Annotated in this window: 740 protein-coding genes, 15 tRNA genes, 6 rRNA genes, 1 other RNA gene and 35 pseudogenes (2 of these 797 running past the window's edge); 475 read left to right on the plus strand and 322 right to left on the minus strand. The window is 71.8% G+C overall.

Features of this window, described 5'->3' with window-relative positions; genetic code table 11:
- Positions 1–868: the 5' portion of an MDR family MFS transporter gene (locus E6W39_RS23985; RefSeq protein ID WP_228718330.1), read on the minus strand. Its footprint begins 419 nt before the window's first position; only the first 868 of its 1,287 coding nucleotides appear in the window; its start codon is at positions 866–868; its stop codon lies beyond the left edge, outside the window.
- Between the two features lie 175 nt (positions 869–1,043).
- On the opposite strand from E6W39_RS23985, the gene E6W39_RS23990 reads away from it, so the two are divergent.
- Entirely contained in the window at positions 1,044–1,802 is a 759-nt protein-coding gene (locus E6W39_RS23990) for a phosphoglyceromutase (RefSeq protein ID WP_141635281.1), read from the plus strand.
- A 141-nt stretch (positions 1,803–1,943) separates the two neighbouring features.
- Here the strand turns inward: E6W39_RS23990 and E6W39_RS39630 are convergent, their stop codons facing one another.
- Positions 1,944–2,108 carry a hypothetical protein gene (locus E6W39_RS39630; RefSeq protein WP_181799418.1) on the minus strand — a complete coding sequence of 55 codons (165 nt, stop codon included), beginning with the start codon at positions 2,106–2,108 and terminating at the stop codon, positions 1,944–1,946.
- A gap of 133 nt (positions 2,109–2,241) precedes the next feature.
- Positions 2,242–2,937, minus strand: a complete 696-nt coding sequence (gene phoU / locus E6W39_RS23995) for a phosphate signaling complex protein PhoU (RefSeq protein ID WP_141635282.1) — start codon at positions 2,935–2,937, stop codon at positions 2,242–2,244.
- A gap of 273 nt (positions 2,938–3,210) precedes the next feature.
- Between phoU and E6W39_RS24000 the strand changes: the two are divergent.
- Together E6W39_RS24000 and E6W39_RS24005 are read left to right on the plus strand one after the other, a co-directional pair.
- Positions 3,211–4,470: pseudogene (locus tag E6W39_RS24000) on the plus strand (sensor histidine kinase); the annotation flags it as partial.
- A gap of 13 nt (positions 4,471–4,483) precedes the next feature.
- Positions 4,484–5,179: a response regulator transcription factor gene (locus E6W39_RS24005; RefSeq protein ID WP_101381084.1), complete on the plus strand. Its 696-nt coding sequence runs from the start codon at positions 4,484–4,486 to the stop codon at positions 5,177–5,179.
- 94 nt (positions 5,180–5,273) lie between these two features.
- On the opposite strand, the gene E6W39_RS24010 is transcribed toward E6W39_RS24005, so the two are convergent.
- A complete protein-coding gene (locus tag E6W39_RS24010) occupies positions 5,274–5,978 on the minus strand; it encodes a DUF461 domain-containing protein (protein ID WP_141635283.1) in 705 nt (234 codons plus the stop codon).
- Positions 5,979–6,379: 401 nt separating this feature from the next.
- Here E6W39_RS24010 and E6W39_RS24015 point away from each other — a divergent pair, with 401 nt between their 5' ends.
- The 6 genes from E6W39_RS24015 (at position 6,380) to E6W39_RS24040 (ending at position 13,147) form a co-directional block, all read left to right on the plus strand.
- Positions 6,380–6,862, plus strand: a complete 483-nt coding sequence (locus E6W39_RS24015) for a CarD family transcriptional regulator (RefSeq protein ID WP_030244332.1) — start codon at positions 6,380–6,382, stop codon at positions 6,860–6,862.
- Between the two features lie 256 nt (positions 6,863–7,118).
- Positions 7,119–7,871, plus strand: a complete 753-nt coding sequence (ispD, locus tag E6W39_RS24020) for a 2-C-methyl-D-erythritol 4-phosphate cytidylyltransferase (RefSeq protein WP_228718720.1) — start codon at positions 7,119–7,121, stop codon at positions 7,869–7,871.
- Entirely contained in the window at positions 7,861–8,367 is a 507-nt protein-coding gene (ispF, locus tag E6W39_RS24025; protein ID WP_141635284.1) for a 2-C-methyl-D-erythritol 2,4-cyclodiphosphate synthase, read from the plus strand. The genes ispD and ispF overlap by 11 nt, the downstream gene beginning before the upstream one ends.
- Positions 8,368–8,490: 123 nt before the next feature.
- Entirely contained in the window at positions 8,491–9,885 is a 1,395-nt protein-coding gene (gene cysS / locus E6W39_RS24030; protein ID WP_141635285.1) for a cysteine--tRNA ligase, read from the plus strand.
- Positions 9,886–10,055: 170 nt separating this feature from the next.
- Complete coding sequence (rlmB, locus tag E6W39_RS24035; protein ID WP_141635286.1) at positions 10,056–11,048, plus strand: 23S rRNA (guanosine(2251)-2'-O)-methyltransferase RlmB; 993 nt, start codon at positions 10,056–10,058, stop codon at positions 11,046–11,048.
- A gap of 386 nt (positions 11,049–11,434) precedes the next feature.
- Entirely contained in the window at positions 11,435–13,147 is a 1,713-nt protein-coding gene (locus tag E6W39_RS24040; protein ID WP_228718331.1) for a DoxX family protein, read from the plus strand.
- 73 nt (positions 13,148–13,220) lie between these two features.
- Here the strand turns inward: E6W39_RS24040 and E6W39_RS24045 are convergent, their stop codons facing one another.
- The 3 genes from E6W39_RS24045 to E6W39_RS24055 all read right to left on the minus strand — a co-directional run bounded on the left by E6W39_RS24045 (position 13,221) and on the right by E6W39_RS24055 (position 15,741).
- On the minus strand, positions 13,221–13,967 hold the full coding sequence (locus E6W39_RS24045) for a nucleotidyltransferase family protein (protein ID WP_141635288.1): 747 nt from the start codon (positions 13,965–13,967) through the stop codon (positions 13,221–13,223).
- Positions 13,968–14,067: 100 nt separating this feature from the next.
- On the minus strand, positions 14,068–14,520 hold the full coding sequence (locus tag E6W39_RS24050) for a hypothetical protein (RefSeq protein WP_141635289.1): 453 nt from the start codon (positions 14,518–14,520) through the stop codon (positions 14,068–14,070).
- A 129-nt stretch (positions 14,521–14,649) separates the two neighbouring features.
- Positions 14,650–15,741, minus strand: coding sequence for an ABC transporter ATP-binding protein (locus E6W39_RS24055; RefSeq protein ID WP_101381093.1), 1,092 nt, complete (start codon positions 15,739–15,741; stop codon positions 14,650–14,652).
- 257 nt (positions 15,742–15,998) lie between these two features.
- On the opposite strand from E6W39_RS24055, the gene E6W39_RS24060 reads away from it, so the two are divergent.
- Both E6W39_RS24060 and E6W39_RS24065 read left to right on the plus strand, forming a co-directional pair.
- Positions 15,999–16,072: transfer RNA gene (locus tag E6W39_RS24060), tRNA-Thr, on the plus strand.
- A 486-nt stretch (positions 16,073–16,558) separates the two neighbouring features.
- Complete coding sequence (locus E6W39_RS24065; RefSeq protein ID WP_141635290.1) at positions 16,559–16,795, plus strand: helix-turn-helix transcriptional regulator; 237 nt, start codon at positions 16,559–16,561, stop codon at positions 16,793–16,795.
- Between the two features lie 36 nt (positions 16,796–16,831).
- On the opposite strand, the gene E6W39_RS24070 is transcribed toward E6W39_RS24065, so the two are convergent.
- The 3 genes from E6W39_RS24070 to E6W39_RS24080 all read right to left on the minus strand — a co-directional run bounded on the left by E6W39_RS24070 (position 16,832) and on the right by E6W39_RS24080 (position 19,213).
- Positions 16,832–17,107 (minus strand): hypothetical protein, encoded by a 276-nt coding sequence (locus tag E6W39_RS24070; protein WP_141635291.1) that lies wholly within the window; start codon positions 17,105–17,107, stop codon positions 16,832–16,834.
- A 117-nt stretch (positions 17,108–17,224) separates the two neighbouring features.
- Positions 17,225–17,704, minus strand: coding sequence for a hypothetical protein (locus tag E6W39_RS24075; protein ID WP_141635292.1), 480 nt, complete (start codon positions 17,702–17,704; stop codon positions 17,225–17,227).
- A gap of 306 nt (positions 17,705–18,010) precedes the next feature.
- Positions 18,011–19,213: a helix-turn-helix domain-containing protein gene (locus E6W39_RS24080; RefSeq protein WP_141635293.1), complete on the minus strand. Its 1,203-nt coding sequence runs from the start codon at positions 19,211–19,213 to the stop codon at positions 18,011–18,013.
- 122 nt (positions 19,214–19,335) lie between these two features.
- Here E6W39_RS24080 and E6W39_RS24085 point away from each other — a divergent pair, with 122 nt between their 5' ends.
- From E6W39_RS24085 to E6W39_RS24125, 9 genes are all read left to right on the plus strand, one after another.
- Positions 19,336–20,019 (plus strand): HAD family hydrolase, encoded by a 684-nt coding sequence (locus tag E6W39_RS24085; RefSeq protein WP_228718332.1) that lies wholly within the window; start codon positions 19,336–19,338, stop codon positions 20,017–20,019.
- A 154-nt stretch (positions 20,020–20,173) separates the two neighbouring features.
- A complete protein-coding gene (locus E6W39_RS24090) occupies positions 20,174–20,467 on the plus strand; it encodes a hypothetical protein (RefSeq protein WP_141635294.1) in 294 nt (97 codons plus the stop codon).
- Between the two features lie 38 nt (positions 20,468–20,505).
- The gene (locus E6W39_RS24095) at positions 20,506–20,817 is read left to right on the plus strand and encodes a hypothetical protein (RefSeq protein ID WP_141635295.1); all 312 of its coding nucleotides are present in this window, start codon (positions 20,506–20,508) and stop codon (positions 20,815–20,817) included.
- A 138-nt stretch (positions 20,818–20,955) separates the two neighbouring features.
- Positions 20,956–22,293, plus strand: a complete 1,338-nt coding sequence (locus E6W39_RS24100) for a helix-turn-helix domain-containing protein (protein ID WP_181799419.1) — start codon at positions 20,956–20,958, stop codon at positions 22,291–22,293.
- Positions 22,293–22,913, plus strand: coding sequence for an HAD-IA family hydrolase (locus E6W39_RS24105; protein WP_141635297.1), 621 nt, complete (start codon positions 22,293–22,295; stop codon positions 22,911–22,913). Before E6W39_RS24100 ends, E6W39_RS24105 begins: the two co-directional genes overlap by 1 nt.
- A 155-nt stretch (positions 22,914–23,068) precedes the next feature.
- Complete coding sequence (locus E6W39_RS24110; RefSeq protein WP_141635298.1) at positions 23,069–23,662, plus strand: methyltransferase domain-containing protein; 594 nt, start codon at positions 23,069–23,071, stop codon at positions 23,660–23,662.
- Entirely contained in the window at positions 23,659–24,849 is a 1,191-nt protein-coding gene (locus tag E6W39_RS24115) for a 4Fe-4S cluster-binding domain-containing protein (protein ID WP_141635299.1), read from the plus strand. The genes E6W39_RS24110 and E6W39_RS24115 overlap by 4 nt, the downstream gene beginning before the upstream one ends.
- A 21-nt stretch (positions 24,850–24,870) precedes the next feature.
- On the plus strand, positions 24,871–25,140 hold the full coding sequence (locus E6W39_RS24120) for an acyl carrier protein (RefSeq protein ID WP_141635300.1): 270 nt from the start codon (positions 24,871–24,873) through the stop codon (positions 25,138–25,140).
- Positions 25,137–26,342: an enoyl-[acyl-carrier-protein] reductase FabV gene (locus E6W39_RS24125; RefSeq protein ID WP_141635301.1), complete on the plus strand. Its 1,206-nt coding sequence runs from the start codon at positions 25,137–25,139 to the stop codon at positions 26,340–26,342. The genes E6W39_RS24120 and E6W39_RS24125 overlap by 4 nt, the downstream gene beginning before the upstream one ends.
- Positions 26,343–26,477: 135 nt before the next feature.
- On the opposite strand, the gene E6W39_RS24130 is transcribed toward E6W39_RS24125, so the two are convergent.
- From E6W39_RS24130 to E6W39_RS24350, 49 genes are all read right to left on the minus strand, one after another.
- Positions 26,478–26,843, minus strand: a complete 366-nt coding sequence (locus E6W39_RS24130) for a hypothetical protein (protein WP_141635302.1) — start codon at positions 26,841–26,843, stop codon at positions 26,478–26,480.
- A gap of 13 nt (positions 26,844–26,856) precedes the next feature.
- Positions 26,857–27,717, minus strand: coding sequence for a GH25 family lysozyme (locus E6W39_RS24135; RefSeq protein ID WP_141635303.1), 861 nt, complete (start codon positions 27,715–27,717; stop codon positions 26,857–26,859).
- Positions 27,717–28,055, minus strand: coding sequence for a hypothetical protein (locus E6W39_RS24140; protein ID WP_141635304.1), 339 nt, complete (start codon positions 28,053–28,055; stop codon positions 27,717–27,719). Before E6W39_RS24140 ends, E6W39_RS24135 begins: the two co-directional genes overlap by 1 nt.
- Positions 28,052–28,522: a hypothetical protein gene (locus E6W39_RS24145; RefSeq protein ID WP_141635305.1), complete on the minus strand. Its 471-nt coding sequence runs from the start codon at positions 28,520–28,522 to the stop codon at positions 28,052–28,054. Before E6W39_RS24145 ends, E6W39_RS24140 begins: the two co-directional genes overlap by 4 nt.
- Positions 28,523–28,576: 54 nt before the next feature.
- The gene (locus tag E6W39_RS24150; protein WP_141635306.1) at positions 28,577–28,834 is read right to left on the minus strand and encodes a hypothetical protein; all 258 of its coding nucleotides are present in this window, start codon (positions 28,832–28,834) and stop codon (positions 28,577–28,579) included.
- Between the two features lie 17 nt (positions 28,835–28,851).
- Positions 28,852–29,343 (minus strand): hypothetical protein, encoded by a 492-nt coding sequence (locus E6W39_RS24155; RefSeq protein ID WP_141635307.1) that lies wholly within the window; start codon positions 29,341–29,343, stop codon positions 28,852–28,854.
- Between the two features lie 127 nt (positions 29,344–29,470).
- The gene (locus tag E6W39_RS24160) at positions 29,471–32,665 is read right to left on the minus strand and encodes a hypothetical protein (protein ID WP_181799420.1); all 3,195 of its coding nucleotides are present in this window, start codon (positions 32,663–32,665) and stop codon (positions 29,471–29,473) included.
- Positions 32,666–32,697: 32 nt separating this feature from the next.
- Positions 32,698–32,898 carry a hypothetical protein gene (locus E6W39_RS24165; protein WP_141635309.1) on the minus strand — a complete coding sequence of 67 codons (201 nt, stop codon included), beginning with the start codon at positions 32,896–32,898 and terminating at the stop codon, positions 32,698–32,700.
- 9 nt (positions 32,899–32,907) lie between these two features.
- Positions 32,908–36,153 carry a phage tail tape measure protein gene (locus tag E6W39_RS24170; RefSeq protein ID WP_141635310.1) on the minus strand — a complete coding sequence of 1,082 codons (3,246 nt, stop codon included), beginning with the start codon at positions 36,151–36,153 and terminating at the stop codon, positions 32,908–32,910.
- Positions 36,154–36,175: 22 nt separating this feature from the next.
- On the minus strand, positions 36,176–36,646 hold the full coding sequence (locus E6W39_RS24175) for a hypothetical protein (protein ID WP_141635311.1): 471 nt from the start codon (positions 36,644–36,646) through the stop codon (positions 36,176–36,178).
- Positions 36,647–36,650: 4 nt separating this feature from the next.
- Positions 36,651–36,863 (minus strand): hypothetical protein, encoded by a 213-nt coding sequence (locus E6W39_RS24180; protein ID WP_141635312.1) that lies wholly within the window; start codon positions 36,861–36,863, stop codon positions 36,651–36,653.
- A 26-nt stretch (positions 36,864–36,889) separates the two neighbouring features.
- A complete protein-coding gene (locus E6W39_RS24185) occupies positions 36,890–37,234 on the minus strand; it encodes a hypothetical protein (RefSeq protein WP_141635313.1) in 345 nt (114 codons plus the stop codon).
- A 109-nt stretch (positions 37,235–37,343) separates the two neighbouring features.
- The gene (locus tag E6W39_RS24190) at positions 37,344–38,519 is read right to left on the minus strand and encodes a hypothetical protein (protein WP_141635314.1); all 1,176 of its coding nucleotides are present in this window, start codon (positions 38,517–38,519) and stop codon (positions 37,344–37,346) included.
- A gap of 3 nt (positions 38,520–38,522) precedes the next feature.
- Positions 38,523–38,744, minus strand: coding sequence for a hypothetical protein (locus E6W39_RS24195; protein ID WP_141635315.1), 222 nt, complete (start codon positions 38,742–38,744; stop codon positions 38,523–38,525).
- 62 nt (positions 38,745–38,806) lie between these two features.
- The gene (locus E6W39_RS24200) at positions 38,807–39,304 is read right to left on the minus strand and encodes a hypothetical protein (RefSeq protein WP_141635316.1); all 498 of its coding nucleotides are present in this window, start codon (positions 39,302–39,304) and stop codon (positions 38,807–38,809) included.
- The gene (locus E6W39_RS24205) at positions 39,301–39,990 is read right to left on the minus strand and encodes an NUMOD3 domain-containing DNA-binding protein (RefSeq protein ID WP_141635317.1); all 690 of its coding nucleotides are present in this window, start codon (positions 39,988–39,990) and stop codon (positions 39,301–39,303) included. The genes E6W39_RS24200 and E6W39_RS24205 overlap by 4 nt, the downstream gene beginning before the upstream one ends.
- Complete coding sequence (locus E6W39_RS24210) at positions 39,990–40,658, minus strand: hypothetical protein (RefSeq protein WP_141635318.1); 669 nt, start codon at positions 40,656–40,658, stop codon at positions 39,990–39,992. The genes E6W39_RS24205 and E6W39_RS24210 overlap by 1 nt, the downstream gene beginning before the upstream one ends.
- Positions 40,659–40,661: 3 nt before the next feature.
- Positions 40,662–40,874 (minus strand): hypothetical protein, encoded by a 213-nt coding sequence (locus E6W39_RS24215; RefSeq protein WP_141635319.1) that lies wholly within the window; start codon positions 40,872–40,874, stop codon positions 40,662–40,664.
- A gap of 67 nt (positions 40,875–40,941) precedes the next feature.
- Positions 40,942–42,321 (minus strand): phage major capsid family protein, encoded by a 1,380-nt coding sequence (locus E6W39_RS24220; RefSeq protein WP_181799421.1) that lies wholly within the window; start codon positions 42,319–42,321, stop codon positions 40,942–40,944.
- A 137-nt stretch (positions 42,322–42,458) separates the two neighbouring features.
- On the minus strand, positions 42,459–43,901 hold the full coding sequence (locus E6W39_RS24225; RefSeq protein WP_141635321.1) for a hypothetical protein: 1,443 nt from the start codon (positions 43,899–43,901) through the stop codon (positions 42,459–42,461).
- 90 nt (positions 43,902–43,991) lie between these two features.
- Positions 43,992–44,798, minus strand: coding sequence for a structural protein (locus tag E6W39_RS24230; RefSeq protein WP_141635322.1), 807 nt, complete (start codon positions 44,796–44,798; stop codon positions 43,992–43,994).
- A gap of 117 nt (positions 44,799–44,915) precedes the next feature.
- A complete protein-coding gene (locus E6W39_RS24235) occupies positions 44,916–46,517 on the minus strand; it encodes a phage portal protein (RefSeq protein ID WP_141635323.1) in 1,602 nt (533 codons plus the stop codon).
- Entirely contained in the window at positions 46,496–48,055 is a 1,560-nt protein-coding gene (locus E6W39_RS24240) for a terminase family protein (protein WP_181799422.1), read from the minus strand. Before E6W39_RS24240 ends, E6W39_RS24235 begins: the two co-directional genes overlap by 22 nt.
- The gene (locus E6W39_RS24245; RefSeq protein WP_141635325.1) at positions 48,018–48,470 is read right to left on the minus strand and encodes a sigma factor-like helix-turn-helix DNA-binding protein; all 453 of its coding nucleotides are present in this window, start codon (positions 48,468–48,470) and stop codon (positions 48,018–48,020) included. Before E6W39_RS24245 ends, E6W39_RS24240 begins: the two co-directional genes overlap by 38 nt.
- Before the next feature lie 16 nt (positions 48,471–48,486).
- A complete protein-coding gene (locus tag E6W39_RS24250) occupies positions 48,487–48,699 on the minus strand; it encodes a hypothetical protein (RefSeq protein WP_141635326.1) in 213 nt (70 codons plus the stop codon).
- Positions 48,699–49,007: a hypothetical protein gene (locus E6W39_RS24255; RefSeq protein ID WP_141635327.1), complete on the minus strand. Its 309-nt coding sequence runs from the start codon at positions 49,005–49,007 to the stop codon at positions 48,699–48,701. The genes E6W39_RS24250 and E6W39_RS24255 overlap by 1 nt, the downstream gene beginning before the upstream one ends.
- A 169-nt stretch (positions 49,008–49,176) precedes the next feature.
- Positions 49,177–49,252 (minus strand) — tRNA-Met (locus E6W39_RS24260).
- Positions 49,253–49,348: 96 nt separating this feature from the next.
- Positions 49,349–49,419 (minus strand) — tRNA-Gln (locus E6W39_RS24265).
- Positions 49,420–49,523: 104 nt separating this feature from the next.
- On the minus strand, positions 49,524–49,727 hold the full coding sequence (locus E6W39_RS24270) for a hypothetical protein (protein ID WP_141635328.1): 204 nt from the start codon (positions 49,725–49,727) through the stop codon (positions 49,524–49,526).
- Positions 49,724–50,053 carry a hypothetical protein gene (locus E6W39_RS24275; RefSeq protein ID WP_141635329.1) on the minus strand — a complete coding sequence of 110 codons (330 nt, stop codon included), beginning with the start codon at positions 50,051–50,053 and terminating at the stop codon, positions 49,724–49,726. Before E6W39_RS24275 ends, E6W39_RS24270 begins: the two co-directional genes overlap by 4 nt.
- 40 nt (positions 50,054–50,093) lie before the next feature.
- The gene (locus E6W39_RS39635; RefSeq protein WP_181799423.1) at positions 50,094–50,243 is read right to left on the minus strand and encodes a hypothetical protein; all 150 of its coding nucleotides are present in this window, start codon (positions 50,241–50,243) and stop codon (positions 50,094–50,096) included.
- Positions 50,244–50,399: 156 nt separating this feature from the next.
- Positions 50,400–50,795: a hypothetical protein gene (locus E6W39_RS24280; protein ID WP_141635330.1), complete on the minus strand. Its 396-nt coding sequence runs from the start codon at positions 50,793–50,795 to the stop codon at positions 50,400–50,402.
- Between the two features lie 178 nt (positions 50,796–50,973).
- Entirely contained in the window at positions 50,974–51,522 is a 549-nt protein-coding gene (locus tag E6W39_RS24285) for a hypothetical protein (protein ID WP_141635331.1), read from the minus strand.
- The gene (locus tag E6W39_RS24290) at positions 51,519–51,839 is read right to left on the minus strand and encodes a hypothetical protein (RefSeq protein ID WP_141635332.1); all 321 of its coding nucleotides are present in this window, start codon (positions 51,837–51,839) and stop codon (positions 51,519–51,521) included. Before E6W39_RS24290 ends, E6W39_RS24285 begins: the two co-directional genes overlap by 4 nt.
- A 2-nt stretch (positions 51,840–51,841) precedes the next feature.
- Positions 51,842–52,009 (minus strand): hypothetical protein, encoded by a 168-nt coding sequence (locus tag E6W39_RS39640; protein WP_181799424.1) that lies wholly within the window; start codon positions 52,007–52,009, stop codon positions 51,842–51,844.
- A gap of 6 nt (positions 52,010–52,015) precedes the next feature.
- Positions 52,016–52,837 carry a hypothetical protein gene (locus E6W39_RS24295; RefSeq protein WP_228718333.1) on the minus strand — a complete coding sequence of 274 codons (822 nt, stop codon included), beginning with the start codon at positions 52,835–52,837 and terminating at the stop codon, positions 52,016–52,018.
- 164 nt (positions 52,838–53,001) lie between these two features.
- Positions 53,002–53,313: a hypothetical protein gene (locus E6W39_RS24300; protein WP_141635333.1), complete on the minus strand. Its 312-nt coding sequence runs from the start codon at positions 53,311–53,313 to the stop codon at positions 53,002–53,004.
- Positions 53,314–53,481: 168 nt separating this feature from the next.
- Complete coding sequence (locus E6W39_RS24305) at positions 53,482–53,760, minus strand: hypothetical protein (protein WP_181799425.1); 279 nt, start codon at positions 53,758–53,760, stop codon at positions 53,482–53,484.
- Between the two features lie 10 nt (positions 53,761–53,770).
- Positions 53,771–54,073: a hypothetical protein gene (locus E6W39_RS24310; RefSeq protein ID WP_141635335.1), complete on the minus strand. Its 303-nt coding sequence runs from the start codon at positions 54,071–54,073 to the stop codon at positions 53,771–53,773.
- An 8-nt stretch (positions 54,074–54,081) separates the two neighbouring features.
- Positions 54,082–54,621, minus strand: a complete 540-nt coding sequence (locus E6W39_RS24315) for a hypothetical protein (protein WP_181799426.1) — start codon at positions 54,619–54,621, stop codon at positions 54,082–54,084.
- Positions 54,621–54,794, minus strand: a complete 174-nt coding sequence (locus E6W39_RS39645) for a hypothetical protein (protein ID WP_181799427.1) — start codon at positions 54,792–54,794, stop codon at positions 54,621–54,623. Before E6W39_RS39645 ends, E6W39_RS24315 begins: the two co-directional genes overlap by 1 nt.
- An 18-nt stretch (positions 54,795–54,812) precedes the next feature.
- On the minus strand, positions 54,813–55,520 hold the full coding sequence (locus tag E6W39_RS24320) for a hypothetical protein (RefSeq protein WP_141635336.1): 708 nt from the start codon (positions 55,518–55,520) through the stop codon (positions 54,813–54,815).
- An 84-nt stretch (positions 55,521–55,604) separates the two neighbouring features.
- Positions 55,605–55,838: a hypothetical protein gene (locus E6W39_RS24325; protein WP_141635337.1), complete on the minus strand. Its 234-nt coding sequence runs from the start codon at positions 55,836–55,838 to the stop codon at positions 55,605–55,607.
- Positions 55,839–55,926: 88 nt separating this feature from the next.
- Positions 55,927–56,289 carry a hypothetical protein gene (locus tag E6W39_RS24330; protein WP_141635338.1) on the minus strand — a complete coding sequence of 121 codons (363 nt, stop codon included), beginning with the start codon at positions 56,287–56,289 and terminating at the stop codon, positions 55,927–55,929.
- A 45-nt stretch (positions 56,290–56,334) separates the two neighbouring features.
- Positions 56,335–56,508, minus strand: coding sequence for a hypothetical protein (locus E6W39_RS39650; protein ID WP_181799428.1), 174 nt, complete (start codon positions 56,506–56,508; stop codon positions 56,335–56,337).
- 11 nt (positions 56,509–56,519) lie between these two features.
- Positions 56,520–56,663: a hypothetical protein gene (locus tag E6W39_RS39655; protein WP_181799429.1), complete on the minus strand. Its 144-nt coding sequence runs from the start codon at positions 56,661–56,663 to the stop codon at positions 56,520–56,522.
- Positions 56,664–56,728: 65 nt separating this feature from the next.
- The gene (locus E6W39_RS24340) at positions 56,729–57,319 is read right to left on the minus strand and encodes a hypothetical protein (RefSeq protein ID WP_141635339.1); all 591 of its coding nucleotides are present in this window, start codon (positions 57,317–57,319) and stop codon (positions 56,729–56,731) included.
- A gap of 86 nt (positions 57,320–57,405) precedes the next feature.
- The gene (locus tag E6W39_RS24345; RefSeq protein ID WP_141635340.1) at positions 57,406–57,642 is read right to left on the minus strand and encodes a hypothetical protein; all 237 of its coding nucleotides are present in this window, start codon (positions 57,640–57,642) and stop codon (positions 57,406–57,408) included.
- Between the two features lie 26 nt (positions 57,643–57,668).
- Positions 57,669–57,998 carry a DUF6011 domain-containing protein gene (locus E6W39_RS24350; RefSeq protein WP_141635341.1) on the minus strand — a complete coding sequence of 110 codons (330 nt, stop codon included), beginning with the start codon at positions 57,996–57,998 and terminating at the stop codon, positions 57,669–57,671.
- A gap of 142 nt (positions 57,999–58,140) precedes the next feature.
- Here E6W39_RS24350 and E6W39_RS24355 point away from each other — a divergent pair, with 142 nt between their 5' ends.
- Positions 58,141–58,638, plus strand: a complete 498-nt coding sequence (locus tag E6W39_RS24355) for a helix-turn-helix transcriptional regulator (RefSeq protein ID WP_141635342.1) — start codon at positions 58,141–58,143, stop codon at positions 58,636–58,638.
- Between the two features lie 60 nt (positions 58,639–58,698).
- Here E6W39_RS24355 and E6W39_RS39660 read toward each other — a convergent pair whose 3' ends face one another.
- The 19 genes from E6W39_RS39660 to E6W39_RS24450 all read right to left on the minus strand — a co-directional run bounded on the left by E6W39_RS39660 (position 58,699) and on the right by E6W39_RS24450 (position 69,777).
- Complete coding sequence (locus E6W39_RS39660) at positions 58,699–58,947, minus strand: hypothetical protein (RefSeq protein ID WP_181799430.1); 249 nt, start codon at positions 58,945–58,947, stop codon at positions 58,699–58,701.
- A complete protein-coding gene (locus E6W39_RS44255; RefSeq protein ID WP_141635343.1) occupies positions 58,944–59,297 on the minus strand; it encodes a response regulator transcription factor in 354 nt (117 codons plus the stop codon). The genes E6W39_RS39660 and E6W39_RS44255 overlap by 4 nt, the downstream gene beginning before the upstream one ends.
- Positions 59,298–59,367: 70 nt before the next feature.
- Positions 59,368–59,907 (minus strand): RNA polymerase sigma factor, encoded by a 540-nt coding sequence (locus tag E6W39_RS24370; protein WP_141635344.1) that lies wholly within the window; start codon positions 59,905–59,907, stop codon positions 59,368–59,370.
- Positions 59,908–59,951: 44 nt separating this feature from the next.
- Positions 59,952–60,206, minus strand: a complete 255-nt coding sequence (locus E6W39_RS24375) for a hypothetical protein (protein ID WP_141635345.1) — start codon at positions 60,204–60,206, stop codon at positions 59,952–59,954.
- 54 nt (positions 60,207–60,260) lie between these two features.
- Positions 60,261–61,412, minus strand: coding sequence for a hypothetical protein (locus E6W39_RS39665; protein ID WP_181799431.1), 1,152 nt, complete (start codon positions 61,410–61,412; stop codon positions 60,261–60,263).
- Between the two features lie 3 nt (positions 61,413–61,415).
- Positions 61,416–62,066: a hypothetical protein gene (locus tag E6W39_RS24385; RefSeq protein ID WP_141635346.1), complete on the minus strand. Its 651-nt coding sequence runs from the start codon at positions 62,064–62,066 to the stop codon at positions 61,416–61,418.
- Between the two features lie 3 nt (positions 62,067–62,069).
- Positions 62,070–62,366, minus strand: a complete 297-nt coding sequence (locus tag E6W39_RS24390; protein ID WP_141635347.1) for a hypothetical protein — start codon at positions 62,364–62,366, stop codon at positions 62,070–62,072.
- An 88-nt stretch (positions 62,367–62,454) separates the two neighbouring features.
- A complete protein-coding gene (locus tag E6W39_RS24395; RefSeq protein WP_141635348.1) occupies positions 62,455–63,438 on the minus strand; it encodes a hypothetical protein in 984 nt (327 codons plus the stop codon).
- A gap of 82 nt (positions 63,439–63,520) precedes the next feature.
- A complete protein-coding gene (locus tag E6W39_RS24400) occupies positions 63,521–63,958 on the minus strand; it encodes a hypothetical protein (protein WP_141635349.1) in 438 nt (145 codons plus the stop codon).
- Positions 63,959–64,014: 56 nt separating this feature from the next.
- Entirely contained in the window at positions 64,015–64,227 is a 213-nt protein-coding gene (locus E6W39_RS24405) for a hypothetical protein (protein ID WP_141635350.1), read from the minus strand.
- Positions 64,224–64,742 (minus strand): terminase gpP N-terminus-related DNA-binding protein, encoded by a 519-nt coding sequence (locus E6W39_RS24410; protein WP_141635351.1) that lies wholly within the window; start codon positions 64,740–64,742, stop codon positions 64,224–64,226. Before E6W39_RS24410 ends, E6W39_RS24405 begins: the two co-directional genes overlap by 4 nt.
- Positions 64,739–65,458 carry an exonuclease domain-containing protein gene (locus tag E6W39_RS24415; protein ID WP_141635352.1) on the minus strand — a complete coding sequence of 240 codons (720 nt, stop codon included), beginning with the start codon at positions 65,456–65,458 and terminating at the stop codon, positions 64,739–64,741. The genes E6W39_RS24410 and E6W39_RS24415 overlap by 4 nt, the downstream gene beginning before the upstream one ends.
- Positions 65,455–66,312, minus strand: a complete 858-nt coding sequence (locus E6W39_RS24420; RefSeq protein WP_228718335.1) for a hypothetical protein — start codon at positions 66,310–66,312, stop codon at positions 65,455–65,457. The genes E6W39_RS24415 and E6W39_RS24420 overlap by 4 nt, the downstream gene beginning before the upstream one ends.
- Positions 66,309–67,196, minus strand: a complete 888-nt coding sequence (locus E6W39_RS24425) for a PD-(D/E)XK nuclease-like domain-containing protein (RefSeq protein WP_228718336.1) — start codon at positions 67,194–67,196, stop codon at positions 66,309–66,311. Before E6W39_RS24425 ends, E6W39_RS24420 begins: the two co-directional genes overlap by 4 nt.
- A gap of 325 nt (positions 67,197–67,521) precedes the next feature.
- Positions 67,522–67,884, minus strand: a complete 363-nt coding sequence (locus tag E6W39_RS24430) for a hypothetical protein (RefSeq protein ID WP_141635353.1) — start codon at positions 67,882–67,884, stop codon at positions 67,522–67,524.
- A gap of 163 nt (positions 67,885–68,047) precedes the next feature.
- Positions 68,048–68,668 carry a hypothetical protein gene (locus E6W39_RS24435; RefSeq protein WP_141635354.1) on the minus strand — a complete coding sequence of 207 codons (621 nt, stop codon included), beginning with the start codon at positions 68,666–68,668 and terminating at the stop codon, positions 68,048–68,050.
- A complete protein-coding gene (locus E6W39_RS24440; RefSeq protein WP_141635355.1) occupies positions 68,665–69,099 on the minus strand; it encodes a hypothetical protein in 435 nt (144 codons plus the stop codon). The genes E6W39_RS24435 and E6W39_RS24440 overlap by 4 nt, the downstream gene beginning before the upstream one ends.
- Positions 69,096–69,353, minus strand: coding sequence for a hypothetical protein (locus E6W39_RS24445; RefSeq protein ID WP_141635356.1), 258 nt, complete (start codon positions 69,351–69,353; stop codon positions 69,096–69,098). Before E6W39_RS24445 ends, E6W39_RS24440 begins: the two co-directional genes overlap by 4 nt.
- Positions 69,354–69,534: 181 nt before the next feature.
- Positions 69,535–69,777 (minus strand): terminase small subunit, encoded by a 243-nt coding sequence (locus E6W39_RS24450; RefSeq protein ID WP_141635357.1) that lies wholly within the window; start codon positions 69,775–69,777, stop codon positions 69,535–69,537.
- A 506-nt stretch (positions 69,778–70,283) separates the two neighbouring features.
- Here E6W39_RS24450 and E6W39_RS24460 point away from each other — a divergent pair.
- Complete coding sequence (locus E6W39_RS24460) at positions 70,284–70,643, plus strand: helix-turn-helix transcriptional regulator (protein ID WP_220140258.1); 360 nt, start codon at positions 70,284–70,286, stop codon at positions 70,641–70,643.
- 639 nt (positions 70,644–71,282) lie between these two features.
- The gene (locus tag E6W39_RS24465; protein ID WP_228718337.1) at positions 71,283–72,278 is read left to right on the plus strand and encodes a tyrosine-type recombinase/integrase; all 996 of its coding nucleotides are present in this window, start codon (positions 71,283–71,285) and stop codon (positions 72,276–72,278) included.
- Between the two features lie 1,399 nt (positions 72,279–73,677).
- On the opposite strand, the gene E6W39_RS24475 is transcribed toward E6W39_RS24465, so the two are convergent.
- The 5 genes and pseudogenes from E6W39_RS24475 to E6W39_RS24490 form a co-directional block, all read right to left on the minus strand.
- Complete coding sequence (locus tag E6W39_RS24475) at positions 73,678–74,475, minus strand: phosphotransferase family protein (protein WP_228718338.1); 798 nt, start codon at positions 74,473–74,475, stop codon at positions 73,678–73,680.
- A 19-nt stretch (positions 74,476–74,494) separates the two neighbouring features.
- Entirely contained in the window at positions 74,495–75,391 is an 897-nt protein-coding gene (locus E6W39_RS24480; RefSeq protein WP_141635361.1) for an aldo/keto reductase, read from the minus strand.
- Positions 75,388–76,574 (minus strand): annotated as a pseudogene (locus E6W39_RS24485) (cupin domain-containing protein). The gene E6W39_RS24480 and the pseudogene E6W39_RS24485 overlap by 4 nt, the downstream one beginning before the upstream one ends.
- A 13-nt stretch (positions 76,575–76,587) precedes the next feature.
- Positions 76,588–76,731: a hypothetical protein gene (locus E6W39_RS39670; protein ID WP_181799433.1), complete on the minus strand. Its 144-nt coding sequence runs from the start codon at positions 76,729–76,731 to the stop codon at positions 76,588–76,590.
- A gap of 178 nt (positions 76,732–76,909) precedes the next feature.
- Positions 76,910–77,404, minus strand: a complete 495-nt coding sequence (locus E6W39_RS24490) for an ATP-binding protein (protein WP_181799434.1) — start codon at positions 77,402–77,404, stop codon at positions 76,910–76,912.
- Between the two features lie 203 nt (positions 77,405–77,607).
- Here E6W39_RS24490 and E6W39_RS44260 point away from each other — a divergent pair.
- From E6W39_RS44260 to E6W39_RS39675, 5 genes and pseudogenes are all read left to right on the plus strand, one after another.
- Positions 77,608–77,790: pseudogene (locus E6W39_RS44260) on the plus strand (helix-turn-helix transcriptional regulator); the annotation flags it as partial.
- An 87-nt stretch (positions 77,791–77,877) separates the two neighbouring features.
- Positions 77,878–78,918, plus strand: coding sequence for an XRE family transcriptional regulator (locus E6W39_RS24495; protein ID WP_228718339.1), 1,041 nt, complete (start codon positions 77,878–77,880; stop codon positions 78,916–78,918).
- Positions 78,915–79,778 carry a class I SAM-dependent methyltransferase gene (locus tag E6W39_RS24500; RefSeq protein ID WP_141635364.1) on the plus strand — a complete coding sequence of 288 codons (864 nt, stop codon included), beginning with the start codon at positions 78,915–78,917 and terminating at the stop codon, positions 79,776–79,778. Before E6W39_RS24495 ends, E6W39_RS24500 begins: the two co-directional genes overlap by 4 nt.
- Positions 79,779–79,867: 89 nt before the next feature.
- The gene (locus E6W39_RS24505; protein WP_141635365.1) at positions 79,868–80,377 is read left to right on the plus strand and encodes a hypothetical protein; all 510 of its coding nucleotides are present in this window, start codon (positions 79,868–79,870) and stop codon (positions 80,375–80,377) included.
- Between the two features lie 87 nt (positions 80,378–80,464).
- Positions 80,465–80,551 (plus strand) — tRNA-Thr (locus tag E6W39_RS39675).
- 274 nt (positions 80,552–80,825) lie between these two features.
- Here E6W39_RS39675 and E6W39_RS24510 read toward each other — a convergent pair.
- Positions 80,826–81,482: a TetR/AcrR family transcriptional regulator gene (locus E6W39_RS24510; protein WP_141635366.1), complete on the minus strand. Its 657-nt coding sequence runs from the start codon at positions 81,480–81,482 to the stop codon at positions 80,826–80,828.
- 165 nt (positions 81,483–81,647) lie between these two features.
- Between E6W39_RS24510 and E6W39_RS24515 the strand changes: the two genes are divergently transcribed.
- Positions 81,648–83,210 carry an MFS transporter gene (locus E6W39_RS24515; protein WP_181799435.1) on the plus strand — a complete coding sequence of 521 codons (1,563 nt, stop codon included), beginning with the start codon at positions 81,648–81,650 and terminating at the stop codon, positions 83,208–83,210.
- A 15-nt stretch (positions 83,211–83,225) separates the two neighbouring features.
- Here the strand turns inward: E6W39_RS24515 and E6W39_RS24520 are convergent, their stop codons facing one another.
- Positions 83,226–83,966 (minus strand): aquaporin, encoded by a 741-nt coding sequence (locus E6W39_RS24520; protein ID WP_141635367.1) that lies wholly within the window; start codon positions 83,964–83,966, stop codon positions 83,226–83,228.
- Between the two features lie 250 nt (positions 83,967–84,216).
- Entirely contained in the window at positions 84,217–84,987 is a 771-nt protein-coding gene (locus E6W39_RS39680; RefSeq protein ID WP_181799436.1) for a hypothetical protein, read from the minus strand.
- A 150-nt stretch (positions 84,988–85,137) separates the two neighbouring features.
- On the opposite strand from E6W39_RS39680, the pseudogene E6W39_RS24535 reads away from it, so the two are divergent.
- The 3 genes and pseudogenes from E6W39_RS24535 to E6W39_RS24545 all read left to right on the plus strand — a co-directional run bounded on the left by E6W39_RS24535 (position 85,138) and on the right by E6W39_RS24545 (position 89,382).
- Positions 85,138–87,155: pseudogene (locus tag E6W39_RS24535) on the plus strand (N-6 DNA methylase).
- 83 nt (positions 87,156–87,238) lie between these two features.
- Positions 87,239–87,823: a hypothetical protein gene (locus tag E6W39_RS24540; RefSeq protein WP_141635370.1), complete on the plus strand. Its 585-nt coding sequence runs from the start codon at positions 87,239–87,241 to the stop codon at positions 87,821–87,823.
- Entirely contained in the window at positions 87,820–89,382 is a 1,563-nt protein-coding gene (locus E6W39_RS24545) for a serine/threonine-protein kinase (RefSeq protein ID WP_141635371.1), read from the plus strand. The genes E6W39_RS24540 and E6W39_RS24545 overlap by 4 nt, the downstream gene beginning before the upstream one ends.
- 88 nt (positions 89,383–89,470) lie before the next feature.
- Here E6W39_RS24545 and E6W39_RS24550 read toward each other — a convergent pair whose 3' ends face one another.
- Entirely contained in the window at positions 89,471–90,004 is a 534-nt protein-coding gene (locus E6W39_RS24550; RefSeq protein ID WP_141635372.1) for a nuclear transport factor 2 family protein, read from the minus strand.
- Between the two features lie 275 nt (positions 90,005–90,279).
- Between E6W39_RS24550 and E6W39_RS24555 the strand changes: the two genes are divergently transcribed.
- Positions 90,280–90,876: a TIGR03086 family metal-binding protein gene (locus tag E6W39_RS24555; RefSeq protein ID WP_141635373.1), complete on the plus strand. Its 597-nt coding sequence runs from the start codon at positions 90,280–90,282 to the stop codon at positions 90,874–90,876.
- Positions 90,877–90,936: 60 nt separating this feature from the next.
- On the opposite strand, the pseudogene E6W39_RS44265 reads toward E6W39_RS24555, so the two are convergent.
- Positions 90,937–92,105, minus strand: a pseudogene (locus tag E6W39_RS44265) (low temperature requirement protein A).
- Positions 92,106–92,166: 61 nt separating this feature from the next.
- Entirely contained in the window at positions 92,167–93,000 is an 834-nt protein-coding gene (locus E6W39_RS24565) for a helix-turn-helix transcriptional regulator (protein ID WP_228718340.1), read from the minus strand.
- 208 nt (positions 93,001–93,208) lie between these two features.
- On the opposite strand from E6W39_RS24565, the gene E6W39_RS24570 reads away from it, so the two are divergent.
- Positions 93,209–94,987, plus strand: coding sequence for a glycoside hydrolase family 35 protein (locus E6W39_RS24570; protein ID WP_141635375.1), 1,779 nt, complete (start codon positions 93,209–93,211; stop codon positions 94,985–94,987).
- A gap of 7 nt (positions 94,988–94,994) precedes the next feature.
- On the opposite strand, the gene E6W39_RS24575 is transcribed toward E6W39_RS24570, so the two are convergent.
- On the minus strand, positions 94,995–95,774 hold the full coding sequence (locus E6W39_RS24575; protein ID WP_141635376.1) for an SDR family oxidoreductase: 780 nt from the start codon (positions 95,772–95,774) through the stop codon (positions 94,995–94,997).
- 180 nt (positions 95,775–95,954) lie between these two features.
- Between E6W39_RS24575 and E6W39_RS24580 the strand changes: the two genes are divergently transcribed.
- The 5 genes from E6W39_RS24580 to E6W39_RS24600 all read left to right on the plus strand — a co-directional run bounded on the left by E6W39_RS24580 (position 95,955) and on the right by E6W39_RS24600 (position 101,269).
- Entirely contained in the window at positions 95,955–96,812 is an 858-nt protein-coding gene (locus E6W39_RS24580) for a helix-turn-helix transcriptional regulator (RefSeq protein ID WP_141635377.1), read from the plus strand.
- Positions 96,809–97,372: a methylated-DNA--[protein]-cysteine S-methyltransferase gene (locus E6W39_RS24585; protein ID WP_141635378.1), complete on the plus strand. Its 564-nt coding sequence runs from the start codon at positions 96,809–96,811 to the stop codon at positions 97,370–97,372. The genes E6W39_RS24580 and E6W39_RS24585 overlap by 4 nt, the downstream gene beginning before the upstream one ends.
- 196 nt (positions 97,373–97,568) lie before the next feature.
- Positions 97,569–98,996 carry a family 2B encapsulin nanocompartment shell protein gene (locus E6W39_RS24590; protein ID WP_141635379.1) on the plus strand — a complete coding sequence of 476 codons (1,428 nt, stop codon included), beginning with the start codon at positions 97,569–97,571 and terminating at the stop codon, positions 98,994–98,996.
- 97 nt (positions 98,997–99,093) lie between these two features.
- Positions 99,094–100,230 carry a family 2 encapsulin nanocompartment cargo protein polyprenyl transferase gene (locus E6W39_RS24595; protein WP_141635380.1) on the plus strand — a complete coding sequence of 379 codons (1,137 nt, stop codon included), beginning with the start codon at positions 99,094–99,096 and terminating at the stop codon, positions 100,228–100,230.
- Positions 100,231–100,507: 277 nt separating this feature from the next.
- Positions 100,508–101,269, plus strand: a complete 762-nt coding sequence (locus E6W39_RS24600) for a bestrophin-like domain (RefSeq protein WP_141635381.1) — start codon at positions 100,508–100,510, stop codon at positions 101,267–101,269.
- 53 nt (positions 101,270–101,322) lie between these two features.
- On the opposite strand, the gene E6W39_RS24605 is transcribed toward E6W39_RS24600, so the two are convergent.
- Both E6W39_RS24605 and E6W39_RS24610 read right to left on the minus strand, forming a co-directional pair.
- Positions 101,323–102,363 carry a Rossmann-fold NAD(P)-binding domain-containing protein gene (locus E6W39_RS24605; protein ID WP_141635382.1) on the minus strand — a complete coding sequence of 347 codons (1,041 nt, stop codon included), beginning with the start codon at positions 102,361–102,363 and terminating at the stop codon, positions 101,323–101,325.
- Between the two features lie 192 nt (positions 102,364–102,555).
- The gene (locus E6W39_RS24610) at positions 102,556–104,286 is read right to left on the minus strand and encodes a BACON domain-containing protein (protein ID WP_141635383.1); all 1,731 of its coding nucleotides are present in this window, start codon (positions 104,284–104,286) and stop codon (positions 102,556–102,558) included.
- Between the two features lie 166 nt (positions 104,287–104,452).
- Between E6W39_RS24610 and radA the strand changes: the two genes are divergently transcribed.
- Complete coding sequence (gene radA / locus E6W39_RS24615; RefSeq protein WP_141635384.1) at positions 104,453–105,958, plus strand: DNA repair protein RadA; 1,506 nt, start codon at positions 104,453–104,455, stop codon at positions 105,956–105,958.
- Positions 105,959–106,125: 167 nt separating this feature from the next.
- Positions 106,126–107,184 (plus strand): DNA integrity scanning diadenylate cyclase DisA, encoded by a 1,059-nt coding sequence (gene disA / locus E6W39_RS24620; protein ID WP_181799715.1) that lies wholly within the window; start codon positions 106,126–106,128, stop codon positions 107,182–107,184.
- 157 nt (positions 107,185–107,341) lie between these two features.
- Here disA and E6W39_RS24625 read toward each other — a convergent pair whose 3' ends face one another.
- Positions 107,342–108,124: a hypothetical protein gene (locus E6W39_RS24625; RefSeq protein ID WP_141635386.1), complete on the minus strand. Its 783-nt coding sequence runs from the start codon at positions 108,122–108,124 to the stop codon at positions 107,342–107,344.
- 200 nt (positions 108,125–108,324) lie between these two features.
- On the opposite strand from E6W39_RS24625, the gene E6W39_RS24630 reads away from it, so the two are divergent.
- Complete coding sequence (locus E6W39_RS24630; protein ID WP_141635387.1) at positions 108,325–109,248, plus strand: HhH-GPD family protein; 924 nt, start codon at positions 108,325–108,327, stop codon at positions 109,246–109,248.
- 84 nt (positions 109,249–109,332) lie between these two features.
- On the opposite strand, the gene E6W39_RS24635 is transcribed toward E6W39_RS24630, so the two are convergent.
- A complete protein-coding gene (locus E6W39_RS24635; RefSeq protein WP_141635388.1) occupies positions 109,333–110,805 on the minus strand; it encodes an MDR family MFS transporter in 1,473 nt (490 codons plus the stop codon).
- A 273-nt stretch (positions 110,806–111,078) separates the two neighbouring features.
- Between E6W39_RS24635 and E6W39_RS24640 the strand changes: the two genes are divergently transcribed.
- Entirely contained in the window at positions 111,079–111,696 is a 618-nt protein-coding gene (locus E6W39_RS24640) for a TetR/AcrR family transcriptional regulator (RefSeq protein ID WP_101381219.1), read from the plus strand.
- Positions 111,697–111,702: 6 nt separating this feature from the next.
- Here the strand turns inward: E6W39_RS24640 and E6W39_RS24645 are convergent, their stop codons facing one another.
- Positions 111,703–112,503, minus strand: coding sequence for a M23 family metallopeptidase (locus E6W39_RS24645; RefSeq protein ID WP_228718341.1), 801 nt, complete (start codon positions 112,501–112,503; stop codon positions 111,703–111,705).
- Positions 112,504–113,117: 614 nt separating this feature from the next.
- Between E6W39_RS24645 and E6W39_RS24650 the strand changes: the two genes are divergently transcribed.
- The 3 genes from E6W39_RS24650 to E6W39_RS24660 all read left to right on the plus strand — a co-directional run bounded on the left by E6W39_RS24650 (position 113,118) and on the right by E6W39_RS24660 (position 118,467).
- Positions 113,118–114,368: a threonine aldolase family protein gene (locus E6W39_RS24650; RefSeq protein ID WP_141635389.1), complete on the plus strand. Its 1,251-nt coding sequence runs from the start codon at positions 113,118–113,120 to the stop codon at positions 114,366–114,368.
- A gap of 107 nt (positions 114,369–114,475) precedes the next feature.
- Positions 114,476–114,802 (plus strand): trypco2 family protein, encoded by a 327-nt coding sequence (locus tag E6W39_RS24655; protein WP_141635390.1) that lies wholly within the window; start codon positions 114,476–114,478, stop codon positions 114,800–114,802.
- Between the two features lie 5 nt (positions 114,803–114,807).
- Positions 114,808–118,467 (plus strand): tetratricopeptide repeat protein, encoded by a 3,660-nt coding sequence (locus E6W39_RS24660; RefSeq protein WP_181799439.1) that lies wholly within the window; start codon positions 114,808–114,810, stop codon positions 118,465–118,467.
- On the opposite strand, the gene E6W39_RS24665 is transcribed toward E6W39_RS24660, so the two are convergent.
- Positions 118,443–118,847 (minus strand): winged helix-turn-helix transcriptional regulator, encoded by a 405-nt coding sequence (locus E6W39_RS24665; RefSeq protein ID WP_141635392.1) that lies wholly within the window; start codon positions 118,845–118,847, stop codon positions 118,443–118,445. The genes E6W39_RS24660 and E6W39_RS24665 overlap by 25 nt on opposite strands.
- Positions 118,848–118,958: 111 nt before the next feature.
- Between E6W39_RS24665 and E6W39_RS24670 the strand changes: the two genes are divergently transcribed.
- The gene (locus E6W39_RS24670) at positions 118,959–119,903 is read left to right on the plus strand and encodes an NADP-dependent oxidoreductase (RefSeq protein ID WP_141635393.1); all 945 of its coding nucleotides are present in this window, start codon (positions 118,959–118,961) and stop codon (positions 119,901–119,903) included.
- Between the two features lie 121 nt (positions 119,904–120,024).
- Positions 120,025–121,398, plus strand: a complete 1,374-nt coding sequence (locus E6W39_RS24675) for a uracil-xanthine permease family protein (RefSeq protein ID WP_141635394.1) — start codon at positions 120,025–120,027, stop codon at positions 121,396–121,398.
- A gap of 81 nt (positions 121,399–121,479) precedes the next feature.
- Here E6W39_RS24675 and E6W39_RS24680 read toward each other — a convergent pair whose 3' ends face one another.
- The 3 genes from E6W39_RS24680 to E6W39_RS24690 form a co-directional block, all read right to left on the minus strand.
- Complete coding sequence (locus tag E6W39_RS24680) at positions 121,480–122,340, minus strand: NmrA family NAD(P)-binding protein (protein WP_181799440.1); 861 nt, start codon at positions 122,338–122,340, stop codon at positions 121,480–121,482.
- A 213-nt stretch (positions 122,341–122,553) separates the two neighbouring features.
- Positions 122,554–123,759, minus strand: a complete 1,206-nt coding sequence (locus E6W39_RS24685; protein ID WP_141635396.1) for a L,D-transpeptidase — start codon at positions 123,757–123,759, stop codon at positions 122,554–122,556.
- 174 nt (positions 123,760–123,933) lie between these two features.
- Positions 123,934–124,716: a DUF6348 family protein gene (locus E6W39_RS24690; RefSeq protein WP_141635397.1), complete on the minus strand. Its 783-nt coding sequence runs from the start codon at positions 124,714–124,716 to the stop codon at positions 123,934–123,936.
- 236 nt (positions 124,717–124,952) lie between these two features.
- Here E6W39_RS24690 and E6W39_RS24695 point away from each other — a divergent pair, with 236 nt between their 5' ends.
- Positions 124,953–125,939, plus strand: coding sequence for a sigma-70 family RNA polymerase sigma factor (locus E6W39_RS24695; protein ID WP_407658452.1), 987 nt, complete (start codon positions 124,953–124,955; stop codon positions 125,937–125,939).
- On the opposite strand, the gene E6W39_RS24700 is transcribed toward E6W39_RS24695, so the two are convergent.
- On the minus strand, positions 125,898–126,269 hold the full coding sequence (locus E6W39_RS24700; protein WP_141635398.1) for an STAS domain-containing protein: 372 nt from the start codon (positions 126,267–126,269) through the stop codon (positions 125,898–125,900). The genes E6W39_RS24695 and E6W39_RS24700 overlap by 42 nt on opposite strands.
- Positions 126,270–126,421: 152 nt before the next feature.
- Here E6W39_RS24700 and E6W39_RS24705 point away from each other — a divergent pair, with 152 nt between their 5' ends.
- Both E6W39_RS24705 and E6W39_RS24710 read left to right on the plus strand, forming a co-directional pair.
- Entirely contained in the window at positions 126,422–127,114 is a 693-nt protein-coding gene (locus E6W39_RS24705; RefSeq protein ID WP_141635399.1) for a DUF998 domain-containing protein, read from the plus strand.
- 51 nt (positions 127,115–127,165) lie between these two features.
- A complete protein-coding gene (locus E6W39_RS24710) occupies positions 127,166–127,375 on the plus strand; it encodes a DUF4287 domain-containing protein (protein WP_141635400.1) in 210 nt (69 codons plus the stop codon).
- Positions 127,376–127,491: 116 nt separating this feature from the next.
- On the opposite strand, the gene E6W39_RS24715 is transcribed toward E6W39_RS24710, so the two are convergent.
- Both E6W39_RS24715 and E6W39_RS24720 read right to left on the minus strand, forming a co-directional pair.
- Positions 127,492–128,637: an RNA polymerase sigma factor gene (locus E6W39_RS24715; RefSeq protein ID WP_141637931.1), complete on the minus strand. Its 1,146-nt coding sequence runs from the start codon at positions 128,635–128,637 to the stop codon at positions 127,492–127,494.
- An 8-nt stretch (positions 128,638–128,645) separates the two neighbouring features.
- On the minus strand, positions 128,646–129,053 hold the full coding sequence (locus E6W39_RS24720) for a YciI family protein (RefSeq protein WP_141635401.1): 408 nt from the start codon (positions 129,051–129,053) through the stop codon (positions 128,646–128,648).
- Positions 129,054–129,281: 228 nt separating this feature from the next.
- Between E6W39_RS24720 and E6W39_RS24725 the strand changes: the two genes are divergently transcribed.
- Together E6W39_RS24725 and E6W39_RS24730 are read left to right on the plus strand one after the other, a co-directional pair.
- Positions 129,282–129,851 (plus strand): GNAT family N-acetyltransferase, encoded by a 570-nt coding sequence (locus E6W39_RS24725; protein ID WP_181799441.1) that lies wholly within the window; start codon positions 129,282–129,284, stop codon positions 129,849–129,851.
- An 84-nt stretch (positions 129,852–129,935) separates the two neighbouring features.
- Positions 129,936–130,406: a hypothetical protein gene (locus E6W39_RS24730; RefSeq protein ID WP_228718342.1), complete on the plus strand. Its 471-nt coding sequence runs from the start codon at positions 129,936–129,938 to the stop codon at positions 130,404–130,406.
- Positions 130,407–130,589: 183 nt separating this feature from the next.
- Here E6W39_RS24730 and E6W39_RS24735 read toward each other — a convergent pair whose 3' ends face one another.
- Entirely contained in the window at positions 130,590–131,051 is a 462-nt protein-coding gene (locus E6W39_RS24735) for a hypothetical protein (protein WP_141635403.1), read from the minus strand.
- A 937-nt stretch (positions 131,052–131,988) separates the two neighbouring features.
- On the opposite strand from E6W39_RS24735, the gene E6W39_RS24740 reads away from it, so the two are divergent.
- A complete protein-coding gene (locus E6W39_RS24740; protein ID WP_141635404.1) occupies positions 131,989–133,149 on the plus strand; it encodes a hypothetical protein in 1,161 nt (386 codons plus the stop codon).
- A gap of 47 nt (positions 133,150–133,196) precedes the next feature.
- Here the strand turns inward: E6W39_RS24740 and E6W39_RS24745 are convergent, their stop codons facing one another.
- The 3 genes from E6W39_RS24745 to E6W39_RS41975 all read right to left on the minus strand — a co-directional run bounded on the left by E6W39_RS24745 (position 133,197) and on the right by E6W39_RS41975 (position 134,517).
- Positions 133,197–133,679, minus strand: a complete 483-nt coding sequence (locus E6W39_RS24745; protein WP_181799442.1) for a GNAT family N-acetyltransferase — start codon at positions 133,677–133,679, stop codon at positions 133,197–133,199.
- Positions 133,676–133,951 (minus strand): hypothetical protein, encoded by a 276-nt coding sequence (locus tag E6W39_RS41970; RefSeq protein WP_228718343.1) that lies wholly within the window; start codon positions 133,949–133,951, stop codon positions 133,676–133,678. The genes E6W39_RS24745 and E6W39_RS41970 overlap by 4 nt, the downstream gene beginning before the upstream one ends.
- Positions 133,952–134,067: 116 nt before the next feature.
- Positions 134,068–134,517 (minus strand): hypothetical protein, encoded by a 450-nt coding sequence (locus E6W39_RS41975; protein ID WP_228718344.1) that lies wholly within the window; start codon positions 134,515–134,517, stop codon positions 134,068–134,070.
- A 29-nt stretch (positions 134,518–134,546) separates the two neighbouring features.
- On the opposite strand from E6W39_RS41975, the gene E6W39_RS24755 reads away from it, so the two are divergent.
- Together E6W39_RS24755 and E6W39_RS43105 are read left to right on the plus strand one after the other, a co-directional pair.
- A complete protein-coding gene (locus E6W39_RS24755; protein WP_220140259.1) occupies positions 134,547–134,963 on the plus strand; it encodes a zinc-binding dehydrogenase in 417 nt (138 codons plus the stop codon).
- Positions 134,964–135,206: 243 nt separating this feature from the next.
- Positions 135,207–135,332, plus strand: coding sequence for a hypothetical protein (locus E6W39_RS43105; protein WP_267286705.1), 126 nt, complete (start codon positions 135,207–135,209; stop codon positions 135,330–135,332).
- Between the two features lie 106 nt (positions 135,333–135,438).
- On the opposite strand, the pseudogene E6W39_RS43655 reads toward E6W39_RS43105, so the two are convergent.
- Both E6W39_RS43655 and E6W39_RS24765 read right to left on the minus strand, forming a co-directional pair.
- Positions 135,439–135,534 (minus strand): annotated as a pseudogene (locus E6W39_RS43655) (DUF397 domain-containing protein); the annotation flags it as partial.
- Positions 135,524–136,414: a helix-turn-helix domain-containing protein gene (locus E6W39_RS24765; protein ID WP_141635407.1), complete on the minus strand. Its 891-nt coding sequence runs from the start codon at positions 136,412–136,414 to the stop codon at positions 135,524–135,526. The gene E6W39_RS24765 and the pseudogene E6W39_RS43655, both read right to left, overlap by 11 nt.
- Positions 136,415–136,532: 118 nt before the next feature.
- Between E6W39_RS24765 and E6W39_RS24770 the strand changes: the two genes are divergently transcribed.
- Entirely contained in the window at positions 136,533–136,910 is a 378-nt protein-coding gene (locus tag E6W39_RS24770; protein WP_228718345.1) for an ATP-binding protein, read from the plus strand.
- Between the two features lie 61 nt (positions 136,911–136,971).
- Here the strand turns inward: E6W39_RS24770 and E6W39_RS24775 are convergent.
- The 16 genes and pseudogenes from E6W39_RS24775 to E6W39_RS24840 all read right to left on the minus strand — a co-directional run bounded on the left by E6W39_RS24775 (position 136,972) and on the right by E6W39_RS24840 (position 153,795).
- Positions 136,972–139,493 (minus strand): annotated as a pseudogene (locus tag E6W39_RS24775) (ATP-dependent Clp protease ATP-binding subunit).
- A 618-nt stretch (positions 139,494–140,111) separates the two neighbouring features.
- Complete coding sequence (locus tag E6W39_RS24780) at positions 140,112–140,468, minus strand: histone-like nucleoid-structuring protein Lsr2 (protein WP_141635409.1); 357 nt, start codon at positions 140,466–140,468, stop codon at positions 140,112–140,114.
- Between the two features lie 127 nt (positions 140,469–140,595).
- Positions 140,596–141,123 carry an amino-acid N-acetyltransferase gene (locus E6W39_RS24785; RefSeq protein ID WP_141635410.1) on the minus strand — a complete coding sequence of 176 codons (528 nt, stop codon included), beginning with the start codon at positions 141,121–141,123 and terminating at the stop codon, positions 140,596–140,598.
- A 9-nt stretch (positions 141,124–141,132) separates the two neighbouring features.
- The gene (locus E6W39_RS24790) at positions 141,133–141,513 is read right to left on the minus strand and encodes a BlaI/MecI/CopY family transcriptional regulator (RefSeq protein ID WP_141635411.1); all 381 of its coding nucleotides are present in this window, start codon (positions 141,511–141,513) and stop codon (positions 141,133–141,135) included.
- Between the two features lie 103 nt (positions 141,514–141,616).
- Positions 141,617–141,778, minus strand: a complete 162-nt coding sequence (locus E6W39_RS39695; protein ID WP_181799443.1) for a hypothetical protein — start codon at positions 141,776–141,778, stop codon at positions 141,617–141,619.
- Positions 141,779–141,782: 4 nt separating this feature from the next.
- Positions 141,783–143,348: a bifunctional lysylphosphatidylglycerol synthetase/lysine--tRNA ligase LysX gene (gene lysX, locus E6W39_RS24795; RefSeq protein ID WP_141635412.1), complete on the minus strand. Its 1,566-nt coding sequence runs from the start codon at positions 143,346–143,348 to the stop codon at positions 141,783–141,785.
- Positions 143,349–143,446: 98 nt separating this feature from the next.
- Positions 143,447–145,114, minus strand: coding sequence for a hypothetical protein (locus E6W39_RS24800; RefSeq protein ID WP_141635413.1), 1,668 nt, complete (start codon positions 145,112–145,114; stop codon positions 143,447–143,449).
- 70 nt (positions 145,115–145,184) lie between these two features.
- Complete coding sequence (locus E6W39_RS41980; RefSeq protein WP_228718346.1) at positions 145,185–145,913, minus strand: hypothetical protein; 729 nt, start codon at positions 145,911–145,913, stop codon at positions 145,185–145,187.
- Positions 145,914–145,988: 75 nt separating this feature from the next.
- A complete protein-coding gene (locus E6W39_RS24810; protein WP_101381250.1) occupies positions 145,989–146,768 on the minus strand; it encodes a type III pantothenate kinase in 780 nt (259 codons plus the stop codon).
- A 50-nt stretch (positions 146,769–146,818) separates the two neighbouring features.
- The gene (gene nadC, locus E6W39_RS41985) at positions 146,819–147,784 is read right to left on the minus strand and encodes a carboxylating nicotinate-nucleotide diphosphorylase (protein WP_323809162.1); all 966 of its coding nucleotides are present in this window, start codon (positions 147,782–147,784) and stop codon (positions 146,819–146,821) included.
- Positions 147,785–147,847: 63 nt separating this feature from the next.
- Positions 147,848–149,473, minus strand: a pseudogene (locus E6W39_RS41990) (L-aspartate oxidase); the annotation flags it as partial.
- A 10-nt stretch (positions 149,474–149,483) separates the two neighbouring features.
- Entirely contained in the window at positions 149,484–149,903 is a 420-nt protein-coding gene (gene panD / locus E6W39_RS24820; protein ID WP_141635415.1) for an aspartate 1-decarboxylase, read from the minus strand.
- 68 nt (positions 149,904–149,971) lie between these two features.
- Positions 149,972–150,859, minus strand: coding sequence for a pantoate--beta-alanine ligase (panC, locus tag E6W39_RS24825; protein WP_141635416.1), 888 nt, complete (start codon positions 150,857–150,859; stop codon positions 149,972–149,974).
- Complete coding sequence (locus E6W39_RS24830) at positions 150,859–151,773, minus strand: Rossmann-like and DUF2520 domain-containing protein (protein WP_141637933.1); 915 nt, start codon at positions 151,771–151,773, stop codon at positions 150,859–150,861. Before E6W39_RS24830 ends, panC begins: the two co-directional genes overlap by 1 nt.
- A gap of 100 nt (positions 151,774–151,873) precedes the next feature.
- A complete protein-coding gene (locus E6W39_RS24835; RefSeq protein ID WP_141635417.1) occupies positions 151,874–152,569 on the minus strand; it encodes a response regulator in 696 nt (231 codons plus the stop codon).
- A 20-nt stretch (positions 152,570–152,589) separates the two neighbouring features.
- A complete protein-coding gene (locus tag E6W39_RS24840) occupies positions 152,590–153,795 on the minus strand; it encodes a sensor histidine kinase (protein WP_141635418.1) in 1,206 nt (401 codons plus the stop codon).
- A gap of 95 nt (positions 153,796–153,890) precedes the next feature.
- Here E6W39_RS24840 and E6W39_RS24845 point away from each other — a divergent pair, with 95 nt between their 5' ends.
- Together E6W39_RS24845 and E6W39_RS24850 are read left to right on the plus strand one after the other, a co-directional pair.
- Positions 153,891–154,883, plus strand: coding sequence for an SAM-dependent methyltransferase (locus E6W39_RS24845; protein WP_141635419.1), 993 nt, complete (start codon positions 153,891–153,893; stop codon positions 154,881–154,883).
- On the plus strand, positions 154,880–156,037 hold the full coding sequence (locus tag E6W39_RS24850; RefSeq protein WP_141635420.1) for an NADH-quinone oxidoreductase subunit D: 1,158 nt from the start codon (positions 154,880–154,882) through the stop codon (positions 156,035–156,037). The genes E6W39_RS24845 and E6W39_RS24850 overlap by 4 nt, the downstream gene beginning before the upstream one ends.
- Before the next feature lie 35 nt (positions 156,038–156,072).
- On the opposite strand, the gene E6W39_RS24855 is transcribed toward E6W39_RS24850, so the two are convergent.
- Both E6W39_RS24855 and E6W39_RS24860 read right to left on the minus strand, forming a co-directional pair.
- Positions 156,073–156,951: a hypothetical protein gene (locus tag E6W39_RS24855; protein ID WP_141635421.1), complete on the minus strand. Its 879-nt coding sequence runs from the start codon at positions 156,949–156,951 to the stop codon at positions 156,073–156,075.
- Positions 156,952–157,015: 64 nt separating this feature from the next.
- Entirely contained in the window at positions 157,016–157,771 is a 756-nt protein-coding gene (locus E6W39_RS24860; protein ID WP_141635422.1) for an alpha/beta fold hydrolase, read from the minus strand.
- 118 nt (positions 157,772–157,889) lie between these two features.
- Here E6W39_RS24860 and E6W39_RS24865 point away from each other — a divergent pair, with 118 nt between their 5' ends.
- The 5 genes from E6W39_RS24865 to E6W39_RS24885 all read left to right on the plus strand — a co-directional run bounded on the left by E6W39_RS24865 (position 157,890) and on the right by E6W39_RS24885 (position 163,036).
- Entirely contained in the window at positions 157,890–158,831 is a 942-nt protein-coding gene (locus tag E6W39_RS24865) for a Ppx/GppA phosphatase family protein (RefSeq protein ID WP_141635423.1), read from the plus strand.
- 23 nt (positions 158,832–158,854) lie between these two features.
- Entirely contained in the window at positions 158,855–159,778 is a 924-nt protein-coding gene (locus tag E6W39_RS24870; RefSeq protein ID WP_141635424.1) for a sugar phosphate isomerase/epimerase family protein, read from the plus strand.
- Positions 159,779–159,810: 32 nt separating this feature from the next.
- Positions 159,811–160,575, plus strand: coding sequence for a class I SAM-dependent methyltransferase (locus E6W39_RS24875; RefSeq protein WP_141635425.1), 765 nt, complete (start codon positions 159,811–159,813; stop codon positions 160,573–160,575).
- A 94-nt stretch (positions 160,576–160,669) separates the two neighbouring features.
- Positions 160,670–162,514, plus strand: coding sequence for a dihydroxy-acid dehydratase (gene ilvD, locus E6W39_RS24880; protein ID WP_141635426.1), 1,845 nt, complete (start codon positions 160,670–160,672; stop codon positions 162,512–162,514).
- A gap of 36 nt (positions 162,515–162,550) precedes the next feature.
- Entirely contained in the window at positions 162,551–163,036 is a 486-nt protein-coding gene (locus E6W39_RS24885; RefSeq protein ID WP_228718347.1) for a hypothetical protein, read from the plus strand.
- A 4-nt stretch (positions 163,037–163,040) separates the two neighbouring features.
- Here E6W39_RS24885 and E6W39_RS24890 read toward each other — a convergent pair whose 3' ends face one another.
- The 3 genes from E6W39_RS24890 to E6W39_RS24900 all read right to left on the minus strand — a co-directional run bounded on the left by E6W39_RS24890 (position 163,041) and on the right by E6W39_RS24900 (position 165,406).
- Positions 163,041–164,309 (minus strand): SCO2583/SCO2584 N-terminal domain-containing protein, encoded by a 1,269-nt coding sequence (locus E6W39_RS24890; RefSeq protein ID WP_141635428.1) that lies wholly within the window; start codon positions 164,307–164,309, stop codon positions 163,041–163,043.
- Positions 164,310–164,413: 104 nt separating this feature from the next.
- On the minus strand, positions 164,414–164,860 hold the full coding sequence (locus E6W39_RS24895; RefSeq protein WP_141635429.1) for a hypothetical protein: 447 nt from the start codon (positions 164,858–164,860) through the stop codon (positions 164,414–164,416).
- A gap of 75 nt (positions 164,861–164,935) precedes the next feature.
- Positions 164,936–165,406, minus strand: a complete 471-nt coding sequence (locus E6W39_RS24900; protein WP_141635430.1) for an HAD family hydrolase — start codon at positions 165,404–165,406, stop codon at positions 164,936–164,938.
- 443 nt (positions 165,407–165,849) lie between these two features.
- On the opposite strand from E6W39_RS24900, the gene E6W39_RS24905 reads away from it, so the two are divergent.
- From E6W39_RS24905 to E6W39_RS24925, 5 genes and pseudogenes are all read left to right on the plus strand, one after another.
- On the plus strand, positions 165,850–167,178 hold the full coding sequence (locus E6W39_RS24905; protein WP_141635431.1) for a sugar phosphate nucleotidyltransferase: 1,329 nt from the start codon (positions 165,850–165,852) through the stop codon (positions 167,176–167,178).
- Positions 167,179–167,216: 38 nt separating this feature from the next.
- Complete coding sequence (locus E6W39_RS24910; RefSeq protein ID WP_141635432.1) at positions 167,217–167,915, plus strand: NAD(P)H-binding protein; 699 nt, start codon at positions 167,217–167,219, stop codon at positions 167,913–167,915.
- 157 nt (positions 167,916–168,072) lie between these two features.
- Positions 168,073–170,220 (plus strand): glycogen debranching protein GlgX, encoded by a 2,148-nt coding sequence (glgX, locus tag E6W39_RS24915; RefSeq protein ID WP_141635433.1) that lies wholly within the window; start codon positions 168,073–168,075, stop codon positions 170,218–170,220.
- Positions 170,217–172,379: an AGE family epimerase/isomerase gene (locus E6W39_RS24920; RefSeq protein WP_141635434.1), complete on the plus strand. Its 2,163-nt coding sequence runs from the start codon at positions 170,217–170,219 to the stop codon at positions 172,377–172,379. The genes glgX and E6W39_RS24920 overlap by 4 nt, the downstream gene beginning before the upstream one ends.
- 109 nt (positions 172,380–172,488) lie before the next feature.
- Positions 172,489–173,664: pseudogene (locus tag E6W39_RS24925) on the plus strand (IS701 family transposase); the annotation flags it as partial.
- 328 nt (positions 173,665–173,992) lie between these two features.
- Here the strand turns inward: E6W39_RS24925 and E6W39_RS24930 are convergent.
- The 6 genes from E6W39_RS24930 to E6W39_RS24955 form a co-directional block, all read right to left on the minus strand.
- A complete protein-coding gene (locus E6W39_RS24930; RefSeq protein WP_141635435.1) occupies positions 173,993–174,991 on the minus strand; it encodes a TMEM175 family protein in 999 nt (332 codons plus the stop codon).
- Between the two features lie 95 nt (positions 174,992–175,086).
- Positions 175,087–175,773: an EthD domain-containing protein gene (locus E6W39_RS24935; RefSeq protein WP_141635436.1), complete on the minus strand. Its 687-nt coding sequence runs from the start codon at positions 175,771–175,773 to the stop codon at positions 175,087–175,089.
- 32 nt (positions 175,774–175,805) lie between these two features.
- Entirely contained in the window at positions 175,806–176,114 is a 309-nt protein-coding gene (locus E6W39_RS24940) for a muconolactone Delta-isomerase (protein ID WP_101381275.1), read from the minus strand.
- 26 nt (positions 176,115–176,140) lie between these two features.
- Positions 176,141–177,622 (minus strand): ankyrin repeat domain-containing protein, encoded by a 1,482-nt coding sequence (locus E6W39_RS24945; protein WP_141635437.1) that lies wholly within the window; start codon positions 177,620–177,622, stop codon positions 176,141–176,143.
- Between the two features lie 47 nt (positions 177,623–177,669).
- Positions 177,670–178,101, minus strand: a complete 432-nt coding sequence (locus E6W39_RS24950) for a VOC family protein (RefSeq protein WP_141635438.1) — start codon at positions 178,099–178,101, stop codon at positions 177,670–177,672.
- Positions 178,098–178,787 carry an NAD(P)H-binding protein gene (locus tag E6W39_RS24955; protein WP_141635439.1) on the minus strand — a complete coding sequence of 230 codons (690 nt, stop codon included), beginning with the start codon at positions 178,785–178,787 and terminating at the stop codon, positions 178,098–178,100. Before E6W39_RS24955 ends, E6W39_RS24950 begins: the two co-directional genes overlap by 4 nt.
- A gap of 342 nt (positions 178,788–179,129) precedes the next feature.
- Here E6W39_RS24955 and E6W39_RS24960 point away from each other — a divergent pair, with 342 nt between their 5' ends.
- From E6W39_RS24960 to glgB, 8 genes are all read left to right on the plus strand, one after another.
- Positions 179,130–180,620, plus strand: coding sequence for an MFS transporter (locus E6W39_RS24960; RefSeq protein ID WP_141635440.1), 1,491 nt, complete (start codon positions 179,130–179,132; stop codon positions 180,618–180,620).
- A 72-nt stretch (positions 180,621–180,692) separates the two neighbouring features.
- A complete protein-coding gene (locus tag E6W39_RS24965; RefSeq protein ID WP_141635441.1) occupies positions 180,693–181,160 on the plus strand; it encodes a nuclear transport factor 2 family protein in 468 nt (155 codons plus the stop codon).
- 159 nt (positions 181,161–181,319) lie between these two features.
- A complete protein-coding gene (locus tag E6W39_RS24970) occupies positions 181,320–182,159 on the plus strand; it encodes a type 1 glutamine amidotransferase domain-containing protein (protein ID WP_141635442.1) in 840 nt (279 codons plus the stop codon).
- Positions 182,160–182,292: 133 nt separating this feature from the next.
- Positions 182,293–183,969: a thiamine pyrophosphate-binding protein gene (locus E6W39_RS24975; protein ID WP_141635443.1), complete on the plus strand. Its 1,677-nt coding sequence runs from the start codon at positions 182,293–182,295 to the stop codon at positions 183,967–183,969.
- A 47-nt stretch (positions 183,970–184,016) separates the two neighbouring features.
- Complete coding sequence (locus tag E6W39_RS24980) at positions 184,017–184,613, plus strand: DJ-1/PfpI family protein (protein WP_141635444.1); 597 nt, start codon at positions 184,017–184,019, stop codon at positions 184,611–184,613.
- Positions 184,610–186,586, plus strand: coding sequence for an alpha-1,4-glucan--maltose-1-phosphate maltosyltransferase (locus E6W39_RS24985; RefSeq protein ID WP_141635445.1), 1,977 nt, complete (start codon positions 184,610–184,612; stop codon positions 186,584–186,586). The genes E6W39_RS24980 and E6W39_RS24985 overlap by 4 nt, the downstream gene beginning before the upstream one ends.
- A 1-nt stretch (position 186,587) precedes the next feature.
- Entirely contained in the window at positions 186,588–188,096 is a 1,509-nt protein-coding gene (locus tag E6W39_RS24990) for a maltokinase N-terminal cap-like domain-containing protein (protein WP_141635446.1), read from the plus strand.
- A gap of 37 nt (positions 188,097–188,133) precedes the next feature.
- Positions 188,134–190,389: a 1,4-alpha-glucan branching protein GlgB gene (glgB, locus tag E6W39_RS24995; RefSeq protein WP_181799756.1), complete on the plus strand. Its 2,256-nt coding sequence runs from the start codon at positions 188,134–188,136 to the stop codon at positions 190,387–190,389.
- A 127-nt stretch (positions 190,390–190,516) separates the two neighbouring features.
- Here the strand turns inward: glgB and E6W39_RS25000 are convergent, their stop codons facing one another.
- The gene (locus tag E6W39_RS25000) at positions 190,517–191,863 is read right to left on the minus strand and encodes a helix-turn-helix domain-containing protein (RefSeq protein WP_141635448.1); all 1,347 of its coding nucleotides are present in this window, start codon (positions 191,861–191,863) and stop codon (positions 190,517–190,519) included.
- 281 nt (positions 191,864–192,144) lie between these two features.
- Between E6W39_RS25000 and E6W39_RS39700 the strand changes: the two genes are divergently transcribed.
- From E6W39_RS39700 to E6W39_RS25040, 9 genes and pseudogenes are all read left to right on the plus strand, one after another.
- The gene (locus tag E6W39_RS39700; RefSeq protein WP_181799444.1) at positions 192,145–192,321 is read left to right on the plus strand and encodes a hypothetical protein; all 177 of its coding nucleotides are present in this window, start codon (positions 192,145–192,147) and stop codon (positions 192,319–192,321) included.
- Between the two features lie 39 nt (positions 192,322–192,360).
- The gene (glgA, locus tag E6W39_RS25005; RefSeq protein ID WP_141635449.1) at positions 192,361–193,545 is read left to right on the plus strand and encodes a glycogen synthase; all 1,185 of its coding nucleotides are present in this window, start codon (positions 192,361–192,363) and stop codon (positions 193,543–193,545) included.
- 164 nt (positions 193,546–193,709) lie between these two features.
- Entirely contained in the window at positions 193,710–194,537 is an 828-nt protein-coding gene (gene proC / locus E6W39_RS25010; RefSeq protein ID WP_141635450.1) for a pyrroline-5-carboxylate reductase, read from the plus strand.
- Positions 194,538–194,666: 129 nt separating this feature from the next.
- Positions 194,667–195,860 carry an MFS transporter gene (locus tag E6W39_RS25015; RefSeq protein WP_407658455.1) on the plus strand — a complete coding sequence of 398 codons (1,194 nt, stop codon included), beginning with the start codon at positions 194,667–194,669 and terminating at the stop codon, positions 195,858–195,860.
- A pseudogene (locus E6W39_RS25020) lies at positions 195,841–197,038 on the plus strand (acetoin utilization protein AcuC). Before E6W39_RS25015 ends, E6W39_RS25020 begins: the two are co-directional and overlap by 20 nt.
- Positions 197,039–197,250: 212 nt before the next feature.
- The gene (locus E6W39_RS25025; protein WP_101381292.1) at positions 197,251–197,460 is read left to right on the plus strand and encodes a helix-turn-helix domain-containing protein; all 210 of its coding nucleotides are present in this window, start codon (positions 197,251–197,253) and stop codon (positions 197,458–197,460) included.
- Between the two features lie 122 nt (positions 197,461–197,582).
- Positions 197,583–197,681 carry a 30S ribosomal protein bS22 gene (locus E6W39_RS25030; protein ID WP_003948845.1) on the plus strand — a complete coding sequence of 33 codons (99 nt, stop codon included), beginning with the start codon at positions 197,583–197,585 and terminating at the stop codon, positions 197,679–197,681.
- A 133-nt stretch (positions 197,682–197,814) separates the two neighbouring features.
- On the plus strand, positions 197,815–198,909 hold the full coding sequence (locus tag E6W39_RS25035) for an NAD-dependent epimerase/dehydratase family protein (RefSeq protein ID WP_141635451.1): 1,095 nt from the start codon (positions 197,815–197,817) through the stop codon (positions 198,907–198,909).
- A 7-nt stretch (positions 198,910–198,916) separates the two neighbouring features.
- Entirely contained in the window at positions 198,917–199,945 is a 1,029-nt protein-coding gene (locus E6W39_RS25040) for a lysophospholipid acyltransferase family protein (RefSeq protein ID WP_141635452.1), read from the plus strand.
- A 139-nt stretch (positions 199,946–200,084) separates the two neighbouring features.
- Here E6W39_RS25040 and E6W39_RS25045 read toward each other — a convergent pair whose 3' ends face one another.
- From E6W39_RS25045 to E6W39_RS25055, 3 genes are all read right to left on the minus strand, one after another.
- Positions 200,085–201,320: a DUF5667 domain-containing protein gene (locus E6W39_RS25045; RefSeq protein ID WP_141635453.1), complete on the minus strand. Its 1,236-nt coding sequence runs from the start codon at positions 201,318–201,320 to the stop codon at positions 200,085–200,087.
- A gap of 239 nt (positions 201,321–201,559) precedes the next feature.
- Positions 201,560–202,321, minus strand: coding sequence for an ECF subfamily RNA polymerase sigma factor, BldN family (locus tag E6W39_RS25050; protein ID WP_407658629.1), 762 nt, complete (start codon positions 202,319–202,321; stop codon positions 201,560–201,562).
- A gap of 541 nt (positions 202,322–202,862) precedes the next feature.
- Positions 202,863–203,828: an HAD family hydrolase gene (locus E6W39_RS25055; protein WP_141635454.1), complete on the minus strand. Its 966-nt coding sequence runs from the start codon at positions 203,826–203,828 to the stop codon at positions 202,863–202,865.
- Between the two features lie 62 nt (positions 203,829–203,890).
- On the opposite strand from E6W39_RS25055, the gene E6W39_RS25060 reads away from it, so the two are divergent.
- From E6W39_RS25060 to hemB, 6 genes are all read left to right on the plus strand, one after another.
- Positions 203,891–204,172 carry a glutaredoxin family protein gene (locus E6W39_RS25060; protein ID WP_228718350.1) on the plus strand — a complete coding sequence of 94 codons (282 nt, stop codon included), beginning with the start codon at positions 203,891–203,893 and terminating at the stop codon, positions 204,170–204,172.
- Between the two features lie 325 nt (positions 204,173–204,497).
- Positions 204,498–205,307, plus strand: coding sequence for a redox-sensing transcriptional repressor Rex (locus tag E6W39_RS25065; protein ID WP_141635455.1), 810 nt, complete (start codon positions 204,498–204,500; stop codon positions 205,305–205,307).
- Complete coding sequence (locus E6W39_RS25070) at positions 205,304–206,650, plus strand: glutamyl-tRNA reductase (protein ID WP_141635456.1); 1,347 nt, start codon at positions 205,304–205,306, stop codon at positions 206,648–206,650. The genes E6W39_RS25065 and E6W39_RS25070 overlap by 4 nt, the downstream gene beginning before the upstream one ends.
- Before the next feature lie 41 nt (positions 206,651–206,691).
- Entirely contained in the window at positions 206,692–207,699 is a 1,008-nt protein-coding gene (gene hemC / locus E6W39_RS25075; RefSeq protein WP_228718351.1) for a hydroxymethylbilane synthase, read from the plus strand.
- Positions 207,699–209,345 (plus strand): bifunctional uroporphyrinogen-III C-methyltransferase/uroporphyrinogen-III synthase, encoded by a 1,647-nt coding sequence (locus E6W39_RS25080; RefSeq protein ID WP_141635457.1) that lies wholly within the window; start codon positions 207,699–207,701, stop codon positions 209,343–209,345. Before hemC ends, E6W39_RS25080 begins: the two co-directional genes overlap by 1 nt.
- A 30-nt stretch (positions 209,346–209,375) precedes the next feature.
- A complete protein-coding gene (hemB, locus tag E6W39_RS25085) occupies positions 209,376–210,347 on the plus strand; it encodes a porphobilinogen synthase (protein WP_141635458.1) in 972 nt (323 codons plus the stop codon).
- 58 nt (positions 210,348–210,405) lie between these two features.
- Here the strand turns inward: hemB and E6W39_RS25090 are convergent, their stop codons facing one another.
- The 3 genes from E6W39_RS25090 to E6W39_RS25100 form a co-directional block, all read right to left on the minus strand.
- Positions 210,406–210,681 (minus strand): hypothetical protein, encoded by a 276-nt coding sequence (locus E6W39_RS25090; RefSeq protein ID WP_141635459.1) that lies wholly within the window; start codon positions 210,679–210,681, stop codon positions 210,406–210,408.
- Between the two features lie 163 nt (positions 210,682–210,844).
- The gene (locus E6W39_RS25095; protein ID WP_141635460.1) at positions 210,845–211,183 is read right to left on the minus strand and encodes a rodlet layer protein; all 339 of its coding nucleotides are present in this window, start codon (positions 211,181–211,183) and stop codon (positions 210,845–210,847) included.
- 100 nt (positions 211,184–211,283) lie between these two features.
- A complete protein-coding gene (locus E6W39_RS25100) occupies positions 211,284–211,622 on the minus strand; it encodes a rodlet layer protein (protein ID WP_141635461.1) in 339 nt (112 codons plus the stop codon).
- A gap of 397 nt (positions 211,623–212,019) precedes the next feature.
- Here E6W39_RS25100 and E6W39_RS25105 point away from each other — a divergent pair, with 397 nt between their 5' ends.
- A complete protein-coding gene (locus E6W39_RS25105; protein ID WP_141635462.1) occupies positions 212,020–212,709 on the plus strand; it encodes a hypothetical protein in 690 nt (229 codons plus the stop codon).
- 79 nt (positions 212,710–212,788) lie between these two features.
- Here E6W39_RS25105 and E6W39_RS25110 read toward each other — a convergent pair whose 3' ends face one another.
- The 3 genes from E6W39_RS25110 to E6W39_RS25120 form a co-directional block, all read right to left on the minus strand.
- A complete protein-coding gene (locus E6W39_RS25110; protein ID WP_141635463.1) occupies positions 212,789–213,166 on the minus strand; it encodes a hypothetical protein in 378 nt (125 codons plus the stop codon).
- An 89-nt stretch (positions 213,167–213,255) separates the two neighbouring features.
- A complete protein-coding gene (locus E6W39_RS25115) occupies positions 213,256–213,549 on the minus strand; it encodes a chaplin (protein WP_141635464.1) in 294 nt (97 codons plus the stop codon).
- 45 nt (positions 213,550–213,594) lie between these two features.
- A complete protein-coding gene (locus tag E6W39_RS25120) occupies positions 213,595–213,846 on the minus strand; it encodes a chaplin (RefSeq protein WP_141635465.1) in 252 nt (83 codons plus the stop codon).
- A gap of 276 nt (positions 213,847–214,122) precedes the next feature.
- On the opposite strand from E6W39_RS25120, the gene E6W39_RS25125 reads away from it, so the two are divergent.
- The 3 genes from E6W39_RS25125 (at position 214,123) to E6W39_RS25135 (ending at position 216,751) form a co-directional block, all read left to right on the plus strand.
- Positions 214,123–214,380 (plus strand): chaplin, encoded by a 258-nt coding sequence (locus tag E6W39_RS25125; protein ID WP_141635466.1) that lies wholly within the window; start codon positions 214,123–214,125, stop codon positions 214,378–214,380.
- Between the two features lie 191 nt (positions 214,381–214,571).
- Positions 214,572–216,221 (plus strand): RICIN domain-containing protein, encoded by a 1,650-nt coding sequence (locus E6W39_RS25130; RefSeq protein WP_228718352.1) that lies wholly within the window; start codon positions 214,572–214,574, stop codon positions 216,219–216,221.
- A 41-nt stretch (positions 216,222–216,262) separates the two neighbouring features.
- Positions 216,263–216,751 carry a GNAT family N-acetyltransferase gene (locus E6W39_RS25135; RefSeq protein WP_141635467.1) on the plus strand — a complete coding sequence of 163 codons (489 nt, stop codon included), beginning with the start codon at positions 216,263–216,265 and terminating at the stop codon, positions 216,749–216,751.
- A 67-nt stretch (positions 216,752–216,818) separates the two neighbouring features.
- Here the strand turns inward: E6W39_RS25135 and E6W39_RS25140 are convergent, their stop codons facing one another.
- On the minus strand, positions 216,819–217,511 hold the full coding sequence (locus E6W39_RS25140; protein ID WP_181799445.1) for a response regulator transcription factor: 693 nt from the start codon (positions 217,509–217,511) through the stop codon (positions 216,819–216,821).
- A gap of 181 nt (positions 217,512–217,692) precedes the next feature.
- Here E6W39_RS25140 and E6W39_RS25145 point away from each other — a divergent pair, with 181 nt between their 5' ends.
- The 11 genes from E6W39_RS25145 (at position 217,693) to E6W39_RS25195 (ending at position 226,567) form a co-directional block, all read left to right on the plus strand.
- Entirely contained in the window at positions 217,693–217,821 is a 129-nt protein-coding gene (locus E6W39_RS25145) for a lasso RiPP family leader peptide-containing protein (RefSeq protein ID WP_141635469.1), read from the plus strand.
- Between the two features lie 197 nt (positions 217,822–218,018).
- Positions 218,019–218,147 carry a lasso RiPP family leader peptide-containing protein gene (locus E6W39_RS25150; RefSeq protein ID WP_141635470.1) on the plus strand — a complete coding sequence of 43 codons (129 nt, stop codon included), beginning with the start codon at positions 218,019–218,021 and terminating at the stop codon, positions 218,145–218,147.
- Positions 218,148–218,215: 68 nt separating this feature from the next.
- Entirely contained in the window at positions 218,216–220,051 is a 1,836-nt protein-coding gene (locus E6W39_RS25155; protein ID WP_141635471.1) for a lasso peptide isopeptide bond-forming cyclase, read from the plus strand.
- Positions 220,048–220,311 (plus strand): lasso peptide biosynthesis PqqD family chaperone, encoded by a 264-nt coding sequence (locus E6W39_RS25160; protein WP_141635472.1) that lies wholly within the window; start codon positions 220,048–220,050, stop codon positions 220,309–220,311. Before E6W39_RS25155 ends, E6W39_RS25160 begins: the two co-directional genes overlap by 4 nt.
- Positions 220,312–220,411: 100 nt before the next feature.
- Positions 220,412–220,840, plus strand: a complete 429-nt coding sequence (locus E6W39_RS25165) for a lasso peptide biosynthesis B2 protein (RefSeq protein ID WP_141635473.1) — start codon at positions 220,412–220,414, stop codon at positions 220,838–220,840.
- Positions 220,837–221,802: an ATP-binding cassette domain-containing protein gene (locus E6W39_RS25170; RefSeq protein WP_141635474.1), complete on the plus strand. Its 966-nt coding sequence runs from the start codon at positions 220,837–220,839 to the stop codon at positions 221,800–221,802. Before E6W39_RS25165 ends, E6W39_RS25170 begins: the two co-directional genes overlap by 4 nt.
- Positions 221,799–222,656, plus strand: coding sequence for an ABC transporter permease (locus E6W39_RS25175; RefSeq protein WP_228718353.1), 858 nt, complete (start codon positions 221,799–221,801; stop codon positions 222,654–222,656). The genes E6W39_RS25170 and E6W39_RS25175 overlap by 4 nt, the downstream gene beginning before the upstream one ends.
- Positions 222,657–222,707: 51 nt before the next feature.
- Entirely contained in the window at positions 222,708–224,033 is a 1,326-nt protein-coding gene (mslH, locus tag E6W39_RS25180) for a lasso peptide C-terminal Trp epimerase (RefSeq protein ID WP_141635475.1), read from the plus strand.
- A gap of 122 nt (positions 224,034–224,155) precedes the next feature.
- Complete coding sequence (locus tag E6W39_RS25185; RefSeq protein ID WP_141635476.1) at positions 224,156–224,461, plus strand: type VII secretion target; 306 nt, start codon at positions 224,156–224,158, stop codon at positions 224,459–224,461.
- The gene (locus tag E6W39_RS25190; protein WP_141635477.1) at positions 224,458–226,371 is read left to right on the plus strand and encodes an alpha/beta hydrolase; all 1,914 of its coding nucleotides are present in this window, start codon (positions 224,458–224,460) and stop codon (positions 226,369–226,371) included. Before E6W39_RS25185 ends, E6W39_RS25190 begins: the two co-directional genes overlap by 4 nt.
- A 4-nt stretch (positions 226,372–226,375) precedes the next feature.
- On the plus strand, positions 226,376–226,567 hold the full coding sequence (locus tag E6W39_RS25195) for a hypothetical protein (protein WP_141635478.1): 192 nt from the start codon (positions 226,376–226,378) through the stop codon (positions 226,565–226,567).
- Positions 226,568–226,674: 107 nt separating this feature from the next.
- On the opposite strand, the gene E6W39_RS25200 is transcribed toward E6W39_RS25195, so the two are convergent.
- Complete coding sequence (locus E6W39_RS25200) at positions 226,675–227,157, minus strand: hypothetical protein (RefSeq protein ID WP_101385127.1); 483 nt, start codon at positions 227,155–227,157, stop codon at positions 226,675–226,677.
- A gap of 402 nt (positions 227,158–227,559) precedes the next feature.
- Between E6W39_RS25200 and hemL the strand changes: the two genes are divergently transcribed.
- From hemL to E6W39_RS25235, 7 genes are all read left to right on the plus strand, one after another.
- Positions 227,560–228,882, plus strand: a complete 1,323-nt coding sequence (gene hemL / locus E6W39_RS25205) for a glutamate-1-semialdehyde 2,1-aminomutase (protein ID WP_141635479.1) — start codon at positions 227,560–227,562, stop codon at positions 228,880–228,882.
- A gap of 11 nt (positions 228,883–228,893) precedes the next feature.
- The gene (locus tag E6W39_RS25210) at positions 228,894–229,571 is read left to right on the plus strand and encodes a histidine phosphatase family protein (RefSeq protein WP_101381313.1); all 678 of its coding nucleotides are present in this window, start codon (positions 228,894–228,896) and stop codon (positions 229,569–229,571) included.
- Between the two features lie 110 nt (positions 229,572–229,681).
- A complete protein-coding gene (locus tag E6W39_RS25215; protein ID WP_141635480.1) occupies positions 229,682–230,278 on the plus strand; it encodes a TlpA family protein disulfide reductase in 597 nt (198 codons plus the stop codon).
- Positions 230,275–231,048, plus strand: coding sequence for a cytochrome c biogenesis CcdA family protein (locus E6W39_RS25220; RefSeq protein WP_141635481.1), 774 nt, complete (start codon positions 230,275–230,277; stop codon positions 231,046–231,048). Before E6W39_RS25215 ends, E6W39_RS25220 begins: the two co-directional genes overlap by 4 nt.
- A complete protein-coding gene (gene resB, locus E6W39_RS25225) occupies positions 231,041–232,747 on the plus strand; it encodes a cytochrome c biogenesis protein ResB (RefSeq protein WP_228718354.1) in 1,707 nt (568 codons plus the stop codon). The genes E6W39_RS25220 and resB overlap by 8 nt, the downstream gene beginning before the upstream one ends.
- A gap of 3 nt (positions 232,748–232,750) precedes the next feature.
- Complete coding sequence (ccsB, locus tag E6W39_RS25230) at positions 232,751–233,902, plus strand: c-type cytochrome biogenesis protein CcsB (RefSeq protein ID WP_228718355.1); 1,152 nt, start codon at positions 232,751–232,753, stop codon at positions 233,900–233,902.
- A gap of 163 nt (positions 233,903–234,065) precedes the next feature.
- The gene (locus E6W39_RS25235) at positions 234,066–234,470 is read left to right on the plus strand and encodes a hypothetical protein (protein WP_141635482.1); all 405 of its coding nucleotides are present in this window, start codon (positions 234,066–234,068) and stop codon (positions 234,468–234,470) included.
- Positions 234,471–234,587: 117 nt separating this feature from the next.
- Here the strand turns inward: E6W39_RS25235 and E6W39_RS25240 are convergent, their stop codons facing one another.
- Both E6W39_RS25240 and E6W39_RS25245 read right to left on the minus strand, forming a co-directional pair.
- Positions 234,588–234,791: an acyl-CoA carboxylase subunit epsilon gene (locus tag E6W39_RS25240; RefSeq protein ID WP_141635483.1), complete on the minus strand. Its 204-nt coding sequence runs from the start codon at positions 234,789–234,791 to the stop codon at positions 234,588–234,590.
- Positions 234,792–234,862: 71 nt separating this feature from the next.
- A complete protein-coding gene (locus E6W39_RS25245) occupies positions 234,863–236,449 on the minus strand; it encodes an acyl-CoA carboxylase subunit beta (protein ID WP_141635484.1) in 1,587 nt (528 codons plus the stop codon).
- Positions 236,450–236,932: 483 nt separating this feature from the next.
- Here E6W39_RS25245 and E6W39_RS25250 point away from each other — a divergent pair, with 483 nt between their 5' ends.
- The 3 genes from E6W39_RS25250 (at position 236,933) to E6W39_RS25260 (ending at position 239,753) form a co-directional block, all read left to right on the plus strand.
- Positions 236,933–238,390, plus strand: a complete 1,458-nt coding sequence (locus E6W39_RS25250; protein ID WP_141635485.1) for a menaquinone biosynthesis decarboxylase — start codon at positions 236,933–236,935, stop codon at positions 238,388–238,390.
- Complete coding sequence (gene mqnP / locus E6W39_RS25255) at positions 238,387–239,295, plus strand: menaquinone biosynthesis prenyltransferase MqnP (protein ID WP_141635486.1); 909 nt, start codon at positions 238,387–238,389, stop codon at positions 239,293–239,295. The genes E6W39_RS25250 and mqnP overlap by 4 nt, the downstream gene beginning before the upstream one ends.
- Positions 239,296–239,363: 68 nt before the next feature.
- The gene (locus E6W39_RS25260) at positions 239,364–239,753 is read left to right on the plus strand and encodes a VOC family protein (protein ID WP_141635487.1); all 390 of its coding nucleotides are present in this window, start codon (positions 239,364–239,366) and stop codon (positions 239,751–239,753) included.
- A gap of 91 nt (positions 239,754–239,844) precedes the next feature.
- On the opposite strand, the pseudogene E6W39_RS44270 reads toward E6W39_RS25260, so the two are convergent.
- A pseudogene (locus E6W39_RS44270) lies at positions 239,845–240,450 on the minus strand (MOSC domain-containing protein); the annotation flags it as partial.
- Positions 240,451–240,516: 66 nt separating this feature from the next.
- Entirely contained in the window at positions 240,517–241,272 is a 756-nt protein-coding gene (locus E6W39_RS25270) for a cyclase family protein (protein ID WP_228718356.1), read from the minus strand.
- A gap of 61 nt (positions 241,273–241,333) precedes the next feature.
- Here E6W39_RS25270 and E6W39_RS25275 point away from each other — a divergent pair, with 61 nt between their 5' ends.
- The 7 genes from E6W39_RS25275 to E6W39_RS25300 all read left to right on the plus strand — a co-directional run bounded on the left by E6W39_RS25275 (position 241,334) and on the right by E6W39_RS25300 (position 246,833).
- Positions 241,334–241,978, plus strand: coding sequence for a UbiX family flavin prenyltransferase (locus E6W39_RS25275; protein WP_141637943.1), 645 nt, complete (start codon positions 241,334–241,336; stop codon positions 241,976–241,978).
- Between the two features lie 63 nt (positions 241,979–242,041).
- Positions 242,042–242,500, plus strand: a complete 459-nt coding sequence (locus E6W39_RS25280; RefSeq protein WP_101381324.1) for an Lrp/AsnC family transcriptional regulator — start codon at positions 242,042–242,044, stop codon at positions 242,498–242,500.
- A gap of 49 nt (positions 242,501–242,549) precedes the next feature.
- Entirely contained in the window at positions 242,550–243,092 is a 543-nt protein-coding gene (locus E6W39_RS43110) for a threonine ammonia-lyase (RefSeq protein WP_267286706.1), read from the plus strand.
- Positions 243,068–243,511, plus strand: a complete 444-nt coding sequence (locus tag E6W39_RS43115; RefSeq protein WP_267286707.1) for a pyridoxal-phosphate dependent enzyme — start codon at positions 243,068–243,070, stop codon at positions 243,509–243,511. The genes E6W39_RS43110 and E6W39_RS43115 overlap by 25 nt, the downstream gene beginning before the upstream one ends.
- A gap of 54 nt (positions 243,512–243,565) precedes the next feature.
- Positions 243,566–244,729: an aminofutalosine synthase MqnE gene (mqnE, locus tag E6W39_RS25290; protein WP_141635488.1), complete on the plus strand. Its 1,164-nt coding sequence runs from the start codon at positions 243,566–243,568 to the stop codon at positions 244,727–244,729.
- 94 nt (positions 244,730–244,823) lie between these two features.
- Positions 244,824–245,771, plus strand: coding sequence for a hypothetical protein (locus E6W39_RS25295; RefSeq protein ID WP_141635489.1), 948 nt, complete (start codon positions 244,824–244,826; stop codon positions 245,769–245,771).
- A gap of 117 nt (positions 245,772–245,888) precedes the next feature.
- Positions 245,889–246,833, plus strand: coding sequence for a beta-ketoacyl-ACP synthase III (locus E6W39_RS25300; RefSeq protein ID WP_141635490.1), 945 nt, complete (start codon positions 245,889–245,891; stop codon positions 246,831–246,833).
- A gap of 204 nt (positions 246,834–247,037) precedes the next feature.
- Here E6W39_RS25300 and E6W39_RS25305 read toward each other — a convergent pair whose 3' ends face one another.
- Complete coding sequence (locus tag E6W39_RS25305; RefSeq protein ID WP_101381329.1) at positions 247,038–247,685, minus strand: TetR family transcriptional regulator; 648 nt, start codon at positions 247,683–247,685, stop codon at positions 247,038–247,040.
- A gap of 405 nt (positions 247,686–248,090) precedes the next feature.
- Here E6W39_RS25305 and E6W39_RS25310 point away from each other — a divergent pair, with 405 nt between their 5' ends.
- The gene (locus E6W39_RS25310; protein ID WP_141635491.1) at positions 248,091–250,550 is read left to right on the plus strand and encodes a serine/threonine-protein kinase; all 2,460 of its coding nucleotides are present in this window, start codon (positions 248,091–248,093) and stop codon (positions 250,548–250,550) included.
- Positions 250,551–250,764: 214 nt separating this feature from the next.
- On the plus strand, positions 250,765–251,811 hold the full coding sequence (locus tag E6W39_RS25315; protein ID WP_141637944.1) for a S1C family serine protease: 1,047 nt from the start codon (positions 250,765–250,767) through the stop codon (positions 251,809–251,811).
- Positions 251,812–251,877: 66 nt separating this feature from the next.
- Here the strand turns inward: E6W39_RS25315 and E6W39_RS25320 are convergent, their stop codons facing one another.
- Entirely contained in the window at positions 251,878–253,053 is a 1,176-nt protein-coding gene (locus E6W39_RS25320; RefSeq protein ID WP_141635492.1) for a sensor histidine kinase, read from the minus strand.
- Positions 253,054–253,302: 249 nt separating this feature from the next.
- On the opposite strand from E6W39_RS25320, the gene E6W39_RS25325 reads away from it, so the two are divergent.
- The 13 genes and pseudogenes from E6W39_RS25325 (at position 253,303) to E6W39_RS25385 (ending at position 264,913) form a co-directional block, all read left to right on the plus strand.
- Positions 253,303–253,719, plus strand: a complete 417-nt coding sequence (locus tag E6W39_RS25325) for an NADH-quinone oxidoreductase subunit A (protein WP_141635493.1) — start codon at positions 253,303–253,305, stop codon at positions 253,717–253,719.
- Positions 253,710–254,351 carry an NADH-quinone oxidoreductase subunit B gene (locus E6W39_RS25330; RefSeq protein ID WP_141635494.1) on the plus strand — a complete coding sequence of 214 codons (642 nt, stop codon included), beginning with the start codon at positions 253,710–253,712 and terminating at the stop codon, positions 254,349–254,351. Before E6W39_RS25325 ends, E6W39_RS25330 begins: the two co-directional genes overlap by 10 nt.
- On the plus strand, positions 254,348–255,352 hold the full coding sequence (locus tag E6W39_RS25335; protein WP_141635495.1) for an NADH-quinone oxidoreductase subunit C: 1,005 nt from the start codon (positions 254,348–254,350) through the stop codon (positions 255,350–255,352). The genes E6W39_RS25330 and E6W39_RS25335 overlap by 4 nt, the downstream gene beginning before the upstream one ends.
- A 47-nt stretch (positions 255,353–255,399) precedes the next feature.
- Positions 255,400–256,308 carry a complex I subunit 1/NuoH family protein gene (locus tag E6W39_RS25340; protein WP_267286771.1) on the plus strand — a complete coding sequence of 303 codons (909 nt, stop codon included), beginning with the start codon at positions 255,400–255,402 and terminating at the stop codon, positions 256,306–256,308.
- Positions 256,309–256,361: 53 nt separating this feature from the next.
- A complete protein-coding gene (locus E6W39_RS25345) occupies positions 256,362–256,844 on the plus strand; it encodes a 4Fe-4S binding protein (protein WP_101385133.1) in 483 nt (160 codons plus the stop codon).
- Positions 256,841–257,503, plus strand: a complete 663-nt coding sequence (locus E6W39_RS25350) for an NADH-quinone oxidoreductase subunit J family protein (RefSeq protein WP_141635496.1) — start codon at positions 256,841–256,843, stop codon at positions 257,501–257,503. The genes E6W39_RS25345 and E6W39_RS25350 overlap by 4 nt, the downstream gene beginning before the upstream one ends.
- Positions 257,504–257,509: 6 nt before the next feature.
- On the plus strand, positions 257,510–257,881 hold the full coding sequence (nuoK, locus tag E6W39_RS25355) for an NADH-quinone oxidoreductase subunit NuoK (RefSeq protein WP_141635497.1): 372 nt from the start codon (positions 257,510–257,512) through the stop codon (positions 257,879–257,881).
- Positions 257,878–259,839, plus strand: a complete 1,962-nt coding sequence (locus tag E6W39_RS25360; protein ID WP_141635498.1) for an NADH-quinone oxidoreductase subunit 5 family protein — start codon at positions 257,878–257,880, stop codon at positions 259,837–259,839. Before nuoK ends, E6W39_RS25360 begins: the two co-directional genes overlap by 4 nt.
- 46 nt (positions 259,840–259,885) lie before the next feature.
- Positions 259,886–261,445 (plus strand): complex I subunit 4 family protein, encoded by a 1,560-nt coding sequence (locus E6W39_RS25365; protein ID WP_141635499.1) that lies wholly within the window; start codon positions 259,886–259,888, stop codon positions 261,443–261,445.
- Positions 261,446–261,448: 3 nt separating this feature from the next.
- Positions 261,449–262,978 carry an NADH-quinone oxidoreductase subunit N gene (locus E6W39_RS25370; protein ID WP_228718357.1) on the plus strand — a complete coding sequence of 510 codons (1,530 nt, stop codon included), beginning with the start codon at positions 261,449–261,451 and terminating at the stop codon, positions 262,976–262,978.
- 141 nt (positions 262,979–263,119) lie between these two features.
- Positions 263,120–263,976 (plus strand): annotated as a pseudogene (gene htpX, locus E6W39_RS25375) (zinc metalloprotease HtpX).
- A 15-nt stretch (positions 263,977–263,991) separates the two neighbouring features.
- Positions 263,992–264,288 (plus strand): YciI family protein, encoded by a 297-nt coding sequence (locus E6W39_RS25380; RefSeq protein ID WP_141635500.1) that lies wholly within the window; start codon positions 263,992–263,994, stop codon positions 264,286–264,288.
- A gap of 178 nt (positions 264,289–264,466) precedes the next feature.
- Positions 264,467–264,913, plus strand: coding sequence for a CehA/McbA family metallohydrolase domain-containing protein (locus tag E6W39_RS25385; RefSeq protein ID WP_141635501.1), 447 nt, complete (start codon positions 264,467–264,469; stop codon positions 264,911–264,913).
- A 23-nt stretch (positions 264,914–264,936) separates the two neighbouring features.
- Here E6W39_RS25385 and E6W39_RS25390 read toward each other — a convergent pair whose 3' ends face one another.
- Both E6W39_RS25390 and E6W39_RS25395 read right to left on the minus strand, forming a co-directional pair.
- Positions 264,937–265,953: an MASE1 domain-containing protein gene (locus E6W39_RS25390; protein ID WP_181799446.1), complete on the minus strand. Its 1,017-nt coding sequence runs from the start codon at positions 265,951–265,953 to the stop codon at positions 264,937–264,939.
- A 54-nt stretch (positions 265,954–266,007) separates the two neighbouring features.
- The gene (locus tag E6W39_RS25395) at positions 266,008–266,823 is read right to left on the minus strand and encodes a PP2C family protein-serine/threonine phosphatase (RefSeq protein WP_101381343.1); all 816 of its coding nucleotides are present in this window, start codon (positions 266,821–266,823) and stop codon (positions 266,008–266,010) included.
- Positions 266,824–266,954: 131 nt separating this feature from the next.
- Between E6W39_RS25395 and E6W39_RS25400 the strand changes: the two genes are divergently transcribed.
- On the plus strand, positions 266,955–267,359 hold the full coding sequence (locus E6W39_RS25400) for a YccF domain-containing protein (RefSeq protein ID WP_141635502.1): 405 nt from the start codon (positions 266,955–266,957) through the stop codon (positions 267,357–267,359).
- Between the two features lie 40 nt (positions 267,360–267,399).
- On the opposite strand, the gene E6W39_RS25405 is transcribed toward E6W39_RS25400, so the two are convergent.
- Positions 267,400–268,563, minus strand: a complete 1,164-nt coding sequence (locus E6W39_RS25405) for a citrate synthase/methylcitrate synthase (RefSeq protein WP_141635503.1) — start codon at positions 268,561–268,563, stop codon at positions 267,400–267,402.
- Positions 268,564–268,736: 173 nt separating this feature from the next.
- Between E6W39_RS25405 and E6W39_RS25410 the strand changes: the two genes are divergently transcribed.
- A complete protein-coding gene (locus tag E6W39_RS25410) occupies positions 268,737–269,966 on the plus strand; it encodes a citrate synthase (RefSeq protein ID WP_141635504.1) in 1,230 nt (409 codons plus the stop codon).
- Between the two features lie 94 nt (positions 269,967–270,060).
- Here the strand turns inward: E6W39_RS25410 and mug are convergent, their stop codons facing one another.
- The 4 genes from mug to E6W39_RS25430 form a co-directional block, all read right to left on the minus strand.
- Positions 270,061–270,618 (minus strand): G/U mismatch-specific DNA glycosylase, encoded by a 558-nt coding sequence (gene mug, locus E6W39_RS25415; RefSeq protein WP_141635505.1) that lies wholly within the window; start codon positions 270,616–270,618, stop codon positions 270,061–270,063.
- Positions 270,615–271,649: a phosphatase PAP2 family protein gene (locus E6W39_RS25420; protein ID WP_141635506.1), complete on the minus strand. Its 1,035-nt coding sequence runs from the start codon at positions 271,647–271,649 to the stop codon at positions 270,615–270,617. The genes mug and E6W39_RS25420 overlap by 4 nt, the downstream gene beginning before the upstream one ends.
- Positions 271,650–271,921: 272 nt before the next feature.
- A complete protein-coding gene (locus E6W39_RS25425) occupies positions 271,922–272,602 on the minus strand; it encodes an alpha/beta fold hydrolase (RefSeq protein ID WP_141635507.1) in 681 nt (226 codons plus the stop codon).
- An 83-nt stretch (positions 272,603–272,685) separates the two neighbouring features.
- Complete coding sequence (locus E6W39_RS25430) at positions 272,686–273,144, minus strand: MarR family winged helix-turn-helix transcriptional regulator (RefSeq protein ID WP_141635508.1); 459 nt, start codon at positions 273,142–273,144, stop codon at positions 272,686–272,688.
- Between the two features lie 98 nt (positions 273,145–273,242).
- Here E6W39_RS25430 and E6W39_RS25435 point away from each other — a divergent pair, with 98 nt between their 5' ends.
- On the plus strand, positions 273,243–274,502 hold the full coding sequence (locus E6W39_RS25435; protein ID WP_141635509.1) for an alpha/beta hydrolase: 1,260 nt from the start codon (positions 273,243–273,245) through the stop codon (positions 274,500–274,502).
- Between the two features lie 120 nt (positions 274,503–274,622).
- Here the strand turns inward: E6W39_RS25435 and E6W39_RS25440 are convergent, their stop codons facing one another.
- Positions 274,623–275,111, minus strand: a complete 489-nt coding sequence (locus E6W39_RS25440; protein WP_141635510.1) for a YajQ family cyclic di-GMP-binding protein — start codon at positions 275,109–275,111, stop codon at positions 274,623–274,625.
- Positions 275,112–275,301: 190 nt separating this feature from the next.
- Between E6W39_RS25440 and E6W39_RS25445 the strand changes: the two genes are divergently transcribed.
- The 3 genes from E6W39_RS25445 (at position 275,302) to E6W39_RS25455 (ending at position 276,510) form a co-directional block, all read left to right on the plus strand.
- Positions 275,302–275,382 (plus strand) — tRNA-Tyr (locus E6W39_RS25445).
- 189 nt (positions 275,383–275,571) lie between these two features.
- Positions 275,572–276,066, plus strand: coding sequence for a universal stress protein (locus E6W39_RS25450; protein WP_141637948.1), 495 nt, complete (start codon positions 275,572–275,574; stop codon positions 276,064–276,066).
- Positions 276,067–276,069: 3 nt separating this feature from the next.
- Complete coding sequence (locus E6W39_RS25455; protein ID WP_141635511.1) at positions 276,070–276,510, plus strand: hypothetical protein; 441 nt, start codon at positions 276,070–276,072, stop codon at positions 276,508–276,510.
- On the opposite strand, the gene E6W39_RS25460 is transcribed toward E6W39_RS25455, so the two are convergent.
- A complete protein-coding gene (locus E6W39_RS25460; protein ID WP_141635512.1) occupies positions 276,500–276,961 on the minus strand; it encodes a hypothetical protein in 462 nt (153 codons plus the stop codon). The two genes, E6W39_RS25455 and E6W39_RS25460, sit on opposite strands and share 11 nt — an antisense overlap.
- A 212-nt stretch (positions 276,962–277,173) precedes the next feature.
- Between E6W39_RS25460 and E6W39_RS25465 the strand changes: the two genes are divergently transcribed.
- The 9 genes and pseudogenes from E6W39_RS25465 (at position 277,174) to E6W39_RS25505 (ending at position 291,474) form a co-directional block, all read left to right on the plus strand.
- A complete protein-coding gene (locus tag E6W39_RS25465; protein WP_141635513.1) occupies positions 277,174–279,036 on the plus strand; it encodes an APC family permease in 1,863 nt (620 codons plus the stop codon).
- A gap of 286 nt (positions 279,037–279,322) precedes the next feature.
- A complete protein-coding gene (locus tag E6W39_RS25470) occupies positions 279,323–281,374 on the plus strand; it encodes an APC family permease (protein WP_141635514.1) in 2,052 nt (683 codons plus the stop codon).
- 548 nt (positions 281,375–281,922) lie between these two features.
- Entirely contained in the window at positions 281,923–282,012 is a 90-nt protein-coding gene (gene kdpF, locus E6W39_RS25475) for a K(+)-transporting ATPase subunit F (RefSeq protein WP_141635515.1), read from the plus strand.
- Between the two features lies 1 nt (position 282,013).
- The gene (kdpA, locus tag E6W39_RS25480; RefSeq protein WP_141635516.1) at positions 282,014–283,675 is read left to right on the plus strand and encodes a potassium-transporting ATPase subunit KdpA; all 1,662 of its coding nucleotides are present in this window, start codon (positions 282,014–282,016) and stop codon (positions 283,673–283,675) included.
- A pseudogene (gene kdpB, locus E6W39_RS25485) lies at positions 283,675–285,784 on the plus strand (potassium-transporting ATPase subunit KdpB). The gene kdpA and the pseudogene kdpB overlap by 1 nt, the downstream one beginning before the upstream one ends.
- A 23-nt stretch (positions 285,785–285,807) precedes the next feature.
- Positions 285,808–286,443, plus strand: coding sequence for a K(+)-transporting ATPase subunit C (gene kdpC, locus E6W39_RS25490; protein WP_141635517.1), 636 nt, complete (start codon positions 285,808–285,810; stop codon positions 286,441–286,443).
- A gap of 85 nt (positions 286,444–286,528) precedes the next feature.
- Positions 286,529–289,105 carry a sensor histidine kinase gene (locus E6W39_RS25495; protein ID WP_141635518.1) on the plus strand — a complete coding sequence of 859 codons (2,577 nt, stop codon included), beginning with the start codon at positions 286,529–286,531 and terminating at the stop codon, positions 289,103–289,105.
- Complete coding sequence (locus E6W39_RS25500; RefSeq protein WP_141635519.1) at positions 289,102–289,788, plus strand: response regulator; 687 nt, start codon at positions 289,102–289,104, stop codon at positions 289,786–289,788. The genes E6W39_RS25495 and E6W39_RS25500 overlap by 4 nt, the downstream gene beginning before the upstream one ends.
- A gap of 240 nt (positions 289,789–290,028) precedes the next feature.
- Entirely contained in the window at positions 290,029–291,474 is a 1,446-nt protein-coding gene (locus E6W39_RS25505; protein ID WP_141635520.1) for a hypothetical protein, read from the plus strand.
- 3 nt (positions 291,475–291,477) lie between these two features.
- Here the strand turns inward: E6W39_RS25505 and E6W39_RS25510 are convergent, their stop codons facing one another.
- Positions 291,478–292,803 carry an amidohydrolase family protein gene (locus tag E6W39_RS25510; RefSeq protein WP_141635521.1) on the minus strand — a complete coding sequence of 442 codons (1,326 nt, stop codon included), beginning with the start codon at positions 292,801–292,803 and terminating at the stop codon, positions 291,478–291,480.
- A gap of 269 nt (positions 292,804–293,072) precedes the next feature.
- Between E6W39_RS25510 and E6W39_RS25515 the strand changes: the two genes are divergently transcribed.
- The 7 genes and pseudogenes from E6W39_RS25515 (at position 293,073) to E6W39_RS25545 (ending at position 296,878) form a co-directional block, all read left to right on the plus strand.
- Positions 293,073–293,145: transfer RNA gene (locus tag E6W39_RS25515), tRNA-Thr, on the plus strand.
- A 40-nt stretch (positions 293,146–293,185) separates the two neighbouring features.
- Positions 293,186–293,258 (plus strand) — tRNA-Met (locus E6W39_RS25520).
- Between the two features lie 82 nt (positions 293,259–293,340).
- On the plus strand, positions 293,341–293,505 hold the full coding sequence (gene rpmG, locus E6W39_RS25525) for a 50S ribosomal protein L33 (RefSeq protein WP_006604855.1): 165 nt from the start codon (positions 293,341–293,343) through the stop codon (positions 293,503–293,505).
- 136 nt (positions 293,506–293,641) lie between these two features.
- Positions 293,642–294,109, plus strand: a complete 468-nt coding sequence (locus tag E6W39_RS25530; RefSeq protein WP_141635522.1) for a MaoC family dehydratase N-terminal domain-containing protein — start codon at positions 293,642–293,644, stop codon at positions 294,107–294,109.
- A 5-nt stretch (positions 294,110–294,114) separates the two neighbouring features.
- Positions 294,115–294,536, plus strand: a pseudogene (locus E6W39_RS25535) (MaoC family dehydratase).
- A 375-nt stretch (positions 294,537–294,911) separates the two neighbouring features.
- A complete protein-coding gene (locus E6W39_RS25540; RefSeq protein WP_141635523.1) occupies positions 294,912–295,808 on the plus strand; it encodes a thioesterase domain-containing protein in 897 nt (298 codons plus the stop codon).
- Between the two features lie 27 nt (positions 295,809–295,835).
- A pseudogene (locus E6W39_RS25545) lies at positions 295,836–296,878 on the plus strand (UDP-N-acetylmuramate dehydrogenase).
- Position 296,879: 1 nt separating this feature from the next.
- On the opposite strand, the gene E6W39_RS25550 reads toward E6W39_RS25545, so the two are convergent.
- The 3 genes from E6W39_RS25550 to E6W39_RS25560 form a co-directional block, all read right to left on the minus strand.
- Positions 296,880–297,083, minus strand: a complete 204-nt coding sequence (locus E6W39_RS25550) for a hypothetical protein (protein WP_141635524.1) — start codon at positions 297,081–297,083, stop codon at positions 296,880–296,882.
- 14 nt (positions 297,084–297,097) lie between these two features.
- Positions 297,098–298,123 (minus strand): adenosine deaminase, encoded by a 1,026-nt coding sequence (locus E6W39_RS25555; protein ID WP_141635525.1) that lies wholly within the window; start codon positions 298,121–298,123, stop codon positions 297,098–297,100.
- Between the two features lie 97 nt (positions 298,124–298,220).
- Positions 298,221–299,459, minus strand: a complete 1,239-nt coding sequence (locus tag E6W39_RS25560; protein WP_141635526.1) for a pyridoxal phosphate-dependent aminotransferase — start codon at positions 299,457–299,459, stop codon at positions 298,221–298,223.
- Positions 299,460–299,677: 218 nt separating this feature from the next.
- Between E6W39_RS25560 and E6W39_RS25565 the strand changes: the two genes are divergently transcribed.
- The 16 genes from E6W39_RS25565 (at position 299,678) to E6W39_RS25645 (ending at position 318,973) form a co-directional block, all read left to right on the plus strand.
- Positions 299,678–299,750 (plus strand) — tRNA-Trp (locus tag E6W39_RS25565).
- A gap of 111 nt (positions 299,751–299,861) precedes the next feature.
- Positions 299,862–300,233: a preprotein translocase subunit SecE gene (gene secE, locus E6W39_RS25570; protein WP_141635527.1), complete on the plus strand. Its 372-nt coding sequence runs from the start codon at positions 299,862–299,864 to the stop codon at positions 300,231–300,233.
- A 180-nt stretch (positions 300,234–300,413) separates the two neighbouring features.
- Positions 300,414–301,280: a transcription termination/antitermination protein NusG gene (gene nusG, locus E6W39_RS25575; protein ID WP_181799447.1), complete on the plus strand. Its 867-nt coding sequence runs from the start codon at positions 300,414–300,416 to the stop codon at positions 301,278–301,280.
- A gap of 194 nt (positions 301,281–301,474) precedes the next feature.
- Positions 301,475–301,909, plus strand: coding sequence for a 50S ribosomal protein L11 (rplK, locus tag E6W39_RS25580; RefSeq protein ID WP_141635528.1), 435 nt, complete (start codon positions 301,475–301,477; stop codon positions 301,907–301,909).
- A gap of 75 nt (positions 301,910–301,984) precedes the next feature.
- The gene (rplA, locus tag E6W39_RS25585) at positions 301,985–302,707 is read left to right on the plus strand and encodes a 50S ribosomal protein L1 (protein WP_141635529.1); all 723 of its coding nucleotides are present in this window, start codon (positions 301,985–301,987) and stop codon (positions 302,705–302,707) included.
- Positions 302,708–302,855: 148 nt separating this feature from the next.
- Positions 302,856–303,716 (plus strand): hypothetical protein, encoded by an 861-nt coding sequence (locus E6W39_RS25590; protein WP_141635530.1) that lies wholly within the window; start codon positions 302,856–302,858, stop codon positions 303,714–303,716.
- 353 nt (positions 303,717–304,069) lie between these two features.
- Entirely contained in the window at positions 304,070–304,630 is a 561-nt protein-coding gene (rplJ, locus tag E6W39_RS25595; RefSeq protein ID WP_101381371.1) for a 50S ribosomal protein L10, read from the plus strand.
- A 94-nt stretch (positions 304,631–304,724) separates the two neighbouring features.
- The gene (gene rplL / locus E6W39_RS25600; protein ID WP_141635531.1) at positions 304,725–305,111 is read left to right on the plus strand and encodes a 50S ribosomal protein L7/L12; all 387 of its coding nucleotides are present in this window, start codon (positions 304,725–304,727) and stop codon (positions 305,109–305,111) included.
- Between the two features lie 617 nt (positions 305,112–305,728).
- Positions 305,729–309,208 (plus strand): DNA-directed RNA polymerase subunit beta, encoded by a 3,480-nt coding sequence (gene rpoB, locus E6W39_RS25610; RefSeq protein ID WP_141635532.1) that lies wholly within the window; start codon positions 305,729–305,731, stop codon positions 309,206–309,208.
- A 102-nt stretch (positions 309,209–309,310) separates the two neighbouring features.
- The gene (locus tag E6W39_RS25615; RefSeq protein WP_141635533.1) at positions 309,311–313,216 is read left to right on the plus strand and encodes a DNA-directed RNA polymerase subunit beta'; all 3,906 of its coding nucleotides are present in this window, start codon (positions 309,311–309,313) and stop codon (positions 313,214–313,216) included.
- Between the two features lie 185 nt (positions 313,217–313,401).
- Positions 313,402–314,088 carry a DUF4097 family beta strand repeat-containing protein gene (locus E6W39_RS25620; protein ID WP_141635534.1) on the plus strand — a complete coding sequence of 229 codons (687 nt, stop codon included), beginning with the start codon at positions 313,402–313,404 and terminating at the stop codon, positions 314,086–314,088.
- Between the two features lie 67 nt (positions 314,089–314,155).
- Positions 314,156–315,331 carry an ATP-binding protein gene (locus E6W39_RS25625; protein WP_141635535.1) on the plus strand — a complete coding sequence of 392 codons (1,176 nt, stop codon included), beginning with the start codon at positions 314,156–314,158 and terminating at the stop codon, positions 315,329–315,331.
- 19 nt (positions 315,332–315,350) lie between these two features.
- Complete coding sequence (locus E6W39_RS25630; protein ID WP_220140380.1) at positions 315,351–316,004, plus strand: response regulator; 654 nt, start codon at positions 315,351–315,353, stop codon at positions 316,002–316,004.
- 43 nt (positions 316,005–316,047) lie between these two features.
- Complete coding sequence (locus tag E6W39_RS25635; RefSeq protein WP_141635536.1) at positions 316,048–316,773, plus strand: SIR2 family NAD-dependent protein deacylase; 726 nt, start codon at positions 316,048–316,050, stop codon at positions 316,771–316,773.
- Positions 316,770–317,978, plus strand: coding sequence for a cytochrome P450 (locus E6W39_RS25640; RefSeq protein WP_141635537.1), 1,209 nt, complete (start codon positions 316,770–316,772; stop codon positions 317,976–317,978). The genes E6W39_RS25635 and E6W39_RS25640 overlap by 4 nt, the downstream gene beginning before the upstream one ends.
- Positions 317,975–318,973 carry an ADP-ribosylglycohydrolase family protein gene (locus E6W39_RS25645; protein WP_141635538.1) on the plus strand — a complete coding sequence of 333 codons (999 nt, stop codon included), beginning with the start codon at positions 317,975–317,977 and terminating at the stop codon, positions 318,971–318,973. Before E6W39_RS25640 ends, E6W39_RS25645 begins: the two co-directional genes overlap by 4 nt.
- Before the next feature lie 12 nt (positions 318,974–318,985).
- Here the strand turns inward: E6W39_RS25645 and E6W39_RS25650 are convergent, their stop codons facing one another.
- The gene (locus E6W39_RS25650; RefSeq protein WP_141635539.1) at positions 318,986–320,299 is read right to left on the minus strand and encodes a DUF2786 domain-containing protein; all 1,314 of its coding nucleotides are present in this window, start codon (positions 320,297–320,299) and stop codon (positions 318,986–318,988) included.
- Positions 320,300–320,405: 106 nt separating this feature from the next.
- Between E6W39_RS25650 and E6W39_RS25655 the strand changes: the two genes are divergently transcribed.
- The 41 genes and pseudogenes from E6W39_RS25655 to glmM all read left to right on the plus strand — a co-directional run bounded on the left by E6W39_RS25655 (position 320,406) and on the right by glmM (position 348,746).
- On the plus strand, positions 320,406–321,008 hold the full coding sequence (locus E6W39_RS25655) for a DUF1707 and DUF4190 domain-containing protein (protein ID WP_323809088.1): 603 nt from the start codon (positions 320,406–320,408) through the stop codon (positions 321,006–321,008).
- A 378-nt stretch (positions 321,009–321,386) separates the two neighbouring features.
- Positions 321,387–321,758: a 30S ribosomal protein S12 gene (gene rpsL / locus E6W39_RS25660; RefSeq protein WP_014144289.1), complete on the plus strand. Its 372-nt coding sequence runs from the start codon at positions 321,387–321,389 to the stop codon at positions 321,756–321,758.
- A gap of 2 nt (positions 321,759–321,760) precedes the next feature.
- Entirely contained in the window at positions 321,761–322,231 is a 471-nt protein-coding gene (rpsG, locus tag E6W39_RS25665; RefSeq protein ID WP_141635540.1) for a 30S ribosomal protein S7, read from the plus strand.
- Between the two features lie 39 nt (positions 322,232–322,270).
- The gene (fusA, locus tag E6W39_RS25670) at positions 322,271–324,376 is read left to right on the plus strand and encodes an elongation factor G (protein WP_141635541.1); all 2,106 of its coding nucleotides are present in this window, start codon (positions 322,271–322,273) and stop codon (positions 324,374–324,376) included.
- 219 nt (positions 324,377–324,595) lie between these two features.
- On the plus strand, positions 324,596–325,789 hold the full coding sequence (tuf, locus tag E6W39_RS25675; RefSeq protein ID WP_101381380.1) for an elongation factor Tu: 1,194 nt from the start codon (positions 324,596–324,598) through the stop codon (positions 325,787–325,789).
- Between the two features lie 550 nt (positions 325,790–326,339).
- A complete protein-coding gene (rpsJ, locus tag E6W39_RS25680) occupies positions 326,340–326,648 on the plus strand; it encodes a 30S ribosomal protein S10 (protein WP_012785157.1) in 309 nt (102 codons plus the stop codon).
- Between the two features lie 14 nt (positions 326,649–326,662).
- On the plus strand, positions 326,663–327,310 hold the full coding sequence (gene rplC / locus E6W39_RS25685; protein ID WP_141635542.1) for a 50S ribosomal protein L3: 648 nt from the start codon (positions 326,663–326,665) through the stop codon (positions 327,308–327,310).
- Positions 327,311–327,314: 4 nt separating this feature from the next.
- Complete coding sequence (gene rplD, locus E6W39_RS25690; RefSeq protein WP_141635543.1) at positions 327,315–327,992, plus strand: 50S ribosomal protein L4; 678 nt, start codon at positions 327,315–327,317, stop codon at positions 327,990–327,992.
- On the plus strand, positions 327,992–328,309 hold the full coding sequence (rplW, locus tag E6W39_RS25695; RefSeq protein WP_101381383.1) for a 50S ribosomal protein L23: 318 nt from the start codon (positions 327,992–327,994) through the stop codon (positions 328,307–328,309). The genes rplD and rplW overlap by 1 nt, the downstream gene beginning before the upstream one ends.
- 35 nt (positions 328,310–328,344) lie before the next feature.
- Positions 328,345–329,180, plus strand: a pseudogene (rplB, locus tag E6W39_RS25700) (50S ribosomal protein L2).
- Between the two features lie 11 nt (positions 329,181–329,191).
- Positions 329,192–329,473, plus strand: a complete 282-nt coding sequence (rpsS, locus tag E6W39_RS25705; protein WP_030280772.1) for a 30S ribosomal protein S19 — start codon at positions 329,192–329,194, stop codon at positions 329,471–329,473.
- A gap of 59 nt (positions 329,474–329,532) precedes the next feature.
- Positions 329,533–329,880 (plus strand): 50S ribosomal protein L22, encoded by a 348-nt coding sequence (gene rplV / locus E6W39_RS25710; RefSeq protein ID WP_101381385.1) that lies wholly within the window; start codon positions 329,533–329,535, stop codon positions 329,878–329,880.
- Positions 329,880–330,707 carry a 30S ribosomal protein S3 gene (gene rpsC / locus E6W39_RS25715; RefSeq protein WP_141635544.1) on the plus strand — a complete coding sequence of 276 codons (828 nt, stop codon included), beginning with the start codon at positions 329,880–329,882 and terminating at the stop codon, positions 330,705–330,707. The genes rplV and rpsC overlap by 1 nt, the downstream gene beginning before the upstream one ends.
- 5 nt (positions 330,708–330,712) lie before the next feature.
- Positions 330,713–331,132 (plus strand): 50S ribosomal protein L16, encoded by a 420-nt coding sequence (gene rplP / locus E6W39_RS25720; protein ID WP_141635545.1) that lies wholly within the window; start codon positions 330,713–330,715, stop codon positions 331,130–331,132.
- On the plus strand, positions 331,132–331,356 hold the full coding sequence (rpmC, locus tag E6W39_RS25725; RefSeq protein WP_101381388.1) for a 50S ribosomal protein L29: 225 nt from the start codon (positions 331,132–331,134) through the stop codon (positions 331,354–331,356). Before rplP ends, rpmC begins: the two co-directional genes overlap by 1 nt.
- Complete coding sequence (rpsQ, locus tag E6W39_RS25730; protein ID WP_030280777.1) at positions 331,356–331,628, plus strand: 30S ribosomal protein S17; 273 nt, start codon at positions 331,356–331,358, stop codon at positions 331,626–331,628. Before rpmC ends, rpsQ begins: the two co-directional genes overlap by 1 nt.
- A gap of 99 nt (positions 331,629–331,727) precedes the next feature.
- Complete coding sequence (gene rplN / locus E6W39_RS25735) at positions 331,728–332,099, plus strand: 50S ribosomal protein L14 (protein WP_030232481.1); 372 nt, start codon at positions 331,728–331,730, stop codon at positions 332,097–332,099.
- A 15-nt stretch (positions 332,100–332,114) separates the two neighbouring features.
- Positions 332,115–332,426, plus strand: a complete 312-nt coding sequence (gene rplX, locus E6W39_RS25740) for a 50S ribosomal protein L24 (RefSeq protein ID WP_101385140.1) — start codon at positions 332,115–332,117, stop codon at positions 332,424–332,426.
- Positions 332,426–332,995 (plus strand): 50S ribosomal protein L5, encoded by a 570-nt coding sequence (gene rplE / locus E6W39_RS25745; protein ID WP_141635546.1) that lies wholly within the window; start codon positions 332,426–332,428, stop codon positions 332,993–332,995. Before rplX ends, rplE begins: the two co-directional genes overlap by 1 nt.
- A 3-nt stretch (positions 332,996–332,998) precedes the next feature.
- Positions 332,999–333,184: a type Z 30S ribosomal protein S14 gene (locus E6W39_RS25750; protein ID WP_030393303.1), complete on the plus strand. Its 186-nt coding sequence runs from the start codon at positions 332,999–333,001 to the stop codon at positions 333,182–333,184.
- Between the two features lie 269 nt (positions 333,185–333,453).
- Positions 333,454–333,861 carry a 30S ribosomal protein S8 gene (rpsH, locus tag E6W39_RS25755; RefSeq protein WP_101381390.1) on the plus strand — a complete coding sequence of 136 codons (408 nt, stop codon included), beginning with the start codon at positions 333,454–333,456 and terminating at the stop codon, positions 333,859–333,861.
- A gap of 22 nt (positions 333,862–333,883) precedes the next feature.
- Positions 333,884–334,423, plus strand: a complete 540-nt coding sequence (gene rplF, locus E6W39_RS25760) for a 50S ribosomal protein L6 (RefSeq protein WP_141635547.1) — start codon at positions 333,884–333,886, stop codon at positions 334,421–334,423.
- Between the two features lie 3 nt (positions 334,424–334,426).
- Complete coding sequence (rplR, locus tag E6W39_RS25765; RefSeq protein WP_101381392.1) at positions 334,427–334,810, plus strand: 50S ribosomal protein L18; 384 nt, start codon at positions 334,427–334,429, stop codon at positions 334,808–334,810.
- Between the two features lie 48 nt (positions 334,811–334,858).
- Positions 334,859–335,503: a 30S ribosomal protein S5 gene (gene rpsE, locus E6W39_RS25770; protein ID WP_101381393.1), complete on the plus strand. Its 645-nt coding sequence runs from the start codon at positions 334,859–334,861 to the stop codon at positions 335,501–335,503.
- Positions 335,503–335,685 carry a 50S ribosomal protein L30 gene (gene rpmD, locus E6W39_RS25775; protein WP_030300409.1) on the plus strand — a complete coding sequence of 61 codons (183 nt, stop codon included), beginning with the start codon at positions 335,503–335,505 and terminating at the stop codon, positions 335,683–335,685. The genes rpsE and rpmD overlap by 1 nt, the downstream gene beginning before the upstream one ends.
- Positions 335,686–335,687: 2 nt before the next feature.
- Positions 335,688–336,140, plus strand: coding sequence for a 50S ribosomal protein L15 (rplO, locus tag E6W39_RS25780; protein ID WP_407658461.1), 453 nt, complete (start codon positions 335,688–335,690; stop codon positions 336,138–336,140).
- 327 nt (positions 336,141–336,467) lie between these two features.
- Positions 336,468–337,775, plus strand: coding sequence for a preprotein translocase subunit SecY (secY, locus tag E6W39_RS25785; RefSeq protein WP_101381395.1), 1,308 nt, complete (start codon positions 336,468–336,470; stop codon positions 337,773–337,775).
- Positions 337,775–338,434, plus strand: coding sequence for an adenylate kinase (locus E6W39_RS25790; protein WP_141635549.1), 660 nt, complete (start codon positions 337,775–337,777; stop codon positions 338,432–338,434). The genes secY and E6W39_RS25790 overlap by 1 nt, the downstream gene beginning before the upstream one ends.
- Positions 338,435–338,589: 155 nt before the next feature.
- Complete coding sequence (gene map / locus E6W39_RS25795; RefSeq protein WP_141635550.1) at positions 338,590–339,429, plus strand: type I methionyl aminopeptidase; 840 nt, start codon at positions 338,590–338,592, stop codon at positions 339,427–339,429.
- A gap of 52 nt (positions 339,430–339,481) precedes the next feature.
- A complete protein-coding gene (gene mscL, locus E6W39_RS25800; protein WP_141635551.1) occupies positions 339,482–339,904 on the plus strand; it encodes a large conductance mechanosensitive channel protein MscL in 423 nt (140 codons plus the stop codon).
- Between the two features lie 158 nt (positions 339,905–340,062).
- On the plus strand, positions 340,063–340,284 hold the full coding sequence (gene infA / locus E6W39_RS25805; protein WP_003956442.1) for a translation initiation factor IF-1: 222 nt from the start codon (positions 340,063–340,065) through the stop codon (positions 340,282–340,284).
- A 59-nt stretch (positions 340,285–340,343) separates the two neighbouring features.
- Positions 340,344–340,457: a 50S ribosomal protein L36 gene (gene rpmJ, locus E6W39_RS25810; protein WP_003956441.1), complete on the plus strand. Its 114-nt coding sequence runs from the start codon at positions 340,344–340,346 to the stop codon at positions 340,455–340,457.
- Positions 340,458–340,635: 178 nt separating this feature from the next.
- Positions 340,636–341,016 carry a 30S ribosomal protein S13 gene (rpsM, locus tag E6W39_RS25815; protein WP_101381399.1) on the plus strand — a complete coding sequence of 127 codons (381 nt, stop codon included), beginning with the start codon at positions 340,636–340,638 and terminating at the stop codon, positions 341,014–341,016.
- Between the two features lie 72 nt (positions 341,017–341,088).
- The gene (gene rpsK, locus E6W39_RS25820; protein ID WP_014136257.1) at positions 341,089–341,496 is read left to right on the plus strand and encodes a 30S ribosomal protein S11; all 408 of its coding nucleotides are present in this window, start codon (positions 341,089–341,091) and stop codon (positions 341,494–341,496) included.
- 166 nt (positions 341,497–341,662) lie between these two features.
- Positions 341,663–342,685 carry a DNA-directed RNA polymerase subunit alpha gene (locus tag E6W39_RS25825; protein ID WP_101381400.1) on the plus strand — a complete coding sequence of 341 codons (1,023 nt, stop codon included), beginning with the start codon at positions 341,663–341,665 and terminating at the stop codon, positions 342,683–342,685.
- A 126-nt stretch (positions 342,686–342,811) separates the two neighbouring features.
- Positions 342,812–343,297 carry a 50S ribosomal protein L17 gene (gene rplQ, locus E6W39_RS25830; protein WP_141635552.1) on the plus strand — a complete coding sequence of 162 codons (486 nt, stop codon included), beginning with the start codon at positions 342,812–342,814 and terminating at the stop codon, positions 343,295–343,297.
- An 88-nt stretch (positions 343,298–343,385) separates the two neighbouring features.
- Complete coding sequence (truA, locus tag E6W39_RS25835) at positions 343,386–344,288, plus strand: tRNA pseudouridine(38-40) synthase TruA (RefSeq protein ID WP_101381402.1); 903 nt, start codon at positions 343,386–343,388, stop codon at positions 344,286–344,288.
- A 43-nt stretch (positions 344,289–344,331) separates the two neighbouring features.
- A complete protein-coding gene (locus E6W39_RS25840; protein WP_141635553.1) occupies positions 344,332–345,990 on the plus strand; it encodes an ABC-F family ATP-binding cassette domain-containing protein in 1,659 nt (552 codons plus the stop codon).
- Positions 345,991–346,200: 210 nt separating this feature from the next.
- Positions 346,201–346,644: a 50S ribosomal protein L13 gene (gene rplM / locus E6W39_RS25845; RefSeq protein WP_101381404.1), complete on the plus strand. Its 444-nt coding sequence runs from the start codon at positions 346,201–346,203 to the stop codon at positions 346,642–346,644.
- Positions 346,645–346,686: 42 nt separating this feature from the next.
- A complete protein-coding gene (gene rpsI, locus E6W39_RS25850) occupies positions 346,687–347,199 on the plus strand; it encodes a 30S ribosomal protein S9 (RefSeq protein WP_141635554.1) in 513 nt (170 codons plus the stop codon).
- A gap of 179 nt (positions 347,200–347,378) precedes the next feature.
- On the plus strand, positions 347,379–348,746 hold the full coding sequence (gene glmM, locus E6W39_RS25855; protein ID WP_141635555.1) for a phosphoglucosamine mutase: 1,368 nt from the start codon (positions 347,379–347,381) through the stop codon (positions 348,744–348,746).
- 42 nt (positions 348,747–348,788) lie between these two features.
- Here glmM and coaA read toward each other — a convergent pair whose 3' ends face one another.
- Positions 348,789–349,787, minus strand: a complete 999-nt coding sequence (gene coaA, locus E6W39_RS25860) for a type I pantothenate kinase (protein WP_141635556.1) — start codon at positions 349,785–349,787, stop codon at positions 348,789–348,791.
- Positions 349,788–349,908: 121 nt separating this feature from the next.
- On the opposite strand from coaA, the gene glmS reads away from it, so the two are divergent.
- From glmS to tsaE, 6 genes and pseudogenes are all read left to right on the plus strand, one after another.
- Complete coding sequence (gene glmS / locus E6W39_RS25865; protein ID WP_141635557.1) at positions 349,909–351,765, plus strand: glutamine--fructose-6-phosphate transaminase (isomerizing); 1,857 nt, start codon at positions 349,909–349,911, stop codon at positions 351,763–351,765.
- 24 nt (positions 351,766–351,789) lie between these two features.
- The gene (locus E6W39_RS25870; RefSeq protein ID WP_141635558.1) at positions 351,790–352,158 is read left to right on the plus strand and encodes a holo-ACP synthase; all 369 of its coding nucleotides are present in this window, start codon (positions 351,790–351,792) and stop codon (positions 352,156–352,158) included.
- Positions 352,159–352,167: 9 nt separating this feature from the next.
- A complete protein-coding gene (locus tag E6W39_RS25875; RefSeq protein WP_141635559.1) occupies positions 352,168–353,682 on the plus strand; it encodes an NAD(P)H-hydrate dehydratase in 1,515 nt (504 codons plus the stop codon).
- A gap of 5 nt (positions 353,683–353,687) precedes the next feature.
- Positions 353,688–354,872, plus strand: a complete 1,185-nt coding sequence (gene alr / locus E6W39_RS25880) for an alanine racemase (RefSeq protein ID WP_141635560.1) — start codon at positions 353,688–353,690, stop codon at positions 354,870–354,872.
- Positions 354,873–354,879: 7 nt separating this feature from the next.
- Positions 354,880–356,036 (plus strand): annotated as a pseudogene (locus E6W39_RS25885) (alpha/beta fold hydrolase); the annotation flags it as partial.
- 103 nt (positions 356,037–356,139) lie between these two features.
- On the plus strand, positions 356,140–356,643 hold the full coding sequence (gene tsaE / locus E6W39_RS25890; protein ID WP_141635562.1) for a tRNA (adenosine(37)-N6)-threonylcarbamoyltransferase complex ATPase subunit type 1 TsaE: 504 nt from the start codon (positions 356,140–356,142) through the stop codon (positions 356,641–356,643).
- A gap of 232 nt (positions 356,644–356,875) precedes the next feature.
- Here tsaE and E6W39_RS39705 read toward each other — a convergent pair whose 3' ends face one another.
- Positions 356,876–357,451 (minus strand): hypothetical protein, encoded by a 576-nt coding sequence (locus E6W39_RS39705; RefSeq protein WP_181799448.1) that lies wholly within the window; start codon positions 357,449–357,451, stop codon positions 356,876–356,878.
- A gap of 146 nt (positions 357,452–357,597) precedes the next feature.
- On the opposite strand from E6W39_RS39705, the gene tsaB reads away from it, so the two are divergent.
- From tsaB to E6W39_RS25925, 5 genes are all read left to right on the plus strand, one after another.
- Positions 357,598–358,251, plus strand: a complete 654-nt coding sequence (tsaB, locus tag E6W39_RS25905; protein ID WP_141635564.1) for a tRNA (adenosine(37)-N6)-threonylcarbamoyltransferase complex dimerization subunit type 1 TsaB — start codon at positions 357,598–357,600, stop codon at positions 358,249–358,251.
- Positions 358,252–358,478: 227 nt separating this feature from the next.
- Positions 358,479–358,973 carry a ribosomal protein S18-alanine N-acetyltransferase gene (gene rimI, locus E6W39_RS25910; protein ID WP_228718359.1) on the plus strand — a complete coding sequence of 165 codons (495 nt, stop codon included), beginning with the start codon at positions 358,479–358,481 and terminating at the stop codon, positions 358,971–358,973.
- On the plus strand, positions 358,966–360,060 hold the full coding sequence (tsaD, locus tag E6W39_RS25915; protein WP_141635565.1) for a tRNA (adenosine(37)-N6)-threonylcarbamoyltransferase complex transferase subunit TsaD: 1,095 nt from the start codon (positions 358,966–358,968) through the stop codon (positions 360,058–360,060). Before rimI ends, tsaD begins: the two co-directional genes overlap by 8 nt.
- Before the next feature lie 8 nt (positions 360,061–360,068).
- The gene (locus E6W39_RS25920) at positions 360,069–360,335 is read left to right on the plus strand and encodes a hypothetical protein (RefSeq protein WP_141635566.1); all 267 of its coding nucleotides are present in this window, start codon (positions 360,069–360,071) and stop codon (positions 360,333–360,335) included.
- A gap of 25 nt (positions 360,336–360,360) precedes the next feature.
- A complete protein-coding gene (locus E6W39_RS25925; protein ID WP_141635567.1) occupies positions 360,361–361,275 on the plus strand; it encodes a polysaccharide deacetylase family protein in 915 nt (304 codons plus the stop codon).
- Here E6W39_RS25925 and E6W39_RS25930 read toward each other — a convergent pair.
- A pseudogene (locus E6W39_RS25930) lies at positions 361,272–362,448 on the minus strand (class I SAM-dependent methyltransferase). The gene E6W39_RS25925 and the pseudogene E6W39_RS25930 overlap by 4 nt on opposite strands.
- Before the next feature lie 230 nt (positions 362,449–362,678).
- On the opposite strand from E6W39_RS25930, the gene groES reads away from it, so the two are divergent.
- The 3 genes from groES to E6W39_RS25945 all read left to right on the plus strand — a co-directional run bounded on the left by groES (position 362,679) and on the right by E6W39_RS25945 (position 365,862).
- A complete protein-coding gene (gene groES, locus E6W39_RS25935; RefSeq protein WP_101381417.1) occupies positions 362,679–362,984 on the plus strand; it encodes a co-chaperone GroES in 306 nt (101 codons plus the stop codon).
- 143 nt (positions 362,985–363,127) lie between these two features.
- Positions 363,128–364,756 carry a chaperonin GroEL gene (gene groL / locus E6W39_RS25940; RefSeq protein ID WP_141635568.1) on the plus strand — a complete coding sequence of 543 codons (1,629 nt, stop codon included), beginning with the start codon at positions 363,128–363,130 and terminating at the stop codon, positions 364,754–364,756.
- A gap of 110 nt (positions 364,757–364,866) precedes the next feature.
- Positions 364,867–365,862, plus strand: coding sequence for a LysR family transcriptional regulator (locus E6W39_RS25945; RefSeq protein ID WP_101381419.1), 996 nt, complete (start codon positions 364,867–364,869; stop codon positions 365,860–365,862).
- A 59-nt stretch (positions 365,863–365,921) separates the two neighbouring features.
- Here E6W39_RS25945 and E6W39_RS25950 read toward each other — a convergent pair whose 3' ends face one another.
- Entirely contained in the window at positions 365,922–366,236 is a 315-nt protein-coding gene (locus tag E6W39_RS25950) for a WhiB family transcriptional regulator (RefSeq protein WP_101381420.1), read from the minus strand.
- A 422-nt stretch (positions 366,237–366,658) separates the two neighbouring features.
- Between E6W39_RS25950 and E6W39_RS25955 the strand changes: the two genes are divergently transcribed.
- From E6W39_RS25955 to E6W39_RS25995, 9 genes and pseudogenes are all read left to right on the plus strand, one after another.
- Positions 366,659–367,270, plus strand: coding sequence for a response regulator transcription factor (locus tag E6W39_RS25955; RefSeq protein ID WP_014136228.1), 612 nt, complete (start codon positions 366,659–366,661; stop codon positions 367,268–367,270).
- Between the two features lie 246 nt (positions 367,271–367,516).
- Positions 367,517–368,186 (plus strand): annotated as a pseudogene (shbA, locus tag E6W39_RS25960) (RNA polymerase sigma factor ShbA).
- Positions 368,187–368,417: 231 nt separating this feature from the next.
- Positions 368,418–369,920, plus strand: coding sequence for an IMP dehydrogenase (gene guaB / locus E6W39_RS25965; protein WP_141635569.1), 1,503 nt, complete (start codon positions 368,418–368,420; stop codon positions 369,918–369,920).
- A gap of 106 nt (positions 369,921–370,026) precedes the next feature.
- Positions 370,027–371,142, plus strand: coding sequence for a GuaB3 family IMP dehydrogenase-related protein (locus E6W39_RS25970; RefSeq protein WP_101381423.1), 1,116 nt, complete (start codon positions 370,027–370,029; stop codon positions 371,140–371,142).
- 192 nt (positions 371,143–371,334) lie between these two features.
- A complete protein-coding gene (locus tag E6W39_RS25975; RefSeq protein WP_141635570.1) occupies positions 371,335–373,368 on the plus strand; it encodes a serine/threonine-protein kinase in 2,034 nt (677 codons plus the stop codon).
- 21 nt (positions 373,369–373,389) lie between these two features.
- Positions 373,390–374,538: a protein kinase domain-containing protein gene (locus E6W39_RS25980; protein ID WP_141635571.1), complete on the plus strand. Its 1,149-nt coding sequence runs from the start codon at positions 373,390–373,392 to the stop codon at positions 374,536–374,538.
- 224 nt (positions 374,539–374,762) lie between these two features.
- On the plus strand, positions 374,763–376,538 hold the full coding sequence (locus E6W39_RS25985) for a serine/threonine-protein kinase (RefSeq protein ID WP_181799449.1): 1,776 nt from the start codon (positions 374,763–374,765) through the stop codon (positions 376,536–376,538).
- 62 nt (positions 376,539–376,600) lie between these two features.
- Positions 376,601–378,220 carry a succinic semialdehyde dehydrogenase gene (locus E6W39_RS25990; protein WP_141635573.1) on the plus strand — a complete coding sequence of 540 codons (1,620 nt, stop codon included), beginning with the start codon at positions 376,601–376,603 and terminating at the stop codon, positions 378,218–378,220.
- Positions 378,217–380,076 carry a GMC oxidoreductase gene (locus tag E6W39_RS25995; protein WP_141635574.1) on the plus strand — a complete coding sequence of 620 codons (1,860 nt, stop codon included), beginning with the start codon at positions 378,217–378,219 and terminating at the stop codon, positions 380,074–380,076. Before E6W39_RS25990 ends, E6W39_RS25995 begins: the two co-directional genes overlap by 4 nt.
- Before the next feature lie 221 nt (positions 380,077–380,297).
- Here E6W39_RS25995 and E6W39_RS26000 read toward each other — a convergent pair whose 3' ends face one another.
- A complete protein-coding gene (locus tag E6W39_RS26000) occupies positions 380,298–380,609 on the minus strand; it encodes a hypothetical protein (protein WP_220140261.1) in 312 nt (103 codons plus the stop codon).
- 13 nt (positions 380,610–380,622) lie between these two features.
- Here E6W39_RS26000 and E6W39_RS39710 point away from each other — a divergent pair, with 13 nt between their 5' ends.
- The 7 genes from E6W39_RS39710 (at position 380,623) to E6W39_RS39720 (ending at position 387,761) form a co-directional block, all read left to right on the plus strand.
- Complete coding sequence (locus E6W39_RS39710) at positions 380,623–380,835, plus strand: hypothetical protein (protein ID WP_220140262.1); 213 nt, start codon at positions 380,623–380,625, stop codon at positions 380,833–380,835.
- On the plus strand, positions 380,816–381,469 hold the full coding sequence (locus E6W39_RS26005; protein WP_181799452.1) for a class F sortase: 654 nt from the start codon (positions 380,816–380,818) through the stop codon (positions 381,467–381,469). Before E6W39_RS39710 ends, E6W39_RS26005 begins: the two co-directional genes overlap by 20 nt.
- A 53-nt stretch (positions 381,470–381,522) precedes the next feature.
- Positions 381,523–382,428, plus strand: a complete 906-nt coding sequence (locus E6W39_RS39715) for a hypothetical protein (protein ID WP_181799453.1) — start codon at positions 381,523–381,525, stop codon at positions 382,426–382,428.
- 4 nt (positions 382,429–382,432) lie between these two features.
- On the plus strand, positions 382,433–383,191 hold the full coding sequence (gene cseB, locus E6W39_RS26020; protein ID WP_141635579.1) for a two-component system response regulator CseB: 759 nt from the start codon (positions 382,433–382,435) through the stop codon (positions 383,189–383,191).
- Complete coding sequence (locus E6W39_RS26025) at positions 383,188–384,390, plus strand: sensor histidine kinase (RefSeq protein ID WP_228718360.1); 1,203 nt, start codon at positions 383,188–383,190, stop codon at positions 384,388–384,390. Before cseB ends, E6W39_RS26025 begins: the two co-directional genes overlap by 4 nt.
- Before the next feature lie 538 nt (positions 384,391–384,928).
- Entirely contained in the window at positions 384,929–386,515 is a 1,587-nt protein-coding gene (gene guaA / locus E6W39_RS26030) for a glutamine-hydrolyzing GMP synthase (RefSeq protein WP_141635580.1), read from the plus strand.
- 202 nt (positions 386,516–386,717) lie between these two features.
- Positions 386,718–387,761 (plus strand): Rieske 2Fe-2S domain-containing protein, encoded by a 1,044-nt coding sequence (locus tag E6W39_RS39720; protein WP_181799454.1) that lies wholly within the window; start codon positions 386,718–386,720, stop codon positions 387,759–387,761.
- A gap of 64 nt (positions 387,762–387,825) precedes the next feature.
- Here the strand turns inward: E6W39_RS39720 and E6W39_RS26040 are convergent, their stop codons facing one another.
- The 3 genes from E6W39_RS26040 to E6W39_RS26050 all read right to left on the minus strand — a co-directional run bounded on the left by E6W39_RS26040 (position 387,826) and on the right by E6W39_RS26050 (position 390,349).
- Positions 387,826–388,029 carry a hypothetical protein gene (locus E6W39_RS26040; RefSeq protein WP_141635581.1) on the minus strand — a complete coding sequence of 68 codons (204 nt, stop codon included), beginning with the start codon at positions 388,027–388,029 and terminating at the stop codon, positions 387,826–387,828.
- Positions 388,029–389,534 (minus strand): PspC domain-containing protein, encoded by a 1,506-nt coding sequence (locus E6W39_RS26045; protein ID WP_141635582.1) that lies wholly within the window; start codon positions 389,532–389,534, stop codon positions 388,029–388,031. Before E6W39_RS26045 ends, E6W39_RS26040 begins: the two co-directional genes overlap by 1 nt.
- Before the next feature lie 80 nt (positions 389,535–389,614).
- Entirely contained in the window at positions 389,615–390,349 is a 735-nt protein-coding gene (locus tag E6W39_RS26050; protein WP_181799455.1) for an SGNH/GDSL hydrolase family protein, read from the minus strand.
- 178 nt (positions 390,350–390,527) lie between these two features.
- Here E6W39_RS26050 and E6W39_RS26055 point away from each other — a divergent pair, with 178 nt between their 5' ends.
- Together E6W39_RS26055 and E6W39_RS26060 are read left to right on the plus strand one after the other, a co-directional pair.
- Complete coding sequence (locus tag E6W39_RS26055; RefSeq protein ID WP_141635584.1) at positions 390,528–391,994, plus strand: ATP-binding protein; 1,467 nt, start codon at positions 390,528–390,530, stop codon at positions 391,992–391,994.
- A complete protein-coding gene (locus tag E6W39_RS26060; RefSeq protein WP_101381440.1) occupies positions 391,987–392,673 on the plus strand; it encodes a LuxR C-terminal-related transcriptional regulator in 687 nt (228 codons plus the stop codon). The genes E6W39_RS26055 and E6W39_RS26060 overlap by 8 nt, the downstream gene beginning before the upstream one ends.
- 78 nt (positions 392,674–392,751) lie before the next feature.
- Here the strand turns inward: E6W39_RS26060 and E6W39_RS26065 are convergent, their stop codons facing one another.
- Positions 392,752–394,095 carry an acyltransferase family protein gene (locus E6W39_RS26065; RefSeq protein WP_141635585.1) on the minus strand — a complete coding sequence of 448 codons (1,344 nt, stop codon included), beginning with the start codon at positions 394,093–394,095 and terminating at the stop codon, positions 392,752–392,754.
- 201 nt (positions 394,096–394,296) lie between these two features.
- Here E6W39_RS26065 and E6W39_RS26075 point away from each other — a divergent pair, with 201 nt between their 5' ends.
- The 4 genes from E6W39_RS26075 to E6W39_RS26090 all read left to right on the plus strand — a co-directional run bounded on the left by E6W39_RS26075 (position 394,297) and on the right by E6W39_RS26090 (position 400,488).
- Positions 394,297–395,601, plus strand: a complete 1,305-nt coding sequence (locus E6W39_RS26075) for a glycosyltransferase family 87 protein (protein ID WP_141635586.1) — start codon at positions 394,297–394,299, stop codon at positions 395,599–395,601.
- A gap of 104 nt (positions 395,602–395,705) precedes the next feature.
- The gene (locus E6W39_RS26080) at positions 395,706–397,232 is read left to right on the plus strand and encodes a glycosyltransferase family 39 protein (RefSeq protein ID WP_141635587.1); all 1,527 of its coding nucleotides are present in this window, start codon (positions 395,706–395,708) and stop codon (positions 397,230–397,232) included.
- Positions 397,233–397,325: 93 nt separating this feature from the next.
- The gene (gene pcrA, locus E6W39_RS26085) at positions 397,326–399,923 is read left to right on the plus strand and encodes a DNA helicase PcrA (protein WP_228718361.1); all 2,598 of its coding nucleotides are present in this window, start codon (positions 397,326–397,328) and stop codon (positions 399,921–399,923) included.
- A 157-nt stretch (positions 399,924–400,080) separates the two neighbouring features.
- Positions 400,081–400,488, plus strand: a complete 408-nt coding sequence (locus E6W39_RS26090) for a cobalamin B12-binding domain-containing protein (protein ID WP_101381444.1) — start codon at positions 400,081–400,083, stop codon at positions 400,486–400,488.
- Positions 400,489–400,506: 18 nt separating this feature from the next.
- Here E6W39_RS26090 and E6W39_RS26095 read toward each other — a convergent pair whose 3' ends face one another.
- A complete protein-coding gene (locus tag E6W39_RS26095; RefSeq protein ID WP_456152142.1) occupies positions 400,507–402,021 on the minus strand; it encodes a DUF5691 domain-containing protein in 1,515 nt (504 codons plus the stop codon).
- A 118-nt stretch (positions 402,022–402,139) separates the two neighbouring features.
- Positions 402,140–403,339 (minus strand): SWIM zinc finger family protein, encoded by a 1,200-nt coding sequence (locus E6W39_RS26100; RefSeq protein ID WP_323809089.1) that lies wholly within the window; start codon positions 403,337–403,339, stop codon positions 402,140–402,142.
- Between the two features lie 494 nt (positions 403,340–403,833).
- Between E6W39_RS26100 and E6W39_RS26105 the strand changes: the two genes are divergently transcribed.
- From E6W39_RS26105 to E6W39_RS26130, 6 genes and pseudogenes are all read left to right on the plus strand, one after another.
- Positions 403,834–404,934 (plus strand): ATP-binding protein, encoded by a 1,101-nt coding sequence (locus E6W39_RS26105; RefSeq protein WP_141635588.1) that lies wholly within the window; start codon positions 403,834–403,836, stop codon positions 404,932–404,934.
- A gap of 199 nt (positions 404,935–405,133) precedes the next feature.
- A pseudogene (locus E6W39_RS26110) lies at positions 405,134–407,441 on the plus strand (DUF5682 family protein); the annotation flags it as partial.
- A gap of 531 nt (positions 407,442–407,972) precedes the next feature.
- Entirely contained in the window at positions 407,973–408,815 is an 843-nt protein-coding gene (locus E6W39_RS26115) for a VWA domain-containing protein (RefSeq protein WP_220140381.1), read from the plus strand.
- A gap of 229 nt (positions 408,816–409,044) precedes the next feature.
- Entirely contained in the window at positions 409,045–410,220 is a 1,176-nt protein-coding gene (sucC, locus tag E6W39_RS26120; protein WP_141635589.1) for an ADP-forming succinate--CoA ligase subunit beta, read from the plus strand.
- Positions 410,221–410,237: 17 nt separating this feature from the next.
- Complete coding sequence (gene sucD / locus E6W39_RS26125) at positions 410,238–411,131, plus strand: succinate--CoA ligase subunit alpha (protein ID WP_101381451.1); 894 nt, start codon at positions 410,238–410,240, stop codon at positions 411,129–411,131.
- Positions 411,132–411,290: 159 nt separating this feature from the next.
- Positions 411,291–412,670 (plus strand): cell division protein PerM, encoded by a 1,380-nt coding sequence (locus tag E6W39_RS26130; protein ID WP_141635590.1) that lies wholly within the window; start codon positions 411,291–411,293, stop codon positions 412,668–412,670.
- 28 nt (positions 412,671–412,698) lie between these two features.
- Here the strand turns inward: E6W39_RS26130 and E6W39_RS26135 are convergent, their stop codons facing one another.
- Complete coding sequence (locus tag E6W39_RS26135) at positions 412,699–413,412, minus strand: hypothetical protein (RefSeq protein ID WP_141635591.1); 714 nt, start codon at positions 413,410–413,412, stop codon at positions 412,699–412,701.
- A 413-nt stretch (positions 413,413–413,825) separates the two neighbouring features.
- Between E6W39_RS26135 and purN the strand changes: the two genes are divergently transcribed.
- On the plus strand, positions 413,826–414,527 hold the full coding sequence (gene purN, locus E6W39_RS26140) for a phosphoribosylglycinamide formyltransferase (RefSeq protein WP_141635592.1): 702 nt from the start codon (positions 413,826–413,828) through the stop codon (positions 414,525–414,527).
- Positions 414,524–416,131 carry a bifunctional phosphoribosylaminoimidazolecarboxamide formyltransferase/IMP cyclohydrolase gene (purH, locus tag E6W39_RS26145; protein ID WP_141635593.1) on the plus strand — a complete coding sequence of 536 codons (1,608 nt, stop codon included), beginning with the start codon at positions 414,524–414,526 and terminating at the stop codon, positions 416,129–416,131. The genes purN and purH overlap by 4 nt, the downstream gene beginning before the upstream one ends.
- Positions 416,132–416,203: 72 nt before the next feature.
- On the opposite strand, the gene E6W39_RS26150 is transcribed toward purH, so the two are convergent.
- The 3 genes from E6W39_RS26150 to E6W39_RS26160 form a co-directional block, all read right to left on the minus strand.
- On the minus strand, positions 416,204–416,638 hold the full coding sequence (locus E6W39_RS26150; protein WP_141635594.1) for an RDD family protein: 435 nt from the start codon (positions 416,636–416,638) through the stop codon (positions 416,204–416,206).
- Positions 416,639–416,720: 82 nt separating this feature from the next.
- Positions 416,721–417,323, minus strand: coding sequence for an RDD family protein (locus E6W39_RS26155; protein WP_141637957.1), 603 nt, complete (start codon positions 417,321–417,323; stop codon positions 416,721–416,723).
- A 131-nt stretch (positions 417,324–417,454) separates the two neighbouring features.
- Entirely contained in the window at positions 417,455–417,865 is a 411-nt protein-coding gene (locus E6W39_RS26160; protein WP_220140263.1) for a DUF2752 domain-containing protein, read from the minus strand.
- Between the two features lie 266 nt (positions 417,866–418,131).
- On the opposite strand from E6W39_RS26160, the gene E6W39_RS26165 reads away from it, so the two are divergent.
- From E6W39_RS26165 to E6W39_RS26190, 6 genes are all read left to right on the plus strand, one after another.
- Positions 418,132–418,545, plus strand: coding sequence for a DUF3017 domain-containing protein (locus tag E6W39_RS26165; protein ID WP_141635595.1), 414 nt, complete (start codon positions 418,132–418,134; stop codon positions 418,543–418,545).
- Between the two features lie 192 nt (positions 418,546–418,737).
- On the plus strand, positions 418,738–419,730 hold the full coding sequence (locus E6W39_RS26170) for a malate dehydrogenase (RefSeq protein WP_141635596.1): 993 nt from the start codon (positions 418,738–418,740) through the stop codon (positions 419,728–419,730).
- 87 nt (positions 419,731–419,817) lie between these two features.
- Positions 419,818–421,143: a hemolysin family protein gene (locus E6W39_RS26175; RefSeq protein WP_141635597.1), complete on the plus strand. Its 1,326-nt coding sequence runs from the start codon at positions 419,818–419,820 to the stop codon at positions 421,141–421,143.
- A 30-nt stretch (positions 421,144–421,173) separates the two neighbouring features.
- On the plus strand, positions 421,174–422,214 hold the full coding sequence (gene trpS, locus E6W39_RS26180) for a tryptophan--tRNA ligase (protein ID WP_141635598.1): 1,041 nt from the start codon (positions 421,174–421,176) through the stop codon (positions 422,212–422,214).
- A gap of 17 nt (positions 422,215–422,231) precedes the next feature.
- On the plus strand, positions 422,232–422,807 hold the full coding sequence (locus tag E6W39_RS26185; protein ID WP_141635599.1) for a 2'-5' RNA ligase family protein: 576 nt from the start codon (positions 422,232–422,234) through the stop codon (positions 422,805–422,807).
- Between the two features lie 281 nt (positions 422,808–423,088).
- Positions 423,089–424,987 carry a stealth family protein gene (locus tag E6W39_RS26190; protein ID WP_220140264.1) on the plus strand — a complete coding sequence of 633 codons (1,899 nt, stop codon included), beginning with the start codon at positions 423,089–423,091 and terminating at the stop codon, positions 424,985–424,987.
- A 69-nt stretch (positions 424,988–425,056) separates the two neighbouring features.
- Here E6W39_RS26190 and E6W39_RS26195 read toward each other — a convergent pair whose 3' ends face one another.
- Positions 425,057–428,620 carry a bifunctional glycosyltransferase/CDP-glycerol:glycerophosphate glycerophosphotransferase gene (locus tag E6W39_RS26195; RefSeq protein ID WP_141635601.1) on the minus strand — a complete coding sequence of 1,188 codons (3,564 nt, stop codon included), beginning with the start codon at positions 428,618–428,620 and terminating at the stop codon, positions 425,057–425,059.
- Between the two features lie 159 nt (positions 428,621–428,779).
- On the opposite strand from E6W39_RS26195, the gene E6W39_RS26200 reads away from it, so the two are divergent.
- Positions 428,780–429,718: a YihY/virulence factor BrkB family protein gene (locus E6W39_RS26200; protein WP_141635602.1), complete on the plus strand. Its 939-nt coding sequence runs from the start codon at positions 428,780–428,782 to the stop codon at positions 429,716–429,718.
- On the opposite strand, the gene E6W39_RS26205 is transcribed toward E6W39_RS26200, so the two are convergent.
- Together E6W39_RS26205 and E6W39_RS26210 are read right to left on the minus strand one after the other, a co-directional pair.
- Positions 429,715–429,867, minus strand: coding sequence for a hypothetical protein (locus E6W39_RS26205; protein WP_181799457.1), 153 nt, complete (start codon positions 429,865–429,867; stop codon positions 429,715–429,717). The genes E6W39_RS26200 and E6W39_RS26205 overlap by 4 nt on opposite strands.
- Positions 429,864–430,937: a D-alanyl-D-alanine carboxypeptidase family protein gene (locus tag E6W39_RS26210; protein WP_141635604.1), complete on the minus strand. Its 1,074-nt coding sequence runs from the start codon at positions 430,935–430,937 to the stop codon at positions 429,864–429,866. Before E6W39_RS26210 ends, E6W39_RS26205 begins: the two co-directional genes overlap by 4 nt.
- 163 nt (positions 430,938–431,100) lie before the next feature.
- Between E6W39_RS26210 and E6W39_RS26215 the strand changes: the two genes are divergently transcribed.
- The gene (locus E6W39_RS26215) at positions 431,101–431,349 is read left to right on the plus strand and encodes an SCO4848 family membrane protein (protein ID WP_141635605.1); all 249 of its coding nucleotides are present in this window, start codon (positions 431,101–431,103) and stop codon (positions 431,347–431,349) included.
- An 86-nt stretch (positions 431,350–431,435) separates the two neighbouring features.
- On the opposite strand, the gene E6W39_RS26220 is transcribed toward E6W39_RS26215, so the two are convergent.
- The 7 genes from E6W39_RS26220 to E6W39_RS26250 all read right to left on the minus strand — a co-directional run bounded on the left by E6W39_RS26220 (position 431,436) and on the right by E6W39_RS26250 (position 438,200).
- Positions 431,436–432,197, minus strand: coding sequence for a succinate dehydrogenase iron-sulfur subunit (locus tag E6W39_RS26220; RefSeq protein ID WP_407658630.1), 762 nt, complete (start codon positions 432,195–432,197; stop codon positions 431,436–431,438).
- Positions 432,198–432,211: 14 nt separating this feature from the next.
- Complete coding sequence (gene sdhA / locus E6W39_RS26225) at positions 432,212–433,954, minus strand: succinate dehydrogenase flavoprotein subunit (RefSeq protein ID WP_141635606.1); 1,743 nt, start codon at positions 433,952–433,954, stop codon at positions 432,212–432,214.
- A gap of 31 nt (positions 433,955–433,985) precedes the next feature.
- Positions 433,986–434,477, minus strand: a complete 492-nt coding sequence (locus tag E6W39_RS26230; RefSeq protein WP_141635607.1) for a succinate dehydrogenase hydrophobic membrane anchor subunit — start codon at positions 434,475–434,477, stop codon at positions 433,986–433,988.
- A gap of 6 nt (positions 434,478–434,483) precedes the next feature.
- Entirely contained in the window at positions 434,484–434,864 is a 381-nt protein-coding gene (gene sdhC, locus E6W39_RS26235) for a succinate dehydrogenase, cytochrome b556 subunit (RefSeq protein WP_101381469.1), read from the minus strand.
- Positions 434,865–435,087: 223 nt separating this feature from the next.
- The gene (locus tag E6W39_RS26240) at positions 435,088–435,621 is read right to left on the minus strand and encodes a 2-oxo-4-hydroxy-4-carboxy-5-ureidoimidazoline decarboxylase (protein WP_407658631.1); all 534 of its coding nucleotides are present in this window, start codon (positions 435,619–435,621) and stop codon (positions 435,088–435,090) included.
- Between the two features lie 321 nt (positions 435,622–435,942).
- Positions 435,943–437,439 carry an alpha/beta hydrolase gene (locus E6W39_RS26245; RefSeq protein ID WP_141635608.1) on the minus strand — a complete coding sequence of 499 codons (1,497 nt, stop codon included), beginning with the start codon at positions 437,437–437,439 and terminating at the stop codon, positions 435,943–435,945.
- On the minus strand, positions 437,439–438,200 hold the full coding sequence (locus tag E6W39_RS26250) for an SDR family NAD(P)-dependent oxidoreductase (RefSeq protein ID WP_141635609.1): 762 nt from the start codon (positions 438,198–438,200) through the stop codon (positions 437,439–437,441). The genes E6W39_RS26245 and E6W39_RS26250 overlap by 1 nt, the downstream gene beginning before the upstream one ends.
- A 154-nt stretch (positions 438,201–438,354) precedes the next feature.
- Between E6W39_RS26250 and E6W39_RS26255 the strand changes: the two genes are divergently transcribed.
- Positions 438,355–439,929, plus strand: a complete 1,575-nt coding sequence (locus E6W39_RS26255; RefSeq protein WP_141635610.1) for an acyl-CoA mutase large subunit family protein — start codon at positions 438,355–438,357, stop codon at positions 439,927–439,929.
- Positions 439,930–440,005: 76 nt separating this feature from the next.
- Here the strand turns inward: E6W39_RS26255 and E6W39_RS26260 are convergent, their stop codons facing one another.
- Complete coding sequence (locus E6W39_RS26260; protein ID WP_141635611.1) at positions 440,006–442,090, minus strand: S53 family peptidase; 2,085 nt, start codon at positions 442,088–442,090, stop codon at positions 440,006–440,008.
- 501 nt (positions 442,091–442,591) lie between these two features.
- Here E6W39_RS26260 and E6W39_RS26265 point away from each other — a divergent pair.
- The 7 genes from E6W39_RS26265 to E6W39_RS26295 all read left to right on the plus strand — a co-directional run bounded on the left by E6W39_RS26265 (position 442,592) and on the right by E6W39_RS26295 (position 451,328).
- Complete coding sequence (locus E6W39_RS26265) at positions 442,592–443,788, plus strand: amidohydrolase (RefSeq protein ID WP_141635612.1); 1,197 nt, start codon at positions 442,592–442,594, stop codon at positions 443,786–443,788.
- 174 nt (positions 443,789–443,962) lie between these two features.
- Positions 443,963–445,027 (plus strand): BMP family lipoprotein, encoded by a 1,065-nt coding sequence (locus tag E6W39_RS26270; RefSeq protein WP_141635613.1) that lies wholly within the window; start codon positions 443,963–443,965, stop codon positions 445,025–445,027.
- Between the two features lie 346 nt (positions 445,028–445,373).
- Entirely contained in the window at positions 445,374–447,023 is a 1,650-nt protein-coding gene (locus E6W39_RS26275) for an ABC transporter ATP-binding protein (protein ID WP_407658632.1), read from the plus strand.
- Positions 447,024–447,028: 5 nt separating this feature from the next.
- Positions 447,029–448,216, plus strand: coding sequence for an ABC transporter permease (locus E6W39_RS26280; RefSeq protein WP_141635614.1), 1,188 nt, complete (start codon positions 447,029–447,031; stop codon positions 448,214–448,216).
- Positions 448,213–449,484, plus strand: coding sequence for an ABC transporter permease (locus E6W39_RS41995; RefSeq protein WP_141635615.1), 1,272 nt, complete (start codon positions 448,213–448,215; stop codon positions 449,482–449,484). Before E6W39_RS26280 ends, E6W39_RS41995 begins: the two co-directional genes overlap by 4 nt.
- Positions 449,481–449,885, plus strand: a complete 405-nt coding sequence (locus E6W39_RS26290; protein WP_141635616.1) for a cytidine deaminase — start codon at positions 449,481–449,483, stop codon at positions 449,883–449,885. Before E6W39_RS41995 ends, E6W39_RS26290 begins: the two co-directional genes overlap by 4 nt.
- A gap of 165 nt (positions 449,886–450,050) precedes the next feature.
- Complete coding sequence (locus tag E6W39_RS26295; protein ID WP_141635617.1) at positions 450,051–451,328, plus strand: thymidine phosphorylase; 1,278 nt, start codon at positions 450,051–450,053, stop codon at positions 451,326–451,328.
- Positions 451,329–451,399: 71 nt separating this feature from the next.
- Here E6W39_RS26295 and E6W39_RS26300 read toward each other — a convergent pair whose 3' ends face one another.
- Together E6W39_RS26300 and E6W39_RS26305 are read right to left on the minus strand one after the other, a co-directional pair.
- Entirely contained in the window at positions 451,400–451,966 is a 567-nt protein-coding gene (locus tag E6W39_RS26300; protein ID WP_141635618.1) for a Uma2 family endonuclease, read from the minus strand.
- Entirely contained in the window at positions 451,963–453,390 is a 1,428-nt protein-coding gene (locus tag E6W39_RS26305) for an MFS transporter (RefSeq protein WP_228718366.1), read from the minus strand. The genes E6W39_RS26300 and E6W39_RS26305 overlap by 4 nt, the downstream gene beginning before the upstream one ends.
- Positions 453,391–453,457: 67 nt before the next feature.
- On the opposite strand from E6W39_RS26305, the gene E6W39_RS26310 reads away from it, so the two are divergent.
- The 3 genes and pseudogenes from E6W39_RS26310 (at position 453,458) to E6W39_RS26320 (ending at position 456,525) form a co-directional block, all read left to right on the plus strand.
- Positions 453,458–454,447, plus strand: coding sequence for a LysR family transcriptional regulator (locus E6W39_RS26310; protein WP_228718367.1), 990 nt, complete (start codon positions 453,458–453,460; stop codon positions 454,445–454,447).
- 283 nt (positions 454,448–454,730) lie between these two features.
- Positions 454,731–455,878, plus strand: a pseudogene (locus E6W39_RS26315) (adenosine deaminase).
- A 275-nt stretch (positions 455,879–456,153) separates the two neighbouring features.
- Positions 456,154–456,525, plus strand: coding sequence for a hypothetical protein (locus E6W39_RS26320; RefSeq protein WP_141635621.1), 372 nt, complete (start codon positions 456,154–456,156; stop codon positions 456,523–456,525).
- Between the two features lie 176 nt (positions 456,526–456,701).
- On the opposite strand, the pseudogene E6W39_RS26325 reads toward E6W39_RS26320, so the two are convergent.
- The 5 genes and pseudogenes from E6W39_RS26325 to E6W39_RS26345 all read right to left on the minus strand — a co-directional run bounded on the left by E6W39_RS26325 (position 456,702) and on the right by E6W39_RS26345 (position 460,462).
- Positions 456,702–456,883, minus strand: a pseudogene (locus E6W39_RS26325) (PspC domain-containing protein).
- Positions 456,884–456,944: 61 nt separating this feature from the next.
- A complete protein-coding gene (locus E6W39_RS26330; RefSeq protein ID WP_141635622.1) occupies positions 456,945–457,598 on the minus strand; it encodes a VanZ family protein in 654 nt (217 codons plus the stop codon).
- Positions 457,599–457,741: 143 nt separating this feature from the next.
- Positions 457,742–458,068, minus strand: coding sequence for a hypothetical protein (locus E6W39_RS26335; RefSeq protein WP_141635623.1), 327 nt, complete (start codon positions 458,066–458,068; stop codon positions 457,742–457,744).
- Positions 458,065–459,750 carry a sensor histidine kinase gene (locus E6W39_RS26340; protein WP_141635624.1) on the minus strand — a complete coding sequence of 562 codons (1,686 nt, stop codon included), beginning with the start codon at positions 459,748–459,750 and terminating at the stop codon, positions 458,065–458,067. The genes E6W39_RS26335 and E6W39_RS26340 overlap by 4 nt, the downstream gene beginning before the upstream one ends.
- A 34-nt stretch (positions 459,751–459,784) precedes the next feature.
- The gene (locus E6W39_RS26345) at positions 459,785–460,462 is read right to left on the minus strand and encodes a response regulator transcription factor (protein WP_101381488.1); all 678 of its coding nucleotides are present in this window, start codon (positions 460,460–460,462) and stop codon (positions 459,785–459,787) included.
- A gap of 276 nt (positions 460,463–460,738) precedes the next feature.
- Between E6W39_RS26345 and E6W39_RS26350 the strand changes: the two genes are divergently transcribed.
- Entirely contained in the window at positions 460,739–461,455 is a 717-nt protein-coding gene (locus tag E6W39_RS26350; protein WP_407658633.1) for a SigE family RNA polymerase sigma factor, read from the plus strand.
- A gap of 534 nt (positions 461,456–461,989) precedes the next feature.
- Here E6W39_RS26350 and E6W39_RS26355 read toward each other — a convergent pair.
- Positions 461,990–462,964 (minus strand): AraC family transcriptional regulator, encoded by a 975-nt coding sequence (locus tag E6W39_RS26355; protein ID WP_141635625.1) that lies wholly within the window; start codon positions 462,962–462,964, stop codon positions 461,990–461,992.
- 127 nt (positions 462,965–463,091) lie between these two features.
- Here E6W39_RS26355 and E6W39_RS26360 point away from each other — a divergent pair, with 127 nt between their 5' ends.
- The gene (locus E6W39_RS26360) at positions 463,092–463,814 is read left to right on the plus strand and encodes a zinc-dependent alcohol dehydrogenase family protein (RefSeq protein WP_323809090.1); all 723 of its coding nucleotides are present in this window, start codon (positions 463,092–463,094) and stop codon (positions 463,812–463,814) included.
- Positions 463,781–464,077 carry a zinc-binding dehydrogenase gene (locus E6W39_RS43665; RefSeq protein WP_323809091.1) on the plus strand — a complete coding sequence of 99 codons (297 nt, stop codon included), beginning with the start codon at positions 463,781–463,783 and terminating at the stop codon, positions 464,075–464,077. Before E6W39_RS26360 ends, E6W39_RS43665 begins: the two co-directional genes overlap by 34 nt.
- A 7-nt stretch (positions 464,078–464,084) precedes the next feature.
- Here E6W39_RS43665 and E6W39_RS26365 read toward each other — a convergent pair whose 3' ends face one another.
- From E6W39_RS26365 to E6W39_RS26385, 5 genes are all read right to left on the minus strand, one after another.
- On the minus strand, positions 464,085–464,720 hold the full coding sequence (locus tag E6W39_RS26365; protein WP_141637963.1) for an ATP-binding protein: 636 nt from the start codon (positions 464,718–464,720) through the stop codon (positions 464,085–464,087).
- Positions 464,721–464,922: 202 nt separating this feature from the next.
- Positions 464,923–465,825 carry an aldehyde dehydrogenase family protein gene (locus E6W39_RS26370; protein WP_141635626.1) on the minus strand — a complete coding sequence of 301 codons (903 nt, stop codon included), beginning with the start codon at positions 465,823–465,825 and terminating at the stop codon, positions 464,923–464,925.
- Positions 465,818–467,293 (minus strand): aldehyde dehydrogenase family protein, encoded by a 1,476-nt coding sequence (locus E6W39_RS26375; RefSeq protein WP_141635627.1) that lies wholly within the window; start codon positions 467,291–467,293, stop codon positions 465,818–465,820. Before E6W39_RS26375 ends, E6W39_RS26370 begins: the two co-directional genes overlap by 8 nt.
- Before the next feature lie 5 nt (positions 467,294–467,298).
- Complete coding sequence (gene deoC, locus E6W39_RS26380; protein ID WP_181799458.1) at positions 467,299–468,285, minus strand: deoxyribose-phosphate aldolase; 987 nt, start codon at positions 468,283–468,285, stop codon at positions 467,299–467,301.
- Positions 468,286–468,523: 238 nt separating this feature from the next.
- Positions 468,524–469,336 (minus strand): G1 family glutamic endopeptidase, encoded by an 813-nt coding sequence (locus tag E6W39_RS26385; RefSeq protein ID WP_141635629.1) that lies wholly within the window; start codon positions 469,334–469,336, stop codon positions 468,524–468,526.
- 149 nt (positions 469,337–469,485) lie between these two features.
- On the opposite strand from E6W39_RS26385, the gene E6W39_RS26390 reads away from it, so the two are divergent.
- On the plus strand, positions 469,486–470,388 hold the full coding sequence (locus tag E6W39_RS26390) for an aminoglycoside phosphotransferase family protein (RefSeq protein WP_141635630.1): 903 nt from the start codon (positions 469,486–469,488) through the stop codon (positions 470,386–470,388).
- A gap of 36 nt (positions 470,389–470,424) precedes the next feature.
- Positions 470,425–471,384, plus strand: coding sequence for an SDR family oxidoreductase (locus E6W39_RS26395; RefSeq protein WP_181799459.1), 960 nt, complete (start codon positions 470,425–470,427; stop codon positions 471,382–471,384).
- On the opposite strand, the gene E6W39_RS26400 is transcribed toward E6W39_RS26395, so the two are convergent.
- On the minus strand, positions 471,375–472,385 hold the full coding sequence (locus E6W39_RS26400; protein ID WP_141635632.1) for a helix-turn-helix transcriptional regulator: 1,011 nt from the start codon (positions 472,383–472,385) through the stop codon (positions 471,375–471,377). The genes E6W39_RS26395 and E6W39_RS26400 overlap by 10 nt on opposite strands.
- A gap of 33 nt (positions 472,386–472,418) precedes the next feature.
- A complete protein-coding gene (locus E6W39_RS26405; protein WP_141635633.1) occupies positions 472,419–472,778 on the minus strand; it encodes a hypothetical protein in 360 nt (119 codons plus the stop codon).
- 184 nt (positions 472,779–472,962) lie between these two features.
- On the opposite strand from E6W39_RS26405, the gene E6W39_RS26410 reads away from it, so the two are divergent.
- A complete protein-coding gene (locus E6W39_RS26410) occupies positions 472,963–473,271 on the plus strand; it encodes a hypothetical protein (RefSeq protein ID WP_101381501.1) in 309 nt (102 codons plus the stop codon).
- A 62-nt stretch (positions 473,272–473,333) separates the two neighbouring features.
- Positions 473,334–474,029 (plus strand): PH domain-containing protein, encoded by a 696-nt coding sequence (locus tag E6W39_RS26415; protein WP_141635634.1) that lies wholly within the window; start codon positions 473,334–473,336, stop codon positions 474,027–474,029.
- Positions 474,030–474,102: 73 nt separating this feature from the next.
- Here the strand turns inward: E6W39_RS26415 and E6W39_RS26420 are convergent, their stop codons facing one another.
- From E6W39_RS26420 to E6W39_RS26430, 3 genes are all read right to left on the minus strand, one after another.
- Complete coding sequence (locus E6W39_RS26420; protein WP_141635635.1) at positions 474,103–475,773, minus strand: phospho-sugar mutase; 1,671 nt, start codon at positions 475,771–475,773, stop codon at positions 474,103–474,105.
- A gap of 145 nt (positions 475,774–475,918) precedes the next feature.
- Positions 475,919–476,755 carry a purine-nucleoside phosphorylase gene (locus tag E6W39_RS26425; RefSeq protein ID WP_141635636.1) on the minus strand — a complete coding sequence of 279 codons (837 nt, stop codon included), beginning with the start codon at positions 476,753–476,755 and terminating at the stop codon, positions 475,919–475,921.
- A 139-nt stretch (positions 476,756–476,894) separates the two neighbouring features.
- Entirely contained in the window at positions 476,895–477,332 is a 438-nt protein-coding gene (locus E6W39_RS26430; RefSeq protein WP_141635637.1) for a gamma-glutamylcyclotransferase, read from the minus strand.
- Positions 477,333–477,492: 160 nt separating this feature from the next.
- On the opposite strand from E6W39_RS26430, the gene E6W39_RS26435 reads away from it, so the two are divergent.
- Positions 477,493–478,941, plus strand: coding sequence for an NAD(P)H-quinone dehydrogenase (locus E6W39_RS26435; protein ID WP_141635638.1), 1,449 nt, complete (start codon positions 477,493–477,495; stop codon positions 478,939–478,941).
- A 197-nt stretch (positions 478,942–479,138) separates the two neighbouring features.
- Entirely contained in the window at positions 479,139–480,092 is a 954-nt protein-coding gene (locus E6W39_RS26440; protein WP_407658634.1) for a DeoR/GlpR family DNA-binding transcription regulator, read from the plus strand.
- A 156-nt stretch (positions 480,093–480,248) separates the two neighbouring features.
- Here the strand turns inward: E6W39_RS26440 and E6W39_RS26445 are convergent, their stop codons facing one another.
- The 6 genes and pseudogenes from E6W39_RS26445 to E6W39_RS26460 form a co-directional block, all read right to left on the minus strand.
- Positions 480,249–482,021: an acetyl/propionyl/methylcrotonyl-CoA carboxylase subunit alpha gene (locus tag E6W39_RS26445; protein ID WP_141635639.1), complete on the minus strand. Its 1,773-nt coding sequence runs from the start codon at positions 482,019–482,021 to the stop codon at positions 480,249–480,251.
- Positions 482,022–482,228: 207 nt separating this feature from the next.
- The gene (locus E6W39_RS26450; RefSeq protein WP_141635640.1) at positions 482,229–482,966 is read right to left on the minus strand and encodes a hypothetical protein; all 738 of its coding nucleotides are present in this window, start codon (positions 482,964–482,966) and stop codon (positions 482,229–482,231) included.
- Between the two features lie 47 nt (positions 482,967–483,013).
- Positions 483,014–483,616 carry a nucleoside triphosphate pyrophosphatase gene (locus E6W39_RS26455; protein ID WP_141635641.1) on the minus strand — a complete coding sequence of 201 codons (603 nt, stop codon included), beginning with the start codon at positions 483,614–483,616 and terminating at the stop codon, positions 483,014–483,016.
- A gap of 52 nt (positions 483,617–483,668) precedes the next feature.
- Complete coding sequence (gene mmpB, locus E6W39_RS43120) at positions 483,669–483,797, minus strand: morphogenic membrane protein MmpB (RefSeq protein WP_267286708.1); 129 nt, start codon at positions 483,795–483,797, stop codon at positions 483,669–483,671.
- 69 nt (positions 483,798–483,866) lie between these two features.
- Positions 483,867–484,088 carry an acyl-CoA carboxylase subunit epsilon gene (locus E6W39_RS42000; RefSeq protein WP_228718725.1) on the minus strand — a complete coding sequence of 74 codons (222 nt, stop codon included), beginning with the start codon at positions 484,086–484,088 and terminating at the stop codon, positions 483,867–483,869.
- A gap of 33 nt (positions 484,089–484,121) precedes the next feature.
- A pseudogene (locus E6W39_RS26460) lies at positions 484,122–485,714 on the minus strand (acyl-CoA carboxylase subunit beta); the annotation flags it as partial.
- 189 nt (positions 485,715–485,903) lie between these two features.
- On the opposite strand from E6W39_RS26460, the gene E6W39_RS26465 reads away from it, so the two are divergent.
- The 4 genes and pseudogenes from E6W39_RS26465 (at position 485,904) to hutH (ending at position 491,792) form a co-directional block, all read left to right on the plus strand.
- Positions 485,904–486,791, plus strand: coding sequence for a biotin--[acetyl-CoA-carboxylase] ligase (locus E6W39_RS26465; protein WP_141635643.1), 888 nt, complete (start codon positions 485,904–485,906; stop codon positions 486,789–486,791).
- Between the two features lie 220 nt (positions 486,792–487,011).
- On the plus strand, positions 487,012–488,109 hold the full coding sequence (locus E6W39_RS26470; protein WP_407658636.1) for an adenylate/guanylate cyclase domain-containing protein: 1,098 nt from the start codon (positions 487,012–487,014) through the stop codon (positions 488,107–488,109).
- 80 nt (positions 488,110–488,189) lie between these two features.
- A pseudogene (locus E6W39_RS42005) lies at positions 488,190–489,497 on the plus strand (diguanylate cyclase domain-containing protein); the annotation flags it as partial.
- Positions 489,498–490,217: 720 nt separating this feature from the next.
- Positions 490,218–491,792 carry a histidine ammonia-lyase gene (gene hutH / locus E6W39_RS26480; RefSeq protein ID WP_141635645.1) on the plus strand — a complete coding sequence of 525 codons (1,575 nt, stop codon included), beginning with the start codon at positions 490,218–490,220 and terminating at the stop codon, positions 491,790–491,792.
- Positions 491,793–491,823: 31 nt separating this feature from the next.
- On the opposite strand, the gene E6W39_RS26485 is transcribed toward hutH, so the two are convergent.
- The gene (locus tag E6W39_RS26485; protein ID WP_181799460.1) at positions 491,824–492,231 is read right to left on the minus strand and encodes a hypothetical protein; all 408 of its coding nucleotides are present in this window, start codon (positions 492,229–492,231) and stop codon (positions 491,824–491,826) included.
- A 187-nt stretch (positions 492,232–492,418) separates the two neighbouring features.
- On the opposite strand from E6W39_RS26485, the gene E6W39_RS26490 reads away from it, so the two are divergent.
- The 6 genes from E6W39_RS26490 (at position 492,419) to hutI (ending at position 499,195) form a co-directional block, all read left to right on the plus strand.
- Positions 492,419–493,273: a MurR/RpiR family transcriptional regulator gene (locus tag E6W39_RS26490; RefSeq protein ID WP_141635646.1), complete on the plus strand. Its 855-nt coding sequence runs from the start codon at positions 492,419–492,421 to the stop codon at positions 493,271–493,273.
- Between the two features lie 40 nt (positions 493,274–493,313).
- The gene (locus E6W39_RS26495) at positions 493,314–493,655 is read left to right on the plus strand and encodes a hypothetical protein (RefSeq protein WP_141635647.1); all 342 of its coding nucleotides are present in this window, start codon (positions 493,314–493,316) and stop codon (positions 493,653–493,655) included.
- 152 nt (positions 493,656–493,807) lie between these two features.
- A complete protein-coding gene (gene hutU / locus E6W39_RS26500; protein WP_141637965.1) occupies positions 493,808–495,478 on the plus strand; it encodes a urocanate hydratase in 1,671 nt (556 codons plus the stop codon).
- Between the two features lie 20 nt (positions 495,479–495,498).
- Positions 495,499–496,683, plus strand: coding sequence for an allantoate amidohydrolase (locus tag E6W39_RS26505; RefSeq protein WP_141637966.1), 1,185 nt, complete (start codon positions 495,499–495,501; stop codon positions 496,681–496,683).
- Entirely contained in the window at positions 496,674–498,032 is a 1,359-nt protein-coding gene (locus E6W39_RS26510) for a formimidoylglutamate deiminase (RefSeq protein WP_141635648.1), read from the plus strand. Before E6W39_RS26505 ends, E6W39_RS26510 begins: the two co-directional genes overlap by 10 nt.
- A complete protein-coding gene (gene hutI, locus E6W39_RS26515; RefSeq protein WP_141635649.1) occupies positions 498,029–499,195 on the plus strand; it encodes an imidazolonepropionase in 1,167 nt (388 codons plus the stop codon). Before E6W39_RS26510 ends, hutI begins: the two co-directional genes overlap by 4 nt.
- A gap of 138 nt (positions 499,196–499,333) precedes the next feature.
- Here the strand turns inward: hutI and E6W39_RS26520 are convergent, their stop codons facing one another.
- Both E6W39_RS26520 and E6W39_RS26525 read right to left on the minus strand, forming a co-directional pair.
- Positions 499,334–499,897, minus strand: coding sequence for a Uma2 family endonuclease (locus tag E6W39_RS26520; protein WP_141635650.1), 564 nt, complete (start codon positions 499,895–499,897; stop codon positions 499,334–499,336).
- A 79-nt stretch (positions 499,898–499,976) separates the two neighbouring features.
- Positions 499,977–501,488, minus strand: a complete 1,512-nt coding sequence (locus tag E6W39_RS26525; protein WP_141635651.1) for a peptide MFS transporter — start codon at positions 501,486–501,488, stop codon at positions 499,977–499,979.
- Between the two features lie 508 nt (positions 501,489–501,996).
- On the opposite strand from E6W39_RS26525, the gene E6W39_RS26530 reads away from it, so the two are divergent.
- Together E6W39_RS26530 and E6W39_RS26535 are read left to right on the plus strand one after the other, a co-directional pair.
- Positions 501,997–502,671, plus strand: a complete 675-nt coding sequence (locus E6W39_RS26530) for a response regulator transcription factor (protein ID WP_141635652.1) — start codon at positions 501,997–501,999, stop codon at positions 502,669–502,671.
- Positions 502,672–502,773: 102 nt separating this feature from the next.
- Complete coding sequence (locus E6W39_RS26535; protein ID WP_141635653.1) at positions 502,774–504,030, plus strand: ATP-binding protein; 1,257 nt, start codon at positions 502,774–502,776, stop codon at positions 504,028–504,030.
- 1 nt (position 504,031) lies between these two features.
- Here E6W39_RS26535 and E6W39_RS26540 read toward each other — a convergent pair whose 3' ends face one another.
- Entirely contained in the window at positions 504,032–504,559 is a 528-nt protein-coding gene (locus E6W39_RS26540) for a GtrA family protein (RefSeq protein WP_141635654.1), read from the minus strand.
- Between the two features lie 150 nt (positions 504,560–504,709).
- Between E6W39_RS26540 and E6W39_RS26545 the strand changes: the two genes are divergently transcribed.
- Genes E6W39_RS26545 through E6W39_RS26555 form a run of 3 tightly spaced genes read left to right on the plus strand, consistent with a single transcriptional unit; the run spans position 504,710 to position 507,624 of the window.
- Positions 504,710–505,867 carry a 5-(carboxyamino)imidazole ribonucleotide synthase gene (locus tag E6W39_RS26545; RefSeq protein ID WP_267286710.1) on the plus strand — a complete coding sequence of 386 codons (1,158 nt, stop codon included), beginning with the start codon at positions 504,710–504,712 and terminating at the stop codon, positions 505,865–505,867.
- Positions 505,864–506,397 (plus strand): 5-(carboxyamino)imidazole ribonucleotide mutase, encoded by a 534-nt coding sequence (gene purE, locus E6W39_RS26550; RefSeq protein WP_101381527.1) that lies wholly within the window; start codon positions 505,864–505,866, stop codon positions 506,395–506,397. Before E6W39_RS26545 ends, purE begins: the two co-directional genes overlap by 4 nt.
- 12 nt (positions 506,398–506,409) lie before the next feature.
- Complete coding sequence (locus tag E6W39_RS26555; protein WP_141635656.1) at positions 506,410–507,624, plus strand: dipeptidase; 1,215 nt, start codon at positions 506,410–506,412, stop codon at positions 507,622–507,624.
- Positions 507,625–507,712: 88 nt separating this feature from the next.
- Here E6W39_RS26555 and E6W39_RS26560 read toward each other — a convergent pair whose 3' ends face one another.
- Positions 507,713–508,126 (minus strand): CoA-binding protein, encoded by a 414-nt coding sequence (locus E6W39_RS26560; RefSeq protein ID WP_141635657.1) that lies wholly within the window; start codon positions 508,124–508,126, stop codon positions 507,713–507,715.
- A 207-nt stretch (positions 508,127–508,333) separates the two neighbouring features.
- Between E6W39_RS26560 and E6W39_RS26565 the strand changes: the two genes are divergently transcribed.
- From E6W39_RS26565 to E6W39_RS26580, 4 genes are read left to right on the plus strand one after another with little or no spacing between them, the layout of a single operon-like run.
- Entirely contained in the window at positions 508,334–509,242 is a 909-nt protein-coding gene (locus tag E6W39_RS26565) for an ABC transporter ATP-binding protein (protein WP_141635658.1), read from the plus strand.
- Positions 509,243–509,299: 57 nt separating this feature from the next.
- Positions 509,300–510,049 carry an ABC transporter permease gene (locus E6W39_RS26570; protein ID WP_141635659.1) on the plus strand — a complete coding sequence of 250 codons (750 nt, stop codon included), beginning with the start codon at positions 509,300–509,302 and terminating at the stop codon, positions 510,047–510,049.
- A 44-nt stretch (positions 510,050–510,093) separates the two neighbouring features.
- A complete protein-coding gene (locus E6W39_RS26575; RefSeq protein WP_228718371.1) occupies positions 510,094–511,368 on the plus strand; it encodes a sensor histidine kinase in 1,275 nt (424 codons plus the stop codon).
- Positions 511,365–512,000: a response regulator gene (locus E6W39_RS26580; RefSeq protein ID WP_141635660.1), complete on the plus strand. Its 636-nt coding sequence runs from the start codon at positions 511,365–511,367 to the stop codon at positions 511,998–512,000. Before E6W39_RS26575 ends, E6W39_RS26580 begins: the two co-directional genes overlap by 4 nt.
- A gap of 7 nt (positions 512,001–512,007) precedes the next feature.
- Here the strand turns inward: E6W39_RS26580 and E6W39_RS26585 are convergent, their stop codons facing one another.
- Positions 512,008–513,354 (minus strand): UDP-glucose dehydrogenase family protein, encoded by a 1,347-nt coding sequence (locus E6W39_RS26585; RefSeq protein ID WP_141635661.1) that lies wholly within the window; start codon positions 513,352–513,354, stop codon positions 512,008–512,010.
- Between the two features lie 179 nt (positions 513,355–513,533).
- On the opposite strand from E6W39_RS26585, the gene E6W39_RS26590 reads away from it, so the two are divergent.
- Positions 513,534–514,697, plus strand: coding sequence for an acyl-CoA dehydrogenase family protein (locus E6W39_RS26590; protein ID WP_101381534.1), 1,164 nt, complete (start codon positions 513,534–513,536; stop codon positions 514,695–514,697).
- A gap of 287 nt (positions 514,698–514,984) precedes the next feature.
- Positions 514,985–515,617 (plus strand): hypothetical protein, encoded by a 633-nt coding sequence (locus E6W39_RS26595; RefSeq protein WP_141635662.1) that lies wholly within the window; start codon positions 514,985–514,987, stop codon positions 515,615–515,617.
- A gap of 69 nt (positions 515,618–515,686) precedes the next feature.
- Here E6W39_RS26595 and E6W39_RS26600 read toward each other — a convergent pair whose 3' ends face one another.
- From E6W39_RS26600 to E6W39_RS26610, 3 genes are all read right to left on the minus strand, one after another.
- On the minus strand, positions 515,687–516,361 hold the full coding sequence (locus E6W39_RS26600; protein ID WP_141635663.1) for a TetR/AcrR family transcriptional regulator: 675 nt from the start codon (positions 516,359–516,361) through the stop codon (positions 515,687–515,689).
- Between the two features lie 99 nt (positions 516,362–516,460).
- The gene (locus tag E6W39_RS26605; protein WP_141635664.1) at positions 516,461–516,937 is read right to left on the minus strand and encodes a serine O-acetyltransferase; all 477 of its coding nucleotides are present in this window, start codon (positions 516,935–516,937) and stop codon (positions 516,461–516,463) included.
- Positions 516,938–517,033: 96 nt separating this feature from the next.
- Positions 517,034–518,269 (minus strand): LCP family protein, encoded by a 1,236-nt coding sequence (locus tag E6W39_RS26610; protein ID WP_141635665.1) that lies wholly within the window; start codon positions 518,267–518,269, stop codon positions 517,034–517,036.
- A 354-nt stretch (positions 518,270–518,623) separates the two neighbouring features.
- On the opposite strand from E6W39_RS26610, the gene E6W39_RS26615 reads away from it, so the two are divergent.
- From E6W39_RS26615 to E6W39_RS26625, 3 genes are all read left to right on the plus strand, one after another.
- A complete protein-coding gene (locus tag E6W39_RS26615; protein WP_101381539.1) occupies positions 518,624–519,412 on the plus strand; it encodes an ABC transporter ATP-binding protein in 789 nt (262 codons plus the stop codon).
- Between the two features lie 63 nt (positions 519,413–519,475).
- Positions 519,476–522,007 (plus strand): ABC transporter permease, encoded by a 2,532-nt coding sequence (locus tag E6W39_RS26620; protein ID WP_141637968.1) that lies wholly within the window; start codon positions 519,476–519,478, stop codon positions 522,005–522,007.
- 157 nt (positions 522,008–522,164) lie between these two features.
- Positions 522,165–523,190: a glycosyltransferase family 2 protein gene (locus tag E6W39_RS26625; protein ID WP_141637969.1), complete on the plus strand. Its 1,026-nt coding sequence runs from the start codon at positions 522,165–522,167 to the stop codon at positions 523,188–523,190.
- An 18-nt stretch (positions 523,191–523,208) separates the two neighbouring features.
- On the opposite strand, the gene E6W39_RS26630 is transcribed toward E6W39_RS26625, so the two are convergent.
- Entirely contained in the window at positions 523,209–524,498 is a 1,290-nt protein-coding gene (locus E6W39_RS26630) for an LCP family protein (RefSeq protein ID WP_141635666.1), read from the minus strand.
- A 110-nt stretch (positions 524,499–524,608) separates the two neighbouring features.
- On the minus strand, positions 524,609–525,385 hold the full coding sequence (locus E6W39_RS26635) for a TIGR03089 family protein (protein ID WP_141635667.1): 777 nt from the start codon (positions 525,383–525,385) through the stop codon (positions 524,609–524,611).
- Positions 525,386–525,531: 146 nt separating this feature from the next.
- Here E6W39_RS26635 and E6W39_RS43125 point away from each other — a divergent pair, with 146 nt between their 5' ends.
- From E6W39_RS43125 to E6W39_RS26655, 4 genes are read left to right on the plus strand one after another with little or no spacing between them, the layout of a single operon-like run.
- The gene (locus E6W39_RS43125; protein ID WP_141635668.1) at positions 525,532–526,749 is read left to right on the plus strand and encodes a peptidoglycan recognition protein family protein; all 1,218 of its coding nucleotides are present in this window, start codon (positions 525,532–525,534) and stop codon (positions 526,747–526,749) included.
- A 46-nt stretch (positions 526,750–526,795) separates the two neighbouring features.
- Positions 526,796–527,710 (plus strand): DNA-3-methyladenine glycosylase family protein, encoded by a 915-nt coding sequence (locus E6W39_RS26645; RefSeq protein ID WP_141635669.1) that lies wholly within the window; start codon positions 526,796–526,798, stop codon positions 527,708–527,710.
- Positions 527,711–527,752: 42 nt separating this feature from the next.
- Positions 527,753–528,025 (plus strand): type II toxin-antitoxin system Phd/YefM family antitoxin, encoded by a 273-nt coding sequence (locus E6W39_RS26650; protein WP_141635670.1) that lies wholly within the window; start codon positions 527,753–527,755, stop codon positions 528,023–528,025.
- Positions 528,022–528,291 carry a type II toxin-antitoxin system RelE family toxin gene (locus E6W39_RS26655; protein ID WP_141635671.1) on the plus strand — a complete coding sequence of 90 codons (270 nt, stop codon included), beginning with the start codon at positions 528,022–528,024 and terminating at the stop codon, positions 528,289–528,291. The genes E6W39_RS26650 and E6W39_RS26655 overlap by 4 nt, the downstream gene beginning before the upstream one ends.
- A gap of 8 nt (positions 528,292–528,299) precedes the next feature.
- Here the strand turns inward: E6W39_RS26655 and E6W39_RS26660 are convergent, their stop codons facing one another.
- Genes E6W39_RS26660 through E6W39_RS26670 form a run of 3 tightly spaced genes read right to left on the minus strand, consistent with a single transcriptional unit; the run spans position 528,300 to position 531,198 of the window.
- Entirely contained in the window at positions 528,300–529,604 is a 1,305-nt protein-coding gene (locus E6W39_RS26660; protein WP_141635672.1) for a coenzyme F420-0:L-glutamate ligase, read from the minus strand.
- On the minus strand, positions 529,601–530,560 hold the full coding sequence (gene cofD, locus E6W39_RS26665; RefSeq protein WP_141635673.1) for a 2-phospho-L-lactate transferase: 960 nt from the start codon (positions 530,558–530,560) through the stop codon (positions 529,601–529,603). Before cofD ends, E6W39_RS26660 begins: the two co-directional genes overlap by 4 nt.
- Before the next feature lie 38 nt (positions 530,561–530,598).
- Positions 530,599–531,198, minus strand: a complete 600-nt coding sequence (locus tag E6W39_RS26670; RefSeq protein ID WP_141635674.1) for a cysteine dioxygenase — start codon at positions 531,196–531,198, stop codon at positions 530,599–530,601.
- A gap of 757 nt (positions 531,199–531,955) precedes the next feature.
- Between E6W39_RS26670 and E6W39_RS26680 the strand changes: the two genes are divergently transcribed.
- The 3 genes from E6W39_RS26680 to E6W39_RS26690 all read left to right on the plus strand — a co-directional run bounded on the left by E6W39_RS26680 (position 531,956) and on the right by E6W39_RS26690 (position 538,038).
- The gene (locus E6W39_RS26680) at positions 531,956–532,225 is read left to right on the plus strand and encodes a WhiB family transcriptional regulator (RefSeq protein WP_101381549.1); all 270 of its coding nucleotides are present in this window, start codon (positions 531,956–531,958) and stop codon (positions 532,223–532,225) included.
- A gap of 249 nt (positions 532,226–532,474) precedes the next feature.
- On the plus strand, positions 532,475–536,383 hold the full coding sequence (locus tag E6W39_RS26685; protein WP_141635675.1) for a glycosyltransferase family 2 protein: 3,909 nt from the start codon (positions 532,475–532,477) through the stop codon (positions 536,381–536,383).
- Entirely contained in the window at positions 536,380–538,038 is a 1,659-nt protein-coding gene (locus E6W39_RS26690) for a DUF5719 family protein (RefSeq protein ID WP_141635676.1), read from the plus strand. The genes E6W39_RS26685 and E6W39_RS26690 overlap by 4 nt, the downstream gene beginning before the upstream one ends.
- 36 nt (positions 538,039–538,074) lie before the next feature.
- On the opposite strand, the gene E6W39_RS26695 is transcribed toward E6W39_RS26690, so the two are convergent.
- The gene (locus E6W39_RS26695) at positions 538,075–538,542 is read right to left on the minus strand and encodes a metallopeptidase family protein (RefSeq protein WP_141635677.1); all 468 of its coding nucleotides are present in this window, start codon (positions 538,540–538,542) and stop codon (positions 538,075–538,077) included.
- A gap of 139 nt (positions 538,543–538,681) precedes the next feature.
- Here E6W39_RS26695 and E6W39_RS26700 point away from each other — a divergent pair, with 139 nt between their 5' ends.
- The 6 genes from E6W39_RS26700 (at position 538,682) to ahcY (ending at position 545,142) form a co-directional block, all read left to right on the plus strand.
- The gene (locus E6W39_RS26700; protein ID WP_228718372.1) at positions 538,682–539,053 is read left to right on the plus strand and encodes a DUF3499 domain-containing protein; all 372 of its coding nucleotides are present in this window, start codon (positions 538,682–538,684) and stop codon (positions 539,051–539,053) included.
- 181 nt (positions 539,054–539,234) lie between these two features.
- Positions 539,235–540,620 carry a phosphomannomutase/phosphoglucomutase gene (locus tag E6W39_RS26705; protein ID WP_141635679.1) on the plus strand — a complete coding sequence of 462 codons (1,386 nt, stop codon included), beginning with the start codon at positions 539,235–539,237 and terminating at the stop codon, positions 540,618–540,620.
- Between the two features lie 94 nt (positions 540,621–540,714).
- Positions 540,715–540,897 carry a Trm112 family protein gene (locus E6W39_RS26710; RefSeq protein ID WP_101381555.1) on the plus strand — a complete coding sequence of 61 codons (183 nt, stop codon included), beginning with the start codon at positions 540,715–540,717 and terminating at the stop codon, positions 540,895–540,897.
- A gap of 40 nt (positions 540,898–540,937) precedes the next feature.
- Positions 540,938–542,152, plus strand: coding sequence for an SIS domain-containing protein (locus tag E6W39_RS26715; protein ID WP_141635680.1), 1,215 nt, complete (start codon positions 540,938–540,940; stop codon positions 542,150–542,152).
- Positions 542,153–542,251: 99 nt separating this feature from the next.
- Entirely contained in the window at positions 542,252–543,457 is a 1,206-nt protein-coding gene (manA, locus tag E6W39_RS26720; protein WP_141635681.1) for a mannose-6-phosphate isomerase, class I, read from the plus strand.
- A 239-nt stretch (positions 543,458–543,696) separates the two neighbouring features.
- Entirely contained in the window at positions 543,697–545,142 is a 1,446-nt protein-coding gene (ahcY, locus tag E6W39_RS26725; RefSeq protein WP_141635682.1) for an adenosylhomocysteinase, read from the plus strand.
- 73 nt (positions 545,143–545,215) lie between these two features.
- On the opposite strand, the gene E6W39_RS26730 is transcribed toward ahcY, so the two are convergent.
- Both E6W39_RS26730 and E6W39_RS26735 read right to left on the minus strand, forming a co-directional pair.
- Positions 545,216–546,352, minus strand: coding sequence for a hypothetical protein (locus E6W39_RS26730; protein WP_141635683.1), 1,137 nt, complete (start codon positions 546,350–546,352; stop codon positions 545,216–545,218).
- Positions 546,352–546,867, minus strand: a complete 516-nt coding sequence (locus tag E6W39_RS26735) for a SigE family RNA polymerase sigma factor (RefSeq protein WP_141635684.1) — start codon at positions 546,865–546,867, stop codon at positions 546,352–546,354. The genes E6W39_RS26730 and E6W39_RS26735 overlap by 1 nt, the downstream gene beginning before the upstream one ends.
- Before the next feature lie 94 nt (positions 546,868–546,961).
- Between E6W39_RS26735 and E6W39_RS26740 the strand changes: the two genes are divergently transcribed.
- On the plus strand, positions 546,962–547,591 hold the full coding sequence (locus E6W39_RS26740; protein ID WP_141635685.1) for a hypothetical protein: 630 nt from the start codon (positions 546,962–546,964) through the stop codon (positions 547,589–547,591).
- A 3-nt stretch (positions 547,592–547,594) separates the two neighbouring features.
- Here E6W39_RS26740 and E6W39_RS26745 read toward each other — a convergent pair whose 3' ends face one another.
- Positions 547,595–548,626 (minus strand): RDD family protein, encoded by a 1,032-nt coding sequence (locus tag E6W39_RS26745; protein WP_141635686.1) that lies wholly within the window; start codon positions 548,624–548,626, stop codon positions 547,595–547,597.
- Between the two features lie 184 nt (positions 548,627–548,810).
- Here E6W39_RS26745 and E6W39_RS26750 point away from each other — a divergent pair, with 184 nt between their 5' ends.
- The 4 genes from E6W39_RS26750 to rrf (E6W39_RS26765) all read left to right on the plus strand — a co-directional run bounded on the left by E6W39_RS26750 (position 548,811) and on the right by rrf (E6W39_RS26765) (position 555,428).
- Positions 548,811–549,815, plus strand: coding sequence for a stage II sporulation protein M (locus E6W39_RS26750; RefSeq protein WP_141635687.1), 1,005 nt, complete (start codon positions 548,811–548,813; stop codon positions 549,813–549,815).
- Positions 549,816–550,309: 494 nt separating this feature from the next.
- A 16S ribosomal RNA gene (locus E6W39_RS26755) occupies positions 550,310–551,831 on the plus strand.
- A gap of 280 nt (positions 551,832–552,111) precedes the next feature.
- Positions 552,112–555,231: ribosomal RNA gene (locus tag E6W39_RS26760) — 23S ribosomal RNA — on the plus strand.
- 80 nt (positions 555,232–555,311) lie between these two features.
- Positions 555,312–555,428: ribosomal RNA gene (gene rrf, locus E6W39_RS26765) — 5S ribosomal RNA — on the plus strand.
- Together the 16S, 23S and 5S rRNA genes form the textbook arrangement of a ribosomal RNA operon.
- Positions 555,429–555,793: 365 nt before the next feature.
- Here rrf (E6W39_RS26765) and E6W39_RS26770 read toward each other — a convergent pair.
- The 5 genes from E6W39_RS26770 to E6W39_RS39725 are packed head-to-tail and all read right to left on the minus strand — an operon-like array spanning position 555,794 to position 561,143.
- Positions 555,794–557,104: a DUF58 domain-containing protein gene (locus tag E6W39_RS26770; protein ID WP_141635688.1), complete on the minus strand. Its 1,311-nt coding sequence runs from the start codon at positions 557,102–557,104 to the stop codon at positions 555,794–555,796.
- Between the two features lie 27 nt (positions 557,105–557,131).
- Positions 557,132–558,109: an AAA family ATPase gene (locus E6W39_RS26775; RefSeq protein ID WP_141635689.1), complete on the minus strand. Its 978-nt coding sequence runs from the start codon at positions 558,107–558,109 to the stop codon at positions 557,132–557,134.
- Complete coding sequence (locus E6W39_RS26780) at positions 558,106–559,302, minus strand: DUF4350 domain-containing protein (RefSeq protein WP_141635690.1); 1,197 nt, start codon at positions 559,300–559,302, stop codon at positions 558,106–558,108. Before E6W39_RS26780 ends, E6W39_RS26775 begins: the two co-directional genes overlap by 4 nt.
- Positions 559,299–559,916, minus strand: a complete 618-nt coding sequence (locus tag E6W39_RS26785) for a DUF4129 domain-containing protein (protein ID WP_228718373.1) — start codon at positions 559,914–559,916, stop codon at positions 559,299–559,301. The genes E6W39_RS26780 and E6W39_RS26785 overlap by 4 nt, the downstream gene beginning before the upstream one ends.
- 54 nt (positions 559,917–559,970) lie before the next feature.
- A complete protein-coding gene (locus tag E6W39_RS39725) occupies positions 559,971–561,143 on the minus strand; it encodes a DUF7544 domain-containing protein (protein ID WP_181799757.1) in 1,173 nt (390 codons plus the stop codon).
- 384 nt (positions 561,144–561,527) lie between these two features.
- Between E6W39_RS39725 and mtrA the strand changes: the two genes are divergently transcribed.
- From mtrA to E6W39_RS26805, 3 genes are all read left to right on the plus strand, one after another.
- A complete protein-coding gene (mtrA, locus tag E6W39_RS26795) occupies positions 561,528–562,205 on the plus strand; it encodes an MtrAB system response regulator MtrA (protein WP_141635692.1) in 678 nt (225 codons plus the stop codon).
- 73 nt (positions 562,206–562,278) lie between these two features.
- A complete protein-coding gene (gene mtrB / locus E6W39_RS26800) occupies positions 562,279–564,318 on the plus strand; it encodes an MtrAB system histidine kinase MtrB (protein ID WP_407658471.1) in 2,040 nt (679 codons plus the stop codon).
- Positions 564,305–566,206: an LpqB family beta-propeller domain-containing protein gene (locus E6W39_RS26805; protein WP_141635693.1), complete on the plus strand. Its 1,902-nt coding sequence runs from the start codon at positions 564,305–564,307 to the stop codon at positions 566,204–566,206. The genes mtrB and E6W39_RS26805 overlap by 14 nt, the downstream gene beginning before the upstream one ends.
- Here the strand turns inward: E6W39_RS26805 and E6W39_RS26810 are convergent.
- Complete coding sequence (locus tag E6W39_RS26810) at positions 566,194–566,787, minus strand: ComF family protein (RefSeq protein ID WP_181799718.1); 594 nt, start codon at positions 566,785–566,787, stop codon at positions 566,194–566,196. The genes E6W39_RS26805 and E6W39_RS26810 overlap by 13 nt on opposite strands.
- Before the next feature lie 546 nt (positions 566,788–567,333).
- Between E6W39_RS26810 and hpf the strand changes: the two genes are divergently transcribed.
- Both hpf and E6W39_RS26820 read left to right on the plus strand, forming a co-directional pair.
- Positions 567,334–568,023, plus strand: coding sequence for a ribosome hibernation-promoting factor, HPF/YfiA family (gene hpf, locus E6W39_RS26815; RefSeq protein WP_141635695.1), 690 nt, complete (start codon positions 567,334–567,336; stop codon positions 568,021–568,023).
- Between the two features lie 168 nt (positions 568,024–568,191).
- The gene (locus E6W39_RS26820) at positions 568,192–568,920 is read left to right on the plus strand and encodes a response regulator (protein ID WP_141635696.1); all 729 of its coding nucleotides are present in this window, start codon (positions 568,192–568,194) and stop codon (positions 568,918–568,920) included.
- 34 nt (positions 568,921–568,954) lie between these two features.
- On the opposite strand, the pseudogene E6W39_RS26825 reads toward E6W39_RS26820, so the two are convergent.
- The 3 genes and pseudogenes from E6W39_RS26825 to E6W39_RS26835 all read right to left on the minus strand — a co-directional run bounded on the left by E6W39_RS26825 (position 568,955) and on the right by E6W39_RS26835 (position 571,356).
- Positions 568,955–570,144: pseudogene (locus E6W39_RS26825) on the minus strand (winged helix-turn-helix domain-containing protein).
- A gap of 61 nt (positions 570,145–570,205) precedes the next feature.
- Positions 570,206–570,793, minus strand: coding sequence for a GNAT family N-acetyltransferase (locus tag E6W39_RS26830; RefSeq protein ID WP_141635697.1), 588 nt, complete (start codon positions 570,791–570,793; stop codon positions 570,206–570,208).
- Positions 570,790–571,356, minus strand: a complete 567-nt coding sequence (locus E6W39_RS26835) for a GNAT family N-acetyltransferase (RefSeq protein ID WP_141635698.1) — start codon at positions 571,354–571,356, stop codon at positions 570,790–570,792. The genes E6W39_RS26830 and E6W39_RS26835 overlap by 4 nt, the downstream gene beginning before the upstream one ends.
- A gap of 223 nt (positions 571,357–571,579) precedes the next feature.
- Here E6W39_RS26835 and secA point away from each other — a divergent pair, with 223 nt between their 5' ends.
- Complete coding sequence (gene secA / locus E6W39_RS26840) at positions 571,580–574,330, plus strand: preprotein translocase subunit SecA (protein ID WP_141635699.1); 2,751 nt, start codon at positions 571,580–571,582, stop codon at positions 574,328–574,330.
- Between the two features lie 75 nt (positions 574,331–574,405).
- Here the strand turns inward: secA and E6W39_RS26845 are convergent, their stop codons facing one another.
- Positions 574,406–574,879 carry an Rv3235 family protein gene (locus tag E6W39_RS26845; RefSeq protein ID WP_141635700.1) on the minus strand — a complete coding sequence of 158 codons (474 nt, stop codon included), beginning with the start codon at positions 574,877–574,879 and terminating at the stop codon, positions 574,406–574,408.
- Between the two features lie 283 nt (positions 574,880–575,162).
- Between E6W39_RS26845 and E6W39_RS26850 the strand changes: the two genes are divergently transcribed.
- From E6W39_RS26850 to E6W39_RS26870, 5 genes are all read left to right on the plus strand, one after another.
- On the plus strand, positions 575,163–575,672 hold the full coding sequence (locus E6W39_RS26850) for a DUF6912 family protein (protein WP_141637971.1): 510 nt from the start codon (positions 575,163–575,165) through the stop codon (positions 575,670–575,672).
- A 67-nt stretch (positions 575,673–575,739) separates the two neighbouring features.
- On the plus strand, positions 575,740–576,396 hold the full coding sequence (locus E6W39_RS26855) for an HAD family hydrolase (protein WP_141635701.1): 657 nt from the start codon (positions 575,740–575,742) through the stop codon (positions 576,394–576,396).
- 364 nt (positions 576,397–576,760) lie between these two features.
- Positions 576,761–581,707, plus strand: coding sequence for an NAD-glutamate dehydrogenase (locus E6W39_RS26860; RefSeq protein WP_141635702.1), 4,947 nt, complete (start codon positions 576,761–576,763; stop codon positions 581,705–581,707).
- A 65-nt stretch (positions 581,708–581,772) separates the two neighbouring features.
- Positions 581,773–582,426 (plus strand): RNA polymerase sigma factor, encoded by a 654-nt coding sequence (locus tag E6W39_RS26865; RefSeq protein ID WP_141635703.1) that lies wholly within the window; start codon positions 581,773–581,775, stop codon positions 582,424–582,426.
- On the plus strand, positions 582,423–583,424 hold the full coding sequence (locus E6W39_RS26870) for a CU044_5270 family protein (RefSeq protein WP_141635704.1): 1,002 nt from the start codon (positions 582,423–582,425) through the stop codon (positions 583,422–583,424). Before E6W39_RS26865 ends, E6W39_RS26870 begins: the two co-directional genes overlap by 4 nt.
- Before the next feature lie 3 nt (positions 583,425–583,427).
- Here the strand turns inward: E6W39_RS26870 and E6W39_RS43670 are convergent, their stop codons facing one another.
- From E6W39_RS43670 to E6W39_RS43680, 3 genes and pseudogenes are all read right to left on the minus strand, one after another.
- Positions 583,428–583,688 carry a hypothetical protein gene (locus E6W39_RS43670; protein ID WP_228718375.1) on the minus strand — a complete coding sequence of 87 codons (261 nt, stop codon included), beginning with the start codon at positions 583,686–583,688 and terminating at the stop codon, positions 583,428–583,430.
- 86 nt (positions 583,689–583,774) lie between these two features.
- Positions 583,775–584,776 carry an FtsK/SpoIIIE domain-containing protein gene (locus E6W39_RS43675; RefSeq protein WP_228718376.1) on the minus strand — a complete coding sequence of 334 codons (1,002 nt, stop codon included), beginning with the start codon at positions 584,774–584,776 and terminating at the stop codon, positions 583,775–583,777.
- Positions 584,777–585,644: 868 nt separating this feature from the next.
- A pseudogene (locus E6W39_RS43680) lies at positions 585,645–586,172 on the minus strand (FHA domain-containing protein); the annotation flags it as partial.
- A gap of 294 nt (positions 586,173–586,466) precedes the next feature.
- Here E6W39_RS43680 and E6W39_RS26880 point away from each other — a divergent pair.
- The 4 genes from E6W39_RS26880 (at position 586,467) to prfB (ending at position 590,888) form a co-directional block, all read left to right on the plus strand.
- On the plus strand, positions 586,467–588,083 hold the full coding sequence (locus E6W39_RS26880) for a serine/threonine-protein kinase (protein WP_407658472.1): 1,617 nt from the start codon (positions 586,467–586,469) through the stop codon (positions 588,081–588,083).
- Positions 588,083–588,226: a hypothetical protein gene (locus E6W39_RS44275; RefSeq protein ID WP_407658473.1), complete on the plus strand. Its 144-nt coding sequence runs from the start codon at positions 588,083–588,085 to the stop codon at positions 588,224–588,226. Before E6W39_RS26880 ends, E6W39_RS44275 begins: the two co-directional genes overlap by 1 nt.
- A 187-nt stretch (positions 588,227–588,413) precedes the next feature.
- The gene (locus E6W39_RS26885; RefSeq protein ID WP_141635705.1) at positions 588,414–589,730 is read left to right on the plus strand and encodes a serine/threonine-protein kinase; all 1,317 of its coding nucleotides are present in this window, start codon (positions 588,414–588,416) and stop codon (positions 589,728–589,730) included.
- Positions 589,731–589,778: 48 nt separating this feature from the next.
- Positions 589,779–590,888, plus strand: a complete 1,110-nt coding sequence (gene prfB, locus E6W39_RS26890) for a peptide chain release factor 2 (RefSeq protein ID WP_101381585.1) — start codon at positions 589,779–589,781, stop codon at positions 590,886–590,888.
- Positions 590,889–591,040: 152 nt separating this feature from the next.
- Here prfB and E6W39_RS26895 read toward each other — a convergent pair whose 3' ends face one another.
- The gene (locus E6W39_RS26895; RefSeq protein ID WP_101381586.1) at positions 591,041–591,238 is read right to left on the minus strand and encodes a hypothetical protein; all 198 of its coding nucleotides are present in this window, start codon (positions 591,236–591,238) and stop codon (positions 591,041–591,043) included.
- Between the two features lie 373 nt (positions 591,239–591,611).
- Here E6W39_RS26895 and ftsE point away from each other — a divergent pair, with 373 nt between their 5' ends.
- The 9 genes from ftsE to E6W39_RS26940 all read left to right on the plus strand — a co-directional run bounded on the left by ftsE (position 591,612) and on the right by E6W39_RS26940 (position 602,026).
- Positions 591,612–592,301, plus strand: coding sequence for a cell division ATP-binding protein FtsE (gene ftsE, locus E6W39_RS26900; RefSeq protein ID WP_101381587.1), 690 nt, complete (start codon positions 591,612–591,614; stop codon positions 592,299–592,301).
- 75 nt (positions 592,302–592,376) lie between these two features.
- On the plus strand, positions 592,377–593,291 hold the full coding sequence (ftsX, locus tag E6W39_RS26905) for a permease-like cell division protein FtsX (RefSeq protein WP_141635706.1): 915 nt from the start codon (positions 592,377–592,379) through the stop codon (positions 593,289–593,291).
- A 77-nt stretch (positions 593,292–593,368) separates the two neighbouring features.
- Positions 593,369–594,487: a S41 family peptidase gene (locus tag E6W39_RS26910; protein WP_141635707.1), complete on the plus strand. Its 1,119-nt coding sequence runs from the start codon at positions 593,369–593,371 to the stop codon at positions 594,485–594,487.
- A gap of 44 nt (positions 594,488–594,531) precedes the next feature.
- Positions 594,532–595,008 carry an SsrA-binding protein SmpB gene (smpB, locus tag E6W39_RS26915; RefSeq protein WP_101381589.1) on the plus strand — a complete coding sequence of 159 codons (477 nt, stop codon included), beginning with the start codon at positions 594,532–594,534 and terminating at the stop codon, positions 595,006–595,008.
- A gap of 98 nt (positions 595,009–595,106) precedes the next feature.
- Positions 595,107–596,435 (plus strand): alpha/beta hydrolase, encoded by a 1,329-nt coding sequence (locus tag E6W39_RS26920; protein WP_141635708.1) that lies wholly within the window; start codon positions 595,107–595,109, stop codon positions 596,433–596,435.
- Positions 596,436–596,536: 101 nt separating this feature from the next.
- Positions 596,537–596,908, plus strand: a transfer-messenger RNA (tmRNA) gene (gene ssrA, locus E6W39_RS26925).
- A 131-nt stretch (positions 596,909–597,039) separates the two neighbouring features.
- The gene (locus tag E6W39_RS26930) at positions 597,040–599,364 is read left to right on the plus strand and encodes a HelD family protein (RefSeq protein WP_141635709.1); all 2,325 of its coding nucleotides are present in this window, start codon (positions 597,040–597,042) and stop codon (positions 599,362–599,364) included.
- A gap of 402 nt (positions 599,365–599,766) precedes the next feature.
- A complete protein-coding gene (locus tag E6W39_RS26935) occupies positions 599,767–601,242 on the plus strand; it encodes an NAD-dependent malic enzyme (protein WP_141635710.1) in 1,476 nt (491 codons plus the stop codon).
- A gap of 502 nt (positions 601,243–601,744) precedes the next feature.
- A complete protein-coding gene (locus E6W39_RS26940) occupies positions 601,745–602,026 on the plus strand; it encodes an HU family DNA-binding protein (RefSeq protein ID WP_035848732.1) in 282 nt (93 codons plus the stop codon).
- A gap of 170 nt (positions 602,027–602,196) precedes the next feature.
- Here E6W39_RS26940 and murA read toward each other — a convergent pair whose 3' ends face one another.
- Positions 602,197–603,540 carry a UDP-N-acetylglucosamine 1-carboxyvinyltransferase gene (gene murA / locus E6W39_RS26945; protein ID WP_141635711.1) on the minus strand — a complete coding sequence of 448 codons (1,344 nt, stop codon included), beginning with the start codon at positions 603,538–603,540 and terminating at the stop codon, positions 602,197–602,199.
- A 227-nt stretch (positions 603,541–603,767) separates the two neighbouring features.
- Here murA and E6W39_RS26950 point away from each other — a divergent pair, with 227 nt between their 5' ends.
- On the plus strand, positions 603,768–604,337 hold the full coding sequence (locus E6W39_RS26950; RefSeq protein WP_141635712.1) for a YqgE/AlgH family protein: 570 nt from the start codon (positions 603,768–603,770) through the stop codon (positions 604,335–604,337).
- A 7-nt stretch (positions 604,338–604,344) separates the two neighbouring features.
- On the opposite strand, the gene E6W39_RS26955 is transcribed toward E6W39_RS26950, so the two are convergent.
- The 5 genes and pseudogenes from E6W39_RS26955 to E6W39_RS26975 form a co-directional block, all read right to left on the minus strand.
- On the minus strand, positions 604,345–605,139 hold the full coding sequence (locus E6W39_RS26955; protein ID WP_141635713.1) for an alpha/beta hydrolase family protein: 795 nt from the start codon (positions 605,137–605,139) through the stop codon (positions 604,345–604,347).
- Positions 605,140–605,167: 28 nt separating this feature from the next.
- On the minus strand, positions 605,168–605,935 hold the full coding sequence (locus tag E6W39_RS26960; RefSeq protein WP_141635714.1) for a tryptophan 2,3-dioxygenase family protein: 768 nt from the start codon (positions 605,933–605,935) through the stop codon (positions 605,168–605,170).
- Positions 605,932–606,870, minus strand: a complete 939-nt coding sequence (locus E6W39_RS26965; RefSeq protein ID WP_141635715.1) for a diiron oxygenase — start codon at positions 606,868–606,870, stop codon at positions 605,932–605,934. The genes E6W39_RS26960 and E6W39_RS26965 overlap by 4 nt, the downstream gene beginning before the upstream one ends.
- Before the next feature lie 187 nt (positions 606,871–607,057).
- Positions 607,058–607,897: pseudogene (locus E6W39_RS44280) on the minus strand (aminotransferase class I/II-fold pyridoxal phosphate-dependent enzyme); the annotation flags it as partial.
- 246 nt (positions 607,898–608,143) lie between these two features.
- On the minus strand, positions 608,144–608,935 hold the full coding sequence (locus tag E6W39_RS26975) for an SDR family NAD(P)-dependent oxidoreductase (protein ID WP_141635716.1): 792 nt from the start codon (positions 608,933–608,935) through the stop codon (positions 608,144–608,146).
- Positions 608,936–609,099: 164 nt separating this feature from the next.
- Here E6W39_RS26975 and E6W39_RS26980 point away from each other — a divergent pair, with 164 nt between their 5' ends.
- From E6W39_RS26980 to E6W39_RS42045, 5 genes and pseudogenes are all read left to right on the plus strand, one after another.
- On the plus strand, positions 609,100–609,384 hold the full coding sequence (locus tag E6W39_RS26980; protein WP_141635717.1) for a DUF3039 domain-containing protein: 285 nt from the start codon (positions 609,100–609,102) through the stop codon (positions 609,382–609,384).
- Between the two features lie 63 nt (positions 609,385–609,447).
- Positions 609,448–611,082: pseudogene (locus tag E6W39_RS26985) on the plus strand (beta-N-acetylhexosaminidase).
- A gap of 243 nt (positions 611,083–611,325) precedes the next feature.
- Positions 611,326–612,206 (plus strand): annotated as a pseudogene (locus E6W39_RS26990) (FAD binding domain-containing protein).
- A 38-nt stretch (positions 612,207–612,244) separates the two neighbouring features.
- Positions 612,245–612,709 (plus strand): annotated as a pseudogene (locus tag E6W39_RS42040) ((2Fe-2S)-binding protein); the annotation flags it as partial.
- Between the two features lie 756 nt (positions 612,710–613,465).
- On the plus strand, positions 613,466–615,745 hold the full coding sequence (locus E6W39_RS42045) for a xanthine dehydrogenase family protein molybdopterin-binding subunit (RefSeq protein WP_228718729.1): 2,280 nt from the start codon (positions 613,466–613,468) through the stop codon (positions 615,743–615,745).
- A 78-nt stretch (positions 615,746–615,823) separates the two neighbouring features.
- Here E6W39_RS42045 and E6W39_RS27000 read toward each other — a convergent pair.
- A tRNA-Cys gene (locus tag E6W39_RS27000) sits at positions 615,824–615,895 on the minus strand.
- Between the two features lie 127 nt (positions 615,896–616,022).
- Between E6W39_RS27000 and E6W39_RS27005 the strand changes: the two genes are divergently transcribed.
- Positions 616,023–617,444, plus strand: coding sequence for an MFS transporter (locus E6W39_RS27005; RefSeq protein ID WP_228718378.1), 1,422 nt, complete (start codon positions 616,023–616,025; stop codon positions 617,442–617,444).
- Positions 617,445–617,459: 15 nt separating this feature from the next.
- Here the strand turns inward: E6W39_RS27005 and E6W39_RS27010 are convergent, their stop codons facing one another.
- Positions 617,460–618,023, minus strand: a complete 564-nt coding sequence (locus tag E6W39_RS27010; protein WP_141635720.1) for a hypothetical protein — start codon at positions 618,021–618,023, stop codon at positions 617,460–617,462.
- Positions 618,024–618,174: 151 nt separating this feature from the next.
- Positions 618,175–619,434, minus strand: a complete 1,260-nt coding sequence (locus tag E6W39_RS27015) for a polysaccharide deacetylase family protein (protein ID WP_141635721.1) — start codon at positions 619,432–619,434, stop codon at positions 618,175–618,177.
- A gap of 252 nt (positions 619,435–619,686) precedes the next feature.
- Between E6W39_RS27015 and E6W39_RS27020 the strand changes: the two genes are divergently transcribed.
- Both E6W39_RS27020 and E6W39_RS27025 read left to right on the plus strand, forming a co-directional pair.
- Positions 619,687–622,293: a phosphatidylglycerol lysyltransferase domain-containing protein gene (locus E6W39_RS27020; protein WP_141635722.1), complete on the plus strand. Its 2,607-nt coding sequence runs from the start codon at positions 619,687–619,689 to the stop codon at positions 622,291–622,293.
- A complete protein-coding gene (locus E6W39_RS27025) occupies positions 622,293–622,952 on the plus strand; it encodes a class F sortase (RefSeq protein ID WP_141635723.1) in 660 nt (219 codons plus the stop codon). The genes E6W39_RS27020 and E6W39_RS27025 overlap by 1 nt, the downstream gene beginning before the upstream one ends.
- A gap of 35 nt (positions 622,953–622,987) precedes the next feature.
- Here the strand turns inward: E6W39_RS27025 and E6W39_RS27030 are convergent, their stop codons facing one another.
- Positions 622,988–623,422 (minus strand): SsgA family sporulation/cell division regulator, encoded by a 435-nt coding sequence (locus tag E6W39_RS27030; RefSeq protein ID WP_141635724.1) that lies wholly within the window; start codon positions 623,420–623,422, stop codon positions 622,988–622,990.
- 142 nt (positions 623,423–623,564) lie between these two features.
- On the opposite strand from E6W39_RS27030, the gene E6W39_RS27035 reads away from it, so the two are divergent.
- The 5 genes from E6W39_RS27035 (at position 623,565) to E6W39_RS27055 (ending at position 628,049) form a co-directional block, all read left to right on the plus strand.
- The gene (locus E6W39_RS27035; RefSeq protein WP_141637972.1) at positions 623,565–623,762 is read left to right on the plus strand and encodes an Arc family DNA-binding protein; all 198 of its coding nucleotides are present in this window, start codon (positions 623,565–623,567) and stop codon (positions 623,760–623,762) included.
- Positions 623,759–624,142: a type II toxin-antitoxin system death-on-curing family toxin gene (locus E6W39_RS27040; protein ID WP_141635725.1), complete on the plus strand. Its 384-nt coding sequence runs from the start codon at positions 623,759–623,761 to the stop codon at positions 624,140–624,142. Before E6W39_RS27035 ends, E6W39_RS27040 begins: the two co-directional genes overlap by 4 nt.
- 170 nt (positions 624,143–624,312) lie before the next feature.
- A complete protein-coding gene (locus E6W39_RS27045) occupies positions 624,313–626,130 on the plus strand; it encodes a DEAD/DEAH box helicase (RefSeq protein WP_141637973.1) in 1,818 nt (605 codons plus the stop codon).
- A gap of 451 nt (positions 626,131–626,581) precedes the next feature.
- Positions 626,582–627,232 carry an IclR family transcriptional regulator gene (locus E6W39_RS27050; RefSeq protein WP_101385169.1) on the plus strand — a complete coding sequence of 217 codons (651 nt, stop codon included), beginning with the start codon at positions 626,582–626,584 and terminating at the stop codon, positions 627,230–627,232.
- 25 nt (positions 627,233–627,257) lie between these two features.
- Entirely contained in the window at positions 627,258–628,049 is a 792-nt protein-coding gene (locus tag E6W39_RS27055) for a S16 family serine protease (protein WP_228718379.1), read from the plus strand.
- A gap of 14 nt (positions 628,050–628,063) precedes the next feature.
- On the opposite strand, the gene E6W39_RS27060 is transcribed toward E6W39_RS27055, so the two are convergent.
- Positions 628,064–628,582, minus strand: coding sequence for an Lrp/AsnC family transcriptional regulator (locus tag E6W39_RS27060; protein WP_141635726.1), 519 nt, complete (start codon positions 628,580–628,582; stop codon positions 628,064–628,066).
- 218 nt (positions 628,583–628,800) lie between these two features.
- Between E6W39_RS27060 and hppD the strand changes: the two genes are divergently transcribed.
- Complete coding sequence (hppD, locus tag E6W39_RS27065; protein WP_141635727.1) at positions 628,801–629,934, plus strand: 4-hydroxyphenylpyruvate dioxygenase; 1,134 nt, start codon at positions 628,801–628,803, stop codon at positions 629,932–629,934.
- 71 nt (positions 629,935–630,005) lie between these two features.
- Here the strand turns inward: hppD and E6W39_RS27070 are convergent, their stop codons facing one another.
- A complete protein-coding gene (locus E6W39_RS27070) occupies positions 630,006–630,527 on the minus strand; it encodes a hypothetical protein (RefSeq protein WP_141635728.1) in 522 nt (173 codons plus the stop codon).
- Positions 630,528–630,633: 106 nt separating this feature from the next.
- On the opposite strand from E6W39_RS27070, the gene E6W39_RS27075 reads away from it, so the two are divergent.
- From E6W39_RS27075 to E6W39_RS27085, 3 genes are all read left to right on the plus strand, one after another.
- Positions 630,634–631,347 carry a response regulator transcription factor gene (locus E6W39_RS27075; RefSeq protein ID WP_181799462.1) on the plus strand — a complete coding sequence of 238 codons (714 nt, stop codon included), beginning with the start codon at positions 630,634–630,636 and terminating at the stop codon, positions 631,345–631,347.
- 47 nt (positions 631,348–631,394) lie between these two features.
- Positions 631,395–632,792: a sensor histidine kinase gene (locus tag E6W39_RS27080; protein WP_141637975.1), complete on the plus strand. Its 1,398-nt coding sequence runs from the start codon at positions 631,395–631,397 to the stop codon at positions 632,790–632,792.
- 107 nt (positions 632,793–632,899) lie between these two features.
- Positions 632,900–634,327, plus strand: coding sequence for a glycosyltransferase 87 family protein (locus tag E6W39_RS27085; RefSeq protein WP_228718380.1), 1,428 nt, complete (start codon positions 632,900–632,902; stop codon positions 634,325–634,327).
- 23 nt (positions 634,328–634,350) lie between these two features.
- Here E6W39_RS27085 and E6W39_RS27090 read toward each other — a convergent pair whose 3' ends face one another.
- Positions 634,351–634,767 carry an SsgA family sporulation/cell division regulator gene (locus E6W39_RS27090; protein WP_141635730.1) on the minus strand — a complete coding sequence of 139 codons (417 nt, stop codon included), beginning with the start codon at positions 634,765–634,767 and terminating at the stop codon, positions 634,351–634,353.
- Between the two features lie 209 nt (positions 634,768–634,976).
- On the opposite strand from E6W39_RS27090, the gene E6W39_RS27095 reads away from it, so the two are divergent.
- The 3 genes from E6W39_RS27095 to E6W39_RS27105 all read left to right on the plus strand — a co-directional run bounded on the left by E6W39_RS27095 (position 634,977) and on the right by E6W39_RS27105 (position 637,796).
- Entirely contained in the window at positions 634,977–636,260 is a 1,284-nt protein-coding gene (locus E6W39_RS27095; RefSeq protein WP_141635731.1) for an RDD family protein, read from the plus strand.
- A gap of 82 nt (positions 636,261–636,342) precedes the next feature.
- Complete coding sequence (locus tag E6W39_RS27100) at positions 636,343–636,990, plus strand: RDD family protein (RefSeq protein ID WP_141635732.1); 648 nt, start codon at positions 636,343–636,345, stop codon at positions 636,988–636,990.
- Between the two features lie 113 nt (positions 636,991–637,103).
- Entirely contained in the window at positions 637,104–637,796 is a 693-nt protein-coding gene (locus E6W39_RS27105) for an endonuclease V (protein WP_141637977.1), read from the plus strand.
- A gap of 124 nt (positions 637,797–637,920) precedes the next feature.
- Here the strand turns inward: E6W39_RS27105 and E6W39_RS27110 are convergent, their stop codons facing one another.
- Positions 637,921–638,643, minus strand: coding sequence for a WXG100 family type VII secretion target (locus tag E6W39_RS27110; RefSeq protein ID WP_181799463.1), 723 nt, complete (start codon positions 638,641–638,643; stop codon positions 637,921–637,923).
- A 209-nt stretch (positions 638,644–638,852) separates the two neighbouring features.
- Here E6W39_RS27110 and E6W39_RS27115 point away from each other — a divergent pair, with 209 nt between their 5' ends.
- The 6 genes from E6W39_RS27115 (at position 638,853) to E6W39_RS27140 (ending at position 643,567) form a co-directional block, all read left to right on the plus strand.
- Entirely contained in the window at positions 638,853–639,482 is a 630-nt protein-coding gene (locus E6W39_RS27115) for a hypothetical protein (protein ID WP_141635734.1), read from the plus strand.
- A gap of 64 nt (positions 639,483–639,546) precedes the next feature.
- Positions 639,547–641,064, plus strand: a complete 1,518-nt coding sequence (locus tag E6W39_RS27120) for a WXG100 family type VII secretion target (RefSeq protein WP_141635735.1) — start codon at positions 639,547–639,549, stop codon at positions 641,062–641,064.
- A 31-nt stretch (positions 641,065–641,095) separates the two neighbouring features.
- Positions 641,096–642,262: a type VII secretion-associated serine protease mycosin gene (mycP, locus tag E6W39_RS27125; RefSeq protein ID WP_181799464.1), complete on the plus strand. Its 1,167-nt coding sequence runs from the start codon at positions 641,096–641,098 to the stop codon at positions 642,260–642,262.
- Positions 642,259–642,732: an HIT family protein gene (locus E6W39_RS27130; protein ID WP_141635737.1), complete on the plus strand. Its 474-nt coding sequence runs from the start codon at positions 642,259–642,261 to the stop codon at positions 642,730–642,732. The genes mycP (E6W39_RS27125) and E6W39_RS27130 overlap by 4 nt, the downstream gene beginning before the upstream one ends.
- Before the next feature lie 33 nt (positions 642,733–642,765).
- Positions 642,766–643,149, plus strand: a complete 384-nt coding sequence (locus tag E6W39_RS27135) for a VOC family protein (protein ID WP_141635738.1) — start codon at positions 642,766–642,768, stop codon at positions 643,147–643,149.
- Positions 643,150–643,168: 19 nt separating this feature from the next.
- On the plus strand, positions 643,169–643,567 hold the full coding sequence (locus tag E6W39_RS27140) for a winged helix-turn-helix transcriptional regulator (RefSeq protein ID WP_141635739.1): 399 nt from the start codon (positions 643,169–643,171) through the stop codon (positions 643,565–643,567).
- A 112-nt stretch (positions 643,568–643,679) separates the two neighbouring features.
- On the opposite strand, the gene E6W39_RS27145 is transcribed toward E6W39_RS27140, so the two are convergent.
- The gene (locus E6W39_RS27145; RefSeq protein ID WP_101381622.1) at positions 643,680–643,982 is read right to left on the minus strand and encodes a hypothetical protein; all 303 of its coding nucleotides are present in this window, start codon (positions 643,980–643,982) and stop codon (positions 643,680–643,682) included.
- Between the two features lie 247 nt (positions 643,983–644,229).
- On the opposite strand from E6W39_RS27145, the gene E6W39_RS27150 reads away from it, so the two are divergent.
- Complete coding sequence (locus E6W39_RS27150; RefSeq protein ID WP_141635740.1) at positions 644,230–645,270, plus strand: hypothetical protein; 1,041 nt, start codon at positions 644,230–644,232, stop codon at positions 645,268–645,270.
- A gap of 144 nt (positions 645,271–645,414) precedes the next feature.
- Here E6W39_RS27150 and E6W39_RS27155 read toward each other — a convergent pair whose 3' ends face one another.
- Positions 645,415–646,002: an isochorismatase family protein gene (locus E6W39_RS27155; RefSeq protein ID WP_141635741.1), complete on the minus strand. Its 588-nt coding sequence runs from the start codon at positions 646,000–646,002 to the stop codon at positions 645,415–645,417.
- 235 nt (positions 646,003–646,237) lie between these two features.
- Positions 646,238–647,593: a nicotinate phosphoribosyltransferase gene (locus E6W39_RS27160; protein ID WP_141635742.1), complete on the minus strand. Its 1,356-nt coding sequence runs from the start codon at positions 647,591–647,593 to the stop codon at positions 646,238–646,240.
- A gap of 188 nt (positions 647,594–647,781) precedes the next feature.
- Here E6W39_RS27160 and clpS point away from each other — a divergent pair, with 188 nt between their 5' ends.
- The 6 genes from clpS (at position 647,782) to E6W39_RS27185 (ending at position 650,897) form a co-directional block, all read left to right on the plus strand.
- The gene (gene clpS, locus E6W39_RS27165) at positions 647,782–648,075 is read left to right on the plus strand and encodes an ATP-dependent Clp protease adapter ClpS (RefSeq protein WP_035848862.1); all 294 of its coding nucleotides are present in this window, start codon (positions 647,782–647,784) and stop codon (positions 648,073–648,075) included.
- A gap of 105 nt (positions 648,076–648,180) precedes the next feature.
- Positions 648,181–648,759, plus strand: coding sequence for a DUF2017 domain-containing protein (locus E6W39_RS27170; RefSeq protein ID WP_141635743.1), 579 nt, complete (start codon positions 648,181–648,183; stop codon positions 648,757–648,759).
- 88 nt (positions 648,760–648,847) lie between these two features.
- Complete coding sequence (locus tag E6W39_RS27175) at positions 648,848–649,270, plus strand: Mov34/MPN/PAD-1 family protein (protein ID WP_141635744.1); 423 nt, start codon at positions 648,848–648,850, stop codon at positions 649,268–649,270.
- Between the two features lie 139 nt (positions 649,271–649,409).
- A complete protein-coding gene (locus tag E6W39_RS43685; RefSeq protein WP_323809093.1) occupies positions 649,410–649,529 on the plus strand; it encodes a putative leader peptide in 120 nt (39 codons plus the stop codon).
- Positions 649,530–649,638: 109 nt separating this feature from the next.
- Entirely contained in the window at positions 649,639–649,917 is a 279-nt protein-coding gene (locus tag E6W39_RS27180) for a MoaD/ThiS family protein (RefSeq protein ID WP_141635745.1), read from the plus strand.
- 11 nt (positions 649,918–649,928) lie between these two features.
- Positions 649,929–650,897 (plus strand): PLP-dependent cysteine synthase family protein, encoded by a 969-nt coding sequence (locus E6W39_RS27185; protein WP_141635746.1) that lies wholly within the window; start codon positions 649,929–649,931, stop codon positions 650,895–650,897.
- Between the two features lie 31 nt (positions 650,898–650,928).
- Here E6W39_RS27185 and E6W39_RS27190 read toward each other — a convergent pair whose 3' ends face one another.
- Positions 650,929–651,408 (minus strand): type II toxin-antitoxin system PemK/MazF family toxin, encoded by a 480-nt coding sequence (locus E6W39_RS27190; protein WP_141635747.1) that lies wholly within the window; start codon positions 651,406–651,408, stop codon positions 650,929–650,931.
- A gap of 156 nt (positions 651,409–651,564) precedes the next feature.
- On the opposite strand from E6W39_RS27190, the gene E6W39_RS27195 reads away from it, so the two are divergent.
- Together E6W39_RS27195 and E6W39_RS27200 are read left to right on the plus strand one after the other, a co-directional pair.
- The gene (locus E6W39_RS27195; RefSeq protein ID WP_407658475.1) at positions 651,565–651,747 is read left to right on the plus strand and encodes a MerR family transcriptional regulator; all 183 of its coding nucleotides are present in this window, start codon (positions 651,565–651,567) and stop codon (positions 651,745–651,747) included.
- Between the two features lie 214 nt (positions 651,748–651,961).
- A complete protein-coding gene (locus tag E6W39_RS27200) occupies positions 651,962–652,708 on the plus strand; it encodes an MBL fold metallo-hydrolase (protein ID WP_141635749.1) in 747 nt (248 codons plus the stop codon).
- A gap of 60 nt (positions 652,709–652,768) precedes the next feature.
- On the opposite strand, the gene E6W39_RS27205 is transcribed toward E6W39_RS27200, so the two are convergent.
- Complete coding sequence (locus E6W39_RS27205) at positions 652,769–654,043, minus strand: PTS transporter subunit EIIC (protein WP_141635750.1); 1,275 nt, start codon at positions 654,041–654,043, stop codon at positions 652,769–652,771.
- A 224-nt stretch (positions 654,044–654,267) separates the two neighbouring features.
- The gene (locus E6W39_RS27210; protein WP_141635751.1) at positions 654,268–655,512 is read right to left on the minus strand and encodes a PTS transporter subunit EIIC; all 1,245 of its coding nucleotides are present in this window, start codon (positions 655,510–655,512) and stop codon (positions 654,268–654,270) included.
- Positions 655,513–655,873: 361 nt separating this feature from the next.
- On the opposite strand from E6W39_RS27210, the gene E6W39_RS27215 reads away from it, so the two are divergent.
- The 3 genes from E6W39_RS27215 (at position 655,874) to rdgB (ending at position 657,639) form a co-directional block, all read left to right on the plus strand.
- Positions 655,874–656,107 (plus strand): glucose PTS transporter subunit EIIB, encoded by a 234-nt coding sequence (locus E6W39_RS27215; protein ID WP_101381635.1) that lies wholly within the window; start codon positions 655,874–655,876, stop codon positions 656,105–656,107.
- A 108-nt stretch (positions 656,108–656,215) separates the two neighbouring features.
- Complete coding sequence (rph, locus tag E6W39_RS27220; protein WP_101381636.1) at positions 656,216–656,941, plus strand: ribonuclease PH; 726 nt, start codon at positions 656,216–656,218, stop codon at positions 656,939–656,941.
- Positions 656,942–657,027: 86 nt separating this feature from the next.
- Positions 657,028–657,639 (plus strand): RdgB/HAM1 family non-canonical purine NTP pyrophosphatase, encoded by a 612-nt coding sequence (gene rdgB, locus E6W39_RS27225; protein WP_141635752.1) that lies wholly within the window; start codon positions 657,028–657,030, stop codon positions 657,637–657,639.
- 66 nt (positions 657,640–657,705) lie between these two features.
- Here the strand turns inward: rdgB and E6W39_RS27230 are convergent.
- Positions 657,706–657,789, minus strand: a tRNA-Leu gene (locus E6W39_RS27230).
- 13 nt (positions 657,790–657,802) lie between these two features.
- A complete protein-coding gene (locus tag E6W39_RS44285) occupies positions 657,803–658,234 on the minus strand; it encodes an HNH endonuclease signature motif containing protein (RefSeq protein ID WP_407658477.1) in 432 nt (143 codons plus the stop codon).
- Positions 658,235–658,679: 445 nt separating this feature from the next.
- On the opposite strand from E6W39_RS44285, the gene E6W39_RS27240 reads away from it, so the two are divergent.
- The 3 genes from E6W39_RS27240 to E6W39_RS27250 are packed head-to-tail and all read left to right on the plus strand — an operon-like array spanning position 658,680 to position 662,315.
- A complete protein-coding gene (locus E6W39_RS27240; RefSeq protein WP_141635753.1) occupies positions 658,680–659,726 on the plus strand; it encodes a substrate-binding domain-containing protein in 1,047 nt (348 codons plus the stop codon).
- Positions 659,727–659,736: 10 nt separating this feature from the next.
- Complete coding sequence (locus E6W39_RS27245; protein ID WP_228718381.1) at positions 659,737–661,302, plus strand: sugar ABC transporter ATP-binding protein; 1,566 nt, start codon at positions 659,737–659,739, stop codon at positions 661,300–661,302.
- Positions 661,299–662,315: an ABC transporter permease gene (locus E6W39_RS27250; RefSeq protein WP_141635754.1), complete on the plus strand. Its 1,017-nt coding sequence runs from the start codon at positions 661,299–661,301 to the stop codon at positions 662,313–662,315. Before E6W39_RS27245 ends, E6W39_RS27250 begins: the two co-directional genes overlap by 4 nt.
- A 64-nt stretch (positions 662,316–662,379) precedes the next feature.
- Here the strand turns inward: E6W39_RS27250 and bcp are convergent, their stop codons facing one another.
- Entirely contained in the window at positions 662,380–662,853 is a 474-nt protein-coding gene (gene bcp, locus E6W39_RS27255; protein ID WP_141635755.1) for a thioredoxin-dependent thiol peroxidase, read from the minus strand.
- 163 nt (positions 662,854–663,016) lie between these two features.
- Here bcp and E6W39_RS27260 point away from each other — a divergent pair, with 163 nt between their 5' ends.
- The 7 genes from E6W39_RS27260 (at position 663,017) to E6W39_RS27290 (ending at position 669,168) form a co-directional block, all read left to right on the plus strand.
- Positions 663,017–663,361 (plus strand): DUF3618 domain-containing protein, encoded by a 345-nt coding sequence (locus E6W39_RS27260; RefSeq protein ID WP_228718382.1) that lies wholly within the window; start codon positions 663,017–663,019, stop codon positions 663,359–663,361.
- A 153-nt stretch (positions 663,362–663,514) separates the two neighbouring features.
- A complete protein-coding gene (locus E6W39_RS27265; RefSeq protein ID WP_101385175.1) occupies positions 663,515–663,817 on the plus strand; it encodes a GroES family chaperonin in 303 nt (100 codons plus the stop codon).
- Between the two features lie 225 nt (positions 663,818–664,042).
- Entirely contained in the window at positions 664,043–664,849 is an 807-nt protein-coding gene (locus E6W39_RS27270; RefSeq protein WP_141637980.1) for an ABC transporter permease, read from the plus strand.
- A complete protein-coding gene (locus E6W39_RS27275; RefSeq protein ID WP_228718383.1) occupies positions 664,842–665,714 on the plus strand; it encodes an ABC transporter permease in 873 nt (290 codons plus the stop codon). The genes E6W39_RS27270 and E6W39_RS27275 overlap by 8 nt, the downstream gene beginning before the upstream one ends.
- 12 nt (positions 665,715–665,726) lie before the next feature.
- Complete coding sequence (locus tag E6W39_RS27280; protein WP_141635756.1) at positions 665,727–666,686, plus strand: ABC transporter ATP-binding protein; 960 nt, start codon at positions 665,727–665,729, stop codon at positions 666,684–666,686.
- Between the two features lie 128 nt (positions 666,687–666,814).
- Complete coding sequence (locus tag E6W39_RS27285; RefSeq protein ID WP_141637982.1) at positions 666,815–668,086, plus strand: DUF445 domain-containing protein; 1,272 nt, start codon at positions 666,815–666,817, stop codon at positions 668,084–668,086.
- A gap of 50 nt (positions 668,087–668,136) precedes the next feature.
- Positions 668,137–669,168: an adenosine deaminase gene (locus E6W39_RS27290; protein ID WP_141635757.1), complete on the plus strand. Its 1,032-nt coding sequence runs from the start codon at positions 668,137–668,139 to the stop codon at positions 669,166–669,168.
- A gap of 39 nt (positions 669,169–669,207) precedes the next feature.
- Here the strand turns inward: E6W39_RS27290 and E6W39_RS27295 are convergent, their stop codons facing one another.
- Positions 669,208–670,281: a Gfo/Idh/MocA family oxidoreductase gene (locus E6W39_RS27295; RefSeq protein WP_141635758.1), complete on the minus strand. Its 1,074-nt coding sequence runs from the start codon at positions 670,279–670,281 to the stop codon at positions 669,208–669,210.
- 179 nt (positions 670,282–670,460) lie between these two features.
- Here E6W39_RS27295 and E6W39_RS27300 point away from each other — a divergent pair, with 179 nt between their 5' ends.
- The 4 genes and pseudogenes from E6W39_RS27300 to E6W39_RS27315 all read left to right on the plus strand — a co-directional run.
- Positions 670,461–671,240, plus strand: coding sequence for an HAD-IIA family hydrolase (locus tag E6W39_RS27300; RefSeq protein WP_101381647.1), 780 nt, complete (start codon positions 670,461–670,463; stop codon positions 671,238–671,240).
- A gap of 85 nt (positions 671,241–671,325) precedes the next feature.
- Positions 671,326–672,522 (plus strand): low temperature requirement protein A, encoded by a 1,197-nt coding sequence (locus E6W39_RS27305; protein ID WP_141635759.1) that lies wholly within the window; start codon positions 671,326–671,328, stop codon positions 672,520–672,522.
- 65 nt (positions 672,523–672,587) lie between these two features.
- Complete coding sequence (locus E6W39_RS27310) at positions 672,588–673,307, plus strand: uracil-DNA glycosylase (RefSeq protein ID WP_407658478.1); 720 nt, start codon at positions 672,588–672,590, stop codon at positions 673,305–673,307.
- Between the two features lie 136 nt (positions 673,308–673,443).
- Positions 673,444–674,250: pseudogene (locus E6W39_RS27315) on the plus strand (alpha/beta fold hydrolase); the annotation flags it as partial.
- 140 nt (positions 674,251–674,390) lie between these two features.
- Here the strand turns inward: E6W39_RS27315 and E6W39_RS27320 are convergent.
- The 3 genes from E6W39_RS27320 to E6W39_RS27330 all read right to left on the minus strand — a co-directional run bounded on the left by E6W39_RS27320 (position 674,391) and on the right by E6W39_RS27330 (position 678,077).
- Positions 674,391–675,662, minus strand: a complete 1,272-nt coding sequence (locus E6W39_RS27320) for a polysaccharide deacetylase family protein (RefSeq protein WP_141635760.1) — start codon at positions 675,660–675,662, stop codon at positions 674,391–674,393.
- Positions 675,663–675,881: 219 nt separating this feature from the next.
- Positions 675,882–676,499 carry a DedA family protein gene (locus tag E6W39_RS27325; RefSeq protein WP_141635761.1) on the minus strand — a complete coding sequence of 206 codons (618 nt, stop codon included), beginning with the start codon at positions 676,497–676,499 and terminating at the stop codon, positions 675,882–675,884.
- 297 nt (positions 676,500–676,796) lie between these two features.
- Positions 676,797–678,077, minus strand: a complete 1,281-nt coding sequence (locus E6W39_RS27330) for a multidrug effflux MFS transporter (protein WP_141635762.1) — start codon at positions 678,075–678,077, stop codon at positions 676,797–676,799.
- Between the two features lie 96 nt (positions 678,078–678,173).
- Between E6W39_RS27330 and E6W39_RS27335 the strand changes: the two genes are divergently transcribed.
- The gene (locus tag E6W39_RS27335; RefSeq protein ID WP_141635763.1) at positions 678,174–679,244 is read left to right on the plus strand and encodes an LLM class flavin-dependent oxidoreductase; all 1,071 of its coding nucleotides are present in this window, start codon (positions 678,174–678,176) and stop codon (positions 679,242–679,244) included.
- Positions 679,245–679,247: 3 nt separating this feature from the next.
- Here E6W39_RS27335 and E6W39_RS27340 read toward each other — a convergent pair whose 3' ends face one another.
- The 3 genes from E6W39_RS27340 to E6W39_RS27350 all read right to left on the minus strand — a co-directional run bounded on the left by E6W39_RS27340 (position 679,248) and on the right by E6W39_RS27350 (position 682,688).
- Entirely contained in the window at positions 679,248–681,209 is a 1,962-nt protein-coding gene (locus E6W39_RS27340; RefSeq protein WP_228718384.1) for a putative bifunctional diguanylate cyclase/phosphodiesterase, read from the minus strand.
- Between the two features lie 210 nt (positions 681,210–681,419).
- Positions 681,420–681,845 carry an OsmC family protein gene (locus E6W39_RS27345; RefSeq protein ID WP_101381654.1) on the minus strand — a complete coding sequence of 142 codons (426 nt, stop codon included), beginning with the start codon at positions 681,843–681,845 and terminating at the stop codon, positions 681,420–681,422.
- Between the two features lie 75 nt (positions 681,846–681,920).
- The gene (locus E6W39_RS27350) at positions 681,921–682,688 is read right to left on the minus strand and encodes a VOC family protein (protein WP_141635764.1); all 768 of its coding nucleotides are present in this window, start codon (positions 682,686–682,688) and stop codon (positions 681,921–681,923) included.
- Between the two features lie 214 nt (positions 682,689–682,902).
- Here E6W39_RS27350 and E6W39_RS27355 point away from each other — a divergent pair, with 214 nt between their 5' ends.
- The gene (locus tag E6W39_RS27355; protein ID WP_101381656.1) at positions 682,903–683,244 is read left to right on the plus strand and encodes a chorismate mutase; all 342 of its coding nucleotides are present in this window, start codon (positions 682,903–682,905) and stop codon (positions 683,242–683,244) included.
- A 91-nt stretch (positions 683,245–683,335) separates the two neighbouring features.
- Here E6W39_RS27355 and E6W39_RS27360 read toward each other — a convergent pair whose 3' ends face one another.
- The 3 genes from E6W39_RS27360 to E6W39_RS27365 all read right to left on the minus strand — a co-directional run bounded on the left by E6W39_RS27360 (position 683,336) and on the right by E6W39_RS27365 (position 684,897).
- Entirely contained in the window at positions 683,336–683,536 is a 201-nt protein-coding gene (locus E6W39_RS27360; protein ID WP_141635765.1) for an acyl-CoA carboxylase subunit epsilon, read from the minus strand.
- Between the two features lie 104 nt (positions 683,537–683,640).
- Entirely contained in the window at positions 683,641–683,817 is a 177-nt protein-coding gene (locus E6W39_RS39730; RefSeq protein WP_181799465.1) for a hypothetical protein, read from the minus strand.
- 102 nt (positions 683,818–683,919) lie between these two features.
- Positions 683,920–684,897, minus strand: coding sequence for an EamA family transporter (locus tag E6W39_RS27365; RefSeq protein WP_141635766.1), 978 nt, complete (start codon positions 684,895–684,897; stop codon positions 683,920–683,922).
- 95 nt (positions 684,898–684,992) lie between these two features.
- Here E6W39_RS27365 and E6W39_RS27370 point away from each other — a divergent pair, with 95 nt between their 5' ends.
- On the plus strand, positions 684,993–685,313 hold the full coding sequence (locus E6W39_RS27370) for a hypothetical protein (RefSeq protein WP_141635767.1): 321 nt from the start codon (positions 684,993–684,995) through the stop codon (positions 685,311–685,313).
- On the opposite strand, the gene E6W39_RS27375 is transcribed toward E6W39_RS27370, so the two are convergent.
- From E6W39_RS27375 to E6W39_RS27390, 4 genes are all read right to left on the minus strand, one after another.
- Positions 685,276–685,812, minus strand: a complete 537-nt coding sequence (locus E6W39_RS27375; protein WP_181799466.1) for a transglycosylase domain-containing protein — start codon at positions 685,810–685,812, stop codon at positions 685,276–685,278. The genes E6W39_RS27370 and E6W39_RS27375 overlap by 38 nt on opposite strands.
- A gap of 174 nt (positions 685,813–685,986) precedes the next feature.
- Positions 685,987–687,144 (minus strand): sensor histidine kinase, encoded by a 1,158-nt coding sequence (locus E6W39_RS27380; protein WP_228718385.1) that lies wholly within the window; start codon positions 687,142–687,144, stop codon positions 685,987–685,989.
- A gap of 83 nt (positions 687,145–687,227) precedes the next feature.
- Positions 687,228–687,301 (minus strand) — tRNA-Lys (locus E6W39_RS27385).
- A 27-nt stretch (positions 687,302–687,328) separates the two neighbouring features.
- Positions 687,329–687,796 carry a MarR family winged helix-turn-helix transcriptional regulator gene (locus tag E6W39_RS27390; RefSeq protein WP_141635769.1) on the minus strand — a complete coding sequence of 156 codons (468 nt, stop codon included), beginning with the start codon at positions 687,794–687,796 and terminating at the stop codon, positions 687,329–687,331.
- A gap of 64 nt (positions 687,797–687,860) precedes the next feature.
- Between E6W39_RS27390 and E6W39_RS27395 the strand changes: the two genes are divergently transcribed.
- Positions 687,861–688,268, plus strand: a complete 408-nt coding sequence (locus tag E6W39_RS27395) for a VOC family protein (RefSeq protein ID WP_141635770.1) — start codon at positions 687,861–687,863, stop codon at positions 688,266–688,268.
- Here E6W39_RS27395 and E6W39_RS27400 read toward each other — a convergent pair.
- From E6W39_RS27400 to E6W39_RS27420, 5 genes are all read right to left on the minus strand, one after another.
- Positions 688,262–688,837 carry a DJ-1/PfpI family protein gene (locus tag E6W39_RS27400; RefSeq protein ID WP_141635771.1) on the minus strand — a complete coding sequence of 192 codons (576 nt, stop codon included), beginning with the start codon at positions 688,835–688,837 and terminating at the stop codon, positions 688,262–688,264. The two genes, E6W39_RS27395 and E6W39_RS27400, sit on opposite strands and share 7 nt — an antisense overlap.
- Positions 688,838–688,995: 158 nt before the next feature.
- Positions 688,996–689,069, minus strand: a tRNA-Lys gene (locus E6W39_RS27405).
- A gap of 98 nt (positions 689,070–689,167) precedes the next feature.
- Positions 689,168–691,219, minus strand: coding sequence for an ABC transporter ATP-binding protein (locus tag E6W39_RS27410; RefSeq protein WP_141635772.1), 2,052 nt, complete (start codon positions 691,217–691,219; stop codon positions 689,168–689,170).
- The gene (locus tag E6W39_RS27415) at positions 691,216–692,193 is read right to left on the minus strand and encodes an ABC transporter permease (RefSeq protein ID WP_141635773.1); all 978 of its coding nucleotides are present in this window, start codon (positions 692,191–692,193) and stop codon (positions 691,216–691,218) included. The genes E6W39_RS27410 and E6W39_RS27415 overlap by 4 nt, the downstream gene beginning before the upstream one ends.
- Positions 692,193–693,176, minus strand: coding sequence for an ABC transporter permease (locus tag E6W39_RS27420; protein WP_141635774.1), 984 nt, complete (start codon positions 693,174–693,176; stop codon positions 692,193–692,195). Before E6W39_RS27420 ends, E6W39_RS27415 begins: the two co-directional genes overlap by 1 nt.
- 385 nt (positions 693,177–693,561) lie before the next feature.
- Here E6W39_RS27420 and E6W39_RS27425 point away from each other — a divergent pair, with 385 nt between their 5' ends.
- The 4 genes from E6W39_RS27425 to E6W39_RS27440 all read left to right on the plus strand — a co-directional run bounded on the left by E6W39_RS27425 (position 693,562) and on the right by E6W39_RS27440 (position 699,831).
- The gene (locus tag E6W39_RS27425; protein WP_141635775.1) at positions 693,562–695,274 is read left to right on the plus strand and encodes an ABC transporter family substrate-binding protein; all 1,713 of its coding nucleotides are present in this window, start codon (positions 693,562–693,564) and stop codon (positions 695,272–695,274) included.
- 341 nt (positions 695,275–695,615) lie between these two features.
- Positions 695,616–696,857 carry an RNA-guided endonuclease InsQ/TnpB family protein gene (locus E6W39_RS27430; RefSeq protein ID WP_141635776.1) on the plus strand — a complete coding sequence of 414 codons (1,242 nt, stop codon included), beginning with the start codon at positions 695,616–695,618 and terminating at the stop codon, positions 696,855–696,857.
- A 131-nt stretch (positions 696,858–696,988) separates the two neighbouring features.
- On the plus strand, positions 696,989–697,630 hold the full coding sequence (locus E6W39_RS27435; RefSeq protein WP_101381667.1) for a pentapeptide repeat-containing protein: 642 nt from the start codon (positions 696,989–696,991) through the stop codon (positions 697,628–697,630).
- 149 nt (positions 697,631–697,779) lie between these two features.
- Entirely contained in the window at positions 697,780–699,831 is a 2,052-nt protein-coding gene (locus tag E6W39_RS27440) for a phosphocholine-specific phospholipase C (RefSeq protein WP_141635777.1), read from the plus strand.
- 65 nt (positions 699,832–699,896) lie between these two features.
- On the opposite strand, the gene E6W39_RS27445 is transcribed toward E6W39_RS27440, so the two are convergent.
- The gene (locus tag E6W39_RS27445; RefSeq protein WP_141635778.1) at positions 699,897–700,319 is read right to left on the minus strand and encodes a MarR family winged helix-turn-helix transcriptional regulator; all 423 of its coding nucleotides are present in this window, start codon (positions 700,317–700,319) and stop codon (positions 699,897–699,899) included.
- Positions 700,320–700,442: 123 nt separating this feature from the next.
- On the opposite strand from E6W39_RS27445, the gene E6W39_RS27450 reads away from it, so the two are divergent.
- Complete coding sequence (locus E6W39_RS27450) at positions 700,443–701,261, plus strand: SDR family NAD(P)-dependent oxidoreductase (protein ID WP_141635779.1); 819 nt, start codon at positions 700,443–700,445, stop codon at positions 701,259–701,261.
- Between the two features lie 89 nt (positions 701,262–701,350).
- The gene (locus tag E6W39_RS27455; protein ID WP_141635780.1) at positions 701,351–701,617 is read left to right on the plus strand and encodes a hypothetical protein; all 267 of its coding nucleotides are present in this window, start codon (positions 701,351–701,353) and stop codon (positions 701,615–701,617) included.
- 42 nt (positions 701,618–701,659) lie between these two features.
- Here E6W39_RS27455 and E6W39_RS27460 read toward each other — a convergent pair.
- A pseudogene (locus E6W39_RS27460) lies at positions 701,660–704,844 on the minus strand (S41 family peptidase).
- 140 nt (positions 704,845–704,984) lie between these two features.
- A tRNA-Lys gene (locus E6W39_RS27465) sits at positions 704,985–705,058 on the minus strand.
- Between the two features lie 151 nt (positions 705,059–705,209).
- Between E6W39_RS27465 and E6W39_RS27470 the strand changes: the two genes are divergently transcribed.
- Positions 705,210–706,790 (plus strand): Na+/H+ antiporter, encoded by a 1,581-nt coding sequence (locus E6W39_RS27470; protein WP_141635781.1) that lies wholly within the window; start codon positions 705,210–705,212, stop codon positions 706,788–706,790.
- A gap of 142 nt (positions 706,791–706,932) precedes the next feature.
- The gene (gene pgi, locus E6W39_RS27475; RefSeq protein ID WP_141635782.1) at positions 706,933–708,594 is read left to right on the plus strand and encodes a glucose-6-phosphate isomerase; all 1,662 of its coding nucleotides are present in this window, start codon (positions 706,933–706,935) and stop codon (positions 708,592–708,594) included.
- Positions 708,595–708,702: 108 nt separating this feature from the next.
- On the opposite strand, the gene E6W39_RS27480 is transcribed toward pgi, so the two are convergent.
- From E6W39_RS27480 to E6W39_RS27505, 6 genes are all read right to left on the minus strand, one after another.
- Positions 708,703–708,776: transfer RNA gene (locus E6W39_RS27480), tRNA-Lys, on the minus strand.
- A gap of 96 nt (positions 708,777–708,872) precedes the next feature.
- Entirely contained in the window at positions 708,873–709,529 is a 657-nt protein-coding gene (locus E6W39_RS27485; protein ID WP_141635783.1) for a bifunctional DNA primase/polymerase, read from the minus strand.
- A gap of 180 nt (positions 709,530–709,709) precedes the next feature.
- Positions 709,710–710,054 carry a hypothetical protein gene (locus E6W39_RS27490; protein ID WP_141635784.1) on the minus strand — a complete coding sequence of 115 codons (345 nt, stop codon included), beginning with the start codon at positions 710,052–710,054 and terminating at the stop codon, positions 709,710–709,712.
- Between the two features lie 134 nt (positions 710,055–710,188).
- Positions 710,189–711,634, minus strand: coding sequence for an AAA family ATPase (locus tag E6W39_RS27495; protein ID WP_141635785.1), 1,446 nt, complete (start codon positions 711,632–711,634; stop codon positions 710,189–710,191).
- Positions 711,631–713,280 (minus strand): hypothetical protein, encoded by a 1,650-nt coding sequence (locus E6W39_RS27500; RefSeq protein WP_141635786.1) that lies wholly within the window; start codon positions 713,278–713,280, stop codon positions 711,631–711,633. The genes E6W39_RS27495 and E6W39_RS27500 overlap by 4 nt, the downstream gene beginning before the upstream one ends.
- Complete coding sequence (locus E6W39_RS27505; protein WP_141635787.1) at positions 713,277–714,455, minus strand: hypothetical protein; 1,179 nt, start codon at positions 714,453–714,455, stop codon at positions 713,277–713,279. The genes E6W39_RS27500 and E6W39_RS27505 overlap by 4 nt, the downstream gene beginning before the upstream one ends.
- Before the next feature lie 216 nt (positions 714,456–714,671).
- On the opposite strand from E6W39_RS27505, the gene E6W39_RS27510 reads away from it, so the two are divergent.
- Complete coding sequence (locus E6W39_RS27510; RefSeq protein ID WP_141635788.1) at positions 714,672–715,322, plus strand: histidine phosphatase family protein; 651 nt, start codon at positions 714,672–714,674, stop codon at positions 715,320–715,322.
- A gap of 7 nt (positions 715,323–715,329) precedes the next feature.
- Here the strand turns inward: E6W39_RS27510 and E6W39_RS27515 are convergent, their stop codons facing one another.
- Positions 715,330–716,790: a tetratricopeptide repeat protein gene (locus tag E6W39_RS27515; protein ID WP_141635789.1), complete on the minus strand. Its 1,461-nt coding sequence runs from the start codon at positions 716,788–716,790 to the stop codon at positions 715,330–715,332.
- A gap of 461 nt (positions 716,791–717,251) precedes the next feature.
- On the opposite strand from E6W39_RS27515, the gene E6W39_RS27520 reads away from it, so the two are divergent.
- Together E6W39_RS27520 and E6W39_RS27525 are read left to right on the plus strand one after the other, a co-directional pair.
- Entirely contained in the window at positions 717,252–717,752 is a 501-nt protein-coding gene (locus E6W39_RS27520; protein ID WP_228718386.1) for a hypothetical protein, read from the plus strand.
- A gap of 70 nt (positions 717,753–717,822) precedes the next feature.
- Positions 717,823–718,683, plus strand: coding sequence for a spermidine synthase (locus E6W39_RS27525; RefSeq protein WP_141635790.1), 861 nt, complete (start codon positions 717,823–717,825; stop codon positions 718,681–718,683).
- A 2-nt stretch (positions 718,684–718,685) separates the two neighbouring features.
- Here the strand turns inward: E6W39_RS27525 and E6W39_RS27530 are convergent, their stop codons facing one another.
- The 5 genes and pseudogenes from E6W39_RS27530 to E6W39_RS27550 all read right to left on the minus strand — a co-directional run.
- Complete coding sequence (locus tag E6W39_RS27530; RefSeq protein ID WP_141635791.1) at positions 718,686–719,621, minus strand: hypothetical protein; 936 nt, start codon at positions 719,619–719,621, stop codon at positions 718,686–718,688.
- A 340-nt stretch (positions 719,622–719,961) separates the two neighbouring features.
- A complete protein-coding gene (locus E6W39_RS27535) occupies positions 719,962–720,411 on the minus strand; it encodes a DUF4442 domain-containing protein (RefSeq protein WP_181799467.1) in 450 nt (149 codons plus the stop codon).
- Between the two features lie 154 nt (positions 720,412–720,565).
- A tRNA-His gene (locus E6W39_RS27540) sits at positions 720,566–720,641 on the minus strand.
- Between the two features lie 193 nt (positions 720,642–720,834).
- Entirely contained in the window at positions 720,835–721,437 is a 603-nt protein-coding gene (orn, locus tag E6W39_RS27545; protein WP_141635793.1) for an oligoribonuclease, read from the minus strand.
- 823 nt (positions 721,438–722,260) lie between these two features.
- Positions 722,261–723,313 (minus strand): annotated as a pseudogene (locus E6W39_RS27550) (helix-turn-helix domain-containing protein); the annotation flags it as partial.
- A 292-nt stretch (positions 723,314–723,605) separates the two neighbouring features.
- Here E6W39_RS27550 and E6W39_RS27555 point away from each other — a divergent pair.
- Complete coding sequence (locus tag E6W39_RS27555; protein ID WP_181799758.1) at positions 723,606–723,911, plus strand: hypothetical protein; 306 nt, start codon at positions 723,606–723,608, stop codon at positions 723,909–723,911.
- A gap of 1,144 nt (positions 723,912–725,055) precedes the next feature.
- On the opposite strand, the gene E6W39_RS27560 is transcribed toward E6W39_RS27555, so the two are convergent.
- Positions 725,056–725,814, minus strand: a complete 759-nt coding sequence (locus tag E6W39_RS27560; protein WP_228718387.1) for an HAD family hydrolase — start codon at positions 725,812–725,814, stop codon at positions 725,056–725,058.
- Between the two features lie 729 nt (positions 725,815–726,543).
- Between E6W39_RS27560 and E6W39_RS27565 the strand changes: the two are divergent.
- A pseudogene (locus E6W39_RS27565) lies at positions 726,544–726,987 on the plus strand (universal stress protein); the annotation flags it as partial.
- A 704-nt stretch (positions 726,988–727,691) separates the two neighbouring features.
- On the opposite strand, the gene E6W39_RS27570 reads toward E6W39_RS27565, so the two are convergent.
- The 4 genes from E6W39_RS27570 to E6W39_RS27585 form a co-directional block, all read right to left on the minus strand.
- Positions 727,692–728,882 carry an acyl-CoA dehydrogenase family protein gene (locus E6W39_RS27570; RefSeq protein ID WP_141635796.1) on the minus strand — a complete coding sequence of 397 codons (1,191 nt, stop codon included), beginning with the start codon at positions 728,880–728,882 and terminating at the stop codon, positions 727,692–727,694.
- A gap of 137 nt (positions 728,883–729,019) precedes the next feature.
- Positions 729,020–730,072, minus strand: coding sequence for a hydroxymethylglutaryl-CoA lyase (locus tag E6W39_RS27575; RefSeq protein ID WP_141635797.1), 1,053 nt, complete (start codon positions 730,070–730,072; stop codon positions 729,020–729,022).
- Complete coding sequence (locus tag E6W39_RS43690) at positions 730,069–732,483, minus strand: acetyl/propionyl/methylcrotonyl-CoA carboxylase subunit alpha (protein WP_141635798.1); 2,415 nt, start codon at positions 732,481–732,483, stop codon at positions 730,069–730,071. Before E6W39_RS43690 ends, E6W39_RS27575 begins: the two co-directional genes overlap by 4 nt.
- 435 nt (positions 732,484–732,918) lie before the next feature.
- Positions 732,919–734,607, minus strand: a complete 1,689-nt coding sequence (locus E6W39_RS27585) for a carboxyl transferase domain-containing protein (protein WP_228718731.1) — start codon at positions 734,605–734,607, stop codon at positions 732,919–732,921.
- A 200-nt stretch (positions 734,608–734,807) separates the two neighbouring features.
- Here E6W39_RS27585 and E6W39_RS27590 point away from each other — a divergent pair, with 200 nt between their 5' ends.
- The 3 genes from E6W39_RS27590 to E6W39_RS27600 all read left to right on the plus strand — a co-directional run bounded on the left by E6W39_RS27590 (position 734,808) and on the right by E6W39_RS27600 (position 741,210).
- On the plus strand, positions 734,808–735,539 hold the full coding sequence (locus E6W39_RS27590; protein ID WP_141635799.1) for a TetR/AcrR family transcriptional regulator: 732 nt from the start codon (positions 734,808–734,810) through the stop codon (positions 735,537–735,539).
- A 322-nt stretch (positions 735,540–735,861) separates the two neighbouring features.
- Positions 735,862–739,755, plus strand: coding sequence for an ABC transporter ATP-binding protein (locus tag E6W39_RS27595; protein ID WP_141635800.1), 3,894 nt, complete (start codon positions 735,862–735,864; stop codon positions 739,753–739,755).
- Between the two features lie 186 nt (positions 739,756–739,941).
- Entirely contained in the window at positions 739,942–741,210 is a 1,269-nt protein-coding gene (locus tag E6W39_RS27600) for an MFS transporter (RefSeq protein WP_141635801.1), read from the plus strand.
- A 22-nt stretch (positions 741,211–741,232) separates the two neighbouring features.
- Here E6W39_RS27600 and E6W39_RS27605 read toward each other — a convergent pair whose 3' ends face one another.
- Positions 741,233–742,141 (minus strand): ATP-grasp domain-containing protein, encoded by a 909-nt coding sequence (locus tag E6W39_RS27605; protein WP_141635802.1) that lies wholly within the window; start codon positions 742,139–742,141, stop codon positions 741,233–741,235.
- Between the two features lie 185 nt (positions 742,142–742,326).
- On the opposite strand from E6W39_RS27605, the gene E6W39_RS27610 reads away from it, so the two are divergent.
- Positions 742,327–742,830: an NUDIX hydrolase gene (locus tag E6W39_RS27610; protein ID WP_141635803.1), complete on the plus strand. Its 504-nt coding sequence runs from the start codon at positions 742,327–742,329 to the stop codon at positions 742,828–742,830.
- An 18-nt stretch (positions 742,831–742,848) separates the two neighbouring features.
- On the opposite strand, the gene E6W39_RS27615 is transcribed toward E6W39_RS27610, so the two are convergent.
- Positions 742,849–743,520 (minus strand): hypothetical protein, encoded by a 672-nt coding sequence (locus E6W39_RS27615; protein ID WP_141635804.1) that lies wholly within the window; start codon positions 743,518–743,520, stop codon positions 742,849–742,851.
- Positions 743,521–744,073: 553 nt separating this feature from the next.
- Here E6W39_RS27615 and E6W39_RS27620 point away from each other — a divergent pair.
- The 11 genes from E6W39_RS27620 to E6W39_RS27675 all read left to right on the plus strand — a co-directional run bounded on the left by E6W39_RS27620 (position 744,074) and on the right by E6W39_RS27675 (position 759,936).
- A complete protein-coding gene (locus E6W39_RS27620) occupies positions 744,074–745,021 on the plus strand; it encodes a S66 peptidase family protein (protein WP_141635805.1) in 948 nt (315 codons plus the stop codon).
- A 55-nt stretch (positions 745,022–745,076) separates the two neighbouring features.
- A complete protein-coding gene (locus tag E6W39_RS27625; protein WP_141635806.1) occupies positions 745,077–745,769 on the plus strand; it encodes a nucleoside/nucleotide kinase family protein in 693 nt (230 codons plus the stop codon).
- A 617-nt stretch (positions 745,770–746,386) separates the two neighbouring features.
- Positions 746,387–747,908 (plus strand): 16S ribosomal RNA (locus E6W39_RS27635).
- Between the two features lie 276 nt (positions 747,909–748,184).
- A 23S ribosomal RNA gene (locus E6W39_RS27640) occupies positions 748,185–751,302 on the plus strand.
- Between the two features lie 83 nt (positions 751,303–751,385).
- Positions 751,386–751,501 (plus strand): 5S ribosomal RNA (gene rrf / locus E6W39_RS27645).
- 147 nt (positions 751,502–751,648) lie between these two features.
- Positions 751,649–753,400 carry a DUF2637 domain-containing protein gene (locus E6W39_RS40530; RefSeq protein ID WP_141635807.1) on the plus strand — a complete coding sequence of 584 codons (1,752 nt, stop codon included), beginning with the start codon at positions 751,649–751,651 and terminating at the stop codon, positions 753,398–753,400.
- A gap of 102 nt (positions 753,401–753,502) precedes the next feature.
- Positions 753,503–754,801: a DUF6986 family protein gene (locus E6W39_RS27655; protein ID WP_141635808.1), complete on the plus strand. Its 1,299-nt coding sequence runs from the start codon at positions 753,503–753,505 to the stop codon at positions 754,799–754,801.
- Positions 754,802–754,888: 87 nt separating this feature from the next.
- Positions 754,889–755,548 carry a YigZ family protein gene (locus E6W39_RS27660; RefSeq protein ID WP_141635809.1) on the plus strand — a complete coding sequence of 220 codons (660 nt, stop codon included), beginning with the start codon at positions 754,889–754,891 and terminating at the stop codon, positions 755,546–755,548.
- Between the two features lie 181 nt (positions 755,549–755,729).
- Positions 755,730–756,089: a cupin domain-containing protein gene (locus tag E6W39_RS27665; RefSeq protein ID WP_141635810.1), complete on the plus strand. Its 360-nt coding sequence runs from the start codon at positions 755,730–755,732 to the stop codon at positions 756,087–756,089.
- 169 nt (positions 756,090–756,258) lie between these two features.
- Positions 756,259–758,145 carry a hypothetical protein gene (locus E6W39_RS27670; protein WP_141635811.1) on the plus strand — a complete coding sequence of 629 codons (1,887 nt, stop codon included), beginning with the start codon at positions 756,259–756,261 and terminating at the stop codon, positions 758,143–758,145.
- A 174-nt stretch (positions 758,146–758,319) separates the two neighbouring features.
- Complete coding sequence (locus E6W39_RS27675) at positions 758,320–759,936, plus strand: restriction endonuclease (protein WP_141635812.1); 1,617 nt, start codon at positions 758,320–758,322, stop codon at positions 759,934–759,936.
- A 69-nt stretch (positions 759,937–760,005) separates the two neighbouring features.
- Here the strand turns inward: E6W39_RS27675 and E6W39_RS40535 are convergent, their stop codons facing one another.
- From E6W39_RS40535 to gabT, 3 genes are all read right to left on the minus strand, one after another.
- Positions 760,006–760,671, minus strand: coding sequence for a MarR family winged helix-turn-helix transcriptional regulator (locus tag E6W39_RS40535; protein ID WP_220140266.1), 666 nt, complete (start codon positions 760,669–760,671; stop codon positions 760,006–760,008).
- A gap of 158 nt (positions 760,672–760,829) precedes the next feature.
- A complete protein-coding gene (locus tag E6W39_RS27685) occupies positions 760,830–761,684 on the minus strand; it encodes a phosphatase PAP2 family protein (RefSeq protein WP_141635813.1) in 855 nt (284 codons plus the stop codon).
- A 220-nt stretch (positions 761,685–761,904) separates the two neighbouring features.
- A complete protein-coding gene (gene gabT / locus E6W39_RS27690) occupies positions 761,905–763,245 on the minus strand; it encodes a 4-aminobutyrate--2-oxoglutarate transaminase (RefSeq protein WP_141635814.1) in 1,341 nt (446 codons plus the stop codon).
- 358 nt (positions 763,246–763,603) lie between these two features.
- Here gabT and E6W39_RS27695 point away from each other — a divergent pair, with 358 nt between their 5' ends.
- The 11 genes from E6W39_RS27695 to E6W39_RS27745 all read left to right on the plus strand — a co-directional run bounded on the left by E6W39_RS27695 (position 763,604) and on the right by E6W39_RS27745 (position 776,240).
- Positions 763,604–764,317, plus strand: a complete 714-nt coding sequence (locus tag E6W39_RS27695; protein ID WP_141635815.1) for a hypothetical protein — start codon at positions 763,604–763,606, stop codon at positions 764,315–764,317.
- Entirely contained in the window at positions 764,242–765,591 is a 1,350-nt protein-coding gene (locus tag E6W39_RS43145; RefSeq protein ID WP_141635816.1) for an ATP-binding protein, read from the plus strand. The genes E6W39_RS27695 and E6W39_RS43145 overlap by 76 nt, the downstream gene beginning before the upstream one ends.
- A 150-nt stretch (positions 765,592–765,741) precedes the next feature.
- Complete coding sequence (locus E6W39_RS27705) at positions 765,742–767,358, plus strand: PucR family transcriptional regulator (RefSeq protein WP_141635817.1); 1,617 nt, start codon at positions 765,742–765,744, stop codon at positions 767,356–767,358.
- Between the two features lie 104 nt (positions 767,359–767,462).
- On the plus strand, positions 767,463–768,905 hold the full coding sequence (locus tag E6W39_RS27710; protein WP_141635818.1) for an aldehyde dehydrogenase family protein: 1,443 nt from the start codon (positions 767,463–767,465) through the stop codon (positions 768,903–768,905).
- Between the two features lie 317 nt (positions 768,906–769,222).
- Complete coding sequence (locus E6W39_RS27715) at positions 769,223–770,194, plus strand: hypothetical protein (protein ID WP_141635819.1); 972 nt, start codon at positions 769,223–769,225, stop codon at positions 770,192–770,194.
- 69 nt (positions 770,195–770,263) lie between these two features.
- Positions 770,264–770,719 (plus strand): hypothetical protein, encoded by a 456-nt coding sequence (locus E6W39_RS27720; protein ID WP_141635820.1) that lies wholly within the window; start codon positions 770,264–770,266, stop codon positions 770,717–770,719.
- 92 nt (positions 770,720–770,811) lie between these two features.
- Complete coding sequence (dxr, locus tag E6W39_RS27725; RefSeq protein ID WP_141635821.1) at positions 770,812–772,041, plus strand: 1-deoxy-D-xylulose-5-phosphate reductoisomerase; 1,230 nt, start codon at positions 770,812–770,814, stop codon at positions 772,039–772,041.
- A 73-nt stretch (positions 772,042–772,114) separates the two neighbouring features.
- Positions 772,115–773,419: a M50 family metallopeptidase gene (locus tag E6W39_RS27730; protein WP_141635822.1), complete on the plus strand. Its 1,305-nt coding sequence runs from the start codon at positions 772,115–772,117 to the stop codon at positions 773,417–773,419.
- Positions 773,420–773,540: 121 nt separating this feature from the next.
- A complete protein-coding gene (gene ispG / locus E6W39_RS27735) occupies positions 773,541–774,701 on the plus strand; it encodes a flavodoxin-dependent (E)-4-hydroxy-3-methylbut-2-enyl-diphosphate synthase (protein ID WP_141635823.1) in 1,161 nt (386 codons plus the stop codon).
- 67 nt (positions 774,702–774,768) lie between these two features.
- Complete coding sequence (locus E6W39_RS27740; RefSeq protein ID WP_407658638.1) at positions 774,769–775,611, plus strand: GNAT family N-acetyltransferase; 843 nt, start codon at positions 774,769–774,771, stop codon at positions 775,609–775,611.
- Between the two features lie 59 nt (positions 775,612–775,670).
- Positions 775,671–776,240 carry a GNAT family N-acetyltransferase gene (locus E6W39_RS27745; RefSeq protein WP_101380364.1) on the plus strand — a complete coding sequence of 190 codons (570 nt, stop codon included), beginning with the start codon at positions 775,671–775,673 and terminating at the stop codon, positions 776,238–776,240.
- Here the strand turns inward: E6W39_RS27745 and E6W39_RS27750 are convergent.
- Positions 776,213–777,136 carry an aminoglycoside phosphotransferase family protein gene (locus E6W39_RS27750; RefSeq protein WP_141635824.1) on the minus strand — a complete coding sequence of 308 codons (924 nt, stop codon included), beginning with the start codon at positions 777,134–777,136 and terminating at the stop codon, positions 776,213–776,215. The two genes, E6W39_RS27745 and E6W39_RS27750, sit on opposite strands and share 28 nt — an antisense overlap.
- Positions 777,137–777,219: 83 nt before the next feature.
- Positions 777,220–778,302, minus strand: coding sequence for a ferritin-like domain-containing protein (locus tag E6W39_RS42060; RefSeq protein WP_141635825.1), 1,083 nt, complete (start codon positions 778,300–778,302; stop codon positions 777,220–777,222).
- Between the two features lie 256 nt (positions 778,303–778,558).
- On the opposite strand from E6W39_RS42060, the gene rimP reads away from it, so the two are divergent.
- The 10 genes from rimP (at position 778,559) to E6W39_RS27805 (ending at position 790,925) form a co-directional block, all read left to right on the plus strand.
- A complete protein-coding gene (gene rimP, locus E6W39_RS27760; RefSeq protein ID WP_141635826.1) occupies positions 778,559–779,107 on the plus strand; it encodes a ribosome maturation factor RimP in 549 nt (182 codons plus the stop codon).
- A 2-nt stretch (positions 779,108–779,109) separates the two neighbouring features.
- The gene (nusA, locus tag E6W39_RS27765; protein WP_141635827.1) at positions 779,110–780,123 is read left to right on the plus strand and encodes a transcription termination factor NusA; all 1,014 of its coding nucleotides are present in this window, start codon (positions 779,110–779,112) and stop codon (positions 780,121–780,123) included.
- Positions 780,124–780,203: 80 nt separating this feature from the next.
- Positions 780,204–780,497 carry a YlxR family protein gene (locus E6W39_RS27770; RefSeq protein ID WP_101380360.1) on the plus strand — a complete coding sequence of 98 codons (294 nt, stop codon included), beginning with the start codon at positions 780,204–780,206 and terminating at the stop codon, positions 780,495–780,497.
- Between the two features lie 190 nt (positions 780,498–780,687).
- Complete coding sequence (gene infB / locus E6W39_RS27775) at positions 780,688–783,795, plus strand: translation initiation factor IF-2 (protein ID WP_141635828.1); 3,108 nt, start codon at positions 780,688–780,690, stop codon at positions 783,793–783,795.
- Between the two features lie 263 nt (positions 783,796–784,058).
- Complete coding sequence (locus tag E6W39_RS27780) at positions 784,059–784,355, plus strand: DUF503 domain-containing protein (RefSeq protein ID WP_141635829.1); 297 nt, start codon at positions 784,059–784,061, stop codon at positions 784,353–784,355.
- Positions 784,356–784,517: 162 nt separating this feature from the next.
- On the plus strand, positions 784,518–784,964 hold the full coding sequence (gene rbfA, locus E6W39_RS27785) for a 30S ribosome-binding factor RbfA (RefSeq protein WP_141635830.1): 447 nt from the start codon (positions 784,518–784,520) through the stop codon (positions 784,962–784,964).
- A gap of 2 nt (positions 784,965–784,966) precedes the next feature.
- A complete protein-coding gene (locus E6W39_RS27790) occupies positions 784,967–786,058 on the plus strand; it encodes a DHH family phosphoesterase (RefSeq protein ID WP_141635831.1) in 1,092 nt (363 codons plus the stop codon).
- 20 nt (positions 786,059–786,078) lie between these two features.
- Positions 786,079–786,984, plus strand: a complete 906-nt coding sequence (gene truB, locus E6W39_RS27795) for a tRNA pseudouridine(55) synthase TruB (protein ID WP_141635832.1) — start codon at positions 786,079–786,081, stop codon at positions 786,982–786,984.
- A gap of 144 nt (positions 786,985–787,128) precedes the next feature.
- Positions 787,129–789,921 (plus strand): serine protease, encoded by a 2,793-nt coding sequence (locus E6W39_RS39740; protein ID WP_181799468.1) that lies wholly within the window; start codon positions 787,129–787,131, stop codon positions 789,919–789,921.
- Between the two features lie 65 nt (positions 789,922–789,986).
- Complete coding sequence (locus E6W39_RS27805; RefSeq protein WP_141635833.1) at positions 789,987–790,925, plus strand: bifunctional riboflavin kinase/FAD synthetase; 939 nt, start codon at positions 789,987–789,989, stop codon at positions 790,923–790,925.
- 70 nt (positions 790,926–790,995) lie between these two features.
- Here the strand turns inward: E6W39_RS27805 and E6W39_RS27810 are convergent, their stop codons facing one another.
- Positions 790,996–793,161, minus strand: a complete 2,166-nt coding sequence (locus E6W39_RS27810) for a MinD/ParA family ATP-binding protein (protein ID WP_141635834.1) — start codon at positions 793,159–793,161, stop codon at positions 790,996–790,998.
- Positions 793,162–793,399: 238 nt separating this feature from the next.
- Positions 793,400–794,964 (minus strand): annotated as a pseudogene (gene eccE / locus E6W39_RS42065) (type VII secretion protein EccE).
- A gap of 761 nt (positions 794,965–795,725) precedes the next feature.
- On the opposite strand from eccE, the gene eccB reads away from it, so the two are divergent.
- From eccB to mycP (E6W39_RS27840), 4 genes are all read left to right on the plus strand, one after another.
- Positions 795,726–797,327, plus strand: coding sequence for a type VII secretion protein EccB (gene eccB / locus E6W39_RS27825; protein ID WP_141635835.1), 1,602 nt, complete (start codon positions 795,726–795,728; stop codon positions 797,325–797,327).
- A gap of 180 nt (positions 797,328–797,507) precedes the next feature.
- A complete protein-coding gene (locus E6W39_RS27830) occupies positions 797,508–797,813 on the plus strand; it encodes a WXG100 family type VII secretion target (RefSeq protein WP_141635836.1) in 306 nt (101 codons plus the stop codon).
- 88 nt (positions 797,814–797,901) lie between these two features.
- Positions 797,902–798,198 carry a WXG100 family type VII secretion target gene (locus tag E6W39_RS27835; protein ID WP_141635837.1) on the plus strand — a complete coding sequence of 99 codons (297 nt, stop codon included), beginning with the start codon at positions 797,902–797,904 and terminating at the stop codon, positions 798,196–798,198.
- Positions 798,199–798,321: 123 nt separating this feature from the next.
- Entirely contained in the window at positions 798,322–799,578 is a 1,257-nt protein-coding gene (gene mycP, locus E6W39_RS27840) for a type VII secretion-associated serine protease mycosin (RefSeq protein ID WP_141635838.1), read from the plus strand.
- Between the two features lie 78 nt (positions 799,579–799,656).
- Here mycP (E6W39_RS27840) and E6W39_RS27845 read toward each other — a convergent pair whose 3' ends face one another.
- Entirely contained in the window at positions 799,657–801,063 is a 1,407-nt protein-coding gene (locus tag E6W39_RS27845; RefSeq protein ID WP_141635839.1) for an APC family permease, read from the minus strand.
- Between the two features lie 515 nt (positions 801,064–801,578).
- Positions 801,579–805,523 carry a type VII secretion protein EccCa gene (gene eccCa / locus E6W39_RS27850; protein ID WP_141635840.1) on the minus strand — a complete coding sequence of 1,315 codons (3,945 nt, stop codon included), beginning with the start codon at positions 805,521–805,523 and terminating at the stop codon, positions 801,579–801,581.
- Positions 805,524–805,735: 212 nt separating this feature from the next.
- Here eccCa and eccD point away from each other — a divergent pair, with 212 nt between their 5' ends.
- The 9 genes from eccD to E6W39_RS27895 all read left to right on the plus strand — a co-directional run.
- Positions 805,736–807,193: a type VII secretion integral membrane protein EccD gene (gene eccD / locus E6W39_RS27855; RefSeq protein ID WP_141635841.1), complete on the plus strand. Its 1,458-nt coding sequence runs from the start codon at positions 805,736–805,738 to the stop codon at positions 807,191–807,193.
- Positions 807,194–807,285: 92 nt separating this feature from the next.
- The gene (rpsO, locus tag E6W39_RS27860) at positions 807,286–807,576 is read left to right on the plus strand and encodes a 30S ribosomal protein S15 (protein WP_033253971.1); all 291 of its coding nucleotides are present in this window, start codon (positions 807,286–807,288) and stop codon (positions 807,574–807,576) included.
- Positions 807,577–807,982: 406 nt separating this feature from the next.
- Complete coding sequence (locus E6W39_RS27865) at positions 807,983–810,196, plus strand: polyribonucleotide nucleotidyltransferase (protein WP_101380341.1); 2,214 nt, start codon at positions 807,983–807,985, stop codon at positions 810,194–810,196.
- A gap of 86 nt (positions 810,197–810,282) precedes the next feature.
- Positions 810,283–811,632: a M16 family metallopeptidase gene (locus tag E6W39_RS27870; protein WP_141635842.1), complete on the plus strand. Its 1,350-nt coding sequence runs from the start codon at positions 810,283–810,285 to the stop codon at positions 811,630–811,632.
- Positions 811,633–811,689: 57 nt separating this feature from the next.
- Positions 811,690–812,436 (plus strand): 4-hydroxy-tetrahydrodipicolinate reductase, encoded by a 747-nt coding sequence (gene dapB, locus E6W39_RS27875; protein ID WP_141635843.1) that lies wholly within the window; start codon positions 811,690–811,692, stop codon positions 812,434–812,436.
- The gene (locus E6W39_RS27880; protein ID WP_141635844.1) at positions 812,436–812,876 is read left to right on the plus strand and encodes a tetratricopeptide repeat protein; all 441 of its coding nucleotides are present in this window, start codon (positions 812,436–812,438) and stop codon (positions 812,874–812,876) included. The genes dapB and E6W39_RS27880 overlap by 1 nt, the downstream gene beginning before the upstream one ends.
- The gene (gene thyX / locus E6W39_RS27885) at positions 812,873–813,601 is read left to right on the plus strand and encodes an FAD-dependent thymidylate synthase (protein ID WP_101380337.1); all 729 of its coding nucleotides are present in this window, start codon (positions 812,873–812,875) and stop codon (positions 813,599–813,601) included. The genes E6W39_RS27880 and thyX overlap by 4 nt, the downstream gene beginning before the upstream one ends.
- A 238-nt stretch (positions 813,602–813,839) precedes the next feature.
- Entirely contained in the window at positions 813,840–814,739 is a 900-nt protein-coding gene (dapA, locus tag E6W39_RS27890) for a 4-hydroxy-tetrahydrodipicolinate synthase (RefSeq protein ID WP_141635845.1), read from the plus strand.
- A 207-nt stretch (positions 814,740–814,946) separates the two neighbouring features.
- A protein-coding gene (locus E6W39_RS27895; RefSeq protein WP_141635846.1) for a ribonuclease J crosses the window boundary here: on the plus strand, positions 814,947–816,499 show its 5' portion. Its footprint extends 133 nt past the window's final position; only the first 1,553 of its 1,686 coding nucleotides appear in the window; it begins with the start codon at positions 814,947–814,949; its stop codon lies off the right edge, out of view.

An 816,499-nucleotide genomic window follows, 5' to 3' on the forward strand; every position in this document is an offset into this window, starting at 1 on the left:
CGCGGATCAGCCGGGTGACCGGGATCTGCAGCACCACGATCAGCAGGCCGTTGAGTCCGGCGACCAGGCCGTACTGGGTGGTGCTCAGGCCCTCCCGGCCCATCACCACCGCCAGCGTGCTGTTGCCCTGGTTCATGATCACCGCGAACAGGAAGGTCATCGACACCAGCGCGATGAACCGCCGGTCGCGGAAGACCGTGCCCAGGCCGACCTGCGGTACCCCGGCCTGCGAATTCCGGCCGGGCTCCGGCGCGGTCGGCCGGGATTCGCGGACCTTGGCGAACACCACCAGGGCGCAGAGCGCCGTGGTGGCGGCGTCGGCCAGGAAGAGCGGCTGGAAGCCGTTGAGGGCGATCAGTCCGGCCACCGAGGCGGAGACCCCGAAGCCGATGTTGATCGCCCAGTAGTTGAGGGAGAAGGCCCGCACCCGGTCCGCGGCCGGGACCACGTCGGCGATGATCGCGGAGACGGCCGGGCGGCCGGCGTTGGCGCACACGCCGGTCAGCAGCGCGACGGCGGCGATCAGCAGCTGGCCGTTCGTGTAGGCGAGGGCGGCCGTGCAGCCGGCGGTGAGCAGCTGGGCCCCGAGCACGGTGGGCCGCCGGCCGAGCCGGTCCGCCAGCACCCCGCCGGCCAGCGACCCGACCGCCGAGCCGAGCCCGTATAGCGCGACCACCAGGCCGGCGTAGGAGGCCGAGTAGCCGCGTTCTCTCGTCAAATAGAGCGCCATGAACGTGGTCACGAACGCGCCCAGCTTGTTGACCAGCGTGGACAGCCAGAGCCACCAGAACTCGGCCGGCAGGCCCCCGACCGACTCGGTCAGGGCGCTGCGCAGCCGGGTCGGCAGGGGTGGTGCGGCGGTGGTCACGTAAAGGCTCCCGGGGTGGCGGGTGCCCCGGTGGGCGAGTGGGGCGCCGCAGTCGGGGCACGGAGCTGATGTAAGTGGCTCATGCTGATGTAAGTGGCTCATACGTCAAGCAGACATTACATAGCAGTGCCTTGGCCAGGCCAGTGATTTATTTCGACGGACTAAGCTGTCGGCCATGGCTGACACGACCTACCGACTGATCCTGCTGCGCCACGGCGAGAGCGAGTGGAACCAGAAGAACCTCTTCACCGGCTGGGTCGACGTCGACCTCAACGAGAAGGGTGAGAAGGAGGCGGCGCGCGGCGGTGAGCTGCTGTCCGCCGAGGGCCTGCTCCCCGACGTGGTGCACACCTCGCTGCTGCGCCGCGCGATCCGCACCTCGCAGATCGCGCTGGACAAGGCCGACCGGCACTGGATCCCGGTCAGCCGCAGCTGGCGCCTGAACGAGCGCCACTACGGTGCGCTGCAGGGCAAGGACAAGGCGGCGACCCTGGCCGAGTTCGGCGAGGAGCAGTTCCAGCTGTGGCGCCGCTCCTACGACACCCCGCCGCCGGCGCTGCCCGACGACTCCGAGTTCTCCCAGGCCGGGGACCCGCGCTACGCCGAGATCCCCAGTGAGCTGCGGCCGCGCACCGAGTGCCTGAAGGACGTCGTCGACCGGATGCTGCCCTACTGGTACGACGCGATCGTGCCGGACCTGGCCGCGGGCAAGACGGTGCTGGTCACCGCGCACGGCAACAGCCTGCGCGCGCTGGTGAAGCACCTGGACGGCATCTCCGACGAGGCCATCGCCGGGCTGAACATCCCCACCGGCATCCCGCTGGTCTACGAGCTGGACGCGGACTTCAAGCCGGTCACCGCCGGCGGCCGCTACCTGGACGCCGAGGCGGCCGCCGCCGCGATCGAGGCGGTCAAGAACCAGGGCAAGAAGTAACCCACTTGCCGGTACGGCCCTGACCTGCGCGAACGGCGCAGATCAGGGGCCGTCGCCGTTCCCGGGCCGTCCACGGCCCGTCATGCGACGGCCCCTGGGCCGCGCTGTTCCGCGCGACCCAGGGGCCCTTGTGGCTCAGGTTCAGTGATCGCCGCAGCAGCCGCCGTGGGCACCGCCGCACTGGCACGGTGCACCGGACTGGCAGCCGCAGCCGCAGCCCGGGCTGCAGCCGCAGCCGGCGCCGAGCAGGATCTCCGGCCGCTCCGGCTCGGCGGAGGTGGCCGGTCGGGCGTGGTTGGTGGTCATGGTGAGGGGCCCTCCTCGATCGAACGGACGGCCTGGTCGAGGTCGCCTGACATCGAGTGAAGACCCGCCCCTGATGGAGCGTCAACGGGCGCACCGGAGTGGGGAGTCGGTCCGGCGTGCGCCCCCACCCGGACTACTGCCCGGCCGGGGCGTCGACGTCCGTCGGGTAGTCGTCCGGCACGTACTCGCCCGCGTGCTCGCCGGTGACCAGGAAGACCACCCGCTTGGCCACCGAGACCGCGTGGTCGGCGAACCGCTCGTAGTAGCGGCCGATCAGGGTCACGTCCACACCGGTCTCGATGCCGTGCTGCCAGCGGTCGTCGATCAGGTGGGCGAAGAGCTCGCGGTGCAGCTCGTCCATCGCGTCGTCGTCGCGCTCCAGCTGCAGCGCCGCCTCGACGTCCTTGGTCGCGATGACCTGGCCGGCCTTGGCGACCAGCCGCTGGGCGAGCTGACCCATCTCCAGCACGATCGGGTGCAGATCGCCGGGAACGGCGTGGGCCGGGTAGCGCAGCCGGGCGACCTTGGCGACGTGCCGGGCCAGGTCGCCGCAGCGCTCCAGGTCGGCGCTCATCCGCAGGCTGGTGACCACTATCCGCAGGTCGGTGGCGACCGGCTGCTGGCGGGCCAGCAGGTCGATGGCCCGGTTCTCCAGCTCGTGGTGGAGGCTGTTGACCTTCTCGTCGGCCGCGATCACGCTCTCGGCGAGGGCCAGGTCGGCGTCGAGTAGCGCGGTGGTGGCCCGGCCCATCGCCGAACCGACCAGTCGGGCCATCTCGACCAGGCCGTCACCGATCGAGTCGAGTTCCTCGTGGTACGTGTCGCGCATGCGCTTCTCTTCTCCTCACTAGCTGTGTCGGTGGCGGTGCCGACCGGGCCGCCGCACCCCTGCGGGCGGGCGGGCCCCTGCTGGTGGCGCGCATAGTACGCGCGCCACGGACCCACACGGGCTGCGTTCCACCAGACTGAGCCGTCCGGACGACGCGGCACGGCCGGGGCAGTGAATCGGCGGCTACCTGAAGGTGAATTCTCGGCAACGCATGGCCGATGCCTTGATTCGGAGCTTCCAAAGCGCTGGTCGGATGCGCTTACGCTGGTCCGCATGGACGTGAATGTGGCCGCCGCCGCTGCCTGCGCCATCGCCGGGCTCGGTGTCGGTCTCACCGCCTCCATCGCCTTCCGCTGGAGCGAGCGCGAGCAGAACCGCGGGCGAGGCCCAGGCAAGCGAACCGGCGGGACGGCGGCAGTGAGCTCGCCGCTTCAGGAACCGGCGCTCCCACCGGGCGTGGACACCGTGCTGTCGGTGCTGCGCTCGTGCGCGATCGTGCTCGGAGACGGCGACGAGGTGGTCAAGGCCAGCTCGGCCGCGTACTCCATGGGCCTGGTCCGCGGTGGCGCGGTGGCCGTCGAGCCGATGCTCGCGCTGGCCCGGTCCACCCGGCGGGACGGCGAGATCCGCCAGGCCGAGCTGGACGTGCCGCGCCCGGGCGTGCAGCGCTCCGGCGAGCCGCTCTCGGTCTCGGTCCGGGTCGCCCCGCTGGGCTCCCGGCTGGTCCTGGTGCTGGTCGAGGACCTCACCGACCGCCGCCGGATCGAGGCGGTCCGCCGCGACTTCGTGGCCAACGTCAGCCATGAGCTCAAGACGCCGGTGGGCGCGCTGTCGCTGCTCTCGGAGGCGGTCGCGGACGCTGCCGACGATCCGGAGGCGGTGCAGCGCTTCGCCGGCCGGATGCAGATCGAGGCGACCCGGCTGGCCAGCCTGGTGCAGGAGATCATCGACCTCTCCCGGGTGCAGGACGACCGGCTGATGATGGAGCCGGAGCCGGTGCCGGTGGACGAGCTGATCGCCGAGGCGATCGACCGCTGCCGCCAGCAGGCCGCGGCCAAGCAGATCCACATCGCGGCCGGCGGCATCGCCGGCCTCTACATCCACGGCGACCGCGGCCAGCTCGCCGCCGCGCTCGGTAACCTGGTCGAGAACGCCGTCAACTACAGCCCGCCGCGCACCCGGGTGGCGATCGCCACCCGGCGGATCGCCAGCGCCGCCGCGATCGGCGAGGCGGACGGCGAGCTGATCGAGATCTCGGTGACCGATCAGGGCATCGGCATCTCGGAGAAGGACCGCGAGCGGATCTTCGAACGCTTCTACCGGGTGGACCCGGCCCGGTCCCGGGCCACCGGCGGAACCGGCCTGGGACTGTCCATCGTCAAGCACGTGGCTGCCTCGCACGGCGGCACCGTCTCGGTCTGGAGCGTCGAGGGCCAGGGCTCGACCTTCACCATCCGGCTGCCCGCCGGTCAGAACCCGGCGCCGTCTTCCGCGGCGCCCCACGAACCCGCAACACCAACCCCCTTCCTGCCCCGGAGGCCCGATCGTGACCCGAGTACTGGTGGTCGAGGACGAGGAGTCGTTCAGCGACGCCCTGTCGTACATGCTCCGCAAGGAGGGATTCGAGGTGGCCGTGGCCGCCACCGGCCCCGACGCGCTGGAGCAGTTCGAACGGAACGGCGCCGACCTGGTGCTGCTCGACCTGATGCTGCCCGGGCTGCCCGGCACCGAGGTCTGCCGCCAGCTGCGGGTGCGCTCCAACGTGCCCGTGATCATGGTGACCGCCAAGGACAGCGAGATCGACAAGGTGGTCGGCCTGGAGATAGGTGCCGACGACTACGTCACCAAGCCGTACTCGACGCGTGAGCTGGTCGCCCGGATCCGCGCGGTGCTGCGCCGCCGCGGCGAGGACGGCGGGGTCGGCAGCGACGGCGGCGGCCCGGGCGCCCTGGAGGCCGGCCCGGTGCGGATGGACGTCGACCGGCACGTGGTGACCGTCGACGGGGCGAAGGTCGACCTGCCGCTCAAGGAGTTCGACCTGCTGGAGATGCTGCTGCGCAACGCCGGCCGGGTGCTGACCCGGATGCAGCTGATCGACCGGGTCTGGGGCGCGGACTACGTCGGCGACACCAAGACCCTGGACGTGCACGTGAAGCGGCTGCGCGCCAAGATCGAGCCCGACCCGGGGGCGCCGCGCTACCTGGTGACGGTCCGTGGCCTCGGCTACAAGTTCGAGCCGTAAGCCGGATCGGCTGAGCAAGGGTCAAGGGCCGCCCCCGAAAGGGGTGCGGCCCTTGGCGTGCGCGGGGGCGGATGCGCCCCTGCGCACGTCTGACTCAGTGCGCCGAGGCGCTCGCGCTGGCGGAGGCGGTGCCGCTCGGGGTGCCCGAGGCCGAGCCGGTGGCGCTCGCCGGGGCGGACGGGCTGCCGCTCGCCGAGGCCGAGGCGCTGGTGGAGGCGCTGGCAGAGGCGCTGGCGGAGGCCGAGGCGCTCCCCGAAGCCGACGCGCTCCCCGAGGCCGACGGCGTGCTCGGGCCGAACTCCGCGTAGGGGCCGACGGCCGGGGCGACCAGCGCGGTGGTGTCGACCTTGCCGGCCGACGAGAAGGCGAAGGTGGTGGGCGAGAAGCCGCCGATCGTCAGGGTGGCGTTGGCCAGGCGGGCGGAAGGTTCGTTGACGCCGCCGATGGCCACCGCGCCCAGCGGCGGGATCACGATGCCGGGCAGCGCGCGGCCGTTGGCGTCCTGGAAGGTCGCGGTGGTGCCGCCGACCGTCACGGACTGCAGGGTCTCCGGGGCGGAGCCGGTGTTGCTGATGTTGACCGTGAGGTTCGCCGGGCCGGCCTCGCCGCTGGTCTGCGTCGGGTTGACCACCACCACGATGCCGTTCAGCTTGAGGTCGGTGCCGATCGAGGCGGCCGGGAGGTTCGGCCTGACCTGCAGGGTTGCCGAACTGGTGCCTGCGGCGCAGGCGGTGAGGGATACGGCGGCGAAGGCGAGGACGATGGCGGCACTGCCACCGCGTCGAAGGCTGCGGCTCACGGCGGCGGTATCTCCTTGATCGCGTGTCGGTATGTCAGCGCCCAGCGTACCGACCACACTTATCCGGCCCTCACGGGGTGGTCCCGTGTCGCGGGCGGGAGTGCCCGACCGGCGGCGGTAGCAGAGGTTCCGGAACGGTCGCAAGATCAGATCACGATCGTGAAACGGTGAATATCCGGTGACGACTTCAAGATCGAATGCTGGGTTTCCGAGCTGTTGCGTGAGGTTTGACTTGCGCCGGGAAGGGCCTCCGACCTGCGAGAAGCCGCCCGGAGGTGGTGGCCGCAGCATGCCGCAGGGGTCCTTGTCAAGCCCCGAGACCGGCCCTGACCTGCGAAAACGCCCTTCGAGTGGACGGAAAAGCGTGTTATTCTGGAAAGCCACGGAAGGGGTCCTGTCACATGACGTTCAAGGTTGGCGACACGGTGGTCTACCCCCATCACGGGGCTGCACTGATCGAGGCCATCGAAATTCGCCAGATCAAAGGTGTGGACAAGACCTACCTGGTGCTGAAGGTTCAGCAGGGAGACCTCACGCTGCGCGTCCCCGCGGAGAACGCGGAGTTCGTCGGCGTGCGCGACGTGGTCGGCCAGGAGGGTCTGGACCGGGTCTTCGAGGTGCTGCGCGCGCCGTACACCGAAGAGCCCACCAACTGGTCTCGCCGCTACAAGGCGAACCTCGAGAAGCTCGCATCCGGTGATGTCATCAAGGTCGCCGAGGTGGTCCGCGACCTGTGGCGCCGCGAGCGCGAGCGCGGCCTGTCGGCCGGCGAGAAGCGGATGCTCGCCAAGGCGCGGCAGATCCTCGTCAGCGAGCTGGCGCTGGCGGAGAACACCAACGAGGACAAGGCGGAGACGCTGCTCGACGAGGTGCTCGCCTCGTAGCGCGCAGCACGCCCGCGTTGCCGTGCATCAGCACAGCGCCCGGCGCTACCCCATCACTGCGGATCAGCTGGTCCGGATGTGATGCTGTGGCAACCCGGGCGCTGCGGCATGCCCGGGGGCGGATCGATTCGGGCCCCGAGATGTCGGTGCCCGAGACGTGGCCCGGTACCCGAGAGGCGGCGCCGGGTGGAAGGGGTCCGGTGCACCGTCTGACGGGTACGCCAGGGCCATACCCACTTCGGCGAAGGAGTGAAACCTGAACACCACAGGAGTAGTGGCAGCTGCCGTGGTCCCCGCCGCCGGGCGGGGCGAGCGGCTCGGGCCTGGAGCGCCCAAGGCGCTGCGCGAACTGGGCGGTGCGCCGCTGCTGGTGCACGCCGTGCGGGCGCTGGCGCGCAGCCGGTCGGTCGGCCTGGTCGTGGTGGCCGCGCCGCCGAACGGAGTCGCCGAGGTGGTCGGCCTGCTGGACAGCCACGGGCTGGACGGCAAGGACGTCCGGGTGGTGGCCGGCGGGGCGACCCGCCAGGAGTCGGTGCGCCTGGGCCTGGCGGCGATCCCCGAGCAGACCGAGATCGTGCTGGTGCACGACGCGGCCCGGCCGCTGGTGCCGGTCGAGGTGGTGGACGCCGTGATCGGCGCGGTGCGCGGTGGCGCCGGGGCGGTGGTGCCGGCGGTGCCGCTGGCCGACACGGTCAAGCGGGTGGAGCCCGCCGAGGCCGGCCGGCCCGAGCCGGTGCTCGACACGCCGGACCGCGCCACCCTGCGGGCGGTGCAGACGCCGCAGGGCTTCCGCCGCGAGCTGCTGGCCGAGGTGCACGCCAAGGCGCTGTCCGAGGCGGCGGCCGGCGGCGGTCCTGCGGTGACCGACGACGCCGGGCTGGTCGAGTGGTACGGCGGTCAGGTGGTCGTGGTGCCCGGCCACGAGGAGGCGTTCAAGGTGACCCGGCCGCTGGACCTGGTGCTGGCCGAGGCGGTACTCGCCCGACGGAGGGCTTCCGATGGTTTCTGATAGTTCGTCAACTCCCTTCGTGATCCCGCGAGTCGGGATCGGCACCGATGTGCACGCGTTCGCCGACGGGGTGCCGCTGCATGTCGCCGGGCTGCACTGGGAGGACGCCCCGCAGGGGCTGGCCGGTCACTCGGACGGCGACGTGGCGGCGCACGCCGCCTGCAACGCCATCTTCTCGGCGGCCGGACTGGGCGACCTGGGAACGCACTTCGGCACCGACCGCCCCGAGTGGGCCGGCGCCGCGGGCACCACGCTGCTCACCGAGGCGGCCCGGATCGTGCGCGAGGCCGGCTTCGAGATCGGCAACATCGCGGTCCAGGTGATCGGGGTCCGACCGCGGATCGGCAGCCGGCGGGCGGAGGCCGAGAAGGTGCTGTCGGCCGCCGCCGGAGCGCCGGTGGCGCTCTCCGCCGCCACCACCGACGGGCTCGGCATGACCGGGCGCGGCGAGGGGCTGGTCGGACTGGCCACCGCGCTGGTCTACCCGAGGGGTTGACGTCACCGGCCGACCGGAGCGGGGGCTCCGGTCGGCCACGGTGCGTCATCCCGGTTCACACGGCCGTCACGTCCGCGCGCAAAGGTGGCGGGGCACTACCCGGTTCCCACTACCCTGGACGCTGTGAGCCTTCGCCTGTACGACACCAGCACCCGCCAGGTACGCGACTTCGTCCCGCTTGTACCGGGCTGTGTCTCGATCTACCTGTGCGGCGCGACCGTACAGAGCGCCCCGCACATCGGGCACATCCGCTCCGGCCTGAACTTCGACATGATGCGTCGTTGGTTCGCCTACCGCGGTTTCGACGTGACGTTCGTGCGCAACGTCACCGACATCGACGACAAGGTCATCAAGAAGGAGCAGGAGCTCGGCCTGCCCTGGTGGCAGATCGCCTACGCCAACGAGCGTGCCTTCAACGAGGGTTACACCGCCCTCGGCTGCCTGCCGCCGACCGTCGAGCCGCGCGCCACCGGGCACATCCCCGAGATGATCGACATGATGCAGACGCTGATCGCCAACGGCCACGCCTACGCGGCCGACGGCAACGTCTACTTCGACGTCAAGTCGTTCCCCGACTACCTGCAGCTCTCCAACCAGAGGCTGGAGAACCTGCTGCAGCCCGAGGGCGAGGGCGAGACCGGCAAGCGCGACCCGCGCGACTTCGCCATGTGGAAGGCGGCGAAGGCGGGCGAGCCGAGCTGGAACACCCCCTGGGGCCCCGGCCGTCCGGGCTGGCACCTGGAGTGCTCCGCGATGGCGCACAAGTACCTGGGCAAGGCCTTCGACGTCCACGGCGGCGGGCTCGACCTGATCTTCCCGCACCACGAGAACGAGATCGCCCAGTCCAAGGCGTTCGGCGACGACTTCGCCGGCTTCTGGGTGCACAACGCCTGGGTCACCATGTCCGGCGAGAAGATGAGCAAGTCGCTGGGCAACTCGGTGCTGGTCTCCGAGATGGTGAAGCACTGGCGGCCCATCGTGCTCCGCTACTACCTGGGCAGCCCGCACTACCGCTCCATGATCGAGTACAGCGAGGAGGCGCTTCGCGAGGCCGAGGCCGCCTTCAGCCGGATCGAGGGCTTCATCCAGCGCGTCGTGGAGCGCTGCGGCCCGGTGGAGCCGGCCGCCGAGGTCCCGCCGGCCTTCGCCGAGGCGATGGACGACGACCTGGGCGTGCCGCAGGCGCTGGCCGTGGTGCACACCGCGGTCCGGCAGGGCAACAGCGCGCTCGCCGCGGACGACAAGGAGAACGCGGTCGCCCGCGTCGCCGAGGTCCGTGCGATGCTCGGTGTACTGGGCCTCGACCCGTTGGACCCGATGTGGGTCGGCACCGAGCAGGGCGAAGACCTGCACGGCGTGGTCGACTCGCTGGTCCGCCTGGTGCTGGAGCAGCGCCAGGCAGCCCGGGCCCGCAAGGACTACGCCGCCGCGGACGCCATCCGCGACCAGCTGGGGCTGGCCGGCCTGGCGATCGAGGACACCCCGTCCGGCCCCCGCTGGACGCTCAGCAACCAGTAGCCCGTGCTCGTCACCCACCTACGGAATTCCGTAGGTGGGTGACGCGGGCAGCAACCAGTAGCCCCGTGCTCGCGAGCCGGGCACCGGGCGTCGCTGGGCCGTACTCTCCAGGAGTACGGCCCTTCGGCATGACGCAGACAGATTTTCGGCGAAAGACAGGAAGCCACACCATGGCCGGCAACAGCCAGCGCAGGAACCGCCGCAACCCCGGATCGAAGAAGGGCGCGAGTGTCGGTACCGGCGGCCACAGCCGGAAGGCACTCCAGGGCAAGGGCCCGACCCCGCCCGGCGAGGAGCGCAAGGGACACCCCAAGCAGCGCGCCGCCAACGCGGCGCTCAAGCGCGAGCGGGACGCCAAGGCCCGCGCCGGGATGCGCCGGGCCGGCGGTGGCGGCCGGGGCGGTCGCGGTGGCGCGGGCAGCGCCGAGCTGGTGGTCGGCCGCAACTCGGTGGCCGAGGCGCTGCAGGGCGGGGTGCCCGCCACGGCGCTCTACGTGATGCAGTTCATCGACACCGACGACCGGGTGCGCGAGGCGTTCCAGGCCGCCAACGACCGCGGCATCCCGCTGATGGAGGCCCCCCGCCCGCAGCTGGACCAGATGACCGGCGGCCTGAACCACCAGGGCCTGGTGCTGCAGGTGCCGCCGTACGAGTACGCGCACCCCGAGGACCTGCTGGAGATCGCCGCCGACGCCGGCCAGGACGCGCTGATCATGGCGCTGGACGGGGTGACCGACTCGCGCAACCTGGGCGCCGTGGTCCGCTCGGCCGCCGCCTTCGGTGCGCACGGCGTGGTGATCCCGGAGCGCCGGGCGGCCGGCATGACCGCCGGTGCCTGGAAGACCTCCTCCGGCGCCGCGGCCCGGCTCTCGGTGGCCCGGGCCACCAACCTGACCCGGGCGCTGGAGGCCTACCAGAAGGCCGGCCTGATGGTGGTCGGCCTGGCCGCCGACGGCGAGGCCGAGATCGGCGACCTGGACGCGCTGACCGGCCCGGTGGTGATCGTGGCGGGCAGCGAGGGCCGCGGGCTCTCCCGGCTGGTCTCGGAGACCTGCGACCTGCTGGTGCGGATCCCGATGCCGGGCCAGACCGAGTCGCTGAACGCCGGTGTGGCCGCCGGCATCGTGCTCTACGAGGCCGCCCGGCTGCGCGCCAAGGGCTGACGTCCTGCGCCGCGGGGGCGGAGGTGCTGCGCGGCCAGGGCTGAGGTGCTACGCGGCCGGGGCTGACGTGGTGGGCGGCCGGGGCTGAGGCTCTGGGCCGCCGGGCTGACGCTCTGGGGGCCACGGGCTGAGGTTCTGGGCGCCCGGGGCTGAGGTTCGCCTCCCGGGTTCGATTGAGCCCGGATTCCGCCCGCTTCTGACGGATGCGGTCACCCTCGTGCACGGGGGAGACCGCATCCGTCAGCGATGTTTGCGGTTGCACTCTCAGGAGTGTCCTAACCGGGCATCACCCGGTTAGAGCTGGTGTGGACACCAGAACACGTCGTCGCCCGAGGCTGGGCCAAGCGGCCGGGATAGCGGAAGAGCCCGCCCTGAGCACGGTCCGGGTGCCTAGCGATCCGTCCCGGCTCAGCAGCACCCAGGTCAGTTTCCGGATCCGGCTGGCCGGCCCGGTCGCGTCCCTGATCGACGCACCACCGGCCCCGGCCGCGCCGTATGCCGACTCGTTCGGGCGGCCGTACGCCTCGATGAGCTACGGCGGCCGGCCCGGCCTGGTCCGGGCCGGCGTGGCGGACAGCGCACCGGCCGCCGGCCGCACCGCGGGCCGCCGCAAGGGCCGGGTCACCGCGGTGACCTGGAGCGGGCAGGCCGCCCCCGGCGACCTGGCGGCCACCCAGCTGCTGGACGCGGTGCGGCTGCACTCGATGGCCTCGCTGGGCGGGGCCGTCCGGGGCGGCGCCGCGCTGGGCGGCGGTGGCGGTGGCACGCCGATGGGTTCGGTCGGCCTTGCCGATCCGGTCGGCTCGGTCGGTCTGGTCGACGCCGAGACCACCCAGCGGCTGGACACCGTGCCCGGCTGGGACAGCGCGCCGGTCGGCGGCGGCTACCGGCCCGGCCCGGCCCGCGGCGGCGTGCCGCGCCAGTCGTCCGGTGACGGCGGCTCGACCCCGGCCCGGCTGCCCCGGCCCGGCTGGCAGCCCAGCGGTGAGCTGCCCGAGCACTCGGCGACCGCCGGGGAGCCCAGCCGGCACGCCTGGTACCCCGGCCGCCGGGTCGACCTCGGCCTGGTACTGCTGCCGATGCGGGTGCTGCTCGGCTCGCTGTCGCTCTACGCCGGGCTCAGCAAGCTCTGCGACCCGGTGTACTTCGACGGCGGCAACCGCGGCTCGATGATGCGCTGGCTCGCCTCGCTGCACCCCTGGAAGACGGCCCAGCCGCTGCTGGAATTCGCCATGGCGCACCCCGTCGGCGCGGGCCTCGGGGTGGCGTTCACCGAGGTCGTGGTCGGGGTGCTCACCCTGCTGGGGTTGTGGCAGCGGCTGGCGGCCGGGGCGTCGATGCTGCTCTCCGCGGCGCTGCTGTTCACGGTCAGCTGGCAGGCCGTCCCCGCGTACGACACGCCCGACCTGATCCTGCTGGCGGCGTGGAGCCCGCTGCTGATCGCCGGCGCGCCGTACGCCTCGCTGGACGGGCGGCTGGCGCTGGAGGCCTGGCGGCGGTACGGGCCGCAGGCGCCCGGAGCGCTGCGCCGCCGGGTGCTGCGGCGGGGCACCGTCGTGGCCACCGTGGTGATCGGGGTGAGCCTGCTGTTCGGCTCGCTGGTCGGTGCCGCGGTGCGCGGCAACGGGCAGCCCCGGCCGGGCCAGGTGCCGTCGAGCGACTACGGGACGCCGGTCTGGCCCGCCGTCACCAGCGCACCCACGACGGACCGCCCGCACACCCCGGGCGCGTCGGCGGGTGGCCCCGCCAAGCCGTCCGGAGCCGCCTCGCCGTCCCCGTCCGGCTCGGCCACCCCGTCGCCCTCGACCTCGGCCTCGCCGGGCGGTTCCCGGCGGCCGCATCCGTCCGGCAGCGCCCGTGCCACCGAGGGCTCGGGCAACACCGCGACCCAGGGCGCCAGTTCGGCCGGCTCGGCGGGCAGCGCCGGCAGCGCCCCGGTCACCACTCCGGGCAGCACCGGCACCGCCGGTGGCACCCGGACGGCGAAGCCGAGCCCGAGCGGTGGCGGCGGGCTGATCGGCGGGGTGCTGGGCAGCGGGCTGCTGCCCTCCACCCTGGGGATGCCGCAGGGCAGTTCGGGGGTCCGGCCGGTGGTCTGAAGCCGGCGCCGGCCAGCGGGTGGCCCCTCCTGTTCGCAGGAGGGGCCACCTTTTCGGCATCTGTGACGCTCTGTCAATGACCCGACGCGGCAAGCTCCTTGGCGGCCTCGGTGAGGTCCTTGGCGGTGTCGATGGCGCGCCAGTAGACGCCCTGCGGGAGTTGGTAGCCGGCCAGTCGCCGGGCCCGGGCCAACTGCGGGAAGGTGGTGCGCTCGTGGTCGCCCGCGTCCGGCAGCAACTCGGCGAAACCGGGCGCGAAGACGTACAGCCCGGCGTTGATCAGGAACGGCGACGGCGGCGCCTCGATGAAGTCCAGCACATTGCCGAACTGGTCGGTCTCCACGGCGCCCCAGGGGATCCGCGGCCGGACCAGGGCCAGGGTGGCGAGGGCGTCGCGCTCATGGTGGAAGTCGGCCATCTCGCGCAGGCTGAACCTGGTCCAGATGTCGCCGTTGGTCGCGAACCAGGGCTCCTCGGGGCGGGGCAGCGCCGCAGCGGCGAACTTCAGCCCGCCGCCCCGGCCCAGCGGCGCGGACTCCACCACCGTGCTCACCCGCAGCGGAAGTCGGGCCGAGGACAGCCACTCCTGCAGCACCTCGGCCAGATGGCCGCAGGAGACCACCACGTCCGTCACGCCTTCGGCTGCCAGCCAGGCGAGTTGGTGCCCCAGGATCGGGGTGCCGGTGCCGGGGATCTCGACCAGCGGCTTGGGCCGGTCATCGGTGTACGGGCGCAGCCTGGAACCCTGGCCGCCCGCGAGGATCACGGCCTGCGTGACGATGGGGGTGCTGGGCGCGTAGGGGATCGGGGTGCCGGTCATGGGGGCAGGGTAGCTCTCCAGGCCCGGTGGGATCAGCCCTTCGGGGCTCGCGGGGAGCGGCCTTCGGGGGCCGCACCCGCTTCGGTTCAGCTGCCCTGGCTCAGCCCTGCAGGCCGGCGGCGAAGGAGCCGTCGCAGACCGGGCGGGCGAAGGACCGGGCCCGCTGCACATCGCCCTGGTACAGCTTCACCGTGGCCTGGCCCAACTCCTTGGCCAGCGTGGTGCAGTAGGGCGTCAGCGAGGGCTGCTGCTGCATGCTGCGCTCCAGCAGGTCCAGCGCCGCGGGCGCGCCCTGGGAGCGCAGCTCGGAGAGCAGGTCGGTGCGGAGCGCGTCCACCGGGGGCAGCGACCCGTGGCCGGCGGCGCTTCCGGTGCCGGCGCCGACCTTTCCGATGCCCGGTGCGGTGCCGCTGGAGGCGGCGACCACCTGCTGGTCGTCACTGGTCGGCGGGGCCCAGGCGACCCGGGTCACGGCGAGCGTGCCGGTGGTCACCAGGACCACGGGCAGCGTGAGGGCGATGGTCTGGCCGATGCGGCGCACGAGCTGCTTCACGCCAGTGAGGGTAGCGCCGCGTGAGGGTTTGCCGACACTCCGTCACACGGATGAGTGACAACATCCGAGCCCCGTCGGACGGATGTCCGACGGGGCTCAGGCGTGCGTTCGACCGAGGATGACGCCGAATCAGTTGCTGAGGCGGGCGCCGGTGCTGGTGGAGAAGACGTGCGTCTCGCCGCCGGCCGGGACCACGTGGATGGTCTCGCCCTTCTGCGGCACCTGACGGCCGTTGACCCGCACCACGATGTCCTTGTCCTCGCCGCCGACCACGGTGGTGCCGTAGACGAAGCCGTCCGCGCCGAGCTCCTCGACCACGTTGACGGTGACGGCCACGCCCTCGATGCCACCCTCCGACACGATCTGGAAGTGCTCCGGACGGATGCCGACGGTCACGTTCTTGTCGCTGCCGGCCCCGGCCAGCTGCTCGCGGTCGATGTTGATCACCGAGCCGCCGAACTTCACGCCGCCGTCCACCAGCGGAACGTCGATCAGGTTCATCGCGGGCGAGCCGATGAAGCCGGCCACGAAGACGTTGGCGGGCTTGTCGTACATCCGGCGCGGGGTGTCGACCTGCTGCAGCAGGCCGTCCTTGAGCACCGCGACCCGGTCGCCCATGGTCATGGCCTCGGTCTGGTCGTGCGTCACGTAGACCGTGGTGATGCCCAGGCGGCGCTGGAGGCCGGCGATCTGGGTGCGGGTGGAGACGCGCAGCTTGGCGTCCAGGTTGGAGAGCGGCTCGTCCATCAGGAAGACCTGCGGCTCGCGGACGATCGCACGGCCCATCGCGACGCGCTGGCGCTGGCCACCGGAGAGCGCCTTGGGCTTGCGGTCCAGGTACTCGGTGAGGTCGAGGATCTTGGCGGCCTCCTCGACCTTCTTGCGGATCTCCGCCTTGTTGACGCCGGCGATCTTGAGCGCGAAGCCCATGTTGTCGGCGACGGTCATGTGCGGGTAGAGCGCGTAGTTCTGGAACACCATCGCGATGTCCCGGTCCTTCGGCGGCAGGTTGGTCACGTCGCGGTCGCCGATCCGGATGGCGCCGCCGTTGACGTCCTCCAGGCCGGCCAGCATCCGCAGGCTGGTCGACTTGCCGCAGCCCGAGGGGCCGACCAGCACCAGGAACTCGCCGTCCTCGATGTGCAGGTCCAGGGCGTCGACCGCGGGCTTGGTGCCGCCCGGGTACAGACGGGTCGCCTTGTCATAGGTGACAGAAGCCATGATGGTGCTCTCCTTCACCGGCAGGAACGTGCCGGACGATCCGAGTAAAGGCTGGGTTGTCCGCCGCCCCGAGGTGGTCTCTACCACGCCGTGACGACTCCGCCCGAGGCTACCCGCCACGTCATCCCCGTGTCAGCCCCCACCTCCCCACCAATCGGATACCAGTCCGATCACACCCCGAATCCGCCACCGCCGCCCCACCTTCCCCGGTAGACTGCCACCCGGTGCCGCCGTGGCTCGCTGCGGACGGTCACCATGCCTCCTTAGCTCAGCTGGCCAGAGCACCGCTCTTGTAAAGCGGGGGTCGTCGGTTCGAACCCGACAGGGGGCTCAGGGCATCTGACCAGCCGGGGAGCCTCGAACGCGATCATGATTCGAGGCTCCTTTTGATCTTGAGAGTCCGCAAAGAATCCACAACGCCCCTGGGGAGTTGGACACGGTTCAACCATCCCCCTGTTCAATTTGGAAAGATCGCGTAGAGTGATGACCGTAGGGGCGGCCGTGTGCGGCCGGATACGCCCCCTTCGCGTACCGTGGGACGGCTGGGGAGGACAACCGGGCCGGACCACGTGAGGACCCCCGTCGAGCAAAGCGACGGGGGTCCTCTTGCGTAAAGACTAGACCGCCCCGGCGCCTTTCGGTGCCGGGGCGGGATGCCGACTTGCGGCATCTAACGGGCGGCAGGGGATACGCAACCTCCACCACCCGCTCCGTAGCCCCGCCGGCTGTGCCAGCAGGGCAGCTCATGTCCCCTCAGGTGGGCATTTGCCGCATATTTGCGGCAGACATTCGATCATGGACCAGCCAGCGTGACTAGGTGCCTTCCGACCTGCCCGACTGGCTGATCGCGCAGCGCGTCCAGGTCGGACACCGCATCCGCGACCTGCGCATCCAGCGCGGTCTGTCTCAAGAGCAGCTCGCCCACGAGGCAGGAATCGCCCGCCACACGGTCTACCGCACCGAGCTGGCAACCCACTCGGCGTCACTCGATGCGCTCGGCCTCATCGCTGAAACCCTCGGCGTGCCGCTCTGGCAGCTCTTCCGGGACGAGTAGTCGCCAGGGCCGAGGCGAGCCGCGGCGTACGGGCGGTCAGGCCGCTTCGGAGAACCGCGTGACGATGTTCGCCGCCGCAGCGCGGCGAGCGGCAACGCTCCGGATGCTGTGGCCGAGCCTCAGCGAGAGGCCGGAGGCCAGGCCGATGGTCAGCCCGTCGTGCACAGTGCGCATCTGACTGAGCGTGTCATCCAACTCGGCGGTGGCAGCGTGTGCGGTCGCCTGCCGGTGGAGCTGGAGGCCGAGGGCACGCAGCTTGGTCAGGGCGCGCGCCTGGTCGAACTGGCGGGTGATGATGGCGGTTGCACTCATCGCATAGTCCTTACGTTACAGAGGGCTTGGAGGTCCCGCCCGCGTACGGCGGGGCGTCAACGGACGGAACCGTGACCCGCGCCACCCCCGCCACGGGCGTGGCGGCGCGGGAGCATCTCAGGCCGTGGGCAGCACCTGAAGCACGGCGGCGGCCAACAGCGACGGCGGGGTCAGCACACCGGTCACGTCCGGCCAGCGGACCCAGCGGACGGGGCCCGGCACAGCCGGATCCGGCTCAGGCGCACCCAGGTAGTCGCCCGTGGAGAACACTCGGGACGAACGAGTGATGCGTGCCCAGGTGAGATCGGCGTGGCTCTCCACCGGGACGAGCCAGTAGACGTAGCCACGTCCTGGATCATGCATCACCGGGCCGATGGCCGGGGCGGCGTCGGTTGCCAGGAGCATGTGGAGCGCGGCCAGCCCGGACTCTTCCGGCAGTCGTATCGCGTCCCACAGCACGCCGCAGGGCAGCATCTGGATGCCCCCCGGCTGCCCGGGCCACTCCCGCTCTATCACGGGCCGGTCGGGCCCCGTACTGCTGGCCAGCCAGGCGGCCGGCGACATCACCAACGGCGCCGTCTGCGCCTGCGGCGTCACCGGGCCACCGCCGCCAGCTTGGCCCGGTGCCGGCGGTGGCAGTCCGAGCACCGCCAGACGCGCTCATCTCGCACCGCTCCAGGCGGGACCGGGATCGTTCGCAGCTCGCCTCGGAAGGGCGCCTCCGGGGCGCCGCAGTCGCTGCAGGGGAACCGATCCAGCCTCAGGAGTGATTCCGAGTGCGGTAGCCCGTCGGCGGGCTTCGGCACGGACACCGCAAGTTCTGCCATGCGAAGGAAGGTAGGGCTGCCGCGTCAGACTCACCCGAACTGTCAGCTCGGGTGAACCACCAGCTCGCCTACGCGCTCACAACAAGCCCAGCCGAACGGCCAGCGCCTCTGCCTGACGGGCATGCATCGCCCGGGCTCTGCGCACCAGGCCAAGCAACATGTCGCGCGCAAGAGGTTGCCGGGCCAAGTCCTCGGGGGCCAACTGCTCCAGCTCCAGCAGGCTCAGGAGAACTGAGGCGTCCTCGCGGCGCAGGTCGTAGCAGCGCGCGACTTCGAGCGTGAACGTGAACTCCCTCTCGCGGGACGGCAGCTCGGAGGTGTCGATCGCATCGGCCATCCGTAGCGCCTCCCCAGCCTCTCCCGCCTCCATCTCGATGCTGACCCGGTGCAACTCCACGTTGGTGGGCCCGTAGACGGTCCACATGACGTTGCCCTCGCCGGTGCGGCGTGCGATGTCCCGCGTCTCATTCAGCCGGTCGCGGGCAGTCCACCAGTCGCGGCGGCGGGTGGCGGCAACCACGGTGACGAGCTTGAGAGCGCCAGCCATGGCGTCGGATTCGGCGTCATGAGCCGCGACGCGGGGCGCCAGGTCGGCAGCGGCGCGGGTGGCGACCTGCTCCGCTCCCTCCGCTTCGTCGGCGGCGAGGAGGACGTGCCCGAGGTTCCACTGTGCAGCGGCGATTCGCAGGGGATCGTCGGCGTCCTCGGCAGCGCGTACGGCCCGGTCGGCGGCCATGAGGGAGAGATCGACTCGGCCGGTGCGGCGAAGATAGGAGCGGAGAAGGAAGTAGAGGTCGGCGGCGCATCGGAGGGCGTCTCGATGGGGCGCGGGCTCGCTGCGGTGGGCGCGGACGGTGTGCTCGACGTCGGCGATCAAGTCGGGGAGCGTGACGGCGGCATCGGTGAAGCGAGTTGGAGAGGTCTGCCAGCTACGCCACGCCTGTTCAACCCGCTCGCGGAGGATAGGCAGTGGGGTGGGGTCCGTACTTCGTGGTGGGCCGTAGCCCATGAGCGCTCGGCTGATTGCCGGTTCGCTGCTGTCTGCAGGGGCAGCGGCGGGGAGTGCTGCCTCGGAGAGTAACGCTGCGGTGGGCACTCCGAGCTCCTTGGCGATGGCGTGAAGGACCTGGACGGTAGGGGTCTTGAGGCCCCGTTCGATCTGTGACAGGTAGTCGGGTGTGATTCCGACGAGGCCGGCGATGACGTCTTGGCGTCGGTTGCCGCGGGTCTGGCGGTAGTGCCGGATCCTGTCGCCGATGGGGAGGTCTGGCGCGACCATACCGGCCTCCGTGTACTGGCTGTAATTGGCTGTCCACTTCAGGGTAGTAGCCGTTGGGCGGCGTGATGGCCGGGTTGCTGTGGCAGGCTGGTTGCCTCATGTTGTCCTGGAGGGGAGTGGACGTGGCCAAGCGGCTGGTGCTCTGGGATGTTGACCACACGCTGATCGCGACGCGCGGTGTGGGGCATGAGGCGTTCGCGGCGGCGTTCGAGCGCGTCACGGGGCGCCCTCTGGAAAAGCAGGCGGAGATCACCGGCCGCAGCGAGCTCGCAATCCTGCGGGAAACCCTGGTGCTGCACGGCCTTCCCCGTGACCTCGTCGACTTCCAGGAGTACACGGAGATCCTCGCGTCGGAGTACCTACGACGGGCTGGCGAGTTGAGGGAACGCGGGCATGCCTTGCCGGGGGCGGCGGCTGCGCTGGGGACTCTGGCGTCGCTGCCCGGTGTGGTGCAGACGGCGGCGACGGGCAATGTGCGCTCGGTCGCGGAGATCAAGCTGCAGACATTCGGGCTGGACCGGCACATCGACTTCGAGGTCGGTGGTTACGGTGAGGACGCTGAGGTCCGCGCCGACATGGTCCGCGTCGCGTTGCGGCGAGCCGGGGTGGAGCCGAATGAGGCGATCATCTTCGGGGACACGGTCGCCGATGTGGAGGCCGGCCTGGCGACGGGCGTCTTCGCGGTGGCTGTGGCGACCGGGCGGACCAGTGCGGCCGAGCTGACGGCAGCGGGCGCTGATCGAGTGCTCCTAGGGCTGGAGGAGACGGCCGTCGTGGCTGGACTGGTCTGCGACCTGCCATCGTGACTCCATCGAGGCGGGCACTTGCAGGCGAGGCCGCGACCGCGTCCTCGTAGTGCGCTGACTCAGAGACGGCGAGGGCTCTGCCGGGCCGAAGACAAGCGGGGCCGCATGAACGCTCCGTAGCAATCAGGTCGAACGTGTGAGCGATAATGGCAGCGTGTACAGCCCGACCTGCCCAGCCGACGCCGAGCCGGCCAGCCGCGCCGAGATGGCCGGCCCCGGCCCGCACCCGAGCGTGGACGCCTGGCAGATGGTGGTTGTGCATGTGGAGGGGCGCTGGCAGCCAGCGCTGCTCACCCAATGGCGGCGACTCCCGTCCGGCTGGGTAGCGCACGTCCGCTGGCGGAAGTCTCGGGACCCCGGCGACGGCTGGGCCTGGCTCCGCCACGACCCCGCTACCCTCCAGCCGCTCACCCCCGACGATATGGACGCCGCCGGCCTCGGCGCGTAGCCGCTCATCTGTCCGACCCGCACCCTAGGATCTGCCCCGTGTCCGACGCTCTGCCCATCCCCGACGACCTTGCCCAGCTCCAGCGCGACCGCATCGCCGCAGAGAACGCCGTCGCTCAGCACATCGCCGAGGTCGACCGGCTCCGCAGCGAGCACTACCCTGCGCCCGAGCAGACCCAGGAGCGGGCACGCTGGAGCGAGGAGGAAAGCGCCAAGCTGGAGGAACTCCGCGCCGAGCGAGACCAACTGGGCCGCGCGGTCCGACAGCACCCCGTCATGGTCCAGGCTCGCGACGAGGGGCGTTTCTGGGCGACCTGGGACGCCCTCCAAGAAGCCGCCCGCGAGGGCTGACCACCACGAATCGCCCCCGCCCGGCTGAAGCCGAGCGGGGGCTTCGTACATCTTTCGGCGAGCGCGGTGCCGCTGTCGCCGTGGCTTCCATCTCCTATAGGGTGTACGCCCTGTAGTTGTGCCGACACGGACATGGGGATGACCGTGGCAGACATCGACAAGATCATCGGGAAGCGGATCCAGAAAGCCCGACTGCGCCGCGGATGGTCGCAGGCCATGCTCGGCGACCAGGTCGACCGCACCACATCGTGGATCTCGCAGGTCGAGCGAGGTGTGATCTCCCTCGACAGCATCGCGATGGCCACGAAACTCGCCGACGCCCTCGGCGTCGACCCGCCGCGCCTGCTCGCGCTCGACACGCGCTACCCGGCCTGGCAGCCGGTCGAAAAAGCCGCGCCGCCGGCGCCCGTTGCTCCGCCCGAGCATCCCACGAGCGACCGGCTGCTGAGACGCACCTTCACCCTCGGCTCCATCGCCGGCATCACCGCAGCCCTGGGCGCTATGTCCCCGGACACGAGCGAACAGGTGGCCGCTCGCTCGGACCGCGGGCGAATCGACCGGCAAGCGCTACTTGAGTTGGAGACGATCAGTCGCAGCATCCGCCGATCCTTCACCGCCTTCCCGGCCCATGCCCTGCTGCCGGTGGCACACCATCAGATCGAACTGGCCCTCTCACTGCGCCCCAGAGAGCAGCCGCAGGCCGACCGGTTCGCGCTGCTCAACCACATAGCAGAGATGGCGGCCATGGCCGGCGGCATGCTGACCCTCGACATGCAGGACTACGCCGCCGCCGATACCTATATGACGCTCGCCCAGCAGCTCGCACGCGAAACGGGCAACTGGGAGATCAGCGCGCTGGTGTTCGGCGGCCGGGCCTTCGTGGAGGCGCACCAGGGCGGCGACCGGGACGACGCGCTGGACTACGCCCTCGCCGCCGTCGACCAGGCCGAGAATGGCGCATGCCTGCGCACCAGGGCGTGGACGCACGCAGTCGCCTCCGAGATGCACGCCGCCTGCGGCGACGAGGCCGGGTTCCGCGACTCGCTGGATGCGGCCCGCTCGCTGCTGGCCGGCCCGGTGGACGACGACCACCGCTGGGGCGGCTTCTCCTGGTTCGACCTGTCGAAAGCGGACGGCTACGAGGGCGGGGACCTGGTGGCGATGGGCCGGTGGCGCGAGGCACTTCCGGCTCTCGACGTCGCGCTCCAGCGGCTGCCCGAGCCGATGCTGCGCCATCGCGCGACCGCTCATGTCGGCCGGGCCGAGGCCCACGCCGGGGCAGGCGACGCGGAGGCGGCCTGCGCGGACGGGCACGCGGCTCTCGACCTGGTCGCCCGCGTCCAGCACAGGGACACTCTGCGCCGGGTCACCGCGCTGCACCGGGCCCTGCGCGCGACAGCGAACTCCTCGACCGTGCGGGCGCTGGGGCAGCACGTGCTGGACACCAAAGTGATCGTCAAGACGAAGGCGGCGTGATGCAACGCGGACTGATCCTGGACTTCGGCGGGGTGCTGACCAGCAGTATCCCGGAGGCGGCTGCTGGCTTCGACCGGCGCGAGGGCCTGCCCGAGGGCACGCTCATGCACACGGTAGGCCGGCACCCCGAAGGCAGCGCCCTGTTTGCCCAGTTGGAGCGCGGGCTGATCAGCCAGGCCGAGTGGGGCGAACAAACAGCCGAGCTGCTGGGGGTTGATGGTGCGGACCTGTTGCCCCGGGTGCTCGCGGACCTGCAAATCGAGCCGGTGATAGCCGAAGCCGCGCAGCGGGCCCGCGCGGCTGGCGTGCGGCTCGCGCTGCTGTCGAACAGCACCGGCGCCTCACCCTACGACTCCTATCTGGGCTGCGACTTGAAGAGCATGTTCGATGTGGTCGTGCTGTCCGGGCAGGGTGTGGCCAAGCCGGACCCTGAGCTGTACGAGACCACGCTCCACCAACTTGGCCTGCCCGGCGACGCGTGCGTGTTCGTCGACGACACCGCCCGCAACCTGCCACCAGCGCAGGCGCTGGGGATCCACACCGTGCTCGCAGCGGGCCCGGCGCAGGTGATCGAGCACGTAGAGAGTCTCCTCGGCATCCCGCTTCGCGAAAGGGTGTAGACCACTCCGCAGGCTGGCTACCACCTCGCAACCACACTGCGACTGCGCCCGACCGCCCGGTGGCATCGTGAAGGCCACGCCGCCCGGACCTGCGACATCCCCAGCAGGTCCGGGCGGCCGAACCCCCTGCCACCTACATGGAGAAGGGCACAGCCATGCCCGAAGCGCCCAACCATCCCGCCCCACCCGCCCCCGTGCTGCGCCACGTCCGCAGGCCCTTCAGCGAGCGCAGCGCCCGCTACTCGGTCGCCGCCGACCGCCTGGCGACCGGTGGCCTGTCCGACCGCCACAGCCTGGCCGACATCGGCGCCGGCCACACCGAGCTCGACGTACTGCTGCGCACCACCCACGGCTGGCGCGGCCGGTACGTACCGGTGGACCGCTGGACCGGCGACGTGGACCTGGAGACCTGGACCCCGCCGATGCGCTGGGACTGGGCGGCGTGCCTGGAAGTGCTGGAGCACCTCCAGGACCCCTTCCGGCTGCTGGCCGAGCTGATGTCCAGCGCCCTGCTGGGTGTCGTGGTGACCACGCCCAACCCCGAGGTGGTGGACGTGCTGGCGATGGACCCCACCCACGTCACCCCGATCACCCGTCAGGAGCTGGCCAACGCCGGCCTGTACACCTCGCTGCACAACCTCTACGGCACCGCCGACGACGGGATCTGCGGCGTCTGGTACCGCGAAGGCCTGCACCTGATCGAGCGGCAGTTCGCGTTCATGCCGTTCATGCCGAAGGGGGCACGGTGATCAAGGAAGGCGCGCACACGTTCATCGCCGGCCGCGGCCCGGTCACCCCGTTCCTGGGCAAGTACGCGCCCAAGTGCGACGACGTGTTCGACCGGATCGAGCACCGCTTCGCCGCCGCCGGCCTGGCCGGCATGCGGTACCGGCCGCTGCGGATCGAGCTGGAACTGACCACGAAGTGTAACGACTCCTGCCCGAGTTGTGGCATGGGCGCGCTGCCGCTTGCCCAGGGCATCACCGTGACGCCCGACCAGCGGGCCAGGATCGTGGACGAGTTTGATTCCATCGGCCTGCCCACCGCCGCAGTCACTGGCGGCGAGCCGTTCGTCGCCGCCCACGCGCTCTACCCGCTGATCAAGGCGCTGAGGCAGCGGGGAATCGACATCAGCAAGCTGACCAGCAACGGCCTGTGGGGCGCCTCCGAACGCCGCATGACACGCACCTTCGAGCAGCTGAAGAAAGCCGACTTCTTCGGCAACCAGCTGGTCGTGCCGCTCATCATGCTGAGCATCGGCGAGCAGACAATGCCGCTGGAGTGGGTCGCCCGCATCCTCCACCACGCGGTCACCCACTACAGCGACCGCGAGCTGAACGTCGCCGTTTCCTCGCTGGCGGACCCGGCCGACCGCCAGCACAAGATCTACGAGCTGATCGCCACCTACGAGCGACGGTACGGCGACTTCCCGCACGACCGGGTCCACTCCACGATGCGGGTCTACCTGGACAACGAGCGGCTGCCCGAGCAGAAGAAACAGGACCGGCCCGGGCACACCAGCGTCCGGCGGTGGATGGACGCCTGCTTCGACTGCTTCGCGCCCACCGTCGGCACGTACATCCTGCCCAGCGCGCTGCTCAAGCAGGACGGCCGCTGGTACTCGTGCGCCAGCTTCGACGTCCCCGACAGCCTCGGCTTCGGGAACATCTTCACCGACTCGCTGCGCACCATCCTGGAGCGCGCCAACTCCTCCGAGTACCTGCAGCTGATCGCCACCGGCGGAGGCCTCAAGGGCCTGCACGGCGCCGTGCCCGCCGAGTTCACCGAGAACACGACCTGCGGCGGGTTCTGCGACTCCTGCGGCCTGCTGTCCGGCGAGTTCCGCAAGGCCAAAGGCCTCCCGCCGGCTACCCCCCTGCCGATCTTCAAGCCCGAGGACCTGCTGCGCCGCCCGACCCTGGCCGTCGCCGAGTAGCCGAAGAAGGACCCGAGTTCAATGACGCTTCCCACAAACACTGAGCTGATCATCCGTCACGCTCTGGCACAGGCCACACTCTGCGACGCCGATACGATCCCCGAAGACGGGCACCTGGAGCAGGACCTCGGGATCGACAGCCTGGCCCTGCACGAGCTGGTCGTGACCCTGGAGCAGCGACTGGCCGTCCTCATCCCGGACGAGGAGGTCGGCCGCCTGAACACCATCTCGGACGTCCGCGTCCTGCTCGCCCGGCTCGACCCCGCGACCGGAACGGACACCACCCAGTGACCACGCGAGAGATCGCCCCCAAGGGGCGCGGCTACCTGATCCTCAACTCCCACCCCACCGGCTGCGCCACGACGGTCGAGCGCATGTGGGAGTCCATCCCGGCCCGCAAGCCAGACGGCACCGCACCCACCGTCCTGCTGCTGGGCGCCAGCGCCGGCTACGGACTCGCGATCCTCCTCGCCGGGCTCCGCCGACACGGCATCCGCGGCATCGGCGTCGCCTACGAGGCCCCGGAAACCGAGCGACGCACCGCCTCAGCCGGCTGGTACCGCACCGCTGCCGCCGCCGGCCTCGCGGCGGCCAACGGCAACGACTTCGAGTTCGTCAACGCCGACGCGTTCAGCGCCGACGCCAAGGCCGAGGTGCTGGACCGGATCGCCACGAAGCTCGGGCCAGTGGACTACCTGATCTACAGCCTCGCCGCACCGCGCCGCACCGACCCCGAGACCGGCGCCGTCTACCACTCCGTCATCAAGCCGCTGGGCCAGCCCTACCAGGCCCCCTCGCTGGAGTTCGAGGACACCACCGCCCGAGTCGGCACGGTCAGCCTGGCCCAGGCCGACGAGGAGGAGCACCTGGCCACCGTCAAGGTGATGGGCGGCGAAGACTGGGAGATGTGGGTCGAGGCCCTGGCCGGGCGCGGCCTGCTCGCCGACGACTTCACCACCGTCGCCCTGACCTACGTCGGCTCCGAGCTGACCGCCCCCGTGTACAGGCAGGGCACCATCGGCGCCGCCAAGGAGCACCTGGAGCGCACTGCGGCCGCTCTCAACGACACCGTGCTCGCCGACGGTGCCGGCCGGGCCTACACCGTGGTGGCCGGCGCCGCCGTCACCCAGGCGTCCACCGCCATCCCCTCCATCGCCCTCTACACCTCGCTGTTGCGCAACGTGCTCGGTCCGGAGGGCTGGCGCACCACGGCTGACCAGGCGGTGGACCTGTGGGAGCAGCTTAGCGGGGCCCGGCCGCTCGAACTGGACGACAAGGGTCGCATCCGCTTGGACGGTTGGGAGCTGGATGAGGGCGCGCAGGAGCGCGTGCGCAAGTTGTGGGAGGACCCGGCGGGGGTGCTGACCGGGGACCCGTCCGGGCCGATGTGGTTCTACGGCCAGTTCCGTGAGCTGTACGGCTGGGACGTGCCCGGCATCGGCTACGCGGGCCCGGTGGAAACCGCGGTGCCATGGCCGGACAGCCAGCCGTGACGAAGCGCCCCCGCTGCGGCCTGAGGGCCGCAGCGGGGGCGCCGTTGAACTGTCATCTGATCAGCCACCCGTGACCGCCCCGGACATGACGAAGCCGCCCCCGCCCCGGCCGAAGCCGAGACGGGGGCAGGTAGTTCAGCGGAGCAGCAGCGGGATCATAGCTACCACGACAGCGAGCACAGCCGCGAGCGCAACGATCGGGGTCAGCGGCCAGCGACGCTCCTCCAGCGCATCAACCCGCGGTCTCACATCGGCATTTGCCGCCTGTACACGCTCCACCTCCCCGAGACGCTGGTCGAGGTCGGCGGTGTCAGCGCGCTGCTGGTCCAACGCCCGCTCAGTATCAGCGCGATGCTGGGTGAGGGCCCGGTCGTGCTGATCCGAACGTTGCACCAGCAACGCCAACGACCCCTTGATCTCGGCGAAGGACTCGCCCACCACACCCCGCAGTCGCTCCAGCGCCAGCGCGGTCGCCGGATCCTCCGGCACCGGAGAAGCCACAGCCATCCTCCGATCAGTGGCTTATGGGCCGCTGCCAGGCGGCGTCCCAGGTGTGCGCCCCGACGATGCCGTCCACCGCCAGCGGCCAGCCGTGGTCGGTGCTGTCCTGCTGGAACTGCCGGCAGATGCTCGCGGACGCGGGGCCGTACCAGCCGTCCGCGGTGATCTGCCAGCCGCGGCGGGCCATCTGCTGCTGCCAGTTGTAGATGTTGCCGTCGTGCATCTCGTTCGACTGGAGCTTGAAGTCGTAGCCGGGCCACGGCTGGTGCCCGGCGGGCGTGGGCGTGGGCGCGAACGACGAGGCCCAGGAGCGCAGTTCGCCGGTGCTGCCGAGGTGGCAGAAGTCCTGGTCGACACCGCTGGCGCTGTTGTACTGGTGGAACAGCCAGTTGGCGCTGACCCCGGGCTGGCCGGCCGGTCGGCCCTCGGTGGCGATCCACAGGTAGTCCTGGTAGTAGCCGGTGGTGTCGACGTTGTCCCAGTAGTCGGCGTTGCAGTACATGCCGACCGGCCGCTGCGGAGCCGAGGCCTTCAGGTGCCGCAGGAAGGCCTCCTTGTACGCCAACTGGTTCCCGTGCGAGACACCCGAGTTGGCGGAGTCGTAGCCCTCCCAGTCCAGGCAGAGCAGCTCACCGACCGCCGGCTGCGCGATCGAGAGGAAGTGATCCGCCTCACTCTGCGCCGAGTTCCGCATGTCCGGGTAGTGGTAGTAGCCGACCACCAGCCCCGCGTTGCGCGCCGCGTCCCGCTGACTGGCCCACTCCGGGTTGGTGTACGTGAGGCCCTCGGTGACCTTGACGAACGCAAAGCTGAGGCCGCTCGCGTCCGGCCGCGCCGCCTGGTAGCTGGACCAGTCCTGTCCGTTGATGCCCATCAGTCCTCCTGGAGCTGGGTGGTGGGGTGGAGTTCGGCGACGAGGCCACGCAAGAGCTTCAGCTCGTCGCGGAGAAGCCGGCGGTCCTCCAGGACCGCGTCATGGGTCTCGCGAGCCTGACGCTCAGCGGCCCGACCAAGGACCGACTGGCCAACGGCCAGCAAGGGCAGCGCTACGAGCTGCACCACGTTGCTCCAGTACAGGAGCGAGTTGATCGCCTTCGGGAACAGCAGCGGCAGCAGCCCGTACGCGGTGAAGACGTAGAACGCCCACATCGTGCCGAACGACCTGGTGGCCCGAACCGCCAGGCGCTCGTTGAACTTGCTGGCCCGGCTCACCCGGTCACCTCCCGCGCAGGTACGGCCTCGGCCGGCGGCGCCATGTCGGCCCGCCACACCCGCAGCGGCTCCCACAGCGGGCCCGGCAGCACGTGCACACCGAGGTGGGTGCGGTGGTGCACAGGGCACAGCGGCTCCAGGTTCCCCGGCGACTCGACCCACGCCGCGAAGTCGGTATCGTCCTCGAAGTGGTGGCCGAACGCCTGCGAGGCGAGCTCCAGGTCGACGCCGCCCGCAAGCGAGAACTCGACGTGGGTGTGGTGCAGCTCGATCGGGCCTGGGAAGGTACAGCCGGGGATGGCGCACTTCAGCAGCCCGAGCCGCCGCATCCGCTCCTTCGCGGCGTGGAACAGGTGGTAGTGCGGGTCGCCCTCGCGGGGCTCGTGCGCGGGCACGTGGGCAATCCAGTGCGCGGAGCCGGCCTGGTCATGGGCGGCGACCTCGTGATGGTCGTGGGTGGTCATCATGCCTCCGGCATGCGAAAGCCCCGCACGCTGGCGGGGCGTCAAGGGCGTTGAGGGTCAGGAGAAGGTGACCGGGTTCGACGTCGCGTTCGTCGCGTAGATCACCGTGGTCTGCGTTGCCTTGGACACCGACACCTGGCTCGTGCAGCCAGTCGGAATCGGCAGCGCCTCCAGGGCCTGGACAAATGCAGCCACCGTGGCGTCGCTCCACGCTGGCGAGACCAAGTTGATGTTCGCGCTGTCCTGGCTGTCCGTCGCCGTCTCGGTGATGGTGTGCTGGATGGCGTACTGCGTGAAGGCAGAGGTCGTGGTCATTCTGGGGGCCCTTCAGGTCAGAGGTGGGCGAAGGAGATGCTGAGAGCTGAGCAGACGTCCCCGTAGATCTGGGTGTTGAGCGACCCGCCAGACGTCTGGAGTCCGTGGACCTCGAGGTAGTCCGTGGTCCCGTTCAGGTAGACCTTCCGCAGCGGCGTAGCGATTGCCGTGGCCTGGCTGCTGCCCGCCGGGCCCCCGATCAGCGTCCCGGCCCCCTGCACAGGGTTGCCGTTCTTCGCGATCCGGGCGGCTCGGTTTCCGGTCACGTTCGTCGCGAAACACACGGCCCCAGAAGCCCAGTACCAGCCCGGGGTCTGCGCGGTGTAGCGGGTCGGGTTGCTCGAGCTCCAGCCGCCGTAGGTGTCGGCGAGGATGCCAGCGGCATCTGAGAAGTTGATCGGGGTCCAGCTGGTGCCGCTGGGGATTGAGGTGGTGGTGGTCGCCTGGATGGCCTCGAACATCGGCGGGTTCAGCAGGAACGTCAGGCCCGCATACAGCTGGGCGTTCATGATCGCGGCAGTCGCGACGTCGCCGACGGACCACTGATACGGGACGGGCGGTGCAACCCCCGTCATGGGCACCTCCGGGCATGCCGAGGACCGGCCCGCACAAGCAGGCCGGTCCGGGTGAGTACGGTCAGTAGGCGGCGCGCGGCCCGGCCGCCGAGAGGGTGGCCCCGCCGTCCAGCGACGCCGGGTACCCCGCCGCCGTCGCGGCCGGCAACTGGAGACCGGACGGCAGCGGCTGGCAGACGACATCGCCGACCGGGTGGTTGTGGACGGTGTTGGCCGTGAAGGTCACCGCCACGCTGGTGTAGCCCGGCGAGGTAGCCGCGACGGACTTCACCGTCAGGTTCTCGGCGCTCGCCGTGCCGTAGCCGAGCGTCAGCACCGTGCCGGGTGCCAGGACCGCCGCGGCCGGGTTGGTGGCCGAGCCGGTCAGCGCCGCCAGGGTCACGGTCGCCGTCCCCGCCGTGGACGCCGTGGCGACCGTGGTGTGCAGCGCCGCCGCGACCCACCAGCCCAGGAACGGCCCGGCGGGGGTGAGCTGCAGTCGGACCTTGAGGTTGCCCTGGTCGTCGCCCTCCCACGTCACGTGCTCGACGAACTGCTGCAGGCTGATCGCTGCAGCACCGGGCCCCGACGGTGGCCGGCGGTTGACCTGAGCTCGTGCGCCGAACCCCAGGCCCAGAACCTGCGACCAGAGAGCCGGGTTCGAGGCGGGATCGACGGTCAGTGTGCTCAACCGCGGTTGCGGCTGCCCGTACTGCGACACCAGGTACTGCCCTGCCGCCAGGGCCAGAGTCGGGTCCTGCGCGTTGATCTGCCGCGGAAGCGTGCGAGGCAGATACTCGACCTGGGAGGCGGTGTTGTTGGCGGGCTGCATCGGCTGTGCAGGCGCTCCTGGGGCAGCCTGGTTGGTGATTTGGGCCACGTTGTAGATGTGCGTCGGGTCGAGCTCCACCACCACGTCACCGAAATAGGGGACCTCGCCAGCGGCCTGTTGCTCGCCGAAGACGACTGCGGGCTGGGGCTGCAGGTAGCGCCACTTGCGGCCCGTCAGCCACAGCGTCCCGGCGGCGTCGACATACACTTGGCCGGCCTCGGTGTCCCCAACCAGTTCCAATGCGGTCATGGGGTCGGTGCCGGCCAGGTTCGCCCCGCCCATGGCGATGGTGGCCGCCTCCGCCTGGACGGTGCCGCCGTAGCCGCACATCGTCAGGATCCGCTGGGCCCGAACCGCGCTGGTCTCCCCAGCCCAGCCCGTGGCGAAGCCAGCTGCGAGGTCGCTGAACGAGGGGACGTTGTTGGTCGGGACCTCCACGGCGTACGCCAAGTCGCCGCTGTACGCCCACAGGTAGTTGCCGACGGCGGTCTGAACGTTCATGCCGATGGTGTCCGAGGTGATCCCGGTGGGCTGCACGCTGACGGCGTTGGTGTTGTAGAAGCCCGCGCCGTCGATGTTGGCGTTCAAGGTTTTGCCGTCCGGCGTGAGGATCAGCGCGGCCATGTGCCAGTTGCCGTCACAGTAGTTCGCCGTCGCGATCGTGAAGTCGATATTTCCCCCGGCGGCGTTGGTCGAGTTGACGTGCAGGTGCCCGCTGGAATCCAAGGCCAAGCCGCCTTGGCTCTTGTTCGAGCTGGACGACGACTGCCACCACCACAGCGCCATTTGTGTTCCGGCCGGCGGCAGCGTGCTGGTGCGGAAACAGATGATCCGTGTCCAGCCGGAGCCCGACGGCGGCCCGTTCGGTGTTCCCAGGTTGATGAAGCTGCCCTGCGAGTTGAAGAAGCTGCTGGGCGTGGCGTTGGCCATGGTGACCACTGGGCCAGGCGCCCCAACGAAGCCCGACCCGCTGACGCTGCTGCCGCTTGTCACCGTGCCCGCGCCGTATGGGGAGCTGGCGAGGTAGGTGGCGCCGTGCTTGCCGGAGGCATCCCGCCACCACACGGAGCCCTGCAGCTCATCCAGCGGATACAGCCGATCCGGGCCCAGCGCCATCAGCCCAGCCATCAGCGACGGCTGGAGCGTGAACTGACTCAGCCCGGCGAGCACATCGATACAGGTCAAGTCGACCAGACCATAGGTGCCTTGCTGCTGCCAGTGCTGTGGCCAGCGCTCCACAAACCCCGACCACAGCGGGTAGATTACGCCGCCCGCCGTCCACGGCGTTGCGGCCGCTGCCCGCTCCATCTGCCAGGCCGTCACGTACATCGTGCTGGCGCTCGCCGGACTACTGGAGATCTGCACGCTCGGCCGGCAGCCGACTGCCGTCGCCGGCGCGGTCACCGTGTAGGTCAGCAGTGCCCAACTCGTACCGAGCACCGGTACCGTGACGGCGCTCCCGATGCTCACCGTAATCCGGGCCCCCGTCACGTCGTACCAGCTGACGCGGTGCGCCGCCTGCAGCGTCGCATCGCCGCCTGCGGCCTGGGCCACCCAGCAGGAGAACGTATACGGCTGGCCGCCGACCACCGGGAGTGCGGACGCGTCCGAAACCGGCCACCCGGCACCGCCGTTGTTCGCCGCCGCCAGGCCAACCAGGTTGGTGGCAGCGGTCGAGGCCGGGATCGTCCAGGTCACAGCCGCCGTGTGCCCGGTTGGGGCGGGTGGCAGGCCGGAGGTCAGCGCGAAGCTACCGGCGCTGCTGCCGAGATTGGCCACGCTGGACGCAGTGCTGACGCCCTGCGGAAGGGCGTTGCGGGTCGGCGGCCACACCGCCTGAAGCCTGCACGCCCGCATCGGCACCACGTTCGGGTAGTACGGGGAGGACGAGTTGAGTGCGTCCAGGGCCCCGTCCAGGTTCCACAGGGAGACTGTCATCTGGCCGCTCTGGATCTGGTCCAGCTCGTACTGCCGGCCAGACTGTTCCACGCTCCAGGTGCCGCGCAGCCGCGACGACAGGTCCACGTAGGAGGGCTGCGTCGTCATGGCGCCGCCGGTGTTGAACGCCACCTGAAATCTGATGGATGGCCAGCTCGGCATCAACGGGCTGGCCCCGGCCGGGGTGTTGACGTGCTCGATGTAGGCCGTCTGCCCCGCGATGCTGGCGCCAGCCACGAAGTACGCGCTGACAGCGTGCGGAGACCAGCTGTACGGGATGGCGGCAAGCTGGGTCCAGCTGAAGCCGTCCGGACTGGTCGAGAAGAGCCACTGCCCGCTGCTCTCGGTCAGCATCCACCAGGCGTGTGCTGTCGGGTCGAAGGTTGGCAGGCTGACCGTGGTGAAGGCGCCAGCGTTGACGACGATCGCCTGCCACTGGGTGCCCGGCGAGCACGCGAGGTAGGCGCTGTTGTTGCCGTCTTGCTGGACCTTCAGCAGCGTCTGCACCACAGCGCCGCCGGTCCCGGCCAGCGCCGGAGTTACCCGGGCGTACAGGGACTGCCCTGTCGCTTCGTAGGGCCTGAGGCGCCCAGCGAGGGGTAGACGCTGGCTGCCTGCACGCCGACCCGGCCCGGCGCCACGAGGGAGACGCCGGTGCCGCTGGTCGCGTTCCACACCGCGGTGTTGAGTGCGGCGCTGGTGAACGGGTCGGCCAGGCTGCCGAGCAGGGGGTTCGTCACGGCCACCTCCTACGCGTAGACGAGTCCGGTGGTCGGGTTCCTGCGACCGTTGCGGAGAGCCTGCGTCTGCATGATCTTGAAGAGCTCGCGGCCGTCGACCTGGACGACGATCGGCGGCAGCGCGGTGCCGGCTGAGTTGGTCGCCGTAGGCTGACCGACCGCCAGGGCGCCCAGTCCGGCACTTCCCGCGACCGCGAGCGCCCCGGCGTTCGCCACCGACGGGCCGAGCGCGGGCTGCATGCTCCCGATCTCGGCCGTCAGCCCGGTGAGTTGGGACCGCAGCGACGGGATCTTGTCGTCGATGCCCGTGATCAGACCGCCGATCAGCAGCTGGCCGGCGGGCTTCAGGAGGATCGCGTCCTTCTCTGGCGGGCCCTTCCACGACGTCAGGTCGGAGGTTAGATTGGTCAGAGTCGACTTTACCGAGCCGATCGCCGACTTGATGCCAGATACCAGACCGTGGATGATCCGGGAGCCAGCATCCACCAGCCAGCTCTCGGCATCCGAGAAGAAGCCCGAGATCTCGCCCGGCAAATTCGAGAAGAACGAGCCGACCACATCAAAGGCCGCGACAATTCCGTGCGCTGCTGGTTCGAATACTTGATGCCAGAGCCACAGTGCTAGGGCCTCGATCGCCCTGAAGGTGACCTCTACACCGGCCCGAAACCACGCGAAATGGTTCCAGGCGTAGATCACGGCCGCCACCAAAGCGACGATCGCGATAATCACAAGACCGATCGGATTGGCATCGAGCGCGAAATTCAGCAGCCATTCTGCCGCCGTCAAAACGCCCTCGGCAACTGCCGATGCTAGGGTGGCTACCTTTTCCGCAACCCACGCGATTGCAGCGCGAGTCGCCGCAAGCGCGCTCTGGCCGGCCGCCACCGCCGCTTCCAGCAGGCTGGCTGCTGCCGCCTTGCCGGCAGTCGCCACAGACTGCAGGCCAGAGATCATGCCCGACCAGGCTGAAGCCGCGCCGGCCTTGGCTGCTTGCCCGAGGTTCGAGCCCATCGTCAGCGCCGAGGAGCCAACCGACCGCAGCCACGTCAGCGCCTGCGAGCCGCCATCCTTGACGCCCTGCCACAAATACGCGGCCCGAAAGCTCGCCGAATTGAAGGAGGAGACCAACGAATCCTTCATCTGGCTGGCGCCGGAGGAGATAAACGACCAGGCCGACTGTGCCTGAAACTTGGTCGCGTCAAACGCTCCAGAGAACAGGTCCTTAGCGGATGAGGAACCCGATTTGAGTGACGACCAGCCCGTCTGAAGCGCACTCCGGATCTTCGGGAAGGCCCCTTCGACGTCCTTGACGACCCCGTCGGAATCCTTTACCTGGCCGCCGAACAGGTTGGCCTTCAGCTCCTTGGCATCACTGATCAGCGACTTGGTCTGCGAGAACGGAAAGCTGGCGATGTCCTTCGCGAGCCCCGCGATCGCGCCGACCGGCTTGATCACCGACAGCGCGGTGAGTCGGATTGCGAGCGGGACGAGCGCGACCGCGATCAGGTCCCGCACGATTCCCTTGTGCGCGTCCAGTTCGTGGCTAACCGTCACCACAGCGGGCCCAACTACGCCGGACAGGATGCTCGCGACAGTCCGCAGCGCCGTCAGGCCCGCACCGCCCAGGAGCTGCAGCGTGGGCCCGGCCGCCTGCGTGAGGTTGCGGAAGGCCTGACTGGCCTCGCTGCCCACCTTCGACAGGTCGTCAGCTACCGACCTGAGCTCGGCGCCGACCTCCTGCCAGCCAGTCAGCGGCTGTGCGGCAGCGGCTGCCCCGCCGTGTTGCTCACCGCCCGCCGTGGTCGCCACCTGACCAGCCGGCCGCTTCTGCGCCTGGCCGTCGAAGCCAGCCGCGATCCCGCTGATCGCGCTCGCGAAGTCGTGGACGACCGGCGAGCCCTTCCGCTCGATCAGCGAGATGAACTCGGACAGCTTCGGGATCATGAAGTCGCCCAAGCGGATCATCACCGAGTCGAACCCGGCGCGCAGCTGCTTCAGCTGCTGACCCAGGCCCTGCTGAACCAGCGCGAAACCGGCGACCTTCCCCGACGAGTCCGCCGTGGCAGAGCCGACCGCCTTGATGGTGTCGGCCGTGGCCTCGTAGTTGGCGCCCACCGTGGCCAGCGCCGCATTCGCACCGGGCGCGGTGCCCATCATGGATTTCAGGGCGGCAGCGAACGCCGTAGTGCCCTCCGGGCCAGCCTTCGTCGCCGCCTGCGCGATGTACTCCATCGCGTCCGTCAGACCGTTCGGGCCGGCCAGCTTCTTGGCCAGGACGTCACTGGAGACGCCGTACTGCTGGAACGCGTCGTACATCTTGTTCGTCGGGTTCAACAAGCTGCGGAGCGCTTGGGCCAGGTTCTGGCTCGCCCTCTGCGCCGTGAACCCGTGGTTCGTCATGCTGCTGAGCGCGGCCATGACGTCCTGGAAGCTGATGCCGGCTGCGGAGGCAGCAGGCACGATGGACGCGAACGAGGCTGAGAAGTCCTGCAAGTTGGTCTTGCCGTGCGCGACCGCGGCGATCATCTGCGAGGTGACGTTGGCCGCGTCGGACGCCTTCAGGTGGTAGTCGACCAGGACGTCCGTGAGCGCCTGGGCCACCGTCGTGGTGTCGGCGCCCTCGGCCGCGGCGCCCTGCGCGGCGGCTTTCAGCACGGTCAGGCCGTCGGCTGCGTGGTACCCGGCGGCCTCGACGTAGTACATGGCCTTGCTCAGGTCGTCGGCGGAGACGCCGACCTGCCCGGCCATGTCGAGCATGCCCTGACGCACCTGGGCGAGCGCCGACTGCTGCTCGCCCGCCGAAGTGACCAGCCGCGTGGTGCTGGACTGGAAGGTCGTGGCCATCTTCACGGCCTCGTAGCCGACCCCGGCGACTCCCAGCGCGGCAAAGTCGCTGGCGCCCTTCAGCACGCCGGACAACCCGAGCCACTTGCCGCCCAGCTCATCCGACGCTGCCGCAGCCTCCCGCGAGGAGGTCGTCGACCGCTGCTGGGCAACCGCCAACCGCTCGATGGCGGTTGCCGCCTCGTCAGCAGCGACCGTCAGCCGCTCTAGGCTCGCGGCGGCCTCGGTGTCACCGAGTGCGCCGCCAGCACCGATCCGGCCGAGGCTCGCCGCGGTCTCGTCCGCCGCGACGTTCAACGCCTCCAGCTGCGCGATGAACTCGTCGGCCCCCGCCGCAGATGTCGCCAGACCCTCGGTGAAGGGGGCGGTGATCGAGCGGAGGGTGACCCACAGGTCGGCGACCTCGGCCATGCCGGCGCCTCCCTCCGGGGGTTCAGTCCGCGGACGCGGCGGCGGTCCAGTCGATGGCGGCAAACGCGGTCCGGAAGTTCACCTCGGCCTGGACACCAGCGAGGCGGCTGGCGGGCTCCAGGAACGGGTAGCGGGCACCGTTCTTCAGCCCGGTCTCCAGGTACAGGCCGTACCTGCTGGACGGCGTACGGGAGTTGTACGGCGGGAGCTGGTCCGGGCGCAGGCCGACCTTGGTTTCCCAGCCGTCTGCGCTGCGCTTCACGGCCTCGCGGATGATCGAGCGCCGCAGCGTCCCCGAGATGACGGCCGGGCCCGTGCCGGGCGTGGCCGGTGTCGGCGTACCCCAGGCATGCCGACCGGTCGAGGCGTTCGTCTTGGCCTGCTTGACCATCGCGTCCGCCGTCGCAATCAGCCCGGCCCGGGCCGCCGTGATCCCCTGCCGTTGTACGCGCGTGAGCACCTCGCGAAGGGCGGCCGCGCTGAACTCGGGCACGGCGTCACCCCCTCGCCGCCTTCTCGTTGGCAGACCGCTCCGCCTCGCGGCGAGTGCAGATCAGGTCCCAGGTGAAGCGGCGGACGTAGAACGGGGTGTCCTGCAACTCCTGCCAGGACCAGCCCATTTCGCGCATCACCTCGAAGTCCACCAGCTCCTCCGGGGGAGGGCCGGAGGACCACGTGCCGTCGTAGATGCTCTCTGCTGCCCAGATCACATCCACGAGGTACGGGTCGTCCGGCCCTAGGCTCCCGCGCTGCGGACCTTCGCGATCTCCTCGCTGATCCGGTTCTGGATCTCCATCGGCAACTTGGCCACGAGGTCCGGCGTCGCAGGGAGGGGCAGCAGAGGCTGATCGTCGGCGAGCGACGTGGCATCGTAGACGTGCCACGCCTGCACCAGGCGGGCGATCACCGACATGCCGGCCCGGAGCTGGGCCTGAGCGTCTTCCTGCCCCGGGGTCTGGGGCGGCATCAGATCCTGGAGCGGGACGGTCTTCGGGTTGCGGATGATGACGTGGACCCGGTCTCCGGGCTCGCTGAGCTCGGGGAAGTCGAGCAGGATGGTGCGATTGCCGTATCCGGCCATGGTGAACTCCGTTGAGGGGTTGGGGATGTGGTCCCGGCGCGGTGGCGGCGCGTCCCCGCGCCCTCAACGCTCGCGCGCTGCCGGCCCGCGCCGGGAGATTGGGGACCGCCTAGTAGGCGGTGGTCTGCCAGTTCGTCAGCGTGGCCTGCACCGCGCCACCGTCGGTGCTGTTCCATACGCCGCTGATGCTGAAATCCGCCTGGGCGTAGGCCTGGCTCATGTCCCTCTTGCCCTTGTACCAGGCGCTCTTCGAGCTGGTCAGGGACAGTTGCTGGCCGCCTCGGCTCAGCGGCTGCTGGAGCGATGCGGTCAGCGGCTGCTGGCTGTTCTGTAGGAACAGGTTGAGGTCGGTGTTGTTCTCGAAGATCGCCTTCAGCGTCGCGTCGAACTCCAGGGCGCCGGCAAAGACTTCGCGCGGGCCCTGGGTGCCATCGGATGATGCGATGGCCTCGACGGCTCGCTTGATCGTCCCGTCCAGGGTCTTGCCGCGGGTCGAGCTGGCGCCCGCGTTGGTGAGAACCCAGGACCAGCCGAGCAGCGGATCGTACTGCGGATACGTCTCGCTGACGGGCGAGGCGGTCGTGCTCGGGAAGCTCGTCAGCTTGCTGCTCAGGCTGACCGCACCCTTCGGGTCGATTTTCAGCTGGAGCTCGCTGAATCGGGCGTAGCTGCAGCTCAGTGTCTGGATGGTGTCGTAGTACGTGAGCGAGTAGCTGGGGAGTGCCACCGCCGGGTTCTGCTTGAAGAGGTGAGTGGTCGGGGTGAGCACCGGGTCCGCCGAGGAGTGGGCGTTGGCGAGGCCCACACGGTTGGCGCCGATCTTGCCCAGCACCGTGGTCACGTTGGAGGTGTACGGCCCGCTGCCGGTCGCCGCGCCGTCCGTCCAGGCGTACTCGATCGCCGCGCCCGTGCCGACCTTGACGACCGTGCCGGCCGCGAGCGACACCGCGGTCTGAATCGCGGTGGCCCCGACCGTCGTTGCGGCGCTCAGGGTGGTGGAGACCCCGGCCGTGACGGTGTCCGGGCCGATCATGCCGCACAGGAAGTGCCCGGTCAGGTCCGGGTAGGCCAGGCAGTCGATGGACCACTCGGCGTGCGACGGGCCGCCGTACGAGCCGTGCAGCACCGTGTCATCGCCCCGGACGGACTCATCTTTGATCTGCTCCACCATGTCCTCGAAACCGGAAGACCCGGTGTACGGGATGCCGACCGTGGGCGCGACGTACGTGCCCGGAGTGGTCTCCCTGGCCAGGCCGAGCGTGCCAAGGCGGGCGAGCTGCGTCATCGTCTACTCCTCGCTGGCCGCGCGGGCCCGGGTGGTCTTGGCCGGGGCGTCCGGCGGGGTGTCGGCGGCGGCCGCCGGGGCGGGTGACGGGGTGTCGGTGACAGGCTCGAACCCGGCGATCGGCAGGTGCCACAGCACGACCTCGCCGGGCTGCACGTTCGCCGGGATGGCTGGGACGTCGACTGGGCTGTCCCCGGGGTTGCGCTGCGGGTAGGGATCGAGCACGGGGGCCTCCGAACATGCGAAAGCCCCGCAGGGCGGGGGCCGTGACGGGTGGTTGACGGGCGTCAGGCCGTGTAGTCCTGGTCGTCAGCGGAGTAGGTGGCGGTAGCGGTCAGGACGCCGTTCGCGATGCCCTGCACCGGGTCGCCAAGGTCCACCGTGAACTCCGTGTTGCGCGGCGCCTCCGCGACCGACATGAACCGGCCGCCGTGGGTCTTGTCGAAGGGAAAGCCCTCAACCCGCTGGCGCAGCAGGTCGATCGCCGCATCGAGCGCGGCCTGTTCGGCCTCGGCCAACGGGGTCCCGGTCGTGGTCGAGCCGATCGGCCACCAGATCGAGAGGTGGAAGTTGTAGCTGGGGATCCGGCGGGCGTTGGAGAAGCGAGCGGTGGTGATCTTCGGCCGGAGTACGAAGATCTGCTTCAGGCGGGTGCCCGGCGTCCGGGCCATGTGGGCCTGGATGTTGTCGAATGGGCCGTTCGCGGAGGCGATCAGGGAGGGTAGGCCGTCGCCGCTGGCGGACAGCCAGTCGGTCTCCCGGGTGACGGCGTCAGCGGTCGTCATCGGCGGCGTCTCCTCTGCCTCTTGCGGGGGTGGGCGCGTCGGGTCGCCGCAGCCTTCGCCTTGGCGGCAGCCGACATCCGGTGGCCCTTGTGGTGCCCGCCGCGGTGGTGCGCGGCCCGCATCCGGGCGCTGAGCTTGGCCCGGGCGGCAGCCGACATCGGCCGGCGGTGGCCAGGCTTGTGGTGACGACCCTTCAGCCGGGCGCTCAACTTCGCTCGGGCGGCCGCGCTCATCTTGTGGTGCGCGCCCTTGTGATGCCGGCCGCGCAGCTTCGCGCTGAGCTTGGCCTTCGCGGCAGCGCTGAGCGGCTTGTGCTTCCGCCCCCGCAGCTTTGCCCGGAGCTTGGCGCGCGCCGCCGTCGACATCGGCTTGTGCTTGCGGCCGCGCAGCTTGGCGGACAGCTTCGCCCGGGCGGCCGCGCTGAGCTTGTGCCCGGCGTGGTGCTTACCGCGCATCCGGGCCGACAGCTTGGCTCTGGCCGCCACGCTCATCCGGTGGCCGGGGTGGTGTCGACCGCGCAGGGCGGCCGAGATCTTCGCCCGGGTGGCGGCGCTGAGCGGGTGCCCGCGGTGCGGGTGCGGCCTGCCCTTCATCCGGGCGGAGATCCGGGCCCGGGCCGCCTGCGACAGGTGTCGCTTCACCGTGTGCCGCGCGGGCGAAGCGGGTTGCGGCGTGCCCCAGGTCATCAGCCGCGGCCGTAGCTCGCGCAGATCGCCTCAGCGTCCGCCGCAAGCACGTCCGGGTCGTGGCCGTGGCCGGCCATCGTTGGATCCAGCTCCCGGACCGCGATCGACGCCGCCATGTACTTGCCGGCACGCACCAGGTCGGCCGGGATGGTGGAGTAGCCGCCGCCGTAGACGTAGGTGACGAACGAGCCGAGCGGGAGGAACTCCCCGATCGGGAACCAGATGTGGCCGGTGTCCGGGTCGGGCCCGCGCACTGTGGACAGGTTGACCTGCTGGTCGCCGCCGTACGAGCGGTGGATGGTGATCGTTTGGAGGCTGTACGCCCACAGGTCCTGGTACTTGGGCGCGAACTCCTGGAGCCACCCGTGCCTCGCCAACGAGGTGGTGCCCATGGCGTAGGCGTACGACTGGCCGAGCGTGCCGGCCAGGTCGAGTGGCACGTTGCCCGCATCGATGTACTCGTCCGGATCAATCCCGGTCGAGCGCTCGGTCTCCACCAGGCCCGTGAATGGCGCGAGCCGGCGGCCAGCCGCTCCCTCGCACATGCGGGTCGCCTCGATCATCAGGTCCGACAGGGCCTGCGGGCTGTACGACCTCACCAGGTCCGCGTACGGACCTTCTTGGAGCTGTGCCGCCGTCGCCAGCGGCACCGGCGAGTCGGCGGCCACCGGCTACTCCTCGACCGGGGCGCCCGGCGCCGGGCCGGTCGCCGCCGCGGTGTAGGCCTTCGCGCCCTTCGGCAGTTCGGGCTGGGCCTCGAACTCGGCACCGTCAATGGTGACGAGTTCGTGGGCGTCGGCAGCGGGCATCTCGACCCACTCGCCGCCCTGCGGCCACTGGTACCCGTGCGAGCTGCCGCCCGGGTGCTGCTTCTTGACGAACATCAGGTCTCCCAGGAGGGTGGGGCGGCCCGTGGCGCGGAGCAGTCGCCACGGGCCGCCAGTCAGGGGGTTACAGGGCCGGGGCGACGCGCGTCAGCCGGCCGACCCACTCGGGGCCGCGGATCGCGAGGCAGGTGTCGGAGACGACCGCGAACGGCATCGAGTCCGGCGAGCTGGTGGTCGGGAACACGTCCTTGGGCTGGATGTCGCGGACGTAGGGCCGCAGCAGGTTGTCGCGGTCGCGGGACATCAGGTAGATGTCCTCCTGGCCCGCGCTGCGCGGCTTGAGGCCGGTGCTGGTGCCGACGTAGGTGGCCGGGGTCTGCGCCGGGACGGTCACGCCGGACTGCGGCACCAGCGCGGTGCCCGTGTCGACGATGCTCGTGGTCGGAATCGGTGTGACGCCGTCCGACTGGAGGCCGACAGTGGCGTCCACGTAGCCGAGCAGGGTCTCCTGGCCGGCCGAGGTGCCGCGGTACACCATGTAGGTCTGCGGGGTGGAGGCTTGGAACCCGGACGGGGTGGAGAACGCGAGGGTGACCGTGCCGGTGGAGCCGGTCGTGGTCGCGTTCACCTCGGCGCAGGCGGCGATCTCGCCCTGGCGGGACATGACCGCCGACACCTTGTAGTAGTAGGTGCCGGCCGCGAGCGTTCCGCCGGTGGTCGCCGGGGTAGCGGTCACGGTGCCCATCTGGTTGCCCTTGGTCCCCAAGTAGGAGGATCGGACGATGGGGATGTTGCGGTAGCTGGGCACTACCAGGCCGGGGATGATCTCGACCTCGTTGACGAACCGCTGCTGGTTGGTCAGGAGGCTCGCCAGGGCGCCCTCGGAGGTGGAGCTCATAACGAGCATCCAGTCCGCGCCGCCGCTGGTGAGCTGCTCGGCGGTGTAGCTCTCGACCATGTCGATGAGCTGGTTCAGCAGGGAGATGCTGATGTTGCCGCCAGCAGCATCGATGCAGTTCTGGCCCAGCGAGCCGGTGGCGGTGAACTGCGTGATCTGGCTGGCGAGGCCGTCGAACTGCGGATAGGGCCCGTACTGGGTGGCGCCGGCGTTGCCCGCGACGAGCATCTGCTCGGTGTCCCAGCGCAGGCCCTTGATGGCGCCCATGATTTCTCGGCCGCGCAGGTCACCGATGACGTCGGCCGTGACCTCCTCGGCGTAGCCAGTGACCGCGCCGACGACCTGGAGGTTCTTGATCGTGGCGCCGGTCTGGAAGTAGGAGCCGGCAGAGACCTGGCGGGCGCCGCCGTCGGTGACGGCGCCGCCGGAGGCGAGGCCGTTGCGGGTGTTGAAGTAGTAGGTGGTCGTGCGGATCTTCTGCGACGGCAGCGACTCGATCAGCGGCGAGTACCGGCGCAGCTTCTCGAACAGGTTCGGGTCGATGACCTTGGGGACGAGCGCAGATGCGCCAGCCGCTGTGAGCGCCTCGGCGAGTTCGCGAGACAAGGGTGCCTCCGGGGGCGGGAGATGGGCGTGGAAAAGCCCCCGGCGCGGTGCGCTGCGGGGGCGGGCGACCATTCCTGCCGTGTCCGGCACCACTCGGCTCGCGGGTGGCGGTCAGTCAGCTCTTGGGGTGGTGCAGGTCAGTCGCTGTAGTTGGAGTAGCGGCCGTTGGAGACCCACTGGAGGAGGGCCTCGTTGGCGTCAGCACGCTGGGCTTCGGCATCGGCCGGGGTGGACTCGGCGAGCGCGTTGCCGGACGGGCTGGCGGTGCGCAGGCCCTTGCGGGCGGGGCCCTGCTGGCGGACCTCGGCGCGCAGGGACTCCAGCATCTGCTCGCGCTCGGTCTTGAGCTGCTCGGCGACGAGGCGCTGCACGCGCTGGTCCTCAGTCTCCGTGACGGGCTCTGCCGGGGCAGCGGGCGCGGACTCCGTGGCCGGCGCTGGTGCGGCACGTCCGATGAGCTGCGAGAACTGCTCGGCGGACAGCTGGATGACGGTGGGCGCGGGGGTGTTGGCCGTCTCGGCGGCCGGGGTGGGCTGCTCGCTCACGGCGGGCACCTCCGTGGTGGGAGTGGGGTCCCCGGCCAGTTGGCTCGGGGAGGTCTCGGTGGTCGGCGCGGCAGGCGCGGCAGGCGCGGTCTCCATCTGGTCGTCGTCTGGCCGGCGGCTGCTCTCCAGGTCGCCGTCGGTGTCGGCGTGCGGCGCACCGGGGACGTCGATGTCGGCGTCCATGTCGGGGTCGAGCGCTTGGAGGGCGTCCACGGCGGCGTTCATGGCGGCCTGGGCGATGACTCGGAGCTCGGCCGGGTCGATCCCGCAGCAGCGCAGGGAGATCGACATCGGACCGTTGTAGGCGTCGATGCAGAACCCGCCGCCATCGCCGCCGGGCACGTCGCCGTAGAACTCGCTGACGTCACCGAGCCGCGTGGTCTCCATGGGGACTCCGAATCGGGTGAGCGCGGCTCGGACGCGGGAGCGGATCCGCTTGAGCTGCTGGGGTGTGTAGGTGTCGGCGGCCGATTCGCTGAGGGACCGCCAGGAGGCGAGTGCGTGGGCCCGGGTGTCGAGCGGAAGTCGCTTCACGCTGTCCCGGTAGCCGGGGTCCGCGTAGGCGACAGCGCCATACGGCTGCTTGACCTTGGCTGCGGTCGCCTCGGTGACGGACTCGTACACCAGGCGGCCGGACTCGGCTGTTTCGGCCGGCGCGGCGCCGGGTTCGATCCGCGCAGCCAGCACGCCGGGCGTCTTGGTGAAGTCCAGGCCGTATAGGTCGAGGTCGTCGGCTGTCTCGACCATCTGCCCGTCGTGCTCGACTCGGCGGACCGGCCCGCGCCATGCACCCCTGATCGACACGCCGTCCAGGAACGGGCGGTCGCCGGTGACCAGGGCGGCGATGTCGCGGCCGTGCGCGGTGTCGGCGATCTCCGCCTCGAAGGTGACCCGGCCGTCGTCATGCTGCTCAAGTCGGGTGACCCGGCCAACGATCCGCGTACTGTCGTCCTCGGCACCGTGGTGGGTCAGCATCGTGTGTGGCTCGCCGCGGGCGATCGCGGCGTTGGCCCGCTCGGCAGCGCGGCCGAGCATCTCCCGCGTGTACAGCCTGCGGTTCCGGCTGACGCCGGGAGCGATAGCGGTGCCTCGGATCGTGGCGATTCCGGCCAAGGGTGCCTCCGATCAGGCGGACTGCAGGGTGCAACGGCAGAGGGGGTGTAGGGGTGGCCGGGGTGCGGTCGCGGCTGGGTAGGGACTGGCGTCCTCGGCATTGACGCAGGTCGGGCAGACGTGGCCGTCGCCGACCGTGACGACGCTCAACTCCTGAACGCCGCGCTGTTGGTAGGCATCGGCCATGCCGTCGGTCCAGGCGGCGCCCACGGCGGTGATGGTGCTCGTGGACCAGGCCGCCCCGTCGCGGATGACGGCGGCGACCTGGTCGAGCATCGCCCGCTCGTCGGCGCCCTGCTCGGCCGCGGTGAGCAGGGCCCGGGCAATGTTCTGTGCGGTGCCGCGCAGGGCGGCGGCGGTGACGGTGTAGGCGGCGGCGAGCTCCGCGTCCGCGTCGCCCGCGTCATCGCCCTGGTCATCCTCCCCGCCGCTGAGTTCGCCGCCGTCGTCGGTGGCGACCGCATGCCCGGCCCGGGTGCCGGCTGCCCGGCCGCGGTGCATCGCGGCGGTGAGCGCGGCGATCAGCTGGGGCCACTCCGGGCGGCTGGTAAGCCGGGCCAGCTGCGCGAGCACAGCGGCGGTGGTGACCTGCTGCACGTGCCGGCGCCGGTCGGCCGCCGGGGTGCTCTCGGCCGGTGCGATCTGCTGGCGCAGGGCCGTCATGACGGCCGTCAGGTCAAGGGCGGCCGCCAACTCCCGCCACAAGGCGAGCACCTGGCCGACCGCGCGCTGCTCAAGTCGGTCCCGGCGGCGGTAGACCGCGGCCCAGGTGCCGGTGAGCTGACCGAGCTGGAGCGTCGGCGCCCGGTCGGCGACCATCAGAAGACCTGCTTGCGGACCAGTGGCCACGCCCCGGCTGCGGTGAGCGCGCCATCAGCGGCGTGCTCGGGCCCTTCACGGGGTGGTTCGGGCTGGTCGCCGGTTGGGCCGGGCGGGTCAGGCTGCGAGGGCGGCCCGGAGGCGGGCGGCGAAGTCATGCGGCTCGTCCTCCCCTTCGTCGTCCTCGTAGTAGGTCCGCCAGTCGTAGGCCTCGGTCGGCTTCCCGGGCGGCGCCGGCGGTTGGCCGGGCGCTGGAGGCTGCTGGCCGGCGGCCATCGCCGCGGCGTGCGCTGCCAACTCCGGCGGGATCGGCGCCGGTTCGGGTTCGGGCTTCATGTCGATACCGTCGATCTGCGCGCCGGCCTGGAGCCCGGGGGCCGCTGCCTTCGCGATGATCGCCTTCGACATGGTGGCGATGTCCGACCACAGCACCAGGTTCTGGCGGTCGATCAGCACTGGGTCCGACCCGCCTGCGACCGGGGGTTCGCCGATCTCGGCGCGGCCGCGGTCGAGAGTCCAAAGGCCGTTGCGGATCCGCATGTCCCGGATCTGCTCCAGGGTGAGGGAGTCGCGCATGTCCACGTCGCGGAACCGGAGTTGCCAGCCGTCGATGCCGAAGCCCTTGCGTGTGAGGTGGAAGTTGAGCTTCTCTAGGATCAGGTTGGCGATCGGCCCGCAGGTGTTGACCATGAAGGTGCGGCGCTGCGATTCGCCTGTGCCACCGCCGAGGTTGCCGGACTCGATGACCGAGACCAGTGCCGGTGGAACGCCGTACTCGGCGAGGATCTCGTCGCGGGCCTGGTCCTTGCTGGCGTGCAGGTCAGGGATCTTGGACGGCTGCAGCTCGGTCACCTTGCCGCCGCCGACCGTTACGACTGGCTCCCCCTTGTTCTTCGGGCCCAGGAATCGCACTCGGAACTGGCTGAGCCAGCGCTTGATCGCCCCTTCGCTCATGGACTCAGGGAAGTCCACGTGCAGCGTGGGCGGGTCGCCCTTGCGGAGCGTTTCCTTCAGCAGCCCGGAGGCGTACAGCCAGGTCGTGATCGGCAGCAACGCCTTCTCTGTCGGCGAGGTCCCGTGCAGTCCTGACCGAGGAGTGTCCATGCTGATGTGAATGATTTCGTGCGGCTCGAAGACCGCGCGCTGGCCATCCTCGGTGATCTGCACGTACTGGGTGACGACACCGTGCGGGTCGGAGATGATCCGCATTGACGCCGCGTCCAGGCTGTAGAGGGCGATCGGCTCGCCCAGGAACCAGACGACTTCCAGGTACGCGTCGGCCGCGACCTCCAGGTCCGTCACCATGCCGCGCACCACCTGCTGCATGTCCTCGTAGGGGTTGCAGTAGTCGATGAGCTGCTGAAGCCGCTGGACCTCCGGCGGCCGGGTAGGTTCCTTACGGTCGCCTTCCTGATCGTCCTGCGACCAGTCGATGTAGAGGCCGCCCGCGGTGACGGTCCGGGCGATGGCGTCCACGCAGGCGCTGGCCCATGTGCAGGTGGTGTACACCTGGTAGAGCTGCTCCAGGAGTTCGCGCCGGTCCGAGCCGAGGTCGCCGCCGCCCTGGTTGTACTCGGTCGTGCCGCCGCGCGGGATGCCGTACTCGTAGCCGCGGCGGGCGGCCTGCGCGGGCGTGGGGCCGGCGGAGGCCGTAGTGACGGGCTTGACGGCCTCGGTGACGGCCTTGGTGCGGCGGGTCAGTCGGGCTCGGATGCCCACGGAGACCTCCTCACCGCCCCACGCTCGGGCACGTCATCGTCGGAATTTGGATCGTCGGGGCTGGCGGTGACTGCGTAGCGGCCAGCAAACGGGGCCTTCAGGTCCTGCTCCGCCTCGGGCGCCGGGGCGCCGCCGACGTCCGGGAACCGGGGGCCGCTGCCAAGGTTGAGCAGCAAGTAGCGCAGCGCGTCGGCCAGGTGGTCGTCGGCGGCGGTGTCGATGTCCTCGGGGTCGCCCTTGGTCGCGAAGGGCAACGCGGGCAGGTCCCGGACGAAGTTGGTGCAGGATGAGAAGACGTGCAGGAGCGGGCACTCGTCCAGCCCGAGTTCGCGGTGGATCGGGCAGGCTGGCGCGTCGGCGAGGTAGCTGCGGAGTCGCTGCCAGCCCGCGACTCGGCCGCCCTTGCCGGCCTCGGTCAGGTGGGCACCGTGCTCGGTGTAGACCTTGGCGATCGGCTTGGCGTCGCCGCGTACCGCCCACATGGCGTCGTCGGCCCAGCGGATGGCCACATGTTCGCCTTGCTCGGCGTCCAGGATGCGACGGGCCTGGTCGGCCTCGCCGACCTTCGTCGCCTTCAACTCCCGGTACAGCCAGGCGCGGCCGTCCTCGTCGACCGCGCACCAGATCACGGCCCACGGGTTGGTGTAACCCCAGTCGACGCCCGCGTACCGGCGCCAGCTCTCGGGGATACTGAACGGCTCGACGACATGCCGATCTTGGGACCACTCAGGGAACGCTTGACCTGCGAAGACATCCCAGTCGCCGTTCAAGAATGCCTTGCGCATCGTCTCGCCCAGGGACGTCAAGTCCCGGGCGTATTCGGCGTTGATGTGGGGGTTGTCGGCCAACTTGCTCGGGATGAAGCGAACGCTGCGGCCGCGCATGTCGGTGTGGACACGCCGGCCATAGTCGGTGGCGTCCACGTATCGCTGCTTGACGGTCCCATGGCCTGGCCCGCCGGGGTTGGTGCCGGAACGGACACCGAGGACCGGGATGTCCGTGCGCGCAGACCGGAGACGAGTCTCCAAGAAGGCAACCACGTCGGGGCTGGTCAGGGTCAACTCGTCGAAGATGAGCAGCTGGTAGGCACCACCCTGCCGGCGGGTCGCGTCCTTGACGTTCTCGGCGTACCGGAACATGATCAACGACCGGTTCGGGAAGCGCAGTTCGTACTCGCTGGCCGACCAGACCGCGCCGAGTGCCGACGCGTAGCCGACGTTCGCCAGCTCGGCGAGCAACGACTCCTTCAACTCCCCATACGTCCGCCGGTAGGCACCGACCCGAAGGCCCGGGTAGCGGACGCAGGCCCGGATCGCCTCCATCGTCAGTGCCTTGGATTTGCCGCCGCCGAGCGCACCGCCGTACATGACCGCGAACTCGTCGGCTGCGTGGAACTCGGCCTGCCGCTCGGTCGGCGTGTAGTCGAGGATCCCGAACACGTCGACGTTCCGCAGGCGTTCGGCCTCCAGGCGGTCGCGCTCCTCGATGAGTCGGCGGAGCTCAGCCAGCCGCGTCAGCTTGTGTTCGAGCAGCGTCAACCTGGGCTGTGAGCTGGGCAATGCTGGCTTCGACGGCATCGAGGGTCAGCACCCCCTCAGTGCGTGTGGGCGCGTCCAGGCCGAGTAGCTTGGCCCGGCGGTCCATCAGCCGAAGGGTGGTGTCGACCGCCTTGGTGTCGCCCTCCAGGACCTTCGGCCAGAGCGCGTCCTGCATCTTGTCCAGGCGGTCGAGCTCCAGTTGCCGGTACTCCTCCATGGGCACCGCAAGCGCCTGTACGGCCTTCTGGAGTGCGCGGCGGACATCGTTGCAGGCGGTGCCCTTGGAGTCGTAGCCGAGCAAGTCGGCGATCTCCTGCCAGCTCTTGCCCTGGATGCGCAGTTCGACGGCCGCGCGGCGGCGCTCGATCACGGGGACTTGGTGGGCATCGCGCCGGTTGGCGGGCTTGCGGCCCATCGTGCCCTCCGATCGATCAGCCGACCGCGGCCCGGACGAAGCAGTCCTTCGCTTCCAGGAGCTTCCGGAGGCCGGCGGTCAGCTCGGGCCCGTCCGGGAGCCGGTGGATCATGTCCTCGGCCAGGTCGTGGCAGGGCTTGCTGACGGCCTGGAAGGGCTCGGGCAGGTGGGCGTGCGCGAAGTGCTTGGCGATGGCCTGGGTGCTGGGGTGGCGGTCGGTGGCGTCCATCAGGCGGTGGCCGCCGGGGGCTGAACGGCGGCGGCCGGCTCGGTGGCAGTGGTGGCGTCGGCCGCGGCTTCGGTGGCGAGGTGCTCGGCGTCCTGCTTGGCCTCGGTGACGACGGGGGCGGCGGCGCGCTCGGCGTCGGCCGCGAGCTGACGGGTGTCGGTGACGGCCTCGGTGGCCAGCTGACGCCCGTCACCGGCGAGCCGGTCGTGGATGGCGCGGAGCTCGGCGGCAGCCGGGTGGCCGAGGGTCTCGAACTTCACGACCAGGTCGTGGAGCAGCTCGTGCAGCTTGTCGGCGATCTTGGACATGGTGGGCTCCATGGTCTGAGGGCGGGAGGTGGCAAACAGGGTGGTGCGGGCGCGGCTCCCGGGCACGGGAATGCTCCGGGGGTGATGGTGGGGAGTCCTGCCGGCGGGCCGCGCCCGGGCATGAGTCGGCCCCGCGCACCAGGGGGCGGCGGGGTCGTAGTCGATGGATTGGTTGGCTCGGCAGGATTTGAACCTGCGACAGGCGCCTTATGAGAGCGCCGCTCTACCGGCTGAGCTACGAGCCACTGGCGGCCTGGCGTTGCGCGCGCCGGCCAGGCCGTCACGGTCCTCGCGGATACCGCATCTCGGGCCAGTCCGTTGCCGGGTGGCTGACGAGACCGCTCCCCACCGTGGATTCGAACCACGATCACCGGGTCCAGAACCCGGCGTGCTGCCGTTACACCAGCGGGGAACGACAAAGCCCCGCGCACCGGGGGGTGGTGGCGGGGCGGTAGTCGTCGGGCTGTCAGCGGTTTTCGGGCACGCTGAACACCCGCAGCCACTATGGCAGTCAGATCACGGTTTGGTCAAGCCCTTCGAAGTGGAGGCGATTCCCGGGAAGCGCTCGACCGCATCGGAGGGGGTCATCGAGGGGTTGGGGTCCCCATCGAAGACGCGCCACATCGTGCGCACGCCAGCGACGATCTCCCGAAGCGCTGCCGTCACGGGCGCAGTCGCGGCACGGGACCGCCCGGCGCGCGGCGCGATGAAGGTGCTCATGCGATGGTGTCCCACTGCTGCTGGTAGTCGGGGTGATCGCGCCAGTGCGCTGCGATGTCCCGGAGGATCACCCACTCCAGGATGGCCGCATGGCCTTGGTCGATCTCGCACTCAGCCATGACACGGGCAGACGCGGCAACGCCGCCGAGGGCGCGAACGGCGCGACCGGTGTCATCAGGCTCCGGGAACATCGGCGGGGTGATCAGGGCGAGCCGAAGCTGGATGAAGTCCGTGATGGCTTCGAGTGCGTCTTTGGTCGGCCCGAACTGCAGTCCTGCGGGCGGTTCCTGGTGCTCAGGTTCAGGCTGGCGGCGGAACAGCATCATGCCTCCGGAGTCCACTCGGGCTGGGTACTCGCGCTTGCCGTCATCCTTGCCGATCGGCCGCGATGCTGTCACCCCACATGCCGAGCACCAAGTCCTCGTGCTGGCCGTCGTGCCCGGCGGGCCGGTTGCAGATGACGCGGCAGAGATCGTCGTGAAAGAGGATCAGAGCGGTGGCCGGGCAGTCGTCCATGGCTGGCATCCTCCCGCGCGGCGATGGCCGCCCGCTGGTGCCGCGCCGGGTACGCCGAGGTCCCGCAGTTGAGTGCCAACTGCGGGGCCTCTTCGGACAGGTAGTGAGGTAGGTAGGGGCGGTAGGTAGAGCCGCTGTGACCTGCGGCTCTACCTTCTACCCGACGGCCAGGGACGTGGCCTCGGGGAGGGGTTCGGCCGCGGCCGGGAGGTCGTCGCGGTGGACGCCTGGGCCGACGGCACCGGACACCTTCAGGGAGGCCCTGACGGGGATGCCCCGCCGCTGCAACTGGCGGCCGAGCTCCGCGGCCGGCACCTGGCCGACCCAGCCACGTGACTGCCAGTCGGCCAGCACCTCGGTGAGGTGCACGCCGTTGCGGTCGCCGATCAGCTCGCGGAGGTGTTCGACGGCGGAGGTGTAGATCTCGGTATCGGTGTGCACAGGCTCGGCCGGCTCGGGCGGCACGTCGGCGGGCTGCTCCTCCAGCGCGGGCCCGGGCTGGGCGCGCCAAGCGGCGACGCACCAGACGCACGTGCCGCCGACTAGCCACACCGGGACGGGTGAGGGGAGTTCAGCAACTCGATCGCGGCCCAGCCGGCCGCACCGCAGCGGACCGCGGTGGCCAGGAGCCGGAGCTCCCCGTCATCGCCGACCGGGAGGAGCGCGCGCCGGACGCAGCCGCCGACGATCGCGGACCCGTTGACCAGGCGTCGCACCCGCCAGCCCGCCCTCACGCCTGGCCGCCGATCATGTGCCCGAGCTGGTTGACCGCGGGGATGAGGACGGAGCCGAGCAGGCCGGCGGCGCCGGCGGACAGTCCGAGCGTCGAGCCGCACCAGACACCGGCTCCGAGCTGGCCGCGCATCTTCTTGTCGAGGAGCTTGCGCAGGATGATCACGGCGGCGACGAGCAGCACGGTGACGAGGGCGCCGTACTGGGTCATGCTGGCCGTTGCGTGCCGGGTGACCGAGGTGGTCGTACCGCCCGCTCCGGCAGCGAGCACCTTGTCACCGGCGGTGTTGCTGAAGCCCACGATCTTGGCGGCGATCGTGCCGATGATGCCGCCGGGGCAGGAGATTGCGAGCATGCCGACCGTCGTACCGAGCAGGAACGGGACGTGCTCGCGGATGTTGAACCGGGTTGGGGCTGCTTCGCCGTCGAAGCCGCGGCCCTTACCTCCGGCCTTGAGCTTCAGCATGACCCAGGCGCTGGGCAGGAACTGGCGCAGGATCAGGACGAGGCCGACCAGCAGCCCGCCGAGCGTAATGGTGACGTTCACGAGGCGGCTCCGGCCAGGAAGTTGAGCATCAGGGCGGCGGTGTGAGGGCTGTAGAGCGGACCGAGGGCGACGGTGAACAGCGCGACGCGCGGGATCCACAGGCCGTGGACCTGTCCGTTTGCGTCCTTGACGCGCATGGTCAAGTCGGCGACCGCGGCGGCGGCGAGGCCGATGACGGTGGCACCGAACGGGCCGGAGCCGTCGCCGGTGGCGCCGATGTTGGCGAGGACGTGGGCCCAGTAGGGGGTGACGAAGGTAGCGGCGGCCAAGGCCGTGCCGTTGTACGCCGGGCGCAGTGCAGCGAGATCGAGGGGCATGGTCAGCTCCTGGAGAGCAGGACGGGAAGCGCGATGCAGGTAATGGCGATCCACAGGCCGATGGCGGCGCGCATGGCGGTGCGGCGGTGCTGCTCGGGAAGCAGCCACAGCACAACTCCGAGCGCGGCGAGCGCGAGCACGGCAAGGATCGCCCCGAAGAGGGCGGCCATGGCGGGTCAGGGGGTGGCGACCGAGGCCAGCGGCGGTGCGAGGTGCGGCTCCAGCCGCTCGACCTCGGGACGCAGCTTGCCGCGGATGTGGCCGTCGCTGACCTGGCCGTAGCCAGCGTCAATGAGTGCCTGGCGCATGGCGGCGGTGCCGGGTCGGGTGCCGTTGTTGTAGAGCGCGCGGATCACCGTGCAACGCGGGTCGCTGTACGCGATCAGCGTGGGCTGCGGGGCGGGGGCGGCCTGCTGCGGTGCGGGCGCCGGGACGGCGGGTGGCGAGGCTGGCATCGGGGGCAGCGCAGGCGCGGTGACGGGCGTCAGCTGCTCGGAGGTCGGGGCCGGCACCGGGCGGCGTGACGGCCCGTTGGGAGACGTCGTTGCCATGCCAGTCGGGGTGGCGGCGAGGTGGAGCAGGTGCCCGACGACGGCTGGTGGCACCGCGCTGATGATGCCGATGAGCCAGGCCTGGTTGCCGACCATGTGGCCGCGGTCGATTTCGTGGGCGATCACCTGTGCGGCGAGCGCCAGGATGATCGCGACGACGGCGCCGACGACGGCGGAGATCCGGGCGCGGGAGCCCTTCGGTCGGGTCGCGGCGACGACGGAGGCGATCCCGGCGTAGGCGGAGAGGGAGGCCGGCATGCCGAGCGCCCACGGGTCGGACCAGCCGGCGAGGCGGGCGAGGTGGTATTCGCCGGGGGCGCACATGGCGAGGGCGATCGAGAGGACGACGGGGCGTCCGGCGGTGGTGGCGGTGCGGGCGTACCAGGGCGTCATGACGGGGCGGGGCACCGTCGGGCCGCTGGTCGCAGTAGTCTGTGCGACAGCCATGGGAGGTCTGATCTCCTGTGGTCAGGCCCTGCCAGGAGAGTTCCAGTCTCCCGGTGGGGCCGTTCTTTTTGCGGTTGTCTGCGCAGAATAGCAGGGTTTGCGGTGGTCCGTCACCGGTATGACGGCATGCCAAATCGCCGCTGGTCAGCGGGCGTTGACGGGTGTCAGGCCTCCCAGCCCCAGGCTTCGGCGAGCAGCACCGTCCGACACGGCCAGAGGGCGGGCAATGACGGCTCCTCGGTCGACTTGCAGCACGTTCTGCAACCTGGTTCGGACCAAGGGCCGTTCACAGAGGTCCGCGTGGGCCGGTGCTCGTGGAAGATCTGCCGCTCGACCGCGATCCGATGCCGCACCGCTGCTGGGCCGTACACCATGTTGAAGTAGATCTGCGCCGCCGATTCGCGGCGCCCCGGTGCGGGCCGGTCAGCCTGGGCCCATGCCTGCCCCAGGAACGCCACCGCCGGGTGCTCAGCCATCACTGCCCTCCTCCTCACAGATGCACTCGTCTTGCCAGCGCCCGCACTCCTCGCAGCCGCTCCCGTACATGTAGATGTCGATGGCGTCCGGCATCGGCGCACGCGGAGGCCGGGGCGGCAGGGTAGCCCGGGGGCCGCGTGGCTGGCGGTGCGGTGCGCGGCGGCGCTTCACCGGCGCTCCTCTCCGTACAGCGCGTCCAGCAGCTTCCGCGTCGGCACGGTGCCGGCCTCCGGGGCGCTGCGGATGACGCGGCGGACGCGGGCCAGGGTGGCCTCGGTCTCCCGCATGCGGGCCAGCTCGGGCATGAACGCCTTGCGGAGGATGCCGGCCAGGACCCGGCGCTGACGCTGGTGCTCCACCCCGAGTCCCCATCGGTCCGGCCAGTCCAGCTCGTTGACGACGGCTTCGATGCGGTCGCGGGCTGCGCGGTTGCTGCTGGGTAGCATGTCGGGGAAATCATTCATCGCTACTGCCCCCGTACAGACCGCGCCGGACTTCGGCCCGCCACGCGTCCTCGCGCTTCTGCCGCTCTACCCGCTCGGCGGCCAGCTGGGCGGAGCGCTTGCTCATCAGTTCTTCGATCTCCTGCTCGGCCCGGGCCCAGGCCTCCTGAGCAGCCTCCCAGCGGGCCAGTTGCTCGGCAGGGACCTCGTACACGCCATCCACGGTGCGGGCCCGCGCTGCAGTGTCCCACCAGCGCTCGGGCTTGGAGTCGAACTCCACGCCACGGTAGTAGTCGCTCGTTAGGTGCACACGCACGGTCTGACTCACCGCTGCTCACCGCCGAGCAGTCGGCCGAGGTCGGCGGGGGTGACGTACCCGTTCCAGCGCCCGTCGGCGAACAGCTGCTCCCCGGCGCGCTGGTAGGCGAGGTCGCACAGCTGCGAGCAGATCATGTGGCCCGTCGCGGCCACGTACCGGCGGAGGCCGGGTACGGGCAACCGGAAGCGGTGCACGGCGAGCGCCAGGTAGTCGAGGAAGCTGTACGGAGTGCGTGCCGCCGCCAGGTCCTCCGCCGCGACGGCGATCTGGGCGCGCTGCCAGTCGGTCAAGCCGGCCGGGGCGACATACAGCACGTGACGGTCGTCGTACTCCGTCAGCAGGCCCAACCGCGCCCCGCCGGGCTGGGCTTCGACGAGTTGCTGACGGCCATCAGCGTCGGGGCCGACGACCACGAACGCGTGCTCCTGGGTGCTGAAGCCGTCGCCGTTGAGCCACTGCCCGAGGCGGATCAGGAGGCCGACGGTGCCACGGATCCGCACGAGGCCGATGTCGCCAAGCTGGGGCTGGGGCTCGATCACGGTCATCACCGGCCGGTAGCCGTGGCGATGAGCCACACGACGAGGCCGAAGTCGATGAGCACGGTGATGGCGGCGCTGCCCGGGGTGATCGGCTGGCGCGGCTTACCGACCGAGCTGACGGTGAGCACGGCACCGAGCAACACGATCGCGGCGGTGATCCAGAGGACGAGGTGATGCATGTGAGGGCTCCAGGGGGTTCAGGCGGCGTGCTGCCGGTTGAGGGCGGCGAGGAGTGCGGGGAGGTGCCGCCAGTCCCAGACGCGGCGGCCGGTGCGCGGGTCGACAGGCACTGGGGCTTGGCAGTGGGGGCCGGCGGGGCAGGTGACGGTGGGTGGTTCGTCGGGGCCGGTGTGCAGGGTCAGCTCCTGCGAGCACCAGGGGCAGCCGCGGCCGGGGATGGCCGTGGAGCGGCGGTCGAGGCCGAGTGTGACGAGGGTGCGGCGGGCGCAGTCCTCGGCGACCTGCGCTGCGTGCGCGATCAGCCAATCCGGCATGCCGAGGAACCCGTCCGTGTCCTCGGCGTCCAGTCGGCCGTCGACGTAGACCGCGGCCCAGTGCGCTCCCTGGGGACGGGAGTTGCGGTAGTGCCAGAGGCGGGGGTCGTCCGAGACGTAGCTGATCTGCACTTCGGCGGCGATCTCGTCGGCGAGGTCGAACAGCAGGTCGTTGACGGTCTCCCAGGCCTCCCAGGCGTCCAGGTTGGCGGGTGCGCGCTTGTCGACCAGGGCGAGTTCGGTGCGCTCCAGGCGTTCGGCGCGGGCCTGCTCGTCGGCCAGGGCCCGCAGGTGGGCGGCGAGTTGCCGGGGTGGCCAGACGGGCGCGGGCGGGCAGTGCACGGCGGCGGCCAGGTCGCCGAGGTGCTCGCGGACGACGCGCAGGTGGTGGCGGGCGTGCTGGGTGTGCAAGGGGCGGCCTCCGGCGTGCGGGTGTGCGCCCGTCGCACACCCACACGATCAACTGATGAGCCGCTGATCTGTTACACCGGCTTGTCAGTCGAGGCTGTTCGGCTCCAGGTAGAGGAACGACACCTGCACGTCCTGGGCGCCGACCAGGTTGCAGAACGCGATGATGGCGCCGTCGAGGGCTTCCTGGCGGCCGTCTTCGACGATGACGTCGATGGTGCCGGTCTTGGTGGCGGTTCGGGGTTCGGCGCCGGCGAGTTTCCAGGTGCCGGTGATCATCCAGCAGTACTCGCGGGTCTCGGGGTCAAGTTGGAGTGTCATGGGTGCGTCCTCTCGGCGGGGCGGGTGTCGTGGTGCGGGAACGTAGGAAGCCGCCCGGTGGTTGCCGGGCGGCTGGTAATGACGGGCGTCAGCAGAACTGGAGCGGCACACCAGCGGCGGCAGCAGCCTCCATGCCGTCGGCCAGTTCCAGGCCGGACTGACGGTCGTAGCAGTCCTCCGGCCAGACGGCGTCGATGACTTCGCGGAGCCGGGGCGCGACCTGGCGGCATTCGTCCGGGGTCAGTTCGCCGTCGCAGTCGGAGTGGTTGAGCAGCGGCTTGAGCGGGGTGGTGACGGTGTCCCAGCTGAGCTTGGGTGTGTCGTCGGCGAGTCGGGCGAAGCCGTGCATCTGGTTGAGGTCGATGCCCTCGTGTGCGGCGATGGCGGTGCGGAAGCGGTGGAAGCCGCCGTACGACCACTGTGCGTCGGTGTGACTGAAGTCGAGTCCCATGGGGGTTCTCCTCGGTGGTGGGTGGTGACGGGCGTCAGCGGGTCGTCAGGCCTCGGGACTGGGGTCGACGAGGATCAGGCCGAGGGCCTCGCGGAGTTCGTCGTCGAGGCAGAGTGCGACGGGCTGTCCGCCGGTGGTGAGGCAGCAGACGATGGTGTCCTCGCCGGGCTGTTGGGGGTGGATGACGAGGCGGTCCCAGCGGACGATGAGCGGGTCCATGGCGGTGCTCCTCAGTGGTATGCGTGGTGGCGCCATTCGGCGTCGTCGTCGAGTTCGGCCCAGGTGCTGGTGCAGTCGGTGCAGGCGGGGTCGCCGTTGTGGTCGGTGTGGCCGTCGGCGTCGCGGTCGCAGCCGTGGCAGGTGTCGTCGCCCAACGGGCGCTCCTGGGTAAGTCGGTGGGGACGGCCGGGGCTGCCGTGGGCAGCCCCGGCCGACGGGGTCAGGGGCGGGCCGTCCGCGCTTCGATCGCGGGCAGGACCGTGGTGCGGAACCACGCCGACGCCTCGAATCCGCCGGAGGCGAGGTCAAGGAGCCGCTCGTAGCTGGCGTGAATCTCGCCGGTGAACTCGTTCTGCCAGGACCAGCGGATGCCCCTGGCGTCGAGCCACTGGCCGAGGCGGGCGACCAGCTCAGCGTGCAAGTCACCGCAGCCGTAACCGCGTTCGTCGCTGTAGCCGTAGGCGGTGTCGAAGGAGACCGTGAGCCAGCAGGCGGGCAGGTGGTCTGAACCGTCGCAGGCGCCGGCTTCCTCGTCGTACCACGAGCAGTCGGGGAGGTTGCAGATGCCCTCGTCGTGCTCGGCGGCTTGCTCAGAGGTGCGCAGCGGGGTGCCGGGCCGGTAAAACAGCATCAGCCAGGCGGGGAGGCCCTGGCCGGGCGTGTTGCTGAGCGTCCAGTGGCCGGAGTTGGCGGACCATGTCTCGTCGGTCCAGCGGTGGCTGTCGGTGCAGCCGAGCAGTTCGCGGCAGTGCTGGAAGACCTCCTGCGGGTCGATCTGGTCGAGCACGAAGATGCGGGTGTCCAGGGTCATGGCGAAGTCCTTGCGGCTGGCTGGGTGTTGGTCGGCTGAGTACCTCGCAGGGCGCACGGCGTCGGGTCCGTACGCCCGGGCGGCCATCAGACGACGGGGTAGTCGAACCGCTGCGCGTCGGTGGGGGTGGGCAGGCGGTAATGCTCGTCATCGCGGGCGGCCCACACGTGGATGGTGAGCGGGCCGGCCAGATCCGGTCGGGCGGTGCAGGTGTCGGCGGCGAGTTGGTCAGCGAGGGCCTGCGGGTCCGGGGCGGTGGAGTCGCTGCCGTAGCGGGAGCCTCGGGAGCCCGTGGCGGTGACGCGGTACATGAGGTGGGTCATGGCTGGCCTTCCGTGAAGGTGGTGGTTCAGGCGGCGGTGAGAATGGCGACGGCGGCGCGGTGGTAGCAGTCGCGTCCGGCGCGGCCGGCGGGGCAGGTGCAGGCCTGGCGGGCGGTGGTGTAGAGCTCTGTGCCGTCGCTGCTGACGGCGCGGTAGATGCGGCGGCCGCGAATGGGGATGATCGCGGCGTCCTCGATCAACTCGCGCGCGGCTTCGAGCTGGTGGGCCTTGTAGTCGCGCAGGTCGGCCGCCTTGGCGGCGGCGCGGAGCTTGGCAGCGCAGTGGCGGCCGCGACCCCGGGCCTGGCTGGCGGCGGAGCGGAGGGCCCGGCCGCAGCTCAGGCAGTGGGTATGCATGGCGGTCTCCCTCCGCTCTCGACTGTCTATCCTGTAGACATCTCCACTATCCCGGAGTGGCGCTCGATTGTCTACCCCATAGACACTCTGGTGCGGGATGAGTCGGCTACCCCATAGACAGCCACCGTGAGACCATGGCCCCATGACCGACTGGGAGAAGCAGCTCAAGCAGCGGCGGGCCGCGATCCGCCGAGCCGAACAGGCCCTGGAGGAGACCATTGCGGACGCCTACGACCTGGGCGGTCTCAGCTGGCGGAAGATCGGCGCCGCCGCCGAGGTCAACCATGAGTGGGCCAGGAAGACCGCGGCTGCAGTTCGCGAACGTCGCGAGGCCGGCCCTGGCGCGGATCCGCTGCCGGCCGATCCGGTCGCCAACCCACGGCGAACCCGCGCCGCCGGGCAGGACACCGAGCCAACCATGCCCGGCGAGTACACCCCTGACCTCACTCGCCTGACGCATCGTGAGCGCTCGATCATCGACTTGCTGGCTGACGGCAAGGAGCTCGTGGAGATCGCCTCCCTGTTTGGCGTTCAGCGGGAGCGGGTCGCGCAGCAGCGACGCAACGCCCGACGGAAGCTCGGCGTCACCACCGAGCCGCAGTGGCAGGCGGTACTCCGGGCATCCCAAGACGAGGCGTGACGAGCACCTCGCCAAACTGCCTGACGTCCGTAACGCCGCGCGGCCACTCGCGCTGCCCGCTCACGGCACCGCGGCTGGCCCCGCGAGCCCGGCCTCGATCCGCCGGGCGATCGCGCGCGCGTCGTCCGGCCCGGTCTGTGGCTTCGGACTGAGCCCCACCACCGGCCGCGGCCCGCGCGGCTCCCGCCGCCGGATCGCCGCCTCCACCTCCAGTACCGCCGCCGTGAGCTGGTGCACCGTCACCGGCAAGTCCAGCCGGATCGCCCACCTCGTCAGCGCCTCGTCGATCGCGTCCTCGCGGGCGGTCACGCGGCACGCTCCGGCAGCCGCAGTCGGGTCAGCCGGTGCGCCATGCCCTCGCCGGCCTCCAACTGGTCCTGGCAGCGCGCGCACTGGCAGATCACTGGCACGCGCGACTTCTCCGCTCGTGGCTCGATGGTCAGCTGGCCGGTGCGGATTGCTGCGCCGACGATGCCGGCCCGGTCGCCGGTGCCGAGCTTGCGGCCGATTCGGCGCAGGTGGCTCTTGACGGCCTGCCAGCTGACGCCGAGCCGGTCGCCGATCTGCTCGTTGGTGCCGCCGGCTGCGACGGCGGCGACGACCTCGATCTCTCGGGCGGTGAGGAGTCTCCCGGGCGTGGGTGGGGTGGGTGTGGGCATCGCTGCTCCTGGAGTTGTGTGGGCGTTCGTTGGCAGGTCAGCGGCCGTCGTGACGGGCGTCAGGCGGCCGTCAGGCGGCCGTCAGTTGGCGTCGGAGGGTGACGCTGGCGCGGTGGCGAATGGCTCGGACGGCGCCGGGTGTGCGGCCGGTGCGGGCGGCGACCTGCGCCGTGCTCAGCCCGGCCCAGTAGGTGAGTGCGAGGGTCTGCCGGTGGGCGGCTGGGAGGGTGGCGACCGCGGTGCGGATGGGCGCGGCGTCCAGCTGGGCGAGCACCTGGTCCTCCGGCCCGGGCGCCGCGGCGTGCTGGTGCCGGCCGGGGTCGTCGGTGAGCACCTCGCGCTGGGTCGCTGCCCGCTTGGCGTGGTCGGCGAGCAGGTTGCGGGCGATGGTGAGCAGCCAGGCGCCGACCGGGGCGCCGGTGGGCCGGTAGCCGGGGAGCGCGCGGATGGCCCGGACCCACACGTCCTGGGCGAGGTCGTCGGCCAGGTCCGCGCCGCACCGGCGGGCCAGGTAGCGGTGCACCGCACTCTGGTGCAGGCGGTAGAGCTCCGTGATGGCGGCGCGGTCGCCCTGCTGTGCGGCGGTCATGAGGGCTGGGGTGGTGGCCATCGCTGCTCCTGCTGCTCGTGGTGTTGTGGCGGTGGTGACGGGCGTCAGTGGCGGTGTTGGGGCGGCCCGTAAGGGGTTTGCCAGGCGGGTCGGTCGGCTGGCCCCGTCGGGTTGCCGTTGGCGTCGATGAGTCCGGCGTCCTGGAGCGCCCGGTAGAGCGCGGCGAGCTGCTGCGCGGCGGCGGTGACTGCGGGGGTGAGCGCTTCGGCGAGGCGGGCGAGTTGTGCACCGACCGCGGCGACGGTCTGGAGGAGCTGCTCGCGCTGTTCGTCGGCGCTCATTTCGGCGAGGGGCTTCATGGCTGGGTCTCCTGGAGGGGTTGGCCGGCTGCGGTGTGCGGCCGGTGACGGGCGTCAGCTGCGGGTCGACGGGGCGTCAGCGGCCGCGATGAGCACGCTGACGCGCTGGTACTTCTGTTCGGTGGTGTGGCCGTCCCACTGGGCGCGTGGGTCGTCGGCAGGTACCTGCTGGACGTGGGCGAAGAGTTCGGCGTCGCGCGGGTGGATGTGCCACGACAGCTGCTGCCCGCTGGCGGTGAGGTAGAGGATCTGCCAGCCGGGTTCGTCGACGTCGGGGGCGGGTGCGAGGACGGCGGGGTACAGCGAGGCGAGCCAGGCGAGGAGTTGGGCGCGTTCGCGGTAGGCGCCGTCCCGCTCGGACTCGGCGCGCTGTCGCGCTTCGTGCGGGGTGAGTGCGCCGGGCGCGTGCCGTTGGACGACGAGGGTGTAGAGCTCGGGCTGCTCGGCGATCTTGACGTCGAACTCCAGCCGCGTCTCCGTGTAGTTCGGGGCGTCGCCGAGCAGGGTCTTGGCCATGGCGACGTAGGCGGCGGCCATCTCGCGGCCCATGGCGAGGTCCATCTCCCAGCGGCCGGTGCGGAAGTCGGCGTACTTGAGGCCGAGTTGCTGTTCCTGCTTCTGGATCCACCGCTCGCGGGCGGCTTCGTCGCGGCCGCCGAGTTCGGCGACGAGCTGGTCGGCGCGGCTGGCCTGTTGCTGGGCCTGCAGAACGGTGCTGGCATGCGCGCGGGCGGCGTACTGGAGCCGGTCGACGAGCCAGCGCACGTACCAGGGGCGGGGCGCCTCGTTGATCTTCCGGACGGCGTCAACGACGGTGTCTCGGCGGGTGATGTAGCCGGCGCGGACGAGGGCGTCGCGGATGGCACCGCCGGTAAAACGCTGGCCCGCGAGCCGGTTCTCACCGGCGCGGCGGCGGGCGGAGTGCCAGGCGGCGCGGTAGCGGGCCCGCTCGGCGCGGAGCCGGTCGACCTCGGCGAGCAACGCGGCCACGTCCTCGTGCGCGTTGAGCACGAACTCGCGGTCGGCGTCGGCCTGGTCGCCCTCGCCGAAGTCGAGCGTGCCGATGCCGTGCTCGTAGCCGTGGTGTTCGGCGGCGACGAAGTGCGGCCCGTAGTTGGGCTGCAGGTACCAGGTTCCGCTGGTTGCCGTGCCGTGGCGGGCCAGGATGGCGGCGAGCTGCTCGCCGGTGGGCAGCTGGGTGGTCATCGGTCAGGCCTCCCCGGACGCAGTGGCGGCGGCCACCAGCTCGGGCGCCGGCTGCTGTGCGCTGGCCCGGTCGTACGCGGCGATACCCCACACGATCGCGTGGCAGGCCCACAGGTACTCCCACGACCAGTCGTCGAAGTCCGTCTCCCACTTGGCGGGGAACCCCAGGTCGTAGTCGTCGTGGTCAAACCAGGCGACCGCGGTACGGGCCCCGTCCTCGTATTCGAGGCTGTGCTCGTCGCTGTCGAGGATCTGCTCGGTGACGGCGGCAACGAGGCCCGGGTGGCGCTCCTCGCTGGCCTTGGCGGTGACGGTCAGCCACTCCCGGAACTTGGCCTCCGACCAGGCCTTGACCTGCCCGGCGTTGACCTTCTCCTGCCAGTAGCCGGGGTTGATGCCGTCGCGGCTGGTGCCGCGGAACATGCTGAACAGGTCGGCGAGCGGGTGGGTCGAGAAGACGAAGGTAGGGCCGTCGCCGCGGATGGTCATCCCGTTGGGCCAGGTGATCAGGTCGTAGCGGTAGAGGCCGCCGTACTGCGGGTTCGCGAACCGCAGGTGCCGGTACAGGCCGTCCTCGTGGAGCACGGTCAGCTGGTGTTTGGCGGTGTCGCGGGCGAACCGGGCGGCGGCGTCGGCGATCGGGTCGATGGTCATCGGTCAGGCCTCCGCGTGGGCGGCGAGGACGGCGCGGCCGAGGTCGGTGAGCAGCACCGGCCGGCCGCGGAGCGGCACGTAGTCGCCGAGCTCGACCAGGGCGTCATCGGGCTGGCCGTTGCCGCGCAGACGCTCCAACGCGGGCCGGGAGACACCCGAGCCGGGCTTGGCGGGGTCGCGGTAGACGTGGATCGGCTTGCCGGCGTCCTGCGCGGCGGCGAACCGAGCAAGGTAGCCGCGGCCCACGTCGGTCGTGCGGGGCAGCTCGGGGGCGTCGATGTCGAGCGGCTGTTCGGTCATGGGATCGCTCCAGGGGTGTGTGGCGGGCTGTGGGCGGGTCGCGCGCGCGTTCGGACGCGGGGCCGGTCTCCGGGCGGCTGGCGGCCCGTCAGCCGGTTTCTCGGGTGTGGTCTGCAGCAATCTGGGCGTCGATCTGTGCCATGCGCTCGGCGAAGGTCGGCGGCGTCCAGGTGTCGTCGCGGGGTTCGGTGCGCCGCTGGGCCTGTTCGTGGGGCCATGCGGGTCCGGTCTGGCCGCCGGGCAGGCCGAGCAGCAGCGGGGGCTGCTGGGTGTCGGTCGGCCGTTCACGCTCAGCCCACTCGATCCAGCGGACCGCGGCGGCCTCGGGCGTGGTCTGCCAGCGGTCGGCGCGCATGCGGCGGACGAACTTGCGAGTGACCTCGGCGAGCTGGCTGCCGGTGAGGACCGGGCGGCCAGCCGCGGTGCGTGCCGACTGGGCGGACGCGATGGTCTCGCTGTTCGGCTGCCAGGTCTCAGGGATCAGAGAGAGCGCCTCGGGCGCCTGCGCGCGGGGACGGTCACCTTCTTCTCTCTCAGTACCACTAGTGGGGAGGGGAGGGGAGGGGAACGCGCGCGCGTGAGTCCCATCGGAGTCCCCCCGGGACACAGACATCTGACCTGCGTGTTCGTCAGAATCGGGCCTGTGAATCGAGCTCGATTCGTCTTCGTTTCGGCTGCGATTCGCGTGCGATTCGGGGTCGATTCGCGCTCGGTTTTCCGCCTCGGCGCGCTGGTTGCGCTTCTTCGCGGCAGCCTTCGAACGGCGGTCCAGTACCTGCTTCCTGGAGAAGTTCGCCCCGGCGAGGTAGTCGTGCATCACGTAGTCGCCGTGCGGAGGTTGCGGGCAACGCGGGCAGGCGTGGCCACTCTCGTGCCACAGACCGACCGTGATCAGCTTCTGGACCTGTGGCGGGGTGCCGTACATGCTGGCGATGGCCCCGGGCACGATGCCGTCGGTCAGATGTGCCGAGCAGTACGCGCCGCAGCGCACCCAGAGGCCGATGGCGGCGTTGCCGGCCTTCAGCATCTTGGGGTGGGCGTACGCACTGTCGTCCACCGCGAACCACGTCATCGGGAGGTGCTCCTACGTTGGGGGTTGGGCGCCCGTGGCGGGGGGATCGCGGCCAGCCCCGCCACGGGCCGTACAGGGTGGTTCAGACGGGCCTGAAGAGCAGCACCGGCGCGGCGTCTACTTCGGCGAGCGGACCGGCGGCCAGCTCATGCCAGGCCGGGATACCCTGCTCGGGGATGGAGTTGACGACGCGGAGCATCGCGTGGCCGCAGCGCAGCGTTATGGAGGTGCCGGCGCCGGACGGGGCGGCGCCGAGGCGCACATCTGCCTGCGAGTCGACGCGGCCGAGCCAGGTGCGGACGAGCGGGATGTCCGCGTGGCTCAGGTGTGCGTGCCAGCGGCCCTCGTTGACGGAGTCGGCCCGATCGACCGCCATCGTGCATTCGTCGACGGCAACGGCGTACAGGTGGCTACCGAGCGCCTCCAGGCGGATGGCGGCCAGCTCGGGACGGCCATGGACGTGCGGTTCGGTGTGGTCGAGCATCGTGGTCAGCGCGTGGGCGCTGATGGTGGTGCGCATGGTGGGCTCCAGGGGCTGGGGCCGCCCGGGGATGGCCCGGGCGGCAGAACAGTTGGTCAGTGGGCCGGCGGCTGCGGGGCGGTCTCCGCGGCACTCTCGGCGTCCAGGCGGTCCGCGACCTGCCGCAGGATGTAGGCGGCCTGCGGCTTGCTGAGGCCGCTGCCGCCGTGCTCCAACAGGACGTTGCTGCTGGGCCCCGGACGCACGATCAGGAAGAACAGGGCGTCGCGGCCGTCGATGGCTACCATCGAGACGTCGTCAGTGCTCATGCGGCGGGCCTCCTGCGGCTGGGCCGCGAGTCGGCTTCGCCGATTGTTGGCGCCTGCTGCCAGCCGCCGAGGTCCCGCCACCGAGCGACGGTCTTGGGTCCTGCCCCGATCGCGCGGGCCACCTCGGTCACGGTCAGCCCGTCATGGAGGTACAGGTGCCGGGCACGCTGGATCCGCTCGGACGTGCTGACCATGTCGGCGCCCAACTCCATCGGGCCGCCGACCCGGCCAGCGAGGTTGCGGATCGTGGTCGGCCCCGATTTGGTGGCGGGCGCCGGACGGCCGTGCTCATCCCACGTGAGGTAGCTGAGGGCGTCCGTCACGCGCTGGTCCGGGTCGACCAGGCCGGCCAACACGACGATCAGCGCGATCAGCTCGGTCCGGTCGAGGTGCTCGGTGTGGTGGGCGACGTCGTGGTGGTCGCCGTCACCGCGCACGACGCACGCCAACTTCGCCGCCACCGGCAGCAGCCGCTCGGCGAGTTCACCGCGTTCGGCGGCCGTCAGGGCCGTCATGACGCACCACCGGTACGCGGGCGGGGGATCATCGGCCACTCGCCGTTCACCACGGCGGACGGGTCGGTGCGGCGCCGGTACTGCTGCCGGTCGAAGGCCTGCCCGGCCGCCCACTCGGCCTGCATCCAGTGCAGGTGCTCGACGGTCCAGTCCTGGATGTTCGGGTAGCGGCGGGCGATCTCGCCGACGATGCGGGCGGCGGCGAGAGCGTCCGCGTTGGCGGTGTGCGCCCGGCCGACCTCTACCCCGTAGTGCTTGGCGAGGGACTCCAGGTTGCGGGAGCCCTTGCGCCAGCGGTCGGCCTGGCGGTCGATCACCAGCGGATCGATGACGTGCAGATCGGTGTCGCCGAGCTGCTGAGCGAGCGACGGCAGGCCGTGCCGGGCCAACTCCCGGTCCAGGAGCGTCAGATCGTACGGCGCGTTCATCACCACCAGCGGCACGCCGGCCCGGGCCTGGGCAACGATGGCGGCCGCGATCTCGGCGACCACCGCGGCGGCCGGGCGGGCACCGCGGGCCTGCGCGTTGGTGATGCCGTGCACCTTGGTGGCGGCGCGCGGGATCGGGATGCTGGGGTTGGCCATCCACGCCCGGGTGACGGCCCGCTGGCCGCCGCCAACCTCTACCAGCGCCGCGGTGATGATCCGGTCGGACTCCACGTCCAGGCCAGTGGTTTCGGTGTCGAACGCGGCCATGCGGCCGGTGTGCCAGCTCACTCGGCACCACCCTGCTGGTTCGCGGCGCTGCCCTGACCGGGCTGAGCGGGAACGGCGCGGGTGATCTCGGCGGCGGTCACCCGCTGCTCGGGGAACGCCTCATCCGGGGTGACCTCGCCCCGCTGGAGCGACTGGTAGAGGATCTCCAGCTGCGCGAGGTCCATGTCGGTCCAGTTGGCAACCTTCCGGCCGCGGTTGTCCTCCAGCTGCTCGGTGGTGATGCCGCGAGCCTGGTAGGCGCTGGTGGCCTGGGCGATGCGCTGCGGAAGGGGAACGCCGCCGCCATGCTTGAGCGTGGCGGTGCACAGGTCCTTGGCCTGCTCGATGTACCAGACAGGCAGCACCGAGAAGATCATCTCCCGGAGGCGGCGGGACCCGTTGTTGCTGTTGTTCTCGTAGATGTCGCGGAAGTCGGCGAGTTTCTGCGCCTTGCCGTTCGCCCACCGGGCGTGCGGCACGATGAACGTGGTGGAGACGCGCTCGTTGGACTCCATGTCCCACGCCCACGCCTGCATCTCGGACTGCTCGAACTCGTCGTCGCGCCGCAACTCCACGAGGCCGTACTGGATGTTGCCCCAGCAACGAGCCAGCTCCTTCGCCAGGTGGATCGTCTCGCCGGCCACCGTCGAACTGCCCTTGGGGAAGCTGTAGAACGCGCGCTTCGCGAGGGCCGGCTGCTTGCACGCCTCGCTCATCCGGCTGATCGAGTACGCCTCGACCCGGGGGAACTGGCGGGCAACCATGACCGCGGCCTGAACTTCGGCGACAGCGCGGGACTGCTCCACTGCAGTGCCCTGGCCGACACGGCCCGGGGCGGGAGTGGCCGGCATGTACTGCTCGGCAGGGTAGTTCACTGGATCTCCTGCATCTGACGGTCCTGGGCCCACGCGGGCAGGGAGACGATCTCGACCTGGTCCGAGTAACCGGGCCAGTGGTCGGAGGCGAGGCACTCCCGGTAGATCGAGAGGGCCTTGCGGTTGCGCTGCCGGCCGATGCGGCGCGTCGCCTGGTCGAGCTGCACCACGTTGACCAGGTACGGAGGCGTCTTCTCCTGGAACACGAAGACGAAGGTCGTCGAGTCGTCGCCGAGGCCCAGCGCCCGGACCGCGTCCACGTACCACGGATCCTGCTGGTGGTAGCCGTAGTTGAGCACCGACTTGGCGATCGACTCCGGGGCCGCCGAGACGCAGCTCTTGTAGTCCGGGATGATCAGCCGACCGTGGCCCAGCGTCGGCAACCAGTCCAGACGCGCACGCCGCCACACGCCGGTGGCCTGGTCTACCCAGAACAGCGACTGTTCCGGTCGACCGCTGTCCTCGGAGAACAGCGCGCTGGCGACCGGGTGTTGGCGGATCGCCGCTGCCATCCGGTGGACCTGCTCGAACTCGGCTGGCTTCAGCGGAATCGCCCCGCGCTCGCGGGCCGCGGCAACCTCGGCCTTCACCTTGGCCGTGCGCCACTCGTCCGCGTCGATACGGACCAGCTCCGGCCCGGTGCCGAGTACGAGCCCGTGGGCGGCCGTGCCGAGGTCGAACACCTTGCGCGGCTTCTGGCCGTGCAGCTGCTCATGCCGGAACAGGGCCGGGCAGCCCGGAGCGAGCAGCCGACGGGCGCCGGTGGAGGAGAGGGAGCCGCCCGGGACCGGGTCGGCGTGGTACTGCTCGTTGGTCATCTCGTAGATGCCGGGCTCGGTGATGATGGGCCCGGCGGCCGGGGCCTCCGGCATGATGGCGGTCACTCGGCCCCAGGTTCAGCGTGTAGTAGCGGCGCGGGGTGCCGTCGCCGTGTCGGTTGAGGTGGCCCTCAGCGACGAGCCGTTCCAGGTGGCGGCGGATAGTCGCGCGGTGGCTGTGCGACTGCCAGAAGCGGCGGAAGACCGGCTTCGCGCGGCCCACGGTCCACTCGCCCTGCTCGCGGCGGATGGTGTCGAGGAGGTACTGGCGGAAGGCCAGGCGGCGTTGGTGCGGCCCGGCGGCCGGGGTGCTGGCCCCCAGCGGCTCGGTGATGGTCATCGGTGTCTCCTGGTGGGCCGGGCGCGGTGGGCGCCCGGCCGAAGTCGAGGGTCAGGCCTTGCGGGGCTGGCCGGTGCCGGTCGCGATGGCGTACTGGGCGGCGTCGTCGTAGCCCATGGCGTCGTGCAGCTGCTTCTGCAGGCCAGCGTTCGCGATGCGCAGGCCAGCCAGGTCGGCGGTCAACTTGGCCAGCTCGGCGCGCACCTGGGACTCACGCTGCCCGGCCGCCTGGCGCTCCAGCCGGTCGGCGGCCGCGCGGGCGTCCGCCACGTCGGCCCGCTGCCGGGCGGCCGTCAACTGCGCGGCCAGCTCGGCGTTGTGGTCCAGCGCTTCGCGCAGGTCGTCCGCGAGCGTGCGGAGGTTGCCGGGCCACGGCGCGGTGGCGGGACGGCGGATCAGGGACAGCAGCTTCATCGCAGGGCCTTCCTCTGCTGGGGGATGTACCGGAGGGGACGGACGCGCCGGCGGGCGGCACGGCGCTGGCAGTCGTGCCGCCACTTCGCCAGCCCCGAGCCGAGCAACACGGCGGACGGCGGCAGCCACATCGCGGCGAGCGTCAGCCCGGTCTGGAGACCCGTCATGACTCACCGTCCGGGGTGTACTCGGTCAGCACGATCACGGGGACCACGCGGTACGCGGTCTCGACCTCGTCACCCTCGTGCTGGGCGTACAGCCGCAGCACGGAGTCGTCTTCGGGCTCCTCCGGGTACCAGCGGAGGGTGGGCGCCGGGCCAACCAGCTCCCGGTACGAGTCCTCGGCGTGCGCCTGGGCCTCCTCGAGGTCGAGGTACCGGCCGAGCCGGATGCCGTCGTGCTCGGCCCGCCACACCGTCAACTCGCCGTCTCCGACGAGCGCCTGCATGTTGTCGACGGTCTTCGCCAGCAGAGCCCGAGTGTCAGCGAGTTCGGCACGCAGCTGCTCCACCTCGCCCGCCGCCGGCTGCCGTCCCGGCCGGACCTCGGTCCGCAGCAGCCCGGCCAGCGCGAGCGCCTGCACGATCTCGGCCGGCATCCCCGCATGGGTCAACGCGCTCCGCACGATCACCTCAGCGCGGTCCGTGATCTGCTCCGGCGGCACACCCAGAGCGTCCCGGGCCTCCGCCAGCTCGACCGCCAGCCGGCCGACCTCCGCCAGCAGCGTCGGCACATCCGCCTGCTGCTCCAGCTCGGCCGCGCTCAGCGGCTCCCAGGCGCTCATCGGGCACCGCCCCGGCGCTGCTGGCACCGCAGATCCTCGTAGGCGCCGCGCGCAGCGGCCGCGGTGTCGAACAGGCGAGAGCGCCCCTTCCCGTCCTCGCGCCACCGCACCCGCCACCGGCGATCGTCGTAGCGCTCGCGTCGCACCGCGCTGATCACCGGCTCGCGCTCCGGCTCCGCCTCCGACGGGGCCAGCCGCTTCAGCTCGGCGAGCGCCCCGTCCAGCTCGCCCTCCGCGTCGTCCAGGTCCGCGTCGAGCTCGTCGATCTCGTCCAGCAGCTCGCGGATCACCGGCGCCATCAGGTTCAGCCAGTGCTCGGCCTGCCGGCGGGTGTTCGGGTTCCAGCGCGCCGCCTGCGGCAGGATCGTGTCGAGCTGCATCTCCCGGAGCGCGGCCAGCCGCTCCTCGCTGATTGGCTCCCGGGCGCTCACGCCGCCACCGCCGACCCACGCTGCGGGGCCGGGTACGCCGACACCTCGACCTGCACCTCGGCGTACCGCCCGACCGCCTTCAGCTTCCAGTGCGTCTCGCCGCGGTACTCGTACTCGCTCGGGGGCCACTCCTCCAGGCCCAGCTCACGCACCCACGCGTCGAACGTGTCCGCGTCCGCGTCGTGGAGGAACACCGCCAGCACACCGTTCCGTGCCTCCACGATCGTGGCCGGCAGCTGCGGGTACAGGCGCACCAGGTTGAGCGCCGCGGTGAGCGGCCCGGCGGCGGCACGCAGGGGTGCGGTGCCGGAGGGATGATGATCTCGGTAGGCTCCATGAGGGCCTGCCTCCTTCGTTGTTCTGTCTGGGCGAGGTGGGCTCGGGTCGCCCCTGGGCTGGAATTCCGGGGCGGCCCACCCACAGGTCTGGGGTGGATCAGGCGGTGCGGCGGGCCAGCGCGTCCCGGGCCCGCGCGGCCCTCGCCTTCTGGTCGGCGGGCGCCTCTTCGGCGTGCCACGCCTTGACCTCGTCGAGGTCGAACCGGCGGCCACCGCCGCGGAGTCGCGTGACGGGGCACCCGTCGCGGACCCACTTGTTGACGGTCCAATCGGAGACGCCGTAGTAGGTCTCCAGCTCGGCCTGCTTAAGCAGCGGGGCCGGCAGCGTGCTGACGGTCATCGGCTATTGACCTTTCTTCTGTAGAAGTAGAAGCTCCAGGCATGTCGAACAGGTCCTGGAGCGGCTGGCCGAGTGCGTCGGCAATCAGCCATGCGGTACGGATGCGGCATCGCTTCCGCGCTGACGACCCCTGGGTGACGAGTACTCCGACAGCCGACCGACTCACACCGCGCCCGAGGGGATCCACCGTCTTGGTGGCCTCGGCGAGCTTGGGTATCGACCATCCGCCGGCCTTCATGGCGTCACGGAGGGGCTGGCCGTTCCTCTTGCGGTGCAGGCGGGACATGCAGGACCTCGTGGATAGGGGCGTCAGCTGCGCTGCTTGCCGCTGACATCCACATTTCTACAGTAGATGTAGAAGCATGGTCAAGGGAGTAGTGGAGAGGATTCCCGAGTGTCATTCGAGGCTTGCGGTTAATCGAACAAGCGTCCTAGTGTGGGCGAGTTTGCGCCAGCCTTCTACAGTCCGCTTGTAAACGTAGAAGACCGTTTGGCATGCTTGCGCTATGGACGAGCTCCACGAGGGCACCGAAACGCTCCCGCAGCTGATCCGGCGGGTCCAGGACGCACGTCCCGAACTCACCCAGACCGAGATCGCGCGCCGGGCCGGCGTGTCCGTTGCCGCCGTCAACACCTGGGTGAACGGTGCCCGCATGCCCTCCCGGAAGTCTTGCGACAAGCTCGCCGACGCCCTCAGCGAGCCCCGCGAGCGCGTGTTCGCCGCCGCGAATCGCCGCGTGCCCGGCCCGCTCGCCCCCGACGCCGAGGAACGGATCCTGGCGCTGTATCGTCGCCTGACCGCCGACGAGCAGCGCATCGTGGAACGGCAGCTCGCGGCTCTCGCCGCCGACGACCATCAGATGTAACTGGCATATGCCACGATTTCGTGGCGCCTCGCGCGTAGATCAGCTTAGGCGCTCGCGCAACCGGCGAGGCGGCGGTATGTTCGTGTGCCCAGACTCCGCTGCACCGTCCTCCCCCAGCGGGCACTGATGGCCACCCATGCCCCGAGGGGGACGCATGTGCATCCTGGTCCACCGCAGCCCTACTCCCGCCCACCCTGGAACGCCCAACTCCGCGTCATCACCATCCCGCCGGCCTCTCCTGCGTCAGCGAACTTATTGCCGTTCGGGCCGTGTTGGCCGAACTCGGCATCCCGCAGCCCGACGATGAGGCAGTGTGTTGGTGCGGGGCACCCGTGGAGGCCTACCGGGTGCCTGCCCAGAGACACACGAGCGAAGGGGCCTGCGTTGCCTCGTAGGGCACTGAACAACCCCCGCCAGCTCAGAAGCAAGAGCTGCGGATGTGCCGCCTGCCTGGACGAGTACCCCGGCGAGCGGAAGAAGCGTCGAGACTGCATCGGATCCTGGCAAGCCCGATACCGCGGGCCGGACGGCAAGCAGAAGGCGAAGAACTTCACCAAGAAGGGCGATGCGGACGCCTTCCTCGACCAGGTCCGCACAACGGTCCGTCAGGGCACCTACCTGGACCCGAAGCGCGGCCAGATGAAGATCGGAGACTGGTACGCGAAGTGGTGGCCGACCCAGACGAAGAAGGGCCGGCCTACCACCCGGGGACGCAAGGAGTCCCTCTGGTCGGTCCACGTGAAGCCGAAGTGGGCTGAGTGGCCGCTGGCCGCCGTCGGGTTCATTGACCTGGACGGCTGGCTGCAGAACGAGGTGAAGGGCTACCACACCCGCAAGAAGGTGCTGGAGCTGATGCGGAAGATGTTCCAGGCCGCGATCCTCGATAAGCGGATCACAACGAATCCGACCTTCGGTATCGAGCTGGAGGCGCCTGCGGCGAAGCATGCTGATGAGCTGGCACCCCCGAGCGACGAGCAGTGCGCGCTGATCCGGGCTCACCTGCCGGAGTACTACCGGCCGCTGCTCGACTTCGCTGACGAGACCGGCATGAGGTGGGGCGAGTACACCGGGCTGCGGCTGTGCAACGTCGATCTGAAGGGGGCAACCGCGAGCGTCAAGGAGATCCTCTCCGAGGATGACAGCCAACTGTTCCGTCAGCCGGCTCCGAAGACCAATGCGGGGTTCCGTACGGTGCCGCTCACGCCGGTGGCTGTGGCGGCGGCCCAGGTGATGATCGAGCGGTGGAAGCCCAAGGCGACGCAGTCCGACATCGAGGATGGCGAGCTGCATCCGGAAGAGCTGCTGTTCGTCGGCCCGCGCCGCGGCGTGCTCAGCCGGCACAACTTCCGGCGGGTCTGGGTGCAGGCGATCCAGGACGCCGGGGTCGCGCGGAAGGTGGTCAACCCGGAGACGGGGCGCACGGAGTGGTGGCCCAGGATCCACGACTACCGGCACCGGTTCGCGTCGCGACTGAAGGATGCCGGCGTGCCGGAGAAGGACGTTCAGGTGATCATGGGCCATGATCGCGGGTCGAAGGTGACGTGGCTCTACACGCACGCCGGCCCGGAGGTCGTCGAGTCCGTCCGAGCTGCTCTGGTTGCTGCTGGTCAGCCCACACTCAGGGCCGTGTCCTGAGAGTCCACAACGATTCCACAACCCCCGATCGCTGATCCTCTCTCAGTCTCTCTCATCCACAGAACTGAGAGTGGGTCAGCGCATCGGGTCAGGCACTCTGACCCCCTCTCATTCTCTCCAGACCTCGGCCAATCGCTTTCCTGTTCTTGTAAAGCGGGGGTCGTCGGTTCGAACCCGACAGGGGGCTCGCGTAGGAAGCAATGCGACCGGCGCCCGAAGGGCCAACTCACCGGAGTGATCCGGTTGGGCTGGCCCTTCGCTGTTGTTCGAGCGGTTCCGGCGGTCAGTCCGATCGTGCCACTGGCGTGCCAGAAGCGTCCGGCGGGTCGTTCTGCCCCAGCTCCTTGCGGACGGCCTTACCCACGGCTGTCCTGTGCACCTGTGCGCTCTCCCTGCGCCTCCCCACGCGTCGATACCGCACGCCGCTATGGCTAATAAGAAGAGAACGAACGGCCTTTGGCGCTACTGGGGTCTGATTGCCTTCGTTGTTGCTATGACCGGATGGTTTACAGCTGACTTTGGGCCTCTCGGAATCACAGCCTTGTCCGCTCTGAGCTTCCTCTGGTTTCTCTTCCAGGCGCCAGTCCCGTGCGGTGCCCTGAACCGCGGCGACGTTGCGACATGCCGCAATAACGGCAACGGCGTTCTTCGTGGTTGTCATATCAGGCAGCATCAGTGGCAGAGGCTGAAGGGGCTCGTCCTGCGACGCCGATGGCGAGAGATTTCGGCGGACCTCTTCCCCAATGCCACTACGAGCCTTGCGAGCTTGGGGGCGATCGTTGCACTTCTGTCGTCGACCATCGGAGTCGTGAAGTCCCTGACTGGCAACGGCTGATGTATTTGCCGACGAGATGGGTCGTCGTCCGAGGCTGAGCAGTGCCCACCGCATGGCACCTGGGATGATCTGATCAGCGTGCCTCGCGAAGAAAGTTGTGAGGCACGGAGTCCATACCCCCGACTCGTTCGCTGGGCGGAGCCAGTTGTCGCGCACGATTGTCCTACGGCCTTCGCGCGACCTGCCCGGCTGCTGGCTGGGCGAGGGCACACAGCCACCCGCTGGGATCCCCGCCGGGAGCCCCATGAGCCTGCTCGTTTCAGGTCGAGGTCTATCGCCGCATTCCAGTGCGCGTCGTCTTCGTCGAGCGTTCCGTAGGTGGCCCGGCACTCCATGAAGCCATGTATGTCGGCAAGCGATCGGATTCTCCGGGCCAGGCGGACAAACTGCCAGGAGTTTTCGGGCTGCCTGGCCAGGCCAGGACGCGTCGAAGCGGCCGGTCGGCTGAGCCTGAGGGCCTACAATCGTGGCCGTTGCTGCGACCTTGGCGAAGCAAGCTATCGCGTTGGATCCCCCCCGAGGGTTACTCGACGCGCTGCCCTCGACGGCAGAGCCGAGGGCCAGTCAGCCGGTCATCTCAGAGAGCCTTCCCCGCAGAGGCCCCTCGAGCTCGAGGTTGTCGCCTCGGGTGGTGGTCTGTAGCAGTTCGGTGATGACCACGAGCTCCGCGAACCTCCCCGCCGGCGTGTCGAGGATGTGCCCGAGTCGCCGCCGGATTTCTGCGGCGGTATCCGGGACAAGGAGACTGTAGGAGAACAGCAGTGCTGCGTCGTAACCGGCGGGTGCGGCGCCCCAGCCTTCCCAGTCGAGGACTGTGAGGGTCGGGCCCGTGAGGTTGGCCCAGTGCAGGTCGCCGTGGGCGGTCGTCCAGGCGGGCACCTTGGTGTCGATCGGGATGCCGAGGTACTGCGGCATGGCGCGGTCCAGGTACTCCTGGCGGACCGCCACTCGGTCGCTGGGGACGGTGGCGATGGCGTCGAGGGCGGTGCTGAGTTCATCCCACCAGGCGTCGTTCAGGTCAGGCGCTTTCCGGAGGGTCGGCTCGTGGGTGGCGATGGTGGGAACGGTGACCCTGTCGTACAGCTCGGCCAGGTAACCGTGTTCGCGTTCGGTCCAGGTTTGCCGGCCCCTCAGCCGTGGTCGGGGGACCGCAGGAGGCACGAGTCGCTCCGCCTCCTGTGGTCCCTCCCAAAGCTTGCCGCCGGCTTTCTCGGCCGGGGCGGACACCAGACGGAGCCAGCCTTCGCCGGACGTCGTGGTGACCGGGCGGCTGAGGGTTCGTCCGCGCCAGCCCCACGACTCGTGGGAGCCGTTCGGGGTCACGCCGAGCACCGTCGCCGCTGTGCTGTGTGCTTCGCGCATCCGCTCGGCGGTGTTCGGCTCAGGTTCCGAGTACATCAACGACCCTTCGGAGTAGGTCCGGAGACAGCGGTGGTCGGCCGACAGCCTCGGCTGCCTGCGTCCAGTGTTCCGGGCTTCCGGTCGACAGGAGCACGCGCTTCACCCCTGGGGTTGATGCGACTACGGCGAGGGCTACCTCGGCAGCAGACCAGCCGGGGTTGATCAGCTCGGACAGTTCCGGGGTCACCATGCCGGGGATCTCGCCGCCGTGGAGAGGAGCGGAGGCGAACACCTCCAGCCCAGCTGCCGCCGCATCGGCGAGTGGTCCGTGTCCGTTGAGTGCCTGAGCGACGGGTGCCAGGTGGACGAGCGAGATCGGCAGTTGGACCGCCCGAAGGTGGTGGTTCGGGCCGCCAGCCTTGGCCGCGAGTTCGAGCAGCATCGGCACGTCGAAGAGGCCGCTGCTGATGCCCCGCCAGGTTGCCACTCCGTAGGCGCTGATGAGCTGCTGGCTGCACGCCTCTTCCAGAGCCACGAAGGCGGCGTGCAGCCGTGAGGAGATCTCGTTCTTCCCGCAGCCGTGTTCGGGGTTGTGGAGGAACACCACGTCGGGCACGCGGCCGAGCAGGCGCTTGCTGCGGTCGAGCTGCCAGGCGATGTAGTCCGGGGCCAGGCAGTGCCCGCGATCGGCGTCCCCTGCGGTCAGGACGCCAGCCCGCAGGGCGAGGTCTTTGGCGTTGACCGGGACGAAGCCCACCTTCGTGGAGACGCGCAGCCCCGGATGAGCGGCCAGCACTTCGGCGAGGGACGTCTCTGCCTGGCCATGTTCGTAGTTGGGCGCGGTGTCCACCCAGTCCGCTCCGCGCGACGCGGCCATCAGCGCGGCCCCAGTCACGTCAGGGCAGCGGTAGGTGCCCAGGCCCAGCGCGGCGGTCATCGTGGGTGTCCGATGGCAGCGGCCTGGCCGTCGACCAGCTCGGTCACGACACCGGCCGCCTGCGCGAGGGTGACGCCTGCGGCCTGTGCGAGATCGGCCAGCCGGTGGGGTTCCCCGTCGGCGAGGAGCACGAGCATCGGCTCGGCCCTCGCAGCGAAAGTCCACTCTTCCCCGCCGGCCGTCAGCCTGACGGTGCCATCGGGCGCGGCCGCGAGCGCGGACCGCGTGGTGATCAGGCGCACTTGCAGGTTGGGGTCCGGTGGGGCCGCCGTGATGTGGGGCAGCGAGGGCGCGAGCCGGGCGCGCTCGGTGGCGTCGCGAGCCGCGCAGAAGCGGGCGATCAGGTCGTTGTCGCCGAGCTCGGCCGTGAGGAGCTTGCCAATTGCGTCGAGGAAGACGCGCTGCTCCTCGGTGGCCCCGAAGCGCGGGATGTCTGCCCGGACAGCCTCGTGGGCTCGCAGCTTCTCCGACAGCCAGGTGATCAGGTCAGCGCCCGTCGTGCTCTGCAGCCCGCACGTGACGTGCAGCGAGTGCTCGCCCTCGGAGGCCGCGACGGCGTGCCACCACCCCCGGGGCAGGTAGAGCACGTCGCCTGCGGTGAGGACCAGATCGGCGACGGGCTCCTCGGGCGGTGGTTCGGGCGTCTCGACGTCGCGGTGCATCGGTGCCGTGCGGGTGGGCCGGTAGATCCGCCAGCGCTTCGCGCCGTCGAGCTGGACGACGACCACGTCGTGGTCGTCCCAGTGGATGCCGAAGCCCTCGGTACCGGTCCAGGAGGCGTACAGGTTGGCCTGCACGCCGGTCCGCAGCCAGCGTTCCAGCTGGCCAGCCATGGCGCTGATGCCGGGGTGGAGTTCATCGACGGCGTCCAGGACCAGCGTGGCGCCCTCGGTGAGGCGCTTGTGCAGCTCGGACGGCTGGAGGCGGTGCCAGACGGTGCTTCGGCGGGTGACGATCGGCTGGGAGTACGTGTGCGCGGGCACCTGCTCGCCGTTGGCGGCCAGGCGGAGGCGCGGGGTTCGAACCGGTGGTGGGTCAGGATGGCGTTGAGGTCATCCCAGCTCATCAGTCCGGCGAGTGACGCGGCTTCACCGCGTGCGACCTTGAAGCTGAGGCCGAGCGTCTGGGCGAGGAAGTCATCCCCGCCCAGACGCTCAACCACCGAGAAGCGCTCGGCGGTCATGGTGAGGTAGCCGTCAGTCGTTGGTGTCGGTGCGGCCGGTGGAGCCGCCGTCGGACGGCTGCTCGCCGCGCGAGCGGGCCGCGGTGACCTTCGCACGGGCGACCAGCAGGCCGTCGCCCTCCAGCTCGGTGGCGGTGGTCGTCAGGTTCTCGGGCATGAAGTACTCCTTCGGGTTCATGGGGTGGGCTGGCTGCCCGGTCCCGTCTTGGGTGCTGCGATGGCTCCCGGTGCCCAGGCAAGCCGTGGCGGGGAACCTCAGGTGCTTACGCCGCAGCGCTGTTGGCAATGCGGCCACCTGCATCCCTCCCGCCCGAGGTGGGTGGGAGGAAGTCTCGTCAGACGTCGGTCGGCACGACTTCCTGGGTGCTCGGGGCAGCGGCCCGCACCAGCGCGGTGAGTCGTTCGTCCCCCGACACGGCGGCGCTGGCGCCGACCTCGAACCAGACCCGCTTGCCGGCGGGGTCCGGCTCCGCGCCCCAGTCCGTCGCGAGTGCCGCCACCAGGAACAGCCCCCGCCCATTGGTGGCGTCAAGGTCGCCCTCGCCGGGAGCCGGCAGCTCGTGGCTGCTGTCCACCACCTCGACGCGCAGCCGCCCACCGTTCCAGGACACGCACACGACGCACGGGGCGTCCGTGTAGGACACGGCGTTGGTGATCAGCTCGCTGGAGAGCAACTCGACGTCCCGGAGCGCGTCCTCCGTCAGCGGCACGTCCCAGTCGCGGACGGTCCGTATCACCCGGCACCGGGCGGCCGGGACGGCCTCGGCACTGGGCAGTACGCGGAAGCCGAACGGGGTGGGCGCGGTGGGTTGGTGGGTGGCGACGGACATGAGCGCGGACCTTTCACGCGAACGAGGTCGGCATCGGGCCGATTCGTGTCGGGATTCACCCGACAGGGATCTACAGAACCGCTTCCAAAGCCGGTGAACCAGAGCAGAATTGATGCGGCATTGGGGGATCCGTGCTGCAAACCCGGCCATGACCTGGCCTGTTGCGGCTACAAGCGAACTGACGTACCACTGGAGGACTCGGGATGGCATCCAGGAGGTCCCGGCTGGTCCAGCGCAGGGAAGCCGTCGGCCACACCCAGGAATCCCTGGCTGAGGCCCTCCAGGTGGACCGTTCGACAGTGGGGCGCTGGGAGAGCGGTAGAGGTACGCCGCAGCCCTGGATGCGGCCGAGGCTCGCCCGGGCCCTGCGGCTCTCGGTCGACCAGTTGGCGGACCTGCTGGCGCCCTCCGGAGGCGCCGAAGCGGTTTCACCTCTGGCTGGTCATGACGATGCCTTGGCTCCCGTGCCTCCCATGCGCGCTGACCACAGCCATGGTCTCGTGGCGGCAGTGGCGGCCGACTCAGCGGAGTCCGCGATCTTCCTCCGCTTCGCGAGCGCTTCCAACGTGGATGACACACTGCTGGAGCAGATCGATGCGGACATCGCCAGGCTGGCAGAGGACTACGTCAGCAAGCCCGTATCCGAGGTCTTCCACGACATTGGGACTCTCCGGCGAGGGGTGTTCGACCTCCTTCACGGCCGCCAACACCCCTACCAGACAAGTCATCTCTACCTACAGGCCGGACGCCTCTGTGGCCTGGCCACGCATGTTGCACTCGACCTCGGTCAGTACACAGCTGCCGCTACGCATTCGCGAACGGCCTGGCGCTGTGCGGAGTCAGCCGGCCACAACGGCCTTCGGGCCTGGATCCGATCTGTCCAGTCACTGATCGCCTACTGGCAGCAGGACCACCGCCAGGCGGCCAAGTTGGCCAGAGCCGGGCTGCCGTACGCAGATGGCGGGACGATCGCAGCCCGCCTACTCAGCCTCGAGGCACGGGCCACTGCGGCACTGGGCGACAGCGCGAGCGCGCTCCGAGCGGTAGAGGCGGGCGAGGCAGCACGGGGCACTGTGGCCGCCGTCGATCTCCCCGGCGTGTTCACGTTCCCAGAGGCAAAGCAGTACGCCTACGCCGGTACCGCCCTCCTCGCCCTGGCCAGCCAAGCTCACGTGAACCGCGCCATCGAGGCGTCTTCCAGGGCCATCGCCATGTATGAGTCCGCACCGCAGCAGGAGCAGTCCTCCGGTGACCTACTGGCCGCCCACCTTGATCTCGTCAACGCCCATCTCGCACAGGGCGACCTCGACGGCGTGCAGGAGAAGCTCGCGGTGGTGTTGGCTGCCGCCCCGGGCCGGCGAACGGCGAGCATCTCCAGCCGTCTTCGCGCACTGAGTATTCGTCTCGCCGAGCCCGCCTACGCAGGCTCCCCGATCGTCCTGAGTCTCCGTGAGAATGTCAGAGAAGCCTGTGCTCGACCCGCACTCACGAACCCTCCGGAGCTGCCCCAGTGACGAGCAACACCGCACAGCAGGACGCCGCAGTCGCCGACCGGACGATCCTGGCGAACAGCGCCTACGCCGACGGCCGCCACCTGGCCGCCCGCCAGTCCATCTACCGGTGGCAGCAGCCGCAGTACGACCTGCCGGGGATCGTCCTGGAGGAACTGGCCAGCACCAGGGGGACTGTGCTCGACATTGGCTGCGGCAACGGTAGGTTCGTCAGCCGCCTACACAAGGACCGTCCAGACCTTCAGGTCGTCGGGATGGACATCTCAGCTGGCATCCTCGCCGAGGTTGAGAAGCCGGTTCTGGTAGCCGACGCCCAGGCTCTGCCATTCGCCGACGACAGCGCGGACGCGGTGCTGGCACTGCACATGCTGTACCACGTGGGAGATATCGAGGCCACGATTCAGGAGTTGGCCCGGGTTCTTCGGCCCGGCGGCATGCTCATCGCCTCGACTAATAGTGACAGCGACAAGCGGGAACTCGAGCAGCTCTGGATGAGGGCCGCAGGCGATGTTCTGGGAATCACCGATGGACCGGCGCGCGTCTCCCTCAGCTCGCGCTTCTCTCTAGAGAAAGCCCCCGGCTACCTCGCGGTGATGTTCAAGGACATCCGAGTGCGTGAACTTCCTGGCATCATCGAGGTCACAGACCCAGGACCGGTCGTTGCTCACCTCGCTTCCTACGAGGCGTGGGCCGAGCAGTGTGGGGTGCCTTTCCATGAAACCATCGGCCGAGCGGCTGAGATTGTTGCTGCCGTCATTGCAGATGAGGGCTCATTTAAGATCACATGCCTTGGGGGATGCTCGCCTCTCGAGCGTGATTGCCGATCCGGTAGCAGTACAAAGCAGAGTTTGACTCGACGGTGATGGGGTTGTCACCGCATAAGCGCAAAACGTGAGTGAAACTTAAGGTATTTTGATTATGTATTTGAGCTGGATCCCGGAATGGTGTGTTCGTGGACTTTGAATCCGTGGCCAAGGCTGTGACTGCGGTGGCAACGCCGATTGCAGCCCTTGTTGGTGTGGCTAGCCGACGGAAGAGGCTTCGCAATGAGATTCGCGAGAATCTCGCACTTGCTGAAGAGTTGCAGAAGAATACGATCCTTAATGAGCACACGCCGGTGGCCGTGTGGCTGTATGGCAGGATCGCTCTGGATGTGGCTAAACTTACTGGCCAGCCGCTGGGTGTGCCAAAGAAGCCAATTCCGAAGGGCTCTGTAGTCGCTGCTGCTGTAATTTCCGCAGGCTTCGGATGGTGGGCCTATTTTATCAATAGGGGTGGATTTGTCTGGTATTCCGTCTTTCCGGGTTCGGTAAGTGTGTTGATGCTCATCTCTATTCTGGGAATGACTACCAATAGGGAAATTCCAGATGCAGGTCAGGGATCCGACCAGCAAGACCCTGAGGGGGAAGAGGCTGGTGTTGCCGAAGAGGTCTCTGGGTTGCCTGCCGAGGAGGCTGCGTGAGCGATGCGTGAGCGGACGGGATGGCAGGAGTTGTCCAGGGGTGGATCACGGGGCCTGCCGCGTGGCGCTGACCCCTGCAGGTTTAGCGCCACGCGGCATCAGGTATCACGCCCCGTCATGATCCGGGTTCGTCTTGTAAAGCGGGGGTCGTCGGTTCGAACCCGACAGGGGGCTCAGTGTCCTGGCCCAGGTCGGGGCCTTGGAAACGCAGCAGGGCCCGGATCGAGATCGGTCCGGGCCCTGCTGGCATCTCGAACTGACATCAGCGCCCAGCGAGGCGGGGCGCGGCCTGATGTCACCCGGCTTCGCGTGATCGGTGGCTTGGGGTACGGCAGTTGCTGAGCCGTTGCTCGCGTGGGCGGCGCGGGCTCAGGTGTTTGCTGGGTATGAACTCCGTTCTTGCTGTGGGGAGTTGGTTGGGGCGAACTCGGCTGCGTCGGGCGTCCAGTCAGTCGGGGTCGCCGGCGAGCAGTCGGTCGAAGTAGCCGAGCAGCAGGCTCTTCAGCTGGTCCCTCAGCGCCGGAACCTGTTCCTCCTCCGCCTCCACCAGGAGCGGGAGCACGCCCTTGTACGCGGCGAGTGTGACGGCGGCGCCGAGTTGCAGGCGGGCCTCTGGCAGGTCGGGTGCGTAGAGCGTGAGCAGTGCCTGGATGCGTGCGTGCGTCCTGGCCATCAGTGGTGCCTGAAGGTCCATCACGTGGCCGGGGGCGTTTCCGCCGATGAAGAGGACCAGGCAGGCCGGGTTCTTGCGGTGGAACGCGACGATCGGTTCCAGGGAGGCGCCGAGCGCCTGTTCCAGCGTGACGGAGGTCGGATCCACGATGGCGAACGGTGCGAGCAGCGCGTCGAGGTTGTCGGCGTAGTACTCGGCGAGGGCGGCGGCGATCGCGTCCTTGTTCGGGAAGTACTGGTACAGCGAGCCGGGGGAGACGCCCGCGCGGGCGGCGATGGCGTTCGTCGTGGTGGCCGCGTACCCGGACTCGGCGAAGACCTGGCCCGCCGCCTCCAGCAGCTGCGCGATCCGGCGCTCCCCGCGCGCCTGGCGCCGCTTGGGGCGTTCCTCGGTCACGGGCGGCTTGCTGGCGGGGGTGGTCTCGGCGGTCACCTAGCCGATGGTAGGGCTCGTTGACGAATGCGAGCAATCACTCGTAATCTCGGAGGACTAGGAAACGCGAGCAAAGACTCGCGTTTTCCTCTCGTGATCCGGCCTGCCGTTTTCCGCCTTCCGCACGCCTTCCGTTTCGCCAACCGCACGCTCAGGGGGACAGCCATGTCCGCATCCGTCGACACCGTCGTCGTACCCGTCGACCCGGTAACCGAGGCCGCGACCCGCGCGCCCGGCCGGGCCTGGACGCTCGCGATCGTCTCGATCGCGACCTTCATGCTCATGCTCGACCTCACCGTCGTGAACGTAGCCCTGCCCGACCTGCGCAACGCCCTCAACGCCGACTTCTCCGGTCTCCAGTGGGTGCTCGACGCGTACGCCCTCACCCTTGCCGCCTTCCTGCTGACCGGCGGCTCGCTCGCCGACCGGCTCGGGCGCAAGCGGGTCTTCATCACCGGGTTCGCCGTCTTCACCGCCGCCTCGCTGCTCTGCGGCGCGTCGACGGACGTGCTCGCCCTCAATCTCGCCCGCGGCCTCCAAGGCGTTGGCGCGGCCGTCCTCTTCGCCGTCGGCCCGGCGCTGCTCGGCCAGGAGTTCCGCGGCAAGGACCGGGCGATGGCGTTCGGCGTCTTCGGGGGCGTCTCCGGCCTGGCCATCGCCTTCGGCCCGCTCATCGGCGGGGCCCTGACCAGCGGCATCGGCTGGCGCTGGATCTTCCTCGTCAACGTCCCCATCGGCGTGGTCGCGATCGTCCTGAGCGCGTTGCGCATCCGCGAGTCGCGCGAGCCCGGCACCCACGGCGTCGACTGGGTCGGCCTGGTCCTCTTCTCCGTCGCCCTCGGCGCGCTGGTGCTGGGGTTCCTGCGCGGCGAGGCGGAAGGCTGGACCAGCCCGCTCATCCTCGGCCTCTTCGCCGCATCGGCGCTGCTGCTCGCCGTGTTCGTCCTGGTCGAGCGCCGTCTCGGCGGGGCCGGGATGCTCGACCTCTCGCTCTTCCGCAACCGCACCTTCAACGGGATCTCGGCGGCCACGCTGCTGGGCAACGCCGCCGGCATGGCGTCGATCTTCCTGGAGGTGTCCTACGTCCAGAACGTGCTCGGCGCGACGCCCTGGCAGGCGGGCCTGCGGTTCCTGCCGTTGACGCTGGTGCTGTTCGTCGTCGCCGCGGTGACCGGCAGCCTGACGGTTGCCGTACCGCCCCGGCTGCTCGTCGGCACGGCGATGGCGCTGATGGCCGGCGGCCTGCTGGCGATCCGGCTGATCGACGTGCACAGCGGCTGGACCGCGATGCTGCCGAGCATGCTGCTGACCGGCGCGGGGATGGGCATGTTCAATCCGCCGCGCGCGTCCGTCTCGATCGGGGTGGCCGAGCCCGCGCGGGCCGGCATGGCCGCCGGGATGGGCGAGACCTTCCAGCAGGTCGGCATCGCGATCGGCATCGCGGGATTCGGCGCGCTCTTCCAGCACCGCGTCGGCGACGCGGTCGCGGCGGCGGTCCCGGGGTTGCCTCCGGGCGCGCGGCAGGCGGTGGCGGCAGGGGCGGGCGAGCAGGTGGCGCAGGGCGCGGGCGCCCTGCGCGCAACGGTGGCGGAGGCGGCCCGCGCAGCGTTCGTCCACGGGCTCAGCGACGTCCTGACCATCTGCGCGGCGGTCGCCGCCTTGGCGTCGGCCATCGCCTTCACGACCCTGCGCCGCAGCGATCTCCACGAGAGCGCGGTCGCGCACTGACCCAGGGGCGTGGCGTCACGCGGTCGCTGAGGCTTGCTGGGCGGGCGAAGGGGCGGGCTTCGGGAAGAGCAGTAGGTGAAGGCCGGCCGCGACGGTGCCGCCCACGAGGGGGGCGACGATGAAGAGCCACACCTGGTTCAGGGCCGTACCGCCGAGGATGAGGGCGGGGCCGAGGCTGCGGGCGGGGTTCACCGATGTTCCGGTCACCGGGATCCCGATGAGGTGGCACACGGAGAGCGCCAGCCCGATGGTCAGTCCTGCGGCCGTGGCATTCGCGGTCTTGCTCGTCACGCCGAGGACAGTGAAGACGAAGAGAGTGGTCAGCACCACCTCGATCAGGAAGGCCCCGCCCAGGTTGATGTGAATGGGGCTGGCGGCACCCCAGCCGTCGGCCCCGAGGCCGGTGGTCGAGCGGCTGTAGAGGGGCGAGCAGGCGAACGTGCCCCAAAGGAGCAGTGCCCCGAGGATCCCGCCGATGAACTGCGCGGCCCAGTAGCAGGCCGCCTCGAGCGGCCGGATTCGGCCGGCGAACAAGGCTCCGATGGTGACGGCTGGATTGATGTGACAGCCGGAGACGGGCCCGAGGACGTACGCCAGGGCCAGTAGGACGAGGCCGAACGCGAGCGCGGTGGCGACCACGCCGGCGGCGAAGCTGCCCCCAGCCGTGCCGAAGCCGAACGACAGGGTTGCCACCCCGACGCCGACATAGACGAGCAGTCCTGTTCCCAGTAATTCCGCGGCCAGCTTTCGGATCATGGTGTCCCTCTCCCGGGTGGCATCAACCGCTGCGGTCTGCGACGTAGGTCCAGGGCTCGATCCAGAGCCACTTGGATACGCAAGGTCACTAGATCATGGCGCAGAGTAGTCGGCAACTGCTCTGCCGGGCGTCGGCTCCGTGGTTGACGGCAGCTCAGGCCCGGCGCTCCCCCTCGCAGCGCCGGGCCTGACGGTGTTTGCGGAGACGGGCCGGGCGGTCGCTCGTGGGGGCCCGGCCCGTGCAGCGCAGTCAGTGGGTGGCTGGGACGTTCTTGACCAGGGCCTTGGTCAGGGCCACGCCGGCGGTGCCGGTGTTGTTCTGGTCGTTGTCGTACGTCGTCGCCACGATGTTGCCGACGCGGGCGGCCACCAGGGTGCTGCCGCCGGTGAAGCTCGGCGAGGTGATGACCGCCTCGAGCGCCTCGTCCCCGACGCCGGGGAGGGGCTTGGGGGTGATGGTCGCGGTGTAGCTCTGGCCGCCCTGGGTGATCGTGAAGGTGTGGCACTTGGTGATGGCCTGCTTCAGGTTGGCCATGGCGGTTGCCGCGTCGTTGCCGCGGAAGGCGTCGAGCTCCTGGGCGAACATGTCCTGCGCGTCGTCCATGTAGTCGTTCTGGGCGAAGGACGCGTAGCCGATGCCCGACGCGTTGATCCAGCCCGCGCCGTTGAGCATGTTGCACACCTGGGAGGCCGGGGCGGCGGACGGGGAGGTCGGCGGGTTGAAGGCGTCCCCCGTGGTCTTGGGGCTGCTGGGGTCCAGCCGGAGCTTCTGCGGGACGTCGGTGGCCGGCAGCAGCATGCCGTTGAGCTTCGTCCCGGTGGGCAGGCCGTCCGTGCCCGCGGCGGGACCGGGGATCGGCGTGGCGGAGGACGCGCCGCTGGAGGACGCACTGGCGGCGGGTGCGGAGGCGGATGCCGGGGCGGCGGAGGAGTTCGCGGCTCCGGAGGAGCAGGAGGTGAGACCGAGAAGCGCGGCGGCGCCGCAGGCGGCCAGGGCGGTCCGGCGGAGGTGCTGAGACATGACGGGGGTGTGCGCCTTTCGGACAGGGAAGCTGTGTGAGCGGCGCGCCAATAAGACCATGACGTGTGAACCGCGTCAACACTGCCAATGGGCGTGAGGCGGGTTGTAGGATCGAGTCGAGTCGTAGCGCTGCCGGAGGGGGCCGCATCAGTGCCGGAGAACAGGACGGACGTCACTGCCGCTGGGATCGCGCGGTTGGCCGGGGTCGGTCGCGCCGCGGTCAGCAACTGGCGGCGCAGGCACGCCGACTTTCCCAAGCCCGTCGGCGGCACCGACACCAGTCCGGTCTTCGACCTGGCCGAGGTCGAGCAGTGGCTGCGCGACCAGGGCAAGCTCGCCCAGGTGCCGTTGCGGGAACGGGTCTGGCAGCAGGTCGAGGCGGACCCGGCCGGGGCGGCCGCCGCGCTCCGGCTGGTCGGTGCCGTCCTGCTGCTGCGTGACCACCCCACCCGGTGGCAGCAGCTGATCGACGCGGACGACCGCCGGCTGGGCCGCGAGCTGCCCGAAGCGCTCGCCGAGGTGCTCCGCACCCGGCTGGGCGAGGGCCACCCGGTCCTGGTGCCGAGCCGACCCGAGCTGGCCGAGCGCCTGGCGCTGCTGCGCGGCGGCGTGCAGCTCGCCAACGAGCTCGGTGCCCGTGAGGCGTACGAGTTCCTGATGGGACGTCACCTGGAGTCCGGGCCCCGCCAGTACACCCTGACGCCGGCGCCGCTGTCCGAGCTGATGGCCGAACTCGCCGGCCCGGCCGAGCTGGTGCTGGACCCCGCCTGCGGGTTCGGCGGCCTGCTGGTCGCGGCCGGTCCCGCCGCCGTGGCCGGCCAGGAGGCCGATCCGGACCTCGCCGCGCTGACCGCGCTGCGCCTCGCCCTGCACACCGAAGGACCGGTGCGGATCAGGGTGGGCGACAGCCTGCGGGTCGACGCACACACCGAGTTGCGCGCGGACGTCGTGCTCTGCCACCCGCCGTTCAACGAGCGCACCTGGGGACACGAGGAGCTCGCCTACGACACCCGGTGGGAGTACGGGCTGCCGCCGCGGACCGAGTCCGAGCTGGCCTGGGTGCAGCACGCCCTCGCCCACCTGCGGGAGGACGGCTGCGCCGTGCTTCTGATGCCGCCCGCGGTGGCGTCCCGCAAGTCGGGTCGGCGGATCCGGGCGGACCTGCTGCGGCGCGGCGCGCTGCGGGCGGTGGTCGCGCTGCCCGCCGGAGCGGCCCCGCCGTTCGGGATCCCGCTGCACCTGTGGGTGCTGCGACGCCCCGCGGTGGACGCGGCACCACACCAGAGCCTGCTGCTGGTGAACGCCGCCGAGCGGCCGGACGGCGGGGAGAAGCTGCCCTGGCAGGAGCTGCGCGACACGGTGCTGGAGGACTGGTGTGCCTTCGACCGCGACGGCGCGACACCGGAACGGCCCGGCGTCAGCCGTACCGTTCCGTTGGTCGACCTGCTGGACGACGACGTGGACGTGACGCCGGCCCGGCACCTGCCGGTGCGGGCGGCGGGCACCGGCGAGGCGGGCCGGGCGAGGTTCGCGGCCGTCTGGCCGAGGCCCTGCGCAGCACCTTGGAGCTGGTGCCCATGGCCGGTGTGCAGGGTGCGCCCGCCCGCTGGCCGATCACCAGTGTCGGCGAACTGGCCCGGAAGGGCGCCCTGTTGATGCGCACCGGCGGGGCCGGCGCCGGGTTCGGCGGCCCGCCGGTGCTGACCGAGCACGACATCGTGTCGGGCGGTGCCCCCTCCGGCGTGCTGCCCGAGGGCGAGGCGGAGGAGCCGGTGCTCACCCGGGCCGGGGACGTGGTGATCCCGGTGCTCGGCCGGGACGCCACGACGCGGGTGATCGACGAGGCCACGGCCGGCGCGGCGCTGGGCCGCAACGTCCACCTGCTGCGACCCGACCCGGCCGTGCTGGACCCGTGGTTCCTCGCCGGGTTCCTGCGGAGCACGGCGAACAACCGGCAGGCCAGCAGCTTCACCACGACCGCGACCCGACTGGACGTGCGCCGGCTCCAGGTGCCCCGGCTGCCGCTGGCCGACCAGCGGCGCTACGGGGAGCGGTTCCGTGCCATCACGGCATTCGAAGAGGCGTCACGACGGGCCGCCAGACTGGGGGAACTGCTCGTCCAGGGCCTGTACGACGGGCTGACGGACGGGAGCATCAGCCCTTCCTGACATGGGCGGACGGGCTCGGCGGCGGGGTCGGTAGGCTGACCCCGGCAACCGCCGATCACCCCCCGCCGAGCAGGAGCTGGCCCATGTACGGCCCCGTCCCGACAGCGCCGCCGCGCGGGCGTGGTGTGTCAGCGTGGCGGGTGCTCCTCCGGGTGCTTCTCACCGTCGTTCCGGTGCTGTCCATCGGCATCATGGCCTGGGTGTCGATGCTGTGGCTGGCCCTCGTCCACCGTCGCACCCGCGACTGGCTGATGCTCGCCCTGGCGGCGGCGACGGCCATCGGCGGGCTGGCACTGATCGGGCCCTCGGACGGGCAGGGCTGGCAGACCACCGCCGGGATGGTGCTGCTGCTCGGGACCGCGGTGTTCGTTCCGGCGTACTTCCTGGCCGTGGAGCTGCGGCCGCAGCGGGCGGTCCAGCTGCAGTCGCAGCGGACGGCCGAGTTCCAGCCGCAGCGGACGGCCGAGTTGCGGCCGCAGCAGTGGACGCTTGAGACGGCTCCCGGTCAGGGGATCCCCGTGACACCGCCCGCTCAGGGGAACACCGTCGTGCTGCCGCCGCTGCAGCCCGGCTACCCCCCGGTCCTGCCGCGCCAGGACCGGATCGGCGAAGTCAGGGCCGGGCTCGACGAACTGAGCGCCTACCTCCAGCGGCAGGACGGCTCGTGAAGGGCCGGATCGTCGCCGGGCGCTACGAGTTGGCGATGCTCATCGGGCAGGGCGGCATGGGCCAGGTGTGGCTGGGGCACGACCGCACCCTGGACCGGCGGGTGGCCGTCAAGCTGCTGCGGCCCGACCGGGCACCCGGGGCGGAGGAGTCCGACGAGATACGGCGGCGCTTCGCCCGGGAGTGCCGGGTCACCGCCCAGGTCGACCACCCGGGGCTGGTCACCGTGCATGACGCGGCGAGCGACGGCGACGACCTCTACCTGGTCATGCAGTACGTCCAGGGTGCGGACCTGGCCGACCACTTGGCCGAGCACGATCCCTACCCCTGGCCGTGGGCGGCCGCCGTGGCGGCACAGCTCTGCCCGGTGCTGGCCGCCGTGCACGCGGTGCCGGCCGTGCACCGCGACCTGAAGCCGCGCAACATCATGATCCGCCCCGACGGCACCGCGGTCGTGCTCGACCTCGGCGTCGCCGCCGTCCTGACCGACGACACCACCCGGCTCACCCTGACCGGCTCGCCCATCGGCAGCCCGGTGTACATGGCGCCCGAGCAGGCGATGGGCGGCGAGGTCGGACCGCGCACCGACCTCTACTCCCTCGGCGTGATCCTGCACGAACTGCTCAGCGGCACGGTCCCGTTCACCAGCCCCTCACCGCTCGGCGTGCTGCACCAGCACGTCTACGAGCCGCCACCGCCGCTGCGCCGGCTCCGGCCGGACGTGCCGGAGGCGCTGGAGGCCCTGGTCCTGCGGTTGCTCGCCAAGGATCCGCGGGACCGGCCGGCCGACGCGGCGGCGGTCCACCGGGCGCTGGTGCCGCTGCTGCCCGCGCCGGATCCGACCCGCCAGGACGACTCCGGCGCGCCGATGGACCCGACGCGGCCGTTCCGACTGCCGTACGCACCCTGGCACGGCGGTCTGCCGCGGCAGGCGCCGCCGCCGCACCCCGCGCCTGCCGCCGTCCCGCACTCCGCGCCTGCCGCCGTCCCGCACCCTGCGCCTGTCGCACCGGCCGCGGGGCACACCGGTACCGCCGCCGCCGTCGAGGAGGCCAAGCGCCTGCTGGACGCGGGCCGGCTCACCCAGGCCGCCGGCGTGCTCGGGAACGCGCTGTCCGCGGCCGCGCAGGCGCACGGCTGGCACGCGCCCGTCGTCCAGATGCTGCGCAAGCACTATGCCGCGACCCTGCTGGAGGACGGCCAGTTCCACGCCGCACTCCCGCAGTTGCGGCTGCTGAGCGAGCAGCGCGCCGCCGAGGCCGGCCCGGCCGACCCGCAGGCGCTGCGGTTCCGCGTCGAGGCGGCGCAGTGCCTGGAGCACCTCGGTGACCAGGCTTCGGCGCTCGCCGAGTACCAGTCCCTGCTCCCGCTGGTGGAGCGGCACGCGGACGGGGACCCGGCCCTCCTGCTGGAGGTCGGCCGCCGCACGGCGCAGCTGCTCATGGCGACGGGTGACCACGTCGGGGCCCGCGCGGCCCTGCACCGGCTGCTCCTCGAAACCGAGCGGCGCTACGGCCCGCACCACCCGCTCGCCGTCGAGACCCGGCGGGCCCTCGGCTGATCGGACGAGCTGACTGGCCGAGCTGATGGCCCCGGCGACGGACGAGGGCCAGGTCGCGGACGCCTGGCCCTCGTCACCGGCCCAGGGCTCAGCGGCGGCCCCAGCCGGCGGGCGGGGCGATCTTGCCGGTCATGATGCGGGAGTACTCGATGTTGCGCGAGCAGAGCGTCGGCGTCGCGAAGTCGAGGATGTTGGTCTCGATCAGGGTGACCCAGCCCATGGTTCCGTCGGTGTCGGACGGGACCTGCATGGTCACCCAGATCTCGATGGCCGCCCGGTTGCCGGAGACGATGGGCGTGCCCTGGATGCCGGACATGCCGGTCTGCGGTGCGGTGACGCCGACCCAGTAGTCGTGGATCTGCCGGCTGCCGCGGAACATCTGGTCGGGCACGGACGGGACGGACTGGTACTCGGCGTCGGGGGTGAAGAGCCGGACGACGGCGTCCGCGTCCTTGGTCTGCCAGGCCTTGAGGTAGGCGGTCATCCAGCGGGTCACGTCGCGCTCGCGCAGGGCGGGGGTGTGGGCGGCGGCGGGGACCGCAGTGGCGGCGACGACGGCCGCGGGCACCGCGGTCGCCAGGCCCACGCGGAGCATCGTGCGGCGGTCGGGGAGAGCGGGCATGGTGCGGTTCCTCCTGGGGTCGGCGGACGGCTCGCGGTGGCACCGGGCGGCAAACGGCACGAGGGGAGGGTGCGGGGAGGGAGGGTGTGCCGTCGGGGGGTTGCACGCCCGGTGCGCTGGATCAGGATAGGTCGGGCTCGGGTCGGGAGCGGCCGGTGGTGGTGAAAGTCCAGGTCACAGCGTTCAGTTGAGGAAGTGTCATGAGATAGCCGCACGACCGTTCGTCCATGATGTAGCGTCAGTGCATCGACGGTCGAAGAGAAAAGGGGAGCGCGATGGACATCCGGGCCCTGCACACCCGGGCGCTGGAGCTGGCCACCGAGGTGGTCGACCAGGTCACCGCCGACCAGCTGAGGCGGCCCACGCCCTGCGCCGACTGGCGGTTGGGGGAGCTGCTGGCGCACATGATCGGCCAGAACCACGGCTTCGCGGCCGCCGCCCGCGGCCTGGGGGACGATCTCCACCAGTGGCGCGACCGCCCCTTTCCGGGGGCGCCGGCGCGCAGTTGGGCGGTCTCGGTCGCGGACGTCGCCGAGGCCTTCGCCACGGCCGCGACTCCGCTGCGGATCCCGGAGATCCGGCCAGGCACGGACATCCCCGCCGAGACCGCGATCTCCTTCCACTACCTGGACACCCTGGTGCACGGCTGGGATGCGGCCGTCACGCTCGGCCTGCCGTTCGAGCCACCGCCGGAGCTGGTCCGGGCGGTCCTGGCGGTGGCCGTCCGGGTGCCCGCCGGGCCGGACGACCGCCGGCCCGGCGCGGCGTTCCGGGGGGTGCTGACGCTCGACACCGGCGCGCCCGAGTTCCACCAGGTGCTGGCCCTGCTCGGCCGGGACCCCGGCTGGCGGCCCGCCGGGCAGCGGGTGTAGCCACCGCTCACCGGCAGCCGGCGTGACGGCCGCTCACCCGGCAGCCGGTGTGACGGCCGCTCAGCGGCGCAGCGCGTCGTGGCCGGACAAGGCCGTCCAGCGGCGCAGTTCCTCGTAGCCGAACAGCCCGGCCAGCAGCACGGCGATGACGGCGGTCTGGACCGCCCCGCAGTACAGGTGGCCGAGCAGCGTGGTGGCCCCGGCCGCCGGGGCGGCCAGCAGGCGGGGCAGTCGGGGCGTCAGCTCCAGGGCCCGCCGGATCGCCGTGTTGGTGGCCAGGTAGAGCACCACTCCGCCGGCCAGCGCGCCGGCGAACGGCCAGGTCAGCGGCTCGGTCGGGGCGTCGAGCGCGACCCGGATGCCGGCCGTGAAGAGCAGCACCCCGAGCAGCAGCCCGTAGTGGCCGAGGTTGTAGACGCTGACCGCGATCCGGTTGCGCGCATCGTCCGGCAGGCCTGCCAGGATCCGTTCGGCCCGCTCGTCGTCGTCATGCCCGAAGTACGCCCACCAGAGGCCGACGCAGACCGCCAGCGCGAGCAGCGCGGTGGTGAGCGGGCCGGCCGACAGGCTGCCGGCGCCGGTGCCCAGGGCGATCACCGACTCACCGAAGGCAATGATGATCACCAGGCCGTGCCGCTCCACGAAATGGTCGGCGCGCAGCTGGAAGTTGGGCAGGTCGATCACCCGGGGGTGACGAACTGCAGGGCGAAGGCCAGTGTCCAGACGCTGAGCTGCGCCGACCCGGTGAGGTATCCGCCGAACACCACCACGCTGGCGTTCGCCGTGTTGAGCACGCCCATCCGCACCACCGTGTACCGGGCCACGCCGTGCACCGCGAACATCCCCGTGTGCAGCACCACCACGACCAGGTAGGCCCAGCCGAAGGCGATGCCCTCGCCCTCGAAGGCGTGCGGAATGGTCAGTGCGATCACCAGGAAGCTCACCATGGTGAGCAGCAGCAGCCCGCGCCTGGGGTGGGTGTGGGGCGGCATCGCGTTGGTGACCCAGGTGAACGCGTCGTACATCCACCAGATCACCGCCAGCATCACCACCACCCTCAACAGGCCGGACACGCTGAGGTGGTGCACCAGACTGGAGCTCAGCTGGGTGATGGTGAAGACGAAGACGAGATCGAGGAAGAGCTCCAGCGGCGAGACCCTGAGCGTGTCCGGCTGAAGCGTGTCGGATTCGGAGGTCACTTCGGTGGTCACCACGGGAGTATCGGGCACGCGTTCGCCAACCGGGCGAACGGGGTATCGGATGACGGCGTGTCAGGCGGTCCGAGGGGTGTCAGTCGAGGTCGCCGGGCCGCTCGCGTCCACCGGCCCGGCGGAACTCGGTGGGCGCCATGCCGACCCGGCGGCTGAACAGCCGGGTGAAGTACGCCGGGTCGTGGTAGCCGACCGCCCGGGACACCTCGCGCACCGAGTGGTCGGTGGCGAGCAGCAGCCGCTTGGCCCGCGACAGCCGGGCACGCAGGATGTACTCCTTCGGCGTCGCCCCGGTGGCCCGCTGCACCTCGCCGCGCAGCGCCGCCTCGTCCAGTCCGAGCCGCCGGGCGTGCTCGCCCACGGTGAGCGGTTGCACCGCGTGCTCGTCGAGGTAGCGGACCACCTGGGAGAGGTCGGCGTCCACCCGGCCGACCAGCAGCTGGGCGAGCAGCTGGTGGACCAGGGCGGCCGCCACCACGTCGCGGTGGGCCGCACCGCTGCGCACCGCCAGGGCCAGCCGGTCGAAGATCCGCAGCAGCTCCCGCACCCCGGGGCCGAGCGGCACCACAGGCCGCTCCCGGTCCAGGCCGCCGAGCGCCTCATGGGCCCCGGCCGCCGGGCCGTCGAACAGCACCCAGCGCTCCGACCAGCCCGTCTGGTCCGGTTGGTAGGCGTGGTAGAGCCCGGGGAAGACCACGAAGGCCGCGGGCGCCCGCACCGGCAGCCGGCGGCGCGGCCGGTCCCCCCACTCCAGCCAGCCGGCACCCCGGGTGACCAGCATCAGGCCGTAGCAGTTCAGCACCCGGCCGTCGAACTCCATCCGCCGCACCTGCTGCCAGCCCACGCCCAGGCAGACCAGGCCGAGCCTGCGGTGCTCCGCGGACGGGGTCAGATACTGCGCGAAGCTGCGCACGGATCCTCCTGGCGCGTCCTGGAAGGGGGATCCAGGATGCCGCCGGGGGCCTCGGAAAGTCCAAGGAATGGACAACAGTCGTGGTCAGCGCGGTGCGGGCGGCCGCAGAGAAGTCCATGGTCTGCTGGAGAAGAGTTCAACCGCGGTGCCCCGCCGCCCGCGAGCATGGAGCCCGACCGGGAACACGACCACGAGGAGTCCGCTGCCGATGCCCAGCCTGACCTACGACCGGGACGGCTTCGCCCTGGACGGCGCGCCGCTGCGGATCCTCTCCGGCGCCCTGCACTACTTCCGGGTGCTGCCCGAGCAGTGGGACGACCGGCTCGCCCTGCTGCGTGCGATGGGCCTCAACACCGTTGAGACCTACGTGCCGTGGAACCTGCACGAGCCGAGCCCGGGGACGTACGACTTCACCGGCCGGCTCGACCTGGCGGCCTTCCTGCGGGCCGCCGAGCGCCAGGGCCTGCACGCACTGGTCCGGCCCGGCCCGTACATCTGCGCCGAATGGGAGTTCGGCGGGCTGCCGGCCTGGCTGCTGAAGGACCCTGGGATCCGGCTGCGCTGCGGCCACCCCGGCTACCTGGCCGCCGTGGACCGCTGGTTCGACGAACTGCTGCCCCGGCTGCTGCCGCTGCTCGCCGAGGAGGGCGGGCCGGTGCTGGCGCTCCAGGTGGAGAACGAGTACGGCTCCTACGGCACCGACGCCGACTACCTGCGCCACCTGGCCGACGGGCTGCGCCGGCGCGGCGCGCCGAGCCTGCTGTTCACCTCGGACGGCCCGGAGCACTCGATGCTGCAGGGCGGCATCCTGCCCGGCGTGCTGCCGACCGCCAACTTCGGCGACCGGGCGGCGGAGTCCTTCGCGGTGCTGCACGAGTACGCCCCGGACGCGCCGCCGGTCTGCATGGAGTTCTGGAACGGCTGGTTCGACCACTGGGGCGAGCGGCACCACACCAGGGACGCGGCGGACGCCGCCCGGGTGCTGGACGAGATGCTCGCGGCCGGCGCCTCCGTCAACCTCTACATGGCCCACGGCGGCACCAACTTCGGCCTGCTGAACGGCGCCAACCTCACCGACGGCCGCCTGGAGCCGACCGTCACCAGCTATGACTACGACGCCGCGATCAGCGAGGACGGCCGACCCACCGCCAAGTTCTGGGCGCTGCGCGAAGTGCTCGGCAAGTACACCGAGTTGCCGCCGCCGCCGGCCGACACCGCGCCCGAGCGGCTGGCCCCGCGCACCCTGGCGCTCGGCGACCCGCGGCCGCTGCTCGAGCTGGCCGCGGCGACGGTCGAGCCGGTGCGGGCGCCGTACCCGATGGGCATGGAGGAACTCGACCAGTCCTACGGCTTCGTGCTCTACCGCTGCCACGTCAGCGGGCCCCGGGAGCCCGAGGAGCTGGTGGTGGACGGTCTGGGCGACCGGGCCCAGGTGTTCCTGGACGGCCGCCCGGTCGGGGTGTTGGACCGCACCGGCCGCACCGGCGGCCCGATCGAGCCGGCGGTGCCGGCCGGCGGCGCATGGCTCGACCTGCTGGTGGAGAACCTGGGCCGGGTCAACTACGGCCCCGGGTTGGCCGATCGCAAGGGCATCACCGGCGGGGTGCGGCTGGGGCGGCAGCTGCTGATGGGGTGGCAGATGTTCCCGCTGCCGCTCGACGACCCCGGGGCGTCCTGGAAGGCGGCCTGGGACTCGGCGGCAGCCGTTCCGGTGGCCGGCCAACCGGTGCTGCGGCGCGCCGAGTTCGACGTCGAGGAGCCGGCCGACACCTTCGTGCACACCGCCGGCCACGGCAAGGGCCTGTGCTGGGTGAACGGCTTCCTGCTCGGCCGGTTCTGGGACATCGGCCCGCAGCAGACCCTCTACCTGCCCGCCCCGCTGCTGCGGCCGGGCCGCAACGAGCTGGTGCTGCTGGAGCTGGACGGCCCGCGCGGGGACGGCCTCGACCTGGTGGCCGAGCCGGTGCTGGACCGGCTCGGGCGCTGATCTGTCGTCAGGCCTGCCTGGTCGGCAGCACGATCGCCTGGCGCAGGTTCACCGCGGCCCGGCGGCTGGTCGTCCAGGCGATCAGGTCGGCGATGTCCTCGGCGGTCAGCGTCGGGATCGCCTTGAACATGCCGGCCAGCTGGTCGGCGAGTTCGGGATTGGCGACACCGTCGGCCAGCTCGCTCTCGGTCAGGCCGGGCTCGATGTTGGTCACCCGGACGTCCAGCGGGCCGAACTCGGTGCGCAGCACGGCGGACAGGTGGCTCAGCGCGGCCTTGGTGGCGCCGTACACGGCATAGCCGGGGAACGGCACGTGGGCGCCGATCGAGGAGACGTTCACCAGGTCGGCGGTGCGGCCCGCGGCGGCCGCCGCCACCAGATCGGTGCGGAAGGCGTGGATCACCCGCAGCGCGCCGGTCAGATTGGTGTCGATCATCCGGGCCCAGTCGCCGTCGGGCTCGGAGCGCGGGTGCTCGGTGGCCACCGGGTTGGGCAGCATCACGCCGGCCGCGTTGACCACCAGGTCGACCTGGCCCCAGGCCTGGTGGACGGTGGCGGCGGCCCGGTCCACCGACTCCTGGTCGGTGACGTCCACCGGCACGGCCAGGGCCTGGCCGCCGGCCCCGGTGATCGCGGCGGCCAGCGCGTCGAGCCGGCCGGCCCGGCGGGCCAGCAGCGCCACCCGGGCGCCGTTGGCGGCGAGCAGCCTGGCAGTGGCCTCGCCCATGCCGGAGGCGGCTCCGGTGATCACGGCGGTGCGGTCGGCGAGCGCGGGGTAGTGGGACATGCGGGGCTCCGTATCGGAAGAAGTCTGGTGCGGTGCTGACGACTTCAATGCTGCGGCCGGGCAGCGCGGCGACCCAGGGTGGCGTTGTTCCTGGGTCTGCCGGACCCAGGATCGGCCGCCGCGGTCCCGGACCGCCGGAAGCCGGAACGGCTGTCGCCCGGGCGGCCTAATCTGGATCGCATGGAGAACACGCTGGGGGAGTTCCTGCGATCGCGTCGGGCCCGGATCCGGCCGGAGGAGGTCGGGCTGCCGTCGTACGGGCGGCGCCGGGTGCCGGGGCTGCGCCGCGAGGAGGTCGCGCAGCTGGCCGGGGTCAGCGCGGACTACTACGTGAGGCTGGAGCAGGGGCGCGGGCCGAGCGTCTCGGACGCGGTGCTGGACGCGGTGGCGCGGGTGCTGGGGCTGAACGGGGTGGAGCGCGAGCACCTGGGGCTGCTGGCCCGGCCGCCGCGCGACGGGGTGCGGCCGGCCGCGCCGGGCGGTGAGGCTGCGGTGCGGCCGGGGGTGCGGCTGCTGCTGGACCGGATGACGGAGGTGCCGGCGTTCGTGCTCGGCCGGCGGATGGACGTGATCGCCTGGAACGCGCTGGGGGACGCGGTGAACGGCTTCGCCGCGCTGCCCCCCGGAGAGCGCAACCAGGCCTGGCAGGCGTTCCGGAACCCGCGGGCCCGGGAGTTCTACGCGCAGTGGCCGACGGTGGCCGAGGAGACCGTGTCCTATCTGCGGTTGGACGCCGGGCGGCACCCCGACGACCCCAGGCTGGCCGAGCTCGTCGACGAACTCTGCGAGCACAGCCCGGAGTTCCGCCGGCTCTGGGCCGACCATGAGGTGCGGGAGAAGAGTTGGGGGCGCAAGGTGCTGCGGCACCCGCTGGTCGGGGAGTTGGACTTCGGCTACGAGACGCTGGCGCTGCCGGGCGAGACGGAGCAGCGGCTGGTGGCCTACACAGCGGAGCCGGCCGGCCCGACCGCGCAACGGCTTGCGCTGCTGGCGAGTTGGGCGGCCGGACCGGCCGAGCAGCTGGAGGTGGACGCATGACCGGGCAGCGGGCCGGCGGCCCGATCGAGTGGCTGACCGTGGCGAGTCCGCTGCCCAGCGGGCCGTTGGCGGTCGGGGTGACCGAACTCGGGGTCGCCGCAGTGCAGTTCCTGGCCGACACCCTGCCGGCCGGCCTGCCGCAGGCCCGCGACGAGCGCCGCACGGCGGCCGTGTGCGCCGCCTTCGAGGCCTACTTCGCGGGCCGCGCACGCCGGTTCGAGCTGCCGCTGGACTGGCGGCTGACCGACGGGCCGCACCGCACCGTGCTGCAGGCGCTGCACGGCACCGTGCCCTACGGCGAGACCGTGACGTATGGTCAACTGGCCCGGCGCAGCGAGGCGTTCCCCGATCTCGCGGAGAGCCCGGGGCTGGCGGCGCGGGCGGTCGGCCAGATGATGGGCGCCAATCCGCTGCCGGTGCTGGTGCCCTGCCACCGGGTGGTGGCGGCGGACGGGCTGGGCGGGTTCGGCAGCGGGCGGGTCGGGCTGGACGTGAAGCGCTGGCTGCTGACCCTGGAGGGCTGGCTGGCCCCGACCCTGGACTGGGACGGGCCGAGCTGAGCCGATCCGAGCTGCGGGTATTGTGGCCGGCCCCGAAACAGTAATGGGCGGCCACCGAACATCAATCGAGCACGATAGCTAATCATACTAATTGCTCCAACCGATCAATCACTCGTACGAGTGATTGCGGCTCGGTATGGCGTGGCGCGACCCTGGAATCAAGCAGTCCATATCTCGCTTGGGGGAGGGTTTTGTCATGACAACCGAAGCCACCGTTGGCATTCCGGCGCCCAGTTCCGAACCGTCCGATGTGCAGCAGAGCCTCGCGACAGCGGCGGCTCGCAACCTTGCCACCACCACCAAGTCCGAACCGCAGATGCAGGGCATCAGCTCCCGCTGGCTGCTCCGGATGCTGCCCTGGGTCGAGGTCGGCGCCGGCACCTACCGGGTGAACCGCCGGCTGAGCTATGCGGTCGGCCGGGGGCGGGTGAGCTTCGTCAAGACCGGCGCCCGGGTGAAGGTCTGGGCGCCGTCGCTGCGCGAGGTCCCGGTGCTGCGCGGCTTCGAGGACGACGCCCTGCTCGCCCAACTGGCCGACCGGTTCACCCAGCGCGACTTCCGGGCCGGTGAGGTGCTGGTCGAGGCCGGTCAGCCGATCAACGAGGTCTTCCTGATCGCGCACGGCAAGGTCAACCGGATCGGCAGCAGCAAGTACGGCGACAGCGATGCCGTGGTGGGCGTGCTGGCCGACGGCGACCACATCGGCGACGAGGCGCTGAGCGTGGCCGACGGCCTGTGGCCCTACAGCGTCACGGCGGCCACCGCCGGCACCGCGATGGCGCTCGCCTGGCCCGCCTTCCAGGAGCTCGCCGACCGCTCCGAGGCGCTGCGGGCTCACATCGCGCAGTTCCTCTCCGACGCCCAGCAGCCGCAGAGCAAGCACGGCGAGGCCGCGATCGAGCTGGCCGCCGGTCACGAGGGCGAGCACGAGCTGCCCGGCACCTTCGTGGACTACGAGCTGGAGCCCCGCGAGTACGAGTTGAGCGTGGCGCAGACGGTGCTGCGGGTGCACAGCCGGGTCGCCGACCTCTACAACGACCCGATGAACCAGGTCGAGCAGCAGTTGAAGCTCACCGTCGAGGCGCTGCGCGAGCGCCAGGAGCACGAGCTGATCAACAACCCGGAGTTCGGTCTGCTGCAGAACGCCGACTACGACCAGCGGATCCAGACCCACTCCGGTGCTCCCACCCCCGACGACATGGACGAGCTGCTCAGCCGCCGCCGCGGCACCCGGTTCTTCCTGGCACACCCGAAGGCCATCGCCGCGTTCGGCCGGGAGTGCAGTGCCCGCGGCCTCTATCCGGACACCGTCGAGGTCGAGGGCCAGCGGGTGCCGGCCTGGCGCGGGGTGCCGATCCTGCGGTGCAACAAGATCCCGCTCGTGGACGGGCACACCACCTCGATCCTGGCGATGCGCATCGGCGAGGACAAGCAGGGCGTCATCGGCCTGCGCCAGACCGGAATCCCGGACGAGGTCGAGCCCGGCCTGAATGTCCGGTTCATGGGAATCAATGAAAAGGCCATCATTTCCTACCTGGTGAGCGCCTACTATTCGGCGGCCATTCTGGTGCCCGATGCCATCGGCGTTCTGGAGAACGTCGAAGTCGCCCGTCCGCGCGACTGACTCCCATATCGCGGTGCCGCCCCGGGGAGTTCCGCGGGGCGGCACCGCGACGGGGCTCAATCAAACCAATGACCGATTTTCTGGGGGGCCGGAACCCATGGGCATCGATACGCTCAACCGGGGTGAGAACCATCGAGAGGAGCACGCGGTCGGCCTGGGCGGCGCGGCGCCGCGTGACGACGACCAGGCCGCCGAGCTGCTCGCCCGAGCCCGCGGCGCGGTCGACCCGGCACTGAAGGCCGCAGTCGACACCATGCCGGAGTCCATGGCCCGGATCGCCGCCTACCACTTCGGCTGGCGCGAGGCCGATGGCTCGCCCGCCAGCGCCGACCCGGGCAAGGCCATCCGCCCGGCGCTGGTGCTGGCCGCCGCTCAGGCTTGCGCCGCCGCCGGCACCGCAGGGGTGCAGACCGCCGCCGACACCGTGGGGCTGCAGACCGCCGCCGTCCCCGCTGCCGCGGCCGTCGAGCTGGTGCACAACTTCACCCTGCTCCACGACGATGTGATCGACCGCGACGAGACGCGCCGTCACCGACCCACCGCCTGGCGGGTGTTCGGCGCCACCGAAGCGATCCTGGCCGGCGACGCGCTGCACTCGCTGGCGCTGCGCACCCTGGCCGAGGACGGCCACGCGGCCGCCGGCCCCGCGATGCGCCGGCTGGCCGACTGCGTGGTCGAGCTCTGCGGCGGCCAGCAGGCGGACTGCGCCTTCGAGCAGCGCAGCGCGGTCTCGCTGGCGGAGTGCCTGGCCATGGCCGAGGCCAAGACCGGCGCCCTGCTCGGCAGCGCCTGTGCGATCGGCGCGCTCTACGGCGGGGCCGACGAGAAGGCCGCCGATGCGATGGACGCCTTCGGGCGGCAGATCGGCCTGGCCTTCCAGCTGATCGACGACCTGATCGGCATCTGGGGGGATCCGGCCGTCACCGGGAAGCCGGCCGGTGCCGATCTGCTGGTCCGCAAGAAGTCGCTGCCGGTGGTGGCCGCGCTCGGCTCCGGTACTCCCGCCGGGGCCGAACTCGCCGAGATCTACGCGCTGGACCGGCCGCTCACCCCGGCGGAGGTGCGCCGCGCCGCCGACGCGGTGGAGAGGGCCGGCGGCCGCGCCTGGGCGCAGGGCGCCTCCTGCGAGCGGATGGCCGCCGCCATCGAGCACCTGGCCCTGGCGGTGCCCGAGCCGGCCGCCACCGACGACCTGCTGGCCCTCGCCGAGCTGGTCACCCGCCGCAACCGCTGACCGTTCCGCTACCGGAATCCGCCCGCACCGCTGACCCTCCTGCGACCGGTATCCGTCCAACACCGCTGACCGTCCCGCTACCGGCATCCGCCGCAACTGCTGACCGTCCCGCCGCCGGGCATCCGCCCGCACCGCTCACCATCCCACCGCCGGGCATCCGCCGCGGGCGCTGACCCTCGCAGTTCCGGGCATCCCCCGTGCCCGTTTCCCGAGTTCACCGTCACCTGCCGCAGCCGGCCCTGGGTACCGCGCTGCCCTGACGCAGAAGGCTCACCCCATGAGTTCTGCCGACATCGGCATCACCGTCATCGTGCTGGCCCTGTTGGCCGTCGCCCTCAAGCTGCTGCAGCGCTGGGTCCCGCACCACATCCGGGAGACCCACAACGACGTGGCGGGATTCATCTTCGCCGCCGTCGGCGTGCTCTACGCGGTGCTGCTCGCCTTCGTGGTGGTCACCGTCTGGAACAACAACGACGCGGCCCGCAAGACCACCTTCCAGGAGGCCGACGCGCTGGCCGACATCTACTGGATCTCCCGCGAACTGCCCGCCCCGCTCGGCCCGCAGCTGGAGCAGCAGACCCTCGCCTACGCCCGGACCGTGGAGGACACCGAGTGGCCGATGATGGCCCATCACAAGAGTGACCCGGCGGCCACCGATCTGGTTTACCAGATCCGCAGCAGCGTCTTCTCGATCAAGCCCGACGGCGCCGCGCAGCAGGTCCTCTACGACCACGTGGTGAGTCACCTGGAGGACCTGGCCTCGCAGCGCCGCGAGCGGCTCAACCAGGTGGACGACGAAGTCCCGGCGCTGCTCTGGGTGGCGCTGATCGTGGGTGGGGTGCTCACGGTGGGCTTCACGTTCCTCTTCGGGCTCTCCAACACCTTGGCGCACACCTTGATGATCCTGTCGCTGGGCGCCCTGGTGGTGGTCTCGCTGCTGCTGATCAAGGAGATGAACTTCCCGTTCACCGGCGTCACGGCGGTGAAGCCGACCGCCTTCGACGTCTTCCTGCAACGGCTCCCACCGCCGCGCACCTGAGCCAACCTACGGTGTGCCAATCGCAGTTCGGGTGGCACACCGTCATCGCCGGGTCAGCCCTGGTGGGCGGCGAGGATCCGCTGCTCCTTCTCCGGGTCGATCCCGATCGGCTCGCTGCCCTGGGTGTAGGGGGTCTGGCGCGGTCCGCGCTCCTGGAGCCAGGCCCAGGTGGCCGCGACCGTCTCCTCGATCGGGCGGCAGCGCAGCCCGGCGGCCACCGCCTTGCCGCTGTCGGCCCGCCAGATGCCGGCGGCGTCGCCCTGTTCCGCTGCCCAGAGCGGGAGTTCGGACCACTCCTCGATGTCGGCGGCGGCCAGCTCCCGGTCCGGCACCCAGACCAACTCGGCGCCGGAGCCGGTCACTTCGACGCAGGCCGCCAGCATCTGCCCGTAGCTGCTGGAGCCGGGCAGCGCCGTGGTGATGAAGCTGCCGCGCTGGCCGCGCTCGGCCAGTCCCAGGCCGAAGTCCGCGAAGTCCGCCGCGTCGATCAGCTGGATCGGCAGGTCGGGCCGACCGGGCGCGAGCACCCGGCCGCCGCGGGCGATCCGCTCCAGCCACCAGGGCAACCGGCCGACGTTCTCATGCGGTCCGACCAGCAGCCCGCAGTTGAGCAGCAGCGAGCGCTCGGCCCCGAACTCGGCCAGCACGGCCCGCTCGCAGCCCGCCTTCAAGCCGGTGCTGAACGGCAGGTCGGGCACTGGGGGCCCGTCCCAGGCGAAGCCTGGGAAGTCGGCCGAGCACTCGTGCAGGGGCGAGTCCTCGTCCACCGCCCGGGCCGGCCAGTCGGCGAAGGCGTGCACCGAGGAGACGAAGAGGTAGCGGTCCGCATGGTCCTTCAGCAGCGCGGCCGAGCGGCGCACGGTGTGCGGCTGCTGGCCGCTGGTGTCGATCACCAAGTCCCACCGCGACCGCCCGGTGACCAGCGCCGCCAAGTCCGCCGCCACCGCCCGGTCGCCCCGGACGGCCTCCACCCCCGGCAGGTCCGGCCCGGACCGGCCGCGGTTGAAGGTGGTGACCTGGTGGCCGCGGGCCAGTGCTTCGACGGCGAAGGCGCGGCCGAGGAAGACCGAGCCGCCGAGAATCAGGATTCGCATGGAGGAGAGCATGCCGGTCAACCGCTCACCGGAGGACGGGCGTTCGCGGGCGGCTCAGCGTGTTCGCCCGCGGCGAAGCGGCGCCGGGGGTCGCCCGAGAGCGGATTGTCATCGGCTTCTCATCTGTTGCGTGCAACGTGAGGGTCGAGCTGGGCAGTCGATAAGAACGCGACGGGAAAGTGCCGGGACCGTTCAGCGTGCGGGTGACGAGGGCGAGGGTGTGGACGTGGTGGAGCCGGGAGTGGACGCGCTGGTCGGACCGGAGGGCGTCGGCGCGACGGTCGGCTGGGCGGACGGCGTGATCGACGAGCCGGTGGCCGACGGGCTGGGCGACGTGGGAGACGGACTGGTCGGCGGTCCGGATGTCGGGCTGGCGCTCGGGCTGGCGCTGCTGCTCGGCGCGGTGCTGGCGCTGCTGCCCGCGCTGGCGCCGTCCGAGGGGATCGCGCTGGCGCTGCCGCTCGGGTTCGCGCTCGGGCTGGGCGTGAAGCCGCTCGGCGAGGAGGCCACCGGGGTCGGCACCCCGCGCAGGCCCGGCCCGCCCGTCAGCGTGACCACGGCCTGGGAGGGCGGCAGCGAGATCTGCGCCGCCCAGTCGTCGACCGGGGCGCGCTGATCGTCCACCGTGACGATGACGGTGATGCGCTGGCCGGGCTCCAGGGTGCCGGAGTCCCGGCTCAGCCGGAGCCAGTCGCAGCTGACCACGGCGTGCCAGTCGAGTGCGGAGGTGCCGGTGTTGGTCAGGGTGAGCACGGTGCGTTTGCCGTAGCCCGCCGCCTCTACCCGCAGCGCGCTGGCGGCGGGGAGCGGGACGGGGCTCAGCAGCGGGCTGGAGAGCGGCACGGCGCCGGGAGCGGGCACCGGGACGGCGGGTCCCAGCACCGGCGGCAGCAACGTTTCTGCACCGTTGGTGGTCGTCTCCACCAGGGCGGCCGGCACGCCGCGGATGGCGGTGCCCGGGGTGGGCGTCGGCAGCGGTACGAGCGGCGCGGTGGTGTCGTCGTCCTGCGGGCCCGGCGCCGGGGCCGGGGTGTCCACCCGGACCGAGGAGACCGTCGCGGCCCCCGTCGCCGTCGTGTCGCCCTGGTGCGCCATCCAGAGCGCGGTCAGCGGCGCCGCCAGCACCGCCGCCAACACGCCCGTGGTGAGCGCGCGTTGACGCATCAGCACCAGCCGCGCGGGCAGCTCGCAGCCGTGCCGCCGCAGCCTGCCGGGCGCGCGGTGGCGGGGGAAGCCGTCCGGGTCGAAGTGCACCTGGGGCAGCGGTGTGGTGGGGTCGAAGGCCTGGTGGAGATCGTCCGGCGCCGGGAGCAGCCGCGGCTCGGCGGCCGGCGCCTCGGCCCGGTCGGCGATGCCGCGACAGGTCGGGCAGCCGGCCAGATGGCCCACCAGCTCCCGCCGCAGGGCCGGCCCCAGCACCGGCGGCCGGCGCGGCCCGCCGCCGGTGCCGCCGAGCCGGGCCAGCTCCGGGCAGCCGCCGCAAGCGAGCACCAGCAGCGCCCGGCGGGTGGCGGCCAGCTCGGCGCGGGCCGCGGCGAGCAACCGGGCCGCCTCGGCGGCGGGCAGGTCGAGGACGGCGGCGAGCTCGGCCTCGTCCAGCCCGTGACGCAGGGACAGCTCCAGCGCCTCGCGCTGCTCGGCCGGCAGCCCCGCTGCCTCCGGCCAGGCGAGCCCGGCCAGCTCGTCGGCCACCGCGCCGCCCGCCTCGGACAGGCGCCGGACGCAGGCGTAGCGGGCGGCGGAGTAGAGCCAGGCGCGGTGCAGGGCGGGGTCGATGCGGCCCGCGCCGCCGCCGCGGGCCAGCTCGCGCACCTCCAGGACGGCGGCCACGGCTGCCGGGCGCTCGCAGAGCACCGACAGGCAGTAGGTGTAGAGGCCGTCCAGTCGGCGGCCGTAGCTGGTGAGCATCGTCTCGGAGGTCACGGGTCGAACAGTAGGGAGTGGGCCCGCCAGGCCCTGGAGCATCGCCGCCCTTGTACTCCTTTCGGGTAACAGCAGCGCGATCCCCGTGACGTCCCGGCCAGTCGGGCAGCGGGAGCGCGGTCCCCGTGGCGCCGCATTGTCGGTGCCACCCGCTACCGTGGCGCGCATGGCAGCCCGTACCTCGAAGACCACCGCCAAGCCCCGTCCGGCCTACCGCTGCACGGAGTGCGGCAACCAGCTGCCCAAGTGGGTCGGCCGGTGCCCGGAGTGCAACGCCTGGGGCACGGTGGAGGAGTACGGCGCGGTGCCGATCCGGACCACCGCCGCAGGCCCGGTCAGCTCCCCGGCCCGCCCGATCGGCCAGGTCGACGGCCAGGTGGCGACCGCCCGCTCCACCGGGGTGCCGGAGCTGGACCGGGTGCTGGGTGGCGGCCTGGTGCCGGGCGCGGTGGTGCTGCTGGCCGGCGAGCCCGGCGTCGGCAAGTCCACCCTGCTGCTGGACGTGGCCGCCAAGGCCGCCACCTCCCAGCACCGCACGCTCTATGTCACCGGTGAGGAGTCGGCCGGCCAGGTGCGGCTGCGGGCGGACCGGATCAACGCCCTCTCCGACCACCTCTACCTGGCCGCCGAGCAGGATCTGGGCGCCGTGCTCGGCCACATCGACCAGGTGAGCCCGGGCCTGCTGATCCTGGACTCGGTGCAGACCGTCGCCTCCGCCGAGCTGGACGGCGCGCCCGGCGGCCCGGCCCAGGTGCGCGAGGTGGCCGGGGCGCTGATCCGGGCGTCCAAGGAGCGCGGCATGGCCACCCTGCTGGTCGGCCACGTCACCAAGGACGGCCAGATCGCCGGGCCCCGCCTGCTGGAGCACCTGGTCGACGTGGTGCTCAGCTTCGAGGGCGACCGGCACGCCCGGCTGCGGATCATCCGCGGCGTCAAGAACCGGTACGGCGCCACCGACGAGGTCGGCTGCTTCGAGCTGCACGACGAGGGCATCGAGGGGTTGGCCGACCCGTCCGGCCTCTTCCTGACCCGCCGCGACAAGCCGGTGGCCGGCACCTGCCTGACCGTCACGCTGGAGGGCAAGCGCCCGCTGGTGGCCGAGGTGCAGGCGCTGATGGTGGATTCGCAGATCCCCTCGCCGCGCCGGACCACCTCGGGTCTGGAGTCGCCGCGGATCGCGATGATCCTGGCCGTGGTCGAGCGGCACGGCGGGATCAAGCTCGGCAAGCAGGACATCTACACCGCCACCGTCGGCGGGGTGAAGCTCACCGAGCCGTCGGCGGACCTGGCGGTGGCGCTCGCGGTGGCCAGTTCCTCCACCGACACCCCGCTGCCCAGCAACCTGGTGGCGATCGGCGAGGTCGGCCTGGCCGGCGAGGTGCGGCGGGTGACCGGGGTGCAGCGCCGGCTGGCCGAGGCGCACCGGCTGGGCTTCACCCACGCCCTGGTGCCGCCGGATCCGGGCAAGGTGCCGCCGGGCATGAAGGTGGTCGAGGTGGCCGATATCGGTGAGGCGCTGCGGGCCATTCCGGGGCGCCGCCGGTCCGCCGGGCGGCCCCGCGCCGAGCAGCGGCCGGCCCCCGAGCAGCCCCGTCCGGTGCCGCCACCGGCCGCCCATCCCGATGAGCTGATGGACGGCTGGGACCCGGTCGATTCGGACGAACTGGTCTGACCGAAGCACCGTCAGCGCCGCTGCACCGTAGACTTTGTCCTGTCCAGTACCAGATCGGACAGAAGCGAACGTGGGACCGGGGCTGAGATTCGGTCCGGATCGGGGCCGGAGGAGTCACCGTGGCAGCGAGCGACCGGGCGGAGAAGTCCCCCCGCGAGGAGGCCTTGCTGCGCTCCTCCCTGCAGGCCATCGCCCCGGGCACCCCGCTGCGGGACGGCCTGGAGCGGGTGCTGCGGGCCAACACCGGCGGGCTGGTCGTGCTGGGCCTCGACAAGACCGTCGAGTCGCTCTGCACCGGCGGCTTCGTGCTGGACGTGGAGTTCACCGCGACCAGGCTGCGCGAACTGTGCAAGCTGGACGGCGCGGTGGTGCTGGACAAGGACATCACCAAGATCGTCCGGGCCGGTGTCCACCTGATGCCGGACGCGGACATCCCCACCGACGAGACCGGCACCCGGCACCGCACCGCCGAACGGGTGAACAAGCAGACCGGTTTCCCGGTGGTCGCGGTGTCGCACTCGATGCGGCTGATCGCGATGTACGTCAACGGCACCCGCCGGGTGCTGGAGGACTCCACCACCGTGCTCTCCCGCGCCAACCAGGCGCTGGCCACCCTGGAGCGCTACAAGCTGCGCCTGGACGAGGTGGCCGGCACCCTCTCCGCCCTGGAGATCGAGGACCTGGTCACCGTCCGGGACGTCACCGCGGTGGCGCAGCGGCTGGAGATGGTGCGGCTGATCGCCGCCGAGATCGCCGGCTACGTCCTGGAGCTCGGCACCGACGGCCGGCTGCTCTCGCTCCAGCTGGACGAGCTGATCGCCGGCGTCGAGCCGGAGCGCGAACTGGTGGCGCGGGACTACTTCCCGGAGCGGGCTGCCAAGCGCGGCCGCACCGTGGCCGAGGTGCTGGCCGACCTGGAGACGCTCACCCACGCCGAGCTGCTCGATCTGCAGACGGTGGCCAAGACGATCGGCTACTCCGGCTCCCCGGAGTCGCTGGACTCGGCCGTCTCGCCGCGCGGCTACCGGCTGCTGGCCAAGATCCCGCGGCTGCCGAACACCGTGATCGAGCGCCTGGTGGAGCACTTCGGCGGGCTGCAGAAGCTGCTCGCCGCCAGCATCGACGATCTGCAGGCGGTCGAGGGGGTCGGCGAGACCCGGGCCCGCTCGGTGCGTGAGGGGCTCTCCCGGCTCGCCGAGTCCTCGATCCTGGAGCGCTACGTCTGAGCGTCTCAGCCCTGGAACGCTACGTCTGAACGTTTCAGCAGCCGTCCGGCACCGCGTCGCCCAACCGACATGGCGTCGCCCAACCGACACCGCGTCGCCCAACCGACACCGCGTCAGGCCCGGAACCTCTCGATGAGGTCCCGGGCCTGATGCTTGCTCAGCTGCCGGTCACCAGCTGGATGGAGGTGCGGGCCACCACCGGCCCGCCGGCCGGGCCGGTGACGTCGGCCTGCACCAGGTAGGTGTCGGCCGGGGCCGGCGAGGTGCCGCCGGGCGTGGCGCACTGCGGCTTGCTGCGGCTGCGGTCCCAGCTGAAGGTCTCGGTCAGCCCGGTCGTCGGGGCCTGCACCCAGCGGCCCTGCTTGTCGGTGACGCAGTCGGCGGAGGACCAGATCCGCTCCTGCTTGGTCGAGACGGTGATCGAGGAGGCCGCCTGGCTCAGGTCGACCCGGCACTGCGGGCCGGAGACGGCGCGGACCCTCAGCACGAAGGTCGGCTTCTCCTGCAGCGAGTAGGTGCTGTGCGGGGTGGCGGCCAGCTCCAGGGTCAGCTGGGAGGCGGTGCAGACCGGCAGCGCCATCACCTCGGCGGTGTTGATCGGCGGGGCGCCGCTGCCGCCCGTCGAGGAGCCGCCGGTGCCGCCGCCGCCCGTGCCGGCGGTCGCCGACGGGCTGGAGCCACTGCCGCCGTTGCCGGCCCCGCCACTGCCGCCGGCGCCGCCGCCGGCACCGCTCGAAGCGCCGCCGGTGGACCCGCCGCCGCTGCCGCCCGGGACGCTGGAGATCGCCGGGCCGGTCGGGGTGGCGCCCGGGGTGATCGAACCGGGCGCGCTGGGGGAGGGGGAGAGCGGGGCGGGCTGGGCGGCCTTCTGCTTGCCGCCGTCCTGACCGAGCGTCAGCCAGGCGAGCAGGGCGACCACCACCAGGAGGGCGGCGAGCACAACTAGCCGCCGTCGCCAGTAGATCGAGGCGGGCAGTGGTCCGACGGGCTGTCGCAGTGAAGGCACGAGCAAAATCTATAAGAGGCGGAGTACCCGCTTGTGCACCAACACCGGTATCGGAAGCCGATCTTTCACATCATCCGGTATTTCATCCCTCCGAGGGAGTGTCGCTGCCGGACTGTGCGAGGATCGAGAACGCCATGCAGACCATCTCCGCACCCCGCGCCGACGCCCGGACGCCGGTGGAAACGCCCGCGCCGCTGCTGCATTCGATCGTGCTCGACTGGTACCGGGAGAACGCCCGGGACCTGCCCTGGCGCACTCCCGAGGCCTCGCCGTGGGCGGTGATGGTCAGCGAGTTCATGCTCCAGCAGACCCCGGTGAAGCGGGTGCTGCCCGCCTACGCCGCCTGGCTGGAGCGCTGGCCCACCCCGGCTCGGCTCGCCGCCGACGCCCCCGGCGAGGCGGTCCGGATGTGGGGCCGGTTGGGCTATCCGCGGCGGGCGCTGCGGCTGCACGCCGCCGCCACCGCGATCGTCGAGCGGCACGGCGGCCGGGTGCCGGACGACCACGCCGAGCTGCTGGCGCTGCCCGGGGTCGGCGAGTACACGGCGGCCGCCGTCGCCTCGTTCGCCTTCAAGCAGCGGCACGCGGTGCTGGACACCAACGTGCGCCGGGTCTTCGCCCGCGCCGTCACCGGAGTCGAGTACCCGGCCAACGCCACCACCGCCGCCGAGCGCCGGGTCGCCACCGGACTGCTGCCGGCCGCCGACGAGGTCGCCGCCGAGTGGGCGGTGGCCGTGATGGAGCTGGGCGCGCTGGTCTGCACCGCCCGCTCGCCCGAGTGCGGCGGCTGCCCGCTGCGCGCCCAGTGCGCCTGGCAGCGGGCCGGCTGCCCGCCGCACCAGGGGCCGGCCCGGCGCGGCCAGAGCTACGAGGGCACCGACCGCCAGGTGCGCGGCAAGCTGCTCGCCGTGCTGCGGGCGCAGCACGGGCCGGTGCCGCGCGGGCAGCTGGACGTGGTCTGGCCGGACGACATCCAGCGGGACCGGGCGCTGGACGGCCTGGTGGCCGACGGCCTGGTCGAGCCGCTCGCCGACGGGTACTTCCAGCTGCCGCAGTGACCCCGCGGACATGACGAGGCCCCCCGCTCGATCCCTGGAGCGGGGGGCCTCAGCACATGGGGGCTCAGCGAGCCACGAGGGGGCTCAGTGAGCCGCCGCCTCCACGCTCGGCTTGCCGGCGCCGCGCAGCGGGGCGCCGCGCAGGAACAGCGAGGCCGCGATGGCGAGCACGCTGATCGCGGCGGCCCACAGGAAGACCGAGTGGATGCCGTTGGTGACGCCGTGGTGGATGACGTTCTGGACCTCGGGCTTCATCCCGCGGAGCCTGGCCGGGGTCAGGTCCGCGGTGGAGCCGCCGGTGCTCGGCAGGTGGGCCGTGGCCAGGGTGTCCTTCATCCGGTTGGTGTAGATCGCGCCGAAGAGCGCCACACCGAAGGAACCGCCGATGGTGCGGAACAGGGTGGCGGTGGAGCTGGCCACGCCCATGTCCTTGAGCTCCACGCTGTTCTGCGCGACCAGCATGGTGATCTGCATCAGGAAGCCCATGCCGGCGCCCAGCACCGCCATGTAGATGCCGGAGGTGAGGCGGGTGGTGTCGGTGCCCATGCCGGAGAGCAGGAACGAGCCGACGCCCATCACCACGGTGCCGATGATCGGGAAGATCCGGTACTTGCCGGTCTTGGTGACGACCTGGCCGACCACCAGCGAGACCACCAGCATGCCGAACATCATCGGCATCAGCAGCAGGCCGGAGTTGGTGGCCGAGGCGTTCTGCACGATCTGCTGGTACTGCGGCAGGAAGGTGACGCCGCCGAACATCTGGAAACCGACGATGAAGCCGATGATCGAGACCACCGTGAAGTCGCGGTTGCGGAACAGGCCGAGCGGGAGCATCGGCTCCGAGACCCGCTGCTCCACGTAGCAGAAGCCGATCAGCGAGGCCACGGCCAGCACCGCCAGGCCGATGATGTGCTTGGAGCCCCAGGCGTACTGGGTGCCGCCCCAGGTGGTGATCAGGACCAGCGAGGTGATGCCGACGGTGAGCAGCAGGGCGCCGAGGTAGTCGATCTTCGCGGTGGAGCGGGACTTCGGCAGGTGCAGGGTGATCGTCACCATGGCCAGCGCGATCGCACCCAGCGGGATGTTGATGTAGAAGATCCAGTGCCAGCTGAAGTGGTCGGTGATGAAGCCGCCGAGCAGCGGGCCGCCGATGGTGGCCAGCGCCATCACGGCCGCGAACAGACCCTGGTACTTGCCGCGCTCGCGGGGCGAGACCAGCGCACCCATGATCGACATCACGCCGACCATCAGACCGCCGGCGCCCAGGCCCTGGATGGCCCGGAAGGCGATCATCTCGTTCATGTTCTGCGACAGGCCGGCCAGCGCCGAGCCCGCCAGGAAGATGGTGATCGAGGTGAGGAAGGTGCCCTTGCGGCCGTAGAGGTCGCCGAGCTTGCCCCAGATCGGCGTCGCCGCGGCGGTCGCCAGGGTGTACGAGGTGACCACCCAGGACAGGTGGTTGGCGCCGCCGAGGTCGCCGACGATGGTCGGCATCGCGGTGCCGACGATGAGGTTGTCGAGCATTGCGAGCAGCATCGTGATGACCAGGCCGATCATCACCAGACGTATCTCGCGCGGCGATCGTTGCGGGCGCTCGTCCCCCCAACGCCTGCGGGCGGGGTCTCCGCCGTCGCGTCGACCTGCTGTTGTGCCATGGTGTGCGTCTCCCGGATGCGCCTGTGCGGGCCCGCGCCTCGCGACCCCTCGTCGACCTTACTTGCCGACCGGCTAGTTTAGTAATCGTTGGCACGGTAAGGTCTGGGTAAGCCGGGAGTCAAGCCGAATACGGCCACCCCCAGAGTCCGCAGCGAGCTAGGCAGGCAGTCAGCCATGAGTACGACCCACGGTCCCCGCAGTGACACCCGTGCGCGGATCATCGCGGTGGCGCTGGAGTTGTTCTCCGAGCACGGGTACGAGAAGACCTCGCTGCGGGAGATCGCCGACCGACTGGGCGTCACCAAGGCCGCGCTGTACTACCACTTCAAGACCAAGGACGACATCGTCCACGGCATCGTCGAGACCATGGCCGCGCCGATCGACGAGGCGATCGCCTGGGGCGAGGAGCAGGACTGGTCGCCCGAGGTGCGCGACGAGCTGGTCCGCCGGTTCGCCGCCGGGATGGCCGAGCGGGCGCCGCTGCTGCGCTTCTTCCACGAGAACCAGCCGGCGCTGCGCGAGTCCCAGGCCGGGCTGGAGTTCCGCGATCGGATGATCCGGATGATCCGTCTGGTGCACGGTCCCGGTGCCTCGTTCGAGGACAAGCTGCGGGCGACCATGGCGCTCTTCTCGGTGAACTCGGCGTTCTTCCTGCTCAAGCACGACCGGCCGGACCTCGCCGCCGACTGCGCCATGGACGACGAGATCACGGTGGCGGAGGTGATGCGGGCGGCGACCACGGTCGGCCTGGAGATCGCCGCCCCGATCAAGCCCGTCGCCCACCAGGGCTGAGCGGGCTCAGAAGTTGCCCGCCCCGTGCCCCGAGAGGTAGGCGATCGGGTCGGTCACCGCGCCGTAGCGGTTGGCGGTGCGGATCTCGAAGTGCAGGTGCGGTCCGGTGGAGTTGCCGGTGCTGCCCGAGGCGCCGATCCGCTGACCGCCCGTCACCTGGTCACCGGCCCGCACACCGAGCCCGGACAGGTGGGCGTACTGGGCGAACCTGCCGTCGGACAGCCGCAGCACCACCTCGTTGCCATAGGCGCCGTCCCAGCCGGCCGAGACCACGGTGGCGTCGCCGACCGCGAGCAGCGGGGTGCCGCTGTCCACCGCGAAGTCCACGCCCGTGTGGTAGCCCGCGGCGTACTCGCGGTCGGGCACGCCGAACGGGTTGGTCACCGGGGCACCCGGCGCGGGCGCCGACCAGACCGGGCCGGGCGGTGGTGCGGGGGCAGCCGGGGGCGTGGGCTGCGCTGCGGGCTCGGGGGCGGCTGCGCCCGGTGCGTCGGCGGCGCCCGTCTTGGCCAGGTTGGCCGCCACCGCGACCGCCGCCCGGGAGGCGGCCGCCCCGCCCGGCATCCGGTACGGGCTCGGCGCGGCCACCTGTACCACGGGCTCCGGCTCCGGCGCCGCCGCGAGCCGGGCGGCGGTGAAGGCGGAGGCGCCCGGGGTGGTCGGTCGGACCGTCTGCGCCACCGCGCTGCCGGGCACCGCGGCCAGCGCCGCGCCGAGCAGCAGCACGCCGGCCGCTGTGGTGGAGAAGGCGGTGCGCCGGTGCGGGCCCTGGAAGACCGCATACGGGTCCCGCCGCAGCTCGGTCACCCAGCGTGGCGACACCGGTCGCGTGATGCCGGGGCGCGACAACTGGGGCAGCCGGGGCAGCCACGACAGCTGGGACAGCTGAGGCGGCCACGACTGCTGGGGCAACCGCGACAGCCACGTCGGCTGGGGCAACCGCGACAGCTGGGGCAACCGCGACAGCCACGTCAGCTGGGGCAACCGCGACAACTCGGGCAACCGCGACAGCCGCGGTGACCTGGGCGGGCGTGGTCGGGCGTGCCGCCCGGAACCGCTGAGCAGCCGGGCGAACCCGGTGCGGCCGGGGTTGGGAGTGGGCATGCCGTGCTCGACCTCGCTGCGGTTCGGGCCAGCGGCTGGCGGCAGCGCACTGGGTGGGGGACCACACAGGTGTAACCGGCGGTGCGGAGGGAGCGAAATTCGCCCGGCTACTACGGCGCGTAGTGGCAGCCGCCTGCCGATTTCAGGCGATCGGCGGATTGCCCCCGCCCTCCGACCGCTCTCCCGGGCCCGGCGCGGTACTACCCCCGCTCGTACCGGCCGCGGCGGCTGTGATCAGTGCCACCCGCGGTGACGGCCGGGCGGCCGGTCCACGCACGACCGTTCCCGCCGCCGCCGCCCGGGCGGACCATCGATGGATGACCGCAGAAAGCAAAGCCTCGCCGCAACGCAAAGCCTCGCCGCAACGCACCGCAGCGCCGGACAGCAGCGCCGCGCCGGACAGCACCGCTTCGCTGGTACGCGACGCCTCGCCCTACGCCGGCCCCGATGACCGCCGCTTCACCCTCTGGCGGGCCGCCGACCGGATCCTCTCCGGCCCGCGCCCGGTCACCCTGCACGAACGCCTGGCCGAGCTCGGCGCCGACGCCCGGGCCTGCGTCGGCCAGGCCGAACGTCCCGACTTCTACGGCGACGGCGTGGTCGCCGACCTGGAGCAGCAGGTCGCCGAGCTGCTCGGCAAGCCCGCCGCGGCCTTCTTCCCGACCGGCACCATGGCCCAGCAGGTGGCGCTGCGCTGCTGGGCCCGGCAGTGCGGCACCAGCGTGGTGGCCAGTCACCCGCTGGCCCACATCGAGACCCATGAGCGCCGCGCCTACCGCCGGCTCACCGGCTTGGACACCGTCTTCCCGACCACCGCGCCCCGGCTGCCCACCGCCGCCGAACTGCGCGCCCTGGACGAGCCCTACGGCGTGCTGCTGGCGGAACTGCCGCTGCGGGCGGCCGGCTTCGTGCTGCCCGACTGGGCCGAGCTGGTCGAACTGGCCGCCGCCGCCCGGGCCGCCGACGCCGTGGTGCACCTGGACGGCGCCCGGCTCTGGGAGGCCGCCGCCCACTACGGCCGGCCCCCGCACCAGCTGGCCGACCTGGGCGACTCGGTCTACGTCTCGTTCTACAAGGCGCTCGGCGGGATCAGCGGTGCCGCGCTCGCCGGACCGGCCGACCTGATCGCCGAGGCCAGGGTCTGGCGCCACCGCTACGGCGGCCAGCTCTACCAGCAGTGGCCCGCCGCCCTCTCGGCCCGCGCCGCGCTCGGCCGCGAGCTGCCCCGGCTGCCCGGCTACCTGGCCCAGGCCGGGGTGCTGGCGGACGGGCTGCGCCGGGCGATCCGCCCGGTGCCCGGCGCCCGGATCCACCCCGACCCGCCGCACACCCACCAGTTCCAACTCTGGCTGCCGCACCCGCCGGAGCTGCTCGCCGAGGCGGGGCTGCGGCACTGCGCCCGCAGTGGCGACGGGCTCTTCGGCTCCTGGTGGGCCGGCCCGCTGCCGGGCCTGTCGATGACCGAACTGACCGCCCTGACCCCCGCGCTGGCCTGGACCGCAGAGCAGGTGGCCGAGTCGGTCGCCGGCTTCCTGGGCGAGGTCGACCGGTTGGCCGCCGCGGGGTAGCGCGAGCGGGGCCCGCTTGACGGTGGAAGGTACATCGTCAACCCTGGTGATCCGTCGCCGGACCGTGGGTATCAAGCCAATTGACGCCGGGTCAGCAGGGGGAACGAGTGAGCGAGCAGCACCCGCAGATCGAACTCGCCGAGGCGGTCGAGGCCGTCCGCCGCGAGGTGGCCGCGGCCGCCGAACGGGCCGCCGGCGAGCGGTTCCAGTTCGAGGTCGGCACCGTGGAGCTGGAGTTCTCCGTCGAGTTGCGCCGGGAGGCGCGGGTCGACGGCAAGGTCCGCGCCTGGGTGGTGTCGGCCGGTGCGGAGGCCGGTACCGAGCACACCCGGGCGCACCGGGTGACCGTCACCCTCAATCCCGTGGACACCACCACTGGCGGGAACGTGCTGGTCGGCAATGACGACCTGGGCAGCCGTGAGGGCTTCCATTGAGTCTGGTGGCTCAGCGGATCGCGGCCGTGCGGGCCGCCGGACAGGGCAGTGGGGTGCTGCTCTCCGGCCGAGTGGTGCTGACCGCCGCCCATCTGCTGGCCCCCGCCTCGCCCGCGCCGGGCGTGATCGAGGCCGCCGTGCCGGGCGGACGCGGCTGGATGCGCTGCACCCCGCTGTGGCGCTCGGCCGAGGCCGACGTCGCCGTGCTGCTCGCCGCCGGCGACCTGGTCCGGCCCGAGATCGCCGCCGACTTCGACGAGCTGCGCTGGGGCCGGATCGACGACCTGGAGCCGGTGCCGCTCTGCCATGCGATCGGCTACCCGGCGGCCGGCCGGGAGGACGGCGGGGTGCTGCGCAGCCACCAACTGGTGGGCACCCTGGCCCCCGCCACCGGCCTGGGCGGCAACCGGCACGTGCTGGCCACCCAGCACCAGCCGCCCGGCCCGGTCGCCGGCGCCGACTCGCCGTGGTCCGGCATGTCCGGCGCCCCGGTGGTCTTCAACAACCTGCTGCTCGGCCTCGCCACCGCCGACGTGGCGCCGGGCGTCTGGCACCATTCCCAGCTCGGCCTGGTGCCGCTGGCCCCGCTGCTGGCCGACCCGGGTTTCGCCGCGCTGCTGGCCCGCCGGCTGCCGGCCCCGATCCGGGTCCGGGGAATCGCCCAACGCGAGCGCCAGGACGCCGAGTTCGAGGAGGAGTACGCCCGCAGCATCCGCCGTGAGCACGGCCGTCTGAAGATCTTCGGGCTGCCGCAGTCGCTGCGCTGGGACCTCGGCACCGCCTACCTGAGCCTGCAGGCCCTGAAGGTGACGGAGCACCAGCCGCACGTCGAACGCACCCCCGGCACCGGCGAACTGCTGCTCGACCGCACCGGGCGGCGCGGCCGGGTGGAGAGCCTGCTCAAGGACCGCCGCCGGGTGCTGCTGCGCGGCCAGGCCGGCTCCGGCAAGACCACCCTGCTGCAGTGGCTGGCCGTCAACGCCGTCTCCGGCAGCCTGGTCGGCGAACTCGCCGAACTCAACTACCGGGTGCCGTTCCTGCTGCGGCTGCGCACCATGTTCCAGCTGCGCAACCTGCAGCCGCGCCCCGCCGAGTTCCTCGCCATGGACCGCAGCCCGGTCGCCGCCGACCAGCCCCCGGGCTGGGCCGACCGCCTGTTCGCCGCAGGCCGGGCCATCCTGCTGGTCGACGGACTGGACGAGATCCCGCAGGAGAACCGGGACGAGGCCGGCGAGTGGCTGGCCGACCTGCTGGAGCTCTACCCCAACTGCTTCACCCTGGTCACCGTGCGCCCCACCGGAGTTCCCGCCGACTGGCTGCACCGCCAGCGGTTCGAGGAGTTGATGCTCTGCCCGATGGACGAGTGGGACCGCAGCCGCTTCGTGGAACGCTGGCACCAGGCCGCCCTGGCCGCCGAACGGGACGCCACCGACGACCCCACCCCCGCTGAACTCGCCGCCCTGGAAGGTCGGTTCCGCGAGATGACGGACGCCCTGCGGCGAGCCCTGCGGCAGTCCCCGGAACTCGACCTGCTCACCGACAGCCCGCTGCTGTGCGCCATGATCTGCGCCCTGCACCGGGAGTGGGAGGGCGGGCTGCCCGAACGCAAGATGGAGGTCTACGAGTCGGCCCTCGACATGCTGCTGCTGCGCCGCGACAAGCAGCGCCGGATCGCCGCCCTGCCGGAGGGCCGCCAGCTCGGCCGCGAGGAGCAACTCGCCCTGCTGCAGCGGATGGCGGCCTGGCTGGTGCTCAACGGCCAGCACGAGGGCGACCACGAGGACGCGCTGCGGCAGATCGAGCAGGTGCTGCCCAGCCTGCCCGCGGCCCACGGCAGCCTCGGCGCCGAGCAGGTGCTGCGCCACCTGGTGGAACGCACCGGCCTGCTCACCGAAACCAGCGTCGCCACCTTCGAGTTCGTCCACCGCACCTTCCAGGACTACCTGGCGGCACGGGAGTTCATGGAGGACCGGGACTTCGGGCTGCTGGCCGGCCGGGCCGCCGACGAGCAGTGGGCCGACGTGGTCCGGATGGCCGTCGGCCACTGCTCGCACCGCGACCGGGCCGTGCTGCTGCGCCGCCTGCTGGCCGCCGCCAATGCCGGCCCGCAGGCCCGCACCGCCCGCTGGATCCGGCTGATCGCGGCCGGCTGCCTGCCCTATGCCTCGGTGCTGGACGAGGCCGTCCGGGCCGAGGTGCTGGCCCAACTGCGCCCGATGCTGCAGCTGTTCCCGCACGAGGAGGAGGCCGCCTACGAGCCGCGCGAATGGCAGGCGCTCTACGCGGTCGGCGAGGACCTGCTGCCGCTGCTCACCCCCGACACCGATCTGCCGCTCTGGCTGGTCGTCCGGCTGCTGGAGCGGATGGGCGGCCCGGAGGCGCTGGACCGGCTGGTCGCGATCAACACCAGGATCGCCGCCGAGCAGGGCGGACAGCCGGCCCTGGCCTCCCGGGAGGTGCTGGCCCGGGCCTACCAGCAGGCCGGCGACCTGGCGCAGGCGATTCCCGCGCTGGAGCAACTGGTCGCGCTCTCCGAGCAGTTGATGGGCCAGGGGCACCCGGACACGTTCGACGCCCGGCTCCGCCTGGCCGACGCCTACCTGGAGTCCGGCGCGCTGGCCGGTGCGCTGCCCCGGTACGAGCAGCTGCTGGCCGACGCCGAGGCCCGGGCCGCCGCCGTCGACCTGCTGGAGATCCGCAGCCGGCTCGGCGCCGCCTACCTGGAGGCCGGCGCGCTCGGCCGGGCGCTGCCGCTGTTCGAGCGCCTGATCGCCGAGGCCGAGGAACTCAGGGGCCGGGACAGCCCCGAGGCGCTGGCCGCCCGCGGCCGGCTCGGCGCCGCCCAGCGTGACGCCGGCCAACTGGCCAAGGCGATCACCAACTTCGAGTGGCTGCTGATGGACGCCGAGCGGGCCCTCGGCGAGGACCACCCGGACACCCTGGTGATAAGGACCGACGCCGCCGCCGCGCAGGCCGAGGCCGGCGACCTGACCCGGGCCATCTCGGCCCTGGAGCAGATCCAGGCGGACGCGGCCCGGGAGCTCGGCGAGCACTACCCGACCACGCTGACCGCCGCACTGCGACTGGCCAACGCCTACGCCGAGGCGGGCGACCTGTTCAAGGCCGTGCCGATCCTGGAGGCGGTGGACCAGGCCCGCACCCGGGTGTTCGGCGAGGACCACCCGGCCACCTTCACCGCCCGCCGCCACCTCGCCGTCGCCTACCTCGGCCAGGGCGACCACGGACTGGCGCTCGGCCTGCTGGAGGCCACCCTGGCGCGCGCCCGCCAGGCGCTCGGCGAACGCCACCCGGAGCCGCTGTCGCTGCGGCACGAGCTCGGCGTGGCGCAGCGGCTCGACGGCGAGCCGAGCCGGGCGGTCGACCTGCTCTCCCGGGTGCTGGGCGACCGCTGGGTGCTGCTCGGCGAGCGCCACCCCGACACCCTGCGCACCCGGCACCAACTGGCGCTGGCCTACTGGGCCGCCGAGGACTCCCGGCAGGCCACCGAACTGGCCGGGCGCACCCTGGCGTTGTGCGAGACCCATCTCAGCCCGGACCACCCCCTGACGGTGGCGGTGCGGGACAGCCTGGACCCGGCGAACCGGCAGGTCCAGCTGATCCGCCAGCTGCCGAGGAGCCGTCAGGTGCCGTTCGCCGAGTCGTAGTCGGAGCGGGCCGCGAGCACCTCGTCCATGTTGGCCTCGGCCCAGCTCATGATCGCCCGCATCACCGGGAGCAGGCCCCGGCCGAGCGGGGTGAGCGCGTACTCCACCCGGACCGGCACTGCCAGGGTGACGGTCCGGGAGACCAGGCCGTCGCGCTCCATGGCGCGCAGCGTCTGGGTGAGCATCTTCTGGCTGATCCCCGCCACCCGCCGCGACAGGTCGCCGTAGCGCTGCGGCTGCTCGGCGAGCGCGTTGATCAGCAGGCTGACCCACTTGTCGCTGATTCGGTCGAGGAGTTGGCGGGTCGGGCACTCGGCCACATAGGCGTCGTAGGCCAGTTTGGCGTCGGCGCGCTGCTGGGCGGCCGTTCTGGTGGCCATGCCGGGACTCCCCTCCGGGTGCGGTACGCACCGTGAAGTGCGTTCTTCCCGGCAGAGCGTAGCTCTCCCTAGGTTAGTGGCAACAGGTGTGACAGAGACGGGAGTTCGGTGATGCGTGCAGTGGTGGTACGGGAGTTCGGCGGGCCCGGGGCGCTGACGGCGGTCGAGGTGCCGGTGCCGGTCCCCGGGGCCGGGCAGCTGCGGATCGAGGTGGCCGCGGCGGGGGTGAACCCGGTGGACGCGGTGACCAGGTCGGGGGTGCTGGCCGAACTGGGGCTGCTGCCGCGGTTGGCGGGGTCAACGGTCGGGATCGGCTGGGACGTTGCGGGAACGGTCGCCGAACTGGGCCCGGGCACCCAGGAATTCGCCGTCGGCGACCGGGTGATCGGGCTGCGCGACCGCCTGGACGTGCCGCTCGGCGCCTATGCCGAGCACCTCGTCCTGGACGCCTCGGCGGTGGCCCCGCTGCCCGACGGGCTGTCGGCGGTGGCGGCGGCCACCCTGCCGCTGAACGCGCTGACGGCCGACCAGGCCCTGGACCTGCTGGACCTGCCGGCGGGGGCGAGCCTGCTGGTCACCGGCGCGGCGGGCGGGGTGGGCGGCTTCGCGGTGGAACTGGCCGCCCGGCAGCGCGGTTTGCGGGTGGTCGCGGTGGCGGGCGCGGCGGACCACGATGCGCTGCGGGCGATGGGCGCCCGGTGGCTGGTGGACCGTGAGGTGCCAGATCTGGCGGCGGCGGTACGCGAGCTGGTGCCGGGCGGGGTGGACGGCGCGCTGGATGCCGCGCTGCTGGGGATCCGGGCGCTGGGCGCGGTGCGCAACCGGGGCGCCTTCGTCTCGGTGGCGGGGGACGTGCCGGTGGGGCTGCGCGGGATCCGGGTGCGGACGGTCTGGATCGCGGCGGACGGGCCCGCGCTGGGGCGGCTGGCGGAGCTGGCCGCCCGCGGGGAGTTGACCCTGCGGGTGGCGGACACCCTGCCGCTGGCGCAGGCGGAGCAGGCGCACCGGCGGCTGGCGCGGGGCGGGCTGCGGGGGCGGTTGGTGCTGGTGCCCTGAACCGGTGCTGGAGCTGCTGCCCTGAGCCTGGCGCCGGTGCTGGTGCCCTAGGGGGGCGCCCGCCAAGCGGAGAGAATGGCTCCGGACATCTTGTGACGTACAGAGAAAGCGAAGCCTCACCATGGATCTCGGCGTGCGCTGGAAGCTGCACGGTGACGGGCGCACGCCCGCGCCGGGGGCGGTCGTCCGCCCCGACGAACGGCTCTCCTGGCCCCGTACGGTAGGGCTCGGAGCCCAGCACGTGGTGGCCATGTTCGGGGCCAGCTTCGTGGCGCCGGTGCTGATGGGGCTCAACCCCAACCTCGCGATCATGATGTCCGGCGTCGCGACCGTGATCTTCCTGCTGGCGACCCGCGGCCGGGTGCCCAGCTACCTCGGCTGTTCGCTCTCCTTCGTGGGGGTCGCCGCGGTGATCCGGGCGCAGGGCGGCACCAGTGCCACGGTGACCGGTGCGGTGTTCGTGGTCGGCGTGGTGCTGTTCCTGGTGGGCGTCGCGGTCCAGCGGTTCGGGGCGCGCATCATCCACCTGGCGATGCCGCCGATCGTGACCGGCGCGGTGGTGATGCTGATCGGGTTCAACCTCGCCCCCGTGACCGCGTCGACCTACTGGCCGCAGGACCAGTGGACGGCGCTGCTGGTGATGCTCTTCACCGGGCTGGCCGTGGTGGCGCTGCGCGGCTTCTGGTCGCGCATCGCGATCTTCCTCGGCCTGCTCTTCGGCTACGGGATCTCCTGGGCGTTCGACCGGATCTTCGGGAAGATCCACTCGATGGGCCCCGGCGGCACGGTCACCGACCACTGGCGCCTGGACCTGTCGGGCGTCGGCAAGGCGGACTGGATCGGCCTGCCGTCGTTCCACGGCCCGTCCTTCCAGTGGTCCGCGATCCTGGTGGCGCTTCCCGTGGTGATCGCGCTGGTCGCGGAGAACGCCGGGCACATCAAGGCGGTCGGCGAGATGACCGGTGCCCAGCTGGACGACAAGCTGGGCACGGCGATCTCCGCGGACGGTGTCGCCTCCATGCTCTCCACCGCGGTCGGCGGTCCGCCCAACACCACGTACTCCGAGAACATCGGCGTGATGGCCGCCACCCGGGTCTACTCGACGGCCGCCTACTGGGCGGCGGCCGGCTTCGCGCTGCTCTTCGGCATCTGCCCGAAGTTCGGCGCGATCGTGGCCGCGATCCCCGGTGGGGTGCTCGGCGGCATCACCGTCATCCTCTACGGCATGATCGGCCTGCTCGGCGCGCAGATCTGGAGCCGGTCCAACGTGGACCTGCGCAATCCGCTCAACCTGGTGCCGGCCGCGGCGGGCATCATCATCGGCGTCGGCAACGTCACGCTGAAGTTCAGCAGCAACTTCAGCCTCAGCGGCATCGCGCTGGGCACGCTGGTCGTCATCACCGGCTACCACGCACTGCGGCTGCTGGCCCCCGCGCACCTCAAGACGCAGGAGCCGCTGCTGGACGAGGGCACCTCCTCGTACGACGAGGAGTAGGCGGCGAGTGGGCGGGGAGTAGGCGCTCGCTCAGGGGCGGGTGGCTGACCAAGCACTTGGTCAGCCACCCGCCCCTCGTCGTCAGCCCCCGAACACCGGCGCGTGGTCGGCCGCGAAGTCGGCGAAGGAGCGGGCCGGGTGGCCGGTCAGCTTCTCGACGTCGGAGCTGACCGCGCCCGCGCCGCCGCCCGCGTAGAAGGTGTAGAGCTCGATCAGGCCCTCGGCGCGCCACGGGTCCCAGCCGGCGCCCAGCATGCCGGCCAGCGCGGCCTGCGGGTCGGCGGCCTGGTACGCCACCTCGCGGCCGGCCACGGCGCCGAGCTGCTCGGCGATCTCCTCGTGGGTCAGCCCGGCCGGCCCGGTCAGCGTGTAGACCGCGCCCTCGTGCCCCTCGCCGGTCAGCACCGCGACGGCCGCGTCCGCGACGTCCCGCGCGTCCACCCAGGAGACCGGGGCGTGCCCGGCGGCAGCCGTGAGCCGGCCGGCCTTGACCGCGTCGGCCATGCCCAGGAAGTTCTGGTGGAAGCCGTTCGGCGCCAGCACCGTCCAGGGCAGCCCGCTGGCCTCCAGGTGCGCGTGGCCCGCCACATGGGCGGAGAGGAAGCGCACGCCCTCCGGCTTGTACTCCACCCCGGCGGCCGCGTGCAGCACGATCCGCGGCTGCCGCCCGGTGCGCACCGCGGCGTCGATGATGTTGATCTCGTGCTGCGCCATCTCGGGGTGGACGGCCACCAGCAGGTAGACCACGTCCGCGCCGGCCAGGGCGGCGTCCAGCGAGGCCGGGTCGGTGTAGTCGGCGGCCACCACCTCGACGCCCTCGTCCCACTCGGCGGGGCGCGACCCGGGGTCGCGCACCAGCGCGCGCACGCTCTCGCCGCGCTCGCGCAGCCCGCTGACAACCTTCGACCCCACGGTGCCGGTGGCACCGGTGACCACGATCACGAATGTCTCTCCCGTTCGTACCAGCAACTGCTCTGATGACCAGTCATCCGGACTATGGCAGCGGCTCCTTGGGTGATCAAGGTCTGATTCGCACTCGTTCGATCAGCCAGGCTCATCGATCGGGTGCGGCCCAGTGGCTCGGGGGAAAAGCAGTGGCGGCGGTCAGCAACCTGACCGCCGCCACTCAGCCACGCAAAGCTGACGCCCTGCCGGTTACGACCACTGGGCCCAGGGCAGGTTCCAGCCGCCCAGGCCGTTGTCCGGAGCGACCGGCTCACCGACCGAGTGCTGGACGATCACCACGTCACCGATGATCGAGTCGCCCCAGAACTTGCCGGCCACCGAGTCGTCCTCGCCCTGGTCGGTGTCGGGCAGGCCGATGCAGCCGTGGCTGATGTTCGCCTTGCCCGCCCAGTCGACGGCCTTGGGGTTGCCGTGGACGTAGGAGCCGGTGTCGGTGATCTTCAGGCCGTGCGGCTCGTAGACGTCGTAGCCCGCACCCTTGATGTTGGTGGTCTTGGAGTCCATGTGGACCATCCGGTCCTTCTCGAAGACCACCATGGTGCCGTTCCAGGACGGGTTGTCGTCGGCGCCCGCGGTGATGGCGATGGTCTTCGTCGGGGCGCCGTCCTCGACCACGGTCATCTGGTGGGTGCCGGCGTCCGCCGTGCTGACCTTCGAGCGGCCGATGGTGAAGGCCTCGTCGGTGTCCGAGTCGCCGTAGACGCCGGGGGAGAGCTCGACGCCGGAGACCCGGCGGTGCACGCTCACCTTGGTGCCGGGCTTCCAGTAGTTCTCCGGGCGCAGGTCGAGGCGGTTGGGGCCGAACCAGTGGCCCTTGACGGTGGTGCCGTCCGTCGCCTCGACGGTGATCGCCTGCTCCGCCGCCTGCTTGTTGGTGACCGCCTTGTCGAAGGTGACGCTGATGATCATGCCGACGCCGTACGTCGCATTGTTGTCCAGGTTGTCCCGGACCCTCTCGGTCTTGCTCGGGGTGAGGGTGCTGAAGCTGCTGGTGGTCGTGGTCGCCACCCCGGAGGCGTCGACCGCGTTGGCGTTCACCTGGTACTTGGTGGACACCGACAGTGCGGCCGTGGGCGCCCAGCTCCCGTCCGGGCCGACCGTGCCGGCGACCGGCTTGCCGTCCGGGCCGGTCACCGTCACCTGGGTCAGCTTCCCGTCGGTCACCGACACCTTCACCGCACCGCTGGGCGCCACGTTCTGCGACCCGTCGGCGGGCAGCACGGCCAGGGTGGCCGCGGACGGCTTCGCCTGGGCACCGCTGTGGCCGGCTGCGGCCGGGGCGGTGGCGGACCCTCCGGTGCCGCCGCCGGTCCCGCTGCTGCAGGCTGTGGTCAGCAGCAGCGCACCGCCGAGCAGCAGTGCAGCAACGGTGCCCGGTATGCCCCTGGAGCGCATTGTTCGTTCCCCCCACATCGTGGTGATCCTTATGCTTCTTCGACTCCCCATGGTGCCAAATGGATGCACCGTGAATGTGACTGTCACACAATCAGGACATTCGGGGGTTCGGGGCAGGGTAGCGAGCTCCCCCGTGGCTGCTTCTTCCGGGCCACCCCTTTGAGCTGCCCCTCGCTACCCCTTGTGCACCAGCAGCACGAAGCTCCGGGCGAACGAGCCGCCGTCGGCCGGGCGGGGCCAGGGCAGCGCGGCGAGCGCGGCGGAGGCGGCGGGCGCGACCTCGCCGAGGATACGGACCTCGGCGGTCTCCTCGCCATGGGCGGAGCCGAAGAAGAGCTTGATGCCGACCAGTCGGTCACGCGGCAGGCCGTCGGCCGTGAGCGCGGGGGCGAGGGCGGGGAGGAGCGCCTGCCCGGCGGTCCACGACTGGACGGCATCGTGCTGCGCTCCGACGCCGATCCCGGTGATGCCGCCGAGGATCGCATGCCAGCCCGGCAGGCCCTCGGGGTGCCCGGCGGGTCGGTGCGTCGCGAACCGGCCCTGCTGGTTGGCGAGTTCGAGCAGTGCGGCGCCCGTGGTGCCGAGCCAGGCGTCGATGGCGTTGCGGACCCGGGCCTCCGGCGTGGGGCCGTGGCCGGTGACGCAGTCGGGTATCGCGGTCTCGTCCGGCTGTTGGACGTCGACGAGGTAGACCAGGTCCAGGTGGCCCGGGCCGCCGTGCTCGTCGGTGAGCGCGATCGCCGATCGGCCGGGCCCGAGCACCAGTTCGCCGTCCGAGCGCCAGGCAGTGCCCGAGACCGCAGTCAACTCCTCGGCCAGGATGGCGAGGACCGCAGGGGCGGGCAGCTCGGGCAGCTCGTCGGGGTCGGCGGGCGCGGGATCGGTCGCTGCCGGGCCGGTCGGTGCGCCGGGGGAGTTCGCGTCGGATGCCTTGGTGCGCCGGAAAGGCCAGATCATGGCGGGTCACGGTATCACTCGCAACTGCCGTAGCCAGGGTTGACCTTGACCTAAGGGTCAGGCCTCACGTTGAAGGCATGACGAACACGAACGCGAACGCGAAGCAGGCCGACCCGAACAGCACCTGGACCGGCATGGTGGCGGTGGAGGACACGGCGCTGGCCGCGGCGTCGATGTCGCGCAGGCAGTGTTGAGTAGATGATCTTGATGTCGGCTTCCGCCGCTATGGTGGCGGCGTGTCTGTGACCATGGATCGTGACGACGTCGCCGAGCAGCTCGAACCGTACCGCCGGGAGCTGACGGCCTACTGCTACCGGATGCTCGGGTCCGCCTTCGAGGCTGAGGACGCCGTGCAGGAGACCATGGTGCGGGCGTGGTCCAAGTTCGAGGGGTTCCAAGGGCGTTCGGCGCTGCGGACCTGGCTGTACCGGATCGCCACCAACGTCTGCCTGGACATGGCCCCGGCCGCCCAGCGGCGGGCGCGGCCGATGGACCTGTCGTCGCCCTGCCCGGCGGCCGCGCCCGACCTGGCGCAGTTGGAGGAGAGCATCTGGGTGGGCCCGGTCCCGGATTCGCGGGTGCTCGCCGGGGATCCCGCCGAGGTGGCGGTGGGGCGGGAGACGATCCGGCTGGCCTTCGTCGCGGCGCTGCAGAAGCTGCCCGCCCGCCAGCGCGCGGTGCTGATCCTGCGTGAGGTGCTGGCCTGGTCGGCGGCCGAGACCGCCGAGTTGCTGCAGACCTCCGTGGCGTCGGTGAACAGCGCCCTGCAGCGCGCCCGGGCCACGCTCGCCGACAACGGCGGTGTGCCCGAGTCCGACACCTTCAAGCCGCTGGACGAGACGCAGCGGGCCCTGCTGGCGCGCTATGTCCGGGCGTTCGAGGCGTTCGACATCGAGGCGTTGAAGAGCCTGCTGCACGAGGACGCCGTGCTCAACATGCCGCCGTACCAGATGTGGGTGCAGGGCGTGGTGGAGCTGGGCGAGTGGTGGTTGGGCGCGGGCTGCGGCTGCCGGGGGTCGCGGATGATCCCCGTCGAGGCGAACGGCACGCCCGCCTTCGCCCAGTACCGCCCGGCCGAGGACGGCAACGGGTGGACGCCGTGGGGCATCACCCTGCTGGAGATCACCGACGGCCGGATCAGCACCATGACCAACCACATGGACACCGAGCGGCTGTTCCCGCTATGGGGGCTCCCGATGCGGCTGACCAGCGCCGACGTCTGAGCAGCCGAACGCCTCGCCCAGCCCGGTCAGTTCGAACGCCTCGGCCAGCCCGGTCAGTTCAAACGCCTCGGCCAGCCCGGTCAGTTCGAGCAGCAGACGCAGCCGCGGCGGTATGCCGGCCAGGACCAGCTCCCGGCCGGCCCGCCGCGCGGTCAGCCGCAGCCGGGCGAGGTGATCCAGGTCGGCCCGGGTGGGCCGCTCGACGGCGGACACCTCGCAGCGCACGACCACCGCGCTCGGGTGGTCCGCCAGCAGTGCGGCCAGCTGGTCGGTGAGGAACGGCCCGGCCCCGGGAGGGAGCGGGCCGACGGTGAACTCCACGGTCTCCATGCCAGGTGAGACCGCCGTGCGGGCCGGATTTCATCGGTCGGGCGGGCACCGGTCGCACCGGGCGGAGATTTTTTCTCCAGGAGCGATGAGTTTCACCAGGGCGCTCCGTCTGACCTTCTGAAGAGACCAGGACGTTCACTCGGGGGGATCGCATGACCCAGACCATCACCACTCCGGCCGCCTTCGGCGCGGTGCGCCGCCCCGGCACCCGGGCCGGCGCGGTGCGCCGCCCCGGCACCCGGGCCCTGCTCGCGGCCGGCGGCGCAGCCGGCCCGCTGTTCCTGGGCGCCGGGGTGGTCCAGGGGTTCTGCCGCGACGGGTTCGACTTCACCCGCAACGCGATCAGCCAGCTCAGCCTGGGTGACCTGGGCTGGATCCAGGTCACCAGCTTCCTGCTGACCGGCGCACTGATCATCGCCGGCGCCACCGGGCTCCGCCGGGCGCTGGACGGCGCGGTCGGGAGCCGCTGGGCGCCGCGCCTGGTCCGGGTGTTCGGCGGGTCCTTCCTCGTCGCGGCGGTCTTCAAGGCCGACCCGGGCGCCGGGTTCCCGGTCGGCACCCCCAACGCCCCGACCGCCGCCTCGCTCAGCTGGCACGGGGGCGTCCACATGCTCAGCGGCATGGTGGGCTACCTCGCCCTGTGCGCGGCGTTCTTCGTGCTCGCCCGCCACTTCGCGGCCCGGGGAGAGCGCGGCTGGGCGTGGGCTTGCCGCCTGGTGCCGGTCGCCGTCCTGGCCGGGTTCGCGGCCTCCGCCTCGGCCGTGCCGGCCTTCACCGCCGGGGCCGGCCTCGGGCTGCTCTGGCTGACGGCGGTCACCACCCGCCTGGCCACCCGGAACCAGTAGAACCAGACGACAACCAAGACCACTACGACACCGACAGACAGGACACCGCACATGAGCACCGCACCGGTGAAGGGCCCCGCCAGCTACTTCCCGTCCATCGAGAAGAAGTACGGCCGCCCGATCGCGGAGTGGCAGGACCTCATCCGCACCTCCCCGCTGACCAAGCACCTGGAACTGGTCGCCTGGCTGAAGACCGAGCACGGCCTCGGCCACGGCCACGCCAACGCGCTGGTCGCCGCCACGTTGGCCGAGGGCAAGTAGCAGGGCGTTCAGCACCCGGGGGAGGTCACGACGAGGCGCCGGCCTTGTGGATGCGGGAGTAAAGGCGCGCCCGGTGCGGTGCCGTGTGGGAGCCCGAGCGCGGCCCGTCAGCGACCTCAGCGGCTTCGGTGGGCGTTGAGCCGGGCGGCCTGGCGCGTCAGGTGGTCGCGCTCGGCGAGGTTGGGTGCGGTGTGGGCCGCCTCGGCGTACAGCCGTGCCGCCGTGGCCAGGTCGCCGTCGTGCTCGTGGAGGTACGCCGCCACTGCGGCGTGGCGGGGTAGTGAGGCGTCCAGTGCCGCGAGGGCTGCCAGGCCGGCGCGCGGTCCGTCGGCCTCCCCGACGGCGACCGCGCGGTTGAGCCGGACGATGGGGCTGTCGGTCAGGCGCGTGAGCTCGTCGTACCACTCGACGATCTGCACCCAGTCGGTCTCCTCGGCGGTGGGCGCGTCGGCGTGGAGTGCCGCGATGGCGGCCTGGGCCTGGAACTCGCCCAGCCGGTCGCGGGCGAGGGCTGCCTGGAGGATCCCGACGCCCTCGGCGATCAACGCGGTGTCCCACCGGGCGCGGTCCTGCTCGGCGAGCGGCACCAGACTGCCGTCGGAGGCGGTGCGGGCGGCACGCCGGGCGTGGTGGAGCAGCATGAGGGCGAGCAGCCCGGCCACTTCGGGGTGGTCGATGCGGGCCGAGAGCTGCCGGGTGAGCCGGATGGCCTCGGCGGCGAGGTCGACGTCGCCGGAGTGGCCCTCGTTGAAGACGAGGTAGAGGACGCGCAGCACGGTGGCGACGTCGCCGGGCCGGTCGAAGCGCACGCCGGAGACGGTGCGCTTGGCCCGGCTGATCCTCTGCGCCATGGTCGCTTCGGGCACCAGGTAGGCCTGGGCGATCTGGCGGGTGGTCAGCCCGCCGACGGCGCGCAGCGTGAGCGCGACCGCCGATGCCGGGGTCAGCGACGGGTGGGCGCACAGGAAGTAGAGCTGGAGCGTGTCGTCGACCGCAGCTGCCGGCCCGGGCGCCGGCTCCTCCTCGACGCGGTCCTCACGCCGGCGGCGGGCGGCGTCGGCGCGCGTCGCGTCGAGGAACTTGCGCCAGGCCACGGTGACCAGCCAGCCCTTGGCATCCCGGGGCGCTTCGGCCGGCCAGACCCGGAGCGCCTCGACGAGCGCGTCCTGCACGGCGTCCTCGGCCGCCGCGAAGTCGGCTCCGCGGCGGACGAGGACGGTGAGCACACTTGGGGTGAGGCTCCTGACCAGGGCCTCGTCCATCGGTGACGTCACTCCGTGATGGTGGGCGGCGCGGCCAGGAGCGGGCGCAGCTCCAGCCATTCGTGGATCGGCTTGCCGCCTGCGCCAGGGGCGGCCGACAGCTCTCCGGCCAGCTCGACGGCGCGCTCGTAGCTGTCGACGTCGATGACCATCCAGCCGGCGATGAGGTCCTTGGTCTCCGCGAACGGTCCGTCGGTGACCGGCGGGCGCCCCTCACCGTCGTAGCGGACCCACGCCCCCTCGGGGGCGAGTGCCAGGCCTTCGACGAACTCGCCCGTCTTCTCCAGCCGGGCCGCGAAGTCGTTCATGTACTGCACATGCGCCGAGATCTCCTCGGGGGTCCACTGGTCCATCGGCACGCAGTTCGCCGAAGCCGGGGCGCCCCGGTAGTGCTTCAACAGCAGGTACTTGGCCATCGTGGTTCTCCTCGGTCCTCGTGCGACCCAGTGTGGCCGCGTTCACCCCTGGGACGGAGCCGGACACGGCTTCTCGACATCGCCACCCGAATCTTTCTGGTAGGAAGTGCCACCGATACGTAAGCTGCAGTGACGGTGACTGCCTATTACTAGGGGGACTTGGTGATTCCGGAACTGGTCAGGACGTGGGTAGCCGGCTGGGCCGTTTCGCGGCGCACTCCGCAGCCGATGGAGCTGCCCTGGGGGCTCTACCTCGACATCGGCAAACCGGCGCAGCTCGGGCGCCATGTGCTGCCCGAGGCCGAGGAGTCGGCGGTGCGGGCGGCGGTCGAGGCGGTGGCGGTGCCGCACACCTGGATCACGGTGCCGATGGAGCCGGGGGAGGTGGCGCCCTGGCTGCCCGGCGGCTGGGTGGCGGACGAGGACGAGTCCGGGCACCTGATGGCCACCGAGCTGCGGGTGACGAACCCGGCGGTGCCCGAGGGGTATGCGGCGTCGGAGGAGGTGCGGGACGGGGTCCTGTACGTCCAGGTGCACGACGCGGGCGGCGAGTTGGCGGCGAAGGGGCAGCTGGCGCTGCTGGGGGAGGCCGTGGTGGTCGACCGGGTGGTGACGGAGACCGCGCACCGCCGGCGCGGCCTGGGCGACTTCGTGATGCGGACGCTGGCCGACCGCGCGGTGGCAAGGGGCGCCACGCTGGGGGTCCTCGGGGCGACGGACGAGGGCCGAGCGCTGTACGAGACGCTGGGGTGGAAGCGGTACAGCGCGCTGGCGGACTGCATCTACCGGCCCTGGTAGGGCGGTTGGGTGCCAGTGGCCGTGTCAGTGGCCGTGTCAGGGCGGCGACAGGGTGGTGTCAGGCGAGCTGCCGATAGTTGACGCATGACTTCGAGCAACACCGCCTCGAACAACACCACTTCGATTTCGATGGAGCACACCACCATGAACAGCACCCTCACCCTGACCGCTCAGGACAAGGCCACCCTGCGGACCGCCGCGTACGGCGCCGTCTCGCTGCTGACGGCCGCCGGCGCGGCCGGTGGCAAGCCGCACCGGATCGCCACCGACGGCTCCATCGCCCTCGCCTCCGTGACCGGCGCGGTCGGGCACGTGCTCGCCGAGAAGCCGGGAGCCGTGAAGCTGGACGGCAAGAACGTCGCCGCAATCGCCGACCAGGTGCTGCCGGCCCTGACGGAGGCCATGAGCCTGCTGAAGCGGCAGGACCCGGCCGAGGCCGACAACTTCCGCAGCACCGTTGCCGTTGCCCTCCAAGCAGCCACCCACCGCTGCGAGCCCACTCCCACCATGGCGGACATGACCCGCAAGATCACCAGCGCCCTCGACGCCGCCTGATCGGGATGGCGAGCTGCGCAGCCTGCCCAGTTGTGAGTTCCACGTCGATGGCCACGGGGATTCTCGAAGGGGATCCCCGTGACGCGGCGACGCGCAACCCGCAACCCGCAACTGGGCATGTTCTGCGGATAGTTCAGCGACTCGCGGGCGCCTCCTCGGCGATCCAGGTCCGCTGGCCCGGCGTCAGCCGGTGGCACCGGCCAGCCGCACGCGTTCCCGCCAGCCCACCCGCGCCGGCACGGGATCCGGGGAGCGCACGGGTGCCGCAGTCCGGCACTCCGTGCAGCGGACCTCGTCCGCGACGACGCGGAAGCCGCGCCCGCAGTCGCCGCACATCGCCAGCTTCAGCGGCAGCTGGTCGGCCTCGTCGTCGGGCATCTTCTCCGTCAAGCGGTGCCGCAGCAGCGCGGCCGGGCACTTCAGCGGCACGGGCAGCCCGTTGCTCAGTGCATGCCGCAACCCCGCCACGCTGACGCCTCTGGCCAGCCACTCGGCGGCCAATGGTGCCAACCGGGCCGCCTCCCGTGACCCGAGCACCAGGCGCTCATCGAGTTTCCGCAGCGACAGCAGCACCCGCTCCGCCGCAGCCAGGCGCCCGTCCGCATCCGGCGGGACCGGGAGGGGGGAAGACGTGTTCTCCCCCAATGTTCCTTCCGTAGGGAGGGCGGTGCCGGGTGACGAAACGTCGGCTCGGCCGATGTTCCGTGATCCGGCACTCGGTTGTTGTCCGCCAGCTCGGCTTGGAGGGAGGGTGGCGCCGACCCGCCCGACCTTCTGTCTGTCGATGCAGCCAACTTCGCCGCTTCCTCCGCCTGGTGGGAGGGCGGTGCCGATCCGCTCGACCTTCCGTACCCCGGTGCAGCCAACTTCACCGCCTCCTCCGCCTGATGGGAGGGCGGTACCGCGTACCGAAACGTCGACCCGCTCGACCTTCCGTGCCCCGGTGCAGCCAACTCCACCGCCTCCTCCGCCTGGTGGGAGGACAGCGCCGGGTACCGAAACATCGGCCCACTCGACCTTCCGTCCCCCGGCGCAGCCAACACCCCCAACTCCCCGCCGCTCCGCGAAGATCCCCGTCGCCTCTTCCGCCCCCAACGGCACACTCGACACCAGTGACTCCGACCGCACCTGCCCGGCCGCGCTGCGCCACTTCGTCGAGTGCAGCAGCCCCTTCTTGCCCAGCTGCCGCCGCGCCCGGTCCGCTGTGATCCGACCGCCCGTCAACCCGGCGGCCAGCTCCGTCACCGTGGTCTTCCGCGCCGCCGCGTCCGACAGCGCCAACGCCCGAACCAGCAGCCGGAAGGCGGAATCTGAGAGATCGTCATCCCAGATGTGAGCGTTGGCAATCTGCGTAAAGGCGCGCGCGGGCGCGATAACATTCCTAAGCATCCTCAGTGGGTCCTTTGCCACTGGGCGGATGAAGAGCCCGGCCAGGTGTGGCAACACCCGCCCGGGCTCGCCCCTTGTCCGTTCGGGGGCGACCCGCTCCACGGCGCACGCTACACCGCTCCCACCCCGCCAAACGGCTCTCCGTGCTCGCAACGCCACTCTGCGCAACCATCCACGCGCCCCCGTGCGCCCCGTGATCCACCCCACCCACAGAGAATCCACAAGGTTCCTTGCGATCCTCGCCGCAGTTTCGGCGGCGACAGAAGCGGAGCACGTGATGTTCTCAAGGAGACGACTCTGCGCGTTGGTGGCGGCGCTGTTCGTGGGACTGACCGCCTCGGCATGTGCGGGGAAGGGCAGCGTCGCAGGTAGCAGTACCAGCGCATCGCCGCCCTCCGCGGCGGCGGGTTCGACGGCGCCGGGCCCCGCGGCGACGGTTCCCATCACCATGGGCCACCAGGGCAGTTCGCCGTATCGCCCGATGGTGATGGTGTCGGTCGGCGGGGGGCCGGCGGTTCCGGTACACCTGGACACCGGGTCGAGCGGCCTGGTGCTGGCGGCCACCGCCGTAGGTTCCGGGGCCCATGACACCGGGCGTGCCTCCTCGGTGCACTACGGGAGTCCCGATGCGGGCAACACCCTGAACTACCGGGTGGCCGATGCGATGGTCAGCTTCCCTGGCACGGGAATCGCGACGCCCGCGCCGGTCGCGGTCGGCGTCATCGACCAGGATGCCGCCGATGCCAAGGCGTTCCAGGCCCAGAACGGCGACAGCGGCGCCCAGGGCACCCTCGGCATCGCGCTGGGTGGGCCCACCCCGGCGTCGAAAGAGCTGATGTCCGTGCTCACCCAGTTGGGAGCACCGCATTCCGACGGGTACACCGTGGCGCTCACTCCCACCGGCGGAACACTGACGCTCGGTGCGCCGAATCCGACCGCGAGCAGCGTCGTGTTGCCGCTGACCAAGGCGGACGGGACATACGCGGACGGGCGCCCGATCTGGGAACGGCTCGTGACCTTGTGCTGGCAGGCCGGTCAATCCCACAACTGCGGACCGACGACCCTCGATACCGGCGCCCCAGCGCAGAAGCTCTCAGTCCTTCACGCGCAAGGGGACGTTCCGCAGAACAACGGCGTGATCGCCCAAGGCACTCGGATCACCCTGGCGGCCCCTGGCGGCGGTCCTGTGCTGGAGGACATCACCAGTGGCTCCGGTCCAACACCGGACACGAACACCAAGGTGAACGCCATCACGGATCAGTCCAACAGCGGTGTCCGGTTCTTCCTGGTCAACACCGTCGGCTTCAACCGCATCACCGGCCAGGCCGTCATCACACCCACCCCAGCTCGATGACGGCCGACTGCGACTTCTCGGAGCCTCCTCGGGATACCGAGGCAGCCCTACCGGCCCGCAGTGTTGACTGGCTCCTCCGCGAGCGAGATGCGGTAGTGGGCAAAGCCGTCGGCCTCACCGATCAGGGCGAAACCGGCCTTCAGCAACACTCGACCGGAGGCGGCGTTCTCCGGCAGATGCTTCGCGCTGACGGCTGTCAGGGCCAGTGGATTGAACGCCAGTGTGAGGAGTTCGCGGACGGCGGCCGTTGCATATCCCCGACCCCAGCAGTCGTGACGAATGATGTAGCTCAGCCGCCCTGTTGTCGCGTCGGCGCGGAGTTTGATGACGCCGACCAAGTTCGATGCCACCTCGACACCGAGGATGTGCTGTACCCGTGGATCTTGCTGACGCCAGGCGATGCAGCGAGCGATGTACTCAGTAGCTTCCGTCGCGCTCATCTCGTCGCGTCCGAGGTACCTCACGGACTCGCCGTGGTAGATCTGGCGCACATCTTCGGCATCATGCGGAGAAAGCTCCCTCAGGATCACAACCCCTCCAGGGTGGCGGCCAGCTCGATGGCCGTGGGCCGGTCGGCAGCTTTGGCCAGCAACACGTCGCGGAGCACGTAGCCGACTGCGGACCAGTCGGGTTTGGTGCTGAGCGGGACGGTGCCCAAGGCGATGGCGTCACGGATGCCATCCGGTCCGGCCGCTCGGTGGTCGATGCCGATGGCCGCATAGTCAAGTGGCCATCGGCCGGTCGTGCAGGTCCACAGGGTGCCGGCGAGGGTGTACACCTCGGCGGCCATGGTGGGCTTCACGGGCCGGATTCCGGCCTGGATCGAGGCGGCCAGCTCAGGGGCCAGGAGATGGACGATGCCGCCCTTGAAGAAGGCCGACTGCTCGAAATCGGGGTGCCAGGACCAGGAGAAGTCGATCAGCCGCGCACCCGCCCCGTGTGGATACCGTGGGCGGGTTGGAGATCGGAGTGGACCCAACCGGCGACGTGGAGTCCGGCAACCGCTCGGCACAGGTCGACGGATGCGGCAAGTGCGACGGGGCGGTCGGCGGGCCGTCCCTCGCGGGCGCCGGCGAAGACATTCCACGTTGACGGCCCGGCCAGCCACGGGGTGATGTACCAGACCCCGCCGTCGTGGCGGCCGGACGTGACGCTGTAGCCGGGCAACTGGTCCAGGACGGCGGCTTCCCTGGCGGTGGGCTCCTCGCCCTCGCCGTACCCCGCCTTGATCGCCACCGTCGCCACGGTGCCGGCCGCCTTCCAAACGGCACAACCGCGTCGGTCGGTGATCTCGGTCAGGACGATGCGGCCACAGGCGGCCTCGGCAGCGCTCACTGCCTCGGACGGGCAGGCAGGGAACTCGCCCATGCTCGTACCGCCTTCCAATCGCAGGGGACGTGTTCGAACACGTCCCGCCCGTCGTCGTCGGCTACTGGACCGAGCAGGTCCTCCAGGCGACTGGCGGCGCGGGAGTCGACGTCGTGTTCGACGGTGTGGGCGGGGAGATCGGCCGGGCCGCGTTCGAGCTGACGGCCCGCCATGGCCGATTCTTCGTGCACGGCGCCTCCAGCGGTCAGCTGACAGCGATCGAGCCCGTGGAGGCGCAGAAGTGCGGAGTTGAGGTGATCGGAATCGAGCAGCTGTACGGGTTTCGGCCGCGGATGCACCAGTGGGCCGAACAGGTGATGGCAGAGGCGGTCGCGGGCCGAGTTCGGCCCGTCATCGGACAGACCTTCCCGCTGGATCACGCCGCGGACGCGCACGCTGCGATCGAAAGCCGAAGCGCCCTGGGTAAGACCCTGCTCCTGATCTGACCACCCCCGCAGGCATAGCCTCACTTACCGCGCTCTCAGAGCCTCCTCGGGACACCCGTGCGCAAGTCACAACTGAGCTCTTGTTGTGGACAGTTGTTCATACCCATAACGGCGGGGCAGCCGTCGGCGACTTCGACGCAACTGCCGTTGCTGGCACCCCTGTGGGTGGGCTTGCGTCAGGATGTGGGGAGCAAGGCGCCGAGGTGGATGCGGAGTTGGGGACTCAGAAGGGGGCGGCGGGGGATGGCGAAGACGCGGGAAGCGAGCGAGGACGACTCGATCAGGATCATGCAGATCGTGATCGGATCCGTCCTGGTGGTGGTGCTGGGTGCCGTCGCGGGGTTGGTCGTGGGGGAGCTGCTGCGTTAGAGGGCGCCACGCTTGAGGGCGGAGAGGAAGGCTGACCAGGCGTCAGGGTGAAGGTGAGGGCCGGGCCGGCGGGGTCCTTGGAGTCACGCACGGGGAGGGCGCCGGTGAAGCCGTCGGCGATCTCGACGCAGCTGCCGTTGCTGGCACCGCTGTGGGTGGACTTGCGCCAGGAAGCCGGGCGTAGACCGTGGTCACTGCGCATGTGCGTATTCCTCCGCCGCTGTCTTGGTCAGTGCGAGCGACGCCTCCTGCGACAGTGCGGTCGCCCTGAGCAGATCGTAGTTCATCTGGCATTTGGCAACCACGGCTGGATCATCGAGCAACTGCCCAGAGCACGGCCCTTCCGCGTACGCCACAGGGGGTTCCTCGGCGAAGCTCATGATCTGGAGCATGCCTTCGAGAAGGGCATACACCCCTGCGCTGAACGGCACCACCTGCAGAATGATTCGGTGGTCCTCGGCGAACTGCACGATGTGCCATAGCTGTTCGCTCATGACGACAGGGCCGCCTACCGGTCGTCGCAGGATCGACTCATCGAGGATCGCCCACAACTCCGGCATTGTTTCCCGCGCGGATTCCGTGAGAATTCGAGCCCTGGCCATGCGGGCGGCGACCATCTCGTCGATGGCTTCATCGGTGAGCAGGGGATGGCCAGAACGGAAGACCGCCCGCGCATATGCGGGCGTTTGTAGGAGGCCAGGGACGAGCAGGGGGCTGTACTCGCAGATCTTTTGCGCACATGCCTCCAACTCGGAAGCGGCCGCGAAGTGATCGGCGAACGGCGAGTCTTTGTGCAGCTTCTCGCACATCCGCGCAAAGAGCCCGTTCGTCCCCAGCGCCTGGTCGAACAGCTTGGCGAGCGGCAGCTGCGGCCGGCGCGTCGCGTTCTCGAACTGCCCGATGTAGGTGCCCGAACAGTGCACCTTGTCGCCCAACTGCTGCTGGGAGAGCCCCGCTGCCTCGCGGTGGAACTTCAACTCATCGCCGAAGTACCGCCAATCGAACTTCACGTCGCTCACCGTGGCCGCCTTCGCCTGAACAACCTTACTGTTGGTGCTCACCTGCTGGCGCAACGTCACCATCTCCCGCCATCGTGGAACGGCAAGCCCGCACTATCGGCCACCGTGCCACAGGGGAGGCCCTGCCATGCCCGAAACCGTTGCCAAATCACCCGCAGGAGGGGCGGAAGGCGAATGCTGGTTGCCGCGCAGCGACCGTTCCCCGGCCAGAGCCCGCGCCGCACTCCGTGACCTACTCGCCCGCGTCAAGGGCGGTGAACGCTACGCCGATCGCGGTGAGTTGCTGCTCTCCGAACTCGTCACCAACGCCGTGGTACACGGGAAGAACGACGGCACCCGGATCCACGTGAAGCTCGCACTCCGCGACGACCTGCTCCGCATCGAGGTGCACGACCGCATCGAGGGCACCCCGCTGCCCCGTCAGACCACCGCCGACGACTCGTCGGGTCGCGGCCTGCACCTGGTCGACTCGCTCGCTCTCCGCTGGGGCTGCGGCCCGCGCGGGGACGGCTACCTCGGCAAGGTGGTCTGGTGCGAGACCGCCCCGGAGGAGGGGTGATAGCAACGGCGGAGGCCTCCGATCCACCAGGATCGGAGGCCTCCGCCGTTGGACTAGCGCCTTACTTGGTCAGGTCCGGCCCAGCCGCCGGAGCCGCCACCGCAGCCGGGGTGTCGGCCACAGCGGTCTTCTCCTCGCCGCGGAAGGTGAACTTGGCCTCCTTGCCCTCACCCTCCACGCCCACGACCACGATGTGGCCGGCGCGCAGCTCGCCGAAGAGGATCTTCTCCGAGAGGTGGTCCTCGATCTCGCGCTGGATGGTGCGGCGCAGCGGACGGGCACCCAGCAGCGGGTCGTAACCGCGCTTGGCGAGCAGCTTCTTGGCCTCGATGCTGAGCTCCAGGCCCATGTCGCGGTCCTTGAGGCGGGCATCCACCTTGTCGATCATCAGGTCGACGATCTGGATGATGTCTTCCTCGGTCAGCTGGTGGAACACCACGATGTCGTCGACACGGTTGAGGAACTCGGGGCGGAAGTGCTGCTTGAGCTCCTCGCCGACCTTGGCCTTCATCCGCTCGTACCCGGACTGGGTGTCGCCCGAGGCCGCGAAGCCCAGGCCGAAGCCCTTGGAGATGTCCCGGGTGCCGAGGTTGGTGGTCATGATGATGACCGTGTTCTTGAAGTCCACGACCCGGCCCTGGGAGTCGGTCAGGCGACCGTCCTCCAGGATCTGCAGCAGCGAGTTGAAGATGTCCGGGTGGGCCTTCTCGACCTCGTCGAAGAGGACGACCGAGAACGGCTTGCGGCGCACCTTCTCGGTGAGCTGGCCGCCCTCCTCGTAGCCCACGTAGCCGGGCGGGGAGCCGAACAGCCGGGAGACGGTGTGCTTCTCGCTGAACTCCGACATGTCGAGGGAGATCAGCGCGTCCTCGTCGCCGAAGAGGAACTCGGCCAGCGTCTTGGACAGCTCGGTCTTACCGACACCGGACGGACCGGCGAAGATGAACGACCCACCGGGGCGCTTCGGGTCCTTGAGGCCCGCACGGGTACGCCGGATGGCCTGGGAGAGTGCCTTGATGGCGTCCTTCTGGCCGATGACGCGCTTGTGCAGCTCGTCCTCCATGCGCAGCAGGCGGGAGGACTCCTCCTCGGTCAGCTTGAAGACCGGGATGCCGGTGGCGGTGGCCAGGACCTCGGCGATGAGCTCCTCGTCGACCTCCGCGACGACATCCATGTCGCCGGCCTTCCACTCCTTCTCGCGCTTCGCCTTGGCGTTCAGGAGCTGCTTCTCGTCGTCACGCAGCGAGGCGGCCTTCTCGAAGTCCTGCGCGTCGATCGCGCTCTCCTTCTCGCGGCGCACCGCGGCGATCTTCTCGTCGAACTCGCGCAGGTCCGGCGGCGCGGTCATCCGGCGGATCCGCATCCGGGAGCCGGCCTCGTCGATCAGGTCGATCGCCTTGTCCGGCAGGAAGCGGTCCGAGATGTACCGGTCGGCCAGGGTGGCGGCGGCGACCAGGGCGGCGTCGGTGATGGAGACCCGGTGGTGGGCCTCGTACCGGTCGCGCAGACCCTTGAGGATCTCGATGGTGTGCGGCAGCGACGGCTCCGCGACCTGGATCGGCTGGAAGCGGCGCTCCAGCGCGGCGTCCTTCTCCAGGTGCTTGCGGTACTCGTCGAGCGTGGTGGCACCGATGGTCTGCAGCTCACCGCGGGCCAGCATCGGCTTCAGGATGCTGGCGGCGTCGATCGCGCCCTCCGCGGCGCCCGCGCCGACCAGGGTGTGCAGCTCGTCGATGAACAGGATGATGTCGCCGCGGGTGCGGATCTCCTTGAGCACCTTCTTCAGGCGCTCCTCGAAGTCACCGCGGTAGCGGGAACCTGCCACCAGGGCGCCCAGGTCCAGCGTGTAGAGCTGCTTGTCCTTGAGCGTCTCGGGGACCTCGCCCTTGACGATCGCCTGGGCCAGGCCCTCGACGACCGCGGTCTTGCCGACACCCGGCTCACCGATCAGGACGGGGTTGTTCTTGGTGCGGCGGGACAGCACCTGCATGACCCGCTCGATCTCCTTCTCGCGCCCGATGACCGGGTCGAGCTTGGTCTCGCGAGCGGCCTGCGTGAGGTTGCGGCCGAACTGGTCCAGGACCAGCGAGGTCGACGGGGTGCCCTCGGCGGGACCGCCGGCCGTCGCCGACTCCTTGCCGCCGCCCTGGTAACCGGAGAGCAGCTGGATGACCTGCTGCCGCACCCGGTTGAGGTCGGCGCCCAGCTTCACCAGGACCTGGGCGGCGACGCCCTCGCCCTCGCGGATCAGGCCGAGCAGGATGTGCTCCGTGCCGATGTAGTTGTGGCCGAGCTGAAGGGCCTCGCGGAGCGACAGCTCCAGCACCTTCTTCGCCCGGGGGTGAAGGGGATGTGGCCGGACGGGGCCTGCTGGCCCTGCCCGATGATCTCCTCGACCTGCTGGCGGACCGCCTCAAGAGAGATCCCGAGGCTCTCCAGGGCCTTAGCGGCGACACCCTCGCCCTCGTGGATCAAGCCCAGGAGGATGTGCTCGGTGCCGATGTAGTTGTGGTTGAGCATCCGGGCTTCTTCCTGAGCCAGGACGACAACCCGCCGCGCGCGGTCGGTGAACCTCTCGAACATCGTTAATCGCTCCTCAGAGCGGTCGGGCAGTTCGGGGACTGTCCCCGCCCTGTCCTTCCGCATGCTAGTCCCGCTCAGCGGCGCGGCCCACGTAGTTCCCCGCGGTGCACGGGGATATCTAAGCTGCGCGACCAGCCGACACCCTTCCCAACCTGATGCTGGGAGACGGTGTTCCCGCCAGTGCGGCCGATGCACGTGTTCCCGCTACGCCAATGGCGAACACGCTCCGGACCGGAGCCCCGCGAACCGCACTGATGGCCGTCCCACCTGCATTCATACCGGAAATTCCGGTGCTTCTCGTGCAGTTTCCCGGGTGGCGTTGTTCGCCAGGCGAGAAGTCCGCCCGGCCGGGCCCCGAGTGACAGGGGTTCAGCCGGAGGCGGGCCCGGGGTGGGGCGCCGGTGCCGCCGAACGGGGTCGGTCGGCGTGACCGTGCCGTTGATCCAGCGTTGCACAGTCCATGACTGATCACACGGCCACGGCGCCCGCCGCCGCGCCCGGCCGCAGGGCCGGTCGCGGCGCTGCCCCCGGGCACGGCCACGGGGCGCGGAGGGAGGCCCTCCGCGCCCCGTCGTGGCGGCCGGGCCGCGCGGTCGCCGGTGCCGTGGCGCCGACGGATCAGGCGGCGCCGACCTGTGCGGCCTCGTAGGCCTCCCGCACGTTGCTCGGGACCCGGCCGCGGTCGTTCACGTTGTAGCCGTTGTCCTTCGCCCACGTGCGGATCTTGGCCGTGTCCGCACTGCCGGAGGACGGACGGGCCGAGCCGCGGCCGCCGGTGCGGCGCGCGCTGGTGAGCCGGCCGCTCTGCTTGCGGCCCTTGTCGACGTACGGAGCGAGCAGGCTGCGCAGCTTCTCCGCGTTGTCGGACTTCAGGTCGATCTCGTAGGCAACGCCGTCGAGGGCGAACGTCACCGTCTCGTCCGCCGAACCGCCGTCGAGATCGTCTTCAAGAATGACCTGCACCCTCTGTGCCACGGGACTCCCTTTCCGCTTAACGATCCAATGCCTTAGGGAAAGGAAACCGCCTTTTCTCGGAAAACACAAACCCCGGGCTGTTCGGGGGACGGAGTCATGTGCGGTACGGCAAGTCCCCCGGGCCGGTTCACAGGTGCAGCAGCATGCGGGAGTTGCCCAGGGTGTTGGGCTTCACCCGCTCCAGGTCGAGGAACTCCGCCACTCCTTCGTCGTAGGAGCGAAGGAGTTCTTCATACACTTCCGTAGCGATGACGGCGGGGTCTGTCGTACCATCATCGGTTTCCCCGATCTCCACGAAGCCGTGTTTCGCGAAGAACGCGACCTCGAACGTCAAGCAGAAAATCCGACGTACGCCCAGCCAGCGCGCGGTCTGCAGCAGCTTGTCCAACAGGATGTGCCCGATCCCGTGGCCGCGGCAGATCGGATCCACCGCCAGGGTGCGGACCTCGGCCAGGTCTTCCCACATCACGTGCAGCGCCCCGCACGCCACCACCCTGCCATCCTCATCGCGTTCCGCGACCCAGAACTCCTGGATGGATTCGAACAGTGTGACGGTCGGCTTGTCGAGCAGAATACCGTCGCGTGAGTAGGCGTCGATGAGCCGGCGCACGGCCCGCACATCACTGGTCCGCGCCCGGCGGATGGTGACCTCCATGGCGGGACGTTATCGCGTCGGGCCTTCCGCCTCCGGACCGGCCACCCGGAGCGCGTCACCGAGGGCTTCCCGCTGCTCGGCCGACATCATGCCGAAGAAGTGCACCAGGGCCGCCGCGGGATTGTCACTGGTGGCCCAGGCGTCGTGCATCAGTGTTGCTGTGTACGCCTCACGGGACGACACGGGCGCATATCGATAGGCCCGGCCGTCCCGTTCCCGGCGCAGCCAGCCCTTTCGATAGAGCTTGTCGAGCACGGTCATCACGGTGGTGTAGGCGATATCCCGTTCCGCGCGCAGATCGAGCAGCACCTCGCGAACCGTCACCGGGCGGTTCCACTCCCACACCCGGGTCATGACGGCGTTCTCCAGTTCGCCCAGTGGCCGGACCATATGACCACTTTAGGGATATTTGTCCGGAAAATGCGGAAGGCCGCTCCCTGGGCGGGGAGCGGCCTTCCGCGGGCGGGTGGCCCGCCGCACGGCCACCGGGCGGCTACTGGACGGCGTCCTGCCGGGAGGCGCGCGCCAGGGCCTCGGCGGCGGCGTCCTCCTTGCCCTTCTGGGCACCGCCCTGGCTGCGGATGATGGCCCGCACCAGGAACCCGAAACCGATCGCCATCACCAGCGGCGGCACGATCGCGCTCACGTACTGCATCGGATCACTCCTCTTCGGAATCGGCGTCGTCGGCCTTGGCCGCCGCGGCACCCTTGGATTCGGGCTTGACCAGCGGGAAGAGCACCGTCTCGCGGATGTTCTTGCCGGTGAGCAGCATGATCAGGCGGTCCACCCCGAGCCCCAGGCCGCCGGTGGGCGGCATCGCGTACTCCAGGGCGCGCAGGAAGTCCTCGTCGACCTGCATCGCCTCGACGTCGCCGCCGGCCGCCAGCAGCGACTGCGCGGTGAGCCGGGCGCGCTGCTCGACCGGGTCGATCAGCTCCGAGTAGGCGGTGCCGATCTCGGTGCCGAAGATCACCAGGTCCCACTTCTCGGCGACGCCCGGGACCGAGCGGTGCTGCCGGGTGAGCGGGGAGACCTCGGTCGGGTAGTCCTTGATGAAGGTCGGGCGGATCGCGTTCTCCTCCAGGAGCCGCTCGATCATCTCCAGGACGATCTGGCCGTGGCCCCACTCCTTCTCGTAGGGCACGCCGGCCGCGTCACAGAGCCTGCGCAGCTCCTCGACGCCGGTCTGCGGGGTGATCTCGGTGCCGATCCGCGCCGAGATGCCCGGGTAGACGCTGACCTCCTCCCACGGCTCGGCCAGGTCGATCTCGTGCTCCACGCCGTGCGGGTCGGTGCCGCGGACCACGGTGGTGCCCAGCGCGTCCTTGGCGGCGTTGATCACGATCGCCCGGATCAGCTCGGCCTGGGTGTCGTAGTCGCCGTACGCCTCGTACGACTCCAGCGCGGTGAACTCCGGGTTGTGGGTAGCGTCCGCGCCCTCGTTGCGGAAGTTCCGGTTGACCTCGAAGACCTTCTCGGCGCCGCCGACCACCAGCCGCTTGAGGTACAGCTCGGTGGCGATCCGCAGGTAGAGGTCGATGTCGTAGGCGTTGATGTGGGTGATGAACGGCCGGGCGTTGGCACCGCCGTGGATCGGCTGCAGCATCGGGGTCTCGACCTCGAGGTAGCCGCGGTCCTCGTAGGTGCGGCGGATCGAGCGGATCACCCGGGTGCGCAGCTGCAGCATCTCGCGCGCCTCGGGGTTGACGATCAGGTCGACGTACCGCTGGCGGACCCGGGCCTCCGGGTCGGTCAGGCCCTTGTGCTTGTCCGGCAGCGGGCGCAGGCACTTGGCGGTCAGCGCCCAGCTATCCACCATGATGCTCAGCTCGCCGCGCCGGGAGGTGATCACCTCGCCCTCGACGCCCACCTGGTCGCCCAGGTCGATGTCGGTCTTCCAGGCGGCCAGCCGCTCCTCGCCGAGCTTGTCGAGCGAGAACATCACCTGAAGGTCGCCGGAGCCGTCGCGCAGGGTGGCGAAGCAGAGCTTGCCGCCGGTGCGGGCCAGGATCACCCGGCCGGTGACGCCGACCCGCTCACCGGTCGCGACGTCCGGGGCCAGGTCGGGGTGCTTGGCGCGCAGGTCGGCGATGGTGGTGGTGCGGGGGAAGCCGACCGGGTACGGGTCGATGCCGGCGGCGCGCAGCCGCTCCAGCTTCTCGCGCCGCACGCGCATCTGCTCCGGAAGGTCGTCGGTCGCGGGAAGGCTGCTCTGATCGCTCACCTCACCAGAGTAGCGAGCGAGACTCAGTGCCCCGCCACCGGATTAACCGGGGTGGCGGGGCACTGCGGGGCACTGCGGGGTGCGCTCCCGGGAGCGGGTCAGGCGCGGGTGCCGGCCCTGCGGCGGCGGCCGGCGAAGAACAGCGCGCCGGCACCGAGCACCACGGCACCGCCACCGATGGCGGCGATCGGCGCGGCGTCGGAGCCGCCGCCGGTGAAGGCGAGCTCGCTGCCGGAGTTGCCGGCGCTGGTCACGGCCGGGTCGGTGGAGTCCTCGCTGGGACCGGTGGTGGTGGCGACCGGGATGGCGGTCGCGGACGAGGTGGCCGTGGCGGTGGGCGTCGGCGTGGGCGTGGGCGTGGGCGTGGGCGTGGGCGTGGGGCTCGGGTTGCCGACCGGCTGGGCACCCAGCGGGATGGCGATGGTGTTGTCGGCGAGGTTGTTGTCGAACGTCAGGGGGCCGTTGTTCGGGCCCGTGATCGAGATGGTCGCGGAGACGTTCGCGGACGGGTCGTCAACGAGGACCTTGGGGAAGGTGAAGAAGACGTGGGAGCCCTTCGGGAGCAGACCCACGACCTTGCACGTGTAACTGTTGAAGTCGTGCCCCTGCTCGCACCCCGGCTTCTGGATGTCGAGTGCGTGGACGCTCGGCGGCAGCTTCACCGTCACCTCCGCCAGCGCGTCCGAGCCGTTGCGGGAGAAGACCGTGGCCGGGCCGTCGTTGCCCAGGCCGAAGGAGAGCAGGCCCTGCTTGCCGCCGTCGGTGGGCGCCCAGCCGGCGACCGCGGCGAAGTCGGCGGTGTTGGCGACGTCGACCAGCGCCTGGGTGTCGGCCCCGTGGCCCAGGTCGGCCACCGGGGCGCCGGACGGCGTGCCCTCCGGCTTGCCCAGCGTCAGCCGGGGGCCGGTGCCCGGCGTGAAGTCGTGGAAGTTCCGCAGCAGGTTCTGGAGGTCGAGGTCGGTCCGGTCCGGATAGGCGCTGAAGCCGACGAACTCGTTGAGCGCGGTCGGGGCGGCGGTCAACCCGACCGGGTCGATGTGCGCGGTCTCACCGGGCTGGATGCCGCTGTCGATGGTGCAGAGCGCGAGCTGCGGGCTGAGTGCGGCCGGCCCGTCGGTGTGAGTGGCGGTGCCGTACTCGCAGTTGGAGTAGTGCTGGGCGAACTGCAGGCCGACACTCGGGTTGAACGTCACCACGGTCTGCCGGGTGGCGAGTTGGCCGTCGTTGGTGAGCGCGAAGCTCTCCTCGGCGGTGCCGCCGACCTTGATGTTCCGGTCCGGGGCGCCGGCGACCTGCAGCTTGCTGCCGCCGACCACCAGGGTCGCGTCGAAGTCGACGCTCGATCCCGTGGTGTCACGGGCCGTCAGGTGCAGCTTGGCCGAGGCGCCGAGGGCCGCGCCGGGCACGGCCTTGAACGGGATGGTCCGCAGCGACGCGCCGCCCGGGGTGGCCCACTCCGTGCAGCTGAGCCGGCTGCCCTGGACCGAGCAGCCGGACTGCGGGGTGCCGTACTGGGCGACCCCGGCCAGTGAACCGAGGTCGGCGGTCACGGTGACCTGGCTCACCGAGCCGCTGGTGGTCTCGCGGACGAAGACGTCCAAGTCGGCGGACGTGCCGTCCGGCGGCAGGGCCAGTACGGGCGCCGAGGTGATGACGAGTGTGCCGCCCGCCGCCTGCGCCGGCAACGCGGCGGCACCTGCGATCAGTACTGCGGCGACGGTGGCGGCGCCGAGCGCGGTGGCGCGGCGCGAGTGTGCGGAGAGCACGGTTCCCCCCTGGGATGCATGAAAACTGAGGGGACTTTAGGGCACTCTCCGCACACCATCAACATGTGCATCACCTTGTCGACAAACGACGGATCACCCCGTGCCGGTCGCCAACTCCTGCGGCTCGTCCTCCTCCTGGTCCGGCGCCTGCTGCGGGGGCTCGCGGTGCTGGGGCGGGCGGGGCGGCGGGCGAAGAGCTCGGCGGGGGTGGGGATGCGGGCCGGGGTCGGGGCGGGGGCGGGGCGGGGGCCGGGCGGCGCGGTTCGGAGGAGGTCATGCTGGTCCCTTCGGAGCGGTCGGGGCTGGGGACGGCCGTCAGATGGCGGGCCGGCGGCACGGTGGCGCGGGCCAGGCGCTCGCGGACGGCGGCCTCGGCCAGCGCGTGGCAGCGGCCGGCCAGTCGGGAGCGGCGGGTGCGCTCGCCGGGGCCGCAGGGCTGGCGGGTGAGGGTGCGCAGGGCTGACAGATCGTCAGGTTCCGGGAGGTAGCCGTCGGCGACGGCCTCTTCCAGGCGCTCCAGGTAGCCGCGGGCGGTGCCGGGCAGGGCGGCTCGGTAGCGGGCCAGTTCGGCCAGCAGGAAGCCGCGCAGTCGGCCGCCTTCGAGGACGGCCTCGTCGATCGCCTCGGCCAGCCGGAGCGCCTCCTGGACGTCCTCCGCCCAGAGGACGGCCAGGTCGGCGCCGAGTGGCAGCTGGGCGGGGACGGTGGGGTGGAGGGCCTGGGCGAGGGCACGGCGCAGCACGCGCACTTCGTCGGCGCTGAAGGCCATGCCGCCGCGGGACCCGTGTGGCGTAGGCATGAGTTGACACTACGTGAGGAATATCCGATTTGTCGGAACCCTGGCGTCGTGTCAACCGCGGTTGGTCCGAGCGGGTCAGCTCGCCGGCTTGTTGCGTTCGAACACCAGGCGCAGCCCGATCAGGGTCAGCCAGGGCTCGTGCACGTCGATCGAGTCGGCCTCGCCGAGCACCAGCGGGGCCAGCCCGCCGGTCGCGATCACCTGCACGTCCTCCGGGTCCTTCGGGGAGAGCTCCTTGGACATCCGGTTGACCAGGCCGTCCACCTGCCCGGCGAAGCCGTAGAGCACTCCGGACTGCATGCCCTCCACGGTGTTCTTGCCGATCACGTTGCGCGGGCGGGCCAGCTCGATCTTGCGCAGCTGGGCGCCGCGCACCCCGAGCGCCTCCACCGAGATCTCGATCCCGGGGGCGATCGCCCCGCCCACGTAGTCGCCGCGCTCGTTGATCGCGTCGAAGGTGGTGGCGGTGCCGAAGTCCACCACGATGCACGGTCCCCCGTAGAGGTGGTTGGCGGCCAGCGCGTTGACGATCCGGTCGGCACCCACCTCCTTGGGGTTGTCCATCAGCACGTGCACCCCGGTCTTCACGCCGGGCGCCACCAGCACCGCGGGGACGTCGCCGTAGTAGCGGCGGGTCACCTCGCGGAGCTCGTGCAGCACGGCCGGAACCGAGGAGCAGATCGACAGCCCGTCCACCTGCTGGGCATGAGCCCCCATCAACCCGTTCATCAGCACGGCCAGTTCGTCGGCGGTGCGGCGCGGGTCGGTGGAGATCCGCCAGTGTTCGACGACCTCCCCGCCGTCGAACAGGCCGAGCGTGGTCTGGGTGTTGCCGACGTCGATGGTGAGGAGCATGGGCTGCCGTTCTCCAGGGTGACGGGGGCCGGTGGTGATCTGACGGAGCGTCAGGAACGCAGGTCCAGGCCGATGTCCAGGACCGGCGCCGAGTGGGTCAGGGCGCCGACCGCCAGGTAGTCGACACCAGTCTCGCCAACCGCCCGCGCGGTGGCCAGGGTCAGGCCGCCGGAGGCCTCCAGCTTGGCCCGGCCGGCCACCAGCTGGACGGCCTCCTTCAGCTGCTCGACGGTGAAGTTGTCCAGCAGGATCAGCTCCGCCCCGGCGTCCAGCACCGGCGGGATCTGCTCCAGGGTGTCGACCTCGACCTCCACCGGCAGCTCCGGGTAGGCCGCCTTGACGGCCCGGAAGGCTTCGGCCACGCCGCCGGCGGCGACCACGTGGTTGTCCTTGATCAGCGCGGCGTCGGAGAGCGACATCCGGTGGTTCACGCCGCCGCCGCAGCGCACCGCGTACTTCTGCAGCGAGCGCAGGCCCGGGTGGGTCTTGCGGGTGTCCCGGACCACCGCGCCGGTGCCCACCAGCGCGTCCGCCCACGCCCGGGTGGCGGTGGCGATGCCGGACAGGTGGCAGAGCAGGTTGAGCGCGGTGCGCTCGGCGGTCAGCAGGTCGCGGGTGCGGCTGCGCACCGAGAGCAGGACCTGGCCGGCCTCGACCTGGTCGCCGTCCTCGACGTGCCGCTCGACCTCGAACTCCTCCTCGCAGATCAGCGAGACCACGGCCTCGGCGATCCGCAGGCCGGCGACCGTGCCGGCCTCGCGGGCGGTGAAGTCGGCGGTGGCCACCGCGTCGGCCGGCACGGTCGCCACCGAGGTGACGTCCTCGCCGCCGGCCAGGTCCTCGGCCAGCGCCAGGGTGGCGATGTCCTCCACCTCGACCGGGTCCAGGCCGGCCTCCTCCAGCAGCTCGGCCAGCGCCGGGTCCAGGCCGGTCTCGTAGCCCTCGGTGTCGCCGCAGCCGCAGCTGTCGCCGCAGCCGCCCGGCTCCTCGGCCATCGGAAGGTGCTCGTGGGCCATGTGTCGGTGCTCCTCTGTGCTCTCGGCGAGCGTGCTGTCGGTCAGCCGGACGCCGGTGGTGTCCAGGGTGGTGATCAGGTGGCGCTGCCAGCGGGCATCGTCGCGCTCCGGGTGGTCCTCGCGCCAGTGGCAGCCGCGGGTCTCGGTGCGAGCGGCGGCGGCGGTGACCAGCGCGGTGGCGACCAGCAGCAGGTTGGCCGCCTCCCAGGTCTCCACCCGGGGGTCGGCCGGCTTCTGCTCGGCGGCGTCGGCCGCGGCGTCCCGGCTCAGCTCCGCGAGGCCGGCCGTGGTCTCGGCCAGCGACTCGGCCGAGCGCAGCACACCGGCGCCGCGCGACATCAGGTGCTGGATCCGGGCCCGGGTCTCCGGCGCGGGCAGCGGGACGGGTTGCGCGGCCTCGGCCGCCGCGACGTCCACGGTGCGCTCCGGCAGCTCGCCGGCCCGGTGGCGCCCGGTCAGGTCGGCGACGATCCGCTCGGCGAAGACCAGGCCCTCCAGGAGCGAGTTGGAGGCCAGCCGGTTGGCGCCGTGCACACCGGTGCAGGCCACCTCGCCGCAGGCGTACAGGCCCGGCACCGAGGTGCGCCCGTGCAGGTCGGTGCGCACGCCGCCGGAGGCGAAGTGCGCGGCCGGGGAGATCGGGATCGGCTCGGTCACCGGGTCGATCCCGTGGGCGCGGCAGGACGCCAGGACGGTCGGGAACCGCTCGGCCCACATCTCGGCGCCGAAGTGCCGGCCGTCCAGGTACATGTGGTCGGCGTCCTGCTCCTGCATCCGGCGGATGATCCCCTTGGCCACGATGTCGCGCGGGGCCAGCTCGGCCAGCTCGTGCTGCCCGACCATGAACCGGATGCCCGCCGCGTCCACCAGGTGGGCGCCCTCGCCGCGGACCGCCTCGGAGACCAGCGGCTGCTGGCCGTGCGACTGCGGACCGAGCCAGAGCACGGTCGGGTGGAACTGGACGAACTCCAGGTCGGCCGCCTCGGCGCCGGCCCGCAGCGCCAGCGCCACGCCGTCGCCGGTGGAGACCGCCGGGTTGGTGGTGGCGGAGAAGACCTGGCCCATGCCGCCGGTGGCCAGCACCACGGCCCGGGCCCGGATCGCGCCCACGCCGTCCCGGGAGCCCTCGCCCATCACGTGCAGGGTGAGGCCGGCCGCGTGGCCCTCGGCGTCCTTGAGCAGGTCGAGGACCATGGCGTGCTCGACCAGCTCGATGTCGGGGGCGCTGCGGACGGCCGCGACCAGCGCCCGGGATATCTCGGCCCCGGAGGCGTCACCACCGGCGTGCACGATCCGGCGGCGGTGGTGGCCGCCCTCCCGGGTGAGCATCAGCTCGCCGACCGGGTCGGTGTCGAAGGCGGCGCCCTGCTCGATCAACCGCCGCACCGCGCCCGGGCCTTCGGTGACCAGGACCCGCACGGCCGGCTCGTCGCACAGCCCGGCGCCGGCCACCAGGGTGTCGGTCAGGTGCTGTTCGGGGCTGTCACCCTCGCCCAGGGCGGCGGCGACGCCGCCCTGGGCCCAGCGGGTGGAGCCGTCGTCGAGCATCGCCTTGCTGACTACCGTTACCCGCAGGCCGGCCTGGCGCGCTCCGAGCGCGGCGGTGAGCCCGGCCACGCCGGAGCCGACCACCACCACGTCGGTGTCGGCGGTCCAGCCCGGGCGGGGGGCGGTGAGACGGTGGGTCACGGCGGTGCTCCTAGCGGGTGTGCACGGCGTCGCCGCGCAGGGTGTCCGTGCCCGGCAGCGCCTCGGCGGCGTCCGACCCGGTGCCGGTGATCTTGTTCTCGGCGTCCACGAAGACCACGGTCGGCTGGAACTCCCTGGCCTCGGCGGTGTCCATCTGCGCGTAGGCGATCAGGATCACCAGGTCGCCGGGGTGGACCAGCCGGGCGGCGGCGCCGTTGATGCCTATCACGCCGGTGCCGCGCGGCCCGGCGATGGTGTAAGTCTCAAGCCTGGCGCCGTTGTTGATGTCGACGATGTGGACCAGCTCGCCGGGCAGGATGTCCGCCGCGTCGAGCAGGTCTTCATCGATCGTCACCGAGCCCACGTAGTGCAGGTCGGCCTGGGTCACGGTGGCCCGGTGGATCTTGGACTTGAACATGGTGCGAAGCATGGTCACGCCTCCTTTGAGTGCATGCCTGGGGGTTGCTTGCCGGTGGTCGAACGTACCGGTCGTGCCGGTTATCGAACGATGATGCGGACGTTGTCGATCAGGCGGGTGGCGCCCACCTTCGCGGCGACCGCCAGCACCGCCTCGCCCTGGAAGTCGTCCGGCGCCTCGACGAAGTCGTGCGGGTCGATCAGGGCGAGGTAGTCCAACTCGACGCCGTCGGCGGCCTTCAGCACCTCGGCGGCGGCTGCGCGCACGGCCGCCGGACCCTGCGCGCCCGCGTCGCGGCCGGCGAACAGCGCCCCGGAGAGCGCCAGCGCCTGCTCGCGCTCGGCCTCGGAGAGGTAGCGGTTGCGCGAGGAGAGCGCCAGCCCGTCCGGCTCGCGGACGGTCGGCACCCCGACGATCTCGACGTCGAAGTCCAGGTCGGCCACCATCCGCTGGATGACGGCCAGTTGCTGGGCGTCCTTCTCACCGAAGAACGCGTAGTCCGGGTCGGTGATGTGCAGCAGCTTGGCCACCACCGTCAGCATCCCGTCGAAGTGGCCGGGGCGGCTGGCACCCTCGAACCGCTCGCCCATCGGCCCCGCGGTCAGCCGCACCAGCGGCTCGCCGTTCGGGTAGACCTCCTCGGGCAGCGGGGCGAAGACCACGTCGGCGCCGTTCTCCTCGGCGAGCCGCACATCGGCCGCCAGGGTGCGCGGGTAGCGGTCCAGGTCCTCGTTCGGGCCGAACTGCAGCGGGTTGACGAACACCGTCACGGCGACCCGGCCGTCCCGGCCGACCTGGCGGCGGGCGGCCCGGATCAGCGCCGCGTGACCCTCGTGCAGCGCGCCCATGGTCATCACCACGGCGTTGTCCACCGGGTGCTCGTCCGGCCAGAAGGCGGCCTCGAAGTCGTCGACGGTGTGGGTCAGTTTGGTGCTGCGCGGCTTCGCGGCGGGCTTGGGGCGGGCCATCAGTGCATCTCCTCGTTGAGTACGTCCAGCAGCGAGGCCGCCGCTTCTTCGTTGAGCGTCCCGTGCGCCAGGGCGCGCTGGGCGGTGGCCCTCGCCATCGCCCGGTAGGCGGTCGGGATGTCCGGGGACACCGTAGTCAGCTGCGCCAGGTGGCGGCGCACGGTGCCGGTGTCGCCCCGGGCGACCGGGCCGGTCAGCGCGGCGTCGCCGGAGCGCAGGCTGTTGTCCAGGGCCGCGCCGAGCAGCGGGCCGAGCATCCGGCCCGGCTCGGCGACACCGGCCGCGCTCAGCAGCTCCATCGCCTGGGCCACCAGGGTCACCAGGTGGTTGGCGCCGTGCGCCAGGGCGGTGTGGTAGAGCGGGCGGACCTCCTCGGGCACCCACTCCGGCTCGCCGCCCATCTCCACCACCAGGGCCTCGGCCACCGGGCGCAGCTCCTCGGGGGCGGTCACCCCGAACGGGCAGCCGGCCAGCCGGGCCAGGTCGACCGAGGTGCCGGTGAAGGTCATCGCGGGGTGCAGCGCCAGCGGCAGCGCGCCGGCCCGGGTGGCCGGCTCCAGCACCGCGACGCCGTGCGCGCCGGAGGTGTGCACCAGCAGCTGGCCCGGGCGGACCGCACCGGTGGCGGCCAGCCCGGCCACCAGATCGGCGAGCGCGTCGTCGGGAACGGTGAGCAGCACCAGATCGGCGGCGGCCAGCACCTGCGGGGGCGACACCAGGCGCACCCCGGGCAGCAGGGCCTCGGCGCGGCGGCGCGAGGCGGTGGACACCCCGGCGGCGGCCACCACCTGGTGGCCGGCCAGCTGCAGGGCGGCGCCCAGCGCGGGGCCGACCCGGCCGGTGCCGACCACGCCGACGGCGAGGCGCGCCGGGCGCTCGGCGGGGTCCTGGAGGTCCCCCGGGCGAAGTCCCAGGGAGGGCCGGCGGGGGAGTCGAACGAAGAGCTCACGGCGTTCCAGTCCTCTACGGGTACCAGACGGTCCGTCCCATCCTACGGCCCGGCCGTGAGTGGGCTCAGCGGCCGCCCGCCTTGAGCAGTCCGGCCTCGTAGGCGAGCACCACGGCCTGCACCCGGTCGCGCAGCCCCAGCTTGGCCAGGATCCGGCCGACATGGGTCTTCACGGTGGCCTCGGAGAGCGTCAGCCCGGCCGCGATCTCGCCGTTCGACCGGCCCTGGGCGACCAGCAGGAACACCTCCCGCTCGCGGTCGGTGAGCGGAGCCAGGGCGGTCGGCCCGGTCGGCGGCTGCGTGACGGGCAGCACCTCGGCGAACCGGTTGATCATCCGCCGGGTGGTGCTGGGGGCCACCACCGCGTCGCCCGCGTGCACCGCGCGGATCGCGCTGACCAGCTCCGGCGGCGGCACGTCCTTGAGCAGGAAGCCGCTGGCACCCGCCTTGAGCGCGGTGAAGGCGTACTCGTCGAGGTCGAAGGTCGTCAGGATGAGCACCTTCGGGGCGCCCGGCCGCGGCAGTCCGCCGTCGTCCAGGCAGATCCGGCGGGTCGCCTGCACGCCGTCCAGCCGGGGCATCCGGATGTCCATCAGGACGACGTCGACGGCTCTCCCGCCGGCCCCGGCGAGCACCTCCAGGGCGGCGGCGCCGTCGCCGGCCTCGGCGGTGATCTCGATGTCGGGCTGCGACTGGAGCACCATCCGGAAGCCGGTGCGCAGCAGTTCCTGGTCGTCCACCAGCATCACGCGGATGGTCACGTGGGTCCTCTCCATGGGGGTCATCGGGCTGCCTTGAGCGGGAGCACCGCGCGGATCCGGAAGCCGCCGCCGGGCCGCGGCCCGGCGTCCAGGCTGCCGCTGACCATGCCGATCCGCTCCCGCATGCCGATCAGGCCGTGGCCCTGGCCGTCCGCACCGCCGTTGGCCAGCTGCTCGTCGGTGCTGCCGCGTCCGTCGTCCTCGATCACCACGTTCAGGTCGCGGTCGCCGAAGTCCACCGCGACCCGGGCGCTGACGTGGGGCCCGCCGTGCTTGCGGACGTTGGTCAGGGCCTCCTGGACGATCCGGTAGACCGTCAGCTCCACCCCGCGGGGCAGCTCGCGGGGGGTACCGGAGGTGGTGAACTCCACCGGCAGGCCCGCGGTGCGGACCTGCTCCAGCAGCTCGGGCAGCTCCTGCACGCTGGGCTGCGGCACGTACTCGTCGGTGGTGTCGGCGGTGCGCAGCAGGCCCAGCAGGCGGCGCATCTCGACCAGCGCCTGGCGCCCGGTGGTGGCGATGGTGCCGAGCGCCTCCTTGGCCTGGGCCGGGGAGTTGTCCATCACATAGGCGGCGCCGTCGGCCTGAACGATCATCACCGAGACGTTGTGCGCCACCACGTCGTGCAGCTCCCGGGCGATCCGGGCCCGTTCGGCGGCCACCGCCACCTTGGCCTGGGCGTCGCGCTCGCGCTCCAGCCGCTCGGCCCGGTCCTCCAGCTCGGTGAAGTAGGCGCGGCGCACCCGGGTCAGCCGGCCCCAGGCCCAGCAGAGGATGAACGGGGTGGAGAGCAGGGCACCGACGAAGATCCGTTGCAGCACGCCGTGTTCGGGGGGCGCCGAGTCGACGCTGTACCGGTACTCCTCCAGTGTGGCCAGCGGACCGGCCAGCAGGCCGCCGGTCAGGGCCAGCCGGGACACCCACTGGGCGCCGAACGCGGCCCCGGTGTACGTGAAGACCAGGTAGCCGATGCAGGAGAACTGCGGCGGGACTGCCAGGGCCACCTGGAGCAGGCCGAGCCCGAGGCCGGCGGTGACCGCCAGCGCCGGCCAGCGCCGCCGGACCATCATCAGGGAGCCGATCAGCATGGTGATGACGGCGTAGCCGGTCTGGTGCCAGTCGTCGTCGCCGAGGTGGGACACCAGCGACAGGAAGACCACCGGGACTGCCCAGGCGCCGTCGACCACCATCGGGCGTCCGCGGAGCCAGGCATAGAGTCGATGCACATGACCAAGCCTAGGCAGGCGAAAGGGGCGTACCCGTCCACCGGGAGGGCGATCCGGGCATCGTCCGCAGGTCGGAGGCCGGTACCGTCACCGGCATGACGTGGATGCGCTGGCGCCCTGCCATGGAGCGGGCCCTGTACGCGGCCGAGGGTGGCTTCTACCGCCGCCCGGAGGGCCCGGCCGGGCACTTCAGGACGTCCGTGCACGCCTCGCCGCGGTACGCGCAGGCGGTCGGCCGACTGCTCCTGGAGGTGGACGAGGCGCTCGGCCGCCCGGAGGAGATCGCCCTGATCGACGTCGGGGCCGGCCGCGGTGAGCTGGTGGGGCGGCTGGCGCGGCTGCTGCCGGGGCGGCTGCGGGCCTACGGGGTGGAGCTGGCCGCGCGGCCGGACGGGCTGCCGCCCGAGGTGCGCTGGCGCGAGACGGTGCCCGAGGGGGCGGTCGGGCTGCTGTTCGCCAACGAGTGGCTGGACAACGTGCCGCTGGACCTGGCCGAGCGGGACGACGCCGGGGTGCTGCGCTACGTGGAGGTGGACGGGAGCGGGGCGGAGCGGCTCGGCGGGCCGCTGGAGCCGGCGGACGCCGCCTGGGTGGCGCGCTGGTGGCCCCAGGGGGAGCGCTTCGAGATCGGCCGGCCGCGGGACGAGGCCTGGGCGGCGGCGGTCGGCGCGCTGGAGCGGGGGCTCGCGGTGGCGGTGGACTATGCGCACCGCCGCCAGGACCGGCCGCCGTTCGGCACCCTGACCGGCTTCCGGGCTGGCCGGGAGGTCGCCCCGGTGCCGGACGGCGGCTGCGACCTGACCGCCCATGTGGCGCTGGACGCGGTGGCCGTTCCCGGTTTCCACAGCCTGTGGACGACGCAGCGGGACGCGCTGCGGGCCCTCGGGGTCTCCGGGGCCCGCCCGCCGCTGGCCCTGGCGAGCAGCGACCCGGCCGGCTACCTGCGGGCGCTGGCCGGTGCCGGGGAGGGTGCGGAGCTCACCGCGAGCGCCGGCCTGGGCGGCTTCGGCTGGCTGCTCCAGGCCGTCCGGATGCCGATACCGCAGAGCCTGGCGGGGCTGCCGGGATGGCAGACTCTGGAAGCATGAGCAACCTCAGGGAGACCACGGTCGGCGTCGGTGCGGGAGCAGAGACGACCGCCACCGACATGGTGCTGAACATCGGCCCGCAGCACCCGGCCACCCACGGGGTACTGCGGCTGCGGCTGCTGCTCGACGGCGAACGGATCGTCGAGGCCGAACCGATCATCGGCTACATGCACCGCGGCGCCGAGAAGCTCTTCGAGGCCCGGGACTACCGGCAGATCATCATGCTGGCCAACCGGCACGACTGGCTCTCCGCCTTCGGCAACGAACTGGGCGTGGTGCTCGCCGTCGAGCGGATGCTCGGCATGGAGGTGCCGGTCCGCGCGGTCTGGACCCGCACCCTGCTGGCCGAGCTCAACCGGGTGCTCAACCACCTGATGTTCCTCGGCTCCTACCCGCTGGAGCTCGGCGGGATCACCCCGGTCTTCCACGCCTTCCACGCCCGCGAGGAGCTCCAGCACGTGCTGGAGGAGGCCAGCGGCGGGCGGATGCACTACATGTTCAACCGGGTCGGCGGCCTCAAGGAGGACCTGCCGGCCGGCTGGCTCGGCCGGGTGCGGGCGGCCGTCGCGACGGTCCGTGCCCAACTGCCGGTCTTCGAGGACCTGGTGCTGGGCAACGAGATCTTCCGGGCCCGCACCGCCGGGGTCGGGGTGCTCTCCCCGGAGCACGTGCGCGCGTACGGCGTCACCGGCCCGATCGCCCGGGCCAGCGGCGTCGACTTCGACCTGCGCCGCGACGAGCCCTACCTGGCGTACGGCGAACTGCGGGACGTGCTCAGCGTGGCGCTCCGCGAGGAGGGCGACTGCCTGGCCCGCTTCGAGTGCCTGCTGGAGCAGACCGCCAACTCCCTGGACCTGGCCGACGCCTGCCTCGACCGGCTGGCCGAGCTGCCCGCCGGCCCGGTCAACCTGCGGCTGCCCAAGGTGCTCAAGGCCCCCGAGGGCGAGACCTACGCGTGGACCGAGAACCCGCTCGGGGTCAACGGCTACTACCTGGTCTCGCGCGGCGACAAGACGCCGTGGCGGCTCAAGCTCCGCTCGGCGTCCTTCAACAACATCCAGGCGCTCACCGAGCTGCTGCCCGGCACCCTGGTGGCCGACATGGTCGCGATCCTCGGGTCGATGTTCTTCGTGGTCGGAGACATCGACAAGTAGGCGACGCCAAGCAGACAACGCCGCCAAGTGGCTTGCTACTCGGCCGACTTGGCCTTCTTGCCGCGCTTGCCGTCGGCCGGCCCCTTTCGATTTCCGGCATCCGCCGGGTGGGGCGCCAGCTTGCGGTCGCCCTTGGCGGCGATCCGCTGCTCGCACAGCTCGGCCAGCACCGCGTACGCCTCGGCGCCCATCAGCTCGATCAGCTCCGGCCGGTAGCTGACGTACACCGGCTTGGAGGCCTGGTGCGCCTCCGGGCTGCTGGTGCACCACCAGTGCAGGTCGTGGCCGCCCGCGCCCCAGCCGCGCCGGTCGTACTCGCCGATCGACACCTGGAGGTAGCGGGTGTCGTCGGGGCGGTCGATCCAGTCGTAGGTGCGGCGGATCGGCAGCTGCCAGCAGACGTCCGGCTTGGTCTCCAGCGGCTCCTTGCCCTCCTTGAGCGCCAGGGTGTGCAGCGCGCAGCCGGCACCGCCGGCGAAGCCCGGGCGGTTGAGGAAGATGCAGGCGCCGTCCACCCGGCGGGTCTGGCGGTCGCCGTCCTCGTCCAGCATGGTGATGCCGCCGTCGAGCTTCAGCCGGCCCTTCTTGTCGGTGCCCTCGGCGAAGTACTGCCAGGTCTCGGGGGTGAGCCGGCGGGCGTGCCCGATCACCCGCTGCTCGTCGTCCTCGTCCGAGTAGTGCGCGCCCAGCGTGCAGCAGCCGTCGGACTCGCCGCGGCCGGGGCGGATGCCGTGGCAGCCCTGGCCGAAGATGCAGCCCCAGCGGGAGGTCAGCCAGGTGAGGTCGCAGCGGAACACCTGCTCCTCGTCGGCGGGGTCGGCGAACTCGACCCAGGCGCGGGGGAAGTCCAGCCCGACCTCGGGGAGGGGCTTCTTGCTGGTGGGGGCGGGATGTCGATGGCAGCCACCCGGCAAGGGTAGGGCAGCCGGGTGGCTTTCCGTGTCGGCGTGCGCGGCTCAGGCGGCCAGGCTGTGTCGGTCAGGCGGAAAGGAAGGCCTCGAGGGCCTTGGCGAACGCCACCGGGATCTCGTACATCGGGTAGTGGCCGGAGCTCGCCAGCACCTCCAGCTCGGCGCCCGGATAGAGCGGCAGCCAGGTGCTCTCCATCAGCTCCCGGGTCAGCGCCAGGTCGTGCTCGCCGACGAAGACCTTCACCGGCAGCTCCAGCCCCGCCACCTTGGCGGCGAAGTCCTGCCCGGCCCAGTCCCGGAAGTAGGCGGCGAAGGCGTCCACCCGGGAGGTGGCGCTGGAGCGGGCGACCATCCGGTCCAGCCAGACGCCCTTGGCACGCTGCCCGGTCACCAGGTCGAGGATGATCCGCCGGGCCGTGAAGTTCTGCGCCGCGGCCTCGAACAGCTCCCGCTCCTCGTCGCTCAGCTGGTAGGCGCCGGCCATCACCGGCGAGATGCCGACCAGCTTGCGCACCCGGTGCGGAGCCTCGGCCAGCACCAGCTGCGCCGCCTTGCCGCCCATCGAGTGCCCGACCAGCGAGAAGGTCTCCCAGCCCAACTCGTCGGCCAGCGCCAGGGTGTCGCGGGCGATCTCGGCCAGGGTGTAGTCACCGGGCTCGGCGACCCGGTCCCCGTAGCCGCGGTAGTCGAGCATCGCGTAGGAGAACGCCGACTTGTCCAGGTAGTCGAGGAACGGACCCCAGCCGGCGGTGGTGCCGAACCAGTCGTGCAGCACGATGACCTTGTGCTCGCCCGAACCGTGTCGGCGGTGACTGATCGTCATGTTCTGTTGGCTCCCGGGTAGGAGGGATCGTCGGTATCCCAGGCTGACGCCACGGCGAATCGATCAGCAATCGAACACGCGGGATTTCCGCAGGTGCCGTGGCGTAGCGTGGTGAATTATGCGACTTGGTGTCCTCGACGTAGGTTCCAACACGGTGCACTTCCTGGTGGTGGACGCCCACCCCGGGGCCGCGCCGCTGCCCGCCTACTCGCACAAGGCGGAACTGCGACTGGCCGAGCTGCTGGACGCGCGCGGCGCGATCCGCGAGGACGGGATACACCGGCTGATCGACCACATCGCCTCCTCACTGCGGGTCGCCGAGGACAAGGGCGTGGTGGACCTGCTGCCGTTCGCCACCTCGGCGGTGCGCGAGGCCGTCAACGGCGAGGCCGTGCTCCAGCGGGTGAAGGAGGAGACCGGCGTCGAGCTCCAGGTGCTCTCCGGGCAGGACGAGGCCCGGCTGACCTTCCTGGCGGTGCGCCGCTGGTTCGGCTGGTCCTCCGGACGGCTGCTCGACCTGGACATCGGCGGCGGCTCGCTGGAGATCGCCTGCGGCATCGACGAGCAGCCCGACGCCGCCTTCTCGCTGCCGCTCGGGGCCGGCCGGCTGACCGCCGCCATGCTGCCGGACGACCGCCCCGACCCGGAGGCGGTGCGCGAGCTGCGCCGGCACATCCGGGCCCAGATCGCCACCGTGGTCGGCGAGATCTCCCGGCTCGGGCCGCTGGACCACGCGGTCGCCACCTCCAAGACCTTCAAGCAGCTGGCCCGGATGACCGGCGCGGCCCCCACCGAGGCCGGCGCCCGGGTGCCGCGCAAGCTGAGCCGCAGCGGGCTGGCCGCCTGGGTGCCGCGGCTGTCGACCATGACGCCGGCCGAGCGGGCCAAGATCCCCGGGGTCTCCGAGGGCCGGTCCAGGCAGCTGCTGGCCGGCGCCCTGGTGGCGGACGCGGCGATGGACCTGTTCGGTCTGGACGAGCTGGACATCTGCCCGTGGGCGCTGCGCGAGGGCATCATCCTGCGGCGGCTCGACTCCATGGAGGGCACTGGCTCCCGCTGATCGAACGAGAAGCGCATAACCTGATGGACGTGGAGCAGGAGAGCGGCCGGCCGGGGCGCCGGGTGACCAGGCGGAGGGAGCAGCCGCGCCGGGACCCCCTGCTGCGCACCACCGACCGGCTGGTGCTGCCCCGCCACCCGGTGCTGCACGTTCCCGACAACAAGATCGCGCTGTCCACCGCCTCGGTCTATCCCGACAACACCCGGATCGCCTTCGAGCTGGCCGCCAAGCTGGGCTACGACGGCATCGAGGTGATGGTCTGGAACGACCCGGTCAGCCAGAGCCTGCCCGCCCTGCGCGAGCTCTCCGAGCGCTACGCGATGCCGATCCTGGCGGTGCACGCGCCCTGCCTGCTGATCACCCAGCGGGTCTGGAGCACCGACCCGTGGACCAAGCTCAAGCGGGCCAGGGCGGCGGCCGAGAAGCTGGGCGCGGACACCGTGGTGGTGCACCCACCGTTCCGCTGGCAGCGGCAGTACGCCAAGGAGTTCGTCCAGGGCATCGAGCGGATGGCGGGCGAGACGGCGGTGAAGTTCGCCGTGGAGAACATGTACCCGTGGCGCTACAAGGACCGCGAGATGCTCGCCTACGCGCCCGGCTGGGACGTCACCGAGGAGGCCTACCGGCACTTCACGGTGGACCTCTCGCACGTCGCCACCTCCCGGATCGACGCCTTCGAGATGGTCGACCGGATGGGCGACCGGCTGGCCCACGTGCACCTGGCCGACGGCTCCGGCTCCGGCAAGGACGAGCACCTGATCCCGGGGCGCGGCAAGCAGCCGTGCGCCGAGGTGCTGGAGCGGCTGGCCCGCACCGGCTTCGAGGGCCACGTGGTGCTGGAGGTGAACACCCGCCGCTCCGGCTCGCCGGCCGAGCGGGAGGCGGACCTGGCCGAGGCGCTGGCCTTCACCCGACTGCATCTGGCCACCGGGGCGCGCGTACTCTGAAGGCAGGACGCGAACCATCGGGGAGTGGGCAGATGACGGACCTTCAGCACCAGGCTCACGCAGGCTCCTTCGGCGCGGTGGCCGCCGAGTACGACAAGGCCCGGCCGTCCTACCCGCCGCGGCTGTTCGAGGAGATCGAGCGGCTGGCCGGCCGCCCGCTGCGCGGGGCCGACGTGCTGGACGTGGGCGCCGGCACCGGGATCGCCACCCGGCTGCTGGCCGAGCGCGGTGCCCGGGTGATCGCCGTCGAGCCGAGCGGCGGGATGGCCGCCCAGCTGCACGCGGTCAGCCCCGGGATCCCGGTGGTCAAGGGCGTCGGCGACGAACTGCCGTGCCACGACGAGAGCGCCGACCTGATCACCTACGCCCAGGCGTTCCACTGGACCGACCCCGACAAGTCGATCCCCGAGGCGATCCGGGTGCTGCGTCCGGGCGGGGCGCTGGTGCTGTTCTGGAACCTCAAGGACCGCTCGGTGGACTGGCTGGGCGAGCAGGAGCGCCGGCACGCGGCGGCCCTGCCCTCGTACCACTACTACGGCACCATGAACGCCGTCACCGAGCCGCTCTCCCGCTACCCGCTGGACGTCTTCGGGGCCAAGGTGCGCTGGGAGCGGACCATCACGGTGGACGACGTGATCACCGACCTGCGCTCCAAGTCGTACTTCGCGGTGGCCGAGCCCGAGCTGCGCGAGTCGGTGCTGGCCGACGACCGGGCCTGGCTGCTGGGGCTGTTCCCGGACGGCCGGGTGGTGGAGCCGTACACCGTGGACCTGACCGTGGCCGTCAAGCCCCGTTGACGGGACTGACCGCGATGCGGACGGTGCGTCCGTTCCCCGGGACGGCGGCGTAGGCTCGGCAGACACCAGCCGCCCTAACGGAGTGGAGAAGGCAGTGCCCGAGCTGAGGTCCCGAACGGTCACCCACGGTCGCAACATGGCAGGCGCCCGCGCGCTTCTGCGGGCCGCCGGCGTAGCCCGCGAGGACTTCGGCAAGCCGATCATCGCGGTGGCCAACTCCTTCACCGAGTTCGTGCCGGGCCACACCCACCTGCAGCCGGTCGGCCGGATCGTCTCCGCGGCGATCCAGGCCGCAGGCGGCATCCCGCGCGAGTTCAACACCATCGCGGTGGACGACGGCATCGCGATGGGCCACGGCGGCATGCTCTACTCGCTGCCGTCCCGCGACCTGATCGCCGACAGCGTGGAGTACATGGTCAACGCGCACTGCGCGGACGCGCTGGTCTGCATCTCCAACTGCGACAAGATCACCCCCGGCATGCTGATGGCCGCGCTGCGCCTCAACATTCCGGTGGTGTTCGTCTCCGGCGGCCCGATGGAGGCCGGCCGGGCCACCCTGGTGGACGGTACGGTCCGTCGCCTCGACCTGGTCAACGCGATCTCCGACGCGGTCAACGAGTCGGTCTCCGACGCGGACATCGCGATCATCGAGGAGAACGCCTGCCCGACCTGCGGCTCCTGTTCCGGGATGTTCACCGCCAACTCGATGAACTGCCTGACCGAGGCGATCGGCCTGTCGCTGCCGGGCAACGGCTCGGTGCTGGCCACCCACACCGCCCGCAAGGCGCTCTACGAGCGGGCCGGGCAGACCGTGGTGGAGATCGCCACCCGCTACTACGAGCAGGACGACGAGGCGGTGCTGCCGCGCAACATCGCCACCCGCGCCGCGTTCGAGAACGCCATGGCGCTGGACATCGCGATGGGCGGCTCCACCAACACCATCCTGCACCTGCTGGCCGCCGCCCAGGAGGCCGAGCTCGACTTCGACATGCGGGCCATCGACGCCATCTCGCGCAAGGTCCCGTGCCTGTCCAAGGTCGCCCCGAACGGCAACTACTACATGGAGGACGTGCACCGGGCCGGCGGCATCCCCGCCATCCTGGGCGAGCTGCACCGGGGCGGGCTGCTCAACGAGGACGTGCACACGGTGCACGCCGACTCGCTGACCGAGTGGCTGAAGACCTGGGACGTCCGGGGCGGCTCCCCGTCCCCCGAGGCGGTCGAGCTGTTCCACGCGGCCCCCGGCTGCGTGCGCACCGCCGAGGCCTTCTCGCAGTCCGAGCGCTGGGAGTCGCTGGACACCGACGCGGCCGGCGGCTGCATCCGCAGCGTCGCCCACGCCTACTCGGTGGAGGGCGGCCTCGCGGTGCTCTACGGCAACCTGGCCGAGGACGGCTGCATCGTGAAGACCGCCGGGGTGGACGAGTCGATCTGGACCTTCTCCGGCCCGGCCGTGGTGGTGGAGTCGCAGGAGGACGCGGTGGACGCGATCCTCGCCAAGCGGGTCAAGGAGGGCGACGTGGTGGTCATCCGCTACGAGGGCCCCAAGGGCGGTCCCGGCATGCAGGAGATGCTCTACCCCACCTCGTTCCTCAAGGGCCGGGGCCTGGGCAAGGCCTGCGCGCTGATCACCGACGGCCGGTTCTCCGGCGGCACCTCGGGCCTGTCGATCGGCCACGTCTCCCCGGAGGCGGCCTCCGGCGGCACCATCGCGCTGGTCGAGGACGGCGACATCATCTCGATCGACATCCCGGCCCGCTCGGTCAGCCTGGAGGTCTCCTTCGAGGAGCTGCACGAGCGCCGGATGCGGCTGGAGGAGAGCGGCGGCTACCGCCCGGCCCACCGCGAGCGGCAGGTCAGCCAGGCGCTGAAGGCCTACGCGGCGATGGCGACCTCCGCCGACAAGGGCGCGGTGCGGGACGTCACCAAGCTCGGCTGATCCGGCCGGCCCGGCCGGTCGGCATAATCGATTGATGTGAACGACGTGACCGCGCCCGCCCCCGAGCCCATCCGCTTCTTCGGCACCAGCTGGGTGGCCAGGGGCGCCGACTACTGGCTGCGGCGGGCGGCGGTCTCACTCGGGGCCCTGGTCACGGTGGTGGCCGGGGCCCTGGTGCTGCGGTTCGCGGTCGCCGGGGTGGCGCTGTCCCAGTCGGGCGGCCTGGTGAACGGGCTGCTGCTGTTCGCCATCGCGCTCTGCACCTTCCTGGCCGGGGTGCGGATGTGGAAGATCCTCACCGACGGCCGGGACTCGCTGACCGGCTGGATGGCCGAGGACCGGTCGCTCGGCGCGGTCTGGCTGATCGGCTGCGTCGGCTCGGCGGCCGCCTACTTCTTCCGCAGCCTGGTCGAGGCCCCGGGCGAGGCGGTCCGGCGGGCGGCCTGGGAAGCGGCGAAGGCCCGGACCGCGAAGCGGGCGGCGACGCGGTCCGGGCGTGGGGGCGGAAAGAGGAAGCGGTAGGGGGTCAGGAGCGGGTGATGGTGCCGCACTGGCCGTCGCCGGGGCCCGGCTTGGTCCGGTCGTACGGATCGAAGCTCTGGCCGGGGTTCGGGCTCGGCTCCCCGCTGGGCCGGTGCTCGCCCCGGAACTCGGGCTCCAGATAGCCGTCGTGGGCCCCGCAGAAGTTGTTGCCCCGGTCGGCGAACCAGTGCTTCAGGTGCACCTTGCCGGGCTCGACGTCGAAGTGGCCCGGATCGTAGAACCGGAAGTCCACCGTGCGGCGGACGATCTCGCGGGTGACCTTCACGGTCGGGTCGAGTGCGAGCAGGGCCACGGACTGGGCGTTGCCACTGGCCGACGGCGCCGGCGCACCGGCCGACGGCGTCGGCTGGAAGCGCTCCGGGCCCGGGACAACGGCGTAGACGAAGACGTAGTCCGCGTGGACCAGGGACCCGTTCTGGCCGTCGCCCTCGAAGGTCATCTGACCCTGCACCTTGACCTCGGTCACGGCCGGAACGGCGGTGCGGGGGTTGAACCGGCTGAACAGGAACGCGCCGTCGTGTCCATCGCGGGGGTTGGTCAGACCGTCCTGGACCGCCGTGAGGCTCGACTGGTCGAGCATGTCCAGGGCCTGCTGCGGGGTGCCACCGGCCAGCGCGGCGGGGTCCAGGTTCGCGGCGACCATGAAGTCCTTCGCCTGCTGGAGCTGCTTCGCGACCTCGTCCTGGCTGAACACCCCGACCGCCTGCGCCTGCGGCAGCTGGATCCCGTCCGCGCCGCTCGACCAGCTCACCGCAGGGGAGTTCGCCCACGGCTGCGCCACGGTCGGCGTCTTCGGGTCCTGGGTGGGCGGCGCGCTGGTGGGTGCGGTGGTCGCCGCGGCCTGCGTGCTGGGCGCGGCGCTCGCCGCGCTCGGGCCGCCCGGTGTGCCGAAGCTGTTCTGGTACCAGCTGTGCAGCCCGTTCACGTTCAGGGCCGCCGCCACCACCGCGATGGTGAGCAGCACGAAGACCGGGGTCTGCCAGTTGCGCCTGGTCCTGCGCTCGTTGCCCCAGGGGTCGACCCGCTTGGCCTTGCGGCCGAACCGGCTGCGGCGGATCTCGGCGGTCGGCAGGCGCCACGGCTCGGTGGGCTGCGGCGGCTCCTTCTTCCAGCGGGCGGCGAGCATCCGAGTGCGCCCGGACTGCTCCTTGACGGAGGCGCCCTTGATGAACTCCTCGTCCAGAACGAGGTTCGCGAACGGATCAGGCTCTTCGCCGTCGGGGCGCGGCTCGGGGTCTTCGGCTATCGGCACGCGGGTCAGTATGCAGACGCGCCACGGCACCCGGCGCACCGGGTGGTGCCCCGGTGATCACCCGGTGTGCGTTCTGCGGTGATTCCTCCTCAGGTGACCGCCGCTCAACTCCGCCTGGCGCCCTTGACCGAGCCGACCACACCGGCGACGAGCAGCAGCAGGCCGGCCGGCAGCAGCGAGGCGAAGACCGCGCCGATCACGCCCCAGTCGCCGAGGAAGGTCAGCGTCAGGGTGGTGAGCGCCCACAGTGCGACGGTGCCGGGCACTGCGGACTGCCAGGGGTGCTCCTCGGCCCAGCGGCGCAGTCGCCGGTCGCCGGTGTCCCGGCGCAGCCGGCCGCCGACCGTGCCGACCAGGAAGAAGAAAAAGAGGCCCCAGCCGACCGGACCGGCCAGGATGGACGTCGACCAGTGGCCGGTGACCACATCCACGCCCAGGGCGGCGCCGCCCACCACCGCACCCACGGCCGCGGCGGTGCGCCACGGTCCGGTGGTGGCGGAGGCGACGGCCAGGTGGCTGTTCTCGCGTCGCGACAGATCTCCGTGTCCCATGCCTCTACGGTGCTCCTCGCGAGGCCCCGGGGCCAGGGTCGACACCCCTGAGTTTTCCCCTACGGGGCGGTGCCGTCACGGCGCGTCGGGCGGGTGGCCGCTCGATGCCGCCTCGACCAGCATCGGCCAGCCGCGGCTGCAGGCGTGCTCGGTGAGCTCCGGGTCCGGGCCGACCACCCGGGGGTTGCCGACCACGCTGAGGGTGCGCAGGCCGTCGGTGTGGTCGACGTAGCCGAAGCAGCGGGAGGCGTCCAGGCCGAGCAGGATGATCGCCTCGACCACGGTGACCACGGCCGGGTCGTCCTCGGGGCAGGCCGGCTGCTGGGGCTCGGGGCGCACCACCAGGTCGGCGCCGATGCCGAGGGCCGCGATGCCGTGCTCCGCGGCGGCGTGCGGCTGTTCGAGGATGTCCCGCGGGGCCACCAGGACCAGGAGGTCACCGGCCGAGCGGTGGCGTTCCGCGGCCTGCCGCAGCGCCCGGCGCGACCGGTGGCAGCGGTGCCTGTCCCGCAGATCGAAGAATGCGGCGCGCGTCGGCTCCACCATGATCCTGCCAATCCCCCTCGGCCCCAGGCCTGCGTTACGAAGATATCCCGTCTTTTCGAGCGACCAGGGGGTGATCATGGACATTTTTTTCTATTCCTGACGCCCCGCCAATCGGGTTTCCGCCAATGGTCGGCAGGCGACGTGACGGTGGGTCAGGACGTTAATTCCAGGTGTCCGGATCGCCCTGGATTGCACCTGTCTGGCGACTTGACCCGGAATCGTCCCAGACCGACGGAAACGCCCGGGGGGAGATTCGGGCATATAGGTCCGTTTTTTTTGTGTCATGATCACGACATCAACCCACTGGGACCTGATGCCGACATGACGATAAGGGGTACATTCCGCCACGCAGTTGACTCTCTCGTTGACACGCTGTGACTCCTGTTGTTGAGTCTTACTGGACGAAGTCGCCAACGTGGGGATGCGAGATGGGTGGCGCAGACATGGGGACCGTTGGGATCATCCTTGCCGGCGGACGAGGTGAGCGTGCCAAGCCGATCACCCTGGAGTCGGCCGACTACATCAGAAGCAAGGCGCTGATCCCGTTCGTCGGGCGCCGGCTGATCGAGTGGGTCGTCGATGCCTGCCGTGAGCAGGGCATCCGTCGTTTCTACGTGGTGGCGCAGGGGCTGGAGAACCGCAGCCAGATCATGCTGCTGCTGGGCCACGGCGAGCGGTACGGCGTCGAGGTCCGCTATTCCCGGCCGAGTTTCGACCGGTACAACGTGGGCTCCGGCGCGGCCACCCTGCACAACCTGGAGGAATGGGACCTGGTCGAACAGGCCCTGGTCCTGCCGGTCGACTCGGTGTTCGACTTCTCCCTGGCCGAGCTCACCGAGACCCACCGCAGTACCGGCGCCGTGGTCACCGTGGCCTCGGTCGCCCGCACTCCGCAGGAGGTGGCGGGCAAGTACGGCGCGATGCGGACCGATCCGCGCGGCCTGGTCTCCGGCTTCGTCGAGAAGCCCGACCTGGCGCGGATCGCGGACCTGTTCCCCGAGACCCGGAACGACGCCGAGGCGCTGATCCCCACCAACGCGGGCATGTACCTGGTCGACTGCGCCCGGCTGCGCCAGGCCGCCCGGGAGCCGGAGCTGATGCGCCAGGCGCAGCAGCGCCTGGACTGGGGCGGCGACCTGCTCCCCACCCTGGTGGGACGGGGTCTGCCGGTGGCCACCCACCGGATCGCCCGGCTCGGCGACCTGGGCAACGTCGAGGACTACCTGATCACCCTGAAGGACGTACTGGCCGGCGACTATCCGCTGATGAACCAGCTGATGGACAAGCCGAACTCGCAGGCCGGCCGGTACTGGATCCACGAGACGTCACTGGCCACCCGGGACGAGATCACCGGCACGACGCTGGCCGACAAGATCGAGGACGGCAGCGTGGTGATCGGGCCGGGGGTCCGGATCGGCCGCCACGTGGCGGTCGGCAAGGACGTCCACCTGGAGTACACCGACGTCGGAGACGGCGTCGAGCTGAGGGCCGGAGCCCGGCTGAGCCGGAGCTCCTGCGGAGATGCGGCGGTGATAGGCCCATACGCCGACATCAGCGACACCTACGTCGGCCCCATGGTGGAGATCCAGTCGGACCGGGAGCACCCGGTCCGACTGGAGGGTTTCTCGGCCTTGGGGGACGGCGTGCAGCTCTGGCCGGGCTCGCGGCTGTCGGGGGTCAGCGTCTACCCCCGGCTGCGGGTACCGGCGATCGCGAACCTTCCTTCGGGCACCCGGCTGACCAGCTCGGACGACATCCTGCGCTGGATCTGACGGGGCCCGTGACGGCCGAGGCTTAAGGAGAGAAGGCGATGGACAATCCGGTGGTGGTGGTCGGTGGTTCCGGGCGGGTCGGCCGGATCATCGTGCAGCGCCTCCTGGAACGTCGGGAGAGTGTGTGTGCGATCGGGCGCAGCGGCCACCGGGCCCGTCGGCACCTGGCACCGGGGGCGGCGTTCATCGAGGGCGACGTCAGGGCCCCGAAGACCCTGAAGGCGCCGCTGGCCGGATGCTCGGCGGTGGTCTACTGCGTCGAGCCCGGGACCGAGAACCACGGTCCCGACCGGCCTGAGACCACGATGTACCAGGGGGTGCGCAATGTGCTGGCGGCCGCGACCGCCGGCGCCAACCGCCCCCACGTCGTGCTGGTCAGCCAACTGCACGCGACCCACCAGGGGCATCCGCTGAACGCCTACGGGCGGCTGCTGTCCTGGCGGTTCGCGGGCGAGGACCTGCTGCGCGAGTCCGGACTGCCGTACACCGTGGTCCGGCCCGGCTGGCTGATCGACGACCGTGCGGCCGGCCACCGGGTCCGGCTGGACCAGGGCGACCAAGGCACCGGTCAAGTCACCCGGGACGACGTTGCCGAGTCCTGCGTCCAGGCGCTCTACACCCCGGCGGCCCGCGGGGTGACGTTCGAGATCTTCAACGAGCCCGGCACGCCGCTCCCGTCATGGGGAGCGGCGTTCGGTGCGCTGAGCTGGGACCGGACCCCGGTGGGTCTGACCTAGCGCCGGGGCCCCGGACCCGTCCGGGGCCAGTCTTCTCCGCCCGCACCCGTGCGCGCGTCTGTCGGCGGAGAGCGCGGCCGCTCATTCCCCGGAAGGCGGAAAGGCGGCCGGAATCAACAATTCCGGGTGCAGTATGGGTAGGGAGTTGACAGCACATATGACTCAGGGTAAGACGGTACAGACGGAAGTCCCGAGGGATCTGATAGCGCGGGCACCGGTGACTACGGGCCGTCCGCAACCGCTGGGCGCAACGATCGACGCGACTGGCGTGAACTTCTCGCTCTTCTCGGAGCGGGCTTCTCGCGTCGAGCTGCTGCTGTTCGACAGCTATCACGCCCTGCAGCCGGCCCGGGTCGTCGAGCTCGACCTGGAACGGCATCACAGCTACCACTTCTGGCACTGCCACGTGGCCGGTCTGAAGGAAGGACAGGTGTACGCCTACCGAGTCGACGGTCCGCATGACACAAGGGACAGCGGCAGCCGGTTCAACCCGCGCAAGGTACTGCTGGACCCCTATTCACGCGCCAATATCAACATCCTCTGGGACCGCGCTAGGGCGGTGGGCCCGGAGGACAACTGCGCGTACGCCATGCGGAGCATGGTCGTCGATCTGGACGACTACGACTGGGAGGGCGACAAGCCCCTGCGCACCCCGATGGCCGACTCGGTCATCTACGAGATGCACGTCGGCGGGCTGACCGCTTCGCCGACCTCGCGGGTGGTGCACCCCGGCACCTTCAGCGGCGTGGTGGAGAAGATCCCGTACCTCAAGGAGCTCGGCGTCACCGCGGTCGAGCTGCTGCCGGTCTTCGACTTCGACGAGCGCGACGTGCTGCGGATCGGCCCGGACGGCCGGCCGCTGCGCGACTACTGGGGCTACAACCCGTACGGCTTCTTCGCCCCGCACAGCGCCTACTGCTCCGACCCGTGCGGCTGCCTGCACGTCATCGAGTTCCGCGACATGGTCAAGGAGCTGCACAAGGCCGGGATCGAGGTGATCCTGGACGTGGTGTTCAACCACACCTCGGAGGGCAACGAGCACGGCCCGATGATCAGCTTCCGGGGCCAGGCCAACGAGGTGTACTACCACCTCTGGCCGCAGGACCGCCGGCACTACATGGACTTCACCGGCTGCGGCAACGCGATCAACGCCAACCACCCGGCGGTGGCGAAGTTCATCATCGAGTGCCTGGAGTACTGGGTCACCGAGCACCACGTGGACGGCTTCCGGTTCGACCTGGCCTCCGAGCTGTCCCGCGGCGCCGAGGGCTACGAGATGGAGACCCCGCCGCTGCTGTGGGCGATCGAGCTGTCCGGGATCCTCGCCGAGACCAAGATCATCGCCGAGCCGTGGGACGGCGGCGGCCTCTACCAGGTCGGCCGGTTCCCGGGCCGGCGCTGGGCGCAGTGGAACGGCCCGTTCCGCGACGACGTGCGGCGCTTCGTGCGCGGTGACGCCGGCCTGGCCGGCACCCTGGCCACCCGGATCGGCGGCTCCCGCGACCTGTTCAGCAGGGCCGGCGAACTGCCCACCAACAGCATCAACTTCCTCACCTGCCACGACGGGTTCACGCTCAACGACCTGGTCAGCTACAACGGCAAGCACAACCACGCCAACGGCGAGGCGAACGCGGACGGCAGCGACGAGAACTTCAGCTGGAACTGCGGCGTGGAGGGACCGAGCGACGACGAGGCCGTCGAGCGCCTGCGGGTCCGCCAGATCAAGAACATGGCCGCGATCCTGCTGCTCTCCCGCGGCGTGCCGATGATGCTGGCCGGTGACGAGTTCCGCAACGGCCAGGGCGGCAACAACAACGTCTACTGCCAGGACAACGAGATCTCCTGGCTGGACTGGGAGCAGGCGGAGAAGGAGACCGAGACCCTGGACTTCTTCCGGGGCATGATCGCCTTCCGCAAGGAGCACGCCTCGCTGCGTCAGCCGCGGTTCTTCGACGACCGCCGCAACGAGCGCGACCTGCCCGAAGTCTCCTGGCACGGAACCCGGTTGGAGCAGCCGGGCTGGGAGGACCAGCACGCCCGGGTGCTCTCGCTGACCCTCGCCGGGTTCGAGGGCGACCCGGATCTGCACGTGATCCTCAACATGTACCACCTCGGCCTGGACTTCGAGCTGCCGCACATCCCGGGCCACCACTGGGCGTTGGCCGTCGACACCGCGCGCGGTCCGGGGGAGGACGTCCGCCCGGTCGGCTCCCGCGTCCCGGTGGACGGTCGATCCTTCCACGCCCACGGCCGCAGCGTCGTCGTGCTGACCTCGCTGCCCAACGACGGAGGTTCCAACCGATGAGCACTCCCGACACCAGGCGCACCTACTCGGACAGCATCGCCGGCTACATCACCAGCTACGAGCCGACCAAGGAGCGCTTCGGCCTGCGCACCTCGGACGGCCGCGAGGTGGTCATCCACCTCGGCGAGTCGGTGAACTCGCAGATCGTCCGCAACCTCGGCGATCCGGCCCGCGACACCACCGGGGCCACCAGGGACATGCTCTCCGAGGGCCGCTACGTCTTCGTCTACGGGATCTTCTACCAGTGGGACGGCGGGCAGCGGATCGAGGCCCGGCAGATCACCTTCCCGGAGGAGAAGCGCGGCGCCTACGTCTTCGAGCACCCGAACTGGTGGGTCCAGCAGGCCGAGCAGATCGCCGACTTCTACCTGCGCGGGCACTTCCCCGACGGGGTCTACGACTGGCGCAACTTCCGCACCAAGCTGACCCTTTCGGGCACTCACCCGACGGAGACGGCGGGCGCCGAGGTGCGCCAGGAGACCGACACCATCTCCCGGCTGGTCTACGGCCTGGCCACCGCCTTCATGCTGACCGGTGAGGAGCGCTTCCTGCGCGCCGCCGAGTCCGGCACCGAGTACCTGCGCGAGCACATGCGGGTGGTCGACGAGGGCGAGAAGGTCGCCTACTGGTACCACGCCATCGACATCACCGAGGGCGCCCAACGCAAGGTCTTCGCCTCGGAGTTCGGCGACGACTACGACGCCATCCCGATGTACGAGCAGATCTACGCGCTGGCCGGTCCGACCCAGACCTACCGGATCACCGGCGACCCGCGGATCCTCAACGACATCGACCACACCGTGTCGCTGTTCGAGAAGTACTTCCGGGACACCGAGCGGGGCGGGTTCTTCTCGCACCTCGACCCGATCACCATGGACCCGCGCTCCGACTCGCTGGGCCGCAACCGGTCCCGGAAGAACTGGAACTCGGTCGGTGACCACGCCCCGGCGTACCTGATCAACGCCTACCTCGCCACCGGCCGGGCGGACTACGCCAAGCTGCTGGAGGAGACGGCCGACACCATCACCAAGTACTTCCCGGACGAGCCCAACAGCCCGTTCGTGCAGGAGCGGTTCCACGCCGACTGGAGCCCGGACCGCACCTGGGGCTGGCAGCAGGACCGCGCGGTGGTCGGCCACAACCTCAAGATCGCCTGGAACCTGACCCGGATCCGCAGCCTGGTCGACAAGGCCGAGTACACGGCGCTGGCCGAGCGGATCGCCGAGATCATGCCGCCGGTCGGCAGCGACCAGCAGCGCGGCGGCTGGTACGACGTGGTGGAGCGCCAGGTCGACCCGGCCACCGGCGGTCACCGGCTGGTCTGGCACGACCGCAAGGCCTGGTGGCAGCAGGAGCAGTCGATCCTCGCCTACCTGATCCTGGCCGGCGTCTCCGGCGACCCGGAGCACAAGCGGCTGGCCCGCGAGGCGGCGGCGTTCTACAACGCCTTCTTCCTCGACTACGACGACGGCGGCGTGTACTTCAACGTGCTGGCCAACGGCATCCCCTACCTGCTCGGCACCGAGCGGCTCAAGGGCAGCCACTCGATGGCCGGCTACCACGCGCTGGAGCTGTGCTACCTGGCCGCCACGTACACCGGCCTGCTGGTCAACTCCTCGCCGCTGACCCTGCACTTCCGGCCGCTGCCCGAGTCGTTCCCGGGCCGGGTGCTGCGGGTGGCACCGGACCTGCTGCCGGTCGGCAGCATCCAGATCGACCAGGTCTGGATCGACGACCAGCCGTACGACGACTTCGACCCCAAGGGGCTGACCGTCAACCTGCCGGAGAGCGCCGAGCCGCTGCGGGTGCGGGTGGTGGTCGAACCGGTCGAGATGCGGATGCGGATCTCCAGCGAGTTCGACGGCAAGACCGCGCACATCAAGCTGGCCGGCGTGGTCGACAAGGACGAGCTGGACAAGTTCCGCCGCGGGCTGACCGAGGCGCTCTCGGTCCGGCCGCAGCCGCAGCGGGTCGAGTTCCACCTCTGCGAGGTGACCGAGATGACCCGTCCGGCGATCAACGAACTGCTGTTCCAGCGCACCAAGGCGGGCATGGACGTCGACTTCGTGGTCGTCGGCTGTGCCCTGCCGGAAGTGGCGCAGGCACTGGCGGCGACCGACGCCTTCCTGCTCGATCCCCGGGAAACGTGCGAGAGCTGACCTGCGGAGTTGAACACGTCTCTGTCCTTCTCCCGCGCCCCCGACGCGGAGAAGGGCAGGGCCATTTGGCGGGGCCGGTCCCCGTCATCGGAAAGCGAAGGAGCTAGCTGTGTCGACGATTTCGCACCGCCGCGAATCGTTCGCGGGGGAGCGGCAGGACGAAATCTCCGAGTTCTGCCAGGGCCTGTTCGCGCCCTTTGCCCGCTCTGACCAGCGGCGATGGGGCGAGGTGTACCTCCGCGGCCTGCTGCACGCACAGGGCCGCAAGACCCCTGCCAACATCTCCGAGCACGTGCTCGGACGGCGGGCGGTCCAACCCATCCAGCAGTTCGTCAACCAGAGCACCTGGTCGTTCGAAGGGGTTCGACGCCATCTCGCGGAACGGCTCTGCGCCGTGACCACGCCGAAGGCCTGGTCCTTCGACGAGGTGGTGTTCCCCAAGAACGGCGCGCGCTCGGCCGGCGTGGGGCGGCAGTTCGTCGCCTCCGAGGGCCGGATGATGAACTGCCAACTCGCACTGGCGTCTTCGCTGGTGCACGAGAACGGCAGCGTGCCGGTGAACTGGCACCTGATGCTGCCCCGGCACTGGGATCAGGACGAGGAGCTGCGCGGCCACGCGCACATCCCCGAGGAGCAGCGGCACCGGCCTCGCTGGCGGTACCTGCTGGAGTCGGTGGACGAGATCCTGATCGACTGGGACGTGCCGGCGGCGCCGGTCCTGGCGGACTGGAGTTTCGAGAACGACGTCGAGCCGTTGCTGCTCGGCCTGGAGGAGCGCGGCCTGGGCTACCTCGTCGAGGTGGCCCCGAGTGCCAAGCTCATGGTGCGCCGCCCGGTCGGACCGGGCGGGATGCAGTACTGGGCCGCCTCGGACGTGGCTCGCGACCTCGGCGAGCACGGTGAACGGGTGGTGCTGGCCTGGCAGGAGAAGCCGGACAACCGAGCCCGGCACTCGCAGTTCCTGGTCGGCCGGCTGCCGTCCGCGCAGCCGCCGGCCCGCCGGGTCGGACCGCACATCCCGGGGCACCGGCCGGCCGCCCGCCACCTGGTGGTGGAGTGGCCGTTCGGGCGTCCGCAGCCGCGCACCTACTGGGTCACCAGCCTGCCGGTCGCCCGGCTGCACGAGACGGTGGCGCTGGCCGAGCTGCGGCACCGGGCCGTCAACGGGTTCCAGAAGTTGCAGGACTTCGGTCTCGGCGACTTCGAGGGCCGGTCGTTCCGCGGCTGGCACCACCACGTCACGCTGGCCTCGGCCGCGGCCGGCTTCCACGCGCTGCGGGAGCTGAACGGACCGGACGACGAGTCGCAGGCCCTCGAGGTGACGGGTGCCGAGTCGTCCGCCGACGCGGACGACGAGCTGACGCCTCGTGACGAGGAGCTCTACGAGGACGAGCTGCTGGACGAGGAGATCCTGGAGGCCGAGGAGGAGTTGGAGGACGAGATCCGCGACGAACTGCGGGCCGAGGTCCGCGACGAGCTGCGAGCCGAGGTCCGCCGCTGACGCGAGTCGTCCTCCCGCCGCCGCGCGGCACGACGGGCCGGCGCCCCCGCCAGGGGCGCCGGCCCGTCGGTCTACCGCACCGGGGCACGTCGCTCGCCCGGTGCCGGACTCGTCAGCGTTGCAGTGCCAGCACCTGGGCGGTGCGGCCGCAGGTGGGGCAGGGCTGCTGCGCCGCCTCCGGTGGGCCGGGAGGCGGGGCAGCGGCCGGCCCGGCGCCGGACACCGCGGTGTCGGCCGCCGGTGCGGCGGGCACGGCTGCTGCGGTGGGGACGGGCAGTGCGGCTGGTGCGGCATGGACGGCCGGTGCGGTTGGTGCGCCGGGGACGGCCGGTGCCGCGGCTTGCGGTGCGGGCGGCTGGTCGGTCGACGTCCCGACCTCGGCCGGCGGCTCCGCCAGCCCGGTCATCCGGTGCACCGGCGACCGCGAGTGCAGGTCGTGCTGCTGTTCGCTGGTGCTGCCCAGCACCTCGACCATGTAGAAGAGCAGCAGCACGCCGAAGATCGTCATGCTCGCCACCGCGCTGGCCAGGCCGACCACGGTGGCCCCGAGGTACATGATCGGGCCCATCAGGAAGTGCTTGCGCATCACCGCGGCCTGCGCCGGGGTGATGGTGCGCCCCAGGTGCCGGTGGCCGGCCGAGGCGTAGATCCAGACCGCGTTGAACGGGATGCCGCCCAGCGTCAGGGTCAGTCCGTAGAAGACCGCCGCGGTCTGCTCCCCGTGGCCCGTGCTCATCGCCTCGGCCAGCACATGGGTGGGGAACGGGATGAACGAGACGTTCATCAGCAGCAGCAGGTTGAACAGCATCAGCGGGCGGTCCACCCGGCGGATGTAGAACAGCATGGTGTGGTGGTTCATCCAGATCATGCCGATGATCAGGAAACTGATCACATAGGCACCCAGCGACGGCCACTGCTGGGCCAGCCGGTGCAGCAGGGTGCCGTCACCCTGGGGGACCCTGATGTCCAGGATCAGCAGGGTGATGGCGATCGCGAACACGCCGTCGCTGAACGCCTCCAGGCGGCCGGTGCTGATCTCGAAGCTCTCCGGTGCGGCGGGTGCGTCGTGCTGCTGGTCGTGCTGGTGCTCGTGATGGTGAAACGGCCTCACTGTGGTTTTCCTCCCCGTGGTACGGCGGCGGCCCGGGGACAGCCGGCGGGCTGTCCCCGGGCCGACCAGTGCCAGGGATGTGTCTGGGAACGATGTCACTCGGTGCCGATGATCCAGTGCTCGACGGCCGCCACCTGGTGGATGTAGCGGGGCTCCACGAACTCCTTCAGATCGGCCAGCAGGGCGGCGAACTCCGCGGACTCGTAGGCGGCGGTCAGCGCCTCCTCGGTCTCGAAGTTGAACACGTGGATGCCGTCCAGCAGGGTCTCGCCGAGGGTGTACCAGCCGTCACGGGTGAACTGCTGGCTGTACCGGACCAGGCCGGGCAGCTGCAGCGCGACCTTGCTGTGCTGCTCCAGGCTGCGGGTCCGGAACTCCTCGACGGTGGTGCCGTTGGTCCGCTTGACCAGCAGCAGCAGCTTGTACGGGTGCGCGTGCTCCGCGCCCGGGCCGGGCAGCACCACGTTGGCCTCGGTGTCCAGCACCACGGTGCGCCAGAACGCGGCCCAGTTGGGCTCGTCCAGCCGGGCGCCCTGGAGGAACTCCGGCGTCTGCAGCGAGGCGATCTGCTCCTCGTCGTTCTCCAGCCAGATCTCCGCGACGCCGCTCCACAGCGGGTCCGCCGGCTCCGGGCCGAGCGGGATCCGGGTGTCGATCGCGTACTTGCGGATCTGCGGGATCTTGCCCGCGAAGTTGGGCGCGTGCACCTCCAGCCAGTAGCGCTGGAACTCCTGCTCGCTCATCCCCGGCTTGGGGTGGGCGAAGATGAACTGGTGGATCATCGGTTCTCCTCGGTGGACGAGCTGGCGGCGGATCAGACCTGGTAGCGCTTCTTCACGTCCTCGGCGAAGCCGAGGTAGTCGCGCAGCGGCCAGACCTCCTCGAACTCCAGGTACTCGCGCATCGGCAGCCGGCCGAGCGCGGTGCGGTCGAGCTCCTCGGCATCCGGGGAGTCGATGATCGCGATCACCCGCTTCTGCGCCGCGACCTTCCAGATGCCCACGCAGAAACCGGAGTTGATGGTCTCGACGGCGTGCTCGGCCTCGGCCTGCTCGACCTCCCAGAGCTCCTCGAGGGAGATCCGGCCCTCGTGCTTCCACTTCATCTGGACGTAGAACAGCATGCTGTGCTCCTCTGTCTGAAGGTCGATCAGCTTGCGGTGCTGGTGAGTTCGGCGACCAGCGGGTGCTCGGCGCCGAAGGTGTCCACGGCGATGTCACGCGGCGTCTTGCCGTCGTGGCCCACCAGGTCGGTGCGGGCGCCGGCGGCCAGCAGGATCCGGGCGCAGTCCTCGTAGCCGTGCCAGAGCGCGTCGTGCAGCGGGCTGTAGCCGTTGGTGGCGCCCTGGAAGTCCAGGTTGATGCCGTCGGCGTTGACCAGCAGCGTGGTGATCTCGGCGTGGCCGTTGTAGACCGCCTTGTGCAGCGGCACCGCGCCGAAGCACGGCTCCACCGCGTTGACGTCGGCACCGGCGGCCAGCAGCTGCCGGACGATCTCGGTGTGGCCGTCGCGGGCCGCCACGTGCAGCGGCTGGTGGCCGTCGTTGAAGCCGTTGAGCCGCGGGAAGACCTCGTCGGTGCGGGCGCCTGCGGCCAGCAGCTCGGCCACCTTGACGGCGTCGTCCGCGGTCACGGCGGCCATCAGCTGCTGCGCCTCGACGGCGGCGCTGTCCCCGGCCCGGCGGTCGTTCAGGTACTGCTCGGCGCGGAGCAGCAGGTCCTTGCCCCGGGTGTTGACGTTGAGCTCGTACTCGAAGTGCTGCTTCAGCGAGAACCCGTAGTGGGTGTAGACCTCCAGACCGGCGCCCTGCTCCAGCAGGTACTCCACCAGCTCCGGGTACTTGAACCAGAGCGCGTCCATCAGCGGGGTGTGGCCGGTGGTCGGGGCCACCGCGTCCACGAAGGCGCCGGCCTCGACCAGCGCCCGGGCCACCGCCACGCTGCCGCCCTGGCAGGCCTTGTGCAGGGCGGTGGCGCCGGCCCGGCTGTCCGCGGTGAGCGGGTCGGCGCCGTGCGCCAGCAGCACCTTGACGGTCTCCGGGTCCGCCTGGCCGGCCGCGATCATCAGCGGGGTCAGGCCGCTCTCCGCGTCCCGGGTGTTGGCGTCCGCGCCCTGGGTGAGCAGGGCGGCCGCCTTCGCGGCGTCCCGTGCCCAGACCGCGTCCAGCAGCGCCGGGCTGTCGTGCCGGCTGCGCGGGTCGTCGTCGCCGCGGATCGCCCGGATGATCTGGGACGGGTCGGTGTAGGACTTCCAGCGCACGATCTTGCCGTCGCGCACGGTGAGCCACTGGACGAACTCGATCTCGAACGGCAGACCGGTCGCCTTGATGGTGGACTGCTCCTGGATCACGCCGGCCGCGAACTCGCCGTCGACCGAGATGCGGACCAGCTCCTCCTTGTCCACCTGGGCCTGGCCGGTGAAGACGCCGAGGCTGTCCAGCACCCCCTGGCGGCCGCGGACGGTGCCGATCCACGCCATGTCGTCGTTGTAGCCGGGCACCGGTGCGTAGTTGATCCACTCGACGTCCTCGGCCAGGCAGTCGAGGGCGGTCGGGAAGTCGCCGCTGGTGAGTGCGGTGAACCAGCGCTCGGCGACCGCGCGCGTCTGGGCGGTCTGGTCGGATTCGGTCATGTCGGTGCTCCTCCTCAGGGGGCCGTCGCGAACCGACGGCGTGCGGCTCAGAGCCAGTCGGCCTGGATGAACTCGATGTAGTGGCCCTCCGGGTCGCGCACGAAGAGGGCCTTGACGCCCAGCGCCGGCACGTCGGCCACATCGGTCACCAACTCGGCGCCGCGCGCCTTGAGTTCGGCGGCCGTTTCGGCCAGATCGGCGACGTAGAAGGCGAGTTGGCTGATCCCGCGAAGGGCGCCGTGGTTCGGCGGCAGCGGGCGGCGCTGGTCGATGCCGTTCGCCACCCGCATCAGCTCCACCACCTGGACGCCGTTGCCCAGATAGGCCACCTCGGCGTCGAACTGCGGGAACTCCAGCCCGCGGATCAGGGTGAAGCCGAGCACGGTGCGGTACCACTCGGCCATCGCCGGCAGGTCCGCCACCGAGAGGCAGGCGGACAGCCCGAGCACCGGCAGCGGGGCCTGGGCCGGCGCGGTCATCGGGCCACCGCCGCCGAGTCGTGGCGCAGCGCGCCGAACAGCCGGGGCCAGTCGCTGGCGGCGCTGCCGGACTCGTTGTAGATCTCGAAGGTGAGGCCGCTGCCCTCGGGCAGGTAGAGCGCGTTGACCAGGGCCTCGGCCACGTCGTCCCGGCAGATCTTGCCTTCGCCGGTGTCGCCCTGCTCCAACCGCACCTGGCTGCCCGCCGCATGGCGGTCCGTCAGCCAACTGGGGCGCACCACCGTGTAGGGCAGGCCGCTGCCGCGCACCGCGTCCTCGCCGGCCAGGCGCCAGTCCAGCAGCCGGCCGTAGGAGTTCATCGAGTGGCTCTTGCGGGTCACGTAGATCTGGCTGACCAGCGCGACGTGCGGCCGGGAGCCGTCCGCCGTGGCGGCCGCCAGGGCGCTCAGCACGCCCCGGTGCATGGTGGCCTCGGGGCTGTCCGGGCCGGAGTCGGAGGTGCCCGGCTCGACCGAGAAGACCAGCGCCGACAGTCCGGCCAGCGGCGCCGCCAGGGTACCCGGGTCGCGCACGTCGGCCCGGAAGTACTCCACCTCGCCGGCGCGCCGCGCGGCACGCGGTCCGCGACCCAGCACGCGCACCCGCTCGCCGCGGTCCAGCAGCTTGTCGACGACCAGTCGGCCGATTCGGCCGTTGCCGCCGATGACCGCGATCGGACTGTCCATGGTGCTCCCTCCAGAGCCGCTCAGAGCTTGCTGTCACTATCGCAACGACTCCGGGTCAAACCGCTCGTCGAGGGACAACTGGCCTGCCATTACGTTCATTCAAGGCGCAGGCCGCGTCACTGTGGACCCGACGTGACGATGCACTCACGTGTGGCTTGACTGCGGTGTCAATGGGACCGCTACCCTCGCTGCGTGCCGTGCCCGGCCCTCTCCGTGCTGCCCTGACGGCGGCTCAACCACTCCACGTCCACTCAGGAACGATGGCCGGCAAGCCGCCTCGCCGACCCCGCTGGGCACGTGACCTCTCCCCCCTCCCACGGAACCGCGAGGAGCCTGACAACCATGAGTGACGTGCAAAGAGCGGCTGCGGTCGACGCCGACCCGTCCGCCAGACGCAAGACGATCTCGCTGCTGATCCTGTGTGCCGCGGTCTTCCTCGACTCGCTGGACAACTCCGTGCTCGGTGTCTCGCTGCCGAGCATCAAGCACGCCCTGAGCCTCTCCGACGGCGCGCTGCAGTGGCTGGTCTCCGGCTACACCGTCGGCTACGGCGGCTTCCTGCTGCTCGGCGGCCGGGCCGCCGACCTCTTCGGCCGCAAGCGGACCTTCATCGCCGCCACCGTGGTCTTCATCATCGCCAGCCTGCTCGGTGGTGTGTTCACCGACGGTTCGCTGCTGGTCGGCACCCGGGTGCTCAAGGGCGTCGCGGCCGGCTTCACGGCGCCCGCGGCGATGTCGCTGATCACCACCACCTTCAAGGAGGGCGCCGAGCGCAACCGGGCGCTGGGCATCTTCGCGATGACCGGGGCCGGCGGCTACAGCTTCGGCCTGGTGCTCTCCGGTGTGCTGACCGAGATCAACTGGCGCCTGGTCTTCTTCGTGCCGGCGCTGATCGCCTTCGGCGTGCTGCTCGCCAGCCCGATGATCATCGGTGACAAGTCCGGCGGCGCCGCACGGCGCCGCGGCAGCTTCGACCTGGGCGGCGCGATCAGCGCCACCGCCGGTGTGATGCTGCTGGTCTACGGCCTGGTGCAGGCGCCGGCCTGGGGCTGGGGCTCGGCCGCCGCGCTGGGCACCCTGGCCGGCGCGGTGGTGCTGCTGGTCGCCTTCGTGCTGATCGAGGCCCGGCACCGGGCGCCGCTGGTGCCGCTGTCCATCTTCCGCTCCTCGACCCTGAGCAGCGCCAACCTGGTCAGCGTGGTCTGGGCCTGCTCGACCATCGGCTGGCAGTTCGTCGCCAGCCTCTACCTGCAGGAGACGCTGCACTACAGCGCGCTGCAGACGGCGTTCGCCTTCCTGCCGCTGGGCGTGGTGATCGTGATCACCGCGAAGTTCGCCTCCGGCCCGCTGGTCAGCCGGTTCGGCGTCCGGACCGTGGCCACCGTCGGCATGCTGATCCAGGGCCTCGGCGTGGTGCTGTTCCTGCAGATCGGCCACCAGGCCGACTTCGCCACGGTGCTGCTGCCGGCCATCCTGATCCACGGCATCGGCAACGGCCTGGTCTACCCGACCGTCAACATCGCGGGCGTCAGCGGCGTGGCCGACGAGCGCCAGGGCGTGGCCTCCGGCCTGATCACCGCCGCCTACCAGATCGGCGCCGGCGTCGGCGTCGCGGTGCTCGCCGCGGTGCTGACCGCCACCGCCACCACCGGGTCGGGCGCCGGCGTGGTCAACTACCGCTGGGCGTTCCTGGTGGCCGCCGTGTTCTCGGCGGCCGGCGTGCTGATCGCACTGTTCGGCATCCGCCCCAAGGCCGCCGCCTCCACCCCGGTGGCCGGCGCGCTGGCCGACGAGCCCGCCACGGCGGACACCCGCACCACGACGGCCGGCTGAACCGCCGCCCGCCGCACCAGGCACCGGCCGCTTTCCCGGCCGGTGCCTGTCCTCTGACGGAGGGCCAACTCCATGACCAGACGACGCTGGTGGGGCCTGGCACTCGGCCTCGCCGTGCTGCTCGCCGCGGCGGCGGTGACGCTGAGCCTGGACCCGGTCCGGGCCACCGTGACCGAGGCGGTCCGCAGCGACCCCACCGCCAGCAGCCCGCAGACCCTCGACCAACTCCCGCCCGCCGCCCGGGCCTACGTGGACGCGGTGGCGGCGAAGAACCTGGACGGCCTGGTGGCCGCGTTCGCCCCGGACGGGGTGGTGGTCGACGTCGGGCGGCAGATCCGCGGCCGCGACGCGATCCGGCAGTGGGCCGGCAACGAGGTGATCGGCGGGCGGCTCACCGTGCTGCGCGCCACCGCGCGCCCGGGCGGCACCACGATGCTGGTGGTCTTCGCCCCCGGCGGCTCCGGGGGCTTCAGGGCCGACTACGCCTTCGACCTCAGCGGCGGCCTGATCAGCCGGGCCGAACTGACCTACGCCGACTGATCCGCGGGTGACTCCGCACAGTACCCGGACGGATCTGACGCCAGCCCAGGCCGCCGGATGCAGCCCTCGAACCCGTCTCCGGGCGCTGCTACACCTGGATGGGACGTCCTGAGCCCCGCACGGGTCCCACCGAAAACCTCCACCTAAGGAGCCTCGCAGATGGCGAAGAAACGAATCCTCATCGTGCTCTCCGAGTACGGCTACTGGGGCGAGGAGCTGATCGGCCCGCTGGAGACCTTCGACAAGGCCGGCTACGAGGTCACCTTCGCGACCCCGACCGGCAAGCGCCCGGTGGCACTGCCGCCGAGCTACGACCCGGAGTACATCGACCCGCCGCTCGGCAAGTCGGTCACCACCGGGGAGATCGCCGACAAGGTGAAGGCGCTGGAGGCGTCCGACCGCCTGGACAACCCGCTGGACATCTCCTCCTGGCTGCCCGACCGCCCGTACCGCAGCCGCCCGGACTTCCTGCGCGCCTTCGAGGCGTACCACACCCGGCGCGACCATGTGAAGGCGCAGATCGGCGAGCGCTACGACGCGCTGCTGATCGTCGGCGGCTCCGGCCCGATCGTCGACCTGGCCAACAACTGGCGGGTGCACGACCTGATCCTGGCCTTCCGCGACCTCGGCCTGGTGGTTGCCGCCGAGTGCTACGGCGTGGCCTGCCTGGCCTTCGCCCGGGAGATGGACGACCGGGTCAGCATCATCAAGAACAAGCACGTGACCGGCCACTGCATCGAGTACGACTACAAGGACGGCACCGGCTTCATGGGCACCGACTTCGTGATCGGCCCGCCGCCGTACCCGCTGGAGTACATCCTGCGGGACGCGACCGCCCCGAACGGCGCCTACCACGGCAACTTCGGCCACGAGACCTCGGTGATCGTGGACTTCCCGTTCGTCACCGGCCGTTCCACGCCGGACTCCTACCTCACCGGCCAGAAGGTCGTCGAGGTGCTGGAGCACGGCCTGCGCCAGTGGGGCTTCAACGCCGGCTGAGCCACGGCCCCCGGACCGGGCGGGCGGTCGCATCCGGCGCGCACCGCGCGGCCGCCCGTCCGCTTCTCGATCGACTTCTCGATCGACCGCAGCACCACAGCTCCAGATCCGACCTTGCAGAGATGAGGCTGAGATGGCCGGCAGCAGGCCCGCCCGAGTGGCGATCCACGAACAGTTCAGGGCCGACGGCGTGCAGTACATGTTCGGCAATCCCGGCACCGTTGAGCAGGGATTCCTGGACGAGCTGCGCGAATTCCCCGACCTGCAGTACGTGCTCGCCCTGCAGGAGGCCGTGGTGGTCGGCATCGCCGACGGCTACGCCCGGGCCACCCGCAAGCCCGCCCTGCTCCAACTGCACTCCGGGGTGGGCCTGGGCAACGGCATCGGCATGCTCTACCAGGCGATGCGCGGCCACGCGCCGCTGGTCTGCATCGTCGGCGAGTCGGGCCTGGCCTACGACAGCATGGACGCCCAGATGGCCGCCGACCTGGTCGGCATGGCCAAGCCGGTGACCAAGTGGGCCACCCGGGTGGTGGATCCGCAGTCCACCCTGCGGGTGCTGCGCCGGGCCTTCAAGGTCGCGGGCACCCCGCCCTACGGGCCGGTGCTGGTGGTCCTGCCCGCCGATGTGATGGACCAGGAGACCACCGAGGACGCGGTCCCCACCTCCTACCTGACCACCACCAGCGTGCCGGACGCCGCATCCGTCGAGCAGGCCGCCGCGCTGCTCGCCCCCGCCCGCCACCCGCTGATCCTGGCCGGCGACGGCGTCCACTTCTCAGGCGCCCAGGGCGAGTTGGCGGAGTTCGCGGAGGCCTGGGGCGCCACCGTCTGGGGCGCGGACTGGGCCGAGGTCAACCTGCCGGCCTCGCACCCGCTGTTCGGCGGCCAGCTCGGCCACATGTTCGGCGAGGCCAGCGCCAAGGTCATCAACCCGGCGGACGGGGTGCTGATCGTCGGCACCTACACCCTCAACGAGGTCTACCCGCTGCTCGACGGCGTCTTCGCCCCCGACGCCAAGGTGGTCCACGTCGACCTGGACAGCGGGGCGATCGCCAAGAACTTCCCGGTGGACCTCGGCCTGCTGGCCGACCCCAAGGCCACCCTGCCCCGGCTCACCGAGGCGCTGCGCCGTCGCCAGACCGGCGAGCAGAAGGCGGACGCGGCGGGCCGGCTCACCAACGCCACCCAGCAGCGCAAGATCGCCGAGCTGGAGAAGGCCGCGCTGGACATCGCCGGGGTCGGCCACGACCCGCTCTGCGCCGAGCTGTTCGGCTGGGAGCTGGCCAAGCACCTGCCCACCGACGCGGTGCTCTTCGACGAGGCGCTGACCAGCTCGCCCGGCCTGTTCCGCCACCTGCCGGCCGATGTTCCCGGGCAGTGGCACCAGACCCGCGGCGGCTCGCTGGGCGTCGGCATCCCCGGGGCGGTCGGCGCCAAGCTGGCCCACCCGGAGCGCGAGGTGATCGGCTTCACCGGCGACGGCGGCAGCATGTACACCGTCCAGGCGCTCTGGACCGCCGCCCGCTACGGCATCGCCGCCAAGTTCGTGATCTGCAACAACGGCCGCTACAAGCTGCTCGATCTGAACATCGAGGAGTACTGGAAGACGGTCCACGTCGAGCACCACGAGTTCCCCGGCCCGTTCGACCTCGACCACCCCGCGATCGACTTCGTCAAGCTCGCCGAGTCGCTGGCGGTGCCGGCGGTGCGGGTGGAGAAGCCCGAGCAGGTGGCCCCGGCGATCACCCGGATGCTGGCCCACAACGGCCCGTTCCTGATCGACCTCGTCATCGGCCGCACCGCCTGACCCGATCGGCCCCGACCGAGCCAACGTCTGCGAAGGGAGAGCGCGCCGTGGCGCTGAACGGCCAGAAGATCGCCGTCCTGATGGAGAGCGACTTCTACGAACCGGAGATCCTCTACTACCAGCGCCGGTTCGCCGAGGAGGGTGCCGAGGTGCACTTCCTCACTCGGCTCTGGGGCAGCGAGCGACTGGTCTTCCGGGGGCACGAGCACCGGATGCCGTTCGAGGTCTCGGAGTCCTTCGAGGACCTGGACGAGTACGCGCTCAAGGAGTTCGCGGCGCTGATCGTGCCCTCGGGCATCGTCGCCGACCGGCTGCGCTACACCGAGGACGTCAACCAACTGCCGCCGGCCGCCGCGCTGCTGCGCCGGGCCTTCGCCGATCCGGCGATCATCAAGGGGATCATCTGCCACGGCATGTGGCTGGCCGCCCCGATCCCCGCGGTGATCCGCGGCCGCCGCGCGGTGGTGCACAACAACCTGCTGGGCGACCTGCGCAACATGGGCGGCGTCTACGTGGACGAGGACGTGGTGGTCGACGAGGATCTGGTCACCGCCCGCACCGGCAACCACTGCCACGTGTTCGCCCGGCAGATCATCGAGGAGCTCGGCAAGCGGGCCGCGCGCCGCATCGGGAGCCTGGCATGACCGATCTGGCCGCGCGGCCCCAACGGACCCCGAGCGGTGAACTGCCGCCGCTGGCCGGGCGGATACCCGTGATCGACGTCAGCCCGGTGGTGGCCCAGGGGCGGCGGCCCGCCAAGGCCGTGGTCGGCGAGAGCTTCCTGATCAGCGCGACCGTGTTCCGCGAGGGCCACGGCCGGCTCGGCGCCAACGTGGTGCTGCGCGACCCGGACGGCCGCCCCGGACCGTGGGTTCCGATGCGCGAGCTGGCGCCCGGCACCGACCGCTGGGGCGCCGAGGTCACCGCGGACGCCATCGGCCGGTGGAGCTTCACGGTGGAGGCCTGGAGCGACCCGGTGGCCAGCTGGCTGGACCGGGCCGGCGTCAAGATCCCGGCCGGGCAGGACCTCGAACTCACCCTGGAGGAGGGCGCGCTGCTCCTGGAGCGGGTGGCCGCCGGGGTGCCCGAGGGCGGCGGCCGGACTGCCGTGCGCACCGCCGTGGCCGGGCTGCGCGACCGCGACCGGACGCCGCTCGACCGGCTGGCGGCGGCGCTGCTGCCGCGGGTCGCGGCGGTGCTGGAGCGCTATCCGCTGCGGGAGCTGGTGACCTCCTCGGCGCCGCTGCCGCTGCAGGTGGAGCGGCGGCGGGCGCTGTACGGGTCGTGGTACGAGTTCTTTCCCCGTTCCGAGGGTGCCACCCTGAACCCGCCGAGGTCCGGGACGTTCCGGACGGCTGCCGAGCGGTTGCCGGCGATCGCCGCGATGGGCTTCGACGTGGTCTACCTGCCGCCGATCCACCCGATCGGGCAGGCCTACCGCAAGGGCCCCAACAACACCCTGACCCCGGGCCCCGACGACGTCGGCTCGCCGTGGGCGATCGGCTCCCCCGAGGGCGGCCACGACGCGATCCACCCGGACCTGGGCACCATCGAGGACTTCGACGCCTTCGTCGCCCGCGCCGGTGAACTCGGCCTGGAGATCGCCCTGGACTTCGCCCTCCAGGCCTCACCCGACCACCCCTGGGTCAACAAGCACCCCGAGTGGTTCAGCCACCGCATCGACGGCACCATCGCCTACGCCGAGAACCCGCCCAAGAAGTACCAGGACATCTACCCCATCAACTTCGACCAGGACTTCGACGGCCTGGTGGCCGAGACCCTGCGGCTGCTGCGCCACTGGATGGGCCACGGCGTGCGGATCTTCCGGGTCGACAACCCGCACACCAAGCCCGTCCACTTCTGGGAGAAGGTGCTCGGCGAGATCAACCGCACCGACCCCGACATCATCTTCCTGGCCGAGGCCTTCACCCGGCCCGCGATGCTCCAGACGCTGGCGAAGGTCGGCTTCCAGCAGTCGTACACCTACTTCACCTGGCGCACCACAAAGCAGGAACTCACCGAGTACCTCACCGAGTTGACCGAAGAGACCGGTGCCTTCCTGCGCCCCAACTTCTTCGCCAGCACCCCGGACATCCTGCCCCGCCCGCTGCAGCACGCGGGACCTGCGGCATTCGCGATCCGCGCCGTGCTCGCCGCCACCCTGTCGCCCAGCTACGGCATCTACGCCGGCTACGAGCTGTACGAGAGTGCGCCGTTGGGCGACGGCGAGGAGTACCTGGACTCGGAGAAGTACCAGCTGCGCCCGCGCGACTGGACCCGCACCGACACCCTGGCCCCGCTGCTCACCCGGCTCAACGAGCTGCGCCGGGCCCACCCGGCGCTGCAGGACCTGCGCAACCTGGAGTTCCTGGAGACCGACAACGACCAGGTGATCGCCTACACCAAGCGCACCGGCGACGACCGGGTGATCGTGGTGGTCAACCTGGACCCGGAGCAGGTGCAGGAGGCCATCGTCACCGTGCCCGAGGAGCTCGCACCCGCCAAGGTGCGCTGCGAGTTCAACGGCGAGGAGTACCGGTGGCACCGGCACAACTACGTCCGGCTCGACCCGTCCCGCAGCCCGGCCCACCTACTGACGGTCCGTCAGGAGCCCTGAGATGCCCGCGACCCTGTGCGCCACCTGCCTGAACGCCCAGCACGGCGACGACCTCCAGGCCGACGGCCTGCTCCGCCCGCTGCTGCCGGCCCTGCTGCCCTGGCTGGTCACCCGCCGCTGGTTCACCCATGAGCAGGGGCACCTGGAGGAGCTGCGCCCGGTCAGCGCCAGCGTGCTGGACGGCGAGCAGGGCGGCGACCGCACCCCGGTGCTGCTGCACTCGCTGCTGGACGCCCGGCACGGCGCCGACGTGTCGCACCACTACCAGCTGCTGGTCGGGCTGCGCCCCGAGCCGCCCGAGGGGCTGGGCCGGGCGGTGATCGGCCGGGCCCAGGGCGGCCGCTGGGACGGCTGGACGCTCTACGAGGCCACCGAGGACCACGAGTTGATGGAGCGCCTGCTGGAGCGCACGTCCGGACCGGGCGGCGAGGGGGGCCTGCGGATGTCGCTCACCGGCGCCCCGACGGTGCCCACCGGGCTGAGCGCCCGGGCGCTGGCGGTGGAGCAGAGCAACAGCACGGTGGTCTTCGGCGACCAACTGCTCTTCAAGCTGTTCCGGCAGCCCGAACCCGGCCCGCACCCGGAGACCGACGCGCTGCGCGGGCTCACCCAGGTGCACTGCCGCCGGATCCCGGGCCTGGCCGGCTGGCTGCACACGGACGGCGGCGAGCCGGTGGTGCTCGGCATCCTGGAGGAGTTCCTCCCGGCGCGCGGCGACGGCTGGCAGCTCGCCGTCGAGCAGGCCGCCGAGTCGATCAACTGCTCGCTGCGGAGCGTCCCGGTGCTGGACTGCTTCACCGAGGACTCCCGGGCCCTCGGCGCGGCCGTGGCCGAGGTGCACGCCTCCCTCGCGCAGGCCTTCGGGCAGATCACCCTCACCCCCGAGGACGTCGCCGCCCAGGTCGACCAGCTCCGCCGGGAGCTGCGCGCCGCGCTCCAGGTCGTCCCCCAACTGGAGCCCTACGCCGGCCGGTTGGGCGGCCTCTACGAGGACTGGGGCAGACTCGCCGGACGCGGCCTGCAGTACACCGCGCAGCGGATCCACGGCGACCTGCACCTGGGACAGGTGCTGAGCACCGAGGACGGCTGGAAGGTGATCGACTTCGAGGGGGAGCCGGCCCGCCCGGTGGCCGAGCGCTACCAGCCGCAGCCGGTGCTGCGCGATGTGGCGGGCATGCTGCGCTCCTTCGACTACGCCGGCCAGCAGGCGCTGGCCGCGCTGCCCAAGGCGGCCCAGGTGGCGGACGGCCCGCTCGCCGAGTCCGCCGAGCAGGCCGCCGCGCGGATGCGCCGCAGCCGCCGGGCCTACGCCTGGTCGGTGCGCAACCGGCGGGCCTTCACCTCCGGCTACGCCGCGGCCGGCGGCATGGACCCGTACTGCCAGCCGGTGGCGCTGCGTGCCTTCGAGGCGGAGAAGGCCGTCTACGAGGCGGTCTACGAGGCCCAGCACCGCCCCGACTGGCTGCCCATCCCGATGGCCGCGATCCAGCGCCTGGTCTTCGGCCGCTGATCCCGCCCACCCTACGGACGTTAAGGACCGCGCTCCCGTGACTTTGCGCCTGACCCTAGAACTGGATCCCCCGGTCCTGCAGCTCGCCCCGGCCCGACCCGCCCCGGAGCAGACCGAACGGCTGCTGTCCGGCCGGCACCACGACCCGCACTCCGTGCTCGGCGCCCACCTGGTGCGCGACGGGGTGGCGGTGCGGGTGCTGCGCCCCGGCGCCCGCCAGGTGGTGCTGGAGACCGAGGTCGGCCCGATGGCGCTGGCCCCGGCCGACGACGGCCTGTTCACCGGCCTGCTGCCGATCAGCTGGCAGGCCCGCTACCTGCTGCGGACGTCCTACGACGCGGAGTTGGGCGAGGCCGAGCCGGACGGCTACCAGTTCGCGCCCACCCTCGGCCAGTTGGACCTGCACCTGATCCGGGAGGGCCGGCACGAGGAGCTGTGGCGGGTGCTGGGCGCCCAGCCGCGCACCGTGAACGGCGCCCAGGGGACGGCATTCGCGGTGTGGGCGCCGAACGCCGAAGGGGTGCGCCTGGTCGGCGACTTCAACCTCTGGAACGGCGTCGGGCACCCGATGCGCTCGCTGGGCGGCAGCGGGGTCTGGGAGCTGTTCGTGCCCGGGGTGGGCGAGGGTGCCCGCTACAAGTTCGAGATCGCCACCCGGGACGGGCGCCTGGTGCAGAAGGCCGACCCGCTGGCCCGCGCCGCCGAGGTGCCGCCCGCCAGCGCCTCGGTGGTGCACCGCTCGCACTACGCCTGGGGCGACACCGGGTGGATGCGGCGCCGCGCCGAGGGGTCGTACCTGGACCGCGCCATGACGATCTACGAGGTGCATCTGCCGTCCTGGCGGCCCGGTCTGACGTATCGTCAACTCACCATCGAACTTCCGGCATACCTTCGGGAGTTGAACTTCACGCACGTGGAGTTCATGCCGTTGATGGAGCATCCGTTCGGCGGGTCCTGGGGCTACCAGGTGTCGGGGTTCTACGCGCCGACGTCGCGGCTGGGCTCGCCCGACGACTTCCGCCACCTGGTGGACGCGCTGCACCAGGCCGGGATCGGCGTGATCATGGACTGGGTGCCGGCCCACTTCCCCAAGGACGGCTTCGCGCTGGCCCGGTTCGACGGCGAGCCGCTCTACGAGCCGGCCGACCCGCGCCGCGCCGAGCACCCCGACTGGGGCACCCTGACCTTCGACTACGGCCGCGCCGAGGTGCGCAACTTCCTGGTCGCCAACGCGGTCTACTGGTGCGAGGAGTTCCACATCGACGGCCTGCGGGTCGACGCCGTCGCCTCCATGCTGTACCTCGACTACTCCCGCCCCGACGGCCAGTGGCTGCCGAACGCCGACGGCGGGCGGGAGAACCTGGACGCGGTGCGGTTCCTCCAGGAGATGAACGCCACCGTCTACCGCCGCTGCGCCGGCGTGGTGACCATCGCCGAGGAGTCCACCGCCTGGGACGGCGTCACCCGCCCCACCGACAGCGGCGGCCTGGGCTTCGGCCTGAAGTGGAACATGGGCTGGATGCACGACTCGCTGCGGTACTTCTCCCGCGAGCCGGTCCACCGCCAGTACCACCACCACGAGTTGACCTTCTCCATGGTCTACGCGTACTCCGAGCACTACGTGCTGCCGATCTCGCACGACGAGGTGGTGCACGGCAAGGGCGCGCTGGTCGGCAAGATGCCCGGCGACTGGTGGCAGCAGCGCGCCAACCAGCGCGCCTACCTGGGCTTCATGTGGGCCCACCCGGGCAAGCAACTGCTCTTCATGGGCCAGGAGTTCGCCCAGGGCGCGGAGTTCCAGCACGACGACGGCCCGCAGTGGTGGCTGCTGGACGGCGACTGGCCGGCCGCGGCCGAGCACCGCGGGGTGCAGCGGCTGGTCTCCGAGCTCAACCGGATCTACCAGGACTACCCGCCGCTGTGGCAGCAGGACTCCGCGCCGGGCGGCTTCTGCTGGCTGGACGCGGACGCCGCGCAGGACAACGTCTACTCCTTCGTCCGCTGGGACGCGGCCGGGCGGGCCCTGGTGGCGGTCAGCAACCTGTCGCCGGAGGTCCGCACCGACTACCGGATCGGGCTGCCGGCCGGCGGCACCTGGTACCCCGTGCTGGACACCGACGAGGCGCGGTTCGGCGGCAGCGGCGCGGGCAGCCGGGAGGCCCACCAGGCGGGCGAACAGGCGTGGCAGGGGCAGCCGTTCAGCATCGAGCTGACGCTGCCGCCGCTGGCCACCGTGTGGCTCTGCCCGGCCGGGCCCGACCTGCCGCTGGCACCGGCCCGCCGGGCCGAGTGAGCCGACGGGCCGGCCGATGAGACCGAGACCCACCGGGCTCGTGGCGCACACCGGTCAGACGGTGTGCGGCACAAGCCCGGTGCCGTTCGGGCGGGTGCGGGGCACGCCCGAACGGGGTGGGGGAGGGTCAGACGGTGGTCACCGCGGCATGGGCGAGCTTGTCCAGGGGCTGCAGGCCGGCCTCCCCGAGGGCGCGGTCATAGGCGGCCAACGCCTCGCCGGGGTGGCCCAGCTGCCGCCACAGGTCACCCACCTGCCGCCAGACGACGGCGAGGTTTCGGTTGGTGGCGACCCGGCCGAGCTGGCGCACCAGGGCGTGCAGCGTCTCCTCGGCCTCCTTGGGGTCGCCCCGCTCGTACTGCGCCTGGGCGAGGAAGAGCCTGATCTGGCCGGCCGTATGGGTGGACTCGTTGCGCAGCAGCCCCAGGGCCCGGCTGGCCAGGTCGGCGGCGCGATCAGGGTCGCCCTGGTGCAGTGCCAGCCGAGCCTGCTGACCGTCGACGTGGACCTGGTCCGTGCTGTTACCGCTCTCCAGCAGGCCTTCACGGGCCTCATCGAGCAGCTTCTGCACCTTGCCCAGGTCAGTCGTACCGGTGTCGAGCAGGTAGTTGCCGCAGTTGAGCTTGAGCAGGGCGAGATGGCGGGCGTTGTCGGACTCCGCCATCAGGGCCAGGGCCCGCTCGATCATCGCCAGCGACTCCTGGAACTTGCCCCGGGTGTTCGCCACCATGGCGGCGTTCCAGTAGACCGCGCCACGAGCGGTCCGCGAGCCGTTCTCGTCGGCGACCCTGGTGAGCCGGTTGATCAGCAGCTGGGCCTGGGTCAGATCGCCGCGGTTCTGGTAGCAGCTGATCAGGGTCGAACCCAGCTGGATGTGGTCGTCGGTGTAGTCCAGGCCGAGCCCGTCGAGCGTCTTCATCGCCCGCTCGCCGATCTCGACGGACAGGGTGTAGTCGCCGGCGTCACGGTAGCTGCGGCAGAGCGCGACCGCGAGCTGGGCCCACTCCGCAGAGCCCGGTACGACGGCCGGGTCATCGAAGAGCGTGCTGTAGAGCTGGATCGCGGCCTCCATCCGACCCAGCTTCTCGAAGGCGGTGGCCTGGCCCAGCCGCGCTCGCCGCACCGCCGCCTCGCCGAGCAGCGGGGCGTGTGCGAGGGCCTCGCTGAAGGACTGGAGCGCCTCGCCGTTGGCGCCGTTGCGCAGCGCCATGTCGCCGAACGCGATCTTGAGCTCCAGCTCCTTGACACGCCTGTCATCCCGGCCGCTGCGCAGGTAGTCGACCGAGCAGCCGACCCGCTCGGCCAGCGTCTTGAGCACCGCCTCGGACGGGATCCGCTTGCCGGTCTCGATCAAGGAGACATAGCTGACCGAGATGTCCGCGGAAGCCAGGTCCTGCTGGTTCAGGCCGCGCTTCTGGCGCAGCTCGCGCAGCCGCTGCCCGATCCCGTTCGTGCCGCTCTGTGATTGGTCCATGGTTCTCCGGTCAACGGGGAGGGCGGCCGCTCGGACCGCACCCCGGGGGTGCCCATTTGACTCCATCTTTTACATCACCTGGTGACTCTGGCCAAGGTTAACGCTCGGCCGCGAGGACGCTCAATCCGCTGAACACCCTTGCTTCCCTTACTCTTCCCCGCCACCCCATGGTCACTCTCCGTCGACTCTGACTGGTGCAGAAGTTGATGATTGACAGCTTCGGTCAACTTAGATTGACTCTGCTTGTCAACAACTTCGACCGGCGAAAGGTATAGACCGCCATGCGCAAGACCCTTCCGCTCCTTGTTGCCGCCCTCGTGCTGGGCCTCGGCGGAGGCCTGGTCGCTACCAGCGGTGGCGCCGCTGCCGTGCCAGCGAGCCGGCAGTCGGACATCACCGGTGTCATGCCGGCCGCCACCGCCACGCCGATGATGGGAAACACCGGCTCCTGCTGCTGACCTCCCGCCCGCCACCCACCTCAGAAGGGACCCTCACCCATGCGGATCGACCTCCTGACCAGGGAGTACCCGCCGGAGGTCTACGGCGGGGCCGGTGTCCACGCGGCCGAACTGACCCGGGCGCTGCGCCGACTGGCCGAGGTGCGGGTCCGCTGCCTGGGGGCCGAGCGGAGCGAGCCGGGCACCACCGCCTACCAGCCGCCCGCCGACCTGGCCGCGGGCAACCCGGCCCTGCAGTTCCTCGGCGCCGACCTGCGGATGGCGGCCGACGCGGCCGGGGCCGACGTGGTGCACAGCCACACCTGGTACGCCAATGCCGCGGGCCACCTGGCCGCGCTGCTGCACGGCATCCCGCACGTGATGACCATGCACAGCCTGGAGCCGCTGCGCCCCTGGAAGGCGGAGCAGCTCGGCGGCGGCTACGCGCTCTCCAGTTGGATGGAGCGCACCGCGGCCGAGGCCGCCGAAGCGCTGATCGCGGTCTCCGGCGCGATGCGGGAGGACATCCTGCGCGCCTATCCGGCGATCGAGCCGGAGAAGGTGCACGTCATCCACAACGGCATCGACACCGAGCAGTACCAGCCCGATCCGCGCCCCGACGCGCTGCGCCGGTTCGGCATCGACGAGCAGCGCCCGATCGTGCTCTTCGTCGGCCGGGTCACCCGGCAGAAGGGCCTGCCGCACCTGCTGCGGGCCGCGTTCCAGCTGCGCCCCGACGCCCAACTGGTGCTCTGCTGCGGGCAGCCGGACACCCCGGAGATCGGCGCCGAGGTGGCCGGCCTGGTCGACGAGCTCGGCCGCCGGCGAGACGGCGTGGTCCGGATCGACGGCATGCTCGACGCCCGCTCGGTGCGTCAACTGCTCACCCGTGCCCGGGTGTTCGTCTGCCCGTCGCTCTACGAGCCGATGGGCATCGTCAACCTGGAGGCGATGGCCTGCGGCACCGCGGTGGTGGCCACCGCGGTCGGCGGGATCCCCGAGGTGGTCGAGGACGGCGCCACCGGCCTGCTGGTGCCGTACACCGCGACGGCGGACGCCACCGGAGAACCGGTGGACCCGGAGCAGCTCGCCGACGGCCTGGCCGCGGCCGTCAACCGGCTGCTGGACGACGCCGAGCTGGCCGAGCGCTTCGGTGCGGCGGGCCGGCGACGGGCGGTCGAGCAGTTCTCCTGGGCCGGTGTCGCCGAGCGCACGCTGCGTGTTTACGAGAAGTTGGCCCGCTGAGTGAAGAGATCTGACTCAGCATTTGACTCCCGGTGATGTTCCTATTCATAGGAACCTGAGTGACAGCTGTGACATCTGTCCACTCGCTGGACGGATTCTCGGGACCGCAGGCTCCCGGTGCGAGGATGACCGCAGTACCGTCGCGGTGATCAAGGAGCCAGGCCATGAGCAGCAGCGCCGTCCATCCCCAGCGGATCGCCTTCCTCGGCACCGGCAAGATCGGTGAGGCCCTGCTCTCCGGCCTGCTGCGGGCCGGCAAGCGGCCGGCCGACGTACTGGTCACCGCCCGCCGCCCGGAGCGGGCCACCGAACTGAGCGAGCGCCACGGGGTGACGGCCTGCTCCAACCAGGAGGCCGCCAAGCTCGCCGACACCCTGATCCTGGCGGTCAAGCCGCAGGACATGGGTGCCCTGATGGACGAGCTGGCCCCGGAGCTGGCGCCGGGCCGGCTGGTCATCTCGGCCGCGGCCGGCATCCCGACCGGCTGGTTCGAGGCCCGGCTGCCGGAGGGCACCCCGGTGGTCCGGGTGATGCCCAATACCCCGGTCCTGGTGGACGAGGGCATGAGCGTGATCTCCGGCGGCTCGCACGCCACCGAGGAGCACCTGCGCCGGGCCGAGGAGATCTTCGAATCGGTCGGCAAGGTGCTGCGGCTGCCCGAGGCCCAGCAGGACGCGGCCACCGCGCTCTCCGGCTCCGGGCCGGCCTACTTCTACTACCTGGTCGAGGCGATGACCGACGCCGGGATCCTGCTCGGCCTGCCCCGGCAGGTGGCGCACGACCTGATCGTGCAGTCGGCGATCGGTGCCTCGGTGATGCTGCGCGACTCCGGCGAGCACCCGGTCAAGCTGCGCGAGGCGGTCACCTCGCCGGCCGGCACCACCATCGCGGCCATCCGCGAGCTGGAGAACCACGGGGTGCGGGCCGCGCTGCTCGGAGCACTGGAGGCGGCCCGGGACCGCTCCCGGGAGCTGGCCTCCGGCGGAAAGTAGGCGAAAAGCAGCAGGCAGGTAAAGGAACGCCTCCCGACCCCTCCCCAAACACCGTGCCGCCCCCTACGCTCGCGCCAATATCTTCGTACCGGCCGGTAGTTGCCGACCGGTGGTGGGGGAGGTGCCCAAGTGGCGGTGGACGAGCGACTGCGCCGGGCCAGGCTGGCGCTGCTGGTCAGCTTCCTGCTGCAAGGCGTCACCTTCGCGCTGCTGGTCACCCGGATCCCGGGCATCCAGCGCCAGTACCACCTCGGCGACGGCACCCTGACGGTGCTGCTGGCTGCGGTGCCGATCCTGGCCGGGGTCGGCTCGATCACCTCCGAACAGCTCGTCAAGCGCACCTCGGCCCGGGCCGTGCTGCGGGTGGTGCAGCCCACCCTCTGCCTCACCCTGGTCGCGGTCGGCCTCGGCAGCCGGCTGTGGAGCCTGGTGCTGGCGCTGGCCGCGTTCGGGCTGCTGGTCGGCGCGCTGGACGCCTCGATGAACATGCTCGGCGTCGGCCTGCAGCACCGCTACGGCCGGTCGATCATGATCGGCTTCCATGCCGCGTTCAGCCTCGGCGGCATCGTGGGCGCGTCGCTGGCCGGCGCCGGGGCGCACGTCCGCCTGCTGCTGCTGTTCGGCGTCACCATGGCGGTGCTGGTCCCGGCCGCGCTGGTGGTCGGCCGGTTCCTGGCCGGCCCAGGGGAGTTGGGCAGCGCCGTCCAGGAGGCCGCCGCGGCCGCCGCCCGCTCCATCCCGTGGCGCCCGCTGCTGCCGCTCTGCGCCGCCATGGCTTTCAGCTACATCGCCGACTCCTCGGTCTCCAACTGGAGCGCCAAGTACCTCACCGAGACTCTGAAGAGCGGTGACGGCCTGGGCGCCTTCGGCTACGGCGGCTACATGGTCGCGATGCTGCTCGGCCGCACCGTCGGCGACCGCGGGGTGCAGCGGTTCGGCGCGGCGGCGGTGGTGCGCTGCGGTGCCGTGGTGTCCGCGCTGGGCTTCGTGGTCGCCGCGCTGGCCCCGACGCCCTGGGTCGGCATCGCCGGCTTCACGGTGCTGGGGGCCGGGATCAGCGCGATCGTCCCGCAGGTGTTCGCGGCCGGCGGCCGACTCTTCCCGGCCGACTCGGACGCCGCCGTGGCCCGGCTCAACCTCTTCAACTACGTGGGTTTCCTGGTCGGTTCGCCGCTGGTCGGCGCGATCAGCGGGGCGGCCGGCTTCCGCTGGGCGCTCTGCGCGCCGCTGCTGCTGGTGCTGGCGGTGCTGCCGCTCGGTGGGCACTTCGCGCCCGCCCGGCACCAGCAAGTAGCGTTGGATCATGCCGCGAGCCGAGTCTGACCAGTCCTGCGCGCTTCGCCTGTTCTGGGACGAAGCCGAAACCGCCTACAAGTTCAGCGACCGGCACCCGATGGACCCGGTCCGCCTGGCGCTCACCATGCGCCTGGTGGAGTCCTTCGGCCTGACCGCCGCGTCCGGCGTCACGGTGACCGCGGCGCCGCCGGCCGGCGACTCCACCCTCGCCCTGGTGCACCGCCCGACTACCTGGCCGCCGTGCGCCGGGCCGCCGCCGACCCGGCCACCGCGGACGGGGCGTACGGCCTGGGCACCGAGGACAACCCGGTCTTCCCCGCCATCCACACCGCCTCCGCGCTGATCGCCGGCCAGTCGGTTGCCGCCGCCGAGGCGGTCTGGCAGGGCACCGCCCGGCACGCCGTCAACTTCGCCGGCGGCCTGCACCACGCGATGCCCGGCCGGGCGTCCGGCTTCTGCGTGTACAACGACGCCGCCCTGGCCGTCGCCCGGCTGCTGGAGCTCGGCGCCGAGCGGGTCGCCTACGTGGACACCGACGTGCACCACGGCGACGGCGTGCAGCAGGCCTTCTGGGACGACCCGCGGGTGCTCACCATCTCGCTGCACGAGCACCCCGGCACGCTCTTCCCGCAGACCGGCTGGCCCACCGAGACCGGCGGCGAGGACGCGCCGGGCCTGGCGGCCAACCTGCCGCTGCCGGCCGGCACCGCCGACGCGGGCTGGCTGCGCGCCTTCCACGCCTTCGTGCCCGAGCTGCTGGCCGCCTTCAAGCCGCAGGTGATCGTCAGCCAGCACGGCGCCGACACCCACCTGGAGGACCCGCTGGCCCATCTGCTGGTCACCGTGGACGCCCAGCGGGTGGTCGCCCAGAGCCTGCACGAACTGGCGCACCGGCACTGCGACGGCCGCTGGGTGGCGCTCGGCGGCGGCGGCTACGCGGTGGTGGACGTGGTGCCCAGAGCCTGGACCCAGTTGGTCGCGATCGCCGCCGGCCGCCCGATCGACCCCAAGGCCGAGACCCCCGAGGAGTGGCGCGCCGAGGTCTACCGGCAAACCCGCGGCCCGGCCCCTTGCGGATGACGGACGGGGCCACCGGGGACTACCGGGACTTCGCCGAGGGCGGCTACGACCCCGCGGACCGCATCGACCAGGCGATCCTGGCCGCCCGCCGGGCGGTCTTCCCGCACCACGGCCTGCTGGCCTAGTCTTCAGGCGGGGCACGGAGCGCAGCCGGAGTGCTACAGAGAGCCGATGCGCTACCTACTGCAACGGGCGCATCTCTGACCGTACAAGCAGTCGCCTTCTCCCCCTTCCCACTGGTACCACGCGCAACTACTCTGGGGATACGCGTGTGTCGGTCGAGTCACCGGAGGGGAAGCCGGTGCCTTGCACACGGACAAGAGGGTCGGGTGAGGTCATGAGTTCAGGCGAACGCCCCCTGCAAGAGGTCAACTTTCTGACCGTGGCGGAAGTCGCCTCGGTCATGAGGGTGTCCAAGATGACGGTCTACCGGTTGGTGCACAGCCAGGAGCTGCCCGCCATCCGGGTCGGCCGCTCCTTCCGAGTGCCCGAACAGGCGGTCCACGACTACCTCAAGGACTCCTATGTCGGGCGGCAGAGCGCCTGATCGCCACGACTGGTTGGCCCCGATTTAATCCGGGGCCTCGCCAGACGGTAGGCTAGGCCCTCCGTCAGTCGTATGGACTCCGTCTCTCACGGGCGGGAGTCTCAGTGAGCGAGGGTTGTTCCGTGGGCTCTGTCATCAAGAAGCGTCGCAAGCGTATGGCCAAGAAGAAGCACCGCAAGCTTCTGAAGCGGACCCGCGTTCAGCGTCGCAACAAGAAGTAACACCTGCGGAGCTCGCTCCAGGTGCCCGCTGCCCGTCCCGGCCCACCGCCGAGGCGGGCAGCGCTCGTTTCGCCACCTCGACGCGGTACGGTGCAACCACGGGCGGCGGCGAGGCAGAGGGGCGGCGGACAGGGTGGGCAAGGTGGTGCTGGTCACCGGAGTGGCCCGGCAGCTCGGCGCCCGGTTCGCCGAGCGGATCCGCCGCGAGCCCGGGGTCGACCTGGTGGTCGGCGTGGACGTGCTGCCCTCGGACCTTGCGGCCGCGCCAGCGCCCGCCGACCCGCCGCTCGCGCCCTACGTCTTCAGCCGGGTCGACCTGCGCCGCCCGGCGATCGCCCAGGTGCTGGCCGAGCACGCCGTGGACACCGTGGTCCACCTCAACGTCAGCGGCACCAACCCCAGTGCGGTCGGCCGGGCCACGGTCAAGGAGATCAACGTCATCGGCAGCATGCAGCTGTTCGCCGCCTGCCAGCAGTCCGCGCTGGTCCGCCGCCTGGTGGTGAAGTCCACCACCGCGGTCTACGGCGCCACCTCCCGCGACCCCGCGGTCTTCGCCGAACGGACCCAGCCCAAGACCCTGCCGACCGGCGGATTCGCCAAGGACGCCGCCGAAGTCGAGGGCTATGTGCGCTCCTTCGCCCGCCGCCGCCCCGACGTGGCGGTCACCGTGCTGCGGTTCGCCAACCTGGTCGGCCCGGGCGCCGACACCCCGCTCGCCGAGTACTTCACGCTGCCGGTGCTGCCGACCGTGCTCGGCCGCGACCCCCGGCTGCAGTTCGTGCACATGGACGACGCGGTGGAGGTGCTGCGGCTGGCCGCGCTGGAGCCCGCCCCCGGCTCGCCGGACCAGCCGGTCGACCGCCGCGGCACCTTCAACGTGGCCGGCGACGGGGTGCTGCTGCTCACCCAGTGCGCCCGCCGGCTCGGCCGCCCCACCCTGCCGATGCTCCGCCCGGCGCTCGGCTGGGCGGCGGCCCTGGCCCGGCAGACCCGGCTGGTCGACTTCGCCCCCGAGCAGCTGGAGCTGCTGACGCACGGCAGGGTGGTGGACACCACCGCGCTGCACGAAGTCTTCGGCTATCGCCCCGCGTTCAGCACCCCCGAGGCCTTCGCCGACTTCGTCGCAGGCAGCTCCGGGGGGCCGCTGCCGCCGGAGCGGCTGGTGGCGCTCGCCGACCGGCTCGGCGGCCTGCTGACCCGTGACCGCCTTGTGGACGACAGGAGCTGAGGTTGCCATGACCGCCGCCCGCGACGAGCAGAGCAGCACGGGGACCGGGGCCCGGGTGATCCCGATCGAGTCCGCGCCGAGCTGGACCGGCTCGGCCGGTCCCGACCAGGGCCAGGGCCTGGCCGACCGCCTGGCCGGCTCGCTGGGCTCCCTGCTGGCCGGCCGGGCCGGCGCCGCCGCCGAGTCGCTGCTCGGCAAGGGCTGGGAGGAGCGCGCCGCCGCCGGGCTCGGCTTCCTGCGCCGCCGGATCACCGGCGACTACGAGGTGGACGAGTTCGGCTTCGACCGGGAGCTGACCGAAGAGGTGTTCCTCGGCGCGCTGCGCCCGCTGGCCGAGAAGTACTTCCGGATCGAGGTGCGCGGCACCGAGCACCTCCCGGCCGAGGGCGGTGCGCTGGTGGTGGCCAACCACTCCGGGGTGCTGCCGCTGGACGCGCTGATGACCCAGGTGGCGATCCACGACCACACCCCGGGCCGGCGGCACCTGCGGATGCTCGCCGCAGACCTGGTCTTCATGCTGCCGGTGGTCGGCGAGCTGGCCCGCAAGGCCGGGCACACCCTGGCCTGCAACGAGGACGCCCAGGCGCTGCTGGAGCGCGGCGAGGTGGTCGGGGTCTGGCCGGAGGGCTTCAAGGGCATCGGCAAGCCGTTCAGCGAGCGGTACAAGCTGCAGCGGTTCGGCCGTGGCGGCTTCGTGGCCTCGGCGCTGCGGGCCCAGGTGCCGATCGTGCCCTGCTCCATCGTCGGGGCCGAGGAGACCTATCCGATGCTGGGCAACGCCAAGACGCTGGCCCGGCTGCTCGGTCTGCCGTACCTGCCGATCACCCCGACCTTCCCCTGGCTGGGACCGCTGGGCGCGATCCCGCTGCCCACCAAGTGGACGATCCAGTTCGGCGAGCCGATCCCGACCGACCGCTACGCCCCCGAGGCGGCCGAGGATCCGATGCTGGTCTTCAACCTCACCGACGAAGTCCGGGAGACCATCCAGCACACCCTCTACCGGCTGCTGGTGGAGCGCCGGTCGGTGTTCTTCTAGCGCTGGGGCCTTTCAGCGCTGGGGCCTTCCAGCGCCTTCAAGCGCTGGAGTTTTTCAGCGCCGGAGCCCCCGGCCTTGCCTCCGATGCCGGTGGGCCGCCGCCGATCTGCGCGACGGCCCACCAACTGCCAAGCAGGGCTCAGCCCTTGTCGCCCAGCCCCAAGCCGGGCAGCAGGCCCGGGATCAGCGGCGGCAGGTTGAGCGCCTGGCCGACCCCGGCCGGGCTGCCGCTCGGGGCGGCCGGCGAGGCCGCCGGCGTGTCGGTCGGGCCGGCCTGGCCGCTCTGGTCGCTCGGGGCCCCGCCGCCGGCGGGCGCCGGCGAGGCGGCAGGGGAGGCGTTGGTGCCGGTCAACGTGCCGGTCAGCCCGCTGACCAGGCCGCCGACCGGGTTGCCGCCCGAGGAGGACAGCAGGCCCTGGCCGGCCGCCGGGGAGCCGCCGCCGGGCCGGGTGGCACCGGCCGACTGGCCAGGGCCGCTGCCCTGGGACGGGTCGTCCTGGCGGGCGCCGGAGGCCGGGCCGCCGGGGGTGGTCGAGCTCGCGCTGCCGCCGGCGCCGGGCGTGACCGGGTGCCCGGTGGCCGAGTCGTGCTGCAGCGGGCCGACCTCCTGGTTGAGGTCGCCGAAGAGCTGGTCCATCTGGCCGGCCACCGGGGTCAGTTGGGTGGGCAGATGGGACTGCAGGGCGTTCCAGTGGTCGTCCTGCGTCTGGGTGAAGGCGGCCAGCTTGCGCAGCGGGTCGAGCGAGCCGTTCGCCCGGTAGACCGAGCGGAGCAGGTCGCGGCCCTTGGCGGCCTCCGCGTGCATGTCCCGCAGCGCGGAGTTGAGCCGGTTGACCGTGTCGGGGCTCAGGCCGTCGACGGGGGTGCGGCCGACCAGGCCGCGGGCCTCGGCCAGCCGGGTGGAGGCCTGGTCGAGCAGCAGGGCGCCGCGCTCGGCGTCATTGTCGGCCAAGTCCAGCCGCAGGCCCTCCAGATGGCGCTTCATGCCGTACAGCGGATCGCCCGGTAGCGCGTCGGAGCTGGCGGCGGCCACCCCCGCGAGGCTGCCCACCGTCACTCCCGCGATCATCCCGGTGATGGCGAACCGGCGGCCCCAGCGGCGCCGGGTCAGTCGGTCGAGCCGCCGGTGGTCCCGCTGGCGCGGCACCGTGGCCAGGCCGCCGCCGACGGTCTGCTCGAACGCGGCCATCAGCCGGGCTCGTTGCACCACCCGCACCTCTGGGTCCAGACCGGGCACGGAGAGGGCGCTGAGCGCCGTCGCGGTGTCGAGCAGGTCACCCATGGGTGCGCCACTCGCGGCCTGTCCTGTCCGGTGGGCCTCCAGCGCCTCGGCGAAGGCCTTCGCCCGCCGGTGCTCCAGCACATTTGCCGTCACGGGCCACACCTCCCTTCGTCGTTGTCGACTCCCCGGCCTGCCGGACGGTTGCCACGGCTGGCCAAATCCACTCCTTCGGGTGATGGCATGCGGCTCCACTTGACCGCGCGTCCCGAGGGGGTTTGCACGCTGGGCAACGAGCGGTACAGGGAGTCGGTTACGCACGAGTGATCATGTGACCGCATTCTCACCCGGACGTGTGGGAACCGTTTCCGAGGTGACTCTCCCGCACCGCCGGCTCAGCGGGCGTCCGGTGGCAGCAGCCGGGCCAGGGTGCGCACCGCGCGGTACTGCAGGGTCTTGATGGCGCCCTCGTTCTTGCCCATGATCCGGGCGGTCTCGGCCACCGACAGCCCCTGCAGGAACCGCAGGGTGACGCACTCCTGCTGCTGCGGATTGAGCCGGCGCACCGCATCCAGCAGGGCCGCGTTGGAGAGCGACTCCAATACCGAGTCCTCCGGGCTGCGTTCGCACTCGTTGGAGTCGAGCATCTCGCCGGTGGTGACCTCCAGCCGGAACCGGCTGGACTTGAAGTGGTCGGCGACCAGGTTGCGGGCGATGGTCACCAGCCAGGCGCCGAAGTCCCGGCCCTGCCAGGTGAAGGTGCCGATCCGGCGCAGCGCGCGCAGGAAGGTCTCGCTGGTGAGGTCCTCGGCCGTGGCCCGGCTGCCGACCCGGTAGTAGATGTAGCGGTAGACCGTGTCGCAGTAGTGGTCGTAGAGCCGGCCGAAGGCCTCGCTCTCGCCGGCCTGGGCGCGCTCGACCAGTTCCATGATCGGGTTCGGCTCGGCCTCGGTGCCCTGCTGCGGCAGCGAGCGGGAGCGGCCCCGGGCACCGGTGGAGCCCGGCAGCTGCCCGGTCCTGACCCGGGCGGCCGCCCCGGTGGCGGTGGAGCGCAGCGCCGACTGGGCCGGCAGCGGAACGCCGACCGGGACCAACTGCGGTGCCGTCGGCAGCAGCTGACTCTGCACCAGGGTGCGCAGCAGGCGCAGGCTGCGCAGCGCGGCCAGTGACGGTGAAGGGAGCGCGACGGCCGACAGGGCCCGGCTCGCGGCGACGGAGGCCGACGGGCAGGAGGGAGCAGGCGCGTCGTTCCGGGCGGATGGGTACACGGGACTCCCAGAGGCAGAACTGTGGACGGAACACGAATCACGGAGCACGGATCACCTCCGCCTGCGCGGAGAGCACGTCACCCTGTCGGGGGTCACCTGGGGTGGACGTGCACCCAGGAGAGAATAACGCTTTGTGCAATGACAGCTACACCGTGTGGCCGAAGTGGTCGATAGGGATCCACTTCGCGTGGTATATGACCCGAAACTGACCGGTTGCATCGCCGAGTTGCGTCGGATTGGTGATCGCTTGGCGGCTGACTGTGACCGATTTCTTGGCGAGCCGGGCGGGTTCCCGGTCGACGGACCCGCCAACCCCGGACTTTGCGGGGCGTTCGAACGATCAGATCCGGTCAGCGCGCGCGACGGGCCGAGGGCGCGTCAGTTCGCGCGCGCCGCACCGGCGCCGCCTCCGGAGGAGCGGATCAGCGGCTCAGCGGCGCCGACGGCGCAGCGCCGCCATGCCGGCCACCGCCGCACCGGCCAGCACCCCGGCGCCGATCGCGGCCGGCACCCCGATCCGGGCCGCCTTGCGCCCGGTCCTGAAGTCCTGCACCCGCCAGCCGTGCGCCCGGGCGTACTTGCGCAGCCGCCCGTCGGGGTTGACCACGAAGGGGTGCCCGACCTGCGAGAGCATCGGGATGTCGTTGGCGGAGTCGCTGTAGGCGGCGCACCGGCCGAGGTCCAGCTGCTCCCGCCGGGCCAGCGCCAGCACCGCCTCGGCCTTGGCCGGGCCGTGCAGCATCTCGCCGACCAGCCGGCCGGTGTACTTGCCGTCCACCACCTCGGAGACGGTGCCCAGCGCCCCGGTCATGCCGAGCCGGCGGGCGATGATCCGGGCCACCTCCACCGGCGCCGCGGTCACCAGCCAGACCCGCTGCCCGGCGTCCAGGTGCATCTGCACCAGCGCCCGGGTGCCCGGCCAGACCTTGGCGGCCACGATGTCCTCGAAGATCTCCTCGCAGATCGCCTCCAGATCGGCGGTCCGCTTGCCGGCCACCAGCGACAGCGCGGTGCTCTGGGCGTCGGCGATGTGGTCCGGGTCCTCGGCGCCGCGCAGCCGGAACCAGGCCTGCTGCCAGGCGAACCGGGCCACGTCGCGGCGGTTGAAGAAGTCGCGGCGGTAGAGGCCGACACCGAGGTAGAAGACGGCGGCGCCCTGCAGGATCGTGTTGTCGCAGTCGAAGAAGGCGGCGCCGTGCGGGTGGTCCACCGGCGGGCCCGCGGGCTGCTCCTCGGTCGCCTCGGGGGCGGCGGTCTGGGCCGCCTGGCCGCCGTCGGGCGCGGGGCGGGTCTCGCGCAGCGCCCGCTCGGCCGCATCGGCGGCGGCCTCGCCTGCCAGAGCGGCCCGCTCGGAGGGGGAACGCCTAGTCTGGGTGAGCCTTCGCAGCGCGGCCATGGCACCGAGCATAGCCAGCCCGGGCGGCTCCCGGCTGACCGGTGGCGGCGCACAATGGCCTGGTGAGCCCACTGCTGAGGCGCGCCAAGGGCGCCGATCCCACCGCCAAGACCGTCACCATGCTGGGCAGGCCCGGCTGCCACCTCTGCGACGACGCGCGGGAGGTGATCACCAGGGTCACCGCCGAGCTGGGCGCGGCCTTCGAGGAGCGGGACATCACCCAGGATCCGGAGCTCTACCGGCAGTATGCGGAGCAGATCCCGGTGACCCTGATCGACGGGCGGCAGCACGACTTCTGGCGGGTCGACGAGCGGCGTCTGCGGACCGCGCTGACCGGGCGTTAGTGGCGCGCCGGGCGCCGTTCCGGCTCGAACATCTGGTCCGGCGGGCCTGACTGGGTCACCATGGCGGACGGGGCGGCCGAGCCCGCCCCTGTCCCGTCGAGGTGCTGCTTGGGCGAACCATTCGGCGCGACTCGAACGGCGAGTGGGACGTGTGTGCGGCGTGATGCGCGTCACTGTGGCGGGACAAAACGGACACCATCTTTGTGCACACGTTCACAAACGCATAGCCTGGCAGCCAAAGCCCAGCTTCACCCACAGGAGCACCGTGGCAATCGGCCGATCCACCCCCAAGTCCTCGCCCCCCAGCCCTGCCGACGGAGGCTCCATGCGCCGCACCCCTGTGGGACGCCAGACCCGTGCTCGCGGCATCCCCGAGGCCACCGTCGCCCGGCTGCCGCTCTACCTGCGGGCGCTGACCGCGCTCTCCGAGCGCTCGGTCCCCACCGTCTCCTCGGAGGAGCTGGCCGCGGCCGCCGGGGTCAACTCCGCGAAGCTGCGCAAGGACTTCTCCTACCTGGGCTCCTACGGGACCCGCGGGGTCGGCTACGACGTCGAGTACCTCGTCTACCAGATCTCCCGCGAGCTGGGCCTCACCCAGGACTGGCCGGTCGTGATCGTCGGGATCGGGAACCTGGGCCACGCGCTGGCCAACTACGGGGGCTTCGCCTCCCGCGGCTTCCGGGTGGCGGCGCTGCTGGACGCCGACCCGAACGTGGTCGGCAGCACCGCGGCCGGCCTCCCGGTGCGCCACATGGACGAACTGGAGTCCATCGTGGCGAGCCAGCACGTCTCCATCGGCGTGATCACCACTCCGCCCGGCGCCGCCCAGCAGGTCTGCGACCGGCTGGTCGAGGCCGGCGTGACCAGCATCCTGAACTTCGCGCCCACCGTGCTGAACGTCCCGGACGGCGTGGACGTGCGCAAGGTGGACCTCTCCATCGAGCTGCAGATCCTGGCCTTCCACGAGCAGCGCAAGTCCGGTGAGGAGCCGGAGGAGGGCCCGATAGAGGAGCCGCCCGTGCGTGAGCGCACCCCCGGCCCGGTCCGCGCGGCCGCGGCCAAGCTGCGCCGCGCCGCGGGCGGCGGCAAGGACACCAAGGGCGACAGCGACCGCCAGGCGGTGCTGCCGGCATGAGTCTGCTAGTCGTCGGTCTGAGCCACCGCACCGCGCCCGTCACCGTTCTGGAGCGCGCTGCCCTCACCGGCCAGACCCCCACCCGACTGCTGCACGACGCAGCCGCCACGGCCACCGTCTCCGAGGCCGCGCTGCTCAACACCTGCAACCGGATCGAGCTCTACGCGGACGTCGACAAGTTCCACGCCGGCGTCGCCGAGCTCTCCCAACTGCTCGCCGAGCACAGCGGCGTGGACCTGGAGGAGCTCACCGCGCACCTCTACGTCCACTACGAGGACCGCGCCGTGCACCACCTCTTCTCGGTCGCCTGCGGCCTGGACTCGATGGTGGTCGGCGAGGGCCAGATCCTCGGCCAGCTGCGGGACTCACTGGCCCGCGCCCAGGAGGAGCACACCGCCGGGCGCGGCCTCAACGAGCTGTTCCAGCAGGCCCTGCGGGTCGGCAAGCGGGCGCACAGCGAGACCGGCATCGACCGGGCCGGGCAGTCGCTGGTCACCTTCGGCCTGGAGCAGGTCGCCGCCGGTGCCGGCGAGGTGGCCGGCAAGCGGGCCCTGGTGGTCGGCGCCGGCTCGATGAGCTCGCTGGCCGCCGCCACCCTGGTCCGGGCCGGGGTGGGCGACCTGCTGATCGCCAACCGCACGCCGGAGCGGGCCGAGCGGCTCGCCGCCCAGCTCGACGCCGGGACCGTGCCGCTGGCCGAGGTGCCCGCGACGCTGGCCGAGGTCGACCTGGTGATCTCCTGCACCGGCTCGCCCGGTGTGGTGATCACCGCCGACCAGGTGGCCGCCGCCGTGGCCGCGCGCACCGCGCCCACCCCGCTGGCCTTCCTCGACCTGGCGATGCCGCGCGACGTGGACCACGCGGTGCACGGGCTGCCGGGCGCGCTGCTGGTCGACCTGGAGTCGCTCTCCCAGGCCGACGCCGCCACCCCCGGCGCCGGCGACGTGAACGCGGTGACCGGCATCGTCGCCGAGGAGGTGGCCGCGTTCGGCGCGGCCCAGCGCGCCGCCCGGATCGCCCCCACCGTGGTGGCGCTGCGGGCCATGGCCTCCGAGGTGGTCGGCGCCGAGTTGGCCCGCCTCCAAGCCCGACTGCCCGACCTTGACGACCGGTCGCGCGCCGAGATGGCGCAGACCGTCCGCCGGGTGGTCGACAAGCTGCTGCACGCACCCACGGTGCGGGTCAAGCAGCTGGCCGCCGAGCCCGGCGGAGCCTCCTACGCGGAGGCGCTGCGCGAGCTGTTCGACCTCGATCCCGGTGCGGTGCACGCCGTGTCCGGTACCCCGGTCGGTCCCCAGGCGCAGCCCGCCAGCGGTAGTCTCGCGGGCGGAGCGGCCAGATGAACCATCCTCATCTCCACCAGCACGACCAGGACGAAAACGCTATGAATGGTCAACTGAGCATGCGGCAGGGCCAGTTGGACGCCGAAACGATACCGCTGCGGCTGGGCACCCGGCGCAGCGCGCTGGCGCTGGCGCAGTCCGGCATGGTGGCCCGCGACATCACCGAGCGCACCGGCCGCCCGGTCGAGCTGGTGGAGATCACCACCTACGGCGACACCTCGCGCGAGCACCTGGCGCAGATCGGCGGCACCGGGGTCTTCGTCTCCGCGCTGCGCGACGCGCTGCTGGCCGGCCGGATCGACCTCGCCGTGCACTCGCTCAAGGATCTGCCGACCGCCGCCCCCGAGAGCCTGCTGCTGGCGGCCGTGCCGCCGCGCGAGGACGTCCGCGACGTGCTGGTCTCCCGGGAGAACCTGGAACTCGCCGAGCTGGTCGAGAAGATCCAGGACCGCCCGGTGCGGATCGGCACCGGCTCGCCGCGCCGGATGGCCCAGCTGAACGCCTGGGCCCGGGAGCACGGCGCCGCGATCGAGACCGTCCCGATCCGCGGCAACGTGGACACCCGGATCGGCTTCGTGCACTCCGGCGAACTGGACGCGGTGGTGCTGGCCGCCGCCGGCCTGCACCGGCTCGGCCGGGGCGCCGAGATCAGCCAGTACCTGGCGGCCCAACTGATGCTGCCGGCCCCCGGACAGGGCGCGCTGGCCATCGAGTGCCGCGCCGACGCCCCCGAACTGGCCGCCGCCCTCGGCGTGCTGGACCACCCGGAAACCCGGGCCGCCGTCACCGCCGAGCGCGCCCTGCTGGCCGCGCTGGAGGCCGGCTGCTCCGCGCCGGTCGCCGCGCTGGCCCAGGCCGGCGGCGAGAACGAACTGCGGCTGGAGGGCGTGGTCGGCACCGCCGACGGCGCCACCCTGCTGACGATGTCCACCACCGGACCGCTCGCGCTGGGCGAGTCGGCCGAGCAGTCGGCGCGGGCCATCGGCCTCGCGCTGGCGGCCCGGCTGCTCGACGGCGGGGCGGCCGGTCTGATGGGGGAGCGAGCCTGATGAGCCCCACCAACGCCACCGCCGACCGGACCGGACGCTGCACCTTCCTCGGTGCCGGCCCCGGCGACCCCGGCCTGCTGACGCTGCGTGCGGTCGAGGTGCTGGCCACCGCCGACGTCCTGGTCGCCGACCCGCTGACCGCCGCCGCCGTGCACAGCCACTGCCCGGAGGCCGTGCAACTGCACAACCCGGTCGCCCTGGACAGCGATAGCGCCGAGTTCGACGCGGCCGCACTCACCAAGCTGATCGCCGAGGCCGTCACCGCCGGCAAGCACGTGGTCCGCACCGTCGACGGCGACCCGGGCCTGGACGGCAGGGCCGCCGAGGAGATGCTGGCCTGCGCCAAGGCCGGGCTGCCCTTCGAGGTGATCCCGGGTGTCGCCCAGTCGGTCGGCGTGCCGGCCTACGCGGGCGTCCCGCTGCGCGGCAGCAACGGCGCCGACGTGCGCTTCGTGGACGGCTCGGCGCTGCTGGCCGGCTCCCTGGTCGACCTCGGCGCGCCCGAGACCACCCTGGTGGTCCGCACCACCCTGGGCCAGCTGCCGGCCACCGCCGGCGCCCTGGTCAACCACGGCCGCAAGCCGGACGCGCCGCTCTGCGCCACGCTCTCCGGCACCACCACCCGCCAGCGCACCTTCACCTCGACGCTGGCCACCATCGGCGCCGACCTGAAGGCGGCCCGGGTGCTGCCCGCGCCGGTCTCCGCCCCGGTCGACCCGAACACCTCGGTGATAGCCGTGGTGGGCGAGCAGGTCGCCCACCGGTCCTCGCACTCCTGGTTCGAGACCAAGCCGCTGTTCGGCTGGAACGTGCTGGTGCCGCGCACCAAGGAGCAGGCGCACGGCCTCTCCGAGCAGCTGCGCTCCTACGGCGCGGTGCCGCAGGAGGTGCCGACCATCGCCGTCGAGCCGCCGCGCACCCCGCAGCAGATGGAGCGGGCGATCAAGGGCCTGGTCACCGGCCGCTACGAGTGGATCGCCTTCACCTCGGTGAACGCGGTCCGGGCGGTCCGGGAGAAGTTCGAGGAGTACGGCCTGGACGCCCGCGCCTTCGCCGGCATCAAGGTCGCCGCGGTGGGCGAGACCACCGCCCAGGCGCTGATCGACTTCGGCGTGAAGCCCGACCTGGTGCCGTCCGGCGAGCAGTCGGCGGCCGGGCTGCTGGAGGACTGGCCGCCCTACGACCCGGTGTTCGACCCGATCGACCGGGTGCTGCTGCCGCGCGCCGACATCGCCACCGAGACCCTGGTCGCCGGCCTGGTCGAGCTCGGCTGGGAGGTGGACGACGTGACGGCCTACCGGACCGTGCGCGCCTCGCCGCCGCCGGCCGAGACCCGCGAGGCGATCAAGGGCGGCGGCTTCGACGCGGTGCTCTTCACCTCGTCCTCGACCGTGCGCAACCTGGTCGGCATCGCGGGCAAGCCGCACAACGTCACCATCATCGCCTGTATCGGTCCGGCCACCGCCAAGACCGCCGAGGAGCACGGCCTGCGGGTCGACGTGATGGCGCCCGCGCCGTCCGCCTCGGCGCTCGCCCAGGCGCTGGCCGAGTTCGGCGCCGGCCGCCGGGACGCCGCCACCATGGCGGGCGAGCCGGTCTACCGGCCCAGCGAGCGCCGGCCTGGCTCCCGTCGCAAGGCGCGCTGACACCTGGATTCGTAAGGACGTGGAGGAGTCATGACGTTCCCCGCCATCCGGCCCCGCCGGCTGCGGACCACCCCGGCGATGCGCCGGCTGGTCGCCGAGACCCGGCTGCACCCGGCCGAGCTGATCCTGCCGGTCTTCGTCCGGGAGGGCATCAGCGAGCCGGTGCCGGTCAGCTCGATGCCGGGCGTGGTCCAGCACACCCGCGAGACCCTGCGCAAGGCCGCGGTGGAGGCGGCCGAGGCGGGGATCGGCGGCATCATGCTGTTCGGCGTGCCCGAGCACAAGGACGCCACCGGCTCCGCGGGCACCGACCCCGACGGCATCCTGCAGCAGGCCATCCGGGACGTGGTGGCCGAGGTCGGCGACCGGCTGGTGGTGATGTCCGACCTCTGCCTGGACGAGTTCACCGACCACGGCCACTGCGGGGTGCTGGCGGCGGACGGCACGGTGGACAACGACGCCACCCTGGAGCGCTACGCCGAGATGGCCGTGGTGCAGGCCGAGGCCGGGGTCCACCTGGTCGGCCCGTCCGGGATGATGGACGGCCAGGTCGGCGTGGTCCGGCGGGCCCTGGACGAGGCCGGCCACCAGGACGTGGGCATCCTCGCCTACACCGCCAAGTACGCCTCCGCGCTCTACGGCCCGTTCCGGGAGGCGGTCGCCTCCTCGCTCAAGGGCGACCGCAAGACCTACCAGCAGGACCTGGCCAACGGCCGGGAGGCGCTGCGGGAGCTGGAGCAGGACATCGCCGAGGGCGCCGACCTGGTGATGGTCAAGCCGGCGATGCCGTGCCTGGACATCCTGCGCCAGGTCGCCGACGCCTCCCCGGTGCCGGTGGCGGCCTATCAGATCTCCGGTGAGTACTCGATGGTCGAGGCGGCCGCCGCCAACGGCTGGATCGACCGGGACCGGACGATCATGGAGACCCTGACCTCGATCCGCCGGGCCGGCGCCGAGCAGATCCTGACCTACTGGGCCGTCGAGGCGGCTCGGGCACTCTGACCGAACGGGTGAGGGGGCGTCGGCCGTTCGGTCGACGCCCCCTCAGCCATGCTGCGCCTCAGCCCATGTGGTGGTGACCGATCCACGCCAGGTCGCCGCCCTGGCCGCCGGCCTCCTCGTCGGTGGACCACTGGAAGAACTTCCAGTGGTCGTGCACCTCGCCGGTGGTGGCGAAGCCCTCGCCCCAGCTGGCCTCGAACGGGTCCTCGGCGCTGACCACGCCGCCGCCGATCCCGCCGACCGCGACGTGCGCACAGGCGGCGGTGGCACCCAGGCCGACCATCATCAGCGCACCGGCGGCCACCGCGCTAGCCCGGCCCAGCATCTCCTTCATGAGCTTCAAACCTCTCTTCTGAAGCGGTACTTGACGGCGGGAGAGTCCGCCACCGAACAACGGAGCGGGGCTGGCCGGAGTGCTCCGCCAACCCCGCTCGGGTACTGCTCCGTCGGGTCAGGTACTGCTCTGGAGGGTCAGGTGGCGCCGGGGTGACGCAGGGTCAGCCGATCAGGTGCGACAGCGCGCCGTCACCGGTGGTCTGGGTGGTCTGGCCCACGTTGCACTGCTGGACCTGCTGCTGGTTGAGGACCGGGATCTCGGCGTTGACGTCGATCAGGCCGATCTGGACGTGGTCGATCCGCGGCAGGCAGATGTTCGGGTTGTCCAGGGCGTGGAAGTTCGGGCTGTGGTCACCGATGGTGCCGGTGTGGTTGGTGCCGCCGTCGCCCTGGATCGAGGCGGCCGAGCCGTCCGCGTCGGCGATGGCGAAGGACGGCGCGGTGGCCATCGCGAGGGCGGCGGTGGCCAGGCCGGCGGTGGCGAAGACCTTCTTCAGCATGGGTGCTCTCTCTTGCTGTGTGATGGGGTGCTGCGGAACTGGGCCACCGCTGGCTGCGATGGGTGGTGCGGTGAAGCCGGAAGGGTGACCTGACGTCCGATCAGCCGATCAGGTGCGACAGCGCGCCGTCACCGGTGGTCTGGGTGGTCTGGCCCACGTTGCAGATCTGGTGCGGCTGCTGGTTGCCGATCGGGACCTCGGCGTTGACGTCGAGCAGGCCGAGCTGGACGTGGTCGATCTGCGGCAGGCAGATGTTGGCGTTGTCCAGGAAGTGGAAGTTCGGGCTGTGGTCGCCGTAGGTGCCGGTGTTGTTGGTGCCGCCGTTGCCCTGCAGGCTGACCGCGGAGCCGTCCGCGTTGGCGATCGCCGAGGCGGGGCTGACGGCTGCGCCCAGCGCGGCGGCGGCCAGGCCGGCGACGGCCAGGGTCTTCTTGATCATGGGGGTTCCTCTCTGGATTACTGCGGCGCTACGTCTTCGGACAATCCGTGCGGGCGAATTGGCCTGTGTCCATGGCCGCCGCGCACTTTCACGGTTTATTCGAGCGACCTATTCGGTACTGGGATCGCCACCGACAGGATCTCCGGCTGCCGGGCGATCGGCCATCCGAACCGGCCGTGGTGCGGCGACACCGGTATCAAAGAACGGCGGCCGGGAAAGTTACGCGAGGCAGGGCGGAAAAATCACCCGACAGCCCGTTCGGGCGCTCATGGCGGTCGTATTAATACTCCGTGCGGGCTAAGCGCCCCTGACCCGCGCCCACCTGTGCGCCCTCGGCTCGTTGAAGCAGTTCGGGGTGTTGCCCTCATTGCCTCACGAGATCGGAACAGAGAAGACGATGAAGCTGTCCAAGCGGAGCGGTGCGACGCTGCTGTTGGCGGTCGGAGCGTCGGCGATCGCGGGCCAGGCGGCGGCCGGCGCCGCCCCGGCGGCGCCGGTGACCCCGGGTCAGGTGGCCGAACTGGAAAACGGGCTGGCGACCAAGACCATCCCGCTGCGGGTGCCGCTGGAGACGGTCACCCGGTACGCGCCGATGCTGCCGCTGGGCGGTGACATCCAGGGCACGCTGCCCGCCTCGCCCGTGCTGCCCCCGGCGCCCGCGTCGCAGGACCAAGCGCAGCAGGGCGAGCAGGACGTGATGCCGGACCAGATCGTGCCGGCGCTCAACTTCACCAGGGTCGGCCCGAGTCTGGACACCGCGCTGCCGCTGCCGACCCTGGTCGACGGGGTGCGCCCGGGCGAGTTGGGCCTCGACGCGCCGCAGTCGCCGCTGCACGCGATCGGCCCGGCGGTGGGCGTGGGGCACCCGCTCACCTACACCAAGGGCGCCGACGGGCAGCCGCAGGCCGGCTCGCTCGCCTCCGGCGACCTGGACCCGCGCCTGATCCCCGCCGCGGTCTCCATGGTGCCCGGGGCCAAGGCCAGCCTGGGCGGCCCGGACCGGCACACCTCGGTGGTCGAGGCCGGCAAGAGCCTGCTGGCCACCGGTTCGGCGGCGCTCTACGAGGCGACGCACGACCAGGACTGATCGCCCGTCACGCCACCGCCGTCGGGCCCGGTGCGCACCGCGCGCACCGGGCCCGACGGCGTGTCGGCGCAGCGGCGCCTCAGTGCCCCGGCAGCGCGCCCAGCAGCATGCCGACCACCGGCAGGTCCTTGGCACCGCCGCCGCCGCTGAGCGAGCCGGTGGCCGCCGTGGTGGAGACGTGCGGCACGCCGTTGTCCGGCTCCAGCGACAGCGCGTTGTTCAGCGGGTCGGCAGCCGACTTGGCGAACGGGTCGAGCCGCAGGTCCTTGACCGGCCCGAGCACATAGCCGGTGGTGCCATTGAGAGCCCCGAGCGCCGGGCCGACCTGCGGCTGCTGCAGGGCGGCGGTGGGCGTCGGGAGGCTCGCGGCGGCGGCGGTGCCGGCGGCGGCCGGGGTGAGCAGCAGCGCGGCGCCGATCGCGGCCAGCGCGCCGGCGGCGGTGGAGGTGGGGGTCAACTCTGGTCCTCTCGCGGGTGGGTGGAGATGCGGCGCTGCCCCCCGGACCGGCAGTCCGGGGGGCAGCGGGCGCACGGGACGAGGACTGCTCAGCAGTCGTCGTCGTCGTCGCCGTGGTGGTGGCGGGTGTCGTTGTCGACGTGGGTGTCGTTGTTGATGCAGGTGTTGCCGAACGCGGGGTTCAGCAGACCGATCACGTTGACGCTGTCACCGCAGAGGTTGATCGGGATGTGCACCGGAACCTGGATGGCGTTGCCGGAGAGCACGCCGGGGGAACCGACCGCGGCGCCCTCGGCACCCGCGCTGGCCAGCGCCGAGCCGGCGGAGCCGAGCACGATGCCGGCGGCGGCGGTGGACAGGATCGCGATCTTCTTCGCGCCCATGGGACCTCCTGTGGGTCTGAGCTGTGGAGCCGAACTGAGGCCGGCTCAGACGGTGGTGTCGTTGTTGATGCAGGTGTTGCCGAACGCCGGGTTCAGAACGCCGATCACGTCGATGGTGTCGCCGCACAGGTTGATCGGGATGTGGATCGGAACCTGGATCAGGTTGCCGGAGAGCACACCCGGGGAGCCGACCGCGGCGCCCTCGGCACCCGCGCTGGCGGCGGCCACACCGGCGCCGCCGAGCAGCAGGCCGGCGGCCGCGGCGGACATGACCAGAGTCTTCGAGAACTTGCGCATGGGGGTATTCCTCCGTTGATTGCCCAGGGCGGATATCCCTGGCCTTTTTCCCGAGCGGGAAGGTTTCCCGAGGCGGTTCGTGAAAGCGCTTCGGGAAGGAGAACGACGATGCGGCGGCGCGGAAACGGGTGGCGGCGAGGAACATCACCCGATCGCTACCGAAAGGCCCTCGGTTCGTACGAACGGGTGGTTGCGGACAGTCGACCCGCAACCAGCTTGCCCGGTCATCGTTTTGCCGGTCACGCACGCATCGTGCTCAGCAACAAGGAGACTGAAATGAGCGTCAAGAAGGCTGCCGCTGTCGGCGCCGCCGTGGTCGGCATCGTCGCCGCGGGTGCCGGTTCCGCCATGGCCAGCGCGGGTGCCGAGGGTGTCGCCGCGCACTCCCCGGGTGTGCTCTCCGGCAACCTGATCCAGATTCCGGTCCACGTCCCGATCAACGCCTGCGGCCTCAGCGTCAACGTGGTCGGTCTGCTGAACCCGGCGTTCGGCAACACCTGCATCAACAACGACACCCACATCGACAACGACTGAGTCGGCTGCGCCAAGCCGCCGTCCACCGCTCCTCCTCCTGAGGCGGCCCGGGCGGCGGCTTCGTGCTGCCTGGCGGATGTGAGGGATCCTCAACTTCCACTGCTGAAAACCTTGTTGACTTACTTGTCAGTACCTAGCATGTGGCTTCGCTCACTCGCACCACTCCGACCCCCACTTTCGAGGAGTACTGCGTGATCAGCAGAGTCAGACACCGAACCCCCACCGCCGCGCTCGCCGTGGCCGGCCTGCTCGCCGCACTCGGCCTGGCCGCCGGCACCCCCACCGCCCAGGCCGCCCCCGCCCACCGCGCAGCGCCTCGAGCCGCACTGTCGCCGGCCGTCGTGTCGCTCGGCGACAGCGCGATATCCGGCGAGGGCGCCGGCACCGACACCAGCGACGGCTACTTCGCCGGCACCGACGGCCCCACCGACTACTGCCACCGGCACCCGCAGTCGGAGATCTACGACACCGGACTGTCCGGCGTCACCGCGATCGACCTCGCCTGCTCCGGAGCCCAGACCGGCGACCTGGTCAGCGACCCCGCGCTGGCCGCGACCACCGGCGGCGGCAGCGGCGACTTCGGCGAGCCCAAGCAGGACGTCCAACTCGCCCAGGCCGCAGCCAAGTACGACGTCAAGATGGTCGTCATCACGATCGGCGCCAATGACGACCTGAACTTCAGCGGCATCATGGAGAGCTGCCTCGGGCAGTACTTCCCGATCCCGCAGTCCCAGGGCTGCCGGGACACCATCGGCAGCGCCGCGATCACCCAGCGGGTCGCCAAGGTGATCCCCAAGGTGACCGCCGCGATCACCGACATCCGCGGCACCATGCGGGCGGCCGGCTACCCGGACGGCTCCTACCAGCTGGTCTACCAGTCGTACTTCACCCCGATCACCCCCGACATCCGCAGCAACGACTACGCCACCAAGGTCGCCCAGGGCTGCCCGGCCTACCCGGAGGACATGGCCTGGGGGCACAACTGGGTGGTGCCGACCTTCGACGACGGGCTGCGCCGGGCCGCCGAGGCGGTGCCCGGGGTGCGCTTCCTGGACCAGCGCCGGGTCTCCTACGGGCACGAGGTCTGCGCCGAGTACACCACCTCGCCGTACGAGTACACCAACGGCGATGTGATCGACCTGTCGGAGAACACCCGCAACGGGTGCGACTACTCGATCGGCATCCTGTCGCTCTGCGAGGACGAGATCCGCCAGTCGTACCACCTGCGGGTGGCCGGCTACCGGGGCGAGGGCGCCTGCCTCGGCGCGTTCTACAACGAGCCGGCCCAGCAGGAGGCCTACTGCACGCTCGACCAGGGCGACGGCACCTCGCTGCTGCCGCTGACGGCCGGTCAGCCGTTCGGCGACCAGCCGACGGACGGCGCCTGGTACCAACTCACCAACGCGGCCGATGGACAGGTGCTCGACCTGGCCGGCGGCGGCACGTACGGCGACAGCACCAACGGCCGAGCGGCCATCAGCTATCCGGCCGACGGCGGCCTCAACCAGTCCTTCGTGTTCGAGGCAAAGCCGGGCGGCGCCTACGAGTTGGACTTCAGCGGCAACCGCGCCATGTGCCTGGACGCCACCGGCGCCGCCACCACCCCCGGCACCCGGCTGGAGCAGTGGGGCTGCGACGGCGGCGCCAACCAGCACTGGCTGGTCGAGCCCGCCGGCAACGGCAGCTACAAGCTGGCCGACTCCCAGGACCCCACCGAGGTGGCCACCCTGAGCGGCGACCGCGACGCCCAGGGCAACCCGATCGTCGAACTGGCCGCCGACAGCGGCTCGGCCGCCCAGCAGTGGCAGCTGACCAAGCTCGGCATCGTCTACCTGGGCTGACCCCGCACCACCCCGTCGAACTGGGGCGCTACCGTAGGCTGGTGATCACGACAGCACGCCTGCGGTTGCGCCCCCTCACCCTCGCCGACACCGACTGGTGGGTGGAACTGCACAGCGACCCCGAGGTCAACCGGTTCGTCGGCGCCTACACCCGCGAGCAGGCCACCGCCCGGCTCACCGCCATCGAGGAGCAGTGGCAGACCCGCGGCCACGGCCTGTGCGCCGTCGAACTCGCCGCCACCGGCGAGCAGATCGGCCGCAGCGGCCTCAACCACTGGGCCCAGTTCGACGAGGTCGAGGCCGGCTGGACCTTCGCCCGCGCCCACTGGGGCCAGGGCTACGCCGCCGAGGCCGCCCGCGCCGTCGTCGACTGGGGCTTCACCACCCTCGCCCTCCCGCGCATCACCGCCATGATCCACCACGGCAACACCGCCTCCACCGCCGTCGCCGCCCGCCTCGGCTTCACCGTCCTGCGCGAGGACACCCTCGCCGGCCGCCCGATCACCGTCCACGCCCTGGACCGGGACTGAGCACCGCATCCCGAAGGAACAGCCCTGCGCGGCACCGGACCTGACCGCTGATCACTACGGTGGGACCTCACCGCACCCGGGCGCCGAGGCCGACCGCGCCGAGGCCGGCGTCACGGGCCTGGACGGCCACGGCGGTGCGGTCGTGCACGTCGAGCTTGGTGAAGATCCGGGAGACGTAGTTGCGGACGGTCTTCTCGGCGAGGAAGAGCCGGTGGGCGATCTGCTGGTTGCCCAGGCCGTCGGCGATCAGGCCCAGGATCTCCCGCTCCCGGTCGGTCAGGTCGGCGAGCCCGGTCGGCGCGGGCGGATTGCGGACGGACGAGACGTAGCGGCTGAGCCGGGCGGCGACGGTCGGGCAGAAGGCGGCGCCCCCGCTCGCCACCAGCCGGATCGACTGGAGGAGTTCCTCGGGCGAGCCGACCCGGGTGAGGTAGCCGTGGACGCCGACGCGCAGGGCGGCGACGATCCGGTCGTCGTCATCGTTCTGCGACACCACGATGATCCGGGGCCGCGACTCCTCACCGCGGTACGCCGCGACGATCCGCTGGACGTCCTCGAAGACGGTGCGCGCCGAGGCCGGTTCGCCGAGGATGACGACGTGCGGTCGTGAAGCGCTGCGCTCCAGGCAGCGGAACGCGTCGCAGCGGGGCATCGCGCGGCCGATCAGGCTGACCTGCTCGTCCTGCTCGACGATCGCCTCCAGGCCGGCGAGGGCCACGGGGTCGTCGCTGAGAATGAACAGGTTGATTGTCCGTGCCACCTCGCTGAAGCCTCCCACGGAGCATTCTCGTCGGATTCGTTGGTGTCCGCACGGTCGGGACGGGACGGGACTCCTGCCCCATGTCGGTGGGACATGTGGCGCCCTAGCCTGGCTAGTGGTTCCGGCCCGCAGCGCCGGGCCGGAAACCTCCGTTCGACCCGACCGAACCCGGGAGGTACCCATGTCGTTCACGGTCTACGAGCGCCCCGCGCTCCAGGAGATCGGTGATTTCGAAGAGCTGACCACGTGCGTGCCGGTCGGCAGCTGCAACGACATCTGCGGCTGGCAGGCCCCGATCTGTCTGTTCTGACTCCAACCCGTGCCGGTGCGCTTCGACGCGCCGGCACTTTTCCGCCGCACGGGCGGATGCGAACGCCCGTCCGGGACCGGGTCGGGACAAGTGCCCCATGTGGGTGGGACCTGCGCGGGCTTAGCCTGTCAACTGGTTCCGGTCCGAACTGCCGGGCCGGAAACCTCCGTTCGACCCGACCGACCTGGGAGGTAGCCATGTCAGTCGCGGTCTACGAGCGCCCCGCGCTCCAGGAGATCGGTGACTTCGGGAAGCTCACCAAGACCCTGCCAGTCGGCGATTGCACCGACTTCCAGGGGTTCTACTCCTACATCTGCCTGTACTGACCCCGACCGGTGCCGCTGTGCCCAGCACACCGGCACCGTCCGTTGAACGAGCGCGATGGTGAGGCGACATGGAATTCACCGTGCTTCCGGACAGCCCGGCCGGCGCCGCCCTGGCCCGCGAGCTGTGGGCGCCCCAGCGCATCGACCACGGGTCGGGCCGGCCCTGGATCCTGGGCGACTGGCCCGCCGCCGAGGCCACCGTGGTCGAGGCGGGGGACCGGCGCCTGGCGGTACTGGGCCGCACCCGGCTGGACCCGGCGGCCGCCCGGGCGGCGCTCGGCCGGATGAACTCGCTGCACGACGCGGACACACTCGCGGCCCGGTTGCCCGGGGTCTGCCATCTGGCCGTCTCGATGGACGGCCGCACCCGGATCCAGGGTTCCGTCTTCGGTGCGCGGCAGGTCTTCAGCGCCGTCGTCGACGGCGTCACCGTGGCGGCCGGCTCGGTGGCACCGCTGCTGGCCCTCACCGACGCGGGCATCGACGAGACCCTGCTCGCCGCCGCCCTGCTCGCACCGGGCGGCGCACCCTGGCCGATCGCCCAGCGGCCGGTTCGCCGCGGCATCGACCCGCTGCGAACCGGGCACTGGCTCCGCCTCGACCCCGACGGGCGGTCCCGGCAGGTCCGGTGGTGGCGGTTGCCGCCGGCGTCGCTCTCGCTCGCAGAAGGGGCGCGGGCCCTGCGCGCGGCACTGACCGAGGCCATCGAGGTGCGAGTGGCCGCGGCCGACCGGGTCAGCGCCGACCTGTCCGGCGGCCTCGACTCCACCAGCCTGTGCTTCCTGGCCGACGCCGCCGGTGCCGACCTGATCACCTATCACATCACGCCGAGCGACACCGTCAACGCGGACACCGGATGGGCCCAGCGGGCCGCCGCCCTGCTCCCCGGGGGCCGGCACCACACCTTCGCCGCCGACCGGGCGGAGAACCTGTTCGACGTCGGCTACTCGGCCGAGCATCCGAACTCGACCCCCGAAGGCCCGGCGAACTGGGCCAACGGACTCCCGCACATCCGGGACCTGGCGCAGCGGGCCGTGCTGGAGGGCGCGACCCTGCACCTGACCGGCTTCGGCGGCGATGAGCTGTTCGGCCGGCTGCCCGTGAACGCGTGGTCCCTGGTCCGAGCCCGACCGCTGTACGGCCTGGTGGTGGCGAACCGCTACCGGCTGGCCAGCCGCTGGCCGCTGGGCGCCACGGTGCGCGGACTGGCGAACCGGTCCGGCTTCGCGGAACACCTGCGCGCGGCCGCCGCGCTGATCGACACGCCGCCCCGGCTGCCCGAATGGCCCGAGCTCGGCTGGGTGCCGGCGCCCCGGATGCCCCGCTGGGCCACGCCGGAGGCGGTGGCCGCGGTCCGCCGGCTGCTCGTCTCGACCGCCGCCCAGGCCCCCGAGCCGTTGGACGCCGACCGCAGTCGGCACCAGGCCCTGGTCTCGCTGGTCTGGGAGGGCGCGACGATCCGTCAGGTCAACACCCTGCTGGAGGGAACGGGCATCACCTGGGACGCGCCGTACCTCGACGACCGGGTGGTCGCTGCGGCGCTCGCCACCCGGATCGACGGGCGGCTTGCCACCGGGCGCTTCAAGCCGCTGCTGACCGAGGCGCTGCGGGACGTGGTCCCCGCCGAGCTGCTGGCCCGCACCGACAAGGGCGAGTACAGCGCCGAGTCGTACCGCGGCCTGGCACGCAACCGGGCCCGGCTGCTGGAGCTCTGCGAGGACTCGCGACTGGCCCGGCTCGGTCTGATCGACCCGGCGGCACTGCGTGCGGAGCTGCTCGACCCCCGGGCGCGGTCCCAGTACCTGGCGCCCATCGAGGCCACCGTGGCCGGCGAAGGTTGGCTGCGATCGCACGACGGGACGGTGCGAGCCGCGTCCCGCAGGACCGTGGGAGACCCCAGATGAAGCTCAGCCTTGCCCGTGACGTCACCCTGACGCCCATCGAGACCGGAGCCGTGCTGCTCGACGGGCGGCACGGCCGGTACTGGAAGCTCAACGGATCCGGTGCCGCGGTGCTGCGCGGCCTGCTCGACGGCGACGCACCCGAGGCGGTCGCCGCGGGCCTTACCGCCGGCACGGAGGTGGCCGACGACGAGGCCTGCCGCGACGTGTGGGCCCTCATCGAGGCCCTGAGCTCGGCCAGACTCGTGGAGGTCGGGTCATGAGCGAGCGTTGGGGGCACTCCCGGCCGGAGGCTGGGGGAGAGGTCATCATCGAAAGGCGCGTACGGGCGAATGCCCCCGCCGAGCTCTGCGAGGTGGGCGCATGAGTACCCCCGGCGTCGCCGAGTACGCGCCGCGCCTGCCACTGCGCCGGCAGCTCGCCCCCAGGTGCGCCGCCGGCGCGGCCCGGTTGCTGGTCCAGCTGCCCCCGGCGCGGCTGGGCAGGGTGCTGGGGGCGCTCAGCCGGGGCTCCCGGCCCGCCGGCTACGCCCAGGCCGCCCGCGCCCGGCAGTCGGTGGTCTCGGTCAGCACCCGCTGCGCCGGCCTGGGCTGCCTGCAGCGGTCCGTGGCCACCGCCCTGCTGTGCCGGGCCCGGGGCCGCTGGCCCGACTGGTGCACCGGATTCCGCGTCGAACCGTTCGGCGCGCACGCCTGGGTCGAGGCCGATGGACGGCCGGTGGACGAGCCGGGCGGACTCACCGTGTTCCGCACCGTGCTGGCGGTGCGCTGCCCCGAGGGGAGCCGGTCATGACCGCGATCCGCACCGAGGGCCTCTACGCCTTCTACGGCAGCAACCCGGCCGTCAACGGGCTCGATCTGGCCGTCCCCGACGGTGTGACCTTCGGCTTCCTCGGCCCGAACGGCGCCGGCAAGACGACCACCATCAGCATGCTGACCACGCTGCTCAAGCCCACCGCGGGCCGGGCGGAGGTGGCAGGATTCGACGTCGCGACCCGGCCGGACGAGGTCCGCCGCCGGATCGGCATCGTCTTCCAGGAGTCGACCCTCGACGTGGACCTGACCGCGGCCGAGAACCTCCGCTTCCAGGCGGAGCTGCGCGGCCTCGGACGCCGTGCGGCGCGCCGTGCGGCCGGTGAACTCCTCGATCTGATGGAGCTGTCCGACCGCGGCAGGGTCAAGGTCCGCCAGTTCTCCGCCGGGCTGCGGCGCCGCCTGGAAGTCGCCCGCGGGCTGCTCGGTACACCGCGGGTGCTCTTCCTCGACGAGCCGACCACCGGTCTCGACGTGCAGACCCGTGCCGCCGTCTGGGAGCACCTGGAGGTGCTCCGGCGGGAGCGGGGCATCACGGTCTTCTTCACCACCCACCAGCTGGAGGAGGCCGAGCACTGCGACCGGATCGCGATCATCGACCACGGCGAGCTGATCACCCAGGGGACGCCGGCGGAGCTGAAGTCGGTGATCGGGTCCGACCTGGTGGTGCTGCGCACCGAGGACGACGCGCGAGCCGCCGGCGCCATCACCGACCGCTTCGGGCTGGCCGCGGAGCCGACCCCGGACGGGCTGCTGCTCAGGGTCGCCGACGGCGCCGCCCTGGTGCCCCGGCTCTGCACCGAACTGGGAGTGGGCGTACGGGCGGTGTCGGTCGCACCGCCGACCCTCGACGACGTCTTCCTGCACCACACCGGCACCGCCGTCCGGGAGAGCACCGCGGACCGGAAGATGCTCAGCAGCCTCGGGGAGGGCCTGCGATGACCCGCACCGACACCCTGCCGGCCGTCCAGGTCGCCGCCCCGGCGGCCACCGACCGGCCGCGGCACGTGCTGCGCCCGGTCGCCCTGCTGTGGCGGCGGGAGATGACCCGGCTGCGCCACAATCCGACGCGCCTGGCCCTGGGGCTGGTCACGCCACTGCTGTTCCTGCTGGTGCTGGGCACCGGACTGAACGCGGCCGGCGGGCTCGGGCAGGCCCAACTGCACGACTACCGGGCCTTCCTGTTCCCCGGAGCGGTGGTGATGTCGGTGCAGGCACCGGCCATCGCGGTGGGTATCTCGCTGGTGTGGGACCGCCGGATCGGCGTGCTCCGGCAGATGCTGGTCGCGCCGGTGAAGCGGTGGAGCATCGTGCTCGGCCTCGCACTCGGCGGTGCCACCACGGGCGGGATCTACGGCCTGGCGGTGCTCGCCATCGCCGGCGTCGCCGGCGTCCACTACACGCCGATGCTGCTGGTGGCGGTGCTCGAACTGCTGCTCATCGCCCTGCTGTTCACCGCCCTCGGGCTCCTGGCGGCCGTGACGGTCCGTCAGGTCGACACCTTCCAGATCGTGGTGAGCCTCGGCCTGATGCCGCTGATGCTCTTCTCCGGGGCGATGTTCCCACCGGCGGGGCTGCCCGGCTGGCTCGACGCCGTCGTCAAGCTGAACCCGCTCACCTACGGCGTCGACGCGGTCCGCCGGACGCTGCCGGGGGGCAATCCACTCGGCGCCGGCCAGTCCCGACTGCTGCTCTGGGGCTGGCAACCGCCGGTGATCGCCGAGTTGGGGCTGATCGCGTCCCTCTGCGTGGTCGCGCTCAGTCTGGCCACGCACCGCTTCTCCCGCTCGCAGTGAGGCGGTGGCCACCGTGCCGGCCCGGCAGACCATCAGACGCGGAGTGACCCGATGACCCGGATCACGGTGGCACTCACCGGCGACTGCATGGCCACCAGGGGCGCGCTGATCACCACCGACCCGGCCGCCGCCCGCCTCGGGGAGCTGCTGGGCGCGGTGGACTTCGCCGTCACCAACCTGGAGGTGGTCCCCGGTGACGGCCGCGGCCACCCGGTGCACAACGCCGTGAGCGGCGGCGGACTGATCGCGGACGCCCGGGTGCTGGACGAGATCGCGGCCGCGGGCTTCACCGTGCTCGGCTGCGCCAACAACCACGCGCTGGACCTGGGCGTGGCCGGCCTGCTCGGCACCGCGGAGCTGCTGCACGCGAAGGGGATCCCGTACGCCGGGATCGGCCCCGACCTCACCGCGGCACGCCGCCCGGTCTACGTCGACCGCCCGGCCGGCAGCCTGGCGCTGATCTCCTGCAGCTCGACCTTCCTGCCCGGCCAGGAGGCCGCCGACCCGTCACCGGACCTGCCCGGCCGCCCCGGCCTGAACCCGCTGCGCTGTGGCGCCACCGTGTGGGTGACGGCGGATCAGCTGAGCGTGCTGCGGCAGATCGACGCCGAGACGGGCCTGAGGGCCCGCCGCGCCGAGGCCCGCACCCTGCTCGGCGTCGACCCCGCGCTGCCGCCGGGCCGCGACCGGTGCGAGCTCTTCGGCACCCGGTTCCGGGTGGCGGCCGAGCCGGGCTTCAGCACCGAGTGCGACCCGAGGGACCTCGACGGCATCGCGAGCTGGGTGGCCGAGGCCCGCCGCCGGGCGGACGTGGTGGTGGTCAGCGTGCACTCCCACGAGCCGGGCGAGTCCCGGCGGGACCCGGCCGAGTTCCTGCGGGCCTTCGCGCACCGGATGATCGACGAGGGCGCCGACGCGGTGGCCGGGCACGGCCCGCACTTCCTGCGCGGCGTGGAGCTGTACCGGGGCAGACCGATCTTCTACAGCCTCGGGAACGTCGTCAGCCAGCTCGAACTGTCCGACCACGTCCCGGCCGAGGACTACGCGAGGCTCCCGCTCCCCGGTCCGCTCACCCCCGGGCGCTACTTCGACGAGCTCGGCGGCCACGGCCGCCGCCTGTTCGCCCCGCACCGCGAGTACTGGCAGTCCGTGGTCCCGCTGCTCACCTTCCTCGACGGCGACCTGGTGGACGTCCGGCTCCACCCGGTCTCCCTCGGCTTCGGCCAACCGGTGCACCGCCGCGGCCGCCCGCGCCTCGCGGACCGGGGCGAGGCCGCGGAGATCCTCACCGACCTGGCCCGCCTCGCCGAGCCCTATGCCACCACCGTCACGGTGCCGGACACCGGCCCGGGCGAGCTGCTGCTCGACGGACCGTGAGATCCGACACCCCGCCAGGAAGCGACCCGCCCTCAGCTCAGGGTTTTCGCATATGCACTGCAAGCACTCTACGGTCATATAGTCTCACTTAGTGCAGTGAGTGAGCCCTGGGGGAGGGGCCCATGGCAGATATCGAAGTGAACTTAGGGGAGTTGCGAGCCTCGGCGGGGATGGAGCGCGGCATCGGCGATGACCTGGCAACGCCGATATCGACCGCGGTGACCTCGGCGTCGACGGCAGCCGGGAAGCTGACCGGCTGGTCGTTGTCCGGTGCGGTGCAGACCTTGGCGGACGGCTGGAAGTCGCCCCTGGGCACCATGCGACAGCGAGTCATCGACACCGCGAGCAACCTTGACACCTGCGCTCAGAACCACGAGCAGAACGACCGAGCCGTGGCCCAGCAGTTCCCGACGCAGGGAGGGTCATGAGCACCCCCTACTCCCTGCTGCTGGCGTTCGATCCCCAGCCGCTGCACGATGCGGCCAAGAACTGGCGCGGGCTGGCCCAGGCGGTACAGGCGGCGACCACGCAACAACGCGCCAAGGTGCACGCACCGCTGTTGAACTCCTGGAAGGGCAATGATGCCCAGGCGGCTTTCGCCTTCATGGAGAACACCGAAGAGCAGTTCGGGCTGGTGCAGAGCAATGCCGAGGGTGCCGCAGTGGTCATGGACACCATCGCCGATCGGATCTACCAGGCCCAGACCAATCTCACCAACGCGGTCCAGCGTGCCCAGCAGGCCGGTCTGACGGTCGGCGACGACGGAACCATCCAGCAGCCCCCGCGAACCGGCATGGACCACCATGACCCTGACGCCGAGGCCGCCTATCAGGCTCTGGACAACACCCGCGGCGACATCCAGGGGCGTATCAACACCGCACTGAAGGACGCTCAGGACGCGAGCGATCAAGGGGCGAAGGCCCTCGGCGACCTCCATCCGGACTTCCTCACCCAGAACACGCCCTATGCCCTGGACGTGGCCTCGGGTAATGCCAGCAACGCCCTGGCGGAGATCAACTACACGGGTGCCATGCCGGACGGCAAGGACCCCCAGCAGAACGCCACCTGGTGGAAGGGGCTGACCCCGGACCAGCAGCAGGCCTACATCTCGTTGTACCCGAGTGCCGTCGGGGCCATGGACGGGCTGCCCACCGTGGCCCGCGACGAGGCCAACCGACTGGTCCTCGACCGGAAGATCGACGAAGCCAGGTACGACACGGGCATCGCCTACGGTTCCGCCGACGCCCAGGCGCGTCTGAACAGCCTGGAGAACATCAGGGAGAAGCTCGACGCGAACTCCGGCAACGACGAGATGCACCAGGTGTACCTGCTGGGGATCGATCCCGACGCCCACAACGGCCGGGCGATCGTGGCGGCCGGAAACCCTGACTACGCGCAGAACACGGCGGTCTTCGTGCCCGGCATGAACACCAACCTGGCGGGCGTACCCGACCAGGTCAATCGCATGAAGCAGTTGCAGGGGGTGGCGGAGCAAGAGGCCAGCCCCGGAGACAAGACGGCGGTGATCTCCTGGCTCGGCTACGAGGCACCCAGCGACCTCGCGGTGACGAGTACGCACAACGCCGAGGCCGGCGCCGCTGACCTACGCCGTTTCACGCAGGGCATCCGGGTCGCGCAGAGCCCCTATGAGTGCAGCCACCTCACGGTCATGGGCCACAGCTACGGCACCACCGTGGTCGGGGCGGCCGCCAGTGCGGACGGCGGCCTGCACGCCGACGACATCATCGCCCTCGCCAGCCCCGGTATGGACGTCGACCACGCCTCCGACCTCAACATCGACCCCAACCACGTGTGGATCGGCACCGCACGCGACGACCCAGCCCAGGAGGTCGACGGCGCTCTCGGCGCGCAGCCGGTGTACCAGGACTTCGGGGGCAGCGGTTCATCGTCGACACCCATGGGCATGACGGTTACTGGGGCGACGGCAGTCAGAGCCTGGAGAACCAGGCCAGGATCATCGCTGGCAAGCCACCTAGGCAGGCCCCGACACCGTGATCACGATGAAGCCGCGCCGCCTGTTGGCTGTCATCCTCTTGATCGGCTGCCTTGGAGCCTGCACGAACAGCCGGTCGGACAAGGATGCTCCGCTGCCCGTCAAGTCGAAGAGCGACGCCCAGGCAGGGGCACAGCAGATGACCGAGCATCTGGCGCAGGCCGCCGGCATCCAGATCACCCCTGGCCCCGCCAAGGTGCTGTTCACCCCCTGCGTCGGTCGCAACGGCGAGACGGCGCCGGACGACCGCTACGCCCTGATGTACTCCGTCTTCAGCGCCGTCCCGCTCGGGCAGCATCCGGAGGCCGTTCGCAAGGCTCGTGACGCCATGACCAACGAGGGCGTGGACGTCACGGACTACCAGGAGACCGACAAGGACGGGAAGGTGGACGCCCTGGTGTGGGGCTATGACAAGAGTGACAACTTCCTTGTGATCTCCTCCTCAGGTCTGGGCTCTGACCGCATGTTCCTGAGCGTCCACACCCCTTGCCTGATGCCGCCGACTTCTGCCACCCCGTGATGTGCCCTCAATGTGCCCCAGCGGCCTGATGACGGCTGCTCACCTCCCCGATCGGACGACCCCAGCGGGGAGGTGAGCAGCCGTCAGAAGTGCGCCGCTGGCAACGGTCAGGGCCACACCAGGCAGTACAGCTGGTGCCCCGCGTCGTGGAGCCGGTTGGCGAAGTCCTGCCACTCGTGGAGCATCGTGTAGATGACGAAGGCGTCGCGCGGGCCGCGCCGGTCGGGGACGGTCGACCAGATGAAGGCAGCGGCGCCGAGCTCGGTGTCGTCGGCCTTGCGGAGGGGTTCGACGACGGTGTGGGGGAGCTGGACCACGGCGTAGTCGGGGTGGAGGACGACCAGTTCGAGCGGGGGGACCTGGTGCAGCGGCACGCCCTCGATGCCGGTGAGCACCATGGCGCTCATGGTCTCCGGCTTGATCTTGGTGGAGAGGTGGCCGTTGGGGGAGCCGCTGGTCTCCATGAGGTCGCCGAGCCGGCCGAGCGAGCCGAGCTCGCCGGCGTCCAGGCCGAGCCCGCCCGGGCCCAGCGCGGTGGGGACTCTCGCGGCGGTGGCCCGGTCGGGTGCGCCGAAGTATTTGTACGTCACCCCCACGCGACCTTCACCCCGCCTTCCCCTTCCCGCGCGGGCCGCCTTGTGGCCTGCCCCCGCGGCCTCCTCGAAGCCGTCCTGCTCCTCGGACACTCGGACCATCCTCACCGGAATTCGCCGGAATCGACAGACCCCCGGGCCTGCCGGTGTCCCGCCGGAGGCCCCATTTTCCCGTTATGTCACTCTTGTTACGACTGTTATGACCGAAATCAGACACGACCGACCGGATCGCGTCACATCGCGTCACGCCCGCGCCGGGGTGCGGTGGTCGTGACCTCCAGTGTGCGGGATGAATCGACCGGCAACCGCACACGGATCATCGTTCCAGATGATCGGGTCCGACATGCAGAGGTAAAGGACACGATTTGAGACCGGAGCGGTTTGAGAGGATGGAGCCTTGTGAGCTACCCGTATGAAGCCCCCCAGTCCCAGTCGCTCTTCGAGCGCGCCTCGGTCGTCACCCCCGGCGGGGTCAACTCGCCGGTGCGAGCCTTCCGCGCGGTCGGCGGTACCCCGCGGTTCATGGTCTCGGGCAGCGGCCCGTACCTGACCGACGCCGATGGGCGCGAGTACGTCGACCTGGTCTGCTCCTGGGGTCCGATGATCCTGGGCCACGCGCACCCGGCGGTGCTGGAGGCCGTGCAGCAGGCGGTCTCCCACGGCACCTCGTTCGGCACGCCCGGCCAGGGCGAGGTGGAGCTGGCCGAGGAGATCGTGGCCCGGGTGGCCCCGGTCGAGCAGGTCCGGCTGGTCTCCTCCGGCACCGAGGCCACCATGTCCGCGATCCGGCTGGCCCGCGGCTTCACCGGCCGCGCCAAGATCGTCAAGTTCGCCGGCTGCTACCACGGCCACGTGGACGCCCTGCTGGCCGCCGCCGGCTCCGGGCTGGCCACCTTCGCGCTGCCGGACACCCCCGGCGTGACCGGCGCGCAGGCCGGCGACACCATCGTGCTGCCGTACAACGACCTGGCCGCCGTCGAGCAGGCGTTCCGGGCGCACCCGGGCGAGATCGCCGCGGTGATCACCGAGGCCTCGCCGGGCAACATGGGCGTGGTCCCGCCGCTGCCGGGCTTCAACGCGGGCCTGGCCAAGCTCTGCGGGGAGAACGGCGCGCTGTTCATCTCCGACGAGGTGATGACCGGCTTCCGCGTCTCCAAGGCCGGCTGGTACGGCCTGGAGGCGGCGCACGAGGGCTGGGCGCCCGACCTGCTCACCTTCGGCAAGGTGATGGGCGGCGGCTTCCCGGCCGCAGCCTTCGGCGGGCGGGCCGACGTGATGGCCCACCTGGCCCCGGCCGGCCCGGTCTACCAGGCCGGCACCCTCTCCGGTAACCCGATCGCCACCGCCGCCGGCCTGGCCCAGCTGCGGGGCTGCACCGACGAGGTCTATGCCACCGTGGACCGGGTCGCCGACACGGTCTCCGGCCTGGTCGCCGACGCCCTCGCCAAGGAGGGCGTGGCGCACCGCGTGCAGCGGGCCGGCAACATGTTCTCGGTCTTCTTCACCGACCAGCCGGTCACCGACTACGACGCGGCGAAGCGTCAGGAGTCGTTCCGCTTCACCGCGTTCTTCCACAGCCTGCTGGCCGACGGGGTCTACCTGCCGCCGTCCGCCTTCGAGTCCTGGTTCGTCTCGGCCGCCCACGACGAACGCGCGATCGATAGGATCGCCGCCGCGCTGCCGGCCGCCGCCCAGGCCGCCGCGCGCGCGACCGCGAGCTGAGAGGACGCCAGATGACCGAGACCACGGTGGTGCACCTGATGCGCCACGGCGAGGTGCACAACCCGGAGGGCGTGCTCTACGGCCGGCTGCCCGGCTACCACCTCTCCGAGCTGGGCCGGCAGATGGCCGACCGGGTCGCCGAGCACCTCGCGGACCGGGACATCACCCATGTGGTGGCCTCCCCGCTGGAGCGGGCCCAGGAGACCGCCGCGCCGATCGGCAAGGCGCACGGCCTGGACATCGCGGTCGACGGCCGGCTGATCGAGGCGGGCAACGTCTTCGAGGGCAAGGTCTTCGGCGTCGGCGACGGCGCGCTGAAGAACCCGTCCGCCTGGAAGTACCTGACCAACCCGTTCCGCCCGTCCTGGGGCGAGCCGTACATCGACCTGGCGGTGCGGATGATGGCCGCGCTGGCCGCCGCCCGGGACGCCGCCCGCGGCCACGAGGCGGTGGCGGTCAGCCACCAGTCGCCGATCTGGATCGCCCGCTCGTTCGCCGAGAAGCGCCGGCTCTGGCACGACCCGCGCAAGCGGCAGTGCTCGCTGGCGTCGCTCACCAGCTTCACCTACGAGGGCGACAAGCTGGTCTCGATCGGCTACTCGGAGCCGGCCCGCGACCTGCTGCCGGCCCACCTGGCCGGCAAGGGCAAGCGCGGGGATGCGCCGGTGGCCAAGAGCTTCGGGGCCTAACCACCGGCGCTGCGCCTTAGAAGTTCTTTACAGCCACAGGTCAGCGGGGGTCCGACACACAAGGGCGGACCCCCCTGAACCGGCTGAAAGTGCCATGCGAAACTTTTCACATGTCTGGTACGCCTCGCCTCCGCATGGCCGCCGTGCTCACCGCGGCAGCCGCCCTGACCCTCGCCGGTTGCAGCTCCTCGGGCTCCGGCGGCAGCGGTGACGCCCAGGCCGGGTTCGTCACGGGCAGCGGCGGCATCGACACCGTGCCGGTGACCGCCCGCACGGCGGCGCCCGCGATCAGCGGCAACGACCTGGAGGGCAAGCCCACCGCGCTGTCCGACTTCCAGGGCAAGGTCGTGGTGGTCAACATCTGGGGCTCCTGGTGTTCGCCCTGCCGGGCCGAGGCCAAGGGCCTGGAGCAGGTCTACGAGAAGTACAAGGGCCAGGGCGTCCAGTTCCTCGGGATCAACACCCGCGACACCGACGTGACCAACGCCAAGCGGTTCGAGGACGTCAACGGGATCAGCTACCCGAGCATCTACGACCCGGACGGCACCCAGATCCTCAAGTTCCCCAAGGGCAGCCTCAACCCGCAGTCGATCCCGACCACCGTGGTGATCGACCGCCAGGGCCGGCTGGCCGCCCGCGCGATGAAGGGGCTCACCCCGGACGAGCTGGACTCGATGGTCTCGCCGATCCTCGCGGAGAAGTCGTGATCCTCGCCGACGGCGTCAACCAGACGGTGCTCAGCGGCCCGCTGCTGCTCGCCGTGCCGGTGGCGGTCGCCGCCGGGTTGGTCTCGTTCTTCTCACCCTGCGTGCTGCCGCTGGTGCCGGGCTACCTCTCCTACGTGACCGGCTTCTCGGCGGCCGACCTGGCCGACGCCCAGGGGCGCAGGCGCGGCCGGATGCTGCTCGGCGCGCTGCTCTTCATCCTCGGCTTCACCGCCGTCTTCGTGTCGTTCGGCGCGGCCTTCGGCGAGTTCGGCCAGACTCTGCGGGAGTACCGGCACACCATCAACATCGTGCTGGGGTGCTTCACCATCCTGATGGGCCTGGCGTTCGCCGGCGTGCTGCCCGGATTCTCCACCAGGGAGGTCCGCTCGCACCGGCGCCCCGCGGTCGGCCTGATCGGTGCACCACTGCTCGGCGTGGTGTTCGGGCTGGGCTGGACCCCGTGCATCGGGCCGACCATGGCCTCGCTCCAGGCGCTCTCGTTCAACCAGGCCAGTGCCGGTCGCGGCGCGTTCCTGATGGCGGTCTACTGTGTGGGCCTCGGCCTGCCGTTCGTGCTGGCGGCGCTCGCCTTCCGCAAGGCGGTCGGCGCCTTCGGCTTCATCAAGAAGCACTACCAGTGGGTGATGCGGATCGGCGGCGCGATGCTGGTCGCCGTCGGTGTGCTGCTGATCACCGGCGGCTGGGACTACCTGGTCAACCAGCTCCAGTACCTGGCCCCAGCGGCGAGATCGGAATCTGATCGTGAGTGACACCGAGCTGCGCACCGAGCGGCCCGAAGACACAGCCGCCGAGCGGCTGACCAGCGCCCCGGTGGAGTCGGACGGCCCCACCGGGATAGGGGTGCTGGGCTGGCTGCGCTGGATGTGGCGTCAGCTGACCTCGATGCGGGTCGCGCTGATCCTGCTCTTCATGCTGTCGCTGGCGGCCATCCCGGGCTCGCTGATCCCGCAGACCAGTGAGAACGCCTTCAAGGTGCAGACCTGGAAGGCCGCCCACAAGGGGCTGGCCCCGCTCTACGACAAGCTCCAGCTGTTCAACGTCTACAGCTCGGTCTGGTTCTCCGCGATCTACATCCTGCTCTTCATCTCGCTGGCCGGCTGCATCATCCCGCGCACCTGGCAGTTCGTCGGCGTGCTGCGGGCCAAGCCGCCGGCGGCGCCGGCCAACCTGACCCGGATGCCGGTCTACGCGGCCTGGCGCACCGACGCCGACCCCGAGGCCGCGGTGGCGGTGGCGCAGCGGTTGCTGCGCAAGCGGCGGTTCCGGGCGCACGTGTCCGGTGGCGCGGTGGCGGCCGAGAAGGGCTATCTGCGCGAGGTCGGCAACCTGCTCTTCCACCTCTCGCTGTTCGCCCTGCTGGCCGGTTTCGCCTGGGCCAGCCTGGCCAGCGGCCAGGGCGGCAAGCTGGTGGTCGAGGGCGACGGCTTCTCCAACACCATGACCCAGCTGGACGACTTCTCCGGCTCGGCCTTCTACACCTCCCAGGACTTGGACCCGTTCGGCTTCAAGCTGGACGGCTTCACCGACGAGTACCAGACCAGCGGCTCGCAGATCGGCCAGGCCCGGGAGTTCAGCGCGCACATCCGCTACTGGCAGGGCGACGACCCGACCAAGCTGAAGGCCGGCCAGATCTCGGTCAACAACCCGCTGGACATCGGCGGCAGCAAGGTCTTCCTGATCGGCCACGGCTACGCGCCGGTGGTCACGATCCGGGACGGCAGCGGCAAGGTGGTCTACCACGACGCGGTGCCGTTCCTGCCCCAGGACAGCAACCTGACGTCCACCGGCGTGGTCAAGGTCGGCGACTACGGCCACACGGACGGCAAGAAGGTCCAGCTCGGCTTCTCGGGCTTCTTCCTGCCGACCGCGCCGGCCAACTTCGACGCCAACACCGGCCCGCGCTCGCTCTTCCCCGGTGACGCGGCCCCGGCGCTGGTGCTGACCGCCTACGCCGGCGACCTGGGCACCGACTCCGGCCTGCCGCAGAACGTCTACCAGCTCGACATGAGCCACCTGACCCAGATGGTCCAGGACGGCCAGCCCGCCAAGGCCAAGCTGACCCCCGGTCAGGCCTGGGCGCTGCCCGACAACTACGGCTCGATCACCTTCGACGGCTACAAGAAGTGGGCCACCTTCTCGGTGTCGCACCGCCCCGGCAACTCGGTCGCGCTCACCGGCGCGGTGCTGGCGATCGCCGGCCTGGTCGGCTCGCTCTTCGTGCAGCGCCGCCGGATCTGGGTGCGGGCCGTCGCCACCCCGGACGGCCGGACCCTGGTGGAGCTGGCCGGCCTGTCCCGCAGCGAGTCGGCGAAGATCGCCGAAGAGCTCGCCGAACTCGCCGTCGACCTGCAGGACGATGCCCCGGCGCTAGAGGACGATGCCCCGGCAGACGACGAATCCGAACCGACTGACGCCGTGTCAGCCCCGGTCGATGAAACCAAGGAGTAGACGGTGTCCCTCCTCGCCTCCGGGGTGAACTCCCATCTGGCGGACCTGTCCAACAAGTGCATCTGGTCGGCCATGGGCGTGTACGTGCTGGCCATGTTCGCGCACATGTTCGAGTGGACCTTCGGCAGCAAGGGCGCCGTGGCCCGCCGCTCGGTCGAGCAGGCCAGCCTCGCCGACGCCGCCGCGGCGGCCGTGCCGACGGCAGCCGCCAAGAAGGCCAAGAAGGTCACCGTCACGGTGGCCGCCGCCGGCGGCGGCACCACCACGCTGACCCGCACCGCGCTGGCCGGCGAGGGCGCCACCGTGGTGACCAGCGGCCGCGGCGACGGCGAGCAGGCCGTGGACGGCCCGGGCGCCGCCGGCAGCAGCGAGCGGGCCGACATGTTCGGCCGGATCGCGATCTCGCTGACCGTGCTGGGCGCGCTGCTGAACGTCGGCGGGGTGGCCTTCCGCGGCTTCTCGGTGATGCGTCCCCCGTGGGGGAACATGTACGAGTTCTCCTGCGCCTTCGCGCTCACCACGGTCGGCGCGTACCTGATCCTGCTGGCCCTGGGCAAGAACGTCCGCTGGCTCGGCCTGCCCGCCGTGCTGGCCGCCGCCCTCACCCTGGGCCTGGCCACCAGCGTGCTCTACACCGACTCCGAGCAGCTGGTGCCGGCGCTGCACTCCTACTGGCTGGCCATCCACGTCAGCACCGCGATCATCTGCGGTGGTGCCTTCTACGCGGCCTTCGCCAGCACGGCGGTCTACCTGGCCCGGGAGTCCTACGACAAGCGCAAGGCGGCCGGTCTGCCGAACGGCCCCTTCAAGATCCCGGCCTCGGTGTTCGAGCGGATGCCCGCCACCCCGACCCTGGACAAGCTCTCCTACCGGATCAACGCGATGGTCTTCCCACTGTGGACCTTCACCATCATCGCGGGCGCGATCTGGGCCGAGGCGGCCTGGGGCAAGTACTGGGAGTGGGACCCGAAGGAGACCTGGTCCTTCATCACCTGGGTGGTCTACGCGGCCTACCTGCACGCCCGCGCCACCGCCGGCTGGAAGGGCCGCAAGGCGGGCTACCTGGCGCTGCTGGCCTTCGCCTGCTTCCTGTTCAACTTCTACGGCGTGAACATCTTCATCACCGGCAAGCACTCCTACGCCGGCGTGGGCTGACGGGCCGCCAACGGGCGGCACCCGCACCGGTGCCGCCCGGCGTTGCCCCGAAGTGAGTGAGAGTCGGCACAGTGCGGCATGGCGGCCGCCGAACTGGGCAGGGTCACAGCGTTTGCAGCGGCCGCGCCGAAGCAGAACGTACCGGAGTGAGGAGGACCGCGCCGTGGACGGCGACGAGATCATGCTGACGGTCCGGATCACGGTGGCGGAGCGCCGGCTGCTGCGCAGCCTGGCACAGGGCCACCGCAGCGACCTCTCCGAGGTGGTCGCCGACGGACTGCTGGACATCCTGCCCACCCTGCACGGCCAGGCCCGCGCCTACCGGCTGCTGGCCGCGCTGACCGAGCCCGCGCCGTGCGCGCTGACCGTCTGGCTGCCCGGCCCGCTGGCCGACCTGCTGGTCCCGGCGGCCGACACGGTGGCCGGCGCCACCGGGGTGCGGCTCGGCTCCGGCTGCGCGATGCTGGGCGCCGCGCTGCGGCTCTGGCTCGACCAGGACCCGCACCTGCTCGCCGCCCACCTGCAGCTGATGCACGCCGGGCGCTCCTCGGCCCTGGTCGCCGCCTGACCGGACGGCCGCCTGACCCGAAGGGACGGCCGCCCGACCGGGAAAAGGGTGCCGCCCGCCGCGAGCGAGGCCGCGGCGAGCGGCTGGGGCACGGCCCCGTGTCGAGATGGGCGCCGACTATGCGGCCTGCTGCCAGCTGAACGGCGAGAAGTAGACCGGGCGGCGCTCCAGGCGCTGCCAGCGGGCGATCGGCTCGACCACCGGGGAGGCGGCGGGCACGGCCTGCACGGCGGCGGCCCGGGCCATCAGCACGGCGGTCAGGGCGGCGAGCTCGTCATCGGTCAGGGTGCCGCGGGTGATGCGGACCAGGGGCTCGGTCATCGGATGCGCTCCAGAGTGCGAGTGGCTGGGGGACGGTCAGGGCGCGCCGCGGTCCGCGACGCGGCGGCCCGTCACATCGGGGGGTTGCCGTGCTTGCGGCTGGGCAGGTCGGCGTGCTTGGTACGGAGCATGGCGAGCGCGGCGGCGAGCACCTCGCGGGTCTCGGCCGGGTCGATGACGTCGTCCACCAGGCCGCGTTCGGCGGCGTAGTAGGGGTGCATCAACTCGGTCTTGTACTCCTTGATCTTCTGGGCCCGCATCGCGTCCGGGTCCTCGGCGCCGTTGATGTCGCGGCGGAAGATCACGTTGGCGGCGCCCTCGGCACCCATCACCGCGATCTCGTTGGTCGGCCAGGCGTAGGTCAGGTCGGCGCCGATGGACTGGGAGTCCATCACGATGTAGGCGCCGCCGTAGGCCTTGCGCAGGATCAGCGAGATCCGCGGCACGGTGGCGTTGCAGTAGGCGTAGAGCAGCTTGGCGCCGTGCCGGATGATGCCACCGTGCTCCTGGTCGACGCCGGGCAGGAAGCCGGGGACGTCGAGCAGGGTGAGCAGCGGGATGTTGAAGGCGTCGCACATCTGGACGAAGCGGGCGGCCTTCTCCGAGGCGTTGATGTCCAGCACGCCGGCCAGCGACTGCGGCTGGTTGGCGATCAGGCCGACCACATGGCCGTCGATCCGGGCCAGCGCCACGATCACATTGGTCGCCCAGCGCTCGTGGATCTCCAGGTACTCGCCGTGGTCGACGATCTCCTCGATCACCTTGTGCATGTCGTACGGGCGGTTGCCGTCCGCCGGCACCAGGTCGAGCAGCGCCTCGCAGCGGCGGGTGACCGGGTCCTCGGCCGGGGTGGCGGGCGGCATCTCGCGGTTGTTCTGCGGCAGCATCGCCAGCAGGTAGCGCACCTCTTCGATGCAGGACTGCTCGTCGTCGTAGGCGAAGTGCGCCACACCGGAGACGGCGGAGTGCACATCGGCGCCGCCCAGGCCGTTCTGCGAGATCTTCTCGCCGGTCACCGCCTGCACCACGTCGGGGCCGGTGATGAACATCTGGCTGGTCTCGCGGACCATGAAGACGAAGTCGGTCAGCGCGGGGCTGTAGGCGGCGCCACCGGCGCACGGGCCGAGCATCACCGAGATCTGCGGGATCACGCCCGAGGCCTTGGTGTTGCGCTGGAAGATGCCGCCGTAGCCGGCCAGCGCGGTGACACCCTCCTGGATGCGGGCGCCGGCGCCGTCGTTCAGCGAGACCAGCGGGGCGCCGGCGGCGATCGCCTTGTCCATGATCTTGTGGATCTTCTGGGCATGGGCCTCGCCCAGCGCGCCGCCGAAGATCCGGAAGTCATGCGCGTAGACGAAGACCGTGCGGCCGTGCACGGTGCCCCAACCGGTGATCACACCGTCGGTGTAGGGCTTCTTGGCCTCCAGGCCGAAGCCCTGGGCGCGGTGCCGGCGCAGCGGCTCCACCTCGTGGAAGGAGCCCTCGTCCAGCAGCAGCTCGATCCGCTCGCGGGCGGTCAGCTTGCCCTTGGCGTGCTGTGCCTCGGTCGCCTTGTCGCTCGGGCCGCGCTGCACCCGGTCGCGCACCTCCAGGAGCTCCGCCACCCGGCCGCGGGCGTCGGCCGGCTCCCCCGCCGTGCTCTCCTGCACCACCGGCATCTCGAACTCCCAACTCCTGAACGAGTGAGCAGTCGGTGTCGGTCGTGGGCCCCGGCTGCGATTTCGTGCTTCCCTACGACACTACGAGGCGCGGCCACCCTGATTCGGCGTTGATTCCGTACAAGGTCCAGGAGCTTTACCTGTGGGAGCCATACAGCGCACCGGGCTGGGAGCCGTTCTCGGGGCGGGCCGGGAGGTGATCGGCGCGGGCTGGCGTGAAAGGTGTCCGTCAACTGTAGGGGCGTAGTCTACTCCTCGCAGATTCCCAGCTCAGCAGGGGTATGGCAGTGCCAGGGCCGATCAAGGCCGGGGCAGGCGACGGGTGCCCCCGGATCCGTACCGGCGGTGGGGCACAGCGGGCCGCGGCGGGTCGAAATCGTAGGGATGCGCCAAAAGCCGCGAATGGCCGCCGGCGCGGGGCGAAAGCCGGCCGCGGGCGGGGCTGGCGCCGGAGCCGTTCACCAGGTGCCCGATACTGCTGCCATGGCATACGACGATCTCCGCTCCTTCCTGCGGGCCCTGGAACGCGAAGGCGACCTCAAGCGCATCAAGGCCGAGGTCGACCCCCATCTGGAAATCGGGGAGATCGTCGACCGGGTGCAGAAGGCCAAGGGCCCGGCGCTGCTCTTCGAGAACGTCAAGGGCGCCTCGATGCCGCTGGCGATGAACATCTTCGGCACCGAGCGCCGACTGGCCAAGGCGCTCGGCCTGAAGTCCCCCGACGACATCGCCGACAAGATCGCCGGGCTGCTCAAGCCGGAGCTCCCGCACGGCTTCACCGGCGTCCGGGACGCCTTCGGCAAGCTCGCCTCGATGACCCACGTGCCCCCGCGCAAGGTCAAGCCGGGCGAGGCGCCGGTGCAGGAGGTGGTGCTCACCGGCGAGGACGTCGACCTCGACCAGCTGCCCGCGCTGTTCACCTGGCCCAAGGACGGCGGCTCGTTCTTCAACCTGGGCCTGACCCACACCAAGGACCCCGACACCGGGGTGCGCAACCTCGGCCTCTACCGGCTGCAGCGGCATGACAAGCGCACCATCGGCATGCACTGGCAGATCCACAAGGACAGCCGCAACCACGCCGCCGTGGCGGCCAAGCGCGGCGAGAAGCTGCCGGTGGCGATCGCCTTCGGCTGCCCGCCGGTGGTGACCTACGCGGCCACCGCGCCGCTGCCCGGCGACATCGACGAGTACCTGTTCGCGGGCTTCGTGGCCGGCGAGCGGGTCCGGATGGTCGACTGCAAGACGGTACCGCTGCAGGTGCCGGCCGACGCCGAGGTGGTCCTCGAAGGCTGGCTGGAGCCCGACCAGCTGCTGCCGGAGGGTCCGTTCGGCGACCACACCGGCTTCTACACCCCGCAGGAGCTCTTCCCCGCGCTCACCATCGACTGCGTCACCATGCGCCGCCGCCCGCTGCTGCAGTCCATCGTGGTCGGCCGGCCGCCGACCGAGGACGGGCCGCTGGGCAAGTTCACCGAGCGGTTCTTCCTGCCGCTGCTCAAGGTGATCGTGCCGGACATCGTCGACTACGACCTGCCGGAGGCCGGCGGCTTCCACAACTGCGTGATCGTCTCGATCGACAAGAAGTACCCCAAGCACGCCCAGAAGGTGATGCACGCGATCTGGGGCGCCCACATGATGTCGCTGACCAAGCTGATCATCGTGGTGGACGCCGACTGCGATGTGCACGACTACCAGGAGGTCGCCTGGCGGGCTCTGGGCAACGTGGACTACAGCCGCGACCTGAGCGTGGTCGAGGGCCCGGTGGACCACCTGGACCACGCCTCCTACCAGAAGTTCTGGGGCGGCAAGGCGGGCATCGACGCGACCCGTAAGCTCCCCGAGGAGGGCTACACCCGCGACGGCGGCTGGCCCGAGATGATCACCTCGGACCCCGCCACGGCGGCCCTGGTGACCAAGCGCTGGAAGGAATACGGGCTGTGACCACTGCCGAGCTCTTCGAGGCGCCGCCCCCAGGCAAGATCAAGTCCTTCCTGCGCCTGGTGATGATCGAGCACTCGATCTTCGCCCTCCCGTTCGCCTACATCGCCTCCTTCACCGCGATGTTCCTGGCGAACAAGCGGATCCACTGGAGCGAGCTGCTGATCGTCACCATCGCCATGGTGAGCCTGCGCACCTTCGCGATGGCCGCGAACCGGATCATCGACCGCGAGCTGGACGCCCGCAACCCGCGCACTGCGGGGCGCGAGCTGGTCACCGGCGCGGTCTCGCTGCGCACCGCCTACACCGGTTCGGCGTTCGCGCTGCTGGTGTTCCTGGGTGCGGCGGCGCTGCTCAACCCGCTCTGCCTGGCGCTGGCGCCGGTCGCGGTGGTGCCGATGGTGGTCTATCCGTACGGCAAGCGGTTCACCGACTTCCCGCAGGCGATCCTCGGCCTGGCGCAGGCGATGGGCCCGGTCGGCGCCTGGCTGGCGGTCACCGGCAGCTGGTCCTGGGAGGCCGTGGTGCTGGGGCTGGCGGTCGGCGTCTGGATCGGCGGCTTCGACCTGATCTACGCCTGCCAGGACGTGGACGCGGACCGTGCCGAGGGGGTGCGCTCGGTGCCGGCCAGGTTCGGCATCGCGGGCGCCCTGCACGGGGCCCGGGCCTGCCACGCGATCACCACCGCGCTGCTGCTCTGGTACGCGGTGCTGACCCACGCAGGTCCGGCTTTCTACGTCGGCCTGGTCGTGGTGGCGGTGGCCTTCGTCTACGAGCACTCGATCGTGCGGCCGCACGACATCTCGCGGCTGAACCGGGCGTTCTTCAGCATCAACGGCTTCGTCGGCATCTCGCTGTTCGTCTTCGCCCTGCTGGACCTGATCCTGCGCGGCTTGCGGTTCAGCTGAGCCGTGCTGCGGCATGCTGGCCGCACGAATACTGGCCGCAACACGTCGATCGCGAGGAGGCGCCCGTCATGCTCGGCACGCTGGAGTGCGTGGTCCTGGACTGCCACTACCCGCCGGCGCTGGCCCGGTTCTACGCGACCCTGCTCGGCGGGGAGGTGGACCGCCCGGACCCGCGCTGGTCGCTGGACGAGGACTGGTCGACCCTGCACACCCCGTCGGGCCTGGTGCTGTGCTTCCAGCGGGTGGCGGACTACCACCCGCCGCAGTGGCCGGACCCGGCCCACCCGCAGCAGGTGCACCTGGACGTGAAGGTGCCCGACCTGGCCGTCGCGGAGCGCGAGGTGACCGCCCACGGCGCGGCCTTCCTGCAGCGCCAGGGCGGCTGGGTGATCTACGCGGACCCGGCGGGGCACCCGTTCTGCCTGCTGCCCGCGCGGGGCGGTTCAGTGCAGCCGTAGCCGGTCGCCGACCCGGACCGGGCCGGGCGCGCCGACCGTGGCCAGCGCGTCCAGCCGGTTGCCGTGCTCGGCGGCGATCAGCTTCAGCAGCTGGGGGGGCGTGCGGCAGCCCGGGCTGGGCCGTGGTGGCCATCACGCACCGCTCGCTGGAGCGGACGAAGGCCAGCCGGGCGCCGGAGCCGAACTCGCCCTCGTGGCCGAACCAGTCGTCCTCGCAGAACGGGCGGGTGCCGGGCGGGGTGCGCAGCACGATGTTGGGGCGGAACCGCCGCTCGTCGACCAGGGTGCCGGGCAGGGCGTCGCGCAGCCAGTCCAGGGTGGCGGTGCTGACCACGCTGACCGGCAGCTGGTCGAAGTGCGAGACGGTGTCCTCGCGGGCCAGCGCCACGTCGTCGCGCTGCAGGTAGGCGCGGAGGAACGCGGTGGGGTCGGCGACGGCGCGGCCGAGCGGGTCGAGCAGTTCGGGGCGGTCGAGCCGATGGCCGAGCTGGGAGCCGAGCCGCAGCAGGCCGTCCATCCGGCGGAACCGGCGGGTGCTCTTGCCCGAGCCGAACTTGCCGTCGCCGTCGCGCACGGCGTAGAGCCGGTCGCCGGCCAGGCCGCGCTCATCGATGGCCACCTGCCCGAGGCGTTCCCCGCCGGTGGACTTCACGGGATAGCGCCAGAGCCGCTCGACGACACCGATGATCTCTGCCATGGCTGGTCAGCCTATCGGGGCGTCACAAGTTGGTCTAGACCAAGCAGCGGGACTGCCGAGCACCCGTCAGCCGACCTCGGCCACCGCCCGGATCGGGGCGCCGTCGGCGGCCGCCAGCCGCAGCGGGAAGAGACTGAGCCGGATCGGCTTGTCCCGGGCCTGGGCCTCCAGCAGGGCGGTCAGGTCGGTGAGGTTCTCGGCGATCACCCCACCGCCCTCGGCGCCGAGCAGGATCCGGTGGGCGGCCAGCGCGGGCGGCTGGGCCGACTCTCCGGCGCCGGGGTCGTGATCGTCCGTCAGGTCGGCCAGCAGCGCGGCCACCGCGGGGTCGCCGGGGCCCGGGTCGGGGGTGGGGTCGATGCTCAACGCGTCCACGCCGACGGTGCGCACCCCGGCGTCGACGATCGCCTGTGCCGCCTCGGGCGTCAGATACGGGTGCGCCAGGTAGCGTTCGGTGCCCCAGAACCGGGGCCAGCCGGTGGCCAGCAGCAGGATCGCCCCCGGGGTCCAGCGCTCCAGCGCGGGCGCCAGCTGCTCGGCCGTCACCGCGGTGCGGGCCGGCAGCGCCCGCAGGTCGGCGAGGACGGCGGGCCCGGTGAAGCGCTCCAGCGGCAGCCCGTCCAGGGTCGGCCAGGTGACGTCCACGTGGTACGGCGCGTCCACATGGGTGCCCGACTGCGAGCCGAGGTGGACCGAGAGCACGTTGACGCCGGCGGCGTCGGTGGTCAGCGCCGGGCGCAGGGCCACCACGGGATCTCCCGGGTAGACGGGCATGCCGGTGGTGACCTGATGGGTGAGGTCGTGCAGAACCGGAGCAGTCACGGAGCCATCCTGCCCCGCCCGGCCCCGCGGCAGGCCCTAGGGTGACCGGGTGGCTCACGAAATGGACGAGAAGCACGGTGTCCGGCGGCCCTGGGTGGTCGCGGTCTCCGGGGCCTCCGGCACGCCGTACGCGGCATCGGTGATCCGGGCGCTGCTGGCGGCCGGCGAGGCGGTGGACCTGGTGGTCAGCCGGGCGGCCCGGCTGACCATCCTGGACGAGACCGGGATCTCGTTCCGGGACGCGCACTGGCAGACCGACCTGGCGGCCTGGATCGGCGCCGAAGTGGACCTGGGCAACGTCCGCTACTGGGCGGCCGGCGACTTCGCGGCGGGCCCGTCCAGCGGCTCCTATCCGGCGAAGGGGATGCTGGTGGTGCCGGCCACCACCGGGGCGGTGGCGGGGATCGCGCTGGGGCTGAGCAAGGACCTGCTGCAGCGGGCGGCGGCGGTGACGCTCAAGGAGCGGCGGCCGCTGGTGGTCTGCGTCCGGGAGACCCCGCTGGACTCGGTGACGCTGCGTCATCTGGTGGAACTGGACGCGGCCGGCGCGGTGGTCCTGCCGGCCTCACCCGGCTTCTACGCGGGCGGCTCGACCGCCCAGGAGCTGGTGGACTTCGTGGCGGGGCGGGTGCTGGACGCGGTCGGCGTGCCGCATCGGCTGTACCGGCGGTGGGCGGGCGAGCTGGGTGCGGCGCGGGGGGCGTAAGAAGCCTCCGGCCGGGAGAGTATGTTCTGTGCGATATCTGCTCGGAAGGACGCGGGACGGTACATGGACACGGTGGACAGACAGCTCATCCAGGCGCTCCGCGAGAACGGGCGGGCCTCCTACGCGGAACTGGGCCGTCTGGTGGGCCTGTCCGGGCCGAGCGTCACGGACCGGATCAACCGGCTGGAGCAGGCCGGTGTGATCACCGGCTACCGGGCGACGGTCAATCCGGCCTCGCTCGGCTTCGGCGTGACGGCGCTGATCGGTCTTCAGCTGACCGACGCGGCCGACCACGAGGACGTGGCGCACCGGTTGAAGGACCTCGGCGAGGTGGAGGACTGCTGGTTCATCGCCGGTGACGACTCGTACATGCTCAAGGTGCGGGTGTCCGACGTGGAGGGCCTGGAGTCGGTGGTGAAGCGGCTCTCCGGCACCAAGGGCGTGGCCCGCACCAGGACCACGGTGGTGCTCTCGACCAAGTGGGAGAGCCGGGTCAGCGACCTGCCGCTGGCCGGCGACTGAGACTGGACGATCGAGAAGACCGGACGATCGAGAAGGGGGCGTGGCACCGATGGCGCTGGTGAGTCTGGAGGAGCTGCGGGCGGCCCAGCGGCGGATCGCCGGGGTGGCGGTCCGCACCCCGCTGATGCCCTGCCCGTGGGCAGCGGCGGGCACCCGCCGGCTCTGGCTGAAGCCGGAGAACCTCCAGCCCACGGGCGCCTTCAAGATCCGCGGTGCCTACAACCGGCTGGCCGCGCTGACCGAGCGGGAGCGGGCCCGCGGGGTGGTCGCCCAGTCCAGCGGCAACCACGCCCAGGCGGTCGCCTACGCGGCCGAACTGCTCGGGATCAAGGCCGTGATCGTGATGCCGGAGGGCTCCCCGGCGGTCAAGGTCGAGAGCACCCGCTCGTTCGGCGCCGAGGTGGTCATGGTGTCGCCCGAGGAGCGGGAGAGCGTGCCGGCCGAGCTGAGCGAGCGCCACGGCTACGTCTGGGTGCCGCCGTTCGACGACGCGTACATCATCGCCGGGCAGGGCACGGTCGGCCTGGAGATCGGCGAGGACGCCCCGACGAGCTGGACACCGTGCTGGTGCCGGTCTCCGGCGGCGGGCTGATCAGCGGTGTCGCGGCGGCGATCAAGCTGACCACCCCCGGGGTGCGGGTGATCGGGGTGGAGCCGGAGCTGGCCGCCGACGCCCAGGCCAGCCTGCGGGCCGGCACCCGGACGCCCTGGCCGGTCGCCGACACCTACCGGACGATCGCCGACGGGCTGCGCAACGTCTGCGTCGGGGTGCTGCCGTTCGAGCACCTGCAGGCCTATGTGGACGACATCGTGACGGTGAGCGAGCAGGAGATCCGGGACACCGTGGCGGTGCTGGCCCGGCGCGGCCGGCTGGTCGCCGAGCCGTCCGGCGCGGTGGCGACGGCCGCCTACCTGCACCGCGCGGACGAGCTGGGCGGCCGGGTGTTCGCGGCCGTGGTCAGCGGCGGCAACGTCGAACCGACGCTGCTGTCCGAGCTGCTGGCGGCATAGGCGTAGTCTCGTGTCCGGACTTTGAACGGCAGGACACAGGAGGCGGGGCACCGCATGGACGCAGGGCTGAAGCGCGAGCTGGAGGCGAAGGTCTACGCGGGCGAGCGCCTGACCCGCGAGGACGGCATCGCGCTCTACGAGAGCGACGATCTGGCCTGGCTGGGCGGCCTTGCCCACCACGTGCGGACGCGGAAGAACGGCGACGTCGTCCACTTCAACGTCAACCGCCACCTGAACATGACCAATGTCTGCGCCGCTTCCTGCGCGTACTGCTCGTTCCAGCGCAAGCCGGGCGAGAAGGACGCCTACACGATGCGGATCGAGGAGGCGGTGCGGCTCGCCAAGGCGATGGAGAGCGAGTCGCTGACCGAGCTGCACATCGTCAACGGCCTGCACCCCACGCTGCCCTGGCGCTACTACCCGCGCAGCCTGCGGGAGCTGAAGGCGGCGCTGCCGAACGTCTCGCTGAAGGCGTTCACCGCCACCGAGATCCACTGGTTCGAGAAGATCAGCGGGCTGAGTGCCAGTGAGATCCTGGACGAGCTGATCGACGCCGGCCTGGAGTCGCTCACCGGCGGTGGCGCGGAGATCTTCGACTGGGAGGTCCGCCAGCACATCGTCGACCACGACACCCACTGGGAGGACTGGTCGCGGATCCACCGGCTGGCGCACAGCAAGGGCCTGAAGACCCCCTGCACCATGCTCTACGGGCACATCGAGGAGCCCCGGCACCGGGTGGACCACGTGCTGCGGCTGCGTGAGCTGCAGGACGAGACCGGCGGTTTCCAGGTCTTCATCCCGCTGCGCTACCAGCACGACTTCCACGACTCCAAGGACGGCGTGGTCCGCAACCGGCTGATGGCGCGCACCGAGATGGCCACCGGCGCCGAGGCGCTGAAGACCTTCGCGGTCTCCCGGCTGCTCTTCGACAACGTGCCGCACGTCAAGGTGTTCTGGGTGATGCACGGCGTCACCACCGCGCAGCTGGCGCTCAGCCACGGTGCGGACGACATGGACGGCTCGGTGGTCGAGTACAAGATCACGCACGACGCGGACAACTTCGGCACCCCCAACAAGCTGGGCCGTGACGACCTGCTCGACCTGATCCGGGACGCCGGCTTCCGACCGGTCGAGCGCAACACCCGCTACGAGGTCATCCGGGAGTACGACGGCCCGGATCTCGGCCGCCGTGATGTTCCGCAGGCGATGCGTCTCTGAGGTCCACCCCGCTGACCTGCCCTGATGCCCCTTCACAAGGATTTAGGGCAGCCCGGGTTTACCGATCGGTTATCGGTTTGGGATGATCTCCGACATGTCCGGATCCCATCGTGCAGCCGGCCGACGCCGAACCAGCGCCCCCTCGGGGGCCGACCAGGCGGGCGCGGCCCCCGGACCGCGGGCGCGGGCCGGCGGGCACCGGCGCAAGCCGAAGCGTCGCAGCCGGGCCCTGCCGGGCACCGCGGTGGTGCTGGCGGCGGCCGCCGCGGGCTGGTTCGTGCTGGGGCCGGGCGGCGCGTTCGCCGCGCACGGCCGTCCGACCGCGCTGCCGCACGCCGCGCCCCAGCAGCCGGGGCCGGGGCAGTCCGCGGCCGGGCCGACCGCGGCCGCCTCGCCCGACCCGCACACCGAGACCCCGGCGGCGGACCGCTCGGACCGCGCGGACGGCACCTTCGCGGCCATCCCCGGTCTGGGGCCGACCTTCGCCGCCAAGATCCCGGCCGAGGCCAGCCAGGTGGTGCTGGCCTCCGGCGCCGACAAGAACTCCTCGGCCACCACCGTGACGCTGTGGAGCCGCACCCCGGACGGCCGCTGGCGCCCGGGGGCGAGCTGGCCCGCGCACAACGGCGACCAGGGCTGGAGCACCGACAAGCGCAACGGCGACCTGCGCAGCCCGATCGGCGTCTTCACCCTCAGCGACGCGGGCGGCCTCAAGTCGGACCCGGGCAGCAAACTGCCCTACCACCAGGACAGCGACTTCGTGGCGGGCGGCACCGGCTTCAACGGCGAGTCGCTGGCCGGCGCGTTCGACTACGTGGTGGCGATCGACTACAACCGGGTCACCGGCAGCTCCCCGCTGGACCCGCGCGAGCCGCTGGGCACCGCCAGGGGCGGCGGCGTCTGGCTGCACGTCGACCACGGCGGCCCGACCCACGCCTGCGTCTCGATCGCCGAGGACCACATGGCCGAGCTGGTGCGGACCCTCGACCCGGCGGCCCACCCCGTGATCGTGATGGGGGACACGGCCTCGCTCGCGACCTGAGGAACCGGATGGCCCAGGCACGGCAAGGGGTGTTGTGCGCCCTCTACAGCCCTGGCCACCGGAACTTGTCACTGGAGCTGACCGGCTGACGCGTCAGTAACCGGGTTGAGTGGGATCATGACCGGTTCCCGCATCGTCGCGCTTGGCCACTACCAGCCTCCCAAGGTCGTCACCAACGACGACCTGGCCGCGGTGCTGGACACCAACGACGAGTGGATCCGCAGCCGGGTCGGGATCCGGCAGCGGCACATCGCCCAGGACGAGACCCTGGTCGACCTGGCCACCGAGGCCGCGCAGAAGGCGCTGGCCGCCAGCGGGCTGACGCCCGCCGAGATCGACCTGGTGGTGGTCGCCACCTGCACCGCCTTCGAGCGCAGCCCCAACACCGCCTGCGCGGTCGCGGCCCGGCTGGGCATCAGCACGCCGGCCGCCTACGACATCAACACGGTCTGCTCCGGCTTCTCCTACGCGCTGGCCACCGCCGACCACGCGATCCGGGCCGGCGCGGCCACGCGGGCGCTGGTGATCGGCGCCGAGAAGATGAGCGACACCATCGACTGGACCGACCGCTCCACCGCGGTGATCTTCGCCGACGGCGCGGGCGCGGCGGTGGTCGAGGCCCAGCCGGAGGGGGCGGAGCCGGGCATCGGCCCGGTGCTGTGGGGCTCGGAGCCGGAGAAGAGCGACGCGGTGACCATCACCGGCTGGCAGCCGGTGATCGCCCAGCAGGGGCAGGCGGTGTTCCGGTGGGCCACCACGAAGATCGCGCCACTGGCCCGGCAGGCCTGCGAGCGGGCCGGGATCGAGCCGAGCGAACTCAAGGGCTTCGTGGCCCACCAGGCCAATCTGCGGATCATCGACGCGATCGCCAACAAGCTGGGGGTCACCGGTGCGGTGATCGCCCGCGACGTGGTCGACTCCGGCAACACCTCGGCGGCCTCGATCCCGCTGGCGTTCAGCAAGCTGGTGGAGCGCGGCGAGCTGACCACCGGCGACCCGGTGCTGCTCTTCGGCTTCGGCGGCGGCCTCGCCTACGCCGGCCAGGTGGTGCGCTGCCCCTGACCGGGGCGCGGACAACGCGACGGCGGTGCGCGGCCCCGTCAGGGCCTCGCACCGCCGTCGTCTGCCGGCGCGCTGCGGTACGTCGGCGAACCTCCCCCGAGGACACGGCCGCCGCCCGACGTTCCACCGGACAGGAGGCCGGGGCCACGCGCGAGCACGATGTTCAGTTGGTACTGCTCGGTTCCGTTCGGATGATGGGCCGGACTACCGGGGCGCCTTCTTGCCGGTGATGCCCAGGTAGACCAGCGGGGCGAGGGTTGGCTTGAGGTCCTTGACCTTGACGCCCCAGGAGGTGAAGGCCTTCTGGTGCTCGGCCGCCGAAGCGAGCAGCGAGATCAGGGACCCGGCCACGGCCGCGGCGTCCTGCGCCTTGTCGGCCTGGCCCTTGGCCTGGAGTTCCTTGATGGCATCCGCGAGCGGCTTGGCGACCGAGTTGAGGACGGTCATGCGGATCTTGAAGAACCGCTTGTCCCCTTCGGCGGCACCGAGCGTGACCACTCGCAGAATGGCATCGTTCTTGCGCCAGAAGGCGAGGAATCCGTCCACCAGTTCTTCGGAGGTGGTGGCGCCGGACTTTCCTGCCCAGGACTTTCCGTCGATGAGCTCTTTGAGCTCGACGCTGTCCTTGGCCATTTCCTCGGCGATCTCGAGGACGGCGCCCTCGACATCCGGGAAGTACTGGTAGAAGGTCGCGGGGGAGGTACCCGCCATACGGGCGACGTCGATGACCTTGACGTCCCGGTACGGCGACGTGCTGAGCATCTCGCGGAGGCAGTCGAGCAGCTTCTGCCGCGTCTCCTGTCCGCGTCGCCCGGCGACGCGACCGTCGACGGTGCGAACTTGTCCTGTCATGCCGTCAGCTTACCGCGCACCGATCATGGCGCGATTCGGTGATGCGACTATTAGTCCGCCCGGGGGGTGGTAATCAGGTAGGTGATAGGGATATTCGAAGCCCCCCGTGTGCTGATGGCGGCACAGAGTGACGGCGTGTGGGCTGAAGGGGACTCGGGTTGCTCTGAGTAGCGCGGCACATGAATGCGGTGACGCCGGAAAGCCCGTCAGATCCGGCCGGGTGCCATCGAGCTGACGAGGTGGCCGGAACGCGACGGCGGTACGCGACACGGCGGGGCCGCAGCGGTGGGGGGAGATTGGCTCAGACGGCGGGGGCATTGGAGAATCGGTCCGGCCCCCACTGGGGGCACCTCCCGGCCGAAGGCCGGGGGAGGGTGGCGCGGCGGACGGGGAGGTGGCAGCCGGGTGGACCAGCTGACGGCGCAGGATCCGAGACGGATCGGGCCCTTCGAGGTGCTCGGGCGGCTCGGCGCCGGCGGGATGGGGCTGGTGTATTTGGCACGGTCCGCCTCCGGCCGCCGGGTGGCGATCAAGACGGTGCGCGGCGAACTGGCCGAGGACGAGCTCTTCCGCGTCCGGTTCGCCCGGGAGATCGCGGCGGCCAAGACGGTCGGCGGTTTCTACACCGCGGCCGTGGTGGACGCCGACGCGGACGCCCGGGTGCCCTGGCTCGCCACCGCCTACGTGCCGGCCCCCTCGATGGAGGACCTGGTCGAGGAGTGCGGGCCGCTGCCGGTCGACGCGGTGCGCTGGCTGGTCGCCGGCATCGCGGAGGCGCTGCAGTCCATCCACGCCGCCGGCCTGGTGCACCGCGACCTCAAGCCGTCCAACGTGCTGGTGGTGGAGGACGGCCCGCGGGTGATCGACTTCGGCATCGCCGCCGGCGTCTCGACCAGTCGCCTGACCATGACCAATGTGGCGGTCGGCACGCCCGCCTACATGTCGCCGGAGCAGGCCAAGGACAGCCGCAGCGTGACCGGCGCCAGCGACGTGTTCTCGCTCGGCTCGCTGCTGGTCTTCTGCGCCACCGGGCATCCGCCGTTCCGCGGTGGCAACCCGGTGGAGACCGTCTTCAAGCTGCTGCGCGAGGAGCCCGACCTGACCGGGCTGCCGGCCGAGCTGGCCGACCTGGTGCAGGCCTGCATGCGGCCGGCTCCCGAGCACCGGCCGACGCCCGCGCAGATCCAGGCCGAGCTGGCGCCGCACCTGTTCTCCCGGGACGGCGCGGGGGAGGAGGGCGGCGACTGGCTGCCGCCCAGCGCGCTGGAGCTGATCGAGCGTCGCCGGCGGCCCGCCGCCCGGCCTGCCCCCCAACCGCCGGCACCGCCCGCGCCGCCGACTCCGGCGCCCGAGGCCCCGCTGCCGCCGGTGCCGAGCGCCCCGCCGGTGGTGCCCGCGCCCTACCTGGCCAACACCCCGCCGAACGGCGCGCACGCCGGACCGCGGGCGGCCGAGAGCCTGTGGGGCGCGCCGGCGCAACCGTCCCGGGCGCAGACGCTGGACCCGCGGACCGGCACGCACGGCACGGCCGGGCCGGACGGCGAGCCGGTCACCGCCAAGCTGGGCGCCCGGCGGCACCGGCGCGACCCGGTCCAGGAGATCCAGCTGTCCGGCGGTCCGGTGCGGATAGGACCCGGCCCGCAGGCGCACACCGACGCCGGGCAGGCCGGTGCCCCGATCGGCACCGACTGGGTCCGCCGGGCGTCGGGGGCGACCGACGGCGGCTCGGCGCCGGCCGAACCGGCGCCGGAGCCGGCCGGCGGGCGCTGGCGGCCCTGGCGGTTCCGGATGTCCAACGACGTCTGGGGCACCCCGCTGGTGGCCGGCGGCATCCTGTTCATCTCCAGCTTCGAGGTGCACGCGCTGGACATCGCCACCGGGCGGCGCCGCTACAAGACCCGCGACGTGGCCTGGGCGGTCGCGGTGGACGCCGGGCGGCTGCACGCGGCCGACGGCCCGCACCTCTACACGGTGGACGTGGCCGACGGCGCCGAGCGCTGGCGGAGCTCGCTGGACGGCTGGGTCTACTCGCTGGACGCCGCCGACGGCGTGCTGCTCTGCGGGCTGCGCGGCGGCGGGGTGCAGGCGCGCTCCAGCGCCAACGGCGCCGAGCTGTGGCGGGCCGAGGACGCGCAGCAGGACTACGAGAACCCGCAGTCCGGCCCGGCGCTGGTCGGCGGCGCGGCCTACTACTACGGCGGCGGCCGACTGCGCTGCGTGGACGCCCGCGGCGGGCTGCCGCGCTGGAGCTTCCCGGTCGGCGAGGACGTGCCCTCGCGCCCCGCGGTGCGCGGCGGCCAGGTGCTGGTGACCGCCGGCTCCGCGGTGTACGCGCTGGACGCGGCCGGCGGGGCGCAGCGCTGGCGGTTCGACGCCCCGGTGGTGCTGTTCACGCCGCCGGTGCTGGACGACGGCCCGTCACCCGCCGTCTACGTCGCCGACTACCTGGGCACCCTCTACGCGCTGGACGCGGCGACCGGCCGGGTGCGCTGGCAGGCGCGCACCGCCAGCCGGCAGGGGGCCGAGCCGGTGGTGCTGGCCGGGCGGACCGCGCTGATCGCCAGCGGGGACACCCTCTACGCCTTCGACACCGCGGACGGGCGGGAGCTGTGGCGCTACTCGGCGCGCGGCGAGGTGGTCGGCGCGCCCGCGGTGGCCGACGGCCTGGTGCACCTGGGCAGCCGGGACCACTCGCTGCACACCGTGGACCTGGCGACCGGCCGGCTGCGCTGGGAGCTGGGCACCAAGGGCGAGCTGACGGGTTCTCCGGTGGCCGCGCTGGGCCGGGTCTTCGTGAGCAGCAAGGACCGCTGCGTCTACGCGCTGGACGCGGTCTACGGGACGGCCGTTCCGGAGCAGCGGTAAGGCCATTCGGGGCGGTGGCCGGCCGGGAGGGCGGCGTGCCCTGCCAAGGAATCGGACATATCGGTGAAATGCTGACAAAGCCTGGCTTCGGCCGGGCCAGCACGCCGTATGTCCGGAACCGGAGGCAGTCCAGGTGCAGCCCACGAAGGATCCCACCCGACCGAGCCCGTCCGGCCCCCGTCCCACCGGCCCCAGGACCGCGCTGTCCGCGGCCATGCTGGCCCTCGGTGCCGTGCTGGCGCTCGGCGGCTGCACCAGCTCCAGCAAGTCCTCGTCCTCCACGGCCAGCACCGCCATCCCGACCGGCGGCTCCTCACCGGCGCCCACCGCCAGCAACCAGCTGCAGGCCGACTACGAGCAGGTGATCGCCCAGGTGCTGCCCTCGGTGGTGCAGATCACCACCGCCTCCGGGCTGGGCTCCGGGATCATCTACGACAGCAAGGGCGACATCGTCACCAACGCCCATGTGGTGGGCAGCGCCAGCAGCTTCCAGGTGAGCCTGGCCAACAGCACCAGCCTGCTGGACGCCACCCTGGTCGGCAGTTACCCCGACGACGACCTCGCGGTGATCAAGCTCAGCAGCCCGCCGAGCGGCCTGAAGCCCGCCGTCTTCGGGGACAGCGGCAAGGTCCAGCTCGGCCAGATCACCCTCGCCATGGGCAGCCCGCTGGGCCTGTCCAGCAGCGTCACCGAGGGCATCGTCTCCGGGACCGGACGGACCGTCACCGAGCCCAAGACCACCGACTCGCCCGGCGCGACCATCGGCAACATGGTGCAGACCTCGGCCGCGATCAACCCCGGCAACAGCGGCGGCGCCCTGGTGAACCTCTCCAGCCAGGTGATCGGCATCAACACGCTGGCCGCGGTGGACCAGCAGCTGAACGGCAGCGCGGCCCCCGGGATCGGCTTCGCGATCCCCAGCGCCACCATCACCAGCATCGCCGACCAGCTGATCGCGAACGGCAAGGTGACCAACTCCGGCCGGGCCGCACTGGGCATCAGTGCTCGCACCTACTACACCAACGAGTTCAAGCCGGCCGGCGTGCTGGTGGTCAGCGCCGCCTCGGGCGGGCCGGCCGCCGACGCCGGCATGCAGCCCGGCGACGTGATCACCAAGGTCGGCAGCACCCAGATCACCGACCTGAGCGACCTGACCACCGCGCTGGCCTCGCTGACGCCGGGCGCCAACGTCACCGTCACCTACACCCGGAACGGCCAGACGATGACCGCGAACGTCACCCTGGGGACGCTCGGTTCCTGAGCCCCCGTCGGAGCAGGTCCGGCGGCGTACCGCGCAAGGGCGGCCGCCGGACCGCGGTACGCCGGGTCAGCGGGCGGCGCGCGCCGCCCGAGTGCGCCAGGGCAGCTCCACGGTCACCGTGGTGGGGCCGCCCGCCGGGCTCTCCACCAGGAAGACCCCGTCCACCGAGCCGACCCGCTCGGCCAGGCCGGCCAGCCCGCCGCCCGGTCGCGGATCGGCCCCGCCCCGGCCGTCGTCGCTGACCTGGAGCATCAGCCGGTCCGCCGAGCGCCACACGTCCACCGCGGCGTGCCGGGCGGCGGCGTGCTTGGAGGTGTTGGTGAGCAACTCGCTGACGGTGAAGTACGCGATCCCCTCGACCGCCGAGTCCGGGCGCTCGGGGCTGCCGTCCGGGCCGGACAGGTCGACGTTGACCCGCACCCCGCCGGGCACCGTGCAGCGGGCCGCCACCGAGGAGAGCGCCGCGTCCAGGCCGCGGTCGGTGAGCACCGCCGGATGGATGCCGCGGGCCAGATCGCGCAACTCCTGCAGGGCCAGCTTCACCTCGCCGTGGGCGGAGCCGACCATCTGCGCGGCCGAGGCCTGCTCCGGCGACAGCTCGGTGTCCAGCAGCTTCTCCTTGGCCAGGCCCAGGTCCATGGCCAGCGCCACCAGGCGGGCCTGGGCGCCGTCGTGCAGGTCCCGCTCGATCCGGCGCAGGTCGGCGGCGGCGGTGTCGACCACCGCGCCGCGGTCCTCCTCCAGCTCGCGCACCCGCACCGTCAGCTCGCTGGGCGCCAGCAGCAGCTCCACCAGCACCCGGTGCGCCACCGCCAGATAGCGCACGGCGAACGGCAGCAGCGGGAAGCACGCCACCAGCAGCACCAGCGTGACGGTGAAGCTGATGATCCCCCAGGGCAGCATCAGCAGGCAGTAGAGCGCCGAGCGCCAGCTCAGGCCGTCGGCCAGCGCGGCGATCACCCGGCCCGCGGTGCCCGGGCGGGACGGCGGCCGCAGCGGCTCCGGCTCCTCGACCCGGGCGCCGAGCGCGACCCGGGCCCGGCGGCGGGCCACGGCGCCGAGCCCGCGGCAGCCGCGCAGGCCCACCGCGAGGATCGGCAGCCCGATGACGGTGACGCTCAGCGAGGTGCCGACCGAGAAGGTGACCACGGTGAACAGGAAGCCGGCGATGCCGAAGGGCAGGCCGAGCAGGTGGTGGCGGGCCTCGCGCCACATCTGCGCACCGTAGAGCGGTCTGGCCATCGTCTGCCGTCCATTCGTTCGTATGGCTGGGACAGCCAAGCTTGGCGGGTCGCGGCGGCCCGGCGCACGGGGGTCGGCGCCCGAAGTTGTGGGGGGTTAACCCCACCGCGGCGGACTTGACGGGACATGGAGATCGTCTTGCGGATCGTCTCGCAGGTCGGGCAGGGTGCCGGGGGGCCATGGCAGTGGCCATAGACTCACGTCATACCGAAGGTTATGGATCAGGTAAAAACCGCTGGAGGCGTACGCATGGAGGGGCCACGGGCCGCCGCCCTCGCGGCCGACCCCACGCTGGGGAGCGGGTACTTCGACGCCTATGCGGCGATCGGCCTGCTCGCGGTGGTCGGAGTGCTCTTCGTGGCGGTCGCGTTCAGCGCCAACCGGCTGCTGCGCCCGGTGATCTACTCGCCGGAGAAGCTGCTCACCTACGAGTGCGGGGTGGACCCGGTCGGCGAGGGCTGGGCGCACACCCAGATCCGGTACTACATCTATGCCTTCCTCTATGTGATCTTCGCGGTGGACGCGATCTACCTGTTCCCGTGGGCGACGGTGTTCGCCGCCGCGGGCTACGGCGCGGGGACGCTGGTGGAGATGTTCGTCTTCCTCGGCTTCCTCGCGGTGGGGCTGCTCTACGCCTGGAAGAAGGGCGTTCTGGAATGGACGTGACCCACACCCACAGCCACAGCCACGGCTCGGCGGACGGCCTGGTGCCGCTCGGACTGCCGGACCCGGCCCGGCCCGGCCCGGGGGCGCTGGAGCAGCGCCGACTCGGCCCGCTGGCCCGGCTCGCCCCGGACCCGGTCAAGATGGTGCTCAATTGGGGGCGCCGCTACAGCCTCTGGGTCTTCAACTTCGGCCTGGCCTGCTGCGCGATCGAGTTCATCGCCGCCTCGATGGCCAAGCACGACTTCATCCGGATGGGTGTGATCCCGTTCGCCCCGGGCCCCCGGCAGGCCGATCTGATGATCGTCTCCGGGACCGTGACGGACAAGATGGCGCCCGCCGTCAAGCGGCTCTACGAGCAGATGCCGGAGCCCAAGTACGTCATCTCGTTCGGAGCCTGCTCCAACTCGGGCGGGCCGTACTGGGACTCCTACTCGGTCACCAAGGGCGTCGACCAGATCATCCCGGTCGACGTCTACGTGCCCGGCTGCCCGCCGCGGCCCGAGGCGCTGCTGCAGGGCATCCTCAAGCTGCAGGAGAAGATCGCCGAGGAGTCGCTGGCCGAGCGCTACACCGGGCCCTCGACCGGCGCGCTGCGCCGCCCGCTGCTGCCCGGCCCCGGGGGTGCGCAGTGACCGCCGCACTGGATCCGGAGCGGACCGCCGCCGTCGTCGGCCCGTGGGCGACGGCCGCCGAGGCATATGAGCTGCTCACCGTGGACGTGCCCGCCGAGCACTGGATCGAGGCGCTGACCGCGGCCCGGGACGGCTTGGAGTTGGCCTTCTTCGACTGGCTGAGCGCGGTGGACGAGCTGGCCGAGGGCTTCTCGGTCAGCGCCCACCTGGCCGCCGTGGGCGAGCCCGGGACGGTGCGGCACCTGCTGCTGCGCACCCGGGTGCCGCGCGACGGCGCCGCGCTGCCGACCGCCGTCGGGGTCTACGCCGGGGCCGGCTGGCACGAGCGCGAGACCACCGAGATGTTCGGCATCGAGTTCACCGGGCACCCGCACCCGGTGCCGCTGCTGCTGCCGGACGGCTTCGAGGGCCACCCGCTGCGCAAGGAGTTCGTGCTGGCGGCCCGGGTCGCCAAGGCCTGGCCGGGCGCCAAGGAGCCCGGCGAGAGCGATCACGGGGACGGGCCCGCGCGGCGCAAGATGCAGCCGGCCGGGGTGCCCGACCCGAACGAGTGGGGTCCGCTCAAGGGCACCCTGCCGCCGGTCGCCGAGCGCCCGGCGCGGGCGGCTCGCGGGCCGCGCGCGGCAGCGGGGGCGGCGGCCGGGGCGGCAGCCGGCGCCGAGGGCACCCGCCCGGTGCGGGCGGACCGGCCGCGGCGCAACCGCAGCATCACCGACGGCTCGGCCAGCCAGGCCGCACCCGCCGACAAGCCCGCCGACAAGCCCGCCGAGGCGCCCGGCACCGAGGCACCCGGGACCGAGGCGCCCAAGGTGGCCCGGACGCAGAGCGCGGACGCCCCGTGGCACTCCCCGGTGCCCGCCTACGACGAGCCCTCGACACCGGCCAAGCCCGAGAAGTCGGCGGAGCCGACGTCCGATGCGCCGGCTGCCGAACCCGAGAAGCCCGAGAAGCCCGAGGACACCCAGGCCCCCGAGGACAACCAGAACGGAGACAGCGCGTGAACCTGCTCGACACGCTGCTGCGCTGCGTCGCGGTGCTGGTGGTCTTCATGACCCTCCCGCTGGTGATCGGCCAGACCGAGCACAAGGTGATGGCCCACATGCAGGGCCGGCTCGGCCCGATGTACGCGGGCGGCTTCCACGGCTGGGCCCAGCTGGTGGCCGACGGCGTGAAGTTCGCGCAGAAGGAGGACGTGGTCCCGGCCGGCGCCGACCGCCGCGTCTTCCAGCTGGCCCCCGCGGTCGCGCTGCTGCCCTACCTGGTGGTGCTGCTGGCCGTCCCGGTCGGTCCGCACGGCTTCGTCGGGCAGGCGGTCGACGCCGGCATCTTCTTCGTGCTCGCCGTGATGGGCATCGGCGTGCTCGGCTCGCTGATGGCCGGCTGGGCCTCGGCCAACAAGTTCTCGCTGCTCGGCGGTCTGCGCACGGCCGCCCAGCTGATGTCGTACGAGCTGCCGATGCTGCTGGCCGCCGCCTCGGTGGCGATGGCGGCCGGCACCGTCTCGCTCACCGGCATCCTGGGCGCCTTCCACTGGTGGTGGGTGCCGTGGCAGGCGATCGGCGCCTTCGTCTTCTTCACCGCGGGCCTCGCCGAGCTGCAGCGGCCGCCGTTCGACATGCCGGTGGCCGACTCCGAGATCATCTTCGGCGCGTACACCGAGTACACCGGCATCCGCTTCGCGTTCTTCCTGCTCTCCGAGTACGGCGGCATTCTGGTGCTCAGCGCGCTGACCGCGGTGCTCTTCCTCGGCGGCTGGCACGGCCCGCTGCCGGACAGCCTCGGCTGGCTGTGGACGCTGCTGAAGACCTTCGCGCTCGCCTTCGTGGTGATCTGGGCCCGGGTCACCTTCCCGCGGCTGCGCGAGGACCAGCTGATGCGGTTCGCCTGGACCGTGCTGATCCCGCTCGCGCTCCTCCAGCTCGCCCTGACCGGCATCATCAAGGTGGCGATCTCCTAGTGAACCTCCCCGGCTCCGGCCTGGCCAAGGGCCTCGCCGTCACCCTGCGCACCATGACCCGCAAGTCCGTCACCGCGCAGTACCCGGACGCCCAGCCGCTGCTGCCGCCGCGCAGCCGCGGGGTGATCGGGCTGCTGGAGGAGAACTGCACGGTCTGCATGCTCTGCGCCCGGGAGTGCCCGGACTGGTGCATCTACATCGACTCGCACAAGGAGACCCTCCCGGCGGCCGACCCGAACGCCCGGGCCCGCACCCGCAACGTGCTGGACCGGTTCGCCATCGACTTCTCGCTCTGCATGTACTGCGGGATCTGCATCGAGGTCTGCCCGTTCGACGCGCTCTTCTGGTCCCCGGAGTTCGAGTACGCCGAGACCGACATCCTGGAGCTGACCCACGAGCGCGACAAGCTGCGCGAGTGGATGTGGACGGTGCCGCCCCCGCCGGCCCTCGACCCCGCGGCCGAGGACCCCAAGGAGATCACCGCAGCCCGCAAGGCGGCGGAGAAGGCGGCCGCCGCGGCCGGTGATGCGTCATGACCCCGCTGCTGACCGACCGGGTGCTGGCCGCCTCCGGCTCGCTGGCCCCCGCCACCCGGGGCTTCCTCTCCCCGACCGGGGTGGAGATCGTCTTCGTGCTGGTCGGCCTCGCCGTGCTGGGCGCCGCCCTGCTCACCGTGACCACCAAGCAGCTGGTGCACGCCGCGCTCTGGCTGGTGGTCGCCCTCGGCGGCCTGGCGGTGGAGTTCCTGCTGCTCACCGCCGAGTTCGTGGCCTGGGTGCAGGTGCTGATCTACCTGGGCTCGGTGGTGGTGCTGGTGCTCTTCGGACTGATGCTCACCAAGGCCCCGATCGGCCGCTCGCCGGACGCCGACTCGGGCAACCGCTGGGTCGCGCTCGGGGTCGGCCTCGCCACCGCGGCCACCCTGGTGACCCTGGTGGTGGACGCCTTCCGGACCTCCTGGATCGACCTCGGCAGCGGCGGCGGCTCGACCGCGGCCGTCGGCGCCAGCCTGTTCCGCTACTGGGTGCTGCCCTTCGAGGCGCTCTCGGTGCTGCTGCTGGCCGCGCTGGTCGGCGCCGTCGTGATCTCCCGCACCGGCAACGGCGGCGCCGCCAAGCCCCGGGCCGGGAAGCTGCGCAGCCCCCAGCTCTCGACCCGGCCGACGCCCCGGCCCTCGACGCGGCAGGAGAGCTGATCGCCGATGCACCTCGCCTACCCCGTCGTCCTCGCCGCGCTGCTGTTCGGCATCGGCGTCTACGGTGTGCTGGCCCGGCGCAACGCCGTGCTGGTGCTGATGTCGGTCGAGCTGATGCTCAACGCCGTCAACCTGAACCTGGTCGCCTTCGATGCCTGGCTGCGCGACTCGCTGCACGCCGGGCAGGCGCTCACCCTGTTCACCATCACGGTGGCGGCGGCCGAGATCGGCCTCGGCCTGGCCATCGTGCTGCTGGTCTTCCGGACCCGCGGCAGTGCCGACGTGGACCGGATCACCGCGCTCGGCGACCGCGCCGCCGAGATCCCGGCCCAGGCCGAACCCGCACCTGACGCCGTGTCGAAGGGCCAGGCTCTGTGAACATCGCCGTCCCCGCGCTCGTTCCGGCGCTGCCCGCGCTCGGTGCTGCCGCGATCTTCGCCACCGGCCGCCGCGCACCCGGCTGGACCCGCCCGCTGGCGATCCTGCCGGTGCTGGCCGCCGCCGTGCTGGCCCTCACCGCCGCGCTGCAGCTGGGCACCGGCCGGACCCTGAACGCCGCCACCCTGCTCACCCCGACCGGCGGCCCGAACATCTACCTGGCCCTGCACCTGGACGGTTACACCTCGCTGATCACCGTGCTGGTCGGCCTGGTCGCGACCTGCGTGCAGATCTACTCCACCGCCTACCTCAAGGCCGACCCGCGCTACCCGTCCTACGCGGCGCTGGTCTCGCTGTTCACCGCCGCGATGTTCCTGGTGGTCTACTCGGGCGACCTGGTGGTGCTGCTGGTCGGCTGGGAGGTCATGGGCATCTGCTCGTACTTCCTGATCGGCCACCACTGGGAGACGTCGGACGCCCGGGCCGCCTCGCTCAAGGCCTTCCTGGTCACCAAGCTGGGCGACGTGCCGTTCCTGTTCGGCATCTTCCTGCTGGCCGGCGACGCGCACACGTTCCAGATCTCCGGCGTGCTGGACGCCGCCGCCCACGGGCAGCTGCACCACCCCACCCTGATCGCCCTGCTGCTGCTCGCCGGGGTGGCCGGCAAGAGCGCGCAGTTCCCGCTGCACACCTGGCTCCCGGACGCGATGGCCGGCCCCACCCCGGTCTCCGCGCTGATCCACGCGGCCACCATGGTCGCGGCCGGCATCTACCTGGTCGCCCGGCTGCTGCCGGTCTTCCTGCTCTCCGGCGCCGCCCTGGTGGTGCTGGCGGTGCTGGCCGCCGTCACCATGATCGGCTCGGCCCTGTGCGCACTGGCCCAGGACGACATCAAGCGGGTGCTCGCCTACTCCACCGTCGGCCAGCTCGGCTACATGGCCGGCGCGCTGGCCTGCGGCGACCGCGAGGCGGCCGTCTTCCACCTGGTCAGCCACGGCGCCTTCAAGGCCCTGTTGTTCCTGTCGGCCGGCGTGCTGATCCACGCCGCCCACACCAACTCGCTGACCGCGATGTCCAGGATCCCCGGGCTGCGCCACCGGGTGCCGGACGCCCGCTGGACCCTCGGCATCGGCCTGGTCGCGCTGGTCGGCCTGCCGCCGTTCTCCGGCTTCTTCAGCAAGGAGGCGGTCTTCACCGCCGCCGAGCACGCCGCCGACGGGAACGCGCTGACCAACGGCGTCGGCCCGGCGAGCGCGGTGCCGCACGCCGCCGGCTGGATCGTGCTGATCGCCGCCGGGCTCACCGCGGTGCTCACCGCCGCCTACGCCACCCGGCTGTGGCTGCTGGCCTTCCCGGCCAAGGCGGTCGCGGCGGCGGCCCCGAACGGCGGCCCCGAGGCCGGCGCGCCGTACTCGCCCGAGCTCGACGAGGTGGCCCCGGGGCACGCCGAGCCCGCCGCGATGCGCTGGCCGCTCTGGGTGCTGGCCATCCCGACGATCGGCTTCGGCGTGACCGGGCTGAGCCCCCAGTGGCTGCCCGAGCTGCTGGACGGCGGCTCGCTGCGCCCCTCGCTGCCCACCGCGGTGGTCGGCACCGGGCTGGCCGTGGCCGGCGTGCTGATCTGCTGGGCCGCCTGGCGCACGGTCACCACCCGTGCCAAGGGCGTCGCCGACCCCGGCCGGGCGCTGCTCGGCCCGCTGTACCGCTCGGCGCAGCACGGCTTCTTCGTGGACCGGCTGTACAGCGCGGTCTTCGTCCGTCCGACGGTGGCCGCCGCCGAGCTGGTGAAGTTCCTGGACCGCGAGGTGGTCGAGACCTACGTCCAGGGCTCGGGCGGCACGGCCAAGCTGCTCGGCTGGGTGGTGCGGCGCAGCCAGACCGGCAATGCCCAGACCTACCTGAGCGCGCTGCTGGCCGGCGTGGTGCTGATCGCGGTCTTCGTGGCGGTCGGTACATGACCGGGCAGCCGTTCCACCGTCCGTCCCTCGCCCTCGGGAGTCCCCGATGACCGCGCTCCTCATCGCGCTCCTGCTGCTGCCGCTGCTCGGGGCCGCCGCCACCCTCGCCCCGGCCACCGCCTTCGGCCCGGACGAGGAGACCAGGGAGCGCCGCGCACTCGGCTTCAACGCGGTGGTCACCGGCCTGGTGCTGGCCCTCGCGGTGGCGCTGGCGGCCGGGTTCGACCACGGGCACCCGGGCCGGATGCAGGCCGTCGTCGACGTCCGCTGGATCCCGGCGCTCGGGGTGCGGTTCCACCTCGGGGTGGACGGCGTCTCGCTGCCGCTGGTGGTGCTCACCGCGCTGCTGACGTTCCTCTGCGCGATCTACTCGCTCAAGCGGCGGCCGACCGCCGAGGGCACCCCGTCGGCGCGGGCCTTCACCGGGGTCTTCCTGCTGCTGGAAGTCGGCATGCTGGCCACCTTCACGGTGCTGGACCTGCTGCTGTTCTTCCTGGCGTTCGAGATCGTGCTGGTCCCGATGTACTTCCTGATCGCGCGCTGGGGGAGCGGGGCCAAGGTGCCCTCGGCCAACCGCTTCATCCTCTACACGCTGCTCGGTTCGGCGGTGATGCTGCTCGGCTTCCTGCTGGTCGGGCTGAAGGCCGGCACCTTCGACATGACGGCGCTGGCCGCCGCGCACGGCCACGGCCTGTCGCACTCCACCCAGGTGCTGGCGGCGCTGGCGATCGGCCTCGGCCTGGCCGTCAAGGCGCCGGCCTGGCCGCTGCACAGCTGGCTGCCGGACGCGCACACCTCGGCGCCCACGGTCGGCTCGGTGCTGCTGGCCGGCGTGCTGCTGAAGATGGGCACCTACGGCCTGGTCCGGGTGCTGCTCCCGATCGTGCCGGACGGCACCGCGACCTTCGCCCCGTACCTGGGCGCGCTGGCTGCCATCGGCATCGTCTACGGCTCGCTGGCCTGCCTGGCGCTGGCCCGGCCGGGGCGCCGGGGCGACCTCAAGCGGCTGATCGCCTACTCCTCGGTGGGTCACATGGGCTTCGTGCTGCTGGGCATCGCCTCGCTCACCCCGGTGGGCGTCAACGGCGCCCTGTTCGCCAACATCGCCCACGGCCTGATCACCGGCCTGCTGTTCTTCCTGGTCGGTTCACTGAAGGACCGCTACCGGACGTCGGACCTGGACGCCCTGTCAGGCGAGACCGGCGCCGCGCTCTACGGCCGGGCGCCCCGGCTGGGCGCGCTGCTGGCCTTCGCCGCCGTGGCCAGCCTGGGCCTGCCGGGCCTGGCCGGCTTCTGGGGCGAGCTGCTGGCGATGTTCGGTGCCTTCCAGCCAGCCGCCGGTCTGTCCCGCCCCGCCTTCCTCACCTACATGGTGCTGGCCGGCCTCGGCACCCTGCTGACCGCCGCCTACCTGCTGCAGGTGGTGCGCCGCGTCTGCATGGGCGACCCGAAGCAGCCGGCCGTCGCCGAGCCCGCCGAGCTGCGCGGCTACGAGGCGGTCAGCTGGACCCCGCTGGCCGCGCTCACCCTGGTGGCCGGGCTCTGGCCGGCGCTGCTGCTCACCCTCTCCACTCCGGTGGTCAAGCAACTGCTGGGGGTGGGCTGACCGATGACGACTCAGCCGATGGGCACTCATCTGATGGACCTCGCCCTGCCGCACGCCGGCTCGCTGATCCAGTCGGTCGACTGGGTGGCGATCGCCCCGCCGCTGATCGCCGCGGCGGCCGCGCTGCTGGTGCTGCTCGCCGACCTGCTGCTGCCCGAGGCCCGCAAGCGGCTGCTCGGCCCGCTGACCGTGCTGGGCCTGGTCGGCTCGCTGGTGGCGCTGCTGCCGCTGACCGGCCGGACCAGGTCGACCTTCTGCTTCCCCGGCGCCGGCTGCTCCTACACGGCCGACCACTTCGCGCTGGCCTTCCAGCTGCTGGCGCTCGGCGGTGCGCTGATCGCCGCGCTGCTGTCGCTCAGCACGGTGGCCGACGACCGGCTGCCGGCCGGTGAGTACTGGTTCCTGCTGCTCAGCAGCGCGGCCGGGGCGGCGCTGCTGCCCGCCGCCCGGGACCTGGCGACCCTGGTGGTGGCGCTGGAGGTGGTCTCGCTGCCGTCCTTCGCGCTGGTCGCGCTCAAGCGGGACGCCCGCGGCGGTGAGGCGGCGCTGAAGTTCTTCCTCTCCTCGGTCACCGCGACGGCGGTGATGCTGCTCGGCGTCGGCTTCCTCTACGCGGCCACCGGCAGCCTGCAACTGGACGCGGTGGCCCACGGCCTGACCCAGCTGCCGGGGCGGCTGAAGCCGCTGGCCGAGGCCGGGGCCATGCTGGCGCTGGTGGGCTTCGCCTTCAAGGTGGCCGCGGTGCCGTTCCACTTCTGGGTGCCGGACACCTACGCGGGCGCCCCGATCCCGGTCGCCGGCTACCTCTCGGTGGTCGGCAAGGCGGCCGGGTTCGCCGGTCTGGCGCTGGTCACCAGCATCGGCCTGCGGCCCTACGGACACACCTGGGGTCTGCTGCTCGCGGTGCTGGCGGCGGTGACCATGACGGCCGGGAACACCGCCGCGCTGCGCCAGCGCTCCGACTCGGCGCAGGGTGCGGTGCGGCTGCTGGCCTGGTCCTCGGTGGCGCAGGCCGGCTATCTGCTGGTGCCGCTGGCGGCGGCCGGCTACGCGGGCACCCCGCACCCGCTGGGCGCGACCCTCGCCTACGCGCTGATCTACGGGCTGGTCAACCTGGGCGCCTTCGGCGTGGCCGCGCTGGTCGCCCGGACCAGCCCCGCCAACCGGCTGGACGACTACCGAGGCCTGTTCGCCCGGAACCGCGGGGCCGCGCTGGCGCTGGCCTTCTTCCTGCTCTGCCTGGCCGGGCTGCCGCCGGGCGTGGTGGGTCTGTTCGGCAAGGTGGTGGTCTTCCAGGCGGCGGTGAACGCCGGCCTGGGCTGGCTCGCCGTCATCATGGCCGTCAACGTGGTGATCGCGCTCTACTACTACCTGCTGTGGCTGGCGAAGCTCTTCGCGCCCGGCCAGGCAGTCGAGCCGACCCGGGCTCCGGCGCCGCTGGCCGCCACCCTGGGCCTGACCGCCGCAGGCGCGGTGGTGCTCTCCGTCGCCCCCCAGCTGGTGCTCCAGGTGGTGAGCGGCAGCCTGTTCTGAGCCGCCAGGTGGCGGATGCTCTGCGTGCGATCCGGCCCCCCACATGCGAGGAAGGGAACCCGGGCCCTGATCTCCTCCGTTGTCGGTATGACCGAGGGATGAGACAGAGGGCTTCCCACCGCACCATTTGGAGGGGCTGCCGTGCACCGCCACCACAACGGACTCAGAACGGCCGTGCTGCTCGGCACCCTGTCGGCCCTGATCCTGGTGATCGGCAGCTTCTTCGGACGGAACGGGCTGCTGATCGGCCTGGCGGTGGCGCTCGCCACCAACGGCTTCGCCTACTGGAACAGCGACAAGATGGCGCTGCGCGCCATGCGGGCCCGCCCGGTCAGCGAGATCGAGGCGCCCGGGCTCTACCGGATCGTCCGCGAGCTCTCCACCTCGGCCCGGCAGCCGATGCCCCGGCTGTACATCTCGCCGACCCCCGCCCCGAACGCCTTCGCCACCGGCCGCAACCCGCGCAACGCCGCGGTCTGCTGCACCGACGGCATCCTGCAGCTGCTGGACGAGCGGGAGCTGCGCGGGGTGATCGGCCATGAACTCAGCCATGTCTACAACCGCGACATCCTGATCTCGTCGGTGGCCGGAGCGCTGGCCTCGGTGATCATGTTCCTGGTGAATTTCGCCTGGTTGATCCCGTTCGGCCGCGACGAGGACGACAACGGACCCGGGCTCTTCGGCATGCTCGCCATCATGATCCTGGGTCCGATCGCCGCCACCCTGATCCAACTGGCCGTCAGCCGCTCCCGGGAGTACCAGGCCGACGCCGACGGAGCCCGGATCACCGGCGACCCGCTGGCCCTGGCCAGCGCGCTGCGCAAGCTGGAGGTCGGCACCCAGCGGCTGCCGCTGCCGCCCGAGCCCCGGATCCAGACGGCCAGTCATATGATGATCGCTAGCCCGTTCCGCCCGGGGGAGGCCGGATCCCGGCTGTTCTCCACCCACCCCCGATGCGCGAGCGCATCGATCGGCTGGAGCGGATGGCCGGCCGCTGACCCATGGAGTCCGCCGTGTTCATCGTGACCCTGACCTACACCGTGCCGCTGGACATCATCGACGAGTTGCTGCCCGAGCACGTCTCCTGGCTGGAGCAGCAGTACGCGGCGGGCACCCTGCTGGCCTCCGGCCGCCGGGTGCCGCGCACCGGCGGGGTGCTGCTGGCCCGCGCCGCCGACCGGGCCGCGCTGGACGCGGTGCTCGCCACCGACCCCTTCCACCGGGCCCAGGTCACCGAGTACCAGGTGGTGGAGTTCACTGCGACCATGACCGCGCCGGGCCTGGAGGCGCTGCGCGAGCCGGTGGCGTAGCCCCCCAGCCTCCGGCCGGGAGGTGCCCCCAGGCTGAAACGGTCACCCGGCGATCCCGTCCCGTCCGCCCGAGCCATCCCGCGGGTTCACCGGGCGGGGTAGGCAGCGCGCTGACAGGTCGTCGTCAGTCACGATGGAGGGACCGCCGTGTGCGCCAATGAGACCTGCCAACACACTGTTGGGCAGCATCATTTCGGGGATCCGGACCGCCGGGCGCTGCTGCGCACGGCTGGCCGAGTCGTCCGCGGTGGCGATGGACTTCACCGCCACCGGGCAGGGCCGGCAGGTCGGCATCGGGGAGCGGCTCAGCGTGCCCGCCGACGCGCCGGTGGACGTGCGGCTGACCGTCTCCGGGGTGCCGCACGGCACCGTGCGCCTCCTCACCGACGAGGGGCAGCTGCACCAGGAGTCGCTGGGCGCGGACGGCTCCGGAACGGCCACCTGGCGCACCACCGCCTCACTGGCGAGCTATGTGCGCGCCGAGGTGCGGCACCCTCCCCCAGCCTTCGGCCGGGGATGCCCCCACGCCGACGGCTCGCCGGGCCGGGGCAACACCATGGGGCGGAGCCTGCCGTGGGGGCCGATGGCGGCGCTGACCAACCCGATCGTGCTCGCGGCCTCGTAGCCCCGTGGCCGCGGGCTCGCGGGCTACCGCCGGCTGCCGTCCTCGGGCGGCAGCAAGCCGGCCGTGGCCTCGCTCGGGGCCAGCCGGTGCACCACCTCGGCCAGTTGGATGCAGGCCTGCTCGATCCGCTGGTAGGTGTTGCGCTGCTCGGCGATGATCGCGGACAGCAGCAGCCCGGTGAGCGCGGCACAGCCGTTGAGCAGCTGCAGCATCACCATGTCGGCGACCAGCCCGTGGTGGCCGAACGGCCCGGCGTGGTCGGTGGCCGCCGCGACGGTGAGCACCGAGACCAGCAGGACGCAGGGTGCCGCGCCGAGCAGCTGGAACCGCAGCGCGGCCCAGATCAGGAACGGAAAGACCAGGAAGAGCAGGCTCAGCGTGGTGGAGGTGGCGATCACGGTGACGGCGGCGGTGCCGGCCAGCAGCAGGGTCGGCTCCACCCAGTCCCACGGCCCCGGTGCGGTGGGCAGCCGCACGGTGCGCAGCGCCAGCAGCAGCGGGGTGAACACCAGCACGCCCATCGCGTCGCCGGTCCACCAGGCCGACCAGGTGGACCAGAAGTCCTCGGCCGGCAGCGAACCGTCGAGGATCAGCGAGGCCGTGCCGACGCTGGAGCTGATCAGCATCCCGCCGAACGCGCCCAGGAAGACCAGCGCCACCCCGTCGCGCAGCCGGTCCAGCTCGATCCGGAACCCGGCCCGGTGCAGCATCAGGCAGGCGGCCACCGGAGCCAGGGTGTTCCCGGCCACGATGCCGATGGAGCCCAGGTGCGGCGGGCCGCTGGTGATGATCACCAGGAAGGCGCCCAGCGCCACGCCCGGCCACATGCCGAGCCCGAACAGCAGCAGGCAGGTGACGGCGATCCCGGTCGGCGGCCAGAGCGGGGTGACCTTCGCCCCGGCGACCACCACCTGCAGCAGCAGGCCCAGCCGGCCGGCGGCGAGGTAGACCGCGGCCACCGCGAGCAGGCGCACGGCGGTCACGGCCGGCTGGCGAAGGTCGCGGTAGCTGGGCACGGTGATCGGCGGCACAGCAGTCATCAGACTACGTCCGGGCGGCGATGGCGGGTGTGACACGCGCGGCCCGCGGCGGCGCTAGTCGTCGTAGCGCAGCACCAGCACGGCGGCGTCGTCGGTGTGCCCGGTCAGGTCGGCCACCCGCAGCAGCTCGGTGGCCAGCTCGCCGGGCTCGTCCGCCACCCGCGCCCGCAGCACGGCCGCCACCCGGTCCAGGCCCGCCTCGATCGGGAACGCGGGCCCCTCGATCACCCCGTCGGTGACCAGCACGAAGACCCCGCTCCCGGCCAGCCGGTGGTGGGTCACCGGGTACTTCTCGCCGGGCAGCACGCCGAGCGGCGGGCCGCCCTCGTCGGTGCAGTGCCCCCAGCGGCCGTCGGTGTTCGCCCAGACCGGCGGCACGTGCCCGGCCCGGGCGTGCGCCAGATCCCGGTTGGTCGGGTCGTAGCGCAGGAAGCTGCAGGTGGCGAAGAGCCGGCTGTCCAGCGATATCAGCAGGTCGTTGGCCCGGTCGAGGACCTCGCCCGGGTCGGCGGCCATGGTCGCCACGGCCCGCAGCCCGACCCGGACCTGGCCCATGAAGGCCGCCGCCTCCACGTCATGGCCCTGGACGTCACCCAGCGAGAACGCGACCGAGCCGTCCGGCAGCCGGAAGCCGTCGTACCAGTCACCGCCGATGCTCAGGCCGTGCCGGGCCGGCGCGTACCGGGCGGCCGCCCGCAGCCCGGGCAGCTGCGGCAGCGCGGACGGCAGCAGCTCCCGCTGCAGCGCCTCGGCCAGCTCCACCCGGGCCTGCTGCAGCTCGGCCTGCTCCAGCGCCTGCGCGGTAAGCCGACCGAGCTCGGTCAGCAGATCGTCGGCGCTCGGGTGGCTGGCGGGGCGGCGTCGGCTCATCGACCCTCCGACGGCGGGCGGGGCGGGGTGGTCAGAGCCAGCGTATGTCCGCTGCCCGGGTGACGGCCGCCTGAGCGGGACTCGCCGCCGAAACCGGTCCGCGCGGCCCCGGCGCGTGCGAGGGTGGGGGTATGAAGCTGGTCAACTTCCTGCTCAATGTCATCTGGCTGGTGTTCTGCGGCTTCTGGATGGCGCTGCTCTATGTGCTTGCCGGGATCCTGTGCTGCGTGTTGATCATCACCATTCCCTTCGGTGTTGCCTCGTTCCGCCTGGCGGGGTTCATGCTCTGGCCGTTCGGGCGGACCACGGTGGTGCGGGCGGACGCGGGGGCGCCGTCCTGCGTGGGGAACGTGATCTGGCTGGTGCTCGCGGGCTGGTGGCTGGCGCTGGGGCACCTGGTCACCAGCATTCCGCTCTTCCTGTCGATCATCGGGATCCCGTTCGGCTGGGCGAACCTGAAGATGATCCCGATCTCGCTGACCCCGTTCGGCCGCGAGGTCGTCAGCACCGAGCACGGGGCGTTCGCCGCGCGCTGAGGCCGAGCACGGGGCGTTCGCCGTCGCTGGGGCCCGGTCGTCAGGCCGTCGGCAGCGGCAGCGGCAGCGGCTGCGGGGCGGCCGGGCCGGTGTAGCGGGCGGCCGGACGGATGATCTTGGAGTCGGCGGCCTGCTCCAGGATGTTGGCGCTCCAGCCGATCACCCGGGCCGCGGCGAAGGTGGGGGTGAACATCTCCCTGGGCAGACCGCACAGGTGCATCACCACGCCGGCGTAGAACTCCACGTTGGTGTGGAGCTCGCGGCCCGGCTTCAGCTCGGCCAGGATCGCCTCCACCCGGGCCTCCACGGCGACGGCGAAGTCGACCAGCTCGCCGCCGAACGACTCCGCGACCCCGCGCAGCATCCGGGACCGCGGGTCCTCGGTGCGGTAGACCGGGTGGCCGAAGCCCATGATCCGGTCGCCGGCCAGGACGTGCTCCCGGATCCAGCCGTCGATCCGGTCCGGGGTGCCGATCTCGTCCAGGGTGTCCAGCGCCCGGCTCGGCGCGCCGCCGTGCAGCGGCCCGGAGAGCGCGCCCAGGCCGCCGACCAGGCAGGCCACCAGGTCGGCGCCGGTGGAGGCGATCACCCGGGCGGTGAAGGTGGAGGCGTTGAAGCCGTGGTCCACCGTGGAGATCAGGTAGCGCTCGATCGCCCGGGCCTTGGCCGGCTCCGGCTCCTCGCCGGTGAGCATGTAGAGGTAGTTGGCCGCGTAGCCGAGGTCGTCGCGCGGCTCTATCGGCTGCTCGCCGTGCTGCAGCCGGTGCAGCGCGGTCAGGATGGTGGGCACCAGCGCGGCGGCGAACAGCGCGTCCTCGAGCCGCTGTTCGGGCGCGGTGTCGTAGAGCGGCCGGATGCCGCGGTCGGCGGCGGCGACCGAGAGCGCGGCGCCCAGGGCGGCGAGCGGACCGCCGTCCGCGGTGCTCGCGGCCAGCGCGGGCAGCAGCGGGCGCAGCGCGTCGGGCAGGCGGCGCAGCGGCGCGGTGCGGGCCAGGAAGGCGGCGCGGCGGGCCTCGTCGGGCAGGTCGCCGAGCAGCATCAGATACCAGACGTCCTCCAGGGTGCACCGCTCGGCGAGGTCGATCGCCGAGTACTGGCGGTAGTGGTAGAAGCCCTCCAGCCCGCGGACGTCGCTGAGTTCGGTCTCGGTGACCACGACGCCCTTGAGGCCGCGCGGGACCTCGATCTCGGTGGTGCTCGGCATGGTGGCAGCCCTCCTCTTGGGTACTCCGGTTGACGTTCTGTACTCTCCGAGCATTGATCTACATTGTCAATGTTGATTGAAATCAATGTGGAATACTGCGAGTCGTCATCAAGGCGCGGTGAATCATCACGGCGCGCTGAATCGTCGGGCGCGCTGAGGAGGACGAGGGGTCCATGGCCGAGATCCGCAGCGAACGGCTGACCACCCAGCAGGTCGCCGAGCAGCTCGGCGTCAAGGTGGAGACGGTGTACGCCTACGCCAGCCGCGGCCAGCTCAGCAGCGAGCGGGCCCCGGGCGGCAAGGGCAGCACCTTCGACGCCCGCGAGGTGGCCGAGCTGGCCACCCGCGGCCGCCGCACCCCGGTGCGGCCGCCGGCCGGCGAACCGGTCACGGTGCACACCGGGCTGACCCTGATCGAGGACGGCCGGCTCTACTACCGCGGCCGGGACGCCGTCGAGCTGGCCGCCCGGCACGGCTTCGAGGCGGGGATCGGCTGGCTGTGGGGGCTGGGTGGCGACGCCCCGGTGACGCTGCGGGTGCCGCCCGCCACCGCCGAGGCGCTGGCCCGGGCCGCCGCCGCACTGCCCGCCGGGATCCGGCTGCCCGACCGGCTGCGGATCTCGGCCACCGTCGCCGCCGCGCTCGACCCGCTCCGCTTCGATCTGCGCGAGCAGACCGTGCTGGCGGCCGGGGCGGCGCTGATCGCCGGGATGGTGGAGGCGCTGCCGCGCACCGGGCCCGACCCCGGCCCGGACGCCCCGCTGGCGGCGCGGCTGTGGAGTCGGCTGGCGTCCGCCGCGCCCGGGCCCGAGGCGCTGGCCTGCCTGGACCGCGCCCTGGTGCTGCTGCTCGACCACGAGCTGGCGGTGTCCACCGTGGCCGCGCGGGTGGCGGCCTCGGCGCGCGCCCATCCGTATGCGGTGGTCTCCGCCGGGCTCGGCGCCACCGACGGCCCGCTGCACGGCGCGGCCAGCTCGCTGGCGCACCGGATGCTCGGCGAGGTGCTGGCCGGCGGCGCCGTGCCGGTGGTCTCCGACTACCTGCGCACCGGCCGGCCGATTCCGGGGCTGGGTCACCGGCTCTACCCGGAGGGCGACCCCCGGGCCGTGGCGCTGCTGGACGCGGTGGGCCGGCTGGACGGCGGGGCACGCGTGGTGGCGGCCGTCGCCGAGGTGGAGGCGGCCGCGGGCCCGGCGGGCCGGCCGGCGCTGCGGGCCAACATCGATCTGGCGCTGGCCGCGCTGGCCCTGGCCGCCGACCTGCCGTCGGAGGCCGGCGAGGTGGTCTTCGCGGTGGCCCGTACGCCGGGCTGGCTGGCCCACGCGGTGGAGGAGTACCGCGAGGAGCCGCTGCGGATGCGGGCCCGGGGCAGCTACACCGGGCCGCGCCCGCAGGCGGGCTGACGCGCGCCGGCGGCTGGCGCGCTGGCTACTGCCGCTTCTGGCGACTGGCGCTCCGACGGCCGGCGGCTGGCGCCTGGCTCACGGGTCAGTACAGCTAGCGCTCGACGGCCTCGCGCAGCGTGCGGAACTCGTCGGCCAGCGCGTCCAGGGTGTAGTGCGCGTTCAGTCCGCTGGGGTTGGGCAGCGCCCACACCTCGGTGTCGCCCAGCCGCTCGGCCTGCCGCCCGATCACCGCCTTCGGCTGCCCGAAGGCGGTGCGGTAGGCGCCGATGCCGAGGACGGCCAGCACCCGCGGCCGCAGCCCCGCCACCCGCTCGCGCAGCGCCTCGCCTCCGGCGCGCAGTTCCTCGCGGCTCAGCTCGTCGGCCTTGGCCGAGGCCCGGGCGACCACATTGGTGATGCCCAGGCCCAGCGCCGGCAGCTGGTCCTGCTCGTGCGGGGCCAGCTGGCGCGGGGTGAAGCCGGAGCGGTGCAACGCCGGCCAGAACCGGTTGCCGGGCCGGGCGAAGTGGTGTCCGGTGGCGCCGGACCACAGGCCCGGGTTGATGCCGCAGAACAGCACCCGAAGTCCGGGGCCGGTCACATCGGGGATGGTGCGGTCCTGGGCGGCGGCGAGCTCGGTGGGTGTGGGGCGCGGCGGAGGAGTGGTCACCCGGCCAGTCTGCTATCCGCCAGACCGGCGCCGGTCGCGAGGGCCGATTCGCGGGCCGTACTGCGGAGCGCGCGACGGGCGGCCCGGCGGTCCAGCAGCCGGCCCAGGCCCAGCACCACGACGGCCGCGTACGTCCAGCCGAACAGGATGTCGATCACGAAGTGCTCGGCGCCGTACACCAGGGTGAACGCCATCGCCAGCGGATAGAGCGCCAGCAGCACCCGCAGTTTGCGGCCGGCGGTGGGCCAGAAGAACAGTGCCAGCAGCATCGGGTAGGCGGCGTGCAGCGAGGGCATCGCGGCCACGTCGTTGTCGAACCGGCTGCCGTTCTCGAAGATCGAGCCGGCCCGGGGCAGGCCCGACTGGGTGAGCACGTCCGAGACCACCCGGGTCAGCTGCGGCAGGTGCCCGTTCTGTGCGGTCAGCCACGGCGGGTCGGCCGGGTAGAGCACATAGGTGGCGAAGGCGGCGAAGGTCAGGGCCAGGTAGAGCGCGACCAGGCGGGTGAACCGGTCGTGCCGCCGCTTCCACAGCCAGGCCATCACCACGAAGACCGCGAAGAAGTGCGACATGTAGACGGCCGTGCAGAGGTAGTCGTACCAGTGCGGATGGCCCGGGGTGTACAGCCAGTGCTGCAGTCGGACGGACCACACCTGCCCGAAGCCGACCGCCTTGTCGAAGGCCAGCTGGGGTGCCCAGTGCACCTTCCACGGGGTGTGCGCGCCGTAGCCGCGCAGCAAGGAGTACGCATAGACGGCGGCCATCACCGGCACCCAGTCGCGCAGTACCTTCAGCCAGCCGAACCAGTGCCCGCTGTGCAGGCAGGCGGCGATCAGCGCGCCCATCAGCCAGCAGAACACCAGGTCGTTCTGGAACGGCAGCCCGTACAGCTGGTAGCAGTGCCAGAACAGCCAGAAGTACGTCGGCCAGGCTAGCCACCGCAGGTGTCTGACGTGCCGGAGCCGCCCCAGCAGCGCCGTCCGGGTGCGGCGGTCGGGGGCAGGACGTGCTGACTCGAGCAGGCTGGTCACCGGTGGCGTCCCCTTCGAGAGATGCTGGTGGGGCAAGCCGGGTCAACCTAATGCTCTATTTTTAATATTTACTGAGCATGCGCCTTCCGCATCCGCCGGCCTTCGGCCCCAGGCGCCGCCCGGGCCCGCACCGGGGCGGCCGCCTCCTCGACAGGCACACACCGAACTCTCATAAACTCACAGCTGACGCGGAAATAGCCCGCCGGCCTTTCACTACGGCATGACCGCACCTTTGCTCAGTCTTTACATTCGATGGGGCGGGCCATGGTGGCTCAGAGCGATTCGAGCAGCAGCCGGGCCAGCTCCTCAGGGGCGGTCAGCATCGCGTCGTGCCCCGTGGCCAGCTCCACCTGCTCCCAGCCGAACTCGGTGGCCGTCGCGGCGAACGGCAGCCGGGCCGGCACGCACAGGACCGCCCGGCACGGGATCTCCTCGACCGCACCGGTGAGCCGGGTCGGCTCGCTGAAGGTACGCCGCGGCTGCGGGGTCAGCAGCGGCTCCAGCCAGGCCGCCGTCGCCGGGTCGGTCACCCCGACCGCGGCCGGGTTCGGCACCCGCAGCACCTCGCCCTCGGTGGCCGCATCGAGCCACTGCCGGAACCGCTCCGGGGCCCGGTCGTAGAACGACTCGCCGTCCCGCCCCGCCCAGGCGTCCACCATCACCAGCCGCCCCACCCGCTCGGGCATCCGGTCCGCGGCCTCGCGCACCACGAACCCCGCGTAACTGTGGCCCACCAGCACCACGTCCCGCAGCTCCTCGTACCGGAGCACTCCGCACACGTCAGCGACATGCGTCGACAGCCCGGTCCCGGCCGACCGCAGATGCGCCCGCTCACCCAGCCCGGTCAGCGTCGGCGTGAACACCCGGTGCCCGGCCGCCCGCAGCCGATCGGCCACCCGGCGCCAGCACCAGCCGCCGTGCCACGCCCCGTGCACCAGCACGAACGTCGCCATCTGGTCTCTCCTGTCGATGAGTTGGGGTTATGAGGCTTCGGAGAAACGGTCGATGTCGAGCTCGACCCGGCTGTGCAGGTGTCTCACAGCCGGTCATAGACGGCGGACAGTCGTTGCAGCACCTGGGCGGCGCTGTCGAGGGCGGCGTCGTCGTAGTCGGCCAGGTCGGTGTGCAGGGCTTCGCCCAGCACTTGCTGGCGCTGGTGGTGCCGCGACCACCCGGCCTCGGTGAGGGCGACCAGCACGGACCGCTTGTCCTCGGGCGCGCGCTCGCGAGTGACGTAGCCCGCCGTGACCAGTCCGTTGACCAGTTGGGTGGTGGCGGCGCCGGTGGTCTCGGTGCCGGCCGCGAGTTGACCGATGGTCAGCGGCCCCTGCTCGGCCAGGGTGCGCAGAGCTCGGGCGTGCGTGAGGGACAGGGCTCCGGGGGTGCGGGTGGCGCGTCCGCGCAGCCGTGCGTCCGCGGCACTGAGTCGGTAGGCGGCCCGGGCCAGCCGATCGAGCGCCTGGGCGCGGTCGGGGGTGAGCGGCGGCTCGGTCATGCTCGGTGCTCCTCGCGTCGGTCGACTTGACACCAGATTAGCCTAAGTACTTAATAGCTAAGTACTTATTGAAATCCTGTCTCCAGGGAGGAACCGTCATGACGATCCGTTCGGCAGGCCAGAGCTGGGCGCTGGACATCGCCCTCGCTCAGGGTGGCTTCGACGCGCTGCACCCCGAGGCCGTCGGGACGATGGAGCAGCTCGGTCACGACCACACCGACTTCGCGAAGGTCTTCGCGCTGGTCAAGAGCGGTGCGATGCTGCCCAAGGCGTGGGCGACGGTGGCCGCCCAGGCCGAGCAGCGCGCCGCGCACCACGATCGGGGTGGATTCGCGCAGACCGCTGCCGACCTCTACCTGCGGGCCGCGGTGATGTGGGGTCGCGCCCAGTACTCGATCTTCGATGCCGCCGACCCCCGCAAGGCGGCCATGCGCGAACGCACCGACCACTGCGTGGCCCGCCTGGGTGCGCTGCGCGACGACCGGGTCCGCCGGGTGGTGCTGGACTTCGAGGGCGGGAGCATCCACGCGCTGCTGCACCTGCCGGCCGGCGAGGTCGAGAACGCGCCGGCCGTCATCCTCGGCCCGGGGATGGACATGATCAAGGAGGACTACATCTGGGCCGCCGAGCGCTACTACACCTCCCGGGGGATGGTCGCGCTGTCCATCGAGGGGCCGGGCCAGGGCGAGAGCCGGGCCGGCGGACTCACCGTCGACCTGACCAACTACGAGCGGGCGATCGGCCGTTACCTCGACTACTTGGCCGGGCTGCCGGAGGTCGACGCGGACCGGATCGGCATGTTCGGCATCTCGATGAGCGGCTACTGGGGCTCGCGAGCCGCGGCCACCGACCGCCGCCTGGCCGCGCTGGCCGCTTTCGAGGCCGTCACGGGCGACTTCACGACCATCTTCGAGCGCGCCCAGCCGACGTTCAAGAACAACTACATGTACATGTCCGGGTACACGGACGAGGACGCCTTCGACCGGGACCTGACCCTGCAGATGCCACTCGGCGACCTGGTCGCCGAGATCGCCTGCCCGGTGCTGTACGGCATCGGCGAGTTCGACGAGCTCACCGACCTCGGCCAGGCGCTGGCAAACTTCGAGAAGGTCCGCGCACCCAAGGAACTGCGGGTCTACGAGGACGAGTTCCACCCCCTCGGGGGAGTGGCGGCCGAGGCCTTCCGGTTCGGTGCCGAATGGCTGGAGCGGGCCCTCGACGGCGAGTTCGGCACCCCCGGGCGGGACGTGCGGCACTACGTGCACCGCGACGGCCGCACCACCGACCACAGCGCCGACCCCGCCTGGTGGCTCGGCGCCGCCCCGACGCACCTTGCCGAGGTCCGGCGCGGCGCGTAGCTCCCATGGTGAGCCGGGAGGGCAGGACGAAGGCGGCGAGCGAGGTTCTCCTCGGTGCGGTGCCTTCGTCCTGCCCTCCCGGGTCGGGCGGCCAGCGTCTCCGTATGGCGGAGCGGTTTGCTAGCGGTAGTTCACGTACTGCACCGCGAAGTCCAGGTCCTTGTCGCGGAGCAGCGCCTGCACGGCCTGCAGGTCGTCCCGGCTCTTCGAGGAGACGCGCAGCTCCTCGCCCTGGATCTGGGCCTTCACGCCCTTGGGGCCCTCGTCCCGGATGATCTTCGAGATCTTCTTGGCGTTCTCCTGGGAGATGCCCTCCTTGATGGTCGCGAAGATCTTGTACTCCTTGCCGGACAACTGCGGCTCGCCCGCGTCCAGCGCCTTGAGCGAGACCTTGCGTGCCACCAGCTTGCTCTGGAAGACGTCGAGGATGGCCTTGACCCGCTCCTCGCCGTCCGCCTTCAGCTCGATCTTCTCGCCCGACCAGGCGATGGAGGCCCCGACGTTCTTGAAGTCGTAGCGGGTGGCGATCTCCCGGCCAGCCTGGTTGATCGCGTTGTCGACCTCCATCCTGTCGACCTTCGAGACGATGTCGAAACTGGAGTCGGCCATCTGTCGTCGTCTCCTTGACTCGGTGCCTTTCCCCGCCACTGCGGGGTCTTCACGAGCCCACAGCCTATCCAGCGCCACCCCGCCCACCGGCCTTGATCATCACGTGACCAACCGAGTGGCGGAGCACCCCCTGTCATCAGGTATCGTTTACCCAGTCGAACGGGGCAAGACCCCGGGAGGCAAACATCCTGGCTGGTTGCCCGAGCGGCCAAAGGGAGCAGACTGTAAATCTGTCGCGCAAGCTACGCAGGTTCGAACCCTGCACCAGCCACTGGATAGCGAAGCGGCCCCCGATCCACTGAGTGGATCGGGGGCCGCTTTTCGTTTTGCGCTGGCTGGGTGTCAGGGGTGCGTTGGGACGGTGGGTGGGGGCGTCAGGGAAGCGTCAAGGGCGGGGGTGCGGGGTGCGGGGTCCGGTTGGCTGGGGGAGGAGGAGCCGGCGGACGAAGGGGTGCGGGCGATGGGCGGGCGGATCGTCGCGGGGGTCAGCGGGTCGCTCGGCAGCCTGGCCGCGCTGCACCGGGCGGTGGGGCTGGCGCGGCAGGCCGAGGCGGAGCTGCTGGTGGTGCTGGTGTGGACGCCGCCGGGCGGGGAGTACGGCTTCCGCCGGGCGCCCTGCCCGCCGCTGCTGTCCACCTGCCGGGACGCGGCGGTGCAGCGGTTGCGGGAGGCGATGGCGCAGGCGTTTCCGACCGGCGGCGTCGGGGTGCCGCTGAGCTGCGTGGCGGTGCGGGGCGAGCCGGGGGCGGCGCTGGTCGCGGCGGCGGACCGGCCGGACGACCTGCTGGTGATCGGGGCGGGCGGGCGCCGATGGTGGCGGCGGCTGTGGCCGTCGGTGGCGCGGTACTGCCAGCGGCAGGCGGGCTGCCCGGTGCTCACCGTGCCACGGCCCGAGCTGCAGCGGGAGTTGGACCGGTTGACCCGGCGGCTCGCGCTCGCGCACGTCGGGTACTGAGCCGTGCGGATGTATCAAGTCCGGCCCGGTGGGCGGTTGTTCCACCCGGTGGTGGACCGGTTGGCGGTGTCGATGGCGGGCGCGCTCGCGGTGCCCGCGGGGGCGGCGCTGGCCGCCGGGCTCGCCGTGGTGGGGGAGTTGCGGGCCGGTTGGTTCGCGCTGGGGGCCTTCGCGGTGCTCTGCGCGCTGCTCGGGGCCCTCGCCCGGCCGGCCGCGGCGCCGGTGGTCGGCGGGGTGGGGTGGCTCTTCTACAACGGGTTCGCCGTCCACCGGTTCGCCACCGTGGTGTGGGCGGGTGCCGGGGTGGAGCTGGGCCGGATCGGGCTGCTGACCGGGGCGGCGCTGCTCGCGGCGCTGCCGGGCACGCTGCCGCGCCGCCGGATCCGGGTGGAGCACCACCCGGGCGGGGCGGGGCCGGTCGGCTCATGGGGCGTCAGCCGGTGATCTCCACGGTGACCGTGAAGGTGCGCTGGTCGGGGCTGCAGGCCATGGCCTCCCCGCAGACGTGCCGATCGGCCGTCAACCGGGCGCTGCCCGCGGCCTTGGCGACGAAGCTGCTGGGTTGCGCCCCGCAGCCGCCGCCGGGCGGGCAGAACGACGGGCTGCTGCTGGTCATCGGGTGGGACTGGGCGACCCGCTGGAGGAGCTGCGGCGCCGAGCTGGTGACCTCGGACCAGTAGCTGCTGCCGAGGGCGATCACGACCGTCTGCCCGACGGTGGCGTGCACGGTGGTGTTGTTGGCGCTGTCCGTCAGCCGGAGCTCCGCCGTGCCGGGGGACGCGGAGACGCTGATCGCGCCGCCCGGCGTGGTGGCCTTGGTCGCGCCCGACCCGCACCCCGCGACCGCCACTGCTACCCCAAGTACCGCCACACCGGCCAGAAGCCCTCTGCGCATGACCGCCTCGCCTGCCTTCCCGCTCGTCTTCCACAGCCTGGACCCCGGTCAGACGCACGCCGCCTCGAAATGGATCCACCTCGCGTGAACGGCGCGTCAGGGATCCCCCTGATGGCGTATCGAACGCGTATGGATCGCCGGCCCGGCACCGGTCGCCTGGGGACGATGCATCGAGCGCCAGCCCGGCGCACCGAGCGTTAAGGACCACCGCGATGCCACTGCCTCCCCAGGCCGCCCAGGCCGCCGAGCCGACCGATCCGCCTGAACCCGAGGCCGCGTCACCGAGCGGACAGGACAAGCGTCATGACCGGGACAAGCTGACCGCGCTCGGCGGACTCGCCGCCCTCTCGCTGGACGCGATGGCCTCGGTGGCCTACGGACCGGAGTCCATCGTCCTGGTGCTGGCCGCGGCCGGCAGCTACGGGTTGGGCTTCACGCTCCCGGTCACCATCGCGATCGCGGTGCTGCTCGCGGTGCTCACCGCCTCCTACCGCCAGGTGATCGCGGCCTTCCCGGACGGCGGCGGCTCCTACGCGGTGGCCAAGACCCACCTGGGCCGGCGCACCGCGCTGACCGCCGCGGCCTCGCTGGTGATCGATTACATCCTCAATGTCGCGGTCAGCGTGACGGCCGGCGTGGCGGCGCTGACCTCGGCCTTCCCGGGGCTCTATCCGCACCGGGTGCTGCTCTGCCTCGCCGTGCTGGTGCTGGTGACCGCTGTGAACCTGCGCGGGATCGCCGAGTCGGCCCGCTGGTTCATGGCGCCGACCGCGGTCTTCGTGCTGTCGATCATGGCGATCATCGTGGTCGGCCTGTTCCGCTCCCACCCGGCCAGCACCGCGGCGGCGGCCGGCCACGCCTCGGTGGTGGCGCAGAACGCCACCGGGGTCGGCGCGCTGCTGCTGCTCAAGGCCTTCGCGTCCGGCTGCTCGGCGCTGACCGGGGTGGAGGCGGTGGCCAACGCGGTGCCGAGCTTCCGGGCTCCCCGGGCGAAGCGGGCCCAGCACACCGAGGTCGCGCTGGGCGCGCTGCTCGGCGTGATGCTGATCGGTCTCGCGGTGCTGATCGGCCGGTTCCACCTGCGGCCGGTGGACGGGGTCACGCTGCTGGCGCAGCTGGCCGACGCCTCGCTGGGGCACGGCTTCGGGTTCTACCTGGTGCAGTTCGCCACCGTGGTGCTGCTGGCGCTGGCCGCCAACACCTCGTTCGGCGGCCTGCCGGTGCTGATGCGGCTGCTGGCCCGGGACAACCACCTGCCGCACGTCTTCGCGCTGCGCGCCGACCACCAGGTGCACCGGCACGGCGTGCTCTTCCTGGCGCTGGTCTCGGCCGGGCTGCTGGTGGCCTCCGGCGGCGATGTGAACAGCCTGGTGCCGCTGTTCTCGATCGGCGTCTTCGTCGGCTTCACCATCTGCCAGGTCGGCATGGTCAGGCACTGGCGGCTGGAGCGCGGTGCCGGTTGGCGCGGCAAGGCGGCGCTCAACGGCTTCGGCGCGGTGCTGACCGGGGTGGCCACCCTGGTGGTGACCGGCACCAAGTTCACCGAGGGTGCCTGGGGCGTGGTGGTCGCGCTGCCGGTGCTGGTGCTGGTCTTCGAGGCGGTGCACCGGGCGTACGGCCGGATCGGCGAGCGGCTGGAGCTGGGCCGGATCCCCGGTCCGGTGGTCCGGCGGCGCTCCACCGTGGTGGTCCCGGTCCACTCGATCTCCCGGCTGACCCGGGAGGCGCTGGCCGCCGCGATGTCGCTGGGCGACGAGGTGCTGGCGGTCACCGTGGTGCCCACCGACCCGGATGCCGAGGATGCGCAGGCCATCCAGGCGCTGCGCCGGGACTGGGAGCTGTGGCAGCCGGGGGTGCCGCTGGTCGAGGTGGCGGATGCGCACCGGCGGCTCGGCCGGCCGCTGGTCGGCTTCGTGCAGGGGCTGACCGCCGAGCGCGTGACGGTGCTGATCGCCGAGGTGGAGCCGGTACGGCTGTGGCAGCGGGCGCTGCAGAACCAGCGCGGGGTGCTGATCGACCGGGCGCTGCGCCGGCACACCGACGCGGTGGTCTGCCGGCTGCGGCTGCACATGTGAGCCTGCGGTGCGCAGAGCCTCGGATACCTGAGCTTGTAAGGCCCGCAGCGCGGTCTGGCCCTAGAAACGGAGCCCAAACGTCACGATTAGCGTATAGATGAGATAACAGCTGAGTATTTTGACGGGCTCTTAACACCGGCTCTTAACGTCCCCCGTGCAGCCCGCTCTCAGTCACTCGCACCCGGCCTGGCCTGCGGAAACTCTCCGACGGGCCGGGCCGGACGGCGTCTGGGGGCGCCGTGGATCGCCCATTGCCTTTACGCCCAGGCCGCATACGCTCCCGGATGTGTTCAATGTGCCCTCGGCGCTCAAGCGCCTCGTGATCGGCAAGGCCATGCGCAGCGAGGAGCTGGGCGAGACCCTGCTCCCCAAGCGCCTGGCGCTGCCGATCTTCGCGTCCGACCCGCTCTCCTCGGTGGCCTACGCCACCGAGGAGATCCTGCTGGTGCTCACCGTCGGCGGCACCGCTTTCCTCTACCTGACGCCATGGGTCGCCCTCGGCGTCGTGGCACTGATGGCCGTGGTGGTCCTCTCCTACCGCCAGGTGGTGCACGCCTACCCGGGCGGCGGCGGCTCCTACGAGGTGGTGACGCGCAACCTCGGCGCCAAGGCCGGTCTGGTGGTGGCCGCCTCGCTGATGGTCGACTACGTGATGACCGTCGCGGTGTCGGTCGCCTCCGGCGTGGACAACATCATCTCGGCGTTCCCCGGGCTCGGTGACTACCGGGTCGTGATGGCCTGCAGCTTCGTGGCGCTGCTGGCCGCGATGAACCTGCGCGGGGTGCGGGAGTCCGGCAAGGCGTTCGCCGCGCCGACCTACATGTTCATCTTCGGCATCCTGCTGATGGTGGCCACCGGCTTCATCAAGATGGCCTTCGGACACGCCCCGGTGGCCGAGAGCGCCAAGTACGCGATCATCCCGACCGACCACAACGGCACGCTGGCCGGCGTGGCGCTGATCATGCTGGGTCTGAAGGCCTTCGCCTCCGGTTGCACCGCGCTCACCGGCGTCGAGGCGATCTCCAACGGCGTGCCGGCGTTCCGGGCCCCGAAGTCCAAGAACGCCGCCACTACGATGTCCTGGATGGGCATCACCGCCGTGGTGATGTTCATCGGCATCACCGTGCTGGCGCTGGTCGCCAAGGTGCACAAGACCAACGACACCTGCCAGTTGGTCGGCTTCCAGGGCGACTGCCACACGGCCTCGCAGCCCACCGTGATCGCCCAGCTCGCCTCGTCGATCTTCGGTGGCGACCACAGCCCGCTCTTCTACTTCATCCAGGCCGCCACCGCGCTGGTGCTGATCCTGGCCGCCAACACCGCCTTCAACGGGTTCCCGCTGCTCGGCTCGATCCTGGCCCAGCACCGCTACCTGCCCCGGCAGTTCCACACCCGCGGCGACCGCCTGGCGTTCTCCAACGGCATCATCGCGCTGGCCGTGGTGAACATCCTGCTGCTGTGGTTCTACAAGGCCAATGTGGACAACCTGATCCACCTCTACATCCTGGGCGTCTTCACCTCCTTCACGCTCTCCCAGATCGGCATGGTCCGGCACTGGAACGAGGTGCTGAGCACCGAGACCGACCCCAAGGTGCGGGCCGGCGCCCAGCGCTCCCGGGTGATCAACGCCTTCGGTGCCTGCACCACCGGCCTGGTCTTCGTGATCGTGATGGCCACCAAGTTCATGGAGGGCGCCTGGCTGGCGGTGCTGGCCGCGATCGTGCTCTTCGTGATGATGCGGGGCATACGCAAGCACTACGACTCGGTCGCTGACGAACTGACCGTGGACGACCCGCAGGCCGACTCGGTCCGCCCGTCCAAGGTGCACGGCATCGTGCTGGTCTCCAAGCTCCACAAGCCGACCCTGCGGGCCCTGGGGTACGCCGAGGCGTTCCGCCCGGACACCCTGGAGGCGGTCACGGTCTCGGTGGAGAAGGAGGACACCGAGGAACTCAAGGAGCAGTGGCAGGAGTTCGACGTCCGGGTGCCGCTCAAGGTGCTGGACTCGCCGTACCGCGAGATCACCAAGCCGGTCGTCGCCTACGTCCGCTCGGTGCGCCGCACCAGCCCGCGGGACGCGGTCGCGGTCTTCATCCCGGAGTACGTGGTCGGCCACTGGTGGGAGCACTTCCTGCACAACCAGTCGGCGCTGTGGCTGAAGAGCCGGCTGCTCTTCACCCCCGGCGTGATGGTGATCAGCGTGCCCTGGCAGCTGTCCTCCGCGCCGAAGGCGGACCACCCGGCCCGGCGCGGCCCGGGCGCGGTGCGCCGCGGTGAGCCGCTGAACAACAAGAACGGCAAGCGCCGGCAGCCGATCGAGGCACCCGAGCACGCCTGACACACCGCCGCAGCGGCGCAGTGGCGCAGCGGGCCCCGGAGCGAACTTCGCTCCGGGGCCCGCTGCCGTCGGCGGGCCCGCGCCGCGTCGCGGTGCCGCTGGTGGGCCTGCCCGCGCCGCGCTGCCGCTGGTGGGCCTGCCCGCGCCGCGCTGCCGCCGGCGGGCCCGCACCCGTTTCGGGCGCGCTAACGCGGCGGTCACGGCGGCGTATGGAGCGCGTCAAGAGCCGTATGGGGGCCGTCAACATGACGGAGCCGCCCGTATGGAGGGCGTCAATAACCGCTGGGGGGCGCGAAACAGACGGTTTGCTACTGGAGCCGGTAGCCCACCGGCGTCGTGCGGAGCCCTGGGGCCGCCCACGGCAACGTTCCTGAAGCAACTGGTGGAGCTCATGCTCGATCTCGTCTTCGTCGGCCTCACGGTCCTCGTGTTCGCCGTCCTCGCTCTGATCGCCAAGGGGGTGGAGAAGCTGTGAGTGAGCGCAGCGAACGAACCATCCAGAGGTGCGTGTGCCGCGAAGCGCTCGCCGAGCGAAGCGAGGCGGGCGCATGAGTGGCGAGAACATCGCAGGTCTGATCATCGCAGTCGCGCTCATCGGCTATCTCGTCGTGGCGCTGATCCACCCGGAGAAGTTCTGACATGAGTTCCACTCTTGCTGGGTGGCTGCAGGCGCTCGCCCTGGTGGGTGCGCTGGCCCTGTGCTACCGACCGCTCGGCGACTACATCGCCAAGCTCCTGACCACCGCCAAGCACCTCAGAGTCGAGCGCGGCCTCTACAAGCTGGTCGGCGTGGACGGCGATGCCGACCAGCGCTGGACCGCCTACCTGCGCTCGGTGCTGGCCTTCTCGGCCGTCTCGGTGCTGTTCCTCTACGGCTTCATGCGCCTGCAGAGCCACCTGATGCTCAGCCTGGGCTTCAAGGCGGTCAACGAGCACAGTGCCTGGAACACCGCCATCTCGTTCGTGACCAACACCAACTGGCAGGACTACAGCGGCGAGTCCACCATGGGCCACCTGGTGCAGATGGCCGGCCTGGCGGTGCAGAACTTCGTCTCCGCCGCCGTGGGCATCGCGGTGGTCGCCACGCTGATCCGCGGCTTCACCCGCTCCAAGACCGACCGGGTCGGCAACTTCTGGGTCGACCTGACCCGGATCTGCCTGCGCCTGCTGCTGCCGCTGTCGATCGTCTTCGCGATCGTCCTGGTCGCCAACGGCGTGATCCAGAACTTCCACGGCTTCCACGACCTCACCACCCTGGGCGGCGACACCCAGTCGATCCCGGGCGGCCCGGTGGCCTCCCAGGAGGTCATCAAGGAACTGGGCACCAACGGCGGCGGCTTCTTCGGCGCCAACTCGGCCCACCCGTTCGAGAACCCGAACGGCTTCACCAACTGGCTGGAGATCTTCCTGCTGCTGGTGATCTCGTTCTCGCTGCCCCGCACCTTCGGCAAGATGGTCGGCGACCACCGCCAGGGCTACGCGATCGTCTCGGTGATGGCCCTGTTCTGGACGGCCTCGGCCGCCCTGCTGACGTTCTTCGAGACCCACCCGGCCGGCACCGCGCTCAAGGCGGCCGGCGCGGCGATGGAGGGCAAGGAGGAGCGTTTCGGCCCGTGGGCCTCCGCTCTGTTCGCCTCCTCCACCACGCTCACCTCCACCGGTGCGGTGGACGCCGCGCACGACTCGCTGACCCCGGGCGGCGGCGGCGTGACGATCTTCGACATGATGCTCGGCGAGATCGCGCCCGGCGGTACCGGCTCCGGCCTGTACGGCATGCTGATCCTGGCCATCGTGGCGGTCTTCGTCGCCGGCCTGATGGTCGGGCGCACCCCCGAATACCTGGGCAAGAAGCTGGGCGGGCGGGAGATGAAGTTCGCCTCCCTCTACATCCTGACCACCCCGGCCATCGTGCTGATCGGCACCGGTGTGGCGATGGCGCTGGGCGGTGAGCGGGCCAACATGGGCAACACCGGGGCGCACGGCTTCTCCGAGGTGCTGTACGCCTTCACCTCGGCGGCCAACAACAACGGCTCCGCGTTCGGCGGCCTGACCGTCATCTCGCCCTGGTGGGACACCGCGCTGGGCCTGGCGATGGTGCTCGGCCGGTTCCTGCCGATCATCTTCGTGCTGGCGCTGGCGGGCTCGCTCGCCAAGCAGCAGCCGGTCCCGGCGTCCGCCGGCACCCTGCCCACCCACAAGCCGCTCTTCGTCGGTCTGCTCTCGGGCGTCGTCCTGATCGTCGTCGGCCTCACCTACTTCCCGGCCCTGGCTCTGGGGCCGATCGCGGAAGGTCTGCACTGATGTCCACCACACTCACTCCCGCACCGGCCGAACAGGGGACGGCCCCCGCACCGCACAGAGCGTCCAGCGGCCTGCTGGACCCGAAGCTGATCGTCAAGTCGCTGCCGGACGCGGTGAAGAAGCTCGACCCCCGGGTGATGTTCAAGAACCCGGTGATGTTCGTGGTCGAGGTCGGCTCGGTGGTCACCACCGTGTCGGCGTGCGCCCACCCCTCGGTCTTCGCCTGGGCGATCACCATCTGGCTGTGGCTCACCACGATCTTCGCCAACCTGGCCGAGGCGGTGGCCGAGGGCCGCGGCAAGGCCCAGGCCGACACGCTGCGCAAGGCCAAGACCGAATCGGTTGCCCGCCGCCTGGTCAACTGGCCGGCGAGCAACGACGAGGAAGAAGTTCCGGGAACCCAGCTCCAGTTGGGCGACCACGTGGTCGTCGAGGCCGGCCAGGTCATCCCCGGTGACGGCGACGTGGTCGAGGGTGTCGCCTCCGTCGACGAGTCGGCGATCACCGGTGAATCCGCGCCGGTGATCCGCGAGTCGGGCGGTGACCGCTCCGCGGTGACCGGTGGCACCAAGGTGCTCTCCGACAAGATCGTGGTGAAGATCGCCACCGAGCCCGGCAAGTCCTTCATCGACCGGATGATCGCCCTGGTCGAGGGCGCGGCCCGGCAGAAGACCCCCAACGAGATCGCCCTCAACATCCTGCTGGCCTCGCTGACCATCGTCTTCCTGGTCGCCGTGGTCACCCTGCAGCCGATGGCGACCTACGCCGGTGCGCCGCAGTCGATGATCGTGCTGGTCGCGCTGATCGTGGCGCTGATCCCGACCACCATCGGCGCGCTGCTCTCCGCGATCGGCATCGCCGGCATGGACCGCCTGGTGCAGCGCAACGTGCTGGCCATGTCCGGGCGGGCGGTCGAGGCCGCCGGTGACGTCAACACCCTGCTGCTGGACAAGACCGGCACCATCACCCTGGGCAACCGCCAGGCCGCCGAGTTCCTGCCCGCCGAAGGCGTGTCCCGGGACGAACTGGCCGACGCCGCCCAGCTGTCCAGCCTCGCCGACGAGACCCCGAGGGCCGCTCGATCGTGGTGCTCGCCAAGACCGACTACGGTCTGCGGGCCCGCGAGCAGGGCGAGTTGACGCACGCCACCTGGGTGCCGTTCACCGCCCAGACCCGCATGTCCGGCGTCGACCTGGAGGAGGCCGACGGCCTGCACCAGGTCCGCAAGGGCGCGGCCGGCTCGGTGGCCAACTGGGTCACCGACAACGCCGGCACGGTCGGCTCCGACGTCGCCCAGCTGGTCGACGGCATCTCCGCGGCCGGCGGCACCCCCTGGTGGTCGCCATCAGGATCGCCGATGCGCCGGCCCGCGTGCTCGGGGTGATCTACCTCAAGGACGTGGTCAAGGAGGGCATGCGCGAGCGGTTCGACGAACTGCGCCGGATGGGCATCAAGACCATCATGATCACGGGTGACAACCCGCTGACCGCCAAGGCGATCGCGGACGAGGCCGGCGTGGACGACTTCCTCGCCGAGGCCACTCCCGAGGACAAGATGGCCCTGATCAAGAAGGAGCAGGAGGGCGGCAAGCTGGTCGCGATGACCGGCGACGGCACCAATGACGCCCCCGCCCTGGCCCAGGCCGACGTCGGCGTGGCGATGAACACCGGCACCATGGCGGCCAAGGAGGCCGGCAACATGGTGGACCTGGACTCCAACCCCACCAAGCTGATCGAGATCGTCGAGATCGGCAAGCAACTGCTGATCACCCGCGGCGCGTTGACCACCTTCTCGATCGCCAACGACGTCGCCAAGTACTTCGCGATCATCCCCGCGATGTTCGCCAGCGTGTACCCCGGTCTGAAGCACCTGAACATCATGGGTCTGCACAGCCCGACCTCGGCGATCACCTCGGCGATCATCTTCAACGCGCTGGTCATCATCGGGCTCATCCCGCTCGCCCTGCGCGGTGTCAAGTACCGTCCCTCCAATGCCAGTTCGCTGCTGGCCCGGAACATCGGGGTGTACGGGATCGGCGGCCTGATCGTGCCGTTCATCGGAATCAAGGCGATCGACCTGATCGTCCAGTTCATCCCCGGCCTGCGCTGAGCAGCGGAAGGAGGAGAAAGACCATGTCCAAGCCCCTGCCCGCCGCGGTGCGCACCTACGCCACCGCCTTGCGGATGCTGCTGGTACTGACCGTGATCCTGGGCATCGCCTACCCGTTGCTGGTCACCGGGATCAGCCAGGTCGCGTTCGCCGACAAGGCCAACGGCTCGGTCGTGACGTCCGACGGCAAGGAGATCGGGTCCAGCCTGCTGGGCCAGAACTACGACCTGCCCAAGACCAACCCGAACGACCCCAAGGAGACGCCCAAGCCGGACCCGAAGTGGTTCCAGCCGCGTCCCTCGGCGGCCGGTTACGACCCGCACGGCTCGGCCGCCAGCAACCTCGGCCCCAACGACGACGGTCTGACCAAGACCATCGAGCAGCGCCGCACCGACGTCGCGGCCTTCGACAAGGTCGACCCGGCCGGCGTGCCGGCCGACGCGCTGACCGCCTCCGGCTCCGGCCTCGACCCGCACATCTCCACGGCCTACGCCAAGGAGCAGGTCAACCGGGTCGTCCAGGCCCGCGGTGGCAAGGTGACGGCCGATCAGCTGAACGCGCTGATCTCCAAGTACACCGACGGCCGCTCGCTCGGCTTCCTCGGTGCCCCGGGTGTCAACGTGGTGCTGCTCAACAAGGCGTTGAGCGAGCTCCAGTGACAACCGCCTCGATCACGTGACTGGACCGGCCCCCCCGCGGGCCGGTCCAGTCACGTCTCCGCCCACCCTCCTGAAGAGAGGACCCATGGCTCGCGATCTCGCCGCCACCGCCCCGCCCCGGCGCGGGCGGCTGAGGGTGTACCTCGGCTCGGCCCCCGGAGTCGGCAAGACCTACCGGATGCTGGACGAGGCCCGGCGCAGACAGGACCGCGGTGCCGACGTGGTGGTGGGCTACATCGAGTGCCACGGCCGCAAGCACACCGAGGCGATGCTCGACGGCCTGGAGGTGGTGCCCCGGCTGCACCGCGACTACCGCGGCACCGACTTCACCGAGATGGACATCGACGCCATCGTGGCCCGCCGCCCCGGTGTGGTCCTGGTGGACGAGCTGGCCCACAGCAACATCCCCGGCGGCCGGCACGCCAAGCGCTGGCAGGACGTCGAGGAGCTGCTAGCCGCCGGCCTGGACGTGATCACCACGGTCAACGTCCAGCACCTGGAGAGCCTCAACGACGTGGTCCAGAAGATCACCGGCACCCCGCAGCGGGAGACCGTGCCGGACGAGGTGGTCCGCCGGGCCGACCAGATCGAACTCGTCGACATGGCCCCGCAGGCGCTGCGCCGGCGGATGGCCCATGGCAACGTCTACAAGGCCGAGAAGGTGGACGCCGCGCTCACCAACTACTTCCGGGTCGGGAACCTGACGGCGCTGCGGGAGCTCGCCCTGCTCTGGGTGGCCGGCCGGGTCGACGAGGGGCTGCGCGACTACCGTGCCGAGCACAACATCGACCGGGTGTGGGAGACCCGGGAGCGGGTGGTGGTCGCGCTCACCGGCGGGCCGGAGGGCGAGACCCTGATCCGCCGCGCCGCCCGGATCGCCGACCGCACGGCGGCCGGCCAGCTGCTCGCCGTGCACGTCACCCGAAGTGACGGCCTGGCGGGTGCCTCCCCGGCGGCGCTGGCCAACCAGCGGCGGCTGGTGGAGACCCTGGGCGGCAGCTACCACGTGGTGGTGGGCGACCACATCCCCACCGCCCTGCTCGGCTTCGCCCGCGCCAACGACGCCACCCAGCTGGTGCTCGGCACCAGCCGGCGCGGCCGCACCGCCCGGTTCCTCACCGGCCCGGGCATCGGCGAGACCACCGTGGACGCCTCCGAGGACATCGACGTCCACATGGTCACCCATGAGTTCACCGGGCGCGGCCGGCTGCTGCCCTCGCTGGGCCGGCGGCACTCCCGGGGGCGCACGGTGGCCGGCTTCGCCTCCGGGCTGGCGCTGCCGTTCGGGCTCACCGGCGTCCTCTCCCAGCTGCACCACACCCTCAACCTGACCACCGACGCCCTGCTATTCCAGCTCGGCGTGGTCGCGGTGGCGCTGCTCGGCGGCGCCGCCTCCGCCCTGGTGGCCTCGCTGATCGCCTCGCTGCTGCTGAACTACTACTTCATCCCGCCGGTGCACACCTTCACCATCGGCGAGACCAACAACGTGATCGCCCTGATGGTCTTCGCGGCGGTCGCGCTCACCGTCTCCACCGTGGTGGACCGGGCCGCCCGGCAGACCCAGCGGGCGGCCAGCGCCACGGCGGAGGCGGAGAGCCTGTCCACCCTGGCCGGCACCGTGCTGCGCAGCCGGGAGACCGACGCCTCGGCCATACCGAACCTGCTCGACCACTCCCGCAACACCTTCGGCCTGGACTCGGTGGCGCTGCTCTCCCGGGAGACCGGCGACGTGCTGGCCCGCAGCGACGCCTCCGGCCCGCGGGACACCCACGGCACCGACACCACCGAGGTGCCGGTGGGCAGCGACGAGCTGCTGATCCTCACCGGGCGCCGGCTGCCGGCCGACCAGCAGCGGATGCTGACCGCCTTCGCCGCCCATGTGGCCGCCGCCCTGGAGCGCGACCGGCTGGCCGCGGTGGCGGCCGAGGTGGAGCCGATCAAGGCCGCCGACAAGATGCGCACCGCGCTGCTGGCCGCGGTCAGCCACGATCTGCGCACCCCGCTGGCGGCGGCGCTGGCCTCGGTCGGCTCGCTGCGCAGCCCGGACGTGGAGTTCTCACCGGAGGACGTCGCCGAACTGCTGGCCACCGCCGACGAGTCGCTGGTCAAGCTGACCCGGCTGGTGGACAACCTGCTCGACATGAGCCGGCTGCAGGCCGGCGCGCTCACCCTGCACCTGGCGCCGGTCCACCTGGAGGAGGTGCTGCCCAGGGCGCTGGACTCCCTGCAGGACCCGGACGCCCCGGTGCAGCCGCTCGGCCTGGAGACCGCGCCCGCCGTGCTGGCCGACCCGCCGCTGCTGGAGCGGGTGCTGGCCAACGTGATCACCAACGCGCTGCGGCACAACGCCCCCGGCGCCCCGGTGCTGGTCAGCGCCAGCGCCTACCCGAGCCCCGAGCCCGGCGGCCGGCCCGCCGAGCAGGTGCAGATCCGGATCGCCGACCGCGGCCCCGGCATCCCGCCGGCCGACCGGGACCGGGTGTTCCTGCCGTTCCAGCGGCTCGGCGACACCGACAACACCACCGGCGTGGGCCTCGGGCTGGCGCTCTCCCGGGGACTGGCCGAGGCGATGGGCGGCACCCTGGAGGTCGAGGACACGCCCGGCGGCGGCACCACCATGCTGCTCACCCTGCCCGCGGCACCACAGGAGGAGGTCTCTTGAATCAGATCCTGATCGTGGACGACGAACCGCAGCTGCTGCGGGCACTGCGGATCAATCTGCGGGCCCGCTCCTACCAGGTGGCCACCGCCGACACCGCCGCGGCCGCCCTGGAAGCCGCCTCCCGGTCCCGGCCGGACGCGGTGCTGCTCGACCTGGGCCTGCCCGACCTGGACGGCGTGCAGGTGATCCACCGGCTGCGGGACCGCGGCCAGGTGCCGATCATCGTGCTCTCCGGCCGCAGCGGCGCGGACGACAAGATCCAGGCGCTGGACGCGGGCGCCGACGACTACGTGACCAAGCCGTTCCTGATGGACGAGCTGTTCGCCCGGCTGCGGGCCGTGCTGCGCCGCCCGGGCACCGCGGCCCTGCTGAACCAGGTGGTGATCGGCGACCACGTGGTGGACCTGACGGCCGGCACGGTGACCAGGGTGGCCGGGCACGGGCCGCTTCAGCTGCGGCTCACCCCCACCGAGTGGAAGATCCTCACCATGCTGCTGGCCAGCCCCGGACGGCTGCTGCCGGGCCGCCAGATCCTGCGTGCCGTCTGGGGTCCCGGGCACGAGGAACGCGGCAACTACCTGCGGGTCTACCTGGCCGGACTGCGCCGCAAGTTGGAGCGCGACCCGGCCCGGCCGCGCCATCTGATCACCGAGCCGGGGATCGGTTACCGCTACGAGCCCTGACGCCTCCTCCGGTCCGCGCTAATGATCCGTCAAGACCGTGGTCGCGGGTGCCAAAGGAGCGTCAAGGAGGCGCAGAATCCTCGATGCGCGCGGCTAGCTTCAGTCGTGCGGAAACGGGGAGGACGCGCGGCGATGGCAGTCGGGGAGCGAACAGCGGTGGTATCGGGGGAGGGTCCGTCCGGGGGGACGGGCCCTGATACCGGAAGCACGACTGCCGCGCCGCGCACCGCGATCCAGGCGGTGGCCGGCGGGCTGACCCTGCCGGCCCGGCTGCGGCGGCTCCGGGCGGCCGGACACTGGACCACCCCGCGCCGGGTCCGGGCCCTCACCGCGGCGGTGCTGGCCGCCCTGCTGCTGATGATCGGGCTCACCGCGAGCCTGCTGACCGGCGCCCGGGACGCCGTGGACGAGATCGGCCACCGCACCGCCCCGCAGGCCGAGCGGGCCGCCGACCTGTACTTCGCGCTCGGCGACATGGACGCCCAGGCCGCCAACCTGCTGCTGGTGGGCGCCGATTCACAGCACGCCGGCCAGCGCGACGGCGTCCACAACACCTATGAGCAGCGCCGCGCACAGGCCGACAGCGATCTGGAGCAGGCCACCGAGGCGGTCGGCGGCAGCGCTGCGGCCCGCCAGGCGGCCCGGGCCGAGCTGGACGCGCTCGGCCAGTACGAGGGCCTGGTGGCCCGGATGGACGAGCAGGAGGGCGCCGCCAAGGCCGGCCCTGGACACCCGCCGGCGGACGCGCTCGCCACCTACCGGCAGGCCACCGACCTGCTGCGGACCCAGCTGCTGCCGGGCGCCGACCAGGTGGCCAAGAGCAACGCCGACGCCGTCGACCGGCGGTACGCCGACGAGCGGTCCGCGCTGGGCAGCGGCTTCTGGGAGCTGCTCGGCAGCGGCCTGCTGGTGCTGATCGCCATCGCCGTGCTGCAGCGCACCCTGGCGGTCCGCTACCGCCGGCTGCTCTCCCCGCCGCTGCTGCTCGCCGGGGTGCTCACGCTGGCCGGCCTGATCTGGGCGGTCACGCTGACCTCGGGCACCTCGGACCGGCTGCACACCGCCAAGGTGGACGCCTACGACTCGGTGCTCTCGCTCGGCCGGGCCCAGGCGGTGGCCTACGACTCCAACGCCGACGAGAGCCGCTGGCTGGTCGACCCGGAGCGGGCGGGCCAGTACCAGCAGAGCTTCCTCGACAAGAGCCAGCAGATAGCCGGCTTCGACGGCATCGCCGACTACTCCGGCTACCTGCCGAGGCTGTCCGCCGCGGTCAACGCGCACCACACCGCCGCCGACGCGGTCGACTTCCGCGGCTACCTCGGCGACGAGCTGCGCAACATCACCTTCCCCGGCGAGCAGCAGGCCGCCGACAAGCTGCTGGACGACTACCTGACCTACCAGCAGGACGACGCCAAGATCCGCGAACTCAACGGCCAGGGCAAGCTCGCCGACGCGATCACCTTCGACACCGGTACCAACCCGGGGCAGTCCGACGGTGACTTCACGGCGCTCAGCAACGACTTCGACACCGTGGTCGGGATCAACCAGCAGGCGTTCCACCAGGCGGTCAGCCAGAGCGACGACGACCTCGGCGCGGGCAGCGCGGCCGGTCTCGGGGTGCTCGGCGCGGGCGCCCTGGTGCTGGCGGTGCTGGCGGTGCGGCCGCGGCTGCGCGAGTACCGCTGACGGTCAGTCGAGGTGGTGGCCGCTCTGCCGGGGCAGCGCCAGCGCGACCGTGTCCGCGAACTCCCGTACCGCGCTGGTCCGGGAGACCACCCGGCCGCGGTGCACCACCAGCCGGCTGTGCCCGCCGGAGAGCGCGCCCGTCAGGCTGTCCCCGCGCACCGCGAGCAGCTCGGCGGGGAAGCCCGCGTCCACCCGCACCGGCGGCAGGTCCATCAGCAACCGGGCCTGGCCGCTGACCGCCTCGTAGGCCGCCGCCGGACTCAACACCCCACCGGCGGCCAGCAGATAGGCGGCCTCCAGCGGATCGGCCCGGCCGACCGGATTGGCCGCGTCCCGCAACGCACCGCTGCCTGCGGCCAGTTGAACCTGATGTCCGGTCAACTCCCTTAGCGCTGCGGTAGGCAGGCCCTCCGGCGGACCGTCCAGCTCGCCGCAGCCGCCGCTCTGCGGCAGGCAGAGCACCCGGGCGCCGGCCGCCCGCAGCGCCGCTCCGCTGCCCGGTCGCAGCCGGTCGCACGGGCCGAGCGCCAACCGCGGGCGCAGCGGGGCCAGCGGTGCCAGCAGCCGGGCCAGCTGCGCCGGGTCGCCGCCCCGCAGATGCAGGTCGAGCGGGCGGTCGAACTCGGCGGCCAGTGCCGCCGCCAGCCGTACGAAGCCCACCGGGTCGGGGTCGAGCTCGGGGCAGCCGCCGACCGCGTCCGCGCCGAGCCGCAGCGCCTCGCGCAGCCGGGCCCGGCCGTCCGCCCCGGCGCGGCCGGTGAGCAGCCGGGGCATCGCCACCGCCTGCAGCTCGGTGAGGCCGTTCAGGGCCTGTCGGGCGGTGAGCACCGCGTCCAGGCGGCGCAGCCCGTGCGGTGCGCCGATCCGCACATGGGTGCGCTGGGCGGTGGCGCCGTAGCCGAGCGAGGTGAGGGCGGCCTCGGTGACCCGGCGGACCAGCCGGCCCGCCTCCTCGCCCAGGGGCTGGTCCGGGGTGGCGGCCGGGGGCGGTGCGGTGAACGCGCTGTCGTGGTGGGCGTGCGGCTCGGCGGGTGCGGGCAGCAGCAGATAGCCCGTCAGATCGATCCGGGCGCCCGAGGTCACCGCCGGCTCGGTGCCGGTGACCGCGCCGGCCGGCAGGGCGGCCAGCGGCAGCGGGCCGAGGCAGCCGGCGGTGCCCACCGCCTGGATCCGGGTGCCGCTGACCCGTACGTCCACCAGTCGGCCGTCGGCCAGCCGGGCGCCCGCCAGCAGCAGCACCGGCCCGTGGTCCAGCGGGTTGCCGCCCCGGACGCCGGAGCCGGGCGGGCCGTGCCGCGGGCCGTCGGGGGCTGCGCCGTCCCGACTCATGCGCCGACGTCCCGACTCATGCGCCCGCCCCGCGTTGCTCGCTCACCGGCCGGCTCCTCCCTGGAGATCACTGGCCGCTGAGCCTACGAGCCGTCGGGCCGCCCGCCGCGCAGGCTCGCGCGGGCCCGCCGGGGAGCGGCGCGGGCGGGCCGGACCCGATGGCCGGGCTCGTGCATCCGTACGAGTCCGCGACCTGGGATCTTGCCGCCGGAGTACGGATTTCACCTTGGGACCGGAACCGTGTAATCTCTTCCTCGTTCGGCCGGTTCGCCCCTATAGCTCAGTCGGTAGAGCGTCTCCATGGTAAGGAGAAGGTCTGCGGTTCGATTCCGCATGGGGGCTCTGATGATCAGTGTCCGTTTCGGCGGGCACCGATCATCAAGGCGGTGTAGCTCAGTTGGTAGAGCAAGCGGCTCATAATCGCTGTGTCACCGGTTCAAGTCCGGTCACCGCTACCCCGCGTAGTCGGTCGGAGGCTAACCCCCCGATCGGCTACTCTTGTTGTGTCATCACCCATTGTCCAAGGAAGGCACTCCCGTGGCTGCCACCGACGTCCGCCCGAAGATCACGCTGGCCTGCGTGGAGTGCAAGGAGCGGAACTACATCACCAAGAAGAACCGGCGTAACGACCCGGACCGCCTTGAGATGAAGAAGCACTGCCCGCGTTGCAACTCACACACGGCGCACCGCGAGACCCGCTGACCCTTTAGGGCATCATCGGGCCTGGCATGACAGGTCATGACTTCAGGCCGCACCCTTCTCCGGGGTGCGGCCTGAAGTCGTTTTCGCGTGTGACCCGACGTCGTTTTTTCCCATCGCACAGCTGAGGAGCACGTCAATGGCGCTGGACCCCTCGTTCATCGGGCGGAGTTACCCGCCCACCGCTCCCTATGAGGTGGGCCGGGAGAAGATCCGCGAGTTCGCCCTGGCGGTCGGCGACCTGAACCCCGCCTATCTGGACCAGTCGGCGGCCAAGGCGCTCGGCTACCCGGATGTGATCGCCCCGCCGACCTTCGCGATCGCCCTCGCCGTGCCGGCCTCCGACCAGGTGATCGAGGACCCGGCGCTGGGCCTGGACTACAGCCGGGTGGTGCACGGCGACCAGAAGTTCAGCTACAGCCGCCCGCTGCGCGCCGGTGACCGGGTGCGGGTGACGGTGCGGATCGAGAACATCAAGTCGCTCGCGGGCAACGATGTGCTGACCGTCACAGGCGAGATGCACGAGGAGAGCGGCGAGCACCTGGTGACCACCGTCATGACCCTGGTCTCGCGGGCGGTCCCGGACGACGAGACGAAGGGCGAGTGACCCCGATGGCGATCAGCTTCGACGAGGTCGAGGTCGGCACCGAGCTGCCGGCCCAGTCGTTCCCGGTCAGCCGCGCCGCGCTGGTGCGCTACGCGGGCGCCTCGGGCGACTTCAACCCGATCCACTGGAACGAGAAGTTCGCCGTCTCGGTGGGCCTGCCCGATGTGATCGCGCACGGCATGTTCACCATGGCCGAGGCGATCCGGGTGGTCACCGACTGGGTCGGCGACCCGGGTGCGCTGGTGGAGTACGGCGTGCGCTTCACCCGCCCGTGGTGGTGCCCAACGACGACGCCGGCGCTGTGATCGAGGTCTCAGGCAAGGTGGCCAAGCTGCTGGACGGGCGCCGGGTGCAGGTCGACCTGGTGGCGACCAGCGGCGGCCTGAAGGTGCTGGGCCAGTCCCGTGCGGTGGTGCAGCTCGGCTGACGCCGCCCGACCGCTCGGTTTCCCACCGCGCGCCGCTCCCTCACGGGGGCGGCGCGTGGTGCTTTTCGGGGAGCAGTCGAACACGTTGCGTGGTCGGATGCCCGGGGCGTACGGTCCTGCGCAGCACCGAGGCGCCTGATATCCCGGCAGGCCGACCAGGTGTGCGGCAGGCACCGCGACGCTGTGTCCGGCCTGTCCGGCAACGAACGCATCGACCCGGGCATCCGTGTGTCCGGAGCCAGAACGTGCGTACCCCCACGGTCCCTTGACGGCCGTCGGCAATGCCCGGAGGGCCGTTTTCCGCGGCCTGAGCCGTCCGTTCCCCCCGAATCATTCCCAGCGGCCCGGCAGGGCCTTGAGCGTGAGGGGTCTCCCATGTCCACCACCGCCACGCGGTCTCGTTCCGACTCGGCGCCCGGCCTGGTCCGGCCGCTGCGCGAGGCCCAACTCGGCCTGGGCACCGTCTACTTGGTCCACCCCGGCGGGTCGGCCGCAAGCGTTCACCGATCGCTGGCCGGCGCGCTGCCGCAGGGCGTCGGGCTGACCGTGCTCGACCTGGCCCAGCTGCCCGAGTACCACCAGGGCGCACTCGACGGCGGTCGGACCGCGACCGCCCTGGCGACGCTGGCCGACCGGCTCGCCGGGCAGCTCGCCGAGCTCACCGGCGCCGCACCCGACTCGCCCTGGTCGCTGGGTGGCTGGGCGTTCGGCGGAGTGCTGGCGCAGGCCCTGGTGGAGCGGCTGCCGGCCGATCGGCGCCCCGCCGAGCTGGTGCTGCTGGACAGCATCGCGCCGGTCGCCGCCCACCGGCGGTCGGGCGGGGAGCCGGAACCGGCGCAGCTGCTGCGCCGGTTCGCCATGTACCTGGGCGTCAGACACGGGCGCCGGATCGAACTCGATCCGCAGCGGCTGGCCGGCTGCGACCCCGACCGGGGCCTGCTGCTGGTGCTGGACGCTGCGATCGGGGCCGGCGCCGTGCTCCCCGACACCCCGCCGCCCGGGCTGCGCAAGCTCTACGAGACCTATGCGGACGCCTTGGCGCGCGACGACCGCCTCATCGCCGCCCACCGACCCGGGCCCGCCTCAGTGCCGCTGGTGCTGGTCACCGCCGAGCACGGCCTGCTGCCCGGCGACGACACGCTGGGCTGGGGCCAGCTCGCCGGGGCCGGCCTGACCGTCCACCGGTGTGCCGGGGATCACTACACGATGCTCATCAGGCCGGATGCCACGGCCCTGATCGCCGGGCTGCTCCGGCCCACCGGGCGCGACTGACCCGGGCCGCCCGTATACCGTGGACCGGTGCACGTGACCGAGAACGCCCCGCTCGCCCCGCTGACCACCCTGCGCCTCGGCGGCCCGGCCCGCCGACTGGTGACCGCGCGGACCGACCAGGAGGTGATCGCCGCCGTCCAGACGGCCGACGCGGTCGGCGAGCCGCTGCTGGTGATCGGCGGCGGCAGCAACCTGGTGATCGGCGACGACGGCTTCGACGGCACCGTGCTGCGGATCGCCACCACCGGCCTCGAGCTGGACGGCACCACCCTGGAGCTGGCCGCCGGCGAGAACTGGGCCGACGCGGTGCAGACGGTGGTGCTGGAGCACGGCCTGGCCGGCATCGAGTTCCTGGCCGGCATCCCCGGCTCGGCCGGCGCCACCCCGGTGCAGAACGTCGGCGCCTACGGCCAGGAGGTCGCCCAGACCATCACCGAGGTGGTCGCCTACGACCGGGCGGCCGGCGAGGTGGTCACCCTGAGCAACGCCGACTGCGCCTTCTCCTACCGGCACAGCCGTTTCAAGGCCGAACCGGACCGCTGGGTGGTACTGCGGGTCCGGTTCGGCCTCGCGGACAACGACGGCCTGTCCACCCCGGTCCGGTACGCCGAGGTGGCCAAGCACTACGGCGTCGAGCAGGGCGAGCGGGTGGACGTGGCCGCCGCCTGGAACGCGGTGCTGCTGCTGCGGGCCGGCAAGGGCATGGTGCTGGACGAGGAGGACCACGACACCTGGTCGGCCGGCTCCTTCTTCACCAACCCGATCCTCACCCCGAGCAGTACCAGGCCTTCGCGGCCCGGCTCGGCGACCTGCGGGCCCCCGCCTACCCGGCCCCGGACGGCCACACCAAGACCTCGGCGGCCTGGCTGATCGACCACGCCGGCTTCAAGAAGGGCTACGGCAGCGGCCCGGCCACCCTCTCCACCAAGCACACCCTGGCGCTCACCAACCGGGGCCGGGCCACCACCGCCGACCTGCTCGCCCTGGCCCGGGAGATCCGCGCCGGGGTGCACGCCGCCTTCGGCGTGGAGCTGGTCAACGAGCCGGTCTTCGTCGGGGTGGAGCTCTAGCTCACCGCCTGGACCGGTTGCTCCACCAGACCGCCAGCACGATCAGCAGGACCAGCAGCACGATCCAGAAGAAGAGCCCGCCGCCGGGCCCGGGGGCGTAGTAGCGCCCGTAGTAGTGGTGGTGCACCACATGGTGGGTCACCACGTGATGGGTGACGGTGTGGTGGGTGACAGTGGTGTGGGTGCTCCCCGTTGTTCTACTCACGGGACATCAGATTGTCAGATCAGAGGCCGGATAAGCCAGGCGTCGATCTCCGCGAGCAGTTCCTTGCGCACCCCCTCCGGGGCCCGCGAACCGCGCACCGACTGCCGGGCGAGCTCGGCCAGCTCCGGATCCGTGAACCCGTGCTCCTCCCTGGCCAGCTGGTACTGCGCGGCCAGCCGGGAGCCGAACAGCAGCGGGTCGTCGGCCCCCAGTGCCAGCGGCACCCCGGCCTCGAACAGCGCCCGCACCGGCACCGCATCGGCCTTCTCGTAGACCCCCAGTGACACGTTGGACGACGGGCAGACCTCGCAGGTGATCTGACGGTCGGCCAACCGCTGCAGCAGCCGGCGGTCCTCCGCGCTGCGCACCCCGTGCCCGATCCGCTCCGCCCCGAGGTCGTCCAGGCAGTCCCGCACCGACTCGGGACCGGCCAGCTCACCCCCGTGCGGGGCCGCCAGCAGCCCGGCCCGCCGGGCGATCGCGAACGCCCGGTCGAAGTCCCGGGCCAGCCCGCGCCGCTCGTCGTTGGAGAGCCCGAAGCCCACCACGCCCTGGTCGGCGTAGCGCACCGCCAGCCGGGCCAGGGTGCGGGCGTCCATCTCGGACTTCATCCGGTTGGCCGCCACCAGCACCCGGATCCCCACCCCGGTGGCGGCCGAGGCCTCCCGGACCGCGTCCAGGACCAGCTCCAGCGCCGGGATCAGCCCGCCCAGCCGGGGCGCGTAGGAGGTCGGATCGACCTGGATCTCCAGCCACCGCGAGCCGTCCGCGACCTCGTCCTCGGCGGTCTCCCGGACCAGCCGGCGGATGTCCTGCTCGTCCCGCAGCACCGAGCGCGCGGTGTCGTAGAGCCGCTGGAACCGGAACCAGCCCCGCTCGTCGGTCGCCCGCAACTTCGGCGGCGTTCCCGAGACCAGCGCCTCGGGCAGCCGCACGCCGTGCTTGTCGGCCAGCTCCAGCAGCGTGGCCGGGCGCATCGATCCGGTGAAGTGCAGGTGCAGGTGGGCCTTGGGCAGAGTCCAGACGTCTCGCTGTTCCATTCACGAATCCTGCCGCATCCCCCGCACGAACGGGAACCGCCCCGGTCGGATCCCTCGATGGGGTGACCGGGGCGGCTCCCGACAGGCTGACGAACGGTCAGTCGCGAGCCTCGGAGAGCAGCTTCTGCATCCGCGCCACGCCCTCGACCAGGTCGCTGTCGCCCAGTGCGTAGGACAGCCGCAGGTAGCCCGGGGTGCCGAAGGCCTCGCCCGGCACCACCGCGACCTCGGCCTCGTCCAGGATCAGCGCGGCCAGCTCACTGGAGGTCTGCGGGCGCTTGCCGCGGATCTCCTTGCCCAGCAGCGCCTTGACCGACGGGTAGACGTAGAAGGCACCCAGCGGCTCGGGGCAGTAGACGCCCTCGATCTCGTTGAGCATCCGCACGATGGTCTGCCGGCGGCGGTCGAAGGCCACCTTCATCTCGTCCACCGCGGACAGGTCGCCGCTGACCGCTGCCAGCGCGGCCCGCTGCGCCACGTTGCTCACGTTGGAGGTGGCGTGCGACTGCAGGTTGGCGGCGGCGGCCACCACGTCCTTGGGGCCGATCATCCAGCCCACCCGCCAGCCGGTCATCGCATAGGTCTTGGCCACACCGTTGACCACGATGCACTTGTCGGCCAGCTCCGGCAGCAGCGCCGGCAGTGAGCTGAACGTGGCGTCGCCGTAGACCAGGTGCTGGTAGATCTCGTCGGTCAGCACCCACAGGCCGTGCTCCAGCGCCCAGCGGCCGATCGCCTCGGCCTCCTCCCGGGTGTAGACCGAGCCGGTCGGGTTGGACGGCGAGACGAAGAGCACCACCTTGGTGTTGGCGGTCCGGGCGGCCTCCAGCTGCGCCACCGAGACCTTGTAGTCGGTGGTCTCGTCGGCCACCACATCGACCGGCACACCGCCGGCCAGCCGGATCGACTCGGGGTAGGTGGTCCAGTACGGGGCCGGGACGATGACCTCGTCGCCCGGGTCCAGGATCGCGGCGAAGGCCTCGTAGATGGCCTGCTTGCCACCGTTGGTCACCAGCACCTGGGAGGCGTCGACCTGGTAGCCGGAGTCCCGCAGGGTCTTCGCCGCGATGGCCGCCTTGAGCTCGGGCAGGCCGCCGGCGGGCGTGTAGCGGTGGTTCTTCGGGTCCCGGCAGGCCTCGACGGCGGCTTCGACGATGTAGTCCGGGGTGGGGAAGTCCGGCTCGCCGGCGCCGAAGCCGATGACCGGGCGGCCGGCCGCCTTGAGGGCCTTGGCCTTGGCGTCGACGGCAAGGGTGGCGGACTCGGCGATGGCGCCGATCCGGGCGGAGACCCGGCGGTCCGCAGGACGACTGTTGGCGGGGGTGGAAGCGCTCATACAGGCATCGTTGCAGAACGGGGTGCGTGATCGGACCGGGGTTTCACCATACGTACGCGCCGAGTCCGCCTGGCGAGAGGTTCGACCAAACGGCTTTCACCCCGTACACTCACTGATCAACGCCCCGGGCCAACCGGAAGCCGCTCCGAAAAGCGTTCACCACGCCGACGGTCGGATGAGGTAGGTTATGGGACGACCGAGGCGCCGCGAGGCGCTGAAGGGCACTAGCTCAATTGGTAGAGCACCGGTCTCCAAAACCGGCGGTTGGGGGTTCGAGTCCCTCGTGCCCTGCTGCTTGATCCAATTCCAGCCCGTTCGCTCCACTGGAGCGAGCGGGCTTGATGCGGAGAGGGCCCCAAGTCCGCTTTGCCCAGCAAACGACCCGGATTCAGGTGAGGACGAGTGACGGAGACCACGGGCTCCACCGCAACGCCTGAGAGCGGCAACCACGACGACGCCGAGGACGCGGCGGTCGACGCTGCCGAGACCGAGGACGGCGAGGGCCTCTCCCGTCGCGACCGCAAGCGTGCCAACAAGGCCAAGGGCGGCGAGGGCGGCAAGTCGGGTGGCAAGCGGGCCAAGCGCGGCCTGTTCTCCCGCATCGCCCTGTACTACCGGCAGATCATCGCCGAGCTGCGCAAGGTGGTCTGGCCCACCCGCAGCGAGCTGATGAACTACACCAGCGTCGTGGTGGTCTTCGTCGGCGTCATGATGACCATCGTGGCAACCCTGGACTGGGGGCTCGCCAAGGCCACCTTCTGGATCTTCGGCTGACCACGCCGGACAGCGCTTCACCACCCGACCCGGGTCGTCCCCTCACAGCACCAAAGGGGGACCGCCCGGGTCTAGCTGTCGTCACCTGCCGGGCGAGCCCGCTACCGTTGAGTCGGTACTGTTGAGGCTTGCCCCCGCAGCGGTACCCATCTCCACCTCTCCAGGAAAGAAGCAGCCACCGTGTCTGAGTCCCCCCTGTACGACGCCGACGAGACCGTCCGCGAGGCGGATGTCGCCGCCGAGCTGGATGCGGCTGAGGCTGCCGACCCCGAGGACGCCGAGCAGATCACCAGCGGCGTGGACAGCGACGAGGACGAGGTCGAGGCGGCGGACCAGGCCGAGGCCGGGGTGCCCGCCGAGGAGGCCGCGCTGCACGTGGTGAGCGAGGACGCCGCCGAGGCCGGCGAGGAGGCCGAGGCCGCTGCCGAGGAGGCCGTCGAGGTCGACCCGGTCGCCAAGTTCCGCGAGGAGCTGCGGTTCATGCCCGGCGAGTGGTACGTGATCCACACCTACGCGGGCTACGAGAACCGGGTGAAGCAGAACCTGGAGCAGCGCGCGGTCTCGCTCAACGTCGAGGAGTACATCTTCCAGGCCGAGGTGCCGCAGGAGGAGGTCGTCCAGATCAAGAACGGCGACCGCAAGACCATCCGGCAGAACAAGCTCCCCGGCTACGTGCTGGTCCGCATGGACCTCACCCCCGAGTCCTGGGGCGTGGTGCGCAACACCCCGGGTGTCACCGGCTTCGTCGGCAACGCCTACGACCCGTACCCGCTGACCCTGGACGAGGTCGTCAAGATGCTGGCGCCGGACGTCGAGCGCGCCGCGGCCAAGGAGGCCGGCAAGCCGTCGCCGGTCAAGCCGAGCGAGATCCAGGTGCTGGACTTCGAGGTCGGCGACTCGGTCACCGTCACCGACGGTCCGTTCGCCACCCTGCAGGCGACCATCAACGAGATCAACCCGGACTCCAAGAAGGTCAAGGGCCTGGTCGAGATCTTCGGCCGCGAGACCCCGGTCGAGCTGTCGTTCGACCAGATCCAGAAGAACTAGCACAGCCAGAAGAACTAGTACTGCCGGACGTACTAGTCACCGAAAGCTTCTCGGGGGCGGGGCCGCGGCCTCGCCCCCGGGCTCGTTTTGGACCAGCGGCGCCCACGCGTTAGCCTGGTCCGCTGTGTGTACTCTCGCCCGGGTGTCGCCCCGGAGTCGTACACACGTCCATCGAAGGAAGGACCCGGAGAGACATGCCTCCCAAGAAGAAGAAGGTCACGGGGCTTATCAAGCTCCAGATCAACGCCGGTGCGGCCAACCCGGCGCCGCCGGTCGGCCCCGCGCTGGGTCAGCACGGCGTCAACATCATGGAGTTCTGCAAGGCCTACAACGCGGCCACCGAGTCGCAGCGTGGCATGGTCGTGCCGGTGGAGATCACGGTCTACGAGGACCGCTCCTTCACCTTCATCACCAAGACCCCGCCGGCCGCGCGCCTCATCCTGAAGGCCGCGGGCATCGAGAAGGGCTCCGGCGAGCCGCACAAGACCAAGGTCGCCAAGCTGACCTCGGCCCAGGTGCGCGAGATCGCCACCACCAAGCTCCCCGACCTGAACGCCAACGACCTGGACGCCGCGGAGAAGATCATCGCGGGTACCGCCCGGTCCATGGGCGTCACCATCGAGGGCTGAACACCCTTTTCGTAGGCCAGTGGTAGGGCCCAGCGCGGCCCGAGATACCACGACTCCACCAACACAGGAGCAGCAGTGAAGCGCAGCAAGGCCCTCAAGGCCGCGGACCTCAAGGTCGACCGCGACCGTCTCTACGCCCCGCTCGAGGCCATCCGCCTCGCCCGGGAGACCTCCACCACCAAGTTCGACGCGACCGTCGAGGTTGCCATGCGCCTGGGTGTCGACCCGCGCAAGGCCGACCAGATGGTCCGCAGCACCGTCAACCTGCCGCACGGTACCGGTAAGACCGCCCGGGTCCTGGTCTTCGCGACCGGCGACCGTGCCGCGGCTGCGGAGGCTGCGGGCGCCGACATCGTCGGCTCCGACGAGCTCATCGACGAGGTGGCCAAGGGTCGTCTGGACTTCGACGCCGTCGTCGCCACCCCGGACCTCATGGGCAAGGTCGGCCGCCTGGGCCGCGTGCTCGGTCCCCGTGGTCTGATGCCGAACCCGAAGACCGGCACCGTCACCCCGGACGTGGCCAAGGCCGTCACGGACATCAAGGGCGGCAAGATCGAGTTCCGCGTCGACAAGCACTCGAACCTGCACTTCATCATCGGCAAGGCGTCCTTCACCGACGAGCAGCTGGTCGAGAACTACGCCGCCGCCCTTGACGAGGTGCTGCGGGCCAAGCCGTCCGCCGCCAAGGGCCGCTACATCAAGAAGACCGCGGTTTCGACCACCATGGGCCCCGGCATCCAGGTGGACCCGAACCGCACCCGCAACCTCCTGGTCGAGGAGGACCCGGCCGCCGTCTGACGGTTCGCCCGGTCTGATTGACTGATCGTCAGGGCCCGTACTCCCTTGTGGAGTACGGGCCCTGACGCATTGTCCGGCGGGCCGCCGGCCGCCGTCGGGCTCCGGCGTGGCAGGCTGAGCCGACGGCTGGACTGATCGGGAGGCGAGGGTGGCAGCGCTCCTGAGGGCGGTGGCCGCAGCGGCGGCCGCGGTCGCACTCTTCGGCACCCTGGCGGCCTGCGAGCCGACCGCCGGACCCGAGGCGGCGGCGAGCGGCCGGCGGTCCGCGGCCGCCGAGCCCGCGCTGCCGGCGCCCCCGGCGCCCCGGCCCGCCGACCGCTCGCCGCTCGGCGTGCTGCTCTCGGCCGAGCAGGTGCTGCAGACCGCCGGCCGGGCCCGGCTGCACTACTGGTCCGAGGTCCCGGGCGGCGCCACCGACTGCGCCGACGGGGTGCTCAGCTGGGCGCCCCCCGCCCTGCAGCTGACCCGCACCGCGCCGGGCGCGACCGGCCGGCTGATCGTCCTGGGCGGCGTCAGCTACCAGGGCGGCGACACCGCCACCGCGGCCCGCCTCGGCGGCCGGCACTGGGAGCGGGCCACCGGGCCGGACGGGCCGGACGGACGGCCGCAGACGCCGTACGCCGAGCTGGCCGACCAGCTGGACCCGCTGCAGGCGGTGACCGCGGCCGCGGCCGCCGGGGACCTGCGGCTGGTGGGGGAGGAGCTGCTCGGCAAGGTCCCGGTGGGGCACTGGGCCGCCACCACCACGGTGGCCGACTACACGGCCGCCGAGGCCGACCTGCTCAGCCCGGCGCGCCGGGACCGGCTGGCAGCCGCGCTCGGCGGTGGCGGGGTGACCGCCCTGACCCTGGACCTGTGGCTGAACGACCGCGACCAGCTGGTCCAGCTGCGCCGCACCGGCAGCAGCCCCCAGGGCGTCCTGGACCAGCTGATCGAGTACCGCGACTACGGTGACCAGCTGGCCGTGCTGGCCCCGCCGGAGAGCGACACCCGGGCGGCGGGCCGGTGACCCGGTCCGGCCGTCGGCCCGCTGCGCCGGTGACCCGATTTGGACTTCCCGCCCTCTTGACCGTACGCTGATGTCTGCCGAAGACCGCTGGTTGTCGCATTGGCCCCCGGGCCGTCCGACCGAAGGTTCTGCGCTTGTCGCAGGCAGCCCGCGCAGGAGTGTTTGGAGCTTTGACTTCCGGTTGTGCGACTCGTTCGCGTGTCCGTCGAGGTCGATCGAAGCCCCGTGCCTCTGCGCACCGGGGCTTTTCTCATTCCCTGGCGAGCTGCCCTTCTCCGCTGGTGGTCAGAGGCACTGTAGGTCGACTGTCCATGGTCGGCCGACCTCGACATCACGGAAGGAGGCGTAAGCCTATGGCCAGGCCTGACAAGGCTGCCGCCGTCGCGGAGATCACGGAGAAGTTCCGTGCCTCCAACGCGGCCGTGCTGACCGAGTACCGCGGTCTGACGGTGAAGCAGGTCAAGACCCTGCGTCGCTCGCTCGGCGAGAACGCCCAGTACGCCGTGGTGAAGAACACGCTGACCAAGATCGCGGCCAACGAGGCCGGGATCACGGAGCTCGACGACCAGTTCAACGGTCCGACGGCTGTCGCCTTCGTCACCGGTGACCCGGTGGAGTCGGCGAAGGCTCTGCGTGACTTCGCCAAGGAGAACCCCGCCCTGATCATCAAGGGCGGCGTGCTCGACGGTAAGGCGCTGTCTGCCGACGACATCAAGAAGCTCGCGGACCTCGAGTCCCGCGAGGTGCTGCTCTCCAAGCTGGCCGGTGCCATGAAGGGCAAGCAGTCCCAGGCTGCCTCGCTCTTCCAGGCCCTGCCCTCGAAGCTCGTCCGCACCGTGGACGCGCTGCGCGACAAGGTCGAGCAGGGCGGTGCCGGTACGCCGGCTCCCGCCGAGGACGCCGCCGCCGAGTGATCGGCGGTGGGCTCACGCCCTCGCAGCGGGCCCGCGCCCGCCACATCCCGTACATAACCGGCACCACCTGCCGATTTAGTGGAAGGACGCCATCATGGCGAAGCTGACCCAGGACGAGCTGCTCGCTCAGTTCGAGGACATGACCCTGATCGAGCTCTCGGGCTTCGTGAAGGCCTTCGAGGAGAAGTTCGACGTCACCGCCGCTGCGGCCGCCCCGGTCATGATCGCCGGTGCCGCCGGTGGCGCTGCCGCCGAGGCCGTTGAGGAGAAGGACGAGTTCGACGTCATCCTCGACGGTGCCGGCGACAAGAAGATCCAGGTCATCAAGGAGGTGCGCACCCTGACCTCCCTCGGCCTGAAGGAGGCCAAGGACCTCGTCGACACCGCCGGTGCCGTTGTCCTGGAGAAGGTCAACAAGGAGACCGCCGAGAAGGCCAAGGCTGCCCTCGAGGGCGCTGGCGCCAAGGTCACCGTCAAGTGACGTTGCGCTCCTAGCGGGCACCGCTTCCCAGGAAGCACAACGGGCCGGGCCGGCCACCCTTCGCGGGTGGCCGGCCCGGCCTGTCTGCGTTGGGGCCCCTTCCCACGATCGGGGCAGTGTCGGCGGGGCGAGGTATGGTGATCACCGCTGTAACGCTCACAGGCCGCACAGCGATGAACACCCCGAGGTCCAAGCTTCGGCCGGGCCTTGACGAACGGCGGCGGGCGCGCGATTCTCAAGGCGCGTGCCGACACCCCCGAGGGCGGTCGGCCGTTAGTTCGAGTGGCCCCGGATGCATAACCCGGGGCCCTGGCGGGAACTCACTAGGAGTGAGTCGCGGTGCCGGCCTCCTCGGTGAGGTTTGGCGCCGCTGCAGTGCGCAGCAGGACTGGCAGTACGCAACGGAGGGAGCGTCCGATTCGGTCTCCGAATCAGGACTGGACAGCAGTGTCGCCTTTGGCTACACTGTCCCTTTGCGCTGCCTGTTAGCTGCTCCGTGACTCGTCGCCCGGAGTCGGCGCTGCCCTGACCTGGGATTTCTCCGTTGGATGAACCCCTCGGCAAGGCCCGGCCGGTATGCGCGTAGTGAGCTCCGAGCCCTCGGAAGGACCCCCCTCTTGGCCGCGCCGCGCAACGCCTCGAACAATTCCGCCGCATCCACCGCCCCGCTCCGCGTCTCGTTCGCGAAGATCAAGGAGCCCCTCGAGGTACCGAACCTCCTCGCCCTGCAGACCGAGAGCTTTGACTGGCTGCTCGGCAATGCGGCCTGGAAGACCCGGGTCGAGGAGGCGCTGGAGTCTGGTCAGGACGTCCCCACCAAGTCCGGTCTGGAGGAGATCTTCGAAGAGATCTCCCCGATCGAGGACTTCAGTGGGTCGATGTCGCTGACCTTCCGCGACCACCGTTTCGAGCCGCCGAAGAACTCCATTGACGAGTGCAAGGACCGCGACTTCACCTTCGCGGCCCCGCTCTTCGTCACGGCCGAGTTCACCAACAACGAGACCGGTGAGATCAAGTCTCAGACGGTCTTCATGGGCGACTTCCCGCTCATGACCCACAAGGGCACGTTCGTGATCAACGGCACCGAGCGTGTCGTCGTCTCGCAGCTGGTCCGCTCCCCGGGCGTCTACTTCGACTCCACCCTGGACAAGGTGTCCGACAAGGACATCTACTCCGCCAAGATCATCCCCTCCCGCGGTGCCTGGCTGGAGATGGAGATCGACAAGCGCGACATGGTCGGTGTCCGCATCGACCGCAAGCGCAAGCAGTCGGTCACCGTGCTGCTCAAGGCCCTCGGCTGGACCAGCGAGATGATCCTCGAGGAGTTCGGCGAGTACGAGTCGATGCGCGCCACCCTGGAGAAGGACCACACCCAGGGCCAGGACGACGCGCTGCTCGACATCTACCGCAAGCTGCGTCCGGGCGAGCCGCCGACCCGTGAGGCCGCGCAGACCCTGCTCGAGAACCTCTACTTCAACCCGAAGCGCTACGACCTGGCCAAGGTCGGCCGCTACAAGGTCAACCGCAAGCTGGGCAACGCCGAGTCGCTGGACTCCGGCGTGCTCACCGAGCCCGACATCATCGGCACCATCAAGTACCTGGTGAAGCTGCACGCGGGCGAGACCGAGTGGCGTGACGACGAGGGCCGCGACATCGTGGTCGAGGTCGACGACATCGACCACTTCGGCAACCGTCGCCTGCGCAACGTCGGCGAGCTCATCCAGAACCAGGTCCGCACCGGCCTGGCCCGCATGGAGCGCGTCGTCCGCGAGCGCATGACCACCCAGGACGTCGAGGCGATCACGCCGCAGACCCTGATCAACATCCGGCCGGTCGTCGCCTCCATCAAGGAGTTCTTCGGCACCAGCCAGCTGTCCCAGTTCATGGACCAGACCAACCCGCTGTCGGGTCTGACCCACAAGCGCCGTCTGTCCGCACTGGGTCCCGGTGGTCTGTCCCGTGAGCGGGCCGGCTTCGAGGTCCGTGACGTGCACCCCTCGCACTACGGCCGCATGTGTCCGATCGAGACCCCTGAAGGCCCGAACATCGGTCTGATCGGGTCGCTGGCCTCGTACGGCCGGGTGAACGCCTTCGGCTTCATCGAGACCCCGTACCGCAAGGTCGACGAGAACGGTGTGGTCACCACCCACGTCGACTACCTGACTGCCGACGAAGAGGACCGCTACGTCATCGCGCAGGCCAACGCGCCGCTGACCGATGACAACCACTTCGCGGAGCCGCGCGTCCTGGTCCGCCGCCGTGGCGGCGAGATCGACTACGTGCCCGGCACCGAGGTCGACTACATGGACGTCTCGCCGCGCCAGATGGTGTCGGTCGCGACCGCCATGATCCCGTTCCTCGAGCACGACGACGCCAACCGCGCGCTCATGGGCTCGAACATGATGCGCCAGGCCGTCCCGCTGCTGCGCAGCGAGGCGCCGCTGGTCGGCACCGGCATGGAGTACCGCTGCGCCGTCGACGCCGCGGACGTCATCACCGCCGACAAGGCCGGTGTGGTCCAGGAGGTCTCGGCCGACTACGTCACCGTCGCCAACGACGACGGCACGTACAACACCTACCGGGCCGCCAAGTTCACCCGCTCCAACCAGGGCACCGCCTTCAACCAGAAGGTGCTCGTGGACGAGGGCGTGCGGGTCGAGGCCGGCCAGGTGCTGGCCGACGGCCCGTGCACCGACGAGGGCGAGATGGCGCTGGGCAAGAACCTGCTCGTCGCCTTCATGTCCTGGGAGGGCCACAACTACGAGGACGCGATCATCCTGTCGCAGCGCCTCGTGCAGGACGACGTCCTCTCCTCGATCCACATCGAGGAGCACGAGGTCGACGCCCGTGACACCAAGCTGGGCCCCGAGGAGATCACCCGGGACATCCCGAACGTCTCCGAGGAGGTCCTCGCCGACCTCGACGAGCGCGGCATCATCCGGATCGGCGCCGATGTCGTCACCGGCGACATCCTGGTCGGCAAGGTCACCCCGAAGGGTGAGACCGAGCTGACCCCGGAGGAGCGCCTGCTCCGCGCGATCTTCGGTGAGAAGGCCCGTGAGGTCCGCGACACCTCGCTGAAGGTGCCGCACGGTGAGTCCGGCAAGGTCATCGGCGTCCGCGTCTTCGACCGCGAAGAGGGCGACGAGCTGCCCCCGGGCGTGAACCAGCTGGTCCGCGTCTACGTGGCCCAGAAGCGCAAGATCACCAACGGTGACAAGCTCGCCGGCCGCCACGGCAACAAGGGCGTCATCTCCAAGATCCTGCCGGTCGAGGACATGCCGTTCCTCGAGGACGGCACCCCGGTCGACATCATCCTCAACCCGCTGGGTGTCCCGTCCCGAATGAACCCGGGACAGGTCCTGGAGATCCACCTCGGCTGGCTCGCCAAGCAGGGCTGGGACGTCTCCGGCCTCGCCGACGAGTGGGCCCGCCGCCTGCAGGCGATCGGCGCCGACACGGTCGAGGGCGGCACCAACCTGGCCACCCCGGTCTTCGACGGCGCCCGCGAGGACGAGATCACCGGTCTGCTCGACAACACCACCCTCACCCGTGACGGTGAGCGCCTGGTGAACTCCACCGGTAAGGCCCGCCTGTTCGACGGCCGCTCCGGCGAGCCGTTCCCGATGCCGATCTCGGTCGGCTACATGTACATCCTCAAGCTGCACCACCTGGTCGACGACAAGCTGCACGCCCGTTCGACCGGTCCGTACTCGATGATCACCCAGCAGCCGCTCGGTGGTAAGGCGCAGTTCGGTGGTCAGCGCTTCGGTGAGATGGAGGTGTGGGCCCTTGAGGCGTACGGCGCGGCCTACGCGCTGCAGGAGCTGCTCACCATCAAGTCCGACGACGTCCTGGGCCGCGTGAAGGTCTACGAGGCGATCGTCAAGGGCGAGAACATCCCCGAGCCGGGCATTCCCGAGTCCTTCAAGGTCCTCATCAAGGAAATGCAGTCGCTCTGCCTCAACGTGGAGGTGCTGTCCTCGGACGGCTCCAACATCGAGCTGCGGGACTCCGACGAGGACGTGTTCCGCGCTGCCGAGGAGCTCGGCATCGACCTGTCCCGGCGCGAGCCGAGCAGCGTCGAAGAGGTCTGACGGAGGTTGGGCCGGCTGCCTTCAACCGGCAGCCGGCCCGCCCCCAGGCCCCCCTCAGACCACAGACAAACTCTCGAATGACGAAAGAGGGCTTGACGACCAGTGCTTGACGTCAACTTCTTCGACGAGCTCCGCATCGGCCTGGCCACGGCTGACGACATCCGCCAGTGGTCGCACGGCGAGGTCAAGAAGCCGGAGACCATCAACTACCGCACCCTGAAGCCCGAAAAGGACGGCCTCTTCTGCGAGAAGATCTTCGGCCCCACCCGGGACTGGGAGTGCTACTGCGGTAAGTACAAGCGCGTCCGCTTCAAGGGCATCATCTGCGAGCGCTGCGGCGTCGAGGTGACCCGCGCCAAGGTGCGCCGTGAGCGGATGGGCCACATCGAGCTGGCCGCCCCGGTCACCCACATCTGGTACTTCAAGGGTGTGCCGTCCCGCCTCGGCTACCTGCTCGACCTGGCGCCGAAGGACCTCGAGAAGGTCATCTACTTCGCCGCCTACATGATCACCTGGGTGGACGAGGAGCGCCGCCAGCGCGACCTGCCCTCCCTGGAGGCGCACGTCTCGGTCGAGCGCCAGCAGATCGAGAACCGCCGCGACGCCGACCTCGAGGCCCGCGCCAAGAAGGCCGAGACCGACCTGGCCGAGCTGGAGGCCGAGGGCGCCAAGGCCGACGTGCGCCGCAAGGTGCGCGAGGGTGCCGAGCGTGAGATGAAGCAGCTGCGCGACCGTGCGCAGCGCGAGATCGACCGCCTGGACGAGGTCTGGGCCCGGTTCAAGAACCTCAAGGTCCAGGACCTCGAGGGCGACGAGCTGCTCTACCGCGAGCTCCGCGACCGGTTCGGCACCTACTTCCAGGGCTCGATGGGCGCCGCGGCCCTCAAGGACCGCCTGGAGACCTTCGACCTGACCGCCGAGGCCGAGCGCCTGCGCGAGATCATCCGCACCGGCAAGGGCCAGAAGAAGACCCGTGCGCTCAAGCGCCTCAAGGTCGTCTCCGCCTTCCTGCAGACCAGCAACAAGCCGCACGGCATGGTGCTCGACTGCGTCCCGGTGATCCCGCCGGACCTGCGTCCGATGGTGCAGCTGGACGGTGGCCGCTTCGCGACCTCCGACCTGAACGACCTGTACCGCCGTGTCATCAACCGCAACAACCGCCTGAAGCGGCTTCTCGACCTCGGCGCGCCCGAGATCATCGTCAACAACGAGAAGCGCATGCTCCAGGAGGCGGTCGACGCCCTCTTCGACAACGGCCGCCGCGGCCGCCCGGTGACGGGCCCCGGCAACCGTCCGCTGAAGTCCCTCAGCGACATGCTGAAGGGCAAGCAGGGTCGTTTCCGTCAGAACCTGCTCGGCAAGCGCGTCGACTACTCGGCCCGTTCGGTCATCGTCGTCGGCCCGCAGCTCAAGCTGCACCAGTGCGGTCTGCCCAAGGCCATGGCGCTGGAGCTCTTCAAGCCGTTCGTGATGAAGCGCCTGGTCGACCTGAACCACGCGCAGAACATCAAGTCGGCCAAGCGCATGGTCGAGCGCGCCCGCCCGGTGGTGTGGGACGTCCTCGAAGAGGTCATCGCCGAGCACCCGGTGCTGCTGAACCGTGCGCCCACCCTGCACCGCCTGGGCATCCAGGCCTTCGAGCCGCAGCTGGTCGAGGGCAAGGCCATCCAGATCCACCCGCTCGTCTGCACCGCGTTCAACGCGGACTTCGACGGTGACCAGATGGCCGTCCACCTGCCGCTGAGCGCGGAGGCCCAGGCCGAGGCCCGCATCCTGATGCTGTCCTCGAACAACATCCTGAAGCCGGCCGACGGTCGCCCCGTCACCATGCCGACCCAGGACATGGTGCTCGGTCTGTTCTTCCTCACCTCGGACCGCGAGAACGTGAAGGGCGCCGGCCGCTCCTTCTCGTCCACCGCCGAGGCGATCATGGCCTTCGACGCCCGCGAGCTGGACGTCCAGGCCCCGATCAACCTGCGGCTGCCGATCGGCACCGTGCCGCCGCGGGGCTGGACCCCGTCGGTCGACCCCGAGTGGGTCGACAGCGAGGCCGCGCAGTGGACCGAGGGCGAGTCCTTCCGGCTCACCACGACCCTGGGTCGGGCGCTCTTCAACGAGCTGCTGCCCGAGGACTACCCGTTCGTCGACTACGAGGTGGGCAAGAAGCAGCTCTCCGCGATCGTCAACGACCTGGCCGAGCGGTACCCCAAGGTCGTCGTGGCGGCGACCCTGGACAACCTGAAGGCGTCCGGCTTCCACTGGTCGACCCGTTCCGGTGTCACCGTCTCGATCTCGGACGTCGTGGTCCCGCCGAGCAAGCCCCAGATCCTCGAGGGCTACGAGGCGCAGGCCGAGAAGGTCCAGAAGAACTACGAGCGCGGTCTGATGACCAACGACGAGCGCAAGCAGGAGCTCGTCAACATCTGGACCAAGGCGACCAACGAGGTCGCCGAGGCGATGAACGCGAACTTCCCGAAGACCAACCCCATCTTCATGATGGTCGACTCGGGTGCTCGTGGAAACATGATGCAGATGCGTCAGATCGCCGGTATGCGTGGTCTGGTGTCGAACGCGAAGAACGAGACCATCCCGCGTCCCATCAAGGCCTCGTTCCGTGAGGGCCTGTCCGTGCTGGAGTACTTCATCTCCACCCACGGTGCCCGTAAGGGTCTGGCCGACACCGCGCTGCGTACCGCCGACTCGGGTTACCTGACCCGTCGTCTGGTGGACGTCTCGCAGGACGTGATCATCCGCGAGGAGGACTGCGGCACCGAGCGCGGCCTCAAGCTGGCGATCGGCAGCGTCGGCGAGGACGGCGTGCTGCGCAAGGCGGAGGACGTCGAGACCAGCGTCTACGCCCGCATGCTGGCCGAGGACATCACCGTCGACGGCAAGCTCATCGCGACGGCCAACACCGACCTCGGTGACGTCCTGATCGACGAGCTGATCAAGTACGGCATCGGCGAGGTCAAGGTCCGCTCGATCCTCACCTGTGAGTCGGCGGTCGGCACCTGCGCCATGTGCTACGGCCGCTCGCTGGCCACCGGCAAGCTGGTCGACATCGGTGAGGCGGTCGGCATCATCGCCGCCCAGTCCATCGGTGAGCCCGGTACCCAGCTGACCATGCGTACCTTCCACACCGGTGGTGTGGCCGGTGACGACATCACCCAGGGTCTGCCGCGTGTCGTCGAGCTCTTCGAGGCCCGTACCCCCAAGGGTGTGGCCCCGATCTCGGAGGCCTCCGGCCGGGCCCGGATCGAGGACACCGAGAAGACCCGCAAGATCGTCATCACCCCGGACGACGGCACCGACGAGATCGCCTACCCGGTCTCCAAGCGTGTCAAGCTCCTGGTGAGCGAGGGCGAGCAGGTCGAGGTCGGCCAGAAGCTGACCATGGGTGCCACCAACCCGCACGACGTGCTGCGGATCATGGGCCAGCGTGCCGTCCAGGTCCACCTGGTCGCCGAGGTCCAGAAGGTCTACAACTCGCAGGGTGTGTCGATCCACGACAAGCACATCGAGATCATCATCCGGCAGATGCTCCGCCGCGTGACGATCATCGAGTCGGGCGACGCCGAGCTGCTGCCGGGCGAGCTGGTCGAGCGCGGCCGGTTCGAGACCGAGAACCGTCGTGTGGTCTCCGAGGGCGGTCACCCCGCCTCCGGCCGTCCGCAGCTGATGGGTATCACCAAGGCCTCGCTGGCCACCGAGTCCTGGCTGTCGGCCGCCTCCTTCCAGGAGACGACCCGGGTGCTCACCGACGCGGCGATCCACGCCAAGTCGGACCCGCTGCTGGGCCTCAAGGAGAACGTCATCCTCGGTAAGCTCATCCCGGCCGGTACGGGCCTGCCCCGCTACCGCAACATCCGGGTCGAGCCGACCGAGGAGGCCAAGGCCGCGATGTACTCGGCCGTCGGCTACGACGACTACGACCTGTCGCCCTTCGGCGCCGGCTCCGGCCAGGCGGTCCCGCTGGACGACTACGACTACGGCCCGTACACCGGCTGAGTCCACGGTTGTTGAGACGCAGGGCGGTCATCCCTCTCAGGGATGGCCGCCCTGCGGCGTTTGTCCGTCCTGCGGGGGAGGCGGCGAAACCGCTCGGCCGGGCGATCCGTGACCAGGGGGCCGGCGGGCAGTCTTGGGGATGTCGGTGCGGAGGGTCCGGGCCGGCGGCCCGAGGGGGGACTTCGATGGACAACCGCCTGACCCGAGTGCTGGTCTACGCCGCGATTACCGGCGCCGTGCTCCTGTCGATGACGGCCTGTGACTGGTGGGGTTCGCGGAAGCACAACGACGTCAGCTACGGCGTCAGCCAGTCGGTGAAGACGCTGGTGGTGCAGGGGGAGACCGGCGACATCACCGTGGTCGGCGGCGGCGACGCCGTCACCGTGACCGAGCACCAGCACTACCAGGACCAGCAGCCGGTCACCACCCACCAGGTGAGCGCCGACGGCACCCTCACCCTGGCGTACCACTGCCACGACTGCGGGGTCGGCTACGACATCCACGTGCCGGCCGGCACCGTGGTGAAGCTGACCGCCTCGACCGGTGACGTGGACCTGAGCGGGCTGACCGCCGACGTGCAGGCCGACACCGAAACCGGGAAGATCCGGGCGACCGGGCTGACCGGCGGCAAGGCCGAGCTGCGCGCCCAGACCGGTGACGTCTGCGCCTCCTTCGCCGGGGCCCCGAGGGCGGTGAACGCCAGCACCGAGACCGGTTCGGTCCAGATCACCGTGCCGGGCGGCACCGGCTACACCGTCGCGGCCGCCGCGCAGACCGGCTCGGTCAAGGTGGCGGTCCCACAGGACCCCTCGACCGGACGGACCATCAACGCCCACGCGGAGACCGGCAGCGTTGCCGTCACCGGTGCCTGAGCCCCTCTATACCGTGCTGAGCTGGGCCGATAGGCTGCCCGCCGGCTGGGGAGGAACGGGGGACACGGTGGAGATCGCGCGCTGGCAGGGCCGGGTGATCCGGGCGGTGGCGGCCCGGCCGTTCCTGGTCGACTCGGTGCTGGCCTTCCTGGCCGGGGCACTCTCGGTTTGGGCGGTCTTCTTCGACGGCCGCTCGTGGCCGCTCTGGACCTTCGTGCTCGCCGCCGCCACGGCGGCCCCGCTGCCCTGGCGGCGGCGGGCGCCGTTCACCGTGTTCGTGCTCTCCAGCCTCCTGTCGCTCGGCATGAGCCTGTTCGCGCACTCCGCGCAGCCGCAGATCATGCTGCACTCGATCCTGGTGGTCTACACCCTGGCCGACCGGGGCAAGGAGTGGCAGCGCTGGCTGAGTCTGGTCGTGCTGGTGTCCTACACGGTCTACGGCACCCATTCGCCCAACGGGCTGATCTTCAGCGAGTTGACCAACATCGGCTCCTTCATCCTCGGCTCGGTGGTGCGCGAACTGCGTCAGCAGGCCGAAACCCAGAGGAAGCGGGCGCACGAGGCCGGCGCCCGGGCCGCGAGCGAGGCGGCCCGCGCGGTGGCCGAGGAACGGAGCCGGATCGCCCGGGAGATGCACGACATCCTGGCGCACGCGGTCTCGCTGATGGTGATCCAGGCCGAGGCCGGGCCGCTTGTGGTGCACCGCGATCCGGAGAAGGCGATCCGCGCCTTCGACACCATCGCGGACTCCGGGCGGGACGCCATGGTGCAGCTGCGCCGGGTGCTCGGAGTGCTCAAGGAGGACGGCGCCACGCCCCAACTCGCCCCGCAGCCGAGGCTGGTGGAGCTCACCACGGTGGCCGACCGGGTGCGCGCGGCCGGTGTCCGGGTGGAGCTGGCGCTGCCCGAGCCGGTGCCGGCGCTGCCCGCCGACGTGGAGGCGGCGGCCTACCGGATCATCCAGGAGGCGCTGACCAATGTGCTCAAGCACTCCGGGGCGGACCGGGCCGAGGTGGCGGTGGTCGAGCGGGCCGAGCGGCTGGAACTGACGGTCCAGGACAACGGCCGCGGCCCGGACGGCACGGCGGCGGTCGGTGCGCCCGGCTGGTCGGGCGGGCGCGGACTGCTGGGCATCCGGGAGCGGGCGGTGGCCTGCGGCGGCCGGGCGGAGGCCGGGCCGGGGCCGGACGGGCTGGGCTTCCGGATCCGGGCCGACCTGCCCTTGGGAACACAGGCACTGTGAGGAGCGCAGCGTGATACGTGTGGTGGTGGCCGACGACCAGGAGCTGGTCCGGGCCGGATTCGGGATGATCCTGGACGCCCAGCCGGACATCGAGGTGGTGGCCGAGGCGGCGGACGGGGAGCAGGCGATCGAGGCGGTCGCCGCGCACCGGCCCGACGTGCTGCTGCTGGACGTCCGGATGCCGGTGCTGGACGGGCTGGAGGCGGCCCGCCGGGTCTGCGCCGACTACCCGGACACCAAGGTGCTGATGCTCACCACCTTCGACATCGACGACTACGTCTACGACGCGCTGCACGCGGGTGCCAGCGGCTTCCTGCTCAAGGACGTCCGCCGGGACGACCTGGCGCACGGTGTCCGGATGGTGGCCGCCGGTGAGGCGCTGCTCGCTCCGTCGGTGACCAAGCGCTTGATCAGCGAGTTCGCCGCCCGCCGCCCGGGCGTGGCCCGCCGGCCGCACCGGCTGCTTGATCAGCTGACGGCCCGTGAGCAGGAGACCCTGCGACTGCTGGCCCGAGGGCTGTCGAACGCCGAGATCGCCGCCGAGCTGACGGTCAGCGAACACACCGTCAAGACCCATGTCTCCAACCTGCTGAGCAAGTTGCAGCTGCGCGACCGGGTTCATGCGGTGGTCTTCGCCTACGAGGCCGGGGCAGTGGTGGCGGGCGAGGGCTGAAACCCGGGTGCGGTCGGCCTCGCAAGGCACCTACTGTCGGGGCATGAGCAGCCGCAAGCTCGTCGCCGTCCTGACCGGCGCCGGCATCTCCACCGACTCAGGCATCCCCGACTACCGTGGCCCGCAAGGCCTTTGGCAGCGCGATCCGAGCGCCCAGGAGCTGGTCACCATCGGCCCGTACCTGGCCTCCTCGGATGTCCGGCGGCGTTCCTGGCTGATGCGCCGGGACGCGGGCGCGCTGAACGCCGAGCCGAACGCCGGGCACCGGGCGCTGGTCGAGCTGGACCGGGCGCTGCCGACCCGGGTGCTCACCCAGAACGTGGACGGGCTGCACCAGGAGGCCGGGCTGCGCCAGGACCATGTGCTCGAACTGCACGGCACCGCGCGGCGGGTGCGCTGCACGGGGTGCGCCTACACCGGCACCATGGCCGAGGCGTTGGACCGGGTGGCGGGCGGCGAGCCGGACCCGGCCTGCCGGGAGTGCGGCGGGATCCTTCGACCGGCCACCGTGATGTTCGGCGAGGCGCTGGACCCCGAGGTGCTGGACCGGGCCGCCCGGATCGCGCAGCTGTGCGACGTGTTCATCGCGGTCGGCAGCAGCCTGCAGGTGCATCCGGCGGCCGGGCTGGTGGAGGTGGCGGTCCAGGCCGGGGCCGGGCTGATCGTGGTCAACGCCGAGCCGACCCCGTACGACGAGCCAGCCGACCTGGTGATCCGGGAGCCTATCTCCACGGCGCTGCCGGCCCTGGTCGCTAGGCTGACCGAGTGACAACGCGTTTCGATCCCCGGTCGGCGGAGTTCATCGCGCACCCGTACGACGTCTACGCCGAACTGCGGGCCGACGCCCCGGTGGTCTTCCACGAGGCCACCGGGCAGTGGCTGGTCTCCCGCCACGCGGACGTCAGCGCGCTGCTGCGGGACCGGCGGCTCGGGCGCACCTACACCCACCGGTTCGGCCACGAGGAGTTCGGGCAGAGCCCGCCCGACCCGGCACACGAGCCGTTCCACACCCTCAACGGCAACGGCCTGCTGGACCTGGAAGGCCCCGACCACACCCGGATCCGCCGGCTGGTCGCCAAGGCCTTCACCCCGCGGATGGTCGAGGCACTGCGGCCCACCGTGGCGCGGCTGGCCGACGAACTGGTCACCGGGCTGCTCGAGGAGGGCGGCGGCGACCTGATCTCGGCCGTCGCCGAGCCGCTGCCGGTGGCCGTGATCGCCGAGATGCTGGGCGTGCCCGCCGCCGACCGGCACCTGCTGCGGCCCTGGTCGGCCGCGATCACCGGGATGTTCGAGCTCAACCCGAGCGCCGGGACCGCCGAGCGGGCGGTGCGGGCCAGCGTCGAGTTCTCCGACTACCTGCGCGCGCTGATCGGCGAGCGCCGGGCCGCGCCGGGCGAGGACCTGCTCTCCGCGCTGATCGCCGCCCAGGAGGACGGCGACGCGCTCAGCGAGCAGGAACTGGTCTCCACCTGCGTACTGCTGCTGAACGCCGGCCACGAGGCGACCGTCAACACCACCGGCAACGGCTGGTGGGCGCTGCTGCGCAACCCCGCTCAGCTGGCCCTGCTGCGCTCCGATGTCGACGCCCATCTCCCCACCGCCATCGAGGAGTTGATGCGGTTTGACACGCCACTGCAGATGTTCGAGCGGTGGGTGCTGGAGGACATCGAGGTGGCCGGCGTGCGCATCCCGCGCGGCAGCGAGCTCGCCCTGCTGTTCGGCTCGGCCAATCGGGACGAGGCGCGGTTCGCCGCCCCCGACCGGCTGGACGTCACCCGGGCCGAGAACCCGCACATCTCCTTCGGTGCAGGCATCCACTACTGCCTCGGCGCCCCGCTGGCCAGGCTCGAACTCATCGAATCCTTCGGCGCGTTGCTGCGCCGGGCGCCCGACCTGACACTGCTGCGGGAGCCGGTCTGGCAGCCCGGCTACGTGATCCGCGGCCTGACCGAACTGCAGGTGACCACATGAAGCGTGCTACCGGTGCTCTGCTGGGCCTGGCACTGGGTGACGCGCTCGGCGCCCCGACCGAGTTCCAGTCGATGGAGAACCTCGCCCGGAGCTGGCCTGACTGGCGTCAACTCCCGCTGCGCCAAGAGGCGTTGGTCACCGATGACACTCAGATGACGCTCTCGGTGGCCCGCGCGCTGCGCACCGCGCTGGCCGAGGGTCCACTGACCGCCGAGCGGTTCACCGAGCCGCTGCGCACCGAGTACGTCGAGTGGTGGCGCTCGCCGCAGAACAACCGGGCGCCGGGCTTCACCTGCCTGAGCGCCTGCCAGGAACTCAGCCACCGCGGGGTGCGCTGGCAGGAGGCCAGCCGGATCGGCTCCAAGGGCTGCGGCGCCAACATGCGGGTCGCCCCGCTGGGCCTGGTGCGCGGGCTGACGATGGACCAACTCGCGGGCGGCTCCCAACTGCAGGCCGCGCTGACCCACGGTCACCCGACCGGCCTGGCGGCCAGTGAGCTGACCGCGCTGACCGTCTGGCTGCTCACCCAGGACACCGCACCGGCCCAGCTGCCCGCGCTGCTGCGGGCCTATGCGGCGGCCAACCGCACCAAGTACCGCGAGGACTGGCTGGGCGACCTGTGGACGCAGTCCCACCGCCACTCGGCGGAGTCGTTCATCACCGAGGGCTGGGACCAGTGCCTGGCAGTCCTGGACCGGCTGGACCAGGCGCTGGCCGCAGCGGACCGGGATGCCGACCCGTGCCTGATCACGGGGGAGGGCTGGATCGCCGAGGAGGCGTTCGCCAGCGCGCTGCTCTGCTTCCTGCTCTTCCCCGACGACCCGGTGACGGCGATCCGCCGGGCCGCCTACTCCTCCGGTGACTCCGACTCGCTGGCCTGCCTGGCCGGCGCCTTCGCCGGCGCGCACCAGGGTGCCCACGCCTGGCCGGCCGACTGGGTGGAGCGGATCGAGCACCGCGACGAGCTGCTGGAGTTCGGCGCGCTCTGGGACTGAGCGGGCGAGGGGTTACGCCTGCCGGCCGAGCCGCCGCCGGGGCTGCAGGGCCGCCCGGTCGGCGGCGGCGCGCCCGGCCGCCCAGCCCTCCCCGTCGCTGACCCGCACCCGCTGCGAGGTGAGCTTGGGGAACATCCGCTCGGTCGCGGACTCCACCGCCTCCTCGCGGGCCGCCAGCGCGGGCAGCAGCCGGGCGTCGGGCAGCCGCTGCTCGGCGGTGCCGTCGTCGTTCAGATGGCGCCCGGCGGCCGCCTCCCGGGTGGTCTGCTCGGTCGCCTCGGTGAGCCGCTCCCGGATCCGGGCCGCGTAGGAGACCAGGAAGGACTGCCGGAACGCCCGGGTGCGGGAGGCCCCGTCCAGGTGCTGCCGGCTGCCGGCCTGCTGCATCGCCGCGGTGGCCTGCACCAGCAGCGAGGTGTAGAGCAGCTCCACCGCGTCCAGGTCGGAGTCGAAGCCGATGACGGTGCAGAACGAGAACTCCTTGGCCCACACCACCCGGCACCGGTTGGCCGCCGCCACCGCGTCCAGCAGCATCGCCTTGGGGCCCTCGTACGGGTTCTCCACCCCGATCCGGACCGCGCCGGGCGTCGCCGCCGAGTCCGGCCGGCCGACCGCGAGCAGCGCCTCGTCGATGGAGTGCTGGGCCATCAGCTGCTGGGCCTTGGCGGTCAGCGCCTCGGCCTCCTGCGGGTACTCGGTCGACTCGGCCTTGGCCAGCAGGGCGCGGATCCGGGAGAGCATCCGGGGCTCGCCGGGCAGCGGGCCGGCCGCCCGGTGCTCGACCCGGTGGGCCGCGCCCGGGGCCGGCCCGACCGGCGTGATCACCGGCAGCCGGGCGAGCAGCGCCAGCAGCTCCAGGGCGGCGGTGGCCAGGGCGAACCGGTCCAGCCGGTGCCGCTCGGCGAAACCGGGCAGGAAGTTTTCATCAGAAGTGGCCTCGTCGCCGTCCCACCAGGCCTCGGCGCCGAGCTCGCGCAGCTGCTCCTGCCAGCGCCGGTCCAGGGTGGCGGGGGAGTGGCCGCGCGCCTCGGCGGCGACCAGGTCGGTCAGCAGCGCCTGGTGCGGCGGCGCCAGGTCCCGCCGGACCAGCCGGGCCAGGTCGGCCGGGCGCCAGCCGCGGGCCCAGAGCGAGCCCAGTGACCGGTCCGCCAGGGTCAGCAGGCCGCGCCCGACGGCCGGCCAGCGCTCGGCGGAGGCGGCCAGCAGCGAGGCGCCCTCGTCCAGCACCCGGTCGGTCCTCTTCGCCGGCGCGCCCAGCAGCGCGCCGAGCGCCTGCTCCCACTGCTCGACGGTCGCCCCGCCGTTCTCTTCACTCACCTGGCCCATGATGCCGGAGCCCGGTTGCAGGGCATGATGAAGCGGTGCAGCCGAGACGGAACCCGGCGGCCGATGCGTTCGTCCTCACAGGGGAGACGACAGGGGAGGAGTCCGGATGGGTGACGTGCAGCCGTGGCCCGGCGGTTGGCAGTCCCGGCAGCCGGCCCAGCCCGGGGCCTACGGTCCGCCGGCGCCGGCCCCCGCCTACGGCTCGCCGGTGCCGTACGGGGCGCCGCACGCCGCGATGCGCGCCGCGCACACCGACCGCGAGCGCACCATCGACGTGCTGAAGGCCGCCTACGCCGAGGGGCGGTTGTCCGCGGCGGAGTACGGCGAGCGGTTCGAGGTGGCGAACAGCGCCCAGACCTACGGCCAGTTGGCCCAGCTGGTGGCCGACCTGCCGGCCGGCCCGGGCCTGGCCCCGCCGGTGGCGCCGATGCCGGTGCCGGCCACCTTCATGCCGCCGCCGGTCCGCCCGGCGCCCAACAACGGCATGGCCGTCGCCTCCCTGGTGCTGGGCCTGCTCTGCGTGCCGTCCATGGGCTTCTTCGGGCTGCCGGCGGTGATCACCGGTCATGTGGCGCGCAATCAGATCCGCCGCACCAAGGAGGGCGGTGACGGGATGGCGACGGCCGGATTGGTCCTGGGTTACCTGTCGGTGGCCGGTTGGGCGATGATGTTCCTCTTCGGCATGCTCATGGTCGCCTCGCACGGGTAGCGGCTCGCACCGGGGTGTGTTAGCCGCGCCACCGAGGCCGCCCTCGCGGGCCGCGGCCGGTGGGGCGCCCGGATCCGCCACGACCTGCGGCGCTCCATTTGTTTTGACCGCGCCCGATGCGCTAGGTACGCTCTGACCTTGTGCCTGGGGTGTCCCCGGGTCCTTGGCGTGCAAGCACACCGGCCGCCGCAGCGGTGAGGTTCCACCCGCCCCTGCCCGCGCCGCCGTGGTGCGTCAGTCCATGGGATTCCGCGTGATTCCTCCCTCCGAGGAGGCTCAACACACCCGACCGCGTGGGTCGGCGTGAGCTGGGCAGACCGCTTGGGAACACCGCAGGTTAGTTTCACCCAGCCTTGGCACACAGAAAACGGAGAAACGGTGCCTACGATCCAGCAGCTGGTCCGAAAGGGCCGGCAGGACAAGGTCGAGAAGAACAAGACGCCCGCCCTGAAGGGTTCGCCCCAGCGTCGCGGCGTCTGCACGCGTGTGTACACGACCACCCCGAAGAAGCCGAACTCGGCTCTCCGCAAGGTCGCCCGTGTGCGCCTCACCAGCGGGATCGAGGTCACCGCTTACATCCCGGGCGAGGGCCACAACCTGCAGGAGCACTCCATCGTGCTGGTCCGCGGTGGGCGTGTGAAGGACCTTCCTGGTGTCCGCTACAAGATCATCCGCGGCTCGCTCGACACCCAGGGTGTCAAGAACCGCAAGCAGGCTCGCAGCCGCTACGGCGCCAAGAAGGAGAAGTAAGAATGCCTCGTAAGGGCCCCGCCCCGAAGCGCCCGGTCATCGTCGACCCGGTTTACGGCTCCCCGCTGGTGACCTCGCTGGTCAACAAGATCCTGCTGCACGGCAAGCGCTCCACCGCCGAGCGCATCGTGTACGGCGCCCTCGAGGGCGTTCGCGAGAAGACCGGCTCGGACCCCGTCGTGACGCTGAAGCGCGCGCTGGAGAACGTCAAGCCGGCCCTCGAGGTCAAGTCCCGCCGCGTCGGTGGTGCGACCTACCAGGTTCCGGTCGAGGTCCGCCCGGGCCGCGCCAGCACCCTGGCGCTGCGCTGGATGGTCGGCTACTCCCGCGCCCGTCGCGAGAAGACCATGACCGAGCGCCTGATGAACGAGATCCTCGACGCCAGCAACGGCCTGGGCGCTTCCGTGAAGCGTCGCGAGGACACCCACAAGATGGCCGAGTCCAACAAGGCCTTCGCGCACTACCGCTGGTAGTCCGTACCCCGTCACTAGACAGAGAGAGAACGAGCCACCATGGCTACAACCTCCCTTGACCTCGCCAAGGTCCGCAACATCGGGATCATGGCGCACATCGACGCGGGCAAGACCACCACCACCGAGCGGATCCTGTTCTACACCGGTGTCTCGTACAAGATCGGTGAGGTCCACGATGGCGCTGCCACCATGGACTGGATGGAGCAGGAGCAGGAGCGCGGCATCACGATCACGTCGGCCGCGACGACCTGTCACTGGACGCTCGACGACTCCGACCACACCATCAACATCATCGACACCCCGGGCCACGTCGACTTCACCGTCGAGGTGGAGCGTTCGCTGCGCGTGCTCGACGGTGGCGTGACGGTGTTCGACGGCGTCGCCGGTGTCGAGCCCCAGTCCGAGACCGTGTGGCGGCAGGCTGACCGCTACGGCGTCCCGCGCATCTGCTTCATCAACAAGCTGGACCGCACGGGCGCCAACTTCTTCTTCTGCGTGCAGACCATCGTGGACCGCCTCGGCGCGACCCCGCTGGTCATGCAGCTGCCGATCGGCGCCGAGTCGGACTTCACCGGTGTCGTCGACCTGGTGAAGATGAAGGCCCTGGTCTGGTCGGCCGACGCGCCCAAGGGCGAGATGTACGACGTCGTCGACATCCCGGCCGACCTGGCGGAGCAGGCTGCCGAGTACCGCGAGCAGCTGCTCGACACCGTGTCGAACGTCAGCGACGAGGTGATGGAGCTCGCCCTGGAGGGCGAGGACATCCCCGAGGAGCTGCTGGTCGCCGCGATCCGCAAGGGCACGCTGAACTCGGACTTCACCCCGATCTTCTGCGGTTCCGCGTTCAAGAACAAGGGCGTCCAGCCCCTGCTCGACGCGGTCGTCAAGTACCTCCCGTCGCCGCTCGACATCGAGGGCATCGAGGGCACGAAGCCGAACGACCCCGAGACGAAGATCACCCGTCAGGCCTCGGACGACGAGCCGCTCGCCGCGCTCGCGTTCAAGATCATGTCGGACCCGCACCTCGGCAAGCTCACCTTCGTCCGGGTCTACTCGGGCCGCCTGGAGTCCGGCACCTCGGTGCTGAACTCCGTCAAGGGCAAGAAGGAGCGCATCGGCAAGATCTACCGCATGCACGCGAACAAGCGTGAGGAGATCGAGTCGGTGGGCGCCGGCGACATCATCGCCGTCATGGGCCTGAAGCAGACCACCACCGGTGAGACGCTGAGCGACGAGAAGAACCCGGTCATCCTGGAGTCCATGGACTTCCCGGCCCCGGTCATCCGCGTCGCCATCGAGCCCAAGTCCAAGGGTGACCAGGAGAAGCTGGGTGTCGCCATCCAGCGCCTCGCGGAGGAGGACCCCTCCTTCCAGGTCAACACGGACGAGGAGACCGGCCAGACCATCATCGCGGGTATGGGCGAGCTGCACCTCGAGGTGCTGGTCGACCGTATGAAGCGTGAGTTCAAGGTCGAGGCCAACGTCGGCAAGCCGCAGGTCGCGTACCGCGAGACGATCCGCAAGGCCGTCGAGCGGATCGACTACACGCACAAGAAGCAGACCGGTGGCTCCGGCCAGTTCGCCAAGATCCAGATCGCGATCGAGCCTCTGGAGAGCGGCGACGGCTACGAGTTCGTCAACAAGGTCACCGGTGGCCGCGTGCCGAGGGAGTACATCCCCTCGGTCGACGCCGGTTGCCAGGAGGCCATGGAGTTCGGTGTCCTCGCCGGCTACCCGCTGCAGGGTGTCCGCGTGACGCTGCTCGACGGTGCCGCGCACGACGTCGACTCCTCCGAGCTCGCGTTCAAGATCGCCGGCTCGATGGCCTTCAAGGAAGGCGCCAAGAAGGCCGGCCCGGCCCTCCTGGAGCCGATGATGGCCGTCGAGGTCACCACGCCCGAGGACTACATGGGCGAGGTCATCGGCGACATCAACTCTCGTCGTGGCCAGATCCGGTCCATGGACGAGCGTCACGGTGCCCGCGTGGTCAACGCGCTGGTGCCGCTCTCCGAGATGTTCGGCTACGTCGGTGACCTGCGCAGCAAGACCTCTGGTCGCGCGAGCTACTCGATGCAGTTCGACTCGTACGCCGAGGTTCCGCGGAACGTGGCGGAGGAGATCATCGCCAAGGCCAAGGGCGAGTAAGACCGGTCCGTCCGGTCTGCGGTTGGTCCCGGAAAACGGGACGAACCGGAACCCTTAGGCTGATAGGAGGCATATCCGGTGGGGTCGTACCCGACCCCACCGGGCCTCCGCCCCCATCCGCGGGACGGCATGGGGTGCGTCACAGCACCCCGTACCACAACCCGATCAAAGACCAACTGACGTCGTACGGCGTACAGAACTGTCCTCAGGAGGACTGAAGTGGCGAAGGCGAAGTTCGAGCGGACGAAGCCCCACGTCAACATCGGCACCATTGGTCACATTGACCACGGCAAGACCACGCTGACTGCGGCCATCACCAAGGTGCTGCACGACGCGTACCCGGACATCAACCCCTTCACGCCGTTCGACCAGATCGACAAGGCCCCGGAGGAGCGTCAGCGCGGTATCACCATCTCGATCGCGCACGTCGAGTACCAGACCGAGGCGCGTCACTACGCCCACGTCGACTGCCCGGGTCACGCCGACTACATCAAGAACATGATCACCGGTGCCGCCCAGATGGACGGCGCCATCCTGGTGGTCGCCGCCACCGACGGCCCGATGCCGCAGACCAAGGAGCACGTCCTCCTGGCCCGCCAGGTCGGCGTCCCCTACATCGTTGTCGCCCTGAACAAGGCCGACATGGTGGACGACGAGGAGATCCTGGAGCTCGTCGAGCTCGAGGTCCGCGAGCTGCTCTCGGAGTACGAGTTCCCGGGTGACGACCTGCCGGTCGTCCGCGTCTCCGCGCTGAAGGCGCTGGAGGGCGACAAGGAGTGGGGCGAGAAGCTCCTCGGCCTGATGCACGCGGTGGACGAGAACATCCCCACCCCGGAGCGCCTGACCGACCAGCCGTTCCTGATGCCGATCGAGGACGTCTTCACGATCACCGGTCGTGGCACCGTCGTCACCGGTCGCATCGAGCGCGGTGTCCTGAAGGTCAACGAGACCGTCGACATCATCGGCATCAAGACCACCAAGACCACCACCACGGTCACCGGTATCGAGATGTTCCGCAAGCTGCTCGACGAGGGCCAGGCCGGTGAGAACGTCGGTCTGCTGCTCCGCGGCATCAAGCGCGAGGACGTCGAGCGCGGCCAGGTCATCATCAAGCCGGGTTCGGTTACCCCGCACACCGACTTCGAGGCCCAGGCCTACATCCTGTCGAAGGACGAGGGTGGCCGCCACACCCCGTTCTTCAACAACTACCGCCCGCAGTTCTACTTCCGTACCACGGACGTGACCGGCGTCGTGACCCTCCCCGAGGGCACCGAGATGGTCATGCCGGGCGACAACACCGCCATGACGGTCGCGCTGATCCAGCCGGTCGCCATGGAGGAGGGCCTGAAGTTCGCCATCCGTGAGGGTGGCCGCACCGTCGGCGCCGGCCAGGTCACCAAGATCGTCAAGTAATTCTGACGCTCTGACCTAGCTCGAAAAGGGCTCCGGAACCCGTTCGCGAGAACGGGTTCCGGAGCCCTTTCGCATCTCCAGCCGAGGAATTGACGGCGGATCAGGGTCGGTACCCCTGCTCGATTGGCGCCAAACGCCTCTGATATGGCAAGATAGCCAAGTTGCTCGGTTGAGTGCCGATGCTGCGCGCCTCCCGCCGGGAGGACTGGAAGCGAGTCCCATGTACTCGTCGTTCCCGTGATGGCCGTTCATATGGTCCGGGCCCGCCCGTCAGGGTGAGCCTGTGGACCGTAGTGGTGTGTAAGCGACACCGCGGCAGCTGCGGGGCGAAAGTACGGGAATCTTCCGGGAAGCGTGGGCGGGGCCTCGACCCGGCGTCCACGGGTGCAAGACCGACCCGGACCCTGAGGTGCTTTGCGCTTCTTTCGCAGTTCGAGCGCGACACGCCCGAGCGCGGGGACCGGAGGCAACCACTCGGGGCGCCACCGGAACAGTCCACCCGGACCGACCGGTCGCAAAGCAACAGAGGACAAAGGACTACGAAGTAGCCATGGCGGGACAGAAGATCCGCATCCGGCTCAAGGCCTACGACCACGAGGTCATCGACTCCTCGGCGAAGAAGATCGTCGAGACGGTGATCCGCACTGGTGCGCAGGTCGCGGGCCCGGTGCCGCTGCCCACTGAGAAGAACGTGTACTGCGTCATCCGCTCGCCGCACAAGTACAAGGACTCGCGCGAGCACTTCGAGATGCGTACTCACAAGCGTCTGATCGACATCCTCGACCCCACGCCGAAGACGGTTGACTCGCTGATGCGTCTCGACCTGCCGGCTGGCGTCGACATCGAGATCAAGCTCTGAGAGGCGCACCGAAGATGGCTAAGCAGATTAAGGGCATCCTGGGCGAGAAGCTCGGCATGACCCAGGTCTGGGACGAGAACAACCGGATCGTTCCGGTGACCGTCGTCAAGGCTGGGCCCAATGTCGTGACCCAGGTCCACACCGCCGACAGCCCGGCCGGCTACAGCGCCGTCCAGCTCGGCTTCGGCGAGATCGACCCCCGCAAGGTGAACAAGCCCCTCGCGGGCCACTTCGCCAAGGCCGGTGTCACCCCGCGCCGCCACCTGGTCGAGATCCGTACCTCGGACGCGTCCGAGTACACCCTCGGCCAGGAGATCACCGCTGAGCTGTTCGAGGCGGGTGTCAAGGTCGACGTGACCGGCACCTCCAAGGGCAAGGGCTTCGCCGGTGTGATGAAGCGTCACAACTTCAAGGGTCTCGGCGCCGGTCACGGCACCCAGCGCAAGCACCGTTCGCCCGGTTCGATCGGTGGCTGCGCCACCCCGGGCCGCGTGTTCAAGGGCCTGCGCATGGCTGGTCGGATGGGCCACGAGCGTGTGACCACCCAGAACCTGACCGTGCACGCGGTCGACGCGGAGAAGGGCCTGCTGCTCATCAAGGGCGCCGTCCCGGGCCCGAACGGCGGCCTCGTCCTCGTCCGCACCGCGGCGAAGGGGCTGTGAGGAAATGAGCACCATTGACATCCTGTCGCCGGCTGGCGACAAGACCGGCAGCCTCGAGCTGCCGGCCGAGATCTTCGACGCGAAGGTCAGCGTTCCGCTGATGCACCAGGTCGTCGTGGCGCAGCTCGCTGCGGCCCGTCAGGGCACCCACAAGACCAAGACTCGCGGCGAGGTCCGCGGTGGCGGCAAGAAGCCGTACCGCCAGAAGGGCACCGGTCGCGCCCGTCAGGGCTCGACCCGCGCGCCGCAGTTCGCCGGCGGTGGCGTTGTGCACGGTCCGGTTCCGCGCGACTACTCGCAGCGGACCCCGAAGAAGATGATCGCTGCCGCTCTCCGCGGTGCGCTCACCGACCGCGCCCGTCACAGCCGCATCCACGTCGTCACCGGCGTGACCGCGACCGAGGCGCCGTCGACCAAGGCCGCCAAGGGCCTGTTCGGCAAGATCACCGACCGCAAGAACGTCCTCCTGGTCGTCGAGCGTGCGGACGAGCTGGGCGTCAAGTCCGCTCGCAACCTGCCGAACGTGCACATCCTGGACTTCGGTCAGCTGAACACCTACGACGTGCTCGTCTCCGACGATGTGGTCTTCACCCAGGCCGCCTTCGAGCGTTTCGTGGCCGGTCCGGCCGCGTCCGCCAAGGCCGTTGCCGCTGAGGGCGAGCTCGAAGGGAGCGCCGCCTGATGAGCGACGTCACGAGCAAGACGTTCACGGACCCCCGTGACGTTCTGGTGAAGCCGGTTATCTCCGAGAAGAGCTACGCGCTCCTCGACGAGAACAAGTACACGTTCGTCGTGTCGCCCGGTGCCAACAAGACCCAGATCAAGCAGGCCGTCGAGGCGGTCTTCTCGGTCAAGGTCGAGTCCGTCAACACGCTCAACCGTCAGGGCAAGCGCAAGCGCTCCAAGACGGGCTTTGGCAAGCGCAAGGACACCAAGCGCGCCATCGTGACGCTGGCCGAGGGCAACCGCATCGACATCTTCGGTGGTCCGGTCTCCTGACCGGGGCCTGACCGTCGATTAGGACGAGGACAGAAATGGGTATCCGCAAGTACAAGCCGACTACGCCGGGCCGTCGTGGCGCCAGCGTGGCCGACTTCGTCGAAATCACGCGGTCCACGCCGGAGAAGTCGCTGGTTCGCCCCCTGCACAGCAAGGGCGGCCGTAACAACGCCGGTCGTATCACCGCTCGCCACCAGGGTGGCGGTCACAAGCGCGCCTACCGCGTGATCGACTTCCGTCGTCACGACAAGGACGGCGTGCCGGCCAAGGTCGCGCACATCGAGTACGACCCCAACCGCACCGCGCGCATCGCGCTCCTGCACTACGCGGACGGCGAGAAGCGCTACATCATCGCCCCGCGCGGCATCGCGCAGGGTGACCGGATTGAGAACGGCGCTGGCGCCGACATCAAGCCGGGCAACAACCTGCCGCTCCGCAACATCCCGGTCGGTACCACCATCCACGCGGTGGAGCTGCGTCCGGGTGGCGGTGCCAAGATGGCCCGTTCCGCCGGTTCCGGCATCCAGCTGCTCGCCCGTGAGGGTCGCATGGCGCACCTGCGCATGCCCTCCGGTGAGATCCGCCTGGTCGACGTGCGCTGCCGCGCCACCGTCGGCGAGGTCGGCAACGCCGAGCAGTCGAACATCAACTGGGGCAAGGCCGGCCGTATGCGCTGGAAGGGCGTCCGCCCGACCGTGCGTGGTGTGGCCATGAACCCGATCGACCACCCGCACGGTGGTGGTGAGGGTAAGACCTCTGGTGGTCGCCACCCGGTTTCGCCGTGGGCCAGAAGGAGGGTCGCACCCGCAAGCCGAACAAGGCTTCGGACGCCCTCATCGTGCGCCGCCGCAAGACCAACAAGAAGCGCTAGGAGCAGGTCAGATGCCGCGCAGTCTTAAGAAGGGCCCCTTCATCGACGGCCACCTCATCAAGAAGGTGGACGCTCAGAACGAGGCGGGTACCCAGAACGTCATCAAGACCTGGTCCCGTCGTTCCGTGATCAGCCCGAGCATGCTCGGTCACACGATCGCGGTTCACGATGGCCGTAAGCACGTCCCGGTGTTCGTCACCGAGTCGATGGTCGGCCACAAGCTCGGCGAGTTCGCTCCGACCCGCACCTTCCGCGGCCACGTCAAGGAAGACCGCAAGTCGAAGCGCCGCTAAGGCCTCCGAGCTTCAGCGCCAGAACGACTTAAGTGACTTACTCCATTAAGGGGACAACCATGGAAGCCAGGGCACAGGCGCGGTACATCCGCGTGACGCCCATGAAGGCCCGCCGCGTGGTGGACCTCATCCGTGGCGTCGACGCCACGGAGGCCCGGGCGATCCTGCGGTTCTCGCCGCAGGCCGCCACTGTGCCGGTTGGCAAGGTGCTCGAGAGCGCCATCGCCAACGCGAAGCACAACTACAACCACTCCAACGAGAACGACCTCGTCATCTCCGAGGCGTACGTTGACGAGGGCCCGACCCTGAAGCGGTTCCGCCCGCGCGCCCAGGGCCGCGCCTACCGGATCCGGAAGCGGACCAGCCACATCACCGTGGTCGTCAGCAGCAAGGAAGGGACCCGGTAATGGGCCAGAAGGTTAACCCGCACGGGTTCCGCCTCGGCATCAGCACGGACTTCAAGTCCCGCTGGTACGCCGACAAGCTGTACAAGGACTACGTCAAGGAAGACGTTGCCATTCGTCGCATGATGACGAAGGGCATGGAGCGCGCCGGCATCTCCAAGGTCGAGATCGAGCGCACCCGCGACCGCGTCCGCGTCGACATCCACACCGCCCGCCCCGGCATCGTGATCGGTCGCCGTGGCACCGAGGCCGACCGCATCCGCGGCGACCTCGAGAAGCTGACCGGCAAGCAGGTCCAGCTGAACATCCTCGAGGTCAAGAACCCCGAGCTGGACGCCCAGCTCGTGGCTCAGGGCGTCGCGGAGCAGCTGTCCTCCCGCGTGTCGTTCCGCCGTGCCATGCGCAAGAGCATGCAGGGCACCATGAAGTCCGGCGCCAAGGGCATCAAGGTCCAGTGCTCCGGTCGTCTCGGCGGCGCCGAGATGAGCCGTTCGGAGTTCTACCGCGAGGGTCGCGTGCCGCTGCACACCCTCCGTGCGAACGTCGACTACGGCTTCTTCGAGGCCAAGACGACCTTCGGCCGCATCGGCGTGAAGGTCTGGATCTACAAGGGCGACGTCAAGAACATCGCCGAGGTCCGCGCTGAGAACGCCGCTGCCCGCTCGGGCAACCGTCCGGCCCGCAACGACGCCCGCCCCGCGCGCGGCGAGCGTGGCGGCCGCGGCGAGCGTGGTGGCGCCCGTGGCGGTCGTCGTCCCGCGAACACCGAGGCCCAGGCCCCGGCTGTGACCGAGACGCCGGCTGCCGAGAGCACCGGAACGGAGGCCTGACCCTCATGCTGATCCCCCGTCGGGTCAAGCACCGCAAGCAGCACCACCCCAAGCGTCGTGGTGCCGCCAAGGGTGGCACCGAGCTGGCGTTCGGCCAGTTCGGCATCCAGGCCGTGACCCCGGCCTACGTGACGAACCGTCAGATCGAGTCCGCTCGTATCGCGATCAACCGTCACATCCGCCGTGGCGGCAAGGTCTGGATCAACATCTACCCGGACCGCCCGCTCACCAAGAAGCCGGCCGAGACCCGCATGGGTTCCGGTAAGGGTTCGCCGGAGTGGTGGATCGCGAACGTGCACCCGGGTCGGGTCATGTTCGAGCTGTCGTACCCGAACGAGAAGGTGGCTCGCGAGGCGCTCACCCGCGCCGCGCACAAGCTGCCGATGAAGTGCCGGATCGTCCGGCGCGAGGACGGTGAGAGCTGATGTCGGCCGGCACCAAGGCTGCTGAGCTGCGCGAGCTGGACAACGAGGCGCTCGTTGCCAAGCTTCGTGAGGCCAAGGAGGAGCTGTTCAACCTCCGCTTCCAGGCGGCGACCGGACAGCTCGACAACCACGGACGGCTTCGCCTCGTCCGTAAGGACATCGCGCGGATCTACACCCTGATGCGCGAGCGCGAGCTGGGCATCGAGACGGTGGAGAACGCCTGATGACTGAGAACACCAACGAGACGCGCGGTTTCCGCAAGACCCGTGAGGGTCTCGTCGTCAGCGACAAGATGGACAAGACCGTCGTCGTCGCCGTCGAGGACCGCGTCAAGCACGCTCTGTACGGCAAGGTCATTCGCCGTACGAACAAGCTGAAGGCGCACGACGAGCAGAACGCGTGCGGCGTGGGCGACCGGGTCCTCCTCGCGGAGACCCGCCCGCTGTCCGCGACGAAGCGCTGGCGCGTCGTCGAGATCCTCGAGAAGGCCAAGTAACGAAGCCGATGAGGTACGGCCGTATGTGCACCAGGTCGAAAGACGCTGGTGTGAGCAGCGGCCGGCCCGTCGACTCTCGTTGACGATCAGGAGAAAGCTGTGATCCAGCAGGAGTCGCGACTGCGTGTCGCCGACAACACGGGTGCCAAGGAGATTCTCTGCATCCGCGTTCTCGGTGGCTCCGGTCGCCGCTACGCCGGTATCGGGGACGTCATCGTCGCCACCGTCAAGGACGCGATCCCCGGTGGTTCGGTGAAGAAGGGCGACGTCGTCAAGTGCGTCGTCGTTCGCACGGTGAAGGAGCGCCGTCGTCCGGACGGTTCCTACATCCGCTTCGACGAGAACGCCGCTGTCGTTCTCAAGAACACCGAGGGTGACCCCCGTGGTACCCGCATCTTCGGCCCGGTGGGCCGCGAGCTGCGTGACAAGAAGTTCATGAAGATCATCTCGCTGGCGCCGGAGGTGCTCTAACCCATGGCGAACAGCATGAAGATCAAGAAGGGTGACCTGGTTCAGGTCATCACCGGCAAGGACAAGGGCAAGCAGGGCAAGGTCATCCAGGCCATGCCGGCTGAGAACAAGGTCCTCGTCGAGGGTGTGAACCGGGTCAAGAAGCACACCAAGCCCGGCCAGGGCACCGCCGGTGGCATCGTCACCGTCGAGGCCCCGGTGCACGTTTCGAACGTGCAGCTGGTCGTGGAGAAGGACGGCAAGAAGGTCGTCACCCGCGTTGGCTACCGCTTCGATGAGCAGGGCAACAAGATCCGCGTTGCCAAGCGGACCGGTGAGGACATCTGATGTCTGAGACGACTGTTGAGAAGGTGACCCCCCGTCTCAAGGAGCGTTACAACTCCGAGATCAAGGGTCAGCTGCACGAGCAGTTCTCGTACGAGAACGTCATGCTGATCCCCGGCCTGGTCAAGGTCGTGGTCAACATGGGTGTCGGCGAGGCCGCCCGTGACAGCAAGCTGATCGAGGGTGCCATCAAGGACCTGACCGCGATCACCGGTCAGAAGCCTGCTGTCACCAAGGCTCGTAAGTCCATCGCGCAGTTCAAGCTGCGCGAGGGCCAGCCGATCGGCACCCACGTCACCCTCCGTGGTGACCGCATGTGGGAGTTCCTGGACCGTCTGGTGTCGCTGGCTCTGCCGCGTATCCGTGACTTCCGTGGTCTCTCCCCCAAGCAGTTCGACGGTCGTGGCAACTACACCTTCGGTCTGACCGAGCAGGTTATGTTCCACGAGATCGACCAGGACAAGGTCGACCGTCAGCGCGGTATGGACATCACCGTCGTGACCACCGCCAAGACCGACGATGAGGGCCGGGCGCTGCTGCGCGCTCTGGGCTTCCCGTTCAAGGAGGCGTGAGCCGTGGCGAAGAAGTCCCTCATCGCGAAGGCCGAGCGCAAGCCGAAGTTCGGCGTGCGGGCCTACACCCGGTGCCAGCGGTGCGGTCGTCCGCACTCGGTGTACCGCAAGTTCGGCCTCTGCCGTGTCTGCCTTCGTGAGATGGCGCACCGCGGCGAGCTGCCGGGCGTGACCAAGAGCTCCTGGTAATCCAGCGCTCCTGGTGAACGCATAGCGAAGCAGAGGTGCCCGACCCCACAGCGCCCAGATTTGGGCAGCCTTTCGGATTCCCGTAAGGTAGTGGGGTCGGGCCCCCTGTCGCGGCATCCCCATGGATGCTGCGGCTCTTCTCTGAAGGGCTCGCACCCAGTCTTACTAACGCCGTAGGTCCCCTGCGTTTGTGCCCCTGCTGCACTCCACCGAGTGCAGGAGGGGGACCTGATGCGGAGAAACCACGGCGAGAGAGGCCTGAGGCCACCATGACCATGACCGACCCCATCGCAGACATGCTGACGCGTCTGCGGAACGCCAACTCGGCGTACCACGACACTGTCGCGATGCCTGCCAGCAAGATCAAGGCGCACGTTGCCGAGATCCTGCAGCAGGAGGGGTACATCTCCTCCTACAAGGTTGAGGACCCGAGCGAGGGCGAGGTGGGCAAGAAGCTCACCATCGAGCTCAAGTTCGGTCCGAACCGTGAGCGTTCCATCGCCGGCATCAAGCGCATCAGCAAGCCGGGTCTGCGTGTTTACGCAAAGTCCACCAACCTGCCGAAGGTGCTCGGCGGCCTGGGCGTGGCGATCATCTCCACGTCTTCCGGCCTCCTGACCGACAAGCAGGCCGCCAAGAAGGGCGTAGGCGGAGAAGTTCTCGCCTACGTCTGGTAATTCGGGAAACGGAGGTACAGCAATGTCTCGTATTGGACGGCTGCCCATCCCGGTTCCCGCCGGCGTGGACGTCACCATCGATGGCCAGACGGTTTCGGTGAAGGGCCCCAAGGGCACCCTCACCCACGTCGTCGCGGCGCCGATCGAGATCAGCAAGGACGAGAACGGCACTCTGGTCGTCACTCGCCCGAACGACGAGCGTCAGTCGAAGGCCCTCCACGGCCTTTCGCGCACGCTGGTGGCGAACATGATCACCGGCGTGACCGCGGGCTACCGCAAGTCGCTGGAGATCAGCGGTGTTGGTTACCGCGTCGCGGCGAAGGGCTCCAACATGGAGTTCTCGCTCGGCTACAGCCACCCGATCCTGGTCGAGGCCCCGGAGGGCATCTCCTTCGTGGTCGAGTCGCCCACCAAGTTCCACGTGGACGGCACGGACAAGCAGAAGGTCGGCGAGGTCGCCGCGAAGATCCGCAAGCTGCGCAAGCCCGACCCGTACAAGGCCAAGGGCGTCAAGTACGCGGGCGAGGTCATCCGCCGCAAGGTCGGAAAGAGTGGTAAGTAAGCGATGAGCGTCTCTGTCAAGATCGGCAAGGGCGACGGCTACAAGAACGCCGCCCGCAAGCGCCGCGCGATTCGCGTTCGCAAGCGCGTTGTCGGCACCGAGGTGCGTCCGCGCCTCGTTGTGACGCGCTCGAACCGTCACATGGTCGCCCAGGTCATCGACGACGCCAAGGGTCACACCCTGGCGTCGGCGTCCACCCTCGACGTGTCCATCAAGGGCGCCGAGGGCGACAAGACCGAGCTGGCCAAGAAGGTCGGGAGCCTGGTCGCCGAGCGCGCCAAGGCCGCCGGCATCGAGTCGGTCGTCTTCGACCGCGCGGGCAACCGGTACGCCGGCCGCATCGCCGCCCTGGCGGACGCGGCTCGTGAGGCCGGGCTCGACTTCTAAGCCGCTCGTCGACTCTGTCGGCGGACGTAATCGAGAGAGGTAATTCCAATGGCTGGACCCCAGCGCCGCGGTAGCGGCGCCGGCGGCGGCACCGGTGGCGAGCGGCGCGACCGTAAGCGTGACGACCGGGGCAACGCCCCCGCCGTCGAGAAGACCGCTTACGTCGAGCGCGTCGTCGCGATCAACCGTGTCGCCAAGGTTGTCAAGGGTGGTCGTCGCTTCAGCTTCACCGCGCTGGTCGTGGTGGGCGACGGTGACGGCACCGTGGGTGTCGGTTACGGGAAGGCGAAGGAGGTTCCGGCCGCCATCGCCAAGGGCGTTGAGGAGGCCAAGAAGAACTTCTTCAAGGTTCCCCGTATCCAGGGCACCATCCCGCACCCCGTTCAGGGCGAGAAGGCCGCCGGCGTCGTGCTGCTGAAGCCGGCGTCCCCCGGTACCGGTGTTATCGCCGGTGGCCCGGTGCGTGCCGTCCTGGAGTGCGCCGGCGTTCACGACATCCTGTCGAAGTCGCTCGGCTCGGACAACGCGATCAACATCGTGCACGCCACCGTGGCTGCTCTGAAGGGCCTCGTTCGCCCCGAGGAGATCGCCGCCCGTCGTGGCCTGCCGCTCGAGGACGTGGCTCCGGCCGCCCTGCTGCGCGCTCGCGCGGCCGGCACCGCCGCTGCCGCTCCGGCTGGGGCTGGTGTCTGATGGCGCGCCTGAAGATCACCCAGACCAAGAGCTACATCGGTAGCAAGCAGAACCACCGCGAGACGCTGCGTTCGCTTGGCCTCAAGCGCATGCACGACGTGGTCGTGAAGGAGGACCGTCCCGAGATCCGCGGGATGGCCCAGACCGTGCGTCACCTCGTCACGGTCGAGGAGGTGGACTGATCATGTCTGACAACCCGATCAAGATCCACAACCTGCGTCCCGCCCCGGGTGCCAAGACCGACAAGATCCGTGTCGGCCGTGGTGAAGGCTCCAAGGGTAAGACCGCTGGTCGTGGTACCAAGGGCACCAAGGCCCGCTACCAGGTTCCGCAGCGCTTCGAGGGTGGCCAGATGCCGCTCCACATGCGCCTGCCGAAGCTGAAGGGCTTCAAGAACCCGTTCAAGGTGACCTTCCAGGTCGTCAACCTCGACAAGCTGGCCGAGCTCTACCCGCAGGGTGGCGAGGTCACTGTCGAGGGCCTGGTCGCCAAGGGCGCGGTCCGCAAGAACTCCCTCGTCAAGGTGCTCGGCACCGGCGAGGTCTCGGTTGCGCTGCAGGTGACGGTTGACGCCGTCTCCGGCTCCGCCACCGAGAAGATCAAGGCCGCCGGCGGCACCGTCACCGAGCTCGTCTGACCCCCAACCGGGTGAGCAGAGCGATCTGACGGCGCGTCAGTGCCGAGAGCCCCGTCCCTCCTTCGAGGGACGGGGCTCTTCTTATTTCTGTGCTCATCACCACGGGTTTCGCGTGCAAGCCCGCTCAAAACCGGGCATCTGGGTCCGGCTTCGACAAGCCTGGGCGTCATGCGCTTCTGCCGAGTGGCCACACACTGTTAGAGTCCCTGGAGTTCCCTTGTAGCCAGGCGCAGTCGACTGTGCCGACGGGGGACGGCAACCGACATTCACCCCGTCCGACAGGACCGACCCTTCCGCCGACGACGCGCGGGAGGCGCAGGAGGCACCGTGCTCAGTGCGTTCGCGCGGGCGTTCAAGACGCCCGACCTGCGCAAGAAGCTGCTGTTCACGCTGGGCATCATGGTGATCTTCCGGGTGGGCGCGCACATTCCCGTCCCCGGGGTGAACTTCAAGGCCGTCAACCAGTGCGTGAAGATGAGTGGCAACGGGCTGTTCGGCCTGGTCAATCTCTTCAGCGGCGGCGCGCTGCTGCAGCTGACGATCTTCGCCCTCGGCATCATGCCGTACATCACCGCCAGCATCATCCTTCAGCTGCTGACCGTCGTGATCCCGCGACTGGAATCGCTGAAGAAGGAGGGCCAGGCCGGGCAGACGAAGATCACCCAGTACACCCGCTACCTGACCATCGCGCTGGCGATCCTGCAGGGCACCGGCATCGTGGCGACCGCCTCCAACGGCGCGCTGTTCTCGAGCTGCCCGGTGGGCAACCAGGTGGTGCCGGACACCAGCGTGTTCCGGATCGCCCTCATGGTCATCACCATGACGGCGGGCACGACGATCATCATGTGGCTGGGTGAGCTGATCACCGACCGCGGCATCGGCAACGGCATGTCGATCCTGATGTTCACCTCGATCGCCGCCGGCTTCCCGGGCAACGTCTGGACCATCAAGAAGCTCGGCAAGATCGCCGGCGGTTGGTTCGAGTTCTTCGCGGTGATCGCGACCGGCATCGTCGTGATCGTCCTGGTCATCTTCGTGGAGCAGGCCCAGCGCCGGATCCCGGTGCAGTACGCCAAGCGAATGATCGGCCGCCGGGCGTTCGGCGGCACCTCGACCTACATCCCGCTGAAGGTCAACCAGGCCGGTGTCATCCCGGTCATCTTCGCCTCCTCGCTGCTGTACATCCCCTCGCTGGTGGCGCAGCTGACCGGCAGCAAGGCGAGCTGGGCGAACTGGGTCAACACGAACTTCACCAAGGGTGACCACCCGATCTACATGATCGCGTACTTCGTACTGATCGTGTTCTTCGCCTTCTTCTACGTCGCGATCTCCTTCAACCCCGAAGAAGTTGCCGACAATATGAAGAAGTATGGTGGCTTCATCCCGGGCATCCGGGCCGGCCGGCCGACGGCCGAATACCTGAACTACGTGCTCACCCGCATCACGTGGCCGGGTTCGCTCTACCTGGGCCTGATCGCTCTTATCCCGATGATCGGCCTGGTCGCCCTGAACGCGAGCACCACCATCCCGTTCGGCGGCACCAGCATCCTCATCATCGTCGGCGTCGGCCTCGAAACTGTGAAGCAGATCGAGAGCCAGCTCCAGCAGCGTAATTACGAAGGGTTCCTCCGCTGATGCGTATCGTCCTCGTCGGACCTCCCGGGGCCGGGAAGGGTACTCAGGCGCACGTGCTCGCCAAGACCCTGTCCATTCCCCACATCTCGACCGGTGACCTCTTCCGGGCCAACATCAGCCAGGGCACCCCGCTCGGCGTGGAGGCCAAGAGCTACATGGACCAGGGCCTCCTGGTGCCGGACGAGGTGACCATCGGGATGGCCAAGGACCGGCTCCAGCAGCCGGACACCGCGGCCGGGTTCCTGCTCGACGGCTTCCCGCGCAACCTGGAGCAGGCCAAGGCGCTCGACGCCTTCCTGGCCGACCAGGAGATCGCGCTGGACGGCGTGCTGGACCTGGAGGTCCCCGAGGACGAGGTGGTCAAGCGGATCGCCGGCCGCCGGCTCTGCCGCAACAACGGCGCCCACGTCTTCCACGTGATCTACAACCCGCCGAAGACCGAGGGCGTCTGCGACGAGTGCGGTGGCGAGCTCTACCAGCGCTCGGACGACACCGAGGAGTCGGTGCGGGTCCGGCTGGAGGAGTACCACTCCAAGACCGAGCCGATCATCGGCTACTACCGCGAGCAGCAGCTGGTCACCACCATCTCCGCGCTCGGCAAGGTCGAAGAGGTCACCCAGCGCGCCGTGGACGCGCTGAAGGCCGGCAAGCAGGGCTGACGCCCGACCGGCACAGCTGAACAGAGTCCTCCGCGTGCCGCACGGCCGCGGCACCCCACCCGGGGTGCCGCGGCCGTGCGGCGTCGTACCGTGGGGGAGTGACAAGGGCGCCCGGCAAGGACCGGGCGCGATTTCGGACGAAAGGCACTCGCCAGATGGTGCAGATCAAGACCCCCGAGCAGATCGCCAAGATGCGGGTCGCCGGGCTGGTCGTCGCCGAGGCGCTCAAGGCCTGTCGCGCGGCGGTGGCGCCCGGGGTGACCACCCAGGACCTCAACGACATCGCGGACAAGGTGATCACCGAGCACGGCGCCACCTCCAACTTCCGCGCCAACCACGGCGGTCTCTGGTTCCCGGGGGTGATCTGCGCCTCGGTCAACAACGAGGTGGTCCACGGCATCCCGGGGGAGCGGGTGCTGCAGGAGGGCGACATCATCTCCATCGACTGCGGTGCCATCGTGGACGGCTGGCACGGTGACGCGGCGATCACCGTCGCGGTCGGCGAGGTGGCCCCCGAGGTCGAGATGCTCAGCCGGGTCACCGAGGGCTCGATGTGGGCAGGCATCGCCCAGATGAAGAAGAGCAACCGACTGGTCGACGTCTCCAAGGCGATCGAGGGCTTCATCCGCCGCCAGCCGCTGCCGCCCAAGGGCAAGTGGGGCATCACCGAGGGGTACGGCGGCCACGGCATCGGCACCGCGATGCACATGGAGCCGCACGTGCTGAACTACGTGGAGCGCGGCCGGGGCAAGGGTCCCAAGCTGGTGCCGGGCACGGTGCTGGCGATCGAGCCGATGGTCTCGCTCGGCACCCCGCACACCTCGGTGCTCGAGGACGACTGGACCGTCGTGACCAACGACGGCACCTGGGCCGCGCACTGGGAGCACTCGGTGGCGGTCACCGAGCAGGGTCCGCTGGTGCTCACCGCCTTCGACGGCGGAAAGGCCCAGCTCGCGGCCCTGGGCGTCACCGCCGCCCCCGACCCGTTGGGCTGAGCCGGTATCGTCTAGGGCTGCGACCCAGGCGAATCGGACAATAGGGGTAACTGTGCTCAAGGGCTTCCGCGACTTCATGATGCGCGGCAACGTGGTGGACATGGGCGTCGGCATCGTGATCGGTGCCGCGTTCACCGGCGTGGTCAACGGCTTCGTGAAGGCGTTCCTGACGCCGCTGGTCGGCATCGTGACCGGTGCCACCGGCGACTTCAGCAGCAACACCTTCAAGGTGGCGGGCGTGGTCTTCCCGTACGGGGACTTCGTCAACACCCTGATCTCGTTCCTGCTGACCGCCGCGGTGCTCTACTTCTGCGTGGTGCTGCCGGTCACCAAGGCCACCGCCCGCTACCTGCCGAAGAAGCCCAAGCAGGCCAAGCGCCCCTGCCCCGAGTGCCTGACCGAGATCCCCGAGGCCGCCACCCGCTGCTCCGCCTGCACCGCCGCGGTGCAGCCGGTGGCACTCCCGGTGGCGTGAATTTTTGCGAAGGCCGACCGGTAACGTACGATGGACCGTCGGCTCTCTCGTAGCGTGCCCCGGCACGCCCTCAACGCCCTCGTGGCGTGAGGTGAAGGCTGGTTCGCACGAGCGTTCCGCATACGGTAGCCGGACCCGAAGGGTGGATCTCGCAGTTCATGGCTAAGAAGCAAGGCGCCATTGAGATCGAGGGCACCGTGATCGAGTCTCTTCCGAACGCGATGTTCAAGGTCGAGCTGCAGAACGGTCACAAGGTCCTCGCTCACATCAGCGGCAAGATGCGCATGCACTACATCCGCATCCTCCCGGACGACCGGGTCGTCGTGGAGCTCAGCCCCTATGACCTGACCCGCGGCCGGATCGTCTACCGGTACAAGTAGTAAAAACCTCCTCGCTCCGCGAGGGGCCCCGTCAGATCTAGACCCGGAGAACCTGGAACATGAAGGTCAAGCCGAGCGTCAAGAAGATCTGCGACAAGTGCAAGGTGATCCGCCGCCACGGCCGGGTCATGGTGATCTGCGACAACCTGCGCCACAAGCAGCGCCAGGGCTGATCGTCCCGCATTTCTCGTAGTACTTCGCGCGACGCGCACAACGTCATAAGCGGGCCGCCCGATCCGCTCCCGCATGGAGCGGACTGCCACCCCCGGTTCAGAGGCCGGGGCTCGCACACCGAGAGGTGTCCGGGTAGGCGGCACGTAAGACCTCTGAGGAACATCACAGGAGCCTTGAATGGCACGCCTCTCCGGCGTTGATCTCCCCCGCGAGAAGCGGATTGAGATCGCCCTCACGTACGTCTACGGCATCGGCCGCACCCGCGCCCAGCAGACGCTGGCCGAGACCGGCGTGAACCCGTCCATCCGCGTCCGCGACATCTCCGAGGACGACCTGGTCGCGCTGCAGCGCTTCATCGACGCCAACTTCCGCGTTGAGGGTGACCTCCGCCGTGAGGTTGCCGCCGACATCCGCCGCAAGGTCGAGATCGGTTGCTACGAGGGTCTGCGTCACCGTCGCGGCCTGCCGGTCCGCGGTCAGCGCACCCACACCAACGCGCGTACCCGCAAGGGCCCGCGTCGCGCGATTGCCGGCAAGAAGAAGCCGGGCAAGAAGTAGTCCGCCCGTTAACCGGACATCCCTCCGGCCCGCGGGTTAGCGGACCGACCACCTCAGTAGGAGAACAGACTTATGCCCCCCAAGGGTCGTCAGGCTGCCGGCGCGAAGAAGATCCGCCGCAAGGAAAAGAAGAACGTCGCTCACGGGCACGCTCACATCAAGAGCACGTTCAACAACACCATCGTTTCGATCACCGACCCCTCGGGCAACGTGATCTCCTGGGCCTCCGCCGGCCACGTCGGCTTCAAGGGCTCGCGCAAGTCCACCCCGTTCGCCGCGCAGATGGCCGCCGAGGCCGCTGCCCGTCGCGCGCAGGAGCACGGCATGCGCAAGGTCGACGTCTTCGTGAAGGGTCCGGGCTCCGGCCGCGAGACCGCGATCCGTTCGCTCCAGGCCACCGGCCTCGAGGTCGGCTCGATCCAGGACGTCACCCCCACCCCGCACAACGGCTGCCGTCCGCCGAAGCGCCGCCGCGTCTGACATCAGGCAGGTGGTTCGGCTTCGGCCGACTCCCTAGCGTCTGACGCGGCGCCTTCGGGTGCGAGTGTCTTAAACCGCGTACGGGCTCCTGTTTTCAGCAGGAGCCCGTACGCTGGTCTTGTTCGGCATCAAATAGTGGGTGCCGAGTACAACTGGAGGACTGAACATGCTCATCGCTCAGCGCCCCTCGCTGACCGAAGAGGTTGTCGACGAGTACCGCTCGCGGTTCGTCATCGAGCCGCTGGAGCCGGGCTTCGGCTACACCCTCGGCAACTCGCTTCGCCGCACCCTGCTCTCCTCGATCCCGGGCGCCGCTGTCACCAGCATCCGGATCGACGGTGTCCTGCACGAGTTCACCACCGTGCCGGGCGTCAAGGAGGACGTCACCGACCTCATCCTGAACATCAAGCAGCTGGTCGTCTCCTCGGAGCACGACGAGCCGGTCGTGATGTACCTGCGCAAGCAGGGCCCGGGTGTGGTCACCGCCGCCGACATCGCCCCGCCGGCCGGTGTCGAGGTGCACAACCCCGAGCTGGTCCTCGCCACCCTGAACGGCAAGGGCAAGCTGGAGATGGAGCTGACCGTCGAGCGCGGTCGCGGCTACGTCTCCGCGGTCCAGAACAAGGCCTCCGGCCAGGAGATCGGCCGGATCCCGGTCGACTCGATCTACAGCCCCGTGCTGAAGGTCACCTACAAGGTCGAGGCCACCCGTGTCGAGCAGCGGACCGACTTCGACAAGCTGATCGTCGACGTCGAGACCAAGCCCGCCATGCGTCCGCGTGACGCCATGGCCTCGGCCGGCAAGACCCTGGTCGAGCTGTTCGGTCTCGCCCGCGAGCTGAACATCGACGCCGAGGGCATCGACATGGGCCCGTCCCCGACGGACGCCGCCCTGGCCGCCGACCTGGCGCTGCCGATCGAAGAGCTGGAGCTCACCGTTCGGTCGTACAACTGCCTCAAGCGCGAGGGCATCCACACCGTGGGTGAGCTCGTCGCCCGGTCCGAGGCGGACCTGCTCGACATCCGCAACTTCGGTGCGAAGTCGATCGACGAGGTAAAGGCCAAGCTGGCCGGCATGGGCCTGGCCCTCAAGGACAGCCCGCCCGGGTTCGACCCGACCGCGGCCGCCGACGCCTTCGGCGCCGACGACCTGGACGACCAGGGCTACGCCGAGACCGAGCAGTACTAAGAGTTTGGAGCGGGGGCGGCTCCCCGGGAGCCGCCCCTCTTCGATGCAAGTCGTACCGGCAACAGTGCCGGTGCGCCCGCTGCGGTACCTGATACGGCCGCAGTCGGAGATTCAAGGAGCGCACCCATGCCCCGTCCCACCAAGGGCGCCCGCCTCGGCGGCGGCCCGCACCACGAGCCGCTGCTGCTGGCCGGCCTGGCCCGCGAGCTGTTCCAGTACGGCCGCATCACCACCACCGAGGCCAAGGCCCGCCGCCTGCGCCCGCTGGCGGAGAAGCTGATCACCAAGGCCAAGAAGGGCGACCTGCACAACCGTCGCGTGGTCCGCAAGACCATCACCGACGTCGCCGTGCTGCACACCCTCTTCACCGAGATCGCGCCGCGCTACGAGAACCGCCCGGGTGGCTACACCCGCATCACCAAGATCGGTGGCCGCCGTGGCGACAACGCCCCGATGGCCGTGATCGAGCTGGTCGAGGCCCTCACCGTGGCCCAGACCGCGGTCGGCGAGGCCGAGGCCGCCACCAAGCGCGCCGCCAAGGACGCCGACGTTGCCCCCGAGGCCGCTGCCGAGGCTCCGGCCGACGCCGCCCCGGCGGACGAGCAGGCCTGACGCCCGCTCAACACGCAGCATCACGGGCCCGCTCTCACCGCTTCGGCGGGGGAGCGGGCCCGTTCCGTTTGTCCCGAGAGAGGTATGTGTGGTGAACGACTGCGCCGAGCCGGCCCCGCGCCAAGACGGCCCCGCCGAGGGGTACACCCGGCTCCGGCTGGACTTGTCCTACCAAGGGGCGGAGTTCTCCGGCTGGGCCCGGCAGCGCGGGCGGCGCACCGTGCAGGAGGAGATCGAGAGCGCCCTGCAGGTGGTCACCCGCAGCCGGGAGCTCTTCCCGCTCACCGTGGCCGGCCGCACCGACGCCGGGGTGCACGCCCGCGGCCAGGTGGCCCACGTCGACCTGCCCGACGAGCTCTGGGCGCTGCACGGCGAGAAGCTGCTGCGCCGGCTGGCCGGGCGGCTGCCGGCCGATGTGCGGATCTACCGGGTGGCCGAGGCGGCGGCGGGATTCGACGCGCGGTTCAGCGCGATCTGGCGGCGCTACGCCTACCGGGTGGCCGACCACCCGGGCGGGGTGGACCCGCTGCTGCGCGGCCATGTGCTCTGGCACGACCGCCCGCTGGACGTGGAGAAGATGAACGCCGCGGCCCGACTGCTGCTCGGCGAGCACGACTTCGCCGCCTACTGCAAGAAGCGGGAAGGCGCGACCACCATCCGGACCCTGCTGGAGCTGCACTGGGACCGGGTGCCGATGGACCCGTACGCGGCCCAGGAGGGCACCATGGCGGTGGCCACGGTGCGTGCCGACGCCTTCTGCCACAACATGGTGCGGGCCCTGGTCGGCGCGATGCTGCTGGTCGGGGACGGGCACCGGCCGGTGGAGTTCCCCGGCGAGGTGCTGGCCGGCGGGGTGCGCAACAGCGCGGTCAACGTGATCCGCCCGTACGGCCTGACCCTGGAGGAGGTCGGCTACCCGGCCGACGACCAGTTGGCCGAGCGCAGCCGCCAGGCCCGCCGGATGCGCACCCTGCCGGGCCAGGCTCCTTAATCCATTTGGGCGCTACCTGGCGGGCATAGGACAATTTCGACTCATGGGACACGTCGAGATTTCACACCTGGAGTACTACCTGCCGGATGGGCGGGTGCTGTTCGACGACGCGTCCTTCCGGGTCGGCGAGGGCTCCGCGGTCGCCCTGGTGGGAGCCAACGGGGCCGGTAAGACCACTCTGCTGCGCATGATCGCCGGGGATGTGCAGCCGCACGGCGGCAGCGTGACGGTCAGCGGCGGCCTGGGGGTGATGCGCCAGTTCGTCGGCACCACCGGGCGCGAGGACCAGGCGGCCTCGCCCGGTGCGCTGCCTGCCGACGCCTCGGTGCGGGACCTGCTGGTCTCGGTGGCGCCGGCCCGGATCGCCCAGGCGGCCCGGGCGGTGGACGCCGCGGAGCTGGCGATGCTGGCCCAGGACGACGAGAAGTCGCAGCTGGCCTACGCCCAGGCGCTCTCCGACTGGGCCGACGTCGGCGGCTACGACTTCGAGACCGACTGGGACGTCTGCACCATGGCGGCGCTCGGCATGCCGTTCGACCGCGCCCAGTTCCGCGGCCTCAACACGCTCTCCGGCGGCGAGCAGAAGCGGCTGGTGCTGGAGGCGCTGCTGCGCGGCCCCGACGAGGTGCTGCTGCTGGACGAGCCGGACAACTACCTGGACGTGCCCGGCAAGCGCTGGCTGGAGGAGGCGATCAAGGCCACCCCCAAGACGGTGCTCTACATCTCGCACGACCGGGAGCTGCTCTCCCGTACCGCCGACAAGATCATCAGCGTCGAGTCCGGCGCGGCCGGCTCCAGCGTCTGGGTGCACGGCGGCGGCTTCGACTCGTTCCACCAGGCCCGCCAGGACCGGTTCGCCCGGTTCGAGGAGCTCGGCCGGCGCTGGGACGAGGAGCACGCCAAGCTGAAGAAGCTGGTGCTGACGCTCCGCCAGGCGGCCTCGGTCAGCCATGACATGGCCTCCCGGTACGCCGCCGCGCAGACCCGGCTGAAGAAGTTCGAGGAGGCCGGCCGCCCGGAGGCCCCGCCGCGCGAGCAGAACATCACCATGCGGCTCAAGGGCGGGCGCACCGGCGTGCGGGCGCTGACCATCGAGCAGCTCGAACTGACGGGCCTCATGCAGCCGTTCGACCTGGAGGTCTTCTACGGCGAGCGGGTCGGCGTGCTGGGCTCCAACGGCTCCGGCAAGTCGCACTTCCTGCGGCTGCTGGCCGGCGACGAGACGGTGGCGCACACTGGCTCGTTCCGGCTCGGCGCGCGGGTGGTGCCCGGCCACTTCCGGCAGACCCACGCGCACCCGGAGCTGCTGGGCCGCACGGTCCGCTCGATCATCGAGGAGGAGCACGCGCTCAGCCGCGGCGCCGCGATGGGCGCGCTGCGCCGCTACGAGCTGGACCGGCAGGAGGAGCAGAAGTTCGAGTCGCTCTCCGGTGGTCAGCAGGCCCGGCTGATGATCCTCAAGCTGGAGCTGCAGGGCGTCACCGCGCTGCTGCTCGACGAGCCGACCGACAACCTCGACCTGGAGAGCGCCGAGGCGCTGCAGCAGGCGCTGGAGGCGTTCGACGGCACGGTGCTGTGCGTCAGCCACGACCGCTGGTTCGCCAAGACCTTCGACCGGTTCCTGGTGTTCGGCAGTGACGGGCGGGTCTACGAGTCGTCGGAGCCGGTCTGGGACGAGCGGCGGGTCGAGCGCGACCGGTGATCGTTTGGCGTCTTCACCGGCCGACCGGTATCGTGGGCCCTTGTTGTGCGTATTGGCTCGCTCCATCTCACGTGAGAGGTCGGTACGCCGGAGACACCATAGGCCGATGACCAGCGGCTCCTCTTGATTGCGTCCAAGCGGAACCAGGCTGATCCACTCGTACAGGTGCTCCTGTCAGGACTCACTCACTGAAAAGCAGAGGCTACGACCGTGCGTACGTACAGCCCCAAGCCCGGCGACGTCCAGCGTCAGTGGCACGTCATCGACGCGAACGACGTCGTGCTCGGCCGCCTGGCCTCCCAGGCCGCCAACCTCCTCCGGGGTAAGCACAAGGCGATCTACGCGCCGCACGTTGACACCGGTGACTTCGTCATCATCATCAACGCGGACAAGGTGCACCTGTCGGGTAACAAGAAGACCCAGAAGCTGGCGTACCGCCACAGCGGTTTCCCGGGCGGTCTCCGCTCGGTCCGCTACGACGACCTGCTGGCGAACAACCCGGAGAAGGCCGTCGAGAAGGCCATCAAGGGCATGATCCCCAAGAACAGCCTGGGCCGTCAGATGCTCTCGAAGCTCAAGGTCTACGCGGGCCCGGTGCACCCGCACGCTGCCCAGCAGCCGGTGCCGTTCGAGATCACCCAGGTCGCGCAGTAATTCCGGCCACAAGCCCTTAACTAAGAAAAGCTGAGGAACATCGTGGCCGAGAACGCTGCCATCGAGACCACCCTTGACGTCGACTTCGACGAGGAGCTCACCGAGTACACCTCCGAGGAGGAGACCTCGTACTCCACCGAGTCGCTCGCCGGCCGCTTCAGCGAGGCGATCCCCGGCGCCGGCCTCGGCCGTCGCAAGGAGGCGATCGCCCGCGTGCGCATCGTCCCCGGCACCGGCAAGTGGAAGATCAACGGTCGCACCCTTGAGGACTACTTCCCCAACAAGGTGCACCAGCAGACCGTGAACGAGCCCTTCAAGCTCCTTGAGCTGGACGGCCGTTACGACGTCATCGCCCGCATCGCGGGTGGCGGCGTCTCCGGTCAGGCCTACGCGCTGCGCCTCGGCGTGGCCCGTGCCCTGAACGAGGCCGACGTGGACAACAACCGCGGCGCCCTCAAGAAGGCCGGCTTCCTGACCCGCGACGCTCGCGCCGTCGAGCGCAAGAAGGCCGGTCTGAAGAAGGCCCGTAAGGCCCCGCAGTACAGCAAGCGCTAATCACGCCCCGGGGTGCGTACCGCCCTTGGTGCGCACCCCGCAGGTGGGACCTACGCCCCGGAGCACTCTGTGCTTCGGGGCGTTGTGCTCCCTGGACCGGTCAGGCGGCCAGGGACGAGCAATCCGGCGGTCGGCTTCCCCCTCGCACCGACCGTCGGCCTCCAGTGAAGGACGGGACTGTGGCACGACTCTTCGGAACCGACGGCGTACGCGGTGTGGCCAACGAAAGCCTGACCGCCGAACTGGCGCTCGGCCTCTCGATGGCCGCCGCGCACGTACTGGGCGATGCGGGCGGCTTCGGCGGCCGGCGTCCGGTCGCGGTGGTCGGCCGCGATCCGCGGGCCAGCGGCGAGTTCCTGGAGGCCGCGGTGATCGCCGGCCTGGCGGGCTCCGGCGTGGACGTGCTGCGGGTCGGCGTGCTGCCCACCCCCGCGGTGGCGTACCTGACCGGTGCGCTCGGCGCGGACTTCGGTGTGATGCTCTCCGCCAGCCACAACGCGATGCCGGACAACGGGATCAAGTTCCTGGCCCGCGGCGGCCACAAGCTGGACGACGCGGTCGAGGACGCCATCGAGGCCGACTACCGCAAGAACCAGGACGGCAGCCTGGCGCGGCCGCGTCCGACCGGTGCCGGGGTCGGCCGGGTGCACGAGTACACCGAGGGCTTCGACAAGTACGTCGCCCACCTGGTCGCGGTGCTGCCCAACCGGCTGGACGGCGTCCGGGTGGTCATCGACGGTGCGCACGGCGCGGCCGCCCGGGTGGCCCCGGAGGCGTTCGCCCGGGCCGGCGCCGAGGTGGTCTACACCCTGGGTGCCGAGCCGACCGGCCTGAACATCAACGACGGCGTCGGCTCCACCCACCTGGACGGGCTGCGCCACGCCATGCGCGAGCACCGGGCCGACCTCGGCATCGCGCTGGACGGCGACGCGGACCGCTGCCTGGCCGCCGACGCCGAGGGCAACGAGGTGGACGGCGACCAGATCATCGCGGTCCTGGCGCTGGCCATGCGCGAGGCCGGCACGCTGCGCGGCAACACCGCGGTCGGCACCGTGATGGCCAACCTGGGCTTCAAGCTGGCCATGGAGCGCGAGGGGATCGCCCTGGTCGAGACGGCGGTGGGGGACCGCTACGTGCTGGAGGCGATGAAGGAGCACGGCTACGCGCTGGGCGGCGAGCAGTCCGGCCATGTGATCCTGCTGGACCACGCGACCACCGGCGACGGCACCCTGACCGGCCTGATGCTGGGCGCCCGACTGGCCGCCACCAAGCGGACCCTGGCCGAGCTGGCGGCCGTGATGACCCGGCTGCCGCAGGTGCTGGTCAACGTCAAGGGCGTGGACAAGAGCCGGGTCGGCGCCTGCGCCGAGCTGTCGGCGGCGGTCGAGGCGGCCACCGCCGAGCTGGGCAGCACCGGCCGGGTGCTGCTGCGGCCGTCCGGCACCGAGCCGCTGGTGCGGGTGATGGTCGAGGCGGCCGATCAGGAGCAGGCCGGGGCGATCGCCGACCGGCTGGCGGCGGTCGTCCGGGAGCAGCTGGCGGTTTGACGGTGTGTCGGCCTGACCACCGGGGGTCAGGCCGACACGCTGTCAGAGCTTGCGCAGCAGCGCGCGGCGGACCTTGTGGTCGGGCCCCTTCTGCAGGATCAGGGTGGCCCGGCCGCGGGTGGGCAGCACGTTCTCCAGCAGGTTGGGCTTGTTGATGGTGCGCCAGACCTGGCGGCCGTACTCCATCGCCTCCTCCTCCGGCACTTCGGTGAACCGGCGGAAGTAGGAGTTGGGGTCCTGGAAGGCGGTGTCCCGGAGCTTCTTGAACCGGGACAGGTACCAGTTCTCGATGTCGTCGGTGCGGGCGTCGACGTAGATCGAGAAGTCGAAGTAGTCGGCCACCGCCAGCCGGGTGCGGCCGTCGGTGCCGGGCAGCGCGGGCTGCAGCACGTTGAGGCCCTCGACGATCAGGATGTCGGGGCGCTGCACGGTGAGCCGCTCGTCGGGCACGATGTCGTAGACCAGGTGCGAGTAGACCGGCGCGGTCACCTCCGCCTTGCCGGCCTTCACGTCGGCCACGAAGCGCATCAGGGCCCGGCGGTCGTAGGACTCCGGGAAGCCCTTGCGGGCCATCAGACCGCGCCGGCGCAGCTCGTCGTTGGGCAGCAGGAAGCCGTCGGTGGTGACCAGTTCGACCCGGGGGTGCTCGGGCCAGCGGGCCAGCAGCGCCTGCAGCAGGCGGGCGGTGGTGGACTTGCCGACCGCCACCGAGCCGGCCACGCCGATGATGAACGGGGTGCGGGTGCGCTCGGTGTCGGGGGTGTCCAGGAAGGTGCCCACGGCGCCGCGCAGTTCGTGGGTGGCGTGGATGTAGAGGTTCAGCAGCCGGGAGAGCGGCAGGTAGACGTCACGCACCTCGTCCAGGTCGAGTGCCGTACCCAGGCCGCGCAGCTGTTCCACCTCGTCGGCGGTGAGCGGCAGCGGTGTACGGTCGCGCAGGGCGCTCCACTCGGCCCGGGACAGGTCGACGTACGGTGACGGCGACGGGCCGGGCGCCGATTGGGCGCCCCGGGTACAGAGTTCGGTCAGCACATGCTCCATTGTGAGCCGTCCCGGCGGGGCTCGGACCTGTGGTGTCGGTCACCAGTGATGGCCCGGTGGCAGGCTGCCGGGCACCGGTCGACAAGCTGCGCCGGTTGGACCGGCCCTTATGCTGACACATATGTGCGGAATTGTTGGTTATGTGGGCTCGCAGAGCGCACTCGACGTTGTGATCGCCGGCCTGCAGCGCCTGGAGTACCGAGGGTACGACTCGGCGGGCGTGGCCGTTCAGGCGGCGGACTCCCAGGGGCAGTGGAGTCTCGCCACGGACAAGCGGGCCGGAAAGCTCGTCAACCTTGAGAAGTCGCTTGCCGAGAACCCCCTCCCCGGCGGCACCACCGGTATCGGGCACACCCGCTGGGCCACCCACGGCGGGCCCACGGATGCCAATGCCCACCCCCATCTGGACGACCACCGCCGGGTGGCCGTGGTCCACAACGGCATCATCGAGAACTTCGCCCAGCTGCGGGCCGAGCTGGCCGAGCGCGGCCACGAGCTGCGCTCCGAGACCGACACCGAGGTGGTCGCCCACCTGATCGGCGAGGCCTTCCAGGGCGACCTGGCCGAGGCGATGCGGATCGTCTGCCGCCAGCTGGACGGTGCCTTCACCCTGGTGGCGGTGCACGCCGACGCGCCCGGCGTGGTGGTCGGCGCCCGGCGCAACTCGCCGCTGGTGGTCGGCCGCGGAGACGGCGAGAACTTCCTGGCCTCGGATGTGGCGGCGTTCATCGCCCACACCCGGGAGGCCGTCGAGCTCGGCCAGGACCAGGTGGTGGAGCTGCGCGCCGACTCGGTGACCGTCACCGACTTCGACGGCGTGCCCGCCGAGGTCCGCGAGTACCACGTGGACTGGGACGCCTCGGCCGCCGAGAAGGGCGGCTACGACTACTTCATGCTCAAGGAGATCGCCGAGCAGCCCAAGGCGGTCGCGGACACCCTGCTGGGCCGGATCGGCACCGACGGCCGACTCACCCTGGACGAGGTGCGGATCCCCGACTCGGTGCTGCGCGAGATCGACAAGGTCGTCATCGTGGCCTGCGGCACCGCCTTCCACGCGGGCATGATCGCCAAGTACGCGATCGAGCACTGGACCCGGATCCCGTGCGAGGTCGAGGTGGCCTCCGAGTTCCGCTACCGGGACCCGATACTGAACGACCACACGCTGGTGATCGCCATCTCGCAGTCGGGCGAGACCATGGACACCCTGATGGCGCTGCGGCACGCCCGCGAGCAGGGCGCCCGGGTGCTGGCGATCTGCAACACCAACGGCTCCACCATCCCGCGCGAGTCCGACGCGGTGCTCTACACCCACGCCGGGCCCGAGGTGGCGGTGGCCTCCACCAAGGCCTTCCTGACCCAGCTGGTCGCCTGCTACCTGGTGGCGCTCTACCTGGGCCAGGTGCGCGGCACCAAGTGGGGCGACGAGATCTTCACCATCATCCGCGAGCTCGGCGACGCGCCGAAGCAGGTCGAGCAGGTGCTGGGGACCATGGAGCCGGTGCGCGAGCTGGCCCGCTCGCTGGCCGACGCCCGCTCGGTGCTCTTCCTCGGCCGGCACGTCGGCTTCCCGGTGGCGCTGGAGGGCGCGCTCAAGCTCAAGGAGCTGGCGTACATGCACGCCGAGGGCTTCGCGGCGGGCGAGCTCAAGCACGGGCCGATCGCGCTGATCGAGGAGGGGCTGCCGGTGGTGGTGGTCGTGCCGTCGCCGCGCGGGCGGTCGATCCTGCACGACAAGATCGTCTCCAACATCCAGGAGATCCGGGCCCGCGGCGCTCGGACCATCGTGATCGCCGAGGAGGGCGACGAGGCCGTGGTGCCGTACGCCGACCACCTGATCCGGATCCCGGCCACGCCCACCCTGCTGCAGCCGCTGGTCGCCACCGTGCCGCTGCAGGTCTTCGCCTGCGAGCTGGCCACCGCCAAGGGCCACGAGGTGGACCAGCCGCGCAACCTGGCGAAGTCCGTGACGGTGGAGTAGGAGCGGCCCAGTACTGTGGGTCGGGTGATCATCGCAGTGGGCATCGACGTGGCGGGCATCGACCGCTTCGCCGCCTCGATGGCCCGGACCCCGGCCCTGCTGGACAAGCTCTTCACCCCGGCCGAGCGGGTGCTGCCTTCGGGCGCACCTCGCTCGGCCGAGTCGTTGGCGGCCCGGTTCGCGGCCAAGGAGGCGCTGGCCAAGGTGCTGGGCGCACCGCCGGGTCTGGAGTGGCACGACGCCGAGGTGCGTACCGAGCCGTCGGGCCGGCCGACTCTGCACGTCAGCGGCACGGTGGCGGCGAGGGCCGCCGAGCTCGGGGTGCGCTCCTGGCACCTGTCGCTCAGCCACGACGCGGGTGTGGCCACTGCGATGGTGGTGGCCGAGGGGTAGCGTCAGCCCATGCGCCACGCTCACACCGTCGAAGAGGTCCGGGCCGCCGAGGCCGCCCTGGCCGGGCAGCCGCTGATGGACCGCGCCGTGGCCGGCCTGGCCGCCACCTGCGCGCGGCTGCTGCGCGAGCGGCGCGGCCGGGTCTACGGCAGCCGGGTGCTGGTGCTGGCCGGCAGCGGCGACAACGGCGGCGACGCGCTCTTCGCCGGCGCCGCGCTGGCCCGCCGCGGTGCCGCCGTCAGCGCGGTGCTGCTCTCACCCGAACGGGCCCATCCGGGCGGCTTGGCGGCCTTGCGCGCGACGGGCGGTCAGGTGACCGTGGATCAGAACGTCGGCCTGGCCGACTTCTCGCGCGCGGACCTGATCCTGGACGGCATCGTCGGCATCGGCGGCCGCGGTGGGCTGCGCCCGGCCGCCGCGCCGTACGCCAGTGCGGCGCGGCGCGGGCTGCTGGTCGCCGTGGACCTGCCCAGCGGGGTGGACGCGGACACCGGCGAGGTGCCCGGCGCCGCGCTGCGAGCCGACCTCACCGTCACCTTCGGCACCTACAAGCCCGGCCTGCTGATCGACCCGGGCGCCGGCCACGCCGGTCCGGTGCAGCTGGTGCCGATCGGGCTGCGCCCGCCGACCGCCGCCGTCCAGGCGCCGCAGCACGCCGACCTGGCCGCACTGCTGCCCCGCCCGGACCGCGAGAGCGACAAGTACCGGCGCGGCGTGGTCGGCGTGCTGGCCGGCTCCGAGCGCTACCCGGGCGCCGCGCTGCTCGCGGTGGCCGGCGCGCTGCACGGCGGCGCGGGCGCGGTGCGCTACCTCGGCCGGCCCGCCGAAGAGGTGGTGCGCCGCCACCCCGAGGTGCTGCTGACCAGCGGCCGGGTGCAGTCCTGGGTGGTCGGCCCCGGCTCCGGCGAGGACACCCCCGACGCCTTGGAGATCGCGCTGGCCGCCGAGGTGCCGGTGCTGGTGGACGCCGACGGGCTGACCGAACTGGCCCGCCGCGGCCCCGGCGCGCTGGCCGGCCGCACCGCGCCCACCCTGCTCACCCCGCACGCCGGCGAGGCGGCCCGGCTGCTGGGCGGCGAGGTGACGGCCGACCAGGTGGCCGCCGCCCGGCTGCGGTACGCCCGCGAGCTGGCCGCCCGCTACGGGGCCGTGGTGCTGCTCAAGGGCTCCAGCACCGTGGTCGCCCGGCCGGACGGCGCCGTCCGGGTGAACCCGACCGGCACCGGCTGGCTGGCCACCGCCGGCAGCGGCGATGTGCTGGCCGGCCTGGCAGGCGCGCTGCTGGCCGCCGGCCTGCCGCCGTTCGACGCCGCCCCCGCCGCGGCCTATCTGCACGGCCTGGCCGGGCGGCTGGCCGCCGCCGGGAACCGGGCGCCGGGCAGCGGCGTCATCGGCACTGTGAGTGACCGGGGCGAGGCCCCCATCACCGCGCAGGAGGTGGCCGCGGCCCTGCCCGCGGCCTGGCGCGATGTGACCGCGTCGCAGGGGGGCCACCAGCAGGCGAGCACAGGTCTGGGAGACTGACCGTGATGACAACTGCGAACACGACCGGGACCACCATGCTCGCCGAGGGAGTGCGCGCCGAGGCGGCGATCGACCTCGCCGCGCTGAACAGCAACCTCGCCGCCCTGCGCGAGCGGACGCCGAGCGCCGACCTGATGGCCGTGGTGAAGGCCGACGGCTACGGCCACGGCGCGCTGCCGTGCGCCCTGGAGGCGCTGGCCGCCGGCGTGCGCTGGATCGGCACCGCCACCCCGGACGAGGCACTGGCACTGCGGGCCGCCGGCATCGGCCCCGAGCAGGCCCGGATCCTCTGCTGGCTGTGGACGCCGGGCGGCCCCTGGGCCCGGGCACTGCGCGACCGGCTGGACATCTCGATCAGCGGCCAGTGGGCGCTGGACGAGCTGCTCGCCGCCGTCCGGGAGACCGGTGTGCCGGCCAGGGTCCACCTCAAGGCCGACACCGGCCTGGGCCGCAACGGCTGCCAGCCGCGCGACTGGCCCGACCTGGTGGACGCCGCGCGGCGCGCCGAGGCGGCCGGCGAACTGCGGGTGGTCGGCATCTGGTCGCACTTCGCCTGCGCCGACGAGCCCGGCCACCCCTCCATCCAGGCCCAGCTGGACGCCTTCGCGGTCGCGCTGGCCTACGCCGAGCGGGCCGGCCTGCGCCCCGAGGTGCGGCACATCGCCAACTCGCCGGCCACCCTGCTGCTGCCCGGCTCGCACTACGACCTGGTCCGCACCGGCCTGGCGATGTACGGCGTGTCGCCAGTCCCCGAGGTCGGCACCCCGGCCGACTTCGGGCTGCGTCCGGTGATGTCGCTCAGCGCCCGGCTGGCGCTGGTCAAGCAGCTGCCCGGCGGGCACGGCGTCAGCTACGGCCACAAATACATCACCCCGGGTGAGACCACCGTCGGCCTGGTCCCGCTCGGCTACGCCGACGGCATCCCGCGGCACGCCAGCAGCGCCGGGCCGGTGCAGATCGCCGGCAAGTGGTACACCGTGGCCGGCCGGGTCGCGATGGACCAGTTCGTGGTGGACCTGGGCGGCGACACCCCCGCGGTCGGCGAGGAGGTGCTGCTGTTCGGCAACGGCGAGCGCGGCGAGCCGACCGCCGAGGACTGGGCCCGGGCCAGCGACACCATCGCCTACGAGATCGTCACCCGGATCGGAGCCCGGGTGCCGAGGCGCTACTTCGGCGCCAGCCACGGGTGAGCCGCGGATGACCGAGGGCGGCGGTGGCAACGGGGTCGGCCGGGCCGGACTGATCGGCCTCGGCGTGCTGGCCGCCGGTGCCGCCGCGGGCGTCGCCATCGAGCGGCTCACCCTGGGCCGGGCCCGGCGGCGGGCCCGCCAAGAGCTGGACGCCGCCGCCCCGTTCGGGTCGCTGCGCGGCCGGCCGCGCAAGGTGGCCGCCGCCGACGGCACCGCGCTGTACGTCGAGGTGGACGAGCCCGACGAGGTCGTCCCCGGGGCGCCGACCGTGGTCTTCTGCCACGGCTACTGCCTCAACCAGGACAGCTTCCACTTCCAGCGGGCGGCGCTGCGCGGCGGTCTGCGGCTGGTCTTCTGGGACCAGCGCAGCCACGGCCGCTCCGACCGCTCCCGCTCCTACCTCGACGGCATGCCGGCCACCATCGACCAGCTCGGCGGCGACCTCAAGACGGTGCTCGACACGGTGGTGCCGACCGGGCCGATCGTCCTGGTCGGCCACTCGATGGGCGGCATGACCGTGATGGCGCTGGCCGAGCAGCACCCCGAACTGTTCGCCCCCTCGGACCACGGCGGTCGGGTGGTGGCCGTGGCGCTGATCGGCACCACGGCGGGGGACTGGGACTCCATCGACCTGGGCCTGAGCTCGGCCGGGATGAAGGTCTGGCGGCGGGTCGGGCCCGGCGTGGTGAAGCTGCTGGGCAGTCAGGTCGGGGTGGTGGAGGCCACCCGGCGGGCCGGGGCCGACATCGCGGCGGTCTTCTACCGCCGGTTCTCGTTCGGCAACGGCGGCAAGGACGTGGACCCGGGCATCGCGCGGTTCGCCGAGCAGCTGCTGGACAGCACGCCGATCGACGTGGTCGCCGAGTTCTACCCGGTGTTCAGCGCGCACGACAAGGCCGGGGCGCTGGCCGCCCTGCCCCCGCTGCCGGTGCTGGTGCTGGCCGGCACCGACGACCTGCTGACACCCGCCTCGCACAGCGCGGCGATCGCCCGGACGCTGCCCGGCGCCGAGCTGGAGCTGCTGCCGGGAGCCGGCCACCTGGTGCTGCTGGAGCGCTCGGACGAGGTGGACCGGCAGCTGGCGCGGCTGCTGCGCCGCACCGGCCTGCCGCTGCCGGAGCAGGTGCGGGAGCTGGCGGCGGATCAACCCTGAGCGGCCCCGGGCCGGGCCCGGGGCCCGCACGGAACGACCGCTCGGTGCGCTCGCGGCAGTGGATGTGGCACCGTTGGCTGGCAGGCCACCGACCACACGCAGACAAGAGGAACCATGGGCGCGCACGCCACCATCACCGTCCCGTCGGCCGAGCGGATGACCGCCCTCGGGCGGCGGCTGGCCGCCCTGCTGCGCCCCGGGGACCTGGTGCTGCTCTCCGGGGAGCTGGGCGCCGGCAAGACCACCCTCACCCGCGGACTGGGCGAGGGCCTCGGCGTGCGCGGGGCGGTGACCTCGCCGACCTTCGTGATCGCCCGGGTGCACCCCTCGGTGGTCGGCGGGCCGGCCCTGGTCCACGTCGACGCCTACCGGCTCGGCGGCGGGCTGGACGAGATGGAGGACCTCGACCTGGACGTCTCGCTGCCCGAGTCGGTGGTCGTGGTCGAGTGGGGCGAGGGCCGGGTCGAGGGGCTGTCCGAGAGCCGGCTGGAGGTGCGGATCGAGCGGGCCCTGGGCGGGGACGCGGCCCAGGCCGACGACGCCGATCCGCGGGTGCTCGCGCTGACCGGGTTCGGCCCGCGCTGGGACGGCGTCGACCTGTCGGTGGCGCTGGACTGAACCGGTTGCCGACAGGTTGTCGGCATGGTGTTGCGGCCCGGCTCACCGCCATGATGGGATGGGTCCCGCAGTTAGGTGAACCTAACTAGGGAGTCGCGATGACCAGCAGCCCCACCGAGCAGCCCGGTCGGTCCACCGGGACACCGGTACCGATGAGCCGGTTGCTGTCCTCCTGTGCCGCCGCCGCGGCCGTCTGCACCCCGCCCGCGCCCGCCGACCAGGCCCCCGATGATCAGGGCAGCACCAGGACCCGGGTGCCGATCCCCGCGAAGTCCCAGAGCGCCTGACCGTCCTGCCGGGTGGAGCGGATGCCGCCCGTCCTGGCGTTGGGGACGGCGGCCGGCGTGCCGCCGTCCACGGCCGCGCTGAAGCCGAAGACCGTGCCGCCGTGCTCGCCGAACCGGACCACGTGCTCCACCGGGCGGCCGTCGCTGCCATGGGTGGCGGCCGACCGGGACGAGACCGTGTAGCTGCCCGGCGCCGGGTTCACCGAACCGGGCTCCACCAGGAACGCCGCCACCAGCTGCGGATCCTTCTTCGGATCGACCAGCCAGACCTGCTTGGCGCCGATCGAGTACACCACCCGGCGGGTGCCGCCGACCGCGGCCGCCGGGGGCAGCGGCTGCAGGGTGGGAGTGGGGGAGGTGCTGGGGGAGGGGGAGGGTGCGGTCGTGGTCGCCGTGGCGCTCGGCTCGGCGGCAGCGGCGGTGCGGGCGGTGCCCTCGGCCTGCACGGCGAGCACGGTGACCAGCGCGAGCGCGGCCAGGGTCAGGGCGGCGACCGTGACCGCAGGACCTGTCTTCGCCACCGTGGGCTCCCGTCTTCGCGAAGGACCGTCCCTATCGTGCCAGGCCCCTATCGTGCCAGGTTGGGGCGGCGGCCCGGGGCAGCCGCGAACGTGTGTTCCGTACTAGTACGAATAGCTCACTCCGCGAACCCTCTAACCTTGGATCCGTGCTGCTGCTCGCGTTCGACACCGCTACCCCCGCCGTCACCGCCGCCGTCCACGACGGCACGGCCGTCCTGGCGCAGACCTACCAGGTCGACGCCCGACGGCACGGCGAACTGCTGCTGCCCGCGATCGGCCGGGTGCTGGCCGAGGCCGGCGTGGACAAGCGGGAGCTGACCGCGATCGCGGTCGGCGTCGGCCCCGGCCCGTACACCGGCCTGCGGGTCGGCCTGGTCACCGCCGCCGCGCTCGGCCATGCGCTCGACCTGCCCGTGCACGGCGTCTGCTCCCTGGACGCGATCGCCCACCAGGCCCGCACCGAGGGGCTGACCGGTCCGTTCACCGCCGCCACCGACGCCCGGCGCAAGGAGGTCTACTGGGCCGACTACGACTCCGAGGGCCGCCGGACCGCCGGCCCCGCGGTGGACCGGCCCGGCGACCTGGCGGTGCGCGAGGTCTCGGTGGGCGCGGGCGCACTGCTCTACCCCGAGGCCTTCCCAGGCGCCCGCGGCCCCGAGCACCTGTCGGCCGGCGCGCTGGCCGACTTCGCGGTCACCGAGCTGGCCGCCGGCCGCGAGCTGCTGCCGAACGCCCCGCTCTACCTGCGCCGCCCGGACGCCCAGGTGCCGGCCGGCTACAAGGCGGTGCTGCCGCAGTGACCGAGCGGAGCGAGGTCACCATTGAGACGTGCGCGTGGGCGAATGCCCCCGCCGAGCTCTGCGAGGCGGGCGCGTGAGCGAGCGGAGCGAGGTCACCATCGAGAGGTGCGCGTGGGCGAATGTCCCCGCCGAGCTCTGCGAGGCGGGCGCGTGAGCGAGCGGAGCGAGGTCACCATCGAGAGGTGCGCGTGGGCGAATGTCCCCGCCGAGCTCTGCGAGGCGGGCGCATGAGCCGTCTCGCGCTGCGCCCGATGCGCTGGTGGGACATCGAGCCGGTGATGGAACTGGAACTCCAGCTCTTCCCCGAGGACGCGTGGTCGCGCGGCATGTACTGGTCCGAGTTGGCCGAGGCCCACCCCGGCGGCAGCCGGCACTACACGGTGGCCGTCACCGAGGACGGCGCCATCGCCGGGTACGCCGGCCTGATGGCGATCGGCGACGAGAGCGACGTGCAGACCATCGCCGTGGCCGACCAGCACCAGGGCCGCGGCCTGGGCGCGCTGCTGCTCACCGACCTGATCACCGAGTCGGCGCGGCGCGGCTGCGCCGAACTGCTGCTGGAGGTGCGGGTGGACAACGCCCGCGCCCAAGGGCTGTACGAGCGCCACGGCTTCGTGCCGGTCGGCATCCGGCGCGGCTACTACCAGCCCGCCAACGTCGACGCGCTGGTGATGCGCCTCGACCACCAGACGACGAACCACACCGAGGAAGACCATGGCTGACGAACCGCTCGTCCTGGGCATCGAGACCTCCTGCGACGAGACCGGCGTCGGCATCGTGCGCGGCACCACGCTGCTCGCCGACGCGGTGGCCTCCAGCGTCAACGACCACGCCCGGTTCGGCGGCGTGGTCCCGGAGATCGCCAGCCGGGCGCACCTTGAGGCGATGGTCCCGACCATCCAGCGGGCCCTGGACACCGCCGGGATCAAGGCGAGCGACCTGGACGGGATCGCGGTCACCGCCGGGCCCGGCCTGGCCGGCGCCCTGCTGGTCGGCGTCTCGGCGGCCAAGGCCTACGCCTGGGCGCTGGACAAGCCGCTGTACGGGGTCAACCACCTCGCCTCGCACATCTGCGTGGACCAGCTGGAGCACGGCCGGCTGCCCGAGCCGACCATGGCGCTGCTGGTCTCCGGCGGGCACTCCTCGCTGCTGCTCACCGGTGACATCACCGCCGATGTGCGCCCGCTCGGCGCCACCATCGACGACGCGGCCGGCGAGGCCTTCGACAAGGTGGCCCGGGTGCTCGGCCTGGGCTTCCCCGGCGGCCCGGTGGTGGACCGCCGGGCCCGCGAGGGCGACCGCAAGGCGATCCACTTCCCGCGCGGCCTGAGCGGCCCCAAGGACCCGGAGTACGACTTCTCGTTCTCCGGCCTGAAGACCGCGGTGGCCCGCTGGGTGGAGGCCAAGCGGCGGGCCGGCGAGGAGGTGCCGATCGCGGACGTCGCGGCCTCCTTCCAGGAGGCGGTCACCGATGTGCTGACCCGCAAGGCGATCAAGGCCTGCAAGGACCACGACGTCGACCACCTGATGATCGGCGGCGGGGTGGCGGCCAACTCCCGGCTGCGCGCCCTGGCGGAGCAGCGCTGCGAGCGGGCCGGCATCCGGCTGCGGGTGCCGCGGCCCGGCCTGTGCACCGACAACGGGGCGATGGTGGCCGCGCTCGGCGCCGAGATGGTCTGGCGCAACCGGGAGCCCTCGGCGTTCGACCTCTCGGCGGACTCCTCGCTGCCGCTGACCGAGGTGTCGGTGCCGGCCCCGCAGCACACGGACGTGCACGGCGAGGCCTACCGGGCGCTCGGCCAGTCGTGAGGGCGGCGATGTGGGAGGCCCGCGCGGCCGACGGGCGCGGTGCCGAGCTGCTGGCGTGGGCCCGGGAGCGGGTGGTGCCGGCGCTGGCCGGGGCCGGCGCGGCCCGGACGGAGCTGTTCAGCGCGCCCGGGGAGAGGGTCCTGGTGATCAGCTGGTGGCCGGAGCGGGCCGAACCGGCCGAGGCCCCGCAGCCGCCGGACGGCCTGCTGGCGCGCCCGGTCCACCGCTGGGCGTTCCACAGCGAGTATGTAGTCTCGGCAGCATCCGACGACTGATCAGAAACCTGGGGAGCCCGGCGCCGTGAAGACGAACACCTGGAGTAGTGCGACGGCGGCCGCGGTGGGCGCACTGGCCCTGCTCGTCACGGTCAGCGGCTGCTCCGGCTCCAGCAGCAGCGGTGGCAGTGGCGGGTCCAACGCGGGCGCGGTGCCGCAGAGCGGCGCCCCCGCCGCCTCGCCGTCGGTCGAGGGCTCGCCGGCCGCCGCCTCGCCGAGCGCCGCCGGCGGCGCGGTGCCGGCCGCCGACTGGGCGAAGTGGAAGCTCCAGCCGCTCCCCGCGCGCCCGGCGGCGCCGGCCGACAAGCCGGTCAAGCTGACCAAGACCGGCCAGGTCCCGGTGATCAGCTCCATCCCCACCAGCGACAAGGTGGTCTTCGTGACCATCGACGACGGTGAGGAGAAGGACCCCAAGTTCATCGAGATGATGAACGACCTGAAGGTCCCGGTCACCATGTTCCTGATGGACGACGCCATCAAGAACGACTACGCCTACTTCAAGCCGCTGCAGGCCCTCGGCAACCACATCCAGAACCACACGCTGCACCACCCGGCGATGAGCACCAAGTCGGCCGAGGTGCAGAAGCAGGAGGTCTGCGGCGACCAGGGGGTGCTGACCAAGGAGTACGGCACCCCGCCGTTCCTGTTCCGCCCGCCCTACGGCGACGGCGCCAGCACCGCCAACCTCAACAACGCCGTCCAGCAGTGCGGTCCGCGCGCCATCGTGCTGTGGCACGAGACGATGCAGATCCACGACATGCAGTACCAGTCCGGGGACAAGAAGCTGCACGCCGGTGACATCATCCTCGCCCACTTCCGCGGCCCCAAGGACCTCAAGGGCGAGACCATGACCGACATGTTCGGCGAACTGCTGAGCCGCATCCAGGAGCAGGGCTTCGCCGTCGCGCGCCTGGAGGACTACATCCAGGCGCCGAGCTAGCCGGCGGCGGCCTCCTGCCCCAGCAGCATCGTCGGAGCCGTCCCGATCCTGGTGAGGATGACCACCGCGGAGTTCACTCCTTCGGGGCGGAGCTTCTTGCGCAGCTCGTCGGGTTCGACGGCGAAACCGCGCTTCTTGATCACCACCGTGCCCACCTGCCGCTCCCGCAGCAGCGCCTTGAGCTTCTTGACGCTGAACGGGAGCACGTCGGTGATGCGGTAGGGGGTGGCCCAGGGGTGGGGGTGAGGGTGTCGGAGGTCAGGTAGGCGATGTGGGGTCGAGCAGGGTGGCACCGCCCAGGGCGGCGGCCACCTCGGCGACCAGGTGGGCGCGGATCACCGCGCCGTCCGGTTCGTAGAGGTACTCGCGGACCGGGCCGGGGGCGGGGTCGGGGAGCCGGCCGCCGGTGAGGGTGCGGCGGCCGGGCAGCAGGCTGGCGCGGTGCGGCTCGGCGGCGCCGGTGCCGAACCAGAGCACCGCCTCCTTCACATCGCCGTGGTCGGAGACCCACTCGGCCTCGGCGTCCGCGGGCACCGCCTCGTGCGGGATGCCGGGGGCGACCTTGAGCGCGCCGAAGCGGGTGCTGCGGCCGGCCTCGACGGCCCAGGAGAGCGGCGGCGAGTAGGCCTCGGGGTCGAAGATCCGGCCCCGGGCGCCGCGCCGGGCCGGGTCGGTGAAGACCGCGTCGAAGCCGGCGGTGTCGGTCTCGGTGACGTCGGCGCAGCGCACCTCGATCCGGTCGGACAGGCCCAGGGCCGCTGCGTTGGCGGTGGCGACCGCGCAGGTGAGCGGGTCCCGGTCGACCGCCAGCACCGAGATCCCGGCCCGGGCCAGGGCGATCGCGTCGCCGCCGATGCCCCCGCACAGGTCGGCCAGCCGGGCCACGCCGAGGGCGGCGAAGCGGGCGGCCCGCCAGTCGGCGACCTCGCGCCTGGTCGCCTGTTCGACTCCGTTGGGCGTGAAGAACATCCGCTCGGCGTCGTCGCCGAACTTGGCGCGGGCGCGCTGCCGCAGCCGCTCCTGGCCGATCGCCGCCGACACCAGTTCGGCCGGGTGCGCGCGGCGCAGCCGGGTGGCCGCGGCCAGCTCGCCAGAGGGGGTCAACCCCCGTACCTCGTCGAGGAGTTGGCGGCCTTCGCCGGTCAGTAGGGCAGTGAAGATCTCGGTGTCCACTCCATGATTGTCCCGGCCCGCGCCGCGGCCTCGAATTCCGAGAAGTGGGCTGGGCGCGCCGTTGGCACTCTGGTTGACTGAGTGCTAACCGCGGCCTATGGTCGTTCCTGGCACTCTCCCCAGGGGGAGTGCTAACGCGACGGTACCGGTCTGACCCCCGCGACGGCAGTCCTGGACCTCGCCCCTCTGCCTGTTAGACAACCCCGTAATCTCCGAAGGGGAGCTCGGACGTGACCACCAGCAGCAAGGTTGCCATCAAGCCGCTTGAGGACCGCATCGTGGTCCAGCCGCTCGACGCCGAGACCACCACGGCCTCCGGCCTGGTTATCCCGGACACCGCCAAGGAGAAGCCCCAGGAGGGCGTCGTCCTGGCCACCGGCCCGGGCCGCTTCGAGGATGGCCAGCGCCTGCCGCTCGACGTCCAGGTCGGCGACGTCGTCCTGTACTCGAAGTACGGCGGCACCGAGGTGAAGTACCAGGGCCAGGAGTACCTCGTCCTCTCGGCCCGCGACGTTCTCGCCATCATCGAGAAGTAAGCGTCCCGGCGGACCCGCGGTCCGCCGAACCGGCCCCGCCCCGGATCCGTGTCCGCCAGTGACAGGGGCCCGGGGCGCGGCTGTTTGGCCTCACTGGCTTCACGCAACGTCACGTAACGCAGATATCCCGAGGAAACGGAATCATGGCGAAGATCCTGCAGTTCGACGAGGACGCCCGCCGCTCGCTGGAGCGCGGTGTCAACAAGCTTGCCGACACCGTCAAGGTGACCATCGGCCCCAAGGGCCGCAACGTCGTCATCGACAAGAAGTTCGGTGCCCCGACCATCACCAACGACGGTGTCACCATCGCCCGCGAGGTCGAGCTGGACGACCCGTACGAGAACCTTGGCGCGCAGCTGGTCAAGGAGGTCGCCACCAAGACCAACGACGTCGCGGGTGACGGCACCACCACCGCCACCGTGCTGGCCCAGGCGCTGGTCAACGAGGGTCTGCGCAACGTCGCCGCGGGTGCCGGCCCGGCCGCCCTGAAGAAGGGCATCGACAAGGCCGTCGCCGCCGTCTCCGAGCACCTGCTCTCGGTGGCCCGCGAGATCGAGGGCAAGGACGACGTGGCCGCGGTCGCCACCCTGTCCGCCCAGGACACGCAGGTCGGCGAGCTGATCGCCGAGGCGATCGACAAGGTCGGCAAGGACGGTGTGATCACCGTCGAGGAGTCCAACACCTTCGGCGTGGAGCTGGACTTCACCGAGGGCATGCAGTTCGACAAGGGCTACCTGTCGCCGTACTTCGTCACCGACCAGGAGCGCCAGGAGGCGGTCCTGGAGGACCCGTACATCCTGATCACCCAGGGCAAGATCTCCTCGATCCAGGAGCTGCTGCCGCTGCTGGAGAAGATCCTGCAGGCCGGCGCCTCCAAGCCGCTGCTGATCATCGCCGAGGACGTGGACGGCGAGGCGCTCTCCACCCTGGTGGTCAACAAGATCCGCGGCACCTTCAACGCGGTCGCCGTCAAGGCCCCGGGCTTCGGTGACCGCCGCAAGGCGATCCTCGGCGACCTGGCCACCCTGACCGGCGGCACCGTGATCTCCGAGGAGGTCGGCCTCAAGCTCGACCAGGCCGGCCTGGAGGTGCTCGGCACCGCCCGCCGGGTCACCATCACCAAGGACGAGACCACCATCGTCGACGGTGCCGGCGACACCGATGCCGTCGCGGGCCGGGTCGCCCAGATCAAGGCGGAGATCGCCAACACCGACTCCGACTGGGACCGCGAGAAGCTGCAGGAGCGCCTGGCCAAGCTGGCCGGCGGCGTCTGCGTCATCAAGGTCGGCGCCGCCACCGAGGTGGAGCTCAAGGAGCGCAAGCACCGCCTGGAGGACGCCATCTCCGCCACCCGCGCCGCGGTCGAGGAGGGCATCGTGGCCGGCGGTGGCGCCTCCCTGGTGCACGCCGCCAAGGTGCTGAACGACGGCCTGGGCCTGACCGGCGACGAGGCCACCGGTGTCGCCGTGGTCCGCAAGGCGCTGCACGAGCCGCTGCGCTGGATCGCCCAGAACGCCGGCCTGGAGGGCTACGTCATCACCTCCAAGGTCGCCGAGCTGGAGCTCGGCCAGGGCTTCAACGCCGCCACCGGCGAGTACGGCGACCTGGTGAAGGCCGGCGTCATCGACCCGGTCAAGGTCACCCGCTCCGCCCTGGAGAACGCCGCCTCCATCGCCTCCCTGCTGCTCACCACCGAGACCCTGGTGGTGGAGAAGAAGGAGGAGGAGGCCGAGGCCGGCCACTCGCACGGCGGCCACGGCCACTCGCACTGACGCCTCAGCAGTACGCCAGACGGCCCGGTCACCCCGCTTCGGCGGGGCGGCCGGGCCGTCCGCCGTTCGGCCCGGGACGGCAGTGGGCCCGGGGCGTCTACCCTGGGCGCATGATCGAGGCACGCCATCTGAGGGTTCTGCGCGCGGTGGCGCGCACCGGCTCGTTCTCCGCCGCGGCGCGGGAGCTCGGCTGCACCCAGCCGGCGGTCAGCCAGCAGATGAAGGCCCTGGAGAAGGCCGTCGAGCTGCCCCTGGTGGTGCGCTCGGGCCGCGGGATGCAGCTGAGCGAGGCCGGCGAGGTGCTGCTCAAGCACGCCTCCGGGATCCTGGCCGGGCTGAGCGCCGCCGAGCAGGAGGTGGCCGCGATCGCCGGGCTGCGGGCCGGCCGGGTCCGGCTGGTGTCCTTCCCGACCGCCAGCTCCACCCTGGTGCCGTCGGCCGTCGCCCGGCTGCGGGACGCCCATCCGGGGGTGCGCGTGTCGCTGGTGGAGGCCGAGCCGCCGGAGTCGCTGGCGATGCTGCGCGGCGGGGAGTGCGAGATCGCGCTGGCCTTCCGCTACCCGGACGGGGCGGCGCCGGCGGCCCCCGCGCACGGGGCCTCGCGGGCCGCCCGCGCCCAGGCGGTGCTGGCCGCGGCCGAGTCGGCGGCCGTCTCGGACTGGTCCGACCTGGTGGTGCGCCCGCTGCTTGACGACCCGTTGGTCGGCCTGCTGCCGCCCGGGCACCCGCTGGCCGAGCGGGACGGCGGGAGCCCGGTGGCGCTGGCGGAGCTGGCCGGGGAGCAGTGGATCGCGGGCTGCCCGCAGTGCCGCGGGCAGCTGGTGGAGCTCTGCGGACAGGCCGGGTTCGAGCCGCGGATCGACTTCGCCACCGACGACTATCCGGCGGTGGTCGGCCTGGTGGCGGCCGGGCTCGGGGTGGCGGTACTGCCGAGGCTGGCGCTGGCGGCGGTGCGGCCGGACGCCGTGGCGGCGGTGCCGGTGCACACCGCGGCGGGCGGCCCGGCCCGCCGCGAGGTGGTGGCGCTGACCCTGCCGGATCTGGCCGAGGTGCCGGCGGTCGCGCTCATGCTGGACCGGCTCGCCGGGGCGGCAGCCGACCGCTGAACCCGCGCGCGGCAGCTTGAGCCGCTTGCAGGAACGTTTCGCCGCTGACCGGCTGCCGCCTACGGACGGACGGCCAGCGGCACCTCGACCACCCGGTTGCGCGCCCGCCCCTGGAGTTCCTCGCGTTCGTCCTCGGTCAGCCCACCCCATACGCCGTACGGTTCACGGACCGCCAGTGCGTGCGCCGCGCATTCGGTGCGTACCGGGCAGCGCATGCACACCTCCTTGGCGCTCTGCTCCCGCGAACTGCGTGCGGCCCCGCGCTCGCCCTCGGGGTGGAAGAAGAGCGAACTGTCCACGCCGCGGCAGGCGGCGGAGAGCTGCCAGTCCCACAGGTCCGCGTTGGGACCGGGGAGTCGGGAGAAATCGGCCATGACTCATTCCCTTCGATGAGGGTTGCGTACGGCGAGGCTTCGGGGTGCCGGGCTGGACACCTGGAAATATGACTTACGGCCGTCTACGGGACAAGTCACCCACAGACCGGCACAACAGTCAATGATCGTACAAAAGCCATAAAAACGGACGAACCAGGCGAGGGAAATGTCGACCCGGCTGCGGCAATCGGGTGGCATCGCGCCTGGTAGCGCGCTGGGTTGTGCGCCCTTTGGCGGTGCTGAGCGCAAAAGAGCGGTGTCCAACCCGCGCTGCGGTCGATCCGTAATGGGTCGGCCACGTACAGTGGTGGAGATGGCCCTGAGGGCCGTAACTCATTCGAGTGACGGTCGTTGGAAGTGCGGAGAGTGTTCGTACCAGCCAGGAGGCTCAACGTGACGCGGATCAGCTGCGGAGGACGGTCATGACTTCCGTTCTCGTTTGCGACGATTCACCGCTTGCCCGGGAGGCGCTGCGGCGTGCCGTGGCGACCGTGCCGGGCGTCGACCGGGTGACCACGGCGACCAACGGTGAGGAGGTCCTCCGCCGCTGGGTGGCCGACCGTTCCGACCTCGTCCTGATGGATGTCCGGATGCCCGGCCTGGGCGGGGTGGAGACGGTCCGGCGGCTGCTGTCGGCCGACCCCGGGGCGCGCATCATCATGCTCACCGTCGCCGAGGATCTGGACGGGGTGGCCCTGGCGGTCGCCGCCGGCGCCCGCGGCTACCTGCACAAGGACGCCTCCCGGGCGGAGCTGCGGGCCACCGTGACCCAGGCGCTGGCCGACCCGACCTGGCGGCTGGCCCCGCGCCGGCTGCGCAGCCCCGACATGGGCGCCGCGCCGACCCTGACGGCCCGTGAGATCCAGGTGCTCGAGGGCATGAGCCACGGGCGGAGCAACGCGGAGATCGGCCGCGAGCTCTTCCTCTCCGAGGACACCGTCAAGACCCACGCCCGCCGCCTCTTCAAGAAGCTGGGGGCCTCCGACCGGGCGCACGCCGTGGCGCTGGGCTTCCGCTGGGGCCTGGTCCGCTGAGCGGTCGCCGAGCCGGGGCGCGCCCCTTCCTCCGTCGGCCGGAGCAAGGGGCGCGTCGGCTTCTCCGCGGGCGCGGCCTAGGCCCCACGGCTGTGGAGGCTGCACCATGGAGGGGTGGAACGCAATGGCGGCGGGAGCGGGGGTGGGTCGGTGACGGCGACGGACGACGCGGCTGCGGATAACGTTCCGGTGCACAACTCCGGACGCGGTGCGACGTTTCCCGGGACGACCAGGCACCATGGACCGATGCGTGACGACGAGCCCGGTGACAGCGGCGTGAGCGAGCAGCCACCGGCCGAGGCGGGCCCCCGGAGCACCGGGCGCGGCCGGCGCGAGGCTGCCGCCGGCACGTCGCCGCTGGTCGCCGAGCTGGTCGCGGCCGCGGTGCGCGGCGAGGGCCCGGCGACTGACGCGCTGTTGGCCTACGTCCATCCGCTGGTGCTGCGCTACTGCCGCGGTCGGCTGGTCCGACTGCCCGGCGGCGCCCGGCACCACGTGGACGACGTGGCCCAGGAGGTGTGCGTCGCGGTGCTCTGCGCCCTGCCCCGCTACCGGGACGAGGGCCGGCCGTTCGAGGCCTTCGTCTACTCCATCGCGGCGCACAAGATCGCCGACCTGCAGCGGGCCGCGATGCGCGGGCCCGGCTCCACCGTGATCCCGCCGGACGACCTGCCCGAGGTGCCGGACGAGGCGCTCGGCCCGAGGAGCGGGCGCTGCTGAGCAGTGACGCCGCCTGGATGCGCGAGCTGCTCTCCAACCTGCCGGCCCGTCAGCGCGAGCTGGTGCTGCTGCGGATCGCCGCCGGGCTGTCCGCCGAGGAGACCGGCGAGATGCTCGGCATGTCCCGGGGGCGGTGCGGGTGGCCCAGCACCGGGCGCTGAGCCGGCTGCGGGCGCTCGCGGAGGAGTCGGCGTAGCCGTGGGTGTGCGCTCCCTCACCCTTGTCAAGAGGGCGCGACCTGAGAACTTCTGAAGCCAGTACGATGGGGTATCGGCGCCTGGACAGGTCGCCAAAGATCAATCGGGGCGAGCCGCGTTACCTCGTACGTTCGTCCAAAGACCTGGCCTGTGCCGGTGATCACGCCCGGCGACCCCCTACGGGCGTGCACAGATCGACACGGCCGGCCACGGGAAGGTAGCCCCCCACCATGTCTCTTAACGCCGCAGGCGTACCCGAGAAGTTCGCCATGCTCGGACTCACGTACGACGACGTCCTGCTGCTGCCTGGTGAGTCGCACGTGCTGCCGAACCAGGTGGACACCTCGTCCCGGGTCTCGCGCAACGTCCGGGTGAACATCCCGCTGCTCTCCGCCGCCATGGACAAGGTCACCGAGTACCGGATGGCCATCGCCATGGCCCGCCAGGGCGGCGTCGGCGTGCTGCACCGCAACCTGTCGATCGAGGACCAGGCCAACCAGGTCGACCTGGTGAAGCGCTCCGAGTCGGGCATGGTCACCGACCCGATCACCATCGGCCCCGAGGCCACCCTGGCCGAGGCCGACGCGCTCTGCGCCAAGTTCCGGATCAGCGGCGTGCCGGTCGCCGACCCGGAGGGCAAGCTGCTGGGCATCGTCACCAACCGCGACATGGCCTTCGAGTCCGACCGCAACCGCCAGGTCCGCGAGATCATGACCCCGATGCCGCTGATCACCGGCAAGGTCGGCATCTCCGGCGAGGAAGCGATCGGGCTGCTGCGCCGCCACAAGATCGAGAAGCTCCCGCTGGTGGACGACCAGGGCCGGATCAAGGGCCTGATCACCGTCAAGGACTTCGTCAAGGCCGAGAAGTACCCGAACGCCGCCAAGGACGCCGAGGGCCGGCTGCTGGTCGCCGCCGCGGTCGGCGCCAGCGCCGAGGCCTTCGACCGGGCCCAGGCCCTGGTCGAGGCGGGCGTGGACTTCCTGGTGGTGGACACCTCGCACGGCCACAGCCACAACGCGCTGGACTGGATCGCCAAGATCAAGTCGGCCGTGCCGGTCGACGTGGTCGGCGGCAACGTCGCCACCCGGGACGGCGCCCAGGCGCTGATCGACGCGGGTGTGGACGGCGTCAAGGTCGGCGTCGGCCCCGGCTCGATCTGCACCACCCGGGTGGTCGCCGGCATCGGCGTGCCGCAGGTCACCGCGATCTACGAGGCCGCGCTGGCCTGCCAGGCGGCCGGGGTGCCGGTGATCGGCGACGGCGGCCTGCAGTACTCCGGCGACATCGGCAAGGCGCTGGCCGCCGGTGCCGAGACCGTGATGCTCGGCTCGCTGCTGGCCGGCTGCGAGGAGTCGCCCGGCGAGCTGCTGTTCATCAACGGCAAGCAGTTCAAGTCGTACCGCGGCATGGGCTCGCTGGGCGCCATGCAGACCCGCGGCCAGGCGAAGTCCTTCTCCAAGGACCGCTACTTCCAGGGCAACGTCACCTCCGACGAGAAGCTGATCGCCGAGGGCATCGAGGGCCAGGTGCCGTACCGCGGTCCGCTGTCCGCCGTGCTGTACCAGCTGGTCGGCGGCCTGCGGCAGACCATGGGCTACGTGGGCGCCGCCAACGTCGCGGAGATGGAGAGCAAGGGCCGGTTCGTCCGGATCACCGCGGCCGGGCTCAAGGAGAGCCACCCGCACGACATCCAGATGACCGTCGAGGCGCCGAACTACACCAGCCGCTGAGACGCCTGACCCGAGCGAAGGCCCGCCACCGCCCCGGTGGCGGGCCTTCGCCTGTTCCCGGGGGATACTGGAGGACGTTCGTGAGCAGCAAGCAGAGAGGCTCGAAGTGACTGAGATCGAAATCGGGCGAGGCAAGCGCGGCCGCCGGGCGTACTCCTTCGACGACATCGCCGTCGTCCCCAGCCGCCGCACCCGGGACCCGAAGGAGGTCTCGATCGCCTGGCAGATCGACGCCTACCGCTTCGAGCTGCCGTTCCTGGCGGCCCCCATGGACAGCGTGGTGTCGCCCGCGCAGGCCATCGCCATCGGCAAGCTGGGCGGCCTCGGGGTGCTCAACCTGGAGGGTCTGTGGACCCGCTACGAGGACCCGCAGCCGCTGCTCGACGAGATCGCCGCCATCCCGGACGAGGTCACCGCGACCCGCCGCCTGCAGGAGATCTACGCCGCGCCGATCCAGGCCGAGCTGATCGGCAAGCGGATCCGCGAGGTGCGCGAGTCCGGCGTGGTGACCGCCGCCGCGCTCTCCCCGCAGCGCACCGCCGAGTTCTCCAAGGCCGTGGTCGACGCCGGGGTGGACGTCTTCGTGATCCGCGGCACCACGGTCTCCGCCGAGCACGTCTCCGGTGCCGCCGAGCCGCTCAACCTCAAGCAGTTCATCTACGAGCTGGACGTCCCGGTGATCGTCGGCGGCTGCGCCACCTACACCGCGGCGCTGCACCTGATGCGCACCGGCGCGGCCGGCGTGCTGGTCGGCTTCGGCGGCGGCGCCGCCCACACCACCCGCAACGTGCTGGGCATCCAGGTGCCGATGGCCACCGCCGTGGCCGACGTGGCCGCTGCCCGCCGCGACTACATGGACGAGTCCGGCGGCCGCTACGTGCACGTGATCGCCGACGGCGGTGTCGGCTACAGCGGTGACATCGCCAAGGCGGTGGCCTGCGGCGCCGACGCGGTGATGATCGGTGCCGCGCTGGCCCGGGGCACCGACGCGCCGGGCAAGGGCTTCCACTGGGGCATGGAGGCGGTGCACGAGGAGCTGCCGCGCGGCAAGCGGGTCAACCTGGGCACCGTCGGCACCACCGAGGAGATCCTCACCGGTCCGTCGCACACCCCCGACGGCACCATGAACCTGTTCGGCGCACTCCGCCGGGCGATGGCCACCACCGGCTACTCGGAGCTCAAGGAGTTCCAGCGGGTCGAGGTGACGGTCAGCCACCGCTGAACCGTCCGCTGACGCACCGTCAGAGCGGGGCGCTGTCCGAAGGACGGCGCCCCGCTCGGTCTTTTTGCGGGGTCGAGTGAACAGAAGCACACGGCACAGGGGATGATGGGGGCTTGACCGTCTCGGTTGCCCGGCGCACCGATTCGACGGTCCATCACCTGACCGGCAGCAGCACATGGGGGAACGCCCGAGATGACCCAGCCGCAGGGCACTTCCGGCCGCGTCCTGGCCGACCGCTACCGGCTCGAATCGGTGCTCGGCAGCGGCGGCATGGGGACCGTCTGGAAGGCCGAGGACGAGATGCTCGGCCGCATCGTGGCGGTGAAGGAACTGCGGATGCACGGCGGCGTCGACGACGACGAACGCCACCGGCTGATCGTTCGTACGCTGCGCGAGGCCAAGGCCACCGCCCGGATCCGGCACACCGCGGCCGTGACCGTCTTCGACGTGGTCGAGGAGGACGACCGCCCTTGGATCGTCATGGAGTTGGTGGACGGACGGTCGCTGGCCGAGGTGGTCAAGGAGGACGGTCCGGTCACCCCGGTGCGGGCCGCCGAGATCGGCCTGGAGCTGCTCGGGGTGCTGGGCGCCGCGCACAGCCAGGGCATCCTGCACCGCGACGTCAAGCCGTCCAACGTGCTGATCGGCGAGGACGGCCGGGTGGTGCTGACCGACTTCGGGATCGCCAGCGTGGAGGGCGACAGCTCCGTCACCTCCACCGGGATGCTGGTCGGCGCGCCCTCCTACATCTCCCCGGAGCGGGCCCGCGGCCAGAAGCCCGGACCGCCGGCCGACCTGTGGTCGCTGGGCGGCACGCTCTACGCCGCGCTGGAGGGCAAGCCGCCGTACGACAAGGGCTCGGCGCTGGCCACCCTGACCGCCGTGATGACCGAGGAACTGCCGCCGCCGGCCAATGCCGGGCCGCTGCGGCCGGTGATCGAGGGGCTGCTGGACAAGGACCCGGCCAAGCGGCTTGACGCCTCGACCACCCGGTCGATGCTCAAGCGGATCGTGGCCGAGTCGACGGCGCGGGCGGAGGCCACCACCAAGACCAAGATGCTGCCGGTCGTCGACGGGGCGGCGGAGGCTGAGGCGGAGACGTCCGGTGCGTCCGGTGCGTCCGGTGCGGCTGGCGCGTCGAAAGTCGACTCGGCCGACGCTGCGATAGCCGCAGCCAAGGACAAGGCCAAGCCGAAGACCAAGGACAAGGCCAAAGCGAAGCCGAGCGGGCTCGGGCTGAGCAGCGTGCGGGTGGGCAGCACGGCCCGGGCTGCGGAGCCGGCGGCCGCCGAGCCGCCCGCGCCAGCAGCAGCCGCTGCAGCCGCCGCGCAGCCGCCCGCCGCGAAGGGCGGGGACGGCGGCTGGAGCCGCAGCGCCACCCTGGGGGCGGCCGCCCGCTGGTCGAAGCGGCGTCAACTGCTGGTCGCCGCCCTGGTGCTGATCCTGCTGGTGGCCGGCGGGGTGTGGCTGGCGTCGACGCAGACCTCGGGCGGCGGCAAGACGGGAGCGAGCCGGCCGACCGGCGCGGGCGCGGTGGCGGGAGCCCCGGCGACCTCGGCGGCGCCGAGCAAGCCGGCAGCGAGCAGCCCCGCCGCGAGCAGCCCGGCGCCCAGCTCGGCAGCGCCCGGCAGCGCGACACCGAGCGGCGCCGCCCCCGGCTCCGGCTCGCAGAGCAATGCGGCACCGAGCAACCCGGCACCCAACCCCGCCCCGCCCGGCAACCCGGCGCCGGGCGGGGCCGGGTCGGGCGGCCAGTCGCCGACCGGGTCGGGGGTGCCGGCGGGCTACCAGCTCATCAGCGACCCGTCCGGCTTCAAGATCGTGCTGCCGCAGTGGATGACCGACCAGGGCGTGGGCTACCGCGCCACCACCAAGAAGTTCGGCGGCCACGGCCTCTCGCTGCTGGTGGACTGGCAGTCGCCGGCCAACAGCAGCGCGCTCGCCGACTGGCAGAGCTCGGACGCGAACGGTCCGCAGAACTTCACCGACTACCAGCGGGTCCAGGTTGCCGCGCTGACCTACCGCCAGTGGACCAACGCGGCCGACTGGGAGTGGACTTACAGCGGCTCGTCCGGCCGGATGCACTCGCTGAACCGCGGCTTCGTGGTGGACAACGGCAAGTACGGGTACGCGCTGATGTGGACCGCCAGCGATGCCGACTGGAACTCGGCCGACTTCACCGCGGCCCGGCAGACCGGTTTCGCCAGCTTCGAACCTGCGCCGTAAGCGGCGGGGAGGGGAACGGCCATGAGAGCTGGCCCCGGCCAGACGGTGGCCGGCAGATACCAGGTGACGGACCGTCCGGCGGCCGTCGGGCCGGGGCTCGGCCGGATCGCCGTGGACGGGCGGACCGGTGTGCGGGTGCTGCTGGAGGCGGTCGAGCTGCCCGAGCTGCTGGTGCCCGAGCTGACCGGCAGCACCGATTTCGAGGGCAGCCGCTGGCTGGACCCGGAATCGGTGCTGGCCGAGGTCGCCTCGCTGCTGGCGGCGGTGCCCGAGCATCCGAGGCTCCGTCAGTCGTTCGACGTGACGGCCGAGGACGGCGTGGTCTGGCTGGCCGTCGAGGAGCCGGCCGCGACCGGCCTGCCCGAGCTGCTGGCGGCCGGGCCGCTGCCGCCGTACCGGGTCGCCGAGGTGGCCGCGGACCTGGTGGCGGCGCTGGGCGCGGTGCACCGGGCCGATCAGGTGCACGGCAACGTGGCGGCCGAACACGTGCTGGTCTGCGAGGACGGCGCCGCGCTGCTCGGCGGGCTGGCGGTGGGCGCGGCGCAGGAGGCGCTGGCCCGGGAGCTCGGCGGCGGCGACCCGCGGCGCTGGGGGCAGGCCCGTGCGGGGCTGGTCGGCAGCCGGGCCGAGCACTGGCCGCCGGAGCTGCTGACCGACCTGGCCGCAGCCTCCCCGGCAACCGACAGCTGGGCGCTGGGCGTGCTGCTGCACCGGATGCTGACCGGGTGCGGGCCGTTCGACGAGCAGAGCCCGACCGCGCTGTTCGCGGCGGTCCGGGCCGGCCGGCGGGCGGACAGCGCCGAGTGCGGGCCGCTGCGGCCGCTGGTGGACCGGCTGCTCGCCACCGACCCGGCCGAGCGTCCGTCGGCGGCCGAGGCACGGGAGTGGCTCGCCGAGCTGCTGGCAGACGCGCCGGAGCCGTACCGGGCCGTGCCGCCCGCCGAGGCACTGCCGGCGCTGCGCCCGCGCCGGCTGCCGGTGCGGCGGGCCCGGGGGCCGGTGGCGGTGCGCAGGCCGGGGCCGGCCCCGGAGGTGGCGGAGCACGCGCGGCACGCACGCGGTGCGGGCGGCGGCCGTCGTGGCTGCTGCCGGTGCTGCTGGTGGGCGGGGTGGTGGGGGCGATGGTGCTGGCGCTGGTGGCGGTGGTGCAGTTCTCGGGGTGAGCGGTGAGCAGGGTGAACGGCATGTCCGGCGTGACCGCCGGTGCTGGCTTGGTCGCCCTGCGAGGCGGGGAAGGTGAAGGGACGTCACGACCAGATCACGTGGCCGGGTCGGGAACCGCGCCGCGCGTGGATCCGCCTAGTCTTGGGTCTCACACACAGTCCGAGCGGTGATCAGATTCATGGTGCACCGAAGAGGGGGGAACGGTCGCCATGGGCGGACAGGAGTGGGGTATGGCCGCCACCGGGGCGGGCAGCGGCCCGGAGCGTCGGATGCTCGCCGGGCGCTACGAGTTGGGTGATCGGCTGGGCCGCGGCGGCATGGGAACAGTGTGGCGGGCCCAGGATCTGATGCTGGACCGCGAGGTGGCGGTCAAGGAGCTGACGGTCAATCACCTGCCGGAGGAGGATCTGGCGATCCTGCAGTCCCGGATGAAGCAGGAGGCCAGAGCCGCGGCGCGGATCAAGCACGCCGGGGTGATCACCATCCACGACGTGCTGGAGCAGGACGGCCGGCCGTGGATCGTGATGGAGCTGATCGACGGCCGGTCGCTGGCCGACGTGGTGTCCCAGGACGGCCCGCTGTCGCCGCGGGCAGCCGCCGAGGTCGGCTCCCAGGTGCTGGCCGCCCTGCACCGCGGCCATCAGCTGGGCGTGCTGCACCGGGACGTCAAGCCGGCCAATGTGCTGCTGGAGCACGGCACCGGGCGGGCGGTGCTGCTGGACTTCGGCATCGCCAAGTTCGAGGGCTCCTCGGAGCTGACCCGTCCCGGCGACCTGGTCGGCTCGCCGGACTACCTGGCGCCCGAGCGGGCCAGGGGCGAGCGGTTCGGGCCGGCGTCCGACCTGTGGGGCCTGGGCGCCACGCTGTACGCGGCCGTCGAGGGCCGCTCGCCGTTCCGCCGCGACACCCCGCTCTCCACCCTGGCCGCGGTGGTGGACGAGCCGCTGCCCGCGCCGATCAAGGCCGGCGCGCTGGCCCCGGTGCTGGCCGCGCTGATGGCCAAGGAGTCGGCGGACCGACCCACCGCGGACGAGGCGCAACTGATGCTACGCGCGGTGATCGACGGCCAGACCATCGGCATCGGCATCCCGCTGCAGCCGCTGCGGATGCCCACCCAGGCGGTTCCGGTGGTGGACCGGCGGCCGGTCTCCGAGTCGGACGAGCCCCTGCCGGAGGCGCCCGCCACCCCCACGGGAACCGGTCCCACCACGCCGGTGGCCGCCACCCCGGGCGCGCCGCTGCCCCCCGGCCCGCTGGCACCCCCCACCGCCGTGCCGCCCGCCCCCGTCCCGCCCCGCCGCCGTCGGCGGCGCGCCCTGCGCCTGGCGCTGGCCGCGCTGGCCGTCGCCCTGCTGGCCGGCGGCACGGCCGTCGCGGTGCAGATGTACGGCCCGCACCACGGCACCCCGGTGGCCGGCCCGACGCCCAGCGCCCCGCCGAGCACCTCCGCCACGAGCTCCGGCACCCTCGGCACGCCGTCGGTGAGCCCCAGCACACCCGGCACCGAGGCGGCGCCCAGCCAGGCGCCCAGTGGCTACAGCTGGCAGACGGACGAGCTGGGCATGCGATTCCCGCTGCCGGTGGACGGCCAGACGTGGCGGCGCACCACCAACGACACCGGCAACGGCTACTACAGCCCCGACGGCCAGCGGCACCTGATCCAGCTGGCGAAGAACGTCGGCCAGGCGCAGTCCCCGATCGACCACCTGAGCGAGATCTCCAAAGAACTGAGCACGAACCCCACCATCAAGGACTACAAGGTGGAGAGCCTCGAGTCGGCCACCATGAACGGGCACGAGGCGGCCCGCTGGGTCTTCACCTTCACCAATCTCAGGGACCCCAACAAGGGCCCCCGCAAGGCCTTCGAGGAGGAGTTCAAGAACTCGGACGGCACCGCCTACGCGATCCTGGTCTCCGGCCCCAGCACCTCGTCCGACGAGACCACGCTCACCGAGCGGCGCTTCATGACGGAGCTCAACTACCTCTCCGTGGTGGCGCCCCGGTAAAGAACCAATGGGGGTGTTACCGACGGGTACACAACAGGCGGGTGAAGCCCTAGGCTGCGCCCATGACGGACATCACGGCAGAAAACAGCGGCGCCGGCCGCAATCCCGTGGCCCCGGGCGCCGGTCGAACGGTCGCCTCGGCGGTTCCCCAGTCCCTGGTCGCCCGCCTCGCCCGGGGCATCACCGCCGCCGAGGGCGCCGCGACGGAGTGGACCGTCGCGCCGCTCACCGGTGAACCGCTGGCAGAGCTGCCGCAGTCCACAGTGGCCGACGTCGACACCGCCTACCGGCTGGCCCGCGGCGCCCAGCAGGCCTGGGCCGCGCGGCCGGTGCGGGCGCGTGCCGCCGTGCTGCTGCGCTTCCACGACCTGCTGCTCAAGCGGCAGGACGAGGTGCTCGACCTGATCCAGACGGAGACCGGCAAGGCCAGGCTGCACGCCTTCGAGGAGGTGCTGGCCACCGCGATGGCGGCCCGCCACTACGGTCGCGCCGCCGCCGGCTACCTGAAGGACCGCCGGCGCGGCGGCGCCGTCCCGGTGCTCACCCACACCGTGGAGGGCCGCCGGCCGAAGGGCGTGGTCGGCCAGATCTCCCCGTGGAACTACCCGCTGGAACTGTCCGTCAGCGATGCGCTGCCGGCCTTCGTGGCGGGCAACGCGGTGGTCAACAAGCCCGACACCCAGACCGCGCTGACCGCGCTGTGGGCCCGCGAGCTGCTGGTGGAGGCCGGACTGCCGGCCGAGCTGTGGCAGATCGTGGTGGGCGACGGCCCGGTGATCGGCCCGGCCGTGGTGGAGCGGGCCGACTACGTCTCGTTCACCGGTTCCACCCGCACCGGGCGGGAGGTGGCGCAGCGGGCCGCGGCCCGGCTGGTCGGCGCCTCGCTGGAACTCGGCGGCAAGAACGCCATGCTGGTGCTGGCCGACGCGGACCTGGAGAAGGCCGCCGAGGGCGCGGTGCGGGCCTGCTTCTCCTCCGCCGGTCAGCTGTGCATCTCGATCGAGCGGCTCTTCGTGCACGGCTCGGTGGCCGACGCCTTCTTGGAGCGGTTCGCGGCCCGGACCCGGGCGCTGCGCCTCGGCGGCGGCCTGGCCTACGGCGCCGACATGGGCTCGCTGGTCTCCCAGCGGCAGCTGGACACCGTGACCCGGCACGTCGAGGAGGCGGTCAAGGCCGGTGCCACGGTGCTGGCCGGCGGCCAGGCCCGGCCGGACATCGGTCCGCTCTTCTTCGAGCCGACCATCCTGGACGGGGTGACCGACCAGATGGCGGTCTGCGCCGAGGAGACCTTCGGCCCGGTGGTCTCGATCTACCGCTTCGACACCGAGGACGAGGCGGTCGCGACGGCCAACGCCACCCCGTACGGCCTGAACTCGAGTGTCTGGACCAGGGATCTGCGGCGCGGCCGGGCGGTCGCGGCCCGGCTGCGCACCGGCACGGTCAACGTCAACGAGGCCTATGCCGCCGCCTACGGCTCGGTCGCCTCGCCGATGGGCGGGATGGGCGACTCCGGTCTCGGCCGCCGGCACGGCGCCGAGGGCATCCTGCGCTACACCGAGGCGCAGACCATCGCCAGCCAGCGGGTGATGCCGCTGGCCCCGGCCTTCGGGCTGGACGACGAGAAGTTCGCGGCGCTCTTCACCCGGAGCCTGCGGGCCCTGAAAGCACTGGGGTTCAAGTGACCGACGACAACAAGGCGTTCGACTACGACGTGATCGTGGTCGGCTCGGGCTTCGGCGGCTCGGTATCGGCGCTGCGGCTGACCGAGAAGGGCTACCGGGTCGCGGTGCTGGAGGCCGGCCGCCGGTTCCGCCGCGACGAACTGCCCACCACCTCCTGGGACGTGAAGAACTACCTGTGGGCGCCGGGCCTCGGGCTCTACGGCATCCAGCGGATCCACCTGCTGGCCAATGTGCTGGTGCTCGGCGGGGCCGGGGTGGGCGGCGGCTCGCTCAACTACGCCAACACCCTGTACGTGCCGCCGAAGGCCTTCTTCGAGGACCGGCAGTGGCAGCACATCACCGACTGGGAGGCGGAGCTCGCGCCGTTCTACGACCAGGCGCAGCGGATGCTCGGGGTGCGGACCAATCCCACGCTCACCCCCTCGGACGTGCACCTGAAGGGCGCCGCCGAGCGGCTGGGCGTCCCCGACAGCTTCCACCTGGCCCCGGTGGGCGTCTTCTTCGGCGACGGGCGGGACGCGGACGGCACCGCGAAGGCCGCCCCGGGCACCGAGGTCGAGGACCCGTACTTCGGCGGTGCGGGCCCGCGCCGCAAGGCCTGCACGGAGTGCGGCGAGTGCATGACGGGCTGCCGGCACGGCGCCAAGAACATGCTCACCGAGAACTACCTCTACCTGGCCGAGGCCAACGGCGCCGAGATCCACCCGCTGACCACGGTGGCCCGGATCCGCGAGGTCGACGGGGCCAATGGGAATTCAGGCTATGCGGTCGACGTGCGCCGCACCAACGCCCGCTCGGGGGCGGCCCGCAAGGCCGGCGCCCGCACCCTGACCGCCGCCAAGGTGGTGATCGCGGCCGGCACCTACGGCACCCAGACCCTGCTGCACCGGATGCGCGAGCAGGGCCGGCTGCCCCGGATCTCGGACAAGCTCGGCGAGCTGACCCGCACCAACTCCGAGGCGCTGGTGGGGGCCCAGACCACCCCGCGGCGCTACGGCGGGACGGTGGACTTCACCAAGGGCGTGGCGATCACCTCGTCGATCCACCCCGACGAGAACACCCACATCGAGCCGGTGCGCTACGGCAAGGGCTCCAACGCCATGGGGTTCCTGTCCATCTTCCAGGTGCCCGGCGGCCGCAAGGGCCCGCGCTGGCTGTGGGCCGGCGCCGAGGCGGTCAAGCACCCGACGCTGTTCGCCCGTTCGCTGAGCAACTACAAGTGGTCGGAGCGGACCATCATCGGCCTGGTGATGCAGTCGGTGGACAACTCGATCACCGTCTCGCTCAAGCAAAAGGGCCTGGGCAAGGGCAAGTTGACGTCGAGCCAGGGGCACGGCGAGCCCAACCCGACCTGGCTCCCGGCCGCCGAGGAGGGCGCCAAGGCGCTCGCCGCCGAGATCAACGGGTTCGCCGGCAGCACCGTCGGCGAGGTCTTCGACATCCCCATGACGGCGCACTTCATCGGCGGTTGCCCGATCGCCGACAGCCCCGAGCACGGCGTGGTCGACCCCTACCACCGGCTCTACGGCCACCCGGGGATCAGCGTGGTGGACGGGTCGGCGATCTCCGCCAACCTGGGCGTCAACCCGTCGCTGACCATCACCGCGCAGGCCGAGCGGGCGATGTCGATGTGGCCCAACAAGGGCGAGGCGGACCTCCGTCCGGCCCAGGGCGAGGCGTACCGCCGGGTCACGGCGGTCGCCCCGGTGCGGCCCGCCGTGCCGGCCGGCGCCTTCGGTGAGCTGCTGCTCCCGGTGCCGTCGGTGCCCAAGAAGGCGGGGGCCGAGAAGGCCCAGAAGGCCGAGAAGGCCGAGCCGGAGGAGCCGGCGGCGGAGGAGCCCTCGGCGTCCGAGTAACGATACGACTGTTACAGAGCCGACCGGTGGCCGTTACACGGCTGCCGGTCGGCCGCGCGGTGGGGTTCCTAGCGTGGGCGCAGCCTGCTCGGGCCATTCGGGTCCGAGCGCCTGTGCTGGAGGTTTCCCATGTCACGTGCCCTGCGTGCGCGCCGGTCGGTGCGGCTGTCGGTGCTCGGTCTCGGTGTCGCGGCGGCGCTGGCGCTGCCGGGTGCGGCGGCCTACGCGGACGGTTCGCCGACCCCGAGCGCGGTTGCCACGCCCACCGCCGCGTCGTCGGCCACGCCGTCGCCGGCGACCAGCGCCACGCCCACCGCCGCGCCGTCGGCCATGCCGTCGTCGGGGAGCAGTGCCACCCCCAGTGCCGCGCCGTCGGCCAAGCCGTCCTCGGGGACCAGCGCCCTGCCCAGCGCCGCGCCCAGCGCCGCCAAGCCGCTGCCCTGCAAGGCGATGCCGACGCCCAGCGTCGGGGGCAGCGCCACCCCGACGGTAGGCCGGCCCAGCGCCGTGCCGAGCGCCGCGCCCGGCGGCAAGGAGCCGCAGCCGGTGCCGACCTGCGACCAGGACGGCTCCCAGCCGAAGTCGTCCAGCACGCCGACCGCCCAGGTCAAGGCGGTGCCGCGCGGTGGTGCGGCGACCGGCGAGGGGCAGACCGGGCCGTCCGCCGCGGAGCTGGCCGGCGGCACGGGCCTGGCGGCCGCCGGGCTGGTCGCGCTGGCCTTCGCCGCCCGCAAGCGCCGTGCCGGCGCGGCGCGCTGACCACCGCCGCAGCCGGCGCCCCTGGCGGGTGCCGGCCGCGGCGGGCGGTGTGCTGGCCCTGGTGTGCGCCGCGGTGGTGCTGAGCCAGGGGTCGTCCCAGCCGCCGGTGCGGATCGCCACCACCGCCGCCGCGCCGCCGGCGCCGGCGCCGGTCGTGCCGGCCGCCGCGCCGTCAACCACCGTGCGATCAGCGCCGGTTCGGGTGCAGATCCCGCGGCTCGGGGTGGACGCGCCGGTGGTGCCCGCCGGGCTGAACGCGGACGGCACGGCCCAGGTGCCGCCGCTGGACCACCCGGGACAGGTCGACTGGTACGACGGCGGCCCGGCCCCGGGCGAGACCGGCCCTGCGGTGCTGCTCGGCCACTACGACAACCAGGCGGGCCCGGCGGTCTTCCACCAGCTGCCGAACCTGCGGCCCGGGGACCGGATCGAGATCCGCCGCGCCGACGGAAGCACCGTCAACTACCAGGTCCGCGAGCTGCGGCAGGCCCCCAAGGACGCCTTCCCCACCGACGCGGTCTACGGTGACACGACCAACCCGCAGCTTCGGTTGATCACCTGCGGGGGCGTGCTGCAGCAGAGCGGCCACTACTCGGACAACATCATCGTCTTCGCGGATCTGACGGCCTCGTAGCGGTCCGAACGCATGGTGGCGGTCCGGTGGGGTCCGGCGAAGGAGGAGGGGACATGGGCGGGGTGCGGGCGGCCATCCGATGGTTCGGGCTCGCGGTGGCGGCGGTGGCCGCGGTCGCGGGGTGCGCCGATGCGGGCGGGCTGCACGACGCGGGCTCCACCCGGCCGCCGTCGGCATGGCCCAGCCCGTCGCCGCTCTGGCCGGCCGCCGACGTGGCGAGGTCCCCGGCGCCGAGCCCGACCGCCCAGGTCGCCGCCCAGCCGCTGCCCGGTCTGAGCGTGCCCGGCGACGACATCCGGGCGGTCCAGCCGCAGGCCGTGCTGGACAAGGACCCGGCGCTGCCCGGCGACGAACGGCAGGCGCTCGCCGGCTGCCCGGTCTGCAAGCTGTTTCCGGCGCAGTACCGGGAGTTGACCAACGACGGGCACGACGAGTTGCTGGTCGCCGTGCAGGCCACCGATCAGCGCAGCTACCTGCACGTCTACCAGGCGCGTGACCACCGGGTGGTGCCGCTGCTGGCGCTGCCGGTGCAGACCGGCTTCCGCGCCGAGACGGTCGGCCAGGACCTGGTGGTCGACGAGCCGACCGGTCCGAACGACGACACCAAGACGACCTTCCAATGGAAGCAGGATCTTGGCGCCTTCGACCGGCAGATCTCGGTCAGCGGGCCGAGCGCCGCCGTGCCCGGCTGCCTGCCCGACGCGGACGGCAAGTCGCCGTGGCCGGGCCAGGGACTGCCGTCCGCGTCGGCGACGCCCTCGTACGCGCAGCCGTACCCGGAGCCGCCCAGCCGCACCAAACCCCCGCGGGCCCCGGCCGCGCCAAGCCCTCCGCGGGCCCCGGCTCCACGGCCACCCCGACCACCGTGGCATCGCCGGGCGCCGCGCCCACCGCGAGCGCCGTGCCCACCCAGGGCACCGTGCCGACGCCGACTGCCGCACCGACCCCGGGCCGGGTGACCGGATGACCGCCGCCGCCCGGATCCTGCTGGTCGAGGACGACGAGGTGATCCGCGAGGCCACCCGGATGGCGCTGGAGCGCTACGGCTTCCCCGTGGACACCGCCGCCGACGGGCTGGAGGGCCTGGAACTGTTCCGGGAGCGCCGCCCCGACCTGCTGCTGCTCGACGTGATGCTGCCGCTGCTGGACGGCGTGGGGCTGTGCCGGCGGATCCGCGAGGAGAGCCAGCTGCCGATCCTGATGATGTCGGCCCGCAGCGACCCGATCGACGTGATCTCCGGCCTGGAGGCGGGCGCGGACGACTACGTGACCAAGCCGTTCGAGACCGCTGTGCTGGTGGCCCGGATCCGCACCGTGCTGCGCCGCAGCGGCCCTCGCGAGGCGCCGGTGGCTGCACCGGTCACCGCACCGGCGACCGCACCCGCGCCCCCGGCACTGCCGCCCGGGCCGCCGCGCGCCGCTGTCCGGGAGATCGACGGGCTGACCGTGGACACCGACGGCATGGAGGTGGGGATCGACGGGCGGCCGGTGCTGCTCACCCCCACCGAGCTGCGGCTGCTGCTGGAGTTCACCGCCGCCCCGGGGGTCCTGCTGGAGCGGCAGACCCTGCTGGAGCGGGTCTGGGACTACGGCTGGGGCGCCGACACCCGGGTGGTGGACGTCCATGTCCAGCGGCTGCGGGCGAAGATCGGTGCGGACCGGATCGAGACGGTGCGCGGCTTCGGCTACAAGCTGCGGCGGCTGCGCGGGGGCACCAGGTGAACCTGCGCCGCCAGATCGCGGTCACGGTGGCCGCGGTCTCCATCCTGGTGGCGCTCTCGGTGGGCCTGCTGGTGCACCAGGCATCGGTGAACCAGCACGTCGGCCAGGCCCGGACGGCCGCCGAGAACGCGCTGCGCACCGTGCTGGACTACGACGACCGCACCGGTGACGTCCCCAAGAACTGGTGGAACGCCGCCGTGGACGACCCGGCGCTGCCGCAGGCGCTGCGCGGGCTGGCCCAGCAGAAGCACCTGGCCTCGCTGCCGGCGGCCGGACCGGGCGGCACCAGCCGGATGTGGGCGGCGGCACCGGGGCCGAACGACCAGGTGATCTCGATCTGGATCGACTACACCCAGGACCAGCGGGCGATCGCCGACCTGGACCGCTCCATCGCACTCTCCGCCGCGCTCTCGGTGCTGGTCACCGTGCTGGCCGGGGTACTGGTGGCGCACCGGATCAGCCGCCGGCTGCGCACCGCGGCCCGCACCGCGCGCACCATCGCGCAGGGCGACCTGGGAGCCAGGATCGGCTCGCTGGGCCGGGCCCGGGACGAGGTGGCGGAGCTGGCGGCCGCCGTCGACTCCATGTCCGCGGTGCTCAGCAGCAAGCTCGCCAACGAGCAGCGGTTCACCGCGGACGTCGCGCACGAGCTGCGCACCCCGCTCACCGGGCTGCTCACCGCCGCCGAGCTGCTGCCGCCCGGGCGGCCCACCGAGCTGGTGCAGGACCGGGTGCGGGTGCTCTGCCGGCTGACCGAGGAGCTGCTGGAGGTCTCCCGGTTGGACGCCGGCGCCGAGCGCCCCGAGCTCTCCCGGGTGCCGCTGGGGCCGATGCTGCGGCGGATCCTGCCCGAGTCGGTGCGCCTGGAGGTGCGCGCCGATGCCGAGGTCACCACCGACCCGCGCCGACTGGACCGGGTGGTCGGCAACCTGGTGGCCAACGCCGAGCGGCACGGCGCCCCGCCGGTGCTGGTCACGGTGGACGGCACGGTGGTCACCGTGCGGGACCACGGCCCCGGCTTCCCGGACGAGGTGCTGACCGACGGCCCGCAGCGGTTCCGCACCGGCGCCCGGGAGCGCGGGCACGGCCACGGCCTGGGGCTGACCATCGCCCAGGGCCACGCGGCGGTGCTCGGGGTGCGGCTGACCCTGGCCAACCATCCGGACGGCGGCGCGCAGGCCCAGCTGGTCCTCGGCTGAGCGCCGGGCAAGGCAAAGGGCCCCGCGGGGGAACGGGGCCCTTTGTCGCTCAGCACACGGCGTCAGGGCAGCGCCGGTGCCGGCCGGGCGGCGCCGGGGGAGGAGCACCGCCGCTATTCGGTTGGCTTCACCGCTGCGCCCCTGCGGGCTCGCGACCGCTCGGCGCCCGAGGTGGCCGGGGCGGCGGTCGCGCCGAGTGACATCGTCACGGAGCGTCAACGAATACCCGCTGTCACCACCGGTGGGCGGGGGCAGCAAGTCATCGGGGCCACCGGCCTGTCCTGGCCACCGGAGAACCTCGTCCCTCTGCATCGTGGTGGACACAGGCCATGCTCTGCAACCGGTTCGGCGTACTTCGGCACAGTTCGTTTTCTGCCACGGCACTTGTTGACACATTGTCAACGCCCGGCCACCCCTCTACTCGACGGTAACCGAACGTAGTCGTTCGATCTGCTCGCCAGGTGATGTGAACAGCAGTGAACGGCACTCCCGGTAGACTCGAAGGCGACCCCCCGCATCGCCCGCCGGAAGGCCGTCTGTGTCATCTGCCACCCCTGACCAGTCCGCACCCGCGGTCGACACCGTCCTGGTCGTCGACTTCGGTGCCCAGTACGCCCAGCTCATCGCCCGCCGGGTGCGTGAGGCGCGGGTCTACAGCGAGATCGTCCCGAGCACCATGCCGGTCGCCGAGATGCTCGCCAAGAACCCCAAGGCGATCATCCTCTCCGGCGGCCCGTCCTCGGTCTACGAGGAGGGCGCGCCCCGCCTGGACCGCGCGATCTTCGAGGCCGGTGTCCCGGTCTTCGGCATGTGCTACGGCTTCCAGCTGATGGCGATCACCCTCGGCGGCACCGTCGACAACACCGGTGCCCGCGAGTACGGCCGCACCCCGCTGCACGTCAGCAAGACCGGGTCGACCCTGTTCGAGGGCACCCCGGCCGAGCAGTCGGTCTGGATGTCGCACGGCGACGCCTGCTCCGCCGCCCCCGAGGGCTTCACCGTCTCCGCGTCCACCGACGTGGTCCCGGTTGCCGCCTTCGAGAACGACGAGGCCAAGCTCTACGGCGTGCAGTACCACCCCGAGGTGCTGCACTCCACGCACGGCCAGCAGATCCTGGAGCACTTCCTCTACCGCGGCGCCGGTCTCGCGCCGACCTGGACCACCCACAACGTGGTCGACGAGCAGGTCGCGCTGATCAAGGCCCAGGTGGGTGACAAGCGCGCGATCTGCGGCCTGTCCGGCGGCGTCGACTCCGCGGTCGCGGCCGCCCTGGTGGCCAAGGCCATCGGCGACCAACTGACCTGCGTCTACGTCGACCACGGCCTGATGCGCAAGGGCGAGACCGAGCAGGTCGAGAAGGACTTCGTGGCCGCCACCGGCGTCAAGCTCAAGGTGGTGGACGCCGAGGAGCGGTTCCTGAGCGCGCTCAAGGGCGTCACCGACCCGGAGGAGAAGCGCAAGATCATCGGCCGGGAGTTCATCCGGGTCTTCGAGCAGGCGCAGGCCGAGATCATCGCGGACGAGGGTCCGGCCGTGGAGTTCCTGGTCCAGGGCACCCTCTACCCGGACGTGGTGGAGTCCGGCGGCGGCACCGGCACCGCCAACATCAAGTCCCACCACAACGTCGGCGGCCTGCCCGAGGACCTCGAGTTCCAGCTGGTCGAGCCGCTGCGCAAGCTGTTCAAGGACGAGGTCCGGATGGTCGGCCAGGAGCTCGGCCTGCCGGAGGAGATCGTCCAGCGCCAGCCGTTCCCCGGCCCGGGCCTGGGCATCCGGATCGTCGGCGAGGTCACCAAGGAGCGCCTGGACCTGCTGCGCGAGGCCGACGCGATCGCCCGCGAGGAGCTGACCGCGGCCGGCCTGGACCGCGAGATCTGGCAGTGCCCGGTGGTGCTGCTGGCCGACGTCCGCAGCGTCGGCGTGCAGGGCGACGGCCGCACCTACGGCCACCCGATCGTGCTGCGCCCGGTCTCCTCCGAGGACGCCATGACCGCCGACTGGTCGCGGCTGCCCTACGAGGTGCTGGCCCGGATCTCCACCCGGATCACCAACGAGGTGCGCGAGGTCAACCGCGTGGTGCTGGACGTGACCAGCAAGCCGCCGGGCACCATCGAGTGGGAGTAATCCCGTAGGCGTTTGAACGGCCGCACCGCCGCCCGCGTACCGATGGGTGGCGGTGCGGCCGTTCGCGTCAGTTCCGGCCGGGTCGCGGGTGCGGCCGGGACTGGCGCCGGGGGGTACCGGTTACCGTCGGAACCACGCCCGACCGGGCAGAATGCGGTGCGGAGCGGCAACCAGTCGACGTAGCGAACCGGAAGGTGACGTGATGATGGAGGGCACCCGGGACTCGCTGGAGTCCGACGGCTCCGGCAACGAGCAGCCCCCGGTGCCCACCGGGCCGACCGGCCGCACGGCGGCCTGGAAGGCGCTGGGCGGCCGGTACGCGCTGCTGCCGCTGCGGCTCTTCCTCGGCGTCACCTTCAGCTACGCCGGCCTGGACAAGCTGGCGGACCGTCACTACCTGGCCGGCCGCGGCGACCTGCAGTCCTTCTACTCCCAGACGCTGGCCGCCAAGCCGCACAGCCCGGTGGGCGCGCTCCTCGAACCGGCACTGCACGCCCCGACCTTCTTCGCGCTGCTGATCGCCTTCGGTGAGCTGGCGGTCGGCCTCGGCACCCTCTTCGGGCTCTGGGGACGCCTTGCCGCGCTCGGCGGCGGGCTGCTCAGCCTGACGCTCTTCCTGACCGTCAGTTACAACGTGACGCCCTTCTACCTGGGCAACGACCTGCCCTACCTGATGGGTTGGACGGCGATGCTGCTGGCCGGCACCCCGTACCTCTCGGTGGACGGCTACCTGGCCAAGCGGGCCGGGCGGGACCGGGCCCGCGGGCTGAGCGAGGACGCGGTGCGCCGGCGGACCGTCGTGGACGGCTCGATCGCGGCGGTCGCGCTGGGCGGAGCCGGGCTGCTGCTCGGCTCGCTCACCGCCACCTTCATCCGCAAGAAGGCGACGCCGAGCGCCGCCGGGACCGGCGCGCCCCCCACCGCCACCGGCGGCAGCAAGGTCTCGGTCGCCGCCGCCGACGTGCCGGTCGGCGGCTCCGCCACGGTCACCGACCCGGCCACCGGCGACGCCGTCTACATCGTGCAGCCGAAGGCCGGGCAGTACGCCGGGCTCTCCGCGATCTGCACCCACGCCGGCTGCACCGTCGACCCGCCGAAGGGCGGGCAGCTCAGCTGCCCCTGCCACGGCTCCCGGTTCGACGCCGCCACCGGCGCGGTGCTGACCGGCCCCGCCGTCCGGCCGCTGCCCCGGTACGCCGTCACCAAGGACGGCGACCGGCTGGACCTCGGCCCGCAGCAGAGCTGACCTGGGGGCACGCCCCCAGCCTTCGGCCGGGGGGACCCCCACCCGGCCGAAGGCTGGGGGAGCGTCAGTCGTCCCGGCCGCGGCGGGCCACTGCGGCGGCCACCGCGCCGGCCAGCCCGGCCGCGCCGAGCACGATCAGGGTGACCGGGACCACGATCCGGCCGTTGACCTGGGCGTGGTTGAGCGAAGCCACCAGGTAGAGCACGGCCAGCACCGTGAACAGGCCGCCGGCCAGGAACGAGAAGAGGTCGAACCGATGCCGCTTCATCACCGCACCACCTGAACGTTGCCGAGGCCGACCTCAATGGTGAGGTCGACGGTTCCCTTGCCGGCCGCGCCGGCCGCCGCGTCGAAGTGCACCGTGCGGTGCGCGCCGATCCCGTCGGAGTCGCTGTGCGATCCGTCCGGCAGCTCGATCTGGCCGGCCGCCGTCCGCAGCGTCAGATCGGCCGCCACGTCCGGCGGCAGCACCACCACGGCGTCGCCGGCACCGAGCTTGACGACGCTGGTCACGGTGGCGCCGCCCAGGTTGAGGGACGACAGGTCCAGGCGCAGGTCACCGGCGCCGAGCAGATAGCTGGGCCGCACGTCCTGGGCCGTCGCCGGTGCGTAACCGCGGTGGCCGACGGCGTTGTTGGTCACCGCCGGGGTGTTGCCAAGGCCGGCCAGGGCCAGCGTGGCCAGCAGCGCCGGCAGCGCCAGCTTGCGGGCCCGGCCCCAGCGCGAGCCGACCAGCATGGTCAGGCCGAGCACCAGCAGCCCGGTGGCCAGCACGGTGGAGAGCAGCACGGTGGTGTGCCCGCCGACGTTCCAGACCGCCCAGGCCGCGCCGACCGCGATCAGCAGGCCGCACAGGCCCAGCACCGAGCGCTCCCTCCCCCAGCCTTCGGCCGGGGGGACCCCCATGGGCCGCGGCGCGGCGGGCGCCACCACCGGGGTGCCCTTGCGCAGCGGGTCGCCCTCGGGCAGGTCGGTCCGCTGCCACCAGGGCTGCGCCGGCATCCCGGGCGGCGGGGTGGTGGCGCCCCAGGGGTTGCGCTCCGGGTGGCGCGGGTCCCACAGGTAGCCGGTGCGGCCGGGCGGCGGGACGTCGGTGGGCGGGGCGTCGGTGAGGGTAGTGGTGGCGGACGCGGCGGCGAAGCCCTCCTTGGCCAGGTTGACCCGGGTCTGGAACTCGCTCTTGCGCGCCGTCCACTGGGTGTGGAAATCCTGCCGCCAGGTCTGCCAGTCGGTCAGCGCCGAGCCCTCGCCCGGAACGCCGGGCTCGGCGGCGGCCCGGTCGTAGGGCCCGGCGGGACGCGGCGGGGCGCCGGCGCCGCGGGCCCGGCGGCGCCGCTCCGGGTCGTGCCGGACGGCGAAGAACACCATGGCGCCGAGCAGCAGCAGCGGCATGACGGAGTCGCCGCTGCCGATCCAGGAGAAGAACACCCCGGTGCCGATCACGGTCATCAGCACCGCGCCGATCGACTGCCCGTCGACCCGCCCGGTCAGCACCCGCTGCAGCTCGGTCCGCCCGTGCTTGGCGTCGTCCTTCTCGTCGGGGACGATCAGCCAGGCCAGGCCGTACAGGAAGAGGCCGAGGCCCCCGGTCAGGCAGAGCACCGCGGTGACCACCCGGAAGACCACCGGGTCGATGTCCAGATGCCGCCCGAGGCCGGCGCAGACGCCGCCCACCACCCGGTGGTCCTCGCTGCGGGCCAGCGGTGGCCGGCCGCCACCCGGCTCGTCCTGGACGCCCGGATCGGTGGGCGCCGTGCTCTGCTCCTCGGTCATGCCCCTATCCTGCGGGTTCCGCGGGGCCCGCGGGACCGGGAAGGCCCCCGGTGGGACCCTGAACTGTCCCTGAGAGGGCCTCAGGGGCAGGCCTTCAGCGGAAGCTGCGCGCTGCCGACATCCGCGTTGAGGGCCTGGAAGTAGGCATCGGCCATCCTGGTGTAGCCGAGGTCGTTGGGGTGCAGCCGGTCGTGGAACTCGTTGGGGGTGAGCTGCGGCGCGTCGATGTAGTGGAAGTGCCGTCCAGCGTCCTCCTGGGCGGGTGCCAGGTTCTCGGCCCGCAGGTTGTACTGCTGGATCTGGTCCTGCAGGCCCTGGGTGGTGGGCAGCAGGCCCTGCAGGATCAGGTCGACCCCGGGGCGGTCGGTGAAGATCCGGTCGACCAGCGCCGCCAGCCGGTCGGGAGCGTGCTCCTTGTCGGTGCCGCTGTCCAGGTCGTTGATCCCGATGTGCAGCAGCACCACGTCCGGGGACTGGGCGGCCAGCCAGCCGTCGATGTGGGCGGCGATGTCGTCGATCTTCCAGCCGCCGTGCCCCTCGTGCCAGGGCTGCGGGAAGTCGCCGTCGTGCTGGGAGCCGACGAACTGCACCGTGTAGCGGGACTGGGTGGTGGTCATCCTCCAGAGCGGCAGCCGGTAGCCGGCGTCGGTGCTGCTGCCGATGCCGAGGGTGATCGAGTCGCCCAGCGGCATCACCTTGACCACCTTGGGCGTGGCGGTCGCGGCCGCGGACGCGCTCTGGACGGCCGGCAGCGCGAGCGGGCCGCAGACCGCGCTGACCAGCACGGCGATGGCACGGCGTACGAGTGGAGACACGGCGTTCCTCCTGCTGCGGATGGCGGCGGGCCGGGGCGGGCCCGCCGATTCGGTAGGCAGAGCGTGGCAGCCCAAGGGTTCGCCGACCGGTGCGGCAGCGGGTCGTCCGATCATCTTTCAGCACCTAGGGGGACGACCCTGATGCATTCGGAGCTGTACTCGTGTGACCATCACTCCCGTGGCAAGCCCAGCACCAGAACCCGCCGACTCCGCCCCGACCGCCGATGCTCCCTCGTCGCCCGCCGACGGGCCGGAGGGGCCCAGGACCGGGCCGGGCCGCCCGCCGTACCGCAAGCTCTACCGCAGCCCGCACTCGCGGATGCTGGGCGGTGTGGCGCACGGCCTCGCGGTGCACCTCGGGCTGCCGGTCACCTGGGTGCGGGCCGCCTTCGTGCTGCTCTTCTTCGCCAACGGGATCGGGGTGCTGCTCTACGCGGCGTTCTGGTTCGTGGTGCCGATCGGCATCGGCGAGCCGGCCCTGGGCGCCGCCGGCTGGGTGTGGGCCAACGGGCAGTTCGTGCCGGCCGGCGCCTCCGGGGTGACCCCCGACCCGCTGCGCAAGGCCGGGCGCGGGCGCGTCGGCCGGCTGCGCGACCTGCTGCAGGGCACCTTCCAGGGCGAGCCGGTGATCGCCGAGCAGGCCGTGCCGGGCGAGCCGTCCGCCGCCGCCAGCCGCCGCAACGCCGGCCAGCTTGCCGCTCTGCTGATGCTGGTGATCGGCGTGATGTGGCTGCTCAACGCGCTGCATCTGCAGTCCTCCCAGCCCTACGCCTGGCCGCTGCTGGCGATCGGCGTCGGTGTCGCGCTGGTCTGGCGGCAGGCCGACGACTCCCGCTGGGCGCGCTGGTTCGGGCTGGCCGGCGCCCGGCGGCGCAGCGCGGTGGCCCGGGTCGGCGCCGGTGTGCTGCTGGTGGCGGCCGGGATCATCGGGTTCCTGGTGGTGGAGGGCACCGGCAACGGGGTGGGCGCGGTGCTGGAGGCCTCGATCGCGGTGCTGGCCGGGGTGCTGGTGCTCACCGGCCCGTACGCGCTGCGGTTGTGGCAGGACCTCGGGGCCGAGCGCACCGCCCGGATCCGGGCCCAGGAGCGGGCCGAGATCGCCGCGCACATCCACGACTCGGTGCTGCACACCCTGACGCTGATTCAGCGGCGCTCGGAGGACCCGAAGGAGGTGCAGCGGCTGGCCCGGGCCCAGGAGCGCGAGCTGCGGCTGTGGCTCTACCGTCCGGAGGCCGCCGCCGAGGCCGCTCCCGATACGCTGGCGGAGCGGATCCGCGAGGTGGTCGCCGAGGTCGAGGACCGGCACGGGGTGCCGATCGAGCTGGTCTGCGTCGGCGACTGCCCGATGGACGAGCGGATAGCCGCGCAGATGCAGGCCGCGCGTGAGGCCATGGTCAATGCCGCCAAGTACGGTGGCGGGGGACCGGTGCAGGTCTACGCCGAGGTGGAGGGGAGGACGGTGCTGGTGTTCGTTCGCGACCACGGGCCCGGATTCGACCCGGACACCGTTCCGGAGGACCGGATGGGCGTACGGGAGTCGATCATCGGCCGGATGAAGCGCAACGGCGGTACCGCCCGGGTGCGGCCCGCGCCGGACGGCGGCACCGAGGTCGAGCTGGAGATGGAGAGAGCTGCTGATGACTGACGCTGTGGCCGGCACGCCGGGCAGGACCGCGCGGGTGGTGCTGGTGGACGACCACCGGATGTTCCGCACCGGGGTGCGGGCCGAGATCGGGCGCACCGAGAGCACCGGGATCGACGTGGTGGGCGAGGCCGACGACGTCGAGTCGGCGGTCCGGGTGGTCGCCGAGACCCGCCCGGACGTGGTGCTGCTCGACGTCCACCTGCCCGGCGGCGGCGGGGTCGAGGTGCTGCGCCGCTCGGCCGGGGTGATGGGCGAGCCGGGCGGTGTGAAGTTCCTGGCGCTGTCGGTCTCGGACGCGGCCGAGGACGTGATCGGGGTGATCCGCGGCGGTGCCCGCGGCTACGTCACCAAGACCATCACCGGCACCGACCTGGTCGACGCGATCTTCCGGATCGCCGACGGCGACGCGGTCTTCTCGCCCCGGCTGGCCGGTTTCGTCCTGGACGCGTTCGCCGCCACCGACACCCCGCCGGTGGACGAGGACCTGGACCGGCTGACCCAGCGCGAGCGCGAGGTGCTGCGGCTGATCGCCCGCGGCTACGCGTACAAGGAGATCGCCAAGCAGCTGTTCATCTCGGTGAAGACGGTGGAGAGCCACGTCTCCGCGGTGCTGCGCAAGCTCCAGCTGAGCAACCGCCATGAGCTGACCCGGTGGGCGACGGCGCGCCGCCTGGTCTGAGCCCTCTCCGGAGAACGCGCGATGGGCCGCCATCCCCTCAGCGGGATGGCGGCCCATCGTGTGACTGCTGCCGGTCGGTCAGGCCTCGGCGGGCGCCAGCGCGCTCTCCTGCCGGGCCGCCGCGCGGCGGTCGAGGGCCTTGCTGACCTTCTTGCCCAGCTTCTGCCCCGGCATCTCGACCAGCTTGTAGGTCAGGTGACTGATGATCAGGACCATCGCGATGAAGAAGGCGGGCAGCAGCCAGCGGCCGGCGCCGGTGGTCGGGAAGTGCACCACCTTGTCCTTGAACCACCAGGTGCCCCAGAGGATCGGGATGTGCACCACGTAGACCGAGTAGCTGATCGCGCCGAGCCAGGTCAGCACCCGCGGCCAGCGCCGGTTGCGCAGCAGCATGCCGATGCCGAAGACCGCCCAGGCCGCCGCGTAGGCGAGCGAGAAGCCCTCCCAGCTGCCCGTCCAGGTCCGGTCGAGCGCCTTGCCGTGGTTGTACATGTAGCCGGCCAGGAAGCCCGCCGTGAGGACGAAGGCGCAGCAGATGACGGCCAGCAGACGGTTGATCTGCTGCTTCTCGGCCCGGAAGATCGCGGTGCCCGCGAACATCGTGGCCAGGATCGTCATGCTCTCGTAGAACGTGGAGCGGGCGTTGAAGAAGAGCAGCACGGTGCCCAGGCTGCCGAGCACCAGCGCGCCGAGGCGGACCAGCTCGGGGTGGCCGGCCAGCACCAGCACCAGGCCGGTGGCCATGATCAGGACGGTGGCGATGATCAGGTGGTGGGTCGCCGACGGCGCCACCCAGGGTTCCTTCGGCGTGATCATCTGGGGCGTCCACCAGGCGCCGAGCAGCACCGCGGCGCCCGCGAAGAAGACCGATATCGGCGCGCTGTTCCGGTGCCAGCCCTTCACGAACAGGGCGCTGACCAGGAAGTAGAAGACCATCTCGTAGCAGAGGGTCCACATCGCGCCCAGCGCGCTGGCGATGTTGGTCATCTCGTGAAGCAGCGTCAGGTTCGCCAGGTAGGCCCAGAACGGGCGGTCGGTGACCTGGGACGGAACCGCCGAGTAGCCCTTGGGCAGCAGCACCAGCGACAACGTGACAGCGATGATCAGCAGCGGGTAGATCCGGAAGAGCCGGCCGATCCAGAACCCGCGGACGTCCCCGCGGCGCTCCAGCGAGGCCGGCACGATGTAGCCGCTGACCAGGAAGAACAGCATGACCGCGAAGATGCCGAGGTCGAAGTTCTTCTCGAAGTTCTCACCCCAGGAAAACCACTTCAGCAGGCCGAAGTGGTGGATCGCGACCAGCAGCGCGGCGACCCCCCGCAGGCCGTCGAGCCAGCCGAGGCGGGCCGCGGGCCGAGCTGCCCGGCCGGACGTCGAGTCGCCCTTGGCGAGCTCAGCAGGTTGGTTTTCAGTCACGGTCACACGGGGAGGCTAGCGCACCCGTATACGCCCCAACACCGCCCAGCTGCCGGTCGCGGCGAGTGCCCAGGTAGGCGGCACACCGTGTGTTCAGTTTGTGTGCACAGTCGTCCGACTGCTAAACATGTGTGTTGCACGGTGCGGGAAGGCTCAGGCGGGGGACGCGTACTCGTGCCTCCGCGACACTCGCGATGACGGAGCATCATGTCGGACATCACTGGGAGCGCTGGGGCCCGGGCGGCCGCACGCGACGTGTCCGGCGCCAGCAGCATACCGCCACCTCCGCCGTTCTCCCTCAAGCAGCCGGGGACCTGGTCGCCGAGGGTGCTGTCGCAGCTCGGCTACTGGGCCTGTTCGCGGTTCGTCACGGTGATGACGCTGTTCTCCTCGACGGATGCCGCCAACAGTGAGCCGCACCTCTTCTACCAGCCCTGGGCCGAGATCCTGCGCACCGGAAGCTTCCCGACGGGCGATGCGACCTGGCAGTACCCGCCGGGCGCGGCCGGCGTCTTCCTCGCGCCCTACCTGGTGCCGGGCGGCATCGACTACGTGCGGGCCTTCCTGGTGGTCGTCCTGATCGCCGACTTCGTGGTGATGTGCGCGCTGCTCCGGCACGGCACCCGCCCCGGCCGTTCGCTGGCGGGCTCCGCGATCTGGCTGCTGGGCCTGCCGCTGATGCTGACCCAGCCGTACGTGCACTTCGACCTGCTGGTCACGATCTTCGCGGTGCTCGGTCTGCTCTGCCTGGAGCGGCGCTCCTGGCTGGGCGGCGGCTTCGCGGCGATCGGTGCCACGATCAAGCTCTGGCCGGCGTTCGCCGTGCTCGGCGCCTCGCGCGGCCGCGGCCTGCGGCAGGCGGTGATCGGCTTCGTCGCCTCGGCGGTCGCGCTGACCGGGCTCGTCGCCGCCCTGTTCAAGGCGCCGTTCGGCTTCCTGCACGGGCAGGGCGGCCGCGGCATCGAGATCGAGTCGCTGCCGGGCAGCATCATCCTGCTGGCCCAGGAGTACGGCTACCACCAGGGTGAGATCAAGTACCGCTACGGGTCGATGGAGATCATCACACCGAGTTCGGAGACCCTGTCCAAGATCATGCTGGGGCTCAGCGTGCTGGGTCTCTGCCTGCTGCTGGCCTGGCGGCTGCTGGCGGCCAAGCGGTTCATCGACTCGACCCCGGCCGACGCCGCGATAGCCGCACTGCTGGTGTTCGTGGTCACGAGCCGGGTGATCAGCCCGCAGTACTGCATCTGGTTGATCGGGGTCGCCGCGGTCTGCCTGAGCTACCGGTCCACCTCCCAGCGCTGGGTGGTGGCCCTGGTGACGGCCGCGACGGCGCTGACCACCGTCGAGTACCCGCTGTTCTGGAAGCAGCTCCTCTGGGGCGACACCGGACTCCGTACCCTGCTGGTGGCCCGGAACGGACTGCTGCTGATCGCCGCGGTGGTCTCATGCGTCCAGCTCTGGCGCTCCACGGTCTCCACCGGCCGTCGAAAGCGGTACTCCGCGCACTAGGCTCTCGATTCACCGTGCCTGCTCGTCGGCGACCGCATCCGGGCTGAGCACGCCACTGCCCTCAGTCCGATCGATCAAACGCACCCGCCGGAGGTTGGCTCACAATGAGCGTCAGCGCGACCAGTAGCTCCGCCACGTCAAGCGGAGCGGCTGCCGAGGGCGACACGCAGGCGAGAGCGGCGAATCCGTTCGGCACCATGCTGGTGCGGGCCGGATCGCTGGTCTGGCTCTGGCCGGCCCTGCTGACCCTGGGCCTCGGTCTGTACAAGGCGAACACGCCGCTGCTGTGGGCCGACGAACTGGCGACCTGGAACGCCGCCAACCGGTCGCCGCACCAGCTGTACGACATGCTGCGGCACGTCGACGCGGTCACCGGCCTCTACTACTACCTGATCCACTACTGGACGGCGGCGTTCGGGCACTCGCTGCTGGTCATCCGGATCCCCACCGTGCTGGCGATGGCCGGGGCGGCCGCCTTCGTGGCGCTGACCGGCCGCAAGCTGTTCGGCACCAGGACCGGTCTGGTCGCCGGTGTGCTGTTCGCGTTGATCCCCTCGGTCTCGCGCTACGCGCAGGAGGTCCGCGGCTACGCCTTCGTGGTGTTCTTCGCCGCGGCGGCGACCTACCTGCTGATGCGTGCGCTGGAGCGGCCCACCACCTGGCCCTGGGTGCTCTACACGGTGGCCCTGCTCGGCGCCGGCAGCTTCCACATGATCGCGCTGGTCTTCCTGGCACCGCACGCCCTGGTCACCGCCTGGCGCTGGTGGACCACCCGTGACAAGCGGCTGCTGATCGGCTTCCCGGCCGCCGTGCTGGCCGGACTCCTGCCGCTGGTGCCGCTGGCCCTGGAGGGCCAGAAGCAGGTGGGGCGCCAGCTCAACTGGCTCGCCAAGCCCAGCCTGGAGGACGTCCCGACCGTCTTCTGGCACGGGCTCTACGGCTCCCAGGCGATCAGCCTGGGCATGCTCGCGCTGGCGGTGCTCCCGCTGGCCTGGGCGCGCGGCCGGCGCCACGCGGTGGAGCTCGGCCTCGTCGCGGTGCTGCCGATCGCGCTGCTCTGGATCATCTCGCAGGGCCAGACCTCGTACTTCATCGACCGCTACATGCTCTTCACCCTCCCCGCCTGGGCAGTGCTGGCCGGCGCCGGCCTGACCGCGCTGCGTCCCAGGGCGCTGACGGCCGGCGGCCTGATCCTGGTGCTGCTGCTCGGGAGCCACGAGCAGCTGGCCCTGCGCCAGAAGTTCTCCCACACCGAATGGGACGGGGCCGCCGCCGCGGCGGTCATCGCCAAGGGCTACCAGCCGGGCGACGGCCTGGTGCCGCTGCGCAACGGGAACGCCATCCTCTCGGGGGTGGTCTCCGCGGTGGACTTCTACCTGCCGAAGCAGGACAAGCTGAAGGACGTCTTCGTCGCCGAGAGCGCGGTCGACCGCGGCGACCTGTACCCGCAGATGTGCACCGACCTGGCCGCCTGCCTCGGGGACACCAAGCGGGTCTGGGTGGTGACGATCGGCTGGTGGGACCCGTTCAACGGCTTCTCGCCCGAGGAGAAGAAGGTGCTCACCTCGGCCTTCCCCAAGAAGACGGTGACCCAGGTGCCGAACGCCGTGGTCACCCTGCTGGAGCGCTGACCGCCGGTCAGCCCCCGTTTCACCGCCGTCGGCCCGGGCCGGATCCTCGAACCGGCCTGGGTTGTCGGCGGCGGGCCATAGACTCGAAGAGCCATGACTAGTCTCTTTGACGACCTCCCGCTGCCCGGCTTCGAGCCCTTCGAGGCCAAGCCCGCCGATGCGACGACGCCCATGGACTTCGCCGAGGAGCCGCCGCCCGAGGCGGACTACGGGTACGACGGGGGCGGCTACGAGGAAGAGATCCCCGCTGATCTCTTCCACACCGACTACGCCGCCCAGGCGGAGCGCGACGCCTACCACCGCAACGGGGCGCACCGCACCGTGGTCGACCCGGCGCAGCTGCTGGCGGGCATGAACGACCCGCAGCGCGAGGCGGTGCTGCACGCGGGCTCCCCGCTGCTCATCGTGGCCGGCGCCGGCTCCGGCAAGACCCGGGTGCTCACCCACCGGATCGCCTACCTGCTCGCCGCCCGCGGCGCGCACCCGGGGGAGATCCTGGCGATCACCTTCACCAACAAGGCGGCCGGCGAGATGCGCGAGCGCGTCGAGCAGCTGGTCGGCCCGCGGGCCCGCTCGATGTGGGTGGCCACCTTCCACAGCGCCTGCGTGCGGATCCTGCGCCGGGAGAGCAAGCGGCTGGGCTTCACCTCCAGCTTCTCGATCTACGACTCGGCCGATTCGCAGCGGCTGATGTCCCTGGTCTGCCGGGACCTCGACCTCGACCCCAAGCAGTTCCCGCCGAAGTCGTTCAGCGCCAAGGTCTCCAACCTCAAGAACGAGCTGATCGACCACGAGAGCTACGCGGCCCAGGCGGCCAACCCGATGGAGCGCAAGCTCGCCGAGGCGTACGCGCTCTACCAGGCCCGGCTGCGCGAGGCCAACGCGCTGGACTTCGACGACATCATCATGACCACGGTCAACCTGCTGCAGGCCTTCCCGGACGCGGCGGAGCACTACCGGCGGCGGTTCCGGCACATCCTGGTCGACGAGTACCAGGACACCAACCACGCCCAGTACATGCTGATCCGCGAGCTGACCGGCGGCGCCGTCGGCAGCGCGCCCAAGCGCACCGTGGACGGCGAGTTCGTCAACCCGGCGCAGGCCGGGCTGTCCGAGCTGCCGCCCGCCGAGCTGTGCGTGGTGGGCGACGCCGACCAGTCGATCTACGCCTTCCGCGGTGCCACCATCCGCAACATCCTCCAGTTCGAGGAGGACTACCCGGACGCCGTCACCATCCTGCTGGAGCAGAACTACCGCTCCACCCAGACCATCCTGTCGGCCGCCAACGCGGTGATCGAGCGCAACGCCAACCGCCGCGACAAGAAGCTCTGGACGGCCGGCGACCACGGCGAGAAGGTGGTCGGCTACGTCGCCGACGACGAGCACGGCGAGGCCCAGTTCATCGCCGACGAGATCGACCGGCTCACCGACGCCGGCGACGCCCGGCCCGGCGATGTGGCGATCTTCTACCGGACCAACGCGCAGTCCCGGGTCTTCGAGGAGGTGTTCATCCGGGTCGGCCTGCCTTACAAGGTGGTCGGCGGGGTGCGCTTCTACGAGCGCAAGGAGGTCCGCGACGTGCTGGCCTACCTGCGGGTGCTGGCCAACCCGGAGGACACCGTGCCGCTGCGCCGGATCCTCAACGTGCCCAAGCGCGGCATCGGCGACCGGGCCGAGGCGATGATCGAGGCGCTGTCCGCGCGGGAGCGGATCTCCTTCGCCCAGGCGCTGCTGCGGGTCGACGAGGCCTACGGGATGGCCGCGCGCTCCGCCAACGCGGTGAAGAAGTTCAACGCGCTGCTGGCCTCGCTGCGCCAGGTGGTGGACTCCGGCGCCGGACCGGCCGCGATCCTGGAGGCCGTGCTCGAGGAGACCGGCTACCTGGCCGAGCTGCAGGCCTCCACCGATCCGCAGGACGAGACCCGGATCGAGAACCTCCAGGAGCTGGCTTCGGTCGCGCTCGAATACGAGCAGGACCCGGGCGAGCGGCCGGATGCCGGCGAGGAGGGCGCGCCGCCGGTCGGCTCACTGGCCGACTTCCTGGAGCGGGTGGCGCTGGTCGCCGACTCCGACCAGATCCCCGACGACGAGGAGGGGCAGGGCGTCATCACCATGATGACCCTGCACACCGCCAAGGGCCTGGAGTTCCCGGTGGTCTTCCTCACCGGCATGGAGGACGGGATCTTCCCGCACATGCGGGCGCTCAGCCAGGTCAAGGAGTTGGAGGAGGAGCGGCGACTGGCCTACGTCGGCCTGACCCGGGCCCGCAACCGGCTCTACCTGACCCGCTCGGTGCTGCGCAGCGCCTGGGGCCAGCCCGCCTACAACCCGGCCTCCCGGTTCCTGGAGGAGATCCCGACCGAGCTGGTGGAGTGGAAGCGCACCGGCGCGGCCGCCACGCCGCCCTCCCGCAGCCTCTCCATGGGCGGCTCGCGCAGCGGCTCGGGCGGCTCCGGCGGCCTGAGCAGCACGGCCGGGCCGAAGGCCGGCTGGGGCCGGTCGGCGCGCACAGTGACTGAGCGCGAGGTGGTCGGCCTGGCCGTCGGCGACCGGGTCAGCCACGACAAGTTCGGCCTCGGCACGGTCGCCGAGGTGGCCGGCAGCGGCGACAAGGCCAAGGCCACCATCGACTTCGGCACGGCGGGCCGCAAGGTGCTGCTGCTGCGCTACGCACCGGTGGAGAAGCTCTGAGCCGTCGGACCTGACGACGTGCCATCACGGCCCGGGACCCGTTCGAGGGTCCTGGGCTGTGATTTTTTCATCACTTTGGCCCGAGACCGGTGGACCTGGTGGCGTGGGCGCTAACCTCCCCTCAGGTCGGTTATTGCTGGTTAACGTGGAGGCAGTGATGGGTGTGTCTGGCCCGATCCGGGTCGTGGTCGCCAAGCCGGGGCTCGACGGCCACGACCGTGGCGCCAAGGTGATCGCTCGCGCGCTGCGCGACGCCGGCATGGAGGTGATCTACACCGGCCTGCACCAGACGCCCGAGCAGGTGGTGGACACCGCGATCCAGGAGGACGCGGACGGCATCGGCCTGTCCATCCTCTCCGGCGCCCACATGACGCTCTGCGCCCGGGTGATCGAGCTGCTCAAGGAGCGCGACGCGGCCGACATCAAGGTGTTCTGCGGCGGGATCATCCCCGAGGCCGACATCGCCGAGCTGAAGGCCATGGGCGTGGCGGACATCTTCACCCCCGGTACGCCCACCAGCGCCGTGGTGGCCTGGGTCGAGGCCAACCTGCGTCAGGCGAGCTGAGCCGCCCTGGGCCCGGCGTCACCCCGGTGCCGCCGGGCCCGCCAGCTCCGCGAGCATCGCGGCCCGGAACCGCAAGGTCCGGGCCAGCCGGTCGAAGGTCTCGGCCCAGGCGGTGTCGGGAGCGGCATCGGCCGCCAGTGCGGCCACGGCCGGCGCGGTCGCGGGCGCCAGCGAGCGCTCGGTCAGGCCGAGCACCCCGCTGTGGCTCCACGGGTAGGCACCGGAGGCCGCGGCCCGCTCCAGGGCCGCCACCACCGCGGTGGACAGCGGCGGCGTCCACGGGGTGGCACAGGCTCCGAGCAGCTGGAAGGCGTCTCCCAGCCCGTGGCTGCGCAGGAACGCGGCGGTCCAGCCGGCCCGTTCGGCGGGCGGCAGCACCGCGAGCAGCCGCGAAGGCCCACCCGGCCGGAGTCCCCCAGCCTCCGGCCGGGGGGACCCCCATGGGGAGGGCGCGCCCGCACCGCGAACCGGGCGGTCGGCCCGGGGCGGCGGGCCGAGCAGCACCCGGGCCCAGCCGGTGTCGCGCTGGCGCACCGCGGCCCGGGCCCAGGCCTCGTGGAGCTCCTCGCGCCACAGCGTGCCGCCGTCCGCGGCATCGGCCGCCGGCAGCGCCAGCAGCTGAGCCGGCGTCAAGTCGAAGGTCTCGGTCCAGGTGTCCAGCGGGGTCGCGGCCAGCACCTCGCCCAGCCGCCAGGCCTGCTCGCCGCGTCCGGTCGGGGAATCGGGCGCCACGCCGTCGCGCCGCATCGCCGCCGTGACCTCGCCCGGCGGGGTGACCAGCAGCCGGCTGCCGTCCGGCGCCAACTCGACGGCGGCCAGGGCCCGCCCGGCCATCCGACGGCCCAGCGCGGAGGCCGGCAGGCCGGCCAGCAGCTCGGCGGCGGTGGCCCGGACGCTCTTGCTGCGATCGTCCAACGCGGCCTCCAGGAACGGCTCGTCGGCCAGGCTCAGGCCCTCCTGCAGCGCGTCCAGGAAGAGCAGCCGGTCCTCGGCCCGCTCCCGGGCCCAACTGCCGCTCAGCAGCGCCAGCGCCGCGGCCGGATCGCGACGGCGCAGCCTGGTCAGATGGGTGACCCGCTCGGCGAACAGACCGTCCTGCCAGATCCGGTCGGCATCGGTGGGCGACTCGGCGGCGGTGGTGCGCAGCACGAACCGCCATTGCGGGTTCCGCTCGGCCAGCCAGCGGCCCAGCGGTCCGGCCAGCGCCACCGCGTCCGCCCGCACCTCGTTGCGGGCCCGCGCCGCCTCCAGCAGCCCCGGCACCAGCGCGGCGGGCGGCCGGTAACCGCGGCTGCGGGCCTCGGCCAGCCACTGCGGCAGCAGCTCGGCGAGGTTGGCGGGGCCGACGCTGCGGCCGGCCAGCAGCACGGTGAGCCGGCGGGCGGCGGCATCGGGCAACTCCGGGCGCGGGTCCCAGGCGGCGGGCTCGGGCAGCTCGGCCGGCGCGGGCAGCGGCAGCAGCCCGGCCCGGCGGCGCACGGTGGCCAGCGCCGCCTGCTCCAGCAGGGCGGTGGCCTGGTCCGGGCCGGCCAGCTCGGCGGTCGCCGCGCGGTACGCGGGCGGGCCGGCGGGGGTGGCAGGGGGCGGCGGTCGGTGCCGAGCAGGGCGGTGCCGAGCAGGGCGGACCAGTGGTCGGCGGCGGTGTCGCCGGTCATACGGGTGCTCCCGTCGCCGTCGCCGTCGCCGTCGCCGCCGTCAGGCCGGTCGGCCGGCCGGCGTCGTCCCACGCCGTGATCGGACGGAAGCCCTGGTGGCCGCACTCGCCGAAGACGGTGACCGGGTGCCCGCCGGAGACCGCCGCGAGCAGCCAGCGGGCGGCCTCAGGTGTGTCCGGGTCCAGCGGCAGGGCATGCTGACCGTCCGTCAGCAGCCAGCCCTGCGGGCCGGGCGCCAGCGCCGCCTCCGACAGCACCACCGGCCAGGCGGCCTGCCACGGATCGGCGGCGACCGCCTCGCCGTAGTCGGCGGCGGCATCGGCGACGCGGCAGCCGGGCGGCGGGTCGAGCGGGCCGGGCTCGGGCGTTCCGTAGGAGGCGCCGAGCACCGCGCGCAGCGGGGCGGCGGCCGGGTAGTAGGCCAACTCGGCCTCCAGTGCCCGGCCGACGGGCAGCGCCAGCTCGGGCAGCCGGCCGGGCGGGGCGTAGCAGAGCAGCAGCGCGGGATGGCCGGTCTTGGTGCCGCGCAGCCAGATCCGGCGCTGCGTCAGCCGCTCCTCGGGCAGGTCCTGACTGCCGAGCACCAGCCAGCGATCGCGGACCGTCCGACCGGCCAGCAGCTCGGCGGAGTCGGTGGTGAAGCCGACCCGGGTGCGCACGGTGGCGGCCAGCGGCTCGGGCAGCTCGTCGACCCGCTGGTAGGCGGCGGCCAGCAGGTCCAGCAGGGCGATGCCGGCCAGCTGCTGATCCCCCGTCAACCCGGCCAGCTCGCGGGCACCGGCGGCCAGGCCGGGAGCCTGCGCATCGACCATCCGGGCGGCCACCTCGCCCCACTCGCCCGCGGTGCCCGGGTCGGCCAGGCCGCGCCGGATCCGGTCGGCGAGCCGCAGCCGCAGCTCCTGGGCGCCGGCCGCCACCCGGGCGGCCCGCCGCTCGGCACGGCGCGCGGCGGCGACCGGGTCGGCGGGGGCGGCGCCCTGCACAGGGCCCTGCACAGGGCTCTGCACAGCGCTCTGCACGGGGCTCTTCACGCGCTCGGTCAGCCAGCGGGCCGCCCAGCCGGGCGGCTCGGCGCCGCCGGGCACCGCCTCGGGGCCCGCGCTCCACAGCAGCAGCAGGCCCAGCACATGCTGGCAGGGGCGCTGCCGCCCGGGGCACCCGCACTGCCAGTCGGGCCCGGTCGGCTCGACCACCACCCGGTACGGGCTGCTCCCGCCGCCCCGGCACAGCCCCAGACCGCCCCCGCCCGGCGCCCGCCCCGGCCCAGGGCCCCGGCTCGGCCAGCCGCTCGGCGGCCCGCAGCACGGCGGTGTCGGACGCGAGCGAGCGGACCTGCTCGGAGCTCCAACGTTCGTCCATGAGGGGAACGTTAGGGCCGGGGACTGACAGTGGATCAGCGCGGCGGCTCGGGCGGGGAGGCCTTGAAGGCGGAGGTGTCGAGGGGGAAGGCGACGGGCTCGGGCAGCTCGGGGAGGTCTTCGATCAGGCGGAGCGGGCGAGCGGTGGTCATGCTGCGGATCCTCGCGGCCCCGGCGTCCCGGCGGTTTGTCAGTCCCTGCGTGCAGAGTGGTTCTCGCAGGCCGGTCGCGGCGACCGCGTCACCGGCTGCCACCTGCAGTGATGCTCCCTGCCACCCACCGACCCCGGGCACTCGTGCCTGCCGTGTCGGGCGACGAGAAGGAGCCCTCGAATGAGTGATGAGAAGACCGGCGCACCGGTCCTGAGAGCCCATGCGGAGGAGGCGTTCGCCGGGGAGTTGGCGGCGCTGGCCGCGCGGGACGATCGGCCGCGACCGCCGGGGTGGCGGCTCTCGCCGTGGGCGGTGGCCGACTACCTGCTGGGCGCCCGGCTGCCGGACGGCACCGTGGTGACGCCGAAGTACGTGGGGCCGCGGCGGATCGTCGAGGTGGCGGTGAGCACGCTGGCCACCGATCGGGCGCTGCTGCTGCTCGGGGTGCCGGGGACGGCCAAGACCTGGGTGTCCGAGCATCTGGCCGCCGCGATCAGCGGCGACTCCACGCTGCTGGTCCAGGGCACCGCCGGCACCGCCGAGGAGGCCGTGCGGTACGGCTGGAACTACGCCCAGTTGCTGGCGAACGGTCCGAGCCGGGCCGCCCTGGTGCCCTCGCCGGTGCTCCGCGCGATGGCCGACGGCAAGATCGCCAGGGTCGAGGAGCTGACCCGGATGCCCTCCGACGTACAGGACAGCCTGATCACCGTGCTGTCGGAAAAGACGTTGCCGATACCGGAGTTGAGCGGCGAGACTCAGGCTGTCCGCGGGTTCAACCTGATCGCCACCGCCAACGATCGCGACCGCGGCGTGCATGAGATCTCCAGTGCGCTGCGCCGCCGTTTCAACACGGTGGTCCTGCCGCTCCCGGCGACGCTCGACGACGAAGTCGAGATCGTCAGCCGGCGGGTGGGGCAGCTCGGCCGCGCCCTGGAGCTGCCCGAGCTGCCGGGCGGTGCGCAGGAGATCCGACGGGTGGTGACGGTCTTCCGCGAGCTGCGCGACGGCCTGACCATCGACGGCCGGACCAAGGTCCGGACCCCGACCGGCACCCTCTCCACCGCCGAGGCGATCTCGGTGGTCACCAGTGGACTCGCGCTCGCGGCGCACTTCGGTGACGGCGTGCTGCGCCCGGCCGATGTGGCAACCGGGGTGCTGGGTGCGGTGGTTCGCGACCGGACGACCGACCAGGCGGTGTGGCGCGAGTACCTGGAGGGGGTGCTCCGCGACCGGGACGACTGGCAGGACTTCTACCGGGCGGCCCGCGAACTGTCCGACTGAACGGCCTGCGAACCGTCCGGCTGAACGGTGCAGGCAACGGGTGGATGAACGAGTGGATGAACGGCCGCTGAGTGGGTCGATCACTGGCCGATCGTTCGGTCGATCAACAGCCGAGGAGATCGGCTCAACGGCCGAGGAGACCGGCTCAACGGCCGAGGCATCGGCCGAGCAATGAAAACAGGGGGAAAGGAACACGAAGATGACTGGCGAGGTGACCCTGCTCGGAGTGCGCCACCACGGGCCCGGTTCGGCCCGCGCGGTGGCGGCGGCGCTGGCCGCGCTGCGGCCGGACGCGGTGCTGGTGGAGGGCCCCCGGAGGCCGATCCGATCATCGCCCTGGCGGGGCGGGAGGAGATGGTGCCGCCGGTCGCGCTGCTGGCGCACGCGGTGGACGAACCGGCGCGCGCGGCGTTCTGGCCGTTCGCCGCGTTCTCACCGGAGTGGGTGGCGATCCGGCACGCGCTGGACACCGGCGTCCCGGTCCGGTTCATCGACCTGCCGGCCGCCACCGGCTTCGCACTGGACCAGGCCGACCCGACGTCAAGTCACACTGACGGCACGGCGGTTGATCCGATCGTCCGACTGGCCGCCGCGGCCGGCCGGGCCGACTCGGAGGCCTGGTGGGAGGACGTGGTCGAGCACCAGGTCCCGGGGGAGGACCCGCTCGCCCCGTTCCACGCGGTGGCCGAGGCGATGACCGCCCTGCGGTTCGACGATCCGGTGGGGACCCCGGGTTCGCCCGGGGTCGCCCCCGGCGGGCGGCGCGAGCAGCTGCGCGAGGCGTTCATGCGCCAGCAGCTGCGCGCCGCCCGCCGCGCGGGCCACCGGCGGATCGCGGTGGTCTGCGGCGCCTGGCACGTTCCGGCGCTCTCCCCCAGCCTTCGGCCGGGGGACCCCCATCGGCCGGCGACCCGGGCAGTGCGACCGCCGACCGGGCGCTGCTGGCCGGCCTGCCGAAGAAGGCGCGGACCGAGATCACCTGGGTGCCGTGGACCCATCGCCGCCTGGCCCAGCACACCGGCTACGGCGCCGGCATCGAGTCGCCGGGCTGGTACCAGCACCTGTTCGAGAGCGCCGGGAGCCGTCCGGAGCGCGCCCTGGCCGGCTGGCTGGCCCGCGCCGCCGAACTGCTGCGGGCCGCCGACCACCCGGTCTCCCCGGCGCAGGTGATCGAGGCGGTCCGGCTCGCCGAGACCCTGGCCGCCCTGCGCGGCCGGCCCGTCGCCGGGCTGGCCGAGACCACGGAGGCGGTGCGCGCGGTGCTCTGCGACGGCTCCGAGGTGGCGCTGGCCCTGGTGCACGACCGGCTGGTGGTGGGCGAGGCGCTCGGCACGGTGCCCGCCGACACTCCGACCGTGCCACTGCAGCGCGACCTCACCCGGCTGCAGCGCTCGCTGCGGCTGCGACCGGAGCCCGAGGAGCGCGAACTCGTCCTGGACCTGCGCAAGGAGCTGGACGCCGGCCGCTCCCGGCTGCTGCACCGGCTCCGGCTGCTCGGCCTGGGCTGGGGCACCGAGACCACCGGCCAGGCACGGTCCACCGGCACCTTCCGGGAGAGCTGGCGGCTGCGCTGGGACCCGGAGTTCGCGGTCCGGGTGGTGGAGGCCGCCGCCTGGGGCACCACCGTGGCCGCGGCCGCCGCCGCCAAGGTGACCGAGCAGGCCGCGCGGGCCGAGCGGCTCGCCGACCTCACCCGGCTGGCCGAGCAGTGCCTGGTCGCCGCACTGCCCGAGGCCCTGCCCGCCGTGCTGCGCGCGCTCGCCGACCGCGCCGCCCTGGACACCGACACCGCACACCTGGCCGACGCCCTGCCCGCCCTGGTCCGCGCGCTGCGCTACGGCGACGTCCGCGGCACCGACGCCCGCGCCCTGGACGGTGTGGCCCGGAGTCTGGCCGACCGGATCCGCGTCGGCCTGGCCCCCGCCTGCATCGGACTGGACGCCGAGGGCGCCGCCGCCATGCGCCAGCGGATCGACGCCGTGCACACCGCCGTCGGGCTGCTCGCCGGGCCCGCCGACCGGACCGTGGCGGACCGCTGGGCCGCCGCGCTGGCCGGGCTGAGCCGGCGCGAGCCGACCGCCGGACCCGCCACCGGCGTGCCGGGCCTGCTGCGCGGTCGCGCGGTGCGGCTGCTGCTGGACGACGGGCGACTGGACTCGGCCGCGGCGGGGCAGCGGCTGCGCCTGGCGCTCTCCCGGGCCGGCGCCCCGAGCGATGCCGCGGGTTGGGTGGAGGGCTTCCTGGCCGGCGGCGGCGCCCTGCTGCTGCACGATCCGCGGCTGCTCGCGCTGCTGGACGACTGGCTGGCCGAGGTGCCCGAGGACGCGTTCACCGAGCTGCTCCCACTGCTGCGGCGCACCTTCGCCGGCCTGGAGGCGGGCGTGCGGAGCGCCGTCGGATCCAGGGTGGCCGCCGGTCCGCTCGGCGGCGCCGCCCCGGCCCCGACCGCCCCGCCGGTGGACGAGCGTCGCGCCGCCGCCGGCATGGCCACCGTGCTCCGGCTGCTGCGGCCCCGGCCCGACACCCCGGGCGAGCCGACCCCGCCGCCGGTCCGTCCATGGATCCCCGGCAGAGCGACCGCCGCGCCGCCTGACCCGCCCGGCTGCTGCGGCCCCGGCCCGACACCCGGGCGAGCCGACCCCGCCGCCGGTCCGTCCATGGATCCCCCGGCAGAGCGACCGCCGCGCCGCCTGACCCGCCACCCACAGGAGCAGCACGTGACCATCCCCGACTCCGACGACGAGCAGCGGCTGCGCCGCTGGCGGCTGGTGCTCGGCGCGGACGCGGAGACCACGGGATGGACGCCGACCGGCCGGGACGCCGCCATCGACCGCGCCCTGGCCGCCCTCTACCGCGCTGAGCCGCCGGCCGCCGGCGAGCCCGGGGGCCGGCGCACCGCCGGTCTGGGCGGCAGCGCTCCGCAGGTGGCCCGCTGGCTGGGCGACATCCGCAGCTACTTCCCGACCGGCGTGGTGCGGCTGCTGCAGCAGGACGCGATCACCCGGCTGGGCCTGGACCGGCTGCTGCTGGAGCCGGAGATGCTGGCCGCCGTCGAGCCGGACGTCCGGCTGGTCGCCACCCTGCTGGCGCTGAAGCAGGCGCTGCCCGAGACCACCCGGCACAGCGCCCGCCGGGTGGTGGCCGCGGTGGTGGCCGAGCTGGAGCAGCGGCTGGCCGACCGGACCAGGGCGGTGCTGACCGGTGCGCTGGACCGCAGCGCCCGCAGTATCCGCCCGCGCCCCCGCGACATCGACTGGAACCGCACCGTTCGGGCGAACCTGAAGCACTACCTGCCCGAGCGGCGCACGGTGGTGCCCGAGCGCCTGGTCGGCTACGCCCGAGCCCGCCGGGCCGCCGGCAAGGAGGTGGTGCTCTGCGTCGATCAGTCCGGTTCGATGGCCCCCTCGGTGGTGCACGCGGCGGTGTTCGGCGCGGTGCTGGCTTCGATGCCGGCGCTGGCCACCCGGCTGGTGGTGTTCGACACCTCCGTGGTCGACCTGACCGAGCACCTGGCCGACCCGGTCGACCTGCTGTTCGCCACCCGGCTCGGCGGCGGCACCGACATCGACCGCGCGCTGGCGTACTGCCAGTCCAGGATCACCCGCCCGGCGGATACCGTGCTGGTGCTGATCAGCGACCTCTACGAGGGCGGTGCCCCGGACGGGATGCTGCGCCGGGTGGCCGCGCTGACCGCGGCCGGCGTGCGGGTGGTGGTGCTGCTCGCGCTCTCCGACGAGGGCGCCCCGGCCCACGACCACGGGCAGGCCGCCGCGCTGGCCGCACTCGGCGTGCCGGCCTTCGCCTGCACCCCGGACGCGTTTCCCGAGGTGATGGCCGCCGCCCTGGAAGGCCGCGGGCTTGCCGAGGGACACTCGTTGTGACGGTTCTCACCATGGACGGAACCATCCCGGGTGAAGGAGTCCCCTCCCACGGGGATAACCTGCCAGACGGACGTGACGCGCGTGTTGATTGACGTGTGCGCCCGTGGCTGTGTGGGCCGCAAGGCCGTATCTCTGCGTACCCGCATTGCCCCGACGACCCGCAGCGAAGATCCTGCCGTGGCACGCTCGTAGAGACACAATCCGCGACCACGAACAAGGACGAACACACGTGGACCTGTTCGAGTACCAGGCGAGGGACCTCTTCGCCAAGCACGGCGTGCCCGTGCTGGACGGCGAGGTCATCGAGAAGGCCGAGGACGCTGCCGCGATCGCCGAGCGCTTCGGCGGCCGCGCCGTCGTCAAGGCTCAGGTGAAGGTCGGTGGCCGTGGCAAGGCCGGTGGCGTCAAGCTCGCCGCCGACCCGGCCGACGCCGTCGCCAAGGCCGGGGCGATCCTCGGTATGGACATCAAGGGCCACACCGTCCACAAGGTGATGCTGGCCCAGACCGCGGACATCAAGGAGGAGTACTACGTCTCCTTCCTGCTGGACCGCGCCAACCGCACCTTCCTGGCGATGGCCAGCAAGGAGGGCGGCGTCGAGATCGAGGTCGTCGCGGAGGAGAACCCCGAGGCGCTCGCCAAGATCGCCGTCGACGCCAACGAGGGCTGCACCGAGGCCAAGGCCCGCGAGATCGTCGAGGCCGCCAAGTTCCCGGCCGAGATCGCGGACCAGGTCGTCAACGTCCTGCAGAAGCTGTGGACCGTCTTCATCAAGGAGGACGCCACCCTCGTCGAGGTCAACCCGCTGGTCAAGACCGGTGACGGCACGATCATCGCGCTCGACGGCAAGGTCTCGCTGGACGAGAACGCCGACTTCCGCCAGCCGGAGCACGAGGCGCTGGTCGACCACGCCGCGGCCAACCCGCTGGAGGCCGCCGCCAAGGCCAAGGGCCTCAACTACGTCAAGCTGGACGGCGAGGTCGGCATCATCGGCAACGGCGCCGGTCTCGTGATGAGCACCCTGGACGTCGTCGCCTACGCCGGTGAGAACCACGGTGGCGTCAAGCCGGCCAACTTCCTCGACATCGGTGGCGGCGCCTCCGCCGAGGTGATGGCCAACGGCCTGGAGATCATCCTGGGCGACGCCGACGTCAAGTCGGTCTTCGTCAACGTCTTCGGTGGCATCACCGCCTGTGACGCGGTCGCCAACGGCATCGTGCAGGCCCTGGAGCTCCTGGAGAGCAAGGGCGAGGCCGTCACCAAGCCGCTGGTCGTCCGCCTGGACGGCAACAACGCGGAGCTGGGTCGCAAGATCCTGACCGACCGCAACCACCCGCTGGTGCAGCAGGTGGACACCATGGACGGCGCCGCCGACCGCGCCGCCGAGCTGGCCAACGCGAAGTAAGGAAGGGTACTTACACCATGGCTATCTTCCTTACCGAGGACAGCAAGGTCATCGTCCAGGGCATGACCGGCTCCGAGGGCATGAAGCACACCCGCCGCATGCTCGCCTCCGGCACCAAGATCGTGGGTGGCGTCAACCCGCGCAAGGCCGGCACCACCGTTGACGTGGACGGCACCGAGGTGCCGGTGTTCGGCACCGTCGCCGAGGCCATCGAGAAGACCGGTGCCGACGTCACCGTCATCTTCGTGCCGCCGGCGTTCACCAAGAGCGCCGTGGTCGAGGCGATCGACGCCGAGATCCCGCTCGCCGTGGTGATCACCGAGGGCGTCCCGGTGCACGACTCGGCCTCGTTCTGGGCCTACGCCGGCGAGAAGGGCAACAAGACCCAGATCATCGGCCCGAACTGCCCCGGCCTGATCTCCCCGGAGAAGTCGAACGCGGGCATCATCCCGGCCGACATCACCAAGTCGGGTCCGATCGGCCTGGTCTCCAAGTCCGGCACGCTGACCTACCAGCTGATGTACGAGCTGCGCGACCTGGGCTTCTCGTCCGCCGTCGGCATCGGTGGCGACCCGGTCATCGGCACCACCCACATCGACGCGCTGCGCGCGTTCGAGGCCGACCCCGAGACCAAGCTGATCGTGATGATCGGTGAGATCGGTGGCGACGCCGAGGAGCGGGCCGCGGCCTTCATCAAGGCGAACGTGACCAAGCCGGTCGTCGGCTACGTCGCGGGCTTCACCGCCCCCGAGGGCAAGACCATGGGCCACGCCGGCGCCATCGTCTCCGGCTCCTCGGGCACCGCGGCCGCCAAGAAGGAGGCCCTGGAGGCCGCGGGCGTGGCGGTCGGCAAGACCCCGTCCGAGACCGCGCGCCTGGCGCGTGAGCTCTACGGCAAGCTCGCCGGCTGAAGTCACTGACTGACGCACCACCAGTGCGCCCCGGACCGGATCACCGGTCCGGGGCGCACTGCTGTCCGGGGCCGGACGGGGCCTGACGGATCATCGGACCAACCGGGACACGACGGCCGGTGCACGGGCTGCCACGGCCGCCGGGTGGACCATGACGGCATGACGCAGCTTCTGACGGAACGTCAGCTACGTGCCCGGCCGGGCGGCGGGCCGGCGGCGGCCGGAGCCACGGCGGCGCTGCTCGGACTCGCCGCCACCGGCGTTCCGGTGCTGTGCTGCTGGCTGCTCTCGGCCCCGCCGCAGGACGGCGTCCTGGACGCGGCGCGGCTGGCCGGCGCCGTCTGGCTGCTCGCCCACGGCGGGCCGCTGCTCCGGGAGCCGGGCGGCGCACCGCTCTCGATCACCCCGCTGGCGCTCACCGCGGCCTGCGTGCTGCTGATCGCCCGGGCCGGCGCGCGGGCCGCCGCCCAGGCGCCGCCCGGCCGCACCGCGGCCGCCTGCGGTGCGCTCTGCGCCGGCTACCTGGCGGTCGCGCTGCCGGTCGCGCTCGGCTGCCGCGGCGCCGGGGCGCTGCGTGCCCAGCCGCTGCCCGACCTGCTGGCCGCCGCCGCGCTCGCCTGGTCGGCCGCCTGCCTGGGCGCCCGCGGCGGGGCCGCCTGGTGGCGGGCGTTCCGGTCGCGGCTGGTGGGCCGGCTGGGGCGCTGGCCGCTGGCGCCTCGGTCGGCGGCGGTCCAGGAGGAGCCGGAGGAGGCCGACGAGGCCGAGGAGGTGGCGCGGCGGCTGCCGGCCTGGCTGCGGCGGTGCTGCCGCCCGCTGCCGGCGGGGGTGGTGCTGCCGACGGTCGGCGCCGGGCTGCTGGTGCTGCTGGCCGGCGGTGTGCTGCTGCTGGCCGTTGCTGCCGCGCTGCGCCCGGTCGCCATCGAGGTGGTGGTGCGCGAGGTGGCCGCGGGCAGCCTCGCGGGGCAGCTGGGGCTGCTGCTCTGCTGCCTGCTGGTGCTGCCCAACGCGGCGCTCTGGGCGGTCGGCTACGCGCTCGGCCCGGGCTTCTGGCTGGGCGGCGACAGCCTGGTGGCCGCCGGCCGCGCACACCTCGGCGCGGTTCCCGACTTCCCGCTGCTGGTGCTGGCCCCGGAGGCCGGCTCCGCCTGGCAGCACCTGGCCCAGGCGGTGCCGGTGCTGGCCGCCCTGACGGTGGCGGCGCTGCTGGGGCGGGCGGCCGCGGCGGCCGGGACGGCGCCGGCGGACACCGTCGGCGGCACGGACGCGGACGGGCCGTGGTCGAACGCCACCACGGCCCGCACCGCGGCGGCGGTCGCGCTGCTGCTGGCCGCGGCGGTGGCGGTGGCCGGCTGGCTGGCCGGCGGCGCGCTGGGCGCCGGCCGGATGGCGCGCCTCGGCCCGGCCGCCGCCTGCGGCCCGGCGGCCGCCGTGTGGTGCCTGCTGCTCGCCGTCCCGGGGGCGCTGGCGGTGCGCTGGTGGTCGCTGCGCCGGGCCCGCGCGGGGGAGGCGGACGGTGAGTGGGCGGCGGCGGGGCGGTGACCGGATGTCGCAGCTAGCCGGCGCCGGGTCAGTTCTGCTGGTTGGTCGCGGTCACCAGCCAGGCCGGGGCCAGGTTGTCGCAGCTCTGCGAGGCCTGCACGGTGAGCGCGTCGTTCACGCAGGTGTAGTAGGGCTGGTAGGCCAGCTGCAGCAGGAAGGAACCCAGCACCAGGGCCACCGCCACACCGCCGGTGAGCAGGCCGCCCAGGGCGGCGGGCACCTGCGGGCGGCTGCGCTGGGTGTAGGGCCAGCCGGCCGGGGGAGTGGCGGGCGCCTTGCCCGGCTCGGTGGCGGCCGGCGCCTTGGTGCCCGCCCGGAGCGCGCTGACGCCCCAGTAGAGCGCCAGTGCCCCGAACAGCAGGGCCAGCTCCTGCAGGCCGTAGAGGCCGCTGAACAGCGCCGCCATGCCGCTGGTCAGCGCGTACCGGGCGCGCCGGTGCACCGGGTCGGTCGGGTCGAACTTCGGCTGCGGCGGCCCCTGCGGCGGGGTCGGCCATCCGGGACCGCCACCGCCCTGCCAGTTGGGGCTCCACGGGTGCGGCGGCGGCACGGGCGGGCGGCCCTGCCCGGTGCCGGGCTCGCCGCCCGGCTGCTCCCCGCCGGCCTCGCCGTCACCGTCGGCCCGACCGCCCGCGGCGTTGCCCGCCTGCTGCGGGAGACGCGGCTGCCACGGCTGCTCCGGGGCATCCTGGGGCGGCGGCGCGAAGGGGTTGCGCTCGTCGCTGCTGTTGCCGCTGCTCATGTCGGTCCGGGTCCTCATCGTCGGGGGGCGTCACCGCCCGTCTGGTGGCCCCCGCGCGCGGGCGCCGCGACCCATGATCCCGCAGCCGTCGACACACGTGCGGTCGGCCTGCCGTTGGCCGGGGTCGGGCCCGGGCGCCGGGGCGCTCGGAGTGGTCGAACGAGCCGGGCGGGTCCCCCGGCCTTCGGCCGGGGACCCCCAGTGGAGCCGCTGGTGTCTACGCGCGTCAAGCAAATCCCAGGTACAACCCGCGTTCAACCAGCCGTTATCGTGGTGACGGTCAGCAGCTCACCCAGGTTCCCGGGACTCGCAGCGCAGCGTCCATACCCGGCAGCCTCCCTCCAGCCTTCGGCCGGGGGACCCCCAACGACCGCCGACTCCCGCCTGTCCGTAGTGGCCCCACCACCGGGTGGATGTACCAGCGGACGGCACCCGACATACGGAGACCCGCGCCCGTGGCCGCCGCATCCTCGCTCGTCTTTCCGCCCCCGTCCGGCCGTCCGGCCCGGCTGGTCGTCCTGGTGTCCGGGTCGGGGACCAATCTGCAGGCCCTGATCGAGGCCGTGGCCGATCCGGCGTACGGCGCCGAGATCGTGGCGGTGGGCGCCGACCGGGAGTCGATCGCCGGCCTGGAGCGCGCCGAGCGGGTGGGCATCCCCACCTTCGTCCACCGGGTCAAGGACTTCACGGACCGGGCCGACTGGGACGCCGCGCTGACCGCCTCCGTCGCCGAGCAGCAGCCGGACCTGGTGGTCACGGCCGGCTTCATGAAGCTCCTCGGGCCGCGGTTCATCGGCGCCTTCGGCGGCCGGATCGTCAACACCCACCCCGCCCTGCTGCCCGCCTTCCCCGGCGCCCACGGCGTCACCGACGCCCTCGCGTACGGGGTCAAGGTCACCGGCTGCACCGTCCACCTGGTCGACGCCGGCGTGGACACCGGGCCGATCATCGCGCAGGGCGTCGTCGAGGTGCTCGATGCCGACCACGCCGATGGCGGCGAAGCGCTGCACGAGCGCATCAAGACCGTCGAGCGCCAGTTGCTCGTCGACGTCGTGGGCCGCCTGGCCCGCGAAGGTCACCGCATCGAAGACCGAAAGGTACGGATCCCGGCATGAGCGCCGCTCCTAACGCCACCCCTCCCGTCTCCGAGAACGTCCGCCCGATCCGTCGCGCCCTGATCAGCGTGTACGACAAGACCGGGCTGGAGGAGCTGGCCCAGGGCCTGCACGCCGCCGGGGTGGCGATCGTCTCCACCGGCTCCACGGCCGGCCGGATCGCCGCCGCCGGGGTGCCGGTGACCGAGGTCTCCGAGCTGACCGGGTTCCCGGAGTGCCTGGACGGCCGGGTCAAGACCCTGCACCCGCGGGTGCACGCCGGGATCCTCGCCGACCTGCGTCTGGAGTCGCACCGCGCGCAGCTGGCCGAGCTCGGCGTCGAGGCGTTCGACCTCGTGGTGGTGAACCTCTACCCGTTCACCGCCACTGTGGCCTCCGGCGCCACCCCGGACGAGTGCGTGGAGCAGATCGACATCGGCGGCCCGTCGATGGTCCGCGCCGCCGCCAAGAACCACCCGTCGGTGGCCGTGGTGGTCGACCCGGCCCGCTACTCGGACGTGCTGAAGGCGGTCAACGAGGGCGGCTTCGACCTGCTGACCCGCAAGCGCCTGGCGGCTGCCGCCTTCGCCCACACCGCCGCCTACGACGTCGCGGTGGCCCAGTGGTTCGAGACCTCCGGCTACACCCAGTCGACAGCGGACACGAGCGGCTCCGCCGCGGAGGCGTTCCCGGCCTTCCTCGGCGCCACCTGGGAGCGCGGCAACGTGCTGCGCTACGGCGAGAACCCGCACCAGCAGGCCGCGCTCTACCTGGACGGCACCGGTGGCCTGGCCGGCGCCGAGCAGCTGCACGGCAAGGAGATGTCCTACAACAACTACATGGACACCGACGCCGCCCGCCGGGCCGCGTACGACCACGCCGAGCCGGCCGTCGCCATCATCAAGCACGCCAACCCGTGCGGCATCGCCACCGGCCAGGACGTCGTCGAGGCGCACCGCAAGGCGCACGAGTGCGACCCGGTGTCGGCCTACGGCGGTGTGATCGCGGTCAACCGCCCGGTCACCGCCGCGCTGGCCGAGCAGATCGCCCCGATCTTCACCGAGGTGCTGGTCGCCCCCGACTACGAGGACGGCGCCCTCGAGGTGCTGACCAAGAAGAAGAACCTGCGCATCCTGCGCGCCCCGCAGGCGCCCTGCGAGCGGCTGGAGGCCCGCCGGATCAGCGGCGGCCTGCTGCTGCAGCAGGTCGACCGGGTGGACGCCCCCGGTGACGACCCGTCGACCTGGACGCTGGCCACCGGCGAGGCGCTGAGCGAGGCCGAGCTGGCCGAGCTGGCGTTCGCCTGGCGGGCCTGCCGGTCCGTCAAGTCCAACGCGATCCTGCTGGCCAAGGACGGCGCCTCGGTCGGCGTCGGCATGGGCCAGGTCAACCGGGTGGACTCCTGCAAGCTCGCGGTGGAGCGGGCCGGGGAGCGGGCCGCCGGGTCGTACGCGGCGTCGGACGCCTTCTTCCCGTTCCCGGACGGCCCGGAGGTCCTGATCGCCGCCGGCGTCAAGGCCATTGTGCAGCCGGGCGGTTCGATCCGTGACGAGCTGGTGGTCGAGGCGGCCAAGGCGGCCGGCGTGACCATGTACTTCACCGGGACGCGGCACTTCTTCCACTGACCGGGAGCAGAGCTGACGAAGGGCCGTGGGATCCGGTGATCCCACGGCCCTTCGGTCTGAACTGCCGTCCGGTTACTGGACCTTGACGACCACGCTCTTGACGATCTTGTCAGCGAAGGTCTGCCGCTTCTCGTCCCACAGCGGCCACAGGTAGCCGACGAAGCAGGCGATGGCGTCCAGGATGTGCAGAAGGCGGCGGCCTATGCCCAGGCCGGCGCCGAGCAGGCTGCCGTCGGCGAGCTGCACGGTGCGCAGCCCGACCACCATCTTGCCCGGCGTCTGGGCGCGGGTGCCCTCCAGCACGCCGAAGACGATCAGGACGATCAACTCGACCACGTAGCCGAGGCCTTGACTGGCCAGGCTGGCGATTCCCGCCAACACGGCGGTGATGACGAAGTCGATCAGCCCGGAGGCGAACCGCAGCGGCCAACCGGCCAGCACAGGGGCCGGCGGCTGCGGGGTGTAGGCGTAGTTCGGGTCGAGGTTCGGCTGGTACGGGTTGCTCATGGTGTTCCCCTGCACATGAACGGATGGATGGTGCGGAAGGCCGGCTGCCGGAGGCCCGGCTGCCGGAGGCGTTGGACCGCGACTAGGCGCGGATCACCAGGCTGCTGGTGACCTTGTCGGCGAAGCACTGGCTCTTGTCGTCCCAGAGCGGCCAGAAGTAGCCCAGGCCGCACAGGAAGTTGTCCAGGAAGTGCGCGAGCTTGCGGACGAACGCCATGCCGAAGCCCAGCGGGCGCCCGTCGTGCTCGCGGACCAGCCGGATGCCGACCGCCTTCTTGCCCAGGGTCTGGCCGGTGCTGCCCTCGTTGACCAGCTGCCAGATCCCCAGGGCGAAGCTGATCAGCGCGCAGATGGCCAGCACGGCGAGGCCGCCGCTGCTGGGCACGGTGCTGGAGGTGCCGGCTATGCAGTCGCTCGGCAGGGCGTCCGGGGGGCAGTAGCCCGGGGTGGTCACGGTCGTCGCCGTCGCCTGGGACACGATGAAGCCGATGCCGACCGGCAGCCCGATGAGCAGGGCGTCGATGAACCAGCCGCCCACCCGGGAGCCCCAGTTGGCCAGCACCGGCGGCGGCACCGGCGCGTAGCCGTACGCGGGCTGCGGCTGCGCGTAGCCGTAGGGCGGCATGGCCTGCTGCTGCGGGTAGCCGTAACCCGGAGGCTGGTCGTACGGGCTCTGCTGCGGCATGCCGTAAGGCTGCTGCGGCTGGCCGTAGGGGTTGTTGGGGCCGGGCGGGTAGGACACGGGAAAGCCTCCGGGCGGACGTGCACTTCGGTGGTACGGGGACGGGTGGGACAGCGGGTGAGACTAGCGGAGCGTCATGACAGGTGGACGCCCAGGCGATTGAGCTGCCAGGCCCAGGCGACGGCCAGGGCCGCGGCGATCACCGCCGAGCGCCGACGGTTCGTCAGCGCCCACCAGCGGGCGCCCGTGCCGAGCGGGGCCGTGAGCAGGCCGAGCACCGCGATCACGGTGACCGGATTGGCCGTCAGGGCGGCCGCCCAGTGTGCGTGGCCGGCCTCGATGAAGACCGTGGTGCTGCCGCAGACCGGGCACGGGATCCCCGTGAAGCGGCGCAGCGGGCAGAGCACCCCGGGGTCGTGCACGTCGTGCAGGACAGCGACCCCGGCGGCCGCCGCCGCGGCCAGCAGGCAGCGCAGCGCGGTGTGGGCGAGACGGGTGCGGAGCGGCCCGGGCGCGGACCGGGCGGTCTGGACCGGCGCGGTCACGGGCTGTGCTGATGGTGCGGATTGCTCACGGTCTCTTCCCCCTGACTGGTGCTCGCGCCTATGGTCGATCGCGTGATGTGCGGTGTCCAGCACATTGACGGGGTCCGCACGCAACTGTGGCGCAACCGCAATCGGATCAACACGTTCCGTTTCAATTCGGGCTTATGCTACGCGCGTGGATCCGGAGGAGCACCGCCGATCCGGGAGGATGGGGACATGACTGCCCAGACTCTCGACGGCCAGGCCAGCGCAGCAGGGAACAGCACATGAGCGCGGTACGAACGAGCAGGTCCACCCGCCGACGGCCCTCCACCACCACCGGGACGCTCCCGCCGGAGGGTTCCCGCGCGGCCCTGGACCGCGGCCACCCGCTGCCGATCCGGCAGTGGCCGATAACGCTGGTGACCGGCGTGGTCGGCGCCGGCCTGCTGATCACCTGGGCGGCGGACTTCCGCTACGGCCTGCTGGTGGTCGGCGCCGGGTTCCTGCTCGCCGCGCTGCTGCGGCTGACCCGGCCGGAGGTCGGCCTGCTCGCGGTGCGCAGCCGGTTCACCGACGTGGCGGTGCTGCTCTTCTTCGGCCTGGTGATCGTGCTGCTGGCCCTGATGGCACCCCAGAACCCGTGGCTGCGGCTGCCCGCGCTGGACGACCTCGGCCGGTGGATCGGCAGCAAGCACTGACACCGGCGGCGCGGCGGGACGACCCGTCGTCACGAACGGCGCGTTGTGACGCACCAGCCACGCCGCCAAGCACCGCCGTCGGCCGCCCTTGCGATAACCTGACGCCGGTTCTCTCGATGTCGAGAGAAAACATCCTCGGCTCCAGCGCGCCGACGTGCCTGGGGCATGCCAGCGATCCTGGAGAAGGAAACCATGACTCGCACCCCCGTCAACGTCACCGTCACCGGCGCGGCCGGCCAGATCGGCTACGCGCTGCTGTTCCGCATTGCCTCGGGCCACCTGCTCGGTGCTGACGTGCCGGTGAACCTGCGCCTGCTGGAGATCCCGCAGGGTCTCAAGGCCGCCGAGGGCGTCGCGATGGAGCTGGACGACTGCGCCTTCCCGCTGCTGCGCGACATCACCATCACCGACCAGGCCGCCACCGCCTTCGACGGCGCCAACGTCGCCCTGCTGGTCGGCGCCCGCCCGCGCACCGCCGGCATGGAGCGCGGCGACCTGCTCGCGGCCAACGGCGGCATCTTCGGCCCGCAGGGCAAGGCCATCAACGACAACGCCGCGGACGACATCAAGGTCCTGGTGGTCGGCAACCCGGCCAACACCAACGCCCTGATCGCCCAGCGCAACGCCCCCGACGTGCCGGCCGAGCGCTTCACCGCGATGACCCGCCTGGACCACAACCGCGCCGTCGCCCAGCTGGCCAAGAAGGCCGGCGTGACCGTCGACGAGGTCAAGAAGGTCACCATCTGGGGCAACCACTCCGCCACCCAGTACCCGGACGTGTTCCACGCCGAGATCGGCGGCAAGAACGGCTTCGAGGCCGTCGGCTCGGACCAGGCCTGGCTCGAGGACTTCTTCATCCCGAAGGTCGCCAAGCGCGGCGCCGAGATCATCGAGGTCCGCGGCGCCTCGTCGGCCGCCTCGGCCGCCAACGCCGCCATCGACCACGTCCACACCTGGGTCAACGGCACCGCCGAGGGCAACTGGACCTCGATGGGCATCGTCTCCGACGGCTCCTACGGCGTGCCGGAGGGCATCATCTCGTCCTTCCCGGTCACCACCAAGGACGGCAAGTTCGAGATCGTCCAGGGCCTGGAGATCTCCGACTTCTCCCGCGCGAAGATCGACGCCTCGGTCGCCGAGCTGGTCGGCGAGCGCGACGAGGTCGCCAAGCTCGGCCTGATCTGAGCCGACGCCTGAGCCCGAGGGCCCGGCGCTCCACCGCGGAGCGCCGGGCCCTCGGCGTTCCCACCGGGCCGTTTACACTGGCCGACCGTGAACGAAACCCTCCAGGACGCGGCTCTCGTCCTGGTCTTCATCCTGCTGGGCGGCCTCTTCAACATCGCCGAGATCTCGCTGATCTCGCTGCGCGAGGGGCAGATCCGCACCCTGGCCGAACGCGGCACCAAGCGTGCCTCGCGAGCCGCCCACCTGGCCGCCGACCCCAACCGCTTCCTGGCCGCGGTGCAGGTCGGGGTGACCTGCATGGGGTTCCTGTCGGCCGCGTTCGGCGCCGACACGCTGGCCGGCAAGCTCTCCCCGGTGTTCGTTCGGATGGGCCTGTCCAAGGGGGTCGCCGACCTGGTGGCGCTGGTCGGGCTGACCCTGGTGATCTCCTACATCTCGCTGGTGCTGGGCGAGTTGACGCCCAAGCGGATCGGCCTGCAGCGTGCCGAGTCGATCGCGCTGCTGGCCGCGCCGGTGGTCGACGTGATGTCGGTGGTGCTGCGGCCGGTGATCTGGCTGCTCGGCCGCTCCACCAACCTGATGGTCCGGCTGCTCGGCGGCGACCCCAAGGCCGGGCGCGGCAGCATGAGTTCCGAGGAACTGCGCGGCCTGGTCGCGGCCAACACCGAACTGGGCAGCGACGAACGGGCGTTGATCGCCGACGTGTTCGCGGCCGGGGAGCGCCAGCTGCGCGAGGTGATGGTGCCGCGCACCGAGGTGACCTTCCTCGACGCCGACCAGCCGCTCACCGAGGTCCGGGAGGAGACCAGCACCTCGCCGCACTCCCGCTACCCGGTGGTGGACGGCTCCTACGACTCGGTGGTCGGCTTCGTGCACGTCCGCGACCTGTACCGGGCACGCGGCGAACAGGCGCTGCGGGTGCGCGAGATCGCCCGCCCGGTGAAGCTGCTGCCGGCCACCAAGAAGGTGCTGGAGGCGATGAGCGAGATGCGCCGGGAGGGCCACCACCTGGCGATCGTGGTGGACGAGTACGGCGGCACCGCCGGGATCGTCACCCTGGAGGACCTGGTGGAGGAGGTGATCGGGGAGATCCGGGACGAGTACGACGCCCAGGAGACCACTGCCACCCGGCGCCTCGCCGGCGGCGGCATGGAGGTCAACGGCCTGCTCAACCTGCCCGACTTCGCCGAGGAGACCGGGGTCACCCTGCCGGAGGGCCCGTACGAGACGGTGGCCGGCTTCGTGGTCGCGGAGCTGGGCGCGCTGCCGGAGGTCGGCGACGTGGTGCGCACCTCGGACGGCCTGCTGCTCACCGTGGCCGGGCTGGACGGCCGGCGGATCGACCGGATCCGGGTCACCGCGCCACCCGCGCCGCAGCAGCCCGCCGAGGGACCGGCCGAGACCGGGTCCTGACTGTCACCGGAAGCTGGAACAATGGGGGCCATGGTCAACGACGCGCGCATCACCGAGGAGAAGGCTCGCCCCCGGGTGCTCTCCGGCATCCAGCCCACCTCCGGCTCCTTCCACCTGGGCAACTACCTCGGCGCGGTGCGCCAGTGGGTGGACCTCCAGAAGGACAACGACGCCTTCTACATGGTCGTCGACCTGCATGCGATCACCGTCCCGCAGGACCCGGCCGCCTTGCGCGAGAACAGCCGGGTCTCGGTCGCCCAGCTGCTCGGGGCCGGCGTCGACCCGGAGCACTGCACCCTCTTCCTCCAGTCGCACGTGCCCGAGCACGCCGAGCTCGGCTGGGTGATGAACTGCCTGACCGGCTTCGGCGAGGCCGCCCGGATGACCCAGTTCAAGGACAAGTCCGCCAAGCAGGGCAGCGACAGCACCACGGTCGGCCTGTTCACCTACCCGGTCCTGATGGTCGCCGACGTGCTGCTCTACCAAGCCGACGCGGTGCCGGTCGGCGAGGACCAGCGCCAGCACCTGGAGCTCACCCGGGACCTGGCCGAGCGCTTCAACACCAGGTACCAGCCGACCTTCACCATCCCGAAGCCGTACATCCTCAAGGAGACGGCGAAGATCATGGACCTGCAGGACCCGACCGCCAAGATGAGCAAGTCGGCGGCCTCCCCCAAGGGTCTGGTCAGCCTGCTGGACGACCCCAAGGTCAGCGCCAAGAAGTTCAAGAGCGCGGTCACCGACACCGACACGGTGGTCTCCTACGACGAGGAGAAGAAGGCGGGCGTCTCCAACCTGCTGCGGATCCACTCGGCGCTCAGCGGCCAGAGCATCGAGCAGCTGGTGGCGCACTTCGAGGGCAAGATGTACGGCGCGCTCAAGACCGAGCTGGCCGAGCTGTTCACCGAGTGGGTCGGCCCGTTCCAGCAGCGCACCCGCGAGTTCCTGGACGACCCGGCCGAGCTGGACCGGGTGCTCGCGGTCGGCGCCGCCAAGGCCCGCGAGGTCGCCGCGGTGACGCTGGAGACGGTCTACGACCGCATCGGCTTCGTGCCCGCCGCGAAGCGTTAATGGGGGAGCCTGGGCTGATGGCGTCGCTCGGGCCCACCGGCGGCATCGGCCGGCCATCGGCCGGCGCCGCCGGTTCTGCACTGACCATCGGGGTCGCGGTCACCGTTCCGGAGCCGTTCGGCTCCGCGATCCAGGACGCCCGCGCCGGTCATGGCGATCCGCAGGCCCGGGCGATACCCACCCATGTCACGCTGCTGCCGCCGACCGAGGTGGCCGCCGAGCGGCTGCCCGAGGTGCGTGCTCACCTGGCGGCGGTGGCGGCGGCGCGGCGGCCGTTCCGCATGCTGCTGCACGGCAGTGACACCTTCCGCCCGGTCTCCCCGGTGGTCTTCATCCGGGTCGAGGAGGGCGCGCAGGAGTGCCGGGAGCTGGAGGCGGCGATCCGCTCCGGCCCGCTGGCCCGGGAGCTGGCCTTCCCCTACCACCCCCACGTGACGGTCGCGCACGGCCTGCCGGACCTGGTGCTCGACCAGGCGCTCGCCGACGCCCGCACCTTCCACGCGGCCTTCACCGTGCCGGGCTTCACGCTCTCCCGGTTCGGTGCGGACGAGGTCTGGCGGCCCTGGCACGGATACGCCTTTAGCGGGCACTGAATGCTTGCGCTATTCTGTGAATGACGATTCCCAGGGTTCTCCCAGGTTTCCTGGGGTCATAAACTCTCATTACTTACTCATTCACTCCACCGTGTGCTGAACGTTATACTCGGGCCTCAATGGCTACGGGGGTCTTGGGCCAGAATGCACACCGTCCTGGAGAGATGATGCGCTGTCCCCGCACGGCCCGGCAGCTGATGCGCGCTGTGGCCCGCCGGGCTCGTCGGGTCGGTTTGCTACCGACCGTAACCGTGCCCAGGCAGCGGACTGCCGAGGAGCCGGTGGCTCCGGTGCAGCCGGAGCCGGTGCCCGAACCTGAACCCGAGCCCGAGCCGGTGCCGCCCACTCCCGAGGAGCTGCGCGCCGCCCGGGAGGAGCAGCTGCTCCAGGCCTCGCCCCAACTGGTGCGCGCGGACGGCCGGTTGGCCGAGGTGCGGGACGATCTGCTCTCCGGGGACGCCTATCTGCACAACTTCACCGAGGTCGCGCGGCTGCTGACCCGGGCCGGGGTGCGGTTCGCGCCGCTCGGCGGCCAGTGGACCCGCCAGTGGGTGGCGATCGCGCCGGGCCAGCGGGAGGCGGTGCTGGCCGCCTGCGCCGAGGCGTTCGAGGGGCTGCCGGTCTACGCGGACCTGCTGGGCCATGATGTGACGCTCGGTTCGGTGCTGGCCGAAGAGCTGCCGGCCGCCGTCGCGGCCCTGGAGTGGCCCGACGGGCTGCCGGGGGAGCCGTCCGACCGGCAGTTGGACGAGCCGTCGGACGACCGGTCCGCCGCGGACGCCGCCGAGGGGGAGACCACCGCCGAGGCCGACGCCGAGGAGAGCGGGGAGACGCCGGTCGACGAGCCGGCCGAGCCCCGCGTGCGGGTCAAGGGGGTGCGGATCTACCGGCCGGTGACGACCAGTGGCAAGACCCTGCTCTACGGCCCCGAGCACGGCTGCGACCTGGACTTCTGGGACGCCGGCGGCGACGACCGCGGCGCGGTCGCGGCGATCCACGAGCCGCCGTTCGGTTGGTGGGTGCCCTCGCTGGAGGCCGACGCCGTGGCGCGGATCGGCGGCAGCGACTACCCGGTGCCGCAGGCCTTCGTCCAGCCGCGGCTGGACGACGTCACCTTCCCGGTGGACGCCGTGATCACCTGGGTCGACGACAACGACCCGGCCTGGCGGGAGCGCCGGGCCGAGCGGTTGGCCGCGATGTCCGCCCGCCCGGCCACCGGGGACGGTGCCGAACGCTTCCGCAACCGGGACGAGTTGCGCTACTGTCTGCGATCGATCGCGATGTACGCGCCGTGGATTCGCCGCGTGTACCTTGTGACGGACGGTCAGTGTCCCGACTGGTTGGCGACCGAGCACCCGGACGTCACCGTGGTGGCACATCGTCAGCTGTTCGCCGATGCGACAATATTGCCGGTATTCAACTCGCATGCCATCGAGACCCAACTGCACCGAATTCCGGACCTCGCCGAACATTTCCTCTATTTCAACGACGACATGTTCCTCGGCCGACCGGTCCAGCCCGAACAGTTCTTCCAGGGCAATGGCGTGCCGCTGGTCAACCTCGACTCACGCGTGATCCCGCCCGGCCCGGTGGCGGCGGACGACGACGAGTACGTCGCGCCGCAGAAGAACACCCGGGCGCTGATCCGGCGCGAGCACGGCCGCGAGACCAGCCGGGTGCTCAGCCACACCCCGTACCCGATGACCCGTTCGCTGCTGGCCGAGTGCGCCGAGGTCTTCGCGGCCGAGCTGGCCGCCACCGCCCGCTCGCCGTTCCGCTCCCGCTCGGACGTCGCGCCGATCACCCTGGCGGTCGGCCACGGCTACCTGACCGGCCGGATCGCCTGGGGCCGGCTCGGCCACCGCTACCTGGACGTCGACCGGTACGCGGAGCTGGAGCGGCTTCCGGAGCTGCTGCAGTGGCGGGACACGGACAGCTTCTGCCTCAACGACGGTGATCTGGACGGGGTGCCGCCGGCCGAGCAGGACCGGCAGGTCACCGTGTTCCTGCAGGACTACTTCCCGGTGAGCGGGCCACTGGAGCGCACCCCGCCGGTGCCGGCCGCGCGCGCCCCGCTGGCCGTGGTGGAGCCCGCTTCGGAGCAGGAGGCTTCGGAGGAGCAAGCCTCGGCGGAGCAGGCCGTGGCCGAGCCGGCCGACTCGGAGCACCAGACGGTCTGACCCGCCGACCGCAGCAGAAAGCCTGTGGGGCCCGCACATCGCGGGCCCCACAGGCTTTCTGGCGACCGGTCAGCCGAGCAGGCCGTCCACCACCCGGGCGGCGGCGTGGCCGTCGTCCAGGTCGCAGTACTCGGACCGGAACCGCTCATAGGCGTCGCGGTACTCCCGGGCCACCTCGTCGACCCGGCCCAGCGTCTCGACCAGCTCCTGGGAGGTGCGCAGCAGCGGACCCGGCGCATCCTCGGTGAAGTCGAAGGTGAAGCCGCACAGGTTGTCCCGGTAGTGCTCCAGGTCGTAGGTGAAGAACAGCACCGGGCGGCCGGTGTTCATGAAGTCGAAGACCGAGGCCGAGTAGTCGGTCACCAGCACATCGGCGATCAGCAGCAGGTCGGCCATGTCGGGGTAGCGCGAGACGTCCCAGACGTAGCCGTTGCCGGCGTCCGGCACCGGGCCGAAGCAGTTGTGGTGCGGGCGGACCAGCAGCACCTGGTCCTCGCCGAGCGCCTCCCGGGCCGCGGCGACGTCCACGCGCAGGTCGATCTGGTAGCCGCCCTGCGGGCGCTTGCGGTCCTCCCGGAAGGTCGGCGCGTACAGCACCACCTTCTTGCCCTCCGGCAGACCGAGCCGGCGGCGCACCTCGGCGGCCCGCTTCTCCCGGTCGGGGGAGAACAGGATGTCGTTGTGCGGGTAGCCGGTCTCCAGCAGCTCGCCCTTGAAGTCGAAGGCGCGGCGCAGCACCGGCGAGGCGAACGAGGAGCCCGAGACGAGCTTGGTCCAGTTCGGCACCTCGCGGTCCAGGTGCTTCAGGTAGTTGCTGTCGATGAACCAGATCTTCTCGAAGTCGTGGCCGATCCGCTTCAGCGGACTGCCCACCCAGGTCTGGAGTATCACCTGGCCGGGCCGGCTCTTCATGAAGTCGGGCAGCTGGGCGCTGGTGACGATGTACTTGGCGGTGGCCATCGCCTCGAACCACTCGGGGCTCCACTGCCGCAGCGCGCGGGCGCTCTGCGGCAGCTCGGTCTGGCCGTCGTCCACCGTCCACAGGTGCTCCAGCGGCAGGCCGCGGCGGACCAGCTCCTCGTGGATCGCGCGCGGCGAGCCCGCGTACTGGCCGCCGCCCGCCACGTTGTAGAGCACCGCGTCGCGCAGCGGCTTCTGCTGGGCGGCGGGGTAGATCTCCTTGCGCAGCAGGCGCTGCCGGTAACCGCTGCGCTCGTGCGCGCCGAGGTCGGCGTGCGACTCCAGCGACAGGGTGTCGAAGTAGCGGCGCTCCAGGGTCACCTGCTTGCCGCGGGAGCGGATCTCCAGCGGCAGCCGGGTGTGGGCCGCCAGCGCCACGTGGGCCTTGGGCCAGGCGAATTCCGGGTCGCCGTCGACGGGCCGGAAGAAGAGGTCCCAGGTGCCCTTGTGCAGCGGCACCCGGCCGGCGTGGGTGCCCAGCGGCACGGCCGGCAGCTGCACCTCGAACCGGCCGTCCTTGACCACCAGCGGGTGCAGGTACTCCTCCTCCCGCCAGTTGTGGCGGAGCACCAGGTCGTAGTGGTGCTCGCCGGGCAGCGGGAACCGGCCGGACAGCGTGAAGCCGGCTTCGTCGGCCGCGGTCAGCTCGGTGACCACCGGCTGCACCACCTGGTCGGCGAACTGCAGGTGGCCGGTGTCGGTGGGCTTGGAGACCAGGGTGCGGGCGGTGCCCAGCGGGGCCTCGGGGTTGAGCGGCAGGTCCAGGTGCTCCAGCGGCACCCGGTCGTCCACCATGATCTCCAGCACGTCGCCGTTGGCCAGCAGCAGGCCGGCGTACCAGTGGTCGCTGGTGCGCTCGTCGGCCGCCGGGTCCAGCGCACGCCAGCGGTCGCGCACCTCGGCCAGCGAGGCCAGCGGGATCCGCGCCGTGAACGGCACCGGGCGACCGGTCGGGGTGCCGAACTCCACCGGGAAGTCGATCTTGATGCCGGATTCGCTGTGGTGCATCTGCAGCCGCATCCCGGCCAGCTCGGACGCGCTGCGCACGGTGCCGGTCAGCTCGACCGCGCCGTCCACCGCCTTGATCGAGCCGATCGCGGCGCGCAGCCTCTCGACCACCAGGTGCAGGAAGCCGTCCTTCAGGCGGGGCACCACCCGGGTGGTGGCGTCCGCCCAGTGGATCGGGTAGCTCTGCGCGGTGTCGGCCCAGCCACCGGAGATCCGGCCCTTGTAGACGCCCGACTTGCCGGCGCCGGCGACCAGCACCCGCCAGGTGCCGTCCTGCCACTGGCCGTGCTTCTTCAGCTTGGCCGGGTCGATCAGCACGGAGAAGCCGGACCAGTCGCAGCTGTACAGGTCGTGCGGCGAGGAGGCGGTGGCCTCCGGGGAGTACATGGTCTTGGTGGAGAAGGTGACGAACCGCTTCCCCTTGGCCTCGCGCAGCACGATCATCTTGACCAGGTCGTGCTTGCCCTCGGCGCCCAGGTGCTCGGGGAAGGCGTGCCCGGTCAGCTTGAGCTTGCCGTCCTCCCAGGACGACTGGTAGACCCGGCTGCGCATCACCAGCGCGTTGTCCAGCCGCAGCACGTCCGCCGGCACGCTCTTGCGCCCGCCGCGCAGGAACGGGTAGTCGGCGTACGGGCGCAGCAGGCCGCGCGCCGGGGCGGCGCCGTTGCTCTCGGCCTCGAACTGCATCTGCTCGACGAACTCGTCGATCCGGCCCTGCAGGGTCAGGTGGTACTTCAGCCGCAGCGGGGCCCGCAGCTTCTTGACGTGCTCGGGGCCGATCGCCCGGAGCAGCCGGCCCACGCACTGCACATAGGCGTCGCGGTAGTCCTGCTCGCCGTCGACCACCGACCAGAAGAACATCGGGATCTCCTCGACGAGGTTGTTCTCGTCGTAGGAGTGCAGGTAGTCGCGGTACTTGGGCTCGGGCTGCTTGCCCAGCCAGGCGCGGACCAGCTCCATCGAGGTGACCCGGTCGATCAGGCCCTTGGGGTTGGTGCGCATCTGGGTGATCGACATCTCGCCGACCTCGCGCTCACGCCAGTGGTAGATCGGGTCGGCCAGCACGTCCACGCTCTTGGCCATGTAGTGGTGCGGCACGCTGACCGGCGCGTCCTCGTAGAGGATGCCCTCGGGGTACAGCAGACCCGCCATGTCCCAGAACGAACGGCGGTACACCTTGTTCCACGCGGTGCGGTCGGTGACCAGCTCCGGGCGCTCGGTGATGTGGGTCTTCAGCACCGTCTCGCGGAACGGCTTGGAGTGGCCGCCGGACTGGTAGTAGCCGACCGCCCGGAAGCGCAGCACATTGCCGCTGCAGAAGTCGGAGCCGGTCTTGTCCAGCGTGCTGATCATCAGCTCGTAGGCGCTGGGCGGCACGGTGTCGTCACTGTCGACGAAGGCCAGGAACTCCGTGCCGTCGGTCAGGTGCAGCAAGCCGGTGTTGCGGGCCGCCCCCAGGCCCGCGTTCTGCTTGCGCACCAGCCGGAACCGGGAGTCCTGGGCGGCGAACGCCTCGGCGATGGCGGCACTGCCGTCCTTGGAGCCGTCGTCGACCATGATGCACTCGAGGTCGCTCATGGTCTGGGCAGCGATCGATTCCAGACATTCCTGCAGGTACCGCTCGACGTTGTAGATCGGAACAACGACGGAGAGACGGGGGGCCATCAGCTGCGCGGGCCTTTCATCGGCGGATGGAGACGACCAGCCGGCCTGGGGCCCGGGGCCCGGCACAGCGGCTCTACCGCGATCCTATCGGTTGGTTCAAGCCGCCCTCCCGGCTCGCGAGCTGCCCGGCCCGGCGGCGGAGCTGCCAGGCTGGCCCGCATGGGATTCCTCAGCAAGCTGCCGGTGGTCGGGCCGGTGGTCGCGGCGGTGCTGCGCAGCCGCCCGTACCGGGTGTTCCGGCACTTCTCGGCGGTCGGGGGCAACCGGTTGGCCGGCGCGGTCACCTTCTACGGGTTCCTGGCGCTCTTCCCGCTGTTGACGGTGGCCCTGGCGGTCGCGGTCTCCACCCTCACCCCGAGCCGGGTGGAGTCGCTCAAGCACCGGATCGCCGAGCAGGTGCCGGGGCTGGCCAACGCGCTGGGGCTGGACTCGCTGATCGCCAACGCCGCCACCGTCGGGCTGATCAGCGGCCTGCTGCTGGTGGCCTCCGGCCTCGGCTGGGTGGACACCATGCGCGCCTCGATCCGGGTGATCTGGCAGCTGCCCGAGGACGACCGCAATGTGCTGGTGCGGCGGATCACCGACTGCGTGGTGCTGGTCGGCCTCGGCGGGGTCTCGATCGTCTCGCTGGGCGCCTCGGCGGTCGGCACCCGGCTGGCCGGGCGGCTGGCAGCGGCGCTGGGACTGGCCGGCGGGGGCCCCGGGCACTGGCTGCTGGCGGTGGCCGGCTTCGTCATCGCGGTCGGCGCCGACCTGCTGCTCTTCCTCTACCTCCTGGCGCCGTTCCCGGGGATCGAGGGGCAGCGCCGGCGCGACCTGCTGGCCGCCGCGCTGATCGGTGCCGTGGGCTTCGAGGTGCTGAAGGTGGGGCTCTCCTCCTACCTGGGCTACGTGGCGGGCAGGAGCCTCTACGGCGCCTTCGGGGTACCGGTGGCGCTGCTGCTGTGGATCAACTTCATCTGCCGGCTGCTGATGTACTGCGTCTCCTGGACCGCGGCGGCCGACCCGGAGCTGGCCAGGGCCCGGGCCCTGGCCAGGGCGGAGGACGCCTACCGGGCGGCGGGCGGGCCGGCCGCGGGCCCGCCGCCGGCCCGCTAGCGGCGGCGCAGGGCGGTCGAGCCGCCACCCGGCCCCGGCTCGTCGGGCGGCGCGCCCTCACCGGTGGCCGGCTGTCCGGCGTTCCGGCGCCGGCGCCGGTTCAGCAGCCAGCCCGCCGCGCTGGCGCAGAGCGCGGCCGCGCCGATCACCGCCCAGTCCCCGGCGCCGACCGTCCGGACGTTGGATGCCGACGCCTGCACGGTCGGCACCCGGCCGGTCGCGGGGGAGGCTGACGCGGCGGCGGACGGTGCCGGGGTGGGGTGGGCTGCGGGGCCACCAGGGTGCCGATCGGGCGGGCCCGGTTCCCGGCGGCGAAGCCCCAGTCCAGCAGTGCGGCGCTCTCGTCGTACACCTTCATGTAGGTGTCCGGGTGCATCACGGCGACCAGCAGGGTGCGGCCGTCGCGCTGCGCGGCGCCGACGAAGGTGGAGCCGGCGTTGCTGGTGTAGCCGTTCTTGACCCCGATCAGGCCCGGGTACTTGCCGAGCAGCCGGTCGGTGTTCTGGATCCCGAAGCTGGCGCGCTGCCCGGTGGCCTTGTCGACCGCTCCCGGGAACTGGGCGTCCTTGGTGCCGCAGTAGGAGCGGAAGTCGGCATTGCGCAGGCCCTCGCGGGCGAACAGCGTCAGGTCGTAGGCCGAGCTCAGCTGGCCGTCCTCGTCGTAGCCGTCGGGGGAGACGACCTCGGTGTCGGCGGCGCCCAGGGCCCGGGCCTTCTGGTTCATCTCCCGGACGGTCTGGTCGACCCCGCCGTTCATGTGGGCCAGCACGTGCACCGCGTCGTTGCCGGAGGGCAGGAAGACGCCCCGCCACAGGTCCTGGACCGTGTAGTCCAGGTCCTCCTTGACACCGACCAGGCTGCTGCCCGGACCCATGCCCGTCAGGTCCTCGGGCGTCACCCGGTGCACGGTGTCGCGCGGGAACTTGGGCAGCACGACGTCCGCGAAGAGCATCTTCAGGGTGCTGGCCGGGGGCAGCCGCAGATGTGCCCGGTAGGCCGCGAGCACATCGCCGGTGCCGGCGTCGGCGACCAGCCAGGACATCCCGGTCAGCCCGTCGGGCAGCTTGGGCGCCCCCGAGGAGACCTGCACGTCGGGCTGCCCCAGCCGCTCGCCGCCGACCACCCCGCCGGACGGCGACGGGTCGGCGGTGGCGCTGCCGGCGGTGGCCAGCACCAGGGCGGTGGCCAGCGCTACCGCCAGCCGACCAGTACGACTCATAAGGTGATCATTCGAATACACGCCGTGTCCGTACCCGTCCGACCGCCCCCGCGCCCAGCCGCGCCGCGAGCATCGCCCCAACCGGGGACCCCGGACTGGGCCGAACGGCCGCCCACCCATACTGGACGGACAGGCTCGGCCCCACCCCGAAGGACTCACCGCCATGACGCTCAGCCGCCGCACCTCCTGGTTCCTCACCGCCTTCGGCGCCTGGTCGGTGATCATCTGGACGACCTTCGTCAAGAACCTCTGGGCGGACTCCGGCCACCAGGCCTTCACCAACGGCGACCACTCCCAGCCCACCGCCTTCTTCTGGATCCACCTGGCCCTCGCCATCACCTCCTTCATCCTCGGAGTCCTGGTCGGCCTGATCGGCCTCCGCGGCCTGCGCCCGGCCAAGGCCGCGGCCTGACGGACCGTCGGCCGCCAAGGCCGCTGAACGCCTGAGGGCCCGCCCGGTGTGAACCGGGCGGGCCCTCAGGCGTTGCTGGGGAGCCGTCAGAAGCGGCGCGTCACCAGGGCGCGCTTGACTTCCTGGATGGCCTTGGTGACCTCGATGCCACGCGGGCAGGCCTCCGAGCAGTTGAAGGTGGTGCGGCAGCGCCACACGCCCTCGCGGTCGTTGAGGATCTCCAGGCGCTGCTCGGCGCCCTCGTCACGCGAGTCGAAGATGAAACGGTGCGCGTTGACGATGGCGGCCGGGCCGAAGTACTGGCCGTCGTTCCAGAAGACCGGGCAGGACGAGGTGCACGCGGCGCACAGGATGCACTTGGTGGTGTCGTCGAAGCGCTCGCGGTCCTCGGCGGACTGCAGGCGCTCACGGGTCGGCTCGTTCCCCTTGGTGATGAGGAACGGCATCACGTCCTTGTAGGCCTGGAAGAACGGGTCCATGTCGACCACCAGGTCCTTGAGGACGGTGAGGCCCTTGATGGCCTCGATGGTGATCGGCTTTTCCGGGTTGACGTCCTTGATGAGCGTCTTGCAGGCGAGCCGGTTGCGGCCGTTGATCCGCATGGCGTCGGAACCGCAGATGCCGTGCGCGCAGGAGCGGCGGTAGGTGAGGGTGCCGTCCTGCTCCCACTTGACCTTGTTGAGGGCGTCCAGGACGCGCTCCTTGGGGTCCATGGAGAGCTGGTAGTCGACCCACACCGGGTCCGGGTGCTCCTCCGGGTTGAACCGGCGGATCCGCAGGGTCACGGTGATCAGCTGGACCGCGCCGGACTCGGCCGCGTCCAGGGCCGCCGAGTGCGGGGCGTCCATCGTGGGGGCGCTCATCAGTACTTACGCTCCATCGGCTGGTAGCGGGTCGTGACGACCGGCTTGTAGTCGAGGCGGATCGAGGTGGTGCCGTCCTCGGCAACCTCCTGGTACGCCATGGTGTGCTGCATGAACTTCACGTCGTCACGGGTCGGGAAGTCCTCGCGGAAGTGGCCACCGCGCGACTCCTGACGAGCCAGCGCGGAGACCACCAGCACCTCGGCCAGGTCGAGCAGGTTGCCCAGCTCCACGGCCTCCAGCAGGTCGGTGTTGTAGCGGAAGCCCTTGTCCTGGATCGCCACGTGCTTGTAGCGCTCGCGCAGCGCGGCGATGTCCTCGGAGGCCTGCTTCAGGGTGGCGCCGGTGCGGTAGACCATGGCGTTGACGTCCATGGTCTCCTGCAGCTCCTTGCGGATCTGCGCGACCGACTCGGTGCCGGTGGACTCGCGCAGGCCGTCGACCAGGGCCTGCACCTTCTCGGCCGGGTTGGCCGGCAGCGGCACGAACTCGGCGTTGTTGGCGTAGTCCGCGGCGGCGATGCCCGCGCGGCGGCCGAACACGTTGATGTCCAGCAGCGAGTTGGTGCCCAGGCGGTTGGCGCCGTGCACGGACACGCACGCGACCTCGCCGGCCGCGTACAGGCCCGGGACGATGTCGGTGTTGTTGCGCAGCACCTCACCCTCGACGTTGGTCGGGATGCCGCCCATCGCGTAGTGCGCGGTGGGCTGGATCGGGATCGGGTCCGTGTAGGGCTCGATGCCGAGGTAGGTGCGGGCGAACTCGGTGATGTCCGGCAGCTTGGCGTCCAGCTGCTCCGGCGGAAGGTGCGTCAGGTCCAGGTAGACGTGGTCGCCGTCGGGGCCGCAGCCGCGACCCTCGCGGATCTCGGTGTAGATCGCGCGGGAGCAGACGTCACGGGACGCGAGGTCCTTCATGACCGGCGCGTAGCGCTCCATGAAGCGCTCGCCGTCCTTGTTGCGCAGGATGCCGCCCTCGCCGCGGGCGCCCTCGGTGAGCAGGATGCCCATGCGCCAGATGCCCGTCGGGTGGAACTGGAAGAACTCCATGTCCTCCAGCGGCAGGCCGCGGCGGTAGACCAGGGCCTGGCCGTCACCGGTGAGGGTGTGGGCGTTGGAGGTCACCTTGTAGAACTTGCCGGTGCCGCCGGAGGCGAAGACCACGGCCTTGGCCTGGAAGACGTGGATCTCGCCGGTGGCCAGCTCGTAGGCCACGACGCCCGAGGTCTTGCCCTCGTTGATCAGCAGGTCGAGGACGTAGAACTCGTTGAAGAACTCCACACCCTCCTTGACGCAGTTCTGGAACAGCGTCTGGAGGATCATGTGACCGGTGCGGTCGGCCGCGTAGCAGGAGCGGCGCACGGCGGCCTCGCCGTGGTTGCGGGTGTGACCGCCGAACCGGCGCTGGTCGATCCGGCCGGCCTCGGTGCGGGAGAAGGGCAGGCCCATCTTCTCCAGGTCGAGGACCGCGTCGATGGCCTCCTTGCACATGATCTCGGCGGCGTCCTGGTCGACCAGGTAGTCACCGCCCTTGACCGTGTCGAAGGTGTGCCACTCCCAGTTGTCCTCCTCGACGTTGGCGAGGGCGGCGCACATGCCGCCCTGGGCCGCGCCGGTGTGGGACCGGGTGGGGTAGAGCTTGGTCAGTACCGCGGTGCGGCTGCGCTTGGTCGACTCGATGGCCGCGCGCATGCCGGCGCCGCCGGCGCCGACGATGACGGTGTCGTACTGATGAATCTGCATGAGTGTTGACTCGCCTCTGGTCCTGCGCCGATTAGATGTTCGGGTCGAAGGTGAAGATCACCAGGGTGCCGAGCAGGACCGTGAAGACGGTCGCGGCGCCCATCAGGCCCTTCAGCCACATCCGGGTGGAGTCCTTCTCGGCGTAGTCGTTGATGACCGTGCGCATGCCGTTGGCGCCGTGCAGCATGGCGAGCCAGAGCATCAGCAGGTCCCAGCCCTGCCAGAAGGGGGAGGCCCAGCGGCCGGCCACGAAGGCGAAGTTGATCTTCGAGACGCCGCCGTCGAGGGTCAGCATGATGATCAGGTGACCCAGGATCAGGACCACCAGCACGATGCCGGACAGGCGCATGAAGAGCCAGGCCAGCATCTCGAAGTTGGTCCGGGTGCGGCGCGGGGTCTTCTTGGTGCGGACCCGGGGCGGCTCGATCACGAACGCGTCGGCGGGGTTGCCAGTGCCCAGGCCCTTGCCGGTGTGGGCCTGCGAGGAGCCGACCAGCTCGAGGTCGGTGGTGTCAGTCGACATGCCGGATCACTTCCCGAACCAGGAGAGCAGGGTGTGCTGGAGAATCGGGTAGAACGCACCCGCCATCAGGACCACCCAGATGCCCACGACGCTCCACAGCATCTGCTTCTGGTACTTGGGGCCCTTGGACCAGAAGTCCACGGCGACGACCCGCAGACCGTTCAGCGCGTGGAACAGGATGGCGGCCGTCAGGCCGTACTCCATCAGGTTCACCAGCGGGGTCTTGTACGTGTTGATGGTCGAGTCGTACGCGTGCGGCGAGACCCGGACCAGCGCGGTGTCGAGGACGTGGACGAGAAGGAAGAAGAAGATGAGGACGCCAGTGACTCGATGAGCCACCCAGGACCACATGCCTTCTCGGCCGCGGTACAGCGTTCCAGCCGGCACGGGAAACCCTCCGGTTACGGTTGAAGGGCTCGGCCGGCTTCGGTGTCGGTCAGCCCGGCCGGGTACGGTCCACCGGCCGCGGTCATCCTATCGACGCCTCCAGGCGAACCGCCTTCGGGGGGTTTGAGTGTGATCAATCAGGCACGTCAGGGGCAAGAATTCACCCCGCCGGGTGAGGGCGGGGTGTGGGAGATGACGCGTGGGCGGCCGGATCGAGGCGGCGTCAGGAACTGCCGCTGGCGACCAGGTGCTCCAACCGGTGCAGCGCGATCCGGCGCAGCTGCTCGGCGGCGACCAGGCGCTCCTCGTCCGGCTCGTTGGCCAGCCGGGTGCGTATCGAGCTGAGCACGGTGTCCAGCATCTCCTCCGGCTCGACCCCGTCCAGGCAGACCACGAAGACATGGCCGAACCGGGCCTCGTAGGCGGCGTGCGCGGCCCGGAGCGCGGTGTGCGCGGCCTGGCTGCCGGGCGCCCGCATGCCGAGCAGCGGCTGCGGCATCCAACTCTCGTCGGCCAGCGCCTCGGCCAGATCGCTGGGGCGCAGGTCGTAGGAGGCCTCACTGGCCGCGGCGAGCAGGGAGTCCAGATCGGGGTAGGGGCGGTGGGCGGTGAGTCGCAGGGCCCAGCGGTGGCTGCCGCAGCAGGCGAGCAGCGCCTCCTCGGCGGCACCGGGGTCGGCCTCGTTGAACCGGTGCAGCCCGACTGCCGGCAGCACGGGGCGGCCGGCGGCGGTGCTGGTGGGGCGGGGTGCGGGGATGCCGACCTGATCGCGAGCGCGATCAGGAGGGGTGTCGCTGGCCAGCGGGTCCTCCTCGGGAGGGAAAGAGGGCGTCAGGATGGCGGTGAGGTCGTAACCAGCATGGATCACGGCACGGCGCGGACGAGGTCACCCGCGCGGGGTCGTGCTCCTCCCGGGCAGCGCCACCACGGTAGTTGAGCGCTCATCAGTTGGGGAGGGCGATGACCGAATTCACCCTGACGAGCTATCAAGTTGTGACCGGTGGGCTACCGGTGAACATGAGCGCGCGAAGCAAGCTCATCATTCGATGCCGTGGGGAACGGGTGGGACCGCTCCGGATCACCGGGGGCAGCTGGTCCCCTGCGCCGGCATCGTGCCGCTGACCAGGTAGGCGTCCAGCGCCCGGTCCACGCAGGAGTTGCCGCTGCCGAAGGCCGCGTGCCCCTCGCCCTGCCGGGTCAGCAGGGTGGCGTCGGCGAAGCCCTTGGCCAGGTTGACGGCCTGCTGGTACGGGGTGGCCGGGTCGTCGGTGGTGCCGATCACCAGGATCGGGGCGCTGCCCTGGGCCCGGACGGTGTGCGGCTGCTCGGTGGTCCGGTACGGCCAGTCGGCGCAGGCCGGGGTGGTCAGGTCGGCGGCCGCGGTGTCCCGGTTGAGCAGCGGGGCCTGCTGCTTGAGCTCGGCCAGCACCTTCTGCACCTGGTCCGGCGAGGGCGTCACGCTGGGCGCGTCGGCGCAGCTGATCGCGGTCTGGGCGTCGTCGGAGGCGGTGTAGTGGCCGTTCTGCCGCCCGTTGTAGGCGTCCGCGGCGGACAGCAGGGCCGAGCCGTCGCCCAGCTTCATCGCGGTGAACAGCGCCTCGCGCAGCTGCCGCCAGGCGGTGTCCTGGTCGCCGTAGAGGAAGAGGAGGGTGCCGGTCCAGCCGAGGGTCGAGGTGAGCTTGCGCCGGCCGGGGTCGCCGGTGGACAGCGGCTTGTCGCGCAGGCCGTCCAGGAAGGCGGCGGCCTGCTCCCCGGCGGCGGCCGGGTCGTCGCCCAGCGGGCACTCGTCGTGGTGGTTGGTCACGCAGTCGGTGGCGAACCGCTCCAGCGACTTCTCGAAGCCGATCTGCTGCTGCACGCTGGCGTCCAGCCGGTCGGCGGCCGGGTCGACCGCGCCGTCCAGCACCAGGCGGCCGGTGTTCTGCGGGAACTGCTCGGCGTAGAGCGCGCCCAGGTAGGTGCCGTAGGAGATGCCCAGGTAGTCGAGCTTGGGGTCGCCGAGCGCCTGGCGCAGCGCGTCCATGTCGCGCGCGGTGTTGCGGGTGCCGACGAACGGCAGCAAGCTGCCGGCCGCCCGCTCGCAGGCCGCTGCGTAGTCCTTGGCCTGCTGGGCCCGCTTGGCGGCGCGGGCCGTCGGGTCGGCCGGGTCGTCCTGCTGGTCCTGGGCGTCCCGCTGCTGGTCGGTCAGGCAGTGGATCGGTGAGCTGTCACCGGTGCCGCGCGGGTCGAAGCCGACGATGTCGAAGTGGTCGTGCAGCGGGCCGTCGAACTGTGCGGTGGAGTCCTTCACCATGGCGACGCCGGACTCGCCCGGCCCGCCCGGGTTGACGATCAGCGAGCCGACCCGGGTGGCCCGGTCGCGGGCCGGCTCCCGGATCAGTGCCAGCTGGAGGCTGTCGCCGTCCGGGTGCGCGTAGTCCAGCGGCACCCGCAGCTTGCCGCACTGCAGGCCCGAGCCGCAGGAGGTCCAGTGGATCGGGCCGTCGGGCCGGCCCGGCGCGGGCGTGCCGGGGCTGCCGGAGCAGCCGGCCAGCAGCACCGCGCCGAGCACGGCGGCCACCGCGAGGCGTCGCATCAGTCCCGGTGCACCTTGTAGTTGGAGGCCTGGGCCCGCGGCCGCACCACCAGCAGGTCGATGTTGACGTGCGAGGGGCGGGTGACCGCCCAGGCCACCGTGTCGGCGATGTCCTCCGCGGTGAGCGGGTGCGAGACGCCCTGGTAGACGGCGGCCGCCTTGGCCTCGTCGCCGCGGAACCGGGTGACGGCGAAGCCCTCCGACTTGACCATGCCCGGGGCGATCTCGATCACCCGGATCGGCTCGCCGACCAGCTCGAGGCGCAGCGTGGCGGCGATGGTGTGCGCGGCGTGCTTGGCCGCGACGTAGCCGCCGCCGCCCTCGTAGGCGGCCAGCGCGGCGGTGGAGGAGAGGATCAGCACGGTGCCGTCACCGCCGGCCCGCAGCACCGGCAGCAGCGCCTGCGTCATGTGCAGCACGCCCAGCACGTTCACCTGGTACATCGCCAGCCAGTCGGCCGGGTCGCCCTGCTCCACCGAGTCGGCGCCGAGCGCCCCACCGGCGTTGTTGACCAGGACGTCGACCTGGCCGACCTCCCGGGCGAAGGCGTCCACCGCGGCACGGTCGGTGACGTCCAGGGTGACCGCGGTCGCGGTGCCGCCGCGCGCCTCGATCTCCTTGGCGAGCTCCTCGATCCGCTCGGTGCGACGGGCGGTCAGCACCACCGAGAAGCCCTCCGCGGCCAGCCGCCGCGCCGTCGCCGCGCCGATCCCGCTGCTCGCCCCGGTGACCACCGCGACCTTCTGCCCAGCGCTGCTCATTGCCGTCCTCTCCTCGTACCCGTGTGCGGCTCCAATCATGGCAGGCGGCTGTGAGGAAGGTCCCAGAATGGGAACCTGTCGTGGTTCGAGCAGCGGCCCCTACAGTGCGTAACACCAGCTGAACAGTGATCAGCATGATCCGGAGGTTCCCCCCATGGCGCCCGAGCCACGCCGTACTGAGTCCGGCTTCTTGATCGACCCCCTCTACGGTCCCGAGCAGCCGATCGAGCGGCTCGGCGTGCCGGGGGAGTACCCCTTCACCCGCGGCGTCTACCCGTCGATGTACACCGGGCGGCCGTGGACCATGCGCCAGTACGCCGGCTTCGGCACCGCGGCGGAGTCCAACGCCCGCTACAAGCAGCTGATCGCCAACGGCACCATGGGCCTGTCGGTCGCCTTCGACCTGCCCACCCAGATGGGGTACGACTCGGACGCGCCGATCTCGGCCGGCGAGGTCGGCAAGGTCGGCGTGGCGATCGACAGCGTCGACGACATGAGCGTGCTCTTCGACGGCATCCCGCTGGGCGAGGTCTCCACCTCGATGACCATCAACGCGCCCGGCTCGCTGCTGCTGCTGCTCTACCAGCTGGTCGGCGAGTCCCAGGGGGTGGCGTCGAACAAGCTCACCGGCACCATCCAGAACGACGTGCTCAAGGAGTACATCGCCCGCGGCACCTACATCTTCCCGCCCAAGCCGAGCCTGCGGCTGATCGCGGACGTCTTCCAGTACTGCAAGGCCGAGATCCCCAAGTGGAACACCATCTCGATCTCCGGCTACCACATGGCCGAGGCCGGGGCGAACCCCGCGCAGGAGATCGCCTTCACGCTGGCCAACGGCATCGAGTACGTGCGCACCGCGGTGGCCGCCGGGATGGACGTGGACGACTTCGCGCCGCGGCTGTCGTTCTTCTTCGTCTCCCGCACCACGCTGCTCGAAGAGGTCGCCAAGTTCCGTGCCGCGCGCCGGATCTGGGCCCGGGTGATGCGTGACACCTTCGGTGCCAAGAACCCCAAGTCGCAGATGCTGCGCTTCCACACCCAGACCGCGGGCGTCCAACTCACCGCCCAGCAGCCCGAGGTGAACCTGGTCCGGGTCTCCGTCCAGGCGCTCGCCGCGGTGCTCGGCGGCACCCAGTCGCTGCACACCAACAGCTTCGACGAGGCCATCGCGCTGCCCACCGAGAAGTCCGCCCGACTGGCGCTGCGCACCCAGCAGGTGCTCGCCTACGAGACCGACATCACCGCCACCGTCGACCCGTTCGCCGGCTCCTACGTGGTGGAGGCGATGACCGACGAGCTGGAGGGCGCCGCCGTCGAACTCATCGAGAAGATCGAGGAGATGGGCGGCGCGGTGGCCGCCATCGAGAACGGCTACCAGAAGTCGGAGATCGAGCGCACCGCCTACCGGATCCAGCAGGAGACCGACTCCGGCGAGCGCACCGTGGTCGGCGTCAACCGCTTCCAGCTGGATGCCGAGGAGCCCTACGAGCCGCTCCGGGTGGACCCGGCGATCGAGGCGCAGCAGGCCGAGCGGCTGGCCCGGCTGCGCGCCGACCGCGACTCCTCGGCGGTGGAGCGGGCCCTGACCGCGCTGCGCAAGGCGGCCGAGGGCAGCAACAACGTGCTCTACCCGATGAAGGAGGCGCTGGCCGCCAAGGCCACCGTCGGCGAGGTCAGCAACGCGCTGCGGGAGATCTGGGGCACCTACACCCCGGTCGACCGGTTCTGACCGGGCCATAGGGAAAGCGGAGAGGCCCGCGACCGGATCGGTCGCGGGCCTCACGCGTTCAGGTCAACCGGGCTGACTACTCGTCACCCTGGCTGTTGTCGTCCTGGCCCTGGTTGCCGTGCAGGCCGAAGGACTTGAAGAAGCCGGTGCCCGGGGAGCCGACACCGGTCGCGGTGTCGTAGCCCTTGGCGGCCGCCAGGCCCTGGTCGGCACCGATCTTGTACAGGCGCACCTTGAGCAGGCCGCCCACGGTGCCCAGGTCCACCACGTTGCCGCGCGCGGTGTGCACCGCGGCGTCGTTGACGTCGTGGAACGCGCGGGTGCCGGCCCGGTCGTACAGCGACGGGTTGGCGAAGCCGACCGGACGGCCGCCACGGGCCTGGATCACGTCGGCCATCATCGCGGCGAACTCCGGCGAGGAGACCGAGGTGCCGCCGTAGCCGCCCTCGCTGTAGGCGCCGCCGGCCGGGGTGTAGCCGACCAGGGTGGCCGCCACCAGGTCACCGCTCATCGCGACGTCCGGGGTGGCGCGCAGCGGGGTGGCCGACTTGGTGCCGTCCGCCGCCACCGTGGAGATGCTGTCCGCGACCACGCCCTGCTGGTACCACGGCTGCGGGAAGTCCTTGGAGACACCGCCGCCGCCACCGAAGTAGAAGTTGCCGGGGAACGGGGTCCAGGACTGCTGGTCGGTCGAGAGCACCGAGCGGCGGTCGCCCATCGAGACCTCGTGGCCGTAGCTGCCGGACTTGTCCTTCAGCTCCAGCGCGGTGCCGCCGACGCCGGTGATCCACGGCGAGGCCGAGGGCCACTGGGTCTGCGCCTGGTTGGTGTCGGCCTGGCAGTTGACGCCGGTCGCGGCGGCGGTCGGCGAGTTGTCGCCGCAGTCGCCGGCGGAGGCCATGAAGGTGATGCCCTCGGCCGCGCCGCGCTCCAGCGCCTGGTTGTCGGCCGCGATCACGCCCGGGTCGAGGTCACCGCTCTTGCCGTGCATGATCTCGCCCCAGGAGTTGGAGACGATGTCGGCCAGGTGGTTGTCCACGATCTTGTTCAGCGCGGCGGTCAGGTCCTGGTCGTAGCAGGAGTTGGCGCCGACGTAGACCACGTTGGCGTCCGGCGCCAGGCCGTGCACCATCTCGACGTCCAGCGACTCCTCGCCCGACCAGTCGCCGCAGTCGGCCTGGTGCTGCCACTGGTCCGGGGTGACGACCTCGGAGTACTGGCCCGGGGCGAACGGCTGGTCACCGTGCGCGGTGGCGAAGTGGTTGGCGTCCGCCTGCATGGTGCCCAGCGCGTAGGCGTCCACGATGGCGACCCGGGCGCCCTTGCCGGTCAGGCCGGACTTGGTGACGCCGTACGCCTTGCGCAGCTGGCTCGGCACGTAGGAGCAGGGGGCGAACGGCTCGTTCTTCTCGTAGCCCTGCGGAGCGCCGTAGGCGATCTTGGAGCCGAAGCCGTTGTCCGAGCAGGTCGCGACGGTCGGCAGCGAGGTCTGCGGGGCGGCGTTCGCGGCCTTGGCGCCGGACTGGCCGGTGGCCTCGGCGGCGGCCTGCGAGACGGCGTTCGAGGAGGCCTTCTGCACCGAGTCGGCCAGGCCCGAGACGGCCGCCACGTCGGCGGCGACCTGGGCCGGGACCACGGCGTCGGCGGCCGGCGCCTTGTGCACGCCGTCCGGGGTGCGGTAGTTGCGGAACTGGGTGCCCAGCGCCCGGGTCAACTGGTCGGTGGTGCCGTTGACCTGGATGTAGTGCTGGTTGGTCTCGCTGATGGTCAGACCGGAGTCGGTCAGCCACTGGCTGACGGCCTTGACCTGCTCAGGGCTGGTGCCGAACCGGGACTGCACCTGGTCGGCCGACAGGAACTGGCCGAACTGCGGCGAGTTCGGGTCGGAGACGGCCTTGGCGAAGGCGTCCAGGCCGGCCTGGTCGCGGCCGGCCAGGTAGACCCGGGCGGTGGCGGCGGTGCCCGCGGGCACGGCGCCGGCGTCGGCCTGCTGGGTGGCCCAGTCCGGGTGGGTGCCCGGCAGCGCCTTGGCGGCGACGGGCCCGGTCGGGCCGGGGTCGGCGATCGCCGGGGAGGCGACCGCGACCGTTCCCAGGACGAGGGCGGCGGCGGCCGGGGCCGCCACGGTTATCCGGGAGAGCCGGCTGCGATTGGCTGGCACGTGGGTTCCCCACTCTCACTTGGGTCACCTCGTCTGCGGGGGCAGCGGGTGACTGCGCCGTGGCCGCACTTTGTAGGCGCTGCCGGACGCGGGCAGGACGGATCGCCCCGGCGACCGGGCTCCTGAAGGAGGGTCGGCGGTGCGGAGTTTGACTGTGCGGACGTTGTCTATTCGTTCGAATGGCCGAAGCTCAAGACTTCGCCTGAACTTTTTGCCAGTACATGACCTAGCCGTCCGCATCCCGATACGCACCGGCCACCCCCTCGTGGTGCGCCCGCCATCCCGTACTGCCGGGCCCGTTGACCAGCCGTTACCTGAGGGGTTCCTACTCGTTGCACAGGTTCATCAACCGGGGCGTCCGCGCGTGAAGGAGGCGGCTGAAACGTGACGTCATACCCACCCGTCGGCCGCGTATGCGTGGAATCCCGGCGAGATTCGGCCGAAGTGCGGCCAAACCCGGCTCCGCACCATAGGCTTGCTGAGGTGAACGATCCTCAGACAATGACGCTCCGTTCGCGGGTGGCGGCGCTGGAGGCCGAGCTGGTGGCCTTCCGCCGCGATCTGCACCGCCACCCCGAGCTGGGCCGTCAGGAGTTCCGCACCACGGGCAAGTTGACGGACCGTCTGACCGCGGCGGGTCTGACGCCCCAGCTGCTGCCCGGCGGCACCGGGCTGATCGTCGACCTGGTCCCGCCCACCGCCGCCCCCGGCACCCCGATGGTCGCCTTCCGGGCCGACATCGACGCGCTGCCCATCGACGACGCCAAGAGCGAGGCGCCGTACCGCTCCACCGTCCCCGGGGTGACCCACGCCTGCGGGCACGACGTGCACACCACGGTGCTGCTCGGCACCGCGCTGGTGCTGGCCGAGGCGCTGCGCGACGGGCGGCTGATCCAGCCGGTGCGGCTGATCTTCCAGCCCGCCGAGGAGGTGATGCCCGGCGGCGCGCTGGACGTGATCGCGGCCGACGGGATGGCCGGGGTCGGGCGGATCTTCGCGGTGCACTGCGACCCCAAGGTGACGGTCGGTCGGATCGGCCTGCGCACCGGCGCCATCACCTCGGCCGCCGACGCGGTGCTGCTGCGCCTGGACGGCCCCGGCGGCCACACCGCCCGCCCGCACCTCACCACCGACCTGGTCACCGCGGTCGCCAGGCTGGCCGCAGACCTGCCCGGCGCGCTGGCCCGCCGGATGGACCCGCGCTGGGGCGTCTCGCTGGTCTGGGGCCGGATCGAGTCCGGCTCGGCCCCCAATGTGATCCCGCAGCACGCCGAGCTGGAGGGCACGGTGCGCTGCCTGGAGCTGGCCGGCTGGCACGAGGCGCCGGACCTGCTGCACGAGCTCGTCAGCAAGATGGCCGAGACCTACCTGGCGAAGGTCAGCCTGGACTACCGGCGCGGGGTCCCGCCGGTGGTGAACGAAGCAGTGTCCATCGCCCAGTTGGAAACGGCGATGACGCGTCAGTTCGGTGCCCAGGGTGAAGAAGTCGTGGAGCCGACCGAGCAGTCGCTCGGTGGTGAGGACTTCTCCTGGTACCTGGAGCACGCGCCGGGTGCGCTGGCCCGGCTCGGGGTCCGCGCGCCGGACGAGACCCAGGTGCGTGACCTGCACCAAGGCCGGTTCGATGTGGACGAGCGCGCGATCGGGATCGGGGTCGAGCTGTTCGCCTCACTGGCGCTGGAGCATGCGGAGGTATAGGGGGAATCCCGTGGGACACTGGGGGCGCTTTGCGGTGTTCACTGCCGCGACGCGCCCCGTGCCACGGTTTGATAACAACCCCAATGGCCCGCCGCCCCGTAATACAACCGTGTTCTACGCGCGTTACGGTGGCGTCCGACCACGCCAAACGGGTGTGTAGAAGGAGATATTCCCTTGCGCCGTTCAGTAAAGCTCGCCGCGGTGGTGCTCTCGGGTTCCCTGGGCATCGCCTCGCTCGCCGCTTGCGGCGCAAAGAGCACCAGCACCTCTTCTTCCGCCAGTGGCGGCGGCTCCGGCATCAAGGTCGGTATGGCCTACGACGTCGGCGGCCGTGGCGACCAGGGCTTCAACGACTCGGCCGCGGCCGGCCTGGACAGGGCCAAGACGGACTTCGGCATCACCGCCAACGAGGCCGAGGCCAAGAACGGTGAGTCCGACTCCGACAAGCAGGCCCGTCTGGAGCAGCTGGTCACCGCCGGTTACAACCCGATCATCGCGGTCGGCTTCGTGTACCAGCCCGCGGTCGAGAAGGTCGCCAAGGAGCACCCGAACGTCAAGTTCGCGATCATCGACTCCGACTCGCCGACCCAGCCGTCCAACGTGACCTCGCTGGAGTTCACCGAGCAGCAGAGCTCGTACCTGGCCGGTATCGCCGCCGCCCTGAAGACCCAGAAGAAGCAGGTCGGCTTCATCGGTGGCGTGCAGTCCGAGCTGATCAAGAAGTTCGAGGCCGGCTACCGGGCCGGTGTGGCCTCCGTCGACCCGAACATCAAGGTCGACGTCACCTACCTGACCACCCCGCCGGACTTCACCGGCTTCAGCGACCCGGCCAAGGGCAAGTCCGCCGCGCAGGGCCAGCTGGACAAGGGCGACGACGTGATCTACACCGCCGCCGGCGCCTCCGGCACCGGTGCGATCCAGGCCGTGGCCGCCAAGCCGGGCACCTGGGCCATCGGTGTCGACTCCGACCAGGCCAAGCAGACCGCGCTGGCCGCCTACAAGAACCAGATCCTGACCTCTGCGCTGAAGAACGTGGACACCGCGGTGTACTCGTACATCCAGAGCGTCAAGAACGGCACGCCGGAGACCGGCATCCAGCGCTTCGACCTGAAGTCGGGCGGTGTCGGCCTGGCCACCACCGGCGGCCACATCGACGACATCAAGGCCAAGCTGGACGCTGCCACCCAGCAGATCGTCTCCGGTACGACCCAGATCCCGACCGCTCCGTCGGCCGGCTGATCCGGATCTGCCCAGCAGTAGCACTCAGCAGTAGGTAGCAAGGGAGGGGCCCGGTGGGTCGCGCGTGAGCGCACTCCGCCGGGCTTCTCCCGTCTCCGCCTCTTCCCCGGCGCGCCGCGTGTTCCCGTCGGCAGCGCACTCAACCCGGCCCTCCCCGGCGCAAGGACGCGCCCGCCACCACCAGGAGATCGCCATCAGCGCATCCACCCCTTCCCTGCGCAAGGGAGGTAACCCCGGCGCCGGGGCCGCGGCCGTCGAGCTGCGCGGCATCACCAAGCGCTTCCCCGGCGTCGTGGCGAACCACGACATCAACCTGACCGTGCGCACCGGCACCGTGCACGCCCTGATGGGCGAGAACGGCGCCGGCAAGTCGACCCTGATGAAGATCCTCTACGGCATGCAGAAGCCGGACGAGGGCACCATCGCCATCAACGGTGAGCAGGTCGAGTTCGCCACCCCGGGTGACGCCATCGCCCGCGGCATCGGCATGGTCCACCAGCACTTCATGCTGGCCGACAACCTGACCGTGCTGGAGAACGTGGTCCTCGGCGGCGAGAAGTTGTTCGGCATCGGCGCCAAGGCCAAGGCGAAGATCAAGGAGATCTCCGACCAGTACGGCCTCGGGGTCCGCCCGGACGTCCTGGTCGAGGACCTCGGCGTGGCCGACCGGCAGCGCGTCGAGATCCTCAAGGTGCTCTACCGCGGCGCCCGGATCCTGATCCTGGACGAGCCCACCGCGGTGCTGGTGCCCCAGGAGGTGGACGCGCTCTTCGACAACCTGCGGGAGCTCAAGGCCGAGGGCGTCACCGTCATCTTCATCTCGCACAAGCTGCACGAGGTGCTCTCGGTGGCCGACGCGATCTCGGTGATCCGCCGCGGCACCACGGTCGGCGACGCCGACCCCCAGACCGTGACGGCCCGCCAGCTCGCCGAGCTGATGGTCGGCAGCGAGCTGCCCAGCCCGGAGAGCCGCGAGTCCACGGTCACCGACACCGAGATGCTCAAGGTCGAGGGCCTGCGGATCGCCAAGCCGGATGCCGAGGGCATCGAGCGCGTGGTGCTGGACGACATCTCGCTGACCATCCGCAAGGGCGAGGTGCTCGGCGTCGCCGGTGTCGAGGGCAACGGCCAGGCCGAACTGGTCGAGGCCATCATGGGCATGCTGCCGCTGGACGCCGGCACCGTGGTGCTGGACGGCCAGGAGCTGACCGGCAAGCTCACCCGGGCCCGCCGCGAGGCCGGCATCGGCTACGTCCCGGAGGACCGGCACCGGCACGGCCTGCTGCTGGAAGCCCCGCTCTGGGAGAACCGGATCCTCGGCCACGTCACCGAGGCGCCCAACTCCAAGGGCGTCCTGCTCGACCCGGCCGCGGCCCGCCGCGACACCGAGCGGATCGTGCGCGAGTACGACGTCCGCACCCCGGGCATCGAGGTCACCGCGGCCTCGCTCTCCGGCGGCAACCAGCAGAAGCTGATCGTCGGCCGCGAGATGAGCCACGACCCCAAGCTGCTGATCGCCGCCCACCCGACCCGTGGCGTGGATGTCGGCGCCCAGGCGCAGATCTGGGGCCAGATCCGGGCGGCCCAGCGGGAGGGTCTGGCGGTGCTGCTGATCTCCGCCGACCTGGACGAGCTGATCGGCCTCTCCGACACCATCCGGGTGATCTACCGCGGCCGCCTGGTCGCGGACGCCGACCCGGCCACCGTGACCGCCGAGGACCTCGGCACCGCGATGACCGGTGCGGCCGCCGGCCACATCGAGTCCGACGAGGAGGCGCTCGTCGAGGCGGCGGTCGTCGCCGACGAGGAGCACGGCCGGCTCCACGTTCCGCTGGAGGACGCGATCACCGAGGCCGCCGGCGAGGAGACCGCTGGCGAGACCGCCGCCGGCGAGGACACCGCCGGCGAAGACGCCACCGACAGCGACACTGACAGCGCCGCTGATAGCGCCACCACCACCGACACCGCCGGCGACGACGCCCAGGCGGGGGAGTGACCGAGATGACCACTTCGACCGAACCCTCCCCCAGCCTCCCGCCGGGCGGGGCCTCCAGGCGCGGCTGGCTCCGGCGGATCGACCGCGAGCGGCTGCTGCTGGCCATCGCGGCACCCGTGCTGGCCGTCATCGTCTCGGTGGCGCTCTGCTCGCTGCTGCTCGCCGTCGCCGGGTACAACCCCGGCGAGGCGTTCCGGCTGATGTCCACCTACGGCTTCGCCTCCGATGGGCAGGTGGCGATCCTCAACAAGGCGACCACCTACTACATCGCCGGTGTCGCGGTGGCCTTCGGCTTCCGGATGAACCTGTTCAACATCGGTGCCGACGGCCAGTACCGGCTCGCCGCGCTGTTCGCCGCCTTCGTCGGCGGCGCGGTGGACCTGCCGTCGTTCATCGAGATCCCGCTGGTGCTGATCACCGCCATGCTGGTCGGCGGCCTGTGGGCGGCCATCGCCGGTGTCCTCAAGGTCACCCGCGGGGTCAGCGAGGTGATCTCGACGATCATGCTGAACGCGATCACCACCGGTGTCATCGGCCTGCTGCTGGTGCCCGGCCGTTTCGCGCCGAGCGTCAGCAGCGGCAGCAGCAACAGCATCCAGACCAAGATGATGGCCCCGTCCAGCAACTTCTTCACCTTCAGCACCATGGGCGGCCAGCTCTACGGCTTCATCATCATCGCGGTGGTGATCGGTGTGCTGTTCCAGCTGACCCTGAGTCGCACCCGGTTCGGCTTCGACCTGCGGGCCACCGGGCGCTCCGAGGAGGCGGCCGGCGCCAGCGGCGTCAACGTCAAGCGCATGGTGCTGACCAGCATGTGCGTCTCTGGTGCGCTGGCCGGTCTGATCGGCATGCCGGACCTGCTGTCCGCGGACACCGGCCACTACTTCGGTCAGAGCTTCCAGGCCGGTATCGGCTTCACCGGCATCGCGATCGCACTGCTCGGCCGCAACACCCCGGTCGGCATCGCCTTTGCGACGCTGCTCTGGGCCTTCCTGGACGCCACCGCCGGGCAGCTGTCGACGAACAACTTCCCGCCGGAGATCATCGACGTCATGAAGGGCACCATCGTCATCTGCGTGGTCGTCGCCTACGAGCTGGTCCGCCGCTTCGGGCTGAAGCGCCAGCAGCAGAAGGTCGGCGCCCAGCTCGCCGCTCAGGCCGCCGCGGCGGCGAAGAAGGAGGTGGCGGCATGAGCACCGCGACCGAGACCCGTCCCAAGCCGGCCGGCAAGGCGCCGGCCAAGGGCGCCAAGAAGCTCTCCTGGCCGATCGTGCTGCTGCTGTCGGCCGGTGCCCTGGTGCTGTTCTCGGTGGTCGGCATGATCACCGGGAACCACAGCCTGACCTCCTCCGGCCAGGTCTCCGCCGCGCTCGGCGCCGCAGTGCCGATCGGCATGGCCGGCCTCGGCGGCCTCTGGTCCGAGCGGGCCGGCGTGGTCAACATCGGCCTCGAAGGCATGATGGTGGCCGGCACCTTCGCCGGCGCCTGGACCGGCTACCTGGTCAACCCCTGGGTCGGCCTGCTGGCCGGCATGGCGGCGGGCGCGCTCGGCGGCCTGCTGCACGCGGTGATCACGGTCGGCTTCGGCGTCGACCACATCGTCTCCGGTGTCGGCATCAACCTGCTGATCCCCGGTCTGTGCCTGTACATCAACCGGATCTACTACACGGACTACATCAGCGCCGGTGCCGGTGCCTCCAAGTCCCCGCCGACCCAGCCGCTGCCGTTCATCACCGTGCAGCACCTGTCGCAGTGGCTGGACAGCGTCGAGGGCCACCACTGGTTCCTGATCTCGGACCTGGCCGGCGTGGTCGGCGGTCTGGTCACCAACCTCTCGGTGGTCACGCTGATCGCGGCCGCCCTGCTGGTCGCCAGCTACTTCATCCTGTGGCGGACCACCTTCGGCCTGCGGCTGCGCTCCTGCGGTGAGAACCCGACCGCCGCCGAGTCGCTGGGCGTCAACGTCTACAAGTACAAGTACATCGCGGTGATCGCCTCCGGTGGCTTCGCCGGCCTGGGCGGTGCCTACCTGTCGATGGTCGCGGCCAACGTCTTCCAGGACGGGCAGACCGGCGGCCGCGGCTACATCGGTCTGGCCGCGATGATCTTCGGTAACTGGCTGCCCGGCGGGCTGGCCACCGGCGCGGGCCTGTTCGGCTTCACCGACAGCCTGCAGCTGCGCGACCCGAGCTCGGTGCACGTGCTGCTGCTGGTCGTCTCGATCGTCCTGGCGCTGCTGGGCCTGTGGAACCTGTACCGCCGCAAGTGGGTCGGTGCCGCGGTCACCCTGGTGGCGTCCGGTGCGCTGGCGCTCTGGTACGCCTCCACCAGCACCGTGGAGCGTCCGCTGATCGTGGCCTCGCCGTACGTCATCACCCTGGTGGTGCTGGCGCTCTCGGCCCAGCGGCTGCGCCCGCCGAAGGCGGACGGCCAGATCTACCGCAAGGGCCAGGGCAAGTGACGGCGGCTCAGGATGCGGCGGCGATCGACTGGGAGCGGCTGCGGGCCGCGGCCCGGGACGCGATGTCCCGGGCCTACGCCCCCTACAGCAAGTACCCGGTCGGCGCTGCGGCGCTGGTCGACGACGGTCGGGTGGTGACCGGCTGCAACGTGGAGAACGCCTCCTACGGCCTCGGCCTGTGCGCCGAGTGCGGGCTGGTCTCGGCGCTGTACGCCAGCGGTGGCGGCCGACTGGTCGCATTCACCTGTGTGGACGGCGCCGGGGAGCCGCTGATGCCGTGCGGCCGCTGCCGCCAGCTGCTCTGGGAGCACGGCGGTCCTGAACTGCTGGTCGAACTCCCCAGCGGGATCAAGCCGATGACCGAGGTGCTGCCCGACGCCTTCGGTCCGGAGCGGCTGTAGTTCCGGAACGGCTGTAGCCGGGCCGGTTGTCGTCGGACCGGTTGTAGTCAGCAGTACTGTGACGCGCGTAGAGTGACGCGTGGGGCGGCCGAGCAGTGGCCGCCCCACGCGTTCCTCGCTTTTCGGGGTCCTGGAGGGCCCCCTTCCTTCCCCTGGAGCCAAGCCATGGACGTCATCTCCGTCATCCGCGCCAAGCGCGACCGCCAGGAGCTGACCGATGATCAGATCGACTGGGTGATCGACGCCTACACCCGCGGCGCCGTGGCCGACGAGCAGATGTCCGCACTGGCCATGGCGATCCTGCTGAACGGGATGAACCTGCGCGAGATCAGCCGCTGGACCGACGCGATGATCCGCTCCGGCGTCCGGATGGACTTCTCCGGGCTCAGCCTGCCCACCAGTGACAAGCACTCCACCGGCGGCGTCGGCGACAAGATCACCCTGCCGCTGGCCCCGCTGGTGGCCGCCTGCGGTGCCGCCGTGCCGCAGCTCTCCGGGCGCGGCCTCGGCCACACCGGCGGCACCCTGGACAAGCTGGAGTCGATCCCCGGCTGGCGGGCGCTGCTCTCCAACGAGGAGATGCTCCAGGTGCTGGGCGACACCGGCGCGGTGATCTGCGCGGCCGGTGACGGGCTGGCCCCCGCCGACAAGAAGCTCTACGCGCTGCGTGATGTCACCGGCACCGTCGAGGCGATCCCGCTGATCGCCTCCTCGATCATGTCCAAGAAGATCGCCGAGGGCACCGGGGCACTGGTGCTGGACGTCAAGGTCGGCTCCGGGGCCTTCATGAAGAACCTGGCGGACGCCCAGGAGCTGGCCCGCACCATGGTCGGCCTGGGCCGCGGCGCCGGGGTCAACACGGTGGCGCTGCTCACCGACATGTCCACCCCGCTCGGCCTGACCGCCGGCAACGCCCTCGAGGTCCGCGAGTCGGTCGAGGTGCTGGCCGGCGGCGGCCCCGCCGACGTGGTGGAGCTGACCGTCGCGCTCGCCCGGGAGATGCTGGCCGCCGCCGGCGTGCACGGCAAGGACCCGGCCGAGGCCCTGCGGGACGGATCCGCGATGGACCACTGGCGCCGCATGATCAGCGCGCAGGGCGGCGACGTGGACGCGCCGCTGCCGGTCGCCAAGGAGCAGCACGTGATCGCGGCCCCGGCCACCGGCGTGCTGACCGCCCTCGACGCCTACGCGGTCGGCGTCTGCGCCTGGCGCCTCGGCGCCGGCCGGGCCCGCAAGGAGGACCCGGTGCAGGCCGGAGCGGGCGTCGAGATGCACGCCAAGCCGGGCGACACCGTCACAGCCGGCCAGCCCCTGCTGACCCTGCACACCGACACCCCCGAGCGCTTCGACTACGCCATCGAGGCCCTGGCCGGCGGCATCGAGGTCTCCCCGGTGGGCACCGAGTACACCCGCACGCCGCTGATCCTGGACCGGATCGGCTGAGCACGCCGACGGCCCGGTGCGTCCCCGCGGCGCACCGGGCCGTCGAGGCGGTGAGAGCCGCCGCGGCTCGGTCAGGTGGTCCCCGGGCCGTACGTCATGAGCTCGCTGGTGTCGATCGTCCACGGGCCGACGGTGACCTGGTCGCCGAAGGTGAACTTCTCGCGGGAGGCGTACTTCGGCTCGGAGTGCACGATGCCGGTGCCGTCGCGCGGGTCGACCAGGAGGTAGTGCGGGATGCCCATGGCGGCGTAGTCGCGGACCTTGTTCTCGTAGTCGTTCTCGGGGTTCGACTTGGAGACGATCTCCACGACCAGCAGCACCTCCTGAGGCAGGAGCGCCGGCCCCTCGCCTCGCAGGGTCGCCTCCGGAAAGACCATCAGATCCGGCCGCCGGAGTCGGCCGAGGCCGCTGTCCTCCAGATCCGCGCCCGCATAAGCGATGTACCCCGAATGGGTGTCCGGCAGTTGGGCGTTGAGTTGCCGCGCGAGCCGGAAGATCGCGTATTCGTGCCGCTTGACCGGCGACATCATCATGACGATCTGGCCGTCAGCGATCTCTATGGCTCCTATCCCCGGCACCTGCGGCAGCTGGTCGGCGATCTCGCGGAGCCGGGCGAACGTCGCGGCGTCGATGCTCATGCCGGAAGCGTACCCACGCCCGCCGACCGCCGGGCTGCGATCGCCTGCCGGGTCGCGTAGAGGGTGACGCCCGCCGCGAGGGCCATCGCGGTGAGGCCGACCGCCGCCGACCCCGGCCAGCCGACGGCGTGGTAGGCGTCGGCGCCCAGGGTGCCGCCGAGGCTGTTGCCCAGGTAGTAGGCGATCAGGTAGAGGGCGGAGGCCTGGGCGCGGCCGTGGGTAGCGGTGCGGCCGACGGCGGACGAGGCGGTGGCGTGGCCGGCGAAGAAGCCGGCGGTGATCAGCACCAGGCCGAGCAGGGCGCCGGTCAGTGAGTCGGTGAGGGAGAGCAGCAGGCCCGCGGTGGTGCAGCCGATCGCGGTGTAGAGCGCACCGCGGCGCCCGAGCCGGGCGGCCAGCCGACCTGCGCCGGCCGAGGAGGCGGTGCCGACCAGGTAGACCACGAAGATCGAGGCGGCCACCGACTGCGGCAGGTGGAAGGGTGCGGCGATCAGCCGGAAGCCGACGGTGTTGTAGACCGCGCCGAAGACCGCCATGAAGAGCAGGCCCAGACCGTAGAGCCGCAGCAGCAGCGGGTTGCGCAGATGGGAACCGACGGTGCGGCGCAGCGCCCGGGCGTCGACCGGGGAGCGGCGGAAGTGCCGCGCGGGCGGGATCAGCAGCCGGAACGCGACGGTGGCGGCCAGCGCCAGCAGGGCCGAGGAGACCAGGCCCCAGCGCCAGCCCCAGGCGGCGGCGGACCAGCCGGCGACCAGCCGTCCGCCCATGCCGCCGATGCTGTTGCCGGCCACATAGAGCCCCATCGCGGAGGCCAGGGCGCTCGGGTGCACCTCTTCGGCCAGGTAGGCCATCGCGGTGGCGGGCAGCCCGGCCAGTGCCGCGCCCTGGATGGCGCGCAGGGCGACCAGGGTGGTGAGGTCGGGGGCGAACGGCAGCGCGACGGCGATCAGTGAGGCGGCCGCCATCGAGCCGGTCATCACCGCGGTGCGGCCGAACCGGTCGGACAGCGCGCTGGCCGGCAGCAGGCCGAGCGCCAGACCCAGGGTGGCGGCGGAGGCGGTCCAGCTGGCCTGACCGGGGGTCAGCGAGAGGTCGGCGGCGAGCAGCGGCAGCAGGCCCTGGGTGGAGTAGAGCAGGACGAAGGTGGCGATACCGGCGGCGAAGAGCGCCAGGTTGGAGCGGCGGAAGTCGCGCTGCCCGGGCAGCAGGCGGGTGTCGGCCTGCGGGGGTGCGGCAGCCTGCGGGGTCCCATCGGTCTCCGGGGTCCCACCGGTGTGTGGGGTCCCACCGGCCTGCGGGGTCCCAACGGTGTGTGGGGTCCCATCGGTCTGTGGGGCGGCGGAGGTTGGCGTAGGGGCGACGGCGGGGGTTGGGGCGGCATCCGGCGCGCTGGCGGCGAATGCCCCGGTATCGGCGGAGGGCATGCCATAGAACGTAGCTTCGGTCCATTCCATGCGTCCAATACATGAATGGGCGATAATCAATGCTGTGATGCATGAGCGGTCCCAGTCGGCGTCGGCCCAGTCCGCGTTGGCCCAGCCTTCGTTGGCCCAGCCTTCGTTCGAGCTCGGCCCCGATGCCCCGGGCGTCATCCTGGCGCCCCGGCTGGCCCAGTTCGCCGCCGTGGCGCGACTGGAGCACATCACCCGGGCCGCGGAGGAACTGGGCATGCCGCAGCCCACGCTGTCCCGAGCGATCGCCCGGTTGGAGGCGGAGCTGGGGGTCGCCCTGCTGGCCCGGCAGGGCCGCGCGGTGCGGCTGACCAGGGCGGGTCGGCTGCTGCTCGACGCGGTCGAGCGGGCGCTGGCCGAGCTGGACCGGGGCGCGGCGGCGATGCTGGCCGAGACCGACCCGGCGAGCGGCCGGGTGGCCTTCGGGTTTCTCCACACCATGGGGACGGATGCGGTCCCGGCGCTGCTGCGCGGCTTCAGGGCCGACCATCCGGGGGTGAGGTTCCAACTGGTGCAGGACTATGTGGCGGCGATGCTGGAACGGCTGCGCGCCGGTGAGCTGGACCTCTGCCTGGTCTCGCCGATTCCGTCCGAGCCCGAGTTGACGGCCCGCCAACTGGACGAGCAGCAGCTTTACTTGGCGGTTCCGGCCGACCACCGGCTGGCGGTGCGGCGGCGGATCCGGCTGGCGGAGGCGGCGGAGGAGCCGTTCGTCGCGGTGGAGTACGGCTACGGGCTGCGCACCATCACGGACGAGTTCTGCGCCCAGGCCGGCTTCACTCCGCGGATCGCCTTCGAGGGTGAGGACACCGAGACGCTGCGCGGCTTGGTCGCGGCCGGGCTCGGGGTGGCGCTGCTGCCGCCGGGTCTGGTGCCGCGGCCCGGGGTGGTCGAGCTGGCGGTGACGGCGCCGCGCACCCGGCGGGCGATCGGGCTCGCCTGGGTGACCGGCCGGCCGCTGCCGCCGCCAGCCGAGGCGTTCCGCGACTTCGTGCTCGCTCGGCGGGGGCGGTTGTTGGATCACGGGTGACGGGGCGAGGGTTAATAATGCCCATTATTGCAGCCTGCTTGTCGCGGCGTGGGGTGCGCGAGTGGGTTGTTAATAATGGGCATTATTAGCGCCCACTGCCGGTTTGGGTGAGGCGCCGGGCCCCGGCGTGGGCGGGGTTCCAGGCTGGGGGCAGATAGCGGTTCAGGAAATGCTAATGGCCATTATTAATGAGCCGCATTAATAATGGCCAATACCGGCAAGCCCGAGTGAACCCTCGGCGTGGGCATTGGGTATCTACGCGCGTAGGGCTTAGACTCCCGCAATGCAGAAGCAGATCCCTCTCCCCGCGGGCACCACGGCCCCGCGCATCCCCACCGCCGAGCAGATCCGCCGCGCCCCAAGGTCGTGCTGCACGACCACCTGGACGGCGGCCTCCGCCCCGAGACGATCGTCGAGCTCGCCGCCGCCTGCGGCTACCAGAAGCTGCCCACCACCGACCCGGCCAAGCTGGGCATCTGGTTCCGCGAGGCCGCCGACTCCGGCTCGCTGGAGCGCTACCTGGAGACCTTCGCGCACACCTGCGCCGTGATGCAGACCCGCGAGGGCCTGGTCCGCGTCGCCGCCGAGGCCGCCGAGGACCTGGCCGCCGACGGCGTGGTCTACGCCGAGGTGCGCTACGCCCCCGAGCAGCACCTGGAGGGCGGCCTGACCCTGGACGAGGTGGTCGAGGCGGTCCAGGAGGGCTTCCGGATCGGCGAGGCCAACGCCCGCGCCAACGGCGACCGGATCAAGGTGGGCACCCTGATCACCGCCATGCGCCACGCCGCCCGCTCCCAGGAGATCGCCGAGCTGGCCAACCGCCACCGCGACACCGGCGTGGTCGGCTTCGACATCGCCGGTGCCGAGGCCGGCTTCCCGCCCACCCGCCACCAGGCCGCCTTCGACTACCTCAAGGGCGAGAACAACCACTTCACCATCCACGCCGGTGAGGCCTTCGGGCTGCCGTCGATCTGGGAGGCGCTGCAGTGCTGCGGCGCGGACCGGCTCGGTCACGGCGTGCGGATCACCGACGACATCACCGTGCACGACGACGGCACCGTGACGCTCGGCCGGCTGGCCGCCTACGTCCGGGACAAGCGGATCCCGCTGGAGATGTGCCCCACCTCCAACCTGCAGACCGGTGCCGCCAGTTCCTACGCCGAGCACCCGATCGGCCTGCTCACCCGCCTGAAGTACCGGGTCACCGTGAACACCGACAACCGGCTGATGAGCGGCACCAGCATGAGCCAGGAGTTCGCCCACCTGATCGAGGCGTTCGGCTACGACCTGGACGACATGCAGTGGTTCACCGTCAACGCGCTGAAGTCGGCGTTCCTGCCGTTCGACGAGCGGCTGGCGATGATCAACGACGTGGTCAAGCCCGGCTATGCCGAGCTGAAGGCCGAGTGGCTGTTCGGCTCCTCGTCCTGAGCCTGCCCCGAGCTACTGCCGAACTCGTCCTGAGCTCGTCGGAGTTCGGGGCTCCGGCTCGATCTGACGTCCGTAAGCGGTCTGACGAAACGTCAGGCCGCTTATGTCATACGGTCCGACGATTCACTCACACGGCTGATGCGCTTTTGGCCCGGGTCCTCGGCTGTGTCTACGGTGTGCCAGTCACTGCTGACACGGCGCAGCGGCGTATCCCGGGACGGCTGCCGCCCCGGGCCAGGCTGGGGCGCCGGCCCGAGAGGACACGAGGACTACTCATGAAGCAGGCCACTCTGAAGGCCGCCGGTACCGCGGCGCTCGCCATCGCGGCGGTCGCCGCGGGTACCGCCTCGGCTTCCGCCGCCACCGGCGGCCTGAGCGCACTCCCCACCGGCACCCTGCCCGACACCGGTGCTGTGACCGGTGCGCTGAGCCACGCCCCGGCCCTCGGCGGCCCGGTCGCGCAGACCACCGGCCTGCTCAACCAGGGCGCCGGCCAGCAGGCGGCGGCCGATGCCACCGCCGGTCTGACCCGCGGCCTGCCGCTCGGCGCCGTGTCCAGCGTTGCCAAGCAGGCGCCCGGTCCGCTGGCCGGGCTGCTGGGTGGCGTGGTGCCGGTGAGCGGTGGTCTGCCGGGCCTGGGCGGCTGACCTACGCCCGATCCCGGACTGTGGCGCGGCTCCCGATCTCGGGCCGCGCCACAGCAGTCGTTCGGCCCACAGCAGTCGTTGAGCGCACAGCAGTCGTCAGGCTGGCAGCAGTCGCTAGACCCGCAGCGGTCGTCAGGCCCGCAGCAGTCGTCGGACCCACAGATCCACGCCGGTCATCAGGGCTCCTGGGGCAGGAGCACCCAGAGCGCCAGGTAGATCAGGAACTGCGGGCCGGGCAGCAGGCAGGAGGCCAGGAAGATCAGCCGGACCGTCCAGGGGTCAGGCCGAACCGCTCGGCGACCCCGGCGCAGACACCGGCGACCAGACGCTTGTGACGGGGGCGGGCCAGGGGGCGCATCGGATTCTCCTTGCTCGGAGGCGTTGACCGGACGCCTCCATGCTCGCCGCGAGCACCGGGTTCAGGCCTCCGCCTGGATGCCGATCCGCGCCCCCGGGGTTTCACCGGTCGGGACCACCCTGGTGTCAGGGACGGTCTCAGGGTCGGCCCCGAGACGCACCACCCGACTGGGCGCCGCCGCCCGGCCCCGCCGCAGTGCGGCCCGGGTCGCCGGGACCACCAGCAGATGGGCCAGCGCCGCGCCGATCACCCCGAGCAGCACGTCGTCCACGTTCAGCACCCGCCCGGCCGAGGTCTCCAGCACCTCGAGGCCGGTGGCGAACAGCGCACTGGAGCCGATCGCCTGCAGGAACGACGGGAACCAGGCGGCGCGCAGCCGGCCGCCGATCAGCGGGAGCAGCACCCCGAGCGGTGCCGTCTGGCCGACCGCGGTCAGGGTTTGGCCGAGCGCCGCGGAACTGCCCGAGCTGAACGCCCGGTGCAGGGTGGCGAACGGGGTCAGGTTGGCGTCGTAGGCCCAGGCGGTCGGCACTTGGCGCAACATCAGCCAGCCGAGCAGGGCGACGTGCAGGGTGAGCAGGAGCAGGGCGGCCGAACGGACCGCCAGGGGGAGCGAGGTGCGAGGGCGCGCGCGGAGCTGAGCACCGCCCTCGGGCCGAGCCGTCGGGGCCGGTTCTCGCTCTGGGATCCGCACCGTGCCTGGCGCGCTTCGCACGCCGGTGCTGTCTCGCTGCACGCTGGTGTGGACGCGGGCCCGGGAGCGGCCGGTTGCAGGACGCGGCCGTTCTACCGGGTGGTGCCACTCACACCGCCGCGCACACCGTGGTCAGCCACTGCGGTCACTGCGGTCTGCGATCACTAGCAGTGCAAGGTCCCGGAGGGGGTCGGAGAGGGCGACGGTGCCGCGCTGAACACGCTGCCACCGGGGACGGAGGGACTCGGGCTCGCACTGGCCAGGTCGGGGAGACCGCGCGCCAGGCCGCGCAACGTGCCCGCGGGCGGGCTGGGGGCGACCGCCGGCGGCCGGAGCGGGCTGGGGCAGGAACCGCGGCTGGCGGGCGCGCCGGCGTCCACCGGGATCGCGGTCGGCCGGATCCCGCAGCCGCCGGCCAGCAGTGCGACGGCCACCGCACCGCCGACCGCCAGCGCCAACCGCCGCCCGCGTGCGACCCGTACCTCGCTCACTGCTCCGACCTCCGCTCGGTTGTGTCCCCCGAGTCCCCGAAGTCCCCGAAGTCCCCGGTGTCCCCGGTGTCCCCGAAGTCCCCGGCGCCGCCCCCACCGCGCTGCTCAGACGCGGCAGACTGCCCGGGCGCGCCCGCCGTGGCGCCGCCCCTCGCAACACCGCCCCCCGAAGCGTCACCCACCGAAGCCCCAGCCGCCGCCGGCCGCAGCGGCAGCCGCAGGGTGAACACCGCACCGCCCTGCTCGCCGTTGGCCGCCGTGATGGTGCCGCCGTGGATCTGCGCGTTGGCCATCGCGATGGACAGGCCGAGACCGCTGCCCTCGGACCGGGCCCGCCCCTTGTCCGCCTTGTAGAACCGGTCGAAGACGTGCGGCAGCACCTCCTCGGGGATGCCGGGCCCGCTGTCGGTGACCCGCACCACCACCTCGCCGGCCCCGGTCGGCCCGACGCCCTGGCGCACGGTGACCTTGACCGGGGAGCCGCCGTGCTTGAGCGCGTTGCCGATCAGGTTGGCGAAGACCACGTCCAGTCGGCGCGGGTCGACCACGGCCCGCACTCCGCGCGGGGCGTCCACCTCGACCGCGTCGTACCAGGCGCGGCCGTCGATGCAGGACATCACCAGGTCGGCGATGTCCATTTCGTCGGCGACCAGCTTGGCGGTGCCGGCGTCGAACCGGGTGACCTCCATCAGGTTCTCCACCAGGTCGGAGAGCCGGCGGGTCTCGCTGACCACCAGCCGTACGGCCGGCTCGATCATCGGGTCGAGCGCGTCCGCCTCGTCCTCCAGGATGTCGGTCACGGCTGTCATCGCGGTGAGCGGGGTGCGCAGTTCGTGCGACATGTCGGCGACGAACCGGCGGCTCTGCGCCTCGCGGGCGCTCAACTCCTCGACCTGCTCCGAGAGTGCCTCCGCGGTGCTGTTGAACGTCCGTGCCAGGTCGGAGAGTTCGTCGGTGCCGCTGACCTCCAGCCGGGTGTCCAGCTTGCCCTCACCCAACCGCCGGGCGGCCTCCGCGAGTTGGCGCACCGGGCGGAGCACGGTGGCGGACGCGGCCTGGGCCAGCAGGGTGGCGGCGATCAGCGCCAGCAGGGTGGCCACCGCCAACGACCAGCCCAGCGTGTTGAGATCGGCCCGCTCGTTGTCCAGCGACTTGAACATGTAGGCGGTCGGGCCGGTGGGCACCACCTTGGTCCCGCCGACCACATAGGGCTGGCCGTCCAGGTTCACCCGCTGCCAGTACAGGTGGTACTCGTTCGGGTTGCCCGCGCCGACCGCGCGCGGAGTGGTCACCGCCAGCTGAAGGGCGTGCGGCACCTGGGCGGCGGTGAACCGCGGGTCCGAGACGGCGGTGCAGTCCGGCTGGTTCTCGTCCACCACCACGACGTTGTAGCTCAGCCCGGAACTCGCCACCTCGGTGGCCAGTTGCGCCAGCGCCGGGCAGCCGGCGTTCAGCGGCAGCCCCTGGACGCTTCGGCTGAGTGACACCCGGAAGTCGTTGAGCGCGGTGTCCTGGGCCCGCTTGAGGACCGCGTCCCGGTTCAGCCAGTACGCGATCCCGGAGGCGGAGACCGCGGCCGTCAACGCCACCACGGCGAACACGGCGGCGAGCCGGACCCGCAGCGAACTCAGCCGCAGCCGTCGCCGCCAGGCCTGGCGGCGGCCGTTCTGATGGTCAGTCACGTGTCGGGTCAGCCATTCACTCTGGGCAGGACGGTCAGGAGGGCGGGTCCAGACGATAGCCGACGCCGCGGACCGTGCGGATCAGGGTGGGTGCCGAAGGGACATCCTCCACCTTGGCCCGCAGTCGCTGCACACAGGCGTCCACCAGGCGCGAGTCGCCCAGGTAGTCGTGCTCCCAGACCAGCCGCAGCAGCTGCTGGCGGGAGAGCGCCTGGCCCGGCCGGCGGCTGAGTTCCAGCAGCAGCCGCAGCTCGGTCGGGGTGAGCTGGAGGTCCTGGCCGTCCTTGGTCACGGTCATCGCGGAACGGTCGATCACCAGCGAGCCGAACGCCGAGGAGTCCGAGTTCTCCCGCTCGCCGCGGCGCAGCACCGCGCGGATCCGGGCGTCCAGCACCCGTGGCTGGACCGGTTTGACCACGTAGTCGTCGGCGCCGGACTCCAGGCCGACCACCACGTCGATGTCGTCCGAGCGGGCCGTCAGCAGGATGATCGGCAACTGGTCGGACCGCCGGATCCGCCGGCAGACCTCGAAGCCGTCGATGCCCGGCAGCATCACGTCCAGCACGATCAGGTCGGGCCGCTGCTCCTTGAACAGCCGCAGGCCGTCCTCGCCGGAGGCGGCGGCGGCCACACGGTGGCCCTGGCGGGTGAGGGCGAGTTCGAGGCCGGTCCGGATGGCGTCGTCGTCCTCGATCAGAAGGAGGAAAGGCACCTGTTCATTCTGGCTCAAGGATTGTGTTGCCGGGAACCGTCCGGAGCAGGTGGGACGTCAAGGGTGTCGAGCGCCACTTGGGATCGCGGGACCTTCGTCCTGAGGCTTGTGACACCGCTGTGACAGTCGGCGGACACCGTCATGACGGGTGGCGGGCAGGATTTTCGTTGTCACCGCGAGAGACCGCCACGGCGGACCGGAACGGAGACGCGAAAGGACCCGCTCGTACCGACCATGGGGGCGCACGATGAACGAAACGCTTGAGACCCGGAGCTTCTGGGACGCCAAGTGTTCCTCACCGGCGCGGGGGCGGTTGGACGGCTGCTCAGGGGGACGCCGGGGGGCGTCGGCAGCCGGGGTCACGGGGGGACGAAGGGGGCGACCCTCTACCGGCTGGCGCCGGTGGAGGAGCGCCTGCCGTCGACGGGACAGGGGGGTGCGACGGGGGACTCGTCGGCCGCCGAGGTGGACCACCTGACGGAGTTCACCGCGTATGTGCGCGAGCGCCGCGCCTCCCTGTACGCGACGGCCTACCACCTGACCGGCGACCGCTACGAGGCCGAGGACCTGCTGCAGAGCGCGCTCTTCAGCACCTACCGGGCCTGGGGCCGGATCGCCGACAAGGCGGCGGTCGGCGGCTACCTGCGCCGCACCATGACCAACCTGCACATCTCGGCCTGGCGCCGGCGCAAGCTCAACGAGTACCCCACCGAGGAGCTCCCCGAGACCGTCGGCGACACCGACGCGATGGGCGGCACCGAGCTGCGGGCGGTGCTCTGGCAGGCGCTCGCCAAGCTCCCGGAGAACCAGCGCACCATGCTGGTGCTGCGCTACTACGAGGGCCGCACCGACCCGGAGATCGCCGACATATTGAACATCAGCGTCGGCACCGTCAAGAGCAGCATCTGGCGCGCCCTGCGCCGGCTGCGCGACGACGAGCACCTCAACCTCACCGGCGACACCACGCACGCCTTCGGCGAGCTGGTCGCCTGAACCACCCCACAACTCCCGTCGGGGGACGGGTAAGCGGGCGCGGAGTCGCGCGGGACTCGGGGGAGCCCCCGCCGGCAGGGAAGCCGCGCCCCACACAGGGCCGGACCCGGCATCTCGGGAGAGGATGCCGGGTCCGGTTCTGTTTTCAGAGTTCGACGATCCGAGCGAGGTCGATCTCGATCGGGAACGGGAGCTCGGTCTTCAGCTGACGGACGTGGTGACCGCCGGCAGGGCGGGCGGGTAGACGCCGGTCTCCCGGTTGAGCCAGAACTCGAACACCTCCGGCAGATCGCTCGCACCGCGCTCGACGCGCCAGTAGTAGGGGATGCCGGCTTCGGCGTACAGGTTCGGTGCAGCGCGAAGAACAGCTCGCCGCGCACCGTGCCGTGCCAGAGGCCGGTCCGCTCCTGCGGCACGACGTGTCCGTCCAGCAGGTCGAAGTCGAAGGGCAGGTCGAGCGCGATGGCCTGCTGGTAGGTCAGCAGGCCATCGGGGACCAGCCAGTAGGGCCGAGCGGTTGCCACGGCACTCACGTTAGCCGCCCACCCGCGCCGCTTGCCCGTTTTGGTCCTCTGTTCCCCCCAACGGGCGACCCGCCGCCCGGTACCGCCCCGGCGACACCCTGTACTCGCGCTTGAAGGCCTTGGCGAAGGCGAACTCGCTGAGGTAGCCGGTGCGGTGGGCGATGGTGCGCAGGGGGGCGTCGGTGTCGCGGAGGAGGCGGCCGGCGGTGGTCATCCGCCACCAGGTGAGGTAGGCGAGCGGGGGCCGGCCGACCAGGGTGGTGAAGCGGCGGGCGAAGGCGGCGCGGGAGAGGCCGGCCCGGGCGCCGAGTTCCTCGACGGTCCAGGGGCGGGCGGGGTCGTCGTGGATCGCGTGCAGGGCGGTGCTGATCGCCTGGTCGTGCAGGGCGTGGGCCCAGCCGGGGCGTTCGGTGTCGGCCTGCTCGGCGTACCAGGCGCGCAGGACGTGCAGCAGCAGGGTGTCGAGCAGGGCGGGGAGCAGGGCGTCCGCGCCGGGTCGGCGGTCCGTCAGTTCGTCGGCCAGCAGATCGATCACGGTGCGCAGCCGGGCGTGGCGGCCGTCCCGGGTGCGCAGGTGCAGGTGGGGCGGCAGTTCGGCGAGCAGTGGGTGCGGGCGGGCCTGGTTGAGCAGGTAGGCGCCGCAGAGCATGCTGCTGCTGCCCGCCTCGGCGCCGGGCCCGGCCTGCGGTGGCTGGGGTCGCAGTCGGCCGTCCGCGTCGAGCACGGCGGGGCGCAGGGTGCGGTCCGGGGCGTCGGCGATTCCGTAGCTCGCGCCGTGCGGCAGCAGCACCAGGTCGCCGGCCGCCATCCGGGCCGGCGCGGCGTCGCCCGGCGGGTGCAGCCAGGCCTCGCCGTCCAGCACCGCGTGGAACCCGACCCCGTCACCGGCCGGGAACCGCACGCCCCAGGGGGCGGCCCGCCGGTGGTGGCCGGCGTGCGGCCGGCCGGTGCGCATGGCGGTGATCGCGTCGCTGAGCACGTCCATGGGGTGAGCCTAGCCAGTGGCGAGACGATCGGACAGGGATCCGAGACTTTCCGGCATAGGCCGTCTCGATCGGCTCGCCTACGGTTGATCACGTCAGCAAGACGCTTGTTCCAAAGGGGAGTTGGCCATGGCCAAGATGGTGCTGTTCGACGAGCCGGGTGGCCCCGAGGTGCTCCGGATCGCCGATGTCGAGCTCGGGGAGCCCGGTCCGGACCAGGTGCTGGTGCGGACCGAGGCGATCGGTCTCAACCGGGCGGAGGCGCTCTTCCGGGCCGGTGCGTACTACTACCAGCCGACGCTGCCCGCCTCGCGGCTCGGCTACGAGGCGGCCGGCATGGTGGTGGCGGTCGGCTCGGCGGTGACCGGCTTCGCCGTCGGCGACCCGGTGGTGAGCACGGTCGGCGGCCACATGAGCACCGACGGCGTCTACGGCGACCACTTCCTGCTGCCCGCCGCCTCGCTGGACCGGCGGCCCGACGGCGTGGACTCGGTGACCGCGGCCGCCTCCTGGCTCTCCTACGGCACCGCCTACGGCGCGCTGGTGGAGCGCGGTGGGCTGCGGCCCGGCGACCACGTGGTGATCACCGCCGCCTCGTCCAGCGTCGGGGTGGCCGCGATCCAGATCGCCAACCACTTCGGCGCCATCCCGATCGCGGTCACCCGCACCGCCGGCAAGCGCGACCAGCTGCTGAAGCTCGGCGCGGCCCAGGTGATCGTCAGTGACGAGGAGCCGGTGGTGGAGCGGGTCCGCGAGCTCACCGGCGGGCGGGTGCCGAGTTCGTCTTCGACCCGGTCGCCGGGCCCGGGCTGGGGGAGTTGGCGCTCGCGGTGGCGCCCGGCGGCCTGCTGATCGTCTACGGCTGGCTGGACCCGCGGCCGGCGCCGCTGCCGATGAACTGGGGACTGCGTGTCCTCGGGTTCGCCTACGGTGAGCTGGCGCGGACCCCGGAGGTCCGGCGCCGGATGCTGCACTTCCTGGGCGCCGGGCTGCGGGCCGGCACGCTGGCCCCGGTGATCGATCGGACCTTCGACCTGTCCGAGATCGCCGACGCCCACCGCCACTTGGAGGCCAACGGTCAGGTTGGCAAGGTGGTTGTGACCGTAAAGAGTTGATGGTCCGTCAGGCGATCGAGGCGACGGCCGGTTCGGGCCGGTCGGCCACGGTCCGCACCCGGCGGGCGGCTTCGGGGCCGTCGCAGGCGTGGGAGCCGAGACAGACCTGGCGGGCCACGATGGCGCGTTCGGCGCGCATCAGCCGCCAGCCGCGCCGCACCAGGAAGCCGACCGACTTGCGGCCCTCGCGCAGATCGCGGCGGAACCGGCGCCAGGCGGTGACCAGCGGGTGGTTGCGCAGGCAGAGCGCGTCGCCGAGCAGGTCCTCGGCGCGGCAGCCGGCGACCAGCTCGGCGGCGAAGATCCCCTCGGCGATGAACGCCGGGGCGCCGTGCAGCTCCAGGAGCCGGGAGCCGGCCCGACCGTTGGCCGGGATGGAGTAGACGGGCACCTCGGCCCGGCCGGTCTCCACCAGCTGACGGATCGCGGTCAGCGCCTGGTCGCCGTGCCAGGAGGCGGGCGAGTCCCAGTCGATGCCGCTGCCGTCGGGCAGTGGCGGGAGGCTCGGGTCGTCGCCGTCCTTGTAGAAGTCGTCGAGCTGCAGCACCGGGAGTCCGGCCCGCTCGGCCAGTGAGGACTTGCCCGATCCCGAGGGCCCGGACAGCAGCACCACGCGGGCGCGACGAACAGGGGCGGGGTTCATGGGGGAGTCACTCACGAGACACCAGTCTGACGCATCGAACGCAGTACTGGTAACCCGGCGGACGGCACCAGCGCACGGTAAGGGGGCGGCGGCAAAAGGGTGACGGGCCCGCGCCAGGGGGGAGAGGCGCGAGCCCGTCGGCGGTCCGTCCGGGCCCCTGGGGGGATAGGGGCACGGGGGACGGACCGGTCAGGGGGAGGACCTACTGGCCCATCGGGTGCCAGACGGTCTTGGTCTCCAGGAACGAGAGTAGCCGGTCGGTTCCCGGATCATTGGTCCAGTCCTGGGCCGCCGGGTCGACGGCCGTGCGCAGCACCCGCTTCAGGGTGTCCGCGGCCAGCTCCTCCAGGGCGGTCGCCGTGCCCGGACCGTCCGCGGCGATCGCGCCGGCCAGGTCGAGGGCGTTGACGTCCTGGTGGGACGCCAGGGTGGGGGCGATGTCCGCGGTGCGGCCGGAGATGACGTTCACCACGCCGCCCGGCACGTCCGAGGTGGCCAGCACCTCGCCCAGCGACAGGGCGGGCAGCGGCGCGTCAGCCGCGGCCGCCACCACCGCGGTGTTGCCGGTGGCGATCACCGGGGCGAGCACCGACACCAGGCCGAGGAAGGAGAACCCGTAGCCGGTCTGCGGGGCCACGATGCCCACCACGCCGGTGGGTTCGGGCACCGACAGGTTGAAGAACGGGCCGGCCACCGGGTTGGCGGCACCGGCGATCTGGGCCACCTTGTCGGTCCAGCCCGCGTACCAGACCCAGCGGTCGATCGCCTGGTCGACCAGCGCGGCGGCCTTCTTGCCGCCCAGGCCCTCGGCCGCGGCCACCTCGGCGGCGAACTGCTCGCGGCGGCCCTGCAGCATCTCGGCGACCCGGTACAGGACTTGACCGCGGTTGTAGGCGGTGGTGCCGGACCAGCCCTTGACGGCGGCGCGGGCGGCCAGCACGGCGTCCCGGGTGTCCTTGCGGGTCCCGAGCGGGGCGTTGGCGAGCCACTGGCCCTTTGCGTCGGTCACCTCGTACACCCGCCCGCTCTCGGAGCGCGGGAACTTCCCGCCGACGTACAGCTTGTAGGTCTTGAAGACATCAAGTCGCATGGCAGTCTCAGACATCGAGGTAGGCCTCCAGACCGTGCCGGCCACCCTCGCGGCCGTAGCCCGACTCCTTGTAGCCGCCGAACGGCGAGGTCGGGTCGAACTTGTTGAAGGTGTTGGCCCACACCACACCGGCCTTCAGCCGGTCGGCCATCCAGAGGATGCGCGAGCCCTTCTCCGTCCAGATGCCGGCGGAGAGTCCGTACGGGGTGTTGTTGGCCTTCTCCAGCGCCTCGGCCGGGGTGCGGAAGGTCAGCACCGACAGCACCGGGCCGAAGATCTCCTCCCGGGCGATCCGGTGCGCCTGGCTCACGCCGGTGAACAGCGTGGGGCGGAACCAGTAACCGGCGGACGGGAGTTCGCACTCCGGCGCCCAGCGCTCGGCGCCCTCGGCCTCGCCGGCGGTGGCCAGCTCGGTGATCCGGGCCAGCTGGGCGGCCGAGTTGATGGCGCCGATGTCGGTGTTCTTGTCCAGCGGGTCGCCGACCCGCAGGGTGGCCATCCGGCGCTTGAGGGCGTCCAGCAGCTCGTCCTGGACGGACTCCTGGACCAGCAGCCGGGAGCCGGCGCAGCAGACGTGCCCCTGGTTGAAGAAGATGCCGTTGACGATGCCCTCGACCGCCTGGTCGATCGGCGCGTCGTCGAAGACGATGTTGGCCGCCTTGCCGCCCAGCTCCAGCGACAACTTCTTGCGGGTACCGGCCAGTTGCTTGGCGATCGCGCGGCCGACCGGAGTGGAGCCGGTGAACGCCACCTTGTTGACGTCCGGGTGCGCGGTGAGCGCGGCACCGGTGCGGCCGTCGCCGGTGACGATGTTGACCACGCCCTTGGGCAGACCGGCCTGGCGGCAGATCTCGGCGAACCGCAGAGCGGTCAGCGGGGTGGTCTCGGCGGGCTTGAGGACCACGGTGTTGCCGGTGGCCAGCGCCGGGGCGATCTTCCACGCCAGCATCATCAGCGGGAAGTTCCACGGGATGACCTGGCCGGCCACGCCCAGCGGCTTCGGGCTGGGACCGTAGCCGGCGAAGTCCAGCTTGTCCGCCCAGCCCGCGTAGTAGAAGAAGTGCGCGGCGACCAGCGGCAGATCGACGTCCCGGGTCTCCTTGATCGGCTTGCCGTTGTCGATCGACTCCAGCACGGCCAGCTCGCGGGAGCGCTCCTGGATGATCCGGGCGATCCGGAACAGGTACTTGGCGCGCTCGCTGCCGGGCAGCGCCGACCAGTCGGCGAACGCCTTGCGTGCCGCCTTGACGGCGCGGTCGACGTCCTCGTCGGTGCCCTGGGCGAACTCGGCGAGCACCTGCTCGGTGGCCGGGTTGACCGTCTTCAGCGCCTCGCTGCCGCTGGAGTCGGCGAACTCGCCGTTGATGAAGTGGCCGTAGGAGGTGGCGATGTCGCCGGCCGCGGCGGGCGACTCCGGGGCGGGGGCGTACTCGAACAGCCCGCTCTTGCGGACCGGCTCTGCGGCGTTCTTGTTCTTGGCCATGTTCCTCAGTCCACCGTCACGTAGTCGGGACCGGAGTACCGTCCGGTGGTCAGCTTCTGACGCTGCATCAGGAGATCGTTGAGCAGGCTGGAGGCGCCGAAGCGGAACCAGTGCGGGCTCAGCCAATCGTCGCCCAGGGTCTCGTTGACCATCACCAGGTACTTCATGGCGTCCTTGGTGGTCCGGATGCCGCCGGCCGGCTTCACGCCGACCTGGATGCCGGTCTGCGCCCGGAAGTCGCGGACGGCTTCGAGCATCAGCAGGGTCACCGGGGGAGTGGCGTTGACGGCCACCTTGCCGGTCGAGGTCTTGATGAAGTCGGCGCCGGCCAGCATCGCCAGCCAGGAGGCCCGGCGCACGTTGTCATAGGTCTGCAGCTCGCCGGTCTCGAAGATCACCTTGAGGTGGGCCGAGGTGCCGTCGGGGCGCTTGCATGCCTCCTTGACGGCGGTGATCTCGTTGAAGACGTCCAGGTAGCGGCCGGAGAGGAAGGCGCCGCGGTCGATCACCATGTCGATCTCGTCGGCGCCGGCGGCCACCGCGTCGGCGGTGTCGGCCAGCTTCACCGGCAGCGCGGCGCGGCCGGCCGGGAAGGCGGTGGCGACCGAGGCGACCTGGATGTCGGTGCCCTTCAGCGCCTCCTTGGCGGTGGCGACCATGTCCGGGTAGACGCAGATCGCGGCGACGCGGGGGGCGGTGGGGTCGCTCGGGTCGGGGTTCCGGCCCTTGGCGCACAGGGAGCGCACCTTGCCGACCGTGTCCGCGCCTTCGAGCGTGGTCAGGTCGATCATCGAGATGGCCAGGTCGATGGCGTACGCCTTGGCCGTGGTCTTGATCGAACGGGTGCCGAGGGCGGCGGCGCGGGCCTCCAGGCCGACTTGGTCGACGCCGGGCAGGCCGTGCAGGAAGCGGCGGAGCGAGGCCTCGGACGCCGCGACGTCCTTCAGACCGCCGCCCGCAGCGCCGGGGGCATTGGCTGCAAGAGTGGACATAGTCACCAGAGCAGCATATCTACGCGCGTAGCCAATGGGTAGACGGGGTCGACTTCGATGCGGGAATGAGATGTGGGTCCGGTGCGGTCGGCTGGACGGCCGACCGGGCTCCGCTGGTTCCCGCTGCCCGGATCACCTGATCCCGGAGCGGAGCCCGGCGCCCATGACCGGTTCCATGGGCGCCGCGCGGAGCGAGCTCCGTGCCCTGGGGCGGGTGCGCGCCCCAGGGCCGGTTCGGCTACTCCTGCAGGAACGTTTCGCTGAAGCTGGTGCCGCTGGAGCCGAGCCCGCTGGTGCGGGCCTCGTAGGCGCCGTTCGACGGGTCGAGCGCGACCGGGTTGAAGGATCCGAGGGACTTGCCGTTGACGGTGGCCGAGCTGAAGTTCAGGGTGCCGAAGTTGGGGTAGGCCCCGGTCGGCGACTCGATGATGACCTCGGCGCTGGCCCGCTGCCCGGAGGAGAGGGACTTGGTGGTGGTGTAGGTCCAGCCGCGCGAGGAGTTGGTCAGCTTCAGGGTGTACCGGTTGCTCCCGGCGTAGGTGACCGAGGCGTTGATCACGTTGCCGGCCGACACCGGGTAGGAGCTCTGGCTCAGGTAGACCGGGTTCGCGGGGTACATCTCGTACCAGGCCTGGTCCACGGGGCTGCCGCTGGAGCAGTCGGTCGCGACGCCGGTCTGCTCCACGGTGGACGTGCCGTACCCGTCGATGCCGACCCAGGGGGCGTAGAGGTCGTTGGTGGAGTTGCAGGTGGCGTTCGGCTCGGTCCAGCTCGCCGAGACGGAGGTGAAGCCGCTGCCCGTGGCGGCGTAGCCGCCCCAGTTGTAGCCGTTGATGTTGTAGTGCAGGGGGCGGAACGACAGTCCCTGTGCGGCCGCCGCGGTGGTCGGCGCGACGGGGCGGCGAGGGTGGTCGCCGCTGCCGCGAGGGTGGCGACGCGTATCAGGAATCGGCGCATGCTGGCTCCTCGGTGGGGGACGATCAGGATGCTCGTGCTCCGACCCCAAGCCGGTGTGGGCGGCTGTGAGGCGGTGGCAGTAAAGGATGGCCAACTGTCATGAGTAGGTCAAGAGCCTTGGCATTACTGAGTGCTGGCTGAATGGCCGCGCCAAGTCGAAGGCTTGACGGTGTTTGTGGGGTCTGGCTTCGAGCTACCCGAAATCAAGTGGCGGCAGCGAGGCCTGAGCAGAAGGCTCGCACTGTGACACTTCACCAGAACGAGATCCGCGTAGATGAGACGGTCGTCCGAGCACTACTGCGAGAGCAGCGACCGGAGTTGGCCGACCTCCCGGTCTCCCCGGCGGGCGCGGGCACGGACAACCGGATGTACCGGCTCGGCGACGAGTTGCTCGTGCGGCTGCCGCGCACCCCGGGCAATGCGGAGGCGGTGCGCAAGGAGCAGGCCTGGCTGCCGCGCTTGGCGCCGCAGTTGCCCTGCCGCATCCCGGAGTTGGTGTACTGCGGTACGCCGGGGGACGCGTTCCCGCTGGCGTGGTCGGTGTACCGCTGGATCGACGGCGAGGTGGTCGGCCCGGGGCGGGTCACCGACTGGCCCGCCTTCGGGGCCGACCTGGCGGAGACCGTGCGGCGCCTGCATGCCGTCCCGCTGATGGGGGCCACTCGCGAGGGCGAGCTCAGCTGGTACCGAGGGGGTGACTTGCAGGCCTGCGACGGATGGGTCAGCCGCTGCTTCGACGAGCGTCGAGCGATCGAGGGCCTGGACCTCGACATCGCGCAGTTGCACCACCTGTGGCAGGGCGCGCTCGCCCTGCCCGAGCCGTCCGGAGGCCAGGTGTGGCTCCACGGCGACCTCAAGCCCACCAACCTGCTGGTCCAGCACGGCAGATTGCACGCCGTCATCGACTTCGGAGGCCTCTCGGTGGGCTTCCCGGACGCCGAGCATGCGGCGGTGTGGGATCTGCCGGCGGCGGCCCGGCGGGCGTACTGGGAGGCGCTGGACCTCGACGAGGCGACCTGGCTGCGGGCGAGGGCGTGGGCGATCGCCGTCGGGGTCAGCGGGGTGTCGTACTACTGGCGCACCTACCCCGAGTTCGTCGACGAGTGCCTGTCGCGGCTGCGGGCGATCCTGGAGGAGAAAGGGTGACGTGAACTGTCCCCTTTGAGAACCACCATGGGTGACATGGACAAGGACACCACCACCCAGCCCATCGCCCACGAACGCCCGCTCGCCGGCCGGGTCGCGCTCGTCGCCGGCGCCACCCGGGGTGCCGGACGGGCGCTCGCCGTCGAGCTCGGCCGTGCGGGCGCCACCGTGTACGTCACCGGCCGCACCACCCGGGAGCGCGTCAGCGAGGTCGGCCGGGCCACGGAGACCATCGAGGAGACCGCGGAGCTGGTTGCCGCGGCCGGCGGCACCGGTACCGCCGTTCCCACCGATCACCTGGACGAGGAGCAGGTGCGCGCCCTCGTCGAGCGGATCGGCCGTGAGCGGGGAAGGCTCGACATCCTCGTCAACGACCTCTGGGGCGGCGAGCATCTGCTTGCCAACTCCGTCTTCGGCAAGAAGAGTTGGGAGACACCGCTGGCCGACGGCCTGCGGATCCTGGAGCTCGGGGTGCGCTCGCACGTGATCACCGCGGCCCTGGCCCTCCCGCTGCTGGTCCGCTCGGACGCGCCGCTGCACGTGGAGGTCACCGACGGCACGGCGGCCTTCAACCGCCGCTACCGCGGGAACCTCTACTACGACCTCGCGAAGAACGCCCCGATCCGGATCGCCTTCGGACTGGGCGAGGAGCTGGCGGACCACGGGGGCACCGCGGTCGCCGTCACGCCGGGCTTCCTGCGCTCGGAGCAGATGCTCGCCCACTTCGGCGTGACGGAGGAGAACTGGCGCGACGCCATCGCCCGGGAACCGGACTTCGCCCTCGCCGAATCGCCGTACTACCTCGCCCGCGCGGTCGCCGCGCTCGCCGCCGACCCGGACCGGGCGGCCCGCTGGAACGGGAAGTCCGCCTCCAGCGCGGAACTCGCCAAGACCTATGGCGTACGGGACGTGGACGGCAGCCGGCCGGACTGCTGGTCGTACTTCGAGGCCGTCAAGTTCGGCGGGAAGGACGGCTCGGTGGACGACTACCGCTGATCCCCCGACTCCCCGCCGTACAACTCGGCGAGGGCCTGCGCGTGCTCGCGGAAGCGGGCCCGCAGGCCCGCCGGGGCCAGTACCTCCACCTGCGCACCCAGCCCGACCAACTGGGCGAAGGCGACCTCCTCCGACTCCACCGGCACGCTGAGCGTGACCCGCCCGTCGGCGTCCGGCGCGGTCGCGGAGGCAGCCGCCCCGGTCACGCCGGCCGGGTCCACCACGGCGGGCAGACGGCGCAGCCCCTGCTCCGTCAGCCGCACGGTGACGGTCGTGCGCAGCAGCGCCCGGGCGAAGGAGCCGGCCTGCGCCTGCCAGTGCGCGGCCAGGTCGAAGGACGGGTCGCGGGCGAAGGGTTCACCGGGAGCGGGGGAGAGCCCCGTGACGCGATCGACGCGGTAGGTGCGCCAAGCGCCGTCCGGGACCCGGCAGACGACGTACCACACCCCCGCCTTCAGGACGAGCCCGTACGGCTCCACCAGGCGGGTCACCACGCGGGGCGGCGCCCCGTCCCGGGCAGGGCGCGCATAGGCCAGCTCGACCGTGCGGTCGGACCACACGGCACGGGCCAGCTCCGGCAGCAACTCCGGCGCCGACGGCTCGCGGAACCAGGCCGGGGCGTCGAGGTGGAAGCGGCGCGTCGACGACTCGGCCGCCGCGCGCAGCGACGGGAGCAGGGTGGCCGACAGCTTCAGTCGGGCCACCTCCGCCGCGTCCGACAGCCCGAGATCGCGCAGCGCCGCGGGCAGGCCGGAGAGGTAGAGCGTCTCCGCCTCGGTGGGATGCAGCGTGGTGAGCCGGGTCCGGTAGCCCGGCGCCAGGTGGTAGCCGCCCGCCCGGCCGCGCTCGGCCCGGATCGGTACCCCTGCCTCCTGCAGGGCCTGCGCGTCACGCTTCACCGTGCGCGCGGACACCCCCAGCTCGCGGGCGAGGGCGGCAGCGGGCAGCCCGGGGCTGGACTGGACGAGGAGCGTCATGCGGATCAGACGGGCGGCACGCATGGCTCAAGGATCCCCTCGCCTCGAACGCGAGCTTCAGCGCTGCGGCCGCAGCCCCGCCAGGGCGCGCCGCAGCTCGCCGTACCCGCGCGGCGTGTGGAAGGCCGCCTCCTGGTTGTTGCGCAGCACGGTCACCCGGTACGGCACTTGGCCGGTGAGCCGCAGTACGGCGGCGAACGGGGTGAGCAGCAGGCGGATCAGCCACTCGACCAGCCAGAGCGGGACCAGCACGGCGAGGACGATCATGGCGGGCAGCGCCAGCAGGAACGAGATCGGATCCTGCCCGAGCCCGCCGGGGATGATGTCGTTGGCCCACTCCGGCTTGATCCGCCGCACGCCGGCCAGCCGGTGCCGTCTGATCCGCCAGCAGACGCCCTTCGCGTCTCTCCAGCGCATACCCGTGCCTCCCCGTTCCCCGTGTGTCGGCGGGTGAATATGCCAGAGGTATCGGACGCTTGTCAGCAAAACGCTCGAGAAAGCTCAAATCCCGCACAGATCCTGCGGGAGGGCGGATAACGACCAGCTTGACGCGGGTAGCGTCCACCTCAAGGGGAGGACCGCCTGCCGGGGAGGTGGCACCGTGTTCGAGTCGGCGCAGTGGCCGTTGGTCTGGGCCGGGTTCCTGCTGATCGCCGTGAGCGTTCGGCTGTCGGTGACGGTGCGGGCGCACCGGCACCGGCGGCTGCGGGCGGAGCGGCGGCCCAGCCATCTGGAGTGGCTGCCGGGCCTGGCCGGCCTGATCGCGGTGGTGGACGACGGGCCGCGGGTGCTGAGGGCCGACGGCACGGTGCTGGCCGTGACCGGCGAGCTCGCCAGGATCGCGGGCGCCGGGGTGCTCGTCCTGGCGCTCTACGGGGCCATCGTGCTGGTCCGGCGGCCGAGGGGCTGACCGGAAGGTTGCCGGGTTGCGGCCGAACGGTGACCAGTGCGTCCCCGGGTAGCACGGGACCCATGGGGCAGAATCGTCACCATGACCGAATCCGACGGCACGCCCGACCCGGGCACTGCCGCCCCGCCGACGAGCCGAAGTACGCCGACCAGGTCTTCCGCTCGATGCCCGGCATCATCTCCGGCGTCATGCTGCTGCTCGTCGCCGGCTGGCTGATCGTCGACGCGATGGTGAGCAGCACCGGGAAGACCCCGTGGGTCGCGCTGGCCGCCGCTCCCGTGTTCGCCTTCCCGGTGATCGCCTACACGCTGCGCCCCGCCGTCACGGCCGGGCTCGACCGGGTGGTGATCCGCAACCCGCTGCGCACCGTCACCGTGCCGTGGGCCGAGGTGGAGGGGCTGCGCGCCGGGTACTCGGCGGAGCTGCTGGCCGGCGGCCGCAGCTTCCAGATGTGGGCGGTCCCGGTCTCGCTGCGCCAGCGCAAGAAGGCCAACCGGCGGGTGGCGCGCAGCGCCGCGGAGGGCGACCCGCGCGCCAAGCTGGCGGCCGAGGCCCGGGCTCGCCGCGGTGCCGTGCCCGGTGCGCCGGACCCCAACCGCGCCTGGTCCGACCAGGTGGTCGACCTGCTGCGCGAGCAGGCCGAGCGGAACGCCGTCCGCCCGAGCGCCAAGGGCGAGATCACCGTGGCGTGGTGCTGGTGGGTGATCGCCCCGACCCTGGCCGGGCTGGTGGCCCTGATCACCCTGCTGTCCGTCTGAGGCATCAGGAACACGGAGCGGCCCGCGTCCCCCGATACTCGGGGGACGCGGGCCGCAGCCGTCGTACCGGGGGTCAGATCCCCGCGGTCACCGCGAGGTCCCGCTTGAGCGCGCCCAGCAGCTCGGCGGCCCGCTCCCGGGCGCCGGCCAGCTCCGCGGCCGAGCCCACCGGCAGCACGACCTCCAGGTAGCACTTGAGCTTGGGCTCGGTCCCGGACGGCCGGACCACGATCCGGGCGCCGCGCACCGCCTCGCCCGCCAGGTAGTAGCGCAGCCCGTCGGTGGGCGGCAGGTCGGCGCTGCCCGCCGTCAGGTCGTCGGCCCGGGTGACGGTCAGTCCGGCCAGCGCGGTCGGCGGCTGCTCGCGCAGGGTGCGCATCGCGGCGGCGATCAGCGACAGGTCCTCGACCCGGACCGACAGCTGGTCGGTGGCGTGCAGGCCGTGGGTCAGCGCCAGCTCGTCCAGCAGGTCGGTCAGGGTGCGCCCGTCCCGCTTGAGGCCGGCGGCCAGCTCGGCGACCAGCAGCGCGGCGGTGATGCCGTCCTTGTCCCGGACGCCCTCGGGGTCGACGCAGTAGCCGAGCGCCTCCTCGTAGCCGTAGCGCAGGCCGTCGGCGCGGGAGATCCACTTGAAGCCGGTCAGGGTCTCGGCGTACCCGAGCCCGGCGGCCTCGGCGATCCGGCCGAGCAGGGTGGACGAGACGATGGTGGTGGCGAAGGTGCCCTTGGCCTGCTTGGCGACCAGCGCGGCGCCGAGCAGCGCGCCCACCTCGTCGCCGCGCAGCATCCGCCAGCCGGTCGGGGCGGCGGCGTCCGGCACGGCCACCGCGCAGCGGTCGGCGTCCGGGTCGTTGGCGATCACCAGGTCCGGGCCGGCCTCGGCGGCGGTGGCGAAGGCCAGGTCCATCGCGCCGGGCTCCTCCGGGTTGGGGAAGGCCACGGTGGGGAACTCCGGATCCGGGTCGGCCTGCGCGGCGACGACCGTCGGCGCCGGGAAGCCGGCCTGGCGCCAGGCGGCCAGCAGGGTGTCCCGGCCGACCCCGTGCAGCGGGGTGTAGACCACGTTCAGGTCGCGCGGACCGTCCGGGTCCAGCACGGCCTGGGCCCGGGCCAGGTAGGCGTCGACGACCTCGTCGCCGAGCAGCTGCCAGCCGTCGGCGGCGAGCGGGGCGTCGGACAGCGAGCCGATGGCGTCGATCTCGGCGGCGATCGCGGCGTCGGCCGGGGGCACGATCTGCGAGCCGTCGCCCAGGTAGACCTTGTAGCCGTTGTCCTGCGGCGGGTTGTGGCTGGCCGTCACCATCACGCCGGCCGCCGCGCCCAGGTGGCGGATCGCGAAGGCGAGCACCGGGGTGGGCAGCGGGCCCGGCAGCAGCGCGGCGCGCAGGCCGGCGCCGACCATCACCGCGGCGGTGTCCCGGGCGAAGTCGTAGGACTTGTGCCGGGCGTCGTAGCCGACCACCACGAGGTCGCCGGCCCCGCCGGCGCGCAGGTACCCGGCCAGGCCGGCGGCGGCCCGGATCACCACGGCGCGGTTCATCCGCATCGGGCCGGCGCCGAGCTCACCGCGCAGGCCGGCGGTGCCGAACTGCAGCCGGTCGGCGAACCGCTCGGCCAGCTGCTGCCAGTCGTCGCCCGCCTCGGCGGCGGCCAGCAGGGCGGCCAGCTCGTCGCGGGTCTGGGGGTCGGGGTCCTCGGCCAGCCACTGCTGGACCCGGGCCTTGAGGTTGGTGGTGTCGGCCATCGCTCACTCCGGAATCAGAGGATCGTCAATCAGAGGATCGTCAATCAGAGGGTCGTCAATCAGAGGGTCATCAAGAGGATCAGAGGATCATCAGAAGACAGGAAGCGGCCCGGGCGCGTGTCCGCACCCGGGCCGTGGTGGAACGTCAGATCCGCTCCAGGACCTTCGCCAGCAGCTCGCCCATCCGCTCGGCGGAGGCCTTGCCGGCCTCCAGCACCTCTTCGTGGTTGAGCGGCTCGCCGGTGATGCCGGCGGCCAGGTTGGTGACCAGCGAGATGCCCAGCACCTCGGTGCCGGCCTCGCGGGCGGCGATGGCCTCCAGGGTGGTGGACATGCCGACCAGCTCGCCGCCGATCACCCGGGCCATGTTGACCTCGGCCGGGGTCTCGTAGTGCGGGCCGCGGAACTGCACGTAGACGGCCTCGTCCAGGCTCGGGTCGACCTCCTTGCAGAGGGCGCGCAGCCGCTTGGAGTACAGGTCGGTGAGGTCGACGAAGTTGGCGCCGACGATCGGGGAGTCCGCGGTCAGGTTGATGTGGTCGCTGATCAGCACCGGCTGGCCGGGCTGCCAGCCCTGGCGCAGGCCGCCGCAGCCGTTGGTGAGCACGATGGTCTGGCAGCCCGCCGCGGCGGCGGTGCGGACACCGTGCACCACGGTGGCCACGCCGTGGCCCTCGTAGTAGTGGTTGCGGCCGAGGAAGATCAGCGCCCGCTTACCGTCTGAATCGTCGCTGGCGATCTTCACCGAGCGGATCTTGCCCGCGTGGCCGGCCACGGCGGGGGCGGGGAACCCGGGCAGCTCGGTGACGGGGAATTCCGCCACCGTCTCACCGAGGGCGTCGGCGGCCGGCACCCAGCCGGAGCCCATCACGAGGGCGACGTCGTGGCGCTCGGCGCCGGTCAGCTCGCGCAGCTTGGCTGCGGCGGCCTGAGCGGCGGCATAGGGGTCGGCGGACACGGCGGTCTGAGGAGAAGCGTTCACACGGCCGAGGATAGACAAGAAAATGCCTACGCGCGTAGACAGATTGGGCGGAGCATGCCGGATCGTTACCCGGTTGACCTAAAAGCACCGTATTTGTCCGGGAACGACGGTCGGGCTTCGGCAGAACCGCCGGTTGCCCTCAGCAGGGGCGGTGGCGCAGCTCGCGGACGTAGTCGTCGGGTGCGCCGGCGCTCTCCGCGGCGTCCGCGATCAGCCCGAGGTAGCGGGCCGCGGGCAGGCCGCCCTCGTAGTCGTTCAGCACGTACGTCCAGACCGGCACGTCGCCGTCGAGGGTGTGCGCCCGCAGCCGGATCTTGCGGTAGATGCCGAGCTGCACGCCCTCCCAGCGGTCCAGGCCCTCCTCGTCCATCGGCGACACGTCGTAGAGCGAGACGAAGACCTGCTCCTTCTCGTCCTCCACCACGGTGGCCAACGAGCCCTCCCAGCCCAGCTGCTCGCCGCCGAAGGTCAGCCGCCAGCCGTCCAGCCAGCCGGTTCCGCGCAGCGGGGAGTGCGGAGCCCGCCGGCTCATCTGCCGGGAGTCGAGGTTGGTGGCATACGCGGCATACAGCGACATGGGCGTCAGCCTACGGGAGTTGGCGGACCGAACGGTGCGCGGCCGGTCCGCGCCCGTACCGGGGTACGGATGTGCGTTCGGTCACAGTCCGGGCGGCCGTGGCAGGTGGCCCGCCCGAACCGCGAGCCCGCTGTTCGCGCCTCAGGCACCGTGCGGGACAATGGGTGACGTGACTCGGATCGTGATCATCGGTGGCGGACCCGGCGGATACGAGGCGGCCCTGGTGGCGGCCCAGCTCGGCGCGGAGGTGACCGTCGTCGACCGCGACGGTCTGGGCGGAGCATCGGTGCTGACCGACTGCGTGCCGTCCAAGACCCTGATCGCGACCGCGGAGGTGCTGACCAACTTCGACTCCTCGTACCAGGAGCTCGGCATCACCCTGGACGGCGAGACCGAGGGCCGCGAGGAGCGCGCGATCAGCGTCGACCTCGGCAAGGTCAACCGACGGGTGAAGCGGCTGGCGATCGCCCAGTCGCACGACATCACCCAGTCGGTCACCCGGGCCGGCGTCACCGTGCTGCGCGGCAAGGGCCGGCTCGGCGCCGGCGGTCAGGCGGCGGACGGCTCCCGCGAGGTGATCGTCGAGGGTCCGGACGGCGACACCCAGTCGCTGCGCGCCGACACCGTGCTGATCGCCACCGGGGTGCACCCGCGGGAGGCGCCGGACGCCCGGCCGGACGGCGAGCGGATCCTCAACTGGACCCAGATGTACGACATCGAGGAGCTGCCGGCCGAGCTGATCGTGGTCGGTTCCGGTGTCACCGGTGCCGAGTTCGCCGGCGCCTACCAGGCGCTCGGCTCCAAGGTCACCCTGGTCTCCAGCCGCGACCGGGTGCTGCCGGGCGAGGACCCGGACGCCGCCGAGGTGCTGGAGGAGGTCTTCCGGCGCCGCGGCATGAACGTGATGAGCCGGCGGCGCGCCGAGAGCGCCAAGCGGGTCGGCGACCGGGTGGAGGTGACCCTGAACACCGGCGAGGTGATCAGCGGTACCCACTGCCTGATCGCGATCGGCTCCATCCCCAACACCGCGGACATGGGTCTGGAGGAGGCCGGGGTCAAGCTGAACGACTGGGGCCAGATCGTGGTGGACCGGGTCTCCCGCACCTCCGCCTCGGGCGTCTACGCGGCCGGCGACTGCACCGGCGTCTTCATGCTCGCCTCGGTGGCGGCCATGCAGGGCCGGATCGCGATGTACCACGCGCTGGGCGACGCGGTGCAGCCGCTCAACCTGAAGACCATCGCCTCCAACATCTTCACCGACCCGGAGATCGCCACGGTCGGCTACACCGCGGCCGACGTCTCCTGCGGAAAGATGGACGCGGTCGAGATCAAGCTGCCGCTGCGCGGCAACCCGCGGGCCAAGATGCAGGGCATCCGGGACGGCTTCGTGAAGCTCCTCTGCCGCCCCGGCACCGGCATCGTGGTGGGCGGTGTGGTGGTCGCGCCGCGCGCGAGCGAACTGATTCACTCGATCTCGCTCGCGGTGGACAACAGCTTGACGGTCGAGCAGGTCGCGAACGCTTTCACGGTCTACCCGTCGCTGTCCGGTTCCACCGCGGAGGCGGCTCGCCAGCTGCACATTCGCAAGCGGGCCGAGAGCGAATCCTGACCGTTTCACCCGCTTGCGCGGACATATCGTCCGAACGGCCGGGGTGTACCGGAGCATGTCGGCGCGCATTGTAAGGGTGCGCGCCGTGCGATGGTGAGCAGTTCCTGTTACTAGCGGCAAACGCCTGAAAGCGGAGCGTCCGGAGAGTTACCGTCGGTTCTGTGTTTGCTGCAGAACGTCGCCAGTTGATCCTCGAAATGGTGCGGGCCAACGGAGCCGTGTCGCTCCGTGAACTGGCCCGTGTCGTCCAGACCTCCGAAGTCACCGTCCGGCGGGACGTGCGGGCGCTGGAGGCCGAAGGGCTGCTCGACCGCCGACACGGCGGCGCGGTGCTCCCCGGAGGCTTCAGCCGCGAGCCCGGGTACCCGCAGAAAACCCACCTCGCGGCCGCCGAGAAGAGCGCCATCGCCGATCTCGCGGCCACCATGGTCGAGGAAGGCGACCAAGTGGTGATCGGCGCCGGCACCACCAACCAGGAGCTGGCCCGCCGCCTGGCCCGGGTGCCGGGCCTGACGGTGGTCACCAACTCGCTGCTGGTCGCCCAGGCCCTCGCCCATGCCAACCGGGTGGAGGTGGTGATGACCGGCGGCACGCTGCGCGGTTCCAACTACGCCCTGGTCGGCAGCAGTGCCGAGCAGTCGCTCAACGGGCTGCGCGTGACCAAGGCCTTCATCTCCGGCAGTGGCCTGACCGCCGAGCGCGGCCTGTCCACCGCCAACATGCTCTCCGCGAGCGTGGACCGGGCACTGGTGCAGTCGGCCACCGAGGTGATCATCCTCGCCGACCACACCAAGCTCGGCGCGGACAGCATGTTCCAGACCGTCCCGACCGACGCCATCACCCGGCTGGTCACGGACGAGCAGGCTGCCGGGAACGACCCGACCGCCCGCGAGTTGGACGCACTGGCCGACTGCGGCGTGCAGATCTCGCTGGCCCCCCTCGGCCTGACCGCCGAGGCGCCCGGCCATCCGGCGGGGCCGGAGCGCCACCCCCAGCAGCCTCAGCAGCAGCCCGGGATGCGCCGGGGGCCAGGCGGGCCGGGCGGGCCGGGAGGAGGTCCAGGGGCCCCGCTGCCCGGCCAGCGCCGCCCCGGGATGGCCGGCGGGCCGCCGCCCGGCCTGCTGCCGACCAGGCTGGCCGGGGCGCGCTGACGACGGTGGCCCGCCGGTCCCAGCCTGGGGGCTGGGAGTCAGCGGGCCACTCGGGAGGCGGGGGCCGACGAGCCGTCAGTGGCTGCTGACGGCTCGTCAGTCCTCGATCTCGCGTCGGTCCACGAGCGCTCGGTCGTGGAGCGTGTCGAGGAGCGCTCAGTCCTTGATCTCGCAGAGCGCGGCGCCGCTGCTGACGCTCCCGCCGACCTCGGCCTTCAGGCCGGTCACGGTGCCGGCCTTGTGGGCGTTGAGCGGCTGCTCCATCTTCATCGCCTCCAGGACCACGATCAGGTCGCCCTCGGCGACCGTCTGGCCCTCCTCGACGGCGACCTTGACGATGGTGCCCTGCATCGGCGAGGCCAGGGTGTCGCCCGAGACGGCCGAGCCGGCCTTCTTGGTGCCCACCCGGCGCTTGGCCTTGCCGGCCGGGCCGGCGGCGGCCGGAGCGCTGCCCACGCCCAGCGAGGCGGGCAGCGAGACCTCGATCCGCTTGCCGCCGACCTCGACCACCACGGTCTCCCGGCCGTCCGGCTCCTCGCCGTCGGCCGCACCGCCGGCGAACGGCGGGATGGTGTTGTCGAACTCGGTCTCGATCCAGCGGGTGTAGACGCTGAACGGGGCGTCGGAGCCGTGCACCTCGGGCGCGAACGCCGGGTCGACGACGACCGCCTGGTGGAACGGGATGGCGGTCGCCATGCCCTCCACCTTGAACTCGGCCAGGGCGCGCTTGGCCCGCTCCAGGGCCTGCTTGCGGTCCCGACCGGTGACGATCAGCTTGGCGAGCAGCGAGTCCCAGGCGGGGCCGATCACCGAGCCGGTCTCCACGCCGGAGTCCAGCCGGACACCGGGGCCGGCCGGCGGCGCGAACAGCGTCACGGTGCCGGGGGCCGGCAGGAAGTTGCGGCCCGGGTCCTCGCCGTTGATCCGGAACTCGAAGGAGTGGGCGCGGATCCCGGGGTCGTCGTAGCCGAGCTCCTCGCCGTCGGCGATCCGGAACATCTCGCGGACCAGGTCGATGCCGGTGACCTCCTCGGTCACCGGGTGCTCGACCTGGAGGCGGGTGTTGACCTCGAGGAACGAGATGGTGCCGTCCAGGGCGACCAGGAACTCGCAGGTGCCGGCGCCGACGTAGCCGGCCTCCTTGAGGATCGCCTTGGAGGCGCGGTACAGCTCGGCGTTCTGCTCGTCGGTCAGGAACGGCGCGGGCGCCTCCTCGACCAGCTTCTGGTGCCGGCGCTGCAGCGAGCAGTCACGGGTGGAGACGACCACCACGTTGCCGTGCTGGTCGGCCAGGCACTGGGTCTCGACGTGCCGCGGGTTGTCCAGGTAGCGCTCCACGAAGCACTCGCCGCGACCGAAGGCGGCGACCGCCTCGCGGACCGCGGACTCGAAGAGCTCCGGGATCTCCTCCAGGGTGCGGGCCACCTTCAGGCCGCGCCCGCCACCGCCGAAGGCGGCCTTGATGGCGACCGGCAGGCCGTGCTCGCGGGCGAACGCGACCACCTCGTCCGGCCCGGAGACCGGGTCCGGGGTGCCGGCCACCAGCGGCGCGCCGGCCCGCTGGGCCACGTGCCGGGCGGTGACCTTGTCACCGAGGTCGCGGATGGCCTGCGGCGGCGGGCCGATCCAGATCAGCCCGGCGTCGAGCACCGCCTGGGCGAACTCGGCGTTCTCCGACAGAAAGCCGTAACCGGGGTGGACGGCGTCCGCACCCGAGTCGGCGGCCGCCTTGAGGACCTTGGCGATGTCCAGGTAGCTGGTGGCCGGGGTGTCGCCGCCGAGCGCATAGGCCTCGTCGGCCGCGCGGACGTGCAGCGCGTCCCGGTCCGGCTCGGCGTATACGGCGACGCTGGCAATACCGGCGTCCGAGCAGGCCCTGGCGACGCGGACGGCGATTTCTCCGCGGTTGGCGATGAGCACCTTGCGCACTGTGGCTCCCTTCTTGAACCTCGATGGAGTTTAGGGATGACGAGGTGGTACCGGCGAGTAGCCCCCAGTGGTGAGCTTGCCCACACGGAGCGTGACGCAGATCGTGATCATGCGCGCACGCACCGGCAGGCCCGCAGGTGGCAACGGTACGCCCGCTGGCCGGCCCGCGGCTCCAGCCGCAGCGGCGCCGTCGTGGCCTTCGCCACATCAGCCCGTTCCGGCCGCGGCGGCGGCCTGGGCCGGGGCGGTCGCCTCGGTCACATCGGCCACCAGCTCGACCACGTCCGGGCCGTAGGTGACTGGACCGACGACCCGCAGCACCAATGCGAAGGTTCCGTGCGCGCCGACGCGGCGGGCCAACTCCCGCTGGTGGGCGCTCAGGTAACGGACCGCCGCATGGTTGGCGATCGCGGTCAGGCCGGATATCACGAAGACCGGGCGGCCGCCGTCGCCGGGGTCGAGGCGGGCCAGCAGGGCGAAGGTGTCGCCGGGCGAGTCCTCGGTGGCGAGCTCCATGCGGAACTCGCGGTCGCCGACCGTGATCGACGAACCACCGTCGAACCGTACCGCCGGCAGGCGCCAGTTGAGGTGCGCGGCGGTGCGCTCGTTGCTGCTCGGCCCGCCCAGGCAGAACTCGGCCTGCCGGCCGAGGCCCTGGCGGACCTGGTCGTGCGCCGCGATGTCCGGCCGGGCTCCGCAGGAGTTGACCAGCACGGCCAACTCCATCAGGGCGCTGACGTCGTCCCTGTGCACGCTGTTCTGGCTCGGACTCTTCATGTGCCGGTTGACCACCAGCAGGCACTCCGAGCCGCTCGGCAGGCCGAAGAACGCCTGGAGCCTGGCAGCTCGGCGCCTCCGCCGCGCGGTCTGCAGCAGCCAGCCCGCCGCCGCGCCGATGGCGCTGGTCAGCAGGCCCAGCACGACGTTGAGTACGGCGTCCGTCATCCGGTCCCCCTCCCCGAGTACGGCGGGTCAGCCTAGGCCTGCGCGGCTCAGGCGGTCCAGAGATCGGTGATCCGCACGTCCAACTCGCCCAGCAGCGAGCGCAGCAGCGGCAGCGACAGGCCGATCACGTTGCCGTGGTCGCCCTCGATGCCGGTGATGAACGGTGCCGAGCGGCCGTCGAGGGTGAATGCCCCGGCCACGTGCAGTGGTTCGCCGCTGGCCACGTACGCCTCGATCTCGGCGTCGTCCGGCTCGGCGAAGTGCACGGTGGTGGCGGCGGTCGCCGAGGCGCGGCGGCCGTTCGCGGTGTCGATCACGCAGTGCCCGGTCTGCAGCACCCCGCTGCGCCCGCGCATCGCCTGCCAGCGCCGCCGTGCCTCGGCGGCGTCGGCCGGCTTGCCGAGCGCCTGGCCGTCCAGCTCCAGCACCGAGTCGCAGCCGATCACCAGTTCGCCGTCGGTCAGCCCGGCGGCCACCGCGGCGGCCTTGGCCTCGGCCAGCACCAGGGCCAGTTCGCCGGGGGTGGGGGCGCTGAGCGCGTCCTCGTCCACCCCGCTGACGATCACCTTCGGGTCGAGGCCGGCCTGCCGGAGCAGACCCAGCCGGGCGGGGGAGGCGGAGGCGAGGACCAGGGTGCGGCGATCAGTCATGGCGCCCAGCCTAGGGCCTGCCGCCAGGCCGGTACGCGGGCCGGGAGGCGGCTCAGAAGAGGATCAGCACGACCGCCATCAGCAGCACGGCGAAGGCCAGCAGCCGGCCGGCCCGGCGCAGCATCTCGGCGGCGCGCCGGGCCTCGGGGGAGGGTTCGTGGGACGGATCAGACCAGAGCACCGCCCCAGTCTGGCCCGATCCGGCCTGAATTGCCTGAGTACGCGTACTCAGGCACTGCTCAGCTTCCGCTCAGTGCGCCCAGCCGGAGGTGCGCCAGACGTTCGGGCCGGGGTGCGGCGCCGACCGCATGGTGCGGGACCGGTCGGTCCACGGGGAGGCCGGGCCGCTCGCCACCCGCGCCGCCGCCTCGCGGGCGGCCTGTGCGGCGGCGGCCCGGGTTTGGACCACCGCCAGGACGGTGGCCAACTCCTCGGGGGTCGGCTGCCCGTGCAGCACATGGATCTCGGACATCGTCGAGTCCTTCCCGTCCTTCCGGGGCCTACAGGGGATGTTGCCGTGCTTCTTCGGCGGCAGCACCTCGCGCTTGCCGCGCAGTGCCCGCAGGCCCCGGACGATGTGCTTGCGGGTCTCGGAGGGCGGGATCACCGCGTCCACGTAGCCGCGCTCGGCCGCCAGGTAGGGGTTGAGCAGGGTGTCCTCGTACTCGGCGACCAGCTCGGCGCGCCGGGCCTCCACGTCGTTGCCCGCGGCGGCGGCCTCGGCCAGCTCCCGACGGTAGACGATGTTGGCCGCGCCCTGCGCGCCCATCACGGCGATCTGCGCGGTCGGCCAGGCCAGGTTGAGGTCGGCGCCCAGGTGCTTGGAGCCCATCACGTCGTAGGCGCCGCCGAAGGCCTTGCGGGTGATCACGGTGATCAGCGGCACGGTGGCCTCGGCGTAGGCGTAGATCAGCTTGGCGCCGCGGCGGATGATGCCGTCCCACTCCTGGCCGGTGCCGGGCAGGAAGCCGGGCACGTCGACGAAGGTCAGCACCGGGATGTTGAAGCTGTCGCAGGTCCGCACGAACCGGGCGGCCTTCTCGCTGGCCGCGATGTCCAGGCAGCCGGCCAGGTCCATCGGCTGGTTGCCGACCACGCCGACCGCGTGGCCCTCGACCCGGCCGAAGCCGGTGATGATGTTCCCGGCGTAGAGCGGCTGGGTCTCCAGGAACTCGCCGTCGTCGAGCACGTGCTCGATCACCTTGTGCATGTCGTACGGCTGGTTGGCCGAGTCCGGCACGATGGTGTCGAGCTCCAGGTCCAGCTCGGAAACCTCGAGGTCGGCCTGCTCGGGGTAGGCCGGCGGGTCGCTCAGGTTGTTGGAGGGCAGGTACGACAGCAGGCTCTTGACGTACTCGATCGCCTCCTTCTCGTCCGAGGCGAGGTAGTGCGCGTTGCCGGACTTGGTGTTGTGGGTCCGGGCGCCGCCCAGCTCCTCCATGCCGACGTCCTCACCGGTGACCGTCTTGATCACGTCGGGGCCGGTGATGAACATGTGCGAGGTCTGGTCGGCCATCACCACGAAGTCGGTGATCGCGGGGGAGTAGACCGCGCCGCCCGCGCACGGGCCCATGATCAGCGAGATCTGCGGGATCACCCCGGAGGCGTGCACATTGCGGCGGAAGATCTCGCCGTACAGGCCGAGCGAGACCACGCCCTCCTGGATCCGGGCGCCGCCGGAGTCGTTGATCCCGATCACCGGGCAGCCGGTCTTCAGCGCGAAGTCCATCACCTTGACGATCTTCTCGCCGAAGACCTCGCCGAGCGAGCCGCCGAAGACCGTGAAGTCCTGGGCGAAGACCGCGACCTGACGGCCGTCCACGGTGCCGTAGCCGGTCACCACGCCGTCGCCGTACGGCCGGTTCTTCTGCTGGCCGAAGTTGGTGGAGCGGTGCCGGGCGAACTCGTCGAACTCCACGAAGGAGTCCTCGTCCAGCAGCTCCAGCACTCGCTCACGGGCCGTCAACTTGCCCTTGGCGTGCTGCTTCTCGACCGCCGCGGCGGAGCCGGAGTGCACCGCCTCGTCGATCCGGCGGCGCAGATCGGCGAGCTTTCCGGCGGTGGTGTGCGGGTCCGGCGAGGTGGACAGGTCGGTCATCCGGGGGAGTTCCTCACGTGAGCGACGCGGTGGAGGGTGGCGGAGCCCGGCAGGGCAGCGCGGTGCCGTGGACTACCGCTGGGTAGCCTAGCCAGCCGCCCGCCATCGGTGTTATGGCCAGCGACACAGTGTGTCAACCGGCCGTTCTGCGGCACGATGGGGCGGCCTAGGCGTGGTTAGGCTGGCCCCATGACCGAAGACCGTCCCCGCCGCAGCGGACTGCGTGGCTTCGGCCACGAAGGGCCCTCCCCCTGGACCGACCTCGACCGCCCGCCGCTGGACGCCGCAGCCCTGCGCCACGACCTGCTGGTCCCCGGTGGCCTGTGGACGGCGCTGGACGTGGTCGAGGTGACCGGCTCCACCAACACCGACCTCACCGAGCGGGCCCGGGCCGGCGCCGCCGAGGGCACGGTGCTGATCGCCGAGCGGCAGGACGCGGCGCGCGGCCGGCTGGACCGCCGCTGGTCGGCGCCGGCCCGCTCCGGCCTCTTCATGTCGATGCTGCTGCGCCCCACCGTGCCCCGGGAGCGCCTCGGCTGGCTGCCGATCCTGGTCGGCGTCTCGGTGGCGTCCACACTGAGCCGGATCGCCGGAGTGCAGCCCGGCCTGAAGTGGCCCAACGACCTCCAGGTGGAGATCGACGGCGCCGAGCGCAAGCTGGGCGGCATCCTCACCGAGCTGACCGGCGAGGCCGTCGTGGTCGGCCTCGGCCTGAACGTCTCGCTGCGCGCCGAGGAACTGCCAGTGCCCACCGCCGCCTCGCTGGCGCTGGCCGGCGCCGAGGTCACCGACCGGGCCACCCTGCTGCGCGCCCTGCTGCGCGAGTTCGCCGAGCTCTACGGCGACTGGCAGGAGGCGCACGGCGACCCGCAGGCCAGCGGACTGCTGCCGGCCTACACCGGGCGCTGCACCACGCTCGGCCGCCAGGTGCGGGTGCAGCTCCCCGGTGACCGCGAACTTCTCGGCGAGGCCGTGGCGTTGGACGGCGACGGCCGGCTGGTGGTGCGGACCGCGGACGGCACCCGGCAGGCGGTCGGCGCCGGCGACGTGGTGCACGTGCGGCCGGAACCGCGTTAGTCCCGGAGCCCGGATGCCCCGGATCCGGGAATTCCGTGCGACGATTCCCGTTGGCACGGTGTGAGGCGCGCCACTGTCCGCCGGGCGGCGGCCGGCTCACCGCAGATGGGATCTACGGCAAGTGCGACCGCACGGGGACGGACCGGTGGCAGACGACGACGGGCACGCGTCGCAGGAGGACGCGCGCGGCAACGGCGGCTCCGAGGACGCGGACGCCACTGTGGCGCTCGACCTGGAGGAGCTGATCCTGGGGGCGCCGCGCCGCTACACCCCCTACCAGGCGGCCCGCACCGCCGAGGTGCCGATGGAGCTGGCCACCCGGTTCTGGCGGGCCATGGGCTTTCCGGACATCGGCCAGTCCCGGGCGCTCAACGACGGCGACGTGATCGCGCTGCGCCGCCTCGCCGGGCTGGTGGAGTCCGGGCTGATCAACGAGTCGATGGCGATCCAGGTGGCCCGCTCCACCGGCCAGACCACCTCGCGGCTGGCCGGCTGGCAGATGGACACCTTCCTGGAGAACCTGACCCAGGCCGCCGAGCCCGGGCTGACCCGGGCCGAGGTGGCCTATCCGCTGGTCGAGCTGCTGCTGCCGGAGCTGGAGCAGTTCCTGGTCTACGTCTGGCGGCGCCAGCTGGCCGCGGTCACCGGGCGGGTGGTGCAGGCCGCCGAGGACACCGAGATCACCAGCGGCCGGCTCGCGGTGGGCTTCGCCGACCTGGTCGGCTTCACCCGGCTCTCCCGGCGGCTGGAGGAGGAGGAGCTCGGCTCGCTGGTGGAGACCTTCGAGTCGACCTGCGCCGATCTGATCGCCGGTCAGGGCGGTCGGCTGATCAAGACGCTGGGCGACGAGATCCTCTTCGTCTCCGAGGATCCGGTCACCGCCGCCGAGATCGCGCTGAGTCTGGTGGAGACGCTCACCGAGGACGACTCCATCCCGGCGCTGCGGGTCGGCATGGCGTTCGGCACCGTCACCTCCCGGATGGGCGACGTCTTCGGCACCACGGTCAACCTGGCCAGTCGGCTGACCTCGATCGCACAGCGGGACGCGGTGCTGATCGACGGCGAGTTCGCCGCCGCCCTGGAGCAGGCCGGGGCGGCCACCAGCGGCGCGACGGACGGCACCGGATCCGCCCAGTCCCAGCTGGCCGAGGCACTGGCGGCCGCCTCCGGGGCGCCGCTGGGCGTGGTCGGTCCGCAGCAGCCGGGCACCGGCCGGACCCGCTTCCACCTGCAGGCGATGTGGCGCCGCCCGGTCCGCGGGCTCGGCCTGGTCGAGCCGTGGCTGCTGACCCGTTGGATCAGGTCGGCGGCGGGGTAGCGGCGCCGGGCCGCAATCGCTCTGGCAGTCTGCTGGATTTCGGGCCGATTTCGATCAATTCGCCCTACTCTGGTCCCGTGATGGCGGACCTGGAACACCCCGACAGCGCCCCCGCTCAGGTGACGGCGAGTGGGCTCGACCGGCGCCTGCAGGCGGTGGTGGAGCTGGCCCAGGACATGGCCGGGGCGCAGAGCGCGCTGGAGGCGGTGCGGGCCGCCGCCGTCCGGGCCACCACGGCGCTGGGCGCCACCATGGCCGCCGTCTCGGTGTGGGACCGCGAGTCGGGGCGGCTGCGGGTGCTGGTCAACCACGGCGCGCTGGCGGCCGGCGAGGAGGAGATCCCGGAGGACGAGTCCTACCCGGTCGCGGACTTCCCGGAGATCGTCACCTACCTCGACGAGCACTGGACGACCGGCCGGCTGCCCCGGGCCTGGGTGCAGACCGCCGAGACTGCTGAGGGGGTGCCCGCCATGGGGGTGCCCCAGGCCGAAGGCTGGGGGCAGGCCGGTTTCGGCGCCGACGCGCCCCCGGCCGCCGCCGCGTTCGCCCGGGCCCGCGCCGCCGGGCTGCGCCGGCGCGGCCGCTCCTGCTGCCTGGTCGCGCCGATCGTGCTGCACGGGCAGGCCTGGGGCGAGCTGTACCTGGCGCGCACCGCCGAGCTGCCGGTCTTCACCGAGGCCGACACGCAGTACGCGACCCTGCTGGCCGCGCAGATCTCGGCCGGCCTGGCGCAGACCGAGCGGCTGGCCGACCTGCGCCGGCTGGCCTTCACCGATCCGCTGACCGGCCTGGCCAACCGGCGCGCGGTGGACGCCCAGCTGGAGGCCGCGCTGGCCGTCCACAACCAGGACGGCTCGGTGGTCTCGCTGGTCGTCTGCGACGTCAACGGCCTCAAGCGGATCAACGACCGGCACGGCCACGAGATGGGCGACCGGCTGCTGCAGCGGTTCGCCAACCAGCTCTCGATGGCGGGTGCCAAGCTGCCCGGCTCGCTCGCCGCCCGGCTCGGCGGGGACGAGTTCTGCCTGCTGGCGCAGGGCCAGAAGGCCGACGAGGTGGTCGCGGTGGCCGAGGAGCTGTGCACCCGTGCGCTGCAACTGGCCGATGGCGAGGGGGTGGCCTGCGGGGTCGCCTCGACCGGGGACGCGATCGGCCCGGTCTCCACCCCCGACCGGCTGTTCCGGCTGGCGGACGCCGCGCAGTACCGGGCCAAGGCGGCGCGCGCCGCGCATCCGGTGGTGGCCGGGCGCAGCCACGGTCCGGGGCTGGCCCCCGACCCGACGGTGCTGCTGGCCGACTCGGCGGAGCAGCGGCGCACGGACGGGCGCTGGCGCCCGGGGGCCGGCCCGGTGCGCGGGCCGCACGGCGACCGGCGGCGGTTCCGCGGCGCCGCGCACAGCGCCGACCCGGGCCAGCTGCTCACCGCGGTGCTGGCCGCGCTGGACCAGGAGGGCGGGCCGCGCACCCTGCATCCGGCCGACACGCTGGGCCGGCTGGCGGCCGTCGCCGAGACGGCGGCCCGGCTGCTGGACGCGGTGGCCTGGTGGATCTCCTACGTACCGCCGGGCTCCCGGCGGATGCACACCGCCCGGCACGCGGTGTTCCGGCTGACCAGCGGCCCGAGCAGCGGGGGCGAGCACCCGGGCTGGCCGTCGGCGGCCCGCCGGGCGGAGAGCGTGGGGGTCCCCCCGGCCGGAGGCTGGGGGAGGGCCCGGATCGAGGCCCCGGACGCGGTCTTCGACCTGGACCACTACCCGCTCACCCGGCGGGCGGTGGGCGGCGGCAGCTTCGCGCTGCGCACGGGGGCGGCGGGCAACGACCCGGCGGAGGAGGCGGTGCTGGTGGCCGGCGGCTACCGGGGGATGGCGGCCGCGGGCGGGGCGAACGCGGCGGGCGGCTGGCTGGTGGAGCTGTTCGCCGACGACGCCACGCTGCCGCTGGGTCAGATCGCGCCCGCGCTGCGGGCGCTGGTGGCGGTGGCGCTGGCGGGGCCGTGTTCTCCGCCGCCGTCCTGACCGGGTCCGCGCGGACAGTCCTGACAACCCGGATCGTTGCGCAAGACCCGGTTGTCATATCTTCATTCAGCTGATCTGATAGTGCATATGGATATGCACAGTGCTCCGGCCGCCGACGCGCCGCTTGTTCAGGTCGGCAAGGCCGACGTCACCGCCGAGGACGTGCTCGCCGTGGCACGCGGCAACGCCCGGATCGAGCTGGGCCCCGACGCGCTCGCCGAGATGGCCGTCTCCCGGGCCCGGATCGACGCGCTGGCCGCCGAGCCGCGCCCGGTCTACGGGGTCTCCACCGGCTTCGGCGCGCTCGCCGTCCGCCACATCAGCCCCGAGCTGCGGGCCCAGCTGCAGCGTTCGCTGGTCCGCTCGCACGCGGCCGGCATGGGCCCGGTGGTGGAGCGCGAGGTCACCCGCGCGCTGATGTTCCTGCGCCTGAAGACCCTGGCCTCCGGTCGCACCGGGGTGCGCCCGCTGGTCGCCGAGACCATGGCCGCGATCCTGAACGCCGGGATCACCCCGGTCGTCCACGAGTTCGGCTCGCTCGGCTGTTCCGGCGACCTCGCCCCGCTGTCGCACTGCGCCCTGGTGCTGATGGGCGAGGGCCTGGCCTACGGCCCGGACGGCGCCGAGCGCCCGGCCGGCGAGCTGCTCGCCGAGGCCGGCATCACCCCGGTCGAGCTGCTGGAGAAGGAGGGCCTGGCCCTCATCAACGGCACCGACGGCATGCTCGGCATGCTGGTGATGGCGATCGCCGACCTCTCCCGGCTGTTCACCACCGCCGACATCACCGCCGCGATGACCATGGAGGCGCTGCTCGGCACCGAGAAGGTGCTGGCGCCCGAGCTGCACGCGCCGATCCGCCCGCACCCGGGCCAGGCGCTCAGCGCCGCCAACATGCTCGCCGTGGTGCAGGGCTCCGGGCTGACCGGCCACCACCAGGACGACGCCCCGCGGGTGCAGGACGCCTACTCGATCCGCTGCGCCCCGCAGGTGGCCGGCGCCGGCCGGGACACCCTGGCGCACGCCCGCACGGTGGCCGGGCGCGAGCTGGCCGCCTCGGTCGACAACCCGGTGGTGCTGCCCGACGGCCGGGTGGAGTCCAACGGCAACTTCCACGGCGCCCCGGTCGCCTATGTGCTGGACTTCCTGGCCATCGCCGCCGCCGACCTGGGCTCGATCGCCGAGCGCCGCACCGACCGGCTGCTGGACAAGGCCCGCTCGCACGGCCTGCCGGCCTTCCTGGCCGACGACCCGGGCGTGGACTCCGGTCTGATGATCGCCCAGTACACCCAGGCCGCGCTGGTCAGCGAGAACAAGCGGCTCGCCAACCCGGCCTCGGTGGACTCGATCCCGTCCTCGGCGATGCAGGAGGACCACGTCTCGATGGGCTGGTCCGCGGCCCGCAAGCTCCGCCACGCGGTGGACAACCTGGGCCGGATCCTGGCCGTCGAGCTGACCGCCGCCGCCCGGGCGCTGGAGATCCGCACCACCGACTCCGACGCCCACCTCGCGCCCGGCACCGCCGCCGCGCTGGCCGCCGCCCGCGCGGCCGGGGTCGGCGGGGCCGGCCGGGACCGCTTCCTGGCGCCGGACCTGGCCGCCGCCGAGGCCCTGGTCGCCTCCGGCGAGCTGGTCCGCGCCGTCGAGACGGTCACCGGGCCGCTGGCCTGAGCCCCGGGCAGCCGCGTGGAGCGGGAGCCGTTCAGGCCCACTCGCTCCGCGCGGCGCCGCCGCCCCGGTGCTCCTCGCGCTCCAGCCGGTGGCCGAGCGAGGCCGCCAGGTTGACCCCGACGATCCCGGCCCAGGCGATCACCAGGCCCATGCCGTTCATCACGGCCATGCCGATCCCGGTCAGCGGGACCGCCAGCACCAGCGAGAAGTACGGCAGCTTGGAACCGCCGCCGGGCCGGAACCGGCGGCGCGGCTCCACATCGGCCAGCCTCTCGGCCAGCCGCTCGGCGACGCGCTGCTCGACCCGGGCGTCCAGCCGGGCGTCGACCCGGGCCAGGAACGAGTCGATCAGCTCGGACTCGTACTCCGGGCCCAGCTCGCGGCGGGCCTCCAGGGCGGCGTCGAGGTCACGGCGGACCTCGGAAGGCTGAGACTGCATGCCACCAGGCTGGCGTCCGGACAGCCGGGCGGTCCAGCCGGAACGGCGTCTCCCAGGGGTAAATCAGGGTCATCCCTGAGGACACCCCGCCGTCGGGCTCGTCCCGGCATACGAGAACATCATTGCCGTCCGAGTATTCGCTCCTGCACAGTCGACCGGACACCCACCGCCCGAAGGGACCCACACCATGACCGAGTCGTCCCTGGGCCCGTCCGCCCGACTCCTCGAACTGTTCGACGGCCACCGTCTGACGCCCACTCAGCGCCGGATCGCGCACGCCCTGGTCCGGCACGCCGCCGAGGCGCCGTTCCTGTCCAGCGTGGAGGTGGCCGAGCTGGCCGGGGTCAGCCAGCCCTCGGTCACCCGGTTCGCGGTGGCGCTCGGCTACGACGGCTACCCGGCGCTGCGCCGGCGGCTGCGCGAGCTCGGTGGCGAGCCGGCCCCGCCGGAGACCCCCACCGAGGCGGTGCGCAACGAGCACCAGCAGGCGGTGCTCGCCGAGATCGCCCATCTGCGCCGGCTCGCCGAGCTCCTCGCCGACCCGGAGCCGATCGTGCGGGCCGCTCGGCTGCTGGCCGCCTCCCGGCCGCTGCCGGTGCTCGGGCTGCGGGCCGCCTCCGCCCAGGCGCGCGGCTTCACCTACTTCGCGGCCAAGGTGCACCCCGACATCCGGCTGCTCGACGAGGGCGGCTCGATGCTCGCCGACCGGATCGAGCAGGCCGTCGCGGCCGGCGCCAGCGCGCTGCTCTGCTTCGCGCTGCCCCGCTACCCGCGCGAGCTGATGGACGCGCTGGTGGTGGCCAGGGACTGCGGGCTGACCGTGCTCACCGTGGCCGACAGCGCCTTCGCGCCGGTGGCCAAGCTCTCCGACCTGATGCTGCCCGCCGAGGTGGGCACCGGCCTGGTCTTCGACACCGCCTGTGCCCCGATGGTGCTCGGGCGGGTGCTGCTGCAGACGATGTGCGACGAACTGCCGGGCGCCGAGGCCCGGTTGGAGGCGATCGAGCAGTCCGCGGCGGCCCGAGGACTGTTCCTGGAGTAAACCGGGCATCCCCTCGGTGGAACCAACGGGGGGTGTCGCCGTGCGGGTGATCCATGAAATGCGGCAGGTCGGCCGACTCGCCTCCGGCGCCCTGGAATGGGCCTGCCCCACCTGCGGCCGACGGGTCGCGCTGGCCGATCCGCCCGCGCCCGCCCTCACCGTGCTGGACCCGGGCGACGAGACCGCCGTGCACATCGGCCTGACCGCCCCCGGCCGCGCCACCGCCAACCCGGGCGAGCCCTACGGCCTGGGCCCCGTCCAGGAGATCCCCCGCCCGCCGTCCCTCCCCATGCTCCCCGCCGACCCGCCCGACACGGCCGCCGCCGACCGCGCCTGGCTGGCCGAGATCGGCATCGACTGGGGTGGCGGGGAAGCTGCTTGACTGAGCGTCGGGATTCACGCCTGCCGGTTGGGGGAAAGCAGTCCTGATCGAATCCGCCAGACCCTGGCCGACCTCGGACTGATTGGATATATTCAGACTGCTCAATCCTGAATGAATCCATCCGCAAGGAGGCCGCCATGGCGGAGCAGCAGATCAGCGGTGCGCGCGAGGTGCGTGCGGCGCGCGGGACGGGCCTGACCGCCCAGGGGTGGCAGCAGGAGGCTGCCCTGCGGATGCTCATGAACAACCTCGATCCCGAGGTCGCCGAGCACCCGTCGAAGCTCGTCGTCTACGGCGGGACCGGCAAGGCGGCGCGGGACTGGCGGTCCTTCGACGCGATGGTGAAGACCCTGCGCGGGCTGAAGCAGGACGAGACCATGCTGGTGCAGTCCGGCCGCCCGGTCGGCGTGATGCAGACCCACGAGTGGGCGCCGCGGGTGATCCTCGCCAACTCCAACCTGGTCGGCGACTGGGCCAACTGGGAGGAGTTCCGCCGCCTGGAGAACCTCGGGCTCACCATGTACGGCCAGATGACCGCCGGCTCCTGGATCTACATCGGCACCCAGGGCATCCTGCAGGGCACCTACGAGACCTTCGCGGCCGTCGCCAACAAGCACGCTGGTAAATGGAACAGCAACGGCACCCTCGAAGGCACCATCACCCTCACCGCCGGCCTCGGCGGCATGGGCGGCGCCCAGCCGCTGGCCGTCACCATGAACGGCGGCGTGGCGATCTGCATCGACTGCGACCCGTCCCGGATCTCCCGCCGGATCGAGCACCGCTACCTGGACGTCGAGGCGAACAGCCTGGAGCATGCCCTGGAGCTGGCCACCGCCGCCCGGGACAAGAAGCAGCCGCTCTCCATCGGCCTGCTGGGCAACGCCGCCGAGCTGTTCCCGCAGCTGCTCGCGATGGACGCGCCGATCGACATCGTCACCGACCAGACCAGCGCCCACGACCCGCTGGCCTACCTGCCGCTCGGCGTCGCGTTCGACGACATGGCCGACTACGCGGCGAGCAAGCCGGCCGAGTTCACCCAGCGCTCACGCGAGTCGATGGCCAAGCACGTGGAGGCGATGGTCGGCTTCATGGACCGCGGCGCCGAGGTCTTCGACTACGGCAACTCGATCCGTGGCGAAGCCCAACTGGCCGGCTACGACCGCGCGTTCGCCTTTCCCGGCTTCGTCCCGGCGTACATCCGCCCGCTGTTCTGCGAGGGCAAGGGCCCGTTCCGCTGGGCCGCGCTCTCCGGCGACCCGCAGGACATCTACAAGACCGACAAGGCCGTGCTCGACCTGTTCCCGGAGAACGAGTCGCTGCACCGCTGGATCAAGATGGCCCAGGAGAAGGTGCACTTCCAGGGCCTGCCGGCGCGGATCTGCTGGCTCGGCTACGGCGAGCGCGACAAGGCCGGCGAGCGGTTCAACGACATGGTGGCCAGCGGCGAGCTGTCCGCCCCGATCGTGATCGGCCGCGACCACCTGGACTGCGGCTCGGTCGCCTCCCCGTACCGCGAGACCGAGGCCATGCTGGACGGCTCCGACGCGATCGCCGACTGGCCGCTGCTCAACGCCATGGTCAACGTGGCCTCCGGCGCCTCCTGGGTGTCGATCCACCACGGCGGCGGCGTCGGCATCGGCCGCTCGATCCACGCCGGCCAGGTCACGGTGGCCGACGGCACCCCGCTGGCCGGCGAGAAGATCCGCCGGGTGCTCACCAACGACCCGGGCATGGGCGTGATCCGGCACGTGGACGCCGGCTACGACCGCGCGTCCGAGGTCGCCGCCGAGCGCGGGGTTCGCGTCCCGATGGGCGAGCTGTGACGCTGCCGAGCTTCGAGGAGATGTGGGCGGAGCTGCTCCCCGTGGGCCGCTCCGCCGCCTCCGGCGGCTACCGCCGGCACGCCTGGAACACCGCCGACGCCGAGTGCCGGGCCTGGTTCGAGGCGCAGGCCCGTTCTCGTGGCCTGACGTATGAGCTGGACCGCAACGGCAACCAGTGGGCCTGGCTGGGCGATCCGCAGGGCGAAGGGGCGATCGTCACCGGTTCGCACCTGGACTCGGTGCCGGACGGCGGCGCCTTCGACGGCCCGCTCGGCGTGGTCTCGTCGTTCGCCGCCCTGGACCGACTGCGCGAGCGCGAGGCGCAGTTCACCAAGCCGCTGGCGATCGTCAACTTCGGCGACGAGGAGGGCGCCCGGTTCGGGGTGGCCTGCGTCGGCTCCCGGCTGGCCGCCGGCGTGCTCACCCCCGAGCAGGCCTTCGAGCTGCGCGACGCCGACGGGGTCCGGCTGCCGGACGCCATGGAGCGGGCCGGCCAGGACCCCACCGCGATCGGCGCCGACCCGGCGCGGCTCGGTCGGATCGGCGCCTTCGTGGAGCTCCACGTCGAGCAGGGCCGCTACCTGGCGGAGGACCAGTCGGTCGGCGTCGCGTCCGCGATCTGGCCGCACGGCCGCTGGCGGTTCGACTTCCACGGCGAGGCCAACCACGCCGGCACCACCCGGCTGGACGACCGGCACGACCCGATGCTCACCTACGCCAACACGGTGCTCTCGGCCCGCAAGAAGGCCCGGCTGGCCGGCGCGCTGGCCACCTTCGGCAAGATCTCGGTGGAGCCCAACGGCACCAACGCGATCGCCTCCCTGGTGCGCGGCTGGCTGGACTCCCGGGCCGCCGACGAGGCCACCCTCACCGAGCTGGTCGAGCAGATCCACCAGGCGGCCGCCGAGCGCGGCGAGCGGGACGGGGTCAAGGTCGAGCTGGTCCGCGAGTCCTACACCCCGGTGGTGGAGTTCGACGGGCCGCTGCGCGACCGGCTGGCCCGCACCCTGAACGGCGCCCCGGTGCTGCCCACCGGCGCGGGACACGACGCCGGAATCCTGGCATCCGCCGTTCCGACCGCCATGCTGTTCGTACGTAACCCGAGCGGCGTGTCGCACTCGCCGGCCGAGCACGCCGAACTCGCCGACTGCCTGGCGGGTGTGTCGGCGCTGGCGGACGTACTGGAGGACCTGGCATGTCAGTAGCGAAGACGTACTGGGCCGAGCACGCCTGGCTGCCGCACGTCAACGGACCGGTGGTGGAGCCGGACGTGCTGGTCGAGGTGGCCGCCGACGGCCGGATCGCCCGGGTGGTGCCGGACAGCGGGCCCTGCCCGCCCGGCGCCGTCCGGCTGGCCGGCCTGCTGGTGCCCGGCCAGGCCAACGCCCACTCGCACGCCTTCCACCGGGCGCTGCGCGGCACCGTGCAGGTGGGCTCCGGCACCTTCTGGACCTGGCGCGACACCATGTACCGGTTCGCCGCCGCGCTCGACCCGGACAGCTACCTGGCGCTGGCCACCGCGGTCTACGCCGAGATGGCGCTGGCCGGGATCACCGCCGTCGGCGAGTTCCACTACCTGCACCACGCCCCGGGCGGCGCCCGCTACGCCGACCCCAACGCGATGGGCGAGGCGCTGATCGAGGCCGCCGCCCGGGCCGGCATCCGGATCACCCTGCTGGACACCTGCTACCTCTCGTCCGGCTTCGGCGCCGAACTGACCAAGCCCCAGCTGCGGTTCGGCGACGGCGACGCCAACGCCTGGGCCGAGCGGGCCACCGCGCTGAGGCCCCGGGAGCACGCCCGGATCGGCGCGGCCATCCACTCGGTGCGCGCCGTGCCGGCCGAGCAACTGGGCACCGTCGCGCACTGGGCCGCGATGCGCAAGGCCCCGCTGCACGTCCACCTGTCCGAGCAGACCGCCGAGAACGACGCCTGCCTCACCGCGCACGGCGTCACCCCGACCCGGCTGCTCGCCGACCACGGGGTGCTCGGCCCGCGCACCAGCGCGGTGCACGCCACCCACCTCTCCGAGGAGGACATCAAGCTGCTGTCCGACTCCTCCACGGTGATCTGCATGTGCCCGACCACCGAGCGGGACCTCGCCGACGGCATCGGCCCGGCCCGCCAACTGGCCAGGGCCGGCTGCCCGGTGACCCTGGGCAGCGACAGCCACGCGGTGATCGACCCGTTCGAGGAGGCCCGGGCGCTGGAGCTCAACGAGCGGCTGCGCAGCCGCACCCGCGGGCACTGGACCGCCAACGCGCTGCTGCGGGCCGGCACCGAGGACGGGCACGCCTCGCTCGGCTGGCCCGAGGCCGGGCGGATCGAGGCCGGGGCGCTGGCCGACTTCACGGTGCTCGCACTGGACTCGGTGCGCACCACCGGCCCCACCCCGCGGCTCGGCGTCGAGACCGCCGTGTTCGCCGCCACGGCCTCCGACGTGCGGCACGTGGTGGTCGGCGGCCGGCAGATCGTCATCGACGGGGTGCACGCCCTGGTGCCCGACGTCGCGTCGGCACTGCAGACCTCCATCTCCGCCCTGAAGGTGTCATGACCAGCACGCTCATCACCAACATCGGCACGCTGGTCACCAACGACCCGTCACATCCCGGGCTGCTCGGCCTCGTCGAGGACGCCGCCGTGGTGCTGGACGGGTCGGTGGTCACCTGGACCGGACCCGCCGCGGACGCGCCCGCCGCCGACCAGCGGTTCGACGCGGCCGGCCGGGCCCTGCTGCCCGGCTTCGTGGACTCGCACGCCCACCTGGTCTTCGCCGGGGACCGCACCGCCGAGTTCAACGCCCGGATGTCCGGCCAGGCCTACACCGCGGGCGGCATCCGCACCACGGTGGCCGCCACCCGGGCCGCGACCGACGCCGAACTGGACGCCAACGTGGGCCGGTTCGTCGCCGAGGCGCTGCGCCAGGGCACCACCACCGTGGAGTGCAAGTCGGGTTACGGCCTGACCGTGGCCGACGAGGCCCGGGCGCTGCGGATCGCCGGGGCGCACACCCCGGAGACCACCTACCTCGGCGCCCACGTGGTGGCACCGGAGTTCGCCGACGACCCGGCGGGCTACGTCGACCTGGTCACCGGGGAGATGCTGGACGCCTGCGCCCCGCACGCCCGCTGGGTGGACGTCTTCTGCGAGCGCGGCGCCTTCGACGGCGACCAGGCGCGGGCGGTCCTGACCGCCGGGATGGAGCGCGGGCTGATCCCCCGGGTGCACGCCAACCAGCTCACCCACGGGCCGGGCGTGCAGCTGGCGGTGGAGCTGGGCGCCGCCTCGGCGGACCACTGCACGCACCTGACGGACGCGGACGTCGCCGCACTGGCCGACTCGACCACGGTGGCCACGCTGCTGCCCGGTGCCGAGTTCTCCACCCGGGCGCCCTACCCCGACGCCCGCCGGCTGCTCGACGCCGGTGCCACCGTGGCGCTGTCCACCGACTGCAACCCGGGCTCCAGCTTCACCAGCTCGATGGCCTTCTGCATCGCGGTGGCCGTGCGCGAGATGGGCATGACCCCGGACGAGGCCGTGCACGCCGCCACCGCCGGCGGCGCCCGCGCACTGCGCCGCACCGACGTCGGCCGGATCGCCCCCGGCGCCCGCGCCGACCTGCTGCTCCTGGACGCCCCCTCCCCGGTGCACCTCGCCTACCGGCCGGGCGTGCCGCTCACCGCCGCCGTCTGGCGCGCGGGCGTCCGGGAGGTGTGACGGCCTTCCAACGCAAGTGGGCCGGCACCCCCGGGCGGGTGCCGGCCATCACTGGGACGATCCTGCAGCCCGCCGCCGCCCAGCACCATCCGCCGATCGGCGGGGCCGATCGGCGGGGGTGGGCGAGCCGATGGGGTGTCAGCGCGGTGCGTACCGCTTGAACTCACCGGAGTCGATCACCCAGTCGCCGACCTTCACCTGGTCCCCGAAGACGTAGTCGTGAGTGGCCCGGTAGCGCGGCCCGTCGGGGCCGTCCGCCGGGTCGCTGGACACCCGGAGGGTGCCCTTGCGCGGGTCGATGAGCAGATGGAGCGGGATGCCCATGGCGGGGTAGTCCTGCATCTTCTGCAGATGGGCGTTGCCGGCCTGGGACGGCGAGACGATTTCGGCGACCAGTAGCAGGACGCTCGGATCGACACATTCCTCGAAGCGCTCCAGGTCCGCCTCAGCGGCGACCAGCAGATCAGGCTGCCGCAGCAGGCCCAGGGCCGCGGCCTCGACGTGCGTGCCGGCGAGGGCAACCAGATCTCCGGTGAACTGACGGTCCAACTGGCGGAGAAGCCTGAAGGCGTTCAGCGCACGCCGCGCTGATGGCGCGATCAGCACAGAGACTTCGCCGTTCCGGACCTCGATCTTGCCGGCCAGGTCGGTGTACTGATCCATCAACTCACCGGCGACGGCCCGGAGCCGCGCGTAGTTCATGCCGCTCAGCGTAGCCGCCCGAACACGCCGGTGGCCCGGCACGCGAATCGCGTGCCGGGCCACCGGGGAGCGCGGTGCGTCAGTGCACGTCGCCCATGAGCCGGATGACCTTCTTGCGGTACATCACCAGGGCCACACCGGCGATCAGGGCGGCGATGCCCTGGATCGCGAAGTACCAGGTGGAGCCGGTGGCGTCGCCGAGGCCCAGCTGGAGGACGGCGGCCACGCAGTCACCGGCGGTGACGGCGAGGAACCAGACGCCCATCATCTGGCTGGCGTACTTGGCCGGGGCCAGCTTGGTGGTGACGGAGAGGCCGACCGGGGAGAGGGTCAGCTCGCCGACGGTCTGGACCAGGTAGACCAGGGCCAGCCAGAGCGGCGAGACCTTGACGCCACCGGTGGCGGCAGCCATCGCCAGCATCATCACGATGAACGAGGTGCCGATCATCAGCAGGCCGATGGCGAACTTCATCGTGGTGCTGGGGTTCTTGGACCGGCGGGACAGCCAGACCCAGAGCCAGGCGAAGACCGGGGCCAGCGCCATGATGTACAGCGGGTTCAGCGACTGGAACCAGCTGGACGGGAAGTGGTAGCCGAAGATCGACAGGTTGGTGCTGTCGTCGGCGAAGACGCTCAGCGTGGAGCCGGACTGGTCGTAGATCATCCAGAACACGGCGGCGACCACGAAGAACCAGATGTAGCCGCTGATCTTCGACTGCTCGGCGGAGGTGAGCTCCTTGTCCCGCTTGAAGCGGGCGAAGACGGCCACCGGGATCGCGATACCGGCGATGGACAGCGGCCAGACCGCCCAGTTGATGGTGAAGTGGCCGGTCGCCACGACGACGCCGTAGAAGACCACGGCCAGCAGCAGCCAGAAGGCGCCCTTGCGCAGCAGCGCGCTCTTCTCGGCAGCGGTGATCGGCGAGCCGATCTCGTCGCTCTTCGAGCTGAGGTGGCGGCTGCCCAGCAGGTACTGGCCCAGGCCCAGCGCCATGCCGATACCGGCCAGGGCGAAGCCCAGGTGCCAGTTGACGCTCTGGCCGACCGTGCCGATGACCAGCGGGGCGGCGAAGGCACCGAGGTTGATGCCCATGTAGAAGATGGTGAAGCCGCCGTCCCGGCGCGGGTCGTTCGGCCCGTCGTAGAGGTGGCCGACCATGGTGGAGATGTTGGCCTTCAGCAGGCCGGAGCCGACCGCGATGAAGACCAGGCCGACGAAGAAGCCGGCCTCGACCGGAACGGCCAGCAGGAAGTGGCCGATCATGATGATCGTGCCGCCCAGCGCCACGGTCTTGCGGGCGCCGAGGATGCGGTCGGCGATCCAGCCGCCCGGCAGGGCGAGCAGGTACACCATGGCGTTGTAGACGCTGTAGATCGCGGTCGCCAGGGCGACCTTCATTCCCAGGCCGCCATGGTTGGTACCGGCGACCATGTAGAGCACCAGCAGGGCTCGCATGCCGTAGAAGCTGAAACGCTCCCAGGTCTCGGTCATGAAGAGTGTGGCGAGTCCTCGGGGGTGCCCGAAGAAGGTCTTGCCGCCAGAAGGAGCGCCCGGCTTGAGGCCGGCGTCCAGGGTGGTGGTTGACGCCATCAGTGGTTGTTCCTTGCCTGACTGTATGGAACGCCCCCGCCCTGGGGGATGGTGGGCGGGGGCGTGCTCACACGGTGTAGTCCTGCTCGCTGCTCGGGCAGGGGCACCGCGGTGCGTACCGCGGGGACTTAGCCACTGTACGTCGCGTTATTCCACGACATGACGGTACAAAAGACACCGAGTGAATAACAGAAAGATCAAGGCGAGCCCGACTGGGTGCTGGAATCGATGGTAATGCAGCAAGAGATCCTTCGAAGACAAGGTCGAATCGGAGGATCTGTGCCCGCTGCGGGAGTAGCGCCGAAGGCTGACCGTTATCTGATCTTGGTTTGGTGGCTACACGCTGTGAACTAGTTCACAGGTATCCCGGGCCGCTTATACGTATGAGCGGACGCGTCGCCCTCGTGTCGCCCGCGCGCTGTTCGAGCGACGCGCGCCGGGCGCGTGCACCGTTCTCCGGGCGGTCGGGGACTGATCGGGGGGCCGTGGGCCGACTAACATCGCCCCCATGACCTGTGTGCTGCTCGCTGAGGACGATCCGGCAATCTCCGAACCGCTGGCCCGTGCGCTGCGTCGCGAGGGCTACGAGGTACTGGTCCGCGAGGACGGCCCGGCCGCCCTGGAAGCGGGACTGGCGGAGGAGGTCGACCTGATCGTCCTCGACCTCGGCCTGCCCGAGATGGACGGTCTGGAGGTCTGCCGCCGGCTGCGGGCGGACGGCCGCAGCTGCCCGGTGCTGGTGCTCACCGCCCGGGCCGACGAGGTGGACACCGTGGTCGGCCTGGACGCCGGTGCCGACGACTACGTGACCAAGCCGTTCCGGCTGGCCGAGCTGCTGGCCCGGGTGCGGGCCCTGCTGCGGCGCGGCAACGTCGACTCGCTCTCCACCGGCGCCCACGGCGTGCGGATCGACATCGAGTCGCACCGCGCCTGGGTCGGCGAGGAGGAGCTCACCCTCTCCGCCAAGGAGTTCGAGCTGCTGCGGGTGCTGGTGCGGGACGCCGGCCGGGTCGTGACCCGGGAGGACATCATGCGCCAGGTCTGGGACACCACCTGGTGGACCTCGACCAAGACGCTGGACATGCACATCTCCTGGCTGCGCAAGAAGCTCGGCGACGACGCCACCAACCCGCGCTACATCGCCACCGTGCGCGGCGTCGGCTTCCGCTTCGAGAAGAACTGATCGAGTTCGCGAAGAACCGGTTCGAGAAGAGCCGACGCACCACTGGAGCCGGCGCGTGCGCACCGCGCCGGCCCGCCGAGAGGGAAGCAGGACCGACCCGCTGTGAAGCGCCGCATGATCAACTCGCTCCTTGGCGTGGTCCTGGTGGTGGTCACGGTGTTCTGCGTGCCGCTCGCCCTGGTCGAGAAGCAGACCATCACCAGCACCGCGCAGAACCGGGTGGACGCGGCCGCGGTGCGGCTGCTCGGCCTGGTGGAGACCAGGTTGGCGGCCGGCGAACCGGTCACCGGTGAGCGGATCGGCACCGGGGTGGTGGAGGGCGACTACGCCGAGATCACCGTGCCGGGCCAACCGCCGGTGGCCATCGGCGACCAGCCGACCGGCGGCCGGCCGCTGCGCGCCACCGAGACCGGCCCGCACGGTGAAACGGTGACGGTGGAGCAGTCCCGCCACGACGTGGACCGTGACACCGCCAACATGCTGCTGCTGATCGGGCTGGTGGCGCTGCTGGCGGTGGCAGCAGCGGTGGCGCTGGCGCTCTGGCAGGCCCGCCGGCTGACCCGCCCGCTGATCGACCTGGCCGAGACCGCCGAGCGGCTCGGCTCCGGCGACCCGCGCCCGCGCGACCGCCGCTACGGGGTGGCCGAACTGGACCGGGTGGCCGAGGTGTTGGACGGCAGCGCGGAGCGGATCGGCCGGATGCTCACCGCCGAGCGGCGCCTCGCCGCCGACGCCTCGCACCAACTGCGCACCCCGCTGACCGCGCTGTCGATGCGCCTGGAGGAGATCACCGCGCTGGCCCACCAGCCGGAGACGGTGCGCGAGGAAGCCACCATCGCGCTGCAGCAGGTGGAGCGGCTCACCGACGTGGTGCAGCGGCTGCTCACCAACCAGCGCGACACGCACGGCCCGTCGGCCGCCGGCTTCGACCTCGACGAGGTGGTCAAGCAGCAGGCCGAGGAGTGGTCGGCGTCACTGCGCGGCACCGGGCGGCGGCTGGTCACCGAGGGGCTGAGCCATGTGCACGCGATGGGCACCCCGGGCACCGTCTCCCAGGTGCTGGCCACGCTGATCGAGAACTCGCTGATGCACGGCGGCGGCACGGTCACCCTGCGGGTGCGGCCGTCGGGAAGCTCGGTGGTGGTGGAGGTGCAGGACGAAGGCCAGGGCGTGCCGGCCGAGCTGGGCAACCGGGTCTTCGAAAGGGCCGTCAGCGGGCGCAACTCCACCGGCATCGGCCTGGCGGTGGCCCGCGATCTGGCGGAGGCGGACGGCGGGCGGCTGGAGCTGCTCTCGCTCAAGCCGCCGGTCTTCGCGCTCTTCCTGCCGCGCAGCAGCGCGGTGGTGGAGCCGGACTGAATCAGCTGTTGCTGTACTGCTGCACCGGCTGGTCGGCGAGGATCCGCTCGGCCTGGGCGACCACGGTGGGCTCGGCCAGCTCGGGCATCGTCTTGAACACCCAGGTGCGGTAGGAGAAGAAGCGGAACAGCGTGGCGATCCCGGTGCCGATCACCTTGGAGCCGTTGTAGGCGAGGGTGCCGGTCATGGCCAGCGAGTAGGTGGTGAACCAGACGGTGCCGTTCTCGATCAGCAGGCCGATGGCGCTGAACACCAGGAAGAGGGTGATCTCCCGGCGGCGCGAGGCGGCGTCGCTGTCCCGGTAGACCCAGTAGCGGTAGCCGATGTAGTTGGCCACGATCGCCACGATGGTGCCGATCACCGAGCAGCGCACCGGCGCCCAGTGGGTGGCGTGCAGCACGGCGTTGGAGACACCGAAGTTCACGGCGATGCCGCCCAGGCCCACTATCGCGAACTGGAGGACCTCTCCGGAGACGCCGCGCAGCCGCTGGAAGAGGGAGGGGCGTCGATGTGCACCGGTCTTGGTCATCCGAGGAGGTCTCCTGATTCCTGACACTGGGCCATCCAGGCTACCGGCTCGTCATGAGAGCTCCAGCGTTCGATCCGGCCTCGGGCGCCCCTGCCGCACCCCCGCGCCCGCCGGTGCACCCGCCCCGACCGGCCCGGATATCCTGGCACTGTGACTTTTCCGGGCAGCGCGAAATTTCCAGTGGTGGGCATGGTCGGTGGCGGCCAGCTGTCCCGCATGACACATGACGCCGGCATCCCGCTCGGCATCCGCTTCAAGCTCCTCGCCGACACCCCGCAGGACTCCGCGGCCCAGGTGGTCGCCGAGACCGTCCTCGGGGACTACCGCGACCTGGAGACGCTGCGGGCCTTCGCGGCCGGCTGCGACGTGATCACCTTCGACCACGAGCACGTGCCCACCGAGCACCTGAAGGCCCTGCAGGCCGACGGCGTGGTGGTCCGCCCCGGTCCCCACGCGTTGGTCAACGCCCAGGACAAGGGTGTGATGCGGGCCAAGCTGGACTCCATCGGGGTGCCCTGCCCGCGGCACCGCCTGGTCGCCGACCCGGCCGACGTCACCGCGTTCGCGGGCGAGGGCTCCGGATACCCGGTGGTGCTGAAGACCGTCCGCGGCGGCTATGACGGCAAGGGCGTCTGGGTGGTGGCCGACGAGCAGCAGGCGCAGGCCCCGTTCCTGGCCGGCGTGCCGGTGCTCGCCGAGGAGAAGGTCGACTTCGTCCGCGAGCTGGCGGCCAACGTGGTGCGCTCGCCCAGCGGCCAGGCGGTCGCCTACCCGGTGGTGGAGAGCCTCCAGGAGGACGGCGTCTGCGCCGAGGTCACCGCGCCGGCTCCGGAGCTCGACCCGGCGCTGGCGATCGAGGCCCAGGAGCTGGCCCTGCGGATCGCCGGCGAGCTGGACATCACCGGCCACCTGGCGGTCGAGCTGTTCCAGACCCGGGACGGCCGGATCCTGGTCAACGAGCTCGCCATGCGCCCGCACAACTCCGGCCACTGGTCGATCGACGGGGCGGTCACCTCGCAGTTCGAGAACCACCTGCGCGCGGTGCTGGACCTGCCGCTCGGCGACCCGCGCCCGCGCGCCCAGTGGACCGTGATGGTCAATGTGCTCGGCGGCGACTACCCCGACATGTACCACGCCTTCCTGCACTGCATGGCCCGTGACCCGGGCCTGCGGATCCACATGTACGGCAAGGACGTGAAGCCCGGCCGCAAGGTGGGCCACGTCACCGTCTTCGGGGACGACCTCGACGACGTGCGCGAGCGGGCGCGGCACGCGGCCGCCTACCTGAGAGGCACCATCACCGAATGACGAACAGCGCCACCCCCCTCGTCGGCATCGCCATGGGCTCCGACTCCGACTGGTCGGTGATGGAGGCCGCCGCCCAGGCGCTCGACGAGTTCGAGGTGCCCTACGAGGTCAACGTGCTCTCCGCGCACCGGATGCCGCGCGAGATGATCGCCTACGGCGAGCAGGCGCACACCCGCGGCCTCAAGGCGATCATCGCCGGGGCCGGTGGCGCCGCCCACCTGCCGGGCATGCTGGCCTCGGTCACCCCGCTGCCGGTGATCGGCGTGCCGGTGCCGCTGCGCTACCTGGACGGCATGGACAGCCTGCTCTCCATCGTGCAGATGCCGGCCGGGGTGCCGGTGGCGACCGTCTCGGTGGCCGGGGCCCGCAACGCCGGCCTGCTGGCGGTGCGCATGGTCGCCGCCTTCGACCCGGAGCTGACCGAGAAGATGGTCGACTTCCAGCACGACCTGAACGCCCAGGCCACCGAGAAGGGCAAGAAGTTGCGGGCCAAGGTGGCGGGTTCCACCTCCTTCGGCTTCGCCAAGTAGTTTGATGGGGGGATGACTTCTCCTCATGGGGGGACGGCGTCTCCCCAACAGCTCTCCAGGGCCCGGGCGCTGCTCGCCGGCGCGCCCGTGGTGGACGGTCACAACGACCTGCCGTGGGCGATGCGCGAGCAGGCCGGCTACGACCTGGACGCCATCGACCTGGCGGCCGACCAGCGGCACCGCCTGCACACCGACCTCGACCGGCTGACCGCCGGCGGGGTCGGGGCGCAGTTCTGGTCCGTCTTCGTGCCCTGCGAGCTGACCGGCGATCAGGCGGTCAGCGCCACCCTGGAGCAGGTCGACTTCGTGCGGGCCCTGGCGGGCCGGTTCCCGGACCGGCTGCGGTTGGCACTGACCGCCGACCAGGTCGAGGCGGCCCGGGCGGACGGGCGGATCGCCTCGCTGATGGGCGCCGAGGGCGGGCACAGCATCAACTCCTCGCTGGCCACCCTGCGGGCGCTCTACGAGCTCGGGGTGCGCTACATGACGCTCACCCACAACTCGAACACGCCGTGGGCCGACTCGGCGACCGACGAGCCGTCAGCCGGCGGGCTGACCAGGTTCGGCGAGGAGGTGGTCCGCGAGATGAACCGGCTCGGCATGCTGGTCGACCTCTCGCACACCTCGCCCGACACCATGCGCGCCGCCCTGCGGGTCACCGAGGCGCCGGTGATCTTCTCGCACTCCTCCTCCCGCGCGGTCAGCGACCACCCGCGCAACATCCCGGACGACGTGCTGGCCCAGCTGCGGGCCAACGGGGGCGTGGCGATGGCCACCTTCGTGCCCCAGTTCATCGACGCCCGGGCCCGGGAGTGGACCGCCAAGGCCGCCGCGGAGCTGGAGGCGCGCGGGTTCCACCCGCTGGACCACACCCCTGAGGCGATGAAGGTGCTGCACGCCTTCGAGGAGCGCGAGCCGCGCCCGGTCACCACGGCGGCCATCGTCGCCGACCACCTGGACCACATGCGCGAGGTGGCCGGCATCGACCACCTGGGCATCGGCGGCGACTTCGACGGCACCGCCTACACCCCGGCCGGTCTGGACGACGTCTCCGGCTACCCCAACCTGATCGCCGAACTGCTCGACCGAGGCTGGTCCGAGGCCGACCTCGCCAAGCTGACCTGGCAGAACGCCCTGCGGGTGCTGCGCGCGGCCGAGGACGCGGCCCGCCACCTGCGGACCACCCGCCGCCCCTCGATCGCCACCCGGGCCCAGCTGGACGACTGATCGCGCCCGAGCCGCACGGCTGATCACCGAGCCCGGACGGCTGAGCCGACCCGCCGTCAGCCGGCCGCCCGGGCGGGGGCGAGGGCGGTCAGCCGAGCAGCGGGATCTCGATGGCCGGGCACTTGTCCATCACCATGTCCAGACCGGCCGCCGTGGTGCGTTCGAAGGCCGCCTCGTCTATCACGTCGAGCTGGAACCAGACCGCCTTGGCACCGGCCGCCACCGCCTCGTCGGCCACCTGACCGGCCAGCTCGCTGTTGACGAACACATCGACCACGTCGACGGGGAACGGCACGGCGGCCAGCGACGGATACCCCTGCTCGCCGTGCACCGCCTCCGCCTTGGGGTGGATCGGCACGATCCGCTTGCCGAAGCGCTGCAGCACCTTGGCGACCCCGAAGGCGGCTCGCCGTTCGTTGTTGGACAGCCCGACGATCGCCCAGGTGTCACCGCTCTGGGTGAGGATCCTGCGGACGGTCGCCGAGTCCCGGAAGTCAGTCATGACCACTGGAACCGCCCCCGCCCGTGGCGCATTCCGGGTCCGGCATCAACCGAATGGTTGATGCCGGGGCCCTACGTCCGGCTGATGTCCGGCATCCATCGTTTCGCGGTCCGAAGCCAACCCGATGATCGATCCCCCGAGGGGGTCCGCGCGAGAGATTGGAGGCACGGCGGGAACGCCGCAGACGATCCGAAAGGGGGGCCGGTCATGGCCGTCATCGAAGTCGAGCACCTGCACAAGCGGTACGGGCAGGTCACCGCGGTGCGGGACGTCTCGTTCCAGGTCGAGCAGGGCGAGATCTTCGGCATCCTCGGCCCCAACGGCGCGGGCAAGACCACCACGGTGGAGTGCCTGTCGGGGCTGCGGCAGGCGGACGGCGGGCGGGTCTCGGTGCTCGGCCTCGACCCGGTCCGGCAGCGGGACGAGCTGCGCCAGGTGCTGGGGGTCCAGCTGCAGGCGAGCGGGCTGCCGGACAAGCTCCGGGTCCGCGAGGCGCTGGAGCTCTACGCCTCGTTCTACCGGCAGCCGGCCGACCCGGTGGAGCTGATGGACCGGCTGGGCCTGGCCGAGAAGGCCGGTGCCCGCTACAAGAAGCTCTCCGGCGGCCAGCAGCAGCGGCTGGCGATCGCGCTGGCGATGATCGGCCGGCCGCGCGCGGTGGTGCTGGACGAGCTGACCACCGGCCTCGATCCGCATGCCCGCCGCACCACCTGGGAGCTGGTCGAGCAGGTCCGCGACACCGGGGTCACGGTGCTGCTGGTCACCCACTTCATGGAGGAGGCCGAGCGGCTCTGCGACCGGGTGGCGCTGATCGACCGCGGCGAGGTGGTCGCGGTGGACACGCCCGCCGGTCTGGCCGCCCGGGCCGGGCAGCGGCAGCGGATGCGCTTCAGGCCGTCCGCCCCGCTGCCCGAGGAGGTGCTGCGCGCGCTGCCCGAGGTGGCCGAACTCATCTGGCACGGAGCGGTGGTGGAGATCAGCGGCACCGGCAACCTGGTGCACGCGGTCACCGCCCAGTTGGCCCGCGCCCAGATCATCGCGGCCGACCTGCGGGTCGAACAGGCCAGCCTGGACGACGCCTTCATCGCCCTGACCGGCCACACCGACGCCGACTGACGCGCCGCCACCCCGCGCCGCCACCCCATCCCCCTCCTGACGAAGGACCAGCCCGCCATGTCCGCTGTTCTCCGCTTCCCCCGCCGGGGCCTGCGCACCCTGACCGTCACCCAGGCCAAGCTGCTGCTGCGGGAGCCGGCCGCGCTGGCCTGGCTCGGCCTGCCGGTGCTGCTGGTGGTGATCTTCGGCAACATCCCGGCCTTCCAGACCCCGGCCGCCACCCTGGGCGGCAAGCGGGTGATCGACGTCTATGTGCCCACCCTGGCCGCGATGGTGCCGCTCTTCCTGGCCTGCACCGCGCTGCCGATGACGATGGCCGGCTGGCGGGAGAAGGACGTGCTGCGCCGGCTCTCGGTCAGCCCGGTGCCCGCGGCCGGGATGCTGGCCGCGCTGGTGGCCGTGATCGCCGGGCTGGCCGCCGCCGGGGTGGCCGTGGTCGTGGCGATCGGCGCGCTCGCCTTCGACGTCTCCACCCCGGCCAACCCCGGCGCGGTGCTGGTCACCTTGCTGTTCGGCAGCGCGGCGGTGCTCGCACTCGGGCTGCTGATCGCCGCCCGGGCCCGCACCGGCGCGGCGGCCAGCGGGCTCGGGGTCCCGCTGATGGTGCTCAACTTCTTCGCCACCGGTCTCTACGTCCCGATCGCGCAGCTGCCCCAGGTGCTGCAGCGGATCTGCGAGTTCATCCCGTTCGGGGCGGTGACGGCGGCCTGGTCCGGCCACGGGCAGCTGTGGCAGCACCTGCTGGTGCTGGCCGGCTACACGGTGGCGGCCGGGCTGCTCGCCGCCCGCACCTTCCGGTGGGAGTGAGGGCGGTGGCACCGGGCGATGACCGGCCCGTCATCATGGCCGATGTGACGACGGACGCACCGATCTCCGCGACGGAGGGCCGCCTCGGCCGGTTCCAGGGCTGGATACCGTATCTGGGCCTGGCCCTGTCCGCGGCGCTCTCGCTGGCCCTCGGCCCGGGCGGCACCGGCTACCGGGTGCCGGTGCTGGTGCTGTCCGTGATCGCCGCCGGCTGGTGCTGGTCGATGGAGGTCGACCAGGCCGAGAGCGAGCGGCGGCGGGTCAAGGCGGTGGTCTACTACACCGGCCTGCTGGCGCTGATGGCGGTGTTGGTGCTGCTCAGCCCGTTCTTCGGGTTCTTCGGCTTCGTCGGCTATCTGAAGGTGTCGGTGCTGCCGCGGCGGCTCTGGTGGCCGGGGATCACGGTCACCGCCGCGCTGATGGCCGTCTGCCAGCTGGGCGGTGTGCAGAACCTGCGCGGCGGTCTGATCGGCATCTACTGCGGTCTGGTGGTGGTCAATGTGGTGATTGCCGGCGCGGTCACCTACCAGGCCATCGAGGAGGACCAGCGCAGTCGCCAGCGGGCCCGGTACATCGACGAGTTGGCGGAGGCCAACCGGCGGCTGCGGGAGACCATGGCGGAGAATGCCGGGCTGCACGCGCAGTTGGTGACGCAGGCCCGCGAGGCGGGGGTGCTGGACGAGCGGCAGCGGATGGCCGGGGAGATCCACGACACCATCGCCCAGGGGCTGACCGGGATCGTCCGCCAACTGGAGGCAGCCGAGCGGTTCGACGCCGATCCCGAGCGGCGGCTCCACCATGTGGCCACCGCCCGCCAGTTGGCCAGGGAGAGCCTGGCGGAGGCCCGCCGCTCGGTCCAGGCGCTGCGGCCCGGTCCGCTGGCCGACGCCCAACTGCCGGATGCCGTACAGGACTTGGCGGAGCGCTGGGAGCGCAGCTCGGGAGTCGCGGCCGGGGTGACGGTGACCGGTACGGCGTTCCCGCTGCCGCCCGCCCTGGAGGTGGTGCTGTTCCGCGCGGCCCAGGAGGGGTTGGCCAACATCGCCAAGCACGCCCGGGCCTCCCGGGTCGGACTGACCCTCAGCTACACCCACGAGGTGGTGCTGCTGGACGTGTTGGACGACGGCGTGGGCTTCGAGCCGCCCGACGAGACGGCGAGCGGCCAGAGCTACGGCCTGACGGCGATGCGGCAGCGGCTGCTGCAGGTCGGCGGCAGCCTGGCGATCGAGAGCGCCCCGGGCGAGGGCACCGCGCTCAGCATCAGCGTGCCCGCCCTGCGGGTCCCGGGTGCCGGCGGGTTGTTGGAGAATGCACCGTGACCATTCGCCTGCTGATCGTCGACGACCACCCCATCGTGCGCGACGGGCTGCGCGGTGTCTTCGAGGGGGATCCCGACTTCGAGGTCGTCGGCGAGGCGGGGAACGGCGCCGAGGGGGTCGACCGGGCGCTGGCACTGGCACCGGACGTGGTGCTGATGGACCTGCGGATGCCCGAGGTCGGCGGCGTCGAGGCGATCCGGCGGCTGCGTGACCGGGCGCCGGCGGTGCGGGTGCTGGTGCTGACCACCTATGACAGCGACGCCGACGTGCTGCCGGCGGTCGAGGCCGGCGCCACCGGGTACCTGCTCAAGGACGCGCCGCGCGAGGAGCTGGTCCGCGCGGTGCGGGCGGCCCGGGCCGGGCAGGCGGTGCTGGCGCCGACGGTGGCGCAGAAGCTCATGGGGCGGATGCGCGAGCCCGCCCCCGGCCCGGCCGCCGAGGCGCTGACCGAGCGCGAGCTGGAGGTGCTGCGGCTGGTGGCGGCCGGCAGTACCAACAAGGAGTCGGCGCGCCGGTTGTTCATCAGCGAGGCCACCGTCAAGACCCATCTGCTGCACCTGTACGCCAAGCTCGGCGTGCGGGACCGCGCGGCGGCCGTCGCCGAGGGCTACGAGCGCGGGCTGCTCGGCTGACGCGCGGTCACTCGCTGAACGGGCGCCCCATCGCGCGGTAGCGCCAGCCGGCCGCCCGCCAGCGCTTGCCGTCCAGCACATTGCGTCCGTCCAGCAGCCGCCGGCGGGCGACCACCTCGCCGAGCACCGCCGGGTCCAGCTCGCGGAACTCCTGCCACTCCGTCAGGTGCAGCACCACATGGGCGCCGGCGACGGCCTCGATGGGGGAGTCGGCGTAGCTGAGCGAGGGGAACATCTTGCGGGCGTTGTCCATGGCGCGCGGGTCGTAGACCGTCACCTGGGCGCCCTGCAGCTGGATCTGGGCGGCCACATTGAGCGCGGGGGAGTCCCGGATGTCGTCCGAGTCCGGCTTGAACGCGGCGCCGAGCACCGCGACCCGCCGGTCCAGGAAGCCGCCGTCGCACTGCTCGCGGGCCAGCTCGACCATCCGGGAGCGGCGGCGCATGTTGATCGAGTCGACCTCGCGCAGGAAGGTCAGCGCCTGGTCGGCGCCGAGCTCGCCGGCCCGGGCCATGAACGCCCGGATGTCCTTGGGCAGGCAGCCGCCGCCGAAGCCGAGGCCGGCGTTGAGGAACCGGCCGCCGATCCGCTCGTCGTAGGAGAGCGCCTTGCTGAGCAGCGTCACGTCCGCGCCGGAGGCCTCGCAGACCTCGGCCATCGCGTTGATGAAGGAGATCTTGGTGGCCAGGAAGGAGTTGGCGGCGGCCTTGACCATTTCGGCGGTCGGGTAGTCGGTGACCACCAGCGGCACGCCTTCTGCCATTGGCGTCGCGTAGACCTGGCGCAGCAGCTCCTCGGCCCGGCCGCCCTCGCGCACCCCGATCACTATCCGGTCCGGGTGCAGGGTGTCGCCCACCGCGAAGCCCTCGCGCAGGAACTCCGGGTTCCAGGCCAGCTCGACGCCGTCGCCGGCCGGGGCCAGCGCCGCCAGCCGCTCGGCCAGCCGCCGGGCGCTGCCGACCGGCACCGTGGACTTGCCGACCACCAGGGCCGGGCGGGTCAGCTGCGGGGCCAGGGCGTCCACGGCCGCGTCCACATGGGACATGTCGGCGGCGAACTCGCCCCGGCGCTGCGGAGTGTTGACGCAGATGAAGTGGACGTCGGCGAACTCGCCCACCTCCTGCCAGGAGGAGGTGAAGCGCAGCCGCCCGGTCGAACCGGGGTGCCCGGCGACGTGCTTGACCAGTAGCTCGCTCAGCCCGGGCTCGTACATCGGGACCCGGCCGGCCGCCAGGGAGGCCAGCTTCTCCTGGTCCACATCGAGTCCGAGCACCTCGAAGCCCAGCTCCGCGAGGCAGGCGGCATGGGTGGCGCCGAGGTAGCCGGTGCCGATGACCGAGATGCGCAGGGCCACGGGGGTTCCCCTTTACGGGCCGCCGGGGTATGACCGGCACGGGCGGGACGAGGTGCAGCCACCGATGGTATCGGCTGGTGCCATGTCACCCACGTCACGTCCCTGCTACGCAGGGGTAAGGCCTAGAATGTGGACTTACTTAACAGTAACTAACGTTCATACGCAGAGGGGCGCACACCATGGCGAGCAGTGCCGATTTCGACCTCTTCCAGATCTCGGAGGAGCACCAGATGCTCCGTGAGACGGTCCGCGCGCTCGCCGAGGCCAAGATCGCCCCGTTCGCGGCCGACGTCGACGAGCAGGGCCGGTTCCCGCAGGAGGCCCGGGACGCGCTGGAGGCGAACGACCTGCACGCCGTCCACGTCCCGGAGGAGTACGGCGGCGCCGGCGCCGACGCGCTCGCCACCGTCCTCGTGATCGAGGAGGTCGCCCGGGTGTGCGCCTCCTCCTCGCTGATCCCGGCGGTCAACAAGCTCGGCTCGCTGCCGGTGCAGCTGTCCGGCTCCGAGGAGCTGAAGGCCAAGTACCTGGGCGCGCTGGCCCGCGGCGAGGGCATGTTCTCCTACTGCCTCTCCGAGCCGGACGCCGGTTCGGACGCGGCCGGCATGAAGACCCGCGCGGTGCGCGACGGCGACTACTGGGTGCTCAACGGCGTCAAGCGCTGGATCACCAACGCGGGCGTCTCCGAGTTCTACACCGTGATGGCCGTCACCGACCCGGAGAAGCGCTCCAAGGGCATCTCCGCGTTCGTGGTCGAGAAGGGCGACGAGGGCGTCTCCTTCGGCGCCCCCGAGAAGAAGCTCGGCATCAAGGGCTCCCCGACCCGCGAGGTCTACCTCGACAACGTCCGGATCCCGGCCGACCGCATGATCGGCGCGGAGGGCACCGGCTTTGCCACCGCGATGAAGACCCTGGACCACACCCGGATCACCATCGCCGCCCAGGCCCTCGGCATCGCCCAGGGCGCCCTCGACTACGCCGCCGGCTACGTCAAGGAGCGCAAGCAGTTCGGCAAGCCGATCGGCGACTTCCAGGGCATCCAGTTCATGCTGGCCGACATGGCGATGAAGCTGGAGGCGGCCCGCCAGCTCACCTACGCCGCCGCCGCCAAGTCGCAGCGGGTCGACGCCGACCTGACCTTCTTCGGCGCCGCCGCCAAGTGCTTCGCCTCCGACGTCGCCATGGAGATCACCACCGACGCCGTCCAGCTGCTCGGCGGCTACGGCTACACCCGCGACTACCCGGTCGAGCGGATGATGCGCGACGCCAAGATCACCCAGATCTACGAGGGCACCAACCAGGTCCAGCGGATCGTGATGGCCCGCAACCTGCCGAGCGCCTGACGTTCGTCGAGCAGACCTGACCCGTGCCGGCGGCCGGCGGATCGCGATGATCCGCCGGCCGCCGGCCGTTTTCCACTGCCACCAGCCGTTTTCCACTGCCACCGGTCGTTTCCGCTGTCACAGCCTCCCGGGGGCCGGGTCCGGCTGCGACAACTGCCTGGAGCTGTCCGGAGCCTGTCACAGGCGCGCAACAGGGGTAACCGAGGGCGGGGTGTGTTGCGTAGACATAAGTGATCGTCCGTGACGACCGGTCAGGACCCGGTCGCCGACCCCAGGGGGAACCAGTCATGAAGGCCACTCGCATCGCCGCCGCCGCCATTGTCGCCGCCGCCGCACTGGCACTGACCGCCTGCGGCCCGGACGACACCAGCACCTCGGCCGGGTCCTCGCCCAGCGCCGCCGCCTCCAGCGCTGCGAGCACGCCGACTGCGGCCCCGAGCGCGGCGCCGTCGACCAGTGCCAAGCCGACCGCCGCGAGCCCGGCCAAGCCGACCGGTGCGGCCAAGCCGACCGCCACCAAGTCGTCCGGTACCACCCCGGGTTCGGACTGCACGCAGCTGGCGATGAAGAACTTCAGCGGTCAGGTGGTGGAGGCCACCGACAACGGCTACCTGACCCACATCTGGATGAAGGCCAAGCCCGCCAAGTTCGTCTGCGGTCCCGACATCCCGGACGACGGCTACTTCGAGGGCTACGGCACCCCCGCGCTCTACTCGTTCAGCAACGACGTCAAGACCTTCCTGCTGAACGGCGCCAAGCCGGTCCCGGTCGACCTGGACACCTTCATGAAGCACCAGGACGCCTGCCTGCACAGCCCGTCCAGCGTGACGGCGCCGTACTCCTGCTACGGCAACAAGTACATCGTCACGCTCACCGGCCAGAACGAGGTCACCAGCATCACCGAGCTCTACCACCCGTGAGCCCGGCCGAGGCGCACGGAAATCGGCCGCGCGCGCCTCGGCGGGGCGTGCCTCGGCGGGGCGGCCCGGTCAGGCCACGCGGTAACCCGCCAGGAACAGGTCCACGCCCGAGGTGATCACCCGGGTCAGCTCCGCGTCGTCGATCTCGGCGTCGGGCGCGAAGGTGTGGACCAGCTGCGGGACGCCCACCGTGGCGGCGACCAGCTGCTGCACGGCCAGCTTGGGATCCGGCGCCCGCAGCACGCCGCGGCGGTCCAGCTCGGCGAACGCCTCGACCAGCGGGCCGTTGTTCATGTCGTAGTTGATCCGGTACCAGAGCTGCCCCAGCTGCGGGAAGCGGTCGATCTCGCCGATCACCAGCCGGCGCAGCGACATGATGTCCGGCCGGAGCAGGATCCGCACCCAGTCCAGCATCAGCGTGATCAGCGCGCCGCGCAGGTCCTCGGCCTCGGCGATGGTGGAGTTGAACGGTTCGAGGTCCGCGTAGGTGGTGGGCAGGATCCCGCCGATCACCGCCAGGAAGAGCCGTTCCTTGCTGCCGAAGTGCTTGTAGATGGTGGCCTTGGACACGCCGGAGCGCGCGGTGATGGCATCCATCGACGCGGCCGAGTACCCCTCGCGCAGGAACTCGACCAGGGCGGCGTCGATGATCGCCCGCCGCTTGCGCTGGGCGGCGTCCACCGGCTCCGGGATGATCGGGATTCCGTACTCGTCGGTCGGCCCGGCGCTGTTGGAGGCGGCCATGGGGATCCTTCGGCTGGTGGTGGCGGCGTCACAGTATATGAACTGAACGGTTCGGTGTGTTAAACGGATGACCACCCGCCGAAGGATCAATGCGCGGGTTCAGACGGCCGCGCGGGCCGCCTGACCGGTCAACGCCACGTCGTCCGAGCGCCGGCCCACCAGGCGGGCCGGCACCCCGGCCCAGATCTCGTTCGGGCCGGTGGAGCAGGTCAGCACCGCGTTGGCGCCGACCACGGTGCCGGCGCCCACGGTGAGCACCCCCCGCTTGCAGATGATCTTCGCGCCGGCGCACACCACCACGCCGTCCTCCAGCACCACCCGCTCCATCGCACTGTGCTGCTGCGGCACCCAGGGGTCGGCCCGCCCGATGGTGACCCCGTTGTAGAGGGTGACGCCGGCGCCGAGGGTGGTGTACGGGTGCAGCACGGTGCCGAAGCCCCGGTGGTACACCTGCAGACCGGGCCCGATCTCGGCGGCCGGCGGGACCTCCACGCCGTAGAGCGCGAGCAACTCCCGCAGCAGGCGGCCGAATACCGGATGGCGGCGGCGGTAGATCAACGAAGTCACCAGTGACATGGGCACATTGTGACCAGGGGCACCGGGCGGCGGCCCCGACTCGCGCGCAGGATCACCGGGACGGCTGCGAGCGGGGCCCCTGGGTTGACGGGCCGGTCAGAGCGCCGGCAGCGCGGTGTCGTGCTCGATGGCGTCGAAGACCTGCTTGGACTTCACCGGATCCCACTTGACCGCTGACTGGCCGTCAGGCGTGTGGTAGTTCGGATTGGAGATCGGGATGGTGATGCTCTTGCCGTCGCCACCGCTCACCGAGCGCATCGCCTCGAAGAGCGAGCCCAGGTCGGTCAGTCCGGTGTTCTTGTCCACGATCAGGGTGTCCAGGCCGGAGCCGATCAGCGGGTAGAGGGTGAACGGATCCAGCAGGGTGCTCGGGGTGGCCGCCTGGTGGGCCAGTGCGGAGAGGAACTTCTGCTGGTTGCGCATCCGGCCCAGGTCCTGGTCGGCCATCTGGTGGCGCTGGCGGACGAACGCGAGCGACTGCTGCCCGTTGAGGGTCTGGCAGCCGGCCTTGAGGTTGAGCCCGGAGTCCTGGTCCTGGATGTCCTTGTCGATGCACATGTGCACACCGCCCACGGCGTCCACGATGCCGACGAAGCCCGCGAAGCCGACCTCGGCGTAGTGGTCGATGTGGATGCCGGTGTTCTTCTCCACCGTCTCCGCCAGCAGTTGGCCGCCGCCGTTGTTGAAGGCCGAGTTGATCTTGCTGGTGGTGGCCGGGATGGTCCGGCCGGTGCCCGCGGTGTCCAGGTGCTGCGGGATCGGCACCCAGGAGTCGCGCGGGATGCTCATCAGGGTGTTCCCGCGGTCGCCGATGTGCAGGATCATCATCGAGTCGCTGCGCTTGCCGTCGTCGGAGCCGGTGTGCAGCTGCTGCTTCTGGGTGTCGCTGAGACCGTTGCGGCTGTCGGAGCCGACGATCAGCCAGTTGGTGCCCTTGCCGGCGGCGGGGCGGCCCGGGTAGTCGGACAGGACGTTCTGCTGGTTCAGCTTGGAGTCGGCCCAGGCGTAGGTGCCGCCCGCGGTGGCGAGCAGGGCGCCGACCAGGCCGAGCGCGACGTAGGCCGCGATCCGCTTGCGCGACCGGCGCCGGCGCACCGGCTGCCGCGGCGGGCCGCCGGGCGAGAGCGCCGTCGCGGGCGCCCCGGTCGGGCCGCCGGGCGGCCGTGCACCCGGCAGCGGCCGTGAAGCGGGTATCGAGTGCTGGGGCTGCGGTGCGGCGCCCGGTCCGCGCGGGTTGAGCGAAGGCGGCAGTGGCGGCTCGGCGCCGCCGGTCGCACCTTCCGGTCCAGGTCGGCGGCCGCTGCCCGGTCCGCCCTGCTCCCAGTTGTCCATGGCTTCGAGCATGCCCGAGCCGTCCGCGAATGCACCCCCGCACGGTGCTCACCTGCGGTCTTGTAGCAGAGTTGTCGCAGCCGTGGGACGGTCCTGCCGCTTGGCCGCCGAACTCGACCACCGAGCGCGGCGCATCCTGATCGGGCGCTCGCCGGCCGCTGCCGAGCCGCCCCTGCTACTTGAGGCGGAGGCACCCCTAGGGGTACCCGCATCCCGTCCCGTACGAGGGGTCGCGCCAGGTTCCTACCGGCGGATGACGAGTTGCTCATGCGGACCGCCTAGCTTTGGTACATCTGCTCGGTTCCTCTGCTCAGGGGGGCCGGGCCCGGGGGAACAACGACCGAGGAGTACACCGTGACGACGGCATCCGCAGCCGTACAGACATCCGACAACCCAGGCGGCCCGTCCGCCAACGCCGCAGCGGCGCGGCAGGTCACCAAGGCGTACGGCGCGGGCGAGACCCGGGTCACGGCGCTCAACGCGGTCGATGTGGACATCCAGCGCGGCCGGTTCACCGCGATCATGGGCCCGTCCGGGTCCGGCAAGTCGACCCTGATGCACTGCCTGGCGGGTCTGGACACGGTGACCGACGGGCGGATCTGGATCGGTGACACCGAGATCACCGGACTGAAGGACAAGCAGCTGACCAAGCTGCGCCGGGACAAGATCGGGTTCATCTTCCAGTCGTTCAACCTGCTGCCCACGCTGAACGCGCTCGAGAACATCACGCTGCCGATGGACATAGCCGGCCGCAAGCCCGACCAGGGCTGGCTGGACCAGGTGGTGGACACCGTCGGCCTGGCCGACCGGCTCAAGCACCGGCCGACCCAGCTCTCGGGCGGCCAGCAGCAGCGCGTCGCGGTCGCGCGGGCACTGGCGGCCCGGCCGGAGATCATCTTCGGCGACGAGCCGACCGGCAACCTGGACTCCCGCTCCGGCGCCGAGGTGCTGACCTTCCTGCGCCGCTCGGTCGACGAGCTCTCCCAGACCATCGTGATGGTCACCCACGACCCGGTCGCCGCGAGCTACGCGGACCGGGTGCTCTTCCTGGCCGACGGCGTGATCGTGGACGAGATGCACGCGCCGACCGCCGACTCCGTCCTCGAGCGCATGCGCCGTTTCGACGGCAAGCGCACCAGCTGAGCCGGGGCCGAGACCGTGATACTCAAGACCTCACTTCGCAACTTCCTGTCCCACAAGGGGCGGATGGTGCTGTCGCTGATCGCGGTGGTGCTGTCGGTGGCGTTCGTCTCCGGCACCCTGGTCTTCTCCAACACCGCCACCAGCACCTTCAACAAGCTCTTCGCCGCGACCGCCTCCGACGTGGCCATCAACCCGGCGCCGCCGAGCGGTGACGACTCGGGCCAGGGCCAGGACGCCTCCGGCCGGACCCCGACCCTCCCGGCCTCCGTCGTGCAGCAGGTGGCCGGGCTGCCGGGCGTCAAGACGGCTGAAGCCACCGTCAGCACCACCACCGGCACCCTGGTCAACCCGAAGACCAACAAGGCGGTCGGCCCGACCACTGGCGCCCCGACCATCATCGGCGCCTGGGTCAACGGCCCGCGCACCCCGATGAAGGTCACGTCCGGGAGCGCGCCGGCCGGCTCCGGCCAGATGATGATCGACGCGGACACCGCGAGCAAGGCCAAGCTCCACCTCGGAGACCCGATCCGGGTGATCGGCGAGCGCGGCACCTTCGACTACACCATCTCCGGGATCGCCACCTTCACCGGCACCAACCCGGGCGCCGCGCTGGCCTTCACCGACCTGCCCACCGCCCAGCAGGACCTGCTCGGCAGCACCAAGCTGCTCACCGGCGTGGACCTCTACGGTGACGGCAGCAAGACCAACGACCAGCTGAAGGCCGAGGCCGCCGCGGCCCTGGGCAGCGGTTACCAGCTGAAGACCAGTGCCGAGCAGCAGGCCGACGGTGCCAAGGGCGTCGGCTCGTTCCTCAACTTCATGAAGTACGTGATGCTCGGCTTCGCCGGCATCTCGCTGCTGGTCGGCGGCTTCCTGATCATCAACACCTTCTCCATGCTGGTCGCCCAGCGCACCAGGGAGCTCGGCCTGCTGCGGGCGCTCGGCGGCAGCCGGCGCCAGGTGAACCGCTCGGTGCTCATCGAGGCGCTGCTGCTCGGCGTGCTCGGCTCGACCATCGGCATGCTGGCCGGTCTCGGCCTGGCACTGCTGCTGATCCAGCTGATGAAGGGCGCCGGGATGACGCTCAGCAGCTCGCTGGACATCACCGCCGCGGTGCCGATCGCCTCCTACGCGGTGGGCATCATCATCACCATGCTGGCCGCCTGGATCCCGGCCCGCCGGGCCGGCAAGGTCTCCCCGATGGCCGCGCTGCGCGACCACGGCACCCCGGCCGAGGCGAGCACCAACAAGGTGCGGATCATCCTCGGCCTGCTGGTCACGCTCGGCGGCGCCGCGCTGCTGGCGGTCGGCGGCACCAGCAAGAACCTCGGGCAGGCCGGCTCCGACCTGGGGCTCGGCGTGGTGCTGACGCTGGTCGGCTTCGTGGTGCTCGGCCCGCTGCTGGCCGGGGTCGTGGTCCGGGTGCTGGGTGCCGCGCTGCCGGCCCTGTTCGGTCCGTCCGGCAAGCTGGCCCAGCGCAACGCGCTGCGCAACCCGCGCCGCACCGGTGCCACCGCGGCCGCGCTGATGATCGGCCTGGCGCTGGTCACCGGTGCCTCGGTGGTCACCAACTCGATGGTCGCCTCGACCAGCGAGCAGATCGACAAGCAGGTCGGCGCCGACTACATCGTCACCGTCAACCACGGCGGGCTGACCTCGTCGATGGTCGACGCGGCGAAGAACACCGCCGGCATCGGCCACATCACCGAGCAGCGCGAGCTGCCGTCCAACCTCACCCTGCCCGACGGCTCGGTGGTCAAGCACCAGTACATCTCCGCGGTCTCGTCGACCTTCACCCAGGACTTCGCGGTGCCGGTCTCGACGGGCAGCGGGGACGGCCTGCTGAACGGCGGGATCTCGGTCGACCAGAACTTCGCCAAGGACCACAAGCTCAGCGTGGGTGACAAGATCACCGTCGACTACGGCTCCGGCCGCACCCAGCAGCTGCCGATCGGCCTGGTCACCACCACCGGCAACGCGATCTTCGACCACCACCTGTTCGCCACCATCGACACGGTGGCCAAGGCGGTGCCGCAGGACCAGCAGCCGCTGGACGTGGTGGTCTTCGGCCGGGCCGCGAGCGGCGCGGACAAGGCGAAGACCCTCACCGCCCTGCAGAACTCCTTCAACGCCTACCCGCAGGTGTCGGTGCAGGACCAGGCCGGCTACAAGAAGATCGTGCAGCAGCAGGTGGACAGCCTGCTGACGCTGATCTACGGCCTGCTGGGCCTGGCGATCATCGTCGCGGTGCTCGGCGTGGTGAACACCCTGGCACTGTCGGTGGTGGAGCGGACCAGGGAGATCGGCCTGCTGCGGGCGATCGGCCTGTCGCGCCGTCAGCTGCGCCGGATGATCCGGCTGGAGTCCGTGGTGATCGCGGTCTTCGGCGCGCTGCTCGGTGCGGGCCTGGGTCTGGCCTGGGGCATCACCGCCCAGCAGGTGCTCAAGACCCAGGGGCTGAACGTGCTGTCGGTGCCGGTCGGCACCATCGTCGGGGTGCTGGTCGCCTCGGCCGTGGTCGGCCTGCTGGCCGCGCTGCTGCCGGCCTTCCGCGCCGGCCGGATGAACGTGCTGTCGGCGATCGCCAGCGGCTGACCGGTCGTCAGACCACTCGGGCCGGACGCCTCCACAGGGGAGGGGCGTCCGGCCCGACGCTCCCCCAGCCTTCGGCCGGGAGGTGCCCCCAGCCTCAGCACCCCCAACTGACGGAGGGGCCGGCCAGGTTCCGGTACCGTTGGCCGGGATGAACACCATGGCTGCTGAGGAGCTGCCGGCGGTCTCCGTGATCATGCCGGTGCTGAACGAGGAACGACACCTTCGCACGGCTGTGCGGCGAATCCTGGAGCAGGAGTACGCCGGGGCCATGGAGGTGGTGATCGCGCTGGGTCCGTCCACCGACCGCACCGACGCGATCGCCGCCGAGCTGGCCGCCGAGGATCCGCGGGTGCGGACCGTGCCGAACCCCAGCGGGCGCACCCCCGCCGCGCTGAACGCGGCGATCAGGGCCTCCAGCAACCCGATCGTGGTGCGGGTGGACGGCCACGGCCTGCTCACGCCCGGATACGTCGCCACCGCCGTGCGCCTGCTCGGCGAGATGGAGGCGGCCAACGTCGGCGGCATCATGCAGGCCGAGGGCGAGACCGAGTGGGAGAAGGCGGTCGCCGCGGCGATGACCGCCAAGATAGGTGTCGGCAACGCGGCCTTCCACACCGGCGGCCTGGCCGGCCCGGCGGAGACCGTCTACCTCGGGGTGTTCCGCCGCGAGGTGCTGGAGAAGCTCGGCGGCTACAACGAGGAGTTCATCCGCGCCCAGGACTGGGAGCTGAACTACCGGATCCGCCAGGACGGCGGCCTGATCTGGTTCACCCCGCAGCTGCGGGTCACCTACCGGCCCCGCCCCAGCGTGCGGGCGCTCGCCAAGCAGTACAAGGACTACGGGCGCTGGCGCCGGGTGGTGACGCGCTACCACCGCGGCTCGGTCAACCTGCGCTACCTCGCCCCGCCGACCGCGCTGATCGCGGTGCTGCTCGGCCTGGTGCTCGGCGCGGCGGTGCATCCGCTGTGCTTCGTGCTGCCCGGCGGCTATGCGGCCGCGATCCTGGCCGGCTCGCTCAAGGAGGGGCGCGGCCTGTCGCTGCGGGCCCGGCTGCAGCTGCCGGTCGCGCTGGCCACCATGCACTTCAGCTGGGGCTTCGGCTTCCTCACCTCGCCGCGCAAGCTGGCCGCCAAGGTGATCGCCAGCACCACTCCGACGGCGGCGCGCGAGTCGGTGCACTGAGCCGCCGCGGCCGGCGGCTCACTGGTCGAGCGTGCCGGTCCAGCCCTGAACGCAGCTGTGGTCGTCGCCGTTGCGCACCGTGACGCCGCCGGGGCCGGTGGGCGCGGGCGACGCCGAGGCCGACGGGGACGGCGAGCCGTCGTCCGCCTGCACGGCCGACGCCGCGGCGGTCGCCGACGGCGAGCCGCTCGCTGCCGGTGAGTCGGTGGGTGAGTCGGTGGGCGAGCCGGTCGCCGAGGCGGTCGGCGCGGGCGCCTGGGTCAGCGGCCGGCCCTCCCGGATCAGCTGGAACAGCTGGTCCGCGGCGGGCTGGGTGAACGCTGCCTTCTCGCGCAGCGCCGGGTCGGGATCGTCCGCGGTGTAGTGCATCTCGGGCTGGACGAACTGCACCGCGTCCGGCTTGATGCCGCTGAGCTGGTTGGCCAGCCCGACCAGCTTGGTGGTGCCGGCGATCGCGTCGTCCACGGTGATCGAGCGGGTCGCCGTCTCGACCACCGGGAAGGCGGTGGTCGGGTCCAGCAGGGTGCCGGCGCCGGTCACCTTGCGCACCAGGGCGGCCAGGTAGGCCCGCTGCATGGTGAACCGGCCCAGCGAACTGCCGTCCTGCACCGCCATCCTGGTCCGCACGAAGGCCAACCCCTCGTCCCCGTTGAGCAGTTGGGGCCCGGCCGGCAGGTCGAGGTGGGACTCCCGGTCGTGGATCGGCGTGCACAGGTCGACCGGGACCCCGCCGACCGCGTTGGTCAGGTCCTTGACGCCCTGGAAGTCGACCAGCGCGTAGTGGTCGATCTTCAGCTGGGTGATCGACTCCACGGTGCTGGTGACGCAGCCCGGGCCGCCGCGCCCCAGCGCCTCGTTGAGCGGCCGGTGCTCGGCGGCGGGGAAGTCCTCGCCGGTCTTGGGGTCCTTGCACTCGGGCAGGTCGACCAGGGTGTCCCGGGGCAGGTTGACCGCCACTGCGGAGTTCCGGTCCGGCGCGATGTGCAGCAGCAGGTTGACGTCGTTGTTGCCGGGCCCGGTGTTGTCCACGTCGCCGTAGGCACCACCCAGGTCGGCCCGGCTGTCGGTGCCGATGACCAGGATGTTCATCGCGGTCCGGCCCGCCTGGTCGGTCGGACCGGGCGGAGGCGGCGGCAGGGCGACGGCGGCCCGCAGCGGCGCGTGCCGGATGTTGTGGTCCAGGTGCCGCAGGTAGAGGTAGCCGGCCGTGCCGGTGGCCAGCACCAGCACGGCCAGGGTGAGCGAGATCCGCTTCAGCCAGCGCCGGGTGCGACTGCTCCCGGTGCCCTCGCGCCGCGGGCTGGTCATGGCTCGTTTCCCCCCAACTGATGGTGGGGGAATGTACCGCCTGGCCCGGACGTGCTGTCGAATCGGTTACACCATCAGAACATTTGACCGAGGATTTTCGAGTACTGCGTTCAGCCGAGCCGGTGGGTGACCCGCTCCGCCTCGATCCGGCGCTGCCACTGATCCTCCGTCAGGCCCTCGGAGTTGCGGCAGAGCACCACCGAACCGCCGGCCGCCAGCGGTGCCAGCAGGCCCGCCTCCAGGCCGGCCCAGTCGTCGTAGGAGAGGGTGCTGAGAACACGCGATCCGCGCTCCAAGCCGAGCCGGGCGGCGCCCTCGCGGGCCAGTTGCACGGTCTGCGCGCCGGTCAGCTTCAGCGGCAGCCCGTCCACCGAGCTCTCCAGCGCCAGTGAGTCGGCGACCACCGGGGAGTACGGGGCGAACCGGTCGCCCTGGCCCGGCACCTCGGCCGCGTAGTCCAGGAACCCCTCCGGCCGCTGCGGGAACCGGCCGCCCAGCGGGCGCAGCGCCAGCGCCACCCGCTCGCCGCCGCAGGCCTCGGCGGCGGCCAGGCCGTCCGGACCGCTGACCACCAGCTGGGCCTCGGCCGGATCACCGGCCGGTACCGCCGTGACGCCCACCGACCAGCAGGCCAGCAGCCAGACGGCGCTCTGCCAGTGGGCCGGCAGCAGCAGCGCCGCCCGGTCCTCGGGGGCGGCGTTCAGCTCGTCCTGCAGCAGATTGGCGGTCTTGGCGACCCAGTTGTCGAAGGTCTTGACCGAGAGTTCGACTCTCTCGCCCGACCGGTCGTCGTAGAAGGTGATCAACGGGCGGGCGGGATCCTCACCGAGGGCGGCTCGCAGCAGCTCGGCGGGGGCGTGGGCGTCGGCAGCGAAAGGCGCAGTCATGGTGCCGTCCAGCCTACGACCTGGCGCCGCCGCCGGGGGAGGGGGCTTGCTGGGCGTGATTGCCGCGCCGACCTTGTCGAATACCCGTCAGAAAGCGGTCGGCGGCCCGGTGGCAGGCTGGCCGATATGGGCAGATCATCCGTTTTATGCCGAACCGATTCAAGCCTCTCTCCGCGCTGTCGACCCGTTCCGCGCTGACCCGCTCCGCCACGCTGCTCGGCGCCGGCTGCGCCCTCTCGCTCCTGACCCAGGCCACGGCCGTCCCCGCCGTCCCCGTCACCCAGGCGGGCGCCCGCACCGCGACCATCGCGCTCGGCGCCCTGCCCGGAGGCCGGGCCGGCGGGCCGACCGTGCGGGGCCTGACCGCCCGCGGCACCACGAACTACTCGCTGCTCGGCGTCAGCTGGGACGATCCGGAGGCCCAGCTGGCCGGCACCGTCCAGGTCCGCACCCGCTCGGCCGGCCGCTGGAGCGGCTGGCAGGACCTGGTCGCCGACTCCGAGGACCGCCCGGACCGGGCGGAGGCCGACGGCCCGGGCACCCGCGGCGCCACCGCGCCGCGATGGGTCGGGCCGAGCGACGGCGTCGAGGTCCGCGTCACCGGCGACGGGCCGCTGCCGCGCGGCCTGCGGGTCGACCTGGTCGACCCCGGCACCGGCAAGCCCGGGGCCGACGTCCAGACCATGCCGTCCGACGAGGCGTCAGCCTCCGCACCCGACGCGGCCCACCGGCTGGCCCGGCACGCCGGGGCCCACCAGGCGCCCCGGCCCGGCATCGTCACCCGAACCGGCTGGGGAGCCGACGAGTCGCTGCGCCATCCGGGTTTCACCTACACCGGGGCCGTTCGGGTGGTCTTCGTGCACCACACCGACACCGCCAACGACTACAGCTGCTCGGACAGCCCCAAGGTGATCCGCGCGATCTACCAGTACCACGTGCAGACCAACGGCTGGAACGACATCGGCTACAACTTCCTGGTCGACCGCTGCGGCACCATCTACGAGGGCCGGGCCGGCGGGGTGGCCCAACCGGTGCTCGGCGCCCACACGCTGGGCTTCAACGCCGACAGCACCGGCGTCGCCGCCCTCGGCACCTTCAGCGGCGACGTGCCGCCGCAGGCCCAGGTGGACGGCGTCACCAAGATCGCCGCCTGGAAGCTCGGCCTCACCGGCCAGGACGCGCTCGGCACCGCCTCGCTGACCTCCGCCAGCGACGGCAGCCGCTTCCCGGCGGGTGACAGCCACTCCTTCGACACCATCTCCGGCCACCGGGACGCCTTCGCCACCGAATGCCCCGGCACCGAGCTGTACGACCGGCTGCCGGCGATGCGCCTGTGGGCGGCACACCTGCAGGGCCGTCGGTAGCAGGCCGCCGCCGGGGACCGTCGGTGGTGGGAGCCAGACTGGACGGGTGACCGAACTCCCCCAGGAGCGGGTCTGGCTCCCCGGCCACCCGCTCGACCTGCACCGCACCCTGGCCCCGCTGAGCCACGGCCCCGGCGACCCGGCCTGCCGGCACACCCCGGACGGGGCCGTCTGGCGCGCCTCGCGCACGCCCGCCGGGCCGGGCACGCTGCGGGTCGAGGCCGGCCGCGGCGGGGTGCGGGCGCAGGCCTGGGGGCCGGGGGCCGGCTGGCTGCTCGACCGGCTGCCGGAGCTGCTCGGCGGCACCGACGACCCGGCCGGCCTGCGGCTGCCGCCCGGCCCGCTGCGCGAGGCCCAGCGGACCAACCCCGGACTGCGGCTGTGCCGGACCGGGCTGGTGCTGGAGTCGCTGATCCCGGCGATCCTGGAGCAGAAGGTCACCTCCGACGAGGCCTACCGCGCCTGGCGGCTGCTGCTGCGCGACTTCGGCACGCCGGCGCCCGGGCCGGCCGACCGGATGCGGGTGCCGCCGTCGGCCCGGGAGTGGGCGCTGATCCCGTCCTGGGAGTGGCACAAGGCGGGCGTCGACCCCAAGCGGTCGGCCACCATCCAGCGGGCGGTGCGGCTGGCGCCCCGGCTGGAGCAGGCCTCCGCCATGACCCACGCCGACGCCTACGCCCGGCTCACCGCGGTGCCCGGCATCGGCGAGTGGACCGCCGCCGAGACCCTGCAGCGCAGCAACGGCGACCCGGACGCGGTCTCGGTCGGCGACTTCCACCTCGCCGACTACGTCGGCTGGGCGATGGTCGGCCGCCCCCGCTCCACCGACGCCGAACTCCTCACCCTGCTCGCCCCCTACACCCCGCACCGCCACCGGGTCTGCCGCCTGGTCGCCCTCACCGGCCTACGGCCACCGAAGTACGGCCCCCGCCTGGCACCCAACGACCACCGGGGGCGGTGACGGGCCGAGCCATGGTGTACACGCCGTGCGTACACTTGGCGTATGGCTGATGCACTGAACATTCGTGAGGCACGGGCCCACTTCGCCGAGCTGATGAGCAAGGCCGAGGCGGGCGAGGTCACGGTGATCACGCGCAAGGGCGAGCGGGTCGGTGCCATAGTGCCGATCTCGGTGCTCGACGCCATCGAGGATGCCGCTGACGAGTTGGCCGCCCGGGAGGCGCGACAGCACCTCGACGACCCGACCGTGAGCATGGCCGAACTGCTCGCGGACCTGTTCGCCGACCCGGGCGAGGCCGCCGGTGGTGCTGCGTGAAGTACGCATTCCGCTTCACCACCCATGCTCGCCGCCAGCTGCGCTCGATCGGTCAGGCCGAGGCCCTGCGGATCCTCGCGGCGCTGACCCCGTTGGGCGACGACCCGTATGCGGACAACCTCAACGTTCGCAAGCTCGCGGGACAGGACGGCCTCTACCGTCTCCGGGTCGGCGACTACCGGCTGATCTACCAGGTGCACGACCAGGTCCTGGTGGTCCTGGTCGTGAACGTGGGTAACCGGCGGGACGTCTACCGGAACCTCTGACCTCGCCCCTACCGCACCACCACGAACCCCTCCACCTCCCGCTCCGGGCGGTCCTGGGGGACGGTCGCCGGGCGGCCCACGGCGATGGCGCCCATCGGGTCCCAGTCCTCGGGCAGGCGCAGTGCCTCTCGCACCACGTCCCGGCAGAACATCGTGGAGGACACCCACGCCGTTCCGTACCCCTCGCCGCTCAGCGTCACCAGCAGGTTCTGCACGGCGGCGCCGGCGGCGACGGTGAACATCTCGCGCTCGGCGGCGGCCCGGCGGGCGTCGGGGTAGTGGTGCGAGCCGGCCGTCACCAGGCACGGCACCACCAGGTACGGGGCCCGGCGCAGCACGTCGCCGCGCGCGGTGCGGCGGGCGATCCGCTCCTCGTCCCAGCCGTCCAGCTCGCGCAGGTCGCGGCGCCAGGCGGCGAGCATCGCGTCCAGCAGCTCGGTGCGGGCGGCCTCGGACTCCAGCAGCACGAACCGCCAGGGCGTGGTGTGGTGCGGTGCGGGCGCGGTGACCGCGGCGGCCACCGCGCGCCGGACGGCGTCGCCGTGCACCGGCTCGTCGCTGAACTCCCGTACCGTGCGGCGCATGGTGACGGCGGTTCGGATCGCCTCCGAGGTGCCGAGCCGGAACAGGTCGTCCTGCAGGTCCCGGACCAGCGGCCGGACCCCGTCCCCGTCCTCCGTCGTGACGGCGCCGGGCAGGCCGCGCACCACCGCGACCGGGGTGCCGGTGGCCTTGCCCTTCACCAGGTCGCCGGCGGCGGCGATCTCGTCGGCGGTGGCGGTGACGGTCATGTGCAGCTCGTTGCCGTGGCTGTCGACCCGCCCGCGGTGGTCCTCCAGCACCGCCACGCCGGCCGCGCCGATCGCGACGTCGGTGAGCCCGCTGCGCCAGGCCCGGCCGAAGGTGTCGGTGATCAGCACGCCGAGCCGACAGCCGGTCAGCTCCTGGAGCCGGGCCCGGATCGCCCGCGCCGAGGCGTCCGGGTCGACCGGCAGCAGCAGGATGGTGCCGGGCGCCGTGTTGGAGGCGTCCACGCCGGCGGCGGCCATCACCAGGCCGTTGCGGTTCTGCACGATCCGCAGCCGCCCGCGCCGGGCGACCACGCGCACCGCCTCGGCGTCGATCGCGGCCTCGCGGTCCTCGGCCTGGACCATCCGCCCCTCGGCCTTGCTGACGATCTTCGAGGTGACCACCACGACGTCGCCGTCGCGCAGCTCCACGGCCTTGGCGATCAAGGCGCCCAGGTCGGTGTCCGGCTCGACCTCGGGCAGGCCGAGAACGGGCAGCACTTCCAACGCCAGCGGCTCGGTCATCGGCGTACCTGCTCGGCCAGGTCCAGCGCGGCCCGGGCCATCGCGGCGGTGGCGGCCGGGTCGGTCATCAGCAGCGGCACCGCCCGGCAGGCGATCCCGGCGGCGGTCACCGACTCGACCGCGTCCGCGTCGACCTCGTCCACCAGCCAGCCGTCCAGCAGTCGGGACCCGTAGTGCCGGGCCACCGCGGCGGCGGAGGCCTCGACGCCGACCGCGGCCAGCACCTTGTCCGCCATGCCGCGCACCGGGGCGCCGCCGATGATCGGGGAGAGCCCGACCACCGGGGCGGCGGCCGCCGCCACCGCCTCCCGGATGCCGGGGACGGCCAGGATGGTGCCGATGCTCACCACCGGGTTGGACGGCGGGAAGAGGATCACGTCGGCGGCGGCGATCGCCTCCAGCACGCCGGGGGCCGGTTTCGCGGTGTCCGCGCCGACCGGGATGATCGCCTCGGCGTCCACCGCTGCGTGCAGTTTGACCCAGTACTCCTGGAAGTGGATCGCCCGACTACCGCCGTCGTCGGTGATCCGGACGTGGGTCTCGACCCGGTCGTCGCTCATCGGCAGCAGCCGCACCCCGGGCTGCCAGCGGTCGCAGAGCGCCTCGGTGACCGCGCTCAGCGGATAGCCGGCGCCGAGCATCTGGGTGCGCACGATATGGGTGGCGAAGTCCTTGTCGCCCAGCCCGAACCAGGACGGCCCGACGCCGTAGGCGGCGAGCTCGTCCTTGACCGCGAAGGTCTCCTCGGCCCGGCCCCAGCCCTGTTCCTCGTGGATGCCACCGCCGAGGGTGTACATCACGGTGTCCAGATCCGGACAGACCTTCAGCCCGAAGAGGTGGATGTCGTCTCCGGTGTTGCCGATGACGGTGATCTCGTCGTCGGGGGCCACCACGTCCTTGAGACCGCGCAGGAAGCGTGCGCCCCCGATGCCGCCGGCCAGTGCCACGATACGCATGCGCTCATCCTGCCAGTCCGGCCGGGGGCGCAGGACCGTTACCGCGGCAACTCCCGGGCCAGCTGCGGCGCCTCGGCGTACTGGTTCATCTCGGTCAGCCCGGGGGTGTAGAGGTGGATGCTGACGGCGGGCTCCAGGGTCGCGTTGACCACCTCGTGCAGGTAGCCGGCCGAGAAGACCCGGCGCCGGCCGGGGCGCAGGGTGCGGCTGCCGGTGCCGCCGTTGCCCTGCGAGTGCTCCACCAGCTCGCCCTGAACCACCGTCAGCACGCCGGTGGCGGCGCCGTGGTCGTGCAGTCCGCTGCTCTGGCCGGGCAGCCAGCTGAGCAGCCAGACCTCGTAGCCGGGGCCGGTCTCCAGTCGCGCGTACCAGCGGGTCAGCGCGTCGTAGCGGACCAGCGGGGCCCAGCGGTCCCGGTCGGCGGCGATCTCGCGGACCAGCCGGGCGTAGCCGGCCACCGTGGTCGGGTGGGCGGGCAGGTCGGTGCGGGCCAGGTGCGGGAAGGCCAGCGGGTCGCCGGCGATGCTGACGTCGCTCAGGCCGTCGGCCCAGGCGCGCACCGGGGCGGCGGCGGGGCGGCGGGTGGGCTGCTCAAGGGCCGGAGCAGCGGCCGGCTGGGTGTGGTCGTGGTGGCGCATCTGGAGTCCTCGCGGGTGTCGACGGGGTGGGCCGGCATCCGCGGGCGGGTGTCACGGGCGGCCTCGTGGTCCTGGGCGGGCGCGTCGAGGCCGGGGGAGGGAACTCCCGGGAAGTCCAGAGAGGGGGCCGACGCGCCTAGCGACAACAGGAGCAGCGACGGCAACACAGAGCGCTCGCGGCACGCCGGAGCAGCACGTGGCGGCTCGGCTGGGCGATGGACTCTGACATGCATCCCAGGAGACAGGGTCGGTGGGTGCGGTGTCAAGCCGGGGCGTACCGCCGACAGGGGGATAATCAGGACATTCAGTTGGATCGAGTGATAAGTCATCCTCTAGGTTTCGATGTGCTGAAAGCCGGGAAGGCAGGCCGTTGACCTGGTTGATCCCATGTCAGTGGGCAGCCGATCCGTCCGTGCGCGATCGGGCGCACCGTCAGATGCGGTGCTGCTCGCGGACACTGTCACGGCGGTCAGCGCCCTCGGCAACCGGAGCGGCTAGCGGGCGCGTCTGGTGATGCGGACGGTGTGTCAGGGGTCGTACCCGTCGCATCGGCTGCGAGCTGCGGAAAGTCCGTTCTGTCCGGATATGTACACTATTTGTAGTGGCTTGGTTCCGGGGAGTGAATTCGCGACCCAATACCAGAGCTCGGCTTGACTGAGCCAGAGTGACGCACATGTAATTTCAGTCGTGTCGTCCGGCTGAGCCAGCCGGCGGCAACTTGCACGGGGACGCCAAGAGGGGCAGAGGAGGCGCGCCAATGAGCGAGCTCTTTGAGCTGTTGATCGGTGAGGGCATCGACGAGGAAGAGGAGCTCGGCTGGCAGGAGCGCGCCCTGTGCGCGCAGACCGATCCAGAGTCCTTCTTCCCGGAGAAGGGCGGCTCCACCCGCGAGGCCAAGAAGGTGTGCCTGGCCTGCGAGGTCCGCTCCGAATGCCTTGAGTACGCCCTCGCCAACGACGAGCGATTCGGTATCTGGGGCGGCCTGTCCGAGCGCGAACGCCGTCGGCTCAAGAAGAGCGCCGTCTGACCGTCCGATCGGTCATCCGCATTCCCCTGCGCAGAATCCGTCCGGCCCTCACCCATAGGGCCTTCGCTCATAGAGCCTTCATCGCAGTCTGGCAAGCGCCTCGCCACAAATGGCGGGGCGCTTTTGCAATTTCGTGCGCCCCCACCCGCGGCGCGGCCTCAGCCCCCACCGGTGGGCAGGGCGCTCATCGGAAGCCGTTAGTGTGGTGCGCCACCTGCCGTCCACTCGGAACCGGGGCCCGCGCACTCGATGACTGCCTACAGCCACCAGCACGGCTATCCAGACCAGCCGTCGTCCGGCCCGCTGCCCCACGGCGGCTCCACCCGGCCGCCCGCCTACCCGCGCCACCTGGTGACCGCCGTCGTCGTCAGCCACGACGGTGCCCGCTGGCTGCCGCAGGCGCTGGCCGGACTGCTCGGCCAGGACCGGCAGGTGCAACGCATCCTCGCCGTGGACACCGGCAGCACCGACACCTCACCGCAGTTGCTGCGCGACACCCTCGGCGACTGGCTGCCCGAGTCCGGCCCGATCGTGCTCGGCCGCCGGGCCGGCTTCGGCACCGCCGTCGCCGAGGCGGTCTTCAACAGCCCGCCGCTGCGCCCCGAGGACCTGCCCTACAGCCTCGACCCGTCCGGCTACGACCCGGTGACCGGCGGCTGGGACGACTTCGGCGACCCGCTCGCCTCCGAGGACGACTTCAACGCCGGCAGCCGCCGCGAGACCCAGCCGATCGAGTGGCTCTGGCTGCTGCACGACGACTGCGAACCGCAGACCGACGCGCTGCGCCGACTGCTCCAGGTCGCCGACAGCACGCCGTCCGCGGGCGTCGTCGGCCCCAAGCTGCGCAGCTGGTACGACCGGCGCCAGCTCCTCGAGGTCGGCATCACCATCGCCCACTCCGGCCGCCGCTGGACCGGCCTGGACCGTCGCGAGCAGGACCAGGGCCAGCACGACCAGGTCCGCCCGGTGCTCGCCGTCTCCACCGCCGGCATGCTGGTCCGGCGCGACGTCTTCGAACAACTCGGGGGCTTCGACCGGGCGTTGCCGCTGATGCGCGACGACGCCGACTTCTGCTGGCGGGTCAACGCCGCCGGGCACCGGGTGGTGATCGCCCCCGACGCCGTGCTGCGGCACGCCGAGGCGGCCAGCCGCGAGCGGCGCGCGATCGACTGCGCCGCCGACCACCCGCACCGGGTCGACAAGGCCGGCGCCGTCTACACGCTGCTCGCCAACTCCCGCCGCCTGCTCTTCCCGTACGTCCTGCTGCGGCTGGTGCTCGGCACCCTGCTGCGGGTGCTGGCCAACCTGGTCGGCAAGGACCCGCGCCAGGCCTACGACGAGATCGCCGGCCTGAACCACGAACTGATCCGGCTGCCCCGCCTGCTGGCGGCCCGCAAGCGCCGGGCCCGGACCCGCTCGCTGGACGCGCTGGACGACCGCAGCCTGTTCCCGCCGCCCGGCGCCACCGCCCGCCTCGCCATCGAGGGCATGATCGCCTCGCTCGGCATCGGCGGCACCGGCGACGAGGTCGGCCGGCACGGCAGCGCGCTGGAGGCCTCCGGCGGCGACGACGACAACGAGGTGCTGGAGGTCGAGCAGTTCGCGCTGCTCAAGAAGCTGGCCCGGCGGCCCGCCCCGGTGCTGTTCGCCGTGCTGCTGCTGCTCACCCTGGTCGCCGCCCGCGACCTGCTCGGCAGCGGCTCGCTGTTCGGCGGCGCGCTGCTGCCCGCAGCTGACGGCGCGTCCGGCCTGTGGAACATGTACGCCGGCAGCTGGCACGGCATCGGCTCCGGCTCCACCGCCACCGCGCCGCCGTACCTGGCGGTGCTCTCGGTGCTCTCCTGGCTGCTCTTCGACAACGCCGACCTCGCCGTCACCCTGTTGCTGGTGCTTTCGGTGCCGCTGGCCGCGGTCAGCGCCTACCTGGTCTCCCGCCCGCTGCTCGGCTCCAAGCTGGTGCGGGCCTGGGCCAGCGCCAGCTACGCGCTGCTGCCCGCCGCCACCGGGGCGATCGCCCAGGGCCGGATCGGCACCGCCGTGCTGGTGGTGCTGCTGCCGCCGCTGGCCCGCGCCGCCGCCATCGCCGCCGGCCTCGGCATCCGCCGGGAGACCGCCGCGCGCGGTGTCCGGCCCGGCTGGCGGTCCACCTGGATGACCGTCACCCTGCTCACCGTCTGCACCGCCTTCGTGCCGCTGACGTGGGCGATCGCCGTGCCGCTGACGCTGGCCATACTGGCCGTCGCGATAGTGCGCGGCGGTGCCTACGGCAGCGGGCCGGCCGTGCTGCGCTCCCTGGGCCTGCGGGTGGCGGCCATCCTGGTGCTGCCGGTCGTGGTGCTCGCGCCGTGGTCGCTGGGGCTGCTCAGCCATCCGTCCCGGCTGCTGCTGGAGGCCGGCCTGCCCGGCTTCAACGGCCACCAGGCCGGGCCGATCGGACTGCTGCTGGCCAACCCGGGCGGGGCCGGGGTGCCGCCGATCTGGCTGTCGGCCGGCGTGCTGCTGGCCGCGTTCGCCGCGCTGCTGCGCGCCGACCGGCGCCGCGCGGTGCTGGCCGCCTGGGGCGCCGCCGGGGCCGGCCTGGTCTTCGCCGTGGTGGTGGCCGGCACCAGCATCACCCCGGCCTCCGGCGGCCTGCCGGTCGCCGCCTGGGCCGGCCCGGCCACCCTGCTGGCCGGCATCGCCCTGCTGGCCGCGGCCGCGATCGGCGCCGACGGGGCGAACGCCCGAGTGGCCGGCATCGCCTTCGGCTGGCGCCAGCCGGTGGCCGCGCTGGTGGTGGCCGCCGCCGTGCTGGCGCCGGTCGGCACCGCCCTGTGGTGGGCCGTCACCGGCTCCTCCGGCCCGCTGCACCGCGGCGCGGCCGGCCAGCTGCCGGCCTTCGTGGCCGCCGAGTCCGCCACCGGCGACCACCCGCGCGCCCTGGTGCTCTCCGGTGACGCCCAGGCCAGTTCGGTCCGGTTCGCGATCGTCCGCGGCTCCGGCCTGACGCTCGGCCAGGCCGAGGGCACCGTCGACCCGGGCGGCACCACCGGCGACGGACCGGCCAAGCTGGTCGGCAGCCTGCTGGCCGGCTCCGGGGCCGACCAGGCGAGCGCGCTGGCCGGCTACGGCGTGGGCTACGTGGTGGTCCAGGACCCGATGATCGCCAAGGTCGGCGGGGTGCTCGACACCACCCCCGGGCTGAGCCCGGTGAGCCGGGACAGCGGCACGGCGATCTGGCAGGTGACCGGCGTGCCGGTGGCCCGCGCGGTGATCACCGCCCCGAACGCCGCCCCGGTCAAGGTGGCGTCCGGCGACGAGACCGTGAACGCCACCGTCCCGGCCGGCCCGGGCGGGCGGGTGCTGCGGCTGGCCGAGCAGGCCGACCCCGGCTGGCAGGCCACCCTGAACGGCACCCGCCTCACCCCGGTCACCCTGGACGGCTGGGCCCAGGGCTTCCAGCTGCCGGCCGGCGGCGGCACCCTCGCCGTCACCCGGGCCACGCCGCTGGCGCACCTCGGCTGGACCGCGGCCCAGCTGCTGCTCGGCCTGGTGCTGCTGGTGCTGGCGCTGCCCGGCCGCCGCTCCACCAAGGACGACGACCTGCCCGAGGAGGTGGTGGCCGCCGCCGCGCTGGCCGCCCAGACCCTGGCCCCGCCGGCGCCCGGCAGCCGCCGGGCCCGCCGGATGGCCGAACGCGGCGAGAGCGAGGGCGGCGGCGAGCCCGCCGACCCCGACGACGGCGTCTACGGCAGCCCGGCCGCCCACCCGGCCGGCATCCCGGCCCAGCAGGCCGGGGAGCCCTACCCGACGGCCGAGCCGGTCGGGGCCCAGCCGGACCCGTACGCCGGGCAGCCCTACCAGCCGGCCGACTACCAGCAGGCCGACCCGTACGGCTACGACCCGTACGCGGCCCAGCAGCCGTACCAGGCCTACGCCCAGCCGTACCAGGCCGAGGGCTACCCCGCCGAGGCGTACCCCGCGGAGCAGTACCCCGAGGGCGGCTACCAGGCCGACCCGTACGCCCAGGCCTACCCCGCCGAGTACGGCTACGGCGGCTACCCGCAGCAGGGCTACCAGGCCGACGGCCAGCAGCAGCCCTGGCTGCCCGGCCAGGCCCAGCCCGAGGACCCCGCCTACGGCGGCCACCCGCGCCACGACGGAGCTGACCCGCGATGAAGATGCCCGCCATCAACCTGAACCGCCCGGCGGACGGTGCGTCAGGCGGCGGCAGCCGCACCGGCCGCTCGCTGCTGGCCTGCGTCGCCGTGCTCGCCGCGGTGCTCGGCGTCGCCGAGCTGCGCCAGCCGGCCGCGCCCAGCGCCCGGCCCGCCGGCAGCGCGGCCGCCGCCCAGGTCGAGCGCACCGCGGTGGTCTGCCCGCAGCCGATGCAGGGGCTGACCGGCACCACCCAGATCACCGCGATAACCCCCGCCGGCGCGACCGGCACCGGGACCGGCAGCGCGACGGTGAGCGCCGCCGCCGCGCCGGCCGACGGGTCGTCGGGCTCGCCGTCGCCGTCGGGCTCACCGTCCGGGTCCGCCTCGCCCTCGGGCTCCCCGAGCCCGTCGGGTTCGCCCTCGCCGAGCGGCTCCCCGGCCGCCGGCCAGAGCGGCAGCGCCATGATCATCCTGGCCAGGCCCGGCGTCCCGGTCAGCGCCACCGCGGCCACCGGGGACACCGCGCCCGGCAGCACCGCGGTCGCCACCGGCGCGCTGGCCCCCGGCTTCACGGTCACCCAGACCACCACCGTCACCGACCAGCGCGGCGAGGGCATGTCCGGGGTCACCTGCGCCCCGGCCGGCACCCACTTCTGGTTCGCCGGCGCCGGCACGGCCGGCAACCGCAAGGACTACCTCAGCCTGACCGACGCCGAGAGCACCTCCGCCGTGGTCGACATCAAGCTCTACGGCGACCAGGGCCCGATCGACACCGGTGACGCCGGCAGCGGCATCACCGTCGCCCCCGGCACCTCGCAGAGCGTGCTGCTGACCACCCTGACCACCAGCCAGACCGCCGACCTGGCGGTCGAGGTGCGGGTCCGCAGCGGCCGGGTCGGTGCGTACCTGCACGCGTCCGACGGCTCCGCCGGCGCGGACTGGATCCCGGCCTCGGCGGACCCGGCGTCCACCGTGGTGGTGCCCGGCCTGCCCGGCGACCTCTCGGCGGCCCACCTGGTGGTGGCGGCGCCCGGCAGCGACGACGACGCCGACCTGAAGATCCAGCTCTCCGGCCAGAACGGCTGGTTCTCCCCGGTCCTCGCCAACGGCCAGGGGACCGTCCACGTCAAGGCCGGCATGGTCACCGCCGTCGACCTCGGCCAGCTGAACCGCCAGCAGATCTCGGCGGTGCGGCTGACGCCCAGCGACCCGAGCCACCCCACCCCGGTGATCGCCACCGTCCGGGTCGACCGGAGCAGCAACGGCAAGTCCGACTCGGCCTGGATCACCGGCGCCGGCCCGGTCGGCAAGCGCGCCACCGTGGCCGACTCCCGCGCCGGCGGGGTGTCCACCCTGCTGCTCACCGCCACGGGTGACGCCGCCACGGTCCGGGTGACGGCCTCGGCGAGCACCGGCGGTGGCACGCCGACCAGCAAGGACGTGCAGATCCCGGCGGGCGGCACGGTCGGCCTGGCGTCCCCCGAGCCGGCCGGCGGCAACGGCAGCTTCGGCCTGACCGTGGAGACCACCTCGGGCTCCGGGGTGGTCGCGGCCCGGATGCTGGCGGTGAACACCGACAACGTGCCGATGTTCACCATCCAGGCGCTGCAGGACGACCACAGCTTCGTGCAGGTGCCGCAGACCCAGCAGGACCCGGGCGTGCTGCTGCACTGAGCAGGCGCCCGGTCGGCCCCCGCGCGACGACTGCGGTCAGTCCTCGTCGTACCGGGGGTCGATGGCGTCCGGTGAGAGCCCGAGCAGCTCCGCGACCTGCTCGATCAGGATCTCGTGCACCAGCGCCGCCCGGTCCTCGCGGGACTTGGCCCGGATCTCCACCGGGCGGCGGTAGATCGTGATCCGGCTCTTGGCGCCCTGGCGGGCCGTCACCACCCGGCCCAGCGGCACCCCGTCCTGGTCCGGCCCGGGGGCGCCGCCGGCCTCCTCGGGCACCTCGGCGACCTCGAACTCGACGTCGATCAGCTGGGGCCAGCGGCGCTCCAGCCGCTCCACCGACTCGCGGATGTAGTCCTCGAACAGCTCGGACCGGGTCAGTGAGATCGGCACCTGCGGCGGGGCCAGCGGGCCGCGCAGGCCGCGGCCGTGCCGGTCGCGGCGCCGGGGGCGCGGCGACCCGGGTGCGGCGGGCGCAGCGGGCGGTTGCGGTACGGAGCTGTCCATATCAATGACGAGCGTAGTCCTTGGAGGCTGGGAATTGGACCACATGAGCACCGATCCGGGCACGCTCCCATGCGACACGAACCGGCCGCGACCGGCCGGTCTTAGCCAGTCGGCCGAAGGTGCGGTACCGTCCACCCCTGTGAGCCCTGTACGTCGTTGTTCGCGGACCGCGTGCGGCCGTCCGGCCGTGGCGACGCTGACGTACGTGTACGCCGACTCCACGGCGGTGCTGGGCCCGCTCGCCACCTACGCCGAGCCGCACTGCTACGACCTGTGCGCCGAGCACGCCGAGCGGCTCACCGCGCCGCGCGGCTGGGAGGTGGTCCGGCTCGCCACCGAGGGCGGACCGGTGCGCCGCTCCAGCGACGACCTGGAGGCGCTGGCCAACGCCGTGCGGGAGGCGGCCCGGCCGCAGGAGCGCGGGCCCCGCCCGGTCCGCGGTTCCGAGGGCGAGCCGGTGGAGGCCGGCCGCCGCGGGCACCTGCGGGTGCTGCGCTCGCCGGAGAACTAGAAGCCCCCGCCGATCAAGCACAGTACGGGTGGGCGACCGCCGAGCGTTCCGATCCGGTCACGATCACCGGGTACGCTGCTGCCCTCTCGCGGGTGCACCCTCAGCGGTTCGCGCACCCGAGCCGACGTATCGTGACCGTGGGCCATCGGGGCCCAGATGACACACACAAGGTGGATCCGCAGTGCGCGACCTCAAGCAGCTCGTGAAGGCGTACGACGTCCGAGGCGTCGTCCCGGACCAGTGGGACGAGACCCTCTCCCGTGCCTTCGGTGCCGCATTCGTGCAGGTCACCGGCGCCACGGCGATCGTGGTCGGCCATGACATGCGCCCGTCCTCGCCGAGCCTGTCGAGGGCCTTCGCCGAGGGCGCCGCCGCCCGCGGCGCCGACGTCACCGAGATCGGGCTGTGCTCCACCGACCAGCTCTACTACGCGAGCGGCAAGCTCGACCTGCCCGGTGCGATGTTCACCGCCAGCCACAACCCGGCGCAGTACAACGGCATCAAGATGTGCCGGGCCGGCGCCGCCCCGGTCGGTGAGGACACCGGCCTGGCCGACATCCGCGAGCTGGTCCAGAGCTGGATCAACGACGACGACACCGTGACGGTCCCGACCGTCGACGTGAAGCCCGGCGTGCTCACCCAGCAGGACACCCTGCAGGGCTACACCGACCACCTGCGCGGCCTGGTCGACCTGACCGGCATCCGCCCGCTCAAGGTCGCGGTCGACGCGGGCAACGGCATGGGCGGCCACACCGTGCCGACCGTCTTCGCCGGCCTGCCGCTCGACGTCGTCCCGATGTACTTCGAGCTGGACGGCACCTTCCCCAACCACGAGGCCAACCCGCTCGACCCGAAGAACCTGGTCGACCTGCAGGCCAAGGTCAAGGAGGTCGGCGCCGACATCGGCCTGGCCTTCGACGGCGACGCCGACCGCTGCTTCGTGATCGACGAGCGCGGCGAGCCGGTCTCCCCGTCCGCCATCACCGCCCTGGTCGCGGTGCGCGAGCTGGCCCGGGCCAAGGCCGCCGGCGAGGAGAACGCCACCATCATCCACAACCTGATCACCTCGTGGACGGTGCCCGAGGTGGTCGCCGAGCACGGCGGCAAGGCGGTCCGCACCCGGGTCGGCCACTCCTTCATCAAGCAGCGGATGGCCGAGACCGACGCCGTCTTCGGCGGTGAGCACTCCGCGCACTACTACTTCCGCGACTTCTGGCGCGCCGACACCGGCATGCTCGCCGCGCTGCATGTGCTCGCCGCGCTCGGCGGCCAGCCGGGCACGCTGTCCGCGCTGACCGAGGAGTACGACCGCTACGCGGCCTCCGGCGAGATCAACAGCGAGGTCGCCGACCAGGCCGCCAAGACCGCCGAGGTCAAGGCCGCCTACGGGTCGCTGGAGGGCGTCAGCGTGGACGAGCTGGACGGCCTGACCATCGCCGGCGCCGACTGGTGGTTCAACCTGCGCGCCTCCAACACCGAGCCGCTGCTGCGCCTCAACGTCGAGGCCAAGGACCCGGCCAAGATGGCCGAGCTGCGCGACGCGGTGCTGGCGATCGTCCGCGCCTGATCGTCGGGTCGGCGCGCCCCGGCCGGTAGGCTGACCACCGGCCGGGGCGCGCCGCGTCCTGCCGCGAAGCGACGAACCCACGGAGCAGCACCCCATGACGCTCGAACCGTTCCTGCTGGAGATCCTGGTCTGCCCGCAGTGCCACGCCAAGCTGGTCGAGGGCGGCACCGCCGACGCCCCGGAGCTGGTCTGCACCGGCAGCGACTGCGGCCTGCGCTACGAGGTGCGCGACGGCATCCCGGTGCTGCTGGTGGACGAGGCCCGCCGCCCCGCCTGATCCTGCTCGTCTGCCCCCGCGCCACCGGAGGTCTAGCCGCATGCTCGACGACAGCCTGCTCGACGATCCGGCCGCCCTCCAGCGCGCCGACCAGGACCACGCCCTGCTCGCCCTGGCCGCCTCCGGCGCCCGGGTCCGCACCGCGCTGCGGCTGGCCGAGGCCGCGGGAGTGAGCTCGCTGCGCCCGGAGGGCCGGCCGCGCGCCGTCCTGGTCGCCGGAGCCGGCAGCGTGCCGATGGTGGGCCAGGCGCTGGCCGCCCTGGTCGGCGGCGCCACCCTGGTGCATCCGCTGGCCGCCGTCGACGTGCTGCCCAGCGATCCGTTCAGTGCCGGGCTGAGCTGGCAACTGCCGGGCTGGGCCGGACCGTTGGACCTGGTCGTGGTGGCCAGCGCGGAGGGCGTCGAGGAGGGCCTGATCCGGCTCGCCGAGCAGGCCTACGCCCGCGGCTGCGCGATCACCGTGATCGCCCCCGAGGGCCGTCCACTGGCCGAGGCCGCCGCCCAGGTGCGCGCCCTGCCGCTGCCCTATGCGGTCGCCACCCTGGAGGAGCCCGCGGCGGCCCCGGCCGAACCCGACCTGCCACCCGAGGACCCGGCCGCCCTCTGGGCCTTCCTCACCCCGCTGCTGGCCCTCGCCGAGAAGATCGGCGTGCTGCGCCTCGGGCCCGGGGAACTGCCCGCGCTGGCCGACCTGTTGGACGAGCTGGCGGTCCGACACCGCCCCGACGCGCCCGCCTACCGCAACCCCGCCAAGGGCCTGGCCGCCCAACTGGCGGGCACCGTACCGCTGCTGTGGAGCGAGGGGGAGCCCGCCGGGGTGGCCGCCGAGCGGCTGGCCGCGATGCTCGCCGACCGGGCCGGGCGCCCGGCCGTCACCGGACGGCTGCCGCAGGCGCTCAGCACCCACCGCGGCATGTTCAGCGGCCAACTCGGCGCCGGCGGCGACCCCGAGGACTTCTTCCGGGACCGGGTCGAGGAGCCGGAGCCGCTCAGCCTGGAACTCCTGCTGCTGCGGCACACCCCGCGACCGGCCGACCAGGGGGACGGCGACGGCGGCGAACCGGAGACGCCCGCCGAGCCCGGGCCGGCCGGGCACGCGGTCCGCCGGGCGCGGCGGCTGGCCGAGGCCCACGAGGTGCGGCTGACCGAGCTGACCGCCGAACGCCCCGAGCCGCTGGCCGCCCTGGCGGAGCTGGTCTCGCTCGGCGACTTCGCGGCGGTCTACCTGGGCCTGGCCACCCGGTCGGGGCACTGAACCGAGTCGGCTAGGGTCGGCAACGCGTTGAAAAGCGAGACAGCCTCGACAAGCAAGCCAGCCGACCCGGCCGCCGACACCTAGGAGCAAGGCCCCCGCATGGACCGCCTCGTCAACACCGTCCGCCCCTACGCCTGGGGTTCGACCACCGCGATCCCCGCGCTGCTCGGCGTGCAGCCCACCGGCGAGCCGCAGGCCGAACTCTGGCTGGGTGCGCACCCCGGGGACTCCTCCCGGCTGGACCGCGGCGCCGGCCCGGTCGAGCTCGCCACGGTGATCGCCGCCGACCCGGCCGCCGAGCTGGGCGCGGAATCGGTCGAGAAGTTCGGCCCGGCCCTGCCGTTCCTGCTCAAGGTGCTCGCCGCCGAGATCCCGCTCTCGCTCCAGGTGCACCCCAGCCGGGCCCAGGCCCAGGCGGGCTTCGCCGCCGAGGACGCGGCCGGGGTGCCGGTCGAGGCCGGGCACCGCAACTACAAGGACGCCAACCACAAGCCCGAACTGATCTGCGCGCTGGACGAGTTCGACGGCATGTGCGGCTTCCGCGACCCGCTGGCCACCGCCGCGCTGATGGAGGAGCTGGCGGTGCCCGGGCTGGCTCCGCTGATCGACCTGCTGCGCACCAAGCCCGCCGAGCAGGCGCTGCGCGAGGCGCTGGCCACCGTGCTCTCCACCGACCCCGCAGTGGTCGCGGCCACCATCACCGAGCTGGCCGCGGCGCTGGACCGGCAGCTGGTCGTGCACCCCGACTCGCCGCACGCGCTGGAGTGGGCCGGCTACGCCTACGCCGCCCGCCACTTCCCCGGCGACGCCGGCGTGCTGGCCGCGCTGCTGCTCAACGTGGTCCGGCTGCAGCCGGGCGAGGCGCTCTACCTCGGCGCCGGGGTGCCGCACGCCTACCTGCGCGGCACCGGCGTGGAGATCATGGCCAACTCGGACAACGTGCTGCGCTGCGGCCTCACCCCCAAGCACATCGACGTCCCCGAGCTGCTGAAGGTCGTGGTCTTCGACGCCAGCGACCCCGGCGTGCTGCGCCCGGTGGCCGACGACGCCGGCGAGGAGCTCTTCCCGGTCCCGATCGACGAGTTCCGGCTCAGCCGCTTCCAGCTCACCGAGGGCACCGAGCGGACCGTGGACGGTCGCGCCGCGCAGATCCTGCTCTGCACCGCCGGCGCCGTCACCCTGACCGACGCCACCGGCCGGGCCCTCCAGCTGAGCCGCGGTCAGTCCGCCTACCTGCCGGCCACCGGCCAGGCCACCGCGCTGACCGGGCGGGGCACCCTGTTCCGCGCCACCGTCACGCTCTGACCGCGCACAGTGCGGGCGGATCCGGCGCAAAACCCGTGATCCGCCCGCGCCGGCGCGCCCGCTCGGTGTAGATTCGTGGACGGTGTCAAACGTCGCTGCTGATGGCGGTCGATCCGATCAGGGTCGAGGGAGAGAGGTCCTCCGACGGCTTGTGCCGCGCAGCGGAGCGCCCCGTCGGGCCGCCCCGCCGTCCAGCACACCCGTTCCCACCGACCGAACGCAGCGAGGAGCAACCCCGCATGTCGAACACCACCGGCGACTTCAAGGTAGCCGACCTCTCCCTGGCCCCCTTCGGCCGCAAGGAGATCCAGCTCGCCGAGCACGAGATGCCCGGCCTGATGTCGATCCGCAAGGAGTACGCCGCCAGCCAGCCGCTGGCCGGCGCCCGGATCACCGGTTCGCTGCACATGACCGTGCAGACCGCCGTGCTGATCGAGACCCTGGTCGCCCTGGGCGCCGAGGTCCGCTGGTGCTCCTGCAACATCTTCTCCACCCAGGACCACGCCGCCGCCGCCATCGCGGTCGGCCCCGAGGGCACCCCGGAGAACCCCCAGGGCATCCCGGTCTTCGCCTGGAAGGGCGAGACCCTGGAGGAGTACTGGTGGTGCACCGAGCAGGCGCTGACCTGGCCGAACGGCCAGACCCCGAACATGATCCTCGACGACGGCGGTGACGCCACCCTGCTGATCCACAAGGGTGTCGAGTTCGAGAAGGCCGGCGCCGCGCCGGACCCGTCGACCGCCGACAACGACGAGTTCCGGATCATCCTGGAGCTGCTCAACCGCACCCTGGCCGAGTCCCCCCGCAAGTGGACCGAGGTCGCCGCCACGATCAAGGGCGTGACCGAGGAGACCACCACGGGTGTGCACCGGCTGTACGAGATGCACCGGGACGGCAAGCTGCTGTTCCCGGCGATCAACGTCAACGACTCGGTGACCAAGTCGAAGTTCGACAACAAGTACGGCTGCCGGCACTCGCTGATCGACGGCATCAACCGGGCCACCGATGTGCTGATCGGCGGCAAGGTCGCGGTGGTGTGCGGCTACGGCGACGTGGGCAAGGGCTGCGCGGAGTCGCTGCGCGGTCAGGGTGCCCGGGTGATCGTCACCGAGGTCGACCCGATCTGCGCGCTGCAGGCGGCGATGGACGGCTACCAGGTGACCACCCTGGAGGACGTCGTCGAGATCGCCGACATCTTCATCACCACCACGGGCAACAAGGACATCATCATGTCCTCGCACATGGAGCGGATGAAGCACCAGGCGATCGTGGGCAACATCGGCCACTTCGACAACGAGATCGACATGGCCGGTCTGGCGAAGCTGCCGGGTGTGGTGAAGACCGAGGTCAAGCCGCAGGTGCACGAGTGGCGCAAGGCGGACGGCCGCACGATCATCGTGCTGTCCGAGGGCCGGCTGCTGAACCTGGGCAACGCGACCGGTCACCCGTCGTTCGTGATGTCCAACTCGTTCGCGAACCAGACGATCGCGCAGATCGAGCTGTTCACCAAGACCGAGCAGTACCCGATCGGTGTGTACGTGCTGCCCAAGCACCTGGACGAGAAGGTCGCCCGCCTCCACCTGGACGCGCTGGGCGTCAAGCTGACCACGCTGACCCAGGAGCAGGCCGACTACATCGGCGTCCCGGTCGAGGGTCCGTACAAGGCGGAGCAGTACCGCTACTGACGAGCCGTCAGTGGTCGATGGGCCGGCGCACCGCGTGGTGCGCCGGCCCATCGGCCGTTCCGGGGCCAGGCGGTCAGCGCTGCACCCAGGTGGTCCAGGTGCGCGGGTCGGCGCCGAGCAGGTGGAAGCGGGCCAGCAGGTTGGCGTCCGTGCCGACCTCGGCCATCATCTGGTCCGCCTGGTGCGCGTTGAGGCAGATCTGCACGCCGTTTCCGGCGCGGCAGGTCTGGCCGGACGGCGCGGTCGGAGTGAAGCCGGCTGAGGGAGTCGGCGACGCCCCGTCCAGTGGAATCGGCCGGATCATGGCCGTGATCTCGCCGTCCCCGTTCGTGAAGACGAGTTGAAGTGACCAGGGGTCCTTGGTGCCCTGGTTCGGTTGCATCAGCAGGGAGCCCGAGAGCTTGAAGGCGGGCGGCAGATCCGAGAACCAGACCGGCAGCGGGATCTGCGCCGCGGACGGCCGCACACTTTCGGCCACCTGGTGCAGGGCCGCCTGCGGGTCCGTGTCCGGCAGCTCGTACCCGTCCAACTCGGCCCAGCGGCCGGTGTCGGTCATCCACTGCAGCCGCACATCCGCGCTCGATTTCGGGCCGGCCATCCAGAACGCCTCGCGCCCGTTGACCGGGTCGGCCGGCTTCAGCTCCTCCGGCAGACCGTTGGCCGCCGGCCCCGGGGTGGCCCCCGCAGGGTAGAGCCTGAGCGCCATGCTGGGCGTCTTAAGGACCCCGCCCGGCGTGGTGAAGCTCCTACCGGTCACCGAGGTGAAGACACCCCCCCAGTAGCTGCTCTGGTAGTCGCTCCGGCCGCCCCAGTCGACCGCCCAGCCCGGCAACCAGCCGAAACCGGCCTCCACCACCAACGGATCGCTGCCCACTGCCGGCACGTACTGCTTCGGGTCCGTACTGCCGGCCGGCACGGAGGCGGGCGCGAAGTACGGGTTCACCGGGGTGGCCGGCGCCGTGTCCGTGACCGCCCCACTGGCCGACATCGCCGGAGCGACCTGGTTGCCGTGCCCCACCGCGGGCAGTGCGGCCAGCCCGCCCACACCCAGCGCCAGCACCGCGGCCGCCGTGCCCACCGCGAACCGCCGGCGCCGCCGCCGGCCGTGCCCGACGCGGATCGCCAGCTCCGCGTCCACCCGGCTGCCCGGGACCCCCGTCTCCGCCAACTCGATCAGCTGCTCCATCAGTTCGGGCACATCCTCGGGCATCACGTCAGCCCCTTCACAGGCACGTTCGAACGGATCGTCAGCAACTGACGCAGCGTGTCCAGCCCCCGGGAGGACTGGCTCTTCACATTGCCGGTGGAGCACTCCAGTGCCTCGGCGGTCTGCTCGACCGAGAGGTCGCAGTAGTAGCGCAGCACCACCGTGGCCCGCTGCCTGGCAGGGAGCGCGGCCAGTGCGTGCCGCAGATCGAGATCGCGGGCGAGATCGAGGTCGACCGCCACCTCCTCCTCCACCGTCTCCCGGCTGCTGGTGAACCGGTGCCAGCCCCGCCGCTGCTCGGACAGGAACACGTTCACCAGGGTCCGCCGGGCATAGCCGTCGATGTTGTCCGCGCGCCGGACCCGTCCCCAGGAGGTGTAGAGCCGGGTGATGGTCTCCTGCACCAGATCGTCCGCCCGGTGCCAGTCCCCGCACAGCAGGAACGCGACCTTGCGCAGCCATGCCGCCCGGGAGGAGACGAATTCGGTGAATTCGGCGTCCCGCTCCGCTTTGGCCATCGACGGCCACTCCTCTCGTCGGCAGCGCTCCACGCACTGTCCGACCTCCTGATGCACCCGGACCCTCCGGAGGTTGCACGTAGGCTGTCGAGTCATGCCGAACGGCCGCTACTCGCTCCATGACCCGCACGACCACACCCTCCTCGGCGAGGAGCGGTTCAGCTGCGCCCCCGGCCCGGCCGGCTGGCGCTACGTCGCCAAAAGGTACGCCCTGGACGGCAACCTGCTGGGCAGCGTCGACCTCACCCTGGACTCGCGCAGCCGCCCGCTGCGAATGGAACTGCGGGCCGGCGGCTGGCAGGTGCGCGGGGGAGCGGTGGACGGTGTCGCCTGGGTCCGCAGCGCCGCCGCCGACCCGACCGGTACGACTGCCACCGAGGGCCACGACCGGGCGCACGGCTTCAGCGGCGACTCACCGGCGTTCCTGATCGCCACCGCGCGACTGCTCCGCCTCGACGAGGGGGCCGCCGCCCGGGTGCGCCTGGTCTCCTTCACCGGGGCGGCGCTGGCTCCGCGCACCTTCGACCAGGGCTGGACGCTGCGTTCCGTCGAGGACCACCCGACGGACAGCGGGCCGCTGCGGGTGGAGCACTACCAGGTGGCGGACCTGGAGACCGGGGAGCAGCGCGAGGTCCACCTGGCGGGGGACGTACTGCTCGCCGCGCCCGGCATCGAGTTGGAGGAGCTGGAATCGCCGCCGAACGCCTGGCGGTACGTCGACTGACGGTCAGCCGGGGAGCGCGAAGCCCGTGCCGCCGCCGCTGCTGTCGGCGGCGGGCATGGGCGCGGTGGGGGGAGCGGACAGCGGTACGGACACCGGTGCTGCCGGCATCAGCGGTGCGGGCATGGCGGGCATGGCGGGTGCCGAGGGCATCGGCGCCGCGGGCATCCCCGGCATCGGCACTCCCGGCGGCATCGCGGGCGTCATCGGATGAGCCGGCGCCCCCCAGCCGAGCGGCTGGGCGCCGCCCCCGGGCTGCATCGCGTTCGCCGCGAAGGCCCCCGCCGTCCGCTGCCAGTCCCGGCGCTGGCGCTCGGTCAGCACCGCGCTCAGGTAGAGCGCCGGATGCAGGCCCGGCGGCACCGGCCAGTGCACCCGGGAAGCCAGGTCACCGGCCAGCTGGTGCGCCATCCGCAGCGCCACTTCCTCATCCAACTGCCCAGTCCGGCCCAGAAGTTGGCGGATCGCCAACCACAGCCCCGGGGGCACGGCGGACAGGTCCAGGCGGACCAGGTCGTTCCCCACCGCGGCCAGCAGCTGCGGCGGCGCGGTCACCGTCGGCATCCCCGCGCGGGCAGCGGGCACCCGCTCCCGCACCACCAGGGTGCCGCCGAAGATGTCGCCGAGCCGACGCCCGTCCGACGAGATCAGCGAGCAGATCGCGGCCGGCACGCCGCTCAGCGCCATGATCTCGATCGTGCCGACGAGGCCCCGGACCAAGGCGTGCCGGAACCGGATCGGCCCACCGTCCAGCCGCACCACCCGCAACCCCATCGCGAGCTTCCCCAGCGACCGCCCCCGGCTCAGTGTCTCCACCGCCACCGGCACGGCGACCAGGAAGAGCACCATCAGGCAGACCACCAGGGCGGCCGCCGCCGCATTGTCCAGGTCGGTCAGTACGGTCAGCAGCACCAGCGTGGTCAGGAAGAACCCCCCGACCTCGACCGCCAGGTCGATGAGCACCGCCAGCGCCCTGCTCGGCAGCTTGGCCGTCCGCAGGCCGAGAACCACGGCCTCCCCCGTCACCAGGTCGCTCACTGAACCCGCCCGTCCGCTCCGAACCCGCCGCCGCTCGGGACGCCGTGCCGCTGGGCCCGCCCCCGATGTCCGCGCCCAACATACGGGGCAGCCCGGAGGCCGGGAAGGGCCGTCCCTGGTCCGGGCGGTCTGGCAAGCTGACCCCTGCCGTCACCGCCTGCCGTGATCTGGAGTGAGCCCGCCCATGGACCTGGACGTCTTCGTCGCCGCCCATCAGGCGCAGTGGGCCCGGCTGGAGGCCCTGAGCAAGCGGCGGCGGCTCAGCGGCGAGGAGACGGACGAACTGGTGCTGCTCTACCAGCGGGCCACCGGCCACCTCGCCCGGGTCCAGGCCACCGCGCCCGACCCGGCCCTGGTCGGGCGGCTGACCACCCTCGTCGCCCGCGCCCGCAACGCCGTCACCGGCAGTCGCTCGGCCGGCTGGCGGGACGCCGCGCGCTACTTCACGGTGAGTTTCCCCGCCGCGCTCTACCGCTCGCGCCGCTGGTGGGTGCCGATAGCCGTGGTCTCGCTGCTCGCCGCCGCACTGATCGCCTGGTGGGTGGCCACCCACCCCGAGGTCCGCGACAGCCTGGCCACCCCTGCCGAACTGCGTCAGATGACCCGCCCCGGCGGCGAGTACGAGACCTACTACACCGACCGCCCGGCCAGCTCGTTCGCCGCCCAGGTGTGGACGAACAACGCCCGGGTCGCCGCGATGTGCCTGGTGTTCGGGGTGTTCCTGGGGCTGCCGGTGCTCTGGGTGCTCGCCGGGAACATCCTCAACCTCGGTATCGGTCTGGGCCTGATGGCGTCCGCCGGGCGACTCGACCTCTTCCTCGGCCTGCTGCTGCCGCACGGCCTGCTGGAGCTCACGGCGGTCTTCGTCGCGGCCGGCCTGGGCCTGCGCCTGGGCTGGACGGTGATCGATCCGGGCCCGCGCACCCGCTCCGCCGCCCTCGCGGAGGAAGGGCGCGCGGTGATCGGCATGGCGATCGGCCTGGCCGCCGTGCTGCTGGTGAGCGGCTGCCTCGAAGCCTTCGTGACTCCCTCCGGCCTGCCCACCTGGGGCCGGATCGGGATCGGCGCCCTGGCCGAGCTGCTCTTCCTGCTCTACGCCCTGGTCCTGGGGCGCCGCGCGGCCGCCGGCGGCGAGATCGGCGACCTGGAGGCGGCCGACCGCGGCGACCTCCAGCCGGTGGCGGGATGACCCCTTCGGAGCTGGTACTGTTCTCTGCATGCCGTCAGAACCGTTGACACGGAACTGATCGGCTAGTAGATTCGAACGGTTGGGATGGGCTGGACAACAGGCCGGACCAGGCGTAGTGTCTACGACACGGCAGGCCGAGGAGAGGCATCCAGCAGGATGCGGCCCGGCAAGCCTCCTCCCTCAGCGGGAAATCGGATGAGAAAACGGCCGGTAAACGGTACGGAAAGCATCTGATAAGCTGAGAACACGAAAGAACGAAGCGCCCGGAGAAAACGCGGAAGCGAATTCGAAGGAAGCGTCCGTTCCTTGAGAACTCAACAGCGTGCCAAAAGTCAACGCCAGATATGTTGACATCCCCGGCCTTGATCCTTCCGGATCGGGGTTGGAGATTCCTTTTGAAATAAACACTAGCGAGGACGCAGTGCACGGGGCCACCCTATTCCGGTGGTTGCTGTGCCGCTCTGCGCGAGTGTTCGCTCGATTACGAGCAGACATTCACGGAGAGTTTGATCCTGGCTCAGGACGAACGCTGGCGGCGTGCTTAACACATGCAAGTCGAACGGTGAAGCCCTTCGGGGTGGATCAGTGGCGAACGGGTGAGTAACACGTGGGCAATCTGCCCTGCACTCTGGGACAAGCCCTGGAAACGGGGTCTAATACCGGATACGACCTGGAGCCGCATGGCTCCGGGTGGAAAGCTCCGGCGGTGCAGGATGAGCCCGCGGCCTATCAGCTTGTTGGTGGGGTAATGGCCTACCAAGGCGACGACGGGTAGCCGGCCTGAGAGGGCGACCGGCCACACTGGGACTGAGACACGGCCCAGACTCCTACGGGAGGCAGCAGTGGGGAATATTGCACAATGGGCGAAAGCCTGATGCAGCGACGCCGCGTGAGGGATGACGGCCTTCGGGTTGTAAACCTCTTTCAGCAGGGAAGAAGCGCAAGTGACGGTACCTGCAGAAGAAGCACCGGCTAACTACGTGCCAGCAGCCGCGGTAATACGTAGGGTGCGAGCGTTGTCCGGAATTATTGGGCGTAAAGAGCTCGTAGGCGGCCTGTCGCGTCGGATGTGAAAGCCCGGGGCTTAACCCCGGGTCTGCATTCGATACGGGCAGGCTAGAGTGTGGTAGGGGAGATCGGAATTCCTGGTGTAGCGGTGAAATGCGCAGATATCAGGAGGAACACCGGTGGCGAAGGCGGATCTCTGGGCCATTACTGACGCTGAGGAGCGAAAGCGTGGGGAGCGAACAGGATTAGATACCCTGGTAGTCCACGCCGTAAACGTTGGGAACTAGGTGTTGGCGACATTCCACGTCGTCGGTGCCGCAGCTAACGCATTAAGTTCCCCGCCTGGGGAGTACGGCCGCAAGGCTAAAACTCAAAGGAATTGACGGGGGCCCGCACAAGCAGCGGAGCATGTGGCTTAATTCGACGCAACGCGAAGAACCTTACCAAGGCTTGACATATACCGGAAACGGCTAGAGATAGTCGCCCCCTTGTGGTCGGTATACAGGTGGTGCATGGTTGTCGTCAGCTCGTGTCGTGAGATGTTGGGTTAAGTCCCGCAACGAGCGCAACCCTTGTTCTGTGTTGCCAGCATGCCTTTCGGGGTGATGGGGACTCACAGGAGACTGCCGGGGTCAACTCGGAGGAAGGTGGGGATGACGTCAAATCATCATGCCCCTTATGTCTTGGGCTGCACACGTGCTACAATGGCCGGTACAAAGGGCTGCGATACCGTGAGGTGGAGCGAATCCCAAAAAGCCGGTCTCAGTTCGGATTGGGGTCTGCAACTCGACCCCATGAAGTTGGAGTTGCTAGTAATCGCAGATCAGCATGCTGCGGTGAATACGTTCCCGGGCCTTGTACACACCGCCCGTCACGTCACGAAAGTCGGTAACACCCGAAGCCGGTGGCCTAACCCTTGGGAGGGAGCCGTCGAAGGTGGGACCAGCGATTGGGACGAAGTCGTAACAAGGTAGCCGTACCGGAAGGTGCGGCTGGATCACCTCCTTTCTAAGGAGCACATAGCCGGATGCGAGCGAATGTCTCGCACGGTTGCTCATGGGTGGAACGTTGACTATTCGGCACACAGGGTTGGTTGTCTCCTAGTACTGCTTCGGCGTGGAACGGGTTCAAGTGATCGGGTGTGTCGGGCACGTTGTTGGGTCCTGAGGGAACGGCCGTAAGGCTGGAACCTCGGTGAGCCGGTCTCATGCGAGATGCCCCGTTGCGGGTGTTGAGTGTGGGTGTCTGGTCGTTGTTTGAGAACTGCACAGTGGACGCGAGCATCTGTGGCCAAGTTTTTAAGGGCGCACGGTGGATGCCTTGGCACCAGGAACCGATGAAGGACGTGGGAGGCCGCGATAGGCCCCGGGGAGCTGTCAACCGAGCTTTGATCCGGGGGTGTCCGAATGGGGAAACCCGGCAGTCGTCATGGGCTGTCACCCATACCTGAACACATAGGGTATGTGGAGGGAACGCGGGGAAGTGAAACATCTCAGTACCCGCAGGAAGAGAAAACAACCGTGATTCCGGGAGTAGTGGCGAGCGAAACCGGATGAGGCTAAACCTTGAGCGTGTGAGACCCGGCAGGGGTTGCGCTTGAGGGGTCGTGGGATTTTTCTTGATCGGTCTGCCGGCCGGTCGGCGAGTCAGAAACCGTATGGGTAGTCGAAGGACATGCGAAAGGTCCGGCGTAGAGGGTAAGACCCCCGTAGACGAAATCTGTACGGCTCGCTTGAAGAACACCCAAGTAGCACGGGGCCCGAGAAATCCCGTGTGAATCTGGCGGGACCACCCGCTAAGCCTAAATATTCCCTGGTGACCGATAGCGGATAGTACCGTGAGGGAATGGTGAAAAGTACCGCGGGAGCGGAGTGAAATAGTACCTGAAACCGTGTGCCTACAAGCCGTGGGAGCGTCGTTGGTCGGCTTGCCGGCCAGCCGTGACTGCGTGCCTTTTGAAGAATGAGCCTGCGAGTTTGCGGTGTGTAGCGAGGTTAACCCGTGTGGGGTAGCCGTAGCGAAAGCGAGTCCGAATAGGGCGTCTGAGTTGCATGCCCAAGACCCGAAGCGGAGTGATCTAGCCATGGGCAGGTTGAAGCGCGGGTAAGACCGTGTGGAGGACCGAACCCACCAGGGTTGAAAACCTGGGGGATGACCTGTGGTTAGGGGTGAAAGGCCAATCAAACTCCGTGATAGCTGGTTCTCCCCGAAATGCATTTAGGTGCAGCGTCGCGTGTTTCTTGCCGGAGGTAGAGCACTGGATAGGCGATGGGCCTCACCGGGTTACTGACCTTAGCCAAACTCCGAATGCCGGTAAGTGAGAGCGCGGCAGTGAGACTGTGGGGGATAAGCTCCATGGTCGAGAGGGAAACAGCCCAGAACACCGACTAAGGTCCCTAAGCGTGTGCTAAGTGGGAAAGGATGTGGAGTCGCAGAGACAACCAGGAGGTTGGCTTAGAAGCAGCCACCCTTGAAAGAGTGCGTAATAGCTCACTGGTCAAGTGATTCCGCGCCGACAATGTAGCGGGGCTCAAGTACACCACCGAAGTCGTGTCATTCACAGAATACGCCCAACGGCGCTGTGGATGGGTAGGGGAGCGTCGTGTGCCGGGTGAAGCGGCCGAGGAATCGAGTCGTGGACGGTATACGAGTGAGAATGCAGGCATGAGTAGCGATACAAGAGTGGGAAACTCTTGCGCCGATTGACCAAGGGTTCCTGGGTCAAGCTGATCTGCCCAGGGTAAGTCGGGACCTAAGGCGAGGCCGACAGGCGTAGTCGATGGACAACGGGTTGATATTCCCGTACCCGCTTTGAAGCGCCAACGGCGAACCAGGTGATGCTAAGCCCGTGAAGCCGCCCCGGAGTCTTCGGACAAAGGGGAGTGGTGGAGCCGGTGACCCAAGTCTGTAGTAGCTGAGCGATGGGGTGACGCAGGAAGGTAGTCCAGCCCGGGCGGTGGTTGTCCCGGGGTAAGGGTGTAGGACGTGGGGTAGGCAAATCCGCCTCACATATAGTCTGAGACCTGATGCCGAGCCGATTGTGGTGAAGTGGATGATCCTATGCTGTCGAGAAAAGCCTCTAGCGAGTTTCATGGCGGCCCGTACCCCAAACCGACTCAGGTGGTCAGGTAGAGAATACCGAGGCGTTCGGGTGAACTATGGTTAAGGAACTCGGCAAAATGCCCCCGTAACTTCGGGAGAAGGGGGGCCCCTCCTGGTGATGGCACTTGCTGCCTGAGCTGGGGGTGGCCGCAGAGACCAGCGAGAAGCGACTGTTTACTAAAAACACAGGTCCGTGCGAAGCCGTAAGGCGATGTATACGGACTGACGCCTGCCCGGTGCTGGAACGTTAAGGGGACCGGTTAGCTCTGATTCGTCGGGGCGAAGCTGAGAACTTAAGCGCCAGTAAACGGCGGTGGTAACTATAACCATCCTAAGGTAGCGAAATTCCTTGTCGGGTAAGTTCCGACCTGCACGAATGGCGTAACGACTTCTCGACTGTCTCAACCATAGGCCCGGTGAAATTGCATTACGAGTAAAGATGCTCGTTTCGCGCAGCAGGACGGAAAGACCCCGGGACCTTTACTATAGCTTGATATTGGTGTTCGGTTCGGCTTGTGTAGGATAGGTGGGAGACTGTGAAGCAGCAACGCCAGTTGTTGTGGAGTCGCCGTTGAAATACCACTCTGGTCGTGCTGGATGTCTAACCTGGGTCCGTGATCCGGATCAGGGACAGTGTCTGGTGGGTAGTTTAACTGGGGCGGTTGCCTCCTAAAGGGTAACGGAGGCGCCCAAAGGTTCCCTCAGCCTGGTTGGCAATCAGGTGTTGAGTGTAAGTGCACAAGGGAGCTTGACTGTGAGACCGACGGGTCGAGCAGGTGCGAAAGCAGGGACTAGTGATCCGGCGGTGGCTTGTGGAAGCGCCGTCGCTCAACGGATAAAAGGTACCCCGGGGATAACAGGCTGATCTTCCCCAAGAGTCCATATCGACGGGATGGTTTGGCACCTCGATGTCGGCTCGTCGCATCCTGGGGCTGGAGTAGGTCCCAAGGGTTGGGCTGTTCGCCCATTAAAGCGGTACGCGAGCTGGGTTTAGAACGTCGTGAGACAGTTCGGTCCCTATCCGCTGTGCGCGTAGGAGTGTTGAGAAGGGCTGTCCCTAGTACGAGAGGACCGGGACGGACGAACCTCTGGTGTGCCAGTTGTTCTGCCAAGGGCATGGCTGGTTGGCTACGTTCGGGAGGGATAACCGCTGAAAGCATCTAAGCGGGAAGCCTGCTTCGAGATGAGCACTCCCACCTCCTTGAGAGGGTAAGGCTCCCAGTAGACGACTGGGTTGATAGGCCGGATGTGGAAGCCCTGTGAGGGGTGGAGCTGACCGGTACTAATAGGCCGAGGGCTTGTCCTCAGTTGCTCGCGTCCACTGTGTTGTTCTGAAACAACGACCCCACCGCATAGGCGGTGGTGCGGCCGATAGTTTCATAGTGTTTCGGTGGTCATAGCGTGAGGGAAACGCCCGGTTACATTCCGAACCCGGAAGCTAAGCCTTACAGCGCCGATGGTACTGCAGGGGGGACCCTGTGGGAGAGTAGGACGCCGCCGAACAATTCTTCAGAAGAAGCCCCGACGGGCAACCGTCGGGGCTTCTTCGCGTTTCCGGTGCAGAGGATGTATTCGCCGAGGGAGACAGGGGAGCGTTCCGGTAGACCGTGACCGGGACGCACCGCCGCGGGCACCCGGGAATCGAGCCGACCGGTAGGAGATCAGCTACTAGGCGATCTCTTCATCGTCAGGGCTGCCAATGGCCTGGGGGTAGTCGACGTGGCTGCCGCAGTCACCGGGTAGCTCGGGGCGTTTGCTGGCGGCACTGACAAACAGGCCAGAGCCGGACCGAGAGCCGGCCCCCTGAGGAGCCCACCAAGCTACCCAGAGCCGGCCCATAGCCGGCCCAAAGCCCGGGGCCGAGGCCCTCAGAGCCGGCCCGCCGCCTTCAGGGCCAGGTAGGTGTCGGCCAGGGCCGGCGGAAGGGTGTGGGGCGAGGCGTCGAGCACGGTGGCCCCGAGGCGAGTGAGCCGGTCGGCGACCGCGCGGCGGTCGGCCTGGGTCTGCGCGGCGGCGGCTGCACCGTAGACGGCCTGCACGGTGCCGCGACCAGCGGCGAGTTCGTCGAGCCGGGGGTCGGCCACGGCGGCGACCACGACCTCGTGGCGCTGGGTGAGCCGCGGCAGCATCGGCAGCAGGCCGTCCTCGGCGGGACCGGTGTCGAGACCGGTCAGCAGCACGATCAGTGAGCGCCGCGGGGCCAGCCGCAGGGCGGCTGCGGTGAGCGCGCGCAGGTCGGTCTCCACCAGTTCCGGCTCCAGCAGGGCCATTGCGTTGGTGAAGGCGGGCAGCACGTCGCTGGCGGTGCGGCCGAGCACGGCGGTGCGCTGGCGCAGGTCGTGGGCCAGCAGGTCGACGCGGTCCCCGGCCCGGGTGGCGAGGGCCGTGAGCAGCAGGGCCGCGTCCAGTGCGGCGTCCAGCCGGGGAGCGTCGCCGACCCGGCCGGCCGAGGTGCGGCCGGTGTCGAGCACGATCAGGATGTGCCGGTCCCGCTCGGGCCGCCAGGTACGAACCGCGACGGTGTGGCGGCGGGCGCTGGCCCGCCAGTCGATCGAGCGGACGTCGTCGCCCGGCAGGTACTCGCGCAGGCTGTCGAACTCGGTGCCCTGGCCACGCGTCAGCAGTGAGGTCCGGCCGTCCAGTTCGCGCAGCCGGGCCAGCCGGGAGGGCAGGTGCTTGCGGCTGGTGAACGGGGGCAGGGCACGGACCGTCCACGGCACCTGGTGGGAACCTTGACGGCCCGCCAGGCCCAGCGGGCCGAGGGAACGTATCGTCACCCGGTGGGACTGGTGGTCGCCGCGGCGGGTGGCCCGCAGCGCGGTGCTGACCCGCCGTCGCTCACCTGACGGCACGTCGATCCGGTGCCGACCGGCCGTCAGCTCGGTGCCCGGCGCGAACGCGGAGGGCGCCCAGGCGTCCCGCAGCTGGGCGCGAAGTCGGCGCCCGGCCGGGTTGCTGACGCTCAGTTCGACGGTGGCCGGCTCGCCGAGCCGGACCGTGCTGTCGCCGCTGCGGGCCAGCTGCAGCGAACGCACCGGCGCCGCCAGCAGCAGGTCGAGCAGCACGGCGAGCAGCAGGATGCCGCTGACCGCGCCGATGCCGGCCCAGGAGGGGAGCAGCAGTCCCACAATCAGACTGCCCAGGGCAGCCAGCAGGGCGGTTCGGCCGGTCAGGGCCACGGCGGAGCTCCTAGGTGGACGGCGAGGTCAGCGGGGTGCGGGGGTCTGGGCGAGCACGGCCTGGATCACCGAGTCGGCGGTGACACCCTCCATCTCGGCCTCGGCGCGCAGCCGCACCCGGTGGCGCAGCGTCGGCAGTGCCAGGGCCTTGACGTCGTCCGGGCTGACGTAGTCGCGGCCGGCCAGCCAGGCCCAGGCCCGGGAGGTGTTGAGCAGCGCGGTGGCACCACGCGGCGAGGCACCGAACGCCAGCGAGGGTGACTGCCGGGTGGCCCGGCAGAGGTCCACGATGTAGGCGAGGACCTCGGGCGAGACGGTCAGCCGGGCTATCGCGGCCCGGGCGGCGGCCAGGTCGGCCGGCCCGGCGACCGGGCGCACCCCGGCGGCGGCCAGGTCGCGCGGGTCGAAGCCGCCGGCGTGCCGGCTGAGCACCTGGAACTCCTGGTCGCGGTCGGGCAGCGGCAGGACCAGCTTGAGCAGGAACCGGTCGAGCTGGGCCTCGGGCAGCGGATAGGTGCCCTCGTACTCCAGCGGATTCTGCGTCGCCGCGACCAGGAACGGCTCGGGCAGCGGGCGCGGCTTGCCGTCCACCGTGACCTGCCGCTCTTCCATGGCCTCCAGCAGCGAGGCCTGGGTCTTGGGCGGGGTGCGGTTGATCTCGTCGGCGATCAGCAGGTTGGTGAAGACCGGCCCGGGCTGGAAGGAGAACTCGGCGGTGCGGGCGTCGTAGACCAGCGAGCCGGTGACGTCGCCGGGCATCAGGTCGGGGGTGAACTGGATCCGCTTGGTCTCCAGGTCGAGGGCCGTCGACAGGGCGCGGACCAGCAGGGTCTTGGCGACGCCGGGAGCGCCTTCGAGCAGCACATGGCCGCCGCAGAGCAGCGCGACCACCAGACCGGTGACCGCGGGGTCCTGGCCGACCACGGCCTTGCCGATCTCGGCGCGCAGCGCGCCGAGCGCCTGCCGGGGGTCGATGGTGTCCGTCTGTACCGAGTCGGCCGTCACGGCTGTCGTACCTGCCTTTCCAGGGCGTCGAGGTCATCGGCGAGCCGCAGCAGGGCGTCGTCGTCGGTGGGCGGCGGGCCGTAGAGCAGCGCGGTGAGCTCGCCCGGTGTCCGGCCCTCGCCGAGGCGGGCGGTCAGGGCCGCGAGCAGGGCGTCGCCGCTGGGTTCGCCGTGCACCAGCGGCACGGCCAGCACCGGTGCCAGCCGGCGGCGGGCGGCCCGGCGCAGCGCGTCGGCGGCGCGGCCGCGGGCCTTGCCGAGCTGGTAGAGCCGGGCCCGGCCCTCGGTGGTCTCGGAGGCCCGGACCACCACCGGCAGGTTCTCGCTGACCACCGGGCCGAGCCGGCGGCCGCGCCAGAGGGCGGCGAGACCGGCGGCGATGGCCAGTTGCAGGAAGGCCCAGTGCCAGCCTGCCGGGATCAGCTGGGTGAAGCTCTTCTGCCCCTGCGGTGCGGTCGCCGCGGCGGCCGAGTAGTCCGGCAGGTACCAGGTCAGCCGCGGTTGGGAGCCGAGCAGTCCGAGGGCCAGGGCGGCGTTGCCGTCCTGGGCCAGGCGCTGGTTGGTGAGGAACCGGCCGGAACCGATCACGATCACCTCGCCGCCGCTGCCGCCGGTCGTGCGGACCAGCGTGGGGTGGCCGGAGCGCGGGTAGCACGCGGTGGTGCCCGGGCCGGCCTGGTAGAGCCGCCCGCCGCCCTCAGCGTGGCCGGCCCGCTCGGCCTCGGCCAGGGTGCAGTCGGCGTCGGTGCCGGCCGAGCCGAGTGCCAGCGGGTCGTCGGTGGTGCCGAGGGCCTGGACGCCGGGGGCGAGGTGGCCGAGCGCGACGGGGCCGGGGGAGACCAGGACCAGTCGGCGGTGTCCGGCCCGGCCGAGGGCGTCGAGCTGGTCCGCGGTGAGCAGGTCGGGCAGCGGGACCACCACGGTGTCGCCGCCCGACGGGGCGTCGGCGGCGGCCAGGTCGGCCGGGTTGCCGGTGGTGGTCACGGTGACGCCGCGCTGGCGCAGCAGTTGGACGGCGGCTCGGGTGCCGTCGGCGTCCGGGGAGCGCGGGTCGAGCGAGGGGTAGGAGGTGTTGTCGCCGAGCCCGGCGACCAGCAGGCCGGCCAGCAGCAGGCCGGCGCCGCCGGCGAGGAACCAGCGGGTGCGCAGCCAGAGTTGACGCGCGGTCGGGGAGAGCGGGGTGTTGGTGGTCACGCGGCCCCGACCTGGAGGAGCGGGCGGGTCCGGCGCAGCCGTTCGTCGAGTTCGAGCAGGCGCTGGTACGCCGTCCGGTCGGCGGTGCGGTCACCGAAGGCGATGTCGTCGAAGAGGCGGGCGGCGTCGGCCAGTGCGGCGGCGTGCTCGGGGAGTTGGCGGCCGGCCTCGCGGGCGGCCTCGTCGGCGGTGCGGCCGGGGCGCGGGTTCAGCAGGGTGCGCTCCTCGAGTGAGCGGATCAGGGCGCGCATCTGCTCGCGGACGGCGGCCGACCATTCGGCGGCGGCGGCGTGCCGCTGGGCGGCGGCGCGGTGCTCGGCGGCGCTGCGCGGTCCGTCGGCGGCGAACAGGGCGCCCGCTGTGGTGGCGGTGCGGCCGGGCCGGCCGAGCCGCCACCACAGCGCGGCGCCGAGCAGCGCGAACAGCGCCAGGAAGACGATCAGACCGGTCCAGCCGTCACCGGCGGCGCCACCCAACTTGTCGAGCAGCTGGCCGAGTTGGTCCCCGATCCAGTTGATGACCCGCTGCAGCAGGCTGGGGTCGTGCCGGTGGTACTCGGGCCGCAGCAGTTCCTCGCGGGCGGCCACGCGGGCCGGATCACGCTCCACGGTCACGGGCGCGCCGCTGTCGGCGGCGCCCCGCGCCCAGTCCCCCAGGTGGTCATCGGGTCAGGCCGCCCCGCTCGGCTGCTGGTCGGAGCGGCCGGCCCAGCCGGTGCCGCCGTACTCGGGCAGCCCGGCGGCGCGGGCCAGTTCCAGGTCGAGGGCCTCGCGGCGGATCCGCTGGTCGACGTAGAGCAGCACGTTGATGCCGGCCTGGACCGGCGCGGTCAGGGTGGAGCTCAGCACTCCGCCGATCGCGATCAGCAGCAGGGCGGCGAACGGCTGCTGGTGGTTCGGGTCGCCGCCCAGCGAGGAGAGCACGCTGTTGCCGGTGGCTCCGGCGAGGGCGGTGAACGGTATCGCGATCATGCCGGAGAGGATCGTGGTGAGCACGAAGCCGAGTGCGGTGATGCCGAAGATCCGCCACCAGTTGCCCCGGGTCAGCTTGCTGGAGCGGGCCATCGCGGCCTTGATGCCCTGCTTCTCCAGCATCAGCGCGGGGGCGGCCAGGCTGAGCTTGATGTACATCCAGAGCACGGTCGCGAGGGCGGCCAGTGCGCAGAAGAGGGACAGCGCGTCGAGGCCCGAGTTGTTGCTGCCGCTCAGGCTCGCGATGATCGCCGGGACCATGCCGAGTGCCGCGATGCCGCCGCAGATCAGACCGATCAGCAGGGTCAGGCCGAGCAGCCGCCACATCTGCGGGCGGGCGGCGCGCCAGGCCGAGCCGGCGGTGACCGGCTCACCCAGGATCGCCTTGCTGACCACCATGGTGAGCAGCGCGCTCAGCACCAGGCCGCACAGGGCGGTGACCAGAGCGCCGGCGCCGAGCAGCACCAGGGCGAGGGTGGACTGGGAGTCGTTCCGGCTGAACCAGTTGAACGCGGTGGCAGTGCCCTGGCTGAGCACGGCGACCACCAGCGACAGCGGCAGCACGGTGCGCCAGTGCTTGCGGCCGGTGGAGATCGAGCCGTCCAGGATCTCGCCGACGCCCAGCGGGCGCAGCGGGATCACACCGGGCTTGGGGCTCGGCGGCTGGGCGTTCCACTGCGGCCGGCCCCAGCCGGGCTGCCCCCAGCTCTGGGCGGGCTGGCGCTGCGGGATCCGGGCACCCGGGTCGCCGTAGGCACCGGAGTACGGCCCGGCGGCGGGAGCGGACGGTGCGGCAGGAGCGGTGGCAGCGGTGGCAGCGGACGGCGCCGAGGGAGCGGGTGCCGCCGCATCCGACGGCACGGCATCCACCGGGGCGGCGTCGGTCGAACGGGCAGCGGCGGCCGGGCTGGGAGCTGACGCCGAGTCCGGTCCGGCCGGTGCTCCGACCGCCGACCGGGCATCGGCGGGGTCGGCCTGGGACGAGCCGGGCGAGACCCAGCCCGGGTGTCGGTCATCACTGCTCCTCGGCGCGGGGCGGGTGCCCCAGGATGGTGGGGTGGCGCATTTGTGCGCCCATCGTGCCATGGTGTGGGCAAGCGCCCCAGGGGCGCCGGGTTGCTGATCGACAACGGAGCCGACGGAGCCTGTGAAGTTTGGAGTTTGGGTGGATATGGGCGGTCTTGCCGGGAGGTCGGTGGACGAATTGGCACGGGTGTGCGGCAGGTCACAGTCCCGTAATGAGAGGATGGGCGCATGAAAGGTCGCGTCCTGGTCGTCGATGACGACACCGCACTGGCCGAGATGCTCGGCATCGTGCTGCGTGGTGAGGGTTTCGAGCCGAGCTTCGTCGCGGACGGAGACCGGGCACTGGCCGCGTTCCGCGAAGTCAAGCCGGACTTGGTGCTGCTCGATCTGATGCTGCCCGGCCGTGACGGGATCGACGTCTGCCGGCAGATCCGGTCGGAGTCCGGGGTCCCGATCGTGATGCTGACCGCGAAGACGGACACCGTCGACATCGTGGTGGGCCTGGAGTCCGGCGCCGATGACTACGTGACCAAGCCCTTCAAGCCCAAGGAGCTGGTGGCCCGGGTCCGGGCCCGGCTGCGGCGGGCCGAGGAGCCCACCCCCGAGCAGCTGACCATCGGCGACCTGGTGATCGACGTGGCCGGCCACTCGGTCAAGCGGGACGGCCGGGGCATCCCGCTGACCCCGCTGGAGTTCGACCTGCTGGTCGCGCTGGCCCGCAAGCCCTGGCAGGTGTTCACCCGCGAGGTGCTGCTGGAGCAGGTCTGGGGCTACCGGCACGCCGCCGACACCCGGCTGGTGAACGTGCACGTGCAGCGGCTCCGCTCGAAGATCGAGAAGGATCCCGAGCGCCCGGAGATCGTGGTCACCGTCCGCGGTGTCGGATACAAGGCCGGGCCCAGCTGACGTGACGGACCAGGTTCAGCCCTCCCCGGCCGGGGCTCCGGCAGGGGAGGGGTACGTAGGGGGTACGGGCCCGGTGTCGACGGCGTCCCCCTTCGGGTTGCTGCTGCGCCGACTGCGGAGCCCGTTCTACCGGCTGGCCGCGCTCTACCGGCGGTCGATCCAGCTGCGGGTGGTCGCGGCCACCCTGGCGCTCTCGGTGGCGCTGGTCGTGGTGCTGGGCGTGGTGGTGATGGCCCAGGTCCGCCAGGGCCTGCTGGACAGCAAGAAGCACGCCGCGCTGAGCCAGGCCAACGGCGGCTTCACCACCGCCCAGAACCAGAGCGACATGCTCCGCGACGAGCTCGCCAGGAACGCCGCCACCGACCCCAGCCTGGGCGAGCCCAGCAACTGGCTGACCGAGCAGGTGGCCAACCTGGCCAGCGGCGGCCAGGGCAACTACGTGGTGATCGGCATCGTGCCGTCCACCGACCAGAGCCAGGTGGACAGCAACCCGCGCCCGCCGGAGAGCGCCCGGGCCTCCGAGAACATCTCGCTGACCAGCATCTCGCCGCAGCTGGCCGCCGACGTGGCCAAGAACCCGAACGTGCCGCACGAGCAGGCCACCACGATCCACCGGGTGGCCGCGAACGGCCAGACCGTCTCCGAGTCGGGCCTGGTGATCGGCAAGCAGCTGAACGGCCCGGTGCACCAGTCGTACCAGCTCTACTTCGCGTTCTCCTTCGTCCAGGAGGACCAGACCCTGGCGCTGGTCACCGGCACGGTGGCCACGGCCGGCCTGTTCATCGTGATGATGATGGGCTGCATCGCCTGGCTGGTGGTCCGCCAGGTCGTCACCCCGGTGCGGATGGCCGCCGGAATCGCCGAGCGGCTGGCCGACGGGCACCTGGAAGAGCGGATGAAGGTCACCGGGACGGACGACATCGCCCGGCTCGGGGAGTCCTTCAACCGGATGGCCGGGGCGCTGCAGGCGCAGATCCACCAGCTGGAGGAGCTCTCCCGGGTGCAGCGCCGGTTCGTCTCGGACGTCTCGCACGAGCTGCGCACCCCGCTGACCACGGTCCGGATGGCCGCCGACCTGATCTACGACTCCCGCGAGGACCTGGACCCGATGGCGGCCCGCTCGGCCGAGCTGCTGCAGGGCCAGCTGGACCGCTTCGAGTCGCTGCTGGCCGACCTGCTGGAGATCAGCCGGTTCGACGCCGGCGCCGCGATCCTGGACGCCGAGCCGGTGGACCTGCGCGACATCGTGAACCGGGTGGTCGAGGCGGCCGACCCGCTGGCCCGGATGAAGGGCAGCGCCGTGGTGCTGCGCGACGCCGACAAGCCGGTGGTGGCCGAGGTGGACCAGCGCCGGATCGAGCGGATCCTGCGCAACCTGGTGGTCAACGCGCTGGAGCACGGCGAGGGCCGCGACGTGGTGATCCGGCTCGGCTCCGCCGAGGGCGCGGTCGCCGTCGGCGTGCGCGACTACGGCATCGGCCTCAAGCCGGGCGAGGCCTCCCGGGTGTTCCACCGGTTCTGGCGGGCCGACCCGTCCCGGGTGCGGACCACCGGCGGCACCGGCCTGGGCCTGTCCATCGCGGTCGAGGACGCCCATCTGCACGGCGGTTGGCTGCAGGCCTGGGGCGAGCCCGGCGGTGGCTCGCACTTCCGGCTCACCCTGCCGCGCACCCGCGGCGGCGAGATCGGCCGGGCGCCGTTCCGGCTGGAGCCTGAGGACTCCCGGCACAACCGCGGCCTGCGGTCCCAGGGCGCCCCGTACCGGCGGGCGCTGCCGTCCGGCGCCACCGCGCTGACCGCCAGCGGTCAGATGTCGGTGATCCCGGAGACCCCGGGCGGCGCGGGCGGCGGGCTGGGCCCCGGGCTCGGCGGAGTGCTGGCGGTCACCGAGGGCCTCGGGCCGCAGCGGCTGCCGAAGGCGCCGCCGGTGGCCAACCCGTCCGACCTGCGCGCGGCAGGTGCCGGGTACGGCGCCACCGGGGCACAGGTGGTGGTGGACTGCGGCCGGGTCCAGCCCGAACCGCAGCAGGGCACGATCGGGCAGCAGGGCGGCGGCGCCGAGCGGGGCGCCGACGGGACCGATGGGGAGGGGACGAGGGGTGGCGAGCGCTAGCGGCGTTTCCGGTCGGCGCTGGGCGGGTGCGCTCGGGTCGGCGCTGACCGTGCTGCTGGCGGCGGGGTGCGCCACCATGCCGGACAGCGGCAGCCCCGAGGCGGTGGCCCCGCCGCAGGGCGCCGGCGCCGACCAGGGCGTGCAGGTGCGGGTGCTGCCGATGCCGCCGCGGGACGGGCTGACGCCCGCCGAGGTGCTGCAGAACTTCCTCGACGCGTCGAGTGCCGACGAGGCCGACTACAAGACGGCCAAGGAGTACCTGACCGGTGACGCGCTGACCACCTGGCAGCCGGACAGCGGCGCGGTGGTGCTGAACAGCACCACCCTGCCGAAGCCGCCGACCGACACGGGGACCGGGCAGACCGTCCTGACCATCTCCTCGCACCAGATCGGCACCCTGGACACCAAGCACACCTACCACGCCACCGACGACACCTTCACCGGCAACTTCACCCTGGTCAACGCGGCCAAGGACGCCAAGGACGGCTCGAAGGAGGCCCCGGCGCACGCCCAGTGGCGGATCGCCAGCCTGCCCACCGGCCTGGTCCTGGACGCGACCAGCTTCCGCAACGCCTACGAGCAGGTCGACCGCTACTTCCTCACCAAGCCGGACCCGCAGGCCGCCGGCTCCGACCTGTCGGCGCTGGTGCCCGACCCGGTCTACGTGCGGCGCCGGATCGACCCGGCCTCGGCCGCGGCCCGGGCGCTGGCCCAGGGCGCCTCAGCCTGGCTGGCGCCGGCGGTCCGTTCCGCCTTCGACGACACCCGTCCCGCCGACACCGTCAACACCGACGACCCGCGCAACCCCAAGCTCCAGGTGGACGGGGTGGACTGCCAGGTCAGCCAGCAGCAGTGCCACCAGATGGCCGCCCAGCTCTACTTCACGCTGGCCAGCCTGACCGGTTCCGGCACGCTGGACAGGGTCACGGTGGTCTCCAAGCACGGCTCGGCCGACCTCACCACCGCGGCGGCCAAGAACTCGCCGTACGCGCCGGGCATGCTGGCCGGGAGCGGCCGGGGGGCCTACGTGCGCAACGCCGAGACCGGCCAGCTGGCCCGGCTGCAGCCGATCGTCGGCACCCTGGTGCCGGTGTCCGGGGTGCTCGGCGAGGCGCGCCTGCCGGGCGCGCTGCAGCCGACCGGCGGCACCGCCGGACCGTACGCGGTGCGCCGGGACGACGGCGCCGCCGCCGTGGTCGGCGGGGACGGCAAGGACCTCTACCTGCCCGGACTGGACGACGCCGGCAAGGCGCTCGGCCCCGCCGTGATCACCAGCCGGGCCCCGCGCCCCGACGAGGGCCTGGCCTCGCCCAGCTGGGACGGCTACGGCGACCTGTTCGTGGTCGACCGCGACCCGGCGGCCCCCAAGGTGCTGATGAACCGCGGCCAGGTCACCGTCACGGTCGCGATGGACAGCCTGGCGGACGGGCAGGCGGTGGACGGCCTGCGGGTCTCCTCCGACGGCACCCGGGTGGCCCTGCTGGTGCGCAGCGGCACCACCCACACGCTGGAGATCGGCCGGATCGACCGCGCTGGCACCGCCCAGGCGCCGACCGTGGCGATCACCGCGCTGCGCCAGGTCGCGCCCGCCCAGCTGTCCGATGTCGCCTCGGTCTCCTGGGCCGACCCGGACACCCTGCTGGTGCTCGGCAAGGAGGCGGACGGGCTGATGCAGCTGCACTACCTGTCCACCGACGGCTCCAGCACCCTCGACAACGCGTTGCTGGCGGACAACATGACCGTGGTCGCGGCCTCGGAGGCCCGCACCGACACGGTGCTGGGCGACGCCAAGGACCAGGACCACACGGTGTACGGGCTGTTCGGGCCCGCGCAGCCGCAGTGGCGGATCGTCGGCAAGGGCTGGGCGCTGCCCTCCTACCCGGACTGAGGCCGACCGCCCGGGCGGCGCTGGTGCACCGCCCTGGGCAGCCGGTGCAGCGCCGGCAGCCCGGGCAGCGGAGGGTGCCGGACCCGCCCGCCGCCGGTGACGGTGGCGGCCACCGTGGCCGCCGCCAGTGGCTCGAGACCGGCCGCCCGCAGCGCCCGGGCAGCCTCCGCGAGGCTGGCGCCGGTGGTCACCAGGTCGTCCACCAGCAGCAGGCGGTACCCCGTCAGGTGAGCCGCCGCCGGGTGGCGGACCGTCAGCGCGTGGTCCAGGTTGGCCAGTCGGGCGGTGGCGCCCAAGCCGCTCTGGTCGGCCACCCGGCGGGTCTGGCGGAGCACCGGGGCCACCCGGCAGCGCAGGCCGGCGCGGCGCAGGCTGCGGGCGGCGGCGCGGGCCAGCCGGCGGGTGGCGTCCTGGCCGCGGGCCCGCACCGCGCTCCGGGCCGAGGGCATCGGGATCAGCAGCACCGGTTCGGCGGCCGGCGCGGTGGCGGTGGTGAGCGCGGCCTGGACGGCGCGTGCCAGCGCCGCGCCGAGCGGGGCGGCCAGGCTGAGCGCACCGCGCTCCTTGTGGGCCAGCAGCATCCCGCGCACCGGGTCGCGGTAGGCGGCGCAGGCGTGCAGCGGGGGCAGGCCCGGTGGCGCGGGGAGGGGCCGGCGGGCTGGGCCGGCAGCCCGTCGAGCAGCGCCCGGCAGTCGGGGCAGAGCGGGCCGGCCGCCCCACCGCAGCCGGTGCAGGGGGTGGGCAGCAGGACGTCCAGCGCGGCGGTCAGCAACGGAGCCTCCCGGTCGGTGACCCTCGGTGATGGGGCCAGGGTGGGCCGTCCGGGCGGACTTGTCCAGATATTTACCCTCGCTTCACTCGTTGGAGGGTAGACAGGGGTGAACAGCTGTCCGGCCGGATCCACTGACGCCTAAGGTCCCGCTGGAGAGGCGAAAAGCCCACACTGGGTGTGAGATGAGGCTCCCAGGGGTTTCAAGCGTCTCTGGTGGGGAGGAAGTGGGTGAAGGCCCAGCCCGCCCGATCCTCGATCGGTCGGCGGGGCCGGCGGTAGTTCGGCTGGTCAGGCTGGGTCTCATGCCCGGCCCGGTAGTCCGGGTCGGCGCCAGTACGAGGGATCGGAGTTCTGCGTGGACATCGTCGTCAAGGGCCGCAAGACCGAGGTGCCCCAGAGGTTCCGCGAGCACGTGGCCGAGAAGCTGGAGAAGGTCCAGAAGTTCGACGGCAAGGTGATCAGCCTCGACGTCGAGGTGTCCAAGGAACACAACCCGCGTCAGGCCGAGCGGTCCGACCGGGTCGAGATCACTGTCCGTACCCGTGGTCCGGTGATCCGGGCCGAGGCCGCCGCCGGCGATCCCTACGCGGCGCTCGATCTGGCCTCGGCGAAGCTCGACACGCAGTTGCGCAAGCTGAAGGACCGGCGCCAGGTCCACCACGGGGCCCGCACGACGCCGCTGAGCGTCGCCCAGGCGACGGCGCGGATCGCGGCGCAGCCGGGTACGGCGAGCATGGAGGAGCTGAGCGAGCAGGCGGTGCCCAAGATGAAGATGGGCTCGCTGGAGGTCCAGGGCGAGGGCCCGCTGGTGGTGCGGGAGAAGACGCACGTCGCGCACCCGATGGCGCTGGCCCAGGCGCTGGAGGCGATGGAGCTGGTCGGCCACGACTTCTACCTGTTCGTGGAGAAGGACAGCGGCCTGCCCAGCGTGGTCTACCGGCGCCGCGGCTACGACTTCGGTGTCATCCACCTGCAGACGAACGGTCTGGAGCCGGATGACGAGGTCAGCGGTGCCGGCGGCGCGATCAACAGCGCCGAGCGCTGAGCCCGGCTGACCGAACGGGACGGACGGGCACCCGGCGGTCGACGGCAGGTCGGCCGCCGGGTGCGGTGCCGCAGGCGCCCATCGGGGGACGCGCGCCACGAGCGGTGACGTCGCCCTCGCGGGCCGTGGAATGATGAGCCCCAGAGCGTTCGGCGACGGGGAGGGCGGATGGCGGAGCGGTTCGACGGCAGCGGCGGCGGATGCCCGGAGCCGGAGTTCGCGCCACGCGGCGGCGAGCCCATTCGCGTCCTGGTGGTGGACGATCACGCGCTGTTCCGGCGCGGGCTGGAGATCGTGCTCGCCGAGGAGCCGGACATCCGGGTGGTCGGCGAGGCCGCGGACGGTGCGGAGGCCGTGCTGAAGGCGGCCGACCTGCTGCCCGACATCATCCTGATGGACGTCCGGATGCCGCGTCGCAGCGGGATCGAAGCCTGCACCTCCATCAAGGAGGTGGCCCCCAGCACCAAGATCATCATGCTGACGATAAGCGACGAGGAGGCCGACCTCTACGAGGCGATCAAGGCGGGCGCCACCGGCTACCTGCTCAAGGAGATCTCCACCGACGAGGTGGCCACCGCGATCCGCGCGGTGGCCGACGGCCAGTCCCAGATCAGCCCCTCGATGGCGGCCAAGCTGCTCACCGAGTTCAAGTCGATGATCCAACGGCGTTCCGACGACCGGGAGTTGGTGCCCGCGCCGCGGCTGACCGACCGGGAGCTCGAGGTGCTCAAGCTGGTCGCCACCGGCATGAACAACCGGGAGATCGCCAAGGAGCTGTTCATCAGCGAGAACACCGTGAAGAACCATGTGCGCAACATCCTGGAGAAGCTGCAGCTGCACTCCCGGATGGAGGCCGTGGTCTACGCGATGCGTGAGAAGATCCTCGAAATAGGCTGACCTCCCCGGCGGTTGGCAAGCGCCGCCCGGCTGCTCAGTCGGCGAGCAGCTTCGCCAACGCCGGCCGCACCGCCTCGTCGTGCAACTCCTCGACGCGCACCGCCGAGCAGCCCACCCACTCGGCGGCCTCGCGCAACGCCCCTGCCAGCGCCGGGAGGTGGCGCGCCGAGTCCAGCGAGATCCGCCGGGCCACCAGGGTGCGCCCCTCACGGGCCGGATCCACCCGGCCGACCAGCCGGCCGCCGGTGAGCAGCGGCATCGCGAAGTAGCCGTGTATCCGCTGGGACTTGGGGGTGTAGGCCTCCAGGCGGTGGGTCATCCCGAAGATCCGTTCGGTGCGGGCCCGGTCCCAGATCAGCGAGTCGAACGGGGAGAGCAGGGTGGTGCGGTGGCGCCCGCCCGCCTCGGCCCGGTCCAGCGCCGCCGGATCGGCCCAGGCCGGGCCCTCGGCGCCGTCCGGCCCCAGCCGGCCACCGCGACCGGGAGCAGCCCGGACTCGGCCAGCACCGCGTCCAGTTGGGCGGACTTGAGCCGGTGGTAGTCGGCCAGGTCGGCACGGGTGGCGACGCCGAGTGCCTGGCCGGCCTGCCGCACCAGCTGGGCCAGGCACTCCCGGTCGCTCGGGTCGCGCTCGAACAGCTCGGCGGGGACGGCGTGTTCGGCCAGTGCGTAGACCCGCTTCCAGCCGCGCCGCTCGGTGCAGACCACATCGCCGAAGGCCAGCGCCCGCTCCACCGCGACCTTGCTCTCCGACCAGTCCCACCACTCGGCGGTCCGCTTGGCGCCGCCGAGCTCGGTGCTGGTCAGCGGACCCTCGGCGCGCAGCCGGTCCAGCACGGCGCGGTAGGCCTGCTCGCTGACCTGGTGGCTCCACAGGTTGCCGCGGTCGCGGTAGGCCCGGCGCCGGAACGCGAACAGCGGCCACTCCTCGATCGGCAGCACGCAGGCCGCATGCGACCAGTACTCGAAGGAGGCGCCGGCACCCCAGTAGGCGTGCTCGACGGCCGGGCGCCCGACCGCACCGAGCCGGGCGTACGGCACCAGCTCGTGCGAGCGGGCCAGCACCGAGATGGTGTCCAGCTGCACGGCGCCCAGGTGCCGCAGCACACCGCGGACCCCGGCCCGCCGGTCCGGCGCGCCGAGCAGGCCCTGGGCCCGCAGGGCGATCCGGCGGGCCTGGTCGGCGCTGAGGGTCACGGTCGGCGGCGGTGCGACAGCGGTCATGCCGGCCAGCGTAGGGGCCGGTACCGACAACGCGGGCCGGTCGCCGCCGCTCGCGCCGGGGTCAGGCGGGCTCGGGGTCGCTCGCCAGCCGGGCGTGCAGATGCAGATCGTGCCGGTTGCCGTAGCTGTCCGGCAGCGCCTGGCGCAGCACGCCCTCCAGCGGGTAGCCGGCCTTGCGGGCCACCGAGCAGGACGCCTCATGGCCCAGCGCATGGGCCAACTCGATCCGGTGCACGCCGAGTTCGCCGAACGCCCAGGTCGAGGCCAGGCGCAGCGCGGTGGTCGCGACGCCCCGGCCGCGGGCCGCCGGCATGGTCCAGTAGCCCACCCGGGCGCCGCCGGTCGCCTCCAGGTCGATCTCCCGGACTCCCAGGTGGCCGAGCAGCCGCCCGTTGGCCGGGTCGCGCAGCGCCCAGCAGGCCAGGGTGCCGTCCGCGACCCGGGCCCGGAGCCGGTCCAGCCAGTCCAGGACCGGCTGGTCGCCCTCATCGGCCAGCAGCGCCCGGGGGTTCCAGCGGGCCTGCTCGGGGTCGGACAGGCCGACCCGCAGGTCGGCCATGTCCCGGTCGTCGACCTGGGCGGGCCAGGGGCTCATCAGCAGCCCGGGGGCGTGCAGCGCGACGGTCGGCGGCAGCTGGTCGGCGGTCATGCCCGCTCCTGCTCGCCGGCCAGCAGCGAGGCCATCCACACGTCGTGGAACTCGCCGCGCTGCTCGCCGTAGGAGCGCAGGACGCCCTCCATGGTGAAGCCGGCCTTCAGTGCCAGCGCCCGGGAGGGCTCGTTGCCGACGTAGGCGGTCCACTCGATCCGGCGCAGGCCGCGCTCGGCGAAGCCCCAGCGGCAGACCGCGCGGACCGCCTCCAGGGTGAAGCCGCGGCCGCGCGAGGCGGCGGTGGCCCAGTAGCCGATCTCGGCGCGGCCCGGGCCGCGGTGCGACAGGCCCTGGGTGCCGACCAGGGTGCCGGTGGCCTTCTCGAACACGCACCACACCGGGTTCCGCGCGCCGGCCCAGCCGTCGACCGCGAGCTTGTGGACGTAGAACTCGGCGTCCTCGCGGCGGTAGGGCGAGGGGACCACGGTCCAGCGCTGGATCTCCGGGTCCTGGCAGGCCTCGAAGATCGCCGGCACGTCCTCGGGGAGGGGCGGGCGCAGCAGCAGCCGCTCGGTCTCCAGGGTGCCCGGGGGCGGCGTGGTGTCGTCGATGTCGTTCATGGCGGGAGTATCCCGGGGCGCCGCGCCTCGGGGACAGCGGTTTTCATGACCGGTTTGTGCCCTTTCTGGTGGCTATCGCGCGATCCGCCCCCAGGGGTGACACGGGAATGCCGTGCTGACGGACCTCCCGGGGGATTGGCCTCCTCGCATACGATGGCCCGTGCGGCGGGGTGAACCCGCCGGTGCAGTCGCCAGAGCCGATCCAGGCAAGGAGCCCGCTCACGTGTCCGTCTTCGACAAGATCCTGCGCGCCGGCGAAGGGAAGACCCTTCGCAAGCTGCAGCGGATTGCTGCCCAGGTCAACTCCATCGAAGAGGACTTCGTCAACCTCAGCGACGACGAGCTGCGGGCGCTGACCGCCGAGTACCAGCAGCGTCTGGCGGACGGCGAGTCCCTGGACGACATCCTTCCCGAGGCCTTCGCCACGGTCCGCGAGGCGGCCAAGCGCGTGCTGGGCCAGCGCCACTACGACGTGCAGATCATGGGTGGCGCCGCGCTGCACCTCGGCTACGTCGCCGAGATGCGCACCGGTGAGGGCAAGACCCTGGTCGGCACGCTGCCCGCCTACCTCAACGCGCTCACCGGCAAGGGCGTGCACCTGATCACCACCAACGACTACCTCGCCGAGCGCGACTCGGAGTGGATGGGCCGGGTGCACCGCTTCCTGGGCCTGGAGGTCGGCGTGATCCTGGCCAACATGCCGCCCGCCGAGCGCAAGCGCCAGTACGGGATGGACATCACGTACGGCACCAACAACGAGTTCGGCTTCGACTACCTGCGCGACAACATGGCGTGGTCGCAGGACGAACTTGTCCAGCGCGGCCACAACTTCGCGGTCGTCGACGAGGTCGACTCGATCCTCATCGACGAGGCCCGCACCCCGCTGATCATCTCCGGCCCGGCGGACCAGGCCACCAAGTGGTACACCGACTTCGCCAAGCTGGTGACCCGCCTCAAGCGCGACCGCGACTACGAGGTCGACGAGAAGAAGCGCACCGTCGGCGTGCTGGAGGAGGGTGTCACCCGGGTCGAGGACTACCTGGGCATCGACAACCTCTACGAGTCGGTCAACACCCCGCTGGTCGGGTTCCTGAACAACGCCATCAAGGCGAAGGAGCTCTACAAGCTGGACAAGGACTACGTCGTGATGAACGGCGAGGTCATGATCGTCGACGAGCACACCGGCCGCATCCTGGCCGGCCGCCGCTACAACGAGGGCATGCACCAGGCGATCGAGGCCAAGGAGGGGGTGGAGGTCCAGAACGAGAACCAGACGCTGGCCACCATCACCCTGCAGAACTTCTTCCGCCTCTACGACAAGCTGTCCGGCATGACCGGTACGGCCACCACCGAGGCCGCCGAGTTCCACCAGATCTACAAGCTCGGCGTGGTCCCGATCCCGACCAACAAGACCCCGAAGCGGATCGACCAGCCCGACCTGATCTACAAGTCGGAGCCGGCCAAGTTCGCCGCCGTGGTCGAGGACATCGCCGAGCGGCACGAGAAGGGCCAGCCGGTCCTGGTCGGCACCGTCTCGGTCGAGAAGTCCGAGTACCTCTCCCAGGAGCTGCGCAAGCGCGGCGTCCCGCACGAGGTGCTGAACGCCAAGCACCACGAGCGCGAGGCGCAGGTGGTCGCCCAGGCCGGCCGCAAGGGCGCCGTCACCGTCGCCACCAACATGGCCGGCCGCGGTACCGACATCATGCTCGGCGGCAACCCCGAGCACCTGGCCACCGCCGAGCTGGCCCAGCGCGGCCTGAACCCGGTGGACACCCCCGAGGAGTACCAGGAGGCCTTCCCGGCCGCCCTGGAGAAGGCCAAGGCCTCGGTCAAGACGGAGCAGGAGGAGGTCCAGGAGCTGGGCGGCCTCTACGTGCTGGGCACCGAGCGGCACGAGTCCCGCCGGATCGACAACCAGCTGCGCGGTCGCTCCGGCCGCCAGGGCGACCCGGGCGAGTCCCGCTTCTACCTGTCGCTCGGCGACGACCTGATGCGGCTGTTCAAGGCCGGCATGGTGGAGCGGGTGCTCTCGATGGCCAACGTGCCCGAGGACGTGCCGATCGAGTCCAAGATGGTCACCCGGGCGATCGCCTCCGCGCAGACCCAGGTCGAGCAGCAGAACTTCGAGATCCGCAAGAACGTCCTCAAGTACGACGAGGTGCTGAACCGCCAGCGCGAGGTCATCTACGGCGAGCGGCGCCGGGTGCTGGAGGGCGAGGACCTGCAGGAGCAGGTCGGCCACTTCATGGACGACACCGTCGAGGCGTACGTCCAGGCCGCCACCGGCGAGGGCTTCGAGGACGACTGGGACCTCGACAAGCTGTGGACCGCGCTCAAGCAGCTCTACCCGGTCACCCTGGACCTGGCCGAGCTGGAGGAGGAGGCCGGCGGTTCGGCCGCGCTCACCCCGGAGTTCCTCACCAAGGTGATCCAGGAGGACATCCAGGCCCAGTACGGCGCCCGCGAGGACCAGCTCGGCGAGCAGGTCATGCGCGAGCTGGAGCGCCGGGTGGTGCTCTCGGTGCTGGACCGCCGCTGGCGCGAGCACCTCTACGAGATGGACTACCTGCAGGAGGGCATCGGCCTGCGGGCGATGGCCCAGCGCGACCCGCTGGTCGAGTACCAGCGCGAGGGCTTCGACATGTTCGGCGCCATGATGGAGGGCATCAAGGAGGAGTCCGTCGGCTACCTGTTCAACCTGGAGGTCCAGGTTGAGCAGCAGGTCGAGGAGGTGCCGCTGCCGGTCGGCGCCGACGCCGAGGAGGCCGTCGCGGTCGAGGACGCCCGCCCCGAGATCAAGGCCAAGGGCCTGGAGGCGCCGGTTCGCCAGCGGCTGCACTACACCGCCCCGTCGGTGGACGGCGAGGACACCGTGGTGGAGGGCGACTTCGAGGAGGCCGCCTCGGTCAGCGAGGGCGACGGGCTGACCCGCGCCGAGCGCCGCAAGGCCGCGAAGGGCCGCCGCCGCAAGTGAGTTGAGGCATCCGTCAGGGCGCCGCTCGGGTTCTCCCGGGCGGCGCCCGAGCCATTTTCAGGAAGTCAGGGGGGCTCAGCGGGCCTGGACGGCGGCGCACTGCCAGTGCTCGGTGCGCCGGTGCCGCTCCAGCCGGAAGGCCACCACGTGGTGCCGGCGGCCGGCCGCCACCCGCACGCAGACCTCCAGCGCATCCGGCGCCGGGGCGAACTCGTGCACCGGGCCCAGGCCCAGCCGGGCCGCGCCGGCGGGCGGGCGCAGCGGGCCGCGGCGCACCAGGGCGGTGAGCTGGCGGTAGCCGTCATGGGTGGTGTGGCGGAGCAGCTGGCCGACCGGGCGGACCCCGGTGAGCACCTCGACCAGCCGCAGCGCGAACCGCCGGGCCAGCTCGCGCTGGTCGGCCGCCGGGCGGGCGCAGTCGGCCAGCGGGTGCCGGGGCGTGCGGGGCTCCGGGCGGTGCCGGGTCGGGCGGGGCGCGGCCGGGACGGGGTGACGGCGGCTCAGCGGATTGATCGTCACCATCGCGGCGGCGGTGGCGGTCTCGGTCATGGTCGGTACCCCCGGGCTCGGTGTGCGGGTCGGTCACCGGTGCTATCGGCCGGGGTGCGGCCGCACCGGAGGGCGGGTGGGTGCGGCCGACCGCTGTCCCCCGGACGGCGGCTTGACGTCGCACCGGCACTGGGCGGCAGGGGTGTCCGAGGCCGAGCCCGGCCGAACCGGCGGCCGTCGGTGATGCGCTCGAAGGGGGACACCCTGGGACGCTCACGGGTGATCGTCCGGGCCGTATTCTGTGGGTGTCCCGAGGAGCCACCAGGAAGCGAGCGTGCCCCCGATGCGTGTCTATGTGCCCACCACCCTGGCCGCACTGGCGCAGGCGCACAGCGGCGGCGAGCTGGACCAGTCCGCGGCCTACGCGGTCACCCCGGCGCTGCGCGAGTGGTACGTCAGCGACGACCTGGAGGAGCTGGAGTACGCCGCCCTGGTGCGGGCCGCCCAGTCCTCGCTGCGGCTGCTGGCCGCCGACCCCGGGGCGCCGCGCCGCCGGGTGGTGGTCGCGCTGGACGTGCCGGACAAGGCGGTGCGGCCGTTCCCCGGCGACGAGTACCAGGACCAGGCCTCGCTCGGCCGGGTCGAGCTGGCCGCCCCGGTCGAGCTGGCCAAGGCCGCCTCGGTGCACGCGGACGCCGACGAGGCCGAGGTGACCGCCGACGTGGCCACCGCCGCCGGGGCGATCACCGCCGCCGACGGGGGCGACGCGGACGCCCAGTTCACCGTGGACGGCGCCGAGGACCACGAGCTGCTCTGGTTCGCCACCCAGGAGATCCCCGCCCTGCTGAGCTGACCCCTTTTTCGGACAAGGTGCTCCCCCGCGCAAGCTGGATGTCGGTCTCGCCCGTTACCGTGCCCGGGTGCGAACTCATATCGTCTGGGACTGGAACGGCACCCTGCTGAACGACATGGCGGCCGTGGTGGGCGCCAGCAACGCGGCCTTCGCCACGGTCGGCGGCGCGCCGCTGAGCCTCACCGAGTACCGGCAGAAGTACGAGATCCCCATCCCGCGGTTCTACCAGCGGGTGCTGGGCTTCCAGCCGAGCGGCGCCCAGTGGGAGGAGCTGGACTCGGCCTTCCAGCGCAGCTACGCCGAGCTGAGCCGGGTGTCCGGGTTGACCGACGGCGTGCCCGAGCTGCTGGCCGGCTGGGCGGCCGAGGGCCACACCCAGTCGCTGCTGTCGATGTACGAGCACGAGCGGCTGGGCCCGGTCGTCGAGCGGTACGGCATCCAGAGCCACTTCCTGCGGGTGGACGGCCGCACCGGTCCCTCGCACGGGCAGAAGGCGGCCTCCATGGTCCGCCATCTGCAGGCGCTGGGCGAGGCCGTCGACCCGGCCCGCACGGTGGTGATCGGGGACGCGGCCGATGACGCGCTGGCGGCCCGGGAGGCCGGCGTGCACGCGGTGCTCTACACCGGTGGGTCGCACATCCGCGCCAATCTGGAGCCGGTCGGAGTGCCGGTGGTGGACAGCCTGGCGGAGGCCGTGGAGCTGGCCCGCGCGCTGGCCCGGTGAGCCCGTCGGCGCTCCGCAGATGAACCGACCATCCGACCCCGCCGTCGTCGCATCGCCACTGGTCAGCGAGAAGACGCGGCGAGGCGGGTGGGACCAATGTGGCCAATGTGTCCAGGTAAGGGCACTCTCCCTGCGGGATTGTGCCTCCCTGTCCCCTGACACCTTGGTTTCCTACGGTTAGGCTGGCTGGCGTCGTCGGGACCGATCCCAGAGGCCGAAAAGGCTTCTAATACCCGGGCGAGGTGTTCTTTAAGCGCGCCTTGAGTACCTCTCCACAATCGGTGCGGGAGGATTGGGCGGGCCCGGCGGTGTACACCCGACACCACCGAGTCACGCAACGGCGCGCGACAGGAGCCAAACAGCCATGCAGACCAAGCTGGACGCGGCGAAGGCCGAACTGCTCGTCAAGGCGGCGGAGGCCGCCGAGCACAGCCAGGTGGGGGGAGCGGCGCCCGGCGAGGGTCTGAGCAACGGCGCTCTGACCACGTACCTGCACCACTACTACCTCCACACCGCTCCCGAGGACCTCGTCGACCGGGACCCGGTCGATGTGTACGGTGCGGCGGCCTCCCACTACCGCCTCGGCCTGAAGCGCCCGCAGGGCACCGCGGAGGTGCGGGTCTCCACCCCGACCGTGGACGAGAACGGCTGGTCCAGCGGCCACACCGTGGTCGAGGTGATCACCGACGACATGCCGTTCCTGGTCGACTCGGTGACCAACGAGCTGTCCCGCCAGAACCGCGCCATCCACCTGGTGATCCACCCCCAGCTGGTGGTCCGCCGTGACATCACCGGCAAGCTGCTGGAGATCCTGGACGTCGACGCCTGCGCGCGCAGCCAGGCCGGCGGCGCCGAGTGGCCGGCCGACGCCACGGTCGAGTCCTGGATGCACATCGAGATCGACCGCGAGAGCGACCGCACCGACCTGCGCGCCATCGAGGCCGACCTGCGCCGGGTGCTGGGCGACGTCCGCGAGGTGGTGGAGGACTGGGCCAAGATGCGCACCGCCGCGCTGCGCCTGGCCGACGAGCTCGCCGAGCAGCCCCCGGCCCACCTGCCCGAGCAGGAGGTCGGCGAGGCCTGGGAGCTGATGCGCTGGCTGGCCGACGACCACTTCACCTTCCTCGGCTACCGCGAGTACGACCTGGTCGAGCACGAGGGCGAGGAGGTGCTGCGGGCGCTGGCCGGCACCGGCCTGGGCATCCTGCGCTCCGACCCGGTGAGCCACGACACCGACCACCACCCGGTCAGCGAGTCCTTCGGCCGGCTCTCCGCGCCGGTCCGCGCCAAGGCGCACGAGAAGAAGCTGCTGGTGCTGACCAAGGCCAACTCGCGGGCCACCGTGCACCGCCCGGCCTACCTCGACTACGTCGGCGTCAAGAAGTTCGACGCCCAGGGCAACGTGATCGGCGAGCGCCGCTTCCTCGGCCTGTTCTCCTCCGCCGCCTACACCGAGTCGGTCACCCGGATCCCGGTGGTCCGCCGCAAGGTCCAGGAGGTCGTCACCGACTCCGGCTTCTCCGCCGAGAGCCACGACGGCCGCGACCTGCTGCAGATCCTGGAGACCTTCCCGCGGGACGAGATCTTCCAGACCCAGGCCGACGAGCTGCAGCAGATCGCCACCAGCGTGCTCTACCTGCAGGAGCGCCGGAAGCTGCGGCTGTACCTGCGCCAGGACGAGTACGGGCGCTACTTCTCCGCGCTGGTCTACCTGCCGCGCGACCGCTACACCACCCGCATCCGGCTGCGCCTGATGGACATCCTGATGCAGGAGCTCAACGGCGCCACCATCGACTACACGGTCTACGCCACCGAGTCGGTGCTGACCCGCCTGCACTTCGTGGTCCGGGTCGCCCCGGGCGGCGAGCTCGCCGAGCTGGCCGAGTCCGAGGTCGAGCGGATCGAGGCCAAGCTGGCCGAGGCCGCCCGGTTCTGGATGGACGGCTTCAACGACCAGCTGCACACCGAGCTGGGCGAGGAGCGCGCCGCCGAGCTGGCCCCCAAGTACGCCAACGCCTTCCCCGACGGCTACCGGGCCGACTTCACCGCTCGCACCGCGGTGGCCGACCTCAAGCAGATCGAGTCGCTGCACGGCGAGGGCGACTTCCGGCTCAACCTCTACCAGCCGGTCGGCGCCGGCGACGACGAGCGCCGCTTCAAGATCTACCGGGTCGGCGGCCCGATCTCGCTGACCGAGGTGCTCCCGGTGCTCCAGCGCCTGGGCGTCGAGGTGCTGGACGAGCACCCCTACGCGCTGCGCCGCTCGGACGCCACCACCGCCTGGGTCTACGACTTCGGCCTGAAGCTGCGCGAGGCCGCCGATCTCACCGACGAGGCCCGCGAGCGCTTCCAGGAGGCCTTCGCCGCCACCTGGATGGGCCGCGCCGAGAACGACGGCTTCAACGGCCTGATCCTGACCGCCGGGCTGACCTGGCGCCAGGCCGTGGTGCTGCGCGCCTACGCCAAGTACCTGCGCCAGGCCGGCAGCACCTTCTCGCAGGACTACATGGAGGACGCCCTCCGCAACAACGCCCACACCACCCGGCTGCTGGTCAACCTCTTCGAGGCCCGGCTCAGCCCGAGCCACCAGCACGGCGCGGCCGAGCTGGGCGAGGCCATCCTGGAGGAGCTGGCGGGCGCCCTGGACGAGGTCGTCTCGCTGGACGAGGACCGGATCCTGCGGTCCTTCCTGCACCTGATCAGGGCCACCCTGCGGACCAACTTCTTCCAGCGCACCGCGACCGGCGCGTGGCACCCGTACGTGTCGATGAAGTTCGACCCGCACGCCATCCCGGACCTGCCGGCGCCCCGCCCGGCCTTCGAGATCTGGGTCTACTCGCCGCAGGTCGAGGGCGTGCACCTGCGCTTCGGCAAGGTCGCCCGCGGCGGCCTGCGCTGGTCCGACCGGCGCGAGGACTTCCGCACCGAGATCCTGGGCCTGGTCAAGGCCCAGATGGTGAAGAACACCGTGATCGTGCCGGTCGGCGCCAAGGGCGGCTTCGTCGCCAAGCAGCTGCCGGACCCGTCGGTGGACCGCGACGCCTGGCTGGCCGAGGGCATCTCGGCGTACAAGACCTTCATCTCGGCGCTGCTGGACATCACCGACAACCTGAAGGCCGGCCAGGTCGTCCACCCGGCCGACGTGGTCCGCCACGACGAGGACGACACCTACCTGGTCGTCGCCGCCGACAAGGGCACCGCCACCTTCTCCGACATCGCCAACGGCGTGGCCGAGGAGTACGGCTTCTGGCTGGGCGACGCCTTCGCCTCCGGCGGCTCGGCCGGCTACGACCACAAGGGCATGGGCATCACCGCCCGCGGCGCCTGGGAGTCGGTCAAGCGCAACTTCCGCGAGCTGGGCGTGGACACCCAGACCGAGGACTTCTCGGTGGTCGGCATCGGCGACATGTCCGGTGACGTGTTCGGCAACGGCATGCTGCTCAGCGAGCACATCCGGCTGGTGGCCGCCTTCGACCACCGGCACATCTTCCTGGACCCGAACCCGGACGCGGCGACCTCCTACGCCGAGCGCCGTCGCCTCTTCGACCTGCCGCGCAGCTCCTGGGACGACTACGACAAGTCGCTGATCTCGACCGGCGGCGGGGTCTTCCCGCGCAGCGCCAAGTCGATCCAGCTGTCCGCGCAGGTCCGTGCGGCGCTCGGCATCGAGACGGCCAAGCTGACCCCGGCCGAGCTGATGAAGGCGATCCTGCAGGCCCCGGTCGACCTGTTCTGGAACGGCGGCATCGGCACCTACATCAAGGCCGAGCGGGAGACCAACGCGGACGTCGGCGACAAGGCCAACGACGCGATCCGGGTCAACGGCAACCAGGTCCGGGCCCGGGTGATCGGCGAGGGCGGCAACCTCGGCTGCACCCAGCTGGGCCGGATCGAGTACGCCCAGGCCGGCGGCCCGGCCGGCACCGGCGGCTGGATCAACACCGACGCGATCGACAACTCGGCCGGTGTGGACACCTCGGACCACGAGGTGAACATCAAGATCCTGCTCAACCAGGTGGTCGCCAACGGTGACATGACGGTGAAGCAGCGCAACCAGCTGCTGGCCGAGATGACCGACGAGGTCGGCGAGCTCGTGCTGCGCAACAACTACGCGCAGAACGTGGTGCTGGCCAACGCGGTGGCCCAGGCGCACAGCATGGTCAATGTGCACTCGCGCATGATCAACAAGCTGGAGGCCGACGGGCAGCTCGACCGGGCGCTGGAGTTCCTGCCCAGCGAGAAGCAGCTGAAGGACCGCCAGGCGGCCGGCTACGGCCTCACCCAGCCCGAGCTCGCGGTGCTGCTCGCCTACACCAAGATCACGCTGGCCGACGAGCTGCTCGCCACCGGGCTGCCCGACGACCCGTACTTCCGCGACACCCTGCACCTCTACTTCCCGACCAAGCTGCGGGACAAGTTCACCGAGGCGGTGGACGACCACGCGCTGCGTCGGGAGATCATCACCACGCTGATCGTCAACGACACGATCAACCGCGGTGGCTGCACCTTCGCCTTCCGGCTGCGCGAGGAGACCGGCGCGACCTACGAGGAGATCGCCCGCACCCACACCGCGGCCCGGGCGGTGTTCGGCCTGGAGCAGATCTGGGACTCGGTCGAGGACCTGGACAACCAGGTGCCGGCCGCGGTGCAGACCCGGATGCGGCTGCACTCGCGCCGGCTGGTCGAGCGGGCCACCCGCTGGATGCTCAACAACCGGCGCCAGCCGCTGGACATCGCCGGGACCATCGCGTTCTTCCAGGAGCGGGTGGACCAGGTGTGGAGCAGCCTGCCCAAGCCGCTGACCGGCGAGGACCAGGCCTGGTTCCAGAAGATCTACGGCGAGCTGACCGAGGCGGGCGTCCCGGACAGCTTGGCCACCCGGGTGGCGGGCCTCTCCTCGGCCTTCCCGACCCTGGACGTCACCGTGGTCGCGGACCGGGCCGGCAAGGACGTCACCCAGGTCGCGGAGCTCTACTACGACCTGGCCGACCGCCTGGGCATCGCCCACCTGCTGGACCGGATCATCGAGCTGCCGCGCACCGACCGGTGGTCCTCGATGGCCCGCGCCTCGATCCGTGAGGACCTGTTCGCGGCGCACGCCCAGCTCACCGCCGACGTGCTGGCCTGCGGGGCGCCGGAGGCCACGCCGTCCGAGCGCTACGAGGCCTGGACCGAGCTCAACGGCAACCTGCTGACCCGGGCCAAGACCACGCTGGACGACATAAGGGGTTCGGACACCTACGAGCTGTCCAGCCTCTCGGTCGCCATGCGGGTGATCCGCACCCTGCTGCGGACCGGCTCGATGGGCTGATCCGAGCGGTAGCCGAAGGGGCCGCGCCCTCCCACCGGGGGGGTGCGGCCCCTTCCGTCGTTTCCATGGGAACCCGGTGGCGCGAGCGGACAGGTAGGGGTGTGGAACTGTCATTACGCTCCCGGCTGCGCGCCGGGGACCAGAGCGCGTTCGGGGAGATCTTCGATGAGCACGCATCAGCGCTGTACGGGTACGCGGTCCGCACCCTCGGGGACTGGGCCGCCGCCGAGGACGCCGTCTCGCTGACCTTCCTGGAGGCCTGGCGGCTGAGAGAGAAGCTGCACGAGGAGGGCGAGGGCGTGCGGCCCTGGCTGTTCGGCATCGCCACCAACGTGCTGCGCAACACCACCCGGGCGGCCCGCCGGCACCGGGCCGCACTGGCACGGCTGCCCGCCCGCGAGACGGTGCCCGACTTCGCCGACGAGCTGGCCGGCCGGTTGGACGCCGACGCCGAACTGGCCGCCGCGCGGCGGGCCCTGGCCCGGCTGCGGCGCGCCGACCGGGAGGTCTTCCTGCTCTGCGTCTGGTCCGGGCTGGAGTACGCGGCCACCGCCGAGGCCCTCGGCATCCCGGTCGGCACGGTCCGCTCCCGGCTCTCCCGGGCCCGCAGCAGACTGCGTGAACTGACCGCGCGGGAACTGGAACCCGATCGCGGCATCGGACAGGTACGGGGTGGCCACGGTCACGTGGCCCGGTCGATACAGGAGCAGATCCGGTGAACGAGAACGACGACCTGGAGCGGCTGCGGCGGATGCTTCCGCCGGCTGCCGAGCCGGTGCTCTCCGCCGACCGCCGACGGCTTTTGAGGGAGCACCTGATGAACGAGATCACTCCGGACCCGTCCGTGACCGCCGCCCCGTCCCCGGCCGCCGCGCCGAGGCCGCGCCGCAGGCTCGGCTGGATGGCGCTGCCGGTGGTGGCGGGCGGGCTGGCACTGGCCCTGGTGCTGGCCAACAACGGCGGTGTGACGAACGGCGGGCCCGCCAAGGCGGCCCCGGCAGCACCCGCCACGGCGGCCGAACTGCTGGACCGGGTGGCCCAGGTCGCGGCGGCCGAGCCGGCACTCACGGTGCGCAACGACCAGTTCGCCTACGTGAAGACGCTGCTGCAGGACAGCACGATGACCATGAACGGCAAGCAGATCACCGTGCAGCTCAACCCGATGCGGCAGACGGAGAGCTGGACCTCCGCCGACGGAAGCAAGCCCGGCCTGGTGATCGATCCCAATGACCGGCTGAGCCCCCGGTCCACCACAGAGCCGATCAAGGACCCGTCGCTGGACGCGCCGACCTACAGCTACCTGGTGACCCTCCCCACCGACCCGGACGTCCTGCTGAAGCAGATCTACCAGCACGAGGCCAACGACCACGCGTACGGCCCGGACATGAACGTCTTCAGCGAGATCGGCCACCTGCTCCGCGGCCAGATCGCGCCGCCGGCGCTCTACTCGGCGCTCTACCGGGCCGCCGCGCAGATCCCCGGCGTGACCCTGCTCGGCGACAGCACCGACGCCGAGGGGCGGCACGGTGTCGCAGTGGCCGAGGAGTACCAGGGCGTCCAGTGGCAGTGGATCTTCGATCCGAACAGCTACGAGTTCCTGGGCGAGCGCTACGTGGTCGTCAAGGACGGCAGCTACGGCAAGGCCGGCGACCTGCTCGGTCAGTCCGCCGTCCTGCAGCGCGCCGCCGTCGACCGGGCCGGCGACCGGCCGCAGTAGCCGCTACCCCTGCGCCGCCCGCTGCAGGGCGCTCGCCAGCAGCGCCAGGTCGGTCGGCCCGTTGCCCAGCTCGCGGACCGGGCGGCGGGTCGGCGGGGTGCCGAGCTGGGCCGGGTCCAGCGCCACCACGGTGGGGCGCAGGGTGGCGGTGCGGGGGATCCGGCCGGTGATCCGGGCGGTCTGGAACGCGAGCACGGCGCCGTCGGGGCGGCGCAGGTAGCCGCGGCCCGGGGTGGTGTCGGGCAGCCCCGCCGCGTCGTCCACGTGCACCAGGAGGTCGGAGTCGGCCGGGTGGTCGGTGCGCAGGGCGATCCGCCACTGGGCGGCGTCGTCGATCTCGGTGCCGGCGGTCAGCTCGGGGCGGCCGGTGGCGGCGACCAGGTGGACACCGAGCCGGCCGCCGCGCTCGGCGACGGCGGCCAGCGCCCGGGCGAGCGGGCGGCCGGCGGGGGAGTGCGGGCGAGCAGCGCGTCGTAGTCGTCCACCACCAGGACCAGGCGCGGCGGTGCGGCGGCGACGGTGGTCAGGGCGGCGTGCGGGACGGGCGCGGTGGGGCCGGTCCCGCGTGGGGCGACGACCTTGGCACTCAGCGCCTGCTCGGCGTACGCGGCGGCGAACGAACGGCCGCGGAGCAGCTCCTCGCGCAGCTCCAGCTCGTCCAGCAGCGCCTCGGCGGTGAGCAGCGCCTGGCGGGGATCGGCGGTGACGTCCAACGAGCCGGTGACGTGCGGCAGTTCGGCGCAGGCGGCGAGCGTGGGGCCGCGGCCGCCGATCAGCAGCAGGGAGAGCCGGTCGGGCCGCTCGCCGACCGCCAGCGAGGCGGCCAGGGTGCGCAGCAGCTCGCTCTTGCCGGCGCCCCGGGCGCCGCCGACCAGCAGGTGCTGCTGCTCGGGCAGCTCGGCGGTGGCCAGGTCGACCGTGCACAGGTCGTCCCGAGTGGTGCCGAGCAGTGCACTGGCGGTGCCGGTGGTGCTCGGCAGGCTCTCCCAGCGGGCCGACAGTTTGGCGGGGGTGACGGTGTCCAGTTCGAGCAGGTCCAGCAGGCGCAGGGCCTGCGGGATCGGCCCCCGGGACACCGGCGCGGTCTCCCGCAGCGGGGCCAGCGCCCGGGCCAGCCGCTCGGCCCAGGCGGTAGAGACGGCGTCCAGCGCGACGGCCTCGACCTGGGCGGGGCCGCGCAGGGTGAGCTGGGTCGCCACCTCGCCGGTGAGGACGGCGGTGGCACCCAGCCCGGCCGGCAGCTGGTCGGGGCTCTCGGTCAGCCAGACCGGGAACACCGCGCCGCCCGGCCCCTCGCGCAGCAGGCGGGCCAGGGCCGCGCGGCCCGGCTCGGAACCCGGGTCGCCGTCCACCAGCACCACGGTGGGGCCGGCCGGCTCTCCCCCGCCATGGCTCTCCCCCGGCCACGGCGGCCAGCAGTTCGGTCAGCCGCTGCTCGGCCTGGGCCGCGTCGAGGCCGAAGAGCAACCGGCAGTCCTGCCCGCGGGTGGGGCGCAGATGCGGCAGCCAGAGGGCCCAGGACCAGTCCTCGGCACGCTGCTCGGAGTCCAGCCGGCCGTCCGCGCTCAGCACCACGACGCTCAGGCCGCTCGGCGGGTGCAGCACGGCCAGCTGGGCGAGCAGCGCGCGGGCCAGGCCCAGCAGCCGCTCGCGCGGGCCGGCCAGGCCGAGGCTGCCGACCGCGGTGAGGTCCACGGTGACCGGGACGGCGGGCAGCACGTCGCCCGGCGCGGTGCCGGGGCCACCTGGCAGGTCGCCGGTGCCCAGCCGGAGCACCAGCCCGTCGGGGTGGGCCGGCAGCCGCTCCCAGAGCCGCGGGCCGGGGCCGAGCGCGGTCAGCAGCAGCGCGGCGGGGTCGGGGAACCGCTCGCGCAGGGCGGCGGCCTGCCGGTCCCGGGCGCGCAGGTGCTGCTGGGCGGCGTCGGCCGGGGCGGTGGGCGCGGCGGCGCGGCCCAGGGTGCGGGAGAGCAGGGAGCGGGCGCGGCTGCTCGGGGCGGCGGGCGGCGGCCCGTCGGCGGGCGGCGCGGCCGGGCTCCCCCGGCGCCCGGCCGCGGCGGCTCCCAGGGCCGGGGCGGGGGTGCGGGGCGGCGGGCTGACCTGGAGGTGGCCCTGGCCGTCAGGCGTGGTGGGGCGGGACTGCTCGGGGCCCGGGGCGGCGGCGAGCAGCACGGTGGACTCGCCGAGCCGCAGCAGCGCGCCCTCGGGCAGCGGGTGCGGCTCCTCGGTGAGCGGGTGGCCGTCCAGCACGGTGCCGTTGGTCGAGCCCAGGTCGTGCACGGTGACGGTGCCAGTCGAGCCGGGGTCGGCCAGCCGCAGCGCCAGGTGCATCCGGGAGACGTCCGGGTCGTCCAGCGCGATGTCCGCCTCGCTGGAACGGCCGAGCCTGATCTGACGGCCGGTCAGCCGGTGCACGCCGCCGGCGTCCGGCCCGCCGACCACCCGCAGCTCGACGGCCGCGTCGGACAGGTGGGCGGTGTCGGCGGCCGGGTCGGGCTCGCCGAGGGTGAGCACGGCGCCGTCGAGCAGCGGCGGATGGCCGAGCGGGGTGCGGTCGTCGATCCGCTTCGACCCGGCGTAGAGGTGCACATGGGTGGCACTGCGCGGGCCGCGCACGCCCACCGCGCCGGCCAGGGCCACCGAGAGGGCGCCGAGCGCCGTGCCGACCGGGGCGGTGACCAGGACATCGGTCTTGGCCGCGGGCGTGCCGGAGCCGGCACGGGGCCACAGGACCGTCAGCCGGATCTGCATCTCGCCCGGGGTTCCCCTCTGCTCGTGATGCGCGGTGGACCGCAGGAGTGCGCCGCAGTGGTGCTTGCCTCATCCTGCCACCCGGGACTGACAGTCCGCGCACCGTACCGGATTTGACGATCTTGTGATCATGGTCATGGTGGAGCGGACGGGGCATCAGGTCAAGGCGGCCTCGAACGCCCGTGCACCGGTCGCCCGGCTGGCCGGGCCGCTGGGGCGCGCGCACCGTTAGGCTTGCCGCACGCGCGGGTGCACGCCCGGCGGCAGGGCTCAGCGGAGCGAGGAGAGCACCAGGTGCGGCCGGTCGGCAGCAAGTATCTGCTCGAGGAGACCCTCGGGCGCGGTGCCATGGGCACCGTCTGGCGTGGGCGGGTCCGCGAGGACGCGGGGGTGGCCGACCTGGCCCCGGGGCAGCCGGTCGCGATCAAGGTGCTCAAGGAGGAGCTGGCCGCCGACCAGGACATCGTGCTGCGCTTCCTGCGCGAGCGCTCGGTGCTGCTGCGGCTCAACCACCCCAACATCGTCCGGGTCCGCGACCTGGTGGTGGAGGGCGAGCTGCTGGCCCTGGTGATGGACCTGGTGGACGGCCCGGACCTGTACCGCTACCTGCGCACCAACGGACCGCTCAGCCCGATCGCCGCCGCCCTGCTGACCGCCCAGATCGCCGACGCGCTGGCCGCCAGCCACGCGGACGGCGTGGTGCACCGCGACCTCAAGCCGGCCAACGTGCTGCTGGCCACCGTGCCCGGGCCGGACGGCCAGGGCGAGGCGCTGCACCCGATGCTCACCGACTTCGGCATCGCCCGGCTCGCCGACTCCCCGGGCATCACCCGCACCAGCGAGTTCGTCGGCACCCCGAGCTACGTCGCCCCCGAGTCGGCCTCCGGCCGCCCGCAGACCGAGGCCGTGGACATCTACGGCGCCGGGATCATGCTCTACGAGCTGCTCACCGGCCGCCCGCCGTTCCAGGGCGACGGCGCGCTGCAGATCCTGCAGGCGCACCTGACCCAGGAGCCGCCCCGCCCGCCCGCCATGCCCGAGCCGCTGTGGATCGTGGTGGAGCGCTGCCTGCGCAAGGACCCGGCGCAGCGCCCGAGCGCCACCTCGCTGGCCCGGGCGCTGCGGGTGGTCGCCGCCGGGGTGGGCGTGCACGCCGCGCCGGCCGCGGTGGACGCGGCACTCGCGGTCGGCGCCCTGCTGGTGCCCCCGCAGCAGCCCGCCCAGGTGCCCGGCACCGGCAGCGACCCGACCCAGGCCTTCGCCCCGCAGTACGACCCGGCCGCCGCCACCCAGGTGCTGCCGGCCGAGGGCACCCGGGTGCTGCCCGCCGAGGGCACCAGGGTGATGCCGCCGACCCGGGTGATGCCGGGCATGGCGCCGCAGCAGTCGATGAGCCAGCCGCCGCAGAGCCAGCAGCCCCCGGCCATGGGGGTCCCCCCGGTCGAAGGCCGGGGGACGGACGCCCCGCACCCCTGGCAGACCCAGCTGCGCGCCGCCCGCGACCGCAACCAGCAGACCCAGGTCTTCGCCACCCAGGAGTACGAGCCGCCGCAGCCCGCCCGCGCGGGTACCAGGGCGGTGGCCAGCCGGGTCGCCAGGACCGCCCGCCGACGGCCCCGCCGCCGTACCAGGCGCGCCGCCCGCAGCAGGGCGGCTACGCCGGGCAGGACCGGTACGCCGAGCCGCCGCGCGGCCCCCAGGGCTACGCCGACCGTTCGGGCGGCCGCCCGGCGGCAGCGCCCGGCCGCACGGGCGCAGGAGAGCCGGCCCGGGCGCCCGAGCCGCCGCGCTACTACGAGCCGCCGGCCCCGCGCGAGCCCGAGCCGGCGCCCCGCCGCAGCCGGGAGCCGCGCCCGCGCAGCCGCAACCGGATGTACATCCCCGGCCTGGGCTGCCTCAAGGGCTGCCTGATGGTGCTGGTGATCCTGGCGATCGCGGCGCTGGCGCTGTGGAACTTCACCCCGCTGCCGCAGTACTGGAACGACGTGCACAGCTGGTTCGACCAGGCCAGCAACTGGGTCAGCAGCACCTGGCACTCCATCACCGGGAAGTGACGCCCGGCTTCCTGACGGTCCGCCGGCAGGTCGGCCAAGATTGACAATTTGTCGACTTTGGCGGGTCGTGGGGTCCCACCCCGGCCCCCCGGGCGCGTAGGTTGGACCGCGACGCACAGACCTGTCGAGCACGGCCGGGGCCCCCGCGGCGTTCCGGACGCGCTCCCGCCGCCCCCACGGAGCAGCATTGGCACGAAAGATCGGCAGCCGGTACACCGTGCACCAGGTGATCGGCCGGGGCTCCGCCGGCACCGTGTGGCTGGGCGAGGGCCCGGATGGACCGGTGGCCGTCAAACTGCTCCGCGAGGACCTGGCCAGCGACCAGGTGCTGGTCGGCCGGTTCGTCCAGGAGCGGGCCGCGCTGACCAGCCTGGACCACCCCCGGGTGGTCGGGGTGCGCGACATGGTGGTGGACGGTGACGACCTGGCGCTGGTGATGGAGCTGGTGCACGGCACCGACCTTCGCTCCCGGCTGGAACGCGAGGGCGTGTTCGCCCCGCAGGCCGCCGCCGCGGTGATCGCCGACGTCGCGGACGGCCTGGCCGCCGCGCACGCGGCCGGCATCGTGCACCGCGACGTCAAGCCGGAGAACGTGATGCTCGACCTGGCCGCGCCGCCCGGCCCCGGCGGCGCCCCCCGGGCCAAGCTCACCGACTTCGGCATCGCCCGGCTGGTCGACGCACCCCGCCGGACCAGGGCCACCCGGATCATCGGCACCCCCGACTACCTGGCCCCCGAGATCATCGAGGGCCTGGAGCCGCGCGCCGCGGTCGACATCTACGCCCTGGCCACCGTGCTCTACGAGCTGCTGGCGGGCTTCACGCCGTTCGGCGGCGGCCACACCGGTGCGGTGCTGCGCCGGCACGTCACCGAGAGCGTGCCGCCGGTGCCCGGTCTGCCGGACGGCCTGTGGCGGATCATCTCCGAGTGCCTGGCCAAGGCCCCGGCCTCCCGGCTGCGGGCCGCCGAGCTGGCCGAGCGGCTGCGCGAGCAGCTGCCCGCGCTGGCCGGGCTGCCCCCGCTGGCCCTGCCCGCCCAGCGCAGCCAGGACGACGTGGGGGCACCGCCCGGCCAGGCCGGGGGAGAGCCGACCACCCTGGCCGAGGCGGTCTACGCGGAGGCCGAGACCGGCACCGGCACCCACCGCCGCCGGCGCGGCCCGGTGGTGCCGCTGGTGCCCCCGGCGGCCCCCGACGCGGCCCGTGACACCCGGGACACCCACACCAGCCTGCGCCGCCCGTCGGCCGAGGAGCTGGCGGGCTACGCCGCCCAGTCGCGCGCCCAGCGGACGGCGCCCTCAACCGGGCACCGTCGCACCCGCCAGGAGCGGATCCGGCGGCGCCGGTTCCTGGCGGTGCTGGTGGCCGCGGTGCTGCTGCTGGCGGGCCTGGCGGCGGCCGTGGCGGCCTTCGGGCACAGCGGCGGGCACCCGCACGGTGCCGCTGCGCCGAGCGTCGCCGTGCTGCCCGCGTGGCCGCCCGATGAGGAGTCGGCTGCGGTCTAGGGCGACCGGCCGGTCCCGGTGCCCCTCGCCAACCATTACGCTGGTGGCGTGGCAGCCGTCGATCCTTCCGAAGAGCTCAAGAACCTCGAAACGACCATGGGGTCGATCGAGGCCGTCCTCGACCTGGAGAAGATCCAGGCCGATATCGCACGCCTGGAGGAGGAGGCAGCCGCCCCCGCCCTCTGGGATGACGTGACCAACGCGCAGAAGGTGACCAGCCGGCTCTCCTTCCTGCAGGGCGAACTGCGCCGGGTGGAGACCCTGCGCAGCCGTATCGAGGACGTCCGGGTCCTGTTCGAGCTGGCCGAGGAGATGGCCGACGCGGACACCAAGGTCGAGGCCGAGACCGAGCTCGCCTCGGTCAAGAAGGCCGTCGAGGAGCTCGAGGTCCGCACCCTGCTGTCCGGCGAGTACGACGCCCGCGAGGCACTGGTGAACATCCGCGCCGAGGCCGGCGGGGTGGACGCGGCCGACTTCGCCGAGCAGCTGATGCGCATGTACCTGCGCTGGGCCGAGCGGCACGGCTACCCGACCGAGGTCTACGACACCTCGTACGCCGAAGAGGCCGGCATCAAGTCCGCCACCTTCACCGTGAAGTCCCCGTACGCCTACGGCACCCTCTCGGTCGAGCAGGGCACCCACCGCCTGGTGCGGATCTCGCCGTTCGACAACCAGGGCCGCCGGCAGACCTCGTTCGCGGGTGTCGAGGTGCTCCCGGTCGTCGAGCAGAGCGACCACGTCGCGATCGACGAGGGCGAGCTGCGGGTGGACGTCTACCGCGCCTCCGGCCCCGGCGGCCAGGGCGTCAACACCACCGACTCGGCGGTCCGGATCACCCACCTGCCGACCGGCATCGTGGTCTCCTGCCAGAACGAGCGCTCGCAGATCCAGAACAAGGCCTCGGCGATGAACGTGCTCCAGGCCAAGCTGCTGGAGCGGCGCCGCCAGGAGGAGAAGGCCGCGATGGACGCGCTCAAGGACGGCGGCAGCTCCTGGGGCAACCAGATGCGCTCCTACGTGCTGCACCCGTACCAGATGGTCAAGGACCTGCGCACCGAGTTCGAGACCGGCAACCCGCAGGCCGTGCTGGACGGCGACATCGATGGCTTCATCGAGGCCGGCATCCGGTGGCGCAAGCAGCGTGAGACCGCCGAGTAAGGGCGGTCGGAGCTGTCGGCCTCGATAAACAACCAAGCACGGCATCGAGGCCGGCATCCGGTGGCGCAAGCAGCGTGAGACCGCCGGGTAACTGATCAGGCACAGCAAAAGGGGCCCCGGACGGATCCGGGGCCCCTTTCCTCATCAAGTCCTCACGCCAGCGCCTGCCGGAAGATCACCACCACCGCGAGCAGCCCCGCCAGCAGCGCGAGCAGCGCTGCGGGGGAGAGCCCGGCGAACATGCCCTGCTGCTCCTCCTGCAGGCGCGCGCGGTGGGCGCGGCAGACCGGACAGCGGCCGTCGCTCACGCGGCCCGCGCAGTTGGCGCACACCAGATGGTCGCACGTCATGCGATCTCCTCCTTGCCTGCTACCGCGCTGCCCGTAACAACGCACCGGTCGACTGGTTGGTTCCCGCCCGGTGGGTCCGCGCATTCGCGTCCTCCCCCTACTCTGCCAGGTTCTGCCGCGTCCGGCGCCCGGGCCGCTGAAGGAGGCTGCACTGTGTAGCAGGGCGGCTGTGAATTGGCTCCCAATTTTCCGGTCATCTCGCCACAAGACCGGACAATCCGCTGCTGTTCGAGCGGGCGCGGACTGCGCGGCGCAGTGACGGTCGCGTATGGTCCCAAGCCGGGGAGTCGGCCCTGGGCCGGCTCCAACCGCCCGCCCCCGCACGGATTGCGGGGGGAGGGACTCCCCCTAGGATGGCCTCCGTGATGCAGCCGTGATCAGATTCGACAACGTTTCCAAGACGTATCCCAAGCAGAACCGCCCCGCCCTGTCGGAGGTCTCGCTGGAGATCGAGAAGGGCGAGTTCGTCTTCCTGGTCGGCTCCTCCGGCTCCGGCAAGTCCACCTTCCTGCGGCTGTGCCTGCGTGAGGAGCGCCCTTCCACGGGGTCGGTGCACGTGCTGGGCAAGGACCTCGGCAAGCTGTCCAACTGGAAGGTGCCGCACATGCGGCGTCAACTGGGCACCGTCTTCCAGGACTTCCGGCTGCTGCCGAACAAGACCGTGGCACAGAACGTGGCGTTCGCGCTGGAGGTCATCGGCAAGCCGAAGAGCGCCATCAACAAGGTGGTGCCCGAGGTCCTCGACCTGGTCGGCCTCGGCGGCAAGGAGGACCGGATGCCCGGTGAGCTCTCCGGTGGTGAGCAGCAGCGCGTGGCGATCGCGCGGGCCTTCGTCAACCGCCCGATGCTGCTGATCGCGGACGAGCCGACCGGAAACCTGGACCCGCAGAACTCGGTGGGCATCATGAAGCTGCTCGACCGGATCAACCGCACCGGGACCACCGTGCTGATGGCCACCCACGACCAGGCCATCGTCGACCAGATGCGCAAGCGCGTGATCGAGCTCGACAAGGGGCTGCTGGTCCGCGACCAGACCCGCGGCGTCTACGGATACCAGCACTAGCGCCTGGCGCCGGTCCGTACGCCCGACGCGTCAGCCGTCGGTCCGTCAGTCCTGATCTTGGAGTATTGAACAGCCATGCGCGCCCAGTTCGTCCTGTCGGAGATCGGCGTCGGTCTCCGCCGCAACCTCACCATGACCATCGCGGTCGTGGTCAGTGTCGCGCTCTCGCTCGCCCTCGCCGGTGCCAGTCTCCTCGTCCGCGACCAGGTCAACTCCATGAAGGGGTACTGGTACGACAAGGTCGAGGTCAGCATCTACTTCTGCACCAAGGCGGACGCGAAGACCGCCCCGCAGTGCGCCAACGGCGCCGCCACCCAGGACCAGATCGACGCCGTCGGCGCCGGCCTGGACCAGATCACCCCGTCGGTGGTGAAGACCAAGACCTTCGAGACCCAGGCGGAGGCCTACAAGCACTGGAAGGACATGAACCCGGACAGCGCGCTGGTCCAGGTTCTGGGCGCGGACGCGATCCCGTCGTCCTGGCGGGTCAAGCTCGAGGACCCGACCCGCTACGACATCATCCAGAGCGCGTTCGCCGGCAAACCGGGCGTGCGTTCCGTGGAGGACCAGCGCAAGATCCTGGAGAACCTCTTCGGACTGCTCAACGGCCTGCAGACGGCGGCCTTCGTCATCATGCTGCTGATGCTCTCGGTGGCGCTGCTGCTGATCGTCAACACGGTCCGGGTGTCGGCGTTCAGCCGAAGGCGTGAGACCGGCATCATGCGATTGGTCGGTGCGTCCAACTTCTACGTGCAGATGCCGTTCATCGCGGAAGCGGCGTTCGCGGCACTCCTGGGCGCGGTCCTGGCCTCCGGACTGCTGCTGCTGGCGAACTTCGGTGTGCAGCACTGGCTTGCCTCGCGGGTGCAGTTCATCCACTTCATCGGGCTCTCCTCGGTGCTGCAGGTGATCCCGCTGCTGATCGTGGCCGGTATGGGCATGGCGGCGATCGCGGCCTTCCTGACCCTGCGCAAGTACCTGAAGGTGTAACGGCCGTTCGTCACCCCCCCGGTGGTGTTCGAGCGTTACGCGGCCACGCAGTGCATCGGGGCCTACACTCCGATGGCATGACCGCAACCCCGTGGCGTCGGGTGCGCCACGGCGCCATGCTCAGCGTGCTGTTCGGGTTGCTGCTGTTCGGCGGGTCGGCCACCGGTGCCTGGGGCGGCACGGCCGCTCCGCTGCCGGGCCGCCCCGACTCGTGGGACGCGGCGCCCGGCGGCAGCCCGCTCTCGCCGCAGCAGGCCGAGCAGTTGGCGGCCGGCGGCGCGGACCGCTGGGCCGCCCACTACACCGCCCAGCAGTACGCCGAGTTCGCCCAGGAGCTGGACGGCGAGTACCTGGGTGTCGGCCTGGTGGTGAGCCAGAGCCCGGACGGCGGCACGGTGATCACCGCGGTGCCGGCCGGCTCACCCGCCGGCCGGGCCGGAATCGCGGCCGGCGACCGGCTGCTGGCGGTGGACGGCACCCCGGTGGACCGGCTGCCGGTCACCGAGGTGGTGGCCCGGCTGCGCGGCCGCCCGGCCGCCGGCCCCGGCTCGGCGGTCACCCTCACCGTGCGGCGCCCGGGCGCGGCGGCTCGCCAACTGACGCTGCGCCGCGCGGTGCTGGCCACCCAGGACGTCGAGGCGGACCAGCCGGCCCCCGGGGTGCTGCGGATCAGCGTGCACGCCTTCACCGCCGGGGTGGCCGACCAGGTGCGGGACGCGCTGCGCCGCACTCCGCACCACGGGGTGCTGCTCGACCTGCGCGGCAACTCCGGTGGCCTGCTGGCCGAATCGGTCGCCACGGCCTCGGTCTTCCTGGACGGCGGCCCGGTCGCCTCCTACCAAGTCGACGACGAGCGGCGGCAGTTGACCGCAGCGTCGGGCGGCGACACCCGCACCCCGCTGGTGGTGCTGGTGGACGGCGGCACCATGAGCGCGGCCGAACTGCTGGCCGGCGCCCTGCAGGACCGCTGCCGGGCGGTGCTGGTCGGCAGCCGGACCTTCGGCAAGGGCACCGTGCAGCAGCCCAGCCGACTGGCCGACGGCTCGGTCCTGGAACGCACCGTGGGCCGCTACTACACCCCGGGCGGCCGCTCCCCGGACGGCACCGGCCTGCTCCCCGACGTCACCGCGCCCGACCCGGCGGCGGCCGAGCGGCTGGCGCTGCGGGTGCTGGGCGGGCTCGGGGCGGCCCGGTAAAGCGGCTGCCGTTCACCGCGCCGAGGTGCGAGAATGGCCGGGCTATGGCAAAGGAAAAGGGACAGAAGCTGATCGCGCAGAACAAGCGGGCGCGACACGAGTACACCATCCTCGACACCTACGAGTGCGGCATGGTGCTCACCGGCACCGAGGTGAAGTCGCTGCGCGAGGGCCGGGCCAACCTGGTCGACGGGTACGCCTACACCCAGGGCGGCGAGGTGTGGATCGACAACGTCTTCATCCCGGAGTACTTCCAGGGGACGTGGACCAACCACTCGGCGCGGCGCAAGCGCAAGCTGCTGCTGCACAAGATGGAGATCCGCAAGCTGGAGGCGAAGACCAAGGAGACCGGTCACACCCTGGTCCCGCTCTCGCTCTACTTCAAGGACGGCCGGGTCAAGCTGGAGCTGGCCATCGCGGTCGGCAAGAAGCTGCACGACAAGCGGCAGGCGCTGCGCGAGAAGCAGGACGCCCGGGAGACCGCCCGCGCGGTGGCCGCGGTCCGCCGCCGCCAGGGTTGAGGATTCGGTGGACGGTCTGTAGCAGGATGGTCCCAAGCCCGTCTGCCGACCGGGTGAACTCGGTAATCGGTGGTTGACGATCAGTACGATCCAAAACCATGAATGTCTCCCTGTTGGCCGGCTGGTTCCCGTGGACCGTGCAGCTGGCGGCCGCCGCTGCGCTGCTGGTCGCGGTCGGCTGGCGGGACCGCCGCTGGCGGCTGCGCCGGGCGCCGATCGCGATCGGCGCGGGCGTGCTGCTCAGCGCCGGGCTCGGGCTGCTCGCCGTCACAGCGGGTGGCATCACCGACCCGCTGCCGCTCGGGTTCTGGCTCTGGCTGGGCGCCGCGGTGACCGCGCTGGTGGTGCTGGTGCTCGGCTGGCGCGGGGCCCGCTGGTGGCACCGGAGCCTGGCGCCGGTCGCCGCGCTGCTGGCGATCGTCTCCGGCGCCAACGCGCTGAACGCCTCCACCGGCTACTTCCCGACCCTGGACGACGCGATCGGTGAGCTCAGCGGCGCGCCGCTGCCGCAGCAGGTGACGCTCGACCAGCTCGGCTCGCTCACCGGGAAGACCAGTACCGGCCGGATCGTGCAGGTCGACATCCCCGATACCGCGAGCGGCTTCGGCCACCGCCAGGAGCTGGTCTACCTGCCCCCGGCCTGGTTCCGCAGCAAGGCCCGGCCCAAGCTGCCGGTGCTGGAGATGATCGGCGGCGAGTACGCGGCCCCCGACAACTGGGTGCGGGCCGGGAACGCGGTGCAGACCGCCGACGCCTACGCCGCCGCCCACGGCGGGTACGCCCCGGTGCTGGTCTTCACCGACGCCACCGGTGGTTTCAAGGTGGACACCGAATGCGTCGACGGCCCCAACGGAAATGCCGAAGACCATCTGGTGAAGGACATCCCGCCGTATGTCGAGAAGACTTTCGGCACCGCCACCGACCCGCACAAATGGGGCGTGGTCGGCTGGTCGATGGGCGGCACCTGCGCGATCGACCTGACGGTCGAGCACCCCGATGTCTTCGCGCATTTCGAGGACATATCCGGAGACCTCGGCCCGAACACCGGCAACAAGCAGCAGACCATCGACAAGCTGTACGGCGGGAACGCCGCCGCCTGGGCCGCACACGATCCGCTGACCGTGCTGGCCCACCACCCGAAGTACAAGAACACCTCCGGCTGGTTCGAGAGCGGCGACCAGGAGGGCAACCACATCGAGCAGGGCAAGCAGCTGAGCGCGGCGGCCCGCAAGGACGGCATCCGGACCCAGCTGAGCGTCCAGCCCGGGCGCCACGTCTGGCAGTTCGCGGCCGGCGCGTTCGCCGAGGCGCTGCCCTGGCTGGCCCAGCAGCTGGGCACCCCGGGGCCGCACCAGGGCCAGCCGACCGGCGGGCCGTCACCGAAGCCGGCCCAGGCCACCGGGCTCCCGGTCACCCCCAGGCAGTAATCGGCTGGACCGCCCCGCACCCGGCGCGTACCATGGGGCGAGCACCACCGGTCACCGACCGGAGTTGTTTCTCGAAAAGCTGTACCTTTTCAAAAGAACATGGGGATGATCGGTTTCGACAGGGGACGTCGAAACAGGAGAAGCGAGCCGAGGAACGCGGCAATGATCTCGTTAACCATCTGTCGCAAAAAAATAATCGCCAATTCTAAGCGCGAGACCTTCGCGCTCGCTGCCTGAGCAGCGAGTAGCCAAGGAGTCAGACCGGGGAGTTCCCGACCCGGATCCTGGCTTAATCTAGGGAACTGAACCGTCCGCCCCGGTTACGGGGGCGGCTGGGAAACCAAACAGTAACTGGGCCTGTTGGCGGCTTGTCCGCGTGACTGCCAGGGCCGAGAAAAGCACAGCGGACTGCGCTCGGAGAAGTCCTGAATCCACTCCACTGGACCCGGGTTCGATTCCCGGCATCTCCACCATCCCATGTGCATGCGGGCCGCCTTCCATCCGGAGGGCGGCCTTCGTGTTTCCGCGACCGTGCCGTAGGATCTTCTGTCCGCCGACTTCGAATGGCGGTTGACCTATCGCAAGACGTACGACAGGGGCACCCTTGGGAGCGCACGGCAGACCGCACGCAGCCGACACCAGCACCGCCGACTCCGCGGCCGCGACCGAGGGCCTGCGGCAACGGGAGATCGCCGGGGAGCAGCGGCACCTCGACACCGTCTACCAGCGTCTGGAGGAGAAGCTCGCCGAGGCCGAGTACGTCCTGGAGGACGCCGCCAAGCGGGTCCAGGTCGGCACCCCTGGCGCGCTCGCCGAGCGCGACGCCCAGGTCTACCGGGCGGGCGCCCACCTGAACCGGCTCAACAACGAGTTCGAGGACTTCCTGTTCGGCCGGATCGACCTGCAGCAGGCCGATGCCCCGGAGGAGCACGGCATCCCGTCCTTCACGCCGCTGGACCCGACCGACCAGAACGTGGCGCAGACCCTGCACATCGGCCGGCTCGGCGTGCTGGACGCCGAGTTCGGCCCGCTGGTGATCGACTGGCGCGCGCCGGCCGCCGCACCGTTCTACCGGGCCACCCCGCTGGAGCCGGGCCGGGTGCTGCGCCGCCGGGTGATCCGCTCCAAGGGCCGCAAGGTGATCGGCGTCGAGGACGACCTGCTGCGCCCCGACCTGGCCCCGACCCTGGACGGCCAGGAGCTCGCGGTGATCGGCGACGGCGCCCTGATGGCCTCGCTCGGCCGGGCCCGCAGCCACACCATGCGCGACATCGTCTCCTCGATCCAGAAGGAGCAGGACGAGGTGATCCGGGCGCCCGCCGCCGGCGCCACCCTGGTCACCGGCGGCCCCGGCACCGGCAAGACCGCGGTCGCGCTGCACCGGGCCGCCTTCCTGCTCTACCAGGACCGGCGGCGCTACGCCGGCGGCATCCTGGTGGTCAGCCCGACGCCGCTGCTGGTCTCCTACACCGAGGGTGTGCTGCCCGCGCTGGGCGAGGAGGGGCAGGTGGCGATCCGGGCGGTCGGCAGCCTGGTCGACGGCATCGAGGCGGAGCGCTACGACACCCCGGAGACCGCCAGGATCAAGGGCTCGGCCAGGATGGTGCAGCTGCTGCGCCGGACCGCCCGAGCCGCCCTGGAGCTGCGCGCGCCCACCGAGCTGAAGGTGGTGGCCCGCGGCGAGGTGCTGCGGCTGGACGCGGGCAGGCTGCGGGCGGTGCGCGGCCATGTGGTCGGCAGCGGCGGCACCCCGCTCAACCTGCTGCGCCCGCGCGCCCGCCGGCTGCTGCTCGACGCGCTGTGGGCGGAGGCGATCCGCGACCTGCCCAAGCCCACCGACCACTACGGCCGAGAGCAGCGCCAGGAGGAGAAGGAGGCGTTCGACGAGTACGTGTCGGACGAGGCGCCGTTCCTGGACTTCCTGGACGCCTGGTGGCCGGCGCTGACGCCGCGCCAGGTGCTGGCCAGCCTCAGGAACGCCAAGCACACCAACCGGATCGCCCGACGCACCGTCACCCCCGAGGAGGCCAGGCGGCTCGCCGCCTCCTGGCGCCACCTGGACGACCGCGGCGCGGGCGGGCTGACCGCCCACGACGTGGCGCTGCTGGACGAGCTGCAGCTGCTGCTCGGCGAGCCGGCCCGGCCCAAGGTGCGCGAGGTGGACGCGGTCGACCTGCTGACCGGCCTGGATGAGGTGACCACCTACGCCGACCGCAGCGCGCGGACGCGTGAGAGGGTGCCGGTCGAGCGCACCGAGTACGCCCATGTGATCGTCGACGAGGCCCAGGACCTCACCCCGATGCAGTGGCGGATGATCGGCCGCCGGGCCCGGATGGCCACCTGGACCATCGTCGGCGACCCCGCCCAGAGCTCCTGGCCGTTCCCGCAGGAGGCCCAGGCGGCGCTGGACGAGGTGCTGGGCTCCAAGCCGCGCCGCCGCCACACCCTGACCGTCAACTACCGCAACCCGGCCGAGATCGCCGAGGTGGCGGCCAAGGTGCTGGCGCTCGCCGCGCCCGGCACGCCGTCGCCGAGCGCGGTGCGCTCGACCGGCATCGTGCCGCGGTTCGCCGCGGTCGCCGACCCGGCCCCGGCCGCGTTCGGCGCGGCGGCCCGGGCCGAGCTGGTCCGGCTGCTCGGCGAGGTGGACGGCACGGTGGCCGTGGTGGTGCCGATGGACCGCCGGGCCGAGGCGGCCGGGTGGATCGAGGGCCTGGGCGACCGGGCGGTGGCGCTGGGCAGCCTGGAGGCCAAGGGCCTGGAGTACGACGCCACCGTGGTGGCCGACCCGACCGGGATCGCCGGCGAGTCGGAGGCCGGGCTGCGGGTGCTCTACGTGGCGCTGACCCGGGCCACCCAGCGGCTCACGGTGCTCTCCGGGCCGGACGACCTGGCCGACAGCGCGGGCGTGCCGGCGCTGCTGCGGTAGGGCGGCCCGCCGGGGCTGACAGCCCGTCAACGACTGTGGCCCCCACCTCGGGTGGGGGCCACAGTCGTACGTTGGTGACACCGACCCGCCATGCTCGCCTCGCGGCAAGTGGTCCCTCGAAGGGACGAAGGTTGGGCCCGGGGGCTTGGATCGAGCCGGTGTCTCGTCCAATGTAACCCATCGGCCCCGCAGGGCAATCCCCTCCGGAGGATTTCCGCTGCTGTGTCAGCTTCGCGGCGGCCCCGGTTGTCGACACCGTGCAATCAATGAACGTTATTTCTGGCTACGCCCTGGTAGGTGCGACGATCGAGGCCTAGGATGCGCGAGGCTCAGCGTCAACAGTTTGTTGAATCCTGCGCTGTTGAGCCCGGCACGGTGTTGAAACCAGGAAGAAGGACGTCGATGGCGACGGTGCCCAGTGTCTCCAACTCGATCACGGTGCGTCTGGAGGTCCCGGCCAGCGGCAGCGCGGTCAGCAACATCACCACCGCCGTGGAGTCCTCCGGCGGCTCGGTGACGGGTCTCGACGTCACTGCCTCCGGCCTCGAGTCGCTGCGGATCGACGTGACGGTGGCCGCCGCCTCGGTGGCGCACGGCGAGGAGATCGTCGAGAAGCTGCGCGCCATCGACGGCGTCACCATCGGCAAGGTCTCGGACCGCACCTTCCTGATGCACCTGGGCGGCAAGATCGAGATGTCCTCGAAGCTGCCGATCCGCAACCGTGACGACCTCAGCATGATCTACACCCCGGGCGTCGCCCGGGTCTGCATGGCGATCGCCGAGAACCCGGAGGACGCCCGCCGGCTCACCATCAAGCGCAACAGCGTCGCCGTGGTCACCGACGGCTCGGCGGTGCTGGGCCTGGGCAACATCGGCCCGCAGGCCGCGCTGCCGGTGATGGAGGGCAAGGCGGCCCTGTTCAAGCGGTTCGCCGGGATCGACGCCTGGCCGATCTGCCTGGACACCCAGGACGCCGACGAGATCGTGGCCATCGTCAAGGCGATCGCCCCGGGCTTCGCCGGGATCAACCTGGAGGACATCTCCGCGCCGCGCTGCTTCGAGATCGAGGCCCGGCTGCGCGAGGCGCTGGACATCCCGGTCTTCCACGACGACCAGCACGGCACCGCGATCGTGGTGCTGGCCGCGCTGACCAACGCGCTGCGGGTGGTCGGCAAGGAGATCAGCGACATCCGGGTGGTGATGTCGGGTGCCGGCGCGGCCGGCACCGCGATCCTCAAGCTGCTGCTGGCGGCCGGCGTCGAGCACGCCACCGTGGCCGACGTGCACGGCGTGGTCCACCAGGGCCGCGAGGACCTCAACGACTCGCTGCGCTGGATCGCCGAGCACACCAACCGCTCCGGCCGCACCGGCAGCCTCAAGGAGGCGGTGGCCGACGCCGACGTCTTCATCGGCGTCTCGGCCCCGAACGTGCTGGACGGCGACGACATCGCCTCGATGGCCGACAACGCGATCGTCTTCGCACTGGCCAACCCGGACCCGGAGGTCGACCCGGCGGTGGCCCGGCAGACCGCCGCGGTGGTCGCCACCGGCCGCAGCGACTTCCCCAACCAGATCAACAACGTGCTGGTCTTCCCGGGCGTCTTCCGCGGCCTGCTGGACGCGCAGAGCCGCACGGTGAACACCGAGATGATGATCGCCGCCGCCCGGGCGCTGGCCACCGTGGTCGGCGACGACCAGCTGAACGCGAACTACATCATCCCCAGCGTCTTCCATCCGGAGGTGGCCAAGACGGTCGCCGCGGCCGTGCGGGAGGCCGCGCTGGCCGCCGGCGGCAGCACCGCGGGCGCGCCGTCCCGGCCCACGCCGGGCATCGTCGGCACGCTGGACACCGCGGCTTTCCCGGTCGTCAAGCTCTAGGACAACCAGCCCTCGGGGTGGTATCCGGTCGATCACCTGGCCGAATACCGCCCCCTTCGGCGCCCACCGGGTCCGATCCCTTGCGACACAAGGGGAAGGGCGTGTTTGGGCTTGTCCGTGTCAGGGCGTACCGTAGCCCTGCGCGGGAGAGGCGTGTCCGACAAGTACGGAACGTCCCCCGGTCGCTCGGCGAGTCGTTCCCGGCCGCCGCCCACGTCGGTCCGCCGACGCCGACGGAGCGTCATCGCTGCGTGGGGAGGGCGCCGTTCGGGGTGGACGGCCGAGGCCCGATTGGCTTTCTCAGGGCCGGTAAGGGCAGGATTCGTCTCCAGGCAGGCACGTGGCAGGACAGACACGCTGCGCGGCCCGGGGCGAGCCGGGCCCCTACCACCAGCCGCCTGAACGAGCACGGTGCGCGGACCAGCGGCCCGGCCGGGTGCCCCCCGGAGGGACGACCGATGGGGCCCCCACGCACCGCAACGAACAGACCACAGGAGTACACATGAACCGCAGTGAGCTGGTGGCCGCTCTGGCCGACCGCGCCGAGGTGACCCGCAAGGACGCCGACGCCGTTCTGGCGGCCTTCGCCGAGGTCGTGGGCGAGGTCGTGGCCAAGGGTGACGAGAAGGTCACCATCCCCGGCTTCCTGACCTTCGAGCGCACCCACCGCGCCGCTCGCACCGCCCGCAACCCGCAGACCGGCGAGCCGATCCAGATCGCGGCCGGCTACAGCGCCAAGGTGAGCGCCGGCTCCAAGCTCAAGGAAGCCGCCAAGGGCGCCTGAGGCTTCGCCGTCACCTGAGGCAGGGTGGTTCCGTTCGGAACCGCCCTGCTTTCGTCATGTCCGGGGCCGGACGGGTGGTCGCCCGGGGCCGCACGTGGTCGTGCGGCACGGGAGAACGCCGAAGGGCCGCCCCGATCGGGACGGCCCCGCAGTGCGTGCGCGGTGGCGGCTCAGACCGCCAGCAGCTCCTGCTCGCTGGGCAGCTGGACGTGCGCGCCCAGCGCCCGCAGCTTCTCCAGGAAGTTCTCGTAGCCGCGGTTGATCAGCGAGATGCCGTGCACCGTGGAGGTGCCGTCGGCGGCCAGCGCCGCGATCAGGTAGGAGAAGCCGCCGCGCAGGTCCGGGATGACCAGCTCGCCGCCGAGCAGCTTGGACGGGCCGGAGACGACCGCCGAGTGCAGGAAGTTGCGCTGGCCGAACCGGCAGGGGGTGCCGCCCAGGCACTCCCGGTAGAGCTGGATGTGTGCGCCCATCTGGTTGAGCGCCGAGGTGAAGCCGAGGCGCGACTCGTACACCGTCTCGTGCACGATGGACAGCCCGGCCGCCTGGGTCAGCGCCACCACCAGCGGCTGCTGCCAGTCGGTCTGGAAACCGGGGTGCACGTCGGTCTCCAGCGCGATGGCGTTCAGCTCGCCGCCCGGGTGCCAGAAGCGGATGCCCTCGTCGTCCACGGCGAAGGCGCCGCCGACCTTCCGGAAGGTGTTGAGGAAGGTCATCATCTCCAGCTGGCGGGCGCCGCGGACGTAGATGTCGCCCTTGGTGGCGAGCGCCGCGCAGGCCCAGGAGGCCGCCTCCAGGCGGTCCGGCAGGGCCCGGTGCTCGTAGCCGCCCAGCTCGTCCACCCCGGTGATCAGGATGGTCCGGTCGGTGCCCATCGAGATGATCGCGCCCATCTTCTGCAGCACGCAGATCAGGTCGACGATCTCCGGCTCGATGGCCGCGTTGCGCAGCTCGGTGTCGCCCTCGGCGAGCACGGCGGTGAGCAGCACCTGCTCGGTCGCGCCGACCGACGGGTAGGGCAGCTCGATCTTGGTGCCGCGCAGCCGCTGCGGGGCGGTCAGGTAGGTGCCCTGCGGGTGCTTCTCGATGGCCGCGCCGAACTGGCGCAGCACGTCGAAGTGGAAGTCCACCGGCCGGCCGCCGATGTCGCAGCCGCCGAGGCCCGGGATGAAGGCGTGGCCGAGGCGGTGCAGCAGCGGGCCGCAGAACAGGATCGGGATCCGGGAGGACCCGGCGTGCGCGTCGATGTCGGCGACGTTGGCACTCTCCACGTGCGACGGGTCGAGGATCAGCTCCCCCTCCTCGTCGCCGCTGCGCACCGTCACACCGTGAAGCTGCAGCAGGCCGCGGACCACCTTGACGTCACGGATGTCAGGGACGTTGCGCAGTCTGCTGGGGCCCTGCCCGAGCAGGGCGGCCACCATCGCCTTGGGCACCAGGTTCTTGGCACCGCGGACTCGGATCTCGCCTTCCAGCGGGTTTCCGCCGTGGACCAGCAGGACGTCGTCGGTCATCGTTCTCGCAATCCGGGGTTTGCAACCATGGCTCGGGGCGCCACCTTCGGTAGATGGTAGTAGGAGGAATCCTGGTTCCCGCGCCCACGCAGTGTGATCATGCTCTTTCCGGGTGGAATCACAAAAATCTCATATGCCGAACGGGTGGTCGAACCGGAGCGCGGGCTTTCGCTACCGAACCCGTGTTCCAGTACCCGTACGGGCGCACACTGCGGGATCATGTGGGCATGACCGCGGCCCACACGCACACCGGCCGGCTGCTCGTGGCGACGCCCGTCCTCACCGACCCGAACTTCGCCCGGGCGGTGGTGCTGCTGCTCGACCACGACGAGCAGGGCGCCCTGGGCGTGGTGCTGAACCGGCCCACCCCGGTGGAGGTCTCCGATGTGCTGGACGGCTGGGCGGAGCTGACCGGCGCGCCCCGGGTGGTTTTCCAGGGCGGCCCGGTCGGGCTGGACTCGGCGCTCGCCGTCGCCGTGGTGCCCGGCGAGCCCGGGCCGCAGGACCCGCTGGGCTGGCGCCGGGTGCACGGGGCGATCGGGCTGGTCGACCTGGAGGCGCCGCCCCAGGTGCTGGCCGGCGAGCTGGGCGCGCTGCGGGTCTTCGCCGGGTACGCCGGGTGGACGCCGGGCCAGCTGGAGCAGGAGATCGCCGAGGGCGCCTGGTACCTGGTGGACGCCGAGCCCGGCGACATCTCCTGCCCCGACCCGGAGCAGCTGTGGCGCGCGGTGCTGCGCCGGCAGACCGGGGCGCTGGCGATGCTCGCCACCTACCCCGAGGATCCGACCCTCAACTGACCGGCCGCTACCGCGGCACCGGGTGTGCGGCGGCCAGCACGGTGTCCCGGACGGCGGGCCAGGCCGCCGTGAGCGGGTCGATCAGCTGGAAGTGGTCGATGCCGGGCAGCTCGCGCAGCTCCACCAGGTCGCCGGCGGCCGTGGCGAGCTCGGCGTAGTCGCGGCTCATCGCCACCGGCACCCGGTCGTCCTCGACGCCGTGCAGCAGGGTCGCCGGCACCCCGAGCGGCAGCAGCGCCGCCGGGTCGGCCACCGCGTACCGCTCCGGGTAGCGGGCCGGGGCGCCGCCCATCAGCCCCAGCACCGCGTCGTCACCCAGGTGCCAGTCGGCGCACCGCTCCAGCGAACTGCAGCCGGCCAGCACCACCACCGCGTCCGGCAGCGCCTCGCCGTGCCAGGGCGAGTCGGCCGGCAGCCGGCGCCGGGCGGCCGCCCAGAGCGCCAGCTGCCCGCCGGCCGAGTGGCCGGCCAGCACCGTGCGGCCGGTGACCGGGTGCGGCAGCGGCCCGGCGAGCAGGTCCAGCGCGGCCGCGACGTCGTCCAGGGTGTCCGGCCAGCCGGAGCGCCGGTACTCCGGTACGGCGACCAGCAGCCCGCTCGCCGCCAGCGCGTCGGCCAGCGGCCCGGTGTGGGCCCGGTCGATCTCCGGCCGCCAGAAGCCGCCGTGCAGCAGCACCAGCAGCGGAGCCGGGCCCGGGCCGGGCGGCAGCCGCAGGTCGACCACCTGCTCGGGGAGCGGGCCGTAGCGCAGGGTGTGGTCGACCGGCGGTGCTGGGCGGGTGAGGATCTCTCGACTGTTCATGGGCGCCTCCTGACGCGCTGACGGTGACTCAGAGCCGACTGCGGAACTCCCACAGTTCCGGGTAGAACCGGCCGCGGGCAAGGTCGGCGAGGTGAGTGGCGCCGGAGCTGCCGCCGGTGCCGGAGCGCCGGCCGATCTGACGCTCCACCACCAGCACGTGCCGGGCCCGCCAGAGCGCCCAGCCCTGGTCGTGGTCGAGCAGCGCCTCGGCCAGATCGACCAGCTCCGCGCCGGCCGGGTCCCGGACCGTGGCGACCAGCGCGGCCCGCCGCTGATCGGCCGTCAGCACCTGGTGCCCGGCCGTCGCCAGCACGGTGAGGAAGGCGTCCCACAGGTTCGGCTCGCGCAGTCGGCGTTGCAGCCTGCTCCGCTCGGCGCGGGTCGGCCAGTCCAGGCCGGCCAGCCGCTCCGGTGCGGCCGGGCCGGAGAGCAGCTCCACCTCCAGGAACTGCGCGGACTGCGCGCCACTGGCGCTGCCCAGGGCGCCGCGGAAGTCCAGGAAGGCCGCCGGGGCCATGGTGTCCAGCAGCTCGATGGTGGCGAGCAGCGCCCGGTCGATCTCACTGCAGCGGTGCAGCAGCAGCCGGGCCTCGCGCGGCTGCCCGGCGAGCATCCGGTCGCGGGCCGCGGCCAGCTCGGTCAGCAGCTGCCGGAACCAGAGCTCGTGCACCTGGTGCACCGCGATGAACAGCTCCTCCTCGGTGCCCGGCCGGTCGGCGAGGGGGTGCTGCAGGGTCAGCAGCCGGTCCAGGCGCAGGTAGGAGCCGTAGGTGAGGGTCGGGGTGCTGGTCGTCATGGCGCGAGGTCCACTTCGTAGAGCCCGCGGGCGGCGAAGGCCTCCCGGACGCCGGGCAGGTCGAATGCCCCGACCGAGGCGCACAGGCGCAGCGTCGACCGGGCGATCTCCTGGATCCGCCGGGTGTCGAAGCCCGGCGCGTAGCACTGGGCCAGCACCGCCCCGACGGCCTGCCGGTCCAGGCCGGCCAGCCGCAGCGAGTCCACCACCGGGCCGAGGTCGGCGCCGAGGGCGATCTGGATCAGGTCGGGCAGGGCGAGGGCGGCGGCGCGGCGGTCCGCCGGGTCGAGACCGGCCCACAGCTCGGTGAAGAAGGCCGAGAAGAACCGGTGGTGGCGGCCCTCGTCGCGGGCGTGATCGCGCATCAGGTCGCGGACCGGGCGCACCACGCTCTCGTCGTTCGGCACCTCGCCCAGCACCGCGGTGATCAGGGTCTCGAACACCACGGCCTGCAGCAGGGCGGCCAGCTCGGGCCGGTCGGGCAGCAGCCGGCGGGCCGAGTCGGCCATCCGGTCGACGAAGCCGCCGTAGTCGCGCTCCGGGATCGGCACCCTGCTGACGGCGGCGATCTGGTCGGCCAGGTCCAGGCTGTAGAGCGCGTGGTAGCCCTCGTCGCAGTAGACCTTGAAGGCGTCCTCGCGCAGCCCGGCGGTCAGCGGCAGGCCGGTCCGCCCGTTGGCGATCCGCTCGGCGGCCCGGTTCACCACCCGGGTCTCCAGATGGGTGGTGGCCAGCAGGAACCCGTACAGGTGGCGGACGGTGAGCTCGCGGCGCCGGGCCGGCTCCAGGGCCAGCACCGCCGGGTGGTCCAGGTGCGGGACCAGCGCCTCGGGGAAGAAGACCAGCCCCTGCTCGGCGCCCTCGTGGAACATCCGGCGGACCCCGGTGCGCACCCCGGCGGTCTCGTACCAGCGGTCCAGCGGGCCACTGGTCATCGGGCACCGCCCACTGCGGCGGCGGCCGGGGCGGCCCCCGCGAGCACCGGCAGGGAGCCGAGCCGGCAGATCGCCTCGGCCACCACCGCCTGGTCCAGCGGGTGGCAGAGCCGGAACCAGCCGGGCTCGGGGAGTGGAAGGCCTCGCCGGGCAGGATGTTGACCCGCAGCCGCTCCAGCACGTCGCGCCACAGCCGGCGCTCGCCGGCGAAGCCGGGCTCCGGCAGCCGGTCGCGCAGGTCGATCCAGAGCGAGCAGCCGGCCTCGGCCGTCCGGTGGGCGATGCCGTGCCTGGTCAGCTGGTCGGCGGCGGCCGTGGCGGAGGCGCCCAGCCGGCGGCGGTTCTCGGTCAGGAAGGCGGCGGTCCTGGCCGGGTCGGCGAGCAGGGCGGCCAGCATCGCCTGGGTGCCGGTGGAGACCGGCGCGAAGTAGGCCAGCGCCCGGGCGGCGGCGAGCACCTCGGGGTCGCGGGTGTGCAGCACCCCGACCTTGAAGCCGGGCAGGCCGAAGTCCTTGGCGAAGCCCCACACGGTGTGGCGGGCGGCGGTGGTGGGCAGCGCCTCCAGCGCGGTGAACGGGCGCGGTCCGAAGACCGAGTGGGCGTAGATCTGGTCCCCGATCAGCGCCACCCGGTGTTCCTCGGCCAGTTCGGCCAGCCCGGTCAGCTGCTCGGCGGAGTACACCTGGCCGAGCGGGTTGTGCGGCGAGGCCAGCGCGATCGCCCGGACCGCGGTGCCGGTGCGGCGGGCCAGCCGCAGCGCCCGGTCGATGGGGGCCGGGTCGAGCGCGAAGCCGTCGGCCGGATCCAGCGGGGCCGGGATCAGCCGGGCGCCGGAGCGGCCGCCGAGGTCGGTGTCGAAGGCGCCGTAGTAGGGGGCCGGCAGCACCAGCGCGTCACCCGGATCGCACAGCGTGCTGGCGATCACGTCCAGGGCGGCGCTGGCCCCGCTGACCAGCACCAGGTGGTCGGGGTCGACCGGAGCCCGGTAGCTGCCGGTGAGCAGCTCGGCGATCCGCTCGCGCAGCACCGGGGTGCCGTGCAGCGGGGCGTAGCGGGTGTCCGGCTCGGTGAACGGGGGCAGCTCGCCGGCCAACCGGGTGAGCAGGTCGCCGAGCAGCCGGTTCTCGGCGGTGCCCAGGTTGAGGTAGCCGTCGGGGCGCCGCTCGGGTGGTAGGGGTAGGCCTCGGCCCGGAAGTGGGCCTCGGCGATGGCGGGGGTCGCGGCGGCCAGTGCGGCCGCGGTGCGGGAGACCATGGATGCCTCTCTGACGGGGTCAGTGCGCCTGGCCGGTGAGCAGGCCGGGGTGCACGCCCAGGCCCATCGAGGCGTCGATCACGGCGCCGTGCAGCAGGGTGGAGTCCGGGCCGGCCAGCCAGAAGATCAGCTCGGCCACCTCGGCCGGGTCGATCAGCCGCCCGCGGGGCAGCCGGTGCACCAGCTCGGCCTGCTCGACCGGGTCCAGTGCGTTGAGCGTGCTGGCCTCGAACATGCCGGTCTCCACGGCGCCCGGGCAGATCGCGAAGACCTCCACCGGCTCATGGGCGAGCTCGGCCGCGAGCTGCCGGGTGAAGTGGCCGAGGGCGGCCTTGCTCATGCCGTCGGCCAGTCGGAAGCCGGGGAACTGGGACACCCCGCCGCCGACGCTGGAGACGTTGACGATCTTGCCGCAGCCCTGCTCGATCAGCTGCGGCAGCAGTTTGCGGGTCAGCCAGAGCGGGCCGAGCGCGTTGATCCGCAGCATCGCCTCGTCCCGTTCGTGCTGGCTCGGGCCGGCGTACCGGGCGACCGTGGCCGAGCCGACCGCGGCGTTGTTGACCAGCACGCAGACCGGGCCGGGCAGCTCGTCGAGCAGCCGCTGGTGGTCGGCCCAGTCGCCCTGGTCGAAGGCGAAGGCCCGGACGGTGCCGGGCCCCTCCGCGTTGAGCTTCTCGGCCAGGACGGTGGCGCGGTCGGCCCCCAGCCGGTAGGTGAACCAGACGTTGTCGCCGGCCTGTGCGAACCGCTCGACGCAGGCCCGGCCGATCCCTGCCGAACCCCCGGTGATGAGTACGTTGCGTGTCGGCATCTGCCGTCCCTCCCGGAACATTGGGCCGTCGTGGCAGCGCTGAGTGACGGGCTGTGCCGATGGTGTCCAATCCGCGCGGCGGCGACAAGGATCACGCCGACGGACCCGGGGCTTGGTGAAGTCGGGGGTCCGTTTGCGGGGCGACCCCCATAGACTTGGCCCCCATGAGCACTCTTGAGCCCGAGCGCGGCCTCGGTACCGGCACCCTGGTCGAGCCCGTCCCGCAGGTGTCCCACGGCGACGGTGACCACGAGCGCTTCGCGCACTACGTCCAGAAGGACAAGATCATGGAGAGCGCGCTCTCCGGTTCCCCGGTGGTCGCGCTCTGCGGCAAGGTCTGGGTGCCCGGGCGCGACCCGAAGAAGTACCCGGTCTGCCCGATGTGCAAGGAGATCTACGACGGCATCGGCGCCGGCGGCGACAAGGGCGGCGACAACAAGGGCAAGTAGGCCGGTCCAGCCAGGCCGGTATTGGTCTGTACCAATGGCGGTGTGCGGGGCAGGATGCCCGCCATGGACCTGATCCCCGCACCGGCCGACGTCCGGCTCGACCCGCGCCGCACCCTGCCGCTCGGGCCGGACAGCACCCTGGCCGGCGGGCCCGGCACCGAGGCCGCCGAGCGCTGGCTGCGCACCGAGCTGGGAGCCGCCACCGGGCTGGCGCTGCCCCGGGCCGACCGCCCGTCATCGAGCTGCGGCTCTCCCCCAGCCCGGCGGCTGGGAGGTGCCCCATGCGGCACTGGCACCGGAGGCCTACCGGATCGCGATCGGCCCCGAGCGGGCCCGGCTCACCGCCGGCGGCCCGGCCGGCGCGCACTGGGCCGCCCAGACGCTGCGCCAGCTGCTCGGCCCCGAGGCGTTCCGGCGGGCACCGCTGCGCCGCACCGGCTGGGCGCTGCCGCTCGGCGAGATCACCGACGCGCCGCGGTTCGGCTGGCGGGGCCTGCTGCTGGACACCGCACGGCACTTCCTGCCCAAGCCCGAGCTGCTGCGTTACGTCGACCTGCTGGCCGCGCACAAGCTCAATGTGCTGCACCTGCACCTGACGGACGATCAGGGCTGGCGTTTCGAGGTCAAGCGCTATCCGAAGCTGGTCGAGACCGGCTCCTGGCGGACCCGTTCGATGGTGGGCTTCCGGGACGGGCAGCGCTGGGACGACCGGCCGCACGGGGCCACTACACCCAGGACGACCTGCGCGAGCTGGTCGCCTACGCGGCCGACCGGGGGATCACGGTGGTGCCGGAGATCGACCTGCCCGGGCACACCCAGGCCGCCATCGCCGCCTACCCGGAGCTGGGCAACACCGACGTGGTGGACACCGCCGCGCTGGGGGTGTGGACCGACTGGGGCGTCAGCTCCCACGTGCTCAACGCGTCGGACGCCACCCTGGCCTTCTTCGAGGGCGTGCTGGAGGAGCTCCTGGAGGTGTTCCCGTCCGAGTTCGTGCACCTCGGCGGGGACGAGTGCCCCAAGGACGAGTGGCGGGCCAGCCCGGCCGCTCAGGCCCGGATCAAGGCGCTGGGGCTGGCCGGCGAGGAGGAGCTGCAGGGCTGGATGATCCGGCACTTCGGCCGCTGGCTGGCCGACCGGGGGCGGCGGCTGATCGGCTGGGACGAGATCCTGGAGGGCGGCCTCGCGCCGCAGGCCGCTGTCTCCTCCTGGCGGGGCTACTTCGGCGGGGTGGCGGCCGCGCGGGCCGGGCACCAGGTGGTGATGTGCCCGGAGCAGTACGTCTACCTGGACCACCGGCAGGCCGACGGGCCCGAGGAGCCGATCCCGGTCGGCTTCGTGCGCACCGCGGCGGACGTCTACCGGTTCGAGCCGGTCCCGCCCGAGCTGGACGAGGCGAGCGCCCGTCAGGTGATCGGCACTCAGGCGAACCTGTGGACCGAGTTCGCCGACCAGCCCCGGGACGTCGACTTCCGGGCGTTCCCCCGTTTGGCTGCACTCGCCGAGGTCGCCTGGTCCGAGCTGCCCAGGGACCCGGCGCAGCGGGACTGGCCGGGCTTCGAGCAGCGGCTCGGCGGCCACCTGGCCAGGCTGGACGCACTCGGCGTGGCCTACCGCCCGCCGACCGGGCCGCACCCGTGGCAGCGGCGACCCGGGGTGCCGGGCCGCCCGTCGGACGGGCCGCCGCCGGTGCGCTGACGCTCCGTCCGGCCGGCGGGGAACCTTCGGGACCGCCGGGTCGTCAAGATCAGGTGGCGGGGCGGCCTCCCTTCGGACCCCTGCGGCTTCAGTTCGGCAGCCCGGGCCCGTACTCTACGGGCGGTACCGCGAGCGCGGTGCGCGGCAGGCCGACCGCTCGGCGGCCGACCGGTACGGCTGGGCCCGGACCCGAGCGCAGCCAGGAGAGTGGAGCACGGTGGGACCCAGGTGAATCGGACGATCATGCTGCCGACCTCGCTGGCGGAGGCTGTCGAAGCCCTGGGTACCAGCCCCGCCGCCGTGCCGGTGGCGGGCGGCACCGACCTGATGGAGGCCGTCAACGCCGGGCGGCTGCGCCCCGCCGCGCTGCTCGGCCTCGGCCGGATCACCGAACTGCGCGGCTGGCGCTACGAGGACGGCGGCACCGCGGTGCTCGGCGCCGGCCTCACCCTGGCCCGGATGGACCGCCCCGACTTCGCCGCGCTGATCCCGGCGCTGGCCGACGCGGCCCGCACCGCCGGGCCGCCGCAGACCCGCAACGTCGGCACCCTGGGCGGCAACATCGCCACCGCCGCGCCGACCGGCGACACCCTGCCGGTGCTCACCGCGCTGGAGGCGCAGGTGACCCTGGCCGGCGTCGGCGGCACCCGGGACGTGCCGGTCAGCCACCTGCTCACCGGCCTCGACCCGATCCGCCCGGGCGAACTGCTCACCTGGGTGCGGGTGCCGCTGCTGCACGCCCCCAGGTGTTCCTCAAGGCCACCGGGCGCAGCGGCCCGGCCAGGGCCACCGCCTCGGTCGCCCTGGTGCTCGACCCGGCCCGGCGCGCGGTGCGCTGCGCGGTCGGCGCGGTGGCGCCGGTGCCGCTGCGCCCGCTGGAGGCGGAGGCCTGGGTGGCGGGCTGCATCGACTGGTCGGCGCGCGGCGAGGAGGGCGCCACGGCCATCGACCCGGCCGCGGCGGCCGCCTTCGGCGAGTACGTGGCCACCGCCTGCGTGCCGGACGGCTACGGCGCTGACCCGGCGTCGGGACTGCCGCCGCAGGGGCCGACGGCGGCGGCCGTGGCGCTACGGCGTACCGTGGCGGTGCTGGCCCGCCGGGCGCTGGGGAGGGCACTGAAGTGACGGCCGAGGGGATCGCCCAGATGGCGACCGAACCGACGATGCATCCCGCCCAGCCGGGCGACGGGCGGCCCACCGCCTCGTACACGCTGCGGGTGAACGGCTTCGAACGGCCGGTCACCGACGCCTGGATCGGCGAGAGCCTGCTCCATGTGCTGCGCGAGCGGCTCGGGCTGGCGGGTGCCAAGAACGGCTGCGAGCAGGGCGAGTGCGGGGCCTGCTCGGTGCAGGTGGACGGCCAGTTGGTGGCCGGCTGCCTGGTGCCGGCGGCGCTCGCGGCGGACAGCGAGATCGCCACCGTGGAGGGCCTGTCGGCCGGCGGCGCGGCCAGCGACGTGCAGCAGGCGCTGGCCGACTCCGGGGCGGTGCAGTGCGGCTACTGCACGCCCGGCATGGCGATGGCGGTGCACGACCTGCTGCAGCGCAACCACCGGCCCAGCGAGATGGAGGCCCGCCAGGCGCTCTGCGGCAACCTGTGCCGGTGCACCGGGTACCGCAGCGCGCTGGCGGCCGTGCAGACCGTCGCGGACCAGCGGGCCGCGCTGCTGGTGGAGGCCGAGGCGACCGCGGAGGCGGCTGACGAGGCGTCGGGACCGCCCGCCGACACCACCGAACCGGCGGCCCAGGAGCCGCCCGCGCCGGAAGGCGCCGTCGCCCAGGCGCTCGACCTGCCGGTCTACCAGGACGCCTGGAGCGGCACCGCTGCCGCCGGCGAGGTGCCGATCTTCGAGGCCGACGGCGACTGGATCGCCGCCGAGGAGGCGGTGCCCACCACCGCCGGCGGCCTCGGGACCATCCCGGCCCAGGGCTACCCCGGCTACGACACCGCCGGATACGCCCCGGGCACCGGCTATGACGCGGCGTCCGGCTACGAGCCCACCCCCGTGCACGGCACCGCCGTCCCGACCTTCGACACCACCCCGCGCAGGGCACCCCGTACGAGCCCACCCCCGCGCACGGCACCGCCACCCCGTCGTTCGACACCACCCCGGCCCAGGGCACCCCGTACGACCCGACCCCGGCGCACGGCATCCCGCACCAGGACGGCGGCTACCCGGCCGCGCCGCAGTACGCGGCCGACCCGTACGCCCAGGTGCCCTACCCGGGCACCGCCTACGACCCGCTCGGCTACCAGGCCACCCCGGCGCACGGCATCCCGGCGCCCGCCACCCCGTTCGACGGCACGGTCTACGAGACCGCCCCCGGCACGCCCGAGGCCGGCACCCCGCCCACGGCCTCCACCTCCCCGAGGACGGCCACGCATGACCGACCAGCTCGACCGCCCGGCCGAGAGCGCCCCGGCGCCGGCCCCGGCCCACGGCCTGGGCAGCTCGCCGCTGCGCACCGACGCGCTGCCCAAGGCGCTCGGCATCTACCCGTACGCCGCCGACCTCTGGGCGGAGGGGCTGCTCTGGGGCGCGGTGCTGCGCTCGCCGCACCCGCACGCCCGGATCGTCGCCATCGACACCTCGGCGGCGCTGGCGATCCCCGGGGTGCACGCCGTGGTGACCGCCGCCGACCTGCCCGCACAGCCGACGGAGGCCGACCGCCCGGTGCTGGCCGCCGAGGTGGTCCGCCACCACGGCGAGCCGGTGGCCGCGGTGGCCGCCGACCACCCGGACACCGCGCGGCTGGCCGCCGCCTCGATCCTGGTCGAGTACCAGCTCCTGGAGCCGCTGACCGACCCGGAGCAGGCCTTCAACGGCCCGGCCCTGCACCCGAACGGCAACCTGCTGCGCCACCTGCCGCTGCGCCACGGCGACCAGGAGCTGGTCGGCGAGGTGGTGGTCGAGGGGCTCTACCAGGTGGGGCGCCAGGACCCGGCGCCGATCGGCACCGAGGCGGGCCTGGCGGTGCCGCGCCCGGACGGCGGGGTGGAGCTGCACCTGTCCTCCACCGACCCGCACGGCGACCGGGACCGGGTGGCGGCCCGGCTCGGCCTGGAGCCGGACCGGGTGCGGCTGGTGGTCACCGGCGTGCCCGGCGCCAGCGCGGACCGCGAGGAGCTCTCCTTCCAGGTGACCCTGGCGCTGCTGGCGCTGCGCTCCGGCCGGCCGGTGAAGATGGTGCTGACCCGCGAGGAGTCGTTCCAGGCGCACAGCGGCCGGCACCCGGCGCTGCTGCGCTACCGCCACCACGCCGACGCCCAGGGCACCTTGGTCAAGGTGGAGGCGCAGATCCTGCTGGACGGCGGGGCCTACGCGGACGTCTCGGCGGAGGTGCTGGGCGCCGCCACCGCGTTCGCGGCCGGACCGTACGTCTGCCCGAACGTCTCGGTGGACGCCTGGGCGGTGCGCACCAACAACCCGCCGGCCGGCCGGATGCGCGGCGAGGGCGCGCTGCAGTCCTGCTTCGCGCACGAGTCGCAGATGGACCTGCTGGCCGCTCGGCTCGGCCTGGACCCGCTGGAGATCCGCCGCCGCAACGCGATGACCACCGGCGACTCGCTGCCCACCGGACAGGCCGTCACCTGCCCGGCCCCGGTCGGCCCGCTGCTGGAGGCGCTCGACGAGGTGCCGCTGCCGGCGCTGCCGCTGGACGACCCGGACACCGCCTGGCTGCTGCCCGGCGGCCCGGGCGGAGCCGGCGACCCGGCGGCGGTGCGGCGCGGCATCGGCTATGCGGTCGGCATGGTGCACATGCTGGGCGCGGAGGGCGCGGACGAGGTCTCCACCGCCACCGTGCGGGTCAGCGGGGACCACGCCACGGTGATCTGCGCGGCGGTCGACGCCGGGCAGGGCTTCGCCACGCTGGCGCGGCAGATCGTGCAGTCGGTGCTCGGGGTGAGCGAGGTCTACGTCGCGCCGGTGGACAGCGACCAGACGATCGCCGGCCCGTCCGCCCGCGGCCGGCACACCTGGGTCTCCGGCGGGGCGGTGGAGAAGGCCGCGCTGATGGTCCGCCACCAGTTGCTGCAGCCGATCGCCGCCGACTTCGGCATGTCGGTGGAGCTGCTGTCGATCGCCGAGGGCAAGATCACCTCCTATGACGGGGTGCTCGGCATGCCGGTCGGCGAGGCGCTGGAGGGCAAGGAGCTGTGGGCCACCGCGCAGTGCCGCCCGCACCCGACCGAGCCGCTGGACGAGGCCGGCCAGGGTGACGCCTTCGTTTCGATCGCCTTCTGCGCGATGCGCGCCGTGGTGGACGTGGACATCGAACTGGGCGCCGTCCGGGTGGTCGACGTGACGGTGGCCCAGGACGTCGGTCGGGCCCTGAACCCGGGCCAGATCGAGGACCGGATCGAGGCGGCGGTGGCCCACGGGGTCGGCGCGGCCCTGCTGGAGGACCTGCGCACCACCGCCGGCGTCCCGCACGACCTCTCGCTCACCGGCTACCGGCTGCCCACCTCGCTGGACACCCCCGAGGTGCGGATCGCCAAGCTGGTGGAGGAGCGCGACGTGGTCGCCACCTTCGGTGCCAAGGCGGTCAGCGCCGTCCCCGCCGTGGTGGCCCCCGCCGCCGTCGCCGCCGCGGTCCGCGCCGCCACCAACCTCCCGGTCGGCCGCCTCCCGATCCTTGCGCAGGACGCGGTGGTGGGCTGAGCCCGGGCGGCCGAAAAGGCCCGAGAACACCGGAATGCCGGGTCGACGAAAACGTCGACCCGGCATTCCGATTTCACGAGGCCATGACGGGAATCGAACCCGTGTACACCGCTTTGCAGGCGGTTCCCTAAGCCACTCGGGCACACGGCCGGCTGATGGGAAAAAGCTTAGGCGACACCCTGTGGGGTCGGTCAATGGCCGAATGTGACATCCGCATGAAGTCCTAGGACCAAAGGGTCAGGAGTAAACCCGGCACACGCGGCTTACCATGGCAGTCATGACCGCAACCGACTCCGCTCTGCTCGGCCAGCTCGCCCCGCCTGACCAGGGCGGAGTGCTGAGCGCGCGGTACCGCGCGCTGACGTTGGGGATCGTCTCGGTGGTGCTGCTGCTCGCCTTCGAGGCGACCGCGGTGAACACCGCGATGCCGGTGGCGGCCCGTCAGCTGCACGGGGTGGGGCTCTACGCGTTCGCGTTCTCCGGCTACTTCACCAGCACCCTGTTCGCCATGGTGCTGTCCGGCGAGTGGTGCGACCGGCGCGGGCCGGTGCTGCCGCTGTTCGCCGGGATCGGGGTCTTCGCCGGCGGGCTGGTGGTGGCCGGCGCGGCGGCCGACATGTGGCTGTTCGTCAGCGGACGGGCGATCCAGGGCCTCGGTGGCGGCCTGGTGATCGTGGCGCTCTACGTGGTGGCCGGGCGGGCCTTTCCGGAACGGCTGCGGCCGGCCGTCTTCGCCGCGTTCTCGGCGGCCTGGGTGCTGCCCTCGATCATCGGCCCCGTGGTCTCCGGGGCCGTCACCCAGCACCTGGGCTGGCGCTGGGTGTTCCTGGCCGTGCCGATGCTGGTGGTGCTGCCGCTCGCGGTGATGGGGCCGGCGCTGCGGCGGGCCGAGCGGGAGCAGGAGCCTCTGCCGGGCGGCGCGCTGAACCGGCGGCGGATCGGGCTCGCCGCGATGGCCGCGCTCGGCGCCGGGCTGCTGCAGTGGGCGGGCGAGCGCCGGGACCTGGTGGCACTGCTGCCCGCGCTGGTCGGGCTGGCGCTGCTGGTGCCCGCGGTGCTGCGGCTGCTGCCGGCCGGCACCCTGCGGGCCGGGCGCGGGCTGCCCACGCTGATCCTGCTGCGCGGGGTGGCGTCCGGTGCGTTCTTCGCCGCCGAGGCGTTCATCCCGCTGATGATGGTGACGCAGCGTCATCTGTCGCCGACCATGGCCGGCCTCACCCTGACCAGTGGCGGGCTCTCCTGGTCGCTCGGCTCCTGGCTGCAGGGCCGGCCCGGCGCCGACCGCCACCGCGAGCTGCTGATCCGGCTCGGCTTCCTGTTCACCAGCGTCGCCGTCGCGGGCGCCGCCCTGGTGCTGCTGCCCGCCATGCCGACCTGGACGGCGGCGGTGGCCTGGGCCTTCGGCGGGCTCGGGATGGGCCTGCTGATCGCCAGCATCAGCGTGCTGATGCTGAAGCTCTCGCCGCCCGAGGCGGCCGGGGCCAATTCGGCGTCGCTGCAGGTGTCGGACTCGCTGGGCACGGTGCTGCTGGTCGGCCTGGCCGGGGTGCTGTTCGCGGCGGGCGGCGGCGGTGCGGTCACGGCGGCCACCGCGGGCGCGAGCGTGCCCGGGGCGGCGTTCGGCATGATCTTCGTGGTGATGGCCGCGGTCTCGCTGGGTGGCGCGGCACTGGCCGGCCGGGTGCGGCCGCGCGACTGAACCGCCGCCGGGCCGTCAGGAGCGGCGCCGCCGGTGGTGCGCGACGGCGGCGGCCGCCGTGCCCAGCAGGGTGACGCCGGCCAGCGCCTCCGGGACGTTCGGCCCGGTGCTGCCGCCCAGGCCCGCGTGGCTGGCCCCGCTCGGGCCGCTGGGACGGCCGCTCGGGTCACCGTGCTCCTGGTGGTCGCCGCGGCCCGGCACGCCGCCGTGCACCGTGATGGTGGTGGTCGCCTTGTGCTTGGTGGCAGTGGTGCAGGTGATGGTCACGTCGTAGACGCCGGGCCGGGCATGCTCGGGGACCGTGGCGACCGCGCCGACCAGGCCCCGCAGCGCGCCGAGCTTGACCGCCGGGATGCCCTCGGCGGGGCCGGTGGACGCGCTGCCGGCTTGCTCGCGCGCCTTGAAGGTGGCCTGGCCGCCCGCGTTGTCGCAGTTGCCGCCGTCGAACAGGGTGAAGTGACCACCGGGGGAGACCGGGTCCGGCTCGATGACGACCGGGTTGGCGGCGGCCGGGTTGGCGGCGGCCAACCCGGCGGCCAGGGCGAGCAGCCCGGTGGCGGCGAAGTGACGAGCACGCATGGCGAGGGATTCCTTACGAACGGTGAGTGTCCTGAACACCAGGGGACGGGCTCCGCGGCCCCGCCGCACCCCGAGCGGACCGGCCGCGGGCCGGGAAAACCGGCTGCTACCTGGGGTGATGTCCGATCACCCGGGGTAGCGCCGAACGGGGTCAGCCAGCCTTGCCGAGGTAGCTCGACCAGCCGCCGGCCGGGCTCTCGCCGACCCCGAGCGCCTGCAGCTTGCGCAGCACCCCCGGGTCCTGCGCCTCCAGCCACTGCACCAGCTGGCGGAACGAGACCAGCCGCACCTCGGGCTTGCCGGCGATGGTCCGCAGCACCTCCTCCACCGCGTTCATGTAGATGCCGCCGTTCCACTGCTCGAAGTGGTTGCCGATGTACATCGGCGCGCGGTTGGTGGTGTAGGCGCGTTCGAATCCCATCAGGTAGGCGTCCCGGGCCTGCTTCTGCCAGGCGTCCTGCATCACCGGATTGCCCTTGGGGTCGTCGCCCGACTGGTTGTACATGATGTTGTAGTCCATCGACAGGACCTGGAAGGAGTGCCCGGGGAACGGGATGGACTGCAGCGGCATGTCCCAGAGCGCGCCGCCCTGGAACTTCTGCGGCCACACCTGCAGCCCGCCCGGGCCGCTGGCGTCGTACTTCCAGCCGCGGGCGGCCGCGGTCGGCAGCAGGGCGCGCTGGCCCTCCAGGCAGGGGGTGCGGCCGCCGATCAGCTCCTTGCGGTAGTCGAAGGGCAGCGCGGGCAGATCGCTGAAGCCGGTGTTGGTCCTCCACTTCATGACGAAGTCCATGGCCTGCTGGATCTCGCTCTCCCACTCGGCGGACGACCAGCGGCCGACCCCGTTGCCGCCGCAGAAGTGGCCGTTGAAGTGGGTGCCGATCTCGTGGCCGTCCAGCCAGGCCGCGCCGACCTGGGTCAGCGTGGCGTGGATGTGGTCGTCGGCCAGGTAGCCGATGTCGGAGGCGCCGATCCGGTGCTGGGGCGGGCGGTAGAGCTCCTTCTTGCCCTCGGGCAGCGTGTAGATGCCGCTCAGGAAGAACGTCATCGAGGCGTTGTGCTGGTTGGCCAGGGTGCGGAACCGGGAGAAGAGCTTGTTGTCCAGCTCGCCCGCGCCGTCCCAGGAGAACACCACGAACTGCGGCGGGCGCTGGCCCAGCTCCAGGGGTTCCGGGACGGGCTGGTTGGGCTGCGGGCCGGTGTCGGAGGTGGAGCCGTCGCCGATCATCACGGCGGGCGGCTTGGCCGGGGTGCTGGGGGTCGCCGGCGAGGACGATCGTCCCGCCGCCGCAGCCCCGGCCGGAGCCGCCTGGTGGCCGGCGGCGGCGGGTCGGGCGCAGCCGGCGGCCACCGTGGCGGCGGCGGTGGCGGCGCCGGCCGCGAGCAGGGAACGGCGGGACAGGGCGTCCATGATCACTCCAAGTCGGTGCGACGTGCACGGTTGCGTCCCAACGGCTGTGCGGTTTCCGATTGGTGGTTCTCTGTCCGCTGATTGACCGTTATGGGCGATTTGTCACAGAATCGCATGATCTGACCTGGATGGCGGCCCCGGCGGGTGTTCAACCGTCCGTTAGGACCAGCCGATCGGCGTGTCGACGCGTCAGCCGGAGCGAACGATCATTCAGATTGAAACGCAGGCAGGGTGGGAGGAGCGCGGGTCGCCATGTGGCAGTCGGTACTGAATGCCTACCACTCCCGAGTCGTCGAGCCCGGCCGGCAGCCGCTCTTCCTGCTGCTGCTCGGCCTGATCGCCGCCTTCCTCTTCATCCGGTTGAGCACCAGGCTGATCCGCCGCGGCACCCCCTGGTGGCCCGGCAACGTCACCCCCGGCGGCCTGCACATCCACCACGTGGTCTTCGGCCAGGCGCTGATGCTGGTCGCCGGGGTCGGCGGCTTCACGCTGCACAGCCCGAGCGGCCACCTGCGCGAGGCGTTCGCGCTGGCCTTCGGGATCGGCTGCGGCCTGGTCCTCGACGAGTTCGCGCTGGTGCTGCACCTGGAGGACGTCTACTGGAAGGAGCAGGGCCGCAAGTCGGTGGACGCGGTGATCCTGGCCGCAGCACTGATCGGCCTGCTGCTGCTCGGCCAGCTCCCGCTCGGCGGGTTCGTCGGCAAGGTCTCGCCCTCCCAACTGGCGGTGGCCGGCGCACTGCTGGTGCTGGTGGTGGTCAGCCTGCTCAAGGGCAAGCTGTGGACGGGCCTGCTCGGCGTGATGATCCCGCTGCTCGCGGTGGTCGGCGCGATCCGGCTGGCCCGCCCCGGCAGCCCCTGGGCCCGCTGGCGCTACCGCAGCCGCCCGCGCCGGATGGCCCGCGCCGAGCGCCGCGAGGCCCGGGTGCACCGGCGGCTGATGGCCGTCAAGACGGCCGCCTACAACCTGCTGGCCGGCGCTCCCGACGTGACCGCCGAACCGGCCGCCGCCGCCGCGCCGCCGCTCGCCGCACCCGCGCAGGTGCCGCCGCCGCCCGCTCGCTGGCGGCAGCGCTGCGGCGGCTACGCCGAGTGGTACCTGCGGATCGCCGCCGCGGTCAACCTGCTGACCGGTCTGGTCACGCCGTTCCGGGAGCGGGTGCACAAGGTCGACAGCGGCGAGTACTTCACCCCCGTGCTGTTCACCGCCGGCTTCACCGCCGCGCTGTTCGCCGCCCTGCTGGCCGTGATGCTGCGCCGCCGCAAGCGGGCCGCCTGGATAGTGGCCACCGCGGTGGTCGCCGGCTACGCCGTGCTGTTCGGGCTGGCCCTGCTGGCGCTGCCCGAGGACCGCGGGCACCCGTTCAACTGGGTATCGGCCGCCCTCACCGCGAGCGTGCTCGCCGCGCTGCTGCTCAGCCGGCGCGCCTACCAGGTGCGCGGCGCGCACGGCAACGTCCTGATCGGGCTGAGCAGCGCGGTGGCGGGCGCCGCCCTGGTGCTGGGGCTGGGCGCGGTGCTGATCCGGGCCAGCAGCTCGCCGCCGGTGCCGGACTGGGACGACAGCGTCCGGTACGCCGCGATCCGCCTCTTCACCACCACGGGCTTCGGCGAACTGGTGCCCACGGTAACCGTCGCCCGCTGGGCCGACCTGGCGATCAACGTGCTCGCCGCCGCCGTGTTCCTGATCGTGCTGCGGGTCTTCTTCCGCTCCCCGCGCGACCGGGTCTGGCTGCAGCCCGAGGACGAGCAGCGGCTGCGCGCCCTGCTGGAGCGGCACGGCGCCCGCGACTCGCTGGGCTACTTCGCGCTGCGCCGCGACAAGGCGGTCTGCTGGTCGCCGTCCGGCAAGGCCGCGGTGCTCTACCGGGTGGTCAACGGGGTGGCGCTGGCCTCCGGTGACCCGATCGGCGACCCGGAGGCCTGGCCGCAGGCGATCGACCGCTGGCGCGAACTGGCCCGGGCCAACGCCTGGGTGCCCGCCGTCACCGGCGCCGGCGAGCAGGCCGGCATCGCCTACCGCCGGGCCGGCCTCAAGGCCCTGGAGTTCGGCGACGAGGCGATCGTGGAGGTGGCGGGCTTCGCCCTGGAGGGACGCTCGATGCGGACCCTGCGGCAGGCATACAACCGGGTCCGCAAGGCCGGCTACACCGCCGTGATCCGCCGGCACCGGGACATCCCGGAGGCCGAGCTGGCCGAACTGGTGCACCTGGCCGACGCCTGGCGGCACGGGCGCACCGAGCGCGGCTTCACCATGGCGCTCGGCCGGCTCGGCGACCCGGCCGACGGCGACTGCCTGATGGTCGAGTGCCGCGACGAGAACGACCGCACCTGCGCGCTGCTCAGCTTCGTGCCGTGGGGCGCGCACGGCCTCTCGCTGGACCTGATGCGCCGTGACCGGGAGTCGGAGAACGGGCTGGTGGAGTTCCTGGTCACCGAACTGCTGCTGCGCGCCGCGCACGGCGAGCCCGCGGTCACCCGGGTCTCGCTGAACTTCGCGATGTTCCGCTACGTCTTCGAGGCCGGCGGCAAGCTGGGGGCCGGTCCGGTGCTGCGGCTGTTCCGGACCCTTCTGCGGTTCCTCTCCCGCTGGTGGCAGCTGGAGTCGCTGTACCGGGCCAACGCCAAGTACCAGCCGGCCTGGGAGCCGCGGTTCGTGCTCTACGAGAAGTCCTCCGAACTGCCGGTGATCGCGATCGCCAACGGCATGGCCGAGGGGTTCCTGGTTCGGCCGCGGCTGCTCGGCGTCGGCGCGCTGCGCCGCTCGTCCACCGATCACCCGTCCGCAGGCGCAGCCGATGCGCGGCGGCGGACCGCCGACTCGGCTGGACCGGGCCGGACCGAAGGGGAGGTGGACTGATGGCGAGACCGGACGGCGGGCCGGCCGGACACCGGAGCCCCTGGTCGGGGGCGGTGCTGCTGGGGGCGGCGATGGTCGCGGGCGCCTGGCTGGTCCAGGACGGCCTGCACGGCTCGCCGCCGCCGGCCCCCGCACCCGCCGAGGCGCCGGGCGTCGGCGGGGTGCGCCCGGCCGGGCTGAGCGGCACCCCGATGGGCCGGTCGCGGCCGGTGCGGATCAGCATCCCGGCGATCGGGGTGGACGCCCCGGTCAACGGCGTCGGCCTGGACCCCGAGGGCCACCTGGCCACCCCGCCGGACCAGGACCGCAACCTGGCCGGCTGGTACCAGGCCGGGGTGACGCCGGGTCAGCGCGGCACCGCCCTGCTGGCCGGGCACGTGGACACCGCGACCGGCCCGGCCGTCTTCCACGGGCTGGGCGCGCTGCGCCGCGGCGACCGGATCGACGTGCTCCGGGACGACCGCAGCACCGCCTGGTTCACCGTCGACGGAGTCGAGGTCTACCCGCGCACCGCCTTCCCCGACCAGCAGGTCTACGGCCAGGCCCCGGACCCCCAGCTGCGCCTGATCACCTGCGGCGGCGGCTACCGCAAGGGCGACGGCTACCAGGGGAACGTGGTGGTCTACGCCCACCTGGCCGGCCACCGCGGACCCGGGTGACGCGCTCCCAGCCTTCGGCCGGGGGTGCCCCCGTCTCAGGAACCCAGCAGCTCGGCCAGCGCCCGGTCGGCGTCCAGGTGCCGCAGCTCCTGGTCCTCGGGCACCGCCCGGTAGCTGGCCCAGAGGAACCGGCGCAGGTCGCCGGCCTCGAAGCGCACCAGCGCCACCCCCTCCGGCGCCCGCAGCTCGACCATGGTGTGCGTGCCCCGGCAGGGCCTCACGTGCACGTCCCCGAGCCCGCTCGGCAGCTCCAGCCCGCAGGCCAGCAACTGCCGGGCGAACACCCACACCACCTCGGCCGCACCCTGCGGCGCCGACCGCTCGTCCAGCGAGTACTCGGCCGGGAACACCATCCGCACCGCCAGCGGATCGTTCCGCCGGTACCGCAGCACCACGCTGAGGCCGCTGGACACCTGGGTGCTGAGGATCAGCCGGGCCTGGACGACGTGCTCGACACTGGCGCTGCGCATGGGGGGCTCCTTGGGGACGGGACATGCGGTCACCAGGAGAGAGCGGCGCGGGGGCGGGGGATTACCGGGGCGGACGGGTGATGTGGGTCACGAATGGCGGGTACCATAATGACCCCATCAAAAGTACCATTTCGGTATGGCCATGAATTTGCGACTCAGCGACGAACAGCAGGAAGCCCTGAAGACTCGGGCCGAAGCGGAGGGACGCAGCATGCATGCTGTCGTACTACTTGCGATCGAGCGGTACCTGAGCGAGGAGGCGGACCGGGAGTCGGTGCGCAAGCTCGGTGCCAAGTACGCGGCTCGCCACGCCGACCTGCTCCGGAGGCTGGGCGAGTGAAGTACCTGACCGCCCGCGAGGTCCTGGATCTCTCAGAGCTTGCCTGCCAGGGGCAGAGCATGGGCGTCCGGGACCTCGGACTACTCGACTCGGCGGTCCACCGCCCGAGGTCCGAGATGTTCGGGATCGAGGCCTACACCAGCGTATGGGAGAAAGCAGCGGCGCTGTTGCAGTCGCTGACCATCAACCACCCGTTCGTGGATGGCAACAAGCGCACCGCGTGGATGTGCACAGTGGTCTTCCTTGATCTCAATGGGGCCGAAATGCTGGCTGTTGACCAGGATCAGGCGTACAAGCTGGTGGTCGGGGTGGCTGCCGGTGTGCTCCATGAAATCAGCGATATCGCGCAGCGGTTGCGGCAGCTCCACGACGCCCGGTGACGGCTTGTGTCGGGCCCTGAGGTGACGCGGGGCCCGGTACGCTAGGCGGGTTGTCCGATCGCCCGCCGACTGCGGGGTGGGGCCGGGAACACCGCCCTGACCTGCGACAATCACCTTTTCCGGAGACCGTGAGTACTGCCGCCTCTTCGCCCGCGCCGTCCATCTCGCCGCTGTTCTCCGATGCCGCCGAGCCGCACCAGGCGGTTCGGCCCAGCGGGACCTCCGCCGCCACGCACCTGTCTCCGGCGTTCCCGGGCCGGGCGCCCTGGGGGACCGCCGGCAAGCTGCGCGCTTGGCAGCAGGGGGCGCTCGACAAGTACATCGAGACCCAGCCCCGGGACTTCATGGCGGTCGCCACCCCGGGCGCAGGCAAGACCACCTTCGCCCTGACCCTGGCCTCCTACCTGCTGCACAACCACCTGGTGCAGCAGGTCACCGTGGTGGCGCCCACCGAGCACCTGAAGAAGCAGTGGGCGGAGGCGGCCGCGCGGATCGGCATCCGGCTGGATCCGGCGTACTCCTCGGGTCCGCTCTCCCGGGACTACCACGGCATCGTGGTCACCTACGCGGGTGTCGGGGTCAACCCGATGCTGCACCGCAACCGCACGGAGTCCCGCAAGACGCTGGTGATCATGGATGAGATCCACCACGCGGGCGACTCCAAGTCGTGGGGCGAGGCCTGCCTGGAGGCGTTCGAGCCGGCCACCCGGCGGCTCGCGCTGACCGGTACCCCGTTCCGCTCGGACACCAACCCGATCCCGTTCGTCCAGTACGAGCCGGACACCGACGGCCTGCGCAAGTCGGTCGCCGACTACACCTACGGCTACGGGCACGCGCTGGCCGACCACGTCGTCCGCCCCGTGATCTTCCTCTCCTACAGCGGCAACATGCGCTGGCGGACCAAGTCCGGCGACGAGCTGGAGGCCCGGCTCGGCGAGCCGATGACCAAGGACCTGATCGCCCAGGCCTGGCGGACCGCGCTCTCCCCGCAGGGCGAGTGGATCCCCAATGTGCTGCGGGCCGCCGACAAGCGGCTCACCGAGGTGCGCAAGGCGATCCCGGACGCCGGCGCCCTGGTGATCGCCAGCGACCAGAACTCGGCCCGCGCCTACGCCAAGATGATCCGCGAGATCACCGGCAGCAAGGCCACCCTGGTGCTCTCCGACGAGGCCGAGGCGTCCAAGAAGATCTCCGACTTCTCGGCCTCGGACGACCGCTGGATGGTCGCGGTCCGGATGGTCTCCGAGGGCGTCGACGTGCCCCGCCTCGCGGTCGGCGTCTACGCCACCTCGATCTCCACCCCGCTGTTCTTCGCCCAGGCGGTGGGCCGCTTCGTGCGGGCCCGCAAGCGGGGCGAGACCGCCTCGGTCTTCCTGCCCTCGGTGCCGATGCTGCTCGGCTTCGCCAACGAGATGGAGCTGCAGCGCGACCACGTGCTGGACCGGCCGAAGAAGGAGGGCGACGGGCTCTTCGACGAGGAGGACCGGCTGCTCGCCGAGGCCGAGCGGGCCAACGACGGTCCGGACGGGGCCGGCGGCGAGGAGCTCTCCTACGAGGCGCTCGGGTCCGACGCGGTGTTCGACCGCGTGCTCTACAACGCCATGGAGTTCGGGATGCAGGCGCACCCGGGCTCCGAGGAGGAAGAGGACTACCTCGGCATCCCCGGCCTGCTGGAGCCGGACCAGGTGCACCTGCTGCTGCAGAAGAGGCAGAGCCGCCAGATCCAGCGCTCCAAGGCCAAGCCCGCCGAGGAGGCCGACCTGCTCGAACTGCCGGCCGAGCAGCGCCCGGTGGTGACCCATCAGGAACTGCGGGAGCTGCGCAAGGAGTTGAACACCCTGGTGGCCGCCTGGCACCACCGGACCAACCAGCCGCACGGCACCATCCACAACGAGCTGCGCCGCCAGTGCGGCGGTCCGCTGACCGCCCAGGCCACCGCCAACCAGCTCCGGGCCCGGATCGCCAAGGTCAAGGAATGGGCCCGCTGACCTCGCTTTTCCCGTCGGCGGAAACAACGGTCCGTCACCGTTCTGCCGACGGTTCGTCACGGTGATTCCGGCCCGGCGCACCACGAGTGCGCCGGGCCGTCCGCATTCCGACCGGCGAGTTCCCCGGAAACTCCCAGGTGTCCGTTACCCGGAACGACGGTGCTGGCGGCGGCCCAAACGGGCCCGCGAATTGCCGACGATTGCCCGGGTTGGTCCGAATCCAAAAAATCGATCTTGACCGAATTTTGGACAAGCACTTCCGCAGCGCCGATTCAGTTACTACTTTCTCCCCACGCTCTGCCGTAGGCACGACCTCCTACCGGAGCGCGCAGGGCCGCGTGTGCCGATGACGTCGCAGCAGGCCTGCCGCGTCCATCACCCCTGCGCGCGACTCACTCGGTCGGCGCGCCGGCCTGCCGGTCGGCCGACGCCGTGGAAAGGAATGCGTGTCGTGACCGCCGAGACCTCCCAGACCCTTGACCGCGGTGTCCGGGTGCTCAAACTGCTGGCCGACTCGGAGCGCGGGCTGACCGTCACCGAGCTGGCCGCCCGGCTGGCCGTCAACCGCACCGTGGTCTACCGGCTGCTGGCCACCCTGGAGCAGCACGGGCTGGTCCGCCGCGACATCGGCGGGCGGGCCCGGGTCGGCCTCGGGGTGCTGCGGCTGGCCCACCGGGTGCACCCGCTGCTGCGCGAGGCGGCGCTGCCCGCGCTGCGCAGCCTGGCCGAGGACCTCGGGGCGACCGCCCACCTCACCCTGGTGGACGGCACCGAGGCGCTGGCCGTCGCCGTGGTGGAGCCCAGCTGGACCGACTTCCACGTCGCCTACCGCACCGGCCTGCGGCACCCGCTGGACGAGAGCGCGGCCGGCAAGGCGATCCTGGAGGCCCGCAAGCACCCCGGCCAGCGGCGGCCCGAGCAGGCCTTCGTGATCACCCGGGCGGAGGAGCAGTCGGGCGCCAGCGGCGCCGCCGCCGCGCTGATCGGCCTGAGCGGGATCGAGGGCAGCGTCGGCGTGGTGATGCTCAACGGCCTGGTGCCCGAGCGGGTCGGGCCGCGGGTGGTGGAGGCGGCGACCGAGGTGGCGGACGCCCTGCGCTGAGCCGCGGTGTGTTTGGATTCCCCTTGTGCCTGCTGACTCCAACACCTCCTGGCTGACCCCGCGCCGCCGGGCGCTGACGCTCTGCGGCGCCGTCCTGGCCGTGCTGTTCCTGATGGTCGCGTTCGCGCCCCTGCCGTTCACCAAGACCTGGCCGGGCGCCACCGCCAACGCGCTGGGTAGCTACCAGGGCAACCAGGTGGTGACCATCACCGGTGCCCCGGTCCGGGCGACCAGCGGATCGCTGCTGGTGACCACCATCCTGGCCACCGGACCGAAGGAGTCGATCAGCCTGGAGGCGGCGTTGCAGGGCTGGCTGGACCCGAAGGTGGCGGTACTGCCCCGGGACAGCGTCTACCCGCAGGGCGACATGAGCCAGGCCCGCCAGGAGGTGGTGCAGTCCCAGGACAGCGCCACCGCCGCCGCGCTGAGCTATCTGCACCTCTCCCCGGACCAGGTGAAGGTCTCCGTCAACCTCGGCGACATCGGCGGCCCCAGCGGCGGCCAGATGCTCACCCTGGCGATCATCGACAAGCTGGCCGGCAACAACAAGGGCGGCGACCTGACCGGCGGACGCGACATCGCCGGCACCGGCACGATCGACGCCAACGGCGACATCGGCACGGTCGGCGGGGTGGCGCTGAAGACCCAGGCGGCGGCCCGCGACGGTGCCACCGTCTTCCTGGTGCCGCGCGCCGAGTGCGCCGACGCCAAGGTCAACACCCCGCCCGGGCTGCGGCTGGTCCCGGTGAACACGCTCAGCGACTCGGTGGCCGCGCTGAACGCGCTCGGCAGCGGCGGGCCGGTGCCCAGCTGCTGAGACCGCCCGTCTGATCAGGCCGTCGGCGGCTCCTCGCCGGCGGCCTGCGCCACCAGCGGCAGCACCCGGTAGGGCACCGGGTTCTCCAGCGCGATCGCGGTCGCCGCCCGGACGATCCCGTCGAAGCCCACCACCCGGTCGATCACCCGCTGCAGGTCGGCGTTGGAGCGGGCGACGATCCGGCAGAGCATGTCGCCCTGCCCGGTGATGGTGTGCAGCTCCAGCACCTCGGGCACCGCGGCGAGGTGGGCCCGCACGTCGGCGCCCTGGCCCTGCGAGATCTCCAGGGTGGCGAAGGCCGTCACCGGATAGCCGAGCGCCGCCGGATCCACCTCGGGCCCGAAGCCCCCGACCACCCCGCGTGCCATCAGCCGGTCCAGCCGGGCCTGCACCGTGCCCCGGGCGACCTGCAGCCGGCGCGAGCACTCCAGCACCCCGATCCGCGGCTCGGCGGCCAGCAGTTCGATCAGCCGGGCGTCCAAGGCGTCGATTCGGGACGCAGCACCGATATGGGGCGAAGCTGGCACGTGCATCGGAAGCCTCCAAGGCTGGGCAGTCTGTACAGCCGGCAGTCGCATTCTGCGACCAGAGCGCACAGCTTGACCAGCATTCGACCGAACAGTTGCGCAGCGACGTGAGCGGGGCCACTCTCCACCCACGACCCCGTGACGGGCACCCCCACCCGCCGCCACGGGCCGCCGGCCCCACACCCCGGGGCGGGCGAGGTCCTCACGCCTACAGGGAGGCAGTCATGACCGACACCGCCGCTCAGTCCGTCCCCGCCGACTCCTTCCCGGTGAAGGGGATGGACGCCGTCGAGTTCGCAGTGGGCAACGCCAAGCAGGCCGCGCACTACTACTCCACCGCGTTCGGGATGCGCTGCGTCGCCTACCGCGGCCCGGAGACCGGCCAGCGCGAGACCGCCAGCTACGTGCTGGAGTCCGGCTCCGCCCGGTTCGTCTTCACCTCGGTGATCAAGGCGACCACCGACCACGGCAAGTTCATCGAGCAGCACGTGGCCGCCCACGGCGACGGCGTGACCGACCTGGCCATCGAGGTGCCGGACGTCCACGCCGCCTACGCCTACGCCATCGAGCACGGCGCCACCGGCCTGGTCGAGCCGCACGAGCTGGACGACGAGCACGGCACCGTGGTGCTGGCCGCGATCGCCACCTACGGCGAGACCCGGCACACCCTGGTGGACCGCTCCCGCTACGCCGGCCCGTACCTGCCCGGCTACGTCGCCAAGAACCCCATCGTGGCGCCGCTCGCCCGTCGCAACTTCCAGGCCATCGACCACTGCGTGGGCAACGTCGAGCTCGGCAAGATGAACACCTGGGTGGAGTTCTACAACCAGGTGATGGGCTTCACCAACATGAAGGAGTTCGTCGGCGACGACATCGCCACCGAGTACTCCGCCCTGATGTCCAAGGTGGTCGCGGACGGCACCCGCAAGGTGAAGTTCCCGCTCAACGAGCCGGCCATCGCCAAGAAGAAGTCGCAGATCGACGAGTACCTGGAGTTCTACGGCGGGCCCGGCGTCCAGCACATCGCGCTGGCCACCAACGACATCGTGGCGTCGGTCCGGCAGATGCGCGAGGCCGGTGTCGAGTTCCTGGACACCCCGGACAGCTACTACGACACCCTGGGCGAGTGGGTCGGCGACACCCGGGTGCCGATCGAGGAGCTGCGCGAGCTGAAGATCCTGGCCGACCGCGACGAGGACGGCTACCTGCTGCAGATCTTCACCAAGCCGGTGCAGGACAAGCCGACCGTCTTCTTCGAGATGATCGAGCGGCACGGCTCGATGGGCTTCGGCAAGGGCAACTTCAAGGCGCTGTTCGAGGCGATCGAGCGTGAGCAGGAGAAGCGCGGCAACCTGTAACACCGCCAGTGGCCCGAGGCCCCTGGTCCTTCCGTCCGGACCGGGGGCCGTCGGGCTGCCCGGGTGCCGGCTCAGCGCACCACGGTCTGCACGTCCGGCGGATGCCCGTTCCAGGTGACGAAGACCGAGTTGGTGCTGTCCGCCTGGGTGAAGTCGACCCGCAGCCACTGGTCGCCGGTCCACATCTGCAGCTGCCAGCCCGGATCCGGCACGGCCGAGACCAGCTCGGCGCTGTCCGGGCGCAGGTTCACCGCGACCCGGCCGCCCGGCACCAGATAGCTCCGCACCGTGCCGCCGCCTCCCGGGGTGCTCGGTGTGCCCGCGTCGCTCGGCACCGGGTGCCGCTCGGCCACCGGGGTCGGGCTGGGCTCAGGGGCGGCGGGCGCCGGGGTCGGCGCGGCGGTCGGCGGCGTGGGAGGCGCGGGCGGCACGGAAGGTGCGGGCGCCGGGGTCGGGGAGTGCCGCACCGGCAGCGCGGCCGGCGGTTCGAACGCCGAGTCCGAAAGCACCGCGCTGACGCCCAGCCAGGACAGCAGCACCGCCGCCGTGGTGGCCAGCGCCCAGGCGCCCGTCTGAACCAGTCCGCTCCGCATCGCGGCCCATCCTGCCGCACGGCGCCCGCCCGCGGCCCGGCGGGATGGCCAGCTCCCTTATTGCGCAAGCTTCTTGAGAAAATGAGCGATGCCGTACGGTGCGGCCATGGCAACAGTCCTGGTGGTCGAGGACGACCCGCTCGTGCGCTCGGCCCTGATCCGGCACCTGTCCGACGTCGGGCACGCCGTCCGCAGCGTCGGCACCGCGCTGGCCGCCCTGCGCGAGGTCGCCCAGGTCGGCTGCGACCTGGTGATCCTCGACCTCGGGCTGCCCGACCTGGACGGCGGCGAGGCACTGAAGATGATCCGCGGCCTGACCGACGTGCCGGTCATCGTCTCCACCGCCCGCGACGACGAGACCGAGATCGTCCGGCTGCTCAACGACGGCGCCGACGACTACCTGGTCAAACCGTTCTCCGGGGAGCACCTGACCGCCCGGATGACCGCCGTGCTGCGCCGGCTCGGCACCGCCGCCGCCCCGGCCGCGCCGGTGCTGCGGGTCGGCGGCCTGGCCATCGACGCGCAGCGGCGCGAGGCGGTGCTGGACGGGCGGGCGCTGGACCTGACCCGCCGCGAGTTCGACCTGCTGGCCTTCCTGGCCGCGCGCCCCGGCGTGGTCGTCCCGCGCAAGGAGATCCTGGCCGAAGTGTGGCGGCAGAGCTACGGCGGCGACCAGACCATCGACGTGCACCTGTCCTGGCTGCGCCGCAAGCTCGGGGAGACCGCCGCCAGCCCGCGCTACCTGCACACCGTGCGCGGCGTGGGGGTGCGCCTGGAGGCCCCGGTCGCGCCGGCCCCGGCCGGCGAGCCCGGCCGGTGACCAAGGCCGCCGCCGGGCCGTCGTCCGGTCGGCGCGGCGGCCAGTCGCTGCGCCGGGCGCTGGTCAAGGCGGCCGTCGCCGGGACCACCATGGTCGCCCTGGCCTTCCTCATCCCGCTCGGCCTGACCGTCCAGCAGACCGCCCGGGACCGGGCCTTCACCAATGCCGACAAGCAGGCCGCCGCCCTCGGCCCGGCGCTGGCCATCACCACCGACCGGGACGACCTGGCCCGCGCCCTGGCCAGCACCGACGCGGGCGCCCGCGGCAAGGTCGCGATCCATCTGCCGCCCGACGCCGGCGCCACCGCGCCGGGCGCCACGGTGGGCACCGGCCGCGCCGGGGCGCCCGAGGTGGCCGCCGCCGCCCTCGGGCGGGTCCTGACCGTGCCGGTCCCCGGCGGCTATGCCCGGCTGCAACCGGTGGCCGTCAACCCGGCCCGGGTCGCCGTGGTCGAGGTCTACGTCGCCGAGAGCGACCTCACCCGGGGCGTCGGCACCGCCTGGCTGGTGCTGTCGCTGGTCGCCCTCGGCCTGGTGGCGCTCGCCGTGCTGGTGGCCGACCGGATGGGCGGGCGGATCGTCGGCTCGGCCCGCCGACTGGCCGCCGCCGCCCGGGCGCTGGGCGCCGGGGACCTGGCGGTGCGGGTCCCGGAGACCGGGCCGGAGGCCGACGGCAGCCCGGCCGAACTGCGCGACGCCGCCACCGCCTTCAACACCATGGCCGACCGGGTGGCGCACCTGCTGGCCGCCGAGCGGGAGCTGGCCGCCGACCTCTCGCACCGGCTGCGCACCCCGCTCACCGTGCTGCGCCTGAACGCGGCGGCGCTGGGCGACGGCGACGCGGCCGACGCCACCCGGCACGCGGTCGCCCAACTGGAGCGCGAGGTCGACCAGATCATCCGCTCGGCCCGCCGACCGGTGACCGAGGCCCCGGCCGGCCCGGTCGGCTGCGACGCCGCCGAGGTGATCCGCGAGCGGGTCGGCTTCTGGTCGGCGCTGGCCGAGGACGAGGGGCGGCCCTGGGGGCTGCACGGTGCCGAGGCGCCCGCGCAGGTGCCGGTGCCGCGCGGCGACCTCGCGGCGGCGGTGGACGCACTGCTCGGCAACGTCTTCCGGCACACTGCGGTCGGCACGGCCTTCGCCGTGGACGTGCTGGCCACCGAGCACGCGGTGATCGTCCTGGTGGGGGACGCCGGGCCGGGCTTCGACGATCCGTCGGCGGCGCTGCGACGTGGCGAGGGTCACGGCGGCGAGGGGTCCACCGGGCTCGGCCTGGACATCGTGCGCAAGCTGGCCGCGGTCACCGGCGGAGACCTGGCACTGGGCCGCTCGGCGGGGCTCGGCGGCGCCGAGATCCGGCTGCGGCTGGGTGTCGACGCGGCCCCGCCGGCCCCGGCCGCCCGCCGGCTGGGACGGGCCCGCAGGCGCCGCGACGGCATCGCCTGAGGTGGCCGCGGTCCTTCGCAATCACCTCTTGCACAGCACACGCCACAGCCACACCCCTCCGGTATGGTCGATGGCTGGTCGACCGGCCATCGGGATGGAGCGGGCAAGTGACAGTGGTGCATGAGGACCAGCGGACGGTGCGAACCGCCCCCCGGCCCGCCCCTTCGCCCGCAGAGAGGTGGCGACCCTGGGTCACCGCCCCGGTGCGGGCGGTGCGGGAGGCACCGCGCAAGCCGATGTGGATCGCCACCCTGCTGGCGCTGGCCTCGCTGTTCGGCTACGCGCTGGTCCGGCACCTGATCGGCACCGCCATGGTGGACATGATCGTCTACCGGGCCGAGGGCAACGCGGTGGTCCACCACCTCGACCTCTACGGGCTGCGGGTCACCGCGGCCAACCTGCCGGCCACCTACCCGCCGTTCGCCGCGCTGCTCTTCGTGCCGACCACCTGGTTCTCGGTGAGCTTCCTACGGGTCGCGGTCACCGCCGGCAACGTCGGACTGCTCGCCCTGGCGGCGCTGCTCTCGTTCCGGCTGGCCGGCTGGCCCAACCGGCAGCTGCGGCCGGTCGGCGTGGTGCTGGTCGCCGGGCTCGGTGTCTGGCTGGAGCCGATCTACACCAATCTGCGCTACGGCCAGATCAACCTGCTGCTGCTCTGCCTGGTGCTCTGGGACTTCAACGTCGCGCGGGACCGCGGCTGGAAGGGCGTCGGCATCGGGATAGCGGCCGGCATGAAGCTCACCCCGGGACTGTTCGCCGTCTACCTGCTGCTCACCGGCCGGATCCGGGCCGCGATCACCGCCGGCGTCACCTTCCTGGTCACCTTCGCCGCCAGCGCGCTGGTGCTCCCCGACGCCAGCAAGGGCTTCTGGACCAAGTACCTCTACGACTCCTCCCGGGTCGGCCGCACCGACATCGTCGACAACCAGTCGCTGCGCGGGATCGTCGCCCGCTTCGAGCAGGTGCACGTGCCCGGGCCCGGAGCCGCGCTGCTGGTCGCCGTGGTCGCGGTGGCCGGCCTCGCGATCGCCGCCCAGCTCTGGCGCGACAACCGCCGACTGCCCCGCGCCGAGGCCTGGGGCGTCTGCTGCACCGCCGTCACCGCGCTGCTGGTCTCGCCGATCAGCTGGACCCACCACTGGGTCTGGTGCGTGCCGCTGCTGGTGCTGCTGGCCGCCGAGGCGGACCATGAGCGCACCCGGCCGGCCGCGGTGCGCCGCCGGCGCTGGCGGCCGATCTTCGTGATGACGCTGCTCGGCTTCTGCTCCTTCGCGATGTGGATGGTGCCGCACGTCGGCATAGTCGACCTCCGGCTCAGCCTGTTCCAGCAGCTGCCCGCCGGCCTCTACCCGTGGATCGGGCTCTGCTTCCTGACCGTGGCCGCCCTGCGGGTGCGGGCCCGGCGACAGGCGGTGGGACGGCCGGTGGTGCCCCAGCCGCGGTCCGCCTCCCGGGCACCAGGGGCGCTGATCGCCCCGCGCACCTCCGCCGAGCAGCGCCCGCCCGCCGAGCAGCGCACCCCCGCGGTGCGCTGATCCGGGCCGTCGGCCGCACCGGCTCAGGCCAGCAGCGCGGCGAGCGAGCCCTCCAGGTCGAGGACGCCCAGCTCGCTGCCCGGCGGCACCAGCCGGTGGCAGCGCTCCAGCCAGGACGCCACGGTCGGCAGCGGCGCCTCCAGCAGCGCGTCGCCGCCCGGTGAGGTGAGCGCCAGGCAGAGCACGCTCTGCCTACCCTCGCGGGTGGGCCAGATCCGCACATCGCCCTGGCCGCACGGGCGGAAGGTGCCCTCGACCAGCAGCTCGCGGGCGAACACCCAGGTCACCGGGGAGCCAGTGTCCAGGTGGAAGGTGATGTGCACGGCGTACGGGTCGTGGCTGCCGTACGACAGCCGGGCCGGGACCGGGATGCTGCGCTCGGGCGAGAGCACCAGCTTCAGCTGCAGTTCCTGCTCCACCACGCTCGGCTGGACGTCCATGGCGTCGTTCCCCTCGATCGCTCCCACCGGCCCGTGCGGGCCGCTTCACCCGGAGAGAGCACGGGGGCGCCGAGGTCTTACACACATTCCGGGCGGATGTCCCGGGAATCTCCAACACGAGCGGAGGACGCCTCGAAAGGGCTACCCTTTGTGACTGCCCGGCGACGTGGCGTGCGTCCCCGCCGAGGCTCCAGGAGAGTGGATCAGCCATGTCGGACCAGCCAATGGTCGCCAGCCGGGCGGCCGCACCCGAGCCCGGCTACTACCCGGACCCGTCGGTGCCGGGCTTCGTCCGCTACTGGAACGGCGGTACCTGGGTGCCCGGGACCAGCCGTCCGGCACCCGCCGAGGGCGAGGTGCTGCCCCCGCCGCCGTTCGCCGACCGGCCGGCGGCGCGGCCCAACGCGCGCTACATCCCGCCGCCCGTGGTGCCCGCCCCGCCCACCGCGCCGGAGCCGGCCGTGGTGGTGGCCGGCGAGGACTGCGAGACCGGGCCGGTGTTCCTGGACGAGACGGGCGCCAGCGCGGTGTTCACGCTGGGTCCGGCGGCCCAGCTGGACGAGCCGGGGTGGCGGGCCGATCCGCATGAGCAGCGCGGGCTGCTGGAGACGGGGGGAGCGCCGCGCTGGGTCTCCTGGGGGGTCACGGAGGGTACCGGCGCGCACGGGGCGGCGGGGGCGCCTGCCGCGGGGGCTGCTCCGATTGCCGAGGCGGGGCCCGCTTTCGCGCCGGCCTCGGCTCCGGCGCCCGTTCCCGCACCGGCTCCCGTTCCCGCCCCGGCACCCGTGCCTGTGCCTGTGCCCACGCCTGTGCCCACGCCTGTGCCCACGCCTGTGCCCGCGCCTGTGCCCGCGCCCGCGCCTGTGCCGGTGGCGGCTGCCGCGCCGGTGCCGGGGACCGTGGTGCCGGGCACCGCAGCCATGGCCGCCGCTCCCGGGCCCGCTCCGATCGCGCCCGCGCCTGCCCCGCTGCCGGCCATGCGCCAGAAGTCGGCCCCGCCGACCTCCGATGCCACCAGGGCGCCGGCGGCACAACCCGCGGGAATCGGCCGCCGACTGCTGGCCAGGCTGGTGGACCTGCTGCCACTGGCCGCCGTCGGCACCGCCGTCGGCCTGCCGCTGGTCACCCAGACCAGCGCTTACCTGCAGCAGAAGCTCGACCAGGCCCGGACGGTCAGTCAGCTGACCCGCCGCGAGGTGGACGTCTGGCTGATCGACGGCACGGTCATCGGGCGGGTCGCCCTGCTGCTGGGTGCGCTGCTGCTGGCCGGCCTGCTGCTGGAGGTGCTGCCCACCGCGCGGACCGGCCGCACCCTGGGCAAGCGCCTGCTCGGCCTACGGGTCGTCAGGGTCGGGACCAGGCAGCCGCCGGGCGTCGGCCGGGCCTGCGGCCGTTGGCTGGTCGGCCAGCTGCTGCTGGTCACCGTGCTGGGACTGGCCGGCCTGGCGGCCTGGCCGGACAAGGCGGCACGCACCACGGTGGTGCGCGGCTGACCGGCGGTCAGGATCGGTTCAAGGTCGGCGAAACGGGTCTGATATCCGTAGAAGATACGATTTGCGGTGATCTACTGCTCATATGAGCAGCTACGACCCGTCGAACGCCGATCCGGAAGGAGGCGGCAAGCCCTCCTTCGACAAGCAGCCGCCGCAGCCCGGCGCGAACGGCTCTCCGTACAACGGCAAGCCCTCCGACCCCGGTGACTACCAGGGCAGCTACGGCGGCCCTGCGCCCGGCGGCAGCCCGTACGGCTCCTACGGCGGCGCGCCCGGCGGCGTCCCCCAGGGCGGCCCGCCCCAGATCGCCGGCATGCCCCCGCTCGGCACCTGGCCGAGCCGGATCCTCGCCCGCCTGATCGACTACGTGCTCATCCAGGTGGTCGCCTTCGCCGTGACCCTGCCGATCAGCGGCTTCGACCGGAACGGCTGGACCGAGGGCGTCTGGGTGTACTACGCGCTGTACCTGGTCTACGACGGCGTGATGCTCTCCCGGGACGGCCAGACCCTGGGCAAGAAGGTGATGAACGTCCGGGTCGCCATGCTGAGCGACGGCTCCCGCCCGAACCGCCAGGCCGCCTGGACCCGGGCCGCCGTCTTCACCGTGCCCGCGGTGCTCTGCTGCGGCCTGTGGTGGCTGGTCGACGGCATGTTCGGAGTCTTCGACAAGCCCTACCGCCAGTGCATCCACGACAAGGCGGCGAAGACCGTGGTGGTCTCCACCAACTGACGCACCGGCAGAAGCACCGGCAGCCCCCGGTCGACCGGCGGACCCACCCGCTAGCGTTGCCCCGGTCCGGCCCGCGCCGACCGGACCCGTCTGCCACCCGGGGGAGCACCGTGATCACGACCGTCGACCTGGCCGCCTGGCCCACCACCGAGGCGGCCGCCCTGGCCGAGCAGCACCGCCTGCGCCCCCTGGTCGAGCCGCACGGCCCGGCACCCGCCCCCGGCGCCCTGGTGGCCGGAGTCGACGTCGCCTACGACGACGAACGGGACGTGGTCGCCGCCGCGGCCGTCCTGCTCGACCTCGACACCCTGGAGGTGGTCGAGCAGGCCACCGCCGTCGGCCGGATCGCCTTCCCCTACCTGCCCGGCCTGCTGGCGTTCCGTGAGCTCCCCGCCGTGATCGACGCCCTGTCCCGGCTCACCCGCCGACCGGACCTGGTGGTCTGCGACGGCTACGGCCTGGCCCACCCGCGCCGCCTCGGCCTGGCCAGCCACCTCGGCGTGCTCACCGGCCTGGCCACCATGGGCGTGGCCAAGACCCCGTTCACCTTCAGCAGCACCGACCCGGGCCCCGAGCGCGGCGCCTGGACCCCGCTGGTCGACGCCGGCGACGGCAGCGAGGTCGGCCGCGCGCTGCGCACCCGCGCGGGAGTGAAACCGGTCTTCGTCTCGGTGGGCCACCGGATCGGGTTGTCCGAGGCCGTCTCCGCCGTGCTGGCACTGACCCCCAAGTACCGCCTGCCGGAGACCACCCGGCAGGCCGACTCGCTCTGCCGGCGGGCGCTGGGGGAGGCGGTGAGGGGTTGAGGCGGGGGCGAGGTGGACGGCGTTGGTGGCGTTGACCTCAGTTGCCTTGCGAGGGTCCTCGGCGACGAAGGCCTAGCCACCTTGCGGAGCAGCGATGCCCACGACTACATGCCCTTACATCCCCTTACATCCCCTTCGGAGCGTCGGCACCGCGTGCGTTGATCTCGCGGTCGATGGCCGCCGGGTCCGGCTTCGGCAACTGGGTGGAGTTGCGTGACGGGAGTTCGAATTCGCCGCTGGGTACGTACGGCGTGTTGCGTGGCGGGAGTTGGAACTCGCCGCTGGGTACGTACGGCGTGTTGCGTGGCGGGAGTTCGAATTCGCCGCTGGGGACGTACGGCGTGTTGCGTGGCGGCAGTTCGAACTGGCCATCACCTGCGGGGACCACGTAGGGCGCGTCGATGAGCTTGGTGGCGAAGGGGTCGGGGCTGCCCGGCGGGAGCACGTACGGCGCGTCGATCACGGCGCTCATGGTGCTCGCGGTGGTGGCCGACTGGGTGGTGGTGGCGGCGGCGGGGGTGGGGGCCGGCTGGTTGATGGCTGCCAGCTGGGCGGCCACCGACTGGTCGGTGCTGCGGTAGTTCTGCGCCATCGCCACCAGCTTGCCGCCGTAACCGTCCATGTCCTTGGCGAGCCCGTCGAGCAGCGTCTTCCAGGCGGCGGTGCAGTCGTGCAGCGCGCCGGCCGTCGCCCAGCCCTGCAAGCCCTCGGAAGCCTGGTCGCTCGGCTGGACGATCTTCGTCGTCTCCCCTGGTATCTGCTCGGCGATCTGCTGGCCGCTCTTTCCACTGGCGGTCAGCACATCGGGATTCACCTGGAGCGTTTGGCTCCCCTCGGGCTCCTGCATGGTCCCCCCATGTGTCTCATCGGATACTCTGGGTAGGCACCGTAGCAGGAGCATCCGACACTCGCACATGAGTACGGAGGCCCAGTTCCACCCAGTTCGGCGGCGCACGACTGCCGGGCGGACACCCGTGGTGGTGGACACGACGGTTGGCGTTGCGTTGAATACTGGGCAGGCTCGGACGGACACGAGGACGGGGGAGGGCGCGAACCGTGGCCGACAACGGGAGCAGCGGCTCCGGCTACCAGGTCGAGGTGGACAGCCTGCGAGCGTTCGCCGGACAGGTGCGCAGCCTGCTGGCCGACTTCCAGGCGAACGCCGACGGACCCACCGCGCACGCCAAGTCGGGCATCGCCCGCGGCTCCCTCGGCGACTTCGCCGAGGCCACCGCGCTGCACAACCAGTACGACGTGATGCGTGACGGCCTCAAGGACGTCCTCACCGCCCTGCAGCAGGCGATCGACGAGGCCCAGAAGAAGGCCGACCTGACCGCCAGTAACTACGAGGAGCAGGAGCACCAGACCTCCCAGAGCCTCCAGGTCACCTCCGACGGCTGGTCGGTCGGCAGCCCCGCGACCGCCGCCGCCTACGGCGCGTCCGCCGCCGGCGGTGCGGCGGCGGGCGCCGTGGCCGGTCGGTCGGCGGCCAACCGGGCCGCGAACCGGGCGGGTGCCGATCCGAGCACCGGTGACGCGGCGGCGCGCGACGGTGCGGTGCCCTCGCTGGCGGGGGCCCCGGCGGGCGCGCCTGCGGGCGGCAAGCGCAAGCCGGGCGGCGCGAAGCCGGACCAGGGCGCGCCGGCGAGTGACGGCCAGGACGGGACGGAGCTTCCGCAGTGGTGACGACTCCTCAGGATCTGGTGGTGGACTTGGTGGCGATGCCTAGGGCGACACGGGGTGAGTCGGCGTGAGTGACGATGTGACGGACTTCAGCGGCTACAGCCACTCCCAACTGCGGAAGATGGTCGAGTCGCTGAACTCCGGCGACGTGATGTCCGCCAGCGACCCCTGGCGTCGCGCCGCCAACACCCTCAAGCAGATCCGCACCTCCCTGGACACCGCCTCCGGCGACGCCACCCAGAAGTGGGAGGGCAACACCAGCGACGCCTTCTACGGTGCGATGACCAAGCTGGCCGGCAACGTCAACAACACCGCCGCCTACGCCAACGACGCGGCCAACACGCTGCAGATGATGTCCGAGGCCATCGACCAGGCCAAGCACGACATGCCCGAGGAGCCGGGCTTCTGGGAGCAACTGGGCAACGGGATCTCGGACACCGTCCAGAACACCATCGGGACCGGCGACGACAGCACCAAGACCCCGATCGCCGACCAGCGCAAGGCCCAGGCCGTCGCGGTGATGCAGACGCTGGCGAACAAGTACCGGACTGCGGTGCCGGTGTTGAAGCCGCCGCCGATGAACATCCATGGCGATGAAAACGTCCCACCGCCGGATCCGACGGCCGCCGCCGCCCTGAGCGCCTTTGTCATGGGTGCCGGTGTCGGTGCAATCGGCGGCTATGCGACGGCGCCGGATACCCAGCAGGCAGCGAACCGGGCGGCCACCGCGAGTACCCCTGCTCCGAAGCCCCGTCAGGTCTCGTCGACCACCTCGGCAGGGCCCACGGACTCCGGGATCAAGGGCGGTGTCCCGAACTCGGCGCCCACGGCGCCGAAGTCCGTCGCGATCGGCTCGGGAACTGCACCGGTGGCATCCACAGCCGAGCCGCAGGGCGGGGCTCCGTTGCCCACCGCGCCGACGACGGGCACCAGTCTGGACCACACGGCACTCGCCGGTCGGCCTCCGGCGATCGCCACCGGCGGCGCACCGAGCGGCATGCCGAACGGCATCGCGCCGACCGGCACCAATCCGATGCCGGTGGGCCTCGGCACCAGCGCCGGTCAGAGCCCGCTGCTGGGCGAGCGCGGCTCACGTGGCGCGTTCGATGCGCCGCTGACGCCTCGTGGGGGACGGCCCGGTGCGGGATCGACGCCTCGTGAGGGTGTCTTCACCGGCGAGGGCGAGCCGACTGCGAGTGGTGGCGGACGCGGTCCTGGCGGGACGCCAGGACTCGGAGAAGCGGCCGGGATGCCGGGCGGCCGAGCCGGAGCCGGGCTGCGTGGTGGTGCTGCCAGCCGTCGGCGGATCGGTGCCGTCGGCGAACCGGAGGAGCCGGTGGGTGGTGCGGCGAGTGGGGCCCCGCGCGAGAGGGCCTTCACCGAGGGCGGCACTGGCCTCGGTGCTCGCAGCAGGGCCGGCGCGGAGCGCGTCGGGGAACCCGGCGAGGAGGGCATGGGTGTGCCTCCCGGCACGCGGGACACACGGCGTAAGAAGAAGCCCACGGGCAAGCGGGCGGACTACCTGGTCGAGGATGAGGAGACCTGGGCGTCGGATGAGGACGCCAACCCCGGCGTGGTGGAATGAGGGGCTGACGTCGACGAGTGGGGGAGCGGTCATGACCGGCAGGCGGTCGATGCGGGGAATGGCCGCTCTGGCGGCTGGGGCCCTGGTGTGGGGCTTGGCGGCCGGGCCCGCTGTAGCGGACAACATCCGGGACCAGCAGTGGGCACTGAAGGTCTATGACGCCCCGAACAAGGTGTGGCCGATCAGCCAGGGCGATGGTGTCACTGTCGCGGTGATCGACACGGGAGTAAATGCAGATCATCAGGATCTGACTGGTCAGGTTCTCCCCGGAGCTGATTTCTCGGGTGAGCAGACTGATGGGCGGGTCGACATGCAAGGTCATGGGACCGCCATGGCCAGCCTGATCGCCAGCCATGGGCATGGGGACAACGCTGGAGTGATGGGGTTGGCCCCGAAAGCGAAGATCCTTCCGATTCGGCTGCAGCTATCCGAGGTGGGGGACGTCCAGGCAAGCGGCGGCGATCGCTTTGCGGAGGCGCTTCGCTACGCGGTTGATCACGGGGCCAAGGTCGTCAGCATGTCGATCAGTGGTGCGATGCGGACTAACCCGGATGACCGCGCGGCGGTGAATTATGCGCTGTCACGGGACGTGCTCCTGGTGGCGGCCAGCGGGAATCTGGGGTCAACTGTCGAATACCCGGCGGCTTTTCCGGGAGTGATGGCAGTCGGGGCAGTCGACAAAACCGGCAACATCTGGGAGAAGTCTGACCAGGGGCCCGAGCTGTCGCTTGTGGCTCCCGGGGTCGGCATCACTCATGCCGGATACAAGTCAGCCACAGATTATGGCTACTCAGACGGCACCTCCGACGCCACCGCCTACGTTTCCGCCATCGCCGCCCTGGTGCGCTCCAAGTACCCCGACCTCACCGCAGGTCAGGTGATCCGCCGGTTGATCACCACCGCTGTCGCGCCGTCTGACGGCACTGCGGTGCCCAATGACCGCTACGGCTACGGGATCGCGTCTCCGTCGAAGGCGCTGGCGGCGAACCCCGCAGTGGACGGCGGGCCGAAGGACAACCCGTTGCTGAACCGGGTGGAGTCGCAGGGCGCGCCCGATTCGGCGTCGCCCGCGCCGGTGCCGCAGGTGGCGGCGGGTGGTGGCGGCGGGGTGTCGGTGTGGCTGTATGTCGCGGGTGGGGTGGTCCTGTTGCTGGTGGTGGGCGGGATCGTCGTGCTGGTGCGGCGGGTCACGGCGTGACGCTGGAGTGCTACAGCTGCGCCCGGACGGCGGTGCTCGACGAGTTGCCGCCGCGTGAGCGGGTGGCGGTGGATGAGCACTGGCGGGTGGCGCACGCGTTCGGGGCGGGGTTGCTGGGCTGGCTGGTGCTGCTGCCCCGACGGCATGTGCTGAGCATCGCCGAGCTCACGGACGACGAAGCGGCAGCGCTGGGCCACTGGCAGGTGCGGCTGTCGCGGGCGCTGACCGAGGAGACGGGTTGCCGGAAGGTCTATGTGGCCCAGTTCGCCGAGGCGCCGGGGTTCGGGCATGTGCACTTTCATCTGGTGCCCCGGCCGCGGGAGTTGGCGGAGGAGTTGCGCGGGCCGAGGGTCTTCGGGCTGCTCGGCGATGAGGCCGGCCCGTCGGAGCGGGAGCGGGACGAGTTCGCGCTGCGCCTGGCCAGCCGGCTCGGCCGGTCGGCATCGTCACAAGATCGATTTTCCTCCTGACAAGGCGCCAAGTGCGGGACTAGGGTCGTGTGCATGTCCGATTCCACTGACTTCTTCGCCGGCCTGCACCACGTCCAGCTCGCCATTCCGCCGGGGGCCGAGCCGCTCTGCCGGGAGTTCTGGGGCGACGTGATGGGGATGACCGAGCTGGAGAAGCCGCCGGTGCTGGCGGCCCGCGGCGGCTGCTGGTTCCGCGGTGGCGGCCTGGAGGTGCACCTCGGCGTGGAGCAGGACTTCGCCCCCGCCCGCAAGGCGCACCCGGGCATCCTGGTGAACGGCCTGCGGGCGCTGGCCGAGCGGCTTGCGGCCCATGGCCACCCGGTGCAGTGGGACGGTGAGTTCCCGGGGCACGACCGCTTCTACGCCTTCGACAAGCTGGGCAACCGCCTGGAGTTCCTTGAGCCCCACCAGGCTTGAGAACGACCTGCCCGCGACGATGACTGGGAAGACCTTCGCCCCGGCCCCGCCGGAGCCGCTGCCGCGTGATCTGTTCGATCCGGACTGCCTGCCGAATCCGGTGCCGATCAGGTTCAGCGAGAAGTGGGCCTGGCTGGTGCTGCGTTGCCTGGAGCCGGGGCCGCGGCGGTTCTCGGAGCTGCGGGTGCCGCTGCACTGGGTCACGCCCAAGGTGCTGACCGAGACGCTGCGCTCGCTGGAGCGGGACGGGCTGCTGACCCGGACCGAGTTCCAGGAGCACCCGCCCCGCGTGGAGTACGAGTTGACGACGTTGGGCCACTCGCTGTTCGGCCCGATGGACGCGGTCTGCGGCTGGGCCAGGGAGAACCTGGGCCGGCTGCTGGCGGCCCGCGAGGCGCATCCGGCACCGTCGAAGTAGGCGTCGCGGCCGGCGTCGAACGTGGCGAGCCGGCCGTGGAGGGAAACCCCCGCTACCCCCGCTACCCCCGCTACCCCCATTGCCCCCTTTGCCCGGTGGCTCCGCCGACCGGTCAGGCGACCAGTTCGCGGGCCTCCAGGTAGGTCCGCACCACTGCCATGCCGTACACCGGCTGGATCAGTTGCTGGCCCTTGAAGAACGGCCGAGCCGGGGCGAAACCGGCCGCGACGAGCAGCTCGCGGATCTCTGCTATCTCCGCCTCGCTGCGGGCCGTGAAGCGGACCTCCCAGCCCTTCTTGTACGTCGACCCCCGTTCGCCGGCCCGGCGGGCGGGGTCGGGCCGCCGGACGTAACCGGGCAGCCGGCCCAGGCGCAGCTGCGCCGCGCTCAGACCTGATGTTTCGTCATATGGCATGTCCCGATGGTAGGCAATGGCCTCCGGCTGCTCGCGGGGAGGGAGGATTCCGCGTGAGTGGTCCGGGTCACATGGCGATTGGGGAATGCATAGCGTGGGTACTACGCGCCAGCAAATCGCGTCCAATTACTCCGAATGAGTGAGGGTATGGAGACTTTAGTGCGGAGCTGTCCCGGTTTGACGACGGTTCCGTAACGGTGCGTCAGTGCACGACTCCGGCGACCGGGTGACGGGGGAGGGTTGTCGCATGAGCTTCCAGATGCCGCCCACCGCCCTGTCCCTCGAAGAGCTGTCCCGCCGCCAGCAGAACGTGATCACGGCAAGTCAGTTGCGGGCCCGGGGAGTTCCGTCCCGGGTGGTCAGTGAGCACTGCCGGCGTGGCGGCCCATGGCAGCGTCTGCTGCCCCGGGTCTACCTGCTGCAGCCCGGCGAGCCGACGCCCGAGCAGCGGATGTGGGCCGCGCTGCTCTACGCGGCCCAGAACGGGCGCGAGGAGGGCAGCGGCACCGGCGCGGTGATCACCGGTGCGGCCGCGCTGGCGCTCTACGGCTTCAGCGGGGTGCCGCGGCTGCCGGCCGTCACCTGGGTGCAGGTGCTGGTGCCCCGGCAGCGCCGGCTGCGGGACGTGGGGGAGGTGCGGATCCGGCGCACCGCCCGGGAGTTGGAGGCCCGCGAGGTGCACGGGCTGGCCTGCGCCCCGGTGCCGCGGGCGGTGGCGGACGCGCTGCGCGAGTGGACCGACAGCGGGGTGCTGGAGGCGGGGCTGCTCGGGCCCCAGGTGCTGCGGACCGTGCTGCGCGAGGCGGTGGCCGACGGCTGGGCGGACGGTCCCCGGGCCTGCCCGCCGGCCGAGCTGCTCGCCGAACTGCGCGAGGCGGACCTGCTGGCGCAGCCGCGGATCCGCGCCGCGGTGGACGAACTGCTGGCCGCCGAACGGCAGTCGACGCTCGGCGGGGTGCTGGAGCTGGCCGCCGCCGAGCTGCTGCCGGACCCACTGACCGGGCCCGAGCTGCGGATGCGCGGTGGCACCTTCGTGGCGGTGCCCGACCTCTACTGGCCGCAGGAGGGCGTGGCGGTCGAGGTGGACTCGGCGCTGCGCTGCCTGAGCGACGGCGAGACCGCCTGGGTGCGGGCCGGGCAGCACCGGATGACGTACCTCGGGGTGCGGGTGCTGCACCTGACCGCGAATCAGGTGGCGGACGAGCCGGCCGCGGTGGCCGATGAGCTGCGGCAAGCCCTGCTGACCGGCGGCACCGACCTGGTGGAGCTGCAGATCACCGAGGGCTGACCCAGCCCTGGCGAAGACTCCGCGAAGGCTCAGCCCAGCTCCGGCTTACCGCTCGGCCCAGCAGCCGCTTGCCGCTCGGCCCCGCGCCGGCTCGTCGCTCGGCCCAGCAGTCGCCTGCCGCTCGGCCCCGCGCCGGCTCGCCGCTCAGCCCAGCACCGGTTCGCCGCTCAGCACCACGCCCGCCGCCCGCAGCTGCTCCAGTGCCTTCGCCGTGGTCTCCGGTGCCACACCCGCCGTGAGGTCCAGCAGCACCCGGGTGGTGAACCCCTCCCGTGCCGCGTCCAGTGCGGTCGCCCGCACGCAGTGGTCGGTGGCGATGCCGACCAGGTCCACCTCGTCCACCGCATGCTCGCGCAGCCAGTCGGCGAGCGTGCTGCCGTTCTCGTCGAAGCCCTCGAAGCCGCTGTAGGCCGCGGCATGGGCGCCCTTGGAGAAGACCGCCTCGATCGCGCCCGAGGTGACCGAGGGCGCGAAGTTGGGGTGGAAGCCGACCCCCTCGGTGCCGGCCACGCAGTGCGGCGGCCAGCTGTCCACGTAGTCGGGCTCGGCGGAGAAGTGGTCGCCCGGGTCGAGGTGGTTGTCCCGGGTGGCCACGATGTGGTCGTAGGAGCCGCGCTCGGTGGCGATCAGCTCGGTGATCGCGGCCGCCACCTCGGCCCCGCCGGCCACGGGCAGGCTGCCGCCCTCGCAGAAGTCGTTCTGCACATCGATGACGATCAGGGCCCGGGACATGGTGTTGGATCCTTGCTGAGGGTCGGGTGGCGAGCGGGGTGGCCGCTCGGGAGTGTGGCCACTCTAGGGAGTGCCGGTGGAGGGTGGAAGGGGCGCCCCGCCGAGGGCTGTGCCTCGCCGAAGGCTGTGCCCACTGAAGCAAGCGCCTCGCCGAAGGCTGTGCCCACTGAAGCAAGCGCCCCGCCGCAGGCTGTGCCCCGCTGGAGCACGGAAGCGGCGCCCCGCCCGCCCCGGGTCAGTGCAGCAGCAGCTCCGTGGCGATCACCGGCTCGCCGCGGGAGAGCTGGGTGGCCGACATCGGCAGGGCGCCCCGCGAGCGCAGGTGGCGTTCCCGGGCGGCGGACAGCGGCTCCTGGCCGACCACCTCGCCGGCCCGCACCAGCGGCACCTGCAGGGTGTGCCCGGCGAGCTCGGCGGGCAGCTCGCCGGTGCCGACCACCTCGGCCTCGGCCACCCCGTCGGCGTCCGGGCGGCGGGCCGCCCACTTGCGGCCGCCGATGCTGGTCTTGGCGCCGGCCGAGCGCTTGGCCACCGGCACCAGCGGGGCGCCGGGATCGGTGGAGGCGGCCCGCGCGACCAGCTTGTAGACCATCGCGCAGGTCGGCTGGCCGCTGCCGGTGACCAGGCTGGTGCCGACTCCGTAGCCGTCGACCGGCGCGGCGGCGAGCGCGGCGATGGCGTACTCGTCCAGGTCGGAGGTGACGATGATGCGGGTCTGCCGGGCGCCGAGCTCGTCGAGCTGGCGGCGGACCCGGTGGGCCAGCATGGTCAGGTCGCCGGAGTCGATCCGGACCGCGCCGAGTTCGGGCCCGGCCACCTCGACGGCGGTGCGCACCGCCTCGGCCAGGTCGTAGGTGTCGATCAGCAGGGTGGTGCCGGTGCCCATCGAGGCGATCTGGGCGGTGAACGCGTCCTTCTCGCTGTCGTGCAGCAGGGTGAAGGCGTGCGCGGCGGTGCCGGTGGTCGGGATGCCGTGGGTGAAGCCGGCCTCCAGGTCGGAGGTGGCGGCGAAGCCGGCGACGTAGGCCGCCCGGGCGGCGGCGACCGCGGCCCGCTCGTGGGCCCGCCGGGCGCCCATCTCGATGCACGGCCGCTCCCCCGCGGCGGCCGTCATCCGGGACGCGGCGGCGGCCACCGCCGAGTCGAAGTTGAGGATGGAGAGGATCACCGTCTCCAGGATCACGGACTCCGCGAAGCTGCCCTCGACGGTCAGCAGCGGGGAGCCGGGGAAGTAGACCTCGCCCTCCGGGTAGCCGTGGATGTCACCCGTGAAGCGGTAGTCGGCCAGCCAGCGCAGGGTCGGCTCGTCCACCACCCGCTGGTCGGCCAGCCAGTCCAGCTGGGCGGTGCTGAACCGGAAGTTCTGCACCGCGTCGAGGACCCGGCCGACGCCGGCCAGCACGCCGTAGCGGCGACCGTCAGGCAACCGCCGGGTGAAGACCTCGAAGACCGAGCGGCGGTGCGCCGCACCGCTGCGCAGCGCGGCCTGCAGCATGGTGAGCTCGTAGCGGTCGGTGAGCAGCGCGGTCGAGTCGGCTGCCGGCGAGGTGGGCAGGGCGGTCGGTGCCGCCGCGAATGCCTGGGCGTCCATGAGGATGATGCTACTACCGCTTAGCGTCAGTTTGACGATTTGTGCGCCCAACTGCCGGGTCGGAATCGCTCCGCGCTCCCTCGGATGGCAGCATGGGAGGTCAGAGGGGGCCTCTGCCCAGTCAGGGAGGGGTGCCCCGGCAGTGCCAGACGCAGAGCCCGTGACCCGTCCCGTGAGGAGAGCCCGCCGTGAGTGTCGCGCCGGCCGAGATCGAACGCCCCGAGGCCGAGAGCCTCCCGGTGGCGGAGCCGGACACGCCGTGGGTGACGATCGTCCACAACGATCCGGTCAATCTGATGAGCTACGTCCTCTACGTCTTCCAGGCCTACTTCGGCTACCCGAAGGAGAAGGCCCGCAAGCTGATGATGGACGTCCACACCCGCGGGCGCGCGGTGGTCTCCAGTGGCACCCGCGAGGAGATGGAGCGGGATGTCCAGGCCATGCACGGCTACGGCCTGTGGGCCACCCTGCAGCATGACTGACGATCAGTCGGCTCCGCTGATCGCTCGAGGAAAGTCGCACTCCACACAATCGCACTCCAATATCGCACTCCAATCAATCACAAGCGTGGGACGGTAGTTGCACTGATGGCTGGGTTGTTCGAGCGGACCCGAGACGGGGGCGCGGCGATCGCGCTCGACCAGGTGGAGGCCGACATCCTCCGCTCGCTGGAGGTGCAGATGCTGGAGCTGATCGGGCCCGGCCCGGGCGGCGATCCGGGCGCCGACCCGCTGGCCGCCCTGTTCGCCGAGGGCCCGACCGAGACGCCCAGCGACCCGGCGCTGGCCCGGCTCTTCCCCGACGCCTACGGCGACCCCGCCGAGGCGGCCGACCCGCAGACCCGGGCGCTGGCCGGCGAGTTCCGCCGCTACACCGAGCTGGACCTGCGGGCCCGCAAGCGGGAGGACGCGCTGTTCGTGGTCCGCTCGCTGGACACCCTCGGCGGCGACGGCGGGGTGCTGAGCCCCACCGGCGAGGAGTGCCGGCGCTGGCTCGGCGCGCTCAACGACCTGCGCCTGACCATCGGCATCCGGCTGGAGGTCACCGAGGACGACGAGCAGGGCCTCTACGAGCTGCCGGACAGCGACGAGCGCAAGCCGCTGGTGATGGCCTACCTGTGGCTCGGGGCGATGCAGGAGTCGCTGCTGGAGGCGATGACCGGCTGATCGGGGCCGTCGCGCCCGCGAGTTGGCGCCGCCGTCCGGCGGTCGGAGGCGCCGACGGGCCGCTCGGGGCTGCCCCTATCCTGGCCGCATGCTGACCATCACCCGAGAGCTGCACGACGCGATCGTCGCCCACGCCCGCGCCGACCACCCGGACGAGGCCTGCGGGGTCGTCGCCGGACCGGTCGGCAGCGACCGCCCGGAGCGGTTCATCCCGATGCTGAACGCGGCCCGCTCGCCCACCTTCTACGAGTTCGACTCGGCCGACCTGCTCAAGCTCTACCGCGAGATGGACGACCGGGACGAGGAGCCGGTGGTCGTCTACCACTCGCACACCGCGACCGAGGCCTACCCCTCGCGCACCGACGTCAGCTACGCCTCCGAGCCGAACGCCCACTACGTGCTGGTCTCCACCGCCGAGGGCACCGGGGCCGGCGACCCGTTCCAGTTCCGCTCGTTCCGCATCGTGGACGGAGTGATCACCGAGGAGGACGTCCAGGTGGTCGACGCCTGACCGGCAGGGCCGGCGGTCCGGGCCGACCGACCCGCCGGCCACCCGGGCGCTCCCGGTGTATCTCAGCACTCGGGAGGAAATCATCCGAGCAGCGAGACGGGCATGGAGGAACCCGGCCGGGAATCTATACGATGCCCGCATGCGTTCCGTCGATGTGAGTACTCAGGCCCCGGGCATCCGCCTCGTGGCGCGCCTGCACATCGACCTGTGCCGGCACGCCGCGGCGATCTGTCCGGATGCCTCCCGCTGCGACACCTGAGGGCGCGCCGCCCGGCCCGAGCCGGGTGCGCGCGGCCGGACGCACCGCCTTCCGCCCGAACCCGCCGCGCCCCTGCGGCCCCCACCACCACCTGCCCAGGAGCACAGCCATGGCCATCGAGGTCCGCATCCCGACCATCCTCCGCAGCTACACCAACGACGCCAAGGCCGTCGACGGCACCGGCAGCAACCTCGGTGAGCTCATCGCCGACCTGGATGTCCGCCACCCGGGCATCGCCGCCCGCCTGCTGGACAACGGTGAGCTGCGCCGCTTCGTCAACGTCTACCTGAACGACGAGGACGTCCGCTTCCTGCAGGGCCTCGCCACCGGCCTGACCGACGGCGACAGCATCACCATCCTCCCCGCCGTGGCCGGCGGCGCGAAGTAAGGCGCCGGCTCATGCGCTACGACAGCCCGCTGGCAGCCGTCGGCAACACGCCGCTGGTCCGGCTGCCCCGGCTCTCCGCGGCCGTGCCGGGCAACGACGCGGGCCTGGTGACGCTCTGGGCCAAGCTGGAGGACCGCAACCCGACCGGCTCGATCAAGGACCGCCCGGCCCTGCACATGATCGAGCGGGCCGAGGCGGACGGCCGGCTCACCCCCGGCTGCACCGTGCTCGAACCCACCAGCGGCAACACCGGCATCTCGCTCGCCATGGCGGCCAAGCTCAAGGGCTACCGGATGGTCTGCGTGATGCCGGAGAACACCAGCGAGGAGCGGCGCGAGCTGCTCCGGATGTGGGGCGCCGAGATCATCCCCTCGCCGGCCGCCGGCGGCTCCAACACCGCCGTGCGGGTGGCCAAGGAGCTGGCCGCCGAGCATCCGGACTGGGTGATGCTCTACCAGTACGGCAACCCGGACAACTCCGGCGCGCACTACGCCACCACCGGCCCGGAGATCCTGGCCGACCTGCCGACCGTGACGCACTTCGTGGCCGGCCTGGGCACCACCGGCACCCTGATGGGCGTCGGCCGGTACCTGCGCGAGAAGGTGCCGGGCGTGCAGATCGTGGCCGCCGAGCCGCGCTACGACGACCTGGTCTACGGGCTGCGCAACCTCGACGAGGGCTTCGTCCCCGAGCTCTACGACGCCGAGGTGCTGACCACCCGGTTCAGCGTCGGCTCCGAGGACTCGGTCCGGCGCACCCGTCAACTCCTCGCCGAGGAAGGCATCTTCGCGGGTGTCTCGACCGGCGCGATCCTGCACGCGGCGCTCGGGGTCGCCCGCAAGGCCGCTGCGGCGGGCGAGCGGGCCGACATCGTCTTCGTGGTGCCGGACGGCGGCTGGAAGTACCTGTCCACCGGCATCTACACCGCCGCGACCACCGACGAGGCCGTCGAGGCGCTGAAGGGCCAGCTCTGGGCCTGACGTGCCGCCGCCCGATCGGTTCGACGCAGCCTCAACGGGCCCGTACCGCACGCTCGGTGCGGGCCCAGGTCGGTGCGTCCACCAGTCCGACCCGGCGGCGGAAGGCGGTCAGCGCCACCTCGCGCAGCTCGTCGGTCTCCAGCCAGCTGGCCCGGCCCTCCCGGTCGCCCACCGACCCCGGCGGCAGCGCCAGCACCCCGGGGCGCTGATGGTGCTTGCTGGTGATCTTGACCACGGTCGCGGTGTGCCCGTGCACCGAAAGCACCAGGCAGGGACGGTCCTTGTGGCCCGGGCCGTCTTCGAAGGGCACCTCGGCCCACCAGATCTCGCGCGGCGCCGGAGCGCCCGCCGCCGCGACCGGCCGGCGCGGTGCGGGGGTGCGGGCGGGGGCGGTGCTCGACCCGGAACCGCGCGAGCGGCGACCGAGCAGCACCGCCAGGACGAGCAGCACCAGGGCGGCGACACCGAGCAGGGGGTAGGTCGAGGCAGTGGCGTGCTGCGCGAGGTTCATGCGATGACCGTACCGGTGTGACAGTTGGGCAGATATCCGCCCCATGCTGCCGGTTCGTCACGGAACCGCCACGGCGCCCGCCGCACCCCGAGCCGCCCGCCCGGAGCGGATTGACTGGCTTCGGCACAGCCGTCGCAACCCCTGGAGGTGACTGGCGTGCGGGAAGCGTGGTCCTACCCGGAGATCGCCCACCACATCGGCGTCCAGACCGACACCGTGCGCAGCTACCGCCGGCACGGCCTGCTCCCGGAGCCCGACTTCGTCGACGACGGGGGCCACCCCCGCTGGTACCCCGCCACCATCAAGGCCTGGGCCCGCCGCCGCCCCGGCCACCGCTGACCCGCCGACGGCACCGGGCCGTCCCAAGGCGTTGGCGCGCCACCGGATCCGCGCGCCGCCCCGTTCTGGTGATTCCAACCACAGCCCGGCACGGGGACGGGGGCAAAGTGCCGCTCCGCCCTTACCCTCGACAGGCGACCGCTGCCGCTACCCACCGGTGTGACCCGGCGGTAACCAGCGTGCGCGGGACCTGGATCCGGCGGAGGGGCTCGGGATGAAACTGACTGTGGTGGGGTGCTCCGGGAGCTTCCCGTCCCCCGAATCCGCCTGCTCCAGCTACCTGGTCGAGGCCGACGGCTTCCGGCTGGTCCTGGACCTCGGAAACGGTGCGCTCGGCGCCTTGCAGAGCCACATCGGCCTCTACGACGTCGACGCGATCGCCCTCAGCCACCTGCACGCCGACCACTGCATCGACCTGTGCGGCTACTGGGTGGCCCGCAACTACCGCCTGGAGGGCGTGCCGGCCCCGCTGCCGGTCTACGGCCCCGCCGACACCCCGGGCCGGATGGCCCGCGCCTACGACATGCCCGAAGCCCCCGGCATGACCGAGGTCTTCGACTTCCGCACGCTGCGCCCCGGCACCATCGAGATCGGCCCGCTGACCGTCACCGTCGCCCGGGTCAACCACCCGGTGGAGACCTTCGCCTTCCGGGTCGAGCACGACGGCCGTTCGCTGGTCTACTCCGGGGACACCGGGGAGAGCCCCGAACTGGTCGAGCTGGCCCGCGACTGCGACCTCTTCCTCTGCGAGGCCGCCTACACCGACGGCAAGGAGACCTACCGGGCGATCCACCTCAACGGCCGGGAGGCCGGGGAGCACGCCGCCGCCGCCCGGGCCCGCCGCCTGGTGCTGACCCACATCCCGCCGTGGACCGACCCGCAGCGCAACCTGCGGGACGCCGAGGCCGCCTTCGAGGGCCCGGTGGAGCTGGCCAAGGCGGGAGCGGTGTACGAGGTCTGAGCAGGCACGCCGAAGGGGCCCGTCCGGCACTGCCGGGCGGGCCCCTTCGGCGGTATCGACTCAGGCCTTGGTGAGGTCCTCGATCTCGTCATCGGGCTCGCGGCCCGGGGTCGGCAGGTTGAACTTGGTGATCACGAAGCGGAACACGAAGTAGTAGATCGCGGCGAAGACCAGGCCGATCGGGAGGACCAGCCACTGGTTGCGGCCGTGGCTCCAGCCGAGCAGCAGGTCGATCAGGCCGGCCGAGAAGGTGAAGCCGAGGTGCACGCCCAGCGCCCAGGTCACGGCCATCGAGACCGTGGTCAGGATCACATGGACCACGTACAGCGCGGGGGCGATGAAGACGAAGGCGAACTCGATCGGCTCGGTCACACCGGTGACGAAGGAGGTCAGCGCGAGCGACATCATCATGCCCATCACGGCCTTGCGGCGCTCCGGGCGGGCGCAGTGCGCGATGGCCAGCGCGGCGGCGGGCAGCGCGAACATCATGATCGGGAAGAAGCCGGACATGAACTGGCCCGCGTGCGGGTCGCCGAACATGTAGCGGGTCAGGTCGCCGTGCACCACGGTGCCGTCCGGCTTGGTGAAGTCACCGGCCTGGAACCAGGCGTAGGAGTTGACGAACTGGTGCATGCCGACCGGCAGCAGCGCGCGGTTGACCAGGCCGAAGGCACCGGCGCCGAGTGCGCCGGCGCTGATCAGGGTGTTGTTCAGGTGCCCGATCGCATCGCCGACCGGGCCCCAGAACTGGGCGAACAGGACACCCACGACGGTGCCGACGAAGGCCATGATGATCGGGACCAGCCGCCGGCCGTTGAAGAAGCCGAGCCAGTCGACCAGCTTGGTGCGGTGGAACCGCTGCCAGAGCACCGCGCTGAGCAGGCCGATGACGATGCCGCCGAGCACACCGGGGTTCTGGTAGGTCGGCTCGACCCACTTGCCGTCGGCGATGTGGCCGTCGGTGATCGGGAAGGCCGTCAGGACCTTGCTGTAGGTCAGGAAACCGACCACGGCGGCCAGCGCCGTGGAGCCGTCGGCCTTCTTGGCGAAGCCGATGGCGATACCGATGGCGAAGAGCAGCGGCAGGCCGAACTTGGTGTCGAGGATGGAGCCACCGGCCGCGTTGAACACGGCGGCGACCTTGTCCCAGCCGAGGCCGTCCTTGCCGAAGACGTCGTCCTGGCCGAGGCGCAGCAGCAGGCCGGCGGCCGGCAGCACGGCGATCGGCAGCTGGAGGCTGCGGCCCATCTTCTGCAGGCCCTGCAGCAGGCTCTGGCCGAACTTCCTGGCGGGGGACGGAGCGGCGGGCGACTTTGCCTGCGCTGTCGTACTCATGCGGGTGGTTCCTCACGGCATGGCGTACCGGGCGGGGTGCGGTCCGGAACCAGTACGCGAACTGGTCTACACCACTAGTGGTGTAGACCAGTTTTGTAGCATGCCGCGAGAGGGGCTGGAAGGGCCGATAGGCCCGCAGGTCGGAAGTGCTATGAAATCGAAACCTTGTTGAGGATTAATGATCACCATTACCCGGCGTAATTGCGGCCGGTTCAGTCGGCGGCTCAGGCCTTGGTGAGGTCCTCCACTTCCTCCTCCGGTTCGCGGCCCGGTGTCTCCAGATTGAACGCGCGGATCATCAGTCGGAAGAGTGCGTAGTAGACCACCGCGAAACAGAGCCCGATCGGGATGATCAGCCAAGGCTTGGTGGCCAGGCTCCAGTTGATCAGATAGTCGATCAGGCCCGCCGAGAAACTGAAACCGTCGTGCACGCCCAGCGCCCAGGTGATGCCCATCGAGGCGCCGGTCAGCAGCGCGTGCGCCACATAGAGCAGCGGGGCCACGAAGAGGAAGGAGTACTCGATCGGCTCGGTGACCCCGGTCACGAGGCTGGTCAGCGCGACCGAGAACATCAGGCCGTAGATCTCCTTGCGCCGGTGCGGCTCGGCGCTGTGCGCGATCGCCAGCGCGGCGGCCGGCAGCGCGAACATCATGATCGGGAAGAAGCCCGAGGTGAACTGCCCCGCCGTCGGGTCGCCGTGCAGGAAGCGCGGGATGTCACCGGTCCAGACGTTCCCCTGGGCGTCCGTGTAGGTGCCGTACTGGAACCACACGAAGGTGTTCAGGAACTGGTGCATGCCGACCACCAGCAGCGCGCGGTTGGCCACGCCGAAGATCGCCGACCCGGGCGAGCCCAGCCCGGCGAGCCAGTCGCTGAAGTGCACCAGGCCGCGTCCGATCGGCGGCCAGATCCACAGTGCGAGCACCGCGAGGGCGATGCCGACCAGTGCCGTGATCATCGGCACCAGCCGGCGTCCGTTGAAGAAGCCCAGCCAGTCGGGCAGTTTGGTGCGGTGGAAGCGCGCCCAGAGCCAGGCCGTCAGCAGGCCCAGCACGATGCCGCCGAACACCCCGGGGTTCTGGTAGGTCGGCGGGTTGGTCGGAGGCGTCACCGGGAACTGGTGGAGGATGTTGAAGTAGACGAGGAACCCGACCACGGCGGCCAGTGCGGTCGACCCGTCCGCCTTCCTGGCCATCCCGATCGACACTCCGACGCAGAACAGCAGCGGCAGTCCGAGCACCGGGTCCAGCAGCACGCCGCCCGCTGCCGCGAGCACCTTGGCGACGTTCGGCCAGTCGGCGATCCTGCCGTGCGGGCCGAACAGGTCCGGCTGGCCCAGCCGATTGAGAATGCCGGCCGCGGGGAGCACCGCGACCGGCAGTTGCAGGGAGCGGCCCATCTTCTGCAGGCCGCCGTAGAAGGTCTGCCACCACGGTTTCCGCGGCGGCGCGGCGCTCGCTGAACTCATCGTCGTCCCTCCGCGGTGGCCGGTCCGGGTGCGAACGGACGGTGGGAGCCCCGGCGCCGGCCCGCGCGTTTTGGGAAGTACGACCACATTGGTGTAGACCAGTTGTGGTACGGCCGAAAGCGCCGGAGGACCCGGGCTCCCACCCACCGTCATCCTGGGAGGACGATCCGACCGGCGCGCGCGGGACTGGGCCGATCGAGGCCCAGCGTGGCGGATCAACCCGAACCGGGCGATCCTGGTCGCGCCGGAGACGCGGCGCGGGCGAACTGAGCCTGCGTCACCCCCCGGCACCCGCAGCACGGCACACCGCAGGACGGCCCCGGCATCAGCGCCGGAGCGCCGAGACAGAGGGAGAAAGACCATGGCCACCAAGGCTGAGAAGATCGTCGCCGGTCTCGGCGGTATCGACAACATCGAAGAGGTCGAAGGCTGCATCACCCGCCTGCGGACCGAGGTCAAGGACCCCTCCCTCATCGACGAGGCCGCCCTCAAGGCCGCCGGCGCCCACGGCGTCGTCAAGATGGGCACCGCGATCCAGGTCGTCATCGGCACCGACGCCGACCCGATCGCCGCCGACATCGAGGACATGATGTAGTCCCGCACCACCAAGCCGAGGGCCCGTCAGCATCCACCGCTGACGGGCCCTCGGCGTACGGCCCCACTGGCGGACCACCCGGGTCCGGAGCGACTACGCTCAGACAACATGTCACGCATCGACGGCCGCACCCCCGACCAGCTCCGCCCGATCACCATCGAACGCGGCTGGAGCAAGCACGCAGAAGGCTCCGTCCTGGTCTCCTACGGCGACACCAAGGTGCTCTGCACCGCCAGCGTCACCGAAGGCGTCCCGCGCTGGCGCAAGGGCAGCGGCGAAGGCTGGGTCACCGCCGAGTACGCCATGCTGCCGCGCGCCACCAACACCCGCGGCGACCGCGAATCCGTCCGCGGCAAGATCGGCGGCCGCACCCACGAGATCAGCCGCCTGATCGGCCGCTCGCTGCGCGCCGTGGTCGACCACAAGGCGCTCGCCGAGAACACCATCGTGCTCGACTGCGACGTGCTCCAGGCCGACGGCGGCACCCGCACCGCCGCCATCACCGGCGCCTACGTCGCCCTGGTCGACGCCGTCGCCTGGGCCCGCGAGAAGAAGCTGCTGCGCGCCAAGGGCCAGCCCATCACCGGCGGCGTCAGCGCGGTCAGCGTCGGCATCATCGACGGCGTCCCGATGCTCGACCTCCGCTACGAGGAGGACGTCCGCGCCGAGACCGACATGAACATCGTCTGCACCTCCGACGGCCGCTTCGTCGAGGTCCAGGGCACCGCCGAGGGGCAGCCCTTCGACCGCGACCTGCTCAACCGGCTGATCGACCTCGGCGCCCAGGGCTGCGCCGAGCTGGACGCCATCCAGCGCAAGGTGCTGGCCGGCTGACCCTCCCACAGGGACAGGGACTCGGGCGGGTGGCGGGCCGTGCGGCCCACCACCCGCCCCCGGGTAGTCCGGGATACTGGGGAGCCATGAGCACCCCCCGCCGCCTGATCCTCGCCACCCGCAACCAGCACAAGGTCACCGAACTGCGCGCCATCCTCGGTGCCGCCGGCCTGAACGTCGAACTCGTCGGCGCCGACGCCTACCCCGAGGTCCCGGACGTCGCCGAGACCGGCGTCACCTTCGCCGAGAACGCCCTCCTCAAGGCGCACGCCCTGGCCCGCGCAACCGGCCTGCCCGCCGTCGCCGACGACTCCGGCCTCTGCGTCGACGTGCTGGGCGGCGCACCCGGCATCTTCTCCGCCCGCTGGTCCGGCAAGCACGGCGACGACCAGGCCAACCTGGACCTGCTGCTCGCCCAGCTCTCCGACATCGCCCCCGAGCACCGCGCCGCCCACTTCGCCTGCGCCGCCGCCCTCGCCCTCCCCGACGGCACCGAACGCGTCGTCGAGGGCCGCCTCCTCGGCACCCTGCGCACCGCCCCGGCCGGCGGGCACGGCTTCGGCTACGACCCGATCCTGCAGCCGCTGGGGGAGACCCGTACCTGCGCGGAACTGACGCCGGATGAGAAGAACGCGATCAGCCACCGGGGCAAGGCCTTCCGGGCACTGGCGGAGGTGGTGGGGGAGCTGCTGGGGTAGCCGACCCGCTGAACGCCGAAGGCCGGGCCCTGGGGGCCCGGCCTTCGATTCTTAGGTTCTACCTTGTGCGGCCTGAGGGATTCGAACCCTCACGGGGTTTCCCCCACCAGGACCTAAACCTGGCGCGTATCGCCATTTCGCCAAGGCCGCTCCTGTCAAGGCATCATGCTACTTGCCTGGCCGCAGTGCCCGCACCTGCCTTCTTGCGTCGGCAGTAGGTGGGGGTGATGGCATGGCGGTTGGGACAGAGCAGGCGGAGGTTGCCGGGACGGTTGTCCGACCAGTCTCCGTTGACGTGGTCGACCTCCAGGGTGAAGGCCGCCCCCTGCCACTCTGGTCCGACATCGCAGCCCTGACACAGCTCGGGGCGGCCGAGTTCGAGCAACGCTCGGCGGATTCGCGCCCCCGGGAGGCGCTTCGCGTGCTGAGGGCGCTGAACGAGGAGCACCTCCGGTGCCATCCTGCGCGGAAATTTCTTGCCCTTGCCGTGCGCTTGGCCGGTGAAGTGTGAGGTGTCGATCCCGAAGTGCTTGATTGTGTCCCGCCTGCTTGGCGTTGCCTCAGGTAGCGGACGACCCCCGCCACGCTGGTGCATTCGGAAACCGCGGTCTGCAGGAGTTCGCGAGTGTAGATGCTCCCCGTGGGTGCGAAATGGCTGGTGTCGACTCCGAATGCCCCCAGCCGCTTGCGCAGGTACTTGCGGCGCTCGAAATGCGGCTCCCGGCCGAGTAGCACCAGCATCTCGTTCAGGGTTGTGGACCGGGCGGCAACGTCGCTCAGCAACTCCCTGGTGTACCTCGTCGGCTTGGACATGGCTTCCCTCCTTGCCGTGGGCAGCGACCAGCTCACTGATCAGGTAACGGGGCGTCGGCAGGTGACCGGTGCTTGACGCGTGCACAACGATTCTGTTGCGGCCTGTGCGAATCTGTGCGAAAGCTCTTGACCCGTGGGGCTGGTGGCGGTGTCATGAACCCCATCTCGCGTGAGTCTGTTCGGTTCTGATGGATTGTGGTCCTCACCCCTGCTAGGAGCCCGAGCTTATGACCACTGTGCACAACCGTCCCCGCACCGCGTTGGCCGCGTTCGGCCTGCTGGTCTCGCTCGGGCTGGCGGCCTGCTCGACCGGGCAGCAGAGCGGCGGCCCAGGCGGTGACACCGCCAAGGTGACCGGCAAGATCAGCATGACGTACCTGCAGAAGCAGGGCGATCAGCAGTACTTCGTCGGTGAGGCCGCCGGGGCCAAGGCGAAGGCCGCCGAGCTCGGGGTGGACCTGAAGGTGGTCAACCTGGGCAGCGACGCCAACCAGACCGTCAGCGACGTCCAGGCGGCGATCGCGCAGAAGAGCAACGGTCTGATCATCGTGGTGCCGGACCCGTCGGTCGGCCCGCAGGTGGTGCAGATCGCCAAGGACGACAAGGTCGCGCTGCTCACCTCGGACGACCAGATCTGCACCACCGGTCCCAATCCGGCCAACTGCGCCAAGTCCGACCTGGTGCCGCGGATCGGCTTCTCCGGCCAGCAGATGGGCCAGCAGGTCGGTGAGCGGGCCGCCGAGGAGTTCAAGAAGGCCGGCTGGAGCGCGGCGGACACCCGCACCATCTCCGCCTGGCAGCAGGACGTGACGGTCTGCGGTGACCGGGTGAAGGCCGCCAAGGACGCCTTCGGGCAGTCCGTCCCCGGCGTGCAGAACATCGACGTCGCCACCGACAACACCCCGACCGGCGCGCAGGACAAGGTGGCCGCGACCCTCACCGCCAACCCGGGCGTCAAGCACTGGGTGATCTGGGGCTGCAACGACGAGAACGTGCAGGGCGGCATCACGGCCATGCAGAACGCGGGCATCAGCGCCGACAACGTGATCGGCGTCGGCCTCGGCGCCTACCTGGCCTGCAAGGACTGGGGCAGCGGCAAGCCGTCCGGCATGAAGGCCGCGCTCTACATCAACGGCAGCGACGTGGGCGCCCTCGCCGTCCAGACCATGTACGACAAGCTCAGGAACGGCAAGGACTTCCCGCAGGAGGCGTTCGCCAAGACCACCATGGTCGACGCCTCCACCTGGCAGTCGACCGGCGTCCAGTGCAGCTGAGGGAGCTGCCGTGACGACCACGACCACGACCGCCGGCGCGGGCGTGCGCGGCCTCGGCAAGCGCTTCGGCGAGGTCCGGGCGCTGGACGGGGTGACCCTGGACTTCCCGGCCGGCCAGGTCACCGCGCTGATGGGGGAGAACGGGGCCGGCAAGTCCACCCTGCTGAAGATCCTGACCGGTGATCACCGGCCCACCGAGGGCACCGTACTGCTGGACGGCGCCGAGCTGGCGCTCGGCTCGCCCGCCCGGGCCCGGGCCGCCGGGATCCGGATCATCCCCCAGGAGCCGGAGATCATCCCGCATGTCTCGGTGGCCGAGAACGTCTACGCCGGTGCGCTGCCCCGCCGGGGCGGGCGCCGGCTGGACCGGGCCGAACTGCACCGGCGGATCACCGCCGACCTGGACCGGCTCGGCTTCTCCCGGGTGCTCGAACCGGAGCTCCTGGGCTCCCAGTTGACCCCGGCACAGCGCCAACTGGTGGAGATCCTCCGGGCGTTGACCGGCGAGGCGAAGGTGATCGCGTTCGACGAGCCGACCAGCTCGCTCTCCGAGCAGGAGGTGGCGGCGCTGTTCGCGCTGATCCGCCGGCTGCGTGCGCAGGGCGTGGCGGTGGTCTACGTCTCGCACCGGATGCAGGAGATCTTCCAACTGGCCGACCGGATAGCGGTGTTGCGGGACGGCATGCTGGCCGGCGTGCTGGACGCGGCCGAGGCGGGGGAGCAGGAGCTGGTGCGGCTGATGGTGGGCCGCGATCTCTCCCGGCTGTTCGTCCGGCAGCGCGTGGCGACCGACCAAGTGGTGCTCCAGGTCGATGACTTGACCACGGATGACGTCCGGGGGGTCAACCTGGCGGTGCGGGCCGGCGAGGTGGTCGGGCTGGCCGGTCTGATCGGGGCCGGACGCTCGGAGTTGGCGCTGGCGCTGGCCGGCGACCTGCCGGTGCGCGGCGGCACGGTTCGGCTGGACGGCCGCAGGCTGCGCCCGGGGCGGCCGGGTGAGGCGATCCGGGCCGGTCTGGGCCTGGCGCCGGAGGAGCGCAAGGCGCAGGCGCTGTTCCTGCAGCGCTCGATCCGGGAGAACACCTCGCTGGTGGTGCTGGACCGACTGCGGCGCTGGCGGTTCGTCCGGCGGGGCGCCGAGCGGGAGTTGGCGCAGGGCTTCGCGGACCGGCTGCGGGTGCGGGCGCCGGGCATCGAGCAGGAGGTGCGCACGCTCTCCGGGGGCAACCAGCAGAAGGTGGTGCTGGCCCGCTGGTTGGCCCGCAAGCCCAAGGTGCTGATCCTGGACGAGCCGACCCGCGGCATCGACGTCGGCGCCAAGGCGGAGATCTACCAGATCATCGCCGACCTCGCGAGGGAGGGCGTGGCGCTGCTGGTGATCTCCTCCGAGCTGCCCGAGCTGCTGGGGCTGGCCGATCGGGTCGTGGTGATGCAGAACGGCCGGATCACCGGGGAGCTGGACCGTGCCGAGGCCACCGAGGAGCGGATCCTCGCGCTGGCGATGGCCGACGACCTGAGCGACCACAACGATTCGAGTGGCGAAGACGACCTGAGGGACGAAGGAGGGCGGCCATGACCACGTCCACCGCTGAGCGGACGGCACCGGCGGCCAGGCGGGCCGGCGGCGCGCTGGCCGCGGTCGGCGGCCAGAACCTGAGCCTGATCGCCGCCCTGGCCGTGGTGCTGGCGCTGTTCGGCTCGCTCAACGACAACTACCTGAGCTGGACCAACGTCCAGGTGATCGCCGAGGCGGTGACCATCACCGGCCTGCTGGCGGTGGTGCAGACCGTGGTGATCATCTGCGGCGGCCTGGACATCTCGGTGGGCTCGCAGGCCGGGCTGGCCTCGGTGGTCAGCGCGATGGCGTTCACCTCGGCGGGCAGCAGTCCGCTGGTCGGGATGGCCGCGGCGATCGGCGTCGGCGTGGTGGTGGGCGTGCTCAACGGCGCGGTGATCGTCTACGGCCGGGTCAACGCGACCATCGCGACCCTGGCCGGCCTGGCCGCCTACAAGGGCGTGGCCCAGCTGATCTCCAACGGCGCGGCGCAGGGCTACGTGCTGAACGACGCAGTCTTCGTCTTCCTCAGCCGCGGCAAGATCGCGGGCCTGCCGGTGATGGTGTGGATCCTGATCGTGGCGGCCGCGGCCGTGCACGTGCTGCTGAAGTACACCGACATCGGCCGGAACATCTACGCGATCGGCGGCAACCCCACCGCCGCCCGGCTGGCCGGCATCAACCTGAACAAGTACCTGATCTCCGCCTATGTGCTGGCCGCGGTGGTGGCCGCGGTCGCGGGCATCCTGCTGACCGCCCGGACCGGTTCCGGGCAGCCGGTCTCCGGCAGTGAGGGCCTGGAGCTGAAGTCGATCACGGCGGCCGCGCTCGGTGGTTGTGCGCTCAAGGGCGGCAAGGGCGGGATCGGCGGCACGCTGCTGGCGGTGGCGCTGCTCGGGGCGCTGGAGAACGGGTTGACGGTGCAGGGCATCAACTCGTTCTGGCAGAACGTGGCGCAGGGGTCGCTGCTGGTGGTGGCGGTGGTCATCCAGCAGCGGCGCAGCGGTGAGCGGGCCGTGGGGTTGCCGGGCTGACCGGTGGTGGTGGTCCCGGGAGGGGCAGGTGGTGGTCCCGGGAGCCGGGACCACCACCCGTCCGCTACGCCTCGACCTTGAGGTCGCGCAGCAGCTTGGCGACGTGCCCGGTGGCCTTGACGTTGTACAGGGCGCGCTCGACCTTGCCCTGCTCGTCGACGACCACGGTGGAGCGGATCACGCCGACCACGGTCTTGCCGTACAGCTTCTTCTCGCCGAACGCGCCGTAGGCCTCCAGCACCTCCTTGTCCACGTCGGACAGCAGGGTGACCTTGAGGTCCTCCTTCTCCCGGAACTTGCCGAGCTTCTCGGGCTTGTCCGGTGAGATGCCGATCACGTCGTAGCCGGCGCCGGCGAAGACCTCCAGGTTGTCGGTGAAGTCGCAGGCCTGGGTGGTGCAGCCCGGGGTGAGGGCGGCCGGGTAGAAGTAGACGATCACCTTGCGGCCCAGGTGGTCGGCGAGCGACACCTGGTTGCCGTCGGCGTCGGGCAGCGAGAATGCGGGGGCGGTGTCCCCCGCCTGGAGGCGCTCACTCACGGTAGTTCTCTCCTCGTGCGGGACCACTGTCGTACCGGGTGCCAACCTACCGCCGTTGGTGGGCCGCACTGACTCCGATGGTGGGTGGGGCCGAGCGAGCCACGAGTCGAGCTGACAGACTGGGCCGGAGCAGACTGGACGTCAGGTGAGTGAGGTGGCCCGGGTGGGCAAGACGAAGGACGTGCGTGACGGCGCGGGGCGGACCCTCGTGGAGATCGAGGAGAACATCGCGCGGACCCGTACCCAGCTGGCCGACACGCTCGACGAGCTGGCCATGCGGGTGCATCCGTCCACGATCACCGCGCAGGCCCGGGCGAAGGTGCTGGCCTCGGTGGAGCAGCGGGTCGGCAAGGCCTATGTGGCCGCCAGCCGCGGGGTGGAGCGGCTGCGTGCCGAGTTCACCGACGAGCAGGGCAAGCCGCGTCCCGACCGGATCGTGCCGGTGGCGCTGGTCGGCGGCGGTCTGCTGGTGCTGCTGGCCTCCCGCAGGCGCAAGCGGGAGAGCTGATCGGTTTTCCCCGGATCGGCCCGGGCCCGCGCACCGGCCCGGGCCCCGGCCAGGTACCGTCTGGGCGTGAGCGTGAGCGTGAACGACGACGAGCAGAACAGGCAGACCGAGCACGGCCGGCACGACCGGCTGGGCGAGAAGCTGCCCATCCGGATGCTGCACGACCGGGTGCTGGTGAAGACGGACGCCGGTGAGGGCGAGCGCCGTTCGACGGGCGGCATCCTGATCCCCGCGACGGCGGAACTCTCCAAGCGCTGCACCTGGGCCGAGGCCGTGGCCGTGGGCCAGAGCGTGCGGGCGGTGGAGCCCGGTGACCGGGTGCTGTACGACCCCGAGGACAAGCTGGAGGTCGAGGTGCGCGGCGCCACCTACGTGCTGCTGCGCGAGCGCGACCTGCACGCGGTGGCGGCGGAGCGGCTGAAGGACGCCGAGGGCTCCACGGGGCTCTACCTGTAGCCGTACTGCTGGCCGAAGCCGGCCGGCCGTCCCCTGAACGGCCCCTTAATCGGCTGCGTGATCAAGGTCCGTGCCGCTAGCGTGAACTGACACAACTTCACATTCCGCAGAGCCCCGAGCGACGCCTGGGTACCCCCAGGGCTGTCGGTCGGGGCTGATGCGCTGTGGGGTCATGTCGGACGGCGCGGTGGTCGCGCCGCAAAAAAGTCGATAAGGAGATAAATGATGGCTGGTTCGGCCGGGCTCTACCTGGCCATCGCCCGCGGCTCCTTCCGCCGCTACTCGACCTACCGGGCGGCGACCGTGGCCGGAGCCTTCACCAACACCGTCTTCGGCTTCATCCTGGCCGCCGGCTTCCTGGCCCTCTGGCGCACCAGGCCGCACCTCGGCGGCTACGACACCGGGCAGGCCGTCACCTACATCTGGGTCAGCCAGGCCCTGCTGGTCGCGGTCGCCGCCTGGGGCGGCGGCTTCCAGGACGACCTGCAGGAGCGGTTCCGCAACGGGGACATCGCCATCGACCTGCAGCGCCCCGTCGACTTCCTCGGCTGGTGGCTGGCCGGCGACCTCGGCCGGGCCGGCTTCCAGCTGCTCACCCGCGGTGCCGTGCCGCTGACCGTCGGGGTGCTGGCCTGCCACGCCCGGCTGCCGCACTCCCTGCTCACCTGGCCGGTCTTCCTGCTCTCGGTGCTGCTCTCGCTGCTGGTCAGCTTCGGACTGCGGTTCCTGATCTCGATCAGCTCCTTCTGGCTGCTCGACTCCGAGGGGCTGCGGGCCCTGATGGTGGTGGTCTCGATGTTCATGTCCGGGATGCTGCTGCCGCTGACGCTCTTCCCCCAGGGCCTGCGCCAACTCGCCCAGGCGCTGCCCTGGGCCGCGCTGATCCAGGCCCCGTGCGACGTCTTCCTGGAGCGCGGCTCCCGGGTGCCCGGCGAGCTCGGTGCCCAACTGCTCTGGGCCGTCGTGCTGTTCGCGGCGGGCCGGGCGGCCCAGGCCCTGGCCGTCCGCAAGGTGGTGGTGCAGGGTGGCTGAGACCCTGACGGCCGCCGAGGCCCTGACGGTGCCCGCGGATCGGGAGCCCCTGATCGCCAAGGTCCGCTGGTCGGTGACCTCCTGGCGGCTGACCGCCGCCATGTGGACGCGCGCCCAGATGTCCTACCGCACCTCGTTCGTCCTCACCTCGCTGGGCAACCTGCTGATCACCTCGCTGGACTTCGCGGTGCTGGTGCTGATGTTCCGGCACACCGACCGCCTCGGCGGCTGGACGCTGCCCGAGATCGGCCTGCTCTACGGCACCTCCGGGTTCGCCCTCGGCGCCGCCGACCTGCTGGTCGGCAGCGTCGACAGCCTCGGCCAGCGGATCCGCTCCGGGGACCTCGACGTGCTGCTGCTGCGCCCGGCCCCGGCACTCGCCCTGGTCTGCGCCGAGCGGTTCGCGCTGCGCCGGCTCGGCCGTCCCGTCCAGTCGCTGCTGGTGCTCGGCTGGTCCATGCAGGCGCTGGCGCTGGCCTGGACCCTGCCCCGGCTGCTGCTGCTCGCCGGCATGCTGGTCTGCGGCACGGTGATCTTCAGCGCGCTGTTCGTCGGCGGCGCCACCCTGCAGTTCTGGTGGGGCGAGGCCAAGGAGTTCCAGAACTCCTTCACCTACGGTGGCGCCACCCTGCTGCACTACCCGCCCAGCGTCTTCGCCAAGGAGCTGGTGGCGGGCGTCACCTTCGGGCTGCCGCTGGCCTTCGTCAACTGGCTGCCCACCCTGCGCCTGCTGCACCGCCCCGACCCACTGGGCCTGCCCACCGCCTTCCAGTACGCCTCGCCGCTCGCCGCCGCGCTCTGCGTGCTGGCCGCGGGGTTCGCCTGGCGGGCCGGCCTGCGGGCCTACCGCTCCACCGGAAGCTGAGGAAGGACCACCGTGGAACTGATCGAACTCGACCATGTGTCACGCACCTTCACCGTCCGCGCCAAGACCGGACGGTGGCGCCGCGAGCGCCGGACCGTGCGCGCCGTCGACGACCTGAGCTTCACCGTGGCGGCCGGCGAATGCGTCGGCTACATCGGACCGAACGGCGCCGGCAAGTCCACCACCATCAAGATGCTCACCGGGATCCTGGTGCCCAGCGGCGGCCGGCTGCGGGTCGCCGGCGTCGACCCGGCCCGGGAACGGACCGCGCTGGCCCGCCGGATCGGCGTGGTCTTCGGACAGCGCACCACGCTCTGGTGGGACCTGCCGCTGCGCGACTCCTACGAACTGGCCCGCCGCCTCTACCGGATCCCGCCCGCCCGGTACGCGGCCAACCTCGCCCGCTGCGTCGAACTGCTGCACCTCGGCGACCTGTTGGACACCCCGGTGCGCCAACTCTCGCTCGGCCAGCGGATGCGCGGCGACCTGGCCGCCGCGCTGCTCCACGACCCGCGGGTGCTCTACCTGGACGAGCCGACCATCGGGCTCGACGTGCTCAGCAAGGCCCGGGTGCGGGAGTTCCTGCGCGAGGTCAACACCGCCGGCACCACCGTGCTGCTCACCACCCACGACCTCACCGACATCGAGCAGCTCTGCGGGCGGGTGATGGTGATCGACCACGGCCGGGTGGTCTACGACGGCGACCTGCCCGGCCTGCACGCCGCCGGCCGCAGCGAACGCACCCTGGTGGTCGACCTGCTGCGCGAACACCCGCCGATCGACCTCCCCGGCACCCGCGTCGTCAAGGTCGCGGGCGCCCGCCAGTGGCTGGCGTTCCCCGCCGAGGACAGCGCGGCCCCGCTGGTGGCCGCCGTCGCGCAGCGGTACCCGCTGGTCGACCTGTCGGTGCGGGAGCCGGTGATCGAGGACGTGATCGCGCGGATGTACGCGAGGGAGGTGGCGATCGGGTAGGGCTGGGTTCCCGAGCCGCCTGCCGCCGGGGCGGCTGCGGGCGGCCGGGGAAGGCGGGCTCATCGCTACGGTCTGACGGCGCGGTGATCGGCGACACTGGTGCGGTGGAGAGCGAGCGCAGCGGGGCCATGGCGGCGGGGGTGCGGTTCACCGCGGCCGATGAGGAGAAGAGCCGCGGGGTGCGGCGGATGAAGGCGATCGCGACCGGGTTCCTGGCGGTCGCGACGCTGGTGTTCGGGCTGTCGACCTGGGCCAAGGCGGCGGGCTGGGGGAGCTGGACGGGCTATGTGGCGGCGGCCGCGGAGGCCGGGATGGTCGGTGCGCTGGCCGACTGGTTCGCCGTCACCGCGCTGTTCCGGCGCCCGTTCGGCCTGCCGATCCCGCACACCGCGATCATCCCGACCAAGAAGGACGCCTTCGGCCGCTCGCTGGGCAGCTTCGTCGGCGAGAACTTCCTCGCCGCCCAGGTGGTCCGCGAGCGCCTCGCCGGGCTGGGCGTCGGGCGGCGGCTGGGCGAGTGGCTGGCCGCGCCCGGCAGCGCGGAGCGGGTCACCACCGAGGCGGCGGCAGCGCTGCGCGGGGTGCTGGCCGTACTGCGGGACGAGGACGTGCAGGCGGTGATAAGCGAGGCGATCACCCGGCGGGCCGCGGCCACCCAGGTCGCGGCCCCGCTCGGCCGGATGCTGGGCCGGGTGGTGGCCGACGGCGGGCACCACGGGGTGGTCGACCTGGTGACGGTGCGGGTGCACGACTGGCTGACCGAGCACCACGAGGACGTGGTGGCCAAGGTCGCCATAAAGTCGCCGGGTTGGACCCCGAAGTTCATCGACCAGCAGGTCGGCGAGCGGGTCTACAAGGAGCTGCTGCGGTTCGCCACCGCGATCCGGGACGACCCGCAGCACCCGGCGCGCGGCGCCATCGACACCTTCCTGGCCGACTTCGCGGTGGAGCTGCAGAGCGACCCGGCCACCCAGCAGCGGGTCGAGCGGGCCAAGGCCGAGCTGCTGGCCCGGCCCGAGGTGCAGGAGCTGATCGCCTCCTCGTGGGGCGCAGTCCGCTCCCTGGTGCTGACGGCCGCGGCGGACGAGCAGAGCGAGCTGCGCCGCCGGATCCGGCACGGCGTGCGCTCGTTCGGCCTGCGGCTGGCCACCGACCGGCGGCTGCAGCGCAAGACCGACGGCTGGCTGCAGGACGCGGCGGCCTATGTGGTGGACACCTACCGCGCCGAGATCACCTCGCTGATCTCCGACACCGTGGCGAGCTGGGACGCCGACGACGCCTCCCGCAAGATCGAGGCCAATGTCGGGCGCGACCTGCAGTTCATCCGGATCAACGGAACCGTGGTCGGCGCGCTGGCCGGCCTGCTGATCCACACCGTGGCCACCGCCCTGGGCGGATAGCGGGCTGCGCGAGGTCTAATGGTGGCTTGCCGATCAGTGGAGGAGAAGAGATGTCGCGCGGGATCGAGGCGTTCATCGCCGGTCTGCCCAAGGCCGAGCTGCACGTGCACCACGTGGGCTCCGCCTCGCCGCGGGTGGTGGCCGGGCTGGCGGCGCGCTACGAGGGCCGGAGCAAGGTGCCGGTCGACCCCGAGAAGCTGGCCGAGTACTTCACGTTCACCGACTTCGCCCACTTCATCCAGGTGTACCTGTCGGTGGTCGACCTGATCCGGGACGCCGAGGACGTCCGGGCGCTGACCTACGGCGTGGCCGAGGACATGGCCCGGCAGCAGATCCGCTACGCCGAGCTGACCGTCACCCCTTACAGCTCGGTGCGCCGCGGGATCCCGGACAAGGCGTTCATGGAGGCGATCGAGGACGCCCGGATCACCGCCGAGCGGGACTTCGGGATCGTGCTGCGCTGGTGCTTCGACATCCCGGGCGAGGCCGGCCTGCAGTCGGCCGAGGAGACCGCCCGGCTGGCGCTGGAGGTGGGCGCCGACGGCCTGGTGAGCTTCGGCCTCGGCGGCCCGGAGATCGGCGTGCCGCGTCCGCAGTTCAAGCCGTACTTCGACCGGGCCCGGGCCGCCGGCCTGCACAGCGTGCCGCACGCCGGTGAGTCGACCGGCCCGGAGACGGTCTGGGACGCCATCCGCGAGCTGGGCGCCGAGCGGATCGGCCACGGCACCCAGAGCTTCAAGGACCCGGCGCTGATCGACCACCTGGGCGAGCACCGGATCCCGCTGGAGGTCTGCCCGACCTCCAACCTGGCCACCCGGGTGGTGGAGCGGATCGACGAGCACCCGATCAAGCGGTTCGTCGACGCCGGCCTGCTGGTCACCGTCAACAGCGACGACCCGCCGATGTTCGGCACCGACCTGAACACCGAGTACGCGGTCGCCGCCCGCCTGCTCGGCCTGGACGAGGCGGGCTTGGCCGGGCTGGCCAGGAACGCGGTCGAGGCCTCGTTCCTGGACCCGGTCGGCAAGGCCCGCCTCAACGGCGAGATCGACGCCTACCTGGCCGGCTGGCAGCGCGGCTGACCTGCCGCCGGGGGTGCCGGTGGCGCCGGCTCCGGGCGATCAGTCCGGCGCCACCGTCCGTCCCGTGGCCGCCGAGTGCCTGGCCGCCTCCAGGATGGTGAGCGTGGTCACCGAGTCCCGGGGGTCGACGGGGGGTGGGGCGCCGGTGGCGAGTGTGTGGGCCATGGCGGCGTAGAAGGCCGGGTAGTCGCCCAGGTCGGTGGGGATGGTGGTGTGCGCCCCGTCGGTGCCGAGGGTGCCGTAGTGGGTCGGGTCCTCGGCGCCCCACGGGATGCGGGTGTCCGGGCGGCGGCCGGCCCGCAGGTCGGCCTCCTGCGGGTCCAGGCCGAACTTCACGTATCCCGCGGTGTCGCCGAGCACCCGCATGCGCGGGCCGGACAGCGGGGTGGTGGCGCTGGTCCACAGGTGGGAGCGGACGCCCGAGTCGTGGCTGAGCGCCAGGAAGGCGTCGTCGTCCACCACCGCGCCGTCCCGGCGGACGTCGATCTCGGCGTAGACCGAGGAGACCGGGCCGAACAGGGTGAGCGCCTGGTCCACCAGGTGGCTGCCCAGGTCGTAGAGGGTGCCGCCGGCCTCCGCCGGGTCGGCCAGCTCCCGCCAGCCCGCCTTGGGCTTGGGCCGGAACCGCTCGAACCGGGACTCGAACCGGTGCACCCGGCCCAGCGCGCCGTCCTCGATCAGCCGCCGCACGGTGCGGAAGTCGTTGTCCCAGCGGCGGTTCTGGAACACCGTCAGCAGCGTGCCCCGGGTGTCGGCGAGGTGGCACAGCGAGCGGGCCTCGGCGGCGGTGGCGGTCAGCGGTTTGTCCACCACGGTGGCCAGTCCGGCGGTGAGCGCGGCCCGGGCCAGCGGCAGGTGGGTGCGGTTGGGGGTGGCGATCACCACCAGGTCGTACTGGTCAGCCCGGTCGAAGACCTGGTCGGGCGAGTCCAGCGGCCGCGCGTCGGGGTGGGCGGCGGCCAGCTGGGCGCGCCGCTCGGGGTTGGCGGTGACCACGGCGGTCAGCCGCAGGCCCGGCGTGGCGGCGATCAGCGGGGCGTGGAAGGCGGCGCCGGCCAGGCCGTAGCCGAGCAGCGCGACGCGGTACGGGGCGGCGGTCCTCGCGGTACTCATGGGCCTGAGTCCACCACATCGGGGGTCCGCGGAGCGGGACATCGCTGTTGGCGCGTGGGCGGGCCGATTACGCTGGTCACCGTCAGGGCAGCCGGTGGCGCCCGGCCGGCCGACGGTGTCCGGTCCGGAGCGATGCGGGAGATCGTTCAGAACCGTCCCAAGACCGAGGAGACACCTACGTGGCAGAGCGCAAGCCCATCGAATCGTGGCTGACCGACATGGACGGGGTGCTGATTCACGAGGGCACCCCGATTCCGGGGGCCGACGAGTTCATCCGGCGGCTGCGGGAGTCCGGCAAGCCGTTCCTGGTGCTGACCAACAACTCCATCTACACGCCGCGCGACCTGGCGGCCCGGCTGGCCGGGATGGGGCTGCACGTGCCGGAGGAGTGCATCTGGACCTCGGCGCTGGCCACCGCGAAGTTCCTGAGCGGGCAGCGGCCGGGCGGCACGGCCTATGTGATCGGCGAGGCGGGGCTGACCACCGCGCTGTACCAGGCCGGTTACGTGCTGACCGACAACAACCCGGACTACGTGGTGCTGGGCGAGACCAGGACCTACTCCTTCGAGGCGCTGACCAAGGCGATCCGGCTGATCAACGGCGGCGCCCGGTTCATCTGCACCAACCCGGACGAGACCGGCCCGTCCACCGAGGGCGTGCTGCCGGCGACCGGTTCGGTGGCGGCGCTGATCACCAAGGCGACCGGGGTGGAGCCGTACTTCGTCGGCAAGCCCAACCCGCTGATGATGCGGGAGGCGCTGAACACCGCCGGGGCGCACTCGGAGACCGCGGTGATGATCGGGGACCGGATGGACACCGACATCGTGGCCGGCATGGAGGCCGGCATGGAGACGGTGCTGGTGCTCACCGGTCTGACCGCCGCCGGGGACGTGGAGCGGTTCCCGTACCGGCCGGGCCGGGTGGTGGATTCCATCGCCGATCTCATCGAGCTGGTGTAATGAAACGGAGTTGACGTAGTGTCAGCGGCCCGGTGGCGCCCGTGCGGGGCGGCACCGGGCCGAGTTCATCATCACCGGGGGAGAAGTGACGGCGGAGGTTGTCGAGCCGGCCAAGAGACGGAGCGCCTCGGCGGAGGTCGCCGAGCCGGCGGAGAAACGGGTCACCTGGGCGGAGCTCTACTTCGACCTGGTCTTCGTCTTCGCGATCACCCAGATCTCCAATCTGCTCTATCTGCACCACGGCGCCGGCGGGGTGCCGCGGGCGCTGGTGGTGTTCATCCCGGTCTACTGGTGCTGGGTGGGCACCACGGTGCAGGCCAACGTGCGGGACGTGGACACCGCCCGCGACCGGGTGGGGATCTTCGCGGTCGGGCTGAGCGGCCTGCTGATGGCACTGGCACTGCCCGAGGCATACGGCGCGCGCGGGGTGCTGTTCGGTGCGGCGTACTGGGCGGCCCGGCTGGTGCTGCTGTGGCTGATCGGTGGGATCAGGGGAGCGTGGCGCGGGCCGTACGGGGTCGGGGCGGTGATCAGCGGGCCGCTGATGCTCACCGGCGGGCTGCTGCACGGCGACGCCCGGCCGGCACTGTGGGCGGTGGCGGCCGCGATCGACCTGGCGGGGCCGACCGTGCTGCGCTCGCTGCTGGCCCGGGTCGCCTACCACCCGGGGCACCTGCCGGAGCGGTTCGGGCTGCTGGTGCTGGTGGCGCTCGGCGAGTCGATCGTCGGCACCGGGGCCCCGGCCGCCGCGGCGCGCGGCCTGGGCAACGGTGAACTCTTCGCGGTGATCGCGGCGTTCACCATCTCCTGCGCGCTCTGGTGGGTGTACTTCGCGCACGCCAACGACGCGATGCGGCATGCGCTGACCGTGGCCGAGGCCCGGGCCAGCGTGCTGCGCCGGGTGTTCTCCTACGCCCATCTGGTGCTGGTCGCCTCGGTGATCGCGATCGCGGTCGGCTTCCACGTCACGGTGGCCGAGCCGGACAAGCGGCTGGACCTGGGCACCCTGGGGCTGCTCTACGGCGGCTGCGCGCTCTATCTGCTGACCTTCGGCTACACCCGCTGGACGATGTTCCGGCGGCCGGCGCACACCCGGCTGGTCGCGGGCGCGGTGCTGCTGGCGCTGGTCCCGGTGCTGCTGCTGGTGCCGGCGCTGGCCGCGCTGGTGGTGCTGGCGGTGCTGCTGGTCGCGCTCAACGCGGTGGAGGAGTCCCGGATCCGGCGCGCCCGGGCCGCCGCCGGACCGGTGCTGCCGGAGCCGGGCGAACCGGCCGCCGAATAGGCGCTGTCGGTGCGGCTGTGTAGCGTGCGGGGTGCACGAGCAGGAGTCCGAGGAAGGGTGACGCGGTGACCGAGGTCGCTGAGGTGGCAGCAGGCGTGCTGGAGAACGAGTTCGAGCTGCCGGAGTCCTGGCGGGAGGTGCTGGCGGGCGAGACCGAGCAGCCCTACTTCGCCGAGTTGGCCGAGTTCGTGGCGGCCGAGCGCGCCGAGCACCAGGTCTTCCCGCCGCGCGGGCAGGTCTTCTCGGCGCTGGCCGCCACCGCCTACCAGGACGTCAAGGTGCTGGTGCTCGGCCAGGACCCGTACCACGACGACGGCCAGGCGCACGGCATGAGCTTCTCGGTGCTGCCGGGCACCAAGACCCCGCCGTCGCTGCGGAACATCTTCAAGGAGCTCGGCACCGACCTGGGCGTGCCGGTGCCGGACAACGGCTATCTGATGCCGTGGGCCGAGCAGGGCGTGCTGCTGCTCAACGCGGTGCTCACGGTGCGCGCGCACCAGGCCAACTCGCACAAGGGCAAGGGCTGGGAGAAGTTCACCGACGCGGTGATCAAGGCGGTCAGCGCCCGCGAGGAGCCGTGCGTCTTCGTGCTCTGGGGCAACTACGCCAAGAAGAAGCTGCCGCTGATCGACACCGACCGGCACGTGGTGGTGCAGGGCGCCCACCCGTCGCCGCTGTCGGCCAAGCTCTTCCTGGGCAGCAAGCCGTTCTCGCAGATCAATGCGGCGCTGGAGGGCTTCGGCGACGAGGCGATCGACTGGCGGCTGCCGAACCTGGCGGGCTGACGGCGGGCCAGTCGCTCGGTGTGGTGCCGCGCCACAGTCGGCCCGCCCGGCTTGGGGCGGCGATCGCCATAGGCGGGGCGGCCGTGCTGTCCTAGGGTGCTCGGGATCCCGGCGTCGCGAGAAGGGTGCTGATCCCATGTCCGTCGAGTCCCCCCTGGCCGAGGAGTTGGCCGTTCCGGTGCCCGGCGGCTCGCTGGCGGTGCTGCGCTGGCCCGCCGCGGTGCCGGGCGCGCCGACCGTGCTGGCGGTGCACGGCATCATGGGCAACGCGCAGTCCTGGGCGGTGGTGGCCAGGCAACTGGCGGGCCGGGCGACCCTGTTGGCGCCGGACCTGCGCGGCCGGGCCGGCAGCGCGGTGCTGCCCGGGCCGTACGGGCTGGCTCGGCATGCCGCCGATCTGGCCCTGCTCGTCCGTCAACTCACCGATGGACCGGTTCAGTTGACGGGCCACTCGATGGGCGCCTGGATCTCCGCGCTGGCGGCGGCGGCCGAGCCGGAGCTGTTCACCCGGGTGCTGCTGGTGGACGGCGCGGTGAGCTTCCCGCTGCCGCCCGGTGTGGCCGAGGAGGACGCGCTGGCCGCGGTGCTCGGCCCCGCGCTGGACCGGCTGGCGATGACCTTCACGGATCTGGCGGACTACCGGGCCCACTGGGCGCGGCACCCGGTCTGGCCGAGTCTGGACGAGACCGGTCGGGAGCTCTTCCTGGCGCGTGATCTCACCGGCGCCGAGCCCGAGCTGCGCACCGCCTGCGTGCCGGAGGCGATCGAGACGGACGGCGCGCAGGTTCTGCTGGATCCCGAGGCGGCCGCGGCCATCCGGCGGCTCGGCGGCCGGGCCGAGTTGCTCTGGGCCGAGCGGGGGCTGCAGGACCAGCCGCAGGGGCTCTACGACGCCGAGCGACTGGCCGGCGCCGGGCTTGAGCTGGTGATCGATCAGGTCGCGGACAGCAACCACTACTCGATCGTGATGGGTGCGGTGGGTGCGGCCGTGGTGGCCGAGCGGATGCTGGCCGCTGCCGGGGCTGAACACGGCGCAGGGGCCGGCGGTGTCCGCCGGCCCCTGCGTACTGCGAGCGGAACGTTTCAGCTGGCCGTGCCGAGGAAGGTCTCCCAGCCCTCCTTGGGCGCCTGGCCGATGCCCAGGGTGCGCAGCTTGCGCAGCGTGGACTCGTCCTGCACCTCCAGCCACTCGACCAGCTGGCGGAACGAGACCAGCCGCACCTCCGGCTTGTCGGCGATGTCCTTGAGCACGGCCTCGACGGCGTCCATGTAGATGCCGCCGTTCCACTGCTCGAAGTGGTTGCCGACGAAGAACGGCGCCCGGTTGCCGTTGTAGGCGCGGTTGAAGCCGGCCAGGTAGCTCTGGTGGGCGGCGTCCCGCCAGGTGTCGAAGTGGCCGGGGTCGCCCTTCGGGTTGCTGTTGGACTGGTTGGCCATGATGTTGTAGTCCATCGAGAGCACCTCCCAGGTCACCCCCGGGTACGGTATGGACTGCAGCGGGAAGTTCCATATCTGGCCGTTCTGCACCTTCTGCGGCCACACCTGCTTCTCACCCGGCGAGCTGGCGTCGTACTTCCAGCCGAGCTTGGCGGCGGTGGGCAGCAGCCCCTTCTGGCCGTCCAGGCACGGGGTGCGGGCGCCGATCAGCTCCTTGGTGTAGTCGAACGGGAACGGCGGCACGTCGGTGAAGCCGGTGTTGGTCTTCCACTTGGTGACGAAGTCGACGGCCTGCTGGATCTCGCTCTCCCAGTCCTGCGCCGACCACTTGTTGACGCCGTTGTGGTCGGGGCGGGTGGCGCAGAAGTGGCCGTTGAAGTGGGTGCCGATCTCATGGCCGTCCAGCCAGGCCTGGCTGATCATCTTGATGGTGTTCTTGACGGCGTTGTCCGACAGGAAGGGGATGTCGGAGGCGCCCACCGAGTGGTGCGGCGGGTGGTAGAGGTCCTTCTTGCCGGCCGGCAGGCAGTAGAGGCCGGAGAGGAAGAAGGTGAAGGTGGCCTTGTGGTCCTTGGCGAGCTTGAGGAACCGTTCGAACTGGCCGTCCTCGGTGGCGCCGGCGCCGTCCCAGGAGAAGACCACGAACTGCGGCGGGCGCTGGCCGGGCGCCAGCTTCTCGGGCGTGGGCTGGTTGGGCTGCGGGCCGGTGTCCGAGGTGGAGCCGTCGCCGATCAGGGTGGCCTTGCCGGAGGGGGTGGGGTTGGGCACCGCGCTTCCCGCGGCCGTCGCGGTGGAACCGGCTGCCGGCTGCACGCTGTCCTGGCTCGGCCCCTTGCCGGTGCCGCACGCGGACAGTGCGCCAAGGGCCGCGGTGGCCGCGCTGGCGCTCAGCACGGACCTGCGCGAGATGCTGCTCATGGTCTCCCCTGCCAAGTAGTGCCCGGCGGTCCCGCGAGTGGAAGGGAGCAGCCGGGCAATTTACGGCATATGATCATCAAATTTCCATCAGGATGTCATGGAGAACGTCCAGGATCCAAGGGCGTCCGCACTCCTGACACTCCTCAGCGAGACGGTGACCAGCCGACTTCCGGCTCCGGGGAGAGCGGCTCTGTTGCGATCCTGGGACAAACCTGAGAGTCAGGCCGCTTCGTCGAGTTGGGCCACCAGCGCCAACTGCCGACTGCGGCGCACCAGTCGGGCCACCGCGGTGCTGATCGCGGTGGCGGCGGCGCAGGAGACCGCCAGGCTCAGCCAGGTGGTGTTGAACCAGTGGCTGTCCAGCCAGCCCAGCGTCACTATGTAGCAGGCCCAGACCAGCGCGGACACGGCACACCAGTGCAGGAATGTCCGCGAGCGGTTGGCCGAGTGGCCGATCGCCAGATCGAGCACGGTCCGCCCGCCCGGCACGAACCGGGCCACGATCACCACGGCGGCGGCCGCGCGGCTGGTCCGGCTCTCCAGGGAGCGCTGCACCCGTCTCACATCGGCGGCCAGTTGCGGGCTGCGGCTCAGTCGGCGGCGCAGCAGGCGCCCGCCGCGCCGGGCCGCCGCCAGCAGCAGCACGTCCCCGAGGAACGAGGCGACGGCGACCGCGGCGGCCAGTAGGAACGGCGCCTGGGTGCTGTGCGAGGTCTTCAGGACCGCCAGGATCACCAGGGTGCCGCTGGGCAGGAAGGGGAGGAAGGCATCACCCAGGACGGCCAGCACGGCCACCACGCAGAACCAGCTCGACGTCATCAGCGTCGGACTTCCCATGAGTCCACCTCCCTCTCCGGACCGCCCGGAGAGCACAGGTGGCACCGCCCTCCAACGCTAGCGGCTCAGCATGAAGATCTTCTCAGCACCCCCTGAATGCACTCTTGACATTCGGCGGAGGAAGGTGACGAGGGGCCGCCGCGGAGGTGCCACAGCGCCGGAGCCGACCTGGGTCTCTGGCGCGATCGGCGTGGCGGGAACCGGCGCCCGGTCCGTCCCGGCGAGCCGCGCGGCTCGCCGGGACGGACCGGAACGGCGGCCGACAGAACGTCAGCTGCCGTCCCGTCGGACGTTCCGTCAGCCGCGCAGCGGATCCGGCACCGGCTGCCACGGGCGGGCCAGCACCAGGAAGGCGAGCAGCGCGGCGGCCGCGTAGCCGAGCACCACCACCGCCATCGGCAGCGCGCTGCCCTGACCGCCCAGGCCGACCAGGGCCGGAGCCACCGCGCCGGTGAGGAACTGCATGGTGCCCAGCAGCGCCGACGCGGTGCCGGCGGCGTGCGGCGCCCGCTGCAGGGCCAGCGCCGAGGACGGCGGCGAGGCCGTGCCCAGTCCCGCCGCCATCAGGAAGAGCCCCGCGGTGAGCGCGGCCAGACCGCTGTGCCAGACGGTCGACATCAGCACCAGCAGCAGCCCGGCGAGGGTGAGCGACGCCACACCGGCCAACTGGATCCGGTGCGAGGAGAAGCGCCCCAGCAGCACCCGCCCGGTCAGCTGCGCCATGCCCACCAGGCCCAGCTCGACCAGCGCGAAGATCAGGCTGTACTGCTGCGCCGAGCCGTGGAACACCTCCTGGACCACGTACGGCGAGCCGCCGATGAACGCGAACAGCGCCCCGAACCCGAAGGCCACGGTGAGCAGATAGGCGCTGAACAGCCGGTCCGCCAGCAGCTGCCGCATGGTCCGCAGCGTGTCCGGCAGCCCGCCGGACCGCCGCCGTTCGGGGGGCAGCGTCTCCGGCACCCGCAGCGCGGTCGTGATGAGGATCACGCCTCCGAGCACCGCCAGCACCGCGAACACCCCGCGCCATGAGGTGACTTGCAGCAGCTGACCGCCCAGGATCGGCGCCAGCAGCGGAGCCGCGCCGGAGACCAGCATCAGCGTGGAGGCGAACCGGGCGGCCGCCAGCCCGTCGAACAGATCCCGCACCACGGCCCGCGAGATCACGATGCCGGCGGCCCCGGAGAGCCCCTGCAGCAGCCGGCAGACGATCAGCACCCGCACATCCGGTGCCAGCGCGCAGCACGCGGTGGCGAGCGTGTAGAGCGTCATCCCCAGCAGCAGCGGCCGGCGCCGCCCCAGCGCGTCGCTGAGCGGCCCGGTCACCAGCTGGCCCAGTGCCAGGCCGACCAGGCAGGACGTCAGGGTCAGCTGCACCAGGGCGTCCTGGGTGTGCAGGCCGGTGGTGACCCGGGGCAGCGCCGGGAGGTACATGTCCATCGAGAGCGGCGCCAGCGCGCTCAGCGAGCCCAGCACCAGGGTCAGCAGCAGGCCGACCCCGGGTGCGGTGGGTCTCCCGGCGGGCGCGGCACCGAGGGCGGGGGACGAGGGCGGCGCGGTCGGGAATGTGTCGGGCATCGCACCACGGTACTTGTGTTCGAGTGGGAACAGTCGCGGTCCCAGCGCTGTTGTGCTGCCACGAGAGTCGAGCGCAGGTGAGGAAGAGGTGGACCGATGACCGGTGAGGACAGGCAGCCGAGGAGCGACATCCGCGGCGTGGTGCGCGGCAGCGCCCCGGCCCCGCTCTCCATCCTCGACCTCGCCACCGTCGGCGCCGGCTATACCGCCGCCCAGGCCCTGGAGACCACCACCGAACTGGCCCGCACCGCCGAGCGGCTGGGCTACCACCGCTTCTGGGTCGCCGAGCACCACGGCATGCCCGGGGTGGCCAGCTCCACGCCCGCCGTGCTGCTCGCCCACCTGGGCGCGCACACCAGCACCCTGCGGCTCGGCTCCGGCGGCGTGATGCTGCCCAACCACGCGCCGCTGACCATCGCCGAGCAGTTCGGCCTGCTGGAGGCGCTGCACCCGGGCCGGATCGACCTGGGCCTGGGCCGGGCGCCCGGCACCGACCAGGCCACGGCTCGCGCCCTGCGGCGCGGCAGCCTTGAGGACGGCGACGAATTCCCGCGCCAGCTCTCCGAGTTGACGCACTTCCTGGACGGCGACTTCCCCGCCGCCCACCCGTACGCCAAGCTCAGCGCGGTGCCGAGCGGCCCGCAGCGCCCGCCGATCTGGCTGCTCGGCTCCTCCGGCTTCAGCGCCCAGCTGGCCGGCCGGCTCGGCCTGCCGTTCGCCTTCGCCCACCACTTCAGCGCCGCCAACACCGTGCCCGCGCTGGAGCTCTACCGGTCCAACTTCCGCCCCTCCGCGGTGCTGGACGAGCCGTACGCGCTGATCGGCGTGAGCGCCGTCGCGGTGCCCGACGGCGGCCTGGAGGCGGCCCGCCACCTGGCCCGCTCCGCCGCGCTCGGCATGCTGCGGTTGCGCCGGGGCATGCCGACGGCGATCCCCACCCCGCAGGAGGCGGCCGACTACCCGTACAGTCCGGCCGAGGAGGACTTCGTGGAGTCCTGGATGGCCAATGTGGTGATGGGCGAGCCCAGCCGGGTCGCCGACGGCCTGGAGGAGCTGCGCAAGCGCACCGGCGCCGACGAGTTGATGGTCACCTCGCACTTCCACGGCCACGAGGACCGGCTGCGCTCCTACGAACTCATCGCCCAGGCCTACGGTTTGCTCGACTGACCGTCAGGACACCGCGGGCGACCACTCCGGCCCGGAGCTGCGCACCCGTCCCTCCCGCAGTATCGCGGAGACCAGGGACGGGTCGCCGGGGCGGGCGAAGAACCAGCCCTGCGCGGTGTCGCAGCCGGTCAGCCGCAGCCGCTCGGCCTGCGCCGCGCTCTCGATCCCCTCGGCGGTCACGGTGAGCCCCAGATCGTGGGCGAGGCGCACCATGGCGCCCACGATCTGCTCGTCCGCCTCGCTGCGCCGCGAGCGCGGCTCGGGGCGGCCGACCGGGGCCGGATCGCGGAAGCCCTCGATGAAGCTGCCGTCCAGCTTCAGCGCGTGCACAGGCAGCCGGGACAGGTAGGCCAGGTTGGAGTAGCCGGTGCCGAAGTCGTCGATGGCGATCCGCACGCCCATGTCGGCCAGCGCCTGCAGCGCCTGCAGCGGCCGGCCGCTCGGCCCGAGCACGGCGCTCTCGGTGAGCTCCAGCTGGAGCAGGCGGGCCGGCAGGCCGGTCTGGTCGAGCACCCGGGCGACATCGGTCACCACATCGGAGTCCCACACCTGGCGGGCGGCCAGGTTGACGCTGACGAAGGCCTCGGTGTCCGGGAACTCGGCCAGCCAGCCGCGGGCCTGCCGGCAGGACTCCTCCAGCACCCATCTGCCCAGCGGTACGATCGCGCCGGACTCCTCGGCCAGCGGGATGAACCGGTCGGGGGAGAGGGTGCCGAACCGCGGATGCCGCCAGCGCACCAGCGCCTCGGCCCCGTGCACCGCGCCGTCCGCCAGGCCCACCAGCGGCTGGTACTCGACGGTGAACTCGCCGCGCTCCAGGGCCGGGCGCAGCGCCGTGGTGAGCAGGCGGCGGGTCAGCTGGTGGGCGCCGCGGTCCCGGTCGTAGAGCGTCCAGCGGGCGCGGCCGTCGGCCTTGGACCAGTAGAGGGTGGCGTCCGCGTCCTTGACCAGCTCGGTCGGCGAGGTGGTGGCGATCGGCCGCTCCACCACGCCGACGCTGGCGGTGACCGACAGCCGGTGCCCGGACACCTCGAACGGCCGCTCCAGCACCGCGAGCAGCTGCCCGGCCAGGGCGGTCAGCTGCTCGCTGCCCTCGCTGTCGATGACCAGCACGGCGAACTCGTCGCCGCCGAGCCGGGCCACCAACTGGCGGTCGCCGCTGGCGAACCCGCGCTCCAACCGGGCCGCCACCGCGCTCAGCAGCTGGTCGCCGATGTGGTGGCCGAGGGTGTCGTTGATGGCGGCGAAGCCGTCCAGGTCGACGTAGCAGATGCCGACCCGGCGGCCGTTGGTGGCGCCCTCGGTGTTCGGGCGCGGGGCGCAGGCGTCGTTCAGCTTGTCGAAGAAGAAGGTCCGATTGGGGAGTCTGGTGAGCGGATCGTGCAGCGCCTGGTAGGCGAGCCGGTCGCCGAGCCGGCGGCGCTCGGTGACGTCCTCGAACATGGCCAGGGTGTAGAGCGGGGTGCCGGTCGAGTCGCGGATCAGCGAGATGGTGACGCTGCTCCACACCTCGCGCCCCTCGCGGTGGTTGAGCCGGCGCTCCAGGCGGAGCCGGTCCCGCACCCCGATCACCAGCTCCCGGTAGAGCCGGCGGGCGCCCTCCTCGGGGGTGATGATGTCGTTGATGTGCATCTGCACCAGCGCGGCGACCTCGTGCCCGAGCATCTCGGCCAGCGCCGGGTTGGCCTCCAGCACCAGGCCGTCGGTGTCGATCAGCAGCATGCCGATGCCGGCGTCCGCGAAGGCGGCGCGGAACCGCAGCTCGCTGGCCCGCAGCGCGGCCAGCAGCTCGGACTCCGGGGCGGGGGCGCCGGGCAGCACGGCAGCGCAGTTGGGGCAGTGCCCGGCTGGTGGTGACAGATGGATGGGGACGGTACCGGTTGCTCCTGCCTCGGTGGGCTGGCACAACGTGTCGTGCCGCACGCTCTGGCGGTGTGCGTCGGCCCCCTCGTTCCGGCCTCGCACGGCTGCTCCCGTCCGCTGCTGACGCTCGCTCTACTTGCGCCGATCATAGGCCGCTTGGCGAAGCGGAGGCCACTGCCGTCAGGGTGAATCGTTGGAATTCGGGGGCGGCTCCGGCTCGGGCGGCGCACCCCCGGCGGCCGGGCGGGGGTGCGCGCCGGGGGCGTGCGCGTGTGGTCAGCCGTCCGATCAGGCAGCTGATCTGCTGGTATGTCAGGCCAGTTCGGCGGAGAGCGTGATCGTGGTGCCGGTCAGCGCCTGGCTCACCGGGCAGTTCTTCTTGGCGTCCTCGGCGGCGGCGACGAAGCCCTGCTCGTCGAGGCCGGGCACCTCGCCGCGCACGCTCAGGTGGATGCCGGTGATGCCCTCGCCGGGCTGGAAGGTCACCTCGGCCTTGGTCTCCAGCCGCGCGGGCGGGGTGCCCGCGCCGGCCAGGGCGTGCGACAGCGCCATCGAGAAGCAGGACGAGTGGGCGGCGCCGATCAGCTCCTCCGGGCTGGTCCGGCCGTTCGCCTGCTCCGCCCGGGAGGCCCAGGTGACCGGCTGGTCGCCGATGCCGGAGGAGTCGAAGCTCACGATGCCCGAGCCCTTGAGGAGATCACCCTGCCAGACGGTGTGCGCGGTGCGAGTGGTTGCCACGATCGGTACCTCCTGCTGTCGTTGTGTCAGTTCCGGTCACGCCGCGCCCAGCCTAAGCGCTGAGGGCGGCCGACCTCAGGGAAGCTGGCAGAGAGTCAGCTGGGCGCCGCTCGGATCGCCGCACGGCACCAGCCGCCCGTACGGCGAGTCGAACGGCTCGCGCAGCACCCGGCCGCCCAGCCCCGCCACCTGCTCGGCCGCGTGGTCGGCGTCGACCACCGCGAAGTGGACGGCCCAGAACGGCCGCGGCACCGGGGCGCGGTAGCGGCCGCAGACCGGCAGGCCGTTCGAGCCGGGCACGCTCCAGGCCGTGTAGTCGAAATCGCGCCCGTCGCCCATCTGCTTCTGCTGGTACGGGAAGAGCGCCGCGTAGAAGGCGTCCGCCGGCTCGGCCCGCGGGCAGGTCAGCTCGTGCCAGCACATCGCGCCCGGCTCGCCGTAGACCGCCGCCCCGGCGTGCCCGCCCGGCTGCCAGAGGCCGAAGGCGGCACCGACCGGGTCGAAGGCGTAGGCCAGCCGCCCCGCGTCCGGCACCTGGCGCGGGGCGAGCACGCCCTCGCCGCCCGCCTCGGCCACCCGCCGGTAGGCGGCGTCCAGGTCGGCCGCCGCCAGATAGACATTCCAGGCCGGCGGCAGCCGTTCGGCCCCGGCCGGCGGGGGCACCAGCCCGGCGGCCGGCCGGCCCTCGCTCAGGCACATCGTGTAGCCGCGGTGGGCGGGGCCGAGTTCCTCGAACTCCCAGCCCAGGATCGGACCGTAGAAGTCCTGGGCGGCGAGCGGGTCGGCGCAGGTCAGGTCGGCCCAGCAGGGGGCGCCGTCGGGGTAGGAGTCGCGCACGGGCATCGGGGCGGGGGCCTTTCGGGAGCGGGGGTGCCGGTGCGGTCATGATCCGACCCGACGTCACGTTCGGCAACCGGATGCCTCCGGATGGTGAGCTGTCCATATGTCGGACGATTCACCCAAAACGACTCGGCTCGGATCCCGTGGGCTGTTAGATTTGCCCGGCCCGTGCGGTTCGGCCGGGCAGTCCCCTGGCCCCGGCACCCGGAGCAGACCCATGACCGAGCAGCCCACCGCCTCCCTGGACGAGGTCGACCCGGCCGTCCGCGCCGAGCTGGCCGGACTGCGGCAGAGCATCGACAACATCGACGCCGCCGTGGTGCACATGCTCGCCGAGCGGTTCAAGGCCACCCAGCGGGTCGGCCGGCTCAAGGCCGAGCACCGGCTCCCGGCCGCCGATCCGGCCCGGGAGCGCGACCAGATCGGGCGGCTGCGCGAGCTCGCGGCCGGGGCCCATCTGGACCCGGTCTTCGCGGAGAAGTTCCTCAACTTCATCATCGCCGAGGTGATCCGCCATCACGAGGCGATCGCCCGGGACGCCGAGGGCGGCGAGGCCTGACGGCCCGTCGGCCGGGCCGCACTGGCGGCCCAGGCTGGGCTACGGCGGCACGGGCGGCCTGAGCTGAGCTACGGCCGCACTGCCGGCCGTCCTAGCTCAGCTTGCTGCGGCGGCCGCGGGGGGCCGGCGCGCGGCGGGTCCGGGCCGGGCGGGACGGTCGCACGTCCCGCTGCGGCGACTCCTCGCGCGGCGCGGCCGCGTCGCGCAGCCGGGCGGCCAGCAGCGCGGCCGCCGTCGCAGCCTCGGGGCGGTGATGCCGTGCCGCTGGGCCGCCACGTGGTGCACGTCGCACCAGAGCGGGCTGGCCGCGCTCCCGTCCGACCAGCGCAGGCCCTCGGGCGGCAGGTAGTGCACCCCGCACACAGCGCACTGGAAGACGGAACGCATGCTGGCCTCCTACTGGATCCGGCCCGAGCCGTGGCACGTGCTGCACGGGCCAGTGTAGGTCTCGGTGACGGCCTCCTGGGTGCCGTCGGGGTTGGTGATCACACTGTGCCTGGTCTGCTCGGTGACGCCGGAGCCCCCGCAGGCGTAGCAGGCTATCGGCTGATGTGACAAGGCCGTTGCGGTCATGGTCGGCCCCCGTTCGAGCTGCGCCGTGCGTCGCGTCCACCGGGGAGGTACCCCGGTGCACGCGGGTTCACGCAGGTGGGAGGCGGTCGATCTGACGCAGCGTCAGGGCTGGGCGGGGCAGCTTTCGGTGGTCGACGGTTCGGTCGGCGCCGGAGCGGGTCCGGTGGCCGCGGGCTCGCTCGGGCGGCTGGTCTGCGCGACCAGCGCGCCCAGCAGCACCAGCACGCCCCCGAAGAGCTGGGGCGCCGCCAGGTGCTCGCCGAGCACGAACCAGGCGAGCACGGTGGCCACCACCGCCTCGATGTTGGCGACCACGCCGGCCACCGGCGGCGAGAGGTGGCCGACCGAGACCACGCCGGTCAGATAGGCGATCACGGTGGCGACCAGCACCATCCAGGCCGCCGGCAGCAGCGCCGGCACCTGGTGCCCGGCCAGCACGGCATGGCCGCCCAGCTTCGACCAGTGGGCGTTCCACGGGCGGGCGATCACGGTGAGGGCCAGCGCACCGACCAGCAGGCCGTAGGCCGAGACACCCATGGGGTCGGCGGGCTTGTCGCCGCGACTGCTCGCATCGGCCAGCACGAAGTAGCCCACCTGGCAGCAGGCCGCGCACAGCCCGAAGAGCACGCCGAGCGCGTCGAACCGCAGCCCCTGCCAGGCCTGGACCACGCAGACCAGCCCGCCGACCGCCACCACGGCACCCATCGCCGCCCGCAGCGTGACCGGCTTGCGCTGCACGAACCGGACGTAGCAGAGCAGCAGCGGCGGCCCGAAGTACTCCAGCATCAGCGCCACCCCGACCGGGATCCGGGAGATCGCCGCGAAGTACCACGCCTGCACCCCGGCGACCCCGAGCAGTCCGAAGCCGATCAGCAGCCCGGGCCGCTCCCGCACGATCGCCCGGTGCCGCCAGGCCAGCGGCAGCAGCAGCACGGCGGCACCGGTGCAGCGCAGCCAGACCACGTGCAGCGGCGACAGGCCGGCCTCGATCAGCGGTTTGGCGGCCGCGCCGGAGCTGCCGAAGGAGAACGCGGATATCAGGGCGAGGGTGAGGCCGACGGCCCGTCGGGAGGAGCGCATCCGGGCATTCTTCCAGGTCAGGGGCGTCTACGACAGGTCCTGGTCAACAGGCGGACAGCCTGGGCAGGAGCTGGGATCAGCCTGTGGGTGCCAGGGTGCGTTCGGCGGCCGACGGGTTGGCGGTGGGCGTGGGAGTCGTCGGGCGCGCGGTGCTCGGCGAGGGCGAGGGGGACGCCGGCGGGGTGCTCGGCCGGGGCGCCGGCGGGACCGCCGGGGCGCTGGGTGTGCCGGGTGCGGCAGGTGCGGCGGGTCCGCCGGTGGCCGGGGCGGTGGTCGGGGGCGGCGTTGCCGCGGGGGTGCTCGGGGCCGTCGAGGGCGCCGCCGGGCTCGACGGCGCGGTGGTCGCCGGGCTGGTGCCGCCGACCGGGCCGGCGGACTTCACCGCGGCGGGCGCGGCGAAATCGCGGACCGGCTGAGCTCGCGGGCCTTGCGGCTGACGGTCTGCTGGTGGGTCAGGTAGGCGTTCTTGACGTACTGCTGGGTGATCGTCGAACCGCCCTGGGTGCCCTGCCCGGTGAGGGTGTTCCAGCCGGCCCGCAGCAGCGCCGACGGGTTGACCGCGCCCTCCCGGTAGAACGACCGGTCCTCGGCGGCCAGCACGGCGTGCTGCGCCTCGGGGGAGACCTGGTCCAGGGCCACGCTCTGCCGGTTGGTCTCGCCGGTCTGGGCGAGCACCGTGCCGTCCCGGTAGAGCCAGGTGTTGCGCTGGGCGGTGGCGGCGGCGTGCGCGTCCGGCACCTTGACCAGCAGGAGGCCCAGCCCCAGGAAGCCGGCGCAGCCCAGCAGCACGGTGAGCGTCGAGAAGAGTGCGAACCGCCGGGTGGGTATCAGGCGGCGCCAGCCGGCGCGGCGCGGACGTCCGGAGCGCAGCAGCCGGCGCAGCCGGGACACGGGGGCGGAGGTCGGTCGCGGCACGGGACCAGGCCTTTCTGCGAGCCCCGTGCCGGTCGGTGCACGCGGTCGGTCGATCGCTGGGACAGGTGAACCGTGTCAGCCTGCCGGGCGATCTCCGAGGCTGGTAGGGACCTTTGTCCCTTTCTGATGTGATCTTGGCCGATCACGTGTGATCTGTCCGGTATGGGCCTGGGGTCAGGCCGCCTGAGGGTCCGCCTGGCGGGGCAGCGGCAGCCAGAGCGCCACCTCGAAGCCGCCGGCGGTGGTGGCCTGCGCCGTGATCCGCCCGCCCAGCAGCCCGGCCCGCTCGCGCAGTCCGATCAGGCCGTGGTGCCCGCCCGGCAGCGAGCCCGCCGCCGCACCGACCCGGGGCGCGGCGTTGCACACGCTGACCCGCAGGCAGTCCGCCTCGACCTGGACCCGCACCTCGGTCGCCGCGTCGGGCGCGTGCTTGCGGACGTTGGTCAGCGCCTCCTGGACGGTGCGGTAGGCGGCCCGCTCCACCGGCTCGGGCAGCGGGCGGGCGGCCGGGTCGTGGCCCTCGATCCGCAGCGTGGCGGCCACCTCGGCGGCGCCGACCAGCCGGGGCAGATCGGCCAGCCGGGGCTGCGGGACCAGCTCGGTCGGGCCGGCCCCGGCCGCGCGCAGCACCAGGATCATCGAGCGCAGCTCCTCCAGGGTGGCCACCGCGAGCCCGCGCAGGGTGGCGGCGGTCTCCCTGGTCTGCGGGTCCTTGGTGGTCACCTGCAGGGCGCCGGCCTGGACCGCGATCAGGCCCGCCTGGTGCGAGACCACGTCGTGCATCTCGCGGGCGATCCGGGCCCGCTCCTCGGCGACCACGGTCTTGGCGTAGAGCATCCGCTCGACGTCGCGCAGCTCGGCGAGCTCGGCGACCCGCGCCGAGAGGTCCTCGCGGGTGCGGACCAGCAGGCCCAGGACCACCGGGCCGGCGGCGAGCATCACGGCGTAGATCAGGTGCTGGGTGATGTCGCTGAGGGTCTCCCGTGGCAGTGAGGTGATCGGCCAGGGCAGGAAGCTGCCGACCGCCACCAGCCCCAGGGCCAGCTGCTTCTGCCAGGCCGGCCGCTCGCTGCGGGCCACCGTGTAGACGGCGATCATCGGGGCGACCAGGGCGCTGCCCGCGAACAGGCCGGGCAGGGTGAGCAGCAGCACGGTCCGCGGCCAGCGGCGGCGGACCACCAGCACCACGGCGGCGGCCGCCGAGACCCAGAAGTGCCAGTCGCGGGGCGGCGGGAAGTTCAGCAGGGCGTCGGCCAGGGCCGGGACCACGAGTGCGAGATCGACCGCCCAGGCCGGGACGGACCACCGCCGGAGAGTGTCCACGAGGCTCACAGGTGTCTCCGATCAGCGCGGAAAGCGCGCTTCGACGCCGAAAAGGCGCTCCTTCAGGTGAAGGAGCGCCTTTTCTGTTTGGGTGCGCCGCCAGGGACTCGAACCCCGGACCCGCTGATTAAGAGTCAGCTGCTCTAACCAACTGAGCTAGCGGCGCCCGTTCAACGCAGTGAACATTACCTGATCAGCGGCCGGGTTCTGAAATCGAGCTGCCGGAGACCGGCGGGGCCTGGTGCAGCCGGAGCAGCAGCCGGTGCAGCAGGGCCCGCTCGTCGGCGTCGAGCGGGGCGAGCACCTCGTTCTGCACGGCGCGGGCCTGCCGGAGCAGCTCGGCCAGCGCGGTGCGGCCGGTCGGGGTGAGGCTCACCTGGATCCGGCGGCGGTCGGTGCTGGAGCGGGTCCGGTCGACCTGGCCGGCCCGGGTCAGGTCGTCCAGCACCTTGACCAGGTCGCTGGGGTCGATGGCCAGCCGGGTCGCCAGCTCGCGCTGCACCTGGGGGCCGAAGTCGGCGAGCGCGGCCAGCACCGCCAGGTGCCACAACCGCTGCTCCCGCTCGGCGAGCCGGGCGGCGAGCCGGGCCCGGGCGGTCCGGCCGGTCCGGGCGAGCAGGAAGCTGGTCAGGTCGAGCAGGCTCGGCGGCACGGTTTCCATGACCGGATTGTAGGGTGAGCACCAATAGTGGGTGGTGACCCACTAATACTCCAGGGAGGGAACCATGGACGCGCTGTACCCACGACTGCTGGTCACCCGGTTCGCCGAGTGCTTCCGGTTCTACGACGCCGTACTGCCCGAGCTGTGCGGCGCGGTGCGGCGCAAGGGCGACGCCGGCGGCCCGTACGCCAACTGGGACGTCGACGACCAGGCCGTCCTGGTGCTCTTCGACCGCGCCGCGATGGCCCGGGTGGCCGGCACCGCGGCGCTGCCCGCCAGTGCGGCGCCGACCCAGGACGCGGTGATGCTGGTGCACCGGGTCGCCGACGTGGCCGCGGCGCTGGCGCACTGCCTGGCGCACGGCGGCACGCCGGTGGCCGGGCCCACCGACCGCCCCGAGTGGGGGCCCGGCCTGCGCACCGCGCACCTGCGCGACCCGGAGGGCACGCTGATCGAGCTGCAGTCCTACTGACCGCCGTTGGCGGGCGCCTTGGTCCGCAGGATCTCGATGAAGGCGCCCAGCCAGGCAGGGTGGTCCGGCCAGGCCCGGGCCGAGACCAGCATGCCGTCGACCACCGCCTCGCCGTCCCGGTAGGTCGCGCCCGCAGCCCGCACATCCGGCTCCAGCGCCGGGTAGGCGGCCGTGGTGCGGCCGGCCAGCACCTCGGCGGCGGCGGTGATCTGCGGGCCGTGGCAGATCTGCGCGACCGGCTTGTCGGCCTCGAAGAAGTGCTTGGTGATCCGCCGCACCTCGGGGTCGTTGCGCAGGTACTCGGGCGCCCGCCCGCCGGGGATCACCAGCGCCGCGTACTCGGTCGGGTCGACCTCGGCGAAGGCCAGGTCGGCGGGCCAGGTGTAGCCGGGCTTCTCGGTGTAGGTGTCGAAGCCCTCCACGAAGTCGTGCACCACGAACTGCAGCTTCTTGCGGCTCGGCGCGGCGATGTCGACCTGGTAGCCCTCCTCGAGCAGCCGCTGGTAGGGGTAGAGCACCTCCAGGGACTCCGCCGCGTCCCCGGTGACGAGCAGCACCTTCACGGCCATGGCCGGCCTCGATTCTCGAAAAGCGGTCCGCAGCGGACCGATGCTCAACGGACTGTGAGTGCGTGATCACGTCGCACGCATGCTGCTGCATGCCCAACCCGGTCGAGCCGAAACGCCGAAGGGCCCCTCGCTCTCGCGAGAGGCCCTTCGGCTGTCGGTGCGCCGCCAGGGACTCGAACCCCGGACCCGCTGATTAAGAGTCAGCTGCTCTAACCAACTGAGCTAGCGGCGCCTGCTGACAGACCGGAACATTACACGACCAAAGGGGAAACACCGAATCGTCAGCACTCGAACACGCAAGGTCATGGCCGGCCTTCATCCGGCTGGCCTTTACTCCTCGCCCCAGTGGCAGGCCGCCCCGTGCTCCGCCGCGGCCTCCAGCGCCGGCGCCTGCTGCTCGCAGCGGCCGCGCTGCTCGGCGCCGAGCGTCGCGTAGAGCGGGCAGCGGGTGCGGAACGCGCAGCCGGTCGGCCGGGAGGTGGGGGAGGGCGGGTCGCCGGGGAGCAGGATCCGGGTGCGGCTGCGCTCGGCGACCGGATCGGGGAGCGGGACGGCGGACAGCAGTGCCCGGGTGTAGGGGTGGCGCGGGGTGTTGAACACGTCGGCGACCGGGCCCTGTTCGACGGTGCGGCCCAGGTACATCACGCTGACCCGGTCGGCGAGGTGGCGGATCACCGAGAGGTCGTGCGAGACGAACAGGTAGGAGAGGTCGAGGGTGGCCTTCAGCTCCTGGAGCAGGTTGAGCACGCCGGCCTGGATGGAGACGTCCAGGGCGGAGACCGGCTCGTCCAGCACCAGCAGCTGCGGGGAGACGGCCAACGCCCGGGCGATCGAGATGCGTTGGCGCTGGCCGCCGGAGAACTCGTGCGGGTAGCGGGCGGCGTGGGCCGGCTCCAGGCCGACCTGGGTGAGCAACTCCGGTATCCGGGCCGCGATCCGCTCCCGGGGTGCCCGCTGGGCCTGCAGCGGTTCGGCGATGATGTCGCCGATCGGCAGCCGCGGATCCAGGCTGGCCATCGGATCCTGGAAGACGATCTGCAGCTGGGCGCGGAGCCGGTGGACGGCCTCCCGGGAGAGTACGGCGGTGTCCTGGCCGAGCAGTTCGATCCGGCCGGCCTCCGGTGCGGTCAGGCCGAGGATCTCGAAGAGCGTGGTGGACTTGCCGGAGCCGGACTCGCCGACCAGGCCCAGGGTTTCGCCGCGCCGGATGTCCAGGTGCACCCCGTCGACGGCGTACACCTCGCCCACCTTGCGCTTGACCACGGTGCCCTTGAGCACCGGGAAGGTCTTGGCCAGCCCGGTCACCCGGAGCACCTGGGGGAGCTCGGAGCGGTCCACCGGCCGGGCGGCGGGCGCAAGGCGGGGGACGGGGTAGACCTCGGCGGGGGCGGGGCGCTCGGTGGCCAGCCGGTCGGCGCGCAGGCAGGCGGCCTGGTGGCCGTCGGTGCCGGTGAGCGGCGGCTCGGCGGTGCGGCAGTCGTCGCCGGCCAGCGGGCAGCGCGGGGCGAACGGGCAGCCGGGCGGCAGGTCGACCAGCGCGGGCGGGTTGCCGGGGATCGGCACCAGCGGTCCGCCGTCCCGGTCCAGCCGGGGGACGGCGCCGATCAGCCCGAGGGTGTACGGGTGGCGCGGGGCGCCGAACAGCTCGTCCACCGGGGCGGATTCGACGACCCGGCCCGCGTACATCACCGCGACCCGGTCGGCCATCTGGGCGATCACCCCGAGGTCGTGGCTGACCAGCACGAGCGCGGCGCCGGTCTCCCGCTGCGCGGTCCGCAGCACGTCCAGGACCTGGGCCTGGATGGTGACGTCCAGGGCGGTGGTGGGCTCGTCGGCGAGCAGGATGTCCGGCTCGTTGGCCACCGCCATGGCGATCATGGCGCGCTGCCGCATGCCGCCGCTGAACTCGTGCGGGAAGCTGTCCAGCGCCCGGTCCGGGTCCGGGATGCCGACCAGGTCGAGCAGTTCGGCGGCGCGGCGGCGGGCCGCGGCCTTGTCGGACTTCTGGTGGGCCCGGACGGCCTCGGCGATCTGGTCGCCGATCCGGTAGACCGGGGTGAACGCGGAGAGCGGGTCCTGGAAGACCATGGCGATCCGGCGGCCGCGGATCCGGGCCAGCTCACCGGGCGGCAGACCGATCAGCTCCCGTCCGTCGAGCGCCACCGAGCCGCGCACCGCGGCGGTGCCGGGCAGCAGGCCGAGCACCGACAGCGCGGTGACCGACTTGCCGGAGCCGGACTCGCCGACGATGCCAAGGGTCTCGCCGCGGCGCAGCGTCAGATCGACGCCGCGCACGGCGGTGACGGTGCCGCGGCCCCGGGCGCCGGCGAAGTCCACCCGCAGGTCGCGGATGGTGAGCAGCTCGGTGGCGGTGGTGGTCACGCGGTTCCTTCGGCGTCGAGGGCGGGTGCGGCGCCGCGGCTGTCCGGGGCGGTGGCGGTGGTGGCGGCGGCGCGCCGGCGCAGGGCGCGCAGCGCCCGGCGGGAGGGCCGGCGGCCGGCCGCCGCGGTGGGGTCGAGGGCGTCCCGCAGGCCGTCGCCGACCAGGTTGACGGCGAGTACGAAGAGCACCAGCAGGCCAGCCGCGTAGTAGAACATCCACGGGTAGGTGGGTGCCGAGTCGGTGCCGGCGGCGATCAGGGTGCCGAGCGAGACGTCGGGCGGCTGCACGCCGAAGCCGAAGTAGGAGAGCATGGTCTCGTTCATCACGGCCGCGCCGACCGCGATGGTGGCGTCCACGATCAGGTAGGACGCGCAGTTGGGCAGGATGTGCCGCCAGATGATGCGCAGCGGGCGCACCCCCATGAAGCGGGCGGCGCGGACGAACTCGCGTTCCTTCAACGAGATCGTCATGGACCGCACCACCCGGGCGGTGATCATCCAGTTGAACGCGGCGAGCAGCACCACGAAGGCCAGCCAGCCGCTGCTCTTCAGCTGGGGCGAGACGATGGTGATGACCAGGAAGCTGGGGAAGACCAGCATCAGGTCGACGAAGAAGATCAGCAACCGGTCGGTCCAGCCCCCGAAGTAGCCGGCGCAGGCGCCGACCAGGCCGGCCAGGCCGGTGGAGAGCAGCGCCACCAGCAGGCCGATGATCAGCGACTTCTGCAGCCCGCGCAGGGTCTGGGCGTAGACGTCCTGGCCGAGTCCGGCGGTGCCGAACCAGTGCTGGGCGGACGGCGGTTGGCTCAGTGCCCCGTAGTCGACGTCGGTGTACTTCCAGTGCGTCAGGTACGGGCCGACGAAGGCGAGCAGGAAGAGCAGCACCACGATGCCACCGCCGACCACCACGCCGGGGGAGGCCAGCAGCCGGCCCAGTACCAGGCGGCCGCGGCTGCGCGGCGCGTCGCCGGCCATCAGGCACGCACCCGCGGGTCGAGGGCCGCGTGCAGGGTGTCGGCCAGGAGGCCGGAGACCAGCACCGTCACCGCCGTGAACAGGGTCACCGCCACCACCGAGTTCGTGTCGTTCTCATAGATCGATTTGATGAACCACTCGCCCATGCCGTGCCAGCCGAAGATGATCTCGGTGAAGGTGGCGCCGGTGAAGACGCCAAGGAAGTTGTAGGCGAACAGGGTCGACATCGGGATCACCGCGGTGCGCAGGCCGTGCTTGATCAGCGCGTGGCGCCGGGTGAGGCCCTTGGCCTCGGCGGTGCGCAGGTAGTCCGAACCCAGCACGTCCAGCATGGTGCCGCGCTGGTAGCGGCTGTAGGTGGCCAGGCCCATCAGGGCGAGCGAGAGGGTGGGCAGCAGCAGGTGCACCGCCCAGTCGGCCAGGTGCGCGCCCAACCCGCCGCTCAGGCCCGGGGTTTCGTACCCGGTGAAGTCGATCAGCTGGTGCCCGGAGGCCTGGTTGACGGCGATCGCGCCGTTCTTCAGGAAGAGCGCCAGCAGGAAGACCGGGGTGGACAGCAGCACGAAGCAGACCACGGTCAGCACCCGGTCGGAGATCCGGTACTGGCGCACCGCCCCCCAGGCGCCGACGGCCACCCCGAGCAGCATGCCGAGCAGGCTGCCGATCACCAGCAGCCGCAGCGACACCACCAGCCGGCGACCGAACTCGGCGTTCACCGAGGTGTCGTGGATGCTCTGGCCGAGGTCGCCGTGGACCACCAGGTTCTCGGCCCAGTGGCCGAACCGCACGGTGATCGGGGTGTGCGAGTTGATGCCCAGGTCGGTGAGCTGGCGGTCCACCGCCGCGGCGGTCGGGCGCGGTTGCTTGGCCTCGAAGTAGGCGCGCGGGTTGAGCGCGCTGCTGGCCAGGGCGTAGGCCAGGAAGACCGAAACGACCAGCAGGACCACGTAGTAGGCGAGGCGCTTCGCCAAGTAGCGCAGCATCAGCGGCAGTTCCCGCCGGTGCCGGTGGCGCTCCGGAGTCTCATGACCAATTGCCTTCGTTTCGGAGGTACTTCACGCATGTCTGTGCAGCGGAATTCTGCGATCCGCCGCGGGGGCGGTCAAGACTGCGCGTCGAACGAGCTTGCCTGGTTCGGCAAACCCGCAGGTCAGAGTCAAACAGTCGGTTGCGTCAACGGTGTTGCGGGAGCATTGCGGTCGATTGCGATTCGATCAGTAGTGAACACGCTCCTCTGGTGGGCCAACTGATCCGCTGTTAGGTTCTGCTCGCTGGCTCACCTCTTTGGCTGCCCATGATCAAGGCTCGCCACACCTGGCGGGCGCCTCATGTCACTCACGCACCCCAACACCCCGGGAGGGACCCGCCATGGATGCCGCCATCCGGCCCCGCCGCCACCTCACCCGCACCCTGGTCGGAGCCGCTGCCCTCGCCCTTGCGGTGACCGGCTGCAGTTCGTCGAGCTCCGGTTCGGGCAACGGCTCCGGCGCCTCGCAGAGCGCCGCGCCAAGAGCCGACGCCGAGGACATCAATCCGCAGCCGCTGGACAACGTGAAGGACGGCGGTGAACTGCGCGAGCCGCTGCAGCAGTGGGTCACCCAGTGGAACCCGCTGCAGGTGGACGGCACCTACGGCGACTCGGTGGAGATCATGAAGATGATCGAGCCGATGCTCTTCCGGATCGACGCCAGCGGGACCTACCAGCCGGTACCGGAGTTCCTGCAGTCCGCCAAGCTGGTCTCCACCTCGCCGCAGGTGGTGCTCTACACGCTCAACCCGAAGGCCAAGTGGTCGGACGGGAAGTCGCTCAGCTACCTGGACTTCAAGGCGGTCTGGCAGGCGACCAACGGCCAGAACCCCGCCTTCAACCCCGCCTTCACCAACGGCTACAACCAGATCAGCGACGTCTCCCAGGGCGCTGACCCGACCCAGGTCAAGGTCACTTTCAGCCAGCCGTTCGCCGACTGGCAGAGCCTCTTCTACCCGCTGCTCCCGGCGGCCGCCACTTCCACCCCCGACGACTTCAACAAGGCCTGGATCGAGAAGGTGCCGATCACCGGCGGGGCCTTCAAGATCGGCTCGATCGACAAGTCGGCGCAGACCATCACCGTGGTGCCGGACCCCAACTGGTGGGGCCCCAAGCCCAAGTTGGACAAGTTCACCTACCGGGTGCTGTCCCAGCCGGCGATGACCCAGGCCTTCCTCAACAACGAGATCGACTGGACCGGCGCCGGGCGGGCCGACGCCTACGGCCAGCTGAAGGCCGACCCCAACGCGGTGATCCGCATCTCCTACCCGTGGGACGAGGTGCACATAGCGTTCGGGTCCAACGGGGCGCTGGCCGACCAGAAGGTGCGGCAGGCGCTGGAGAAGGCGCTCGACCGGTCGGCGCTGACCAAGGTGGCCAGCCAGGGGGTGCCGGTGTCGTTCCCGCTGCTCGGCAACCACCTGCTGATGACCAACCAGACCGGCTACCAGGACAACTCCGGCGAGTGGGGCAAGTTCGACCTGGCGGGCGCCAAGAAGCTGCTCGACGAGGCCGGCTGGAAGGACGCCGGGGCCGGCAAGCCGCGGACCAAGGACGGCCAGTCGCTGGAGCTGCACTACGTCATCTCGGACGGCGCCGCCCAGCAGGCCGTGGACCTGGCCACCGCCACCCAGAACATGCTGCTGCAGGCCGGGGTGAAGGTCGACGTCGACAAGGTGCCGGCCAACGACCTGAGCGACAAGTACCTCAACCTGGGCAAGTTCGACCTGGCGAGCTGGCGCAACACCGGGTCCTTCCCGCCCTCGGTGATCATCCCGTCGTACCAGATGCCGGTCGGTGACAACGTCTTCCAGAACTACTCCAAGCTCAGCACCCCGGAGATCGACGGTCTGCTGAAGCAGGCCGCGTCCACCCTGGACCCGGCCCAGGCGGCGAAGCTCTACAACCAGGCGGACGCCAAGATCTGGGAGCTGGGCCACTCCGTGGAGCTCTACCAGCGCCCCTACGTGGGTGCCTACCGCAAGGGGCTGGCCAACTTCGGCTCGGGCGGGCTGGCCGACTTCGACTACACCAAGGTCGGCTGGCAGAAGTGAGTAGGCGCCCGGTCAGCGGCGGGCGCTGCGAGCCGGGCAAGCGCTGCCGGGCAGCGCGGTGATCACGAGGTCGGTGCGGTCCACCGCCCCAGGGTGTGGCTGCCCTGGTGGTGCCGCACCGGCCTTGACCTTCCGCGTTGCCCGCAGGACGCCCTTCTCGCCGTTCCACTGGACGGGAATCTAGCCGGGCCCTGCGGCCGACTGCCGTGCGCGACACCCGGGCGCTCACCTCTGGCGGGGACGCTGTCACCCGGTTCGCGCAACTGCCGCGTCAACTCACTTTGACCGCAGGTCGATCGGCCTGATTCGCCGTCACCTGGCCAGCCTAGTAGCATGACCGCATGCAGTTGCGGTACAACTACCGAGCGTCTCCGGATGCTGCTCAGCGCCGTGCGCTGGCGAGTGCGTTCGGGTGCGCCCGCGTGGTGTGGAACGATTGCCTTCGTGCCCGCCAGGAGGCGCATGCGGCGGGATTGCCCTACGTGTCGTCGGCGGTGCTGTCGAAGACGTACATCACGCAGGCCAGGAAGGCCCCTGAGCGGGCTTGGCTGGCGGATGTGTCGGCCGTGGTGCTGCAGCAGTCCCTGCGGGATCTGGACAGCGCCTACAAGAACTTCTTCGATTCGGTCACGGGTAAGCGTAGAGGGCCGAGGGTCGCGCCGCCCCGGTACAAGTCGAAGAAGGACACTAGGCAGTCGATCAGACTCAACGCCAACGCCTTCTGCCTGCGGGGCAACGGCACGGTCTACGTGGCCAAGGTCGGCGACATCCGTGTGAAGTGGTCGAGGCCACTGCCAGCCGTCCCCACTTCCCTGACCGTGGTCAAGGATGCTGCTGGCCGGTATTTCATGAGCTTCGTCGTAGAGGCCGAGCCGCAGATCATCGAAGACCTCAACTTCACCGGGCCGCTCGACAGCGAGACGGGAATCGATCTCGGCCTGGCGCACTTCGCTGTCCTCTCCGACGGCCGGAAGATCAGCGCTCCAAAGTTCCTGCGACGGGCGGAGAAGAAGCTCAAGAAGCTGCAGAAGGACCTCAGTCGAAAGGTGAAGGGGAGCAACAACCGGGCAAGGGCCCGCGTCAAGGTTGCATGTCAGCACGCCAAGGTGGCCGACCGCCGCCGGGACTGGCACCACAAGGAATCCACGAAGATCATCCGCGACAGCCAAGCGGTATACGTGGAAGACCTCGCGGTGCGCGGCCTCGCGCGCGGGCGGCTCGCCAAGAGCGTGCACGACGCCGGATGGGCACGGTTTCTCGTCATGCTGGAGTACAAGGCCGCCAGATATGGCCGGTACTTCGCCCGCATCGGGCGCTTCGAGCCCACTTCCCAGGTCTGTTCAACCTGCGGCGTTCTGGACGGTCCCAAACCCCTCTGCGTCCGCGAGTGGACGTGCATGGAGTGTGGGGCTGTCCACGATCGCGACGTGAACGCCGCACGCAACATCCTGGCCGCCGGACGGGCGGACAGGCTAAACGCCTCGTGGAGCGCAGGTAAGACCGGGAGGATCCCGGCACAGCGCGGTGAAGCAGGAAGCCACCGAGACGGTCAGCCGACCGTGGCAGGAATCCTCGGGCTCTAGCCCGAGGTGCACGTCAAGGGCACTACGTGGTCTTCGGCGGCTTGGCCGCCGTGGCAGTGGGCGTCGGTTTGCATGCCCGCCGACCGGTGCAGGATGGCAGCACCACCTGACCCCGACCCGCGGAGCCCCCGATGCCGCTCGCCGACCAGCCGTACGCCCACCTGCTCAAGCCGCACCCCGGACCGCTGAGCCCCGACGAGCGGTACGACACCGCGCACTTCGCCGACCTGGAGCTGGACCGGGCCCGGGCGGGCGGCGCCGGCTTCCTGGAGTGCGCCTTCAGCACGGTGACGGTCACCCAGGGCGTGCTGCGCCGCGCCAGGTTCACCGAGTGCTGGCTGGAGCAGACCCGCTGGCTCTCCACCGACCTGGCGCAGAGCGAGTGGCAGGACGTCACGATCACCGGCTCGGTACTGGCCGGAGTCACGATCGGCGGCGCCCAGCTGCGCCGACTGACCCTGCGGCAGTGCAAGTTGGAGTCGGTCAACCTGCGCGGCGCGCTGCTCCAGGACGTGGTCTTCGAGGACTGCCGGATGCGTGACGTGGACTTCTCCGAGGCCCGGCTGACCGGGGTGTCGTTCCCCGGCAGCTCGCTGGAGGGAATCCGGTTCCGGCAGGCCGAGTTGGTGAAGACCGACCTGCGCGGCGCCACCCGGCTGGAGCTGACGGACGGCCATCGCGGGCTGCGCGGCGCGGTCATCTCCTCGGCCCAACTGATCGAGTTGGCCCCGCAGTTCGCCCAGGCCTTCGGAGTCGAGGTGCGCGACAGCTGACGTTCACCACGCGGCCGTTCGCTGACCTACGGGAGAACAGTCCAACAATCCTTCATGGCGAGTCCTGGCGGGTGCACGTCGAACGGGACAGGATGTGCCCCGACCACCGCCCAGTTGTGCACACAACCCGAAGGGTTGGCGATTCGACGATGACAGAGCTGAGCCGTAGAACCTTCATGGCCGTCTCGGCGAGCGCGGCGGCCGGCGCCGCCGTGGCCGGCACAGCCGGTGCGGCCGGTGCGGCACCCGCATCCGCTGCCGCGCCTGCCGGGCTCACCAGTACGGGCGCCATCACCGACGCCCGGCACATCGTGATCCTGATGCAGGAGAACCGCAGCTTCGACCACTACTTCGGCACCCTCAACGGGGTGCGCGGTTTCGGTGACCGGGCCACCATCCAACTCAGCGGCGGCTACTCGGTCTTCAACCAGCCCAACGGCACGGCCCGGCAGTACCCGTGGGCGTTCAGCGCGGGCAGCTCCGAGGAGGTCTCGCAGTGCAACGGCGACCTCTCGCACGCCTGGTCCGACCAGCACGCGGCCTGGAACGGCGGCAAGATGGACTCCTGGGTGTCGGCCAAGCGCAATGTGCGCACCCTCGGCCACCTGCGGCGCTCCGACATCCCGTTCCACTACGCGCTGGCCGACAACTGGACGATCTGCGACGCCTACCACTGCTCGGTGCTGTCGGCCACCGGCCCCAACCGCACCTACCACTGGTCCGGCATGATCGACCCGGCCGGCACCGCGGGCGGTCCGGCCTACGACGGCGGCTCGGAGTCCAACCTGCGCTGGCAGACCTACGCCGAGGCGCTGCAGGACGCCGGAGTCAGCTGGAAGGTCTACCAGAACGCGAGCGACAACTTCGGCGACAACGCCCTCGCCTACTTCAGCCAGTTCACCAGCGCCCCGGCGGGCAGCCCACTGGCGCTCCAGGGCATGGGCTCGGTACCGAGCACCACCGGCCGCACCCCCGACGACATCGCCGCCGCGATCAAGGCCGACGTGCTGGCCGGCACCCTGCCGCAGGTCTCCTGGATCGTCGCCGACCAGCAGTCCTCCGAGCACCCCTACGCCACCCCCGAGGACGGCGCGCACTTCGTGCACATGGTGATGGACGCGCTCAACGCGGACCCCGACGTCTTCAACTCCACCATCCTGCTCGTCAACTACGACGAGAACGACGGCTTCTTCGACCACGTGCCGCCGCCGGTGGCGCCGGCCGGCACCGCCGGGGAGTTCTACAACTCCACCAGCATCGGCCTCGGCTTCCGGGTGCCGCTGCTGGCCATCTCGCCCTGGAGTCGCGGCGGTTGGGTCAACTCCCAGGTCTTCGACCACACTTCGGTGCTGCGCTTCCTGGAGGTGTGGACGGCCGCGATCGGCAAGCCGGCGAGTTGCGTCAACATCAGCGCCTGGCGGCGCAAGGTGTGCGGCGACTTGACCAGCGTCTTCGACTTCGCCAACCCGGTGTACGGGATGCCGGGCCTGCCCGACACCTCGCAGACCATCGGCCTGTCCACCTGCGGCCCGCTGCCCAACCCGTCGCCGGTCGACAACGCGCTGCCCGCCCAGGAGAGCGGCACCCGCCCGGCCCGTGCACTGCCCTACCAGCCGAACGCCAACCTCGACCACCTGGAGTTCGGCTCCGGCGGCGTCATCAAGGTCTGGCTGGCGATGGACAACGCCCAGGGCACCGGCGCCAGTTCGGCGCACTTCGCGACCTACGCCAACGCCTACCGCAGCGGCGGCCCCTGGCAGTACACCGTGGACCCCGGCGCGAGCACCAGCGACTTCTACAACTGCGGCACCAACTACGGCAACGGCAAGTACGACCTGACCGTGGTCGGCCCGAACCGCTTCCTGCGCCGGTTCGTCGGCGACGCCACCAAGGCGGGCAGGGCCGCGGCCGTGGCCGCCTCCTACGCCGCCGCCCCCGACACCGGCAAGACGGCGATCTGGTTCAAGCTGACCAACAGCGGCTCCAGCGCGGTGACCTTCACCATCACCGCCACCAACTACCGCATCGACGGCCCCTGGACGTACACCGTGCAGCCGGGTGCCTCGACCAGCGACTACTTCAACGCGGTCGCCGGTGCCAACGGCTGGTACGACTTCACGGTCACCGTGAGCGGCGACAGCAGCTGGTCGCAGCGGTTCACCGGCCACCTGGAGACCGGCGCGCCGAGCGTCAGCGGCTGACCCCCGCACAACAGAGCGCTGCCGTGCCCGCCGGTCAGGCGGGCACGGCAGCGCCTTTTCGTCTGTCAGCTCTCCAGGACCAGTTGCAGCATCTGACGCAGCTGCTCCCGCTGATCGGGGCTGAGCAGGCCGAACGGGTCGTTGCCCCACGGCCGCCCGGCCCGCAGCGCGGCGGCGACCGCGTGCCCGGCCTCGGTGGCGGCGACCAGCTTGACCCGGCGGTCGGCCGGGTCGGGGCGGCGCTCCACCAGCCCGCGCTGCTCCAGCCGGTCGATGATCGCGGTCACATTGGACGGCTCGGCGTGCACCTGGTCGGCGATCGCCCGCATCCGCACCGGCTGGTCGACCGCCAGCAGCGCCTTGGCCTGCTGCATGGTCAGCTGCTGCGCGGCCGCGGCGGTCTCCAACTCCCGGGTGTAGCGGCGGTTGACGGCGGCGAACAGGCCGACGAGCTGCTGGGTGAGGTCGTCCGGGGGTGTCGCAGGCATGGCTTCAGTCTACCGAGGTGCTTGACAGGTTAACTATCCAGGATCATAGTTATGGTAAACAGTAGTTATTGCCCATAAGTAAGTGCTCATGGGTAAGTGCTCCTCGAAAGTCAGGTGTGGAAGATGACCGCCAAGACCGTGCTGCTGACCGGTACCTCCTCCGGCATCGGGCTGGCCGCCGCCGTGGCCGCCGCCGAGGCCGGCTGGCACGTGATCGCCACCATGCGCGACACCGGCAGGGCAGGAGCGCTGCGGGCGGCCGCCGGCGACCGGGCGAACCTGGAGATCCGGCAGCTGGACGTCACCGACCCGGCCTCGGTCGCGGCCTGCCTGGCCGGCCTCGACCGGCTGGACGCCGTGGTCAACAACGCCGGCGCCGGACACGTCGGGACGCTGGAGCTGGAGAGCATCGACGACGTCCGGGCCGTCATGGAGGTCAACTTCTTCGGGGTGCTGCAGGTCTCCAAGGCGGCGCTGCCGCTGCTGCGGGCCAGTGGCGGCCGGCTGGTCACCGTCACCAGCGTCGGCGGGGTGGTCGGTCAGCCGTTCAACGAGGCCTACTGCGCGGCCAAGTTCGCGGTCGAGGGCTTCATGGAGTCGCTGGCCCCGGTGGCGGCGAGCCAGGGCGTGGCGGTCAGCGTGGTCGAGCCGGCAGCGGTGGCCAGCGAGTTCGTCCCCAATGTCGGCCTGGCCGACGACGCGGTGGCCGAGGCCGGCCCGTACGGCCCCGCGCTTCAGACCTACCTCGCCACCATCGGCAACGCCTTCACCGCTGCCCAGAGCTCGCGCGACGCCGCCCAGTCGATCATCGAGGTGCTCACCGCCGAGCGGCCGCCGTTCCGGGTGCAGACCTCGGATCGGGCCCGCACCGTGGTCGGCCTCAAGCTCACCGACACCGACGGCTCCGCGGTCCAGGCCGTGACCGCCGGCTGGATCGCCTGACAGCGGAGCGTCGCCGCCCGACGTGCGGGGCGGCGCGACCGGTGACATGTTGGTGACTGCCCAGGTCGCACGAACCCCGAGGAGGAGACATGGGCCTCATGGACCGGATCAAGGAGATGTTCGGGGGCGAGCACGGCGAGCACGGCGAGAAGGCCGGCCAGCGGCCCGACGCCGCCCGGCCGCAGGAGCCCGGCCGCGACACTCCGCAGTACCAGTCCGGCCAGCCCGGCGAGTACAGCGCCGACGCCGACGCCTTCGGCAATGTCACCGGCAAGACCGCCCAGGTCGAGGACGAGCAGGTCGAGCAGGCCAAGTCCGACATGACCGAGGAGGGTGGCCACGAGTGGGAGAAGTGACCGGATGACTGGTTGACGAGGCGCGCCGGACGGCGCGCCTCGTCAGTTGCGCGGCGGCAGCGGCGGCCGGCGCAGGTCGGGCCGGGGGGCGTCGGCCGGCGGCGGTGCCACCGCCGGGTGCTCGCGCAGCAGCTCCAGCGCCACCCGGACCGCCTCCGCCAGCTCGGTGTGCCGCCCGGCCGCCCAGTCGGCGGGGCTGCGCAGCACCGGGATGTCCGGCGCCACCCCGTGGTTCTCCACCCCGAAGCCGTAGCCGTCGATGAACCAGGAGGCGGTGGCCGGGATCTGGATCTGGGTGCCGTCGCCGAGCAGTTGCCGCCCGATGGTGCCCACCACCCCGCCCCAGGTGCGGCGGCCGACCACCGGCCCCAGGCCCAGCAGCTTCATCGCCAGGATGATCACGTCGCCGTCCGAGCTGGTCGCCTCGTCGGCCAGCGCCACGATCGGGCCGCGCGGCGCGTGGCTGGGGTAGCGCCACGGGCGGCGGTCCCGGGTGAGGTCCCAGCCGAGCACCCGCCGGCTGAGTTTCTCCAGCACCAGCTCGGAGACGTTGCCGCCGGCGTTGCCGCGCACGTCCAGCACCAGCGCCGGACGGTCCAGCTCCCGGCGCAGATCCCGGTTGAACTGCGCCCAGCCGGAGCCGCCGAGATCCGGGATGTGCAGATAGCCGCACAGTCCGTCGCTGAACTCCCGTACCAGGGCCCGCCGTCGGGCCACCCAGTCCTGGTAGCGCAGCGGCCGCTCGTCGGTCAGCGGGGTCACCGCCACCCGGCGCACCGGGCCGTCGGCGCCGCGCCTGAAGGCCAGCTCCACGGTGCAGCCGCCGGTGCCGGCCAGCAGCGGCAGCGGGCCGCGCACCGGGTCCACCGGCCGGCCGTCGATCGCCACCAGTTCATCGCCCTCGCGCACCTGGTGGCCGGCCAGCGGGGCCCGGGCCCGCGGGTCGGAGGTCTCGCCGAGCAGCACCCGGCCGATCAGCCAGCGCCCGTCATGGTCGCGCCGGGCCGAGGCACCCAGCAGGCCGAGCGGCTGCTGCACCGGTGACGGACCCTCACCGCGCCGGGACGGGGTGACGTAGGCGTGCGAGGTGCCCAGCTCGCCGAGGAGCTCGCGCAGCAGGTCGGCGAAGTCGTCCGGGGAGGCGATCCGGTCCAGCAGCGGCTCGTACTGCGCGACCAGGGCCGGCCAGTCCAGGCCGCCCATCGCCTCGTCCCAGAACTGGTCCCGGACCAGCCGGGCCGCCTCGTGGTAGGCCTGCCGCCACTCCGCCCCGGGTGCGCGGTGTGCACGATCCGGCGCAGGTCCACGACGACCGTCGGCCCGGCCAGCGGCACCAGCTTGAGCTGCCCGGACGAGAAGGTGCTGACCGCCGAGCCGTCACCGGCGACCGCGAAGCCGTCCACCTGGTCCTGCAGCGTCGAGCGCGCGGCGGTGGCCAGGTCGAAGTGCTCCAGCGAGGGGCGGCCCGAGGTGTCGGTGGGGCTGGCGAAGGTCTGGCCGAGGGTGCCGGAGAGCGGCCAGCGCAGCCAGACCAGCCCGCCGCGCACCGCCGCCGGGGTGGAGTACTTGGCGGCGATCACCGGGAACGGCACCAGCCGGTCGCCGATCCCGTCCGGGTCGACCAGCACCGTGCCGTCGCCGGGCGCCGGATCCGGCTCGTCGCCGACCGCGGCGGCGAACGGCGACGGGGTGTCGGCCGCCAGCGGCACCAGGTACGGGCGGCAGCCCAGCGGGAACGACAGGTCGCCGGTGTGCACGTCGTGCACCGGGTCGAAGCCGCGCCAGGAGAGGAAGACCAGGTAGCGGCCGTCCCGGGTGAAGACCGGCTGCTCGTCCTCGAAACGGCCGTCGGTGACGTTCAGCGGCAGCGCCTCGGTGCCGCGGTCCAGCCGGACCAGCCGGATCCGGCGCAGCGAGCGCCCGGCCACCGGCTGCGACCAGGCCAGCCAGCACGAGTCGGGGGAGAAGGCCAGGCCGCGGATCGGGCCGAAGGTGGAGCGGGCGAGCTCGCGCACCGCGCCGTCGGCGGCGTCCACCAGCAGCAGCCGCCCGTCGCCCGCGGCGACGGCCAGGGTGGCGCCGTCCGGGGTGGCGACCAGCTCCAGGACCCGGCCGAGCCGCCCGGCGGCCAGACGGCGGGCCTCGGTGCGGGCGGCCTGCCCGGGCAGCGGGGCGATCTCCAGTGCATCGTCGCCCTCGGCGTCGGTGACCCAGGCCACCGCCCCGGTGTGCCCCAGCACCACCGGCAGCCGGGCCCGCACCCCGGGCGTGTCGGCCAGCGCCCGGGCCGGGCCGTCCCGGTGGGTCAGCCAGTAGAGGCTGCCGCGCACCCCGATCACGCCGGACTTCCCGGTGCTGTCGCAGATCAGGTCGTTGAGGAAGCGGGCGGTGGTGATCTGGAACGGCCGCCGGCCGGTCCGGCTGCCACCGAGCCGGACGTCCAGCCGGCGCGGCCCGGGTGTGTCGAGGCCGTCCAGCAGCCAGATGTCCCCGGCGTGCTGGTAGACCACCCGGCGGCCGTCGGTGGCGGCCTCGCGGGCGAAGAACGTGTCGTGGTCGGTGTGGCGGCGCAGGTCGGAGCCGTCCGGGGCGCAGGAGTAGAGGTTGCCGATGCCCTCGTGGTCGGAGAGGAAGGCCACCCGATCTCCGACCAGCATGGGGGAGGCGAGGTGGCCGCGCAGCTCGGGCAGCAGCCGCTCGCCGTCCAGCCAGAGGATGCCGGTGGCGCCGCCCCGGTAGCGCTTCCAGGCGGCCGGCTCGTGCGGGGCGGCGTTGGTCAGCAGCAGGGTGTGCGCCTCGGACACCTGGGCGTCGCGCACCGGGCCCCAGGGCTCGCGGCGGCCGGGCGCGCCGTTCGGCGGCAGCGCGTGCGCCCAGGTGTAGTGGGCGAACGGCTCGTGGTACGAGGTGACGGCCAGCACCTCGCCGTCCGGCAGCCAGCCGCGCACCCGGGTGTCCTGGCTGCCCCAGTAGGTCAGGCGGACCGAGGGGCCGCCCGTGCTGGGGGTCGTCCACACCTCGGGGGCGTGCCCGGCCCAGCTGGTCCAGGCGACGGTGGCGCCGTCGGGGGACAGCCGGGGGTGGCTGACCCGGGTGCGGTCGGCGGTGAGCCGCCAGGCGCGACCTGACACCGAGTCGGCTGCGAGCGGTGCCAGCCAGACGTCGTCCTCGGCGGTCAGTGCCAGCAGGTCGCCGTGCAGATGGGGGAAGCGCAGGTAACCACTCACAGGCCCATCCTTCGATGCGCCCCGGGACCCGGCAAACGGAAGCGGACGCGGGTGCTCCGGTAGCTGCCGTCGGGGGAGCCGCCAGGAGTGCCGGAAACACCGAAGGCCCCTCGCTCTCGCGAGGGGCCTTCGGCTGTCGGTGCGCCGCCAGGGACTCGAACCCCGGACCCGCTGATTAAGAGTCAGCTGCTCTAACCAACTGAGCTAGCGGCGCCTGCTGACGTGGAGAACATTACCTGGTCACCGGCCGAATCGCCGAATCGGGGTGGGGCGCGGCGCCGGCCCTGGGGACCCGGCGCGCCAAGGGGATGAGATGGTTTGTCATATCTACACTCTTCCTGTCCGAATAGGAGGGGATTGGTTCCGTGGGCCAGCTCTCGCTGCTGTTTCTGGTGCTGCTCGCCTCGGTGGTCACCGTGCCGGTGGGGCGGCGGACCGGCATCCCGCAGCCGGTGCTGATGACCCTGATCGGGCTGGTCTTCGCGGTGGTGCCGCAGATCCCGAACATCGGGCTGGAGCCGGCGCTGATCCTCCCCCTGGTGCTGCCGCCCCTGGTCTTCGGTGTCGCCCGGCGGGCCTCGCTGGTCTACTTCCGGGCCAATCTGCGCTCCGTCCTGCTGCTCGCCGTCGCCCTGGTGGTGATCACCACCACCGCCGTGGCGGGCGCCTTCCACGCGCTGATGCCGGCCGCGCCGGTGGCCGCCGCGGTGGCGATGGGCGCGCTGGTCTCGCCGCCCGACCCGGTGGCCGCGGTCGCGGTGGCCGGCAGCGTCGGACTGCCCCGGCGGCTGGTCGCGGTGCTGGAGAGCGAGGGCCTGTTCAACGACGTCACCGCGATCGTGATCTACTCGCTGGCCGTCGAGGCCGTGGTGGCGGGCGACTTCTCGGTGCCGCACGCGCTGCTGCGGTTCGCCGAGTCCGCGGTGCTGGCGGTGGTGATCGGGGTGGCGCTCGGCTGGCTGACCACCAAGGTGGCGACCCTGCTGGACGACCCGACCCTGCAGGTGGCACTCAACCTGCTGGTGCCGTTCGCCGCCTATGTGCTCGCCGAGGAGGCCGAGGGCTCGGGGGTGCTCGCCGTGGTGGTGCTCGGCCTCTACCTCGCCGAACGGGCGATCCACGCCGACGACGTCTCCTACCGGCTGGTCGGCACCGCCTTCTGGGACATCGTGGAGACCCTGATCACCGGGGTGGCCTTCGGGCTGATCGGGCTGGAACTGGCCACCGTGCTCAAGGACGTCGGGGCCGGCTGGCACAGCATGCTGGGGGACGCGGCGGTGGTGATCGCCGTGGTGGTGGGGGTGCGGCTGGTCTGGCTGCTGCCGGCCGCCTGGCTCTCCGACCGGCTGAGCCACGGCACCGAGGACACCCCGCTCAGCTGGCGGGAGAGCGTGGTGCTCTGGTGGTCCGGGATGCGCGGGGTGGCGACGGTCGCGCTGGCGCTGGCCGTCCCGCTCACCGTGCACGGTGGCGCGCCGTTCCCCGGGCGGTCCCGGATCGTCTTCGTCGCCTTCTGCGTGGTGCTGTTCACCCTGGTCGTGCAGGGGATGACGCTGCCCTGGCTGGTCTGGCGGCTCGGCATCGACCCGCACCTGGACCGGCGCGAGCAGGAGCAGCGGGAGCTGTGGTGGCGGGCCAGCAAGGCGGCCCTGGAGCGGCTGCACGAGCTGGCCGACCAGGACAAGTTGCCCGGTGAAATCGTGGAGAAGCTCCGGGAACGCCAGCATGACCGGATGGCCCGGCTCTGCCCCGAGCAGTACGAGCAGGAGGAGGCCGAGGAGGCCCACGAGCGAGCCGGGGTGCTGCGCAAGTTCCGGGCCCTGGAACAGGACTTGCTGGCCGCGTCCCGGCGGGAGATCGTGCAGGCGCGCAGCGAGCCGGGCGCGGATCCGGAACTGGTCGACGAGGTACTGCGTGGACTGGACCTCCGGTCGGAGCGGAACTGACGGCACTGCGTCAGGTGGTGGTGGCGCCAGGTGTGCTGACTGTTCCGTAGGCTGAGTGCGGTCGAGCCGCCGAATGCGTCGGCGCTACCCGGGTCCGTCCCTCCGGGCCCCAGCCGTCCCAGACCGATCAGAGGAGAAACCGATGCCGCAGACCCCCGCCGGCCCGAGCGCCCCGCAGAAGTGCGCCCAGCAGTGGGCCGCCCTCGCGGAGCACCGCGAGAAGCTGGGTGACCTGCACCTGCGCGAGCTGTTCGCCGCGGACCCGCAGCGCGGCAGCCGCTACACGCTGCAGGTCGGGGACCTGTATCTGGACTATTCCAAGCACCTGGTGACGGACGAGACCCTCGAGCTGCTGCGCTCGCTCGCCGAGGCCGCCGACGTGGCCGGCCTGCGGGACGCCATGTTCCGCGGCGAGAAGATCAACGTCACCGAGGACCGCGCCGTGCTGCACACCGCGCTGCGGGCTCCGCGCGGGGCCGTGATCGAGGTGGACGGCGTCAATGTGGTGCCCGAGGTGCACGCCGTTCTGGACAAGATGGCCGGCTTCGCCGACCGGGTGCGCAGCGGCGCCTGGACCGGACACACCGGCAAGCGGATCAGGAACATCGTCAACATCGGCATCGGCGGCTCCGACCTGGGCCCGGCGATGGCCTACGAGGCGCTGCGCTCCTACACCCAGCGCGACCTGACCGTGCGCTTCGTCTCCAACGTGGACGGCGCCGACCTGCACGAGGCGGTCCGCGACCTGGACGCCGCCGAGACGCTGTTCATCGTCGCCTCCAAGACCTTCACCACGATCGAGACGATCACCAACGCCACCTCGGCCCGCGACTGGCTGCTGGGCCGGCTCGGCGCCGGCCAGGAGGCGGTGGCCAAGCACTTCGTGGCGCTGTCCACCAACGCCGAGGGCGTGGCCGACTTCGGCATCGACGTCGAGAACATGTTCGAGTTCTGGGACTGGGTCGGCGGCCGCTACTCCTACGACTCGGCGATCGGCCTGTCGCTGATGATCGCCATCGGCCCGGACCGGTTCCAGGAGATGCTGGACGGCTTCCGACTGGTGGACGAGCACTTCCGCACCGCCCCGCTGGAGCAGAACGTGCCGTTCCTGCTCGGCCTGCTGGGCCTGTGGTACGGCCAGTTCTTCGACGCCCAGGCGCACGCGGTGCTGCCCTACTCGCACTACCTGTCCAAGTTCACCGCCTACCTGCAGCAGCTGGACATGGAGTCCAACGGCAAGTCGGTGCAGCGCGACGGCAACCCGGTCGGCTGGACCACCGGCCCGGTGGTCTGGGGCACCCCGGGCACCAACGGCCAGCACGCCTACTACCAGCTGCTGCACCAGGGCACCAAGACGATCCCGGCCGACCTGATCGGCTTCGCCAAGCCGGTCGGCGACCTGGCCCCTGGCCTGGTCGCCCAGCACGACCTGCTGATGGCCAACCTCTTCGCCCAGGCGCAGGCCTTCGCCTTCGGCAAGACCGCCGACGAGGTCCGGGCCGAGGGCGTGGCCGAGTTCCAGGTGCCGCACCGCACCTTCCGCGGCAACCACCCGACCACCATGGTGCTCGCCGAGGAGCTCACCCCGTCGGTGCTCGGCCAGCTGGTCGCGCTCTACGAGCACAAGGTCTTCGTGCAGGGCGCGATCTGGAACATCGACTCCTTCGACCAGTGGGGCGTGGAGCTCGGCAAGGTGCTGGCCAAGAAGATCGAGCCGGTGCTGCTGACCGGCGAGGGCGGCGACCACCTGGACAGCTCCAGCGCGACCCTGGTCGCCAAGTACCGCGCGCTGCGCGGGCGCTGAGCCTACGGGGGTGTGGGGCGACGCATGTCGCTCCACACCCGCCGGGCGTTTCTGTGAGCTGGAAACGCCGAAGGCCCCTCGCTTTCGCGAGGGGCCTTCGGCTGTCGGTGCGCCGCCAGGGACTCGAACCCCGGACCCGCTGATTAAGAGTCAGCTGCTCTAACCAACTGAGCTAGCGGCGCCTGCTGACAGAGAAGACTTTAGCAGCGCGGCAGGCCGAGCCCAAAATCGCTTTCCGGCTTCCCCGCCTTCCCCGGCGCGGGCGGCGGGGGCAGGGGTCAGGCCGGCGACAGCGGGCGCAGCAGGCCGGGGCGCGGGGCCAGCGGCTCCCTGGTGCCGGTCGGCTCCGGCAGGCGGGTCCCGAGGCCGCGCGGCTCCACCGCGTGGCTGTGCGGCTCCGCTGGGCGCGTTGCGCGGGCCGGTTCGGTGCCGCGCGCGGCCCGCACGCACGCCCAGAGCAGCACGCCCGCCCCCGGCAGCCAGGGCTCCCCGCTGTCGGGGGCCACGATCCAGCGGCTGTCGGTCGGCCCGGGCTCCGGCTGGTCCACCGCCCGGCGCACCGGCGGCACGGTGACCGCGTCCCCCAGCCCGTGGCAGAGCAGCGGCGGCACGTCCCGCGCCCACTCCTCCCAGGCGAGCAGGGTGCGCAGCCGGGGTGCGGCGCCCGGCTGGGCGAACAGCAGGGTGCGACCCCGGAAGCCCGCCACCGGGCCGCAGCCCGGCCCGGAGGCCCACAGCTCGTCCAGCACCCGGCGGCCGAACAGCGCCGGCATGCTGATCACGTCGAAGGCCCGCCCGCAGGGCAGCACGGCCGGGGCCCACGGCCGGGCCTCCCAGAGGGCCCGCATGCTGCGCGGGTATTCGCTGGCCGAGGCCAGCCAGGCCTCTCCGGCCCGGGTCAGACACGCCACGGATTGGTTGGTCCAGATGTCCACGCCCAGCAGGGTGCTCCCGGCGCGGGAGGCCGTGCAGCGAAAACCCCAATCGCCGGACAGCGGGACCGGTCAGGGCGTAGGGTTTCCCGCCGCATATGCCAGCGGCCTTGCTGCCACCCGATCGGCAGGCTGCCACGGGTTGGACGGCGATGGGACGACTGCTGCTCGATGGGGCGGCTGCTACTCGATCGGCCGGCGCTGGCGCAGCAGGCCGCGGCCGTGCTCGACCATCCGGACCGCGTAGTCGGCCGTCCAGTCGGCGCGGGCGGCGATCTCGGCGGGGGAGAGCGAGTCGAACCGGTGCGGGTCGGCCAGCTGGGCCGCCGCGATCGCCTGGTAGTCCGTCGCCCGCTCGGCCGCGATCCGGAACGCCAGCGCCAACTCGGTGGAGCGGCGCAGCAGTTCGCCCGGGTCGTCGAGGCTCTCCAACTGGAAGAACCGTTCCGGCTCGGCGGCCAGCTCCTCGGGTTCGAAGAGCAGCGGAGCCGGACGCAGCCGGCGCGGCGGTTCTTGGCGATCAGGCATGGGCGGGCACCTTCGGGACGGGAGAGCAAACTCGGCCGTCGTCCATTGTCGCTCCTGCCCCATCCAGGCGGAACGGCGCTCACGGACTCCGCACGCCGGAGCACACGTCGGCCCGAAGGTTTGGCCAGGTGTGATCAGAGCCGCACCCGGTGCTCGGCCAGCTCCGCCAGCACCCGGTGGTTGGCCTCCCAGCCGTCCGGGAACTGGGCGCCGACCCGCTCGAGCAGCGGGATCACCTCGCCGCCGATCCGCTCCTCCCAGCCCTGCGGGATCCGCATCGCACTGCCCAGCTGCACCGGTTCGGTGGCCGGATGCTCGTCCAGCAGCTCCGCGATCCCGGCCCGGGCCACCACGATGCAGGCGTGCCGGTGCCGGGAGGCCAGCACGCACAGGCGCCCGGTCTCCAGATGGAAGGCGGTCGCGTCATGCCGCCCGGAGAGCGGGTGCAGCACCACCGTGACGTCGTACTCGCGGCCCTGCAGCCGGTTGGCGGTGTCCACCGCGACGGCCGGACCGGCCGTCGCGTCCACCGGCACGCCCAGCTCCAGCAGCGCGGCCCGCACCGCCGCGGCCTGGTCGCGGTGGGCCGTGCCGACCGCGATCCGGTCGGCGGTCAGCGGTCGGCGGCCCTGCTCGGAGACCGCCAGCACACCGCGGTCCAGCAGTCGGCGGACCGTCGCCGCCACGGCCGCCACCGCCTGCGGGTCGGTGCGCACGGTGTACCGGGCGGGCAGCTCCAGCAGCGCCCAGCCGTACTCGGCGGCCTCGTCGATCGCCGCGTCCACCGCCGAACCGTCCGCCCGTGCACCCGGGAGCAGCAGCCGGTCACCGGGCCCGGTGCCGGACCGGAACGGCGTGTACGGATAGAAGGCCTCCGACACCAGCGGCGCCGCCGAGGCCGGCAGCCGCCAGGAGACCGGCAACCGGTGCGGCCGGATCGCCGGATTGTGGGCCAGCAGGGTGACCACCGCGCTGTTCGACGGATCGTGGCTCAGGCCGCTCCACTGCTCGGTGCCGATCACGGTGAACGGGTCCAGCTGGCCCGGATCGCCGACGAACAGGGCGCGCTCGAAGAGCCGGGCCACGGCCAGCAGGGCGTCCGAGCGCATCTGGTAGGCCTCGTCCACGATCGCGTGCCGCCACGGCTCGACGTCCCGCACCCACTGCCACTTGGCGGCGGTGGAGACCACCACGTCCAGCTCCAGCAGGTCGCCCGGCTTGGCGGAGGCGGTCACATTGGGATGCCGCACCGCCTCGGCGGTGGGCAGGGTGTCCGCGGCGTGCAGCCGGCCGATCGTCAACTCCGGTGCCTTGAGCGCCAGTCGGTCGACCAGGTCGTCCACCTGGCTGTTGGTCTGGGCGACGATCATCAGCCGCTCGCCGGCGCCGACCAGCTCCTGCGCGGCCCGCACCACCAGGGTCGACTTGCCGGCGCCCGGCGGGGAGTCGACCACCACGCCGCGCGGGGCGCCGGGCACGGGGCGCACCGTGGCATCCAGGATCGCCGCCACGGCGGCATCGGCGGCGGCGCCCGGATCGGTCGCGGCGGCGGTGTCGGCAAAGCTCACAGTGCTGGTCATGCCCACTCTTCGGCAGCGGCAGTCGAATTCTGGACGGCGGACGGAGGACCACCGTGTGTCCAGGGCGTGTCATCCGGCTCGGGCAGCGGCGTGGACTGACGTGGCGTCAACTCGAAGAGGGTGAACAGCACTCGCTCGCCCGGCTCGGGCAGCGTGCCAGGCTCCGGGTCCTTGCGCCGGCCCATGCCGCTCAGCACCCGTACGGTGATCAGCCCCTGATCGGCGTCGACCTCGGTGATCCGGCCCTTCTGGGCGCTCGGCGCCCCGATCCGGTGCACCTCGCGGCCGGCCTCGGCGTGCGGGTGGTCGGCGGTGCGCAGCACCAGCAGCGGGCGGGGCTTGGGGGTGCGTCCCGAGGTGTCGTGGTCCGGCACCACCGCCACCACCTCGGCGGCGAAGGCCTCACCGGCGAGCCGCCGTTCGGCCATCGCCAGCGGATCGTCCAGCGCCTCCTGGACGTCGAGGCGGGCCTGCTCGCGCTCGCGCTGGGCCAGCTTGCGGGCGGCCGTCACCGCGTCGTCCAGCCGGGGCTGCGGCGGCTCGCCGGCGGCCAGCCGGTCGCGGTGGCCGGTGTACGACCAGCGGTCGCCCTCCCAGCGCTCCGGCAGATGGGCGGCCGGCGGCAGGGCGCGCAGCAGCTCCAGGCCGGACCAGACGTCCGCCCAGGTGGGCAGCAGCACGCCGAGCAGCAGGGCGCGCAGCTGCTCGACGCAGGCCTCGACCGTCCCTGGGCCTTCGGCCGGTGGGGGCACCTCCCGGCCTCCCCCAGCCTTCGGCCGGGGGGACCCCCATGGCTGGGGGCGGACCCCCATGGCGGGCCCGCCGTGGCGGCGCGCGGTGAGCGCCGCGTCGAACCGGGCGATCGCCGGGGCCAGCAGCTTCTCGTCGAACCGCGGGTCGGTGGCCGGGCCGGCCGGCGGGTGCAGCAGCTGGCCGCGCTCGTCCCGCGCCGTCTCGGCCAGCTCTGCGGCCTGCGCTCCGGTGCGGCCGGCCGGCGGGTGGTGCCAGGCCAGTTGGGCGGCCAGGTGCTGGTCCTCCAGCAGCGACTGGCCGGTTGCCCAGTGCAGGGCGAGCAGACCGGTCATCGGCAGCAGCAGGCTGGAACCGGGCACCTGGGCGCGCTCGGTCAGATGGGTCAGCCAGCGGCCGAGCAGCGGCACCCGGGCCGGCGCCGGGTACGGGCCGGGATCCGGGTCGGCCGCGGTGCGGCGGAACCGGGTGGCCCGGCCGATCAGCGCCAGATGGCGGATGGCGCCCGCGTTCGGCACCAGCAGCTGCGGTGCGTCGGCGCACAACTCCCGGGTGACCGGGGTCTTCTCGCCGGTCACCGGGTCCTTCTCGGAGCCCTCGATCAGCTCCACCGCGTCGCCGAAGGACTCCAGATAGGGCAGCAGGTCGTCCGCGAAGGCGGCCAGGAACTCGGCGCGCAGCTCCCGGTTGAGCGGCTGCGGCACCACGTGCAGGCGGGGCGCCTCGCGCTCGGTGCCGAGCAGCACGGCCAGCGGCGCGCCGTCCTCGGCGGCGGTGGCCAGCGGGACCAGCACCATCGGGCGCTCCGACAGGTGCCGGTGGCGCACCGTGGCCAGCGGCTCGGCGTGTCCGCTGCGGACCGCCTCCAGCCGGGCCAGGGTGCTCAACAGGCTCATCGGGCCGCCTCGGTGAGCGCCTCGGCCCGCAACCGGGCCGCGTAGCGCAGGCGTTCGGCGGTCTCCTGGGGAGCCTCACTGGTCGCGTCCGTGGCGCAGGCCGCGCTCAACGCCTCGCCGACCGTGCGGAGTTCGCCGAAGTCCGCCCGGACGCCGCGGCCGAGCTGGGTGAGCGCGCCCGTGTCGCGCGCCTGGGCCCGGCAGTGGAAGCCGAGCTCGCAAGCGGACAGGCACTCCGGGCCGTAGGCGGCCGGCACCGACTCGACCGCCTGGGCCAACTCCTCGACCGGGCGGGTGGGTTGGCCGGCATCATCGGGGGCCAGGTCGAAGCTGGTGCCGGGCGGCAGCGCCTCCAGCAGCTCCTCGACCCTGGTCATGCGGGCCAACTGCCGCCGGGTGGTGGCCAGTTCCCGGCGGATGTCGAGCGCCGCCGCGGTCGGCCGCTGGCCGAAATCCTGCGGGCAGACCAGCAGCACGGTCAACTCCGGTGCGCCCGGCGCCGCGCCGTCGGCGTAGGGCCCGGCGCTGCCGTCCACTCCGGCGGCCTGCTGCAGCGCCAGCACATAGACCGCCGCCTGCCGGGCGGCCGCGCCCACCTTGGCGGGGTCGGCCGAACCGTCCAGCACCGGAAAGGACTTGATCTCCACCACCGTGGAGCGGCCGCCGTGCACCACCACCGCGTCCGGCTCCAGATAGGCCGGCGCGCCGGCCACGGTGAGCCGCAGCATGGGGTGGTCGAGCAGCGTCCAGCTCCGGGCGTCGGCCAGCGAGGCCTTGACCGCCTCGGCCAGCGCCTCGGTGGTGCGCGCCGCCCGCACGGCCGGGCCCGCGCCGGGCAGCAGATCGGGGGTGGCCACCCGGTCGTCGTCATGCGGGGGCAGGCCCAGGTGCCGGCGCAGCGGGGCGAGCAGGGCCGCGCAGCCGTCGGCCTTGAGTCGGGCCTCGAAGACCGTGCCGCGCGCGATCGCGAACGGGGAGCGGCCGAACGGCGCCGGATTGCCGAGCCGGCCGGCCACCGCGCCCTTGTCCACCCCGGCGGCGTCCAGCAGGGCGCGGCGCCGGCAGCCGGGATTGGCGGCGAGGGCGGCCAGCGCGCGGGCGTCCAGGCCCCGCGGTTCGGCCGCGCCGCGCAGCGCGGCCAGCCGCCGCGCGGGTTCTGCGAGCGAGACGTTCATGGTGCTCGCCAGTGTCGCATCCGCCGCTGACAGAACCCGCATCCGCCGCCGGCAGAACCGCACGCCGGGACGCCGAGCCCGGCGGTCCTGACCTGGAGTAGTGCGGGCCGGCCAGCCGGGGGGTGCCCGGCGGTAACCGGGGGGTAGGGAATCATGGCAGTGCCGGTACGCGTTTGGCGTACCAGCTCATGCCCCAGCTTCTCCCAGGAGTCCGCGATGCCCGCTCGTCTGATCCTCGTCCGCCATGGTGAGACCGCCTGGTCGGCGAGTGGCCAGCACACCGGCCGGACCGACATCCCGCTGACCGAGGAGGGCCGTGAGATGGCCCGCCGGGTCGGCGCCCGCCTGGCCCGCGCCCCCTGGAACGGCCTGACCGAGGCCCGGGTCTACACCAGCCCGCTCTCCCGGGCGCGCGAGACCGCAGAGCTGGCCGGCTTCGGTGCCCGGGCCGTGGACCGGCCGGAGCTGATGGAGTGGGACTACGGGCAGTACGAGGGCCGCGCCGGCGCCGAGATCCGCGAGCACGACCACCCGGGCTGGCTGATCTGGCGCGACGGCGTGCCCGGCGGCGAGAAGATCTCCGACGTGGCGGCCCGCGCCGACGCCTTCCTGGCCGACATCGAGCAGGACCACGGCACCCCGCACCCCGAGACCACCACGATGCACGCCGCCGACAGCGACGTGGTGGTGTTCGCCCACGGCCACCTGCTGCGGATCCTCGCCTCGCGCTGGCTCGGCCAGGCCCCGGAGTTCGGCCAGCGGCTCAAGCTGGGCACGGCCGCGCTCTCGGTGCTCTCCTGGGAGTACGGGCTGCCCGCGATCGAGATCTGGAACGACCACAGCCACCTGGACGGCCTGGTCGGCTGACGCGGCGTCAAGCTGCTTCGGTGGCCGCCTCGTAGGACTCCAGGAAGTCGCGGACCTCGGTGATCGAGCCGTGGTCGCGTAACCCGTCGGCGGTGCCGGCCAGCATGCCGCGGATCCGGGCCGAGCGGACCTGGTCGAGCAGGGCCACGGTGGCGCTGCCGTTCCGGGCAGCACCGGCCAGGTCGCCGCAGCCCAGCCGGTCGTGCGCCAACTCGGCGGTGTAGAGCGCCCGGTTGCGCACGAAGTGCGGCTCCTGCAGCGTTATCGCCTGCCGGGCCCGCTCGGTGGCCCGCTCCCAGTCGCCCAGCGCCGCCCAGCACTGGGCCTCCAGGCCGGCCAGCTCGGCCTCGCCGAAGAACGACATCCACTCCGGGTCGGCCTCGGACTCGCCGCGCTCGAAGAGGATCCGGGCCCGGGCCAGCTGCTGCGCGAAGGCCGAGCGGTCGCGCAGCAGCGCCCAGGCGCCGGCCTCCCGCATCACCAGCAGGGCCAGCAGCCGGTCGGAGTCCAGGTGGCGGGCCGCGCTCTGGCCGGCCTGGGCTGCCCGCAGTGCCTCGCGCGGTCGGCCGGCGTCCCGGGCCAGGAAGGCGCTGTTGCAGAAGACATGGGCCTCCAGCGCCGAGTCGTCGGCCATCCGGGCGGTGGCCAGCGCCTCGGCGTAGAACGACCGGGCGTCCCCCAGCCGGTTGGAGTCGTGGGCCAACCAGCCGACCGAGATGGCCAGTTCGCCGGCCGAGGCCTGGAGCCGGCGCTCGGTGGTGCCCGAGTAGTCGCCCTCGTTGAGCAGCACATAGGCGGTGCGCAGCGACTGGCCGGCCCGCTCGAAGAGGGTGTCGGCGCCGTGCACGTCGTCGGCCAACCGGATCTCCCGGACAGCCTGTTCGACGATCTGGACGTCGGCGGCGCCGACCTTGCGCGGCGCCGGCGGCGCGGGCGTGGCGCGCGGGTCGGCCGCGCGGGCGGGGCCGTCCAGGCCGAGCACGGTGGCCAGGGCGGTGGGTCCGCCGGTCAGGAACGTACGGCGGTGCACGTCGTCGTTCTCCTCGTCCGGTTTGGGCGGGGGAAGTTGGGTGGGTGCGGGGAGGGTGGTCAGCAGGCCCCGGCCCGGCGGCTGGTCGGTGCGCCCGGGTGGGGCGGACCGGCGGGCGGCGGGGCGGCGCCGGACGGCCGAGCGCGGCGCGAAGCCGAGGTCCTCCAGTGACCGGTCGGGCCACATGTGGCGGAAGACCCGCTCGTAGGCGTAGTTGGGGCAGCGGATCTCGCCGGCCTCGACGCGGCCGATGTAGCGGGCGTCGCAGGAGACGTGCTCACCGATCTCCCGGGCCGCCCGGCGGATCACGTTGGCGAACTCCGCCGGGGAGAGGCCGCCGCGCAGCTCGCGCATCGTGGTGTTGCGGACGGGGGCGGGGGCGGGGGCGGGGGCGGCGGTGATGGTGAAGGCGCCGCTGTGGCTGACGGGTTGTGCCATGAGGTCGCTCCGAGCTTGGTGCGGGGTGGGGCCCGTGGGTCGGATGGGCCCGACCGAGGCGACGGCTCGACAGTACCCACTGTTATCAAGCACTCACGATGGGTTTCGGGGAAATTTGCGACTAATTGATGGCAAAGCAGACAAACCTTTGCTGTTTTGCCAAGAAATGCCATGGCTTGCTGTAAGGCGCCCCGTGGCTATCCGTGGCGTCAACCCGTTGGGTTGATATCGGGAAGGCGGCTGCGCTTGCCCCCCGATGGCAGTAGCCGCTGGACCCTCAGTACTCGATCCTCAGCACTCGACCTCCGAAGCAGTCATATTCATACCATCAGTTCACTAATCCTCCTGACGAACCCTCAGTTTCCTTGGTGCTGTGGGAAGTACCACCGCATCGGGCTGAACGGCAGGGAAAGCGGACGCGATGGTCACGGGTAGCGAACCGAGCCAGGAAGGCCCGCACGATGGTCACCGGATTGCCGCAGCTCCGCAGTCTCCTCGGCTTCACCGGCCTCAACTTCACCGGCCTCACCCTCAGCGGTCGTGCCTCGGGCGGCGGGGGCCGAGATACCCAGGCGGCCGGCGCGCCTCGCGGCCGGAGCGGCGCGGGCGGGTCGGCCGACGCCCGGGAGCGCGCGCTGCGCTGCGACACCGTGACCGTCCCGCTGCGCCACGGCCTTGAGACGGTCGACATCCTGCGGCTGCGCCGCGCCTGCGGCTCGGTGGTGCAGGGGCCGGCGGGCGCCGTCGCCTTCCTGGTCCCGGCCGGCACCGCCGACCGGTGGCAGCTGAGCGGCACCAGCTGTACCCCCGGAGCGGCGCCGCTGCCCGCGACCGACCCGCGCTGGCTGGTGCCGCCCGCCGGTTCCGAGCTGACCCCGAGCCTGACCGACCCCTGGGTGCTGCGCGCCGCCCTGTGCGAGGCCGCGCGCACGCTGACGGCCGGCGGCCTCGGGCCGTTCTGACGCTTCACGCCGCCCTCCGGCGGGTGCCCCACCTGCGCGTTCGCCGCCCCGACAGGCGATACTTCGCAGCATGGGACGAGGCAGCACAGCACGAGAAGGGCACGCCCCGCGTACCCACCGCACCGACACCGGCCTGGCCGAGCTGGTGCCCGACCGCGACCACCCGCAGTCCTGGTCGCTGCTGCTCGACGGCGCCCCGCAGTCGCATGTCGACCTGGCCGATCCCACCCGCCTCGGTTTTGAGTACCAACGCCGCCTCGGCCATCTGATCGATCTCGCCGCCGAACCCGGCAAGCCGATCCGGGTGCTGCACCTGGGCGGCGGTGCGCTCACCCTGGCCCGCTACACCGCGGCCACCCGGCCGCGCTCCCGGCAGCAGGTCGCCGAGCTGGACACCACACTCACCGAGTGGATCCGCGCCGAACTCCCGCTGCAGCCCGGCTGGCAGATCAAGGTCCGCGGCGCCGACGCCCGCAGCGTGCTGGAACGCGCCCCCGAGGGCGGGGCCGACCTGGTGATCGCCGACATCTTCTCCGGTGCCCGGGTCCCCGCGCACTGCACCACCGTGGAGTTCGCCGCCCTCGCCGCCCGCGCCCTGGCTCCCGGCGGCCGTTACGCGGCGAACATCACCGACGGCTCCGGACTGGCCTTCGCCCGCTCCCAAGTGGCCACCCTGCGCGCGGTCTTCCCCGAGGTGGCGCTGATCGCCGATCCCGCGGTGCTGCGCGGCAAGCGCTTCGGCAACCTGATCCTGACCGCCGCCCACACCCCGCTGCCGATCGCCGAGTTGACCCGTCGCACCGCCTCGGACGCGGCGCTCGGCCGGGTGGAGCACGGCTCGGCGCTCGCCGCCTTCACCGGGGGCGCCCCGGTGGCCACGGACGCGGTGGCCGCACCGTCACCGGCACCGCCGCCGGGGACCTTCAGCTGAGGTCACTGGCCGTGGCCGCGGGGCAGGCCGCGGTGCTTGTACATCGCGGCGCCGGTGAGCAGCAGCCCGGCGGCGATCGGGATCAGTACGGCGCGCTCCACCCGGTCCGCCAAATACGGTTCGCTGCCCTGGGGGATGGCCGGCTGGTCGCCGTTCGGCTGGGCGGTCGCCGGGGCGTCCTGCTGCGCGGGCAGCCAGTTCACCGCACGCCGAGTGCCTCGGATCGCGGCGCGGGAGGGGGAGGTCTGCTCGATGCCGGGTGCCGATCCGCCGTCGGCCACGGCGACTCCTGCCGCTGATCCGTCGGCCCCGGCCAGTTCGGTGGCCTGCTGGCTCGGCCGGCTCGCGGGTACGGACCCGGGCCTGGCGCTGGGCCCGGCACCGCCGTCATCCGCCCGCCCGGCCGTGCCGGACTGCGGCGCTGCCGGCCCTGGCCGGGGCGGCCAGGGCGCCGTCGTCCCGGCAGCAGGGGTGGCCGGCTCGGGCGCGGCGTCCACTACCGGATCACGGGGCGAACCCGGTCGGGCCGGCGCCGGCGGCAGCAGCCCGGCGGCGATCGCGAACGCGTCGGGCAGGGCGGAGGCCTGGCTCGGCAGTGGGAACCCGCCGTCCCGGATGCGGTCGCGCACCAGGCCGTCGATGCCGTCGATGCCGCCGATGGGCGGGGCCGTGGCGCCGGTGGGTAGAGCGGTGGTGCCGGCAGGTAGTGCGGCGCCGCCGGTGGGTGGGGCGGTGGCGCCGACCGGTAGTGCGGTACCGCCGGTGGGTAGGGCGGTGCCGAGCAGGTCGCCGTCGCCGGTCAGCTGCGCAACGGCGGGGCCGGTGGCCGAACCGTCGTCGGCGGCCCGAGCGACGTCCAGGCCCAGGCCCCAGAGCTGCGCCACCACGATGCCGGCCACGCCACCCGCCGCCAGCAAGCCCAGCCGCGGCCGGGACACCCGCCCGCCCCCCGTGCGGGCGGAGGCCGACGGCCCGGCAGGATGGGAATCGGGCGCGGGTGACGGGTGATTGGCTCGCACGTGAGACGAGAACGAGCCGCGCCGGGCGAAAGTCACGGCGGCGCGCCGGACTTCGTGCGATCCGTCGGCGGGCCGCGCCGGTGGTTCACGGTCGCGGAGGCGGTTTTCGGTCGATCTGACGCCTCGTCGGCTCACTGTCGTCAGACGGGCATCCCGCGGTCCCGCACGGCACGGGTCGCGCGGTGGCGGGACGCAGGACCGCCACCGGGTGCCGCCGTGCGGCGGTGCCCGGTGGCCGCCGTCCGGCCCGGCTCGGCGCTCAGCTGTTCGGGCGCAGCGTCCACTGCACGGTCATCACACCGGTCACCGCGCCGTCCTCGCGGGTGATCTCCACAGTGACCGGGAACTCCGGACGCTCGCCCGCGTCGAGCTCGGCTACGACCTCCGCGGCCGGGCGGCCCAGCACTGCGGTGGCGGTCACGACGCCCATCGCCAGCTTCTTGTAGGCGATCTCGGCGCTCACCGCGAGCGGCACGGCCCGGGAGAGCTGGTCGCCGAACGCGGCCAGCACGATGCAGCCGCTGGCCGACTCGGCCAGTGTGAACATCGCGCCGGCGTGCGGCCCGCCCACGTGGTTGTGGTACTCGGGCTGGTCCGGCAGCTGCAGCACGGCCCGCTCGGCGGTGGTCTCCAGGTAGGTCAGGTTCAGCGTGCGGGCCATCGGAACGGTGGCGGCCAGCATCTCGCCGACCGAGGGTGTCGTCGTCATGGCCGTCATGTTACTCATGAGTAGTGATTGCTGAACAGACATGCCGTGGCGAGGGCGGGGGCGAACGCGCAAGGAGCAGAGGCGCGAAGACGCAAGGGGAAGGGGCGCGAACACGCAAGAGGGCCCGGTCTCCAGGAGACCGGGCCCTCTTCGATGGGGTGAGTGACGGGACTCGAACCCGCGACCACCTGGACCACAACCAGGTGCTCTACCAACTGAGCTACACCCACCATCTGTCTTGCGCGTTCCCGCGCTGACAGGAAGAACTCTACAGGATCTGAGAGGGTGCTCGCGCCAGGGTTTCCCGAGGCCGACCGGTCGGTGGCGTTCCGAAGGCCGAACTGCCGCGCCACGGCCGGGATCGACGGGACGGCCGAGTGGCACAGCTCACAACGGCCGCCCGTCGTCGGCGGACTCGGGCGGTCAGTCGGTGGTGATCTGGTGCTTCGCCGCGATCTCCCGGGCGCGCTCGGTCTCCGGGCCCGGCGCCGGGACGAACACCGCCTCCCGGTAGTACCGCAGTTCGGCGATGCTCTCCCGAATGTCCGCCAGCGCCCGGTGGTTTCCCCCCTTCTGCGGGCTGTTGTAGTACGCCCGCGGGTACCAGCGGCGAGCCAGCTCCTTGATCGAGGAGACGTCCACGATCCGGTAGTGGAGATGCCCCTCCAGGGCGGGCATGTCCCGGGCGAGGAAGCCGCGGTCGGTGGCCACCGAGTTCCCGGCCAGCGGCGTCCTGCCGGCCTCCGGCGCCCACTGGCGCACGTAGTCGAGCACCTTCGCCTCCGCCTCGGCGAGCGTCACGCCGTCCGCGAGCTCGTCGAGCAGGCCGGAGGCGGTGTGCATCTCGCGCACCACCTCGGGCATGGTGACGAGAGCCTCCTGCGGCGGGCGGATCACGATGTCGACACCCTCGCCGAGGATGTTGAGCTCGGAGTCGGTGACCAGGACCGCCACCTCGATCAGCGCGTCGCGCTCGAGGTCGAGGCCGGTCATTTCACAGTCGATCCATACCAAACGGTCGTTCACCCGTCCCAGCCTACGGCGCACCGCCGTCTGCATCATGCGCGCCCGTCGCCGTCGGTGATCCGAGGGCGGGGTGCCGCTGGGGCGGCGCTCATGCCACGTATGCCACGTATGCCGCGTGGCCCCGCCTGTCGCCGAGGTGCGACGGACGGGGCTGCGCGATGCCGGGCTGGTGAAGCAGGCGGCCGACGGCCCGTCAGCGCTCCACCGACGGCTGGTCGGCCGATGGACGATCGGCCGCCGGGTCGACCGGGGCGGCGGCACCGGGGCTGCCGGCCGGTCCGGTCGGCCGGGCGCGGAAAGCGCTGCCGGCTCCGGGTATGCCGCCCGGCAGGCCCGCACCACCCGGGCGGGGAGCCGCGGCCGCACCGGGGGCGCCGTTCAACCCCGGACCACGCCTGGGCGCTGACATCCCGCCAGCCCCGGCGGCCGCACCGGGTGCGAGCGACGGACCGCCCGTACCGCGCGCAGCCGGTCCACCCGGCAGCCCGGTCGGCGGACGCATCGGGGTGCCCGGCCGCCCACCCGGGCGGGCTTCACCACGGGTGTCCGACGGCTGGCCGACCCGGTGCCCCGGCGCCGTGCCGCGTGCGCCGGGGCGCGCCAGACCGTCCTCCGCCACCGCGTGCTCGACCTGCCGGGGCGCTGCCGCACCGCGCCGGGTGGCCGGGCCGGGTTGCGGCGGCACCAGCGGCCGGATCCGGTTCTTGCCGGGCGGGGGAAGCGCGGGCTGTGCCGCCTTGCGCCCCTTGGCGGCAGCCGCGCCACCAGGACCGCCCGCGCCGCTTCCGGCCAGCTGACCGAGGGCTCCGCCCGGAGCCGCCACCGGACCGCCGACCCCGGCCGCCGACCCGGGCACCCCGACACCGCCCGCCGGTGCGCCGACCGCCGGACCACCCTGCGGGGGCACGCCGGCCCCCGGACCGGCACCGGGACGACGTGCCCGGTAGCTGGTCCGGTAGGCGGCGGGGGAGACGCCGAGCTGACGCCGGAAGTGCCCGCGCAACGCCACCGGCGAACGGAACCCGCAGCGCCTGGCCACGTCGTCGACCGACAGCTCCGACGTCTCCAGCAGCCGCTGCGCCTGCAGCACCCGCTGGGTGATCAGCCACTGCAGCGGTGCGCTGCCGGTGAGCGTGCGGAACCGGCGGTCGAAGGTGCGCCGGCTCATGTACGCGCGCGCGGCCAGCACCTCGACGTCGAACTGCTGGTTGAGGTTCTCCAGGGCCCAGGTGACCACCTCCGCCAGCGGGTCGTTCCCGATCTCCTCCGGTAAAGACTGATCGATGTACTGAGCCTGACCGCCGCCGCTGCGCCGGTTCGGCACCACCAGTCGGCGGGCCAGCGCGTTCGCGGCCTCGGCGCCGTGGTCGCTGCGGACCACGTGCAGGCAGAGGTCGATGCCGGCGGCGGTGCCGGCCGAGGTGAGCACGTCGCCGTCGTCCACGAAGAGCTCGCGCGGGTCGACGTGGACCCGCGGGTAGCGCTTGGCGAGCGTCGGCGCGTACATCCAGTGCGTGGTGGCGGGTCGGCCGTCCAGCAGGCCCGCCGCGGCGAGCACGAAGGCACCGGTGCAGAGGCCGATGATCCGGGCGCCCTCATGGTGGGCCTTGCGCAGCGCGGCGATCGCCTCGACCGGCGGCGGCTGCGAGATCGAGCGCCAGGCCGGGACCACGATGGTGCCCGCCCGGGCCAGCGCCTCCAGGCCGAAGGGGGCGCTGAGGGTCACACCGCCGGTGGTGGTGAGCGGTCCCTCCTCGCCGGCGCAGACCAGCAGGCGGTAGCGCGGCACGCCCGCGTCCTGGCGGTCCACACCGAAGACGGAGAGCGGGATCGAGCTCTCGAAGATCGGCGCGCCGCTGAAGATCAAGACGGCCACGGTCTCGCGGCGCCGTCGCCCGGAGAGCTTCCGGGGGGCGGCCGCGGTGCCGGGGGTGCCGGCGCCGCCCTGGGAACTGACGGTCGGTTGGGCGCCGGCACTCAGGACCGCCGCGCCCAGCGGGGTGCCTCCGGCGGGCCCGGCGGTGGGGCCAGTGGCAGGGCCGCCGGTGGGGCCGCCTGTGCCGCCGCCGCTCGCAGGCTGGGCCTCGCCGCCGAGCGTGCCGACTGCGGGACCGGCAGGCCCGGCCGCGCCGGCCGTACCGGTTGCGCCGAGCGCTCCGGAGCCGCCTATGGCCCATTGGCTACCCGACTGGCCGGCGGATCCGGCCATCGTCGGCCCGCCGAGCGATGCGGGCTGCGCGCTTTTGGCCATCGGGCGGGTGCGGACCGCGCCGGAGTTGACGGACGGTCGGAGCGCCGACGGCCCCGAACTGACGGCGGGTCGGGCGGCAGGCTGGGGCGACGCCGGGAAAGACGACGACACCGAGGGGGACGACGGGGCGGCCGGGGCGGTGACGGGCTGGGACGAGGACCGGGACGGGACGTTGAACGGGACGGCAGTTCTCGGGGCACTCGAGCGCGCCTGGCCACCGTGACCGGTGGGGGACTGGCCGCTGTCAGGACCTGTCTCGCTCCTGCTCACCCTGTTCAAGGCGCCCAAGCCCCCTCGGTGGTGTGGTGTGGTGGTGCGGCACTGCTGAACGCTCAACAAGATCGAATCTACTGGGTGGACCGTCACCGTTGTGACAAGTTCACCATCCGACGCTATGTCGACATGGCAATTTGGCGTGATGCATTCGATCACGAAGCGTGGCACCCGTCGACCCCTCTGGGAAGGGGGCGGGCGGGCCGGTGGCTGGTTGCCGTACGGCCGACCCGTGGTGACGGCGGGTCAACCTCTGCGGTGATGCCGGTGGCCAGGCCTGTTGTCCAATTGTGGTGGGGCGGGGTGAAACTGACTGAAAATCGGTGTTGCGTTTGCGGGGCGCGCGGTGCATGCGCGCGCCCGCGAGCGCCACCCTGAGCGCCTCGGCGAGCGGCGGTGTGATCGGTGTCGCAGCGGGTGCGGTGCTGCCGCCGCTGCCGGCGCCGCCGCCGCTGCTGCCGTCGACCGGTCGCCGTCTCCGCTGCCCGTTTGCATCCCCCGCTCACGGCCAGTCGCCTACCCCTGTCAGCCCCGGCCCACGCGCGCCAGCGCCGACTGACCGTTGTGCGGCGCCGCCGGGACTGCGCCGGGCGCTTCCGCCCTCCGGCCGGGTGAGGCACCGGTGCGGCCGCGCGGTGCCCGTGCTGAGCATGCCCCGGAATTCCCCGACTCCCACTTCCGCGAGGCCCCGGTAGTGATTTGTGGGAACAGGGCCGGGTGCTGGACGGCAAGGGCTGATCATCGCAAGAAATCTCATCGCAACCTGAGGGCCCTTCGGCGATTCACGCACCGGCGAAATCCCGCCCCCATTTCACTCCGAGGTGCCCGTGAATCCGGCACACCGTAGGCCCTCAGGCCTCCCTACCGTTCCATGGCGCTTACGACCCTCGGGGCCGGTCGATCTCGCCTGCCTGGGGCCGCTGAATCGTTGAACCCGTGATCTGGCGAACCGTTCGACTGCGGGCTTGGAGACTGCAGATGTGGGGGCAGCGGGCGTGGAGACTGCGGATGTCGGGGCAGCGGGTGAGGAAATGTCGGCGCGTTCGGTCCCGTCGCGTCCGCTGCGGTGACCGTGACGCGGCGGGCCGGGCACCTCAACTCCCCGGGTAGCCGGCCAGCTGTGCGGGGGCGGCCAGGACCAAGCCGATGGCCTCGGGCAACTCGGCAGCGGTGAGAGTGGGACGGTAGCCCAGCTCGGACCAGGGGCGCCCGTGGTGCAGCCAGACGCTGCGCAGGCCCGCCACCTGGGCGCCGGCGATGTCGGCCGGACCGTGGTCACCGATCACCCAGGCGCTGGCGGTCCAGTCGCCGACGAGCGGGATGCCGCACCGCCGAGCCGCGATGTCGAAGATCAACGGATCGGGCTTGGCGCACCCCGCCTCCTCGGAGACCACCCAGGCGTCCACCAGGGAGTCGAGCCCGGTCCGGCGGATCTTCTCGACCTGGGGGCCGGTCCCGCCGTTGCTGACGACGGCCAGCGTCCACCCGGCCGTCCGGGCCGCGCGCAGGGCCGCGACATGGCTGACCGGGCAGTGGATGTGCGCGTTGATGCCCCGTCGGTAGTCGGCCAGCAGGGCAGCCAGCGAGAGGTCCAGGTCGTACCGCCGGCGTGCGGCGCCCAACACGGTGCTCCGCGGGATGTAACCGCCGCCGTCAATCGTGGTCAGCCAGTCCAATTCGGACGGGGGAAGTCGGTGCCGGGCGAGGAAGTCCTCGGCCCACGCCGTGAAGGCGGCGTCACGTGGAAGCAGTGTGTTGTCGAGGTCGAGCATCAGTAACGGCATGGTGTGCATGCTGCCAGCGGCGATGGCGGTGAGGAAGGGAACCTGCAGCTCGGAGCGGTTGTCGGCCAAGTGATCGACTCGATCCGATCGGTGCAGTGGTCGTCACGGTCCGCAACTGGCCCCAGTGGTCCCGTTGACCACAACCGCACCAGCCGCCTCACATCCAGTTGAACATCGCACCTACGGTATGTGTCCGACCTGTTGCGTCGGCTGACTCCGTCAGGCAAGCTCCTGGGAACCGCGCGACGGCGGGGTGACATACCGCCGTTATGGGGCGCGCGCCGATTACTTCACGCCGCCGCCATTAGCGGGATCATTGTCGTACTCGGTCGGAAAGGCTGGGCGGCCACGGTCGCCCGTCGTACTCTGAAAGGAACAGGTCACTTACGGTGCCGCTCGGCTTCACCCGACCACGTGCCCATGAATGGCCTGCCGCTTGGGCAGTGCTGTCCCTCCTGTCGGCCCCTCTCACTCGAAGAGCCTCGATTCATGGCCGGTTCTGAGTCTCCCCGATCTGCAGACCCGTTTCGCTTTCTCGGCGCGGCGGATTTCTCCGCCAAGGATTCTTCGCCAGGCGTTTCGCGGACTCCGCAACCACTGCCGCCAGGCATCGGTGGTGGCCGGCCGCGTCGCGGGTGGTTCGCGTCACGGCTGTTTCGCCCGGCACCGGCGGCGGCCCAGGTTCTTGATGGTGCCGGTGCCACGAATGGTGCCGGCGAGGATGGCGGAGGCGACGTGAAGTCCCGGCACTCCAAGCAGACAGCTCCGCTCGACGGGCGCGATCCCGTCCTCCAGCCGGAGCCGGCACACTCCTGCGACCCGGTCTTCCAGCACGGCGTGGTGGTGGGATTCGACGGCTCGCTCTCCAGTGAGCGGGCTCTCGCCTATGCGGTCGGCATGGCCCGCCGCTCGCGCTGCGGGCTGGTGATCGTCCATGTGGCCAACAGGCTTCCCGCCACCGTCTGGGCCGGCTGTGAGCCCCCCGTCTTTGTCGACATGCCCGACCATCGGACCGAAGTGCTCGGGCTGGAGCTGGCCTGCGCCGACTTCCTGGGCGGCGTCCCCTGGATCCTGGTGGAGCGCGGCGGCGACATCTGCCATGAGATCGAGGAGGTCGGCAAGGAGTACGCCGCCGACGCCATCGTCGTCGGCACGACTCGTGGCCTGATCGGTCGGATCTTCGGCTCGGTCTCCGGGCGCCTCGCACGGCGCGCCAACCGTCCGGTGATCGTTATTCCCTGAGCAGTGGTCAGCTGTTACGGGCTTCTGCCAATCGGGTTCTGATGACCATTGCCGGGGTGCACCTGGCCGGACACGAACGACCCGAGCAAACAATTGGTCGGTGGCCAGTCGGCACTCCCGGCACTCTGTTCGATTGGCGCGCTTACCGATTGCCCGGAGATGGCGACGGGCATGGCAGGGCTGTCAGTATGCGCCAGCGTGGGTGAGAAGCATTTCGGTCGCATGAGGCGTGCCACTCGGGGGCTGCGCTCCCGTTGGGGAGGGCCGGACCGGGAGGCGGCCGGTTGCGCTAGCCCTGCTGTCGGGCGCGATGTCCGGCGTGGTGGTGGACGCTGGCCGGCGGGCCCGCGCGGGGTGCGCCGAACAGGGCGAGCCGGGCGAGCGGGGCTAGCCGCGCCATGGCGCTGACGGGTGTGTCCGGTGCGGCACCGCGTGAGGGTGAGGCCCGGGAGGCCTGGCACACCACCGTGGTGCGGCCGTCAGACCCCCTGGTGCTAGCCGCCCACGGACACTGGAGTGCCGCGCTTCATTCACGGCCTCCGGCGGGGGATCACACCACGGTGGCGGCGGCACATGGCGAGGCAGCCAGCGGCCTCGGCGTTGTGAAGGCTCCGGTGACCGGATGGCCGGTTCGGCAGCGGTCGGGGTAGCCCGGTCGTTCCGGTCACGGCTCACCGGAGCCTGTCACTGGTCGGTTGCGTATGTCAGGGGGTCATGCCCAACTCGCGCGCGATCAGCATCCGCTGGACCTCGGAGGTGCCCTCCCCGATCTCCAGGATCTTGCTGTCGCGCCAGAAGCGGGCGACGGGGTACTCGTTCATGAAGCCGTAGCCGCCGTGGATCTGGGTGGCCTCACGGGCATTGTCGACCGCGGCTTCGGAGGAGTAGAGCTTTGCGATGGCGGCCTCCTTCTTGAACGGCTCGCCGAGCAGCAGGCGGGATGCCGCGTCCCGCCAAGCGAGGCGGGCCATGTGCGCCCGCGTCTCCATGTCGGCGATCTTGAACTGAATCGCTTGGTTGGCCCCGATCGGACGCCCGAACGCGCGCCTGGTCGCGGCGTAGCTGAGTGACTGGTCAACGCAGCCCTGGGCCAGTCCCGTGGACAGGGCGGCGATGGCGATGCGGCCCTCGTCGAGGATCCGCAGGAACTGAGCGAAGCCTCGGCCACGCTGACCGAGGAGGTTGGCCTCAGGGACTCGGCAATCGGTGAAGGACAGCTCTCGGGTGTCGGAGGCGTTCCACCCGACCTTGCTGTACTTCTTCGACACCTGGAACCCGGGGGTGCCGACAGGGACGATGATGGAGGAGATCTCGCGCTTTGACGACTGATCAGCGCCATCTTCACTCGAACGGGCGATCGGTTCGGTGAGCGCGGTCACGGTGACCAGGCCGGTGATGTCCGTACCGGAGTTGGTGATGAAGCACTTCGTGCCGTTGATCACCCATTCCCGGGTGTCCTCGTCGAACCGCGCGGTGGTCCGGGTGGCACCGGCGTCGGATCCGCCCTCCGGCTCGGTCAGGCCGAACGCGCCGAGCATCTCGCCGGCGGCCAGCCGCGGCAGCCACTCGCGCTTCTGCTCCTCGGTGCCGAAGCGGTAGATCGGCATCGCGCCGAGCGAGACGCCGGCCTCCAGGGTGATGGCGACCGAGGAGTCCACTCGGGCCAACTCCTCCAGGGCGAGGCAGAGCGCGAAGTAGTCGCCGCCCATCCCGCCGTACTCCTCCGGGAACGGCAGGCCGAACAGGCCCATCCGCCCCATCTCCTTGACGATCTCGTACGGGAACTCCTCGCGCTCGTAGTACTCGCCGATCTTCGGCGCGACCACGTCGTTGGCGAACTCGGCGACCGTGCGCCGCAGTTCCTCGTACTCGGAATCCAGTCGGTGGTCGAGCATCTGATCCTCCAGTGGTTCGCCCGAGGGGGTGGTACGGGCGCGATGGGGTGCAATGACAGCGCGCGATGGGCCGGCGCGCTACGGCGCTGACTACCGGCGTGCGAGGTGGCGGTGCGCCATTTCAGCGGTCCTGAGCTTCAGTTGGCGTCGACGGATCCGGCCAGGGCCTGCACCGCTCGGGACGGGCTCGGTCGGCCCAGCTCGCCCGCGAGCCAGGAGCTGGTGGCGACCAGGGCGGCGAGGTCGACGCCCGTCTCGATGCCGAGGCCGTGCAGCATCCAGACCAGATCCTCGGTGGCCAGGTTGCCGGTGGCGCTCTTCGCGTAGGGGCAGCCACCGAGCCCGCCGGCCGAGGAGTCGACGATGGTCACCCCGCAGCGCAGCGCGGCAAGCGTGTTGGCGAGCGCCTGGCCGTAGGTGTCGTGGAAGTGCACCGCGAGTTGCGCCATCGGCACCCCGGCACGGCCGAATGCGGCGAGCAGTTCGGTCACCTGGCCGGCCGTCGCGACGCCGATGGTGTCGCCCAGGCTCAGCTCGGCGCAGCCGAGCTCGAGCAGCCGCACGCCTGCGGCCACCACCTGCTCGGGCGCGACCGGGCCCTCCCACGGATCGCCGAAGCACATCGACAGGTAGCCGCGGACCGGCACCCCGGCTTCCCCGGCCCGGGAGATGACGGGGCGGAACATCTCCATGACCTCGTCCATCGAGCGGTTCAGATTGCGCCGGGCGAAGGACTCGGTGGCGCTGGCGAAGACGGCGATCTCGTCGGCCCCACCGGCGAGCGCCCGGTCCAGGCCGCGCTCGTTGGGCACCAGCACCGGCAGCCGCAGCCCGGGGTACTGCTCCCGCAGGCCGGTGATCCGCGGCAGCAGTTCCTCGGCGTCGGCCAACTGGGGTACCCACTTGGGGTGGACGAAGCTGGTCGCCTCGACGGTCTGCAACCCGGCGGCGGCGAGCCGTGCGATGAACTCGGCCTTCACCTCGACCGGAACCATGGACTTCTCGTTCTGCAGGCCGTCGCGTGCACCGACCTCGTGGATCCGCACCCGGGCCGGCAGGTCCGCGTCCCGGACCACGACCGGCAGCCCCAGTTCAAGGGTTCCGGGATCGCGCGACTGCTCCGTTCGAGTGGAATCCGTCGGTCCGGGCACCGAGCGCCCAGCGTTCGGCGTTGCCTGGGTGTTGGTCATGACGAAGCCACCTCCTGGGCGTCGGCGGCGGTGTCCGCTCCGGTGGGGAGGGCCACCTCCTCGGGAAGGACGACTGCGAGCAGCTGCTCCATCGCCACGGTGCCGCCTGCCGCGACCGGGAGTTCGCTGACCGTGCCGTCGTGCGGCGCAGCGATCACGTGCTCCATCTTCATGGCCTCCAGGACCAGCAGCGGCTGTCCTCGCCGGACCTGGTCGCCCACCGAGGTCTTGACCACGGTGACCGTTCCGGGCATCGGCGCGGTCAGGGCGCCATGGTGGGCGGCAGCGTCGGCGGTTCGGTCGGCCACCGAGTCGTACGGGTGGACGGCCCAGCTGTCGCCGTCGATGCCGAGCCAGACCACCGGGCCGGACGCCGAGGCTGACGGGGTGTGGTCAGTGGCCAGAGCGAAAGTGGTGCGAAGGCCGTCGAGTGTGAGTGACAGACCCGTGGCGCCGAGCACGGCGCGGGCCCGGCGGATCGGCCCTTCATTCAGACGGACTAGCAATTCGGGAAACGCAGTTGACGTGATGTCAGCGGGTTCGATAACCGTGTCCGCACTGACAGGTCGTACTCGCACCGAGACCGGGTCCTGACCGGAGACCCGGAGTCGGTGCGTCGTCCAGGCCGGCTCGCCGGCCAGACGCCAGCCGGAAGGGAGGGCATACGGGTCGGTCCAGCCGTCGGAGGCGGCGGCCGGAACGAGGCTCAGATGCCGCACGAGTGCTGCGGCCAGGTAGACGGCTTCCGGTGCCGTAGCCGTGGGCATCGGCCCGTGGTCGGAAGCGGCGGCATCGGTGGAGGTGGCACCCGAGGCAGTGGCAGGGGTGCCGTCCGGAGCGGACTCGCGTGTGTCCCGCGAGGCGTACCGGTCGTGCTGGTCGGCCAGCAGTTCGGGGTGCTGCTGGACGGCCCGTTCGACAAGGCCGGTGTCGAGGCGTCCTGCCACGACGTCCGGGTGCGCGAGCAGCCGGCGCAGGAATCCGGCGTTTGTGGTCAGGCCGAGGATCTGGGTCTCGGCAAGGGCACTGCGCAGCCGGAGCAGGGCGGTCTGGCGGTCCGGACCGTAGGCGATGACCTTGGCCAGCATCGGGTCGTACGCGCTGGTGATGGTGGTCCCTGCGGTGAGACCGGAGTCGACCCGCACGCCCTCTCCGGCCGGCTCCCCCAGCAGCAGAATCCGGCCACCGGTCGGCAGGAAGTCACGTGCCGGGTCCTCGGCACAGATGCGCGCCTCGACGGCGTGACCGAGAAAGGAGATGTTCGATTGGCTGAATGAGAGCGACTCCCTGGCAGCGATCCGGATCTGCCACTCGACCAGGTCGAGGCGCTCAACGCCGGGAGTGCCTGCGGAAGCCGAGCCGGTGGCCGCACCGGGAAGGCCGGCGCTGGTGCCCGCGGAGGCGTCGACCGGGGCAGGGCGGGTGACCGCAACGGCCAACTCGGTGACCGGGTGCTCCACCTGCAGACGCGTGTTCATCTCCATGAAGAAGAACTCGCGGACCGTGTCGCCACCGCCGTTCACGGTGTCGCCACCGCCATCCACTGCGGGGTCGCCGCCAGGCACGATGAACTCCACCGTGCCGGCGCCGGTGTAGCCGCACGCCTGTGCCGCCTGAACGGCTGCCGCGCCCATGGCGGCTCGGGTCTGCGGGTCCAACAGGACGGAGGGTGCCTCTTCGATCAGCTTCTGATGCCGGCGCTGCAGACTGCACTCGCGCTCGCCGAGGTGCACGGTGGTCCCGTGGGAGTCCGCCAGCACCTGCACCTCGATGTGCCGGGGGTTGTCCACCCAGCGCTCCAACAGCAGCGTGTCGTCCCCGAACGCGGTGCGGGCCACTCGGCGGGCGGCTGCCAACTCGGCGGGCAGCTCGGCCGGGTCGCGGACCAGCCGCATGCCCTTGCCACCGCCGCCGGCGGACGGCTTGATCAGCACGGGGTAGCCGATCTCCTCGGCAGCGCGGATCAACTCCTCATCGGAGCTGGCGCCGCCGCGGCTGCCGGGCACCACGGGCACGCCGACTGCCCGGACGGCTTCCTTTGCGTTGATCTTGTCGCCCATCAGCTCGACCGCCTCGGCGGGCGGGCCGATGAACACCAGGCCGGCGTCGGCACAGGCTCGGGCGAACCCCGGGTTCTCGGCCAGGAAGCCGTAGCCCGGGTGGATGGCCTGCGCACCGGTGCGCAGGGCCGCGGCGATGATCTGGTCGCCTCGGAGATAGGTCTCCGCAGCGCTGCTGTCACTGCGGTCGGCCGGGCCGAGGCGAACGGCGAGGTCGGCTTCGCGGACGTGCCTGGCGTCGGCATCGGCGTCGCTGTAGACGGCGACCGACCGGACGCTGAGCCGGCGCAGGGTGCGGATCACCCGGACGGCGATCTCGCCGCGGTTGGCGACCAGGACGGTGTCGAACATGGGAGGCATTCCTCCGGAGCGAGGGAAGGGAGGCGACGAAAGGCGGTCAGCAGGTGTGACCAAGTGGAGTCGACGGAGGCGACGTTGCTCTTCGGGCGGCGGCTGCCACCTGACGGTCGGTTGGTTCACGGCAGTCGGCCGGCACGTGGTGGCCGACCAACCCGCGGTATCCAGACGACGCCCGACGGCCGACCGACGCATGGCTGCCGACCGATGTATGGCCGTCGGCCGGTACGTGGCTGCCGGTCGGTGGCCGCCTGCCCGGCGGAACCCGGCAGGCACCCGGCACCCAGCAGCCGGTCGGCACTGGACGGTCGGCGAGCCCGCGGCGGCCAGCCCACACGGCCTGGCCCGCCGGCGCCCACCGAGCAGGCGGCCGTCGGCGGGTCGTCCCGGTGGGCGCCGCTCTGGGGCCTGCCGTACCGACCATGGCGGTCACATCCGGAAGACGCCGTAGGGGGCGGGAGGTGTCAGCGGCGCGTTGGCGCAGGCGGTCAGGGCCAAGCCGACCACGGTGCGGGTGTCCTTCGGGTCGATCACCCCGTCGTCCCAGAGCCGCGCGGTGGCGTAGTAGGCGTTGCCCTGGCGCTCGTACTGCTCGCGCACGGGCCGCTTGAACTCCTCCTCCGCCTCGGCCGGCCACTCCTCGCCGCGGGCCTCGAACTGGTCGCGGCGGACGGTGGCGAGGACCGATGCCGCCTGCTCGCCGCCCATGACCGAGATCTTGGCGCCGGGCCACATCCACAGGAAGCGAGGTGAGTAGGCGCGACCGCACATCGAGTAGTTGCCCGCGCCGTAGGAGCCGCCGATCACCACGGTCAGCTTCGGGACCCGGGTGCAGGCCACAGCGGTGACCATCTTGGCGCCGTGCTTGGCGATACCGCCCGCCTCGTACTGGCGGCCGACCATGAAGCCGGTGATGTTCTGCAGGAAGAGCAGCGGGATGCCGCGCTGGTCGCAGAGCTCGATGAAGTGCGCGCCCTTGAGCGCGGACTCCGCGAACAGCACGCCGTTGTTGGCGACGATGCCCACCGGGTGGCCGTGGATCCGGGCGAAGCCGGTCACCAGGGTGGCGCCGTACTCCGCCTTGAACTCGGCGAAGCGGCTGCCGTCGACCAGGCGGGCGATCACCTCGCGCACGTCGTACGGCGTGCGCGGATCGACCGGGACGGCTCCGTACAGCTCGGCCGGGTCGACTGCGGGCGGCTCGACCGGGGCCAGCGCCCAGGGCTGCGGGCTGCGCGGACCGAGGTCGGCCACGATGGTGCGCACGATGGACAGGGCGTGCTCGTCGTTCTCGGCCAGGTGGTCCGTCACCCCCGAGGTGCGGGAGTGCAGTTCACCGCCGCCGAGTTCCTCGGCGGTCACGACCTCACCGGTCGCCGCCTTCACCAGCGGCGGCCCGCCCAGGAAGATGGTGCCCTGGTTGCGGACGATCACAGCCTGGTCGCTCATCGCCGGCACATAGGCGCCACCGGCGGTGCAGGAGCCGAGTACGGCGGCGATCTGCGGGATGCCCGCAGCGGAGAGCCGAGCCTGGTTGTAGAAGATCCGGCCGAAGTGGTCCCGGTCGGGGAAGACCTCGTCCTGCTTCGGCAGGAAGGCGCCGCCCGAGTCCACCAGGTAGATGCACGGCAGGCGGTTCTCCAGCGCCACCTCCTGCGCCCTCAGGTGCTTCTTCACCGTCATCGGGTAGTAGGTGCCGCCCTTGACCGTGGCGTCGTTGGCGACGATCATCACCTCGCGGCCGGCCACCCGGCCGATGCCGGCGATCACACCAGCGGCCGGTGCGGCGCCGTCGTAGAGGCCGTCGGCAGCCAGCGGGGCGATCTCCAGGAACGGCGAGGCCGGATCGAGCAGGGTGTCCACCCGATCGCGCGGCAGCAACTTGCCACGTGAGGTGTGCCGCTCCCGTGCCTTGGCGCCGCCGCCCAGCGCGGCAGCGGAGAGCTTGGCGCGCAGTTCGGCGACCAGCTCCTGGTGCGCCTCGACGTTGGTCCGATAAGCGGCAGACCCGGTGTCGATGGTGGACCGCAGCCGCGGGGCCGGAGCAGCCGCCGCGGCGGTCACCGCGGTCGGCCCGCTGGGTGCCGCGGTCTGGACCAGGCCGGCAGCCGAAGGCATGCCAGCGCGCGGCGATCCGGCGGTCTCCGGCGAATACGGAGAGACGAAGCCGGGGGTCGACAGGGTCATCCCAAGAGCTCCCTTGCGCCCGGGAACCAGCGGGCGATGAGCCGGATCGGCTTTTCGCCCCCAAGTTAATGATGGTTAACTCCTGGCGCCAGGTTAACCACCGATAACCGGCGCTGTCTACGATGGAGCCCATGCCGAACAGTCCTGTCGCATCTGTGACCCCTCGCCGAGACCAGATCCGTCGGGAGGCCGCACGGCTCTTCGCCGCGCGCGGGTTCCTCGGCGTCGGCGTGGACGAGATCGGCAAGGCGGTCGGCATCAGTGGCCCCGGGCTGTACCGCCACTTCCCCGGCAAGGACGCAATGCTCGCCGACCTGTTGATCGGCATCAGCGAGCGTCTGCTTGACGAGGGCCGCCGTCGATCGGCCGCCGCGGCGGGGCCGGCGGCCGCGCTGAACGCGCTGATCAGCGGCCATGTCGACTTCGCGCTGGACGACTCCGATCTGATCACCCTGCATGACCGCGAGCTGCTGCACCTGAAGGAGGAGGACCGGCGACGGGTGCGCCGCCTGCAGCGCGAGTACGTGGAGCTGTGGGTCGCCACCGTGCGGGCCGCGTTCCCCGCGCTCGCCGCCCCCACCGCCGGGCCGGCCGCGCGAGCCGCCGTGCACGCGGTCTTCGGGCTGCTGAACTCCACGCCGCACAGCCTGGGCGTACGCCCATCGGCCCAGGCCCAGCCGCAGGCCCCGTCCGAGCCTTCGTCACTGACTGCAACCGCAACCGCAACCGCCATGCCAGCCGACCGGGACGGCGGCAGCCGGATCGGCCTGCTACCGCGCGGCGAAATGGCGACCCTGCTGCACCGACTGGCCCAAGGCGCGTTCGCGGCAGCGGCCGGCCCCGACGGCGAGCAAGGCGACTGAGCCCAGCAGGCCGAGCAAGCCGAGCAAGTCGGCTAAGCCGAACCGGTCCGACACGCCGAGCGGGCCGGGCCGGGCGAACCAGCCGAGCAGATCGCCCCGTAAGGCAAGTAGACGGCTCCTCCGGTCCTAGGACGAGCGCCCGGGTGCGCCCCCGTCCGTCGACCGGTGCGCCCGTGTGCACCTGAGCGCAAGGCTGGGAGGGAAGGAAAGCCGGCCGTCGACTGTTGCTCCAGCCGGCCCCACCCGCCCACCGCAGAGCCCGTCCGTCGGCCCCGAATACATCGTGGACGACCGCCTCAGGAAATGGTTAGTATCCCTAAATATGCCTGATACTCACGGCTCCACCGGGGAGATATCCACAGCGTCGGAAGCAGCCGCCGCAAGGCAGACCCCCACACCGCCGACCGAAGCCGACAGCAGCACCGCAAGTCAGGGCTGGCTGCGTCGTCTGAACGCGTACTGCTGGCGTTACCGCCGCAACTTCCTGCTGTCCTTCGGCGCCTCGCTCGCCGGGATGGCGGTGACGGCGCTCGTCCCGCTGATCACCAAGATGATCATCGACGACGTCATCACCACCCACAAGCGCTCGCTCGCCCCCTGGGCCGTCGCGCTGATCGTGGCCGCGCTGCTGGTCTTCGTCTGCACCCAGGTCCGCCGCTACAGCGCCGGCCAGCTCGCCCTCGACGTGCAGCAGGACCTGCGCACCGACCTGTTCCGGTCGCTGACCCGGCTCGACGGGGCCCGCCAGGACCGCCTGGACACCGGCCAGGTGGTCGGCCGGGCCACCTCCGACCTGCAACTGGTCCACGGCCTGCTCTCGATGCTGCCGATGATGACCGGCAACCTGCTGCTCTTCCTGATGTCGATCGTGGTGATGTTCTGGCTCTCGCCGCTGCTCACCCTGATCGCCCTGGTGATGGCGCCGGCCCTGTGGTGGATCGCCGACCGCAGCCGCAAGCGCCTGTTCCCGGCCACCTGGGCCGCCCAGCAGGAGGCCGCGGCCGTGGCCGGCGTGGTGGATGGCGCGATCGGCGGCGTCCGGGTGGTCAAGGGCTTCGGCCAGGAGGAGCAGGAACTCGGCAAGCTGGAGCGCGCCTCGCGCGATCTCTACGGCGCCCGGCTGCGCTCGATCCGGCTGAACAGCCGCTTCACCCCGGCCCTGCAGGCCGTGCCGGCGCTCGGCCAGGTCGCCGTGCTGGCGCTGGGCGGCTGGCTGGCCGTCCATCACTCGGTCACCCTGGGCACCTTCGTCGCCTTCTCCACCTACGTGGCCCAGATGACCGGTCCGGTCCGGATGCTCACCATGGTGCTGACCGTCGGGCAGCAGGCGCGGGCCAGCGTGGAGCGGGTCTTCGAGCTGGTCGACGAGCGCCCGCTGGTCCAGCAGGCCCCGGACGCCCAGGAGCTGCGCCCGGTGGCGGGCGCCCCGGCACTGGAGTTCGACCAGGTCGACTTCCGGTACCAGGCAGCCGATCAGCACCACGCCGAGGCCGACCACACCGAGGCCGACCACACCGACGCCGATCGCGCCGAGGCCGACCACACCGATGCTCCAGCCGACGCCTCGGCCGAAGCCCCCGCCGTCCTGCGCGGCCTGTCGCTGAGCGTGGCCCCGGGCGAGACCCTGGCGCTGGTGGGTGCCTCCGGCTCCGGCAAGTCGACCGTCGCCCAGCTGATCCCGCGGTTCTACGACCCGACCGCCGGCACGGTCCGGCTCCACGGCCAGGACCTGCGCGACCTGACCTTGGACGCCGTCCGCTCGGTGGTCGGCATCGTGCCGGAGGACAGCTTCCTGTTCTCCGACACGGTCCGCGCCAACATCGCCTTCGGCCGCCCGGACGCCACCGATGAGGAGATCGAGGCCGCCGCCCGCGCCGCCCAGGCCGACGAGTTCATCCGCGCGCTGCCCGAGGGCTACCAGACCAAGGTGGGGGAGCAGGGTCTGACCCTCTCCGGCGGTCAGCGCCAGCGGATCGCCCTGGCCCGCGCGATCCTCGCCGACCCCCAGGTGCTGCTGCTGGACGACGCGACCTCGGCCGTCGACCCGCAGATCGAGGCCGAGATCCACCGGGCGCTGCACCAGGTGATGGCCGACCGCACCACCGTGCTGATCGCCCACCGCCGCTCCACCCTGCAGCTGGCCGACCGGATCGCGGTGCTGGACCGCGGCGGACTGCTCGACATCGGCACCCACGAGGAGCTCGAGGAGCGCTGTCCGCAGTACCGGGCACTGATCACCGACCCGGATGCCGCACCCGTGGCCCGTCCGGACGCCGCCCCCGGGCCGGACGCGGCCCCGGCGCCCGTCCGCACTCCGGCCGCCGCGCCCCAGACCAGCGCCGCCCGCTCGGCCGACCCCGAGCTGCTGGCCAAGGTCGCGGCACTGCCCCCGGCGACCGACACCCCGGCCGTGCCGCTCGCCGAGGCCGCCGCCGGCGACCCGGACTTCTCGCTGGCCCGCCTGCTGAAGCCGTTCCGCCCGGCCCTCGTGCTGGCCTTCGTGCTGCTCGCACTGGACGCCGTGGCCGGCCTGGTGCTGCCGATCCTGATCCGGCACGGCATCGACAACGGCGTCACCAAGGCCGCGATGTCCGGCGTCACGGCCGCCTCGGCGGCCGCACTGGTCGTGGTGCTGCTCGACTGGCTGGTGCAGAGCTTCGAGTCCAGGGTCAGCGGCCGGACCGGCGAGCGGGTGCTCTACAGCCTGCGGCTGAAGATCTTCGCGCACCTCAACCGGCTCGGCCTGGACTACTACGAGCGCGAGCTGTCCGGCCGGATCATGACCCGGATGACCACCGACGTGGACGCGCTCAGCTCGTTCCTGCAGACCGGAGTGGTCACCGCGGTGGTCAGCCTGATCACCTTCTTCGGCATCTTCGTGGCCCTGCTGCTGATCGACGCGGGCCTGGCCCTCACCGTCTTCGCGGTGCTGCCGGTACTGGCCGTCGCCACCGTGGTGTTCCGCCGCAAGTCCAAGGCGCAGTACCAGGTGTCGCGCGAGCTGATCAGCACGGTCAACGCCGACCTGCAGGAGAACGTCGCCGGGATGCGGATCGTGCAGGCGTTCCGGCGCGAGAACGACACCGTGGCCCGGTTCGTCGAGCGCTCCACCGAGTACCGCAACGCCCGTGCCCGGGCCCAGCTGTACATCTCGGTGTACTTCCCGTTCGTGCAGTTCCTGTCCAGCGTCGCCGCCGCGCTGGTGCTGATCGCCGGCGCCTCCCGGGTGCACGACCACACCCTGACGGTCGGTGCGCTGGTCGCCTACCTGCTCTACATCGACCTGTTCTTCGCTCCGGTGAACCAGCTCTCCCAGCTCTTCGACGGCTACCAGCAGGCCGCGGTGGGCCTGAGCCGGGTCCGCGAGCTGCTGCGCACCCCGACCAGCACTCCGCCGGCCGCCGACCCGGTGCCGGTGCAGCAATTGCGCGGCGAGGTCGGCTTCGAGGGCGTCACCTTCGCCTACAACGGCGGCGGCCAGGGCAACCCCGAGGTACTGACCGGCATCGACCTGCGGATCCCGGCCGGCCAGACGGTCGCCCTGGTGGGTGAGACCGGCGCCGGCAAGTCCACCTTGATGAAGCTGGTCGCCCGGTTCTACGACGCCACCGGCGGCACGGTCCGGATCGACGGCACCGACGTCACCACGTTCGACATGACGGCCTACCGCCGCCGGCTCGGCGTGGTCCCGCAGGAGGCCTACCTGTTCGCCGGCACGGTGCGCGACGCGATCGCCTACGGCCGGCCCGAGGCCACCGACGCCGAGGTGATGGCGGCGGCGAAGGCGGTCGGCGCCCACGAGATGATCAGTGGTCTGCGCGGCGGCTACCAGCACGAGGTGACCGGCCGCGGCCGCAACCTCTCCGCAGGCCAGCGCCAGTTGATCGCCCTGGCCCGCGCCGAGCTGGTCGACCCCGACATCCTGCTGCTCGACGAGGCCACCGCCGCCCTCGACCTCGCCACCGAGGCGGCCGTCAACCGCGCCTGGGACCTGCTGCAGGAGGGCCGGCCGAGCCGGCCGCAGGGCCGCACCACCCTGGTGATCGCCCACCGCCTCACCACCGCGGAGCGCGCCGACCGCGTGGTGGTGCTCGACCACGGACGGGTGGTGGAGGACGGCACGCACGCCGGGCTGCTGGCGGCCGACGGGGTGTACGCGCGGCTCTGGCGGGCGTTCATCGCCGACGGCAGGATGCCCGCCGAGGTAGCCGGCTGACGGGTCGTTCGATCACGGACGGATCTCGCGGCGGTCTCGGCTCCGCGCCGACTCGGCCGACTTCCGGGTAACGGGGCGCCATCTGGTACGCGGGTGGCGCCCCGACCTGGTAGACATGCGGGGCGACCGTGCGGGGAGAGCGGGGCGCGCTCCTGAATCCCCCTGAGGTCGAGAGGCCCCGAGCCCATGTCCCCGCGCCTTCGCGTGGCGGGGCGCAGTACTGCGCACCACGCTCCCCATCCGGCCGCCGCCACCAGCCTGGCACTGGTCGCCCTCTTCACGGTCGGCTCACTGCCCGGCTACCTGGCCCCGGTCATCGTCAGCCGCCTCATCGGGCACTCCGGTCTGACGGCGGCTCAGGCCGGCGTCGCCGGCAGTGCCCTGCTGCTCGCCTCGGCCTGCGCCGGAATCGCCCTGGCCGGCCGGGTCGCCGCGCTCGGCCAGGGGCGGCTGGCCCGGCTCGGCCTGGTCCTGCTGCTGATCGGCGCCGCAACGGCCGGTACCGCGCCACCCGGGCAGCCCCGGCTGCTGGTCACCGGCTGCCTGCTCGGCGGGCTGGGCGCCGGCACCGCCGCCGCGGTCGCGGCCACCGGCATCGCCGCCGCGGCCGAGCCGCACCGCACCTCGGTGCGCGGCCTGCTCGCCACCTCCGGCACCGCCAGCCTCCTCTACCTCCTGTTGCCCAGGCTGGGCCAAGATCCCGCGCTGCCGTTCCTGGCCCTGGTGCTGCTCGGCGCGCTGGCCTTTCCGCTGACCCTGCGCCTGCCCGCCGGCCCGACCCGGCGCGCGACCGAACCGGCACCGCCGCGCCTGCCGCGCCGCGGCGCCGGACTGGCGCTGGTGGCGAGCCTGGCGCTCTGGTCGCTGGCGCAGAACGCGCTCTGGGCGGTGAGCGCACAGATCGGGCTGCACCAGGCCTGCCTGACGGAGCGTCGACTCGGGCTGGTGCTCGCCCTGGCGCTCGGCGGCGGACTGCTCGGCGTGCTGGCGGCCGACGCGCTGGGCGACCGCGCGGGTCGAGCGCTTCCGGTCGGCGCCGGCACGGCGGCCATCGCGGTCTGTGTCACGGTGAGCGCGGTGACCCGTTCGGCCAGCGGCTTCGCAGGCGGCGAGGTGCTCTGGAACGGGCTCTACCCGCTGGTGCTCAGCTACCTGATCGGGGCGGCCGCCGCCCTCGACCCGGCCGGCCGCTGGACCGTGCTGGCCGGCTGCGCCTGCGCGCTGGGCCTGGCCGGCGGCCCGCTGACCGGCGCCACCCTGACCGCCTGGGCCGGCTACCGATGGCTCGGCGCCGCCCTGGGCGGGGTGCTGCTGCTGACCGCGGTCCCGCTCACCCTGGTCGCCCGCACCGCCGCCCGCACCGCCGCCCGGGCCGCCGAACCCCCGCCCGATGGCACCGCGCAGACGGGGTTGCCCGCCCAGCGGCCACCCGGCGACCGGACGCCGCGAAGCTGACCGGTGGAGCTGACCGGTGAAGCTACGTCGAGATGAGTGAGGAGATCAGGCCGGACACCTCGGTGCCTCGCGGCAGGTCGCTGACCTGGCCGTCGCCGACCTCGACGACCATCCAGCCGCCGCCGTCGGCCAGTCGGGCCAGGTCGGTGGTGACGAACCGGCAGCCGAGTGAGCGCACCAGCGAGCGGACCACCGTCAGGTCCGGCGCGGGCAGGAGCTCCGGTGTGTCCGGGTGCGGCCCGGTCAGCACCGGCTCGCCGTCCACCCACCAGACCCGGGCCTCGGCCGCCCGCACCGGCCGATCCGCGGTGTTCGGCCCGGCCACCCCGCCGTCGGCGGGTGCGAACGCGTGGAACCGCCGCAGCACCACGCCGCCGGCCAGGAACTCGCCCTGCAGTTCGACGAATCGGGCGACCACCCGGGTCAGCGCGGGCAGGTCGGCGAGGTCCGGGATGTAGCACGCCTCGTGCCACTCGTGCTTGCGCGACTTGACGTAGTCCTTGACGATGGCCGGTCCCTGCCCGCCCAGCCGGGCCGCCGCCCGGGCGAGCTCCTCCGGGTCGGCTGCGGCCGGCAGCCAGACGCTGTCCGGCGTGGCCCCCTCGAACGTGCTGTACCAGCCGGGCAGCTCGTGGGCCGTGGCGTAGGCGGCGGCGCTGGTCAGCAGCTGGCAGCCGCGCTCCGCGAGGGCACGGACGAACCCCGCGTAGGCGGCCACCGGCAGCATCCAGCCCCGGTACCAGGCCGGACCGGTGCCGATCGGCACCTGCCGGACCGCCTCCGCGGCCGCACCGGCGAGCAGCGCGTCATGGTCGACCAGCGCGGTCTCGCCGCCCAGCCCACGGACCAGTTGGGCCTCGTAGGAGAAGTGCGGGTCGACGCGCCGAGGGTTCAGCGGGTCCTGCGGCAGCAGGATGGTCGGGGCTGGCATGGCCCACAGGGTAGCGGGGCAGCGGCTGCCGAACGGTCGGTTTGACCGCCCTGCGCGGCGGGCGCGTCCGACGATCGGTGCGCCGGGAAGTGCAATCGGGAGCGCAGGAGGGCGCTCGGGTGGCGGGGAGGGCGCACCGGACCGGCGAGTCGACACCGGTAGCGCCCCACTGGCAAGCTGCCCGGATGCGAACTCCCCGTCAGGCCGCCAGGACCGTGGTGATCGACCCGGACGGCGCGGTCTTCCTGCTCCGCTCCGACAACGACGAGGTCGGCCCGCACTGGAACCCGCCCGGCGGCGGCATCGACCCCGGCGAGACCCCCGAACAGGGCGCCCGGCGCGAGCTTCGCGAGGAGACCGGCTGGCACGACCTGAGCCCCGGCCCGCTGCTCTGCACCTGGGAGCACGACTTCACCAGGATGGGCGTCCCGGTCCGCCAGTCGGAGCACATCTACGTGACCCGGGGCCCCCACCGCGGCCCGGTCGGCGACGTCAGTGAGGCCCACGCCCAGGACCGGATCCTGGACTGGCGCTGGTGGACGCCCGCCGAGCTGGCCGATCCGAAGGCCGAACCGCTCTGGCCGCCGACCCTCGCCGAACTGGTCACCGCCATCCAGGCAGCTTGGGCCGAGGGACGCGAGGGGATCGACCCGGTGCACTACGGCTACCTTCCCAACCCGCCGCACTGACCGAGACCGCGGCAGCCGTCAGGAACGGCGACGGGCCCCGGGCCGCTCGGCAGCCACCTGCCAGTCCCGGGGCCGCAGCTCCCGATCGTGCAGGGCCTCGGTGTTCACCACGACCGAGAGCTCGGCCTCGGCCAGCTCAGCCCGGCTCAGCCCGGTGGTTTCGAGCAGCAGCTCGGTCGGCACCGAGATCGCGATCGACGGCCGCCAGGCGGGCAGCACGGCGAGTGTGGTGCCCCGGCCCACCTTGATCAGTTTCGCGCCGACCCGGCGACGGGAGTCCTCCGCACGCGCCCCGCCCAGCGGAACCGACTGACGCGGACTGCCGATCAGGACCCCCAGTGGGGTCTCCGAGAGCACCGCCGGCTCCTCGGGCCCACTGCTCAACGGCGCTACCGGCTCCGCTGGCGCCTGCGGCTCGGCCAGCGCCCAGCCGTGTCCATCCCCGGCAGCCGAGGCGCTGGGCGCGCCGGGCCGGCTCGCACGGCGCGGCGGCAGCTGGCGCCGGACCCGTGGCCGGGGGCGCCCACTGCGCGGCGTCCAGCCATCCGCCGTCCCCTGCAGGGCCCGTGCGCCGTCCCGCTGGGCCGGCACCGATCCGTCCCGAGGCTCAGCCGCCGCCTGGCAGTCGGCTGCGGCACCGGCGAGCGCGAGCAACTCCCGGACTTCGCTGACCGACTGATGACTGGCCACCGCCAGATCACCCAGATCCGCCCCTGCTCATACGCGGACCGCAGCCGTTCGGCCAGCCCGGCACGGAGGTTGGCCGTCGTCGCGCCCGCGTCCGAGCGCTCGACGGCATCAGGGGCAGCGGCGGCCGGCCCGGAGGCGGCGCCATCGACCGGCGCGGACCCCGACGAGGAGTCGGTGACCGACTCGGAAACCGACGAGGCGTCAGCGACCACCGACCGGCTCGATCCGGTCGGCGAACAGACCTGGGGCAGCGCGGACTCCGCCGGAGCAGCGCAGGGCTGATTCGGTGTGTCCATCGGAACGAACGACGAGCTCATCGGTAGGTCCTCCGCTGTACAGTCCGCCCGAATCCTGCCGTACCGGATGCGGAACGTCCATGCCGAAACCAAGCCAAACGGACAGGCCGTCCGGCGGATACCTCCGGCCACCACGGTGAACTGACCGCCCATCAGTGACCGAGCCCGGTGCGCGGTCGTCCACACCCAGACATCAGATGCCCGCTGAGCGGTGACAATAAGGTCGAACACCTGAACCGGCGCAAAGGACGACCCACATGGCCACCCCCTCCGCCGCATCCAGCGGCCTCACCCGCCCGCGCCGACTCGTCCCCGGCGACCGGGTGGCCGTGGTGGCACCCAGCGGCCCGATCGACCCCGACCGCCTCGACGCCGGCTGCGCCCTGCTCCGGTCCTGGGGGCTGGAACCGGTCGTGGCCCCCCACGTTCTCGGCGCCCATCCGCGGCTGCGCCACTTCTCCGGCACCGACGCCGAGCGCGCCGCCGACTTCCAGCAGGCCTGGCTCGATCCCGGCATCGGCGCCGTCATATGCGCCCGCGGCGGCTACGGCGCACAGCGGGTCGTCGACCTGGTCGACTGGACGGCGCTGACTGCCGTGCCGCCCAAGGTGCTGATCGGGTTCAGCGACGTCACGGTGCTGCACGAGCAGGTGGCCCAGCGCCTCGGCCTCGCCTCGCTGTACGGGCCGATGGCCGCGGCCACCTCATTCGTCACCGAACCCGGCACCGCCGAACACCTGCGCCGCACCCTCTTCGAACCCGAGACGGTGCGCATCCTGACCGGTCCCGAGGCCGGCCCGCTCGTCCCCGGCCGGGCCCAGGGCGTCCTCGCCGGCGGCTGCGCGTCGGTGCTCGCCGTCGACCGTGGCACGCCAAGCGCCCGTTCCTCCTTCGCGGGCAGCCTGCTGATCCTCGAGGACGTCAACGAGCACCCCTACCAACTCGACCGGATCCTCACCCAGTTGATCCGCTCCGGTGCGCTGGAGGGCGTGCGGGGAGTCGTGCTCGGCTCCTGGGAAGGGTGCGGGGCGCCGGAGCGGGTGCGTGACGTGATCCTGGAGCGCCTCGGCCCGCTGGAGATTCCGATCCTCTGGGAGCTCGGGTTCGGGCACGGCCCGTCCACGCTCACTGTGCCGCTGGGTCTGCCCGCTGTGCTGGACGCCGATGCCGGCACCCTCACGCTGGACCTGCCGGCCCTTGCCTGAACAGCCGCATTGTTTCCGCCCACTGGACGGTTTCCGCCCTCTGGACAATGGAGCGATGGAGAACGGTCGAACCGAACGTCGTGACGAGCCTGCCGCACTCGCCGGTGAATTGCTCGGCAGGTTGCACGCCTCTCGGACGGGCGGGCGACTGCTGCTCGGCTTGACCGGCGCACCCGGCGCGGGGAAGTCGACCCTCGCCCGCCGCCTGGTCGCGGAGGTCAACCGCGCCGCCGGCGCCGGCACGGCCGCCTATGCACCCATGGACGGCTTCCACCTCTCCAACGGCCAACTCGACCGACTCGGCCTGAGGCACCGCAAGGGCTCGCCGTCCAGCTTCGACGTACGCGGCTACGTGGCCCTGCTCCGCAGACTCGTCGGCGACCGGTTCCATGACATCTACGTACCGGACTTCGACCGCGTCCTCGACGAGCCGGTGGCGGCTCGCCATCTGGTCACGCCCAGCACCCGGCTGGTCGTGACGGAAGGCAACTACCTCGCTGCCGACGCACCCGGCTGGACCGAGGTCCGCGAGCTGCTGCACGAGGTCTGGTACCTGGACGCGGCCGACGACCTTCGCGCGGAGCGGTTGACTGCCCGCCAGCTGGCCGGCGGCCGTGACCTGGAGGAGGCCCGTGCCTGGGTGCGGCAGAACGACCAGCCGAACGGCGAGTACGTGAAGCTGAGCCGGTCGCGCTGCACCCGTACTGTCCGGGTGGCCCGGTTTGCCCCGGCCGATGAAGAGGAGTAGTGTTCACTAGTCGCTCGGCTGGGAGCACCGGACACGTGTCTGCGCGGACGGTCCCGGAGCGGCCACTCTCCCGAAACACCTCTTCAGCAGTCCATTGCGGCTTTTCGCGCGTACATGCCTTTTATAGGCCCGCGCGGAGGCGCTCGTTCTGCTGTGCCGGTAATTCTTGAGTGTGCGGCCGGATTCGCTTTTCGGGGCGGAACTGAGCTAAAGTTCAACACGTCGGACGGGCCGTCAGGTCCGATACGGCGAAGGCCTCCTGAGGCCGAAGCGGCGCGGAAGACCTGGTAAGGTTGGAAACACCGAGAGCGAGTCGGAAAAAGCCGGAAGGCGGATCTGATAGGCTCGAAACACGAAAGAACGAAGCGCCCGGAGAAAACGCGGAAGCGAATTCGAAGGAAGCGTCCGTTCCTTGAGAACTCAACAGCGTGCCAAAAGTCAACGCCAGATATGTTGACATCCCCGGCCTTGATCCTTCCGGATCGGGGTTGGAGATTCCTTTTGAAATAAACACTAGCGAGGACGCAGTGCACGGGGCCACCCTATTCCGGTGGTTGCTGTGCCGCTCTGCGCGAGTGTCGACCGGCCGCTTTTAATTAAGCATGGCCGAGTATACATTCACGGAGAGTTTGATCCTGGCTCAGGACGAACGCTGGCGGCGTGCTTAACACATGCAAGTCGAACGGTGAAGCCCTTCGGGGTGGATCAGTGGCGAACGGGTGAGTAACACGTGGGCAATCTGCCCTGCACTCTGGGACAAGCCCTGGAAACGGGGTCTAATACCGGATATGACCTGGAGCCGCATGGCTCCGGGTGGAAAGCTCCGGCGGTGCAGGATGAGCCCGCGGCCTATCAGCTTGTTGGTGGGGTAATGGCCTACCAAGGCGACGACGGGTAGCCGGCCTGAGAGGGCGACCGGCCACACTGGGACTGAGACACGGCCCAGACTCCTACGGGAGGCAGCAGTGGGGAATATTGCACAATGGGCGAAAGCCTGATGCAGCGACGCCGCGTGAGGGATGACGGCCTTCGGGTTGTAAACCTCTTTCAGCAGGGAAGAAGCGCAAGTGACGGTACCTGCAGAAGAAGCACCGGCTAACTACGTGCCAGCAGCCGCGGTAATACGTAGGGTGCGAGCGTTGTCCGGAATTATTGGGCGTAAAGAGCTCGTAGGCGGCCTGTCGCGTCGGATGTGAAAGCCCGGGGCTTAACCCCGGGTCTGCATTCGATACGGGCAGGCTAGAGTGTGGTAGGGGAGATCGGAATTCCTGGTGTAGCGGTGAAATGCGCAGATATCAGGAGGAACACCGGTGGCGAAGGCGGATCTCTGGGCCATTACTGACGCTGAGGAGCGAAAGCGTGGGGAGCGAACAGGATTAGATACCCTGGTAGTCCACGCCGTAAACGTTGGGAACTAGGTGTTGGCGACATTCCACGTCGTCGGTGCCGCAGCTAACGCATTAAGTTCCCCGCCTGGGGAGTACGGCCGCAAGGCTAAAACTCAAAGGAATTGACGGGGGCCCGCACAAGCAGCGGAGCATGTGGCTTAATTCGACGCAACGCGAAGAACCTTACCAAGGCTTGACATATACCGGAAACGGCTAGAGATAGTCGCCCCCTTGTGGTCGGTATACAGGTGGTGCATGGTTGTCGTCAGCTCGTGTCGTGAGATGTTGGGTTAAGTCCCGCAACGAGCGCAACCCTTGTTCTGTGTTGCCAGCATGCCTTTCGGGGTGATGGGGACTCACAGGAGACTGCCGGGGTCAACTCGGAGGAAGGTGGGGATGACGTCAAATCATCATGCCCCTTATGTCTTGGGCTGCACACGTGCTACAATGGCCGGTACAAAGGGCTGCGATACCGTGAGGTGGAGCGAATCCCAAAAAGCCGGTCTCAGTTCGGATTGGGGTCTGCAACTCGACCCCATGAAGTTGGAGTTGCTAGTAATCGCAGATCAGCATGCTGCGGTGAATACGTTCCCGGGCCTTGTACACACCGCCCGTCACGTCACGAAAGTCGGTAACACCCGAAGCCGGTGGCCTAACCCTTGGGAGGGAGCCGTCGAAGGTGGGACCAGCGATTGGGACGAAGTCGTAACAAGGTAGCCGTACCGGAAGGTGCGGCTGGATCACCTCCTTTCTAAGGAGCACATAGCCGGATGCGAGCGAATGTCTCGCACGGTTGCTCATGGGTGGAACGTTGACTATTCGGCACACAGGGTTGGTTGTCTCCTAGTACTGCTTCGGCGTGGAACGGGTTCAAGTGATCGGGTGTGTCGGGCACGTTGTTGGGTCCTGAGGGAACGGCCGTAAGGCTGTTTCTTCAGTGCCGGTCTCATGTGAGGCTGTCTTCGGATGGCTGAGTGTGGGTGTCTGGTCGTTGTTTGAGAACTGCACAGTGGACGCGAGCATCTGTGGCCAAGTTTTTAAGGGCGCACGGTGGATGCCTTGGCACCAGGAACCGATGAAGGACGTGGGAGGCCGCGATAGGCCCCGGGGAGCTGTCAACCGAGCTTTGATCCGGGGGTGTCCGAATGGGGAAACCCGGCAGCCGTCATGGGCTGTCACCCATACCTGAACACATAGGGTATGTGGAGGGAACGCGGGGAAGTGAAACATCTCAGTACCCGCAGGAAGAGAAAACAACCGTGATTCCGGGAGTAGTGGCGAGCGAAACCGGATGAGGCTAAACCTTGAGCGTGTGAGACCCGGCAGGGGTTGCGCTTGAGGGGTCGTGGGATTTTTCTTGATCGGTCTGCCGGCCGGTCGGCGAGTCAGAAACCGTATGGGTAGTCGAAGGACATGCGAAAGGTCCGGCGTAGAGGGTAAGACCCCCGTAGACGAAATCTGTACGGCTCGCTTGAAGAACACCCAAGTAGCACGGGGCCCGAGAAATCCCGTGTGAATCTGGCGGGACCACCCGCTAAGCCTAAATATTCCCTGGTGACCGATAGCGGATAGTACCGTGAGGGAATGGTGAAAAGTACCGCGGGAGCGGAGTGAAATAGTACCTGAAACCGTGTGCCTACAAGCCGTGGGAGCGTCGTTGGTCGGCTTGCCGGCCAGCCGTGACTGCGTGCCTTTTGAAGAATGAGCCTGCGAGTTTGCGGTGTGTAGCGAGGTTAACCCGTGTGGGGTAGCCGTAGCGAAAGCGAGTCCGAATAGGGCGATACAGTTGCATGCCCAAGACCCGAAGCGGAGTGATCTAGCCATGGGCAGGTTGAAGCGCGGGTAAGACCGTGTGGAGGACCGAACCCACCAGGGTTGAAAACCTGGGGGATGACCTGTGGTTAGGGGTGAAAGGCCAATCAAACTCCGTGATAGCTGGTTCTCCCCGAAATGCATTTAGGTGCAGCGTCGCGTGTTTCTTGCCGGAGGTAGAGCACTGGATAGGCGATGGGCCTCACCGGGTTACTGACCTTAGCCAAACTCCGAATGCCGGTAAGTGAGAGCGCGGCAGTGAGACTGTGGGGATAAGCTCCATGGTCGAGAGGGAAACAGCCCAGAACACCGACTAAGGTCCCTAAGCGTGTGCTAAGTGGGAAAGGATGTGGAGTCGCAGAGACAACCAGGAGGTTGGCTTAGAAGCAGCCACCCTTGAAAGAGTGCGTAATAGCTCACTGGTCAAGTGATTCCGCGCCGACAATGTAGCGGGGCTCAAGTACACCACCGAAGTCGTGTCATTCACAGAATACGCCCAACGGCGCTGTGGATGGGTAGGGGAGCGTCGTGTGCCGGGTGAAGCGGCCGAGGAATCGAGTCGTGGACGGTATACGAGTGAGAATGCAGGCATGAGTAGCGATACAAGAGTGGGAAACTCTTGCGCCGATTGACCAAGGGTTCCTGGGTCAAGCTGATCTGCCCAGGGTAAGTCGGGACCTAAGGCGAGGCCGACAGGCGTAGTCGATGGACAACGGGTTGATATTCCCGTACCCGCTTTGAAGCGCCAACGGCGAACCAGGTGATGCTAAGCCCGTGAAGCCGCCCCGGAGTCTTCGGACAAAGGGGAGTGGTGGAGCCGGTGACCCAAGTCTGTAGTAGCTGAGCGATGGGGTGACGCAGGAAGGTAGTCCAGCCCGGGCGGTGGTTGTCCCGGGGTAAGGGTGTAGGGCGTTGCGTAGGCAAATCCGCGCAACATGTGCCTGAGACCTGATGCCGAGCCGATTGTGGTGAAGTGGATGATCCTATGCTGTCGAGAAAAGCCTCTAGCGAGTTTCATGGCGGCCCGTACCCCAAACCGACTCAGGTGGTCAGGTAGAGAATACCGAGGCGTTCGGGTGAACTATGGTTAAGGAACTCGGCAAAATGCCCCCGTAACTTCGGGAGAAGGGGGGCCCCTCCTGGTGATGGCACGTGCTGCCTGAGCTGGGGGTGGCCGCAGAGACCAGCGAGAAGCGACTGTTTACTAAAAACACAGGTCCGTGCGAAGCCGTAAGGCGATGTATACGGACTGACGCCTGCCCGGTGCTGGAACGTTAAGGGGACCGGTTAGCTCTGATTCGTCGGGGCGAAGCTGAGAACTTAAGCGCCAGTAAACGGCGGTGGTAACTATAACCATCCTAAGGTAGCGAAATTCCTTGTCGGGTAAGTTCCGACCTGCACGAATGGCGTAACGACTTCTCGACTGTCTCAACCATAGGCCCGGTGAAATTGCATTACGAGTAAAGATGCTCGTTTCGCGCAGCAGGACGGAAAGACCCCGGGACCTTTACTATAGCTTGATATTGGTGTTCGGTTCGGCTTGTGTAGGATAGGTGGGAGACTGTGAAGCAGCAACGCCAGTTGTTGTGGAGTCGCCGTTGAAATACCACTCTGGTCGTGCTGGATGTCTAACCTGGGTCCGTGATCCGGATCAGGGACAGTGTCTGGTGGGTAGTTTAACTGGGGCGGTTGCCTCCTAAAGGGTAACGGAGGCGCCCAAAGGTTCCCTCAGCCTGGTTGGCAATCAGGTGTTGAGTGTAAGTGCACAAGGGAGCTTGACTGTGAGACCGACGGGTCGAGCAGGTGCGAAAGCAGGGACTAGTGATCCGGCGGTGGCTTGTGGAAGCGCCGTCGCTCAACGGATAAAAGGTACCCCGGGGATAACAGGCTGATCTTCCCCAAGAGTCCATATCGACGGGATGGTTTGGCACCTCGATGTCGGCTCGTCGCATCCTGGGGCTGGAGTAGGTCCCAAGGGTTGGGCTGTTCGCCCATTAAAGCGGTACGCGAGCTGGGTTTAGAACGTCGTGAGACAGTTCGGTCCCTATCCGCTGTGCGCGTAGGAGTGTTGAGAAGGGCTGTCCCTAGTACGAGAGGACCGGGACGGACGAACCTCTGGTGTGCCAGTTGTTCTGCCAAGGGCATGGCTGGTTGGCTACGTTCGGGAGGGATAACCGCTGAAAGCATCTAAGCGGGAAGCCTGCTTCGAGATGAGCACTCCCACCTCCTTGAGAGGGTAAGGCTCCCAGTAGACGACTGGGTTGATAGGCCGGATGTGGAAGCCCCGTGAGGGGTGGAGCTGACCGGTACTAATAGGCCGAGGGCTTGTCCTCAGTTGCTCGCGTCCACTGTGTTGTTCTGAAACAACGACCCCACCGCATTTGAGGCGGTGGTGCGGCCGATAGTTTCATAGTGTTTCGGTGGTCATAGCGTGAGGGAAACGCCCGGTTACATTCCGAACCCGGAAGCTAAGCCTTACAGCGCCGATGGTACTGCAGGGGGACCCTGTGGGAGAGTAGGACGCCGCCGAACAATTCTTCAGAAGAAGCCCCGACGGGCAACCGTCGGGGCTTCTTCGCGTTTCCGGAGAGGCTCCGAGGGCGGGGGAGCGCACGGTACGGAAGGTATGTCCGAGTAGTATCCGGGGCGTCCACGTCGAACTCAGGGGTTGATCATCGAATGGCACGTCCATCCCTTACCCGTGCGCACCGGGCGCTGTTGGGCGTAGTGGCTGTCGGTGCCTGCCTGATCTCCGGGATCGGTTTCGCCGGGTCGTACTCGGCGGTGCAGGCGCTGGCGATGCACAAGGGGTTCGGCGCGTTCTCGTACGCGTTCCCGATCGGTGTGGACGCCGGCATCGTGGTGCTGCTGGCGCTGGACCTGGTGCTGACGTGGCTTCGAATACCGTTCCCGCTGCTCCGTCAGGCTGCGTGGCTGCTCACGGTGGCGACCATTTCGTTCAACGCCGCCGCCTCCTGGGGCGACCCGCTGGGCATGGGCATGCACGCAGTCATCCCGGTGCTCTTCGTCGTCGTGGTCGAGGCTTCCCGGCATGCGGTGGGGCGGATCGCGGCGATCTCGGCGGACCGTCACATGGAGTCCGTCCGGCTGATGCGTTGGCTGCTGTCTCCGTTGCCCACCTTCCGGATGTGGCGGCGGATGCAGTTGTGGGAGCTGCGGTCGTACGACGAGGTCGTGCGCCTGGAGCAGAATCGACTGGTCTACCGGGCTCAGCTGCGGTTCCGGTACGGGCGGGGCTGGCGGCGCGCGGCGCCGATCCAGGCGCTGCTGCCGTTGAAGCTGGCCAAGTTCGGTGTGCCGCTCGACGTTTCGGTACTGGAGCGGATGGACCCGCAGGCCGTCCCCGCTGCCGTCCCCGCCGCCCCCGCTCCTGCGGTGGAGCGTGAGGCGGTGGAGCTCGAGAGCGCGGACCAGGAGGCAGTGCAGCCGGAGGCGGGCGCAGACCCGCGCTCTCAGGCCGCGGCAGTGGGGCCCACCCTCGCGAAGCTGGCCGCGGCCCGGTGGCGGGACGGCCAGCCGGGCCCCGAGCCGGTCGCGCAGCCGGAGCCGGCGGTCCGTCAGCAGGCAGCAGCGGTGGAGCAGCCGGTGCCCAGCCGGCCAGGGCGACCGGTTGCGGCGCTGCGTGACATCAGGGCTCAGCTGCCGGTCGACGCGGCGGCGGGGCAGGAGGCGGCCGGTGGGCCCGGGCAGCACCAGCCGGGTACGCCTGCGGCCGCTGCGGGCGAGCGACCCGCGGGTCAGCCGTCGCCGTGGTTCTCAGCGCGTCCGGCGGCGGAAGCCGAGGCACCCGTAGCGACCGCGCAGCCGGCGCACCCCGCGCAGCCCTCGTACCCGTACCAGCAGGGTGGCCAGGCCCCGGCCATGCACCCCGCCGCGCCCGCCGCCGCTATGACTCCCCAGGCGGAGCAGGCGAGCCGGCCGCAGCCGACGGTCGCTCAGCTGCTCGCACTGGCCGAGAACCGAGGCCAGGCCCCGGTGGCGGAGCAGCCCGAGCTGGACCTGGGTGCCGAACCGGCTCCCGCTCCCCAGCAGCAGGCCCGCGCGGCGCACACCGGTCCCGTGCCGCAACCCGGAGCCCCGCAGGGTGCCGCGCCGCAGCCCGCCCCCAGGCCGGCTGCGTCGGCGGCCCCGCTGGCGGACAATGTCTTCGCCCCGCGGGTGCCGGTGTCGCCGCAGGAGGAGGAGCCGGCCGGCTCCCGTCGTGAGCTGACCGTGGACCTCGCCGTGGAGGCCCTGATGGCCTACCAGGAGGACAAAGGCCACGACCCTGACGAGGAGCGGCTCGCGCACTACCTCTTCACCGAGTACGGGGTGACCGGCCGCCGACCGGGTGCGCCGGCCAGCCGGGGCGAGATGGCCCGGATCTGGCCCTACCTGCAGGACCGCTACGCCACGCTCGGCCGCGACTGACCGGACCGGACCGGTCCGCCCGGCTGGTGAACACCCATTGACGCTGCCGAGCGCCGTGGCTACCGTCGCATCAACAATCTGTTGAAGCGACTGGGGGTCAGGATGTCCGAGGTCGAGCAGACTGACGGTGCGTGGGCGGGAGCGGGGCGGGTGACCTTCTCGCCGTCCGCGACCGCCGCGGTGGAGGCGCTGCTCGACCCGGTCGACGCCGAGCTGACCCACCGCTACCCGGGCGATCCGGGCACCAGGCAACCCGTGCACACCGTGTACGTGCCGGCCGACGCCTTCACCGCCGACACCGTCGTGGACTGGGGCCGACAGGCAGTGGAGGTGCTGGAAGCGCAGGCCGGCACGCCGGCCGCGCTGGCCGAGGCGCTCGGGATCCCATTCGATGATCTGATCACCGAGGTGCACGCCCGGGTCCGGGCCAAGCTGCTGCGCGAGCCGATCGAGGACCTGCGGATCGACTTCGAGGACGGCTACGGACCCCACCCGGACGCCGAGGAGGACGCCGAGGCGGTGCGGGTGGCCCGGCTGGTGGCGGCAGCGGTCGCCGACGGCAGTGCGCCGCCGTACCTCGGTGTGCGGTTCAAGTGCCTGGAGGCGGCGGTCCGTGCCCGGGGGATCCGGACCCTGGAGCTGTTCCTGGGCACCCTGCTGGCGGAGCACGGCACGCTGCCCGGCGGACTGATGCTCACTCTGCCCAAGGTCAGCCATCCGCAGCAGGTGTCCGCGCTGGTCCGGCTGCTGGCCGACTTCGAGGAGCGGGCCGGACTGCCTGCCGGGCGGATCGGCTTCGAGATCCAGATCGAGACCACCCAGGCGATCCTGGGCGCCGACGGCCGGGCCACCGTCGCCCGGTTGATCGAGGCGGCCGAGGGACGGGCCACCGGTCTGCACTACGGCACCTTCGACTACAGCGCCGCCTGCGGTGTCAGCGCCGCCCACCAGAGCATGGATCACCCGGTGGCCGACCATGCCAAGGCCGTGATGCAGGTGGCCGCGGCCGGTACCGGTGTGCGGCTGTCCGACGGCTCGACCAATGTGATCCCGACCGGTTCCCGGGAGCAGGTCAGCGCCGCCTGGCGCCTGCACTACGGGCTGGTCCGCCGGTCCCTGGCCCGGGCCTACTACCAGGGCTGGGACATGCACCCGGCGCACCTGCCGACCCGCTATGCGGCCGTGTACGCGTTCTACCGGGAGGGCCTGGCGGCCGCGGCGGCCCGGCTGTCCGCGTATGTGGCGAAGGCCGGCGGTGCGGTGCTGGACGAGCCGGCCACCGCCAGGGCGCTCAGCGGCTACCTGCTGCGCGGGCTGGACTGCGGCGCGGTCGACCCGGCCGAGGTCACCGCGCTCACCGGCCTAGACCGGGTCCGACTGGACGCGCTGAGCGGGCGCTGACCGGCGAACGGCGGTGCGGGGCAGCGCGGCCCCACCGATGGTTAGGGTGGCCGGGACCGTGTTCCCGCCGTTCGGAGTGCCACCGCCATGTCGCAGCCAGACCCCAGGCCGTATCTGACCCTCAGGGCGGACGGCCGCCATGAGATCGAGGTGAAGCGCTCGCGTTTCATCTGCCATCTCGCGCGGGTCGGTGACGAGCAGGCGGCGCAGGAGTTCATCGCCGGGATCCGCAAGCAGTACTGGGACGCCCGGCACAACTGCACGGCCTTCGTGGTCGGGGCCGACCAGCGCCGCGAGCGGTCCAACGACGACGGCGAGCCGGCCGGAACGGCGGGCGTGCCGATGCTGGAGGTGCTGCGCCGACGGGGCGTCACCGACAGCGTTGCCGTGGTGACGCGCTACTTCGGTGGCGTGCTGCTCGGTGCGGGCGGCCTGGTGCGGGCCTACGGCGGTGCGGTCTCGGCGGCGCTGGACGAGATCGGCCTGGTGGAGCGGCGGCCGGTCGCGCTGCTGCTGGTGGCGGTCGACCACACCCGGGCCGGTCGGCTGGAGAACGAGCTGCGGGCGGCGGGGCACACGGTGCGGGAGTCGCACTACGAGGCGCGCGGGGTGCAGATCGAGGTCGGGGTTCCCGAACCGCAGGTGCCGGCCTTCCACGCCTGGCTCGCGGAGGTGAGTGGTGGTACCGCCGAGGCGGTGCCGGTCGGGCAGACCTTCGTGGAGGTTCCGTGGACCGAGCCGGTCTAGCCGTGCGAGCCGGACTGAGCCGGTCCCGGTAGGGTCGGGCGGACGGCCCGGGGGTCGGCTGCGCGGACGAACCGCCACAGTCGTATGTACTTTCGGACAAAGCGTGTTCTGACGGGTTCCCTCCGTGGCGGTGGTCAGTAGCCTGTGACCGTCGCCGAATCACACGGGAGCAGAATCCGAGATGGCCGTCATTCGGACCGTCACCCTCGCGCCGGGGGAGAGCACTGGCTGGCACTACCACCCGGCCATGGTTCGGGCCGTGCTGCTGTCGGGCGTCCTGACCCGGGTGTTCGAGGATGGGACGGTCAAGACCACTCAGCCAGGGCAGTTCCTGACCGAACTGCCGAACCAGCGGCACATCGGCCACAACGTGGGCCGGGAGACCGTGGTGATCCTGGCGAACTATCAGCAGCGGGCCGGCTGCCCGCTCGTGGTCCCGGCCGCGCCGACCGAGCAGGGCGCGGCGGCAGAACTGGCCGTGGTGGCACAGACCCTGTCAGACCAGCGCATTACCTCAGCTTCCGGCGATCGTGCCGGATGACGGACAAAAGCCACTCGAACGAATGAATTGGGCCCGGGGCTGGAACTACAGCCCCGGGCCGCGGCGTTCTTCGGGCACGGACCAGTCGACATCCGTCGGCCGCGGCCGTACGTCACCCCATCGATGGAGGAATCTCAGACCCCACCAGAGCACCACGGAGGCACCACCCATGAGCATCGAACGCGGCAGCCAGCGCGCTGCCGCCAGCAGGCCCACCGCCCCCGAACCCGGCCCCGACCCCGGTGGCCCGCCCGGACCGGCCATGCCGTACCGGATGACGGTGACGACCCGTCAGTCCCATGCCGAGGCCGTCGCCCTGGCCGACCAGTGCCTGGGCTCCTGGCTCAAGCACGAAGGCTTCCCCGAGCCCCCGCCCGCCTCGCCCGCCGAGCCGCCTCCGCTCCCTGAGGCGCCGCCCGCGCCGCGCTCCGAGCCGCCACCCGCTTCGAGCCCCGGAAGGGCGCCGGTCCAGCCGCCACCCGAGGCCACCCGCTCCACCGAGGGAACTGCCCCGACGCCGGTGCTGGCCGAGCGGATCCGCCTGGCCGACCGGGTACTGCTCGATCGGGACGACGGACCGCTGCCGGCCACCCCAGGCGCCGCACCCGGCCAGTACACCCGCCGCCGGCTCCGGTTGCCCGCTCCGCACGGCACCTACCAGCTGACCCTCACCGTCGCCACCGAGCGCGACGGTCCGAGCTGGCTGTGCCTGGAGGCCGAGCACCTGCCGGCCAGCCCCGGACTGCGCACCCCCGCCCGGGTCCCGGTGCCGGACCTCGTCCACCGTCTGCTGCCCCTGCTGGACGCTCTCGACGGGCCTGCGGAGGTCCGCCCGCACCCCCTGCTCATCACCGCCGGCGAGGTCGACGGCCTCATCGACGAACTCTGCGACCCCACCCGCCGGCTGCCCACCGTGGTCGCCAGCGTGCCGGCCGATCTGGATCCGCGCGCCTGGACGGCCGAGGTGCTGCACCCCCTGTTGACCGGAGTCACCGGACTCGCGGTCGGTTACATCCTCGATCCCGGTGCCCGAATCGCCTTCAACATCGCGCTCGAGTACCACACCGTGTACGGCGGAGCGGTGCGCACCTATCTGCCCGAGGTGGACCCGGCCTCCCGGCGGGACGCGCTGCGCCACCTGGTGCTGCCCAGGCATCGGATCGAAGGGCAGCCGCGCCGGGCCGCCGCCCTACTGGCCCGGGAGCCACGGCGGTTGGCCGCGCTGGCGCCGCTACCCGAGCCGCTTGCCCGGGTGCCGGTGCTGCGGGTGCGCCCCAGTCAGCGCCGCCCGGCTCCGTCGCTGCGCCCGCCGGTGCCGCCCGCCGTCGAGCTGACCGAGCTGGTCGAGGAGTTGACCCAGGCTCAACAGGCCGGGGCCGACGAGCTGCAGCGGGTGCGCCGGAGCCTGCACCGGTCCTGGCGCCGGGAGCTCCACCTGCGCGCCGAGAACGAGCTTCAGGGGACGGCGCTGCGCCGGGTCAGCAGTCAGCTGCGGGCGCTCAACAGCCGGCTCTGCCCACCCGGTGAGGCGGCGCCCGATCCGGCGGGGTTGCTGGCCGAGACACCGACCGGGCCGGTGAACTTCGCCGAACTGCTGGGGCGCATCGGCGAGTTCCCGTTGCTCAGTTTTACCGGGGACGAGAAGGAGACGCTTGCGCTGGAGAACCGCACGGTCGGCGGCAACTGGGTCAGACTCACCTGGGAGGGTCTGACCGCGCTCCAGGAGTACGCCACCGTCGCGGTCCTCGGCGCCGCCGGCGGCGACTTCAAGCAGTGGTGCGAGCGGGCCTGGGAGGGCGGCAGCCGGTTTCCACCGCGCAAGGCGGTGCGCGGGGAGTCGCGCACGGTCTGCAGTCACGCCAAGATGCGCCGGGAGCGGATGTTCGTCGTCCCGTCCTCGGTGGATCCGAGCGGCCGGGCTTTCATGGGCGCCCATCTGCGCATCGGGGGCGGCCGCACGGCGCCGCGGCTGCACTACCTGGACGACTGCTCGGGCAGTGGCCGGATCTACGTCGGCTACATCGGCATGCACCTCACCAACACCATGACCAACTGACCCACCGACGAGCCACTGTCAACCGCGCCAGGTGCAGCGCGGGGTGACGGGGGTGGAGAGGAGCGACAACCTGGCCCATCGGACCCGGAAACGGTGGACAATGCTCTCGGGGGTATGCCACATGCCCGGCCATCCAAGAAGCGCCGGACGACGAGCACGGGGGACTTACCGCCGATGCAGGATTCGACCAAGCGTCAGTCAGCCCTCGACGCCGCGCTCAACCTCCGCAGCGGCTTTCTGGCCGCGGTCTTCGGCGGGGCGACCGAAGGCCCGGGACCAGGCAGCACGGAGAACGGTCCGGCGGGCGGTGGGTCGGCCGGGGCGGCTGCCGAGCAGGGCACCGGCGAGGGCGAGCCTGATCCGCAGGTGGCCGCGCACGTCCGAGCCGCCGAGCTGACGCACCATCGGACGACCACGGTCCGCGCCGAGCAGCAGCGCCTGGCGGAGCTGCTGGTCCGGCTCGCGCTGCCGGTCAATGCGATGGACTTCGAGAGCCAGCGCCGCAGTTACGAGCCCCGGCCGTACCCCGACGGCCCGTCGACCGAGGAACGCGAACCGACCTGGGCGGACTTCGAGCCGCCGGCGCCGTCGGCCGGCGACGCCAAGCGGTTGCTGGACTCCGGCTACCAGCGGGAGCTGGCCCAGGCGCGGTTGGCCCACCAGCGCGCGCTGCGTGAGTGGCGCGCCGGGCGGTCCACCGCCGCCGACCCGGCCGAGGCCGCGGCCCGCGCCGCGTACGAGGAGGCCGAGCGGGCCAGGGCACGTGCGGTGCAGGAGTACAACGACAGTCTGGACGAGTGCCAACGGGCTTACCGGGAGGCCGAGCCGGCGGCCGTGGAGTCGCTGCTCGAGCGGGCACTGGCCGCAGCGGAGGCCACCACGCCCGAGCTGCCGGCGCCCTGCCGTGCGGTCTTCCGGCCGCTCACCCGCACGGCGGTGATCGACCTGGACCTGCCGCCGCTGGGCCTGGTCCCCTCGCTGGACGGGTACAAGCTCTCCCCGGATGGCGACATCAGTCCGGTGCCGAGGGCTCCCGCCGACCGGGCGGCCGACTACCTGCGGCTGGTCTCCCGTCTGGCGCTGCGTGCCCTGCAGGCGGTGGACGCGGTCGACACCGACGGCATCCTGGCCGGCGTGGTGCTCAACGGCTGGCTGCGCGAACCGTCCGTCAGCTGCCTGCTCAGCGTCGACGCGGACCGGGACGCGCTGGCCCGGACCAGGCTGGTGACCGAGGCGGAGCTGGTCGAGGAGGAGGGCGAGCCCGGGGTCTACGCGGCCGCCGAGCAGGACGAGGCACTGGTCCGGCTGCGCGACCTCGGCGCGGCCGTGACGCCCGACCCGTTCGCCAGGGTGGCGGTGCGGCCGTGTGCCAGTGCGGGGGCCGCGGTGCCGGCGGTGGCGGATCTGTCGTCCGGGGAGTTCGCCCTGCTGGTCCGCGAGGTCCTCATCAAGGGCGGGCTGCGGGACTGGAGTGTGCGGTTGCGTGGACAGGCAGGGCTGGTCGCAACGGGTGCCGGAGCCCCGGGCAGTGCGCTGCCCGGCCGCTGGGTGGTCTGCGCCTCACGTCGGCCCGAGCCGGTGGGGGTGGGCGAGCTGGTGATGCTGGCGGAGGCCGTGGCGGAGGAGTCGGCCGGGCACGGCCTCTGGCTGAGTACGGGCGGGTTCACCGACGAGGCGTTGGACTTGGTCGAGACCCCCGAGTACCGCCACCTCCACCTCGCCGACGGGCCGGGCTTCCGAGCCATGGCCGAGACCCACCTCGGCCTGCCGCTCGCCGTCACCGGGGTGTGAAGCACCGGGAGTGCAGGCCGCGGGCGCGTCGGTCGCGGGAGCGTGGGCCGGTGGTGTGTGGGCCGGTGGTCACTCCGAGGCGGCGGCTGGGCGGCGTGCGGCCTGTGCGTAGGCCGCCTCGGCCCGCCGGAGGACCTTCAGCATCACGGTGACCTCATCCGGGTCGGCGCCGCTGAAGTACTCCTGCGCCACCTCCTGGCGGACCTGCGCCAGCCGCTCCACGGCGGCCCGCCCGGCGGCGGTCAGCACCAAGCCCACCGCCCGCCGGTCGGCCGGATCGGGCACCCGCTCGACCAGCCCGCCCTGCTCCAGGGCGTCCACCACGGTGGTCGCCGAGCGCGGGGCGATGTTCAACCGGTCGGCCAGCTCACTCAGCCGGATCGCCCGGCCGGGGGTCTCGCACCGGTCGGCACGCTCCAGTACCCGCAGCGCCCGGCCCTGCCCCGGGGTGAGGCCGTACGGCTCCAGGCGGTGCACGGTCCGATGGCGGATCCGCTTCATCGCCCGGTTCAGCTCATCGGCCAGCTCGGCGATGTCGGTCGCTGCCGCACTGCCGGCCGTGTCCGCGCCGTCGTCCGCCTCCGCACCGCCGCCAGCACGGACGCTGCCGTCACCTGGCTCCCCGCTGCCGGCAGCGTCCGCGCTGGCGGCTGCCTCGGGACTGCCAGCCGGCTCAGCGGTGTCAGTGGTCGCAGCGGTTCCGGGCCGGCGGGAGTCGGTGGACGGGCTGGACATGCGGGCTCCTCGGGCGTTTCAGGTGCGGTCAGCGTAGCCCTCGGGGCCAGTACCGAGCCAGCCACATGATGAGCCAGGCTCAGTTCTTCGGCTCGACCAGCTCACCCAGATCACCCAGATCACCCAGATCACCCAGCCTGGTCACCTGCTCACCCCGGTCAGCCCGACCCGTCAGCCCGCTCGTGCCGCGGCAGCCATCGCAGCCACCGGGCCAGGCACCAGAGCACCAGCCCGGACAGGCACCAGCCGGCCAGCACGTCCAGGAACCAGTGGTAGTCGCACCAGATCAGCCCGGCACCCACCCCGGCCCAGAGCAGCGCGGCCACGGCGGTGAACGGCCATGAGCGGCGAACGGTACGGCCCAGCAGCAGCGCCGCGACCCCGAAGCTGATGGCGGCCGTGGTGGTGTGCCCGGACGGGTACCAGCCCCACTCGTGCGGCTGCAGCGGCTCGCCGAGCGGCCCGGGACGGGCGAACCAGGCCTTCGCCGGGACCACCAGCAGCGGGATCAGCACCGCGGCGCCCGCGGCCACCGTCGGCGGCAGCCACCGGTGCGGCCGGCCGGTACGCCACAGCCGCCAGGTCGCGATCACGCCCGCGCCGAGCAGCACCGGGATCGCCGGAACCGTCGAACCGAGGTCGGAGAGGAGATGAGCCAGGCCGTCCAGCACCCCGCTGTGCAGGGAGCCGCGCAGCTGTGCGGTGTCGTGCCGGACCGCGCGGTCCAGGCCGAGCAGCGGTCCGTTCGCCGCCACCTGCCAGGAGACCACCGCCAGCAGCACACCCAGCAGCAGCGGCACGGCCGGCGCGGCGAGCAGCCACGCGGAGACGGCGAAGAGCCGCCCCGGAGCGGGGGGGAGAGCCCCGGGGCGGCTGGGGTGATCGCCGTTCCGTGCGCCCCGGGGGGTTTGGGCCGGACGGGCGGTCGATCGGTCCTGTGTGGGCGCCGTCGCCGACGCCTGGTTGTCATCTCGGGCCGGCACGCCGACCGTGGGATGAGGCTCGCTGTCCATCTGCTCTGACACTACGTCAACAGGATTCGGCTCGGGTGGAGCCTGACCGGGTTCGCACAGCATCTTCACCTCGGCGGAGGCAACCTCCACCGGGTGTCGAATGTCTGCGCGCCGCCGCGCCCGGCCGGTGAGGGTGGCCTGGGCGCGACGGCGCGCGGCATGCGACGCGGGATCGGACCCGACGGGATCAGGCGCCCGCCGGGTCCGGACCCCCGCGGGATCAGACGCCGGCGAAGGCGTTCTCGATGATGTCCAGGCCCTCGGTGAGCAGGTGCTCCGGCATCACCAGCGGCGGCAGGAAGCGCAGCACGTTGCCGTAGGTGCCGGCGGTCAGCACCACCAGGCCCTCGGCGTGGCAGGCCTTCGCCACCGCGGCGGTGACCTCCGCGTTGGGCTCCTTGGTGCCCGGCTTGACCAGCTCGATGGCGATCATCGCGCCACGGCCGCGGACCTCGCCGATCACGTCGTACTTCTCCTGCATGGCGCGGAGCCGGCCGAGCATGACCTCGCCGATCCGCTGCGCCTTGGCGTTGAGGTCGAGCTCCTTCATGGTCTCGATGGCGCCCAGCGCGGCGGCGCAGGCCACCGGGTTGCCGCCGTAGGTGCCGCCCAGGCCGCCCGCGTGCGCGGCGTCCATGATCTCGGCGCGGCCGGTCACCGCGGCCAGCGGCAGACCGCCGGCGATGCCCTTGGCGGTGGTGATCAGGTCCGGGACGATGCCCTCGTCCTCGCAGGCGAACCACTGGCCGGTGCGGCAGAAGCCGGTCTGGATCTCGTCGGCGACGAAGACGATGCCGTTGGCCTTGGCGTACTCCACGATGGCCGGCAGGAAGCCCTTGGCCGGCTCGATGAAGCCGCCCTCGCCCTGGATCGGCTCGATGATGATCGCGGCGACGTTCTCGGCGCCGATCTGCTTGTTGATCATGTCGATCGCCTGCGCGGCGGCCTCGGCGGCACAGTTCTCCGCGCCGGTCAGCCAGCGGTACGGGTAGGCCACCGGCACCCGGTAGATCTCCGGGGCGAACGGGCCGAAGCCCTGCTTGTACGGCATGTTCTTCGCCGTCAGGCCCATGGTCAGGTTGGTCCGGCCGTGGTAGCCGTGGTCGAACACCACCACGGCGGTGCGCTTGGTGTAGGCGCGGGCGATCTTCACCGCGTTCTCCACCGCCTCGGCACCGGAGTTGAACAGCGCGGTGCGCTTCTCGTGGTCGCCCGGGGTCAGCTCGTTGAGCTGCTCGGCCACCGCCACGTAGCCCTCGTAGGGGGTGACCATGAAGCAGGTGTGGGTGAACGCGGCCAGCTGCTCGGCGGCCTTGGCGACCACGGCCTCGGCGCTGTTGCCGACGTTGACCACGGCGATACCGGCACCGAAGTCGATCAGGCTGTTGCCGTCGACGTCCTCCAGCACACCGCCGCCGGCGCGCGTGATGTAGACCGGGAGGGTGGTGCCGACCCCGGCGGCGACCGCGCTGAGCTTGCGGGCCTGCAGCTCCTGCGACTTCGGGCCGGGGATCGCGGTGACCAGACGGCGCTCCTGCGGGAGCAGCGGTGCGGCGCTCATAGAGGTATCTCCAGGGGGTCGGCTCGGATTGTCTCGGTGCTCGCAGGCTAAGGCCGCCACCGAGCCCACGGCATGCGCCAGTGGGGAGCACTGAGCCGTCCGACTTGTCCGGCCCGGCCAGCGCCGCCGTGGCACGGCCGACCAGACCCCGCTCCACTACATTGAGCGCGGGCGTGTCGTCTGCCGGGCGGCGCGGGTATCCAGAATGCCGGGTGCGTCGGGGCGAGGGAGCGGGGCCGCAATGGGACTGGACGGTACACAGGGCCAGCCGGGGCGACTCCTGGATCCGGCAGCCGTGCCACGGCAGGCCGGCGGGGGAGCACGGGGGCTGCGCGGATGGCTGGCGCAGGAGCGGCCGGTGGCAGCACCGGGGGTGTACCGGCTCGGCCACCAGCCGGACACCACCGCTTATACCGAGTCGGGTGAGCCGCAGACTGCCGCATGGCCGCTGCTGGTACGGGCAGTGCTGAACCTCATAGCGGCGCTCCTGGTGTACCGGTACGGCAACACACCGGTGCTCTATCTGCTGAAGTACACCGTTTGGCCCAGCAATCCGACGGAGGCTCAGGTCGCGTTCGGAGAGTACGGCGTCCGCATCGTGGTAGCGGTGTTCGCGGTGGTGGTGTTTGGGCGCATGGGGCGCTGGCGGGAGGTGTACAGGCGCTTCCTGACACCGACCGAGCTGCGGCGCCGGGCTGAACTGGTCCGGTCCCGGGCGATCACCAGGGAGGACGGCGCGCCTGAGCCTGAGAAGGTCGAGTCGGCACTGGAAGCCACGATGGACCCCTGGGCCGCCCTGCGCACCCCCGCGCTGGCGGGGGCGCTCGCGTTGCTGGACGCGGATACCCGGGCCGACCGGGTGAGTGATGTCGACTATGTGCGGATCCACCGGGTGCACCAGGAGGTCGCGGCGGAGGCGGCGTTGCTGGCGCGGTTCGCGGAGCAGGTGGCGGCGCGGGGGGCGGGGCTTGTGTGCACCCGTCGGAGCAGCGTGACGTGCCGCAGCCGCGGGTGGTGGAGCACGATCTGCTGGTGGGTCAGGTCCGGTTGGGCCTCGCGCAGGACGTGGTGAAGAACCCGGCCGCGCACCGGGGGGCCGCGTTCGCGCTGGACCGGGAGCTGCTGGCCACCTCGCTGCTGGCGGTCGGGCCGGCCGGGACCGGGAAGACGGCGCGGCTGGCCCGGCCGGTGGCGGAGGCGCTCTGCCTGCAGGCGCTGACCAGGTCGGCGTGTGCGGTGGTGGTCGGCGCGGCCGAGGCGGACCTGGGGCCGGACTCCGGGTACGACGTGGTGATCGCGCCGGGCGATCCGTCGTCGCCGTACGGGCTGGACCTGTACGGCGGGGCGAACGACCCGGACGGCGCGGCAGCCCGGTTGGCGGACGCGCTGCTGCCGGACGAGTTGTCGGCCCGCACCGAGAGTGCCCGGATCGCGTTGCAGCAGGTGGTCGGGCCGTTCCAGGCGGGGTACGGCCGCTACCCGGGACCGCGGGAGCTGCGTGCGCTGCTCGGCGGTGAGGAGGCGGCCTGGGCGGAGCTGGAGGAGCGGCTGCGGGCGGCCGACCGCTGGGCGGCGCACGAGTCGGACGTGCAGCACCGCCGGGGCCGGCTGGGGCGGCTGGACGACCCGGGGTCGCTGCTGGCCGACCGGCTGGCGCTGCTGGACCGGCCGGCCTTCGCGGGCTGCTTCGACGGTTCGGCGGCGGACCGGCCGGCCTTCGCGATGCGGGCGCTGGAGCATCCGCTGCGGGTGCGGGTGAAGCTGCCGGAGCGCAGCCACCCGGAGGCGGCCCGGATCCTCTCCCGGCTGGTGGTCGGGCAGTTCCTGCAGGCCGCGGCGGCGCGTTCGGACCGTTCGCTCTTCGCCGGCCTGGTGGTGGACGACGCGGCGGCGGCGCTGGACAGCGCGGCGGTGCAGGGGTTGCGCCGGCTGCCGGGGGCGAACGCGGGGGCGGTGCTGCTGCTGCGCAGCCTGGTGGACCTGCCGGAGGCGCTGCGGGTGCCGTTGTTCGGGGCGGTGGGCTGCCGGATGGCGTTCCCGGGGATAGCGCCGTGGGACGGCAAGCTGTTCTCGGAGGCCTGGGGGACGGTGCTGGTGCGGGAGCGGGCGGTGACGCTGGCGCCGGACACCTCGGGCGGGATGCTGCGCAAGACCGGCCGGCTGCTGCGCAAGGTGCTGGCCGGGACCACCGCGCAGACCGAGAGCGTGACCACCCGGGAGGTGGAGCGGCAGCGCTGGTCGCCGTCGGACCTGGCGCACGCGCTGCCGACCGGCCATGCGGTGGTGTCGCTGACCGCGGTGACGGGGGAGCAGGTGCCGCCGCTCCTGGTCGATCTGAGGAACTGACGCAGGGTAACCGGCAAACGGGCATTCGGTTAGTTACGCTCCGGTGGATTAGGTCTCACGGCTTGTCCGAAGCGTCCATAATGAAGACGAAAGCCCCCACTGTTCGCTCGGCTGCAACGAGGCCGCCGGGTCGGTCCCACCGAAGGTGCCATGCCCCCCACACTCGCCTCCGTCGTGCGCAACTCCTCGCTCCATCTCACGGTCCTCGCCGGAGCGGACCACCTGGAGCGACCGGTCCGCTGGGTGCACACCAGTGAGCTGGACGACCCCACCCCGTTCCTGGAGGGTGGCGAGCTGCTGCTGACCACCGGGATCAAGTTGGGCACCAGCACCAAGAGCCTGCAGGCCTATGTGCACCGGCTGGCCGACGCGGGGGTGGTTGGCCTGGGCCTGGGGGTCGGCCTGTCGCACACCGAGGTGCCGCAGCCGCTGGTGGAGGCGGCCGCGCAGCGCGGGCTGCCGCTGCTGCGGGTGCCGGAGCCGACCCCGTTCATCGCGATCAGCAAGGCGGTCTCGGCGGCGCTGGCGGCCGAGCAGTACGAGGCGGTGACCACCAGCTTCGAGGCCCAGGAGGAGCTGACCCGGGCCGCGCTGGGCCAGAACGGCACCGCGGCCGTGGTGCGTCGGCTGGCGGCCCGGCTGGGCGGCTGGGCGGCGCTCTACGACAGCTCGGGCGCGCTCTCCGTGGTGGCCCCCGACTGGGCCGCCCGCCGCGCCGCCCGGCTGGCCACCGAGGTGGACCGGCTGCGTCGCCGCCCGGCGCCGGCCAGTGCCGCGCTGCAGGGCCGGGCGCCCGGCTTCGACACCGCGGACGAGGACTTCGTGGTGGTCCAGTCGCTGGGCGCCGACCGGCGGGCCCGCGGCTTCCTGGCGGTCGGCACCGAGGACCGGATCACCCCCACTGAGCGCTATGTGCTGAACGCGGCCGTCGCGCTGCTCACCCTCACCCTGGAGCGTTCCCGCGAGCTGCGGCACGCCGAGGAGCGGATGGGCGCCGCGCTGCTGCGGCTGGTGCTGGCGGGCCAGGTGGGCACCGCCCGCCAGGTGGCTGCCGGGCTGTTCGGCGGCCTGCCGGAGGGCACGATACGCATCCTGGTGGCCGGCGCCACGCCGGCCGGCGAGCGGGACGACGCCGGGGTGCCGGTGCACGACCTGACGGAGCTGGCCGAGCGCGCCGAGCAGGCCGGCGGGCGGGCCGGCGAGAAGCTGCTGGTGGCCCGCGAGCCCGCGCGGGACGTCAAGGAGGGCACCCCGCACGGCGAGCGCCTGGTGCTGCTCGCGGTGGACGGCGGCGCGGTGCACCGGGCCTGCCTGGGCGCGGTCGAGGAGCACGAGGGCCTGGCGATCGGGGTGTCCGCGGCAGCCCCGGTGGAGGACGCCGGCAGCGCCTACGCGCAGGCCGAGCGGGCCCTGGCGGTGGCGCTGCGCGGTGGCCGCCGCTCGGTGGGGCACGAGGAGGTCGGCGCCGGGTCGCTGCTGCCGCTGCTGGGCGAGGACGCGGTGGCCGCGTTCGCCGAGGGCCTGCTGCGTCCGCTGCGCGAGCACGACCGCACGGCCCGCGGCGATCTGGTGGCGAGCCTGCGGGCCTGGCTCTCCCGGCACGGCCAGTGGGACGCGGCGGCGGCCGACCTCGGGGTGCACCGGCACACCCTGCGCTACCGGATGCGCCGGGTGGAGGAGCTGCTGGGCCGTTCGCTGGACGACACCGATGTGCGGATGGAGCTCTGGCTGGCGCTGCGCTCCGGCGAGGAGTCGGCCACTCTGTAAGGCCTGTGGTGGCCCACTGCGCCACCTTGGCCAATCCGTTTCACCCGGTCGGCCCCCTACCTTTGTCCGGGTAATCCACCGACGATGAGAGGGCCGGTAGCACCGTGACCACGACCCACGCATTCTGGCTGGCCGGGCGTCAGGCGACCGGCGAGTCCAGCTTCGAGGTCCGCCACCCCTGGGACGACAGTCTGGTCGGCACGGTCAGCGTGCCCACCGACGCCCAGGTGGACGAGGCCGTGGAGGCCGCCACCGCGGCCCTGCCGGTCTTCGCCGCCACCCCCGCGCACGTCCGCGCCACCGCCCTCGACCACGTCGCCCGCCGCCTGGTGGAGCGCACCGAGGAGATCGCCCGGCTGATCACGGCCGAGAACGGCAAGCCGATCAAGTGGGCCCGCGGCGAGGTCGGCCGGGCCGCCTCGGTGTTCCGTTGGGCCGCCGAGGAGGCCCGCCGGACCAACGGCGAGACCATGCGCCTGGACACCGACCCGGGCGGCGTGGGCCGGTTCGCCGTGGTGCGCCGCTTCCCGCGCGGCGTGGTGCTGGGCATCGCCCCGTTCAACTTCCCGCTGAACCTGGTGGCGCACAAGGTCGCCCCGGCGATCGCGGTGGGCGCCCCGATCATCCTGAAGCCGGCCCCGGCCACCCCGCTGTCCGCGCTGGTGCTGGGCGAGATCCTGGCCGAGACCGAGCTGCCGGCCGGCTCCTGGAGCGTGCTGCCGGTCGAGAACGCCAAGATGCCCGCGCTGGTCCAGGACGACCGCCTGCCGGTGATCTCCTTCACCGGTTCGGACAAGGTCGGCTACCAGATCATGGACTCGGTGCCGCGCAAGCACGTCACCCTGGAGCTCGGCGGCAATGCGGCGGCCGTGGTGCTGGCCGACTACTCCAGCGAGGCCGACCTGGAGTGGGCCGCCACCCGGATCGCGATGTTCGCCAACTACCAGGGCGGCCAGTCCTGCATCTCGGTGCAGCGGGTGATCGCCGACGCCGCCGTCTACGACGCGCTGGTCGAGAAGGTGGTCGCCAAGGTGCAGGCCCAGGTCACCGGCGACCCGTCCGACGACGCCACCGACGTCGGCCCGCTGGTCGACGAGAACGCGGCCAAGCGGGTCGCCGACTGGGTCGGGGACGCCGTGGCCAAGGGCGCCAAGGTGCTCGCCGGCGGCACCCGGGAGGGCGCCAGCTACGCGCCGACCGTGCTCGCCGACCTGCCGGCCGACGCGATCCTGGCCACCGCCGAGGTGTTCGGCCCGGTGCTCTCGCTGCACCGGGTGGACTCCACCGAGGAGGCCTTCGCGGCGGTCAACGACTCCAAGTTCGGCCTGCAGGCCGGTGTCTTCACGCATGACGTGCAGACCGCCTTCCGGGCCCACCGGGAGCTGCAGGTGGGTGGTGTGGTGATCGGCGACGCGCCGTCCTACCGCGCCGACCAGATGCCCTACGGCGGCGTCAAGGACTCCGGTGTCGGCCGCGAGGGCGTGAAGTACGCGATGGACGACTTCACCTACGAGCGGGTGCTGGTGCTGACCGGTCTCGACCTCTGATCCGGGCCGCACCGACCGGCCGTCACTGCTGACGCAGAGTCACCGAATCCCGTCGCCGTACTCCGGCGGCGGGGTTCGTTGTTTCGCCGTGTTGCCAGCAAGTTCCAAGATTTCGTTACCTGTTGGTTCTATTGACCGGTCCAGGACAGCTGATTACGCTCAGCGGCGGCTCGGCAGTAGCTGAGCCTTCCCCCACAGGTACTCAGGTTCGGCGCCACTCCCACAGGCGCGGCCGCCCCATGCCCGCCCGCACCTCCCCGCGGGCGCCGGCCGCTCCAGAGGGTCCCCATCGACCACCCTCATCGAAGGGCACCACCGTGTTGCGTTCGATCAAGCACTCCGCCGGCGTGGCCGTCGCGCTCACCGCCGCCGCCCTGCTCGTCGCCGCTCCCGCCAACGCCCAGGCTCCGGAAACCGCGGGGCACGCGTTGCACACCAACTCCCACGCCACCACCGCCAGCGGCGGCAACCTCGCCTACGGCGGTGGCAACGTCGTCACCAGCCCGACCGTCTATGTCGTCTACTGGGGCTCTCAGTGGGGCTCCGGCAGCATCACCAACGACCCCGCCGGTGAGGCCGCGCTCCAGCTGAGCTTCTTCCAGCACGCCTACGGCGCCGGCGACACCTGGTCCAACTCGCAGACGCAGTACTGCCAGGGCGTGGCCACCGGCACCACCCAGTGCGGCGGCTCCGGCAGCCACGTCGGCCACCCGGCGTCCAACCCGGTCGGCGGCACCTGGCTGGACAGCGGCGTCACCGCCCCCAAGGCCCCGAGCAGCACCCAGATCGCCACCGAGGCGCAGCGGGCCGCCGCGCACTTCGGCGTCTCCGGCGACAACGTGCAGATCATCGTCGACGCCCCGACCGGCGTGGTGCCGAAGGGCTTCAAGACCTCCTACTGCGCCTGGCACGACCACACCACGGTGAACGGCGCCGACCTGCCCTACACCAACATGCCGTACGTCGCGGACGCCGGCTCCGGCTGCGGTGCCAACTTCGTCGCGACCGGCTCCAGCGGGGTCAGCGGCACCAGCGAGGGCGTCACCATCGTCGGCGGCCACGAGTACGCCGAGACCCTCACCGACCCGGCGCCCAGCAGCGGTTGGACGGACAGCACCGGCTCCGAGACCGGCGACAAGTGCGCCTGGGTCTCCAGCGGCCAGGGTGCGTCGTCGATCGCCAACCTCAACGGCGTGAACTACGCCGTGCAGTCGCTGTGGAGCAACAACTTCGGCAACGGCGCGGGTGGCTGCGTGACCTCCTACACCAGTGCCACCAACCAGAACTGACGTACCGTCAGCGGCGCCCCTGGCCGACCCGGCCGGGGTCGCCGCCCCGGATGGAAGGCCGCCCCCGAGGTGCGACGCCCGCTGCTCCTGCTCCCGCTGCTCCTGCTGCCGCTGACCGGCTGCGCCGGCTCCTCCCCGAAGCCGGCCGCCGCCGAGCCGGCGACCCCCGCGCCGGCCGCCACGGCACCGGCGGCCGCGGGGTCCGCGACGGCCTCGCCCGCCTGCCAGGCCCCGCCCGACGCCGTGCTGCCGCACACCGACGGCAGCCTGGCCGAGACCGACCACGGCACCTACTGCCTGGCCCCCGGCGGCCGCCTCACCGTCTTCCTGACCACCGCCGGCCCGACCGACTGGTCCTCGGTGCACAGCTCCGCCCCGGCGGTGCTGGCCGCCGCCCAGGACCCGGTCACCGCGCCGATCGGCGTCACCGCCGGGCTGTTCGCCGGTGCCGCCCCCGGCACGGCCGAGCTGACCAGTCAGGACGGCAGCGGACACAGCTGGCGGGTCACGATCGTCGTCCGCTGACACCCCTCGCGGACCCGGCGCAAGGCCTGGAAGTGAGCCCCGGCTCGGGATCCGGGCCCGGCGGGCGGGCCGGGCAGGCCACAATGGTCCCCATGAACTCGCTCGCCCATCCGCAGCTGCGCTTCACTCCGACCGTCGACGACCCGTCAGGTCCGCGGGAGCTGGTGATCCTCGGATCCACCGGCTCGATCGGCACCCAGGCCATCGACATCGTGCTCCGCAACCCGGACCGGTTCCGGGTGGTCGCGCTCTCGGCCGCGGGTGGACAGGTGGAGCTGCTCGCCGAGCAGGCCCTCCAGCTGGGGGTGCACACCGTGGCGGTGGCCCGCCCCGAGGCCGAGGCACCGCTGCGCGCCGCGCTGGCCGAGCGCGCCGCCGGGCGCCCGCTGCCCGCCGTGCTGGCCGGCCCGGACGCCGCCACCGAGCTGGCTCAGCTGCCCTGCCACTCGGTGCTCAACGGCATCACCGGCTCGATCGGCCTGGCGCCCACGCTGGCCGCGCTGCGGGCCGGCCGGGTGCTGGTGCTGGCCAACAAGGAGTCGCTGATCGTCGGTGGCCCGCTGGTGAAGGCGGTGGCCGCGCCCGGGCAGATCGTGCCGGTCGACTCCGAGCACGCCGCGCTGTTCCAGGCGCTGACCGCCGGCACCCCGCGCGAGGTGCGGCGGCTGGTGGTCACGGCCAGCGGCGGGCCGTTCCGCGGCCGCAGCCGCGAGCAGCTGGCCGGCGTCACCCCGAAGGACGCGCTGGCGCACCCCACCTGGGCGATGGGCCCGGTGGTGACGATCAACTCGGCCACCCTGGTGAACAAGGGTCTCGAGGTGATCGAGGCCCATCTGCTCTTCGACATCCCGTTCGACCGGATCGACGTGGTGGTCCATCCGCAGTCGGTGGTCCACTCGATGGTGGAGTACGCGGACGGCTCCACGCTGGCCCAGGCCAGCCCGCCGGACATGCGGATGCCGATCTCGCTCGGTCTCGGCTGGCCGGACCGGGTGCCGGACGCCGCCCCGGGCTGCGACTGGACCAAGGCCGCCACCTGGGAGTTCTTCCCGCTGGACGACGAGGCGTTCCCGGCGGTGGCGCTGGCCCGCGAGGTGGGTACGCTCGGCGGCACCGCGCCGGCCGTCTTCAACGCCGCCAACGAGGAGTGCGTGGCCGCGTTCCTGGACGGGCGGCTGGCCTTCACCGGCATCGTGGACACGGTCGCCAAGGTGGTCGCCGAGCACGGCACTGGGGTCCGGGGAACTTCTCTGACCATGGAAGACGTCCTCGATGCGGAGGGCTGGGCCCGGGCCAGGGCCCGCGAGCTGGCCGCCGGCTGACCAGGGCGGTGGTACCAGGCGCGGCACCGAGGACGAAGATGGCCAGTGGGAGCGACATGACGGAGGACCAGCGGTGACTACGGCGATGACGGTGCTCGGCATCGTGGTCTTTTTCTTCGGGCTGCTGTTCTCCATCGCCTGGCACGAGCTGGGCCACCTCTCCACGGCCAAGCTCTTCAAGATCCGGGTGCCGCAGTACATGGTCGGCTTCGGCCCGACCGTCTGGTCCCGCAAGAAGGGCGAGACCGAGTACGGCGTCAAGGCGATCCCGCTGGGCGGCTACATCCGCATGATCGGGATGTTCCCGCCCGGCGAGGACGGCCGGATCACCAAGCGCAGCAGCTCGCCCTGGCGCTCGATGATCGAGGACGCCCGGGAGGCCTCCTACGAGGAGCTGCTGCCCGGTGACGAGGACCGGCTGTTCTACACCCGCAAGCCGTGGAAGCGGGTCATCGTCATGTTCGCCGGGCCGTTCATGAACCTGATCCTGGCGTTCGTGCTCTTCCTGGTCAGCATGATGGGCTTCGGCACGGTGATGAACCTGCCGACCGTCGACTCCGTCGTGCCCTGCGTGCTCCCGGTCAGCCAGGCCAAGGAGACCTGCAAGCCGGACTCGCTGCCGTCCCCGGCCGGGGCCGCCGGGCTGAAGTCGGGTGACACCATCGTCTCCTTCGACGGCCACCCGATCAGCACCTACAAGCAGCTCTCGGGGGACATCCGGGACTCCGCCGAGAAGACCGTGCCGATCGTGGTCAAGCGCGGTGGTCAGCAGCTGACCCTGACCGCCACGATCCAGAAGAACACCCTCGCCAAGCTGGACCGGAACGGCGACCCGATCCCCGGCACCGAGACGGTGACCGGCTTCCTCGGCATCGCCCCCACCTCCGGGGTGGTCCGGCTGGGCTTCGACGACAGCGTCAGCCGGATGACCGACATGGCCGACACCGGCCTGCACTCGCTGATCGCGCTGCCCGGCAAGATCCCGGCGCTGTGGGACTCGGTGGTCAAGGGCACCCCGCGGCAGGCGGACTCGCCGGTCGGCATGGTCGGCGCGGCCCGGGTCGGCGGCCAGGTCTTCGCCCTGCACCTGCCGGCCTCGCAGCGGATCGCGTTCATGATCAACCTGCTGGCCGGGATCAACCTGTCGCTCTTCCTGTTCAACATGCTGCCGCTGCTGCCGCTGGACGGCGGGCACGTGGCCGGCGCGGTCTGGGAGTCGATCCGGCGGCGGGCCGCGGCGCTCTTCAAGCGTCCGGACCCGGGGCCGTTCGATGTGGCCAAGCTGATGCCGCTGGCCTACGTGGTGGCCAGCATCTTCATCGGCTTCACCCTGCTGGTGCTGATCGCCGATGTGATCAACCCGGTCAAGATCAGCTAGCCCGACCGGTCAGGGGGCGTGCAAACGGGGCCCTGCGGGTGCCGTACCGTTGGACGCCGGGTGTGCGATTCCTGCGCACCCGGCGTCGCCCGTCACCTCTACATCGGGGAAACCTGCGCACATGACCGCGATCTCGCTCGGCATTCCGTCTCTGCCGCTCAAGCCGCTCGCCACTCGCCGGGTGTCCCGGCAGATCATGGTGGGCAATGTGCCGGTGGGTGGTGACGCGCCGGTGTCGGTGCAGTCGATGACCACCACGCTGACCGCCGACGTCAATGCGACGCTGCAGCAGATCGCGCAGCTGACCGCCTCGGGCTGTCAGATCGTGCGGGTGGCGGTGCCGTCGCAGGACGACGCGGACGCGCTGCCGATCATCGCGAAGAAGTCGCAGATCCCGGTGATCGCGGACATCCACTTCCAGCCGAAGTACGTGTTCGCCGCGATCGACGCGGGGTGCGCGGCGGTCCGGGTGAATCCGGGCAACATCAAGGCGTTCGACGACAAGGTCGGGGAGATCGCCAAGGCGGCCAGGGACGCGGGCACCCCGATCCGGATCGGCGTCAACGCGGGCTCGCTGGACAAGCGGCTGCTGGAGAAGTACGGCAAGGCCACTCCCGAGGCGCTGGTGGAGTCGGCGCTGTGGGAGTGCTCGCTGTTCGAGGAGCACGACTTCCGGGACATCAAGATCTCGGTGAAGCACAACGACCCGGTCGTGATGATCAATGCGTACCGGCAGCTGGCGGCGGCGTGCGACTATCCGCTGCACCTGGGCGTGACCGAGGCCGGCCCGGCGTTCCAGGGCACGATCAAGTCGGCGGTGGCGTTCGGCGCGCTGCTGTCGGAGGGGATCGGGGACACCATCCGGGTCTCGCTCTCCGCGCCGCCGGCCGAGGAGGTCAAGGTCGGCATCCAGATCCTCGAGTCGCTCAACCTGCGCCAGCGCGGTCTGGAGATCGTCTCCTGCCCGTCCTGCGGCCGCGCCCAGGTGGACGTCTACAAGCTGGCGGAGGAGGTCACCGCCGGCCTGGAGGGCATGGAGGTGCCGCTCCGCGTCGCGGTGATGGGCTGTGTGGTGAACGGCCCGGGGGAGGCCCGGGAGGCGGACCTGGGTGTGGCGTCGGGCAACGGCAAGGGCCAGATCTTCGTCAAGGGCGAGGTCATCAAGACCGTGCCGGAGTCCAAGATCGTCGAAACCCTGATCGAAGAGGCCCTCAAGCTGGCCGAGGAGATGCAGGCGGACGGCGTCGCCGCCGGTACCCCCACCGTGATCGCCGCCGACTGACGATGAGTGGGACACCGTGCTCGACCGAGGCCTGATCCTCCCGGGCGCACTGCAGGCCGCCCGCTCACTGGCCGCCACCCGGCTGCTGGAGGCCGCCGACCTGGCGGCCGCCCTCGAGGTGCTGCACCGCGACCCGGTGGCCAACGCCTTCGTGGCCACCCGGGTCGAGGCGGTCGGCCTCGACCCGTGGCGGCTCGGCGGCGAGATGTGGGGCTGGTACGACCAGCAGGGCCGGCTGGAGTCGCTCTGCTACGCGGGCGCCAACCTGGTGCCGATCAACGCCGGCCCGCAGGCCGTGCGCGCCTTCGCCGAGCGGGCCCGGCGGCAGGGCCGGCGCTGCTCCTCGATCGTCGGCCCGGCCGGTCCCGTCGCCGAGTTGTGGGCCCTGCTGGAGCGCAGCTGGGGCCCGGCCCGCGAGGTCCGGGCCCACCAGCCGCTGATGGCCACCAGCGAGCCGGCCGCCGGGGTGGCCCCCGACCCGCTGGTCCGCCGGGTCCGCCGCGACGAGCTCGACCTGCTGATGCCGGCCTGCGTGGCGATGTTCACCGAGGAGGTCGGGATCTCCCCATTGGCCGGGGACGGCGGCCTGCTCTACCAGGCCCGGGTGGCCGAACTGGTCACCGGCGGACGGTCGTTCGCGCGGATCTCGGAGCAGGGCGAGGTGGTCTTCAAGGCCGAGATCGGCGCCGTCACCAAGGGCGCCTGCCAGGTCCAGGGGGTCTGGGTGGCCCCCGCGCACCGCGGCAAGCGGCTCTCCGAGGCCGGCATGGCCGCAGTACTGGAGATCGCGCTGCGCGAGGTGGCCCCGGTGGTCAGCCTCTACGTCAACGACTACAACCTGCCGGCCCGGGCCGCCTACCGCCGGGTCGGGTTCCGTGAGGTCGGCGCCTTCATGTCGGTGCTCTTCTAGTCGCCCCTTCTCGCCAATCTCGCTGCTCTTCGGGCCGGTTCAGGAGTAACGTCCCGGGCATGGAGCAGCTCACCGAGGTCACCGTGCAGCCGATCGACCTGGCGGCCTGGGCGCCGTACGCCCTGGAGGTCCAGGCGCAGGCCTTCGGGCTGTCGGCGCAGGAGATCGCGGTGCGGCTGCACATCGTCGGGCGGCACGCCCAGCAGCCCGGGGTGCTGGCCTTCGGCGCGCTCAGCGGCGGCCGGCTGGTCGGCTTCGGCTACGGCATGCCCAACCGGCGCGAGCACTGGTGGAGCACGGTGATCGAGCCGCATCTGGAGGCCCGCGGCCACGGCGACTGGCTGGACGACGTGTTCGCCGTCACCGAGCTGCACGTGCTGCCCGAGTACCAGGGGCACGGCCTGGGCAGCACCCTGATCCGCACCCTCTGCGAGCGCTCCGGGCTGCGGCGCAGCATCCTCTCCGCGATCGACGCCGAGACCCCGGCCCGGCGGCTCTACCGCTCGCTGGGCTACCGCGACCTGGCGCGCGCCGTGCACTTCCCCAACACCGACCGTCCGTACGCCGTGATGGGTGCTCAACTCCCGTTGCTGGACGGCTTCTACAGCGCCCCGGCGAACTCCAGGTAGCGCTCGGCGCCGGCCCGGTCGCCGGTCGCCAGTGCGGTCAGCCCGGCGGCCACGGCGCGGAACAGCGTCCAGCCGCGCAGCCGGTCCGCATCCACCTCGACCGCCTCGGACAGCTGCTGCAGCCGGCGCCGGACGGCACCCTGCGGGCTGGGCGCGGCCGCCAGCGTCTCCTTGCGGTCCTGCGCCAGCCAGGCCAGGTCGTAGGCCCGCTCGCCGACCAGCGGCTGCGGATCGATGGCCAGCCAGGGCGCCCGGTCGGCGGCCAGCACGTTGCCGTGGTGGAAGTCGCCGTGCAGCAGCACCTGTTCGTCACCGGAGTCCACCAGCCCGGCGGCGACCTCCAGCGCCTCGTCCAGCAGCTGCCGGGCGTCCAGCCGGTCGGCCGTGCTCCGCTGCTCGCCCAGCCAGGCACTGCGCTGCGCCACCTGCTCGGACACCGGCGTGAACCGGTGGCCGGCCGGCGGTGCCGTCCAGAGCCGGCGCAGCAGGCTGGTCGCCTCCAGCATCGCCTTGGCCTCGGTCAGCGAGCGCAGCGGGATGTCGCCGTGCAGCCGCTCCAGCAGCAGGAAGCCCTCGGCCGGGTCGGCGTCCAGGAGCAGGACGGCGCCGCGGCCGGCCCAGTGCGCCAGCGCGGCGTGCTCCTGGGCGGTCTCCGGGGTGACCAGGCCGGCCTTGAGCACGGCGGGGGAGGTGTCGTCGCGGCGGACCAGGCAGATCAGGCTCAGCCGGCCACCCGGGTCGGCCACCCGGTCCAGGGTCAGCCGCCGCTGCTCCAGGTGCCGGGCCACCCGGTCGGGCAGCGCGGCGAGCCACCGCTCGCCGGCCGCGCCCTGGCGGGCGGTGACGCCCTGGCGCAGGCGGTCCGGAATGGTGAGCTGTCCTGCTGCTGGCGCCATGCCGGCCTTCCGTGTGGTGCTTCCCCCGCTGCTTGCTGCCCATTGTCGGCCATCACCGTCGCCCGGCCGGGTAGCCGCGCAGGTCAGCGCGGTGAACCGGACGGCGCGGCGGCGGCCGGCAGGCCGGGCAGCGGACCGGGGGTGCCACCCCAGTGGGCGCACTGCAGCACCGCGGTGGACAGCGCGGCGGCGGCCCGGGCCCGCAGGTCGCCGGTGGTGGCCGCGACCAGATCGCCGTAGACCGCGGTGAGCCGCTTCTCCACCTCGGCGGCCAGCTGCCCGGCCGCGGTGGCGTCCGGCACCGGGAACGGCAGCCGGTAGCCGGGGGCGGCGGCGGTCGGGGTGGCACCGGCGCCGTGCAGCAGCCGGTCCCAGGCGTCCCGGCGGGCCTGGTGGGCGGCGTAGCAGATGCGGGCGTCGTCCCGCTTGGGGCCGGGCGGCAGCTTGGCGCCCACCACGCCGAAGGCGTAGACGGCCGCGTGCTCGGCGGCCAGCGCGGCCTGCAGGGCGGCGGTGGCGTCGGCCGACGGCGGATCGGCGGCGCCCGGCGAGCCGGAGGCCGACGGCGTGGCGGACGACGGCTGGTCGGCGGGCGCGGGCAGCGGGCTCTGGTCGCCGAGCCGGACGGCCCGCAGCGCACCGGCGGCCGCCACCGCGGCGAGCAGCCGGGCGAGCTCGGGGGAGGCGGCGGGCAGGTCGGCGAGCCGGGCCAGCGCGGTGCTCTTCTCGGCGGCGGCCAGCCCGGCGGCCCCGGCGGGCGAGCCGCTCGGTGAGTGGCCGGCACCGGGCGACGCACTGCTCGGCGAACCGCTGGCACCGGGCGCGCCGCCGCTCGGCGAACCGCTGGCACCGGGCGCCCCGCCGCCCGGCAGCCCGGTGGCCAGCGCGCCCCGCTCGGCGGCCACCTCGGTCTGCAGCTGAGCCAGCGGTGCCCCGCCGGCGGCCGCCACCGGCACCGCCGCGTACTGGGCGAGCAACGCGTCCGCGCCGGCCACCGCCCGGGTGCGCAGCGGCAGGTCCGGATCGGCCTTCGGTGCGCCGGCCCGGTCGTGCGCCCTGCCGCCGGAGCCGGAGCCTCTTCCCGAGCCGGCGGTGCAGGCGGCCAGCAGACCGGCGGCGGTCAGCGCCCCGGAGGCCAGTAACGTCCGCCGGCTGGGCGAATGCATCGACGCGCTCCCCGTGGTCAGGCGGGAGCCCCCGGACCCCCGCTGCCGAGACATGAGTGTGGGGCGGGCCGCAACGCGAACGACACATGGTGAAAATGTTGTGCCCACCCGGACGGACGCTACCGTTCGAATGCTCTTGCGCCTAGGCGGGGCTCGCCGCCGGAGCACCGGAATCGGCGGTTGGGGGGTCGACCCGATAGGCTTTGCCCGAGTTACGACCTCTGACAACAGCAGACGCGGCCGAGGAGTCACCCGGATGAGCACCACCCCCACCGATCGGTTGCGTGCCTTGTTGGAGCCGCTGGCCGAGCAGGCGGGCCTGGACCTTGAGGACGTCAAGGTGACCCAGGCAGGCAGCCGCCGCCAGCTGCAGATCGACGTGGACGCCGACGGCGGCGTGGATCTGGACGCGATCGCCGAGTTCAGCCGCGAGGTCGGCCAGGCGCTGGACGCCAGCGACCTGATGGGCAGCTCGGCCTATCTGCTGGAGGTCGGTTCCCCGGGTGTGGACCGCCCGCTCACCGAGCCCCGCCACTGGCGCCGCAACACCGGCCGGCTGGTCAAGATCCAGCTGGCCGACGGCGGCGAGATCGTCGCGCGCATCCTGGAGAGCGACGAGGACGGCGCTCTGGTCGAGGTGCAGCCGGTGAAGGGCCGCGGCCGCCCCAAGGAGCGCAGGCTGGAGTTCGCCGAGGTGGCCAAGGCGCGGATCCAGGTGGAGTTCAACCGCAAGGAGGACGAGCAGCTGCTGTCCGACGAAGAGACGGACGAGCAGCCGCTCGCCGAGGAAGAAGAGGAGGCGTAGCCGTGGACATCGACATGAGTGCCCTTCGTGGGCTGGTCACCGAGAAGAACATCCCGTTCGACCTGCTGGTCGAGTCGATCGAGTCGGCGCTCCTCATCGCCTACCACCGGACCGAGGGCTCGCGCCGCCGCGCCCGCGTCGAGCTGAACCGCAAGACCGGCCATGTGACCGTGTGGGCGCTTGAGGACGCGAGCGAGTTGGAGGAGGGCGCGGAGCCCAAGGAGTTCGACGACACCCCGAGCGGGTTCGGCCGGATCGCCGCCACCACCGCCAAGCAGGTGATCCTGCAGCGCCTGCGGGACGCCGCCGACGACCAGACCTTCGGCGAGTACGCGGGCAAGGAGGGCGACATCGTCACCGGTGTCGTCCAGCAGGGCAACGACCCGAAGAACGTGCTGGTGGACATCGGCAAGCTGGAGGCGATCCTGCCCCCGCAGGAGCAGGTCCCCGGCGAGGAGTACAAGCACGGCACCCGGCTGCGCAGCTACGTGGTGGCGGTGCGGCGCGGTGTCCGCGGCGCCTCGGTCACCCTGTCGCGCACCCACCCCAACCTGGTGAAGAAGCTCTTCGCCCTGGAGGTGCCGGAGATCGCCGACGGCTCGGTGGAGATCGCCGCGATCGCCCGCGAAGCCGGCCACCGCACCAAGATCGCCGTGGTGTCGCGCCGCCCGGGCCTGAACGCCAAGGGCGCCTGCATCGGCCCGATGGGCGGCCGGGTGCGCAATGTGATGGCCGAGCTGCACGGCGAGAAGATCGACATCGTCGACTGGTCGGAGGACCCGGCCGAGATGGTGGCGAGCGCGCTGTCCCCCGCCCGGGTGACCAAGGTCGAGATCGTCGACTTCCAGCAGCGCTCCGCCCGGGTGATCGTGCCCGACTACCAGCTCTCGCTGGCGATCGGCAAGGAGGGCCAGAACGCCCGTCTGGCCGCTCGGCTGACCGGTTGGCGGATCGACATCCGACCGGACACGGACGGTGCGACCGAGGGTGCGGACGGGGAATCCACCGCGGTCTAGTCGTGTTGTCGTAACAGAGTCGCGGCCCTGCCTTGATCGGTGGGGCCGCGTTCAGTCCCGGTTGAGGGGTAGACTTGAAGATGTCCGGCCGGACGCGTGTCCGCGCATGCCCTGAACGCACTTGCGTGGGCTGCCGCAAGCGAGCGGCCAAGCACGAGCTGTTGCGTGTCACGGCGGTCGAGGGCGTCTGCGTCCCCGATCCCCGGGCCACGTTGCCCGGTCGGGGCGCGTACCTGCACCTCGACCTGGCCTGCCTCGACCTGGCAGTCCGTCGCCGGGCGCTGCCGAGGGCCTTCAAGGCCCACGGTGCGCTTGACACGGATCCGCTGCGTGAGCACGTCGCGGCCAGGGCAGACAGTACCCCGGCGTCCTGAGGACCCTGGGGAGAACCACCGTACGGAGCACGGCACGGGCACCCAGGTGTGCCGCGCCACCAGTCAGGTACCTCGCGAGTTGGAAGTAGGTCGAGATTGCGATGAGCACTCGATGAGTACGCGATGAGTACGCCCATGAAGTAGCGACGGTCCGGCGGACGACTACCCCGGACTTATAGACAGGAGCGAAGTGGCTAAGGTCCGGGTTTACGAACTCGCCAAGGAACTCGGCTTGGAGAGCAAGGCCGTCATGGCCAAGCTGACCGAGCTGGGTGAGTTCGTCCGTTCGGCGTCCTCGACGATCGAGGCGCCGGTCGTGCGCAAGTTGACTGACGCTTTGGGAGCTACCCCGCCGTCCGGCGGTGGCTCGGCTGCCAAGCCTGGCCCGCGGAAGCCCGCGGCGCCCACGCCCGCCGGCGGTGCCGGCGCGGCGGCCCCCAAGCCGGGGGCACCCACCCCGACCCCTGGTCCGCGGCCCGCCGCGACCCCGGGTCCCCGTCCGACTCCGGCCGCGGCTCCCGCTGCGGCTCCGGCTCCGGCCGCCTCCGGCCCGCGCCCGGGTGCTCCGGCCCCGGGTCCGCGCCCGGCGCGTCCGGCGGCCCCGGCTGCCCCGGCGGCCGAGTTCTCCTCTCCGGCGCCCGCCGGCGAGGCCCCCGCGCGTCCGGCTCCGGCGCCGCGCCCGTCCGGCTCCGCGGCCGGCGGCGCCCGCCCGGGTCCGCGCCAGCCCGGCCCGCGTCCGGGCAACAACCCCTTCACCTCCGGCAGCGCCACCGGCATGGCCCGCCCCGGCGACCGCCGTCCGGCCGCGCCGGGTGAGCGTCCCCGTCCGGGTGGCGACCGTCCGCGTCCGGCGGGTGCGCCGGGTGCCGGTGCGCCGCGTCCGGGTGGCCCGGGTGAGCGTCCCCGTCCGGGCGGCCAGGGTGAGCGTCCCCGTCCGGGTGGCGACCGTCCGCGTCCGGGTGGTCCCGGTGCCGGTGCGCCGCGTCCGGGTGGCCCGGGTGCCGGTGCCCCGCGTTCCGACATGCCGCGTCCGGCCGGCCCGCGTCCGGGTGCGCCCAGCCCGTCCGGCATGCCGCGCCCGAACCCGGGCATGATGCCGCAGCGTCCCGGCCCGGGTGCCGGTCCGCGTCCGGGCCCCGGTGGCCGTGGTCCGGGTGGCCCCGGCGGCCGTCCGGGCGGTCCGGGTGCCGGTGGCGGCGCCCGTCCCGGCTTCGCCGGTCGTCCGGCCGGTCCGGGCTCGCGTCCGGCCGGTGGCGGCGGCTTCGGCGGCCCCCGTCCGGGTGGCGGTGCCGGTGGCGGCGGCGGCTTCGGCGGCCCGCGTCCCGGTGGCTTCGGCGGTCGTCCCGGCGGCCCGGGTGCCCGTGGTGGCACGCAGGGTGCCTTCGGTCGTGGCCCGGGCGGTCGCCCGGCGCGCGGTCGCAAGTCGAAGCGGGCGAAGCGCCAGGAGTACGAGGCCATGCAGGCCCCGTCCGTCGGCGGTGTGATGCTGCCGCGCGGCAACGGCCAGACGGTCCGGCTGTCGCGTGGTGCCTCGCTGATGGACTTCGCGGAGAAGATCAACGCCAACCCGGCCGCGCTCGTCTCGGTGATGTTCAACCTCGGTGAGATGGTCACCGCGACCCAGTCGGTCGCCGACGCGACCCTGGAGCTGCTGGCCGGCGAGATGGGCTTCGTGCTCGAGATCGTCAGCCGCGACGACGAGGACCGCGAGCTGCTGGAGTCGTTCGACATCGACTTCGGCGCCGACGAGGGCGGCGAGGAAGAGCTGCTGCCGCGTCCGCCGGTGGTGACCGTCATGGGTCACGTCGACCACGGCAAGACCCGCCTGCTGGACGCCATCCGCAAGTCCAACGTGGTGGCCGGCGAGGCCGGTGGCATCACCCAGCACATCGGTGCCTACCAGGTCGCCGCGGAGGTCAACGGCGAAGAGCGCCGGATCACCTTCCTGGACACCCCGGGTCACGAGGCGTTCTCCGCCATGCGTGCCCGTGGTGCCAAGTCCACCGACATCGCGATCCTGGTGGTCGCGGCCAACGACGGTGTCATGCCGCAGACGGTCGAGGCGCTCAACCACGCCAAGGCCGCGGGTGTGCCGATCGTGGTCGCCGTCAACAAGATCGACGTCGAGGGCGCCGACCCGGTCAAGGTCCGCGGTCAGCTGACCGAGTTCGGCCTGGTGGCCGAGGAGTACGGCGGCGACACCATGTTCGTCGACATCTCCGCCCGCCAGGGCCTGCACATCGACCAGCTGCTGGAGGCCGTGGTCCTGACCGCGGACGCCTCGCTGGACCTGCGGGCCAACCCCGAGCAGGACGCGCAGGGTATCGCCATCGAGGCCCACCTCGACAAGGGCCGCGGCGCCATGGCGACCGTGCTGGTCCAGCGCGGTACCCTCCGCGTCGGTGACTCGATCGCGGTCGGCGACGCGCACGGCCGCGTCCGCGCCATGCTCGACGAGAACGGCAAGAACGTCGAGGAGGCCGGTCCGTCCCGTCCGGTCCTGCTGCTCGGTCTGACCTCGGTGCCGCGCGCCGGCGACAGCTTCATCGTCGTCGACGACGACCGCACCGCGCGCCAGATCGCCGAGAAGCGCTCGGCCCGCGACCGCAACGCCATGTTCGCCAAGCGTCCGATGCGGATCTCCCTGGAGAACCTGGACCAGGCGATCGCGGCCGGCGGTATCCAGCAGCTCAACCTGATCATCAAGGGTGACGTCTCCGGTTCGGTCGAGGCCCTTGAGGACGCCCTGGTCAAGCTGGACGTGGGCGAGGAGGTCGAGCTCCGGATCCTGCACCGCGGTGTGGGTGCCATCACCGAGTCCGACGTGGACCTGGCGATGGGCTCGGAAGCGATCATCATCGGCTTCAACGTCCGCGCCGAGGGCCGTGCCCGCACGGCCGCCGAGCGCGAGGGCGTCGACGTCCGGTACTACTCGGTCATCTACCAGGCGATCGAGGAGATCGAGGCCGCGCTCAAGGGCCTGCTCAAGCCGGAGTACGAGGAGGTGCGCCTCGGCTCCGCGGAGATCCGCGAGGTGTTCCGCAGCTCCAAGTTCGGCAACATCGCCGGTGTCCTGGTCCGCGAGGGCCTGCTGCGCCGCAACGCCAAGGCCCGCCTCATCCGCGACGGCAAGGTGGTCGCCGACAACCTCACCATCGAGGGTCTGCGCCGCTTCAAGGACGACGCGACCGAGGTCCGCGAGGGCTTCGAGGCCGGTGTCACCCTGGGGTCGTACAACGACATCAAGGTGGACGACGTCATCGAGACCTTCGAGATGCGCGAGAAGCCGCGCGTGTAACCGTGCGGTGGCCCGCTGAGCGACTGGGCTGCGACACAGCGAAGGGTGGGGCTCGCCGACCCCCCAGCCAATGGCTGAGGGGGTCGGCGGGGCCCACCCGCAGCGGAGGAGCAGCCCATAAAGCGGCATGAAAAGCAGTCGGGGCCGGTCGGCGGGAATTCCCGTCGACCGGCCCCGGTCTGGCTGTGTAGGGTCCTCGACAGCGGCCCCCGCCGCGGGGCGGGGGAACTACGAGGCCCTCAGGTCGGCGAGACCTGTCACACATGTTCGTGGGAACACTCACCTTCGACCTGCTGCTGGGCGATGTGCATTCGCTCAAGGAGAAGCGTTCGATCGTGCGGCCCATCGTGGCCGAACTGCAGCGCAAGTACAGCGTGTGCGCTGCCGAAGTCGGGAACCAGGATCTGCACCGGCGGGCCGAGATCGGCCTGGCGGTGGTCTCGGGCGAGCACCGGTTCGTCACCGAGATCCTGGACAGCTGTGAGCGGCTGGTCGCCTGCCGCCCCGAGGTGCAGTTGCTCTCCGCCAGGAGGCGCTACTACGGCGATGACGATGAATGAGTTCGGGCACGGTGGTGGAACGTCACCACCGTCACACCGACGAGGACGAAGAGCGCTCACACCACTGGGCGCGGGCCGGTACTTTGGGGCGTGGGCCCCGAAGACCGCGAGTCGATCGTGTCAGTCGACCGCAGTACCGTGCCCACTGCACGAGGAGGCAACGTGACCGACACCGCAAGGGCGCGCAAGCTCGCCGACCGCATCCAGGTGGTCGTCGCCCAGACCCTGGAGCGGCGGATCAAGGATCCGCGGCTGGGCTTCGTGACCATCACCGACACCCGCGTCACCGGCGACCTGCGGGAGGCCACGGTCTTCTACACGGTCTACGGGGACGACACCGAGCGGGAGGCCACCGCGGCCGCGCTGGAGAGCGCCAAGGGTGTGCTCCGCTCCGAGGTCGGCAAGCAGACCGGGGTGCGCTTCACCCCGTCGCTGACCTTCGTCGCGGACGCGCTGCCGGACAACGCGCGGAACATCGACGACCTGCTCCACAAGGTCCGGGAGTCCGACGCGGCGGTGCGCACTGCTGCCGCCGGGGCCCAGTACGCCGGCGAAGCCGACCCGTACAAGGTGCCCGCCAGCGAGCGCGACGCGGACGAGGACGAGTAGTCATGGCCGCTGAGCCGGCGGCGGCCGGTTCGACGAGGGCGTCCGTCACTTCGGTGACGGACGCCCTCGCGGTGCTTCCGGGGCAGCGCGAGCCGGCGCCGGGAGGTGGCGGACCGGACGGCTTCGAGCTGGAGTGGCAGCGGATCCTGGCGGCCATCGACCAGGCCCTGACCATCGACCTGATCTGCCACATCGCCCCCGACGGCGACGCGCTCGGCTCGTCGCTGGCGGCGGGCCTGGCGCTGCGCTCCCTCGGGCACGGGGTGCGGGTCTCGTTCGGCGACGACCCGCAGGTGATCCCGGAGTCGCTGGCGTTCCTGCCCGGCCAGGAGCTGATCGTGCCGGCCGCCGCCGTGCCGGACCGGCCCGAGCTGGTGCTGTGCTTCGACGTCGCCTCCGAGGGGCGGCTCGGGCTGCTGCACGACAAGGCCTTCGCGGCCCGGGCCCTGGTGGTCTTCGACCACCACGCCTCCAATCCGGGCTTCGGCACCCACCGGGTCATCGACCCGACGGCGCCGGCCACCGCGGTGCTGGTGGACGAGCTGCTGCGGCGGCTGCGGGTGCCGCTCGACCAGCAGCTGGCCACCTGCCTCTACACCGGCATCGCCACCGACACCGGCTCCTTCAAGTACGCCGCCACCACCCCGGCCACCCATGAGCTGGCCGGCCGGCTGCTGGCCACCGGGATCCGGCACGACCTGATCTCCCGCCGGCTCTGGGACACCGCCTCGTTCGGCTACCTCAAGGTGCTGGCCGCGGCGCTGGACCGGGCCGTCTTCGAGCCCGACGCCGCCGGCGGGCACGGCCTGGTGTGGACCTGGGTGCCGTACCAGGACCTGGCGCTGTTCGGCGTCACGGTGGAGGAGATCGAGGGCCTGATCGACATCCTGCGCAAGCCGGCCGAGGCTGAGGTGGCGCTGGTGCTCAAGCAGGACCCGGACGGCACGCTGCGCGGCTCCTGCCGCTCCAAGGGCGCGGTGGACGTGGCCGCGGCCTGCACCGCGCTGGGCGGCGGCGGGCACACCTTCGCGGCCGGGTTCTCGGTCCGCGCTGCCGTGCCGGAGACGGTGGCACGGTTCAAGGCCGCTCTCTGAGCACGACGTAGAAAGATCTGATGAAGCGCAAAGGCACCGGGCCCGACGGCCTGGTCATTGTGGACAAGCCCGAAGGCATCACCTCGCACGGCGTGGTGGCCAGGATCCGGCGGCTGGCCGGGACCAGGAAGGTCGGCCACGCCGGCACCCTGGACCCGATGGCCACCGGCGTGCTGGTGATCGGGGTCGAGCGGGCCACCCGGCTGCTCGGCCACCTGATGCTCACCGACAAGACGTACGAGGCGACCATCCGGCTCGGCCAGACCACGATCACCGACGACCGGGAGGGCGAGGTCACCGCCTCCGTCCCGGTCATCGGGGTGGGCCGGGCGGCGATCGACGCCGAGATCGCCAAGCTGACCGGCCGGATCATGCAGGTGCCGTCCAAGGTCAGCGCGATCAAGATCGACGGCAAGCGCTCGTACCACCGGGTCCGCGAGGGCGAGGACTTCGAGCTGCCGGCCAGGCCCACCACGGTGCACTCCTTCACGGTGCACGAGCTGCGCGAGACGGTGGCCGAGGACGGCACCGCGGTGCTCGACCTGGACGTCACCGTGGACTGCTCCTCCGGCACCTACATCCGCGCGCTCGCCCGCGACCTGGGCGCGGCCCTCGGCGTCGGCGGCCACCTGACAGCGCTGCGGCGCACCAAGGTCGGCCCGTACGACGTGGCGTCCGCGCAGACCCTGGAGCAGTTGGAGGAGCAGTTCTCGGTGCTGCCGATCGGCGCCGCCGCGGCCGCCGCCTTCCCGCGCTGGGACATCGGCGAGGAGGACGCCCGGCGGCTCTCCACCGGAGCCCGGCTCAAGTCCGCCGGGCTGGACACGGGCGGGCCGATCGCCGTGTTCGGACCGGACGAGACCTTCCTGGCGCTGGTCGAGGAGCAGGGCGGCCAGGCCAAGCCGGTGGCGGTCTTCGTGGGCTGACCTGCCCTGACTTCCCCTCACTCCGCCTCACTCGAACGGACGAGCGCGGGGTGTGAACAGGCGTGGTGAAGGGCGCGGGCAGGATGGCCCGCGCCCCGCACCGGGCAGGCTCCCCGCCGTGAGCACGTGCGGGGAGGCAGCGCTATGACGGATGGCCGGCAGCCGGCAGGGACCGGCTCAGCCCTCGACCTGGGCGCAGTACTGCGACTGACCGCCCGCCAACTGGCCGGTGCGGCCGCCGGACCGGGCCGGATCGCCGAACTGGCCGCCGACCGGGTGGACCGCCCCGACGGGCTGGCCGGCGAGGAACCGGGCACCGCCCTGACCGTGCTGGTCGGCGAACCGGGCAGCGGCCGCACCACCGAGCTGGCCGCCCTGGCGGTGCGCCGGGCCGGCGGCGCCCGGGCCCTGCCCACCCTCTGGCTGCGCGGGGCCGACCTGCGCCCCGGCGACGCCACCCTGCTGCCGGCCGTGCGGCGGGCGCTCGGCGGCGAGGTGCCGCCGTCCGCCGCGGCCGCCGTCTGCACCGCCGCCGGGCGCCCGCTGCTGGTGCTGCTGGACGCTCCGGAGGAGGCCCCGGCGGTGCTGGGTGCCGCCTGGTGGACCGCCATCGTGCGCGAGCTGGCCGAGTCGGGGGTGCGGCTGCTGGTGGCCTGCCGTCCGGAGAGCTGGGAGCCGCACCCCGGCGTCGGGCCGGTCCGGCTGCACCGCCTCGGCCCGCTGCACGGCGAGGCGCTGGCGCGCGCGGCGCGCCGCTACGGGGTGCCGGTGCCGCCCGGCCCGGCGGACCCGCTGCGGCTGCGGCTGGCCGGCGACCTGCGCGCCGCCGGCGTCACCCACCAGCCGTGCGGCCAGGCGGACTTGGTCGGCGGCTGGTTCGACCTGCGGTGCATGCGCGCCGCCCAGCGGCTCGCCGAGGAGGCGGCCCGCCCCGCCTCGCACCGCAAGGGCGCGCCCGCCCCGGCCACCGCCCCCGTGACCCCCGGCCAGGTGCGCCGCCTGGCCGCCGCGGTCGCCGGGCGGCTGCACACCGCGGCCCGCCGGATGCTCGGCCTCGGGCAGAGCACCCTCGGGCGGTCCGACTTCGCGGAGCTCTTCCCGGCGGGCGGCGGCTGGGCCCGGGCTGTGCTCGCCGAGCGGCTGCTGGTGCCCGCAGGCGACGGCTACCGGCCGGCCCATGAGACGGTCGCCGACTGGCTGCAGGGCCGGCAGCTGGACCTGGACGCCGCCGTCGGCCGGCTGCTCGCCGCCCGGCAGCGGCCCGGCATGCCGCGCCACCGGATCCACCTGGTGGCGGCGGCCCTGCGGGCGGTCGGCGACCGGGGCGGCGCCCCCGCCCTGGAACCCTGGCTGCGCCGCCTCTGGCAGGCCCTCACCGACCCCGCCGCAGGGCCCGACGCGCACTGGTGGGCGGCCCGGCTGCTGCGCGCCGCGCTGGCCGGCAGCCCGGCGCCGGCCACCCACCGCGCCCTGCTCACCGAGCTGGCCGGTCGGCTCGCCGCCGACGGCCCGCGCACCGCCCTGAGCGGCTTCGGGCCCGCCTTCTGGGCGGGCCTGGCGCTGCCCGACCCACTCCACTGGGAGCTGCTGGGCCTGCTGGTCAGGGCCGACGGCCCCGAGCAGGCCCACCTCCAGCACGCCGCGGCCCGGCTGCGCGCCGACGGCCCCGCCGCGCTGCCCCACCTGTGCCGCTGGCTCGCCGACGGGCGCGGCCTGCCGGCCCGCCCCGGCGTCACCGTCGCCGACCAGGGGCTGGACCTGCTCTACGCCCACCGGGCGCTCGCCGTCGACGAGTTGACGGAGGCCCTGGTGGCGGCGGCACACCCGCGGGCGGACGCGCTGCTGACCGTGCTCGCCGTCGAGGAGCCCTCGGCGCTCTGCCGCGCGGTGGACCGGTGGAGCCACGACCCGCGCCCGGAACGCCATGTGGCGGCCGCGGTGCACGGGCTGCGCACCGCGCCGTACGCCGGCCGCCCCGGGCGGGAGCTGCTGCGGTTCACCGCGCTCACCCTGCTGGCCCGCGAAGGCGAACCCCAACTGCACGGCGCGGCACTGGCTCTGCTGGTCCGCGACCCGCTCACCCGCTCCGCCCACCTGACGGCGGCCCTGGCCGCCTACGCGGCCGACGACCCGTTCGTCACCCCCGAGGTCCTCGGCCTGGCGCTGGCCAGCCACCCGGCCGCCGTGCTGACCGCCTTCGAGACCCGGCTCGCCCGGCCCGACGGCGTGCCCGGCCCGGTGCTGCGGGTGCTCGCCGAGGCGGCGCCGCTGGTGGGCGGCGGCAACGCGGCGAGCCCACTGCCCGACCCGGCGACCCGGCTGGCCGGGCGACTGCTGCACGGGCACCCCGAGCGGGCCGAGCTGGTCGCCGAGTACCTCGGTCGCCGGCTGGCCCGGCGGTGCGCCGGGCCCGGCGATCTGACCGCCCTGCTCGGCGCCGCCCCGGGCGGGCGGCCGCCGGCGGTGCGCCGGGCGTTCGCCCTGGTGCTGGCGCAGCCCGCCGCCGACCAGCCGCTGCGCCGGGAGTTCCTGGACCGGCTGCTGGCCACCGAACGCGACCCCGCCGTGCTCGGCCCGCTGCTGCGCCGGGTGGCGCAGCACGCGGACCGGCAGCCGCCGGAGCGCAGCCGGGCCGTGGTGCGCCGGCTCGCCGACGCCTGGCCGCAGGGCAACGGCGGCGCGGTCGGCCTGGACGCGCTGCTGGTGTGCTGCGCGGGGCACAGCGCCGCGTTCGCCCGGCTGCTCGCCGAGTGGCCGGACGATGCCCGACCCCCGGCCGGCGGGCCGGGCCTGAGGCGGATGCGGGCCCTGCTGTCCCGCGGCCGGGACCCGCAGTACGCGGCCGCCGAGGCCGCGCGCGCCCCGGTCCTCGCCCTGCCGGTCGGCTCAGGGGGCGTTCCGGTGCCGGACCGGCGGCGGGCGCATGGCACGCTATAGGGGTTCGAGTCGGAGCGTGCGAGCCCCCCAAGCGAGTGGGGCGGTCTGGTAGAGGAGCGGTCAGGGTGCAGCGCTGGCGTGGCCTGGAGGAGATTCCCGGCGACTGGGGACGCAGCGTCGTCACCATCGGTTCCTTCGACGGTGTGCACCTCGGGCACCAGCTGATCATCGACCGGGCGGTCGCCCGGGCCCGCGAACTGGACGCCAGGGCCGTGGTGGTGACCTTCGACCCGCACCCCAGCGAGGTGGTCCGCCCCGGCAGCCACCCGCCGCTGCTGGCCCCGCAACCGTTCCGGGCCGAGCTGATCGCGGCGCGCGGTGCCGACGCGGTTCTGGTGCTGCCGTTCACCGTGGCGTTCTCCCAGGAGTCGCCCGAGGAGTTCGTGCGGCGGGTGCTGGTGGACGCGCTGCACGCCAAGCTGGTGATCGAGGGCCCCAACTTCCGGTTCGGCCACCGGGCGGCCGGCAATGTCGAGCTGCTCGCCGAGCTGGGCCGGGCGGCCGACTTCGAGGTGGAGGTGCTCGACCTGAAGGTGCGCGGCACGGCGGGTGGCGGCGAGCCGTTCTCGTCCACCCTGGTGCGCCGCCTGATCGCCGAGGGCGACATGGCCGGCGCCGCCGAGGTGCTCGGTCGGCCGCACCGGGTCGAGGGGCTGGTGGTGCGCGGTGCGCAGCGCGGCCGCGACCTGGGTTACCCGACCGCCAACGTGGACACCGTGCCGCACAGCGCGGTCCCGGCCGACGGGGTCTACGCGGGCTGGCTCACCGCGCTGGGCGAGCGCATGCCGGCCGCCATCTCGGTCGGCACCAACCCGACCTTCGACGGCACCGTCCGCACCGTCGAGGCCTATGCGATCGACCGGGTCGGCCTGGACCTCTACGGGCAGCAGGTGGCGGTGGAGTTCCTCACCTACCTGCGCGGGATGGAGAAGTTCGACACCATCGAGGCGCTCCTCGACCGGATGGCCGACGACGTCAAGCAGGCCCGGGAGCTGACCGCCTGACGTAGCGTCAGAGCACGGTGAGGGCCCGCGTCCGGACGAACCGGATGCGGGCCCGCGCCGGTCGCGGCGCCTACTGCGGCTGGGGCGGGTAGCCGTAGCCGCCCTGGGGCGGCTGCTGGGCCCACGGCTGGCCGGTCTGCGGGGCGCCCTGCTGCGGGTAGCCGTAGCCGCCCTGCTGCGGAGCGGCCGGCCACGGACCGCCGGGCGCGGCCGGGTGCTGGCCCCACTGCTGCGGTGCGGCCTGCGACTGCTGCTGCGGTGCGCCGGCCGCATGCTGCTGCTGCCAGGCGGCCTGCTGCGCCTGCTGGACCCGCACGATGTCCTCGCCGACCAGGGTGGCCAGATCGAAGTAGGACTCGCGGACCTTGGGCCGCATCATGTCCAGGTTGACCTCGGCGCCGGCCGCCAGGCTCTCGTCGAACGGCACCACCACGACGCCGCGGCAGCGGGTCTGGAAGTGCGCCACGATGTCCTCGATCCGGATCATCTTGCTGGTCTCGCGCACCCCGGAGACCACCGTGATGCTGCGCTGCACCAGATCGGCGTAGCCGTGCGCGGCGAGCCAGTCCAGCGTGGTGCTGGCGCTGCTGGCGCCGTCGACGCTGGGGGTGGCCACGATGATCAGCTGATCGGCCAGGTCCAGCACCCCGCGCATCGCGCTGTAGAGCAGGCCGGTGCCGGAGTCGGTCAGGATGATCGGGTACTGGCGGCCCAGCACGTCGATCACCGCGCGGTAGTCCGAGTCGTTGAACGTGGTGGAGACCGCCGGGTCGACGTCGTTGGCGATGATCTCCAGGCCGGAGTTCATGTCCTGCGAGGTGTACTGGCGGATGTCCATGTAGCTGTGCAGGTGCGGGATGGCCGTCACCAGGTCGCGGATGGTGGCACCGGTCTGCCGCTTGATCCGGCGGCCCAGGGTGCCGGCGTCCGGGTTGGCGTCGATCGCGATCACCTTGTCCTGGCGCTCGCTGGCCAGGGTCGCGCCCAGGGCGGTGGTGGTCGTGGTCTTGCCGACGCCGCCCTTCAGGCTGATCACCGCGATCCGGTAGCAGCTGAGCACCGGCGTGCGGATGATGCCGAGCCGGCGCTCGCGCTCGGCGGCCGCCGCCTTGCCGCCGAACTTCAGCCGCGGCGTCTGGCGCTGCTGCTTGGGCTGGCTGCGCAGCAGGCGGTCCGAGTTGAGCTCGACGGCGGCGGTGAAGCCGAGCGGCGCGCCCTGCGCCACCGGCTGCTGCTGGCCGGGCTGCTGGAACGCGGCCGGGGCCTGCGGCATCGCCTGCTGCTGGCCCTGGTACGGCTGGCCCTGGTAGGGCTGGGCCGGGCCGGGCTGCTGGGGGGTGGGCTGCGGCGCCTGCGGTGCCTGCGGCGCTTGCGGACCGGCCGGGTAGCCGGGGGTGGGCTGCGGCCAGCCGGCCTGGCGCGGGTCCATGGGGGGCTGCAGGGCCGCGGGCTGCGCCTGGTTGGGCTGCGCCTGGTTTTGCCGGGCCGGGCCGGGCTGGGCCGGAGCCGACTGGAGGGTCTGCGGTGCGGGCGGCGGACCCGGCTGCGCCGGGCCGGGGTGGGCCGGGTTGGGCTGGGCCGGGTTGGGCTGGGCCTGCCACGGACCGGGCGCCGGAGCCGGGCCCGGCTGCCGGCCGGCGGAGGGATCGGCCGGCGGCATGGGGGCGCCGTCGGCGACCGGCGGCAGCGGGAGCGGCTGGCCGGGCTGCGGCATCCCCGGCACCCCCGGCTGCTGCAGGTGCGGCGGGTAGGCGCTGGGCGGGTAGGCGCTGTCGGGCTGGCCCGGGTAGCCCGGCTGACCGGGCTGCCCCTGGCCGGTGGGCGACTGCGGCGGGGCCACCCAGAACGACGTCGCCTCGGGGGCGCTCGGAGCACCCGTCGCGCCCGGCCACCCGGGCGTCCCCTCGTGCGGTGCCGCCGGCGGGGCGTCGACCGGGTGCGGCTGCGGCTGGGGCTCGCCCGGCGACGGCGCGGTGGCCGGCGCAGCCGCGGGCGGTGCCGGATCGGCCGGGGCGGGCACGGCGGCGGGGGCCGGCTCCGGCGCGGTCGGAGCGGGTACCGGTGCCGGTGCGGGCGCGGCGGTGGCGGGCGTCGCCGAGGGCGTCACGGCAGGCGTGGCCGCCGCCTCGCCCTGGGTGTACCAGGAGGGTGGGGTGTAGTCGGGCGCGTCCGACCAGTCGTCGTCGTCCTCCGCCGGGTTGTCGCCGACGTAGACGCCGTCCCGATCGCTGCTCACCTTGGGCTCCCTCGTGTTCGCCGCCGCTCTTCGCGGTGCCGTAGGCACAAGACTAGAACCTGTACCTTGCCAGGTTGACCCCGCATTCTGGTCTTCCCAGGCCGGATGACGGCCTGGCGCCGCCGCCCGACACCCGGTCAGACCTGGGCCTGCGGCAGGTCCCGCAGGGTCACGGTGTCAGGTCGGCGGCGCCCGTGGCGACGTTTCTGGTGACGTTCTGGTGAGGGATTCGCCCGACTCAGTCGACGCGGCGGGCCGGGCCGAGCAGCTGCTGTTCCGCCTGCACCGGGTCGAGGCGCACGTACTGGCGGCGGATCCGGGTGGCCCACAGGGTGTACTCGTCGCCCAGGGTGGGCAGGGCGGCGACGTCCTCGGTGCTCACGGTCAGCAGCCGGCCGAGCAGCTCGGCCTCCGGCGGGGAGACCCGCTGGACGCCCACCAGGTCGGCGGAGTTGAGCACCCGGGCGGCGTTCGGCCCCAGGAACGGCAGCAGCGTCAGGGTGGACTGCCACGGGGTGGCGGAGAGCCGGCTGCGCGGCGGCTTCGGACCCAGGTCGCGCACCACCAGCACCGGAGCCGCCACCGAGGCGCCCTGCGCACCGAGCCGCCCGATCTGGTGCACCGTCACGCACGGCTGCCCGCCGCCCGCCGCCTGCGCCAGCGGTGCCCAGAGCTGCGGGCGGGCCGTCTCCACCGCCACCCGGGCGCCGGTGGCGGCGGCCCGCAGCGCCAGGACCTGCGCCGTCCACACGCCGCCGACCAGCACCACGTCATAGGCGGTGGGCCGGAACAGGCCGAGCACCGAGGGCCGCTGCTCCGGGTAGTCCTCGCCGATCAGCACCCCGTCGTCGCCGACCGGGAAGGAGAGCGCGGCCAGGTCGGCGGGGGCCAGCACATGCTGTTCGCGGCGCGGGCCGCGCAGGCCGAAACCGGCCCGGATCCGGGTGGTGACCTTGCCGCGCTCCTGGGTGGGCGGGTGGTCGGGTAGGTCTGGTAGGCCATCAGGAAGTCCCCCGAGCGGCAGCGTGGCGAGCAGGCCGGGCACCTGCTCCTGGTCCAGTCGGGACAGGCCCAGGCCCGCGCTCTGGGCGCGCTGCTCCAGCAGCCGGCCGAACTTGGCGACGTCCTGCTCGCTGCGCGCGACCACCCGGACGTGCCCGCTGAGCGCCACCGATCCGCCGGTGCCCGGGCGGGCGGTCAGGCTGAACGCGCTGGCCAGCGCCGGGATGCTGGTGACCAGGTTGACCAGGTCGGGCGAGGAGATCCGGCCCGGGCCGCCGGGGCGGCTGAGCTGCGGCCAGCGGGAGATCCAGTAGCTGGTGTGGAAGCGGTCGTCGACCCGCCAGAACCGCCGGTTCTCCTGGGTGCGGCGGGCCACCTGGCCGCCGCTGCCGGAGCCCTGCCGGCCGGTGGTGGCCAGCGGGTTGGCGCAGGTGGCGATGGAGAGCGCGGCGATCAGCTCCCGCTCGTCCAGCACGGTGGCGTTGAAGCCGGCCCGTTGAGCCGCCCGGCCAGCTGGTCGGTGACCCGCTGCAGCGCCTTGCGGGCGCCCTCCTCGCCGCCGCCGCGGGCCAGCACCGCGGCGGCCGCGCGCTCCGGGTCGAGCTTGAGGGCGACCCAAGTGAGCCGCAGCGCAGGCGTGTTGGCACCGTCCGGCAGTGCCTGGTAGGCGCGGGTGGCCAGCGCCTGCTCGGGCAGGTGCGGTGCCGGGGCGGGCTGGGTGTGCTGGACCAGCTGCACCGACTCCAGGGTGATGTCGTCCACGGTCAGGGCCGAGCAGACCACGTCGAGCGGCAGCGGCATCGCGTTCCGCGCCGGGCGCAGCGGCTGGTCCTTGGCCTGCACCAGCAGCACCGAGGTGAGGAAGGTGCCGTCGCCGACGATGCCGGTCTCGCGGCGCACCGGACGGCCGCCGCCGAGGTCGGCCTCGGTGGCGTGGGTGGTGGTGTGCAGCGCCGGGTCGAGTTCCAGCACCGGGGCCAGCGCCGGGTCGGTGCCGGGCGGCACATTGGTCGGGGCGTCCTTGCGGCGGGCCCGCTGGAGCGATCGGATCCGCAGCGCCTCGCCCAGGGGGCGCCCGTGCAGCGGCACCAGGGCGAAGACCAGCAGGGCCACGGCGGGCACCGCGAAGCCGATGGCGGTGGCGCGGTTGACCGTCAAGCCGATGGCGACCAGTGCCACCGCGACTTCGATCAGCACCAGTTGCTGCAGCCGCAGCCGGCGGCTGAGCAGCCCCGGCTTGGGGTGCAGCTTGACCGGTACCGCCGCCGGGCCGGTTCCCTCGGCCCCGCCTTGGCCCTGGCCGGCCGCTGCTGCGGCACCGGCGCGGTGTCGGCGGCCGGCTTGGCCCGGCCTCGTGCCGTCCTGCGTCGCCCTGGAGCGGTCTTGCTCGGCATCCCCCGCGTGACCCTCTCTGATTCGCCGTCACGGTCCGGTTGGCAGCGTACGGAACCGTACCCGTACCGTACTCACCGTCTGCCGCATCGTAGAGGGTTGGGCCGTCGGCCGGAGCCGCCGGGCGGCAGAATGGCGGGCTGGAAGCTCGAACAGGGGAGACGGAGCAGATGGCATCACGGCGGGACGAGCTCAACGCCTACACCTTCGCGCGCAAGCGCATGGTGGGCGCGTTCCTGCAGCCGGGCAACGGCGGAAGCGACGAGGACGCGCCGCGTCCGATCCGGGCGGTGGTGCCCTCCATCGTGGTCGGAGCGCTGGTGATGGCCGGCTTCGGCCTGTGGGGGATGATCAAGCCCAGTGCGCCGCTGGACTGGGACAGCGGCAAGAACGTGATCGTCGGCAAGGACTCGACGACCCGCTACGTGGTGCTGCAGAACCCGGACGGCAGCAAGATGCTGCACCCGGTGGTCAACATGGCCTCGGCGAAGCTGGTGCTGCCGGCCGACTCCAAGGTGGTCTTCGTCGCCGACTCGGTGCTGGACCACTACAAGTCGCACGGTGCGACCATCGGGATCCCTTACGCGCCGGACAAGTTGCCGGGCGCGACGGATGCCGGGCAGGCCAAGAAGTGGTCGGTCTGCGACCGGCCGGGGTCCGACGACAACCACCCGGTCCAGGGGGTCTTCGTGGCGGCCGACCAGGACGCGAACACCCTGGAGCGCCCGGACCGGAAGCTGGCCGGCGGTGACGCGCTGCTGGTCCAGGGACCGAAGCAGCCGAACGGCGCGGCGGTCGAGTACCTGGTCAGCCCGCAGGGGATCGCCTACCAGCTGGGCAGCGACCCGGCGAGCGTGCCCGCGCTGCAGACCGCGCTGTTCGGCAGCCAGGCCAAGGCCCAGCCCGTCACCCAGCAGTGGCTGGACACCCTGGGGAAGGGCCCGGCGATCGACTTCCCCACGGTGCCCGGCCTCGACCCGACCGGCCGCAGCCAGGTGCCGTCCAGTGTGCGGCTCACTGATCCCAGCCAGGATTTCATCGGTCGGCTGGTCAGCACCCCGGACCAGGCCGACAAGGGCCTCTATGTGGTCGGCAAGGACCAGCTCTTCCAGGTGCCTCCGCTGGCCGCTCAGTTGATCAAGATGAACCCGCTCACCCAGGGCGCCTACGGGAGCGCCGCCCCGGGCTTCGCCACGCTCACCGCGGCCGACGTCTCCAAGTACCGGGCGGAGATCGACTGGACCGGGCCGCTGCATCTGAACAGCCTGTGGCCGCGGTCGGCCCCGTCCGGCCAGATCAACGTCGGTGACCCGACCACCGCCCGCCCGGTGATCTGCTCGACCTTCGAGGGCGGCTACTACGCCAACGACCTGCAGTTCGGCAACGACCCGAAGCGCTCCGTCTGGGCCGGCACCGAGTTCCCCGCGCTGGTCACCAGCGGCTCGACCACCGCCCATGTCAGCCCGGGCCACGGCCTGCTGTACCGGGCGATGGACAACGGCCAGCAGGGCTCCGGCAGCACCTTCCTGCTCACCGAGACCGGGCTGCGCTACCCGGTGCCGGTCACCAGCCAGGGCACTCCGAGCGGCTCCAGCCCCAGCCCGACCCCGTCGCCGGGGCAGCAGCAGGCTCAGCCGCAGGTCAACGAGGCGCAGGCGCGCCTGGGGTACAAGGACGTCGTTCCGGTGACGGTCCCCAGGGCGTGGTCCGACCTGCTCACGACCGGCCCGACCCTGAGCACCATGACTGCCACTCAGGAGCAGAACTCCTGACCCGACCGCGCCAGTTGCTCGTGGGCGTACGTCATAACTCGGTAACCAAGGCCCATATGGTGTTGGGACTGTCGGGACGGGGGACTACAGTCTTCCGCAGACGTCACACCGTGATGTCCTTCGGGCGGGCTGAGTAACCGAGCTCCCGAAGTAAGTCTGTCTCATGGGGGACGGTGGAACATGGCTGGTCAGTTCACGACGACCGCTGAGGAGATGCGGGCTCTTTCGACCCGGATCACCCAGGTCAACGAGCAGATCAACACGGAGGTCAAGAACCTCAACGCGCTCATTGGTGAGGTTGCGGGCGGCTGGCAGGGCCAGGCGGCGACGGCTTACCACACGCTGCAGCAGCGGTGGAACGACGACGTGACCGCGCTCAACAATGTGCTGAACGACATCCGCGGGGCCATCGACGCCACCACCAAGAACTACTCCACGACCGAGGATGACCAGCGCAGCGCGCTGAACGGCGTGCCGGGCGCCTGACCCGTTTTTCGGATCGACGCAGCACAGCACATTCGGGGCGGTCCTGACGGGGCCGCCCGGCTCACCTCATTCGGGTAAGGAGTTCACCATGTCCGACGGACACATCAAGGTTACGTTCGAGACCATCAGCAACGCCGGTCAGACGGTCCGCACCACCGCCGGCACCATCGACCAGCAGCTGAGCGACCTCAAGGCCGCTGTGGCCCGGGTCGCCAACTCGTGGACCGGCGCGGCGAAGGAGGGTTACGACCAGCGTCAGGCCATCTGGGACCAGAAGGCCTCCGACCTGCACTCCACGCTGCTCCAGATCGCCACGGCGCTGGACAAGGCCCACGAGAGCTACACCTCGACCGAGAGCGCCAACACCAGCATGTGGGCGGGCTGATCGCCACTCCCGGCTCGGGGGAGCGTTGAGGTAACGGAGCGGGCGTCCGAAGTCGGGCGCCCGCTCCGCTCTGTCGTTTTCCACAGGACACCGTTTCGCAGTAGGGCAAGGGGAGTTGGAGTCGTGGTGAGGCGAGGGCTCGGCCGGTCGGCGGCGATCGCGGCGGTGCTCGCGCTGCTGGGGGCCACCCCGGCGGCAGCGGCCGGTTCAACCGGGGTGGGCGTCGCCGCGGCGGGCAACTGCACGTTCCCGGCCCAGGACGTGGCGGAGCAGCCGTGGTCGCTGCAGCGGGTGATGCTGGACCAGCTCTGGCCCAAGAACGCCCAGGGCCAGGCGCAGGACGGCACCGGTGTGACGGTCGCGGTGATCGACACCGGGGTGGACCCGGGCAATCCGCAGCTGGGCGGCGCGGGCAAGGTCGTGCAGGGCCCCAGCTACCTGATGGACAAGAGCAAGAACCCGCCGGCGCCGGCCGACGGCAACTCCCTGACCGACACGGTGGGGCACGGCACCAAGGTGGCCGGGATCATCGCCGCCGCCCATCGGGACAAGGTGGGCTTCGTCGGCCTGGCGCCCGGGGCGACGATCCTGTCGATCCGCCAGAACGATGACGCCGGCGATGGCGATGTGCCGTCCCTGGCCAGGTCGATCAGCGACGCGGTCGACCTGGGCGCCAGGGTGATCAACATTTCGCAGGACGTCCGGGATGCCGACGGCAACCCCAACTTCGGCGGCAGTGACCAGTTGAAGCAGGCGATCGACAAGGCGGAGAGCCACAAGGCGGTGGTGGTCGCGGCCTCCGGCAACGACGGCGTGGAGGAGACGACCTACCCGGCCGCCTACCCGACGGTGCTGTCGGTCGGCGCCTCGGACCGCAACAACGAGCGGGCCACCTTCTCCAGCTACGGCGACTGGGTCAAGGTCGCCGCACCCGGTGTCGACATGCTCTCCACCGTGCCCAAGGGCGGGCAGTGCGTGGACAACGGCACCAGCTTCGCCACCCCCTACGTCGCCGGGGTCGCCGCCCTGCTCGTCGGGGCCCACCCCGACTGGTCCGCCGCGCAGGTCCGCACCCGGATCGAGCAGACCGCGCAGCGCACCGAGCACGGCTCGAACAAGTACATCGGCTGGGGTGTGGTCGACCCGGTGAAGGCGGTCGCCGACCCCACCATGCCGGCCGACGCCCCGACCCCCGACCCGCAGGTCAGGCTGGACACCGCCCCGATCCTGCCGCAGCCGCTCGGCCTCGGCGAGACCCAGGCCGACCGGAACCGGCGCACCGCCACCTATGTGCTGGGCACCGCCGTGCTGTCGGTGGCGCTGCTGTTCGGCGGCTCGGTGGTGCTGCGCGACCTGCGCCGTCGCCGCGCCGGCCGCTGACAGCCCGCCGGCAGCGACAACGCCAAGCGGCCCGGACACCCCCAGCAGGGTGTCCGGGCCGCTTCGCGGTAGCAGGGCTCAGACCTGCTCGTCCTCGGGCAGCGTGATCACCCAGCGGGTCTCCTGCCGCGGGCGCAGGTAGAAGACCCAGTAGAGCGAGGAGACCGCGGTGATGATGCCGGTCCACATCAGCGCCTTGTGGTCCTGCTGGGTGATCACGTAGCCGAGCGCCACGATCAGCAGGATCGGCAGCACCGGCCAGAGCGGCTGGCGCCAGGCCGGCACGTCCTTGTGCGCACCGCGCCGGGAGAGCAGCGCACCGACCGCGACCAGCAGGTAGAGCGCGGCGACGGCGACACCGGTGATGCTGCTCAGCAGGGTGTTCGGCACGAAGCAGAAGACCGCACCGGGGATGCCGACCGCCAGCGTGGAGACCCACGGGGCGCCGAACCGGTTCAGGGTGCCGAAGGCCTTGTTGACCGGCTCCGGCCAGGCCCGGTCGCGACCGGAGGCGAACAGCACCCGGGAGTTCTGGATCACCATCACGATGCCGGCGTTGATGATGGCCAGCGCGATGCACAAGCTGATGAAGGTGCCGAGCGCCGAGTTGCTCCAGCCGGCCACCATGCCGGAGAGGTCGCCGCCGGTCAGGGTGGCCAGGTCGGGCGCGCCCAGCGTGATGGCGATCACCGGGAGCATGATGACCACGCAGGACAGGCCGAGCGTCCACAGCACGGTGCGGGCCACGTTGCGGCGCGGGTTCTCCAGCTCCTCGGAGAGGTAGATGGCGGTGGAGAAGCCCTGGGTGACGAACAGCGCCACGCCCATCGCGCCCATGATGGCGGAGAGCCCGACGCCGCTGGTGTGGCCCTGGCCGTCGGCCACGACGCCGTGGAACATGCTGGAGATGCCGCGCTGCTGGTGGGCGAAGCCGAGGACGGAGACCACGCCCGCCGCGATCACCTCGAGCACCAGGAAGATGCCGGTGATCCAGGCGTTGGCCCGCAGGTCGAGCAGGCCGGCCACCGTGGAGGCGAGCATCACCGCGGCACCTGCGACGGGGCCGCTGACGTGCACGATCGGCGCCAGGTAGGCGGCGGTGCCGACGGCGATGACGGACGGGACGATCATCACCACGATCAGCGACTGGATGAACGACAGCCAGCCGGCGAACCGCCCGGCCAGGGTGCCGACCATCGCGTACTCACCGCCGGCGCTGGGGATCAGGGTGCCGAGCTCCGAGTAGGCGAACGCCACGGCCACGCAGATGATCGCGCCGATCCCGATGGTCATCGCGGTCGCGGTGCCGAGCGAGTTGAACAGGCCCGGCACCAGCACGAAGAGCGAGGAGGCGGGGGTCACGCAGGAGAGCGTGAGCAGGGTGCCGCCCACGACGCCGAGTGAGCGGCTGAGCTTTCGCGGGGCCTCGGCGGTACCGACCGTCACCGTGGGGGAGGTGGTGGGCGGTCGAAGCGTGTCGGTCATGGGGGGAGAGTCCGATCGGCTCGGCGCGGCATTGCGCGGTCCTGTGCGGTGCTGGGGTGGGGAGCGTTATCGCCTCCGAAGGGGGTCGCTTGGGGGTTGAGATGGGCCGCTCCCGAGTCGCCAATGCTGCGGGGGCGTATTGATTGCGTCAATGCCGGTTGGCCTTCGGAATCCGTTGCGTCCAAGCGCATAGTCATCCGGAACTGTGGCCGATCGGCGCCGTTGCGATTGATGTCCGACTTGTTAACTTTGACTAACGGGGCATGAATCCAAGGTGAGATGGGATTGCTGCTCTTTGAATCAAAGGTCGAGCCCGGGTCATTGGCATCGCCGACCAGGGCACTCCAAACGGCTTCGCCGGGCCCGGCGGCGGCCTCTGATGGCGACGACATCCGCAGCTCGGCGTTGGAAACAGCTAGATAACATTCCGGAACGGTCCGGCTGGTGGACCCCGCAACGTCGAAGGGGTCGGCCGTGGTACCCCACAGCCGACCCCTTCTGGTCACGCTCGGTGACTAGCTCACGGGCAGCCAGCCCGTCTGCACCATCTGGCCGGCCGTCACCCGGCGCGAGACGTACACGCCGCGGCCCGGCGGCAGCGCCTGCGGCTTGGCGGTGCCGAGCAGCGCGCCCTCGTCCTTGTTGCCGGAGAGCAGCACGCCCTGCCCGCCCAGCTCGCGCATCCGCTGCATCAGCGGCTCGTAGAGCGAGCGGCCGGCGCCGCCGGCGCTGCGGGCGATGATCACCCGCAGGCCGATGTCGCGGGCGAACGGCAGGAACTCCGCCAACGGCGACATCGGGTTGCCCGAGGCCGTGGCGACCAGCTCGTAGTCGTCCACGATCACGAACATGTCCTTGCCGCTGTACCAGCTGCGGTTGCGCAGCTGCTCGGCGGTCACGTCCGGGCCGGGCAGGCGGCGGGCGCAGGCGCCGCGCAGCATCTCCACGATCGCGGTCATCGCCGGCTGGGCCGCCGCGTACTCCACCAGGTACTCCGGCGGCACCGTGCCGAGCAGTGCGCGCCGGTAGTCGCCGATCACGATGCCGGCCTGGTCCGCGGTGTACCGCTCGGTGATCTGCTTGATCAGCATCCGCAGCAGCGCCGACTTCCCGGACTCGCTCTCACCGAAAACGATGAACAGCGGATCGGACTCGAAGTTGACGAAGACCGGGGCCATCTCGACCTCGTCCAGCGCGAACGCGACACCGCGCTCCGGCTGCTCGAAGCCCTTGGGCAGCGAGTAGCCGTCCAGCACCGCCGGCAGCATCCGCACCTGCGGCGCCCGCGGGCCGGACCAGGCCGCGTTCACCGCGTCCACCAGGCCGGCCACCCCGGTCACCAGGTCGGCGGTGTCCGAGGAGCCGTCGATCCGCGGCAGGCCGGTCAGGAAGTGCAGCTTGGCGGCGGTCACGCCGCGTCCGGGCGCGCCCTTCGGCACGTTCTGCGCCACCCGGCGGTCGATCTCGGACTCCAGCGGGTCACCGAGCCGCAGCTCGGTGCGGTTCTGCAGGGCATCCTTCAGGGCCGGCCGGACCTCCGCGTAGCGGGCCGCGGTGAGCACCAGGTGCACGCCGTAGCCCAGACCGCGCTGGGCGATGTCGTTGATCACCGGCTCCAGCGGCTCGAACTCCTGCTTGAAGGTCAGCCAGCCGTCGATCATCAGGAAGACGTCGCCGAACTGCTCGTCGGGCAGCTGCCCGGCGGCCCGCCGGGTGCGGTAGGTCGAGATCGAGTCGATGCCGGTGGCCCGGAACAGCTCCTCGCGGCGGTTCAGCACCCCGTGCACCTCGCTGACCATGCGGCGCACCTTGTCGCCGTCCAGTCGCCCGGCCACCCCGCCGACGTGCGGCAGGTCCTGCAGCGACTGGAAGCCGCCGCCGCCGAAGTCCATCAGGTAGAACTGCGCCTCGACGGGGGTGTGGGTGAGCGCGAAGCCCGTGACCATGCTGCGGATCATGGTCGACTTGCCGGACCGCGGGCCACCGACCACCATGCCGTGGCCGGCCGCGCCCGAGTAGTCCTGGTAGAGCACGTCCCGGCGCTGGTCGCGCGGCCGGTCCACGATGCCCACCGGCACCACCAGGCGGCCCAACGCGCCGAACTCCGGCGAGGTGAGGCCGCGTTCCGGGGTGGCCTGGAGCGGCGGCATCAGCTGGTCCATGCTGGGCGCCTCGTCCAGCGGCGGCAGCCACACCTGGTGCGCCGCCGGGCCCTGGCCGACCATCCGGTGCACGATCACGTCGAGCACGGTGTCCACCAGCGAGTCGTCCAGCTGCGGCTCCGGCTCCTCCTCCTGGACCTGCGGCTCCTGCACCGCGACCTCGGCCGCGGTGAACAGCACCGGCTGCGCCCCCGACACCCGCCCGGCCACGCGCTGCTGCCCCGGCGCCCGGTAGGGGCCGGAGACGTAGGCGGCCTTGAAGCGGTCCAGCACGTCGTTGCCGAACTTCAGGTACCCGACACCGGGCACCGGCGGCAGGTGGTAGGCGTCCGGCACGCCGATCGCGACCCGCGACTCGGCGGCCGAGAAGGTGCGCAGACCGATCCGGTAGGACAGGAAGGTGTCCAGACCGCGCAGCTTGCCCTCCTCCAGACGCTGCGAGGCCAGCAGCAGGTGCACACCCAGCGAACGGCCGATCCGGCCGATCTGGATGAACATGTCGATGAAGTCCGGCTTGGCGGTGAGGAGTTCGGAGAACTCGTCGATGATCAGCACCAGCGAGGGCAGCGGATCCAGCGCCGCGCCCGCCGCCCGGGCCCGCTCGTACTCGTTGATGTTGGCGTAGTTGCCGGCCGAACGCAGCAGCTCCTGGCGGCGGTTCAGCTCACCCTCGATGGCGTCCCGCATGCGGTCCACCAGGGTCAGCTCGCCCTCCAGGTTGGTGATCACCGCGGAGGTGTGCGGCATGTCCGCCATGCCGGCGAAGGTGGCACCGCCCTTGAAGTCGGCGAGCACGAAGTTGAGGGTCTCCGAGGAGTGGGTCAGCGCCAGACCCAGCACCAGGGTGCGCAACAGCTCCGACTTGCCGGAACCGGTCGCGCCGACGCACAGGCCGTGGGGGCCCATGCCCTCCAGCGCGGCCTCCTTGATGTCCAGGTGCACCAGCTCGCCGTTGGCGCCGACACCGATCGGCACCCGCAGCTTCTCGTGCTGCGCGCGCGGGCGCCAGGTGCGCGAGACGTCCACCGAGCCGGCGTCGCCGACGCCCATCAGATCGGTGAAATCCAGGTTGGAGAGCAGCGGTTCGTCGTCGCCGCCGGCCGAGATCCGGTACGGCGCCAACTGCCGGGCCAGCGCCTCGGACTGCCAGGCGGTCAGGGTGTCGGGAGCACCCGAGTAGGAGGCACCGGAGGCCGACTGCAGCAGCAGCTCCTCGGGAGAGACGGTGATCAGCAGGTGCCCGGTCGGCTCGTCCAGCTCGCCCGGCACCACCTCGATCACGGTGACCCCCTGCACGCCCTCGGCGCCGGCCAGCACCGAGTCCGCCGGGATCGGGGCACCGTCCAGGATCACCACCAGGTGCGGCTGGTCCGAGGTCGGCTGGGAGTCCCGGGTGAAGCGCTGACGGCCCGACAGCTCATCGGCCAGCAGCTCCTCCAGGGTGCCCAGGTGGTCGGCGATCAGCCGGCGGGTTCCGGCGCCGTCGCTCTCCTTGCGGTGCTGGGTGTGCGGCAGCCACTTGGTCCACTCCCACTCCTCCAGCGCGCCGGGCGCGGCGGCCACCGCGACCACCAGGTCGTCGGGGGAGTGCAGGGTGGTGAGCTGGGCGATCATCGACCGGACGCTGCCGTAGACGCTGTCCGGGTCACCGCAGACCGTGATGTGGTAGAACGCCCGCAGCGCCACCGCCAGCGGCAGATCCTGCAAAGTGCCGTGCGCCTGAAGGAAGTTGCGCATCGCGTCCGCCGCGAGCGGTTCCAGCTCGTTCATCGGGGCGGTCTGCGGTGCCACCAACGGGGTGCTCAACTGCTGCGGGCCGCGCCCGATCCGGATCTGCGCGAAGTCCGGGTCGCTCGGCCGGCGCTCCCAGAGGCGGCGGCCCTCGGCCACGATCGCCCACAGCTGGTCCGGCTCCGGGTGCAGGTAGAGCTGGGCACCGCGCTGCTGCTCCGCGGTGCGGCGCACCTTGCGGCGCATCTGCTGAAGGTACTTCAGGTAGTCGCGGCGCTCCTCCGCCAGCCCCGCACCACCGCCCTTGCGGGTCCTGACCAGCTGGGCCACCGCCATACCGGCGGTGGAGGCCAGCATCAGCACGCCCATGATCCGCATCATCGGCTGGGCGCCCGGCGTGAAGAAGAACGCCGCCGAACCGCCCATCCCGAGCATCGGCAGCAGACTCATCATCCAGTCGTCGCCGCCCCCGCGGGCCAGTTCCGGCGGTGCGACCAGCTCCACCGGCTCGTCCGGCACCGCCGGGGGGTAGGCCCTGGTCGGCCGCTTGACCGTTACGACACTCATGTACCGCCCTCACGCGACTCAACAGGTCTTCGGCGAGGCTCCCCTGTCGTCAACTGCCTGCCCCCGCCTGCGCAGAGGCCGATCCTACCGACCCCGTCCCGTGGGCGAAGCAGGCCCTGCACAGCCCGCGACGACACGAGACGGTAGGGTGACGCATCGCCGACTGAGGCACCGTCGGTTGAGGCACCGAAAGATCACCAAGGGGGATACGGGTGAGTTCGAACGCAGCGACCGGTTTCTGCCGGGTCACCGTGGTGGCGCCGGACAGCCGGATCGACGTCGCGTTGCCGGAGGACGTGCCGCTGGCAGACGTCTATCCCGAGGTGCTGCGGCTGTCCGGGCAGACCCAGGGCGACGGCGAGCCGACCGGGTTCCACCTGGTCCGCCGGGACGGCACCGTGCTGGACAGCGGACTGCCGCTGGCCGCCCAGCAGGTGCGCGACGGCGACCTGCTCAGCCTGCGCCCGTTCGCGGAGTCGCTGCCGCCGGCCGTCTACGACGACGTGGCCGACGCGATCGCCAGCGCCGTGGAGGCCGACCGCCGGTTCTGGAGCCCGGACCTGATGCGGGCCTTCGGGCTGATCGGCGCCACCCTGCTGATCGTGCTGCTCGGCTTCGCGCTCTGGTTCGCCAGCCTGACGCACGACATGCACGGCCTGCCCGGGGTGCTCTCCGGTGTGTCCGCCGTGGTGCTGGTCGCCTTCGCCGGCGTGCGGGCCCGGGTCTACGACGACTCCGGCGCCGCGCTGGCGCTGGGCATCGGCGCCCTGCCGCACGCGCTGATCGCCGGCACCGGGGTGATCGGGCTGACCCACAAGTACGACGGCCCGGGCCGCCTCCAGTTCCTGGTCGGCTGCGTGGCCGTGCTGCTGGTCTCGGTCCTGCTGGTCGGCCTGCTGCCGGAGAAGGACTCGGTCTTCGTCGCCGCGGCCTTCCTGGCCGCCGCCGGCACCCTGGCCACCTTCGCCGCGGTACTGATGCCCACCACCCCGGTCAGCCACATCGCCGGCGCCTCCGGGGTCATCGCGGTGGCCGCGGTCGGGTTCCTGCCCGCGCTGTCGGCCCGGTTCGCCCGACTCCCGGTCGGCTTCAGCGCCCCCGGCCAGACCCGCACCCGGGGCAGCCGGCTGGGCGAGGAGACCAGCCGGGCCGAGGCCGTGCAGTACGAGCGGATCGCCCACCAGGCCCGCCGCGGCCACGAGGTGCTGGTCGGCCTGGTCGGCGGCTCGGCCGCGGTGGTGGTCGGCGCCTGCGCCGTGCTGGGCTTCAGCGACCAGATGTTCCCCGAGGTGCTGGCGCTGGCGCTGGGCATCTCCACCATGCTGCGCGCCCGGCTGTTCCGCTACACCGCGCAGGTCTTCAGCCTCACCATCGCCGGCCTGGTCAGCCTGGGCCTGCTGATCGTGGGCCTGGCGCTGCACACCCCGCTGTTCATCCTCAAGGGCGCCAGCGGCACCGACCTCGACCTGCGCACCCTGTGGCTGGGCGGCTCGATCGCGATCGGAGCGGCGCTGCTGATCGCGATCGCCCTGGTGGTGCCGCGGCTCGGCGTCTCGCCGTTCTGGGGTCGCATCCTCGATCTGGTGGACAGCATGCTGCTGATGTCGCTGGTGCCGCTGGCCCTGGCCGTGCTGAACATCTACGCCCTGGTCAGGGGCGCGACCAGCTAGCCCGCCGCCGACTGATACCCTGGGGCTTCCGAGTCCCAGAAGTTCCTGTGCTGTAGACCAGGAGCACTCGGTCAGACCAAGAAGGAGTCGCCGTGGCTCTCGCCGCCGACGTCAAGAAGCAGATCATCGCCGAGTTCGGTCAGAAGGAGGGCGACACCGGCTCCCCCGAGGTGCAGGTGGCCATGCTGTCCCGCCGCATCTCGGACCTGACCGAGCACCTCAAGCTCCACAAGCACGACCACCACAGCCGCCGTGGCCTGCTGATCCTGGTCGGCCAGCGCCGCCGCCTGCTGCAGTACCTGGCCAAGAAGGACATCGAGCGCTTCCGTACGCTCGTCGACCGCCTGGGCATCCGCCGCGGTGCCGCCGGCGGCGCCCGCTGAGAACGCCCCCTGGGGCGGCTCCCCACTAGGGGGGCCGCCCCTCGCGCGTACCCAGCACCCGAGAATTTCGGGTCCGCCTCCCGGGGCGGCCGAGATTCGCACCGTAGGGTTGTGGGCATGCCGGGTGATGGCGCGAGCACCGCGCCCACACCAGCCGCATGACAACCCGACGCGGGCCGCAGGCTTCAAACGGAAGCCGCCCGCATCCAGGAGAGCGTCCAGACGCCGACCGCCGCAGCCCGGCAGCCGAGAGGCGCCGGTCCTCGGTAGTGGCCGCCGGAGTCCCGCCGATCGAGCGGGAGCCCCGGAGGCTTCGATCGAAGACCGGCCCGGCAGCAAGGGCCAACCCCGGCAGGCAAGCGCGGGGGCGCTCTCCCGGAGACGTACGAAAGAGGAGATCTTCCAGGTGGAAGAGAACGTGTTCTACGCCGAGGCCGTGATCGACAACGGTTCCTTCGGCACCCGTACCATCCGCTTCGAGACCGGCCGCCTGGCCCGTCAGGCCGCCGGCTCCGCCGTGGCCTACCTGGACGACGACACCATGGTGCTGTCGGCCACCAGCGCCTCCAAGCAGCCGAAGGAGCACTTCGACTTCTTCCCGCTGACGGTGGACGTCGAGGAGCGGATGTACGCCGCGGGCCGGATCCCCGGCTCGTTCTTCCGTCGTGAGGGCCGCCCCTCCGAGGACGCCATCCTGACCTGCCGCCTGATCGACCGCCCGCTGCGCCCGTCCTTCGTCAAGGGCCTGCGCAACGAGGTCCAGGTCGTCGTCACCGTCATGGCGCTCAACCCCGACCACCTGTACGACGTGGTCGCGATCAACGCCGCCTCCGCCTCCACCCAGCTGGCCGGCCTGCCGTTCTCCGGCCCGATCGGCGGCGTCCGCGTCGCGCTGATCAAGGGCCAGTGGGTCGCCTTCCCGACCCACTCCGAGCTGGAGGAGGCCGTCTTCGACATGGTCGTCGCCGGCCGGGTGCTGGCCGACGGCGACGTCGCGATCATGATGGTCGAGGCCGAGGCCACCGACAAGACCATCAAGCTGGTCGCCGGCGGTGCCGAGGCGCCGAACGAGGAGATCGTCGCCTCCGGCCTGGAGGCCGCCAAGCCGTTCATCAAGGTGCTCTGCGAGGCGCAGGCCCGCCTGGCCGCCCAGGCCGCCAAGCCGACCGGCGAGTTCCCGGTCTTCCTGGACTACCAGGACGACGTGCTGGCCGCGCTGACCGCCGCCGTCAAGGACGAGCTGGCCAAGGCGCTGACCATCGCCGGCAAGCAGGAGCGCCAGAACGAGCTGGACCGCGTCAAGGCGGTCGCCGCCGAGAAGCTGCTCCCGGAGTTCGAGGGCCGCGAGAAGGAGATCAGCGCCGCCTACAACGCGCTGACCAAGAAGATCGTGCGCGAGCGCGTCATCAAGGACAAGGTCCGCATCGACGGCCGCGGTGTCACCGACATCCGCACCCTGGCCGCCGAGGTCGAGGCGATCCCGCGGGTGCACGGCTCGGCGCTGTTCGAGCGCGGCGAGACCCAGATCCTGGGCGTCACCACGCTGAACATGCTCCGGATGGAGCAGCAGCTCGACACGCTCTCCCCGGAGACGCGTCGCCGCTACATGCACAACTACAACTTCCCGCCGTACTCGGTCGGCGAGACCGGCCGCGTGGGTTCGCCCAAGCGTCGCGAGATCGGCCACGGCGCCCTCGCCGAGCGCGCGCTGATCCCGGTCCTGCCGACCCGCGAGGAGTTCCCCTACGCGATCCGCCAGGTCTCCGAGGCGCTGGGCTCCAACGGCTCCACCTCGATGGGCTCGGTCTGCGCCTCCACCATGTCGCTGCTGAACGCCGGTGTGCCGCTGAAGGCCGCCGTCGCCGGTATCGCGATGGGCCTGATCTCGCAGGAGATCGACGGTGAGACCCACTACGTCGCGCTGACCGACATCCTGGGTGCCGAGGACGCGTACGGCGACATGGACTTCAAGGTCGCCGGTACCCGCAACTTCATCACCGCGCTGCAGCTGGACACCAAGCTCAACGGCATCCCGGCCTCGGTGCTGGCCGCCGCGCTGAAGCAGGCCAAGGACGCCCGCCTGCACATCCTGGACGTGATGAACGAGGCGATCGACACGCCCGACGAGATGTCGCCGAACGCGCCGCGCATCATCACCATCAAGATCCCGGTGGACAAGATCGGTGAGGTCATCGGCCCCAAGGGCAAGATGATCAACCAGATCCAGGAGGACACCGGCGCGGACATCACCATCGAGGACGACGGCACCATCTACATCGGTGCGGTCGACGGCCCCTCGGCGGAGGCTGCCCGTACGACGATCAACCAGATCGCCAACCCGACCATGCCGGAGGTCGGCGAGCGCTACCTGGGCACCGTGGTGAAGACCACGACGTTCGGCGCGTTCGTGTCGCTGATGCCGGGCAAGGACGGCCTGCTGCACATCTCGCAGATCCGCAAGCTGGCCGGTGGCAAGCGGGTGGAGAACGTCGAGGACGTGCTCGGCGTCGGCAGCAAGGTGCAGGTCGAGATCGCCGAGATCGACCCGCGCGGCAAGCTCTCGCTGATCCCCGTCATCGAGGGCGAAGAGGGCGCCGAGGCGGCCCCCGCGTCCGAGTGACGCACCGTTAGCACCGCGGCCCGTACGCCCGCTCGGCGTACGGGCCGCACCCTGTTGTCCCCGAAGACCGAAAGAAGGAATGGCCCGTGGCCCAGGCCTCGGCAGTGCAGCAGCGCCCCGGCAGCACCCGCACCCTGCTCAAGGGCGTCGACGGTGCCGGGACGGTCCGCCGCACCGTGCTTCCCGGCGGCCTGCGGGTCGTCACCGAGACCCTGCCGACGGTTCGCTCGGCGACCTTCGGGATCTGGGTCGGCGTCGGCTCCCGGGACGAGACCCCGCAGCTCAACGGGGCCACCCACTACCTGGAGCACCTGCTCTTCAAGGGCACCGCCCGGCGCTCGGCGCTGGAGATCTCGGCCGCGCTGGACGCGGTCGGCGGCGAGATGAACGCCTTCACCGCCAAGGAGAACACCTGCTACTACGCGCGGGTGCTGGACACCGACCTGCCGCTGGCCATCGACGTGGTCTGCGACATGGTCACCGGGTCGCTGATCCGCCCCGAGGACGTGGAGGCCGAGCGCGGCGTCATCCTCGAGGAGATGGCGATGGCCGAGGACGACCCGGGCGACGTGGTGCACGACCTGTTCGCCAAGGTGCTCTACGGCTCCGCCCCGCTCGGCCGGCCCATCCTGGGCACCCAGGAGACCGTCAAGGCGCTCAGCCGGGAGCAGATCGCCGGCTTCTACAAGCGCCGGTACCGGCCCGAGCACCTGGTGGTCGCGGCCGCCGGCAACCTGGACCACAAGGCGGTGGTCCGCCAGGTCGAGGCCGCCTTCGCCCCGCTCCTCGCCAAGTCCGACGCGGCGCCCGCCGAGGCCCGCCGCGGCGAGCGGGAGCTGCGCACCGCGGGCCGCCTGGAACTCCTCAACCGGCCCACCGAGCAGGCCCACCTGGTGCTCGGCGGGCCCGGCCTGCCCCGGCACGACGAGCGGCGCTGGGCGATGGGCGTGCTCAACTCGGCGCTCGGCGGCGGCATGAGCTCGCGGCTCTTCCAGGAGGTGCGGGAGAAGCGCGGCCTGGCCTACTCGGTCTACTCGTACTCCTCGTCCTACGCCGACAGCGGCCTGTTCGGCATCTACGCCGGCTGCCAGCCGAAGCGGGTGGAGGAGGTGCTGCGGATCTGCCGCGCCGAGCTGGACCGGGTGATCGCCGAGGGCATCACCGAGGAGGAGCTGCAGCGTGCGATCGGCCAGATCTCCGGCTCCACGGTGCTCGGCATGGAGGACACCGGCTCGCTGATGAACCGGATCGGCAAGGCCGAGCTGGCCTACGGCGAGCACCTGTCGGTGGACGACATACTGGCGAAGATCGCCGGAGTCACCCTGGACGACGTCCACCAGGTCGCCCGTGATGTGCTGGGTGCGCGCCGCCCCTCGCTCGCGGTGATCGGCCCGATCAGCGACAAGCGGGCGGCCGGGCTCGCCGCCCTCCTGTGAATGCACCTGAATGCACCGCCTTCTTGCAGAAGCACCGCCCGAAGTGAGGACCAACAGATGACCCTGCGCGTAGCCGTCATCGGCGCCACCGGCCGAATCGGCTCCGAGGCGGTCAAGGCGGTCGAGGCCGCCCCCGACCTGGAGCTGGTCGCCGCCCTCGGGCGGGACTCCGCGCTGGAGGAGCTGGTCACCAGCGGTGCCCAGGTGGCCGTCGAGCTGACCCACCCCGACGCCGTGATGCGGAACCTGGAGTACTGCACCGCCAACGGCATCCACACCGTGGTCGGCACCACCGGCTGGACCCCGGAGCGGCTGGAGCTGCTGACCGGCTGGTTGGCCGCCGCCCCCGGCACCGGCTGCCTGATCGCGCCCAACTTCTCCATCGGCGCCGTGCTGACCATGCAGTTCGCCCAGCAGGCCGCCAAGTACTTCGAGTCGGTCGAGGTGGTGGAGCTGCACCACAACCGCAAGGCCGACGCCCCCAGCGGCACCGCCACCCGCACCGCCCAGCTGATCGCGGCGGCCCGCGACGCCGCCGGCCTGCCCAAGCAGTCCGACCCGACCACCCACGCGCTGCCCGGTGCCCGCGGTGCCGACGTGGACGGGGTGCCGGTGCACGCGGTGCGGCTGCGCGGGCTGCTGGCCCACCAGGAGGTGCTCTTCGGTGACGCCGGCGAGACCCTGACGATCCGTCATGACTCGCTGCACCACAGCTGCTTCATGCCGGGCATCCTGCTCGGGGTGCGGCGCGTGGTGGAGACCCCGGGCCTGACCTTCGGCCTCGAACACTTCTTGGACCTCTGATGACCTCGCGCACGGGCTTCTTCATCCTGGCCGCCGCCCTCCTCCTGGTCTCCCTGGTCTGCATGGGGGAGGGCGTGCAGCTGATCGCCACCGGCAAGCCCGCCGGCATCGGCATCGGGATCTGCGCCTTCATCATCCCGGGGATCGGGATCTGGTTCCTGCGCCAGACCATCCGGTTCGGGCGCACCACCGAGGAGATGTCCCGGGAGCTGGCGGCCGAGGGCGGCCTGCCGGTCGACGAGCTCAAGCGCACCGGCGCCGGCCGGATCGACCGCGCGTCCGCCGACGAGGTCTTCGCCAAGCGCCAGGCCGAGGCGGAGGCCGACCCGCAGAACTGGCGCGTCTGGTTCCGCCTGGCCGTCGCCTACGCCGACGCCGGTGACACCCCGCGCGCCCGCAAGACCATGCACCACGCAATCAAGCTGAGGAGTAACCCGTGACCGACGACGCCTCCCCGATCTTCCGCAGCGACGTCACGGTGGAGCTGGTCCGCAGCGCGGCCACCGACACCGACGTGCTCTGGGCGGCCCGGGTCTCCACCAAGGGTGAGCAGTCGCTGGAGGCCGTCGGGCAGGACCCGGAGAAGTCCAAGGGCCTGATCAACTTCCTGATGCGGGACCGGCACGGCACGCCCTTCGAGCACAACTCGATGACCTTCTTCATCAGCGCGCCGATCTTCGTCTTCCGCGAGTTCCACCGGCACCGCACCGGCTGGTCCTACAACGAGGAGAGCGGCCGCTACCGCGAGCTGCAGCCGGTCTTCTACGTGCCCGCCGAGGACCGCAAGCTGGTCCAGGTCGGCCGGCCGGGCAAGTACGAGTTCCACCAGGGCACCCCCGAGCAGCACCAGACCGCCACCGCCTCGATGGAGCGCGCCTACACCGCCGCCTACACCGAGTACCAGGAGATGCTGGCCGCGGGCGTGGCCCGCGAGGTGGCCCGGGCGGTGCTCCCGGTGGGCCTGTTCTCCTCGATGTACGCCACCTGCAACGCCCGCTCGCTGATGCACTTCCTGTCGCTGCGCAAGAAGGACGAGCGCGGCAAGATGCCGACCTTCCCGCAGCGCGAGATCGAGATGGTGGCCGAGAAGATGGAGGAGCTGTGGGCGGGTCTGATGCCGCTCACCCATGCGGCCTTCAACGAGCACGGCCGGCTCGCGCCCTGACCTGGCTCGATGGGCATACGGGCCTCTCGGCCCGGCATGTCTGGATTGCGGCGGATTGGGGTGCTCCCTAGGCTCGGGGCACGGATTCCGGTGCTACCTGAACCCCGAGCAGGTAGCACCGGAATCCTATGGATTGTCCGCTTTCCGGCCCCTCGGCCGTGTCTTTTCAGGGTGTTTCTTCGTCTCAACCCTGGACCGGACTATCGGCCTCCTCATCGGCTACGAGTATTTTTGGACCATGGCTCCGACCTCCACACCGCACGCTCCCTTCGGCCGGGTCCTGACGGCGATGGTGACTCCCTTCACCCCCGACGGCGGACTCGACCTCGACGGCGCCCAGCGCCTGGCCACCCACCTGGTGGACCTGGGCAACGACGGCCTGGTGCTGAACGGCACCACCGGCGAGTCGCCCACCACCAGTGACGCCGAAAAGGCGCAGCTGGTCCACGCCGTGGTGGAGGCGGTCGGAGACCGCGCCCATGTGGTGGCCGGCGTCGGCACCAACGACACCGCGCACAGCACCGAGCTGGCCCGGCAGGCCGAGGCCGCCGGCGCCCACGGCCTGCTGGTGGTCACCCCCTACTACAGCAAGCCGCCGCAGGAGGGCATCTACCGGCACAACGTCGCCGTGGCCGACGCCACCGGCCTGCCGGTGATGCTCTACGACATCCCGGGCCGCGCCGGCGTGGCGCTGAGCCACGAGACGCTGGTCCGGCTCGCCGAGCACCCGCGGATCGTCGCCAACAAGGACGCCAAGGGCGACCTGGCCGCCGCCTCCTGGGCGATCGCCCGGTCCGGGCTCGCCTGGTACTCCGGCGACGACATCCTCAACCTGCCGCTGCTCTCGGTCGGAGCCGTCGGCATGGTCAGCGTGGTCGGCCACCTGGTCGCCGACCGGCTGCGCGAGCTGGTCCACGCCTACGAGGCCGGCGAGACCGCCCGCGCCACCGCGATCCACCAGTCGCTGCTGCCGGTCTACACCGGCATGTTCCGCACCCAGGGCCTGATCCTCAGCAAGGCCGCGCTGGCGCTGGCCGGGCAGCCCGGCGGTCCGGTCCGGCTGCCGCTGGTCGATGCCACGCCCGAGGAGATCGCCCGATTGAAGGAGGATCTCGCCGCCGGCGGGGTACACCTGTAGCAAAAGACGTGCGCGCCCCCGGCTCGCCGGGCCCCATCGCCGCCATGGGACCCGCCGCTGGACCGGAGACGACAGGCGCGAGGCACAACAGCGAGCCGCTCGATCACGAGCGGACCGAACTGACAGGTACGAGCGATGCCGCGCGCCATATGCCCGGCGGGGGAAGTCCTCCGCGGCATATGGCGCGCTGCGTGAATGGAGAGTCTTTTGAGCCACCCCCACCCCGAACTCGGCGCGCCCCCCGCACTCGCGCCGAACGCGATCCGGATCACCCCGCTCGGCGGCCTCGGGGAGATCGGTCGCAACATGACGCTGCTGGAGCACGCGGGCCGGCTGCTGATCATCGACTGCGGCGTGCTCTTCCCCGAGGACGAGCAGCCCGGCATCGACCTGATCCTGCCGGACTTCTCCTCGATCCGGGACCGCCTCGACAAGGTCGACGGGATCGTCCTGACCCACGGTCACGAGGACCACATCGGTGCCGTTCCGTACCTCCTGCGGGAGAACCCGGACATCCCGCTGATCGGGTCCAAGCTGACCCTGGCGCTGATCGAGGCCAAGCTCGCCGAGCACCGGATCCGGCCCTACGTGCTGGAGGTCGCCGAGGGCGAGCGCGAGCAGATCGGCCCCTTCAACTGCGAGTTCATCGCGGTCAACCACTCCATCCCGGACGCCCTGGCGGTCGCGGTCCGCACCCCCGCCGGCATGGTGGTGGCCACCGGCGACTTCAAGATGGACCAGCTCCCGCTGGACGGCCGCCTCACCGACCTCCCGGCCTTCGCCAAGCTGGCCGAGGAGGGCATGGACCTGCTGCTGGTGGACTCCACCAACGCCGAGGTCCCCGGCTTCATCCCGCACGAGCGGGACATCTCCGCAGCGCTGCGCAACGTCTTCGCCAACGCGGAGAAGCGCATCATCGTCGCCTCCTTCGCCAGCCACGTGCACCGGATCCAGCAGGTGCTGGACGCGGCGCACGAGTACAAGCGCAAGGTGGCCTTCGTCGGCCGCTCGATGGTCCGCAACATGGGCATCGCCCGAGACCTGGGCTACCTCAAGGTGCCCGGCAACCTGATCGTCGACGTCAAGACGCTGGACGACCTGCCGGACAACGAGGTGGTGCTGGTCTGCACCGGCTCGCAGGGCGAGCCGATGGCCGCACTGTCCCGGATGGCCAACCGCGACCACCAGATCCGGATCGTCGAGGGTGACACCGTGGTGCTCGCCTCCTCACTGATCCCGGGCAACGAGACCGCGATCTACCGGGTGATCAACGGCCTGACCCGCTGGGGCGCCAACGTGGTGCACAAGGGCAACGCCAAGGTGCACGTCTCCGGCCACGCCTCCGCCGGTGAGCTGCTCTACTTCTTCAACATCTGCCGGCCGAAGAACCTGATGCCGGTGCACGGAGAGTGGCGCCACCTGCGGGCCTGCGCCGAGCTCGGCATCAAGACCGGCGTTCCGAAGAACCGCGTGGTGATCGCGGAGGACGGCGTGGTGGTCGACCTGCAGGACGGCGTTGCCAAGATCGTCGGCAAGGTGCAGGCGGGCTACGTCTACGTGGACGGCACCTCGGTCGGCGACATCACCGAGTCCTCGCTGAAGGACCGCCGGATCCTCGGCGAGGAGGGCTTCATCTCGGCCTTCGTGGTGGTGGACTCCACCAGTGGGAAGATCGTCAGCGGCCCGACCATCCAGGAGCGCGGTTCCGGCATCGACGACACGGCCTTCGCGCCGGTCGCGCAGAAGCTGGAGGAGGCACT

Source organism: Kitasatospora acidiphila, from assembly GCF_006636205.1.
Taxonomy (GTDB): domain Bacteria; phylum Actinomycetota; class Actinomycetes; order Streptomycetales; family Streptomycetaceae; genus Kitasatospora; species Kitasatospora acidiphila.

Excerpts from the sequence above, each read along its gene's own strand:
- E6W39_RS23990 (WP_141635281.1), top strand. The coding sequence starts at position 1,044 with ATGGCTGACACGACCTACCGACTGATCCTGCTGCGCCACGGCGAGAGC.
- E6W39_RS39630 (WP_181799418.1), bottom strand. The coding sequence starts at position 2,108 with ATGACCACCAACCACGCCCGACCGGCCACCTCCGCCGAGCCGGAGCGG.
- phoU (WP_141635282.1), bottom strand. The coding sequence starts at position 2,937 with ATGCGCGACACGTACCACGAGGAACTCGACTCGATCGGTGACGGCCTG.
- E6W39_RS24015 (WP_030244332.1), top strand. The coding sequence starts at position 6,380 with ATGACGTTCAAGGTTGGCGACACGGTGGTCTACCCCCATCACGGGGCT.
- ispF (WP_141635284.1), top strand. The coding sequence starts at position 7,861 with ATGGTTTCTGATAGTTCGTCAACTCCCTTCGTGATCCCGCGAGTCGGG.
- rlmB (WP_141635286.1), top strand. The coding sequence starts at position 10,056 with ATGGCCGGCAACAGCCAGCGCAGGAACCGCCGCAACCCCGGATCGAAG.
- E6W39_RS24045 (WP_141635288.1), bottom strand. The coding sequence starts at position 13,967 with ATGACCGGCACCCCGATCCCCTACGCGCCCAGCACCCCCATCGTCACG.
- E6W39_RS24055 (WP_101381093.1), bottom strand. The coding sequence starts at position 15,741 with ATGGCTTCTGTCACCTATGACAAGGCGACCCGTCTGTACCCGGGCGGC.
- E6W39_RS24070 (WP_141635291.1), bottom strand. The coding sequence starts at position 17,107 with ATGAGTGCAACCGCCATCATCACCCGCCAGTTCGACCAGGCGCGCGCC.
- E6W39_RS24080 (WP_141635293.1), bottom strand. The coding sequence starts at position 19,213 with ATGGTCGCGCCAGACCTCCCCATCGGCGACAGGATCCGGCACTACCGC.
- E6W39_RS24100 (WP_181799419.1), top strand. The coding sequence starts at position 20,956 with ATGACCGTGGCAGACATCGACAAGATCATCGGGAAGCGGATCCAGAAA.
- E6W39_RS24105 (WP_141635297.1), top strand. The coding sequence starts at position 22,293 with ATGCAACGCGGACTGATCCTGGACTTCGGCGGGGTGCTGACCAGCAGT.
- E6W39_RS24110 (WP_141635298.1), top strand. The coding sequence starts at position 23,069 with ATGCCCGAAGCGCCCAACCATCCCGCCCCACCCGCCCCCGTGCTGCGC.
- E6W39_RS24120 (WP_141635300.1), top strand. The coding sequence starts at position 24,871 with ATGACGCTTCCCACAAACACTGAGCTGATCATCCGTCACGCTCTGGCA.
- E6W39_RS24135 (WP_141635303.1), bottom strand. The coding sequence starts at position 27,717 with ATGGGCATCAACGGACAGGACTGGTCCAGCTACCAGGCGGCGCGGCCG.
- E6W39_RS24145 (WP_141635305.1), bottom strand. The coding sequence starts at position 28,522 with ATGATGACCACCCACGACCATCACGAGGTCGCCGCCCATGACCAGGCC.
- E6W39_RS24150 (WP_141635306.1), bottom strand. The coding sequence starts at position 28,834 with ATGACCACGACCTCTGCCTTCACGCAGTACGCCATCCAGCACACCATC.
- E6W39_RS24155 (WP_141635307.1), bottom strand. The coding sequence starts at position 29,343 with ATGAACGCCCAGCTGTATGCGGGCCTGACGTTCCTGCTGAACCCGCCG.
- E6W39_RS24170 (WP_141635310.1), bottom strand. The coding sequence starts at position 36,153 with ATGGCCGAGGTCGCCGACCTGTGGGTCACCCTCCGCTCGATCACCGCC.
- E6W39_RS24185 (WP_141635313.1), bottom strand. The coding sequence starts at position 37,234 with ATGGCCGGATACGGCAATCGCACCATCCTGCTCGACTTCCCCGAGCTC.
- E6W39_RS24190 (WP_141635314.1), bottom strand. The coding sequence starts at position 38,519 with ATGACGCAGCTCGCCCGCCTTGGCACGCTCGGCCTGGCCAGGGAGACC.
- E6W39_RS24200 (WP_141635316.1), bottom strand. The coding sequence starts at position 39,304 with ATGACGACCGCTGACGCCGTCACCCGGGAGACCGACTGGCTGTCCGCC.
- E6W39_RS24205 (WP_141635317.1), bottom strand. The coding sequence starts at position 39,990 with ATGACCTGGGGCACGCCGCAACCCGCTTCGCCCGCGCGGCACACGGTG.
- E6W39_RS24215 (WP_141635319.1), bottom strand. The coding sequence starts at position 40,874 with ATGTTCGTCAAGAAGCAGCACCCGGGCGGCAGCTCGCACGGGTACCAG.
- E6W39_RS24225 (WP_141635321.1), bottom strand. The coding sequence starts at position 43,901 with ATGCTCGGCCGCGCTGCCGAGCGGGCCAACGCCGCGATCGCCCGCGGC.
- E6W39_RS24230 (WP_141635322.1), bottom strand. The coding sequence starts at position 44,798 with ATGGTCGCCGACCGGGCGCCGACGCTCCAGCTCGGTCAGCTCACCGGC.
- E6W39_RS24245 (WP_141635325.1), bottom strand. The coding sequence starts at position 48,470 with ATGGGCCGCAAGCCCGCCAACCGGCGCGATGCCCACCAAGTCCCCGTG.
- E6W39_RS24250 (WP_141635326.1), bottom strand. The coding sequence starts at position 48,699 with ATGGACGCCACCGACCGCCACCCCAGCACCCAGGCCATCGCCAAGCAC.
- E6W39_RS24255 (WP_141635327.1), bottom strand. The coding sequence starts at position 49,007 with ATGTCCAAGATCGCCGACAAGCTGCACGAGCTGCTCCACGACCTGGTC.
- E6W39_RS24270 (WP_141635328.1), bottom strand. The coding sequence starts at position 49,727 with ATGAGCACCTTCATCGCGCCGCGCGCCGGGCGGTCCCGTGCCGCGACT.
- E6W39_RS24275 (WP_141635329.1), bottom strand. The coding sequence starts at position 50,053 with ATGATGCTGTTCCGCCGCCAGCCTGAACCTGAGCACCAGGAACCGCCC.
- E6W39_RS39635 (WP_181799423.1), bottom strand. The coding sequence starts at position 50,243 with ATGGACGACTGCCCGGCCACCGCTCTGATCCTCTTTCACGACGATCTC.
- E6W39_RS24290 (WP_141635332.1), bottom strand. The coding sequence starts at position 51,839 with ATGCCCCTCGATCTCGCTGCACTGCGCCCGGCGTACAACGGCACGGCC.
- E6W39_RS39640 (WP_181799424.1), bottom strand. The coding sequence starts at position 52,009 with ATGGCCGCCCTCTTCGGGGCGATCCTTGCCGTGCTCGCGCTCGCCGCG.
- E6W39_RS24295 (WP_228718333.1), bottom strand. The coding sequence starts at position 52,837 with ATGGCTGTCGCACAGACTACTGCGACCAGCGGCCCGACGGTGCCCCGC.
- E6W39_RS24300 (WP_141635333.1), bottom strand. The coding sequence starts at position 53,313 with ATGGCTGAGCACCCGGCGGTGGCGTTCCTGGGGCAGGCATGGGCCCAG.
- E6W39_RS24305 (WP_181799425.1), bottom strand. The coding sequence starts at position 53,760 with ATGCTACCCAGCAGCAACCGCGCAGCCCGCGACCGCATCGAAGCCGTC.
- E6W39_RS24315 (WP_181799426.1), bottom strand. The coding sequence starts at position 54,621 with ATGACCGTGATCGAGCCCCAGCCCCAGCTTGGCGACATCGGCCTCGTG.
- E6W39_RS39645 (WP_181799427.1), bottom strand. The coding sequence starts at position 54,794 with ATGCATCACCTCGTCCTCTGGATCACCGCCGCGATCGTGTTGCTCGGT.
- E6W39_RS24325 (WP_141635337.1), bottom strand. The coding sequence starts at position 55,838 with ATGACACTCCAACTTGACCCCGAGACCCGCGAGTACTGCTGGATGATC.
- E6W39_RS24330 (WP_141635338.1), bottom strand. The coding sequence starts at position 56,289 with ATGGGACTCGACTTCAGTCACACCGACGCACAGTGGTCGTACGGCGGC.
- E6W39_RS39650 (WP_181799428.1), bottom strand. The coding sequence starts at position 56,508 with ATGGACCCGCTCATCGTCCGCTGGGACCGCCTCGTCATCCACCCCCAA.
- E6W39_RS24340 (WP_141635339.1), bottom strand. The coding sequence starts at position 57,319 with ATGACCCTGGACACCCGCATCTTCGTGCTCGACCAGATCGACCCGCAG.
- E6W39_RS24345 (WP_141635340.1), bottom strand. The coding sequence starts at position 57,642 with ATGACCCACCTCATGTACCGCGTCACCGCCACGGGCTCCCGAGGCTCC.
- E6W39_RS24350 (WP_141635341.1), bottom strand. The coding sequence starts at position 57,998 with ATGCATACCCACTGCCTGAGCTGCGGCCGGGCCCTCCGCTCCGCCGCC.
- E6W39_RS24355 (WP_141635342.1), top strand. The coding sequence starts at position 58,141 with ATGACCGACTGGGAGAAGCAGCTCAAGCAGCGGCGGGCCGCGATCCGC.
- E6W39_RS44255 (WP_141635343.1), bottom strand. The coding sequence starts at position 59,297 with ATGCCCACACCCACCCCACCCACGCCCGGGAGACTCCTCACCGCCCGA.
- E6W39_RS24370 (WP_141635344.1), bottom strand. The coding sequence starts at position 59,907 with ATGGCCACCACCCCAGCCCTCATGACCGCCGCACAGCAGGGCGACCGC.
- E6W39_RS24375 (WP_141635345.1), bottom strand. The coding sequence starts at position 60,206 with ATGAAGCCCCTCGCCGAAATGAGCGCCGACGAACAGCGCGAGCAGCTC.
- E6W39_RS39665 (WP_181799431.1), bottom strand. The coding sequence starts at position 61,412 with ATGACCACCCAGCTGCCCACCGGCGAGCAGCTCGCCGCCATCCTGGCC.
- E6W39_RS24385 (WP_141635346.1), bottom strand. The coding sequence starts at position 62,066 with ATGACCATCGACCCGATCGCCGACGCCGCCGCCCGGTTCGCCCGCGAC.
- E6W39_RS24390 (WP_141635347.1), bottom strand. The coding sequence starts at position 62,366 with ATGACCGAACAGCCGCTCGACATCGACGCCCCCGAGCTGCCCCGCACG.
- E6W39_RS24395 (WP_141635348.1), bottom strand. The coding sequence starts at position 63,438 with ATGACGTGGTTCGCGGTGGACGACAGTGCGTACGCCCACCCCAAGATG.
- E6W39_RS24400 (WP_141635349.1), bottom strand. The coding sequence starts at position 63,958 with ATGCGCACCACCATCAGCGCCCACGCGCTGACCACGATGCTCGACCAC.
- E6W39_RS24405 (WP_141635350.1), bottom strand. The coding sequence starts at position 64,227 with ATGAGCACTGACGACGTCTCGATGGTAGCCATCGACGGCCGCGACGCC.
- E6W39_RS24410 (WP_141635351.1), bottom strand. The coding sequence starts at position 64,742 with ATGACGGCCCTGACGGCCGCCGAACGCGGTGAACTCGCCGAGCGGCTG.
- E6W39_RS24430 (WP_141635353.1), bottom strand. The coding sequence starts at position 67,884 with ATGAAGCTGCTGTCCCTGATCCGCCGTCCCGCCACCGCGCCGTGGCCC.
- E6W39_RS24435 (WP_141635354.1), bottom strand. The coding sequence starts at position 68,668 with ATGAGCGCCTGGGAGCCGCTGAGCGCGGCCGAGCTGGAGCAGCAGGCG.
- E6W39_RS24450 (WP_141635357.1), bottom strand. The coding sequence starts at position 69,777 with ATGACCGTCAGCACGCTGCCGGCCCCGCTGCTTAAGCAGGCCGAGCTG.
- E6W39_RS24460 (WP_220140258.1), top strand. The coding sequence starts at position 70,284 with ATGGACGAGCTCCACGAGGGCACCGAAACGCTCCCGCAGCTGATCCGG.
- E6W39_RS24465 (WP_228718337.1), top strand. The coding sequence starts at position 71,283 with ATGAAGATCGGAGACTGGTACGCGAAGTGGTGGCCGACCCAGACGAAG.
- E6W39_RS24475 (WP_228718338.1), bottom strand. The coding sequence starts at position 74,475 with ATGCGCGAAGCACACAGCACAGCGGCGACGGTGCTCGGCGTGACCCCG.
- E6W39_RS24480 (WP_141635361.1), bottom strand. The coding sequence starts at position 75,391 with ATGACCGCCGCGCTGGGCCTGGGCACCTACCGCTGCCCTGACGTGACT.
- E6W39_RS39670 (WP_181799433.1), bottom strand. The coding sequence starts at position 76,731 with ATGCCCGAGAACCTGACGACCACCGCCACCGAGCTGGAGGGCGACGGC.
- E6W39_RS24490 (WP_181799434.1), bottom strand. The coding sequence starts at position 77,404 with ATGTCCGTCGCCACCCACCAACCCACCGCGCCCACCCCGTTCGGCTTC.
- E6W39_RS24495 (WP_228718339.1), top strand. The coding sequence starts at position 77,878 with ATGCGCGCTGACCACAGCCATGGTCTCGTGGCGGCAGTGGCGGCCGAC.
- E6W39_RS24515 (WP_181799435.1), top strand. The coding sequence starts at position 81,648 with ATGTCCGCATCCGTCGACACCGTCGTCGTACCCGTCGACCCGGTAACC.
- E6W39_RS24520 (WP_141635367.1), bottom strand. The coding sequence starts at position 83,966 with ATGATCCGAAAGCTGGCCGCGGAATTACTGGGAACAGGACTGCTCGTC.
- E6W39_RS39680 (WP_181799436.1), bottom strand. The coding sequence starts at position 84,987 with ATGTCTCAGCACCTCCGCCGGACCGCCCTGGCCGCCTGCGGCGCCGCC.
- E6W39_RS24540 (WP_141635370.1), top strand. The coding sequence starts at position 87,239 with ATGTACGGCCCCGTCCCGACAGCGCCGCCGCGCGGGCGTGGTGTGTCA.
- E6W39_RS24550 (WP_141635372.1), bottom strand. The coding sequence starts at position 90,004 with ATGCCCGCTCTCCCCGACCGCCGCACGATGCTCCGCGTGGGCCTGGCG.
- E6W39_RS24555 (WP_141635373.1), top strand. The coding sequence starts at position 90,280 with ATGGACATCCGGGCCCTGCACACCCGGGCGCTGGAGCTGGCCACCGAG.
- E6W39_RS24570 (WP_141635375.1), top strand. The coding sequence starts at position 93,209 with ATGCCCAGCCTGACCTACGACCGGGACGGCTTCGCCCTGGACGGCGCG.
- E6W39_RS24575 (WP_141635376.1), bottom strand. The coding sequence starts at position 95,774 with ATGTCCCACTACCCCGCGCTCGCCGACCGCACCGCCGTGATCACCGGA.
- E6W39_RS24580 (WP_141635377.1), top strand. The coding sequence starts at position 95,955 with ATGGAGAACACGCTGGGGGAGTTCCTGCGATCGCGTCGGGCCCGGATC.
- E6W39_RS24585 (WP_141635378.1), top strand. The coding sequence starts at position 96,809 with ATGACCGGGCAGCGGGCCGGCGGCCCGATCGAGTGGCTGACCGTGGCG.
- E6W39_RS24590 (WP_141635379.1), top strand. The coding sequence starts at position 97,569 with ATGACAACCGAAGCCACCGTTGGCATTCCGGCGCCCAGTTCCGAACCG.
- E6W39_RS24595 (WP_141635380.1), top strand. The coding sequence starts at position 99,094 with ATGGGCATCGATACGCTCAACCGGGGTGAGAACCATCGAGAGGAGCAC.
- E6W39_RS24600 (WP_141635381.1), top strand. The coding sequence starts at position 100,508 with ATGAGTTCTGCCGACATCGGCATCACCGTCATCGTGCTGGCCCTGTTG.
- E6W39_RS24605 (WP_141635382.1), bottom strand. The coding sequence starts at position 102,363 with ATGCGAATCCTGATTCTCGGCGGCTCGGTCTTCCTCGGCCGCGCCTTC.
- radA (WP_141635384.1), top strand. The coding sequence starts at position 104,453 with ATGGCAGCCCGTACCTCGAAGACCACCGCCAAGCCCCGTCCGGCCTAC.
- E6W39_RS24630 (WP_141635387.1), top strand. The coding sequence starts at position 108,325 with ATGCAGACCATCTCCGCACCCCGCGCCGACGCCCGGACGCCGGTGGAA.
- E6W39_RS24635 (WP_141635388.1), bottom strand. The coding sequence starts at position 110,805 with ATGATCGGCCTGGTCATCACGATGCTGCTCGCAATGCTCGACAACCTC.
- E6W39_RS24640 (WP_101381219.1), top strand. The coding sequence starts at position 111,079 with ATGAGTACGACCCACGGTCCCCGCAGTGACACCCGTGCGCGGATCATC.
- E6W39_RS24650 (WP_141635389.1), top strand. The coding sequence starts at position 113,118 with ATGACCGCAGAAAGCAAAGCCTCGCCGCAACGCAAAGCCTCGCCGCAA.
- E6W39_RS24665 (WP_141635392.1), bottom strand. The coding sequence starts at position 118,847 with ATGGCCACCAGAACGGCCGCCCAGCAGCGCGCCGACGCCAAACTGGCC.
- E6W39_RS24670 (WP_141635393.1), top strand. The coding sequence starts at position 118,959 with ATGCGTGCAGTGGTGGTACGGGAGTTCGGCGGGCCCGGGGCGCTGACG.
- E6W39_RS24675 (WP_141635394.1), top strand. The coding sequence starts at position 120,025 with ATGGATCTCGGCGTGCGCTGGAAGCTGCACGGTGACGGGCGCACGCCC.
- E6W39_RS24685 (WP_141635396.1), bottom strand. The coding sequence starts at position 123,759 with ATGCGCTCCAGGGGCATACCGGGCACCGTTGCTGCACTGCTGCTCGGC.
- E6W39_RS24690 (WP_141635397.1), bottom strand. The coding sequence starts at position 124,716 with ATGATCTGGCCTTTCCGGCGCACCAAGGCATCCGACGCGAACTCCCCC.
- E6W39_RS24700 (WP_141635398.1), bottom strand. The coding sequence starts at position 126,269 with ATGGAGACCGTGGAGTTCACCGTCGGCCCGCTCCCTCCCGGGGCCGGG.
- E6W39_RS24705 (WP_141635399.1), top strand. The coding sequence starts at position 126,422 with ATGACCCAGACCATCACCACTCCGGCCGCCTTCGGCGCGGTGCGCCGC.
- E6W39_RS24710 (WP_141635400.1), top strand. The coding sequence starts at position 127,166 with ATGAGCACCGCACCGGTGAAGGGCCCCGCCAGCTACTTCCCGTCCATC.
- E6W39_RS24715 (WP_141637931.1), bottom strand. The coding sequence starts at position 128,637 with ATGGACGAGGCCCTGGTCAGGAGCCTCACCCCAAGTGTGCTCACCGTC.
- E6W39_RS24720 (WP_141635401.1), bottom strand. The coding sequence starts at position 129,053 with ATGGCCAAGTACCTGCTGTTGAAGCACTACCGGGGCGCCCCGGCTTCG.
- E6W39_RS24725 (WP_181799441.1), top strand. The coding sequence starts at position 129,282 with ATGGAGCTGCCCTGGGGGCTCTACCTCGACATCGGCAAACCGGCGCAG.
- E6W39_RS24730 (WP_228718342.1), top strand. The coding sequence starts at position 129,936 with ATGACTTCGAGCAACACCGCCTCGAACAACACCACTTCGATTTCGATG.
- E6W39_RS41975 (WP_228718344.1), bottom strand. The coding sequence starts at position 134,517 with ATGGGCGAGTTCCCTGCCTGCCCGTCCGAGGCAGTGAGCGCTGCCGAG.
- E6W39_RS43105 (WP_267286705.1), top strand. The coding sequence starts at position 135,207 with ATGGCGAAGACGCGGGAAGCGAGCGAGGACGACTCGATCAGGATCATG.
- E6W39_RS24765 (WP_141635407.1), bottom strand. The coding sequence starts at position 136,414 with ATGGTGACGTTGCGCCAGCAGGTGAGCACCAACAGTAAGGTTGTTCAG.
- E6W39_RS24785 (WP_141635410.1), bottom strand. The coding sequence starts at position 141,123 with ATGGAGGTCACCATCCGCCGGGCGCGGACCAGTGATGTGCGGGCCGTG.
- E6W39_RS24790 (WP_141635411.1), bottom strand. The coding sequence starts at position 141,513 with ATGGTCCGGCCACTGGGCGAACTGGAGAACGCCGTCATGACCCGGGTG.
- E6W39_RS39695 (WP_181799443.1), bottom strand. The coding sequence starts at position 141,778 with ATGCAGTACGTGAGCGCGATCGTGCCGCCGCTGGTGATGGCGATCGGT.
- E6W39_RS41980 (WP_228718346.1), bottom strand. The coding sequence starts at position 145,913 with ATGCCTACGCCACACGGGTCCCGCGGCGGCATGGCCTTCAGCGCCGAC.
- E6W39_RS24810 (WP_101381250.1), bottom strand. The coding sequence starts at position 146,768 with ATGCTCCTCACCATCGACGTCGGCAACACCCAGACCACGCTCGGCCTG.
- nadC (WP_323809162.1), bottom strand. The coding sequence starts at position 147,784 with ATGGCCCACGAGCACCTTCCGATGGCCGAGGAGCCGGGCGGCTGCGGC.
- panD (WP_141635415.1), bottom strand. The coding sequence starts at position 149,903 with ATGCTTCGCACCATGTTCAAGTCCAAGATCCACCGGGCCACCGTGACC.
- panC (WP_141635416.1), bottom strand. The coding sequence starts at position 150,859 with ATGGCCCGCCCCAAGCCCGCCGCGAAGCCGCGCAGCACCAAACTGACC.
- E6W39_RS24845 (WP_141635419.1), top strand. The coding sequence starts at position 153,891 with ATGACGTGGATGCGCTGGCGCCCTGCCATGGAGCGGGCCCTGTACGCG.
- E6W39_RS24850 (WP_141635420.1), top strand. The coding sequence starts at position 154,880 with ATGAGCAACCTCAGGGAGACCACGGTCGGCGTCGGTGCGGGAGCAGAG.
- E6W39_RS24860 (WP_141635422.1), bottom strand. The coding sequence starts at position 157,771 with ATGACGATCAGTCACCGCCGACACGGTTCGGGCGAGCACAAGGTCATC.
- E6W39_RS24865 (WP_141635423.1), top strand. The coding sequence starts at position 157,890 with ATGCGACTTGGTGTCCTCGACGTAGGTTCCAACACGGTGCACTTCCTG.
- E6W39_RS24870 (WP_141635424.1), top strand. The coding sequence starts at position 158,855 with ATGGACGTGGAGCAGGAGAGCGGCCGGCCGGGGCGCCGGGTGACCAGG.
- E6W39_RS24875 (WP_141635425.1), top strand. The coding sequence starts at position 159,811 with ATGACGGACCTTCAGCACCAGGCTCACGCAGGCTCCTTCGGCGCGGTG.
- E6W39_RS24895 (WP_141635429.1), bottom strand. The coding sequence starts at position 164,860 with ATGGGACACGGAGATCTGTCGCGACGCGAGAACAGCCACCTGGCCGTC.
- E6W39_RS24900 (WP_141635430.1), bottom strand. The coding sequence starts at position 165,406 with ATGGTGGAGCCGACGCGCGCCGCATTCTTCGATCTGCGGGACAGGCAC.
- E6W39_RS24905 (WP_141635431.1), top strand. The coding sequence starts at position 165,850 with ATGGGGACCGTTGGGATCATCCTTGCCGGCGGACGAGGTGAGCGTGCC.
- E6W39_RS24910 (WP_141635432.1), top strand. The coding sequence starts at position 167,217 with ATGGACAATCCGGTGGTGGTGGTCGGTGGTTCCGGGCGGGTCGGCCGG.
- glgX (WP_141635433.1), top strand. The coding sequence starts at position 168,073 with ATGACTCAGGGTAAGACGGTACAGACGGAAGTCCCGAGGGATCTGATA.
- E6W39_RS24920 (WP_141635434.1), top strand. The coding sequence starts at position 170,217 with ATGAGCACTCCCGACACCAGGCGCACCTACTCGGACAGCATCGCCGGC.
- E6W39_RS24935 (WP_141635436.1), bottom strand. The coding sequence starts at position 175,773 with ATGATCCACCAGTTCATCTTCGCCCACCCCAAGCCGGGGATGAGCGAG.
- E6W39_RS24940 (WP_101381275.1), bottom strand. The coding sequence starts at position 176,114 with ATGCTGTTCTACGTCCAGATGAAGTGGAAGCACGAGGGCCGGATCTCC.
- E6W39_RS24945 (WP_141635437.1), bottom strand. The coding sequence starts at position 177,622 with ATGACCGAATCCGACCAGACCGCCCAGACGCGCGCGGTCGCCGAGCGC.
- E6W39_RS24950 (WP_141635438.1), bottom strand. The coding sequence starts at position 178,101 with ATGACCGCGCCGGCCCAGGCCCCGCTGCCGGTGCTCGGGCTGTCCGCC.
- E6W39_RS24955 (WP_141635439.1), bottom strand. The coding sequence starts at position 178,787 with ATGGACAGTCCGATCGCGGTCATCGGCGGCAACGGCCGAATCGGCCGA.
- E6W39_RS24960 (WP_141635440.1), top strand. The coding sequence starts at position 179,130 with ATGAGTGACGTGCAAAGAGCGGCTGCGGTCGACGCCGACCCGTCCGCC.
- E6W39_RS24965 (WP_141635441.1), top strand. The coding sequence starts at position 180,693 with ATGACCAGACGACGCTGGTGGGGCCTGGCACTCGGCCTCGCCGTGCTG.
- E6W39_RS24970 (WP_141635442.1), top strand. The coding sequence starts at position 181,320 with ATGGCGAAGAAACGAATCCTCATCGTGCTCTCCGAGTACGGCTACTGG.
- E6W39_RS24975 (WP_141635443.1), top strand. The coding sequence starts at position 182,293 with ATGGCCGGCAGCAGGCCCGCCCGAGTGGCGATCCACGAACAGTTCAGG.
- E6W39_RS24985 (WP_141635445.1), top strand. The coding sequence starts at position 184,610 with ATGACCGATCTGGCCGCGCGGCCCCAACGGACCCCGAGCGGTGAACTG.
- E6W39_RS24990 (WP_141635446.1), top strand. The coding sequence starts at position 186,588 with ATGCCCGCGACCCTGTGCGCCACCTGCCTGAACGCCCAGCACGGCGAC.
- E6W39_RS25000 (WP_141635448.1), bottom strand. The coding sequence starts at position 191,863 with ATGGACCAATCACAGAGCGGCACGAACGGGATCGGGCAGCGGCTGCGC.
- E6W39_RS39700 (WP_181799444.1), top strand. The coding sequence starts at position 192,145 with ATGCGCAAGACCCTTCCGCTCCTTGTTGCCGCCCTCGTGCTGGGCCTC.
- glgA (WP_141635449.1), top strand. The coding sequence starts at position 192,361 with ATGCGGATCGACCTCCTGACCAGGGAGTACCCGCCGGAGGTCTACGGC.
- proC (WP_141635450.1), top strand. The coding sequence starts at position 193,710 with ATGAGCAGCAGCGCCGTCCATCCCCAGCGGATCGCCTTCCTCGGCACC.
- E6W39_RS25025 (WP_101381292.1), top strand. The coding sequence starts at position 197,251 with ATGAGTTCAGGCGAACGCCCCCTGCAAGAGGTCAACTTTCTGACCGTG.
- E6W39_RS25040 (WP_141635452.1), top strand. The coding sequence starts at position 198,917 with ATGACCGCCGCCCGCGACGAGCAGAGCAGCACGGGGACCGGGGCCCGG.
- E6W39_RS25055 (WP_141635454.1), bottom strand. The coding sequence starts at position 203,828 with ATGGCCGCGCTGCGAAGGCTCACCCAGACTAGGCGTTCCCCCTCCGAG.
- E6W39_RS25065 (WP_141635455.1), top strand. The coding sequence starts at position 204,498 with ATGCGCCGCACCCCTGTGGGACGCCAGACCCGTGCTCGCGGCATCCCC.
- E6W39_RS25070 (WP_141635456.1), top strand. The coding sequence starts at position 205,304 with ATGAGTCTGCTAGTCGTCGGTCTGAGCCACCGCACCGCGCCCGTCACC.
- hemC (WP_228718351.1), top strand. The coding sequence starts at position 206,692 with ATGAATGGTCAACTGAGCATGCGGCAGGGCCAGTTGGACGCCGAAACG.
- E6W39_RS25080 (WP_141635457.1), top strand. The coding sequence starts at position 207,699 with ATGAGCCCCACCAACGCCACCGCCGACCGGACCGGACGCTGCACCTTC.
- hemB (WP_141635458.1), top strand. The coding sequence starts at position 209,376 with ATGACGTTCCCCGCCATCCGGCCCCGCCGGCTGCGGACCACCCCGGCG.
- E6W39_RS25090 (WP_141635459.1), bottom strand. The coding sequence starts at position 210,681 with ATGAAGGAGATGCTGGGCCGGGCTAGCGCGGTGGCCGCCGGTGCGCTG.
- E6W39_RS25095 (WP_141635460.1), bottom strand. The coding sequence starts at position 211,183 with ATGCTGAAGAAGGTCTTCGCCACCGCCGGCCTGGCCACCGCCGCCCTC.
- E6W39_RS25100 (WP_141635461.1), bottom strand. The coding sequence starts at position 211,622 with ATGATCAAGAAGACCCTGGCCGTCGCCGGCCTGGCCGCCGCCGCGCTG.
- E6W39_RS25105 (WP_141635462.1), top strand. The coding sequence starts at position 212,020 with ATGAAGCTGTCCAAGCGGAGCGGTGCGACGCTGCTGTTGGCGGTCGGA.
- E6W39_RS25115 (WP_141635464.1), bottom strand. The coding sequence starts at position 213,549 with ATGGGCGCGAAGAAGATCGCGATCCTGTCCACCGCCGCCGCCGGCATC.
- E6W39_RS25120 (WP_141635465.1), bottom strand. The coding sequence starts at position 213,846 with ATGCGCAAGTTCTCGAAGACTCTGGTCATGTCCGCCGCGGCCGCCGGC.
- E6W39_RS25125 (WP_141635466.1), top strand. The coding sequence starts at position 214,123 with ATGAGCGTCAAGAAGGCTGCCGCTGTCGGCGCCGCCGTGGTCGGCATC.
- E6W39_RS25145 (WP_141635469.1), top strand. The coding sequence starts at position 217,693 with ATGTCGTTCACGGTCTACGAGCGCCCCGCGCTCCAGGAGATCGGTGAT.
- E6W39_RS25150 (WP_141635470.1), top strand. The coding sequence starts at position 218,019 with ATGTCAGTCGCGGTCTACGAGCGCCCCGCGCTCCAGGAGATCGGTGAC.
- E6W39_RS25155 (WP_141635471.1), top strand. The coding sequence starts at position 218,216 with ATGGAATTCACCGTGCTTCCGGACAGCCCGGCCGGCGCCGCCCTGGCC.
- E6W39_RS25160 (WP_141635472.1), top strand. The coding sequence starts at position 220,048 with ATGAAGCTCAGCCTTGCCCGTGACGTCACCCTGACGCCCATCGAGACC.
- E6W39_RS25165 (WP_141635473.1), top strand. The coding sequence starts at position 220,412 with ATGAGTACCCCCGGCGTCGCCGAGTACGCGCCGCGCCTGCCACTGCGC.
- E6W39_RS25170 (WP_141635474.1), top strand. The coding sequence starts at position 220,837 with ATGACCGCGATCCGCACCGAGGGCCTCTACGCCTTCTACGGCAGCAAC.
- E6W39_RS25175 (WP_228718353.1), top strand. The coding sequence starts at position 221,799 with ATGACCCGCACCGACACCCTGCCGGCCGTCCAGGTCGCCGCCCCGGCG.
- mslH (WP_141635475.1), top strand. The coding sequence starts at position 222,708 with ATGACCCGGATCACGGTGGCACTCACCGGCGACTGCATGGCCACCAGG.
- E6W39_RS25185 (WP_141635476.1), top strand. The coding sequence starts at position 224,156 with ATGGCAGATATCGAAGTGAACTTAGGGGAGTTGCGAGCCTCGGCGGGG.
- E6W39_RS25190 (WP_141635477.1), top strand. The coding sequence starts at position 224,458 with ATGAGCACCCCCTACTCCCTGCTGCTGGCGTTCGATCCCCAGCCGCTG.
- E6W39_RS25195 (WP_141635478.1), top strand. The coding sequence starts at position 226,376 with ATGACCAACGAGGGCGTGGACGTCACGGACTACCAGGAGACCGACAAG.
- E6W39_RS25210 (WP_101381313.1), top strand. The coding sequence starts at position 228,894 with ATGACCGAGACCACGGTGGTGCACCTGATGCGCCACGGCGAGGTGCAC.
- E6W39_RS25215 (WP_141635480.1), top strand. The coding sequence starts at position 229,682 with ATGTCTGGTACGCCTCGCCTCCGCATGGCCGCCGTGCTCACCGCGGCA.
- E6W39_RS25240 (WP_141635483.1), bottom strand. The coding sequence starts at position 234,791 with ATGACCGAGCCCCTGGTCCGCATCACCCGCGGCACCCTGACCGATGAC.
- E6W39_RS25245 (WP_141635484.1), bottom strand. The coding sequence starts at position 236,449 with ATGCCGGTGGTGCAGGAGAGCACGGCGGGGGAGCCGGCCGACGCCCGC.
- E6W39_RS25250 (WP_141635485.1), top strand. The coding sequence starts at position 236,933 with ATGGCATACGACGATCTCCGCTCCTTCCTGCGGGCCCTGGAACGCGAA.
- E6W39_RS25260 (WP_141635487.1), top strand. The coding sequence starts at position 239,364 with ATGCTCGGCACGCTGGAGTGCGTGGTCCTGGACTGCCACTACCCGCCG.
- E6W39_RS25275 (WP_141637943.1), top strand. The coding sequence starts at position 241,334 with ATGGACGAGAAGCACGGTGTCCGGCGGCCCTGGGTGGTCGCGGTCTCC.
- E6W39_RS25280 (WP_101381324.1), top strand. The coding sequence starts at position 242,042 with ATGGACACGGTGGACAGACAGCTCATCCAGGCGCTCCGCGAGAACGGG.
- E6W39_RS43110 (WP_267286706.1), top strand. The coding sequence starts at position 242,550 with ATGGCGCTGGTGAGTCTGGAGGAGCTGCGGGCGGCCCAGCGGCGGATC.
- mqnE (WP_141635488.1), top strand. The coding sequence starts at position 243,566 with ATGGACGCAGGGCTGAAGCGCGAGCTGGAGGCGAAGGTCTACGCGGGC.
- E6W39_RS25295 (WP_141635489.1), top strand. The coding sequence starts at position 244,824 with ATGTCCGGATCCCATCGTGCAGCCGGCCGACGCCGAACCAGCGCCCCC.
- E6W39_RS25300 (WP_141635490.1), top strand. The coding sequence starts at position 245,889 with ATGACCGGTTCCCGCATCGTCGCGCTTGGCCACTACCAGCCTCCCAAG.
- E6W39_RS25305 (WP_101381329.1), bottom strand. The coding sequence starts at position 247,685 with ATGACAGGACAAGTTCGCACCGTCGACGGTCGCGTCGCCGGGCGACGC.
- E6W39_RS25315 (WP_141637944.1), top strand. The coding sequence starts at position 250,765 with ATGCTGGCCCTCGGTGCCGTGCTGGCGCTCGGCGGCTGCACCAGCTCC.
- E6W39_RS25320 (WP_141635492.1), bottom strand. The coding sequence starts at position 253,053 with ATGGCCAGACCGCTCTACGGTGCGCAGATGTGGCGCGAGGCCCGCCAC.
- E6W39_RS25325 (WP_141635493.1), top strand. The coding sequence starts at position 253,303 with ATGGAGGGGCCACGGGCCGCCGCCCTCGCGGCCGACCCCACGCTGGGG.
- E6W39_RS25330 (WP_141635494.1), top strand. The coding sequence starts at position 253,710 with ATGGACGTGACCCACACCCACAGCCACAGCCACGGCTCGGCGGACGGC.
- E6W39_RS25340 (WP_267286771.1), top strand. The coding sequence starts at position 255,400 with ATGACCCTCCCGCTGGTGATCGGCCAGACCGAGCACAAGGTGATGGCC.
- E6W39_RS25345 (WP_101385133.1), top strand. The coding sequence starts at position 256,362 with ATGACCCGCAAGTCCGTCACCGCGCAGTACCCGGACGCCCAGCCGCTG.
- E6W39_RS25350 (WP_141635496.1), top strand. The coding sequence starts at position 256,841 with ATGACCCCGCTGCTGACCGACCGGGTGCTGGCCGCCTCCGGCTCGCTG.
- nuoK (WP_141635497.1), top strand. The coding sequence starts at position 257,510 with ATGCACCTCGCCTACCCCGTCGTCCTCGCCGCGCTGCTGTTCGGCATC.
- E6W39_RS25365 (WP_141635499.1), top strand. The coding sequence starts at position 259,886 with ATGACCGCGCTCCTCATCGCGCTCCTGCTGCTGCCGCTGCTCGGGGCC.
- E6W39_RS25370 (WP_228718357.1), top strand. The coding sequence starts at position 261,449 with ATGACGACTCAGCCGATGGGCACTCATCTGATGGACCTCGCCCTGCCG.
- E6W39_RS25390 (WP_181799446.1), bottom strand. The coding sequence starts at position 265,953 with ATGACTGCTGTGCCGCCGATCACCGTGCCCAGCTACCGCGACCTTCGC.
- E6W39_RS25395 (WP_101381343.1), bottom strand. The coding sequence starts at position 266,823 with ATGAGCCGACGCCGCCCCGCCAGCCACCCGAGCGCCGACGATCTGCTG.
- E6W39_RS25400 (WP_141635502.1), top strand. The coding sequence starts at position 266,955 with ATGAAGCTGGTCAACTTCCTGCTCAATGTCATCTGGCTGGTGTTCTGC.
- E6W39_RS25405 (WP_141635503.1), bottom strand. The coding sequence starts at position 268,563 with ATGCCGAGCACCACCGAGATCGAGGTCCCGCGCGGCCTCAAGGGCGTC.
- E6W39_RS25410 (WP_141635504.1), top strand. The coding sequence starts at position 268,737 with ATGGCCGAGATCCGCAGCGAACGGCTGACCACCCAGCAGGTCGCCGAG.
- E6W39_RS25425 (WP_141635507.1), bottom strand. The coding sequence starts at position 272,602 with ATGGCGACGTTCGTGCTGGTGCACGGGGCGTGGCACGGCGGCTGGTGC.
- E6W39_RS25430 (WP_141635508.1), bottom strand. The coding sequence starts at position 273,144 with ATGACCGAGCCGCCGCTCACCCCCGACCGCGCCCAGGCGCTCGATCGG.
- E6W39_RS25435 (WP_141635509.1), top strand. The coding sequence starts at position 273,243 with ATGACGATCCGTTCGGCAGGCCAGAGCTGGGCGCTGGACATCGCCCTC.
- E6W39_RS25440 (WP_141635510.1), bottom strand. The coding sequence starts at position 275,111 with ATGGCCGACTCCAGTTTCGACATCGTCTCGAAGGTCGACAGGATGGAG.
- E6W39_RS25450 (WP_141637948.1), top strand. The coding sequence starts at position 275,572 with ATGGGCGGGCGGATCGTCGCGGGGGTCAGCGGGTCGCTCGGCAGCCTG.
- E6W39_RS25460 (WP_141635512.1), bottom strand. The coding sequence starts at position 276,961 with ATGCGCAGAGGGCTTCTGGCCGGTGTGGCGGTACTTGGGGTAGCAGTG.
- E6W39_RS25465 (WP_141635513.1), top strand. The coding sequence starts at position 277,174 with ATGCCACTGCCTCCCCAGGCCGCCCAGGCCGCCGAGCCGACCGATCCG.
- kdpF (WP_141635515.1), top strand. The coding sequence starts at position 281,923 with ATGAGTGGCGAGAACATCGCAGGTCTGATCATCGCAGTCGCGCTCATC.
- kdpA (WP_141635516.1), top strand. The coding sequence starts at position 282,014 with ATGAGTTCCACTCTTGCTGGGTGGCTGCAGGCGCTCGCCCTGGTGGGT.
- kdpC (WP_141635517.1), top strand. The coding sequence starts at position 285,808 with ATGTCCAAGCCCCTGCCCGCCGCGGTGCGCACCTACGCCACCGCCTTG.
- E6W39_RS25495 (WP_141635518.1), top strand. The coding sequence starts at position 286,529 with ATGGCTCGCGATCTCGCCGCCACCGCCCCGCCCCGGCGCGGGCGGCTG.
- E6W39_RS25510 (WP_141635521.1), bottom strand. The coding sequence starts at position 292,803 with ATGAGTCGGGACGGCGCAGCCCCCGACGGCCCGCGGCACGGCCCGCCC.
- E6W39_RS25530 (WP_141635522.1), top strand. The coding sequence starts at position 293,642 with ATGGCGCTGGACCCCTCGTTCATCGGGCGGAGTTACCCGCCCACCGCT.
- E6W39_RS25540 (WP_141635523.1), top strand. The coding sequence starts at position 294,912 with ATGTCCACCACCGCCACGCGGTCTCGTTCCGACTCGGCGCCCGGCCTG.
- E6W39_RS25555 (WP_141635525.1), bottom strand. The coding sequence starts at position 298,123 with ATGGAACAGCGAGACGTCTGGACTCTGCCCAAGGCCCACCTGCACCTG.
- E6W39_RS25560 (WP_141635526.1), bottom strand. The coding sequence starts at position 299,459 with ATGAGCGCTTCCACCCCCGCCAACAGTCGTCCTGCGGACCGCCGGGTC.
- rplK (WP_141635528.1), top strand. The coding sequence starts at position 301,475 with ATGCCTCCCAAGAAGAAGAAGGTCACGGGGCTTATCAAGCTCCAGATC.
- rplJ (WP_101381371.1), top strand. The coding sequence starts at position 304,070 with ATGGCCAGGCCTGACAAGGCTGCCGCCGTCGCGGAGATCACGGAGAAG.
- rplL (WP_141635531.1), top strand. The coding sequence starts at position 304,725 with ATGGCGAAGCTGACCCAGGACGAGCTGCTCGCTCAGTTCGAGGACATG.
- E6W39_RS25620 (WP_141635534.1), top strand. The coding sequence starts at position 313,402 with ATGGACAACCGCCTGACCCGAGTGCTGGTCTACGCCGCGATTACCGGC.
- E6W39_RS25635 (WP_141635536.1), top strand. The coding sequence starts at position 316,048 with ATGAGCAGCCGCAAGCTCGTCGCCGTCCTGACCGGCGCCGGCATCTCC.
- E6W39_RS25645 (WP_141635538.1), top strand. The coding sequence starts at position 317,975 with ATGAAGCGTGCTACCGGTGCTCTGCTGGGCCTGGCACTGGGTGACGCG.
- E6W39_RS25650 (WP_141635539.1), bottom strand. The coding sequence starts at position 320,299 with ATGGGCCAGGTGAGTGAAGAGAACGGCGGGGCGACCGTCGAGCAGTGG.
- E6W39_RS25655 (WP_323809088.1), top strand. The coding sequence starts at position 320,406 with ATGGGTGACGTGCAGCCGTGGCCCGGCGGTTGGCAGTCCCGGCAGCCG.
- rpsG (WP_141635540.1), top strand. The coding sequence starts at position 321,761 with ATGCCTCGTAAGGGCCCCGCCCCGAAGCGCCCGGTCATCGTCGACCCG.
- fusA (WP_141635541.1), top strand. The coding sequence starts at position 322,271 with ATGGCTACAACCTCCCTTGACCTCGCCAAGGTCCGCAACATCGGGATC.
- rpsJ (WP_012785157.1), top strand. The coding sequence starts at position 326,340 with ATGGCGGGACAGAAGATCCGCATCCGGCTCAAGGCCTACGACCACGAG.
- rplC (WP_141635542.1), top strand. The coding sequence starts at position 326,663 with ATGGCTAAGCAGATTAAGGGCATCCTGGGCGAGAAGCTCGGCATGACC.
- rplD (WP_141635543.1), top strand. The coding sequence starts at position 327,315 with ATGAGCACCATTGACATCCTGTCGCCGGCTGGCGACAAGACCGGCAGC.
- rplW (WP_101381383.1), top strand. The coding sequence starts at position 327,992 with ATGAGCGACGTCACGAGCAAGACGTTCACGGACCCCCGTGACGTTCTG.
- rpsS (WP_030280772.1), top strand. The coding sequence starts at position 329,192 with ATGCCGCGCAGTCTTAAGAAGGGCCCCTTCATCGACGGCCACCTCATC.
- rplV (WP_101381385.1), top strand. The coding sequence starts at position 329,533 with ATGGAAGCCAGGGCACAGGCGCGGTACATCCGCGTGACGCCCATGAAG.
- rpsC (WP_141635544.1), top strand. The coding sequence starts at position 329,880 with ATGGGCCAGAAGGTTAACCCGCACGGGTTCCGCCTCGGCATCAGCACG.
- rplP (WP_141635545.1), top strand. The coding sequence starts at position 330,713 with ATGCTGATCCCCCGTCGGGTCAAGCACCGCAAGCAGCACCACCCCAAG.
- rpmC (WP_101381388.1), top strand. The coding sequence starts at position 331,132 with ATGTCGGCCGGCACCAAGGCTGCTGAGCTGCGCGAGCTGGACAACGAG.
- rpsQ (WP_030280777.1), top strand. The coding sequence starts at position 331,356 with ATGACTGAGAACACCAACGAGACGCGCGGTTTCCGCAAGACCCGTGAG.
- rplX (WP_101385140.1), top strand. The coding sequence starts at position 332,115 with ATGAAGATCAAGAAGGGTGACCTGGTTCAGGTCATCACCGGCAAGGAC.
- rplE (WP_141635546.1), top strand. The coding sequence starts at position 332,426 with ATGTCTGAGACGACTGTTGAGAAGGTGACCCCCCGTCTCAAGGAGCGT.
- rpsH (WP_101381390.1), top strand. The coding sequence starts at position 333,454 with ATGACCATGACCGACCCCATCGCAGACATGCTGACGCGTCTGCGGAAC.
- rplF (WP_141635547.1), top strand. The coding sequence starts at position 333,884 with ATGTCTCGTATTGGACGGCTGCCCATCCCGGTTCCCGCCGGCGTGGAC.
- rplR (WP_101381392.1), top strand. The coding sequence starts at position 334,427 with ATGAGCGTCTCTGTCAAGATCGGCAAGGGCGACGGCTACAAGAACGCC.
- rpsE (WP_101381393.1), top strand. The coding sequence starts at position 334,859 with ATGGCTGGACCCCAGCGCCGCGGTAGCGGCGCCGGCGGCGGCACCGGT.
- rpmD (WP_030300409.1), top strand. The coding sequence starts at position 335,503 with ATGGCGCGCCTGAAGATCACCCAGACCAAGAGCTACATCGGTAGCAAG.
- rplO (WP_407658461.1), top strand. The coding sequence starts at position 335,688 with ATGTCTGACAACCCGATCAAGATCCACAACCTGCGTCCCGCCCCGGGT.
- E6W39_RS25790 (WP_141635549.1), top strand. The coding sequence starts at position 337,775 with ATGCGTATCGTCCTCGTCGGACCTCCCGGGGCCGGGAAGGGTACTCAG.
- map (WP_141635550.1), top strand. The coding sequence starts at position 338,590 with ATGGTGCAGATCAAGACCCCCGAGCAGATCGCCAAGATGCGGGTCGCC.
- infA (WP_003956442.1), top strand. The coding sequence starts at position 340,063 with ATGGCTAAGAAGCAAGGCGCCATTGAGATCGAGGGCACCGTGATCGAG.
- rpmJ (WP_003956441.1), top strand. The coding sequence starts at position 340,344 with ATGAAGGTCAAGCCGAGCGTCAAGAAGATCTGCGACAAGTGCAAGGTG.
- rpsM (WP_101381399.1), top strand. The coding sequence starts at position 340,636 with ATGGCACGCCTCTCCGGCGTTGATCTCCCCCGCGAGAAGCGGATTGAG.
- rpsK (WP_014136257.1), top strand. The coding sequence starts at position 341,089 with ATGCCCCCCAAGGGTCGTCAGGCTGCCGGCGCGAAGAAGATCCGCCGC.
- E6W39_RS25825 (WP_101381400.1), top strand. The coding sequence starts at position 341,663 with ATGCTCATCGCTCAGCGCCCCTCGCTGACCGAAGAGGTTGTCGACGAG.
- rplQ (WP_141635552.1), top strand. The coding sequence starts at position 342,812 with ATGCCCCGTCCCACCAAGGGCGCCCGCCTCGGCGGCGGCCCGCACCAC.
- E6W39_RS25840 (WP_141635553.1), top strand. The coding sequence starts at position 344,332 with ATGGGACACGTCGAGATTTCACACCTGGAGTACTACCTGCCGGATGGG.
- coaA (WP_141635556.1), bottom strand. The coding sequence starts at position 349,787 with ATGGAGCATGTGCTGACCGAACTCTGTACCCGGGGCGCCCAATCGGCG.
- glmS (WP_141635557.1), top strand. The coding sequence starts at position 349,909 with ATGTGCGGAATTGTTGGTTATGTGGGCTCGCAGAGCGCACTCGACGTT.
- E6W39_RS25875 (WP_141635559.1), top strand. The coding sequence starts at position 352,168 with ATGCGCCACGCTCACACCGTCGAAGAGGTCCGGGCCGCCGAGGCCGCC.
- alr (WP_141635560.1), top strand. The coding sequence starts at position 353,688 with ATGACAACTGCGAACACGACCGGGACCACCATGCTCGCCGAGGGAGTG.
- tsaE (WP_141635562.1), top strand. The coding sequence starts at position 356,140 with ATGGGCGCGCACGCCACCATCACCGTCCCGTCGGCCGAGCGGATGACC.
- rimI (WP_228718359.1), top strand. The coding sequence starts at position 358,479 with ATGAGCCGTCTCGCGCTGCGCCCGATGCGCTGGTGGGACATCGAGCCG.
- tsaD (WP_141635565.1), top strand. The coding sequence starts at position 358,966 with ATGGCTGACGAACCGCTCGTCCTGGGCATCGAGACCTCCTGCGACGAG.
- E6W39_RS25920 (WP_141635566.1), top strand. The coding sequence starts at position 360,069 with ATGTGGGAGGCCCGCGCGGCCGACGGGCGCGGTGCCGAGCTGCTGGCG.
- groL (WP_141635568.1), top strand. The coding sequence starts at position 363,128 with ATGGCGAAGATCCTGCAGTTCGACGAGGACGCCCGCCGCTCGCTGGAG.
- E6W39_RS25945 (WP_101381419.1), top strand. The coding sequence starts at position 364,867 with ATGATCGAGGCACGCCATCTGAGGGTTCTGCGCGCGGTGGCGCGCACC.
- E6W39_RS25950 (WP_101381420.1), bottom strand. The coding sequence starts at position 366,236 with ATGGCCGATTTCTCCCGACTCCCCGGTCCCAACGCGGACCTGTGGGAC.
- E6W39_RS25955 (WP_014136228.1), top strand. The coding sequence starts at position 366,659 with ATGACTTCCGTTCTCGTTTGCGACGATTCACCGCTTGCCCGGGAGGCG.
- guaB (WP_141635569.1), top strand. The coding sequence starts at position 368,418 with ATGTCTCTTAACGCCGCAGGCGTACCCGAGAAGTTCGCCATGCTCGGA.
- E6W39_RS25975 (WP_141635570.1), top strand. The coding sequence starts at position 371,335 with ATGACCCAGCCGCAGGGCACTTCCGGCCGCGTCCTGGCCGACCGCTAC.
- E6W39_RS25980 (WP_141635571.1), top strand. The coding sequence starts at position 373,390 with ATGAGAGCTGGCCCCGGCCAGACGGTGGCCGGCAGATACCAGGTGACG.
- E6W39_RS25985 (WP_181799449.1), top strand. The coding sequence starts at position 374,763 with ATGGCCGCCACCGGGGCGGGCAGCGGCCCGGAGCGTCGGATGCTCGCC.
- E6W39_RS25990 (WP_141635573.1), top strand. The coding sequence starts at position 376,601 with ATGACGGACATCACGGCAGAAAACAGCGGCGCCGGCCGCAATCCCGTG.
- E6W39_RS39715 (WP_181799453.1), top strand. The coding sequence starts at position 381,523 with ATGGGCGGGGTGCGGGCGGCCATCCGATGGTTCGGGCTCGCGGTGGCG.
- cseB (WP_141635579.1), top strand. The coding sequence starts at position 382,433 with ATGACCGCCGCCGCCCGGATCCTGCTGGTCGAGGACGACGAGGTGATC.
- E6W39_RS39720 (WP_181799454.1), top strand. The coding sequence starts at position 386,718 with ATGATGGAGGGCACCCGGGACTCGCTGGAGTCCGACGGCTCCGGCAAC.
- E6W39_RS26040 (WP_141635581.1), bottom strand. The coding sequence starts at position 388,029 with ATGAAGCGGCATCGGTTCGACCTCTTCTCGTTCCTGGCCGGCGGCCTG.
- E6W39_RS26045 (WP_141635582.1), bottom strand. The coding sequence starts at position 389,534 with ATGACCGAGGAGCAGAGCACGGCGCCCACCGATCCGGGCGTCCAGGAC.
- E6W39_RS26060 (WP_101381440.1), top strand. The coding sequence starts at position 391,987 with ATGACTGACGCTGTGGCCGGCACGCCGGGCAGGACCGCGCGGGTGGTG.
- E6W39_RS26075 (WP_141635586.1), top strand. The coding sequence starts at position 394,297 with ATGTCGGACATCACTGGGAGCGCTGGGGCCCGGGCGGCCGCACGCGAC.
- E6W39_RS26080 (WP_141635587.1), top strand. The coding sequence starts at position 395,706 with ATGAGCGTCAGCGCGACCAGTAGCTCCGCCACGTCAAGCGGAGCGGCT.
- pcrA (WP_228718361.1), top strand. The coding sequence starts at position 397,326 with ATGACTAGTCTCTTTGACGACCTCCCGCTGCCCGGCTTCGAGCCCTTC.
- E6W39_RS26090 (WP_101381444.1), top strand. The coding sequence starts at position 400,081 with ATGGGTGTGTCTGGCCCGATCCGGGTCGTGGTCGCCAAGCCGGGGCTC.
- E6W39_RS26105 (WP_141635588.1), top strand. The coding sequence starts at position 403,834 with ATGAGTGATGAGAAGACCGGCGCACCGGTCCTGAGAGCCCATGCGGAG.
- E6W39_RS26115 (WP_220140381.1), top strand. The coding sequence starts at position 407,973 with ATGCTGGCCGCCGTCGAGCCGGACGTCCGGCTGGTCGCCACCCTGCTG.
- sucD (WP_101381451.1), top strand. The coding sequence starts at position 410,238 with ATGGCTATCTTCCTTACCGAGGACAGCAAGGTCATCGTCCAGGGCATG.
- E6W39_RS26130 (WP_141635590.1), top strand. The coding sequence starts at position 411,291 with ATGACGCAGCTTCTGACGGAACGTCAGCTACGTGCCCGGCCGGGCGGC.
- E6W39_RS26135 (WP_141635591.1), bottom strand. The coding sequence starts at position 413,412 with ATGAGCAGCGGCAACAGCAGCGACGAGCGCAACCCCTTCGCGCCGCCG.
- purN (WP_141635592.1), top strand. The coding sequence starts at position 413,826 with ATGTACCAGCGGACGGCACCCGACATACGGAGACCCGCGCCCGTGGCC.
- purH (WP_141635593.1), top strand. The coding sequence starts at position 414,524 with ATGAGCGCCGCTCCTAACGCCACCCCTCCCGTCTCCGAGAACGTCCGC.
- E6W39_RS26150 (WP_141635594.1), bottom strand. The coding sequence starts at position 416,638 with ATGAGCAACCCGTACCAGCCGAACCTCGACCCGAACTACGCCTACACC.
- E6W39_RS26155 (WP_141637957.1), bottom strand. The coding sequence starts at position 417,323 with ATGCCGCAGCAGAGCCCGTACGACCAGCCTCCGGGTTACGGCTACCCG.
- E6W39_RS26165 (WP_141635595.1), top strand. The coding sequence starts at position 418,132 with ATGAGCGCGGTACGAACGAGCAGGTCCACCCGCCGACGGCCCTCCACC.
- E6W39_RS26170 (WP_141635596.1), top strand. The coding sequence starts at position 418,738 with ATGACTCGCACCCCCGTCAACGTCACCGTCACCGGCGCGGCCGGCCAG.
- trpS (WP_141635598.1), top strand. The coding sequence starts at position 421,174 with ATGGTCAACGACGCGCGCATCACCGAGGAGAAGGCTCGCCCCCGGGTG.
- E6W39_RS26185 (WP_141635599.1), top strand. The coding sequence starts at position 422,232 with ATGGCGTCGCTCGGGCCCACCGGCGGCATCGGCCGGCCATCGGCCGGC.
- E6W39_RS26195 (WP_141635601.1), bottom strand. The coding sequence starts at position 428,620 with ATGGCCCCCCGTCTCTCCGTCGTTGTTCCGATCTACAACGTCGAGCGG.
- E6W39_RS26200 (WP_141635602.1), top strand. The coding sequence starts at position 428,780 with ATGGGATTCCTCAGCAAGCTGCCGGTGGTCGGGCCGGTGGTCGCGGCG.
- E6W39_RS26210 (WP_141635604.1), bottom strand. The coding sequence starts at position 430,937 with ATGAGTCGTACTGGTCGGCTGGCGGTAGCGCTGGCCACCGCCCTGGTG.
- E6W39_RS26215 (WP_141635605.1), top strand. The coding sequence starts at position 431,101 with ATGACGCTCAGCCGCCGCACCTCCTGGTTCCTCACCGCCTTCGGCGCC.
- E6W39_RS26220 (WP_407658630.1), bottom strand. The coding sequence starts at position 432,197 with ATGGACGCCCCGCACTCGGCGGCCCTGGACGCGGCCGAGTCCGGCGCG.
- sdhA (WP_141635606.1), bottom strand. The coding sequence starts at position 433,954 with ATGCAGATTCATCAGTACGACACCGTCATCGTCGGCGCCGGCGGCGCC.
- E6W39_RS26230 (WP_141635607.1), bottom strand. The coding sequence starts at position 434,477 with ATGTCGACTGACACCACCGACCTCGAGCTGGTCGGCTCCTCGCAGGCC.
- E6W39_RS26245 (WP_141635608.1), bottom strand. The coding sequence starts at position 437,439 with ATGCGACGCCTCGCGGTGGCCGCCGTGCTCGGCGCGGTGCTGCTGGCC.
- E6W39_RS26250 (WP_141635609.1), bottom strand. The coding sequence starts at position 438,200 with ATGAGCAGCGCTGGGCAGAAGGTCGCGGTGGTCACCGGGGCGAGCAGC.
- E6W39_RS26255 (WP_141635610.1), top strand. The coding sequence starts at position 438,355 with ATGGCGCCCGAGCCACGCCGTACTGAGTCCGGCTTCTTGATCGACCCC.
- E6W39_RS26265 (WP_141635612.1), top strand. The coding sequence starts at position 442,592 with ATGACGCTCCGTTCGCGGGTGGCGGCGCTGGAGGCCGAGCTGGTGGCC.
- E6W39_RS26275 (WP_407658632.1), top strand. The coding sequence starts at position 445,374 with ATGGGCGAGAACGGCGCCGGCAAGTCGACCCTGATGAAGATCCTCTAC.
- E6W39_RS26280 (WP_141635614.1), top strand. The coding sequence starts at position 447,029 with ATGACCACTTCGACCGAACCCTCCCCCAGCCTCCCGCCGGGCGGGGCC.
- E6W39_RS41995 (WP_141635615.1), top strand. The coding sequence starts at position 448,213 with ATGAGCACCGCGACCGAGACCCGTCCCAAGCCGGCCGGCAAGGCGCCG.
- E6W39_RS26295 (WP_141635617.1), top strand. The coding sequence starts at position 450,051 with ATGGACGTCATCTCCGTCATCCGCGCCAAGCGCGACCGCCAGGAGCTG.
- E6W39_RS26300 (WP_141635618.1), bottom strand. The coding sequence starts at position 451,966 with ATGAGCATCGACGCCGCGACGTTCGCCCGGCTCCGCGAGATCGCCGAC.
- E6W39_RS26305 (WP_228718366.1), bottom strand. The coding sequence starts at position 453,390 with ATGCCCTCCGCCGATACCGGGGCATTCGCCGCCAGCGCGCCGGATGCC.
- E6W39_RS26310 (WP_228718367.1), top strand. The coding sequence starts at position 453,458 with ATGCATGAGCGGTCCCAGTCGGCGTCGGCCCAGTCCGCGTTGGCCCAG.
- E6W39_RS26320 (WP_141635621.1), top strand. The coding sequence starts at position 456,154 with ATGAAGCAGGCCACTCTGAAGGCCGCCGGTACCGCGGCGCTCGCCATC.
- E6W39_RS26355 (WP_141635625.1), bottom strand. The coding sequence starts at position 462,964 with ATGGACGTGCTCAGCGACGCGATCACCGCCATGCGCACCGGCCGGCCG.
- E6W39_RS26360 (WP_323809090.1), top strand. The coding sequence starts at position 463,092 with ATGGCCAAGATGGTGCTGTTCGACGAGCCGGGTGGCCCCGAGGTGCTC.
- E6W39_RS26365 (WP_141637963.1), bottom strand. The coding sequence starts at position 464,720 with ATGAACCCCGCCCCTGTTCGTCGCGCCCGCGTGGTGCTGCTGTCCGGG.
- E6W39_RS26370 (WP_141635626.1), bottom strand. The coding sequence starts at position 465,825 with ATGTCTGAGACTGCCATGCGACTTGATGTCTTCAAGACCTACAAGCTG.
- E6W39_RS26375 (WP_141635627.1), bottom strand. The coding sequence starts at position 467,293 with ATGGCCAAGAACAAGAACGCCGCAGAGCCGGTCCGCAAGAGCGGGCTG.
- deoC (WP_181799458.1), bottom strand. The coding sequence starts at position 468,285 with ATGTCCACTCTTGCAGCCAATGCCCCCGGCGCTGCGGGCGGCGGTCTG.
- E6W39_RS26395 (WP_181799459.1), top strand. The coding sequence starts at position 470,425 with ATGGACAAGGACACCACCACCCAGCCCATCGCCCACGAACGCCCGCTC.
- E6W39_RS26400 (WP_141635632.1), bottom strand. The coding sequence starts at position 472,385 with ATGCGTGCCGCCCGTCTGATCCGCATGACGCTCCTCGTCCAGTCCAGC.
- E6W39_RS26405 (WP_141635633.1), bottom strand. The coding sequence starts at position 472,778 with ATGCGCTGGAGAGACGCGAAGGGCGTCTGCTGGCGGATCAGACGGCAC.
- E6W39_RS26415 (WP_141635634.1), top strand. The coding sequence starts at position 473,334 with ATGGGGCAGAATCGTCACCATGACCGAATCCGACGGCACGCCCGACCC.
- E6W39_RS26420 (WP_141635635.1), bottom strand. The coding sequence starts at position 475,773 with ATGGCCGACACCACCAACCTCAAGGCCCGGGTCCAGCAGTGGCTGGCC.
- E6W39_RS26430 (WP_141635637.1), bottom strand. The coding sequence starts at position 477,332 with ATGTCGCTGTATGCCGCGTATGCCACCAACCTCGACTCCCGGCAGATG.
- E6W39_RS26435 (WP_141635638.1), top strand. The coding sequence starts at position 477,493 with ATGGGTGACGTGACTCGGATCGTGATCATCGGTGGCGGACCCGGCGGA.
- E6W39_RS26440 (WP_407658634.1), top strand. The coding sequence starts at position 479,139 with ATGGTGCGGGCCAACGGAGCCGTGTCGCTCCGTGAACTGGCCCGTGTC.
- E6W39_RS26450 (WP_141635640.1), bottom strand. The coding sequence starts at position 482,966 with ATGACGGACGCCGTACTCAACGTCGTGCTGGGCCTGCTGACCAGCGCC.
- E6W39_RS26455 (WP_141635641.1), bottom strand. The coding sequence starts at position 483,616 with ATGACTGATCGCCGCACCCTGGTCCTCGCCTCCGCCTCCCCCGCCCGG.
- E6W39_RS42000 (WP_228718725.1), bottom strand. The coding sequence starts at position 484,088 with ATGTCCGAGATCCATGTGCTGCACGGGCAGCCGACCCCCGAGGAGTTG.
- E6W39_RS26465 (WP_141635643.1), top strand. The coding sequence starts at position 485,904 with ATGACCGAAGACCGTCCCCGCCGCAGCGGACTGCGTGGCTTCGGCCAC.
- hutH (WP_141635645.1), top strand. The coding sequence starts at position 490,218 with ATGCACAGTGCTCCGGCCGCCGACGCGCCGCTTGTTCAGGTCGGCAAG.
- E6W39_RS26485 (WP_181799460.1), bottom strand. The coding sequence starts at position 492,231 with ATGCAGTCTCAGCCTTCCGAGGTCCGCCGTGACCTCGACGCCGCCCTG.
- E6W39_RS26490 (WP_141635646.1), top strand. The coding sequence starts at position 492,419 with ATGACCGAGTCGTCCCTGGGCCCGTCCGCCCGACTCCTCGAACTGTTC.
- E6W39_RS26505 (WP_141637966.1), top strand. The coding sequence starts at position 495,499 with ATGTGGGCGGAGCTGCTCCCCGTGGGCCGCTCCGCCGCCTCCGGCGGC.
- E6W39_RS26510 (WP_141635648.1), top strand. The coding sequence starts at position 496,674 with ATGTCAGTAGCGAAGACGTACTGGGCCGAGCACGCCTGGCTGCCGCAC.
- hutI (WP_141635649.1), top strand. The coding sequence starts at position 498,029 with ATGACCAGCACGCTCATCACCAACATCGGCACGCTGGTCACCAACGAC.
- E6W39_RS26520 (WP_141635650.1), bottom strand. The coding sequence starts at position 499,897 with ATGAACTACGCGCGGCTCCGGGCCGTCGCCGGTGAGTTGATGGATCAG.
- E6W39_RS26525 (WP_141635651.1), bottom strand. The coding sequence starts at position 501,488 with ATGGCGTCAACCACCACCCTGGACGCCGGCCTCAAGCCGGGCGCTCCT.
- E6W39_RS26530 (WP_141635652.1), top strand. The coding sequence starts at position 501,997 with ATGACCTGTGTGCTGCTCGCTGAGGACGATCCGGCAATCTCCGAACCG.
- E6W39_RS26540 (WP_141635654.1), bottom strand. The coding sequence starts at position 504,559 with ATGACCAAGACCGGTGCACATCGACGCCCCTCCCTCTTCCAGCGGCTG.
- purE (WP_101381527.1), top strand. The coding sequence starts at position 505,864 with ATGACGAACAGCGCCACCCCCCTCGTCGGCATCGCCATGGGCTCCGAC.
- E6W39_RS26555 (WP_141635656.1), top strand. The coding sequence starts at position 506,410 with ATGACTTCTCCTCATGGGGGGACGGCGTCTCCCCAACAGCTCTCCAGG.
- E6W39_RS26560 (WP_141635657.1), bottom strand. The coding sequence starts at position 508,126 with ATGACTGACTTCCGGGACTCGGCGACCGTCCGCAGGATCCTCACCCAG.
- E6W39_RS26565 (WP_141635658.1), top strand. The coding sequence starts at position 508,334 with ATGGCCGTCATCGAAGTCGAGCACCTGCACAAGCGGTACGGGCAGGTC.
- E6W39_RS26570 (WP_141635659.1), top strand. The coding sequence starts at position 509,300 with ATGTCCGCTGTTCTCCGCTTCCCCCGCCGGGGCCTGCGCACCCTGACC.
- E6W39_RS26590 (WP_101381534.1), top strand. The coding sequence starts at position 513,534 with ATGGCGAGCAGTGCCGATTTCGACCTCTTCCAGATCTCGGAGGAGCAC.
- E6W39_RS26595 (WP_141635662.1), top strand. The coding sequence starts at position 514,985 with ATGAAGGCCACTCGCATCGCCGCCGCCGCCATTGTCGCCGCCGCCGCA.
- E6W39_RS26600 (WP_141635663.1), bottom strand. The coding sequence starts at position 516,361 with ATGGCCGCCTCCAACAGCGCCGGGCCGACCGACGAGTACGGAATCCCG.
- E6W39_RS26605 (WP_141635664.1), bottom strand. The coding sequence starts at position 516,937 with ATGTCACTGGTGACTTCGTTGATCTACCGCCGCCGCCATCCGGTATTC.
- E6W39_RS26610 (WP_141635665.1), bottom strand. The coding sequence starts at position 518,269 with ATGGACAACTGGGAGCAGGGCGGACCGGGCAGCGGCCGCCGACCTGGA.
- E6W39_RS26620 (WP_141637968.1), top strand. The coding sequence starts at position 519,476 with ATGGTGCTGTCGCTGATCGCGGTGGTGCTGTCGGTGGCGTTCGTCTCC.
- E6W39_RS26625 (WP_141637969.1), top strand. The coding sequence starts at position 522,165 with ATGGCTGCTGAGGAGCTGCCGGCGGTCTCCGTGATCATGCCGGTGCTG.
- E6W39_RS26630 (WP_141635666.1), bottom strand. The coding sequence starts at position 524,498 with ATGACCAGCCCGCGGCGCGAGGGCACCGGGAGCAGTCGCACCCGGCGC.
- E6W39_RS26635 (WP_141635667.1), bottom strand. The coding sequence starts at position 525,385 with ATGACTGCGCCTTTCGCTGCCGACGCCCACGCCCCCGCCGAGCTGCTG.
- E6W39_RS43125 (WP_141635668.1), top strand. The coding sequence starts at position 525,532 with ATGCCGAACCGATTCAAGCCTCTCTCCGCGCTGTCGACCCGTTCCGCG.
- E6W39_RS26650 (WP_141635670.1), top strand. The coding sequence starts at position 527,753 with ATGGCTGATGCACTGAACATTCGTGAGGCACGGGCCCACTTCGCCGAG.
- E6W39_RS26660 (WP_141635672.1), bottom strand. The coding sequence starts at position 529,604 with ATGACCGAGCCGCTGGCGTTGGAAGTGCTGCCCGTTCTCGGCCTGCCC.
- cofD (WP_141635673.1), bottom strand. The coding sequence starts at position 530,560 with ATGCGTATCGTGGCACTGGCCGGCGGCATCGGGGGCGCACGCTTCCTG.
- E6W39_RS26670 (WP_141635674.1), bottom strand. The coding sequence starts at position 531,198 with ATGCGCCACCACGACCACACCCAGCCGGCCGCTGCTCCGGCCCTTGAG.
- E6W39_RS26680 (WP_101381549.1), top strand. The coding sequence starts at position 531,956 with ATGAGCGAGCTCTTTGAGCTGTTGATCGGTGAGGGCATCGACGAGGAA.
- E6W39_RS26685 (WP_141635675.1), top strand. The coding sequence starts at position 532,475 with ATGACTGCCTACAGCCACCAGCACGGCTATCCAGACCAGCCGTCGTCC.
- E6W39_RS26690 (WP_141635676.1), top strand. The coding sequence starts at position 536,380 with ATGAAGATGCCCGCCATCAACCTGAACCGCCCGGCGGACGGTGCGTCA.
- E6W39_RS26695 (WP_141635677.1), bottom strand. The coding sequence starts at position 538,542 with ATGGACAGCTCCGTACCGCAACCGCCCGCTGCGCCCGCCGCACCCGGG.
- E6W39_RS26710 (WP_101381555.1), top strand. The coding sequence starts at position 540,715 with ATGACGCTCGAACCGTTCCTGCTGGAGATCCTGGTCTGCCCGCAGTGC.
- E6W39_RS26715 (WP_141635680.1), top strand. The coding sequence starts at position 540,938 with ATGCTCGACGACAGCCTGCTCGACGATCCGGCCGCCCTCCAGCGCGCC.
- manA (WP_141635681.1), top strand. The coding sequence starts at position 542,252 with ATGGACCGCCTCGTCAACACCGTCCGCCCCTACGCCTGGGGTTCGACC.
- ahcY (WP_141635682.1), top strand. The coding sequence starts at position 543,697 with ATGTCGAACACCACCGGCGACTTCAAGGTAGCCGACCTCTCCCTGGCC.
- E6W39_RS26730 (WP_141635683.1), bottom strand. The coding sequence starts at position 546,352 with ATGCCCGAGGATGTGCCCGAACTGATGGAGCAGCTGATCGAGTTGGCG.
- E6W39_RS26735 (WP_141635684.1), bottom strand. The coding sequence starts at position 546,867 with ATGGCCAAAGCGGAGCGGGACGCCGAATTCACCGAATTCGTCTCCTCC.
- E6W39_RS26740 (WP_141635685.1), top strand. The coding sequence starts at position 546,962 with ATGCCGAACGGCCGCTACTCGCTCCATGACCCGCACGACCACACCCTC.
- E6W39_RS26750 (WP_141635687.1), top strand. The coding sequence starts at position 548,811 with ATGGACCTGGACGTCTTCGTCGCCGCCCATCAGGCGCAGTGGGCCCGG.
- mtrA (WP_141635692.1), top strand. The coding sequence starts at position 561,528 with ATGAAAGGTCGCGTCCTGGTCGTCGATGACGACACCGCACTGGCCGAG.
- E6W39_RS26810 (WP_181799718.1), bottom strand. The coding sequence starts at position 566,787 with ATGCTGCTGGCCCACAAGGAGCGCGGTGCGCTCAGCCTGGCCGCCCCG.
- E6W39_RS26820 (WP_141635696.1), top strand. The coding sequence starts at position 568,192 with ATGGCGGAGCGGTTCGACGGCAGCGGCGGCGGATGCCCGGAGCCGGAG.
- E6W39_RS26830 (WP_141635697.1), bottom strand. The coding sequence starts at position 570,793 with ATGACCGCCGACCAGCTGCCGCCGACCGTCGCGCTGCACGCCCCCGGG.
- E6W39_RS26835 (WP_141635698.1), bottom strand. The coding sequence starts at position 571,356 with ATGAACGACATCGACGACACCACGCCGCCCCCGGGCACCCTGGAGACC.
- E6W39_RS26845 (WP_141635700.1), bottom strand. The coding sequence starts at position 574,879 with ATGACCGAGACCGCCACCGCCGCCGCGATGGTGACGATCAATCCGCTG.
- E6W39_RS26850 (WP_141637971.1), top strand. The coding sequence starts at position 575,163 with ATGCGTGTCTATGTGCCCACCACCCTGGCCGCACTGGCGCAGGCGCAC.
- E6W39_RS26860 (WP_141635702.1), top strand. The coding sequence starts at position 576,761 with ATGCAGACCAAGCTGGACGCGGCGAAGGCCGAACTGCTCGTCAAGGCG.
- E6W39_RS26865 (WP_141635703.1), top strand. The coding sequence starts at position 581,773 with ATGGGAACCCGGTGGCGCGAGCGGACAGGTAGGGGTGTGGAACTGTCA.
- E6W39_RS44275 (WP_407658473.1), top strand. The coding sequence starts at position 588,083 with ATGGTGCTGGTGATCCTGGCGATCGCGGCGCTGGCGCTGTGGAACTTC.
- E6W39_RS26895 (WP_101381586.1), bottom strand. The coding sequence starts at position 591,238 with ATGACGTGCGACCATCTGGTGTGCGCCAACTGCGCGGGCCGCGTGAGC.
- ftsX (WP_141635706.1), top strand. The coding sequence starts at position 592,377 with ATGCGCGCCCAGTTCGTCCTGTCGGAGATCGGCGTCGGTCTCCGCCGC.
- E6W39_RS26910 (WP_141635707.1), top strand. The coding sequence starts at position 593,369 with ATGACCGCAACCCCGTGGCGTCGGGTGCGCCACGGCGCCATGCTCAGC.
- smpB (WP_101381589.1), top strand. The coding sequence starts at position 594,532 with ATGGCAAAGGAAAAGGGACAGAAGCTGATCGCGCAGAACAAGCGGGCG.
- E6W39_RS26920 (WP_141635708.1), top strand. The coding sequence starts at position 595,107 with ATGAATGTCTCCCTGTTGGCCGGCTGGTTCCCGTGGACCGTGCAGCTG.
- E6W39_RS26935 (WP_141635710.1), top strand. The coding sequence starts at position 599,767 with ATGGCGACGGTGCCCAGTGTCTCCAACTCGATCACGGTGCGTCTGGAG.
- E6W39_RS26940 (WP_035848732.1), top strand. The coding sequence starts at position 601,745 with ATGAACCGCAGTGAGCTGGTGGCCGCTCTGGCCGACCGCGCCGAGGTG.
- murA (WP_141635711.1), bottom strand. The coding sequence starts at position 603,540 with ATGACCGACGACGTCCTGCTGGTCCACGGCGGAAACCCGCTGGAAGGC.
- E6W39_RS26950 (WP_141635712.1), top strand. The coding sequence starts at position 603,768 with ATGACCGCGGCCCACACGCACACCGGCCGGCTGCTCGTGGCGACGCCC.
- E6W39_RS26955 (WP_141635713.1), bottom strand. The coding sequence starts at position 605,139 with ATGAACAGTCGAGAGATCCTCACCCGCCCAGCACCGCCGGTCGACCAC.
- E6W39_RS26960 (WP_141635714.1), bottom strand. The coding sequence starts at position 605,935 with ATGACGACCAGCACCCCGACCCTCACCTACGGCTCCTACCTGCGCCTG.
- E6W39_RS26965 (WP_141635715.1), bottom strand. The coding sequence starts at position 606,870 with ATGACCAGTGGCCCGCTGGACCGCTGGTACGAGACCGCCGGGGTGCGC.
- E6W39_RS26975 (WP_141635716.1), bottom strand. The coding sequence starts at position 608,935 with ATGCCGACACGCAACGTACTCATCACCGGGGGTTCGGCAGGGATCGGC.
- E6W39_RS26980 (WP_141635717.1), top strand. The coding sequence starts at position 609,100 with ATGAGCACTCTTGAGCCCGAGCGCGGCCTCGGTACCGGCACCCTGGTC.
- E6W39_RS42045 (WP_228718729.1), top strand. The coding sequence starts at position 613,466 with ATGACCGACCAGCTCGACCGCCCGGCCGAGAGCGCCCCGGCGCCGGCC.
- E6W39_RS27005 (WP_228718378.1), top strand. The coding sequence starts at position 616,023 with ATGACCGCAACCGACTCCGCTCTGCTCGGCCAGCTCGCCCCGCCTGAC.
- E6W39_RS27010 (WP_141635720.1), bottom strand. The coding sequence starts at position 618,023 with ATGCGTGCTCGTCACTTCGCCGCCACCGGGCTGCTCGCCCTGGCCGCC.
- E6W39_RS27015 (WP_141635721.1), bottom strand. The coding sequence starts at position 619,434 with ATGGACGCCCTGTCCCGCCGTTCCCTGCTCGCGGCCGGCGCCGCCACC.
- E6W39_RS27020 (WP_141635722.1), top strand. The coding sequence starts at position 619,687 with ATGTGGCAGTCGGTACTGAATGCCTACCACTCCCGAGTCGTCGAGCCC.
- E6W39_RS27025 (WP_141635723.1), top strand. The coding sequence starts at position 622,293 with ATGGCGAGACCGGACGGCGGGCCGGCCGGACACCGGAGCCCCTGGTCG.
- E6W39_RS27030 (WP_141635724.1), bottom strand. The coding sequence starts at position 623,422 with ATGCGCAGCGCCAGTGTCGAGCACGTCGTCCAGGCCCGGCTGATCCTC.
- E6W39_RS27035 (WP_141637972.1), top strand. The coding sequence starts at position 623,565 with ATGAATTTGCGACTCAGCGACGAACAGCAGGAAGCCCTGAAGACTCGG.
- E6W39_RS27060 (WP_141635726.1), bottom strand. The coding sequence starts at position 628,582 with ATGCACGTGCCAGCTTCGCCCCATATCGGTGCTGCGTCCCGAATCGAC.
- hppD (WP_141635727.1), top strand. The coding sequence starts at position 628,801 with ATGACCGACACCGCCGCTCAGTCCGTCCCCGCCGACTCCTTCCCGGTG.
- E6W39_RS27070 (WP_141635728.1), bottom strand. The coding sequence starts at position 630,527 with ATGCGGAGCGGACTGGTTCAGACGGGCGCCTGGGCGCTGGCCACCACG.
- E6W39_RS27075 (WP_181799462.1), top strand. The coding sequence starts at position 630,634 with ATGGCAACAGTCCTGGTGGTCGAGGACGACCCGCTCGTGCGCTCGGCC.
- E6W39_RS27090 (WP_141635730.1), bottom strand. The coding sequence starts at position 634,767 with ATGGACGTCCAGCCGAGCGTGGTGGAGCAGGAACTGCAGCTGAAGCTG.
- E6W39_RS27095 (WP_141635731.1), top strand. The coding sequence starts at position 634,977 with ATGTCGGACCAGCCAATGGTCGCCAGCCGGGCGGCCGCACCCGAGCCC.
- E6W39_RS27100 (WP_141635732.1), top strand. The coding sequence starts at position 636,343 with ATGAGCAGCTACGACCCGTCGAACGCCGATCCGGAAGGAGGCGGCAAG.
- E6W39_RS27110 (WP_181799463.1), bottom strand. The coding sequence starts at position 638,643 with ATGCAGGAGCCCGAGGGGAGCCAAACGCTCCAGGTGAATCCCGATGTG.
- mycP (WP_181799464.1), top strand. The coding sequence starts at position 641,096 with ATGACCGGCAGGCGGTCGATGCGGGGAATGGCCGCTCTGGCGGCTGGG.
- E6W39_RS27135 (WP_141635738.1), top strand. The coding sequence starts at position 642,766 with ATGTCCGATTCCACTGACTTCTTCGCCGGCCTGCACCACGTCCAGCTC.
- E6W39_RS27140 (WP_141635739.1), top strand. The coding sequence starts at position 643,169 with ATGACTGGGAAGACCTTCGCCCCGGCCCCGCCGGAGCCGCTGCCGCGT.
- E6W39_RS27145 (WP_101381622.1), bottom strand. The coding sequence starts at position 643,982 with ATGCCATATGACGAAACATCAGGTCTGAGCGCGGCGCAGCTGCGCCTG.
- E6W39_RS27150 (WP_141635740.1), top strand. The coding sequence starts at position 644,230 with ATGAGCTTCCAGATGCCGCCCACCGCCCTGTCCCTCGAAGAGCTGTCC.
- E6W39_RS27155 (WP_141635741.1), bottom strand. The coding sequence starts at position 646,002 with ATGTCCCGGGCCCTGATCGTCATCGATGTGCAGAACGACTTCTGCGAG.
- E6W39_RS27160 (WP_141635742.1), bottom strand. The coding sequence starts at position 647,593 with ATGGACGCCCAGGCATTCGCGGCGGCACCGACCGCCCTGCCCACCTCG.
- E6W39_RS27170 (WP_141635743.1), top strand. The coding sequence starts at position 648,181 with ATGGCTGGGTTGTTCGAGCGGACCCGAGACGGGGGCGCGGCGATCGCG.
- E6W39_RS27175 (WP_141635744.1), top strand. The coding sequence starts at position 648,848 with ATGCTGACCATCACCCGAGAGCTGCACGACGCGATCGTCGCCCACGCC.
- E6W39_RS43685 (WP_323809093.1), top strand. The coding sequence starts at position 649,410 with ATGCGTTCCGTCGATGTGAGTACTCAGGCCCCGGGCATCCGCCTCGTG.
- E6W39_RS27180 (WP_141635745.1), top strand. The coding sequence starts at position 649,639 with ATGGCCATCGAGGTCCGCATCCCGACCATCCTCCGCAGCTACACCAAC.
- E6W39_RS27185 (WP_141635746.1), top strand. The coding sequence starts at position 649,929 with ATGCGCTACGACAGCCCGCTGGCAGCCGTCGGCAACACGCCGCTGGTC.
- E6W39_RS27190 (WP_141635747.1), bottom strand. The coding sequence starts at position 651,408 with ATGAACCTCGCGCAGCACGCCACTGCCTCGACCTACCCCCTGCTCGGT.
- E6W39_RS27200 (WP_141635749.1), top strand. The coding sequence starts at position 651,962 with ATGAAACTGACTGTGGTGGGGTGCTCCGGGAGCTTCCCGTCCCCCGAA.
- E6W39_RS27205 (WP_141635750.1), bottom strand. The coding sequence starts at position 654,043 with ATGAGTACGACAGCGCAGGCAAAGTCGCCCGCCGCTCCGTCCCCCGCC.
- E6W39_RS27210 (WP_141635751.1), bottom strand. The coding sequence starts at position 655,512 with ATGAGTTCAGCGAGCGCCGCGCCGCCGCGGAAACCGTGGTGGCAGACC.
- E6W39_RS27215 (WP_101381635.1), top strand. The coding sequence starts at position 655,874 with ATGGCCACCAAGGCTGAGAAGATCGTCGCCGGTCTCGGCGGTATCGAC.
- rph (WP_101381636.1), top strand. The coding sequence starts at position 656,216 with ATGTCACGCATCGACGGCCGCACCCCCGACCAGCTCCGCCCGATCACC.
- rdgB (WP_141635752.1), top strand. The coding sequence starts at position 657,028 with ATGAGCACCCCCCGCCGCCTGATCCTCGCCACCCGCAACCAGCACAAG.
- E6W39_RS44285 (WP_407658477.1), bottom strand. The coding sequence starts at position 658,234 with ATGCACCAGCGTGGCGGGGGTCGTCCGCTACCTGAGGCAACGCCAAGC.
- E6W39_RS27240 (WP_141635753.1), top strand. The coding sequence starts at position 658,680 with ATGACCACTGTGCACAACCGTCCCCGCACCGCGTTGGCCGCGTTCGGC.
- E6W39_RS27250 (WP_141635754.1), top strand. The coding sequence starts at position 661,299 with ATGACCACGTCCACCGCTGAGCGGACGGCACCGGCGGCCAGGCGGGCC.
- E6W39_RS27265 (WP_101385175.1), top strand. The coding sequence starts at position 663,515 with ATGCTGCACGACCGGGTGCTGGTGAAGACGGACGCCGGTGAGGGCGAG.
- E6W39_RS27270 (WP_141637980.1), top strand. The coding sequence starts at position 664,043 with ATGGCTGGTTCGGCCGGGCTCTACCTGGCCATCGCCCGCGGCTCCTTC.
- E6W39_RS27285 (WP_141637982.1), top strand. The coding sequence starts at position 666,815 with ATGGCGGCGGGGGTGCGGTTCACCGCGGCCGATGAGGAGAAGAGCCGC.
- E6W39_RS27290 (WP_141635757.1), top strand. The coding sequence starts at position 668,137 with ATGTCGCGCGGGATCGAGGCGTTCATCGCCGGTCTGCCCAAGGCCGAG.
- E6W39_RS27295 (WP_141635758.1), bottom strand. The coding sequence starts at position 670,281 with ATGAGTACCGCGAGGACCGCCGCCCCGTACCGCGTCGCGCTGCTCGGC.
- E6W39_RS27320 (WP_141635760.1), bottom strand. The coding sequence starts at position 675,662 with ATGAGCAGCATCTCGCGCAGGTCCGTGCTGAGCGCCAGCGCGGCCACC.
- E6W39_RS27325 (WP_141635761.1), bottom strand. The coding sequence starts at position 676,499 with ATGGGAAGTCCGACGCTGATGACGTCGAGCTGGTTCTGCGTGGTGGCC.
- E6W39_RS27330 (WP_141635762.1), bottom strand. The coding sequence starts at position 678,077 with ATGCCCGACACATTCCCGACCGCGCCGCCCTCGTCCCCCGCCCTCGGT.
- E6W39_RS27335 (WP_141635763.1), top strand. The coding sequence starts at position 678,174 with ATGACCGGTGAGGACAGGCAGCCGAGGAGCGACATCCGCGGCGTGGTG.
- E6W39_RS27350 (WP_141635764.1), bottom strand. The coding sequence starts at position 682,688 with ATGCCCGTGCGCGACTCCTACCCCGACGGCGCCCCCTGCTGGGCCGAC.
- E6W39_RS27355 (WP_101381656.1), top strand. The coding sequence starts at position 682,903 with ATGACCGAGCAGCCCACCGCCTCCCTGGACGAGGTCGACCCGGCCGTC.
- E6W39_RS39730 (WP_181799465.1), bottom strand. The coding sequence starts at position 683,817 with ATGACCGCAACGGCCTTGTCACATCAGCCGATAGCCTGCTACGCCTGC.
- E6W39_RS27365 (WP_141635766.1), bottom strand. The coding sequence starts at position 684,897 with ATGCGCTCCTCCCGACGGGCCGTCGGCCTCACCCTCGCCCTGATATCC.
- E6W39_RS27390 (WP_141635769.1), bottom strand. The coding sequence starts at position 687,796 with ATGGAAACCGTGCCGCCGAGCCTGCTCGACCTGACCAGCTTCCTGCTC.
- E6W39_RS27395 (WP_141635770.1), top strand. The coding sequence starts at position 687,861 with ATGGACGCGCTGTACCCACGACTGCTGGTCACCCGGTTCGCCGAGTGC.
- E6W39_RS27400 (WP_141635771.1), bottom strand. The coding sequence starts at position 688,837 with ATGGCCGTGAAGGTGCTGCTCGTCACCGGGGACGCGGCGGAGTCCCTG.
- E6W39_RS27415 (WP_141635773.1), bottom strand. The coding sequence starts at position 692,193 with ATGGCCGGCGACGCGCCGCGCAGCCGCGGCCGCCTGGTACTGGGCCGG.
- E6W39_RS27420 (WP_141635774.1), bottom strand. The coding sequence starts at position 693,176 with ATGCTGCGCTACTTGGCGAAGCGCCTCGCCTACTACGTGGTCCTGCTG.
- E6W39_RS27425 (WP_141635775.1), top strand. The coding sequence starts at position 693,562 with ATGGATGCCGCCATCCGGCCCCGCCGCCACCTCACCCGCACCCTGGTC.
- E6W39_RS27430 (WP_141635776.1), top strand. The coding sequence starts at position 695,616 with ATGCAGTTGCGGTACAACTACCGAGCGTCTCCGGATGCTGCTCAGCGC.
- E6W39_RS27435 (WP_101381667.1), top strand. The coding sequence starts at position 696,989 with ATGCCGCTCGCCGACCAGCCGTACGCCCACCTGCTCAAGCCGCACCCC.
- E6W39_RS27440 (WP_141635777.1), top strand. The coding sequence starts at position 697,780 with ATGACAGAGCTGAGCCGTAGAACCTTCATGGCCGTCTCGGCGAGCGCG.
- E6W39_RS27445 (WP_141635778.1), bottom strand. The coding sequence starts at position 700,319 with ATGCCTGCGACACCCCCGGACGACCTCACCCAGCAGCTCGTCGGCCTG.
- E6W39_RS27450 (WP_141635779.1), top strand. The coding sequence starts at position 700,443 with ATGACCGCCAAGACCGTGCTGCTGACCGGTACCTCCTCCGGCATCGGG.
- E6W39_RS27455 (WP_141635780.1), top strand. The coding sequence starts at position 701,351 with ATGGGCCTCATGGACCGGATCAAGGAGATGTTCGGGGGCGAGCACGGC.
- pgi (WP_141635782.1), top strand. The coding sequence starts at position 706,933 with ATGCCGCAGACCCCCGCCGGCCCGAGCGCCCCGCAGAAGTGCGCCCAG.
- E6W39_RS27490 (WP_141635784.1), bottom strand. The coding sequence starts at position 710,054 with ATGCCTGATCGCCAAGAACCGCCGCGCCGGCTGCGTCCGGCTCCGCTG.
- E6W39_RS27495 (WP_141635785.1), bottom strand. The coding sequence starts at position 711,634 with ATGACCAGCACTGTGAGCTTTGCCGACACCGCCGCCGCGACCGATCCG.
- E6W39_RS27500 (WP_141635786.1), bottom strand. The coding sequence starts at position 713,280 with ATGAGCCTGTTGAGCACCCTGGCCCGGCTGGAGGCGGTCCGCAGCGGA.
- E6W39_RS27505 (WP_141635787.1), bottom strand. The coding sequence starts at position 714,455 with ATGAACGTCTCGCTCGCAGAACCCGCGCGGCGGCTGGCCGCGCTGCGC.
- E6W39_RS27510 (WP_141635788.1), top strand. The coding sequence starts at position 714,672 with ATGCCCGCTCGTCTGATCCTCGTCCGCCATGGTGAGACCGCCTGGTCG.
- E6W39_RS27515 (WP_141635789.1), bottom strand. The coding sequence starts at position 716,790 with ATGGCACAACCCGTCAGCCACAGCGGCGCCTTCACCATCACCGCCGCC.
- E6W39_RS27520 (WP_228718386.1), top strand. The coding sequence starts at position 717,252 with ATGGTCACCGGATTGCCGCAGCTCCGCAGTCTCCTCGGCTTCACCGGC.
- E6W39_RS27525 (WP_141635790.1), top strand. The coding sequence starts at position 717,823 with ATGGGACGAGGCAGCACAGCACGAGAAGGGCACGCCCCGCGTACCCAC.
- E6W39_RS27535 (WP_181799467.1), bottom strand. The coding sequence starts at position 720,411 with ATGACGACGACACCCTCGGTCGGCGAGATGCTGGCCGCCACCGTTCCG.
- E6W39_RS27555 (WP_181799758.1), top strand. The coding sequence starts at position 723,606 with ATGGCCCATTGGCTACCCGACTGGCCGGCGGATCCGGCCATCGTCGGC.
- E6W39_RS27570 (WP_141635796.1), bottom strand. The coding sequence starts at position 728,882 with ATGCTCGACCACCGACTGGATTCCGAGTACGAGGAACTGCGGCGCACG.
- E6W39_RS27575 (WP_141635797.1), bottom strand. The coding sequence starts at position 730,072 with ATGACCAACACCCAGGCAACGCCGAACGCTGGGCGCTCGGTGCCCGGA.
- E6W39_RS43690 (WP_141635798.1), bottom strand. The coding sequence starts at position 732,483 with ATGTTCGACACCGTCCTGGTCGCCAACCGCGGCGAGATCGCCGTCCGG.
- E6W39_RS27585 (WP_228718731.1), bottom strand. The coding sequence starts at position 734,607 with ATGCCTTCGGCTGCCGGCCTGGTCCAGACCGCGGCACCCAGCGGGCCG.
- E6W39_RS27590 (WP_141635799.1), top strand. The coding sequence starts at position 734,808 with ATGCCGAACAGTCCTGTCGCATCTGTGACCCCTCGCCGAGACCAGATC.
- E6W39_RS27595 (WP_141635800.1), top strand. The coding sequence starts at position 735,862 with ATGCCTGATACTCACGGCTCCACCGGGGAGATATCCACAGCGTCGGAA.
- E6W39_RS27600 (WP_141635801.1), top strand. The coding sequence starts at position 739,942 with ATGTCCCCGCGCCTTCGCGTGGCGGGGCGCAGTACTGCGCACCACGCT.
- E6W39_RS27605 (WP_141635802.1), bottom strand. The coding sequence starts at position 742,141 with ATGCCAGCCCCGACCATCCTGCTGCCGCAGGACCCGCTGAACCCTCGG.
- E6W39_RS27610 (WP_141635803.1), top strand. The coding sequence starts at position 742,327 with ATGCGAACTCCCCGTCAGGCCGCCAGGACCGTGGTGATCGACCCGGAC.
- E6W39_RS27620 (WP_141635805.1), top strand. The coding sequence starts at position 744,074 with ATGGCCACCCCCTCCGCCGCATCCAGCGGCCTCACCCGCCCGCGCCGA.
- E6W39_RS27625 (WP_141635806.1), top strand. The coding sequence starts at position 745,077 with ATGGAGAACGGTCGAACCGAACGTCGTGACGAGCCTGCCGCACTCGCC.
- E6W39_RS40530 (WP_141635807.1), top strand. The coding sequence starts at position 751,649 with ATGGCACGTCCATCCCTTACCCGTGCGCACCGGGCGCTGTTGGGCGTA.
- E6W39_RS27655 (WP_141635808.1), top strand. The coding sequence starts at position 753,503 with ATGTCCGAGGTCGAGCAGACTGACGGTGCGTGGGCGGGAGCGGGGCGG.
- E6W39_RS27660 (WP_141635809.1), top strand. The coding sequence starts at position 754,889 with ATGTCGCAGCCAGACCCCAGGCCGTATCTGACCCTCAGGGCGGACGGC.
- E6W39_RS27665 (WP_141635810.1), top strand. The coding sequence starts at position 755,730 with ATGGCCGTCATTCGGACCGTCACCCTCGCGCCGGGGGAGAGCACTGGC.
- E6W39_RS27670 (WP_141635811.1), top strand. The coding sequence starts at position 756,259 with ATGAGCATCGAACGCGGCAGCCAGCGCGCTGCCGCCAGCAGGCCCACC.
- E6W39_RS27675 (WP_141635812.1), top strand. The coding sequence starts at position 758,320 with ATGCAGGATTCGACCAAGCGTCAGTCAGCCCTCGACGCCGCGCTCAAC.
- E6W39_RS40535 (WP_220140266.1), bottom strand. The coding sequence starts at position 760,671 with ATGTCCAGCCCGTCCACCGACTCCCGCCGGCCCGGAACCGCTGCGACC.
- E6W39_RS27685 (WP_141635813.1), bottom strand. The coding sequence starts at position 761,684 with ATGGACAGCGAGCCTCATCCCACGGTCGGCGTGCCGGCCCGAGATGAC.
- gabT (WP_141635814.1), bottom strand. The coding sequence starts at position 763,245 with ATGAGCGCCGCACCGCTGCTCCCGCAGGAGCGCCGTCTGGTCACCGCG.
- E6W39_RS27705 (WP_141635817.1), top strand. The coding sequence starts at position 765,742 with ATGCCCCCCACACTCGCCTCCGTCGTGCGCAACTCCTCGCTCCATCTC.
- dxr (WP_141635821.1), top strand. The coding sequence starts at position 770,812 with ATGAACTCGCTCGCCCATCCGCAGCTGCGCTTCACTCCGACCGTCGAC.
- ispG (WP_141635823.1), top strand. The coding sequence starts at position 773,541 with ATGACCGCGATCTCGCTCGGCATTCCGTCTCTGCCGCTCAAGCCGCTC.
- E6W39_RS27745 (WP_101380364.1), top strand. The coding sequence starts at position 775,671 with ATGGAGCAGCTCACCGAGGTCACCGTGCAGCCGATCGACCTGGCGGCC.
- E6W39_RS27750 (WP_141635824.1), bottom strand. The coding sequence starts at position 777,136 with ATGGCGCCAGCAGCAGGACAGCTCACCATTCCGGACCGCCTGCGCCAG.
- E6W39_RS42060 (WP_141635825.1), bottom strand. The coding sequence starts at position 778,302 with ATGCATTCGCCCAGCCGGCGGACGTTACTGGCCTCCGGGGCGCTGACC.
- rimP (WP_141635826.1), top strand. The coding sequence starts at position 778,559 with ATGAGCACCACCCCCACCGATCGGTTGCGTGCCTTGTTGGAGCCGCTG.
- E6W39_RS27770 (WP_101380360.1), top strand. The coding sequence starts at position 780,204 with ATGTCCGGCCGGACGCGTGTCCGCGCATGCCCTGAACGCACTTGCGTG.
- E6W39_RS27780 (WP_141635829.1), top strand. The coding sequence starts at position 784,059 with ATGTTCGTGGGAACACTCACCTTCGACCTGCTGCTGGGCGATGTGCAT.
- E6W39_RS27790 (WP_141635831.1), top strand. The coding sequence starts at position 784,967 with ATGGCCGCTGAGCCGGCGGCGGCCGGTTCGACGAGGGCGTCCGTCACT.
- truB (WP_141635832.1), top strand. The coding sequence starts at position 786,079 with ATGAAGCGCAAAGGCACCGGGCCCGACGGCCTGGTCATTGTGGACAAG.
- E6W39_RS39740 (WP_181799468.1), top strand. The coding sequence starts at position 787,129 with ATGACGGATGGCCGGCAGCCGGCAGGGACCGGCTCAGCCCTCGACCTG.
- eccB (WP_141635835.1), top strand. The coding sequence starts at position 795,726 with ATGGCATCACGGCGGGACGAGCTCAACGCCTACACCTTCGCGCGCAAG.
- E6W39_RS27830 (WP_141635836.1), top strand. The coding sequence starts at position 797,508 with ATGGCTGGTCAGTTCACGACGACCGCTGAGGAGATGCGGGCTCTTTCG.
- E6W39_RS27835 (WP_141635837.1), top strand. The coding sequence starts at position 797,902 with ATGTCCGACGGACACATCAAGGTTACGTTCGAGACCATCAGCAACGCC.
- E6W39_RS27845 (WP_141635839.1), bottom strand. The coding sequence starts at position 801,063 with ATGACCGACACGCTTCGACCGCCCACCACCTCCCCCACGGTGACGGTC.
- eccCa (WP_141635840.1), bottom strand. The coding sequence starts at position 805,523 with ATGAGTGTCGTAACGGTCAAGCGGCCGACCAGGGCCTACCCCCCGGCG.
- dapB (WP_141635843.1), top strand. The coding sequence starts at position 811,690 with ATGACCCTGCGCGTAGCCGTCATCGGCGCCACCGGCCGAATCGGCTCC.
- E6W39_RS27880 (WP_141635844.1), top strand. The coding sequence starts at position 812,436 with ATGACCTCGCGCACGGGCTTCTTCATCCTGGCCGCCGCCCTCCTCCTG.
- dapA (WP_141635845.1), top strand. The coding sequence starts at position 813,840 with ATGGCTCCGACCTCCACACCGCACGCTCCCTTCGGCCGGGTCCTGACG.